766 protein-coding genes, 7 tRNA genes, 1 other RNA gene, 10 pseudogenes and 1 riboswitch (2 of these 785 running past the window's edge) are annotated in these 922,746 nt (G+C 38.1%); of the genes and pseudogenes, 484 read left to right on the forward strand and 300 right to left on the reverse strand.

Going from position 1 to position 922,746, the window contains the following annotated elements; all coding sequences use genetic code 11:
- The 12 genes from LVD15_RS11485 to LVD15_RS11540 all read left to right on the forward strand — a co-directional run.
- Positions 1 to 61 carry the end of an aminopeptidase gene (locus LVD15_RS11485; protein WP_233780470.1) on the forward strand. The gene continues 965 nt to the left of window position 1, outside the view, so only the last 61 of its 1,026 coding nucleotides appear in the window; the start codon falls outside the window, past its left edge; its stop codon occupies positions 59 to 61.
- A gap of 22 nt (positions 62 to 83) precedes the next feature.
- Positions 84 to 881 (forward strand): DUF3108 domain-containing protein, encoded by a 798-nt coding sequence (locus tag LVD15_RS11490; protein ID WP_233780471.1) that lies wholly within the window; start codon positions 84 to 86, stop codon positions 879 to 881.
- Positions 882 to 989: 108 nt separating this feature from the next.
- Entirely contained in the window at positions 990 to 1,679 is a 690-nt protein-coding gene (locus LVD15_RS11495) for a response regulator transcription factor (protein ID WP_233780472.1), read from the forward strand.
- Positions 1,680 to 1,682: 3 nt separating this feature from the next.
- Entirely contained in the window at positions 1,683 to 2,735 is a 1,053-nt protein-coding gene (locus tag LVD15_RS11500; RefSeq protein WP_233780473.1) for a sensor histidine kinase, read from the forward strand.
- 170 nt (positions 2,736 to 2,905) lie between these two features.
- The gene (locus tag LVD15_RS11505; protein ID WP_233780474.1) at positions 2,906 to 6,010 is read left to right on the forward strand and encodes a SusC/RagA family TonB-linked outer membrane protein; all 3,105 of its coding nucleotides are present in this window, start codon (positions 2,906 to 2,908) and stop codon (positions 6,008 to 6,010) included.
- Positions 6,011 to 6,062: 52 nt separating this feature from the next.
- Positions 6,063 to 7,712 (forward strand): SusD/RagB family nutrient-binding outer membrane lipoprotein, encoded by a 1,650-nt coding sequence (locus tag LVD15_RS11510; protein ID WP_233780475.1) that lies wholly within the window; start codon positions 6,063 to 6,065, stop codon positions 7,710 to 7,712.
- Positions 7,713 to 7,910: 198 nt separating this feature from the next.
- Entirely contained in the window at positions 7,911 to 8,627 is a 717-nt protein-coding gene (locus tag LVD15_RS11515) for an RluA family pseudouridine synthase (protein ID WP_233780476.1), read from the forward strand.
- Between the two features lie 119 nt (positions 8,628 to 8,746).
- Complete coding sequence (rplM, locus tag LVD15_RS11520; RefSeq protein WP_233780477.1) at positions 8,747 to 9,190, forward strand: 50S ribosomal protein L13; 444 nt, start codon at positions 8,747 to 8,749, stop codon at positions 9,188 to 9,190.
- A gap of 3 nt (positions 9,191 to 9,193) precedes the next feature.
- On the forward strand, positions 9,194 to 9,580 hold the full coding sequence (gene rpsI / locus LVD15_RS11525) for a 30S ribosomal protein S9 (protein WP_233780478.1): 387 nt from the start codon (positions 9,194 to 9,196) through the stop codon (positions 9,578 to 9,580).
- Between the two features lie 42 nt (positions 9,581 to 9,622).
- Complete coding sequence (gene rpsB, locus LVD15_RS11530) at positions 9,623 to 10,393, forward strand: 30S ribosomal protein S2 (RefSeq protein WP_233780479.1); 771 nt, start codon at positions 9,623 to 9,625, stop codon at positions 10,391 to 10,393.
- 108 nt (positions 10,394 to 10,501) lie between these two features.
- The gene (gene tsf, locus LVD15_RS11535) at positions 10,502 to 11,332 is read left to right on the forward strand and encodes a translation elongation factor Ts (RefSeq protein WP_233780480.1); all 831 of its coding nucleotides are present in this window, start codon (positions 10,502 to 10,504) and stop codon (positions 11,330 to 11,332) included.
- A gap of 147 nt (positions 11,333 to 11,479) precedes the next feature.
- The gene (locus LVD15_RS11540) at positions 11,480 to 12,079 is read left to right on the forward strand and encodes an FMN-dependent NADH-azoreductase (protein ID WP_233780481.1); all 600 of its coding nucleotides are present in this window, start codon (positions 11,480 to 11,482) and stop codon (positions 12,077 to 12,079) included.
- 57 nt (positions 12,080 to 12,136) lie between these two features.
- Here LVD15_RS11540 and LVD15_RS11545 read toward each other — a convergent pair whose 3' ends face one another.
- Positions 12,137 to 13,996: an OmpA family protein gene (locus LVD15_RS11545; RefSeq protein WP_233780482.1), complete on the reverse strand. Its 1,860-nt coding sequence runs from the start codon at positions 13,994 to 13,996 to the stop codon at positions 12,137 to 12,139.
- A gap of 288 nt (positions 13,997 to 14,284) precedes the next feature.
- Here LVD15_RS11545 and lon point away from each other — a divergent pair, with 288 nt between their 5' ends.
- From lon to hslU, 3 genes are read left to right on the forward strand one after another with little or no spacing between them, the layout of a single operon-like run.
- Complete coding sequence (gene lon / locus LVD15_RS11550; RefSeq protein WP_233780483.1) at positions 14,285 to 16,747, forward strand: endopeptidase La; 2,463 nt, start codon at positions 14,285 to 14,287, stop codon at positions 16,745 to 16,747.
- A 23-nt stretch (positions 16,748 to 16,770) separates the two neighbouring features.
- Positions 16,771 to 17,778: a type IX secretion system protein PorQ gene (gene porQ / locus LVD15_RS11555; protein ID WP_233780484.1), complete on the forward strand. Its 1,008-nt coding sequence runs from the start codon at positions 16,771 to 16,773 to the stop codon at positions 17,776 to 17,778.
- 2 nt (positions 17,779 to 17,780) lie between these two features.
- Positions 17,781 to 19,193 (forward strand): ATP-dependent protease ATPase subunit HslU, encoded by a 1,413-nt coding sequence (gene hslU / locus LVD15_RS11560; RefSeq protein ID WP_233780485.1) that lies wholly within the window; start codon positions 17,781 to 17,783, stop codon positions 19,191 to 19,193.
- Positions 19,194 to 19,270: 77 nt separating this feature from the next.
- On the opposite strand, the gene LVD15_RS11565 is transcribed toward hslU, so the two are convergent.
- Positions 19,271 to 20,173: a cation diffusion facilitator family transporter gene (locus tag LVD15_RS11565; RefSeq protein WP_233780486.1), complete on the reverse strand. Its 903-nt coding sequence runs from the start codon at positions 20,171 to 20,173 to the stop codon at positions 19,271 to 19,273.
- A gap of 125 nt (positions 20,174 to 20,298) precedes the next feature.
- On the opposite strand from LVD15_RS11565, the gene LVD15_RS11570 reads away from it, so the two are divergent.
- Positions 20,299 to 21,522, forward strand: a complete 1,224-nt coding sequence (locus LVD15_RS11570) for a WD40/YVTN/BNR-like repeat-containing protein (protein ID WP_233780487.1) — start codon at positions 20,299 to 20,301, stop codon at positions 21,520 to 21,522.
- On the opposite strand, the gene LVD15_RS11575 is transcribed toward LVD15_RS11570, so the two are convergent.
- Together LVD15_RS11575 and aroQ are read right to left on the reverse strand one after the other, a co-directional pair.
- Positions 21,523 to 22,584, reverse strand: a complete 1,062-nt coding sequence (locus tag LVD15_RS11575; RefSeq protein WP_233780488.1) for an aminotransferase class V-fold PLP-dependent enzyme — start codon at positions 22,582 to 22,584, stop codon at positions 21,523 to 21,525.
- The gene (aroQ, locus tag LVD15_RS11580) at positions 22,581 to 23,012 is read right to left on the reverse strand and encodes a type II 3-dehydroquinate dehydratase (protein ID WP_233780489.1); all 432 of its coding nucleotides are present in this window, start codon (positions 23,010 to 23,012) and stop codon (positions 22,581 to 22,583) included. Before aroQ ends, LVD15_RS11575 begins: the two co-directional genes overlap by 4 nt.
- Positions 23,013 to 23,093: 81 nt before the next feature.
- On the opposite strand from aroQ, the gene xerD reads away from it, so the two are divergent.
- From xerD to LVD15_RS11655, 15 genes are all read left to right on the forward strand, one after another.
- Positions 23,094 to 23,993 carry a site-specific tyrosine recombinase XerD gene (gene xerD / locus LVD15_RS11585; RefSeq protein WP_233780490.1) on the forward strand — a complete coding sequence of 300 codons (900 nt, stop codon included), beginning with the start codon at positions 23,094 to 23,096 and terminating at the stop codon, positions 23,991 to 23,993.
- 186 nt (positions 23,994 to 24,179) lie between these two features.
- On the forward strand, positions 24,180 to 25,232 hold the full coding sequence (locus LVD15_RS11590; RefSeq protein ID WP_233780491.1) for a DUF4407 domain-containing protein: 1,053 nt from the start codon (positions 24,180 to 24,182) through the stop codon (positions 25,230 to 25,232).
- 86 nt (positions 25,233 to 25,318) lie between these two features.
- A complete protein-coding gene (locus LVD15_RS11595) occupies positions 25,319 to 26,359 on the forward strand; it encodes a quinone-dependent dihydroorotate dehydrogenase (protein ID WP_233780492.1) in 1,041 nt (346 codons plus the stop codon).
- 162 nt (positions 26,360 to 26,521) lie between these two features.
- Positions 26,522 to 28,999, forward strand: coding sequence for an FtsK/SpoIIIE family DNA translocase (locus tag LVD15_RS11600; RefSeq protein WP_233780493.1), 2,478 nt, complete (start codon positions 26,522 to 26,524; stop codon positions 28,997 to 28,999).
- A 121-nt stretch (positions 29,000 to 29,120) separates the two neighbouring features.
- Positions 29,121 to 29,765, forward strand: coding sequence for an outer membrane lipoprotein periplasmic chaperone LolA1 (lolA1, locus tag LVD15_RS11605; protein ID WP_233780494.1), 645 nt, complete (start codon positions 29,121 to 29,123; stop codon positions 29,763 to 29,765).
- A gap of 62 nt (positions 29,766 to 29,827) precedes the next feature.
- Positions 29,828 to 30,652, forward strand: coding sequence for an orotidine-5'-phosphate decarboxylase (gene pyrF, locus LVD15_RS11610; RefSeq protein ID WP_233780495.1), 825 nt, complete (start codon positions 29,828 to 29,830; stop codon positions 30,650 to 30,652).
- Complete coding sequence (locus LVD15_RS11615) at positions 30,652 to 31,929, forward strand: DUF2851 family protein (RefSeq protein ID WP_233780496.1); 1,278 nt, start codon at positions 30,652 to 30,654, stop codon at positions 31,927 to 31,929. The genes pyrF and LVD15_RS11615 overlap by 1 nt, the downstream gene beginning before the upstream one ends.
- A gap of 125 nt (positions 31,930 to 32,054) precedes the next feature.
- Positions 32,055 to 33,176 carry a hypothetical protein gene (locus tag LVD15_RS11620; protein ID WP_233780497.1) on the forward strand — a complete coding sequence of 374 codons (1,122 nt, stop codon included), beginning with the start codon at positions 32,055 to 32,057 and terminating at the stop codon, positions 33,174 to 33,176.
- A 43-nt stretch (positions 33,177 to 33,219) separates the two neighbouring features.
- Complete coding sequence (locus tag LVD15_RS11625; protein WP_233780498.1) at positions 33,220 to 33,858, forward strand: acetyltransferase; 639 nt, start codon at positions 33,220 to 33,222, stop codon at positions 33,856 to 33,858.
- A gap of 94 nt (positions 33,859 to 33,952) precedes the next feature.
- Positions 33,953 to 34,810: a nucleoside phosphorylase gene (locus tag LVD15_RS11630; RefSeq protein WP_233780499.1), complete on the forward strand. Its 858-nt coding sequence runs from the start codon at positions 33,953 to 33,955 to the stop codon at positions 34,808 to 34,810.
- Positions 34,811 to 34,938: 128 nt separating this feature from the next.
- Complete coding sequence (locus tag LVD15_RS11635) at positions 34,939 to 36,174, forward strand: M16 family metallopeptidase (RefSeq protein WP_233780500.1); 1,236 nt, start codon at positions 34,939 to 34,941, stop codon at positions 36,172 to 36,174.
- Positions 36,175 to 36,227: 53 nt separating this feature from the next.
- Positions 36,228 to 36,863 (forward strand): O-methyltransferase, encoded by a 636-nt coding sequence (locus tag LVD15_RS11640; protein WP_233780501.1) that lies wholly within the window; start codon positions 36,228 to 36,230, stop codon positions 36,861 to 36,863.
- 6 nt (positions 36,864 to 36,869) lie between these two features.
- Positions 36,870 to 38,822: a LysM peptidoglycan-binding domain-containing protein gene (locus LVD15_RS11645; RefSeq protein WP_233780502.1), complete on the forward strand. Its 1,953-nt coding sequence runs from the start codon at positions 36,870 to 36,872 to the stop codon at positions 38,820 to 38,822.
- Between the two features lie 245 nt (positions 38,823 to 39,067).
- Complete coding sequence (locus tag LVD15_RS11650) at positions 39,068 to 39,448, forward strand: response regulator (protein ID WP_233780955.1); 381 nt, start codon at positions 39,068 to 39,070, stop codon at positions 39,446 to 39,448.
- A 45-nt stretch (positions 39,449 to 39,493) separates the two neighbouring features.
- Positions 39,494 to 40,423, forward strand: a complete 930-nt coding sequence (locus LVD15_RS11655; RefSeq protein WP_233780503.1) for a DUF3078 domain-containing protein — start codon at positions 39,494 to 39,496, stop codon at positions 40,421 to 40,423.
- A gap of 34 nt (positions 40,424 to 40,457) precedes the next feature.
- Here LVD15_RS11655 and dnaX read toward each other — a convergent pair whose 3' ends face one another.
- The 3 genes from dnaX to LVD15_RS11670 all read right to left on the reverse strand — a co-directional run bounded on the left by dnaX (position 40,458) and on the right by LVD15_RS11670 (position 43,046).
- Positions 40,458 to 42,170 carry a DNA polymerase III subunit gamma/tau gene (gene dnaX, locus LVD15_RS11660; protein WP_233780504.1) on the reverse strand — a complete coding sequence of 571 codons (1,713 nt, stop codon included), beginning with the start codon at positions 42,168 to 42,170 and terminating at the stop codon, positions 40,458 to 40,460.
- 80 nt (positions 42,171 to 42,250) lie between these two features.
- A complete protein-coding gene (locus LVD15_RS11665; RefSeq protein ID WP_233780505.1) occupies positions 42,251 to 42,592 on the reverse strand; it encodes a hypothetical protein in 342 nt (113 codons plus the stop codon).
- 16 nt (positions 42,593 to 42,608) lie between these two features.
- The gene (locus LVD15_RS11670; protein ID WP_233780506.1) at positions 42,609 to 43,046 is read right to left on the reverse strand and encodes a hypothetical protein; all 438 of its coding nucleotides are present in this window, start codon (positions 43,044 to 43,046) and stop codon (positions 42,609 to 42,611) included.
- Between the two features lie 133 nt (positions 43,047 to 43,179).
- Here LVD15_RS11670 and ssrA point away from each other — a divergent pair.
- The 38 genes and pseudogenes from ssrA to LVD15_RS11860 all read left to right on the forward strand — a co-directional run bounded on the left by ssrA (position 43,180) and on the right by LVD15_RS11860 (position 93,772).
- Positions 43,180 to 43,590: a transfer-messenger RNA gene (ssrA, locus tag LVD15_RS11675) on the forward strand.
- A gap of 286 nt (positions 43,591 to 43,876) precedes the next feature.
- The gene (locus LVD15_RS11680; RefSeq protein WP_370687418.1) at positions 43,877 to 45,064 is read left to right on the forward strand and encodes a site-specific integrase; all 1,188 of its coding nucleotides are present in this window, start codon (positions 43,877 to 43,879) and stop codon (positions 45,062 to 45,064) included.
- Positions 45,065 to 45,210: 146 nt separating this feature from the next.
- Entirely contained in the window at positions 45,211 to 45,768 is a 558-nt protein-coding gene (locus LVD15_RS11685; protein WP_233780508.1) for a recombinase family protein, read from the forward strand.
- 258 nt (positions 45,769 to 46,026) lie between these two features.
- Positions 46,027 to 47,796 carry a DEAD/DEAH box helicase family protein gene (locus tag LVD15_RS11690; protein ID WP_233780509.1) on the forward strand — a complete coding sequence of 590 codons (1,770 nt, stop codon included), beginning with the start codon at positions 46,027 to 46,029 and terminating at the stop codon, positions 47,794 to 47,796.
- A gap of 29 nt (positions 47,797 to 47,825) precedes the next feature.
- A complete protein-coding gene (locus LVD15_RS11695; protein WP_233780510.1) occupies positions 47,826 to 49,892 on the forward strand; it encodes a helicase associated domain-containing protein in 2,067 nt (688 codons plus the stop codon).
- Between the two features lie 1,468 nt (positions 49,893 to 51,360).
- Positions 51,361 to 55,881 carry a T9SS type A sorting domain-containing protein gene (locus tag LVD15_RS11700; protein ID WP_233780511.1) on the forward strand — a complete coding sequence of 1,507 codons (4,521 nt, stop codon included), beginning with the start codon at positions 51,361 to 51,363 and terminating at the stop codon, positions 55,879 to 55,881.
- Complete coding sequence (locus LVD15_RS11705) at positions 55,882 to 58,356, forward strand: FG-GAP-like repeat-containing protein (protein WP_233780512.1); 2,475 nt, start codon at positions 55,882 to 55,884, stop codon at positions 58,354 to 58,356.
- A gap of 3 nt (positions 58,357 to 58,359) precedes the next feature.
- Positions 58,360 to 59,808: a PorP/SprF family type IX secretion system membrane protein gene (locus tag LVD15_RS11710; RefSeq protein WP_233780513.1), complete on the forward strand. Its 1,449-nt coding sequence runs from the start codon at positions 58,360 to 58,362 to the stop codon at positions 59,806 to 59,808.
- Positions 59,801 to 61,489, forward strand: a complete 1,689-nt coding sequence (locus LVD15_RS11715) for a hypothetical protein (protein ID WP_233780514.1) — start codon at positions 59,801 to 59,803, stop codon at positions 61,487 to 61,489. The genes LVD15_RS11710 and LVD15_RS11715 overlap by 8 nt, the downstream gene beginning before the upstream one ends.
- Before the next feature lie 19 nt (positions 61,490 to 61,508).
- On the forward strand, positions 61,509 to 61,949 hold the full coding sequence (locus LVD15_RS11720) for a hypothetical protein (RefSeq protein WP_233780515.1): 441 nt from the start codon (positions 61,509 to 61,511) through the stop codon (positions 61,947 to 61,949).
- Positions 61,950 to 61,974: 25 nt separating this feature from the next.
- Positions 61,975 to 62,472: a hypothetical protein gene (locus tag LVD15_RS11725; RefSeq protein ID WP_233780516.1), complete on the forward strand. Its 498-nt coding sequence runs from the start codon at positions 61,975 to 61,977 to the stop codon at positions 62,470 to 62,472.
- A 13-nt stretch (positions 62,473 to 62,485) separates the two neighbouring features.
- Positions 62,486 to 66,493: a hypothetical protein gene (locus LVD15_RS11730; protein ID WP_233780517.1), complete on the forward strand. Its 4,008-nt coding sequence runs from the start codon at positions 62,486 to 62,488 to the stop codon at positions 66,491 to 66,493.
- A 3-nt stretch (positions 66,494 to 66,496) separates the two neighbouring features.
- Positions 66,497 to 68,596 carry a fibronectin type III domain-containing protein gene (locus tag LVD15_RS11735; RefSeq protein ID WP_233780518.1) on the forward strand — a complete coding sequence of 700 codons (2,100 nt, stop codon included), beginning with the start codon at positions 66,497 to 66,499 and terminating at the stop codon, positions 68,594 to 68,596.
- A 10-nt stretch (positions 68,597 to 68,606) separates the two neighbouring features.
- Positions 68,607 to 73,271 carry a fibronectin type III domain-containing protein gene (locus LVD15_RS11740; RefSeq protein ID WP_233780519.1) on the forward strand — a complete coding sequence of 1,555 codons (4,665 nt, stop codon included), beginning with the start codon at positions 68,607 to 68,609 and terminating at the stop codon, positions 73,269 to 73,271.
- Between the two features lies 1 nt (position 73,272).
- Positions 73,273 to 74,292 (forward strand): hypothetical protein, encoded by a 1,020-nt coding sequence (locus tag LVD15_RS11745; protein ID WP_233780520.1) that lies wholly within the window; start codon positions 73,273 to 73,275, stop codon positions 74,290 to 74,292.
- A gap of 4 nt (positions 74,293 to 74,296) precedes the next feature.
- Positions 74,297 to 75,334 (forward strand): hypothetical protein, encoded by a 1,038-nt coding sequence (locus tag LVD15_RS11750; protein WP_233780521.1) that lies wholly within the window; start codon positions 74,297 to 74,299, stop codon positions 75,332 to 75,334.
- Between the two features lie 93 nt (positions 75,335 to 75,427).
- Complete coding sequence (locus tag LVD15_RS11755; RefSeq protein ID WP_233780522.1) at positions 75,428 to 76,327, forward strand: HEAT repeat domain-containing protein; 900 nt, start codon at positions 75,428 to 75,430, stop codon at positions 76,325 to 76,327.
- A 266-nt stretch (positions 76,328 to 76,593) separates the two neighbouring features.
- Complete coding sequence (locus LVD15_RS11760; RefSeq protein ID WP_233780523.1) at positions 76,594 to 77,031, forward strand: lipocalin family protein; 438 nt, start codon at positions 76,594 to 76,596, stop codon at positions 77,029 to 77,031.
- A gap of 849 nt (positions 77,032 to 77,880) precedes the next feature.
- Positions 77,881 to 78,156, forward strand: a complete 276-nt coding sequence (locus tag LVD15_RS11765) for a helix-turn-helix domain-containing protein (RefSeq protein WP_233780524.1) — start codon at positions 77,881 to 77,883, stop codon at positions 78,154 to 78,156.
- Positions 78,157 to 78,280: 124 nt separating this feature from the next.
- A complete protein-coding gene (locus LVD15_RS11770; protein WP_233780525.1) occupies positions 78,281 to 78,676 on the forward strand; it encodes a plasmid mobilization protein in 396 nt (131 codons plus the stop codon).
- Between the two features lie 89 nt (positions 78,677 to 78,765).
- Positions 78,766 to 79,053: pseudogene (locus LVD15_RS27395) on the forward strand (relaxase/mobilization nuclease domain-containing protein); the annotation flags it as partial.
- 39 nt (positions 79,054 to 79,092) lie between these two features.
- Positions 79,093 to 79,911, forward strand: a complete 819-nt coding sequence (locus LVD15_RS11780) for a hypothetical protein (RefSeq protein WP_233780527.1) — start codon at positions 79,093 to 79,095, stop codon at positions 79,909 to 79,911.
- Positions 79,908 to 80,705 carry a YWFCY domain-containing protein gene (locus tag LVD15_RS11785; protein ID WP_233780528.1) on the forward strand — a complete coding sequence of 266 codons (798 nt, stop codon included), beginning with the start codon at positions 79,908 to 79,910 and terminating at the stop codon, positions 80,703 to 80,705. Before LVD15_RS11780 ends, LVD15_RS11785 begins: the two co-directional genes overlap by 4 nt.
- Before the next feature lie 239 nt (positions 80,706 to 80,944).
- On the forward strand, positions 80,945 to 81,841 hold the full coding sequence (locus tag LVD15_RS11790; RefSeq protein ID WP_233780529.1) for a TraM recognition domain-containing protein: 897 nt from the start codon (positions 80,945 to 80,947) through the stop codon (positions 81,839 to 81,841).
- Between the two features lie 12 nt (positions 81,842 to 81,853).
- Positions 81,854 to 82,663: an RteC domain-containing protein gene (locus LVD15_RS11795; protein ID WP_233780530.1), complete on the forward strand. Its 810-nt coding sequence runs from the start codon at positions 81,854 to 81,856 to the stop codon at positions 82,661 to 82,663.
- Between the two features lie 105 nt (positions 82,664 to 82,768).
- Complete coding sequence (locus LVD15_RS11800; protein WP_233780531.1) at positions 82,769 to 83,260, forward strand: hypothetical protein; 492 nt, start codon at positions 82,769 to 82,771, stop codon at positions 83,258 to 83,260.
- Positions 83,261 to 83,292: 32 nt separating this feature from the next.
- Positions 83,293 to 83,619, forward strand: a complete 327-nt coding sequence (locus LVD15_RS11805) for a DUF4134 domain-containing protein (RefSeq protein WP_233780532.1) — start codon at positions 83,293 to 83,295, stop codon at positions 83,617 to 83,619.
- Positions 83,620 to 83,636: 17 nt separating this feature from the next.
- Entirely contained in the window at positions 83,637 to 83,987 is a 351-nt protein-coding gene (locus LVD15_RS11810) for a DUF4133 domain-containing protein (protein ID WP_233780533.1), read from the forward strand.
- Positions 83,965 to 86,445: a TraG family conjugative transposon ATPase gene (locus LVD15_RS11815; RefSeq protein WP_233780534.1), complete on the forward strand. Its 2,481-nt coding sequence runs from the start codon at positions 83,965 to 83,967 to the stop codon at positions 86,443 to 86,445. Before LVD15_RS11810 ends, LVD15_RS11815 begins: the two co-directional genes overlap by 23 nt.
- 11 nt (positions 86,446 to 86,456) lie before the next feature.
- Complete coding sequence (locus tag LVD15_RS11820; protein WP_233780535.1) at positions 86,457 to 87,146, forward strand: conjugal transfer protein TraI; 690 nt, start codon at positions 86,457 to 86,459, stop codon at positions 87,144 to 87,146.
- Positions 87,143 to 87,820, forward strand: a complete 678-nt coding sequence (locus LVD15_RS11825; protein ID WP_233780536.1) for a hypothetical protein — start codon at positions 87,143 to 87,145, stop codon at positions 87,818 to 87,820. Before LVD15_RS11820 ends, LVD15_RS11825 begins: the two co-directional genes overlap by 4 nt.
- Position 87,821: 1 nt before the next feature.
- Entirely contained in the window at positions 87,822 to 88,457 is a 636-nt protein-coding gene (locus LVD15_RS11830) for a TerB family tellurite resistance protein (RefSeq protein ID WP_233780537.1), read from the forward strand.
- A complete protein-coding gene (gene traJ, locus LVD15_RS11835; protein WP_233780538.1) occupies positions 88,457 to 89,566 on the forward strand; it encodes a conjugative transposon protein TraJ in 1,110 nt (369 codons plus the stop codon). Before LVD15_RS11830 ends, traJ begins: the two co-directional genes overlap by 1 nt.
- A 21-nt stretch (positions 89,567 to 89,587) precedes the next feature.
- On the forward strand, positions 89,588 to 90,205 hold the full coding sequence (gene traK, locus LVD15_RS11840) for a conjugative transposon protein TraK (protein ID WP_233780539.1): 618 nt from the start codon (positions 89,588 to 89,590) through the stop codon (positions 90,203 to 90,205).
- Positions 90,206 to 90,238: 33 nt separating this feature from the next.
- A complete protein-coding gene (gene traM, locus LVD15_RS11845) occupies positions 90,239 to 91,513 on the forward strand; it encodes a conjugative transposon protein TraM (RefSeq protein WP_233780540.1) in 1,275 nt (424 codons plus the stop codon).
- A gap of 12 nt (positions 91,514 to 91,525) precedes the next feature.
- A complete protein-coding gene (locus LVD15_RS11850) occupies positions 91,526 to 92,362 on the forward strand; it encodes a DUF4138 domain-containing protein (protein WP_233780541.1) in 837 nt (278 codons plus the stop codon).
- On the forward strand, positions 92,359 to 93,114 hold the full coding sequence (locus LVD15_RS11855) for a hypothetical protein (RefSeq protein ID WP_233780542.1): 756 nt from the start codon (positions 92,359 to 92,361) through the stop codon (positions 93,112 to 93,114). Before LVD15_RS11850 ends, LVD15_RS11855 begins: the two co-directional genes overlap by 4 nt.
- Positions 93,115 to 93,352: 238 nt before the next feature.
- On the forward strand, positions 93,353 to 93,772 hold the full coding sequence (locus LVD15_RS11860; protein ID WP_233780543.1) for a hypothetical protein: 420 nt from the start codon (positions 93,353 to 93,355) through the stop codon (positions 93,770 to 93,772).
- A gap of 279 nt (positions 93,773 to 94,051) precedes the next feature.
- On the opposite strand, the gene LVD15_RS11865 is transcribed toward LVD15_RS11860, so the two are convergent.
- From LVD15_RS11865 to LVD15_RS11880, 4 genes are all read right to left on the reverse strand, one after another.
- On the reverse strand, positions 94,052 to 94,564 hold the full coding sequence (locus LVD15_RS11865) for a hypothetical protein (RefSeq protein ID WP_233780544.1): 513 nt from the start codon (positions 94,562 to 94,564) through the stop codon (positions 94,052 to 94,054).
- 105 nt (positions 94,565 to 94,669) lie between these two features.
- Entirely contained in the window at positions 94,670 to 94,885 is a 216-nt protein-coding gene (locus LVD15_RS11870) for a hypothetical protein (protein ID WP_233780545.1), read from the reverse strand.
- A gap of 16 nt (positions 94,886 to 94,901) precedes the next feature.
- Positions 94,902 to 95,165 (reverse strand): DUF4880 domain-containing protein, encoded by a 264-nt coding sequence (locus LVD15_RS11875; protein ID WP_233780546.1) that lies wholly within the window; start codon positions 95,163 to 95,165, stop codon positions 94,902 to 94,904.
- Positions 95,166 to 95,177: 12 nt separating this feature from the next.
- On the reverse strand, positions 95,178 to 95,813 hold the full coding sequence (locus LVD15_RS11880) for an RNA polymerase sigma factor (protein ID WP_233780547.1): 636 nt from the start codon (positions 95,811 to 95,813) through the stop codon (positions 95,178 to 95,180).
- A gap of 322 nt (positions 95,814 to 96,135) precedes the next feature.
- On the opposite strand from LVD15_RS11880, the gene LVD15_RS11885 reads away from it, so the two are divergent.
- Positions 96,136 to 96,429 carry a hypothetical protein gene (locus tag LVD15_RS11885; protein WP_233780548.1) on the forward strand — a complete coding sequence of 98 codons (294 nt, stop codon included), beginning with the start codon at positions 96,136 to 96,138 and terminating at the stop codon, positions 96,427 to 96,429.
- Positions 96,430 to 96,467: 38 nt separating this feature from the next.
- On the opposite strand, the gene LVD15_RS11890 is transcribed toward LVD15_RS11885, so the two are convergent.
- From LVD15_RS11890 to LVD15_RS11905, 4 genes are read right to left on the reverse strand one after another with little or no spacing between them, the layout of a single operon-like run.
- Positions 96,468 to 97,745 carry a TlpA family protein disulfide reductase gene (locus LVD15_RS11890; RefSeq protein ID WP_233780549.1) on the reverse strand — a complete coding sequence of 426 codons (1,278 nt, stop codon included), beginning with the start codon at positions 97,743 to 97,745 and terminating at the stop codon, positions 96,468 to 96,470.
- Positions 97,735 to 99,117, reverse strand: coding sequence for a RagB/SusD family nutrient uptake outer membrane protein (locus tag LVD15_RS11895; RefSeq protein WP_233780550.1), 1,383 nt, complete (start codon positions 99,115 to 99,117; stop codon positions 97,735 to 97,737). The genes LVD15_RS11890 and LVD15_RS11895 overlap by 11 nt, the downstream gene beginning before the upstream one ends.
- Before the next feature lie 6 nt (positions 99,118 to 99,123).
- Positions 99,124 to 102,351, reverse strand: a complete 3,228-nt coding sequence (locus LVD15_RS11900) for a SusC/RagA family TonB-linked outer membrane protein (RefSeq protein ID WP_233780551.1) — start codon at positions 102,349 to 102,351, stop codon at positions 99,124 to 99,126.
- 10 nt (positions 102,352 to 102,361) lie between these two features.
- Positions 102,362 to 102,790, reverse strand: coding sequence for a hypothetical protein (locus LVD15_RS11905; protein ID WP_233780552.1), 429 nt, complete (start codon positions 102,788 to 102,790; stop codon positions 102,362 to 102,364).
- 546 nt (positions 102,791 to 103,336) lie between these two features.
- On the opposite strand from LVD15_RS11905, the gene LVD15_RS11910 reads away from it, so the two are divergent.
- Complete coding sequence (locus LVD15_RS11910; protein ID WP_233780553.1) at positions 103,337 to 103,585, forward strand: helix-turn-helix domain-containing protein; 249 nt, start codon at positions 103,337 to 103,339, stop codon at positions 103,583 to 103,585.
- Between the two features lie 442 nt (positions 103,586 to 104,027).
- On the opposite strand, the gene LVD15_RS11915 is transcribed toward LVD15_RS11910, so the two are convergent.
- From LVD15_RS11915 to LVD15_RS11930, 4 genes are read right to left on the reverse strand one after another with little or no spacing between them, the layout of a single operon-like run.
- Positions 104,028 to 105,887, reverse strand: a complete 1,860-nt coding sequence (locus LVD15_RS11915; protein ID WP_233780554.1) for a DUF2075 domain-containing protein — start codon at positions 105,885 to 105,887, stop codon at positions 104,028 to 104,030.
- Between the two features lie 21 nt (positions 105,888 to 105,908).
- Positions 105,909 to 106,250: a nucleotide pyrophosphohydrolase gene (locus LVD15_RS11920; RefSeq protein ID WP_233780555.1), complete on the reverse strand. Its 342-nt coding sequence runs from the start codon at positions 106,248 to 106,250 to the stop codon at positions 105,909 to 105,911.
- A gap of 3 nt (positions 106,251 to 106,253) precedes the next feature.
- Complete coding sequence (locus LVD15_RS11925; RefSeq protein WP_233780556.1) at positions 106,254 to 108,221, reverse strand: tetratricopeptide repeat protein; 1,968 nt, start codon at positions 108,219 to 108,221, stop codon at positions 106,254 to 106,256.
- Positions 108,211 to 108,450 carry a helix-turn-helix transcriptional regulator gene (locus tag LVD15_RS11930; RefSeq protein ID WP_306416932.1) on the reverse strand — a complete coding sequence of 80 codons (240 nt, stop codon included), beginning with the start codon at positions 108,448 to 108,450 and terminating at the stop codon, positions 108,211 to 108,213. The genes LVD15_RS11925 and LVD15_RS11930 overlap by 11 nt, the downstream gene beginning before the upstream one ends.
- 886 nt (positions 108,451 to 109,336) lie before the next feature.
- Here LVD15_RS11930 and dprA point away from each other — a divergent pair.
- Positions 109,337 to 110,242, forward strand: a complete 906-nt coding sequence (gene dprA, locus LVD15_RS11935) for a DNA-processing protein DprA (RefSeq protein WP_233780557.1) — start codon at positions 109,337 to 109,339, stop codon at positions 110,240 to 110,242.
- A 289-nt stretch (positions 110,243 to 110,531) separates the two neighbouring features.
- Here the strand turns inward: dprA and LVD15_RS11940 are convergent, their stop codons facing one another.
- The gene (locus LVD15_RS11940) at positions 110,532 to 110,891 is read right to left on the reverse strand and encodes a winged helix-turn-helix transcriptional regulator (RefSeq protein ID WP_233780558.1); all 360 of its coding nucleotides are present in this window, start codon (positions 110,889 to 110,891) and stop codon (positions 110,532 to 110,534) included.
- Between the two features lie 153 nt (positions 110,892 to 111,044).
- Here LVD15_RS11940 and LVD15_RS11945 point away from each other — a divergent pair.
- The 3 genes and pseudogenes from LVD15_RS11945 to LVD15_RS26845 form a co-directional block, all read left to right on the forward strand.
- A pseudogene (locus LVD15_RS11945) lies at positions 111,045 to 111,812 on the forward strand (SDR family oxidoreductase); the annotation flags it as partial.
- 22 nt (positions 111,813 to 111,834) lie between these two features.
- Positions 111,835 to 112,149, forward strand: coding sequence for a nuclear transport factor 2 family protein (locus LVD15_RS11950; RefSeq protein ID WP_233780560.1), 315 nt, complete (start codon positions 111,835 to 111,837; stop codon positions 112,147 to 112,149).
- Positions 112,150 to 112,260: 111 nt separating this feature from the next.
- The gene (locus LVD15_RS26845) at positions 112,261 to 112,395 is read left to right on the forward strand and encodes a hypothetical protein (protein WP_255763392.1); all 135 of its coding nucleotides are present in this window, start codon (positions 112,261 to 112,263) and stop codon (positions 112,393 to 112,395) included.
- A 165-nt stretch (positions 112,396 to 112,560) separates the two neighbouring features.
- Here the strand turns inward: LVD15_RS26845 and LVD15_RS11955 are convergent, their stop codons facing one another.
- The 5 genes from LVD15_RS11955 to LVD15_RS11975 all read right to left on the reverse strand — a co-directional run bounded on the left by LVD15_RS11955 (position 112,561) and on the right by LVD15_RS11975 (position 116,137).
- Positions 112,561 to 113,190, reverse strand: coding sequence for an SOS response-associated peptidase (locus LVD15_RS11955; RefSeq protein ID WP_233780561.1), 630 nt, complete (start codon positions 113,188 to 113,190; stop codon positions 112,561 to 112,563).
- A gap of 177 nt (positions 113,191 to 113,367) precedes the next feature.
- Positions 113,368 to 113,715, reverse strand: a complete 348-nt coding sequence (locus LVD15_RS11960; protein WP_233780562.1) for a hypothetical protein — start codon at positions 113,713 to 113,715, stop codon at positions 113,368 to 113,370.
- A gap of 152 nt (positions 113,716 to 113,867) precedes the next feature.
- Positions 113,868 to 115,268, reverse strand: coding sequence for a tetratricopeptide repeat protein (locus tag LVD15_RS11965; RefSeq protein ID WP_233780563.1), 1,401 nt, complete (start codon positions 115,266 to 115,268; stop codon positions 113,868 to 113,870).
- 52 nt (positions 115,269 to 115,320) lie between these two features.
- Complete coding sequence (locus LVD15_RS11970) at positions 115,321 to 115,476, reverse strand: hypothetical protein (protein ID WP_233780564.1); 156 nt, start codon at positions 115,474 to 115,476, stop codon at positions 115,321 to 115,323.
- A gap of 163 nt (positions 115,477 to 115,639) precedes the next feature.
- The gene (locus LVD15_RS11975) at positions 115,640 to 116,137 is read right to left on the reverse strand and encodes a helix-turn-helix domain-containing protein (RefSeq protein ID WP_233780565.1); all 498 of its coding nucleotides are present in this window, start codon (positions 116,135 to 116,137) and stop codon (positions 115,640 to 115,642) included.
- Positions 116,138 to 116,312: 175 nt separating this feature from the next.
- Between LVD15_RS11975 and LVD15_RS11980 the strand changes: the two genes are divergently transcribed.
- Together LVD15_RS11980 and LVD15_RS11985 are read left to right on the forward strand one after the other, a co-directional pair.
- Complete coding sequence (locus LVD15_RS11980; RefSeq protein ID WP_233780566.1) at positions 116,313 to 117,482, forward strand: hypothetical protein; 1,170 nt, start codon at positions 116,313 to 116,315, stop codon at positions 117,480 to 117,482.
- Positions 117,483 to 117,511: 29 nt separating this feature from the next.
- Complete coding sequence (locus LVD15_RS11985; RefSeq protein WP_233780567.1) at positions 117,512 to 117,832, forward strand: hypothetical protein; 321 nt, start codon at positions 117,512 to 117,514, stop codon at positions 117,830 to 117,832.
- Positions 117,833 to 117,960: 128 nt separating this feature from the next.
- On the opposite strand, the gene LVD15_RS11990 is transcribed toward LVD15_RS11985, so the two are convergent.
- On the reverse strand, positions 117,961 to 118,326 hold the full coding sequence (locus LVD15_RS11990) for a hypothetical protein (RefSeq protein WP_233780568.1): 366 nt from the start codon (positions 118,324 to 118,326) through the stop codon (positions 117,961 to 117,963).
- 97 nt (positions 118,327 to 118,423) lie between these two features.
- On the opposite strand from LVD15_RS11990, the gene xerA reads away from it, so the two are divergent.
- A complete protein-coding gene (gene xerA / locus LVD15_RS11995) occupies positions 118,424 to 119,563 on the forward strand; it encodes a site-specific tyrosine recombinase/integron integrase (RefSeq protein ID WP_233780569.1) in 1,140 nt (379 codons plus the stop codon).
- A gap of 149 nt (positions 119,564 to 119,712) precedes the next feature.
- Entirely contained in the window at positions 119,713 to 120,339 is a 627-nt protein-coding gene (locus LVD15_RS12000) for a hypothetical protein (RefSeq protein WP_233780570.1), read from the forward strand.
- On the opposite strand, the gene LVD15_RS12005 is transcribed toward LVD15_RS12000, so the two are convergent.
- Positions 120,309 to 120,566 carry a hypothetical protein gene (locus LVD15_RS12005; RefSeq protein ID WP_233780571.1) on the reverse strand — a complete coding sequence of 86 codons (258 nt, stop codon included), beginning with the start codon at positions 120,564 to 120,566 and terminating at the stop codon, positions 120,309 to 120,311. The two genes, LVD15_RS12000 and LVD15_RS12005, sit on opposite strands and share 31 nt — an antisense overlap.
- A 43-nt stretch (positions 120,567 to 120,609) precedes the next feature.
- On the opposite strand from LVD15_RS12005, the gene LVD15_RS12010 reads away from it, so the two are divergent.
- From LVD15_RS12010 to LVD15_RS12020, 3 genes are all read left to right on the forward strand, one after another.
- Positions 120,610 to 122,379 carry an AAA family ATPase gene (locus LVD15_RS12010; RefSeq protein WP_233780572.1) on the forward strand — a complete coding sequence of 590 codons (1,770 nt, stop codon included), beginning with the start codon at positions 120,610 to 120,612 and terminating at the stop codon, positions 122,377 to 122,379.
- A 285-nt stretch (positions 122,380 to 122,664) separates the two neighbouring features.
- Complete coding sequence (locus LVD15_RS12015) at positions 122,665 to 123,798, forward strand: NADH-dependent flavin oxidoreductase (protein ID WP_233780573.1); 1,134 nt, start codon at positions 122,665 to 122,667, stop codon at positions 123,796 to 123,798.
- Positions 123,799 to 123,966: 168 nt separating this feature from the next.
- On the forward strand, positions 123,967 to 124,863 hold the full coding sequence (locus tag LVD15_RS12020) for a helix-turn-helix domain-containing protein (RefSeq protein WP_233780574.1): 897 nt from the start codon (positions 123,967 to 123,969) through the stop codon (positions 124,861 to 124,863).
- Positions 124,864 to 125,431: 568 nt separating this feature from the next.
- Here LVD15_RS12020 and istB read toward each other — a convergent pair.
- From istB to LVD15_RS26850, 3 genes are all read right to left on the reverse strand, one after another.
- Positions 125,432 to 126,166 (reverse strand): IS21-like element helper ATPase IstB, encoded by a 735-nt coding sequence (istB, locus tag LVD15_RS12025; protein ID WP_233780575.1) that lies wholly within the window; start codon positions 126,164 to 126,166, stop codon positions 125,432 to 125,434.
- 11 nt (positions 126,167 to 126,177) lie between these two features.
- Positions 126,178 to 127,701 (reverse strand): IS21 family transposase, encoded by a 1,524-nt coding sequence (istA, locus tag LVD15_RS12030; RefSeq protein WP_233776528.1) that lies wholly within the window; start codon positions 127,699 to 127,701, stop codon positions 126,178 to 126,180.
- An 82-nt stretch (positions 127,702 to 127,783) separates the two neighbouring features.
- On the reverse strand, positions 127,784 to 127,909 hold the full coding sequence (locus tag LVD15_RS26850) for a hypothetical protein (RefSeq protein WP_255763394.1): 126 nt from the start codon (positions 127,907 to 127,909) through the stop codon (positions 127,784 to 127,786).
- Between the two features lie 387 nt (positions 127,910 to 128,296).
- Here LVD15_RS26850 and LVD15_RS12035 point away from each other — a divergent pair, with 387 nt between their 5' ends.
- The 7 genes from LVD15_RS12035 (at position 128,297) to LVD15_RS12070 (ending at position 135,526) form a co-directional block, all read left to right on the forward strand.
- On the forward strand, positions 128,297 to 129,703 hold the full coding sequence (locus tag LVD15_RS12035) for an alpha/beta fold hydrolase (protein WP_233780576.1): 1,407 nt from the start codon (positions 128,297 to 128,299) through the stop codon (positions 129,701 to 129,703).
- Positions 129,704 to 130,682: 979 nt separating this feature from the next.
- On the forward strand, positions 130,683 to 131,135 hold the full coding sequence (locus tag LVD15_RS12040) for a hypothetical protein (protein ID WP_233780577.1): 453 nt from the start codon (positions 130,683 to 130,685) through the stop codon (positions 131,133 to 131,135).
- Positions 131,136 to 131,656: 521 nt separating this feature from the next.
- On the forward strand, positions 131,657 to 132,025 hold the full coding sequence (locus tag LVD15_RS12050; RefSeq protein WP_233780578.1) for a hypothetical protein: 369 nt from the start codon (positions 131,657 to 131,659) through the stop codon (positions 132,023 to 132,025).
- Positions 132,026 to 132,514: 489 nt separating this feature from the next.
- On the forward strand, positions 132,515 to 132,952 hold the full coding sequence (locus LVD15_RS12055; protein WP_233780579.1) for a hypothetical protein: 438 nt from the start codon (positions 132,515 to 132,517) through the stop codon (positions 132,950 to 132,952).
- A gap of 240 nt (positions 132,953 to 133,192) precedes the next feature.
- Positions 133,193 to 133,345: a hypothetical protein gene (locus tag LVD15_RS12060; RefSeq protein ID WP_233780580.1), complete on the forward strand. Its 153-nt coding sequence runs from the start codon at positions 133,193 to 133,195 to the stop codon at positions 133,343 to 133,345.
- Positions 133,346 to 133,424: 79 nt separating this feature from the next.
- Positions 133,425 to 134,714 (forward strand): hypothetical protein, encoded by a 1,290-nt coding sequence (locus LVD15_RS12065; RefSeq protein WP_233780581.1) that lies wholly within the window; start codon positions 133,425 to 133,427, stop codon positions 134,712 to 134,714.
- A 350-nt stretch (positions 134,715 to 135,064) separates the two neighbouring features.
- Entirely contained in the window at positions 135,065 to 135,526 is a 462-nt protein-coding gene (locus LVD15_RS12070) for a hypothetical protein (RefSeq protein ID WP_233780582.1), read from the forward strand.
- A 423-nt stretch (positions 135,527 to 135,949) separates the two neighbouring features.
- Here LVD15_RS12070 and LVD15_RS12075 read toward each other — a convergent pair whose 3' ends face one another.
- On the reverse strand, positions 135,950 to 136,405 hold the full coding sequence (locus LVD15_RS12075) for a hypothetical protein (protein WP_233780583.1): 456 nt from the start codon (positions 136,403 to 136,405) through the stop codon (positions 135,950 to 135,952).
- 483 nt (positions 136,406 to 136,888) lie between these two features.
- Between LVD15_RS12075 and LVD15_RS12080 the strand changes: the two genes are divergently transcribed.
- The 3 genes from LVD15_RS12080 (at position 136,889) to LVD15_RS12090 (ending at position 140,056) form a co-directional block, all read left to right on the forward strand.
- Positions 136,889 to 137,338 carry a hypothetical protein gene (locus LVD15_RS12080; RefSeq protein WP_233780584.1) on the forward strand — a complete coding sequence of 150 codons (450 nt, stop codon included), beginning with the start codon at positions 136,889 to 136,891 and terminating at the stop codon, positions 137,336 to 137,338.
- Between the two features lie 435 nt (positions 137,339 to 137,773).
- Positions 137,774 to 138,307, forward strand: a complete 534-nt coding sequence (locus tag LVD15_RS12085; protein ID WP_233780585.1) for a hypothetical protein — start codon at positions 137,774 to 137,776, stop codon at positions 138,305 to 138,307.
- Positions 138,308 to 139,327: 1,020 nt separating this feature from the next.
- The gene (locus LVD15_RS12090) at positions 139,328 to 140,056 is read left to right on the forward strand and encodes an SDR family NAD(P)-dependent oxidoreductase (protein WP_233780586.1); all 729 of its coding nucleotides are present in this window, start codon (positions 139,328 to 139,330) and stop codon (positions 140,054 to 140,056) included.
- A 142-nt stretch (positions 140,057 to 140,198) separates the two neighbouring features.
- Here LVD15_RS12090 and LVD15_RS12095 read toward each other — a convergent pair whose 3' ends face one another.
- Both LVD15_RS12095 and LVD15_RS12100 read right to left on the reverse strand, forming a co-directional pair.
- Positions 140,199 to 141,125, reverse strand: coding sequence for a sulfotransferase family protein (locus tag LVD15_RS12095; RefSeq protein WP_233780587.1), 927 nt, complete (start codon positions 141,123 to 141,125; stop codon positions 140,199 to 140,201).
- 161 nt (positions 141,126 to 141,286) lie between these two features.
- On the reverse strand, positions 141,287 to 142,222 hold the full coding sequence (locus LVD15_RS12100; protein WP_233780588.1) for an FKBP-type peptidyl-prolyl cis-trans isomerase: 936 nt from the start codon (positions 142,220 to 142,222) through the stop codon (positions 141,287 to 141,289).
- A 231-nt stretch (positions 142,223 to 142,453) separates the two neighbouring features.
- On the opposite strand from LVD15_RS12100, the gene LVD15_RS12105 reads away from it, so the two are divergent.
- On the forward strand, positions 142,454 to 143,305 hold the full coding sequence (locus LVD15_RS12105; RefSeq protein WP_233780589.1) for a TraB/GumN family protein: 852 nt from the start codon (positions 142,454 to 142,456) through the stop codon (positions 143,303 to 143,305).
- Here the strand turns inward: LVD15_RS12105 and LVD15_RS12110 are convergent.
- From LVD15_RS12110 to LVD15_RS12125, 4 genes are all read right to left on the reverse strand, one after another.
- On the reverse strand, positions 143,302 to 143,703 hold the full coding sequence (locus LVD15_RS12110; protein ID WP_233780590.1) for a hypothetical protein: 402 nt from the start codon (positions 143,701 to 143,703) through the stop codon (positions 143,302 to 143,304). The genes LVD15_RS12105 and LVD15_RS12110 overlap by 4 nt on opposite strands.
- Positions 143,700 to 144,239, reverse strand: coding sequence for an O-acetyl-ADP-ribose deacetylase (locus LVD15_RS12115; protein WP_233780591.1), 540 nt, complete (start codon positions 144,237 to 144,239; stop codon positions 143,700 to 143,702). The genes LVD15_RS12110 and LVD15_RS12115 overlap by 4 nt, the downstream gene beginning before the upstream one ends.
- Positions 144,223 to 144,660, reverse strand: a complete 438-nt coding sequence (locus tag LVD15_RS12120; protein WP_233780592.1) for a cytochrome B — start codon at positions 144,658 to 144,660, stop codon at positions 144,223 to 144,225. The genes LVD15_RS12115 and LVD15_RS12120 overlap by 17 nt, the downstream gene beginning before the upstream one ends.
- A gap of 76 nt (positions 144,661 to 144,736) precedes the next feature.
- Positions 144,737 to 146,377 (reverse strand): S8 family peptidase, encoded by a 1,641-nt coding sequence (locus LVD15_RS12125; RefSeq protein ID WP_233780593.1) that lies wholly within the window; start codon positions 146,375 to 146,377, stop codon positions 144,737 to 144,739.
- 319 nt (positions 146,378 to 146,696) lie between these two features.
- Between LVD15_RS12125 and LVD15_RS12130 the strand changes: the two genes are divergently transcribed.
- The 11 genes from LVD15_RS12130 (at position 146,697) to LVD15_RS12180 (ending at position 158,692) form a co-directional block, all read left to right on the forward strand.
- Positions 146,697 to 146,858, forward strand: coding sequence for a DinB family protein (locus LVD15_RS12130; RefSeq protein ID WP_233780594.1), 162 nt, complete (start codon positions 146,697 to 146,699; stop codon positions 146,856 to 146,858).
- A gap of 62 nt (positions 146,859 to 146,920) precedes the next feature.
- On the forward strand, positions 146,921 to 147,958 hold the full coding sequence (egtB, locus tag LVD15_RS12135) for an ergothioneine biosynthesis protein EgtB (protein WP_233780957.1): 1,038 nt from the start codon (positions 146,921 to 146,923) through the stop codon (positions 147,956 to 147,958).
- A gap of 9 nt (positions 147,959 to 147,967) precedes the next feature.
- Positions 147,968 to 148,903: an L-histidine N(alpha)-methyltransferase gene (gene egtD, locus LVD15_RS12140; RefSeq protein ID WP_233780595.1), complete on the forward strand. Its 936-nt coding sequence runs from the start codon at positions 147,968 to 147,970 to the stop codon at positions 148,901 to 148,903.
- Positions 148,904 to 148,979: 76 nt separating this feature from the next.
- Positions 148,980 to 149,064, forward strand: a tRNA-Leu gene (locus LVD15_RS12145).
- A gap of 53 nt (positions 149,065 to 149,117) precedes the next feature.
- Positions 149,118 to 149,200 (forward strand) — tRNA-Leu (locus LVD15_RS12150).
- Between the two features lie 103 nt (positions 149,201 to 149,303).
- Positions 149,304 to 150,314, forward strand: coding sequence for a LacI family DNA-binding transcriptional regulator (locus LVD15_RS12155; RefSeq protein ID WP_233780596.1), 1,011 nt, complete (start codon positions 149,304 to 149,306; stop codon positions 150,312 to 150,314).
- A 412-nt stretch (positions 150,315 to 150,726) separates the two neighbouring features.
- Positions 150,727 to 153,354, forward strand: coding sequence for a T9SS type B sorting domain-containing protein (locus tag LVD15_RS12160; RefSeq protein ID WP_233780597.1), 2,628 nt, complete (start codon positions 150,727 to 150,729; stop codon positions 153,352 to 153,354).
- 5 nt (positions 153,355 to 153,359) lie between these two features.
- A complete protein-coding gene (locus LVD15_RS12165) occupies positions 153,360 to 154,385 on the forward strand; it encodes a PorP/SprF family type IX secretion system membrane protein (RefSeq protein WP_233780598.1) in 1,026 nt (341 codons plus the stop codon).
- The gene (locus tag LVD15_RS12170) at positions 154,385 to 157,252 is read left to right on the forward strand and encodes a hypothetical protein (RefSeq protein WP_233780599.1); all 2,868 of its coding nucleotides are present in this window, start codon (positions 154,385 to 154,387) and stop codon (positions 157,250 to 157,252) included. The genes LVD15_RS12165 and LVD15_RS12170 overlap by 1 nt, the downstream gene beginning before the upstream one ends.
- Positions 157,253 to 157,305: 53 nt before the next feature.
- Positions 157,306 to 157,818: a YfiR family protein gene (locus LVD15_RS12175; RefSeq protein WP_233780600.1), complete on the forward strand. Its 513-nt coding sequence runs from the start codon at positions 157,306 to 157,308 to the stop codon at positions 157,816 to 157,818.
- Position 157,819: 1 nt separating this feature from the next.
- Complete coding sequence (locus LVD15_RS12180) at positions 157,820 to 158,692, forward strand: hypothetical protein (protein WP_233780601.1); 873 nt, start codon at positions 157,820 to 157,822, stop codon at positions 158,690 to 158,692.
- Here the strand turns inward: LVD15_RS12180 and LVD15_RS12185 are convergent, their stop codons facing one another.
- The 18 genes and pseudogenes from LVD15_RS12185 to LVD15_RS12265 all read right to left on the reverse strand — a co-directional run bounded on the left by LVD15_RS12185 (position 158,693) and on the right by LVD15_RS12265 (position 177,904).
- Positions 158,693 to 159,226, reverse strand: coding sequence for a penicillin-binding transpeptidase domain-containing protein (locus LVD15_RS12185; RefSeq protein ID WP_233780602.1), 534 nt, complete (start codon positions 159,224 to 159,226; stop codon positions 158,693 to 158,695).
- Complete coding sequence (locus tag LVD15_RS12190; RefSeq protein WP_233780603.1) at positions 159,171 to 161,066, reverse strand: transglycosylase domain-containing protein; 1,896 nt, start codon at positions 161,064 to 161,066, stop codon at positions 159,171 to 159,173. Before LVD15_RS12190 ends, LVD15_RS12185 begins: the two co-directional genes overlap by 56 nt.
- Positions 161,067 to 161,069: 3 nt before the next feature.
- Entirely contained in the window at positions 161,070 to 163,511 is a 2,442-nt protein-coding gene (locus LVD15_RS12195; RefSeq protein WP_233780604.1) for a leucine-rich repeat domain-containing protein, read from the reverse strand.
- Positions 163,498 to 164,337: a hypothetical protein gene (locus LVD15_RS12200; protein WP_233780605.1), complete on the reverse strand. Its 840-nt coding sequence runs from the start codon at positions 164,335 to 164,337 to the stop codon at positions 163,498 to 163,500. Before LVD15_RS12200 ends, LVD15_RS12195 begins: the two co-directional genes overlap by 14 nt.
- Entirely contained in the window at positions 164,334 to 164,909 is a 576-nt protein-coding gene (locus tag LVD15_RS12205; RefSeq protein ID WP_233780606.1) for a hypothetical protein, read from the reverse strand. Before LVD15_RS12205 ends, LVD15_RS12200 begins: the two co-directional genes overlap by 4 nt.
- A gap of 30 nt (positions 164,910 to 164,939) precedes the next feature.
- On the reverse strand, positions 164,940 to 165,491 hold the full coding sequence (locus LVD15_RS12210; protein ID WP_233780607.1) for a nucleoid-structuring protein H-NS: 552 nt from the start codon (positions 165,489 to 165,491) through the stop codon (positions 164,940 to 164,942).
- A 197-nt stretch (positions 165,492 to 165,688) separates the two neighbouring features.
- Positions 165,689 to 166,591, reverse strand: coding sequence for a Cbp1 family collagen-binding glycoprotein adhesin (locus tag LVD15_RS12215; RefSeq protein WP_233780608.1), 903 nt, complete (start codon positions 166,589 to 166,591; stop codon positions 165,689 to 165,691).
- A 59-nt stretch (positions 166,592 to 166,650) separates the two neighbouring features.
- Complete coding sequence (locus tag LVD15_RS12220; protein WP_233780609.1) at positions 166,651 to 167,091, reverse strand: response regulator; 441 nt, start codon at positions 167,089 to 167,091, stop codon at positions 166,651 to 166,653.
- Between the two features lie 209 nt (positions 167,092 to 167,300).
- Positions 167,301 to 168,659: a sigma-54-dependent transcriptional regulator gene (locus LVD15_RS12225; protein ID WP_233780610.1), complete on the reverse strand. Its 1,359-nt coding sequence runs from the start codon at positions 168,657 to 168,659 to the stop codon at positions 167,301 to 167,303.
- Between the two features lie 55 nt (positions 168,660 to 168,714).
- Complete coding sequence (locus LVD15_RS12230; RefSeq protein ID WP_233780611.1) at positions 168,715 to 169,179, reverse strand: response regulator; 465 nt, start codon at positions 169,177 to 169,179, stop codon at positions 168,715 to 168,717.
- Between the two features lie 5 nt (positions 169,180 to 169,184).
- Complete coding sequence (locus LVD15_RS12235) at positions 169,185 to 171,815, reverse strand: ATP-binding protein (RefSeq protein WP_233780612.1); 2,631 nt, start codon at positions 171,813 to 171,815, stop codon at positions 169,185 to 169,187.
- A gap of 343 nt (positions 171,816 to 172,158) precedes the next feature.
- On the reverse strand, positions 172,159 to 172,854 hold the full coding sequence (locus LVD15_RS12240; protein WP_233780613.1) for a phosphoadenylyl-sulfate reductase: 696 nt from the start codon (positions 172,852 to 172,854) through the stop codon (positions 172,159 to 172,161).
- Positions 172,808 to 173,404, reverse strand: coding sequence for a precorrin-2 dehydrogenase/sirohydrochlorin ferrochelatase family protein (locus LVD15_RS12245; protein WP_233780614.1), 597 nt, complete (start codon positions 173,402 to 173,404; stop codon positions 172,808 to 172,810). The genes LVD15_RS12240 and LVD15_RS12245 overlap by 47 nt, the downstream gene beginning before the upstream one ends.
- A 6-nt stretch (positions 173,405 to 173,410) precedes the next feature.
- Positions 173,411 to 174,166 (reverse strand): uroporphyrinogen-III C-methyltransferase, encoded by a 756-nt coding sequence (cobA, locus tag LVD15_RS12250; RefSeq protein WP_233780615.1) that lies wholly within the window; start codon positions 174,164 to 174,166, stop codon positions 173,411 to 173,413.
- Positions 174,163 to 175,530 carry a ferredoxin-like domain-containing protein gene (locus LVD15_RS27105; RefSeq protein ID WP_306416937.1) on the reverse strand — a complete coding sequence of 456 codons (1,368 nt, stop codon included), beginning with the start codon at positions 175,528 to 175,530 and terminating at the stop codon, positions 174,163 to 174,165. The genes cobA and LVD15_RS27105 overlap by 4 nt, the downstream gene beginning before the upstream one ends.
- Positions 175,457 to 176,299 (reverse strand): nitrite/sulfite reductase, encoded by an 843-nt coding sequence (locus tag LVD15_RS27110; protein ID WP_306416938.1) that lies wholly within the window; start codon positions 176,297 to 176,299, stop codon positions 175,457 to 175,459. Before LVD15_RS27110 ends, LVD15_RS27105 begins: the two co-directional genes overlap by 74 nt.
- 54 nt (positions 176,300 to 176,353) lie before the next feature.
- Positions 176,354 to 177,535 carry a trans-sulfuration enzyme family protein gene (locus LVD15_RS12260; RefSeq protein ID WP_233780616.1) on the reverse strand — a complete coding sequence of 394 codons (1,182 nt, stop codon included), beginning with the start codon at positions 177,533 to 177,535 and terminating at the stop codon, positions 176,354 to 176,356.
- 20 nt (positions 177,536 to 177,555) lie between these two features.
- Positions 177,556 to 177,904: pseudogene (locus LVD15_RS12265) on the reverse strand (4Fe-4S binding protein).
- A 260-nt stretch (positions 177,905 to 178,164) separates the two neighbouring features.
- Positions 178,165 to 178,268: riboswitch (SAM riboswitch) on the reverse strand.
- Positions 178,269 to 178,484: 216 nt separating this feature from the next.
- Here LVD15_RS12265 and LVD15_RS12270 point away from each other — a divergent pair.
- Positions 178,485 to 179,534, forward strand: coding sequence for a M42 family metallopeptidase (locus LVD15_RS12270; protein WP_233780617.1), 1,050 nt, complete (start codon positions 178,485 to 178,487; stop codon positions 179,532 to 179,534).
- A 9-nt stretch (positions 179,535 to 179,543) separates the two neighbouring features.
- The gene (locus tag LVD15_RS12275) at positions 179,544 to 180,176 is read left to right on the forward strand and encodes a carboxypeptidase-like regulatory domain-containing protein (protein WP_233780618.1); all 633 of its coding nucleotides are present in this window, start codon (positions 179,544 to 179,546) and stop codon (positions 180,174 to 180,176) included.
- Positions 180,177 to 180,193: 17 nt separating this feature from the next.
- On the opposite strand, the gene crcB is transcribed toward LVD15_RS12275, so the two are convergent.
- A complete protein-coding gene (gene crcB / locus LVD15_RS12280) occupies positions 180,194 to 180,574 on the reverse strand; it encodes a fluoride efflux transporter CrcB (RefSeq protein ID WP_233780619.1) in 381 nt (126 codons plus the stop codon).
- 1 nt (position 180,575) lies between these two features.
- Positions 180,576 to 181,016 carry a hypothetical protein gene (locus tag LVD15_RS12285; RefSeq protein WP_233780620.1) on the reverse strand — a complete coding sequence of 147 codons (441 nt, stop codon included), beginning with the start codon at positions 181,014 to 181,016 and terminating at the stop codon, positions 180,576 to 180,578.
- A gap of 194 nt (positions 181,017 to 181,210) precedes the next feature.
- On the opposite strand from LVD15_RS12285, the gene LVD15_RS12290 reads away from it, so the two are divergent.
- Positions 181,211 to 181,684, forward strand: a complete 474-nt coding sequence (locus LVD15_RS12290) for a DUF6232 family protein (RefSeq protein WP_233780621.1) — start codon at positions 181,211 to 181,213, stop codon at positions 181,682 to 181,684.
- A gap of 57 nt (positions 181,685 to 181,741) precedes the next feature.
- On the opposite strand, the gene LVD15_RS12295 is transcribed toward LVD15_RS12290, so the two are convergent.
- Complete coding sequence (locus tag LVD15_RS12295) at positions 181,742 to 182,791, reverse strand: hypothetical protein (RefSeq protein ID WP_233780622.1); 1,050 nt, start codon at positions 182,789 to 182,791, stop codon at positions 181,742 to 181,744.
- Between the two features lie 311 nt (positions 182,792 to 183,102).
- Between LVD15_RS12295 and LVD15_RS12300 the strand changes: the two genes are divergently transcribed.
- From LVD15_RS12300 to LVD15_RS12345, 10 genes are all read left to right on the forward strand, one after another.
- On the forward strand, positions 183,103 to 184,245 hold the full coding sequence (locus tag LVD15_RS12300; protein WP_233780623.1) for a T9SS type A sorting domain-containing protein: 1,143 nt from the start codon (positions 183,103 to 183,105) through the stop codon (positions 184,243 to 184,245).
- Between the two features lie 19 nt (positions 184,246 to 184,264).
- Complete coding sequence (locus LVD15_RS12305; protein WP_306416939.1) at positions 184,265 to 184,510, forward strand: putative quorum-sensing-regulated virulence factor; 246 nt, start codon at positions 184,265 to 184,267, stop codon at positions 184,508 to 184,510.
- 116 nt (positions 184,511 to 184,626) lie between these two features.
- A complete protein-coding gene (locus LVD15_RS12310; RefSeq protein ID WP_233780624.1) occupies positions 184,627 to 185,169 on the forward strand; it encodes an RNA polymerase sigma factor in 543 nt (180 codons plus the stop codon).
- Between the two features lies 1 nt (position 185,170).
- Complete coding sequence (locus tag LVD15_RS12315) at positions 185,171 to 185,941, forward strand: HEAT repeat domain-containing protein (RefSeq protein ID WP_233780625.1); 771 nt, start codon at positions 185,171 to 185,173, stop codon at positions 185,939 to 185,941.
- A 40-nt stretch (positions 185,942 to 185,981) separates the two neighbouring features.
- Positions 185,982 to 186,758, forward strand: a complete 777-nt coding sequence (locus LVD15_RS12320) for a DUF4097 family beta strand repeat-containing protein (protein WP_233780626.1) — start codon at positions 185,982 to 185,984, stop codon at positions 186,756 to 186,758.
- A 236-nt stretch (positions 186,759 to 186,994) separates the two neighbouring features.
- Positions 186,995 to 187,972, forward strand: a complete 978-nt coding sequence (locus tag LVD15_RS12325) for a hypothetical protein (protein WP_233780627.1) — start codon at positions 186,995 to 186,997, stop codon at positions 187,970 to 187,972.
- A gap of 12 nt (positions 187,973 to 187,984) precedes the next feature.
- Positions 187,985 to 188,215, forward strand: a complete 231-nt coding sequence (locus tag LVD15_RS12330) for a hypothetical protein (protein ID WP_233780628.1) — start codon at positions 187,985 to 187,987, stop codon at positions 188,213 to 188,215.
- Positions 188,216 to 188,240: 25 nt separating this feature from the next.
- The gene (locus LVD15_RS12335; protein ID WP_233780629.1) at positions 188,241 to 189,014 is read left to right on the forward strand and encodes a S8 family peptidase; all 774 of its coding nucleotides are present in this window, start codon (positions 188,241 to 188,243) and stop codon (positions 189,012 to 189,014) included.
- Complete coding sequence (locus tag LVD15_RS12340) at positions 189,011 to 189,505, forward strand: hypothetical protein (protein ID WP_233780630.1); 495 nt, start codon at positions 189,011 to 189,013, stop codon at positions 189,503 to 189,505. Before LVD15_RS12335 ends, LVD15_RS12340 begins: the two co-directional genes overlap by 4 nt.
- Positions 189,489 to 190,970 carry a hypothetical protein gene (locus LVD15_RS12345; protein WP_233780631.1) on the forward strand — a complete coding sequence of 494 codons (1,482 nt, stop codon included), beginning with the start codon at positions 189,489 to 189,491 and terminating at the stop codon, positions 190,968 to 190,970. The genes LVD15_RS12340 and LVD15_RS12345 overlap by 17 nt, the downstream gene beginning before the upstream one ends.
- A 694-nt stretch (positions 190,971 to 191,664) precedes the next feature.
- Here the strand turns inward: LVD15_RS12345 and LVD15_RS12350 are convergent.
- Positions 191,665 to 192,132, reverse strand: a complete 468-nt coding sequence (locus LVD15_RS12350) for a hypothetical protein (protein WP_233780632.1) — start codon at positions 192,130 to 192,132, stop codon at positions 191,665 to 191,667.
- Between the two features lie 130 nt (positions 192,133 to 192,262).
- Here LVD15_RS12350 and LVD15_RS12355 point away from each other — a divergent pair, with 130 nt between their 5' ends.
- On the forward strand, positions 192,263 to 197,821 hold the full coding sequence (locus LVD15_RS12355; RefSeq protein WP_233780633.1) for an alpha-2-macroglobulin family protein: 5,559 nt from the start codon (positions 192,263 to 192,265) through the stop codon (positions 197,819 to 197,821).
- Positions 197,822 to 197,866: 45 nt separating this feature from the next.
- Here the strand turns inward: LVD15_RS12355 and LVD15_RS12360 are convergent, their stop codons facing one another.
- The gene (locus LVD15_RS12360; protein WP_233780634.1) at positions 197,867 to 199,465 is read right to left on the reverse strand and encodes a hypothetical protein; all 1,599 of its coding nucleotides are present in this window, start codon (positions 199,463 to 199,465) and stop codon (positions 197,867 to 197,869) included.
- A gap of 163 nt (positions 199,466 to 199,628) precedes the next feature.
- Between LVD15_RS12360 and LVD15_RS12365 the strand changes: the two genes are divergently transcribed.
- The 12 genes and pseudogenes from LVD15_RS12365 to LVD15_RS12415 all read left to right on the forward strand — a co-directional run bounded on the left by LVD15_RS12365 (position 199,629) and on the right by LVD15_RS12415 (position 212,437).
- Positions 199,629 to 200,795, forward strand: coding sequence for a 2-isopropylmalate synthase (locus tag LVD15_RS12365; RefSeq protein ID WP_233780635.1), 1,167 nt, complete (start codon positions 199,629 to 199,631; stop codon positions 200,793 to 200,795).
- Between the two features lie 15 nt (positions 200,796 to 200,810).
- A pseudogene (gene leuC, locus LVD15_RS12370) lies at positions 200,811 to 202,206 on the forward strand (3-isopropylmalate dehydratase large subunit).
- Between the two features lie 8 nt (positions 202,207 to 202,214).
- Positions 202,215 to 202,808 (forward strand): 3-isopropylmalate dehydratase small subunit, encoded by a 594-nt coding sequence (leuD, locus tag LVD15_RS12375; RefSeq protein WP_233780636.1) that lies wholly within the window; start codon positions 202,215 to 202,217, stop codon positions 202,806 to 202,808.
- Between the two features lie 84 nt (positions 202,809 to 202,892).
- Positions 202,893 to 203,969: a 3-isopropylmalate dehydrogenase gene (leuB, locus tag LVD15_RS12380; protein ID WP_233780637.1), complete on the forward strand. Its 1,077-nt coding sequence runs from the start codon at positions 202,893 to 202,895 to the stop codon at positions 203,967 to 203,969.
- 228 nt (positions 203,970 to 204,197) lie between these two features.
- A complete protein-coding gene (locus LVD15_RS26855) occupies positions 204,198 to 204,470 on the forward strand; it encodes an aminotransferase class IV (RefSeq protein ID WP_255763395.1) in 273 nt (90 codons plus the stop codon).
- Positions 204,448 to 205,089, forward strand: coding sequence for an aminotransferase class IV (locus tag LVD15_RS12385; protein WP_255763396.1), 642 nt, complete (start codon positions 204,448 to 204,450; stop codon positions 205,087 to 205,089). Before LVD15_RS26855 ends, LVD15_RS12385 begins: the two co-directional genes overlap by 23 nt.
- A 4-nt stretch (positions 205,090 to 205,093) precedes the next feature.
- A pseudogene (ilvD, locus tag LVD15_RS12390) lies at positions 205,094 to 206,773 on the forward strand (dihydroxy-acid dehydratase).
- Between the two features lie 2 nt (positions 206,774 to 206,775).
- Positions 206,776 to 208,507: pseudogene (gene ilvB, locus LVD15_RS12395) on the forward strand (biosynthetic-type acetolactate synthase large subunit).
- 17 nt (positions 208,508 to 208,524) lie between these two features.
- Positions 208,525 to 209,076 (forward strand): acetolactate synthase small subunit, encoded by a 552-nt coding sequence (gene ilvN / locus LVD15_RS12400; RefSeq protein ID WP_233780638.1) that lies wholly within the window; start codon positions 208,525 to 208,527, stop codon positions 209,074 to 209,076.
- A gap of 24 nt (positions 209,077 to 209,100) precedes the next feature.
- Positions 209,101 to 210,147, forward strand: a complete 1,047-nt coding sequence (gene ilvC / locus LVD15_RS12405) for a ketol-acid reductoisomerase (RefSeq protein ID WP_233780639.1) — start codon at positions 209,101 to 209,103, stop codon at positions 210,145 to 210,147.
- A 74-nt stretch (positions 210,148 to 210,221) separates the two neighbouring features.
- Positions 210,222 to 211,487, forward strand: coding sequence for a threonine ammonia-lyase IlvA (ilvA, locus tag LVD15_RS12410; RefSeq protein ID WP_233780640.1), 1,266 nt, complete (start codon positions 210,222 to 210,224; stop codon positions 211,485 to 211,487).
- A gap of 182 nt (positions 211,488 to 211,669) precedes the next feature.
- Positions 211,670 to 212,437, forward strand: a complete 768-nt coding sequence (locus LVD15_RS12415; protein ID WP_233780641.1) for a transporter — start codon at positions 211,670 to 211,672, stop codon at positions 212,435 to 212,437.
- Between the two features lie 145 nt (positions 212,438 to 212,582).
- On the opposite strand, the gene LVD15_RS12420 is transcribed toward LVD15_RS12415, so the two are convergent.
- Positions 212,583 to 214,211, reverse strand: a complete 1,629-nt coding sequence (locus LVD15_RS12420; RefSeq protein WP_233780642.1) for a BCCT family transporter — start codon at positions 214,209 to 214,211, stop codon at positions 212,583 to 212,585.
- Positions 214,212 to 214,535: 324 nt separating this feature from the next.
- On the opposite strand from LVD15_RS12420, the gene LVD15_RS12425 reads away from it, so the two are divergent.
- The 4 genes from LVD15_RS12425 to LVD15_RS12435 all read left to right on the forward strand — a co-directional run bounded on the left by LVD15_RS12425 (position 214,536) and on the right by LVD15_RS12435 (position 218,203).
- Complete coding sequence (locus LVD15_RS12425; RefSeq protein ID WP_233780643.1) at positions 214,536 to 215,339, forward strand: penicillin-binding transpeptidase domain-containing protein; 804 nt, start codon at positions 214,536 to 214,538, stop codon at positions 215,337 to 215,339.
- Between the two features lie 136 nt (positions 215,340 to 215,475).
- Positions 215,476 to 215,715: a hypothetical protein gene (locus tag LVD15_RS27115; RefSeq protein ID WP_306416940.1), complete on the forward strand. Its 240-nt coding sequence runs from the start codon at positions 215,476 to 215,478 to the stop codon at positions 215,713 to 215,715.
- 88 nt (positions 215,716 to 215,803) lie between these two features.
- Positions 215,804 to 216,472 (forward strand): NADP-dependent oxidoreductase, encoded by a 669-nt coding sequence (locus tag LVD15_RS12430; RefSeq protein ID WP_306416941.1) that lies wholly within the window; start codon positions 215,804 to 215,806, stop codon positions 216,470 to 216,472.
- Between the two features lie 195 nt (positions 216,473 to 216,667).
- Positions 216,668 to 218,203, forward strand: a complete 1,536-nt coding sequence (locus LVD15_RS12435) for a response regulator (protein ID WP_233780644.1) — start codon at positions 216,668 to 216,670, stop codon at positions 218,201 to 218,203.
- On the opposite strand, the gene LVD15_RS12440 is transcribed toward LVD15_RS12435, so the two are convergent.
- From LVD15_RS12440 to aspS, 3 genes are all read right to left on the reverse strand, one after another.
- Entirely contained in the window at positions 218,187 to 220,433 is a 2,247-nt protein-coding gene (locus LVD15_RS12440; RefSeq protein ID WP_233780645.1) for a response regulator, read from the reverse strand. The genes LVD15_RS12435 and LVD15_RS12440 overlap by 17 nt on opposite strands.
- Positions 220,405 to 221,223 carry a PAS domain-containing protein gene (locus tag LVD15_RS12445; RefSeq protein ID WP_233780646.1) on the reverse strand — a complete coding sequence of 273 codons (819 nt, stop codon included), beginning with the start codon at positions 221,221 to 221,223 and terminating at the stop codon, positions 220,405 to 220,407. Before LVD15_RS12445 ends, LVD15_RS12440 begins: the two co-directional genes overlap by 29 nt.
- 241 nt (positions 221,224 to 221,464) lie before the next feature.
- Positions 221,465 to 223,213 (reverse strand): aspartate--tRNA ligase, encoded by a 1,749-nt coding sequence (gene aspS, locus LVD15_RS12450; protein ID WP_233780647.1) that lies wholly within the window; start codon positions 223,211 to 223,213, stop codon positions 221,465 to 221,467.
- A gap of 86 nt (positions 223,214 to 223,299) precedes the next feature.
- Here aspS and LVD15_RS12455 point away from each other — a divergent pair, with 86 nt between their 5' ends.
- From LVD15_RS12455 to LVD15_RS12470, 4 genes are all read left to right on the forward strand, one after another.
- Entirely contained in the window at positions 223,300 to 223,857 is a 558-nt protein-coding gene (locus LVD15_RS12455; RefSeq protein WP_233780648.1) for a hypothetical protein, read from the forward strand.
- Positions 223,857 to 224,309 carry a nucleoside deaminase gene (locus LVD15_RS12460; protein ID WP_233780649.1) on the forward strand — a complete coding sequence of 151 codons (453 nt, stop codon included), beginning with the start codon at positions 223,857 to 223,859 and terminating at the stop codon, positions 224,307 to 224,309. Before LVD15_RS12455 ends, LVD15_RS12460 begins: the two co-directional genes overlap by 1 nt.
- A gap of 50 nt (positions 224,310 to 224,359) precedes the next feature.
- The gene (locus LVD15_RS12465; RefSeq protein WP_233780650.1) at positions 224,360 to 224,965 is read left to right on the forward strand and encodes a superoxide dismutase; all 606 of its coding nucleotides are present in this window, start codon (positions 224,360 to 224,362) and stop codon (positions 224,963 to 224,965) included.
- A 202-nt stretch (positions 224,966 to 225,167) separates the two neighbouring features.
- The gene (locus LVD15_RS12470; protein WP_233780651.1) at positions 225,168 to 226,691 is read left to right on the forward strand and encodes an SNIPE associated domain-containing protein; all 1,524 of its coding nucleotides are present in this window, start codon (positions 225,168 to 225,170) and stop codon (positions 226,689 to 226,691) included.
- On the opposite strand, the gene LVD15_RS12475 is transcribed toward LVD15_RS12470, so the two are convergent.
- A complete protein-coding gene (locus LVD15_RS12475) occupies positions 226,636 to 227,874 on the reverse strand; it encodes an IS256 family transposase (RefSeq protein WP_233775818.1) in 1,239 nt (412 codons plus the stop codon). The two genes, LVD15_RS12470 and LVD15_RS12475, sit on opposite strands and share 56 nt — an antisense overlap.
- A 146-nt stretch (positions 227,875 to 228,020) precedes the next feature.
- On the opposite strand from LVD15_RS12475, the gene LVD15_RS12480 reads away from it, so the two are divergent.
- The gene (locus LVD15_RS12480) at positions 228,021 to 228,383 is read left to right on the forward strand and encodes a hypothetical protein (protein ID WP_233780652.1); all 363 of its coding nucleotides are present in this window, start codon (positions 228,021 to 228,023) and stop codon (positions 228,381 to 228,383) included.
- 534 nt (positions 228,384 to 228,917) lie between these two features.
- On the opposite strand, the gene LVD15_RS12485 is transcribed toward LVD15_RS12480, so the two are convergent.
- The 3 genes from LVD15_RS12485 to LVD15_RS12495 form a co-directional block, all read right to left on the reverse strand.
- Positions 228,918 to 229,253 (reverse strand): HEAT repeat domain-containing protein, encoded by a 336-nt coding sequence (locus LVD15_RS12485; RefSeq protein WP_233780653.1) that lies wholly within the window; start codon positions 229,251 to 229,253, stop codon positions 228,918 to 228,920.
- A 301-nt stretch (positions 229,254 to 229,554) separates the two neighbouring features.
- A complete protein-coding gene (locus tag LVD15_RS12490) occupies positions 229,555 to 229,863 on the reverse strand; it encodes a helix-turn-helix domain-containing protein (RefSeq protein WP_233780654.1) in 309 nt (102 codons plus the stop codon).
- Complete coding sequence (locus tag LVD15_RS12495) at positions 229,850 to 230,197, reverse strand: type II toxin-antitoxin system RelE/ParE family toxin (protein WP_233780655.1); 348 nt, start codon at positions 230,195 to 230,197, stop codon at positions 229,850 to 229,852. Before LVD15_RS12495 ends, LVD15_RS12490 begins: the two co-directional genes overlap by 14 nt.
- 140 nt (positions 230,198 to 230,337) lie before the next feature.
- Here LVD15_RS12495 and LVD15_RS12500 point away from each other — a divergent pair, with 140 nt between their 5' ends.
- The gene (locus tag LVD15_RS12500; RefSeq protein WP_233780656.1) at positions 230,338 to 231,288 is read left to right on the forward strand and encodes a putative signal transducing protein; all 951 of its coding nucleotides are present in this window, start codon (positions 230,338 to 230,340) and stop codon (positions 231,286 to 231,288) included.
- 259 nt (positions 231,289 to 231,547) lie between these two features.
- Here the strand turns inward: LVD15_RS12500 and LVD15_RS12505 are convergent, their stop codons facing one another.
- Positions 231,548 to 234,781 (reverse strand): hypothetical protein, encoded by a 3,234-nt coding sequence (locus tag LVD15_RS12505; protein WP_233780657.1) that lies wholly within the window; start codon positions 234,779 to 234,781, stop codon positions 231,548 to 231,550.
- Positions 234,782 to 235,143: 362 nt separating this feature from the next.
- Between LVD15_RS12505 and LVD15_RS12510 the strand changes: the two genes are divergently transcribed.
- From LVD15_RS12510 to LVD15_RS27415, 3 genes are read left to right on the forward strand one after another with little or no spacing between them, the layout of a single operon-like run.
- The gene (locus LVD15_RS12510; RefSeq protein ID WP_233780658.1) at positions 235,144 to 235,569 is read left to right on the forward strand and encodes a hypothetical protein; all 426 of its coding nucleotides are present in this window, start codon (positions 235,144 to 235,146) and stop codon (positions 235,567 to 235,569) included.
- Positions 235,484 to 238,462, forward strand: a complete 2,979-nt coding sequence (locus tag LVD15_RS12515) for a DUF5686 family protein (protein ID WP_502798039.1) — start codon at positions 235,484 to 235,486, stop codon at positions 238,460 to 238,462. Before LVD15_RS12510 ends, LVD15_RS12515 begins: the two co-directional genes overlap by 86 nt.
- On the forward strand, positions 238,459 to 239,685 hold the full coding sequence (locus tag LVD15_RS27415; protein ID WP_502798049.1) for a DUF5686 family C-terminal domain-containing protein: 1,227 nt from the start codon (positions 238,459 to 238,461) through the stop codon (positions 239,683 to 239,685). The genes LVD15_RS12515 and LVD15_RS27415 overlap by 4 nt, the downstream gene beginning before the upstream one ends.
- A 51-nt stretch (positions 239,686 to 239,736) precedes the next feature.
- Here LVD15_RS27415 and LVD15_RS12520 read toward each other — a convergent pair whose 3' ends face one another.
- Complete coding sequence (locus LVD15_RS12520; RefSeq protein ID WP_233780659.1) at positions 239,737 to 241,206, reverse strand: S1C family serine protease; 1,470 nt, start codon at positions 241,204 to 241,206, stop codon at positions 239,737 to 239,739.
- 153 nt (positions 241,207 to 241,359) lie between these two features.
- On the opposite strand from LVD15_RS12520, the gene LVD15_RS12525 reads away from it, so the two are divergent.
- The 8 genes and pseudogenes from LVD15_RS12525 to LVD15_RS12560 all read left to right on the forward strand — a co-directional run bounded on the left by LVD15_RS12525 (position 241,360) and on the right by LVD15_RS12560 (position 250,973).
- The gene (locus tag LVD15_RS12525) at positions 241,360 to 242,856 is read left to right on the forward strand and encodes a GH3 auxin-responsive promoter family protein (RefSeq protein ID WP_233780660.1); all 1,497 of its coding nucleotides are present in this window, start codon (positions 241,360 to 241,362) and stop codon (positions 242,854 to 242,856) included.
- A gap of 7 nt (positions 242,857 to 242,863) precedes the next feature.
- Positions 242,864 to 243,703 (forward strand): hypothetical protein, encoded by an 840-nt coding sequence (locus LVD15_RS12530; protein ID WP_233780661.1) that lies wholly within the window; start codon positions 242,864 to 242,866, stop codon positions 243,701 to 243,703.
- 23 nt (positions 243,704 to 243,726) lie between these two features.
- Positions 243,727 to 244,884, forward strand: a complete 1,158-nt coding sequence (locus LVD15_RS12535) for a 1-deoxy-D-xylulose-5-phosphate reductoisomerase (RefSeq protein WP_233780662.1) — start codon at positions 243,727 to 243,729, stop codon at positions 244,882 to 244,884.
- Entirely contained in the window at positions 244,885 to 246,237 is a 1,353-nt protein-coding gene (gene rseP / locus LVD15_RS12540) for an RIP metalloprotease RseP (RefSeq protein ID WP_233780663.1), read from the forward strand. It begins immediately after the preceding gene.
- Positions 246,238 to 246,909: 672 nt separating this feature from the next.
- Positions 246,910 to 248,227: pseudogene (locus LVD15_RS12545) on the forward strand (ammonium transporter).
- Between the two features lie 120 nt (positions 248,228 to 248,347).
- Entirely contained in the window at positions 248,348 to 249,388 is a 1,041-nt protein-coding gene (locus LVD15_RS12550) for an outer membrane beta-barrel protein (RefSeq protein WP_233780664.1), read from the forward strand.
- A 10-nt stretch (positions 249,389 to 249,398) separates the two neighbouring features.
- On the forward strand, positions 249,399 to 249,926 hold the full coding sequence (locus LVD15_RS12555; protein ID WP_233780665.1) for a hypothetical protein: 528 nt from the start codon (positions 249,399 to 249,401) through the stop codon (positions 249,924 to 249,926).
- Between the two features lie 24 nt (positions 249,927 to 249,950).
- Positions 249,951 to 250,973: a glutamine synthetase beta-grasp domain-containing protein gene (locus LVD15_RS12560; RefSeq protein WP_233780666.1), complete on the forward strand. Its 1,023-nt coding sequence runs from the start codon at positions 249,951 to 249,953 to the stop codon at positions 250,971 to 250,973.
- 40 nt (positions 250,974 to 251,013) lie between these two features.
- Here the strand turns inward: LVD15_RS12560 and LVD15_RS12565 are convergent, their stop codons facing one another.
- Positions 251,014 to 251,301 carry a sll1863 family stress response protein gene (locus LVD15_RS12565; RefSeq protein ID WP_233780667.1) on the reverse strand — a complete coding sequence of 96 codons (288 nt, stop codon included), beginning with the start codon at positions 251,299 to 251,301 and terminating at the stop codon, positions 251,014 to 251,016.
- 310 nt (positions 251,302 to 251,611) lie between these two features.
- Between LVD15_RS12565 and cmk the strand changes: the two genes are divergently transcribed.
- The 8 genes from cmk to LVD15_RS12605 all read left to right on the forward strand — a co-directional run bounded on the left by cmk (position 251,612) and on the right by LVD15_RS12605 (position 259,061).
- Positions 251,612 to 252,313 carry a (d)CMP kinase gene (gene cmk / locus LVD15_RS12570; protein ID WP_233780668.1) on the forward strand — a complete coding sequence of 234 codons (702 nt, stop codon included), beginning with the start codon at positions 251,612 to 251,614 and terminating at the stop codon, positions 252,311 to 252,313.
- Between the two features lie 111 nt (positions 252,314 to 252,424).
- Entirely contained in the window at positions 252,425 to 253,789 is a 1,365-nt protein-coding gene (locus LVD15_RS12575; RefSeq protein WP_233780669.1) for a Na(+)-translocating NADH-quinone reductase subunit A, read from the forward strand.
- Positions 253,790 to 253,808: 19 nt separating this feature from the next.
- Entirely contained in the window at positions 253,809 to 255,014 is a 1,206-nt protein-coding gene (locus LVD15_RS12580) for an NADH:ubiquinone reductase (Na(+)-transporting) subunit B (RefSeq protein WP_233780670.1), read from the forward strand.
- Positions 255,015 to 255,042: 28 nt separating this feature from the next.
- Positions 255,043 to 255,762, forward strand: a complete 720-nt coding sequence (gene nqrC / locus LVD15_RS12585) for an NADH:ubiquinone reductase (Na(+)-transporting) subunit C (RefSeq protein ID WP_233780671.1) — start codon at positions 255,043 to 255,045, stop codon at positions 255,760 to 255,762.
- A 36-nt stretch (positions 255,763 to 255,798) separates the two neighbouring features.
- On the forward strand, positions 255,799 to 256,476 hold the full coding sequence (locus LVD15_RS12590; protein ID WP_233780672.1) for an NADH:ubiquinone reductase (Na(+)-transporting) subunit D: 678 nt from the start codon (positions 255,799 to 255,801) through the stop codon (positions 256,474 to 256,476).
- Between the two features lie 11 nt (positions 256,477 to 256,487).
- Positions 256,488 to 257,099 (forward strand): NADH:ubiquinone reductase (Na(+)-transporting) subunit E, encoded by a 612-nt coding sequence (nqrE, locus tag LVD15_RS12595; RefSeq protein ID WP_233780673.1) that lies wholly within the window; start codon positions 256,488 to 256,490, stop codon positions 257,097 to 257,099.
- Between the two features lie 79 nt (positions 257,100 to 257,178).
- Entirely contained in the window at positions 257,179 to 257,751 is a 573-nt protein-coding gene (locus LVD15_RS12600; RefSeq protein ID WP_233780674.1) for a DUF502 domain-containing protein, read from the forward strand.
- An 8-nt stretch (positions 257,752 to 257,759) separates the two neighbouring features.
- Positions 257,760 to 259,061 carry a pyridoxal phosphate-dependent aminotransferase gene (locus LVD15_RS12605; protein ID WP_233780675.1) on the forward strand — a complete coding sequence of 434 codons (1,302 nt, stop codon included), beginning with the start codon at positions 257,760 to 257,762 and terminating at the stop codon, positions 259,059 to 259,061.
- A gap of 43 nt (positions 259,062 to 259,104) precedes the next feature.
- Here the strand turns inward: LVD15_RS12605 and mnmA are convergent, their stop codons facing one another.
- Positions 259,105 to 260,304: a tRNA 2-thiouridine(34) synthase MnmA gene (gene mnmA / locus LVD15_RS12610; RefSeq protein WP_233780676.1), complete on the reverse strand. Its 1,200-nt coding sequence runs from the start codon at positions 260,302 to 260,304 to the stop codon at positions 259,105 to 259,107.
- 422 nt (positions 260,305 to 260,726) lie between these two features.
- Between mnmA and mraZ the strand changes: the two genes are divergently transcribed.
- The 13 genes from mraZ (at position 260,727) to ftsZ (ending at position 276,232) form a co-directional block, all read left to right on the forward strand.
- Positions 260,727 to 261,170, forward strand: coding sequence for a division/cell wall cluster transcriptional repressor MraZ (gene mraZ, locus LVD15_RS12615; protein ID WP_233780677.1), 444 nt, complete (start codon positions 260,727 to 260,729; stop codon positions 261,168 to 261,170).
- 43 nt (positions 261,171 to 261,213) lie between these two features.
- Positions 261,214 to 262,116 (forward strand): 16S rRNA (cytosine(1402)-N(4))-methyltransferase RsmH, encoded by a 903-nt coding sequence (gene rsmH / locus LVD15_RS12620; RefSeq protein WP_233780678.1) that lies wholly within the window; start codon positions 261,214 to 261,216, stop codon positions 262,114 to 262,116.
- Positions 262,117 to 262,118: 2 nt separating this feature from the next.
- Entirely contained in the window at positions 262,119 to 262,496 is a 378-nt protein-coding gene (locus LVD15_RS12625; RefSeq protein WP_233780679.1) for an FtsL-like putative cell division protein, read from the forward strand.
- The gene (locus tag LVD15_RS12630; protein WP_233780680.1) at positions 262,493 to 264,586 is read left to right on the forward strand and encodes a PASTA domain-containing penicillin-binding protein; all 2,094 of its coding nucleotides are present in this window, start codon (positions 262,493 to 262,495) and stop codon (positions 264,584 to 264,586) included. The genes LVD15_RS12625 and LVD15_RS12630 overlap by 4 nt, the downstream gene beginning before the upstream one ends.
- A complete protein-coding gene (locus tag LVD15_RS12635; protein ID WP_233780681.1) occupies positions 264,586 to 266,049 on the forward strand; it encodes a UDP-N-acetylmuramoyl-L-alanyl-D-glutamate--2,6-diaminopimelate ligase in 1,464 nt (487 codons plus the stop codon). Before LVD15_RS12630 ends, LVD15_RS12635 begins: the two co-directional genes overlap by 1 nt.
- A gap of 5 nt (positions 266,050 to 266,054) precedes the next feature.
- Entirely contained in the window at positions 266,055 to 267,263 is a 1,209-nt protein-coding gene (gene mraY, locus LVD15_RS12640) for a phospho-N-acetylmuramoyl-pentapeptide-transferase (protein WP_233780682.1), read from the forward strand.
- 199 nt (positions 267,264 to 267,462) lie between these two features.
- Positions 267,463 to 268,821 (forward strand): UDP-N-acetylmuramoyl-L-alanine--D-glutamate ligase, encoded by a 1,359-nt coding sequence (gene murD, locus LVD15_RS12645; RefSeq protein WP_233780683.1) that lies wholly within the window; start codon positions 267,463 to 267,465, stop codon positions 268,819 to 268,821.
- Complete coding sequence (locus LVD15_RS12650; RefSeq protein ID WP_233780684.1) at positions 268,818 to 269,978, forward strand: FtsW/RodA/SpoVE family cell cycle protein; 1,161 nt, start codon at positions 268,818 to 268,820, stop codon at positions 269,976 to 269,978. The genes murD and LVD15_RS12650 overlap by 4 nt, the downstream gene beginning before the upstream one ends.
- A 5-nt stretch (positions 269,979 to 269,983) precedes the next feature.
- Positions 269,984 to 271,093, forward strand: coding sequence for an undecaprenyldiphospho-muramoylpentapeptide beta-N-acetylglucosaminyltransferase (murG, locus tag LVD15_RS12655; RefSeq protein WP_233780685.1), 1,110 nt, complete (start codon positions 269,984 to 269,986; stop codon positions 271,091 to 271,093).
- Positions 271,090 to 272,481 (forward strand): UDP-N-acetylmuramate--L-alanine ligase, encoded by a 1,392-nt coding sequence (murC, locus tag LVD15_RS12660; protein ID WP_233780686.1) that lies wholly within the window; start codon positions 271,090 to 271,092, stop codon positions 272,479 to 272,481. Before murG ends, murC begins: the two co-directional genes overlap by 4 nt.
- Complete coding sequence (locus tag LVD15_RS12665; RefSeq protein WP_233780687.1) at positions 272,474 to 273,238, forward strand: cell division protein FtsQ/DivIB; 765 nt, start codon at positions 272,474 to 272,476, stop codon at positions 273,236 to 273,238. Before murC ends, LVD15_RS12665 begins: the two co-directional genes overlap by 8 nt.
- Before the next feature lie 59 nt (positions 273,239 to 273,297).
- Complete coding sequence (gene ftsA / locus LVD15_RS12670) at positions 273,298 to 274,551, forward strand: cell division protein FtsA (RefSeq protein ID WP_233780688.1); 1,254 nt, start codon at positions 273,298 to 273,300, stop codon at positions 274,549 to 274,551.
- Positions 274,552 to 274,642: 91 nt separating this feature from the next.
- A complete protein-coding gene (gene ftsZ, locus LVD15_RS12675) occupies positions 274,643 to 276,232 on the forward strand; it encodes a cell division protein FtsZ (protein ID WP_233780689.1) in 1,590 nt (529 codons plus the stop codon).
- A 213-nt stretch (positions 276,233 to 276,445) separates the two neighbouring features.
- Here ftsZ and LVD15_RS12680 read toward each other — a convergent pair whose 3' ends face one another.
- The 3 genes from LVD15_RS12680 to LVD15_RS12690 form a co-directional block, all read right to left on the reverse strand.
- The gene (locus tag LVD15_RS12680; protein ID WP_233780690.1) at positions 276,446 to 277,765 is read right to left on the reverse strand and encodes an IS1380 family transposase; all 1,320 of its coding nucleotides are present in this window, start codon (positions 277,763 to 277,765) and stop codon (positions 276,446 to 276,448) included.
- Between the two features lie 112 nt (positions 277,766 to 277,877).
- Positions 277,878 to 278,960, reverse strand: coding sequence for an Ldh family oxidoreductase (locus LVD15_RS12685; RefSeq protein ID WP_233780691.1), 1,083 nt, complete (start codon positions 278,958 to 278,960; stop codon positions 277,878 to 277,880).
- A 58-nt stretch (positions 278,961 to 279,018) separates the two neighbouring features.
- The gene (locus tag LVD15_RS12690; protein WP_233780692.1) at positions 279,019 to 279,936 is read right to left on the reverse strand and encodes a Ppx/GppA phosphatase family protein; all 918 of its coding nucleotides are present in this window, start codon (positions 279,934 to 279,936) and stop codon (positions 279,019 to 279,021) included.
- A 130-nt stretch (positions 279,937 to 280,066) separates the two neighbouring features.
- Between LVD15_RS12690 and LVD15_RS12695 the strand changes: the two genes are divergently transcribed.
- From LVD15_RS12695 to LVD15_RS12715, 5 genes are all read left to right on the forward strand, one after another.
- Positions 280,067 to 281,656, forward strand: a complete 1,590-nt coding sequence (locus tag LVD15_RS12695; protein ID WP_233780693.1) for an acyl-CoA carboxylase subunit beta — start codon at positions 280,067 to 280,069, stop codon at positions 281,654 to 281,656.
- Positions 281,657 to 282,355, forward strand: coding sequence for an SDR family oxidoreductase (locus LVD15_RS12700; RefSeq protein ID WP_233780694.1), 699 nt, complete (start codon positions 281,657 to 281,659; stop codon positions 282,353 to 282,355).
- A gap of 12 nt (positions 282,356 to 282,367) precedes the next feature.
- Positions 282,368 to 283,438 carry a M42 family metallopeptidase gene (locus LVD15_RS12705; protein WP_233780695.1) on the forward strand — a complete coding sequence of 357 codons (1,071 nt, stop codon included), beginning with the start codon at positions 282,368 to 282,370 and terminating at the stop codon, positions 283,436 to 283,438.
- A 154-nt stretch (positions 283,439 to 283,592) separates the two neighbouring features.
- Positions 283,593 to 284,117, forward strand: coding sequence for a YfiR family protein (locus LVD15_RS12710; protein WP_233780696.1), 525 nt, complete (start codon positions 283,593 to 283,595; stop codon positions 284,115 to 284,117).
- 286 nt (positions 284,118 to 284,403) lie between these two features.
- Positions 284,404 to 285,189, forward strand: a complete 786-nt coding sequence (locus tag LVD15_RS12715; RefSeq protein ID WP_233780697.1) for a helical backbone metal receptor — start codon at positions 284,404 to 284,406, stop codon at positions 285,187 to 285,189.
- On the opposite strand, the gene LVD15_RS12720 is transcribed toward LVD15_RS12715, so the two are convergent.
- Positions 285,178 to 286,410 carry a 3-phosphoshikimate 1-carboxyvinyltransferase gene (locus LVD15_RS12720; RefSeq protein ID WP_233780698.1) on the reverse strand — a complete coding sequence of 411 codons (1,233 nt, stop codon included), beginning with the start codon at positions 286,408 to 286,410 and terminating at the stop codon, positions 285,178 to 285,180. The two genes, LVD15_RS12715 and LVD15_RS12720, sit on opposite strands and share 12 nt — an antisense overlap.
- Before the next feature lie 95 nt (positions 286,411 to 286,505).
- Between LVD15_RS12720 and LVD15_RS12725 the strand changes: the two genes are divergently transcribed.
- Positions 286,506 to 286,679 (forward strand): hypothetical protein, encoded by a 174-nt coding sequence (locus LVD15_RS12725; RefSeq protein ID WP_233780699.1) that lies wholly within the window; start codon positions 286,506 to 286,508, stop codon positions 286,677 to 286,679.
- Here the strand turns inward: LVD15_RS12725 and aroB are convergent.
- Together aroB and pheA are read right to left on the reverse strand one after the other, a co-directional pair.
- The gene (gene aroB / locus LVD15_RS12730; RefSeq protein WP_233780700.1) at positions 286,676 to 287,716 is read right to left on the reverse strand and encodes a 3-dehydroquinate synthase; all 1,041 of its coding nucleotides are present in this window, start codon (positions 287,714 to 287,716) and stop codon (positions 286,676 to 286,678) included. The two genes, LVD15_RS12725 and aroB, sit on opposite strands and share 4 nt — an antisense overlap.
- Positions 287,717 to 287,750: 34 nt before the next feature.
- Entirely contained in the window at positions 287,751 to 288,833 is a 1,083-nt protein-coding gene (pheA, locus tag LVD15_RS12735) for a chorismate mutase (protein WP_233780701.1), read from the reverse strand.
- 81 nt (positions 288,834 to 288,914) lie between these two features.
- Here pheA and LVD15_RS12740 point away from each other — a divergent pair, with 81 nt between their 5' ends.
- A complete protein-coding gene (locus LVD15_RS12740; RefSeq protein ID WP_233780702.1) occupies positions 288,915 to 290,099 on the forward strand; it encodes a proline dehydrogenase family protein in 1,185 nt (394 codons plus the stop codon).
- A 58-nt stretch (positions 290,100 to 290,157) separates the two neighbouring features.
- On the opposite strand, the gene LVD15_RS12745 is transcribed toward LVD15_RS12740, so the two are convergent.
- The 3 genes from LVD15_RS12745 to LVD15_RS12755 are packed head-to-tail and all read right to left on the reverse strand — an operon-like array spanning position 290,158 to position 295,095.
- A complete protein-coding gene (locus tag LVD15_RS12745) occupies positions 290,158 to 292,191 on the reverse strand; it encodes an OmpA family protein (protein WP_233780703.1) in 2,034 nt (677 codons plus the stop codon).
- A 2-nt stretch (positions 292,192 to 292,193) separates the two neighbouring features.
- Complete coding sequence (locus tag LVD15_RS12750; protein WP_233780704.1) at positions 292,194 to 293,282, reverse strand: PorP/SprF family type IX secretion system membrane protein; 1,089 nt, start codon at positions 293,280 to 293,282, stop codon at positions 292,194 to 292,196.
- On the reverse strand, positions 293,248 to 295,095 hold the full coding sequence (locus LVD15_RS12755; RefSeq protein WP_233780705.1) for an SP85-like N-terminal domain-containing protein: 1,848 nt from the start codon (positions 295,093 to 295,095) through the stop codon (positions 293,248 to 293,250). Before LVD15_RS12755 ends, LVD15_RS12750 begins: the two co-directional genes overlap by 35 nt.
- A 339-nt stretch (positions 295,096 to 295,434) precedes the next feature.
- Here LVD15_RS12755 and lysS point away from each other — a divergent pair, with 339 nt between their 5' ends.
- Positions 295,435 to 297,168 (forward strand): lysine--tRNA ligase, encoded by a 1,734-nt coding sequence (lysS, locus tag LVD15_RS12760; RefSeq protein WP_233780706.1) that lies wholly within the window; start codon positions 295,435 to 295,437, stop codon positions 297,166 to 297,168.
- 84 nt (positions 297,169 to 297,252) lie between these two features.
- On the opposite strand, the gene LVD15_RS12765 is transcribed toward lysS, so the two are convergent.
- Entirely contained in the window at positions 297,253 to 300,012 is a 2,760-nt protein-coding gene (locus LVD15_RS12765; RefSeq protein ID WP_233780707.1) for a putative LPS assembly protein LptD, read from the reverse strand.
- A 34-nt stretch (positions 300,013 to 300,046) separates the two neighbouring features.
- On the opposite strand from LVD15_RS12765, the gene LVD15_RS12770 reads away from it, so the two are divergent.
- The 4 genes from LVD15_RS12770 to LVD15_RS12785 all read left to right on the forward strand — a co-directional run bounded on the left by LVD15_RS12770 (position 300,047) and on the right by LVD15_RS12785 (position 304,463).
- Complete coding sequence (locus LVD15_RS12770; protein WP_233780708.1) at positions 300,047 to 300,850, forward strand: N-acetylmuramoyl-L-alanine amidase family protein; 804 nt, start codon at positions 300,047 to 300,049, stop codon at positions 300,848 to 300,850.
- A 7-nt stretch (positions 300,851 to 300,857) separates the two neighbouring features.
- Positions 300,858 to 301,811 carry an MlaD family protein gene (locus tag LVD15_RS12775; RefSeq protein WP_233780709.1) on the forward strand — a complete coding sequence of 318 codons (954 nt, stop codon included), beginning with the start codon at positions 300,858 to 300,860 and terminating at the stop codon, positions 301,809 to 301,811.
- Positions 301,812 to 301,971: 160 nt separating this feature from the next.
- On the forward strand, positions 301,972 to 303,594 hold the full coding sequence (locus LVD15_RS12780) for an acyl-CoA carboxylase subunit beta (protein WP_233780710.1): 1,623 nt from the start codon (positions 301,972 to 301,974) through the stop codon (positions 303,592 to 303,594).
- 8 nt (positions 303,595 to 303,602) lie between these two features.
- Entirely contained in the window at positions 303,603 to 304,463 is an 861-nt protein-coding gene (locus LVD15_RS12785) for a transglutaminase-like domain-containing protein (RefSeq protein ID WP_233780711.1), read from the forward strand.
- 8 nt (positions 304,464 to 304,471) lie between these two features.
- Here the strand turns inward: LVD15_RS12785 and LVD15_RS12790 are convergent, their stop codons facing one another.
- Both LVD15_RS12790 and LVD15_RS12795 read right to left on the reverse strand, forming a co-directional pair.
- Entirely contained in the window at positions 304,472 to 305,044 is a 573-nt protein-coding gene (locus tag LVD15_RS12790; protein WP_233780712.1) for a redoxin domain-containing protein, read from the reverse strand.
- Between the two features lies 1 nt (position 305,045).
- Positions 305,046 to 305,684, reverse strand: a complete 639-nt coding sequence (locus LVD15_RS12795; protein WP_233780713.1) for a 4'-phosphopantetheinyl transferase superfamily protein — start codon at positions 305,682 to 305,684, stop codon at positions 305,046 to 305,048.
- Between the two features lie 60 nt (positions 305,685 to 305,744).
- Between LVD15_RS12795 and LVD15_RS12800 the strand changes: the two genes are divergently transcribed.
- Genes LVD15_RS12800 through folB form a run of 3 tightly spaced genes read left to right on the forward strand, consistent with a single transcriptional unit; the run spans position 305,745 to position 308,129 of the window.
- Entirely contained in the window at positions 305,745 to 306,662 is a 918-nt protein-coding gene (locus LVD15_RS12800) for a WD40 repeat domain-containing protein (protein WP_233780714.1), read from the forward strand.
- 31 nt (positions 306,663 to 306,693) lie between these two features.
- The gene (locus tag LVD15_RS12805) at positions 306,694 to 307,773 is read left to right on the forward strand and encodes a DivIVA domain-containing protein (RefSeq protein ID WP_233780715.1); all 1,080 of its coding nucleotides are present in this window, start codon (positions 306,694 to 306,696) and stop codon (positions 307,771 to 307,773) included.
- The gene (folB, locus tag LVD15_RS12810; RefSeq protein ID WP_233780716.1) at positions 307,773 to 308,129 is read left to right on the forward strand and encodes a dihydroneopterin aldolase; all 357 of its coding nucleotides are present in this window, start codon (positions 307,773 to 307,775) and stop codon (positions 308,127 to 308,129) included. Before LVD15_RS12805 ends, folB begins: the two co-directional genes overlap by 1 nt.
- 27 nt (positions 308,130 to 308,156) lie before the next feature.
- Here folB and LVD15_RS12815 read toward each other — a convergent pair whose 3' ends face one another.
- Positions 308,157 to 308,474: a HesB/IscA family protein gene (locus LVD15_RS12815; RefSeq protein ID WP_233780717.1), complete on the reverse strand. Its 318-nt coding sequence runs from the start codon at positions 308,472 to 308,474 to the stop codon at positions 308,157 to 308,159.
- Positions 308,475 to 308,637: 163 nt separating this feature from the next.
- Between LVD15_RS12815 and LVD15_RS12820 the strand changes: the two genes are divergently transcribed.
- The 5 genes from LVD15_RS12820 to LVD15_RS12840 are packed head-to-tail and all read left to right on the forward strand — an operon-like array spanning position 308,638 to position 311,037.
- Entirely contained in the window at positions 308,638 to 309,159 is a 522-nt protein-coding gene (locus LVD15_RS12820) for a DUF7935 family protein (RefSeq protein ID WP_233780718.1), read from the forward strand.
- Positions 309,160 to 309,579: a YkvA family protein gene (locus LVD15_RS12825; RefSeq protein ID WP_233780719.1), complete on the forward strand. Its 420-nt coding sequence runs from the start codon at positions 309,160 to 309,162 to the stop codon at positions 309,577 to 309,579. It begins immediately after the preceding gene.
- A gap of 13 nt (positions 309,580 to 309,592) precedes the next feature.
- Positions 309,593 to 310,255 carry an NAD-dependent epimerase/dehydratase family protein gene (locus LVD15_RS12830; protein WP_233780720.1) on the forward strand — a complete coding sequence of 221 codons (663 nt, stop codon included), beginning with the start codon at positions 309,593 to 309,595 and terminating at the stop codon, positions 310,253 to 310,255.
- Positions 310,256 to 310,261: 6 nt separating this feature from the next.
- Positions 310,262 to 310,714 carry a D-aminoacyl-tRNA deacylase gene (gene dtd, locus LVD15_RS12835; protein WP_233780721.1) on the forward strand — a complete coding sequence of 151 codons (453 nt, stop codon included), beginning with the start codon at positions 310,262 to 310,264 and terminating at the stop codon, positions 310,712 to 310,714.
- Positions 310,711 to 311,037 (forward strand): nucleotide pyrophosphohydrolase, encoded by a 327-nt coding sequence (locus tag LVD15_RS12840; protein ID WP_233780722.1) that lies wholly within the window; start codon positions 310,711 to 310,713, stop codon positions 311,035 to 311,037. Before dtd ends, LVD15_RS12840 begins: the two co-directional genes overlap by 4 nt.
- Here LVD15_RS12840 and LVD15_RS12845 read toward each other — a convergent pair whose 3' ends face one another.
- From LVD15_RS12845 to LVD15_RS12880, 8 genes are all read right to left on the reverse strand, one after another.
- Positions 311,038 to 311,745: a 2-phosphosulfolactate phosphatase gene (locus LVD15_RS12845; protein ID WP_233780723.1), complete on the reverse strand. Its 708-nt coding sequence runs from the start codon at positions 311,743 to 311,745 to the stop codon at positions 311,038 to 311,040.
- A 10-nt stretch (positions 311,746 to 311,755) separates the two neighbouring features.
- Complete coding sequence (gene gcvT, locus LVD15_RS12850; RefSeq protein WP_233780724.1) at positions 311,756 to 312,838, reverse strand: glycine cleavage system aminomethyltransferase GcvT; 1,083 nt, start codon at positions 312,836 to 312,838, stop codon at positions 311,756 to 311,758.
- Between the two features lie 30 nt (positions 312,839 to 312,868).
- Positions 312,869 to 315,889 (reverse strand): tetratricopeptide repeat protein, encoded by a 3,021-nt coding sequence (locus tag LVD15_RS12855; RefSeq protein ID WP_233780725.1) that lies wholly within the window; start codon positions 315,887 to 315,889, stop codon positions 312,869 to 312,871.
- 9 nt (positions 315,890 to 315,898) lie between these two features.
- Entirely contained in the window at positions 315,899 to 316,186 is a 288-nt protein-coding gene (gene gatC, locus LVD15_RS12860) for an Asp-tRNA(Asn)/Glu-tRNA(Gln) amidotransferase subunit GatC (RefSeq protein WP_233780726.1), read from the reverse strand.
- Positions 316,183 to 316,908, reverse strand: coding sequence for a lysophospholipid acyltransferase family protein (locus LVD15_RS12865; RefSeq protein WP_233780727.1), 726 nt, complete (start codon positions 316,906 to 316,908; stop codon positions 316,183 to 316,185). Before LVD15_RS12865 ends, gatC begins: the two co-directional genes overlap by 4 nt.
- Before the next feature lie 82 nt (positions 316,909 to 316,990).
- On the reverse strand, positions 316,991 to 317,545 hold the full coding sequence (locus LVD15_RS12870; RefSeq protein WP_233780728.1) for an acyl-CoA thioesterase: 555 nt from the start codon (positions 317,543 to 317,545) through the stop codon (positions 316,991 to 316,993).
- A gap of 51 nt (positions 317,546 to 317,596) precedes the next feature.
- Complete coding sequence (locus LVD15_RS12875; protein ID WP_233780729.1) at positions 317,597 to 318,205, reverse strand: SET domain-containing protein; 609 nt, start codon at positions 318,203 to 318,205, stop codon at positions 317,597 to 317,599.
- Between the two features lie 259 nt (positions 318,206 to 318,464).
- Positions 318,465 to 318,758 carry a hypothetical protein gene (locus tag LVD15_RS12880; RefSeq protein ID WP_233780730.1) on the reverse strand — a complete coding sequence of 98 codons (294 nt, stop codon included), beginning with the start codon at positions 318,756 to 318,758 and terminating at the stop codon, positions 318,465 to 318,467.
- A 182-nt stretch (positions 318,759 to 318,940) separates the two neighbouring features.
- On the opposite strand from LVD15_RS12880, the gene LVD15_RS12885 reads away from it, so the two are divergent.
- A complete protein-coding gene (locus tag LVD15_RS12885) occupies positions 318,941 to 320,116 on the forward strand; it encodes an IS4 family transposase (RefSeq protein WP_233777142.1) in 1,176 nt (391 codons plus the stop codon).
- Positions 320,117 to 320,276: 160 nt separating this feature from the next.
- Here the strand turns inward: LVD15_RS12885 and LVD15_RS12890 are convergent, their stop codons facing one another.
- The 4 genes from LVD15_RS12890 to LVD15_RS12905 form a co-directional block, all read right to left on the reverse strand.
- Entirely contained in the window at positions 320,277 to 321,050 is a 774-nt protein-coding gene (locus LVD15_RS12890) for an acyl-CoA desaturase (protein WP_233780731.1), read from the reverse strand.
- A 97-nt stretch (positions 321,051 to 321,147) separates the two neighbouring features.
- Positions 321,148 to 321,768, reverse strand: a complete 621-nt coding sequence (locus LVD15_RS12895) for a sigma-70 family RNA polymerase sigma factor (RefSeq protein ID WP_233780732.1) — start codon at positions 321,766 to 321,768, stop codon at positions 321,148 to 321,150.
- A gap of 53 nt (positions 321,769 to 321,821) precedes the next feature.
- On the reverse strand, positions 321,822 to 323,210 hold the full coding sequence (locus LVD15_RS12900; protein ID WP_233780733.1) for an MATE family efflux transporter: 1,389 nt from the start codon (positions 323,208 to 323,210) through the stop codon (positions 321,822 to 321,824).
- 34 nt (positions 323,211 to 323,244) lie between these two features.
- Complete coding sequence (locus LVD15_RS12905) at positions 323,245 to 323,799, reverse strand: NUDIX domain-containing protein (RefSeq protein WP_233780734.1); 555 nt, start codon at positions 323,797 to 323,799, stop codon at positions 323,245 to 323,247.
- A gap of 130 nt (positions 323,800 to 323,929) precedes the next feature.
- Here LVD15_RS12905 and rnhB point away from each other — a divergent pair, with 130 nt between their 5' ends.
- Positions 323,930 to 324,526, forward strand: a complete 597-nt coding sequence (gene rnhB, locus LVD15_RS12910; protein WP_233780735.1) for a ribonuclease HII — start codon at positions 323,930 to 323,932, stop codon at positions 324,524 to 324,526.
- 1 nt (position 324,527) lies between these two features.
- Complete coding sequence (locus LVD15_RS12915; protein WP_233780736.1) at positions 324,528 to 325,277, forward strand: NRDE family protein; 750 nt, start codon at positions 324,528 to 324,530, stop codon at positions 325,275 to 325,277.
- A 50-nt stretch (positions 325,278 to 325,327) separates the two neighbouring features.
- Here the strand turns inward: LVD15_RS12915 and LVD15_RS12920 are convergent, their stop codons facing one another.
- Positions 325,328 to 326,338, reverse strand: coding sequence for a glycoside hydrolase family 43 protein (locus LVD15_RS12920; protein WP_233780737.1), 1,011 nt, complete (start codon positions 326,336 to 326,338; stop codon positions 325,328 to 325,330).
- 624 nt (positions 326,339 to 326,962) lie between these two features.
- On the opposite strand from LVD15_RS12920, the gene LVD15_RS26860 reads away from it, so the two are divergent.
- From LVD15_RS26860 to LVD15_RS12965, 10 genes are all read left to right on the forward strand, one after another.
- Complete coding sequence (locus LVD15_RS26860) at positions 326,963 to 327,094, forward strand: hypothetical protein (protein ID WP_255763397.1); 132 nt, start codon at positions 326,963 to 326,965, stop codon at positions 327,092 to 327,094.
- Positions 327,095 to 327,196: 102 nt separating this feature from the next.
- Positions 327,197 to 328,087, forward strand: a complete 891-nt coding sequence (locus tag LVD15_RS12925) for an alpha/beta fold hydrolase (RefSeq protein ID WP_233780738.1) — start codon at positions 327,197 to 327,199, stop codon at positions 328,085 to 328,087.
- 103 nt (positions 328,088 to 328,190) lie between these two features.
- Positions 328,191 to 328,907 carry an ABC transporter ATP-binding protein gene (locus LVD15_RS12930; protein ID WP_305038984.1) on the forward strand — a complete coding sequence of 239 codons (717 nt, stop codon included), beginning with the start codon at positions 328,191 to 328,193 and terminating at the stop codon, positions 328,905 to 328,907.
- A 6-nt stretch (positions 328,908 to 328,913) separates the two neighbouring features.
- On the forward strand, positions 328,914 to 329,462 hold the full coding sequence (locus tag LVD15_RS12935) for a cob(I)yrinic acid a,c-diamide adenosyltransferase (protein WP_233780739.1): 549 nt from the start codon (positions 328,914 to 328,916) through the stop codon (positions 329,460 to 329,462).
- A 71-nt stretch (positions 329,463 to 329,533) separates the two neighbouring features.
- Complete coding sequence (locus LVD15_RS12940) at positions 329,534 to 330,598, forward strand: branched-chain amino acid aminotransferase (RefSeq protein WP_233780740.1); 1,065 nt, start codon at positions 329,534 to 329,536, stop codon at positions 330,596 to 330,598.
- A gap of 87 nt (positions 330,599 to 330,685) precedes the next feature.
- Positions 330,686 to 331,174 (forward strand): hypothetical protein, encoded by a 489-nt coding sequence (locus LVD15_RS12945; protein ID WP_233780741.1) that lies wholly within the window; start codon positions 330,686 to 330,688, stop codon positions 331,172 to 331,174.
- Between the two features lie 70 nt (positions 331,175 to 331,244).
- Positions 331,245 to 332,343 (forward strand): peptide chain release factor 2 gene (prfB, locus tag LVD15_RS12950; protein ID WP_233780742.1). Its coding sequence is split into 2 segments (ribosomal slippage): positions 331,245 to 331,304 and positions 331,306 to 332,343, totalling 1,098 coding nucleotides; the frame shifts between segments, so codons are not numbered across the junction.
- 5 nt (positions 332,344 to 332,348) lie between these two features.
- Positions 332,349 to 333,518 carry an MFS transporter gene (locus LVD15_RS12955; protein ID WP_233780743.1) on the forward strand — a complete coding sequence of 390 codons (1,170 nt, stop codon included), beginning with the start codon at positions 332,349 to 332,351 and terminating at the stop codon, positions 333,516 to 333,518.
- A 99-nt stretch (positions 333,519 to 333,617) separates the two neighbouring features.
- A complete protein-coding gene (locus tag LVD15_RS12960; protein ID WP_233780744.1) occupies positions 333,618 to 336,302 on the forward strand; it encodes a PAS domain-containing protein in 2,685 nt (894 codons plus the stop codon).
- A 25-nt stretch (positions 336,303 to 336,327) separates the two neighbouring features.
- Positions 336,328 to 336,741 carry a response regulator gene (locus tag LVD15_RS12965; RefSeq protein WP_233780745.1) on the forward strand — a complete coding sequence of 138 codons (414 nt, stop codon included), beginning with the start codon at positions 336,328 to 336,330 and terminating at the stop codon, positions 336,739 to 336,741.
- Between the two features lie 49 nt (positions 336,742 to 336,790).
- Here the strand turns inward: LVD15_RS12965 and LVD15_RS12970 are convergent, their stop codons facing one another.
- Positions 336,791 to 337,477: a head GIN domain-containing protein gene (locus tag LVD15_RS12970; RefSeq protein WP_233780746.1), complete on the reverse strand. Its 687-nt coding sequence runs from the start codon at positions 337,475 to 337,477 to the stop codon at positions 336,791 to 336,793.
- A gap of 148 nt (positions 337,478 to 337,625) precedes the next feature.
- Here LVD15_RS12970 and LVD15_RS12975 point away from each other — a divergent pair, with 148 nt between their 5' ends.
- Together LVD15_RS12975 and LVD15_RS12980 are read left to right on the forward strand one after the other, a co-directional pair.
- On the forward strand, positions 337,626 to 338,246 hold the full coding sequence (locus tag LVD15_RS12975) for an IMPACT family protein (protein ID WP_233780747.1): 621 nt from the start codon (positions 337,626 to 337,628) through the stop codon (positions 338,244 to 338,246).
- A gap of 85 nt (positions 338,247 to 338,331) precedes the next feature.
- A complete protein-coding gene (locus tag LVD15_RS12980; RefSeq protein WP_233780748.1) occupies positions 338,332 to 339,495 on the forward strand; it encodes an alpha/beta fold hydrolase in 1,164 nt (387 codons plus the stop codon).
- Positions 339,496 to 339,517: 22 nt separating this feature from the next.
- On the opposite strand, the gene LVD15_RS12985 is transcribed toward LVD15_RS12980, so the two are convergent.
- From LVD15_RS12985 to LVD15_RS12995, 3 genes are read right to left on the reverse strand one after another with little or no spacing between them, the layout of a single operon-like run.
- Positions 339,518 to 340,156 carry a 3'-5' exonuclease gene (locus tag LVD15_RS12985; RefSeq protein WP_233780749.1) on the reverse strand — a complete coding sequence of 213 codons (639 nt, stop codon included), beginning with the start codon at positions 340,154 to 340,156 and terminating at the stop codon, positions 339,518 to 339,520.
- Positions 340,104 to 341,561: a Na+/H+ antiporter NhaC gene (gene nhaC, locus LVD15_RS12990; RefSeq protein ID WP_233780750.1), complete on the reverse strand. Its 1,458-nt coding sequence runs from the start codon at positions 341,559 to 341,561 to the stop codon at positions 340,104 to 340,106. Before nhaC ends, LVD15_RS12985 begins: the two co-directional genes overlap by 53 nt.
- 41 nt (positions 341,562 to 341,602) lie before the next feature.
- Positions 341,603 to 342,730 carry an NAD(P)/FAD-dependent oxidoreductase gene (locus LVD15_RS12995; RefSeq protein WP_233780751.1) on the reverse strand — a complete coding sequence of 376 codons (1,128 nt, stop codon included), beginning with the start codon at positions 342,728 to 342,730 and terminating at the stop codon, positions 341,603 to 341,605.
- A gap of 87 nt (positions 342,731 to 342,817) precedes the next feature.
- On the opposite strand from LVD15_RS12995, the gene LVD15_RS13000 reads away from it, so the two are divergent.
- The 4 genes from LVD15_RS13000 to LVD15_RS13015 are packed head-to-tail and all read left to right on the forward strand — an operon-like array spanning position 342,818 to position 345,170.
- A complete protein-coding gene (locus tag LVD15_RS13000; RefSeq protein WP_233780752.1) occupies positions 342,818 to 343,327 on the forward strand; it encodes a DUF4442 domain-containing protein in 510 nt (169 codons plus the stop codon).
- A gap of 39 nt (positions 343,328 to 343,366) precedes the next feature.
- Entirely contained in the window at positions 343,367 to 343,846 is a 480-nt protein-coding gene (locus LVD15_RS13005; RefSeq protein ID WP_233780753.1) for an Mpo1 family 2-hydroxy fatty acid dioxygenase, read from the forward strand.
- A 29-nt stretch (positions 343,847 to 343,875) separates the two neighbouring features.
- Entirely contained in the window at positions 343,876 to 344,241 is a 366-nt protein-coding gene (locus LVD15_RS13010; RefSeq protein ID WP_233780754.1) for a sugar 3,4-ketoisomerase, read from the forward strand.
- Positions 344,238 to 345,170 carry a GNAT family N-acetyltransferase gene (locus LVD15_RS13015; RefSeq protein ID WP_233780755.1) on the forward strand — a complete coding sequence of 311 codons (933 nt, stop codon included), beginning with the start codon at positions 344,238 to 344,240 and terminating at the stop codon, positions 345,168 to 345,170. Before LVD15_RS13010 ends, LVD15_RS13015 begins: the two co-directional genes overlap by 4 nt.
- Here LVD15_RS13015 and LVD15_RS13020 read toward each other — a convergent pair.
- From LVD15_RS13020 to LVD15_RS13030, 3 genes are all read right to left on the reverse strand, one after another.
- Complete coding sequence (locus tag LVD15_RS13020; protein WP_233780756.1) at positions 345,154 to 346,344, reverse strand: glycosyltransferase; 1,191 nt, start codon at positions 346,342 to 346,344, stop codon at positions 345,154 to 345,156. The genes LVD15_RS13015 and LVD15_RS13020 overlap by 17 nt on opposite strands.
- Positions 346,345 to 346,425: 81 nt before the next feature.
- Positions 346,426 to 347,694, reverse strand: coding sequence for a lipopolysaccharide biosynthesis protein (locus LVD15_RS13025; RefSeq protein ID WP_233780757.1), 1,269 nt, complete (start codon positions 347,692 to 347,694; stop codon positions 346,426 to 346,428).
- A 4-nt stretch (positions 347,695 to 347,698) separates the two neighbouring features.
- Positions 347,699 to 348,622 (reverse strand): hypothetical protein, encoded by a 924-nt coding sequence (locus LVD15_RS13030; RefSeq protein WP_233780758.1) that lies wholly within the window; start codon positions 348,620 to 348,622, stop codon positions 347,699 to 347,701.
- Between the two features lie 13 nt (positions 348,623 to 348,635).
- Between LVD15_RS13030 and LVD15_RS13035 the strand changes: the two genes are divergently transcribed.
- Positions 348,636 to 349,490, forward strand: coding sequence for a glycosyltransferase family 2 protein (locus tag LVD15_RS13035; RefSeq protein ID WP_233780759.1), 855 nt, complete (start codon positions 348,636 to 348,638; stop codon positions 349,488 to 349,490).
- Between the two features lie 4 nt (positions 349,491 to 349,494).
- Here the strand turns inward: LVD15_RS13035 and rsgA are convergent, their stop codons facing one another.
- The 4 genes from rsgA to LVD15_RS13055 all read right to left on the reverse strand — a co-directional run bounded on the left by rsgA (position 349,495) and on the right by LVD15_RS13055 (position 352,822).
- On the reverse strand, positions 349,495 to 350,412 hold the full coding sequence (gene rsgA, locus LVD15_RS13040; RefSeq protein WP_233780760.1) for a ribosome small subunit-dependent GTPase A: 918 nt from the start codon (positions 350,410 to 350,412) through the stop codon (positions 349,495 to 349,497).
- Positions 350,409 to 351,647 carry a 3-deoxy-D-manno-octulosonic acid transferase gene (locus LVD15_RS13045; RefSeq protein WP_233780761.1) on the reverse strand — a complete coding sequence of 413 codons (1,239 nt, stop codon included), beginning with the start codon at positions 351,645 to 351,647 and terminating at the stop codon, positions 350,409 to 350,411. The genes rsgA and LVD15_RS13045 overlap by 4 nt, the downstream gene beginning before the upstream one ends.
- A gap of 67 nt (positions 351,648 to 351,714) precedes the next feature.
- On the reverse strand, positions 351,715 to 352,344 hold the full coding sequence (locus tag LVD15_RS13050; protein WP_233780762.1) for a peroxiredoxin: 630 nt from the start codon (positions 352,342 to 352,344) through the stop codon (positions 351,715 to 351,717).
- Positions 352,345 to 352,378: 34 nt separating this feature from the next.
- Entirely contained in the window at positions 352,379 to 352,822 is a 444-nt protein-coding gene (locus LVD15_RS13055; RefSeq protein ID WP_233780763.1) for a Fur family transcriptional regulator, read from the reverse strand.
- A 192-nt stretch (positions 352,823 to 353,014) separates the two neighbouring features.
- Between LVD15_RS13055 and LVD15_RS27285 the strand changes: the two are divergent.
- Positions 353,015 to 354,049 (forward strand): annotated as a pseudogene (locus LVD15_RS27285) (DUF6588 family protein).
- A 162-nt stretch (positions 354,050 to 354,211) separates the two neighbouring features.
- Here LVD15_RS27285 and LVD15_RS13070 read toward each other — a convergent pair.
- On the reverse strand, positions 354,212 to 354,985 hold the full coding sequence (locus LVD15_RS13070; protein WP_233780766.1) for an enoyl-CoA hydratase-related protein: 774 nt from the start codon (positions 354,983 to 354,985) through the stop codon (positions 354,212 to 354,214).
- Between the two features lie 235 nt (positions 354,986 to 355,220).
- On the opposite strand from LVD15_RS13070, the gene LVD15_RS13075 reads away from it, so the two are divergent.
- Complete coding sequence (locus LVD15_RS13075; protein ID WP_233780767.1) at positions 355,221 to 355,715, forward strand: low molecular weight protein-tyrosine-phosphatase; 495 nt, start codon at positions 355,221 to 355,223, stop codon at positions 355,713 to 355,715.
- On the opposite strand, the gene LVD15_RS13080 is transcribed toward LVD15_RS13075, so the two are convergent.
- Complete coding sequence (locus tag LVD15_RS13080; protein WP_233780768.1) at positions 355,701 to 356,951, reverse strand: aspartate kinase; 1,251 nt, start codon at positions 356,949 to 356,951, stop codon at positions 355,701 to 355,703. The genes LVD15_RS13075 and LVD15_RS13080 overlap by 15 nt on opposite strands.
- A gap of 92 nt (positions 356,952 to 357,043) precedes the next feature.
- Here LVD15_RS13080 and fbp point away from each other — a divergent pair, with 92 nt between their 5' ends.
- Positions 357,044 to 358,033, forward strand: a complete 990-nt coding sequence (gene fbp, locus LVD15_RS13085; RefSeq protein ID WP_233780769.1) for a class 1 fructose-bisphosphatase — start codon at positions 357,044 to 357,046, stop codon at positions 358,031 to 358,033.
- Here fbp and LVD15_RS13090 read toward each other — a convergent pair.
- Genes LVD15_RS13090 through yihA form a run of 3 tightly spaced genes read right to left on the reverse strand, consistent with a single transcriptional unit; the run spans position 358,030 to position 359,439 of the window.
- Complete coding sequence (locus LVD15_RS13090) at positions 358,030 to 358,341, reverse strand: hypothetical protein (RefSeq protein WP_233780770.1); 312 nt, start codon at positions 358,339 to 358,341, stop codon at positions 358,030 to 358,032. The genes fbp and LVD15_RS13090 overlap by 4 nt on opposite strands.
- Positions 358,342 to 358,350: 9 nt before the next feature.
- Positions 358,351 to 358,785 (reverse strand): DUF5606 family protein, encoded by a 435-nt coding sequence (locus LVD15_RS13095; protein WP_233780771.1) that lies wholly within the window; start codon positions 358,783 to 358,785, stop codon positions 358,351 to 358,353.
- A gap of 54 nt (positions 358,786 to 358,839) precedes the next feature.
- Entirely contained in the window at positions 358,840 to 359,439 is a 600-nt protein-coding gene (gene yihA, locus LVD15_RS13100) for a ribosome biogenesis GTP-binding protein YihA/YsxC (protein WP_233780772.1), read from the reverse strand.
- A gap of 189 nt (positions 359,440 to 359,628) precedes the next feature.
- Here yihA and LVD15_RS13105 point away from each other — a divergent pair, with 189 nt between their 5' ends.
- The 4 genes from LVD15_RS13105 (at position 359,629) to LVD15_RS13120 (ending at position 364,102) form a co-directional block, all read left to right on the forward strand.
- Positions 359,629 to 361,809 (forward strand): OmpA family protein, encoded by a 2,181-nt coding sequence (locus LVD15_RS13105; protein ID WP_233780773.1) that lies wholly within the window; start codon positions 359,629 to 359,631, stop codon positions 361,807 to 361,809.
- A gap of 117 nt (positions 361,810 to 361,926) precedes the next feature.
- The gene (ubiE, locus tag LVD15_RS13110) at positions 361,927 to 362,652 is read left to right on the forward strand and encodes a bifunctional demethylmenaquinone methyltransferase/2-methoxy-6-polyprenyl-1,4-benzoquinol methylase UbiE (protein ID WP_233780774.1); all 726 of its coding nucleotides are present in this window, start codon (positions 361,927 to 361,929) and stop codon (positions 362,650 to 362,652) included.
- Positions 362,601 to 363,344: a type IX secretion/gliding motility protein PorT/SprT gene (gene porT, locus LVD15_RS13115; protein WP_233780775.1), complete on the forward strand. Its 744-nt coding sequence runs from the start codon at positions 362,601 to 362,603 to the stop codon at positions 363,342 to 363,344. The genes ubiE and porT overlap by 52 nt, the downstream gene beginning before the upstream one ends.
- Positions 363,344 to 364,102 (forward strand): SDR family NAD(P)-dependent oxidoreductase, encoded by a 759-nt coding sequence (locus LVD15_RS13120; protein WP_233780776.1) that lies wholly within the window; start codon positions 363,344 to 363,346, stop codon positions 364,100 to 364,102. The genes porT and LVD15_RS13120 overlap by 1 nt, the downstream gene beginning before the upstream one ends.
- Here LVD15_RS13120 and LVD15_RS13125 read toward each other — a convergent pair.
- From LVD15_RS13125 to cdd, 13 genes and pseudogenes are all read right to left on the reverse strand, one after another.
- The gene (locus LVD15_RS13125) at positions 364,094 to 364,738 is read right to left on the reverse strand and encodes an alpha/beta hydrolase (RefSeq protein WP_233780777.1); all 645 of its coding nucleotides are present in this window, start codon (positions 364,736 to 364,738) and stop codon (positions 364,094 to 364,096) included. The genes LVD15_RS13120 and LVD15_RS13125 overlap by 9 nt on opposite strands.
- A gap of 64 nt (positions 364,739 to 364,802) precedes the next feature.
- Positions 364,803 to 365,234 carry a hypothetical protein gene (locus LVD15_RS13130; protein ID WP_233780778.1) on the reverse strand — a complete coding sequence of 144 codons (432 nt, stop codon included), beginning with the start codon at positions 365,232 to 365,234 and terminating at the stop codon, positions 364,803 to 364,805.
- A 19-nt stretch (positions 365,235 to 365,253) separates the two neighbouring features.
- Entirely contained in the window at positions 365,254 to 366,153 is a 900-nt protein-coding gene (locus LVD15_RS13135) for a hypothetical protein (protein WP_233780779.1), read from the reverse strand.
- A gap of 75 nt (positions 366,154 to 366,228) precedes the next feature.
- Complete coding sequence (locus LVD15_RS27120; RefSeq protein ID WP_306416952.1) at positions 366,229 to 368,118, reverse strand: ABC transporter permease; 1,890 nt, start codon at positions 368,116 to 368,118, stop codon at positions 366,229 to 366,231.
- Complete coding sequence (locus LVD15_RS27125; protein ID WP_306416953.1) at positions 368,102 to 369,310, reverse strand: ATP-binding cassette domain-containing protein; 1,209 nt, start codon at positions 369,308 to 369,310, stop codon at positions 368,102 to 368,104. Before LVD15_RS27125 ends, LVD15_RS27120 begins: the two co-directional genes overlap by 17 nt.
- A gap of 49 nt (positions 369,311 to 369,359) precedes the next feature.
- Positions 369,360 to 369,722 carry a DUF1987 domain-containing protein gene (locus tag LVD15_RS13145; RefSeq protein WP_202244259.1) on the reverse strand — a complete coding sequence of 121 codons (363 nt, stop codon included), beginning with the start codon at positions 369,720 to 369,722 and terminating at the stop codon, positions 369,360 to 369,362.
- 36 nt (positions 369,723 to 369,758) lie between these two features.
- Positions 369,759 to 370,289 (reverse strand): SiaB family protein kinase, encoded by a 531-nt coding sequence (locus LVD15_RS13150; protein ID WP_233780780.1) that lies wholly within the window; start codon positions 370,287 to 370,289, stop codon positions 369,759 to 369,761.
- A gap of 102 nt (positions 370,290 to 370,391) precedes the next feature.
- Positions 370,392 to 374,036, reverse strand: a complete 3,645-nt coding sequence (locus LVD15_RS13155; RefSeq protein ID WP_233780781.1) for a PAS domain S-box protein — start codon at positions 374,034 to 374,036, stop codon at positions 370,392 to 370,394.
- An 11-nt stretch (positions 374,037 to 374,047) separates the two neighbouring features.
- Positions 374,048 to 374,914: a GAF domain-containing protein gene (locus LVD15_RS13160; RefSeq protein ID WP_233780782.1), complete on the reverse strand. Its 867-nt coding sequence runs from the start codon at positions 374,912 to 374,914 to the stop codon at positions 374,048 to 374,050.
- Positions 374,915 to 375,508: a chemotaxis protein CheB gene (locus LVD15_RS13165; protein ID WP_233780783.1), complete on the reverse strand. Its 594-nt coding sequence runs from the start codon at positions 375,506 to 375,508 to the stop codon at positions 374,915 to 374,917.
- A 17-nt stretch (positions 375,509 to 375,525) separates the two neighbouring features.
- Positions 375,526 to 376,345 (reverse strand): annotated as a pseudogene (locus tag LVD15_RS13170) (CheR family methyltransferase).
- Between the two features lie 85 nt (positions 376,346 to 376,430).
- Positions 376,431 to 378,806: a PAS domain-containing protein gene (locus LVD15_RS13175; protein WP_233780785.1), complete on the reverse strand. Its 2,376-nt coding sequence runs from the start codon at positions 378,804 to 378,806 to the stop codon at positions 376,431 to 376,433.
- 134 nt (positions 378,807 to 378,940) lie between these two features.
- Positions 378,941 to 379,423, reverse strand: coding sequence for a cytidine deaminase (gene cdd, locus LVD15_RS13180; protein WP_233780786.1), 483 nt, complete (start codon positions 379,421 to 379,423; stop codon positions 378,941 to 378,943).
- A gap of 119 nt (positions 379,424 to 379,542) precedes the next feature.
- Between cdd and LVD15_RS13185 the strand changes: the two genes are divergently transcribed.
- Complete coding sequence (locus LVD15_RS13185; protein WP_233780787.1) at positions 379,543 to 380,892, forward strand: saccharopine dehydrogenase family protein; 1,350 nt, start codon at positions 379,543 to 379,545, stop codon at positions 380,890 to 380,892.
- Here the strand turns inward: LVD15_RS13185 and LVD15_RS13190 are convergent.
- Complete coding sequence (locus LVD15_RS13190) at positions 380,870 to 381,385, reverse strand: HEAT-like fold family protein (protein WP_233780788.1); 516 nt, start codon at positions 381,383 to 381,385, stop codon at positions 380,870 to 380,872. The two genes, LVD15_RS13185 and LVD15_RS13190, sit on opposite strands and share 23 nt — an antisense overlap.
- 33 nt (positions 381,386 to 381,418) lie before the next feature.
- Here LVD15_RS13190 and LVD15_RS13195 point away from each other — a divergent pair, with 33 nt between their 5' ends.
- From LVD15_RS13195 to LVD15_RS13215, 6 genes are all read left to right on the forward strand, one after another.
- Positions 381,419 to 381,895, forward strand: a complete 477-nt coding sequence (locus LVD15_RS13195; RefSeq protein ID WP_233780789.1) for a DUF456 domain-containing protein — start codon at positions 381,419 to 381,421, stop codon at positions 381,893 to 381,895.
- 78 nt (positions 381,896 to 381,973) lie between these two features.
- On the forward strand, positions 381,974 to 382,453 hold the full coding sequence (locus tag LVD15_RS13200; protein ID WP_233780790.1) for a Spy/CpxP family protein refolding chaperone: 480 nt from the start codon (positions 381,974 to 381,976) through the stop codon (positions 382,451 to 382,453).
- Positions 382,454 to 382,457: 4 nt separating this feature from the next.
- On the forward strand, positions 382,458 to 382,796 hold the full coding sequence (locus tag LVD15_RS26865) for an RNA polymerase sigma factor (protein WP_255763398.1): 339 nt from the start codon (positions 382,458 to 382,460) through the stop codon (positions 382,794 to 382,796).
- Positions 382,765 to 383,061 (forward strand): RNA polymerase sigma factor, encoded by a 297-nt coding sequence (locus LVD15_RS26870; RefSeq protein ID WP_255763399.1) that lies wholly within the window; start codon positions 382,765 to 382,767, stop codon positions 383,059 to 383,061. Before LVD15_RS26865 ends, LVD15_RS26870 begins: the two co-directional genes overlap by 32 nt.
- 3 nt (positions 383,062 to 383,064) lie before the next feature.
- Positions 383,065 to 383,388 carry a hypothetical protein gene (locus LVD15_RS13210; RefSeq protein ID WP_233780791.1) on the forward strand — a complete coding sequence of 108 codons (324 nt, stop codon included), beginning with the start codon at positions 383,065 to 383,067 and terminating at the stop codon, positions 383,386 to 383,388.
- Positions 383,381 to 383,872, forward strand: coding sequence for a Spy/CpxP family protein refolding chaperone (locus LVD15_RS13215; RefSeq protein WP_233780792.1), 492 nt, complete (start codon positions 383,381 to 383,383; stop codon positions 383,870 to 383,872). Before LVD15_RS13210 ends, LVD15_RS13215 begins: the two co-directional genes overlap by 8 nt.
- On the opposite strand, the gene rnhA is transcribed toward LVD15_RS13215, so the two are convergent.
- The 5 genes from rnhA to LVD15_RS13240 form a co-directional block, all read right to left on the reverse strand.
- A complete protein-coding gene (gene rnhA, locus LVD15_RS13220) occupies positions 383,873 to 384,334 on the reverse strand; it encodes a ribonuclease HI (protein ID WP_233780793.1) in 462 nt (153 codons plus the stop codon). It lies immediately after the preceding gene.
- The gene (locus LVD15_RS13225) at positions 384,334 to 384,897 is read right to left on the reverse strand and encodes a MarC family protein (protein WP_233780794.1); all 564 of its coding nucleotides are present in this window, start codon (positions 384,895 to 384,897) and stop codon (positions 384,334 to 384,336) included. Before LVD15_RS13225 ends, rnhA begins: the two co-directional genes overlap by 1 nt.
- 69 nt (positions 384,898 to 384,966) lie before the next feature.
- Entirely contained in the window at positions 384,967 to 386,628 is a 1,662-nt protein-coding gene (locus LVD15_RS13230; protein WP_233780795.1) for a M1 family metallopeptidase, read from the reverse strand.
- A 159-nt stretch (positions 386,629 to 386,787) separates the two neighbouring features.
- Positions 386,788 to 387,408, reverse strand: a complete 621-nt coding sequence (gene pncA / locus LVD15_RS13235) for a bifunctional nicotinamidase/pyrazinamidase (protein ID WP_233780796.1) — start codon at positions 387,406 to 387,408, stop codon at positions 386,788 to 386,790.
- Positions 387,405 to 388,823: a nicotinate phosphoribosyltransferase gene (locus tag LVD15_RS13240; RefSeq protein ID WP_233780797.1), complete on the reverse strand. Its 1,419-nt coding sequence runs from the start codon at positions 388,821 to 388,823 to the stop codon at positions 387,405 to 387,407. Before LVD15_RS13240 ends, pncA begins: the two co-directional genes overlap by 4 nt.
- A 152-nt stretch (positions 388,824 to 388,975) precedes the next feature.
- Between LVD15_RS13240 and ahcY the strand changes: the two genes are divergently transcribed.
- Complete coding sequence (gene ahcY / locus LVD15_RS13245) at positions 388,976 to 390,277, forward strand: adenosylhomocysteinase (protein ID WP_233780798.1); 1,302 nt, start codon at positions 388,976 to 388,978, stop codon at positions 390,275 to 390,277.
- 174 nt (positions 390,278 to 390,451) lie between these two features.
- Here the strand turns inward: ahcY and LVD15_RS13250 are convergent, their stop codons facing one another.
- The 3 genes from LVD15_RS13250 to LVD15_RS13260 all read right to left on the reverse strand — a co-directional run bounded on the left by LVD15_RS13250 (position 390,452) and on the right by LVD15_RS13260 (position 395,006).
- Positions 390,452 to 392,209 carry a sensor histidine kinase gene (locus LVD15_RS13250; RefSeq protein ID WP_233780799.1) on the reverse strand — a complete coding sequence of 586 codons (1,758 nt, stop codon included), beginning with the start codon at positions 392,207 to 392,209 and terminating at the stop codon, positions 390,452 to 390,454.
- Between the two features lie 107 nt (positions 392,210 to 392,316).
- Positions 392,317 to 393,633, reverse strand: coding sequence for a sensor histidine kinase (locus tag LVD15_RS13255; RefSeq protein WP_233780800.1), 1,317 nt, complete (start codon positions 393,631 to 393,633; stop codon positions 392,317 to 392,319).
- Positions 393,634 to 393,638: 5 nt separating this feature from the next.
- Entirely contained in the window at positions 393,639 to 395,006 is a 1,368-nt protein-coding gene (locus tag LVD15_RS13260; protein WP_233780801.1) for a sigma-54-dependent transcriptional regulator, read from the reverse strand.
- Positions 395,007 to 395,207: 201 nt separating this feature from the next.
- Here LVD15_RS13260 and LVD15_RS13265 point away from each other — a divergent pair, with 201 nt between their 5' ends.
- Both LVD15_RS13265 and LVD15_RS13270 read left to right on the forward strand, forming a co-directional pair.
- On the forward strand, positions 395,208 to 397,610 hold the full coding sequence (locus LVD15_RS13265; protein WP_233780802.1) for an FtsX-like permease family protein: 2,403 nt from the start codon (positions 395,208 to 395,210) through the stop codon (positions 397,608 to 397,610).
- A gap of 23 nt (positions 397,611 to 397,633) precedes the next feature.
- Positions 397,634 to 400,036 (forward strand): ABC transporter permease, encoded by a 2,403-nt coding sequence (locus LVD15_RS13270; RefSeq protein ID WP_233780803.1) that lies wholly within the window; start codon positions 397,634 to 397,636, stop codon positions 400,034 to 400,036.
- 41 nt (positions 400,037 to 400,077) lie between these two features.
- Here LVD15_RS13270 and hpf read toward each other — a convergent pair whose 3' ends face one another.
- Together hpf and LVD15_RS13280 are read right to left on the reverse strand one after the other, a co-directional pair.
- Positions 400,078 to 400,380 carry a ribosome hibernation-promoting factor, HPF/YfiA family gene (gene hpf / locus LVD15_RS13275; protein WP_233780804.1) on the reverse strand — a complete coding sequence of 101 codons (303 nt, stop codon included), beginning with the start codon at positions 400,378 to 400,380 and terminating at the stop codon, positions 400,078 to 400,080.
- Between the two features lie 16 nt (positions 400,381 to 400,396).
- On the reverse strand, positions 400,397 to 400,543 hold the full coding sequence (locus LVD15_RS13280; RefSeq protein ID WP_233780805.1) for a lmo0937 family membrane protein: 147 nt from the start codon (positions 400,541 to 400,543) through the stop codon (positions 400,397 to 400,399).
- A gap of 144 nt (positions 400,544 to 400,687) precedes the next feature.
- Between LVD15_RS13280 and LVD15_RS13285 the strand changes: the two genes are divergently transcribed.
- Both LVD15_RS13285 and LVD15_RS13290 read left to right on the forward strand, forming a co-directional pair.
- Positions 400,688 to 401,530 carry an aminotransferase class IV gene (locus LVD15_RS13285; protein WP_233780806.1) on the forward strand — a complete coding sequence of 281 codons (843 nt, stop codon included), beginning with the start codon at positions 400,688 to 400,690 and terminating at the stop codon, positions 401,528 to 401,530.
- Positions 401,531 to 401,539: 9 nt separating this feature from the next.
- Complete coding sequence (locus LVD15_RS13290; protein ID WP_233780807.1) at positions 401,540 to 402,319, forward strand: exodeoxyribonuclease III; 780 nt, start codon at positions 401,540 to 401,542, stop codon at positions 402,317 to 402,319.
- Between the two features lie 82 nt (positions 402,320 to 402,401).
- On the opposite strand, the gene LVD15_RS13295 is transcribed toward LVD15_RS13290, so the two are convergent.
- Together LVD15_RS13295 and hemA are read right to left on the reverse strand one after the other, a co-directional pair.
- Complete coding sequence (locus LVD15_RS13295; protein ID WP_233780808.1) at positions 402,402 to 403,166, reverse strand: S1/P1 nuclease; 765 nt, start codon at positions 403,164 to 403,166, stop codon at positions 402,402 to 402,404.
- Between the two features lie 67 nt (positions 403,167 to 403,233).
- Positions 403,234 to 404,505 carry a glutamyl-tRNA reductase gene (gene hemA, locus LVD15_RS13300; protein WP_233780959.1) on the reverse strand — a complete coding sequence of 424 codons (1,272 nt, stop codon included), beginning with the start codon at positions 404,503 to 404,505 and terminating at the stop codon, positions 403,234 to 403,236.
- A 209-nt stretch (positions 404,506 to 404,714) separates the two neighbouring features.
- On the opposite strand from hemA, the gene LVD15_RS13305 reads away from it, so the two are divergent.
- Positions 404,715 to 405,647: a ComEA family DNA-binding protein gene (locus tag LVD15_RS13305; protein WP_233780809.1), complete on the forward strand. Its 933-nt coding sequence runs from the start codon at positions 404,715 to 404,717 to the stop codon at positions 405,645 to 405,647.
- Positions 405,648 to 405,760: 113 nt separating this feature from the next.
- Positions 405,761 to 409,795: an AAA domain-containing protein gene (locus tag LVD15_RS13310; RefSeq protein WP_233780810.1), complete on the forward strand. Its 4,035-nt coding sequence runs from the start codon at positions 405,761 to 405,763 to the stop codon at positions 409,793 to 409,795.
- Here the strand turns inward: LVD15_RS13310 and LVD15_RS13315 are convergent.
- From LVD15_RS13315 to LVD15_RS13330, 4 genes are all read right to left on the reverse strand, one after another.
- On the reverse strand, positions 409,790 to 410,614 hold the full coding sequence (locus LVD15_RS13315) for an ion transporter (RefSeq protein WP_233780811.1): 825 nt from the start codon (positions 410,612 to 410,614) through the stop codon (positions 409,790 to 409,792). The two genes, LVD15_RS13310 and LVD15_RS13315, sit on opposite strands and share 6 nt — an antisense overlap.
- 28 nt (positions 410,615 to 410,642) lie before the next feature.
- The gene (locus LVD15_RS13320) at positions 410,643 to 414,887 is read right to left on the reverse strand and encodes a CHAT domain-containing protein (RefSeq protein WP_233780812.1); all 4,245 of its coding nucleotides are present in this window, start codon (positions 414,885 to 414,887) and stop codon (positions 410,643 to 410,645) included.
- Between the two features lie 119 nt (positions 414,888 to 415,006).
- The gene (gene scpA, locus LVD15_RS13325) at positions 415,007 to 417,136 is read right to left on the reverse strand and encodes a methylmalonyl-CoA mutase (RefSeq protein ID WP_233780813.1); all 2,130 of its coding nucleotides are present in this window, start codon (positions 417,134 to 417,136) and stop codon (positions 415,007 to 415,009) included.
- An 11-nt stretch (positions 417,137 to 417,147) separates the two neighbouring features.
- The gene (locus tag LVD15_RS13330; RefSeq protein ID WP_233780814.1) at positions 417,148 to 418,263 is read right to left on the reverse strand and encodes a methylmalonyl-CoA mutase family protein; all 1,116 of its coding nucleotides are present in this window, start codon (positions 418,261 to 418,263) and stop codon (positions 417,148 to 417,150) included.
- Positions 418,264 to 418,532: 269 nt separating this feature from the next.
- Between LVD15_RS13330 and dnaA the strand changes: the two genes are divergently transcribed.
- Positions 418,533 to 419,957 (forward strand): chromosomal replication initiator protein DnaA, encoded by a 1,425-nt coding sequence (dnaA, locus tag LVD15_RS13335; protein WP_233780815.1) that lies wholly within the window; start codon positions 418,533 to 418,535, stop codon positions 419,955 to 419,957.
- On the opposite strand, the gene pdxR is transcribed toward dnaA, so the two are convergent.
- Positions 419,938 to 421,401, reverse strand: coding sequence for a MocR-like pyridoxine biosynthesis transcription factor PdxR (gene pdxR / locus LVD15_RS13340; RefSeq protein WP_233780816.1), 1,464 nt, complete (start codon positions 421,399 to 421,401; stop codon positions 419,938 to 419,940). The genes dnaA and pdxR overlap by 20 nt on opposite strands.
- Positions 421,402 to 421,489: 88 nt before the next feature.
- Here pdxR and LVD15_RS13345 point away from each other — a divergent pair, with 88 nt between their 5' ends.
- Together LVD15_RS13345 and LVD15_RS13350 are read left to right on the forward strand one after the other, a co-directional pair.
- Entirely contained in the window at positions 421,490 to 422,146 is a 657-nt protein-coding gene (locus LVD15_RS13345; protein WP_233780817.1) for a pyridoxamine 5'-phosphate oxidase family protein, read from the forward strand.
- A 236-nt stretch (positions 422,147 to 422,382) separates the two neighbouring features.
- Positions 422,383 to 423,486, forward strand: coding sequence for a fatty acid desaturase family protein (locus LVD15_RS13350; RefSeq protein WP_233780818.1), 1,104 nt, complete (start codon positions 422,383 to 422,385; stop codon positions 423,484 to 423,486).
- Here the strand turns inward: LVD15_RS13350 and LVD15_RS13355 are convergent.
- Positions 423,459 to 423,794, reverse strand: a complete 336-nt coding sequence (locus LVD15_RS13355) for a hypothetical protein (protein ID WP_233780819.1) — start codon at positions 423,792 to 423,794, stop codon at positions 423,459 to 423,461. The two genes, LVD15_RS13350 and LVD15_RS13355, sit on opposite strands and share 28 nt — an antisense overlap.
- Positions 423,795 to 424,162: 368 nt before the next feature.
- On the opposite strand from LVD15_RS13355, the gene LVD15_RS13360 reads away from it, so the two are divergent.
- Positions 424,163 to 424,600 (forward strand): hypothetical protein, encoded by a 438-nt coding sequence (locus LVD15_RS13360; RefSeq protein WP_233780820.1) that lies wholly within the window; start codon positions 424,163 to 424,165, stop codon positions 424,598 to 424,600.
- 42 nt (positions 424,601 to 424,642) lie between these two features.
- Complete coding sequence (locus LVD15_RS13365) at positions 424,643 to 425,554, forward strand: ribose-phosphate diphosphokinase (RefSeq protein ID WP_233780821.1); 912 nt, start codon at positions 424,643 to 424,645, stop codon at positions 425,552 to 425,554.
- A gap of 63 nt (positions 425,555 to 425,617) precedes the next feature.
- Here the strand turns inward: LVD15_RS13365 and LVD15_RS13370 are convergent, their stop codons facing one another.
- The 5 genes from LVD15_RS13370 to LVD15_RS13390 all read right to left on the reverse strand — a co-directional run bounded on the left by LVD15_RS13370 (position 425,618) and on the right by LVD15_RS13390 (position 432,637).
- Positions 425,618 to 427,450 carry a family 43 glycosylhydrolase gene (locus LVD15_RS13370; RefSeq protein ID WP_233780822.1) on the reverse strand — a complete coding sequence of 611 codons (1,833 nt, stop codon included), beginning with the start codon at positions 427,448 to 427,450 and terminating at the stop codon, positions 425,618 to 425,620.
- Positions 427,451 to 427,541: 91 nt separating this feature from the next.
- Positions 427,542 to 428,360, reverse strand: coding sequence for a mechanosensitive ion channel family protein (locus LVD15_RS13375; RefSeq protein ID WP_233780823.1), 819 nt, complete (start codon positions 428,358 to 428,360; stop codon positions 427,542 to 427,544).
- A 39-nt stretch (positions 428,361 to 428,399) separates the two neighbouring features.
- Positions 428,400 to 429,713, reverse strand: a complete 1,314-nt coding sequence (gene murA, locus LVD15_RS13380; protein ID WP_233780824.1) for a UDP-N-acetylglucosamine 1-carboxyvinyltransferase — start codon at positions 429,711 to 429,713, stop codon at positions 428,400 to 428,402.
- Entirely contained in the window at positions 429,713 to 430,351 is a 639-nt protein-coding gene (locus LVD15_RS13385; RefSeq protein ID WP_233780825.1) for a DUF4290 domain-containing protein, read from the reverse strand. Before LVD15_RS13385 ends, murA begins: the two co-directional genes overlap by 1 nt.
- A gap of 21 nt (positions 430,352 to 430,372) precedes the next feature.
- The gene (locus LVD15_RS13390) at positions 430,373 to 432,637 is read right to left on the reverse strand and encodes an ATP-dependent helicase (RefSeq protein ID WP_233780826.1); all 2,265 of its coding nucleotides are present in this window, start codon (positions 432,635 to 432,637) and stop codon (positions 430,373 to 430,375) included.
- Between the two features lie 222 nt (positions 432,638 to 432,859).
- On the opposite strand from LVD15_RS13390, the gene LVD15_RS13395 reads away from it, so the two are divergent.
- Positions 432,860 to 433,426 (forward strand): DUF3109 family protein, encoded by a 567-nt coding sequence (locus LVD15_RS13395; protein WP_233780827.1) that lies wholly within the window; start codon positions 432,860 to 432,862, stop codon positions 433,424 to 433,426.
- 31 nt (positions 433,427 to 433,457) lie between these two features.
- Here LVD15_RS13395 and LVD15_RS13400 read toward each other — a convergent pair whose 3' ends face one another.
- The 10 genes from LVD15_RS13400 to pdxA all read right to left on the reverse strand — a co-directional run bounded on the left by LVD15_RS13400 (position 433,458) and on the right by pdxA (position 441,099).
- Entirely contained in the window at positions 433,458 to 434,012 is a 555-nt protein-coding gene (locus LVD15_RS13400) for a hypothetical protein (protein WP_233780828.1), read from the reverse strand.
- A 198-nt stretch (positions 434,013 to 434,210) separates the two neighbouring features.
- Positions 434,211 to 435,554 (reverse strand): acetyl-CoA carboxylase biotin carboxylase subunit, encoded by a 1,344-nt coding sequence (gene accC, locus LVD15_RS13405; protein ID WP_233780829.1) that lies wholly within the window; start codon positions 435,552 to 435,554, stop codon positions 434,211 to 434,213.
- 68 nt (positions 435,555 to 435,622) lie between these two features.
- Positions 435,623 to 436,105 carry an acetyl-CoA carboxylase biotin carboxyl carrier protein gene (gene accB / locus LVD15_RS13410; protein ID WP_233780830.1) on the reverse strand — a complete coding sequence of 161 codons (483 nt, stop codon included), beginning with the start codon at positions 436,103 to 436,105 and terminating at the stop codon, positions 435,623 to 435,625.
- 26 nt (positions 436,106 to 436,131) lie between these two features.
- Positions 436,132 to 436,698: an elongation factor P gene (gene efp, locus LVD15_RS13415; RefSeq protein WP_233780831.1), complete on the reverse strand. Its 567-nt coding sequence runs from the start codon at positions 436,696 to 436,698 to the stop codon at positions 436,132 to 436,134.
- Between the two features lie 48 nt (positions 436,699 to 436,746).
- The gene (locus LVD15_RS13420; protein WP_233780832.1) at positions 436,747 to 437,745 is read right to left on the reverse strand and encodes a beta-ketoacyl-ACP synthase III; all 999 of its coding nucleotides are present in this window, start codon (positions 437,743 to 437,745) and stop codon (positions 436,747 to 436,749) included.
- A 14-nt stretch (positions 437,746 to 437,759) separates the two neighbouring features.
- Positions 437,760 to 438,701, reverse strand: coding sequence for a phosphate acyltransferase PlsX (plsX, locus tag LVD15_RS13425; RefSeq protein ID WP_233780833.1), 942 nt, complete (start codon positions 438,699 to 438,701; stop codon positions 437,760 to 437,762).
- 11 nt (positions 438,702 to 438,712) lie between these two features.
- On the reverse strand, positions 438,713 to 438,904 hold the full coding sequence (rpmF, locus tag LVD15_RS13430) for a 50S ribosomal protein L32 (protein ID WP_202244210.1): 192 nt from the start codon (positions 438,902 to 438,904) through the stop codon (positions 438,713 to 438,715).
- A gap of 27 nt (positions 438,905 to 438,931) precedes the next feature.
- Complete coding sequence (locus LVD15_RS13435) at positions 438,932 to 439,459, reverse strand: YceD family protein (RefSeq protein WP_233780834.1); 528 nt, start codon at positions 439,457 to 439,459, stop codon at positions 438,932 to 438,934.
- A 99-nt stretch (positions 439,460 to 439,558) separates the two neighbouring features.
- Positions 439,559 to 439,945, reverse strand: a complete 387-nt coding sequence (locus LVD15_RS13440; RefSeq protein WP_233780835.1) for a TerB family tellurite resistance protein — start codon at positions 439,943 to 439,945, stop codon at positions 439,559 to 439,561.
- Between the two features lie 101 nt (positions 439,946 to 440,046).
- Positions 440,047 to 441,099: a 4-hydroxythreonine-4-phosphate dehydrogenase PdxA gene (gene pdxA, locus LVD15_RS13445; protein WP_233780836.1), complete on the reverse strand. Its 1,053-nt coding sequence runs from the start codon at positions 441,097 to 441,099 to the stop codon at positions 440,047 to 440,049.
- A 101-nt stretch (positions 441,100 to 441,200) separates the two neighbouring features.
- On the opposite strand from pdxA, the gene rsmA reads away from it, so the two are divergent.
- The 6 genes from rsmA to LVD15_RS13475 all read left to right on the forward strand — a co-directional run bounded on the left by rsmA (position 441,201) and on the right by LVD15_RS13475 (position 446,230).
- A complete protein-coding gene (rsmA, locus tag LVD15_RS13450; protein WP_233780837.1) occupies positions 441,201 to 441,986 on the forward strand; it encodes a 16S rRNA (adenine(1518)-N(6)/adenine(1519)-N(6))-dimethyltransferase RsmA in 786 nt (261 codons plus the stop codon).
- On the forward strand, positions 441,976 to 443,322 hold the full coding sequence (gene mgtE / locus LVD15_RS13455; RefSeq protein WP_233780838.1) for a magnesium transporter: 1,347 nt from the start codon (positions 441,976 to 441,978) through the stop codon (positions 443,320 to 443,322). The genes rsmA and mgtE overlap by 11 nt, the downstream gene beginning before the upstream one ends.
- On the forward strand, positions 443,319 to 444,257 hold the full coding sequence (locus LVD15_RS13460; RefSeq protein WP_233780839.1) for an NAD(P)-dependent oxidoreductase: 939 nt from the start codon (positions 443,319 to 443,321) through the stop codon (positions 444,255 to 444,257). The genes mgtE and LVD15_RS13460 overlap by 4 nt, the downstream gene beginning before the upstream one ends.
- 245 nt (positions 444,258 to 444,502) lie before the next feature.
- On the forward strand, positions 444,503 to 445,225 hold the full coding sequence (locus LVD15_RS13465; RefSeq protein WP_233780840.1) for a pentapeptide repeat-containing protein: 723 nt from the start codon (positions 444,503 to 444,505) through the stop codon (positions 445,223 to 445,225).
- Positions 445,226 to 445,361: 136 nt separating this feature from the next.
- Complete coding sequence (gene greA, locus LVD15_RS13470) at positions 445,362 to 445,835, forward strand: transcription elongation factor GreA (protein ID WP_233780841.1); 474 nt, start codon at positions 445,362 to 445,364, stop codon at positions 445,833 to 445,835.
- Positions 445,835 to 446,230 carry an HIT family protein gene (locus LVD15_RS13475; protein ID WP_233780842.1) on the forward strand — a complete coding sequence of 132 codons (396 nt, stop codon included), beginning with the start codon at positions 445,835 to 445,837 and terminating at the stop codon, positions 446,228 to 446,230. The genes greA and LVD15_RS13475 overlap by 1 nt, the downstream gene beginning before the upstream one ends.
- Here LVD15_RS13475 and LVD15_RS13480 read toward each other — a convergent pair whose 3' ends face one another.
- From LVD15_RS13480 to LVD15_RS13495, 4 genes are read right to left on the reverse strand one after another with little or no spacing between them, the layout of a single operon-like run.
- A complete protein-coding gene (locus tag LVD15_RS13480) occupies positions 446,231 to 447,286 on the reverse strand; it encodes an NAD(P)H-dependent glycerol-3-phosphate dehydrogenase (RefSeq protein WP_233780843.1) in 1,056 nt (351 codons plus the stop codon).
- Positions 447,264 to 448,949 carry a 1-acyl-sn-glycerol-3-phosphate acyltransferase gene (locus LVD15_RS13485; RefSeq protein WP_233780844.1) on the reverse strand — a complete coding sequence of 562 codons (1,686 nt, stop codon included), beginning with the start codon at positions 448,947 to 448,949 and terminating at the stop codon, positions 447,264 to 447,266. The genes LVD15_RS13480 and LVD15_RS13485 overlap by 23 nt, the downstream gene beginning before the upstream one ends.
- A gap of 49 nt (positions 448,950 to 448,998) precedes the next feature.
- The gene (locus tag LVD15_RS13490) at positions 448,999 to 449,679 is read right to left on the reverse strand and encodes a hypothetical protein (protein ID WP_233780845.1); all 681 of its coding nucleotides are present in this window, start codon (positions 449,677 to 449,679) and stop codon (positions 448,999 to 449,001) included.
- Between the two features lie 3 nt (positions 449,680 to 449,682).
- A complete protein-coding gene (locus LVD15_RS13495; protein WP_233780846.1) occupies positions 449,683 to 449,925 on the reverse strand; it encodes a hypothetical protein in 243 nt (80 codons plus the stop codon).
- A gap of 161 nt (positions 449,926 to 450,086) precedes the next feature.
- On the opposite strand from LVD15_RS13495, the gene LVD15_RS13500 reads away from it, so the two are divergent.
- From LVD15_RS13500 to fabD, 3 genes are all read left to right on the forward strand, one after another.
- Positions 450,087 to 452,945: a T9SS type B sorting domain-containing protein gene (locus LVD15_RS13500; protein WP_233780847.1), complete on the forward strand. Its 2,859-nt coding sequence runs from the start codon at positions 450,087 to 450,089 to the stop codon at positions 452,943 to 452,945.
- A complete protein-coding gene (locus tag LVD15_RS13505) occupies positions 452,924 to 453,361 on the forward strand; it encodes a thiol-disulfide oxidoreductase DCC family protein (protein WP_233780848.1) in 438 nt (145 codons plus the stop codon). The genes LVD15_RS13500 and LVD15_RS13505 overlap by 22 nt, the downstream gene beginning before the upstream one ends.
- A gap of 77 nt (positions 453,362 to 453,438) precedes the next feature.
- A complete protein-coding gene (fabD, locus tag LVD15_RS13510) occupies positions 453,439 to 454,314 on the forward strand; it encodes an ACP S-malonyltransferase (RefSeq protein ID WP_233780849.1) in 876 nt (291 codons plus the stop codon).
- Here fabD and folK read toward each other — a convergent pair.
- Positions 454,311 to 454,796 (reverse strand): 2-amino-4-hydroxy-6-hydroxymethyldihydropteridine diphosphokinase, encoded by a 486-nt coding sequence (gene folK / locus LVD15_RS13515; RefSeq protein ID WP_306416958.1) that lies wholly within the window; start codon positions 454,794 to 454,796, stop codon positions 454,311 to 454,313. The two genes, fabD and folK, sit on opposite strands and share 4 nt — an antisense overlap.
- A gap of 184 nt (positions 454,797 to 454,980) precedes the next feature.
- On the opposite strand from folK, the gene sppA reads away from it, so the two are divergent.
- Together sppA and bioB are read left to right on the forward strand one after the other, a co-directional pair.
- A complete protein-coding gene (gene sppA / locus LVD15_RS13520) occupies positions 454,981 to 456,732 on the forward strand; it encodes a signal peptide peptidase SppA (RefSeq protein ID WP_233780850.1) in 1,752 nt (583 codons plus the stop codon).
- Positions 456,733 to 456,813: 81 nt separating this feature from the next.
- Complete coding sequence (gene bioB, locus LVD15_RS13525; RefSeq protein WP_233780851.1) at positions 456,814 to 457,809, forward strand: biotin synthase BioB; 996 nt, start codon at positions 456,814 to 456,816, stop codon at positions 457,807 to 457,809.
- A gap of 85 nt (positions 457,810 to 457,894) precedes the next feature.
- On the opposite strand, the gene typA is transcribed toward bioB, so the two are convergent.
- The 5 genes from typA to LVD15_RS13550 all read right to left on the reverse strand — a co-directional run bounded on the left by typA (position 457,895) and on the right by LVD15_RS13550 (position 460,850).
- A complete protein-coding gene (gene typA / locus LVD15_RS13530; RefSeq protein WP_233780852.1) occupies positions 457,895 to 459,700 on the reverse strand; it encodes a translational GTPase TypA in 1,806 nt (601 codons plus the stop codon).
- Positions 459,701 to 460,119: 419 nt separating this feature from the next.
- Positions 460,120 to 460,290, reverse strand: a complete 171-nt coding sequence (locus LVD15_RS13535) for a hypothetical protein (protein ID WP_233780853.1) — start codon at positions 460,288 to 460,290, stop codon at positions 460,120 to 460,122.
- 45 nt (positions 460,291 to 460,335) lie between these two features.
- Positions 460,336 to 460,482 (reverse strand): hypothetical protein, encoded by a 147-nt coding sequence (locus tag LVD15_RS13540; RefSeq protein WP_233780854.1) that lies wholly within the window; start codon positions 460,480 to 460,482, stop codon positions 460,336 to 460,338.
- A 37-nt stretch (positions 460,483 to 460,519) separates the two neighbouring features.
- A complete protein-coding gene (locus LVD15_RS13545; RefSeq protein ID WP_233780855.1) occupies positions 460,520 to 460,666 on the reverse strand; it encodes a hypothetical protein in 147 nt (48 codons plus the stop codon).
- Between the two features lie 37 nt (positions 460,667 to 460,703).
- Positions 460,704 to 460,850: a hypothetical protein gene (locus LVD15_RS13550; RefSeq protein ID WP_233780855.1), complete on the reverse strand. Its 147-nt coding sequence runs from the start codon at positions 460,848 to 460,850 to the stop codon at positions 460,704 to 460,706.
- A 389-nt stretch (positions 460,851 to 461,239) separates the two neighbouring features.
- Here LVD15_RS13550 and LVD15_RS13555 point away from each other — a divergent pair, with 389 nt between their 5' ends.
- Together LVD15_RS13555 and metG are read left to right on the forward strand one after the other, a co-directional pair.
- Positions 461,240 to 463,321, forward strand: a complete 2,082-nt coding sequence (locus LVD15_RS13555) for a tetratricopeptide repeat protein (protein ID WP_502798042.1) — start codon at positions 461,240 to 461,242, stop codon at positions 463,319 to 463,321.
- Between the two features lie 111 nt (positions 463,322 to 463,432).
- Complete coding sequence (metG, locus tag LVD15_RS13560; protein ID WP_255763401.1) at positions 463,433 to 465,526, forward strand: methionine--tRNA ligase; 2,094 nt, start codon at positions 463,433 to 463,435, stop codon at positions 465,524 to 465,526.
- Positions 465,527 to 465,584: 58 nt separating this feature from the next.
- On the opposite strand, the gene pth is transcribed toward metG, so the two are convergent.
- The 6 genes from pth to purL all read right to left on the reverse strand — a co-directional run bounded on the left by pth (position 465,585) and on the right by purL (position 472,389).
- Positions 465,585 to 466,145: an aminoacyl-tRNA hydrolase gene (gene pth, locus LVD15_RS13565; RefSeq protein WP_233780857.1), complete on the reverse strand. Its 561-nt coding sequence runs from the start codon at positions 466,143 to 466,145 to the stop codon at positions 465,585 to 465,587.
- 85 nt (positions 466,146 to 466,230) lie between these two features.
- Entirely contained in the window at positions 466,231 to 466,830 is a 600-nt protein-coding gene (locus LVD15_RS13570) for a 50S ribosomal protein L25/general stress protein Ctc (RefSeq protein ID WP_233780858.1), read from the reverse strand.
- A 35-nt stretch (positions 466,831 to 466,865) separates the two neighbouring features.
- A complete protein-coding gene (locus LVD15_RS13575; RefSeq protein WP_233780860.1) occupies positions 466,866 to 467,798 on the reverse strand; it encodes a ribose-phosphate pyrophosphokinase in 933 nt (310 codons plus the stop codon).
- Positions 467,799 to 467,856: 58 nt separating this feature from the next.
- A tRNA-Gln gene (locus LVD15_RS13580) sits at positions 467,857 to 467,929 on the reverse strand.
- Positions 467,930 to 468,015: 86 nt separating this feature from the next.
- Positions 468,016 to 468,597, reverse strand: coding sequence for a DUF4136 domain-containing protein (locus LVD15_RS13585; RefSeq protein WP_233780862.1), 582 nt, complete (start codon positions 468,595 to 468,597; stop codon positions 468,016 to 468,018).
- 105 nt (positions 468,598 to 468,702) lie between these two features.
- A complete protein-coding gene (purL, locus tag LVD15_RS13590; protein WP_233780864.1) occupies positions 468,703 to 472,389 on the reverse strand; it encodes a phosphoribosylformylglycinamidine synthase in 3,687 nt (1,228 codons plus the stop codon).
- A 212-nt stretch (positions 472,390 to 472,601) separates the two neighbouring features.
- Here purL and argB (LVD15_RS13595) point away from each other — a divergent pair, with 212 nt between their 5' ends.
- From argB (LVD15_RS13595) to argJ, 4 genes are read left to right on the forward strand one after another with little or no spacing between them, the layout of a single operon-like run.
- Positions 472,602 to 473,417 (forward strand): acetylglutamate kinase, encoded by an 816-nt coding sequence (gene argB / locus LVD15_RS13595; RefSeq protein ID WP_233780865.1) that lies wholly within the window; start codon positions 472,602 to 472,604, stop codon positions 473,415 to 473,417.
- Positions 473,414 to 474,616 carry an aspartate aminotransferase family protein gene (locus LVD15_RS13600; RefSeq protein ID WP_306416960.1) on the forward strand — a complete coding sequence of 401 codons (1,203 nt, stop codon included), beginning with the start codon at positions 473,414 to 473,416 and terminating at the stop codon, positions 474,614 to 474,616. The genes argB (LVD15_RS13595) and LVD15_RS13600 overlap by 4 nt, the downstream gene beginning before the upstream one ends.
- Positions 474,613 to 475,656, forward strand: a complete 1,044-nt coding sequence (gene argC, locus LVD15_RS13605) for an N-acetyl-gamma-glutamyl-phosphate reductase (RefSeq protein ID WP_233780867.1) — start codon at positions 474,613 to 474,615, stop codon at positions 475,654 to 475,656. Before LVD15_RS13600 ends, argC (LVD15_RS13605) begins: the two co-directional genes overlap by 4 nt.
- Before the next feature lie 24 nt (positions 475,657 to 475,680).
- Complete coding sequence (argJ, locus tag LVD15_RS13610; RefSeq protein ID WP_233780869.1) at positions 475,681 to 476,892, forward strand: bifunctional glutamate N-acetyltransferase/amino-acid acetyltransferase ArgJ; 1,212 nt, start codon at positions 475,681 to 475,683, stop codon at positions 476,890 to 476,892.
- A 53-nt stretch (positions 476,893 to 476,945) separates the two neighbouring features.
- Here the strand turns inward: argJ and LVD15_RS13615 are convergent, their stop codons facing one another.
- Both LVD15_RS13615 and LVD15_RS13620 read right to left on the reverse strand, forming a co-directional pair.
- Positions 476,946 to 477,311: a hypothetical protein gene (locus LVD15_RS13615; RefSeq protein WP_233780870.1), complete on the reverse strand. Its 366-nt coding sequence runs from the start codon at positions 477,309 to 477,311 to the stop codon at positions 476,946 to 476,948.
- 70 nt (positions 477,312 to 477,381) lie between these two features.
- Entirely contained in the window at positions 477,382 to 478,179 is a 798-nt protein-coding gene (locus LVD15_RS13620) for an alpha/beta fold hydrolase (protein WP_233780872.1), read from the reverse strand.
- 66 nt (positions 478,180 to 478,245) lie between these two features.
- Between LVD15_RS13620 and LVD15_RS13625 the strand changes: the two genes are divergently transcribed.
- The 7 genes from LVD15_RS13625 to LVD15_RS13655 all read left to right on the forward strand — a co-directional run bounded on the left by LVD15_RS13625 (position 478,246) and on the right by LVD15_RS13655 (position 487,238).
- Entirely contained in the window at positions 478,246 to 478,827 is a 582-nt protein-coding gene (locus LVD15_RS13625) for an RNA polymerase sigma factor (protein WP_233780874.1), read from the forward strand.
- A 2-nt stretch (positions 478,828 to 478,829) separates the two neighbouring features.
- Entirely contained in the window at positions 478,830 to 479,168 is a 339-nt protein-coding gene (locus LVD15_RS13630; RefSeq protein ID WP_233780876.1) for a hypothetical protein, read from the forward strand.
- A 115-nt stretch (positions 479,169 to 479,283) separates the two neighbouring features.
- Positions 479,284 to 479,913, forward strand: a complete 630-nt coding sequence (locus tag LVD15_RS13635; RefSeq protein ID WP_233780877.1) for a TetR/AcrR family transcriptional regulator — start codon at positions 479,284 to 479,286, stop codon at positions 479,911 to 479,913.
- 2 nt (positions 479,914 to 479,915) lie between these two features.
- Positions 479,916 to 481,265: a TolC family protein gene (locus LVD15_RS13640; RefSeq protein WP_233780879.1), complete on the forward strand. Its 1,350-nt coding sequence runs from the start codon at positions 479,916 to 479,918 to the stop codon at positions 481,263 to 481,265.
- Positions 481,243 to 482,463 (forward strand): efflux RND transporter periplasmic adaptor subunit, encoded by a 1,221-nt coding sequence (locus LVD15_RS13645; protein ID WP_233780881.1) that lies wholly within the window; start codon positions 481,243 to 481,245, stop codon positions 482,461 to 482,463. Before LVD15_RS13640 ends, LVD15_RS13645 begins: the two co-directional genes overlap by 23 nt.
- Before the next feature lie 11 nt (positions 482,464 to 482,474).
- The gene (locus LVD15_RS13650; protein WP_233780883.1) at positions 482,475 to 485,894 is read left to right on the forward strand and encodes an efflux RND transporter permease subunit; all 3,420 of its coding nucleotides are present in this window, start codon (positions 482,475 to 482,477) and stop codon (positions 485,892 to 485,894) included.
- Positions 485,895 to 485,990: 96 nt separating this feature from the next.
- Complete coding sequence (locus LVD15_RS13655) at positions 485,991 to 487,238, forward strand: metallophosphoesterase (RefSeq protein ID WP_233780884.1); 1,248 nt, start codon at positions 485,991 to 485,993, stop codon at positions 487,236 to 487,238.
- 2 nt (positions 487,239 to 487,240) lie between these two features.
- Here LVD15_RS13655 and LVD15_RS13660 read toward each other — a convergent pair whose 3' ends face one another.
- A complete protein-coding gene (locus tag LVD15_RS13660; RefSeq protein WP_233780886.1) occupies positions 487,241 to 487,696 on the reverse strand; it encodes a hypothetical protein in 456 nt (151 codons plus the stop codon).
- Between the two features lie 3 nt (positions 487,697 to 487,699).
- The gene (locus LVD15_RS13665) at positions 487,700 to 488,086 is read right to left on the reverse strand and encodes a DUF3127 domain-containing protein (protein WP_233780888.1); all 387 of its coding nucleotides are present in this window, start codon (positions 488,084 to 488,086) and stop codon (positions 487,700 to 487,702) included.
- A gap of 278 nt (positions 488,087 to 488,364) precedes the next feature.
- Between LVD15_RS13665 and LVD15_RS13670 the strand changes: the two genes are divergently transcribed.
- Entirely contained in the window at positions 488,365 to 489,570 is a 1,206-nt protein-coding gene (locus tag LVD15_RS13670; protein ID WP_233780890.1) for a hypothetical protein, read from the forward strand.
- On the opposite strand, the gene LVD15_RS13675 is transcribed toward LVD15_RS13670, so the two are convergent.
- Positions 489,567 to 491,633 (reverse strand): ComEA family DNA-binding protein, encoded by a 2,067-nt coding sequence (locus tag LVD15_RS13675; protein ID WP_233780892.1) that lies wholly within the window; start codon positions 491,631 to 491,633, stop codon positions 489,567 to 489,569. The two genes, LVD15_RS13670 and LVD15_RS13675, sit on opposite strands and share 4 nt — an antisense overlap.
- Positions 491,630 to 492,448 carry a PorV/PorQ family protein gene (locus LVD15_RS13680; protein ID WP_233780893.1) on the reverse strand — a complete coding sequence of 273 codons (819 nt, stop codon included), beginning with the start codon at positions 492,446 to 492,448 and terminating at the stop codon, positions 491,630 to 491,632. Before LVD15_RS13680 ends, LVD15_RS13675 begins: the two co-directional genes overlap by 4 nt.
- A gap of 65 nt (positions 492,449 to 492,513) precedes the next feature.
- On the opposite strand from LVD15_RS13680, the gene LVD15_RS13685 reads away from it, so the two are divergent.
- On the forward strand, positions 492,514 to 493,125 hold the full coding sequence (locus LVD15_RS13685; protein ID WP_233780895.1) for a toxin-antitoxin system YwqK family antitoxin: 612 nt from the start codon (positions 492,514 to 492,516) through the stop codon (positions 493,123 to 493,125).
- On the opposite strand, the gene LVD15_RS13690 is transcribed toward LVD15_RS13685, so the two are convergent.
- The 6 genes from LVD15_RS13690 to LVD15_RS13715 form a co-directional block, all read right to left on the reverse strand.
- Complete coding sequence (locus LVD15_RS13690) at positions 493,122 to 494,540, reverse strand: POTRA domain-containing protein (RefSeq protein ID WP_233780897.1); 1,419 nt, start codon at positions 494,538 to 494,540, stop codon at positions 493,122 to 493,124. The two genes, LVD15_RS13685 and LVD15_RS13690, sit on opposite strands and share 4 nt — an antisense overlap.
- A 120-nt stretch (positions 494,541 to 494,660) precedes the next feature.
- A complete protein-coding gene (lgt, locus tag LVD15_RS13695; RefSeq protein ID WP_233780899.1) occupies positions 494,661 to 495,830 on the reverse strand; it encodes a prolipoprotein diacylglyceryl transferase in 1,170 nt (389 codons plus the stop codon).
- 14 nt (positions 495,831 to 495,844) lie between these two features.
- The gene (gene nadE, locus LVD15_RS13700) at positions 495,845 to 497,686 is read right to left on the reverse strand and encodes an NAD(+) synthase (RefSeq protein WP_233780901.1); all 1,842 of its coding nucleotides are present in this window, start codon (positions 497,684 to 497,686) and stop codon (positions 495,845 to 495,847) included.
- Positions 497,687 to 497,723: 37 nt separating this feature from the next.
- Entirely contained in the window at positions 497,724 to 498,467 is a 744-nt protein-coding gene (gene rnc, locus LVD15_RS13705) for a ribonuclease III (RefSeq protein ID WP_233780903.1), read from the reverse strand.
- The gene (gene fabF / locus LVD15_RS13710; protein ID WP_233780904.1) at positions 498,467 to 499,720 is read right to left on the reverse strand and encodes a beta-ketoacyl-ACP synthase II; all 1,254 of its coding nucleotides are present in this window, start codon (positions 499,718 to 499,720) and stop codon (positions 498,467 to 498,469) included. The genes rnc and fabF overlap by 1 nt, the downstream gene beginning before the upstream one ends.
- A 37-nt stretch (positions 499,721 to 499,757) precedes the next feature.
- Complete coding sequence (locus LVD15_RS13715; RefSeq protein ID WP_202245760.1) at positions 499,758 to 499,997, reverse strand: acyl carrier protein; 240 nt, start codon at positions 499,995 to 499,997, stop codon at positions 499,758 to 499,760.
- Between the two features lie 271 nt (positions 499,998 to 500,268).
- On the opposite strand from LVD15_RS13715, the gene LVD15_RS13720 reads away from it, so the two are divergent.
- Entirely contained in the window at positions 500,269 to 500,688 is a 420-nt protein-coding gene (locus LVD15_RS13720) for an IPExxxVDY family protein (RefSeq protein ID WP_233780905.1), read from the forward strand.
- Between the two features lies 1 nt (position 500,689).
- A complete protein-coding gene (pyk, locus tag LVD15_RS13725) occupies positions 500,690 to 502,120 on the forward strand; it encodes a pyruvate kinase (protein WP_233780906.1) in 1,431 nt (476 codons plus the stop codon).
- Between the two features lie 131 nt (positions 502,121 to 502,251).
- Here pyk and LVD15_RS13730 read toward each other — a convergent pair whose 3' ends face one another.
- The 5 genes from LVD15_RS13730 to LVD15_RS13750 are packed head-to-tail and all read right to left on the reverse strand — an operon-like array spanning position 502,252 to position 507,576.
- Positions 502,252 to 503,799, reverse strand: coding sequence for an NFACT RNA binding domain-containing protein (locus tag LVD15_RS13730; protein WP_233780907.1), 1,548 nt, complete (start codon positions 503,797 to 503,799; stop codon positions 502,252 to 502,254).
- A 3-nt stretch (positions 503,800 to 503,802) separates the two neighbouring features.
- Complete coding sequence (locus LVD15_RS13735; protein ID WP_233780908.1) at positions 503,803 to 504,564, reverse strand: MBL fold metallo-hydrolase; 762 nt, start codon at positions 504,562 to 504,564, stop codon at positions 503,803 to 503,805.
- Positions 504,561 to 504,836: a hypothetical protein gene (locus LVD15_RS13740; protein ID WP_233780909.1), complete on the reverse strand. Its 276-nt coding sequence runs from the start codon at positions 504,834 to 504,836 to the stop codon at positions 504,561 to 504,563. The genes LVD15_RS13735 and LVD15_RS13740 overlap by 4 nt, the downstream gene beginning before the upstream one ends.
- A gap of 2 nt (positions 504,837 to 504,838) precedes the next feature.
- On the reverse strand, positions 504,839 to 505,207 hold the full coding sequence (locus tag LVD15_RS13745) for a response regulator (protein WP_233780910.1): 369 nt from the start codon (positions 505,205 to 505,207) through the stop codon (positions 504,839 to 504,841).
- A gap of 11 nt (positions 505,208 to 505,218) precedes the next feature.
- Positions 505,219 to 507,576, reverse strand: a complete 2,358-nt coding sequence (locus tag LVD15_RS13750; RefSeq protein WP_233780911.1) for a PAS domain-containing hybrid sensor histidine kinase/response regulator — start codon at positions 507,574 to 507,576, stop codon at positions 505,219 to 505,221.
- Positions 507,577 to 507,673: 97 nt separating this feature from the next.
- Between LVD15_RS13750 and miaA the strand changes: the two genes are divergently transcribed.
- A complete protein-coding gene (miaA, locus tag LVD15_RS13755; RefSeq protein ID WP_233780912.1) occupies positions 507,674 to 508,582 on the forward strand; it encodes a tRNA (adenosine(37)-N6)-dimethylallyltransferase MiaA in 909 nt (302 codons plus the stop codon).
- 44 nt (positions 508,583 to 508,626) lie between these two features.
- On the forward strand, positions 508,627 to 509,199 hold the full coding sequence (locus tag LVD15_RS13760) for a thioredoxin family protein (protein WP_233780913.1): 573 nt from the start codon (positions 508,627 to 508,629) through the stop codon (positions 509,197 to 509,199).
- Here LVD15_RS13760 and LVD15_RS13765 read toward each other — a convergent pair whose 3' ends face one another.
- Positions 509,200 to 509,808 carry a trimeric intracellular cation channel family protein gene (locus tag LVD15_RS13765; protein ID WP_233780914.1) on the reverse strand — a complete coding sequence of 203 codons (609 nt, stop codon included), beginning with the start codon at positions 509,806 to 509,808 and terminating at the stop codon, positions 509,200 to 509,202.
- A gap of 141 nt (positions 509,809 to 509,949) precedes the next feature.
- On the opposite strand from LVD15_RS13765, the gene LVD15_RS13770 reads away from it, so the two are divergent.
- A complete protein-coding gene (locus tag LVD15_RS13770) occupies positions 509,950 to 510,378 on the forward strand; it encodes an FKBP-type peptidyl-prolyl cis-trans isomerase (RefSeq protein WP_233780915.1) in 429 nt (142 codons plus the stop codon).
- A gap of 74 nt (positions 510,379 to 510,452) precedes the next feature.
- Here LVD15_RS13770 and LVD15_RS26875 read toward each other — a convergent pair whose 3' ends face one another.
- The 3 genes from LVD15_RS26875 to LVD15_RS13780 form a co-directional block, all read right to left on the reverse strand.
- On the reverse strand, positions 510,453 to 510,587 hold the full coding sequence (locus tag LVD15_RS26875) for a hypothetical protein (RefSeq protein ID WP_255763402.1): 135 nt from the start codon (positions 510,585 to 510,587) through the stop codon (positions 510,453 to 510,455).
- 105 nt (positions 510,588 to 510,692) lie between these two features.
- A complete protein-coding gene (locus LVD15_RS13775; protein ID WP_233780916.1) occupies positions 510,693 to 512,000 on the reverse strand; it encodes a dihydrolipoamide acetyltransferase family protein in 1,308 nt (435 codons plus the stop codon).
- Positions 512,001 to 512,053: 53 nt separating this feature from the next.
- Positions 512,054 to 513,307 carry a competence/damage-inducible protein A gene (locus LVD15_RS13780; protein ID WP_233780917.1) on the reverse strand — a complete coding sequence of 418 codons (1,254 nt, stop codon included), beginning with the start codon at positions 513,305 to 513,307 and terminating at the stop codon, positions 512,054 to 512,056.
- Positions 513,308 to 513,506: 199 nt separating this feature from the next.
- On the opposite strand from LVD15_RS13780, the gene LVD15_RS13785 reads away from it, so the two are divergent.
- On the forward strand, positions 513,507 to 514,235 hold the full coding sequence (locus LVD15_RS13785; RefSeq protein WP_233775808.1) for a DUF4197 domain-containing protein: 729 nt from the start codon (positions 513,507 to 513,509) through the stop codon (positions 514,233 to 514,235).
- Positions 514,236 to 514,253: 18 nt separating this feature from the next.
- Here the strand turns inward: LVD15_RS13785 and LVD15_RS13790 are convergent, their stop codons facing one another.
- The 3 genes from LVD15_RS13790 to LVD15_RS13800 are packed head-to-tail and all read right to left on the reverse strand — an operon-like array spanning position 514,254 to position 517,823.
- Positions 514,254 to 515,153: an SMP-30/gluconolactonase/LRE family protein gene (locus LVD15_RS13790; RefSeq protein ID WP_233775809.1), complete on the reverse strand. Its 900-nt coding sequence runs from the start codon at positions 515,151 to 515,153 to the stop codon at positions 514,254 to 514,256.
- 22 nt (positions 515,154 to 515,175) lie between these two features.
- Positions 515,176 to 516,072 (reverse strand): diacylglycerol/lipid kinase family protein, encoded by an 897-nt coding sequence (locus tag LVD15_RS13795; RefSeq protein WP_233775810.1) that lies wholly within the window; start codon positions 516,070 to 516,072, stop codon positions 515,176 to 515,178.
- Positions 516,072 to 517,823 carry an LTA synthase family protein gene (locus LVD15_RS13800; RefSeq protein WP_233775811.1) on the reverse strand — a complete coding sequence of 584 codons (1,752 nt, stop codon included), beginning with the start codon at positions 517,821 to 517,823 and terminating at the stop codon, positions 516,072 to 516,074. Before LVD15_RS13800 ends, LVD15_RS13795 begins: the two co-directional genes overlap by 1 nt.
- Positions 517,824 to 518,020: 197 nt before the next feature.
- Between LVD15_RS13800 and LVD15_RS13805 the strand changes: the two genes are divergently transcribed.
- Entirely contained in the window at positions 518,021 to 519,001 is a 981-nt protein-coding gene (locus tag LVD15_RS13805; protein ID WP_233775812.1) for a CDP-alcohol phosphatidyltransferase family protein, read from the forward strand.
- Here LVD15_RS13805 and LVD15_RS13810 read toward each other — a convergent pair.
- Positions 518,991 to 521,801, reverse strand: coding sequence for a S8 family peptidase (locus LVD15_RS13810; RefSeq protein WP_233775813.1), 2,811 nt, complete (start codon positions 521,799 to 521,801; stop codon positions 518,991 to 518,993). The two genes, LVD15_RS13805 and LVD15_RS13810, sit on opposite strands and share 11 nt — an antisense overlap.
- 293 nt (positions 521,802 to 522,094) lie before the next feature.
- Here LVD15_RS13810 and LVD15_RS13815 point away from each other — a divergent pair, with 293 nt between their 5' ends.
- Positions 522,095 to 522,850, forward strand: a complete 756-nt coding sequence (locus LVD15_RS13815) for a M57 family metalloprotease (RefSeq protein WP_305038962.1) — start codon at positions 522,095 to 522,097, stop codon at positions 522,848 to 522,850.
- 291 nt (positions 522,851 to 523,141) lie between these two features.
- On the forward strand, positions 523,142 to 523,666 hold the full coding sequence (locus tag LVD15_RS13820; RefSeq protein ID WP_233775814.1) for a YceI family protein: 525 nt from the start codon (positions 523,142 to 523,144) through the stop codon (positions 523,664 to 523,666).
- Between the two features lie 125 nt (positions 523,667 to 523,791).
- On the opposite strand, the gene LVD15_RS13825 is transcribed toward LVD15_RS13820, so the two are convergent.
- Complete coding sequence (locus tag LVD15_RS13825; protein WP_233775815.1) at positions 523,792 to 524,439, reverse strand: YceI family protein; 648 nt, start codon at positions 524,437 to 524,439, stop codon at positions 523,792 to 523,794.
- 213 nt (positions 524,440 to 524,652) lie between these two features.
- Between LVD15_RS13825 and LVD15_RS13830 the strand changes: the two genes are divergently transcribed.
- The 11 genes from LVD15_RS13830 (at position 524,653) to LVD15_RS13880 (ending at position 535,641) form a co-directional block, all read left to right on the forward strand.
- Positions 524,653 to 525,693: a DHH family phosphoesterase gene (locus tag LVD15_RS13830; RefSeq protein ID WP_233775816.1), complete on the forward strand. Its 1,041-nt coding sequence runs from the start codon at positions 524,653 to 524,655 to the stop codon at positions 525,691 to 525,693.
- A 74-nt stretch (positions 525,694 to 525,767) separates the two neighbouring features.
- Positions 525,768 to 526,343 carry a hypothetical protein gene (locus LVD15_RS13835; protein ID WP_233775817.1) on the forward strand — a complete coding sequence of 192 codons (576 nt, stop codon included), beginning with the start codon at positions 525,768 to 525,770 and terminating at the stop codon, positions 526,341 to 526,343.
- Between the two features lie 156 nt (positions 526,344 to 526,499).
- Positions 526,500 to 527,738 (forward strand): IS256 family transposase, encoded by a 1,239-nt coding sequence (locus LVD15_RS13840; protein WP_233775818.1) that lies wholly within the window; start codon positions 526,500 to 526,502, stop codon positions 527,736 to 527,738.
- Between the two features lie 157 nt (positions 527,739 to 527,895).
- Positions 527,896 to 528,543, forward strand: coding sequence for a TIGR02117 family protein (locus tag LVD15_RS13845; protein ID WP_233775819.1), 648 nt, complete (start codon positions 527,896 to 527,898; stop codon positions 528,541 to 528,543).
- Between the two features lie 352 nt (positions 528,544 to 528,895).
- On the forward strand, positions 528,896 to 530,215 hold the full coding sequence (locus LVD15_RS13850; RefSeq protein WP_233775820.1) for an IS110 family RNA-guided transposase: 1,320 nt from the start codon (positions 528,896 to 528,898) through the stop codon (positions 530,213 to 530,215).
- Positions 530,216 to 530,343: 128 nt separating this feature from the next.
- Positions 530,344 to 530,844, forward strand: a complete 501-nt coding sequence (locus LVD15_RS13855) for a hypothetical protein (RefSeq protein WP_233775821.1) — start codon at positions 530,344 to 530,346, stop codon at positions 530,842 to 530,844.
- A 433-nt stretch (positions 530,845 to 531,277) separates the two neighbouring features.
- Positions 531,278 to 531,475: a hypothetical protein gene (locus LVD15_RS13860; RefSeq protein WP_233775822.1), complete on the forward strand. Its 198-nt coding sequence runs from the start codon at positions 531,278 to 531,280 to the stop codon at positions 531,473 to 531,475.
- Positions 531,466 to 531,756 (forward strand): type II toxin-antitoxin system RelE/ParE family toxin, encoded by a 291-nt coding sequence (locus LVD15_RS13865; protein WP_233775823.1) that lies wholly within the window; start codon positions 531,466 to 531,468, stop codon positions 531,754 to 531,756. Before LVD15_RS13860 ends, LVD15_RS13865 begins: the two co-directional genes overlap by 10 nt.
- 257 nt (positions 531,757 to 532,013) lie before the next feature.
- Positions 532,014 to 532,946, forward strand: coding sequence for a ligase-associated DNA damage response exonuclease (locus LVD15_RS13870; protein WP_306416716.1), 933 nt, complete (start codon positions 532,014 to 532,016; stop codon positions 532,944 to 532,946).
- 93 nt (positions 532,947 to 533,039) lie between these two features.
- Entirely contained in the window at positions 533,040 to 534,629 is a 1,590-nt protein-coding gene (locus LVD15_RS13875; RefSeq protein WP_233775824.1) for an ATP-dependent DNA ligase, read from the forward strand.
- 28 nt (positions 534,630 to 534,657) lie between these two features.
- Entirely contained in the window at positions 534,658 to 535,641 is a 984-nt protein-coding gene (locus LVD15_RS13880) for a potassium channel beta subunit family protein (RefSeq protein ID WP_233775825.1), read from the forward strand.
- A 103-nt stretch (positions 535,642 to 535,744) separates the two neighbouring features.
- Here the strand turns inward: LVD15_RS13880 and LVD15_RS13885 are convergent, their stop codons facing one another.
- Entirely contained in the window at positions 535,745 to 536,545 is an 801-nt protein-coding gene (locus LVD15_RS13885; protein WP_233775826.1) for a hypothetical protein, read from the reverse strand.
- A 308-nt stretch (positions 536,546 to 536,853) separates the two neighbouring features.
- On the opposite strand from LVD15_RS13885, the gene LVD15_RS13890 reads away from it, so the two are divergent.
- Both LVD15_RS13890 and LVD15_RS13895 read left to right on the forward strand, forming a co-directional pair.
- Positions 536,854 to 539,316 carry a ligase-associated DNA damage response DEXH box helicase gene (locus tag LVD15_RS13890; protein ID WP_233775827.1) on the forward strand — a complete coding sequence of 821 codons (2,463 nt, stop codon included), beginning with the start codon at positions 536,854 to 536,856 and terminating at the stop codon, positions 539,314 to 539,316.
- 107 nt (positions 539,317 to 539,423) lie between these two features.
- Entirely contained in the window at positions 539,424 to 539,720 is a 297-nt protein-coding gene (locus LVD15_RS13895; protein WP_233775828.1) for a thioredoxin family protein, read from the forward strand.
- Here LVD15_RS13895 and LVD15_RS13900 read toward each other — a convergent pair.
- Positions 539,704 to 540,711 carry a hypothetical protein gene (locus tag LVD15_RS13900; protein ID WP_233775829.1) on the reverse strand — a complete coding sequence of 336 codons (1,008 nt, stop codon included), beginning with the start codon at positions 540,709 to 540,711 and terminating at the stop codon, positions 539,704 to 539,706. The two genes, LVD15_RS13895 and LVD15_RS13900, sit on opposite strands and share 17 nt — an antisense overlap.
- A gap of 223 nt (positions 540,712 to 540,934) precedes the next feature.
- On the opposite strand from LVD15_RS13900, the gene LVD15_RS13905 reads away from it, so the two are divergent.
- The 5 genes from LVD15_RS13905 to LVD15_RS13925 are packed head-to-tail and all read left to right on the forward strand — an operon-like array spanning position 540,935 to position 548,057.
- On the forward strand, positions 540,935 to 544,015 hold the full coding sequence (locus LVD15_RS13905; protein WP_233775830.1) for a SusC/RagA family TonB-linked outer membrane protein: 3,081 nt from the start codon (positions 540,935 to 540,937) through the stop codon (positions 544,013 to 544,015).
- Between the two features lie 12 nt (positions 544,016 to 544,027).
- Complete coding sequence (locus LVD15_RS13910; RefSeq protein WP_233775831.1) at positions 544,028 to 545,437, forward strand: SusD/RagB family nutrient-binding outer membrane lipoprotein; 1,410 nt, start codon at positions 544,028 to 544,030, stop codon at positions 545,435 to 545,437.
- Positions 545,438 to 545,458: 21 nt separating this feature from the next.
- Positions 545,459 to 545,875 carry a hypothetical protein gene (locus LVD15_RS13915; RefSeq protein ID WP_233775832.1) on the forward strand — a complete coding sequence of 139 codons (417 nt, stop codon included), beginning with the start codon at positions 545,459 to 545,461 and terminating at the stop codon, positions 545,873 to 545,875.
- Complete coding sequence (locus LVD15_RS13920) at positions 545,872 to 546,987, forward strand: DUF1611 domain-containing protein (RefSeq protein ID WP_233775833.1); 1,116 nt, start codon at positions 545,872 to 545,874, stop codon at positions 546,985 to 546,987. The genes LVD15_RS13915 and LVD15_RS13920 overlap by 4 nt, the downstream gene beginning before the upstream one ends.
- A gap of 2 nt (positions 546,988 to 546,989) precedes the next feature.
- Positions 546,990 to 548,057 carry a mandelate racemase/muconate lactonizing enzyme family protein gene (locus tag LVD15_RS13925; protein WP_233775834.1) on the forward strand — a complete coding sequence of 356 codons (1,068 nt, stop codon included), beginning with the start codon at positions 546,990 to 546,992 and terminating at the stop codon, positions 548,055 to 548,057.
- Between the two features lie 55 nt (positions 548,058 to 548,112).
- On the opposite strand, the gene LVD15_RS13930 is transcribed toward LVD15_RS13925, so the two are convergent.
- Positions 548,113 to 549,183, reverse strand: coding sequence for a hypothetical protein (locus LVD15_RS13930; protein WP_233775835.1), 1,071 nt, complete (start codon positions 549,181 to 549,183; stop codon positions 548,113 to 548,115).
- A 95-nt stretch (positions 549,184 to 549,278) separates the two neighbouring features.
- On the opposite strand from LVD15_RS13930, the gene pdeM reads away from it, so the two are divergent.
- The 10 genes from pdeM (at position 549,279) to LVD15_RS13980 (ending at position 556,234) form a co-directional block, all read left to right on the forward strand.
- Positions 549,279 to 549,941 carry a ligase-associated DNA damage response endonuclease PdeM gene (gene pdeM, locus LVD15_RS13935; RefSeq protein ID WP_233775836.1) on the forward strand — a complete coding sequence of 221 codons (663 nt, stop codon included), beginning with the start codon at positions 549,279 to 549,281 and terminating at the stop codon, positions 549,939 to 549,941.
- Between the two features lie 126 nt (positions 549,942 to 550,067).
- The gene (locus LVD15_RS13940; protein ID WP_233775837.1) at positions 550,068 to 550,586 is read left to right on the forward strand and encodes a GFO_1088 family ECF-type sigma factor; all 519 of its coding nucleotides are present in this window, start codon (positions 550,068 to 550,070) and stop codon (positions 550,584 to 550,586) included.
- Complete coding sequence (locus LVD15_RS13945) at positions 550,573 to 551,085, forward strand: PG0215 family putative anti-sigma factor (protein WP_233775838.1); 513 nt, start codon at positions 550,573 to 550,575, stop codon at positions 551,083 to 551,085. Before LVD15_RS13940 ends, LVD15_RS13945 begins: the two co-directional genes overlap by 14 nt.
- A 19-nt stretch (positions 551,086 to 551,104) precedes the next feature.
- Positions 551,105 to 551,629 carry a DUF4252 domain-containing protein gene (locus LVD15_RS13950; protein WP_233775839.1) on the forward strand — a complete coding sequence of 175 codons (525 nt, stop codon included), beginning with the start codon at positions 551,105 to 551,107 and terminating at the stop codon, positions 551,627 to 551,629.
- A gap of 68 nt (positions 551,630 to 551,697) precedes the next feature.
- Positions 551,698 to 552,204: a DUF4252 domain-containing protein gene (locus tag LVD15_RS13955; protein ID WP_233775840.1), complete on the forward strand. Its 507-nt coding sequence runs from the start codon at positions 551,698 to 551,700 to the stop codon at positions 552,202 to 552,204.
- Between the two features lie 67 nt (positions 552,205 to 552,271).
- A complete protein-coding gene (locus tag LVD15_RS13960) occupies positions 552,272 to 552,742 on the forward strand; it encodes a DUF4252 domain-containing protein (RefSeq protein WP_233775841.1) in 471 nt (156 codons plus the stop codon).
- 90 nt (positions 552,743 to 552,832) lie between these two features.
- Positions 552,833 to 553,735 carry an ABC transporter ATP-binding protein gene (locus LVD15_RS13965; RefSeq protein WP_233775842.1) on the forward strand — a complete coding sequence of 301 codons (903 nt, stop codon included), beginning with the start codon at positions 552,833 to 552,835 and terminating at the stop codon, positions 553,733 to 553,735.
- A complete protein-coding gene (locus LVD15_RS13970; RefSeq protein ID WP_233775843.1) occupies positions 553,728 to 554,528 on the forward strand; it encodes a DUF2705 family protein in 801 nt (266 codons plus the stop codon). The genes LVD15_RS13965 and LVD15_RS13970 overlap by 8 nt, the downstream gene beginning before the upstream one ends.
- A 66-nt stretch (positions 554,529 to 554,594) precedes the next feature.
- The gene (locus LVD15_RS13975; protein ID WP_233775844.1) at positions 554,595 to 555,731 is read left to right on the forward strand and encodes a sensor histidine kinase; all 1,137 of its coding nucleotides are present in this window, start codon (positions 554,595 to 554,597) and stop codon (positions 555,729 to 555,731) included.
- 44 nt (positions 555,732 to 555,775) lie between these two features.
- Complete coding sequence (locus LVD15_RS13980; protein ID WP_233775845.1) at positions 555,776 to 556,234, forward strand: DUF4126 family protein; 459 nt, start codon at positions 555,776 to 555,778, stop codon at positions 556,232 to 556,234.
- A 2-nt stretch (positions 556,235 to 556,236) separates the two neighbouring features.
- Here LVD15_RS13980 and LVD15_RS13985 read toward each other — a convergent pair whose 3' ends face one another.
- Positions 556,237 to 556,860, reverse strand: a complete 624-nt coding sequence (locus LVD15_RS13985; protein ID WP_233775846.1) for a DUF1684 domain-containing protein — start codon at positions 556,858 to 556,860, stop codon at positions 556,237 to 556,239.
- 62 nt (positions 556,861 to 556,922) lie between these two features.
- Between LVD15_RS13985 and LVD15_RS13990 the strand changes: the two genes are divergently transcribed.
- Complete coding sequence (locus LVD15_RS13990; protein ID WP_233775847.1) at positions 556,923 to 557,801, forward strand: alpha/beta hydrolase; 879 nt, start codon at positions 556,923 to 556,925, stop codon at positions 557,799 to 557,801.
- A gap of 1 nt (position 557,802) precedes the next feature.
- On the opposite strand, the gene LVD15_RS13995 is transcribed toward LVD15_RS13990, so the two are convergent.
- Entirely contained in the window at positions 557,803 to 558,453 is a 651-nt protein-coding gene (locus tag LVD15_RS13995; protein WP_233775848.1) for a hypothetical protein, read from the reverse strand.
- Positions 558,454 to 558,643: 190 nt separating this feature from the next.
- Between LVD15_RS13995 and LVD15_RS14000 the strand changes: the two genes are divergently transcribed.
- Genes LVD15_RS14000 through LVD15_RS14010 form a run of 3 tightly spaced genes read left to right on the forward strand, consistent with a single transcriptional unit; the run spans position 558,644 to position 562,145 of the window.
- Entirely contained in the window at positions 558,644 to 560,377 is a 1,734-nt protein-coding gene (locus LVD15_RS14000) for an amidohydrolase (protein ID WP_233775849.1), read from the forward strand.
- Positions 560,378 to 560,407: 30 nt separating this feature from the next.
- Positions 560,408 to 561,034: a DUF2911 domain-containing protein gene (locus LVD15_RS14005; protein ID WP_233775850.1), complete on the forward strand. Its 627-nt coding sequence runs from the start codon at positions 560,408 to 560,410 to the stop codon at positions 561,032 to 561,034.
- A 4-nt stretch (positions 561,035 to 561,038) separates the two neighbouring features.
- Complete coding sequence (locus LVD15_RS14010) at positions 561,039 to 562,145, forward strand: alanine racemase (protein ID WP_370687364.1); 1,107 nt, start codon at positions 561,039 to 561,041, stop codon at positions 562,143 to 562,145.
- A 28-nt stretch (positions 562,146 to 562,173) separates the two neighbouring features.
- Here the strand turns inward: LVD15_RS14010 and LVD15_RS14015 are convergent, their stop codons facing one another.
- A complete protein-coding gene (locus tag LVD15_RS14015) occupies positions 562,174 to 562,608 on the reverse strand; it encodes a tellurite resistance TerB family protein (protein ID WP_233775852.1) in 435 nt (144 codons plus the stop codon).
- A gap of 279 nt (positions 562,609 to 562,887) precedes the next feature.
- Between LVD15_RS14015 and LVD15_RS14020 the strand changes: the two genes are divergently transcribed.
- A complete protein-coding gene (locus LVD15_RS14020) occupies positions 562,888 to 563,577 on the forward strand; it encodes a head GIN domain-containing protein (protein WP_233775853.1) in 690 nt (229 codons plus the stop codon).
- 24 nt (positions 563,578 to 563,601) lie between these two features.
- On the opposite strand, the gene LVD15_RS14025 is transcribed toward LVD15_RS14020, so the two are convergent.
- Complete coding sequence (locus LVD15_RS14025) at positions 563,602 to 563,751, reverse strand: hypothetical protein (protein WP_233775854.1); 150 nt, start codon at positions 563,749 to 563,751, stop codon at positions 563,602 to 563,604.
- A gap of 330 nt (positions 563,752 to 564,081) precedes the next feature.
- On the opposite strand from LVD15_RS14025, the gene LVD15_RS14030 reads away from it, so the two are divergent.
- A complete protein-coding gene (locus LVD15_RS14030; protein ID WP_233775855.1) occupies positions 564,082 to 564,558 on the forward strand; it encodes a nucleoside deaminase in 477 nt (158 codons plus the stop codon).
- A gap of 9 nt (positions 564,559 to 564,567) precedes the next feature.
- On the opposite strand, the gene LVD15_RS14035 is transcribed toward LVD15_RS14030, so the two are convergent.
- Positions 564,568 to 568,770: a S8 family serine peptidase gene (locus tag LVD15_RS14035; protein WP_233775856.1), complete on the reverse strand. Its 4,203-nt coding sequence runs from the start codon at positions 568,768 to 568,770 to the stop codon at positions 564,568 to 564,570.
- Positions 568,771 to 568,909: 139 nt separating this feature from the next.
- On the opposite strand from LVD15_RS14035, the gene paaN reads away from it, so the two are divergent.
- From paaN to LVD15_RS14050, 3 genes are all read left to right on the forward strand, one after another.
- Positions 568,910 to 570,574 (forward strand): phenylacetic acid degradation protein PaaN, encoded by a 1,665-nt coding sequence (gene paaN / locus LVD15_RS14040; protein ID WP_233775857.1) that lies wholly within the window; start codon positions 568,910 to 568,912, stop codon positions 570,572 to 570,574.
- A 119-nt stretch (positions 570,575 to 570,693) separates the two neighbouring features.
- Positions 570,694 to 571,158, forward strand: coding sequence for a MaoC family dehydratase (locus tag LVD15_RS14045; RefSeq protein ID WP_233775858.1), 465 nt, complete (start codon positions 570,694 to 570,696; stop codon positions 571,156 to 571,158).
- Positions 571,159 to 571,346: 188 nt separating this feature from the next.
- A complete protein-coding gene (locus LVD15_RS14050) occupies positions 571,347 to 573,023 on the forward strand; it encodes a T9SS type A sorting domain-containing protein (RefSeq protein ID WP_233775859.1) in 1,677 nt (558 codons plus the stop codon).
- Between the two features lie 76 nt (positions 573,024 to 573,099).
- On the opposite strand, the gene LVD15_RS14055 is transcribed toward LVD15_RS14050, so the two are convergent.
- The 4 genes from LVD15_RS14055 to LVD15_RS14070 form a co-directional block, all read right to left on the reverse strand.
- Positions 573,100 to 573,747 (reverse strand): sterol desaturase family protein, encoded by a 648-nt coding sequence (locus LVD15_RS14055; protein WP_233775860.1) that lies wholly within the window; start codon positions 573,745 to 573,747, stop codon positions 573,100 to 573,102.
- Between the two features lie 183 nt (positions 573,748 to 573,930).
- A complete protein-coding gene (locus tag LVD15_RS14060) occupies positions 573,931 to 574,791 on the reverse strand; it encodes an FKBP-type peptidyl-prolyl cis-trans isomerase (RefSeq protein WP_233775861.1) in 861 nt (286 codons plus the stop codon).
- Between the two features lie 108 nt (positions 574,792 to 574,899).
- Complete coding sequence (locus LVD15_RS14065; RefSeq protein WP_233775862.1) at positions 574,900 to 575,463, reverse strand: GNAT family N-acetyltransferase; 564 nt, start codon at positions 575,461 to 575,463, stop codon at positions 574,900 to 574,902.
- Positions 575,464 to 575,503: 40 nt separating this feature from the next.
- The gene (locus LVD15_RS14070) at positions 575,504 to 576,370 is read right to left on the reverse strand and encodes a DUF5694 domain-containing protein (protein WP_233775863.1); all 867 of its coding nucleotides are present in this window, start codon (positions 576,368 to 576,370) and stop codon (positions 575,504 to 575,506) included.
- Positions 576,371 to 576,547: 177 nt separating this feature from the next.
- On the opposite strand from LVD15_RS14070, the gene LVD15_RS14075 reads away from it, so the two are divergent.
- On the forward strand, positions 576,548 to 577,456 hold the full coding sequence (locus LVD15_RS14075) for a hypothetical protein (protein WP_233775864.1): 909 nt from the start codon (positions 576,548 to 576,550) through the stop codon (positions 577,454 to 577,456).
- 315 nt (positions 577,457 to 577,771) lie between these two features.
- Positions 577,772 to 578,251 (forward strand): DinB family protein, encoded by a 480-nt coding sequence (locus tag LVD15_RS14080; protein ID WP_233775865.1) that lies wholly within the window; start codon positions 577,772 to 577,774, stop codon positions 578,249 to 578,251.
- A gap of 61 nt (positions 578,252 to 578,312) precedes the next feature.
- On the opposite strand, the gene LVD15_RS14085 is transcribed toward LVD15_RS14080, so the two are convergent.
- A complete protein-coding gene (locus LVD15_RS14085; RefSeq protein WP_233775866.1) occupies positions 578,313 to 578,813 on the reverse strand; it encodes a dihydrofolate reductase in 501 nt (166 codons plus the stop codon).
- A 90-nt stretch (positions 578,814 to 578,903) separates the two neighbouring features.
- Positions 578,904 to 579,833: a methionyl-tRNA formyltransferase gene (fmt, locus tag LVD15_RS14090; protein ID WP_233775867.1), complete on the reverse strand. Its 930-nt coding sequence runs from the start codon at positions 579,831 to 579,833 to the stop codon at positions 578,904 to 578,906.
- A gap of 270 nt (positions 579,834 to 580,103) precedes the next feature.
- Between fmt and LVD15_RS14095 the strand changes: the two genes are divergently transcribed.
- From LVD15_RS14095 to LVD15_RS14120, 6 genes are all read left to right on the forward strand, one after another.
- Positions 580,104 to 581,720, forward strand: a complete 1,617-nt coding sequence (locus LVD15_RS14095; RefSeq protein WP_233775868.1) for an ABC-F family ATP-binding cassette domain-containing protein — start codon at positions 580,104 to 580,106, stop codon at positions 581,718 to 581,720.
- A gap of 70 nt (positions 581,721 to 581,790) precedes the next feature.
- Positions 581,791 to 582,132 (forward strand): hypothetical protein, encoded by a 342-nt coding sequence (locus tag LVD15_RS14100; RefSeq protein ID WP_233775869.1) that lies wholly within the window; start codon positions 581,791 to 581,793, stop codon positions 582,130 to 582,132.
- Positions 582,133 to 582,223: 91 nt separating this feature from the next.
- Complete coding sequence (locus LVD15_RS14105) at positions 582,224 to 582,940, forward strand: glycoside hydrolase family 25 protein (protein ID WP_233775870.1); 717 nt, start codon at positions 582,224 to 582,226, stop codon at positions 582,938 to 582,940.
- A gap of 285 nt (positions 582,941 to 583,225) precedes the next feature.
- The gene (locus LVD15_RS14110) at positions 583,226 to 584,059 is read left to right on the forward strand and encodes an SMI1/KNR4 family protein (protein ID WP_233775871.1); all 834 of its coding nucleotides are present in this window, start codon (positions 583,226 to 583,228) and stop codon (positions 584,057 to 584,059) included.
- Positions 584,060 to 584,077: 18 nt separating this feature from the next.
- The gene (locus LVD15_RS14115) at positions 584,078 to 584,683 is read left to right on the forward strand and encodes an SMI1/KNR4 family protein (RefSeq protein ID WP_233775872.1); all 606 of its coding nucleotides are present in this window, start codon (positions 584,078 to 584,080) and stop codon (positions 584,681 to 584,683) included.
- 104 nt (positions 584,684 to 584,787) lie between these two features.
- Positions 584,788 to 585,228, forward strand: coding sequence for a hypothetical protein (locus LVD15_RS14120; protein ID WP_233775873.1), 441 nt, complete (start codon positions 584,788 to 584,790; stop codon positions 585,226 to 585,228).
- Between the two features lie 376 nt (positions 585,229 to 585,604).
- Here LVD15_RS14120 and lgt (LVD15_RS14125) read toward each other — a convergent pair whose 3' ends face one another.
- Positions 585,605 to 586,456 (reverse strand): prolipoprotein diacylglyceryl transferase, encoded by an 852-nt coding sequence (lgt, locus tag LVD15_RS14125; protein WP_233775874.1) that lies wholly within the window; start codon positions 586,454 to 586,456, stop codon positions 585,605 to 585,607.
- Entirely contained in the window at positions 586,449 to 587,621 is a 1,173-nt protein-coding gene (locus tag LVD15_RS14130; RefSeq protein WP_233775875.1) for an exo-beta-N-acetylmuramidase NamZ family protein, read from the reverse strand. Before LVD15_RS14130 ends, lgt (LVD15_RS14125) begins: the two co-directional genes overlap by 8 nt.
- A 50-nt stretch (positions 587,622 to 587,671) precedes the next feature.
- Between LVD15_RS14130 and LVD15_RS14135 the strand changes: the two genes are divergently transcribed.
- On the forward strand, positions 587,672 to 588,892 hold the full coding sequence (locus LVD15_RS14135; RefSeq protein ID WP_233775876.1) for an ABC transporter permease: 1,221 nt from the start codon (positions 587,672 to 587,674) through the stop codon (positions 588,890 to 588,892).
- Positions 588,893 to 588,933: 41 nt separating this feature from the next.
- Here LVD15_RS14135 and LVD15_RS14140 read toward each other — a convergent pair whose 3' ends face one another.
- Positions 588,934 to 589,308 (reverse strand): MotA/TolQ/ExbB proton channel family protein, encoded by a 375-nt coding sequence (locus LVD15_RS14140; protein ID WP_233775877.1) that lies wholly within the window; start codon positions 589,306 to 589,308, stop codon positions 588,934 to 588,936.
- Between the two features lie 215 nt (positions 589,309 to 589,523).
- Here LVD15_RS14140 and LVD15_RS14145 point away from each other — a divergent pair, with 215 nt between their 5' ends.
- Positions 589,524 to 590,606 carry a sensor histidine kinase gene (locus tag LVD15_RS14145; protein ID WP_233775878.1) on the forward strand — a complete coding sequence of 361 codons (1,083 nt, stop codon included), beginning with the start codon at positions 589,524 to 589,526 and terminating at the stop codon, positions 590,604 to 590,606.
- Between the two features lie 2 nt (positions 590,607 to 590,608).
- A complete protein-coding gene (locus LVD15_RS14150) occupies positions 590,609 to 591,316 on the forward strand; it encodes a LytR/AlgR family response regulator transcription factor (protein WP_233775879.1) in 708 nt (235 codons plus the stop codon).
- Here LVD15_RS14150 and LVD15_RS14155 read toward each other — a convergent pair.
- Positions 591,301 to 592,044, reverse strand: a complete 744-nt coding sequence (locus LVD15_RS14155) for a polyprenol monophosphomannose synthase (RefSeq protein WP_233775880.1) — start codon at positions 592,042 to 592,044, stop codon at positions 591,301 to 591,303. The genes LVD15_RS14150 and LVD15_RS14155 overlap by 16 nt on opposite strands.
- A gap of 128 nt (positions 592,045 to 592,172) precedes the next feature.
- On the opposite strand from LVD15_RS14155, the gene LVD15_RS14160 reads away from it, so the two are divergent.
- Positions 592,173 to 592,676, forward strand: coding sequence for a D-glycero-alpha-D-manno-heptose-1,7-bisphosphate 7-phosphatase (locus tag LVD15_RS14160; RefSeq protein ID WP_233775881.1), 504 nt, complete (start codon positions 592,173 to 592,175; stop codon positions 592,674 to 592,676).
- Positions 592,677 to 592,718: 42 nt separating this feature from the next.
- Here LVD15_RS14160 and LVD15_RS14165 read toward each other — a convergent pair.
- A pseudogene (locus LVD15_RS14165) lies at positions 592,719 to 594,114 on the reverse strand (type III PLP-dependent enzyme domain-containing protein).
- Between the two features lie 167 nt (positions 594,115 to 594,281).
- Between LVD15_RS14165 and LVD15_RS14170 the strand changes: the two are divergent.
- The 6 genes from LVD15_RS14170 to LVD15_RS14195 all read left to right on the forward strand — a co-directional run bounded on the left by LVD15_RS14170 (position 594,282) and on the right by LVD15_RS14195 (position 601,602).
- Positions 594,282 to 595,202, forward strand: a complete 921-nt coding sequence (locus LVD15_RS14170; RefSeq protein ID WP_233775882.1) for a dimethylarginine dimethylaminohydrolase family protein — start codon at positions 594,282 to 594,284, stop codon at positions 595,200 to 595,202.
- Positions 595,203 to 595,205: 3 nt separating this feature from the next.
- The gene (gene ctlX / locus LVD15_RS14175; protein WP_233775883.1) at positions 595,206 to 596,147 is read left to right on the forward strand and encodes a citrulline utilization hydrolase CtlX; all 942 of its coding nucleotides are present in this window, start codon (positions 595,206 to 595,208) and stop codon (positions 596,145 to 596,147) included.
- A gap of 29 nt (positions 596,148 to 596,176) precedes the next feature.
- Entirely contained in the window at positions 596,177 to 597,151 is a 975-nt protein-coding gene (locus LVD15_RS14180) for a deoxyhypusine synthase family protein (RefSeq protein ID WP_233775884.1), read from the forward strand.
- Between the two features lie 14 nt (positions 597,152 to 597,165).
- Positions 597,166 to 598,707: a bifunctional GNAT family N-acetyltransferase/carbon-nitrogen hydrolase family protein gene (locus LVD15_RS14185; RefSeq protein ID WP_233775885.1), complete on the forward strand. Its 1,542-nt coding sequence runs from the start codon at positions 597,166 to 597,168 to the stop codon at positions 598,705 to 598,707.
- 196 nt (positions 598,708 to 598,903) lie between these two features.
- On the forward strand, positions 598,904 to 600,697 hold the full coding sequence (gene argS / locus LVD15_RS14190) for an arginine--tRNA ligase (RefSeq protein WP_233775886.1): 1,794 nt from the start codon (positions 598,904 to 598,906) through the stop codon (positions 600,695 to 600,697).
- Positions 600,698 to 600,702: 5 nt separating this feature from the next.
- Positions 600,703 to 601,602 (forward strand): 1,4-dihydroxy-2-naphthoate polyprenyltransferase, encoded by a 900-nt coding sequence (locus LVD15_RS14195; protein ID WP_233775887.1) that lies wholly within the window; start codon positions 600,703 to 600,705, stop codon positions 601,600 to 601,602.
- Positions 601,603 to 601,770: 168 nt separating this feature from the next.
- On the opposite strand, the gene LVD15_RS14200 is transcribed toward LVD15_RS14195, so the two are convergent.
- Positions 601,771 to 602,661, reverse strand: a complete 891-nt coding sequence (locus tag LVD15_RS14200) for a DUF6263 family protein (RefSeq protein ID WP_233775888.1) — start codon at positions 602,659 to 602,661, stop codon at positions 601,771 to 601,773.
- Positions 602,662 to 603,029: 368 nt separating this feature from the next.
- Between LVD15_RS14200 and LVD15_RS14205 the strand changes: the two genes are divergently transcribed.
- Complete coding sequence (locus LVD15_RS14205) at positions 603,030 to 603,674, forward strand: hypothetical protein (RefSeq protein ID WP_233775889.1); 645 nt, start codon at positions 603,030 to 603,032, stop codon at positions 603,672 to 603,674.
- 223 nt (positions 603,675 to 603,897) lie between these two features.
- On the opposite strand, the gene LVD15_RS14210 is transcribed toward LVD15_RS14205, so the two are convergent.
- Entirely contained in the window at positions 603,898 to 604,194 is a 297-nt protein-coding gene (locus tag LVD15_RS14210; protein WP_233775890.1) for a GIY-YIG nuclease family protein, read from the reverse strand.
- 649 nt (positions 604,195 to 604,843) lie between these two features.
- On the opposite strand from LVD15_RS14210, the gene LVD15_RS14215 reads away from it, so the two are divergent.
- From LVD15_RS14215 to LVD15_RS14230, 4 genes are all read left to right on the forward strand, one after another.
- Positions 604,844 to 606,163 (forward strand): hypothetical protein, encoded by a 1,320-nt coding sequence (locus LVD15_RS14215; protein WP_233775891.1) that lies wholly within the window; start codon positions 604,844 to 604,846, stop codon positions 606,161 to 606,163.
- A gap of 275 nt (positions 606,164 to 606,438) precedes the next feature.
- A complete protein-coding gene (locus LVD15_RS14220; RefSeq protein ID WP_233775892.1) occupies positions 606,439 to 606,789 on the forward strand; it encodes a nuclear transport factor 2 family protein in 351 nt (116 codons plus the stop codon).
- 369 nt (positions 606,790 to 607,158) lie between these two features.
- Complete coding sequence (locus LVD15_RS14225) at positions 607,159 to 607,668, forward strand: RNA polymerase sigma factor (RefSeq protein ID WP_233775893.1); 510 nt, start codon at positions 607,159 to 607,161, stop codon at positions 607,666 to 607,668.
- Positions 607,669 to 607,670: 2 nt separating this feature from the next.
- On the forward strand, positions 607,671 to 608,333 hold the full coding sequence (locus tag LVD15_RS14230) for a hypothetical protein (RefSeq protein WP_233775894.1): 663 nt from the start codon (positions 607,671 to 607,673) through the stop codon (positions 608,331 to 608,333).
- 59 nt (positions 608,334 to 608,392) lie between these two features.
- Here the strand turns inward: LVD15_RS14230 and LVD15_RS14235 are convergent, their stop codons facing one another.
- The 3 genes from LVD15_RS14235 to LVD15_RS14245 form a co-directional block, all read right to left on the reverse strand.
- On the reverse strand, positions 608,393 to 609,862 hold the full coding sequence (locus tag LVD15_RS14235; RefSeq protein ID WP_233775895.1) for a SusD/RagB family nutrient-binding outer membrane lipoprotein: 1,470 nt from the start codon (positions 609,860 to 609,862) through the stop codon (positions 608,393 to 608,395).
- Positions 609,863 to 609,897: 35 nt separating this feature from the next.
- Positions 609,898 to 613,290 (reverse strand): SusC/RagA family TonB-linked outer membrane protein, encoded by a 3,393-nt coding sequence (locus tag LVD15_RS14240; protein ID WP_233775896.1) that lies wholly within the window; start codon positions 613,288 to 613,290, stop codon positions 609,898 to 609,900.
- Between the two features lie 505 nt (positions 613,291 to 613,795).
- Positions 613,796 to 614,275 carry a MarR family winged helix-turn-helix transcriptional regulator gene (locus LVD15_RS14245; protein ID WP_233775897.1) on the reverse strand — a complete coding sequence of 160 codons (480 nt, stop codon included), beginning with the start codon at positions 614,273 to 614,275 and terminating at the stop codon, positions 613,796 to 613,798.
- 282 nt (positions 614,276 to 614,557) lie between these two features.
- Between LVD15_RS14245 and LVD15_RS14250 the strand changes: the two genes are divergently transcribed.
- Together LVD15_RS14250 and LVD15_RS14255 are read left to right on the forward strand one after the other, a co-directional pair.
- Positions 614,558 to 615,100 carry a hypothetical protein gene (locus tag LVD15_RS14250; RefSeq protein WP_233775898.1) on the forward strand — a complete coding sequence of 181 codons (543 nt, stop codon included), beginning with the start codon at positions 614,558 to 614,560 and terminating at the stop codon, positions 615,098 to 615,100.
- Between the two features lie 123 nt (positions 615,101 to 615,223).
- The gene (locus tag LVD15_RS14255; protein WP_233775899.1) at positions 615,224 to 616,072 is read left to right on the forward strand and encodes a universal stress protein; all 849 of its coding nucleotides are present in this window, start codon (positions 615,224 to 615,226) and stop codon (positions 616,070 to 616,072) included.
- A gap of 1 nt (position 616,073) precedes the next feature.
- Here the strand turns inward: LVD15_RS14255 and LVD15_RS14260 are convergent, their stop codons facing one another.
- Positions 616,074 to 616,577 (reverse strand): hypothetical protein, encoded by a 504-nt coding sequence (locus LVD15_RS14260; RefSeq protein WP_233775900.1) that lies wholly within the window; start codon positions 616,575 to 616,577, stop codon positions 616,074 to 616,076.
- Positions 616,578 to 616,742: 165 nt separating this feature from the next.
- Between LVD15_RS14260 and LVD15_RS14265 the strand changes: the two genes are divergently transcribed.
- The 5 genes from LVD15_RS14265 (at position 616,743) to LVD15_RS14285 (ending at position 626,453) form a co-directional block, all read left to right on the forward strand.
- Positions 616,743 to 619,910, forward strand: a complete 3,168-nt coding sequence (locus LVD15_RS14265; protein ID WP_233775901.1) for a UvrD-helicase domain-containing protein — start codon at positions 616,743 to 616,745, stop codon at positions 619,908 to 619,910.
- 81 nt (positions 619,911 to 619,991) lie between these two features.
- A complete protein-coding gene (locus LVD15_RS14270) occupies positions 619,992 to 620,798 on the forward strand; it encodes a glucose 1-dehydrogenase (RefSeq protein WP_370687365.1) in 807 nt (268 codons plus the stop codon).
- Between the two features lie 7 nt (positions 620,799 to 620,805).
- Positions 620,806 to 622,638, forward strand: coding sequence for a glycoside hydrolase family 15 protein (locus tag LVD15_RS14275; protein WP_233775903.1), 1,833 nt, complete (start codon positions 620,806 to 620,808; stop codon positions 622,636 to 622,638).
- 170 nt (positions 622,639 to 622,808) lie between these two features.
- The gene (locus tag LVD15_RS14280; RefSeq protein ID WP_233775904.1) at positions 622,809 to 625,655 is read left to right on the forward strand and encodes a PD-(D/E)XK nuclease family protein; all 2,847 of its coding nucleotides are present in this window, start codon (positions 622,809 to 622,811) and stop codon (positions 625,653 to 625,655) included.
- A gap of 48 nt (positions 625,656 to 625,703) precedes the next feature.
- Positions 625,704 to 626,453, forward strand: coding sequence for a hypothetical protein (locus LVD15_RS14285; protein WP_233775905.1), 750 nt, complete (start codon positions 625,704 to 625,706; stop codon positions 626,451 to 626,453).
- Here the strand turns inward: LVD15_RS14285 and LVD15_RS14290 are convergent.
- Positions 626,443 to 627,777, reverse strand: coding sequence for a carboxypeptidase-like regulatory domain-containing protein (locus LVD15_RS14290; protein ID WP_233775906.1), 1,335 nt, complete (start codon positions 627,775 to 627,777; stop codon positions 626,443 to 626,445). The two genes, LVD15_RS14285 and LVD15_RS14290, sit on opposite strands and share 11 nt — an antisense overlap.
- Before the next feature lie 127 nt (positions 627,778 to 627,904).
- Between LVD15_RS14290 and LVD15_RS14295 the strand changes: the two genes are divergently transcribed.
- Entirely contained in the window at positions 627,905 to 629,275 is a 1,371-nt protein-coding gene (locus tag LVD15_RS14295; protein WP_233775907.1) for a cystathionine beta-synthase, read from the forward strand.
- 202 nt (positions 629,276 to 629,477) lie between these two features.
- Here the strand turns inward: LVD15_RS14295 and LVD15_RS14300 are convergent, their stop codons facing one another.
- Positions 629,478 to 629,639, reverse strand: coding sequence for a DUF1328 family protein (locus tag LVD15_RS14300; RefSeq protein ID WP_202245868.1), 162 nt, complete (start codon positions 629,637 to 629,639; stop codon positions 629,478 to 629,480).
- A 250-nt stretch (positions 629,640 to 629,889) separates the two neighbouring features.
- On the opposite strand from LVD15_RS14300, the gene LVD15_RS14305 reads away from it, so the two are divergent.
- Complete coding sequence (locus LVD15_RS14305) at positions 629,890 to 631,365, forward strand: tetratricopeptide repeat protein (protein WP_233775908.1); 1,476 nt, start codon at positions 629,890 to 629,892, stop codon at positions 631,363 to 631,365.
- A 5-nt stretch (positions 631,366 to 631,370) separates the two neighbouring features.
- Here LVD15_RS14305 and LVD15_RS14310 read toward each other — a convergent pair whose 3' ends face one another.
- Positions 631,371 to 631,958, reverse strand: a complete 588-nt coding sequence (locus LVD15_RS14310; RefSeq protein WP_233775909.1) for a hypothetical protein — start codon at positions 631,956 to 631,958, stop codon at positions 631,371 to 631,373.
- A gap of 203 nt (positions 631,959 to 632,161) precedes the next feature.
- Between LVD15_RS14310 and LVD15_RS14315 the strand changes: the two genes are divergently transcribed.
- Positions 632,162 to 632,881 (forward strand): pirin family protein, encoded by a 720-nt coding sequence (locus LVD15_RS14315; RefSeq protein ID WP_233775910.1) that lies wholly within the window; start codon positions 632,162 to 632,164, stop codon positions 632,879 to 632,881.
- A 54-nt stretch (positions 632,882 to 632,935) separates the two neighbouring features.
- Here LVD15_RS14315 and LVD15_RS14320 read toward each other — a convergent pair whose 3' ends face one another.
- Together LVD15_RS14320 and LVD15_RS14325 are read right to left on the reverse strand one after the other, a co-directional pair.
- The gene (locus tag LVD15_RS14320) at positions 632,936 to 633,676 is read right to left on the reverse strand and encodes a lysophospholipid acyltransferase family protein (protein ID WP_233775911.1); all 741 of its coding nucleotides are present in this window, start codon (positions 633,674 to 633,676) and stop codon (positions 632,936 to 632,938) included.
- Between the two features lie 298 nt (positions 633,677 to 633,974).
- A complete protein-coding gene (locus tag LVD15_RS14325; protein ID WP_233775912.1) occupies positions 633,975 to 634,760 on the reverse strand; it encodes a carboxypeptidase-like regulatory domain-containing protein in 786 nt (261 codons plus the stop codon).
- A gap of 117 nt (positions 634,761 to 634,877) precedes the next feature.
- On the opposite strand from LVD15_RS14325, the gene LVD15_RS14330 reads away from it, so the two are divergent.
- Complete coding sequence (locus LVD15_RS14330; protein ID WP_233775913.1) at positions 634,878 to 636,650, forward strand: OmpA family protein; 1,773 nt, start codon at positions 634,878 to 634,880, stop codon at positions 636,648 to 636,650.
- A gap of 48 nt (positions 636,651 to 636,698) precedes the next feature.
- Here LVD15_RS14330 and LVD15_RS14335 read toward each other — a convergent pair whose 3' ends face one another.
- Positions 636,699 to 637,055, reverse strand: coding sequence for a hypothetical protein (locus LVD15_RS14335; RefSeq protein WP_233775914.1), 357 nt, complete (start codon positions 637,053 to 637,055; stop codon positions 636,699 to 636,701).
- Positions 637,056 to 637,240: 185 nt separating this feature from the next.
- Here LVD15_RS14335 and LVD15_RS14340 point away from each other — a divergent pair, with 185 nt between their 5' ends.
- The gene (locus tag LVD15_RS14340; RefSeq protein WP_233775915.1) at positions 637,241 to 637,579 is read left to right on the forward strand and encodes a single-stranded DNA-binding protein; all 339 of its coding nucleotides are present in this window, start codon (positions 637,241 to 637,243) and stop codon (positions 637,577 to 637,579) included.
- Between the two features lie 51 nt (positions 637,580 to 637,630).
- Here LVD15_RS14340 and LVD15_RS14345 read toward each other — a convergent pair whose 3' ends face one another.
- Positions 637,631 to 638,173 carry an ExbD/TolR family protein gene (locus tag LVD15_RS14345; RefSeq protein WP_233775916.1) on the reverse strand — a complete coding sequence of 181 codons (543 nt, stop codon included), beginning with the start codon at positions 638,171 to 638,173 and terminating at the stop codon, positions 637,631 to 637,633.
- A gap of 95 nt (positions 638,174 to 638,268) precedes the next feature.
- On the opposite strand from LVD15_RS14345, the gene LVD15_RS14350 reads away from it, so the two are divergent.
- The 6 genes from LVD15_RS14350 to LVD15_RS14375 all read left to right on the forward strand — a co-directional run bounded on the left by LVD15_RS14350 (position 638,269) and on the right by LVD15_RS14375 (position 644,817).
- Complete coding sequence (locus LVD15_RS14350) at positions 638,269 to 640,272, forward strand: BatA domain-containing protein (protein WP_233775917.1); 2,004 nt, start codon at positions 638,269 to 638,271, stop codon at positions 640,270 to 640,272.
- Between the two features lie 24 nt (positions 640,273 to 640,296).
- Positions 640,297 to 641,565 carry a dihydroorotase gene (locus tag LVD15_RS14355; protein WP_233775918.1) on the forward strand — a complete coding sequence of 423 codons (1,269 nt, stop codon included), beginning with the start codon at positions 640,297 to 640,299 and terminating at the stop codon, positions 641,563 to 641,565.
- 48 nt (positions 641,566 to 641,613) lie between these two features.
- The gene (locus LVD15_RS14360) at positions 641,614 to 642,156 is read left to right on the forward strand and encodes a DUF4199 domain-containing protein (protein ID WP_233775919.1); all 543 of its coding nucleotides are present in this window, start codon (positions 641,614 to 641,616) and stop codon (positions 642,154 to 642,156) included.
- A gap of 102 nt (positions 642,157 to 642,258) precedes the next feature.
- Positions 642,259 to 642,816 carry a DUF4199 domain-containing protein gene (locus LVD15_RS14365; protein WP_233775920.1) on the forward strand — a complete coding sequence of 186 codons (558 nt, stop codon included), beginning with the start codon at positions 642,259 to 642,261 and terminating at the stop codon, positions 642,814 to 642,816.
- Between the two features lie 69 nt (positions 642,817 to 642,885).
- Entirely contained in the window at positions 642,886 to 643,854 is a 969-nt protein-coding gene (locus LVD15_RS14370; RefSeq protein ID WP_233775921.1) for a glycosyltransferase family 2 protein, read from the forward strand.
- The gene (locus LVD15_RS14375; RefSeq protein WP_233775922.1) at positions 643,855 to 644,817 is read left to right on the forward strand and encodes a glycosyltransferase family 2 protein; all 963 of its coding nucleotides are present in this window, start codon (positions 643,855 to 643,857) and stop codon (positions 644,815 to 644,817) included.
- 182 nt (positions 644,818 to 644,999) lie between these two features.
- On the opposite strand, the gene LVD15_RS14380 is transcribed toward LVD15_RS14375, so the two are convergent.
- Positions 645,000 to 645,782: a class I SAM-dependent methyltransferase gene (locus LVD15_RS14380; RefSeq protein ID WP_233775923.1), complete on the reverse strand. Its 783-nt coding sequence runs from the start codon at positions 645,780 to 645,782 to the stop codon at positions 645,000 to 645,002.
- A 258-nt stretch (positions 645,783 to 646,040) separates the two neighbouring features.
- Between LVD15_RS14380 and LVD15_RS14385 the strand changes: the two genes are divergently transcribed.
- The 4 genes from LVD15_RS14385 to LVD15_RS14400 are packed head-to-tail and all read left to right on the forward strand — an operon-like array spanning position 646,041 to position 650,636.
- Entirely contained in the window at positions 646,041 to 647,369 is a 1,329-nt protein-coding gene (locus LVD15_RS14385) for an efflux RND transporter periplasmic adaptor subunit (RefSeq protein WP_233775924.1), read from the forward strand.
- A 10-nt stretch (positions 647,370 to 647,379) separates the two neighbouring features.
- Positions 647,380 to 648,738, forward strand: a complete 1,359-nt coding sequence (locus LVD15_RS14390) for an ABC transporter permease (RefSeq protein WP_233775925.1) — start codon at positions 647,380 to 647,382, stop codon at positions 648,736 to 648,738.
- Positions 648,739 to 648,742: 4 nt separating this feature from the next.
- Entirely contained in the window at positions 648,743 to 650,194 is a 1,452-nt protein-coding gene (locus LVD15_RS14395; protein WP_233775926.1) for a TolC family protein, read from the forward strand.
- Between the two features lie 34 nt (positions 650,195 to 650,228).
- Positions 650,229 to 650,636 (forward strand): hypothetical protein, encoded by a 408-nt coding sequence (locus tag LVD15_RS14400; RefSeq protein ID WP_233775927.1) that lies wholly within the window; start codon positions 650,229 to 650,231, stop codon positions 650,634 to 650,636.
- Positions 650,637 to 650,712: 76 nt separating this feature from the next.
- On the opposite strand, the gene purB is transcribed toward LVD15_RS14400, so the two are convergent.
- Positions 650,713 to 652,056, reverse strand: a complete 1,344-nt coding sequence (gene purB, locus LVD15_RS14405) for an adenylosuccinate lyase (protein ID WP_233775928.1) — start codon at positions 652,054 to 652,056, stop codon at positions 650,713 to 650,715.
- Positions 652,057 to 652,245: 189 nt separating this feature from the next.
- Between purB and LVD15_RS14410 the strand changes: the two genes are divergently transcribed.
- From LVD15_RS14410 to LVD15_RS14430, 5 genes are all read left to right on the forward strand, one after another.
- Complete coding sequence (locus LVD15_RS14410) at positions 652,246 to 653,373, forward strand: ferredoxin--NADP reductase (protein WP_233775929.1); 1,128 nt, start codon at positions 652,246 to 652,248, stop codon at positions 653,371 to 653,373.
- Between the two features lie 38 nt (positions 653,374 to 653,411).
- A complete protein-coding gene (locus tag LVD15_RS14415; RefSeq protein ID WP_233775930.1) occupies positions 653,412 to 655,139 on the forward strand; it encodes a M3 family oligoendopeptidase in 1,728 nt (575 codons plus the stop codon).
- Positions 655,140 to 655,284: 145 nt separating this feature from the next.
- Positions 655,285 to 655,722, forward strand: coding sequence for a DUF8788 domain-containing protein (locus LVD15_RS14420; protein ID WP_233775931.1), 438 nt, complete (start codon positions 655,285 to 655,287; stop codon positions 655,720 to 655,722).
- 6 nt (positions 655,723 to 655,728) lie between these two features.
- Positions 655,729 to 657,636, forward strand: a complete 1,908-nt coding sequence (locus tag LVD15_RS14425) for a tetratricopeptide repeat-containing sensor histidine kinase (RefSeq protein WP_233775932.1) — start codon at positions 655,729 to 655,731, stop codon at positions 657,634 to 657,636.
- A 45-nt stretch (positions 657,637 to 657,681) separates the two neighbouring features.
- Entirely contained in the window at positions 657,682 to 659,064 is a 1,383-nt protein-coding gene (locus tag LVD15_RS14430; protein ID WP_233775933.1) for a tetratricopeptide repeat protein, read from the forward strand.
- On the opposite strand, the gene LVD15_RS14435 is transcribed toward LVD15_RS14430, so the two are convergent.
- Positions 659,065 to 659,976, reverse strand: a complete 912-nt coding sequence (locus tag LVD15_RS14435) for an IS1595 family transposase (protein ID WP_233775934.1) — start codon at positions 659,974 to 659,976, stop codon at positions 659,065 to 659,067.
- Between the two features lie 76 nt (positions 659,977 to 660,052).
- Between LVD15_RS14435 and LVD15_RS14440 the strand changes: the two genes are divergently transcribed.
- The 3 genes from LVD15_RS14440 to LVD15_RS14450 all read left to right on the forward strand — a co-directional run bounded on the left by LVD15_RS14440 (position 660,053) and on the right by LVD15_RS14450 (position 664,516).
- Positions 660,053 to 660,550, forward strand: coding sequence for a sensor histidine kinase (locus LVD15_RS14440; protein ID WP_233775935.1), 498 nt, complete (start codon positions 660,053 to 660,055; stop codon positions 660,548 to 660,550).
- 149 nt (positions 660,551 to 660,699) lie between these two features.
- Positions 660,700 to 662,613, forward strand: a complete 1,914-nt coding sequence (locus LVD15_RS14445) for a tetratricopeptide repeat-containing sensor histidine kinase (protein ID WP_233775936.1) — start codon at positions 660,700 to 660,702, stop codon at positions 662,611 to 662,613.
- A gap of 145 nt (positions 662,614 to 662,758) precedes the next feature.
- Positions 662,759 to 664,516: a sensor histidine kinase gene (locus LVD15_RS14450; RefSeq protein ID WP_233775937.1), complete on the forward strand. Its 1,758-nt coding sequence runs from the start codon at positions 662,759 to 662,761 to the stop codon at positions 664,514 to 664,516.
- A 7-nt stretch (positions 664,517 to 664,523) separates the two neighbouring features.
- Here LVD15_RS14450 and LVD15_RS14455 read toward each other — a convergent pair whose 3' ends face one another.
- The 5 genes from LVD15_RS14455 to LVD15_RS14475 all read right to left on the reverse strand — a co-directional run bounded on the left by LVD15_RS14455 (position 664,524) and on the right by LVD15_RS14475 (position 667,588).
- Complete coding sequence (locus LVD15_RS14455) at positions 664,524 to 664,973, reverse strand: MarR family winged helix-turn-helix transcriptional regulator (protein WP_233775938.1); 450 nt, start codon at positions 664,971 to 664,973, stop codon at positions 664,524 to 664,526.
- A gap of 141 nt (positions 664,974 to 665,114) precedes the next feature.
- The gene (locus LVD15_RS14460; RefSeq protein ID WP_233775939.1) at positions 665,115 to 665,696 is read right to left on the reverse strand and encodes a YceI family protein; all 582 of its coding nucleotides are present in this window, start codon (positions 665,694 to 665,696) and stop codon (positions 665,115 to 665,117) included.
- Positions 665,697 to 665,834: 138 nt separating this feature from the next.
- A complete protein-coding gene (gene rbp / locus LVD15_RS14465) occupies positions 665,835 to 666,089 on the reverse strand; it encodes an RNA-binding regulator (protein ID WP_202245897.1) in 255 nt (84 codons plus the stop codon).
- Positions 666,090 to 666,323: 234 nt separating this feature from the next.
- On the reverse strand, positions 666,324 to 666,833 hold the full coding sequence (locus tag LVD15_RS14470; protein WP_233775940.1) for an endonuclease V: 510 nt from the start codon (positions 666,831 to 666,833) through the stop codon (positions 666,324 to 666,326).
- A gap of 32 nt (positions 666,834 to 666,865) precedes the next feature.
- A complete protein-coding gene (locus LVD15_RS14475; protein ID WP_233775941.1) occupies positions 666,866 to 667,588 on the reverse strand; it encodes a tRNA1(Val) (adenine(37)-N6)-methyltransferase in 723 nt (240 codons plus the stop codon).
- 119 nt (positions 667,589 to 667,707) lie between these two features.
- Here LVD15_RS14475 and LVD15_RS14480 point away from each other — a divergent pair, with 119 nt between their 5' ends.
- The 5 genes from LVD15_RS14480 to LVD15_RS27135 all read left to right on the forward strand — a co-directional run bounded on the left by LVD15_RS14480 (position 667,708) and on the right by LVD15_RS27135 (position 673,028).
- Positions 667,708 to 669,396 (forward strand): formate--tetrahydrofolate ligase, encoded by a 1,689-nt coding sequence (locus LVD15_RS14480; RefSeq protein ID WP_233775942.1) that lies wholly within the window; start codon positions 667,708 to 667,710, stop codon positions 669,394 to 669,396.
- A gap of 61 nt (positions 669,397 to 669,457) precedes the next feature.
- Positions 669,458 to 670,339 carry a formate dehydrogenase accessory sulfurtransferase FdhD gene (fdhD, locus tag LVD15_RS14485; RefSeq protein ID WP_233775943.1) on the forward strand — a complete coding sequence of 294 codons (882 nt, stop codon included), beginning with the start codon at positions 669,458 to 669,460 and terminating at the stop codon, positions 670,337 to 670,339.
- A 7-nt stretch (positions 670,340 to 670,346) separates the two neighbouring features.
- Entirely contained in the window at positions 670,347 to 670,712 is a 366-nt protein-coding gene (locus LVD15_RS14490; protein ID WP_233775944.1) for a DUF7009 family protein, read from the forward strand.
- Positions 670,713 to 670,729: 17 nt separating this feature from the next.
- On the forward strand, positions 670,730 to 671,881 hold the full coding sequence (locus tag LVD15_RS27130; protein WP_306416717.1) for a molybdopterin-dependent oxidoreductase: 1,152 nt from the start codon (positions 670,730 to 670,732) through the stop codon (positions 671,879 to 671,881).
- Complete coding sequence (locus LVD15_RS27135) at positions 671,862 to 673,028, forward strand: molybdopterin dinucleotide binding domain-containing protein (RefSeq protein ID WP_306416718.1); 1,167 nt, start codon at positions 671,862 to 671,864, stop codon at positions 673,026 to 673,028. Before LVD15_RS27130 ends, LVD15_RS27135 begins: the two co-directional genes overlap by 20 nt.
- 59 nt (positions 673,029 to 673,087) lie before the next feature.
- Here the strand turns inward: LVD15_RS27135 and LVD15_RS14500 are convergent, their stop codons facing one another.
- Positions 673,088 to 673,876, reverse strand: a complete 789-nt coding sequence (locus LVD15_RS14500; protein ID WP_233775945.1) for a PKD domain-containing protein — start codon at positions 673,874 to 673,876, stop codon at positions 673,088 to 673,090.
- A gap of 256 nt (positions 673,877 to 674,132) precedes the next feature.
- On the opposite strand from LVD15_RS14500, the gene LVD15_RS14505 reads away from it, so the two are divergent.
- A complete protein-coding gene (locus tag LVD15_RS14505) occupies positions 674,133 to 677,123 on the forward strand; it encodes a sensor histidine kinase (RefSeq protein ID WP_233775946.1) in 2,991 nt (996 codons plus the stop codon).
- A gap of 26 nt (positions 677,124 to 677,149) precedes the next feature.
- Here LVD15_RS14505 and LVD15_RS14510 read toward each other — a convergent pair whose 3' ends face one another.
- The 12 genes from LVD15_RS14510 to LVD15_RS14565 form a co-directional block, all read right to left on the reverse strand.
- Complete coding sequence (locus LVD15_RS14510; protein WP_233775947.1) at positions 677,150 to 677,773, reverse strand: hypothetical protein; 624 nt, start codon at positions 677,771 to 677,773, stop codon at positions 677,150 to 677,152.
- A complete protein-coding gene (locus LVD15_RS14515) occupies positions 677,770 to 678,021 on the reverse strand; it encodes a hypothetical protein (protein ID WP_233775948.1) in 252 nt (83 codons plus the stop codon). Before LVD15_RS14515 ends, LVD15_RS14510 begins: the two co-directional genes overlap by 4 nt.
- Before the next feature lie 234 nt (positions 678,022 to 678,255).
- On the reverse strand, positions 678,256 to 678,831 hold the full coding sequence (locus LVD15_RS14520) for a hypothetical protein (RefSeq protein ID WP_233775949.1): 576 nt from the start codon (positions 678,829 to 678,831) through the stop codon (positions 678,256 to 678,258).
- Positions 678,832 to 678,857: 26 nt separating this feature from the next.
- Positions 678,858 to 680,141, reverse strand: coding sequence for an argininosuccinate lyase (gene argH / locus LVD15_RS14525; RefSeq protein WP_233775950.1), 1,284 nt, complete (start codon positions 680,139 to 680,141; stop codon positions 678,858 to 678,860).
- Between the two features lie 105 nt (positions 680,142 to 680,246).
- Positions 680,247 to 681,305 (reverse strand): M20 family metallo-hydrolase, encoded by a 1,059-nt coding sequence (locus LVD15_RS14530; protein WP_233775951.1) that lies wholly within the window; start codon positions 681,303 to 681,305, stop codon positions 680,247 to 680,249.
- Positions 681,302 to 682,075: an acetylglutamate kinase gene (gene argB, locus LVD15_RS14535; RefSeq protein ID WP_233775952.1), complete on the reverse strand. Its 774-nt coding sequence runs from the start codon at positions 682,073 to 682,075 to the stop codon at positions 681,302 to 681,304. The genes LVD15_RS14530 and argB (LVD15_RS14535) overlap by 4 nt, the downstream gene beginning before the upstream one ends.
- The gene (locus LVD15_RS14540; RefSeq protein WP_233775953.1) at positions 682,072 to 683,007 is read right to left on the reverse strand and encodes an N-acetylornithine carbamoyltransferase; all 936 of its coding nucleotides are present in this window, start codon (positions 683,005 to 683,007) and stop codon (positions 682,072 to 682,074) included. The genes argB (LVD15_RS14535) and LVD15_RS14540 overlap by 4 nt, the downstream gene beginning before the upstream one ends.
- Positions 682,985 to 684,145, reverse strand: a complete 1,161-nt coding sequence (locus LVD15_RS14545; protein WP_233775954.1) for an aspartate aminotransferase family protein — start codon at positions 684,143 to 684,145, stop codon at positions 682,985 to 682,987. The genes LVD15_RS14540 and LVD15_RS14545 overlap by 23 nt, the downstream gene beginning before the upstream one ends.
- Positions 684,142 to 684,951 (reverse strand): pyrroline-5-carboxylate reductase, encoded by an 810-nt coding sequence (gene proC / locus LVD15_RS14550; protein WP_233775955.1) that lies wholly within the window; start codon positions 684,949 to 684,951, stop codon positions 684,142 to 684,144. The genes LVD15_RS14545 and proC overlap by 4 nt, the downstream gene beginning before the upstream one ends.
- Before the next feature lie 2 nt (positions 684,952 to 684,953).
- The gene (gene argC, locus LVD15_RS14555) at positions 684,954 to 685,928 is read right to left on the reverse strand and encodes an N-acetyl-gamma-glutamyl-phosphate reductase (RefSeq protein WP_233775956.1); all 975 of its coding nucleotides are present in this window, start codon (positions 685,926 to 685,928) and stop codon (positions 684,954 to 684,956) included.
- A gap of 91 nt (positions 685,929 to 686,019) precedes the next feature.
- Positions 686,020 to 687,213, reverse strand: coding sequence for an argininosuccinate synthase (gene argG, locus LVD15_RS14560; RefSeq protein WP_233775957.1), 1,194 nt, complete (start codon positions 687,211 to 687,213; stop codon positions 686,020 to 686,022).
- Positions 687,186 to 687,890 (reverse strand): GNAT family N-acetyltransferase, encoded by a 705-nt coding sequence (locus tag LVD15_RS14565; RefSeq protein ID WP_233775958.1) that lies wholly within the window; start codon positions 687,888 to 687,890, stop codon positions 687,186 to 687,188. The genes argG and LVD15_RS14565 overlap by 28 nt, the downstream gene beginning before the upstream one ends.
- 921 nt (positions 687,891 to 688,811) lie before the next feature.
- Here LVD15_RS14565 and LVD15_RS14570 point away from each other — a divergent pair.
- From LVD15_RS14570 to LVD15_RS14595, 6 genes are all read left to right on the forward strand, one after another.
- Positions 688,812 to 690,965 carry a T9SS type A sorting domain-containing protein gene (locus LVD15_RS14570; protein WP_233775959.1) on the forward strand — a complete coding sequence of 718 codons (2,154 nt, stop codon included), beginning with the start codon at positions 688,812 to 688,814 and terminating at the stop codon, positions 690,963 to 690,965.
- 120 nt (positions 690,966 to 691,085) lie between these two features.
- The gene (locus LVD15_RS14575) at positions 691,086 to 693,146 is read left to right on the forward strand and encodes a T9SS type A sorting domain-containing protein (protein WP_233775960.1); all 2,061 of its coding nucleotides are present in this window, start codon (positions 691,086 to 691,088) and stop codon (positions 693,144 to 693,146) included.
- A gap of 115 nt (positions 693,147 to 693,261) precedes the next feature.
- Positions 693,262 to 695,301 carry a T9SS type A sorting domain-containing protein gene (locus LVD15_RS14580; protein WP_233775961.1) on the forward strand — a complete coding sequence of 680 codons (2,040 nt, stop codon included), beginning with the start codon at positions 693,262 to 693,264 and terminating at the stop codon, positions 695,299 to 695,301.
- 345 nt (positions 695,302 to 695,646) lie between these two features.
- The gene (locus LVD15_RS14585) at positions 695,647 to 696,963 is read left to right on the forward strand and encodes a hypothetical protein (protein ID WP_233775962.1); all 1,317 of its coding nucleotides are present in this window, start codon (positions 695,647 to 695,649) and stop codon (positions 696,961 to 696,963) included.
- Complete coding sequence (locus tag LVD15_RS14590; RefSeq protein WP_233775963.1) at positions 696,926 to 697,759, forward strand: T9SS type A sorting domain-containing protein; 834 nt, start codon at positions 696,926 to 696,928, stop codon at positions 697,757 to 697,759. The genes LVD15_RS14585 and LVD15_RS14590 overlap by 38 nt, the downstream gene beginning before the upstream one ends.
- Positions 697,760 to 697,813: 54 nt before the next feature.
- The gene (locus LVD15_RS14595; protein WP_233775964.1) at positions 697,814 to 698,302 is read left to right on the forward strand and encodes a tetratricopeptide repeat protein; all 489 of its coding nucleotides are present in this window, start codon (positions 697,814 to 697,816) and stop codon (positions 698,300 to 698,302) included.
- 94 nt (positions 698,303 to 698,396) lie between these two features.
- Here LVD15_RS14595 and LVD15_RS14600 read toward each other — a convergent pair whose 3' ends face one another.
- The 7 genes from LVD15_RS14600 to LVD15_RS14630 form a co-directional block, all read right to left on the reverse strand.
- Complete coding sequence (locus tag LVD15_RS14600) at positions 698,397 to 699,545, reverse strand: hypothetical protein (RefSeq protein WP_233775965.1); 1,149 nt, start codon at positions 699,543 to 699,545, stop codon at positions 698,397 to 698,399.
- Positions 699,546 to 699,722: 177 nt separating this feature from the next.
- A complete protein-coding gene (locus tag LVD15_RS14605) occupies positions 699,723 to 701,405 on the reverse strand; it encodes a glycosyl hydrolase (RefSeq protein WP_233775966.1) in 1,683 nt (560 codons plus the stop codon).
- A 117-nt stretch (positions 701,406 to 701,522) separates the two neighbouring features.
- Positions 701,523 to 701,981, reverse strand: coding sequence for a 1,2-phenylacetyl-CoA epoxidase subunit PaaD (gene paaD / locus LVD15_RS14610; RefSeq protein ID WP_233775967.1), 459 nt, complete (start codon positions 701,979 to 701,981; stop codon positions 701,523 to 701,525).
- Between the two features lie 61 nt (positions 701,982 to 702,042).
- Entirely contained in the window at positions 702,043 to 702,795 is a 753-nt protein-coding gene (paaC, locus tag LVD15_RS14615) for a 1,2-phenylacetyl-CoA epoxidase subunit PaaC (protein WP_233775968.1), read from the reverse strand.
- The gene (locus LVD15_RS14620; protein ID WP_233775969.1) at positions 702,792 to 703,412 is read right to left on the reverse strand and encodes a phenylacetic acid degradation b; all 621 of its coding nucleotides are present in this window, start codon (positions 703,410 to 703,412) and stop codon (positions 702,792 to 702,794) included. Before LVD15_RS14620 ends, paaC begins: the two co-directional genes overlap by 4 nt.
- A gap of 48 nt (positions 703,413 to 703,460) precedes the next feature.
- Complete coding sequence (gene paaA, locus LVD15_RS14625; protein WP_233775970.1) at positions 703,461 to 704,447, reverse strand: 1,2-phenylacetyl-CoA epoxidase subunit PaaA; 987 nt, start codon at positions 704,445 to 704,447, stop codon at positions 703,461 to 703,463.
- Between the two features lie 46 nt (positions 704,448 to 704,493).
- Positions 704,494 to 705,078 carry a TetR/AcrR family transcriptional regulator gene (locus tag LVD15_RS14630; RefSeq protein WP_233775971.1) on the reverse strand — a complete coding sequence of 195 codons (585 nt, stop codon included), beginning with the start codon at positions 705,076 to 705,078 and terminating at the stop codon, positions 704,494 to 704,496.
- 68 nt (positions 705,079 to 705,146) lie between these two features.
- On the opposite strand from LVD15_RS14630, the gene LVD15_RS14635 reads away from it, so the two are divergent.
- The 3 genes from LVD15_RS14635 (at position 705,147) to LVD15_RS14645 (ending at position 708,273) form a co-directional block, all read left to right on the forward strand.
- On the forward strand, positions 705,147 to 705,671 hold the full coding sequence (locus LVD15_RS14635) for a hypothetical protein (protein ID WP_233775972.1): 525 nt from the start codon (positions 705,147 to 705,149) through the stop codon (positions 705,669 to 705,671).
- Positions 705,672 to 705,904: 233 nt separating this feature from the next.
- Positions 705,905 to 707,176 carry a glycosyltransferase family 4 protein gene (locus LVD15_RS14640; RefSeq protein ID WP_233775973.1) on the forward strand — a complete coding sequence of 424 codons (1,272 nt, stop codon included), beginning with the start codon at positions 705,905 to 705,907 and terminating at the stop codon, positions 707,174 to 707,176.
- Positions 707,173 to 708,273 (forward strand): DegT/DnrJ/EryC1/StrS family aminotransferase, encoded by a 1,101-nt coding sequence (locus LVD15_RS14645; RefSeq protein WP_233775974.1) that lies wholly within the window; start codon positions 707,173 to 707,175, stop codon positions 708,271 to 708,273. The genes LVD15_RS14640 and LVD15_RS14645 overlap by 4 nt, the downstream gene beginning before the upstream one ends.
- Here LVD15_RS14645 and LVD15_RS14650 read toward each other — a convergent pair.
- On the reverse strand, positions 708,256 to 709,743 hold the full coding sequence (locus LVD15_RS14650; RefSeq protein ID WP_233775975.1) for a lipopolysaccharide biosynthesis protein: 1,488 nt from the start codon (positions 709,741 to 709,743) through the stop codon (positions 708,256 to 708,258). The genes LVD15_RS14645 and LVD15_RS14650 overlap by 18 nt on opposite strands.
- An 88-nt stretch (positions 709,744 to 709,831) precedes the next feature.
- Here LVD15_RS14650 and LVD15_RS14655 point away from each other — a divergent pair, with 88 nt between their 5' ends.
- Positions 709,832 to 710,755, forward strand: coding sequence for a glycosyltransferase family 2 protein (locus tag LVD15_RS14655; protein ID WP_233775976.1), 924 nt, complete (start codon positions 709,832 to 709,834; stop codon positions 710,753 to 710,755).
- Positions 710,752 to 711,942 carry a glycosyltransferase family 4 protein gene (locus LVD15_RS14660; protein ID WP_233775977.1) on the forward strand — a complete coding sequence of 397 codons (1,191 nt, stop codon included), beginning with the start codon at positions 710,752 to 710,754 and terminating at the stop codon, positions 711,940 to 711,942. Before LVD15_RS14655 ends, LVD15_RS14660 begins: the two co-directional genes overlap by 4 nt.
- A 145-nt stretch (positions 711,943 to 712,087) precedes the next feature.
- Here LVD15_RS14660 and ruvC read toward each other — a convergent pair whose 3' ends face one another.
- Entirely contained in the window at positions 712,088 to 712,645 is a 558-nt protein-coding gene (gene ruvC / locus LVD15_RS14665) for a crossover junction endodeoxyribonuclease RuvC (RefSeq protein WP_255763407.1), read from the reverse strand.
- Between the two features lie 25 nt (positions 712,646 to 712,670).
- Here ruvC and LVD15_RS14670 point away from each other — a divergent pair, with 25 nt between their 5' ends.
- The 13 genes from LVD15_RS14670 to LVD15_RS14730 all read left to right on the forward strand — a co-directional run bounded on the left by LVD15_RS14670 (position 712,671) and on the right by LVD15_RS14730 (position 723,567).
- Positions 712,671 to 713,606, forward strand: a complete 936-nt coding sequence (locus LVD15_RS14670) for a hypothetical protein (RefSeq protein WP_233775979.1) — start codon at positions 712,671 to 712,673, stop codon at positions 713,604 to 713,606.
- Between the two features lies 1 nt (position 713,607).
- Positions 713,608 to 714,717 (forward strand): glycosyltransferase, encoded by a 1,110-nt coding sequence (locus tag LVD15_RS14675; RefSeq protein ID WP_233775980.1) that lies wholly within the window; start codon positions 713,608 to 713,610, stop codon positions 714,715 to 714,717.
- 64 nt (positions 714,718 to 714,781) lie between these two features.
- Complete coding sequence (locus LVD15_RS14680; RefSeq protein ID WP_233775981.1) at positions 714,782 to 716,002, forward strand: PP2C family protein-serine/threonine phosphatase; 1,221 nt, start codon at positions 714,782 to 714,784, stop codon at positions 716,000 to 716,002.
- A gap of 4 nt (positions 716,003 to 716,006) precedes the next feature.
- Positions 716,007 to 716,630 carry a polysaccharide deacetylase family protein gene (locus LVD15_RS14685; RefSeq protein ID WP_233775982.1) on the forward strand — a complete coding sequence of 208 codons (624 nt, stop codon included), beginning with the start codon at positions 716,007 to 716,009 and terminating at the stop codon, positions 716,628 to 716,630.
- Positions 716,627 to 717,721 (forward strand): glycosyltransferase, encoded by a 1,095-nt coding sequence (locus LVD15_RS14690; RefSeq protein WP_233775983.1) that lies wholly within the window; start codon positions 716,627 to 716,629, stop codon positions 717,719 to 717,721. Before LVD15_RS14685 ends, LVD15_RS14690 begins: the two co-directional genes overlap by 4 nt.
- A 49-nt stretch (positions 717,722 to 717,770) precedes the next feature.
- Positions 717,771 to 718,541 carry a TatD family hydrolase gene (locus tag LVD15_RS14695; protein ID WP_233775984.1) on the forward strand — a complete coding sequence of 257 codons (771 nt, stop codon included), beginning with the start codon at positions 717,771 to 717,773 and terminating at the stop codon, positions 718,539 to 718,541.
- Positions 718,538 to 719,608, forward strand: coding sequence for an asparaginase (locus LVD15_RS14700; RefSeq protein WP_233775985.1), 1,071 nt, complete (start codon positions 718,538 to 718,540; stop codon positions 719,606 to 719,608). Before LVD15_RS14695 ends, LVD15_RS14700 begins: the two co-directional genes overlap by 4 nt.
- Before the next feature lie 88 nt (positions 719,609 to 719,696).
- A tRNA-Ser gene (locus tag LVD15_RS14705) sits at positions 719,697 to 719,784 on the forward strand.
- A 92-nt stretch (positions 719,785 to 719,876) separates the two neighbouring features.
- Positions 719,877 to 720,719 (forward strand): MotA/TolQ/ExbB proton channel family protein, encoded by an 843-nt coding sequence (locus LVD15_RS14710; protein ID WP_233775986.1) that lies wholly within the window; start codon positions 719,877 to 719,879, stop codon positions 720,717 to 720,719.
- A gap of 48 nt (positions 720,720 to 720,767) precedes the next feature.
- Complete coding sequence (locus LVD15_RS14715) at positions 720,768 to 721,094, forward strand: hypothetical protein (RefSeq protein WP_233775987.1); 327 nt, start codon at positions 720,768 to 720,770, stop codon at positions 721,092 to 721,094.
- Positions 721,094 to 721,678 (forward strand): ExbD/TolR family protein, encoded by a 585-nt coding sequence (locus tag LVD15_RS14720; protein WP_233775988.1) that lies wholly within the window; start codon positions 721,094 to 721,096, stop codon positions 721,676 to 721,678. Before LVD15_RS14715 ends, LVD15_RS14720 begins: the two co-directional genes overlap by 1 nt.
- Before the next feature lie 11 nt (positions 721,679 to 721,689).
- Positions 721,690 to 722,151 carry an ExbD/TolR family protein gene (locus LVD15_RS14725; RefSeq protein WP_233775989.1) on the forward strand — a complete coding sequence of 154 codons (462 nt, stop codon included), beginning with the start codon at positions 721,690 to 721,692 and terminating at the stop codon, positions 722,149 to 722,151.
- Positions 722,152 to 722,226: 75 nt separating this feature from the next.
- Positions 722,227 to 723,567 (forward strand): MFS transporter, encoded by a 1,341-nt coding sequence (locus tag LVD15_RS14730; protein WP_233775990.1) that lies wholly within the window; start codon positions 722,227 to 722,229, stop codon positions 723,565 to 723,567.
- Here the strand turns inward: LVD15_RS14730 and LVD15_RS14735 are convergent.
- On the reverse strand, positions 723,556 to 725,349 hold the full coding sequence (locus LVD15_RS14735) for an SLC13 family permease (protein ID WP_233775991.1): 1,794 nt from the start codon (positions 725,347 to 725,349) through the stop codon (positions 723,556 to 723,558). The two genes, LVD15_RS14730 and LVD15_RS14735, sit on opposite strands and share 12 nt — an antisense overlap.
- Before the next feature lie 84 nt (positions 725,350 to 725,433).
- On the opposite strand from LVD15_RS14735, the gene LVD15_RS14740 reads away from it, so the two are divergent.
- Together LVD15_RS14740 and LVD15_RS14745 are read left to right on the forward strand one after the other, a co-directional pair.
- Positions 725,434 to 725,598, forward strand: coding sequence for a type I restriction enzyme HsdR N-terminal domain-containing protein (locus LVD15_RS14740; protein WP_233775992.1), 165 nt, complete (start codon positions 725,434 to 725,436; stop codon positions 725,596 to 725,598).
- A gap of 25 nt (positions 725,599 to 725,623) precedes the next feature.
- A complete protein-coding gene (locus LVD15_RS14745; RefSeq protein WP_233775993.1) occupies positions 725,624 to 725,878 on the forward strand; it encodes a type I restriction enzyme HsdR N-terminal domain-containing protein in 255 nt (84 codons plus the stop codon).
- A gap of 72 nt (positions 725,879 to 725,950) precedes the next feature.
- Here LVD15_RS14745 and ald read toward each other — a convergent pair whose 3' ends face one another.
- Positions 725,951 to 727,066 carry an alanine dehydrogenase gene (gene ald, locus LVD15_RS14750; RefSeq protein ID WP_233775994.1) on the reverse strand — a complete coding sequence of 372 codons (1,116 nt, stop codon included), beginning with the start codon at positions 727,064 to 727,066 and terminating at the stop codon, positions 725,951 to 725,953.
- 313 nt (positions 727,067 to 727,379) lie between these two features.
- Here ald and LVD15_RS14755 point away from each other — a divergent pair, with 313 nt between their 5' ends.
- On the forward strand, positions 727,380 to 729,785 hold the full coding sequence (locus tag LVD15_RS14755; protein ID WP_233775995.1) for an alpha-ketoacid dehydrogenase subunit alpha/beta: 2,406 nt from the start codon (positions 727,380 to 727,382) through the stop codon (positions 729,783 to 729,785).
- 63 nt (positions 729,786 to 729,848) lie between these two features.
- On the opposite strand, the gene LVD15_RS14760 is transcribed toward LVD15_RS14755, so the two are convergent.
- Entirely contained in the window at positions 729,849 to 730,589 is a 741-nt protein-coding gene (locus LVD15_RS14760) for a hypothetical protein (protein WP_233775996.1), read from the reverse strand.
- Between the two features lie 42 nt (positions 730,590 to 730,631).
- Here LVD15_RS14760 and LVD15_RS14765 point away from each other — a divergent pair, with 42 nt between their 5' ends.
- The 3 genes from LVD15_RS14765 (at position 730,632) to ade (ending at position 733,621) form a co-directional block, all read left to right on the forward strand.
- Positions 730,632 to 731,618, forward strand: coding sequence for a long-chain-fatty-acid--protein ligase (locus tag LVD15_RS14765; RefSeq protein ID WP_233775997.1), 987 nt, complete (start codon positions 730,632 to 730,634; stop codon positions 731,616 to 731,618).
- A gap of 103 nt (positions 731,619 to 731,721) precedes the next feature.
- Positions 731,722 to 731,856 carry a hypothetical protein gene (locus LVD15_RS26880; RefSeq protein ID WP_255763279.1) on the forward strand — a complete coding sequence of 45 codons (135 nt, stop codon included), beginning with the start codon at positions 731,722 to 731,724 and terminating at the stop codon, positions 731,854 to 731,856.
- A gap of 145 nt (positions 731,857 to 732,001) precedes the next feature.
- Positions 732,002 to 733,621, forward strand: a complete 1,620-nt coding sequence (ade, locus tag LVD15_RS14770; RefSeq protein ID WP_233775998.1) for an adenine deaminase — start codon at positions 732,002 to 732,004, stop codon at positions 733,619 to 733,621.
- Here the strand turns inward: ade and LVD15_RS14775 are convergent, their stop codons facing one another.
- Genes LVD15_RS14775 through LVD15_RS14785 form a run of 3 tightly spaced genes read right to left on the reverse strand, consistent with a single transcriptional unit; the run spans position 733,622 to position 736,560 of the window.
- Positions 733,622 to 734,845 carry a serine hydrolase domain-containing protein gene (locus LVD15_RS14775; protein ID WP_233775999.1) on the reverse strand — a complete coding sequence of 408 codons (1,224 nt, stop codon included), beginning with the start codon at positions 734,843 to 734,845 and terminating at the stop codon, positions 733,622 to 733,624.
- A gap of 12 nt (positions 734,846 to 734,857) precedes the next feature.
- Positions 734,858 to 735,736 carry a cysteine synthase CysM gene (cysM, locus tag LVD15_RS14780; protein WP_233776000.1) on the reverse strand — a complete coding sequence of 293 codons (879 nt, stop codon included), beginning with the start codon at positions 735,734 to 735,736 and terminating at the stop codon, positions 734,858 to 734,860.
- Entirely contained in the window at positions 735,736 to 736,560 is an 825-nt protein-coding gene (locus LVD15_RS14785; RefSeq protein ID WP_233776001.1) for a serine O-acetyltransferase, read from the reverse strand. Before LVD15_RS14785 ends, cysM begins: the two co-directional genes overlap by 1 nt.
- A 229-nt stretch (positions 736,561 to 736,789) precedes the next feature.
- On the opposite strand from LVD15_RS14785, the gene LVD15_RS14790 reads away from it, so the two are divergent.
- The 3 genes from LVD15_RS14790 (at position 736,790) to rpsA (ending at position 740,942) form a co-directional block, all read left to right on the forward strand.
- Positions 736,790 to 737,476: an ABC transporter ATP-binding protein gene (locus tag LVD15_RS14790; RefSeq protein ID WP_233776002.1), complete on the forward strand. Its 687-nt coding sequence runs from the start codon at positions 736,790 to 736,792 to the stop codon at positions 737,474 to 737,476.
- Between the two features lies 1 nt (position 737,477).
- Positions 737,478 to 738,836, forward strand: a complete 1,359-nt coding sequence (locus LVD15_RS14795; RefSeq protein ID WP_233776003.1) for a TolC family protein — start codon at positions 737,478 to 737,480, stop codon at positions 738,834 to 738,836.
- Positions 738,837 to 739,010: 174 nt separating this feature from the next.
- Entirely contained in the window at positions 739,011 to 740,942 is a 1,932-nt protein-coding gene (gene rpsA, locus LVD15_RS14800) for a 30S ribosomal protein S1 (RefSeq protein WP_233776004.1), read from the forward strand.
- A 399-nt stretch (positions 740,943 to 741,341) separates the two neighbouring features.
- On the opposite strand, the gene LVD15_RS14805 is transcribed toward rpsA, so the two are convergent.
- On the reverse strand, positions 741,342 to 743,813 hold the full coding sequence (locus LVD15_RS14805; protein ID WP_233776005.1) for a TonB-dependent receptor: 2,472 nt from the start codon (positions 743,811 to 743,813) through the stop codon (positions 741,342 to 741,344).
- A gap of 156 nt (positions 743,814 to 743,969) precedes the next feature.
- Positions 743,970 to 744,209: a hypothetical protein gene (locus tag LVD15_RS14810; RefSeq protein WP_233776006.1), complete on the reverse strand. Its 240-nt coding sequence runs from the start codon at positions 744,207 to 744,209 to the stop codon at positions 743,970 to 743,972.
- A 477-nt stretch (positions 744,210 to 744,686) separates the two neighbouring features.
- Between LVD15_RS14810 and LVD15_RS14815 the strand changes: the two genes are divergently transcribed.
- The 17 genes from LVD15_RS14815 to LVD15_RS14895 all read left to right on the forward strand — a co-directional run bounded on the left by LVD15_RS14815 (position 744,687) and on the right by LVD15_RS14895 (position 781,299).
- Complete coding sequence (locus LVD15_RS14815) at positions 744,687 to 747,842, forward strand: SusC/RagA family TonB-linked outer membrane protein (RefSeq protein ID WP_233776007.1); 3,156 nt, start codon at positions 744,687 to 744,689, stop codon at positions 747,840 to 747,842.
- 17 nt (positions 747,843 to 747,859) lie between these two features.
- Entirely contained in the window at positions 747,860 to 749,572 is a 1,713-nt protein-coding gene (locus LVD15_RS14820) for a RagB/SusD family nutrient uptake outer membrane protein (protein WP_233776008.1), read from the forward strand.
- 15 nt (positions 749,573 to 749,587) lie between these two features.
- Positions 749,588 to 750,754, forward strand: coding sequence for a glycan-binding surface protein (locus LVD15_RS14825; protein ID WP_233776009.1), 1,167 nt, complete (start codon positions 749,588 to 749,590; stop codon positions 750,752 to 750,754).
- A 22-nt stretch (positions 750,755 to 750,776) separates the two neighbouring features.
- Positions 750,777 to 752,330: an IPT/TIG domain-containing protein gene (locus LVD15_RS14830; RefSeq protein ID WP_233776010.1), complete on the forward strand. Its 1,554-nt coding sequence runs from the start codon at positions 750,777 to 750,779 to the stop codon at positions 752,328 to 752,330.
- Between the two features lie 173 nt (positions 752,331 to 752,503).
- Entirely contained in the window at positions 752,504 to 754,651 is a 2,148-nt protein-coding gene (locus tag LVD15_RS14835; protein ID WP_233776011.1) for a CehA/McbA family metallohydrolase, read from the forward strand.
- A 240-nt stretch (positions 754,652 to 754,891) separates the two neighbouring features.
- Positions 754,892 to 759,013, forward strand: coding sequence for a hybrid sensor histidine kinase/response regulator transcription factor (locus LVD15_RS14840; protein ID WP_233776012.1), 4,122 nt, complete (start codon positions 754,892 to 754,894; stop codon positions 759,011 to 759,013).
- Positions 759,014 to 759,202: 189 nt separating this feature from the next.
- Complete coding sequence (locus tag LVD15_RS14845; RefSeq protein ID WP_233776013.1) at positions 759,203 to 762,043, forward strand: TIM-barrel domain-containing protein; 2,841 nt, start codon at positions 759,203 to 759,205, stop codon at positions 762,041 to 762,043.
- Between the two features lie 201 nt (positions 762,044 to 762,244).
- Positions 762,245 to 765,304, forward strand: a complete 3,060-nt coding sequence (locus LVD15_RS14850) for a SusC/RagA family TonB-linked outer membrane protein (protein WP_233776014.1) — start codon at positions 762,245 to 762,247, stop codon at positions 765,302 to 765,304.
- A gap of 14 nt (positions 765,305 to 765,318) precedes the next feature.
- Positions 765,319 to 766,911, forward strand: a complete 1,593-nt coding sequence (locus LVD15_RS14855; RefSeq protein WP_233776015.1) for a RagB/SusD family nutrient uptake outer membrane protein — start codon at positions 765,319 to 765,321, stop codon at positions 766,909 to 766,911.
- A 15-nt stretch (positions 766,912 to 766,926) separates the two neighbouring features.
- Positions 766,927 to 767,808, forward strand: a complete 882-nt coding sequence (locus tag LVD15_RS14860) for a hypothetical protein (protein WP_233776016.1) — start codon at positions 766,927 to 766,929, stop codon at positions 767,806 to 767,808.
- A gap of 68 nt (positions 767,809 to 767,876) precedes the next feature.
- Positions 767,877 to 769,118, forward strand: a complete 1,242-nt coding sequence (locus LVD15_RS14865) for a glycoside hydrolase family 5 protein (protein WP_233776017.1) — start codon at positions 767,877 to 767,879, stop codon at positions 769,116 to 769,118.
- Positions 769,119 to 769,215: 97 nt separating this feature from the next.
- Complete coding sequence (galB, locus tag LVD15_RS14870; protein WP_233776018.1) at positions 769,216 to 771,636, forward strand: beta-galactosidase GalB; 2,421 nt, start codon at positions 769,216 to 769,218, stop codon at positions 771,634 to 771,636.
- A 208-nt stretch (positions 771,637 to 771,844) separates the two neighbouring features.
- The gene (locus LVD15_RS14875; RefSeq protein WP_233776019.1) at positions 771,845 to 774,244 is read left to right on the forward strand and encodes a glycoside hydrolase family 31 protein; all 2,400 of its coding nucleotides are present in this window, start codon (positions 771,845 to 771,847) and stop codon (positions 774,242 to 774,244) included.
- 4 nt (positions 774,245 to 774,248) lie between these two features.
- Positions 774,249 to 776,420, forward strand: a complete 2,172-nt coding sequence (locus tag LVD15_RS14880) for a glycoside hydrolase family 3 C-terminal domain-containing protein (protein WP_233776020.1) — start codon at positions 774,249 to 774,251, stop codon at positions 776,418 to 776,420.
- A 34-nt stretch (positions 776,421 to 776,454) separates the two neighbouring features.
- Positions 776,455 to 778,869, forward strand: coding sequence for a glycosyl hydrolase family 95 catalytic domain-containing protein (locus LVD15_RS14885; RefSeq protein WP_233776021.1), 2,415 nt, complete (start codon positions 776,455 to 776,457; stop codon positions 778,867 to 778,869).
- Positions 778,870 to 779,044: 175 nt separating this feature from the next.
- Positions 779,045 to 780,259, forward strand: coding sequence for a glycoside hydrolase family 27 protein (locus LVD15_RS14890; protein WP_233776022.1), 1,215 nt, complete (start codon positions 779,045 to 779,047; stop codon positions 780,257 to 780,259).
- Between the two features lie 89 nt (positions 780,260 to 780,348).
- Positions 780,349 to 781,299 (forward strand): M28 family metallopeptidase, encoded by a 951-nt coding sequence (locus tag LVD15_RS14895; protein WP_233776023.1) that lies wholly within the window; start codon positions 780,349 to 780,351, stop codon positions 781,297 to 781,299.
- A 41-nt stretch (positions 781,300 to 781,340) separates the two neighbouring features.
- On the opposite strand, the gene LVD15_RS14900 is transcribed toward LVD15_RS14895, so the two are convergent.
- Positions 781,341 to 781,826 (reverse strand): nucleoside 2-deoxyribosyltransferase, encoded by a 486-nt coding sequence (locus LVD15_RS14900; RefSeq protein WP_233776024.1) that lies wholly within the window; start codon positions 781,824 to 781,826, stop codon positions 781,341 to 781,343.
- Between the two features lie 118 nt (positions 781,827 to 781,944).
- On the opposite strand from LVD15_RS14900, the gene LVD15_RS14905 reads away from it, so the two are divergent.
- The 3 genes from LVD15_RS14905 (at position 781,945) to LVD15_RS14915 (ending at position 785,904) form a co-directional block, all read left to right on the forward strand.
- Positions 781,945 to 782,529 carry a Crp/Fnr family transcriptional regulator gene (locus LVD15_RS14905; protein WP_233776025.1) on the forward strand — a complete coding sequence of 195 codons (585 nt, stop codon included), beginning with the start codon at positions 781,945 to 781,947 and terminating at the stop codon, positions 782,527 to 782,529.
- Between the two features lie 181 nt (positions 782,530 to 782,710).
- On the forward strand, positions 782,711 to 783,541 hold the full coding sequence (gene ygiD, locus LVD15_RS14910; protein WP_233780964.1) for a 4,5-DOPA-extradiol-dioxygenase: 831 nt from the start codon (positions 782,711 to 782,713) through the stop codon (positions 783,539 to 783,541).
- A gap of 173 nt (positions 783,542 to 783,714) precedes the next feature.
- Complete coding sequence (locus tag LVD15_RS14915) at positions 783,715 to 785,904, forward strand: glycoside hydrolase family 3 C-terminal domain-containing protein (RefSeq protein ID WP_233776026.1); 2,190 nt, start codon at positions 783,715 to 783,717, stop codon at positions 785,902 to 785,904.
- Positions 785,905 to 785,985: 81 nt separating this feature from the next.
- On the opposite strand, the gene LVD15_RS14920 is transcribed toward LVD15_RS14915, so the two are convergent.
- From LVD15_RS14920 to LVD15_RS14965, 10 genes are all read right to left on the reverse strand, one after another.
- Positions 785,986 to 786,435: a hypothetical protein gene (locus LVD15_RS14920; protein WP_233776027.1), complete on the reverse strand. Its 450-nt coding sequence runs from the start codon at positions 786,433 to 786,435 to the stop codon at positions 785,986 to 785,988.
- A 59-nt stretch (positions 786,436 to 786,494) separates the two neighbouring features.
- The gene (locus LVD15_RS14925; protein WP_233776028.1) at positions 786,495 to 787,541 is read right to left on the reverse strand and encodes a hypothetical protein; all 1,047 of its coding nucleotides are present in this window, start codon (positions 787,539 to 787,541) and stop codon (positions 786,495 to 786,497) included.
- 462 nt (positions 787,542 to 788,003) lie between these two features.
- Positions 788,004 to 789,341 carry a transposase gene (locus tag LVD15_RS14930; protein WP_233776029.1) on the reverse strand — a complete coding sequence of 446 codons (1,338 nt, stop codon included), beginning with the start codon at positions 789,339 to 789,341 and terminating at the stop codon, positions 788,004 to 788,006.
- A 291-nt stretch (positions 789,342 to 789,632) separates the two neighbouring features.
- A complete protein-coding gene (locus LVD15_RS14935; protein WP_233776030.1) occupies positions 789,633 to 789,935 on the reverse strand; it encodes a rhodanese-like domain-containing protein in 303 nt (100 codons plus the stop codon).
- Positions 789,932 to 791,878, reverse strand: coding sequence for a T9SS type A sorting domain-containing protein (locus LVD15_RS14940; protein WP_233776031.1), 1,947 nt, complete (start codon positions 791,876 to 791,878; stop codon positions 789,932 to 789,934). The genes LVD15_RS14935 and LVD15_RS14940 overlap by 4 nt, the downstream gene beginning before the upstream one ends.
- Positions 791,879 to 791,881: 3 nt before the next feature.
- Positions 791,882 to 792,673: a PASTA domain-containing protein gene (locus LVD15_RS14945; protein WP_233776032.1), complete on the reverse strand. Its 792-nt coding sequence runs from the start codon at positions 792,671 to 792,673 to the stop codon at positions 791,882 to 791,884.
- Positions 792,674 to 792,749: 76 nt separating this feature from the next.
- On the reverse strand, positions 792,750 to 793,823 hold the full coding sequence (locus LVD15_RS14950; RefSeq protein ID WP_233776033.1) for a D-alanine--D-alanine ligase family protein: 1,074 nt from the start codon (positions 793,821 to 793,823) through the stop codon (positions 792,750 to 792,752).
- 54 nt (positions 793,824 to 793,877) lie between these two features.
- Positions 793,878 to 796,853, reverse strand: a complete 2,976-nt coding sequence (locus LVD15_RS14955) for a T9SS-dependent choice-of-anchor J family protein (protein ID WP_233776034.1) — start codon at positions 796,851 to 796,853, stop codon at positions 793,878 to 793,880.
- 42 nt (positions 796,854 to 796,895) lie between these two features.
- Positions 796,896 to 797,201, reverse strand: coding sequence for a NifU family protein (locus tag LVD15_RS14960; RefSeq protein ID WP_233776035.1), 306 nt, complete (start codon positions 797,199 to 797,201; stop codon positions 796,896 to 796,898).
- Between the two features lie 9 nt (positions 797,202 to 797,210).
- Positions 797,211 to 798,305: an Mrp/NBP35 family ATP-binding protein gene (locus LVD15_RS14965; protein WP_233776036.1), complete on the reverse strand. Its 1,095-nt coding sequence runs from the start codon at positions 798,303 to 798,305 to the stop codon at positions 797,211 to 797,213.
- Positions 798,306 to 798,509: 204 nt separating this feature from the next.
- Between LVD15_RS14965 and dnaG the strand changes: the two genes are divergently transcribed.
- The 5 genes from dnaG to surE all read left to right on the forward strand — a co-directional run bounded on the left by dnaG (position 798,510) and on the right by surE (position 803,851).
- Positions 798,510 to 800,426, forward strand: coding sequence for a DNA primase (dnaG, locus tag LVD15_RS14970; RefSeq protein WP_233776037.1), 1,917 nt, complete (start codon positions 798,510 to 798,512; stop codon positions 800,424 to 800,426).
- Between the two features lie 25 nt (positions 800,427 to 800,451).
- Entirely contained in the window at positions 800,452 to 801,033 is a 582-nt protein-coding gene (locus tag LVD15_RS14975; RefSeq protein ID WP_233776038.1) for an LOG family protein, read from the forward strand.
- 173 nt (positions 801,034 to 801,206) lie between these two features.
- Positions 801,207 to 802,439, forward strand: a complete 1,233-nt coding sequence (locus LVD15_RS14980; protein WP_233780965.1) for a bifunctional 3,4-dihydroxy-2-butanone-4-phosphate synthase/GTP cyclohydrolase II — start codon at positions 801,207 to 801,209, stop codon at positions 802,437 to 802,439.
- Positions 802,439 to 803,062 carry a hypothetical protein gene (locus tag LVD15_RS14985; RefSeq protein ID WP_233776039.1) on the forward strand — a complete coding sequence of 208 codons (624 nt, stop codon included), beginning with the start codon at positions 802,439 to 802,441 and terminating at the stop codon, positions 803,060 to 803,062. Before LVD15_RS14980 ends, LVD15_RS14985 begins: the two co-directional genes overlap by 1 nt.
- Positions 803,063 to 803,074: 12 nt before the next feature.
- The gene (gene surE, locus LVD15_RS14990) at positions 803,075 to 803,851 is read left to right on the forward strand and encodes a 5'/3'-nucleotidase SurE (RefSeq protein WP_233776040.1); all 777 of its coding nucleotides are present in this window, start codon (positions 803,075 to 803,077) and stop codon (positions 803,849 to 803,851) included.
- A gap of 415 nt (positions 803,852 to 804,266) precedes the next feature.
- On the opposite strand, the gene LVD15_RS14995 is transcribed toward surE, so the two are convergent.
- The 10 genes from LVD15_RS14995 to LVD15_RS15040 form a co-directional block, all read right to left on the reverse strand.
- A complete protein-coding gene (locus LVD15_RS14995; RefSeq protein ID WP_233776041.1) occupies positions 804,267 to 805,034 on the reverse strand; it encodes a DUF6048 family protein in 768 nt (255 codons plus the stop codon).
- Positions 805,006 to 805,680, reverse strand: a complete 675-nt coding sequence (locus LVD15_RS15000) for a hypothetical protein (protein WP_233776042.1) — start codon at positions 805,678 to 805,680, stop codon at positions 805,006 to 805,008. Before LVD15_RS15000 ends, LVD15_RS14995 begins: the two co-directional genes overlap by 29 nt.
- A 53-nt stretch (positions 805,681 to 805,733) precedes the next feature.
- Entirely contained in the window at positions 805,734 to 808,250 is a 2,517-nt protein-coding gene (gene priA, locus LVD15_RS15005; protein ID WP_233776043.1) for a replication restart helicase PriA, read from the reverse strand.
- Positions 808,251 to 808,291: 41 nt separating this feature from the next.
- Positions 808,292 to 810,328, reverse strand: a complete 2,037-nt coding sequence (locus LVD15_RS15010) for a thioredoxin domain-containing protein (protein WP_233776044.1) — start codon at positions 810,326 to 810,328, stop codon at positions 808,292 to 808,294.
- 67 nt (positions 810,329 to 810,395) lie between these two features.
- Positions 810,396 to 811,379, reverse strand: a complete 984-nt coding sequence (locus tag LVD15_RS15015; protein WP_233776045.1) for a GSCFA domain-containing protein — start codon at positions 811,377 to 811,379, stop codon at positions 810,396 to 810,398.
- A 17-nt stretch (positions 811,380 to 811,396) separates the two neighbouring features.
- Entirely contained in the window at positions 811,397 to 811,888 is a 492-nt protein-coding gene (locus LVD15_RS15020) for a YdeI/OmpD-associated family protein (RefSeq protein ID WP_233776046.1), read from the reverse strand.
- Between the two features lie 39 nt (positions 811,889 to 811,927).
- Complete coding sequence (locus tag LVD15_RS15025) at positions 811,928 to 812,677, reverse strand: OmpA family protein (protein ID WP_233776047.1); 750 nt, start codon at positions 812,675 to 812,677, stop codon at positions 811,928 to 811,930.
- 84 nt (positions 812,678 to 812,761) lie between these two features.
- Positions 812,762 to 813,220: a nuclear transport factor 2 family protein gene (locus LVD15_RS15030; protein WP_233776048.1), complete on the reverse strand. Its 459-nt coding sequence runs from the start codon at positions 813,218 to 813,220 to the stop codon at positions 812,762 to 812,764.
- A gap of 170 nt (positions 813,221 to 813,390) precedes the next feature.
- Positions 813,391 to 813,822 carry a hypothetical protein gene (locus LVD15_RS15035; RefSeq protein ID WP_233776049.1) on the reverse strand — a complete coding sequence of 144 codons (432 nt, stop codon included), beginning with the start codon at positions 813,820 to 813,822 and terminating at the stop codon, positions 813,391 to 813,393.
- 18 nt (positions 813,823 to 813,840) lie between these two features.
- Complete coding sequence (locus tag LVD15_RS15040) at positions 813,841 to 815,079, reverse strand: DnaJ domain-containing protein (RefSeq protein ID WP_233776050.1); 1,239 nt, start codon at positions 815,077 to 815,079, stop codon at positions 813,841 to 813,843.
- A gap of 275 nt (positions 815,080 to 815,354) precedes the next feature.
- Between LVD15_RS15040 and LVD15_RS15045 the strand changes: the two genes are divergently transcribed.
- Complete coding sequence (locus LVD15_RS15045; protein WP_233776051.1) at positions 815,355 to 816,215, forward strand: DMT family transporter; 861 nt, start codon at positions 815,355 to 815,357, stop codon at positions 816,213 to 816,215.
- An 11-nt stretch (positions 816,216 to 816,226) separates the two neighbouring features.
- On the forward strand, positions 816,227 to 816,970 hold the full coding sequence (locus LVD15_RS15050; RefSeq protein WP_233776052.1) for a YebC/PmpR family DNA-binding transcriptional regulator: 744 nt from the start codon (positions 816,227 to 816,229) through the stop codon (positions 816,968 to 816,970).
- Between the two features lie 88 nt (positions 816,971 to 817,058).
- Here LVD15_RS15050 and gap read toward each other — a convergent pair whose 3' ends face one another.
- Positions 817,059 to 818,048, reverse strand: a complete 990-nt coding sequence (gene gap, locus LVD15_RS15055; protein WP_233776053.1) for a type I glyceraldehyde-3-phosphate dehydrogenase — start codon at positions 818,046 to 818,048, stop codon at positions 817,059 to 817,061.
- A 171-nt stretch (positions 818,049 to 818,219) separates the two neighbouring features.
- On the opposite strand from gap, the gene LVD15_RS15060 reads away from it, so the two are divergent.
- From LVD15_RS15060 to greB, 4 genes are all read left to right on the forward strand, one after another.
- Positions 818,220 to 818,291: transfer RNA gene (locus tag LVD15_RS15060), tRNA-Glu, on the forward strand.
- A 72-nt stretch (positions 818,292 to 818,363) separates the two neighbouring features.
- Positions 818,364 to 818,435 (forward strand) — tRNA-Glu (locus tag LVD15_RS15065).
- A 70-nt stretch (positions 818,436 to 818,505) separates the two neighbouring features.
- A tRNA-Glu gene (locus LVD15_RS15070) sits at positions 818,506 to 818,577 on the forward strand.
- 117 nt (positions 818,578 to 818,694) lie between these two features.
- Entirely contained in the window at positions 818,695 to 819,171 is a 477-nt protein-coding gene (gene greB, locus LVD15_RS15075) for a transcription elongation factor GreB (protein ID WP_233776054.1), read from the forward strand.
- Between the two features lie 138 nt (positions 819,172 to 819,309).
- On the opposite strand, the gene LVD15_RS15080 is transcribed toward greB, so the two are convergent.
- Positions 819,310 to 819,762, reverse strand: a complete 453-nt coding sequence (locus tag LVD15_RS15080; protein WP_233776055.1) for a hypothetical protein — start codon at positions 819,760 to 819,762, stop codon at positions 819,310 to 819,312.
- Between the two features lie 186 nt (positions 819,763 to 819,948).
- Between LVD15_RS15080 and LVD15_RS15085 the strand changes: the two genes are divergently transcribed.
- The 25 genes from LVD15_RS15085 (at position 819,949) to LVD15_RS15210 (ending at position 889,473) form a co-directional block, all read left to right on the forward strand.
- Positions 819,949 to 820,827: a ParB N-terminal domain-containing protein gene (locus LVD15_RS15085; protein ID WP_233776056.1), complete on the forward strand. Its 879-nt coding sequence runs from the start codon at positions 819,949 to 819,951 to the stop codon at positions 820,825 to 820,827.
- A 284-nt stretch (positions 820,828 to 821,111) separates the two neighbouring features.
- Positions 821,112 to 827,570 (forward strand): non-ribosomal peptide synthetase, encoded by a 6,459-nt coding sequence (locus tag LVD15_RS15090; protein WP_233776057.1) that lies wholly within the window; start codon positions 821,112 to 821,114, stop codon positions 827,568 to 827,570.
- Between the two features lie 250 nt (positions 827,571 to 827,820).
- A complete protein-coding gene (locus LVD15_RS15095) occupies positions 827,821 to 830,190 on the forward strand; it encodes an ABC transporter permease (protein WP_233776058.1) in 2,370 nt (789 codons plus the stop codon).
- 55 nt (positions 830,191 to 830,245) lie between these two features.
- Complete coding sequence (locus LVD15_RS15100) at positions 830,246 to 843,961, forward strand: non-ribosomal peptide synthetase/type I polyketide synthase (protein ID WP_233776059.1); 13,716 nt, start codon at positions 830,246 to 830,248, stop codon at positions 843,959 to 843,961.
- Positions 843,962 to 843,978: 17 nt separating this feature from the next.
- Complete coding sequence (locus LVD15_RS15105; protein ID WP_233776060.1) at positions 843,979 to 847,335, forward strand: non-ribosomal peptide synthetase; 3,357 nt, start codon at positions 843,979 to 843,981, stop codon at positions 847,333 to 847,335.
- A 38-nt stretch (positions 847,336 to 847,373) separates the two neighbouring features.
- Positions 847,374 to 849,758: a type I polyketide synthase gene (locus LVD15_RS15110; RefSeq protein ID WP_233776061.1), complete on the forward strand. Its 2,385-nt coding sequence runs from the start codon at positions 847,374 to 847,376 to the stop codon at positions 849,756 to 849,758.
- A 70-nt stretch (positions 849,759 to 849,828) separates the two neighbouring features.
- Entirely contained in the window at positions 849,829 to 853,488 is a 3,660-nt protein-coding gene (locus LVD15_RS26995; RefSeq protein ID WP_305038963.1) for a non-ribosomal peptide synthetase, read from the forward strand.
- Between the two features lie 36 nt (positions 853,489 to 853,524).
- Positions 853,525 to 855,393 (forward strand): condensation domain-containing protein, encoded by a 1,869-nt coding sequence (locus tag LVD15_RS15130; RefSeq protein WP_233776062.1) that lies wholly within the window; start codon positions 853,525 to 853,527, stop codon positions 855,391 to 855,393.
- Positions 855,275 to 858,112, forward strand: a complete 2,838-nt coding sequence (locus tag LVD15_RS15135; protein WP_233780967.1) for a non-ribosomal peptide synthetase — start codon at positions 855,275 to 855,277, stop codon at positions 858,110 to 858,112. Before LVD15_RS15130 ends, LVD15_RS15135 begins: the two co-directional genes overlap by 119 nt.
- 30 nt (positions 858,113 to 858,142) lie before the next feature.
- Complete coding sequence (locus tag LVD15_RS15140) at positions 858,143 to 858,979, forward strand: cupin domain-containing protein (RefSeq protein WP_233776063.1); 837 nt, start codon at positions 858,143 to 858,145, stop codon at positions 858,977 to 858,979.
- Positions 858,960 to 859,256, forward strand: a complete 297-nt coding sequence (locus LVD15_RS15145) for a cupin-like domain-containing protein (protein ID WP_233776064.1) — start codon at positions 858,960 to 858,962, stop codon at positions 859,254 to 859,256. The genes LVD15_RS15140 and LVD15_RS15145 overlap by 20 nt, the downstream gene beginning before the upstream one ends.
- 64 nt (positions 859,257 to 859,320) lie before the next feature.
- The gene (gene asnB / locus LVD15_RS15150; RefSeq protein ID WP_255763283.1) at positions 859,321 to 860,559 is read left to right on the forward strand and encodes an asparagine synthase (glutamine-hydrolyzing); all 1,239 of its coding nucleotides are present in this window, start codon (positions 859,321 to 859,323) and stop codon (positions 860,557 to 860,559) included.
- Between the two features lie 67 nt (positions 860,560 to 860,626).
- Positions 860,627 to 861,181, forward strand: coding sequence for an asparagine synthase-related protein (locus LVD15_RS26885; RefSeq protein WP_255763285.1), 555 nt, complete (start codon positions 860,627 to 860,629; stop codon positions 861,179 to 861,181).
- Between the two features lie 72 nt (positions 861,182 to 861,253).
- Positions 861,254 to 861,436, forward strand: a complete 183-nt coding sequence (locus LVD15_RS15155; protein WP_233776065.1) for a hypothetical protein — start codon at positions 861,254 to 861,256, stop codon at positions 861,434 to 861,436.
- Between the two features lie 34 nt (positions 861,437 to 861,470).
- Positions 861,471 to 864,374 carry a condensation domain-containing protein gene (locus tag LVD15_RS15160; RefSeq protein ID WP_233776066.1) on the forward strand — a complete coding sequence of 968 codons (2,904 nt, stop codon included), beginning with the start codon at positions 861,471 to 861,473 and terminating at the stop codon, positions 864,372 to 864,374.
- Positions 864,375 to 864,417: 43 nt separating this feature from the next.
- Entirely contained in the window at positions 864,418 to 865,884 is a 1,467-nt protein-coding gene (locus LVD15_RS15165) for a serine hydrolase domain-containing protein (protein WP_233776067.1), read from the forward strand.
- Positions 865,885 to 865,945: 61 nt separating this feature from the next.
- Positions 865,946 to 867,505: an NAD(P)-binding domain-containing protein gene (locus LVD15_RS15170; RefSeq protein WP_233776068.1), complete on the forward strand. Its 1,560-nt coding sequence runs from the start codon at positions 865,946 to 865,948 to the stop codon at positions 867,503 to 867,505.
- Between the two features lie 46 nt (positions 867,506 to 867,551).
- On the forward strand, positions 867,552 to 870,098 hold the full coding sequence (locus LVD15_RS15175; protein ID WP_233776069.1) for a non-ribosomal peptide synthetase: 2,547 nt from the start codon (positions 867,552 to 867,554) through the stop codon (positions 870,096 to 870,098).
- Between the two features lie 8 nt (positions 870,099 to 870,106).
- Positions 870,107 to 872,398, forward strand: a complete 2,292-nt coding sequence (locus LVD15_RS15180; protein ID WP_255763286.1) for a non-ribosomal peptide synthetase — start codon at positions 870,107 to 870,109, stop codon at positions 872,396 to 872,398.
- Entirely contained in the window at positions 872,385 to 883,460 is an 11,076-nt protein-coding gene (locus tag LVD15_RS15185; RefSeq protein ID WP_255763287.1) for a non-ribosomal peptide synthetase, read from the forward strand. The genes LVD15_RS15180 and LVD15_RS15185 overlap by 14 nt, the downstream gene beginning before the upstream one ends.
- A gap of 74 nt (positions 883,461 to 883,534) precedes the next feature.
- Complete coding sequence (locus tag LVD15_RS15190; protein ID WP_233776070.1) at positions 883,535 to 886,582, forward strand: cyclic peptide export ABC transporter; 3,048 nt, start codon at positions 883,535 to 883,537, stop codon at positions 886,580 to 886,582.
- A gap of 37 nt (positions 886,583 to 886,619) precedes the next feature.
- On the forward strand, positions 886,620 to 887,567 hold the full coding sequence (locus tag LVD15_RS15195; protein ID WP_233776071.1) for a TauD/TfdA family dioxygenase: 948 nt from the start codon (positions 886,620 to 886,622) through the stop codon (positions 887,565 to 887,567).
- Between the two features lies 1 nt (position 887,568).
- The gene (locus tag LVD15_RS15200; RefSeq protein WP_233776072.1) at positions 887,569 to 888,357 is read left to right on the forward strand and encodes an aspartate/glutamate racemase family protein; all 789 of its coding nucleotides are present in this window, start codon (positions 887,569 to 887,571) and stop codon (positions 888,355 to 888,357) included.
- Positions 888,358 to 888,364: 7 nt separating this feature from the next.
- Positions 888,365 to 889,072 (forward strand): thioesterase II family protein, encoded by a 708-nt coding sequence (locus LVD15_RS15205; protein ID WP_233776073.1) that lies wholly within the window; start codon positions 888,365 to 888,367, stop codon positions 889,070 to 889,072.
- An 83-nt stretch (positions 889,073 to 889,155) separates the two neighbouring features.
- Positions 889,156 to 889,473 (forward strand): hypothetical protein, encoded by a 318-nt coding sequence (locus LVD15_RS15210; RefSeq protein WP_233776074.1) that lies wholly within the window; start codon positions 889,156 to 889,158, stop codon positions 889,471 to 889,473.
- Between the two features lie 34 nt (positions 889,474 to 889,507).
- On the opposite strand, the gene LVD15_RS15215 is transcribed toward LVD15_RS15210, so the two are convergent.
- The 3 genes from LVD15_RS15215 to LVD15_RS15225 form a co-directional block, all read right to left on the reverse strand.
- Positions 889,508 to 890,631 (reverse strand): IS3 family transposase gene (locus tag LVD15_RS15215; protein WP_233776075.1). Its coding sequence is split into 2 segments (ribosomal slippage): positions 889,508 to 890,370 and positions 890,370 to 890,631, totalling 1,125 coding nucleotides; the frame shifts between segments, so codons are not numbered across the junction.
- A 36-nt stretch (positions 890,632 to 890,667) separates the two neighbouring features.
- Positions 890,668 to 891,765 (reverse strand): IS4 family transposase, encoded by a 1,098-nt coding sequence (locus LVD15_RS15220; RefSeq protein WP_233776076.1) that lies wholly within the window; start codon positions 891,763 to 891,765, stop codon positions 890,668 to 890,670.
- Between the two features lie 224 nt (positions 891,766 to 891,989).
- Positions 891,990 to 893,309 (reverse strand): IS1380 family transposase, encoded by a 1,320-nt coding sequence (locus LVD15_RS15225; protein WP_233776077.1) that lies wholly within the window; start codon positions 893,307 to 893,309, stop codon positions 891,990 to 891,992.
- Between the two features lie 113 nt (positions 893,310 to 893,422).
- Here LVD15_RS15225 and LVD15_RS15230 point away from each other — a divergent pair, with 113 nt between their 5' ends.
- The 24 genes from LVD15_RS15230 (at position 893,423) to LVD15_RS15345 (ending at position 917,757) form a co-directional block, all read left to right on the forward strand.
- Positions 893,423 to 893,998: a hypothetical protein gene (locus LVD15_RS15230; protein ID WP_233776078.1), complete on the forward strand. Its 576-nt coding sequence runs from the start codon at positions 893,423 to 893,425 to the stop codon at positions 893,996 to 893,998.
- Positions 893,999 to 894,037: 39 nt separating this feature from the next.
- Complete coding sequence (locus LVD15_RS15235) at positions 894,038 to 894,553, forward strand: hypothetical protein (RefSeq protein ID WP_233776079.1); 516 nt, start codon at positions 894,038 to 894,040, stop codon at positions 894,551 to 894,553.
- 348 nt (positions 894,554 to 894,901) lie between these two features.
- Positions 894,902 to 895,471 (forward strand): Pvc16 family protein, encoded by a 570-nt coding sequence (locus tag LVD15_RS15240; RefSeq protein ID WP_233776080.1) that lies wholly within the window; start codon positions 894,902 to 894,904, stop codon positions 895,469 to 895,471.
- A 5-nt stretch (positions 895,472 to 895,476) separates the two neighbouring features.
- Positions 895,477 to 896,253, forward strand: a complete 777-nt coding sequence (locus LVD15_RS15245; RefSeq protein WP_233776081.1) for a hypothetical protein — start codon at positions 895,477 to 895,479, stop codon at positions 896,251 to 896,253.
- A 25-nt stretch (positions 896,254 to 896,278) separates the two neighbouring features.
- The gene (locus tag LVD15_RS15250) at positions 896,279 to 897,922 is read left to right on the forward strand and encodes a phage tail sheath family protein (RefSeq protein ID WP_233776082.1); all 1,644 of its coding nucleotides are present in this window, start codon (positions 896,279 to 896,281) and stop codon (positions 897,920 to 897,922) included.
- 59 nt (positions 897,923 to 897,981) lie between these two features.
- Entirely contained in the window at positions 897,982 to 898,458 is a 477-nt protein-coding gene (locus tag LVD15_RS15255; protein ID WP_233776083.1) for a phage tail protein, read from the forward strand.
- Positions 898,459 to 898,518: 60 nt separating this feature from the next.
- Entirely contained in the window at positions 898,519 to 898,965 is a 447-nt protein-coding gene (locus tag LVD15_RS15260; RefSeq protein ID WP_233776084.1) for a phage tail protein, read from the forward strand.
- A 2-nt stretch (positions 898,966 to 898,967) separates the two neighbouring features.
- On the forward strand, positions 898,968 to 899,438 hold the full coding sequence (locus tag LVD15_RS15265) for a phage tail protein (RefSeq protein ID WP_233776085.1): 471 nt from the start codon (positions 898,968 to 898,970) through the stop codon (positions 899,436 to 899,438).
- Positions 899,439 to 899,612, forward strand: a complete 174-nt coding sequence (locus LVD15_RS15270; RefSeq protein ID WP_233776086.1) for a DUF5908 family protein — start codon at positions 899,439 to 899,441, stop codon at positions 899,610 to 899,612. It abuts the gene before it with no gap.
- Positions 899,613 to 900,308, forward strand: coding sequence for a CIS tube protein (locus LVD15_RS15275; protein ID WP_233776087.1), 696 nt, complete (start codon positions 899,613 to 899,615; stop codon positions 900,306 to 900,308).
- A gap of 3 nt (positions 900,309 to 900,311) precedes the next feature.
- Positions 900,312 to 901,961, forward strand: coding sequence for a type VI secretion system tip protein VgrG (gene vgrG / locus LVD15_RS15280; RefSeq protein ID WP_233776088.1), 1,650 nt, complete (start codon positions 900,312 to 900,314; stop codon positions 901,959 to 901,961).
- A gap of 2 nt (positions 901,962 to 901,963) precedes the next feature.
- A complete protein-coding gene (locus LVD15_RS15285) occupies positions 901,964 to 902,170 on the forward strand; it encodes a hypothetical protein (RefSeq protein ID WP_233776089.1) in 207 nt (68 codons plus the stop codon).
- Positions 902,160 to 902,558, forward strand: coding sequence for a GPW/gp25 family protein (locus tag LVD15_RS15290; RefSeq protein WP_233776090.1), 399 nt, complete (start codon positions 902,160 to 902,162; stop codon positions 902,556 to 902,558). Before LVD15_RS15285 ends, LVD15_RS15290 begins: the two co-directional genes overlap by 11 nt.
- Positions 902,559 to 902,577: 19 nt before the next feature.
- Positions 902,578 to 902,997 (forward strand): contractile injection system spike tip protein, encoded by a 420-nt coding sequence (locus LVD15_RS15295; RefSeq protein WP_233776091.1) that lies wholly within the window; start codon positions 902,578 to 902,580, stop codon positions 902,995 to 902,997.
- A gap of 20 nt (positions 902,998 to 903,017) precedes the next feature.
- The gene (locus LVD15_RS15300; protein ID WP_233776092.1) at positions 903,018 to 904,169 is read left to right on the forward strand and encodes a baseplate J/gp47 family protein; all 1,152 of its coding nucleotides are present in this window, start codon (positions 903,018 to 903,020) and stop codon (positions 904,167 to 904,169) included.
- Positions 904,115 to 907,132, forward strand: coding sequence for a baseplate J/gp47 family protein (locus tag LVD15_RS15305; protein WP_233776093.1), 3,018 nt, complete (start codon positions 904,115 to 904,117; stop codon positions 907,130 to 907,132). Before LVD15_RS15300 ends, LVD15_RS15305 begins: the two co-directional genes overlap by 55 nt.
- A 39-nt stretch (positions 907,133 to 907,171) precedes the next feature.
- On the forward strand, positions 907,172 to 908,278 hold the full coding sequence (locus LVD15_RS15310; RefSeq protein ID WP_233776094.1) for a tail fiber protein: 1,107 nt from the start codon (positions 907,172 to 907,174) through the stop codon (positions 908,276 to 908,278).
- A 15-nt stretch (positions 908,279 to 908,293) separates the two neighbouring features.
- Positions 908,294 to 910,549 carry a baseplate wedge protein gene (locus LVD15_RS15315; RefSeq protein ID WP_233776095.1) on the forward strand — a complete coding sequence of 752 codons (2,256 nt, stop codon included), beginning with the start codon at positions 908,294 to 908,296 and terminating at the stop codon, positions 910,547 to 910,549.
- Between the two features lie 2 nt (positions 910,550 to 910,551).
- Complete coding sequence (locus LVD15_RS15320; protein ID WP_233776096.1) at positions 910,552 to 912,114, forward strand: contractile injection system tape measure protein; 1,563 nt, start codon at positions 910,552 to 910,554, stop codon at positions 912,112 to 912,114.
- On the forward strand, positions 912,105 to 912,569 hold the full coding sequence (locus LVD15_RS15325) for a hypothetical protein (protein WP_233776097.1): 465 nt from the start codon (positions 912,105 to 912,107) through the stop codon (positions 912,567 to 912,569). Before LVD15_RS15320 ends, LVD15_RS15325 begins: the two co-directional genes overlap by 10 nt.
- Complete coding sequence (locus LVD15_RS15330) at positions 912,505 to 913,482, forward strand: ATP-binding protein (protein WP_233776098.1); 978 nt, start codon at positions 912,505 to 912,507, stop codon at positions 913,480 to 913,482. The genes LVD15_RS15325 and LVD15_RS15330 overlap by 65 nt, the downstream gene beginning before the upstream one ends.
- Positions 913,483 to 913,488: 6 nt before the next feature.
- Positions 913,489 to 915,543, forward strand: coding sequence for an eCIS core domain-containing protein (locus tag LVD15_RS15335; protein ID WP_233776099.1), 2,055 nt, complete (start codon positions 913,489 to 913,491; stop codon positions 915,541 to 915,543).
- Positions 915,544 to 915,678: 135 nt separating this feature from the next.
- Positions 915,679 to 917,412: a hypothetical protein gene (locus LVD15_RS15340; RefSeq protein ID WP_233776100.1), complete on the forward strand. Its 1,734-nt coding sequence runs from the start codon at positions 915,679 to 915,681 to the stop codon at positions 917,410 to 917,412.
- 54 nt (positions 917,413 to 917,466) lie between these two features.
- Positions 917,467 to 917,757 carry a helix-hairpin-helix domain-containing protein gene (locus tag LVD15_RS15345; protein WP_233776101.1) on the forward strand — a complete coding sequence of 97 codons (291 nt, stop codon included), beginning with the start codon at positions 917,467 to 917,469 and terminating at the stop codon, positions 917,755 to 917,757.
- A gap of 356 nt (positions 917,758 to 918,113) precedes the next feature.
- On the opposite strand, the gene LVD15_RS15350 is transcribed toward LVD15_RS15345, so the two are convergent.
- Positions 918,114 to 918,710 (reverse strand): CHAP domain-containing protein, encoded by a 597-nt coding sequence (locus LVD15_RS15350; RefSeq protein ID WP_233776102.1) that lies wholly within the window; start codon positions 918,708 to 918,710, stop codon positions 918,114 to 918,116.
- A gap of 309 nt (positions 918,711 to 919,019) precedes the next feature.
- Between LVD15_RS15350 and LVD15_RS15355 the strand changes: the two genes are divergently transcribed.
- On the forward strand, positions 919,020 to 922,746 hold the 5' portion of the coding sequence (locus LVD15_RS15355; protein ID WP_233776103.1) for a T9SS type A sorting domain-containing protein. 1,031 nt of this gene lie beyond the right edge of the window; the window shows 3,727 of its 4,758 coding nt (coding positions 1-3,727); it begins with the start codon at positions 919,020 to 919,022; its stop codon lies beyond the right edge, outside the window.

Genomic DNA, 922,746 nt, shown 5'->3' on the forward strand with positions numbered 1-922,746 from the left:
ATTTAACAAAGATTTAACTGGGTTTATCCTATATTTCAAGGAGAAACATCCTTTTCTTTGATATAACTAAAAAAAACACTGGAATGCTTAAGCTGGTAGGCGCATCTGCTTTAATTATCCTTTCTGGATGGCTTGTTTATAAAGGACAAGCTGATTACCGAACCATTTCTAATGAAAGTTTCAAGCCGGGAGAGGTGATAGAATATACCGCTCACTATGGTTTTGTGCATGCGGCTAAGGGTAAGATGGTAATTAGTGATGAAATTTATTCCATTAATAACAGGCCATGCTATAAAATAGATGTCTATGGGGAATCTATTGGCATGTTTGATATGTTTCTTAGAATTAGAGACAATTGGGGAACATACCTGGATACCAGCTCTATAGTAACGCATAAATTCTATAGAGTAATAGAAGAGGGGAAGTATAGAAAGAATGAAATAGTGGAGTTTGACCACTCCAAAAAGAAGGCGAAAGTAAAGACCTTTGATAATAAGAAACAAAAATGGAGATCGCCCGAATATTATGAAGTGCCAGCTAATATCCAGGATCTGGTAAGTGGCTATTATTATCTCAGAGTGCTAGATTTTGATAAATATAAAAAAGACGATATTATTACTGTTGATGCTTTTTTTGACAAGGAGCTCTATAATTTTAAGGTAAGGTACTTAGGCAAAGAGACTGTAAAGACAAAATTGGGTAAGATAAAATCCATCATGTTATCACCCATTATGCCAGAAAATAGTCTTTTTGATGGTGAGAATTCCATTAAAGTATGGATTTCTGATAATGAGAATAAGGTGCCACTGAAGATAAAAGCAGATATGTTTGTGGGAGCAGTAGAAATAGATATCCTCAGCTATAGCAAAGGAGATAATTAAGGAATTGTTAAGTTATTATTACATGCTTTTTATTGAAGCAATTTCTCTATACTTTTAGCTTTTATTTTGAGTAGACCAAGTTTAATTTCATTAAAACTCTATAAAAATATGGGAAACAAGCAGGAACACAAAGTGCTTGTTGTGGACGATGAAGAGGCAATTTTAGAATTGCTAAAGTACAATCTTGAAAAGCAAGGCTATGAAGTAAAAACAGCCTTAGATGGTATTAAAGGGGTAGAAGTAGCCAAAAAATTTCAGCCAGATTTAATTTTGCTAGACATAATGATGCCTAAGCAAGATGGTGTTGAAACCTGTAGGCAAATGAGAGAGGTGCCTGAATTAGCCAGTTCTTTTATTATTTTCCTTACCGCCCGCTCTGAAGAATATTCCGAAGTAGCTGCATTTGATGTAGGTGCTGATGATTATATTACAAAGCCAATTAAGCCACGCGCTCTGATGAGCAGAATCAGCGCACTGTTTCGTAGAGATTCTAAGAAAAAGTCAGTTACCAACCAGATTACCATTGGTGATTTGGTAATAGACAGAAGCAGTTATACCATACAGCATGGCGGTGGTGAGATTACGCTTCCTAAAAAGGAATTTGAATTACTTTATTTCTTAGCTCAAAACCCTAATAAAGTGTTTGGCAGAGATGAATTACTGCAAAACATTTGGGGCTCAGATGTATATGTACTGGCGCGTACGGTAGATGTACACATAAGAAAGGTAAGAGAAAAAATAGGTGACGAATATATCAAAACAGTAAAAGGCGTAGGTTACAAGTTCAGCCTTAATTAACGCATGGTTTTTAGTTCGCGTGTAATAGCTGTGTTACTGGCTATGTGTATAGCTATTGTAACTACTGCATTTCTTTCGTTATTTAAAGAGGTAACTCAAAATGCGCTTGTAGTTACCTTTCTCATCAGTTTTTCATCATCGTATCTGTTGGGGTTTATCATATTAGAATTTCTCATATTCAGAGAGATCAATAAAATATATGATCTGTTTGATAAACTGCGAAAAAAGGAGCTTTCCAGTATAGAGCAGAACCGTTCTAATGTGCTCAATCCTTTGAAAAAGATTAATGAAGAAATTTTCTCCTACGCTGCGCTCAAGCAAAAGGAAATAGATGAGCTTAAAAAGCTAGAGGCCTTCCGTAAAGAATTTATTGCTGATGTAAGCCATGAGTTGAAGACTCCGATTTTTGCGGCTCAGGGCTTTGTGCATACTTTGCTAGACGGAGCCGTAAAAGATAAAAATGTAAGGACGAAGTTCCTTAAGAAGGCTGCTAAAAGCCTTGATGGCCTAGATATGCTGGTGCAAGACCTGCTCACCCTCTCTCAAATTGAAACCGGAGAGATAAAAATGCATTATGAGACCTTTGATATTAAGCGTTTAATAGAGGAGATTTTTGATCAGTTTGAAAACAAAGCGGATAAAAAGAATATTGAGCTTGACCTGGACACCACCCAGGATGAAGTACTGGTGTATGCTGATTGGCAAAGAATAAATCAGGTACTTACTAACCTGATAAGTAATGCAGTAAAATATTCTAATGATGAAGGCAAGGTAACAGTAAGCTTTCAAACCAATAAAGGGAATGTTACTACCTTTATTAAAGATACGGGAGAGGGCATTCCTACAGAAGATGTACACCGCATTTTTGAGCGTTTTTACAGGGTAGATAAAAGCCGATCAAGAGAAAAGGGAGGTACAGGATTAGGCTTAGCCATAGTAAAGCATATTATGGAAGGGCACCGCTCTAAAGTGGAGGTGAAAAGCACTATTGGCAAAGGCTCTGTTTTTAGTTTTAAGCTTCCCGTAGGGAAAGATGATCCTTTTCTGGAAGATTAATTAATATTTCCTTAATCTTTTCCTAGAGGTGTAAATTCTTGTCATTCAGTTGTTTATATAAATAATTCAAGTTTAAGCTGTTAATTATAATAGTTAATTAGTTGATATTGATTTAATCTATGATTATTATTAAAAAAATCTAAATCAATATAAACCTAAAATTAACTATTATGACTAGAATATCACTGGTGTTAGTGATGGTAGGAGTCTTGTGCATTTTTGATGCCAGGGCTCAAATTGTAATTACGGGGAAGGTCGTTGACAAAGCTGAAAATCAGCCTATTCCCGGAGTAGCCGTACTAGAACAAGGGACCAGCAATGGGACAATTACCGATGCATCTGGCAGCTACAGCTTAAGTGTGGGCGGTAACGCACCTCTTGTCTTTTCTTTTGTGGGGTATGAATCCCAGACTATTTCAATAAATGGAAGAAGTACTATTAATGTAGAATTGTCTTCAGATGTTACCGAACTTAATGAAGTAGTAGTAACTGCTTTAGGGGTGGAAAGGGAGAAAAAAGCCCTGGGATATTCCATAACCGAGGTGAGTGGCGAAGAAGTCTCTACCGTAAAAGAATCTAATGTAATTAACTCTCTGGCTGGTAAAGTGGCAGGTGTGGTAGTATCGCCAAGTACTTTTGGGCCGGGCAGTAGTTCTAGGGTGGTTTTGAGAGGTAATAACTCGCTTACGGGCAGCAACCAACCTTTATATGTTATAGACGGGGTGCCTATGGATAACAGCGGTTTCGGGTCTTCAAACCAAAACATAGCAGATGAATATTCAAGAGCAGACTATGGAAATGGTATTGCCGATATTAACCCCGATGATATAGCCTCTATGTCCGTTCTGAAGGGAGCTAATGCTGCAGCGCTTTATGGTTCCAGAGCCAGTAATGGTGTTATACTCATTACCACTAAAAAAGGTGGAGCCAGAAAAGGTCTTGGCGTAGGTTTTTCATCTAGTGTTATGTTTTCTGATCCTTTAGTGTTGCCAGAATTTCAGAATGAGTACGGACAAGGGTCTCAAGGATCAGTTGATCTTTCTACAAGAAATTCATGGGGTGCAGCTTTAGATGGAAGTCAAAAACCTTACTTTGCTGAAGATTCCAGAGCATACTCTGCTCAACCCGATAATGTTAAGGATTTCTTTAGAACAGGTTCTAATATTATCAATACCCTCACACTTTCAGGAGGAAATGAGAAGGCTAATGTAAGATTCTCTTATACCAATGCGCTGGCTAATTCTATTTTGCCTAACTCGGAAGTGAATAAGCATAATTTTAACATGAGAGCTTATATGGAGCTTACTGACAAGCTTTCTTTTGACGGTAAAGTTACTTATGCTAACATCAAAGGTTCTAATAGGCCTACTTTAGGTACAGAAGGGATTATGTCTGATTTGTACACTATTCCCAGAAATGTAGATATTAATGATTTGAAGGATTACCAGCAAGAGGGAAGTTTTGCTGTGAGATCATATACTATGTTGCCAGACGGAGGGCCTGCAAGTGATACTCCTAATCCATATTGGGTGCTTTATAATGATCGCAATGATGATGTAAGAAACAGAACCTACGGTTATTTTAAGATCAATTACCAGTTTACTGACAACTTTTCTGCATTCGGTAGAATAGGAGGAGATTTTGTGGATCAGAATATTGAAACAGTAAATAGCTATGGCCACTGGTTTTATGGCACTGGCCGATTCAGTTACGGTACCAGCAAGTCGAAAGAAATTAATGCAGATTTCTTACTAAGCTATAATGATAAACTTAGTGATGATTTTTCATTCTCTATGAATGTGGGCGGTAACCATCGCTATGAAGAGGATTTAAACTATAGATTCAATGGTACAGGTTTTAAAATCCCGACCCAGGCTACAGTAGAAAGTGCGATCACATTATTGCCTACTTATTCGTTTCTTAAGCCTAAGAAAGTGAACTCGCTTTATGGATCTGCACAGCTTTCATTTCAAGAAACCATATTTTTAGATATAACTGCCAGAAATGATTGGTCATCATCATTGCCAGCTGATAACATGTCTTATTTTTATCCTTCAGCAAGTTTATCAGTGTTGGTTAATGAGTTTATAGATCCTGATCAGAACTTCCTAAACTTCATGAAAGTGAGAGGTAGTTGGGCACAAGTGGGTAATGATACTGATCCTTATCAGTTAGATAATACCTATAATTTGGATGCCCAGGGATACTTGGGAAGAACAACACTTTCAAGACGAGAAACTTTATATGATACCGAAATAGGACCAGAACAAGTGGTTACTGTAGAAACTGGTTTAGAGTGGAAAATGCTCAATAATCGTATTTATGGGGAGTTCACTTATTATCACATCAAATCAGAAGACTTGATATGGGGTGTAGGCGTTTCGGCAAATTCTGGATATCAGTTTTTCAATACTAATGTGGGTTATATGACTAATCAAGGGGTTGAAATTTTGTTAGGGGGTTCACCTATCCAAACTTCTGATTTCTCTTGGGATGTGTCCGTTAACATGGCGCATAACCGTAATAAGCTAGAAGAATTGATTGATAATGTAGATAATTATGTGTTCAGTAATACTAACGGAGGTACAGTAGTAGTTCAGGCCACTGCAGGCGGAGGTTTTGGAGATATTTATGGTACAGATTACATGAGAGACCCCGAAGGTAATATCATCATAAATGCCGATGGTACACCTAGGGCCTCATCAGAAAGAGTTTATCTGGGAAATTACCAGCCAGACTGGGTAGGTGGATTAATGAATACATTCACTTATAAAGATTTTACTTTAAGACTTTTGATTGATGCCAGAATTGGAGGTGAAGTATATTCTGGAGCTGATGCAGGTTTAGATGCCGCTGGGGTATCAGAAAGAACTTTACAATATAGGCAAGAAGGTGTAGTGCTTGACGGTGTGGTAGAAACTACTCCTCAAGATGCCGGACAAGTAGTTTATGAACGTAATACTACCAATGTTAATGCTCAGCAGTATTATGGAGCACTTAGTGGTATTGCTTCTAATTATGTGTATGATCAGACTAACATTCGTATGAGAGAAGTATCTCTGATGTACCGATTACCACAATCTATAATTGGTGACACATTTATTAAGAGTGCAACAATAGGTCTTATAGGTAGAAACCTTTTCTTCCTCTCTAAGAAGATTGACAACTTCGATCCTGAATCAAGTTACAGCACCACCTCTTTTGGGCAAGGTGTACTGTTTTATAACATGCCTACTACCAGAACTTACGGTTTTAGTGTGTCAGTTAACTTCTAAAAATATTAAAGCAATAGAAATGAAATCTATATATTATATAATATTGGTGTGCATGATTATATCATTTTCATGTACCTCAGATTTTGATGAAATAAATCAGGAACCAGGTGTAGTAAGAACAGAAGAGGCTAGTGGTAGGTATTTCCTTACTAATCCTCAGTTTAAGCTTTTTGCGCCTGATCGTTTTCCATATTGGAGAGGCCCGTTGCTGCATGGGGATAGGTTTGCAGGCCATTTCGCTATTGGCTTTGATGGAGGCTGGTGGTCAGGAGAATTATGTTATGCCTATGATGCTGCCTATACTGATGCTACTTGGGATTGGTTGGCTGGTTATCTGCGTGATATCGATGTATTTCTCGATTTGACCATTCAAGGAGGCGATTTTGAAAATCAGCGAATGTATGCTGTTGGCCTTATTTTAAAAGGATTATATTATCAAAAGTATACAGATATTTTTGGTGAGGTACCTTACTCTGAAGCAGGTGTAGCTGATGTGTTGAGTCCTGGTTTTGATGCTCATAGAGATATTTACGCAGGCGTTATTGAAGAGCTCAATACCGCTATGGAGATGATAGGTGATGCTACTACCACGGGAGAAGCATTGCAGGATCTGGCAGAGAATGACCTTTATTATGGTGGTGATTTACAAAAGTGGAAAAAGCTCGCCAACACGCTTAAGTTAAGAATGGCCTTAAGAGCTCTGGGTGCTGAAGGAGCTGATTTTGCGGAAGCAGCCATTACTGAAGCTATTAATGCCCCTTTAATAGAATTACCAGAAGAAAATGCTTTATTGGAAAAGGATAATGTTATTGATCAGTTTACCAGCTCTGTTTATGGAGATGTTTGGCATAACTTCGGGTTAGGTTCTAATTGGACAGTAAGTAAGTATTTAATAGACTATTTGAGAGATAATAATGACCCGAGACTTGAAAAGTACGCTGCCCCAGCAATTGGAGGTGCTTGTCTAATGCCTCAGCCTTCTTCTGCTGCTGAGGAGAAGATCGTGGACCTTATGCTTAGTAACCTTGATGATGCCGGCGTGGAGTATACCAGAACGGATACTACCGTAGCAGGAGAATCAAGAATTAATATTAGAATGGCACCTAATACATATTATGTGGGGCTACCAGGAAGATTGAACATAACCAGCTTCTATTTTGCTAACTATAATTTCTTCTCTATTCCTGCAGAGCGTATAATTATGCCTAAAAATTCTGGAGATATTTTCCCGGAAATCATTCTTTCGGCAGGAGAAGCTTATTTCCTTAGGGCTGAAGCAGCTGTAAGAGGTTATGGAGGTGACGCTAATGCTCTCTTTCAAGAAGGTATTAGACAAAGTATGTTGCTTTGGGAGGTAGATGAAGCGGCCATTAACGACTTTATTGCCAACTCGCCTATGGCTACACTTACAGGTACAGATGACGAAATGCTGGAGAAAATCAATACACAGCGTTGGGTAGCAGACTATACTGATGGTTTTGAAGCTTGGGCAGTGGTGCGTAAATCAGGGTACCCGGCTAACGTAGCAGCAGGAGTAGATGATCCTGATATTTATGGTTTTGGAGGAGAGCTTAATGGAGCTTACCCTCAGCGTATGAGGTACGGAAGTAATGAAGTAAGTACTAACGGAAATAACTTGCAAGAAGCACTGAGCAGACAAGGTCCAGACTTACAAAGCACCACATTATGGTGGGCTAAATAAAATATATTATCTGGCTATATATAAGTAGTAGCCAGATTCTTGAATGTCACATTGACGTGCTCGAAATGTTTTTCTATTTAAAATGGGAGAATATTTTGAGTGCCTCAATTTGACTTAAAAAATATTTTATAGTTATTATCTCTCAAAAAAAATAATCTTATCGCTTCCTACAGGCTTTCTGTTGGTTAACTTTGCACGATGGCAAAAAAAATTGTGTTTAAAGATCTTATTCTTTGGGAGGATAATGATTATATCGTAATCAACAAACCTCCTTTTATATCTACACTTAGTGATAGAAATGATCATGTAAATATTCTTTCTCTGGCTAAAGGCTATCATGAAGATGCTCAGGTAGGTCATAGGCTAGATAAAGAAACATCTGGGGCATTGGCCATAGCCAAAAATCCTGAAGCCTATCGGGAGCTGTCAATGCAGTTTGAAAACAGAAAAGTAGAAAAGCTGTACCATGCCGTGAGTGATGGTATTCATGATTTTAGCGATCTTTTAATAGACTTACCTATTCAAAAACTCTCCAATGGAACAGTGAGAATAGATAAAAGAGGAGGCAAAGAAGCTCAAACACATTTTCAAACCCTTCAGGCATTTCGCAGTCATACTTTGATCGCTTGTAAGCCTGTAACAGGTAGAATGCACCAGATCAGAATACACTTAGCTAATCAGGGAGCTCCCATTGCCGGAGATAATTATTATGGAGGAGAGTTAATTTATTTGTCTCAATTCAAAAAACATTTTAACTTGAAGAAAGAAAGTGAAGAACAGCCTTTAATTAAAAGATTGGCCCTTCATGCCAGGAGCCTGGAGTTCACTTTAATGAACGGAGATAGGAAAAGTATAGAAGCTCCTTACCCAAAAGACTATCAGGTGCTTCTAAAACAACTCGACAAATATGCATAAAAAGCGGAAGTATGTAAATATTTATGTACTGATGTTGCATATGAAATTTTATACTTCTATCTTTGCGTTCCTTTTTCAAGGAGAAAATATCTATTTCAAAAAAATAAAGCTTTTATAGCGTGGATACTTTAAGTTATAAGACAGTTTCGGCTAACAAGGCAACCGTTAACAAAGAATGGATCATCGTAGATGCTGATTCTAAAGTTCTTGGAAGGTTGGCCAGTGAGGTTGCGAAAGTAATTAGAGGGAAAAACAAGCCTGGATTCACTCCTAATGTAGATTGTGGTGATAACGTAATCGTTATTAACGCAGATAAGATCAGGCTTACCGGTAAAAAATGGACCGACAAGGTTTATGTATCACACACCGGATATCCGGGAGGACAGCGCTCTGCTACTCCTAAGGAATTAATGGCTAAGTCTTCAAGACTATTGGTAGAGAGAGCCGTAAGAGGTATGCTACCAAAAGGAAGACTAGGACGCGCCATATTTAAAAATTTATACGTGTATGAGGGTGCTGAGCATCCGCATGAAGCGCAACAACCAAAAGAAATTAAATTTTAATTGATGGAAGTAATAAGTTCAATAGGAAGAAGAAAAACTTCAGTAGCCAGAATTTATATGACTGCTGGAAATGGTGAGATCACCGTTAACAACAGAACTTTAGAAGATTACTTTCCTTCTGAGATTCTACGAACTATCGTAAGACAGCCTCTTAATATCGTAGAGGTAGACGGATCTTATGATATCAAAGTAAATGTTGATGGAGGTGGTCCTGCAGGACAAGCCGAGGCTATCCGTTTGGCTGTGTCTAGAGGTTTAGTAGATATCGATACTGAATTTAGACCCCCACTTAAAAAAGAAGGTTTCCTTACTAGGGACCCTAGAATGGTGGAAAGAAAGAAATACGGTCGTAGAAAAGCGAGAAGAAGATTCCAGTTCAGTAAGCGTTAATGCTTAAAGGCTGTAATTTTACAACCGAGAAAAAATATTATAATGGCAGATAAATTAGAATATAAAGACTTACTTGATGCTGGTGTTCACTTCGGACACTTAACGAGAAAGTGGGATCCTAGAATGGCTCAGTACATTTTCATGGAAAGGAACGGGATCCACATTATTGATTTAAATAAGACCCTTGAGTGCCTCGACAAAGCATCTTTTGCACTTAAGAACATAGTAAGATCAGGAAGAAAAGTTCTTTTTGTAGCAACTAAAAAACAAGCTCAGGATGTAGTTAATGCTGAAGCTAAAAAGTTAAATATGCCTTTCGTAACTGACAGATGGTTAGGTGGTATGTTAACTAACTTTGCTACTATCAGAAAATCATTGAAGAAAATGTCTTCAATTGATAAAATGATGAAGGACGAAGCTTACCAAAACCTTGCGAAAAGGGAAAGATTAATGGTTTCTAGAGAGAAAGAAAAACTTGAAAGAGTTTTAGGTGGTATCTCTGACCTTAATAGATTACCTGCAGCTTTATTCGTTATCGATGTGAAAAGAGAACACATTGCAGTGAAAGAAGCTCAGAAATTAAATATCCCTGTATTTGCAATGGTGGATACTAACTCTGATCCTACAGGTGTTGACTTCCCTATTCCTGCAAACGACGATGCTTTCAAATCTATCTCTTTAATTACTCAGTACGTGGGTAAGATCGTAGAAGAAGGTCTTATGGAGAGAAAGAAAGATAAAGAAGAAGCTAACTTGAAGAAGGAAGAGGAAGCTAAGAAACAGGTTGACGAAAACGAGACTGCAGAGAAGTAAAAAAAATAGATATATATTGAAAAGGAAAAAGTTGAACATTGGATTTACACTGATGTTCAATTTTTTTATGTACTAAATTAACTTTAAGCATTTATAAATTAGAAAACTATGGCTATTACAGCGAAAGACGTAAATAAGCTAAGGCAAATGACCGGTGCCGGAATGATGGACTGTAAAAAGGCACTAACTGAAGCTGACGGTGATTTTGATCAAGCAATTGACCTTCTAAGAAAAAAAGGCCAAAAAGTGTCTGCTTCTCGAGCTGATAGAGAAGTTACAGAAGGATCTGTCTTCGTTAAAACCAATGCTGAAGGTACTAAAGGTATTCTGATTGCATTAAACTGTGAGACTGACTTCGTAGGTAAAAACGAAGAGTTCTTAAACTTGGGTAACGCTATTCTTGATGTTGCCTTTGATAAAGCGCCTGCTGACATTGAGGCTCTTAAAGCTGAAAAAATTGGTGATGTTACTGTTGAAGAAAAAATTACTGAACTTGTAGGTAAAATCGGTGAAAAAATCGAAATAAGCGAGTACGTAATTGTTGATGGTGAGGCTGTAGTACCATATATCCATGCAGGAAATAAATTAGGTGTTCTTGTTTCTCTTAAAGGAGTGAACGGAGCAGACGTACAGGAAGCAGGTAAAGACGTAGGTATGCAAATAGCTGCTATGAACCCTGTAGCGGTTGATAAAGATGGTGTTGATGCTTCTACTGTAGAGAAAGAATTAGAAATTGGTAAAGAGCAAGCTAGAGCAGAAGGTAAGCCTGACGCAATCATTGAAAAAATTGCTAATGGTAAGCTTGAAAGATTCTACAAAGATAATACTTTGTTAAATCAGCAGTTTGTTAAAGATAGCTCTTTAACTGTAGCTAAATACTTAGATTCTATCAGTAAAGGTTTAACTGTATCTGAATTTAAAAGAGTTTCTATCGGATAAGGTATTATCCTAAGAATATTGAAAGGCCATTCCTAAACAGGAATGGCCTTTTTTTATGCCGTAGAAATAAGCAAGGTCAGAAAGGGCTTAAAAACTTGCGTGTAAGTAGGTAAGTTTATATCTTTGTTTAAACATTGAAATTTAGTTATGAGCAAAGTTTTAAGAATTAAATCTAGTTTCAGGGGAGACGAAGCATTTAGCACCAAGTTAGGAGATACTATTGTTGCTAAGTTAAAAGAACAGGATCCTGAAATTTCGGTTGTAGAGAGAGATATTGCGAAGAAGGATTTTCCTCACATCGATGGAGAAATTGTAGGAGCTATTTTTACTCCTGCCGAGGACAGAACAGAAGAGCAGCAAGAGCATGCTCAGATTTCGGATGAGGCTATTGCAGAGGTTATGGATGCTGATATTATAGTGATAGACGCACCTCTTTATAATTTTGGAGTACCATCTACTCTAAAAGCGTGGATAGATCATATCACTAAAGCTGGCGTAACTTTCCGTTATACTGATGCAGGTCCTGAGGGCTTGGTTAAAGGAAAGAAAGTGTATATCGCTATGGCTTCTGGTGGTGTTTATTCACAAGGAGACATGGTAGCATTTGATTTTGTAGCACCTTATTTGAAAACCATTCTTGCATTTATGGGAATGGATGACGTTACTATTTTCAGAGTTGAAGGTACTGCAGTGCCTGAATTAAAGGAATCAGCTTTAGAAAATGGTATAAACTCAGTAAGCGTATAATTGGGTAAGTTTATATATAGGGATTTGGAAACGGGCTGCTAATTTTAGCAGCCTTTTCTATTGTTCTTCGTTTTCCCTGTAGATCTGAAACTCCACCCTTCTGTTTAGATGTTTGTCCTCCTGGGTTACTTCCTTAACTATTGGTTGTGAACTTCCATAGCCTTTAGCCGAAATCCTAAATTCTTCTACTCCTCCAAAATTTACCAGATACTCTTTTATGATATCAGCTCGGTCTTGTGATAATTTCAGGTTGAAATCTTCCTTGCCATCAGAGTCTGTATGACCGTTTATGCGGAGGTAAAAGTCTGGGTTGTCTAGCATGAAATCAGCAATTTTATCTAAATCTCCATACATAGGAGTAGTTAAGTCTGCCTTGTTTTCTTCAAACTCCATAGATTGAAATTTGATTTTGCTGGATATAGGTCTTGTGGTTCTGTGCAGTTCCATCTCCCCATCTAAATAGAAAATTTCTTCTATTCTGAAGAACTCTTCTCCTTGAATAATAAGCAGGTAGTTATTATTATTGATCAAATTGAACTCGAAGCTCCCATCTGGTCTTAAGAATTTTGGCGCCACCTCTATGCCGTTATCAAGGTCAATAATAGAAACAATTCCTTTGAACGGCTCTCCATTCTCTTCGTTAGTTAAAGAACCGGTTACTCTGGTAGTAGCTCCTGGCTGAGCTTCCATAGGCACCGGAAATGAATATAAGTCGAGGTTCAGCATATTATCCTTTACCGAACGAGCATAGTACAGTTTATCTGATTTTGAGTCTATAGTGAAGTAAAATTCACTGCCCGGCCCGTTAACTAACGGACCAATGTTTTGTGGTTCGGTCCAGTTATCTCCATCATAGTAGGACTTATAGATATCAAATTCTCCGAAATTAAGGTTTTGGCCATTGGAGCTAAAATAGAGAACGTGCTTTTTGAGATGAAAAAACGGACTCACTTCAGAGTTTCTGGTGTTAATGATCGGTCCCATGTTTTTAGCCTTGCCCCATTTACCATTTTCATCTTTAGTGCTATAGTAAATATCAGAAAGACCAAAGCCTCCTATTCTGTCGGAGGCAAAATAGAGTGTATCTTCGTTGTGAGAAAGAGAGGGATGCGAATCCCAGGTAATACTGTTGATGTCGGCTCCCAAGTTGGTAGCTACTCCCCATGTACTATCTTCTTCCAGGTGGCTAACAAAAAGGTCGCAGTCTCCGTAGGAATCCGGAGAATTACATCTGGCGAAAAACATGGTTTTACCATCTTTGCTTAAGGTGGCTGAGCCTTCATTGTATTGGGTGTTTAACTTTTTCAGTTCCGTAGCCTTATTCCATCCGTTGTATTCATAACGGGTCATAAAAAGATCTTCATCATTAACCGGATCTACTCCACGAAAGTGAGAATTTCTTTTAGAAGTGAATATTAATACATCATCATTAGAGCTCAGGGTAGGAGCATAATCTGATAAGTCTGAGTTTACTATGTCTCCCATATTAAGCAGTACGCTTCTAGGAGGAATCAGTGTGTCAACCTCTTTTCTATAGTCAACCAGCTCATAATAATACTTTAAAGGCACATAATAATCTTTCTCATTAGTAGTAAGAGAATCATAATAAGCCTCAATTTCATTAATATCAATATCTTCTCGGTGGTGTTTTAATACCAGCTTATAGAGTAATTGTGCCTCGTGCGTTCTACCTTGTATTTCTGTCAATTTGGCTAGCTGCCAGAGCCAGTAGGTGTCGCGGTAAAAGTTCATTACACCAAAGTTTTTCACATACGCTCTAAGGGCTGGGTATAGCTTTTCCCAATCTTTTTGAGCATGAAGTTTTTTTATGGTTTTTAGCTTGCTTTCATTATAATAATAAGGCACCTTGTTCACATTAGGGAAGTTAAACAGATCAGAGTCGCTAAATCTTGACACTGAGTCGTTAACATTTAATACACCCCCTGATTTATGAACCTGGTTAAATGCAACACTATTAAAGAAGGTAATAATAATTATAATTAAACCTCCTCGATTCATCCACGTCAACCACCTCTTCTTTTTAGTGTTGAACCTAAGTTTGTTATAGGAAAGTAATTTTTTCAAATGAGTTTAAAAAATGTTTTTTGGCATAGCTATTGACCTTTACTTGGTCAATCCGAAATTTAGGAAATTTGTATTAATAATGTGTCATTATGGCATATTAAAGTATTTAAGACAACATATATGTTCAATAAATTGTTTTTTTCAGATCTAGTGCAGGACGACTCAGAAGACTTAATACAACTTATTAATCCAGAGGAAAGTTCAAAAGAGGATCTGGATAACCTACCTGAGGAGGTATCTATACTACCCATAAGGAATACTGTGCTATTTCCCGGAGTAGTAATTCCTATCACCGTAGGAAGGAAAAAATCAATCAAACTGGTAAAGGATGCTTATCAGGGAGATAGGTTTATAGGAGTTGTAGCGCAAAAGAATATAAATACTGAAGATCCTGCCATAGATGATATATATCAGATAGGTACTGTAGCTAAGATTATCAAAATGCTGGTATTGCCTGATGGTAATACTACCATAATTATTCAAGGTAAAAGCAGGTTCTCTATTAAGGAGATAAAGCAGGAAGAGCCTTATATTACTGCAGGGATAGAGCTTTTAACCAGCACTTATCCTAAAGATGATGAGAAAGAGATAAAGGCTATTATTCAATCATTAAAAGATGCTGCTTCAAAAATATTAAAGCTTAATCCTGAGATACCGCAAGAGGCTCAAATGGCCTTAGATAATATTCATGATTTAGGCTTTCTTACGCACTTCCTTTCATCTAACCTTAATGCCGAAGTAGCTGATAAGCAAAAGCTTTTAGAAATTAACGACGGCAGTGAAAGAGCTACTCTACTACTTCAGTATATGCTGAAAGAAATTCAGCTTTTGGAACTGAAATATGATATTCAGAAAAAAGTACATACTGATATAGATCAGCAGCAAAGAGATTATTATCTCAGACAGCAGATCAAGGTGCTTCAAGATGAGCTGGGGCATGATGGACCAGATCAGGAAGTGGAGGCTTTGCGTAAGCGGGGAGAAGAAAAGAACTGGCCTGATGAAGTAGCTACGCATTTCAATAAGGAGCTGGATAAGATCTTAAGAATGAATCCAGCGGCAGCAGAATATCCGGTGGCCATGAATTACGTGGAGCTGATGCTGGACCTGCCTTGGAATGAGTTTACTGAGGATGATTTTGATCTTAAGCGTGCTAAGAAAATTCTGGACAAAGATCACTTTGGAATGGAAAAAGTGAAGGACAGAATTATAGAATACCTGGCAGTGCTTAAGTTAAAGCAAGATATGAAAGGCCCTATTTTATGTCTTTATGGCCCTCCAGGAGTAGGTAAAACCTCTTTAGGTAGATCTATAGCCAAAGCCCTAAAAAGGAAATATGTCAGAATGTCACTTGGTGGTGTGCATGATGAGGCCGAAATAAGAGGTCATAGAAAAACCTATGTAGGAGCGCTTCCAGGTAAGATTATTCAGAATTTAAAAAAGGCCAAATCTTCAAATCCAGTATTTATTTTGGATGAAATAGATAAGGTAAGTTCAGATTTTAGAGGAGACCCTGCCTCTGCTTTGCTAGAGGTGCTTGATCCTGAGCAGAATAGTGAATTTGTAGATAACTACCTGGAACTGGAGTATGACCTCTCTAAAGTATTATTTATAGCTACGGCTAATTCTTTGGAAACTATCCATCCGGCACTTAGAGATAGAATGGAGATCATAGAGATTTCAGGATATACTCAGGAAGAGAAAGTGGAGATAGCTAAAAAGCACCTTATTCCTAAGCAGAAAAAGGAACATGGGTTGAAGTCTAAAGATGCTACCTTCCAGAAAAAGGCTATTGAAAAAGTAATAGAAGGGTATACCAGAGAATCCGGAGTGAGAAGTCTTGAAAGGACATTAGGCTCTGTGGTTAGAAACGTAGCTAAATCAATAGCTATGGATGAGGAGTATAACCAAACTATAACTGCTGAGGAAGTGGTGAAAGTTTTAGGTGGAGAAAGATTTGACAAGGAGCTTTATCAGGGCAATGATATCGCCGGTGTGGTTACAGGTTTAGCCTGGACCCAAGTAGGTGGAGAGATTTTATTTATAGAATCGAGCCTTAGTAAAGGAAAGGGCAAGTTAACCCTCTCAGGACAATTAGGCGATGTAATGAAAGAATCGGCTATGGCCGCTGTTTCATATTTAAGAGCCAATGCTGAGTCCTTGGGGATAGATCATCGTGCTTTTGATCAATATGATCTGCATGTGCACGTGCCCGCCGGAGCAGTGCCTAAAGATGGCCCTTCTGCCGGTATTACTATGCTTACTTCTTTGGCTTCTATTTATACTCAGAGAAAGGTGAAAGATAAGCTGGCTATGACCGGAGAGATCACTTTAAGAGGTAAAGTATTGCCCGTAGGAGGAATTAAAGAAAAAATCCTGGCGGCTAAAAGGGCTGGAATTAAGGAGATAATTCTATCGGAAAGAAATAAACGTGATATTGAGGAGATCGATGACCGATACATTAAAGACCTTAAAATAAATTATGTAAGTAATATTGGCGAGGTGTTAAATATCGCCTTATTGAAAGAGAAGGTGAAGGGCCCGATGAAGTTTAGTTTTGCCGATCCGGCTAATAAGGAATAAGTTTGAGCTTCATTGGAGCATTTATGAACAAAATCATAATCATAGCCGGCCTTCTGTTTACCTGCCTTACTACGTACGGACAGGTGGGAGGCCGGCGTTCTTTTGAGTTTATGAATGTTCCTTCATCAGCCAGAGCAGCGGGACTTGGAGGAGTAAATGTTTCTCTTTATAATGAAGATATTAACCTGCTATATAATAACCCTGCGGCAGTAGGAGACAGCTTGGGTGGGTATGTTTCGTTTAATTATCTCTCTTATTTTGCTGATGTTAATGCCGTTTCCTTCGTTTATAAGCATGATTTTGACAAGTGGGGTAGTTGGTATATAGGAACTCATCATTTAGGATATGGTGACATAGATAGTTATGATGATACTGGTGCCGCTTTAGGAGATTTTAGTGCAGGAGAAACTGTATTTTATATTGGCAAGAGCCATCAGATAGGTAGTTTTACTATGGGAGCCACCTTAAAATACATTAATTCAAGCATAGATGCTTACAGTGCTAATGCGCTGGCTATGGATTTAGGGGGTGTATTTAAACATCCTACATTAAACCTTACAGCTGGTCTGGTGTTTAAAAATATTGGCGTAGTGTTTAGCGACTATACGGAAACCGCAGATAGCAGACTGCCTTTTGATTTGCAGGCTGGTGTGAGTTTTAAGCCGGAGCATATGCCTTTCAGATTTTCTTTTACAGGTTATAACCTGGCCAGAGAAAATGACATTTATTACGGAGGAGCGGATGAAGATGCGCCGGGAACCTTCGATAAAGTTTTTAGACATGTGGTAGTAGGAGCAGAATTACTGATTAGTAAAAACTTGAACTTCAGGTTTGGGTATAACCATTTAATCAGAGAGGAGCTTAAGTTGGAAGACGGAGCGCATGGAGCGGGCTTTTCTTATGGTCTTATGTTTAGAATCAAGGCCTTTGAATTTGCCTATAGCCGGGGAGGCTATCATGCGGCAGGAGCTTCTAATAGTTTTACAATTACTGCCAATACAAATTTATTTTTAAGAAAAGGAAAAATTTAGATATGATAAATCAGGAAACATATTTCACCCCCAGGCAGATAGTGGAAGAGCTTGATAAATACATTATCGGGCAAAAAGATGCCAAAAGAAACGTAGCCATAGCCCTGCGAAACAGATGGAGGCGTATGAACGTGAAGAGTGAAATGCAAGGTGAAATTGTGCCTAATAATATATTAATGATAGGCGCTACAGGAGTGGGTAAAACCGAGATAGCCCGTAGGTTAGCTAAAATTGCCAACGCTCCTTTTACCAAAGTAGAAGCCTCCAAATTTACTGAGGTAGGTTATGTAGGTCGTGACGTGGAGAGCATGGTGAGAGATTTGGTGGAGCAGTCAGTAAACCTTGTAAAAGCAGAGAAGAAGGAAGAGGTAAAGGTAAAAGCTGAGCAAATTGTAGAAGATATTATTCTTGATGCTTTAATTCCTCCTATTAAGGGAGATAATGGAGCGGCTAAAAACCCAGCTTCTACTGAGACTGTAACTGGTGAGCTGCCAGTAACTGATGGTGAGCTTAACGAAAGAACCAGAGAGCGTTTCAGAGAGAAAATCAGAAATGGTGAGTTGGAAGACCGTAAGATTGATATCAACGTGAAGAAACCAGCTAACCCTGGTGTAGGAATGATTGGTGGAGGTATGATGGATGAATCATCTATGATCAATCTGCAGGAGATGATTAGCGGCATGATGCCTAAAAAGAGCAAGAAGCGTAAAGTGACTATCTCTGAGGCCAGAAAGATCCTCGTAGAGGAAGAATCAGCCAAGCTAATAGACATGGATGAGGTAAAAGACCTGGCAATACAGAAGGCTGAAAACACAGGAATCATCTTTGTGGATGAAATTGATAAAATTGCTGCCGGAGGGTCAGGTAAAAAAGGCGGCGGAGGCCCGGATGTAAGTAGAGAAGGTGTGCAGAGAGACCTTTTGCCTATTGTGGAAGGAAGCACCGTAAACACAAAATATGGATTGATAAAAACAGATCATATCCTGTTTATTGCTGCCGGAGCTTTTCATGTGGCTAAGCCTTCAGATCTTATTCCAGAGCTTCAGGGTAGGTTCCCTATCAGAGTGGAGCTGGATAACCTCACTAAAGAAGACTTCTATCATATTTTGAAAGAGCCTAAAAATGCTTTGACAAAACAATATGAAGCATTGCTGGATTCTGAAAACGTAGTGCTTACCTTCCAGGAAGAAGCGTTAGAAGAAATTGCAGAAAAGGCCTTCCAGATTAATGCTGAGGTTGAAAATATAGGAGCAAGAAGATTGCACACTGTAATGAGTCAGCTATTAAATGAGTTTTTATTTGATGTGCCTGATAAAATTGGTCCTAATGCTAATATTGTTATTACCAGAGAAATGGTTCAGGATAAACTAGCCGGACTAATTACTAACAAAGACTTAAGCGAATTTATATTGTAATACGAGTTTGCTAACATTAAAAAAGGCTATTGCAGAGGTTTTGCGATAGCCTTTTTGGTTTTATTGATTGCGGTTGGTTAGCAATGTTCCAATGCACATGGCTCTTGTACAGTTTCAAACTCAAGGGTGGCATGGTTAACGTGCAGCTCATCCAGCAAGCTTCTCACCTTGCTTTTAATATCAGCAAGTTCTTCTATGCTTTTGCTGGAGTTGACTACCAGGTGAGCACTAAAGATATTGTATTCTCCATCTAGCGTCCATAAGTGGCAGTCGTGTACTTCATTAATGTCTGGAAGCTCTTCTATTTTGGCTTTTATTTTGTCGATCTCTAAGTGTCTGGGGGTTCCTTGTAAAATAATGGTGAAGCTTTTCTTTAAGTTTTTAAATACATTGAAAAGTATAAAAGCAGATATACCTAAAGAAAGCAATGGGTCTATTATTGGTGCATCTACAAAATGCATCACTATGGCCCCAATGAGTACCGCTACCCAACCGAGCACATCTTCTAAAAGATGAAGAGAAACTACTTCTTCATTAAGAGAACTTCCTTTTCTAAGTCTGAGTACTGCAGCTCCGTTAATAAGTATTCCTACTACAGCCAGCCCGATCATTCCCTTAGTTTCAGGTTGTTCAGGATTGAAAATACGGGGAATAGCTTCGTATATGATGAATATAGAGCCTGAGAAAAGAATTATTGAGTTGATAATAGCTCCCAGGAGTGAAAATCGCTTATAGCCATAAGAGAATGTTTTATCCCGGCCTTTACCGGAAAGGTTTTGAAAATACCATGAGAGTCCTAAGCTTAGGCTGTCACCCAGATCATGAAGCGCATCAGATAGAATAGCGATGCTGTTAGTGAGGATGCCGCCTACAATTTCAATAATAGTAAAGCCTAGGTTTAGAAAAAAGGCTACTTTAATATTGCCCGAACCATGATGGTGATGGTGCCCGTGATGATGATGTGAGTGATCGTGTGCCATAATTTTACAGCCTTAAAGGTACAAAGCAAATATAAGCTATGCCAGCTGATACCTATTCCATTCTTGTGGTAAGATGCAGTGCTTTTTGTTTATATTTATGCCGCATTAATAACAAACCATGCCCGATGAAATATTTCCTGACTTCATTATTCGCATTTTATATTACTTTTTCAATAGCTCAATATCCAAATGTGGAGCTGCCAGCGCAGAAAAGTCTTACTGAACCTGACGTAGCCATTAGCCTGAAAAGAGAAAACAATATGGTGATATCCTCTTCACAAGGGGAAATGTTTTACTCTAATGATGCTGGTGCTACCTGGAACACGTCTTCTTTGGGTTTAACGGCTGAAGGGGTAACGGTAATTTCTGATAATAAAGGAGTGTTTTATGCTTTTGCCTCTAAAGGAGATGAAATAATAGGATTTAAATCTAAAGATGATGGCGCCACCTGGGAGGAAGAAGGCAGGCAGTCAATTCCTAATTTAGTGAATTATCAGGTAGTTAATAATGTGAATAACGGCAGTTTAGGTTTCACTTACGTGGAAAAATCTGAAAAGGATGGCTGTACTAATACCGTTTATTACTCTGATTTAAATGGAGGTAAAAAATGGGGTAAGCCAGAAAAGGTGACAGAGAGCCCATGTGGTGAGCAGTATATTACGGGTAGTTCTGTAGGTTTTAGTCCAGATGATCGTATGTATGTATCCTGGCTCAATACAGAGTTAGGCATATGGATGGACAGAAGCTATGATAAAGGCAAAACATGGCTGCGAAAAGATATTAAGGTTACTGATTATTTCGCTGGAGATTCATTAGCAGTAGCTGGGCTGCAAAACTACAAAACAGTGCCTCAGCTTATCCTGGATGTTACAGCTACTCAATACCGTGGTGGTTTATATGTCACTTGGAATGATGAGAGACCCACCGCTGGGAACAACGTGTATTTCATTTCATCAAGAAACAATGGAGATTATTGGAATACCATCGGCCAGGTAAATACTGAAGGAGAGGGAGCTCATTTTATGCCTGTTATGGCTCAGGATCATGAGGTAGGCGTGATTTATATTGTGTACTATCAACGGGAGAGTAAAGAGAGTATGGCTACCGATGTGATTATGGCTTATTCTATTGATGGCGGTAGCAGTTTTGTGAATAAAAAGCTTACCAATGAGCCTTTTGAAATGGATCCAAATCTTAGTGCAGGACTTTCACTGAAAGCTCATAACGGAAATATTGTAGCCGCATGGACTCAACATGCTAATGGCCAAGCTACCCTCGTTACTTCTATGGTCACTCAAAAGCAGCTTGTGCCAGAATTGAAAACGCCGCAAGGCAAAAAGAAGAAGTGATTAAAGGTTCTTCTTTAAAAACTTCTTAAGTGTTTTTACCTCGTCTTTTTTAATGGCTGGGAAGTTCGCTATTCTAAAGGAGTCAGCTTTGTTGGCTCCATAACCGTTCCCGAGGATTATACCTTCCTGCGCCGCTTTTTCTTTTAGCTCCTGTACTCTTTCAGGTTCACCTTTTATCACCAGCACGGTAGTAGATCTTACATCTTCATTTTCAATTAGCCATGAATAGTCTTCACTGGCATCATCAATTAATTCGGCGTAAGCTTTAAACCTTTTCTTTAGCTTTTTCTCTACTTTTAAAATCTCCTTTCTGCCTTCCATAACACGCATAAGCAGATATATGCCCATAACGTTTGGCGTGTAAGTGGTTTGATAATCTCTCATTTTATCAACCATAAAAGGTAGACTATTATAGTGATCTACTTTGTTTAGCTCTTTAGCTCTGGCTATGGCATTGGGTGAGCATACCATTACACCTAAGCCAGCGGGCAGGCCAAAGCATTTTTGCACTGAAGCATACCAAATATCGGCATTATTAAAATTTAAGGCAGCGCCAGCCATAGAAGAGGTGGCGTCTACACCTATAAGATGGTTAGGGTATTTCTTTCGTAATTTGGCTATTCTGGCATTAGAAATCTGAGTACCATTAGAAGTTTCATTTTGAGTAATGCAGATTAACCCCGTTTCTGAAGATAAGTCTAGCTCACCGGTTTTCAACTCCTGCTCTTGGTCAAACTGATAGCCAATGGCATAAGGGCTGATTTTTTTCGTATAGTCAAACCATTTTTCGCCAAAAGCACCACTGTAGAAGTGGTAGCTATTAGTGTCTATAACAGACTGAGCTATGATCTCCCAGCATTCAGTAGCTGAGGAGGTGAAGAAGATAGTATAGCTCTCCGGTATGTTTAACCGGTCTTTTAGTAAGCCTACGGTTTTAGCGCACATTTTCATAAAAGCATCGCTTCTATGGTTTATGCTTAGTATCCCTTTGTCATACGCCTCTTGCACATAAGCGGGAATATTTTCGTCTACGCGGGAAGGCCCGGGGTAGAAATTGATCATGAATTTTGCTTTTTATTAAGTAGATAAGTAAGCGCCAGCAGGTAGCCCTCAAGACCCAGCCCTGATATCATACCTATGCATTCTTTGCTAATAATACTTTTATGTCTGAACTCCTCTCGGGCATAAATGTTTGAGATATGCACTTCTATTACCGGAGTGGTAACAGCAGCAATAGCATCAGAAATAGCTACTGAGGTGTGGGTATAGGCGCCTGCATTTAAAATGATACCATCATAAGAAAAGCCTACTTCCTGGATTTTACCTACCAGTTCGCCCTCTATGTTTGATTGGAAGTACTCCAATTCACAATCACTGAAGTTTGATTTTATTTTGTTGAAAAAACTTTCAAAATCCTGATTTCCATATACTTCTGGCTCTCTTTTTCCTAAGAGGTTCAGATTAGGGCCATTAACAATTAATATTTTCATGATATCTTTAAAGTCGCATTCAAAAATACAGTTATTCTCAGGGCACACCTAAACAATTGGTGAACCTTAGAAAAAATAATCATGATTTGGGATACAGCAATACAGCAATTTAAGAACTATATCAGGCTTGAAAGATCACTTTCTGCGAACTCCGTAGAAGCCTATATTCATGATATTGTAAAACTAAAACAGTTTGCCGAGATGTCCAATGGGCAAGTGTTACCATTAGATGTTTCTTCTGCTCACTTACAGGATTTTTTAGAGTATGTCAATGAGCTGGGCATGACTCCTCATTCACAAGCTCGAATATTATCTGGCATTAAGGCATTTTATAAATATTTGATGTATGAAGACCTGATAGATAAAGATCCTACAGCGCTCATAGAAGGTCCTAAGCTGGGCAGAAAGCTGCCAGATACACTTAGCTTTAATGAGATAGAGCAATTGTTTAATGCCATCGATCATTCTACGCCGGAAGGTCAGCGTAACCGTGCTATGTTGGAGGTGCTTTACAGCTCAGGCCTGAGGGTTTCTGAGCTAATAGACCTTCGGCTTACCAATATTTACGAAGACATAGGCTTTCTGAGGATTATTGGTAAAGGCGATAAGGAACGGCTTGTACCTGTAGGTAGAGATGCTCTTAAATACCTCAAAATTTATATTGAAGAAGTGAGAGTCCACCTAAACATAGCCGATGGCCATGAAAACTATGCTTTTTTAAACCGAAGAGGGAAGAAGCTGACGCGGGTGATGATATTTACTATTATCAAAAACCTGGCGAGCAGCATTGGCATGACCAAGAGCATAAGTCCACATACATTCAGACATTCATTTGCCACTCACCTGATAGAAGGTGGAGCAGACCTAAGAGCCGTGCAGGAAATGCTCGGCCATGAATCCATCACCACCACTGAAATATATACCCACCTGGACCGGGATTATTTAAAACAAGTAATTCAGGAGTTTCACCCCAGGAGTTGATAATTCTTGAAGAGAAGAAGGGAGTTGTTTAATAGATTGAGATAATTAGGTGAGGACTCAAACCGTACACCCCACCTGTTCATAATAGAACATCTGAAAATGAGAATATGCCTTCCTACTCCATATAAGTAACTGGCATACTATTGGTTGTTAAAAATATTTCTATCGAAATTTCGTTTGACATCCATGAATAAGCTGAAAATGTTTTTCTGGCATTGCTCAGGGGCTAATATAAAGTTACTGGAAAAGTGCCCAACAGACAGTACTAAATATGTAGGTGTAGGTGCTACTATTTTCTTTACAGGCCTTTTTGCTGCTCTTGCAGGAGGTTATGCCCTTTTTACAATCACAGCTAACCCGTGGTGGTCTGTGGTGTTTGGCCTGGTGTGGGGGTTTATGATTTTTAACCTGGACAGGTATGTGGTTTCCAGCATGCGGAAAAAAGGAAAGCCTTTTAAAGAATTCGCCTTAGCCACTCCCAGAATTATTTTAGCACTGCTTATTTCTTTGGTAATAGCCAAGCCTTTAGAGATGAAGATCTTCGAAAATGAAATTAAGGGAGAGCTTAGTGTTATGGAGCAAGAGCTGTTTGCCCGTCAAGAAGGGCAAGTGGCCTCACGATTTACGTCTCAGCGCCAGCAGCTGGTTTCAGAAATCGATAATCTGAAAGGTGAAATTCTGGCCAAAGAAAATCGTAGGAATGAATTGCGAAAAATAGCACAGCAAGAGGCTGATGGTACTGGTGGTACCGGGAAAAGGAATCCAGGTCCCATTTATCAGATTAAAAAGGCAGATGCTGACCGGGTAGATGCCGAGTTGCAGGAGTTGTCGGCTCAAAATAATGCCTTAATCACTCAGAAATCTAAAGAACTGCGAGAGCTCGACGCGGAGATGAAAGGAGATATGCATGAGCTGGAGCAAAGTAAACTGGATGGACCAGCAGCCAGAATGGAAGCGCTAGACAGACTCACCAGTGAGAGTGAAGCTATTTATATGGCCAATCTTTTTATAATCCTCCTTTTTATAGCCATTGAAACAGCTCCTATTTTTGTAAAGCTGATTTCAGGCAGAGGTCCTTATGATCATTTGTTAAGTATAGAAGAACACAGCTTTTTCCTTCAAAAAACAGAAGTGATGGCCGCTGCTAACTCCAGCGTGAAAGGTCGGTCAGAGAAACTGGCAGACATGGAAAAGGAATTTGTAAAAAAGCAATTAGACGTCAGTTTAGACAATCAATAGAAAAGTAAGGTGCTTTTTATGAATTTAATGGTGAAGGTTTTTCATTATGCTATCTTTGCACCAGCAAAATAATTAACCCTTATCCCGTGTATAAATCTTTAATTAGGCCCTTGCTGTTCAAGGCTGACCCTGAAAAAGTACATCATTTTACTTTTAACCTTTTGAAAGCGCTTAGCCCGCTGCCTGGTATTAAAGGCATGTGGAGGAGTATGTTTTGTTATGAGCATAAAAGCTTAGAGAGAGAACTTTTCGGTATCCGGTTTAAAAATCCGGTAGGGCTGGCTGCAGGTTTTGATAAGGATGCACAGGTAGTAGATGAGTTAGCTTGTCTGGGGTTTGGGCATCTTGAAATAGGCACGGTAACACCAAAAGGGCAGCCAGGAAATGATAAACCTCGTTTATTTCGTTTGCCTGAAGATAAAGCTATTATTAATCGAATGGGCTTTAATAATGACGGGGCAATAGCCGCTGTAGAGCGACTGAAAAAAAGAAAGTCTGATGTGATTATCGGAGGTAATATTGGTAAAAATAAAGTGACTCCTAATGAGCTGGCTTTTGAAGATTACGAATATTGCTTTGAGACTTTATATCCTGTGGTTGATTATTTTGTGCTCAATGTAAGCTCTCCTAATACACCTAATTTGAGGGAGTTGCAAGATAAGGAGCCTCTTACTAAGTTGCTCAAAGCAGTGATCAACCTGAACTTGCAAAAGGAAAAACCCAAGCCTATCCTTTTGAAAATTGCCCCTGATTTAACAGAAGGTCAACTAGATGATATAGTAGAGATAGTAAAAGAGGTGAAGCTCGATGGCTTAATCGCCCATAATACAACTATCTCGAGAGAAGAACTAAAGACCTCGGCTAGCAGAGTGCAAGAGATAGGTGCCGGTGGGCTCAGTGGTAAGCCTCTTACCCAGAGATCAACCGAAATACTGAAATATTTGAGAGGTAAGCTAGGTATGGAGTTTCCTATAATATCAGTAGGTGGTATTATGTCAGCTGAAGATGCACTGGAGAAACTTGAAGCTGGGGCTTCGCTTATTCAGGTATACACAGGATTTATCTATGAAGGCCCCGCTTTGATAAAACAAATCAATAAAGCATTGGTGTCTCTTCTAAAGAGTTGATTTTAAGTATTATATTTTACATTTTGAGATAGAAGATGGATAAGGGTACCTCATTTTAGTGCGGCTCTTTTTGTAATGAGTCGCAAAAAAAATGAACAACCGCCTTACATTTTTTGTCTGGATATGGCGTTAATTTTTTATTAGCTTTGTCTTTTTTATAACATGGCCAAAAACACATATAAATCAAATACATTTAAGCAAACTAAGAAAAAGGAAAAGAGCAGTACTAGCAAAAAGCTGAAGTTTAACTTCAAATTAAGCTTTTTAAAAGACAGGCGTTTTCACCTTACTTTTGGCTTTTTTCTACTTATTAGTTCGCTGTTTTTACTTACGGCTTTTATCTCTTACCTATTTACCGGCAAGGCAGATCAGAGTGTAGTAGAAGCTATTGGGCAAACAGGAATCATTGAGTCTGGTAGAGAAGCTGAAAACTGGTTGGGATCGGCCGGAGCTTACATTTCTCACTATTTTATATTCCGTTGGTTTGGCCTGGCAGCCTTTTTTACACCGCCATTACTGTTTATTATTGGCTATAAAATAGTATTCAGGAAGCAGCTGGTTTCTATTTATTCTATGCTTGTGTTTAGCCTGTTCTTCACTATCTGGCTAAGCATATTATTAGGTTATCTGGTTTTCAGTACCGAAGGCGTTTCAGAATGGGGCTTTTTAAGTGGAGGCATCGGTTATCAATTATCCATAGTACTGGAAGGTCTGATAGGCTGGGGTACTATTCTATTACTTATTTTCTCATTGATAGCTTTCATTATTTATTTCTTTAACGTTACCACTATTCTGGGCTTTAAAGGCAAAATAAAAGATGGTGTAGAGGATATAGAAAAAGGACTAAGTGGCAAAGAAACTGCTGATGATAAAGTGGAGGGCTATGTAGATGAAAAGGATAATTGGCCTGAGAAAAAAGAAGAAATAAAACCTGAGGTGAAAAAACCGCAGGAAGAGCCTCCTAAACAAAATGAGGTGTTATTAGAACAGAAGCCTGTAAATACACCTAAAAAAGAAAGTAGTCCTGGGTTAGAGCTTGATGTTACTATTCCTGAACGTAAAAAAGTAGAGACTGAAGGCCCTGAGTTCTCTGTATATGATGAGGTGAAAAAGGAAAATACCGCCTCAGTGCAAGAAAACTATGACCCTACTTTAGATCTGGGATCTTATAAATACCCTACGCTTCAGTTATTAGATGAATTTGATACCGGAGTTATTCAGGTTACGAAAGAAGAGCTTGAGCAGAATAAAGATAAAATCATTGAGACCTTAGTCAATTTCAAAATTGGTATTTCCAGCATTAAAGCGACTATAGGACCAACTGTAACTTTATATGAAATAGTGCCGGAAGCCGGGGTTAAAATTTCAAAGATTAAAAACCTGGAAGATGATATAGCCCTTTCTCTTGCTGCCTTAGGAATTCGTATTATTGCGCCAATCCCGGGGAAAGGTACCATTGGTATAGAGGTTCCGAATGAAAACAGAGAGATGGTAGGGATCAAATCAGTACTCTCTACTGAGAAGTTCATGAAGAGCGATAAGGAGCTTCCTGTGGCACTGGGTAAAACTATTTCTAACGAGGTGCATGTGATTGACCTGGCAAAAATGCCTCACATTCTTATGGCTGGAGCTACAGGTCAGGGTAAGTCAGTAGGATTGAATGTATTGCTTACTAGCTTACTTTATAAAAAGCACCCTTCACAGCTCAAGTTTGTATTAGTTGACCCTAAAAAGGTGGAGCTTACGCTATTTAATAAAATAGAAAGACACTTTCTGGCTAAGCTGCCAAATAGCGAAGAAGCCATTATTACTGATACGAAGAAGGTGGTTAATACCCTCAATTCCTTGTGTATTGAAATGGATAACCGCTATGACTTGCTTAAAGATGCTGGCTCCAGAAACCTGAAAGAGTATAACGCTAAGTTTGTAAACAGAAGGCTTAACCCTGAAAAGGGGCACCGCTTCTTGCCTTACATAGTGTTGGTGATAGATGAGTTAGCAGATTTAATGATGACCGCAGGTAAAGAGGTAGAGACCCCTATTGCCAGGCTGGCTCAGTTGGCCAGGGCTATTGGTATTCACTTGGTTGTGGCTACGCAAAGACCTTCAGTTAACGTAATTACGGGTATAATTAAGGCTAACTTCCCGGCGCGTTTATCTTTCCGTGTTACCTCTAAAATAGATTCAAGAACTATTCTAGATACTGGCGGGGCTGATCAGCTGATTGGTATGGGAGATATGTTGCTTTCACAAGGATCTGATATGATTCGTCTTCAGTGTGCTTTTGTAGATACACCTGAGGTGGAAAGAATATGTGATTACATTGGCGAGCAAAGAGGATATGAATCGGCCTACATCTTGCCAGAATATTCAGGTGATGATGAAAGCTCAGGTATAGGAGAGGTAGATCTGTCAGACAGAGATGCTCTTTTTGATGATGCAGCCAGATTGATAGTGCTACATCAGCAAGGAAGTACTTCGCTTATACAAAGAAAATTAAAGCTAGGCTATAATCGAGCAGGTAGGCTTATAGATCAATTAGAGGCCGCTGGCATAGTTGGACCTTTCGAAGGAAGTAAGGCTCGTGAAGTTTTAATTCCTGATGAATACAGTTTGGAACAGTTATTGAATGATCTATAACCAGTGCAGGGTTAATTTGTTATAAATAGGGAAATATGGCTTTTTTTGTGCCTCCCTTATATATTTTTTTACCTTTGCACGCTATGTTGAGATTTAAAACTTAAAAAAGAACCATACTGTAATGAAAAAATTTTCTTTCACCCTCATGTTTGTCCTAATCGGAATAATTGCTTTTGCTCAGAAAGATCCTGAAGCGAAGCAAATATTAGATGCAATGAGCACTAAAATGAAGCAGATACCTGCATATAGTGCTGATATTACTTCCGCCATGGTCAATGAGGTAGATAATATTAATGAGGAGTTTGGCGGTAAGATCACCGTAAAAGGTGATATGTATAAGTTGGAAATGGATGATCAGGTAGTCATTAATAATGGCACTACCGTATGGACTTATCTGCCAGACGTGAATGAAGTAAATATTGATAACTACAGCCCTACTGAGGATGAAATTTCTCCTTCAAAAATATATGAGGCATACAAAAGTGGTTATAAATATATGTTGGTAAACCCAGCAGCATCAATGAATGGTGAAACTGTAGCTGAAGTAGATTTAGTGCCTAATGATAAAGATGCTCAGTTTTTTAAGATTAAGCTTTTCATCTCTCAAAAGACTAAAAACCTGAAAGGTTGGACTATGTTTGACAAATCAGGTAATCAGTACGAATACACTATTAAGAATTTCAAGACTAACATTAGTCCTAAAGATTCATTCTTTGCTTTCGATACCGCTAAATATCCTGGTGTAGAGGTAATTGATTTGAGATAGAATAGTAAAAACATATAAGATAAAAAAGGGTGTATTAGCACCCTTTTTTTATTTTTGCTTGTATGAACAAAGCAGAACTGATATCCCAAATACGTCAAAAAAAATCATACTTATGTGTGGGTCTGGATACAGACCTGGAGAAAATTCCTCAATTTCTGCTTGAGTATGAAGACCCTATCTTTGAGTTTAACAAGCGCATCATAGATGCTACTAAAGATTTTGCGGTTGCCTATAAGCCTAATATTGCTTTTTATGAAGCTCTGGGTGCTAAAGGTTGGCAAAGTCTGGAGAAAACAGTTGAGTATATTCCAAAAGAAATTTTCACTATTGCTGATGCTAAGCGAGGAGATATTGGTAATACCTCTAAGCTCTATGCAAAGGCCTTTTTTGAAAATATGGATTTTGACTCAATCACAGTAGCTCCTTACATGGGTGAAGATTCAGTGGCTCCTTTTCTGGACTTTCCAGGAAAATGGGTTATTTTACTTGCTCATACTTCTAACCATGGAAGTAATGACTTTCAGCTGATGACTAACAGAGAGCATGACACGGCTTTTTATGAGGAGGTGATAAGAAAAAGTAGAGAGTGGGCTAATGATGATCAGCTGATGTTTGTGGTAGGCGCTACCCGTGCCGATAAAATAGGGCAGATACGAGAGATCGCTCCTAATAACTTCTTTTTAGTGCCAGGTGTAGGTGCACAAGGAGGTAGTTTAGAAGAGGTTTCTAAGTATGGAATGAACAAAGACTGCGGTTTATTGGTGAATTCTTCAAGAGGAATTATTTATGCCTCTAAAGGTGAGGACTTCGCTGAAGCGGCGGGTAAGGAGGCTCACTCACTCCAACAGCAAATGGAGCAACATCTGGCAGCGTTTAAAACTGTTTAATGCAGGAAGCATTTCTTCATTTTATATGGAAATTTCAATATTTTGATAAAACCGAACTAGCTACCCGGGATCATCAGATGGTGAATGTGCTGTTCCCGGGTACGCATAATACTGACGCTGGCCCAGACTTTAGTGAGGCTAAAATAATAGTGGCAGGCTTGCAGTGGAATGGGCAGGTAGAGCTGCATGTAAAGGCTTCTGAATGGAAGCATCATGGGCATCATACAGATCCTGCTTATGATAACGTGATACTGCACGTGGTTTGGGATAATGATAAGCCCGTTCAAAGAACAGATGGCTCTTTCATACCTACCATCGAACTAAAAAACAGAGTTGACGAAGCATTGATTCTCAACTATAAGCACCTCATCAATAATCCTTTTACCATTCCTTGTCATGAGCAATTACAGCAGGTGTCAGATATTACCTGGGTAACTATGCTGGATAAAACTTTAACTGAAAGATTGCAGCAAAAGGCCGCTCTGGTGATAGAGGTTTTAGAGGCTAATAATAATGATTGGGAAGAGACGGCCTACAGGCTTTTATGCCGGAATATGGGTTTCAAAATAAACTCAGAGGCCTTTTATGAATTGGCTAAATCATTACCTTATAAAATCATAAGAAAGCATGCTGATAGTCCTTTGCAGGTAGAAGCGTTACTCTTTGGGCAAGCTAATCTTTTTGATGATGATCTGGATGAGCCCTATCAAAATGAGCTTAAAAAGGAATATGCCTTTTTGAAAAATAAATATTCGTTAGAGCAAAATCTAACTTCTGCACACTGGAAACTTCTTCGCTTACGGCCGGCCAATTTCCCTACCGTGAGATTGGCGCAGCTGAGCAAAATTTTAATAAATAACCTGCACCTGTTTAATAAATTCCTCACGATTAATGAAGCGGGTAGTGTGGTAGAGATCTTCAAATTTCCTTTGAGCGATTACTGGCAAAAACATTATCAATGGGGAAAGGAGGCTGCTAAAACGGGGCATGAGATAGGGCAGTCTAGCATAGATAATATCCTTATTAATACCGTAGTGCCTTTGATGGTGGCCTATGGCACCTATATGGATAATAATATTTATGTTGATAAAGCAATTGCCCTGCTGGAGAAAATTAAAAGCGAAAAGAATAAAATCGTAGACATCTGGACGAACCTGGAGAGGAAGCCTTTGTCTGCCTATGATAGCCAGGCGGTGATTCAGCTCTTTAATAATTATTGTAAAAGGAGGCGGTGCCTTTCTTGTAGTATAGGTCTTTCATTGGTCAGGAGCAAGTGAGCATATTTATATTAATACTAAACTTCATCTTTATAGGCTTTATTATAAAGAAGTTATACCATCAATATCACTTTTTAGGGAAGCCTGTTTTCTTTTCAGCTATCATTTTTAAATTTAGTGCCACATTGGCTTTAGGCTGGTTGTATCTCTATTATTATAAAGGGGGAGACATTATCAATTACTTTAAGCATGGTAGTGCTTTAACAGACTTGCTACTTGCTGATCCTGCAAAATATCTTGATATTTTATTAAGTCAGATGACATATGATGGCTTTCAAGGGCAACCGGGGATCGTGTTTATGTCTAAATTAGTTAGTGTTGTTAATGCGCTTACGTATAATAACTTTTGGCTGTCCTCACTCTTTCTTTCATTGTTTGCCTTGTCAGGGATGCTTTACTTGGCGAAAGCCGTCATTTATATTTTTCCTGGAAACAGGCTGGCCATCTGCGTATCACTGCTTTTTTGGCCATCTCTCATTTTTTGGAGCTCTGGTTTATTAAAAGAGGTCATTGCTGTTGGTGCAATTGGGTATATTTTGGGTGTTTTCTTAAGGTGGTACTTACAAAATGATAAGCCAAGAGTTATTGCTATTTTCAGAACCGTCTTCATGCTTTGGCTTCTGTGGCAGGTGAAATATTATTACTGTGGCGTGTTATTGCTCATGATGCTAGTAATTGGCGGTACTCATTTGATTAACCATTTTAAAGGAAGTACTTCAACCAGGCAATCTGTCATTATTTTTTCTGTGCTTTTAGTTGTCATTACTTTAGGCGTAACCAGGCTACATCCTAATTTTTACCTGGAGCGGCTGGCGGAGGTTATTGTAGATAACTATTATACTTATCATCAAATTTCAGATCCGGAAGATGTTATTAATTATGGTAATCTTCATCCTGATTTTTTCAGTATTGCCGTTCATACACCGCAGGCTTTGTTTGCAGGTTTTTTTAGGCCAATTATTGGTGAGAGTGCGTATTGGCTTAAGGTTATTTCCGGTCTTGAAAATCTCTTATTGTTTTTTTTATTTATAGCCGCCTTTTTTAAAAAAATCAGAAGGCAACCTAAAATTAATACAATTTTAATGGCTTCTATTTTCTATTGTATTATTTTGGCGGTGTTTTTAGCCCTTTCGGCTCCAAATTTCGGGACTTTGGTGAGATATAAAGTGGGCTTTCTACCAGTATTCTTGCTTTTAGTTTGTATACAAAACCCTTTGATAGAAAAGGTTAATAAATTGATAAAATAGCCACTTAAATGTAGCTTTGTCGTTTCAACAAAATGGAATGAATATGAAGAATCCGGTAATGATATTTGGAGCTAATAATATGGGGCGTGCTGCCAGAGATATATTTGACAGTAATGAGATCATGATATATGGCTTCCTGGACGATGATGCGAAACTTCATGGCACCGAAATGGACGAAATAAGTGTGCTTGGAGCTACTTATGACGACGGGTTTTTAAAATATATAGGAAAAAAATGCGAGGCTTTTGTAGCCATAGATGATAATAAATATCGCAAGAGTATAGTGAAAATGCTCAATGAAAGAAGAAAGGTAATGCCTGTAAATGCTATTCATCAGGCATCAGTTATTGCTAACACCGCTTACATTGGGCACGGAAACTTTATTAATATGGGAGCAAGGGTTGCTGATAATGCAAAAGTGGGCAATCATTGTATTCTAAACACTAACTCAGTAGTAGATTATAGTGCTGAGCTGGGTGATTTCGTTCAGCTGGGTGCCGGGAGCGTAATTAACACCGGAGTGCATGTGGGCAATGAAGTATTCATAGGCTCAGGTGTAACTATAGTGAGTGGGATTAAAATTGGTAAAGGCGCCAGGATAGGAGCAGGATCTGTAGTAATTGCAGATGTAGAAGCAGGTAAAACTGTTTTCGGTAATCCGGCTCAGGTAGTAGAGAGATAGTTGTTCTATTAGTTGGTTGAGGTTATTTAATGCTATTTTTTTTGTTATACCGGTAATTACGTATATTTTCCGGTACCTAAGCCTGAAATAAATTATGGTGAAAATTCCTGAATCAGAACTAATCCTCAATAAGGATAAGAGCATCTATCACTTAAACTTATTGCCTAAGCATATCTCTGATACCATTATTACGGTAGGAGACCCCAGCAGAGTTTTTATGGTGAGTAAATACTTCGATGACGTCGATTTTGAGATGAATCGTAGAGAGTTTATTACTCATGTAGGTACTTATAAAGGCAAGAAGATAACGGTTATCAGTACCGGAATGGGTACTGATAATATCGAAATCTTTTTTACTGAGTTGGACGCTCTCGCTAATATTGATTTTAGAAAGCGAGAGGAAAAGGCTAAGAAGAAGAAACTTAAGATTATAAGAATAGGTACTTCTGGAGCCCTGCAGGATATCCCTTTGGGTTCTCATTTGCTATCAGATTATGCCGTGGGTTTAGATACCCTTATGTGTTTCTACAATCTGCCTCAAGATGATTTGGAAAATGAAATAGGCAAAAAGCTTCAGGAGCAGATTCAGTTGCCTTTTCAGCCCTATGTGGTGCGAGGATCTCAGGAACTAAAAGAGCAGATCCGGGGAGATGATATGCTGATTGGCAATACCGTTACTTGTCCCGGCTTCTACGGCCCACAGGGAAGAAAGATCAGACTTGAGCTCAAGAACCCCAGGCTGATGGAGGCGCTCAATTATTTTCATCATAATGATATGTGGCTCACCAATTTTGAAATGGAAACGGCAGGGTATTACTCTATGGCAAGGTTGCTGGGCCATGAGGTGCTTAGTGCTAATGCCATTATAGCCAACAGAGTGAAGAATGAATTTGCTAAAAACTCCACTGAAATTATTGACTCTCTAATTAAAAAAGTACTAGACAGATTATAATTAAAGGCCTTTGTGTTTAATAGACCTCTATAATGATCATTCTCTTAGAGAAGTAGTATTCCCTGTCTCCGTTCACTCATGGTTAAAGAAAAAATTGACGTAGATTTACGGTTGACAAGAGAAACAGAATGGATGATTACGATATAATTACCCTCGATAACGGTATCAGGGTAATACATAAGCAGGTGTCTAATACTAAAATTGTGCATTGTGGTTTCATGCTGGATATTGGCAGTAGAGATGAAACCTCAGAAAATCAAGGAATAGCACACTTTTGGGAACACATGGCCTTCAAAGGCACACAAAAAAGAAAGGCTTTTCATATTCTTAATAGGATAGATTCTGTAGGAGGTGAGCTTAATGCTTATACAACCAAAGAAAAAATAGCTTTTTATGCCTCTGTGCTGGATAGCTATTTTGAAAAGGCCGTTGAGCTGCTGGCGGACATCACCTTCGATTCCATTTTTCCTGAAAAGCAGATTGAAAAGGAGAGAAATGTAATACTGGAAGAAATGGCCATGTATTATGATAGCCCTGAAGATGCAATTCAAGATGATTTTGATACCCTTGTCTACGGTGATCATCCGCTGGGCATGAATATTTTAGGTACTGCTGAAAGTGTTAAGTCATTTACAAGACAAGATTTCAAGGATTTTTTAGAGGCTAATCTCAATACCGAAAATCTGGTATTTTGCTCTGTAGGAAATATTCCTTTGAAAAAAGTAGAACGCCTGGCCAATAAATACCTAAGTGCCGTGCCTCGCTATTCGGCAGCACGGGTAAGGAAGCCTTTTGTAGATTATAAACCTGCTGAAAAAGTGGTTTATAGAAATCTTACTCAAGCCCAGTGTGCATTGGGGCGACCCGCTTACCCTATTGGTCATGAAAAAAGGTTAGCCTTCTTTATGTTGGTAAATATTCTGGGAGGTCCGGGCATGAACTCACGTCTTAACCTAGCGCTCAGAGAGAAACATGGCTTTGTTTATTCTATTGATGCCGGCTTACAATCATACATTGATACTGGGCTTTTCACCGTTTTCTTTGGTACGGAACCCGGTCAGTTAGAGCGAAGTATTAGGTTGGTGAAGAAAGAGCTAAAGCGGTTTGCAGAGAAGCCGCTGGGAGTAATGCAGCTACACACCGCTAAAGAACAGCTCATGGGACAGCTGGCTATGGCTGAGGAAAATAATACCAGCCTTATGCTGATGATGGCTAAAAGCACGTTAGATAAGAACTATATAGAATCTCTTGAAGATGTGTTTGCCAATATAAGAAATATAACGGCCTCTGACATTCAGGAAATAGCTATAGAAATGTTCGATGAGAGTCTGCTGAGTCAGTTAACCTTTTTGCCGGACAATTAATGTTAAACAATATTTTAATTCATTTCTTTATCTAATAAATTGGGCATAGAAATATGGAGTTTACAGATGTAGAATTACAGCAGTATGTAGAACAACATACTAAGGCTGAATCAGAAGTATTAAAAAAACTAAATAGAGAAACACATGCTAACGTGCTAAGACCTAGAATGCTTTCCGGGCATTTGCAAGGGCGTGTACTTTCTATGCTTAGTCATATGATCAAGCCCAAATGCATTTTGGAAATAGGCACCTATACCGGATATTCAGCTATTTGCCTGTCAGAAGGATTAACGACTGGTGGTAAACTTATTACCATTGATGTGAATGAAGAGTTGGAGGAGATGGTAAGAGGCTATTTTGAAGAGGCAGGGCTAACTTCCTCTATAGAATATATTATAGGTAATGCAGTGGAAGTAGTGCCTACATTGGATATTCAGCCTGATATAGTGTTTATAGATGCCGATAAAGCCAGTTATTCGGCTTATTTCGATATGGTAATTGATAAAATGGCTTCGGGAGGTTTTATTATTGCGGATAATGTGCTGTGGAGCGGTAAAGTGGTTGGTGATAAGATAGATAAGAAAACTCAGGTGATTATGGATTTTAATGAAAAAGTTCATAATGATGAGCGTGTAGAAAACGTTCTGTTTCCTATACGTGATGGTTTAATGGTAATGCGCAAAATTTAATTTCTTATGCCCAAAAGATTATTGTTCCTTCTTTTTTTGCTGCCTTTCTTAGTGCAAGCTCAGGGACCAAGAGTGCCTTCCAGAATGGAGTTTGCAGGAATAAAACTGCGCATTGCAGAAGGAGCACGTAAAGAAATTCAGGATGATGTAGATGCGCTGACCAAAAGCCCAAAGTACTTTAATATTAAGGTAGAGCGAGCGCGTTCTTATTTCCCTATCATAGAAAGGGTTTTTAAGGAAGAAGGCCTGCATGATGATTTTAAATACCTGGTTTTGCAGGAAAGTGCTCTAATACCTGATGCTGTCTCCACCTCAAATGCAGTGGGATTTTGGCAGTTTAAAGATTTTACCGCTCAGGAGGTAGGCATGCGTGTAGATGGCCATATCGATGAAAGGATGAATATTGTGTCATCATCTCGCGGAGCGGCCAAATATATGAAGAAGAACAATCAGTTTTTTGATAACTGGCTACATGCGTTGCAGGCCTATCAGATGGGAGCTGGTGGAGCCATGAGGGTGCTGGGTAAAGGTGATCAGGGTGCTAACTCTATGGTCATTAATAAAAAGACCTACTGGTATGTGAAGAAATATTTGGCGCATAAAATCGCTTTTCAGGATGCTGTGAATGAAGCGGGCTTAGTGCAGTTAAGAGAATATGATAATGGTGCAGGAAAGACTTTAAAAGATGTTTCCAGAGAAACGGGAGTGAGCCTGGCTCAGCTGCAAGACTATAACAAGTGGCTAAAGAAGGGAAAAATACCTGATGACCGTGAGTATACCGTTATAGTGCCAATTACAGAATTGCAAAATGTTAACCTGTCTGCTTTTAAAAATAATGGAAAAAATAATACGCGCCCCGAAGTAAGTAGAACGGTGGAGTATGACTTTGATAACCCTGATAAATATCCTGTTTATGAAGATTATGTTATGGCCTCACGGGGTAGCATTGTAGATATTAATGGTATGCCTGGCACCATTGCGAAGTCAGGAGATAAAATACCTGAACTAGCTGAGAAGGGAGAGCTTGATCTGAAAAAATTCCTGAAGTATAATGATATAGATATCAGTGATGGTCTTGTTGCTGGGCAGGTTTATTATTTTAAGAAAAAGAAAAATAAGGCTAAGACTCATTATTATGTTATTCAACCAGGAGAAAGTCTCTGGTCAGTATCTCAAAAGTTCGGCATTAAGCTGAAAAAGCTTAAGTCTAAGAACCGGATAAGAAAAAATGATGACGAGGTAAAAGCAGGTAGAGTGCTATGGCTTCGATTTATAAGGCCAGCCAGAGTGGAGCCAGAGTATAGAACCGTGAAAGAGCCAAATGAAAAGCCACAGGTGATATCGTCAAAGAGTGTAGTCAAGAAAGAAGAAGAGAAGGCTCCGCAGGAAGAACCAGAAATAGCTATGGAAGAGGTGGCTGTGCCTGTAATTAAAGAGTCAGATGCCTCTGTAGTGAAAAAGGATGAGCCTTCAGTTAATAAGGTGAAACCATCTGCCAGTCAGCAATATGCTGATCCTGTAGAAGAGAAAGTAGAAGAAGAGAATGAGGAAGTCTGGGAGGAGAATGAAGCTGTGGAGGAGGATGAACAACCTTTTGAGGGGAGAAGCCAGGTACATGTGGTGAAGCCAGGAGAAACACTTTATTCGATTTCACGCATGTATAATATAACCATAAAAGATCTGCTGGCGTGGAATGATATGGATATTTCTCAAAAACTGAGTATTGATCAAAAATTAGTTATTTATAATAAGAGTATGATAGTGAAGGAAGAAGCTGCTCCCGTACAGAGAGAGCAGGCGGAGGAGATATATCATACTGTAAAGCAGGGTGATACAATGTATAATATTGCCCGGAAATATGAAGTAACTATAGAAGAAATAATGAAGTGGAATGACAAGACAGACTTTAGCATAGGCCTTGGAGAGAAAATAAAAATCGTAAAAAGGCCAAATAAGTAATTGATATTAAAGTATTATTATTTAATTTATGGTTCGTATTTCAATAGTTACTTTTTGAAATTCTTAGATCTATTTTTAAGATTAAAAAACTTATTTAATTGCTATGTTTGCAAATCAGGAATGGAATAGCCAATTTTTCGGCAAAAGAAAGGGGGCTAATTTCTTTTCTTGTGTAAACTTCAAAAAATTGAATTTTTAACTAAACCAGCAGAAAGTTGACTGACTCTAAGGCGATCGATTTAGTAATGCTTGTGGATGATAATGATACTGATAACTTCATCAGTAAGCGTATAATTGAAATCACCAAGTTTGCTAACAGGGTTGAGGTGAAAAACTCCGGAAAAAGTGCTCTAGACTATTTAAAAGAAAATCAGGATAATATTGATAACCTGCCTAACCTGATATTTCTTGATATAAATATGCCTATTGTAGACGGCTTTGTTTTCTTATATGAATTTGAAAAATTCAGTGATGCAATTAAAGATAAGTGCAAAGTGATTATTCTTTCTAGTTCTGATAATAAAAGAGACATTGATAAGATTGTAAACAATAATCATGTTATAAAATTTATAACCAAGCCTCTTACAGAATCTGCTCTGGAGGAAGTTAAGGTAAACAATCTCTGAGAAGTTCTGTTGTAGCTGTAACTCTTCATAAAACAGACTAATATAATGCGACAAGTAAATGCGTGTAAGGTACTTTTACCTTTAACACTGGCATGCCTATTTGGCTTTTTTACAGCCCATGGGCAACAAAATGACACTATCCCTAAAGACACTACTTATTGGAAAAAAGATTTTAGAGGGGGGCTTAGTTTTAATCAGGCATCCTTTTCTGATAATTGGCAAGGTGGAGGCGTTAACTCCATTGGGCTAAATACCTTTCTTACTTATAAGGCTAACTATAAAAAGGATATCCACTCATGGGATAATACCATTGATCTTGGATATGGTCTTGTAAAGAACGAAGATCAAGGAAGTAGAAAATCGGTAGATCGCCTTTTTTTAGATACTAAATATGGCAGAATATTAAGTGATAAATGGACCTTTTTCACCTCACTAACCTTCCTTTCTCAGTTTGATAGAGGGTATGAATACGAAGTGGAACAGGCAGATGGCACTACGCGTGACAGTCTGATTTCTGAGTTTATGGCTCCTGCTTTTATAACCTCTTCCTGGGGTTTTGAATATCATCCTGTTGATTATTTTAAATTGAGATTAGGACCTTTTTCTCCTAGATTGACCGTGGTTAATAATGATCAATTGTCAGAAGTAGGTGCTTATGGCGTAGATCCCGGAGACAAGACAAGGTTTGAATTTTTGGCTTTCCAGATGGTAGCTGACTTTAATAAGGACATAGCTGAAAACCTGAATTTGAAATGGAAATATATGTTATTCGCTAATTATGAGCAGCTTGAAGTAAAAAAGCTGGATCACCGACTTGATCTGACGCTGGCGGCGAAAGTGAATAAATTCTTAGATGTATCCATAGGAGGTATTTTGCTGTATGACTATGATCAGATAGACGAACTGCAGATAAGCCAGGCGCTAAACCTGGGCGTGGTTTATACCTATAAAAATTATAAAGAGAAGAAGAAATAATTAATAAAGCCTCCCTGATACGGAGGCTTTATTGTTAGAAGTCAGTATCTAAGCCTAATCTGTTTTGTAAATCTCTCAGTATTGGCTTTTTCTCAATAAGGTAGGCGAATTTTTCATGATTAGTGTAAATCATTCTCTGCGCCTGAGCCTCAATTAACTCTGTTTCCAGAGATATCTTTCCATTGTTTAACTTCCTTTTAAGGTGTTTCAGTAGCTCTGGCCTGAATCTATCCAGAATATCAATTTTTACCGGATTAAGAAATTTGATAACGATGGTAGTAGGATCTTTTAGGTAAAACTCCTGCTTCATTACCATGTGCTCAGAGTTTTTACCTTCTGCTTTTCTGCTTTCGGCAAAGTCATTCCATACTTGAATGAGTTGCTCAGGTGTGAAGCTATCCGTTCCAAAGGTTTCTTCTACATGGTGTTTCTCTTCGTTTCCTTTTTCCTCCTCGGTCTTTTTAGCCAGATCATCCAGGTTTTTAGGAATCTTGGCGGTAGTCTTCAGCTTAGACATGCTTAGCCTTTTTGAAGGCTTTAAAGCAGAGGTAGGAGTAGCTCCTGAACCTGTGGTAGCAGCAGGAGCTTCCGTAGATGCTTGAGCGTTTTCGTTAGAATCAGGAGTAGTCTCCTTTTCTTCCGCTTCGTTTAGCTCACTTTTTTTTTTTAGGCCATTTTCAGAAGCAAGACTGATGGCAGAATTAATATGAGCTAACTTCATGAGCATAAGTTCTACACTCAGGCGCTGATTTTTACTTCCTTTATAGTTGATATCGCACTGATTAGAAATGTTGAGTGCTGTAAGTAAAAATGATTTTGAAGCCCTGTTAGCCTGGTCTATATACTTTTCTTTGGTGTTAGCAGGTACCTCCATCAGGTGTACAGTGGCATTGTCTTTAGAAACCATAAGGTTACGTAAGTGCTCACTGAGACCTACTATAAAGTTATGTCCATCAAACCCTTGCTTAAGGATCTCATCAAAAATCAATAAAGACTGTGTTATGTCCTCATTCAGTAAATGATCTACTACTTTGAAATAGTATTCATAATCCAGAATGTGCAAATTATTGATGGTAGACTGGTAAGTAACATTTCTGTCTGCTGAGAAAGTTACTATAAGGTCAAATATAGATAGAGCGTCTCTTAGCGCACCATCAGCTTTTTGGGCTATTAGGTGAAGCGCTTCTTCTTCAGCTTTTATATCTTCTCTATCTGCTATTCCTTTTAGGTGATCAGCAATATCAGATACCTGAATTCTGTTGAAATCAAAAATCTGACATCTGGAAAGGATAGTAGGTATTACTTTATGCTTTTCTGTAGTGGCCAGTATGAATATGGCATATTCTGGTGGCTCCTCCAATGTTTTAAGAAAGGCATTGAAGGCTGCATTAGATAGCATGTGAACCTCATCTATGATATATACTTTGTACTTACCATATTGAGGAGGGTAACGCACCTGGTCAATCAGGTTTCTGATATCATCTACAGAGTTATTAGAGGCTGCATCCAGCTCAAATATATTTAATGAGTTGCCTTCACTTTTCTCATCAAACTGATTGATCATTCTGGCCAAAATACGGGCACACGTAGTCTTACCAACCCCTCTGGGGCCGCAAAACAACAATGCCTGAGCCAGTTTATTGTTGTCTATCGCATTTTTTAAGGTAGTAGTAATATGACTTTGACCCACTACTTCTTCAAAACCTGTAGGTCTGTACTTCCGCGCTGATACAACAAATTTATCCATCGCTCGAAGTTAAGAAGTCCCGCTGAAAGTGAAAAGAAAAAAATAAAAAACAGGTGTAACAGAATGCTTCATTGTCTTCCTTAGAAGGTGAACTTAAATCCATTAGTTAAAGAGTAAACGAAGTTATTGATCGGTATAATGGGCTTGTCTTCATACTGAGCAGTGAAGGTGGTATTAAATGCTAGCTTATCGGTGAGTTTTATATTTAATACTGCATCTCCACTTACTCTATGTCTGAATACTTCAGAATCATAATCATAACCTCCCTGGTAGTAAAGTATGATGTTAAACCCTACATTTTCATTAATAGTAAGTTTTGACGTGATGTAGTTAGAGGTTTTCCAAATGTTTTTGTTAATGATTTCTCCTTTGGTTTCCAGAGAGTTCCAGTTTTCTCTTTCATACATAGCACCTATACCCATGAATATTTTGTTTTTCTCAGACTTTTTTTAATCGTATTTTTATACCTGCTCCCTGTAAAAAACGAAAAGGCATCTGCCTACCATTATCATATTGCACCTGAGTAAAACTCTCATAAGAAAGTTTTCTTTTCCTTAAAAAATTAATGCGGAAATGAGTATACCCCGTACTGATAAGCGGACCTCCGGTAGATTTTATATAACTGACTTCATTAATTAATATGTAGGCGTGTTTCTTACCAACATATACTAGATCAGAAGAGCCTTCAAGACCTGTGTAAGTGATATTTTCTTCTGCCGTGGCACTTTTGTTATTTAGGTCAAACTCTATATTAATGCTTCCCATAAAATAATTAGAAGAGTCAGAATCTATACTACCCTTGTCTACCTTGAGGATCTGAGCTGAGGCTAAATTTGTTATAATAAAAAAGCTTAACGTAAATAAAAATACTTTCATTGAGATGTTGATTAAGAATAAGTTACGAAAGTATCAAACAGATTTCAGGTATGAAATAATATGGGATAATATCCTGAATAGGTTGTTTGCAGAACTTATTTACGCTTATATTTGTAGTTCTCTTTGGCAAACCGGGGCCGACCGGTTTTGACAGGATGTGTGATTACGTGGGTAAGCATGCAGGCTCATGGGATGAGAGCCTTGAAAGATAGTTCCACAACACAATTGGCGAATCTAATTACGCCATGGCTGCCTAATCTTAACAACTAGTTAAGATGACAGGCTTAATCGGTTGAGCTGCCAGACGCAGTTCCCGGGCCACGTTCCACAAAACCTCTGTTCTGCAGGTTTTGAAATTGGGATGTCGAATAAGCAGAACTAGTGCCGGCAGGGTTGTGATGCCAGTGCGAAATTGATCGCAACTAAGGTAATGTTTGGCTGTTGTCGGCCTGGCTTTACCCGACAATCTGATGACAACTAAGCATGTAGAAGACACGATAGTTGCCTTCACTGGACGAGGGTTCGAATCCCTCCGGCTCCACAATTCACAAGTCAAATGACATCAAAAGCCTCTTTAAGCTATTTAAAGAGGCTTTTTTGTTTAATGCTCATGCCATTTTATTCATATAAAACCAATAGCTAGGTGAGTTATTCGGTGAGTAAATTGATAGTTTGTAATAACTCACCAGAGATGGTGTAAGATACTGTAATTCAGATTGATACATTTTATTTTTTAATATTGAGTTAGTTTAGTTTTAAATATTTTTTTATTAAATTATGAGAGTATTTAAATTCTCTAATTATGGATTCTTTCAGTATACTCTTTTTTTCTGCGAAAAACTAGATCAAAAGATAAGGCTACCCCTATTTATGTTAGAATAACTGTCAATGGAGAACGCGCTGAGGTATCGGCTAAAAGATCAATATTGACAGATCGGTGGGATACAAGATTAGGGAGGGTTCGGGGGAACCGAATAGATGCAAGAGAAATAAATTCGCATCTAGATAATATCCAAGTCAAATTGAATCGCATTCATAATAAGTTATTTGATCTGAATCAGAGAATTTCAGCAAGGTTGATTAAAGAAGCCTATTTGGGTGGAGGAAGCAACAAGAAGACATTAATTGAGGCTTTTGATTTTCATAATAAACAGCTGAAGAATCAAATAGGTAAGGGGTATGCTCAAGGAACTTATACGAGATTTGAGACTACAAAAAAGCATTTAATAGACTTTCTAACTAGAGAGTATAGTTGCGAGGATATTGAATTAAGTGATTTAGATTATGGGTTTATAGTTAAGCTTGAGCATTATTTTAAAGTTACAAGAAACTGTAATCATAATACAACTTTAAAATACATTCGGAATATTAGGAAAATTGTTAATACTGCTATTCTCAATGATTGGCTGGCAAAGGACCCTTTTGGTAAGTATAAAGTTAAGTTTAAAGAGGTTAAACGAGACTATTTAACTCAAGATGAATTGACTGCTTTGGAGCAAAAAGATTTTGAAATAGAAAGGTTGGGGCAAGTGAGAGATGTTTTTGTGTTTTGTTGTTATACAGGACTTTCTTATGCAGATGTTAGGAAGCTTACAATTAAAGATATATCAAAGGGATTGGATGGGGATTTGTGGATATTTATTGAAAGAACTAAGACGGGTAATTCATCAAATGTTCCTGTGCTCTCGAAAGCGCTAGAGATTATAAAAAGGTATCAAAATTCTCCTGAACTCCAATATTTGGGGAAATTGTTACCTATATTGTCAAATCAGAAGATGAATGCTTATCTGAAAGAGATTGGATGCATATGCGGATTAAACAAGAATCTTACGTTTCATGTGGCTCGGCATACTTTTGCTACTACAGTGACCTTGTCCAATGGTGTTTCAATAGAGTCTGTAAGTTCTATGCTGGGGCATAAAAATATGAGGACGACTCAGATTTATGCAAAGGTTGTTCAAGGAAAAGTGAGTGCAGATATGAGGAAGTTGAAATCGCTTATGAGTGAAAATGAGTGAAGGGAGTCAGGTTGCGATCGTTTTTTCGAACTTTTGTCTTTACCCACCTATACCCCCTTGTTTTAATAATAATTAGTTCGGTTAAAGCATTTGATTAATCAAAATTTGATTAACTTACCATTATACATTTAACCGAACTTTTGAGAATGAAATTTGGGTTTGCTCGTGTAAGTAAGAATGATCAAAGCCTGGACCGTCAGCTGGATGCTTTGAAAGCTGAAGGTTGTGAGGAAATTGTGGTTGAAAAACTATCTGGAAGAAAGCAGCAAGTGAAGTTGGATCAGCTACTTTCCAAACTTCGCCGGGATGATACTCTCATAGTAAAAAGTATAGACCGCCTTGGCCGAACTTCCAAAGAGCTCATTAATTTGCTTGATACGTTAAAGATTAGAAATATAGATTTCGTTAGCCTGGATGAGCGCATTGATACCAATAGCATCATGGGTGAAGCCTTGTTTAAGATCATCGCCATCCTCAAACAGATGGAATTAGAGATATTAAGAGAGCGAACCAAAGAAGGGCTAAAGGCAGCCAGGGCTAGAGGTAGAACCGGTGGCCGGCCCAAAGGGACATATAACAAAACTAAAGCCAGTGCTGCAGCTCATAGATATCAACAAGGAATACCAGTGGCAGAAATCCTGACAGACTTGAAGATAAGTAGGTCTACTTTGTATGATTATTTGAGAAGGGAAGGGGTTAAGTGAAAAATAGAAAAATGAATAACTACTCTAAAATTGAGCATTTAATAAGATGTATATCTAAATACGCTGCTCTTCATTTTTTACATTAAATTAGTTAGATTGACCAACTAAAAGAAATATGGGAATGTGTTTCCCTTTACGGAGTTTAGGTTTCATGCCGTGACGTAGAAAAGCAAATCGCACATTCAGGCATATTTGGTTTTTCCTTCGCTAGACCCTAAATTAAAAACAAAAAGAGTCGGAATTTCTGCCACCGCACAAATGACTGAATATCAAAAAATACTAAAAGGGATTCTTGAAAACCGGAGAACTTGGGAAGATATAAAATCCGAACTATCCAAGTACAACATTCATAACACTGAAGAAGGAGAGAAGGACACAAGAGCAGGAAAGATTTTTGAAGTATTAACTCAACTCTATTTTCAATACTCCCCGATTGAAAAAGATAATTTCATTAATGTCTGGCTGTTTGAAGAAGTCCCAACTGCAGTCCGAAACAAACTAAATCTCGGCAACCAAGATTATGGTGCCGATTTAATTCTTGAGGATATTGACCGCAAATTTTATGCTGTTCAATGCAAATTCAAAAATAACGAATCCACACGCCTGAACTGGACGTCAGACAAAATTGCTAACCTTTTTGCTTTTTGCCCCAACGCTGATCACTATGTTGTCTTTACAAATGCTGCTGATTTAGATGAAGTTTCCAAAACTAGGTATAAGAATTTCACTCTTTATTCTGTTACTAACCTTCAAGAGATAAAGTCTGATATATTCCATACTTTTTATGAGATTCTGATTGGATTGGCGATTAGTGAAAGAGTTTTCTTTGAGCCCAAACCTCATCAGAAAGAAGCTATCAAAGATTGTATTAATTTTTTCGAAATTGAAGAACGGGGACAGCTCATTCTTCCATGTGGAGCTGGTAAGACATATACAGCTCTTTGGATAAAAGAGGGTCTGGAATCCAAAAATTGTTTAGTCCTTGTCCCATCATTAGCATTGTTACGCCAGATCAAAAACGAATGGGCAAATCAACGAAAATCAAAGTATCAGTACATCTGTGTTTGCTCTGAATCTGACATAGATAAAGATGCAACAGATTCTATTGTGACCCACACTTATGAAATTGATATAAGGGTCACTACTGACCCGATAGAGATTGAAAAGTTCTTAGCCAAAGATTATCCAGAAAAAGTCATTTTCAGTACTTACCATTCTTTACAATCAATTGCGGATGCAATAAAAGGTGTCGATTTTGAATTTGATTTCATATTTTGTGATGAAGCTCACAAGACAGCAGGTGTTGGCATGAACAAATTCAGCCTTGTTCATGATAATCGTAAAATCCCTTCCAAGCGAAGACTTTATGCTACGGCAACTCCTAGAATTGTTAAAGAGTCCCTCAAAAAGAAATTAGGGGATGACTTAAAGTATGCGTACGATATGAATGATCCTGAAACTTTTGGGCATGAATTCTATCGAATGTCTTTTAAAGATGCAATTGAACAAGATATCCTGGTTGATTATAAAATTGTGGCGGTTGGAGTAAATAACGAAGAACTTAAAGAATACATAGAGAGGAGAAGGTTCGTAGATGCCAAGCTATCTATTGATGAAATAGCCAATAATTATGCACTGGATCATATAATGAATAAGTATTCAGTCAATCATAGCCTAACTTTTCATTCAAGGGTTAAACTTGCTTCTGAGTTTGCAAACCGACATTCACTATTATTCCCGGAAACATCCACGTTTTCCGTAAGTGGAGAGCAACCCACAAGTCAGAGAAATATAGTTTTAAATGATTTCAAAAATTCAGACAAAGCCATTGTTTCAAATGCTCGCTGTTTGACTGAAGGAGTTGATGTGCCGACAATTGATCTGGTATATTTCTGTGACCCCAAGAACTCAAAAGTTGATATTGTTCAGGCGGTTGGAAGGGCTTTAAGAAAAAAGAAGGTAAGAAAATCGGTCTTGTGGTCGTGCCAATTTATCATTCGAAACGATCTGAAGTTGAAGATTCCATAAGTTCGGGCTCATTTAAAAACTTATTGCAAGTGACCCGTTCGCTTTGTGATCAAGATGAACGCCTACAGGATGAAATCAATTCTCTAGCTTATGGGAAAGGTAAGAGAAGATCGTCACGAATTGATATTGTCTCAGGGAGTTTTATTGAAGAGCAGGATACGATCCTTTTGGAAGGATTCGAAGAGAAATTAAGAAATTCACTATTTGATCAAATCGTTGATAAAACTTCAAACAACTGGGATTTGTGGTTTTTCAAGCTCAAGGAATTTCTTGAGAGGAACCCAGAATACCCAAGTCAAAAAACTGATCGCGAACTCTACCAATGGGTTGCCCAACAGAGAAATCGAAAGAAAAACGGGAATCTCAAGAATGAAGAAATCAGAAAGCTTAACTCTATAAATTTTGCCTGGAGTATTGTCGAGTGGAAATGGAATAGACAGTTTGAGATATTCGAAGAATACGCAAGGTCAAATGAGTTTCCACCCTGTAAGGGCATAGATGATGATGACTTGGTCAAGTGGTATAAGTATCAGCAAACATGTATTAGATATGGCAAAATCATATCAGATTATCAAAAGAGCAAGTTCCTATCAATAGATAGGACTTTTTCAGGTCCAGCGAGCAGGAAAAAATGGATACCCACTTATAATGCACTTGTCGATTTTCGAAAAGAAAATCCTGATCGGTGGCCTGCCTATGATCGTAAGAATTCTAAATCAGAAGAAAGCCAATTAAGTGTTTTTTGTCAAGAAATTAGAAAGCGATTTAGGGAAAATAGCCTAAGTAACTACTGGTTCGAAAAAATGGCAGAACTAGAATTCAATTTTGAAGGCAAAACTGATAACTGGACAAGTTACTTCAAGGAAGTCAAAGGCCTGATTTCTGACAAAGATTCGATTTCCGCTGACCAAATAGGAAACAATGCTTATTCATGGATTCTGCGTCATAAGAAGAATCTGGATGAAGGACTTCTTTCCGAATATCAAACAAAAAAGATTCAATCTCTTAACCTTGACCGCTTCTTTGAAAATTGGAAAGAAAGATTTGAAAAGGTTAGTAAGTGGGTTCAGGAAACTGGAAAAATACCGACAAAGAATGCTCATAGCGAATTTAATAGTTGGCTTTACTCTCAACGCTCACGGTACAAGAAAGGAACTCTAAATGAAGAACAAATTGGTAAGTTAAAGGAAATAAAATTTGACTTAGAAGGGCTAGGAAAAGAGAAGAACGAACAAAAATGGCTTGATCAATTCCAGTTATACAAAGAATTTCTTAACAAAAATGGAAGGGATCCAGGTTATCGAACTGATAACGAAGAAGAGAAAAGCTTATACGTTTGGGTTATGGCACAACGAGCTGTAATGGCTGGTAGTGCCAAAAACAGGAAGCGCTTATCAAAGAAGCGAATTGATCTTCTACACTCAATCAATTTTAAGTGGGTTGGAGAAGGTCGTGGTGGCGAGGAAGTTTGGGCAGAGAAGTTTGACGAATTTTCAAAACATGTAAACAATGGCATATTGAATCTACCCACTTCAATCAACGGAGAAAGAAACCCACTTTACACGTGGTGGATGAATCAGAAAATTTCCTTCAAGAAAAATTCATTACCGGATGATAAAATCCAATTATTCACACGCTTAGGGTTGAGTTTGGAAATGGATGAAAAACAAGTTGAGCGGTCTTGGGACGAGAACTTTGAAGAACTAAAAAACTATATAGATTCATCTGGTGTTCTGCGTATTCCACATAAAATAGAAGGAACTTTAAACCCAATGTATTCTTGGTTTAGGAACCAAAAAACTGCTTATCGAAAAGGCACTATCCCAGAAGAAAGAATTGAGAAATTTGAATCCATTGGTATTTTATTCGATGACTCAACATCAGAAAGTAGAGGCTTTACCAAATGGTCAAATAAACTTCGAGAGATTGCTCAGTTCATTGAAAATAGTGGTCATTATCCTAAAGCAAGCACTGATAATAAAGATGAAGCCAGATACTACCAATCATTGGCTAGAACAAGAAGAGCTTTAAGAAACAATGAGCTAACAGAAGAACAACTCAACCTTATGAGAGAATTGAACATTGAATTAGAATGATAGCCCAACCCATACACATTGCCAGGTCACACGGGCTAACCCACAAACCAAAGTATGGCCGCTCCCACTACCCTGGACGAACAAACACGAACTCAGAAACTAGACGGAGAAAAACACGAAAATTAACAAATGCTAAGCACCGTTGCCGCCATGCTTGGCATGGTGGTATAATTAGTTCTTAGTTAAGACTAAATGAGTTGTTCCTAGCGTTTTAAAAGTCTCACAAAACGCTGGTTTACCAAGCCAATCAATCCCACCATTCTGATACTGAATAAAACAGGTGAGTAAATATTAATAACCCATATTATTTTCAAAAAGAATTTGGAATGGTATTTAGAACCTAAGCTGTCAGTGTTTATGAAAGTGAGCAATGCCAATTCTTACAGATCATAGATAGATTAAACTTAGGCGTGTTTCATTCACTCTATGCGAGTTGCGAGCATGGCCACTTACCGTTAGGTCAAGATCCAAATGTATACATTTGTACATCTTGCTGTGGCCACCCCAACAGGCCACTCACATAAAAAGGGAGGGTATATCTAAGTCGTATAATCATATCTTTTACCTGCTCCAGAGAATCAGTCATCATTTCTTAAATGCCAGTTCATATTAATGTACAAAGTCTGTCAAGGGCAGTAGGGAAGGGCTGAGTTGGGTACTGTTTATATACCCTTTACAGGCTTTGTATTGTGATATATTTTTGCGGTTAGAAATGTGAGCAGGTTCCGAATTACTGTATAGAAACTGAGCGAGGAAAAAAACAAGGGTATTGACTTACCCAGGGGAGTGGGCAGGTAAGTAAAAAGGCTTGTTGTGCGAGGTTGAATGGGGCGATTGCAGGAACGGAAAGAGCCTTATTCAGCCTGTAGGTTTCAATGAAAAGCGGGGAGGTGGTTGTTAGGTTAAGCCAGTTTGCTATAATATCATATAACCTCAATTGTAGAATTAACCACTTCTTATGCATCTAAGTTTATATGAGGATTTTATAATAGAATAGAAAATTTAGTTAGAGTTTTTTGTCCTATTATCACGACTTTCCTTCAAATTATATTTATTAGCTGAATTTAAGGAAGTTAACTTAATTCTGTGTGAGATTTAGGTTGTTGGTTTTATCTCCGTTTTGAATAATTATAAAATTACTTAATTAAGGAATATATTATTAATCTTTTTTAATCGAGGTTACCTATTTGGCACCTCGCATATTTATATTGAATCTAATATATTATATAAATATAAGAGGCAGTATAATTGTATTATATTTTATTTTAGGCATTGTTTAGTCATGTGGTTGGTGTATTAATATTTAAATGATTCATTGATTACTTCTTTTAGTTATAAATTTGGTTTTGTTGTTTATTTTTTTGCTTTTATGAAAAAACTCTTTCCTAAGGATTGCTCTAAACCTTATATAAATCTAGCTTTCTTAATTTTTTTCCACTTTTTACTGAGTCTATGTGCCTTTACTCAAGTGAGTGCTCAGGAATCTTATGAGGAAGGGCAGTACAGGGTTAAGCTAGAAGTAATAGAAGTTTGTGGTTACGGCGGATCTGATGATGATGGTGAAGAATACAGATGGAGAATATGGAGCAAGTTAACTGAAGAGAATGATGACTATTGGAGAGGAGGAGGAATAATCGGAATGGATAATACTCCTGGCGGTACTTGTATTACCGAGGCTAATAATAACGATGCTGATCGTCTAGGCCCTTCATTACCTTACATTGTATATGATAATGAGTTTACTTATAGACCTGACTGGACAATTGATTTGGATATAAGAGTTGAAGGATATGAAAAGGATTGTTTTGGAGATCCAAATTATGATAATAGGTGTAGTTGTGAGTGGGGAAGCTGCAGTGAGTCAGATGATGATCATCAGAATGAAATTTTTAATGAGGCACTTGCAATTGATGAAAACCTAGGGTCAGGTATAATTGAAATTACAAGGGGTGATTTAGGTGATAAGTATAGTATAAAAATACGCTATACCATCACCCCTCCAGTAATGCATGCTCCTTTATTTGCTTACGAAGGTGACTATAATAAAGATAATCCCAACCCTTCAGGTTCCCGGGTAGTGTGCGGAACTGATAGTGATTATGATTACAATTATTATATTTTTTGGAAGCCTGGAAATTACCCAATAATAGATGATAAAATTGAGAAAATAGAATGGTATGAAAATGTTAAAGGGGATCAGATAGTAATAGGATATGAGGAAAGGATGAATCAACAGTGTTCTGATGAGGTTGATGCTGCTTGTTTACAATGTAATATTGATAGAACCCATGGAGATGTAGATAGTGACTTGGATTGTACAGGAACTTGTAGCAAAGAAGGGTGTAAGTATAATGTGCCCATATATGATTTGAAATGGAATCTAATTGCTACAAGTACTCAGGATTCACCACATGGCCTTTATGCCATTAAAATACCAACCCCTGAAGTAAGTGAAAATGTTACTAAGTATTATTCGGTAAAGATTTTTTATGAAGACAATGTAACTAATCTTGATTACAGCTCTAACAGCTTACCTGTAGATATTTTGCCGCCACCACCTCCAATTATTGGTGTGCCGGAAGAAGTAGATGGTGTACTTAATAAGGACGAAGAGCCATTGTACTCTAATGCGTATTTTGATATCCAACATGTACTTTGTAAAGGAGATAACTCAGGCTACATATCCATTAAAAGAGTTGATGATGATAGGGAATTATATATCACCATGGACAGTGATCGCGGAGGAAATGATGATCCAATAGGGGAGATAAGTGAGAGTAATCCAGTGATATTTTCGAATTTAGTCGCCGGATCATATCCTATTTATATAGAGGTGAAAGATAAAAATAACACTACCCAATGTTACTCAAAAACAGATATAGTGATAAAGCAGCCCTCTTCATTACCTACAGCCACAGCTGAAACCTATAAATATGTCGGAGGGGCAGAAGTTTCTTGTTATGAGTCGGAAGACGGGATCATAACATTATCAGGTGAGGGGGGCACCAGTCCTTACGAATTTCATCTAAGCTCAAACGAAGGATTTTCTGAATATAAGGATGATTCTGTTTATACCTCATTATCTCCCGTAAATGGAAGTGGTGATAATATTGTGTATACTTATGATATTACTGATCGTTATGACTGTGCTTATGAGGGAACAGAAGATATTATTCTTAGTCGCCCCGATTCATTAAAATTTGTACAGGTGGTTCCGGCAAATGAATATCATAATCCCAATGATAATAGTGAGTACTATGATGTAAGTTGTTTTGGAGGTACAGATACCCTTAATTTCACTTTAAGTGGAGGAGCCACACCTTATCAGTTATACATAGGGGTAGACTTGATGGCTAGTACGCAAGGCGTGTCACAAGAAACATTTATAGGCGCTTTAAAAGCAGATACTACCTATCAGGTGTTAATGAGAGACCCGAATGGATGTGAGTTGACCACCACAACCTCTTTAACTCAACCTAATGAAATAATTCTGGATGCTAGAAATATATTGCCTGCCAGCTGTTATGGTAGCGCTACTGCTAGTGTAGGCTTACTGGCTAAGGAAGGATTGCCATATCAAGGACAAAGTTACTATTATACCCTAACACATTTAGATGTCCCTCCAGATCTCGAGTTTCCTTTTGATGAGCAACGAGCAACGGAAAGTCCTGTAGATAGTGCTGTTTTTGAACAATTGATATCGGGATACTATCAAGTGAAGATGGAAGATTATTATGGATGCCAGGGATTCGATACCGTCTTTATGCCACAACCTGACAGGCTAAATACCTTATTGTCATCCACGTCACTTATCTGCAAAGGAGATGAAGATGGTTCAGTAACCGCGACAATTGAGGGAGGTACTGCCCCATACTATTTAACGTGGCAGGATCAATATAAACAAACATTGCGTGAAGATACACTGTCAGTTTCGGCTTCTGCTAATATGCAAAGTCTGAATGCAGGACTTTATTATTTATTAGTAAAAGATGACAATGGATGCTCATATCCTCGTTCGGGTTCTCCCTTTAGTATAGAAGAACCTGCTTTAAATTTTGATTTATCATATAATCAACTGCAGCAAGCCACATGTTTTGGCTCTGCTGACGGATCTATTACGTTACAAGCTTCAGGCGGCTGGAGAAATACGCCATATAAATATGGATTGACTAAGGATGAATTGCAATATGAGAATAGAGTATTCAGTCAATTGGAAGCTGGAGATTATCTGTTTTATGCTGAAGATTCCAGAGGATGTGTAGATAGTTTGAGCATCCAAATAGAAGATCCAGAAGAAATGAGTGTGCGGTTAATATCATTGAATGATGTATTGTGTAGTGGAGCTGCAGAAGGAAGTTTTACATTGGAAGCACAGGGAGGTGTACCTCCATATCAATACTCTATCGATCAGGGGAGTACTTGGGAAGAAGAAGGTGTTTTTACTGATTTGGTAGCAGGTGATTATGAAGTGATTGTATCAGATAGTTATGGAAATTGCCCTCTTACTAAGCAGGTGCATATCTATAGCCCTGCCCCTTTAACCATACTTCCTTCAGAGATAACGTCAACCGAATGTTTGGAAGAAGATGGAACCGTAAGGGTTGATATAAGTGGAGGAGTTGCTCCCTATGTTTATAGTTGGAAGAATGAGGACGGGATAGAAATTAGTAATGATCGTGATTTATTAAATGCAGAAGCAGGTAGATATCAACTCAGTATAACAGATAATAATGGTTGCACTAAGCAAGAATATTTTGGAATAGCCAATACTAATGCTCCAGAGCCTATTGCTGTAAACGTAGATGATGTTTCATGTTACGGTCTTTCTGATGGTGTTATTGACCTTGAATTGCAGCCTGGAGACATGGCTACCTGGCCTGATGGAGCCCAAGGAATTAGAAAGGAGAACTTACCCGAAGGCTTATATCTTATCCAGATAGAAAATACAGAAGGTTGTATCAATTTTATTGAGGTGGTCATTTCAGCACCTATGCCCTTTGAACTTCTGGTCGATAAAAGAGAGCCTGCTTGCTATGATGGTTGTGATGGAAGTTTAGAGGTTTCATTACAAGGAGGTACAGCTCCATATGAATTTACATGGTCAGGAGGAGTTTCTGGCTCAGGTCTTTATAACTTGTGTGCAGGGTCTTATCAATTAGATGTATTGGATGCTAATGGGTGTACCTTTTCTGAAGTGATTGTTCTGGAGCAACCTCTGCCTATTACCCCAGGCCTAGGAGGAGGTAGTACAGTGTGTGAAGGCCAAACAGTGTTCTTAGATGCGGGCTACCCTGGAAGTGATTATAGCTGGGTATTTGAAGGCGAACAAATAGGTACATCACAGACTTTATTGGCAGATATGCCAGGAAGGTATGAAGTAGTAGTTACTGATATGAATGGCTGTACAGGCACTGCTGAATATGAATTGGAAATCAGTAATGAAGTACTATCCGCAGAATACTTAGTCTTAAGTGAGGCTGTAGCTGGAGATACGGTAGTGTTAGTCAATGTTTCTTATCCTGAACCTACCACGTCTGAGTGGCAAATACCAGACGAAGTTATCTCCATGGAGAAATATGGTTATCATCAGCAAGTGATATTTCCTGAGCCGGGTACCTATACCATCACCTTAAATACTCAATTGGGAGGATGTGAAGCATCTATGAGTAAAGAAATTATAGTTACAGGAGCCAGCGGAGAAACATCAAAAGAAGAATTTGGAAAAAATGATGATTCGATTAAGTCTTTTACAGTTTACCCTAATCCAAATAGTGGAAAGTTTACGGCTAACGTGATGCTTACAGAAGTTCAGCCGATTAAACTTCAGTTTTTAAGATTACAAGGTCAAGGTGAAATGGCTATTGAAGAAAGAAAGGGAGCTCAGGAGTATGACGTCTCTTTTGATTTTGATGATCTGGAACCAGGAATATACTTTTTAATACTACAGTCCGAGGACATAACAAAAACCCTTAAAATTATTATAGAATAGATGATTAATGTGTTGCGCTTTTTTGCAGGAATGTTTTTAGTCCTGTTTGCATGTAATGGCTCCTATTCTCAGCAATTTTCCATAGTCAATGATGAACTTCCTGATGTAGGTGATGGAGCATCAGCTTGGGCTGATATTAATGGAGATGGTTGGAGTGATTTGGTTTTGTTTGGAATACAGGCAGATAATACCAAAATAACAGATGTTTTCTTCAATGATACCGATGGAACCTTTTCCTCTATGGGTTCTGGTTTTCCAGGGCTATCCAATGGAGATATCGCTATTGCAGATTTTAATAATGATGGTAAGCCAGACATAGTTATTACTGGAGTAGATGATTCAAATAATCCTTTAAGCCTCATATATTATTATGGGCAGTCTGGTTTTTACCTGTTAAGTCATACTTTGACAGGATTAGGTTTTGGTAATATTCAGGTAATTGACTTCAATAACGATGGATTGAAAGACGTGCTTATTAGCGGAGTAGATGAAGAGGGTGAAAGACATACACTTTTATATCAAAATACGGGAGACAATTTTGAAGAGTCCAATGTCCTTTTTGAAGGGATGAGTCAGGGAGATATAGAGGTTGCTGATTTTAATAAAGATGGATGGGAAGATATTTTAATGAACGGGTTAGATAATAATAATCAACCTCGGTCATATTATTATTTAAATGATGGTAAGGGAGGTTTTACACTCACGTCCACTTCTTTGATTGGCCTAAGCAATGGCAATATTAAAGCCGCAGATATTAATGAAGATGGATTCCCAGACGTCTGGATTAGTGGAACAAGATATGGTAATGATTATACGCAGTTATATATTAATAATGATGGGTCAAACTTCACGTTAGTTCAAAATTTTGATGAAGCTACCTTGAGCAATGCCGCCTTTGGAGACTATAACCAAGATGGACATATTGACTTGTATTATGGAGGGCTTAACGGTCAGGATTTTAATGCCTACTTGCTTAGAAATAATAATGGTCATTTACTAGATACATCCACGCCTTTAGCAGGTATTATATCCGGCGAAGCTAATTGGGTGGATTTTGATAATGATGGCAGGTTAGATCTTTTTGTTACGGGGTATTCTATTAACTCGCCTATAAGTAACGTATATCATAATAATAGTTCAGAGACAAATAGTAATCCAACGGCGCCTTCAGCCCTTCAGGTAGAAGTGGTTGCTGATACTGCTCGTTTTTCATGGACAGCAGGTAGTGATGTGGAGTCAGCTGTAGATGGATTGACTTATAATCTTTACGTAGGAAGTCAACCCGGTATTCAGGATATAAAAAGCCCTTTATCAGATATTTCAACAGGAACTTTACTTTCACCTAACATGGGGGGGATTACAGGGCTTGCTTACGATCTAAATTCACTGGAAGAGGGACTTTATTATTGGGGAGTGCAGACAGTAGATCAAAGTTATAACAGTTCTTCATTTGCTCAGGAACAAAGCTTTTATGTTTGTTATGATATACAAATCACCACCAAAAGAATAGATTGTGGTGAACGTGTAATACTTAGTTATAGTAATAAAAAGGCAGGAGATAGTCCTTCTTGGTTTATGAATGGGTCTTCTCTACCTATTTCTAATGAAGATACACTAACCATAGATGCTGCAAATGCTTCACTGATAAATTTAACAGTAAATAGAGCCTTAGGGTGTATTGTTGAAACTTCAATTGAAGTAGAAGCAAATCCTAAAACAGTAATTAATTCAGGAGGTGATAAGGTGATTTGCCTGGGAGATACTGTTCAGCTGGGGGGGGCTCCTACTGCTTCAGGTGGATTATTGCCATATCATTATGAATGGGAGGGAAGTGATGCTATAAGTGATAAGGAAGCTTCTAACCCTAATGTATGGCCTTCTGTAAATACTACCTATACTTTAAAGACTTACATAGAAGATTGCCTTATTGATAGTACAGGTTTGACAGTAGCAGTAAATCCACTGCCAGAAGTGGAAGCAGGGAATGACATTGCCATTGGTTTAAATGAAGTGGGAATCCTTAATGCCTCAGGGGCGATAGAATACCAATGGAGTCCGGAAGAGGGATTAAACTCGCCATTTGATAATGCCTATGTTGAAGTAAGCCCTCAGATAAGTAGTTATTACTATGTGCGAGGAACAGATAATAATGGCTGCTCATTAACAGACAGTGTGCTGGTAAAGGTGAATGCTGAGATTTTTATTCCTAATTATTTTAGCCCTGATGGAGATGGTAATAATGATGTGTTTAAAATATACGGGACAGGAATTGAAAGTGTAAAGCTGGAAATTTTCAATCTTCAAGGTAAGCTGTTGGCAACAATAAACAGTAAGGAGGATGAGTGGAATGGGATTTACAATGGAGAGAAGCAACCATCAGGTATTTATATGTGGAAAATTCAAGGGCATTACTACGATGGACGTCCTTTGAGTTACCAAAATAAACAACAGGGAACATTCAGATTAGCCAGATAACAGATGAGAGAAATTTACCTGATAGTATTAATTTTATTAGCTTCCATTAAAGTATATAGCCAGGGCTTAATTTTCAGTCAGTATGAGCAATCTGTGCTAGAGACTAATCCGGCAAGAATAGCTTTATACCCTGAGCTAAGGGTCACTGCACAATACAGAGAAACGTCTTTGACTGATGGAGAAAAGGCGAACCAGTCTTTGCTTACAGCCACATATCCCTTGTTTTCATCAGATGATCGATTGCGCAGCGGAATAGGGCTATCAGTAACTCGTCAACAGACGGGGACTGATATGAAATATATTACCAATGCAGTGCAAGGAGGGTATGCCTATAATGTGTATCTAAACAGAAGTTCACTTTTATCTTTTGGTGTTAATTTAGGTTGGTTTCAGCAATACTTTAGTAATGGAACCATCTACACAGGGGCACAATGGGATAGTTTTAACGGTTTTGATTCTTCGTTACCAACGGGAGAGCCGGACTCCTTTGAGAAAAAGAATTTTGTAAATCTAGGAGCAGGTTTAAATTACTATAAGACAGATGACGAAGGGAAAGAGGTTGGATATTTAGGCGTTGCTTCTAATTATCTAAATAGTCCTGATATATCCTGGGGGCAAGAAGCATACAAACGAGAGAGAAGCTATAGTGCGCAAGCCTATTGGAGGCTCTTTAATAATAATGGGATCTCTATTGGTTCTGGAGGCTATTATCTTTTTGATAATCATGTGCATTTCGCTCAAGCACGTATTCAGGTTAAAAAATATTTTGAGAACACTAATCCATTTGATCTTATAAAAAATGGTTACCTGGAATTCTATGGCGGATATAGAGCTCAGGGGCGAATTGGAGGAGGTGTGTTAATCCAGCAGCCCTCCTTTAGGTTAGGTGTGAGTTATGATACCCCTTCTTCAGGTAATGCCTCCCTGGCCGGAAGTGCCTTTGAAGTTAGTTTGGCATTTAGAAATGTCTTCAAAAAGAAATCCAAAGAACAGACTGTCATAACTCCGAGTGAATATCATATCGGAGAGGTGAAGGATATTGAATTTGCTCGTGACAAAAAGACAAATGCCTCCGATAAGGATGCTCAGTTCAGACCTGAAAAGGGAGATTATAATATTGCCTTGAGGCAGGACTTCAAATTTGGTTTCAATGAAAGTAATCTTAATAATGATGCTAAGCAGTATTTAGATGAATTGGTCAGTTTACTAAAGGCTCATCCTAATACATACCTTGAGGTGATAGGGCACACTGATGACATTGGTAGCGAAAGTGCTAATGAAAAGATTGCCTTGCAGAGAGCGTCAGTAGTGATTGATTATCTAATTTCTAAGGGTATTTCACAAGAAAGGTTAAAAGCCACTGGTAAAGGAGACAAAGATCCTCTTGTACCTAATACTTCAGATGAAAATAGAGCTAAAAACCGTAGAGTAGAATTTGTTATTTATGAATAAGAGACTTCTACTTGCTATATTTTTTCTGTTACCGTTATTTTCTGTTCAGGGTCAGGATCTTTCACAAATAAGGCAGGGTAAGGCTCTAAAAGTGAATGGAGGCATAAGTCTGAATCAGATCTTGTATGCCGTTGATGGCATTGAACGAAGAAGGGATCCGTATTCATATTATATGACAGGTCAGTTGGCATTCAGTATTTATGGGTGGAGTATACCTTTCTCTTTTAGTTTGTCTAATCAGAATAGTAGTTTTCAGCAACCATTTAATCAATACGGAATACATCCTAAATATAAATGGGTTACTACCCATTTAGGTTGGAGCAGTATGAATTTTTCACCATATACCTTAAATGGCCATCTTTTTCTGGGCGGAGGAGTAGAGTTGGCACCAGAAGGTAAATGGAGTGTGAAGGCCATGTATGGAAGGCTGGTAAAAGCCGTTGATGCTGATAGCTTGCAAGAGGGGGCATTCAGGAGAATGGGCTATGGTTTACAGGTGAAATACGGAGAAAGTAATGATTATATTTCTGCTACCCTATTTAGAGCAGCTGATGATCCTTCTTCAGTAGATAGTATTTCTAGCGATTTGAAACCTCAGGAGAATCTGGTTTTAAGTGTGGAAGGAAGTAAAAAAATAATTGAAGGGCTTGTCTTCTCTGGAGAATTTGCCTCTAGTGCCCTTTCCAGAGATATTAATACGGAGGAAAGTGATGCGGCAAATAATATTTTTCAACATGTAGGAGCATTGTATACACCCAGATTTTCTTCTAGTTACTATCATGCCTATAAGGGAAGTTTAAGCTATCAATTCTCTGTGTATTCCCTTGGTGTGACATATGAAAGAATAGACCCAGGATATCAAACTCTCGGAGCGTATTATTTTAATAATGACATGGAGAATATTACCGCCCAGCTCAATTGGTCTATGTTGGCAGGTAAGCTGAATGTGGGCGTAAATAGTGGCTTGCAACGAGATAATTTGGATGATAATAAGGTGAGTGCTATGCGAAGATGGCTAGGATCATTAAATGTTACTTATTCACCAATTCAGAAATTGAATATCACTAGTTCATATTCTAATTTTCAAACTTATACCAACGTAAGATCGCAGTTTGAGACTTTAAACCAGCTCACTCCCTATGATAATCTTGATACTTTAGATTTTACGCAAATTTCGCAGAATGCCAGCCTTGCTGTAGTGTATATGATGTCATCAAGTAAAGAAAAGAGAGAAAGTGTTAATGTTAACTTTAATTTTCAAGATGCCAGTGACAAGCAGGGAGGAGTAGAACAAAATAGTGGTACCCGATTTTACAATATGAATTTGGCATATAACATAGGGCTCACTGCTATTAATACGTCTTTTGCTCTTTCAGTTAATGCGTCAAGAAATGAAAGTGAGATAGCGCAAAGTTCAATGATAGGCCCCTCTCTGGCGGTAAATCGAACATTTTTTGACCGTAAGGTAAGGGCAAGTGTCTCAATAGGAGGTGTAAACGCTTATTCTAATTCATCCTTAATTAATACGGTCATAAACTTAAGGGCGAATGGAAGTTACACCTTAAAAAAGAAGCATAACCTCACTCTTAATTTAGTGACGTTAAGGAGAACAGTAAAAGATGAGAGTACCCCTGATTTTACTGAGTTTACAGGAACGCTAGGATATAGTTTTAATTTTTAACTTTTAATAAATAAAACCCATGAATCAATTTTTTAGAATTTCAGCCATAGTAACCGCCTCTTTTTTAGCTTTTACAGCATGTAGTGATGATGACGATGATGATGTTGCTCCAGAAGAGCAGCAGACTCCTTATGAAGAAACACTTGAGTTAGTAACTAACAACTCGAGTAAAGATTGGAGTCAGGTAAAGGTTATTTACACTGGTGAGGATGAAACAGAGGAATGCGGGCTAGATGACATCTATACATTTAATGCAGGTTTAACCTGGAGTCATGATATTAATGAAACAAAATGCTCGGAATTTTCAGAGGATGAAGAGGGATCATTTGGTATATCTGATGATGGACAAGAAATTGTTATTTCAGGGGCAAGATTTGAGTTAAGAAACCTCACTGATACTACAATGGAATTTTATACCGATGCAGATAACATATCTTATTTCGAGGCAATCAATAAATAAAAGCAAATTCACTAATTAATCAAAGATGAAGAAATCTCTGCTCATATTTTTTGTTTTACTAACTACTCATTGCTGGTCAGCACCTGGAGATTCTCTAAGTGTGGCTTCAGAAGATGTTAACCCTCTTAAAAGAGAGGTTTCTTATCATCATAAGATGGTAAGCAAATATAGTAAAGTAATGAGCAGAGATTTAAATCTGCCTTCACTTCCCACCTATCAAGAGGATGTTACCTTTCATGAAATCAGAGTTTTAGGCGATACGCTACAAGGTGAACAACTTGAGGCATTTGAAATGGATGCCTATGTGAAGGAGAATAAGAGGTTTGTAGAAACATTTGATGAAAATGTTATTTTAGATCTGCCTGTCGGCATAAAAAAGACGATAGGAAATCTAACATATACAATAGTGGTGAGTGAGCTGCAAATGAAACCAGAAGGCGCATATCTAAGTGCCTCAATGGTTTTTGAGGTGCCTGATTCAGAAAAAAAAAATAGCCTTTGGAGCACGGAATATTCGTTTTAGTAAGCGAGGGGGCTTGGCAAGTGGAGCACAGTTACGATTATTAGGAAAGCAAGATGTAAAATTAGGACCTAACACAACCCTGAGCTTATTAGCAGAAAAAACGTTCATAGAGTGGGATTGTGATGGCTTTAAGGCAATGGGCATAGATGCCGCAGTGGAATTTAGCAGGGATTTATTCATTCCTGACTCCACATCTAAGACCCCGAGTGATCGTGTAACAGGACGTTTCACTACTGTTATTACTGACTGGAATGACATGATTGCTGAGATTACTATTCCTCCCTTTCAGGTAAAAGGACTGAAGGATTTTGTTTTTACAGTTAAAAAGGCTGTCATAGATAATAGTACCTTGAGAGCTCTTCCAGGCATGAACTATCCTGAGAACTATGAGAGTGCTATGAGTGGGGGGCTGTGGAAAGGAATATCTATTCAAGAACTATCTCTTAAATTACCTTCCGCTTTTAATAAAGGAAATGGTAAAGAGCCCGTTAAAATCTCCTTATATAATACTGTAATAGATAAACAAGGTATTACTACCACAGCTCAGTTTAGTAATTTAATTGGAGATGGAAAAATGGATAAATGGCCGTTTTCTGTCGAGTCATTTAGACTTAGCATTGTATCTAATAAATTAGTAGGTGCAGGTTTTGCAGGTCAGGTAAAGCTACCTGTTCTCAAAGATAAGCCATTGGATTATACTGCAGTTATCGCACAAAATGATCAATATACTTTTTCTATTTCGGCTCCTGAGGAAGGTATAGAATTTGATTTTCTGTCTGCGGCAGAGGTGGAGATTTACTCATCTTCCTATGTAGAAGTACAGTTAAAGGACGGCAAATTTTTACCCAAAGCCAGCTTAAATGGTAAGATGAGTATAGGCGTAGGCAAAGAGCTTAATGTCCCTGACTTGGGTTTTGAGGGACTTAATATTCAAACCGTTGAACCTTACATTTCGATACAAGGCTTCTCGCTTTCAGATATTAAAGGTCCTTCCTTAGGAGCTTTTAGTATGGGCATCTCAGATATAAGTGGAAGTGTTTCTAAAGAGAAGATAAATCTTGCCTTTACTGCTTATGTAAGTATAGTAGGCGATGATGGAGGAAATTTTGGAGGCGAAGCGGGCTTTACAATTTCTAGTAAGTATGATCGTGGAACTGAGGATGAATCAGCCGAAAACTATCAATCACCTAAATGGGTATTTGACGGGGTAAGTATACATAAAATAGGAATTAATATTGACAACGGAGCCTATAGTTTAGCCGGTTCTTTAACCTGGTTTAAAGATGACGATGTTTATGGAAATGGGTTTTATGGCGAAGTACAGATGGGAGTGCTGGAAGGTATGCTCAATGTGCAGGCCGTGGGGCTTTTTGGCTCTGTACATAATTACCGATATTGGTTTGCAGATGCCTTGGCTAATTTGCCTCCCGGAATGGGTATAGGAGTGGTTCAGCTCAACGCCATTGGTGGAGGGGCTTCATATCACCTAAAACCCTCCACAGGTGGTGTTTCCAGGCCTTTTGCCAAAAGTCTTTCCGGCGTGAATTATGTTCCAGACTCTACTGCGGGCATGGCAATAAAAGCTATGGTGACCTTGAGCACACCCGATGGAGGACTTTTTAATGGAGATGCCGCACTGACCCTTGCCTTTAACGAAGGGGGAGGACTCAGAGAAGTGGATTTTAAGGGAAATGCATACTTCTTAACTCCTGTTGTCACTATCAGTATACCGGGCTTATCAGGTATGGTTGATAATATGGTGAATAATGTGGCCAATTCCATGATGCCTAAAGCTGCTATATCTGCTCATATTCACATTAATTACGATGTGGTAAACAAAACACTGCATGGTAATTTTGAAACCTTTATCAATATAGCCTACGGAGTTATAAAAGGAATTGGTCAGGATAATAGAGCCGGATGGGCTGTCTTGCATGTTAGTCCTGATGACTGGTATATCCATGTGGGAAGCCCTACTGATCCTGTCGGCCTGCAGATACTGGGGCTGGTGAAAACAGAAAGCTATTTCATGATGGGGGATTATATACCGGGTAGTCCACCACCACCAAAACTTGTTCAGGAAGTACTCGATTTAGGTGAAGATATGATGACCTACATGGATGATCTGAATGCCGTGGGAGAAGGAAAAGGTATTGCCTTTGGTACTCGCTTTGGAATGGATACAGGAGATCAGAGCTTTTTAATGTTTTACGGTAGATTTGCCGCTACAGCTGGTTTTGATGTAATGCTTAAAGATTATGGAAGCACAACCTGCGTAGGTAGTACAGAGCCCATCGGGATTAATGGTTGGTATGCTAATGGACAGGCTTTTGCTGCTTTTATGGGTAAAATAGGTATAAAAGTGAGGCTCTTCGGCAAAAAGAGAAAGCTTGAGATATTGAAAATAGCTGCTGGTGCCATATTACAGGCTAAATTGCCTAATCCACTCTGGATGAAAGGTGTTGTAGGAGGTGAGTTCAGTGTATTAAATGGATTGGTAAGTGGTCATTGTCGCTTTGAGGTGACTATTGGAGATGATTGTGAACTGCAGACCGGCTCCGTACTAGAAAATCTGAATGTAATTAGTCAGCTTACTCCTGCTGATAATGAAGGAGATGTTAATGTGTTTACTGCCGCTCAGGGTATCTTTGATATGGAAGTGGAAAAGGAATTTCAGATGGTAGATCTAGATGAGAAAAGAAAGGTTTTCAGGATTAAGCTTGATGAAATGAAATTGTACGATGGCACCCAGGAGCTAAGAGGAACTATGACCTGGAATGATTTGCATGATGTGGTTTCTTTAAAGACTACCGAAATATTACCGGGCGAAAAGCAATTGAAATTGGTGGTGCAGGTGAGCTTTGAAGAAAATGTGAATAATACCTGGGTTCCAGTAACGGTTAATGGAGAAAAGGTAATAGAAAGAAAAGAGGCGCAGTTTACCACAGGTGAAGAACCAGATTATTTACCAGAGGAAAATGTTGCTTATAGCTACCCTACTAATAAGCAGCTGCACTTCCACCCCGGAGAGCATGGTAGTGGATATGTTCATCTTATAAGTGGTATGTCTAAACTTTTTGATCCAGGAAAAGAATGGAATCAGATTGGTAGGTTTGTATCTAGTACCGGAGAAGAAGTGGAATTTGATTTTACCTATAGTAATAACGAAATAAGTTTCAATATTCCTGACGAATTAAATACTAATACCATATACAAGTTGGAGATAGTTAATCTACCCTTAAATACGTCAGATGGTATTGATAGTAATGTAGCTCAGGGTAATAAAGCCGTAACCCAAGATATCGGAGAGTCCACTATGGAAGTTAAAACTAAAACAGCTTCAGGTACCATACAGCAATATCAGGAAAAGATAGTGTATAGTGCAGTTTTCCAGACTAGTAATTATAATACTTTTAAGGAGAAGGTAGCGGCACTTAATATTTATAATACCTGGCGTGTTCCTGTAAGACCAACTATTCATCAGCTTAAGGCTGCGGTAGAAGGACAAGAAACTTTTGATACCTATGAGATCAAAGGAGGGAGTGACTATTTGCCGCTGGTGAGCTTTACTGCAGAGTTAAATATTCCATGGTTTAAAAATATGATTGAACCACTGGCATATCCATCACCATTCCCTATAAATGGAATAACTCTTAGTGAAGATCGTATGAGTATGCCTTATGGAGTGCCGCCATACAAAGCACTTTACATAACCCAGCAAGATGAAGATTTGTATTTAGATGCTGACATGGCAGCTTCAGGAACGGTCATTAATACACCAGGAAATAGCACTATTATATATAATCTGCCACTTATTATGTATCAGGATTATAGTCATGTGAGACAGCAGGCCACTCAAAACATTAGTATGGGGCAGGGGAACGACTGGATGGAGCGAGTGATGGAAACACCTTTCCCCGGTATACAGACAGGTACTACTTATAAGGTGAATATAGAATACCGTTTACCGGGAATTAATACGGTCACTTCTTATGAAACCATCTCATTTCAAATTAACTAGCTCATGAATAAGTTAAAAGGAAAATTAAGCTTCATACCTATCGCTTGTCTGGTTTTTATCATGGCCTCTTTATCGGCTTTGGATACTAAAGCTCAGAGTAATGAAGATGATGCCATAAAAGTAATAGCCTTGCCGTATGAAGGACAAATTTTATTGCGTTGGGCGCCCAATTCTCCTGCAGCATGGCAGCTGTTAAACAAATATGGCTATAGATTGGAGCGTGTAACCATGATGAGAAATGGAAAGGCACTTAAACAGCCAGAAACAATGGTTTTATGGGAGACGCCTCATACACCGGCGCCAGTGGCTGAATGGGAGGAGCTAGCCGATAAAGATAATTTTGCAGGTGTGGCGGCGCAGGCCATTTATGGAGAAACCTTTGAATTGTCTGATAATTATAGAAGTGACATGGTCTCTGTAATTAACAAATCCAGAGAGCTCGAACAACGGTTTTCATTTGCTCTTTTTTCTGCTGATATGTCTGTGGAAGCAGCAGAGAAATCGGCACTATATTATAAGGACACCCATGTAAAAGCAGGAGAGAGATATTTATACCGAGTACATAGTGCCGTGCCAGAAGAAAACCTGCCAATAGCTACAGGAATTGTCTACACAGGCTTAGATGAAGAAATTCCTTTACCGACACCGCAAACCCCTACAGCAGAATTTAGTGACTTTATGGTCTCTCTGGAGTGGGATCGGGAGATATATTCTGGTACTTATACTGCCTTTGAAATACAAAGAGCTACAGTGGGAGGAGAGTTTAAGGATATATCTGAAATACCTTTTGTAAGTGCTTCTTCAGATCCTTCTAAGGCGCATTTAATGCATGTTATAGATTCATTGCCGCAAAATAATGTTGAATACCGATATCGAATCAGAGGGGTAACACCTTTTGGACAAAAGGGGCCTTTTTCTGATGAAGTTACAGGAATAGGAAGGGATAAGCTCATAGCCAGACCAGCTATTGTAAGTGGAAATGCACTTAAAGATATGGTAGTACTTAAATGGGAGTTTGATGAAAGATACCTCTATCAGATAGAAAAATTTCAATTACTGAGAGCAGAGAATGATAAAACAGCTTTTACCCTATTGAAAGATAATCTTGATCTGGAGAAGGGTAGTATTATTGATGATCATCCATTGCCAACTAATTATTATCAAATAAAGGCTATTGGTAAATATACTCAGGAGGTATTCTCTATGCCTTATATGGTGCTGCTTATAGATAGCATTCCTCCTTCCATTCCACAAGGTATTACTGGAAAGATGGATACAACCGGCCTGGTAACCTTAAATTGGAAGCCTAATACTGAAAAAGATTTGTATGGTTATCGGGTGTTTAGGAGTAATTTTGAGCAACAAGAGTATGTACAGGTTACTAATGCAGCATTAAAGGATACTGTGTTTTATGATACACTAGCAAGAAATAACCTTACTCCTAAAATCTACTATAAAGTGGTGGCTGTAGATACTCATTATAACCCTTCGGAGTATTCTGAAAGTGCTGCTGTAAAACGTCCTGATTTCACTCCTCCAGTGAGTGCTGTATTAACGGCTATAAGACCCGGAGAAGGAGATATTACGCTTACCTGGGTTCCTGGTAGCTCAGCAGATTCTAAAGATCAGTTGATTTACAGACAGAGCAATACCGAGGCGAGGTGGGCATTGGTACAAGTGCTAACAGCACAGGATACTACCTGGCAAGACTTAGGAGTAGATCAGGAGTTAACCTATCAGTATACCATCATCACTGTAGATGAATCTGGCTTAGAATCGCCTCCGGCACAACCCTTATCAGCCTCACCACTTCCTAGAAAGGTGCAGAGAGGCATAGGTAAGTTGTTTTATACTCAAAAGGAAGAGGAACCATCAATCACACTGGGTTGGGAGTATGATCAACCCGGGGTAGAAAGATTTATTATTTATCGGTCTGTAGGAGAGGCTCCTATAACTCCGTTAGGCTCTATTAATAGTGATCAGCAGAAATATACTGATCAGGAATTGAAGAAGGGAGAAGTGTATCGCTATCAGGTGGGAGCGGTTTTTACTGATGGATCATCCTCAGCACTTAGTGAAGAAGTGGTGCTTAAGGTGAATTAAAATATTGTAGATGAAAAAAAATATATACTTTTTAATTTTTATTGCGGGCTGCTTTTTCTCCCAGCAGGTAAGTGCCCAATCTTATCCTGTTCAGGCTACCTTTCAGCTTACACCGCCTTATTCATTATACCTTTCAGATTATGCCGCAGCTGATAATAACCGGTTTGCCTTAAATGTGCTCTTGCGAGATCTCTCTCGACAAGATTTGCAGGTAAGACTTAGGCTTACCATTGAAGGAACAGGTGTTTCCATAACTACTCGCCCTGACTATAGACCACAGCCGCTGTTTTTACAAGGAGGCATGCCCCTCATGTTAGGGGCAGCAGATTTAGGAGCCTATTTTAACCCGGAGAATCTTATTTTTCAAGGGATAAGTAAAGACCAGGTGGTTAGGGGTAATGCCCTCCCTGAAGGCTTTTATAGAATATGTTTTGAAGTTCTTGAATATAATTTGGGTACAGAAGTCTCTAATATGGCTTGTGGTTCTGCCTGGCTCATGTTAAATGACCCGCCTATTATTAATACCCCTTTTAATGGTGAAAAGGTAAGAGTGCAAGATCCGCAAACCCAACTTTTTCAATGGACCCCAAGGCACACCGGCTCACCTAACTCTGCTTTTTCTACCGCTTATGATTTTGAACTGGTAGAACTTTGGCCAGAAGGAAGAGACCCCAATAATGCTATTCAAAGCACGCCGCCTATTTATGAAACTACCACCTACAGTACCAGCCTGGTTTATGGTATTGCGGAGCCTCCATTAGTGCCTGGCCGGCGTTATGCATTTAGGGTAAGAGCCAGAGCTATTAATGGAATAGAGCCCATGGACCTGTTTAAAAACGATGGGTACAGTGAAGTATATTCATTTATTTATGGAGATGCCTGCTCTCCTCCTGTAGTGGTAGAGGCCAGTACCGTGAGCAGTAGCAGAATAAAAGTGAGCTGGCAGACAGGCCCGGCACAAACCGAGTTTGTGGTCTATTATAGAAAAGAAGGCAGTGACGATGAGTGGCAATCTGAAAAAACTTATTTGGAAGAGTTGACATTAGATGGTCTTCAACCAGAAACCACTTATGAATTTCAAGTGGCGGCTTTGTGTGGCGCTGCTAACGGAGGGAAAAGTGGTGTTGTTACCTCTGCTACTTCTGAAAACCCAGTTACCAACTACACCTGTGGAGCCCAGCCCGGAGATATTGATCTGGAGAATCAGGAGGCTTTGCCTGAGCTTAATCCCGGAGATATTTTTAAAGCAGGAGATGTAGAAGTACGCGTTATTAATGCCTCGGGTAGTAATGGTACTTTTTCAGGAAAAGGTCATGCTGAAATGCCATGGCTAAAGCACGTAAAAGTGAGAGTAGAGTTTGAAGGTATTTTTATCAATACAGACCTGCAAATGATCAACGGAGCTGTAACTACTATTTTTAATGCTGACAGCCCCCTGATGTTTGATCTCGATGCGCTGGGAGGTGATGATGCAGCTGAAGAAGGTGGTGGCGCTGAAGATCAGGCAGCTCCTTTTGACGGCACTACCATTAAAGTAGACGGCACTGTAGCGTCAGTAACGGTAGATGAGAGTGGGCAGATTATAGTAGAAAAAGAAGATGGTACCACTGAAACCTTCACCCAGGAAACAGATCCTGAAACAGGCGAAAGAGTTCCTACTCAAATCACTGATGACGAAGGCAATACTTATACTGTGGATAAGGATGGCAATGTAAGTAAAAGCTCTGCTAGTGGTCCTCCTGCTCTGCAACCAGGAGCTGAGTGGGATTATTTAGTGAAGTTTAATGCTTACGACCGCCAAAATTATGGCTTAGATATTAAAGACCAAAGTGCATTTACTGATTATAACAGAACACTTATAGATAGTGCAGATTATTATGTGCCATGGAAGTCAATGGAAACAGGGCAGATAGACTATGTAAATGCCACCTTGGAAGGAAATGAGTCTTTTCCAGAAGTTATAGCTTTTAAAAGTGCTATTGGAGGAACCTTAGGCACTCAACCTGCAGAGGCAGAAAACCAAAAGCAAGTGATGTTAGTAGGAGGCATGCCCGAATCCACACAGGAGGTATATGCCTACGTAGTGCAGGAAGATGAAGAAGGCAATGAGACCGAATATACCGTAGGGCAGCTTAATATGGTGAGTTATACGAAGGAGCGTAATACCGTGGTATTAGTTCCTGTAAACGGAGCCTCTATCCCTGGCAATATTCAACAAGGTATTAACGATATTTTTAAGCAAGGGGTAGCAGAATGGAATGTACAGATTGCTGACTCATACACGGTAGATAGCGAAACCTTGGCAGACTTAGCAGTACCGGAGAGCAGTGGTGTATTGGCTAGTTTCCCAAGTAAGATGCGTCAGTTTAACAGAAGGTTTAAGAACTCAATAAATTTTGATAATCATGCATACTATCTGTTTGTGATCGATGGGGACGGAGGAGACCGTGACGGGTTTATGCCTTTCAAAAGACAATTTGGTTATATCTGGAGAAAAAATGGAAGTATTGACCTGGCTGCCGTGGTAGCGCATGAACTATCCCACGGAGCCTTCAGACTGCGCCATACCTTCAGCTCAGAGGCTTACGTAACAGGAGAGGGCCAAACCAACGGCAACCTAATGGATTACCCCGCAGGCAAAAGCCTAAGAAAATATCAGTGGGATTACATCCATAACCCCGAAAGTATGATAGGATGGTTTCAGGATGATGAGGAGAGTGAGCTTTCTAGTGACATTGCTGATGTACAGTGGGTTGATCAAGAATGTTCAGGCTGTAGTTTTGTAAGTCCTGCGGGAAAACCATTTAATATCCCGGAAAAAGTGACATCACTTGCCGTGATGAAGCCTGCAGAAGGAGGTGTTGCCACTTCTCAAATTTTGAAGGAAGCTATTTATGGCTTTAAATTTACATCAGGGGAGTCCTATTTTGCAAGGATAGTGGATGGAGATTTCCAAGGATATTATCCTACTTCAGAAGAGATGACGGATGAGCCTAGGAAATTTGCAGGTACTGAAACTGTGTATGGCGAAGGTATGGAGTTAACTTTGTGGGAGTGGGAAACGGACAATCAGAAGTTTGATACTTTTATCGTTAATGATATTTCAGGGTTTTCAGCTCCAGAAGATTGGAGTAATTACATCGCAAATGGTACTGTTGTAAGTAGTATGTGTATGAGTTGTGTTACAAGAGACTTTGTTGTGCATAATCAGGAGACTCTTGACGAATTATTAGAAATGACTGCTGAGGCCAGAGAGGAACAATATGATGATGATATTGTCAGGTTTAGGAATAAAATAAAGGAGCTGGATCAAAGTGGGAGATATTATTATGCTACAGGTAATGCAATTGCAGAATCTGATGAGGTGATAATAAAGGATAAACTTCAATCCTATTATGAAGTAAATCAAAAGTATAATGAAAGTAGTAATAGAAAGATCTTCTTGGTATATGACGAAATTAACTATGCTTTACCAAGTGGAGGAGGAAATGAGTTTGCAGAAGATGTTTTAGAAGGCTTGGGGATATCAGGAGATATAACACTGATGATTATTCCTTATTTGGATCGTGAAAAGGTAGTGATTGAATCTAATGATGCTATGCATCTTGAGAATATTTATTATTCTTTTGGAGGAGTTTCCGGGTATGATGCTCAGAGTATTGATATGGGGTCGAATGATGTCAAGTCATATTTCTTGGATATTTATAGGAATATAAGTAAACCCATAGAAATACATAGCTACCTGTTGGACTTTAAAGGAACTATCCAATATTATTTATCTTCTCATAATAATGTTACAGGTTATGATTACACTGAAGGTTTAAATATATATGCAGACAAAGATATGAGTATAGCTGTTAGTCATGTTAGGTGGCAAAATCAGTCGGCTAGCTATAAAATGAATTCAATACAGCAGCATACACCAATTGCTGAAAAATACTTAGAAATAATAGGTTTAGAAAGGTCAAAATCAGATTATGGAACGGTTGATTTTGATCATAATCTTAAAGAGATAGGTATTATAAGAGCAGAAATAAGAGATATGTTTGTTTCAGATGTATTAGCCCATAAGTATTCTGACTTAAGAAATGGTAGTCAATTAACTACTCATACTATACCAGAACAATATCTTTTTGATACGGGTAATTACTATGAAGTGATAGATTTTTTTGGAACTATAGCTGGTGTTGTTGAGCTTGATTTTGTGTTTGATATTGTAGGGGCAACTTATGCTATTTATAGAGGTGACGAAGTAGAAGCAGCTACGTATGCGAGTAGTGTATTTGTGCCATTTGCTAGTGGGGCTACAGCTAGAAATCTTAAAAACATGGCTGGAAATATAGGACAGTTTCTTTCAATAAAGGCGAGAAAGGATATTCTTTATGATGTGTTTAAAACTCAAGGAGATAATCTTTTACTAAGATATTCTGATGATTTGGTAGAGGCTGGTATATTTGAAAATAAATATCTGCTTACTCAGATAGATTTATTGCCAAAAACTCAATCTAATAAATTATTGAATCACTTCGGAGAGAGTGATGATTTGTTTAAAGTGTTAAATGAAGACCCAGATCTATTGGATATATGGCGTAAATTAGAAGCAAGCGAGGTTGATGAAGCCATCATGAAAAAAGGAAGCCTATTAAAGAAGACCAAAAAGCTTAATTGTAATTAATATGAAAATAAGCAAAATAGTAGTTTTATTACTGCTCTTATTTACTCAACTCACCTACGGCCAGTGTGATCTTGATGATTTCATAGCAGACATTTCAGCCAACACTCCTGAGAGTGTTGCGCTGAAGAACGCTGTTTTGAAGGATGAGGAGTTGGTGGACGCATGGCGAAGAGCTTTTGACATTTTTCCCACGAACAGTAAGTTCATAACAGACATAGCCACTTTAGATAAGATTTCAAAGCTAGCTTCGGAGGGTTCAGCCTTTAGAACCAAGTTAGGGAGTAACTGGTCTGATGCATTGGATGATATTTTAAGAACTGCTAATGACTTGAAATGTAGTAGTTGTGGAAATGCAGGAAGAATTGGTAGGTCTTCAATTGATCAGTTTTTAGATGATGTAGACTATTTTGTTTCGAACTTCAACGTGAGTTCGGGAGGAAAAGGAGAAGTGTTTTACAATTGGATGCGAGGGACTACTAAAAACGGATCAGTTCCAACATCAAATCAATTAGATGAATTACATCAAACTATCCGAGACCTGTCAAATAGAGGTGTGAAAGAAGCTGATGTTAGAGGGTTAGGGGAAGCGTTTGATCTTGGTAAACCAGGGGCTGCCCTTAAGGAATATGACTTGAGATTAGTCAATAATGTTTATACGGAGTATAAAAATGTGAATTATGCTTCTAACGCTCTTGTTAATCAATCACAGACAATTGACCAGTTTATCAATGGTTATCTAAGGAACATTGAGAGCTTTGATAAATTTCAATGGAAAGCGTACTTTGATAAACTTAAAAGTGCTTGGGGGTCTGAAGCTAATGCACTTACCCAAATGAAGAGTCAATGGAAGACTGTATTTGAAAGTAAGTCAGATGATATTTTTGAAGTGATTTGGGGAAATCAAAATTTAAAGAATAGCCTTTTTGATTCTGGTCTAACTAAAGCTGATGCTAAGTTGGATTTTGTAGATATGGTAAGTAGCACAGATGATGCTTTATATAAGTTCATTAAAGTAGAATAGTTTTATGTATGCAATCACTGAAAAATTAAGTGGAGTATCAGGAATAAAGTCATTCAAAGGAGAACTTTATTATACGATTAACGGTGTACTAACAGTCAATGGTGAGTCAATTATTGAAGATGTAGAAGGGTATTCTTTTTGGTTTGTTCATCAAGGGATTTATTTTTTTACAGAAGATGGTGAAAGAAGGTTTAAAAAAGGAGGTGTCAGTCAGTTGATTAATACTCCTTTATTTGTTGGAACGGAATCAGGGGGTAAAATTCTTTGTAAAAGTGGTTTTCGGAGAGAAAACAGAAAATGGAAGTGGCAGCTTGGAGAGTTCGATCTTGAATCTTGTAGCGAAGTAAGAGAACTTCCCTTTGAAAATTATACTGTAGAATTGGTAGTTGCAGGTGGTGGCATTGGATATTTTGATAAGAATAAAATATCTGCTTTGGATATCAAAGAAAGTCAAATTAAGTGGGAGTTAGTACTTGATCAATTTGGAGAAGTTGAACTCCAAAGGATTTTAGGTGTATATCAGGGTCAATTATTAGTAGCTTGTAGTGATCATTTACTATTATCGATTGATGTCAATACAGGAGGAATTATTCATGAGTGGCGTGAGCTAAAAGGTTTTGAGGTTGGTTCATTTTACAAAGACGTACTTCCAGACCCAACGAATTTTGTATTGGATAAAAGTGCTTCTAAGCTGATAGGTGTTTTTGATACCTATTATTTTGAAATTAATCTAGACTCTAAAGAAATCAGCTATCATCAGTTGAAAGATGAGTTGTTCAAGTATGGTGTAAGCGATTTTCGTCCTTTTAATAATAACCCTTTTACATCAGAGCATCTTTTTTTAACTGCACATACTTATTTGGAGGAAGTTCCAAATGTTGATTTAAGCTCGGTTCTTATCTTAAACAGGAATACAAAGAAGGTTGATTGGATTTATACCTTTAAAGAATCAGGCATTGGAACAAATATCCCTCAAATTACAGATACGCACTTGTATATGCTGGATTTAGAAGGTAGGCTTCATATTTTTGAAAAAGAATAATATAGAGGCTCCCGTTGGTCCGCGCCTGTCTCATTATCGAACGTAGAGATAGCAACACTTGAGCTAACTAAATTTATAACCCCTAACCAATAAATGAAAAAGGCATTACTCACCATATTTATAGCCTGTCTCTTTACCTTCACAGTAAGAAGCCAGGACATAGACACTTATTTTCAATCCGTAAGATCTGGTTCTTACCCACAAATACCTTCAGCGTTTTTCTCTGGAGATATGACTTTAATGAATCAGCTTACGCCATATTACAAAGATTCAATAGATGATGTGAGAGGAAAGGCCTATTATATTGCTTATAGATCAGCTACTAATACTGATAATCAACAGATCAAAAAAGCAGCTATAGAAGCACTGATAGAAGGTGTAAAAGATAAGGATTCTGGTCTTTCAGGAGATAATATAGAATTTCTCACTGAGTTTGATAAAGACTTGTTTTCAGCCAAAGATCAGCAAGAGCTTTTGTCAGCCTTGAGTACTATAAAATACCATAAGCCAGAACTTATCAAATTAATCGGCTATGTGAATATTTCGGAAGCAGAGAATACATTGAAAAGCTATGCAGTATCCTCTAATCGCAGGCTACAATGGTCCGCCTTGCTAGCCATATCTCGCATGGGAGATGAGGCTTCAGCTCAAAAAATCATCAGTATCCTAGAAAATCTCCCGGTAAATGATAACCTGGTCTATGAACTAGTGCCAGACTTGGTATACACCCGTAACAAAACGGCCTTTGATTATCTCTTCACCATCATCAACAGCAATGAAAACAACTGCACCTCCGCAGACCCAGATAACGAAGCTGCTATCCTTTGTGGCTACAGAGTAATGGAATACCTTGCCCCACACCTCACCGCCCAGCCCCTCCCCACAGAAGACGGAGAACTGGCAGTAGATAGTTATGAGCAGGCCTTACAAGAGTTAAGAGCTTGGTATGATAATCATCAGTCTGATTATGGTATATTGGAGGAAGGTTATTAGATTGCTTTTGAGATAAGAAGCTAATTTTTGCAGTTAGGTTATCTTGATACTGTAACGAAGGGGTATTCTAACTCATGAGTCATCCTCCTAAATTGGAGTATTTATAATTTATAATTTTTTTGTTGATATTATTTTTATCTATTAGATTGACCAATTATTAGCTGTTGGCATCAATGGATGCTAATCATACAGAGAGCGTGATGAATCTTACCCAAAGCAGTAAGATATTTTCATTTTTAAATTAAGACAAATATAAATAAACAACAATGAATAAATTTTTTAAACTAATATTGGCGACGTGTATAGTATGTTTTGTTTTTGCCTGTGAAGATGATGAAAATGATCCTGTTACAAAAGAACAGTATATTCAGTTTTTGACAAATGGATCTGAAAAGTCGTGGAAAATTGATCGAATAATAGATCCAGATGGAAATAACATTAAAAAGGATTGCCAAGATGATGATGTTCTAGTTTTTAAAAAGGAAAATCAAGAATTTAGTTTCATGTATAATCAAAAGTGTTTTCCAGAATCAACAGACGATTTTGGTACATGGGAAATAAGTGATGACTTAGGGATTTTAACTTTTTATGGGAGTGCAGCTATTTTAACACTTAATCAGGAAGAGTTAATAATTATGTATGGCTCCTATGATAACAGAAAAGTTACAGGAAGAAGTGATTATGTTTTCACTGCTATAGAATAGATGTCTATCTATTATAAAATAACATTAAAGTTCCTGCACTTTATTGTAATACTAATATATAAAGCGTAGCGTAGCAATACGCATGCTAAATCCAGGCCGTTATAATTGTCGGCCTTATTAAAAATATATTAAGATCTATTTACCTTGTTTTTAAGCAGCTCCACTTTTTTCTTAGGCTAGTAGTCTTTCATAATGTGCTGTAGTTTATCTAAGCTATTTAAATGACACTGATATTAAGGCAGGTTCACATATGCAGACATACAATTCAGATGTGCAAACCTTGTAACAAAACTCATAATTAACTAAATTGAAACAAGAACAATGGAGGTCAAAATAAAAGGCTCCAATTCGTGTTCCTTAAAAATTAAAATTCAGTTAAGTAATTGATATTCAATAATTAATAAGGGGTAGTTATAATCCAGTCATGACTATGTGACCATGACCAATCAGTTACAGAACTCTCCAAACGCCCTCAACAATATTTAATCTTTCCCATCTCTCAAATCCCCAACTAGTCCCATGATGCTTTGAAAGCTATCATCAAGCACAATAAAGAACTTCACTTATCACCTAATACAGCGGCTGGTAAAAATAAGGGAAAGACAGCAGGCAGTTCTGCAATAGCAGTAGTGCCTCCTGTCTTTATCTTATGGTAGCGTTTCTGATCAGCTGGAGAGCGCAGCCACTAAGCGATCCTGCTGATCAGAAAACAGAAACTTTTTTCCCTTCATAATCTTGGATTCCTGCTTCTGAGAAGGGGTGGCAAGGGGTGGCAACCACATACTCACCACTGGATTAGGCCAGCATAAACCCGGTACTTGGTATCATGAAACACCAAAAACACGGATTATGGAACTACAAGTGATCACCCATGAGGAGCTTACTTCCTTTAGAGAAGCGCTGCTCCATGATATCAAGCAGCTACTTATAGAACATAAATATCATAAGCCCGCCCGCAAGTGGCTTAAGTCCCATGAAGTACGGCGGTTACTTACCGTTTCTCCCGGCACGCTGCAACACCTGAGAGTCAGCGGTCAGCTACCCTATATCAAAGTAGGCAATATCATTTTCTATGAATACCAAGACATCGAGAAGATGCTTGAAACCAATAAAGTAAGCTATTAAGAAACGACCCGATGGTGCATAAAAGGTAACCTATGACTTAGGTCTTAGCACCGGCTGATGCTGTCTGTCCGCAAGCTGTCTCATGCGGATCAGACACAGGCCTGGGTCGATAACCCACCCCATTATGAGCCCTTCAGAAAAGAAAGCACTTACCAAGACCATCACCTTTCGGCTGACTGCTCCCCATTATGAGCGGCTAAAAGCCCTTCAGCAGCGGAGCAACTGCCAGAGTTTGGGAGAATTGGTGCGTAGTATTGTGCAGCGTGAGCGCATTATCTGCTACTATGAAGATGCCAGTCAGCAGGAGCTGATAGCATCCCTTTCTGGCATCCGCGCGGAGTTAAATGCCATAGGCATCAATGTGAATCAGGTGACCCGCTATTTCCATAGCCAGCCTATGCCTAAAGACAAATTCTATAGCGCCTTAAAACTGCTGGAAGACTACCAGCAGGTCAGGCAGCATACCCAATTAGTATTACAAGTCATGGATCAACTCTCAGCTCAATGGTCGCAAAAATAAAAACCGGAAGACGAATGATAGGCGCATTGAATTACAATGAACATAAGGTAAAAGAAGGAACTGCTGTATGTCTGCTGGCCCAGAATTTTATGCAATCGGCCCATCAACTCACCTTTCAGGGTAAGGTAGATCGCTTTGCTCAGCATACCCAGCGCAACCGCCGGGCTCAGGTCAATACCGTCCATATCTCCCTTAACTTCAGCCCTGACGAAGAGCTTACCCCACAACAGATGCAAGCCATCAGCCTCTCCTATATGACTAAGCTGGGCTTCGGTCAGCAGCCCTATCTGGTCTACCAGCACCTGGATACCGCCCATCCCCATGTTCATATTGTCACCACCAATATACAGTCTGATGGCCGTCGGCTGTCACTGCACAATATAGGTAGAGACAAGTCAGAGCCCGCCCGCAAGGCCGTGGAGCAAGAATTCCAGCTCATCCAAGCTTCGGAACGTCAGCAGCAAGCCCCCAGCTTACAACCGTTGAAAGCAGACACCTATACCCATCGTGGACGAAAAGCCTATATCAATCAGGTGATCGCTACGGTGAACCGACATTATCACTATACCTCGCTTAGTGAGTACAATACCGCCTTAGGCTATTATCAGGTAGCCGCAAGTAGAGGGTCAGAGCGCAGCAGGATGTATAACCACGGAGGCTTACAATACACCCTTTTAGATGGCAACGGACGACAGGTAGGCATTCCTGTTAAAGCCAGTGCACTGCATCAGTTCCCGGGCATGCGCTATCTGCATGCACAATATCAGCTGAACCGGAAGCTGCGCACTCCCAAGCTAACCCAATTAAGCAACATGGTAGACCAAGGATTACGCTCACCAGAAGTGCGTGACCTCAAGGGACTGTCTACTTACTTAGAGGCACATAAAATAGATGTTCATTACCACCAAAGCACTAAAGGTCAGCTATATGGAGTAACCTTCATAGACCACGAGAGAGGGATAGTGGCCAAGGGCAGTGCCTTGGGAAGAAACTATTCAGTAAATGGACTGAGGCGACAATTAGAAGGGGAGAGGCCTTCCTCACAGCAAACTGTAAATAATTCTCCTAAGCCAACACGACCTAAAAGGTACCCGCGTCAACATGCTTTTAGGCCACGCCGAGCCTATGCCGATATTTTCACAGTGTTGAAACACCATCGGGGAGCCTATCAACTACCCGTTGAAAACCAATTAAGTCTTAGAAAGAAGAAAAGAAAAAAACGCAGACGATTATGATGAGCGGAGACCATCAACAAGGCCTAGTCAAGACCATGGAGCTAGCCAGAATAGTGAGCCTAATCCTTTTGCTCATGCACCTATACTATTATCATCAGGAAGTAATGCATTCGTGGGGCTTGACTTCTGACTGGATGAGCCAGTTGATTGCGAGGTTGGAATCAACCGGACTTTTTGAGGCTACCTGGATTTCAAAAGCCCTGTCTTTTATCCTTTTGATTGTCTCTCTGTTGGGTGTGAAAGGGAAAAAGGATATCGACTTCAATCTACCCCTTACCCTAGTCATTTTGACCCTGGGAGGCGTGCTTTACTGGTCCTCAGCCTTATGGTTCCCGATGAACCTCCAAGCAAAGACTCACTTCCTGCTATCAGCAGCGATCCTTTTCACTGGTTACTTATGCCTGTTGGGAGCTGGCAGCCGTCTGAGCCGGTTTATCCGTGTGGAACTACAAAAGGACATCTTCAATGAGATGAACCAGACCTTTCCTCAAGAAGAGCGGTTTATGGCTAATGCTTACTCCTTACATTTCCCTGCCCACTATCACTTCAGGGGAAAGCGACGCCGTAGCTGGATTAATGTGATCAACCCCTTCCGCTCTTTGCTGGTGATAGGCAGTCCGGGAGCAGGCAAGTCCTACTTCATTATCAGACATATTATATCCCAACATATCAAGAAAGGCTTTACCATGTTCATCTATGATTTTAAGTATGATGACCTCAGCCGGTTAGCCTATAACCTGCTGATCAGATACCAAAAAAAAATTCAAGGAGAAGCCCTGCTTTTACCTGATTAGCTTCGATGACCTCAACCGCAGCCACCGCTGCAACCCACTCGATCCAGAGAGTATGGAAGATATTACCGATGCCTCAGAGTCTGCGAGAACCATTATGCTGGGCTTGAACCGGGACTGGATTAAGAAGCAGGGCGATTTCTTTGTAGAGTCCTCAATTAATTTCGTTACTGCCCTTATCTGGTACCTGAAGAAATATGCAGGGGGGGAGGTATTGCACCTTGCCTCATGTTATAGAGCTGTTGCAGCTGGACTATGCTACCCTTTTTCCTTTGCTACGCCGGGAGCCCGAAGTGTCTGCGTTGATTAACCCGTTTGAGTCCGCCTACCGACATGAAGCCTGGGATCAGCTGGAAGGACAGATCGCTTCTGCCAAGATAGGGCTGGCACGCCTGAGCTCTCCGGCCTTGTACTATGTGCTTAGCGGCCATGATTTCACCTTGGATATCAATAATCCAGCCGCTCCCAAGGTAGTTTGCCTGGGCAATAACCCACAGAAGCAACAAGTTTTTGGACCGGTGCTATCCTTATATATCTCCAGAGTGATCAAGCTGGTCAATAAAAAGGGAAAGCAGAAAAGCAGCCTCATCTTCGATGAGTTTCCTACCGTTTACTTCAACCAGATCGACCACCTGATCGCCCAGGCCAGAAGCAATCTGGTCTCCACTACCTTGGCTGTTCAAGACTACTCACAGCTCAAAAAGGACTATGGAAGAGACCAGGCCGAGGTCATATTAAATTTGGCCGGCAATGTTATCAGCGGTCAGGTTTTCGGTGATACCGCTCGCCAACTATCCGAACGCTTTGGCAAAGTAGTACAACAAAGGCAAAGCATCTCGGTAAATCGTACCGACACCTCGGTGAGCCACTCTACCCATCTTGACGCAGGCATTCCGCCATCCACTATTTCTTCCCTGTCTTCGGGGGAGTTCGTCGGGTTGGTGGGAGATACGCCCCATCAGAGGATTCGCTTAAAGATGTTCCATGCGACTATCGACCATGACCACCGCTACCTGAGTATACAAGAAAACCATTTTCAGACGATTCCAGAGATAAGAAAAGTAAGTGAAGAAGAGCTGAGCGCTAACTATGAGCGGATTAGAGCTTCTATCCAGGATATTGTCAGTCAGCATCTATAAACCCTAACGCTTATGCATCTGATTAACCACATACAAACCCTTCAAGAGCAGCTCAAAAGCCAGGTGAGTGACCTTATTGGTGAGCACGGCCTTACCTTGACCAGCCTGCCTATGATCCTGAGTCTATACCGTGCTCCATTGCAGCACCTGCGCACAAAAGTATATACCTATCCCTTCCATCAAAAGGAAGAAGAAATACAGTTTTTCAAAGAAGAAAAACCTACGTTACTGAGCGGTTGGTATTATTATCAGGAGCTGCTCCAACTAACAAGAGCAGCCAGTTACCAGACTACCCCTGATCTTAAGCCATTATATGATCAGAAGCTTATTGGAATGAAGTCTTATGAACAGCGGCATCATACTTTCCTGGCGTACTGCATTCGTGGTGATAACCATTTGGATACCTACTATTTCACCCGGGAATATCATGGAGAAGACTTGATTCTGGATCATCGCTTCACTACCGGCTATGACCTGATCCTGGCCAGATTCCTTGCCCATGAGCTCTTGAAAGAACATATCCAACAAAAGCTGACTTCCAACCGAACCAATAGCGAAGCTCTTATCACCAGCACACTCACCTGGACAGGTAAGAAAACCGACCTGATCGAGCTGCTCTTCGCATTGCAGTGCAGCGGTAGCATCAATGGCGGCCAGGCCACCGTGAAGCAGATCGCCCGACAATTAGAAGCCTTGTTCTCCATTGAGCTGGGTAACTATTATCATATACTTGGAAAAATAAGAGCCAGAAAAAGCCCTGCTATTTTTATTGATGCGCTCAAAACCCATTTGACCGAAAAGCTGGAGACTATGGATCTCTAAGTCATTGAAAAAAAGTTTAAAAAAATCGAGGTATAGTCACCATAGACTATACCAAAAGGCGCCCATCGGCTCATTAACTTCATCTCATCAACAAAACTCAAAGCCATGATCACATCCACCAGCTGGTACCATTTCACCCTCATTGCAATAATACTTTACGGAGGCTATTACCTGTTTCTCATGATAGTCCATCCGCCCTTTAGGCAGAGGCTGCTGAAGCTTTTTCAGCAAAGCTCCTTTTCATCCGCATCAGTGCTAGGCGCTATCGCAGAAGAGGAAACCACCAGAGCTTCAGAAGCAGAAATGATGGTCGCCCCACCAGAAGCAGAAGAGCCTATGGTGAGCTCCGTTGATGCTCCTGCTGCAGGCCTTTTAGGAGCCTTACATGATTTCAGTGGAGAGCTCAGCACCTTGCAAGAGCTTATGCAAGAAACGCGGGGCGATGCTGATCAGTATCAGGAACTTCTGGAAGCCCTGATGCAAAAGCATGCCGCTTTATCATCAAGCCCTTTCAGGCAACCCTTGCTTGTGCTTGTAGAGCGTCTGACCGCCGATTACCCCAACCTGAACACCAGGAAAATTACAGGCTTATGGTAGCCTGATTTAACCACCCATAACCCCAACCGATTATGAAAAAGGAAAACACTATTCTATCGATTTACAAGTCCTTAGGACTGACCCTGACCTTACTGTTACTCACTTTGTACCAAGCCTATGCCCAGGATGGTAATGCCGGCATCAACCAGGCCAACGAGCAGGTGAGGAGTTATTTTGATACCGGAGCTAACCTGATGTACGCCATAGGTGCCGTCGTAGGCCTGATTGGTGCTGTTAAAGTCTTTCAGAAATGGAATAGCGGAGAGCCTGACACCAGCAGAGTAGCTTCCGCCTGGTTTGGCAGTTGCATCTTTCTGGTAGTAGTCGCTACCGTATTGAAATCCTTCTTTGGCGTGTAATCCTAAAATGAAAATTGATGATGACTCCCAGTGTATATAAAATCAATAAAGGCATTAACGCACCCATTGAGTTCAAAGGCCTGAAGTCCCAATACATAGGCTATCTGGCAGGCGGGGGCGTGCTTAGCCTGCTGGTGTTTGCTATCCTGTTTGTGCTGGGCCTGAATATATTCCTTTGCGTCGGGCTGCTAGTGATCCTTTCGGGCAGTGTAATAGGAGGCACCTATTACCTGAGCAATACCTATGGAGAACATGGCCTAACCAAAAAGCTGATGCGCCAGAAACTTCCGACAGGCCTGCGCTTCTCTGGCCGACACCTATTTGTCCAATTAAACCCATCCCAATATGAAAACCATGAAGAACATTGAAGAAGTCTTCCCCATCCATAAAGTCGAAGAAGACTGTCTGATCAATCGCCGGGGCGAGGTAACCGTGGCCTATGCCCTTGAGCTGCCTGAGATCTTCACCCTTTCCAATGAAGAGTACGAATCTTTTCATCATACGTGGATCAAAGCCCTGAAAGCCTTGCCACAGCATAGTATCTTCCATAAGCAAGACTGGTATTTTCAAAAGGGCCATACCGTTGACTATCAGCAGGGAGCGCGCAGCTTCCTTACCCATTCCAGCGATCGCTATTTCCATGAGCGCCCTTTCCTGGACCACCAGTGCTATGTTATGCTGACCCAGCGCACCGCTGGCAGAGCAGGGCGCTCTGTTGCCTCCAGCCTGATAAGTGGCAAGATGATACCCAAAAACCTGATAACAGGAGAGTTGTTGCAAAACTTTCTGGATAGCGCAGGGCAATTTGAGCGTATCCTAAATGATAGTGGCTTAGTTACCGCCCGACGGTTGAGTGCCGATGCCTTGACCGGGACGTCAGAAAGGCCGGGCTTGCTGGAACGTTACTGCTTCCTTTTGCACCCTGAAGAGCGATCAGTTATTAAAGACACTAGCTTTAAAGAAGGTGTAAAGATCGGAGATCAGCGCTTACAACTTTATACCCTGAGCGATGCGGTTAGCCTGCCCGCTTTGTGCGGTTCCAGGATCAATTACGATCCCTACAGTACAGATAAGACCAAGTTCAGTATAGGCTTTGCTTCTCCCTTAGGTCAGTTGTTGTCTTGCAATCATATCTATAACCAATACGTGTTCATAGAAGATGCAGCCCGCACTATTAAGCAGCTGGAGAGCAAGCGCCTGCGCCTGCAATCCTTGTCCGCCTATTCCCGGGAGAATAGCCTGAGCAGCTCAGCCGTTAATGACTTCCTCGATGAAGCCATAGGAGACCAACGGCAACCCGTTCAGGCCCACTATAATTTGATGGCCTGGACTGATAACCCAGAGACCATGAAAGAGCTGCGCACCCAGGTATCTTCTGCCCTGGCGCAGGTAGATGTAACTGCCAAGCTGGAGAGCGATGGAGCCCCCCAGATCTACTGGTCGGGCCTGCCTGGCAATGCCGGAGACCTGCCCGCCTACGAGCGCTTCGATACCTTCATGGAGCAGGCCAGCTGCTTTTTCAATCTTGAGAGCGGCTACCGTTCCTCGATTAGCCCCGTTGGCCTTCGCCTGGGAGACCGCCTGACGGGCAAGCCGGTGCATGTAGATATCAGTGATGAGCCGGTGAAGCAAGGCGTCTGCACCAATCGCAATAAATTTATCCTGGGTCCCTCAGGCAGTGGAAAATCCTTCTTCACTAACCATATGGTGCGGAGCTATTATGAGCAGGGCTCCCATGTCGTGCTGGTAGACGTAGGGCATAGCTATCAGGGATTATGTCAGCTGGTTGGTGGTTATTACTTCACCTATAGCGAAGAGCAACCCTTATGCTTCAACCCCTTTTATTTGAATGCCGGAGAAGTTCTGGATACCGAGAAAAAGGAAAGCATCAAAACCCTGCTGTTAGCTCTATGGAAAAAAGACGATGAAACCTTTAACCGATCAGAATATGTAGCCTTGTCTATCTCCCTGCAGCTCTATTTTCAGTACCTGCAAGAAGATGCAACGGTTTTTCCTTGCTTCAACACCTATTATGAGTTTCTAAAGACCAGGTTTATTGCTATTCTAAAAGCGGATAAAGTCAAAGAGAAAGACTTTGACGTGGAGAACTTCCTTTATGTGCTGCGTCCTTACTACCGGGGAGGGGAGTTTGATTACCTGCTCAATGCAAGTGATCACCTGAACCTGTTAGAGCAACGTTTTATTGTCTTTGAACTGGATAATATTAAAGACCATCCCATCCTTTTCCCTGTGGTGACCATTATTATTATGGAGGTGTTTATCGCTAAGATGCGAAAGTTGAAAGGCATCCGTAAGATGATTTTGATTGAAGAAGCCTGGAAAGCCATCGCTCGAGAAGGCATGGCTGAATACATCAAGTACCTGTTCAAGACCGTGCGTAAGTTCTATGGTGAAGCGGTGGTGGTTACCCAGGAGGTAGAAGATATTATCAGCTCACCTATTGTCAAGCAAGCTATTATAAACAATTCAGACTGCAAGATCCTGCTTGATCAGAGCAAATATCAGAATAAGTTCGATGCTATCCAGGAGCTGTTAGGCCTGAGTGAAAAGGAAAAAGCTTTGGTGCTATCTATCAATCAGTCTAATGACCCCGATAGAAAATACAAAGAAGTATTCATTAGCTTGGGTGGCGTGATCTCTAAGGTCTATGCTACCGAAGTGTCACAGGAAGAATACCTGGCCTACACTACAGAGCAGTCAGAAAAGCTCCAAGTACAGGAATATACCGAAACCTGTGGAGGTGATATGCGTCGCGGTATCGCCCTCATGGCTCAAGAGATGAGAGAAAACCTAAAAACCGCCTAGCTATGATCCGTATGATAAGACTCAAGACCATTATTCTGATGCTGGGCGTTATGAGCCTGGTGTTCGTGCCTGCCAGCAGGAGTGAAGCAGCTATCCCTATTGTGTGGCTGATCAAAGAAGCCGTTAAGAAAGTGGTGAAAGCTTTTGATCTGATGATCCAGCGGCTGCAGAATAAGAGCATAGCCCTGCAGAATATCCAGAAAGAACTGGAAAACCAGCTCTCCAAGCTGAAGCTGGATCAGATCGCCGAATGGACCGAAAAGCACCGGAAGCTCTTCGAAGACTACTATGAAGAGCTGTGGAAGGTCAAGCAGGTGATTGCCACCTTCCAGCAGGTGCAACATATTATCTATACCCAGGAGCAGCTGGTCGATGAATACCAGCGTGCCTGGCAGCTCATAGCAGGCAGTGAATACTTTACCGATGAAGAAGAAGCCTATATGGCCAGTGCCTATGCCCAAATTATCAGTGCCAGCCTGCAGCATGTCGACGAACTGCTGCTGGTGGTACAATCATTTGAATTACAAATGACTGATGGCGAGCGACTAGCAGTGATCAGTCGTTGTGGAGCAGCCCTTGAAGATAACTACCAGGCCTTAAAATCCCTGAATGCCCATGCCTTGCGACTGCGCAGCATACGAAGCCAGGAACATCAGGAAATACGGCAGTTGCGTCGCCTTTATCAGCTCTCATCACCATGAAGAGGATCTGTATCATAAATATAATAAAAAGGAGCCTGACCGTATGGCTGTTGATCATCTTGCTGATTACGCCAGGCTATGCCCAGACCCCTAATGTCAAGGAATTCTTTCAGCAGAAGAAAACCCAAAGGAAGTACCTGCTCAAGCAGATCGCCTTACTGCAGCTATACCTGGGCTTTGTCAAGAAAGGGTACCGCATCGTAGATAAGGGGCTGCATGTGATTGGAGATATAAAAGAGGGCAAGTTCAGCCTTGACAAGGAATATATCCAGTCCCTGAGTAGCGTAAAACTACAGCTTTCGACTAGTCCTCAAGTAGAAACTGTTAGCGAAACCCTGTCCTTGGCTCAAGTACGCATACAGGGTACCACTATGCTGGTTAACGAGACCCAGCTGATCTCTGCCAGTGAGCATGAATATCTAAGCAACATGCTGAAAAGCCAGCAACAGACCCTGATAAACATCGGGGAGGAGCTAGACCTGATATTACAAGACCAGCATACCGAGATGAAAGATGCAGCAAGACTACAGCGATTGGATGTGGTGAGAGAAGCCGCCCAAGGACTTGCCACTATCACCTGGCAGTTTCAGGCCTATGTACGACAGCTGATCCTTTCACGCACAAGAGAGCAGCATGAATTGATGAGCACTAAAAGACTTTTAAAAGACGATTAACATGAAAAAGTATCTATTACTATTACCCTTCCTGCTGCTGACGAGGCTCGGCCCTGTGTATGGACAGGGGCATGAAGTGACCCAGCTGATCTTAAATTATCAAAAACTACGACAGCTGGAAAAGATTCTGGAGAACATGTACGAAGGCTATGAGATCCTGCGCAAGGGCTATAATACTGTCAAAGACATCGCAGAAGGCAATTTCACCTTGCATGACCTATTTCTGGACCGGCTGTATGCGGTGAATCCTGCCATTCGGGATTACTATAAGGTGGCTGCCATTATAGAAAAGCAAAGCCTGCTCCTTAAGCGCTACCAGAAAGCCTATGGCCGTTTCAGTACGACCTCCTTGCTGAGCGAAGAAGAGCGGGGCTATATCTCCAGTGTCTATTCCCAGCTTCATAACGAAAGCATAGAAGACCTGGAAGCCCTGCTGATGGTCGTTACCGCCTCACGCCTGCGGATGAGTGATGCTGAGCGCCTGACTGTCATTGATGAGCTATATGCTACAATGGATGAGAAATTAGCCTTTTTGAAAGCATTTAATGACCAGGCACATATACTGGTCCAGCAAAGAGTCGGTGAGTCATCGGCCATACAGCGTGAGCGACAGTACCATCACAACCTGGGGAACTGATGAAAAAGACTTGCTTATCCCTTCTTGTATTTTCATTGCTCCCAATGAGTGGCTATGCTCAGGGCATGTCAGAAGACATTAAGAGCATGCATGAAATCCTGGAACAGCTGTATACAGAGATGCTGCCCTTGTGTTCATCGCTGATTGGCGTTTCTCAGGGCGTGGCCGCTTTCGCATCCTTATGGTACATAGGCCATCGGGTGTGGAAGCACCTGGCCGAGGCTGAAGCCATAGAAGTATACCCGTTGCTTCGTCCCTTTGCTATTGGTCTGTGCATAGGCTTTTTTCCTTTGCTCATCCAGATGATGAATGGTGTATTACACCCCTTGGTGACCGGCACCTCAGCTATGGTAGAACAATCACAAAGTGCCATAGAAGTGTTGCTCGCTCGTAAGGAGCAAGCTTTGCTACTCACCCCACCGGGCTATGTCTATGGAGGAGGTGGAGACTATGACCGCTGGTACCGTTATACTCATCCTGAAGAAGAGAGTTCCGATGACGAAGGCTTCTTTGCAGGCATCAGCCATAGTGTACGCTTTGCCATGTCCAAGGCCATGTATGATTTCCGTTATGCTATCAAGCAAGCGCTCTCCGAAGTGTTACAGGTCATCTTCGAGGCGGCCTCCTTATGCATCAATACCATCAGAACCTTTTTTCTTTTGGTGCTGGCCATCATTGGACCCTTGGTGTTAGCCCTTTCCGTTTTTGATGGCTTCAGACATTCCCTTACCGTATACCTGGCGCGATATGTCAATATTTACCTGTGGCTTCCCGTGACAAATATTTTCGGAGCCATTATCGCCAAGATCCAGGAGAATATGCTCATGCATGACCTCAGCAATATAGAGGCAGGCGACAATCCGTTGTTCAATGCCACAGATGCAGGCTATTTGATCTTTCTGATCATAGGTATTATAGGTTACCTGACCGTTCCTTCCGTTTCCAACTTCATTATCAATGTGGTAGGCAGCAATGCGATGAACATAAAGACCACCACCGTTTTCCAGGGCGGAGCCCGCTATGTGTATCAAGCCATGCATCAGGTGAAAGAGCGCCTGCTCACTTCAGGGGGATCTACTCACCAGCATGACAAGCTCTCAGGAAAATGACAATCAGGAAAACCAATAATTATGTTCAAGCAACTTAGAAATATCGATACAGCCTTTCAGCACCTGCGGCTGTTCACCATGATAGTAGTGGTGGGTAGCGTAGTGCTGAGTAGCTATAGCCTTTACCTGAGCTATGAGCGGCAAAAGCAGGCCGATGCTCGCATTTATATCCTGACACAGGGCAAGGCGCTGGAAGCATTAGCCTCGCAGCGCGATGCCAACCTGCCCGTAGAGGCCAAAGACCATGTGCGGATGTTCCATCAATACTTTTTCACCTTTGATCCCGACCCGGATATGATCCAGGGGCAGGTAGAAAAAGCCATGTACCTGGCAGACCATTCCGCTAAAGCCCAGCATGACAACCTGAAAGAGAGCAGGTATTACAGCCAGCTGATTAGTGGTAATATCAGTCAGGACATCCAGATGACCGACTTTGAGATCGACACTGATCAGTATCCATACCCTTTTCACTATAAGGGAGAGCAGCGTATTGTACGGCGCACCAGCATTGTCTATCGCAGCATGACCACCCAAGGCTACTTAAGAGAAGTAGCACGCACCGAGCATAACCCCCATGGCTTTTTGATTGAGCAGTGGGAGATCACCGAAAACCAAAATCTACGTACCGAAAGCCGGTAGGCCAAATTAATCCATTATAAAACCCAATAGAACATGAAATCCATAATCAAAAACATATCCAAACACCAGCGCCTGTATGTGGTGCTCCCCTTGATGTTGCTGCCTGTATTTATCTTAGGCTTCTGGATGTTTAACCAGCAAAAGCAACCGCCTCAAAACCCCTATGGAGGCTTCAATATGAGCTTACCCTCTGCTGATTTCAGTGCTGTAGGTGAGATGTGGGATAAGCTGAGCCTTTATGAACAGGCAGATAAAGACTCCATGCTTTTGGAGCGAGCCAGGAAACAAGACCCCTTCTACCAACACGGAGAGCAAGTACTTTTTCCGGTGTCTGAAGAAGATACTATAGGCTTGAAGACCACCTTGCATGGCAGTAGCCACTACCAGGATCCACTTCAAGAGCAAGAGGCCCAGATCACTGAAAGGCTGGATTTGCTTAAGCAGGAACTACAAAAAATGCCAGATTCCAAACCCATATCATCACCACAAAAACCATCTCTGCCTACTATGAAAGATGCTACACCAGAAGATCAGGAGCTGCAGCGATTAGAGAAGATGATGACCCTGCTCACTACCTCTGGTGGTGAGGACGCCGAAATGCAGCAGATAGATCATATGCTGGATAAGATTATAGCCATACAACACCCTGAGCAACTCGCTGAATCTACCCATACCGATAAGCCCGCCTATGTGATGGAGGCTGCCAATAGGAAAGAGGCAAGAGAGCAAAGGATTGAAAACCAAAGCCTTCCGGCTTCGCCAACCCTTCATGAATCTCAGAGTGTAAAAAGTCATAATCGATTCTATGGCTTGCAGGAAGAAGCCATTTCTGAGGGGGCGGCAGGCAACCTCATTGAGGCCGTTATTCATGACCATCAGAAAGTGATGCCAGGCGCACCTGTTAAGCTACGGCTACTCACAGATAGTTATATCCAGGGTAGGCTCATCAAGCGCGGCACCCTGGTCTATGGCGAGAGCCGCATGAGCAATGGTCGTTTAGAAGTAAAAGTGCAAGAAGTAAGAAGAGGAGAAGAGTTACTGCCCGTGGCGTTAAGCGTTCATGATTTAGATGGTCTGGAAGGCATATCTATTCCAGAAGCCCATGTGCAGGAGTCCGTGCAATCTGCTGCGGGGCGATATGCTCAAGGCATGCAATTGCTGTCTATGGATACCTCCCTGGCAGCGCAGGCGGCCCAGTCCGGCGTTGATGCACTCAAAGATGTGGTCAGTAAAAAGACCAGATTAAAAAAAGTATACCTGCCCGATAACTATAAGGTCTACCTCCATAATACCACAATCTCATTATAAAATAAAAACACTATGAAATTCAATGACAAGATCATATCCCTGATATCCTTACAACTGCTGCTTACCACTGCGCTGTTCGCTCAGCAGCAAGATGCCATTCCTGTCGCTTATGACCAGACCTCTACCTTAGTTCTCCAGGAGACCATACAAAGCATCGATGTGGGCAGTCCCGGAGTACTGGTTCAACGGGTGAACGGATTTGATAATATGCTGCGACTAAAAGCCGCTGTTACAGATTTTGACACCACTAACCTAACCATATATGCTATGAGTGGTGCTATCTATCATTTTAACCTCTATTACGCCGCACACCCACAGCGAAAAGTATGGCCTATAGCAGCCGATGATAGCCTGCCGATCGCCCCTTCACAGCTTTCAGGACAGGGCAGTATGCAGTCAAAAGCCCAGTGGGTGCTAAGACAAACTCACCCTACCATTCGCAAGCAGCATCATGGACAACTCACCCTATCGGTTCGCAACCTGTACAGCAGTGGAGGTAAGCTCTTTTTCCATTTACAGATAGAGAACACATCGGCTTTACCCTTTAAAATACATAACATACGCTTTTACACTACCAGCCGCAATGCAGTCAAAAGGTCAGCCCAGCATGAAGAAACCCGATCACCATTATTGTATTATAAGCCAGACGCCCAAAGCCTTGTGACTCAAGGAGGAAAAGCAGACATGGTGATGGTCTACGATCAGTTTTCCCTTCCCCGAGATCAGGAGGGCACCTTTGAAGTACTGGAAACGCAGGGAGGCAGGAGGCTCACCCTCAGTTTAAGGCATAAGCATATGCGAAAGGCACAGACCATTAATAATTATCCATTGAATCCTACCCAGCCATGAACGAGAGAAACTTAGAATACCTGCAAGAGCGATTGTACTTCCATGGATTTGGTAACCAGTTGGAAGAGGCGCTAAAAAAAGGCATGAACAGTCAGAAAGACCACTTTGAGTTAAACTTTAAAGGAAAGTTTGAACGTGATAATAAGAACGACATAGTAGATTATAAGCTTCACTTCAGCAAATCATCTACCACTGACCGATACTTTTGGAATCACTATCAAGCTACTCTTCACCGGCAGGGAGAGCCCGACCGCAGTCAGGAATTTCATATCCAGAAGGGAAATGGTATTTCAGCACGTAAGGCCTATCAGCTACTGAGTGGAAATGCCATCTACCAGCGCTACTTTAAAAGTGGAGCAGGAGAGAAACCGGAAGCTTTTCATAGCTGGGTTACCCTAGATTTAAAGCAAAAGAACCAGTATGGCAACCATCCCTGGAATTACTATAACCAAGCTTATGGCTTTGACCTTGAAAAGGCCTTGAAAAAGCATGCTCTACCAGCCATGCAAAATCAGGAAAGTAGAACTAAGCTCCTGGAGCAGTTACAAAGAGGAGAAACCCCCAAGACGAAGCTCAAACAAGGAAACCAGGAAATCACCATAACACTAAAAGCAGACCCACGCTTTAAGCAAGTAAGGTTAATTGATGAGACAGGCAAAGCGTTGAAAATGGGGCAGTCAGAAAAAAAGAAACAAGCTCAACAAGAAGAAATCCCTAAAAAACGAAGAGGAAGGAAAGCGGGGGTGAGGTAGGAGGTAAAATAGCGACCACCCTATAATGAAAACTATAGGGTGGTCATTATTTTTTTAATGTAGATTTTATGAGAAGATATACAGTTGTGTAATGCCTGTATATCCAGCATTGATGAGAGGGTTGAGTGTAGTATACTATTCTTAAGTTTGGATATTTCAGTTACTTTGTAAACGGCTGGGAGGTGTGACCTTAATTGAGAAGCTACCTTGTCGGGTCAGTTTACAATAGATTAATTAAATGAAAGCAGTATTAAAAACAGCCTGGATCACAGGAATATGTATCTTCATCCTATTTATGCCGATGTCGTACGGAGTAGTAAAGGTCACTCTTAATAACTATGAAAGGAATAAAGGTCATGTGCAATCAGTCGAAAACGTTATGAGCTCGAGCGGGCCAGGCTATAATTTATTGGTAAATATTGAGGGAGAAGATGGGCGAAAATACAGTACTCATTCTTATGATGAAGATAAAAAAGCCATGCCGGGTGATTCAGTTGTTTTCAGAAAACTATATCGTGGAGCGGGTACATCACAAATCTTACAAATAAACGGAGAAGAAGTTTCCAGTTATTTCCATTTCATTGATTTTTTCAGCGTGACCTATCATGCGTTAGCAATTTTATTTCTAATGTATTATAGTGTAAAAAAATTTATATGAATTAATACAAACACTACAGGTTCACATAGAGCCAAAATTGTTATTATGCTATATTTGATATTAAAATAATAATTGTGGAAAATCGAAGATAACTATGAGCAGTGCCTTAAACTTGATCTTGGTATGCCGATCATCCATCAGATTATGTTGATTTGTTAATTTGAAGCTATTACGTCTAATTCAAGACCCTCGTTATTCTTAATAAATTCTTTAGTCAGCACTTAGTCAGACTAAGGATAGCAGAGGCCGCAATTTCCTTGCGACCAAGTTTAAATGGTATTACATCCATAAAATCATTTTGTAATTAAAATCTTTATAGGATTTGATAATTCCTAAAGCCTTATACTGAGGAGCCTTAAAAAGACCGACTAAGACAAATGCCGTACACATGCTGGTGATAGCATAGATGAGGTTATGTGAATTAATCATTTCAAAGTAGTGCATTCCTTCATATCTAGGGGTGAAAACTATCATGATATTTAAAAATGCTAAACAAAACACATGGTAAGTATAGGCCATATTCAGCCAGCGCAGGATCTTCTTGAGGTTGTCAGAAAAAACTATATTATATAGACATTTTTTCCAGTTTAGTTCCCACTGTGTCCAATGATATTGACTACCGTTTTTCAAGAAATAGGTCATAAATACTAAGCTTATAATGTACTTGCATATGCTAGAAAAGGCGATATTAGTGAAATCCATCATATGCCCAATTATAATCAGAATACCAGATTGAAAGCTAATCATCATTGTATCGAAGCTGTTGTTTAATAGAAGTGTTAATAAATTCATTGTAAAATATATTTTGTTAATTAAGGCAGCAATATAATCACTTTATACATGTGAAATGACGGCCGCAGAAAACCTATTATTGAAAAAATACTAACCCATTAAAAACTAAGGTTTTGCTGAAATCACTACAGGAGAGGAGTTGGCAGGGTCATGCTCCAGACTATCAGAATTTTGGGTTGGAGGGTTGATAATAGGCATATTGACATATTGTGCCTTCTCCTGAATGACATCCGAAAATATCCATGCTTTTTGTTTTTGGCTGATAAGCTTCAAGGCCATGGCCACGCACATGGTGAAGAGTAGGGTAGTAACTAACCACATCCATCTGAGCCTGGTTTTAAGGTAACTCCATTTCTTTTTTTTGCCTTTCAGCTTCTTTTCTACGAGCATCAAGGCGCACTTGTTGAAACAAGGGTTGCAAGTTACTATCAGGAATTGGAGGGCTGATTACTGATTCTTCCCAAACGCCCATCAACTCATCATATTCCTTCTGATGGGTAGGGTGAGCCTGACACCATTGCTCTAGCTCATGCTGCTTTTTGGGGCTGATAGTGCCTGCCAGTGCCTGATAGATGAGTTTATAGTAGTAGTCTTGTTTCATGGCAATGTTCATTTAAAAAAACAATTCAAAAAGTCGTGACCCTACCTCAATACCAGTATAATTTAACACATTTTCATACATGATCCATGAGACAGGAATAAATAATTTAAAGTGCTGATGCCACTTTTTTCTAAAGATTTTCAGTGCTTTAGAGATATGCTTTTCTACCCCTTTTTGAGATATCCCCATGTAATCAGCTATTTCTGAGTAAGACATTTTAAAGCTTCTGCTAAGAATAAAGGCCACTCTGGTTCTGGGTGGCAGTTCTGATTTAGCTTTTCTCAGCCAGCTCCTCAAAACGGCATACCGATCACTGGAAGTAGGGCGATCCGCTATCCTTTCTGCATGAGTCGGTTCAATAGAATTGGCCCGAGCCATTTTATCTTTAATATGGTCAATGGAGCGGTTAATCGCCATTTTTATGAGGTACCTGCGTAAAGGAGGGTGTAAGTTCAGTTCATGCCTTTTCTCCCATAAAGTGATATAAGTCTCCTGCATAATGTCTTCAGCATCAGCCACTACCTCTACCAGGTTCATGGTGATCTTAAAAAGCTCATGACCATAGGTATCCTGCAGCACTTCCAGTGCTCTGCCGTCATTCTCTGAGAGCAGCAATAGGATGAGTCGGTCAATAGCTGTACCAGGCATAGGCAAAAAAGAAAAGTACCTTCTCAAGCTAGCAACAGGATATATAATATGTTGGAAAATTTACATCATTAGCTTACACTCATAAGTAAAAAAAATTGGGCGCTTAATGAGAGAATCCAGCGGTTAGTTACGGCTTTAAATGAGAGGAGAACCCAGCACAGGAAAATATATTTATGGATGATGAGTAGGGTAAAGGCCTCAATATCAGTATTGATAAGAGAAAACAAGAAGCGACTATCTCCAGGAGACCGTCGCTTCAGGGGGTGCTGTCTACCGAAGTGACAGCGCAAACAAAATTGGTTTTTATCTTAACATTAAAATTATGAAAAATCTAATTAAAAAACTGTCTGTAGTGGCCTTGTTATTATCTGCTTTGAGTGTATGGGCCTTCAATGGCGAAAAAGCTGAAGCGGAAACCACTTGGTTTGAGCTCGATCAGCAAGGCAATATTATCACCCCGCACTTGCAGGGTAACCCTGGATGCGTATCCGGGGATAAGTATTGTGCTGTGGAATTTGATAATAGTGTGCTGGAGAGCGATGACACACCACCTATTAGCAACATAGAAGAAGCGGGAGCTGCTTCCTTGTATCTTCAGGTGACCATGCGAGACTAGCAGGTACTATAACAGGGGCCAGAAGCCCCTGTTTATTTCTACTGATATTGCTTGTCAGAAATCACCAGCACAGGTAATGCTCTCACCTCCCTGATCAGCCTAAACCCCTGCTGCTTGAGTTGATGCTTTACACTATCCAGATCATTCAGATCTCCCTGAAGCGATATGCTTACCGTAAGTTCCTCCTCCAGATCACTCACCACCCTCCATTGGCTCTGTCTGAGATTACTTTCCAGCATCTGCGTTAATTGAGCTATAGTGATTTCTTTCTGAGAGGAATTATTTTTCCTATCGACTCTCTGCGCGCTCCTATCATCTTCCTGAGATAATACCAGACACGACATGGAGCGTTTTTCGATATGAGCAGTAATACCCAGGTGATGATCAAAAAACAAATTCAGGTCACGCTGCATAATAGCCAGGCGCTCCTTTTCTGAAAGCTTTGCAGGCAGATAGAATGAGTAACAATAGATATTGTCTTGCTGCCACTGATAATAACTGTTAATACTATCTAAAGAGCTACCAGAATGGGGTGCTACTAAACGGGCACGCGTAGAATCAGATACCTCTACAATAATATGATTCTTAGTGTTAAAAGAAGGTATTTCATACGCCTCTTTAAATAAACTTAAAGCCGATAGGTTATGATACAAGCGGTGGCCTCTATAATTAATAATGCTTGAATTATTATCGGGTAAGCGAGGCGTAACAGCGGAATAGAAATAGGGCTTTACAGATCCTTTCCTCAACGATAAAATAGGCTCATACAGCTCTAAGGAGATATCTTGCTTCAAATGCATGGCTGCCGGACCACCAGACAGTATGCCTTCCATCACTTCCGGGGTGGCGTATAATTCCGAGGTAATCGCTTTGATCACCCCTTGAGGATTGACCCATACCTGATGCGGATATCCATTATGCGGGAACCAAGCATCAGCAAGCGGTTGAGTAGTGCTGAGCAGGTTAGCAGGAATTTCCCAGCCTTTATCCTTGAAGTGCGCTTTGACCTCATCAGACTTGTCTCTATTGTTAATGAGTATAACCTGTATGTCCTGATCAAATTCATTTTGCAGCTTCTCTACTCTTTTTAGAGACTTCATGCAAGCCCCACAGTAGGCACTCCAAAAATCCAATATCACCCATTTTCCTTTGTAATCATACAATTCTACCGTGTCCTTTTCCGAGAGATAGGGATACAAAGAGACGTTAGGAATGGCTTCACCCACGGCAAGGGATTGTTGCTGGGCCTGCACTGGCAAGGCGAACATACTGATCAGGTAAACTATATCAATAACCTTCATTGCTCTATCTTTCATTTTGTTCTATTCCTGAAATTGAAACCACATTATAGGGAAGGGGCAGGGCATACCTGGGATCATGAGGAGGCAAGGAATAAGTGCTGTTGCCCAGCTGCCTTTGGAGCGTTATGTCTCGCCCATCATAAGCAATATATCGCTTGATGTCAGGCCATCTGATGCCTCTGAATACCAGCTCTTTGCGTCTCTCCAGTAATATCCGTTCCAATGCCTGTTCAGCATCGCTGATGGCTATTGGTACAAAATGTCCCTGTTCATAACGATGCTGCAGAAGGGTATTCAAATCATGCAGCGCTTCAGTCACTTTTCCGGTACGGGCATAACATTCACTGCGTATCAGGTAGAGTTCGTCTGTAGCTATACCACTGAAATAATACATAGCAAAGAAGTTGCCGTTGTTGTAAGAGCCTCTGAAGAAATGATCACCATCCGCTTCACGATAGAAGAGTGACTTCCTCAGGTCATGCTCAGCATAGCTGTTGTATAGCTCAGGGGCTATCCTCATTCTATCATTGGACAACGGCCCCTCGCTCACATAAAGCATACGGTTATAAAAGACCGTTTCAGGGTTAAGGATCTCAAAGGGATAAGAAGCAGAGGGATCAAGGTCATTATAATCCATCAGCTCATGGTATAGCTGTAAACTTTCATCTGCTGCCAGCAGTGCCTGTGAGTACCTTCCGGTCTGCAAATACACCTTAGCGAGCAAGGCCTGAACCGAAGCCTTTGAAGCGCGTGTAGATTCCTGTGCGATGCCAGGCAGTAGCGGCAATGCTGTTTCCAGATCATCAATAATCTTTTGATAAGTGTCTTCCAAAGAACTGCGCTGATAAGTGACATTGATATCAGGATCAGTGCGCAAGGGTAATCCTAACTGACTGGCTGCAGAAGCAGCCTCATACTGCTGACAAAACACCTGAGCCAATTGAAAGAAACACCAGGAACGATGAAATAAGGCCGTTCCTCTGATGCGGTCGAAATCCGCCTTTTCATCCGGAGCTACCTCTACCTTTTTAATGCCTTCCAAAACGGCATTAGCATAATAAATAGTAGCATAAGGCATATTCCAGCTGGGTACTTGGTCATCATCCTGATAGATATCTTCCTGCCAGAGGTAAGCCTTACGATGAATTAATGAAGCGCCACTGGTCATGGTCTCCCAGTCTTGCTGGGTGATATAATAATCATCAGCACTTACCTCGCCCAGGGAAGGAGTGGCGGTATTCATATCCAGCGCATTATCTAAAATGGCCTGATAGTCCTTTAAACTAGAAGGCACCACCTGTTTTTTGTCGCTACGTATCTCCAGCCATTCCTCCTGATCACAGGCAGAGAGCAGTAGCAGGAGTATAAAAGTATAAATTGATTTCATGATAGATTAAAGTTTAATGTTAGTACCAATAGCATATACAGGACCCGGGAGTAGCTCAGCATAAGGATAATCAGGGTCTAATCCTTTGTCATTGGCTCTCCATAGTATGCCCAGATTATTGAGATAGAGATAACATTCTATGCTTCTGTACCAGGAAGCACGCTGCCCTTGCGGCTGAAAAGTGTATCCCAGCCTGATGTCCTGCAACCGAATATGATCTCCCTTCTCCACTAGTACCTCTGAGAAGTTATAAGCATAATCCCTGAAATTGGAAGCCTCATTCACAGTAGGTATAGAAGGTACTTGGGTGTGTGCTTCATCTCCAGGATTTTGCCAGCGATCCATAAAGTCCTGATGCCCCATTTGCTGACCATCAAATACACTCTGATAACTTATGCTATTACGCCGGAATACATAGTTGAGCTTAAAGGTCAGGTTAGCACTCAGACTTAAATGCTTGTAGGACCAGGTGTTCCTTATTGAGCCAAAATAAGGAGGCACCACCAGACCTACTTCTTTCAGCTCCTCGAAAGTGAGGTTGTTGAAATAGGTTTCATAATCCGAGCTTTCTTGCCCATCTACCATAACCAGAGGGGCTCCGGTGTCAGGATCGAGACCGCTCCAGGGAATAGCATAAAGCGCATCTATCGGTGCCTCCTCCTTTAGCTTCAGCGTGCTGTTTCTAAAGAAAGAATATATCGAACTATTGTTGGCCTCATCATCAAAAGAGGTAAGACGCGTTTTCGCATAGCTGACCAAGAAATCAGTCTGCCATTTGATGGCACCATTGAGGTTAACCGTGTTAAGGGTGAGATCCCAGCCTTTCGTTTTGGTATTAGCATAGTTGGCCATAAAGCCCTCCACTTGTAAGCTGGAAAAGCCAGTGGTAGGATCTAATGACTGCCTGCCCAGCAGGTCTTTCCCTTCCTTTCTGAAGTATTCAAATGAGCCGGATACCCTGTTGTTCAATGCCTTAAAATCAATACCAGCATTCCACACCGCTACCTTCTCCCATCTAAGTTGCGGATTGCCGGGACTCACTATGTCCGCTACCTGAAAGTCAGTCAAATAAGAAGAGAGATAACGCGCCGTCACAAAAGCCGTGGCCTCCCGGTTGATGTTGCCATTATAACCATAAGTAGCCCTCAGCCTGAGGTAAGGCAGCCAGGAGAGGTTCATAAAACTTTCTTTAGATACCGTCCAGGCGGCACCTACTGACCATAAGGGCACCCCTTTTTGATTGGTTTTCACCCCAAACAAGTTAGAAGCATCCCAGCGGGCACTGCCTGAGAGCGTGTATCGCTGCTTAAAAGTGTAAGCCATATTGCCATAGTAAGAAATATAGCGGTTCAGAAGATCAGACAACGAGGTATTAGGAGGCGCTATTCTAGCCCTGCCGTTAGGGCGTGTGTAGTGATAGGTGATATAATCAATCATATCTACGGTGGTGAGCACCTCATCAGCATAGCCAAAATACTCAAAGCCTTGCCCTTGAGTATGCACCTGCCGTACCTCCGCTCCGGCTAAGGCAGAAACCTCATGCTCTTCCCCGAACACCTGATAAGTACTGAGCTGTAACCTTCCCGAATGCGCCTTTTCCTGACGGTGGCCTACCTGCAAAATGTCATTATACGGAAAGAGCTGATCCCCCTCATCATCCGTAAAACGGTTGACCAGGTTACGCACATAATAACTCTCTTTGCTGCGCAGATCGGTGTCCTCACTGCTCTGGTGCTGGTACTGATAAGAAAGCTGTAAGCTGGTGTTAGGCAAAAACTCATATTGCAAGCCTACGTTGATGCGCTGCTGCTGTTGCTTGATGGTGTTATCCATCATGTCACGCTCTTCCAGCGGCAGGTATTGCCAGTTGAGTAGCCCTTCCTCTTCAGCCTGATTGACATAAGGCAGGCGGTAATCGCGCACTACCGGTAGCGCATTACCATTATCATCAATAAGTTGATTATAAGGATAACGGGAGCCATAACCTCCCCAGGCCAGCCCATTGTTCTGGCGCCGCTGACTGCTCAGGAATAAGCCTGTTTGTAACTGTAGCTGCTTGATAGGTTTGAAAGTATTGCGGGCTGTTAGCGTTACCCGTTCACTTTCATTACCGATGACGTTGGCTTGCAAAGCATCATAACCCCCGGAAAAATAATAGCTGCTTTTAGCATTCCCTCCCTGCAAGCTGAGCGCATATTGCTGTGATAGCCCGTTTTGATAAAACAGGTCTTCCACGTCTTTGCGCACGTCGGCAGTTTCTAATGCCTGCCACTGCTGCTGTACTTGCTCTTCAGAGAGTTCACCCTCTCGCTGTGCTGCTAATAGCTCTACAAAAGGAGATAGCGCAGGCATAGACAGACTATTGAGGTCAGTGTCATAAAAGCCCTGATCAAACAAGCTCTTTTCTATCTCCATAAAATACTGAGCAGACAAATAGTTAGGATTGTCATAGAGATCCGGTGCCTGAGTGATGCGGGCATTAGCTACCAGATTGATTTGCAGCGGCTCCTGAAAAGTCCCTTTTTTGGTGCTGATAACAATAACCCCATTGGCTGCTCGCGCTCCCCAGATAGAAGCTGCCGCCGCATCCTTCAGTACCGTGATATTATCAATGTCATTAGGATTAATGCTGTTGATATCTCCTTCATAGGGAAAACCATCCAGCACTATGAGCGGATTAGTTTCACTGTTAATGCTGCTGATGCCCCTGATTCGCAGGTTACGATAATCATCACCATAAGCAGCACCTGAACCTACCAGCCTGCGATCAAACAAGAGGCCGCTGGTGACCCCATCCAGGCGACTGATAATATCAGATCCCACACTTCGGTTGATCAACTGCTCACTGACCTGCTCATAAGACCCTGTGGCCCGCTCTACAGGCACCTCTTCATAACCGGTAGAGTAAATCTCCACCTCACCGAGGGTCATGTAATCCTCAGACAAAGCCACCAACATATTATTACTGCTGACAGCTCTTTCCTGAGACTCATAGCCGATATAAGAAAATACCAACATACTGCCTTCAGGTACTTCCAGCGAAAAGGAACCATCACTATCCGTAATAGTGCCTTTGAGGCTGCTTTTGACAGTGACCGAAGCCCCGGGCAGCGGCAGGCTGTCGGTAGTGGCAATGACCTTGCCGTGAATAGTCATCATCTGCTGACAAAAGCTGAGGGATGCACTCCCCAGATAAAGACCAGCACAAAACAAAATGGATAAAAGTGTTTTCATATGTAAAGGTTTAAGTAAGACATTCATTATGGTGTGAGATGACCTCCTGCTGAAGCGGAATAGCCTCCAGCAGATCCAGGTCATAGATGTGTAGTACCTCCCTTACCCGAGCCAGCCCATCATGGCGGGTGGGGAGAATGATATCAATAGGCTGAGCATAACAGGTAGCATCTTCAATGATGATTCCCTGATCATTATAATACTCATTAAGGTAGCGAATGAGGTCAGTCATGGGGGCATTGCGCAGCACCACGGCATAAGGCCCTAGGGAAGAGTGAGGTCGGCCTCCCAGAGTGCCTATACGGTCAAGCGTGCTGGTTCTTACCAACAGCCACTTACGAAGTAGGATAGGCTTATGAGTCAGAGAGTGATTAAAAGAAAAGAGTCTACTGCACCAAAGGCATAGCTGTGCCAGGCAGCAAGAGTACAATTTTTTCATGCTGTAGGTTTTAGGATAGGAAAAAGGAATAGATGGCAGGAGCAGGAGAGGAGCGGCCAGGTGCGCAGGACCGAAAGGCGTTAAATAAATAACCACCTCCCGGCCTACCTAAACAACTAACGGCGCTCCCACCTCAACTCAGGAAGGAGGGCGATGACGGTGTAGCCAGGTGTAGTAAGACAGAATCATGGGCAAACAGTATTATTTATAAATGACTGTCTCCATAGTAAGCAAGAAGAAAAACCTATAAAAAAAAGAGGCGTGGGACTCACTTACTCTCAGGAGGTACTGGTATACCCGATCACGAATAAGCAAGCACCCACGCCAAAGACGTGAGCACTTTCACTTATGTTCTCGTGATCTTGAAAGTTACCAGTTTTCCTGACGAGACACATTAGTGCGAATGCTTGAAAATATCTTGAAGTATTCGCTAAATTAATATCTTTTGAAGAACCTTGTCCTTCATTATTATCAAAAATAGTAATTATATTTAAATAGGACAAATTAGTCCTAACATTTTTTAAGCTTAAAGGGCAGTTTGGAGGGGTGAAAAGAGGGAAACAATTCAGGGATGATGAATTCATCCAATTATTAGCAGCACGGCTACGCGAACTTTGCGAAGCTAAAGGGATTAAACATGAAAAGTTGGCTGAAAAGGCTGGCTTTGATACTAGGCAAATAGGTAGGATATTGAGAGGAGAGAGCAATACTTCAATAAGTCATTTTGCACAAGTTTGTAGGGCTTTGGAGATGCATCCTTCTGAGGTTTTGGAGGGTGTCAGCTTTAAATTTTAAATAGATTACAAAATTTTTCTTAAGGAGCCTTCATAAAATCAACCTAACAATTATTGTTGCTATAATCAATATTAAGATTGTAAAAGGCCAATAATCTCAGCTACTTAGAATTCTTTTACTTATACATGTTCATTGTTGAAGATCAGGATTAGTAAATCAAATAGAATTTTATTCTTATCATTTAATTCAGTTTAATATCTTTTCGTAGTTCGGAAATAATTCCCGTCTATTGGGAAATAGTAGCTACACAAATTGTATGTTTTCGATAGATTTGGCCTTTTCATTACGTAGTCATAAATGTATGAGTTAAAGGAAACAGTCAATTCAATTTTCATTTAAAAGATTAAAATTCCCTCAGCCAACTTTTTCGAAAAGTTATATATTCGGTTCCAAAGATTGGCAGATACTGGTCTTACTATAATAATATTTTATTCATTTAGGTCTAAGCATCAAGTAGACTACTAAGATGCTCACGAAGTTCTACGTCTTCGACATACACATAGCACCCTTTCATACCTCTAGACATAAGTGTTCTATAAGTGTTTTTGATAATGTCTCGGATTAGATACTTGGCTTCTTCAGGAGATTCTTTGAGCATCTTTTTGTATCCTTTAATCGACTGATCCATTCTAGAGCGTTTGCTAGGATCAACTAAAATTTCCCCATTTCTGTAAATGATGTCTTTGCCGATTATAACTCCAATATAATCGACTTCAAGACCTTGACAAGTGTGAATGCAACCTACTTCGGTAACAGACTCAGGTTTTATTATCCAAAGCATACCGTCACTTCCTAAATTCCATTGCATACCGAAATTGTGTTCAGGAATAACGATGTCCATTGACGAAATATCTTTTTTACTATTCCAATCCCAACAATATCCTGCGACTAGTCTAGCACTGTTGTTAGGTTCGTTTAACCTGTAAATTTCCTCTCTTAGTTGATTCGGATCGTTGAAAATCTTAAAGTCATACTCTTCTTTTTTTAGAGTGATATTTGCGGTGTCCCTAATCTGTAAGGTGTTGTCTAGCCAAGATAAATAACCGTCAGAACCAGAACATCTGAATTGACTTGTAAGCTCAAGGTGTGTTACTGAGGCATCATGAAACTTCGCCCAAGCTTCAATTTCCTCTTTTGTACCAATATCTTTTAGATGGACTTTCTGATTCTCATCAATGAAGAAGATTGAAAACAAAGATGCGTTTATTATTTCCTTGATTTGGTTTTCACCAAGATGGGAGTACAAGCCTGACTTAGCGTTGAGTCGATGTGCTTCATCTACAATCAATGCATCAAATGAGTTTTGTTTGGCAGAATGGAAAGACCCTGAACCAGTAAAGAAATTTGAGAACTGAGTCTTTTTCATTGTTCCTGTCAACTTAGATTCGTATACCTTACGAGGTGCGGAGTTTTTAGTCACATACTGAGCAATAAGTCCCTTTTTTGTAAAGTCAACTAAAAGATTTATTGCAATTACTGATTTTCCAGTACCTGGCCCCCCTTCAACGATAAGTACATGCTTATTGCCGTTTTTAGAAGCTGTTGCTTGCTTTTTTGCTTCTTCATAAACTTCCTTCTGTGTGTCAATTAAGATAAACTCCTTGTTGCCTTTGATCAAGGAAGTCATACTGTCTGCTAGACTCTTTGAAGGACGTAATTCACCGTTTTCAATGGTGAGTATTAAATCTTTTTTGTCTCCATATTTAATAAATTTCTTAATGAATTCACGAAAATCTCTTTTGTCGTTTTTGCAGAAAAGTGGTGCTTTTTTGATGTGGTCTCCATAGAACTCATGAGAAATAATACCGTCATCATTGTAGTTGTGGAGATAAGCACAGGGCTTTAGTGAGATGTCTCCTTCATATACTGCCACATTAAAACCGTGTAGTAGCATTGAGTAAGACCATGCCTGATAACTTGGGTGAACGGTATCTTTTAATCCGTGTGCAAAACGAGTTCGAACCATGGCATCTTTGTCAGTCATTTCAATCTTTGACCACTGCTTCAATTCGATTAGAATGACATTATCATTCCTGTCTTCATCTTGGCCTGAAATAATAAAGTCAACACGGTTTTGAGTTCTCGGGATGGTATATTCGATTGCTACACCAGCATCATCAGGAATATCTTCGTCTCTTAATATCAGCTCTACTTGTGGTAATGAGTTAGACCAAGATTGATATTCACTTTCGCCTACCTTTTTGTGGAGTTTTACTTCAATAGATTTTTGAACGATGTCTTCAATGCATGAGTCATACACATCTGATAAGAACTGCTTTTTTGTGGACTTGTAAACAATCATAAATGTTAAAATATGGGAGCGTTAAAGTTCGTTGTATTTTTTTGCCGTACCCTTAGCTTTTGAAACAGGGTACTTTTCATTATTCTTTTTGATTTTGTTCAAGACTATTTCGGTAACATCAAGTTTATTTTTTTCTACTAATAATAGAGCAAATGATAAAATATCGGCCAGTTCTTCAGCCAATCGTTCTTTGTCGATAGATTCAATCTCTTTGATGTCATTCTTCCACAGGTAAAGTTCATTTAGCTCTGAAGCCTCAATAGAAATAGCACTCGCTAAATTTTTGGAATCATGGAATTGTTGCCAATCTCGAGCGTCTCGAAATTCTATTAGTTTGTCAATTAGATTTTGTATTTCGGACATAGTTTAAATGTTGTGAAATTGTTTTGCCAAATCGTATTCTTTGTCAAATGGCATTTGGAGCTTACTTAGCATCTCTGGAATAGCAATAGCCCAACTCACGTAATAATAAGCCAGTAAATGGTAACCGCTAAACTTTTTGTCAGGAATTAAGGAAACACGATACTCTTTTTTATTGGGATCGATACCTGTCATTCCTATTTGTGCGATCTCCAATGCTATTTCTTTGACGTTGTTTTGAGGCATTGATTCAAAGAATCGAATTGCCTCGACCATATACATTGCAACTGCCATATTGATCTTGTCACCACCATGATAGGTTAAGAATTTTTGCATATCGGTTTCGTCTTCCATATTGGAAGAATTAATGCCAAAAGGGTCTTTTTCAATGTTCGATATAACTTCTTCTGGGTGACTTCCTTTGGTTTGCAGATTTTCATCTTTGAGTGTGAAGTAGTAGTGGATATTTAAATCCTCAGCCCAGTTTTGTACTAATTCATATTCTTCACCAGCTTCTTTATCATCTATGTATTCTTTGAATTCATTGTAGAATTCTTCGGCTTCTCTGATTTGGTTTTTTGATGGTTTGAAGTAATTGATAAGGTCTAGCCCATATAGCTCTCTGAATTGAAATGCATTTACGAGATTGTAAATTTTGCTTGCGTTGATGATTGGCTTGGGAGCCATCTTTAAAATTTGTTTGTTGGTTACTCCTTGTATACCTTCTCCAAGTAATTGATATAAAGAAGCAAATTGGACAGGTCTTAAGGCAGGGTATTCGTTATAAAGTTTAAGTTCAATGAATAAATCGATCGGGGCATTGTAGGCTTGAAGATTCATGCCTTGGAACAATGATTTTAAAAATTGTTTAGCACGACTTGGTTCAATCCCATGTTTTTCAATGGATTTTAATTCTTTACTGAAGTCAGTTAGAAATATGTTTTCTTTTTCAATTGATGAGGTGAACAGTTTATTTGCTTTCTTTTTTCTTGCTTGAATTATGAAATCAAGATGGATTAGCTCGTGCATCACCAAATGTTCATGATTTTTATATGAAGAGTTAACCCTAATGTGATGGTGTTCTTTGTTATGGTATTCAGCAATTTCAATTTTTCCTGCCGTATTGATAGAGCTGTCCTCGCTTCTTACGATTTCTTTTCCTCCTGATAATTCAAGTTTTCTGATTAATCCAGTAATGAGAGACTTAAGTTTATATGATTGGTTGACTTGAGAGGCTATTTCTAAAATAAGTTTAATCGCTCTTTTTTGGAAGTCAGAGTTATTTTTTACAACTGCTAATAATTCCACACATGCATGGAATGATTTATATAATTCTCCTTGATTAAACTTGAAAAGAGCGATTGCATAAATTGTATTGGGGTGCTTTGGATCAAGTTCATAAGCTTGTTCAATAAATTTCATTCCTTGATTATCGTTGTGCTGAAGCAGTACAGCACCAATATTATTCAATGTTAGTACATCATTGAATTCATGTGTTAGGATTTCATTGTAAAATTCTAAAGCTGTTTTGGTGTCATTGAATCCTTTCACATAAAGGTTACCCATCATCAAAAGAGCATTTGTGTTCGCAGGATTCCACCGTAAGGCATCAATCAAGGAATCAAGTGCTTGTTCGTAACGGCTTTCATCATAAGCGATTTGTCCCTTTATTCTATGATATTCGGATATGTGAGGTGCCTCTTGGATTAGCTCGTCAAGAACTGGTTTAGCTTTATCATATTGCCCTTTCTCGCATAAGTCAACCACCTTGTTATATCTTGATTCTTGTTTTGAGATCAAGGCTGAATCGACAGATACTTTTATGTAAGAGGGTGTTACCTCAATATTTGGAGTGAAGGGACCTTCTGAGTAATATTTCGTTAGTTCTTCCTTTATTTGAGAATCACTGGACGACTGATCTAAGGACTTGAAAACGGAAAAGAAAAATTGGTCTCGGTTATATTTAATTGTCATAGTTGTCTTCTATTAGGTCTTTGACAGATACGTTAAGGATTTTGGCAATTTCGTACAGAAGTTCAAGGCTTGGTTGCCTTCTATTTTGAGCATAAGAATTAACCATATTGTAACTTTTGTTTAATTTTTTGGCTAACCAAGTTTGCTTAATACCTTTCTCGTCTAAGATTATTTTAATTCTATTCATTTTAATAATAATAGCTGACGCGAAGATAGAAAAGTATCGCATAATTTGATATATAACATACTAAGTAGTGCGTGTTTTTCAGCTTTTTTTGCGTGGCATTAGTGCGCAAAAAAATGTATTAAAATGCATGGAGAGTTTTCAGGTGCTTCAGGGTATATAACGGTTTGGATTATAGTATGTATTATGCAAGGCATCCACTATCCCTATTGTGCGTGTCTTGCATGGGCATCAGGTATCCAAGATGCCAAAATTATTAGAGAGGGTGAAAGTTCCTTATGCGCGGGAGTCGTGTCCAGAAGGAATAGCAAGGTGGTTTGTCGTGAGGCATGCACTGAAGGAAGCGAGACTGCCAATCCCGGTTCCAGCGAACAGAATCAAGCGAAGCGTATCATGGAAACACCTTTTAAAATAAACTGAATATTGAGGCTGTAGGTTGGATGAGGAAACACATCATACTGAATTCCAAAAGTAGTTTTTCACTCAGTACCTTTGGGGTAGACCCAGCGCCCATTCTGAGAAAAAATATGCACTGTCTACCTCCTTGAGCAAGCTAGCAGTAAGGATAGTACAGAAAACCTCTCCATAGGTGAATTAGGATCTCACTTAGTGTTTTGGAATGAAAGGAACCTACAAGCTTTTAAAAGTAAAGATATGTTTGACTCTGAAGGTTATATTGAAAATACTCTTTATCAATATAAAAATTCATCAGAGATTGTTTTTAGGTCAGAAAGGCTCTAAACAGTATATGAGTTAGAGATGAAGGATCCGAAATAATCAATATATTAGCATGTATAACCAAGCATATCTAAATTCCCATAACTCATCCAAATTGCTTAAATTTTCTAATACATTTACTTTTTATACATGAGTAAATTATTTTATATAAATAAGTAATGCTTCTACAGTGTCTATCACTATCTCAAATAAAATGAACACTAAATACTTACTCACTTTACTTAATGTACCAAGCTTTGGAAGGAAATCAATAAAAACAGTATTTGAGCGGTTTTCTGGAAGCTTGTCTGACCTTGAAGATCTAAATGAGCTTTTAAAAAATGGATCAAAACTAAACACTCAGATTAAAGTGCCAGCAAAAGATGTTCTTCAAAGAGCATATGATACAGCTTTGACAATAATGGATAAATCCGATCAAAATGGTATACAGATAATTTCTTGCTATGATGATCTTTTCCCCAATGAACTACATCAAATTCCAGACAGTCCAATTGTTTTGCATGTAAAAGGGAATTTAAGTGCAATTGAACAAAATGAGCGTGTTGCAATAATCGGCACTAGGGAGCCTACGGAATGGGGAGAAAGAGCAGGTAAACGAATAGCTCAAATTTTTACTGAAAGAGGATATGCTGTAGTAAGTGGGTTAGCTAAAGGGTGTGATACAAGTGCCCATATAGGTTGCTTGGAGAGAAACGGAACCACTGTCGCGGTAATGGCATCAGGTCTAGATCATATTTATCCAAGTGATAATAAAGAACTTGCTTCTAATATCCTTCAAAATAATGGATGCTTAGTGTCGGAATATCAAATAGGCTTAAGGCCACAAAGAAACTATTTTACCGAAAGAGATAGGATACAAAGTGGACTAAGTAAAGGGGTTATTGTGGTTGAAACTGGCTATAAGGGAGGCACCATGCACACGGTAAAGTTTGCAATTGAACAGAGCAAGAGATTAGCATGTATAGTTGGTCATCCAGAAAAATACTCTAAAAGTGATAAGATTAAAGGAGGCTATTCGTTAGTAAATAGACAAGTAGCTTTTGGGATCGGAAACCCAAATGATATTGATTTTTTTATGACATTATTATCTAGTAAATGAAATCCATATCTTGAAATCTGAGTAAAACATTGGGTGATTTGAAAACACTATTCTCATGTGTCAAATGTTTTATTTAATTAACTTTCAATGAGCTAGACTAAATTCTAGGTGAAATAAATTTGGATTAGCCATAGTGTTTTTATATCGTAAAAGCAATTAGCAATATTGGGATTTGATAATGCATACAAAGACACCTATAGCCCGCTATATAGGTCAAATTAGTTCTTGATTTCTTAAATAGGTGTGATAGAATAGGTGAGGAGTGAGGCACGCAGTATGTTTTAAGTCTTCATAATTCAAAACGCTTAAGAATAACAGTCCTCAAGTGCTCTTCATGCTCATCGCCCCAATTACCCAGAGCTGAAATTACAGGTACTAGGGTTAAACCAAATTCAGTTAGGCTATACTCTACTTTTGGAGGTACTACCGGATAGATTTTCTTCTTGATCAACTCATGTTCTTCCAACTCTTTTAATTGAATATTTAATACACGTCTGGAAGCATCAGGAATTTTCCGTTGCAGTTCGCTCGGTCTTTGATAGCCTTCATTGATAAACCACAATAAGCGGATTTTCCACTTACCATATAGCACTTCTCCTATTAAATCCAGGCCGCAATTCAGGTTAGGGATTATTTTTCTTTCATACATATATCAAAAATAGCTTTATACATTAAAATATGCCATAAGGGAATAATTTATCCCTATGTGAATCGTATTTCCGTACTTGCTAAAACTGCACATAAGCCTGAATTTTACTAAAAACATAATCAAAAAATGTAGCAGGATTTAACTTTCAATAATGAATTATCAGGTAAGATCGCCTTGGTTACAGGCGGAACCAAAGGCGCGGGAAAAGCTATTGCCGAGCGTCTCTTAGTGGCAGGCGCAACGGTCATAATTACAGCTCGTAATGAGCCTGAGATTGTAAAGGACAATATACATTTTATTTCTTCAGATATAAGTACTGCATTAGGTTCGGAGACCCTGATAGAAACAGTGCTCGCTAATTATGGCAGATTGGATATCTTAATTAACAATGTAGGAGGTTCTGAGACCAAAAGTGGAGGTTTTTCGGTGCTGACGGATGAGGAATGGGAGCATTCCTTTCAAACCAATTTGCTGGCACCCGTACGATTAGACAGAGGTTTTTTACCCCAAATGATTGAGCGTAGGAGTGGGGTGATTATTCATATGGCATCTATTCAGGGTAAACTACCATTATACGACTCCACTATGGCATATGCAGCCTCCAAGGCGGCCTTGATCAACTATAGTAAGAGCTTGTCTAACGAAGTGGCACCCAAAGGGGTGCGTGTGCTTACTGTTTCACCAGGCTGGATTACGACTACCTCTGCAGAGCGCATGGTAAATAGAATTGCTGAAAGTTCAAATATAACAGAGGGGCAGGCCAGGCAAAGTGTTATGGATGCCTTGGGAGGCATACCCTATGGCAGGCCTGCACAGCCTGAAGAAGTAGCGGAGTTGGTTGGGTTTTTAGTCTCACCACGAGCCGGCTATCTAACAGGTACAGAATATGTAATTGACGGAGGAACTATTCCGACCATTTAATAACCCAATAAATAATACAATTATGAATTTACCACCAGTAGTAACCCATTTAGTGCGCGCGCAAGATAATTTTGATAGCGTAGCTTATTCTAACTGTTTTTCGGCAACAGCAGTCGTTCATGATGAAGGTAAAACCTACCAAGGTAAAGCTGAGATTCAAAACTGGATAGATAAAGCCAATAAAGAATATCAAGTAAGCATGGAGCCTGTAGAGTATGATGAGCGTGATCACATTATGAACGCAAAAATATCTGGAAATTTCCCAGGAAGCCCAGTGGTGCTTTCATACCATTTTGATTTTGAAGGAGATTTGATAAAAAGGTTAAAAATAGTTTGAATCATAAATAATGGCTCATTAGCTACGTTCGTGGGAGTATAAGAATATAATCCCACGATCTGCTTTGATGCTAACGTAAAAGTGGAAAATAATGAATAGCCAGTTATAGATATGGATCATGAGGATTTAGATGACATTCATCAATATGCGGCTTCTTTTAAAGAACTAATGGAGGCTGACGCAGAACGAGGTAAACGTTTCAAAGATTATCTCAATAGCATTACTAGTGATTTGAAGGAGACTTGAAAGGGAAGAAATAACACTTCAAAGATGAGATAAAAGACCTTTAAGAAAGTGTAATATCAAAACACCAACTCCTGATACCTAAACTCATTCCTGGCCTCAGGAATATTTCCAAGCGAGCTCTTTCCTCTTAGCTTTTGTACGGTGTGCCATTGCATTAGGTCCTCATCAAAGGGTTGTATTAGCTCTTCTATTTCCTTTTTTATCAAGCGGATCATTGATCTGTTGTAGCCATACTTTTTCTTGTTCTTTAGGTAAAATGGCGGGCATGCGGTGGTTTTCAGAAGCCTTGGGGTTATTATGAATTTTAGCCATAATAGGGTTGGCGGTGGTAGTAACGATGGAGCAGGTGTATGTGCCTTGCCATTCCTCCCAGAGTCCAGCCAAGGATATGGGCTCCTCATTTTTCATACTTATATAAAAAGGATAAGCTTGCCCATTAAAGTGATGATGTTCATAAAACCCATCTACTACAACAATACACCTTTTGCTTTTAGCAGAACTTCTAAAGCTATTCTTCTCGAAAATGGTTTCTCCTCTGGCGTTAAGCGTATTATTACTCATTTTGGTAGCTGAAGCGGCATCTTTTACCCATTTAGGGATCAAACCCCATTGAAAAAGCTTCATTTCATTTGGGTTATCATCAGTAATTACCGGTATATCAGGGTGAGAAAAACCAGAAGCATGGTATATAGGAGGGCCTTTGCGCATTACTTCGTCTATACTGTCAGTGCCAATGCCGTGATAGGTAGCATATTTTTTAGCTTTAAAAGTAAGTGTACTAATATCGTAACACATAGATATTTATGGTTGGTTTACAACAAGTAAGCTTCAGATGACTGATAAGAACCCATACTCCGATAGAATGTCACATACTGCCAGTCTAAAAGCTACTGTATTTATCAATTGTATTTCAAATTACATAAATGCCAAATTAGGAGCAAGTGAGTGCCCTAATAGATGAGAGGGAAAGTATTACTTCTTCCATTTTCTAATATGGGCTCCAGAAGCCTTGGCCAACTCAGGGAAGTGGTCAAACAAAGTCCTGAACAATTGAATATCTCTGAAAGTGACTTGAAAGTCATCACCATCTACATCAGTCCATTCAAAGGTGATTTTAACTTTGGATATGGTTAAAGGTCGTCTAAGCTTTTTTTCGAACTTAATACCATCAATAGGTATTTTTCCGTCATCACATCTTTGGGGAGGGTAGTGGTTAAGTTGAAAGTATTTTTCCTTCCCCTGATAAAAGACTCTGATATAGTGGCACTTGCCGCAAAACACATCTTCTCTAATCTTATAAAACCCCGCCTCTAATTTCATTCAACAAAATTAGTAAATACTAAAATAATTAGCAATATGAATTTAAGGCAGGTTAAAAATATAAACCAGATTTAGGAGTGAAAGCCTTCAAATCGTAGTGAGGAGAGTACACGGTAAGTTCAGTTAAATCATTAATTAAGATAATCTATCCCTTACTTTTCTGCTCCATCATACTCATTAAACACACTTTTTATTTTTTCAACTATGAAGTGATCTTCCTTATATTTTTTCTTCTTTTTATAGGTCAAAATTAGCAGAAATGAAAAAACAAGCAGAACAGCAGTTACAATAAGGCCTGAGACCTTAAGAAAAATATCATGCTCATTTTTGATCTTAGCTTCTTTAACCTGTAAATAATAATTTTCTATTTCTTTATTAAGCAGAGCTTCAATGGAATTACTGTTTAAATTGCTTTCTAACTGCTCTTTTAGGGTTTGTTGCTGTTTTTGGGCTTTTTGAATGAGTATCAATTGCTCATTAGTGATTCTGCCAGCATTTGCAAGTATAGGAAGTGAATTGGAGGCAAGGTCTAAAGTGGTTGTGAGAGGGGCGTTGACATTATCATTATCAGCATAGTTGATCACGTTGGTAAATAGCTGAAGAGCCTCTTCATGTTGTCCGGTTAATTGCAAAAATTCACCTCTTACATTCATACTTTTTATGTAGGTATCCTCGCTAATTTCAGTATGGTTCTCCAATAGTTTACTTTTTTCGATGTAATCGGCGGCTATATCATAGAATTTAGTTCCCTGATACATATAAGAGTTTGCCAAACCATGATAGACAGCAAATTTCATCTCTTCTGAAATATCTTTAACCGCTAATGCTTGATTGTATGTCTCAATGGCTTTTTTGTAATCTTTGTTAATGTAATAGAGCCTACCTAGTTCATTATATAAGTATCCAATTCTAGCGCTATTATCAGGTTCAACTTTAGATTGTAGCTCTATGGCCTCTTTCATTTGAGAAATTGCCTTAGTATTTTCGTTAAGTTCCGCGTAGCATAAAGCAATGTTTGTGTAAATTCTGGGTAGATGGCGGTTTTTTTCTAAGTCTTGATATATTTGAGAAGCTTTATTAAAGTGCTCTATGGCACTATTGTAACCTTTGACTTGAATGAAAACAACCCCTATATTATTTTCACAGTTAGCAACTCCTATAGGATTTGACATTTCCTCATTAATGTGAGCTGCTTTAATATAAGCATTGATGGCACCGGTGTAATCTCTCTTTTTCTTTTTCATTACACCTAATCCTATTAATGCCTTGGCTTCATAGGTTTTGTTTTCTAATTCTTTACTAAGAGCAAGTTGTTTTTCTAAAACCTGAATGGTCTTGTCAAGATCTTCTTTCTCGTAGATATAAGATAACTTGTCATATGTCATAAGCCGAGTAATATTGGAGCTATTTTCATTGTTGAGAAGAGCTTCCAAGGCCACCTGATCACTAGGTAATTCTTCAGGAGATATGCTCTCATAATTGGAGCAAGAACATAAATTAATCAGTATGAAAAAGCTGAGCAGGTGGAGTTTGTATAGGTTGAGAAAACGCATAATAGGTTAGGTTTTAGGTTATATCTTACATGGTTGCTTTTAGGGGATGATTTTAATCATCATACCCTTCTCTAATGTCTTCACCGTTGCCTCCAGGAGGATCCGTGTTCAATTCTTTTTGAATATCATCATAAGGATCAGAGCAAGAGGTAATCGATAATAGAATCAATGAAGCTACTGCAAACAGAAAAATTCTTAGATATTTCATATATATCGATATTTAGGTGTTGAATTTCAGATAATAATCTGCTAATTAATTTATAATTTAAATAAATAATTAATAAAATTATAATCTATTGTTTTTAGGCAGATACGTTTATGTAAGATTGTGATTGTTATTTGTATTTTATATAGATGTTGTCATATTTAGATTAAACTTTTCCAACCTCACTAATCTTGTGAACATACTTTTCAATCTTTAGAAATAGCGGTTTAATGGTATCTAGCTCTATTTGGTAGCTTTTGGCTTCAGCTTTGTACTTCTCCATTTCTTGTTTCAGTCTGATAATTTCATGACTGGCATCTTTAATGCATTTAATGGCCTTCTGACAAGCCTCATAAGGAGCTGTTTCTGCCCATTTCTTTATCTTTATAATGTCCTTACTCAATGATTCTGTATTGTAATATTGATCTTCCAAATTATGCTCGGTAAAGAATAGTAACTCCATTGGCACCTTAAAAATTGAGGCGAAAACAGGGATCAGCTCAGAAGGAACCTTGCGTTTACCTTTCTCATAGGCCCACACTACATGTCGGTCATATTTTCTACCGGTTATTACTTCCATTTTGCTTCCTAGTTCTTCTAGAGTGAGGCTTTGCTGTTTTCTCAGTGTTAAAATCCTGGCAGCTATTGTTTTATAATTTGTCACAATGTTTTATATTTATCATTTGTTATAAAAATAATAACAATTGTTCGTATAAGATAGAAGATTTTATATGATCTTCATTGTTTATAATGAAGTCTCTGTGTAGTTCAACCAAGATCCTGAGTAGTGGGTATCGTTGTCAATCAATTGGCCATAACCAATAGTTAAAAGGCAAGTTATGAAAAGGAACGAGCACTACCTACATCGGTTAGAAACCATTATCACGAAAGATTTACCTGATGCTTTGAAGCATAATTATCCTATGACAGAGGAGTTGGAGATTATGTTTGAGGAATTTGGTCATAATGAGTTGGAAGGTATCCAGGATCGGCTTATTGTGAATTTGATTTTCCTCAATGAATCCAATAAAAGGAAGCTTATCAGACTACATCAACATGCTTTGTTGCAATTAGAGTCTCGCCTCACCAAGCTTTTAGGAAAAAGGGAGCTGTTAACGCCACAAAATGCTGAGGAAAGAATAGGCTCAACACTGTATCATATCTTAGAATCATTACTTGATTTTATGGATCAATATGCCAAACCGCACTTAGATGCGAAGATGTCTATTCCTAAAACAGTAAGGCAATTGTTGGCCCTGCGTATAGAGCAGGATATGATGAGCTTACTGGGCAAATTAGATAGGGCAGGAGTAGATGCCGATATATTAGAGGTGCTTTCAGAGGTTTTTGTGAGCTTTTCTAATAAAGCCAGAAAGGGGCATTATCTGCGTTATGGGTATTGGCGGTATTTGAGAACATTGATACAACATCTTAACAAGTGTGATACTGAAGAATATACCAGCCAAAGCCTGAGGAAAATTCTTATATTTTATAATTTCAATAACCTGAAATTTCATGAATTGCTTACCTCTGAGATGCGCAGCGCTATGGAGGAAGCTGATTTATATGTAGAGAAAATGAGCCTTTTAACCTACTATAGTAAAGAGCTGGAGCAGCTGCCTAATCAGGATATCTGGCATCTGAACCCCGGACCACTGAAGCTAAAAGATCAATTGATTTTCTGGTTAAAGAAAGAGAAGAAATACCTTAAATATAAACTCAAGCAAGATCAGTTAAAAGAGCAACAGCAGATACCCTATAGACTGAACTTTAACCTCTCTGTGAGTCAGTTAGCACTTTTGTTGCGGGTGTTGATTGAAAAGCAAGTCTTGCAAGCGAAGAGTGTTAACGCTATGGTAAAGTTGTTCTCACGCCTTTGTAGTACTAAAGAAACTGAATCTTTATCCTACCGTAGCTTTTATAATAAATACTATGACAATGAAGAAGGCACCAGGCAGCATTTAAGGCAAGTTTTGCAGAAATTAATCACTCATATTGATGAAGTTTAGTAGGGGACAACACTAGAAAACATATATTAGTGGTTAGATTATATCAACAATTATTATCAATCATGTCCTTAAATCAGGAATCTCAATTATTAGGTGGTGTAACAGTCTTTCAATTTTTAAAGCTCATAATCAGTGCCTCAAAAGACCTTACCGGCTGGTCATATGTTATGGTTACCCGCAGTCTGTTAGCTCAATTGCCCAAAGACACCCGAGAAACTATTGATTACTGTGTGCAGCATGAATTTGTAGAAGTGAAGAAGCTAGGTCAATCCCATGAATACTGGATCACCAGAAAAGGCAGGGAATTTTATGAGATGGAAGCGAAGAAAGATGGGAGGTATAGTGGGTAGACTTTCTAATAGTGGAGTTGAAAAGGAGTTTTTAATCTATTGATTAATTGTAGGTTTTAGGTTACTATGACTTCAATTGAAATAGACTAAAATCTCTATTTATATCATACCCCTTTTTTAATACAGAGCTAGTTCATATAATCTTGCCATTGAACCAGCACATATTTATTTTTGCCGTTCTCTTGGGTTTTCATAAAGCCATATTCATAGCAAAACATATATAAATTTCCATTCTTCGCTCGCCATCCATGGGTGAAATATTTAGGATCGAAACCTTCAGATATCAGATCTTCTTCACGTATGGTGGCTTTACCAGCCTTGTTAAATTTTTTCAGCAGTTTACGATTGGTCTTTAGCTGCTTGTCTACCATGAGGTAAAACTGCTCAGTTTTAAGCCTTTGATCATACTGGGCGGAAGATTTACATTTTAGAGAACAATATATTTTATCCTTTCTTCCTTTAATGCTTGCTCCACAGGTAGGACACTTCTTCATGCTATCTGTCATAAAAAGAATTTTATGCGATTATTATTCGAATAGTATGCGAATAATACTTGATATTATAAAGCTGAATTGCCCTTATTGCTTACTTATGAGCAGATTAACGAAACAAATTGCCTTAAAGCATCTTATGATCAATGGACATAAAATGATTGGATTGAAATTTTACCCTGATAAAGTTATCCAATCATTGATGAAAAGCATACCTGGTATAAAATGGAGTAATCGACTTGCGATGGTCTATTGTCCTAATACTCAGAGTCATCTAAATAAAATATATGCTACTTTTAAAGGAGTAGCCTGGGTAGACGGAAAATATTTCTTTCGAAACCGGCCTATCAAAGACCCGGTGCTGGAATCAAAGCAATTTACTTTAAAGGCCCTCAAAGAGAGGAAACACACAGATGGATATAAGCTTTGCCCTGAAGAATACCTGCAAAAGTTGGAGCTAAAGAAGTATGCGCTCTCTACGGCAAAAACCTATGTAGGCATGTTTGAGGGGTTTATTAATTATTATAAAGATATACCATTGCTTGAGCTGGGAGAAAATGAAATTAGGGGCTACCTCTCTCATCAGGTAGATTTGGGCAGATCTGATTCCATGCTTAACCAAATTATCAATAGCATAAAATTTTATTATGAGATAGTGTTGGATATGCCCAATAGGTACTATGATATAGAAAGGCCCAGGAAAAAAGAAAAGTTGCCAGAAGTATTATCTCAAAATGAAGTAAAACGAATGATAGCAGCAATGAGCAACCTGAAGCACAAGTGCATCATTAGTTTACTTTACTCGGCTGGGCTAAGAAGGAGCGAACTCTTAAACTTAAAAATATCGGATATTGACAGTGAACGGATGCAGATAAGAATAGAAAACGCAAAAGGCGGAAAAGACCGTTATACTCTTCTAGGAAAGAATGTCTTAGAAGATCTAAGACAGTATTATAAGAAATGGAGGCCTCAGCACTATTTAATAGAAGGGCAGAATGGCGGACCATATAGTGGAAAAAGTGTGGTCAATGTGGTGAAAGAGGCGGCTAGGAGAGCGAAAATACAGAAAAATGTAGTTCCTCATATGTTACGGCATAGCTTTGCCACGCATTTATTAGAAGATGGCGTAAACTTAAGGCAAATACAGTTGCTCCTGGGGCATAACTCAACCAAGACCACAGAAGTATACACACATATAGCTAACACCTCTATGAAATTAATCAGAAATCCTTTAGATTGAGCCCATAATAAAAATAAGGGAATGTGTTTCCCTTACACGGATGTTGGCACACATTCGCATTCCATTAAATGAACCGAAATCACCAAGTTAGACTCTGCTCAATTTGCCAGAACCGAAGTTTCGACAAACAGAACGGTGTAATCTGTGGCTTGACGAACGAACTTCCAACCTTTGAACTTCAATGCCAGGACTTCAACAAAGATCAGGAAGAATTTGAACGAATAAGTATCTACAAAACCAAGAAGTACGGACTTGAAATTAACAACAAGGGTTTCTTAAAGGAACTGTTAGAAGATAAGCCAGAAAAAATACGACTTACGAACTTTGTCCCAATTCTTAAACCAAGAAAAGTAAGTGAACTGCCTTCTGTTTTTCATGTAACAAAATCCAAAATGAAATACTTATTGCTCTTGGTAATTCCCATTGTCTTTTTGGGTCTTTCGATTGACGAACTACTTACTTCCGAACCATCGAACTTGATAATTGGCTTTTCTATAATATGGAATGCATATCTCATTTGGATAGTCATTGATTACTTCAGGAATAACAACCAATTTGAGATTAGCGAACACGGTGTTAGAACATCCAAGGAATTGATTCCATGGGAGGTAATCTTCGCAACTGTCATCAAGGAAAGTCAGTATGAAAATCGACTGATCCTAATCCTTCCAACTGGAACGGACATAGATATCAACCTGAACGGTCTAATTGGACCAAAACAACGGATTGAGAACTACATTGAACTCTATCGAAAGAAGCGAATGGAAACAGAATAGACGTGTGCCAACATACGATATGGTCGCATGGCCTTACTTAGCCATCTGCCTAGAGGCTGCTCAACATCCCACTTATCTGCCGCCAGGAATCTGACATGCTTTCTATTTACCTCTGCTCGTGGGAGTTTTTTATCTGGAAAGGCGCAGTGCGCATCTGATACTTTGAATACACCGGCAGATAAGCTACTTTTATCGTTATTAATAAAGCTCGGAGGCCACAGCGCCATATCCGGGCGTTAGCCACAAGCAAAAAAAAGCAGACACGATAAAATGAGAATAGAAACTATAGAAATTAACAACTGGAGGTCTATATGTCATTTAAAAGCAGACTTTAATGACTTTGCTGTTGTTATTGGTCAGAATAATCACGGGAAATCCAATATTATCTCATCCCTTTTGTTCTTTTTCGGAAAAATTAAGCCTGACAAACAAGATTTTTTAAATGCCGATTTACCTGCATACATTGAAATAAAGTTTTCACAGCTTGATGAGAATGACCAAACGACTTTCAGTAAATATTTATCTAATGATAATTCTATTAAAGTTCGCAAAACCTTAAATACAGATTTAAAATTCTCATATAACGGTTATTATGAATTGCCAAATGATGAATGGCTAAATCCTGCTAATTCAGGTAACTATACAAGTCGTGATTCAATATCAGAAATACCGCTAAATGATTTAGTCCCTTCAAGTGGTAGAATTACAAAAGCAATAGTAGAACAGGCACAAACAGAATACATAACCGCAAACTCTGCTGACCTTGAATTTAATTACACACTGGAAGAAGGTAATTTTCTAGGACTCAAGACTGTTGCGCAAGGCATTTTTGGCGACGTTTTCTTCATTCCAGCCGTTAAAAGTGCAAATGAAGAATTGAAACCAAATGGTTCAAGTGTGTTTAGTGATTTGTATGCAAAAGTTTTGAACAAATTAGCAGAATCTAATCAAACATACTTGAATGCAAAACGGCAGGTAAATGAATTGGTTAGTATCCTGAATAAAAAAAATCAAGAAGGGGAAAGTAATGTAAATAGACCTGAAGAACTTAATACTTTTGAACAAAATATAGCAACAGAACTTGGAAACTGGAACACATCAATCGAAGTTGAAGTAACTCCACCTAATATTGATGATATTTTCAAAGTAGGAACTCAAATTTGGATAAATGATGGCGTTAAAACTGACGTAAATAGAAAAGGGAATGGTTTACAAAGAGCTTTAATATTTGCTCTTATTAAGTCATATGCCAATATAATCAGACAAGAGAATAATCAACCGAATGAAGGTGGAGCAAATAGACAAGCTTCGAATTCATCCTACTTTATAATTGAGGAGCCCGAATTATATCTACATCCTCAAGCACAAAGAGATTTATACTCTACACTAAAAACTTTATCTGAAAATAACAATCAAGTTATTGTTACAACTCATTCTAACTCGTTCGTTGATATTACAGAATATAAATCACTAATTATTGCAAAAAAAGAAAGTGTTGCAGAAGGGACAACAGTGAAACAATGTACTTCTGATTTATTTGCGGAAATAGATGAAAGACGAAAGTTAAATCTTATCTATTGGATTAATCCAGAAAGAAGTGAATTGTTTTTTGCGAAAAAAGTAATATTAGTAGAAGGGCAAACAGACAAAACTATTATTCCTTTTTTAGCTAAATCTCTATCAATTTTCAGAAATGATTACACATTAATTGATTGTGGGTCAAAAGACAATATGCCACTATATCTAAAACTTTTAAACGGATTTAAAGTCAATTATATAGTTGTTTATGATAGAGACCATCAAGCTCATAAAAGTGCAGACGCAATTGCAAGTGCAGATACATCATCGGCTAAAATTGAGGAAGTGATTAATTCTGACTATGGGAAAAGTATTGTCTTTGAAAATGATATTGAAGAAGAAATAGGATTGGTTGACCGTTCCGTAAAGAACAAACCATACATCGCTCTAAATACTGTATCAGAAGTTGACTATTCAATGCCTGAATCATTAAGAAATAAAATTGAGCAAATATTTGAATAAAAGCCAGTGGCTAACAACTTATATAAAAAATAGCGGTTTTATCGCTTAAACGGAACAAAAAGAATAAATTAATGGTCTGTTATAATCCGAAAATTTAGTGCCTAAAATCCACTACTTTTCATATACAAACCCGTTAGCGGTAATGCTAAGCCACAGACTCAATTAAACTGTTTCCCAAAACCTCCTTTCCGAAATTTGTATCACATCTTCAGACTTTTGTATAGCTAATAGAACCGTTTAGCGTCTCACCTTTGTATCATCATTTAACAACATAAAATTTAAATAATGAGCGAGACAAGAGACACAAAACAATTATTCCAAACTTTTACATTTAAAAACGGGATCGAAACCAAAAATAGGATTGCAATGGCACCGATGACAACTTGGGCAAGCAATGATGATTATACCGTATCAGATGATGAAATCAAGCATTACAAAGCTCGAAGTGGAAACGTTGGAATGGTAATAACAGGTTGCACCAGAGTAATGGCAAATGGTATAGGCTTTAACAATGAATACGCCTCATATGATGATTCGTTTTTACCGAGTCTTAAGAAACTGGCCATGGCTGCAAAAAAAGGTGGAGCACCTGCAATACTTCAAATTTACCACGCTGGAAATAAAGCAGTTTTAGATCTTATTCCTGATGGTATTCCTGTAAGTGCAAGTCCCATTGCGCTAGCACCTTCCATGTTTTATACAGGAGGGACCGTATCACGTGAACTTACACATGAAGAAATTTTAGAAATGATAAAGGCTTTTGGTCAAACCACACACAGAGCTATACAGGCAGGTTTTGACGGAATAGAATTGCATGGTGCTCACGGATTTTTATTACAAAATTTCTTTTCGCCTTATTACAACCAAAGAACTGACTATTGGGGTGGATCTGCAAAAAAAAGAATGAATTTTGCAGTAGAGGTGATCAAAGAAGTTCATGATGTAATTAAAAAGTATGCGGAAAAACCTTTTATGATAGGTTTTAGAATCTCACCAGAAGAGCCTGAAAGTTATAGAGTGAGAGATACCTTCCCATTGATAGATAAACTAATCGACTCTGGAATTGATTATCTGCACGTTTCTCTTGCTGATCTTCTTTCGCAAAAATCAATAGATGATGAAAATGGAGATATTACTCTTTTAAAATCAATACTTGATCACGTTCAGCATAGAGTTCCTGTGATAGCTGCGGGAGGTGTCAAACAGTTTAATGAAGCGGAAGAAGCACTAAAATTAGGTTTGTCTATGGTTGCAGTTGGACACGGGCTTGTTATCAATCCGAATTGGGTGGAGCTTGCATCCAATGAAGAAAAAGCGGATGAAGTTTTAAGCATGTCTAAAGCTGATGAACTTGCTGTACCAAAAAAACTTCAGGAATTCATAAAGGTAGCAACGGGATTTTTTCAGGTTTCGGACTAGTCTTACTATTTAAAAATCAAAATAAATAATTTTTCAAAACATAGCCTGATTTTGTATTCATTAATCAGTAATTTATTATTGATACATCAGGCTATAATTAAACGAAAATTAATTAACTTTTTGAAGTTTATGTACCTTTAATAATTTAATAAATAAAGAGTTGGAATTATGAATCATTATAAAACGATAAGTGAACTCTGTAAATCAAATGGATTTCCACCGCCAGAAAACCCGCTGCTGGGTATACTAACTTTTGAAGAGTCAGAAAAATGTACTTTTATTGAGCGAGAATTTACGATGGGGTTTTATACCATTGCATTAACAAAATTAAAATCAGGAACATTTCAATATGGTCGAACAAAGTACGACCACGACAATGGCTCTTTGGCATTTCTAAAGCCACATCAGAAAGTATTAATGAATAATGTAGAAACAAGTGAAAAGGGATTTCTACTCTATATACACGAAGATTTTTTAGTGAACCATAGCCTTCATTCAGAAATAAATAAATATGGTTTTTTTGATTATGAAGTGAATGAAGCTTTACATCTGTCACCAAAAGAAGAAGAAATTCTTTGGGATTTATTCAACAAGATACAGGTAGAATATCACAATAATCAAGACGAATACAGTAAAGATATTATCCTAACTCATATAGACTCTTTCTTAAAATATGCCCAGCGATTTTATAAACGACAATTTTTGAACAGGTCTGTTCTATCGGGATCTATAATCACGAAATTTACTGAGATACTAAAGCAGTATTTTGAAAATGGAGGTCTACAAAAAAGCGGATTACCGTCTGTAAAATATATGGCCGAAAAACTGGCATTGTCACCAAAATACCTAAGCGATTTATTAAAGCAAGAAACAGGTAAAACAGCACTGGAACATATTCATATTGCATTGGTTATCGAAGCAAAAAATATTTTGATGGGAACCGACAAAACCGTAGCCGAAACTGCTTATCAATTAGGTTTTGAAAATCCACCTTACTTTTCAAGACTTTTTAAAAAAGAAGTAGGGGTTACACCAACGGAATACAGAGAACAGTTTTTGAATTAGTAATCAATATGCTGAGAAAAAAAACACTACCGCTAATAACTAAGTCTTCGTGTGGCTCATCGAGCCAAGCATGAAGACAGTGTTGAACGAACCGTGGCACAGTCTATGGGGATTAGTCATTATTGAGATAGGATATTGAAGCCCTACTTATTGAGATTAAGGGCTGAGGCTTTGGATCAGAGTCTGGCTTTAAGCATGTAAAGGGTCTTGATAAGTTCCTATGAGTTAAAATTTTGTTTTTTAAAGTCCGTTTTATAGGATTTTAGGCATAGGATTTCCATTGCACCAGATTTGTGCATAAAAAAATCGCTAACTAAATTCAGGTAGGCAGACATTCTTAGGAGGTCCTCTGTTATCAAAGCGCATGATGGTAATGAGTTTACCTTTTCCGCAATGAGGACAAACCCCTTTTTTGATAGGCTCTCTTTTGATGCAAAGTTGGCTCTGGGCTCTTTCGAGATGTTAGACTGGCTATTTCGGTCGGACTATGCCAGTTGTTTCGGTCAAACTATGCCAGTGATTTCGGTGTATCTATGCCACTTTAAGAGTTGTGTAATTTTAGTAAATATTAATGTTTCAACATACCTTTTCTCAAAGATTCTCCTTTGAGATCTATTCTATGAGAAGAGTTAACGAGCCTGTCTAATATGGCATCAGCAATAGTACCTTCACCAATAATATCATACCAGGCTGATACTGGTATTTGAGAGGAGATTATAGTTGAAGTTTTTCCATGACGATCATCGATAATATCCATAAGTACTTCTCTTGCCATATTGTCCATGCTTTGTAAACCAAAATCATCTAGTATTAAGAGTTGGGCAGAGGTAATTCTTTTAAGTTCTTTGATATAGGTGCCATCTACTTTGGCGAGTTTCATTTTGTTGAACAGGCGAGCTGTTACCTGATAGATGGTGCTATAGCCCATCAGACAAGCTTGTCTGCCTATGGCCTGACTCATAAAGCTTTTGCCGACTCCTGAAGCACCTGTAATAATGATGTTTTCACTTTGCTTGATGAACTGTAAGGAGGACAACCTGTTGAACATGTTTTTATCCAGATCCCTATCTTCAGAGAAGATTATTTCATCCATGTCTGCCTGCTGCTTGAAGGTGGCTTTTTTCATCAGCCGTGTAATCTTCTTATTCTGACGGTCATCCCATTCACTTTCAGTGAGTAAGGCCAGGTATTCATCTGGGGTACATTTTTGATAAGCATTGCTACTGAATTGTTGTCTGTGCAGTTCAGCCATCGCAGATAGCCTCATGGATTTTAGTTTTTCTATTGTTTGATTATTGTTCATAAAATTATTGTTTACTGGTAATGGTTAGCCCCTCTGATGTTTTTGTGAGAAGGGATATGTGATTGATGGTTTTCTTGTTCTATTTCATGCTCGTCCATATTATTGCTGAGTATATTTTTGAGCCTTTGATAGCTGTATGTGTCATGATGAACAGCCCTTAGGCAGGCTTTATCTACACGCTCATGGCCATAGTTTTTGGCCAGCATTAAAATACCCATGGCTCTTTTGTAGTTAATCTCAGGATAGTCACCCTGCAGAAATAAACCTGTCATAAACAGCTTTACATTTACACCTATTTTACCTCCCTGATCAGAAAAATACTGGGGACTCCATTGGCTATAAGCACGGTGTGTACTGGAGAGGTGATTCTTATTAGTAATATAAGCTCCCTTACTCATTACTCTATTATGCAGCGCAATGCGTTGGCTTTTGTAGTATACTTCAACATGTTTGGAGGTATACTGTATCTGGGTTTGAGAGCCAATGTAGCGATAGGGAACGCTATAATAAGTCTTGTCAGCCGAGAAGTATACATATCCCATCTTCTGTACCTTGGCTCTGGCGTATTCTTTAACCTGATAAGTACTTTGGGGTAAGCTTTTTAGAAGGGATGATTCTACGGATTGGAACAGCTCTTTTCTGGAAGCTTCTTTTCTTTGAAAAAGTACATTATTATAGCCCTTAAGATGATGCTGAATCTCTTCATTAAGCGCTTCAATAGAGAAGAAAGTCATTTTACGCATAGGGTAATAAATGCGCTGATAGGCCAGCTGAACAGCATTTTCTACCAGTGCTTTATCTTGTGGGGCATAACTACGTGTAGGGTTTATGGCACACCCATAGTGATGAGCGAAGTCTTTGAAAGTTTTATTAATAACCGCCTCATACTTACTGGATCGGGTAACTGCCGATTTAAGGTTGTCTGACACGATGGCTACAGGTACTCCTCCAAAGAAGCGGAGTGCATTATTGAGGCATTGAATAAAGTCCTCCCTTTTTTGACTTTTACATGCTTCCACATAAGTATACTGACTAAAAGGAAGTGTGGCCACAAAAACTTCTACTTGGCTTACTTCTCCTGTAGATGGATCTACTACTTCTAATTTCTTACCTGCAAAATCAACATAAAGCTCTTTTCCTGCCTTGTGCTCTAACTTCATAGAACCTTTGGCCTGTTTGTACTTACGCTGATAATGGGTGGTAAACTGAGTGTAACTATAACTATCCTGAGTTTGCTCAGCATACAACTGGTAGTGGTACTGAAGGGTAAAGCCAGGGTGATGACGCTGTGGGTGCATGGTCTCAAAAAAACGCATTAAAACTGCATAACGATCATTGTTTATGGTTGTCTTAGACGAAAACAGCTCTTCTAAAGCATCAGTATCCAACTGTAGCAATGCTTCCATGGGCTGGTCGCTTGACTGAAGTGATCGCAAATAATGGTTAACAGTGTTTCTATTCACACCCAGGGTCAAAGCAATTTGCCGATTGCTCAGCCCTCTCAAATGAAGATTGATAATTTGTTTTAAGTCCATTATGTCAAGTTTATTCGCCATCCTTTTTTGGGGCGATATTAACAATCAATGAACTCTTAAAGTGGCATAAATCGAACCGTAATCAAGTAGATACACTGGCACGGTTTGAACCGAAATCACTGGCATACACCTTACCGAAATGGGTGGCATAAATCAAACCGTGGTATCCATAGACTTCGGCAGCATGACTTACCTCATCCGGCCTCATAGCCTCTGTATGTGGTTCATGTTCTTCAGTACAGACACCGCAGTCTGGCTTTATTCATACGTGTTTTTTTAAAGGTATTCATGAATGCTTTGCATTTCTTCAGTTCTAACCTCTCGGTTAACAAGCTTGCCACTGGCTTCGCTTCCAGGCACGACCTTAGCGCGTAAAGAACTTTTACTTCTTGGAACACTCGAATTCTTGAGTTATATTCACCATTCACGACACATATGGAGTTTATAAAAAATTGTGGTTTAGGTAGTTAAGCGAAAGATAATTGATAAAAATGGAGATCACTTATAAGCTAAGAGGTAGTGCTCCGAATCAGCTACTTTACATAGACAATACCATTACCCGCAAGCCGAAAAACAAACTAAAATTAAATATCAAATGCCGAAGGATAAGTTTATAATTTTAATATTATTTTTTTTATGTACAATCAGCGTAAAAGCGCAATTTTCAAAATGTACTGATTGCGATGAATTTAAAGAATTTAAATCATCACTTTGTACCATTGAAAAAGTCCCCCTTAATTATTTGTCAAATAACAATGATTCCATTGAGTTATTTGTTAGAAAATTCCCCTCATTAAAGAATAGAAAAGGATCTATTTGGTTAATCGCTGGAGGACCTGGAGAATCAGGAGCGAGCTTATACCCTTTGGTGGAGTTGTTTTCAAAAACATTCCCTCATTTAGACATATTTATTCCAGACCATAGAGGAACGGGACTATCGAGCAAAATATGCCCTAAGGAAGAATCGGTAGATTCTCCAAACGGAATTGCACTTGCAAATGATGAGTGGGGCCCTTGTTTTAACCATATGTATACCAATACCTCTTATGTACAGGCTTTTTCAATCACCAATGCAGCAAGAGACCTTAGTTTACTTATTAATAATTTCAGCGGAACAGGAAAACGCTATGTATATGGAGTTTCGTATGGAACGCAATTAGTGCTGCGTTTACTGCAATTAGAAACTACGGAATTAGATGGCGTCATATTAGATTCACTAGTTCCTTTACAAGATGATGAGGAGAACGATTTAAGTCATCGGTCGTTTATAGTAAATGATATTGGAAATTCAGTATTGACATATTATGATACCATAATAAACGATGATGAAGCTCCTTTAGCCACTAGACTAAAAAGAATTATACAAAAGGCTAAGAACGATGAGGATTTCTCTAAAAGCTTACCTAAACAAGATTTATCTATAATATTAGGTAGGTTGCTGGATGTACCAAAAACAAGACAACAAATTCCTGAAATTATTAAAGGATTAGAGAAGGAAAACTTTGATCCCTTAAATAATGCTATAAAAGAACTTACAGAGTTTTATTCCAATTATGGTAGATATGAGACATCTTCAAATTCAATACCTTTAGTTCAAATAATTTCAGCCTCTGAAAATAATTTAAGACCTCAACTTAAAAAAACTGAAGTAATAGCAGAATCAGAAGCGCTATTATTCTCAAGCCCATTAGCAGGCTTACTAGCTGAAAATTCTATGCCTACCTATCCAAGAGACAATTATTTTACAGGAATTCCTAAACAAATGCCCCCAACATTAATTTTACACGGAACATTAGACCCTAAAACTCATATAACTGGAGCTATTAAACATTATAAGAAATTACCCAAGGAAAATGCTGTGACTTTTTTAAAAATAAAAGACGCTCCTCATTTTATAGCTCTATTTGCACCTGATAGCTTTAAAGCTTTAGCATTTAAATTTATAAATGGAGAAAAAATTGAAAATGATTTGATTAATGATAAAGATACCGAACTAAAATAATCAATTATCCTTTTAAACTACGCCTGCAGGTAATTGTGTAGACGGCCATGAGCTATAAGCTCTTGGCACGCCTCACTAACTATCGTATAAATGGGTCTCGTATACGGTGTTTCATTGAATCTAGGGTTGAAGTTTTGGTAATATTCCAGCATGCTTTTATAACCTTACTTTCTTAGTAGTGATACGGTTATGGTAGTCCTGAGGGTAGGGATTTGAGCCAACGCCTAGCCATCCATTGTATTTACAGGATCATCAGAAAGGGCAGGAAATTCTACTATATGGAAACGAAGAAAGGGGGAGGTATAGGGGGGTAGAATTACATATTCTAAGTGTAAAAAGTCACCTTATTGAGATAGGTGAGTTATTCGGTGAGTGACTTTTTTAAACCTTTAATAATTAACTGTAAATCAGTAATTTGTAATTATGGTTCGAATCCCTCCGGCTCCACAATTCACAAGTCAAATGACATCAAAAGCCTCTTTAAGCTATTTAAAGAGGCTTTTTTGTTTAATGCTCAAGCCATTTTATTCATATAAAACCAATAGCTAGGTGAGTTATTCGGTGAGTAAATTGATAGTTTGTAATAACTCACAACCTGGTCTAAGGTTATGAAGCTCCGGCGCAAGTGTCCACTTGTGCCATTATTGTTATGAAACTCTGGCGCAAGTGTCCACTTGTGTCATTATTGTAGTAGTTTAGCCATTGTTCAGCGTATGTTATTAGGTAGGATGCATATTACCTTGCGTTACAAATGCCTGGAATTATGTAGCCGTAATACAATTGTGACCTAGCAGGTTAGAAAGTATGAGGCATTGCCAGCAGGAGAAAGGTTTGGAGATTTATTCATGGTGTATTATGCCGAGTCACCTTCATTTAATTATAGGATCGAATGCATATTGAATAGGCACAAGCGGACGCTTGCGCCAGTGGGGAGAACTTTAAGTACAAATGAATGGCTAGATTACTTAATATTTAATTCATGCAAAATGATGATACAATGCTTCAAAATCATGAAGATAAATTTTACACATGGATGAAAAAAGCAATTTTAAATGAACCTCATTTAAGCGGGTGTCTCTACTATTATATTGTTGGAATTAATACGCTATTGAGTATAAGGCAAGATAATTTAGATGAAAAAAGTGAAATAGATAAAGTTTTAATACCTTGCCTTGATATTTTTGAGATAAAATCAATAGCAAAAAGATTTGTATATGAAAATTTTAATGATCAAGATAAATTATTGCTTTATGAAAAAATCGATCATATTGAGAATATTCAAGAGATGAATTTGCTAGATAATTTTCAAAATTATTCAAATAAGATAAAATGGAACTGGGATTTATACAAGGGTCATTATATATCGTCAAAAATAAATGAAATAACTAATTCTATTAAAATTTCTAAGAAAAATCTAACTATTCAATTTTAACCATGGCTGGTTCGTGTATATGTTATGGCCCTCGTTCCTCGAATGCTTCCCTTAGTCCTAGGTTAAGCGGAGCGGTCCTGCGACCTGCCCTGTACAAGAGCATATGCTCGGAATAAGATAAACAGATGTCCACAGCAATCCACCCATCGCTCGGCAAAAGTCTTAGCATATTATTTTTTAAGTTTGGATATTAACCTTGCATTACATATGAATGGAAATATGTAGCCGCAATACAATTGTGACCTAGCAGGTTAGAAAGTATGAGGTATTGCCAGCAGGAGAAAGGTTTGGAGATTTATGCATGGTGTATTATGCCGAGTCACCTTCATTTAATTATAGGATCGAATGCATATTGAATAGGCACAAGCTGACGCTTGCGCCAGTGGGGGATATACAGATTGGGAATTTAATGAGATATTAGATAACCCAAAATGCAAGGAAAATACAATCTTCTATAAAAGTGGAGAAAAAGTAAATATTGATATTGATTGAATATGAAATCGTACAATTGTTTTTTTGAATTGAAAAAGAAAATTTTAGGAAAAGGATATTTCGGAGCTGTTTTTTTAGAAGTTAAATTTTGGAATGATACTTTTTCTAACTTGGAAATTAATTTTAGTAATTCTGAGTACAAAGAGTTTGTATCTAGTGGAATAAATTATTTTCATGAGTGTTTAAAACGAAATAATATTAAAGATTCTCTAGTGGTGAATGTTAAAGGAGTAAAATGCATGCCTGTTGACACAACAGGCATTGTAATAATGTTTACAACTATTATGGCTTTGTCAAGTGGTTTAGGAAAGGAAATAGATGGATTAAATTTGAATACTCAGAATGGTCTGTTTGAAATTCCTTCAAACCCTTCGTTATCCTTAGTCTTACCCAGTTAGTCCGCGTATGTCCTTAGCTGTTGGTGCTCCCACTGGTCCTAGGTTAAGCGCAGCGGTCCTGCGACCTGCCCTGTACAAGAGCATATTCTCGGAATAAGATAAACAGATGTCCACAGCAATCCACCCATCGCTCGGCAAAAGTCTTAGCATATTATTTTTTAAGTTTGGATATTAACCTTGCATTACAAATGCCTGGAAAGATGTAGCTGCAATACAATTGTGACCTAGCAGGTTAGAAAGTATGAGGTATTGCCAGCAGGAGAAAGGTTTGGATATTTATGCATGGTGATTATGCCGAGTCACCTTCATTTAATTATAGGATCGAATGCATATTGAATAGGCACAAGCGGACGCTTGCGCCAGTGGGGGACTAGACTGGAGTGATGAGTTAGGAGCTCATATAAATTGGGAAACAGCCACAGAAAAAGGGGCTATACCCATCAAAATGAATAAAGAGGTATACGAAAAAACATTAAAAAATATTTTCTAATGTATATACATCCACATTTAAATAAATTTATAAAAAAAGAATCAATTTTATCTTACAATAATCCTAAGTATGAATACAATATTATTGAAAAATTTGGATTAAGAGAGATAAAGGATTATAAAAACACCCAATATAGAGGTAACATTGATTGGGATTTAATTTCCCCTTCATTTGTTTATTCTTTTTTGAATGATGGTAATGAGCAATTAATATCCATTTTGTCTAAAAGTGAAATGAGTAAAAAAGAGAATATAATAGTTGAGGTGGGGTATGGAGGTATTGTTTTAATTTTAAAGACAAAGGATTTTTTTAAATATTGGGAGGAGATTCTACTAGCCTCTCGGCAAGGCTTTCCGGTAATTTCGGAAGATGGAACACTTATAATGGAGTTTTTAGAAAATGATCAATTAATTTATAGTAATTTTTTAATAGGTTAATTCTCCAACTGGTCGTAGGTTAAGCGGAGCGGTCCTACGACCTACCATGACCAAGAGCATATGCTCGGAATAAGATAAGCAGATGTCTGAGGCTACAATGTGCAGTCAGTATTTCATGAATACAAGTTTGTAAGTAAAGAAAGGAATTTGAGCGGACGCTCAAGCAATATATGGATCTTAGTGGATGCTACGACCAGTTGTGAGTGGATAATTGGAAGTGTATAAAAGAAAGGTACATTTATGAAAACTACCTTTAAGGAAAATGGTGATGTGTTAGGCGAAAAGAAAATTAAGCTTGAAAATGATGCCATTAGCATAAGAGAGGAGGAATGCTCCGGAGGGCTACTCTATTTCAATGGCATCGAATTCATTTGGATTCATCAGGGTGATTAAGCAATAAATGATTCAATTCAATCAGTTAAATGATATTTTTTCGTTAAAATTGGAATTTATCTGTAATCAAAATTTTTAAATGATATATCCCAATACAATCTTAAGGCTATTAATTGTTTGCTTAGCAGCATGTCTGTTATCCTGTGGAGATGATGATCCTGTAATTTCTGATGAACCTCAAATTGAAAATCCCATTGATAGTGTGTTGGTTTCTATAAAGGTTCAAGGTGATAACCTTGCCGAAGGTATACGTGGTTTTGTATTTCTCTCGGATGTAACTGGTAGCCTAATTGCCTCTTCCGAATATTCAAATGGGGATAGTGTAGTTTTGTATTCCTCTCAATTCGAGGGTAGTGAGTTTTACTTATCGCAAGGTTTACTTTACAATAATGGGGAAGAACTGGAAATTATAACTTATGCAAAAGTTAATAAAGGTAGAAAATGGGTTCTATACAAGGTTTATACGAGTGAGGAATCTGAATATCCTTACCGGGCAGACTTGAAATTTCAAAATGCAAAAGAGGGCGCTAGCTATAGAGTAAGTGCTCATGATCAATCTATTTCTTACTTTGGAGTGAATGTGGAAAATGGTTATAATACAGATTTAAAAACAAATCCTTCTGATATTTATATTGTAGAATCTAATGATCAGGATCAATTTGTAAAATACGGTGTTTTTACTGAAATCACAGAGGGCGATAATCTTGTAGATCTTAGATTGGTGAATAATGATATAGTTTCCAAAACACTAGCTATACCGGAGTCTTTAAATGTGGCGACAATTGGAATTAGAGCCTATCCGAATAGCTTTAATTCAGGATTCTATGTTTGCTTTAGAGATCAGTTTACCGAAGAGGGATTTAATATATCCTATCCTAAAGAAGGGTTCTCAGATTACTACACTCAAGTTTATTATGAGAATGATAAATTTGAATATGGGCAAAGAACGTATGGAGAAGATGGTATTTATATTGGCACAATGAATTATGATTACGATCTTATGTATGATGGAGAAGTTATTACATATTCTGTTTCTGGCGATCTGGATTTCATGATTTTTGATATTGAAAAGGAAAATGTTTATCACACTTGGTTGGTGCCATTTGGGGAGGGAAAGGTGGTCTCACTCGAATTGCCGCAGGTGTTGACTAACTTTGATGCCTCACTTAACCAGCCTGGGTATATTAATTTTCGTAATATCCTCGATATTCATACTTATTCAGAGTGGCTTGATTTTATTAGTAAATCCGATAATAACCTTATGGATATTTTTGAATTAGGTTTAGATTTTCAGGAGTTATCTATTAAAGAAGAAAACTCAGGGGGGAAATTAAATAATAGAAGGGGGAAGCTCCCGATAATTCTCTGATTCAATATCAAATCACCTCTTCCAAGCCCCGAAGAGGTGATATAATTTTATCAGTAAGGCCTTATAGATAAACCATCTGGCCGTAGGTTAAACGAAGCGGTCCTACGACCTGACATGTATAAGAGCATTTGCTCGGAATGAGATAATCAGATGTCTGAGGCTACAATGCATAGTCAGTTTTTTATGAATACGATGTTGTGCTTAAAGAAAGGGGTTTGGGCGGACGTTCAAGTAATATATGGATCGTGGCGGACTAGGTTTAGATAGTTCTATTTTTCTATATTTATAAAAAATAGGGCTATCAGGCTCTACTGAGCTACACAAGCTTTATAAATGAAATACACTAAGATATGATGAAAGGATTCACTTTTACTCTAATAGGAATAACACTGTTGTTTTTCTCATGTCAATCAGAGCTGGATAAAAAGGACTTAATAGGAAAATGGAAAGTAACCAATATGAAAGTGGATATACCAAACGTTCCTGCTCAAATAATTGAAAATGCTAAGATTTTATCCCTTTCCACAGTTTATGAGTTTAGTGATGACATGACATTTCGAATGGAAATCGTAAAAAATGAGAGAGAAAATGGCAGAAAGCAAATTGGCAGGATTGAAATCAATGACGCGCTTCTAACTTTAGCAATTGATACAGTTTTCTTGAGAAACAATAATGATGAATGGGTAAATGTTGAAAAAAGAGACTCTGGCTTTTTTGATCCCATTATTATGTCAATTGAAAAAAAAATCGAGAAACCAAATTACGTTCTCAGAAAAGGAAGAAAATGGAAAAATCTATTATACGCTCAATAGGATTGAATAGACGCTCGTCTACAACAAATAAACTCCCATTGGCCGTAGGTTAAGCGCTGAGGTCCTACGACCTGACATGTATAAGAGCATTTGCTCGGAATGAGATAATCAGATGTCTGAGGCTACAATACACAGAGAGTATTTCATGAATACGAGTTCTTAAAGAAAGGAGTTTGAGCGGAACTCAAGTTATGTATGGATCTATGATCAGTTGGAAAAAGCAGGCTTTCACACACGCGAATTAGCAAATAAAAGCCGTCATTCCTGAATCATGGAGCATAGCGCAATGATATCAGGAATCTTACTGTTCGGTTAGTGTTATCTGAACAGCGAGATCCCGGCTCTTCACTTCGTTGCGGCCGGGATGACGGTTTGCCATCAGTCACTCTCTGGCGTAAGTGTCCACTTGTGCTATTATTGCTGTTATCTACTCACTTTCTTTTTTCTCAAAAGTAAGTTCACTCTAAAATTATGTAAGCCACCAAAACGGTCAAGGGTTTCCCATAATTTGGAGGGATCGTTGGGCTTGTACTCAAATCCATTTTTTGTGTTGTAAACGATCTTTGTGAAATGGTGGCCTGAGTGAAGCTTTATTACTACTTCTACTAGTTTGAATCCATCCCAATGTAATGTGGGCGAGCCCAGGTTTAAATGAGGATATACGTTGATTACTTTGATCTCGTTTCCCAGAATAGTAATTATTTCCTCATCTGCTGACAATACGATATTATCATCAGTTATCTTAATTGATCCAATCTGAGGTAGGTTGTAATAGTGCTTGTAGTTATGTAAAATGATTATAGCAATCAGACTGAAATGGAATACTAAACCTAGCCATAAGGGGAGGGCCAGTCGATCCATCACAATGAAACTTCCCATGAAAACAATAGGAAAAAGGACAAGAACCAACCAATTCAGCGTTCTCTTCTTAACTATAGCCTTTGTGATAGTATATTCATTCTCCATTACTGGCCGCAATATAGTATTTATAGATTGCTTGAATAAAGCCCTTTCAATAAAAAAGCCCTTTCGTTATCGCCATGCTGAGCATGGTGGTATGGTTCCCTACTAGGACAAGTAGCGATATCAAGCCTCAACCTAGTCTAAGGTTATGAAACTCTGGCGCAAGTGTCCACTTGTGCCATTATTGTAGTAGTTTAGCCGTTGTTCAGCGTATGTCATTAGGTAGGATGCATATTAACCTTGCATTACAAATTTCTGGGAAGGTGTAGGCATAATACAATTGCGATCTAGCTAGAAAATAAACGGCATGAATGAATATCAATAAGCAAACGAAGCCTTGGATACTAGTTTTGATGTTCAAACTATATACCAATCTGGAAGTGAATTAATAGAAAAGGAATGATAAATAGTAATAAACTGTTGTTTTCAAACCCAGCAAATTATGAGTTTGCATTTCTAGCATCAATAGCTTATGGTTTTTTAATTTTTGTTATTTGTGATTGGCTGTTGCATTTAAACCTTTGGTTAACTATTCTAATTATTGCATCTGTACTTTTTTTATTTATAAGTTTTTCATTGTATGACACTAAAGTGTATAAGGATCAAATTTATCAACAATATAAGTTAGGTGTGTTATTTAAGACTAAACTAATTGATTCAATTGACATTGAGAAAGTTAGTTTTAAAGTGACTGGAGAAGAAACAAATTATTTCCATATTTATTATAGAACAAAAAAAAATTTTATTAAGAAGAAGTCAATACTTGTGCGATCTGGCATACGCAGAGATAAACTTACTCAGATATCTAATCATTTAAAAGATAATAATATTGAGGTAACAGGGTTTTGATTACACATCAACAGTCGCTCGGCTCTACCCTCCTCACTGGTCGTAGGTTAAGCGCAGCGGTCCTACGACCTGCCATGTACAAGAGCATCTGCTCGGAATGAGATGATCAGATGTATACAGCAATCCACCCGTCGCTCGGCAAAAGTCTTAGCATATTGTTTTTTAAGTTTGGATATTAACCTTGTATTACAAATTCCTGGGAAGGTGTAGGCGTAATACAATTGTGACCTAGCAGGTTAGAAAGTGTGAGGTATTGCCAGCAGGAGAAAGGTTTGGAGATTTGTGCATGGTGTATTATGCCGAGTCACCTTCGTTTAATTATAGGATCGAATGCATATTGAATAGGCACAAGCGGACGCTTGCGCCAGTGGGGGTAAGCTCAATTGATTCTAGGCCGGTAAAAAATAAGGAAGATAGTATTAAATATGATATAGAATGAAATTTAAAGGTTTATTGATAGTCTTTTGTTTGCTTTTTATTGGATGTGTTTCCGATAAGGAAAGGCACATATGTATGCAGGAGTCCGTAGTTTTACTATGCCATTCATTACAATCTAAGGTTGATATTATTGATAAAAACATCATGAATGACAATAATAGGCTTCATTATTTATTGGAGGAGATGAAAAATAAAAATTATTATTTTATAGACCAGGCGGGCGGATTCAAACCAGGTACTGGGTTGATTCTAATGGATCCTTGTAGAAGTGGCGAGGTTTTTCAACACATTCTTGCAGAATTTAAGGTTAAGGATTTAATGATAGCATATGTTGACGCTTTAGAAAGTGAAGGGATTGTGAGTTCAGAAAGAAAGTTAGATTTTGTTTATTTAATTGATTCCTTTTGGTGTAATGAAGGTTGTCCCTTTTCGAGAGAAAATTATGAATATCAAAATTATGGTAGTTTGGTGCTACAATTTTACACATTGGAGTTGGCCATTCTGGAAATGACATTAATTGAATTGAATTAGGCTGTTGTCCCTCGTTCACTCGCAGTCGCTCGGCTCTTGCCGTGTGACGACTATTTCTGAGGCCTCTGGCCGGTTAGGTAAAGATGCATTGGGATAAGTATAGTTAGAGTCAGGTTATGTAAGGCCTTTCCCTACCTTTTCGGTATTTAGAATCAGGGCATTTAGTGCAATATCGGCCAGAGGCCTAAAGCATAATAATCACTCGGCAGTAGCCAAGCGATTGTTTTACACCCGCAGTCGCTCGGCTCTTGCCGTGTGACGACTATTACTGAGGCCTCTGGCCGGTTAGGTAAAGATGCATTCGGATAAGTATAGTTAGAATCAGGTTATGTAAGGCCTTTCTCTACCTTTTCGGTATTTAGAATCAGGGCATTTAGTGCAATATCGGCCAGAGGCCTAAAGCATAATAATCACTCGGCTGTAGCCAAGTGATTGTTTACCGTTTACCCGCAGCCCCGCAGTCGCTCGGCTCTTGCCGCGTGACAACTATTTCCGAGGCCTCTGGCCGGTAAGGTAGAGATGCATTCGGATAAGTATAGTTAGAATCAGGTTATGTCAGGCCTTTCTCTACCTTTTCGGTATTTAGAATCATGGCATTTATTGCTATATCGGCCAGAGGCCTAAAGCATAATAATCACTCGGCAGTAGCCAAGCGATTGTTTTACACCCGCAGTCGCTCGGCTCTGCCGCGTGACGACTATTACTGAGGCCTCTGGCCGGTAAGGTAGAGATGCACATGAATAACTATAATTACTTTAAGTCATGTCTTCCACCACAAGCAAAGAACTATATTCTAGCGTTTGGTAATTACCTCGTCCCATCATTTTCAACAGATGAATTAGCTTTTTGCAAGCCCTAAGGAGCTGGTTTTGTCATTGGTGTTTTAGGAAACAATAGCTAGTTAGTACTCGTTTATATAGCATAGTTTTACTCATCTGGAGTGGACTTTTACCTTGTTGCTGATCAATGTGATAAAGGAAAATTTAAATAATTAAAATAAGGAAAGTTTTAGATAACAAAGTGGCCTTAGTAACTGGTGCCGGATCAGGGATTGGAAAGGCCGTAGCCATTCTTTATGCTAAAGAAGGAGCTAAAGTGGTTGTAAATGACATAAGTGAAAAGAATGGTCAATCTGTGGTTGATCTTATAAAGTCAGAAGGAGGAGAAGCCGTTTTTATTGAGGCAGATGCTTCCAAAGAAGAAGAGGTTAAGAAATTAGTGCAAAAGGCAGTAGAGGCTTATGGTAGTTTAGATATTGCTTGTAATAATGCAGGCATAGGAGGGGAGCTAAATCTTACTGCTGATTACGCCGAAGAGAATTGGAAGAAGGTGGTAGATATTAACTTAAACGGAGTCTTCTACGGCTGTAAGTATGAGTTAGAGCAAATGGAGAAAAATGGCGGTGGTGTAATTGTTAATATGGCTTCTGTTCATGGTGCTGTTGCCGCTCCTATGTCAGCAGCTTACACTTCTACTAAACATGCGGTAGTAGGTCTTACCAAAAATATTGGAGCAGAGTATGGCCAGAAAAACATCAGGTGTAATGCGGTGGGGCCTGCTTATGTAAAAACGCCCTTAATAGAAAGTGTTGATGAAGATGGCATTGCTCAACTTATATCAAAACACCCTATGAATAGATTAGGTAAGCCTGAGGAAGTGGCAGAACTAGTGCTTTTCTTGAGTTCGAATAAATCCTCATTTATGACTGGAGGGTATTATCTTGTCGATGGCGGATATTCGGCTGTTTAATAACTAAATTAGTGAATGTCACATTGTGGTACTCGAAATGTCTCCTTATTCATAATGATTAGGGTTTCGAGTGCCTCAATCTGACATAAATTTTATTTTAAGAAGGCCTCTTAATTTTAGCGGCATGGGTTAGTAATATATTCTAACAAACCAGCCAATGATCCAAATCTCTATTGATTAACTTAGAAAGCTGTTGAATATCTTTAGCATAGAATTCAGTTACTTTCTTTTTTAAATCTGGGTGAAGAGGTGGTCTTGATAAGTTTTTATTTTTAATATCAGTGAATTTTTTTCTGATCCATGGTGAGCGTTGTAGTTTAGAATAGGCCTTTGAAGGGATCAGACTTTTTATGCCATTTTTGATAATGCTATTGTGCCCTACCATTCTGTCATAAAACTTATTTTTTATAAATCCAGACCGATTATATTGAACGGAGAAGTCGAACTCAAATGAGCTGTCTGCACCAATATGATCTGTAATGTTCTGCATAACCTCTTGCGGATTATTTTTGAGGTCTTCAAACAGATAAGTTTTTATTTGATCTTTAGGGAAGTAATCAAAAAAGCGAACCAGGTTTTTGTAGTAAAATCCTTCTTTTATCAAGTCATTTCTGGTCCACCAGATACTATTTTTGTCTAGTACGCTTTCAAATTTCTTTGTTGGTAATTCATTTACTCTGGCCAGATGAAGGAATCTTGAATACAGCCTTTCTGCCGGTTGACGAAAAATAGCAGCCATTTTCACGTTCGGAACATAGTGCCTGATCCTTTCTGGTGCCCTATCGTGGTATAGATAGGTGTTGGAGGTTTCCCCTAGTAACTGATCAGGTTGGGCTTCTGAAAAAAGAGCTTGGTAAGACTCCAAATCGGTAACAGAATCATAGTAATGTTTAAGTTTCGATTTGTCTGGGAAGTCTTCGGGCTTTATTAATTCATAGCCAAAGAAGTTGGGCTCTTTTACATTAGTGACATAAATAGATGGATGCTGTTTTAGATAATTATCTACAGAGGTGGTGCCACATTTTCCGGCCCCAATGATCAGAAAATCTGGTAGAAGGTTTGCTCTCATTTTAGTAGGTGTGGTTAGTTGGTTAATGCAAACGTTGAACTGAGTAGTAGCCTATTTTGTTCAATAAAGTACCTAAAATGATCGATAAGTTCTAAATAAAATCGATATAATGTAAAAAACAGAGGTTGAACGCACGTCAACTCACCTTACCTCTAATAATTCTACTTCATATATAAGAGGTGAAAAGGGCGGACACTAGAGAAAATAAGGTTGTCTCTTATCAGATTAGCCCTCAGAGCGGTAGGAAATACCTGAAGGCTTTCATCAAAACCAAGCCTAGATGGCATAATGAGTAATGCCTTGCCTCCTTCTCTCATTTTTAGTATGCCTCTTTCTAATCCTTCTACTGCCTGATTATTATTGAGCTGGAAGGTGATGGGGCTTGAGTTGGTTTGTTCTATAATGGTGCCATCAAGATATTTTCTAACAAAATTAATGGTTACAGTACTGTGTTGAGAAGGGCTTTTGCCATTGCCTCTTTGGGTTTCTTTATAATAAAGATCAGTTTCTATGCTTCCCTCTTCATCTAAATTTTCCTGAGATAAATAAGTTTGTATTTCCTCTGTTTCTTCCAGGTATACTTCTGCTTTGCTCTTAATTTCTACCAGTTCTACATCCATAATAAAGTTGGTAAATGGGCCGAAGAAACTAGTGTTATTGTATTCTTCATAGGCCAGTGTGGAGGGGATGTAGAATCTGAATTTCTCTCCGTTTTTCATTAGCTGAACGCCATAATCAAGCCCTAGCGGAATTACACTTTGGTAGTTATGATAAAAAGGAATGGCTATTGAGTCGGAGCTCTCTTCCACCAGCGTTCCGTCTAATGTCCGCATGCTATAAAGTATGTACAGAACGTCGTTGTTATTTACCGTGGTGCCAGTGCTATTGGTAGTAAGCTCTTCATAATAAATGCCGCTGTTATCTTTTGTGGCATCAATGTTATTGGCTTCTAAATAACCCACAATTTCATCATTATCATTATTGATTTGATCAGCCAGCTCTGAGTCTTCCAAGCTGCAACTAGTGGTTAGTAGGAAGAAAATAATGATTATTCCCACTATCCTTCCCTTGTATTCTTTGTCATTATTTAGAAACATATACCTGCGATTAAGTATTATATAGACACAGAATGCAGTTTTAAGGTTGCAAAGGATGAGGCGAAGACTAAAATATAGACAGGTAGTGCCTCAAAAGACCGGAAGATGCTGAAACTTACCGGTCATTGAGGTCTTTTTTTCATAGAGATAAGTTTCATGGTTATAACTGTATTTGTTTGCAGATTATTATATTTAGCAGAGAGTAATTAAGAATAAAATAAAATATATACAATGAGAAAAGCTTATTTACTGTTCATAATAGCATTGGCGCCTCTATTGGCCAGAGGTCAGGAATCATCATTATTATATAAACTTACCGGACCGGGCCTTGCTGAGCCTTCATATATTTTTGGCACCATCCATATGATGTGTAGCGAAGATTATAGCATGCCTGCTTCAGTAGAAAAGGCAGCGGCCAGTGTAGATAGAACAGTGCTTGAGCTGGATATGGATGACCCTTCTATGATGATGAAAGTACAGCAGCTTTCCATGAATCCTGGATTCGAAAATATTTCAGATAAATTTTCTAAAGCAGAGCTTGATAGCCTCAATGCCTTTTTGAAAAAAGGATATGGTGCTAATATGACTCAGCTAGGCGTGATAAAACCATTTGTGCTTTTGAGTATGCTCCTGCCTAAACTGTTAGACTGCAAGGAGATTATAGCCTTTGAAAATGAATTTGTAAAAATGGCTAAAGCCAATGAAATACCTGTAGAAGGGCTGGAAACGGTAGAGTTTCAGATGAGTATTTTCGATAGCATTCCTGAAGAAGACCAAATAAAAGCGATTAATGAGCTGGTTGCTGATAAAGAAAAGGCTAGAAATGATTTCAATAAATTGTTAAAAGCCTATAAAGAAAAGGACGTGGATAAATTAGCCAAGCTAGTGGCTGATGATCCGCAATATGCTGACTATGCGGATAAACTTTTATATGAAAGGAATAAAAACTGGGTGCCTGATATTGTAGATATGGCTAAAGAAAAACCGAGCTTGTTTGCCGTTGGTTCAGGGCATTTAGGAGGAGATAAGGGCTTGTTACATTTGTTAGAGCAGGAAGGTTATACTCTGGAGCCAGTCTTTTAATCCTCTTCTTCTGGTAGCTTAGCGTATTGTTTTTTTATCTTTTCTGAGTAGAAATAGACAGGGTCTTTAGATTCACTAAATTCCTGCCAAAGTTTATAAGGTACCTGAGGATAAACCTGAAAAACAGAATCTGATTCTTTGGCTACCAGATAACCGGTTTTTCCGTCGCATGAATAGTAGCGAAGGGCTTGTGGTGTGAGGTGTTTGGAAATGGAGAGCGTTTCTTTCAGGCGAAAAGTGGTGGTGCTAAGCGCTTTTATAGCCTCTACGTAGTTAGTGAATTCTGCGGGGAGCTCATGGCAGTTAGTATTTTCAGGGCCTTTTTCAAAATTATGCTGAACCTGTGCGTTACTTAAGGCCGGGCTTAACAAAAGTAGGGCGAAGAGTATCTGTTTCATAGCTTTTGCTTTGCCAGGTGAGTCAAAGTGTTATAATCATCAGTGCTGAAAGTGATGAGTATAATTTTACCGAAAGAAGAATTTTTGGATAAATAAGCCTGGGTGGTTTTTAGGGCTATCTTGGCGGCTCTCTCAAAAGGGAAGCCATAAACGCCAGTGCTAATAGAAGGAAAAGCTATGCTGCTAATATCATTCTCTTTGGCCAGTTTAAGGCTGTTTGAGTAACAGTTGGCCAGTAATTGGTCTTCATTGTTATTGCCACCACGCCAGACTGGCCCAACAGTGGAGATAACATATTTTGCCTTAAGGTTAAAACCGGGGCTTAGCTTGGCTTCTCCGGTTTCACAGCCATGAAGGGTTTTGTTAAATTGAAGTAACTCAGGGCCTGCAGCTCGGTGTATAGCTCCATCTACGCCGCCACCTCCTAATAATGATGAGTTGGCAGCGTTAACAATGGCATCTACCTCCAGTTGAGTAATGTCTCCCTGAGTGATTTCAAGTCTTTTGTCTATATGTGAATTAGAACCAGCTTCCACCTAAATGTCTAAACGGCCAAGGAATAGATATGAGCATAATTAACAGGCCAATGGCATAGAATGTTAATATGGTTTTAAACTTTTTGCCGTCATCAGTAAGTCTTTTTGCTTTACTGTATCCAATAGTGATTAGCGCAATGGCTATGACCATCATTACACTGTGCTCTACTAAGTAAAACCGTAAAGCAGGTTCACCCATAGAAGATCCGGAAAAAATCACTTTAGGGCTGATGAAGTAAAGAATAACACCCACTACCAGTTGTATGTGAGTAAATATAAGGGCAAATAAGGCTGCTTTTTTATCTTTTCCTGTATAAGGAACAGTGCCTTTTGTTTTGCCTATTGAATTAATGATAGCATATAGTATCGATATGAGTACCAGCCATCTAAGTCCTGAGTGTGCGTGTATGAGTATCTGCATTGTATTGTAATAAAATAAAAAACCGGACTAAAGTTAGTCCGGTTTTGTGTCTAAGACAATTATTTTTAAACTTCCTTTATTTTGAGGTCATTGACTCAGCTAATTTCACTGCTTCATAAGCGTTTACCTCGCCACCGTAGATAGACAAGCTTTTGAAGTCTACTAATGATTCATCACCAGGCTTAGTTACTTTTAGTCCATCAAAACGGATCGCTGATTTAGTAAGAATATCTTTTACCTGATCTACCGTTAACTCAGGGTAGTATGACATAAGTAGAGCGGCTACACCTGTAGTAGCTGGTGCTGCCATACTTGTGCCATCAAAAGAGCTATATGTATTATCAGGAGTAGTAGAGTAGATGTCTACTCCAGGAGCAAAAATATCTACTGAGTGCTTACCGTAGTTACTAAATGAGCCTACAAAGTTAGCGTCATCATCCCAGGCAGAAGCTCCTATCTCTAACCAGTTAGTGGCGGTTTCTTTAGAGTCTTTAAATTTTCTGGTAGGGAAGTTATTTGATTTATCAAGATCTTTAGAGCTGTTACCGGCAGCATGTACTAGTAGCACACCCTTACTTTCAGCGTATTTTACAGCCTTATCTACCGCTTCTTTTTGTGGAGAATAAGATTTGCCAAAACTCATGTTAATAATCTGAGCTCCGTTATCTACGGCATATATAATAGCGTTAGCTACGTCCTTATCTCTTTCATCGCCATCAGGCACAGCTCTCACTACCATGATTTTAACATCGTTGGCAATTCCTTTAATACCTAAGTCATTATCTCTGTTGGCAGCTATAATACCAGAAACGTGTGTTCCATGGCTAGGATCATGGCCTTTAACATCACTGTTTCCGTATCCTTTTTCGTAAGGATCACTATAGTCATCACCTACAATAGTTCTAGGGTTAAATTCAGTATTGAAAGCGAAGTTTACCTGATTGCCAAAATGCTCTTCAGCTTCAGCTAATTCTTTGTCTAGTTGCTCAAAGTCTGCTTCATCACCTACATTTTGTAATATAATACCTACCATATTTCTGGCAGCCAGAATGGTAGAGTCATTAGTAGTAAGAGATCTTAGATCTTCCATGCTTACTTTCTCTACATCCAGATATAGCTTAAGTAGAGTGTTGTAGCGCATAAGGTTTTTGTGGAAAGTAGCATAAAACTCATACTGCTGTTCTGCTTTTTCATAATCAGCCTCAAAGTTCTTTTTCACTTTCAGCCAGTACTCGTATTCGTCTTTGTTCTTCTTTTTTACCTTTTTGGCTTCTACATCACCATATTTTGCCTTTAGGTCATTATATATTCTGGTAAGCTCATAGGTATCTTCTTCTACGTTACCATCTTTACCACCTATAAAATTCCAGCCATATCGATCATCTACATAGCCATTTTTATCATCATCAATACCATTTCCGGCAATCTCATCTTCATTGATCCATATTTTACCTTGTAGGTCTTCATGGTCAATATCCACACCTGAGTCTATTACTGCTACCGTTACGGTTTTCGATTTTTTGTTTTTAAGAACGGTATTGTAAGCCTTTTCTGCACTTACACCTTCATAATCATCACTGGAGTGATCAAGCACAAACCAGTTCTTTGGGGGAACCTGACTGCTGTCTTGTACGGCATCCTGAGCGTATACATTTATATTACAAACACTTAATGCGACTGCCAGCCCCGCAAAGATTCTACTTACATTATGTTTCATATACTTGGGATAATTCTAAAAATTATTAAAAAGTCTGCCAATATACGTCAAAAATGACAGACTGTGACGCTTTTTTTAATACTGGTTATAGTAGATTATAATCGGTAATAGCGCCATAAAAATATTCCTCTGATAGCAACCATGATCATAAGCCAGAAGGTTCCCTTAAAACTATAATTACGCGGATCACGTAGGGAATAGACCGTATATGGAGGCCTGTTTTTAATATAACTTTTTGGTGGATAGGCTTGTTGTACTTTACGATACTAAGCAGCCTTAATAAAAAATATTCTTAGAAACCATTAAACTAACCTGACTTATGGTATTGGAAGAAGTACAGCCAAAAGAAAAGTTTTGGCGCGTCCGTCAAACTACAGAGCATATCTGCTCCCCGCTTTCACCTGAAGACTATGTAGTGCAGCCTATTGTAGATGTGAGTCCTCCCAAATGGCACTTGGGGCATACTACCTGGTTTTTTTGAGACTTTTATACTGATTCCTTTTAAAGAAGGATTACCAACCATATGATAAGAATTTTAGCTACATTTTTAATAGTTATTATGAAAGTGTAGGCGAGCGTCTTATAAGAACAGATAGAGGCAACTTAACCAGGCCAGCCTTGAAAGAGGTGATGACCTACAGGCAGTACGTAGATGGGCACATGGATAGCTTGCTGGAAGAAGGAGTGGCAGATGAGGTGCTAACGCTATTAGAGCTTGGCTTGCAGCATGAGCAGCAGCATCAGGAATTGCTTTTTTATGATATTAAATACATCCTGGGGCACAATCCGTTATTCCCAGCTTACCTGAAACAGGAAGATCCGCAAGCTCTGGCGCCTACAGAGGTAATAGAAAGCGACTTTTTAAATGTAGAGGAAGGCATTTATCAGATAGGGCATCATCAGGATGGTTTTTGTTTTGATAATGAAAAAGGCGTGCACCGGGTTTTTCTTCATGATTTTGCCATAATGGACAGGCTGGTGACCAATGGAGAATATTTACAATTTGTAGAAGACGGCGGATATAAAAACTTCAGGTTTTGGCTTTCTGATGGCTGGGATTGGGTAAACCGGGAAAATATTGAGACTCCAGATTATTGGTTTAAGAAAAACGGACAGTGGTACTATTATTCTCTTAAAGGAGGGTTGCAGCCATTAGACCTTGCTGCACCTGTTACTCATATCAGCTACTATGAGGCAGATGCTTATGCCAAATGGAAAGGTATGCGCTTGCCTACAGAGTTTGAGTGGGAAGTGGCTGCCAATATATATGCTCAGGAGCTAACAATGGGTAATTTCATGGAATCTGATCATTGTAATCCTGTGGCTAAGCAAAGCGATAACTACCAGTTTTTAGGAGATGCCTGGGAGTGGACTAGTAGTGCCTATTTACCCTATCCATATTATGAAGCGCCGGAGGGAGCTGTGGGAGAGTATAATGGCAAGTTTATGGTTAACCAAATGGTACTGCGAGGAGGCTCTTGCGCTACACCGGCTAACCATGTGAGGTCTACTTATAGAAACTTCTTTCACCCACACCTTAGATGGATGTTTTCCGGTTTAAGGTTAGCTAAACATATTTAAAATACTCAGATGAATAAACAATTTGCAAAAGACGTGTTGGAAGGATTAAATGCCACCCCTAAAAGGCTTTCTTCTCAATATTTTTATGATGAAAAAGGAGATGCACTTTTTCAGAAAATAATGAATTTGGATGAGTACTACCTTACCAGAAGTGAATTTGAAATAATAGAAAGTAATAAAGAGGGCATGCTTCGAATTTTCAAAGGCGATGATGAAGCCTTTAATCTAATAGAATTTGGAGCGGGAGATGGTTATAAGACCAAGGTGCTGTTGAATAGTTTTTTGCAAGCAGGTGCAGATTTTAGTTATATTCCTATTGATATTTCTGCTAATGTTTTGTCATTGCTATCAGGATCATTAAAAAAGGAGCTTCCGGCTTTAAAGGTTCAGCCTATGGAGGGAGAGTATTTTTCTGTATTGAAAACGCTTAAAAGCACTAAAGCCAAAAATGTAGTGCTATTTCTGGGATCTAATATTGGTAACTTCAGACATGAGCAGGCTATCGAATTCTTACAGGAATTATACGGGTCGTTGAAAAAAGGTGATCTGGTAATGATAGGCTTTGACTTGAAAAAAGATCCGGATGTTATTATTAGTGCATATAATGATAAGGAAGGAACTACAAGAGCATTTAACCTTAATTTATTACATAGAATTAACAACGAGCTAGGTGGTAATTTCGATGTTTCTAAATTTAAACATTGGCCTACTTATGATCCTTATACTGGCACCACCACCAGTTATTTGGTGAGTACACAAAAGCAAAAGGTAGAGATAATGGATCAGGCTATTGAGTTTGATGAATGGGAGTCAGTGCATATGGAAATATCACAGAAGTATAATGTGAAAGATGTAGAAAGCATGGCTTCCCGCGTAGGATTTACTATCCGTAATAATTTCTATGACAGCAATGGTTATTTTTTAAATTCTATTTGGAAAAAATAGTCATGGGTAAGGTATTGCTTATAAAATAAAACTTCTTACTTTTGCTGCCCTTTTGATACTACCTAAATCGTTTTATGCGCACGTGGCGGAATTGGTAGACGCGCCAGGTTGAGGGCCTGGTGGCCATTGCGGCCGTGGAGGTTCGATTCCTCTCGTGCGCACATTTTGATTAGACTACTACTATTGTTATTAATGAAGCGATAACTGTAATGACGCGCACGTGGCGAAATTGGTAGACGCGCTGTCTTCAGGTGGCAGTGCCTTTCAGGCGTGAAGGTTCGACTCCTTTCGTGCGCACTTATAGATAATTTTCGAATTAATAATCAGAATTATAAGAGTTGGTCGTTATATTAACGGTAAATACTTATATCACTGGTTAATTTTTTTAACAATAACTTACATGGGAGTAACATTAAAAGATATAGCCTTCACTCTGGGTTTATCACCTTCAACGGTTTCACGAGCACTAAACGATCACCCTGATATTAATGAGCAGACCCGGAAATCGGTTAAGCAGCTCGCTAAGAAGATGAACTACCAGGTGAACAAAATGGCTAGTGGGCTTCGTACCCGTAAAACTTATGCTATTGGAGTTATTGTCCCGAAAATAGCGAGCCATTTCTTTTCTTCGGTATTAAGTGGTATTCAGAAAGTGGCTGGTAGTAATGACTATCAGGTGTATATCTGTCAGACTAACGAATCTACCAAACAGGAGATAAAATACATTTCGTCTTTGATGGCTGGTAGTGTAGATGGTATTTTGGTGTCATTAGCTAAAGGCAGTAAAAATCTAAAGCATATAAAGCAAATAATTGATGGTGACATGCCATTGGTGCTTTTTGATAGAACCAGTGATCAATTTAAAGTACCTAAAATTGAGGCCGAAGATTTTAAAGGAGCCTATAGAGCGGTTACACACTTAATAGAAATAGGTTGTAAGAAAATTGCTCACCTGGCCGGTCCTGATAACTTGGGAGCAAGCCATAACAGACTTTTAGGTTATAAGCAGGCTTTGATAGATAATAAAATACCTGTAGATGAAAAGCTGATCATTCCGTGTGATTTTGATCCTGAAAAGGGAAGAGAAGCGGTGAGAAGTCTTATTTCAGGCCCTATTGATATTGATGGAATATTTTCTGTTAATGATGAGATTGGGGTAGAAGTAATTCTGGCACTTCAGGCTATGGGCATAAAAGTGCCGGAACAAGTGGCGGTAGTAGGATTTGGTGATTTCCCAATTTGCGAAATTGTAATGCCTCACTTGAGCTCTGTAATGCATAACCCTTATAGAATAGGATATGAGGCTGCAGAATGCCTTTTCGATCAGATCAATTCATCGCAAAAAGGTAAAAACTTCAGACATATTATACCTTCACAACTCGTTATTAGAGATTCATCCAGAAGGTCTTAAAAGAATAAATATACTTCATATTTAATTTTGCTACGCCAGAAGAGTACTATTGATTTTTTCAGTAGTGGTTTTCTGGCTTTTTTGTTTCAGTCAATTCTGGTTCAAAGATAGCATTCAAATCATGCGTCTTTATAATGCTATTCAGGCATGGCTTCATTGTTAATTTTCACAATTAATGATTTATAGGTTTTATGCTTGATTTTATTAATATTTGAATTATTATATTGTAATTTTCAATTATTTATAATTAAATTACATGCATCTGAACCGTGTTTTATGATAATCTGAACCTGAAAGTTGTTTTGTATGCTGTTTTATGAAGAAGAATGGATGGATAGCTATGTGTATCCAGACAACAATACAGGGATAACATGAAGTAATTATTACCATGTAACTAAATCCTTTTGTACAAATGAAATGGTACTGTACCATCACATTTTTATTGTATTGTAATTTGCTAATTACCACCTCATCCGTTGGGAAGAATAAACTTGTCTATGACCTAGCAGGTGCCCTCTTAGTAACTCCAGCAGAAAGCTCTACGCATTATACTTCAAAGCGAATAACCTTACTGGCCGATAGTGCTGGTGGTAATCAAACCCTTTGTGAAGTAGATTATACCTATTTGAATGCATCTTCTGAATCTGAAGGAGTATGGTCTACCAGTAGTTCTGCGAACATTGTTGATCCTAACGATCCTAAGACCCTTGTCACTAATCTTATTCCTGGCAATAACTATACTTTTACCTGGACTGCCGGAGGTATCACAGCAGATATAGAGGTGGAGGTGCGTAAACAGCTGGCCACACCTAGCATTAGTGCAAAGACTAATACTGTAGTCTGTGAAGGTACATCAGTAAGGTTAGAAGCTCAAGGGGCTCCTCCCGGAGGTAGCTATAAGTGGTTTAGAAATGGAAAATTATCTATTTCCAGTGATGATAATTGGATTTACATATCTAGTCCTACAGAGAACGACAAATATGAAGTGGTGGCAATGTATAGAGATAGTGTTTGTGAAAGTGATAGAAGTGATAGCTTGTTTGTTACTATTCATGCTAAACCAGATAAGCCTACAATTGATGCTAGTGACTCTATCGCATGCGAAGATAGTATTATCCAACTTGCTGCTGATTCTCAAAATGAAGATGTTTACCAATGGTCGCGAAATAGTATTATAACTAACCTTCAAGGACCGGTAATTGAAATTGATCAGCCTCATGAAAGTGGAGATTATCAATTGGCTGTAATAAATTCAAATGGCTGTGTTAGTGATAAAAGCAATGTTGAAAGCATTTTAATTCAAAATAAACCATCTCCAGCTCAAGCGGAAGATAGTATATTATTATGTAATCAGACATCGACTTCAGTTACAGCTACAGCTCCTCAATATGGTGAAGGAATATGGTCTGTGGTATCAGGCCCAGCTCAAATTCAACATTCTTCTGATTCAAGTGCTTTTGTTTCAGGCCTTCAGGAAAATGCTCAAGATACCTTATCATGGACCGTAAGCAACGGTGTGTGCCCACATAATGTAGCCAATTTAATAATTACTACCAGAAAGACACCGAATCAGGTGAGTGTAGGTGATAATTTGGAGCTTTGTAATGAAACAGAGGTACAGTTAGAGGCAACTCCTCCAGGTGAAGGACAGCATGGTGGATGGGTGAAATTATCAGGGACAGGTACTTTTAATGATACTACTTTATACAATGCCAGAATTTCGGCACTTATGCCGGGAGATAATGTGGAGTTAGAATGGACTATTTATAATGAATGTGGTAGTAGCAGCGATACGTTGAAGATAATTAATGAAGAGCAACCAGAAGAGGCTGATGCAGGTGATGATATTCAAGTTTGTGAATTAAGTGAGGTGCAATTAAATGCATCGGGTGGAAACGGTAAGTGGTCGGTTAGTAACAATACGGCCGTGCTAGATCAGCCTACTCAGCACATTACCACACTTCATTCTTTGCCATACGAAACCACAATAGCTACCTGGACAGTGGATACTCATATTTGCCCTTCTTCATCTGACTCTGTCAATATTATCCGAGATAGAACCCCTAAGGAATTTAATGCTGGTGCAGATGTGCTTTTCTGTAATGGTGAAACTTCATCGCGTTTAGATGCAGATGAGCCGGATGTTGGAACAGGGCAGTGGACGGTATCATTTGGATCGGGTATTGTTATAGATACAACTTCTCCTACTTCTGAAATTAATAACCTAAGTACAGGAGAAACCATATTAGAATGGTCTGTTAAAAATGGAGTTTGTGTAGAAAAGGATAGTATTAAAATACTGGTTTATCAGTTTCCAGAATTGGCAAGTGATAATTATACCATCTGTGAAGGAGAAACAGCTTCATTAGAGGTGATTGGAGGTGATAATTATGTTTGGTCACCTTCGGAATCATTAAGTGCCTCGGATATTGCTAAGCCGGAAGCTAGCCCAGAGCTAACCACAAATTATCAGGTGGTAGTAGGTAATGGGGAATGCGGTTCAGACACCTTGTTGCTATTGGTAAATGTCAATGATAAACCTGAAATGGAGGTGTCTCCTGATTCTACAATATCATTGGGTATGATCATAGGTTTGAAGGCCTCGGGTGCTGAATTTTATCATTGGCAGCCTGAAGAAGGAATTAGCTTTCCTGATGAAGCTCGTATTGAGGTAAATCCACAAATGAGTACACTTTACACCGTAATCGGTACTAATGAGCTTGGGTGTAGTGCAGAGGCATCAGTAATGATAACCGTAAATGAGCGTCATGAGGTTTTTGTGCCTGATCTGTTTTCGCCTAATGGCGATGACATTAATGATTACCTCAAAGTCAACGCCCTTGGCGTATCAAGCCTGGAATTTAAAGTGTACAACAGGCAGGGAAAAGAGGTGTTTTCTACTAATGACGCAGATCATGGGTGGGATGGCCGCTGGAAAGGAGCAACCCTTATGAGTGATGTCTACTTATATACGGTTAAGGCTACTACGGTAGAGGGGAATACCATCTCTAAAAAGGGAACGGTGAGGTTGGTGAGATGAGGCAGATGATACTTAAATATGGGCTGCTATTCAGCATGATGTTACTCCTGCGAGTTGGCAGTGCCCAAGATCCATTCTTCTCGCAGTTTTATAATGCTCCTTTGGTTTTGAACCCGGCACTTACAGGTATTTCTTTCGGGAAAATAAGGGCTAATATCAATTACAAAAATTATTTGAGTGATTTTGATGAGTTGCGTACCTACAGTTTTTCGGCAGATATGTCATTAATGGAGGCTGATCGAAATCCGGATTTTGCCGGAGTAGGATTGATGGTGCTACAAGATGATGCTGGCGGCTATTTAACCAATACAAAAATGATGTTTTCTTATGCATATCATAATGCTATTGGACGAGAGGCGAGGCATTATATTGCTATGGGATTACAGGTAGGGATAGATAGGTTTAGTATTGATTATAGTGATTTGTCTACTCAGAGTCAGTGGGTGCCTATGCAAGGGTATAATGCTCAGCTGGCCAACGGAGAGAGCTTTGATACTGATGCTTCTACAGCCTTGGATTTTCAGGTGGGAGCGTTATATTATACCTTTTTGCCTAATGATGCAGTGCTTTTTGCAGGTGTGGCTGGTTTCCATCTTTCGGAGCCAGATAGAAGCCTTATGGGGCAGGAAGCGCCCTTGTCCCGTAAATATCTGGTTCATGGTGGAGGTAAATTTCCTGTAAGTAATAAATTAAATGTGGTGCCTACCATGGTATATTTTTATCAGAATAAAATGAGTGTTTTTAACCCTGGTGTTTCTTTAGAATATCAGGTTTTTAAAGCTAATAGATATTCCGGGCAGAAAAGCACAGCCATATCTATGGGCGGCTGGATTAGGAATACTGATGCTTGTATACTAGGTTTAAGCTTGGAATATGGAGAATTTAATGCAGGAATTAGCTATGATCTAATCCTTTCTTCTATGAGTTCCGTATCAAGAGATGGAGGTTTAGAAATAAGCATGTCATATAATTTCAATAAAAAGTTTAAGACGCGTACAAAGTTGATTACCAATCCCAGTCCCAGGTTATAATGGTTAGAATATTATGTGTTCTGTCTATTATGGTTTGTTGTGTTGTTTCTTTTGGTCAAAATATTAAGCCTTTCAGGGAGTTAGATATCCATCCTGATGAGGAAAAATTGCTAATTATATCTGATTACTACCTGGAGCATGGGTATTTTTTTGCGGCTATTAAGCCACTTCAAGAGCTGGTTGAGCTAAGTAATAAAAATGCCTATAAATTAAAACTCGCCGATGCCTATTTTAATCTCCATTGCTACAGCGAGGCCCTGCCTTTTTATGAAAAACTGCTGAGTAGCGAAACGAAAAATGACCTGTTTTCATACCATTTGGGCATTATCTATCAAGGTATGGGGCAGTATGATAAAGCCCTTATATTTTTAAAGGAATTTGTGTCTGATCATAATACTGCATACCCAGAGCAGTTGAAGAAGGCAAATTTAGCTATCAGGCAGTGCTGGAGCATAGCCAATATAAAAGGAAAGACTGATGGTGCAAGGGTAGCTGAAATGAATACACATGGCACAGGCATGCAATCTGTGGTTACTTGCGGTGGTCAGGAGATATTCGCGGCTACCTATACGGTAAAAGGTACCGCCAAACATCATATTACAGATGATATAATTGTAGAGATTGATAGTATTAAAGTAAGTCGGCTTTTTGCTAATGAAAATGGTGAAAGCCATTTGCTAAATATAAAAGTAGGTAGAAATGCTGATGTAGGCAGTCCATTTTTATCGGCGGACTGTGATAGATTGTATTATACCGTGTGTGAAAAAATAGAGGAAGATGATAACTGCAGTATCTATTACAGTAATAAATCGGGCAAGGGCTGGAGTAATCCTATAAAGCTCAATAGCAATGTCAATCAACCGAATAGTTCATCTAAAAATGCCTCTTTAGTGTCTGTTAATGATGGTAGGGAGGTAATGTTCTTTAGCTCTGACAGATCAGGTGGAGAAGGAGGTTATGATTTATGGATGTCAGAAAAGGATCAGCAGGGGAGGTTCTTGCCTGCTAAAAACTTGCAAGGCATCAATACACCTCAAGATGAAATGACTCCATTCTTTGATATTGCTTCTGGCTATCTGTTCTTTAGCAGCTCCGGGCGCATTGGTTTTGGGGGCATGGATGTTTTTATGGTAAAAATAAACTGGCAGCAAGGCATAGGTCATATTTTTAATTTGGGAAAGGGGATTAACTCAGGTTATGATGATTTTCATTTTCTCTTAACCGGAGATACTCGTGGGGTTATTACCTCTAATCGAGGAGGATGTAATGATGAGGTTTACAAAACCCATTTTTCTATTCCTTTTGAATATAGCAGGCTTCCTCTTTTTGTGGCTGAGGTAGATGAGTTTAGGGTAGAAGATACTAATCTGAAAATCATAGATGACTATTTTAAGTACTCAAAACTGGAAATGGCAGGTAATGAAATTACTATGCTATTAGAAAAGGATACTGAAATTTCAGGAGATATCTTGGAAGATCAGGACGATTTAAGTGATCATAGAGTGCTGTTGATAGATGAAAGTGGAGAAGTGGTAGATGTAGCTATAACAGATAAAAATGGTTTTTTTCAATTCAGGAGGTTAAGTGAAAGTGGTAAGTATGCAGTAGTATTTTCAGAAGAAGATGAGGATCTGAATTTAAAGCTTTTAGTAAAGGATCTGAAGGGAGATATTTTAAGGCAATACTCCTCCCTAGATAAAGAGAATGTTTTTAATTATCGCCAATTATCTCAGTATAAAACGGATTTTTTTAGGCTAAATGAAGGAGATGCCTCTCTTTCTGGTACGTTGACTTTAAAAGATGAGCCCGTGCCTGATCATCAGGTGATTTTGCTAAATGAGCAAAATGAAGTGGTAGATGCTGTGCCTACTAATGCAGAAGGACTGTTTAATTTTAGAAGGCTGCCACCGCCAGGTAAGTACACGGTGCTGCTAGATGAAAAGGATAGGAGTATGAATGTAGCTTTGGTGTTTAAAGATGAAAATGGTGTGAAGCTAGATAAAATCAATAGCGATACCGAAGGGGAAGTGATTGACTACAGGCCTCTGGATCTGTATAAGGCTACTACCTTTAGAATTCATGTAGATGATGCCAAAATGAGCAGTCAGTTATTTGAAGATGATGTAAAAAAGAAGGAAGCAGGTCATGAACTACACCTGATAGATCATAACGGCATGATCGTGCGCAGTGCTACGTCTGATGAAGGTGGCGCTGTGGAGATAAACCATCTTGCTAAAGGAGATTATGCCTTTGTAATGGATAGTACTGATGTTGGCCTGCAAGTGGATGTTTCTGTATATGATCATAAGGGAAAATTTCTTAAGCATATATCCAGTGATACTCAACCTGGATTATTTACTTATAAATCACTTCATACTGAGGGGGAAATAATGGTGAAGCAAGCAGATTTGTGTGGAGAGTTTACAGTAAAAGACTCACTTCAGGAGGTTTATAAGGTTATTTTGGTTACAGAGAATGGCAAAGCATTAGATACGACTTTTATTAATAGTAATGGGGAATTTACGTTTAATAATATCAATTTCGATCCTTCACAGTTTTTAGTAATTGATGACTGCATGAGCTTGTATGATCTCAAAGTGGAGGTGGTTAATACAGATCAGGCTACAGTTTATTATACTTCTACAGCGGCAGGAGGCAAGTTTGTTTACAAAGCCTTTGATAATCAGTTGTTAAGCCCTTTTATTCAAGCGGATCAGCCCTTGGTGCTGACTTCAAATGAAGGGCATGAAAAGGTGAAAGTTGGATACTCAGGTGATAATATTGAAAAATGGTGGCTATATTCGTCCATATTTTTATTGTTAGGTGCGGGAGTCACCTATTATTGGCTTAGGAAGAGGAATAGCTAAACAGTCATTTTTTGATATTTTTTCGGAACATATTAAAGATAAAATCATTTTTGATGCAGGTGTGTATTATGCCTGTTATCGTATTTTCTTTTCTGAGTTTTTCATCGGTGCCAGACATTAATGCAAAAGTAAAGGCTATTTTTCTGTATAACTTCTCTAAATATATAGAATGGCCGCCAGAGCAGACTTCAGGAAACTTTAAGATTGTAATATTCGGCTCATACCCTGCTTTAGAAGCTGAGCTACACCAGATGGCAAGGCAAAAAACCAGGGGTGCCCAAAAGTTTGAAATTTCGGTGTATGATGACTTGAAAGAAATATCAGATTGTCATATTTTATATATTGCCGAATCTAAAAACAATGAAATTAGTAAGGTGATAGATCAGTTCAAAGGACGTAGTAACTTGATCGTCACTGATAAAGAAGGTGCTTTGAAAAAAGGAGCAGGCATTAATTTTTATTATGAGCATAATAAGCAAAAATTTGAGCTTAGCACTATTAATTTATCTAAGCATCAGTTAACGCCTAGTGATCAATTAAAACTGCTGGCTAAAGTGGTAGATTAATATGAAATATATTATTCACATATTATTTCTCTTGGTTTCGATTAGCGCTTTTGGGCAGTCGAGTCCTTTGAGTAATGCCCTGAATCTTTACCAGGCAGGTCAGCTTGAAGAGGCTAAGTATGTAATTGACTCTGCGCTGCAACAGGAGGTATATCAACAGCAAGTAGTAGCCTATTATATCAAAGGCTTTATTTATAAGGATATTTATAAAAAGAACCCTGATGAGGCCCATAGTGATGTGCGTGCTCAGGCCATTGATGCCTTTTTTAAGGTCGTGGAAATGGACGAAAGAGGTAAGTATTTAACAGAAACAGAGCAAAATATAAAGTACCTGACTACTACCTATTATAATGATGCTATGGGTATGATTCAAAAACAGAGATTTGATGGTGCCATAGCTAGCTTCTATAAATTTGATAGCCTGGTGGAGGTGCTGCCTGATTCTGTTTTGGTTTTAGGTTCTACAAGAGATCAATTTTATTTGGCGTTAGGCATTGGTTATGCCGGGCAAGAGCTGCAACAGCAAGATAGCGTGTATTTTGATAAAGCGGAAAATGCTTTTAAAATAGTATTGAGCAGCGACTCATTGAATATGGTGGCTAATTATAGTCTGGGAGTCTTGTATTACAACGAGGCGGTAGGAAGAATATTAGAACTCAATTTTGACGAAGAGCTAGATGAATTTGATAAGCTTGAAGATGCTACCATTGAGCTCTTTAAAAAGGCACTTCCTTATATGCAAACGGCTTATATGCAAAATCCTGAAAATGAAAATGTGGTAGAAGGCTTGGCAGGAATATACCATAGCCTTCGTGATTTTGATAAATATGAGCGCTACATGAAAGAACTAAAAGAATTGAGGAATGAAGGATAGTTAATCCTTTTTCTTCTTCTTGAAGATATTGCCTATCTTATCAAAGATATTCTTCTTCTCTTCCTCTTCTTCGTTTTCTTCTCCAAAGGCAGCTGTGTTTTCTTCGTCATCTTTTTTCTTTTTACCGAAGAGCCATTCCATAAACTGCTTATCTTCTTTTTCAGCTTCACAGTCCAGGTACCTGGCAAGTCTGTCTGGCAGCGGACTAAACTTAGCATAGCCCATAGGCCTTAGTTTTTTGTCATCTTGGATTTTATCCAGCAACTTGGCTACTATAGGTAAGGCCATGCTGGCGCCAGAGCCCAGACCAGTACTGTTAAAGTGAATGCCAGGGTTATCTGCTCCCACCCAGGTGCCAATTACTATTTCAGGATTATAGCCTATAAACCAGCCGTCAGCATTAGATTGCGTGGTGCCGGTTTTGCCCGCCAGCTCATTGGTCATTTTATACTTCCATCTATATCTTCCGGCTGTTCCATCATTTACTACAGACTGTAGTAGCGAGTTCATCATCATGGCCGTTTCTTTGGTCATCACTCGCCTTTTGCTTTTTTTCTTCTTTTACCCTTTCTAATACATTGCCACGGCTATCAGTAATGGAAGTGATATATCTTGGCTTTACTGCATGACCTCCGTTAGCAAAGGTGCAGTAGGCACTTACCATCTCCATGAGAGACACATCAGCCGTACCGAGTGCTATGGAAGGCACTTCTGGTAATTCGCTACTTATACCAGCATGGTGGGCTAGCTCTATAGTGTTTTCTATACCTGCTTCTTCTAATACTTTTACACTTACTGTATTTACAGAATGCGCTAAGGCGCCTTTAAAGGTGTATTTCTTATCATATTCATCAGCACTGGCATTACCAGGGGACCAATCAGAAAGGTTGGTGTAAGTGGTCTTTTCGCCAGAAATATAATCACAAGGATCTACACCTGATTCTAGCGCAGCGGCATAGACAAAAGGTTTAAAAGTAGAACCCACTTGTCTTTTGGTATTGATGTTTACATGATCATACTTATAGAATTCATAGTCTATGCCTCCTACCCAGGCGAGTATGTCTCCATTGTCAGGACTCATAGCCATGGTACCACTTTGCAGCATGGTGAGGTTATGTTTTATAGAATCAATAGGTGACATTTTGGTTTCTTTATCCCCACTCCAACTAAAGAGTTTCATTGGGATAGGCTTACTAAGGCTGTCAATAATTTCGTTTTCTTTAAACCCTTTCTTCTTGAGCGCCTTATAACGATTTGAAGCATGAAGAGCTGTCATCAATAATGATTTTTGCTTATTCCATGGGTTGCCAGTGTTCCAATGCTTGTTGAAGATCTGCTGCAGATCTTTCATATGACTAGCAGTAGCCGCTTCTGCGTACTTTTGGATAGAAGAATTGATGGTGGTATAAATCTTCAGTCCATCAGTATATAGATTATAAGGTGTGCCATCGGGCTTGGTGTTTTTCTCACACCACTTTTCTAATTCTTTTCTGAGGTACTCTCTAAAGTAAGTAGCTGTACCGGTGTTATGAGTTATTCTGGTATAGTTAAGTCCTAAGGGTTTTTCTTTTAACAAGTCATATTTCTGCTGATCGAGGTAGTTATACTTAAGCATTTGATGCAGTACCACATTACGCCTTTTGAGCGAGTTTTCCGGGTACAATCTCGGGTTGTAAGTATAATTCGCTTTAAGCATACCTACTAATACCGCAGCTTCCTGTGGCTTTAGATACTTAGCCTTTTTATTAAAAAACCTTTTACTGGCCATCTCTATACCATACACGTTATCGCCAAAAGGCACGGTATTCAGGTACATGGTCAGGATCTGTTTTTTATTGTAGATCTCTTCTAGTCGCCTGGCTGTAATGGCTTCTTTTATTTTACTTACAGGGATACTAAGAAAGCCATGATCTTTCCTGGGAAACAGGTTTTTAGCCAGCTGCTGGGTAATGGTGCTTCCGCCGCCAGAACTACGATCCATCAGAAGCAATGTTTTAAACAGCACCCTTAATAAACTGCGATTGTCTACACCATTATGTTCATAAAAACGGGCATCTTCAGTAGCTACTAAGGCATTAATTACATTAGGCGAAATATCATCAAAGTCGGTTCTGGTACGCTCCTGTAAATAGAAGCGCCCAAGTATGACCGAATCAGCACTGTAGATTTCAGTAGCTACATTGTTCTCAATTTTGCTGAGTATCTGCTTGTTAGGCAGTTCTTCGAACACACCACCTTTTACAGCATAATAAAAAAGAGCCAATAGCGATGCTACGCCTATTAGGCCTATGGCTATTATTTTAAAGAAAAATTTAAAGTTGAGTTTGTTCTGTTTTTTTTTAGTTGACCTTTTCTTTCTTTTTGCCTTCGCCATAGTTTAGTAGTATATCACATTGCATTCAGGATTGCTTTCTTTAAAATCCTCAACGCGTCCGTCTGATGTTCGGGTATTATAACATTTAAGCACTTTCAGGTTCAGATGAGCCACTTCATCCAGCTTTTTGATATTGGTATTAGAGCAGTCTAATACTTTCAAATTTGCCAGGTTATCTAGTTCTCGTAGCCTTTTTATCTGTGTGCCTGCGCAGTTAATTTCTTCCAAGCTGTAAAGGTCGCTTAATGGTTTTAAATCATCAACAGGAGTGTTAGAAATATCAAGATACTTTAAGTTGGAAAGCTCACTCAGCGGTTTTAAATCAGATACAGGGCTTTTGCTGGCTTGCAGTTTTTCTAGTCCTTTAAACTTAGTTAAAGTACTTAGGTCTGATATTCCTGTGCCTGAAAACTTCACTTCTTTTAGTCTTACAAAATTTTCAAGTGGTTGAAGGCTCATTACATTGGCTTCTGAAAAAACAATGCTGGTGAGTTCAATAAGCTTATGCAGCTGATATTTGGTAGGCTCACTGCTCAGCGATGTCTGTATAGAGAAAATGTTTCTCCAGTCAGAAGACAGGTCTCCCCACCAGGCGGTTAAATATTCTGATTTAAAAATGATAAGCGCATCAGGGTGCTGCTTTAAGAAAGTGTCTACGTGCTGCTCTTTAATCATGGTAAAATCAGCTTCTATGAGTCTGAGTCTGTTAAGCTGCATTAGCGTATCTAAAGAAGCTAAGCCTGTTCTGTTAGCTTTTAACACCTCTAATTGCTGAAACTGAGCCAAGGTGCCAAAATCTTCTACTTTAGTATCGCTGATATCTAAGTAGTTAAGATTTCTAAAGCCTGAAATAGGAGATAGATCAGCGATGGCCGTATTAGAAGCAATCAGTTTTTTCAACTTTCTTAGCTTGCTAAGGGGTTCCAGATTTTCTATGTAAAGATTGTTATCAAAATTAATTGAATCAAGTGCTGTGATTTTAGCCAGCTCCTCTTTAGATGGGGTTTTTCCGGCTATGGGCACAAATTTCTTAATAATATCTTGCCAGGCTATACTTAGTTGGCTCCACCAGTTTTTAAGGTCATCAGACTCAAATATTACTAGCATGCCTGTGTTTGAAGTCATAAATTCATTGGCATCATCTTTAGAAATGTTAGTGCTGTCACAGTATACTTTTTCTAAAGTACTGATAGAGCTGAGAGGGCTCAAATCATCAATAGTAGTATAATTGATAGATAATATTTTTAGCTGAGCCATGCTTTTTAATGGCGCTAAAGAATATATAGGAGTACTATCTGCTTTCAATATTTCCAGCTGAGAAAGACTACTGAGCGGCCCTAGGTTATCTATTTGTGTGCCTGTAATATTCAGCTCTTTTAAGGCTGTGATATTGCCAATAGGTATCAGGCTATAAAGATTAGTTTTAGATAAATTCAGCGTATTTAGCTGCTTAGCACCTGAAAGTGCTGTAAAGTCCTGAACCTGAGTGTCGGTTAAGTTTACGGTTTGTAGCTTAGATAAACGAGATAGTACGCTGATATCATTAAGCGGCGTATGCTGTGCCTGTAAATATTTTAATGAACTGGCATATTTAAGCGCTTCTAAGGAGGTTATTTTTGTGTGTGATACATTCAATTCCTCCAGGTTAGTGAGGTTTCTGATGGGTTTAAGATCCTCAATATTGGAGTTAGAGATGTCTAGTATTTTTAAGTTACTAAGCACAGAAAGTGGCTCTATGTTAGTAATATAATTGTTTCCGGAAATGTCTAGTTCGTCTAATTCAGTGATGTGTTTTATGTCACTGTCTGTAGCTGTCTGCGTTACCCCTGCTTTTCTTTTAAAAATGGCTTTCCATTCATAAGATAGGGCATTCCACCATTTGGCTAAGGCTTCTTTTTGGTTGAGAGGATTAGTGTAAAGACTTACTATTTTTAGGTCTTGCGCTTCCTGATCAAGATTTACTTCTATAAAGCGCTTTTTGGTATTGTTTACAGAGTCACCTTCCAGAGATACGCCGCTTAGGTTTCTGGTCATGCTTACTTTAAAGAAAAGCTCTCCATTATCATTTACATAATGGCTGATATCTTCAATATTAAAATCGAATTTCACTTCTTTAAAGAAGAAATCAATGTCTTTTAAATAGGCCTGTACATCTTTATTAGTAATCACGTCTCTGGCTTCATCGAGATCATCTTCTACCTGCACTTCGGCATCTCTGAATATTTTGGTATAACTCTGATTAATAATGACATCCTTATCCCTGGCGGAGGTAGATTTATCGCCCAGAGTATTGAGTACATATTCAAGGAAATTAACTATCTCCTTTACTTTTTCTTCATACTGGTCCATTTGCTCATCTTCAATTTGTTGTTGAGAGAAGCTTACATGGCTAAGTCCTGATAGGAAAAGTATCAGGATAAGGTAGGTCAATTTATTTATTTTCATAATAGATATATTTTTCCAATAGGTCTTTATCCTTATCAGCTACTTTTACCAGGTTAGACATTAGCCAGCCTGTGTTGTAGCCCGGTCTGTTAAACTCAGAGAGCTCAAAGTACCAGCCGCTTAATTGGAAAAAATGAAATTTTACATTTTGAATAGTTTTGAACTTAAGATCACCCTTTTTTATTTCATATAAAAACAAAGTGAGGTAATCAGGCTTATAATCATTAGCCGTAAATTGGCTAACGCTTTGCTGATTTTCATTAAGTGCTTTTCTTAGGTTCATGAAATCTAATTCATGACTTAAAGGATGTAGGAATTTATCATGGTTAGAAGTGTCCTTTTTCAGGTATTCTTTAAACACATCTGAGTACACTCTAAATATTCCCCATTTATATCCTTTATTCTCTCTCTCTAGCTTCATAAAGAGCACAATAGGTATATCCTTGCCTTCGTAGCTGAAGGTGGTATGTACTTCAGAGAACCATTTGTCTCCATGAAAATCCAGTATTTTAGGAGCTTCTTTTGAGGTTACATCTTTTATGAATTCCTCTTTCAGCCCACTTTCTATGCCTCTGTTCTGCGAATCAAAAAGTATACTGATGTATTTCTGACGCAGCTTAGCATCCTGGTATTGACGATCTTTTGGGTAATACCTATCGCCCTTTTCGTCTTCCTCTCCATTAAATCTTCTGAAGAACTGGTTTACCTGCTTGGTTTCAGCGTAGAGTTTACTTTCATCATCCATATCACTCACAATTTGCGCTTGTGAGTGTATGGATGAGAATAATATGATAATATATAATGAACTTCTTAAGAACGACTTCATGCGGTAGTTTCTGTAACTCTGATATCTCCTAACATTACGTCCCAGAATTCAATGGTACGTCCGGAAATTTGAGTTTGCTTTCTTTCTACGTAAATGGTGATGTCCTTTTTAGTGGTGTCTTTGTATTCCATGCCATCGTCAGAAGTACCTTCAAATCTTTGGTATACAGTAACTACACCTACATAACGGCCGTCAGGCTGACGCTCCAGGTCACTAATGTAGTGTATGTCATACCATTTAATTTTTACTCTGTCATAGTTAAGGGCCATAAGTCTTTCAAAGTACTTTCTGATTTTATAATAGTTGATATCATTAGTGCTTAATGATGATACACCTATTTCACTATCTGTAGCAAATAGCTCTTCAGCGCGGTCCATTACACGGTTAGCCTCAGAAAAAGGTGTTTCTTTATTTCCTATTATGCTTATGTATTTACTTAAGTCTCTCACTTTCTCTAATGCCAGCGAGTCTATAGCCTGTTTTCTCTCTGGGCTAATGTCGTCGCTTTGGGCATATACATTGCCAATAGCTAAAAAGAATAGTGAAGCGATTATAATCTTATATTTATTCATAGTGTCTAATTTTAAGCTGTGTATCTTCAATTATTTTGAAAGTTCTACTTCTTTTATTTTTCCGGAAGCGTCAAACTGAAGATCACTAATTCGGTTGACATTCTTTTTCTGATCTTTCAGATAGTTCAGGTATTCTTTAATAGTGGTAGGCCTGTCATAGTCCTTCTGACTGCCAGACTGGCTTATAACGATCAAAACAGGTGCATCAGGAGACGAGAACATGGTTAAGGCCTCATTAATGCTGCTGTTAGCAGATGATGTAGTAGGCGCATTAGCTATTGCCTGAAAATAGTCAGCTAATTTGTTTTCTGGCTTGTTGGCAGCTGCTGCAGCGGCCTCAGCTTCAGCTCTGGCTTTTTCTCTGGCTAATCTTTCTTCTTCTGCTCTTCTTCTTTCTGCTTCCAGCTCTCTTTGTCTGGCTTCCTGTTCCATCTTTGCTTTTTCAGCATCAGCATCAGATATATCCCCGGCTTGTTTTTTACTCTTACACCCTGCACTAAATATTATTAATAAGGCTACCATGGCCATTAATAAATAGTGTGAGAGTGCAGTGGGTTTACTCTGAGATTTTGATTGTATCATAGGTTAATTCTTTAAGATTTTTATGATTTGATTTTTTTAAAGTAAAAAGTGTGCCAGTTTATTGCAAAAGGCTTGGATTGCAAAATTAAGGCATGTTTTGCGTATATAACCCCTTAGTGTAGAAATTATTATACACAATGTAAAACAGAAGGGTTCTGTTGTAGAACCCTTCTGTGAAATGCATTAATGATGTGTTATTAGTTCACTTTCACCACTAGGTATTTAGATGAGTTCCAAAACTTTGAAGGATCAAGAATTACTAATTTTTCTATCTGATCCTGATCATTCCAAGCTAACTCATAAGAGTCTTTAGGGTGACTAGTTACTAACTCAAGCTTTTTAGCAAATACAGGTATACTATTAGTCTTAGATATATCAATTTTACTAAAGGCCTTATTGTTCAAATCTGCTTTAAGTTTTTCTGTGGCGCCTATACCTAATACTCCACCTTCTTTAGTGATTACTTCTTCTTCTTCAAGATCTTTTTTGGTACCTATAGCTACATAAGCAGTGTTTAATGACTCAGTTTGCTCTTCTATAGTTTTAGTTTGGTTAGCTATAAGCTCTACTTTCTGACTGTTAGAGTTAGAAAGTGTATCAACAGTATAAGTTAAGTGCTCTACATTTTCTGCTAACTGCTCTTTTTCTATGTTAAGCTTTTCAAGGTCACCTTTCATAGTGGCTATTTCGTTATCTTTTTGCTTAATTCTATAATTAAGGTTGGCTACCATTTTCTTAAACTCACTGCTGTTAGTGTTAAGTTTAGTTTGTAGTTCATCCATTTTAGCTCTGTTTTCAGCCATCAAAGTGTTGATTGCTTTGATGTCATTTACCACAGCTTGTTTAGCGTTGCCTTCTTTGTATTCTACATTATCAGAAGCGCTTAAATTAATTTTATCCTCTCTTGATTTAATTTCTTTAAGGTTGGCTTCTATTTCGTTGAAGGTTTTCATATAATCTTCAAGCTCTGTGCTCAGCTCTTGCTTGGCTGATGATAACTCCTGATTTTCTGAAGTTAACTGATCTACTTTCTTTTGATTACAAGCTACAAATGCCGGTGCTATTAGTAATACTGCTATATATCTTTTAAGAGTTTTCATATTGGTAAATTGTTGGTTTCTGTTTTATGTGCTTTTCAGGGAGCATCTATACCCTTTTTTTATATGTAATAGTCTAAAATCTTTTCCCTAATGGCTCTTCTTAATGTGGAAGAAAGCCTTGAAAATGTTTGTTCATCTTTCATGATGTACTCATATATTCCATTTTTAAAAAGCTCTATAGTTACTTCCTGGCTGTTTTGTCCAGAAATCACTATCACTTTTGACTTCTTCCAATAGCTATTGATAGCTTTCAAAAGTGGTACGCCCGGAAATGGAATATCACCTGCGTCATCTTCTAAGTAATAGTCGAGTAAGATTATATCTACGTCTGATTCTGTTTCTTCTAAACATTGCTGAGCAGTGCCGTAGTGGTTAACCTTTACATCCAGGCTATTGCCACTTTTGGCGAACTCATTGTCTATATGTTTTTTTATAGCTTCAGCGTAAAATATATCATCTTCAACTATCGCTATTTTGATCTCTTTTTTTACTACATCCATTCATTTTCGTTCAAGCGATTTGTAATATGCCAGATGTAATTCCAATCTCGTTCCAAAATGAAAAATATTTTTAAAACACTGATAATCAATGTTGTATAATTCTTAAGGAAATGAAAATCCTTTTCATTTTGACAAATTTTGTTAAAATGAAAATTTATGAAGAGAAGAATATGTGAGTGAAATGTAGAGGAAGGAGTGGAGATGAGGACTTAATCTTCGTCCTCATCCATGGTTTCGTTTTTCAATACACGGTATATTGTAGAATAGCCGATGTCTAATTCTTTAGCGGCTTCTTTAATATTATCGTTATGTTTTTTCAAATAGAGTTTTATGATCCTGGTAGTATGTTCTTTCAGGGTAAGGCCGTGTGTAGGCGGATCATACAGCTCTTCATTATTGCTGAAGTTGATATCGTCTTCAGATATTTCATCGTTATTAGACATCACCACGGCCAATTCTATTACAGATTTAAGCTCTCGCACATTTCCTGGGTAAGTGTAATTAAGCAGTTTCTTTTGTGCTTTATTACTAAGTACCGGTGGCTCTTTTTTATTTTCTTCACAGAAGCTGTTAATGAAATATTTCGCCAGGGTAATAATGTCTTTATCTCTTTCTCTAAGAGGAGGGATTTCTATGGTGAGCCCGAACAGTCTGAAGTATAAATCTTCACGGAACTTGCCCTTTTTCACTTCTTGCAACAGGTTGCGGTGAGTGGCCACAATTATGCGGCAGTCTATTTTTATGGTTTTATTGCTTCCTATACGCGTTACCTCTTTTTCTTGAAGTACTCTCAGAAGTTTGGCTTGTAGGGTGAGATCCATTTCGCCTATTTCATCAAGAAAAAGAGTGCCTTTGTCAGCTTCTTCAAACTTGCCTATTCTTTGATAATTAGCTCCGGTAAAAGAGCCTTTTTCATGACCGAAAAGCTCACTTTCTATTAACTCTTTAGGAATGGCCGCTACATTTACCGGCACGAAAGGCTGACTTCTACGAGCAGAATTGTAGTGAATAGCTTTGGCTACTAACTCTTTACCGGTTCCGGTTTCGCCAGTAATGGTAACACTGATGTTATTACTAACTGCCTTTTCAATAAGACCAAAAACCTTTTTAATGCTATCGCTATGGCCGATTATGCTGTTTTCAAAGCTGTATTTTTTTTGAACTTCTTCCTGTAAGTTCGCTACTCTGGCCTGGAGCGAAGCCTGCTTTCTAATGTTATTAATGGTATTAAGCAGCTTATCTCTGATGTCTTTAGATTTAACTATGTAGTCATAAGCCCCCAGGTTAAGCAAGTTGACTGCCGTTTCAATTTTTTCCTGTTCAGAAACTATGATTACTTCTATATCAGGATTATAGGCCTTGATTTGCTGCAGCACTTTTTCGCCTTCCATATCAGGTAGGCGATAGTCTAGCGTAATAACGTTAGGATTTTTGTCTAATTCCTGAAGTACAGCTTTAGCACTGTCGAATTTTTTGATTTCAAAATCAGGATTAAGTGCAATATTATGACCGAGCAGCTCTCTATACCACTCATCATCTTCCACTACGAACACTAAAAACTTAGACATCTTTCTTTTATAGCCGGTTTACGGCTCTAAAAATAAGTCTTTTATTTCAGAAAAATTAAGCCGAGGCAATATTATCAGATATGATCATAGATCTGAGGTTGTCATAGAAGAAATCATCTTTTTTAAGGAAGCCTAAAGCGCCAAATTTTTTGAATTCATCTACAAAATTAGCCCATTCATGCTTTTGAGACATGACTATGATATTGATCTTAGGATTGTGCTCTTGTATCTTTTCTAATACATCATAACCGGTAAGGGTAATGTCATTATTAGCATCCAAGTAAAAATCTAAAATGATATAGTCAGGATTTTCATCTATGTGAGCCAGGCAAGAAGCTCCATCAGTATAGCTGTGGGTTTCTGCATGAAAGTCATTTTCTTCACCTATCTTTTTTATATAGCTTTTAACTAGCGTGTTAAAATACTCATCATCATCAACTACAAAAAACTTAAGGATTTTTTGTGTTTCTATGGCTTTTAAAGTCTCTTCTACTGCTTCTTGTTTATTCAAAGTATCCATACCCTTTATGCTATTGGTTCTGATGCTTTTTGTTTCGAAATTTCACTTTCAATCTCAGGAAGAATTATAAGGTATAATTTCTCAACTTCCTGTATTAACTCCTCTACTGCTGTAAAGTTTGACTCATCTTCAGATTTAATTTCAATTTCTTTTAACAAGCTGGCGAGTTCTGAGAAACCCAGGTGTCTGCTAGGAGGAACCATTTTGTGTGCCTTTTTTCCGGCTTTTAGTAACTCCTTGGCTGCTATGGCTTCCTTCATCTCTTCCAGGTCTTTAGAAAAGTTATTGATGTAAATATTAAGCATATTAATCACAAAATTGACATCTCCATTAGCTAACTCATGTAATTCAGATAGATCTAATAGGCCTTTTTTATCATTTTCAGATGCGATTTCGTTTTCACTTTCTGGTGTTGAAGTTTCTTCTCCGAATAGCGTGGTAAGTATGGTTTCGAATAATTCCTTTTGGGTGAAAGGCTTAAGCAGACAGTCATCCATACCGGCTTCCAGGCACTTATCAGATTCTTCTTTAGAAGTAGCTGCGGTAAGGGCTATAATCGGCGTTCTGGTATCACTTTCAAGGGCACGAATAGCCTTGGCGGTTTCTATGCCACTAAGTTCCGGCATGTGCATATCCATGAAAATGAGGTCATATTGGTTTTCTTTAAAATCTTCAATGGCTTCATTTCCTGAGCTGATGAAAGCACCTTTAATCTGCCATTTATCAAAAATAACCTTAATGAGTTCTAGGTTATATTCCTGATCATCTACCACCATTATTTTGCAACCTTTTAGCTTAGTGAAATCCAGACTAGACTTTTTAGATTGACTTAAATCTGCCTCAGAGCCAATGTCATATCTCAGATCCAAAATGAAAGTGGTGCCTTCTCCTTCTTTGCTATTTACAGAAATATTTCCGCCTAGTATGTTTACTATTTTTTTAACGATAGATAAGCCGAGGCCCGTGCCGCCATACTTTCTGGTAACGCTGGAGTCTACCTGAGAAAAATCTTTGAATATGGAGCTGAGCTTTTCTTCTGGTATACCAATACCTGAATCTGACACGCTAAGTTTTACATAACAGTCCATGCCTTCTGCTTTGTGCAGTTTCATGTCTATGTCTATACTGCCCTCATCGGTAAATTTGATGGCATTACTGACCAGGTTAATTAATATTTGCTCGAAGCGAACAGGATCACCTACAAAGACCTGAGGTATATCTGCATCTATATTCAAATTGATAATAAGGCCTTTTTTTTCCAGCTGAGTTTTAAACGAATCAACAATGTTTTTAATGCTTTCTCGTACTTCAAAGCCAATTTTTTCCATTGATAATTTGCCGGATTCTAGCTTTGCGTAATCTAGCACATCATTAATCAGGCGGAGCAAGTGGGCTCCTGAGTGTTTGATGCTTCTCAGGTAATTTTGCTGTTGATTGTCAAGTGGAGTGCCATCTAGCTGCTCAGTAAAACCGATAATGGAGTTAAGAGGCGTACGGATTTCATGACTCATATTAGACAAAAATTCCTCTTTTACTTTAGCTAGTTTTTCAGCTCTCTCCTTGGCTTGTTTTAGTCGGTCTTTGTTTTTTTGGTTTCTTCTGATATCATTAAAAATGATTAGTAAAAGCACAGCAAACATGGCCAGAGTGGCTATCCAGGTGATGTTAATAAACTTCTTGGCTCTGTTAGTGGTGAGCTGAGCATTTTCAGCCCTGTTTTGAGATATTTTCTTTTCTTTATCTTCAAAAAGGTTGGCTAGCTTTAACACCTTCTGCATAATATCTACATCTTGGGTGGTAAGGCGTAGTTCCTGATTTTTTACTGCCTGAAAATTCCTGTTTTCTTCCTTGCCTATTTCACTAATAATGTGGCCTATCTCCGTAGAGCTGATGTCATGACCAGTGTCTGGTATGGTGGTAGAGATGAGCACTTCGGTAGTGTCACTGCTATTTTGAGAATCATTGTTAGAATTAGCGTTACGGGTATCAGTCGCTAAATTTTCTTCTTCAGAGTTATCGCTGTCTTCTTCTTTGGAGTTATTGTCCGAGCTGCTATTGCTTTTTCCGAAAAGCCGCTGAAACCATGATTTCTTTTGCTGTATCTCTCTTTGTTCGGGTACATCTACTTTTTGGATGCGGTCATAGGTAAGCATATTGATGTCAAAACCTTCACTATCAATAAAGTCCGGAATAGAATCCCTTTCCTTTAACCGATTGATATTCTCCAATACTCTTTCCAGTACTTTGTTGGCATCACGGTCTTTTTTTACATCAATCAACTTCTTCATGATCAGATATTTCTGCCCTATTAATGATTCCATAGAATCGGCCAGCCTCATCTGATCTTTGTTTTTGATGTTAGCATATAGCAGCTGCATTTTATTGTCAAAAGTGGTAGCAGCCTGGTAAAAGGGAGTTAGGTTTTCAGGGTTCTGCGTGATGGTATAGGTTCTGACACTATTTTCAGCTTCTCGAAGGTTAGCTATAATTTCTTTTAAATGAGTGAGCTTTGGATTGGGCTCAGACTCTTTTTTTATAGAATTGATAAGCTGTGTAAGCGTGTTTCTACCTACAAAACCAATCATGGTGAGTGCTACCAGAGCTAATAGGAAAGCCAGAATAATCTTACCTTTCATTGAGTTTTTATTTCTTTTGTACAGCCTTTAAATATCATATAAAGGCGATCAAACAGTTTTTTGTTCCTTACAATTCAAGATCCAATCGGGTTTTGTTAATTCTCTATGTAATTAATACTACATGAGAACCCAACGATTTAGAGCCGAATACTATTTATTATGAGAGGGTAGTAATAGCTTGTTAGTAGGCTATAACTCTGAAACTCTCCAATAAGTTAACCTCAAAAATAAAACGAATAACCAGATATCTATTGCTCAAACAGTAAATACCATACGTAAAAACCCGCTAAATAATCTTTAGCGGGTTTTAAATGTATAATTAACCAGATGGAATGCCTTTTAGTTATGCATGCAGGCCACACTCTGTTTTGTTGAGGTTAGCCCAGCGCCCATCGCGGCCTGTGCCTTTTTGAGTACAATGACTACAGCCAATGGAGTCATATCCTTTTTTTACCAAAGGGTGAGAAGGAAGCTCATATATAAGTTTGTACAGTTCTACTTCTTCAGCAGTCATATCCAGAATAGGGTAGAACTTGATGATCTCATTCTTTTGCTCAAAAATGCTTAGGTCTTTACGATTAGCATTTTGGTGAGCCATAAGCCCAGAAACCCAAAATTTATGCTGAGCTTTTATTTCATTGAGGGGTTCTACCTTATTAATGAAACAGCACAAATCCTGATTTTGTAAATAGGTTTTATTTTGATCGGTAAACCTATTTTTATTAGGCTTAGCTTTTACTTCTACGATATTCAAGTTCAGCTGCTCAGCCAGTTGGTCCTTATACTTTACTGTTTCTTCAAAATGATATGAAGTATCTATAAAGTGTATCGGCTGGTCTGGGTTCACCTTGCTGATCATGTGCAGAATTATGGCTGAAGAACTCCCAAACGATGAAGTAATGAGAATGTCTTTAGGATTATGATCATTAAAAAATTTCTCCATACGCTCTAATGGAGAAAGTTTGCTATATGATAAGTCAGAATCAGCCAATTTACTTTTCAGATCCTCTTGAGGATACCAATTCTTTTGTACGTTCATTTAATATCTTTACTTTTTCTGCAAAACCCACATTTAGTTTATTTCTGATCGCATGTAAATTTTGGATCAGATTGTCAGTCTCGTCAGGAAGAATCTCTTCCAGCACTTCTCTGAAGCGTTTAGCAAAAGTTGGTGATTTACCATTAGTAGAAATGCCGATTTTCAGGTCACCTTTTGTAACTGTAGAGCCCAGATAGAAATCACACAAATCGGGAGTATCAGCTACGTTGGTGAGTATACCTTTCGCCTTAGCTAATTGATAAATTTCTTTATTAGTCTCTCTGATGTCTGTAGCGAGAACTAATAATTGTATGTCTCCCTCCAGGTCCTCAGGAATAAAAGGTCTTTCTACTAATTCTATATTCTTTTTGCTTTTTGCTATTTCCTTTATTTCATCACATATATCAGTAGCTACCAGTTTTACCCAGGGCTCAGGGTTGTTTTTTAGCAAAGCGCCTAGCTTTTCTAAGCCTACAGCTCCGCCTCCCACAATCAGGGTTCTGATCTGATTTATTTTAAGAAATATTGGAAATAGTTGGTTTTTGCTCATTGTTATTTATGATCTGGCCTGAACATGTACCGGTACGGGTTGGTGGGTGTTTAAATATTCACCAACTGATTCTCCTATCACTATTAGCGCAGGAGCCGGAATGTCATGACTTTTTTCTACTATAGTTTCAATGGTGCCTTCTACCACACTTCCGGTAGGTAATGATCCTTGAGAGATAATAGCTACTGGCAAGTGCTCCTTGTTAAAAGCACTGTATAGCGCTACTATCTCTTTCAGTTTCTTTAAGCCCATGAAAAACACCACTGTGGCGCTAGACTGTGCCGCCAGGTGAGCATCTTTAGAAAGCTCTCCATTACGAGTGGTGGCAGTAACTACCCAAAAGCTTTCATTTACACCTCTGGTGGTAAGAGGTATGCCATAATAACCGGGCAGGTTAACACTGGAAATACCTATAACCACGTCAGTAGAAATGCCAAAGCTCTCAGCATAATCTAATTCCTCTTTGCCGCGGGCGAAAATGAAAGGATCACCTCCTTTCAGGCGCACCACATGCTTGCCTTGTAAAGCATGCTCTACTATCAGTTGATTGATCTCATCTTGAGTAGAGCTGTGCTTGCCTGAGCGTTTGCCAACGTATATCTTCTTGCTGCTTTTTACAGCATATTTTAATAATTCTTTGTTTACCAGAGCATCATATAAAATCACTTCAGCTGAAGCAATGGCTTTCGCTCCCTTTATGGTGATAAGATCAGGATCTCCCGGACCTGCACCTACTAATGTTAATCTTCCCGAATTGCTCATGCTCTGTAAGGGTTTAGTACTTCTTTATCTAGATTTCCATTTTCTATTTGGCTTTTTCTAATAGCTATTACTATAGAGAAAAACTCATCCGCTTGTTTTAAATAAGATTTAGCAAACGCTTCAGTGGGCTCGTTGTCGTTAATTTTTAATACTTTTTCTTCAAAGTTTTTTCCAAAATCAACTTCTCCGTTTTCGTAGAAATAGGTAGTGAAATCTTTAATAATGCCTATGTGGGTATTACATTTCACATCTTTACTAAGCAGGAGTGCTTTAGCTCCAATTACTTGTGAGCTGTAGCTGTGATAGATAGAATCTGCGAAATAGCCTTGTTTTAAAGCTTCTTTAGCTTTTTCTAATCTTTCGCTGGCATCGTTTATAATGGTGCCAACCATGTCATAAGTAACGCCGGCACATTCTCCTGTACCTATTTCAGGAATAAAGTTGTCTGTTTCGCCCCAGTCTTTGTAGTCATCATCAGTGATGGTTTCCAGGTTAGCGTAAGGCTTAAGCAGATCGTAAAAATATTTTTTTCCTTGTCTTGCATAATAATCGTTGAAGTATTCGGTCTCATTACCATTTTCTTCATAATCATTAAGTAAAGTTCTTACGGTATCTGGTATTCTCTTAGTAGGCAGTTTTATCACTTTGTCAGCTACAAAACCTTTGCCTGTTTCATCTACTCCACCGCCAATTACTACTTGCAGAGCTGGTATTACTAATTTACCATGCTTAATAGAGCTACCATGAAAACCTATGTTGGCGATCATGTGCTGCCCGCATGAATTCATACAGCCGCTTATTTTTATCTTAATTTCAGAGTCTTTCACCAAATGGTTATACTCCTTATATATTAGGTCTTCCAATATCTGGGCTATACTGGTGCTGTCAGTTACTCCCAGGTTACAGGTGTCAGTGCCGGGGCAAGCAGTAATGTCAATGATAGAATCACTGCCTGGGTGAGCCAGGTTAAGAGAAGAAAGTACCTGATAGATATAAGGCAAATATTCTTTTCTGGCAAATTTTAAGATTATACCCTGGCTGATTGAAATTCTAAAATCATCGGCTACGTATCCCTCTAGCTTAGCTACCAGCTGGCGTGCAGTTTCTGCCTGAATGTTACCTAAAGGCAGTTTTATTTTAATGGCATAAAAACCTTTTTGCTTTTGCTCAAACACATTAGTAGCAAGCCATTCATTATAAAGTGCTTCCTCTGGTTGATCAAAATCTGGCAGCGCCTTTTCTTTAGGGATAATGAAACTATCCTCTGGTATCTCTACCGGTACAGAATGGTTAGCCAGTGATTTTTGCACTTCCTGAGTCAGTTCCAGGAATTTCTCTAAGCCGATACCTCTTTTTTTCTTCAATGAGGAATTTCATTCTGGCTTTGAATCTTTTCTCTCTTTCTCCGTATCTGTCAAAAACCCTAAGGCCAGCCTCTACTAATGGAATAACTTTATCTTCAGGTAAAAACTCGTATGCAGTAACGGCAAGGAAAGGCTGAGCTCCCAGACCACCACCTATTACTACTTTAAAACCTCTTTTCCCATCTTTAATTTTGGGGATAAAGCCAAAATCATGAATGTAAGTAAGAGCAGAGTCTTTTTCGCTGGAAGAAAAGGCCATTTTTATTTTTCTTCCCATCTCCTGATTGATAGGGTTTCTTAAGAAATACTGAGTTACAGCATCAGCATAAGGAGATACATCAAACGGTTCGTTAGGGTCTATACCTGCAATGTCTGAGGCCGTTACTGTTCTCACAGTATTACCGCAGGCTTCTTTGGTAGTTACTCCTGTTTCTTCCAGTTTAGCCCACATTTCGGGGGTATCTTCCAGGTGCACATAGTGGAGCTGAATATTTTGACGCGTAGTGGCGTGCAGGTTTCCGTTGGTGTATTCCTCTGAGAGGTCAGCTATTCTTACCAGCTGCTCACCGGTTAGCTTTCCGTAAGGTAATTTGATACGAAACATTTGTACACCCAGCTGCCTTTGTCCATAAACACCCCTGGCTAATCTGAATGCCTTGAATCGCTCCTCATCAATCTTCCCTCCTTTAAAAGCGGAGATTTTATCCTCCAGCTCTTTAATGTCTTTTTGAGCTATTGTAGAAATTTTGTCATTAAATGTTACGCTCATTTTACTTCTTATTAATAGTTTCCGTTTCCGATTAGTAGTTTCTTTTGTGACCTGCTATTTAGCAGACGCCGTTAGGGCGTTTTCTATGTCTTCAATAATATCATTCACGTTTTCCAATCCCGCTGATATCCTGACCAACCCTGGTGTGATGCCCACATTGGCTCTTTCCTCATCTGTAAGTTTAGAGTGAGTAGTAGATGCCGGGTGTGTAGCTATCGTTCTTGAATCTCCCAGGTTGGCAGTGAGAGATAACATTTTAAGGCTGTTTAAGAATTTTCTTCCTCTTTCAATGCCTCCTTTTACTTCAAAAGTGACTAAACCGCCACCTAGTTTCATTTGCTTTTTAGCTAACTCATATTTAGGGTGAGACTTTAAAAATGGATATTTCACCAATTCTAATTCTTTGTGTCCTTCTAAGTATTCAGCTATTTTTAATGCATTCTCACAGTGTCTGTCCATTCTTATGGCTAGAGTCTCTAAGCTTTTAGAAAGGATCCATCCATTAAAAGGAGACATGGCTGGGCCACTATGTCTGGCGAAAAAGCGAATTTCTTTGATCAAGTCTGCATCTCCTACTATAGCACCACCCATAGTTCTGCCCTGGCCATCCATAAACTTGGTGGCGGAGTGGGTAACTAGGTTAGCGCCAAACTTAGCTGGCTGCTGTAAGTAAGGGGTAGCAAAACAGTTATCTATATTTAATATTAGATTATGCTTTTTAGCCAACTTGCCTAGCCATTCCAGATCTATAATATCCAGGGCTGGGTTAGAAGGCGTTTCAGCAAAAATCATTTTAGTATTCTCATTGATTTTAGCTTCCCATTCATCAGGATTATTAATGTCTGCATATGAATGGGTAATGCCCCACTTAGGAAAAATCTGCGTGAAAATCTGGTGTGTAGAACCAAATACTGAGCGTGATGCCAGTACGTGGTCTCCATTTTTTAGCAAAGCAGCCATACTGCAAAACATAGCAGCCATGCCTGATGCCGTAGAGATTCCATCTTCAGTGCCTTCTAATAAGCAGAGCTTACTAATAAACTCATTATTATTAGGGTTTGAAAAGCGGGTGTAAATATTACCTTCCATTTCATCTGCAAAAAGGGCACGTGCCTGTTCTGCATCTTCAAAAGTGAAGCTGGAGGTCATATATATAGGAGTAGAGTGCTCTCTGAAAGGAGATTTTTCGCTCTGACTTCTTATTGCTTGCGTTTCAAAATGTTTGTATTCTGACATATGAGTTTAACAAATAAAAATTATGAGGCGTGCAGCCATTGTTGTTTTTCTTCTAGTTCTTCATTGCTTTCTTCATAGTCAGGATCAGGTACACAGCAGTCTACGGGACATACCGCAGCGCACTGAGGCTCTTCATGAAAACCCACACATTCCGTACATTTTCCTGATACTATATAAAAGAATTCTTCTGAATAAGGTTCCTGCGGCTCATCACCAGGAATTTCAGACCCGTCTTCCAATTCTACTGCTCCAAGCTCGGTGCCGTCACCCCCAGGCCCAGGTAGCTCCACCTTCATAGATGGCTGTGTTGGGGCATTCGGGCTCGCAAGCACCGCAATTAATGCATTCGTCTGTTATATGTATTGCCATTTTTGATTCTGGTTTTATGATTTAAAAAGTGATTGTGAGGTAGCGAAAGGATATGGATAGCCATGCAGGCGTATGATCCTAGGCTAGTGTGCTAAGGGTAATATGGAAATATTAGCTTAGCAACAACAGCAACAACAACAGCACATGTTGATGTTGATATTGAAAAAAGTACAAAGAATTGATGTGAAGCAAGAAAGGAATTGCTTTGTCGTGCTTCGGAATTCTGATTTGATGTTGTTGATAGTGCTCATTGTTCAGTCAATTTATATTCTCCCTTAGGATCAGGATTTGGCACCTATATCATTTTTGATTGATGGTTGCCAGAGGATCTTTGAGCCTGTCTCTCACCTCTTCTTTATAAATCAACTACTTAATTAGAGTAATTGATACCGTAAAGATAAATAGCTTATTTTGACAACTGCAAACTTTTCCAAGGTATTTTTTGGAAATTTAAAAAATACCGCTCTAAAATACTTTGAATAAGCCTTATCATAAATATTGGATTGTTAGTAAACAGAATATATAGGTTATTGGTTAATATTGACCAGGTAATGAATTCACTATTATAAAAAGTAAACAAATGTCAGTAGACGTAGCATTATTAAAAAAGATATGTGAAGCTCCTGGAGCTCCCGGATATGAAAGCAGAGTAAGGAATCTGATAATAGAAGAGGTAACTCCTCTGGTAGATTCTGTAGAGGTAGATAACCTGGGTAATGTGATTGCTTTAAAAAGGGGCGCTTCATCAGAGAAAAAGGCCATGGTAGCCGCTCATATGGATGAAATAGGCTTTATAGTAACTCATATAGATGATAAAGGCTTTGTCCGTTTTACTACCCTGGGAGGTTTCGATCCTAAAACACTTACCGCTCAGAGGGTAATTATCCATGGTAGGGAAGATGTAATAGGTGTTATGGGTACTAAGCCTGTGCATGTAATGGAGCCTGAAGAGAGAACAAAAATGCCAAAGATTAAAGATTTTTATATTGATCTTGGTATGAGTAAAGAGGAAGTTGAAAAAGTAGTTTCTGTAGGTGACCCTATAACCAGAGAGCGAGAGCTGATAGAGATGGGTAGCTGTGTAAACTGTAAATCATTAGATAACAGGGTTTCTGTTTATATCCTTATAGAGACTTTGAGGAATTTAAAAGATTGCCCTTATGATGTTTACGGGGTCTTTACTGTGCAGGAAGAAGTGGGGATTAGAGGGGCTAATGTAGCGGCTCACACCATCGATCCTGACTTCGGATTTGGTTTGGACACTACAGTAGCTTATGACCTGCCGGGCGCAGCATCTCATGAGAAAATCACTTCTTTAGGAGAAGGAACGGCTATCAAAATATTAGATGCGATGACTATATGTGATTATCGTATGGTGGATTATATGAAGAAAACGGCCACTGATAATGCTATAAAATGGCAGACAGAAGTACTTACCGCTGGTGGTACGGATACAGCCGGATTACAAAGAATGGGTAAGAAAGGGGCGATATCCGGTGCGGTGTCAGTGCCTACCCGCCATTTACATCAGGTAATAGAAATGACTCATAAAGAGGATATTGAGGCTAGTGTTGCTTTATTGAAAGCTTGCTTAGAGTCTCTGGATAAATATGATTGGACACATAAATAAACATAAAATATGAAACGTAAGGCAGGATTAATATTAGGTATACTCTTAATGTCATGTGTGGCAATGGCTCAGAAAACGGCTCATTCGGTACGTGTAGTGGGTATGGTGTTAGATGCAGATAATAGAGAATCTCTGCCTTACGTTAATGTACAAATCAAAGGGACTATGTACGGTACTTCCACAGATAATAGTGGCTATTTTACCGTGTTTTTAAATCCTGGAGATACTCTTAAATTTTCTTCTATAGGTTATAACGAAGGTGTTTTTATTATGCCTTTTGAGTTAACTTCTGACCATTATTCATTAGTACAGTTGATGAGAAAGGAAACCGTACTGCTTAATGAGGTGGTGGTCTTCCCCTGGCCGTCGGTAGATAGTTTTGAAGAGGCCTTTTTAGATACTAAGCCTAAAAAAGGGATGGCAGATCTGGTGCATGAGGTGAGAAGAGATATGCACGAGACGTTAAAAGAAAACCAAAAATCAGATTATTATTATGATCAGATGCGGTATAATCGATTGTATGAGCTTACTGGTCAAATGCCGCCTAATAACTTTCTAAACCCTGTGCGATGGTCTAACTTTTTCAGGGATTTAAAAGAAGGCGAAATCAGCAACAAAAGGAGTGATGAGGATAATGAATAAAAAGCTTTGCTAAAGGCTTAAATCATTGATCTGCCCAGCGCCTGACCTGCAAATACAGCAATAAAGCCTAACACAATACTGCCTATTAAATAGAGCATGGAAGTGGAGTAGGCCTTTTGTTGGAATAGATAGAGATTTTCGTACATAAATGAAGAGAAGGTAGTGAAGCTGCCGCAAAATCCTACTGCAAATACAAGTCTTAGGTGGTCATTAGCTAGGTGGGCTTTGGCTATAAAGCCGAGTAATATTCCTAAGATTAAACTGCCTACTATATTTACTGTAAATGTGCTCCAAGGGTATAAAGATTCAACTTTTCTATCAATAAGGTAGTAGGTGAGGTATCTGCTGGTGCTGCCTAAAAAACCTCCCAGGCCAACTAATAATACATTTTTTAACATCTTACTTTATAGCTTTTCGTGCGCATTTTTTCTTTAGGTACTGTATCACCTGGGGGTAGTCAGTGTGTTCCTGATAGGAGAGGTTGAGGATTTTTCCATTTACAAATTTAATGGCCACTTCTTTAAAGGTGCCTGTAGCAGTTTTTACCACAGATTCTTTCCAAGAGGCTAATTCCTTTAGGGTGTAGTTAACCGTTTGAAAGCGGATAGGGTACTTGATGCTAATTCTGTTTTTACCTACAGTTACCACTTTGTATCCCCATACTACTTTTATTGCCAGGCCTATGCCTATAGGGTATAGCAAGGCTACTAAAGCATATTGATACCACACTGGCCTGCCCTGAAGCATAGTTAGGGTGATGTATGTGGCCAGACCTACAGCTAAAACTATAAATAGGCCTAGTGAAAATAGGGTTCCTTTTTTTGGTTTTGCTACTATCAAGGTGATTTTGTTTAGGTACAAAGAAACAAAAAGGAGAAAAAATCACACCTTAATGTGGAATAAATTACTCGCGCAAAGCATTTAAAAGGCGGTTTTTTCTGTAAAATGATAGAATATGGCACCCGGCACCCAATTTGTTTTCAAATCAGTGGTAACATCTAAACCAAAACCAATTCAACTAAAATTTGAAAGAAATGAAAAACGAAGAAATAATATATACCGATGGTCATGGTGTGAAAATTACCAGAGAGAAGTTTTACACTGAAAAACAAGCGTATAATCTTGATGGGATTACTAATGTAAACTTGCAAAGAATCCCTGCTAGTAAAGTGCCTGGAGTTGTACTTTTTTTACTGGGTTTTCTAGGAATACTTTTGGGATCTATGGAGATGTTTGCTGATGTAAGCTATACTACTGAGGAGGCTATTTACCTTATAGATTCTAATATGCTTTCTATAGGAGTGGGAGTGGTACTTATTTTTGGTGGTATACTGTGGATGATTGTAGCTAAAGATAAATATGCTGTAGAGATAAGAACTGCCGAAGGAGAGAAAAGACCAATAGTAAGTAAAAGTAGAGAATATGTAGCGCACATAGCTGGTTCATTGAAAAAGGCTTATTACAGGTATGTAAAAAAGGAAAAAGTAGAAACAGTAATTGTCAGCTAATAAAATGAATTGTATTAATGCTTAAGCAGGTCTGGTAATATATCAGGCCTGTTTTTTTTATTCTATAGGAAATTGATAAGGTGGGTTTTGTTGCAGTACAGTATCTAGACTTACCTTTAGAATATCTCCCATAGAACTGCATTTTAGGAAATCTTTATTTTTGTAATGGTTGAATAAGTCGGTTTTTAAGGTGTTAATGTTTTCAGGAGTAGAAATAGTGTCTTGTCCCATCACACTTAAAAGGTGTTTTATTTTTACTTTACTGGCTTTATATCGGGTGCCTATGAGAAAACGCTCTTCTTTTTGATATTGCTTTACCGTTTCAGGGGTCATGCAGTTAATGCCCATTTGTATGAGCGGGTTATTTTGCTTGAAGTATTGAGGTAGGTAAATGGACTTTCTGCCTTCGTATGATTGCTGATCAAAATCAATCGCTCTTATTCTATAATCCACATCTTCAAAATCAGGGGTAATGTCTATTACAAAATTGCTGGAATGCATATCACCTAAAAGTCTTACAAAGCACCTCTCATTAAATTTTACAAATTCCTTTGATAGCCTGATCTTATTTACGTTGTCACTATTAATGTGGTGCTTCATAAACTGATCGCCAGGAATCCCCACTATATGTTCTTCTATAAGCGTTTCTCTGTCTACCACATAGCTAATGCGGTTAGGAGATAAAAGGTGCTCTAGCTCTAGCCCATAAATTCTGGAGGCATCAGCATTTTTGATGTAAAAGTAATCAAAGTTATCATTGATCTGATTAACAATTCTGGCCCTAAAAGGCTGCGTGTTTCCATATACACAGAGGTCTATTCTATCTACGAATAAGTGTTGCATTACAGAAAGATCACCATCAGCCTTTATGATGGCATAAATCTTCTTCAGGCTATCATGAATGTGAACCATATCGGCCTGCGGGTAAAATACTGTTTCCCACAAGGTGTCCTTATCATTTTTATCTAATAGAGAGATTGAGTTATTGTATCGCTGTAGATCTGCATAAGAAATAGGCAGATCAATCTCCCTGTCATTCTCTTTAAGGTATTCGTGCAGTTGAGGTGATACAGTATAGGTCTTCTTTTTCTTGCTGATTAGTGCCATTTGCTGTCAGTTTACCTTATCAAATTTAAATATTCTTTTCACTTATGCCTATTTCTATTACAGGTGTAAAGTCTTATTAGGTATATGTGACTTAAGTGTATAAATGTTCATTTAGTTGTGTTTATATTATTTAATTACCTCATATCATTATTTCCGAAAAACGGAACTGAGTTTTATAATGGGATATATTTTATTTGGCATAAGCTTTTGTGATTTCATTAAATATATGATAATCAGTAATTAAAAGTTTTTTATTGAACTTGGTTTGGCTTTTGTAAAACCAAATATTAACAAATAAAAAACTGCAAAAAATGAAAAAATATTACACAACTTTGATAATTGCCATAATAGGATTTTCAGTACAGGCTCAACAAAGATATACGTCAAATAACAACTACACGGGTGCTTGGGAAAACGATGCAACCTGGACTAAAAGTCAAAGCTGGATGGCTAATAACCCAGGAGTGAATGCAGGATCATCCTACATCATTGATATTTTCGGAATCATAACAAGATCAGGCAACCTTACTTTTTCTGGTAGCGCTGCAGTAACACTTACTGATACGCTTTGGGTAGAAGGTGATCTTACAGTTACAGGTGGAGCTACTCTTACTATAGAAGATACTGGCCTTTTAATAGTAGAAGGAAATCTTGATACAGAAGGAGGTACACTTACTGTTAACTATGGTAGAGTAATAGTAAAATCAGATCTTGCTTCTTCTGGTGGATCAGGTATAGAAAACTCTGAGACAGGAGATAATGCTTTCTACGTATTCGGTAGTACATCAAGAAACGGTGGAGCGGAATTTAATGGTAGCAGAGACCCTGAAAATGGTTATTTTTTAACTGAGCAAGATTTATATAATGATGATCCTGCGCTTTATAACTACGTTACTACCGGAACATTACCTGTAGAGTTCTTATATGTAAATGCTGTTTCTGAAAATAACAGTGTGAAAATTGAGTGGGCTACAGGTTCAGAATTAAACAACGACTTTTTTACTATAGAAAGATCAGTAGATGGTCTTACTTTTCAAGAAATAGGCACTGTAAATGGAGCAGGTAACAGCACAGAAACTATAGAGTATCTTTTCGAAGATTTTTCTCCTAACAGTGGAGCAAATTATTACAGAGTAAAACAAACAGATTTTGATGGTCAATATGACTACTCAGAGTTAGTGCACATTTTCAATGAGCAAGTGAGAAGTTTAGAAGTGAGTGCTTATCCTAACCCGGTTACAGATCAGTTGAATGTAAGAGTAGATGGTTTTGGATCAGATGAGGTGAGGGTTCAGCTGACTGACAGCCGTGGTATGAATGTTTTCTCTAAGGCTTATGACTCTAACTTTGACAACGTGGCTCAGATCAACGTATCAGGACTTACTAAAGGAATTTACATAGTGACTTTAAAATCAACACTATACACTTTAACTAAGAGTGTGGTAGTGAGATAAAATATAAAAGAAGCAGTTTTTGTTCAATGGCCTGACTGGTTTACCAGCAGGCCTTTTTATATTTGTACGCATGGATGGGATAGACATGAATAAGGCCAGGCAAGAAATGGCCGAACTTTTAGAATATAGAATGCCTTTTGGTAAATATAAAGGCACTAAATTAATGAAGCTACCTGTAGATTATCTCGTTTGGTTCAAGCAAAATGGCTTCCCCGCCGGTAAGCTCGGACGCTACCTGCAGATAGTGCTGGAGTTTAAAGGTTAACCCTTCCTTCAATTTTCTTTTCCCTCTCATAATATTTTTTGATATTTCCTGTAACCATTCTTGGGAAGTGAGGTATCCAACCCTGAAAATATTAATTAGAAAATCAGAGAGACAATTTGATAACGGATGAAATGCTGATGTCTGCTGTGAAGAATGGAGACCTAAAACAGGCATCCTTTCTTTTTGATAGATACAGTAAGCAGCTATATAACTTCTTTGTGAAGATCACTTTAGATAGAGACCTGGGTAATGATCTTACTCAAAATGTATTCTTGCGAATGCTGAAATACAGGAGTTCTTATAGGGAAGATAAAAGCTTCAAAAGTTGGATCTACCAAATGGCTCGTAATGTATATGCTGATCACTACCGGAAAAACAAGATGCTTTTTTCTGATTTCTCAGAAGCTGAGAATCTTATGGGAACTATGGCGGCAGCTGATGAAAATATTGAGGCTGGCGAACAGGAAAAGCTTTTATATGCCTCTCTATTTAAGCTTAAACCAGAACAGCGCGAAATTATTATTCTCACCAAATTTCAAGGTTTAAAGTATGAGGAAGTAGGGAACATCCTTGATTGTACTGTGGCTAATGTAAAAGTGAGAGTCTATAGAGCTATGAAAGATTTAAAGGAAAAATTCATGCAATTAGAAGGTAGGTAAAATGGAAGAGAAGTATAAAGAACTTATTATTAGATATATAGAGGGAGATCTTGATGCTGCTGAGCAAGAGGAAGTCGCACTGCGCGTTAATCAGGATGGGGAGTGGAAGATCTATTATGAAGAGATGAATAGTGTCTATTCGCTTTTGCAGGCTGATCGTGAATTTGAGCCAGATACTTCACTAAAGGGGCTTTTTGAAAAGGCTATAGCAGAAGAAGAGGGAAATGAGAGGCAGTCAGAACCTATAAGGCAAGTTTATTTTCCTTTATGGAAGGTGGCTGCTGCTGTGGCTTTAGTTATATCTGGTGTTTTTATAGGTGCCTGGTGGATGAAAAATAAGGGTGACGAGCAAATGATGGCTTTGGAAAATGAAATACGGGCTACTCGGCAGCTGGTGTTGCAGTCACTGAACAATCAGAACTCGTCTAGTATGAGGTTGCAGGGTATTAATGTGGCTTATAAAATAGAAAAAACAGATGATGTGATCATTGATGCATTGATACGCACCCTTAATAATGATGATAATTCTAATGTAAGAATAGCTGCTATGGCTGCGTTGGCCAGGTTTAGTGAGCAACCGAAGGTTATGCAGGCGTTATTGGCTTCTATGGAAACACAAACGGACCCGGTAGTGCAGATCAACCTGATTAATCTTATGGTTACTTTGAAGCAGAAGAAGGCTGTTGATAAGTTTCAGGAAATCATTAAAAGCGACAGTACGCAACAAGCCGTAAAAGATGAAGCTTATATGGCTTTGTTTAAAATGATCTAAAAATCAACTCAAATAAATAACAACAGAAAAATCAGTAATAATGAAAAAGAGAAGCATACAGTTCACCGGCTTAGTAGTAATGCTGCTAGCCGTAGTCCCGGCACTCGGGCAGAGTTTTAAAATGCCAATGACTTCAGGTATCTTGTATTTTAATGAGGTTAATGATGTTCAAGTGCAGAGTTATTCTGGTAAAGAGGTGATTATTGAAACCAATCAGGAGTATGAAATCCCTGAAAAGGCAAAGGGGCTTAAGCCTTTAAATGGGCTGGGACTCACTGATAATACAGGTATAGGCCTCGCTGTAAAAGATGATGAGCAAGGGCAGAAAGTAGTGTATCAAATATTGAAGAACTCTAATGTGGGGTATAAAGTGAAAGTCCCAAACGGTGTTAATGTTAAGTTTTCTAATTCATCCATGTTTGGTAAGGATTTTATAGCTACAGATTTTACGGGAGAGTTAGAAGTGAAGTCTTCAGGAGGAAAAGTGGCATTGAATAATGTTTCAGGGCCTATCATTATAAGCACCGTTCATGGAGATGTGGAAGTAGTTTTTGCTGATGATATGAATAAGGAATTGCCAAGTTCTATAAATTCTGCACATGGAGATGTGGATGTTTCATTTTCTAAAAGTGCTAATGTAGATCTGCAAGTAGTAGTGAACTGGGGAGAGGTGTATAGTGGGGTAGATGTTAAGGTGGATGATCTTGGTAAATTGAATACCGCAGGAGAAAAAAAGATAATTGGTAAATTAGGAAACGGAGGAGTGGCGCTATCATTATCCTCAGTGCATGGTAATGTGTATTTACGTGAGAAGTAATCTGATTGTGAGGTAAAATATTAACAGTTAATATCTTATTGAAGGCTGTCAGTCAGGATGAGTATCCTGATATGACAGCCTTTTTTATTTTATTAATCATATGATGGAGCGTAATAGATGTGCTGAAATTATTTTCTGTAATGGAATATTGAATAATTTAAACCAGTATAGTTGATTGATTGGATAACTTTAATTTACTTTCCTGCTAAAATCTAAATTGAATTTCTAAACGTACTATGCTAGGTTCTCCCATTTTAGAAGTGGTAATAGGGATAGTTTTTATCTATCTTTTATTTAGCCTGCTTTCTACTATTGCTAATGAATTAATAGCTTCTATATTCAGGCTAAGGGCTAAAAATCTGCAGTCGGCCATACGTAGAATGCTTGATGATGATAGGAATAAGCAGCAGCTTTCAGAGGATTTTTATAATCATCCGCTTATTAAATACTTAAGCAGAACTGATAAAAGCTTGCCTTCATACATAGAGCCAAAGGCCTTTTCTAAAACATTAATAGAGATAATTCTTACAAGCAGAAAAGTAGCTAAGGTAGGAGATGTTGCTAAAGGAACATCTGATGATATTCTCTATAAAATAGAGCAGCTGGAAATGGAAGGCGATACTATTGAGCTTCTAAAAACCTTTGCTCGTGAAGCAGGTAATGATTGGGATGCTTTTTCTGATAAACTTGAAAATTGGTTTGATCAAACCATGGATAGGGCCAAGGGCTGGTATAACCGCAAGCTCAAGAAAATTACCTTTGGTGTAGGACTGGTTATAGCGATTGCTTTCAATATAGATACTATTCAAGTATATCAGATTCTAAATAGAAATGCAGAGGTGCGAAAGGCAGTATTGGAGTCTGCAGCTAATTATATTGCTTATGCGAAATCAGATTCTACCTATACCGTTGGCGGTGAAATGGATACTACCACTACGGTAGGGCAGGTAAGTAATAAGTTGGGTAAATTTTTAAATGAGCAAATTCAGCCCAATACCAATATGTTAGGTCTCGGCTGGAATGATGAAAGCCTGCGCGGCTGTGGTGCATCCATGTCTGGCATAGCCTGTATTATTATGAAGCTGGGAGGTTGGTTCATTACTGCGCTGGCCATTTCATTAGGCTCTCCTTTTTGGTTTGACCTATTGAACAGGCTGATTAGTCTGCGTGGAGCGGGCAGTAATCCTGAGAAAGAAGGAAGGAAAGAAAACTGAACCGGTAGGCTGATGATGAAGGTGCGTTCCGTCAGAGAAGTCTTTATCAGGGCAAAAGAGCCTTTTGTTCATGAATGGAACAAGAAAGGAATTCTATATGCCAAGCAAGAGCTTCAGGTAGTTAAGGAAGTGAAAGGCGGAGCTATACAAGGCAATAATACCTGGTATGAAGATAAGAATGGTGATTACTATTGGAGTGGAGGCTTCCAAAAAATGAGAAGAACCAGAGCTGATATCCTTTAAGCAGCTGATCGATTACTCACTTTTGGTGAAAATTAATGGTCAGTTGCCAGTATTGAGTTCCAGAAAAACAATAGTGGCCATTTTGGATACGGGCATTCAAACGCACCCTGATCTTGAAAAAGCTGTGATAGAGCAAAAGAATTTTGTGTCAGCTAATGATGGCGTTAATTCACCGTGGCACGGCACTTTTATGGCTGGGATAATAGGGGGGAGAACTGCCCTTACGCGAGGGGTAAAAGGCCTGGCTTCTAACTGTGAGATCCTCGATTATAAAGTGCTCAAAGATACCGGTAGTACTGATATGGATGCCGTGAAAAAGGCACTCGAATACATTTTGCATGGAGGTGGACCGCAGCCAGATATTATCAATATGAGTTTTTCTGTAAGGCCTGGGGTAATAGATTCGCTGATAGCGGAAATAACTGCAAAAGGTATATTAGTAGTAGGTGCCGGTGGTAGAGATAATCTGTTTAAAGATAATAACTGCTCGTTTTTAGCTAAAATACCGGGTGTGATTTCAGTTGGAGCTGCTGAGTCTGTGTATCTAAGTAATAGGCAGAGTAAATACCCTGAGCAGATAGATTTTGTATATCATAACATGAAGCAATGGTCTACTTATACCAGTCCGTCTTTCTATTATCAGGATCAGGGAGATAGCATATATACGGCTATTACCAGTGGCTTGCTGGCCCGAGAAATCTCTTTTGATGACCAGGCTGATGCGCTTTCCCTATTAAAACAAAAGGCCTTTAATATTTCTGAATTCAACCCGGAAACCCTTAAAATATATAAGTTATGAAGCATGTACTGCTTGCTGTGATTATGTGTCTGTCTATTTCAGTGTTGCAGGCTCAAAACCCATATTATGATGCTCTTTTTTTGAAACAATATGGAAGGTTAGAAGATGGAAAAGTGAGCATCGATATTAACGGCATCAGCAGCGCTGATACTTTAATGGTTAATAATGTTTTTGCCAGATATGTGGAAGAAGGTAATACCATTGAGGATATGTTTAACGCTACCAGTGCTAATCCTTTTATCTGGATTGTGCCGGGGCAAAAGTCTCAGGCTTCGTCATCATCCTCTTTTCTTTCTGGGGCGCTCAGCGCTGCCGGAGCGGTAGATGTGACTACTATGGTAGATGGTCTGGCTAAGTTTCTGGTAGAGCGTACTAAACAGGAGTTATCAATCGCTTTTTTTGATAATTTTAAAGATAAGCTGGAAAAAGAAAAGCAACTGAGGTTATTATTTCCAGCTACTCAGTCAGAACCTAATGGTAATAGGAGATGAGATTTATATGTTCTCTGGTTATATAGAAATGTTGCGCGAAGGGTTTAAGAAAGATATTGTCGGCATACTTATCAATATGCGCAAGCTGGTTAATGATGAGTCTATGAAGGCTGCTTTCCAGGCTTACCCACCTTTAAAAACTATACTTTCCGGTGGCTTATACTTGGCAGATCAGATGAAGGATGGTAGTCATATTGGTGATGCGATGCACAGCTATGTTATAGATGATGAAATTCTTGCAGATAGCCTTAATGTAATTCAACCCGATGTTTTTGGAGCTTTAGTCGTGCTTGATTTTGTTTCACAATCATTAAGGTATAATAATCCTGAAAAGAGGTATTGGATCTCTTTTGATGATATGAAAGCGCTAAATGATGAAGTTACTTTTAGAATTTATTTGGGTTTGCTTTATCAGCAATTGCACCTATATGAAAGGGACCGAGATCTTGAGCTTACTTTGGCAGGAAAAGGCGTGCGTGAGCTTTTGGAAGATGGGGCATCAGGACTGGAGAAATTGTATAAATTCAGAGATAAGGTGATCGTCCCGTTGGTGAGTCAAGGGGCTTTGGTAGATAAGAGTTTTAATCAGATAAAAGCATTGAACAATGATTCGGAAAAGGAGGCCGACTATCAGGATTATCATCAGCTGTTTGATGCTTCTTTGAATTTAGTGGAGACCTCACAGGGAGTGTATCAAAGCCTTGCAGATAAAGATGAGCTGGAGCAATTGAGTGTATATACTACTTCGCTACGCTATTTGAGTGATATGCACTTAGATGTAAATGAGCAGCAATATGTTTCCGCTATTTCTGATTTTGCAAGCTGGTATAAGGAGTTCGTAATCGATAAGATTAAAGATGAGCAGCTGAAAGAGAAGCATGAGGCGTTTTTAAAGTCTTTTATTAAGTATGGTAATTTTGCTGCTATAGTAGCTAAAGCGGAAACCAGTGAGGAGGTGCAGCAGGCGATTGAGGCGGTAGCTTTGCCGGCCGGTAGTTCCAGAATAAAAAGGTATACTTCGTTTAATGTGGCGCTAAATGCTTATGTGGGACTTTATGCTGGCTATGAAAATATTGAAGTTAATGATAATGATAACTATCAATTCGCAACTGGTCTGTCGGCTCCGGTTGGAGTAGCTATGAGCTGGGGAGGAAAGGGGGCTTCTTTTTCTGTTTGCTTATCATTAATAGATATAGGCAGTGTGGCATCCTTTAGGTTTAATGATGATGCTACTGAAAGTGTGCCGGAGATACAGCTGAAAGATATTATTTCGCCAGGAATTTTTGGAGTGTACGGCTTCAAAGACGTGCCTCTGTCAGGGGGAGCTGGTTATCAGATTGGCCCCAGGTTACATGAAGTAACAGCTGATAATGCCGATTTGGTTAGTGAAACTTATGGCCGCTTTTCAGTCTTTCTGGCTGTTGATATTCCTATTATTAATTTTCATTCGAAAGCTAAAAAGTAGTTTAAAAAGCATCTAAAGCTTAATGGAAATTCGATTAACCGAAGCAAAGTCATTCTGAGACCTAACATTTATTTTAACCGCACCAAGAAGAATGACCTATCATTAGTTCGAAAGGATAAATTAATCTATTCTTTTAAGTTAGGCTTTTCAAAAAGCAGTCAATTTGGATTATCTGGTTTTTGTTTTCCATAGCTGAGGTTCCTTACTTTTTTGCAGTCGATCAAAAAAGTAACAAAAAAACTCTTTCTTGCTGTGAGGTCTTCCGCTCACTGAAGCGTTTCATATAAATGAATTACCACTAAGGACTAGAGAAAAGCATGCTTTTCAATCCTATTTCACCTCACGACGGTACAGCAAGATGGAACCACAGCCGAGTCACACTGAGCCGTGTCGAAGTGTAGACGATCGGTACTGATTCATGATTTGCTACTGTTTTGTCCTTTTTATATTACGTTCTATTTGCCTATGTTTTTATTTTATTGTGATTGTTGATCGTCGAAGAACAGACTTTCTGCGGCAAGAGGTTGAAGGATTCGTGTGGCACATTAAATAAGCAAGCTTTGTTTTCGTGAGGCTGATCTGATTGGAGTTTAATTAACCGAAGCAAAGTCATGCAGAGGTTCTTAAAAGAATATTCATTCTACTAACAAATGGTAGAATGAATATTAATGTCTGCTTTGTTAGCCTCTCTACGCTATTGGTTTAAAGTAGCCTGAGCATTTTTCATGGCCTCTTCCATTTGCTCATTTACTTTAGTAATGCTTTCCTTTTGCTGCTGGTAGTACTTCATCACTTCGTCATGATTGGTGTTGCCTTCTTGTGGTTCAAATTTATGCATCCAGTCCATCATGGCATCATCAGCAGCTTCTAGTTTTTGAATGGCCTCCTGGTATTTCTCCAGATCACTCTCAGGGGTGGTTTGCTGGTCTTTACCAATGTCATATTTCTCCTGAAGCTTGCCCTTCAGTTTCATTAGGTTGTCCATTTTAGGCATAGCCTCATCATGTACATCCATCACTTCATCATACAAATCTTTTTCCGCTCTTTTTTCCGGCGGAACTTCCTTATTTTCAATTTCTACATCCCTGTTTTCAGTGATTTTGCCCTTTTTACATGCAATTACGGATAGCATTATGAAGATAATAATCTGAATTTTTTTCACTTTTGAGTATATTTAATTCGAGACAAAGGTATCTATAACACCGCTTGCATACAAGAGGTGGTAATAGGCATGCCGCTTATCATATTCATCCCTTTGAACCGATCTTCATTTTTTAATAACTCTATTTAATATGCTTAAAAGTATAACCGGAAAAATTGTTTTATTCAGCGGATTGCTGGTAGTGCTGGCGGTGGCAGGTATCGCCTATCTAAACCAGGATAGTAAAGCTGAAACTGTGGAAAGTGCCACTGTAAACCCTGCCTTTAGTGCCTATATAACTTCATACACGGCAGGTGTAGTGCCTTCCGGTTCAAGCATTCGAATCAGACTAGCTAAAGATGTGGCTGATTCTACTGAGTATGGTAAAGAAATAAAAGAAAAACTGTTTGACTTTTCTCCTTCAATTAAGGGGAAGGCCATCTGGGTAGATTCTCAGACAGCAGAATTTCAGCCTTCAGAAAGGTTAAAGTCCGGAGAGACATATTCGGTAAACTTTCATTTGTCAGAGTTATTAGAGGTGGCTGATGAGCTGGCTACTTTTTCTTATCAATTTCAGATCATAACGCAAAACTATGATGTGAGTGTTGAAAATATTGAAACAGAGGAAGACACAGAGCTTAAAAAGCAAAATATAATAGGGGTGGTGTACACTGCTGATTTTGCAGCTCCTGAAGATGTGGAGAAACTTTTGGAAGCTTCTCAGAAAGGAAGTGCCTTGCCTGTAGTATGGCAACATGCTGAAAATGAGCATCACTTTGTAATCTCTGAAGTAAAACGCTCAGATGAAGAAAGTAAAGTAATACTTAATATGCATGGCGAAGCGATAGGAGTAGATAGAGATGATGAAAAAGAAATTGTAATTCCTGCATTAGGTGATTTTAAAGTCGTAGACGTGCGCGTGGTGCAGAGCCCGAGTCAGTATCTTGTAGTTCAGTTTTCTGATCCTCTTAAGCCTAAGCAAAATCTGGATGGACTTATCACTATAGAAGGTTTAAGCTCTTTAGATTATGATATTAAAGACAATCAAGTATATGTATACCCACCTGTAAGGCAGGCCGGAGATAAGAAAGTGACTATTTCATCGGGCATAAGAAACGTCCTAGATTATAGAATGAAAACCAGTGAAAATCACACTGTTACTTTTGCTCAGGTAAGCCCAGATGTTCGCACAGTGGGTAAAGGCAATATTCTTCCTAGCTCAGATGGGTTAATTCTACCTTTTGAAGCTGTAAGCCTAAAGGCGGTAGATGTGGAAATTATTAAGATTTATGAAAATAACATTATCCAATTTCTGCAAAGCAATGACTTAGGAGGTAATAGATATTTGAGAAGTGTAGGTAGGCCTGTGCTTAGAAAAACAGTACCCTTAAATACTTCAGGTATAGTTGATTTAGGTAAATGGAACCGTTTCACACTTGATCTTGCTGAGTTGATCAGCACGGAGCCTGGAGCCATTTATCAGGTGAGATTGAGCTTTAGAAAATATCAGTCTGTATATTACTGTGGAGAGTCAGAGGCAGAAGAGGATATGCAGCCTTTGGAAGAAATGAATTGGGAGGAAGATGAGCGATTTAATGCTTATGATTCTTATAGATCTTATAATTATAACCCTGATTATAGGTGGAGAGAAAGAGATAATCCTTGCCATGTTTCTTATTATATAGATCATGATCCGGTAATTAAAAATGTATTGGCTTCTGATCTTGGCGTAATTGCTAAGCGAGGCAACAGTGGGGAGCTTAATGTCTGGGTAACTGACCTAAAAACTACTGAACCTAAGGGAGGCGTGAGAGTTGATGTTTACAATTTTCAGCAGCAAGTAATAGGTTCAGCCATAACTGACGCAGATGGTATGATCATCATGGATGTAAAAGAGCGTCCATTTGTAGTGGTAGCTACTGATAAGCAGCAAAAAGGATATCTGAAATTAGATGATGGTTCATCTCTTTCTTTAAGTAATTTCAATGTAAGTGGATCTACCGTACAGGAAGGACTGAAAGGATATATTTATGGAGAAAGAGGCGTGTGGAGACCTGGTGATACCCTGCACCTTACTTTTGTGTTAGAAGATAAGCTTAAGAAAATTCCAGAAACTCACCCTGTGATAATGGAATTGTACAACCCTTCATGGCAATTGGCTCAAAAAACAATTAGAGCCGAAGGTGAAAACGGATTTTATAAGTTCGAGATGGTCACCAGCCCTGATGCTCCTACTGGTAACTGGACTGCTTCAGTAAAAGTGGGCGGTGTAGAGTTTTCTAAAACCCTTAAAATAGAGACAGTAAAACCTAACAGGCTGAAGATAAAGCTTGATTTTGGTAAAGATAAAATTACAAGTAATAATAATCAGGTTAATGGAGATCTTACGGTAAGCTGGCTGCATGGTGCTCCTGCCAGGAACCTTAAAGCGGAATTTGAGATGCTTTTGGCGCCAGCTAAAACATCATTTGAAAAATATCCTGCTTATAATTTTGATGACCCTGCCCGTCACTTTAGCAGTGAGAGTAAAAAAATATTTGAAGGGTACGTTAATGAAGAAGGTAAGGCTACAGTAAATGCCAGTCTGGCTACTCATAATGAAGCCCCTGGTATGCTTAAGGCGTATTTTACAGGTAAGGTATTTGAAGAAGGAGGTAATTTCAGTATTGATAATTTCTCACTGCCTTACTATCCTTACGAAGCATTTGTAGGTATGAAGCTCCCTGAAACGAAAAACTGGAGCAGATTATACTACAATAAAACTAATCAGGTAGATATAGCCACTGTAGATGCAGAAGGAAATCCTGTTTCCAGAAAAAATGTAGAGATAGAAGTTTACCGCTTAGACTGGAGATGGTGGTGGAATCAGGATGGTGAAAACATTGCCAATTATATAAGTAGATCGAGTCTCACTCCTGTAGTAAAAGGAACAGCCAATACTACTAATGGTAAAGGAGTCTTTAATTTTGATCTTGATGACTGGGGTAGATATTACATCCGGGTGTGTGATCCTGTAAGTGGACACTGTACTGGTGAAGTGCATTATACTTCATGGGGAGGTAGTAGAGATGAAATGCCGGGTGGAGCTACTATGCTTACTTTTTCAGCTGATAAAGAGAAGTATCAGGTAGGAGAGGAAGTGTCCCTAAAAATACCAAGCAGTAATAAAGGTAGAGCTTTAGTAAGTATTGAAAATGGAAGCCAGGTATTAGAATCTCACTGGGTAAATACTCAGCAAGGAGAAACCAACTTTGTCTTTGAGGTAACTGAAGAAATGGCGCCTAATATATATGTGTTTGTTACTTTAATTCAAGAGCACAAACAAACTGTTAATGATCTTCCTATCAGGCTTTATGGCGTTATTTCTCTGGGTGTTGAAAATCCTAAAACTATTCTTCAGCCACAAATAGCCATGCCAGATGTGTTGGAGCCAGGTCAGGAAGTGTCCATTACGGTTTCAGAAAAAGACAAGAAGAAAATGACTTTCACCGTAGCGGTGGTAGATGAAGGTCTGTTAGACCTTACTCACTTCCCTACGCCTAATCCATGGGGTTCTTTCTATGCCAGAGAGGCTTTAGGGGTAAAAACCTGGGATCTTTTTGATTATGTAATGGGATCTTTTGGTGGAAAAGTGGAGCGCCTGCTAGCCATAGGTGGTGATGAAGAAGGAACCAAAAATGCTACAGCTAAAGCCAATAGGTTTAAGCCAGTAGTGAAATATATGGGGCCTTTCACTATAGAGCCAGGAGAATCTAAAACGCATAAGTTTACTATGCCTCAGTATGTGGGCTCTGTAAGAACTATGGTGGTAGCGGGTAATCAAGGAGCTTATGGTAATGCGGAAAAAGCTACGCCGGTAAGACAAGCGCTGATGGTGCTGGGTACGCTGCCAAGGGTATTAGGGCCTGATGAGGTGGTTAAACTGCCTGTTACGGTTTTTGCTGCCGAGAAAAAAGTGAAAAACGTAAAAGTGCAGATCGAAGCAAATGAATTGTTTGAGATAGTGGGTGGTGCTTCTAAAAATATCACTTTTAATGAAGTAGGCGAGCAAGTAGTGTACTTTGATTTGAAGGTGAAATCTAAACTAGGCATCGGGAAGGTTAAAATTAATGCCAGTGGAGCCGGAGAGAGATCACATGCTGATATTGAGCTGGATGTTAGAAATCCTAACCCTCCTATGACTAAAGTAATAGACGTTTTACTTCAGCAAGGCGAAGATTGGAATACCAATTTTGAAGCAATAGGTATGGCAGGAACTAACCTGGCTACTTTAGAGGTATCTAACATACCACCTATTAACCTTCAAAAGAGGTTGAAATATCTTATTCAATATCCTCATGGTTGTATTGAGCAGACTACCTCATCAGTATTTCCTCAGTTGTATCTGTCATCTATGATGAAGCTGGATGAGAAAGAAAAACAAAAGATAGAAAGAAATATAAATGCAGGCATAAGTCGCTTAAGATCATTCCAAAAGAGTGATGGCGGTTTCTCCTACTGGCCAGGAGGTGAAGACTCTAATAGCTGGGGTTCATCTTATGCTGGTCATTTCTTAATAGAGGCTGAGAAGAGAGGTTATAGTGTGCCCACTGATATTATCCGTAAATGGAAAAGATATCAGAGAAGAAAGGCTGCTGAGTGGAGAAATAATAATGGATATTACTCTAGTGACCTGATGCAAGCCTACAGGCTTTATACACTGGCACTGGCTGGTGCACCGGAAACAGGAGCAATGAACAGGTTGAGAGAAGAAGGCAACCTTAGTGTAAGTGCCGCCTGGAGGTTAGCAGCTGCATATGCAAAAGCAGGGCAGAAAGAGGCAGCTCAAAAGCTGGTTAGTAATCTTTCTACTACAGTGAAAGATTACCGCGAGTTGGGTTACTCTTATGGATCTTCCTTGAGAGATGAGGCCATGATATTAGAAACTTTAAGCTTGTTGGGTAATCAGAAGCAAGCCTTTAGTTTATTGAAAAGAGTTTCAGAAAGAATGGCATCAGATCAATGGATGAGTACTCAAACTACGGCATACTGTCTTATATCAATAGGACACTTTACAGGTAATGAAAAAGGAACCAAAGCCATAAAATACACTTATACTGTTAATTCTGGTAAAGCCGTGACTGCAAGTACGGAGTTGCCATTGGCACAGTCAGAATTAGATATGAAGGAAACAAGTACTAATTCGCTCAAGGTTCAAAATGATTCTGAAGGAATTCTGTATGCACGTATAATACTAGAGGGTACTCCGGTGAGGGGAAAAGAAGAGGCATCTTCTAATAACCTAAAGATGAGAGTAGAGTATATGACCACTAATGGAGATCCTATTGATCCTTCTCATCTGCAGCAAGGTACAGACTTTGTCGCAGAGGTTACAGTAGTTAACCCTGGTCTAAGGGGGAGGTATGAAAATCTTGCTTTATCTCAAATATTCCCTTCCGGATGGGAAATTCATAATGCCAGGTTAAATGATATGGATCAGTTCACAGCTGGAGATGTTCCCGATTATCAGGATATTCGTGATGATAGAGTGTATACCTATTTTGCTTTGAAACGTAATCAAAGCAAGACTTTCCGTATTCTATTAAATGCCAGCTATCAAGGTACTTATTATATGCCAGCCATTCAATGTGAGGCCATGTATGATAACAGCATTAGCGCCACACTAAAAGGTAAAGAGGTGGAAGTGGTGAAAGCAGGAGGTATTCAATGATGAGATAATAAGTTGAAATTATAGACATGCAAAAGCCTTGATCAGTTAATACTGATCAAGGCTTTTTTTTTCTTCAGTAGAGGTAGTGTTTTGCTCTTTTAAAATGGCTTTGGCCTTTTCCTTAATAATATCAGCTACTGGTTTTTGCTGTATTTTACTTTCCAGCCATTCTATTATATCAAAATACACAAAGGCCCTTTTTTCATAAGGGTTGTTTTTTAATGACAGCAATTGGCTTCTTAGCTTTATGAATTCAGGTATCAGCTGACTTTCCTTAAATTGATAACTCAGTTTTTTAAGGAAATTGAGAATGTATTTCTGAAAGTTATGTAAGTCATCCTTCTTCAATAAAAAGCGATAAGTAGAGCGGATGTAGTAGTCAATTACATCAACATTGCCCAGCTCATAGTGGCTGATCAGGTTCAGTATCCGGGCAAAGGAGTGAACATCTTCTCTGATATCTACATTTTCAGAATTTATTATGCGGTTAAGATAAAATATGGCTTCATTATAATCTCCATTGCCAAAATACAAGCAGCTGGTTTTGTAATACATGATCAGCTTAGAGTGGCTGTCTAACAGTGAAGTGAAATGTTCCAGGCCGGTTTTAATTTTTTTCATAAGTGCCACACCAATATCAAAATCACCCAGCATAAAAAAGCGATTGAACTCATGCACATAAGTGTATTTAATGAGTCTCAGCCTGATGTTTTCGTTCATTACGTTTTTAGGAAACTGCCTTATTTCTCTCAGCTGCCGGGTGGTTTGTACAAACTCATAATACCTGAACTGCTTATATTGAGCAATCAATAAATTGTTGAGCGCTCTTATGTAGGCTTCCACTTTAGAAGTACGGATTTGCTTATGCTCATCAAAAAGGTCAACACACTTTTTTGCATATAAATATCCGTTTTCAGTATCCTGAATAAAGAAGTAATAACCCACGTACAGGTTGTATAAGTTAAGCTTTTCGTCTAAAGAGAGCTTTTTCTCATCATAAGCAGGCATGCTGGTGTTAAACATGCGTCTTAATTGGTCGAAATCACTTTCGTTTCTAATAAAGCCTATTTTTAGGTAGAGCGCGTTGAGCTTAGCTGCCAGATTGGTGAAAATATTGATGTTGTTAATGCGGTTATTAGTATCCTGCACTTCTTCGATAATCCGGTTAACCCGCACCTGATTACCTGGCCCTACGGTTTGGTTAATTACGTTTTTCTCCCATTTCAGTATCTCTAGCTGCAGTTCTAAATTACCGGTTTTTAAAGCTTGTTTTTTGGCCTTTTTTAAAATGGAAGCACACTGATCATACAGACTTCTGTTAAAGAGAATCTGGGCATAATCTATCATCTCTCGTATCTGAATGTCTATTACAGAGCTTTGGTTGTACTGTCTTATGCTTTGTAATATTTTTTTATATAAGTGAGATTTCAGATTAGAGAGCTGTGCCGGGTTAAGGTCGGGCGCTTTTTTCAGTAACTCATTGTCATCGAAGGATTTCTGATTGTCAATAAGGTCAAATAATCGAACGTATTTCTTGCTTGAGCTGTCATTTTCTGAGCTTACAGATACCTTGAAATATCGCTTTTCACTTTTCTTAAGCGATTTTATAAGTAAAAATAAAACATCTGATTTCTCTTTAGACATCGTAAATATATTGAATTAAAAAAACGCTTATATGGCAATTATAAGCAATTTATAAGGAAAATAGTAAGGTTTAGAAATTGTATTTACTGCTTAATTAGGTAAGGCCAAAGCATACATACTCCTTACATTTGATGTCAATAAATTGTAACGGAACCATTTTAATATGAACAACAGAATCCAAATTTTTGATACTACTTTAAGAGATGGCGAGCAAGTGCCAGGCTGTGGCTTGTCTAAAAATGAAAAGATAACAATAGCAAAAGCACTTGAAGAGCTGGGAGTGGACGTGATAGAGGCTGGTTTCCCTATATCTAGTCCGGGAGACTTTAAGTCTGTGGAAGCTGTTTCTAAAGAAGTAAAAGATGTTACGGTTTGTGCTCTTTCCAGAGCGGTAGAAAAAGATATTGAAGTAGCAGCTGAAGCTGTGAAGTATGCCAAGAGGCCAAGAATACATACAGGTATTGGTACTTCTGATCAGCATGTGTTTACTAAAATCAAAACTACCAGAGAAGATATTTTGGTAAGAGCAGAAGGATGTGTGAAGTATGCAAAGAAATTTGTTGAAGATGTAGAATTCTACGCAGAAGATGCGGGCCGTACTGATAATGAATTCCTTGCTAAAGTGATTCAGGTAGCCGTAAATGCAGGTGCTACTGTGGTTAATATTCCTGATACTACAGGGTATTGTTTGCCTGAAGAATATGGTAAGAAAATAAAATTCCTTTGTGATAATGTAATAGGTATAGAAAATGTAGCTATTTCTACGCACTGTCATAATGATTTAGGTTTGGCCACTGCTAATAGTGTTGAAGCCATTAAAAACGGTGCTCGCCAGGTAGAGTGTACCATTAACGGTATTGGAGAAAGAGCAGGAAACACTTCATTAGAAGAAGTGGTAATGATCTTGAAAAAACATAACTGGTTAAACTACCAAACAGGTATAGATAGCACTAAAATCTATCCTATCAGTCAGCTGGTTTCTTCTACTATGAATATGCCTGTGCAGCCTAACAAGGCTATTGTGGGTAGCAATGCTTTTGCTCACTCATCAGGTATTCACCAGGATGGTGTAATCAAAAACAGAGATAACTATGAGATCATTGCTCCTGAAGAAGTAGGTGTAAATGAGTCTTCTATCATTCTTACTGCTCGTAGCGGTAGAGCTGCTTTGAACTTCAGAATGGGTAAAATTGGCGTTCAGCTTAGCAAAGACGAGTTGGAAAGCGTTTATGAAAAATTCCTTGAAGTAGCTGACAGAGTAAGCGTAGTGAATGATGCTGAGCTTAAGAACTTGGTGAGTCAATACTTAATCACCAATACAAACTTTTAATTTTTTAATATTTCGATGGCAAAAACACTATTCGATAAGATTTGGGACAAGCATGTGGTTCAGGAGATTGAAAACGGACCGCAGGTTGTATATATAGACCGTCATTTTATACATGAGGTTACCAGCCCACAGGCATTTGCAGGGCTAAAAAGAAGAGGTATTGGCGTATTCCGTCCTGAGCAGACGGTAGCCACAGCTGATCATAACGTTCCTACTATGAATCAGCATTTACCTATTAAAGACCAGCTCTCACGTCACCAGGTAGAGACTTTGGTGAAAAACTGTGATGAGTTTGGCGTAGAGCTTTATGGCTTAGGGCACCCTTTTCAGGGGAATCGTTCACGTAATAGGGCCAGAGTTGGGAATCACTCAGCCTGGAATGACTATTGTTTGTGGAGATAGCCACACTTCTACTCACGGAGCTTTTGGAAACATCGCTTTCGGTATAGGTACTAGTGAAGTAGAGCAGGTTTTTGCTACTCAGTGTATCCTTCAGAAGAAGCCTAAAACCATGAAAATTCAGGTGGATGGCAAGCTTAAAAATGGAGTGCTTTCTAAAGATATTGTTTTATACATTATCTCTCAGATCACTACTGGTGGAGGTACCGGATATTTCATAGAGTTCTGTGGTTCGGCCATAGAGTCACTATCTATGGAAGCGCGTATGACTATCTGTAACATGAGTATAGAGATGGGAGCCAGAGGCGGAATGATCGCTCCTGATGAGATCACCTTCTCTTATTTAAAAGGTAAAAAATTCGCTCCTCAGGGAGAAGAGTGGGAAGAAAAACTCGCTTACTGGAAAACATTAAAAACAGACCCTGAAGCTAAGTTTGATAAAGAATATCATTTCAAAGCAGAAGATATAGAACCTATGATCACCTACGGTACTAACCCTGGAATGGGTATTGGTATCACGCAGAGCATCCCTGGTGGTAACGGTCAGGCCAGCGCCGGACTTAAAAAATCACTGGAGTACATGGATCTGCAAGGTGGAACTCAACTGTTGGGTAAAAAAATTGACTATGTATTTATAGGTAGCTGTACTAATTCTCGCATTGAAGACCTAAGACTGGTAGCTAACCTGGTTAAAGGCAGGAAAAAAGCAGAGCATGTAAATGCTATGATTATCCCTGGTTCCAGACAAGTAGAAGATCAGGCTAAAGCCGAAGGTATCGATAAAATATTGGCTGAAGCTGGTTTTGAGCTTCGCCAGCCAGGTTGTTCTGCCTGTTTAGGTATGAATGAAGACAAGGTGCCAAGAGGAAAATATTGTGTTTCTACCTCTAACAGAAACTTTGAAGGCCGTCAAGGTCCTGGAGCCAGAACTATGCTGGCCAGCCCGCTTACAGCAGCTGCGGCAGCCCTTAATGGCTATATAACTGATGTTAGAGAAATGATAGAAGACTAAAATTAGAAATGGATAAATTCGATACATTAATATCAACTTGTGTTCCTATTCCTTTTCAGGATATAGATACTGACCAGATCATACCGGCAAGGTTTCTTAAGGCTACTACCAGAGAGGGCTTTGGCGATAATCTATTTTGTGACTGGCGCTATGATGATAAGGGAAATCCTAATGAAGACTTTGTTTTGAATAAAGATACTTATTCAGGAAAAGTGCTGGTAGCGGGAAAGAATTTTGGTTGTGGTTCTAGTAGAGAGCACGCTGCCTGGGCTATTTATGACTACGGTTTCAAAGTAGTGGTAAGCAGCTTTTTTGCAGATATTTTTAAGAATAATGCCCTGAATAACGGCTTGCTGCCTGTTCAGGTAACTGATGAATTTTTAGAAAAGATTTTTGAAGCTATAGAGGCTGATCCTAATACGGAAGTGAAAGTAGATCTTGATACGCAAACCGTAACATTAGTAGGTTCAGATATAAGTGAGGAGTTTGAAATTAACCCTTACAAAAAGCACTGCCTTAAAAATGGTTTTGATGATATAGATTTTCTGCTGAGTAACCTGGATAAGGTGAAGGCTTACGAATCTGATAGTATAATGAAATAATGATGGGTGAAACAAGCCTCCCGTAGGATTATTGGGTTTAGGTTGACCTACTTACGGGGGCTGTTTCTTTTAGCAAATATAAGAATGAAGAAAAAAATAGCAATATTGCCTGGTGATGGCATAGGGCCTGAAGTTACAAAGCAGGCGTTAAAGTCACTTAAATCTATAGAGGAGGCCTTTGGCCATGAGTTTACTTATACAGAGGCTCATGTGGGTGCTGCTGCTATAGATGCTACAGGCGATCCTTTTCCTCAACAGACTGAAGATGTTTGCCGTGATGCAGACGCCATATTGTTTGGTGCTATCGGTGATCCTAAATATGATAATGATCCTAAAGCTAAAGTAAGACCTGAGCAAGGATTATTGGCTATGCGTAAAAAGCTTAACCTTTTTGCTAACGTAAGGCCAGTGAAAAGTTATGATGCACTGCTTTCTAAGTCACCGTTAAAAGAGAGTATTATTAAAGGTACTGATTTTGTGGTATTCAGAGAGCTAACAGGTGGTATCTACTTCGGTCAGCCAAGAGGAAGATCAGAAGACGGTAACCAGGCATTTGATACTTGTAATTATAGCAAAGAAGAAATTACCAGGATAGCTAAGCTGGCTTTTGAGGCAGCTGGTAACAGAGGTAAAAAAGTAACGCTGGTAGATAAAGCTAACGTTTTGGCTACCTCAAGACTTTGGAGAGAAACCGTTCAAGAAATGGCTTCTGATTATCCTGATATACAGTTAGACTTCATGTTTGTAGATAATGCAGCCATGAAAATCATCCAAAATCCTAAAGATTTTGATGTAGTGCTTACTGAAAATATGTTTGGAGATATCATTACTGATGAGGCTTCTGTAATTGCAGGCTCCTTAGGTATGTTACCTTCAGCGTCTATTGGTACTGCACAAAGCCTTTTTGAGCCTATTCATGGTTCATATCCTCAGGCAGCAGGTAAAGACATAGCTAATCCTTTTGGAGCTATTCTTTCGGCAGCCATGCTTTTAGAATATTCTTTTGGTTTGGTAGAGGAGAGTAAAGCTATTCAAGATGCCGTACTTAAAGCGGTAGACGATGGTTTTGTTACTGAAGATATAGATAGAGAGAACCCGGTAGGAACGGAAGAGGTAGGAGACAAGGTGGCTGCTTATATCAAGGAAATGTTAGCAGTGTAAAAGTGGCCATGAAAAAAAACATACCACAGCGTTGTTATTTAAAAAACTATTTGGTTAGCTTTAAATCAAAGAGCGAAAATGAAAAGCATAAACATCAATATTTCCCTGATTATTATTAGCGTCGTGGTGAGAACCATGCGGGATTGGTGATGCTATGCCTATAAAATTATATAGAGCGCCAATCCTATCAAGGGTTGGCGCTTTTTTTATGATTAAAATTTAAAAGCCATGTATTACAACAACGACACTATCGTCTTCCAAAATGGCCAATGGCTAAAGGCTAAAGATGCCACAGCCACCATGTATAACCAAACACTACACTACGGTATAGGGGTGTTTGAGGGTATAAGATCATACAAAAATGTAAATGGCTGCAATATATTCAGAGCTAAAGAGCATTATGATCGTCTGCTGTATTCTGCATCTAAAATGCATATAGAGCTGCCCTATTCGATAGAGGAACTGGTGAGTATCACCTATGAGTTGTTGGATAAAAATTAACCTTACTGATGCTTACATCAGGCCATTGGTTTATCAGGGTATGAATATGGCGCTTACGCCAGCTGCTGAAACCAATGTCTTTATAGGAGCATGGGAGTGGGCCAAATATCTTGGCAACGGACCATTAAACGTAATGATCTCTTCTTACCAAAGGCCTAACCCTAAATCTTGTGTAATGGAAGCCAAAGTGGTAGGGCATTATACTAACTCTGTTTTGGCTACCACAGAAGCTAAAAAGCTGGGTTATGATGAGGCTTTATTATTAGACATACATGGTAATGTGGCTCAGGGGCCGGGAGCGAATTTCTTTTTTGAAAAAGATGGTGTGTTGTACACTCCTCCTGCTGGTAACATTTTACCAGGCATAACCAGAGCTACTATTATGGAATTAGCCAAAGAGCTGGAAATAAGAGTAATAGAAAAGCATTTTACAGTAGATGAAGTGTATGGTGCTGATAATGCATTTTTTGCAGGTACAGCGGTGGAAATAACACCTATAGGAGCTATTAACGGAGATAAATTTAAAGGTAACTGGGATGAATCTGCCGGTAACAGCTTGTATATGATGTATCGTACCAAAGTGCAGCATAATGAATATCAAGGACTTACAATAGTATAGATAAATGTCAGAAAATCTCAATAAATACAGTAAAGCAGTAACGCAAGACCCTACGCAGCCCGCCGCTCAGGCTATGCTGCATGCCATAGGGTTAACAGATGAAGACTTAAAAAAGCCTCAAATAGGGGTGGTGAGCACAGGGTATGAAGGAAACCCCTGTAACATGCACCTGAATGACCTGGCTAAGGTGGCTAAAGAAAGTATCAATAAAGAAGAACTGATAGGCCTTATCTTTAATACTATCGGTGTAAGTGATGGTATTTCTATGGGTACACCGGGTATGAGGTACAGCTTGCCATCAAGAGATATTATAGCAGATTCTATTGAGGTGGTGGTGAACGCACAGTCTTATGATGGTGTAGTAACCGTAGTAGGGTGTGATAAAAATATGCCTGGAGCTATGATAGCTATGGGCCGATTAAACAGGCCGGGAATATTGATATATGGCGGAACCATAGCTCCCGGATGTTATAAAGATAAGAAACTGGACGTGGTAAGTGCTTTTGAGGCACTTGGTCAAAAAATAGCAGGCTCTATCTCTGAAGAAGATTTCAGCGGAGTGGTACATAACGCATGCCCGGGAGCAGGAGCTTGTGGAGGTATGTATACTGCTAATACTATTGCTTCGGCCATAGAAATGCTGGGTATGAGTTTGCCTTATGGCTCTTCTAATCCTGCCACTAGTGGTGAGAAAGATGATGAATGCTCTCGAATAGGAGCAGCCATGAAAAGACTGATAGAGCTGGATCTGAAACCTAGAGACATAGTTACTCGCAAGTCTTTTGAAAACGCAGTAAAGCTGGTTACAGTGCTCGGAGGATCTACTAATGCTGTATTGCACCTGTTGGCAATAGCAAAGGCCTTTGAAATTGATTTTGATATTAATGATTTTCAGAAAATAGGTAATAGCACCCCATTCCTGGCAGATCTTAAACCAAGTGGTAAGTACCTGATGGAAGATTTGCATAAGCACGGTGGTGTACCAGCGGTAATGAAACTGATGCTTAAAGAGGGCATTATAGATGGTAGCTGCATGACAGTAACAGGTAAAACTTTAGCAGAAAATTTAGAAGAGCTACCTGAGTTGCCTGCAGAGCAGGATATCATTCGCCCTTTCTCTGATCCTATTAAAAAGACAGGACATATCAGGATTTTGCGCGGTAATCTGGCTCCTGATGGAGGTGTGGCCAAAATCACTGGTAAAGAGAGGAGAAGTATTTGAAGGTCCGGCTCACATTTTTGATAGTGAGTATGATGCTAATGATGGTATCAGAAACGGAGAAGTAAAAGCTGGAGAAGTGGTGGTTATCCGCTATGAAGGGCCTAAAGGAGGGCCAGGCATGCCGGAAATGCTTAAGCCTACTGCAGCTATAATGGGTGCCGGCTTAGGTAAATCAGTGGCACTGATAACTGATGGAAGATTTTCAGGAGGTACGCATGGTTTCGTGGTAGGCCATATCACTCCTGAGGCGCAAGATGGGGACCCATCGCTTTGGTGGAGAATGGAGACATGATCCGCATAGACGCTACCAATGACACCATAGAGGTGCTGGTAGATGAAGAAACAATGAAAACAAGAAAGCAAAAATGGATAGCTCCACCGTTAAAAAAGACAAGTGGAGTATTATATAAATATTCAAAAAGTGTTTCATCTGCATCTTTAGGGTGCATAACTGATCTTTAATTATGGATACATTAACCAAAACAGTTGGTGAGAAAGAAGAAAGTACCAAGATGAATATAAGTGGGTCTGAAGCAATAATCAGATCGCTCTTAGCAGAAGGGGGTCGGTACTGTGTTTGGTTATCCTGGAGGTGCCATAATGCCAACATACGACGCTCTTTATAATTTTCAAAAGGAGCTCAAACATGTACTGACCCGTCATGAACAGGGAGCAATACATGCAGCGCAAGGTATGGCCAGGGTAAGCGGTAAGCCGGGAGTAGTGTTTGCTACTTCAGGGCCGGGAGCAACTAACCTAATAACCGGTTTGGCAGATGCCAAAATAGATAGCACTCCTTTAGTGTGCATCACCGGCCAGGTAGCGTCTCCTTTGTTAGGTACAGATGCTTTTCAGGAAACTGATATTGTAAGCATTTCTATGCCTGTAACTAAATGGAATACTCAGGTCACAAGACCAGAAGATATACCTAGTGCTATAGCTAAAGCATTTTACATAGCTACCTCGGGCAGACGGGGCCAGTACTCATAGATATTATAAAGATGCTCAGATCGCATCATTAGATTTTCAATATAAGCAATGCACTGGTTTTAGGAGTTATGTGCCTAACCCGGCTATAGATCTAGATGAAATAGAAAAGGCCGCAGCATTGATCAATCAGGCTAAAAAGCCATATGTTTTGTTTGGTCAGGGTGTGATTTTGGCTAATGCCGAAGAGGAGTTCAAAGAATTTATTGAGAAAACAGGAATACCAGCTGCCTGGACTGTACTTGGGCTTTCGGCCTTGCCTACAGATCATCCTTTAAATGTAGGAATGCTAGGTATGCACGGTAATTATGGACCTAACGTACTCACTAATGAATGTGATGTGCTGATAGCCATAGGCATGCGTTTCGATGACAGGGTTACTGGTGACTTAATCGTTATGCCAAGCAGGCTAAGGTGATTCACCTGGAGATAGATCCTGCCGAAATAGATAAGAACGTAAAAACAGATATCGCTTTACTGGGTGATGCTAAGCAGCTTTTGCAAGCGCTAAACACTTTGTGCAAGGAAAATAAGCACGAAGCATGGCGACAAAAGTTTGATGAATACAAGGCGATTGAGTTTGAAAAAGTTATAGAGAAAGAACTTAATCCTACCAAGCCTGGACTTACCATGGGTGAAGTAGTGAGAAGAATAAATGAACTTACTGATAGCGAAGCGGTAATAGTTACAGACGTAGGTCAGCACCAGATGGTGGCTTGCAGATATGCTACCTTCAAAAAATCTAAGAGTAATGTTACTTCTGGTGGTTTAGGTACTATGGGCTTCTGCTTACCAGCAGCCTTAGGTGCTAAGCTTGGCGCACCTGAAAGAGAAGTAGTAGCTATCATTGGTGACGGTGGTTTCCAGATGACTATTCAGGAGCTGGGTACTATTTGTCAGACAGAGGCCGCAGTAAAGATCATTATCCTTAATAATCAGTTTTTAGGAATGGTTCGCCAGTGGCAGCAGTTGTTCTTTGATAAGAGGTACTCATCCACAGAGCTTATTAACCCAGATTTTGTGGCCATAAGTAAAGGCTTCGGTATAGAAGCAAGCAAAGTCAGTGAGAGAGACAGCCTGGATGAAGCCCTTAAAACCATGATGGATTATGATGGCTCATACTTGCTGGAAGTGATGGTAGAAAAAGAAGACAACGTGTTCCCTATGGTACCTACCGGTGCTTGTGTTACAGATGTTAGATTAGGGTAACCAAAACCAATAATAACGTGAAACAATCATACACTATAGTAGTATTTACAGAGAATAAAATAGGGTTACTGAATCGTATTTCTGCTCAGTTTACCCAAAGGCACATCAATATTGAGAGCCTTACTACTTCAGAGTCAGAATATCCTGGTATTCACCGCTTCACCATAGTGATAGAGGATACAGAAGAAAAAACCAGGAAGGTAGTGAAGCAAATAGAAAAGCAGGTAGAAGTGCTAAAAGCCTACTGCTTTACTGATGCTGAGACTATACATAGCGAAATTGCTTTGTATAAAATCAAAAGAGAAGATAGCCTTGATTTAGAAAAACTTCACAAGCTGGTTAAAGATAATAATGCCTCAGTGAAGGAAATGGTTAACGGCTTTGTGATCATAGAAAAAACCGGAACTAAAGAGGAAACTCATAAGCTGTTTGAAGAGCTATATCCTTTTGGCTTACATGGATTTGTAAGATCAGGAAGGGTATCATTATCTAACAGGATGAGTACTTTCAAAAGCTATCTTCAGGCATTGGAGATACATTCAAAAGAAATAATAACAGACAATTTTTAATACAAATAACTAATTAATTAGAACATGGCAAAAATTAATTTTGGCGGAGTAACAGAAGAGGTGGTAACTCGTGAGGAATTCCCACTAGCAAAAGCTCAAGATACATTAAAAGAAGAGACTATAGCAATTATCGGATATGGAGTACAAGGTCCTGGTCAGGCACTTAACCTTAGAGATAATGGTTTTAATGTAATTGTAGGCCAGAGGAAGGAATCTAAAACATGGGACAAGGCAGTATCTGATGGATGGGTGCCTGGTGAAACTCTTTTTGAAATAGAAGAGGCCTGTGAAAAAGGTACTATTATTCAATATCTGTTATCTGATGCCGGCCAGATTAGTTTGTGGCCTACAGTGAAAAAGCATCTTACTGCTGGTAAAGCGCTTTATTTCTCTCATGGCTTTGGTATTACTTATAAAGAAAGAACAGGCATTGTTCCTCCTGAAGATGTAGATGTTATTTTAGTAGCTCCTAAAGGGTCAGGTACTTCTTTAAGAAGAATGTTCCTAGAGGGAAGAGGATTAAACTCTAGCTATGCTATCTTCCAGGATGCTACTGGTAAAGCTAAAGACAGAGTAGTGTCTTTAGGTATCGGAGTGGGTTCAGGATATCTGTTCCAAACTGATTTCAAAAAAGAAGTATACTCTGACCTTACTGGTGAGCGTGGTTCGCTTATGGGAGCTATCCAGGGGATATTTGCAGCTCAGTATGAAGTACTAAGAGCTAATGGTCACTCTCCTTCTGAAGCTTTTAATGAAACAGTAGAAGAGCTTACTCAGTCTCTTATGCCTTTAGTAGCTGAAAATGGAATGGACTGGATGTACGCCAACTGTTCTACTACAGCCCAAAGAGGAGCTTTAGACTGGTGGAAGAAATTCCGTGATGCGTCTAAGCCTGTATTTGAAGAGCTATACAAAGAAGTAGCAGCAGGTAACGAAGCTCAGAGATCTATAGATAGCAACAGTAAGTCTGACTATAGAGAAAAATTAGAAGTAGAGCTTAAGGAACTTAGAGATTCTGAAATGTGGCAAGCAGGTTCAGAAGTGAGAAAACTAAGACCTGAAAATAACTAATAAAACAACTTTAGATAACGGGCAGTCATATTATGACTGCCTGTTATTTTATACCAATTTTTTTTAATAAGATCATGAAGCCGGAAGTGAACAAAGCGAGAATATCAATAGATAATATATTAGCAGCAGCAGAAAATTTAAAAGGTGTGGCCATTCGTACTCCTCTAATGCCAAATCCCACTCTTTCTGATAGGTTTCAAGCTAATATTTTGCTTAAAAGAGAAGATCTTCAGATGGTGCGGTCTTATAAGATAAGAGGAGCCTATAATAAAATAGAAAGCCTTTCTCCTGAATTATTAGCTAATGGTGTGGCCTGCGCCAGTGCTGGTAATCATGCTCAGGGTGTTGCTTTCGCTTGTGCTAAAAAACAAATTCAAGGTACTATTTTTATGCCTACCCCTACACCTAGCCAAAAGGTGCATCAGGTGAAGATGTTTGGGAAAGAATTTGTTAAAGTGGTGCTTACCGGAGATACTTTTGATGACGCCTTTGAAGAAGCATCTAAATTCTGTGAAGAAAATCAGGTCATGTTTATCCCTCCTTTTGATGATGAGAAGATAATAGAAGGACAAGCTACCGTGGGTAAGGAAATACTGGAAGATAGCACGGAGCCTATAGATTACCTGATACTGCCCATAGGCGGTGGAGGCTTAGCCTCTGGTATGAGTAGCTATTTCAAAACCCTTTCTCCTTCTACCACCATAATAGGCGTAGAGCCAGCAGGAGCTCCCTCCATGCGAGCCTCTCTGGATGAAGGTAAAGTAGTGGTGCTTGATAAAATAGATAAGTTTGTAGATGGTGCCGCAGTAAAAAAAGTAGGAGATCTTACTTTTGAAATATGTAAAGAGCTCTTAGATGATGTAATCACTGTGCCAGAAGGGCTGGTTTGTGGTGAAATACTAAGGCTTTATAATGAGCAAGCCATAGTAGTAGAGCCAGCAGGAGCATTGGCAATTACGGCGCTGGAAACCTTGAAAGATAAAATCAAAGGTAAAAATGTGGTTTGCGTAGTGAGTGGTAGTAATAACGATATTACCAGAACTATGGAGATAAAAGAAAGGTCTATGCTGTTTGAAGGCCTGAAACATTATTTCATAGTCAACTTCCCTCAAAGAGCCGGAGCATTAAGAGAGTTTCTTATCGATGTGCTAGGGCCTGATGATGACATATCACATTTCGAATATTCCAAAAAGAATGCCCGTGACAGAGGCCCTGCTCTTATAGGTATTGAGCTTAAGAGAAAAGAAGACCTGCAGCCACTAATGGATCGTATGCAGCGTAAGAATATTACGTTTGAATATGTTAATGATCAACCTCAGTTTTTTCATTATTTGCTTTAGATAAGCATTCTGAGATCTGAAAGATAAACACTTACACGTTTGTGAAATCACAGACGTGTTTTTTGTTTTATAAGGTATCTGCTTTTCTCGCGTCTAAGGGTTCGATATGGGCTAAAATTAGATTTTATTAAACTTTCTCATTATAATATGCTTATAATAGCAAATAACTAAAAGCATCACTTATGTTTAAACTTTTACGAACGCTATTTTTTTTATTGCTGATTGCACAAACCTCCCTGGCTCAAGAGGCCATTTTTACTGATCGTCCTAATACTACTGATGCTATTCAGCTGCTAGCTCCCGGTACCTTGCAGACCGAATTTGGCTATTCTAGAACTAAAGATGGAGACTTCACTTCTAGTGATATTCCTAATATTAATTTGAAATACGGTATTACTAATTGGTTAGAAATGAGATTGCAGACCTCTTATAGCAGAGATAAAATGGATATTGAAGGAATAGATACACTGTCAAATGAGGTAGACGGCCTTACACCCATAACTATAGCTCCTAAAATTAAAGTAGTGGAGCAAAACTTCTTACGACCTGCCATTACTTTTGCTCCCACTTTTACTCCTGGTAGTATTGGAGCAGAAGGTTTTCAATATGATCATTTTAACTATGGCTTCAGACTATTATTGGAGCACGTTTTTAATGATAAGTTTTCCTGGTCTCATGGTTTTGGAGCTGATTGGGATGACTCCCGAGAGACTACCTGGGCCTATTCATCTGCCTTTTCTGCTTCACTAACAGGTAATCTGGGAGCTTTCGCAGAAATATATGGCTATTTTGCTGCTGACTTCCCTTCTTATCATGTTTTTGATGCTGGCCTTACTTATGTAGTTACTCCTGACTTACAGTTAGATTTAGCTGGAGGCCTGCCTTTGAGTGATTATGCTCCGGATTATACCCTTACAGTAGGGCTGAGCTGGAGAACCAGCTTTAAGTAATAGACACTGCAAGAAAGGGTTTTTGTTGCTTTTTTGATCGATTGCAGAGGTAAGGAACCTTTGAGAAATCTTTTCAACATGGAAAATGTGCCCTTAAATAATCAGTAGGTTGTGTTTCTACTGACTATATTAAGGGCCTTAATGATTATAATTCTTCCTCTTCCTCCTCTTCTTCTTCATCGGCTTCGTAGTCTTCCATCCAGCGATCCATTTGAGTGTTTTGCACTCTAATATTCCTGGCTACTCTATGACGCAGGTATTTAACCCTTTCTCGCCGTAAGCCTACATACAGTGAGTAGGTCATGGTAAGTAAGATGATGGCAAATGGTAAGGCAGCTATCATTACTGCTGTTTGTAAAGTGCCCAGTCCACCACCTACTAGGAGTGATATGGCTAATAACCCTTCTATCAGCGCCCAGAATATTCTTGTGCCTACAGGAGCATCTAGTTTACCGCCGGTAGTTATAAAGTCTACTACTAATGATCCACTATCACTGGAAGTGACAAAGAAACTGATTACCAGTAGTATACCAATGCAGCTCATTACAGTAGTAAGAGGGTAGTGCTTCAGCATTTCGAATAAAGCGGTGGAAATGTCATTGCTCACTGCTTGTGAAATATCTGCCAGGTGATTTAGCTCCAGGTAAATGGCTGATGAACCAAAAATGGTGAACCACACAAATGAGAATAGCGTAGGCAGTATAACTACTCCTGTTAAAAATTCGCGTATAGTTCTTCCTTTAGATACACGAGCAATGAAAATACCTACAAAAGGACTCCAGGCTATCCACCAGGCCCAGTAGAATATAGTCCAGTTGTTTTGCCATTTAGTATCTGAATACACCTCGGTATATGAACCCAGAGATAAAAGATTTTGAAGATACAGGCCTATGTTTTCAATAATAGAATCGAAAAGGAAAACCGTAGGGCCTATTATTAGCATAAGCAGCATAAATATTACCGCTATTCTTATGTTGAGAATACTCAGTATTTTCACCCCTTTATCTAGGCCGGAAACAATGGAAGCTGTTGCTAGGCCGGTGGTAATAGAGATGAAGATAATCTGTGTTTTTATATCATTAGGTATCCCGAATAGGAAGTTCAGACCGGAGCCTACCTGCTGAGCACCAAAACCCAGGGTGGTGGCCAAGCCAAATAAACAGGCTATTACCGCCAGCGTATCTACCATATGGCCTATTATACCGTGAATTTTTCTTCCTAATAAAGGAGCAAATAATGATCTTACTGTTAAAGGCAGCTTTCTGTTGAATGTAAAAAAGGCAAATGCCAAAGCGATCATGCCATATACTGCCCAGGGGTGAAAACCGTAATGTAAGAAGGTGAATTTGAAAGCCTGTTCTGCTGCTGATACTTCGCCTTTTACAGGAATAGGAGGAGTAGCAAAGTGCTGAATAGGCTCGGCAACACCGTAAAAGATAAGGCCAATACCCATACCAGCAGAAAATAGCATGGAGTACCAGGCAAAGTTGCTGAAATCAGGAGTGGCATTACGCCCGCCGAGCTTTATCTTACCAAATTTACTGAAGGACAGCCATATGGCGGCTATCAATAATACGTTTACAGTTAGGATAAAAAGCCAACCAATTTTGTCGTATAGTAAATTTCTGAAGTCCAGAAAAAAATCGTTTAGCGGTTGCCCGTAAACAATGGCTATAACAACAAAAAATATGATTACAATAGCGGATGGAATAAATACTGGGTAATGAAAATCAAAAACCTTATTGGAGCTCTTCTTCATCTTTTGTTTATTCATGAATTAAAAAATATTCGCCCTAATGGTTTGTCGCTCAGAAAGATTACGACAATATCAGAAAAGTGCAAAGTTAAGTAAACATTGTTTGGTAAACCATAATTTTATTTGAAACAGATGGCCACATTACCCTGAAGGGCTTTACTTTTATTACCAGTATTGGGTGCAAACCTTCTTTTGGAAGGATTATGATCAGAATTTGGATAGTTCTGCTCATGAAAATTAATTTTCCTCGAAAGAGTTAATATTATGTTTTCTATTCAATTTTGGAGGTTCATTGTACTGTTAAAATTGTTATAATTTTAGTTTTGTTATAAAATCATTTCCATGCGAATAATTATTTCTACTCACCTTCTGCTTCTGGCTTTTTTGCCCTTATGTGCGCAGAACCGTTATCAGGCTTTTTTAGATGAATGTAAAGTGCAGGGCAGTATCACTGTTTATAATTATCAGACCGGGCAATGGATTACTAATGATATAGATGATAGTAACAAACCTTCTGTTCCTGCCTCTACCTTTAAAATTATGAATTCATTGATTTTGCTGGAACAAGGTGTGATTAAAGACGAAAAGCAATTAGTGCCGTGGATAGGGAAGGAAAATTATGATATGTCAAAATACGGAAAGCGACCGGATACTTATCATGATATGTCGTTAACTGAAGCATATAAATTTTCTGTTCCATGGGTTTATGTGGAGCTGGGTAAAAAGATGAGCAAAAAACAATACAAGGAAATACTAAACAACTCGGCTTATGGAAATAATGACTTGTCAGTAGAAGGTTTAGACTTCTGGAATTTTGGAGATTTTGCGGTGTCACCGGCAGATCAGGTAAAGATGCTGATTGGTGTTTATGAAGAAACGCTGCCTTTCTCTCAAAGGTCTTTTCAGATTGTTAAAAACATGATGCTTGAAGAAGAAACAGAAAGTTACTCCATAAGAGCTAAAACCGGGTGGACTAATAAAGATGGTCGAGATATTGGCTGGTGGATTGGGTATGTGGAAAAAGGAGAAGAGGTATATTTTTTCGCTACCAGAATTACTAAAAATCGAAGTGAGAAAAATGATCAGTTTATTAACTGTAGAAAGGGTATAACAAGAAAAGTGCTGAAAGACTTAGGTATTCTTTGATGCTTGTTTTCGACGAATAATCATGGGTAATAGAAGTAGATTTAAAGGAACATTATGAAGGAGGGACGGTTATATTATTAACCATAAGAAGAAAGAAATTCGAGAAATAAAAGTGTTATAAAAATTAGATATTGATATGGTAAAGCAGATAATATTAGCCGAGAGGCCAAAGGGAGAACCGAGCAAAGAGTCATTTAAAATGGAAGAGCGCGAGCTCCCTGAGTTAAAGGATGGCGAAGTGCTACTTACAGGTAAATTTTATTCGGTAGATCCTTATATGAGAGGCCGAATGAATGATGCCAAGTCCTATGTGCCTCCTTTTGAAGTGGGTAAGCCGATAAGTGGCGGAGTAGTAGCGCAGGTAGAGGAGAAGTAAAAGCAGTGACTTTTCTAAAGGAGATTATGTTATTGGTAATTTACCGTGGTCTACTCAAATAGTAGCTGAAGCTAAATCATTAAGAAAAGTGGGCGAAGAAGGTGTGCCTCTTCATTATTACCTGGGAGTGCTGGGTATGCCCGGACTTACGGCTTATTTTGGGTTAATGGATATCGGTCAGCCAAAAGAAGGGGAGACTGTAGTGGTTTCCGGAGCAGCAGGTGCTGTAGGGCTGGTAGTAGGACAGATAGCTAAAATTCATGGCTGTAAAGTAGTAGGTATTGCAGGCTCTGATGAAAAAATAGAGATGCTGAAGAGCGAGTTTGGCTATGATGAGGGTATCAATTATAAAACTGCAGGAAACATGCAGGAGGCCGTTAAAAAAGCTTGTCCTGATGGGGTAGATATTTATTATGATAATGTAGGAGGTGAAGTTTCTGACGGCGTTATTATGAATCTGAATTTTCACGCACGAATTCCTCTGTGTGGTCAAATAGCCTTATATAATAGCAAAGAAACCCCCACAGGGCCAAGAATACAGCCTATGCTATTGACAAGAAGTGTACTTATGAAAGGATTCATCGTAGGTAACTACCAAGATAAATTCCCTGAAGGCATGAGAAAGCTGGGGCAATGGGTGCGAGAAGGTCAAGTGAAGTTTACTGAAACCATAATAGAAGGATTTGATCAGTTGCCAGAGGCATTTCTGGGATTGTTTACTGGTAAAAATCAAGGAAAAATGATAGTACAGGCTTAGAAGCCATTTTGTTATAGAGTAAGGCTATTTTAAAGTGAAAGGCTTTAGAATAGCCTTTTTTTATTGTTTTTTGTATCTATTCTCCTTGAAATGGTTATATTAAACAGTAGTTAAAGGTAATTATTACTTTCTTTTTATCAGATCGATATCTTATCTTTAATGAATTTTAAAGTTTTGATTCGGTAATTTTAACTAGTGGACAAGGAAGAAAAAGAACGCCTGAAAGTGCTGCATTCGTATCAGATTATGGATACTGATGTGGATGTTATTCTTGATAATATTACGGCACTGGCAGCTAATATTTGTCAGGTACCCATAACCCTAATTTCTTTATTGGATGATAAGCGGCAGTGGTTTAAGTCTAAAGTTGGTCTTGAAGCCTCTGAAACGCCTATAGAACAGGCTTTTTGCTGGTATCCGGTAAGAGATAAAAAGTTTATGCAGGTAACTGATGCTACGGCAGATGATCGCTTTGTGGATAATCCGCTGGTTACTGGTGATCCTAATATCAGATTTTATGCCGGCTGTCCGCTGCTGAGCCCTACAGGTCATGCTTTAGGTACTTTATGCGTAATTGATGATAAGCCTAAAGAACTTACTGAAGATCAAAAGGATTCTTTAAAGATGCTGGCCAAGTTGGTAATGGCTTATCTGGAAAAGAATAAAGAGCAGCAAGTGCTTATGGATGTCATAAATACTAAAAATGACCTTTTCCACCTGATGAGCCATGAAATAAAAGCTCCGCTTAATGAAATAATGGGCGTTTATTACTTGCTTGATGACCCTAAACTCGGTTATGAAATTGAGAAAAAGGACGTTCAGCTATTAAAAAACTCCACCGAAAATCTATTTAACGTAGTTAATGAGCTGCTGGATAATGATCAGATGTATGGTGGTGGGCTTAAGGATAAACAAATAGTTTTTAACCTGAAGTCATTACTGGGCGAGCTGATTACCGAGTTTAAAAATGACAAGGATAATCTGAAGATCAACTATGATCTTGCTATTCCTGATTTTCTGGTGGGCGAGCCGCTTAGATTAAAACAGCTGCTTAGATTGTGCTTGCGCAGGTTTGCTAAAAAATCCCCCAACCTATTGGTGCTTTTCATAGAGCTTTTGGAAGAAGGGGAGGAGGATTTAAAGGTGTCCTTTGCGGTTTCCAGAACCGATGGCATTGGGCATTTTACTGATGATACAGATAATTTTCCTATCACTTTTACAGAGCAACTGGTGAAGATGCTCGGCGCCGAGTTCGAAGAGAAAGAAGACGTCATTAACTTTAGCCTTTATCTTAGAAAGATGGATTATTCTTCAGGCATGGCTAAGATGAATAAGGATGAAGATGTGCTGGATGGGTTAAAAGTGCTTTTAGTTGAAGACATGGAGACCAACCGCTATATCGCTGGCCGTTTTCTTGATTCCTGGGGAATAAAATATGATGTAGCTCATGATGGTTTTGAAGCTTTGAAAATGGTCAGCCATCATCATTATGATCTTATTCTTATGGACTTGCAGATGCCGGGAATGGATGGCTATGAGGCTACAGACAAGATCAAAAGTATAGAAGAGGGCAAATATAGTTCTATCCCTATTATAGCGCTTACGGCCTCCGTAACGTTAATGGGGAAAGGCCGATTTACTGATACCGGACTCGAAGGTTTTATTTCAAAGCCATTTAATCCACAAGAATTGAAGTCATCAATTTTGCGAGTGGTTAAACGGAGTGTTTAAGCTCTTTGATTTTACGCTCTAATGTGGCTAAAGTAGCTTTGGTTGATTCTTCAATGCCTTGTATTTCATCGTTAAGCTGATCTGTTTCTTTCGCTTCTACCTTTTTAGTAGTTTCTCTTAATTTGTTTAAGAGGTTATCAAGACCAAACAGCTCAAAGGAAGGCTTTAATTTATGTATAAGGCCTCGCATTTCACTTGTGTTGGCTTCGTTAGCGGCATTACGGAAGTCATCATAAAACATTTTCAGCTCTTTGTTAAATGATTCTATTAATGTAATTACAAATCCTGTATCATTTTGAGCCATCTGATAGATCAGCGTAAAGTCAATGGTTTCTTCTGTAATCTCAGATTTTGCTTCTTCTTTTTTAGGAGCAGGAGACGACTCTATTTTTTCTACGGCATGTAGCATTATTTTGGTTCTGAGCTCTTCCGGGTTTATGGGTTTGGTAAGAAAATCATTCATACCTACTTTCATTACCTTTTCTTTGATATTAGTGGTAGCATCAGCGGTTAGTGCTATTATAGGAAGGTGGTCATAAGCAGCATCTTTCCTGATTGCCGTAGTGGCTTCGTAGCCATCTAGCACAGGCATTTGTAGATCCATCAGCACCAGATTGTAAGTGTTGTTTTTTAGCTTTTCTATGGCCTGCTGTCCATCATCAGCTACTTCCACATTGATCTCCCAGTTTTCGAGAAACTTAGTGGCTATTAGCTGGTTCACTACATTATCTTCTACTAATAGTATTTTTAGGTTAGCTAGCTCTTTCACGTTTTCGGTTTTAGGACTATCGGTAATAGGGTCTTTCTGTGCTTTAGGGAAGGTGATGTTAAATCTGAATTCAGAACCTTCGTTTGCTTTGCTTATCAGCTCTATATCAGAATTGTGTAACTCCAGTAGCTTTTTGGTAATGGCCAGGCCCAGACCGGTGCCGCCAAATTTTCTGGTAGTTTCTTTTTCTGCCTGAGTAAATCTTTCAAAAATATTAGCCTGGTACTCTTCTGGTATTCCAATGCCTGTGTCTTTAACCGAGAAGCTGATGGAAGCCTCATGCTGAGAGTCTTTTAGTAGCTGAATAGTTATTCTTACACTGCCTTCGGAAGTAAATTTTACCGCATTACCTACCAGATTAACCAGTATTTGATTAATACGGGTGGTGTCTCCAATGAGCCTTTCTGGTATATCATTATCATAAATAAATGCCAGCCGTATTTGCTTTTCCTGAGCCTTAAACTGAAATGATTTCCTGATATTATTAGCCAGTTCTTTCAGGTTAAAAGGAACCGTTTCAAGGGTTATTTTTCCAGCTGTTATTTTATTGAAGTCGAGGATGTCATTGATGAGAACCAGCAAATTTTCAGCAGAAAACTGAAGTGTTTTCAGATTCTCCTCCTGGTGAGGAAGCTTTTCTTCCTGCAGTAAAAGGTGGGTCATGCCAATTACAGCATTCATAGGCGTACGAATTTCATGACTCATGGTAGAGAGAAACTCTTCCTTGGCTTCTGCTGCCAGTTCTGCCGCTTCTTTGGCTTTTCTTAACTCTTCTTTAGCCTGCTTTTCAAGTGTAATATCTTCAGTAAGCATAATGATGCCACCAATTTTGCCAGAAAGATCATACCAAGGTCTTACCTCCCATTTCAGCCATTGTATGCTGCCATCATAGCGCTCAAAACGGTCTTCTTCAGCCTTACATATTTCCCCGGAAAGGGCCTGTTGATGGGTTGCTTTCCATTCTGCTCCTATTTCAGGGAAGATCTCATAATGAGAAAGCCCAATAATTTTTCTATCGGTTAGTTTATAGTTTTTGTACCATTTATCGCTGGCAGCTATGTATTTCATTTCAGTGTCAAACATAGCTATGGCAGCAGGAGCGGCGTCTACGAAAGCTATGAGCTGCTCCTCACGTTTACGATCATGGCTAATATCCTGAAAAACACCATATAGCTTGGTAGCGGTATTGTTTTGGGTTTCAGTTTGCCCGATTGTACGGATATATTTGTAATTACCTTTGGCAGAGATAATGCCCAGTTTCAGATCCCAGCTATTCCCCGTTTTAATACATTCTTCAATGGTTTTGGATATTACAGGAAGAGATTCGGAATCATAAAAATGAACGGCCTCTTCAAAAGTGGGAATGTAGTCTTCCTCTACCTCATGAATCTTTTTAGTTTGAGCAGACCAGAATATTTTTTTGGTTTGTAAGTCAACTTCCCAATGGCCTATTTGTGCCATTTTTTTGTGCCTGATCTAGCAGATCGGATTGTTTGCGAGATTCGAATTCGGAGTATTTTCTTTGTGTAATGTTGCTGCCTACTATTATGGCTCCTACAATAGCGCCATTAGTATCTGTAATAGGTCTGCCATTAATGCTTATAAAAATGCCTTTATTGGTAATGTTATTAACTACATAGAGCTCATAGTTATCAATATATTCTCCATTTAAAACTCTGAATTTGGGGTGCTCCTCTAAGGATAGCGGAGTTTCTTTATCTGGATGAAAAATGTTGATAGTTCCCTGAGCTATTTCCTTAATGGGAGTTTCCAACTCAAAACCAAACATTTTCTTGCCTGCAGAATTTACCTTGATCAATTGACCATCTGTGTTATAAACGGCCACCGACTCAGACATAGAGTTTAAAATGGAGTTAGTAAGATCAAAGGGTTGGTCATTACTGTCTAATGGGCTAGCAGTAATGGGAGTGGCTACTACTGATCCCTGGCTAATGGTTTCTTTAAAGGAAAAAGTAATGGTTTGCTTTAAAGAAGCTTTTTCTTTGAATTTAAGCCAATAACTAGCTTTTTCCTTCTTTTTTGATATTTGTAATTCAAATGCTTTTTCTAATTCATCGGCATTTTCTGCCAATTCCCAGAAAGGATGACCTATCAGTTGGTCTTCTGCAAGCCCTATAAAGGTTAAAAATGATTTATTGGCATAGGTGATATGACCTTCAGTGTTCACACCATATACCAACGTCTCCAGGGCATCAAGAAGGTTTTTATAATCTGCCGCACTTTGTAACATAATACAATAATATTAAATACTTGCAGAAGTATTGGCCGAAGTAATAAAATCGGTCTTTTGGTAAAAAAATAATATTATGTCAAGTTAACAAATAATAGGGAAAAGCCTCTTTTTTATAGTGTAGATGTAGGAGGGTAAGCATAAAAAAAGCCGGCTCAAAAGTGATTACTTGCTTAGTCAATCTGACTTTACAGTTACTTTTGAGCCGGCCTCTAATTATTAATAGGTATTGCTATAAAGCTTATTGCTTTAATTTTATTCCTAATTCATTTAACTGATCTAGGTGAATAGCGCTAGGAGAATCAATCATAACATCACGACCTGCATTGTTTTTAGGGAATGCAATAAAGTCTCTGATACTGTCTGATCCGCCAAATAAAGAGCATAGTCTGTCGAAACCAAATGCGATACCACCGTGAGGAGGAGCGCCATATTCAAAGGCATCCATTAAGAAACCAAACTGCGCTTTAGCCTCTTCATCAGAGAAGCCTAATTGCTTAAACATACGCTGTTGTATTTCTCTATCATGGATTCTTATAGATCCACCACCTACTTCTACACCATTGATCACCATATCATAAGCATTTGCTTTTACTTCACCAGGATCTGATTCCAGTTTATCAAGATCAGCCGGAGTAGGAGAGGTGAAAGGGTGGTGCATTGCATGGAAACGAGACGTTTCTTCATCCCACTCTAAAAGAGGGAAGTCTAATACCCATAGTATTTTATATGTATTTTTGTCTCTCAAGCCCAGCTCGCTACCCATGTGTAGCCTTAGCTCGTTAAGGGCTTTACGGGTATGATCAGTTTCTCCACTCAATACCAGCATAAGGTCGCTTGGCTTGGCTCCCATAGCATCAGCCCACTGCTGTAAGTCTTCCTGACTGTAGAATTTATCTACTGAAGATTTAAATGAACCATCAGCGTTATATTTTACATAAACCAGGCCTTTGGCTCCCACTTGAGGTCTTTTTACAAAATCAGTAAGTGCATCTAACTGCTTTCTGGTATATTCTGCACAACCTTCTACACAAATACCTACTACCAGCTCGGCACTGTCAAATACATTAAATCCTTTGTTTTGAGCTACTTCATTGAGCTCTGTAAATTTCATATCAAAACGAGTGTCAGGCTTATCAGATCCATAGAATTTCATGGCGTCGTCATAGCTCATGCGGTCTATCTCTGTAATATCTATGCCTTTTACTGTTTTGAAGAGGTGCTTTATCATGCCTTCGAACGTGCTGATAATGTCTTCTCTCTCTACAAATGACATTTCACAGTCTATCTGCGTAAACTCTGGCTGACGGTCAGCTCTTAAGTCTTCATCTCTGAAGCATTTTACTATTTGAAAATACCTGTCGAACCCAGATACCATTAATAGCTGCTTGAAAGTTTGTGGTGATTGAGGAAGGGCATAAAACTCACCAGGATTCATTCTTGATGGTACCACAAAGTCACGAGCACCCTCTGGTGTAGACTTAATTAATACCGGAGTTTCTACCTCAGTAAAGCTCTGAGCATCTAAGTAAGCCCTGGCTTCCTGCATAATGCGGTGCCTTAGTAAGAGGTTTTCTCTTACATTATTCCTTCTAAGATCCAGATAGCGATATTTCATACGAAGATCATCACCACCATCAGTATCATTTTCTATGGTAAAAGGAGGAGTCTTTGATTTATTAAGGACTTCAAGGTCAGTAACCTTTACTTCAATTTCTCCCGTAGGTATTTTATCATTTTTAGAAAGGCGTTCTATAACTTTTCCTGAAGCTTTGATGACAAACTCTCTGCCTAGTTTATTGGCGGTATCCAATATAGCAGCTTCTGTATGTCCTTCTTCAAAAATAAGCTGAGTAATGCCATACCGGTCGCGAAGATCAACCCATATAACACTTCCTTTATTTCTTATGCGCTGTACCCAGCCGCATAATACTACATCTGAATTTACATCGTTAATTCTTAATTCACCACAAGTATGTGTTCGAAGCATGCTAAAATATTTTAATTTTGGAGGCGCAAAGTTAAATGTATTTCATTCTGAGTAAAAACGATACAGTATAAATTTCGCTTATATCTATGTTAAAGCTTTCTATTTTATTAATAATGTTCCCTTTGCTGCTATCAGCACAGGAGAAAATGGTAAAAACCAAGGTGAATGATAATATCACCGCCAAGTTACCAGAAAATTTCTACCCTATGTCTGCTGATGATATTGCGCAGCGCTACCCTTCGGTGCGTAAACCGCTGGCAGCATATACTGATGATAGTCGCTATGTGGGGTTTAGTATCAATATTTCGGCTACCCAATGGATGCCTACTGATGCCGCTATAGCTAAAGATTTTTTTAAAGCCAGCCTTTTTAATTTGTATGACAAAGTAGAGGTCATTAGTGAAGGCATAAAAGAAATCAATGGCCGTGAGTTTATCTATTTTGAGTTCGATTCGCAGGTTAACGGTGAGCAGCACAGTTTTACTAATGAAGGGCCGATGCGTAAATATGCTTATGTTCAATATCTGATAGTGAGAGGTAAGACTATTGTTTTCAGTTTTAACTGCCCGCTACAGCTCAAAGCTAAATGGCAGCAGGCAGCAGGAGAAATAATGAATAGCTTAAAAGTAAAAGGTAGTTTATAATGGGGTTATCAATACATAGTGATGAACATTATATGCGAGAAGCCTTAAAGCAGGCAACCATAGCCTCAGAGCAGGGGGAGATACCTGTGGGGGCCGTGGTAGTGGCTAATAATACCATTATAGCTCGTGCTTATAACCAGACCGAAGCTTTAGGAGACCCTACCGCTCATGCAGAAATGCTGGCCTTAACATCTGCTACAAATTTTTTAGGAACAAAATACCTTTCTGACTGTTCATTATATGTAACATTAGAACCCTGCGGAATGTGCGCAGGAGCCTTGTACTGGAGCCAGCTGGGGAAGCTGGTATATGCTGCGGCAGATGATAAAAGAGGGTTTATGACTATTAACCCCGCTATGCTGCACCCTAAGACTAAAATAGTACGAGGGCCTTTTGCCGAAGAGGCAGGGCAGATGGTTACAACGTTTTTTAAAGGGCTGAGAGGTAAATAATTGGCCTTTTTCAGAATTGAAAGAATGTTTAACTAAAAACTAATAAAATTATGGCTTTCGAATTACCCGATTTACCGTATGCTCATGATGCGCTTGAGCCGCACATAGATGCAAGAACAATGGAAATTCACCACGGTAAACACCATGCCGGATATACTACTAAATTAAATGGCGCTATTGAAGGTACTGATTTGGCTAGCAAGTCTATTGAAAGCTTACTAGCCGAAGATATAGATAATAAAGCAATACGAAATAACGGTGGTGGATTTTACAACCACAGCTTATTTTGGAAAGTGATGTCTCCCAATGGCGGAGGAGAGCCCACAGGAGCATTAGCAGAAGCTATTAATGCTGCTTATGGTTCTTTTGAGAAATTTAAAGAAGAGTTTTCTAATGCCGCTGCTACACAGTTTGGCTCTGGCTGGGCTTGGCTATGCGTGCATAAAGGAGGAAAAGTAGAAGTTTGCTCTACTGCTAATCAGGATAACCCACTTATGCCAGGTATTGGCTGTGGAGGTACTCCTATTTTAGGGTTAGACGTATGGGAACATGCTTACTACCTTAACTACCAAAACAAAAGACCAGACTACATTTCTGCTTTCTGGAATGTAGTGAACTGGGATCAGGTAGCTAAAAATTATGAAGAGAATAAGTAAATAAGACCTATTTACTAGTTGCGACTGAAAGGTGCCCATTGTGGCACCTTTTTTTGTTATGGTTATTTTCTAAATACTTGGAAGGTTGTTGTACTCATTCGGAAAGTAGTTTGGCGCATTGGGAAGGTAACACACTATTTAATTTCAATAATTCAGGTGATTATTATAATTTTATTATAGTAAATGGTAAAATTATCAGTCTATGCAGGAAATTAATACGCTTAAAATTATGGGGATTTTTGTGGTGACTATTCTGGTGAGCTTAATTGTGATTAGTCTTTTGGTATATTTTTTAATTAAAATTAATCGAAAAAGGAAAGAGTTAAATGATGTTATTTTAAACTATGAAAAAAAATATGGACGGATAATTAATATAGATAAAGCAATAGAAAAACGAAGAGTAGAATTTACAAAAGAAAGAGACGACACGTTATCGGAAATTAAGTCTGTAAAGGAAGGGTTGGGCGCTTTGAAATTGAAATATCAAAAGGCAAAAGAAGTGTTTGATGATTTGTCCTTACAAAATAATTTACTCAATGAGTCTTTGGAGATTTCTGAATATGGCGTTTATAAGCCTTTTTTTGACTTTGAGACCTCAGAAAAATTCAAAGAAGAGATAAACAGAAATAAGGAGAAGCAGAAAGAATGCATATTAAAAGGAATGGCAGCGGTTAGTGGTACTCCATGGTCTGTGGATGGAAGCCGTAAAAAAGGAGAGATCCTAGAGAGAAAGGCCATTAAGTTAACCTTGAGAGCATTTAATGGAGAATGTGATTCATTAATTTCAAGGGTTAGGTGGAATAATATAGAGAGGTATGAACAGCGGTTGGAAAAAAATTATGATGCTATAAATAAACTCAATTCATCTCAAAAAATAACAATTGAAAGGGCTTATTTGGATTTGAAAATGGAAGAATTGAGATTGAACTATGAGTTCCAACTTAAGAAGTATGACGAGAAGGAGGAACAGAGACGTATACGAGAGCAAATGCGTGAAGAAGAGAAGGCTAAGCGTGATTTTGAGAGGGCACAAAAGGAAGCGAAAATTGAAGAAAAAAGATTGCAGCTAGCCATGAGAAAGGTGAGAGAGGAGATGCTTAAATCATCAGAAGAAGAGCGCGAAAAATATGAGTTAGAAATAATTGATTTACAAAATAAGCTTCAAGAAGCAGAAGAAAAGAATCAAAGAGCAATTTCAATGGCTCAGCAGACTCGAGCAGGTCATGTATACATAATTTCGAATATAGGTTCTTTTGGTGAGGATGTATTTAAAATTGGTATGACCAGGCGGCTAGAACCTTTGGATAGGGTTAATGAGTTAGGTGGAGCTTCGGTTCCCTTTAGGTTTGATGTACATGCTATGATTTATTCTGAGGATGCGCCAGAGTTAGAAAGTGAATTACATAGAGCGTTTAATAATAATAGAGTTAATCATATCAATTTAAGGAGAGAATACTTTAAAATCTCTTTAGATGAAATAGAAAGGGTTGTAAAAGCTAACCATGCGGAAATAGAATTTATCAAAGATGCTGAAGCAAAGGAATATAGAGAAAGTCTGATTTTGAGAAATAGGTATTTGGAGAAGGATGACGGTGAGGACGTTATGTTGGGAGTGTTAGCTCATCTCTGTCTGCTTCCCTCCCAGGGGCTAGCCCCTGGGAGGGAATTTTTTATTTTTTGGTTTGACTGGTTTTTAGTTCCAGTTCCAATCTTCCCTCAAATCTAATGGCTAATTGCTGCACCGTCAAACCCCAATTCCGCAAAGGTGAAGTCCATTTTTTCTCAATACGTCTGCAAACTAAGTAAACTAATTTCATCAAGGCCATATCACTGGTAAATGCTCCCTTACTCTTGGTAACTTTTCTTACTTGTCTATGAAAGCCCTCCACTGGATTTGTAGTGTATATTAACTTTCTTATGGGTTTACTGTAATCGAAATAAGTGCTAAGTAGTTCCCAGTTATCATTCCAAGATCGTATCACCACAGGATATTTCTTTCCCCATTTTTCTTCCAGTTCTAATAAAGCAGTCTCTGCCTGATCTTTTGTGTCTGCTTGATAAACTAATTTAAGATCTTGTATAAACACTTTCTGTTCTTTACTGGCTACATATTTCAAGCTATTTCGAATCTGATGAACTACACAAAGTTGAACATCTGTTTGTGGGTAGATGGAGTGTATCGCTTCACTAAAACCTTTCAAGTTATCAGTGCAGGCTATCAAAATATCTTTCAAGCCTCTATTTTGTAGCTCAGTAAGTATCTGAAGCCAAAAATTAGCTCCTTCGCTTTCTGATAGGTACATGCCCAATATCTCCTTGTTGCCCTGCTTATTGATCCCTAAGATATTATAAAGGGCTTTATGCTTCACCTTACCTTCATCTCGCACCTTGAAATGCATGGCATCTAGCCAAACAATACAATAGACCGATTCTAATGGCCTATTTTGCCACTCCTTTACTTTAGGGATCACTCGGTCTGTGATATCACTTAACACCTCTGTTGATATATTTGTGTCATACATCTCCTTGATGTGCTCTTGAATATCTCTCAAACTATTACCTAGCCCATACATGGCTATTATTTGCTTCTCAAGATTGTCTGCCAGTATACGCTGGCGTTTCTCTACTATTCTTGGCTCAAAGCTGCTATGACGATCTTGAGGAGTATTTATCTCAACGTCTCCTAAACTACTCTTAACTGTTTTCTGGCCTTTGCCATTGCGCTTATTGCCATGAGAGCGTCCTTTTTCTTCACTGGATAGGTGATCCTCCATTTCTGCTTCCAGAGCTTCTTCTAAGAACTCCTTCAACATGGGGCTGAAAGCCCCATCCTTACCAAATAGAGATTCTCCTTTTAAAAATTGTTTAAGTGCTTTTTCCTTTAATTCTTCTTTCTCTTGTTTGTTCATTGCTCTTTAGTCTAAACATTATTTCTTTATATCCAAAGTTTAGACAGAGATGAATTGACAGTCTCGTTATGTTAGATTCTATATATCCTAGTGTTAGTAGCCTTTTTGATGATGATGATTCATATTAATAACATAATGCCAAGGTAATGATGAAAAAGGACTATTTTGATGTATTTGTAGAAGCAATTATAGCTTATCGTAATGGCTATAAAGGGAAAGGAATTCGGATTGATGCTATTAAGCCTGAAAAGATGGAGTTATTCAGAGATTCATTCAATAAAGCTATTGAGAAACATAACTATGTAAAAGCTGAAGATTGGCTTTATGTAGCGCGTAATATTTTTCGGAGTGAAATGTTTAGATGTGTAAAACCTCCAGATAATAATGGATTTACAAATGAAGCAATGAGTGTTTCAAAAGAAGAAATTGACATGATGAATGAAAATAATGAATCACTAAAAGAAATTAGTGAATTAATAAATAAGGCCAAGGAAAACCAGAATTTATAGAGGTCATCAGGTGCTAATTTATTTTAGTATAATACTTATTGCTGAAATGTGCCCTTTGTGGTACCTCTTTTTTGGTATTTCAAAAAAATTGTATCCTAACAAAACTGACTTCATCCCGGCCGTAACGAAATGAAGAGTCGGGGTCTCGCTGTTCTGAACTGCTCGCTTGATTAGTGAGATTCCTAATATCATTCCGCTATGGCTCCATGATTCAGGAATGACGACTTTATTATTCCTTTAAACTTAATAGAATCCTTTTGTAGCAAGCAGGATATCTTACAAGTTGAATCGTGAGGCTTCATAAATCGGTATTTTACTCTAAAATCAGCTCTTTGTTTTAACCTGATTTCATAAGGTTCATGCATTATTTTATTTGTTGTAATTGCTGATTTTAACGCTTTAGGAAGCAAGTTCAATAGCAGAGTAAGTATTAAAAGTGATAATCACCTCATCCTTTTTTTTAATTGTTGTTTTACAATCGCCAGCCAATCGGTCTTTTCCCAGTTAGCTATAAAAACATCTTTATGTCCTTTACTATTCTCTTCCCAAATGGCTTCTCTCTTTCCACCTTGCTTCCATTTCTTCAATTTCTCGCTCTACCTCACTAGAAGCGCCTAGCTTTCGTAAAGAATTGGCACATTCTTGTGCAACCGGTTTTACTTTGTCTGATAATTGATTCCTCAACCTTTCTATCGAACTCTTGGCATCTAAAACAACCAAAGCCTTAGCGCAGGCTATTCGAACTTTATAATCGCCATTTTCTAGAAAATACTCGATATCTTCTAGTCGTCGTGCTTTAGTCCATTGGTCTACCTGTTTGGTGGAAGGCTGAATATTAAATAGCTGATCTAGTAGAATATAATAAGTCATTATTTAAAATCGAATATTTACTGGATTAAAACATGCTCAGGACAAACTTCAGAATAGTTATTGGGCGTCTAGACAATACTAAGAACCACATTTTGTTATCCTTAATTATGATTACAAATGTGATTTCGGTTGTTAATTTAATAAATATTTCTTTGAAAAATATTAAATGGAGTAAGCTGATTAAGTAAACTTATTCTTATATAAAATAGGTAAATGATATTCCTGCCGCTTTATAATAGGGAACAGGCAAGGAACTGTAGATGAATACAAAGATAGGATCGAAGTATTAGTCACTACTCTTTTATGGAGTTAAGATTGTAATTAATAGTTTTAACTGTCCTCCGAGGCCGTCTCTTATGATTCTCATTAGGGTTGACAGGCGAATATCACTAGCGTTATTTTCAATTCTTGAAATATATGTTTTGGTGGTACCACACTTTTGAGCTAATTGCTCTTGGGTCAATCCTTGGTTTTTGCGCAGTTCTTGGATCATGATTCCTAACCTGAAGGCCTCAAAACCCTCTTCAAATGCTTCTCTCGAGTCAGTTCCTCGTTCGCCATATTCGGAATTAAGGTGTTCATCAAAACTTACAATTTTAGTTTTGCTCATCGTAATATTGTTTTTGTAGCTTTTCTGCCAATTTAATTTCGTTCTTCGGTGTTTTCTGGGTCTTTTTTTGAAATCCATTCAGTACCACTACTAATTTTCCTTTATCAAAGAAACAGAATATTCTATATATGTTTGTCCCCGATATTAGCCGTATTTCATATAAGGAAGTTCCTGTGATGTTTTTTAGATATTTCTTAGGCACTCGTTCAAGACTTTGAATTAATTTTAGGGTCCAGTTTATACGATCCTTTATTTTGGGAGGCTGCACATGGTAGAACTTCCAAAAATATTCACCAAAGAAAATTACTTTTCTGACATCACCATGGGTGTCCATATTATCAGAGTTATCTAATTAGGTAACTTCTTGCAAGTGGTTTAAGTTCAATGTATTTTTTAAATAGTTGCCTATTATGTGGCTTTCTTAAATATTATAGTACAGTATTTACCTTTTGCTTTACAATAAAATGTTCATATTTGATCAATTTTTATTATATGGATGATTTTGTAACTATAGCGGTCTTTCAATATCCGCATGAAGCTCATGTATGGAAATCTAAGTTAGAGTCACTAGAAATTGAGGCCTTTCTAAAGGACGAGATGACTGTGCAGGTGTACAATTTTTACTCGAATGCTATAGGTGGAGTGAAACTTCAGGTTAGAGAAAGGGATGTGGAGGTGGCTCAGTCGATATTGCAGCAGGGTGGAGTAGTGCAAGCTAGTAAAGAGCAGTATTCTGGATATTTTAACTGGATAAATGAACGGACTAAGACCTGGCCATTAGTAGGGAAATGGCCGGTAGAAATACGAACAGTTTTTATAATTGCGTCAGCTATATTACTTCTGATCATGTTCATTTTCAGTGCTGAAATCATGGAATTCATAGAAACTTCTCAAAAGGATAGGGAAATTAAAGAGCTAGAAGCTGAAAGTAGAGGTGCAGAAACGCAGCTTTTTCAAGAACTGGATAGTATCATGACTATAAATCCGGAGCAGGCTATTCTATTAGCTAAGTCTTATTTAGATACCACTTACTTTAATGAATCCGCTTTGTGCTGGCGTTTGGGGTATGGATATTATCAATTAGATTCTTTTAAAGTCGCCAGTGAGTATTTTGAAGCTTTTTTGAGTTTAAGTGATTATAGAGCTGAAGGCCTGGCAGCAGTAGCCAAATGCCAGCTGAAACTTAAAGATTATGATGAGGCAATCCGGAATTATAAATATGCCTCTAACAAAAATAAAGTACACTTACAGGACTTGGCATATGTTTATGAAATAACGGGAGATTTAGAAAATGCTGATGAATATTACACTCAATATATTCAAAACAGAGAATTGAAAGATAAGTCAGCCGTGTTTAACCCGTCTTTTATAAAATTAAAAGAGAAAAGAGATAGTATTCATTTAATAGTAATTTCTAATAGGTAAATGGCTGAAAAGTGTCCTTTCTGTAATTCTGATAATGTTGGAGAAAGTAAAAAGCCAGCGGGTGTAGTGGGCTTATTGTTATTATTGATTGGGGTGCCCTTGCCATTGTATAAAAGGGAGTTTCATTGTTTTGACTGTTATAAGGATTTTAAAGTTGAAAACCAGGCAGATGGAGTTGAAGTACGTGAATAATGCTTTTATACAAAGAACCCCACAAACTTAAAAATAGCTTGCAGGGTTCGGTTTTCAGAGGAAGGTCTTATTTGCTTTTTTCTTCTTCTATAAATTCCAAAGCGGATTCGAAACAGCTTTCTAATTCTTCATCTAAAGGATCATATGCTGTTTGAATAGAGGCGAATTGCTTCATCCAGGTTTTGTCATTCATTCGGGCACGTATCCATTCTTCTGCTTCAGGGTTTTGACAATAAAATATCACTCTTTCTGCATCAGAATTGCCTCCATCTCTTAAGAAGAGCTTTATCATGGCTTCTAATACACCTTCTATTTGTTCTTTAGAGAAATTTAAAGAAGGATTAATCTTAGTGTCATATTGTGTAGTATAGATGCTGGAGAAAATCACCTGTTTTTTCTTGTAACCTGCTGGAGTAAGTGGAGCCATCACCTTTTCCATAAAATAATCATAAACTGAAGGTAGGTGTGCTGAGGTTAAGAAAAATACAGCGGCACTTTTTATAGAATTTTCCCAAGGGTAGTCACTATCAAATAAATTAGGTGCCACTTCAAAAAGGGCTTTGGCCATTTCTAGATTAGGATCATCCTCACCTTTTATGAAGTTAGGGAAGTCTTCTCCAAAGAGCTTTTCATTGATATCATGAGCGCTAAAATCTGAGTTTACAAATAAATGTAATAATGCCTCTTTTTTATTCTCAATATCTGCCCTCCATAGGTATACAAAGCACATGCGTTGTAGATCTCTGCCTTTAAGGTTCATTAATGTTTCAAGGCGTATTTCTGGAGTTAGTCCATCGAGGTAATTGAATATGTTTTTCTGAATTTTAGCTTTTTCTTCCGCTGGGGTTTTGAACCTATCATAGCCTTCTATGAATTGGTCAATAGCAGCTATATGCTCTCTTAATGCAGCTACATTTTCATTTTGCTCACCCAGTACGGCCAATATATCCTGGTATTCTTTAGATACTTCATTGCCATTAAAATAAAAAGCCGCTGTAGTTTTTAGCGCCTCTTTGTCTGATACAAAATCACGCACATCCCATAGCATAATTTCTGCAAACTTTCTCTTATGCTCATCTTTCCACACATTTTTATAGGTGAAGAGCTCATTGACTAGTTTATCAGCATAGCTGGCTTTATCTTCAGTGTTCGGATTACAGGCGTATACATAAGAGAGCAGGCAAATGTCTTTCTGATCATCTTTCACTAGAGCCTCAAATTCATTCCATTGGTTGTACTTCTTGAGGTTGTTTTTCAGCCAGCGCATTCTTGTAATCAGGTTATCCTCTACTTTAGGATACATGATTATTGAATTCCACCAGTTCTGAAGATTATCACTACCGCCTCTGTAGCTTTGAGATTGGGTAAAGAACACTAAAAAGGCCCTTCTTCTTAAAAAGATCTCTTTGGCTTCTTCACTTTTCTTTATTTCGATGTCATAAAAAGCATCTGTGTTCTCGAAGAATATTAAGGTATCGTAGATATGGTACATTTCGTCGTCTAGCTGATGCTCTTTTACTATGGCAGCTACTTCATCATATCTTTTATCTAAGCTGAAGCCAAAATGCAATAACCAGTATAAGGCAAGATGCGGATCTGTAGGAAACTCACTTTTTTCTTCCTCATAGCTTTTGTTGATGTCATCGGCATCTTCAAAATGACCAAATGGAGATGGGGTAGTTCTGTGGAGCCAGTCGATAAATAAATCAGAAATCCACTGATACCTTTCTAGTAAAGTAATGGGAGCTACTTTTCCTTCAATAGGCTCTTCTTTATAGTTAACGCCGTGTTTTTTAGGGCTTTTGATGATTACGGAAGATATGCCGCCACCATCATGACTATAGCCGTAAGTACCTGTGTTGCTCCTGCGGTCTACTACTACCCAGTCGCCAGCGCCAGGATATATATCGCCTTCTTTTATCTGGTGGTCTTCATATATTCCGTCGAGCTTCTCAAAGCCAGCCAGGCTACCGTAGTAACCTTCCCAGTAAGTCATCATGTCAATAAATGCATTGATTTTTAACGGGGTGAGGTCTATTTCAACCTGCTGATCGAAATCCAGAAACTGCTCTCCTTTTTTGATCTTATCTAAGATTAAATCAGGCTTGTATTCATAAGAGGAGCCGTATTTTGCTTCCTGATAAATGCTTTCATCAAAGATATAACCATTGTAAGGGGTCGCTTCTTTATCGTAAGTATATCGCTTATTTTTGTTGTTTGGCTTGTGCTGATGTAGCAGAATGTGAGCATGTGGAGGGACGGCCGCATGTATATGGTGGCTATCAATCAGTATATTTGTTACAGTAGTCTTTCCTGCTATAAATAATGGAGTGAGTATAGCAGAGATGATCAGATTCTCTGCAGTAACGTTACCTGTTACTATGACCTGTCCATCATTAAATATAAGCCCTGTTTTAGGCCCTTCTTTCATTAATAGAGAGCCCTTTACGTTAAGGTTTCCATTTATGATCAGGCACTGACTATTGAGGAGGGTGAAATCACCTTCTTCATTTACATCATTATCTATAATCTCAAATTTGCCTGCTCTGAAATTGTCAAAATGACTTGAAAAGTCACCATTCAATAGCAGTTGGCTTAATTCAGGGTGATTTATCAAAAGATCTCTTTTGCGATTATATTCCTGCTGGCTGTTATCTAACTTTGCAAGGGCATTTTTAACTTCCTCTTTTTGTCTGTCAGATGCGGTATCGTGCGGTGATAATTCAAATTTCTTTAATTGCTTGTCGGCTAACTTAAGCCAGGCCTCCTGGTCATCATAGAAATTGAAAATCAATGAGTCATTAAACCAGATAGTGGCATAGTTGGCATGAATATGTAAATTGGCTTCAAAGTCAAATTCATCTGACCGGTAAGCTAACATGCGCTCTTCTTCTTGATTCTGAAGTTCTTCGAAGTCTTTCCCGCTTAGAATCTTGGCAATTTCTGAAACATGAACAGGTTCAAAAGTATTTTTCTTTTTCGATATCTTCTTTAGCCCACTGCTAACTTCAGACATAAACATTTGCTCGCCTTCAAAATCCTTTATGAGATACTTATTTAGTTTTTTCAGCGCTACAGGCTTAGATACAAAGTAATACCTGTTTTTAATATCTGTGCAATGTACAAAATAGCACTTCTTTTCTAATGGGTCTTGATCTCCCTTTTCTAACCAAAAATATAGTTGCTGTTCTTCTAATAAAAAGTTGGTGTTTTCGAGTCCTTCCATAGGAAGTAATTCGATAGAATTTTTCAGTAGTGTTTGGCGGCTATTCTGTGATGCTTTCCCGTCTTGTTCCGTCATTATGAGTGAATTTGTTGTTGTGTTAGTTTATGTAAAACTATATGATTTATAAGGGCTTATGAATTTTTGTGATGGCAAATTTTCATAAGGATTGAATTTTCACGGAATTCAGGTAGGGGTGATTACGGAATACGACTAAGGTAAAATACTGCTGGTTGAGGTGGCTATAATTAGGCCTCGAAACTTAAGGCTAATGTTGGCTTAAAATAATGGTAGACAGATGATATAATGAGTGAAATGAAATGAGAATTAAGAAGTTGGCTACATTTTTTAATTGATGAAATTATTTATAATATTGAAAATACAATATTTATAAGCTTTTGTCATTAATAAAAGTAAATTAATCAACTTACTTACCTTTTATGTCTATACACTTTAAAAAGGGAGGGATAACCACCCTTCTGCTGCTTTTTGTGGCTTCTAAATCATGGGCTCAAAGCATAGAGCCGCCAGTGGCCAAAAAAGAAGAACACCTGACTATAATTCATGGAGACACTCTAAGAGATAATTACTACTGGTTACGCAAAAAGAACGATTATGAGGTGATTAACTACCTTTCTGCAGAGAATGGCTATGTGCAGAGAATGACCAAAAGTGGAGAGTGGATAAGAGAAAAACTCTTTGAGGAAATGAAGGATCGTATGCAAGAGGATGATCTGTCGCCCCCAACTAAGAAGGATGATTACTTCTATTACTACAGGTATGAAAAAGGGGGAGGATTATGGTATTTACTGCAGGAAGAAGGGAAGCATGGAGGCGGAAGAGGAGGTGCTGCTGGATGTCAATAAACTGGCCGAAGGAATGGGATATATAGGAGTAAGCCCTTCTATAAGTCCTGATCATCAGTGGTTAGCTTATCAGGTAGATTATACAGGAGGTGCTAAGACCAGTGTTTATTTTAAAGACCTTAATACCGGAGAAGTGATTAATGATGAGCTCCACCGGGTAGGAAGCATAGAGTGGTTTAATGATAGTAAAACCATTGCCTATACTAAAAAAGATACTACTAATAGGGATTACATTGTACTTACTCATAAACGTGGAGATGATGTGAAAAACGATAAAGTGCTTTTGGAAGAAAAGGATAAGACATTTATGCTTAGTCTAGGTAAAACTACCTCCAAAAAGTACATACTTATCAATTCTTCTGTTACACTTAGTACAGAAATTCGCTATATGTTGGCAGATAATCCTAATTCAAAACTAAAGCTCTTCAAGAAAAGAGAGCAGGATAAAAAGTATTGGATTAATCATCATGAAGGGGAAGATTACTTTTATGTGGTTAAAAACTTCCCGAGTAAAAGTCGTGATATTGTAAGGACTCCTGTAGATAAAACAGGAGAGCAGTATTGGGAAATTTTTGTACCTGCAAATGATAGTATTCCGCTGTCATCTTATTCGCTTTCTTCTGACTTTTTGGTTTTAAATCAGTTAGTAGATGGTCTTCCTTCTTTTTTAGTGAAAAACAGAAAAACCGGGGAGTCTTATAGAATGGAATTTCCTGATCCATCATATTCTGCCAGTGGAGCTATTGCCCTTGATTATGGCACTGATACATTGTTATACAACTATAGTTCGCAGAAGCATCCGGAAGGTTACTATAAATATAGTTTAAGAACCAGAGAGAAAGTAGTGATAAAAGAAAATAAAGTGGCAGGTTATAATCCTGACGAATACATCACAAAAAGGTTATTTGCTACTGCCTCAGATGGTACTAAAATTCCCATCTCGATTATTTATAAAAAGGGTATAGAGCTAAATGGAGACAACCCGCTTTTGCTAGGGGGGTACGGATCTTACGGCAGTTCCAATTTCCCTGCCTTCAGCATAGCAGACTTGAGTCTGCTGGACAGAGGTTTCATTAAGGCTACGGCTCACATTCGTGGAGGTGGTGAATATGGTAATAAGTGGTATGAGGCAGGTAAATTATTCAATAAGAAAAATACATTCACTGATTTTATTGCATGCTCTGAGTTTCTGATTAATGAGGGGTATACTGATAGTAGCAAGCTGGTTATTTCAGGCGCTAGTGCCGGTGGTTTGCTTATGGGCGCGGTACTAAACATGCGTCCTGATTTATTTAAAGCGGCCATAGTTAGTGTGCCCTTTGTAGATGTAATCAATACCATGCTTGATGAAACCATTCCCCTGACAACCTTTGAGTATGACGAGTGGGGCAACCCAAATCAGAAGGACTATTTTGATTATATGCTCTCTTATTCTCCTTATGATAATATTAAAGCTCAAGACTACCCCATTATGCTGGTTCAGGGCGGGTATAATGACCTAAATGTGGCTTATTGGGAGCCTGCCAAATATGTGGCCAAGCTACGAGCTATGAAAACAGATGAGAATAGGCTTTACCTTAAAACCTCTATGAATGCGGGTCATGGGCTAACTTCAGGCAGGTATAATTGGCTAAAGCAGCGAGCTTTTGAGCAGTCTTTTATGCTTAATGCGGTAGGGGTAGATGCTGGCTATGGCACCATAAGAGGTGTGGTTACAGATCCTAATGGTGAGCCCATGCCTTTTGTAAATGTATTTATTCAAGGGTCTACCACAGGTACTACTACTAATACTAATGGTGAGTATGCGCTAGATTTAAGGAGTGGTAACTATCAGTTGGTTTTTAGTCATGTGGCTTACACCAATACCATTAAAGATGTCACATTAAATGGTGATTTAGATCTGAATATAGAGCTTACCTCTGATGCTATTATGCTTAATGATATTGTGGTGAGTGACAGCTATTCTGATGCTGGGTTAGAAATAATTAAAAAGGCCATTGATAAACGAAAGGACTATCTGAAAGCGGTAGAAGGCTACTCGGCTGATGTATATATGAAATCATTCGATCGGCTGGATGAGATACCCGAAAAATTGCCTGCCTTTCTGCCTAAAGAAGATCTGCCCGATAGTACGGATCTTGGCCTTATTTATCTCAGTGAGTCCATTTCAGAACTGTATAAAAAACAACCAGATGAAGTGAAAGAAGTAATGGTTTCCTCTAAAGTAGGCGGATGGAGCCAGGGCTACAGCTGGAACCAGGCAGGGCAAATTGATTTTAACTTCTATCAGAATCTGGTGGAAATTGGCGATTTAGCAGCCAGAGGTATAGTGAGTCCTATCGCCGCTAATGCGCCTATGTTTTATCGTTATAAATACCTGGGTGAAGTGGAGAAGCAAGGCAGCCAGGTAAATAAAATAGAGGTGATTCCGCGTAGAAAAAATGATCCTGTTTTTGCAGGTAATATCTATATAGCTGAAGACACGTGGAATGTGGTGGGTATAGATATGATTCTTACTAATCGCCAGGTAGAGTTCTATGATACGCTGAACGTAGAGCAGGATTATGTTAAAATAAAGGAGGACTTATGGATGCCGCTTTTGCTAAAGACATATTCCAAAATAAAAATATTTGGGTTTGCGGGTTCTACCAATAATATTATCAGCTACAAAAATTATGAGGTTAACCCAGACTTCCCTAAAAATCTCTTTAATAACGAAATTTTTAAAATAGAAAAGGAGGCCAATAAAAAGGATTCTGCTTATTGGCAAGAGCACAGGCCGGTGGTGCTTACTGATGAAGAGGTTAGGTATTACTATAAACGAGACAGTACGGAGAAGCTGCACCAGTCAAAGGAATATCTGGATTCATTAGATAGAGAGAGAACAAGATAAAATGGAATAAATTTTTAACAGGTATACAAATCCGAAAAAGATCTAAGAAGCTGTTTTATAATTTTTCGGGTCTGCTGGATATGGTGCAGTTCAATACCGTAGAAGGACTTGTGGCTAATTTTAAGTGGAGCAGATATAAAGGAGATTGGTGGACTTATGATGGGAAGAGCTATTTGTTAAGAGGTAACATTAGGTATGGCTTTGCATCAGAACAGTTAAATGTTTCAGCGGCTTTTGCTAAAACTTTAGATGCCATGCATTTTAAACGCTTTTCTATGTCGGCAGGTCAGCAGATGGCTCAGATTAATAATTTAGAACCTATCAACCCTGTTGTTAATGCTGCTTATTCGTTACTCAGGCGCGAGAACTTCATGAAATTGTATCGGAAATCATTTTTTGATATCGGTTATCAACAAGAAGTGACCAATGGAGTTATGCTTACCGGTCAGCTCTCGTACCAGAATAGAGAGCCGATGGTGAATAACAGTAACTATGCTTTTGTCTCTGAAAAAGAGGATCGCAGGTATACTTCTAATAATCCTTTGTCACCAGAATCTGATGTGCCCTTGTTTAACGAACATCAGGCATTGATATTTCAGATGACCGCCCGGCTAAGAATAAAGCAGAAATATGCAACCCGACCAGATAGAAAAGTGATTTATGGATCTAAGTACCCAACCGTAACCCTCGGATATAAAAAGGGCATATCAGGGCTTGGAAGTGATGTGGATTTTGATTTTGCTAATATTAATATAGGTGATGATATTGATATGGGGCTTTTTGGTATTTCTTCGTTTGATGTGGCTTTTGGAGGCTTTTTTAATAAATCTTCAGTGCCTTTTGTCGATTATAAACACTTTAGAGGCAATGAAACCATATTTCTGAACAAGCAGGAACATTATGGGCGTGAACATGCTCCGCTCAATGCCTATCATATTTTAGATTATTATAGCAGAAGTACTACCAGCACTTACTGGGAAGGACATTATGAGCACCATTTCAATGGATTTTTAATGAATAAGTTTCCGCTGATCAGAAGGTTTAAATTTCAGATGTTGGGAGGGGCTAACTTCCTGAAATCTGGTGATAGAGAGTATACTGAGCTTTATTTTGGAGTGGAAAACATTTTAAAAGTAATGCGAGTAGACTTTGTGGCTGGCTATGATGATGTAGATAACGTGCAAACCGGCGTGCGGATATGGTTTGGAATTTCTAACCTTTAAAAAAATAAAGGCTGCTTCGCTATTAATCAATAGGAAGCAGCCTTCTCTTATTTATCTTAAGTAGAAAGAATAATAACCTTCTCTACCTTTACTGTTTACACCTTCTATAATTACCCTGCCTCTTATTTTTTCCAATATATCCACTAATTTTTCTGGGTCATCTATGGCCACTCGGTTAATATCAGTAATAACAAAATCTTCTGATACGCCCACTCTTCTTAAAAGGCCATTTTGAATATTGAACACTTTCACACCATATTCAATTCCTAATAAATCTCTTTCTACTTTAGGTACAGATTCAAATTGAGCACCCAGAGACTCAGAGGTGTATATCTCTCTTTTAAGTATACTGGTGGTGCCTTCTCTATTGGTAAGTGATAGATTTGCGCTTTTCACTTTACCATCTCTTTTGTACGTAATGGATATTTTATCTCCAGGAGAGTGATAGCTGAGTTCCTCTTCAAATTCACTTCTGCTATTTACTGAGATGTTGTTTACTGAAAGAATGACGTCATTTTCTTCTAGTCCTGCTTTAGCGGCAGCACCGTCTTCTTGCACGTGGCTAAGTAGTACCCCTTCATAAGCGGCATTATCTTTAATATTGATGTCCATTCGCTTAGCGATAGCAGCATCAAAGTCAGATACTTCTCCACCAAAGAAAGCCTTCTGCACTTCTCCATATTCTATGAGGTCACCCACTATTTTCTTTACTATATCAATAGGTACAGCAAAACCATAACCAGCATAAGAGCCTGTCATAGATAAAATGGCCGTGTTTATACCTACTAACTCTCCACTTTTATTCACCAGTGCCCCACCACTATTACCAGGGTTAATGGCAGCATCTGTTTGTATAAATGATTCGATAGGGAATTTTCCTTGCAAAATGTTAATTTCTCGGCCTTTAGCACTCACTATACCAGCTGTTACGGTTGATGTAAGGTTAAAAGGGTTTCCTACTGCTATTACCCACTCACCAACATTGAGCTGCTTAGAGCTGCCAAGCGGAATGGCTGGCAGGGAGGCTCCGTCTACCTTAAGTACAGCCAGGTCAGTAGAAGGGTCAGTGCCTATTAGCTCAGCATCAAAGATTTTTTTGTTATACACTACTTCCAGTCTGTCAGCTCCCTGTACTACGTGGTTATTAGTTACAATATATCCGTCTTCAGAAAAAATCACCCCTGAACCGCTGCTGATCTGAGTCTGCTTGCCTGGGCTGCGGTCAAAGAACCAATCCAGGTAGCTGGTTCTGTAAGCAGTTTCTGAAATATTTTTAATGTATACCACGCTTTTGGTGCTGGTTTCAGAAGCTAAAACAAAGTCTGTGTCAGTAGCGGGTAAGCTAGAACGGTTGTTTTGCATCCGCTCACCATCATTGAACCTATTATTTACCAGTTGAAATTGGCTGCTGTCTGCGGCGGAAGAAGGGGCTATTTGATTGGTTTTATAAAGGTCAAAGACGTAAGCTCCTCCCAAACCGGCAGTAAAACTTAGTAGTATGATCTGAAGTGTTTTTCGCATATTTCTAATTTTTGCTGTTTAGTTATCAAAAATTGTGCAGTTATAAAGAACGTGACATTTTTGCGCAAGTTTTATATTATTCAGTTAATATTTGTTAAACACCTTTTGCTTTTTAGCACCTGCTATGAGCAAGAGTTATTTATCTTTGTGCCCATGGGAATACGATCAACTTTAAGCAAGCCGTTGGCTTCTTATGTGGTAAGGCAACAGAAGAAGTGGTCTGCCAGGCCGGGAGAGTATCAGAAAAAGGTTTTTGATGAACTTATCAGAAAGGCAGCTGCCACTAAATTTGGTAAGGATCATGGCTTTGCCGATATAAAAAATTTCAAGGACTTTCAGGAGAATGTGCCTATCAGAGATTATGAACAACTATCTCCTTACGTAAAGCAGGTGGTAGAAGGTAATAGTGATATCTTATGGCCAGGTAAACCTGAATATTTTGCTAAGACATCGGGCACTACTTCTGGCACTAAATATATTCCCATCACTAAAGATTCTATTCCTAATCATATTAATAGTGCTAAAAATGCCTTGCTGAGCTATGTGCATGAAACAGGGAAATCACAGTTTTTAGATGGCAAGCTGATTTTCCTTTCAGGGAGTCCTATTTTAACCCAGAAAGCAGGTATTAACACCGGTCGTTTGTCTGGTATTGTAAATCACCATGTGCCCGGCTACTTAAGAACTAACCAGATGCCGAGCTACGAAACCAATTGCATAGAAGACTGGGAAGAGAAGCTGGAGAAGATCATAGATGAGACTATAGATAAAGATATGAGCCTGATCTCGGGTATTCCTCCTTGGGTGCAAATGTATTTTGATAGAATACAGGCCAGAACGGGCAAGAAGATTAAAGATGTATTTCCAAACTTTGAGCTGTTTGTATACGGAGGGGTGAATTTTGAGCCTTATAAGGCCAAATTATATGAAAGTATTGGCAAACGCGTAGATTCTGTAGAGACTTACCCGGCATCAGAAGGCTTTATAGCCTATCAGGATAGCCAGACGGAAGAAGGGTTATTGCTGTTGGCTAATTCAGGAATATTCTTCGAGTTTGTTCCTGCAGATGAGTATTTTAATGAAAAACCTACCAGGCTTACTATAGATGAGGTGGAGGTAGGCGTAAATTATGCCGTGGTGCTTAGTAATAATGCAGGGCTGTGGGGCTATTCCATTGGTGATACAGTGAAGTTTGTTTCTAAATATCCGCACAGGCTATTAGTTACAGGGAGGATAAAGCATTTTATTTCCGCTTTTGGAGAGCATGTGATTGGAGAGGAAGTGGAAAAGGCAATGAAATTTACGCTTGAGAAGTTTACTGAAGCTGAGATTGTAGAGTTTACAGTAGCGCCACAAGTAACGCCGACTGAGGGACTGCCTTTGCATGAATGGTATATTGAGTTTTCAAACGCTCCATCAGATTTGAAAGCCTTTGAAAAAGAACTAAATTCGCAGCTTCAAAAATTAAACACTTACTATGATGATCTGCTTTCAGGTAATATTCTGAGAAACCTGGAAGTGATAGAGCTTAAGAGAGATTCCTTTATTAATTATATGAAATCACAGGGTAAGCTGGGGGGGCAGAATAAAGTGCCTCGTTTATCTAATGATAGGAAGATCGCTGATGCTTTGATTAATTATAGAGTATAACCTTGCAATGAGACTTCTTTTATCAGTATTGTTATTTTTAATGTGCAGCATCGCTGTGCTGGCACAGCCGGGAGCCATTGGAGATAGTGATGGTATAAAGGGCATTCACTATTCTAAAGAACAAGATCAATGGTTTGACGGTAGCGTGCAGTTAGACAACGGAAAAGTAGTAAAAGGAAAGCTCAACTATAACTACGTTACTGATGTAGTTACCTTAGAGAAAGGAGATGAACTCTACACTTTTACTTCTGAAAAAGTTGTTGAATTTCACTATTATAAAGGAAATGAGAAATGGGAATTCTATTCATTACCTTTAGTGGTAGGTCAAGAGCTTACCAGTAGAGCTAGATTTGGGTTTTACCATGTATTGGAGCAAGATAATAGTCGTGCCCTTTTGTCTAAATATGAGTTTTATTATGATGATAAAACTTACCCTAATGTGAAGAATATCATTAATATAAATACTCAAAACATGCTTTATCAAAGTCTGGTGGATCCTTTTTCTCAAGAAAGTGAGGGATCAATTATTAATGATAGTAATTGGAAGATTAAGAAATACATATATTTAATTAGTGAAGGCTCTGAGCCTTTGACTATTCTAGAGTCAACAAAGCCGGATAAATTAAAGGAATACTCAGGAATAATAGAATTTAATAGGAAGAGTCATAAGGATGCCGTTACAGGAAAAAGAGACTTTAAATTTAAATCCTTATATAAAGGAAAGCCTTACGATTTGTTCCCTGGATATGAAGAGCAAATCAAAGAATATATAAACGAACACCATCCTGATTTGAAAAGAGAACATGGCTGGGTGGAGCTGTTTCAGGTTAGAAGTGGTTTGGAATAAGATGTTTTAGTAAAATAAAAGTTTTGTCAGATAAAAGAAAAATAGCCATTCTGGGCTCTACAGGTTCAATCGGAACTCAGGCACTGGAAGTGATAGAGGCTAACCCCGATAAATTTGAGGTAGAAGTACTTACCGCTCAAAATAATTTTGAACTGCTAATACAGCAAGCCAAAAAATTTAAACCTAATGCTGTGGTAATAGCAAATGATGCTCATTATAAGACAGTATTTGAGGTTTTAGACCCTGAAGATATCAAAGTGTATGCAGGGGAAAATGCGCTGGCCGCTGTTGTAGATATGGACTCCATAGATTTGGTGCTCACCGCTTTGGTGGGTTACAGTGGAGTGAAGCCTACTATCAGAGCCATTGAAGCAGGTAAAAGTATAGCCTTAGCCAATAAAGAAACATTAGTGGTGGCGGGTGAGCTGATCACCAGAATGGCTCAGGAGAAGGGTATTAACATTTATCCTGTTGATTCTGAGCATTCCGCTATTTTTCAGTGCCTGGTAGGAGATTTTCATAATTCCATTGAAAAACTGATTCTCACGGCTTCCGGCGGGCCTTTCAGAGGCAAAACCAGAGAGGAATTGCTTCATGTTACTAAAAAGCAGGCTTTAAAACATCCTAATTGGGATATGGGCGCCAAAGTAACTATAGATTCTGCTTCTTTAATGAACAAAGGCCTCGAAGTGATTGAAGCTAAATGGCTTTTCGGAGTAAGTATTGATCAGATAGAGGTAGTGGTACATCCGCAGTCTATTGTACACTCTTTGGTGCAGTTTCAAGATGGTTCTATTAAAGCGCAGATGGGCCTTCCTGATATGAAATTGCCTATTCAATATGCGCTGGCTTACCCAGAGCGCCTTAAGTCAGATTTCCCCCGGTTTGATTTTATGCAGTACCCTCAACTGACTTTTGAGCAACCCGACACCGATACTTTCCGTAATTTAGCTTTAGCATTTGAAGCGATTAATAAAGGCGGTAATTTGCCTTGTATACTGAATGCTGCAAATGAAATAGCGGTAGAGGAATTTTTAAAAGATAATATTGGTTTTCTACAAATGTCAGACATTGTGGAGAAATGTATGGAGAAAATTTCGTTTATTAGTAGTCCTTCTTTTGAGGATTATGTAAATACGGATCAAGAGACAAGAATAAAAGCACTAGAATTAATAAAGTAAATGGAAGGATTAATTATGGCAGCTCAGATTATTCTGAGCTTATCAATTTTGGTTGGGCTGCACGAAATGGGCCACCTTTTAGCAGCGAAAGCCTTTGGGATGCGCGTTGAGCAATTTTCAATTGGGTTTCCTCCAAGAATATTCAGCTTTAAATATGGAGAGACAGAGTATGCCTTAAGTGCTATTCCTTTAGGCGGATTTGTGAAAATATCAGGGATGATAGACGAATCCATGGATAAAGAAGCGATGAAATTGCCTCCCAAACCTTATGAATTTAGATCTAAGCCAGCTTGGCAGAGACTGATTGTGATGCTAGGTGGTATTTTTGTAAACGTAGTTACTGGTGTTGTCATTTTCATTTTCCTCACCTTTATATATGGCGAAATGTTTATCTCTAATGATGCTATCAATGAAAATGGTGGTATCGTGGCTTTAGACCTGGGGCAGGAGCTTGGTTTAAAAACAGGTGATCAAGTCATTAAAATAAACGGCCAAAAAGTAGAAGACTTTTCTGAGATTCTTAATCCTAACACCTTTATGGGTACAGGCTCTTATTATACGGTGATCAGAGATGGAGAAAAAGTGAACGTGCCAATTCCTGGTAATTTCATTGATAAAATGAATAGTAAAGAGGCCCAAAGCAACTTTGTGTCTTTTAACTTACCTACTATAATTGAGCAAATTCAAGAGGGTTCCATTGCTGATAAAGTAGGAGTAGAAGAAGGAGACAGGATAGTAGAAATAAACGGGAAGCCATTTGAAGATCAAAAGGCTTTAGTGGAGTATGTGAAGAGCTACGAAGGAGATTCTGTTGACTTTAAAGTGAAGAGAGGAGAAGACGTGCTTAGCTTTACGCATGACTTTAAAAACGATACTATTCTTGGTGTAGGCTTCATTAATCCTGCAGATCTTTATACTGATCAGATAGAATATGGTTTTGGAGAATCTATTTCTAAAGGAACTAAGAAGGCTTTTGGTATAGTGTTTTTACAAATTAAAGCCTTTGGCAAAATGTTTAGTGGAGACCTTTCTGTTACTAAATCACTTTCCGGACCTATTGGAATAGCTAAAGCATATGGTGGAGAATGGATCTGGGAGCGTTTTTGGAGCATGACAGGCTTACTATCAATGGTCCTTGCCTTTATGAACCTGTTGCCGATACCAGCGCTAGATGGTGGGCACGTAATGTTCCTTACCTATGAGATGATTTCAGGGCGCAAGCCTTCAGATAAATTCCTGGAAAATGCACAGAAAATAGGTATGGCAGTGTTATTATTACTCATGGTCTTCGTTATTTTCAATGATATATTCAAGATAGAGTTTATACAAAACTTATTTGGAGGAGGAAGCTGATAAAAACCTTCATAGAACTTATTAGAGAGCCATCATTCCCATGATGGCTTTTTTTATGACTAATCTAAGTTGTGCTCCATTTATTATTCATATTACTACTTATCCTGCAATCGTATGATTTTTGGATTATTCGATTTAAAAAATTCAATTGATCTGTTTTGTTGATATTTCAAACGGATGCAGTAATTCACTTTCGAAATTTCGCTTGTTGATTTTTTGATTTAACCTCATTGTAATACTGCCTGTATAAACTTCTGTTAATTGCATTTATTAAATAAATAATATTCAGCATGTAGTATTATTTATTTGGAATGAAAAATTTTCACTTTTTCAAAATTGCAACGATTGCAATTTTAATATTTACAATGAGAGGTGATATTAACCCCTTAACTCTTTATTTTTTGCTAAAAAATATGCTCTTATAGGTGTAATATTTACCTAATCTTTGCTTGATTTGAGTATTGTTAGTGGAATGTTGGTTAAAATTTATACCTGATTATTTCCGAAATTACAAGAATTAGCTTTTCTTCGATATTTAATTGGCTAGAAACATATATCAAAATATAATTAACAAATCAATCTTAAATTAACTCCTTTATTATGCGTTTTATGATTTATACAGAATTATCTTCTTTTGTTCATATGGGCGGAAGTTTGGTTCTGGATGAGGCTATGGCTATCCAGCAGGAGGCTATTGATGTCGGGCTGTTTACGGCCAACAATGTCTGGATGATGGTCTCTACGGCATTGGTTTTTATTATGCACTTAGGGTTTGCTACGGTAGAAGCTGGCTTCGGACAGGCTAAAAACACAGTAAATATTCTGTTTAAAAATACATTAACACCAATCATCGGTTTGGTAACGTTTTATTTGATAGGTTTTAGTTTAATGTATCCTAGAACTGCAGAGCCTGGTTTTTTCATTGGGTTTGATGGTTTCTTCCCTCAAATGGGAGACGGAGATCAAACTTTTGCCTATACCAGCGGTGCTTATACCCGATGGACTGACTTTCTTTTTCAGGCCATGTTTGCCGCTACTGCTGCTACTATTGTATCAGGAGCCGTGGCGGAAAGAATCAAATTATCAGCTTACCTCATATTCACTCTTATTTTCGTAGGTCTGGTTTACCCGATAGTAGGTAGCTGGAAGTGGGGAACAGGATGGTTAGATGCATTAGGGTTTTATGATTTCGCTGGTTCTACTTTAGTACACTCTGTTGGTGGCTGGGGGGGCTTTAGCCGGAATTATAGTTCTTGGGCCTAGAATAGGTAAATATGTAGATGGTAAAGTGGTTGATAAGCCAGGTTCTAGTGTGCCGTTGGCTGTAATAGGAGTCTTTTTATTATGGTTAGGATGGTTCGGCTTTAACGGAGGATCTGTTCTTTCGGGAGATCCTGAGGCAGTGTCTTTAGTATTAGTAACCACTTCTTTGGCTGCTTGTACTGGTGGCTTGGGAGCTATGTTTACAGCGCTTTTCATGTTTAAAAGATTAGATCTGGGTATGGTGCTTAATGGTATTCTTGCCGGTTTGGTAGGTATTACTGCAGGAGCTGATGTTATTGCTCCTAACTATGCCTTACTAGTAGGTTTTATTGCCGGTATCCTAGTAGTGCTATCAGCAGTAACACTTGATAAATTACATTTAGATGACGTGGTAGGAGCGGTATCAGTACACCTTACATGTGGTGTTTGGGCTACTCTTGCTGTAGGAATTTTCGGATTTAAAGCCATGACTAATGATGATGGCGAGTTTATAAATGCAGCTGGTAATGTGGTAAGCAGCGCTGCAGAAGCAGCTAATGCATTAAGTTTTTCTTCTCAGCTAATAGGCGTAGCAGCATGTGGAGCTACGGCTTTTATTAGTGCTTTTGCTATATTCTTTATTTTGAAGAAAACAGTAGGAATTAGAGTTTCAGCAGAGCATGAGAGACAAGGGATGGATAGTCATGAGCATGGAATCAGAGGCTATACTATCATATATGATGAATAAGAAATATTAACACTTAACAATTAATATTTAACTGAAGTCACCCTGGAAGTGCTCTCACCCATCTTCCAGGGATTCATGACTTCGCAGCTAACATAACTATTAACCTTAACACAAAGTAAAATGAAAAAGTATTATTTATTACTATTAATGGCTACTTTTTTGATTTGTACAACACTTAAAGCACAGGATGATGAGATAGAGGAAAGTACCCCTTTATCCATATCAGGATCGGTCGATACTTACTATAAGTATGACTTTTCCGGCAACCCAAACATACCTACAAGTTTTGCCTCTGATCAGAATTCGTTTTCTATCGGTATGGTAAATCTTATTGCTTCGCAGCAAGTAGGTAAGGCCTCCTTTGTAGGAGATATTTCATTCGGCCCGAGAGGACAAGGACAGTCTATCCTCAATTCTGGAGCGGATGATAACTCCTTTCATATTCAGAATCTATATGTTGCCTATCAACTCAGTGATTTGGTAACAGTTTCTGCTGGGTATATGGGTACATTTGTAGGGTATGAAGTGATATCTCCTACGGGTAACTTCAATTACTCTACTTCTTACCTTTTTACTAGTGGACCATTTCAAAATGCAGGTTTAAAATTTGATTTTGCATTATCAGAGAAATTCGGTCTTATGGTAGGGGTATTTAATGACTGGAATGAATATACTGATATGACTTCCAGTAAAGATATTGGTCTGCAGCTGTCATATAGCCCAGCCGAAGGATATGACTTGTATTTTAACTTAATTACAGGGGAACAAAGCGGAACTGAGTTTGATATTACGGCCGGCCTTCAATTTACAGAATATTTTTATCTGGGCGTAAACGCAGCTACTTATGGCGCTAACGAGGAGCCTAAGCTTTTAAATACCGCAGAAGATACCGGGTTTTATGGCCTGGCAGTTTATCCTCAGGTGAAAATAACTGATGTTACCTCTTTAGGGTTCAGGTTTGAACATTTCGTGCAGAGAGATGCTATAGATGATATATCGGTTGATGCATTTACCTTTTCGGCTAATATAGGCTCTGGCAATCTTAAGTTTATTCCTGAGTTGAGGTATGATACTGCTTCTGAAGATGTATTTGCAGATTCAGATAATGAACCTACAGGAGGAGCATTTCAATTGGTAGCAGCGGCTGTTTATTCGTTTTAAATAAAATTATATGACATTTACTTCGGTAATATTGCTCACTTTTCTAACACTTTTGCCTGCTGATGGTAGTACTACTGATACTATTACCTATCAGAAGGTGGTGACCTGCACAGGGGTTGAGAAGCAGGTGCTGGAGAGCAGTCTCAAGGAGGCGGTTTATAATTTATATGACAGCAACGCGTTAAAAATAGTAAGTGATAAAATACAGATAAGCGTAGATATTAAGATTATCAATAGCTTAGTAGGCAAAGTGGGCAGCCCTGCCGGAGTACTTGATTTTACCATTGATATAGAGGTGAAGGATGAAAAATTCAGGTACACAGCATATGATTTTTATTTTACCCCAATGACTAGGAATAGATATGCCAAATTTGAGCTTGAAAAGGAAAAAACGGAACCCGTAATAGAGGAGAAGTTTAAGGGAAGAAAGACCTTGCTAAAGAAAATAACAAGACAAAGTGAGGAGTACCTTGATAGATTGAATAGTGAGCTCAGAGCTGAGGTAGTAAAAGAAAAAGATAAGAAAATCGAATGGTAACAAATATTAAATAATTCAAAAACTATGGGAAAGACAAAACTTGAATACGTTTGGCTTGACGGTTACAAGCCAACACAAACACTAAGAAGTAAAACTAAAATTGTTTCTGATTTTGATGGAAAGCTATCAAGCTGCCCTATGTGGTCTTTTGACGGTAGCTCTACTCAACAGGCAGAAGGTAATTCATCTGACTGTTTATTGAAACCTGTAGCTGTTTTCCCAGATCCTGATAGAAAAAATGGCTATTTGGTAATGACAGAAGTGCTTAACCCTGATGGAACTCCTCACGTGAGTAACGGTAGAGCGCTTATAGATGATGATGACAATGATTTCTGGTTTGGGTTTGAGCAAGAGTACTTCTTGTGGGATCCTTCTACTAACCTGCCATTAGGTTTCCCTACAGGTGGTTATCCTCGTCCGCAAGGACCTTACTACTGCTCTGTAGGTGCTAATAATGCCTATGGAAGAGAGATCGTGGAAGAGCATTTAGATCTTTGCTTAGAAGCAGGTATCAACGTAGAAGGTATCAATGCTGAGGTAGCTACTGGTCAGTGGGAGTTCCAAATTTTCGCTAAAGGAGCAGAGCAAGCAGGAGATCAGGTTTGGATTGCAAGATATCTTCTTGAAAGAACTGCTGAGAAATATGGTTTGGCTATCAACTGGCATCCAAAACCATTAAAAGGAGATTGGAATGGATCAGGTATGCATGCTAACTTCTCTAACAGCGTATTAAGAACTGCTGGAGCTAAAGATGCTTATGATACTATCTGCGAAGCATTCGGTCCGTTAGTGAAAGAGCATATCGAAGTATATGGAGCTGATAATGATCAGAGACTTACTGGTGCTCACGAAACCCAATCAATAGACAAATTTAGCTACGGAGTATCTGATAGAGGTGCTTCTATAAGAATTCCTATCGCTACAGTAGAAAATGGGTGGAAAGGATGGTTAGAAGACAGAAGACCTGCTTCTAATGGTGATCCTTATAAAATTGCAGCTCGTATTGTGAAGACGGTAAAAAAAGCGTCTGAAGTAGTTTCTGCTTAAGTAACTATTCTGAACCTAACAACATAAAAAAGAAGGAGACTTAGTGCTCCTTCTTTTTTTTGAATAAAGCTTCTAAGGCATTTTGAACTTCTTTAGCGGCATTATGCAGACTTTTTTCTACTTCATCCCACTTGTCTTTGTTGTTTTCTTTAAAATCATTGAACTCCGATTTTAGGGTCTCTTTATTTCGTTTGAGTTCATTGATCTCATCTTCATACTCCACTTCTGCTTTCTCTTTGGCTCTATGAAGATCCTTAATGAGTTCATCTATGCCTTTTCCTATGTCCTGAAAAACTTTTTCAGCCTTACCTTGAGTTTTTGATTCCATAATATAAGTTGTTTTTGACCTATATTTACTAACGAAAATCAGCTTTTCAAGGTTGTATAAGTGGTTGGATTCTTCCGTAAAAGGTTAAATGCAAAATTGTCTCAAAATGTTAATGAGAATAAGCGGCCTACAGATTATTTAACTAATCTTTTATGTTTTATATTTGTATCTCAGATGGTAAAGACGTTTTCAAAATATTTTTTAATGATAGGGCTTATGGCCTTTTTGATTACCGGATGTGCTACAAGCAAGCGCAATGGTAAATTGAAGAGAGGTAAGCCTATTCCATGCCCAATGAAAGATTGCTAATATGAAGAAAATAATACTGGCTATTGATGGATATTCAGCATGCGGCAAAAGCAGCACAGCTAAAGCAGTGGCAGCAGAGCTAGGATATACTTATATTGATTCAGGAGCCATGTATAGAGCTGTTACATTATATTTTCAGCAGCATCATATTAGTCTTACCAATGAAAAAGAGGTAGAAAACGCCCTTCAAAAAATCGATATCACTTTTCAAAATAATAAGGATAAAGTAACAGATACTTTTCTTAATGGTCTCAATGTAGAAGGCGAGATCCGTAAGATGTATATCTCAGAAAATGTGAGCCAAGTAAGTGCTTTAGAGTCCGTGAGGGAGGCTATGGTGGCTCAGCAAAGGAAGCTCGGTAAAAAGAGCGGAGTAGTGATGGATGGACGAGATATAGGTACTGTGGTATTTCCTGATGCCGAGCTAAAAATCTTCATGGAGGCGGATGTGTACGTGAGGGCAGGTAGAAGACAAAAGGAATTAATGGAAAAAGGGCAGCTGGTAGATCTTGCTGAGATTATCAGTAACCTGGAAAAAAGAGATAAAATAGATAGCAGTCGTGAGGTGAGTCCTTTAAGGAAAGCCGACGATGCTGTGGAAGTAGATAGTTCATTCCTTACTTTAGAAGAACAGGTAGACCACATTGTGAGACTGGCTCTGGGTAAGATATTGGAAGAGAAAAAAGAAACAATTAGCGCCTAAAAAGGGGCTAATTTTTATTTGTTTTAAATTAATACATTAATTTTTATTGTAGGAAAAATTGTTAATTTTGCCTCGATTTTAAAAGATAAGATTTGAATCTTAAAGTATAGCATGTCTAAATTCATCAAGCTAAAAAAGGGGTTTGATATCAACCTGGCGGGCAAAGCTGAAAAGAAGATCGCGGAAGTAGCACAACCGGAGACTTTTGCGTATAAGCCCACGAGTTTTCAAGGTATTTTAAGGCCAAAATTAAAGGTTAATGAGGGTGATGTTGTAAAAGCAGGTACTCCCATTCTCTTTGATAAGAAAAATGACAAGGTTCTTCACGTAGCTCCTGTAAGTGGCGAAGTGGTAGAGGTTAGAAGAGGAGCGAAGAGAAAGATCCTCGAGATTGTTATTTTGGCTGATAAAGAAATCCAATACGAAAGCTTTAAAAAGTATTCTGCATCAGAGCTAAGCTCTATTTCTAAGGAAGATGCAGTAGAACAGCTTCTAACAGGTGGTGTTTGGCCCAATATCATTCAGCGTCCATATGGAATAATAGCTGACCCTGAAGAGACGCCTAAGGCGATTTTTATCTCTGCATTTGATTCTCACCCTCTAGCTCCTGACTTTGATGTCTTGTTCAAAGGTCAGGAAACGTATTTTCAGGCGGGTGTAGATGTGTTGAAAAAGCTGACCACCGGGCAGGTTCACGTTAACGTGAATGCTGATGCCGAAGTGTCTCCTGTTTTCTCACAGGTAAAAAATGCTGAAATCAATAAGTTTTCTGGTCCTCACCCTGCAGGTAACGTTGGGGTGCAGATTCATCATTTAGATCCTATTAGTAAAGGTGATATAGCCTGGACGGTTACTCCTTATGGCGTAATCCAGATAGGTAAACTTTTCCTTGAAGGTAAACATGATGCTTCTCGTTTAGTAGCCGTGGCTGGTTCTGAAGTAGCCAAACCACAATACTACAAAACGTATACAGGAGCAAATATTAAGAAGTTTGTTGAAGGCAACCTTAAAAATGATCACGTAAGATACGTTTCTGGTAATGCTCTTACCGGAACTAGAATTGAGCTTGATGGTCACTTAGGTTTCTTTGATAACCTGCTTACCGTGTTGCCAGAAGGAGATCAATATGAAATGTTGGGATGGATACTTCCTACCACAAAGAAATTGAGTTTCCATAGAGCCTTCGGTCTGTTATCATTCCTTAATCCTAAAAAGGAATATGTATTAGATACCAATACCAAAGGTGAGCCTAGAGCTTTTGTTCAAACAGGAGTGTTTGAAAAGGTATTACCAATGGATATTCTTCCTACCTATTTACTGAAAGCTATCTTGGCAGAAGATTTTGACGAGATGGAAGCTCTTGGTATTTATGAAGTAATCGAAGAAGATTTAGCTCTTTGTGAGTTTGTGGATGTGTCTAAGCATGATGTCCAGGAAATCATAAGAGAAGGAATTAATTTGATGCAATATAGTTAACAGAATATAGATTCATAGGATGAAATTTTTAAGAGATGCACTAGATAAAGTAAAGCCCCACTTCGAGAAGGGAGGAAAATGGGAGAAGTTTTACTATTTATATGAAGCGCATGAAACCTTCTTTTTCGCTCCTGATCATACCACTAGGTCTACAGGTGCGCAAATAAAAGATGCGATAGACATGAAGCGTTTGATGATGACTGTTATCATCGCATTGATTCCATGTCTGTTATTCGGTATCTATAACGTGGGTTATCAGCACTTTATTGCTTTAGGTCAGCCAGATGCTTCATTAGGAGACATGGTTATGATAGGAGCAATACAAGTATTACCTGTCGTTGTGGTTTCATATGCAGTAGGTTTGGGAGTAGAGTTCGTTTTTTCTGTAATAAGGCAACACCCTGTAAACGAAGGGTTCCTTGTTACTGGTATGCTTATTCCTTTGGTATTGCCACCAGATATTCCTTTATGGCAAGTGGCATTAGCAACTGTATTCGCTGTTATTATAGCTAAAGAAGCTTTTGGAGGTACAGGTATGAACGTGTTAAACGTAGCCTTAACAGCCAGAGCATTTTTATATTTCGCTTACCCTAGCCAGATTTCTGGTGATGTATGGACTTACATTGGAGAAAATAGCCAGGCGGTAGACGGATTCACGGGAGCTACTCCTTTAGCCATTGGAGCTCAGGTAGTAGAAAACGGAGAAGGTTTTGTTCAAACATTAAATCAATACGGACAAGGTTGGGCTGACGGTATATTCAGCTTCTCTAATATGTTCTTCGGCTTCATGCCAGGTTGTATTGGTGAAACCTCAACTTTAATGTGTTTAATAGGAGCTGTTATATTAGCAATAACCGGAGTAGGAAGCTGGAAAGTAATGGTAAGTGTATTTGGCGGTGCTTATGCTATGGGATGGTTATTAAACCTATTAGCAGTAAACGAATATATGGCTATGCCTCCTCACTATCACTTAGTAATAGGTGGTCTTGCTTTTGGAGCTGTTTATATGGCTACAGACCCTGTTACTGCAGCACATACAGAAACTGGTAAATGGATATACGGATTATTAATAGGTATGCTTACCGTAGTAATTCGAGTATTTAACCCAGCTTATCCGGAGGGAATTATGCTAGCCATTCTGTTAATGAATGTATTCGCTCCTCTAATTGATCACTATGTAGTAATTGCTAATAAAAAAAGGAGGTTACAACGTGCGACAGTCTAACGCTTATATAATAATATTCACAGCAGTAATGACCGTAATTGTAGGTGGTCTGCTGTCACTTGCTTCTCAAGGGCTGGCTCCAGCTCAGAAGAAGTCTATAGAACTGGATACCAAAACTCAAATTTTGTCTTCTGTTATGGACAGAGAAAAATTAAGTGCTATGAAGCCTAATGAGATTTTGGAAATGTATGATGAGCACATCAAATCTACAGTAGTAGATTATAGTGGTAACGAAGTTACTAAAGATGAAAAAGGTGCTGATATCCAGGCAGAGAATGTTGATGTTCTTAAAAATTACAAAAAGAAGCCTGAAGATAGATTATATCCTGTGTTTAAATACAGAAAGGATCCTGCAAGTAAAGAGGTTTATGCCTATATTTTACCTATCTATGGAGCAGGATTATGGGATAAAATCTGGGGATTTGCAGCTATAGAGAATGATTTGAACACAATTGCGGGTGTATCTTTTGATCACAAAGGAGAAACCCCCGGACTTGGAGCGAGAATAGCTACTCCTCAAATTCAACAAAGATACGTAGGTAAGAAGATTTTTAACGAGCAAGGGAACTTGGTTTCTGTTAGTATGTTAAAAGGTGAAGGACACACTAATATTTCAGATCATGAAGTAGATGGAATGTCTGGAGCTACATTAACAGGAAAAGGAGTTAACGCTATGCTTAAGAATTATCTTTCTTGTTATAAGGCCTATTTTGAAAAACTTAATTCAGGTGAAATGGCTACTCTTTAATGAGAGCCATATTTTTGATACGAAGAGTTTAATATTATGAGTACTGAAACTTTAGAACAAAAAAAGGAAGCGGTAGTAAAGCAGCCTGCTGAAGCTCTTTTTTCGAAAAGGAGAAAAAGACTGGTTTCCGATCCTTTAAGTGAAGATAACCCAATTACAGTACAGGTTCTTGGAATATGTTCGGCATTAGCGGTAACAGTGAAAATACAGCCAACCCTTATTATGGCCATAGCTGTAACTTTCGTAATTGCAGCTTCTAACCTTATTATTTCATTAATAAGAAACCTTGTACCTAACAGGATAAGAATTATAGTACAACTAGCAGTAATTGCTACTCTGGTAACCTTGGTAAGTGAAGTGCTTAAGGCTTATAGCTATGATATGTATAAAGTATTAGGAGCTTTCGTAGGTCTTATCATTACCAACTGTATCGTAATGGGTCGCCTTGAAGCATTTGCGATGGCTAATAAACCTTATGACTCTGTATTAGACGGACTCGGTAGCGGATTTGGTTATGCTTGGGTAATTTTGGCGGTGGCTTTCTTTAGAGAGTTATTTGGCTCAGGATCTATCCTTGATTTCAAAATCTTCGAAGCTATCGGTTGGGATAACTTCCCTACTAATGGTCTTATGGTAGATTCTATTGGTGCATTTATGGTGCTGGGAATCCTCATATGGGTACAGAGGTCCAAAACAGGTTACGTAGAACATTAAAAACATTAACAATGGAATTAGTTAGTTTAGGAATAAAATCCATATTCATTGATAACATGATCTTCGCATACTTCTTAGGTATGTGTTCATTTCTTGCTGTATCAAAGAAGGTATCTACGGCTATTGGTCTTGGAGCTGCTGTAGTTTTCGTACTTACTATTACAGTACCTGTAAACTGGTTGTTACAGGAATATATACTAAAAGAAGGGGCTCTTTCATGGTTAGGCGCTGGCTTTTCTGATGTAAGCCTTGAGTTTTTACAATTCATTATGTTCATCGCTATTATTGCTGGTATTGTACAGTTAGTAGAGATGATCATTGAGAAATTCTCTCCTTCTTTATATGGTTCTTTAGGTATTTTCTTACCACTTATCGCGGTAAACTGTGCCATTTTAGGATCATCACTATTTATGGTTCAAAGAGATTACACTATTTCTGAAGCTGCCGTTTACGGATTTGGATCAGGAATTGGTTGGATGCTTGCTATCGTGGCCTTAGCGGCTATTAGAGAGAAATTAAAATATTCAAATGTACCTGATGGATTAAAAGGTTTAGGGATTACTATGTTAATCACTGGCTTAATGGGTATAGCCTTTAAATCATTCATTGGTATTGCTCTATAGATAGAAACAAAATTTTAATAACTTTAAGGGGTTTCTGTTTACAGAAGCCCCTTTTTTTATGTTATAAGAGTAAAAAAATATGAGTAAATTCACCTTCAACAGGTTCTTGTCTTATTTCTTCAGAGGCTTAGTGTTTGTAGTGCCTTTAGCCCTGACTATATATATCATCTATGAAATATTAGATTGGCTGGATAGCCTCATACCTGTGAATATACCAGGGTTGGGCTTGGTCATAATTATAGTTAATATAACCTTTTTAGGTTATTTGGCTTCTTTCTTTATAACAAGGCCATTCTTTGATCAGCTAGAAAAGTATTTAGTCAAAATACCTTTGGTTAACATTATTTATACTTCAATTAAAGACTTAATAGGAGCTTTTGTAGGTGATCAGAAGAAGTTTAATGTGCCGGTTACGGTAGCATTAACTGAAGGGGGTGCTATTCTGAAAATAGGATTTATCACCCAAACTGATCTTGAGATGCTCGACCTGCCAGGCTATGTTTCTGTGTATTTACCTCACTCTTATAACTTTTCCGGAAATCATTTTCTTGTAGATAAAATGCATGTTAAGCCCTTGAATATGAACGGTGCCGATGCTATGAAATTCGTAGTTTCCGGTGGTGTTTCTGGCTTAGATGAAAAGGTAGATTAGATTATATTATGCGTAGAAAACTTCTTTCAGATGGAGCTAATAAGCTCGAATATGAAATACGTCAAATTGTACAAAAAGCTGAGCAGGTAGCTGCCTGTGGAGTACCTATAACTTGGGAAAATATCGGGGACCCGATTCAGAAAAACGCAAAAATACCTGATTGGATCAAAGAGGTGGTGTCTGATCTGGTAACTATCGATAAAAGCTATGGCTATTGCCATTCTAAAGGTGTCTTGGAGACACGCGAATTTTTAGCAGACAGAACCAATAAACTTGGTGGTGTTCAAATTACCGCGAATGATGTGCTGTTCTTTAATGGTTTGGGAGATGCTATCTCTAAGCTGTATCAATATTTACCTCCAACCTCTAGAATAATAGGGCCGTCGCCGGCTTATTCTACCCATTCAAGTGCAGAAGCGGCTCATGCTAGTAGTAATGCCCTTACTTATAAGCTGGATCATGAAAATTCTTGGTACCCAGATTTAGAAGAGTTATACAATAAGGTAAAATATAATCCTAACATAGTAGGTATACTGATTATTAATCCTGATAATCCTACCGGTATGATTTACCCTGTAGAGTATCTGGAGAAAATAGTTAAAATAGCTGAAGAATTTGATCTGCTTCTCATTAGTGATGAGATTTATATGGCTATTACACAGCCAAATATGCATACCTTACCTTTAGCGAAAATGCTTGGAGATAGACCAGGAATATCTCTAAAGGGTATATCTAAGGAGTTGCCTTGGCCTGGCTCACGCTGTGGATGGATGGAATTCTATAATAGAGATAAGGATAGCCAGTTTAACAGTTTCTGTAAGTCATTAGAAGATGCAAAAACTCTTGAAGTGTGCTCTACCACTTTACCTCAAATGGCCATTCCAAGGGTGTTTTCACATCCTAAATATCAGGAATATATAATTGATCGGAATCAGCAGATATATAGAAGAAATAAGTTGATCACTGAGATATTGAAAGATGTAAAAGGGATCAAATATATAGAGACAAAAGGCGCTTTTTATAACACTATATTATTTGAAGATGATGTGCTGAATGATAAGCAAGAGCTTCAAACTGATAATGAAGGGATAAAAAAACTTCTTCAAGAGTGGATTACTCCAGGAATGGATTATGATAAAAGGTTTACATATTACCTATTAGCCACTAAAGGTATTTGTATAGTTCCGATATCTTCATTTCAATCTGATTTACTTGGGTTTAGAGTCACCCTATTGGAAGAGAATGAGGAAATGTTGGTGAATACCTTCGAAACGCTGAGAGATGCTATTAATGAATATTTGAATTCATAAAAATGGAAAAGGGAGGTTGATAAGTTTCAGCCTCCCTTTTTCATTATCCTATTACACCGGATCCTATTAGTTCTTCATCTTCATACCAGACTACAAACTGCCCTGGAGCAATGGCTTTCTGAGGGGTGTCAAAGATGACATATAGCCCATCTTCACGCATATATAAAGTGCCTTTTTCTAAGTTCTGACGATACCTTATTCTGACGTCAAAATCTTTGCTTTCTCCAACTGCTAACTGAAGGTCTGGTCTCACCCAGTGTACATCTTCAGTGGCTACTTTTAGTCCTTTTCTGTAGAGCCCCGGATGGTCTTCACCTTGTCCGGTATAAATCACGTTCTCTTCAGTATCTGTTTCTATAATGAACAAAGGTTTAGGCGTACCTCCAATGTTCAATCCCTTTCTTTGGCCAATAGTGTAGTAATGCGCTCCATTATGTTCTCCCACTACTTTCCCGTCATCTTTATTGTAAGTGAAGCTTGTAGATAGCTTAGTAAGCGTATCTGTTTCAGCTCCATTTAGTGGTATGTTTACCGGGTTGGAGGCATAATTATTAGCTTCAGCATCTATTTCAACTACTACGCCTTTTTTAGGCTCCAGTTTCTGTTGTAAAAACTCAGGTAGCCTTACCTTACCTATAAAGCAAAGTCCTTGACTATCTTTCTTATCAGCAGTAACCAAATCCTGTTCTTTAGCGATCCTTCTTACTTCTGGCTTTTCTAGTTCCCCTATTGGGAATAAAGATTGAGCCAGTTGCTCCTGCGTTAGTTGGCACAAGAAATAACTTTGGTCTTTATTTTTATCCTTTCCTGCCAGAAGTTGGTAGCTGGTATTGCCATTAGCATCAGTTACTTCACCTTTTCTGCAATAGTGCCCTGTGGCTATAAAATCAGCCTTCAAACGCTTAGCAGCCTTAAGAAAAATATCGAATTTTATTTCACGATTACATAACACATCAGGGTTAGGCGTTCTGCCTTTCTGATATTCATCAAACATATAATCAACTATACGCTCTTTATATTCCTTACTCAAGTCGATAGCCTGAAAGGGGATACCTAGCTTTTGAGCTACAATCATAGCATCATTACTGTCTTCTAACCATGGGCATTCATTGCTAATGGTTACAGTGTCATCATGCCAGTTTTTCATGAACATCCCGATCACTTCATAGCCTTGCTCTTTTAACAGATATGCGGCTACGCTACTATCTACACCACCGGACATTCCTACTACTACTCTTTTCATAATACAAAATTAGGAGATTTTTAACTAGTATGTTTACTAACGGGATATGTTTGATTGGGATTAGCATTTTGATGAAATCTTTAAAGAAAGTTTAATGAAGAAATGGGGTCTTGGTTTTGGATATATTCTCCCCACTTCCTTCCACTATCTCGAAAAATGGATTTTTTCTCCCACTTTCTCCCACGGTTTATTTTTCCTATCAAAATGCCCTTAAATGCATTTTTTGTTATTTTATCAACTTATTTAGCTGATTAAGGCTGCTTTTAAATAACCAGTAATAACACTCATATTACCCCTTTGTTACTTCATTGTAACTTCGATGTAAGAAAATGTAAAAATGTGGTGGAAAGTGGAGAAATGTGGTGGAATATGTCAAATATTTTTTTATGTTTGTTTATTAGAATTCAAGCATACCGTCCACAATGGCATTTTTCACTAGTGAATATGAGTGCAAGATCGATGCTAAGGGTAGACTGGTTTTACCAGCAAAGATCAAAGCTAACTTACCAGAAACTTCTGGTAATGAGTTAGTTGTGCGTCGTGGATTTGAGCCTTGCTTGATTCTTTACCCCATGGTAGAGTTTAAAAAAATCTACTCAAAAATCGCTGGGTTGAATGAGTTTAATGAGGAGTATAGAAAGCTACAGCGAAACTTCTTCAGGGGTAGTTCTGTAGTTGAGCTTGATAATACTGGGAGGTTTCTCATACCTAAGTTGATGCTGAGTTATGCAGGGTTGAAAAAGGATGCTGTGGTGGTAGGTATGGGTAATAAAGTGGAGATATGGGATCCTGAGAGGTATGAAGAGCACCTGATAAGTGATCCTGCTGAGTTCTCGAAACTAGCCCAAAAATATTTGGATGATTAAATAACGAAAGGCAATTGTGCTTTTGGTTACAATTTGTGAATAAATGAGCTATCATGATCCGGTAATGTTGGCGGAGTGTATAGATGCACTCAATATTAAGCCCAACGGGGTTTATGTGGATTTGACCTTTGGTGGTGGTGGACATACCAAGGCTATACTGGCCAAGCTAGATGGAGGACGTCTGTTTAGTTTTGATCAGGATCAGGATGCTAAGGCTAATGCTGATGCTATCAGTAATGAGTCTTTCACCTTTATAGAAGGAAACTTCAGGCATTTGAGAAGGTATTTGAAAATGCATGGAGTGAAATCTGTAGATGGTATTTTGGCTGATTTAGGTATCTCTTCTCATCAGATAGATGCTGCGGAAAGAGGGTTTTCTACTCGCTTTGATGCGGAGCTGGATATGAGAATGGATCAGTCGGCTAGTAAGAGTGCCAGAGATGTGCTGAATACTTATAGCCAGGATGAACTGCATAAGATATTTGGTATGTACGGCGAAGTAAAGAATGCTAAAACACTGGCTGCGGCTATAGTGGCCAGACGTACTAATACTGAAATTACTACAGTAAATGAGCTGAAGGAGATTTTAAGTAAGTATACCAAGCGTGGCAAGGAAAATAGGTATTATGCCCAGGTTTTTCAGGCTATACGCATTGAGGTGAATGAGGAGCTCAAGGCGCTGGAAGAAGCTCTTGAGCAAAGTGCGGAAATGCTTTCGGAAGATGGTAGGCTCGTAGTGATGTCATATCATTCGCTGGAAGACAGGTTGGTAAAAAACTTTATCGCTAAGGGCAAAATGTCTGGTGAGGTAGAGAAGGATTTTTATGGGAACGTACTCAGGCCATTGGAGCCTGTAAACAGAAAGCCTATTGTGGCTGATGATAGTGAGATAGAAAGAAATAATAGAGCGCGTAGTGCGAAATTGAGAATAGGAAGGAAAATATAGTTATGGCAACGAATACCTATAGAATAAAGAACGGAGACAGTAGTGATACTGGCAGGGGAAGTATTTTCGCCAGACTGGAGAAATGGGTACGTATAGATACGGCTTTTGAGCATGGCTTACCGGTAAAGTATTTACCACATGTGCTGTTTGTAACGGCCATTGGTATATTCTACATCGGCAACAGCCACTATGCGGAAAAGAATGTTAGAAAAATAGATAGATTAAAAACAGAGGTAGAGGATTTAAGAGCGGATTATACCACGCTCAAAGCAGATTATATGTTTGCGAGTAAACAGTCTGAAGTAGCTAAAAATGTAAAAAAGCTAGGATTGAAAGAGAGTTTGCAACCACCTGAAAAAATAGTGATCGAGGATAAGTGAATATAAAGAAATCCATATTATTAAGAGTTAGGGTGGCGTTCCTTTTGGTAACGCTTTTTGCTATTGCGATAGTAGTGAAAACTGGTGTAATTCAGTTTGCGCAAGGTGAGAAGTGGAAGGAAATGGCTGAGCAGATTAATGTGAAGTATAAGAAGGTAAAGGCTACTCGAGGTAATATTTACTCTGATAATGGTAGCTTACTTGCTACTTCATTGCCTTTTTATAAGCTTGCTTTTGATGCTACCATTGCTTCTGATGATGTTTTTAACCAGGGAGTAGATTCTCTGGCTTTAATGCTTTCTAAATTTTTCAAAGATGAATCTAAACAGACCTATAAGCGTAGGCTGAAAAATGCCAGATCTAACGGTCGACAGTACCTGAGGCTTAACCGTAAAATGGTTGGTTATCAGGATAAAAAGAAGATGTCTGAGTGGCCCATTTTTAGAGAAGGACAATTGAGAGGTGGGGTGATCTTTGAAAAAGTGGATAAGAGATTTCATCCATTTGCTAACCTCAGCAAAAGGACTATTGGTTTTGTGAATGAAAACAAGAGAGGAGCGGGTTTAGAGTATAGTTTTAATGAGCAGCTGGCTGGTAAAGATGGTGAAGCTTTATATCAAAAGCTTGCAGGAGGTGGTGAAAAACCACTTTTTGATAGTAATGATATAAAAACAGAAAACGGATATGATATAGAAACTACTTTAGATATTAATCTTCAGGATGTTACTGAAACGGCTTTGCTGAAGGCACTTGAACATCATGAAGCTGACTATGGAGTGGTAGTGGTCATGGAGGTGAAAACCGGTGAAATAAAAGCCATATCTAACTTAAGCAGAAGTAGTAAAGGGTATTATTATGAAAGATATAATTACGCAGTAGGTGGCCTAAGAGAGCCTGGCTCAACTTTTAAACTGGCTACTATGATAGCCCTGCTGGAGGACACTAATATCAGTTTAAACGACAGTGTAAATACTGGTGATGGAATACTGAAGTTTTATGATAATACCGTGCGAGATCATGAGCATGGTGGTTATGGAACTATTACCGTGCAGCAAGCTTTTGAAAAGTCTTCTAACGTGGCTATGGCTAAGTTGGTAGATAAATATTTCGGGCTTAACCCAGAAAGGTATTTGCAGTATATCGATAACCTGGGCTTATCTCAACCATTGGGTTTACAGATAAAAGGAGAAGGTATACCTAAAATAAAAAGGCCAACAGATAAAGGATGGAGTGGTATCACTCTCCCTTGGATGGCGTATGGATATGGTTTGGAGCTTACACCTATTCAATCATTGGCTGTGTATAATGCTGTGGCTAATGATGGTAAGTTAATCAAGCCAATTATGGTGAAAAGTATTAGAAGAGCTGATAAGGTTTTAGAAGAATATAATACGGTAGTGCTTAATAATGAGATCTGCTCAAAAGAGACTTTGAGTAAGCTTAAAATTATGCTTGAAGGTGTGGTGGAAAGAGGTACAGCTCAAAATATTAGGAATAGCTATTATAAAATAGCAGGCAAAACAGGTACTGCTCAGATCTTAGAAAACGGAAGATATACCAGGAAGTACATCACTTCCTTTGCTGGTTACTTCCCTGCAGATGATCCTAAGTACAGTGCCATAGTGGTGATTAAAAACCCTAAAGGCTGGAAGCAGTACGGAAGTAGTGTGGCTGCTCCGGTATTTAAAGAAATAGCTGATAATATCTATTCCAGAGATATAGATATGCACAAGGCTATGCCGAAAGAGTTTATTGCAGAGAAAGATGTCTTTCCTGTGATAAAATCAGGAAACTATGAGGAGTTAAGTCTGATCTGTAATCAGTTAGGAATTTCTAACCATAGAGGTAGCAGTCAGGAAGATTGGGTAACTACAGCGTTGAAGGGAAATTCAATCTCATGGAAGGATAATCAGGTGAGCTCTAAGTTTGTGCCTGACGTAAAAGGAATGACTTTGAGAGATGCCATTTACTTACTAGAAAGTTGTGGCCTCAGAGTAAATATAAAAGGTAAAGGTAGAGTGGTGAAACAATCACAATACCCGGGAAGCAAAGCATTGAAAGGAAGTACAGTAACTATTGAATTGAGTTAATGCCCATATTAAAAGACATATTATATAAAGTATCCTTAGCATCTACCTCCGGTGACATGAGCCGTGAAGTAAATGATATTGCTTTTGATTCCAGAAAAGTGAAGGAAGGTACTTTGTTCGTGGCAGTGAGAGGAACGCAGTCTGATGGGCATGATTACATAGGATCTTCAATAGCTAAAGGAGCTAAAGTAATTGTTTGTGAAACCATGCCGGAGGCTATTGGCAGTGACGTTACTTATGTGGCGGTGAAAGACAGTGGCCGGGCCTTGGGTTTAATGGCTTCTAACTTTTATGGAGAGCCTTCCACTAAGCTAAAGCTGGTAGGAGTAACAGGTACAAATGGGAAAACCACAGTGGCTACATTACTTTTTAACCTGTTTAGCAAAATGGGTTATCATGTAGGGTTGCTCTCTACAGTAAATAATAGAATAGGAGAAGAGGTGATCCCGGCTTCTCATACTACGCCAGATCCTTTGAGCCTTAATGAGCTCTTAGCTAAAATGGTGGATGAAGGATGCGAATACGCTTTCATGGAAGTGAGTTCACATGCTATACATCAGGAGCGTATTGCCGGGCAGCTGTTTGCGGGTGCTATTTTTACTAATATCACTCATGATCATCTGGATTATCATAAAACCTTTAATGCTTATATAGCTGCCAAGAAAAAGTTGTTTGATGATTTACCTGCTTCGGCTTTTGCTTTGGTAAATGTAGATGATAAACGAGGCCGAATAATGTTGCAAAACACAAAGGCATCTAAAAATACATTTGCGCTTAAAAGTGTAGCTGAGTTTAAAGGAAAGATTATAGCTAACACTATTCAGGGCTTGGAAATGGACATTAATAATAAGAGTGTTTGGTTCAGGCTCATAGGAGATTTTAATGCTTATAATCTATTGGCAGTATATGCTACTTCTATTCTTTTAGAGCAGGATGCTGATGATGTGCTTACTCAGCTGTCATTATTAGAAGGAGCGCCAGGAAGGTTCGAGCAGGTGATATCTGCGGCTAAAATTACCGCTATAGTAGATTATGCGCATACGCCTGATGCACTGCAGAATGTGCTGGAAACTATCAGTAATTTCCGCACGGGTAATGAGCAGGTAATAACCGTGGTAGGCTGTGGTGGAAACAGAGATAAAACAAAAAGGCCTTTAATGGCATCCATCGCTTGTAAATGGAGTGATAAGGTGATCCTTACCTCTGATAATCCCAGAGACGAAGATCCATTAGAGATCATAAAAGAGATGCAGGAAGGAGTAAGTCCTGTAGACTATAAAAAGACAATAGTGATGACCGATAGAGAAGAGGCAATTAAAACCTCTTGTATGATGGCCGGAGAGAATGATATAATACTTGTGGCTGGTAAAGGGCATGAGACTTATCAGGAAATAAAGGGCGTAAAACATCCTTTTGATGATAAGGAAGTATTGGGTAGAATGTTAAACTTATTTGCGAACTGAGATAGATGCTATACTATATTTTTGACTATCTGGAGAAACATTTTGATTTGATTGGAGCGAGTGTATTTCAATACATATCGTTTCGAGCAGGTATGGCTGCGCTTATCTCTTTGTTAATAACCATTACGTTCGGGAAACAGCTTATCAACTACCTGAGAAGAAAGCAGGTGGGTGAAACCGTAAGAGACCTTGGTCTTGAAGGGCAGATGGAAAAGAAGGGGACGCCAACTATGGGCGGAATTATCATTTTAAGTGGTATTCTGGTACCGGTGCTTCTTTTTGCCAAGCTAGATAATGTGTATGTAATCTTATTAATTGTAACTACTATCTGGTTAGGGGTTATTGGTTTTCTTGATGATTATATCAAAGTATTCAGAAAGAATAAGGATGGTCTTGCTGGTAAGTTTAAAATAGTAGGGCAGATAGGTATAGGCCTTATTGTAGGCGTTACTCTTTATTTTAATGATGATGTGGTAATTAGAGAATACTCTGATACTCGTGTAGTGGAGAATAATGAAATAGTGAGAGAGTATGAAGATGTAAAGTCTACCAAAACCACCGTACCATTTTTTAAGAATAATGAGCTTGATTACGATAATGTATTCTCGTTTTTAGGCCATGATTATACTTGGTTGATTTATGTACTGATAGTGATTTTTATAATTACTGCGGTATCTAATGGGGCCAATATTACTGATGGAATTGATGGGCTCGCGGCGGGGACATCCGCCATTATTGGGCTCACACTGGCCATCTTTGCCTATTTATCGGGCAGGGTGGATTTTAGTGATTATCTCAATATCCTGCATATTCCTAACCTGGGAGAAGTGGTGATTTTTTGTACTGCTTTTGTAGGAGCCTGTTTGGGCTTTTTGTGGTATAATTCATACCCGGCTCAGGTGTTTATGGGCGACACAGGTAGTCTTTCATTAGGAGGAATCATTGCAGTAATAGCATTGGTAGTAAGAAAGGAATTGATGATTCCTTTGTTATGCGGCGTATTTCTGATAGAGAATCTGTCAGTGATACTACAGGTGTCTTATTTTAAGTACACCAGAAAGAAATATGGAGAAGGTAGAAGGATATTTTTAATGTCACCACTACATCACCATTACCAAAAGAAAAATTTACATGAAGCGAAAATAGTTACTCGTTTTTGGATAGTAGGAATACTATTGGCCATTATAAGCTTGGCCACCCTTAAGCTGAGATAGCGTTTTCGTAAAGGCTAGTGATGTTGGAATTATAAGAATGTGCAAAATTTAAATTCTTGATAATGATAACAGTAGCGGACATTTATTTAAAGATATTTTCATTGATGATGGAAATGATGAAAAAAGTCACAAAACCTGTAAGGAAGCGCTTTTTCATGGTTTTTACATCAATAAGAGAGATGGAACAGTTACAAATTGAATGGTAAAAAGTAAGGTAACCATATTAGGAGCGGGAGAGAGCGGTACAGGCGCAGCGCTTTTGGCTAAAGCCAAAGGCTATGATGTGTTTGTATCTGATGCCGGCACTATCAAAGACAGCTATAAAGCAGAGCTGGTAGCCGCAGCTATTGTCTTTGAAGAAGGTACGCATACTCAGGAAGAAATTCTGAGCTCTTCTCTTATTATTAAAAGCCCCGGTATACCTGAAAAAGCAGAAATCATTCAAAAGAGTAAAGAGAAGCAAATAGACATTATTGATGAAATAGAGTTTGCTTCTAGTTTTACTCAAGCGGCCATTATTGCTATTACGGGCACTAATGGTAAGACTACAACTACTTTGCTTACCTACCACTTGCTCAAAGAAGCAGGGCTTAGCGTAGGCTTGGCAGGTAACGTAGGGCACAGCCTGGCCAAACAGGTAATAGAAGATAAGTTCGATTACTATGTAGTTGAAATGAGCAGCTTTCAGCTAGATGGAACGAAAGCTTTTAAGCCATTTATTGGAGTGCTTTTAAATATCACTCCTGATCATTTGGATAGATATAATTACCAGTTATCTAATTATGTCGAGTCTAAGTTCGGCTTAATTAAGAATATGGATAAGGCTGATCACTTCATCTATTATAAGGATGATGAATTGGTGACTGCTGGTCTTGCAGAGAGAGGTTTTAGCGGAATTAAGCATGAAGTGTCTCTAAGTAGCAAGGCTGAAAATTATTTGTCAGGATCAGAAATGAATTTTGATAATGACATAGTTATTAGTCAGGATGAGACTGCTTTAAGAGGGCCTCATAACGCTATCAATATGATGTCAGCCATTCGGGCGGCTATGATAGTGGGTGTTGGAGAACAAGTCATTCGAGAAGGATTAAAAAGCTTTAAGAATGCGCCTCACAGGCTGGAATATGTAACCACTATCAATGAAGTGGATTTCATAAATGATTCTAAGGCTACCAATGTTGATTCTGTGAAATATGCTTTAGATAGCTTTAGTGAGCAGTTGATATGGATAGCCGGTGGAATAGACAAAGGAAATGATTATGACCTGATCATGGAGCGGGTAAATGCTAAAGTGAAAGCTTTGATATGCCTGGGTAAAGACAATGCTAAGCTTAGAAGTACTTTTCATGATCAGATAATAGATCTACTGGAAACAGATAATATAAAAGATGCAGTTCGTTCTGCATTGCAGTATGCGAAGGCGCATGATGTGGTATTACTTTCACCTGCATGTGCCAGTTTCGACCTTTTTAATAGTTATATAGATCGTGGAGATCAGTTTAAAAAGGCTGTATTAGAATTGAAAGAAGAATTTGAAAGTAAGAAAATTGAGCAATGACTAAGATCAAGGCATGGGTAGATGAGCATTTGAAGGGAGATCCTGTGATCTGGGCTGTGGTGTTTGCACTATCGCTGATCAGTATTCTGGTAGTGTATAGTGCTACGGGTACACTGGCTTTTAAGCACATGAAAAACCCTGAAAGCTATTTGCTGAAGCATACTGTCCTGATTGGGGTGGGGCTTTTTGCTATGTGGCTGGCTCATAGAGTAGATTATAGATATTATTCCAGAATATCACGCCTGGCGCTATGGGTGAGTGTACCGCTATTGTTATATACATTCACTAATGGAGTAAGCCTTAATGATGCATCTCGTTGGATTAGTGTGCCTATTATTCATGCTACTTTTCAGCCGTCTGATTTAGCCAGTTTGGCGTTAATAACCAGTTTGGCCAGCATGCTTTCTAAAAGACAGCAGAATATAGCCGATTTTAAAGAGTCATTAATTCCAATACTGATATGGTGTGGTGTTATCTGTGGTTTAATAGCATTGACCAACCTGTCATCAGCTATTTTATTATTCCTAACCTGTATGCTTATCATGTTTATAGGTAGGGTGCCAGTAAAGTATTTGGCTATGTTGGTTTTTGTGGGAGCACTTGCAGGGGTAGTTGCTTTGAAGTTTGGGGTGAGAGGAGAAACTGCAAAAAGCCGTATAGAGAGTTTTTTAAATGAAGATAAACTGCCTTTTCAGGCTATGCAGGCTCGTCTGGCAGTGGCTACTGGCGGTGTGGCGGGCAAAGGTCCTGGTCAAAGTCAGCAAAGAAATATATTGCCTCACCCATATTCAGATTTTGTTTATGCAATAATCATAGAAGAGTATGGTATGATAGGAGGTGTAGTAGTATTGGTGCTTTATCTGGTGCTACTCTCCAGGGGGATGAAGGCCGTGGTAAATAGTGAGCGTGCTTACGGAGGGCTGTTGTCAGCCGGGCTTAGCTTCTCACTGGTATTACAGGCGCTGGTGAATATGGGAGTAGTAGTAGGCTTGGGGCCTGTTACAGGTTTGCCATTGCCCATGGTAAGTATGGGAGGAACATCTCTATTATTTACAGGTTTATCACTAGGTATAATATTGAGTGTAAGCCGAGGAGAGACTGATACCAGCTGGAAAGAAAGTTCAGGAATAATGAAAAATGTAGCGAGAGCAGCATAAATAGATTGAGTAATAACAAAACATATCGATTCATTATAAGTGGTGGTGGCACCGGAGGTCATATTTATCCTGCTATTGCGGTAGCTAATGAAATAAAGCATCGTTATGCTGATGCTGAAATTTTGTTTGTAGGTGCTGAGGGTAAAATGGAAATGACTAAAGTGCCAGAGGCTGGCTATGAAATAAAAGGCCTGTGGATAAGCGGACTTCAAAGAAGGTTAACTGTAGATAATCTGCTTTTTCCTGTTAAGCTGATCTCAAGCTACATGAAGGCGAAGAAGCTGGTGAAACAGTTTAAGCCTGATGCCGTGATTGGTTTTGGTGGCTATGCTAGTGGACCCACTATGTTAGCGGCTACAGCTAAGGGAATACCTGCTATGGTGCAGGAGCAGAATTCACATGCGGGCATCACTAATAAAAGGCTGGGAAATAAGGCAAAAAAAGTATGTGTGGCATATGATAATATGGATAAATATTTCCCGAAAGGAAAGATAGTTTTTACTGGGAATCCTGTAAGAGGAGATATTTTAAAGGTAAATGAGAGAAGAGATGCCGCATTAAAGCATTTCAATTTTTCATCAACTAAAAAAACTATTCTGGTTCTTGGTGGAAGCCTGGGAGCCCGAACAATAAATAATAGCATTATAGATCAGTTGCAAAAGGTAGTGGATGCTGATGTGCAGCTGATTTGGCAAACAGGTAAGTTCTATTATACCGAAATGAAAGCAAAGGCAGAAGGCTTTGATCTCAGTAATATCAGGGTAATGGAGTTTATAAAAGAAATGGATTTGGCGTATGCCGCAGCAAATTTAATTCTGTCCAGAGCAGGAGCATTGTCTATTTCTGAGTTATGCCTGGTAGGTAAGCCTGTGGTTTTGATTCCTTCTCCTAACGTAGCAGAAGATCATCAAACAAAAAATGCTATGGCTTTAGTGCAAAAAGAAGCGGCTATTATGATTAAAGATAGCGAGGCTAAGGAGAATTTGATTCCGGAAGCGCTGAAGCTTTTAAATGATAATGAAAGACAGATAGCATTAGGAGCTAACATTAAGAAAATGGGAAGGCCTAATGCAGCAAATGATATAGTAAACGAACTAATAAGTATTCTGAATTGAAGTTGGATAGCTACCATAGTGTATATTTTATAGGAGTAGGAGGCATAGGTATGAGTGCTTTGGCCAGATGGTTCGCCCATAATGGTTACAAAGTGAGCGGCTATGATCGTACACCTACAGCCCTTACCCAAAAGCTGGAAGAAGAGGGAGTGGCTATTCACTATGAAGATAAGGTAGAGAATATTCCTGCTGAGATTATAGAGAATAAGGAAAAGAGCCTGGTGATTTACACTCCGGCTATTCCTGCTTCGCATAAGGAGTATAACCATCTGAAAGATCATGGTTATGAGATTAAGAAGAGATCGGCAGTGCTGGGACTTATTAGTGAGCAGTTTTTTACAGTGGCAGTAGCAGGTACGCATGGTAAAACTACCACGTCTTCTATGGTGTCACATATTTTGAAATCGGCAGGGAAGGATATTACAGTGTTTTTAGGAGGAATAGCTACTAACTATAATTCTAACTTCATTGCTAATAATACTGATAAAGCCGTGGCAGTGGTAGAGGCAGATGAGTTTGACAGGTCATTTTTGACTTTGTCTCCTGATTTGGCGGTGGTAACATCGGCAGACGCTGATCACCTGGATATTTATGGCGATAAGGACAAGCTGCAAAATTCATTTAAAGACTTTATACATAAGTTAAGACATAATGGTAAGCTCTATATCAATGATAAAATTGCTAAGGAGCTTGTAGATGACTCTTTCGAAGGAATAGTCAATACCTATGGAATGAACCGGGGCCAGTTTTTCGCTAGTAATGTTACCATGAATAATGGCTTTTTTCAATTTGATTATCAGGATGCGCAGAGTAAGATAGAACGATTAATGCTAGGCGTCCCCGGTTTTCATAATGTGGAGAATGTAACTGCTGCTATAGCTATTGGGCTAGAGCTGGGCTTAAGTGAAGAGGATATTCGCAAAGGGGTGGAGTCTTACCGAGGTGTGAAAAGAAGGTTTGAATACGTGCTTAGGTCAGAGCAAATTGTTTTTGTAGATGATTACGCACATCATCCTGTAGAGATTACGGCCTTTTTAAGTTCATTAAAAGCGTTGTATCCTGATCGTAAGGTAACGGCTATTTTTCAGCCACATTTGTTTACCAGAACCAGGGACTTTGCTGTTGAATTTTCAGAAAGTCTGAGCTTGGCAGATGAGGTGATCTTATTAGATATTTATCCGGCCAGAGAAGAGCCTATCGAAGGGGTTTCTTCAGAGCTTTTGTTAGAGAATATTACTATTGATAAAAAAGAGTTGTGTACTAAAGAGCAGCTCATAAATAATTTAGAAGAAAAGGAATTAGAAGTAGTGGCTACCATCGGAGCAGGAGATATAGATAAGCTAGTGGAGCCGATTAAAGAGATGTTAAAAGGCAGGTATCATGTTTAGAAAGTACAAGATGAAAATCGGGGCTAAGTTGCTGATAGCAGGTGTAGTGCTGATATCTGTTATTGGCTTTACTGATAGCCGGCAAAGCGGAGAAGTGTGTAAAGATGTAGTGATTAGAATTTCTAATCAGCATGAAAACTATTATGTAGATGAGTCCGATGTACTGGCACTTATGACAGATAATGGTAATCAGGCAGTGAAGGGAACCAGCTTTAAGGAGCTAAATCTGAAAGATATAGAGCAGAAGGTGGAGATGGACAAGTTCATTAAAGAGGCAGAGATTTATAAAGACCTGAAAGGTAATCTTTTGGTTAAGGTAGAGTTGCGTCGGCCATTGGCTCGTGTTATTCAGACTCAGGGCCCTGATGCTTATATAGCTGAAGATGGAGCGGTATTGCCAGTCTCTACCAAGTATACTTCAAGAGTTACGCTTATTAGCGGTAGTTACAGTCAGGAGCTGGTAAAGCAAGACCTTACCACTACTGAAGAAGGCAAGAAGATTTATGATTTAATAAAGTATATCAATAAAGACAAGTTCTGGAAGGCACAAGTAGCTCAGATTGATATAGATGAAAATTTAAATGTGCTTTTATATCCTCAGGTTACAAAGCAGTATGTAGAGTTTGGTAAGCCTGAAGATTTGGAAAGAAAGTTTAAAAAGTTAAAAATATTCTATGATCGTATTTTACCTCAAAAAGGGTGGAATACTTATTCTAGGGTAAACCTGGAGTATGAAGGGCAGATAATAGCGGAATAGAGATCATAAGAGATTAAAAAATATAAAGAAAACAACCACTTAAAAATAAATTTACAACCATGGAAAATGATAAAATCGTAGTAGGGCTCGATATCGGCACCACCAAGATTTGCGCCATAGTAGGAAGGAAGAATGAGTACGGCAAACTGGAAGTTCTTGGTATGGGTAAGGCCGAGTCAGATGGAGTGATCAGAGGCATAGTTACTAACATTGACAAAACGGTAAACGCTATAGAAAAGGCCGTTCGTGAAGCAGAAGATCAATCAGGTATTGATATTAGAGTAGTAAATGTAGGTATCGCTGGTCAGCATATAAGGAGCTCTATACATCATGGAAGTATCACCCGTAATACCAAAGATGATGAGATTACCATTGAGGATATCAATCGCCTCAATAATGATATGTATAGGATAGTAATTCCTCCTGGCAGTGAAATTATACATGTTATGCCACAGGATTATACTGTAGACTATGAAGATGGTATAAAAGATCCTGTAGGTATGTCTGGAGTGAAGCTGGAAGCTGATTTCCATATTATTACTGCTCAGACTAATGCTATCAACAATATTAATAAATGTGTAAAAAGAGCAGGCCTTGAGATCGAGCATCTGATTTTAGAACCATTAGCATCTAGTATGGCTGTGCTAAGTGACGAAGAAAAAGAAGCAGGTATTTGCCTTATTGATATAGGTGGTGGTACTACCGATATCGCTATTTTCCATGATAATATTATTCGTCATACAGCAGTGATACCGTTTGGAGGTAACATTATTACTTCAGATATCAAACAGGGCTGTATGGTTATGCAGCACCAGGCTGAGATATTGAAGACCAAGTTTGGTAAAGCTATTGCTGAAGAGGCGAGTCCTAATGAAATTGTTTCTATTCCTGGTATCAGAAATCGTGCGCCTAAGGAAATCTCCGTGAAGAACCTGGCACACATTATTGAAGCAAGAATGGAAGAGATTGTAGAGCTGGCTCATACCGAGATTATTACTTCTGGGTTTGAGAACAGATTAGCCGGTGGCATTGTGATCACTGGTGGTGGTGGGCAGCTCAGCTGTCTCAAGCAACTGGTAGAGTATATGACTGGCATGGATGCCCGTATAGGTTATCCTAACGAACATCTTGGCAGAAGCAAGGTGGACATAGTGAAGAGTCCTATGTATGCTACTTCTGTTGGGTTGGTGCTGTCTGGTTTTAGAGCGCTTGATGAGCGAGAAAACAGATACAACGAGGTGAAGGTATCCGGACGCCCGGAGTACAACAGAAGAAAAAAGCTGGAAGCGGAGACTTCTTCAGCAAAATTTTAAATAAAACTAAAGGCCTTTTGATCGACGATTTGGATAATAAAAATGATTATTAAGAAGGTCAAAAATTTGCAACCACTAAACAAAAAATACTATGTCTGAAAACGCATATAAATTTGATATACCCAAACATCACAAGTCCATCATAAAGGTGATTGGAGTTGGTGGCGGAGGTAGTAACGCTGTTAACCACATGTTTAGTCAGGGCATTAAAGATGTTGAATTTGTAGTGTGTAACACAGATTCTCAAGCTCTGAAAACCAGCTCTGTTCCTGGTAAAATACAGATAGGGGTAAATCTTACTGAAGGATTAGGTGCCGGAGCCAACCCTGAAGTAGGTAAAAATGCCGCTCTTGAGAGTAAAGAAGATATTAGAGACCTGTTAGGTAATGATACCAAAATGGTATTTATCACTGCAGGTATGGGAGGAGGAACCGGTACTGGAGCTGCTCCTGTAATAGCTAAAATTGCTAAAGAAATGGATATCCTTACTGTGGGTATCGTTACGGCACCATTTGGCTTTGAAGGAAAGAAAAAAGCTAACCAGGCTGAAGCAGGGATCAACTCTTTGAAAGAGAGCTGTGATACTGTGCTGGTTATTCTTAATGATAAATTGAGAGAAATTTATGGAAATCTCTCTATCGGTAGTGCTTTTGCACAAGCTGATAATGTGTTAACCACCGCTGCTAAGGGTATTGCAGAAATCATTACTGTAGCAGGATATGTTAACGTTGACTTTCAAGATGTGCGCACTGTAATGCATAATGCAGGTGCTGCCGTAATGGGATCAGCAGAAACTAAAGGTGAAAACAGAGCTAAAAAAGCAGCCGAAGAGGCATTAGCTTCACCATTATTGGATAATAAAGATATTCTGGGAGCGCAGAAAATATTGCTTTCTATTATTTCTGGTGAGCAGGCTGAGCTTCAAATGGATGAGCTTACTGAAATTACAGAGTACATCCAGGAGCAAGCTGGTGACGATGCTGAGGTGATATTCGGTCATGGTGTTGATCCTGATTTAGGTGATAGCATCAGAGTGACTGTAATTGCAACGGGGTTCGACCATGATCAGGCTTACTTGCCGCAGAACAGAGAAAGAAAGCAGCAGGAAGACGTGCAGACTCGTAAAGTGTATGATTTAGATGCTAATAAGCAAATCAACATGTTCGAGAATGATAACTCTGTGAATCATAACTCTGGAGAGATTACTAAGCGTAATGTAAATAAAGGGAATGATGCTTCTTCATCATCTTCTCACGATAATCAATTTTCAGAGCCTAACAGAAGCTACTCTTTTACCAGCCCTGTAAACTCTGACTTTAATGATGATGATGGAGACGATGGCTTGTTTTCTGATTTAGAAGATGAGTTTGAGTTTATGCAGGAAGGCGATGGTACTGATCAGCTTATCAATGATGATGGCATGATGGATATCAATAAGAGTACTAAAGAGGTAATGCGTAAAAAAGCTCAGGAAAGAGTAGACCGACTTAAAGGGCTTAATAGAAATGAGATGAATGCTGATGAATTCAAAGAAAAGCTTGATGTGCCGGCTTATCTGAGAAAAGACATCAGACTGCAAAATGTGCCTCATTCATCTGAGCCGCATGTGTCTAAATATAACCTGAATGACGACAATCAGATTTTAGGTAATAACAGATTTTTACATGACAATGTAGATTAAAAAAACTGATTGACATATACAGCAAGCCGGCTTGCTTCCAATTTTGTAGTGGTTGTTGGTTGTAAATTTTTAGGTCGGCGCTGTAGTGTCAACTTTTTAAGCTAAATCTTCCGGGTGAGCCCGGGAGATTTCTTATCCTAATGAACAGTAGGGTAAGCATTGGCAAAAAAATAAGGCCGTTTCTAATTAGAAACGGCCTTATTTTATCCCGGATTATTCATTAGAATAATCAAAAGGAGGACTAGTAGACGATATGTTCAAGAATATTCCCTCCATCCAGGGTCTTCTTTTGGAGGGTAATGAGATTTTTAAAACCTTTTTATTAGCATGGTTTGCTGTCCAGGCTCCTAATGCAAAGCAATAGGATCTGAGGGTTGACAGGGTTGCTTTTCGATGATGGTTCAACGCAAAATGCCTGAATAAACTCATCAAATTGTAAGCCACCATGATAAAGCGGAAAGAGGCTTCTGTTGCCCAAAAATCTTGTAAACAAAAATTTTCAAGCCCAAAATCTTGTTTCAATTCCTTAATTCTGTTCTCACAATCAGCGCGGGTGTTGTACATGTTCCAAATCTGATCCAGAGGTAAATCCATATTGGTCACATAGCAACTATACCGATAGCCAGGCTCATCTTCAAAAAGCTCCTTGCCTCCTGCATTTGGCCTGATGTCAACTTGCTTTTTTACAATAATATATCGTCTTGGCTTACCGTTTTTATGACTGAAAACCATCTCGTTCAGCTCTATTCCCTTTGCCAGTCTGACCCAATCTTTAAGTCCCCAAACTTCGCTTTTTACATTGGGGTACATGCGTACAGCCATAATGTAATTGATGAGTTCTTCATCTAGATATGACATGATTTCTTCGTTGTAAAAACCACTATCGGCCCTTACCAGACCTACTTTTTGTCCTGCCAAGGCGTGCTTAAAGGTTTCTTCCATGAACTCCCTGCAACTACTACTGGCCGCTGTGTTGCCTGGCCTGAGCCATGCATTGGCCACCATTCTGGTTTGACTCACAAAGGCCATCAAAGGATGATGTGAATTTCTCCCTCTTTTGTTGGGGTTATAACCTTTACTACTCCCTTGTTGATCTCCATATCGAGTGATCACAGTACTATCAAAATCAATGGTGAGTGCTCCTAAATGGAGCTGGTCAAAGAACCATTGTTGAAGCTCTGGAAATACTTCGTTGTTTAGGGATTGAGAGAATTTTCCAAAAAAACGACTGTAGGTACTTTGGCTAGGCATACCATCCCATCCAAAAATTGACTGTAAAACAGTATCATATCTCAACCAGTCACAATGGATGTATCTACTAGCCCCTGTCCAGATACTCAGCCAAAAACTCTCTACGATTTGCTTGGGGTCATATCCTCGGTTAGAACCAGGAGATGGAAGTGCCAGTTCGGCTAATTTTTCTCGTATCCCTACCTGATCGATAAATCGTTTCATTAAACTCATCCCTCCAAAGGGTGTCACTGGCTTGGAGGAATATTCAATGGGTAAAGACCCTATATTTTGAGTAACCATTCTGGTGATTTTTATACCTCATCAAAATCGATCTTTTTACACAATTATCGAAGGATTTTCTAAACTTTTAGTTTTCTAATGCATAATCAGGGTTTATATAATCTATTCTGTTTTAAGAAAGTAAATCGAGTCCCATTTTTTCAGCCACCTCATTAAGATCAGCCACCACTTTTGGGTTGAGAGGAATGCCATCAGTTTTTCTTATGGCTTCAGCTTCTCGCTCAGGATCACCGGGGATAAGTACTTTTTTACCCTCTACAGGTTTAGTTTCTCTGAATCTTCCTATCCAGTTATCCATGTGGTGTTTAAATTCTTCAGCAGGTCTGAATGCATCTATACGCATGGCTCCCAGAAAATGCCCCAGCCCTTCTCCTACAGGGTCTTTGGCTAAAGGTAAAAAGCTTACGAAGGGAGGGGCCCATGGTCCATAATTCGCTCCGGAAAATACTGCGGAGAAAATATCTACAATAGAACCCAGCGCATAACCTTTGTGGCTGCCATGCTCTCTGTCACTACCCAGAGGTAGTAATGCTCCATCATCTTTAAGTCCAAATGCGTTAGTAGAGTCATTGCCATCTTTATCTTGTATCCAGCCTACAGGAGCATCTTTTTCCTGCCTTTGTAAAATCTCCAGTTTACCATTAGCAGCTGTAGTGGTAGCCATATCAGCTACAAACATAGGTTGCTTGTCCGTTGGTATGGCTACGGCTATAGGGTTGGTTCCCAGCATGCGCTCGGTAGCAAAAGTAGGAGCTACTAACGGGCTGGCATTGGTCATGGCCATGCCTACCATATCTTTCTCTGCAGCTAACATGGCGTGGTAGCCAGCTATGCCAAAGTGATTGGAATTTTTTACACTTACCCAGCCTGTGCCTACCTGCTCAGCCTTTTGCATGGCTATTTCCATGGCTTTGATGGCTACTATAAGGCCCAAGCCTTTGTCTCCGTCTATTACCGCGGTGCTTGGTGTTTCATGAACTATCGTTACCTCTGGCGTGGGGTTAATTCTTCCCGCTTCCCAAAGCCTCACATAACCCGTTAAGCGGGCTACTCCATGTGAATCTATACCGCGTAGGTCGGCTTTAAGTAATACGTCTGTGGCTTTTTCTGCATCTTCAGGGCTGCATCCCATTTTCAGAAATACAGCCTGTGTGAATTCTCTTAATTTGCTCTCAGAATATATGTTATCCTCCATAGTCAGCAAATTTAAGGGATATAATCAAAGTATTGAGTGAACAGCAGGTTAAAAAAGCTTAAGATAACTCATGAAGTGCGCCCTCCTTAAGTGAGTAAGTAGAAACTTTCAGTTTGGTGAAATGGCTCTTTTTTAATAACCAATTAATGGCGCAAGAAGCTACCACTATCATATCTACGCGCATTTCTATCATGCCTGGTATTTCCATGCGTTCATCACGGTTTTTAAAGAGCAATTCTTCGTGAATGTTATAGTAGGCCTGTAAAGTCAAAGGAAGCTCACTGGAGCTTTCAGAAAAGGCAATGTTTTTACTTCGGCAATAGATCTCGCTAAGTGTGTCAAAAGTGCCTGATGAACCTACTAAAATACTTGGCTTGTGAGTGTTAATCGCTTCCAGCAATGGAGCAAGTTGCTCATCAAGATAAGCTTCCATGCCACTAATTTCTTCTTCAGTGATCGGGTCGTTTTTATGAAATTGATCTAAAAGCCTTTGAGCTCCTACTTCAAAGCTTCTCTTCCAAAGTATCTCTTTTTCGGTACCAATGATAAATTCAATGCTGCCACCTCCAATATCCATGATCAGGCAAGGATCGCTACCGAGTTTTACAGCTGCTTTAACACCAGAAAATATAAGTGAAGCCTCTTCATCTCCTAAAATAATTTTTATGTCAATGCCTGTTACTTCTTTGATTTGCTGTTTTACATCTTCACCATTCTTAGCATTTCTAAATGCACTGGTGGCAAAAGCATGCACATCAGTTACCTCATGTTTTTCAATGGTTTCAGCAAAGCTCTTAAGTACTTTAGTGGCGCGCAGCACGGCATCTTCCAGAATCATACCATTGCTAATCCCTCCTTTGCCTATTCTTACCGGAGTCTTTATGGAATATAAAATATTAAAAGATCCGTTATTTATCTCCGCTATAAGAAGGTGAAAAGTGTTAGTTCCGCAATCAATGATGGCTACTTTGTTCATATATCATAAAAATTTGCTCGAAGTTAAGTAAACTCTTTTGGCTGTAGCCCTTTTAGCATGGGAAAATGTATTCTAAGCAAGTTTATCCATCTCAATTTCTTTATATTTGATATAGACTAACTCATGAAAAATGGACGATAACAAATCAAAAAAGCCTGTTTACACGCTGCCAACCAATAAGGAAAAATATGCCTTGCTTAAGGAGAAGGAAAAGGAATCTCTCTTAGGTGGAGGCGAAGAAAGAATTCAGACTCAGCATGATAAAGGAAAGCTCACAGCCAGGGAAAGGGTTCACCTGCTGTTAGATGAAGGCTCTTTTGAAGAGATTGGCCAGTTTGTGATGCATCGCTGTAAAGACTTTGGTTTGGATAAACAGTACTACCCTGGTGATGGTGTTATTACCGGCTATGGTACGGTCAATGACCGATTAGTATATGTGTTTTCTCAGGATTTTACCGTCTTTGGTGGCTCCCTTTCAGAAACTCATGCCGAAAAGATTGTGAAAATTATGGATCTGGCTATGCAGAATGGCGCGCCTTTAATAGGTTTAAATGATTCAGGTGGAGCCAGAATTCAGGAAGGAGTAGTCTCACTAGGAGGTTATGCTGATATTTTTTATAGAAATACGCTGGCCTCAGGGGTTATACCTCAGATTTCAGCTATTATGGGGCCATGCGCAGGTGGTGCAGTATATTCACCAGCCATAACTGATTTCATTTTTATGGTAGAAAATACTTCCTACATGTTTGTTACCGGGCCTAATGTGGTAAAGACAGTTACGCAAGAGAATGTTACTGCTGAGGAGCTGGGAGGCGCCAGTGCTCATAGTACAAAAAGTGGTGTAACCCATTTTTCCTGTGCTAATGAAGCGGTTTGCATTAATGATATAAAGAAGTTGTTATCATACGTGCCTCAAAACTGTGAGGAAGATGCGCCTATTTATCCTTATGAAGTGAAGGAAGACGAAACAGTGGCTAAGCTTAATGATATCATCCCTGATAATCCTAATCAGCCTTATGATATGAAGGAAGTGATTAATAGCATAGTGGATCCTGATAGCTTTTTGGAGGTGCATAAGAATTTCGCAGAAAATATAGTGGTAGGCATGGCCTTAATAGGCGGGAGAAGTGTCGGAGTTATAGGTAATCAGCCGGCGTCATTAGCTGGCGTGTTGGATATAGATGCCAGTACTAAGGGAGCTCGTTTTGTGAGATTCTGCGATTGTTTCAATATACCCTTGTTGGTGCTGGAAGATGTTCCTGGTTTTTTGCCTGGCACAGATCAGGAGTGGAATGGCATTATTACTAATGGAGCCAAGCTTTTATTCGCTTTTAGCGAAGCCACTGTACCTAGAATCACCGTTATCACCAGAAAGGCCTATGGTGGTGCATATGATGTAATGAACTCTAAACATATTGGAGCTGATATGAACTATGCCTGGCCAATGGCAGAAATTGCGGTTATGGGAGCTAAAGGTGCCGCCGAGATTATATTTAGAAGAGAAATAGCTACAGCGGAAGATCCGGAAGCCAAGCTGCAGGAAAAGATAGATGAATATACTGGTAAGTTTGCTAATCCTTATCGTGCGGCTCACCGCGGATATATTGATGAGGTGATCTTGCCCGCTGATACCAGATCTAAACTCATTAAAGCCTTTAAAATGTTAGAAAATAAAGTGGCTACGTTACCCAGGAAAAAACACGGTAATATACCTTTGTAAATGAAGAAAGTAGCTATAATTACCGGAGCTAGTGAAGGAATAGGACGTGCCTGTGCCTTGGCATTACACCCTGAATATGAGCTAGCACTTATGGCCAGGTCTGAAAAAGTAATGGTTCTGGCAGAAGAGCTGGGAGCATTAGGAGTACAGGGATCAGTGACTGAAAAAAATGATATCAAAAAACTGGTTAACCTTACCATGGGCAAATTTGGGAGAATTGATGCGGTGGTAAATAATACCGGACATCCCGCCAGCGGCCCATTGCTGGAAATATCAGAAGAAGAGTGGCATCATGGACTAAATCTGGTTTTGTTAAATGTCGCAAAAATAGCAGCTTTGGTTACGCCCATCATGAAGAGGCAGGGATCAGGAGCTTTTGTGAATATATCAACATTTGCTGCCACTGAGCCATCAGCAGAATTTCCAGTTTCTTCAGTTTTAAGGGCAGGATTAGCTAATTATGCTAAACTTTATGCTGATGAATTTGCTGTTAATAATATAAGAATGAATAACGTATTGCCTGGTTATATTAACAGCTTTAAAGCTGCCGATGAAATAGTAAATAAAATACCATTAAAACGGCAAGGGCAGATAGAAGAAGTTGCTCAAACAGTAAAGTTTTTACTTTCAGACGCTGCTGCTTATATCACCGGGCAAAATATAAAAGTAGATGGAGGCCTTACAAGGTCTGTTATATAAATAAAACAAAGAATGGATAAGAAGAGTAAATCATTTTTAGAGAAGTATTTAAATAATGCTTCACCTACTGGTTTTGAATCATCAGGTCAGGAATTATGGTTAGAATACATTAAACCTTATATCGATGAGTACTTTACAGATACTTATGGTTCTGTAGTGGGGGTAATTAATCCCTCAGCTAAATATAAGGTAGTGATAGAAGCGCATGCAGACGAAATTTCATGGTTTGTTAATTATATTAATGAAGAAGGATATATCTATGTGCAGAGAAATGGAGGTTCAGATCATCAGATTGCACCTTCCAAAAGGGTAAATATCCACACTGATAATGGCATAGTAAAAGGTATTTTTGGTTGGCCTGCCATACATGTTAGAAATAGAGAAAACGAGGAAAAACCTACTTTGAAAAATATTATAGTTGATATTGGCTGTAATAGTAAAGAAGAGGTAGAAAAGCTCGGAGTTCATGTAGGTAGCGTTATGACTTTTGATGATGAACTGATGGAGCTGGGTAATGACTTTTTGGTGGGCAGAGCGCTAGATAACCGCATGGGTGGTTACATGATAGCTGAAGTGGCCAGAAGGCTTAAAGAAGATGGAAAAGAGCTTCCTTTTGGTTTGTACATTGTTAACGCGGTGCAAGAAGAGGTAGGCTTACGAGGTGCACAAATGATAGCTGAAAGAATAAAACCTAACTTAGCTATTGTTACGGATGTTTGTCATGAAACTACATCTCCACTATATGATCGTATAAAAAGTGGTTTACAAAAGGCTGGAGAAGGTCCGGTGTTAACTTATGGGCCAGCTGTGCATAATAATGTGTTAAAGTTAATTATTGATACAGCGGAGAAAAATGAGATTCCTTTCCAAAGGGCAGCTGCATCTCGAGCTACTGGTACAGATACGGATGCTTTCGCTTATTCTAACGAAGGAGTAGCCTCTGCATTAATATCACTGCCGTTAAAATATATGCACACTACAGTGGAAACAGTTCATAAAAATGATGTAGAAAATGTAATCCAACTCATATACCAATTTCTATTAAATATTGAAGATGGTCATGATTTTAGATACATAAAATAAAAAATATTACGTCCCAATTAGAGAAGAAAAATCTCTAATTGGGATTATTTCAAAATTCCCCTCCTATAAAAAGTCCGTTTATTAGTAGTTAGAAGCGTTTTCATGATTGGCATTGGCTTTGGTTACTTGGTTAGAGTCCAACTAGTAAAGAATTATGAAAGTATTGAAATCTACAACTTTGTTGACAGCATTTATGCTGGTAGCGTTCTTCGGAACAACTCGTGCACAAGGACGGCCAATTCATGAGATCCACTCGATGATGATCTATAACTTCATCAAGTACATCCAATGGCCAAGTTCAGATCAGTCTCAAAATTTTGTTATTGCTGTAATTGGTGATGATGAGGTGTACAACACGTTGAATACGTGGTATGGTGGTAAATTACGTGGAAACAAGAAATTCGTCGTAAAGAAATTTAATAGCCCTTCAGAAATATCATCTTGTCATATCTTATATGTTGCAAAAGGAAGCAGCAAAGACTTTGACGAAATTAAAGGGAAATTGGCAAATAGCTCTACTCTTATCATCACAGATAAGCCAGGCTTAGGTCAAAAAGGTAGCGGAATTAACTTTAGAACTGTAAATAACAAATTGGCTTTCGAATTGAACCAAAAAGTTATGGAGCAGTCTCAACTAAAAGTGTCAGGTCAGTTGTCAAGCATGGCAATCCTGATATAGCAAATCAAGAATAATCATTTTTTAAACTTACGGTATCAGTAGCCTTATGCTCAATATATCATTGTATTAGTGCTATGTAACATTGCAAAAGGAACTTTGCAGGTGTAAAAAAAATGCGATTGATATAACTAGGTGGACTAATTGAGCTTATTAAAGCTAAAGGTGGTAAAGGTTGAAAAGCTTTTACCACCGTGATACCACATTTTTTTAACGAGTCCACCAGAGTCTGATTGAAGCTTGTCAGACTTATTTTTTGAAGTAACTAACGATGTCCTAACTTTGGAATATGCAAGGTTACGGAATTAAAGAGCTTAATGATCATAAGGGTGATGAGGGGAAGAGGCCTCGTTGCCCGAAGATCATATCCCTGGTGCCCTCCATTACAGAACTTCTCTATCATCTTGATATTCAAAATCAGATAGTTGGTGTAACCAAATTTTGTATACATCCAAAAAGTTTTACTAAGTCTATTCCCAAAATAGGAGGCACAAAAAACTTTAAGTTTGACGTCATTGACAAGCTCAAGCCCGACTTGATCATTGGCAATAAAGAAGAAAACTATAAAGAAGGGATAGAACATCTTCAGAATAAATATTCCGTTTTACTAACTGATATCAAAACCATTCCTGAGGCAATTCAAATGATCAGTGATATTGGGGCTATTACCAATAGAAATGATCAGGCTGAAAATATTATTGATCAGATTAACCAAGGTCTGTTAAACCTTCAAAAAAAGGAGGCGAAAAAGGTGCTCTATCTCATTTGGAATAATCCATACATGGCAGCCGGAGGTGATACCTATATTAGTCATGTTATGGAAACATTAGGATGGGAAAACGCACTTAAGAATGTGCCCAGGTATCCGACCTTGACCCCAAAGAAAATAGCAGCTCTTAAACCAGATTTGATTTTGCTGTCTTCAGAGCCATTTCCCTTTAAAGAAAAGCATAAGAAAGAGCTTGAAGCAGTGATTCCTACATCTAAAATTCATTTGGTAGATGGAGAAATGTTTTCCTGGTATGGGTCCAGGATCATTCAAGCTCTCTCTTATTTCAATAAATTACAATTCTGATATTTCGAAGCCGGCCTTTTTCACATCTTCCCAGTAGCTGGGGTATGATTTATTGACTACAGAAGGATCATTAATAACTATATCGAACTGAGTGCTTAAGGGAGCAAAAGCCATGGCCATTCTATGATCATGATAAGTATCAAACTCAGGTTGGTTGACCTCAGGAAGTTCAGAAGCCGGAATTAAAGTCCATTTGCTGGAAGTTTCAATGAGTTGGCCGCCGAATTTTGCCAGTTCATTTTGCAAAGCACTAATTCTATCGGTCTCTTTTATTCTTAGGCTTTCAAGGCCAGTCATATGGCACTCTATACCTTTTATAGCGCAGATTACAGCCACGGTCTGAGCGAGGTCAGGACAATGGGTGAAATCGATGCTGGCTTCCTTTTTATGTGCGCATTTAGAAAGGATGGCGCCATCTTTAGTGAAGGTTGTAGATACACCTAAATCAGCCATAAAATCAGCCATTTTTCGGTCTCCTTGTATAGAGTCGTCTTTAAGGTCAGTAAGCATGACCTCCGCCTCATCGGATAAAGCTACAAAGCTATACCAGTAGCTAGCAGCGGACCAGTCTGGCTCTACAGTATATTCAGTAGGCTGGTATTTTTGCGGTGCTATAATAAGGCTATTACCATTCCAGCTGGCAGATACTCCAAATGATTTCATTACCGCTAAGGTCATGTCAATATAGGGCTTGCTGCCTATTTCACCTATAAGGTTTACTTTAAGTCCTTTAGGCAAGGTGGGTGCTATCATTAATAGCGCTGATATGTACTGGCTGCTAATGTTTCCAGGCACTTCAAGCTCATCAGTAATCTGATCTTTTATTTTATTTACCTTAATGGGAGGGTAGCCGTCGTTGTTTAAATAAGTAATACTAGCTCCTAATTTAGTGAGGGCTTCTACTAATACTTTTATAGGCCTTTCCTGCATTCTGGCCGTTCCTGTTAATATTTTTTCGTCTTTTGTGGCAGCAGCAAAAGCGGTTAAAAAGCGCATAGTGGTGCCAGCGTCTAACACATCCCAGGTATCATCTTCAGAGGCTAGCAAGCGAAGCATGGTCTGAGTATCTCTGGCTTCCGAAATATTTTGTATGTCAGACTGTGTTTCGCAAAGTGCGTCTATAATCAAAGCACGGTTAGCTATACTTTTAGAAGCAGGCAGAGATATAGTAGTGGGTTGTAGTTTATTGTGCTTTTTTATTAAGAGTTTTTTTGTTTCCACGATTCGCAATATTAATGTAACAAATGGCTTAAGTCAGCGTTTTGAAAATGGCATTATTTATGATAATACACTAAAAAAATAACTGTTTTAAGAAAATGAAAAATAGAAGAAAGTTGGCTTTAGCTTTAAGTTTATCCGTAGGAGCGCTTTTAGCTGTAGCTTCTGCCGGGAGAGGAAGAAGTACTGCACCCACCAGATCATCTGATTTAAAATCTTCACAAAGAAAAGTTTCCGATATAAATGATGAGATAGAAGCATATTATATTTAAAGGTTATTATAGTAAATAATAGCCTCAGTAGCTTCTGTGTTTGATATACTGATGTCCCAATTAGCTTCTCCCACTTTTTGTAGTAGAGAGGCCAGGACTTTATTTTCCCTATTTTTCTTATCCTGAATAAGGTATTGATTTATTCCTTCTAAGTCAGTCTCTAAAATATTCAGTTTATCAAAAATATTTAGGACATACTTTTCTATTTGCTTGAGTTCTTCTTCGTTGATATATCCACGTTTTAGGCTTATAAAGCTTTCGCAGATCATGCCTGCAGCTATTGCTTCTCCATGCAAAATGGCTCTATTGTTATTGAGTAAATAGCTTTCTATAGCATGCCCGATGGTATGGCCAAAATTCAGAATTTTTCTCATCCCAGATTCCAACGGATCATTTTCTACTACATCTGATTTTATTTTTACAGAGTGTTTAACACATTCATTCCAAGCAATATCCGGAAAACGAAGTGTTTGTAGCTTATCCCATCCGCTTTTATCAGCAATAAGGTGGTGTTTGATCACTTCAGCAAAGCCAGAACGCAGTTCATTAGCGGGAAGCGTTTTTAAGAAGGTTTGATCTATAATAACAGCAATCGGCTCTTTGAATAGACCGATGTGATTTTTATAACCATTGAAGTCAATGCCCAACTTGCCACCTACACTGGCGTCTACTTGTGAGAGTAGCGTGGTAGGGATATTAATGAAATCTATACCTCTTTTGTAGGTGCTGGCACAAAACCCTCCCATATCTCCGATGACCCCGCCACCGAGATTAATAAATAATGATTTGCGATCAAAGGCCGCAGAGGTAAGCTCTTGCCATATATAAGTGCATGTTTCAAGCGTTTTATGGCTTTCTCCACTATTGATTTCAACCAGAGTATGCTGCGGAAGGTATCTCTCCAGCAGTGGGTAGCAATGTGCTTTGGTATTTTCATCTACAAGCACGGCTATTTTATTGTAACTGCTGGTGTTTAGAAGGTTTATTAATTCTTCCGCCGCTTTTTCTGTGAATTTTATACTTTCACTTATTTCCACGAATAAACTTTTTGATTTTTTTAAATAGAAATGATTAACAGAATTTAGGGTAGCTGCCTAGCCATTTTACTGTAATGAGGGGATCTTCCATAATCACCTTCACCTTTTCATCATCTTTATGACCTTCAAACTCTACCAAAAACCAATATTTGAAATCTTTACCTTCTTTTGCCGGGTAGCTTTCTATTTTAGTAAGGTTAATGCCATTTTCATGGAATCCTTGTAGAAAAGAGGCAAGGCTCCCCGGTTCATTGTCATTAGACAGCTTCACCAGAATAGTGGTTTTGTCATTTCCACTAGACACATTATTGAAGTTTTTACTAATGATCAAAAAGCGAGTGTAGTTATCAGGACTGTCTTCTATATTATGAAATAGAATAGGCAAATGATACATTTTAGCCGCAATATGGGAGCAGATCGCAGCCGAATTTTCTTCCAAGGAAGCCAGCTTAGAGGCTTTAGAGGTAGAATCTACCGGTATGAGCTCTACACTTTTGTCAAAGTATTCATCTACAAACTTTCCACATTGCTTAAAGGCAATATCTTTAGAGTAAACTTTTTTAATGGTTTTTATATTTTCATTTTTTGAAGCAAATGAAAACTGAATAGGCATAGGTACTTCTGCTACTATGTTAATGTCATAATCGCATAGCACATTAATGGTGTCACTCACCATACCTTGTTGATTGTTCTCAATAGGGATTATTCCAAATCGTACCCTTTCGGTGTTTACCGCCTCAAATACTGATTGAATGGTTTTAAGGCTAATATATTCACCCATAGCACCAAATCTGGCTTCGGCTGCCTGATGGGTAAAACTGCCTTCAGGACCCAAATAGGCGACTTTTTCGGGAAGCTCAATATTTCTACTAACAGCAAAAATTTCAAGAAATATGGCTTCAATCGCACCTTTATCTAACATTCCCTTGCTGTCAGAGGTTAGTCTGTCTATGATAGCTTTTTCTCTTTCAGGACGGTAAATACTCGCGTTGGTAGTTTTTTTAATATTACCAATGGTTTTTACGAGTTCCATTCGTTCATTGAGTAGCTTTAAAAGCTGATGATCTATGGAGTCTATTTTACCTCTGAGGTCGTCTATGTTTACAACTTCTTTCATCACGGAATAAAGATATTTAAAAATTGAAAGAAGAAAGAGCTAAATGATTAATATTATATATTCGCACAATTATTCATTACTATGCAATTAAAATCTAACATATCTTTTAACGATACATCAGTAGCGTTTCAGGCTAAATCTGATGAGGCTTTGCGTAAAGCCAATTTTGTATTTTCAGTCGTTAACAACCCTTATATATCTAAGATGTCTATGGTGGCCGTAAAGGCAGCACTTGCGATTCGATTACCCATTAAATGGATTATTAAGAAAACGGTTTTTGAACATTTTTGCGGTGGCGAGACCATTCAGGATAGTTTACAATCTATTAAAGACTTAAATGCATATAATGTTGGTGCTATTCTTGATTATTCTGTGGAGGGTGTGGATACCACTAGTAATTATGAGAAGGTAAAAAAGCAGATTATAGATACTATCGTTACAGCTTCTAAAACTGAAGGTATTCCTTTTAGTGTGTTCAAAGTTACTGGTATTGGTTCTACCTCATCGCTAAGAAAAAGGCAGTCTAAAGAAAAGTTTACTAAGAAAGATCATAGTAATTATGAAAAGCTGAAAGGCAGGGTGGAAGATATTTGTGAAGCAGCTTATCAAAATAACGTTCCTATTTTGATTGACGCTGAAGAGTCCTGGATACAAGATTCTATTGATGAGATTGTGTATGAGATGATGGCTAAGTATAATAAGGAAAAAGCAGTTGTGTTTAATACTTATCAGATGTACAGGTCTGACATGCTTGGCAATTTAAAAAATGCATTTCACTATGCTGCTATGGGTAATTACTACCTGGGAGCTAAGCTGGTGCGTGGTGCTTATATGGAGAAAGAGAGAGATAGAGCTGAAGATAAAGGATATGAAAGTCCTATCCATCCTAATAAAGATGCGGTAGACAATGATTTTAATAAGGCGCTTTCTTTTTGCATGGATAACAAGCAGCGGATAAGCTTCATGTGTGGTTCTCATAATGAGTACAGCAATCTTTATCTTACTTTGTTAATGGAAAAGCATGGGATGAAAAATGATGATCCCAGGGTTTTCTTTGCTCAGCTATATGGAATGAGTGATAATATTTCGTTTAACCTGGCAGAGGCTGGTTATAATGTAGTGAAATATTTACCTTATGGACCAGTAAAAGCTGTAATGCCTTATTTATTTAGAAGGGCTACTGAAAATACCTCTGTAGCAGGTCAAAGTAGTAGAGAGCTCACTTTGATTAGAGCTGAATTGAAGAGAAGAAAAGAAGCGAAATAATAGTTGAAGGAGACGCTTCATACATCATGTTAACATGTATGAAGCGTCTGAGTATTTTTTATTTATCTGTGATTACAAACTCAACCCGTCTGTTTTTCACCCTACCACTTTCAGTTTCATTAGAAGCAATAGGCTGAGCCTCTCCAAAACCTAAAGAAGAAACTCTTTTCTTCTTAATCCCTTCTTTCAAAAGGTAATCCATTACAGATCTGGCTCGGTCTTCAGATAGTCTTTTGTTATAACTTTCAGAACCTAAGGAGCAGGTGTGTCCATCGAGTTGAATAGTTACTTTAGGGTTATCTTCCATAAACCTAACTACTTTGTTTAGTTGTGGTATAGATTCATCTCTTAAAGTGGCCTTATCAAAATCAAAATAGATATTATCCAGCGGAATTCGTTCACCCACTTCAATTGGAGTCATGTGTAATACATATTCCATGGTCTCACTTTCATAAACTCTGGTCAGGTCTATTTGATGAGTGTCTATAGATAAAAACTTATCCGCTTTAGCAGATATTTCATAGACATATCCTTTAGGGATTATAAAGTCAAATTTGCCTGTATTGTCAGTGGAAGGGTGCCATTCCGCTATATCCATAGTTTTATTATGAACCACCAATTTAGCTTCAGGTATCAACTCCTTAGTATTCTTGTTAATTACTTTTACATTTAGCTCTACCGTAGGGTCAGGAAGTTCATATGCAGGTAGCTCTAGTCTATAAATATCGGCATCTTGTCCATCTCCTCTGGTGTAATATGCATACTTACTGTCATATGCCAGATGAAAGAAAATCTCATCATCAGCTGAGTTAATGTACGGTCCCAGGTTTTCTGGTGTACTCCAGTTAGTCCAGGTGTCATCAAGTCGTCTGGAGATGTATACATCGCTGCCGCCAAAGCCCAAATGACCTTTTGATGAGAAATAAAGCGTTTTGCCATCTGCTGCAAGAAAAGGAGAGGATTCCTCATCAGGTGTATTGATAGTGCTTCCCAGATTTTTAGGGGTAGACCAGCGGCCATTTTCTTGTTTAAAGCTAACGTATAGATCGCGCCCTCCTTCACCATTTCTTCTATGAACAGACATAATAATAATCTGCTGATTGATACCCAGGTAGTAATTGGCAAATGGAGAGAAGTTTTCTTCATTTTCTATTATTACTGGCTCTACATCAGAAAGGCCATCTTCTGTCTGGGTAGCTATAGATAGGCCTTCGGTCATTTTATTTTTCAAGTATCTGTTCCCTAATAAAAGTACGTAACCATCTCCTTTAGGAGTAACACTACAAATAAAGTTAGGTCCTTTGTTGTTAAGGCTTGTTCCTATATTTTGAGCTTTCTTCCATTCTCCATCACTGTTTTTTTCTGAGAACCAAATGTCTTCCAGATCATCAGTGCCACCAACATTTTGAGGATCACCAACGCGGCTAAAAAACATAGTTTTACCATCAGGAGTAAGAAGAGGTTTCAGGTCTTTATAAGGGCTGTTAATACTATCGCTTAACTTTTCTGCCTGAACAGACTCATAAATACCAGCGGCAATTTTCATGTCTATCCTTATCGGCGTCTTAGAATCTGATATAGCAATAGCATCAATGCCGTTATACCCGGGTACTTCTTTACCATTGATCTCCACTTTTACGGCTGTTACCTTGTAAGGTGTGAGGTCTGTAAAAATGTTAAGAATCCTCCCTTTTAACGGGATGCTCCTTGGGGTGAACTCATTAATAAAATGCTCATTCCCTCTTTCATCATAGGCATAGACCTTCCATATGGCTGTAGGGTTGATAGACTCAGCTATAGCAATTTGTTGTATTTGGATAGCCTCACTAAAACCTACTTTGATATAATCAACCTGATCGGTCTTTTTTGGAGTCCAGGCCCTGCTAGATCCTTCACTGCCAGGGTAAATATCAGGCTCACCTAAAATTTGACTGGCTTTATAAGATTCTCCCGCCAGTTGAGCCAAGTGAATAGGAGTCTTCCTTTCAGAAGAAAACTCAATTACCTTAGAGGCCCAAAGTGTTTTTTGGGCAATAGCCGGGCTGGTAAAAGAGAAGCATATAATTATTAAATATATAAAGTGTTTTATCATTATTAATATCTTGATTTGGCTGGAGCTAGGTCTGCGAAATGCATGGATAAATGGACTTCGTATGTGCCTATACCTCTATCATTATATCTCAAGGATGAGGTGTTAAAGTCATAACTGAAGGCTACTTTGAATAAGGAAGTCTCAAATTCTGTAAGAAAGATAAATGAATCATCTATTCTATACCATCCACCTAGCCTGGCTATCACGTATTTTATTTGCCCACCAGATTCTGAACCTAATTTGTAGCTTAAGTAAGAGCCCAAATTATGTTGCCATTCCTTGTCTTGTTGAGAACTGAATATATTAGCAGATATTGTTGCCTTTTGCGATAGGTTAAAGACAATACCACCATGATACTTATAAAGTAATGGCAATCTGTTATTCTCATTCTCATACAAAGACTCATTTGGGTGATTCATATGAGCAACAGAGAATCCTGAATTTATACTACGGATTATCTTTCCTCCATCCTGAATGGGGTTATGAAACCAGAATATTCCTGAATTGATATCCAAGAAAGTTCTAGGATCAAAAGTGTCACCATCAGATGGAGTTGTAGAAGGGTCAAATCCAAGGAAAGGGGTGTACTGCTCGCCCCATTGTAATCCATCGGAGTCAATCCTTTTATTAATGATGCCTGCCTGTAAGCCAAATGAAATCTGATTTACATACTGCTTATCTAGCGGGAGATTATAAGCGAAACTGGCATTGGCACCAGTAGTTTTAAAATTTTTGTCTTCTCCTGCTACATCATTATATACTGAAACTCCCACCCCACCTATGTGACCAAAAGGTTTAGTGTGCTTTGATTCGTAATAAGGTACAATCAAAGAAACCTGACTAGTGGTATAGGGGAAGTTTAAACTTCTCCACTGTGACCTATGTGATACTCCAACTGTAATGTTTTCTTCAAAACCAGCTAATGCCGGATTAAGATATAGTGAAGTATTATAAAACTGAGAGAATACGGCGTCTTGAGCCTGAAGGTTGTAATTAAAGCCGACAAAGCAAACAACTATTAAACAACAAACTCTTATTCTTTCGCGAAACTCTTGGTTACTTGGCCAGTGTAATCGTACCTGTTTTTTCAAAAGATTCTCCATTTTCAAATTGTCCGCGAACTATATACGTAAATACATTATTTTCTTTTGCTTCTCCCTCAGAGCTACCTGTCCATCCTCTTCCTTGAGCTTCAGTAAGATTATTTGTTTTATAAACTACTGATCCCCAGCGGTTATAAATTTGAAAGGTGAAATTGTTGGCTAAAATATTTTCTCCATAGACCTTAACTACACTGTTTTCAGGGTTTGAAGATCGTGGGCTAAATACATTTGGAATATAAAGAACATTACCAGATCTAACAGTTAGTAATATGCTTTCTGTAGCACTACATATTGCGGAGTTAACATCAAGTACTACATTGTACTCTCCTTTTTCAGAATAAGTGTGTTTAGCTTCTACTTTATCACTGGTATTTGAGTCTCCAAAGCTCCAAGTGTAGCTTGTTTGCTCTTCATCAATAGGCGTAAAAGTATATTCAACACCTGGTACATAAAGCCCATCTACAGGTTCAGGAGAAATATTAAACGTAGCTACAGGATTATAGAATTTAACAGTTTTTGAAGCCGTTGCCGTTCCTGCACAATCAGTGTCAACTTCTACGCTAAAAGTGACTTCATCATCTTCTGCCGCAGGAGTATAAGTGGCAGATGTTTCATTAGCTTCAAATAAACCTTTGTTGCCAGATACTGACCAAGTAATTGTTTGGGTACTTCCGGTTCCCGTTAGGTCTAAAGTAAGTACTCCACCACTATAGCAATAATCATCAGGTGAATTGATAGCTATTTTTGAAGGATCATTTATTTCTACAGAATAATCGATTGTTTTAGAGCAATTATTATCACTTACTGATGTAAACTCATATGTTCCTGCAGGGAGTGTTAAATCTGCCTGAGCAGTGTTAGAAGTAAATGTTTGAGTTGTGCTTCCGTCATTATAGGTTAAGCTATAGGGAGCTGCACCCGTAAATGTAACACTAATGGTGGCTTCGCTTCCAGAACACACAGTTTGAGTGGCAGGTAATGCAGAAACACCTGGAAGGGCATAATTACTAACGGTAGCCGAGCCTGAAAGACTGGAGTAAAAACCATCATCATCTAACACAGAAACCAATGTGTATTTTCCTGTTTCAGAAACACTAAAAGTGTATGGAGAACTAGTTACAGTTGATGTATGAGTTACGCTATTGATCTCATAAGTAACTTCCCATGGAGCCTGACCTTCCAGGTCTATTGAAATAGTAGTAGACTCTCCAGAGCATACTGAAGCTGTTCCAGCTATAGATGCGTCTAGTTCTGGGCATATGCTATTAGCAGTTATGGCTAATGAGCCACTTCCTGTGGAGCTGCCAAAGTCCCATTGAAAATCAGATGATGCACCAAATACATTGACATTTTGGTTATTAGCGCCTTTTCCTAATTGTACTATATAATCGGAGGCCAAATCTCTGAATGTAATTGGCTCAAATGGGCGGTTCTTATTATAGATCTCAGATTGAGCTGTATTGATAACAAAGTATTGCCAGGCATCAGTTACCGATGTAGGTTGCCCTAGTAATGCGTTAGGAGTGTTGTGTGTGGTAGCATCTAATTGTAATACCATATGCCACTCTGTACCTACAGCGTTTACATCGTATCCATTTTCAGTAAGTTCTAATCGACCATATAAATAGCCATGATCACCATCTATAAGGAGTTGTCCTTCTATAAAACTGAAGGTTGTAATGGTTCCTGCTGGTAGCTGATAAAACAGGTCTGAAAATGCCAAAGTGTGGTTGTCATTTCCTTCAAAGGAATATGCTGCGTAAAGATCCTCTCCCGGATCTAATTCGCTACATCCTAACATATTTGTTGGATCTTGTGCTTTTAGCAGAAAAGTTGAACTGAAAAAAAAAGCAAAAGGCGAAGATTCTTAAAAGCCGTAGTTGTTTCTTCATATTTTAATGGTTTTACTGGTTAGTAATCACATAGTTAACGAAATAACACTTCACTATAGACAAAAGTTGACGCTATTTCAATACCTAAACCGGTTTATTGACATATTATAGAAATATGTAATTCAAATATACGAATTATTCTATAAAATCATTCTATTTCTATTAGTCTAGAAAAATTATAAGTTACTTTTGGTAGTTTAATCTATCTTTGCAGTTTCAGTATTTGAAAATCCGAATTATTAAAAATTATGCAGTTAAGCGAACAAGAGCTCGTTAGGAGAGAAGCAAAGGCCGAATTAGAAAAATTAGGCATCAATCCTTATCCCTCAGAATTATTTGAGGTGAATGTTTCAACCCAGGAAATAAAGGAAAACTACGAGAAGCAGAAGATTGACTATAAGAATATTTCGCTGGCAGGACGACTAATGAGTAAAAGGGTTATGGGGTCAGCCTCTTTTGCTGAATTGCAAGATTCTAAAGGTAAGATTCAGATCTATGTTCGTAGAGATGATATTTGTCCTGATGAGGATAAAACACTTTATAATACTGTATTTAAAAAACTTCTAGACAGAGGTGATTTTATTGGAGTAAAAGGATATGTGTTTACTACCCAAACAGGAGAATTATCTGTTCATGTAACCTCTCTTGTGGTTTTATCAAAATCATTAAAACCATTACCGGTAGTAAAGGAAACTAAAGATGAAGAAGGTAATGTGGTGAAGCATGATGCGTTCTCATCACCTGAATTAAGATATAGAAGACGTTATGTTGACTTGGTGGTTAACTCTGATGTTAAAGATACTTTCATAAAAAGAACTCAGCTGGTAAATTCAATGAGAAATTACCTGAATGACAGAGGTTATTTAGAGGTAGAGACTCCTATTTTACAGCCTCTTTATGGAGGTGCTGCTGCCAGACCATTTAAAACACATCATAATACTTTAGATATGACCCTTTATTTGCGAATAGCAAATGAGTTATACCTAAAAAGATTGATCGTTGGAGGATTTGATGGTGTATATGAGTTTTCTAAAGATTTTAGAAATGAAGGTATGTCGCGTTTTCATAACCCTGAGTTTACCCAGGTAGAGCTGTATGTTGCCTATAAAGACTACTACTGGATGATGGATCTGGTAGAGGAAATGATAGAAAAAGTAGCATTGGATCTTCATGGAACTACCAAAGTACAGGTAGGTGAGAATGTTATAGACTTTAAGAGACCTTGGAAAAGGTTTACCATGTTCGAGGCTATTGAGCATTTTACGGGAATTGATATTTCTGAAATGGATGAGGCTGAACTTAGAAAAACAGCTAAAGAGCTTAATGTACCTATTGATGAAACTATGGGTAAAGGAAAGCTTATCGATGAAATTTTCGGAGAGAAATGTGAAGGCTTGCTTATCCAACCGACTTTTATTACTGATTATCCGGTAGAGATGTCTCCGTTAGCTAAAAAGCATAGAGATAAAGAAGGATTGGTAGAGAGATTTGAGGCTATCGCTAACGGTAAAGAGATATGTAATGCTTTCTCTGAGCTGAATGATGCCATAGATCAAAGACAGAGATTTGAAGAGCAGCTTGAATTAGGCAAGAGAGGTGATGAAGAAGCCATGACTCTTGATGAAGACTTTTTGAGAGCTTTAGAGTACGGAATGCCTCCTACAGCAGGTTTAGGTGTTGGTATTGATAGGTTAACTATGATTATGACTAATTCTAACTCTATTCAAGATGTGCTTTTCTTCCCTCAGATGAAACCAGAGAAGAAAGTGGGGTATGCTACAGCCGCAGATTTTGCAGAAGAGGGAGTAAGAGAAGAGTTAGTTCCAATACTTCAAAAACTGGGAATACTTACTATTAAACAATTGAAAGAAGCTACACCTAGTAAATTGTTTAATGATGTATGTGGCACTAGAAAGAAACTGAAAATGAAGGATGTTAAAAATCCTACTTTGGAAGAAGTAACTGGCTGGATAGAAGGTTAAGCCAAGAGATATAAAACCATAAAAAAAGGGAGTCATTAAAAATGACTCCTTTTTTTATGTCTTCTGTGCTAGCTGAGCAACATCTTAATTATCGTAGAAGCTTCGTGTTCTGTTGAGTTTAAGGTCTTGCAGTAATGATGATTTTACTCTTATGGTGAAGTTGTAACTAGTGTAAACACCAAACGGAGTCCAGTTCATATTGATCTCCCAGCAATGTAGGTCTCTAGAAATACCAAAATTGGTAAGTGAAATGGCCTTTTCCTCAAAATCATAACCAGTGTTGTATGTGATTTTCCATTTGTCTGATAGGGAGAAGTCTCCAGATAATCTCACTGTTTGAGTGATATTAGCATCATTAAAACCTCTTTTAGCATAGTTAAAACTGTAATTAATCCTCACACTCCAAGGTATGGTGAAGTCTACGTATGAATTAGGATTATTAAGTAAATAGTCTTTGTCTGATTGATTTAAATCGGAGTTATTAATCCGCTCCCGGGTCTTTTCATCGCTTTTTTGCCCACTTGGGTTAAGGTTAGTGGTTATACCTATGTTGGCGTTTGAAAGTTGCCCTATTCCTTGTCCGTTATTCCATGTGTATTGATCTATTCTATCCTGATCATAAACATTATCTCCTTGTGAATTAACAGTGACATCATTTAGCACATATACATATGGGTCTACCGTACCGGATAAGTTAATATTCACTTTCTTTTTAAATACAGAGGTATTGGCTCTGAAGGTAATGTTAGAAAGCTTAAATGAGTCTGCTACGAAGTTATAAGAGGCATTAAAACCGAAGTTGTTAAGAATAGGAACTTTAGTTGCTTTGTTAGTAGAATCCGTTTTTGCCTCATTTTTCATTTCTAAACTATTGTTTAGTGAGAAGCTAATGGATCCACTTTCTCCGTGCGAGGGTGCTCCATAAGCATATCCTTGATATCTGGACTGTAAAAGGGTTTCTCCTTCTTCCGTTTCTAATTGTTGGTAATAGCCATATTTTTCTGCCCCAAAATCCGGACGGTATGATAATGAAATATTAGGGTTCATTACGTGCCTTATTTTTACCTTACCTTTTTTTAGATTGAAAAACCCATATAACCTAGTGCTAAAACTAGTGCTGAAGTTATATTCATATACTCTGTTAAATCCATTAATAGTATCTGCTATCACAGCTCTATCAGGATTATCTTCGTCAATTTCCCACTCAAGTTTATCAAAATACCAGTTTTCAGTATAGTTGATTGAAGGAGAGGCAGTGAAGTGTTTAAGAACTTTAAATGAAGTGCTTAAAGGTATTCTATGTTGTAGCCCTTTGTTTGAGTTTTCTAAAAAGGTGCCAAAGTTTTCGAAATCAAATGGAGCAATACTGTCTAAAGAAGGGTCTGAGCCAATTCTTCCTAAATTATTGGTTAGTGTATTAGTTCCTGTTAATGAATATCTCACGTTGATTTTTTCTACCCAGCTGTTAGATGCTCCGTTTTTATTCTTAAAAGGGTAAACGTTAGCCATGTTGAAGGTAAGAGATGGTAGCAAAAGGTCAACCTCTCTGGTTCTAACGTCTTGGTTATGTCTCATGCTTAAGCCTAAAGAAAAAGGCGTTCCCTGGAAGGTCTTAGAGTAAGAGATGTTAGAACTTAACTTACGGGTAAAGTTGTTAATACTGTTTTGAGCTTCAGCAGTATTTACCCCCAAATAATTATTGGTGTTGTAGCTGGAGGTCGCGGCGTTAACTGATGCTGAAAATCTGCTATTACCTTTAGATTGAGGTGAGTGACTCCATGAGAGACGATAATCATTTCTGGTATCTTCTTCTTCTATGTTGGTAGACAGCCTGAGTTTGGTGTAGTCAAAGTTCACATTACCATTGTAAGCATATCGTTTTTTGTACACACTGTTTACATGCACTCCATGGCCACCTTTAGAATATACATCTCCACGTACAGCTACTTTCACATATTCACTAATGTCAAAGAAATAACCACCACCTCTTAAATAGAAACCTCTTCTACGCTCTTCACCATAAGAAGGAATAATAATTCCTGAAGAAGCCTCATTTTTAGCGGGGAACATCCCGAAAATAAATCCTAAAGGTGTAGGCACATCATTAATTTCCAGGTTAAAGGGGCCAGAAACAATTTTGTCGTTAGGTATAGCTTTAGTTTTTCTTGCTCTTATGCGATAATGCGGGTGAGCGAGATCACAGGTGGTGTAAGTGTTATTAATACTAAAAAGTTCGTCTTTTGAGTTTTTATAAACAGTTTCTCCGTGCAGATAACCTTCTCCTTGCTGTGTTACTACTTCAGATATTCTTGCCTGCCCTGTTTTGAAATTATAACTTATGTCTTTGGTTTCATAGGTCTCAGCTCCGTTTTTAAAGATCGGGTAACCTACCTTTCTGCCAAGGGAGTCTTCTTTACCATGAGCAGTAAGCGTATGGTTGTTATAATCTATTTCTATGTGATCAGCTTCGAGTTTTATGGCACCATAATCAATTTTAGCATCTCCATAAAGTTTCACAATCTTAGAGTCTACAGAGAAGTTAATAGAGTCTCTGGCAGAGTAATTGATTGTTGTCTCAATATCACTCTTAGGGGTTTCATTTTTAGTGGAGTCTGCAACCAATGCGGTACTATCGCTGTTATTAATGGTAGTGTCAGCTTCCATATTTTCATTACCTAGAACTTCCTGAGGTGTACTTAAATTTTTTTCAGGAGTTTGTGCATGACCTAAAGCAATGAAGAAACCAAAAAAAACTAAAAGTAAACCGTGTTTGGCTAAAGACCAGAATTTCAATTTGCGTAGCGGATTTTTCGGTTTTAGAGAAAAAATTACAATTTTGTGCAAAGTTATTGGAATAACTTTTAAGAAGCGAAAGATTGTGAAGAATATTACCATAGTTTTTCTTCTCCTAGCAATAACCTTGCTAAGTTCATCTTCTCAGATAAAAAAAACTGATTTTAAAGTAAAAACAGTTGTAATAGATGCTGGGCATGGTGGCCACGACCCTGGTACTCACGGTAGTACCACTAAGGAGAAGGACCTTGTATTAAAAGTAGCGCTTAAATTAGGCAGCTACATAGAAGAGTATTTACCTGATGTAAAAGTCATTTACACCAGAGATGATGATACTTTTGTGACCCTCAGAGGCAGGGCTGAGATAGCTAATAAAAATAAAGCTGATGTTTTTATTTCTATTCATGCTAACTCCTTGCCTGAAAATGTAAGTACCACCAGGAAGAACCAAATTAGGGGTACAGAAACTTATGTGATGGGGGCGCAGAACACAGGTAGAAATTTAGAAGTAGCCAAAAGGGAAAACTCAGTGATCCTGTTAGAGGAAGACTATGAGAAAACTTATGACTTCGATCCTAATTCTCCTGAATCCTATATTCTTTTTTCATTAACTCAGTCTGCTTTTCAAGAAAAAAGTATTTACTTGGCAACGCAGATAGAGAATCAATTTAAAAGCAGAGCAGGCAGACATAGCTTAGGTGTAAAGCAATCTAGCTTGTATGTATTATGGAGTACGGCTATGCCTAGTGTTCTGGTAGAAATTGGCTATCTTTCCAACAGTACGGAGGAAAAACAACTTAACGATTCGTCTGTTCAAGGTAACATAGCTTCTGGAATCTTTAGAGCTTTCCGAGACTATAAAAATGAAATAGAGTCTTTAAATAAATAATGATTAAGTGAAGGTGTCAAAAGAATTAAAAGTAGGCGTATTTATGGTATTCTCAATCGCCATACTTTATTTAGGCTTTAACTATTTGAAAGGAAAAGACTTTTTCTCTTCTAATAATAAATTCTATGCTATCTATGAAAATGTAGATGGATTAAGTGTGTCTAACCCTGTGCTGGTAAATGGTTTTGCTGTGGGTAGAGTGAGTCGAATTAACTTACTTCAAAATCACGATGACCAAATATTGGTAGAAATGGATATTAGCGGAGATATCCTTTTAGGAGACTCAGCTACGGCAAAGCTAAATAGTGATTTTCTTGGTAATAAGTCCATTCTTCTGAGTACAGGAAATCCCCAGAAATTACTGCAGCCAGGAGACACCCTTATAGCTGTGTTGGATAAAGGTATTGCTGATATTTTGGCTGAGAGCGCTCAGCCAGTAGCCAACAACCTGGAAGCTACTATTAAGAAAATAAATGCCATTTTAGATAACCTTAATGGTAATAGCGAGAAGATTAACAGGATGATGGATAGCTTTGAAAAGACTCCTGTTATTTTAAATGCTACCATTGTAGATGTAAAGCAAAATTTAGCATCTATTAATAGCACTTTTGATGAGGTAGGAGGTGAGCTTAATACCACTTTAAGGCAAACCCGTCCTTTGTTAAGTAACCTCACTGAGTTTAGTGATTCTTTAAAAAGAATGGAGCTTAACCAAACAGTGGATAAGGCCAACGAAGCGCTTACTAACTTAAATGAAGCTATTGAACACTTTTCTAAAAATGAAGGCACACTGGGTAAGCTTATCAATGAAGATTCGCTTTATAACAACCTCAACAATACGGTTGAGACCCTTGATCAGTTGCTCATCCACCTTGATACTCAGCCCAAAGATTTCTTCTCACCTTTTGGTAGAAAAAAATCTAAGATAGAAAGAAACCGCAAAGAGGAAGCAGAAGATTAACAGCTGCTTCTGATCTTCTCCTTCAATATATAGCCACTGGTTTTTTGCCTGTTTTGTGTTAAATTTATAAGAGACGAAATCTCTTTTTACACAAAATAAAAGCAGAAGCTGATTGCTCAGCGTTGTAACTCTGAGCTTTTGGTACTGTGCGCTACCCCTTATGAATATTGAGTTTAATAAAAATGAAGACCACCTCAAGCAGTTAATCTATCAGCTTAAAAAAAGGAGCGATCAGACCAAGCTTGGGGGTGGAGAGAAGAAAATTGAAAAGCAACATGGTAAAGGTAAGCTAACCGCTCGTGAGAGAATAGCCTACCTTGTAGATGATGACAGTGACCTGCTGGAAGTGGGGCTGCTTGCCGGTGAGGACATGTATGCCGATGTAGGAGGCTGCCCGTCAGGAGGTGTGGTAACTGTTATGGCTAAGGTGCAGGGGCGTATGTGCGTTATAGTGGCCAATGATGCTACTGTGAAGGCCGGAGCCTGGTTTCCTATCACTGCCAAAAAGAATTTGAGAGCCCAGGAAATAGCTATGGAGAACCACTTGCCTATCATTTATTTAGTGGATAGTGCTGGTGTATTCCTGCCGATGCAAGATGAAATTTTTCCTGATAAAGAACATTTTGGACGGCAGTTTAGGAATAATGCTAAAATGTCGGCAATGGGAATAGTGCAGATAGCGGCTATAATGGGTAGCTGTGTTGCTGGAGGGGCTTATCTGCCTATTATGTCAGACGAGGCTATGATAGTAGATAAAACAGGATCTATTTTTCTAGCGGGCTCTTATTTAGTGAAGGCCGCTATTGGAGAAAATATAGATAACGAAACCCTTGGTGGAGCCACCACTCATTGTGAAATTTCTGGTGTTACTGATAATAAGTTTGATAATGATGAGGCTTGCCTCGATTATATAAAATCACTTTTCGATAAACTGGGGGATACCACTAAGGCCGGATTTAACCGAGAAGAGGTGGTGAAGCCTGAAGCTATGGATGATTTGCTGGGTACCTTCCCCAAAGATAGAGCAGCGCCTTATGATGTAAAGGATGTCATTAAAAAGCTGGTTGATGGTGGTGAGTTTGATGAGTATAAAGAGCTTTACGGAAAAACCATAGTTTGTGGCTATGCACGTATTGATGGCTGGGCTGTGGGTATAGTGGCTAATCAACGGAAAGTAGTAAAGAGCAAGCAAGGAGAAATGCAGATGGGAGGCGTCATTTATTCTGATTCTGCTGATAAAGCTGCTCGTTTTATTATGAACTGTAATCAGCGTAAGATACCTTTGGTGTTTTTACAAGATGTGAGCGGCTTTATGGTGGGAAGTAAAGCTGAGCATGGCGGCATAATTAAAGATGGAGCTAAAATGGTGAATGCTATGGCTAACTCTACTGTACCTAAGTTTACCATTATTATGGGAAATTCATATGGGGCAGGTAATTATGCTATGTGTGGCAAGGCCTATGATCCCAGGCTGATTTATGCCTGGCCTTCGGCTCAAATGGCAGTAATGAGTGGTGCCTCTGCGGCAAAAACACTGCTGCAAATAAAAGTAGCTACGCTGAAAGCTCAGGGTAAAGAAATATCTAAAGAGGAAGAAGAAACTCTTTTAAAAGAAATTACGGATAAATATAATGAAGAATTAAGCCCATATTATGCAGCTGCAAGAATGTGGGTAGACGGCATTATTGACCCCAGAGATACTCGAAAAGTAATAACTATGGGCATAGAGGCGGCCAATCATGCGCCTGTGGAGAAATTTAATGTTGGCGTTATACAAACTTAAATTATTGAATGAAACAAGAAGAACTGAAGGCTTTAGTATCGTTATTGGATGATGAAGATGCGGAAATCATTTCGCATGTAGAAAAGAAAATCATATCATTAGGAGGAAGCATGATCCCCATCTTAGAAACAGAGTGGGAGAGTAATTTAAATCCTTTGGTTCAGGAGAGAATTGAAGAGCTGATCCATGTTTTGCAGTTTGATCTGATACAGGAACGCTTAATTAATTGGTTTTCAGAAGAGGAGCCTGATTTGCTGGAAGGGATGTGGATAGTGGCCACTTATCAATATCCTGATCTGGAATTCACTAAGCTCAAACAGGATCTGGAACAAATATATTATGATGCCTGGTTAGAGTTTAAGCCGGATATTCATCCTTATGATCAGGTGAAGCTTTTGAATAGTGTTATTTTTAGTAAGCTGAAATTTGGAGCTAACACCAAGAATTTTCACTCTCCTAGTAACTCCATGATAAATATTGTGTTGGAGTCAAGAAAAGGAAATCCTATTTCTCTTTGTGTGCTGTATATGCTAGTAGCAAGAAAGCTCAAAATGCCTGTATATGGCGTTAATTTACCCAACCTGTTTATCCTTACCTATAAGAGTGAAAATGAAAACTACTCTCAGTTTTACATTAATGCTTTTAATAGAGGCCTTATTTTCTCTAAGGATGATATAGATAATTATATCCATGAGCTGAGAATAAATCCTGAAGAGACTTTCTATCAGCCATGCGATAACAGAGATATTGTGCTGAGAGCGTTGAGAAATTTAGTGGTTTCTTTTGATAAAATAGGTGATCATGCTAAATCAGAAGAAATAAAAACTTTGCTTGAAAGCGTAGGAGATCACGGCCATTTAGGAATTTAAAAGGGGAGTTATCCCCTTTTCACCATACAGCCAATAGGCCTAACATTACTTGTTGCAGATTTGCCGGAAAGCAGGTTGTCAAGGTTATTTTTCAAATATTGCTCTTTTACATCTGAGGCTACCTGAGGGTTGTTATCTATGGCTCCTTGATAGAAAATAGAAAAACTGCCTCCATTATTTTTAAGTATAAAAGCATGTGGACTCTTACTTGCATGTAAAGCATTCATTACTTTTTGGTCTTTGTCAGATAGGTAAGGAACTGAAATGCCCCAGGTATTGATTTTATTCTCCATATCGCTGTCAGACTCTTTGTCTTCATTGTGAGAGTTAATCAAAAGAAAGCTGATTCCTTTTTGGCTATATTCAGATATAATCTGAGTGATCCTGCCTTCATAGTAAACAGAGTAAGGGCACACATTACTAGTGAAAATAATAACCACTCCTTTGCTGTCTTTATAATCAGAGAGTGATACTTTTTTATTGTTGGCTACATCTGTTAAAGTAAAGTCATCTACCTTCTGGCCAAAAGCCAATGGCAGCTGTACTATACTTAATAATGCTATGATCAATATCTTATTCATTTTAATCAATGTTAAAAGCTAAAATATAGTTTTCTTCTACTCTATATTCTAATTGGTAGCTTTTGGTAATACCATTGACAATTATTTTGCCAAACAATTTGCCTTGAGTGTCTAAATCAAAGGGAGCTATTCTGATATTATCTTTAAAAGAAAGTTTTTCAGAGCTACAAATCTTATATAAAGCCTCTTTAGCACACCAGTACACTCCTAGCTTTTCTATTGCATTATTGGCGTTTTCAGCTTCTTCTTCAGTGAGAAATTTGTGCTGAACTTTAATCAATTTAGCCTTTTTTTGTTCCAAATCTATGCCTACATCAGTTTTTAGGTCCAGCAATATAGAGACATAGGGGTATGAATGAGAGAGTGAAATCTCGGCATCGCAGTTCTTAAGATAAGGTTTGCCATGCTCATCTTTTATAACACCATGGTAAGTTAAGTTGAGCTTTTGGCATAAAGCCATAATAGTGAGCCTGCCGGCAAGCCACTCTTTCTTTTTATCTTCATGCCTGAAGGTACTGAGCATAGTGTATTCATCAGTTTCTTTTTTTACAGCTTCAAACAAATCTTGGTAAGATTCATCTATGTGCCATAATGCTAGAAATCTGGTGCTATTTATTTTTTCGATTTTATGAAGTGGCATTTGATTACTGAATGGAAACTTGCTTCTTTGCTTTAAAATTTTGTAAAATAATCATTATTCATGGGCAAAGTTAACGTTTCCAAACTCAAAACCTTTACCGGACATAATGATTGTGTGTATACGCTGGAAAGAACGCAGTATGATCATATTTTCTTTTCAGGTGCTGGTGATGGCATGGTGGTGTACTGGAACCTGGAGGCTTCTGAAAACGGACAACTGGTAGCTAAATTACCTAATTCTATTTATGCCTTGCATTACATGCAATCTAAAAACCTGCTGGCTGTAGGGCATAACTATGACGGTGTTCATATCATAGATTGGGAAAATAGAAAAGAAGTAGGTTCTCTTAAGCTTACTGATGAAGCCATATTCGATATACAGTCTTACCGTGATTTTCTAATTATAGGAGATAAAAACGGAACGGTGACCATAGTAAATGTGGATGATCTGAAGGTAGTATACAAAATACCTGCTACTGAATATAGTGCCAGAACTATTGCTGTTAATGAAACCTTAGAGGAGATGGCAGTAGGGTATAGTGATAACAAAATTAGGATCTTTTCCTTGGTGGATTTTGAGCTGAAGTATGAGTTAGATGCTCATGAGAACTCAGTGTTTACTCTGAAGTACTCGCCTCATAATCAGTTTTTAATGAGCGCAGGAAGAGACGCATACCTGAAAATATGGGATAGTAAAGCAGGATATTTGCTCTTAGAAGATATTGTGGCGCATATGTTTGCCATTAATCATTTGGATTTTAGTCCTGATGGTAAACATTTTGTAACTTGTAGCATGGATAAATCCATAAAAGTTTGGGATAATAATAGCTTTCGTTTGTTGAAGGTTATAGATAAGGCCCGACATGCAGGACATGGAACTTCTGTAAACAAATTATTGTGGTCTAAGTATGATAACCTTTTGATTAGTGCCGGAGACGATAGGGCAATATCAGTATGGGATATCCAGTTTAATAATTAATAGTTGGTTTAACTACACTCAAAATTATGCTATGAAAATTACGCCTTTAGAAATACGACAAAAAACATTTGAGAAAGCATTTCGAGGTTTAGATAAAGACGAGGTTACTGCTTTTTTGGTGACTATGTCACAAGAATGGGAGAAGCTCGTTGATGAAAATAAAGAACTGAAAATAAAATTAGAGGCTTCTGAAAAGGAGGTGGAAAAACTTCGGGAAGTGGAGAACTCATTGTTCAAAACCCTGAAGACTGCTGAAGATACAGGAGCTAATATGATAGATCAGGCTACCAAAACGGCCGAGCTGCACCTGAGAGAAACCCAGATGAAGGCAGAAGCATTACTAAATGATGCTAAAAATAAGGCCAAAGACATCATGGAAGAGGCTGAGATTAAATCCAGAACTACCATTGAAGATATGGAAGCCGAGGTGAAAACCATCGCCCAGATGTATCGAACTCTTGATAATGCTAAAGAAGATCTACTGTCTGATATTAAAACTTTTGCCACTGAAGCTTTAGACAAAGTGGAGCGAGTGAAGGCTCATAAAAAGAAGTTTAATATAGAAGAAGAAATGCTACGTATTAAGCGTGAATCCATTGATAAGGCCGCTAAAAGTGCCCTTAAATTCGAAAAGGAAACGCTTAATGAAATAAAATTTGAAGTAGTAGGGAATATTCCTTCCGAATCTGAGGAGTCTAAAGAAGAACCTAAAAAAGAGCCTGAGCTTGATAGAGAAGAGCTGCTAAGGATGGAAGAGGATTATAGGCGCAGGTATATGCAAGAGCAAGAACAAGAGCCGCAAGAGGAGGAATATCAGGAAGAAGAACCTGAAGAAGAGGAGCTGCCTGTAGCAGAAGCATCCCCTGAGCCAGAATATGAAAACGACTCTGAAGAAGAGGAGGAAGATCATTTCGAGGCAGAAGAGGAGTTGGAACCTGAACCAGAGGAGGAGCCTGAAGAAGAGATAGTGGAGGAGAAACCTGAGCCCAAGCCTGAACCAGTAGCTGAGTCAGCTCCAGCGAGACCTAAAGAGGTGAAAAAGAATACAGTTAAGAAAAATACAGTTAAAAAGAATAATAAGAGCACATCATTTTTTGATGATATAGAGTAATGGGTAAAGTAGCTTTGAAAGGCCTGAAGTTTAAGGCATACCACGGTTATTATGACGAGGAACGACAAAAAGGAAATCAGTTTGAAGTAAACATATCGGTAAAGACCGTTTTTATAAAAGCAGCCGAAAATGATGATCTTGAGAATACGGTAGACTATGAGCAGCTCTACAAGATAGTGAAGGAAGAAATGGGAATATCTTCCAAACTGCTAGAACATGTAGTGAAAAGAATAACTGATCGTGTGCTCAGCGAAATAAAGGCGGTAGATAAGGTGAAAGTATCATTATCTAAATTTAACCCGCCTATCGGTGGAGAATGTAGAGAGTCTAAAGTAACACTTAAGGCTAAGCGATAAGCATTAAGAGGGGAGAAGCATCTAAAATTATTGAGATACCTTCTCTCCTGTTTTTACGAATGTAAATCCACGAGCATCAGCTCCTTCATAAAAATCTACTTCCAATCCCAGTAAATACATGGTTTCTCTTTTCTGAACCAATACAGGTATTCCGTCTTGCTCGTATTCTAAGTCTGCATCCTTTTTTTGGTCAAAGCCCAGCATATAAGTAAAACCGGCACATCCTCCTGATCCTTTTATGCCTATTCTCAGAGAATAGCCTTCAGGGATGTTCTTGTTTGTCATAATATTTTTTACTTCCTCTACTGCTTTTGGGGTAAGCGTTACCGGCACTAATCCATCCATGCGTATCTCGTTTATGTTTCTATTTGTAAACTTAGAAAAGAAAAAATTAATTTCGGAATTCACACTTTTTAAATCATGCACAAGCATGATATCTTCGTAGTAGAAATATTATGATGGTAAACTCATCGAATTCATTAATTTAGAGACAGAACAATTAAAACATATGGAATTAGTTATTGAATTTGCTAAGCTATTAATACCGGCGGCAATAGTATTATATGCTATGTATTTGGTGGTGAAATCTTTTTTGGATAAAGAACTGACCAAGCAAAGTATGGAAATAAGAGGCAAAAGTATAGAAACAGTATTGCCTAACCGATTACATGCTTACGAAAGAGTGTGCTTGTTTTTAGAGCGAATTACACTCAATAGTCTCATTTTACGTTTAAATAATGGTAAATACACTGCCAGAGAATTTCAGCAGATTATGATTAATGAAATACGAGAGGAGTATAATCATAACGTTTCTCAGCAGCTCTATATGAGTGATGAAGTGTGGGAAATGGTGAAGAATGCTAAAGAAGGGCTCATTACCATGATTAATGAGGCTATGAGTGAGTTAAAGCCAGAAGCCAATAATCTGGATCTTGCTAAGCAGCTTTTTGAGAAGTCGGTGAGTCAGAATGATGATAAAATACAAGCAGCGCTTTTGGCCTTAAAAAATGAAATAAGACAAGTATTTTAAATGAGTAGCCCAGGTCAGGATAATAAATTTTTTCGAAAGGCACAGCAGATGGCTTCTGATATGTATCAGAACAGAGGTAAGCTCAATGACCTTTTGAAGAGAGCTATGGAGAAAATTCAGCAGTTTCTGGATAAGAACAAAAACAACAGGCCACTTCAGAACGCACTTACTCTGGTGCGTATGGTGAGGGCCTATATCAATGGTGAGTATAGAGATGTCCAAACCAGTAGTATTTTGCTGGCTATAGCTGCACTCATCTATTTTGTAATGCCCATAGATCTTATTCCTGATTTTATTCCTGTAACTGGTATGGTAGATGACTTTGGAGTTATGCTCTGGGTGTATAAAAAGATTCAGGTGGAAATAGACCGCTTTCTCGATTGGGAAGAGCTTCAGAAAAATAACATTGGCGGAAGTTAGAGGTTAACTAGAAATGGACAATACTTCAAAGTCAGCCTTAGTGTTAGGCAGTACCGGACTTATCGGCAATCAACTCCTTCAGGTGTTATTAAGTGATGCATATTATGATAAGGTATATGCCGTTAGTCGCCATGAGTTGGAGATTAGTAATGATAAGCTTATAACTATCATTGCTGATTATGATAATGTTGGTGAACGATTGGCTGATCTTACTTTTGATGATATTTATTGCTGCTTGGGTACTACTATTAAGAAGGCCGGAAATAAAGAGGCTTTCAAACAAATTGACCTTGATTATCCCTTAAAAGTAGCTGAGCAAGCACTCCGGCAAGGAGCTAAGCAGTATTTGCTAATATCAGCAATGGGAGCTGATAAGAAATCTACTTTTTTCTATAATAGGGTAAAGGGAGAGGTAGAAGAAGCTTTGGCTAATATGAAATACAACTCAATTCATATATTCAGACCTTCTTTACTTTTGGGAGATAGAGAAGAAAAGAGGCCCGGAGAAGCTGCGGCTACTGTTATGTCTAAGTTGTTTTCTTTTGCTTTTGTAGGGCCATTGATGAAGTATAAACCTATAGAATCAGTGAAGGTGGCACGCGCCATGTTGGCTTCAGCAAAAGAGAAAACACACGGAGTTCACATTCATGAATCAGAAGATTTACAAAAATATTAGTTTTAGATGATTGCAGTTGTTCAAAGAGTTTCAGAATCTTCAGTAAAAATAGAAGGCGAGGTTAAAGGAGAGATTGGTGCAGGACTTATGGTGTTGGTAGGTATAGAAGATGCTGATGATAATGAAGATATTCAGTGGCTTTCTAAGAAAATTACTAACATGCGCATTTTTAATGATGAAGATGACGTAATGAATAAAAGTGTACAAGATGTAAATGGTGATATCCTGCTGATCAGTCAGTTTACGTTACACGCTAGTACTAAAAAAGGTAACAGGCCTTCTTATATAAAAGCCGCCAAACCAGATGTGGCTATTCCTTTATATGAAAAGTTTATAGCTCAGGTAGAAACAGATATGGGCAAGAAAATTCAAACCGGTGAATTTGGTGCTGATATGAAGGTGAGCCTGGTAAATGATGGCCCTGTAACCATAATTATTGATTCCAAAGACAAAAAATGACGATAGAAGAAGCCCAGAAAATAGTAGATGAGTGGATTAACACCACTGGAGTGAGGTATTTTAACGAGCTTACTAATATGACTATCCTTACGGAAGAAGTAGGGGAAGTGGCTAGAATAATGGCCAGAAGATACGGAGAGCAGTCTGAAAAGGAATCAGATAAGAATAAAGATCTGGGAGATGAAATGGCTGACGTATTATGGGTGTTGATATGCCTGGCCAATCAAACCGGAATAGATTTAACAGAGGCCTTTAAAAAGAACCTGGAGAAGAAATCTATCCGGGATAAGGACAGGCATAAAAACAATGAGAAGCTAAAGTAATTAGTTGCTTAGCGTAATTTCTCCATCTCTAATTACGGGCACTACCTCATATTCATCTAGCTTCATGCAGAATTCAATATCTTCATGAATGTTCATGCCATTTAACCTCTTGGCATGAGATGAGTTTTTCACCGCTTCTAGCAATTTGTCTTCAGTGTATTCAAAAGCCGCTTGAGCAAACAGCGGGGCATCACAAGCAGATTCGAAATCATCTTTTAATTTAGCTACCAAAGCCCCGGCGAAGAGTGAGTCTTCTAGGTTTACCTTGCCCTTCCAGCCAGCACAGAATACAATTACATCTTTGTCCTGATTTTTAAGGTATTCAGCTATAGCTGTAATGTTTAAGAATGATCCTATTACTATTTCATCAGCATCAGCCGATTTTTCAATGGCTACTGTGCCGTTAGTAGTGGTTACTGCTACTTTATGGCCTTTCACTTTTTCTTGCATATAGTCAAAAGGAGAGTTGCCCAAGTCAAAGTCCTCCACTTTGATACCGTTTCTTTCTCCAGCCAAAAAGTAATTTTGCTTTTTCATTTCGCGGCAAGCATCCTGATCAGCAAAAGGACGAATACCCTTTACTCCATGAGCCATACCAGTAGTCATACATGAGGTGGCGCGCAGAATATCTACGATCACCACCAGCTTACCCTTCAAATCAAATAGATGAATGAGCTCAGGGCTCAAACATACATCAATAGTCTTCATTAACAGCGTTTTAGATTAAAGGCAATTTTTTAACCAGAGCTTTTAAAGGCTTGTTTCTTACTGAAATGAAAATCTCAGTTTCTGGTGAAGCAAACTCTTTTTTAACATAGCCTAGTCCTATGCCTTGACCCAGCGTAGGAGACATAGTGCCTGAAGTAACACGGCCTATTACATTGCCATCAGCATCATGAATTTCATAGTCTTTTCTAGGAATACCTTTGTCTTCCATTTTAAAGCCTACCAGTTTTTTAGTAATGCCTTCTTCTTTTTGTTGTTTAAGCGCTGCTGAGTTAGTGAACTCTTTAGTGAATTTGGTGATCCATCCTAAACCGGCTTCCAGAGGAGAAGTGGTGTCATCTATGTCATTTCCATAAAGGCAAAAACCCATTTCCATACGGAGGGTGTCTCTGGCGCCTAATCCGATAGGTTGAATACCTTCTGGCTCCCCGGCTTTTAGTATTTCATTCCATATTTTTTCGGCATCAGAATTTTTTACATAGATCTCAAAACCACCAGCTCCGGTGTAGCCTGTAGCTGACATGATAACATCTTGTACACCACCAAAAGTGCCTACGGTGAAGTGGTAGAATTTGATAGCAGAAAGATCTATTGTAGTTAGTTTTTGTAAAACCTGTGTGGCTTTAGGGCCTTGTACAGCAAATAATGACATGTCATCAGAAATGTTGGTCATTTCCACGTCATCTGTATTGTATTTAGAAATCCAGTTCCAGTCTTTTTCTATGTTAGAAGCATTTACTACCAGCATGTATTCTTCTTCGGCCATTTTATAAACCAAGAGATCATCTACAATGCCGCCATCTTCATTGGGTAGGCAAGAGTATTGGGCCTGACCGATAACAATTTTAGAAGCATCATTACTGGTTACTCTCTGGATTAAATCCAAAGCCTTTGGGCCTTTGAGCATAAATTCACCCATGTGAGATACATCGAAAATACCCACACTATTTCTCACCTTATTGTGCTCTTCAATGTCTTTGGTATATCTTACCGGCATGTTGTATCCGGCAAATGGTACCATCTTAGCGCCTAGTTTTTCGTGTATGTCGTTTAGCTGTACTTTTTTTAAATCCATGGGTTATTGTGTTAAGGCCAAAGGCCAGTTTTAAAAATTAGCGTCCTCTTCTTCCACCTGTTTTACCAGCTGGTTATATTTATTTACAAAGCTATTATAAGCATTTGCCGATATCAAAGCTCTTAGATCCTGAAGGCTCAGCTCTGCATAGTTGGATAGTTTTACGCGGGCACATTGTAAAATATAAGCCTTCAATAGCCTCACCGAGTTAGGGTTAATTTCTATAGCATTCAGGAGAATGTTGTAGGCTTCAAACTTATCTTGCATGCCTATAAAATTAGCGGCAGCTATAGTAGCTTCCTCTTTGAAAGGATTCATATATGCGATAGCCTCGTAGTTTTTACGTGCCTGCAAAGTGTCTCCACTGGCTTCATTGATGAGCCCTGTGTAATAATGCCTTTCTATATTATGAGCCTTATCAAAGGTAATTCCCTGATTAATCTTAGTGCCGAGTCCCCTGACGTTACCTTGTGCCGCCAGCATTTTCAGCTCATACCATTGTATGCTTTCAAAAAGCGACTTGTCTGTTATTTGCAGGCCAGAGAGCATGGTGTAATATGCCACAGCGGCCTCTTCTAGGTCTTTTTTCCATAGCTTCTTAGACATATCTAAAATGGCCTGGCCTTTATAATTACTGTCTGTAAGCCCGTTTACCAGTTGATTGAAAAGCGTAGTGTCTCTGTAGTTGAGTTGATACCTTAAGAATAGATACTTTTGGTTTTCAGGCAGTAGATTGAAGTCTGGTTGTTTGGGATTTAAAATAGTAAGCATGGTAGCAGCTATTTCTTTGGTCTTTTGGTCGCCAGACTCAGCCAGGCTTTGCCAGGTTTCTATAGCCAAAGGTATCTGAGAAGCTTCCGTTAAAGCAATGGCTTTGTTATAAGTAGCTTCTTTGGAATATTGTTCTTCAGCCCATTTAAAATGCTTGGCGGCTATCTCGGGCGCATTTTGCTCCAATGCCCATAGTCCCAGCGTATTAAAATACTTGCCTTCGCTATACGGGCTGTTGTTAGCCAGCCAGTTCAGTTTTCTAAAGGCATCGTTAATATTATTTTGCTTGTACCAATTGATGCTCAGCGCAAAAGATAACATTTCATAGGTGGAAGCATTTGCATCGTTATCAGTAAGTGCTAAAATGGAGGCACTGTTGAGTGAATCTTCAGCAAAGAGGTGATTGAAACTCTGATTATATAATACAGAAGCTTCTAAAAATGATAGCACTGAATCAGAAGGAGAGAAGTGAGATGAGGCAGGTTCTCTGAGTTGATTTTTGAGTGCTAGCTTATTATTTATTGAAATAAGATCATTGGCAATATTTAACTCTTCGAAAAGAGAATCAGCATTTACTGGAATTTGATTCTTTACTAAAAGAGCTAACAGATTGCTTTGAGCTGCCTTTTTGGCTTCAGGCTCATTGATGGCTTTATCCAAATAAAATAGTGCGGTGTCAGTAATATTGGTTTTAGAGTACACTATGCCCAGGTTGTTTTCCAGTAAAGGATGCTTAGGGAATTTGTCCAAACCTTCATTCAGGTTAAAGAGTGCCTCAAAAAACCTATCCTGATCATTGTAAATGCTGCTTAGGTTAGCATAGGCTTGTGGTGTCGGGTTTTTAGCTATAGCTTGTTTGTAATTAACCACTGCCTGTATGTCGTCCTGTTTCTTTTCTGAAATGGAAGCGAGCATGAAGTGTGATTTGTGGTTATTATAGCCAAAGAGTGCACCTTGTTTATAGTAAGCTTCGGCCAATGTAAGCTCACCATTAAGATAGTGCATGTCTGCAATACCGTTATAATAGGTGGCATAGCCTTGGTTTACAGTGATTTTCCATCCTGCAGAGAAAAGGAAAGCTGATGAGGCTATAAGGCCAGCAAAGCAAAAAGTGAAATAAGGCATTTGGGTAGGCGCATACAGCACTTTATATACTTGCATGTTATTGCCTAATGGCCCTATAAAATTACTGGTTATGTATATTAGAAATATAATGCCAAAGCCAAGATGCGAATACACAATAATGTCTCTGAAAATCTCAATGGCAGGATCATTAAAGGTGGCTGCAAAGTGAGCGATAGTGCAAAAGCAGCAGATAAACATGATGATAAAGAGCAGTGCTCCATTAAACTCGGAGTTCAATATGTTTTTAAACTGAACTGTTCTTTGCTGAAATCCCCAAATGCCCAAAATAGCAGAAATAGTGAGTAGCAGGAATAGGTTCAGATATATGATGTCCCATTCCACTATATGTCTTTCACGTAAGTAAAGTAGTACAACGTTTACAATATAAATGGCGGATATCACATAGAAATGTGTGATAGTGTTTTTAGAGGAGGCGCTATTTGATTTTGTTAATATGTACACAAAACCAGCAATGATCTCATGAGCCACTACTATTATGAAGAGTAGAGATACTAGTAATGGGTTGATAACTCCATAAGTAGCCATGTATAGGAATGGCTTGTCGACCTCAGCCGTAAAATAAATGCCTATTCCTAATGCCAGAGTGATGACTGTATAAATAGTCAACCTGGTGGTGAAGGAAATAGTATTGTTGATTCTGTTAAAGTAATAACTAATTGGGAGGTAGCAGATAATGGCTATGATCAGTCCCCATTTATCAGAACTGCCCATAAGTAGCAGAATTTCAAATTTAAAATTCACCAGTATGCCCAGAAATATAGTGAGGCCTACAAAGAACCAGAAATTGCTGAGGTCAGATACGATGGTGATAAAAACCACCATGCCTAATACGGTAATACCTAAAAGCCAGTAATAGGAGAAGGCATTAACGTGTACTTCAGGACTGGTGAAGGTTTGCAGAAATAAAATATTGTCATCTGCCGTGCTGAGTGTAAATGGCCCTAGTTTAAAGGAATCTATGAGTACTTTTACTCTTTCCGTTTTGGCCAGGGTCTCCCAGCCGATAGCGCCTTCAGCACCTATGATGTAATTAAAAGCAAACCACAATATGGAGGCTAAAGCCAGGGTTAAGAGAATATAATATATGGTCTTAAGAGGCTTAGGCCAATCCTTCCAAAATAACCTGGATTGCATAGTTATAATTTACTCTAGTACTTTAGGAACTCTGAAATAGTCGGAGTCTTTTTTAGGGGCATTTTTTAGGGCGCGTTCGTGGCTCAGGTGCGGTTTCACCTCATCTTCACGCAATACATTTACCTCATGAGACATAGTGGTAAGTGGCTCTATGTCATCAGTATCGAGTTCATTTAGCTTTTCTACCCAGGTAAGGATCTTCGTCATGTCTGCCATCATTTCTTCAGCAGTGCTCTCATCAAATTCAAGCCTGGCCAGATGGGCGATTTTATTCAGAAGGTCTTTGTCTATGTTCATGCAACAGTTTTATTTAATTCCGCACTTATGACATCATAAGTTTTTTGCTTGATCATGTCAACGTCTTCGAGCGTTAAGCCCTTAGTGCTGATGGCTTCGTGGTATATGATCTTCATTTTACGTCGCCGTGGCAGCACAGTTTGCTCTGGCAAAATTATCCAATTAAAGGGAATAGTTACAGGAATAATGTCAATTTGTTTCTCTATAGCTATTCTAAAGGCACCATCTTTAAAACGAGTCATATTTGGAGGCTCTTTGGTAAGTATGCCTCCCTCCGGAAAGATAGTAAGGCTTTTTCCTGCTTCTATAGCTTGACCGCTCTTTACTATGGTGGAATAACGGCTTTTAAGGCTATTTCTATCTACTGTAATATGTAGTTTTTTGTACATAAAGCCGAAAAAGGGTATTTTCTCCATGTCATTCTTACCTACAAAGATGCTGTTTTCAGGGTTGAGCCCCATAGACGGAATGTCTAGGTAAGAGAAATGGTTAGGGCAGAAAATGTAATTCTTATTCTTTTCTCTTTTATACCTGATGTCATTTTCAAAAGGAATAAAAATGAGGGAAAGAAAAACAATAGCCCACCAGCGGTTAAAGACTCCAACCAGGTGATGGTGTTTTGGAAAGATAATCGGGATCATCAGTAAAGGGAAAAACACCAAAAAAGACAAACCAAAAATGAGCATTGCATAGGCAGCATGAATACCGCGTATGAATTTCATGGGCAAATAACTGTTAAAAATGAATGATTATGATGGCGAATATAAATGTTATAATTTAATTACGGCTGCTACTGACCTAATTTTATCGAGGTAGCCGTATATCACATTTTTGATCGCTCAGCAGCTCTATGGCTTCTTTTAGGTTCATGGCTTCTTTGGTTTCATCCATTTTTTTATTGAATGAAAACTTGAGTTCTTTCCTTTTCATGGCTTCGAAAAAACGTCTCACTTCTTCGCTTTCTTCCAAAATAAGTGGCGGCACTTGCGTAGGTTTATCGTCTTCATCTTTAGCCACCATGGTTACATAGGAGGTGTTAGTGTGCTTTACACTGCCTTGTTTTACATTTTCAGCTATTACCTTAATGCCTACTATCAGAGAGGTTTTTCCTACATAGTTAACAGAAGCGTGTAACGATACCAGGTCACCCACTTCTACTGGTTGTAGAAACTCAACATTATCTACAGATACGGTTACGCAATAATTTCCGGCATGTTTTGAAGCACATGCATAAGCTACCTTATCTATGAGCGAAAGGAGAATGCCTCCATGAATTTTACCTCCGAAATTAGCATAGGAGGGAATCATTAATTCGGTAATAGTGGTTTTTGAAAAACTAACTCTTTTTCCTGCTTGCATAGCATGAAGATAGCATTAATTTTAAAAAACCACTAAAACCATAGGCATGTCTTATGCCTCCGCTTCCTGATAATAGCAGGTAAGCAGTGAGTCTAAAGCTTGCTCTCCAGCCATAATTGATTCTATTTTACCCCACTTTTCTTCAGTAAAAAGTCTTTTTAGAGGTTGCTCATGAGATAAAATTTTCATGAAAGCAGGCGCCAGCTTTTTATCCCAAACCTTGGCGTATTTCACTAAGTCATCAGGGTAAACCACTTTTCTTTTGGTACCTTCTGGTATGCCTCTGAAAGGTGAACTAACGTTGAGGTAGCCATAGTCATCGGTCAGTTGTTCTCCTGGTTGAATGTCTCTTACCGCTATTTCAAATTCATAAGGTGTGGTGAAACAATTGGAATTGAAACTGTGGTTGACAAAACGTCCATTGTCCCAGCAGAGAACATAATTTCCTTTGTTGTTACGATATGAATATACATCTAAAATGTTTTTGTATATATCATCCATCTCATCTACCTGCATAGGGGTAAACTCCTGATCCAGTTGGTCTAAAACCCAAGTAATAGTGCCTGCCGGAATAAATTTAGTGGCGACTACTCCATACCCCAGAGCCTTGCTGATGTATTGGAGTTTCGTGTTAGGGTGAATCATTAGATCGATTATCATATTAGTAGATAAAAGATAATGATTTAAATATTATATTGTTATTTAAGACGCCTGGTTTTAAATATTTTTTCTTTCAGCTGAGAAAATTTACAGCTCAAGCAAGGGTTTCTTCCGTTTAAAAGGGTATGAGAAATAATGAGGTATGGCGAATGAAGAAGCTGTTTTGGGAAAATAAAAGGCTGGATCAAAAGTATAGGTCTTTCAACATAAATTGAATTAACTTTTGCGCCAGCCTCACTTGTTTAAAGTGTATAATAACCTATCTCAGACCGGAGTCTAAAACATTGTCTATTTCTTGCGTATTATCTGCAGGAGCAGCATTCTTAGCTATTTGATAGGCGATGAAGCCGCCCAGAGCAGCACCTAATAAAGCAAATATGTAGCCTGCAGCCGAATTTTGTACTACAATCATCCCGAGAAACATACCTAAGACCTCAAAAAGAATCCATAGAACAACGGTGAAAATGATGTATTTAGTAGGTTTAAGGCCTTTGTTTTTAACAATCTCCGAATTCTTTCGGCAGATAAAGATGATAGCAAAAATTTCTAACATAATATATAAGTAAGTATAAAAAATAAGAGCCTGTCTTAAAAGCAACTTTTAAGTCAGATTGATGCTCGAAATATACATTAATTTTTATGAAATGACAATAGCGTCCTAAATAATAAATGAGAGGCCGTGAATTTAGCCTAAAAAGATTATTTTAGGTTTGACTCCAAAAACACACGCCTCTCATGAGTAATATTACACTCTTTTCTCAGATTATTAAAAAGATTGATCGGTCTATTTTCAATAAATTGGTACGGGAAAAACAAGCCGACAAAGGATGTAAGGGTTTTAATAGCTGGACTCATTTGGTATCCATGCTATTTTGCCATTTTGCCAAGAGCACATCGGTCAGAGACATCTCCAATGGGCTTCGTTCTGCAACAGGAAACCTCAACCATTTGGGTGTTAGGAAAGCTCCGTCCAAGTCAAGTGTAAGCTACCAAAACAAGCGTAGAGATGCGGATTTATTCAAAGATCTGTACTATTCACTGCTGAAAAGTTTAGGACAGCAGGCAGCTCTGAGACGGGTAAAACTGAAGGTCAAGGTTCCGGTATACCTGCTGGATGCCACCGTTATCAGCCTGTGCCTTTCGGTGTTTGACTGGGCTACCTTTCGGACAAAAAAAGGAGCTGTAAAAATGCATACTTTATTGGACTATGATGGAAAGCTCCCTGTTTTTGTGAACATTACCGAAGGCAGTGTGGCCGACAACAAAGGGGCTTATGGTATCCCATTGGAGAAAGGGGCAGTGATCGTGGCCGACCGCTATTACAATGATTTTCCGATGATCAACGTCTGGGACAGCAGCGGGGTGTATTTTGTCATCAGGCATAAAAAGAACTTATCTTATACCTCTATCAAAGAACGGGACCTGCCAGAGCACACTGCACAGCATGTGCTCAAAGATGAGGAGATAGAACTGTCCAACGCCCAGTCCAAGGCTAAATATCCAAAAACGCTAAGACGAGTGGTGGTTTGGGATGAGAGAAACGGGCAAACCATTGAAGTCATCACTAACAACTTCAAGTGGGCAGCACAGACCATCGGAGAACTATACAAGGCCAGGTGGGAGATAGAGGTGTTTTTCAGAGATATCAAGCAATTACTGCATATAAAAACTTTTGTGGGCACTTCCAAAAATGCAGTGATGATACAAATATGGACTGCATTGATTACAATACTGCTACTAAAAGTAATGAAAGCAACGGCAAAATATGGCTGGCACTTATCAAACCTAGTGGCCTTTATACGGCTCAATATTTTTGTTAAAATTGAGCTTCAAAAGTGGCTCGACAAACCCTTTGAAGTACATAAAGAACCACTCCTAGATGTGATACAGGGGGATCTATTTTCAAATTAAGTTCAAATTGCAAAGGAAAGATATCTCAACAAAGAAAATTTCAACAAACCAATTTATTTAGGACAGCATTGATGAAATGATATTTCGAGTATCAATGTGATGTTGACTGATCAAGTAACTGCTTTAGAGACAGGCTCTTAAAATAGAAGTTTAAATACTTTTAGGCTGCAGCCTTTTTTACTTCTGTTAGCTCTACTTCTTTATATTTTTGAATTTTGATGATTTTCACTGCGTCTAGCACTTTAATCACTAAATAAGTAGGATCTATTTCATGCCATCTGATACCGCCAAAGTTAGGTCTGTTACCATGTTTGTGGTGATTATTATGATAGCTCTCACCCATCATTAAGAAATCTAATGGTAGGAAGTTCTTAGAAGTATCTCCCACTTTGAAGTTAGTGTATCCATATTTGTGAGCAAACCAGTTAATGATAGCACCGTGAATAGGAGATAATAAAAATTGAACAGGTAGCAATAACCATAACCACCATACGGTAGCAAATTGCCAATATATAGCTACATAAATAGCGGCCCATATCAGTCTTGAAACCCATGAGCGAGCAAATTTATCGAATGCTTCCCATTCAGGAACGTCCTGAGTGAAGCGGGCATCTACAGTCATTTTTTTACTGGTGATGTCGGAATAAATAGTTTTGGTTTTCCACATCATTTTCCAGATAGTCTCATCATATTTTGGTGAGTGAGGGTCATTTGGTGTGTCAGCATAAGCATGGTGCATGCGGTGCATTATTCCATAGCCGTAGGGGCTGAGGTAGTTTGATCCCTGGAAGAACCAAGTGAGAATAAAGAAAACCTTTTCCCAACCTTTGCTCATAGTAAAGGCTTTGTGGGAAGCGTACCGGTGCAGGAAAAATGTCTGGAAAAACAAAGACAAGTACCAATGCGCTACAAAAAATATTAATATCACTTCCATCAATTAGTTGTTTAATGTGGTTATTGTGGGCTGTAACTCCCCGTTTTATATAAAGACAGGCGGTTTTTAAGTTTGTGACAAAAAGGTGAGAATTTTTTTAAAAAGATTTTCCTTCCAGCTTTTCAAGGATCTCTTGCTTTACTCCTTTTATGAAATCAGCAGGGGAGCCTATGTGGCAGGCCTTTTTGAAATTTTCTATAAAGTGGGTTTGAGGTAGATCTAATTTAATCTTACCAGTTTCTTGTGTCAGTTTATCTTTGGCTCTGCTAAATAGCTGTCTGCAGTTATCTTTTTTCTTGTCGAAAATATGCTGCAACTCTTCATACTCGAAGTTAAAAAACTCTCTCAGTACGTAAATGCCTTTCTCTACAGGTTCTAGTTTTTTATGAATAATATCTAAGGCGGCAGATACTTCATTCTCCATGTCAAAATGGAATAAATCCTTTTCCTTGTACCAATCTATCAGCTCTGCAGGTTTAATATTTTGCAGGCATTCATTCTTTTTTCTCTTAAGAGCGTCCAAATGATTGAGGCTGTTGTTAGTTACCGCCCTGATAAGATAGGCCTTAGTATTTTCTATTTTTTCATGATTCACAGTAAGCCACTTCAGGAAGGTGTCCTGAACTATATCTTCAGCGTCAGCAATAGATCCTACCATTTTTAAGGCGATCTGCTGCAATACTGGCTGGTATAGCGCTATCGTCTGATTTGTATTCATGAATAACAAAGATAAGCCGAATTACGTGAAAAGTGAATTATAAAACGGTCAATCTATAAATTTCGATTAGCAGTAGGGTATTTTGGGGTAGACCATTTTATGCCCAGTTTGCCTACCAAAAAGTAGAATCGGGTGATCATAATTATAGCTACTAAGGAGAGACCTATTAATAATCCGTACCAAACTCCTCTTGGCCCCATATTAAGCTCAAATGCAAGGTAATAGCCTGAAGGTAATGCCAGTGCCCAATAGGCTATAAAGGTGAGTGCGGTGGGTACTTTTACATCTGCCAAGCCGCGCAAAGCACCAAGGCTAACTACTTGTATGCCATCAGAAAGTTGGAAAAAACCAGCAATAATGAGTAAAGTAGAGGCCATCTCTATTACTTCAGGATCATTGATGTATAGAGAAGGAAGCCAATGTCTACCAACAATAAAAACAATGGCGGTGAAACTCATGAAAATGAGTGACATGATGAAAAGGGTCGAAGCGGCCATTTTCAATGAATGAATATTCTTTTTGCCTAGTTGATTTCCTACTCGTATTGTTGCTGCCGCCGAAAGACCTGAAACCATCATGTAACTAATAGCAGCCAGATTAATGGCTATTTGATGGGCGGCTAAAGGTTTAGTTCCCAGCCAGCCGATCATAATTACCGCAAACCCGAATGCGCCCACTTCAAATACAAACTGAAAGCCTGCAGGGAGTCCTAGTGATAAGAGCCTTCTAATGATTTTTGCTTTATAATTTTTGAAACTAAACCCAGCTCTGAATTCTTGAAATGGTTTTCCTTTATAAATATAATATGCCATCCATAAAGCCAGAATAATCCTTGAAATTAAAGAAGACCAGCCGGCGCCGTTAAGCCCCATCATGGGTATGTTTAGGGGCTCATATCCATAAATAAACAGGTAGTTAAGGCCTACATTGATAAGGTTAGAGCCTATAACTATCACCATGGCCTGAGTAGTATGTGATAGTCCTTCTGCGAATTGTCTGAAAGTCTGGAATATCATGAGAGGCACCATAGAAAGTGTAATGATATTAAGGTATGGTAGTGATATATTTACCACATCTTCAGGCTGGTTAAAATGGTACAGAGCATTGCCGCCTACTTTCACCAGAGAAAATAGGAGGAAGCCGGTAATCAGGTTAATAAGAAAGGCATGTTTCAAATATTCACTTGATTTTGAAGTATTTTTCTCACCATCAGCCGCTGCCACAAGTGGAGTTATGGCATAAGAAACCCCTATTCCAAACATAAGAATAAGGTTAAAAATAACATTGGCCAGAGAGGCTCCTGCCAATGGTAAAGCTCCTAGTTGCCCTACCATCATGCTATCAGCCACGTTAACCATCATGTGCCCCAACTGACTTATCATTACCGGCAGGGCCAGTACTAAGTTTTTTTTGAGGTGGCCAATAAATAATTTCTTCTTCATGCTCTCCAGGCGCTCTGCCTACTCCTTATTTCTATTATAATCCTAATATGCGAGCCGTTTTTAAAATGCCGGCTACACTCATACTATCTGTTATTTCCTGGTTCATTACCATTTTCAGTGCTTCTGTAAAAGGTAGTTTTTTAACTATTAAGTCAGACTCAGACTCTTCCAGGTTTTGTTCACCCTGAGTTAATTCTCTTGCCAGATAAATGTAACCCACCTCATCAGTAACAGAGTTAGAGGTGTGAAAACGCATAATCATTTCCCATTGGTTGGCCATAAGCCCTGTTTCTTCTTTCAGTTCTCTTTGGGCTGCTGTTAGCGGTTCTTCATGCATAGGGCCGCCACCTTCAGGTATTTCCCAAGAGTATTCATCAATAGTATATCTGTATTGACCTACCAGCCAGGTATTACCTTCTTCATCGATAGGGATAATGCCAATAGCTCTGTTTTTGAAAAATACTTTGCCATAAACTCCTTCACCGCCCCCTGGGTTAATGATGTCGTGCTCTTCCAGCTTTATCCATGGGTTTTCATAAATTTGCTTTCGGTCAAGCGTGGTCCAGGGGTTATTTTCTTGTTTTTTCATATCTATAAGTTGGTTGGCAAATAGTGTTGCAAAGCTATTAAAATAGTGAGAGAAAAAGGTTTTGATAAAACCAGGTTAAAAGCAGTTGATAATTTTTGGATGTAACGTAGGTAAATTATTTTTGTTAGATATGTTGTTATCCTTTTTCAGTGAAGATAAAATAGAGGCAGGTTGTGATGAGGCAGGCAGAGGCTGTCTGGCTGGGCCTGTAGTAGCCGCCGCAGTGGTGCTACCAGATGATTATAAACATAAAGTGCTTAATGATAGTAAGCAGCTGAGCCGTAAGCAAAGAGAGGCTATCAGGCTGGATGTGGAAAAAGAGGCCATTGCCTGGGCCGTTTCATTTGTAGATAATAATGAAATAGATGAGGTAAATATTCTGAATGCTTCCTTTTTGGCCATGAATAGAGCGGTAGATCAACTTGAGACACAGCCTGAGCTGCTGCTGATAGATGGAAACAGGTATAAACCTCATAATGAAATACCATTTGAATGTATTATAAAAGGTGATGGCAAGTACTTATCAATTGCTGCGGCTTCTATTTTAGCCAAAACCTACCGAGATGAGTATATGTATAAATTGGCCAAGGAATTTCCTGCTTATCAGTGGGAGAGCAATGTGGGCTACCCAACTAAAAATCATAGAGAGGCCATCAGAAGTCATGGGGTCACTGATTATCATAGAAAATCATTTCGCTTACTGCCAGAGCAATTAGAGCTTTTTTAATATGTGCCTTATTCTTTTAGCTTATAAGAAGCATGAAAAATATCCTTTAATAGTAGCTGCTAACCGTGATGAGTTCTATGCCAGGAAGACAGAGTCAGCGCATTTTTGGAGTGATAACCCTCAAGTATTAGCAGGGCGGGATTTGGAAGCGGGCGGTACCTGGATGGGAGTAAATAAAAATGGCCGGCTGGCTATGATTACTAATTATCGTGACTTGCGAAACATCAAAGATAATGCACCCTCCAGAGGACATTTGGTGTCAGATTTCCTTTCGGGAAATGAAGACGCAAAGGGCTACTTAGAAAAGGTGGAAGCTAAAGGTCAGCAGTACAATGGATTTAATCTTATATGTGGAGATGTAAACGGCCTTTATTATTATGGAAATTACCAGCAAGGCGTTCATAAGATTGATGCTGGTATTCACGGTCTAAGTAATGCTTTGCTGAATACTCCGTGGCCAAAAGTGGAGCGAGGCAAGCAAAAGCTAGCCGATCAAATTAAAAAGGGCAATCTACTACCTCATGAATTGATAGAAACGCTTCACGATGATGTGAAACCGCCAGATACAAGTTTGCCCGATACAGGTGTAGGCGTGGAAATGGAACGGATGCTCTCCCCTATGTTTATAAAAAGCCCTGACTATGGCTCCAGGTGCTCTACCGTAATTATGGTTGAAGATAACGGAGTAATTAACTTTTTTGAGAGAAGTTATTTAGCGGAAGGAAAGAGTGATGTTGAAGTGAAGGTTTGAAACCCATTCCCACCCACATTTTTCAGTGAGTAAGAATGAGTATAATATCTTTAATAAGTAGGCCAGCCGTTTACGAAATACAGATCGCTGATAAGCATTTTAGGGGCACCATTGTCATTAGCATCATAGGCATGTCTTATCATTAGATAATTTCCATTATGCTTATAAATATCGGGTGCACCAGGTCCTATCCAAACTGAGTTGCCTGAATCAAGAATAGTAGCACCTCCGTTCATCATATTAACCCCGTTTTTATCATAATATGGGCCTGTAATACTGGTGGAGCGACCATATGCAATACGATAGGTGCTATTTACTCCTTGACAGCAAACACCTAAAGATACAAATAAGTAGTAATAGCCATTGTTGTACACTATATCGGTATTTTCTATGCCACCGCCTCTTCTAGCTATAGAGTAATGAGTGCCTGTGGGTTTCATAGTAGAGCTGTTGAGTCTTACCACTTTTATGCCATCAAACCAAGAGCCATACACCATCCATAAGTTACCATTAGCATCTTTCATTATGTTAGGATCAATAGCATTTACACTGGAGCGATTAGAGGTGCTCAATACTACCCCTTCATCACGCCAGTCCCCAGTTAAAATGCTTGAGCAAGAAGCAAGACCTATGGCGGAGTTTCTATTGCCAAACTCAGAGACGGAATAGTATAACCAATAACGACCATTATTGTAAAAACAGTCAGGCGCCCATACATCGTTACGTCCCATTTCACGGGCATAATTTCTCCACCAAGGAAGTTCATTAGGGAAGACTTGAGCGCCTTGAGTCCAATTGACACCATCAGTAGAATATTTTACACCTACTCCCGGGCCTGTCATGAAAGCCCACCATAAACCGTTAGGTTCTTTTATTAGACAAGGATCATGAGAATAAGTATTGCCGGTAAGCTCAATAAAAGCAGAGGCTCCTATATCATTGCTTTTTTCATTAGAGAGTGTTAAATCCGTCTTATTTGGAGCGGATACGTCATTATCTGAACAGGAAAAACAGATAATACATGCTAGAAATGTGAGTAAAAAATTTCCTAGAATTTTCATTTTAATTGGATTTTAGGTTGTAATATATAAACTAGGCCTCTAAATTTATTAGTTGCAATGCAAGTGATTTTTCACAACTCAAAAATTAGCTCCATAGTTATTTTGTTATGTCCAAGTTAGATTTATTTTAAAAGAAATTAGAATAAATAGTTTTCTAGAAATGTAAGATTGGTTGCTTTAATAAGTCATAATAATGGCTTAAGTGTTTTATCAAAAAAAAGTGAACATGAAACGAATAGAAACTAAAGATTAAATAATTAGATATTCAGATGAGTTGTTTAATCTTTATGGGTACCATGGTTCTGTTTATCAACTGATATTATGGATGCTACCAACCTTAAGAAGCATTCATCTTCATTTTATAAATAAAAATAAAAAAGCGTCGGAGGCTTTCTGATATAAGTGCAATATTATATTATAAAAGTTTATTTATTAATCAACTTCTGATAGCAAATTTGTGTAGAAACTGAATTCCATTAAAGAAGTACTTGAATGTGAGGTAATCCTTTAATGGAGGGTGGAGATGTTCTATTTTTAATACAGCTATGGGGTATGCCAATACCCCATCCGTAATTAAAAGAGAAAGGCCAAGAAAGCTTTAATGGCTTACAAAATTACATAGGGGTGGAACTGGAAGAAGGGATAGAAGCAGGGAAGTTTGTAGATGATATTATTATTATTTCTAAAATACGAATCCTGCTTATTGCTAAACTGGAAGGGCCACTGTTGATTTCCAGAGTTAAGTATAGTAGGTAAAGCAGAGATATAGTTGTTGATTATTTGAAGAATTACATTATCAAATAACTGGAGAGAAGGTAGAAAATTTTAATTTTGGAAATACTGGTCGGTCTGTGTTTTATGAAGAAGAAAAAGAAAATTAAAACGCCCTTACCCATTAGGGCTGTAGGGTGGTTGTTTCCAAAGGTAGAGAAAATAGCTCCAATTTTGGCTAAGAGGTGGTTCGCTCATGTTTTTTTTACTCCGGTACGTTATAAGGTTCCTTATGGTGAGCAAGATGCTCGTGCAGAAGCTAAAAAAGGAAGTCTTCAATATAATGGCTCTACGATACAATATTATACGTGGGGCGAAGGGAAGCCAGTGTTGTTTTGTCATGGCTGGATGGGAAGAGGCACTCAGTTCAGAAAGTTTATTCCTGTATTTAATATGGAAGGCTATCAGGTAATATCATTTGATGCTACAGGCCATGGGCTATCTGAGGGCAAAAGGTCTCACCTCATGGAGTTTGCTGATATAATTACTTTAATGAATAGTGAATTTGGGCCATTTGAAATGGTAGTAGGCCATTCATTGGGCGGAGTATCTGCCTTGCATGCTATACATTCAGGGGTGGATACACAGAAATTAGTGATGATCAGCAGTCCTACTTTGGGAGATAAAATCATAGAGGCTTTTCTTAAAAAACTCAAGGCCTCTGAGGCCTGTAAGGTCTATTTAGAAACGTTTGTGCAAAAGAAATTTGGTCAACCCTTTGAAGTATATGAGGCGGTATATGTAGCTAAAAAATTACGACCAATTGATGTGCTGCTCATTTATGATAAAGATGATGATGAGGTAGACATGGATAATCCTAAGGCTTTTATGGATGTTTATCCCTCCGCCAGGCTGGTTACTACTCAGGAGTTGGGGCATACGCGTATTCTTAAAGATGATAAGGTTATAGAAGCTACTCTGGAACATTTGCAAGGAGAAGTGATGCTCAGGACGCATAAGGAACATTCAGTAGAATAATTTGCCGTTTAAGTAATAATTATACATTATACTTTCTCGCTTTACGTTATTAGTGGATAACAGCAATATTTATTATTTTTGAATAGATAAGCCTATCTCCTTTATGACAAAAATTATTGAAACACACGATATTTCTAAGGTGTATAAAATGGGAAGCCAAACGGTAGAAGCTCTTAAAACTATTTCTATTAGTATAGATAGGGGTGAGTATGTGGCTTTTATGGGGCCTTCTGGTTCTGGTAAATCAACCTTAATGAATATTATAGGTTGCCTTGATACCCCTACTAACGGTGATTACATTCTTAATAATCAGAATGTGAGTGATCTTACCGAAAATGAACTCGCTGAGATTAGAAATAAGGAAATAGGCTTCGTATTCCAGACTTTTAACCTGTTGCCAAGAGCTTCTTCTTTAGAAAATGTGGCTTTACCTCTTATTTATGCAGGCTATAAAAAAGCTGAGCGAGAAGAGATAGCCATGGAAGCTTTGAATAATGTAGGCTTGGGCTCACGTTTTGATCATAAGCCTAATGAGCTATCTGGTGGTCAAAGGCAGAGGGTAGCAATAGCCAGAGCTTTGGTTAATAACCCAAGTATTATTTTGGCCGATGAGCCTACCGGTAACTTAGATACAAAAACTTCTTATGACATTATGGAGCTTTTTCAGCAGCTGCATGATAAAGGTAACTCTATCATTATGGTTACTCACGAAGATGATATTGCTCACTATGCACACAGAATTATCAGGTTAAGAGATGGAGTAGTGGAAACGGATGTGATAAATGAGAATGTGACTCGCCCTGAACGGCAGTCAGTATAGTGTTACATGAAGATATATACAAAAACAGGAGATAAAGGCCAAACAGCACTGTTTGGAGGGAAGAGGGTTTCAAAGGCAAATTTAAGAATAGACAGCTATGGCACTGTAGATGAGCTTAACTCATACATAGGCCTGGTGCGAGATCAAAAAGTAAACGAGTTAAGAAAAGCGTTTCTTATTGAAATTCAAGATCGATTGTTTACTGTAGGCTCTATTTTGGCTACTGAACCTGGTAATACCAAAGTGAAAGTACCTCAACTTTCAGGAGAAGACATATCATCTTTGGAAAAGGAAATAGATGTGATGGATACAACTTTGCCTCCCATGCGCAGTTTTGTGCTGCCGGGCGGTGATCAGGCCGTTTCATTTTGCCATGTGGCGCGTTGTGTTTGCCGCAGAGCAGAACGCTTGGTGGTAGCGCTCAACGAGGTGGAACCCGTAGATGAGCTCGTAATTCAATACCTCAATCGTCTCTCAGATTATTTATTTATGCTAGCCCGCAAAATGTCAGATGACCTTCATGCTGAGGAGGTTGCATGGAAACCAAAAATGTAAACAATTTCGTCTCAGGTACTGATTTTTTTTGATAATTTTGTTCACTCTCCGAATGAATTAATTTTTATGTTATGATAGATACTCAAAATATACCTGTTCAGAAAATAGAGAACAGTAGAATAGGTCAGGTAGACTTTAATAATATCCCTTTCGGGAAAGTTTACTCAGACCACATGTTTGTGGCAGACTATGCTGATAATGTTTGGAAAAACCTGAACATCAAACCTTATGCGCCGATTGAGATGAGTCCTGCAAACCCGTCTTTACACTATGGTGTATCTATTTTTGAAGGCTTAAAAGCTTATAAACATGAAAATGGTGATGTAGCAGTTTTCAGACCAGATAAAAACCTGGAAAGAATGAACTTCTCAGCCAGAAGAATGTGCATGCCTGAGCTTGATGAATCAGTATATTATAATGGTTTAGATACGCTTTTATCCTTAGATAAGGATTGGGTGCCTGCAGCTCCCGGTACAGCGCTTTACTTAAGACCATTTGTTATCTCTGATGATAACTACATAGGTGTAACGCCTTCTGTGAACTTCAAATTTATGATCATTACTTGCCCTGTAGGCGCATATTATGCTAAGCCGGTAAGAGTGAAAATAGAAACTGAATACGTAAGAGCCGTAAAAGGTGGTAGTGGAGCTTGTAAAACGGGTTGTAATTACGGACCTACTTTATATCCAGCTCAGTTAGCTAAAGCTCAAGGCTATGATCAATTGATCTGGACAGATGGTAGAGAGCATAAGTACGTGGAAGAGTCTGGTACTATGAATCTTATGTTCGTAATTAACGGCAAGCTGGTAACTCCTGAAACAGGAGATAGCATTTTGAATGGTATTACCAGAAGAAGTGTGATAGAAGTAGCTAAATCTTGGGGTATGGAAGTAGAAGAGAGAAAAGTAGAGGTGGCAGAAGTTGTTGCTGCTATTAAAGACGGATCTCTTCAGGAAGCTTTCGGTGCAGGTACAGCGGCTACTATTGCTCACATAGAGGTAATAGCTCACGAAGGAACAGATTATACTTTGCCTGATATTGCTAAGAGAGAATTCTCTAATAAAGTGCTTAAAGAGCTTGATGATATCAAATATGGCAGACAAGAAGATAAATTCGGTTGGTTGAGAAAGATATAATCAACTTATACCAAAATGAAAAGAGGTTGCTTTTAGTAACCTCTTTTTTATATCCTAATGGTCAATATGAAAAATCTCTTATTAAATATGAACTGGAAAAATGTGTTACTCACAGGCATTATTTTAATTCTTTCTTTTCCGGCTATATCTCAAAACAGACTGATTATTGCTAAAAAAGGAATGCCTCCTAAATATTCCTTTTGGCCTGGAGATGAAATAAGGCTAAAGCTTATTGGAGACAGCTATTGGAGTACGGGAACTATTGAAGCTTTAGGAGATGGTTATGTTAAGCTGCATGACACCAAAATAGCTCTTGCCGAAATAGAGAAAATAGACATTAGAAGTAAACGTAAAAGCACTCTTGTTTCTACAGTTACAGCCATTGTGGCTATAGGAGCGGTTGGCTTCCCTGCTGTAGATACTCTAAATGGTGTAATAGTTAATGGGGAGAGTGTAGATACAAAATCACTAAAAATTGGAGCTTACCTGGCCGCAGGTGCACTTACGCTCTATTTCCTGCAAAGAAAGAATGTTAAAATAGGTAAGAAGTTTAAGCTTCGGGTCGGAGAAATTTAAACTCCTTCATTTCTTCTTCATAATTCTCTTTTAAGTTATACATTTGCATTTTTTAAATAAAACATAAACTATGACTACAGACGAGTTGAAAGACTTGAAGGCGCGTGTAGAGGCCTTGAGGAGGTACCTTTGACTACGATAAAAAGTTAGCCGAGGTACAGGAAGAAGAGCTGGTTACCGCCCAGCCCGGTTTTTGGGATAATCCCGCAGAAGCTGAAAAGGTAATGAAAGGCATAAGAGCCAAAAAAACATGGACTGATAGCTTTGCTAAAGTAAATCAGCTTATGGAAGATCTGGAAACGCTCAATGAATTCTATCAGGAAGATGAAGTGAGCGAAGCCGATATGAATAAGGAGTTCGCTCAGGCAGAAAAAGCAGTAGAAGATCTTGAATTTAAGAAGATGCTTAGCAGCGAAGAAGATCAGCTGGGAGCTATTCTTGAAATCAACCCCGGAGCAGGAGGTACAGAAAGTCAGGATTGGTCAGATATTCTGAATAGAATGTACATCATGTGGGGAGAGTCACATGGTTATAATGTGAAGCAGGTAAACTACCAACCAGGTGATGTGGCAGGAATCAAATCTGCTACTTTAGAAATAGAAGGCGACTTTGCTTATGGTAACCTCAAGTCAGAGATAGGAGTACACCGATTGGTACGTATTTCTCCTTTTGATTCAGGGGGTAGAAGGCATACTTCATTTGCTTCGGTATATGTATCTCCTATAGTGGATGATGATATCGAAATAGAAATCAATCCTGCCGATATTGAGTTTCACACCTCTCGTTCAGGGGGTGCTGGTGGCCAGAACGTGAACAAAGTAGAGACTAAAGTGCAGATTACTCACAAGCCTACGGGTATAGTGGTGGTTTGTCAGGTAGAAAGGTCGCAGCTGGCTAACAGGGAGCGAGCTATGAAAATGCTTAAGTCTCGTTTATACCAGATGGAACTTGAAAAACGTAATGCTCAAAGAGATCAAATTGAGAATTCTAAAATGAAAATTGATTTCGGATCTCAGATTAGAAATTACGTATTACACCCTTATAAGCTTATAAAAGATGCACGTACCGGTGTGGAAAGAACGGACGTTCAAAACGTACTGGATGGTGATCTTGATGATTATATAAAGGCCTTTTTGCTAGGTTATCAGGAGCAAAAGGGAAATAATTAATATTAATGGAGAGACAAGAGGCAAAGCAACCTAAAGCTTATACCCTACAGTTTTGGCTGCTTTGCTCCAGCTCTTTTCTCTTTTTTGCCAGCTTTAATATGATTATTCCGGAGCTGCCGGATTATCTTACTTCTCTCGGAGGTGAAGATTATAAAGGGTATATTATTGCTGTTTTTACACTTACGGCTATGATTAGCCGACCCTTTAGTGGTAAGCTGGCTGATACTGTGGGTAGAGTGCCGGTAATGGTGGTAGGAGCGCTGGTTTGTTGTATTATGGGCTTGGTGTATCCGTTAGTAACTACTGTTGTTGGTTTTTTCATACTCCGCTTTTTTCATGGCTTTTCTACCGGTTTTAAGCCTACGGGTACTGTAGCCTATGTGGCAGATATTGTACCTGATAACAGAAGAGGTGAGGCTCTGGGCCTTTCTAGTTTGTTCGGAACATTGGGCATGTCTGCTGGTCCAGCTTTGGGAAGTCAGCTTAAAATTTGGTTTTCCCTTGATGCCATGTTCTATACATCATCAGCCTTGGCCATACTTTCTATTCTTATTTTGGCTGGTATGAAGGAGACTTTGCAGCACCGGGAGAAGTTCAAAATATCTCATCTTGCTATTCGGTCTGATGAAATATACCACCCCAGAGCTATTGCACCTGCTTTAGTACTTGGACTCACCGTTTTTTCTTTTGGCGTAGTGCTTACTATAGTGCCTGATTTTACAAGTTATTTAGGTATTGAAAACAAAGGAGTATATTTTACTGTTTTTACATTATCTTCATTATTAATTAGAATATTCGCAGGAAAGGCTTCTGATAAATATGGAAGAGTAGTAGTGTTGAAAGTAGCCTGTATTCTCTATGCTTTGAGCATGGTAGTAACTGGTTTCGCAACAGATATATGGAGCTTATTGGTGGGGGCTGCTATATTTGGTTTAGGAACAGGAATGAATTCTCCTACAGTATATGCTTGGGTGGCAGATCGTTGTGATTTTAAGACCAGAGGTAGGGGAATGGCTACGGCTTTCATAGCGTTGGAGTTGGGGATAATGCAGGGTTCAATAATATCAGGAGGGTTGTATGATAATAATCCTGATAATTTTAAAATGGTCTTTTTGTGTGCGGCTTTACTTTCTTCAGCCGGATTTTTTTATCTACAGTTTTATAAAAGGAAATAAATAGCCTTTTGCATAGTTTATTATTTAAACAGCAGGCTTTGTACTTGTTAATTTCGAATTGATAAAGTAATTTATTAATTATTTAATATTTAATATCAAATGATAGACTCGTTCTTGGATAATAAAAAGCTCATTAAGCAGGTAATTGATAGTATTAGTGTAGGTGTAGAGTATTTATCTGCTGTAAGAGATCAGAACGGAAAGGTCATAGATTTTAGATTTGAATTTATAAATGAAATAGCCTTAAACTTGGTACCCATAAAGAAAAGATTAGGCAATGACCTAATTGGTAAAGGCCTTTTAGAGATTGTACCCAAGATTAAAGATACATATTTCCCCAAGTATGTAGAGGTGTTTGAAACCGGCCGTAAGTTTGAAGTGATAAACCTTTTTCCTGAAGTGAGTCCTGACACCTGGTTTCAGGTGGAGTGTAGAAAGTTGGATGATGGTATTGTCTTCAGTTTTTCAGATGTGAGTGAGCGCAAAGAGATGGAGATACAAATGCAGTCATCTCATGCGGAGCTAAAGGCCTTATTAGATCATAACCCAGCCTTTATATTTAGGCTGGATACTGAACTCAAATATATGTACCTAAACAGAGCGCTACTCATGCGTATAGGCCACTCTCTGGAAGATATGCTTGGTGAGAATATAAAGGATTTTTATGAATCTAGCCATGATGTTACTGCTTTTGTAGCTGGGGTTAATTCTGTTATTTCTAATAAGAAGGAGCATGTGGAATTTACTTCGGTAGAAAGAGATGGTAAGCTCATCTATTATCAAACGTTGATGCTCCCAGAGCTGGATAGAGATGGAGAAGTGCGCTCAGTTCTGAATATCTCCAGAGACATAACTGAATTGAAAGAGGTGGAAATTAATCTCAAAAATACTAAAGAGAAATTTGAGGCGATATTTAACCATACCTTTCATTTTATAGCAGTTTTGGATCCTAAAGGTAAGATCAGAGAAATCAATCAGAGTTCATTAGATGCAACAGGCATTAAGTTAGATGATGTACTGGGAGAATATTTCTGGGATGCCCCCTGGTGGATAACCAGGGAGGATAGGCGTGTGGTGAAAACGGAAGTAAAACATGCATGCAATGGAGCGTTCTATAGGAGTAAAGTAGATATTAACTCCGTTAATGGTAGGATAACGGCTGATTTCTCATTGAAACCCGTCTTGGATACTAATGGTAAAGTGAGTACAGTACTCGCCGAAGGGAGTGACATCACAGAATTGTTAAAGACCAGAAAGAAGTTAAAAGCTACTGATAACTTCCTGCGAACATTACTTGAGCATATTCCAGATGGTATCGCTCGTATAAATGAGGAGGATAGAATAATCTATGTTAATAGGCTTACTGCAGAAAGGTGGCACCTGGATTATGAAGATTATCATGGCACCTATTTTAATATACTCGATATTCCATTAGAGAAGAAGCGGCTTTATTCTGAGCACTTAAATAAGGTACGCGCTACTAAACAAGCATTAAGCTTTATTACTACAATAGATGGTCTTTATACCTATGTAGTACTCACCCCTGAGTTAGATGAAAACGGTAATATAGAATCAGTATTAGCGGTAAGCAGAGATATTACAGAACTGAGAAAACATCAGAATGCGCTGGTAGAAATCAATGATAAATTGACTGCCGTTAATGATAAGCTTTTAGAGTCTCAGCAAGAGCAGCAAATGCTCTTAGATAAGCTCCGGCGGTCAGAAGTAGAGGTTCGTACCTTGGTAGAGCATTCTCCTAATGTTATACTCAGGCTTACGCCAAGGCTTAAAGTGGAGTTTATAAATAAGGCCATCGCGTCATTTGCAGGAAAAGAGGTGGATGAGTTTATTGGTAGAAATATTGAAAAGGTAGGTTGGCCAGAAAAGGGCTTAGAGCAGTTTCTGGAATTATTAATAAATAGCAGGGATAACAAAGAATTAGTAAGGCAGAGTATAGAGTTGGAGTCTGGTGCCAAGGTGAAGTATGGAATGTTTACCGTGGTGCCTGAAATGGATGACGCTGGAGAAGTAATGAGTTTAATGGTGATTATTTCTGACCTTACAGAGCAAATAAAGAGCGAGCAGCAGCTGCGCTTACAAAAGGAAAGATTGCAAGAGGTAAATGATGACCTGGAGGCTTTTACCTATACGGTATCTCATGATTTACGCTCACCGCTACGTGCTATAATTGGTTTTAGTGAAAAACTAAGAGCTCATACAGAAATAGACGAGGAGAGAACGCGCTTTTTGGATGTAATAAAGTACAATGCCAAGCGCATGGGTACTTTAATAGATGAGTTATTGGCCTTTTCTAGAATAGGCAGGTCAGAGATACACAAAACCAAGACTTGTTTAAAAGAGCTCTTTCAAGATGCTTTAGCTGAGCAGGAACAGCTGGAGAACCATAGATTTACCTACACCATCGCTGATTTGCCCGAAGTGCTAGTGGATAAGCTTATGATAAAGCAAGTAGTAACTAACTTGTGTAGTAATGCTGTAAAGTATAGTTTAGAGGTGGGTAAACCAACTATTTTGGTTGATAGTTTTGATGATGAAAAGGGCGAAAGAGTTTATTTTATTAAGGATAACGGCATAGGCTTTGAGCAGAAGTATAGCGAAAAAATCTTCGAAGTTTTTCATAGACTTCATCAAGATGATAAATACTCTGGAGTGGGCGTAGGGTTGGCCATAGCCAAGCAAATAGTACTTAAACATAATGGCCAGATCTGGGCTGAATCAGAGCCAGGAAAAGGCACATCTATATTCTTTAAACTACCGTCTTAAAAATAATTAATTTCTAATGAGTGTGATGAATAAGCTGAACTATGTAATCGTAGAGGACAATAGAGATGACCTCGAACTGATTCTTGACGGCATAAAAAAAGTAGATACTAGCTATGAGGTGACCATATTACGAGATGGAAGAGAGGCAGAGCATTTTGTGGATGACGTAATGGAAGGCAAACAGGAGGTTCCTAAAATGATGCTTCTGGATCTTAAACTTCCTATGCTTTCAGGGTTGGAGATTCTAGAGAAAGTGAAATCCAGTGAGGTTACTAAAAGCATACCAGTGGTAATTTTTACTTCATCTCAAGCTCAGTCAGATATAACCAAGGCCTATGAACTGGGCGCTAATGCCTTTATAGTAAAACCCATTGACTATAATGATTTTATAAAGGTTATTCAAAATATTGGCACCTTCTGGTTGCAGTATAATGAATAAAACCAGACAGTGAAAACCGCCTGGCTGATAAGTTCTTAAAACAGAAAGATTAAATTTTTCTCACGTGACCGCTGCCTGAAGTATCAGTTTTGAGTTTATCAGGATTGCCTTTGTATTTTATAGAGCCACTGCCGCTGATAGAGGCGTCTAATGATTCTGTAACATTCACCTCACAACCTCCTGAGCCAGAAATGTCTACTCTGCATTCTTTGGCCTCTAAATCAATAGATGCAATATGGCCAGACCCGCTCACCTCAGCAGTTACTTTATTGGCATTGCCTGACATGGTAATTCTACCTGAGCCTGATATGGAAAGATCAAGGTCTTTAGAGTCGGCTTCTAATTCTACTTTTCCTGATCCGCTTATTTCAACTATCAAATTATCAGTAGTGAATTTGTTTTGTCCATATACTTTTCCTGAGCTGGAAACATCCAGAGCCTCTAGCTTAGGTAAGGTCACATTGATGGTTGGCTTACTGTTGAAATTGTTAAATGAAAAGGACTTTTTTCGTTTTATAATCAGCCTGTTTCCTTTTACTTCCGTAACGAGGTCATCAAGCTCATCTTCATCACCTTCTACAGTAACCTTAAAAGAGTTGCCTTGAGTGATATATATGTTGCCAGAGGTGTTGACAACTATTTCAGAAAAATCTGAAACGGGCCGATTTTCAGTCTTTTGCCCAAAAGTAAATGGGGCAATTACGAATAGCAGAAGTATGATGTAGATAGTTTTCATTAGTTTGAGTTTTTCTTTCAAAGACTAACCAGGTTTGAAAAGGTTGCTTCAAGAATGAAAAAACTTCTATTGATCTCTAAGCAATTACCTCTGAAAATTCATTTCTTTGTGAGCTGAGGTGTGAAATCCTGAAAGAAAAAAAGCTTTTATGGCAGAACAGGTAGAATATTTTTTTACAATAGAAGGTCCGGCAGAAGGATTGTATAAAGAGAAAGGAAGTAAGTTTCTGGCGTATGCCTATCCTGTGAAAAACGAGGAAGATATTAAGGAGTGTTTAGCTCAGCTAAAAAAACAATATCATGATGCCAGACATCATTGTTACGCCTATATGTTGGGGGCTGAAAGGAAGGATTTTAGGGCTAATGATGACGGTGAACCGAATCATTCTGCGGGAGATCCTATTCTTGGGCAGATCAACTCCAAAAACCTGACTAATGTACTGGTGGTAGTGGTTCGTTATTTTGGAGGGACAAAATTGGGTGTCAGTGGATTGATTAATGCCTATAAAGTATCATCCGAAGAAGTACTGGCTAATGCTACTACAGTGAAGGTGGAGGTGACCAGAGCAGTTCAGATTACCTATAGCTATGAAGAAACTAATGAGGTCATGAAATTAGTAGCTGATTTTTCATTAGATATAGTAAATCAGGAATTTACCATGGATTGTACGATGGATGCCGAAGTGAAAATCAACTTTATGGAAGCATTGAAGGAAAAAATAAAGTTATTGAATGATATTGGTAATAATATTCAATTAAAACTTCTTTAAACAAAGCGATAAATATGTGGTTATAGAAAAGGAGTTTAAACTCTGATTGATCGCTACGCTATTTCCTATAGCTTATAACCACAAAATGAAAAACACCTTTACCGCCTTAGTATTAATGCTACTGATCAGAGTAGCATATTCACAAGCCCCTACATTTTCTGATGTAGCCTATGTTAATGATGATCAAGAAGCTCATCTATTAGATATTTACGTGCCAGATGGCTTAGAAGTACCTAATCGTGCAGTACTTTTTATTCATGGTGGAGGCTGGAGTTCAGGTTCTAAAGAGCTAACTATGGGGTACTGCCAGGAGTTGCTTGAAGCGGGAATCACTGTAGTAGGGGTAAATTACAGGCATAGTCAAGATACGCTTTTTCCGGCACAGTTACATGATGTAAAAACAGCAGTTAGATTTTTAAAAACTCATGCAGATGACTATAAAATCGATACTTGTAATATTGGCGTGATGGGTGTTTCTGCAGGAGGACACCTAGCGGCTTTACTAGGTACTTCGCTTGAGGTTAATGAGTTGGAAGGAGCGCATTTGGGTAGCACTGAAGCCAGTAGTGAAGTGCAGGCAGTAGTTGATTTTTTTGGTCCTACTTATTTTCTGGAGATGGATCAATATTACCCTGGTAGTTGTAACGATCCTTTGATACATGATAGGAATAATTCTTCAGAGTCTCATTTGTTAGGGTGCAGAATTAGTGAGTGTACTGACTTAGTGGATTTTGCCAATCCACTGGCATATATTGATGGGAATGAGCCACCGTTTGCTATTTATCATGGAGATGCTGACTGTGCCGTACCTATGCATCAGAGCCAGATTTTACGAGATAAGCTAATTGAATTTGGAATAGAAACGGAATATACAGAAGAGCCGGGGGGAGGGCATGATGATTTTTTAGATACAGAATTAATGCAGGAAGTGGCTGCTTATTTTATTAAGGTACTCAATAATGATTGTACTGATTATGAAAGGCCTGCAACTCCTCCTGTTACAGGGGTGGGAAATGATGCTTCAAAGCATTATAATATATTTCCGAATCCTTCAAGAGAGTACGTAAACCTACAAGGAGACTTTATGGATGAGATAGAGGTGCATGATATGAAGGGGAAAGTAATATTAAGGCAGTCAGTAAAAGCGGGAGATCAAATCAATACAGCTGGCTGGAGAGATGGTTTATATATGATATCTATTTACTATAAAAATGAAAAGCGCTATTCTTCTCGGTTAATGAAAGAATAGCGCTTTTTATTTTAGAAAGCTTCTATAAATATCCCTTTTTGATCAATTCGTTATACATTTCTATACAAACCCAGGCATCAGTAGCAGCATAGTAAACTTGCTTTTCTGTTAAAGTATCACTTTCCCAGTTAGATATCTGAGCGCTTTTAGAAACTCTGAAACCAAGGATAATGGCTACTAGTTTGCGTAAGCCATTACTTTCTATGCCTATGTGTTTCACTATCTTATTGAGCTCTACAAAACCTCCTGGCGTAAAATCCTTGAGCTTTTGCATATCTTTAATGTCATCTCTGAGGGCTATGCCTATCTTTTTTATATTTTCATTTTCAAGGAAATGAATAAGCTCAGGAGTAAAACCAGTAATATTTACCCTAATAAGAAATACTTCCTTATCAGTTGCAATTTGTATAAGCGAGACATCATTAAACTCCCCTTTTTTAAAAGCGGGCTTAGTTTCAGTGTCAAAGCCAACGGCCTTAGTTTTGTTTATTTTGTTAAAAGCTTTGTTTATACCTTCCGCAGTGGTAATAATGTGCACTTTCCCCTCATAACGCTGTAAGTCGAGCTTGTTAATCTCCTCGGCACTGATAGTCTCAGCGTAAGTAGACTTAATTTTCTTCTTTCTCTGACTTGTCGATCCTTCTGATTTTGATATTGGCATAAGCAAACAATATTGTCATAAATGGGCTTAAAAGATTAAAAAAACAATATGGTAAGTAGCTAACTGTAGCTACCCCAAGTGTGGTGGACTGGTAAGCCCCGCAAGTGTTCCAGGGAACGAGTACTGATGTGACCGTTCCTGAGTCTTCCAGTGTACGGCTTAGGTTTTCAGGAGCGAGACCTCTTTCCTTAAATTCGCTGGAAAACATTCTTCCAGGAACTACTATGGCTATGTATTGGTCTGAAGCAGTTAGATTAAACGTTATACAAGTACCCGCTGTAGAGGCTACTAACGAGCCAGTAGAGTGAGCTAGCTTTATAATGGAAGCCGCTATTACCTTGAGCATATTATTGCCTTCCATTACCCCACCAAAGATCATAGCACAGATGATGAGCCATACTGTAGGTAATATACCTTGCATGCCGCTGGAGCTGAGTAGAGAGTCTACCATTTCATTGCCAGTGGTGAGTTGTATCTCTGTAAACATAGCCTTCATGAGTGCTTTGTAGCCTGATTCAACATTGTAAACATCTACTTCCGCTACGGCCTGTATAGCTTGTGGCTGAAAAATTAATGCAAAAACACAGGCTAACAGAGTACCGATTAATAACGCAGGTAACGCAGGTACTTTTTTCACTATTAATAAGATAACAGTGGCCGGAACAATAAACAATAAAAGGTTAATATTAAATTCTGAAGCAATAGCAGTCTGTACTTCACCTACTGAGTTAATGGCGGTGTCGCTATCTATGGTAAATCCCCAGATTAGAAATATAGTCAGGGTAATGATCATGGTAGGCCCTGTGGTGAAGAGCATGTACTTGATGTGGGTGAATAAATCCGTTCCTGCCATAGCCGGAGCTAAGTTGGTGGTGTCTGATAAAGGAGACATTTTATCACCGAAGTAAGCACCTGATATTACTGCGCCGGCAATAATCCCCGGGCTTAATCCTAATGCCTGTCCTATTCCCATTAAAGCAATACCTATGGTAGCGGTGGTAGACCATGAGCTACCAGTGGCTATTGATACCACAGCACTAACTATACAAGCCGCAAATAAGAATATGGTAGGGTTAAGAATGTCTAAACCGTAATAGATCATAGCTGGCACTACTCCGCTGATAAGCCAGCTACCTGCTAGTGCCCCTATCATTAACAGAATAAGAATGGCACTCATGGCAGAGCTTATACTTTTTACTATCCCATCCAGTACTTCATCCCAACTATAATTGAGTGTTATGGATAAAATTCCTCCTAGTGCGGCAGCAAATATTAGTGCCATCTGGTTAGGGCCGTATGAGGCGTCTTCTCCAAAAATGGCTACGTTAGCAGCTAGTAATAAGATCAGAAAAACTATGGGTACAAAAGAAAGTAAAAGTGAGGGCTCCTTGTGCTCTTTGTTCATGTGTTAGGGGTTAGAAATATCGAATATATAAAAAGATTTTGTTAAACCATCATATTAGCCAGTTTCTCGCCTAATTGAGTACCTATGGCTACACCCATTCCTCCCAGCCGGAAGCCCGCAAACACTCTGTCAGAGACTTGGGTAAGTAGCGGCTCTTTATGTTCTCCGAAAGCCATAATGCCTGACCAGAAGTAGTCTATTTCATATTGATAGTCAGGAAGAATGGTTTCTTTAAGGGTATGGGTTAGGTTCTCGGTTATTTTGTTGTTAATTCCCTGGTCGGTAGTTGTCTCAGTTTCAATATCCAGGTTTCTTGCACCACCTAGAATAATTCGGTCTTCAAAGTTTCTGAAATAATAAAATCCCTGATCCATATGAAAAACACCCTGAATGGTAAGGTTGCTGATCGGCTTGGTTATCAATACTATTCCTCTGCCAGGTGCTATTTCGGCCTCAGGCATTAATTGTTTTGTAAAGGCGTTGGTGCAAATGGCCACCTTATCGGCTTTGAAGTTAATTTCTTTGTAAAGCTTATCTTTTACCGTTACCTCTACTCCGGTTTCAGTTTCATTATAAGCCTCTACTTCTGCTCCAGTATGGATAATAATGCCTAATTGTTCGGCTTTGCCTATTAAGGCTTTCATCATTTTGCCGGTATCTATCTGCCCTTCAAAAGGGGAGTAGATAATGGATTTTACTACCGAAGTATTAAACCCAAACTGACCTATTAACTTATTGTCGATGAGGAAGGGCTGGCTGGAGAAAATCGGCTCAAGCAGGCTGTTAACTTCATCAATTTCTTTTAGAAAGGGCAATTCCTCTTCTCGAATAAGCTCATAGCCGCCATAGTTTTGGTAGTCAATAGGCTCATCTCCAAGCCGGGCTCTTAGTTTAAGAAGGCCTTTGTATCTTTCCTGAGCCAGGTTGTAAGTCCTTTCCTTACCCAAGGTCTTGATGTCCTGTAAAAGCTCTGTAAGGCTTCCAAAACAGGCGAAACCAGCATTTTTGGTGCTAGCTCCTGAAGGGAGTAAGCCTCTTTCTAAGATGGCGATGTTAGCGTTGGGTTCCTTTTCCTTCATTGAAATGGCGGTGGATAAACCCACGATTCCACTTCCGATGATAATATAGTCATAGTTAATAAAGGATTGTCTTTCCCAGACACTAAACATAACAGGTTCTCTTTTAAGTCCTTCCAAATATATGGAGATGAAATTTATATTAATTATATTTTCTATTTAAATCCTAAAAATGACGCTATGAATATTAAGAACATTGTCCAAAAAGCAGGTAATTCTGCATTTTACCTATGGCTTTTGAACCAGGGGCTGAGCAGAATGATACCTTTTAATAAACCACATGGGTTTAAAGTGGTGCATATTGATGAAAAAAGTATAAAAACAGAACTGCCATTTAAGAAGCGAAATTTTAACCATATAAAAGGAATCCATGCTTGTGCGTTGGCAACATTGTCTGAGTTTACTACTGGCTTTCTTATGGTTTCCCGGTTAGACCCTAAGAAATATAGAATTATATTGAAAACCTTGGAAATGGATTATCACTATCAGGGTAAGATGAAGGTGCAGGCTGCTTTTGAAATAGGAGATAAGTGGCTTCAGGAAAATATTTATGGTCCGCTACAGTCATCAGAATCTACAGTAGTGGTGTGTGTGGTGAAGGTTTTTGATGTAGAAGGGAATCATATTTCTACGGGTAAAGTGCATTGGCAGGTGAAATCATGGGATAAGGTAAAGACTAAAATCAATTAAAGAAGTGCCTTTTATTTCGTAAATTATTAAGAAAACCTCATGAGAAAAATACAACAACTACTGCGAGAATATGGCGAGAGACATCAGAACCCTACTAATAAACGAGTGCACTGGATTTGCGTACCTTTAATTTTTTTTAGTATAGTAGCCATGGTGTGGTCTATACCTGCGGTATCCTTGCAAAATCTGGTCAATAGTCAAAGCCCTTTTGTGAATTGGGCAACGCTTATTCTGTTTTTGGTTTTTATATATTACGTAACCCTTTCAGTGCCATTGGCTTTCGGTATGCTGGCATTTTCTGCGCTGTGCCTGGTGGCATCTTTTGGTTTATCACAATTAAACTTTTTGCCAGTATGGGGCTTGGCGTTAATTATATTTATCATTGCATGGATAGGCCAGTTTTATGGTCATAAAATGGAGGGTAAGAAACCGTCATTTTTTAAAGATGTTCAGTTTCTTATGATTGGGCCAGCCTGGCTCATGCACTTTATTTTTAAGCGTTTGGGAATAGATTATTAAATAGTTTTTTGGAGCCACATATTATTCATTTGAAAACATCTGCCGGAAAAGGAGGTGAATTATCGGTGATTGATGAAGATCAATTGCCTTTTCAGGTTAAAAGATCTTACTGGATTTATAACCTGAAAGAAGATGCTAAGCGTGGAGGGCATGTTCACCTTAATTCTGACAGGGTACTAGTTTGCTTACAAGGAGAGGCAGAAGTGAAATTGAGAAACAAAAAAGGTGAAGAGTGGGATTTTGTACTCAATAACCCGGGGAGTGCACTTTACTTTCCCAGACAGTATTGGATAGACATGTCTTGTAAGCAAGGCAGCATTTTGATGGCGCTCACCTCTTGTGGTTATGCAGAAGATGAGTTGGAAACCAATTGGGATAACTTTATTATTTCATGAAGTCTGGTGCAAGCCACCGATTGAAGGTAGAGCAGTATCCTTTTTCAAATGCAACAGCGGCTTCTTTGATCTATAATTCAGAAGCTTATCTTTCCAGTTATCCTACCGGTAATCTGTACAGGTTTTCATTGCTGAAAAAGGGAGAGGAGGTGACTTTTATCCACTTTTATATTGAAGGAAGTGAAGCTGAAAACGCGCTGTATTCAGGAATTGCCTCCTTTGATGGTAAGCAAGTGAACTCTGAAAATATAACTCTATTAATGACTAGCTTAAAAGAGTGGGGTTTAGAGCATGGTATAAAGTATTTTGTGATTAAGTGTGCGCCTTGTTTTTATTATAATGATGGGATGATTCTTAATGATGCAATGCTATTTTCAGGAGCCGAGATGTCAGTATCAGAGCTTAACCAGCATATAGCGGTGACTAACTCTGATTATATGTCATTGCTAAAAAAGAATGAGAAAAAGCGACTGAGGAAATGTCATAAAAATGGATTTACCTTTCGTAAACTAGATGTTACTTTTTTGCCAGAAGCATATAAAATCATAAAGGATAACAGAGATTTAAAGGGCTTTCCTATGACTATGAGTTATCAGGGCTTGCTGAAAATGTTCAAGGCTTTTCCTGACCGCTATCTTTTATTCGGAGTTTTTGATGATGATAAATTAATTGCGGTAGCCGTGAGCATTCTTGTGAGTGATCAGGTGCTTTATAATTTTTACCATGGTGATGATTTTAATTACCGTACTCATAGCCCTATAGTCATGATTCTGGAAGGGGTGTATTCCTTTTGCCAAACAGAAAATATTCAGTTTCTGGATCTAGGGATTTCTTCAGTAACTGGAAAAGTAAATGAAGGTCTTTATGCGTTTAAGCAAAATTGCGGAGCAATAGAAACGAAGCGTAATCTGATCACTTTGAATGTATAGCTTCCTCATATAGTTTTAATATAGCAGGAGCTACCGCATCTACAGAATAATTTTCGTGAAAAACATTCCTTATAGTTTCAGTATCAAAGGTTTTTTTATGCTCAATAAACCATTTGATTTTATCTGCAATGTCTGTAGCCGTAATTTTCTCTATAAATATGCCTGTTTGATCAGTAATGATGTCTTTTGGCCCACCAATAGGTGCTGCTATACTAGGTATGCCCGCGGCCATGGCTTCAATATAAGATACCCCGAAAGATTCGGAATAACTTGTAAGTATATGACCATGTGATTTTTGCATGAGCACCATAACCTTTGGTTTTGAAAGCTCCCCCAACCATTCAATTGAATTTTTAAATTTTAAGGAGGAGGCAAACTGTTGCATATCTTCTAAGTCAGGGCCAGCTCCAGCTATTTTTAGGGTGCAGTTATGGTCATCTAATAGGCTCCAGGCTTCTATCAATTCTTTAATGCCTTTGCTCCTTGATATAGAGTTAGCATAGCAAAAGGTGAGTTTTTCTTCTTTTGCATCATAGAAAGTTTTAGGAGCGCTAATGAAATTCGGAATGATTACCGGATCGCAGTCAGGTAAAATATTTCTTATGCTCTCTTTTAAAAAGGAGCTTACCGCTACCATTTTTGATGCATTTTGCATGGCAGTCGCTATTTCTTCTCTTAGTTGTCCGCTCTTGTTGAGATGGTATTTTTGAGGAAAAGGCGACATATGTTCTGTAATCAGATAAGGAATGCCTAATTGCTTAGACAGTTCGTGCGCTATATATCCTGCCGGGTAATTAACATGAGCATGAAGCAGATCTACTTTACCATAAGTAGCTTCAAATTCCTTTAAATTTTCAATACTGGCTGTGATTTTCGCTTTTATATTGCCTTTTTTTATTCGATAATGAAAGGAGTAAACAGGATGAAAATATTCACAAACATTGCCTCTCAGTGGTTTTGCGAATGACTTGTTTCTGGAAGTCAGCTTTTTTATTGAGTTGAATGGCCTTTTTGAATGTAATAGCAGCTTTTCATCATTTTGGCCCCACAAGCTTATACCGAAATTAATATTCGGGTAGTATTCAGCTAACCATAGGGTCTGCTCTCGGATAAAAATGCCATTGAGCCAATTGCTGTCAGAAGGATACCATGATGGAATCACAAATACATTCATAAAGGTAAAAATATGGAGTCTTAGCCTGAAAATGTAAGCATTAGGTAAAAGGATGTTTAAATGGGCCTTTAATTTCTGTATTTAAGGATTTGTAGTGTCGAGATCCCGTTTTCTCACTTCCTTTAAAAGGAAAATGTTATAAAGCATAATGCTGATGATCTCAGCGCACACTAGCGCGATAAGCCCATAGTATAATCCACCATATTTAATGCCTAGATATAATGACAAGAATCTGGCGGAAAGGGAAACGAAGGAAAAGATAAGGCCATAATATTGCTTATTCATAGCAGCAAAAGTGCTGCTGGTGGGCGTGCTTATAAACATACATAAAAGCATCATGCTGAGTATTTGAACCATTTCGCCAGATTGCTCCCAACTGGCACCAAATACAAAAATAAAGACATCATCTCCGATAAGTAGTAGGGCAATGAACACAGGAGCTCCAATTGTTAATAATAACTTCCAGCAGCGTAGTAGTTCTGGCTTTATGGATCGGTTTTCCTGAATTAATAGACCGATTTTTTTATAAAATATCTGACCTATGCCTGCTCCAATTATTGCTTCCGGCAAGCTAAGCATGCGGTAAGCTAATGAAAATTGGCCAGTTATTGCTTCAGAGGTTAAAACAGGTAAAAGTAATATCGGGATTTGACTTGAAACGCGCTCAACTAATCCGCTAGGGAATGAATAGTAGGGGAAGAACTTATGTTTTTTTAATAAAATGGCCGCTTTACTAATATTCAATTTGGAGAAAATGAACCGTAGATTGCTGAGCGCAATAAGGAAAAGAGTGGCTTGTCCGGCAATTGCAGCCAATACCAAATGGTTATATCCCCACTGGAATGAAGCGTATAAAATGGCCGCCCCTTGAAAAAATAATCGATCTATAACTTTTACTGTGGAAAGGAGTTTAAGCTGGTTGGTTCTTAAATAGTACCATTGCCCAATTTGATTAGCAGCTCCAAAAAGTACTGCTAAAATGAGTAGCCAGTACAAGTTGTTGCTGAGCGGAACATGTAGTAATTCCGGAATCCTTACTAAAGCAACCATGCTTAATATGGCCACAAAAACCAAAAGAATAATAAAAAGCGTTTGTATGAAAATAGATAAGTCCTTATTCTTTTTTATCAGCACTATGGCTTTGTCATATTGTAAAGTGGCTACAGAGATGAGTATGATCAAGCAGCTTTGAAATACAGCAAATTCTCCAAATAGAGTGTCAGTGTAAAGCCTGGTTATGATGGGATAGCCTACCAGCGTAATCAGTAAAGAGATGATATTGCCGAAGGTGAGAATGCTCACTTCTTTAAAGTATCCTTGAAATATCGATATGAGGTTTGATTTTTTCAAGGCGTTATTTCTTAGTGATAGATTTTAGTTTTTTGAGGGTTTTCAATACAGTAGACTCATATTTAATAAGAAAGTATTTTTCCTCAATAGCTCCAAAACTCTTAAAAAAATAGGCTATTCCAGGTATGTGTGAGCCCTCAAAGTCTAAAGTGCAGTTGCTATCAGATTGTTTTTTTATGACCTCATCCAAAATTAAGGAGTTAGCATTTAATGAGCGTCCGAGGTCAGTGTTGGCGCTAAATAAGTAGGTGATTCGGCTTTTGTATTTTATAAAAAAGGCAATTGAAATCAGTTGCTTGTCTTTAATGGCTTTTATTAACAAGCCTGTGTCATTTTTCAGGCTTTCTGAAATTAGCTCATGTATTTTTAAATATGCTGTATCTGATACTCCATCTGTAATCTTTGGAGAAACTTCTTTTTTAAATAAATTGATCAAATCATCCGCTTCAGAACCATTAATTATCTCAATATCGGTTTTTCGGGCTTGTTTTAATCTGCTTTTTCTATCTCTCCTATATTTGGCTGCTAATTCTTCATATTTTTCACTGAGCGGAAGTATATGGTTGGTTTGAGTTTCTCCGGTGAAGGTTTCTGCATAATTGTAGTTTAGAGGGTAAATGAAAGAAGAAAATTTTTTAATAATTTCACTCTTTACCTCTTTTATAATTTCGTCACTTATAAAACCAAACATACCTAAACGCTGAGCTAAAACTGGCTTTGGGTGAAGCGAAAAGCCATAGTTTTTATGGCTAAGTAGCGGCATTATAAAAGAATAAGCATCATTTTTTTCTATTACCCATGCCTCCCAGTCAGGGTGTATTATGCTTAAGAACCAGTATTGGCAATACACCATTCCATCAGGAGATTGCATGAGGCATTCATCCCATTTTTTTTGATCTATTTGTGTATGTTTAAGGTGTTTTAGCAATTGATTTTTTAATATGTCAGATCAGCCCCTGGTATCTATTATTTGTCTGAGTTACAATCATGAACGCTTTGTGAAAGAAGCCCTGATGTCTGTTTTTCAGCAAACATATAAAAATATAGAAATTATTGTAGTGGATGATGCCAGTACTGATAATAGTAAGGAGGTAATTACTGATTTGTTGAAGCACCATCCAGAAGTGAAATTCATGGCTCTGGAGAAAAATATTGGAAACTGTAAGGCTTTTAATCAAGCGTATGCAGTTAGCTCAGGTGAGTTTATTATTGACTTGGCGGCTGATGATGTTCTTCTTCCTCAAAGGGTGGCGCAAGGTGTAAAAGCGCTGTTAAATAGCGGAGAGGACTATGGGGTTAATTTTACTAATGCCGAGGTAATAGATGAGCAGGGGGATTTTATGAAACATCATTACCCAATTAATCAAGAGAGAAAATCTACTGTATTTGTGCCCTCCGGCGATGTGTTTAAAGACTTAGTGGCTCGCTATTTCATCTGTCCGCCTACTATGATGTATACCCGGGCTCTTGTTGAATATTTGGGTGGCTATGATGAAAACCTCACTTATGAAGATTTTGATTTATGGATCAGGTCATCAAGAGTTTTTAAATATGCTTTTACTGATGAAATTTTAGTGAAAAGAAGAATGGTGCAAGGTTCAAAACGAAGTATGCAGTTTAAGATTAGAAGCCCTCATTTAAGAACAACCTACACGGTAATGCAAAAGGCGAAGGCGTTAATTAGCAACGAAGCTGAAGCAAAAGCCTTTAAAAGCCGGGTGTATTATGAAGTGAAGGTAGCTCTGCGATATTTAGACTTTCCTTTGGCTTATAATTACCTTAGGCTGTTGCAATAATTACTTATCGTCTGTTGTCATCTCCTTCAATGATACTCACATAGCTGATATAGCGGCTTTCTGAAATTTCACCATTATCTACAGCATCTTTAACTGCGCATTTTGGTTCATGCAGGTGGGTGCAATTGTGAAACTTACACTCTGATTGCAATGCCCTCATTTCAGGAAAATAATCTGAAAGTTCTTCAGTTTCTATATCTATTATGCCTAATTCCTTAATTCCAGGTGTGTCAATGACAAAAGTAGAAGGCGAAACTTCAAACATCTCAGCAAAGGTAGTGGTATGAACCCCTTTTTGAGCGAAGTCTGATATGGCTCCTGTTTTTTGCTCTATTTCCGGGGCTATTTTGTTTAGTAAAGTGGACTTGCCTACGCCACTATGACCAGAAAACAGGCTCTTCTTTCCATTTAAGATTTCAGATACTGAGTTAATGCCTTCATCTTTTAAGGCTGAAACTTTCAGGCAAGTGACACCTATTTTGTCATAAATTTCTATGATTTCATCAATCATAGCTATGCCTTTTTCATGGAGAAGGTCAATTTTATTAAATATGATTACTTGAGGAATTCTAAACGATTCGGCAGTAATTAAAAAACGATCTATAAAGCCAAGTGAAGTCCTCGGGTAAGTGAGTGTAACAATAAGAACGGCCTGATCCAGGTTAGCGGCTAGTATATGTCCCTGGCTTTTTAGCTTTACTGATTTTCTTATGATATAGTTTTCTCTCGGTAATATCTCTGTAATTACAGCTTCAGTGTCATTTTCAAGGCTTATAGTCACCTTATCGCCTACAGCTATGGGGTTTGTAGTTTTAAACCCTTTAAGCCTGAGCTTGCCTCTGGTACGGGCTTGATAAATTTTATGGTCTTCAGCCAGTACATCATACCATGAGCCGGTAGATTTTAGAACTTCTCCTGTCATGATAATATTTCTTTGCAGTGATTAATTATTTTGTCTGTTGCTCCCGTGTGGTCAAGCACATAATCTCTGTTGACCTGGCTGCCTATGTTGTAGGTTTTTTCTTCCATAAACTGATGAAACTGGAATCTTAGCTGGTTATTATCCCCTATGGCTACCGCGCCTCCGAGGTTAACCAGATCCACTGCTTCTCTGAATTTAGTGTAATTTTTATTGCCAAAGAAAATAGGTAATCCAAAAGTAGCCGCTTCTAATATGTTATGTAGGCCTGCGCCAAAAGCACCACCAACATAAGCATAATCTGCATAGCCATATAAGCTGGAAAGCATGCCTACATTATCTATTATTAATATGTCGTTTTCCTGGGTATTTGAGCTGGTAAGCTGAGAAAATCGAATAGTCTTTTTAATGGCTTCTTTTTCTATTCTCTGCATAAATCTTTCCTCGATTTCATGCGGAGCAATGATGAATTTTAAAGGAAATTCGTTGATGAATGATAGCAGTACATCAAAATCTTCTGGCCAGCAGCTGCCTACTACCATAAGTTTATCATTACCCTTAAACTGTTTAACCAGAGGGATATCTTTTTTATTATTCACAATACTGACCACCCTATCGAAACGAGTGTCCCCAGAAATAGAAACATTATTAAATGAAAGGTTATTTAGCAGCTCTTTAGACTTATGGTCTTGCACAAAGAAATGTGATACTTGTTTAAGTATATGACGGTAAAACCCTCCGTATTTTTTGAAATATACCTGGTCGTTTCTGAAAATAGATGATACCGATAAAATAGGGATGTTATTTTTTCTAAGAGCTCTTAGGTGGAAGTACCAGTATTCATATTTTACGAAGATAGCCAGGTTGGGCTTGGTTATGTTTATAAACTGCTTGGCGTTGCCAGGAGTGTCCAGGGGGAGGTAATATACAAAATCTGCTAGTGGGTAATCTTTTCTCACTACATAACCAGAAGGGGAAAAGAAGGTGAGTAAGATTTTGAAGTGGGGAAAATCCTTTTTAAATGCTTCTATAACAGGCCTTCCTTGCTCAAATTCTCCTAAGGAAGCACAGTGGAACCACGCAAGATCTCCAGAGTGCGATTTAAAGTCATTAGATAATTCTTGAAACAGGTTTTTTCTACCTTGGGAGAATTGCTTGGCTTTTTTGTTGAAAAGTGCTGCAAAAGAGATAAATACTCTGTAAAAAAATATGAATAATCTATAGCTTAATTTGCCCATTGCGCAAAATTAAAAAAGCCCACCGCAATGCAGTGAGCTTTTTGTGTTTTTATTGAGAAACAACCAATTAGTTAGCAGAAAGGTATTTAGATACACCGTCTCTGGTAGCTTGCATTGCTTCTTTTCCTTCTTCCCAGTTAGCAGGGCATACTTCACCATGCTCTTGTACGTGGTGCCATGCGTCTACTACTCTTATCATCTCATCAATGTTTCTTCCTAAAGGCAGGTCATTGATAGTTTCATGTCTTACTACACCTTCTTTGTCAATGAAGAAAGTACCTCTGAATGCTACAGGAGCACCATCAAATACTAAATCACCTTCTTCAGTATAGCTCCAGTCTCCAGCTAATACGCCGAAGTTGTTAGCTACAGTTTTAGAAGAATCTGCTACTAGAGGGTAAGTTACACCTTCTATACCGCCATTGTTTTTAGGAGTAAGTAACCACGCAAGGTGAGTTTCTTCAGTATCGCAAGAACATCCTACTACCTGAACGCCTCTTTTTTCGAACTCTTCTAATTTGCTTTGGAAAGCAAGAATTTCAGTAGGGCATACGAATGTAAAATCTTTTGGGTAGAAGAAGAACATTACTTCTTTTTTACCAATGTAATCAGCTAGAGAGAATGATTCTACAATCTCTTCACCATTAATAACTGCCGGAGCATCAAATACAGGAGCTTTTTTTCCTACTAATGACATAATGTTGATGTTTAATTTTATGTTGTTCAAAAATTTATTTAATACTTATTTCCTTTTCAGGATCTATCTTATCTCCATTAATCTGGAGGGTGATATTCTTAATTTTAAGATTGCTGACTTTTTTCTTTTTAAAGAAGTTGATGATTACTTCATTGAGTTCGTCATCATAATAATCAACAATTTCAGCCGTATTGGTACAATAAATATGGCCGTGGCTATCTAGTTTTGGATCATACCTCATATGTCCCTCATGGGTAGATACCTTGGCTATCAGACCTTTTTCCACAAAAGTTTCAGCAGTTTTATATACTGTGCCCAAAGATATGCTTGGGCATGACTCTTTTACATAATCATAAATTTGCTCCACGCTGGGGTGGCAATTCATATTATGTACAGCCTCAAGTATCACCGTTCTCTGATGGGTTACTTTTAGCCCTGATTCACTGATTTTTGCTTGTATGTCTGCGTATCTATTCAAAATAACTATTCTTAAATAAGAATTATTCCTATTTAGGAAATTATGTTACAAAGCTAGGCAAAAGCATTTCAAATAGCAAAACAGAGGGTATTATTTTTGGTTACCATAAGTCTGCTTTTAATATCAAGACTTACAGTGTTTTAACTGCTGATTTTGGGATTTTTTAAACTAAATAAATAGTATTCTGATACAATGAAAAAAGTTTACCTTATAGTGATTTTGAGTGCTTTCATGTCTTCTTTGGCGTCAGCACAAGATGATTTAAGTAATTTAATACAAGCCGGAACGGAAAATGCCAATGCCATGGCTGAAGGATATGTGCAGCCATTTATGAAAGGTTTTGGTACAGGCTTGGGTAGCGGATGGTTAAATACAGCTAAAGCTCATAAAACATAGGGCTTCGACCTTACCGTAACTGTAAACGGGGCTTTTGTTCCTAGTAAAGATTTAAGTTATGATCCTTCAAGAGTAGGTCAAAACTCATCGCTTACATTATTATCCCCTGATGAGGCTCCTACAATTTTTGGTAGAGAGGATGAGCCAAGATATGCATATAGCTATACGCAAGATGGAAGAACATTTTCAGGTGAATTTAACGGCCCTGCTAGTGTTATAGATATTAAAGAAGATATGCCTATGCAGGTAGTGCCAGTGCCTATGGCTCAACTGGGAATTGGTATTATTAAAAATACAGATATTAAAATTAGATGGACTCCGGAAATAGATGTGGAGGATGGCAGTTTTAAGCTGATTGGTTTTGGTGTAATGCATGATATTAAACAACATATACCGGGCATTAAGCATTTACCTTTTGATCTTTCTGCTTTTGTTGGCTACACCAGTGTAAGCTTTGATTTTCCTTTTGATGAAGAACTTAGTACTACCGGAGGTGGAGTTTATACCACTAATGGTTTAGGTCAGTTAGATGTTAATACTTTGACAGGTCAGGCTATTATTTCTAAAAAAATATCTGTACTTACTGTTTATGGTGGAGTTGGGTTCAATAGAGTAAGATCTGAAATTAAACTGAAAGGTGATTACGTAGTGAGAGATGATTTCGGAAACTCTGAATCTGTGAGTGATCCTGTTGATTTGTCATTCAAAGAAGGTGGTGTTAAACTTAATGCAGGTTTTAGACTTAAGTTAGCTATAGTAACGCTTCATGCAGATTATACTGTGCAAGAATATGATGTACTTAGCGTAGGCTTTGGTTTTGCAGTGAGATAATTCTCTTGCTTCTAAGTAATAATATATAAAAGCTTCCTCAAAAGTAGTAACTAGTTTAGTGGATGTCACATTGAGGCCTCTTAAAATGTACACTTCTTCAATCTGAAGAATGTTTCGAGGGGCCTCAATCTGACCTGACAGTTACTTTTGAGGAAGCCTTTTTTATTTGCCTTGATATTCAGGATTTCTTTTTTCTATGAAAGCTTTCATCCCCTCTTTTTGATCTTCAGAGGAAAAGGTTAAGTAAAAATTCTTTCTTTCAAAGTGTAAGCCTTCATCTAAGTGAGTTTCAAAAGCTCTATTTACGGCTTCTTTGGCTAACTGTGCGGCTACAGGAGACATGGCGGCAATGGTTTCTGCCAGCTTGGCTGTTTCTTCTAAATACAGTTCTACAGGCACTATTTTATTGATCAGTCCATAATTTAAAGCTTCTTCCGCTGAGATAAAGCTGCCGGTAAGTACCATTTCCATTGCTTTAGCTTTCCCAATGGCCTTGGTAAGGCGCTGAGTGCCACCCGCCCCGGGCATAATACCTATTTTAATTTCTGGTTGTCCAAATTTCGCCGTTTCAGAAGCCACAATCATATCACAGGTCATGGCTAGCTCACATCCGCCGCCCAGAGCAAAACCTGATACTGCCGCAATCAGAGGCTTTTTAGTTTTTTTGATCAGGTCCCAGGTTTTAAACTGATCTATGGCTACCATATCGATAGTCTTTTTATCCGCCATTTGTTTGATGTCTGCACCGGCGGCAAAAGCTTTTTCATTGCCTGTTATAATAATAACCCTTACATTGGTGTCAGCATCAAGGGTAGTGAGCGTTTGCTGCAGCTCTTGCATTAGCTCCATGTTTAAGGCATTTAGTTCTTTGGGCCGATTGAGTTGTATGAGTGATACATAGGGCCGGTACTGTTCAGTGAGTTGTATATATTTCATAGCATGAGGATTTCATGCTCAATAAAATGAAAAGCCGCCTTTTTTCAAAGGCGGCTTCAACTAACCATACTAAACAGGTGAGTAAAAAAAGTGCTATGTACCGATTAATATTACAAGGTGGAGATAAGTAACCGTTTGCTTAATCTTTTGTTGATTAATAATCATTAACGTGGCAAAATGGCTATTATGACCTTTATTTGCACTCATTAATGCTCACATAATAATCTGATATAAAATGATAAATGTATTATTTGTATGCCTGGGAAATATTTGTAGGTCACCGCTGGCCGAAGGCATATTTTCTCATAAAATAAAAGAAAGAGGAATTGAGAATCTCTTTAATGTAGACTCATGTGGTACAAGTCAATATCATATTGGAGAGCAGCCCGACCCCCGTACAGTGGCTAATGCTAAAGAGAACGGGATTATCCTTGATCATGAAGCCAGACAGTTTTCTAAAGTAGATTTTAAGGCCTTTGATTATATTCTTGCCATGGATAAGGCAAATTATGATGTAATAGAAAGGCATGATCAAAATCAGCATTATACTGATAAATTTTACCTCATGCGCGATTTTGATCCTGACTTTAAAGGTGAAGATGTACCTGATCCTTATTTTGGTGGAGAGGCCGGGTTTCAACATGTTTTTGAAATAGTAGACCGCTCAGTAGATAGCTTCCTTGAATTTCTAATTAAGGAGCATGACATTAAAGAATCAGGGGCTAATTAGAGCCCTGTAGTTCTTTCTTGATATTTGTTCTAAGAGAATTTTTTTATCAGTTCTGTATGAATTAAGGGTTTCCTGTTGGTAATTTTTTAAAGTGATCAGCTGTAAACCGTTGTTATATCTAATATCAAAATGATCCTTTAATGAAAGGACTAGTTTTTGAATTTTGCTGATGTCATTATCAATAACTATTGAAAATGAAATAGCAGAATTCTGCATGATGTTGATTTTGATATTGTTTTCTGATAGCTTTTTAAAAATTAGACTGAGGTTGTCTTCGTTTACAAAGGTGAAATCTATCACTTTAAAAGAAATAAGGCACTGATCATTTTTAATGATAATAGTAGGAGGAAGGCTCTCTTTTAAAGTGCATTCATGAATTATGGTGCCGGGTTCATTGGGGTGATCAAAACTTTTTACATGTAACGGAATGCCTTTGTTAGCCAAAGGTTTAATGGTCTTTGGGTGAATTACATTGGCTCCGTAATAGGTCATTTCAGCCGCTTCCTGATAAGGTAGTTCATCAAAAAGGACGGCATCTTTTACTAATTTAGGGTCTGCATTGAGAATGCCTGGCACATCTTTCCATACTGTTACAGAGTCAGCAGAAAGACATGATGCAAAAATAGCTGCTGAGAAGTCTGACCCTTCTCTTCCTAAAGTGGTTGTAAGTCCATTTTCCGCCTTGCCAATAAAGCCTTGGGTTACTAATACGTTGTTTTGAGCCAGGCTATGGATGTCATGTCTTATTAGCTCTTCCGTAAGTTTCCAGTCTACATGGCCTTCTCTGAAATTATTGTCAGTTCTAACATATTCTCTGGCGTCAATCCATTGTGATGGGGTGCCGCAATGATCAAGATAAGCGGCTATAATATTTGAAGATATTAACTCTCCTTTAGAGACCACCTGATCATATAATTCATTATAATCAGCTGATGATTGAAGTGATGCTCTTAAGTCAGAAATATGATCTATCAGACTATTGAAAATGTCATGATTAGCAGGAAAGAGCTCACTGCTTATGTTCATATGAAAATCAAGAAGTGCCTTTAAATTCTTATCAGTAGCAGCTTCATCAGTTCTTTCTTTGAGGAGTAGCTCTAAATTATTGGTGGTTTTGCCCATAGCGGACACCACTACTAATAGGTCAGAGTCTTTATGGTCTGAAACAATCTGGCACATATTTTTTATTGCCAGAGCATTTTTTATGGAGGCACCACCAAACTTAAATACTTTCATAAGGTCTAAAAATTGGACGGTAATTTTTAAGTGTTTATTTTAAGGTACCAAGTTGCACCTAATATTTTAAAAACTAAAGACTTTGCTCATTTATGGAAGACTCTAGGATTGCCCTGCCCATCGGTACTACCCTGGATAGATTTATCAAAAAAAAACAGGATGAGTTTCAATATGCCACCGGAGAACTGTCACAGTTGCTGCGGGATATTGCACTAGCCGGGAAAGTGGTAAATAGGGAAATTAATAAAGCCGGACTCATTAATATTATAGGTCCTATTGGCTCTCAAAATGTTCAAGGAGAAGATCAGCAAAAGCTAGATGTACTGGCCAATATCAGGTTTATTAGAGCGCTCACCAAGGGGGGCGAGGCCTGTGCCATTGTGTCTGAAGAAGACGAGGAAATCACTGATTTGGAGAATGAAGGAAAGTACGTCATTGCTATTGATCCATTAGATGGCTCTTCTAATATTGATGTAAACGTTTCTGTGGGTACTATTTTCTCTATTTATAGGCGCTTTACTCCGGTAGGTACACCTGTAACTAAGGAAGATGTGTTACAGAAAGGCCAAGAGCAAGTGGCTGCTGGCTATCTGCTATACGGTTCTTCTACTATGTTAGTATACACTACAGGCCATGGTGTAAATGGATTTACTTATGAACCTTCATTGGGAGAGTATTTCCTGTCTCATCCTGACATGACAATTCCTGAAGATGGTAAGGTATATTCTATTAATGAAGGTAGCTATAATAGTTTTGAAGAGCCGGTGAAAGAATATGTAGAATATTGCAAAAGTAATTCTATATCAGCTCGTTATATAGGATCTTTGGTGGCTGATTTTCATCGGAATTTATTAAAAGGAGGCATATATATTTATCCTTCTACGGAAGCTTCTCCTGCAGGAAAATTAAGGTTGTTATATGAGTGTAATGCCTTGGCTTTTATAGTGGAGCAGGCAGGTGGAGATGCCTCTGATGGGGGAAGGCGTATTTTGGAAATACAACCTGAAGAGTTTCACCAAAGAGTGCCATTGTTTATTGGAAGCAAGAAAATGGTAGAAAAGGCTATTTCTTATTATGATTAACTTTGATATTTAATTCGAGTTTCGGCCTTTTGTAATTCTCTTTGTAAAATAAGATCTGTAAGAGAGGCTGCCAGTTGATCTGGAGTTTCTAAGGATATAACTTCTTTTACTTTTTGTTCATCTACATCTATTCTGTAGAGAGAAGTGAGTAATCTGTTAAAATCCTTATTGAGTAAATATTTAATTACCGGAATCAGTTTTTCTCTGATTTCATCAAAGTCATTAACAGATTCCGGTAATGTATTTTCTTCTAAAGAGAGATCTTTATTTACCAGTTGTAACGTATAGTCTAGCTCTTTATCAGTCATTCAACTGTATTAGTCTTTTTTAGTGTCTTCTTTTTCTTCTTGGTCCTCAGCGCTAAGAATTTCAGGAGCGTTTTCTCTAAGGGCACCGTACCAGTTAACCACTTTTTTTATGTCAGACACATATACTCTTTGAGGGTCGTACTCTGGTATAACATGCTTTATGAAAGCTTTAAGCTCGTCAGGTTCAGAGGTGCTGGTTACTCCCAGGTCGTTATCAAATTCTTGGTATATTTTTTTGAACACTTCAGCCAAAGGAGTAGAACCTTCCTGGTCAGTAGTGTAAATAGATATGTCACTGAGTACAGAAATTCTTTGAGTAGCACTGGCTACTAATTTTTGTTTTTTGTCGTCCAGAGACTCTAAAATAACTCCTGAACGAGTAGGTTTTACAATTTTAAAAAGTCCTCCTTTTCCAGAAACTGATGCGATATCACTATAGTCCATATACTTCTTAAGGTTGTGTTTTTATTTGGAGTGCAAAATTAATCAATATTTTTTCTATTTAACAGTAGAAATCAATTGTTGTAAATACAATAATAATTCTTCTTTACCTTCTCCCTTCATAGAAGATGTGATAAAGGTCGGGGGCAATTCTTCCCAGAACTGGCGCAAGTGCCGCTTATACTTAGCTATGGCTGATTGAGTTTTGTTTTTAGATTGCTTGTCAGCCTTCGTGAAGATTAAAGCAAAAGGAATTTGTTGTTCTCCTAACCAATTAATGAATTCAACATCGATAGGCTGAGGAGCTAACCGGGAATCAATTAAAACGAAAATGCAACCTAAATTTTCTCTTAATTTTAGGTAATCATGTATCATGGCTCCCCATTTTTCTTTTTCAGTCTTAGCTACTTTAGCCCATCCATAGCCAGGTAAGTCTACCAGATACCATTCATCGTTAATAAGAAAATGGTTGATCAACTGTGTTTTTCCTGGTTTTCCTGAGACCTTAGCTAACTTACCATGATTAGTAAGCATGTTAATGAGCGAAGACTTGCCTACATTTGACCTGCCTATAAATGCGAATTCCGGTAACCCTGCAGGAGGGCACTGCGTGTAATCGCTGCTACTGGTTATAAAACTCGCTTTTTTGATTTTCATTTTATGAGAACAATTATTTATATTAGGTTTTTTTTAAGCTTACTTAGATTTTTTAACTTAAAGTAATACTTTAATGACAATTATGGTTTATTTTTATCCGCTAATTGAGTTGATGTTACTTCCAAGTGGCTTAGGCTGATTTTTTTTAAACTAATTTTTTTTAAATTGGGTAGCAAATATCATTACAAAATGTATAAAGGGCTTAAATTTTTATTTTTTTCTATACTTCTTTTAAGTTTAACCCGTGTTGGATTCGCGCAGGACGTTGACCCTGAGAACAAGAAGCTTGCTGAAGAGTATGTGATGACTGCAGAGGAGATTATGGCTGCAACCCAGGCTTTGGATCAGGCAAAAGATATGTATGTTTTAGCTGCAGAGGTTGATCCTACCAACATTAAAGCAAACTATATGGCCGGTGATGCCTTTCTGAGAACAGTGGGTAAAGAAAAGGCCGTTCCTTATTTATTGCAGGTTCTGAAATTAGATGCTGAATATAAATTCGATATCATGTATCATATTGGTAGAAGTTATCAATATGGAATGGAGTTTGAAAAGGCTCTTGAGTTTTATGGAAGATATCGAAATAAGCTCATATCAAGAGATGGATACCGAGGAAGGGATAAAACAGCTCTTTCTGAGGTAGAGAGAAGAATTTATGAATGTGAAAACGCTATTGAATTTGTAGCGAACCCTTCACATTTTTCTATTGTAAATGTAGGGAATACTATTAACTCAGAATTTGAGGATTACGCCCCTGTGTTAAACGAAGACGAGACCACAATGGTATTTACCTCAAGGAGAAGAGATGGTAACTTAAACCCTAACGTGGCACCTGATAACAAACCTTATGAAGATATTTTTATTTCACATAAGGAAAATGGTCAATGGCAGTACGCAAAAAACATTGGAGAGGTAATTAACACTGAGTATCATGGTTCTAACCTGGCTCTTTCTGCTGATGGTAATCAGCTTTTTATCTATAAAGATGATAATAATGGAGATATCTATATCTCTGAAAGAAATGAAGATGATACCTGGAGCACACCAGAGCCTTTGAGTGAGAGTATTAACTCAGAAGGTTTTAAAGAAAACGCTGTTTCAATTTCACCTGATGGTCAAACACTTTTCTTTGCAAGTGACAGGCCTGGTGGTTATGGGGGTATTGATATTTATTACAGTACTAAAAATAAAGTAGGAGAGTGGACTCGTTCTAAGAACTTGGGTGAGATGATTAACACCGCCTATGATGATGATGGTCCATTTATAGATTACGACGGTAAGACACTTTATTTTAGTAGCCAAGGAAGAAAAGGTATGGGTGGATATGACATTTTCCGCTCTGTATATGATAGTGCCTCTGGTAAGTGGAGTGAGCCGGAAAACTTAGGCTTCCCTATTAACACTCCTGATGATGATATTTACTTTGTAAGTACAAAAGATGGTATGAGAGGGTATTATGCCTCAGTTCGTGAAGATGGTCAGGGATATACAGATATCTATATGGTTACCGTGCCTCCAGGAAATGAAAATTTAAGGAATTTAACTACTAAAAGAGATTTAGCTCAAGAGGAGAAGCCAAAGGAAACAAAAGAACCTGAAGCCATTGCTCAAGTAGAAGAAACGGAACCTCAGACCAATAATGTGGTGGCCCAGGAAGATCCTGAACCGGAACCAGAACCCGAAACTGATCCAGAACCTGAACCTGAACCACAGCCTGTAGTTCAGAGGAAACCAGATTTACAGCCTGTAACTATTACCATAACTGTGGTAGATGAAGACAATAATCCATTGGATGCTAAAGTATCTATGAACAGCGTTGAAGATAATCAGGTAGCGGGAAGAACAAGGGTAAGTGCTGGTGTATTTGAGTTTAAAGTAACTAATGCTACGCCCGTAGCCTACAGTTTGTCTGTGGAAGATGAAGGCTATGTATTCCAAACCTTGAGAGTAGGGGTGAAAGCGGCTACTGAAGAGCCTCAATCAATGAGTAGAAAAGTAGTTATGCGTAAATTAAGAATAGGCACAAGATCTGTTTTAAGAAATATTTACTTCAATTTTGATCAGGCTACTTTCAAACAAGAGTCGTATAATGAGTTGAATAAGTTAGCCAGCATGATGTCTCAAAATCCTGGAATGCACATAGAGATTTCAGGACATACTGATAACATTGGATCAAAGGATTATAATAAATACCTTTCTCAAAAAAGAGCTAATGCAGTGAAGGATTTCTTAGTGAAGAAAGGAATAGATTCCAGAAGAATTTCTTCTGTTGGTTATGGAGAGGAAAGACCTTTAGCTAGTAATGATGATGAAAAGGAAGGTAGAGAATTAAATCGAAGAGTGGAATTCAGTGTTACTGGAGGGAAATAATTAAAAAAAAATTACAATGAGAAGGGAGCTATGTTGGCTCCCTTTTTTATTATACGGTATTTAGTAGGATATTTGCACATCGATTAAATACAGAGGTTAAACTTTAATATTAATTTAATGTCATCAGTACTTCCTTATAAGGAGCAATCAAGTGGTAAGAAGGAGCAGGTTGCGGATATGTTCAATAACATAAGTAAGAAATATGATTTCTTAAATCATTTTCTAAGCTTGGGTATTGATATTCTATGGAGAAAGAAAGCCATAAAAATGTTAAAGCCATATCAGCCCAAGGTAATTCTTGATATTGCTACGGGAACTGCTGATTTTGCAATAGAATCTCTAAAGCTTAATCCAGATCAAGTCATAGGGGTGGATATCTCTGAAGGCATGTTGGCTGTAGGTAGAGAAAAACTCAAAGAACGCAAGCTAGATGATAAAATAGAATTGCGATTGGGAGATTCTGAAAAGCTTCTGTTTGATGACAATAAGTTTGATGCAGTGATCGTTTCTTTTGGTGTAAGAAACTTTGAAAACCTGGAGAAAGGATTGAGTGATATGTATAGGGTTTTAAAGCCCGGTGGTAGAGCGGTGATACTCGAGTTTTCCAGACCTTCAAGATTTCCATTTAGAAATATTTATAATTTTTATTTTAAGGCTATTTTGCCTAAAATCGGGAGAATGGTCTCTAAGGATGGCTCAGCGTATACTTATTTACCTGAATCAGTACAAGCTTTTCCTGACGGAGACAATTTTCTTAAAATTTTCAATAAAGTCGGGTTTAAAAATACTAAATGCAAGCCTTTAACTCTTGGCGTAAGCTCAATATACATCGGGGAAAAATAACCTTTCTGGTATTATTTTTTGTAATAGTTGCAGGTGCCAATGTCGCTCATGCTCAAAGACAAGTAGGAATCAATAATCCTAATTATGATGACAAGTTTTTGAGCTATGGCTTTTTAATAGGTATACATACTTCTGCGTATCAAATAAAACATTCTGATCTATTTGTAGATAGATCGATGGACTCATTATACTCAATAAGTCCAAAGTGGTCTGCAGGTTTTGCGTTGGGTTTTATTGTTAATATGCATTTAACTGATTTCTTAGATGTAAGAGTATTGCCTACAGTGGCCTTTTATGAGCACTCCATTGATTATCAACGGCTCGATGATCCTCCTATTTTGGAGACCGTAGAGACTACCGTAGTAGAGATGCCTGTGCTACTTAAATATAAATCAGAGAGAAGGGGGAATACCCGAATGTATCTTGTTGGTGGATTAAAGCCTGGTTACGAAGCCGCCGGTAAAAATGACGTGGAATTTGTGGGCGATGATAACCTAAGTATTAAAGAGTTTAATCTTTCTTTGGATGTAGGTTTCGGTTTAGATATTTATTATCCACTTTTCAAATTCTCTCCAGAGATTCGTTTCTCTCGAGGAATTACCAATATTTTAGGTTCTGCCGAGAATCAATTTAGCGCTGGAATCGACAGGATCAATACCAATACCATTACTTTATATTTACTATTTCAATAATGTCTAATAAGAAAGCACTTGTTACAGGGGCTACTTCCGGAATCGGGCTGGCTACCGCTAAAATTTTAGCTGATAATAACTATGATGTAATTATTTGTGGTAGGCGAAAAGATCGCTTAGATACACTAGCTGCTGAGCTATCAGCAAAGGTGGAGGTGAAGATATTGGCTTTTGATGTTAGTAAGAAGGACGAAGTAAAGACGGCCTTTGATTCACTCTCAGGTGATTGGAGAGCAATTGACGTGCTTATTAATAATGCAGGCAATGCCCACGGCTTATCCCCCTTAAATGAGGGAGATTTGGATGACTGGGATGCTATGATGGATATTAATGTAAAAGGCCTACTTTATGTCTCTAATGAAGTGATTCCTGAGATGGTGAATAGAAAGAAGGGGCACATAGTAAATATAGGCTCTATAGCGGGCAAAGAGGTTTACCCTAATGGTAATGTATACTGCGCTTCTAAACATGCCGTAGATGCTATTAATAAGGGAATGCTCATAGATCTAAACCAATATAACATAAAAGTGACAGCCATCAATCCTGGTTTGGTAGAAACAGAGTTTTCACAAGTTAGATTTAAAGGAGATACTGAAAGAGCTGACAAGGTTTATCAGGGCTTTGATCCGTTAGTAGCTCAAGATATAGCAGAGACCATACTCTTTGTGGTGAGCAGACCTGCACATGTTAAAATTTGTGATTTAACAATATTTCCTACAGCACAGGCCAGCGCTACTATTCTTCATAAATCAGAATAGATCTTTTAATGTAGCAGGGTCAATATCATGAACCCCTGTAAAAGTGGTAACTTTAGGAGAGACTTCTAGTCTGGAAGATAGAGTTTGCATTTCAGTAAGTCTCTCTTCTGTTATGAAAGGGTCTTCAGTGCCATATACGTAGTGGATCTCTTTATTTTGAATGATCATAGAAGCCTTTTCAAAGTCCATGTCAGGAGGGAAAATGCCTGCCCATAGAATCAGTCTGTCGAATGAAACTAATCCATTAACAGCCCATCTGCTCGCTGTAGCGGCTCCTTGTGAAAACCCTAGCAAAGTGATATTAGGTAAGTTTGAAGGTGGAAAAATACTAAGTACATTACTATATATCTGATTTAGGTAGCTGATGTAATTAGCAATGTCCGTTAACCTTTCTTCCTTTGTCATCCAAGTGGCGCCCACTCTACCAGAAAAGCCCTTTAAATAGAATCGAGACAGCCCTTCTGGAGCAATTATACAGGTATCCTCATTTTCGATGCCTTGGAACTTACGAATGAAATATTTGGCCTGCTGACCATAGCCATGTAAAACAAAAACAATCTTTTTTGTATGCTCGTTTAGTTCACCGAGTTGAAAATAGCGGGCCTCGAATCCGAATTTGACACTGTGTTGTCTCATTATGGGAATAAAAAAACAGGTCACTTGTTGAAAGTGACCTGTGATTTATCTGCTTAATTCTTTATTATCGTTTGAAGCCTAAAGCACTTCCTCCACAGAATTCCGTACTGTTATCAAACGTGTACTGAATATAATATATACCTGTTGTATTGCAAGGATATGCGATAGCTGAAATGTATTGCCCGTTGATTTTACTGGTTGCTACCTGATTTCTATTACTATCAAATAAAGAAACCACGATACCGTCAGTGCCAGAACCTGTAGCGCAAACATTAATCATATATTGAGTGCCTTTTGTAAATACATAAGAGTATTCCACTTTGGTTTTAGCCCCACCTTGACCATCAATTTTATAACTCTTTAAAAAGTTAAAGCCTGAGGCTAATTTTGGTATACAGGCATCAGTATATTGCTCTGGGTTGCATTGTCCATTTACTTTCCCTGAAAATAGAAAGAACAAACCCACAACAAAAGTTGAATAAATAGCCTTTTTCATATTTTAAAATGTTTTCCTCTTAACTGATTATATTTTTTCTAATTGATGAAACAAGATTGCTAATGGTCTCTACATTCTCATTAGTAATTTTGATTTCACTGGTGCTGTTATCTTTAATAACCATTACACCATCTACAATCTCGAAAGTTGATTCTTTATAAGTTTTTACTATCTCTACAGATTCATAAACTTTTTGCAACTCTCTCATCTCTCCCAAAAGTGATGCCATATTTGGATCTTTTTGCTCATAAAATGATAAAAGTTGAACAACGTTGTCTAAAATGATCTTTTGTTCACCGATAGTTTCTCTAAGATCTTTATTGTCGGGGTTTTTTGCATATACCTGACAAGTGATATGCATAGCCTCCAACCAGCCTCCTGTAAGTGATAACACACTTAGGTTAGCTCTGTTTTGATCCTGAAGGTATTTATTGATGCTATTGAAGTTTTGAGTAGTAATAAGTAGCAAAGAATCCAGGTTCTTACTGTTAGTTGCTAGTCTACCAATAGTCTCAATATCAAAAAACTGACCAATGCTTAAGCTTTCAGCAAGTTCTTTAATAGATGACATGTATTCAATCCCATCTTGGTTCTGCTCATAAATGTTAGTATAACCTAAGTCAGTACCATATATTCCTAAGTTTAGAGATTTCTGATAGTTGCTGTTGTATTTTGAAATATTATCCGGTGAATTTAAAATAGAACGGTCATATTTAGTGCCGGATTCTTTTAATAATACCGAAATTTCAAGAGGCGAAGGTATTTGCTGAATAATGCTACTAATAACTTCTTCAGATATTGCTGGTCCCTCTACCTCTGCGGAATCAAGCCCTTCTAAAAAAGCTGCTTCATCAGGCTTCTTGCTTGAATTACAAGCAACAATAAAAATCAGAATAAGCCCTAGTGGTAATATCCTCATAGATAAAAAATTAAGTGATAACAAAATTAAAAATTCATATTTCTATTACAAATAAATATTTGGTTTAAGCTAAATTCAGTCTTTCTTTTTAAAAGAAAAGTCGATTTTACCAAACGCCTCAAGACCTTTGCGTAACACTTCAAAATAAAGCATAATATAAAGAATTAAGGTCATTAACCAAATCACTAAAATATTAAAGTAGAACGTATCTATCTCTAAACCGAAAATATTTTTGGTAGGAGCAAAGAAGTGAGTTCTGTAGTTAAGTGGATTTGTAGGAATGTCTGGCTCGTTATATACAGGGTTAATTCGTTGTAATAACTTGCCTTCATGCTCCATAATCCTTTCTTTAACATTAATATTAGTAACTAAGTCTGCTAAACTTTCATTAAAGTATTTGTCTTTATATTCGTTTAGGTCATAGTCTTCCTGCTGTTCTAGAGAAAACATTAATTTTTCTCTTTGAGCAACTATTCTGTTAAAAATGTCTTGATAGTAAGTTTTGTAATTGGCCAGGTAAGCCTGAAGGGCAGTGTTTACCTGATCATTATAACCATCTATGGAAAGATCTTTTTCTACGTTTATGTTTTTAAGCCCATCTTTATAAGGATCTCCATTTATCTCTTCTCTTAAGATATGGAAATCTTTTTTTACAATATTGATGATAGAGTCATTGTCAGAAGTATAATTGTCATGAACAAATGACTGATATTCCTTTAGTTTCTCTACTAAATAGGCTGCTTTAAAGTCTGCTTGAGATTCGAATTTTTCGAATTCATAATATGGTGCCTCATACGGGTTATTCTTAAACTGATAGACCGCCATGGCTTCATATGCCCAACGAGAGGCCATAAGGTCTGCTACTACAGGTACCTTTCCTTTAGTACTAATAAGGTTATTTAGTTTATCGAAGTTGAATAACAGGCCACTTAGAATCATTTGAGGTATAAGCAGTAATGGGATCATTACATATACCGTAACAGCAGAATTAAAGGCGCTGGAGATGTTAAGACCTATTACGTTAGCCATGCATGAGCATGTAAACAGTACAAACCAAAATGGTATGGTCATGGCCTTAATCTCTAGTATTAAATGACCTACAATAACGTAGGAGAGGGTCTGTAGTGCTGAAAACGCAAATAGAATAGTTAATTTTGATACTAAATAACTATTCCAACTCAAGTTTAAGAAAGACTCTCTTTTGAGTATTTTCCTGTCTCTTATAATTTCTTCAGCACTTACGGTGAGCCCCATAAACAGGGCTACTACTATACTCATAAGCATAAATGCAGGTATATTTTCATTAAACCTGAAGATATACTCATCCCCTCTTGGGGAACTCTTATATCTAATAATAAAGGCGAGTATTATAGCCAATAAGGGAGCTTCTAATAAGTTAATAAGCAAGTATTGCTTATTGCTTAATTTGCTAAGCAAGTCTCTCTTGGTGAAGATAAATGCCTGCTTAAGCTTATTAGGGATATCTAAAGAGTGAGGTGGTTCTTCTTTGACTTCCTCTACTTTTTGGATATTAAAGTTTTCTTTGAAGCTATCGTTCCATTGCTTAGGGTTCACCTTACGCTTATTCGTAAGTTGCCCATATTCATCTACTACTTTAGCTTCAATTATGTTAAATATTTGCTCAGGGTTTACGTTACCGCAGACTTCACATTGACCTCTTTGGCTATCAACCTGGTTGGTGGCTTTTTTAAAGTAGCTCACAGCTTCTACAGGGTTGCCATAGAATACAGGATAGCCGCCAGTATCCATAATGTACATCTTATCAAACATTTTATAGATGTCTGATGATGGCTGGTGTATTACTACAAATATCAACTTGCCTTTTAAAGAGAGTTCTTTTAAAAGGTCAATTACATTTTCTGAATCTCTTGAAGAAAGTCCTGATGTGGGTTCATCTACAAAAAGAATACCCGGCTCTCTAATTAGTTCAAGAGCTATGTTCAATCTCTTTCTTTGCCCCCCCACTAATGGTTTTATCTAGAACACTACCAACTTTTAGATCCTTTCTTTGATCTAGCCCCAGGCTTTCTAATACATCCATTACTCTTTTTTGCAGCTGCTCTTCAGTGAAGTTGGCAAAGCAGAGTTTGGCATTATAATAAAGGTTCTGATAAACGGTGAGTTCTTCAATAAGGAGGTCATCCTGAGAGACATAACCAATTACTCCATGAATTTCATCTTTGTTCTCAAAAATGTCATAGCCATTGATCTCGATACTACCTACTGTCGGCTTTTCGATTCCAGCTAATACATTGAGTAAAGTGGTTTTTCCCGCTCCACTGGCACCCATTATACCTATTAATTTTCCAGGACCTTCAGCTATCTGAACATCTCTTAGGCCTAAACCGCCATTAGGAAACCTAAACTCTTTAATCTGAGCATTAAAGGAAAGTTTAGTAGTGTTAGACTCTTCATTAAATAGAGCGATTAAATCACTATAGTATAACGCGGCACCTTGCGGGGTTTTTATGGTACTTCCGTGAGAATAAAGGTAGACCCTGTTACGCTGCATGGTAAAACCATTCAATACCAGGTCATCTTTACCTATGTATTTGGTGAAATACATGTCAACACTCTTCACTTTCAGGAAGATAAGGTTTCCATGTATCTCTGTTTTTATATGCTTATAATCTTTTTCAGGGTCGTCCTCGTCCTTATTAGCAATAAGAATATCACTAAAATTGATACTCTCAATATCTTCTTGAAGTACAAAGGCTTCTATGTACTTATACTCATCTTTAACTATGTTAAAGACATTACTGATAGTATCAATAATCTCCATTCGTTGGGGAGTAAAGTTTTTATCAGCCCCAACGAGTTCAAGGATTTTAATAAGTACAACAACCTTTTGTTTTTGAGTAAGGGTTTTATTTATTTTTTTACATAGACCCAGCGTTTTTACTGAATCCCTTACAGAAGTTAGTTTCTTCTTTTTTACAGGTTCATCTTCTTCAGGATTTTCTGAGTACCCTGAATATTTATCGTACAATTCTAAGTACTCTTTTACAGAATCCTGATCTAGTTCCTGCTTAAAAAAACTGATAACAAAAAGCCTTTCCTTTTCGGTTACACCTCCATCTTGTTTAGTGATAATAGCGAATAGTTGGGTAAGAGCTTTAAGTATTTCCTCACTCATATATTGGTCCTCCTATGGGAGAATTTGAAAAAGTTTAAAAAATAAAATATTAATAAGTTTTGAATTCGAAAGGAATCTCAACTAGTTCAGAGAATTCTTCACCAGCTTCTTCCATATCTTCATCATCTTCATGAAAATACCAAATAATAGTAACACCGTCAATATCTTCAAGAGCAGACAGTACGTCTAATATAAGCTTTGAAGAAGCGGTATTGAAATATTCAAGTTTAAACATGAATTCTGTTGATGGATTAGGAGATCCAGAATATTCGCTGATCCAATCCAAAACAGGTTGATAAAATTCGGCTGAATCTTCAGGAAGAGAACGTCCTGAAATTTCGTAAATGCCATTTCCTTTATCCAATATTATTTTAGGGGTATCTTCTGTGCCTTCTAAATTAAGTATATCCATTGTTTATATTTTTTAAAAAATAGTAGTTGTCAATTATTAAGATCTTGCTATGCACGATTTTAAACAGAAGAATGAATTTCCATCTTCCATTTCTAGAAAATCAAAATCCAGCTTTTGACCTGACTTACGAGCCATGTCTACGAATCCTAATCCAGCTCCACCTTTGTCAGATATCTCTGTACTTTTTATAATGTCTTTGTATAATCCTTTTAGGCCATCTTTATCAAGACTGTTGATGTGCTCCAGCTTTTCTTTAAGTGAAGCTACGTTTTCACGCCTAATAGGGTTGCCAGAAATTATGATGTATTCGTTTTCGTGCTTTCCAATCATGAAAACAGCCGCATGATTATGGTCTACTTCGTCAGCGTGCTTCACAATATTTTGTAGGCACTCAACCATAACATTAAATACTTTTCTTTTGGTACTAGACTCTTCCCCAGATGAATCCATGTTTCTCTCCGCCATCGCTAGCACAGATTTGGTTATTTCCTGAGTGAATTCACCTTCATAAACCAAAATTAGATGGTGGTCTAGCATGGTTTGGTGTAAATCGAAAATATACTTCATAAGTTGTTTTGTGTTTAAATCTTATTGCCGATTATTTTTCTTTTATTTCATCACTAGCGGAGGTAATTTGGCCTCCAAAATACTACAATTAATCCTTATTCTCTAGAATTTTATGCCTATTAATAGAACATCATCGGTTTGCTTTTCTTCGCTTTTCCAATCTTCCCATTCTTTATCAATAATTTTATAGGCTTCTTGCATAGGTTTATCGTGTATCTCAGTAATAATTTCCCTTGTTCGTTTAGGACCGAATTTACGATTATTAGGTCCTCCAAACTGATCAGGGAAACCGTCAGAACAGAAGAAGAAGGAATCTCCTTTTGAAAGACTTATCTTGTGATTAGTGAAGTTTGTTTGGTTCTTATAGATACCGCCACCAATCGCAAATTTATTTCCTTTTATCTCCTGCATTTCTCCATCCTTCATTACATATAAAGGTCTGTGAGCTCCTGCGTATTCTACTGTCTGTTTTTTAACATTTATCTTACAAAGAGCGATGTCCATACCATCTTTGGTTTTAGAATCGTCCTGATCTTGTCTTAACGTGGTAGTTACACCATCATCTAACTGATCCAATATTATTCCTGGATCTGATATTTTTCTACTTCTTACGATATCATTAAGCAAGAAGTAACCAATTAATGATAGCAACGCTCCTGGTACTCCATGACCGGTACAGTCTACCGCTGCCATATAAATATCATCACCTACCTGTACGTACCATGGGAAGTCACCACTAACTACATCTTTTGGTTTATACAAAATAAAGGAGTCAGGTAATACCTTGTTGATTACAGAGTTGTTAGGAAGGATAGCATTTTGAATACGTTTGGCGTAATTAATACTATCTGCAATCTTCTTGTTTTTATTCTGTATCTCAAGTTCTATGATTTTTCTATCGGTGATATCATGAGATACTACAAGAACAGATTCTAGTACTTCTGATTCATCATATTCAGGGATAGCATTTACCTGCATTACTCGGTCTCCCATCTCTGAAGGGAAGTCCATTTCGGTGGTAATCGATGAATTAGAAGCATTAACCTCTTCAACTATTTTAAGCCAGCTTTCTAAAACTTGCTGATGCAGATCAGTCTCATTTACCTTATGGTTAAGGTAGTCAACCGGCTTCTTACCAGTATAGTCTTCAATTACCGGGTTAATGTAAGATATGCTGTCAGACTCTAACCTTGCAATAAGGTCTACTGAGTTTTCAGAAAGAGCCTGCATTTTACTTCTCATTCTTTGCTCTTGCTCAGCTCTTCTTCTTTCCGTAATATCAGTTGAGTTAACAATTAAACCATGGATGGCTGGGTTAGACATGAAGTTAGTACCTGTAGATTCTAACCAAATGTAATTGCCTTCTTTTGTTTTGTACTCGTACTGGATAGTTACTTGTTCTTCAGGGTTTTCTTTCAACTCCTTGAACATGTTTTTAAAGGCTTCTACTCCTTCAGGGTGTACCTTGTTGATGTCAGATATACCCATCATCTCTTTTTGAGAGAATCCTAGAATAGGTTCTACGGAAGGACTTATATATCTGATAGTTTCATCTTCTTCGTAGATGGTAATCACCTCAGAGGCATTTTCAAGTAGTAACTGCATCCTTTTCTGAGTGCGGTTTACTTCTTCTATTTGCTCTTCTAGTTTGTTGTTAGAGTTTTGAAGCTCTTCTTGAGTCGCTTGCATCTCTTCAGCATTTTGCCTTAAGATTTCTTGCTTCTCTTGGAGTTCAGCACTCATGGTTTGAGACTCTTGCAACAGTTTTCTTGTTCTTTCATTTACTTTAATGTTGAACACTGTTCTCGCAAGAATCAAACTTAACTCTTCAACGAACCTTACTTTACCCTGATCGAACTTGCCAAAACCAGCAAATTCTAGCACTCCATATACCTTTTCATCTGTAATTAAAGGAACGATGAGTATGCAAGTAGGTCTTTTATCTCCTAAGATACCTGATGTAACGGTTACATAATCAGCAGGTATCTCAGTTCTTAAAATAGTGTCTTTTTCAGCAGCGGCTTGTCCTATAAGGCCTTCAGCAAACCTGAAGGTTCCCTTAAGGTGCTTTTTCCTGTTATAGGCATAGCTTGATGTCATTTCAAGTGCGGGAGAATCTTCATCATCGTTAATGACATAGAATGCTCCTTGTACAGCACTTATCTTGTTAATGATGTATTTGATGGTTTCATCACCAAGGGTTTCTAAATTGTCATGAGCTCTTAAGATCTCGCCAATTTCAGCTACACCAGTTACAATCCAGTTACGTTGCTTGTCTCGCTTTTCTGCTTCGATTAGGTTATCTCTCATGTTTACCAGAGATATACCAAGATCATCTTCCTCGCTTATAGGCTTAAAATTAGCGTCAAAATTTCCTTCTCCAATCTGTTGAGCAAAATGAGCTGTTCTTTTTAAGGTTTGAACCAAATAATTAAGACTTAAGGCCATTGTGCCCAATTCATCATTAGATTTTTTCTCAACTTTTTCAGGAAGGATACCATTACCTACCAGCTCTAATGTTTTCTTTAATGCATCTAGAGGGCGAGTTAAGAAATTAGAGAACAATAGTGATATGAGGGTGGCTATAACAACTATAACTAAGCCTGAGCCTAGTAGTGTATATAAGAATGAATCTATTTCACCGAAAATTTCTTCATTGTCAATTTTAGCAACAAGACCCCATTTTACATTTGGAATAAATCTCCATGCTGCTACTGTTTCTTTACCGCGGTAATCCAGACTATATCCAGCTCCGTTTTGCCCTCGAACAGCATTTTTTAAGGCTGCCGATTTTACTTCACCTTCTTTGTCAGTTCTAAATGAGCTGTCGCTTACATTTCTGGGGTGGTTAAGGAAATTTATAATTTTAGAGACGGTGTCTATTCGAGCAAGTATTACCTCTCCTGTTTTTCCTAAGCCAGTAGAGTCATTAATTTCTGTGTAAGCAGAGGCCATATTTATTTTTAAGAATAAAAGAGCTCTGTTGCCAGATGATAACGTTACTGGAGCACTAGCATATACATAGTCAATTCCTGAATCGTCATCTTTGTGAATATTGCTGAAATTCAGTCCGTTAAGTGTTTCACTTAGCAAACTTGGATCTGAAATATTAGTTTTACTAAGATCGGTAGAGTATAAAACTTTTCCACTGGAATTAGCAATGTAAATGTCTTCGTAATTATTGATGCTTTTTACACTTCCAATAAGAGAGTTGATGTCTTCATCGGAAATAGTAGATACAGGGGGCATTTCTACTCCCATTCCCATGTCGTCTGCTGGTGCCTCTGACGGTGCGCTTTCAAGGTCGTCAAAACCACCTGTCATAGGCATGCTTACAAAATCATCATTAGCCGATTCTTCTGAAAGATCACCTTCGTCTTCAGAAGGGAATTCACTCTCTTCAGCAAAATCACTTACCTCATCAGAAGCTGGAGGGGTAGGAGTGGTGTCAAATCCACCGCTCATATCCATATCCATTCCCATGGATGGTACTTGAGCCACCTTTACTCCTTCTTTCAGTGTTTTGGAGTCCTGGAGGAGTTTTAAGTTAGCAATATGATGATTAAAATAAGTCTCTAATTTGTCTGATTTACTATCTGCGATAACAGTTAAGTTTTCTATATAACCATTGCGGATAGTATCTTTTGCCAGCTTATACGAGAGCAAGCTTATAGCTAACACAGTGAAGATTACCACTGTGGTTACAAGGGCTGTTATTTTTTTACTTATGGTTAATCTATTAAGCATAGATATATATTTTATTCCTGAGTATTTCCTTTACTTGAATCTGATTTTGAACCTGAGGTTTTTAGTTGGTATGTTTTCTTAGATTCACTTTCCAGTACATCTAATGCCTGAGTGAACTGCCTAAAAGTTTCATTAACCATTCTTTCCTCTGTTTTGCCCAAGCTTGTAAAGGAAGCTATTTCGGCAACACCGTATAATTTATCTTTATGTATGATAGGAGTTATCAGTAAGTGAGTAGGAGATGCTGATCCTAACCCAGACATAATTTTGATATATCCTTCAGGGATGTCATCTATCAAAATGGTTTTCTGCTCGGTGGCTACTTGCCCGATGAGTCCTTCTCCAAATTCAAAGTCTAAAGATTTTGATTCAGCCATAGGTAAGGCATATGAAGCTTTTAATGATAGTTTTCGGCTTCCATCGATCTCTGTAGCTTTATAAACAGCACCCAAACCGGCATCCATTTGTTTACATACTTCTACAAGAAGTTCTTTAGCTAATCTGCCTTCATCAGTTTCTTGTGCAAGTATGGTTTTTATTGTGTTTAGATCCAGTGAATGACTGTCATCATCACTGTAATCGTTATTATCGCTATTGTTGTCTGATTTACTGTCTTTCTTTCTATCTACGTAAATCACCTCTTGATTAGAACTTGAAAGGGCCAAGACTAAACTTCCTAAGCCAACGAGCAGTGTTATTCCTGCCACTGCATATAATTTTAAAAAAATAGGTTGGGACGTTGATAGTTTTGATAGGTCAAGGGCTCCATCAGTGATGAGGTCATCTTGTAAATGAAAAAGAACATATGTGGTAAGTATAATACCAGCTACATATAAAGCAATCAGAGCAATGTTCAATTTCCTGAATTTTACCTTCATTTATTTGTATTGTTTATTTAACTCTGAAAAAAAATTTACTATATCATCAGTTTTTAATATATGGTCTATAGGGGTGATGTTCAGGGCCGCTGTTGGCATGGTATCTATCATGCACTCAGATGGCTCTTGTACTATAGTGAGTCCCCCCCTGTTTTTAATATATTTCATCCCAACTGCTCCATCTCTATTAGCTCCGGATAGTAGAATGCCTATGAGTTTGTCTCTATAAACATAGGCAGCTGTACCAAGAGTAATATCTATGGCAGGTCTGGAATTATTAATCATTTCCTCTGTAGAAAGACTAAAATAGTTACCGAGCTCTACTGATAAATGATAATTAGCCGGAGCAAGATATACCTTGCCTCGCTTAATATTTTCTTTATCAAAAGGTTCTGTAACTTCCATTATACTTTTAATGGACAGTGCTTCAACAAAGCCATTTCTGACATGTTTAAGCCTGTGTAAGCACATAATAATGGGTAAGGGGAAGTCTTCAGGTAAGTGAGATAGTATTTTTACTATACCCTGAAAGCTACCTGCTGATCCACCAATTACTACGGCTTTATATTTATTATTTAAATCAAAGCGACTCATCCTAAGATCAAATACCTTTAATCTTTAATTTTCTTATATATCTTCTCTTCATTGTTTACTACAATGAATTTATTGGCTATATCACACCAAATGAGAGATTCCTTAGAGCCAATGGCCAGATATCCATACTTGAACAGACTTTCATGGAATTTTCTAAGCACATCGTTCTGTAAGGTCTGATTGAAATATATCATTACATTCCTGCACAGGATGAGATCAAACTTATTGAAGACTTCGCCGTTTACAAGGTCATGCTTGCGGAAAGATACATTTTCTACTAAGCTCTTATCCATAATAGCTTTTCCACCCACTTCACTATAGTAGTCTCTTAGAGAGCTATTACCCTGATATCTTATGTAGTTCTTTTCATTGAGCTCCATATTTTTCAAGTTATACTCTCCTGATTTAGCTCTTTCTAAAATGGTAGTGTCAAGATCGGTAGCTATGATAGATACTTTATCCAGAATGCCCATTTCTCTTAGCATAATAGTCATGGAGAATACCTCTTCACCAGATGAACAGCCTGCATGCCATATTCTGATTTTTTGATGGTTCAACATAATAGCGGGTAAAATGTCATCGCGGAGCACTCTCCAGAAAGGAGGATCCCTGAACATTTCCGTTACGTTGACGGTAATCTCATTAAGAAAGTCATCTAAGAACTCAGACTCATTTAGCTTCTTTATCAGCATATCTACCGTGGTATTCTGAAGCTCCAGGATTCTCAAGATTCTTCTTTTGAACGAGGACATAGCGTAGTTAGTGAAATCATAATTGTACTTAGTTTTCACTAACTCCGTAATCTTCTTTTAAATCTGCAATATCAATTTCCTTCATTATCTGTTTTGCCAACTATTCTTTTTACAGAAAGAATATACCAAAAAATAAAATACGGCCCTATAAATTAATGATTTAGAACCTGTTAAATCCAAATGAGGTGAATATAATTTTTGCTAATATCAGCATATATATTCACAAGTTTAGTTGTATGGTTGGGCTTAAAAGTTAAGCTTTTCGTTAGGATCTGATCCCTTTCTATGTTGGTTAATACACTTTGGTCTACTAAGGTATCTATTCCTTTGTCAATTAATTCGAATTTTTTTAAATCCAAACTTTTTAGCGCATTTTCGTTTACATACGATATTTTTTCTTCACTATTTATAATTATAATGCTTGAGATAGCATCAAAGGCTTTTAAAGACGTTTCAGACAGGTTGAGCTTTGAGTCTAGCTGCTCCTGAGTGATTTTTAATTCTTCAATATGCAGGTTGAGAGCTTCTTCTATACCTGTAGTGTCCGGAGCTTTTTGTGAGGCTGAAGTTTCTATCTCATCTCTAACTTGAGTAATGTCTTTTGACGTACCAAATGTACCCATGCAATTACCTTCTTTATCATAGAACGGTAGCTTGGTGGTAAGTACCCATTGGTCTGTACCATTGGTCATTACTTCATGAATCATTTCGTTAGTATAACCCGTGCCTTTATTCATGATGTCCTGCTCTTCATCATAGAATTTTTGAGCGGCTTCTCTTTGCTGGAAGTCAAAGTCAGATTTACCTATCATCTCATCAAGTGGATAAGGGAATAGTTTTTCCATAGACTTACTGATTCTGATAAATCTACTTTCAGTGTCTTTAAAGTAAATGTAATCAGGCAAGTTGTTAAGGAGAGCATCCAGCAAGGCTTTTTCTTTAAGAAGATCGTCCTGCATTTGATTATTCTCATTCATTTGTCTGGTGAGCTGCTCTTGGGTAGCTTGTAGCTCTTCCATATTTTGCCTCATCTCTTCCTCTTGAGATCTCATTTGCTCAGTAAGTGCCTGAGATTCTTCTAGCAGGGTTTTAGTGTGCTGATTGTTTTTGACCGTTGATATAGTTGATGCAATACTTTCTCCTAATTTTTCGACAAAATCAATTTCATATTGTTCGAATTCCTGGAATGAAGCCAGTTCAATTACACCATATATCTCCTCATTAATCTTTAACGGAACCAGTAAGATAGCTCTAGGGTTAGCGCCTCCTAAACCTGATGTTATATTAATATAATCATGAGGAATTTCTATTAAATAAATGGTTTCTCTTTCCTGATAGGTTTGGCCTACAAGCCCTTCACCGATGCGGTAAGATTTAGTGTCATATTTCTTAGTGTCGAAGGCAAACAGTGAAACCAGTTCTAATATTACATTAGAGGGGTTGTCATCGTTAATAATATAAAGACCTCCTTGGTTTGAATTAGTATACTTAACCAAGTTAGAAATGATGATGTCACCTAATTTAGATACACTGTCATCAGTTGTTCTTAGTATGTCTACAAATTTGGCTAATCCTTCTGAAGTCCATTTTCTTTCTTTATCGGCTACCTCTACCTTTTTCATTTGCTCACGCATGGTTAGAAGTGCTTTTTCAAGACTTTCTTCGTTTAGCTGGGCTTGATCAATGTCCTCAAATTCACTGTCTAGTTTACCTTCTTCTATGTTTTTAACAAAGCTGGTAGCAGTCTTGAGATTGCTCGTAATTTTGTTAATGTCAGAGGCTATTAGACCCACTTCAGTTTTGCTGGCGGCCAGCTCGGTTTTAATCAGTTCTCCTGAGCTAACTTTTTCAGTAGCCTGACGGAGTTTATTAAGCGGTTCTAATACTTGTTTACGCACATATAAGTATATGAAAATAATAGCAGCGGTGAAGAGTAAAAGGAATACAAATAGTACAAATGTCAGGTCTGAATGATCTTCCTTTTTTGCTTCATTTTCTTTGTAAATAATAGTATCTGCAAGGCTAATAATCTTATTGCTGGCTTTTTGAATGTAATTATTAGATTTTAGCAATTGAGGGTTAGAGATACTTAATATTTTCTTTGAAGTTTCTGTAGTATAGGTGTTTAAAGAGTCGTTTAACGGAATTTGCTTAATCTCTTCTACTACTGTATCTCTTGAAAGAGGTTCAAATAAAAGGTTTTCTATATGAGGTTGAATAAAAGACCACTTTTTATGTAGCTCATGGTTTAACAGTGTTAATCCCATAAGATCATAATCTAGTGAGTCATTCACAAATACGTCCTCAGTTAATATTGCCTCATCTTCTTCAGGAGTTTTATCTAATTCAGAGATGATGTTTTTGATACCGTTATAGGTTGATTCAATTTTTGGTTTTACCAAAAGATCCCCATTTACGTAGGTCTTACTCTCACGTTTAAGCTGAGTAGTCAAGGTCTGTAGCTTTCTTAATGAGTTGATATGATCAGTATCTTCTAAAAGATTTTTTTGATAATGATCAACTAAAAAGAAATTTATGACTGCCAATAAAAAAAATGCACTGCAGAGAATAATTATCTGCTTGCTTATTGATAGATTTTTAAAGTCAAAATTCATGTAAAAAAATACTTAAGTAGTCTTCTAATATACTATTCCGTTTAATTAAAGGAAATAAAAAACTTTTACAATGAATGTTTGTTAAAGCAAAAAGGTAAAAGCACTTCTGAGGAATTTGTTACAACCCATTGGTTTTCAGATGATTGTAGTATGACTTTTATTGGAGATTCTTGCTTCACTTCAGTTTCTAATAATACTTGTCTACACCCACCACAGGGAGTGATAGGAAGAAATTGATCCTCATCCCATCTTTTGGCGGTAACTGCTATCTGTTTAATAGTGCGATTGGAATAATTTGCGCTAGCGTAGAAAAGTACTACTCTTTCTGCGCAAAGTCCGGCCGGAAAGCAGGAGTTTTCTTGGTTAGATCCGGTAAGAATTTCTCCATTATCAAGTAAAATGGCAGCCCCTACTTTGAATTTAGAGTAAGGTGAATATGATGTGTCACAGGCTTCTTGTGCACTTTTTATTAAGTTTTTATACTGGTCGTCCAGGTCAACATAACTGTATGCGGAATAACCTTTGTTTTCAATAATTTCTTCTTCCATATTTCCGATAGTTAAATTGCAATATACTATGTCATTCGAACTAGAAAAATTTAATAGTAAGAATTCTTATAGCATATATAAAAGTCTTATTTTGGTATACCTCTAAAATAAAGCTATTTATGAATATAATTTTGGTATTAGGAGCGGGAAGGTCATCATCTTCTCTAATTAATTATCTTTTAGAAAATTCTAAAAATGAGCAATGGCAAGTGCGCGTAGGAGATTATGCGCTAGAATTAGCTCAAGAAAAATGTAAAAATTCAGAAAATGCGTTTCCATTTTCTTTTGATATAGGTAATGAAGAAGAGTTAGATAAGGAAGTGAAGAAGGCAGGTATAGTAGTGTCTATGCTTCCGGCTAAATACCATACTGTGGTGGCAAAAAGTTGTTTGAGGTGGAGAAAAAATATGGTTACTGCTTCTTATGTTTCAAAGGAAATGAAGGCACTTGACGCAGAAGCTAAAGAAAAGGGGATTATCATTTTAAATGAGTGTGGTTTGGATCCGGGCATTGATCATATGTCTGCTATGAAGGTGATAGATGAGATCAGAGATAATGGTGGAGAGCTAATAGGCTTTGAATCGTTTACAGGAGGGCTGCTGGCGCCAGGAACTGATGAGAAAAACCCCTGGGAATATAAGTTTACCTGGAATCCGAGGAATGTGATTTTAGCAGGGCAAGGAGTGGTGAAGTTTATTCAGGAAGGTACTTATAAGTATATTCCCTATCAGAAGGTTTTTAGAAGAACAGAGCAGGTGCATATTCCGGGCTATGGTTATTTTGAGGGCTATGCTAACAGAGACTCTCTAAATTATTTGGATGTGTATGGTTTGCAAGGGATTAAAACCATTTACAGAGGCACTTTTCGGAGACCAGGATTTTGCAGAACCTGGAATGTATTTGTACAACTAGGTGCCACAGATGATAGCTATGAGATGGAAGGAGTTGGAGAAATGACTCACCGATCGTTTATTAACTCATTTTTGTCTTATAATCCTCATGATTCGGTAGAGCTAAAATTGGCTTATTACTTAAATCTGGACATTGATGGTCCTGAAATGCATCGCTTACGTTGGGCTGGTATTTTTGATCACACTCCCGTGGGGCTGGCGCAAGGTACTCCTGCTCAGATTTTGGAGCATATTCTTAAAAAGAAATGGACTTTAAAAAAGGATGATAAGGATATGATAGTGATGTGGCATAAGTTTCAGTACTTATTAAGTGGTGAAGAAAAAGAGATTCATAGTACTTTAATAGCCATAGGAGATGATGATGTGCAAACGGCAATGGCCAAAACGGTAGGCTTGCCATTGGCTATAGCTACTAAACTAATCTTGCAAGGGAAGGTAAAGGCTACCGGTGTGCATATTCCTATTAAGAAGGAAATTTATGATCCTATTCTAAAGGAGCTAGCCACTTTCGGTTTTGAAATGTCAGAGAAGGAGGTTAGTAATTCTCAATCTGTTTGAGCACTTTGTTGCCTCGGTTTTTAAAGCCAGCTGAGCCTGTAGGTAGTTGATCTTCAATTAGTATTTGAAGTTCTCTTTTAAGGTCAGGCTCCTTTTTGCAAATATTGGCTAATACGGTCATAGAAAAAGCTTTTACAGCAATGGGTTCTTGTTTTGACTCGAGAAATTTAAAGCAAATATCAGCAGCTTCTCCTAGTAGCTTGTTCGGGATGTCAATGTCTTGTAATAGTCTGACAGTATTTCGTTTAACGGCTGTATTAACGTCTTTTTTTAAATTCAAAATCACTTTTTTTAAGTGTGGTGTGATTAGCTGTGGGTGGTTAGAAGTACAAAGACTTACTACAGCAGATGCTCTTTGAGTTACTCTATAGTCATTACCTAAAAATAAGGAAATGAGTTCTTCGAATTTATCGGGATCATCGGCAATGTAATCAGCGATTTTGACAGTGTTACTTTTTGAGTTTTCTTTTAGTATTTGCTGTTTTAGTATCATCTTTAGGAGGCTATAAACAATTAATTAAAGTTAATGGATTTATTAATACTAATAATAGCAGCAGTCTTATTATTGGCAGGAGTAGTAGGCTCATTTTTGCCTGTTCTGCCCGGGCCACCACTAGCATTTATAGGTCTTTTAATCATGCAGCTGACAGAGAAATATAGCTTCTCTTCTCAGTTTATATGGGTTTGGCTTTTAATAACGGTAGTAATTACAGTGCTAGATTATTTGATTCCTATATATGGCACTAAAAAGTTTGGCGGCACCAAATACGGATCCTGGGGTTCTGTGGTGGGCTTAATAGCAGGTATTTTCCTACTGCCGGTAATTGGTGTAATTATAGGGCCTATGCTTGGGGCTTTTATTGGAGAATTAATAGCAGGACAAACTTCTAAAGCTTCTATGAGAGCAGCTTGGGGATCTTTTTTGGGATTTTTGGCGGGTACTTTTATGAAGGTAATTATCTGTTTAGTAATGATTTACGCGTACATTGATAAAATTATTTAATTTTTTTTCGATGTAAGGCGCAAGTTTTTCTGAGTGATGTCATCTAAAGAGTAAATGTTAAACTTAAATCTTACGAAGATGAAAAACTCAAAATTTAAAATCGCGATAGTAGCTTTCTTAATTCTAGGTAGCAGTGTACTGGTTTCAGCTCAGCAAGGCCCAGGCCGCGGAGATGGTTTCAATAAAGGTAAAAAGGAATGGTCTCATAAACGTGGTTTTAGAGGTCATGGGCCTGGAGACATGATCCCTAATCTTACTGATGAGCAAAAAGATAAGATGAAAGAAATGAGGCTTTCATTTTATAAAGAAACATTACCTTTAAAAAATGAGCTCAATGAGAAGAAAGCGCAGTTAAGAACATTAACTACTGTAGAGAGCCCTGATATGAAAAAAGTGAATAAGCTTATAGAGAATATGGGGGACATAGAAGTAGAACTTAAGAAAGCTCGTGTAGCTCACCACCAGGAAGTCAGAAGTCAGTTAACAGAAGAGCAAAGAATATTCTTTGACAGCCGGCCTATGGGGGTGGGTTTTAAAGGACATAGAGGTAGAAGATAAGCTATTGAATACTATCCAAAGATATGAACATACTGATGATAAGGAGGCGAACCTGGTTAGCCTCCTTAAATCTCATGATGAGGCTGCTTTTAAAGAGGTAGTAGAAACTTATCAAAATAAGGTTTATAATCTTTGTTTAGGTTTTTTAAAGAATGAGGGTGATGCAGAAGATATTGCTCAAGAGGTATTTATTGAAGTTTATAATTCGATAGCCTCTTTTCAGGAAGGATCAACCCTAAGTACCTGGATTTATAGGATAGCGGTCAATAAATCTCTGGAGGTACTTAGAAAAAATAAGCGAAAAAAAACACATGGGTTGGTTAACCTCTATTTTTGGCAATGAGGAGCAGATAGGCAGTAAACATGCCGATTTTGTGCATCCTGGTGTGGCTTTAGAAAATAAAGAGAGGTCTCAGATATTAATGGCTCATATTGATAATCTGTCTGAGAATCAGAAGGTAGCTTTTAATTTGCATAAGTTGGAAGGCTTGAGTTATCAGGAGATAAGTCAGGTAATGCAGCTCAGTGTGTCTTCTGTAGAATCATTACTTTTTAGAGCAAAAAAGAATCTTCAGAAATCTTTAGGAAATTATTACAAAAACATCTGACCAATGAAAAAGGAAGATATTAATAATGAAGTAGAAAAAACACTTCATAGTCTGGATGGAATAAAAAAGGCTGAGCTTTCTCCCTTCTTTTATACCAGAGTAAAAGCCCGTTTGCAGAATAGGACTGAAAAAGTAAGTACAATGCAATGGACGTGGGCTTTAACGGCAGTGGTAATCTTGTTGGTTTTGAATGTATTCGTATTAATTAAAGGAGAAGTGCTGAGTGATGATGATTATAGTAATGATGACATAGAATTTCTTACGCAGGAGTATAGTGTAAATACTTTTGATATTTATGAAGAAGAACAATTAGAAGAAGATGAATAAAAATAGATTATTAACCGTATTAGTAATTGTGCTAGCTGTAATGAATTTGGCGCTCATATCATTTTGGTGGTATAGTAAGCCAGAGCAAAAGCAGAATAAAAAGTGGCCAAATAGAGGGAAAAGGGTGGAGAGCTTTTTTAGCAGACAGCTGGGCTTAACGGAAGATCAAGCTCAGGCTTTTGAAACGGAGCGTAAAGAGCATTTTAAGGCTACTATGCCTATAGTTAAAGAAGTACAATCAGAGAAGAAAAAAATTGTATCTATGCTGGGGCAGGGGGCTGATTCCTTACAGATTGAAGCTGTACTTCAGTCTATTAATGATAAGAATAATGATTTGGAAAGATTAAACTTCTGGCACATCAGAAATCTGAGAGAAATATGTACTGATGAGCAGAAGCCTAAGTTTGATAAAATTATAAAGCGTATGGGCAATCATAGGCCAGGAAGAAATGCTAAAGGCAAGTCAAGGCCCGGCTCTAATTAACTATTGGTTTTCGTAACCATAGTCTATTTTAAGGTTAGGGCTTTCTGCTGCCTCTACAGCAAGCTGATCGCAACGCTCGTTTTCAGGGATGCCCGCATGACCTTTTACCCACTTAAAAGTAACTTTGAATTTTTTATATAGTGGTATAAACTGTTGCCATAAATCAGGGTTGGCCTTATTTTTAAACCCTTTCTTTTGCCAACCCCATATCCAGCCTTTTTCCACGGCATCTACCACGTATTTAGAGTCTGAGTAGATGGTTACCGGTGCTCCATCTTTTCTTATAGCCTCCAGTCCTTTGATTACAGCCAAAAGCTCCATTCTATTATTAGTGGTTTTTCTAAAGCCTTCAGAGAGCTCTTTTCGATAGTTTTCGCCATTTACTTTTGCCATCAGCACGGTACCGTAACCGCCTGGGCCCGGGTTACCACGAGAAGAGCCATCTGTGTAGATTGTAATCATTAAATAAGGATATGTTCTTTGAAAATTTTAACTGCTATGGCTAATAAAATAATGCCAAACACGCGGCGTAGGATATTAAAACCAGATTGACCTAATTTCTTTTCTAGCCAGGAGGTTGATCGTAAAACAATATAAACAAATGTTAGGTTTATCACTATTCCTATTAAAAGGTTGGGAGTTTGGTATACTGCCCTCAATGAAAGTATAGTGGTTAGTGTTCCGGCTCCCGCAATAAGGGGAAATGCTAAAGGTACTATTGATCCACTACCTCCACCATCTTCTTTAAATAATGTTATCCCTAAGATCATTTCCATGGCAATTATACTCATAACGATAGCCCCTGCTACGGCAAATGAACCAACATCTAGTCCGAACAATTGAAGTATGGACTGTCCCAGAAACAAAAAAGCAATCATTAATACGCCTGAAATAATAGTGGCTCTACCTGAATGAATAGCGCCTTCTTTCTTTCTCAGGTTGATTACGATGGGAATTGAACCTAAAATATCTATTACTGAAAATAGAATTAGTGTTACCGAAAAAATGTCTTTGAAATTAAACATGGTGCAAAATTATAAGAATAAATTCCGCACCATAATCTTCAAATATTTATTTTTTTGAAGATGTATAATCTACCGTCCCATGATGTTTAGCGTAGCTATATAGAAATTCTTATCTATTTTTATTTTAGCGTCTTCAGGAAGATCTTCAAGAGCATTCCAGCTGGTGATAGGCTCAATCCATTTAGGCCTATCATTAACATAGATTTTTACGGGCATATCAAAGTCCGGAACGGTATTGCTCCACCTGTACATAAGCTTAGAGCCGATGAGTCGGTATTCTAAAATAGGAATCTCTACCGTACGTAAATATTGATCAAAGAATGGCTGTAAGTCGCGGCCTACTTTTTTGCTTAAGAAGTCTTCTATCTGTTTCGTGGTAACGGTCTGATGATAAAAGGTTTCATTCATGCCACGGAGCGTGTTTCTCCATTTTACATCATCATTTACAATTTGCCTCAAGGTGTGTAGCATATTAGCTCCTTTGTAATACATGTCTCCTGAGCCGCTATAGTTTACATCATAGTATCCGATCATAGGCCTGTCATTCAAAATAGAAGAACGTGTGCCCAATACATAGTCGGTAGAGGCTTCTTCTCCATAAAAATAATTAAGGAAAAGGTTCTCAGAATATGCCGTAAATGATTCGTGAATCCACATATCAGCGATGTCTTTATAGGTGATGTTATTAGCAAACCACTCATGACCTGATTCATGGATGATGATGAAATCAAATTTCATTCCCCAGCCGCTTAAGCTTAAGTCTCTACCTCGGTAGCCATTATGAAAACCATTTCCATAGGTTACAGAACTTTGGTGCTCCATGCCCAGATAGGGTACTTCTACTAATTTATAACTGTCTTCATAAAAAGGGTAGGGGCCAAACCAATATTCAAAGGCTTCCAGCATTCGGGTAGCATCTTTAAATTGCTCTTTAGCTTCATCCAGGTGTTGCTCTAATACATAATAATCACAGTCTAGCTTACCTTTTTCTCCATTGAAAACTTCGCCAAAATGAACGTAGTTTCCTATGTTAACATTTACACCATAATTGTTAATAGGATTTTTGACCTGCCAATGATATGATTTGGTTTTATCCGCTTTGTTTTCATCTATTTTAATGAGTCTGCCATTAGATACTTCAAACAGATTTTCAGGAACAGTTACAATGATGTCCATGCCATTATCAGGTTCATCATACATATGATCTTTACAAGGCCACCACATGCTAGCACCTTCTCCCTGACAGGAAGTAGCAATAAATGGCACACCATTTTCATCTTGTGACCAAGTAAGGCCTCCGTCCCAAGGTGGGTTCTGGGCTACTCTTGGCTGACCTCCATAGGTGATAACAATTTCTTCGGTTTTTCCTTTTTTCTGGTTTTTATCTAGCGTAATGAAATAAGCATTTCCATCTCTTTTAAAGTTCAGCTCTTTCCCTTTTTGAGTGGCTTTGGTAATACTCATGGGTGGTTGCAGGTCTATTTGCATTACCTCTGCAGGTTCTATCACTTCATAAGTAATGGTATTGGTACCTCTTATGGAGCTGTCATTAGGAGTTACGGTAATGTCTAGTTTGTAATGTAGAAGATCCCACCAGGCACGTTCCGGAGTTACAGAACCTCTAAGTGAGTCCTGATGATTGAAACCCGGCGTTTCACCATGCTTGATTACCTGGGCTTTAGCTATAGATAAGCTCAAGGCTATGGGGATAATGTATAGTAGGTATTTCATATTGATAGTATTCATTAAAACACGAATATAGAAAAGTTTCAGGTTAGAGAAGTCCTGTTTTATTTGTTGGGTATTACCATTCTATAAACGGGAAGACAGGAAGGTTGTTAAAAGGACAAAAAAAAGAGGTTCAACTGATGAACCTCTTTGATATTTTAATTAACCAAACTCTGGTATAAGCTGGCTGCTGTTAATAACAATTCCTTTTCTTTTTTCGAACTCTTCAAGCGCATCAGAATAGTCTCCATGATTTAGAGGCTGACAAGCATCCTGTATAAGGAAGCTTCTGAAACCTTCTTCTATTGCATCTTTAGCGGTATAGAAAACACAAATATCACCAGCTAGGCCGCAGAAATAGGTTTCTGTAACCTCACGCTCTTGCAGATAACCGGTAAGACCAGTGCTTTTTCTCCTTCCATTATCAAAAAAGCCGCTGTAGCTGTCTATTTCAGGATCCATCCCTTTTCGAAAAATAGCTTCTATTTTATCCGTATTTAGCTCAGGATGAAATTCCGCTCCTTTAGAGCCTTGAACACAATGATCCGGCCATAACGTCTGATCCAGTTTGTTAAGTTTAATTTTATCAAACGGTTGGGCATCTTCATGATTAGAGGCAAAGCTTTTGTGCGATGCCGGGTGCCAATCCTGAGTAGCTATTACCAGGTCAAACTGTTTTTGTAACTTATTTATTGTTGGTATAATTTTATCTCCAGACTGTACTTCTAAAGCTCCTCCGGGTGTAAAATCATTCTGTACGTCTACTATAATTAATGCTTTCATCCTTTTTTAACTTTGTATTTCTCACGTAAATCGTTCCTCAATGCTCTTAGCTTACTGCTAATTCCTATTTTATAGTTATGTGGATATTCAAATCTCTTATACTCATCTGGGAGTAGGCTCAGCTGCTCCTGAGAATATTTGCTGATATCACTTAATGATGGAGAGCCAGTTAATATTTCTCCGTTATCAAATACCTTTTTTAATAGAGGTTTTTTAGTGATATTTCTAATGTCTAATTGCTTATGAGGTTCATACGCATGGTGCATAACGTCAATATCTGTCTCATCGTATAAACTTATAGCATCAGCTCCAAACAAGAAACCATCCTGATCATAAAGTCTCCATACTTGCTTTCTGTCAGGTAATGTAGTCTTAGATAAATTCTCTGATAGTTTTATCCTTGGCTGATCATTGCTGAGGCACAGTTTGTAGACTCCATCAAAGGCAGCGTCGGGCTGGCCTGTTACCAGGTTAGTGCCTACACCATATATGTCTATAGGAGCTTGTTGGTCCATCAAACTTTTGATTACATACTCATCTAGCTGGTTAGACGCGGCTATTTTTACATAAGGTAAGCCTGCATCATCAAGCATTTTACGAGCTTTTTTAGCCAGGTAAGCCAAGTCACCACTGTCTAAACGAATGGCTACTAGCTTTTTGCCTTTCGCTTCCATTTCTTTTCCTACCGTTATGGCATTAGGTACCCCACTTTTTAAAGTGTCATACGTGTCTACCAATAATATACAATCGTCCGGTCTGCCTTCAGCAAAATCTCTAAAAGCAGCTAGTTCATCATCATAGCTCTGAATAAATGAATGAGCCATGGTGCCCGCAATAGGAATATCGTAATCTTTGCCTGCTAATACATTACTGGTAGAGTTAAAACCTCCAATAATGGTAGCTCGGGAAGCTGAAAGGCCACCCAAAGCATGAGATCTTCTAAGCCCGAAATCACTTAAGATTTTGTCTTTAGCCACTTGCTTTACTCTGGCCGCCTTTGTAGCTATTAATGATTGGAAGTTGATAATGTTTAAAAGAACAGTTTCTATCAGCTGAGCTTCCAGCATAGTAGCCTCTACCCTTAAAATAGGTCGGGTAGGGAAAATGAGGTCTCCCTCCGGAGCACTATAAATACAGCCTCTGAATTTAAAATCCTTTAAAGAGTCTACATAGTCTTTATTAAAGCCCTGGCTTTTTAAATACTCAAGGTCATCAGCAGAAAAGCTCAAATTCTGTAATATCTCCAGTACATCCTGAAGGCCGGCATATATGGCATATCCTCCTTTAAATGGTATTTTTCTGAAGAAATAGTCGAATACAACTCTATCGTTTGCTGCACCTTTTAAAAAGTAGACTTGCCCCATAGTGATTTGATATAAATCAGTGTAGGTGGCCGTTAGGTTGGTTAGTATCATAACACTGCGAATATAGTAAATGACCTACTAATAGGTCGGTTAATATTACAATATTAGGAAATACCGTGGTAGGATGTGGCATTGCCCTTATTAAACCTTTATTGTATATTTGTATATACTAAAATGTAAAAAATATTAATAATCCAAATAGCATGATTGAGGAAAAATTAAAGTATAAGGTAAAAGATATTTCCCTAGCAGCATGGGGAAGAAAAGAAATAGAACTTGCCGAAGCTGAAATGCCTGGTTTAATGGCGTTAAGAGAAGAATATGGTAAAGAAAAGCCTTTGAAAGGTGCTCGTATCGCCGGTTGTTTACACATGACTATTCAGACTGCTGTTTTGATAGAAACATTAGTAGAATTAGGAGCTGAAGTGACTTGGTCTTCTTGTAATATATTCTCTACTCAAGATCATGCTGCTGCTGCTATAGCTGCTGCCGGTATTCCGGTGTATGCCTGGAAGGGAATGAATGAAGAGGAGTTTGATTGGTGTATAGAGCAAACTTTAGTTTTCCCTGATGGACAGCCACTTAATATGATCCTTGATGATGGTGGTGATCTTACCAATATGGTATTTGACAGATACCCTCAATATGTAGATGGAATAAAAGGACTTTCTGAAGAAACCACTACAGGAGTTCATAGATTAATAGAAAGAGAAAGAAAAGGAACCTTGGTGCTTCCTGCTATTAACGTAAATGACTCAGTAACTAAGTCAAAATTCGATAATAAGTACGGATGTAAGGAATCCTTAGTAGATGCTATAAGAAGAGCTACTGACGTGATGATGGCTGGTAAAGTAGCCGTAGTTGGTGGTTATGGAGATGTTGGTAAAGGGTCTGCTGCTTCGCTTAGAGGTGCTGGTGCCAGAGTGATTGTTACCGAGATAGATCCTATCTGTGCGCTGCAAGCTGCTATGGATGGTTTCGAGGTGAAGAAAATGGATGATGCCGTGAAAGAAGCTGATATTGTAGTAACAGCTACTGGCAACAAAGACATAGTGAAAGGTCGTCATTTCGAATTAATGAAAGATAAAACTATCGTTTGTAACATAGGCCACTTTGATAATGAGATTGATGTAGCATGGTTACAAAAAAATGCTGAAAAAGACGAGATCAAGCCTCAGGTTGATAAATATAAATTAGCTAGTGGAAATGATATCATATTATTGGCAGAAGGTAGACTTGTAAACCTTGGATGTGCTACTGGTCACCCTTCATTCGTAATGTCTAACTCATTTACTAACCAAACTCTTGCTCAGATAGAGCTTTGGACTAACACAGATAACTATGAGAACAAGGTATATACCTTGCCTAAACATCTGGATGAAAAAGTAGCTAGACTTCACTTATTGAAAATTGGAGTGGAATTAGATACACTTTCTGAAGATCAGGCTGAGTACATAGGAGTTACCGTAGAGGGGCCTTATAAGTCTGATGCATATAGATATTAATATCCTTAATTGATATAAAAAACAAAGCCTCTTAGAGTGATCTGAGAGGCTTTTTCTTTTAAATTACATTTAACTTTTCTGATGATAAAAAGTGTTTTGGTTCAGAAATTAAGTTAGAACGTCTGTGACTACTTTTATCTGAAGCAGCGAGACTTATTGCTATTATTTAGAATCTTAGTGAGATAATTCCGTTAAATTAGGAATCTCCAGATTTACTGTGGTGCCTTCATTTTCAGTAGATGAGATATTGATGTTGCCTCTCAGCTTTTCAATTGTTTCCCTTACAATATATAGCCCCAGACCAGATCCGGCATGTTCGTCTGTAGCTCTGTAAAACATATCAAATATCTTTTTCATATGCTTTTTGGCTATACCTTTACCATTATCATTAACGCTGATTTTAGCGGTAGCATCATCAATTAAGATTTCTATTTTTATGATGGGGTCTATGCTTCTACAGTACCGTATTGAGTTAGAAATCAGATTATTGAAAATGACTTTTAATCTTTTTTTGTCTGAAATGAAACTGTCTTTCTGAGATATGTTTATCTCTTTTACAATGCTTTTATCAATAGCACTATATTTAAGCTGATCAAAAATTTCTGTAATAAGTGTATCAAAATTAATTTCATCACGTCCTACATCGAGCCTGGAGTTTCTGGAGAGATCAAGAATTTCCTGAATGAAAAGATCCTGTCTTTGGGCGCTGTCAGCAATCATTTCCAGGTATTTTTTCATCATGGCGGCATCGTCATCTTTTTGAGCAAGATTTACTATTCCTAGTACAGAGGCAATAGGAGCACGCAGGTCATGAGACACACTGTAAACGAAATTGTCTAATTCTATATTAGCTTTGCGAAGTTTGCTGTTAGAAATTTTAATTTTCTCTTCGCTCTTTTTTCTCATCCTTATTTCTTCATGTAGCTCCTCAGTTCTTTCTTGCACTTTATGTTCAAGCCTTTCGTTAAAAGCTTTTATCTCTTCCTGTGCATGAGCTCTTTCTCGCACGGTGGCGTATAATATAAGTGTAGAGATGCTCACTACACCTGTAAATATTTGCAGCATACTTCTGGAGTTATTTTCAGTGTCTAGAGAAAATGGGCCCATGTTGTTAATAGTATAAAATATGGCAATGAAAGAAACTATGAGTATGCCGCTCATGGTGGTTTGTAAGTTAAACCGGAAAGCCAGCCATAATAGAAAGGGCATAATAAGAAACGGAAGAGATTGCTCTATGGTGTCAGAGAAGTTACTATACTTTAGCGTGAGTACTATGGCACCCAAGGTGCCAAGGAAAATTAAAAACTCAATGGCTCTGGCCCAGGCGATCTGAAGTTTAAATTTACCTGTCCAGCTGATGATGAAGGGGGTGATAATGAGCACGCTGATTACATTGCTAAGCCAGCCACTGGAAAAGTGGGTAATGAGCTGGTTTACCTCTAATAGCTGGTTGGCCCACATGCCTAATGTGCCTATACCTGAGCCAATGATACACATAACCATAGCTACAAACAGGAAAATGAATACGTGAGCCGTCTTGAAAAAGGGATTTCTTTCTTTTATAACCTTGCTTATCAGGTAGTAGCCAAACAAAGCCTCGCAAGTATTACCTATAGAAATAAGCACGAGAGACATTACTACTGATAATGAAAATGGAGTGCCTTGAAATAAGAAAACCATGGCTTGAGCTATTAGAGAGCCAATGGTAATAGCAGGCCAGGTTTTATGTTTGAAGATTATTAATAAGGCTAAAGCCAAGCCGGCGGGCGGCCACAAGGCTATGATCTTACTTTCTGTGAAAGATAATAGTAGGCCTAGCTGGGCGGAAAGAAAGTAAAGAACTGAAACAGCCACAATTTTTACGTCATCGCTGTTCTTAATTCGGACTAATAGTTTTAGTGCTGTAGAGTTCATGTCAGTTACTTTTGCCAACCAGACACATTTTAGATCCTTAATATAATTATTTTATTTATATAAACAATTCAAAGTTGGAACAAAGTACTTTTTAAAACTATATAAGTTAATGCTGTAGGATTTATTCAAAACTCTAGCTTGAATGTGGTGCCAGCTTGGCTGCTACTTACAGTGATTTGGCCATTATGCAGGCGCATAATTTGTTGAGATAAGGCCAGGCCTATTCCTGATCCGTTAGGCTTGGTAGTGAAAAAGGGAATGAAAATCTGATCTATTTTATCATCAGCTATACCACTACCATTATCCTGAATTTCTATGCTTACTCTTGGGGTTTGATTTACTTTAATACATAGCCTGGGCTCTGGCGATTTTTCAGTAGCTTCAAGCCCATTTTTTAAGAGGTTGATAAGAACCTGAGCCAGTAATTTAGGATCTCCCAGTATTTGAATGTTTTCGGCTTCATAAATCACTTTTAGGTCTACGTTTTTTAGGAGAGGGGAGAGTAAGTGAATTACATTATCAATAAGTAATTCTGTTTTGAAAAGCTCATACTTTGGGCTGGGTAATTGCGTGAGGCTTCGGTAGGCTTGAGTGAATGATTGTAAGCCCATGCTCCTGTTTCTGATAGCATCTAAACCTTGTAGTACTTTTTCTACCGTAGTTTCATTGAAATTTTCTTCTCTTTGAACTATCTGGTGCAGAGTGTCTGATAATGAGCTTATAGGCGTTACAGAGTTCATAATTTCATGAGTGAGCACTCTGATCAGCTTTTGCCAGGCATCCATCTCATTAGCATCTAGTTCGTTTTTAATGTTTTGGAATGAAATGAGCTTATGATAATGGTCTTTTAACTTAAACTCAGCGGCATAAATATTTAAATGCAGCAGGGAGCCATCTATTGTTAATTTTATCAGTTTGTTTTCTCCTGGTTTTAGAGATTGAACTACTTGTAAAAGCTCTGGGCTAACAGATTTTAATCCGCTGAGGTAGAGGAGTTGAGGTTTTTGAAGTAACTCTTTTAAAGCATTATTAATAAGGTGAATTTTCTCATTTTCATCATAGCTCAAAATGCCTACTTTGACGTGCTCAACCAATGCTTCCAGATATAAATGGTGCATTTCCTTTTCAGAATTGAGGTCATGAAACTTACGGGTTATTTTATTGTAAGTAGAATGAAGATCGTTTAATGATCTAGTGTTTCCCGTTTCTGCAAAAGAAGTAGTAAAATCGTTTTGTAAGAGGGCGGTAAGGAATGTGGTGAAGTTTCTATTGGTCTTATCTATGAAATAAATAAATTCAAGAATGGAGATTGTAGCAAATACGCCTAAATACACACTCCTCAAATACTTTTCTGCTACCAACAAACAGTAGATGAGTAAGCAGAGTATGCAGGTGAGAATAAGGATTCTTAAAATGACTTTAAGCCTGAAGTTTTTAGACATGCCTTTTACTTTATATTGTATTTATCCATTCGTCGGTACATGGCTCCGCGAGAAAGACCTAGCTCTTTAGCGGCATGACTAATGTTGCCCTGGTGCTTTTTAATGGCATTATGAATAGCCCAGGCTTCCAGATTTTCAAGGTTATAATCATCAAAGACCTGATTTACATCTCGCTGACTAAGGAATGAAAAGTCAGAAGTAGTAAGTTCATGGCCTTCGCATAATATTACAGCCCTTTCTATAGCATGCTGTAGTTCACGAATGTTGCCTGGCCAATTGTGCTTTTGCAGTTTTTTGATTACCTCCTCTGATATGATTAGGTCTTTTTTGTGATATTTATTTCCATAAAGTGTTAAAAAATACTGGATCAAAAGAGGCATGTCGGCTAACCTTTCGGTCAGTGGTGGTATGGTTATTTCAACTGTATTAATTCTATATAATAAGTCTTCTCTAAACTCTCCTTGTTTCACCATTTCTTTTAGGTTACTGTTAGTAGCGCAGATGATTCTTACATCAATATCTACAGCGTGGTTTGTACCTAGTTTGGTTACTTTTCTGCTTTGCAGCACGGTTAAAAGCTTAGCTTGTAGAGCAGGAGTGAGGTTGCCAATCTCATCCAGGAAGATAGTGCCTCCAGAAGCTGCTTCAAACCTACCAATGCGATCTTCTTTAGCATCAGTAAAGGCCCCTTTTTTATGGCCGAACAATTCACTTTCAAAGAGGCTTTCAGAAATGGAGCCTAGATCTACACTTATAAAAGCCTGGTGAGCTCGATTAGAAGCCCGATGGATGGCCCTGGCAGCTACTTCCTTTCCAGTACCGTTTTCACCAAGAATAAGCACATCAGCATCAGTGTGTGCTACTTTGCTGATGATGTAAATCACGCTTTTCATAGCTCGTGATTTGCCTATCATATTAGAAAACGCTGAATCTGCTGTGGAGGAAAGTATCTTGTTTCTTGATTCTAACTTTTCTATTTCTCGCTGCTGTTGGGCTAACGCCATAGCCGTTTGTACAGTGGCTAGCAGTTTTTCGTTTTGCCAGGGTTTCACTATAAAATCTGTAGCTCCTTCTTTCATGGCTTCCACCGCAAGGTTTACTTCTCCATAGGCTGTCATGAGTAATACCTGAGTGGCGGGTGATAGTTCCTTTATTTTCCTAAGCCACTTTAAGCCTTCTTTTCCTGAGGTTTCACCTTGCTGAAAATTCATATCAAGAAGTGCCAGATCATAATCCTTATCTGTAAGTTCATCTTCTATATGTAAGGGAGAATTGATAGTTTTGATTTCGCTATAGTACTGCTCTAAAAACATTTTTACCGTGAGCAGTATGAAATCATCATCATCAATGACCAATATTTTTCCAGATAGCATAGGTGTATTTATTTTCGTAAATGTATTTAATTGAAATCAAACGGCCATAAGTACTGCCCACTGATGGACACTTTTGTGTTCTATGGATGAACATTATTAAAATTGTAGCTGATGTTGTTTGTTATTAAGTTATTGAATTTCAGTAATTTAAAGTAATGGCATTGTATTGGTAAAGGGCGAGTAGGAATAATTGGACAACTTATGCTTAGCAACTATATAAAAATTGCATTTAGAAATTTATTACGTTTTAAAGGGTATACCCTTATCAATTTTATAGGCCTTTCTATAGGCCTTACAGTAGGCATACTCATTATGCTTTTTGCTATTAATGAAACCTCTTTTGATCAGATGCATAGCAAGGCTGATCGGATTTACAGAACAGTAACACTTACTGATGATTCCAGCGCAGAAGATGGTTATGCTGGTATGGGCTGGGGAGTAGGTCATGAACTCAGAACTAAATACCCGGAAGTAGAAAGTGTAGTTTACTTTAAGAGTGCCTTTTCATTAAATGTATTTGATCAGGGTAAGCAATATGAGCATAAGCTATATTTCGCCAGTAATGATTTTTTTAATGTGTTTTCTTTTGATGTGCTAGAAGGTGATGCTGGTAAAGCTTTGGCTAAGCCAAATTCTGTAGTGATCACCAAAGAAATGAAAGAGAGGTATTTCGGTAAAGCAGAAGCCTTGGGAAAACTAGTTGCTTTAAGTGACTCCTCTGAGTATGAGGTAACTGCCGTGCTGGATGATCTTCCAGCTAATTCTCACCTTCAGTTTGATATGCTGCTATCTTTTACTACATACGAGCAGATGAATCCTTATTTCACTTACAGTGGAGGCTGGGGAAATTTAAATGTGTTTAATTATGTGCTGCTGAAGCCTGATGTTGATGTACAGAAATTTAAGGCTAAAGTGAGGAATATTTATCTTGATAATGCAGGTGAAATGCTTCAGTCTTTTGGTGCTTCATGGTATGTGGGTGTGGAGCCATTGAATGATATTTACCTAAGGTCAAATATATCTAATCCTTTCGGGCCAAATGGCTCATGGAGTCAGGTGGTTTTGGTTATTTCTATAGCTGTATTTATCATCATTCTGGCGTGTATCAATTTTATAAATCTTACTACCGCGCGTTCTGTATACAGAGCTAAAGAAGTGGGGCTGCGTAAGGTGGTGGGCTCCTCCAGAACTTCATTATTCTGGCAATTTTTGAGCGAATCATTCTTCCTTACATTACTGTCTTTCATAGTGGTGGTGATAATATTAGATATTGTATTGCCTTATTTTAATCAACTTATGGGTAGGTCTTATAGCTTCAGTCAGCTATTTTCTATTCAAGTGATTGCCGCTGCTCTTATATTGGTAATAGTAGTATCCTTTTTAGCAGGGTTTTATCCGGCTATTGTGTTATCTGGTTATAAGCCTATTTCTATTTTAAGCGGGAAAATGCAGACTTCTAAGAGAGGAGTTGGGCTTAGAAAGGTATTGGTGGTGTGTCAGTTTGTGATCTCTTCAGGCTTAGTGCTTGCCACTCTAATTGTTATTGATCAGTTACAGTTTATGAAAAATCAGGACTTGGGCTTTTCTAAAGATCAGGTGCTGGTGTTAGATTTAAAAAGGTTAGATAATGCTAAGAGCTTACAAGTTTTAAAAAATCAGTTGACAGGATATACTGGTGTGCAGTCCCTGGCTTATACTAATGCCTTACCAGGTAGGCCGGGTTGGCAAGGTCAAGTGGCCATTCCTGAAGGGTTTCCTGATGATAAAAGTGTTACTACCGAATATATGGCGGTCGATGAAGATTATATCAACACGCTTGAGCTCAATTTATTAGCAGGAAGAAATTTTGATTTGAGCCGGGTGTCAGATCTTGATGATGGTCTTATCATCAATGAAGTTTCAATGAAGGAGATGGGCTGGGTAGAGCCGGAGCAAGCCATAGGTAAAAAAATCACCTCTCCTTCAGGTTATCCGAAAGGAACAATAATAGCCGTAGTTAAAGATTATCATGGAGTAGGGCTGCAGGAGAAAATTTGGCCTAAAGTAATGGATTATAATCCGCAGGCATTTTCTTACCTGGCTATTAGGTTATCAACCGGAAATACAGGAGAAACTATTAGCAATATAGGGAATTTGTGGGGAGACTTATTCCCTGATTATACATTTGATTATTATTTCCTTGATCAGGATTTTGATCGTCAATACGCGCATGAAGAGCGACTCATAAGTGTGCTTACCCTCTTTACCATACTTACTGTGGTAGTGGCTGCCATTGGTTTGTTAGGATTAATATCTTTTATGATTCTCTCTAAATCTAAAGAGATAGGCGTAAGAAAGGTGTTGGGAGCCAGCAGTTGGAGTATTTCCAAATTACTATCTAAAGAGTTTATGATACTCATTATTATAGCCAATATATTGGTGATACCTTTTGTGTGGTATTTTGGAACGCAGTGGTTGGAGCAGTATGCTTATCATATAGAATTGAACTTGTTTATTTTCCCTATAACTATACTTGTTACTGTGTGTATAGCTTTTTTGGTGGTTGGGGTCAAAACCATCAGAGCTTCTCTTTCTAACCCGGTAGAAACTCTACGGGCCGATTAATCAATAACTCAAACTACAACATCATGCTCAAGAATTATCTGAAAATTGCCATAAGGAATTTACGGCGTCACGTTTCGTATTCCATTATTAACATCATTGGATTAACCGTAGGTTTAACGGCGGCCTGTTTTCTCTTTCTTTATGTTTCAGATGAACTGAAGTATGATCAGGGCTATGCTAAATCTGACAGGATAGCTCGTGTGGTGGAGGTAGAAATAGGTGTAGAAGGAGAGGAGCAATGGGCATTTACTTCAGGGCAGATGGGGCCTGCACTGGTGGAGGCATTCCCTAACGTGGTGAACCAAGTGAGGTTGATACAGCCTTTTGGTCATATAAATCTTGAGTGGAAGGGGGAGAGGACTGAGGAGCGCAATTGGGTAATGGCAGACAGTACCTATTTTCAAATATTTGATTTTGAATTTATTGAAGGAGATCCTGAAACAGCTTTAGATCAACCTAATTCTGTGGTAATAAGAGATGTAATTGCTGAAAAGTATTTTGGTGACGAACCTGCCTTGGGTAAAGTACTGCCGTTTATCCAGATGGAGCCGGTTAAGATCACCGGTGTGATTAAAACTAAAAAGAATATTACTTATAGACATGATGTAATCCTTTCCAGAAATGATGCTATTGTGGGAATGGATCGTGTTAAAAAGGGTCTCGAAGCTTGGGATAGGTTATTCTCCACCACATTTGTAGAATTGGCCTCTCCTGATGATTTAACTGAGATCAATAAGCAATTGCCAGAATTTGTGTCTCGTTTTCGTAATAATGTGGCTGATTTGGGTGATCCTTACTTACAGGCTAATGAAGACATATACTTGAATTCCACAGATATAGAGTCTCATGCTGATGTAAAGGGGAGTTGGTTTTATGTTTATTTGTTCATAGCAATTGGTTTATTCATACTAAGTATTGCTTGTATTAATTATGTGAATTTGGCTACAGCCAGGTCCACGGAAAGGGCAAGAGAAATAGGTATAAGAAAGGTGTCCGGAGCTTACAAGAAGCAATTGATATTTCAGTTTCTCAGTGAGTCGGTATTGATTTCGGGCATTGCCTTTTTTCTTTCTGTAGGATTGGTTGATGTACTTCTTCCATTTTTTTCATCTATTGCCGGCAAAGAGCTGGTGATGGATGTCGCTACTTTTTTTAAGGTACTGCAAGTGCTATTTGCCATGTCTTTATTTACAGGGCTAGTGGCAGGCCTATACCCGGCGTTTTATTTAGCGAGTCTAAAGCCTTCTCAAACGCTAAAAGGAGAGATTTCAGCCTCCAAATCAGGACTTATACTTAGAAAGTCTTTGGTGATATTTCAGTTTACCTTGTCAATTATCATGATCATAGCTACCATAGTGATGTATCAGCAGATGGAATTTGTTAATAATAAATCACTAGGATTCGATAAAGAGCATATCCTCAATATAGATATCAATGCTGGTAATGTGAGAAGAAACTTTAGTGCTATGAAAGATGAGTTTTCTAAAATCTCTCAAGTGACCAGTGTGGCTACCTCATCTCGTTTACCTGGCGATTGGAAGTATATAAATCAGGTTACAGCCAAAACTTATGGTGATAAAAAGGATTCTCTGGAAAGTTATTTTATGGCCTTTGATGAAGATATGCTTTCTACTTATGATCTGAAGCTGATGCAAGGCGAGAATTTTAGAGGATCATTAGGAATAGATTCTAGCTCACTCATGATTAATGAAACGGCTGCTCGTCAGATTTTTGGTGAGGCTAATCCTGTTGGAGAAAAAATGGCCATTGGTAACGTGGCATACCCTTTTACGGTAGTTGGTGTCATCAAGGATTTCAACTTCCAATCACTTCACCAGCCAGTGCGCCCTTTATTAATTGGTTACTATCATAATCCTGTTACGGCTATTGATTATTTCTCTCTCAAGATTGCTCCTCATGCTGATTATGCCGCTGTGGTGGAGGCTGCAAAAGGGGTGCACCTTAAGTTTGATGATTACACGGCTATGGAATACCACTTTCTAGACTCTCAGTTAGATCTTTTTTATAGAGCAGAAATCAAGGCTCAGCGCATTTTTGAAGTGGGAGCTTTCATTGCCATATTGATCGCCTGTATGGGTTTATTTGGGTTGTCATCCTTCTTGTTAAGGAAAAGAGTAAAAGAGGTAAGTATAAGGAAAGTGTTGGGCGCCAGTACCTATCAGCTCTTTTTGCAGCTCTCTAAAACCTTTGTTTTTCAAGTGCTCACCGCTACTGTAATAGCCGTACCCTTAGCTTGGTGGCTCATGGATAGTTGGCTAAACTATTTCACTTATCATGTGGAAATCGGTGTAGTGGTATTTGTGGTCGCCGGCTTTTTTGGGGTGTTGATAACAGTGCTCACCACCGGCTATCAAACCATAAAAACTACCCGGGCCAATCCTGCTACCACCTTAAAGTCAGAATGAAATTAAAGAAAAAGGCCGCAATTCAGCGGCCTTTTTAATATCTATCTCTTCTCTTGTTGAATGTCTTTTCGCTTTTTAATCTGCCTTTTTAGCTTGTCTACCACTTCCATTACAGATTCTCTAAAACTTTCTGACTGGTACTCGGCAAAAAGCGTTGGCCCAGGTAAAAAGACTTTAATTTCGCAGACTTTGGTTTCATCATGATCGTTGAATACGGTTTTTAAGTAAACATCTACTCCGGTAATCTGATCATCAAGTTTGGTGAGATGTTTTAATCTTTCATCCACAAAGTCAAGCAACTCCTGATTGGCATTAAAGCCTACAGTTTGTATGTCGGTTTTCATATATTTGGTTTATTTATTAGCGTCCTCCTATTAATCTTAATAGTAAAATAATAACAGCTGCGATGAGTAGCACATGAATGAACCACCCCAGGTCAAAATAAAAGAACCCGAACAGCCAACCCAATATTAGCACGATTAAGACAATTAGAAAACAACCTTTCATTTTAATTCAATTTTTTTCTGGTAACGGTCGCTATATTCATGCCATGTGGTAAGCGAGTAATTATTAATGAATTACGAGTAATTAGCTGTGGAATAATATAAACGTTAACCCTTTTTTTCTACAATTTCTATTACTTTTATCCTCATGTATTGTGCAGTAAATCATAATGTGATACCCGTAGAAGAAGCGGCTATCAGTATTCGTGATCTCAGTGTTTTGAGAGGTTATGGTATATTCGATTTTTTTAGAACAGATTATGGAATTCCGTTATTTATAGATGATCATCTGGCTCGGCTGGAGTATTCTTCAAAGAAAATTTTTCCTAAGGCTCAATTGGATATTGAAGCGGTTAGGGCTACTATTTCGAGCTTGATGAACCGTAACAATAAGCCACTTTCCGGTATTAGAATAGTGAGGACAGGAGGGGTAACGCCTAATGGTTATGAGCCAGGAACTCCTAATCTTATCATCACTCAGGAAGATATATCTTTCCCTTCTGCTGAAAAATATAATAATGGCGTAAAGCTGATCTCTTATGAATTTCAAAGAGAGTTGGTGGATGTGAAGACTATTAGCTATATGACTGGAATATGGTTGCAAGAAAAAGTACATGCAGCCGGTGCTTATGACATTTTGTATCATCAAGCACAAAAGGTGAGTGAGCTTACCAGAAGTAATTTTTTTATTATTGATGAGAATGATACTTTAATTACGCCTCCTGATAATATTCTAAAAGGAGTTACAAGAAAAAAGGTTTTGGAGCTGGCAGGGCAATTTATGAAGGTAGAGGAAAGAGGAATTAGGTTGGATGATGTGTTCAAAGCTAAGGAAGCCTTTCTTACCGGTACCACTAAAAGAGTGCTGCCCGTAACTCAGGTAGATGATAATATGATAGGAAGTGGAAAGCCTGGCTCTAAAACTAAAGCCATAATGGAGGCTTTTAAGAAACTAGAAAACGAATACTTTGATAATTATAGAAAGAATTAAAATATAGAAATGAGCAAAATAAGCATCGTATCCTGGAATGTAAACGGAATAAGAGCAATAGTAAAGAAGGAGTTTGTAGAAAACGTAAAAAAAATGGATCCTGATATTTTATGCCTTCAGGAGACAAAAGGGTCAGTTGAAGATGTGAAGACGGCTTTAGAACTGTTGCCTGAGTATAAGCATTTTGCGAATGCCTCAAAGGCAAGAAAGGGCTATTCTGGTACGGCTATATTAACAAAAGAGGAGCCTATCTCCGTTACTTACGATCTTGATTATGAAGAGCATGACCAGGAAGGTAGAGTGATAACTGCAGAATTTGAGTCTTTCTATTTAATTAATGTGTATACTCCGAATTCCGGACAAGGATTAAAAAGGCTTGATTATAGACAAACCTGGGATGAATATTTCTTGGGCTATATGAAAAAGTTAGAAGAGAAGAAGCCAGTGATATTATGTGGTGATTTGAATGTGGCTCATGAAGAGATTGACATTGCCCGACCTAAGCAAAACTATAATAAATCGGCGGGCTTTACCCAGCAAGAAATTGATGGCTTTGATAAATATTTAGCTGAAGGATATGTAGATGCATTCAGACATTTTTACCCTGAAGAAGTAAAATACAGCTATTGGAATTATATGTTCAATGCCAGAGCTAATAATGTGGGCTGGAGAATAGATTACTTTTTGGTAAGCCAAGCCTTAATGCCAAAAGTAGAAGACTCTCAGATTCACAATGAATACATGGGCTCAGATCATTGCCCTGTGGAGTTGGTGATGAAGATGGGGTAAGTATATAAGCTTTCTGTAAAACAAAAAAAGCCATCTGTGATAATGAATCATAGATGGCTTTTATAATGATTTTGATTTTTGTTTATCCGTAAATATCGTTAAGCACTCCAGCTAATCTTATTCCAGCAAGTTTTAGTCTTTCTTTTACTGTATGCCAGTTTTTGTAGCGATATTCATAGTTGATCTCCTTTTTCTCCGGGAGGTTATATACTTGTTCTCTGAGTGACATAGACTCATAAGCCCAATCTCTCACGGAGCTACTTTGCCATTCTTTAATTTGATCTTTGGTCGCGTGGTTTACTACATCACCAAGTTCTGTATAGCTGTAGTTTTCCGAATCTATCATGCCGCTGTCCCATACAGAGTGCAGGTTTGACGGATTCCAGAACCACTTTACTTTCACCTGGTTGCCGCCCATATCTTCACCAGTACCTACATGTAAAGGCTGGTGGATATCTCCGATTAGATGAGTAAGGATTTTAATGCCTTCCGCTTCTTTTTCTTTACTAAGACCGCCTTTTTTAAGGTCTGCTATTACCCTTTCTATAGTTTCAATAGCATCACCGTCAGGGTTCTTCTCAGTTTCTTCATAGGTTTTACCATCAGGTATAGTTACCCAGTGCCAGTCATGAGTATGATCATAAGCATGGTCAGATTTTATGTTATCCATCCAGTTACTTACCGTGGCTAATGATTCTCCATTAAGTATTTCTGTGATGTGTTTTTTAGCTTTTTTAGATAGGTGTTGTTCGGCTACATATCCAACTACACGGTGTCCGGTCATACCCCATCCAAATACCTGCATAGAAGCAAACAGGCATAGAATAAATGTTACTTTCTTTAGCATACTATAAGGTTTTTCTACATTATCTTCAAATGTAGGTAAGGTAGCCTAAAGAACGGTAAATAAGATGTTATTTTTTGATCTCTGATGATTGCTTTTCCAGATCGAAAAGGTCATTTAGAACATCAATCAAAGTTTCGGCTTCCCCACGCTGACAAGCAGCTTTCAGCTGTAGTACAGGGAGCTTCATTATCTTTTGCATCATGCTCTTGGTTACCTTGTCTATCACTTTTGCCTCTTTAGAATCAGCATTTTTAAGGTATCTGGCCATCTCTTCCTTACGAATGTCTTCTAAAGCATTTTTCAGCTTTTTGATAGTAGGAGAGACCATCATTTCTTTAGACCAGTTGTTAAAATCAACTATGGCTTCTGAGATGATGTTTTCAACTTCAGGTATGGCATCAATTCTCTTTTGGAGAGCTTCTGAAGTTTTGCTTTGAATGTTGTCGATATTATAAACCAGAGCTCCTGGAGTATCCTCTATTTCCATTTCTACACTTCTAGGTACAGAAAGGTCAATAAAGAATTTAAAGGAAAGTATTTCTAGTTTACTAACTAATGCTTTGGTTATGAAAGGCTCATTAGCAGCTACTGATGAAATAATTACATCAGCATTTTGAATAGCTTGAAATACCTGGTTAAAAGGAATTACGTTAAAGTTGCACTCTTGCGCCAGTTCTATGGCTTTAGCTTCTGTGCGGTTAATGATATTTACTTCTGCAAACTTAGAGTCAACAAGGTTACGACAAACATCTTTTCCTATTTCTCCTAATCCAAGAATTAAGATTTTAGGATCTTTAATGTCTTTAGTAATATCCTCTGCTAGCTCTTTAGCTGCATAAGAAACAGAAGCAGCTCCATCTCTGAATGCTGTTTCTTGTACCACTCTTTTATTAGTGAAAAAGATCGTGTGCATTAGCCTGTGTAAAAACGGGCCTGCGGTATCTTCATCGGCACTCCACTGGTAAGCTCTTTTTACCTGATTAGAGATTTGTAAATCACCTACTACCTGAGCATCTAGTCCCATGGCTACTCTGAAAAGGTGTTTGACTGCCTCGTGATGATTATTTTCTGATTTGAAATAACCTTGTATGGTTGTCAGGTCTAATCCTTTAATAAGGGCAATACCTTGCAGTATTACTAAGGCCTGATTAGAATTACACGCATAGTATATCTCTGTACGGTTGCAAGTTGATAAAATCAACACATCCGAAGCAGTAGAATACTCGCTGATATACTTCAATAATTGCTTAACGTGCGCCTCATCCAAGGCCAGACGTTCTCTGATGTTAATAGGAGTGTCCTTGAATGATAAGCCAAGTACTTTAAAACTTTCCTGCATCTCTATCTTATTCGTGAGCAAATTTAAGTAGTATAACCATACTTTGAAAACATCATGACTATTTAGAAATTTTTTAAATAAGTCAAGCTACAAATTTAACTAATTCTTACTTTACGAATGAATGACATATGTCAGCTATCCAACAAAAATAGATCAATTATGGTTGCTTTTATTGTTCCGAATAAGCACAAATATGCTTAAATTCTTCGATGAAGCTCTCAAAAGTGATTCGCTGGGTAAAACAAACATGGTCACTCTCTCGTGGTGAGGCCAGAGGACTGGTCATTTTTCTGCCTTTAATACTTTTGATTTTATTCGCATCCACCATATATAAAAGCTGGCTGACCTTTCAGGGAGCCGACTTGCCAGATACTCAGCGTTTAGATGAAGTGATGGGCTTAATGTATTTGGATTCTGCTGCTGAGCAAGAACCTGAAGTTAAGGTTATTTTAAAACCATTTGATCCTAATAGTATTTCTGAAGCTCAGCTGCTGGATATGGGCGTTAAGGGCTATCTGGCTAAAAACTGGGTGAAATATACATCTAAAGGAGGCTATTTTAATGATAAGGAAGATTTGAAACGCTTATATGGTATGAGTGATACTGAGTATGAACGATTAGCTCCTTTTGTTAATATAACTTCAAAAAAGAAGGAAAAGCAATCTTTTTCAATGTCTAAAGAGTCTTTTGCTGAAGATGAAGTGCTTAATGATCAAAAGTTTTTTAAGAAGAAATATGAGTTTAGAGCCTTCGATATTAATGCTGCTGATACCACGGAGCTCAAATCTTTAAAAGGAATTGGCTCTGCTTATGCAAACAGAATAGTAAAGTACAGAAATGCGCTCGGTGGTTATGTTCACAAAGATCAGCTTAAAGAAGTTTATGGGTTGAACGCAGACCTTATAAAGGGATTAGATACAGCTTGTTACATTAATGAGCATTATGATCCTGACAAATTAAATATTAATAAAGCGTTTGAAACGGAGCTTTCACGTCACCCTTATATTAATAGAAAACAGGCAAAGGCCATTGTTAATTATCGCTATCAGCATGGTGATTTTTCTCAGGCAGATGATTTATTGAAGATAAAACTATTAGACTCTGCGCAGGTTTATAGGTTAAAACCATATATCACCTTTTAGGTCATAAATAGAGCCTTCATAACTAAATGATGGTACTTGGCCGAGGGAGATGCCTTAATTTTGTTCCTTCTTATATATATTTATCTTTATTATTTGCTTCCTTAGTAACTAATATGCACGATCTGCTTAAATCATATCTGAATCGGCTTACTAACCTTACGGCCAATAACCGATCATTATTATTACTTCGCTTGCCTGTAGAGCAGTTTTTAGATCTCTACGATTTTAATTTCATAACCAAAGGTGGTTCCTGGCAAATTATAGAATCTCTTATTGCAGGAAAATCTATATCTCTATGTGCAGAAATGGATAGTAGAGATGAAGAGGTGAATCTTGCTAGCCGCAGGCTTAAAAAAATCAATAGAGCGGATAAGTTTATCTATGAAGAACGCGGATCGAGAGATTTGTACGTAGGCTGGCCTTTTGTGAGAGGTAAGTTTGCTGATGGTACTAATGTCCGCTGTCCGCTACTTTTCTTTCCTGTAGAGCTGCAGCTTATTAATAATAATTGGAGGCTGCAACCCAGAAATGATGCCGGTGTTACGCTTAATAAATCATTTTTATTGGCGTATGCTTATTATAATAAAATAAAAATTCCTGATGAACTGATAGAACGCAATCTGGAAGATTTTGATACTGATAGTACCGTTTTCAGAACTTCATTATATCAACTCTTTAAAGAAAGTATAGTAGAGCTTAACTTCAATCAGGAAAATTTTCAGGATAGTCTTCAGAAATTTTCAGAGTTTAAAAAGGCTGATTTTGATGATGAAGAAAAGCCAGGAGAGCTGAAGCTTTATCCTGAGGCCGTGGTGGGTATATTTCCGCAGGCGGGTTCTTACCTGGTGCCAGATTACATGCACTTGATTGGTAATAACCATGTGAAAGATATTGAAGAGTTCTTTGAGATGAGGACTCCATTTGAGAAAACGGAGAAGAAAGGACCTGATTATTATTTTCTGAATAGCGTGGAGGAGGAGAAGACTTTCACTCCCTTTAAAATGGATGCCTATCAGGAAAATGCTCTTAAGGCCATAAAGAAAGGCAACTCTATTGTGGTGCAAGGCCCTCCGGGAACAGGTAAATCACAGTTGATCTGTAACCTTATTGCTGATCATATTGCCATAGGTAAAAAAGTGCTGGTGGTGAGCCAGAAAAGAGCAGCGCTTGATGTGGTGTATAATAGAATGGAAGAAAAGGAGATGGTAGATTTCCTTGGATTGGTGCATGATTTTAGAAATGATAGGAGAGAAGTCTACCATAAAATAGCGAAGCAGGTAGAAAGAATAGAAGACTATAAAATCAGAAATAATGGTTTAGATGCTATTCAGCTGGAGCGTAAGTTTTTGCAAGAAAGCCGAAGAATAGATCAGATCATTGAGGAGATGGAAGAGTTTAAATACGCTCTTTTTGATGAAAGTGAATGTGGGGTGTCAGTAAAGGAATTATATCTTACTTCAGATATAGAGCAGCCTTCTATTAGTCTTAAACAAGAATATACTCATTTTAAGTTTGATGAGATTCCGGCCTTTATAAACAAACTGCATTATTATGCTCAGTATGCCGAGCGTTTTAATAAAACAGAATATGCCTGGAGAGAAAGAAATTCCTTTGAGCACTATACTATATCAGATGAACAGAAGCTATTAGCTATAATAGAAGAAGTGCCTGCCTATCAGGAGAGTATTGCTGATCAGCTAGAAGAGGTAATCGGAGCCCGCTGGACACTTGAAGATGCTGAAGCGGTTTTACAAAAGAAACAGCTGATAGTGGAAATGCTGGAGATATTAAAAAGCCCTAAAGCATATTTATACTTCCAGCATATGATGGCCTACCCTGATGATGAAACCAGTAATCTGTGGCTATCAAATACTGAACGTGTGCTGGTGGAGTGCTATAAAGGTGCGGGACCCGAAACCTCACTTTCGGCAGATAGTCTGGGTAAGTTTCAAGAGGCTTTGCAGAGAAATCTGGATGCCAGAAGAAGCGTTTTCAGACTTTTACAATGGAGACTTTTTTCTAAAGACAAGGCTTTCATGAAGAAGGTGCTGGTGGCTAACTCTTTAAAAGGCAATAAGGAAGGTTTCAATATTATGGTGGAGAAGATTGATAACCGCCTCAACCTGGAACATAATTTCACTAAGCTAAAACAAAGAGCCTGGATTACTGATGTGCCTAAAACTTATGATAAGGGGTACATCCAAAATTGGTTTCATTTACAGAAGCTTTCAGTAAAGGCTAAGCTCATATTTAATTCACTGCGTAATTTCAGAGATTATTTTAATGTTCAAAAGCTTTCTTATGAGGAGTTGAAGGAGAAAATAGAGGCTATTTTTAAAATCACAGAGCACTTACTTGAAAAGCGGGCTAGTTGGGAGGTTTACCTCACACCAAAACAAGTAAGCAATCTGCTGAACTTTCCAGAGAAGAAGAATGAGATGGTAGGTGTATTGAAAAGGGACTTCGATGCGCTTTGTGAGTATGATAAGCTGCGTAGTGATATGACCGTGCAAGAAATGCAGGTGATAGATAAAGTGGTAGATTCTATAGAAGAGGAACCTACTATTGAGAAGGTGGAGCAGCTCTTTCAAAATAGCTTAAGAATAGCCTGGATTGAGCATATAGAAACAAAATATCCTATTCTCAGGTCAGTTTCTTCTTTAAAGTTTCAGAAGCTGGAAGCGGAATTGCAAAATTGTGTGAGAGAGAAGCTCAACGTAAGTAATGACATGCTGCTGCTGCGTGCCAGAGAAAGAACGTATGAAAATGTAGAATATAACCGGTTAAATAATCGGGTCACTTATAGAGATCTGTACCATCAGGTAACTAAAAAGAGGCGAATATGGCCGCTTCGTAAGTTAATAGCTGAGCATTATGAAGAGCTTTTTAATTTAATTCCTTGCTGGATGGCTTCTCCTGAATCTGTGTCAGCTATGTTTCCTATGCGTGAAATGTTTGACCTGGTGATTTTTGATGAGGCATCGCAGTGTTTTGTAGAGCGAGGCTTGCCAGCCATGTATCGTGGTCGACAAGTGGTGATAGCTGGAGATGATAAGCAGCTTAAACCTAATGATCTATATCATGTGAGGTATGAGGAAGAAGATGATGACCTTGATCCCGCACTGGAAATAGATTCTTTGCTTGAATTGGGTAGCCAGTACTTAATGGGTATTCAGCTGCAAGGGCATTATAGAAGTAAATCACTTGATCTGATAGATTTTTCTAATCGCCATTTTTATGATGGGAACCTTCGTCTGTTGCCAGATTTTGAGGTGATTAACAATGCTGAGCCTGCCATTAAGTACATTAAACTGGATGGTGTTTGGGAGAATAATATGAACCTGGCCGAGGCGGATAAGGTAGTAGATATTTTACTGGAAATTCTGCAAGAGCAGCCTTTTAAAGATGTGGGAGTAGTAACTTTTAATGCTAAGCAGCAGCAATGCATTATGGATGTGCTTGACCAGAGATTTGAGGCTGAAGGTAGAGTAATGCCGGCTAACTGGTTCGTTAAAAATATTGAAAACGTACAGGGAGATGAGAAGGATTTCATCATCTTTTCTACTGGCTATGCCCCAGATGCAGAAGGCCGATTAATGATGCAGTTTGGTAGTTTAAATGCCATGCATGGAGAGAATAGGCTTAATGTAGCAGTAACCAGAGCCAGAGAAAAAGTGATAGTGGTAAGCAGTATTATGCCTCAGCAACTGAAAGTAGAGAATACTAAAAACGAAGGGCCTAAATTATTAAAAGCTTACCTTGAGTATGCATGGAAAGTGTCACAGGGAGAGTTTAAGCCATCACCTTTCAATGAGAAAAAGCATCATGCTGATTGGTATCTGAAAAAGAAATTGCAAGCCTGGAATGTGGTTCGGGGAGATGCATTTACACTGGAAGAAGAGCTTCCTTTTGCTGACCTTACCGTGAAAATGGAGGATGATCATTTAGGGTTGATTATCACTGATGATGATTTGTATTACCAGAGTATTTCAGTGAAAGACCTGCATGTGTATACGCCTTTTGTGCTCAGTAAAAAGAACTGGCATTTTAAAGGAATTTACAGCCGTGAGTATTGGAGTAACCGAGATCAGGTGCATGAAATGATTTATAGGTTTGTAAACCAAAGCCTGCAAGAAAAGGATTCATAAGCGGCCGCCGCATTTTTTGCAATAGGAGGCATCTGAGTCATGACCTTCGGCACCGCAGTGAGGGCAGGCCTGTGTAGTTACAGGTCTAACGCTTTTTTGCTGGTTCATCTCCGCTGATACTATGCCGGTAGGCACCGCTATAATACCATAACCTAAGATCATAATGAGAGTGGCAAGGGTTTGACCTAGCGTGGTTTGGGGAGCTATGTCTCCATAACCAACAGTGGTGAGCGTAACCACAGCCCAGTAAATACTCTTAGGTATGCTGGTGAAGCCATTTTTGCCTCCTTCTACCAAATACATCATGGTGCCCAGTACTACTACCAAAATGAACACACCGCCTATGAAAACAATAATCTTCGCTCTGCTGGCTCTAAGCGCACTGGTCAGTTGAGAGGCTTCTCCTATAAATCGACCTAATTTGAAAATCCTGAAAACCCTTAATAACCGAATACTTCGGATCACTAATAGGCTGTGAGCTCCTGCAAAGAACAGGCTTAAAAAAGTAGGGAATATTGATAGCAAGTCAATTATTCCAAAGAAGCTAAAGGCATATTTCCACGGCTTTGTTACCACCGTTAGGCGTGCTATATATTCAAGGGTAAATAAAATAGTGAAGAACCACTCTGTTATGTATAAGGCATTTCCATATTCTGCCTTTATTTCAGAAACACTTTCTAACATTACCGCCAATACGCTTAGTATGATGGCTATAAGTAATACCACATCAAAAGCTTTACCCCAGAAGGTGTCCGCCTCAAAAATGATTTCGTGTAATTTCTCCTTCCAGCTCGCCTTTGCAGTAGTGGTTTTATTCATAGAAAGCTAAAGTATTCAACCATAAGGGTTAATCCAAGCCAATCATAATAAATGCACCCCAATAAATAGGATCCGGGTATTGAGTTCTTAGTTCTTTTTTGGCATCTACGAAGGCCTGTCTTTTACTGCTTCCATTTTCCAGCCAGTTCTTGTAAAAGCTAGACATGAGAGCCTGAGTGGCGGCATCATCCACTTTAAACATGCTCATAATGAGTGATTTTGCGCCTGCTGCCAGAAAAGCCCGTTGCAATCCGAATACACCTTCGCCTACTTCCAGTTCGCCTAAGCCAGTTTCGCAAGCACTTAAAACTACTAATTCCGTCTGATCAAAATTAAGGCTCATGGCTTCATACGCGGTCAGAATGCCGTTTTCCAGATTGTAATTAAAAGAGGTTTTGTTAAGAAGGTCGCCAGCACCAGTAAGTAGTAAGCCTGTACGCATTAACGGATTTTGATTGGCTTGCATTTCAGCTCGGGTAATCTGATCTGTACCTTCTAACTGCTCCACTGGTTTAAAAAAACCATGGGTGGCTATGTGGAATATTTTTGGGTTGTCAAGTCTTTTAATCTGTTCTTCTTTGGCCTCCATTTCTGTATAGGAATTGGTAGTCCACCCTTCATTTTTTAGTAGAGATTTCAAAGAGTTCACTTCTTGCGCAGTGCCAGGCAGAGGGCTGATGGCTCCTGCCGCAGAAGCAGTGTAAAACTCAGGGTTGCCAAACATAGTAGCACTTTTTTCCTTTTGTACTACCTGCGTGGTGACCTGTCTCAAGTAAATATCTTTGGTGTTGCTCACCAGAATGATATTGGAATTGTCTATTACGTATTTGTTATCTGGAGTGGGTATGGCTTCTAGGTTTATCTGATTGTAGACGCCGTCAGCAGAAAGATAAATGGTAGGATAAGCCCCTGCTACTTCTTTAATGGGCTTCCAATAGATGTCATATGAGTGCGGGTCTCTTATTTGGTAGATAATGCTGTTACGATAAAATTTAAAGTATTTGCCTTCTAATTCATGTCCGTTGCTAATTAATACTACAGCAGGCTCTTTTTGTTCATCTTTATGCTTAATGTACATGGCTGCATAAATCACAGAGTCAGAAAAGAATTGATCAAAATGACGGTATCTGAGCATTTCTATGGCGATCTCATTAGGCTTGAGTGCTTGCTGAACATGATGCCATTCTATGGTTTTTTCTTCTATATTGGAACTGAAGAGCTCTGATTTCTGACTTAATTCTTTTTCTAGTTGATCTACTTCGCGTGATAAGATGATGGGATCTATTTCATTTTCCATCAGTTGTTCCGTACTCATGGAAAGGGCATCAGTAAGAAGTTCTTTCTTAGAAAGCCATGAATGATAAGCAGCTTTCAGTTCAGTGTCTGTGCTGTTCATAATGCGCTCACGAATTTTTAAAGAAGAGTTGAGTAGAATGGCTTTGGTGAGTAGCGCATTGTTATAAACTTCTCCTATTATTTCAGGACTTTGATCTTTTAAATTAAAAGCTAGCGTGTTATAAAATTCAAAATCAGGCCTAATGGTATTCCAGTATTTGGCTTTCTCTCTTTCGCTCAATGCAGGGAAATAGGTTTTGATGAATTTTCTGTAATTAGCTAACGCTTCTTCTATGTATTTACGGCTGGCTTTAGTGTCGCCCTCCATAAAATATACTTTGCTGAGCTTAGAGAGTACTTTTACATACTCAGGATGGCTGTTATTGAAGAATTTCTCATAGAGCTTTTTTGACTTGTTATAATTTTCCTCTGCCAAATTGTACTTACCCTGATAATAATAAACATCTCCTGTGAGGGTATAAATGCTGGCTGCATTAATATTATTCCTTCTTCCTACTTTACTCTCCCAGATGTTTTGAGCAATAGCTAAGGCCTGGAAAGCTTCATTATATTTTTTCTGAGCAATATTTACTTTGGCTTGCTCTGTAATGATTTTGGCATATTGAGGATTTTGATTGCCCAGTTTGGCTTCAATAATGTGCTTACTTTCTTCAATTAAGTCAGCCACTTCGCTAAGCTGGTCTCCGTCATAAAATTTGATAATAGCCAGTTGAGCCTGTAATTGCCCCACTTTTATATGCTTGTCTCCAAATTGAGTTTTTTCAATATCTATGGCCTCTTGTATTATCTCTTCGGCTTTTTCATAATCACCTATGCTGGTGTGCACTTCCGACAGAAGCATTAATGGAGCTGTGGTTTTCGATGACTTTGCTCCAAAAATTTTAACAGCTATGTCATAAGCTTTTTTAGCGGTAGTTTCTGCTTCCGGGTATTGTCCATTGATCAGTTCTAGCTGCCCTCGACTTACCAGGGGACCAATCAGTTTTCTGGATTGAGGGCCAAATCGGCTCTCGTATTTTGAAATAAGGCCAGTGAGCATATCTTCACTTTCAGAGTATTTGCCCAGCGTAATGTACAGATCTACCATTTTTTCGGTAGCGCGGAGGTCGTTGTAATTAGCTAATGCATCAACTTTCTTTTGCCATTTTTTAGATTCAGCAAGGATGCTTTCCGTTTCATCGAACAAACCAAAAATAGCTTGTAGCTCCGCTTGCGTTTCTAGCGCGCTGACATAACTTAGTGCATGTCTTTCGTCTTTTCGGTATTCTTCTAAAATGCTTAATGCCTTATTGATATTTGTTCCTGCCTCTTCATATTCGCCGATTTCAATATTAAGCATGGCTATTTTATTTAGCTCTTCTCCATAGGCAGGGTCATTATCCTGATATTTGCTTCTGGCTGCATCTTTAGCGGTTTCTAATGTTGCTTTAGCTTTTTGATACTGATCGGTGTCTTTATAAAGCAGCGCAATATGATTGAGTATGTTTATATAATCTTTATGCCAAGGGTTGATCTGTGGTTTTACAATCGAAAAAAAGCTTTCATTATATATGGCCTCAGCTTCTTTAATTTTACTGGTGTAATCCAGATAATAGTGGGCAAGCTCTAGTTTAGCTAAGTGATATTCAGGAGATTCTTTACCATAAAGCTCTTCTTTAATGTTAAGGATGTCTCTTAAGTTAGTTTCTGCGGCAGATAAATTTTCTTCTTGCAAGGCTAGCCGATATAGGAAATCCAGAATTTCGATGGTTTTCTGGTGGGTTTTAGGCAGACTCTTGGTGTTATTGATAATAGAGGCAGCTTTAATGGCCAGATTTTGGGTTCTGTCTTTAGCTAATTTTGCATCGAACTCTATGGCCTCCAGGTTGATGTAGTGGAGGCTTTTCTTTTTGAAATTCTTCTTAATGGCTTTTTCATACTCTTTTTTCACACTTCTGTATTTGCCTCTGTCTCCACTAATTTGATATTGTTTCAATAAAGCCTGATAAAGGTCAAAGGCCAGGAAATGAGAGGCTTCATGTTGCTTTTTAAGGTTGTTCAAGGTTTTGTCGAAGCGCGTTTCTTTGGGCATTTTAGCTTCAAGGCCATTTTCTATTAAAAAAACACCTAACAAATACTGGTTATATACATAATGAATGTCTGCCTTTCCTAGCTCAGAGCTTATCCATGATTCTGCTTTGAGAAAGGCGCTGTCTGCACTCAGGTAATTACCTTTTTTTCTGAAAGTATTTGCTTTTAGGGTGAGTAAAGAGGCGTAATGATGTAGCCTGTGCTGAACTTCTTCATCAGATAAACGACGGGTTTTTATTTTGCCATCTTCTACAAAGGTTTCTTTATTGATATTTGAACCATCAAAACCATTAATCATGGTGTTAAGTAACTCTAGCGATTCTTCGTAATACCCCTGACCTGTAAGTGTTTTGGCTTTGGTGAGATATATATTGTCTTTTAAATAGTCATTTTCTTGTTGCGCAAGTATTGCTTCAGCGGCTTGTATGTATTGCATGGACATAACATAATGACCGTATTGAACATAAATTTTGGCTATTTCTGTCAGGTTAGCAGCATGCTGTATACTTGATTTTTCATTCACCTCTTCACTCAATGCAATGGCTTTATTTAAGCTTTCCTCAAAGTCTGTAAGTACGCCCTGTGTGAGGTGATAGCGAGCTTCTCTAATGTGATATTGAACGATGTAGTCGTTTTGCTGTCCTAGCTTTTTAGAGACCTTCTTCTTGAATTTTGTTAAATGTTTTACTGCTTTAGAGTAATCTCCCTTATCATAAGCGTCGTCTGCCTTGCTCAGCGCACGGTCCCATTTTTGAGCGAAAGAATGAAGCGAGAGGCAAAAAAATGATAAAAGTAAAATGACTTTTATGGTGCCGGCAAACTTAGTATGTGAGTTTTTTAATACCATTTGTCTAGCATTTGATTCAAGTTTCTGAAGTAAAGCCTATTCCTTTTTTAGGTCTTCAGTAAATAAATACTAGTTAATAAAAATTTAGATATTATTCTAACATTTTGTGTGTTAGCACTTTATTCCTCTAAAAGCTGGGTCAGTATATCTTTAGCTGCGACTGCTATTATGGTTCCCGGGCCAAAAATGCCTGATACACCGGCCTGGTAAAGAAAATCATAATCCTTAGGAGGGATTACTCCACCGGCTATTACCATAATATCATCTCTTCCTAATGCTTTCAGTGAATCAATAAGCTGAGGGATGAGTGTTTTATGGCTTGCTGCCAGACTGGAAGCACCTATTACATGCACATCATTTTCAGCTGCCTGACGGGCTACTTCTTCAGGTGTTTGAAATAATGGGCCAATATCAACATCAAAACCCAGGTCAGCAAAGCTGGTAGCTATGACTTTGGCTCCTCGGTCATGCCCATCTTGTCCCATTTTGGCGACCATAATACGAGGTCTGCGGCCTTCGAGCTCAGCAAACTGGTCTGAAAGGGCTTTGGCTTCTTTGAAGTTTTTATCCATATGGGCTTCTTCTGAGTATACGCCTGAAATTGATTTGATGGTGGCTTTGTGTCTTCCAAAAACCTTTTCCATGGCCTCTGAAATTTCTCCTAATGACGCTCGTTCTCGGGCAGCTACTATGGCCGCCTCTAAAAGATTGCCACTGGTTTCTTTTGCAGCTATTTTAGTAAGTAGATCAAGGGCGTGGTTTACCTTATCAGTATCTCTATTTTTCTTTAGCTCCTCTAATCGTCTGAGCTGTTGTTCTCTTACCCGGGTATTATCTACTTCTAAAATATCAAAATCGGGTTGTTCGTCAGTTCGGTATTTGTTTACACCTACTATAATGTCTTTGTTAGAGTCAATTCTTGCTTGTTTTCTAGCCGCAGCTTCCTCTATTCGCATTTTGGGCAAGCCGCTTTCTATAGCTTTAGCCATGCCACCCAGCTCTTCTACTTCCTCTATCAGCTCCCAGGCTTTAGCGGCCAGGTCAGTGGTAAGACTTTCTACATAATAAGAGCCACCCCAGGGGTCTACTACTTTAGTAATATTGGTCTCTTTCTGTAAATAAATCTGAGTATTTCTAGCTATTTGAGCAGAAAAATCAGTGGGTAGGGCAATAGCTTCGTCCAGAGCGTTAGTATGTAAAGATTGCGTGTGTCCGAGGGCCGCGGCCATGGCTTCGGTGCAGGTACGAACCACATTATTATAAGGATCTTGCTCTGTCAGACTCCAGCCAGAGGTTTGGCAATGTGTTCTCAGTGCTAATGATTTCGGGTTTTTAGGGTTAAACTGCTTTACTAGTTTGGCCCAGAGCATTCTTCCGGCTCTCATTTTGGCTATTTCCATAAAATGATTCATGCCTATGGCCCAGAAGAAGGATAGGCGAGGTGCGAAATCATCTATGTCCATGCCAGCTTTTATACCTGTTCTAATATACTCCAATCCATCGGCCAGGGTGTAGGCCAGCTCCAGGTCAGCAGTGGCTCCCGCCTCTTGCATATGATAGCCACTGATGCTGATAGAATTAAAGCGAGGCATATTTTTGGAAGTGTATTCAAAGATATCAGCAATGATTTTCATGGAAGGAGCCGGTGGGTATATATAGGTGTTCCTTACCATAAATTCTTTTAAAATGTCGTTTTGAATGGTGCCACTGAGTTGTTCAGGCTTCACTCCCTGCTCTTCTGCTGCAGCTATATAAAATGCCATGATGGGTATTACTGCGCCGTTCATGGTCATGGAAACGGACATTTTATCTAATGGAATCTCATCGAAGAGCACTTTCATGTCAAGGATGGAGTCAATAGCAACTCCAGCTTTGCCTACATCACCAGCCACTCGCGGGTGGTCAGAATCATAGCCTCGATGTGTAGCCAGGTCAAAGGCCACTGAAAGGCCTTTTTGTCCGGCAGCCAGGTTTCTTTTATAAAAGGCGTTTGATTCCTCCGCGGTAGAGAACCCAGCATACTGACGAATGGTCCACGGCCTGCCAGCATACATGGTGCTGTAGGGGCCTCTCAGGTAGGGCGGTAATCCTGCTGAGAAACTGGTGTGGTTCAGTTTCTTAAAATCCTTTTCAGTATAAGCAGGGTGTATATTGATTTTTTCAGCTGAGAGCCAAGGTTTCGCTGTGTCTGTTGGCTTAGGATCAGGCTGAAATTGATTGTAGTTTATCTTGCTGAAGTCTGGTTTCATGAGGTAGTAGTTTAGATGACGTTCTGAAATTTTTTCCAGGCAACCTGGCTCATCTGGTCTATCATGTTTTCAAGGTAATAGGTGCCGGCCACAGGATCATTAGTAGTGTTTAAGTAGGCTTCTTCCTGTAAAATGGTGGAGGTATTTAGGGCTATTCTTTTTAATAGAGCGCTTTCAGGATCTGAAGGGGATAAAAGTAAGCCGTTGCATCCTCCAATAATAGCAGCCATAGCGGAGGTAGTAGTCTTTAACAGATTGCTTTGAGGTTCGTAGTTTTTCGTAATCCAGGGAGGAGAGGAGCCTAGCAAGTATAAGTCTTCCGGTAAAAAATGCTTGCATCCATAGGCCGAAGCTATTTGGTAGGTCAGCCTCCGTATGGTTTGAACTCTAGCTATTTCTTCAAAATATTTTGTCCCAAGCGGTATATTGAAAAACAGTTTTATGAAGACATTTTCAATGCTATCATATTTAATATTTTCAATAATCTCTATAAGTTGAAGTAAGGCCTGTGCTATGGAGTCAGTATAAGTAAGCTGTGCATCAACTTTTATTTCTAAGGTATGCAGATTATTTAATGGATAGTCAGCTAGTTTATCAGCCTGTAGTCTTTTATTGTTATTAAGAATTATTCCTCTGATTTCCGAAGGATTGTATTTGTTTTTGTCTATAAATCTTACATAGTTATCCAGGTGCTTTTCAGCGTGTTCAGTAATGCTGAAGGATATGCTATATTTAGTAGCGTTTATACCTTCAAGTAGACACTCAAAGTCAACATCCTCAATGTTTTGAAGGTTAAATATTAGTCCCGTAGCTCCCTGATTAATAGCTTCTATGCCTTGCTTATTAGCCGCCTGGGTAGTACTGCTGTTTATGAGTTGGAAGTTGTCCCATTTTCGGGCCGGAGCCTCGAGTTGGTTTGTCTTAAAAAGGCGATTGTCAAAATTGTTTTTTTTGAAGCTGATATCAGAAGAATCGTAGTAGGGAAGCATAGTAAGGTCAGGTTCCGGATGCCAGGAGAATTTTGAGAAAACATCTTCACCTTTTAGCTGTTCCTTGGTTATATTAATCCATTCAACTTTAGAATGGGGTTCAAAATCTTTAAATAGCTCCTTATGTCGATTACTCATAATTTGGTATGTAAGGTTCCTTAGTAAAGTTAGCTGTTTTTAATTAACTTAACTCAGTATGTAGGTTAACATACCAAATTGTAAAAAAATGTGTTATAATATATATAATATAATATACGGCTTTCGTAAGGAGATAAAATGAGAAGTGAAAATTCTTTCCAAATAGACTGCAAGGTCTCTTTTAAGTTCGTGATTTTTTTCTCAATTTTGTTACCCTTTTCTCCAGCAGGAGAAATTTTGAACCATTCTACTTATTAGATAAATAATACATGCACACAGATTGTGAAACAGTATGGGAAGATTGCCTGCGGGTGATCAAAGATAATGTGGCGGAGCAGAGTTTTAACACTTGGTTCAAGCCTATATCTCCATTGAAGTGTTCCGATGATGTGCTTACAATACAGGTGCCTAGTCAGTTTTTTTATGAGTGGCTGGAAGAGCACTATGTGCATGTGTTAAAGAAGGCTATTACCTCAGTAATGGGGCCTAACGCCAGGCTGGAATATTCTGTGATAGTGGATAGGGGAAATAGCAAAAGCTCTCCTCTTTCAGTAAATCTGCCTAATAGGAATACTTCTAAAAACACTAACTTCAATGGCCATTCGCCAAAGGAAGATTATGTATCGCCTTTTCAACTAAAATCGGTAGATTCTCTATACCAGCAATCGCAATTAAATCCGAATAATACCTTTGATTCTTACATAGAAGGAGACTGCAACCGCCTGGCTCGATCAGCTGGGTTTGCGGTAGCTCAAAAGCCAGGGGTAACATCTTTTAACCCTTTAATGCTCTATGGTGGAGTAGGACTAGGGAAGACTCATTTGGTGCAAGCCATAGGTAATGAGATAAAGAATAACAGGATGAATAGCTTTGTGCTGTATGTCTCATCTGAAAAATTCACCAATCAGTTTATAGATGCTCTTAAGAATAATAAAATTCAGGAGTTTCAGAACTACTATATGCAGGTGGATATTTTGATAATAGATGATGTTCAGTTCTTAGCTGGTAAGGAAAGAACACAAGAGATATTCTTCCATATTTTCAATCATTTGCACCAGGCGGGTAAGCAAATAGTTATGACTAGTGATTGCCCTCCGAGAGACCTTAAAGGGCTTCAGGAAAGACTTCTTAGTAGGTTTAAGTGGGGCTTAACTGCTGATTTACAGCAACCTGATTATGAAACCAGGGTGGCTATCATACAGCGTAAAATGCAGTCTGATGGTATTTACATTCCTGATAATGTGGTGGAATACCTGGCTTATAGCGTAGATACTAATATTCGTGAGCTGGAAGGGGTGCTTATTTCATTAATAGCGCATGCCTCTTTAAATAGAGTGGATATTGACCTTGAGCTTGCCAAGCAAACCCTTAAGAATATCGTTCATGATATTGAAACTGAAGTAGGCATAGACTACATTCAGAAAACGGTGAGTGAGTACTTTAAGGTAGATGTAGATTCCTTAAAAGATAAAATCAGGAAAAAGGAAATAGTTATTGCCAGACAGGTAGCTATGTATTTTTCTAAAGAATACACTAATCATTCGCTGAAATCAATTGGGTATCATTTTGGAGGTCGTGACCATAGTACGGTGATTCACGCAGTACAGTCGGTTAATGATATGATGGATACCAATGCTACTTTCAAATCTCAGGTAGAAGAGCTTCGTAAAAAGCTCAAGATGCGCTCTGTTTAATTATTTCGGATAACTTCGTTATGGCTGTTTCGGCTTCGTTATAGTTTAGAGAAGCAAAACCCAATCTCATTGCATTGTATTTTATAATATGCTGCTTGTCTACATTTACAGATAGGCCATGATTATGAGCGCTGTTTAATGCTTGCTTCAGAGGAATTTCTTTGTTAAAAGTGGTCCAAATGGCCATGCCTCCTTCAGGAGTAGTGAAGTGAGTGTAATCACCTAAATGCAGCTTTAGTAGTTTACAGAAATGATCTCTCCGTCCTTTGTACTCTTTTACGGTCTTTTTTAAATGCCTGTTCAATTCACCAGAAATAATGCTTTCTGCTATTACTCTTTCTATTACCGGATCACCCTGACGGTCCACTATTCTTCTTATTTTAGAAAGCTCATCAATAAATTCAGGGTGCGCAGTAATGTACCCGACCCTGATAGATGGAGCAAATATTTTGCTAAATGACCCAATGTACGCCACATGAGCCTTATGGTTTAAGCTGGCTAGTGGTAATAAAGGACTGCTGCTGTAATGGAAATCATAATCGTAGTCATCTTCTATAACTGTGAAATTGTATTTTAAAGATAGTTCAAGGAGTTTGATTCTGCGGTGGTTAGAGAGCGTGACGGTAGTAGGGAAATGATGATGAGGAGTAATGTATACCAGTTTTACCTGATTCTTTTTGCAAAATGCTTCTAGTTCATCGGTATTAAGGCCTTCTTTATCTACTGTTATCCTGTGAATTTTAGCTCCGGTGTATTGAATGGTCCAGTCTGCAGCATCATAACTGGAGTCTCCTACTATCGCATAGTCCGAAGGCTTTAGGGTGGCGGAAGCTATGAGAAAGATTCCCATTTGGCTGCCCCGTGTGATTAAAATATGGTCTGGGGTAATATTCATTCCTCGGGTCTCAGCCAGGTAGCGGGCAAGCTCTTTCCTTAAGGTTTCATCACCTTTAACGTCATTATATTTCAATAATAGCTTCCCGTATTTTGATTTACTAAAAGACTTACACTCTTTATATATCCAGTCGATCGGTGCTAATCTATGGTCTGGTGAGCCATCATTAATCTCAAGCGTATTTATTGCTTGTGGGGAATATGGTGGTATGAAATTGAAGTTATTATAAACAGGATTGCCGCTGGTGTCTTCAGTTGTATTTGTCTCCTGTAATGGTTTTGGACTAATAATAGGTAAATTCTCACTTACAAAAGTGCCTTTAGATGGCATGCTATACAGCCAGCCTTGCGCGGTAAGTTCATCATAAGCCTGTATAACCGTTTTTCTGTTGATTTCTAAAAGATCGGACATTCCTCGGCTGCCGGGTATTTTATGTCCTTTGGCTAGTTTCCCAGAAGAAATAAGCCTTATGATATTATTGGCTATTTGCAAATAAATAGGAGAGCTGCTCGTTTCACTAATTGCTAATGTTGATTTCCACGGGAACATACCGGACCATCTGTTAATTTGTAATTGGCTCCTTAAGGTAGTCCACTTTTTGGTTTATTTTGACAAATAATCCAAAAATTAATGAAACATGGAACAGTATAACATTACCAATCGAAACAAAGTAAAACGTGTGGCTAAAAGAGCTTCATATGATAAGGAGGCTGTTTATAAAGTGTTAGATGACAGTTTTTTATGTCATATTAGTTTTGTGGTGGCTGATCAGCCTTTTATTATTCCTACAATTTATGGCAGAAAAAGGAATACGCTATTTATTCATGGGGCTACTACCAGTAGAATGATAAAGACATTGCATGAAGGGGTAGAAATGAGTTTGGCAGTAACTCATTTAGATGGTATTGTTTTGGCGAGATCTGCTTTTCATCATTCCGCTAATTACCGTTCTGTCGTGGTGTTTGGAAGAGCGGTGCCTGTAGCTGATGAGGATAAGGAAGAAGCCTTATTTATAATTTCAGAACAGGTGATGCCTGGCAGATGGGAAGAAGTGAGAAAGCCGAATGCTAAGGAGTTAAAAGCTACTTCTGTTCTCGCTGTAGATATAGAGCAGGCATCAGTAAAGATAAGGCAAGGAGGTCCTGTTGATGATAAGGAAGATTATGAGTTAGACGTATGGGCCGGATTGGTGCCTTTAACCTTAAAAAAATCAGAGCCTATAGGAGATGATTTTAGTCATAATATGAAAGTTTCTGGCTCCATAAGGAATTATTTACAGAATGGTTTTGTATAATGGGGCGTGCCGGTAAAATGAATACAGCGCTTAACATGAAAATCGAAAAAAAGTTTATGTAATAAGGTAAATTAATTATAATTTTAAGTGATATGACTTGGAAGAGGCTAAACTTTATTTATTTGGATTTTTAAAAAATTAATGCGCAATAACCTGGCGAAAATCTAAAGAGTCCAATTACCCATCTTATAATTCTCGTGTTGGGAGAGCCAACAAAATTTTTTAAATACACAAGAATGAAAATTAAATTCAATGGCAGGAAGAGCCCTGCTTTTTATGCAGAAGTAAGAAAGGAAGTAGATGCTTATTTTAAAGACAATAATATAGGCAAACATGCTAACGGAGAAATGATAATGAAATCCGTGTTTTTTCTGGGCTCCCTGGTTTTAGTATATTTTATGATATTATTCGGAGGGTTTAATATGTGGGTAAATTTATTACTCGCAATTCTCATAGGTATGATCCAGGCTTTCATTGGTTTTAATGTAAGTCATGATGCTATTCATGGGGCATATTCTTCTAAAAGGAGTGTTAATCAGGTTTTGAGTATGAGTTTTAACCTAATAGGGGCAAACGCCTATGTTTGGAAAATAACTCATAATCAGGTGCATCATACCTATACTAATATACCTGGGCATGATGAGGATTTGGATGTAGCTCCTGGTTTGGTGAGGCTTTCTCCTATGGAAAAAATGAAGCCAATGATGAGATATCAGCATTTATATGCTTTCTTTTTATATGGATTGGCTTCTCTGTCTTGGGTGTTTCGTAAGGATTATATGAAATTCTTTAAAAAGGAAATAGGTTGTACGGATAATACCAATCATCCACGTAAAGAGTATTTTAACTTATTCTTTTACAAAATTCTCTATTATACTCTTTTTATAGTAGTGCCTTTATTAGTTATGGATATTACGTGGTGGCAGTTTATCATAGGCTTTTTTATGATGCACTGGGCCGAAGGTCTTGTTTTAGGATTGGTCTTTCAGCTGGCGCACGTGGTAGAAGGTACTGACTTTCCTGAACCTGGAGAAGAAGGTCAGGTAGATGAGAGCTGGGCTATCCATCAAATGATGACAACAGCAGACTTTTCAAGAGATAGCTGGACAGCCAAATTCTTTTGTGGAGGTTTGAATTTTCAGGTAGAACATCATTTGTTTCCTAATATTTGTCATGTACACTATCCTGAAATTTCTAAGATAGTGGAGCGAGTAGCTAAGAAACATAATGTTCCTTTTCATGAAAATAAAACCTTTAAAGGAGCATTAAACTCACACTATAAAATGCTTAAGAAATTTGGTAGAGAAGAGTTTCACGCCCCTGTACCAGCAGCAGTATAAGTATAGTCTGACAATAATTCCTGGGTGATGTCTGTTCCTCCTTTCAAATTAATATATAATGATTTGATGGTGTAAAGAGGCCCCCAGGGTAATCCCCACCAGCCAAGAAGCACAGATAGGCAAATAAAGCTGATGCTGTGCTTGGTTGTTGATTCTCCTGCTTTTATAAAATAAATGTCACTATTGTTCTTGAAGGTGAGTATTATTATGGAGATGCAATATTGAAATTTCACAAACTTGGCTCCATTCTGAAGTTCATGATGAATTTCGTCGGCAGTAAGGCTGTCAATATTTTTTATTATAGGCATTAGGTGATTGTTTAGGTATTCCTACTCTTATGGCTTTTCGGTACGCCCCGTTTTTCTGGTTACTGGTCTCCGTAGTTTAATAATGCTAATTTACTAAGGAGTCACCTGCATTAATGATAGTCTCAATTAAGGAGATGTAACTTTTACCAGGTCTTTACTGCATTTTCAATATGTCAGCGAGTATATTTATGCTGAGTAGTACCTGTATACTCACCTGTCAATATTGGTCAATAAAATTGAAAAAGGTAATTTTGCGAATACTGATTTGATGATTTTATCTGTTTATGAACCATTTGGCGGCTTTTAAGATAAAATCGATATTACAAAGGAGTAGTATAGAAGACGAGGTTGATTAAAAGATAATAACAATGATTACCAAAGCAATAAAAAAGGCATTTGTGCATGCAGAGAGAAAAGGATGGGATAGAACATACTGGGCCTTTGACATTCATGATACCATCATTAAACCTAACTGGTCAACCAAAGAGATTCCAACTGAATTTTATCCTCTGGCTAAAGAAACATTACAAATTATTACCAAAAGGAAGGATGTAGTAAGTATCCTATATACCTGTTCACATCCGCATGAGTTAAAAAATTACCTCCGTTTCTTTGAGGAGAATAATATTTTTTTTGATTATGTAAATGAAAACCCTGAAGTGAGGAGTGAGAACTATGGCTATTATGAAAATAAGCCGTATTTCAATGTTTTATTTGAAGATAAGGCAGGTTTTGATCCGCTTGAAGATTGGGAAGAAGTGATGGCTTTAATGACATCTGATAGCTTAAATACTAGTAGTAACTAAATATATAATGAAGCCTCATTTTGGGCTTACAATACCATTTACATGAAAAAAATATTATTCCACACTACTGACTATGACTATTTAGCTCAGCAGGTTCTATTATCTAATAAGCTTGAAGCAGGAGAGGTGGAGGTGAGAAAGTTTTCTGACGGCGAGCGCTATCAGAGGATTCTCACAGAAGTGGAAGATAGGAATATCATACTATTAGGAGGTACTATTAATGATGAAGCCACCCTGGAGATTTATGATCTGGCTTCTACCATCGTGAGTTTAGGAGCGAATTCATTACGTTTGGTGGTTCCATATTTTGGTTACTCTACCATGGAGAGAAGGGTGAGAGAGGGAGAAGTAGTAGCCGCTAAAACCAGAGCCAAACTGTTAAGTAACATTCCTAACAGCTATAAGGGAAACCGTATATTTCTGTTTGATTTACATACAGAAGGAATACCACACTATTTTGAAAGTAACATCAGGGCAGTACATATTTATTGCAAATCTATTGTGCATGATGCAGCCAGGGAATACGGAGGAGATAACTTTGTTATGGCTAGTACTGATGCCGGTAGGGCAAAATGGGTGGAGTCTTTAGCCAATGATCTGGGCGTAAATGCAGCTTTTGTTTTGAAAAGAAGATTGGAGGGAGATCAGACAGAGATTAGTGCTGTTAATGCAGATGTTCATGGTAAAACGGTAATTATCTATGATGATATGATCCGATCAGGAGGTAGCATTGTCAATGCTGCGAAGGTATACCATGAGGCTGGTGCTGAAAAAATTTATGTGATAACCACTCACGGTTTGTTTATTAAGAATGGTTTTGAGAGGTTGAAAAACTGTGGGCTTATAGAAAAAGTGATCACGTGTGATACTCACCCTAATGTAATGAAAATAGAAGATGATTTTCTGGAAGTGAGGAGCGTATCTGATTTAGTAAATGAGATAGCGATGCACTAACCAAGACTTTAAAAGTGAAAAAGGCCTTTAAGAATAGTTTCTTAAAGGCCTTTTTTATGCTTGTTATTCAGTTTCTAAAATTGGGCTTTTCTCAGATACGCCGTTTTCACTAAAGGCTTCTACCTGATAATAATATTTTTGATCTATGTTTAACGCTCTTAGTTCATAGGCATTTTTTTCATAAATCATTACAGAGTTATTTAATCTGTCTTTGCTTATTCCCCAGTACACCACATAGCCTATGGCTGAGTCAGAAGGCTCCCAGGTTAAATCGGTATTTCTTCTATCTTCCTGTCTGTTAGCTTTGAAATTTGCGGGAGTAACAGGTACAGCCTCATGGCCCTTTCCAAACACTCTGAAGTCTGATATGGCTAGGTACTGATGAGGAATATGTATATTGTTATAACGAACATAACGAGCTTCTACGGGCTCTTCTAGCTCTATATAAGCATGGGGCTGATCTCTTTCATTTTTGCTATAGTCAATCATGGTACTCCAGTTTTTGCCATCAGTAGAGTAGTCAATGGTAAATTGATATTTCAAAGTATCAGGCCTTCCGAAAATGTTAGAGTTGAAATCCTGAAAGTTCAGCTGTACAGCGTTGACCGTCATCTCTTTTTCTAAATCTACCTGAAGGTAGAGCGAGTCACTGCTATTGGCGGCTACCCAGTAAGTACGTATGTTTTCATCTGTAACCATAGCAGCAGAGTAATCAGGCTCTTCTTGCTCAAGCATAAAGCCGGTGTCACTCTCATCTACCACTTTGCGTTCTACTCCGCTTATGGTAGAGTTGCTAGTGGCAGGCTTTTTATAAGTCAATAACATCCAGCCTGTAAAACGATTTTTGTTGTCCTCTAACTCTACATGGGGTAGGTAATGAGGGTAATCTCCATAGGCAGTGTTTACATACATTTGTTCGCCTTCAAAACCTGCTGGGAACATACCTATTCTTCTTTCAAACTTATAGTTTACAGAAATGGGCATGCTGGCGAAGTGCCAGTAATGACCTTGATTATCTTTAACGGTGCTACCATGACCAGCGCCGGTAAGGAAGCCTCCTGGTTTGTATGAAATAGGGTTATATGGAGCATATTCAAATGGTCCTAGCGGATTATCACTAGTATAAACACCATCAGCGTAAACGTTCCACTGGGTGCCAGGGGCACTGTATTCCAGATAATATTTTCCGTTGTGCTTGCTCATCCACGGGCCTTCAAGATAAGGATCTATGTCTGATTTATGATCCTGTCCAAAGCGCTCCCAGCCGTGCTCATCAGGGTGAAGTTTAAAAAGATCTTGTTGCTCTCCTTTAGGTACAAAATGGTTATTTGGATCTAACTCTACCACTCTTAAAGGATAAAGGTTAGATGATTCTTCGTATAAATACACTTTGCCATCATCATCTACAAACAAGTCAGGATCTTGAATTGAAATAGGAATTACACTGTATGTAGTTTGCCAGTTGCCTAATTCAGGGTTGTTGGTTTTAATAACGGCTCCATGGCCTGAAGGGTCTCCCAATACAATAATTTCATCATTAAGAACGGCAGCGGCCGGAGCGTTGCTACCATTAAAATACCAGCTTTGTGGTTTTATAAACTTCCAATTGCTCATGTCATCAGATACCCAATAACCATGAGAACGGGTCACAAACATATAATACTTTCCTTTGTAATTAATCACCGCCGGGTCAGCTCCTGATCGGTAAGAAACGCCTCTATATGCATAGTGAGACATGTAGCTGTAATCTATGTCTACAGGATTACAATACGTGTCAAACTCAGTAGTTTTGGTTTGTTTTTCGGGTACAGATGACTCCTTTTCTTTAGATGTGCAGCTGGCCATTATTATGAATAAAATGAACAGCATGCCCATATTGCTACGCCTTATTTTCATTGCTCATCTACGTTTTTAGTTATGCCTGCAAATAAAGGACAAAAAAAAGCCATCTGGTTAAGATGGCTGATTTTTAATCGTATGATGTATGTCACTTTTCGTTGTAGATGTGAACATCGCGCTGAGGGAATGGAATAGAGATTCCGTTTTTGTCAAATTCTAACTTTACATTTTCCTGAAAGTCCCAGTAGACATCCCAATAATCGGCACGGTTTACCCAGGGTCTCACATTGAAGTTTACAGAGCTATCTCCCAGGCTGGCTACTGTTACAGAAGGAGCAGGATCTTCCAATACTCGCTCATCTGACTTTACCATGTTTTGAAGTATCTCTTTGGCCTTTTTAATATCGTCATCATAGCCTATACCGAAAACCAAATCCACTCTTCGGGTATCATTGGCTGAGTAATTTTTGATAGAATTGTTAGATAATTGCCCGTTAGGAACGGTGATTCTTACGTTATCAGGGGTAGCGAGTATGGTATGGAAAATCTGAATTTCTTTCACCGTACCGGCTACACTTCCTCCATCAATATAATCACCTACTCTAAAAGGTTTTAGGGTAAGAATGATAACACCGCCAGCAAAATTTTGTAGAGTGCCTTGCAACGCTAAGCCTACAGCCAAACCTGCAGCACCAATAATTGCTACAAATGAGGTCATCTCTATACCTAAAGTGGCCAATACGCTTAATATCAATAATATTAAGAGTATGTTATGAAAAAGACTTTTGAGAAAAGGCTTCAGAGATGCGTCAAAATTTCGGCTGTCCATAAACTTGTAAAAAGTTCTGGATAAGAATTTTACTACCTGCAATCCTATTATGAGGATTACAGCAGCTTTGATAATCATTAGGCCTAGCTCTACCCCTCTAGTAGCGAGAAAGGTTTTGGCCTGCTCTAGGTATTCCATTTTATTGAGGTTTATTTATTTTATTGAAACGTCTTCTCATCAGAGTTGTTCAATCCTTTGAATATCAGCCCCTAATAAATTTAATCTCTCATCTATATTTTGATATCCTCTATCTATCTGCTCTACATTTGATATTACACTTTCACCTTCAGCTGATAAAGCGGCAATAAGTAATGATACTCCGGCTCTTATATCAGGTGATGACATTTTAATGCCACGTAAAGGCTGTTTTCTGTCCAAGCCTATAACAGTAGCTCTGTGAGGATCACACAAAATAATCTGTGCTCCCATGTCTATTAGCTTATCTACAAAGAATAAACGACTTTCAAACATCTTTTGATGTACCAGCACGGTGCCTTTTGCCTGTATGGCTGTTACTAACACAATGCTGAGTAGGTCAGGAGTAAAGCCTGGCCATGGTGCATCAGCTACAGTCATGATAGAACCATCAATAAAAGTATCTATCTCGTAGCGCTTTTGTTCCGGAATTATAATGTCATCATCTTTAATGATCATATTAACTCCCAACCTTTTAAACACATCAGGTATAAGTCCTAAGTGCTCTACGCCGGCATTTTTAATGGTAATTTCTGATTGTGTCATAGCAGCCAGGCCAATAAAACTGCCTATTTCAATCATATCAGGAAGTAAGGTATGCTCAGTACCACCTAGTTGATCCACCCCCTCAATGGTCAGTAGGTTTGAGCCTATTCCCTGAATTTTAGCTCCCATACGATTGAGCATTTTACATAGCTGTTGTATGTAAGGCTCGCAGGCAGCATTATAAATAGTAGTTTTGCCTTTAGCCAGTACAGCTGCCATAAGTACGTTAGCTGTTCCGGTTACTGAGGCCTCATCTAAGAGCATGTAAGCTCCATGCAGGTTAGAAGCATCGATAGTATAAAAACTGTCTTTAGAAGAGTAGTTAAACTTAGCTCCCAGCTTTATAAAGCCTAGAAAGTGAGTATCTAATCTTCTTCTGCCTATTTTATCACCTCCGGGCTTAGGTATTTTGGCTTTGCCATAGCGAGCCAAAAGAGGTCCCAGGATCATGATAGATCCTCTTAAAGAAGCGGCTTTGTTTTTATATTGATCTGACTCTAGAAAATCTACATTTAAATTTTTAGCTGTAATTCGGTATGATTCGGAATCCAGCTTTTCTACGCTGGCACCTAAATCGCCTACCAGCTCTATAAGTTTGTTTACATCCCTGATGTTAGGGATCTTGTGTAAAGTAACGGGTTCCTCTGTAAGTAGAGTGGCCGCTATAATTTGGAGAGCTTCGTTTTTGGCTCCCTGTGGTATTATTTCTCCTTTGAGGGTGTTGCCTCCCTGAATCTTGAAAGAACTCATTAATTTTTTCTTCTCCTTCTGTTGTTTGATTTGCGGTTATCATTTTTTGAAGACCTTTGGTTGTTGGTCTTGCGCTTGTTTTTATAAAGCCTTTCAAACAGATTGTCTTCCTTTACTTTCTCTAAGTCGATGTCTAGCTTACCCTTAGAAATGCTCTTCATATTCTCAAGAATAATAGCATCATCGATTACCTCATTGTTCCAGCTGCTGTAGAAGCTCTTCATCAGTTTGCCTATATAAATGATAGCCTCTTCTTTTTCCTGAGGGTCCTCTTTATCAATCGCCTGGTTAATTAAAAGCTCTATGTTTCTACCATAGTGTTTATATTTAACATTATAGTAAACATAGTCCAGTCTCTTGGGCTTTTTATTGATTACTGATTGCTCAGGAGGAGGGAAAGGTCCGTCTATCTCCAAATCAAAATCAGCCATGATGTAAAGGTCATCCCAAAGCTTCTGGTTGGTTTCAATAGTTTCTTTAACAGAAGGAGTCACTTGTCTCATCAGCTCTATTAGTGTAGCTGCCTTTTGAGAGCGCTCTTCTTTGTCTTCTATTGTTTTAATATACTTTACCAGCTTTTGTACATTCCTGCCGTATTCTCTAAGTATCAAAGCAGGTTGGCTTGTGTTATATTCCATTAATTATAAGGGGATTAATCTCTAATTTGAGTGTATTCTTAATTTAGCAAAACTAAGTAATAAAGTTTTTTCTCCAAAGTCGTCAAAATGCACCTTGGCTTTGCGATTAGCGCCACTTTCGTCCATTTCCATCACTTTACCGTAGCCAAATTTAGGATGTTCTACCTTCATGCCTGCTTTTAGGGTGGAGGTATCACTTGGTTTAAAGTCCATCGGTGCTTTATAGTTAGACTTTCTGGTTACGGGCTGTGAAGATGTGGTTCTTTTTATACCGCTAACAAAGCTTTTGGCAAAATCTCCATTACCTTCAGAAGAAGGTCTTGATTCTACCTTAGTATGCCGTTTGCTTACTTTTATAAACGAAGGATCTATTTCATCAATAAATCGGCTAGGTTCACAGTTTTTTAATCTACCGAAACGATAGCGTGACAGAGCATATGACAAGTAGAGTTTGTGCTCAGCTCTTGTAATTGCCACATAGAAAAGACGTCTTTCTTCTTCCAGATCTGCTCTACTACTCAGCATCATTTGCGACGGGAAAAGATCCTCTTCCATACCTACAATATACACATTTTTAAACTCAAGTCCTTTGGCCATGTGTATAGTCATCATGGTGACTTTGTCATCGTCATCATCCTTGTCATTATCCACTCCGGTGATTAGCGCTATTTCTTGTAAGAAAGAGCCTAGTGATTTGTCTTCCTTTTCAGGATCATCAACAAATTCCTTTACCGCGTTGAGAAGTTCTTGAACGTTTTCATACCGGCTAAGTCCTTCTACCGTTTTATCTTCATAAAGTGCTTTAAGTATGCCAGATCCTTTGGCTATAAGATTGGCCGCTTCAAACGCATCTTTGTTTTCAATATCTATTTTGAAACGCTTAATTAAGCTAACAAAATCAATTACGGCATTAGCAACTCTGCCCGGAATGTATGAACTAATGTTAGTGAGAACATCCCAAAGACCAATGTTGTTTTCATTGGCCGCTACAATTATTTTGTCAAGGCTGGAATCACCAATACCACGCTTAGGGTAATTGATTATCCGTCTTAAAGACTGTTCGTCATTATGGTTAATAGAATACCTCAGATAAGCCATTAAGTCTTTGATCTCCTTTCTCTGGTAGAAAGAAAGACCACCCACTATTTTGTACTTAATGTTCATCCTTCTTAGGGCTTCTTCCATAGCACGTGACTGACTATTGGTTCTATAAAGGATAGCAAAATCACTATTTTTAAGATGATTTTGCATTTTCTCTTCGAAAATAGATGAGGCTACCAGCTTTCCTTCTTCGTTATCTGAAGTGGCTCGTAGTAGTTCTATTAGAGTACCTAAATCATTATCAGTCCAGACATTTTTCTTGAGCTGAGCGCGGTTTTTACTAATAATAGAGTTGGCCGCGTTTACTATGTTTTTAGTAGAACGATAGTTTTGTTCCAGCTTTATAACCCTTAAGTCAGGGTAATCTTTTTCAAAATTGAGTATGTTTTGAATATCAGCACCACGGAAGGCGTAGATACTTTGTGCATCATCACCCACCACACAAATGTTTTGACGTACGGCAGAGAGCTTTTTGGTAATGAGATACTGAGATATGTTAGTATCCTGAAACTCATCGACCATAACATAATGAAAGCGTTGCTGATATTTATTAAGCACATCCAGATGCTCTTTAAAAAGCACGTTGGTGTTAAACAGCAGGTCATCAAAGTCCATGGCTCCAGCTTTAAAGCAGCGCTCAGAGTAGGTTTTATATATTCTACCCAGCTCAGGCTTCATATTGCTTTCGTCGTCAGCTCGGTAAATTGGGTTTTTGATGTATTCTCTCCATGATATAAGGCGGTTTTTAGCTCCAGAAATACGGTTAAGTACCACATTAGGCTTATATACCTTATCATCAAGGTTCATTTCTTTTACTATTGATTTGATGAGCTGTTTGGCATCATCAGCATCATAGATAGTGAAGTTGCTAGGGTAGCCAAGCTTATCGGCCTCAGACCTGAGTATACGCGCAAATACAGAGTGGAAAGTACCCATCCATAGGTTACGGGCATCAGTGCCTACTACCTTCTCTATACGGTCGCGCATTTCTTTGGCGGCCTTGTTTGTAAATGTAAGTGATAATATATTAAAAGGATCAACTCCTTTTTTTTCCATCAGGTAAGCAATACGGTAAGTTAGTACTCTTGTTTTTCCCGAACCCGCACCCGCGATAATCATGGTAGGACCTTCTGTGTTTACCACGCCTTCATATTGAGGCTCGTTGAGGCTTTTTAAATAATCCATTCTCGAACTTTAATCCTTCCTGTTTAGATTTCCAACATCCAAAATTAATTGAATATAATGAGAATTTTAGAAGGAACAGCGATTAATGAGAAATTAATGTCAGAAGCAAGGGAGATCAAAGGAATATTAATATTTAAAGTGAAATATGTAATTAAATTATCTGAAATGATCTTTTTGTCTTTAATCCCTGTTTAGCAATTTTGATCAGTATAAATTTGTGATATGATAGAGCTGGATAATGTCATTTTATCAGATGACGTAAAGGAAAAATTCTTTGTTTGTAATATAGACAAGTGTAAAGGAGCTTGCTGCGTGGAGGGAGACCTGGGTGCTCCGCTAGAAGAAAGTGAACTTCAGATTTTGGATGATATCTATGAAGAGGTGAAGCCTTATCTTTCTGAGGAAGGTAAAAAGGCCATATCGGAACAAGGGAGATATATTTTAGACGATGATGATGATTTTTCTACACCTACCATAGATGGTAAAGAGTGTGCTTATGCTGTGTATGATGAAAAAGGAATTTTGAAATGCGGTATAGAGCAAGCTCAGCTAGAAGGAAAGATATCCTATAAAAAGCCGATAAGCTGCCATTTATACCCGGTTAGAATAACTAAATATGATGAGTTTGACGCACTGAATTATGATAGGTGGGATATTTGTGATGATGCCTGCACATTAGGATCTGAGTTACAGGTGCCCATTTATAAATTTGTGAAGGATGCACTCATCAGGAAGTATGGCGAAGTATGGTATGATAAGCTTGTGAAAACCATAGAGGAGGAGGGGTAATTATAATTGCCCTTTGGGAGGTTCTGGCTTTTTATGGCATATTAAAGGGCACGTAAAAGGCCAGACGAAACTCCAATATGTTATCATTGCCACCATCACCTAATTCAGAAATGTTATCTATGTAATTGGTCATGGTATTTAATAGGCCTGCCTGAAAACCCACCCCCCATTCGTTAGGAAGGAAATAGATAGCCCCAACCGATGTAGGAAGCATCAAAGTTAAATTGCTATAGGTCTCGTCACTATTTCGGGTATTGCTTTGATCTGAAAGGTTATTACCATCTTCATCTTTAGGGTTAAACCGAAATAACCCGATACCCTGGCTTATATAAACGATTACTTGCTCTTTTTTGATGATGTTATAATGAAGGTCATAGTTAATAAAGAGGTAGCTAGTTTTGAAGTATCTGTTCGGAGTGGCTTCCAGATTGTCATTGAGTCTAAACTGACTGTTTTCTCCTCTTACACTGCCTATTCCTAAGTTAAAATTACCATTGAACTTCCTGTTTTTATTAAGCTGCAAGCCTATGTGAAAGAGCGCTCCATACTGATCATACTGGCTTAGGTCTCCATTATAAGCACTCATAGAAAGACCGGCATGTAACCAAGGCGTTTTTAGCTCTTGAGCCCATACTGTGTGAATGGTTAAAACGGAAAAAAAGAAGTATTATAGTAAAACGCATATCTTTCTAGTCTAAGTTAAAGGTATTGCGAAAATTCAGCTAAAAAAATAAAAGCCCTGACAATTACTTACCAGGGCTTTAGAATATAGTAAAATAAACTTTTATATATCAGAGAAATCGAATGTTTCCAAGAATTTAGTAGTGAATTTACCACTTTGGAAACCTTCATCATCCATTAATTTCAGATGGAAAGGAATGGTAGTTTTAATACCTTCAATTACAAATTCGCTCAATGCTCTCTTCATTCTGGTCATCACTTCTTCTCTTGATTGGCCACTTACAATAAGCTTAGCTATCATAGAGTCATAGTTAGGAGGGATGGTATAGCCTGCATACACATGACTATCTACTCTCACACCATGACCACCAGGCATATGTAGGTTAGTGATTTTTCCAGGAGAAGGTCTGAAACCGTTTCTAGGGTCTTCAGCATTAATCCTACACTCCATAGAGTAAAGATTAGGGAAGTAGTTTTTACCTGAAATTTCCACTCCGGCAGCTACTTTTATTTGTTCTTTAATAAGATCAAAGTCAGTAACCTCTTCCGTAATAGGGTGTTCTACCTGAATACGAGTGTTCATTTCCATGAAATAAAAATCTCCATTCTTATCTACCAGGAATTCTACTGTACCGGCACCTTCATATTTAATGGCCTCAGCTCCTTTAATGGCAGCCTTACCCATTTTCTCTCTAAGCTTTTGACTTACTACAGGAGAAGGTGTTTCTTCTACTAGTTTCTGGTGTCTTCTTTGTATAGAGCAATCTCTTTCTGATAAGTGACATACTCTTCCGTTTTTATCACCAACCACTTGTATTTCTATATGGCGCGGCTCTTCCACAAATTTTTCCAGATACAAACCATCGTTACCAAAGGCAGCTCCGGCTTCTTGTCTGGCATCATCCCAGGCTTTTTTAAATTCACTTGGGTTGTTTACTATACGCATACCTCTACCACCACCACCGGCAGTAGCTTTTAGTATTACGGGATACTTTATTTTTTCAGCTATCTTGAGCCCTTCCTCCATATTCTTAAGGAGGCCGTCAGATCCAGGGATGGTAGGTACTCCGGCTTTTTTCATAGTATCTTTAGCCGTAGCTTTATCTCCCATCTGGTTGATCATTTCGGGGGAAGCTCCAATAAACTTAATATTATATTCCCTGCATACAGCGCTAAATTCTGCATTCTCAGAAAGAAATCCGTAACCAGGGTGTATGGCATCGGCATTAGTAATTTCTGCCGCTGCTATGAGGTTGGGTATATTCAGGTATGATTCACTGCTGGGAGCTTTTCCTATGCAGACTGCCTCATCAGCAAACCTAACATGAAGACTATCCTTATCAGCTAAGGAATAAACAGCCACGGTTTTGATATTCATTTCGCGGCAGGTTCTGATAATCCTTAGTGCTATTTCTCCTCTATTAGCAATTAATATTTTTTTAAACACGTTCGTTGATTTTAGTGCTAAATATCTTATTAAAACGAATCCCGAAATAATTCGGGATTAAATTCTATTTAAGAAGGATCTACCAGGAACAAGACCTGATCAAATTCTACAGGTGAAGCATTTTCTACCATTACTTTTACAATAGTACCTGATACTTCAGATTCTATTTCGTTGAAAAGCTTCATGGCTTCTATAATACATACCGGCTGTCCTTGTTCAATCTTGTCGCCAACAGCTACAAATGGAGGAGAATCAGGGTTAGCTGATCTGTAGAAAGTACCTATCATTGGTGACTTCACTTCTACGTAGTTATTTGAAGGTTCCTGGGGCTTAGGTGATTCAGAAGCTTCAGTAGTAGGAGCAGTAGGAGCCTGAGTAGGTACAGAAACAGCTGGAGTCTGGCTTACCACTGGTGCACTTTCTACAAACTTAGTTTGTACTTCGGCATCGCGTTTTACAGAAAGCTTCAGCTCTTCCGTTTCAATGTTTACTTCATTGAGTCCTGATTTCGAGATGAAATCTATTAGGTCTCTTATCTCTTTAGTTTTCATTTAAGAAACAATTTTAATTTAAAACCTTATTCTTTTACTCGCTCAGAGTACGAATTAGTACGAGTATCAATTTTTATTTTGTCACCTTCATTTATAAACAAAGGAACCTGAATCTCAGCGCCTGTTTCCAGGGTGGCTGGTTTGGAAGCATTAGTTGCTGTATCTCCTTTGATGCCAGGCTCAGTGTAAGTGATGGTTAACTCTACAAAAGCGGGTAACTCTGACCCAATTATTTTCTCTTCTTCAGCGTGAAACAGCACATCTATTTCCTGGCCATCTTTTAATAAACCAGGGTTCTCCATCAAATGTTCTTCAACCACTACCTGCTCAAAGGTGGTGCTATCCATAAAATGATAGCCTAAATCATCTTTGTATATAAACTGGTGAGGTCTTCTTTCTATCCTCGCTGTAGTAATTTTATGACCTGCTGAAAAGGTGTTTTCTACCACTTTTCCGGTGGTAAGACTCTTTAATTTGGTTCTTACAAAAGCAGGACCTTTACCTGGTTTTACGTGTTGAAATTCAACGATGGTATAAAGGTCGTTGTTATACTCTAAGCATAAACCATTTTTAAAGTCGGCCGTTGTTGCCATAAATTAAATATTTTAAGTCAAATTAATGAATAAAAATTAATATCTAAACTATTTTGGATCGTAAGCCCACTTTAAATAGATAGAACCCCAGGTAAATCCACCACCAAAAGCGGCTAAAACCAGGTTATCACCTTTTTTAAGTTGAGACTCATAATCCCATAATAATAATGGAATAGTACCACCTGTAGTATTACCATATTTTTGGATGTTCATCATCACTTTGTCTTCGGTAATACCCATACGGTTGGCCGTAGCATCTATAATACGCTTGTTAGCTTGGTGAGCTACCAGCCAGTCTACCTCTTCAGATGTGAGGTTATTTCTTTCCATTATTTTGGCAGCATAGTCAGCCATGTTGGTTACTGCAAATTTAAATACAGTAGCACCATCCTGCCTTACATAGTGTTCTTCAGCATTTACTGTATCTACAGTAGTAGGGTAGCGGCTTCCGCCAGCTTTCATATTAAGAAATTCTACTCCCGCTCCATCAGTTTTATGGATTGCATCTATAACACCATTGCCTTCTTCATTAGGCTCAAGCATAACAGCACCAGCACCATCACCAAAGATGATACAAGTAGTACGGTCTTTATAATCTATGATAGAAGACATTTTGTCTCCACCTACTACAATTACTTTTTTGTAATGCCCGCTTTCTATAAACTGAGCCGCAGTAGTAAGGGCATAAATAAAGCCCGAACAAGCCGCACCAATGTCATAACTAAATGCATTGACAGCGCCTACTTCTGCAGAAATAATGTTAGCAGTGGCAGGGAACACCATGTCAGGTGTTACAGTAGCACAGATAAGAAGCTCTACGTCTTCTGGGTTTGTGCCTGTTTTTTCAAGAAGTCCTTTTACGGCAGCGGCTCCCATTACTGAGGTACCTTTACCTTCACCTTTAAGGATTCTTCTTTCTTTTATACCAGTACGGGTGGTAATCCATTCATCACTAGTATCAACCATTGTTTCAAGCTCCTGGTTCGTGAGAATGTAATCGGGTACGTAACCATGAACTCCCGTAATAGCGGCTTTAATGTTAGCCATAATTTCAAATATATTTAATCTCCTAAGTGGTCCTTAATTTTCAAATGAATGTTGGTCTCCGCCATTTTTATAGCGAGAAGGGTCATGTTTTTTATCGCTTCAGCGCTGGATACTCCATGTCCTATCACTACGTTGCCGTTAATACCTAAGATAGGGCTACCGCCTATGGCTTCATAGTTGAACCTGTCAAAATACTCATCAGTGATATCTCGTTTATGAAGCAGGTCAAAGAAAGTTTCAGCCATTTTCAAAATAACATTACCGGTAAAGCCATCACAGACTATTACATCGGCCTTGTCATTGAAAAGGTCTCGACCTTCAATATTGCCAATAAAATTAAATCTTTTGCTGAGTTTAAACAGTTGGTATGCTGCCTGGGTAAGGAGGGTTCCTTTTTGCTCTTCTTCTCCTAAGTTCATAAGACCAACTTTAGGATCATCGATTTCCAGTACATGCTTGGCGTATAGAGAACCTATTTCACCAAATTGATATAAAACATCAGGCTTGCAATCGGCATTGGCACCAACATCCATGATTACGCCAAAACCACCTGATTCTTTTGGTACAAATCCGGCTATTCCGGGTCTAATAATCCCTTCAATAGCTTTTATTGTAAACATAGCACCTACGTGCATGGCACCGGTGTTACCTGCACTACAAAAGGCATTTACTGCGCCTGATTTGAGCAATCCGTAACCGACAGGAATGCTGGCAGTAGGTTTTTGAGAGAGTGCCTTGGTAGGGTGCTCACCCATTTCTATCACCTCATCAGCATGAAAAACTTCTATGCTGGGGCTAGTAACATCGTATTCTTTCAGCTTAGCTTTTAGTAAGTCTTCTTGGCCTACTAATACGATCTTAATATCGTCCGAAATCTCTTGTGAGGCTAACTTTGCTCCTAATACAGTACAGTCAGGAGCAAAGTCGCCACCCATTGCATCTAATGCAATCTTCACAAGCAATGCGATTAAGCCAGAACTTCTTTCTCCATTACCACTTTACCTTTGTAGTAAAGTTTTCCTTCGTGCCAAAAAGCACGGTGAGGCAAATGGAATTCACCCGTAGTAGGGCATACTGCCAGGTGCTTAGCTTCGGCTTTATAATGAGTCCTTCTCTTGTCTCTTCTCGTTTTTGACGTCTTTCTTTTAGGATGAGCCATTTCTAAATTTATTTAATTACTATATTCTTATTTCAATTTTTTTAATTTCTGCCATCTAGGATCAATCTCTTCGTTTTGATCGTCGTCAGCATCAGGCAAAGTTTCTGATGTATATATTATGTCATCAGACTCTTCTTCTTCATTATACCTGGGGTGCAGCTTTTTCATAGGTACTGAGATCATAATGAACTCATATATGAACTGCGCCAGGTTTACCCGCTGTCTGTCTCTGGGGATGATCATGATTTCTTCACTGATCTCTTCTTCCTCATCGCCAAACTTTAATATTATCTCATTATCTGTATTGATGGGGTAATCAAATAAGTCAAGACTTCGATCACATTCCAACTCTACAGTTACTTCAATATGGGTATTCAGTTTAATGAAAGTCTCTGTTTTTTCCATCAGAACTTTCACCTCGCCGTTTCCTTTTTCTATTAAGCTTTCAGGAAAAGCGTCGAAGAACTTGTTACCAATTTGAAACTGGTAATTATGATCGCCACTTTTAAGCTTAAAAACATCTATATTGAAATTATCTAGCTCGCTTCTAGCCATTCTCACCAATTTAAGGATGCAAATGTAGAAGATATTTCTGATTAGAAAAAGAACTAAAAAGTTTTTCTAACGGAGAGTGAGGGTTAAGGTTGCAATTGGTTAGGTAAATCGTTCAAAAATAATAGGTCTTATTTCTTCTTTTGAATAATTATTAATCTCATCTTTTAAAAATTGAACGACATCTTTTTTAAAGTCTAATTTAATGGCTATGTCTATGCAGAAGATGATTTCGCTGTCAAATATCTTCTCATCTATAACCATAAGCTCTATACAGCTATAGAGATATTCAAATCTTTGATTAGCAGAAAGGGCTCCAAAGGTGCCTATGGGCTCTGGGTTGAGTATGAGTTCTTCCACACTTTCTTCAGGAAAATTTTTAAGCTTGGCTATTTTATATATTAATTCTCTTTCTTCAGAATCGAAGTTTCTGTCAGCCTCTGCCAGTTGTATTAATATATTTAGTTGTTTCCTGGTTACTATGTCCATTCTGTAATAGGGATGTGAATAATTTAGGTTGGGTTTAAAATTAATCTTTTTATATGAATTAACATAAGTCGTTCATGAATAGTTATAAACATGCTAATACTTCAATTATTGGCTGAGCCGGTTTCGGAGTATTCTTTATCTTTATTATGGTTAACATAAATATCTTTAGCCATATAGATGGCTTGTAGCATAGAAGACTCGCTGGCGGTGTTTTTTCCGGCTATGTCATAGGCAGTGCCATGATCTGGAGAGGTTCTGATAATAGGTAAACCAGCAGTGAAATTAACGCCATTTTCAAAAGCTAATGTTTTGAAAGGAATTAATCCCTGATCATGATACATGGCTAATACCGCATCGAACTTGGTATAATCATTTTTACCAAAAAAGCCATCAGCCGGGTAGGGGCCAAATACTAACTTGCCTTCATTTTTAAACTGGTTGATTACTGGCTTAATCACCTCATCATCTTCTTTACCTAAAAGGCCATTTTCACCAGCATGAGGGTTAAGACCCAGAAGCGCTATTTTTGGTTTTTGAATACCAAAATCATTTCTAAGAGAAGCTTCCATTATGCTGAGCTTCTCGGTGATAAGTTCTTTTGTAAGTTTTTTACTTACCTCTTTTATTGGTAAGTGGCCGGTAACAACTCCTACTTTAAGGTTATCAGTAGCCATAAACATAAGACTTTCCTTAGCTCCGAATTTTTCAGTAAGGTATTCTGTGTGGCCGGCAAACTTAAATTTATCGTTCTGTATGTTGTTTTTATTTATCGGAGCAGTAACTATGGCGTCTATAAAACCTTGTTTTAAATGTTGGGTAGCCTTCTCTAAAGCCAGAAAAGAGGATTTGCCTCCACCTTCGGTCACTTCACCAGTGTTGATTTCAATCATTTCATTCCAACAGTTGACTACATTAACCTTGCGGTTTTGAAATTTGCCATCATCTTTTACCTGGGTGAAGTTGAAATCTTCATACTTTAAAGTTTTTCTATAATATGAAAGCACTTTAGATGATCCGTAAATAACCGGGGTCAGATAATTGAGTAAGCGGTTATCTCTGAGGGATTTAATGATTACTTCCGGGCCTATGCCATTGATGTCACCTATGGTAATTCCTATTCTTGGTTTATCCTGATGTTTTGAATGATTGCTCATTATTTTTTATATATCTTTAGCCGCCACCTGGGTACAGAAGGCAGAATTCTGTTTATTAAAGGTGTACGCAATTTAAATTTTTTTCTTTTCATTGAAAAAACATGGTTAAACCTAAAAAACATCTTGGTCAGCATTTTCTTAAGGATACGGACATTGCGCATGATATAGTGAAGGCTGTAAAGAAGCAGCAAAAAGGAATGAAAATATTAGAAATTGGGCCAGGAACAGGTGTTTTGACTCAGTTTTTAGTTAAAGAATACCCAGATGACTTAGTGCTTATAGATCTGGATAAGGAGTCTATTAATTATTTGGAAAAGCATTATAGCGAGATCAAAGAAAATATCATCTATGGTGATTTTCTTAGGCTTGATCTTAGTGAACGACTGGGAGAAAAGTATGTTATAATAGGAAACTTTCCTTATAACATTTCTTCGCAAATATTCTTTAAGGTATTAGAAGACAAAGAAAAAGTGGTAGAAGTAGTGGGTATGCTGCAAAAGGAAGTAGCTGAGCGATTGGCTTCACCTCCGGGAAATAAAAATTACGGTATACTGAGTGTATTGCTTCAGGCTTTTTATGATATAGAATATTTATTTACAGTGGGTAGAGAGGTTTTTGATCCGCCTCCAAAAGTGCAGTCTGGTGTAATAAGGCTGGTCAGAAATGAGCGACAAACACTGGATTGTGATGAGGATCTTTTTAAAAGAGTAGTAAAACAAGGCTTTCAAAACCGCAGGAAAACCTTGCGGAACGCCTTAAAACCTCTAAATTTGACCGATGAAGTAAAGCAGCTTCCTGTACTGAATAAACGCGCTGAAGAACTTTCTGTTAAAGAGTTTGAGGAATTGACTAATACCGTGGCTAGTGGAAGAATTAATGAAGTTTGAGTTAACTAATGAGTTTCGAGAGCGCTTTGCACAGGCTGTGGAAGAGCGTGATGAGGCTTTTATAATTGCTTCTTTAGAAGGGGAGATGCCTGCTGACATCTCCACTCTGTTACATGAGTTTGAAACAGAAGATTCTAAATATGTTATTGACTTACTCCCTTCTGAGGTAAGAGCAGATATTATCAATGATCTTGATGAAGATATCAGGAGCCGCTTTCTTAAGGCTTTTGAACCCACAGAAATTACCGAAATAGTTAATCACCTTGACTCTGATGATGCAGTTGATATTTTAAATGAGCTGCCCATTAAAGAGCGTGAAGAGGTAATTGCCTTTATAGATAATCAGGAGAAAGAAGCTAATATTCTTGATCTGCTTAGGTATGATGAGGATGTGGCCGGTGGGCTAATGGCTAAAGAGCTTATTAAGGCTAATGTAAACTGGAGCGTGGTGCAATGTATTGAAGAAATTCGTCGCCAGGCTGAAAATGTGCAAAAGCTCTATTCAGTATACGTAGTAGATGATAATGATAAGTTATTAGGTCGGGTTTCTCTAAAGAAAATTATTCTGGCAGAGGATAATATGCATATCGCGGATATTTATGATCCTGGTGTTACTTCTGTAGAAACTTATATGTCAGAAGAAGAGGTGGCTCAAGTGATGCGGAAGTATGATTTAGATGCCGTGCCAGTAGTAAATATGCAAGGCAAGTTGTTAGGTAGAATCACCATAGATGATGTGGTGGATGTAATTACCGAGCTGGCAGATGAAGAAAGGCAGATGATGTCTGGTATTTCTGAAGACGTAGAAGAGGCTGATAGCATCTGGATGCTGACCCGAGCACGTTTACCATGGCTTATAGTAGGGGTTATGGGAGGTTTCATTAGTGCTCGCCTTATAGGTGTGTTTGAAGAGGAGCTGACCCGGATTACGGCCATTGCTTTTTTTATACCACTAATTCAGGCTACTGGAGGTAATGTGGGTATTCAGTCATCATCCATAGTGCTTCAAAGTTTGGCTAACCCCTCAGCATTCAATGACAGTATGCAAAAGAGGCTTTTTAAAGTGTTTATAATTGCCGCTTTAAACGGAGCCGTGCTTTCTACATTAGTATATGGAGGTAATCTTCTTACCGGCGGAGCAGTTAGCCTGGCTCTGGTAGTATCTATCGCTTTATTTTGTGTGGTGCTTATAGCTTCATTAATAGGAACTATTACACCACTTATTTTACACAAATTTGGCTTTAATCCCGCACTGGCATCAGGTCCATTTATTACTACGACCAATGACCTCATGGGGCTAGCCATTTATTTTTATACTGTACATCTTTTATTATGAATTGTCTAATTGTAGATTATATGCATGATAGTCTTCAGCAGTCATTGCTGGATATTGGCGTGCAACCAGATTATCAGCCCACCATCAAGAGAGAGAGGATTTTAGAAATCATTTCTGAATATGAAGGCCTTATTATAAGGAGCAAAACCCGAGTAGATGAGGAGATTGTAAGCAAAGCTTCTAAGCTAGTGTTTATTGGTAGAGCGGGTGCAGGTATTGATAACCTGGATGAGGAGGCGATAGAAAAACGAAATATTACAATATTTAATGCACCAGAAGGTAATAGAAATGCGCTGGGCGAGCATACGCTTGGTTTATTGCTTTCTGTAATGAATAATATAGCCCGATCAGATAAAGAAGTGAGAGATCACATCTGGGATAGAGAGGGAAATCGTGGTTATGAGATTGAAGGTAAAACGGTAGCCCTGCTTGGTTATGGTCATATGGGAGGTTCATTTGCGAAAAAAGTGAAAGGAATGGATACCCGGGTAATTGCTTATGACAAGTATAAGGAAGGTTACTCTGATGGAATAGTGGAAGAGGTGTCTATGGAAGAGGTGTATAATGAAGCCGATGTATTTAGTATACATGTGCCTTTAACTGCCGAAACTAAAGCATTGGTAGATTATGATTACTTAAGTAAGTTTAAGAAACAAATATACTTATTGAATACCTCGAGGGGAGAGGTGGTGCCTTTGGATGGTGTGTGTAAACACCTTGAAGAGGGAAAAATTATAGGAGCTGGGTTAGATGTGCTTGAGAATGAAAAACTTAAAACTCTAAACGAAAAGCAGAAGAAATCATTTGAATATTTAACTAATTCGAATAAAACAGTACTTACTCCTCATATTGCAGGTTGGTCATTTGAGTCATATGAGAGGATTAATGAAGTATTAGTTGATAAAATAAATGGCTTTTTAAGTGAAAGAAAATAAGAGATATTACATGTTGTAATTCAAATTATTATTGAATATCATTTATTTTTTGCTCGCTTTTTTGCTAATATAGTCTTGTTCGCATAGTTGATAGTTAGTTTTAATTTTTTGGTATAAAGCGCCCGATGTTGCTTAAAAATCGTAATAAAAAGTTTATAGAATATGTAAATTCAATTGTTGAGAAACCACTTCTCACCTCAGCACTGGTGTTAGTGGTTTTGACAATAATTGTCTTAGGGTTGAGTATGTCGTACTATTTGTCTGAGTTTCATGACTTTTTCGGACAGGTACTGGCGGAAGCACACGGCATGCTCTTCGATATTGCAGTCATAGGTATGCTTATTTTCTGGCTTAATAAAAATGGAGAGATCCGTCAGCGAATAAGGACTTATAGAGATGAGATAGATGACTTCCGTTTATGGGAATCGGAAGAGGCTGCTTTTAGAACTGTGGGTAACATAAAAAGGCTTAATAGACATAATATACACGAAATTAACCTAGTTAACTGCCATTTGGCTCGCACTAACCTTAACTATGTAAACCTCTCAGGATCTAACCTTAACTCAGCTGATATTTCAAATGCATTCTTAATAGAGACTAACTTGGAAAACACCAGGCTGAACCAAACTAACCTGGAGAATTCGAACCTTAATCAGGCCTCTTTAAAGGGAGCATATGCCAGTGGTGCTAATTTTAAGGATGCTTATTTAATAAAAGCTCAACTGGAAAATGCCTTCCTTATAAAAACTAATTTTAAAAATGCGTTTTTGATGGAAGCTAATCTAAGAAATTGCTATCTTACAGGGGCTAATTTCGAAAATGCGAGTCTTTATAAGGCTGATCTAAGAGGCGCCAAAGGGCTTACCATAGAGCAGCTCACTCAGGCCAAAACGTTGTACCTCGCACAGTTTGATGATGAAATTTTGAGTCAAATAAGAACGAATATGCCAGAATTGGTAGGCAAGTAGTTTTATACTCATATTTTGAACATCAACAAGGAAATACTAACTTTGTAGTACAAACAATACGACAATAATTAAATCAAACGGTTTCACACCAGAGGCCGTTATTTGTTTTTTATAGAGATTATAAAATTGAAAAAATATGGGACAGGTTGCATACTATACTAAAGAAGGTTTAGATAAGTTAAAAACCGAACTTAATGACCTAAAGACAAAAGGTAGGTCTGATATAGCCAAACAAATTGCTGAAGCAAGAGATAAAGGAGACTTAAGTGAGAATGCGGAATATGATGCAGCTAAGGATGCTCAAGGGCACTTAGAGGCTAAAATAGCTCAGTTAGAAGAGGTGGTTGGAAATGCCAGAGTAATTGATGAAAGTAGTATTGATACTTCTAAAGTTTCTATTCTTTCGAAAGTGAAAATAAAGAATAAGAAAAACGGAGCTGTATTTACTTATTCATTGGTTTCTGAAGAGGAAGCAGATCTAAAAGCTAGTAAAATATCTGTGCAATCTCCCATAGGAAAAGGTTTGCTGGGTAAGAAAGAGGGTGATACCGCTCAGATACAAACTCCTGGCGGTGAAATCGAATTTGAAATCGTAGAAATCGGAATCTAATGGCTTCTATATTCACTAAAATAATAAATAGAGAGATCCCTGGTCATATTGTGGCTGAGGATGATAACTTCATTTCTTTTTTAGATATCAGTCCCTTAGTGCAGGGACACTGTCTGGTAGTGCCTAAGAAGGAAGTAGATTACATCTTTGATCTTGATGACGAAACACTCTCTGGCCTTAATATCTTTGCTAAAAGAGTGGCTAAGGCGGTAGAAAAGGTGGTTCCTTGCTTAAGAATAGGAGTAGCAGTTATAGGAGTAGAAGTGCCTCACACGCATATTCACCTGGTGCCGTTAAATGCAGTAGGCGATATTAATTTTGCTAAACCAAAGCTGAGCCCTTCACAAGAGGAATTGACTCAGATGGCTGAAAAAATTAAAGCGGCTTTCGAATAATTAGATAAAATCAATATCTACGTTATATGGATATCTCATAAGCATTTGAAGTGCTTTATCTACAGTGAGATCTCCAAAAAGAACATCATACAGAGCCTCCGTAATGGGGGCTCTTTTGTTTGCAGATTCTACCATTTTTTTAGCTATTCTAACGGTATTTACCCCTTCTGCTACCTCTTCCATAGTAGCTATGATTTGATCCAGAGATTCTCCTTGTGCAAGTCGGTAGCCCACAGTGTAGTTTCTACTTAAAGTACTATTGCAGGTCGCTACCAAATCACCAATTCCGGCTACGCCAAGAAAAGCATGTACATCACCTCCCATTATTTTGCCTAAATGGATCATTTCTACCATTCCCCGGCTAATAAGCAGACCCTTGGCATTTTCGCCTAGTCCCAAGCCACTAAGAGCACCAGAAGCAATGGCTATTATGTTTTTAAGAACACCAGCCAGTTCTATGCCTATCAAGTCATTGTTTCCATAAACTTGAAAGCGGTCATTTCTCAGTAATCTCTCACCTTCTTTTATCACCTCTCCATAATGGCTCGCTACCACTGTGGCCGCCGGCTGTGCTTTGGCCATTTCTTTAGCCAGGTTGGGGCCTGCAAGACAACCCACCCTAATCACCACGCTTTCGTCCATGATTACTTCGCTCATGGTTTTTATATTTTCTCTGTTAAGTTCTTTTACAGAGTCTATGGTTTCTCCTTTAGGCAGGGAAATATCAAGGCCTTTGGTACCATGAATAAGAATGTGGTACGGATGCAAGTAGGGTGAGAGCTGCTGCATCATAGTACGAAAAGCCGAAGATGGAACAATAGGGAAGATAACATCACAAACACTGGCCAGGTAGCTTAGATCTCCTGTAGCAGTAATGTTAGTGTGAAGCTTTTGCCCTCGGTTCTCCTTTTGTTCGGCAATTTTTTTAATGGTCTCACTGTCTCTGGCGTATAAAAGTACTTCGCTTTTTTCTGCAAGAATGTTAGCTATGGCAGAACCAAAGCTGCCAGCTCCAATTACACCTACAGGTTTTTTAGATATATTCTTCGAGGCCATAGCCATCAGTTCGGTTGTGATAATAATATAAAGTTGCCATATCCTGAGTGATAATATCGCCTTTTTTGTTAAACATAAGAGGCCTTTTGGTATGATACATACCCACATTGCTGATGCCTAACTTTATAACTTCATCTATGTCATTTTTTAAATGGGGAGCAATATTAACCATTTTCTTTTTCTTGAGCTTATAGACTTCATCTCTTAATCGCCCAAAACACTCCTTAAACTCATTATAATCTATGATAAGATCCTCTTCAGGTAAGCGGAGCACATCATAGAGGTCCAGCTTTTTGTATTTCTTTTTCCACATCTCAAATGCAACGAAGGCTACCAAATGACTGGCAAATACCCTGTTGTTACGGTGGAATTCCTGAACAATGATTTTGCTTAAACGACGTGTGTATTCATCTTCACGCTGCTTGTCAATATTCACCTCTCCTTGGTATGTGAAATAATCGCGAGTGTCAATAAATCGGCCATGCTGATCTATACTTCTGCCTTGGTTATCTACATAATTTCCTAAAAGATCCATGCCTTTTCCGATGGACACAGAGATGTCTGACCCTTTGGTAAAGAACTTAAGCATAAACTTAAGCATCTTGTAAGAAGTGGAATATTCATCGTTTTCTACGTAATATTTCTCGCCACCGAGTCGCTTTAAGTGCTCATGAATAAGGGCTGGAGCCTCAAGTACGAAGTTATAATTGATAGTAACCGGCACTATAAATATCTTTCTGCCGCTATTATCAGGGTGTTTCATGAAAGAATTCCGTTGAGCCTCCATGGCTGTGCTCAGTAGCCCCAGCTTGAGGTGGTTCTCTATCTGTCCTGATCTGGAGCGCGTGCCTCCTGGGAAGAAAAGGCTATGTGCCCCTTCTTGTAAAGCCAGGTTAGAATACATCTTCAATGTTTCCAGATAGATAAAATTCTTCTTTCTTCTATCTACTTTATAAGCGCCAAGGCTATTCATAAAGTATGCAAATATTTTTATGTTGAAGAGGTTTAATCCAGCTCCATAAATGAATGCAGGTAAACCAAGTACATGAATAACCCAACCTATCAGTACAGAGTCAAGATTACTGAAGTGAGTGGGAACCATAACCACTGTGCCTATTTTGGCTAGCTTCCTTAATTGCTTGGCTTTGCCAGTGATCTGTATTTTATCCCTAAGCGTATATTGATTTCTAAAAAAAGCACCGAACCTTTTAACACGAGTAGCATTAAGCAAGCGAGCGAAACCGAATTTTATGATCTCACGAGCTAGTTTATATCTGCTTTTTTTGAAGTTTCCGGCTATTTCTTGAGCATATCGCCTAATGATTCTTCTTAAAATTTCCTCTTCCTCTGCTCTGGATTCTGACTTACCAGCCAGATCTAGTAGGTCGTTTTTTACTTTTTCCCAAAATTTATATTCATCAGGAGGATCTACTCTCCATGGGTTTTGCTTTATTCTAAGTTTTTCGCGGTGAAGGGTTGTCTCTAGTTCTTCACGCAGTTCTTGCGTGCCAGGGTTTTCTTCCGTAACTCTTTTTAGAGTTTCTTCTACCGTACGCTCTATAAACTCTTTTCTTCTTTTATTTAATTGAACTACAGGCCAGTGCTTTGTGCCTGGAAGAATGGGTTTGTAGGATTTATTTTTAGACTTGCCTTTAGGCTTCATTAGAAAGATTTTGTGAACCTCAAATATACAGGAAACTACAAAATAGAGGCTATACCTCTTTTATATATTCCAAAGGAATCTTGTGATGAATAACAGGTATGAGCTCTTCATTGTTAGCTGCATTGCGAAATGATACCTGAGCCCTGCCACTAGGAAAGGAAAGTACTACTTCATCATGCCTCATGTTTACTTGTTTCATTTGATAGTTAAAATACAACCTTATTGGTTTATCTGGTATAAATTCCCCGATTTTTTGTGCTTGTTGCCATAGCTGTTTTGGATATATAAAATAGTAGAAATCAAGCGCTTCTTTATTTCTTTGATATACTCTCACGTAAGAAGAGAAGCTTTTCAGGTGTACTGTAGACGAGGGGATAAAGAAGTCATAGTTTTTTATGGCAGTATGTACCGTAAATACATTGGTTCCCTGTATTCCATAATAAATAAGAATAACGCCAATAAAAGCTAATGAAAACAATAACCAGATATTGAAATAATGATGAAAAAGAGCATGTAGGCTTAAGGGAGTTAAAATGCCCCCAATCACCAGAGGTAATAATATTAATCGGTGCCCAAAAGAGGTGTCCTGCACGCTTTCTAGAGGGAACGGACTTAATATGCCTTTTTCTTTAACAAAGAGGTGTTTTTTTGAGAGGAAGCAAGCATTTTTGAGATCATTTGTCTTTCGTAGATAACAAAAAGCAATTACAGGCTCATCACCAATGTGCATAATTTACAGTACTTTGCTGATAGCTTTAGAAAAGACCTGAAACATATTTCTGAAGTTTTTTAATACGTCTTGTACAAACTCTTCACTTACTATTTCCTTAAGATCATCTTCTCCTGTAATGTCAAGTTCATTGATCTTAAAAGACTGTTCCATACTGCCTTGCTCTATTTTTATGATGTACTTTCCATTCCAATGAAATAAAGTAATCTTACAATCTTTATGGGGAATTTCTCCTACTACTCTCATCTGTTTCTTCTTTTTCTTACTACAAGTATAGTTAATAATGGCTTATTAGACCGATACGATTTATTTTTAAAATAAGCTATACCCAAATTAAATTCTAAAATTTCTGTAACTTATTCCTTAAATTTAATGTTCAATATAACCAGAATCATTTCATTGTTTTTGTGAGTAGCTACATTAAGAATATAATAAGATTTACGGCTTTTTCATTCCTGTCATTATTTGTGGCATTTGCTAACGAAGTGCAGGCTACCCACCTGAGGGCCGGAGAAATAATTGTTAGAAGAATTTCCTGTGATGCTAATAGATACGAGATCACTATAATAGTGTATACTGATACCGGCTCAGATGTTAGATTTGGAGAAGGATTATTGGACTTTGGTGATGGTAGCGATCCTATTCAGCTTCCGCAAATAGATAATACTTCAAGGGGTGATTTAGGGCAAGAGGTAGGAACTGCCAGCTTTACCACGGTTCACTCATATTCTTCAGCAGGAAGATATAAAATAGGTTACGTTGAGGCAAATAGAAATGAAGGGGTACTTAATATTAACAACTCTGTTAATACCACCTTTTATGTAGAGACAGAGATTTTTATTGATCCTTTTGTGGGATGTAATAATTCTCCGGTCTTACTTATCCCACCAATTGATAGGGCTTGTCCTGGTGTTGCATTTTACCATAACCCTGGTGCTTATGATCCTGATGGTGATAGCCTTTCTTATGAATTAGTTACCCCTAAAATGAATTTAGGTACTGATGTTAATGGTTATGAGCATCCAAATGATCAGCAGTTTTATAATAGTTATGCTGATGCTAACGAAAATATGGATGGACCACCGGATTTCGAAATAGATCCGATAACTGGTGATTTAACCTGGGATTCTCCTGGAGCCATTGGGGAATATAATATTGCCTTTGTGGTCAGAGAATGGAGATTTCTAGCCGGCGAGTGGGTGCCTATGGGCTTTGTAACCCGAGATATGCAAATTATAGTAGAAGATTGTGAGAATGAAAGACCGGAGCTTATCATTCCAGAAGATATATGTGTGGAAGCTGGTGAGTCAGTAGAAGAGGCTATAATTGGCACTGATCCTGATGGTGATCAGGTAAAAATAGAGGCAGCTTCTGTTGTTTTTGACAGAGGAGCTACTTTAGAGCCAGATTCCGTTTTTAGAAATTCTCCCCTAACTGCGGATTTTACATGGCAAACCTCTTGTGAAGATATCAATCTTAATCCTTATCAAGTAACTTTTAAAGTATCAGATAATCCTCCTGAAGGCCCTTCATTGGTGAGTTTTGCTACTTGGAATATTACGGTGGTCGGTCCAGCACCTGAACTGGTCGCCGCTAATCAGGAGAACCAAAGTATAGTTTTAGATTGGGATGAATACACCTGTCAGAATGCTGATCAGATACAGATTTGGCGAAGGGTAGATAGTAATCCATACGAACCGGATGACTGTGAAACAGGTATAAGAGAAGAGGCAGGGTATCAGCTGTTAACAGAGGTTGATCCTATGTCAGTTACATACAGAGATAATGATCTTTCTCCAGGAGCTAAGTATTGTTATAGATTAGTGGCTACTTTCCCAAGTCCTTATGGGGGGGAGAGTATTGTTTCCAATGAAATTTGCTCAGAACCTACGTTAGCCACCGAGCCAGTTATTACCAGAGTAAGTGTAGACGTAACTGACGAAGTAGCAGGTGAAATTACAGTTGAATGGAGAGAGCCATTTGATTTAGGATCCCTGACTGCGCCTCTTAATTATAGAATATATAGGTCTGAAGGTCAAACAGGTAGTGCCAATCGAATAATGGTAGAAGATAATATAGTGGTGACTAGTACAGATCCTGTGTTAACAACCTACGTAGATACTGGTCTTAATACCACAGATCTTTCTTATAATTATGAAGTAGTACTCATGGATGGGGCGGATGAGATCCCCTCAGAAGGTACAGCTACTAAGGCTTCAAGTGTAAGGCTTACACCCGTACCTGAGCTAAAAAGGATAAGGCTGGAATGGGAAGCTGTGGTACCATGGTCTAATACCATTGTGGATCCACCGGAAGATAGTAGGCACCTAATTTTTAGAGGAGAAGAAGGAGCTACCGAAGATGAGTTAGTGCTGATTGATGAAGTAGATGTGACTCAGTATGGATACGTGTATGTTGATTCTGGCCAATTTGATAATACGGAGCTTAGAGATGATATAATGTACTGCTATCGTATTATGACAAAAGGTACTTATGGTAATCCTGATATTTATTCACCTTTGTTAAATTACTCGCAGATTGTATGTGCACAGCCAAGTGATACAGTACCTCCTTGCCAGCCCGTAGTTACTATTTCACAACCTGATTGTGAAAGTAATTCTTGTGGTTTTACTGAATTTGAGAATGAATTATCTTGGGAAGTTGGCTTTGAAGGAGAGTGTGAAAGTAATGATGTGTCTTACTATGAAGTGTATTATGCAGAGAGCACTGAATCCGAATTTGAATTATTAACAACTGTAGAAACTACCTCTTTTACTCATAGAAATCTTGATTCTTATAAAGGTTGTTATAGGGTTAGGGCAGTAGATCGATCTGGTAATATCAGTGAATTTAGTGAGTCATTTTGTATTGATAACTGTCCTCATTATGAGTTACCTAATTTACTTACCCCAAATAATGATAACTGTAATGATGTGTTTAGTGCTTACGGGCAAGAAGGTAGCATGCAAGATGAAAATGGCAATGTGATATCACAATGTGGTGAAGTATTGGATCCTACTAAATGCGCCAGATTCGTTAAGTCAGTAGATTTTACTGTATTTAACAGATGGGGTAAAGAAGTATATCGCTATGAAGGAAATGCTGGCTCTGAAAATGGTATTTATATCAACTGGGATGGTAGAGATGAGTCTGGAGCAAACTTATCTTCAGGAGTATATTATTACCTGGCTGATGTGACTTTTGATGTAGTAGACCCATCTAATGCTAAACAACAGATGAAAGGATGGATACACATAATGAGATAATAGAGCCAAATAAGGAGGATATAGTATTCTTTGACGGAGTATGCAATCTGTGCAACGGTTTTGTTAACTACATTATAGATAGAGATACAGAAAAGCAGTATGTATTCGCCTCTTTACAATCTGATCAGTCTCAAAAATTACTTAAAAACTATGATTTCGATCCATCAAGGTTGAGTTCTGTGGCTTTATTAAAAAGTGATGGAGAATTATTAGTGAAGAGTGATGCAGCTCTGAAAATACTTACCAGCTTGGGAGGTAAGCTAAAGCTGTTGTCTGTTTTTTATGTCTTCCCTTCTTTTTTGAGAGACTTTTTTTATGACATTATAGCCCGCTATCGCTATAAATGGTTTGGCAGAAAAGACCAGTGTAGAATACCTACTCCAGAGTTAAAGCAACGTTTTTTAGATGCTTATTAAAAATCTTCTATTTTTGCCTTCTAATTATTGACTTGTAAGGTCGAAAATCTATTTTAAACACAACCATTAATTATAATATGAAGGCATTTGTATTCCCAGGACAGGGAGCTCAGTTTACAGGAATGGGTAAAGAGTTGTATGAAAACAATGAGCAGGCCAAAGGCATGTTTGAAACTGCTAATGATATTCTTGGGTTTAAAATCACTGATATAATGTTTGAAGGATCAGCAGATGATTTGAAGCAAACCAATGTGACACAACCTGCTGTTTTTATTCATTCTGTAGTATTAGCTTCTCAGGCAGAAAATTTCTCTCCTGATATGGTGGCTGGTCACTCGCTGGGAGAATTCTCTGCGTTGGTAGCCAATAAAACACTTACTTTCGAAGATGGACTCAAGCTGGTTTCTCAGCGTGCTCAGGCTATGCAAAAAGCATGTAAGAAAAACCCTTCTACTATGGCCGCTGTGCTTGGCTTAGAAGATGCGGCTGTAGAAGAAGTATGTGCTGCTATAGACGGTGTAGTAGTAGCAGCTAATTATAACTGCCCAGGTCAGCTTGTAATTTCTGGTTCTAACGAGGCAGTAGCAGAGGCTTGTGTTAAGCTTAAAGAGGCTGGCGCAAAAAGAGCATTGCCTTTAGCTGTAGGAGGTGCTTTCCACTCACCATTGATGGAGTCTGCGCAAGTGGAGCTGGAGGCTGCTATAAAAGAGACTACCTTCTCAACTCCTATTTGTCCTGTATATCAGAACGTGAATGCTCAGCCAGCATCTGATATTGAAGTGATAAAAACAAATTTAATAGCACAGCTTACGGCTCCTGTAAAATGGACTCAGTCTGTACAGCAAATGGTAACTGATGGGGCTACGGAATTCGTAGAATGCGGTCCTGGAAAAGTATTACAAGGGCTAGTGAAAAAAATAGCTTCTGGTGTAGAGGTTAGCGGTGTTAGCTAATCAATTCTTTTTACATCTAAAGAATCACTACATTTAATAAGTAGCTCCTGATTACTGACCTTTAAAACAGGGTGAATGTAGTTGGGAGCTATTTCTACTAAAGGCTCTAGAGTAAATTTGCGGTCTGGTATTCCCGGATGAGGAACGCTTAAGTTTTCATCATTAATTACCGCGTCATGATAATAAAGAATATCAATATCAATGACTCTGCTGCCCCATTTCTCCAATCGTACTCTACCAAGATCAGTTTCTATTTTCTGAATCTGGCTCAAAATATCAGCCGCAGATAGTGTAGATTTAACCTCTACTACCTGATTGTAAAATGAAGGTTGATCTTCCTTGCCCCACGCGGCAGTTTCGTATAGCGCAGACGCTTTGATAATGGTGCCTATTTCATGTGATATCAGCTTTCTAGCCTGCTCTAACATGTTTTTCTTATCACCTAAATTTGAACCTAAGAGTAAATATATTCCTTCCATCATAAATCTGCTCAAAAATAGAAATCTGCCACTATTTATGTATTGTTTAGTTCCTATTTTTGTTAGATTATAAGGTAGAATGACCGTTCCTCTAAGGATGGAGTGGCTCCTCTAACGAATAGTTTATATTTGATATTGAGCCAGTGGCGGGAGCTGCTACTACTAAACTTTTAAATAATAGATATTAATGAAATTCTTAAGAAACTTTCTAGCCTCATTTTTAGCGCTGGTGATCTTCAGTGTACTGGGTACATTGGTTTTTGTAGGCGTTATTTCGGTTATGTCAGCAGAAGAGACGGTTAAGGTCTCATCAAAAAGTATTCTACATCTTAAGTTGAATAAGCCTATTTCAGAGGTGGAGTTTGAAAACCCTTTTGGGGAAGTGGGATTTGTGGCCAGTTCGGCTAGCTCAATGGGGCTGGTACAGCTGAAAGAGGTAATAGCTGATGCTAAAACCAATGAGAATATAGAAGGTATATTTTTAGAAACGCCCATGTTAAATGCGGGTACTGCCACTATAGAAGAAATTAGGTTAGCTCTGGAAGACTTCAAAACTTCAGGCAAATTTGTGGTGGCATATAACGAATACTATACAGAAGGTGCTTATTACCTTTCTTCAGTGGCTGATAAAATATATATGCACCCTGAGGGAGATTTAGAATTTAATGGGTTATCTGCCAATGTTACTTTCTTGAAGGGCTTATTTGATAAGTTGAAAGTGGAACCTCAAATTTTTAGAGTAGGGCAATTTAAAAGTGCTGTTGAACCTCTCATGCGAACTGATATGAGTGAGGAGAACAGGCTTCAGCTTACTTCTATGTTAAATAGTGTAAACAATCATTTAATAGCTAATGTAGCAAATAGCAGAGGCTTGTCAGAAGCTGATGTAAAACAGATGTCAGATGAAATGCTCGCCAGGCAACCTGAAGATGCCGTGAAATATGGGCTTTTGGATAGCCTCACTTATTATGATGGGGTAATTTCCTTTTTGAAGAAAAAAATAGGCATTGATGCTGATAAGGACCTTTCGCTAGTGAAATATGAGAAGTATAAAAAGAGTTTTAGTAATTATAAAAGCTCTGATAATGAAGTGGCAGTAATCGTTGCTTCTGGTGAAATTGTGTCAGGAGAAGGAGATATCAATAATATTGGCTCAAACGCATTTGTTAAAGAAATAAGAAAGGCTCGCGAGGATGATGAGATAAAAGCGGTGGTGCTAAGAATAAATTCTCCGGGAGGTAGCTTCGTTGCTTCTGATATCATGTGGAGAGAGATTAAATTGACCAGTGAGATGAAGCCTGTTATTGCTTCTATGTCTGATGTAGCGGCTTCAGGAGGTTATTATATGAGTATGGCTTGCGATACTATTGTAGCTCAGCCTAACACCATAACTGGTTCCATCGGTATTTTTGGAGTGATCTTTAATTTTAAGGATTTTCTAAATGAAAAATTAGGAATTACTAATGAAGAGGTTAACACCGGAAAATATTCTGGAATGATGACTGTAACCAGACCATTAACCGAAGAGGAAAGTTCGATAGTACAAGAAGATATCAATAAGGGATATGAAACTTTTGTCACCAAGGCTGCTCAAGGAAGAGGTATGAGTGTTGAGGCTATTAAAGCGGTGGCCTCCGGCCGTGTGTGGACTGGAGAGCAAGCGAAAACCAATGGCTTGGTCGATGTTCTAGGTGATTTTGATGATGCCATAGAAATAGCGGCTAATGCTGCAGGGGTTCAGGATGATTACAAAATTAGATATTACCCTAAACAAAGATCTATTTTTGAGGAGTTCTTTAAGGAGCTTGAAGGAGATACTAAATCGGAGGCTATAAAGGCTGAACTGGGAGAGTTATATCCTTATTTTGAAATGCTCAAAAAAACTGAGAACTTGAAAGGGGTTCAGGCCAGATTACCATATGAATTGAATCTAAATTAGTATTCTGATCAAAATTATTAGATAAAGCTAAAGGCCTTTTAATTCTTATGTGCTTACTTTGAGTCTTTAAACTACTACCAAATGACTGAAATACGTAACGATTGGACTAGAGAAGAAATTAGTGAAATATATCATTCACCACTGTTAGACTTGATTTATCGTGGAGCTACGGTTCATAGAGAGTATCATGATACGGGTGAAGTTCAGGTGTGTACATTGCTTTCTGTGAAGACAGGGGGCTGTCCTGAAGATTGTGCCTATTGTCCTCAGGCTGCGCGTTATCAAACTGATGTGAAAGTGCATAAGTTGTTGCCTACAGAAGAGGTGTTGCAGAAGGCAAAAGAGGCTAAGGATGCTGGTAGTACCAGATTTTGTATGGGTGCTGCCTGGAGAGAGGTGAGAGATAATAAAGACTTCGACCGCGTACTTGATATGGTGAAAGGGGTTAATGCTATGGATATGGAGGTTTGCTGTACTTTGGGTATGCTTACTGAAGATCAGGCTATGAAGCTTAAAGATGCAGGTCTTTATGCCTATAACCATAACCTGGATACTAGTGAAGAGCATTATGAAGAAATAATCTCAACTCGTAGTTATGATGAGAGATTAGAAACCATAGATAACGTTAGAAAAGCCAAAATATCAGTTTGCTCTGGCGGAATTATAGGAATGGGAGAGGGAGATAAAGATAGAATAGGTATGTTACTTACCTTGGCTACTCTGGAGGAACACCCTGAATCTGTTCCTGTAAATGCTTTGGTGCCTGTTGAAGGTACACCTTTGGCTGAGCAAGCTAGAGTATCTGTTTGGGAGATGATCAGAATGATAGCAACTGCCAGGATTATTATGCCTAAGGCTATGGTGAGATTATCTGCAGGTAGAGTGAAGATGAATATGGAAGAGCAGGCTTTATGCTTTATGGCAGGAGCTAACTCTATCTTCGCAGGAGATAAATTATTAACTACACCTAATAATGATGTAGTAGTGGACGAAGAGATGTTTCAGGTTTTAAACTTAAAGCCTAGAAAAGCCCATAAAGGCGAAGCTACCGTGAAGTTTGAGAAAATACCAGGTTAAGTTTATTGACCACCAAAATATTAAACATTAAAAAAGCCCGCAATTCGGGCTTTTTTAATGTTTATATCGAAAGATAAAGAAAGGATTAATTTTCTTTATTACTCATTTTCTTTCTATCACTCTCGTTAAGATAAATCTTTCTCATTCTCATTGATTTAGGAGTAACTTCAAGATATTCATCTTTTTGAATGTATTCTAAAGCTTCTTCTAAAGAGAATTTTTTAGCGGGAGCAATTTTTGCGTTGCTGTCAGATCCTGAAGCTCTCATGTTAGTAAGCTTTTTACCTTTCTGTATGTTTACAACAAGGTCATTGTCTCTTGAGTGCTCACCAATTACTTGGCCCATGTATAGATCTTCACCCGGATCTACGAAGAAAATACCTCTGTCCTGAAGCTTATCAATTGAGTAAGCAGTAGAAGGACCTGATTCCATAGAAATTAAAGATCCATTGATTCTACCAGGGATCTCACCTTTATAAGGAGCATATTCTTTGAACCTGTGAGTCATGATAGCTTCTCCAGCAGTAGCTGTTAAGATGTTATTTCTTAAGCCTATGATTCCTCTTGCAGGGATGTCAAACTCAAGGTGTTGTAAGTCACCCTTAGGTTCCATGATCTTCATTTCACCTTTTTTAGCGCTAACTAGCTCTATCACTTTTCCAGATGTTTCTTGAGGTACATCTACTACTAAGTGCTCTATAGGTTCATGTTTTACGCCATCTATTTCTTTAATTAAAACCTGAGGCTGACCTACTTGTAATTCGTAGCCTTCTCTTCTCATTGTTTCAATTAATACAGATAAGTGAAGAATACCTCTTCCAAATACATTAAATCTGTCTTCTGAAGTAGTGTCTTCTATTCTTAAAGCTAAGTTCTTCTCAGTTTCTTTGTATAAACGATCGCGAAGGTGTCTTGAAGTCACAAACTTACCTTCTTTACCGAAGAATGGAGAGTTGTTAATAGTAAATAACATACTCATGGTAGGCTCGTCAATAGCAATACGAGGAAGAGGTTGAGGATTTTCCAGGCTGGTTACTGTATCTCCTAATTCAAAATCTTCAATACCTACTAAAGCACATATTTCACCTGAAGAGGCCTCTGGCACACGCTTTTTGCCTAATCCTTCAAAAATATGAACCTCTCTAACTTTTTGTCTTTTTACACTACCATCGGCTTTAGTTAAACCTACTGTGTCACCTTCTTTTACAATACCTTGGTTAATACGACCAATGGCTATTCTTCCTACATAAGATGAGAAGTCAAGTGAAGTAACCTGCATTTGTAGTACACCTTCGTTTTGCGGTGCTGGTGGTATAAATTCCACTATAGCATCTAAAAGAGGTATAATGTTGTCAGTAGGCTGATTCCAGTCTGTGTTCATCCATCCTTGTTTAGATGAACCATACAAAGTAGGGAAATCTAGCTGCTCTTCTGTAGCGTCCAGGTTAAACATCAGGTCAAAAACCTGCTCATGAACCTCGTCAGGACGACAGTTTTCTTTATCCACCTTATTTACAACCACTATTGGTTTAAGACCTAATGAAAGGGCTTTACCTAGTACGAAGCGTGTTTGTGGCATAGGGCCTTCAAATGCATCAACCAATAGTATTACACCATCGGCCATTTTTAAAACCCTTTCTACTTCTCCTCCAAAATCGGCGTGACCAGGAGTGTCTATGATGTTAATCTTTACATCATTGTATCGAACGGAAACGTTCTTAGACACGATAGTAATGCCTCTTTCTTTTTCTAAGTCCTCGTTATCAAGAATAAGGTCGTCTGACTCTTCATTTTCTCTTAATATTTTTGAGGCATGGATAATTTTGTCAACCAAGGTAGTTTTACCGTGGTCAACGTGAGCTATAATAGCTACATTTCTAATATTTTGCATAGACTGAAATTGAGCTGCAAAGCTAATAATTTAAAAGCAAACAAATGTTATCGAAATTCAATTTTACAAGCCATACATTTATTTGTGTAAATAAGTTTCATGTTTTTGAAGCAAAAGACTATTTACGAGGTGTGACAAGAAAATCAAAGATTTGTTTAATTGATTATAAGAAAACTTACTATTGTTACAAAGTGGGTGTGTACTATAAATAACTAAGAGTATATAATTAAGTATATACTCGTAGCTTTTACAAGGTAACCTTATGTCGTGGAGAAAATTTTACTTCCCTCGATCTGATCTTTTTTATGATTGTGTTTTCATAACCAGTTGTTATTCAGTTTTTTTCAAGAATAAGTCTTTTGTTGAAATGATGAACAATAAGCCTTGTGCGCGCTATTCAGGCTTATGTTAGGTTTTTGTTAAAATTGCCCCTGATCTTCCATGGTAAACCCACTCATGGGCTTGGCTAAGGTGTGTTTCTGGCTCTTCTGTTTCGTGTTTTTAGATATATTTTCCCTTTTTACCGTGATGAAAGAGAAGCTGGCTATGATTGCTAGTGCGAGGGTCGTTATTATAAGTTTAGTTTTCATGTTCGAGTTCAGTTTATAAGGTTGTGAGTAAGTTGAGTTCAGTAATCAAAATCCACCAGTTTCGGAGATAGCAGATCCGTCTCCGGATACGTGTCTGGCTTCAGTTTGAGGAGTCACTTCTTCTTCATTGCAAGAAGAGAATATTGAAGCTACAGGAATGGCTAATAGAGTGATTAAGATTAATTTTTTCATGTTCGAGTTCAGTTTATAAGTAAGTTGAGTTTAGTAATTAAAATCCACCAGTTTCGGAGATGGCAGATCCGTCTCCGGATACGTGTCTTGCTTCAGTTTGAGGAGTCACTTCTTCTTCATTGCAAGAAGAGAACATTGAAGCTACAGGAATGGCTAATAGAGTGATTAAGATTAATTTTTTCATGTTCGAGTTCAGTTTATAAGTAAGTTGAGTTTAGTAATTAAAATCCACCAGTTTCGGAGATGGCAGATCCGTCTCCGGATACGTGTCTTGCTTCAGTTTGAGGAGTCACTTCTTCTTCGTTGCAAGAAGAGAACATTGAAGCTACAGGAATGGCTAATAGAGTGATTAAGATTAATTTTTTCATGTTCGAGTTCAGTTTATAAGTAAGTTGAGTTCAGTAATTAAAATCCACCAGTTTCGGAGATAGCAGATCCGTCTCCGGATTCGTGTCTGGACAGGCTTGTTGGTTTTACCTCCTCTTCGGAGCAGGCATAAGTGATAATTGATAATAAAATCAGTGTTAAAATTGTAAATAGTTTGCTTTTCATATTATAATTGATTTTAGATTTAGACTTCTTTTGATTTTTGTTTTAATTTATTGCTGTCACTATTTAAAAGCCTTATTTATGGGTAAAATATTACATGTATAATTACTTATCCTTACTTGGTTGATGTTTGTTTTAGTGTGAAGGAGAGACAAAAATGATAGAATGAATTGCTAAAAAATAATCAACTGTTAACTAAAACTTACTTGTGTGTTTCTTGAATAAGTTATTTATAAAAACCCTTGTCTTAATTTTTGCTTTTTTCTGCAGTTCAGTAGTTTATGGGGAGAGTGATGTTGATTCTTTGAAGACGCAATTGAAAAAAGTCAATTATAAGAGTAAAGCAGAAGTTGCTAGGCAACTTTTTGTAGCCTATAGAAATATAGATCTTGATTCTGCTTTGATTTATGCTCGGGTGTCGAGTGAATATGCATCATATGTAGGCGATAGTTTGACAATTTCTCGAGCGGAATTTTGTATTGGGTGGGTTTATGAGCGTAAAGGATATTATCAGGATGCTGTTCAGCACTATCATAAGTCTTTGCAAATAGCTAATGAAAATGGCTTTGATGATCGCAAAAAGTACATTTTAAACAATCTCGGTAATGCTAATTACTTCTTTGGTAACTATGATGATGCTCTTAGGTATCATTTAGAATCACTTAAGCTTAGAGAACGTGAAGGGAATTTGGTAGAAGTGGCTATTTCTTGTAATAACATCGGTCTGGTTTATTATAAGATTAGAGATTTTGATAAGGCGATTAATTTTTTTGATCGTGCTTTGAAGATAAAGAAGGAGATAGGTGATGATACAGATTTGGAAAGTATCCTTATCAATTTAGGTTTATGTTATTCTGAGTTAAATAGATATAAAGAGGCCTTAGAGTTTTTTGATAGGATTTTGGCTCTTTGTGAGGTAGGTTGTGAAGATCGGATGAAAATAGAAGCCTACAATGGAGCAGGAATAGCGTATTATTCGTTAGGAGAGATTAAGAAGGCTAAGATGTATTTTGAGGCTTCAAATAAATTGGCTATTGATGATGATTTTCAAATGTATCATGTCATTAATGATCACTTCTTAGCTAAAGTTCTTTTAGCGGAGCAAAATACTGAAGGGGCTATATCTTACTTGATGAAAAGTTTAAGAGGGGCAGAGAATTTAAGATATAGGACATGGATAAGAGATAATTATCAATTGTTAGCAGAAATAAATGCTTTGCGTAAAAAGTATGAAGAAGCCTACTATTATCAAAGGAGATATGATTCATTAAATAGTCAGGTGTTAAATGAAGAAGTAATCCAAAATCTGGCTAAGATTCAGATTGAATATCAGGAGCGTGAGAATATGGAGACTATTAGTATGCAGCAGTCTCAAATATCACGAAGAACTACCTTGCTACTGCTTTCGGGCATTATTATTTTTCTGGCGTTGGTTATCCTGGTTATTCTGTATAGAAATAATTTCCATAGGCGTAAGGTGAATGAAAAATTGTCTGAGGCTAATGAAACTATTGAAAGGCAAAATCATGAGCTGACAGATATAAATGTGAAGCTGGAAGAAAAGGTGCGAGACAGAACTAAAGAGTTAAAAGATTCTAATGCGGCACTTTTAAAGTCTAACCATGAGCTGGATAATTTTATCTATAAAACTTCTCATGATATAAGGGGGCCGCTGGCAACTTTACAAGGTATTTGTAATGTGGCTTTAATTGATATAAAAGATGCAAAGGCGGTTGATTATTTTAAGAAGCTCGGTAGTACAGCTAAAAAACTCAATGAGATTCTTTCCAAACTGTTGATTATAAATCAGATCAACAATTCATTAATTACAGAAGAAAGGGTTGATTTTAATGACCTGATCGAAAATGTAATAGTTAAACAGAAGAAGAATCAATCGGGCAAGAAGGTTAAAATAAGCAAAGAGATAGATGATCATCTTTACTTTAAAAGTGATGTAGAATTGCTTAAGATAATTTTAAATAACCTCATAGGTAATGCCTTTAAGTTCTATAATACCTCCAGTCGGGTAGATTCATTTGTACATATTACTGTGAAGAAGTTAAAGGCCGACGATGTAGAAATACGAGTGATTGATAATGGAATAGGTATTGAGGATAAGGCTTCTATTAAAATTTTTGAGATTTTCTCTAAAGCTTCAGAAATGGGAGATTCAGCGGGCTTAGGGCTCTATCTGGTAAAATTGGCTGTAGAAAAATTAGAAGGTGATATTTCTTTAAAAAGAACAGAAGAAGGATTTACTTGCTTTACCGTCAGATTTTCGAATTCTTAAGATTTTGATTTTCCATATATCAAAATAGAATGCGGATGTTTCCGCCTCTTTCCTGCTTGTTAGTTAATAAACAGCTAAGAAATTTTATCTTTGCAGCATTAATTCTGATAAATGATGCAAGATACTGATACGAACTTTAAAAGACATACTATTACCGCCGCATTACCTTATGCTAATGGCCCTGTACATATTGGGCATTTGGCAGGGGTGTACGTACCGGCTGATATTTATGTAAGATACCTGAAAAGTAAAAAGGAAGATGTAGTTTTTGTCTGCGGATCTGATGAGCATGGTGTTGCTATTACTTTAAGAGCAAAAAAAGAAGGAGTAACGCCAAAAGAGGTTGTAGATAAATACCATACCCTGATTAAAGATTCCTTTGAGCAATTTGGGATCGACTTTGATATTTACTCCAGAACATCATCCGAAGTGCATAAGCAGACTTCAATGGATATGTTTAAAAAGCTCTATGACATGGGAGTGTTTGAGGAGCAAACTTCTAAGCAATACTATGATGAAAAGAGTAAGCTGTTTTTGGCTGATCGATATATCATAGGTACTTGCCCTAAATGTGGATACGATCAGGCCTATGGAGATCAGTGCGAAAAGTGTGGATCATCTCTAAGTCCTGCAGAATTAATTAATCCTAAGTCAGCTTTAAGTGGAGATGAACCTGTGCTTAAAGAAACCAAGCACTGGTATTTTCCTATGGATAAGTACGAGCCTTGGTTGAAGGAGTGGATACTGGAAGATCATAAAGAGTGGAAGACTAATGTGTATGGCCAGTGTAAGTCATGGTTAGATGGTGGTTTAGCGCCCAGGGCGATGACCAGAGATCTGGACTGGGGAGTGCCTGTGCCTGTAGAAGGAGCTGAAGGCAAGGTGCTATACGTTTGGTTTGATGCACCTATCGGCTATATTTCTGCTACTAAAGAGTGGGCTGAGCAAAATGGTAAAAACTGGGAGCCATATTGGAAGGATAAAGACTCAAGATTACTTCACTTTATTGGTAAGGATAATATTGTGTTTCACTGTATCATCTTCCCAAGCATATTGCATGTAGATGGTGATTATATATTGCCAGATAATGTTCCTGCTAATGAGTTCTTAAATCTTGAAGGAAATAAAATTAGTACATCTAAAAACTGGGCGGTTTGGCTGCATGAGTTTTTAGAAGATTTGCCTGGTAAAGAAGATGTACTTAGGTATGTGTTATGTGCTAATGCTCCTGAAACAAAGGATAATGACTTTACCTGGAAAGACTTCCAGACTCGTAATAACAGTGAGCTGGTAGCTATATTCGGCAATTTTATTAATAGAGCAGTAGTGCTTACTAATAAGTATTATGAAGGCGAAATTCCTGAAAAAGGAGAGTTGTTTGATATAGACAAGGAAACCATTGAGAAGGTAAAGGCTGCTCCTCAGAAAATAGCTAATGCGCTAGATGCATTTAAATTTAGAGAAGCAATGTCTGAGTTTATAGATTTAGCCAGAACAGGAAATAAATACCTGGCTGATACTGAACCTTGGAAGTTGATAAAGACCAACCCTAACAGAGTGAAGACCATTATGAATATAGGTCTTCAGATCGCCGCTAATCTGGCGATTGTAGGGGAGCCGTTCTTACCTAAAACTATCAATAAATTAAATGGCATTTTAAACTTTTCAGGAAAGCTGTGGGCCGATGCCGGATCTGTTGATTTGCTGCCTGATGGTCATAAAATAGGAGAGGCTGAATTATTGTTTGAGAAAATTGAAGATGACGTAGTGCAAAAGCAGATGGATAAACTAGAGGCAACTAAAAAAACTAATGAGCAGGAAGTAAAAGCTGCTGTAGCTAAAGAACAAGAGGCTGCTCCGGCAGAATCTAATGTAAAGGCTGAGATCAATTTTGATGACTTTATGAAAATTGATATCAGAGTAGGGACTATTCTTGAAGCTGAAAAAATGCCAAAATCTAAAAAGCTATTGAAGATGTTGGTAGATACAGGGATTGACAAGAGGACCATTTTAAGTGGTATTGCTGAGCATTATTCACCCGAAGAGGTGATAGGTCAGCAGGTGTCTGTTTTAGTGAATTTGGCCCCTAGAAAAATGATGGGAGTAGAATCTCAGGGAATGATATTGATGGCTGAAGATACTGATGGTACATTAAGATTTGTGCAGCCTTCAGAAAAGGTGAATCCTGGATCAGGAATAAGTTAATAATTATAAGCTGAAAATATAATAGAGGGTGTTTGGTATTACTAAACACCCTTTTTTATTAATCATTAAATTCATTCATGGTTCTTGTTGCTCCAATGGTGCAAAAGGAGAGGGTCATATCAATAGCTTTATCCATAATAAAAGGCAGCTCTTCAAATTCCTTTTTTGTGAATGGACTTAGTACATAATCTATTTGCTGACCTTTAGCATAGTTATCACCAATTCCCATCTTTAGACGAGAGTAGTTGTTGCCTCCGGTAAGCTGTTCAATATTTTTAAGCCCATTATGTCCTGCTGCTGATCCCTTCATGCGCAGACGCAGGTTGCCAAAAGGAATAGCAATATCATCTACTAATACTAATAGGTTCTCTTTGGGTATTTTAAGCTCTTTAAGCCAATAGTTAACAGCTTTACCACTCAGGTTCATATAGGTGGTAGGCTTTATTAGGTGTATCTGCCTCGACTTATACTTAAATTCTGCTTTCTCAGCCAGACGCTCATTGTTAAATTTAAAGCCATGCACGTCAGCCATTCTGTCTAGTGTAAGAAAACCGATGTTATGTCTGGTTAGCTCATACTCTGCGCCAATGTTTCCTAAACCTGCTATTAAGTACTTCATGCTTTTTTAAAATAATAAGGAGGGGGTTAAACTAAAAAATCCTGCCCATAGAGAGCAGGATTTTCTTAAATGAATTTTGTTAGACTTATTCAGTCTCTTCTGCTTCAGTTTCTTCTGCTTCAGCAGTTTGCTTACCTCTAAGTGCTCTTGGTATTTCTACTACAGCTACAGAAGCGATTTTAGTATCAAGGATTTCGAAGTTATCTTCTGCGATCTCTTGTACTTTTATAGCTTTTCCGAAGTCTAAGCCGCTAAGATCTACAGTGATATGCTCAGGCATATGCTTAGGAAGCGACTGAATTCTTAAGTGTCTTCTTTTCTTAATAAGAGTACCCCCTTTGGCTACACCTGGAGATTCTCCTTCGAAATGAACAGGAATATCCATTTTAATGGTTTTTCCTTCGAAGATTTGCAAGAAGTCAACATGAAGAATTACTTCACTTACTGGGTGAAACTGGATATCTTGTAAGATAGCCTGATACTCATCTCCCTCAATGTTCAAATGCACAAAGTGTGCTTCATCTGTGTACACTAATTCTCTGAAAAGAATCATTGGTGCATAAAAGTGTATCTGCTCATCACCACCATAAATTACGCAAGGAACATTTCCTTCTGCGCGCAACTTCTTGGAATCTGATTTGCCGAGATTTGCTCTTTTATACCCTATAACCTCAACTGTTTTCATTGTAATTATAATTTATATGTGAGTAAATAAAATTCTTAAGAACGGATGAATAATGAGCTGATAGACTCATGATCATGTATTTTTCTGATTGCTTTAGCAAAAAGGTCAGATACACTGAGTACTTTTATTTTAGAGCAATCTTGTTTCAGAGGCAGGGTGTCTGTAGTTACCAGCTCTTCCAGCTCTGAGTTTTCTATGTTTTCGTAGGCTTTGCCAGATAGTATCGGGTGAGTGGCTACTGCTCTTACAGATTTAGCTCCTTTGTCTTTTAAAAGAGCGGCTGCTTTGCATATAGTGCCTCCGGTATCTATTAGGTCATCTATCATTACTACGTCTTTGCCTTCTACGTCTCCAATAAGTCTCATAGATGCTACTTCGTTGGCTTTTTCACGGTACTTATCACAAACTACCATTTCAGCTCTAAAGAACTTAGCGAAGCTTCTGGTTCTTTTTACACCACCTACATCAGGAGAAGCAAAAATGATATCTTCCAATTTCAGAGATCTGATGTAAGGAATAAATATTGAAGTACCATCTAAGTGATCTAAAGGAATATCAAAAAATCCCTGGATCTGATCAGCATGAAGGTCACAAGTCATAATTCTGTCTGCGCCTGCGGCTGATAATAAGTTAGCCATGAGCTTGGCTGCTATAGCTACTCTTGGTTTATCTTTTCTGTCCTGACGTGCATAACCGAAATAAGGAACCACTACAGTTACATACTTAGCGCTAGCTCTTTTAGCAGCATCGATAAGTAAAAGTAATTCCAAAAAGTTATCAGCAGGGGGAAAAGTTGATTGTATCAAAAAGACATCACTTCCTCTTACAGATTCAGTAAAGAAAGGAGACATTTCACCGTCACTAAATTTCTGAAGCGTGACTTCTCCTAAAGGCTTACCGTATGACTGAGCAATTTTTTCAGCCAAGTATTGAGTTGATTTTCCGGAGAAGATCTTTACTGATGACATCTTTTTAAGTTTGGCATTTTTAAAACAAAAAAGGCGGACTATATAATGTCCGCCTGAGTTGCCCGACTAGGGCTCGAACCTAGACTCTTCTGAACCAAAATCAGACGTGTTGCCAGTTACACCATCGGGCAATCTTGTTTCCCTCATTTTTGGGATGGCAAAAGTAGTATTAATTTTTAAAAATGAAAACTTCCGGGTAGAAATTTTTAAAAATATTTTACGGAGTCTGAGAAAGTATCTTTTTCTGCTCTTCCATGAAGCCGTCTGCGAAGAACTGATACTTGTTTAGAATGGATTTTACGGCGTTATTGACGTCTCTAATGTCAGAAAAGTTTACACGGCCATAGTAGTCTGTAGCATAGCCTTGCCAGATAGAAGCTTTTTGTTTTCTGTCAAAAATCTGAATAAGCAGGGTGCCTTCTTTCATACCAATCTTTAATCGGTTGTATTCAAGGTCACGATTTTGCTTGGTCATCCAGTCTTCTATTTTAGGTTGGTTGTAACCTCTGAAGTTCAGGCTGTCTACAAACACCCTGAAAGATAGTAGTAAATCGGGCTTGTTGTCCTTTCTTTTATAGCCAAGAAATTTCATGTGAGATTCTATCGCCCTCTTGATTACCTCGCCGTTAGAGGCTAGTTCCTGGTTCTCTGCCTGCAGCAAGAAGTCATAACTACTGTATTTGTCAAAACGACCTTTGTAGCTGTAGTCATATTCTACAGGTAGTTCACGATAAGAGAAGCACGATACTAATATTAGAGATAGTATTCCGATGGATAGGAAGTGAGAGCGTGATTTCATACTTAATGAGGTTTAAAACAGAGCCTATATAAATATAATATAATAGGCCCTGTTTTAATAACATTTAATCTGAAATGTTTAATGAAATCCGCTATTTGCGAGTAGTTACTTATGTGTTTCTAACCATGCCTTAGCGTTCGTAAATGCCTCTATCCATGGTGATACTTCATCTTGTCTGCCTTCAGGGTAATATGCCCAGTTGTGAGGGTATATAGAACGCTCCAAATGAGGCATTATAGCGAGGTGTCTGCCATCTTTAGAGCAAACAGCAGCTGTACTATGATCTGAGTCGTTAGGGTTGCCAGGATACGCCTTATAAGCGTATTTAGCTACTATGTTATAAGCGGACTCAGCCTCTGGTAATACAAACTTACCTTCACCATGTGCTACCCATACGCCCAGCTTGCTGCCGCCCAGGGAGCTAAACATTACACTTTCGTTTTCTGGTATATCAACAGATATAAAGCTCGATTCAAACTTCTCTGAACTGTTATGATGCATGGTAGGGTGATTCTTAATCTCAGGGAATAAGAGGCCTAATTCCATCATTAACTGACAACCGTTACATACGCCTAAGCTGAGTGTATCTTTTCTGCTATAGAAATTATCAAGGGCTTGTTTCGCCTTTTCGTTATAAAGGAATGCTCCAGCCCACCCTTTGGCTGATCCTAGTACATCAGAGTTAGAGAAGCCACCTACAAATACTATGAGATTTACATCAGAAAGATCATCTCTACCACTGATCAGGTCAGTCATGTGAACATCTTTCACATCAAAGCCTGCCATGTGCATCATCCAAGCCATTTCACGGTCACCATTCACTCCTTTTTCTCTAATGATAGCCGCTTTATAGCCTGTCTCTTCTTTTCTATTTAAATCAATGCCATATTGATCTAGCTTGCCAGTGAAATGTGCCGGAAACTGATAAGAAAGAGGTTGCTTTTTGTAGTTTTCAAAACGAGCCTGAGCTAAGTCAGCACCTGATTGCTTTTTATCTAACAGATAAGAGGTTTTAAACCATACGTCTCTTAGTTCTTTTACATCAAGATCTAAAGCTGTATCGTTATGGTTGATGGTAACACGCCCGCTGTTATTAGTTGTACCTATAACATAAGCGTTGATGTCTACCTTTTTGAAATCATTAACAATGCTATCATCAGCTACCTGAATAAGTACTCCTGGTTGTTCACTAAAAAGTACTTTTAAAGTATCCGCTTCAGGAATATCGTTTAGAGATATTTCAAGGCCTGAATTTTCTGTAGGGAAGCACATTTCAAGCAGCGCTGTGATCATACCTCCGGCAGAAATATCATGACCTGCCAATATTTTATTTTCCAGCACCAATAGCTGAATTTCAGCAAAGGCCTTTTTGAAATAAAAAGCATCTTTTATAGTAGGAGCAGTGCTGCCTAGCTTGTTAAGTACCTGAGCAAAGCTACTGCCACCCAGCTTGTAATCATCATCAGAAAAATCTATGTATATGATGTGAGAGTTAGCTTCTGGCTTAAGGTTAGGAGATACTACCTGATTGATGTTGCTTACTTCGCCTACGGAGCTGATTATAACCGTTCCTGGAGAATAAACTACATCGCCATCAGGGTATTTTTGGGTCATAGAAAGTGAATCTTTACCCGTAGGGATGTTGATGTCCAATTCCTGAGCAAATTCACTTACAGCTTTCACGGCATTGTATAATCTGCTGTTTTCGCCTTCTACTTTGGCTGGCCACATCCAGTTGGCACTTAAAGAAACTCCTTTAAGTCCATGAGTAAGTGGAGCCCAAACTAAGTTAGTGAGTGCTTCAGCTATTGAAAGCTTGGAGCCTGCATCAGGATCTATAAGAGCGGAAACAGGAGCATGGCCAATAGAAGTGGCTATTCCTTTAGTCCCTTTATAGTCTAGTGCCATTACGCCCAGGTTGTTAAGAGGAAGCTGTACAGGCCCACAAGTCTGTTGTTTCGCTACCTTTCCTGAAACACATCGGTCCACTTTGTTAGTTAACCAGTCTTTACAAGCTACACCTTCCAGTTGTAATACTGATTCTAAATATTCTTTGATTTGCTCTGAGCTATAAGTTAACTCAGCATAGTTGCTGGCTTTATCTTCATCTTCCAATATAGTTTTTGGAGATGAGCCGAACATATGAGACAGATCCCAATCTATAGGATTCTTGCCTGTCTTTTTATTTTCAAACTTAAAATGATCATCACCGGTAGCGTGGCCTACAGCATACATAGGAGAGCGCTCTCTGTCGGCTACTTTTTTAAGGTAATCAAGGTCTTTACTTTTCATTACCAAGCCCATTCTTTCCTGAGATTCGTTACCTACTATCTCTTTATCAGAAAGTGTAGGATCACCCACAGGCAGCTTGTTTACATCTATGGTTCCACCGGTTTCTTCTACCAGCTCAGAGAGGCAGTTTAGGTGGCCACCAGCACCATGATCATGAATAGAGATGATAGGGTTCTCATCGCTTTCTACCATAGCTCTGATAGTATTCATCACCCTTTTTTGCATTTCAGGGTTAGAGCGCTGTATGGCATTAAGCTCTATAGAGTTGCCAAATTCTCCGGTAGCTACTGAAGAAACGGCTCCACCACCCATACCAATACGGTAGTTGTCCCCTCCAAGTATTACTATTTCGTCTCCTTTTTCTGGGGATGCTTTTAAGCTGTCATGCTTCTTGCCAAACCCAATTCCACCGGCCAGCATGATCACTTTATCAAATCCGAATTTTTTGTCGTTCTCTTCGTGCTCAAAAGTGAGTAAGCTTCCGCAAATAAGAGGTTGACCAAACTTATTACCAAAATCACTGGCACCATCAGACGCTTTAATAAGGATGTCCATAGGCGTTTGGTACAACCATTTTCTAGGTTGTATGTTCTCTTCCCACTTTCTTCCTTCCTCTAGTCGGGAGTATGAAGTCATATATACAGCAGTTCCTGCTAATGGCAAGCTGCCTTTTCCTCCTGCTAGTCTATCTCTAATCTCTCCTCCAGATCCTGTGGCAGCACCGTTAAATGGTTCTACTGTGGTAGGGAAGTTATGGGTTTCCGCTTTTAAGCTGATAACCGTATCTATTTCTTTAGTAGTGAAATAATCAGGCTTATCAGGTGTTTTGGGTGAAAATTGTTCCGCTTTAGGGCCTTGAATAAAGGCTACATTATCCTTATAAGCAGAAACTATGTAATTCGGGTTTTTAGTAGATGTTTCTTTTATCATCTGGAAAAGGGATTTATCCATTTCTTTTCCGTTAATAATGAAAACACCATTAAATATTTTATGCCTGCAGTGCTCTGAGTTTACCTGAGAGAAGCCAAAAACTTCACTATCGGTGAGCTTTCTGTCTAATTTTTTACTTACTCCTTCCAGATATTCTACTTCTTCTTCGCTAAGGGCCAGGCCTTCTTTTTTATTGAAAGTAGAGATATCATCAATCTCTATTACCGGATCAGGACTTTTAGCAATAGTGAAAAGTTGCTGATCAAGGTTATGATAGAGAACTTCCAGCATAGGATCATATTCAGCTGATCGCTCTTCTACCTGAGTAAATTGCTCGATCCTTTTAATTCCTTCTATGCCCATATTCTGGGTGATCTCCACGGCATTCGTGCTCCATGGGGTAATCATTTCTTTGCGAGGTCCTACAAAATAACCCTCTAACTGAGGTGCTTCTATAGTTTCTGCTTGCCCAAAAAGCCACTTTAGCTTGTTAATGTCTGCTTCCTGGAGCTGCTGTGAAAGGTCTACTGCGTAATACTGTTGACCTTGTGATCGGAAAAACTGGATCATTAAAATTGAGGATTTGAATAGTTAATGTTTTTCACCGCAAAAGTAGAAAAAAGAATTATATTATGCCTTAAGAATCAGGGCGTACCTGATGATGGGTCAAAATGCTCGCTAGCTTTAAAAATGGGATAAAACCATTTTACGATTGTTTTTTTGAAGAAAAATTAAACATTAAGGTGGCTATTATCCTTAAATAATAAAGCATAAATTATTTTATGAGCAAAAATAAGGTTCTTATAAAGTATGGAGGCAACGCCATGCAAAGTGAAGACTTGAAGAATCAAATCGCCCAAAAAATCAAAATTTTACATGAATCTGGATTTGAGGTGCTTTTGATGCATGGAGGAGGCCCGTTTATTAACAAAGCACTGGAGCTAGCCGGTATTGAGTCTGAGTTTTTTGATGGACAAAGGCATACTAGCGCCGAAGCATTGGTGCATATTGAAAGAGCACTAAAAGGTGAAGTGAATAGCTCTCTGGTAGGTTTGCTTAACAAAACCGGACTGAAAGCTGTAGGTCTGAGCGGAAAAGACGGTATGCTGGCTATAGCTGAAAAAAGATGGCACGTGCCTTTATCGGGAGGTGAGAAGATAGACCTGGGGCAGGTAGGGGACGTAAAGAGCATGAATACTGATTTGCCACAGCGATTGCTCACTGCAGGTTATATTCCGGTAGTTACCTGTATCGCTTCTGATGATGAGGGGAATGACTATAATATTAATGCGGATATGTTTGCCGGCCATTTGGCTGCAGCCTTAGAGGTAGATGAATATGTGCTGCTTACTGATGTAGACGGCCTTTTTGAAAATTATCCTGACCCTGACTCCATTTTACATAGTGTAAAGCTTAGCGATATTGAAGCGATGTATGGAGATATTATTACCGGAGGTATGATCCCCAAGCTGGAGTCTTGCGAGATAGCCATGAAAAATGGTGCAGCCAGGGCTACCATCCTGAATGGTACTAAGCCAGAGCAGATCACAGATTATTTATTGCATAGAAAATCAATAGGTACAACAATACAGAAATGATGAGTTATACTAATGAAGAATTATATCAGCAGGATAAAAATAATTATCTGCCTACATTCAAACGATTTCCCTTGGCCTTTGCAAAAGGTAAGGGGAGCAGACTGTGGGATGTAGAAGGAAAAGAATATATTGATATGCTGGCGGGCATAGCAGTTTGTAATGTAGGGCATAGCCACCCTAAAGTGGTGGAGGCTGTGCAGAAACAAGCGGCAGAGCTTATGCATATTTCTAATTTCTTTGTGACCTTGCCACAGGTAGAGCTGAGCAAAAAGCTCAAAGAAATTAGTGGTCTTGATCATGTTTTCATAACCAATAGTGGCGCTGAATCTGTAGAAGGTGCTATAAAAGTGGCTCGTAAATACGCACATAAGCATGGTCGGGGAGGAGAGGTGATTTCTATGACCAAATCTTTTCACGGTCGTACGCTGGGTACTATCGCCACTGGCCAGGCTAAATATCAGCAAGGTTTTGAACCTATTCCCACAGGTTTTAAGCAAGTAGAATTTAATAACCTTGAAGCTCTTAAGTCAACTATTAGCCAGGAAACGGCGGCTATTATTTTAGAGCCTGTGCAAGGTGAAGGAGGTATTAACCCTGTGGATAAGGACTATTTGCAAGCGATAAGAGAAATCTGTACAGAAGAAAAAATTGCTTTGATTTTTGACGAAGTGCAATGTGGAATCGGTCGTACAGGGAAGTGGTTTGCGAAGGATCATTATGGAGTGCAGCCCGATGTTATGACACTGGCCAAAGGGCTTGGTGGAGGTTTCCCGATAGGAGCTTTTGTATGTGATTCAAAAATTAGTGATGCTATTAATTATGGAGATCACGGTACCACTTTTGGAGGTAATCCATTAGCCTGTTCTTCAGCTTTAGCTACGTTATCAGTTATAGAAGAAGAGAATTTGTTAGATGCAGCCACTGAGAAGGGAGCATGGGTGAAAGCTGAATTTGAAAAAATGAAAGCTGAGCATGGTGAGATAAAATACATTCGTGGACTTGGACTTATGATAGGTATTGAGTTATCTCAGCCAGCGGCTCCGGTGGTGAAACTGCTTTTAGAAAAAGGTATTATAGCTAATGCTACCGCTGATACGGTGCTAAGACTAGTGCCTTCTTTAAATATACCTGAAGAAGATTTGAAGCAAGTGGTGGAAGAAATAGAAAAGTGTTTAGCAGAAACCATGATAGAACAATGAGTAATACGCGAAAAAAAGTAGCAATTGTAGGAGCTTCTGGTTATACAGGTTCCGAACTCGCTCGTTTTTTACTGCATCACCCAGAGGTAGAAATTGCCATGATCACCTCTGAAACGCACGAAGGAAAGCCATTTTCTACTTTACATCCTCAGTTTACCGGGCAGCTTGATATGCCTTTGGTATCCGCACAAAGAGTAACTGATGAGCCTTTGGATGTTGTTTTTCTGGCATTGCCACACGGTGTTTCTATGAATTTTGTGATGCAATGGGCAGATAAATCATTTAAAATTATTGATCTCAGTGGAGACTTCAGGTTAAAAAACTCTGAAGTGTATGAGCACTGGTATAAGAAAGATCATAATTATGAAAAAGGATTTGATCATGCTGTATATGGATTGCCAGAGCTACATAAAGATGATATAGTACAATCAGATTTGGTGGCTAATCCAGGCTGTTATCCTACTACTTCTACGCTAGGAGTAGCTCCATTGGTAGCCGAAAAACTGATAGATATAGAAGGCATTATAATAGATGCTAAATCAGGAATTACTGGAGCAGGTATAAAGCCTAGCCTTACCACCCACTTTTCTAATGTTAATGATAATTTCAAGGCCTATGGAGTAAAAAGTCATCGGCATACTATTGAAATAGAAGAGCAGCTAGGATTTCTTAATGAAGGAGAAGTGAAGGTTCAATTTACACCTCACCTGCTACCGCTAGATAGAGGAATACTGGCTACCAGCTATTCTACTCCACTAAACGACATGACCCAGGAAAAGCTGGACGATTTATACCAATCTTTTTATGAAGAAAAGCCATTTGTAAGGGTGAGAGAATCTTTACCTACTTTGAAAGACGTGAGAGGTAGTAATTACTGTGATGTGCACCCTGTGTGGGATGAACGTACTAACAGAATAATGGTTTTTTCGGCCATTGATAATCTTGTAAAAGGAGCCGCAGGGCAGGCTATTCAGAATATGAACCTGATGCTTGGCTTTGAAGAAACCTCAGGCCTATTACTTAATCCATTGAAACCATAAACCAACAATACTATCGAAGATCAAATGATTCAAAATATTACAAATGTAAAAGGTATCAAATGCTGGGGAGCACACACCGGAATCAAGTCTATGAGACGTGATCTGGCTATAATCTACTCAGAGGTGCCTTGTGCCGCAGCAGCTTGTTTTACCCAAAATAAAGTGCAGGCAGAGCCGGTGAAATTGAGTATTAAACACATGAAAGATAACCGGGCTCAGGTAATAGTATGTAATGCTGGTAATGCTAATGCATGTACCGGAGAGCAAGGCCGAATTGGAGCAGAAGCTATGGCTAATACTGTAGCTGAAGAACTAAAAATACCGGTAGAAGATGTGATAGTAGCCTCAACAGGGCTCATAGGAGAGCCTTTTCCTACTGATGATATTGTGAAGGGAATAAAAGAAAATATTCCTAAATTATCTAATACGGCCAAGGCAGGATCTTTTACTGCTAATGCTATTCTTACTACAGATACTTTCCCTAAAGAAGGCTTTCTTGAATTTGACTGTGATGGCACTAAAGTAGCGCTGGGCGGCATGGCTAAAGGATCAGGTATGATTCATCCAAACATGGCTACTATGCTGTCTTTTGTGGTTACGGATATTAATATAGATGAGAAATTACTGGATGAAGCGGTAAAGTACTGTGTAGAGAGAACTTTTAATATGATTACTGTAGATGGTGATACTTCTACTAATGATATGGTGGCAGTATTGGCAAACGGTCTGGCTGGTAATAAGAAGATTAAAACCAAAAGCGATCCTAACTATCAGCTGTTTAGAGAAAAGCTTATGCAGCTGCTTACACACCTGGCCAAATTAATTATCTCTGATGGCGAAGGTGCCTCTAAGTTTATAGAGTATAAAGTTACTAAGGCCAGAACTGAGAATAATGCCAGAACTTTAGTGAAAGCGATCTCTGATTCTACACTAGTTAAAACGGCTATGTTTGGCCGTGATCCTAACTGGGGGAGAATAATAGCTGCCTGCGGTAATGCTGGCGTTCCTTTTGATTATACCAAGGCCGATTTATACATTGGAGATAATAGTAACCTGGTGCAGGTGCTTAAGAAAGGATCTCCTGCAGATTATGATAAGGCATATATAAAGAAACTGCTGAGAGAATCTCACATCCGTATAGTCCTGGAGCTACATAAGGGTAGTGAAGAGAGCACAGGTTGGGGCTCAGACCTTACTACAGATTATGTGATGTTTAATTCAGTATATACTACCTAAATAAAAGCAAAACAGCCACTGGTACTAATCTTCCCAGTGGCTGTTATTCTAAATCAGAAATACTTTTTGTAATTATCTTCATCTTGCCAAAATTCACGACACTTTTGTATCTGTTCTTCTTTAAAGTGTTCGTCATTTTTCAATTCTTTCCATTCTCCATAACCCAGCTGCTCGGCTAGTTTATAGAAACGGTCTCCTTGTCCATTCTTTTTATCCTGAACCATTACACTGATGAGCGGGCGATCTTCCTCATGCTCTTCTTCTGAAATCTCATCCAGAATAGTTCCTAAAAGTTGTTTCTCATGTTTAATGTCAAGGTTAAGGCCTAGCTCAGTAGTGTTGATCAATCTCCTGTAGGAAATAGGAGCACTATCTGTTCGGGCCAATTGGATTAGCTTATTTCTTACTCTCGAATTCAAACTTTTTTAGATCTTGTTAAACAAAAAATAATAGCCAATTTTAAGAAAAATTAAAATTTTTAGCCACTTACTAGCTACTAATGTGCTCAGAAACTTTGTGAATCAGATGGTTATGAGCAGATTTTATTAAAACTATTTTATAATCGGTGATTTTTTTAATAAGCGGCTGCATATGTTGGGGTGTAATTACCTTATCTAAAGTGCCCAGATAAAAAGTCACTGGGATGTGGTTTTTAGTTAACAAATGGCTGATTTTCTTCATCTTAAATTTTAGGTGAGAAAATACTATCCATGAATAATATACCCTTTTTCTTTTCTCTAAGCTGTCCATTTGGCTGGCAGCGAATTTTGATAAGCTGCGATCAATAAATTTTAATTTTTCTGCCGTTCTAAGAATGCTAAAAAAAAGTTGAGGCTTCTGTATCATACTTTTAAAAACCTTCTTTAAACCTATAGGAGATGTGGCTAACTGATACCAAATATTAGGTTTAATGCCATCAGGAGCAATAAATATCAGTTCTATAATTCTTTCTGGAATGGCCTCTAGTGTGGCAAGTACAAATTTAGCTCCTATGCTAAAGCCCATCAGAGCTACTTCTTTAATTTTAAGGCTAGCGAGGAAAGCAGTTATTATTTCTGCCCATATAGCTTTGCTAAGCGGAGTATCTTCATGAGACCAATAACTATTGCCATGAAAAAATAAATCAAAGCTATAAATGGTAAATTCTTTGCCTATAATATTAGCCATTGGTCCGAATGCACGACCGTTCTGACCAAAACCATGAAAAGCCAGCATCACTTTTTCGCCACTGCCGTAAGTGTAATAGTTAATTTGATGCTCCTTAAAATGGAAATTGTTCTCAGTCATAAGGCAAATCAAAAAAAAAGTAGGCACTTATAAAATATTTTATAAAATCATACGACTACAGTAGGGATGTCAGTTGATGATTCAATATCGATAAATATTCATATGGTGCAAAGTCAGCAAGAGACCATAGAAAAAGAGAGAGGAAGGCTTCTCAGTTTTATTCGTGCCCGTGTGAATAATGTGGAAGATGCTGAAGATATATTGCAAGATGTACTATACCAGTTTGTAGATGGGTATGGCACCATTCGCTCTATAGAAAAGGCTACATCTTGGCTGTTTCGGGTGGCCAGAAATAAAATCATAGATTCTTATCGTAAGCGCAGTGTCCGGTCTGATAACGTGAAACTGGATCAGGTAGGTTATGATAATGAAGATGGTAGTTTAATGTTAAAAGATATTCTGCCAGATATAGAAGACACTCCGGAGGAGATACATTTTAGAGAAGTAATTTGGGAAGCTATTAATGTCGCTCTCAATGAGCTTCCTGCTGAGCAAAGAGAGGTTTTTGTACTTCATGAATTTGAAGATCAGAGCTTTAAAGAAATATCAGCCAAATTGGATACACCTGTGAATACCCTCATTTCGAGGAAAAGGTATGCCATTTTAGCACTGAGAAAGAAATTAGAAAATTTATATAAGGAGTTATAATTATGAGACCAGGAAAGGGAAAGAAAATAGCCTTGGTAATATTAGCGGTGCTAGCTTTTATAGCACTGTTTGGTTACATTGTAATGACTTTGTGGAACTGGCTTGTGCCTGATTTATTCAACGGCCCCACAGTTACCTATGTACAGGCTATAGGATTGCTCGTATTATGTAAATTACTTTTTGGAGGCTTTCATGGCAAAGGCGGACCTAAAGATAGGTGGAAAGAAAAATGGAGGAGCATGAGCCCCGAGCAGCGAGAAGGATTAAAGCGGAAATTTGCTGCTAAATGGAAATGCGATTCTCACCAAAAAGAACCCACAGATTCAGCGGAGAAGTGTTAATTATTGGGTGATGTTAATGTTTTGTTATTAAACCAGAATTTTCTTCATCCTGAACCCTGGAAACTATTTAAATATTAAAAGTTTCTTTAGTTTCGCGATAAAATATAGATGACCTGTGGATACTAGAGAACGGATATTAAGAGAAGGAACTACATTATTTAAAAAGTATGGGGTGAGGAGTGTTACCATGGATGATATAGCTAAGGAGTTATCTATTTCTAAAAAGACTATTTATCAATTTTTTAAGGATAAAGATGAAATAGTAACCATAGCCATGCAGGATTTTGTGGAGCAGGAAAAGGCAGAGTACATCGCGGTGGTGGATGAGGTGAAAAACGCGGTGGAGGAGCTAGCCATGATAACTAAGTGTATAAGGGAAGACTTTGATGATATAAACCCTTCTTTGATTTTTGATTTACAGAAATATCACCCTAAAGCGTGGGACATTATAAAGGAGTTTAAAAACAATTTTTTAAGAAAGGCTCTGGTAAGAAGTATTGAAAATGGAATAGAAGAAGGGGTTTTTAGAGATAATCTGGATCCTGAAGTGATGGCCGTGCTGAGGGTAGAACAGATCAATATGGCTTGCGATCATCAGCTATTTCCATTGGATAAGTTTAGCATTTACGAAACACATATGAAGTTACTAGATCATTATATAAGCGGTATAGTAACAGATAAAGGCAAAGAATACTATAATAATTTTTTACAACAAATAGATATACCAACCACAAACCACCATTGATAATGAGATTTAAATTAAGTTTTGTTCTTGGACTTATGCTTTTAACAGGGCTGGCCAGGGCTCAGGAAGATACCCGGGTGGCTTTTTCGTTAGAGGAATGTATTGACTATGCTATGCTGCATAATCAGAATATTCTTAATAGCGCTATAGACAAGGAAATAGCTGATACCCAGGTAGGTGAGACCTTAAGTGAAGGACTGCCACAGGTAAATATTAATGCCGGTGCTAATTATAATTTCGAACCACAAAAATCTTTGCTTGATGTGAGCACTTTTGATCCGAGCATACCTCAAGGAAATGAGGAGCCAATATCATTCCAGCAGAAGTATGATGGAAATGTGGCTGTAAGTGTAAGGCAACTCATTTTTGATGGTTCCTTTTTTGTAGGCTTACAAGCTTCTAAAACCTATAAGGAACTCTCTACTAAAGAGTACATTAAAACAGAAATAGATGTAGTGGAAGCTATATCTAAGGCTTATTATAATGTGCTGGTTAGCGAAGAAAGGCTGGCACTCATTAAAACCAACTATAGCAGAGTAGATACCATGCTGTATGAAACCAGCGTGATGTTAGAAAATGGTTTTGCCGAAAGAATAGACGTAAGCAGGCTAAAGGTGCAGCATAATAATTTAAAAGTGGAGTTGGAAAACACAGAGAAGCTTTTGGATCTTAGCCGTGATATGTTGAAATTTCAAATGGGTATGTCTTTGGCTCAGCCCATAGAGCTTACTGATAAGCTTGAGGAGGTGGTATTTGAAGATCCTTCTACAGAGGGTGATTTTAATTATGCCAATAGAATAGAATATTCACAGTTACAGACCAATGTAGCATTAGCACATTTAGACTTAAAAAATAATAAGATTCAATATGTGCCTACTTTGTATGCTAACTTTAACTATGGTTACAATACTCAAACCAGTGATTTTGATTTATTATTCAAAAGTGAGCGATGGTTAAATTATGGTCTGTTGGGGCTGTCATTAAACATCCCTGTGTTTGACGGATTCCTGAAGAGTAACAAAATTCAAAGAAATAAGCTGGAGATTAAACAGCTCAATAATTCATTCGAACAACTAGAAAATTCCATAGATCTGGAGATAAAAGAAGCCAGCATAAATATGGAAACGTCTCTAAAGCAGATGCAGGCTCAGAAAGAGAACATGGAGCTGGCTGAGGAGATTTATGATGTAACAAGCATAAAATTTAAAGAGGGAGTAGGATCTAATCTGGAGGTAGTGGAAGCCGAAGCAGATTATAAAGAGGCCCAAACCAATTATTACAATGCATTATATGATGCTTTGGTAGCCAAAGTAGAGCTAGAAAAAGCTTATGGCCAACTACACAAGAACTAAAAACCAACCCATTTTTGAAAACAAACCAGACATGAGAAATACAGCATTTTATTACTTAGCCATCATTACATTGCTTTTTGCAGCCTGTAGTAAAGAAGGGCTGGAGGCAAAGAAGGAGCAGCTTCAGTCTTATAAAGATGAGGTGCGTGAGCTTAATACTAAGATCAAAGAACTGGAGACCGAGATAGCCGCGCTAGATTCAACTTATGGTGTTGAAGAAGGAAAAGCCATTTTAGTAAATACCAAGGTGGTGAAAGCTACTGACTTTAAGCATAAAATAGAGGTAAGAGGTTCTGTTGAGTCTCGCAGAAATGTAATGCTTACCTCAGAAACAGCCGGAACCATAGAAAGTGTGAAGGTGAGAGAAGGCCAAAAAGTGAGTGCCGGTCAAACGCTGATAGTGCTAGATGCAGATATTTTAAGAAATAACATAGCTGAGCTTAAAACTTCACTTGAGCTGGCCAAAGTGGTTTATGAAAGACAAGCCAATCTTTGGGAAAAGAAGATAGGTACTGAAATTCAGTATTTGGAGGCTAAAAATAATAAAGAAGCAATTGAGAGAAGGTTAGCTACCGCACATTCTCAATTAGACCAGGCAGTGGTTAAGGCTCCGTTTGCCGGTGTAATAGATGAGTTGCCTGCCAGAGAAGGAGAAATGGCTCAGCCAGGAGTGGATTTAGTTAGGGTAGTAAGCCCTGAAATGATGTACATCGATGCTGACGTTTCAGAAAGATATATCTCAGACTTTAAGGTGGGTGATGAAGTAGATCTTTACTTCCCGGTTCAGGATAAGCATATCACCTCCAAAATATCAGCAGTAAGTGAGGTGATTAAAAGTGATAACAGAACATTTTCTATTGAAGTAAAACTACCTAAGCTGGATTTCCCGGTAAAGCCTAATCAGGTGGTGGTTCTGGAGTTAACTGACTATGAAGCAGAGTCTGCTTTAGTGGTGCCTACAGAAATTATCCTTTCTGATGGTGATGATAACTTCTTGTATACTGCTGAAGATGAAAATAATAAAACGGTGGCCAAAAAGACTAAAGTGAAAGTGGGTGAAAGCTATGATGGTGTTACCGAAGTGAAAGAAGGTCTAAAGCAAAATGATATTGTAGTAATAGAAGGTTACCGAAGCTTAAGTGATGGCGTAGCCGTAAAAGCAGCCGATAAATCAACTAAAACAGCTCAATTAAAATAAAGCTTGCTGGTATGTCAGACATCAACACTAACAAAAATAACCAACCAATAAACGGAGATACGAACTCTGAAAAGGAGTTTGGGCTTACCAAGCTATCCCTCAATAACAGGAATACGGTTTTCTTCCTCCTGTTTTTGGTAGTGATTATGGGTATTTCTGCCTATATCAACTTGCCAAAAGATAGCTATCCGGAAGTGGAGCAGCCGATGGTTTATGTAGGTACTACTTACCTGGGTAACTCACCGGTAGATATAGAAAACCTTATTACCAGACCGCTGGAAAAGGAGATTAATGATATTTCTGAAATAGACAATATTAAGTCTACCTCTGTGCAGGATTATTCTACCATTATAGTAGAGTTTGAACCTGATATGGATATAGATGATGCGCTTCAGAAGGTAAAAGATGCCGTAGATAAGGCCAAGCAAGAGCTTCCTAATGATTTAGACACAGATCCGAATGTGTTTGAAATGGACTTTTCTGAAATGCCTATCATGAATATTAACCTCTCAGGAAACTTCCGGGTAGAGAAATTAGAAGATGTGGCAGAAGACCTGGAAGATGAGCTTGAAAAAATTAGCGAAGTATCTTCTGTAGAAATAAGAGGGGTAGATGATAAGGAAGTGAAAATAATGGCTAATCCATACCTGATGGATGCTCGCCAGGTAAGTTTCTCAGACATTACTCAAGCCGTGCAGGCAGAGAATGTTACTTTTTCTGCTGGTAATATTAAAGAAGGAGATGTAAGAAGAACCATTAGGGTAGTGGGAGAATACGAAGATCCTAAAGACATGCTGGATATTGTAGTAAAGCATGAAAATGGTAATATCGTATACTTAGGAGATGTAGCTAAGATAGAATTTGATTATGTGGATCCTGAGAGTTATGCCAGGCTTGCCCTTAAGCCTGTTGTTTCAGTAGATGTGATCAAAGGAAGTGGAGAAAACCTGCTTATTGCTACTGATAAGATTAATGAGGTGTTAGAAGAAATGAGACCTCAGTTTCCTGAAGGTTTAGAAATAACTATTACCAATGATCAGAGTCAGATGACCAGAGATCTGGTAAATAGCCTTGAAAACAATATCATTTCTGGGGTTATCCTGGTAGTGTTGGTATTGTTATTCTTCTTAGGTACCAGAAATGCCCTGTTCGTAGGGGTCGCCATTCCGGTGTCTATGTTTATTACCTTCCTAATTATGAGTGCTTTAGGTATTACCATTAATATGATGGTGCTTTTCTCACTCATCCTGGCGCTGGGTATGTTAGTAGATAACGGTATAGTTATCGTAGAAAACGTATATAGGCTTATGGAAGAAGGGCTTTCTCCCTGGGAAGCTACTAAGCTCGGTGTTAGTGAGGTAGCCTGGCCTATCATTACTTCTACGGCTACTACATTAGCGGCCTTTTTACCATTGGCTATGTGGCCGGGGCTTATGGGGCAGTTTATGAGGTACCTTCCTATTGGGGTTATGATCACACTTTCCTCATCACTTTTTGTGGCATTGGTTATTAATCCTGTATTAATATCAGTGTTTATGAAAATAGAAGATGGTAAAAAGCAGGATCATACCAAAGTGCTTAGAAATACAGGAATCTTCGTGCTCCTTGGGACCATATTTTTAGTGCTTGGAGCTACCTGGTTAGGTAATTTGCTGGTATTCATAGGCTTGCTTATTCTATTGAATGTATATGTACTGATGCCTGCCAGTCGTAAATTCCAGTCAGGATTCTTACCTTGGTTAGAAAATATTTATTCAAACACGTTGGCCTTTGCACTTAAAGGTTATAGGCCTTGGTTGTTCTTCTGGGGAACGATATTCTTATTGATTTTATCAGTAGTACTTAATATGGTGAGCCCTCCTAAGGTGTTATTCTTCCCTGAAAATTTACCTAAATATGTAAATGTATTCATTGAATTCCCGATAGGAACCGATATAGAAAAAACGAACAGCTTCTCTAAGCAGATAGAAGAGAAAGTGCTGAAAGTGGTAAATCCTTATGGTGATGTGGTAGAATCAGTAATTGCTAAAGTGGGGCAAGATACAGGCGATCCTAATGATCCTTCCTCATTCGGTTCTACAGATACACCTAACAAATCTCGTATCACGGTGAACTTTGTGGAGTTTAAAGACAGACATGGAGTGGATACCAGAGAGATTATGGATAGTATAAGGCATGCAGTAGATGGGTATCCGGGTGTATCTATTTCAGTAGATAAAGATGCCGCCGGTCCTCCGGTAGGTAAGCCTATCAATATTGAAGTGTCAGGAGATGATATTGCTACCTTGATAGCTATTACTGATAGAATGAAAAACTTCATTAATGAATCAGGAATTAAAGGAATTGAAAACCTACAGACTGATTTAGAAACAGGTAAGCCTGAACTTTTGGTGAATATTGATAGAGATAATGCTCGCCGTTTCGGTTTATCAACCAGAACCATTGCGAATGAAATAAGAACCGCGCTTTTTGGTATGGAAATCAGTAAGTTTAAGCAAGGTGAAGATGATTATGAAATACAGCTAAGGTTACAAGATGAATACCGATATGATCTGGAAGCTCTGAAAAACAGAGAAGTAACTTTTAGAGATCAGAAGGGGCAATTAGTACAGATTCCTATTAGCTCAGTGGCAGAAATGAAGTTGAGTACTACTTATGGTTCTGTAAAAAGAAAGGATTTAGAAAGAGTAGTAACGCTCTATTCTAATGTGCTGCAAGGCTACAATGCAACTGCTATTAATGCCGAAATACAGGAGTTATTGCAGGATTTTGAAATGCCCGCAGGTTATGACTTCAAATTTGGTGGTGAACAGGAGAAGCAGGCTGAAGAAATGGCCTTCTTAACACAAGCATTATGGCTGGCAGTATTTATTATATTCCTGATAATAGTGGCGCAGTTTAATAAGATCACTACTCCGGTTATCATCATGTCTTCTGTGGTGCTGAGTACGGTAGGGGTGTTCCTTGGTTTGTTTGTTTTCAGAATGGACTTTGTGGTAATTATGACTATGATCGGTATCATATCATTGGCCGGTGTGGTAGTAAATAATGCCATTGTATTGATAGACTTTATAGAGCTAATCAGAGCTAGGAAACAGGCCGCATTAGGGGTAGATAAATTAGATTTTGAAGATATTAATGCCGCTATAGCAGAAGCAGGTAGAACAAGGCTTAGACCAGTACTGTTAACAGCTATTACTACTATTCTGGGGCTTATACCGCTGGCCTTGGGTATTAATTTTGACTTTGTAAGATTCTTTAATGATTACAACCCTGATTTCTACATGGGGGGTGATAATGTGATCTTCTGGGGACCTATGTCATGGACTATTATCTTCGGACTCACCTTTGCCACCTTCCTCACCTTGGTAATAGTACCGATCATGTATCAGTTCTTTGCTAAGATCAATAGGAAATTCGGGGTGAATTAAAACCTCAATAAAGGCCGCTAATGATCATTTCATTAGCGGCCTTTTCTTTTACAGCAGGGGAAGGCCTAACTTTAAAGCCATATTTTAAAATTAAGAATGCATAAGCTAATGGTTATAGCGATGGTGATGGCAGTGTTACTGCTAATGGATTATTATGTCTATCAGGGCATTTTATTTGTAATGCAAAATAGCTCTGATCTGGCAAAGAAGATCGTAAAGTACTTATATTGGGGGCTTACCGTAGTTTCCTTTTTGGTGATATTAATCTATAACCTTGGAGATCCGGAGTGGTTTAAAGGAGCTTCTAGGAGCTTGATATTCACAGGGCTTTTCATTAACTATTTCTCTAAGTTTTTCGCCATACTCTTCTTGTTTACTGATGATATTATCAGAGGCGTGAAATGGCTAATTACTTATTTTAAATCGCCTGAGCCTTCAGGAAAAGGTGAGCCTATTACCAGAACGGAGTTTTTAACTAAAACAGCCTTATTGGCGGGTACAGTGCCTTTGGTGGCTATGAGCTATGGTATAATCTCAGGAGCACATGATTATCGGTTTAGAAGAAAAACTATTTATCTGCCCAATTTACCAAAAGCCTTTGATGGCGTCACTATTGGTCAGGTATCAGATATTCATTCAGGTAGTTTTTTCAATAAAACGGCAGTGAAGGGTGGCGTAGAAATGTTACTCAGAGAAAAGCCTGACATCATATTTTTTACCGGTGATTTAGTAAATAATGAGACCAAAGAAGTTAGAGATTACATCAATATATTTGATAAGCTACATGCTCCTTTAGGCGTTTATTCTACTACAGGTAATCATGATTATGGAGACTATGCCTCCTGGTCTTCGGCGGAAGCCAAGAAAAAGAATTTTCAAGACCTGATAGCGGCGCATAAGCAAATGGGCTATGACTTGCTCATGAATGAGAACCGTTTTATAAAAGTCGATAATGAGCAAATAGCCATATTAGGAAATGAAAACTGGGGAGCTGGTCGTTTTTCTAAGTATGGAGACCTGGACAAGGCCTATGCAGGCAGTGAGGAGGCGCCGGTAAAATTACTCTTATCTCATGACCCAAGTCACTGGGATGCTCAGGTGAGACCACAGCACTCTGATATTGATCTTATGTTTGCAGGGCATACCCATGGTTTTCAGTTTGGGGTAGAGCTGGGAGATTTTCAGTGGAGCCCGGCACAATATGCCTATAAGCAGTGGGCAGGATTATATCAGGAAGGAGATCAGTATTTATATGTTAACCGAGGCTTTGGCTATATTGGCTATCCCGGGAGGGTTGGTATGCCTCCCGAGTTAACCATTATTACTTTAAAGAGAAAGGCGTAGAATTATTCAGTTACTTTTTCCCAATCGTCAGAAGAGGAAACTGTAATAGAACCGTTCTTTCTTACTAAAATAAAATCAAGCATTACAGGAGTTCTGCATCCTTGAAATTGGGTGGCTCCTGTGCTTTTCATTAATACAGGGTAAGAAAGACCATATTCCCTTTCAAACTTTACTATTTCGTTGTTTTCATTGAGTAAAAAACCCCATTCCATATCAATAGCCCCTTTTTCACAAGATGAAGGAGCAAAGCCGAAAATATCATAGTTATACACTCCGCTGCCATCTTCATTAATCTGTAAATAGCCGCTTTTTCTTCCGGCATACTTACCATAAAATTCTACAGGCACATTAAATGTGGTTTTTACTGCGGTGCCATTGTACTCTATCTCTCTGATTTTTTCATTAGAGTTAGAGAATATAGCGGTAAGGCTGATAAATAGAAATATAAGTGCTTTCATGCTTTAAAAAGGCAAGTCATCTTCATCTCCGTTAGTAACCCATCCTGGCTCTTCCATGTGTCCCGGGTCTTGCTGTGGTGGTGGAGGCATGTCACCTGCAGGTGCATTGTTACTTACTCCTTCCAGCTTCCAGGCTTGTAATGAGTTGAAATATTTTACTTCACCTTTTGGGTCAGTCCATTTTCTGCCTTTTAAGTTAAAATAAACATCAATGTCATCACCTACTTTATAGCTATCCAGCAGATTACATTTGTCCTGGATCATTTCAAACTTCAAAAACTCTGGATATTGAGGGTTTTCAGCATACTCAAGCACAAACTCTCTTTTTTGAAATGAACTTGTAACTTGTTGAGTACTTGAAATCTCAAGAATTTTTCCCTTAACATTCATGAAAAACTAATTTTATTTTTTAAAACTTTTGTTCTTGCAAAGGTAATATAATAATGACCCGATGTTATCTTTTTTTCCTGAATATAGCCCAGAAAATTACCACAAACAATATGCATCCAATAACCATGGTTAATAGCATGGATGAGTCCACTAATTCTACTCCGTTCATAATTTTATTGCTTTTTGTAAAGATAAGGGATGCAGTTCATTCATAATTATATTTTTATATTTTGCTGGTTTTGGTAAACTTGTGAGCTTTCTATTTTGAATAATTCAGTGTGAAAATAAGTCATAAAAATCATCTTTTCGGTGCAGTACTTTTTGTGCTTATAGCTTTGGTATTATGGCTGCGGATCACCGTGGAAGCTACGCATTATATTTCACCAGATTCAGAATTTTATCTTAGAGTAGCCGAAAATATTTTAGCAGGTAAGGGGTTGGTGGCTCCTTATACTTATCCTTTTGATGATACTACCAGAGAAATTTATTTTGCTGCCTGGGCTCCTGGGTATCCTGTGCTTATTGCTTTTTTGTGTTGGTTGAGTGGAGGTTTTATTTCAGTAATAGTAGCATCTAAACTCATCAATGTGCTGGCAATGGCCTGTATATATTGGTTGTTGCGTAAGTGGGTGGGCAGTAGAGCTTGGTTTCCCTTTTTATATTTCTGCTCTTTCGGGATGCTAGAAGTGTTTTCCTATTCCTGGTCCGAGCCTATATTCTTGTTTTTTGTGGTTTTATTGGCTTTTCTAGTCAAGGAAAGTTGGTATAAACAGGATAAATGGCTTTTGCTGAAGGCCACAGGTATACTCATTATGCTTTTTATGATCAGGTATGCCGGGCTGGTTTATTATGTTGGCCTGAGCTTATTTATGATTGTATTGTATTTGAAAAACAGGAGAAATCAGGCTTTTCATTATTTTGGAGCATTATTCATTAGCAGTGCGGTGGCACTCGGCTATTTTTATAATAACTATCTGCAAATGGGGGCTTATACCGGTGGAGATAGGGTGTTTCCTGAGCAGGTAAGTGATTTGGGCTTTATGGGGGATTTATCATATGGCCTATTCAATGCTTTCTCCCTTGCTCGTAATTTTTACTTTGAATTTGAAATACTGTACTTTTTACTACTGGCATTGCAAATAGCTTTAGTGATATTTCTGGTTAAGCAAAGCAGGTTGATAAAACGGCCTTTTATTAAAAATAATAATGATGTCTATGTGTTATGGGGAAGTGCTACTTTCTACTTGGTACTTATTATTATTTTGAGAAGATTATCCCCATTTGATCCTTTTGACTACAGAATTCTAAGTCCATTTATGCTTACTTTCTTTTTAGGGTGGTTTATGGCAGTTCTTCGACATGAAGAATTTTTCCAGAAAACTTATAAATGGATAACGGCTTTTATGCTGCTTTCTTTGTTGATCAACCTACCTAAGGTGTTTTTGTATGAGGAGCTGAAGCAGCTAATCTCTTATTTAGGCTAAAAGCGCAGCCTCATCTGTATTTTTAGGTCGGTCTTAGTGTTTCCTGCTATTTCTTCTAAACCGGAGCTTATGCTTTCCTGGTTTCGATAAAGGGTTTGAGCATATTTTAGCCATAAATCTAAATGACGACTTATTTTATATCGAATTACTACATATTGTCTTGTGCCCTGACCATAGTAAGCCGGAATCGAAAAGGAGTAAAGTACATCTCTTTCATAGGCATACTGTCTGTTTTGATAATCGTCAGTTTCAAACAGAGCTAATCGTGTGCTTATACGGACTTTTTTAAGATTGATGTTAAGATCCTGAATAAGAGCCATACCTTGGGTTCTTTGCCCTGAAAAGTTATAGTGACTCAGTTGTAGTCGCGTTTTCAGAGAGATAATGTCATTGGCCTCTATGTCTATATTGAAAGTGTAATTGTCCTTAATACCATTACTGGTGATAACCATAGGCTGTTCTGGCAGGGAATTATCATTGGCTTTAGATTCTCTTCTATACTGAAAATAGAGAATGGATTTTCTATTAGGTTTATAATTAGCCCTTACAAGGTATTCATAGCCAGTGGAGGGGCTGCTGATGCCAAACTTAAGCCATGGAAAAGTGAACTTGTCGAAATACGCTGATAATTGAAGTTTCCGTATGGGTGAATATTTTAATCCCCAATACCAGCCTTTTTCATTGATGTTTTTGCCGGCTGCTTCAGCAAAGGCACTGCCATAGAAGCTGTGAAAGTTTCGCTGGTAATTTCTAAGCACTATAGCGCATTCCAGTGTACGGCTTAGGTTGAGAATCATGCCGCCGATCGCAGCCAGTCCACCACTTTTAGAACGGGCCGCCTCACTGAAAAAGGCCATGTTATGCCAGTTGTATTGTAAGGATAGTCCCAGGTTATGGTTTTGGGTGCCTGTAAATTCAAACTGGTTATACAAGTAAGGCGATTTTATAATTGGAGTACTGTAATTATTGTTTAAGTAAGTAACTCCAACTTGCAGGTTGTTATCATGATCTTTATATAGCAGATGCGCGCCAATAGTCTGCTCTGTAATTTGATCTTTTGCAGCTATTTCTGATTCAGTTCTATGGAAACCACTACTCTGAACGGAAGAAATGAACTCATAATAACTGCTGCTGGAGTCTGACCTGATTACCGCGTCTTGTTGCAACCGGGAGTAGAAGGTGGTGAGTTGTAACTGTGGTGAGAAAGAATAAGTGGCAGAAGCTCCTCTGAAGAACCCGGTTTCTACCACTGAAGTATATGGCCGAGCTCCCAAATTGCTTCGACGTACCGTGGTAATGGTTTCAGCTCCTTTGCCAATATTGAATCCGGCAGAAAGTAATAACCCTTGTCCGAATTGTAATTGATAATCTCCAATGATCAAGTTGCTAAGTTTGCCCTGGTTCTGAAGTTGAAAGTGGAAACTATAAAAATCAAAGCCATTGGTTTGTCTATTAAAAGCAAGAGGCTCTCCGGCATCTTTTTCTACTGTATAGCCCAGGCTGAAGTCTTTTGTATGACTCACTCTAAATCGATTATATAATTTATAAGGAGCTCCGGAATATCTGCTAGTGCTGGTTTCGGTAGGTGGAGTATAGCCCTTCTTGGTTTCTATAGTTCGTTCATAGCGCAGTAGAAAATAGTTATTAGGTTCATTTAAAATGCGCTTAATCAACGGATTTTGATCTTTATTAAGGCCATAATCATTTACTGTTATAAAAGGGACTAGTTTACGGATGTCTGCCAAAGTTAATTCTGGGATGGCCTGTAGTTCATAAATGGAAAGCAGGTTGCCATACTTTAGTCGGTAGTTAATGATGTTATCTATCTGCTGATCACTCAATATGTATAATGCCCTTAAATCATCTTTATCTGCTTTATTTATATTAAGCGGATGCGTGTAATAAAGCAATAATGATTCATAGAGTTCTTCATAACTCAGGTCGCTGTCCTGCACCGAGAAAAGATTTTCAATGAATAGCTGTAGGTCAAAGTTTTCCTGCCTCTTTTGAGCACATGCAAAGCAGGTAATTAAAATGCCTATGAAACACAGTAGCCATTTCATTGAGTCATTTTTATAATATGAGAAATACCTACCTGATGAGTAAGGCCTAGCTGGCTATCATTGCTTAAGGCATAATCGACTTTTAATCGGCTAGTGAAGAAACCCAGGCCGGCATAATGAATAAAAGGAGAAGTTTGTGCTCCTGCCCTTACAGCTATGTATTTCAGAAATACATATTCGAGTCCTAACTTCATGTTCAGGTCATAATCTATGTCTTTTTCTGCTTCTATGTTAATGATTACCGATGAAGTAGGCCGGTAAGATAGCCCTGCTTGCAGGGTGATAGGGACACGCTCATCTTCAAACTCTGAAAGTTGCGGTTGGTTGATATTAGTGATGTATGCCCCAACTAATAACTGCTCAGAAAGACTGGCAATTCCTCCAAAATCGATGGTGATAAAGCTTTTGTTGCCATAGCCTTCTAAATGATATTGGCTGTAGTTTAACCGGACCCCTAAACCTGCTATACCAAAATGGTTAGCATAGCTCAGCGAGAGCTCCTGTTCATGGTATAGGTCATCACCAAACTTGAGGAAGGATATGCCTGCTACACCTGTTGGAACCGGGGAATAAACGCCTGCGGCTATAGTGTTTAATCCGGCTATTCCATATTTGTTTTCAAACCCACCAAGTACGGCTACATCGGTTAATTTGCTGAGCCCTGCCGGATTGTTGAGTAGTGACCAGCCATCCTGCAAGGTGGCTGTAGTGTAGCCCATTGCCTTAGCTCTGGCACTAAACTGATGCGTGTTTTGAGCACTTGCTAAGGGTATTGACAGCAGGATAAAGAGTAATATGAAGACAAGCTTTCCCAAATTATTTAACTTAGAGATACTTATTATAAATTAATAAAAATCACTTTTTAAGTGAAATAGATGTAATGAAGGTGCTGAAAATCATGGTTTTACTGCTTTTGCCTCTTAGTCTGGCTGCGCAGGATACATTGAGGTATAATGATGGAAAGTTGAAAGGAATAGGAACCTTAAGAGAGGGAGTGAAACAGGGGAAATGGATTCTATATTATCCTAATGGAGAGAAAAATGCAGTTGAAAACTATAATAACAAAGGTCAGTTAGATGGAGATGTAACCTACTATAATTTGGAGGGCAATAAAATTGGGGAGGAACATTGGAAATCTGATGTGTTGATAGATTCGGCGATCTACTATCATAATAATGGAAATGTAGAGAAGAAAGGGAAATATGACGAAGGGAAGTATGCGGGTACCTGGAAGTTTTATTACTCTAATGGACAGTTAAAGCGAGAAGTTCGGTATGTAAATGGCTGGCCTGAGGGAAGCTGGAAGGTTTATAATGAAGCAGGTGTTCTGATTCAAGAAGGCGCTTATAAGCAAGGTAAGGAAACAGGTGAATGGAAGTTTTATGATGATAAAGGAAGGTTAGAGTTTATAGGGAGTTATGAAAATGGAGAAAGAGTGGGGAAGTGGTATGAAGTTTCTCCAAAAGGAAAGCGGAAAGAAGTGAAATATTAGAACTCTTTTCTAAAATGGACAAATAATCCGTGTTCCATTTCCCGGTTCATGGAGTATTCCAGCCTAATCACAGTATCATAGTAGGAAACAATGTCAAAGCCTGCACCACAGCCAAATAGATAACGATCGGTTAGCATAGTGTTCTGGTCATAGTTTGTCAGATTTTCAGAATAGCCCATATCAAAATAGAGCTTAAAATATATATCAATAGGCACTGTTTTAAACTGATCTATAGGAATGAAGTTAAGGTCAGTGCTAAAGCTCCACAGCCTCTTTTTTAGCGTAGACCGGTTAAGTAAAAAGGATTTTGATTCTACTACATAAAGCTCATAGCCTCTGATAAAGTCATAAGAATACCCCAGCCCTCTTAAATTAGAATAGGGTTGGTTCTCTGGAAAACTAACGTATACCGAGCTGTAGTTAGAGAAATAGTAATCTTTGCCTAAGTCAATAAATTTTGAGTATTGCCCCCCAAGGTCGAGTTGATTAAGGTCATCAAAAATGCCCAAGCCATATTTTCTGGCAAAAATATTAACTTCGGATCCTTTTAATGGGTAGGTGACATTATTCCGTTTATCGTGCACAAAGTTATAAGCGATGCTAAAGTATTTCTGCTCCCTCTCATTATCTAAATAGTAGTTTGAGTTTTCGAAGGTTACGGTATCATTTACCCAGTTGTCATTAAAATATAAGTTTAAACGATGGGTAGAATAAAAGGAGTTTCTAAACTGATAGCCTAACCCGTAGCGCTTCTGTACCCGCAGTACATCTTCAGAATCAAGAAATTCTCTTTTATGGTCTACGGTTCTGTAAGCAATGTTTTTATTGTCAGCATAAGAATATAAAAAGGAGATTCCGTGGCGCTGAGATTTATCAAGGTATGGCACAAAGTAAGCTACTTCAAATTGTTTGGTATATCCAAACTGCGCTACCAGTTTAAGTCGCTCGTTTCTGCCTCTTACATTATTTTGAAACAGCTTTAATCCATAATTTACGCGGCTAAGGTCATGGTTCTGGTTTTGCCACCAGTCATTAAAATTACGATCTACCAGATCAAAAATAGGTACGGGAAAAGTGTACCATCTTTCACTGACTTTAACCACTACATCTACCTTGTCATTTTGTAATTCAAGAAGCGAAACTTCAACAGTATTAAAGAGTCGTGTATTAAATATTTTATTTCGGTCTTGTCGAATGATGTCTTCTAAATCTGGCTCATAGAAATATTCTCCGGCATTTATGCTCATCTCTCTGAGTATGATGGCTTTCTTTGTTCTTTTATTACCAATTACAAAAATGTTATCTATATAAACATATTTGCTTTTGACGGAATCTTCATGAACCTGCTGAGAAGGTATGCTATCGTAGGTGGAAAAAGCTTCGGCTTCTACTACCTGCGAGGGAGAATAAGACATAAAAAGAGACAGTAGAAATACAAGCATTTCCGTTACCAGGCCAGGTCAAAATATTTAGTAAAGTATTAAAAATATGAAATAGTATTGTATAAACTAAACGTTTATGGCTCTCTATTTATATTAATTCTTCTGCTTATCCTTCCTTAGTGCATAAATTAGGATAATTACTCCGCTTATAATCAAGGGTATACTTAATGTCTGCCCCATGTTTAGCATAAGCTTGTTCTCAAAAGAAAGTTGATTTTCTTTAATAAACTCATAGAGAAAGCGCAGGCTAAAAACAACCATCAGCAATATTCCGAATAGTAGCCCAGGAGGCGTATTGAGCCTTTTTTTGTTCCATATTCCGAAAAGAATGAAGAATAAAACAAGGCAGCTAAATGCTTCATAGAGTTGAGCCGGGTGCCGCACTATTCCATATACTATTATGGTTGCCTCATATTCTCCTGTGCTGGTTTTGCTAATTAGCGGTGAAAGCTCAGTAGATGGAGGATAGTAAAAGTGCTCATTAAGAAAGCTCCTGCTTTTTAGTTGTGTTAAAAAATAGCCATTTAAAAAACTTTCAATACCTTCTTCTGTCTGCACATCTGGGTGAGCTTTGAAATTCAGTGTAAGGTCTATTGGCATGTAGCCAGGCTCAATAGGTGGTGCCAGGTGATTTTGTACATAAGAGATGCTTTCTATGGGACTGCTATCATCCTGAGTGAATAGATTTAGATTGTTCACGAACACTACGCCGAAGTCAGAGTGAGTGGGCGTGCCTATAATTTCTGAATTAATAAAATTACCTACTCTTATGAAACAGCCACACAGCGCTACTACTATGGCTATTCTGTCTACTATCTGTAAAAAGGACTGATTGGGCCTTTTTTGCTTCTTGAAGACCAGCTTTTTGGCTTTGAAAGGGCTTATTCTAAATTGAAAACGACTATAAAACCATAAGGCTAATAATATCCCAATTGCTGCTCCATGGCTCGCGAGTCCACCTTCCCATACTCTGAAAACATACAGTGGATCTTGCCAAATTTTCTCTGGATTGTTAAGGAAATCATAAAAAATGACATGACCCAGACGAGCTCCTACCACTGTGGCTATGAGCAGGTAGATGGTTAAAGACTCTACATCTCTTTCTGGTTTGCCTTCTTTTTTGAATACATAAAATAGTATCTGCTGGCTTATAATTAGCCCCAGAGTGAAAAGAATGCCATAATACCTTACAGGGTATTCGCTTATGGGCAAATGAAAAAATATAGGATTTGGCTCCCAAATAATGTAGCTCAAATTAAACATATAAGCTTTGGCTATTAATAGTTGTTGAGCGCTTCTAGTTCTTCTTTAAAGCTGCCTGATAATATTGGGAATCGGCACCAGGTGCGAGGATCCACGTTAAAATCATCCACATGAAAAGAAGGGGCTATACGCTCTCTTTTCCATTGATTTCTAGACCATAAAGTATAGAATCTGGTGATGTGTTGCTTCAGCAGTTCATCGGCCTCCAGGTTTTTAGGAGATAATGCTTTAAATACTTCCAGTGGCGACTGATGTTCTTTAATAGCCAGTTTTTCAATTTCTACTATGATATGATAAGGCATCAAATCAGTTTCATCAGTCTGCTTATTTTCTAGTGGTCTCAGCTCCGCACTTGGCTGCAGTGAGTTTACATGCGATAATGCAGAATAGCCTAACTCTTGCTCAGCCCAGTTAAGCCAGCCGATAATGAAATGCTTGTCTACAGCAGCAATAGGAGAGATACTGCCGCTGGTATCTCCGTCCATGGTGGCATAGCCTACATCTCCTTCACTACGGTTAGAGGTGGTAAGGAGTAAGGCATTGTTAATGTTGGCTAACATCCAGATGATAGGAGAGCGAGCTCTTGCCTGAATGTTTTGAAGCGTGATATCATCCTGCTCCCAGGTAAGTGGCCTGTCAATGGCCTTTTCTATTTTTTTGGTATATGATGCTACTTCCTCATCAATAAGCCAGTGATAAAAAGTAGCGCCAAGCTGAGATGCAAGCTCTTTAGCAGAGTTAAAAGTGTCTTCTGAGCTGTTTACAGTACCCTGGTATGCGCAAGTGAATATGGCAGAAACAATTCCCCTGACGTCTCGTGCTTCTATGGAGCTAAGACCAGCTTTTGAGAGGAATTTATCTACTCCTAACTCTGCTATTCCCCTTCTTACCATTTCGGCCACTAATACCGCAATAGAAGACGAGTCAGCCCCTCCGCTTAAGGAAAGGATAAAACCTTTGCTTCTACTTTTTCTCAGGTAGTCATAAAGCGCTAAGGTCTCTGCTTTTAAAAATTCAGTGTTTTTATCTCTGGCATATTTCTTAGGGGCGGAGTAGGTTTCATTTTCATTAGAAAAATCTACGTTAGCATAGATCAGTTGCACATCCTGAAAGGAGAGCCATTCATTTCTTTGAATGAGGGTTCCGTGCCTGGCTATGAGCATTTCTCCGTCATATATCATTCTGCCCGCTTCGTTACCAAGCAGGTTAGCATATAAGTAGGTACAGTGAAAATTTTTGGAGCTGGATACTACTAACTCTTCGCGAGCCAGTGTTTTATCAAAAGCGAAATGGCTGGCACTAGGGTTGAGAATAAGGTTTACTCCCTTTTCATAAAGCCTACAAGCAGGTCGTACTTCTCTCCAGGCATCTTCACATATTTCAAAGCCCATTTTAATATCACCAAACTCTAGAACTATATCTCCAAAGTCATAGGTTTTATTGTTAATGGTAATGGTATCTACTTTTTCTGAAGTTCCTGGAGTAAACCAGCGTGGTTCATAGTGTACACCATCATTGGCCAGGTTTTGTTTTACATAAAAGCCAAGAATCTCAGTATCTTTTACAATACAAGTGGTGTTGTAATTCTTGCCTTCAAACTTCACAGGTAGACCTACCGCCACTAAAATGTTAGTACACAGAGGCCTCACTTTTTCTAACTCTTGCAGTGCCCGATCGTAAATCCAGTTGCCTAAAAATAGATCTTCGCAGCCATAACCAGTAATACATAGCTCTGGCAGGCAAAGTATGTCTACCTGATTTTCCTGAGCTGTTTTTATGGCTTCAGCTATATGTTTATAATTGCTTTCCCAGTTGAGGGCGGTTTGGTTAAGTGTTGCTCCTGCTAATTTTGTCATGCAAAGAATGATTTTATAGGAGCGAAGATCGGAATCTTTATTCCAACTTCAATATTTCACAGGTTTTTTGAGCCGCATTTTGTTCTGCTTTTTTCTTGCTGGCTCCTACGCCGGTGGCCATGGGCTCATCATCTATGTATACTTGCGCGGTAAATTCACGGTGCTGTTTTTCCGCTTTTACCCCTATAATCTCAAATTTAAGCTCTTTGTTTTCCTTTTGAGACCACTCTATGATTTTACTCTTCCAGTTAGGGTTAGACCTGATTATCTCGTTGATATCAAAATAAGGGATGATGAGTTTTTCCAGTACAAATTTAGAGCAGAAACGATAGCCTTTATCCAGATATACAGCTCCCACCAGCGCCTCTAAAGTGTCTCCGTAAAGAGATTTATGCGAGAGCGCATTCTTTTTGTTCTGGTCATATTCTACCAGCTGGTTAAGACCAATTTTTTTACCTAAAGTATTGAGAGATTCTCTGTTAACGATACGAGAACGTATTTCTGTGAGGAATCCTTCATCTTTAAAAGGGAAGGTTTTGAAAAGATAATCTGCTACTATGGCGCCCAGCACAGCATCACCGAGGTATTCTAGTCTTTCGTTAGATTCTTTTAAACCACGGCTATTTACCCTGGCCATAGAACTATGTTTTATGGCCAGCTGGTAAAGTTTTAAATTAAAAGGCTTACTACCCACAATTGTTTTAATTGCGGTAATAAGCCTTTTGTCTTTTTTAGTTCTTTTTCGAAAAATGTTTACAAGGCGAGATACACCACGATGCACTATTCTTGGATTTTTCTAAAAATAATAGAGGTATTGTGACCTCCAAAACCAAAAGTGTTACTCAAAGCAACATTAACGTCTCTTTCCTGAGCCTTATTAAAGGTAAAATTCAGGTTGTTATCCAAGCTATCATCATCAGTAAAATGATTGATGGTAGGAGGGATAATACCATTCTTTATGGCAAGGATACTAGCTACTGCTTCAATAGCACCGGCAGCACCTAAAAGGTGACCAGTCATTGATTTAGTAGAACTTATGTTTAAGTTATAAGCATGCTCACCAAATACCTTTTTAATGGCCAATGTTTCACTAATATCGCCTAGCGGAGTAGATGTACCATGCACATTGATATAGTCAACATCTTCGGGTGAGATTTTGGCATCGGCCAAAGCATTGATCATAACATTAGTAGCTCCTAGTCCTTCAGGATGTGGAGCAGTAATGTGATGAGCATCAGCAGACATACCGCCACCAATTATCTCAGCGTATATTTTTGCACCTCTTGCTTTTGCATGTTCATATTCTTCAAGAATGAGCGCTCCTGCACCTTCTCCTAATACAAAGCCTTCACGATCTTTATCAAAAGGTCTGGAAGCTGTTTCAGGAGAATCATTTCTTTCAGAAAGGGCTTTCATAGCATTAAATCCACCAATTCCGGCTTCTGTTACTGCCGCTTCACTACCACCAGAAATAGCCACATCCATATGTCCTAAACGGATGTAGTTTAATGCATCTATAAGTGCATTAGTGGCTGAAGCACAGGCAGAAACGGTAACAAAATTAGGGCCGTGAAACCCGTATTTTATTGAAATGTAGCCAGCACTGATGTCAGCAATCATTTTAGGAATGAAGAATGGGTTAAAACGCGGTGTGTTATCATTGTTCGCGTAACTTTTAACTTCTTCCTGAAAAGTCATGAGTCCTCCAATACCAGAGCCCCAAATTACCCCTGCTCTATTCAAGTCGATAGAATCCAGATCTAACTGAGAATCTTTGATGGCCTCATCTGCCACAACCATGGCATACTGAGTGAAAGGATCCATTTTACGGGCTTCCTTTCTGTCAAAATAAGCTTCAGGATTATAGTCTTTTATTTCGCAAGCGAATTGTGTGCGAAATTTTTCAGGATCAAATCTCGTAATACGGGCTGCGCCACTTACACCTTTTGTTAAACCAGCCCAAAAATCCTGGGCCGTGTTTCCTACAGGCGTGAGGGCACCTAAACCTGTAACTACTACTCTTCTCAACGTCATAAAGGAGGGTTAGAATTATATAAAAGGGTGTTTTAAATTAGCTTTTAACGTTTTCTTCTAAATAAGAAATTGCTTGGCCAACAGTAGAGATGTTTTCTGCCTGATCATCAGGGATTGAAATGTTGAACTCTTTCTCAAATTCCATAATTAATTCAACTGTATCTAATGAGTCGGCTCCTAAATCATTTGTGAAGCTAGCTTCAGGAGTAACCTCTGATTCTTCAACTCCCAACTTATCAATAATTATTGATTTAACTTTTTGTGCTATTTCAGACATGTTTTTAATGTTTTAATAGTTAAAATATCTGCAAAGAAATGCATTAAATATAATAATGTCAAACAATTTATTTAAAGTTATTATTGATGTAAAAATGCCGAATATTCACTCAAAAACTTATAATATTTGCAAATTTTAGAGAACTTTGCGGCGTGATTAACAATTCTTTATTCGGGGTTGTAATAGGGCTAAACAAATCAGGAATGTACTTTTTTCATGATTTTGTCTGCTAAAGCAAATTGATTGCACACATTATATTATAATATACTGAGTGAAAAAGACAAAGCTATTTATAGAACATGTGTATGATTTTGACCTTTTAGGGGTTATTTCTTCTACCAGATTTTATAAAATGGCGTGGTGCATTAATAAAAGCTTGTCTATACGATTAAAGAAAGAGGAGGATATCTCCCTTGAAATAAAGAATGGAAGAACATCATTATTTGGAAATTATATATTCGAAAACGAGAGTTGTTATTTACAGTTATATAAAAATAAATCTTTAGATGGTGAAAATGCCTATCTTATTCCAGAAATGCCACATTATGATTATCTTATAAAAACGTCTCTGGAATATCAATCGTTTGTGACAGAAGAAATAATAAAAGCATTAAAAGAAGTCACATGGATTGAATATATTGCCGCTATCGAAGTAAATAATTTAAAGTCAAAAGACAACTTTTTAACTTAATATGGATCAGGAAATACACTTTAACAAAACGAAAATTGTGGCTACAGTGGGCCCAGCCTCTAATGAGAAAGATATGCTTCGAAAGCTTATGCAAGAGGGGGTGGATATTTTTAGGTTGAACTTTTCTCATGGTACACATGATGATCACTCTAAAGTGATTCAATATGTTCGTGAGTTAAATGATGAGCTAGGAACCCATGTTTGTTTACTTCAAGATTTGCAAGGCCCTAAAATCAGATTGGGAGAAGTAGAAAAGGGGGCAGAAATCACTACTGGACAAAAATTTATTATTACTACCGAAGAAATGGTAGGTACTAGTGAAAAAGCCAGTACTGTTTATCAAGGTCTGCCAGATGATGTAGAGGCAGGAGATATGATCCTTATCGATGATGGTAAGATCGAACTTAAAGTGACTGGTAAAAATGGAAGAGAAGTTGAAACTGAAGTAGTATTCGGTGGTAAACTGAAATCTAGAAAAGGTATTAACATGCCTTATACTAAGGTGTCTGCTCCTTCATTAACCGAAAAAGATGTTGCTGACTTAGAATTTGGCTTACCTCATGATATTGAATGGGTAGCGCTTTCTTTCGTTAGATCAGCTGAAGATATTCGTGACCTGAGAAGAAGAATAGAAGCAGCCGGAAAAACAAGCCGTATTATAGCTAAGGTAGAAAAGCCAGAGGCTATTAAAAATATAGATGAGATCATAGAAGAGACTGACGCTGTAATGGTAGCCAGAGGTGACCTGGGTGTGGAGATCTTCATGGAAGAAGTGCCTATGGCGCAGAAAATGATCGTAGAAAAATGTAATAAACTGGCTAAGCCTGTAATCATAGCTACTCAAATGATGGAGAGTATGATTGAAAACCCCAGGCCTACCAGAGCGGAAACTAATGACGTGGCTAACGCTGTAATGGATGGTGCTGATGCATTAATGCTTTCTGCTGAAACAGCTGCCGGTCTTTTCCCTGTAGAGGTAATACGTAGTATGGTGAAAACTATTACTAGTGTAGAAAGACAGGCTGATGTATACTTTAAGCATGAAGTGCCTGATAAAGAAGATCCTTTATTCCATAACAATGCGTTAATTCTTAATGCTTGTAGATTAGCACAAACTACTAAAGCTAGTGCTATTGTGGGTATGACAGCTTCAGGTTATACTGCTTTTAAATTAGCAGCGCACAGACCTAAAGGTAATATCTTCATCTTCACTCATAACAGACCTTTGCTTAACACTATGAACCTTATCTGGGGTGTAAGAGGTTTCTATTATGATAAAGCAGAGTCTACTGACCATACTTTTGCTGATATTGAAGAGATCTTGAAAAGCAATGGATATATCCATCAAGGAGATGTGTTTATAACTACAGCTAGTATGCCTCTTAAAGAGAGAGGAAGAACAAATACTATAAAGCTTAATATAGTAGAGTAAGAAGAAGACTTCTTAATAATATAAAAGAGGTTGTATCAATAATAGTTACTTCTCATTAGAGAGTGTCAGCATGACTTAAAAGTAACTTTTGATGCAACCTCTTTCTTTATATATAAGGTTATCTTTTTTGATTACAGTTCATTGCTAGGAGGCACGAGTATTACGCTTTCTTCTTTATCTACAGCCACCATACCAGCAGGATCACCTTTCCTCTTTCTTACAAATTTTCTGGGAGTAACTATTACAGGACATAGCGTATCGTTTTTCCTTTTTGAATAGTATGCGGCTAGCTGTGCGGCCTTTTCTATGACATGCTGAGGGAAGCTTTTTCCTGCCTGATGTTTAATAAGTACATGTGAGCCACTTACATCTTTGGCATGTAGCCATAAATCATCTTTATAGGCATATTGCTGCAGCAACAGATCATTATTTCGTGCGTTTTTACCCACCCATAAGTGCCAATTATTATACACAAAACTCATAAACGGCTTCGGCTGCTGCTCATTTTTTTCAGAGTTATTTTGCTTTGTAAGGCCTTTTAAGGTTTTAAGGTCCTCTGTGCTCTCAATGTTTTCTTTTTTCAGCATTAACTCCAGCAGAAGGTCTTCTTTCTGAGCAAGATTTTTCTTTAGAGCTTTTACCTCCAGCGCCTGGTTTTTGGCTTTACGATAATAGTTCTCAGCATTTTTTTGAGGCGAAAGGTCTCGTTTTAGTTTAATGCTGATAGGGCTATTATTGTCATAAAAATTATCAAGAGTGGCTTCTGTAGATCTTGGAGAGATATTATGCAGATTAGCCATAATAATATCTGCCAGCTGACTGTAGTTTTGGTTTTGCTCTATTCCTTTGAGCTTATCTCCTGTTTTTTTGATATAGCCTTCACTCTTCCTTATGTTTTTTTCAATATCAGAAAGCAGTTGTTTTTTGAGCTGACGGATGCTTTCATCAGAAATATATTTTATAAAAAAGTGATTTAAGGCCTCAACGGGATCGTTGAATTCTTCTATTACATTGCCAGTGTAAATGAGGCTAAGCGTAAGCTTTTCATTGATTTCGGTAATATGAAAATCAGGAGATTCCAGCTGTTTTAGTACTGTTTGTATAGCTTCCCATTTCTGCTCCGTAGTTAGGGAGTCATAGTTAATACTTTTGAAATAGTCTTTTATGACCGGACCAAAAGTGGGGAAGAGCTTTTTAAAATTGCCTTCTTCTTTTATGAAGTGATCATAACTTTGGCCAATAGATCTATCGAGCTCATTAATGTTTATATCGAAATCATTTTTAAGGCCTTTTTTAAAGATTTCTATGATAGTCTCTTCTTTGAAAAGAATAATGTTAGAGCGGTTGCCGTGCATTTTAAAGAGCAGCTGATAGCCCTCTGTGAATTGCAGGGCAAAACAGCGTTCGTTAAGAAACATGCGTATCCCCGTCACTTTTTTGCTGATAATATCCTCGAAAAGATCTACGCTGTTTTTTCTGGCTCTGCTAAAATTGTTGGGCAGAGACAGGCAGCAAAAAGCAGGAGAAAGATGAGCTTTTATATAGATATCATCTTTGCCGGCAAAAGCGAATATGAGTTCGTTTTTGTTTTGAGTAAAGCATTCTACCAGTTCTGCATTATTAAGTTGAGGAGTAAGTGAATTGGTAAGATGCTTTAAAAAGTAGTAGTTATTATGCATCAATTAAATCTCTATTGTTAATCCATCGTAAGCAAGATGAACGTTTTCAGGGAGAGTTGGTTCTATTTCTTTATGTAGCCCCATTTTGTGGCTAATGTGCGTAAGATAGGTTTTTTCTGCGTTTATTTCTTTGGCCAGAGCAAGTGCTTCTTCCAGATTGAAATGCGAAATATGATGTTCTTTTTGCAGTGCATTTAGCAGTAGCACCTTGGAGCCTTTTATCTTTTCTTTTTGCTCCTCGCTTATATAGTTAGCGTCTGTTATATAGGTGAAATCTTTTATTCTAAACCCAAAAACAGGAAGCTTGAGGTGCATTACTTCTATAGGCGTAAATTCAACTCCTTCTACCTCAAAAGGCTGTCCGGTAATTTCGTTTACACGGATTTGAGGGACGCCCGGATATTTTTTTTCAGCAAAAGCATAGCTAAACTCTTGCTTTAGCTGATCTATTACCCTGCTGCGAGCATAAATGGGCATGTCCTTTTGCTGTTTAAAGTTAAAGGCGCGCACATCATCCAGGCCAGCGGTATGGTCTTTATGCTCATGGGTGAAGATAATAGCATCGAGCTGGGTGATTCTTTCTCTTAAAACCTGATTTCTGAAATCAGGCCCGGTATCAATGATGAAGCTTTTGCCTTCTATTTCTATATGTATAGAGGTACGCGTTCTTTTATCATGATAATCCAGAGATTTGCACACTTCGCAGTCACATGCAATAACTGGTACCCCTTGAGATGTGCCGGTGCCTAGTGTGGTTACCTTCACAACTCAAGAGACGTTTGTGCCAGTTCATGATATAGCTTTTGGTTTTTCTCACTCAGCTGGTCCTTATTTATAGATACGGTCTTTATAATGTCTAACAGGCAATTGATTTTACCATCAAGGGCAAAATACTTGTTCACAACTATTACTCTGTTATCATTAAGTACGCACCAGCCAGATTTGAAATTGCCTTTTTCATATCTTAATATATACTCTGTCTCAGCAAGCAGATCTTCTAGCTTATTTAAAAAGTGATGAGAGTATTTGATAGTCATTATCAGCTATGTTTTTTCACCGCATTTACTAACGCGTCATAATCTAAAGGTTTAATAAGGTATTCATTAATGCCTACCTCATCAAAATCAGTTTTTGAATAGTTTTTGTAATTTCCAGAAATAGCTATGATAGGAATATTTGCCTTTTTACTGTCACTAAGACCGCGTATTTTTTTGGCTAATTCCATACCGTTAGCACCCGGTAAAATGATGTCCAGAATTAAAACATCATAGTCACCACCTTCTATTTCACTTAAAACTTTAGTGCCTGATTTTATGCCTTTAAAGTCATATCCCTGTCCTTGAAAAATTTTCTTTGATAGGGTTTGGATTACTGGACTGTCATCCGCAAGTAAGATTTTCTTTGCCATCTATTATCAATTTAAGTAACTAAATTCCCAACTACGTTTAAAAACGAATTGTACAATACTTTTAAGGTGGACAGGTCAGCTTCAAAATTATGATAATTTTTTGTTTTTATCTTGTCTTCCATTAATTCTGCCTGATATGCTATTTTTTCTACCCCTAGGGTAGAAGCATTACCTTTTAATGTATGTAACAGTACTAATGTTTCTTCAAACTGCTTTTCCTTGAAAGTTGTACGTATATCTTCCAGTTGTTGTTTGCACTCCTTATCAAATTCTAACAATGTTTCGTTTAAAACCTCTGTTCCTGCATATTTACGCAAAGTTTCTAAGGTAGCCATGTCAATATCTGATAAAAGCGCATTATCGGACTTTTGAATATTGATTTCTTCGGTAGAATCATCACTAGTCCATGCTTCTACTTTTTGTATAAGCATAGCCGGCTTTATGGGCTTGGCCACAACGTCATTCATGCCCGCTGCTATGAATTTTTCTTTATCGCTATCTATAGAGTAGGCAGTCATGGCTATGATAGGAGGAGTATAAGCACATTCCTGTTTAATCTTAGTAGTAGTTTGGTAGCCATCCATGTCTGGCATTTGGATGTCCATGAGTATGATGTCGAACACATCATTTTTGCAATATTTTAAAGCTTTAGCCCCACTATTAGCTGTAGTTACTTTACAACCTGCATTTTTGAGTATCTCTAATGCCAGGTCAAGGTTTACTTTATTATCATCTACCAGTAGCACTTTGGGTTGATGCTGTAGTAATTTAGGCGGCGTTTGGTTGTTTTCCATGTTAGGCACAAAATCAGTTACCCGATTAGCCTGGAAGGTGAAGTAAAAAGTACTTCCTTTTCCAGGTTCTGATTTTAGCTGTAAATCTCCGTTTAAGAGTTTTATAATCTTTTTGGAAATGTGTAAGCCCAGGCCGGTGCCTTTATAAGATTTACTGCTAGAGCTATCCAGCTGAGTGAAGCTGGAGAATATTTTTTCCTGATCGTCAGCGTCTATTCCTATGCCGGAGTCTGTAACACTACCGCTTAAGATAATGGTGTTTTCTGTCTCTTGCTTTTTAAAATTAAGCTCTACATGTACAGTGCCATGTTCTGGTGTGAATTTTATAGCGTTAGACACCAGGTTGGAGTAAATCTGAATGAGTTTGGTTTCATCAGATGAAATGAGCTTAGGCACGCTGGAGTCTATCCGGTGAGTAAGCGTTACTTGCTTTTGTTCTGCCTGCTGGTTGTATAGGAGCTGAATTTTATTGAGTAGCTCTTTACTATCTACCACGGAGTGGTTAATAGTCATTTTTCCTGCTTCTATTTTAGATAGGTCCAGCAGGTCATTCAATATGTTTAGTAGTACTTCTGAAGAGCTTTTAAGAGCTTTAAGATGGTCTTTTTGTTTTCCGGAAAGATTAGATTCATCTAATAGATGCAGCATTCCCATTATTCCGTTCAGAGGAGTGCGTATTTCATGGCTCATATTGGCCAGAAAGCGTTCTTTTACTTTTAGAGATTTCTCTACTATCTCTTTAGAGCGTTGTAATTCGTTGTGAGTTTTTGTGAGCTCAGATATGTCTCTGGCTACCCCTTCTACATAAAGCGGAATATCTTCTTCATCACTAATAATTCTGATATTACAGATACAGTGAATTAAGGTGCCATCTTTATGAAGCAGATCCGCTTCAAAGTTTCTTACGCTTTTTGATTCAGTAAGCTTACGAATGAGAAATGCTGTTTTTCTGCTGCTGCTGTAGTAATCGATAATGTCTTTGCCCAGAATTTCTTCTTCTTCATATCCTATGATATCAGTAACAGAAGGGCTGAGCATAATCACTTTGCCATCGAAGTCGAACCTGAAATATAAATCCTGAAAAGATTCGAAGATGTTTCTGAATTTCTCCTCACTAACTATGAGGTTTATTTTCGATTGCATCTTCTCAGTAATGTCATGAGCAAGGCCTGATATGCCTATAATCTCACCCATAGAATCATAAATAGGAGTGAGGAACACTTCTTTCCATGAGTGCCATCCTCCTGCTTCTATTCTTATTTCGAAGTCTATAGACTTACCTTTGCGGGCTTCGTCATACTTTCTTTTCCAGAAGGTCTCCGCTTCTTCGGTTTTAACCTTGCCGCGGCTTTCATAACCAATAAGGCTATCAGTGTCTTTTTGCAGAAAGTGCCTGAAGTAATTCTGATTAAAAGAAATGAGCTCCAGTTCTGTGTTTACAGCCCATATAATGAGTGATCCGCCTTCTAAAATAGCGTTAGTAAAAGCTATTTTGTTTTGCTCATCATATAAGCGCTGTTTTAGCTCATCTACTTTATGTTCCAGCTTCTCCGTTTTTTTGGCATTACTCTTCACGCTGTGAATATACTTAATTATAACTTAATGTATTATTGACACAATAGTCTTTTGGTATAGTAAAGTTAATAACAGTATTTTTGTTATAAAACGGAGCGTGAAATTCTTAATAGTAATAGTAGGACCCACAGCAGTAGGTAAAACGAGTTTTAGCATAGAGATGGCCCAATTTTTTGGTACTGAGGTGGTTTCAGTAGATTCACGACAGGTGTTTAAAGAATTGGAGATAGGCACTGCCAAGCCTACGCAGGAGGAACAGGCTCAGGCAATACATCATTTTGTAGATTCTCATTCTATTCATGAAGATTTTAATGCGGGTGATTTTGAGCGAGAAGCTCTGCTACTGCTGGAAGAACTATATAAAAAACATGATGTGGTTGTGCTTACCGGCGGCTCCGGTTTATATGTGAAGGCTCTTACCGATGGAATGGCTGAGATGCCTCAAGTACCTGCAGAGGTGAGAGATGAGCTTAAAAAAGAGGCTGCAGAAAATGGACTTGAAAAACTATTAAATGAGCTTAACGACAAAGATCCGGAGTACTTTGCTGAAGTAGATGTAAATAATCCGCAGCGTGTGATTAGAGCTTTAGAGGTTATACGCGGTACAGGTCAGAAATACTCAGAACTACGAAAGGATAGTAAAAAAGAAAGGCCTTTTAATACTATAAAAATAGGGCTGGAGCGCCCTAGAGAGGAGTTATATGCGCGTATAGACTTAAGAATGGATCAGATGATAGAAGAGGGGTTGTTTGATGAAGCTGAATCATTTCATAAATTTAAGCATATTAATGCGCTGCAAACGGTAGGTTACAAGGAGATCTTTGACTATTTGGATGGTGAATATGATTATGAAGAAGCAGTAAGGCTATTAAAAAGAAACTCCAGAAGATATGCCAAAAGGCAGATGACCTGGTTTAGGAAAGATGATGAAACAGTTTGGTTTCATCCTAAAGATAAAGAGGAGGCGCTGAGTTATATAAAGCAGCGTATGGAAAAAGGAAGATGAAATTTTTTTAAATACAATCACGTTTACAGATAAAACCTGAAGAAATGAAGAAAGCTTTTTTAAGTATTTATGCCCCGTTGTTACTCATAGTTTTTATAGGAAGCTCTGCTTTTCTTATGCAAGAAAAAGACAGCCAACCTGAAATTAAAGCTGAAGAAGGAGCGGTAAAATGGTATAGCTTTGAAGAGGCGGTAGCCAAATCAAAAGAAGAGAAGAAAAAGGTTTTTGTGGATGTATATACTGACTGGTGTGGATGGTGTAAAGTGATGGATAAAAACACTTTCAATCAGCCTGACATAGCTAAGTATTTAAACGAAAATTTTTATCCTGTAAAGCTTAATGCTGAGCAAAGAGACTCAATAGTTTTTAAAGGCACTGTTTTTAAATTTGTGCCTTCTGGCAGAAAGGGATATCATGAGTTAGCGGCGGCATTACTTCAAAATAAACTTAGCTACCCCACAGTAGTATTTTTAGATGAAGATTTCAATATGATTCAACCCGTTCCGGGGTATCAAAAGCCAGAAATGTTTGATCAGATTATTAAGTTTATTGGTGGAGATCATTATAAAGACACCAAATGGACTGAATGGCAAAAGGAATATCAGGCGGCTAACTAGTTAAGCTCTCATTTTAGGAAGAGACAGATTGTATTTAATAGCTACTATCCTTATTACTATAATGGTGAGTACGGTAGCTATATAATTGATGTTCGGAGAGAAAATTTGATATTTATCTAGCAAGAAGAAAACTAAAGCCCCTGAAAGACAGGCGGTAGCATAGATCTCTTTTCTGAAAATAAGCGGAATTTCATTACAGAGCATATCTCTAATCACACCGCCCACTACGGCTGATACCATTCCCATAGTAATGGCTAGTCCTTCATTGATGCCTAAGTTCAGTGTTTTTTGCATGCCACTGATGGTGAAAAGCGCAATTCCTACTGTATCAAACACGAAGAAGGTTCTGTGCATGCTCACAATGTATTTCCTAAATATGAAGGTGAAAGGTAAGGCCAAAAGTATAACTATAGCATAATTAAGGTCATGCACCCAGGTGACAGGGTAGCTGCCCAGCAGTACATCGCGCGTGGTGCCACCGCCTACAGCTGTGACAAAGCCTATTACTGTGGCTCCGAAAATGTCCATATCCTTTTTTGCCGCCAGGCGAATGCCGCTTATGGCAAACACAAAAGTACCGATGATGTCTAGTGCGTAGAGTAAATTCATAAGTGTAAATGTTCAATGCTAAATAAAATATTTCATAGATATGCTAGACTACTATTTGTATTTTTTATTGGAGGTGCAATTACTTAACTTTGTGCTTCCTTGAAAATCAAGGATTAAATCAGAAAAATAAAATTACAAATCATGTCTGAAGCAAAAAAAGGCGACAGAGTAAAAGTACATTATACTGGGAAACTAAAAGACGGGTCTGTATTCGATTCTTCTAAAGATAGAGAACCTCTTGAGTTTGAGTTAGGTTCGGGAATGATGATTGCCGGTTTTGATAAGGCGGTTACAGGAATGAAAATTGGCGATAGTAAAACGGCTGATATACCTGCAGACGAAGGTTACGGACAGAAAAATGCAGAGATGGTTGTAGAGGTGCCTAAAGCTCAGCTTCCTGCTGATCTTAAACCAGAAGTAGGACAGCAACTGGCTATGCAACAGCCTAACGGTCAGTCTATTCCTGTATTAGTAACAAAAGTTGAAGCAGAAACAATAGAAATAGATGCTAATCACCCATTAGCTGGAAAAGATCTTGTATTTGATATAGAACTTGTTTCTATTAACTAATAGTTTTAAAGAAACGAGCATAAAAAAAGGCATAGATTATAATCTATGCCTTTTTTGTGTTTTAAACTTCTGAATTAAGCTTCTTCAGAGTTGTTCTTTTTCTTGCTTTTAAGAGAATCTAACAAGCCTAATGCTGCTCCAAAACCAGCCAGACACGCCACTATCGTGATAAATAAATCAGCTCCGTCTCCTATATATTTTATATCCATTGTTCTAAAATTTTCGGGGTTTCTTCAAATAACGAGATCAAATTTAAATTATAATCCCGGTATATTAAAGTATTGTTTATTGTTTTTTGATTGAGGCATGAATTATCATGAAGTCATGCCTCTGTTTAAATCAAATTTTTCAAGGTAATCAGCTACTCTTCTTACTACCATGCCGCCCAGAGAGCCATCTACTACTCGGTGGTCATAGCTGTGAGAAAGGAACATTTTATGTCTAATAGCTATAGCATCTCCATTAGGTGTTTCTACTACCGCTGGCTTTTTCACTATTGCGCCTAGAGCCATGATGCCTACCTGAGGTTGTACTATAATAGGAGTGCCCATTACATTACCAAAAGAGCCTACGTTGGAAATAGTAAAAGTACCGCCAGAAAGCTCATCAGCAGAAAGCTTATTAGCTCGGGCTCTTCTGGCCAGGTCGTTTACCTTTTTAGCTAAGCCGGTAATATTAAGCTGGTCAGCATTTTTGATTACAGGCACAATCAGGTTGCCAGAAGGCAATGCCACAGCCATACCTATGTTGATGTCCTTTTTCTTGATTATTCTATCTCCGTCTACCTGTATGTTTATCATAGGGTAGTCTTTAATAGCTTTTACTACTGCTTCTATAAATAGAGGGGTAAAGGTCAAAGTATCGCCTTCTACCTCTTTAAATTCTTTTTTGTATTTATTTCTCCATGCTACTACATTGCTCACATCAGCCTCAACAAATGAGGTAACATGGGGTGAAATGCGCTTAGAGTCTAGCATGCGTTCTGCTATCATTTTACGCATACGATCCATTTCTATAATCTCATCATTAGCACTGATAGATACAGAAACTCGTTTTGGTTCTGAAGTAGCCGCAGAAACATGTGATCCATTGGTAGCTGGAGAAGTAGGTTGGGTACTTCTGTTTTTCACATAGTCCAGCATGTCTTTTTTTGTCACTCGGCCTTCTTTGCCAGAGCCTGAAATGGTTTCTAGTTCAGTCATGGCTATGCCTTCTTCTTTAGCTATATTTTTAACTAAAGGAGAATAGAAACGGCCATTTTTGTCTTTGGAAGTAATTCCATTACTTGCCTCTGCAGTTACAGGCTCAGCAGCTACCTCTTTTTCAGTAGTTGTAGTAACAGGCTCAAGGTCTTCGTCAGGTTCAGAAGCATTATCTTCACCGTCTGTAGTGATAATAGCGATGGCCTTACCTACTTCTACTACATCTCCTTCTTTGGCAAGTATTTCCTTTATTACACCAGCGTGAGTAGAAGGTACTTCTGTATCTACTTTATCGGTAGCTACTTCCAGTACTGATTCATCTTGTTCAATAGTATCACCTTCTTTTTTAAGCCATGAGAGCACAGTGGCTTCCATTATACTTTCACCCATTTTGGGCATGATTAATTCTACTAGTGCCATCTATTAATATTTAAATGATTCGTTATAATGTGCTATTGTTATGTTTTGCCTTGTCATTTACTTTCTAAAAGGCTAATTCTTATGAGATTCAATACTGCTATTGCTGTAGCTTTAATATTAATCTCCCTGTCTTTCCATAACTGCAATTTCTTTGTTATTGTTTGTTCGCCATCAGCGAAAGCTATCCATACGGTGCCTACCGGTTTCTCTTCGGTGCCGCCGCTAGGTCCTGCTACTCCGCTGGAGGCCACTCCAATATCAGCTCCTAATTGACGCCTTACGTTGTTAGCCATTTCAGTTACAGTGGCTTCGCTTACAGCGCCGTCAGTGTCCAGCGTTTCTTTTTTCACCTCTAAAATACCAATTTTTAAATCATTATGGTAAGGAATTAGTGATCCTCTAAAATATGAAGAGCTGCCAGGTACCCTGGTTACAAGGTGAGAAATATATCCTCCCGTACAGCTTTCGGCTATTGCTAGGGTCTTGTTTTGGCTTTTTAGCAACTGGCCTATTACTGTTTCTATGGTGTCATCATCATAGCCATATATATATTTACTGGCATAAGTGTGTAGCGACTTTACCTGGTCATTCACTTCGCTTTCAAGCAGGCTACGATCATTACCTACAGCGGTAAGTCTAAGCCTTACCTGGCCCATGCTTGGCAGGTAGGCCAGCTTAATATGTTCAGGAAGGTTATCTTCCCAGTCTTTAATCATATCGGCTAACCATGATTCTCCTATGCCAATGGTTTTTATTATTTTATGATAAATGATGTCTGTATTAAATACCTGTTGTAGTTTAGGTATGATGGTGTCAGTCATCATGCGTTTCATTTCATGGGGTACGCCAGGCATAGAGACAAACACTTTGCCGTTTCTTTCGAACCACATACCGGCAGCGGTGCCCAGAACATTACTCACCATTTCACAGCAGGTAGGCAAAGCAGCCTGTTGGCGGTTGATCTCAGTAAGCTCACGACCTTTATCATGAAAGAAAGCGGTAAGTTCTTGCAAGGCTTTTTCATTCATTTCAATATCGCAACCGAAATATTCTGCCAGGCAAGGCTTGGTGAGGTCATCATTAGTAGGCCCAAGTCCACCAGTGATTAAAACAATGTTGGCTCTGGCTTCTGCTTCTTCAAAACTTTTAAGAATGTCTTCTCTGGAATCGCTAACAGTGGTTTTTCTTACTGTTTTTATGCCCACCTTGTCTAGTTCGGCGCTCATCCATTGTGAATTAGTATCTGTGATTTGGCCATAGAGAATTTCATCACCTATGGTTAGTATTTCAGCTTTGGTTTTATGCATCTGATATTTTACTAGCTTTTGAGTTAACCTCGTAGGTTTTTAATTCTGCAAAGCTAACTATTATAGATTATAATAGGAGATAATCAAACCAGAGATACCAAAAGTTTATGGCAGGTATAATGGGCGAGACCAAAAAATGAAGTGTAGAGTATTCAATAATGCTCGTTTTGTGTAAATTGTGATTTTAACAATAATTACAATGAAGAAAATTTACTTTTTGATGAGTTTGTTTGCGCTGGCTATTGTTGCAGCCTGCACTACGGCGCAGATTAACAAAACTATAGGTGGAATTAATGATGCAATGGGTAATGGTGGCGGGCTAACCACCGACCAGGTGGTAGCCGGACTGAAAGAGGCTTTGATTAAAGGAATTAGTAATGGTTCTGCAGATGCTTCTAAGATAGATGGCTATTTTAAAAACCCTGAGATAAAAATTCCTTTTCCTCCTGATGTGCAAAAAGTGGAGACTAAGCTTAGACAAATAGGACTGGGAGATGAAGTAGATAAGTTTGTGAAGCAACTTAACCGTGGCGCTGAAGATGCGGCTAAAGAGGCTAAGCCAATCTTTGTGACGGCAATAAAATCTATGACTATTCAAGATGCCTGGAATATTCTAAAAGGAGATGACGATGCAGCTACTCAATATCTGAAAAGGGTAACATCAAGTCAGCTGAAGGAGAAGTTTAAGCCTGTAATTAAAAATTCTTTGGATAAAGTAAATGCTACTAAATATTACAGCAGCATAATTACTACTTATAATAAAATTCCTTTGGTAGATGATGTGAATCCTGATTTGGATGACTATGCTACTGATAAAGCCATTGAAGGTCTATTTACATTGGTGGCCGATGAAGAGAAAAAAATACGGGAAGATCCGGTAGCGCGTACCAGCGAAATTCTTAAAAAGGTTTTTGCTGCTCAGGATTAAGAAATATAGAGGAGTGCATTATTGCGCTCCTTTTACATTCATCTTTAATGTATAAACACTTTCACTGGCCGCAATGAAAAGAGTGTTGTTATTTGTTCCTCCAAAGCAGATGTTCGCAGTCCATTTTTCAGGGACAGGAATGTAGGCTATTTTCTTTCCCTTTTTGTTGAATACAGTAACGCCTTTTCCCGTAATGTACAAGTTTCCTTGATTATCTAGCGTCATACCATCAGAGCCCATGCTAGTGAATAACTTTTTCTTAGTAAGCTCACCTGTTTTACTTATTTTATAATTGAAGATTTTTCCGGCTCCTATATCAGCTACATAGAGTTTTTTGCCGTTAGGCGTGCCCACTATACCATTAGGCTGTTCATAGGCAGAGGTTACTCTGCTAAGAGCTCCTTGTTTAGTAAGCAAGTAAACATATTTTCCGTCCTGCTGCATTTCTGGGTTACGAGTCCAGTAGTCTCTTTTGTACAGTGGATCAGTGAAGTATATATTGCCATTTGGCGCTATCCAAAGGTCATTGGGGCCATTTAATAATTCATCTCCATAGTTATCAATGATCATCGTATGGTCTCCTTCCTGATCTATAGCCCAAAGTTCATTATCCATGTCTGCACAGGCAATGAGCTGGCCCTCAGCATTGAAGTACATGCCATTAGAACGACCTGAAGAAGAAAGGAAAGTGGAAAGTTTATTGGTCTTGGCATCCCACTTAATAATTTGATTGTTAGGCTGATCTGTAAAGTAAACATTACCATCTTTATCTGCCGCAGGACCTTCAGTGAATGAATAGTCGCTGCTTAATAAAGTAAGTTCAGCACCCAGAGCAATAATATGATTGTCATCAATTAATTGTGCTGAAGCAAAGCCAGGGATAGCACAAACGAAAAGGAGAGCTAATATTTTATTCATTTAATAAAGATAATAAGGAGTGTTATATATTACAGGCTACCTTTAATGATAATGGGTTGACTGATAGTAAAATATCTTCTTTCAATTGATAAGGATCACCATCCAGGTGTATGCTTTTGTGTTCTACATCTTCTAATAAGCGAATGTGCGCCTCTTTGCCCTGCCAGGTTTGGTAATATCTGGAGCGGGTAAGGGTTCCATTAAACAGGTGGAATATAAGGGCTGGGTAATACCAAAAAGGGATCTTTTGCATGATGCATATATCCATTAGCCCATCAGAAATTTCAGCTCCGGGAGCTATGTGCGCATTGTTGCCATATTGTGATGAGTTAGCAATAGAGATGAGGAAAGGAGCTTTTTCTATTTTTTCCTGGCCGTCTATTACTAGTCTGTAGCCTGTAGATTTAAATTTTATGATTTCTTGCAGTGCCAGCAGTCCATAAGAAAGAAAGCCTCTTTTTTTGCTCTCAGCGAAGAGGCTGGCAATATGAGCATCAAAGCCAACACCAGCTACATTCACAAAAATGTCATTATTAAGTGTGATGGTGTCTATTTTTTTTGAGTGCTGGCTATTTAACAGGCTGATCGCTTTTTTGGCATTCAGAGGGATTTTTAAATGCCTTGCCAAACCATTGCCAGAGCCCATAGGTATAATGCCTAAAGTAGTATCAGTGTTAATTAGAGGACCAGCAATTTCATTTATGGTGCCATCACCACCAACGGCTACTATCAGGTCATAATTGTTTTTTTCTCGCTCAGCTATTTCTCTTCCTTCACCAGCATACTGAGTGTAAATTATTTCATGAGAGATTTTGGAGCTGTCAAGACAATAATCTAATAGAGCAGTCACTCCCTTTTTTTTGGTAGTACCAGATTTTGGGTTGATTATAAAAAGGGCCGTTTGAGTTTTAGATTCCATTAGCGCTTATTATAATCACTATATAAATGCTGCATAAAGGCCATGCTGGGCCACAACTGTTCTTCTGTGTCAGCGCCTTCTTTTGTTAAATACCTTTTGCCGGTGTTGTCATAAATAAGCTCTTGGTTTTCATCTACATAACCATAACCATTGTTAAACACAAAAACCGCAAAGTCATGATGGTCTTTATCCAGAATATTCTGACTGAAAGTAAACTCAGGATCTGGCTTGTCAACCTGAGCTAGTATGGTGTTAGCAATATCGGTTTGACTACCAATTTCACTGATTACGGTGTCTTGCACGCTAAGCGCACCGCCCAGCCATAGCATAGGTATTTTGAATCGGCGCGGGTTAGCCAGTCCCTGATTGTCAGGCATAGGGTGACCATGATCTGCAGTGAAAACAATGAGCGTATTATCCCACCAATCGGTTTTTTTTGCTTCTGCAATGAATTTACCAATACACTGATCAGTATAATGAGCGGAGTTAAGAAACTTAGAAATATCATCATCTCCTTTAATGGCCGTTTCCATAGGTACATCAAAAGGCTCATGACTGCTAAGGGTAAGCATTACTTTGAAGAAAGGCTTTTGAGAAGCATTACTTTCTTGTAGAAATTCATCAAAAACATAACCATCATGCACTCCCCATTTACTGTTATTTAAAGAATCAGGGAAGCTGCCGCTGTGCGTGATTTTCTCAAAACCAGCATTACTAAGGTAAGATCTGAAATTGGCAAAGTCGATATTACCTCCATAAGTAAAACTGCTGGAGTAGCCCATTTTGTTAAACTTTTTGCTTAGGTAGGGCAGGCCTTGTGTCTTTTTAGGGTATTTAATGATTGATCCTTTGGGCTGAGCGGGGTATCCACTAAGCACAGAAACTATTCCTTTATCAGTACGATCACCAGAGGCATACATATGATCAAATAAAACCCCTTCTTTACTGAGAGCGCTGAGTTCAGGAGCCACGCCGGGTACACCTCCTAAAGGCTCAATTAACCTGTAGGTGAAGCTTTCTAAAACTATAATGATGATATTGGGCTGAGAAGTATTTAATAGCTTGGTTGTTTCTCCTGATGCGGCATATAAGTCCTTGAAATATTTATCAGTGGTTTCTTTATCAAGATAATTTTCCGGGTAGTGAAGTCTGTTAAATTTGCTTACGGCATAGCCAGTGTTCCACACTACATTGATGGCCGCATGATTGGCGAAAATATGTTCGTTATCAAAATAAACCGTTCCTACGTTAATAGGAGCCACGCCTAAAGAACCTCTAATCGGCAATATTAAAAAAGCAGTCAGAAAAAGTTGAACAACTGCCGTTTTCCAGTTGCTGGGCTTTAGCTCTAAGAGTTTAGGGTAAATCATTTTGGTGTATAGATATATAAATGCACCAAAAATCAATAGCCATATCAAAATCAATACTGTAACCGTAAGGCCATCAACAGCTATGGTGGTATCCTGACCAACGTAAAGAAGCGGGGTGGCATCGAGTCTGAAACCCCAGTGCTTGTACATTTCCAGATCCAGCGTGAGTATGAAGCTACATAACAGTAGTAATATGGAGGTGTAGACATGAAAGGCGACTCTTATTACCTTGTTTTGTATAAAAGGAGAAGCTGTAAGTAAAAGACCAGGTATGAGTAAGAAATAGCCGGTGGCTGATAGGTCGAGTCTTAGGCCATTCAGTATTGCCAGAACTATTTCAGGTATTCCTAAAGTACTAGTCTGTTCAAAGTAGTAAATCATGAATATGATTCTTGCTGAAATGAAAAATAACAACCAGAATATACTATATCTTAAAAAAAGTAAAGCCCTTGCTTTCATCGTTAATATCCTCTTCTTGTTAAGCGCATGCAAAGATAATATTAATTTAATACTTAGCGGCTAAGTATTGAGATGGTAGTTTTGGCTAATGTTGATAGGTTTTTACTTTATTTGTAGCTATGAACGTGTACGAATATAGAACCATAGGAAACTCCTTTTTGACTCCTGCTATAGAAAAGATTATGGCTAGGCCAATAGCCAAACTAGTTGGGGCAAAGATTAACCCCAATATTATTTCCGGAGTAGGACATTTGGCGGTTTATGTGGCACTCTGGCTTTCATTCTTTAAAGTATTAGACACTCCATATACCTTGATAGTCATTGCTGTGCTCATCGCTTTTCAGACTTTGGGTGATAAGGTAGATGGCGCAGTAGCTCGTCATTTCGATAAATCATCTCCTTTGGGTGAGTTTATGGATCACTTCTTTGAATTGTTCAATCAAGGAGCACTGCTTATGATCTTTTATAACTTGTTTACCATACAGCAGCCTTTGATTTTCATAATATTAATGGTGGCGCTTTGTATTAGAAATATGGTGAAATATTATGAACAGTATAAAACCAATATGTTAGTGTATAGCAAAGTGGGTTTTATGGAAATCAAGGTTTTAGCGGTATTCATTCTTTTATTATCTACAGTGCCTTCTGTTCATCAATTTATTAATTCACCTGGTTTTTCTGTATCACTTATAGAAGTGCTTAGCATTATGCTTATCATTGGTAATGTGATGGGAACGGTAGTAAATATTGGCCGCATACCTCAGATTACTTATGGCATGTGGCTGTTTGTAGGCTTATTTGTAATAGTGGCCGTGATCAATGTTTTGTTAAATAATGATATAGCTGCTTTATTCGTCATATTAACCTATGGTGTGCTTTACGTAGGCAGGTTGCTTTCTACTCAGCTGGTAGATGGTATAGAGAGAAGCCCTGATTTCTTTCTGCCTTTGTTTCTCATTATTCAATATTTTCTTCGTTTTATTGATAATACCAATGCCTTACATTTAATGGCCATTTATTTATGTGTAAACATAATTTTATTGACCACAAAAACCTTTGGAGCTTTAGGTAAGCCCAAGGAGGAACAGGCTAGTAAATAACCAGCCTGGCTCTGTAATGCATGTTACTGCCACTTACAGTGTATATGTATATTCCTTGTTGAAGCCCCTCCAGGGTGATCACATTCCTTTCTGAAAGTAATGATTTGCTTAATATATGCTGCCCTTGGGTGGTAAATAAGTCAAAGGTCACATTGTCTTCTGGGAAGTTCTTAGTGAATACACTTATGTTAGTGTTGTTTTTAGCTGGATTAGGAAATAGGAGCACCTCTCTTTCTGTAAGAAAATGAACCTGAACTATTTCGCTCATAATCTCATGTCCTGAATTTAAGATGACCTTGGCCTGATAATGATTGAGCCCTTGCTGGGGATTAACATCCATGTAGGGAATATTAGTGGAGATGGGAACAATCTCAGCAATATCTACGAAATGATCCTGTTCCTGTCTTTGGAAAATCACTTTATCTACCTGATAAGTAGTGCCGAGGTTTAAATTCAGATATACATTTTCAGCATCCTGATCTTCATAGGCAAGAAAATTGGCAATGTAGCAGTCTACTCCCTGTATACGGTAATCAAATGTAGTGCGTCTAACGCCAGTGAGTGTGTCATTCAGCATAGGAGCCACGCTGAGTTGATAGTCTGTAATCTGGTTTTGATTAAGAATTATAGAGGAATCACTGGTGTAAGTGATAGGAGACATGTAATTGCCTTCAGGAGAATAAATAGCATATCTCTTGGCTTCTGGCAAACTTTCCCATACTATCATCACTGAGTCAGCGCAGTTAAAGCCAATATTGGAGGTTAGTGGCCGTGAAATAGTAAAATAGTCAGAATAATAATGGCTGCCATTTATAGTCATTCGTGCTTGGGCCATAGTAAATGTCTGGGGCGGTTGCCAGGTGAAGAGGCCGGTGTTCAGGTCTACTTCATTACTTATTACCTGCCAGCTGTTGCCGTTGTCTAGAGTTATTTCCAGTGTAGCATTTTCATTCTCAAAAGTGGTTTCCCATCTGAAATAATTATTGGGAGCATTTTGCATCGGCATGTTATCACTTCCTGTAGGGGCTGTCCAGGTGAATTGATCTTCTTCATCCCACTGATAAATGATGTAAAAATCCTGATTGCCGGAAAAAGCATTGCTATTTATCTGTATATCATAGTTGCCCGTAGAAGGGTTGGATATGGTAATTTGTTCTATATTATTAAGATGGTCTGCTTTTCTTTGAGGTAGTTGAGCTAATGAGTCGTTGTGAGGGTAGCTGTTAAGAACCCATGGTAGCCAGCTGCTACCATCATGGCGAAGTGAAAGGTCCAGATCATTAACCAGGGCAGTGTTAGCATTCACAGTAGCTGGTGGATCATTCCAGATTAGCATAATTTTTAAGTTTTTTACGTTCTCCGGTATTTCCAGACTATAAACTTGTTCTGCTGATGAAGAAATGGAACCTGTAATAAATTGTTGATTTTGCAGTGCTTCAATAGCACGTTTTGCATTCGCGCTGCCATAACCAGTGAGAAAGTCTATGCCTTTTGGTCCGGCATCATCAGCGCTGTTAAGCAGAATGCCTTTTAAAAGCGTGGCCGGCGGCTGGGTTTGATGCATTTCTTTGTAATACTGTTGCATGGTGGCAAGTATGCCAGAAACCAGAGCAGCGCTAGAGGATGAACCACTGGTGCTGTAGGCAGCTATTTCAGGTTTGATGCGTCCATCATAAGCTGGCCCTTTAGATACGTATGGATCATGATGTAGAAGGGTGTCAATAGAGCCTACAGTAATTGTATTTTTGGCCATTTTAAAATTACCAGTAAGATTCGCATATCCTGAAGTGCCCCGGTAGGTATAAATAGTATCATTAACGGTGCCGTTATTACCAGCTGAAAATACATGCAGTATATTAGGGTGGTCTTGGCTAAACTGATCATAGGCTTCTGCATGCGAGCCGTAGAAATTTTCTGTTGAGGTACCGTATGAATGGTTTTGCAGGTAAATATCATTATTGGCGAAAAAGGAGGTCTCATCAGGGAAAACATTAAGGTAGCTTGAAGAGTAGATAAGACTACCCCAGGCTACCCCTTTGTTATTAGGGGCTGTGTTGCCGGCGCCTGCAGCTATAGTGGCCATTTCATTAGCGTGCGTACTGCTAGAGGCATCAATGGAGTTCATTAATCGACCTTTTATATCAAGATCATTATCATCTATGGCCTGTTCTTTAATGGAAATATTAATATTATCTCCGTTTATTGACGGGTAATTATGATGGAGATAGTTGATTTTATTTACGCTGAGATTAAGATCAAACACAGAAGTTTCTTCTGTAGGATATGGTTTTGTTGGTGATATGAAAGTTATTTGATCGTTATCCAAGAAATATTCTTTGGCTATTGAAAGGTTGAATGATAGGATGAAGGTATTAGTTTGCTTATATGTTGTTATTATTTCAATATTTTTATCATTACTCCATATTTTCTTACATAGTTCAAAATCTCTAACCTTTACTGAAAAATATTTAGGAAGTGCTCCCGTAGGTTGGGTGAAATCATATGGATATTTCCATTTATTGTTGGCAGGTACACATAATGGCAGATTACTGTTCATTTTAATATTATCAGAATAGAATATAGCTGTGCTATTATCTAACTGCCTGATTAATTGAGTACGGTTATTTTTTAATAACTCATCTTTTTGTGTCTCTTTATAATGTATAAGGAAATAGCCTTTAGTGGATGAATTTTCGGCCTTTTTATTGAGTGAGGATGTTTTTTTGGATGCGTATTTATTCACATACATTTCCCATTTTCCAGAGTCAGGTTGCTGACAAAAAGCGGTAATGGGTAGCATGATATAAAGGTAAAAGCATAGCAAATTTTTGTATACAATTGGTGGCATACTGAATAAGATATTTAGGGTTTAGGTGTAGGCATAATATTAGGAAATAAAACGGCTTCAAAATTTTAATAAATGTCAATATAGTACATGAATGATGTTTTTATGATACAGTAATTTTTTTTGAAGATAATCTGTGCCTACCTTGCGGCTGCAGCGATGCTGCGATTCAACCTAAACCCAAATTTTATGAGATTTAACAGTCTAAAAACTGGATATTATCGGTATGTCTTTTAAGTAGTGCTTTTATGTTTACTTCTTGCGAGGAAGAGCCCACAGAAGCCAATCCCCAACTAGATGGCAGTGAAGAAATTTCTGCTGCAGTTATTCAAAGATTTAAGGATTTACATTTCAATACTGATGGTATTGAATTAGTTGATGGTAATTACCTGGTAGAAGGTGATATGATCATCACTCCTGAAGCTTTGGAAGAAATGTCTGATCCTATAATAGTAGAAGGACCAAAAGGCGAGCAGTATAGAACTTACAATCTGGTATCTACTCCTCGTACTATCAGAGTATTAGGTTATCAACTAAATAGTACAATGAGCCAAGGGCTTGACAGAGCAATTGCTAACTATAATGCCCTGAACTTAGGATTTACTATGCAAAGAACAAATAGTACTTCTAGCTGGGACATAGCTGTTCAAAGTTACGGTAGTGGAGCCGGTGGTGTTGCTGGTTTCCCTTCAGGTGGAGATCCTTACCAGTATGTGAATGTTTACCCAGGAACAGCTAGTTATGGTGTGAGTGTTGTTGAGCACGTTATGACTCATGAATTAGGTCATTGCGTAGGTTTACGTCACACAGACTGGTTTAACAGGTCTATCAGCTGTGGATCAGGTGGTAATGAAGGTGGTTCTTCTTACGGAGCTGTTCATATCCCAGGAACACCTTCTCAGCCTAACGTAGATTACAACTCTATTATGCTTTCATGTTTCAGTGCTAATGAAAGCGGAAACTTTTCTAACTATGATAGAATAGCGTTAGAATATCTTTATTAATCGATTAATACCCATTATTATTAAATAAAAACCGTTGAATGGCATCATTGTAAAGCCGGGCTAACCTCCCGGCTTTTTTCTTTTTAAAACTAGGTGGAATATATTTTCAAGGAATCAATAAAAATAAACCATTTGATTTTCCACCTGTTTCTACTTTAAATAGCGATTTTGAGACAAATAAAAAAATTTATCAAAAATAATGTTTAAACATTGAAACTCTTTAGAGGGGCTGTCGTTAGTTATTAATGTTCAAACAATGAAATTAAAAACAATTATAAAACACCTGTAAAAATGGAAGCTCAAGTAAAAACAAAATGGGTATTAGACCCTACTCACTCAGAAGTTAGTTTTAAAGTAAAACACATGATGATTTCTACCGTAACTGGTTATTTCGAGAAATTTGAAGGAGCAGTAGAGGCAGAAGATGATCAGTTCACTAATGCTGATGTTGAGTTTGCTATAGATGTAGATTCAATCAATACTAATAACCAAGATAGAGATGGGCACTTAAAATCAGATGACTTTTTCAATGCATCTGAATTCCCTAAAATTACTTTCAAATCAAAATCTTTTGATGGATCTAAACTAGTAGGAGACCTTACTATTAGAGACGTAACTAAAGAGATAGTGTTAGATGTAGATTTTAATGGTGTAGCAGTAGACCCTTACGGACAAACTAAAGCGGGTTTTGAAGTAACAGGAGCTATTAATAGAAAAGACTATAAATTATCATGGAGCGCGGTTACAGAAGCGGGTAATGTGGTAGTTTCTGATAATGTGAAGCTTGTAATGAGCGCTCAGTTTATCAAACAATAAACTTCATATGTTGGATGGTTGCCATGGCAGTGTGGTTGTTTTGTGAAGTTGATCTGCTATGGTGCTAAATAAAGAAAGCCCGGGATTCGACCTCCGGGCTTTTCTATTTTATATATGATTGTTTCTTAATTCTTTTTGAAAGAAACTTCAGCTTCTAAGCCTACTTCACTCCAGGTTTTGCTTACTCCGTCAGGTCCAGTGTGTAGTGCTTCACATGCTTTGTTGATAGAAGCTACAGCGTCAAGAGCATCCCAATCTTCCAGATTCATAACCCCTTTGAAAGTATAGTAAGTTTCTGAAGTTACTTCATAAGTTAAAGGAATGTTAGCTGTTTGGCCATTTAAAGTAATGTCTACAGAAGCACTTTCTTTATCTTCTCCTAATTTAAAAGTACCGGTGATGTTTTCTGTGTCAGTCATTACTCCAAAAAAGAAAGATACTATTTTAGGATCTCTGGTGCCGGTAGCATCATTAGTATTAAGACTTTTTACAGGTATACTAAACTCTGTGCCATCAAGCGCTTCTAAAGGAGTAGCTCCGCTATTGGTTTTAGTGAAGTTTATGGTTTTGAATGTTCCTCCTACAGGTACTTTGTCTGTAGTTTTGTATGCTGTAAATTTCACTTCGGCAGATGTTTCTACTATTGAGAATCCGCCCTCAGCACTGGTAGCTTCTGTTTCTTCAGAAGCGCTGCTTTCTTCTCCCTTTTTGGGTTGATTACAACTAGTAGCTATTAAAAATATGCCCATGCATATTATTGCTAATTTTTTCATAGTCAATAATTTTTGGTTTTGTTTTATGATGTTGATTTTGAATTGATATCAATCCTTTATAAAAAGGATACGTCTTATGATTTCAATAAGATACAAAACTATTTGTTTACTGTGAACATGCTCTATGTTTTAACATAATTTAATAGTGTCTTTTATGTTAAAAGCATTATAAATTGATGAGAGGGTTTTTTCATTCGTATTTTCCATTTAAAAATGGGTAACTTCGATGCCTTAAAAGAAAGCATAGCATATCTAATGAGTATATATAAAGAGATTGAAGAAAAAATAAAGTCGGCTTCTAATATTGTAATCACTGCACATAAGTCACCAGATGGAGATTCTATTGGCGCATCATTAGGCCTACTTAATTTTATTGAGAAGCTGGGGAAAAATGCCACGGTATGTCACCCTGATCCTGCTCCTGAGTTTTTATATTGGCTGGATACTTCTGCCATACTTTTTATGACAGATGCGCCTGAAAAAATAACTGATCTATTTAAAAAGGCCGATTTAATCTTTAGCCTTGATTATAATGCTACAGACCGGGTGGGCGAGGAGATGCAAGTTTTGCTGGAGCAGTCTGAAGCAGAGAAGATTATGATAGATCATCACCTTGATCCCGATAACTTTGCAGATATAATGGTGTCTGAAACTAAGGCATCTTCCACTGCTGAGTTGATAGCTGAACTTATTCTGCAATCAGGCCATGAATTGCTGTTAGATGAGCAGATAGGCATCCCTCTTTATTTAGGTATTATGACCGATACCGGAGGTTTCAGGTTTTCTTCCGTTACGCCGCGGACCCATGAGATTTTGGCCAAATTATTAAATGCTGGTGTAAAACATAATCTTATTCATGAGCTGCTTAATGATAATAACACCCTGAGCCGTATGCGACTGCAAGGCTATGCTATGAGCGAAAAGCTTTTGATTATGGATGATTTCAAAGTGGGAATAATCGGGTTAGCGAAAGAAGAGTTAAATAGGTTCGGCTATCAAAAAGGAGATACAGATGGCTTGGCCAATCAGGTACTTTCTATAAGAGGTATGAGAGTGGCTATAGTTTTTACCGAACGTGATGGTATGATGAAAATTTCATTTAGGTCAAAAGGCGAAGATCATGTAAATGTACTGGCAGCGGAGCATTTTGATGGTGGAGGACATGCCAATGCGGCTGGCGGCAGAAGTGACTTGCCTGTGGAGGACACGATACAGAAATTAATGAAGCTGGTGCCTCAATATTTTGCTCAATAAGATAGCTCTGCTTTAGGTAAAGCACGTTAATTTGCCATCCCATATATCAATATATAAGTCTGTAGTTTTTAATTATGAAATCAATTTTAACATTAATTTTTTTATTCACCTTAATTAATGTAGGATACACCCAGCAGGAGTCTGAAGAGTATTTAAATTTAAAAAACAAGTATTATTACAGAGAAGGGTATATTGTTGACAATGATTCAGTAAAGATTAAAGGGTTGATAAAGATAAAACACGAATATAAATTATCTGAGATTGTTCTTTTTGTTTCATTAGATGGAGAGGTGATAAAATATCGACCAGATGATATTAAGGGATTCTCCTACTCTATATATAAGTTTTTTTCTGATGGCACTAATTTTTATCATTGTCAATATACGGGCAGGAAGATGAGTCTGTATTCTTTGACAAAGCGTGAGTATTCACAGGTAGGCAACACGGGGATGTATGCTAGTTCAATAGAAAGTTTTTACGTAAAAAGGTCAGGGGACAGTGAATATACATTAGTGAAGAAAGGTCGTTTTAAGCGAGATTTTTCAGCTTATCTTTCAGATTGTGATAAGGTGGCTCAAAAGATCCTGAACAAGGAGTATAAATATAAAGACATCAAGAGAATAGTGAGAGAATACAATTTTTGTGAATAATAGTAAACCTTATTTTGAAGTAGTTCTTCAACCCCTTAATAATGAGCAGATTTGTAAAAATACTAATTTTACTTTTATGGTTAGGCTTTGCGAGACTGTCAATTCATCTCTGTCTAAACTTTGGATATAAAGAAATAATGTTTAGACTAAAGAGCAATGAACAAACAAGAGAAAGAAGAATTAAAGGAAAAAGCACTTAAACAATTTTTAAAAGGAGAATCTCTATTTGGTAAGGATGGGGCTTTCAGCCCCATGTTGAAGGAGTTCTTAGAAGAAGCTCTGGAAGCAGAAATGGAGGATCACCTATCCAGTGAAGAAAAAGGACGCTCTCATGGCAATAAGCGCAATGGCAAAGGCCAGAAAACAGTTAAGAGTAGTTTAGGAGACGTTGAGATAAATACTCCTCAAGATCGTCATAGCAGCTTTGAGCCAAGAATAGTAGAGAAACGCCAGCGTATACTGGCAGACAATCTTGAGAAGCAAATAATAGCCATGTATGGGCTAGGTAATAGTTTGAGAGATATTCAAGAGCACATCAAGGAGATGTATGACACAAATATATCAACAGAGGTGTTAAGTGATATCACAGACCGAGTGATCCCTAAAGTAAAGGAGTGGCAAAATAGGCCATTAGAATCGGTCTATTGTATTGTTTGGCTAGATGCCATGCATTTCAAGGTGCGAGATGAAGGTAAGGTGAAGCATAAAGCCCTTTATAATATTTTAGGGATCAATAAGCAGGGCAACAAGGAGATATTGGGCATGTACCTATCAGAAAGCGAAGGAGCTAATTTTTGGCTTCAGATACTTACTGAGCTACAAAATAGAGGCTTGAAAGATATTTTGATAGCCTGCACTGATAACTTGAAAGGTTTTAGTGAAGCGATACACTCCATCTACCCACAAACAGATGTTCAACTTTGTGTAGTTCATCAGATTCGAAATAGCTTGAAATATGTAGCCAGTAAAGAACAGAAAGTGTTTATACAAGATCTTAAATTAGTTTATCAAGCAGACACAAAAGATCAGGCAGAGACTGCTTTATTAGAACTGGAAGAAAAATGGGGAAAGAAATATCCTGTGGTGATACGATCTTGGAATGATAACTGGGAACTACTTAGCACTTATTTCGATTACAGTAAACCCATAAGAAAGTTAATATACACTACAAATCCAGTGGAGGGCTTTCATAGACAAGTAAGAAAAGTTACCAAGAGTAAGGGAGCATTTACCAGTGATATGGCCTTGATGAAATTAGTTTACTTAGTTTGCAGACGTATTGAGAAAAAATGGACTTCACCTTTGCGGAATTGGGGTTTGACGGTGCAGCAATTAGCCATTAGATTTGAGGGAAGATTGGAACTGGAACTAAAAACCAGTCAAACCAAAAAATAAAAAATTCCCTCCCAGGGGCTAGCCCCTGGGAGGGAAGCAGACAGAGATGAGCTAACACTCCCGGCTTTGCTCTTCTGGGCTTTTATATTGGCTTTAATTACGTTATCCAGCTTCAATCTGTGAATTGATTTTCACTCCAAAATTAAAATCCAATAAGATGAAGTTATTAAGGAGAGCTTTCAAAGGTTTTTTGTGCTTGCTTTTAATTCCTGTAGCTTACCTTATAATTGCTTTGGTCCTTACTTTAACAACTGTTAATAGTGGTGGTCAATCGGAAAACACGAAGCGTACTATTTACCTAAGTACTAATGGAGTGCATTTAGATGTTATTTTGTCTAAAGAGGATGTAAATGCCATGGTGTTGAAAGACCTCAGGTATTATAAAAAAGAAAACTACCTGTCGTTTGGTTGGGGTGATGAAAATTTTTATATCAACACGCCAACCTGGGGAGATTTAACCTTTAGCAATGCCTTTAAAGCTATGTTTTTGAAAAGTAGCACCCTGCTACATGTTACTCGTTATAAACAAAAGCAGTCAGATTGGGTAGAGATAAAAGTAACTGATAGCGAATTACAAAAACTGAATACCTATTTGCTGGCAGCATTCAAGAGAGATAAAGCAGGAAATAAGCAAATATTACCCAATAAGGGATACACCCCGATTGATGATTTTTATAAGGCAGAAGGAAGTTATACCTGCTTTAATACATGCAATAGTTGGGTAAATACTGCCTTTAAAAATAGCGGCCTCAAAGCCTGTCTATGGACTCCCTTTGACTTTGGTTTGATGGGGAAGTATGATTGATAGAATTTAATATAGTTCGAGTGTAATTCTATAGACGTTCTGATACCAAAGATTCCAATCCATTACAAATATTTACCAAGAGACTTGACTAATAGAGTACACCCCTCAAAGTCATCCTGAGACCTAACATTTGTTTCAACCGCACAAAAAGAAATGACGTTAAGAATAGAAGTGGCCTGTACAATATAGCCGAACCTGGCATAGTGCAATTTGCCTGTCCCTGAGCATGGTTGGATAGAAAGGAGTCACAAAGTATGGTACTTCCTTGTTTTTATAGGAATGTCCGATTGGTAGTCTGTCGTGTACAATATTTCATCCTACAGGTCTTTGTTTAACTTTTAGAATATTAGTCATGAAAAAGATGAGAGCAAATGCTGCAGGCATAGATATAGGAGCCAAGCACATTTTCGTATCCGTGGAAAACAAGGATGTTCGTGTTTTTGAGACTTTCACTGAAAGTTTTAAAGAGGCATCGTGTTATTTATTATCAGAGGGGATCGAGACAGTGGCCATGGAAGCCACCGGCGTTTACTGGATCATCCTTTATGAGATCCTAGAATCAGCAGGTTTAGATGTCTGGTTAGTAGATGGGCGCCAGACAAGACAAGTACCAGGTCGAAAGACTGATGTAAAGGACTGTCAATGGATTCAGCAACTTCATAGTCATGGCTTATTGAATCGCTGTTTTGTTCCCGATGCTCAAGTGAAGGAAGTTCGTGCTTACCAGCGGTTGCGAGAAGATCATCTCAGAACAGCCTCTATGCATGTAAACCACATGCAAAAGGCGCTAATAGAGATGAACATCCGGCTCAAAGAAGTGCTCAGTCAGATATATGGCGCCAGTGGTCTGGCGATCATAGAAGCCATCCTGGCAGGGGAACGTGATGCCCAAAAGCTCTTATCCCTGTGCCATAGCAGTATTAGAGAAAAGAAAGCCTCTCAAGTCATCAAGGCACTTTCAGGCTATTATACCGAGTCAGGGTTATTTGCTTTGGGACAGGCATACGGTGGTTACAAATTTTATAAACAACAAATACTGGCATGTGACCAAAAACTGGAAGAAGTCATGAAGCGGTTCAATAACTACGATTCAGATATGGAAAGCAAAAATGAAATAGATTCTGTCAAAGATCGAAAACCTGTTAGACATAATAAACCTGATATAGACCACTTAGGAGGACACCTGCTCAAAATCTTTTCAGGCAAAGATGCTACGTGTTTACCGGGTATTACCGATTATACCTGGCTACAATTGTATTCTGAAATAGGCATGGAACTTTGTAAGTGGCCCAGCGAGAAACACTTCACTTCATGGCTAGGATTATCTCCAGGTCAACACCAGTCTGGCAAGAAAAATAAAACCAGAAACAGAAAGTACAGGCCAAAGGCAGGACAAATATTCAGACAAATAGCCCAAAGTTTAATAGAAAGCAAAAAGATAGCACTGGGAGCTTTTGGGCGTAGATTGAAAAGCAAAAGAGGTCCAGGCATAGCCACTAAAGCTACCGCCCGAAAACTGGCCGTACTCTACTGGCGGCTTATGGTAAAAGGGCTTGATTACACAGAACGGGGCATCAAAGCATATGAAGAAAAAATGCAGCTCCATAGGGAAAGATGGCTAGTAAAAACAGCTAAAGAATTAGGTTATGAGCTTGAACAAATACCTATTTAGTGTATTACGTCATTGGTAGTGTATTACGTCATTGGTAGGCACTCGAAGGATGGACTTTCTGCAGGCTGAGAGTGCATACTCAATGAATAGATCACTATTAGCTCTATAAAATTACTATCTTCACCCACATGCACAATACAGCAAAGCAGCTCAATTTTTTTGATAAGCATAAAGGAACCAAAGTTGGACTGATCTTTACTGTAGGAAGTTTACTACTGACGTTAACATATGTTATTCCAATTATTTCTGTATTACCAAGAATTCTGGCTGAAAAGTTAGTGGCTATGTTCGTGGATCCTGATCCATATAGTAATGTTAGCAAAGGAGTAATTATTATTCTATCAGTTGGACTAGCTCTGGTAATAACCGGCTTTTTGATTATAGAGAGGTATGAGTTGAAAAGAGGAAAAGCCGTGCATAAGAGATTGATTTATTTGTTAATGACTATTATCTATTTCATTCTACATCCTTTAGGTTTTTATATTTACTGGGCCTTGGTATTGGATTATCGGAATGATGGACAGCTGATTTTCGGTGCAATAAATAGCTTTCCAGTTAGTAGTATCGGCTTTGTTATTATTGGATATTTAATAGATCGAATAAAGAGAATAATAATAAATAGTTTGTAGTCACAAAACTCTTTAATAACCCTTCAACTCAATTAGATTGAGTCTATACCTGAGCCTAATCCAATCCATTACAAATATTTACAAATAGACTTGTCTAGTACGGTACACCCCACAAAATCATCCTGAGGCACTCGAAGGATAGACTTTCTGCAGGCTGAGAGTGACTCTGATTGTAGTTTTGGTTTGTTGGATTGGAGTTACAAGCTATTGATGATTGGAAGGTGGAGTATGTTCGAGTCGATCATTTATGATTACATAAAAGGCAGAGTTAAATAAAATAAATACCATTACTAGCCAGAAATGGTGTTTGTAAAATAGCCAAGTAGATGCTCCATATGAGTGAGCAATTAGAACGAATATTTTAGATAGTTATGTGTATACCAATCATTTAAATTGGCAGGGAAAAATGATAAATAATCGTTATTTTGCAGTTATGAATATAGAAGCTAGAAAATATCATTTGATAGAGAGGTTGATGAAGTGTGATGAAAATGAGTTGAGAAAGATTGAGATTTTTCTAGAGCAGGAATCCGCTCTGTCGGCATCGTTGGATAGGTCTTTAAATCAAGTTCAGGAAGGTAAGGTTATTTCGCATGATCAGGTAAGGAAGAAATATGAGAAATGGCTTTAGAAATTGTTTGGACTGAAGAAGCCAGTGAAGGACTCGATGAAATCATTAATTATTTAGAAAGGAAATGGACTCAAAGGGAGATCAAAAGATTCTTTGTCAGGCTTGAAGACTGTTTGGAGAAAATATGTAGAGCACCGCATCAGCAGAAGGATTCCTTAAGAAAGCCAGGAACAAAGGAATACCAGCATTCACCTCACACAACCATATTTTATACTTACGATGATAGAGTGGTAAATATTTTAAGAATATGGACCAATATGAAGAATCCCAGTAGTATGTAATCAATTTTAATTATTTCTCTTTATTATTTAGTGTTGATCTCAATTAGATTGAGTCTAGACCTGAGCCTAATCTAATCAATTACACATTGACTTGTCTAGTACGGTACACCCCACAAAGTTATCCTGAGGCACTCGCAGGATAGACTTTCTGCAGGCTGAGAGTGACTCTGATTGTAGTTTTAAATCATTGACGACTCCATAGCAACCACTAACACCTAATTCCCCAACATTCATCCATCTCACCTGTTCTATTGGTAATGTTACTACAATTCACTGAAAGAGGGATTTACTGTCCGCAGGCAGATATTTACATAGATCCGTGGAGGCCTGTTGATAGGGCACTAATTACGCATGGGCATGCAGATCATAGCCGCCGGGGACATAAGTATTACCTCTGTACAGAAGCAGCTATTCCGGTAATCAAATACCGCTTAGGGCAGGATATTAATGTGGAAACTGTAAAGTTTGGTGAGGTGAAAATCATCAATGGAGTGAAGTTTTCTTTCCACCCTGCCGGGCATATTATAGGATCTGCTCAAATCAGGGTGGAGTATAAGGGAGAAGTATGGGTAGCATCTGGTGATTATAAAGTGGCTGCTGATGGGCTCACGGAGACTTTTGAACCAGTAAAATGTCACACCTTTATTACAGAATCTACTTTTGGCTTACCTATCTACAAGTGGAAATCTCAAAAAGATGAATTTGAAGAAATTAATAGCTGGTGGCGAACAAATCAGGAAAACGGGAAGGTAACTGTGCTCACAGGTTATGCCCTGGGTAAAGCTCAGCGAATTATTCAAAATCTGGATCATAGTATAGGCACTGTGTATACCCATGGAGCGGTAGAAAATGTTAATGAAGTCATTCGTAATCAGGGAGTAGATTTGAAGTCTACAGTAAGGGTAACCCAAGATATTCCAAAAGAAAATTTCAAAGGCAATATAGTGGTGGCCACTCCTTCGGCTATAGGTTCTCCCTGGATGAAAAAGTTTATGCCTTACAGTGTAGGAGTAGCCTCTGGCTGGATGAGCCTGCGCGGTGCCCGAAGAAGAAGAGCGGTAGACCGTGGCTTTGTGCTCTCAGATCATGCTGATTGGGATGAGCTTAATACTGCTGTAAAAGCTACAGAGGCGGAAAAGGGTATTTGTTACCCATGGCTATACCAATATCTTCAGCCAATGGCTCAATGAGCAAGGCATAGAATCGGCGACAGTAGAAACGCAATATGAAGGAGAACTCACCGAGATAGGTGAATCCACAGTAAAAGAAGAGGAGGAGAGCTGATGAAATATTTTACTGAATTATTTACCCGGCTGGACCAAACTACCAAAACGTTGGTAAAGGTAGATGCCCTAAAGGAATATTTTCAAAAGGCCACTGATAAAGATAAACTATGGACTATAGCCTTGCTTTCTCATCGCAGGCCCAAACGAACGGTCAATAGAAACTATATAAAACAATGGGCCGCTGAGTTTAGCGGATTGCCCTATTGGTTGTTTGAAGAGAGTTACCATGTAGCTGGAGATCTTGCAGAAACCATCGCTTTGATATTGCCCAGCCCAGAGAGTCGTACGGATTATTCACTTACTTATTGGATTGAATACATACAGGCATTAGGAGGCTTGGAAGAAGATGAGAAGAAGGCTCAGCTCAAAAGCGCCTTGCTGTCATTAGATACTACCGAGCGCTTTGTGTTTAATAAATTGATCACGGGCGGCTTCAGAATGGGTGTTTCTCAGAAGCTGATGGTTCGTGCTTTGGCGAAATATACGGGTATTGATGAGAGCAGCTTGGCACATAGGCTTATGGGTAATTGGACACCAGAGACCACCACTTTTCAGGATTTAATACTTTCTGAAGATGCTAATGAAGATAATTCAAGGCCTTATCCTTTTTATTTGGCTTATGCCTTAGAAGATGAAACGGAGTCTCTGGGAGATACAAGTCTATGGTTCGCAGAGAGGAAGTGGGATGGCATTCGTGGACAAATTATAGTGAGGGAAGGAGAACTGTACGTATGGTCCAGAGGAGAGGAACTGGTTACAGATAAGTATCCTGAATACGAAGCTTTAAAAGAAAAGCTGCTGGATGGTACCGTTTTAGATGGTGAAATTCTACCTTATAAAAACGGACAACCTTTACCTTTTAATCTGCTGCAAACCCGCATTGGACGTAAAAATTTGACTAAAGGCGTATTACAAAAATCACCTGTGATATTTAAAGCATACGATGTATTGGAGTGGCAAGGCGAAGATATTAGACAGTGGCCTTTGGAAAAACGACGTGCGCAGCTGGAGTCATTAGTTAGTGCAGTGAATGATCCGGTGTTACACCTTTCTGATCTTGTGACTTTTAATGAATGGCCGCAGCTGGCTGCTGAGCGAGATAGAAGTCGTGAGTTTTTTAGTGAGGGAATTATGCTAAAACGCAAAGATTCCACCTATAAAGATGGCAGAAAAAAGGGCGATTGGTGGAAGTGGAAAGTTGATCCTTTAACTATAGATGCGGTGATGATCTACGCTATGCGGGGCAGTGGAAGAAGGGCCAATTTGTATACTGACTATACCTTCGCCGTTTGGGATGGTGAGCAGCTGGTGCCCTTCACTAAAGCCTATTCTGGCCTTACTGATAAGGAAATAGGCCAAGTAGACCGTTTTGTGAAGAAAAATACCATTGATAGATTTGGGCCTGTGCGTAGTGTAACGCCTGAGCTGGTGTTTGAAATAGCCTTTGAGGGAATTAATAAATCTAGCCGTCATAAATCTGGGGTGGCTCTGAGATTTCCACGTATAAAAAGGTGGAGGCATGATAAACCTAAAGAGGAGGCCAATACCTTAGAAGAATTACACCAGTTGCTGGAAGTATATGGATGAAAATAAAAGAGATTAATCAATTTAAAATATGGAATATAAGAGATTAGGAAAATCAGGATTGCAGGTAAGTCGCCTTTCGTTAGGCTCATGGCTTACTTTTGGAAAACAGATCGGTGATAATACCGCCGAAGATCTTATGAAAATAGCTTATGATGCAGGAGTTAATTTCTTTGATAATGCCGAAGCATATGCGGGCGGTAAATCAGAGGAAGTAATGGGAGACATCCTTAAAAAGATGGGATGGAGAAGAGATAGCTACTCAGTTTCCAGTAAAGTGTTTTTTGGTGCAGATGAAGGTAAAGGCAATCTTAAGCCTACGCAGAAAGGTCTTAACAGAAAGCATGTTACGGAGGCATGTCATCAAGCACTTAAAAGACTGAAGGTAGATTATCTTGACTTATACTTTTGTCACCGACCCGATAAAGATACGCCCATTGAAGAAACCGTTTGGGCTATGCATAACCTTATCCAACAAGGTAAAGTGCTTTATTGGGGAACTTCAGAGTGGAGTGCGCAGGAAATAATGGAAGCACATATGGTGGCCAGACAATATAACCTTATTGGCCCTACTATGGAGCAGCCTCAGTATAATATGATGGTGCGAGATAAGGTGGAAAGTGAATTTTCCGGAATTTATGACACCGTAGGTTTAGGCACCACAGTTTGGTCTCCTTTAGCCTCAGGATTGCTTACAGGTAAATACAATAATGATTCTCCTGAAGATACCCGCTTTAAATTCGAAAGTTTGGGTTGGTTAAAAGACAGTACTTTAGTAGAAGAAAAGCTGGAAAAAGTGCGTAAACTCACTGCTCTAGCTCAAGAGCTTGACTTAAGCATGCCTCTACTGGCATTAGCCTGGTGCATGAAAAATGATAACGTGAGCACAGTAATACTAGGAGCTTCTAAAACCAGCCAGCTAGAAGAAAATCTGAAAGCAGTTGATGCTACCAGTAAACTGACCACTGAAGTAATGGATAAAATCGAAACTATTTTAGATAATAAGCCGGAATGAGGCAGCTAAATTAATTATGATTTGGTCGCAATTACATTGCGATCGAGCTAAAACAAAGAAGGGAACCCTATCTATTAGAGTTTCCTTTTCTCTTATTAAAAGATCAATTATAAATCCTCTTTATACTTTCGTATGATTTTAGCATCTTTTTTTGAGCTTCTTCAAGGTTAGAGGCTTTTAATCTCTTTTTACCCATAAATACGAATAGTACAACATCTGAATCTGTACTGATAATCATATTAACATTGTAGACTATCGGCGTACCCGTGTAATAAGGAATATTTTTCCAATAAATATAATCAGTAGAATTTTCTCTTCGCTTCTCATTAATCTCAGCTTCGCTTACCATTTTTATATCGCATAAAGACCAGCCTTGTATGGCTTCTTTCAACTCTGCATTTCTTTTGTCGGCCTTTTTCTCATCTTTATACTCTGGTACCAGAAAAGTTTTCTCAGACAGGGTTTCATACACTTTTACATAGTTCGATTTATACTTGCTTTTCATCGCTTTGAAAGACTTGTCACCAGACTGCTCCATCTCTAGGGCACCTTCCAGAGAGTTGTTAAGCATGTTGATGATTAAGATCAGATCATTTTCATCTGTTATATCTAAGTCGTTAATAACTGTGCTTGCTATGGGGCGCTTTTTAGGGTATGCAGACCAGATTTGAGCGGATATATTAATAACCCTGCCGTCTTTTCTCTCTTCAATAAATATGAGAGCCAGGGCATCTTTACGCTTTTCTTTTAGGAATTCTCTTGGCTTAAACTTTTTGATCTCATAGTCAGTGGCATCGTATGAAGAATGCTTCATGGCATTACTCCATAGATTGGTTAATTCGGTGGCAGAGCGACTGAGTCTCTCGTATTCTTTAAGTTTATCTTTCTTAATGAGCCTTTTCATGGCTTTGTCACTAAGGTCAAACTTAGGCACTCATAAGGTACGGCCTTCCAGTAAGGTGTAATCGAACCTTTTTATGGGATTAAGCTGCGCAAAAGATGTGTTAAGGCTGCTTGCGCAAATAATAATAAATAGTACTAAGTGTTTCATTTATAGGTGGGTTGATTTTTAATTAAAGCTCTTAATGATAATCAGTGTTTAGCAAGAAAAGTAACCCAGAAATATGCTTTAAATTTGAGTAAATATAACTTCAATTATAAGGTGGTGTTAATCGAAGTATCTAAACGCTGATTCGTTTGTTATAGAACATAATGGCAGGAGAAAAAACATTAATTTCAATAGGAGAAAAATGGTTTCAAGACCAGGGGTGGAAGCCTTTTCAATTTCAATTAGAAAGCTGGCAAGCATATTTGGAGGGCTTTAACGGACTGGTAAATGCACCTACCGGTAGTGGTAAAACCTATTCTTTGGTTATGCCCATTTTGTTAGAATACATTCGTGAAAATGAAGGCGCTACCAGCTCTGTCGGTAAAAATGGACTACGCGCCATCTGGATTACCCCTATCAAAGCACTGGCTAAAGAAATCAGCAATTCTGCTCAGCGAGCAGTTACAGGCCTGGGGGTAGACTGGCAGGTAGCGTTGCGTACGGGAGATACTTCACCCGCTGACCGGCAAAAGATGAAGAAAAATCCACCAGAGTTTCTTATTACCACACCGGAAAGCCTGCAACTGATGCTCGCTCAGAAGGGTTATGCTAAGTTTTTCAAAAACCTGAGAACGGTAGTTTGTGATGAGTGGCATGAACTGATGGGCTCTAAAAGAGGAGTACAGATGGAGTTGGGCTTGTCCAGGCTTAAGAGTATTTGTCCTAAGCTAAAAATATGGGGCATTTCAGCTACCATAGGTAATATGGATGAAGCCGTGCAGACTTTATTGGGAACCTCGCTTGAAAAAGGTAAAAGCAAAATTATAAGGTCAGATATTAAAAAGGCCATTGAAGTAGAATCGGTATTGCCAGATACATTGGAAAAGCTACCTTGGGCCGGGCATCTGGGTGTAAACTTAATAGATAAGGTAATTCCAATTATAAAAAACAGCAATAGCACTCTTATTTTCACTAATACCCGTTCTTTTGCCGAAATATGGTATCAAAAGCTGCTAGATAGAGCTCCTGAGCTGGCAGGCATTATGGCGATGCATCATGGCTCTATAAGTAGGGAACTGCGAGATTGGGTCGAAGATGCCTTGCATAAAGAACAGCTTAAGGCTGTAGTTTGTACCTCCAGTTTGGATTTAGGGGTTGACTTTCGCCCGGTAGAAACTATTATCCAGATCGGCAGCCCGAAAGGCGTTGCACGTTTTATGCAGCGGGCTGGTAGAAGTGGCCACCAACCTGGGGCGCTGAGTAAGATATACTTCGTGCCTACTCATTCTTTAGAGTTGGTGGAGGCCGCAGCGCTGAGAAAAGCTATTCAAGTAGGTCTGGTGGAAGACCGCATTCCCTTTATTCGCTCATTTGATGTGCTTATTCAATATTTGGTGACCTTGGCCGTATCAGATGGTTTTGATGAAAGAGAAATCTTTGAAGAAGTAAAAGGAACCTTCTGTTATAATAGTATTGATAGAGATGAGTGGCTTTGGCTGCTCAGTTTCATTACCACAGGCGGCAGCTCCCTTACCGCTTATGATGAATATCGGAAAGTGGAAATTGAAGATGGACTTTATAAAGTAACTAACCGAAGAATAGCCATGAGGCATCGGCTTTCTATAGGTACTATTGTGAGCGATTCTTCGCTGAAAGTGAAGTACATAACAGGTAAGTATATTGGCACTATTGAGGAGTGGTTTATAGCGAGGCTCTCGCCGGGAGATGTATTTTGGTTTGCTGGCCGAAACTTGGAATTTGTGCGCATTAAGGAAATGGTAGTGCAGGTTCGAAACACTAAGAAAAAAGCTAAAGCGGTACCTTCTTGGATGGGCGGGCGAATGCCACTGTCTAGCCAAATGTCAGTCATGCTGAGAAAAAAGCTGCATGAGGTAACGCTGCCTGGTAAAAAAGCAGACCCTGAGCTTAGCTTTTTAATGCCTTTGATGGATTTGCAGCGTAAAAGATCGTACCTGCCTGATAAAGATGAGTTTTTGATAGAATATTTTAAAACCAAAGAGGGCTATCATGTGCTCATGTATCCTTTTGAAGGGCGATTTGTACATGAAGGCATGGGCGCATTATTAGCCAAGCGTATTTCTGAAATCACCCCCATTACTTTGAGTATTGCCATGAATGATTACGGTTTTGAGTTGCTTTCTGATAAAGAAATACCGATTTACGAAGCCTTGGAAACAGATGTGCTTACCTCTGATAACTTATATCAGGATATTCAGGGTAGTATGAATAGTGTGGAAATGGCCCGGAGGAGATTCAGAGATATTGCTTCTATATCAGGGCTGGTGTTTAAAGGGTATCCTGGTCAACAGATAAAAGATCGTCACCTTCAATCTTCATCACAATTATTCTTTGATGTCTTTCATGATTATGAAGCAGATAATTTGCTGCTTTTACAAGCCTATGAAGAAGTAATGGATTTTCAGTTAGAAGAAGCCAGAATGCGGAAGGCGTTAGATAGGATTCATCAGCAAAAACTTATAGTTACAGAGCTAAGTAAGCCCACTCCATTTGCTTTTCCTATTATGGTAGATAGAATGAGGGAGAAATTATCATCAGAGAAGTTAGAAGATAGGATCAAACGGATGACCCTTGATTTTGATGACTAATGCAGATTTTTGGGTTAAGTAGTTCTATTTATCGATAAGCAGTGTAGCTTTTTTTCCTTTTGAAACGTTTAATGTGAATAGAACGTGATCAATTAATAGGTTTTTTTATGTCGAAATTTCAAGAACTAATCAATGGCAATAAGCCAGTGCTGGTCGACTTTTTTTCCAGCTTGTACGGTTCCAGTAGAACCATGGACCCCGTACTCAATGAGCTTAAGACCGAAATGGGGGAGAAAGCTCGTATAATAAGAGTGAACGTAGATAATAATAAGCATGCGGCTTTTACCTATGGTATCAGTGGCGTACCTACATTCATATTGTTTAAAAGTGGACAGATTCAATGGAAGCATGCCGGGTTAACGGCTAAGCATGAGTTGAGTGCCATTCTTAAACAATTTGTTTGAGCATAGTATCTGCTCTTAACTCTTCTAGTGAGTGTATATAACTGGTAGTGATAATATTATTACCACGGTTTTTTATGAAATTTAGAACAAGTGCATCTTCCTCTGATAAGTTCATGGGGTGATCAAAAGGTATTTCCATACCTTCGCACTTGTTGTAATCATAAGGAGTTTCCTGCTTAACCAGTAAATTTTTAATGGCTATGGCATGTCCTTTTCTGTCTAAGGTATTAGAAACTCCACTGATAATTTTGGGGTTAGTTTCAAATCCGATATTGAAAATATAGTTTTCCTTCTCGTTCCAGTCCAGGTTTTCACATTCCACATATAACGCGCCATCTCTTATAACCATGTTGGAGCTTTCATACTGATGTCCAATGGTTTTAGTTGCTATGGTTACAATATGTTTAGCGTCTTCTTTTATTACAAAAGGAGTTTTTATCAGCACACGGCTCTGGTCAGACTTTTGATAATACCTGAAATAATGACCTACAAAGTGCTTTCGCAATAAAAACCGGGTTCCATTATTGTTCTTGTCATGATATTCCTGCGTCGCTTCGCTGTTGTTTTCTTGTGGGCTTTTCCAGTAATCCCAATCATTTATGCCAATATTTAAAAAGCTTAGCAGCACATTTAACTTTCTCTCTTTAGCATTACTGTTATTCCAATAGCCTTGTAATGTTTTCCCACTAATCCAGACATAAGGCTTTTGCTGGTTCATCATCTTCAGCAAGTGGATAAACTCGTCCATAGTCTTTATGCTATACTTGAATTTGATGCTTTCAAACTCATTTTCTCCAAACAATAAGTAGTCTTTAATCAGGTGAGGTGATCCGATTACATTTTTAGTGACTTCCTGATTGATTTTTCTCGCTATTCTTTCAAATATGGTGCGAGTTAGTTTTTCCCAATCCTCAGTTTTGGCGGGCACTCCGGGGAGTTCATTGATTAAAGCCGATTTTTCAATTTTGGATTTGATTCTATTTGGGATCATTATTAGCAAAACATAAAGTAAATGTTAAGAATAATAGTGCTAAATGATGGTATTTCAAAATATAGTCACTAGATGTTTAAATCTACTGACTAAGATTTGACTTAATTGATAATTTTAATCCGCTGATTATTAGGTATTTACTTAAAATTAGAAAAATAATTTGACTATTTTTATTTTTTCTATGACTTCTATAAATAGGAGGTAACTAACTAATAATCAGCCTATGAAGAAGTATTTTACTCAATTATTACTCATGCTAGTCATGTTATTTGGTTGCTGTGTTTATGGCATGGGCCAAACCATTACTGGCAAAGTGTCTACGGAGGAGGGAGAAGTGCTGCCGGGCGTGTCTGTTTTAATAAAGGGCAGCTCTGTAGGTACGGTAACTGATATTGATGGTTCCTATGCATTAGAGGTAGGTAGCGAAGCATCAGTTTTAATTTTTTCCTTTATAGGATACAAAACCCAAGAGGTGCCTATACAAGGAAGAAGTGTGATTAACTACATCATGAAAGCCGATGTTACCGAGCTTGATGAGGTAGTGGTTACGGCACTAAACATATCCAGAGAAAAGAGGGCTTTAGGGTATGCTGTGGAGCAGGTAGATGAATCTACCATAGAAAAAAGTGGTCAGACCAATATTGTTAATGCCCTCCAGGGGCGAGTGGCTGGGGTTACTATCAGAAACGCTAGTGGTGCGCCGGGTTCAGGTGCTGATATTATTATCAGAGGTATGACTTCGCTAGATCCTAATAGGAGTAACAGGCCACTTTATGTAATTGATGGAGTGGAAATCAGTGATGATGTAGATGCTACTTCTATCCTGCCAAGCTCGGGCTCTAACGCCACTAATTCAGCATCTCAAGCCAGTGTGGCTAACAGGGCTGTAGATATTAACCCTAGTGATATAGCTTCTCTTACTATATTAAAAGGAGCGCAGGCAACGGCGCTTTATGGTATAAGAGCTGCTAATGGAGCTATAATCATCACCACTAAAAAAGGGAAGAAGGGAGCGCCACAAATAGATCTTCACTTCGGGAGTGGCTGGTCTACCGTAAATAAGACGCCCACAGTACAACAAAGTTTTATTGACGGATCTTACGCCTCTACAAATAAGAGAGATGGATATTTATGGGATAGCTGGGGAGCACCAGTAGACCCTGCAAATAATAATACCCATGATATTTATGATGATTTTTTTAAAACAGGAGCCGAAACTAATTATGGAGGTAGCATAGCGGGAGCTTCTGATAATTTCAACTATCGCTTTTCATTTGATAGGCTAAATCAAGAAGGAGTGATACCTAAGACGGATTTTGAGAAAACTAACTTTAACCTGACTACCAAAATTAATATTGCTCCTAAGCTGGAGGCTACAGCTAACCTCATGTATGCAAATACCGGAGGTCATAAGCCGCATGTAGGAGATAAGTCTATTCTTAGTAACCTATCATACGTAACGCCTATGGCAGATATCAATCATTATGATGAGCCGTATTCATTTGCCAATAATATTTTTGGAGGAATCATAGATCATCCGCTTTATCTGGTAAATACTAATGAATATACTGATGATGTTAACAGGTATATCGTGGGGCTGGGCTTAAAATATGAGTTAAACGAACACATCTCCTTTAATTATAAGGTAGGTACTGATATTTATAGTGATGAACGTACCAGAATAGTAAGTAATGAAACCGATGAAGGTTCTCAGGTAGATGGTTTTGTGGTGGAGCAGCGTAATAATAGCTATGCCATGACTTCCAATGTTTTTGCTCAGCTGAAATATGATTTCGGAGAGAAGTTTAGCTTTTCTAGTGTAGTAGGTCAGTATACTTATATAAGAGAGAAGGATTACCTTACTACCAGAGGAGAGGGGCTGGCGTTAGAAGGTTTTTATAATTTGGATAATGCGATAAACCTTTATCAAGGAAACGATAATACTAAATATAGAAATGCAGCAGTTTATGGAGAAGTTACTTTAGGTTATCAAAATTATCTTTTCCTTTCGGTTACAGGTAGAAATGACTGGTCATCTACACTGCCCAAAGATAATAATTCATACTTCTTTCCATCGGCCAGTTTAAGCTGGGTAGTATCTGATATGATAATGATGCCATCCAATATTTCATACCTTAAATTAAGAGGTTCTTATGCAGTGGTAGGAAAAGATGCCTCACCCTACCAAACCGGTATTTATTTTGAGAAAGCAGCTAATTTTCCTTTCGGAGATGCTCTTGGTTTTAGACAATCTACCTTAATAGGAGATGAATCTCTTAAGCCTGAATTTACCAATACTTTAGAGTTAGGAACAGATCTTCGCTTACTTAAAAACCGACTAGGTCTTAATTTCACTTATTACAAAAGTGATCTTACAGATATGATTCTTTCGGTGCCCATTAGTAATGCTAGTGGAGCTTCTCGTTATGTTACTAATGCAGGCTCTATGACTAATGAGGGTATTGAACTTAACTTATCAGCTACGCCGGTAACTAGTGGAGACTTTGCCTGGGATGTAAACTTAAACTTTACCAAACAAAGAGGCCGGGTAGAAGAAATAGACGAAGGGATAGAAGAGATTGAGCTATATTCCTCTTTTGGTATTACCAATAAATATGTGCGAGGGGGCAAGGTAGGAGATTTATATGGCTATGTATATAGAAGATCACCCAACGGCCAGCTGATAGTAAATGGAGAAACAGGATATCCTGAAGTTGACTGGGATACCCTGAGACTGGCAGGTAATGCCATGCCTGATTGGTCAGCAGGTATGACCAATTCATTTAAATACAAAGGCTTTGAGCTTTCTGTTTTATTAGAATGGAAACATGGTGGTGATGTTCTTGATATGGGTAGAAGGAATAGCCTGAGAAATGGACAGCTTAAAGAGACCGAAAGACGCTTTGAACAAGTGGTTTTTAATGGAGTAAATGAGGTGACCAATGAAGATGGAGAGGTGATTGGTTATGAAACTAACACTACTCCTACAGAGATTAATCCGGCCTTTTACAGATCTACTACTAACTATAATTATGCCGCAGAAGTGCTGCTCGAAGATGCCTCGTGGTTTAGAATAAGGAATATTAGCCTTTCTTATAATTTCCCTAAAACCTGGCTTCAGAATATACACCTTACTTCTGTCAGGCTTTCTTTCATAGCCTATAATGTCTTTCTCAGTACGCCGGTTAAGGGTTATGATCCGGAGACTAATTATTTCGGAAGTGGCAGTAACATATATGGTTACACAGGACTTAAGACACCTGCCACTCGCAGTTATTCGGTAAGGTTAAATATTGGATTATAAAATATGCACATCATGAAGAATTTCTATATAAAAACAATGATGCTTTTCGTGCTGGTACAGCTGCTGGCGTCTTCTTGCGATGATTTTTTAGATGTAAATGAAGATCCTACTAAAGTGAAAGGCGAGGAAGTAAACCTGAAGTCGTTACTGCCTACTGTACTTGAGGCTACATCTGAGAGTCATTATTCTGCTATTAATGCGGCATCATGCGCTACCCATCAGATAGATCAATACTTTGGGTATTATACTGAGTTTACTATGACTTCTAACTGGTCACGGGCTTATTTGGAATGTCTAAATACGCTGAGTGTTATGGAGGAAAAGGCCATTGAAGAGGAATCTCCGCATTACTTCGGGATTGTTCGGGTTTTGCAGGCCCTTAATTTAGGTCTGGTAACTGATACCTGGGAAGATGCACCTTTGTCTGAGGCTTTGGTGGGGTCTAGTAATATCACGCCAGAGTATGATACACAGCAACAGATTTATCAAACCATATTTGATTATTTAGATGAAGCGGTGGAGTATCTTTTGGCTGAAGAATCATTCCACTCTCCGGCTGATGATGACATGGTGTATGGCGGCGATCTCGAAAAATGGAGTAAGCTACTTCACTCGCTTAAAGCAAGGTATATGCTTCATCTTTACCATAAAGGGCAATTTACTGCGGCCGAAATACTTGCTGAAGTGGAGCAAGGGTTCACTACTAATGAAGACAATTTTCAATTGGTATATAATGAGGTAAACCTTAATCCGCTACATAGTGATGTGGCGCTGGCCAATGAAACAGGCAATTTCACTATTACGCATGGTAAATATTTTATTGATCTCTTAAAGGGAGCCATTTATCCTGTGGTAGATCCAAGATTGCCAATAATTGCAGATAAGGGGGAGGCAGCTGAGTATCATGGCTTGGCTTCATATGATCCTACTACTCCGGGTAATACCACAGATCTTACCAGAGACACGTGGTATGCTATGGAAGATTCTCCCATTATAATGATGAGTTATGCTGAGCTTAAATTTATTGAAGCAGAAATAGCACTTCAAACTGATTTGGGAAGGGCTAATAATGCCTATTTGGAAGGAATTGCAGCACATATGACTATGCTGGAAGTAGAAGAAAGTGAAATGCAAGACTATCTGGACGATCCTTCTGTAAACGTGGTAGTAAGCCTGGATCTGGAACATGTCATGAAGGAAAAATATATCGCCTTATTTCTAAATTTTGAAGCCTGGAATGATATGCGCCGATTAAATTATGATCCTGATATTTTCAGGGGTTTTGAAGAGCCAGATTATGGCGGACGCTCAGAGCCTGCAGAAAGGGCACTTTATCCTACTTCGGAGCAAAACCGAAATGCTTCAAGCCTTTCTCCTCACATCAGAGAGTTTACTGAGTCGATGTGGAAAGACCAAGATTAATTCATTCCTAAAGAAATCAATATGAAAAAGATATTATATATTTTCCTTGTACTCACTATAATGACTTCATGCTATGATGAGGAATACTTTATAGATGATAATACTACCACCAACGGAGATCACTACCCGGTTATTCAATCATTAGTGGTGGAGGGCGAAATGGTCTCTGGCAATTCATTAAACCTGATTATGCATTATTGGTCGCTAGATGCTATTGATCATTTTGAGTTGTATAGCACAGAACCGGAGCAAGATGAGGCCTTGGTGGCTTCTATTCCATACCAATATTCTTATGATGAGGAAACAGAGAGTGAGGTCATCACTATTTCATACGAAATACCTACTGTTAGCTCAGGAGCTGAGATAGACTTGCGGGTTTTGGTGATTAATGAAAATGGCCTTGAAAGGGAAACTACCACCTCAATTACAATAGAATGAGTATGCAGGATTATTTAAAAGGAGAGGCCTGTATTCTTACTGGTGGTTTACTGGATACTATCCACGCAAAAACTACTCATGGCTTGCTCAGGCAATCAGATCGTTTTCAAATCAAGGCAGTGATAGACCATAAGTTTGCGGGCCAAAATGTGCAGGATGTACTCAGTAATATTCATGCTGATGTTCCTATTTATGAGTCAATAGAAAAAATGCTTGAAGCTGGCGTGGTGCCTACTTTCGCTATAATAGGCATGGCCACTAAGGGAGGTGTTTTGCCTCCCAGCCTTTACCCGGAAATAAAGGATAGCTTGCAGAGCAGTATTCATGTAATCAATGGTTTGCATCAGCCTATCTCTGAGATTGATGAGTTTAAAGAGATAATGGCTGAGAATAAAGTGCAGATTCATGATATAAGAAAACCTAAGCCTTTCGAGCAATTACATTTTTGGAATGGCAAAATTAGAGAGGTTGAGGCTTTAAAATTAGGTATCTTAGGTACAGATTGCTCTATAGGTAAGCGGACTACAGCCAAGTTATTAGTAAAAGCTTTGAACCAGTCAGGCATAAAAGCTGAAATGATTTATACGGGACAAACGGGCTGGTTACAGGGTACTAAATATGGTTTTATTTTCGATGCCACTCCTAATGATTTTATTCCAGGAGAAATAGAGCACGCTATCCATGAATGCTGGCTTCACGAACGGCCGGAAGTCATAATAGTGGAGGGACAGGCTTCTCTTTTAAATCCTGGCGGACCATGCGGCTCTGAGTTTGTCATCTCAGGTAAATTAGATGGCGTCTTTTTACAACATCACCCTATAAGAGAAAAGTATAATAACCTGGAAAAGCTTCCTGATACTATAGCTGATCCTATGATTGATGTAGGCATGATTAATATGATGGGCAGTGATGTGTGGGCTTTTACCCTAAATACAGCCGGAATGAATGAGGCGTTGATAGCTCATCATACAGAGCTGCTGGAAGGTAAAACAGGATTGCCAATAGTTGCTCCTTTAGAGCATGGGGTAGGAGTGCTAGTAAAAATGATAAAACAAAAATTGGAAGCTGCTGATCATTCAATGAGTAAAGCGGCAGAAGTGAAAAATGTTTGAGAATGAAGGTGAAGAATATTGAGGTATGGCGAATGAACCTGGGAAATACCAGGCCTTATACTATTGCTTTTAAAACAGTAGATGATGTTGATAGTGTGTTTGTGAAAATAACATTAGAGAATGGAGTTTATGGTTTAGGAGCGGGGAATCCTAGTAAACAAGTGGTGAATGAGTCTTTAGAAGATACTCAGGCCACTCTGAGTGAAGAAAATTTGGAGTTTTTGATAGGTAGAGATATTCGGGAGATACATGGCATTTTGCATGAAGTGATGATTCGTTTTCCTGAGTTTCCTGCTGCCAGAGCAGCTTTAGATATAGCATTGCACGATGTTTTTACTAAATATTTAGGCGTGCCGCTGGCTCAGTTTCTGGGCAGAAAATTCAGAACGTTAGAAACTTCAGTAACCATAGGCATTAAAGATGTAAAAGCAACCTTAGAGGAAGCCCAGGAATATTTTGATATGGGCTTCAGGTGTTTAAAAGTGAAAACAGGTAGAGCTGTAGATGAAGATATTGAGCGGATAGCTAAGTTAAAGGAAGTCTTTGCTAATAAGGTGAAAATCCGATTAGATGCAAATCAAGGGTATGATCAGGCTGCACTTCTTAAATTTTATGAAAGTAGCAAGGAATGGGGCATTGAACTTATAGAACAACCTATAAAGGCTGATCAGGTAGATGTTTTAAAGCAATTGCCACATGAAATCAGGGAAATGATAGCCTTAGATGAAAGCTTAAAATCTCCAGTAGATGCTTTTAAATTGGCATCGGAGCCTATTGCTGGCAGGATATTTAATATAAAACTGATGAAATCAGGCGGGATTTTTCCTGCTATTCAAATAGCTAACATTGCCCGTGTAGCGCATATCGATTTAATGTGGGGCTGTAATGATGAAAGTGCTGTGAGCATTACGGCGGCTTTGCATGCGGCCTTATCCTTTTCTAATACCAGATATATTGATTTGGACGGAAGTTTAGATTTGGTACAAGATGCCGTAGAAGGAGGCTTTAGAATAGATGATGGCTGGATGAGTACTACAGAGAAACCAGGACTGGGAGTAGAACTGATCTAGATAAATAAAAAAGAAGGCAGTTTAATAATGTTTTAAACTGCCTTCTTTTATTATATTAAGCTAAGTTTTTTTTCTTGGTTACATCCCAAATTAAATTCACATTTTTAATAAGCGTTTTAAGCTCATCTGGTTTTAATGATTGCTTAGGATCATCTCCAATGCCAAATTTAGGATCAACATGTGTTTCTATAATCAGGCCGTCAGCACCATAAGCCATAGCTGCCATTGAAGCGGCCGACACATATTTGGCTCGTCCCACTGAGTGAGATGGATCTACTATTACAGGAGCCCATGTTTTTTCTTTCACTAGCGGAGTGATGCTTTCATCAGGATTGTTTCTATAGCCATCTACTTGAGGAATAGTACCTCTTGGGCAAAGCATTACGTTAGGGTTACCTCCTGCAGCTATATACTCAGCAGCAGCAATGAGTTCATTAATAGGCCCCATAGCTCTTGATCTTTTTAACAGTACTGCTGTTTGGGTTCCAGCTGTTTTTTCTCCTATTTTTTTAAGTAAGGAGTAGTTAAGAGCATTTCTAGTTCCTATTTGTAGTATGTCCACTTTAGCATCCATAGCTACTTCCAGCTGATGCTCATCCATTACCTCAGTATCTATAGGTAAACCAGTTTGTTCTCTGGCTTCTACTAATATTTTAATGGCGCTATCATCTCCCTGATAAGAATAAGGCATGGTACGGGGTTTCCATACACCGCCTCTTATGGCTTTGGCACCAGCTTCTTTTACAGCATGTGCTGTTTCAAGGAAATAGTTAGGGTTGTTAGGATCTATGGTGCACTGCCCGGCAATAATAAAAGGCTCTGCACCTACTATTGAGCTTCCTATTCTTATCTGATGGTGGGTTAATTCAGAGTGAATATCCATCAATTTGTAAGGCGAATCAATAGCATCAAATCTGTCAATATAATCTAACCCAAGTATACGGTTTATCATTACTTGTTCTCTCTCTTCCCCTAATAAGGCATAAATAGTTCTATGTCTGCCTTCTATAGGTTGGACGTTGCAATTGTATTCATTTACAATGTCCTTGATTTCCTTCAGTTGTTCTGGTGTTAATTTGGGTTCCTTAGGTATAATCATATTGCCTTCTTTTCTATTCAAATCCAAAAGTAGTGCTATTTACATAAATTCAAATACAAATATCTTAGTTTCGTTATTTTAAGGTTTAATTTTGTGTTTTTAGCAAAAAAAGGGTTTGAAAATTGAAATACTCAAAAGCATTTGATGGAATTAATAGTATTGATTTAAAAGGAGAAAGATTACAGCTCCTCCCTGAGAAGGCTTTGTTTTGGGAGAAGAAGCGTATTCTATTACTGGCTGATATGCATCTGGGTAAAGCCAATCATTTTAGAAGATCAGGCATAGCAGTGTCATCAGAGCTCAATAATCAGAATGTAGAGCGCTTTATTAATGTGCTTCATAAATGGCAACCAGAGAGAGTTCTTTTTATGGGAGACCTTTTCCATAGCCATTATAATGAAGAGTGGGAAGTGCTAGGACAAGTGCTGAAATACTTTCCTGCAATGTCTTTCGAACTCATAATTGGTAATCATGATATTATGAGTGAGTATCAATATTTAAAACATCAGTTGCTACTTCATGAAGAGCCTTTATTAATAGAGCCATTTTCCCTTTCTCATGAAACTATAGAAAATGACACCTTTTATAATATAGCAGGGCATCTGCATCCGGGAGTAAGGCTTAAGGGACTGGGGAGACAATCTTTAAAGTTGCCCTGTTTTTATTTTGGGGCTAAGTATGGCTTACTGCCTGCCTTTGGTGAGTTTACCGGCTTAGCATTAATAAAGCCGAAAAAGGATGATCAAATATTTGTGATCAGCAATCAGGAAGTGCTAAAAGTGTAGATTAAATAATAATTCCTATAAAAAGAAAAAGGCTGCCAAAAATGGCAGCCCTTTTTATATCTAGTAGATTATATTTTTTTCATTGACTTGTAACAAAGTTAAAATTGAGTCGTCTTGCTGGTGAATATGAGTTTGGAAATTTTCAAAAATAAAGTTCTACCTGTTAAAAATAAGCTTTATCGCTTTGCTTTAGGCTTCATAAAAAATGAGGACGAGGCGAAAGATGTAGTGCAGGAAGTTTTTATTAAAATTTGGGATAAAAAGGAGGATCTTGAGGTAATAGAAAATATAGAAGCCTGGTGTATGAGGGTGACTAGAAACCTGGCTCTGGATAAGCTCAAATCCAAACATAAAAAATATACAGATCCGTTAAATGACGGGTTTGAAAAATCTGATGATAATAATCAGACCCCTTACAGGACAACTGAAATTAGTGACACCATGAGCAGAGTCAATCTTTTTATAGAATCATTGCCCGATAAACAAAGGCAGATTATTAAGCTTCGAGATATAGAAGGATATAGCTATAAAGAGATAAGTGAAATGGTTGGGGTGGATATGAATCAGGTAAAAGTAAATTTATTTAGATCCAGAAAGGCAATTAAAGAGAATCTATTAAATATCAATGCATATGGACTTAGATAGAATAGAACATCTGTTGGCTAAATATTGGGAATGTGAAACCTCTCTTGAGGAGGAAGACGAACTGAAGGAGTTTTTTACTCATCAGCCGGTTCCTGAACACTTAAAGTCAGTAGCTTCTCTATTTCAATATTATGAGGCTGAGGGGGAGAAAGATGAATTGGGAGCTGAGTTTGATGAGCTCATATTGGCCGAATTAGAAAATAAAAAGTCTGGAAAAGGTAAAGTTATAAAGTGGGTGAATGATGCCCTTAAAGTAGCGGCAGTCTTAGTGATATTGGCCACCGCAGGTTACTTTATGCAAAAGGAATATCAAGATAAAAAGGAGAATTTGGAACCTTATGTTACCGGCACCTTTGAAGACCCTGAGAAAGCATTTGAAGAGACAAAAAAGGCTTTAATGCTTATTTCTAAAAACATGAATGTAGGCAAGAAGCAAGTGGAGAAAGTAGGCGTTTTACATGAAGCGCAAAAGAAAGTAAAAGAAACAGAGACATTATAAATATTAAAACGGAGAAGAAATGAAACGATCAATTTTAGTGCTGGCTATAGGTGTGCTGCTCTCATTCAGCGCGCAAGGTCAAGATGCCATAAGTAAATTTTTCAGTAAGTATGAAAATGATGAGGAGTTTACCCAGGTATCAGTAAACAGCAGAATGTTTGAGCTATTTACCAATCTTGAAATGGAGACGAAGGAGGACCAGGAAATAATGGATGCTATAACTAAACTTAAAGGCATCAGAATATTAGCTAAAGAAGATACTAAAGATGGTAAAAAGCTGTATAAAGAGGCATTTCAATTACTGCCAAAAAATGAATATGGAGAACTTATGTCAGTAAGAGATGGCACTACTGATCTGAAGTTTTTAATAAAAGAAAGTGGCGGTAAAATCAGTGAATTACTGATGATAAGTGGAGGAGAAAACGGCTTTTTCATTCTAAGTCTTTTCGGAGATATAGATTTGAAACAAATAGCGAAAATATCTAAATCTATGGACATACAAGGGTTGGAAGGTTTGGAAAAGCTAGACAATAAGAAAGAATAACCACTTTCAGGGTCAATTAAAAATAAACAACAACAAGCAACACATTAACAACTCAAAATAAATAGATTATGAAACGTTTAATTATCTCAGCATTAGCTGTAATACTAACAGCAGGTTTTTCATTTGGGCAAAGTAAAACCATTCAAAAATTTCACGAAAAGTACAAAGATGATCGTGATGCTACGGTAGTAACCTTTACAGGTGGACTGTTTAAATTACTCGCTACTGTTGCTTCTTTGGATGAGGAGGATGAAGATTTGCAGGTTATTTCTCGCATAGCAGATAATATCTCTTCTCTGGAGCTGCTTTCTATTCCTATGTATAAGTCAGGGTTTAAGAGTGAAGATATAGCCAAAATGAGATCTGAGCTCAAAAAAGAGAAATATGAAGAAATGATGACTTTAAGAGATGGTTCGGATCATATTTACTTCATGACTCAGGGAAGTAATAATGAGATCAAAAATATGCTCATATTAATAAGTGAGGAATCTGACTTTATGGTAATGAACGTTAATGGGGAGCTCGACCTCAAAGACTTGACCTACCTGGCTAAGAAAAGGAATAACTTAAATTGAGCAAGAAATCATTTAAATCATAGTTGCCTGGTGTGTTTCATGCCAGGCAATATTATATTACAGCCATATGAGAACACTACTCTTGATATTAGCAGCTTTCACGCCATTGTTTTTATCAGCGCAAAGCAAAACCACCCAAGCATTTGCAGAAGATCATGAAGAAGGAACTTCGTTTTTTTTCTATAAAAATACCTTAAGAATGCTCAATCAGACTGATAGTGAGGAATTTGATGAGCTGATTAAGGATATTGATAAAATGAAATATTTTGTCGTAGAAAAGAAGGGCAATAATATTGATAAAGACACTTATTCCAACCTGGTAAAGGGCTATAAGTCTGAGGATTTCGAAGATCTTATGAATATGAGGCATGAAGGAATGAGAGTGAATGTTTATATCCAGGAAGATGATGGCGTAACTACCGGACTCGTGTTTCTAATGAATGATGAAAGCAGCTTATCTATTCTTGATATAAAAGGATCAGTCCCGCTTAATAAGCTGGCAAGCATAATTACAAAAGTGAGGGAGTTTAAACCTTAATCTATTATTTGGCCTGTAATTCAACATTTTATGTCTTTTGTTTTAAAAATACTATCTTAACCACTTTCAAACTATAAAATCTAATCACCTTTGGATACAGTACTTCAAATTAATAATCTTACTAAAAACTATGGTCGGATTACTGCTGTAAACAACCTATCGCTTACCATAGAGCGAGGCAGTGTTTTCGGTATTCTGGGCCCTAATGGTAGTGGAAAAACCACAACTCTGGGAATTTTGCTAGATGTAATCAATAAGACCAGTGGTGATTTTAGCTGGTTTGGTCAGCCACCTTCTAAAGAAGTAAGAAAAAGAATAGGAGCTATTTTAGAAACGCCAATTTTCTATCCTTACCTCAATGCGGTAAAGAATTTGGAGATTGTGGCTGAGATAAAAGATGCTCCCAAAGCCAATATTGATATTGTATTGCAGAAGGTAGATCTGTATGAAAGAAGGTATGATAATTTCAAAACCTACTCTTTGGGTATGAGGCAGCGGTTGTCTATTGCTTCAGCGCTGCTTTGTGATCCTGAGGTGATGATATTGGATGAGCCTACTAATGGCCTTGATCCTCAAGGGATTGCTGAGATAAGAGAACTGATCAAGCAAATAGCTAAAGAGGGGAAAACCATTATTTTGGCCAGTCATTTATTGGATGAAGTTCAAAAAGTATGTTCACATTTTTGTGTGCTAAAAAAAGGACAACTCTTGCATGTGGGTAGTGTAGCCGAGGTAACTCAAGGTGCTGAGTTGGTAGAGGTGAAAGCGGATAATACCGCTCTGCTTCAGCAATCATTACAGCAGTTTGAAGGAGTGAAAAATGTAACTCAAGAAGAAGATAAATTTATTGTAACCCTATCTGAAGGGCAGACTGCATCTGATCTTAATCAGTTTTTGTTTAGCCAAAATCTGGTGGCCAGCCATCTACTCACACAAAGAAAAAGCCTCGAAAAACAATTTTTGGAAGTATTAGCCCAATCTGACCATGCTTAAATTATTAAAGATAGATTTAAAGAAATTAGCTAATTATAGAGCCTTCTGGGTTCTAAACATCATGTATGGGGTGTTAATAATAAGTATACCCGTAGTAGTGCTGGAGTTTTTGAAATGGCTCAAAGAAAAAGGAGCTGAGTTTGATAATTTCGACCCAATGAAAATACCAGTGCTGTACTTTCCTGATATCTGGCAAAACATAACTTTTGTATATACCTTTCTTAAGATTTTTCTGGCTATAGTAGTGGTCATTTCCATCTCAAATGAGTTTAGCTATAAAACTATAAGACAAAATATTATAGATGGATTTAGTAGAATGGATTTCATTAAATCTAAAATGGGAACTATTTTACTCTTGAGTGTGGGCTCTGCCTTATTAGTTTTTATAACAGGACTTTTAACCGGTTTGCTATATACTCCTGATCTTGAAGCTGGAGATGTTTTTAATGGTAGTGAGTTTATCTTAGCCTATTTTCTGGATCTGTTTTGTTATTTAACCTTGGCATTTTTGCTAACCGTTTTATTTAAGCGATCTGCCCTTACGGTTTTTATGTTGCTATTAATTAGTCCTATTGAAAGTACGATAGCAGCTTTTTTCCCTGATAACCTAAAGTTTATTACTGAGTATTTCCCTATTCATGCCATTAATAATTTAATAGCATTTCCCTTTTCAAGATACTGGTTCCAGGAAATTCAGGATTATGTAAGTATCCCAGCAGTAGGGGTGGTAGTGATTTATATTGCTGCTTTTGTTTATGCCATTTATTATAAACTCAAATCTTCTGATTTATAACTTCACTGGTTTTTCTTTGCACTCTTATTAACTCACTTATGTAATAATTTATATATTAGTGATTTAATGACAGTATCAAGAATGGAAGCCTATAAAGTTATTAAACAATATAAGGAAACAATCATCGAGACCTGGATGAATGAAGTTAGGGAAGAATTGCCAGAAGCTAAGAAGCATGATAGAGTCGCTTTGGCCAATGATATCCCTTTTTTCTTAGATGATCTGGCTCTAGTGTTAGAGGGGAAGGAAACAAACATCTCACATGAAAGCCTGGAACATGGTAAGCTCAGGGCTTTGTTCGATAATTATTCTTTATTACATGTTTTAAGAGAATATAGGATCTTAAAGAATCGAATCTTTAGTCTGCTAGATCAGGAAGGCGCTCTGCAAGTACATGAGCAGTTAATTGTAATGGATGCTTTTGATGTAGCTGTAGAGCAGGCTGGAGAAATGTTCTTTCAGATGAGGAATAAAATAGAGTCCGATGCAAGGGAGCAGGTAGAGCATGATATTAGCAAGCTGCAAGATAAAGATGTACTTAAATTAGAGTTTATAGAAGGGCTTTCTCATGATATGAAGAACCCTATCACTAATATAAAGCTGGCGATAGATTTACTCAGAGATAAAGAATTATCAGAAGAAACGGAATCTATTTTGAATTTGCTTATTAAAAATGCAGATAAAACAGAGGTGCTAATCAATAGCCTGAAGAATATTAGTTTTATTAATAATGAAGAAGGCTTCCCTGTTAACCTCGGTCATGTAGATCTGACTAATCGACTAGAGTCATTTGTAAAAAACAATAGAGTAAGAGCAGATCATAAGATAGATATCCAAGTTGAAGAAGATATAGCCGGATATTGGGATATAGAAGCAATATTAAGAGCTTTAGACAATTTATTGGAAAATGCTGTGAGATATGGAGATGTATCCAGGCCCATCACTGTAGGAGCTCATAGTTATCAAGGAGAACAGGTTATTATATTTGTTCATAATTATGGTAAAGCCATTCCTTTTGAAGAACAGGCTAAAATATTTTCTCGCCTTTACCAGGTAAATAATTCTACAGGTGTAGGGCAAGGGTTAGGCTTAGCTACTGTGAAAGAAATAGCCGAAGCACATCATGGAAAAGTGGAAATATCTTCTTTAGAGCAAGAAGGGACTACTTTTAAGCTGGTATTGCCAGTAGATTCTCGCAGTTAAATAAAGCTCTTCCATCACTGCATCATATTTGTATTGGTGTTTATATGACATCACTATTAACCAAAACCATAGGGCTGGGAGCTATAACCGGATTACGGTCTATGCTAGGCCCTGCATTACTCTGCTTTTATTTAAATAAACAGCCACAATCATTTAAAAGAAAAGCGCTGAAATTATCATCACTCCAGACGGTTACTACTGTAATGGCTGTAGGAGAATTAGTAGGCGACAAGCTTCCTTTCGCTCCAGATAGGATAAGCCCTACAGCTTTGGCTGGCAGAGCACTTATGGGAGCCTTGGTAGGAGCTGTTTTATTCAAAGAAGGAGGTCAATCTGCCTATCGTGGAGGAATAATAGGTGGAGTCGCTGCTGTATTGGCAGCTGGAGCTGGCTATTATTTGAGGAAAAAGATAGGTCAGTCCACTGAAGTAAATGACCCATATCTGGGAGCAGCCGAAGATATGGTGGCAATAGGCTCTGGTGTAGCCATGATTACCTACTAAAGTTAATGGCCATTTTCAAAAGCTTTTACTCCTGCTGTCACTTTGGTGCTCACTCTGTTTACGCGTGGTACCAAAGGACATGAGTATCGGCTGCTATAAGCACAATAAGGATTATATGCTTTGTTGAAATCAATAATAATGGTGTCTCCTTCGGGAATTTTAAGGCTTATATACCTTCCGCCTCCGTAGGTTTCTTCGCCATTAGTTTTGTCAGTGAAAGGCAGGAAAAGATGATCCTTATATTCTTTAGTTTTTCTTAAATCATGACTTTGATAGATTTCAAGTACCACATTTAAGGTGTCTATCATAAAATGTGCTTCTCCGTATTTTTCATAAATAGGAGACCGATCAGTGGAAGTAGCCATTTTAAATGGTTTCTGATTGGGAGTTCTTATAAACTGTGCCTTGATATAGAAAGAAGTGTCAATGTCGAAAAATTCTAATCCTTCAAAATGGCGTCTGTCTTTCTTTTCTAGCGGAGAGCTATCCTTATTGGCATATTCTTCATTAAGCTCCTCTTGGAATTTGTGAATTCCTGCAATAATGTCTTCCGGCTTATTTTCTTGGGCAAAAAGATTGAAATGACTTATTAGTGAAAGAAAAATAAGGATTTTTAATCTGAACATAGTGAAAGATAAGATCTTTTAATAAATGAGTACTAAATTAAAGGCTTATAGATCATAAACCTATGAAAAAAGTTCACATATTATTTTTACTATTATTAGCGATGAATAGTTACGCTCAGGAGCAAAAACCTGTGGAGATGCCTTTGTATCCGGAAGGTACTCCTAATGCATTAGGGGAAAAAGACAAGGATACCCCTATGTTATATTACTATCCGGCTGCCTATGAAGGAGAGCTTAAAAGTGCTGTGGTAATCTGCCCTGGAGGAGGATATACACATTTGGCTATGGAAAAGGAAGGCTTTAAAATGGCGCAGTGGTTTAATAGTTTTGGAGTATCAGCTATAGTGTTGAGATACAGGCTCGGCGGAGATGGTTATAAGAATCCGGTGCCTTTACAAGATGCTCAGCAAGCCTTACGTGTAGTGCGGTCTAAGGCCAAAGAATGGAATATAGCTAGTGAAAAAGTCGGCATTATGGGCTTTTCAGCAGGAGGGCATCTGGCTTCTACTGTGGCTACTCACTGGGATCTGGGAGACCCTGTGGCAAAAGATGCCTTGCAACGGATTAGCTGTAGGCCTGATTTTGTGATTCTTGGCTACCCTGTAGTTACTATGGAAGATGACTTCACGCATCAAGGCTCTAAAAAGGCGCTACTGGGAGCTCAGCCGGAGGATAAATTGGTGGAGGACATGTCTAATGAAAAGCAGGTAAATGAAAAAACACCCCCGACTTTTATTTTCCATACTTATGAAGATGGTGCTGTGCCAGTTCAGAATAGCTTACAGTTTTATGAAGCTATGGTGGCAGCAGGTGTGCCGGGCGAGCTGCACGTTTATCAAAAAGGTGGACATGGGCTCGGTTTCGGGCCAGAATCATCGTCTTATTTTACCTGGCGCGAAACCTGTAGCCGATGGCTGAAAAGTATAAATATGGCAGATTGAACTATTGAGTAATTATTATTCCGATAGAAATTTCTAACCCGGTAAAATCAACTTTGGAATCGGCCCAGTCAACCTCTCTGGTGGTTAAAGGGCCGGTCATATTTCCACCGGTATAACTGCCATTTAGTCCCAGGTCTGCATCTCCTATAAAATAATTGGCCTCTAATGATAGTCCCCATCGGCGGGTGACGTATACCACATACTCAGCTCCGAAATAGTACCCTAAACCTAAGCCATGCTGATAGTCAAAAGTGGAGTTGGCTACATCCCAGCCTTCAAAGTTGCGAATAGCTCGATCCATATTTCCATAGTTAAGCTTGTTGTCAAAGCCGTAAAAGGCAAAACCACCCCCTTTCACTCTGAATTCTTGCTGTTTACCTACAAACTGAAGCGCCAGCTCTAAAGGGACCATAATGGTGAAGTTGGGGCCTAATAGAGCATCCTTGCTTTCAAAATCATCTATATCTTTTACATTCATTCCACTCATTCTGTAAAGAGAAAATCCTGTTTGTATGGCGAAATAGTCATTGAGATCTACGCCTAAACCTCTTATAGAAAAAGGACTGATAGGAGTGGATAAATAACCGTTTTTTGGTAAGAAATATGAAAATGAAAGGCCTACTTCCTGAGCTTTTGACGGAGTGATGATCAAAATAAAAAAAATACTTAGAATAAAAATACTCCTTTTAAACGTTTTCAGAGTCATTACTATAATTGAATTTGTTAAATTAAAATATCCGTGAATATTTTGCAGATATAGTATACAAAAGAAGTGAAAACACTCCTTACATCCGAGTGATTGACCTCAATTGTATTGATAACATGTAAGTTTACTTTAGATTATGTTTTTAAAACCAGTATATACACTCATAATAGCAGTTTTTTGTCTTTCGATATGGAGCTGCTCTATTCAAGAAAATTCTCAAACAGCGGATCTGATCATTCAGGGAGGTACCATTTACACTATGAATGAAGATCAACCGCAGGCCGAGGCCATTGCCGTAAAGGCAGGCAAAATAATAGCGGTAGGTAATGGCGCCGATGTGGAAGCCTTAAAAGGTGATAGCACAAAGGTGATAGACTTAAAAGGAAAGACACTTACGCCTGGTTTTATAGAAGGACACGGACATTTTATGGGATTGGGCTATAGCGAGCTTAACCTTAACCTGATGGATGTTACCAGTTATGATGAATTGGTGCAGCGCGTAAAAGAGGCGGCAGATAAGGCTAAACCCGGGCAATGGATCATTGGTAGAGGCTGGCACCAGAGCAAATGGACTCCGCAGCCTGATCCTATGATTAAAGGTTTTCAAACCCATGATAAGTTAAGTGCTGTATCTCCTGATAATCCTGTTTATCTTTCTCACGCTAGTGGTCATGCTGGTTTTGCTAATGCTAAGGCCATGCAATTAGCAGGAGTAATGCCTTTGGCTAAGGAGAGCCTGGCGGAACAGCAGGTTGTAGGCGGTGAAATAATCAGAGATGAGATGGGGAATCCTACCGGAATTTTTAATGAAAGGGCTATGGAGGTAATAACCAGGCATATTCCGGAAAATTCTCTGGAAAGAGATATGGAAGCTTTGAAATTAGCAATTGAAGCTTGTCATAAGAATGGGATCACTAGTTTTCATGATGCGGGCATCGATGGTAAAACCATTGATCTTTATAGAATAGCCAAATCAGAAGGCATTTTAGATCTGCGCATGTATGCTATGGTTACAGGAGAAGACACTACTTTGGTAGAGCAGTGGTTTAAGCATGGCCCTGAGATTGATTCTGTTGATAATCTGTTAACTATCAGGTCAGTGAAACTTCATTGTGATGGTGCGCTGGGTTCAAGAGGAGCGTGGTTGCTAGATGAGTATGAAGACAGACCAGGGCATTATGGTATGGCTACAGTTCCTATGGAATATGTGAGTTATATATCAGAGAAGGCATTGAAAAATGGTTTTCAGGTTTGCTCGCATGCAATAGGCGATAGAACTAATCATGAAATTCTCAATATTTATGAAAACGCTTTTCAGCAAAATTCGCAAGAAGCAAAAGATAGCAGGTTTAGAATAGAGCATGCTCAGCATTTGGCTCCTAAAGATATTCCTCGTTTCGGTAGGTTGGGAGTTATTCCTGCTATGCAAGCCATTCACATGTCATCAGATAGGCCTTGGGCTATTAATAGGCTGGGTGAAAAGCGCATCAAGGAAGGTGCTTATATGTGGCATGACTTGCTTGAAACCGGAGCTCGATTAATGAATGGTACTGATGTGCCAGTGGAACCTATTAATCCTATTGCTTCTTTTTATGCCAGTGTAAGCAGAAAGACGCTGCAAGGAGAACCTGAGGGAGGCTATGAGCCAGAGCAGAAAATGACCAGAGAGCAGGCTTTGAAAACCTATACGCTTAATGCCGCTTATGGAGCCTTTGAAGAAGATATTAAAGGTTCAATTGAAGTAGGTAAACTGGCCGATTTTACTGTCTTTTCAAAGGATATTATGACCGTTCCGGAAAAAGATATTTTGTCTGTTCAGGTTATGATGACCATATTTGGAGGTCAGTTAGTATACTCTGCTGAAGACTAAAATAATATTCAATAATTAAACATGCTTAATATGACAAATTTTAAAAACTACTATTTCCTGTTGCTAATGGCTATTGCTACGGGCTTCCTGTTTTCCTGTGGAGGAGCAAAAGAATCAGGGGAAGAAAATGCTGAGGCTGAGGTAGCAGTTGATTCTGTAGCTGAAGAGGCTGTTGAAGAAACAGAAAAGCCTATAGAAAGTCCCAGAAAACAAGCTGAAGGAGAAATTGGTGGAGTGAAAGTAGTAGTTGATTATGGTTCGCCAGCAGTGAAAAACAGAGAAATTTGGGGTGGATTAGAGAAGTTTGGTGCTGTGTGGAGAGCTGGAGCTAATGAAACTACCTCTTTTGAGTTTAGTGAAAACGTGAAAGTAGGAGATAATGAAATGCCTGCCGGTAAATATGGTTTTTACCTAATTCCTAATGAAGATGCTGAATGGATAGCTATTGTAAACACTGATTGGAATAAAGAAAAACATGGTGCCTGGGGTGCTTATAATTATAACGAAAAGCATGATGTGGCAAGAGTGAGCATAGCTCCTGAGTGGAAAGATGAAGTAACAGAAAGGTTAACTTATACTGTAGTAGACGGAGGTATTGTGTTAGAATGGGAGAAAATGAAGCTTACTATTCCGGTAGAGGCTGCACCAAAAAACTAATCTATTGATATCTATTACTAAGCCTACACTTATTCTTGATGAGGATAAGTGTAGGTATAATATTAAACGGATGAAAGAGAAGGCTGATGCTCATCAGCAAGACTTTCGTCCTCATTTCAAAACCCATCAGTCTAATGCCATAGGAGAATGGGTAAGGGAGGCAGGTGTTGAGGCTATAACAGTGTCTTCTTTAGGTATGGCTTATTACTTTGCTCAGGCAGGTTGGGAAGACATTACCGTAGCTTTTCCTTTTAATATTCTTGAAACAGAAGATCTTAAAAAATTTCCTGCTCATTGCAGACTTACTTTATTGGTAGATAATGAGCAGACAATAAGCTATTTATCAACCTCAGGCTTGTCCTTATCTATTTTTATTGAAATAGATAGTGGAGCTCACAGAACCGGTCTCTCATCATCCGATTATGAAGGAGTTTTAGAACTTATCAGGTTAGTAAAGTCTTTTGATAACCTTACTTTGAGAGGTTTATATTCTCATGCAGGTCATTCATATCAGTGTAGGGGAGAGGCAGAGGTAAAAGCCGTACATCATCAGTTGCATAATGATCTTAAGGGGTTGAAAGCTGCTCTGAAGGGGGAAGAAGATATATACATTTGTACAGGAGATACGCCTACCTGTAGTGTAGGGGGCCATTTTGAAGGAAGCAATTCCTTAAGCCCGGGTAATTTTGTGTTTTATGATGTAATGCAGGCCGAAATAGGTGCTTGTTCTTATCATGATATTGCTGTGGCAGTGGCTTGTCCGGTAGTTTCAAAAAATGCAGACCGAAAGGAGATTTGCATCTATGGAGGAGCCATACATTTCAGTAAAGACAGTATTGAAGTAAATGGCAATAAGTCATTTGGGCAATTGGTGGAAAGCCAAGGAAATTTGGAGTGGGGAACTGTAGTGCCTGATTGTTACTTAAAGAGTCTTTCGCAAGAGCACGGGCTGTTAAAAGTAACTTTGGCTGTCTTTGATCAAATTCAAGTAGGAGATGTATTGATGATTTTACCAATACACAGTTGTCTGGCAGCTGAGAGCCTAGGGTGTTATATTACTACTAATGGAACTGAATTAGAACACTTTTCAAGAGTAAAATCTCAAAGGTGAGTGGTTTCACCTTTGAGATTTGAATGTTTTATTTCAAGTATTTTTGCGCTTTGTTCTTTAGCATTTCTCTGTCAGCTGTGATTGAAGGATCACTGAATATTTTAGATGACAGCTCTGCGATAACCTTTTTCTTGTATCCAAGTCTTTCTGCGATATCCTGGCAAAATACGATTTCACTTTTGAATACTTGTCCGTCTACTTTCATCAATTGAACTACATGATATAAGTGTTCAAATTTTTGATCAGGAGTTAACATACTTAAGTCACCTATTGGTCTTTCAGGATTTTTAAGCATCTCATCTATTTCTTCTTTGGTAACTCCGTTAGACTGGCCAATGATCTGAATAAGCTTCGCTTCTTTTTCTGCAACCTCATTGTCACTAGCTGCTAATTGTATAAGCACGTTTAGTTGTTCCTTAACCATGTTAGTAAAGTTATTTGGGTTGTATTCTGTTGTTTCCATTAAAGTTATTAAATAAAGTAGTTACAAGATAATTAAACTTCAGATTATTATGCAGTTAATAGCACTCTTGATTTAAGAGTTTAATCAAGTGCCTAAAACCGTTGAGATTATAATATATATCTTAATTTATATGATAAGGTAAGCGCTATTTTTTTTGAATTAACGGTTTAGCGTATATTAGAGAGTAGAACCTATGATGATGTAGGAGGCTATATTTGTTTACATGCAACCTTGAGTGAAGGAGGTTGTCTTTGAAATAAATATAAAATACGCTTAACAATGAATAGAATTAAAATGATAGTGCCTGTATTAATATCATTTATGATGGTATTGTCGGCTCAGGGGCAAGATGTAGAGGAGAGAGAGTTGGGAAGTTTTCATGAGATTCGAACCGGCCAGGCTATAGATGTTTATCTGCAAAAAGGAAACAAGGAAAGTGTGAAAATAGAAGCCAGAGGGATAGATTTGGATGATGTGGTGACCAATATTTCTGGAGGAAGATTGAAAATTGAATTGGAGGATGGCCATTTCCGTAATCATTCAGTGAAGGTGTATGTCACTTATGTAAACCTAGATGGTATTTCGGCTAGTTCAGCCTCTAGTGTATATGGCAAAGATCAAATAGAAGGAGAAAGCATGGATATCAGAGTATCAAGTGCGGCTGATGTCTCAGTCTCTGTGGCGGTAAACAGTTTAGAGGTGTCGGTTTCCAGTTCTGGAGATCTTGATTTGAAAGGCACTGCCAACGAAGTAGAAATTACAGCCAGCAGTGCGGGAGGTATAGATGCCTATGACCTAAAAGGTAAACGTGTGCAGGCCAGGGTCAGTAGTGCTGGTAGTGCTAAGGTGTATGCTGTAGAAGAAATTGATGCCCATGCATCTAGCGCAGGTAGTATTCGGTATAGAGGAAATCCTCAAAAATCTCAGACTAACACCAGTAGTGGAGGGTCCGTGAGAAAGTCAGACTAAACACAGACCTCCCATATATGCTCTTCAGAAAACCGTTTTAATACGCTCCTCCTGAAGGTTAAGCTCTAAGTTAGTAACAGCATCATCAAAATGCTTCATATAAGAACTATCCACAGTTTTACTCATGGACTTTCTAATGCTCCAACTGGTTTTTTTTAGTGAAAAGTTAATCATAACAGAAAATGTTTTATTCCTAAGGTGAAAAAATGATATATTTTTCTCTTTGCCTTCAAAGACAACAAAACGACCACTAGGTTTCCGTACAAACGCAAAAAATATAATGTTTGGTATTAGTTATACGATTACCGGAAGTATATGCAGTTAATTAGTAACATTTCCATACAAATGGTAGTAGTAAAAAAAGCGCATCAGGATTGAGATCCTGAAATATTATCCCGTCAGCCAGTGCTGTTTTGTAAATTTCTGCAAAAGTAATACGTTATATGGATCTATGGTAGTTTGTGCCTTTCTTTTATATTTTTGTGGGATATTAATATTGGAAATATGACAGAGAGAGATCTTGAGTTTATGTCTCGAGCTATTGCATTAGCAGAAGAGGGGATGACAAAAGGAGCGGGTGGCCCTTTTGGTGCAGTAGTAGTGAAAGATGGCGAAATAGTAGCTGAAGGGTATAATATGGTTACGTCTACTAACGACCCTACTGCCCATGCAGAAGTGACAGCCATAAGAGAGGCCTGCAAGAAATTAGGCACTTTTCAATTAACAGATTGTGTTATTTATACTTCCTGTGAGCCATGCCCTATGTGCCTTGGTGCTATATATTGGGCTCGTCCTAAAAAGGTTTATTATGGTTGTACAAGAGAAGATGCAGCGGCCATTGAATTCGATGATCAATTTGTGTATGAAGAGATAGCCAAGCCCATGGAGAGCCGAGGGATAGACTTTATTAATGTGGAAAGAAGTGCTGCCCAGCAAGTGTTTAAAAAGTGGAAAGAAAAGGACGACAAAATCAGTTATTAAAAAGAGTCGTTACTCTTTGATTAATTTCTGAGTTGCTGTGTGATCTTTATATTTCAACTTAACTACATACAACCCTTTTTGAAGGTGAGATATGTTCATTTCAGACTCACCTTTCATTTTTGTTTGCACAAGCTGCCCGCCAGTTGTATAAATAGTAGCTTCACTTTCTGCTTGTGAAAACCTTAAAATATCGCTAGCAGGATTAGGATGAAAAGTTATTTCATTAGCCAATTGAGGATCAATACTACTTACCAGCGTAGCAAGATGAATTATGGTGCTAAATTCATCATAACAACCTAAGTCATTGCTAACTATTAGGTTCAATTCATGATCTATATTGGGTGCTAATATAAATTCAGGGTCAGACTCAAGGCTTACCGTGTCTCCATTTAGCTGCCAGGTAAAGGAGTCAGCATTGATACTCATATTATTAATTCCAATGCCCTCATCAGTATAAAAGGTGTCGTAGAAAGCTTTGGGTTGAAGAAATTTTATTTCTATCTGACTAGCTTGGCTTTCTAGTAAACCATCTACCCCTGTAACATATAAAACAGTGTCTTTATTGATATTCTGAAAAGAGAATTGATTGCCTTTATGGATAAGCTGAGACTGTGCGGCATCATTATAAAAGTAGAAAAGCTCTCCGTTACTAGGAGAAATGGTAATAGAACTTTCATTACATAAGCTGATGTCTTCTAAAGCAGGTCTGGCTGAAGCTGTAGGCGTTATAAAGGCTTCGCTTCTTTCATAACAACCTAATTCATCTTCTGCCAATAAGGTTACTGCCAGTGTGCTGGGTGACAAGCTGTAGTCTAGTGATAGGTCTGTATTGGCTCCTTCTTCTATTCCATTAATAAACCAGCTATATGAAGTTTCATTACTACAGTCGCTTTTGAAGTTTAAAAGCTTTTTCTTTTCCAGATTTAATGTGTCTAGTGAGTAATTAAAGGCAGCTTCTAACTTACTAATGTTAATGCGAACCGCTTTGGCATTACTTTCATAGGTAGAATCAATGCTGGTTACATAAATAATAGTGTCATTCGGCAGATTATTTAAGTATAAGTTATTACCTGTGTAGAATTTATTAGTGAGTTGAGCATCGCTATAAAAATTTAATAGAGAGGCATTGGTAGCGGTAAGCGTTGTTTCTTCATTCCTACATAAGTTTTTGTCTTCTATATTAGGCGTGTTACTTCTATAACTTACTTCCAGCGATTTAGTAGTGCTTTCTATACAACCCAGGTCGTTAGTAGCCGTCAAAGAGATGGAGTAGCTTCCGGTTTCATGATAGTTCATAATTGGGTTTTGGCTGTTAGAAGTATAGCCATTGCCAAAGTTCCATTTCCAGCTTACAGCATCTATACTTAAGTCAGTGAAAGTAGCCTTAGTGTTCTCTGTTTCGTCTAAAAGAAGTGGATCAGGATTAATAGAAAAATCAGTTTTCACCAGTTTTGGTGCTGCTTGAACTGTGAAAATATCAGATTCTAATTCAGAATCTTCATTACGAACATAATACTTCTGAGGTGCATTCAGTACGCCTGAGCTAATAGATTCTCCTATATAAACCAGATTTTGTAATTCAGGATCTGAGTAAAAGGAATAGATCTCCCCAGTGGGTGGATTTATTATAGTGCTTTCGCCCAGACAAGCATAAGCAGTGTAGAGCACCGGCGGGTTTGATAAATAAGAGTTGTATTTAACTTTTGCATCCTGAATATTGGTTATCAGATCACTTAGTGTATTGGCAGCTGAAATGACCAAAGTTACTTTTTGAGATTTTTTTGCTGCTATAGATATGGTTGCCCCGTTTATTTGTGACACATCATTACCTGTGTTAGCTGTGCCTGCTTCAGTGATGCTAATTCCCTGAGATAAAAAATCGTATAAAGTCGCTTCTTCTATTAATGGGCGTAGGTCACTGCTGTTACCATTGAAATTTTTATTGTCTAGGGCTGTAAAAATAGGTTGATCTCCCTTTAGTAAAGCTACTCCAGCATACAGGTTATGGTTTACATTATCTTGAGCATACCCTAATAGATTCTCCTGATCCCAATGAATGGAATTGTAGTTTTTATTACCCAAAACCCAATCAGTGAATAGCCCTACATGAACGTTGTTAATATCTTGTGAGCTGGTATTAGTGATTCTGTATTGCAAAATAAAATAATCTTGGTCTGCGTATGCCAGCGTTTTTTGTTCAATATTAAAAGGGCTTGTAGGGTCACTATAAGCGTTTCTGATATCAACATCGGCCTCAGAATTTTTGTATAGCTTTATGTTAGTATCAGTAATGAAGTCATGATTTCTCTGGTAAGTAAAAAGGTTGGTGGGCATGTTATCAGACAAGCTGCTGCCATCATAAGCCAGGCCAATTCCAATGTTATCAAGTATGCGTTGATTTTGATAAGTGAGACCTACACCTTCTGCCTGACCGTCATATTTGTAACCAAGATTCCCATTACTCACTAAAGTGAAAGACATCTGATTATTGGTTACAGTGAGGTAATCCGGTGAACTGGTGATAGTTATATTTTGAAAGTCTGAATAAGCACCTCCCGAAAAGTCAATACGAAATGAAAGGGTAGTGTTAGGGGGTAAATCATCATTGAGAATTACTTGAAAAGGAGATGATGTGTTGGAGGTTTTACTTAAAGTGCCTAAAGAACCTATTTTAAAAGAGTTTTTAATAATGGTTATATAAGGAGAATTAGATGATAATGTGGCAGTAGTGGCTGCATCAGAGGTAGCCAAGTAATTAATAAAATCAAGGCTCATGCTTACAGTATCTCCATGAAACATATAGTTTCCGAATCCATTATTGTAACTAAAGTCTGTAACACGTATGGATGGACATGTATTATCTGTTAAAGCCCTTAACATGTTTAAACGGCCTTTCCCTAATTGCCCTTTGAAAGAGGCATTTTTAGCATAAATGTCATCAGCTGTTACCCTCACTTTTTCCATAGCCTGAATAGCATTGAATTGAGGAAAACGGCTTCTTACCAAGGCTACAGCGGCTGCCACTATTGGAGATGATAATGAGGTTCCATTGATATGTTGGTAATCATCATTCATGCTGGTGGTGTAAATGGCTTGTCCTGGAGCCACTATGTCTACATAATTACTAAAGGTAGCGAAGGTGGCTTTTTGATCATTGTTATTTGTTGAGCTGACGGATAGGACATTATCAAAAGAGGCAGGGTAGAAGTCCAGTTCTGCAGGGGTATTGCCTGCTGCGGCTATTACAGCGGCATCTTTTTCTAAAACGGCATAGTTTATAATATCTTGTCCGTATTTACTATAAGTACCAGGATCTCCCCAGGACAAATTGATCACCTTGCAACCTAAATCAGCCGCAAGGGCTATAGCTTCATAACCTTGGTAAAAGGAGCCTGAGCCACTTCTATATATTTTAATAGGCAAAAACTTAGTGTTGAATCCTACGCCAGCTATTCCTATACCATTGTTTGCACTGGCAGATGCTGCACCAGCTACACGAGTGCCATGATCCTGTGTGTCAGCTTGTGGCAGATTGTCATTATTAGCAATATCCCAGCCTGCATAATTATCTATAAGACCATCGTTATCATCATCAATCCCATTGATAGGGTCATTGTAATTGTATTTAATATTATCCACCAGGTCTTCATGATCCATATCCACACCTGTGTCTAATATGCCTATTACCATAGAGGTATCTCCTCTCTCCAAATTCCAGGCATCATAAGCTTTTATAATATCCAGATAGGTTTGTTTGCCGGTAGGTGTAGCTGCTTCAGGATCATTAGGAACGTATAGTGGACGAGGAGTGAAATAGGGCTCCGCATACTCCACTTCATCCGATTCAAGAAGCTTGTTAATGGCTTGTATCAGATTGGTTTTTTTTGTGATATTAACCTTGTAGATGTTATCAAGAGTACTTTTGGAGGAAGCGCTTCTGGCTGTAGCCGATGATGTGCTTTTTTTAGGAAAGGCAAGCGCTTTTGTTTCAATGTCTTTTCCCAGGATGCGATCAATTATTTCTGGCGAGGCTACTGTGCTTCCAGTAGAAGTTCTGCCAGATGAATTGCTATTCACTCTAAGCTTCACCACTATTACTGAAGGCTCATAGTCTTCAGTTTTTATTGTTTCCGGTAATTTATATGTTCTTTGCTGACCAAAGCCCATATAGGAAACAAATATCCATCCCAGTAAAATAATCAATCTTCTCACCACATCACTTTTTTCATTTATTTATATCATTTTTCTTACATAGGTAAACCATCTGTGAGAAAAAATATTTCCATCTAAAACGATTGCAGTAAATGCCTTTAAAACCTTAACTTAGATAAGGGACTAACAAAAAATAGGTATGGAATTATTTAATAAGTATAAAAATCTCTTAGAAACAGCTATTAAGGCTGTTCATGAAAGGACTTTTTTTGCCGCATTTCCTGAGCATCCGTCACCTAAAATATACGGAGAAACAGCAGATGAAGAAGGCCTCCAAAATTATGAATCACACTTAGGGAAACAGTTCGATGAACTATTACAGGAGGGAGCAACAAGCTGGAGTGGATCGGAGGAATCACCATACCTTAAGGAGTCTTTAAATATTACTTATCCGGTTACGCCTGTAGAGGTTTTAATTGATAATTCAGAAAAGGCTTTTGAACAGTGGAGAAAAGTTACGTTAGAGCGACGAGCAGGTATATTGCTAGAATCTTTAGAGCAAATTAAAAAACGTTTTTTCGAAATAGCCTATGCTACCATGCATACTACAGGTCAAGGGTATATGATGGCTTTTCAGGCATCTGGTCCTCATGCAGCAGATAGAGCTCTGGAGGCTGTGGCGGCTGGTTATGAGGAGCTGAAGCGCTTTCCGCGTTCTGCCTTTTGGGTTAAGCCAATGGGGAAGTTTAATATCCAGTTAGAAAAGGAATGGAGAGCTGTGTCAAAAGGAATTGGAGTGGTGATAGGCTGCTCTACCTTCCCCACCTGGAATTCAGTGCCTGGGCTTTTTGCTGATCTAATAACAGGAAATACTGCCATAGCTAAGCCACACCCTGGGGCGGTATTGCCCATGGCTATAGTGGTGGCAGAAATTCAAAAAACATTAAATAATAATGGTTTTGACCCTCATGTATGTCAATTGGCGATAGATAATGAAACCGCACTTATTAGTAAAGACTTGGCCGAAAATGATAAGGTGAAAGTGATAGATTTTACTGGTAATTCGGAGTTTGGTGCTTATCTGGAAAATTTAAAAGGGAAACAGGTGTTTACCGAAAAAACAGGGGTTAACTCTGTGATTTTAGATTCTGTGGATGATATAGATAAAGTGGCTGCTAACTTGAGTTTTGCCCTTTGTTTATACTCAGGGCAGATGTGTACCGCTCCACAAAATTTTTATGTGCCTGAAAATGGCATTAGTACCCCAGAGGGTAAAGTTACTTTTGATGAATTTGCTGAGAAAATGAAAGAGCATATTCAGCTGCTTACAGGTAATTCAAAAGCAGCGCCATTTGTGCTGGGAGCTATTCAAAATGAAAAGACCTATAAGCGCTTGGCAGAGGTAGAGCAGAGTGGGAAATTATTGTTGAAATCGACCGTATTGGATAATCCAATGTTTAAGAATGCTCGAACGGCTACTCCTGTTGTATTAGAAGTGAAGGCAGAAGATAAAGACTTATATGGTCAGGAATTGTTTGGACCAATAGCCTTAATTATAAAAACTAAAAACACGGATCATTCTATTGAGCTAGCTAAGGAACTGGCTATGACTCAGGGGGCGATCTCTTGTGGCGCATATACCACTGATCCTGATGTGAAGGAAAAAATAGCAGATCAGATGGCTTTGGCGGCTACGCCGGTGTCTTTTAATTTAACAGGAGCTATTTATATGAATCAAAATGCGGGATTTAGTGATTTTCATGTTACGGGGGGTAATCCTGCAGGTAATGCTTCTTTTACTAATCCTGAGTATATCATAAAACGCTTTACCTGGGTAGGACACCGCGAACCGGCTCAGATTTAGAGGTGAAAGTGGCTCTTATGTGCCTTTTTGAGTGTTGCAATAGGTATAGTTTTGAAGATTTTTAAAAGTTTTACGTAATATTGACCATTCAAAATTTTAAAACTTACTAGTACAACATTATGGAAAAAGTAATCATAAACAATCACGCAGAATTTGAAGAATTTATCGGAAAAGAAATAGGTGTTTCTGATTACTTAAAAATTAACCAGGAGCAGATCAATCAGTTTGCTGAAGCCACTCTTGATCCTCAGTGGATTCATATTGACCCTAAAAGAGCAGCAACTGAGAGTCCTTTTAAGTCTACAATAGCGCATGGATACCTTACTGTAGCAGTTGCTCCTTACTTGTGGAAGCAAATTGCTGAATTCAGAAATGTAAAGATGATGATCAATTATGGTATTGAAAAGTTAAGATTCAATCAGCCAGTATTGGTAGATAGTGAGGTGCGTCTGGTAGCTAAGTTGGAGTCTTTGGCCAATCTAAGAGGTGTAAGTAAGGCTCAATTACATGTAACTTTAGAAATTAAAGGAAATCCGAAGCCTGCATTCACCGGTCTATTGGTATTTCTTTACCACTTTGAGTAGTAAGAGGTTAGCGCTCATTTTTTTGTTTTTATAAGGTAATTGTTCTTCAGAATGAGAATCTGGTAAATAATAAAATCTAAGGGTTTTATTTATTTCTGGATCATGTACTTTTTGGATTTATTTTATATTACTGAATATTTAAAAAATTATATAAATTCAGTTATTAAATAATTTAAATCCTAAACCTCATGAAGAATATTATTACCGTATTACTGTGTTTTTTAATTTATGATGGTGCCTTTGCGCAATTTCAGCGCTCCTTCGGCACCTCTAAATTAGACGAGGGGTTATCACTTGCTCCTTTAAATGAAAGTGATTCCAAATACTTATTTGCAGGCTACTCTAATGGTTTATTGTTTGGAGGGTATGATGCTTATATTACTAAAACCACTCCCACAGGTTCTCAGATGTGGACTACTGTATATGGAGGTGACCTTTCAGATTATTTCACTTCAGTCCGCACCACTTCATTTTTACAGGAAGAATTAACTTATGTAGCAGCTGGCCAAACGAATAGCTTTGGCGCTCAAGGAGGTGATGCCTGGATTGTAGGCACACGTAGAGAGGGGCAACCTGTATTTTCTGTACTATATGGTAAAGAAGGCGAAGATATTTTCTATGATATAAAGAATAGCTTTAGAAGAGAGCTTGATGAAAATGGGTACATCGCTGTAGGTAGCACTAACAGCTATCGCGATTTTTTTCCGGGAGATAATTTATATGTAGTGAAAACCGATGTTTTCGGAAATCTCCAAAGGGCTGTTGTAATAGGAGCCAGAGGCAACCAGGTAGGTTCATGGATAGAGCAAACCAGAGATGGTGGCTATATAATTACAGGCTACACTACTAATTATGAGTGTACTTCCAGCTCGTTGTTTAAAGGCTCGCAGGATATTTATGTGGTAAAACTACGCGAAGACCTTACCGTTCAATGGACCCAGGCATTTGGCTTTTCCGGTGGCAAAAGCCCTGTTAGAGGGATAAATGCAGGCACGTGTGTTAAGGAAACGAAAGAAGGCGGTTTTGTAGTTACTGGGTTTACTAATTCTTTCGGCCTTGATAATACATATGATGCCTTTTTAATGCTCTTAGGACCAAGAGGAAGTTTCCAATTAATGAAAACATATGGTACTGAATGTGAAAATGAATTGGCCTATTCATTAGAAGTCGGACCAAATGAAGAGGGTAAGGAATCCATAACGGTAGTAGGAACTAACTATTCAGTGACCTCGCCCACTTATGATGCTATGATGTTTCAAACGGATCCAGCTCTTAATCTGCTATGGGCGCAGGAGTACGGAGAAGAGGGCAACGATCTGGGCTATGAGCTTACTAAGTATAATGAGAAATGGTTTGCCTTTGTAGGCTATACATATTCCTATGGTGTAGGAGGTAGTGATGCTTATTTGGTAGAAACCAGCTTGTCGGGTAAAACAGAAACTAGCTGTGAAAGAGAAATTGAGTTGATAGAGGTATATCATCAGCCTTGTAATGTGCGTATTGGAAGTGCTGTATTTGTAGATGAGTTTAAGCAATCTGACTTGACTTATGAAAAATATCAGTTTGAAGAAGAGGGATGTGATCTGAAAAGTGGAGCAGCTATAATTGAGGATGGAGTAGGATCATCAAAAGTATATCCAAATCCTTCAGAGAATTATTTGATGCTGGAAATACCAGAGGGTTTTAATAGCTCTCAAATTAAAGTTACTAAAATGAAAAACGGAGAAGAGGTAATGGTTGATTACGAATCTGCTGATCCGAAACACCTAAAGTTAGAAACGATAGGTTTAGAAAAAGGAATTTACATTCTGGAGATAACTACAGAAGAAGGTGAGGTAGTGAAGGCCAAGTTTGTTAAAGAGTAGGGTTAATTAGTTTTATACGTTGTTAGAAAAGGAAAAGCCACCCCTCGGGGTGGCTTTTCTGCGTTTATTCAGTCTATTATTTTTGTTTTTCTTTAGGAAGCGTGCCAAATACAACGTCCCAAAGCAAGGTAGAAACACCAAATGCTTTATCTTCCGGATGTTTGTAATGGTGAAGTAAATGATACTTCCATAATCTTTTTAACGGCCCATAATTAGGTGCCTTATATCTGTGTTGTGCATAGTGAAGAGAAATGTAAAGTAGGTATCCTAGTAAAAAGCCGGGGAAGAAAGCCACTGCATTCTCTCTCAAAATCAGCCAGAAGATGCTGTAAAAACCTGTTAATAGAATTAGAGCAGGTAATGGAGGCATAGCCAGTCTGGTAGGGTCTTTTGGGTATTGATGATGTATGCCATGTCCCATGTGCTGGATTCTTCTTAGTACTTTGTTTTCAGTTTTTACATGATAAACATATCTATGTATCCAGTATTCTAAGAAGGTCCAGATTAACCATCCTGAAAAGAAAATACCTAAAAATTTTAAGACAGGCATTTGAGACAGTCCTAACCAGCAAAATACTAAAATAATAATAGTGTGCATGGTGATAGGTACGGCTACATGGGTTCTAGTGAACTTTTCAAGTATACCGCTCTTGAAAAGTTGATCAGTCCCCTCATTTTTCGGTCTTAGGTGCTCAGGTATCTTGTTAAAGCTGTTCTCTATCATAGTGTAAAGAAACGCCTGCAAAATATATGAGGGAATGACAAAAGTCAGTTTTTAAGTGGATGTTTGTCAGCCTATAAAAGTTTGTATTATTCTTGGTAAGAGCTGCTGTGGGGAGAAGATAGTAGTGATGAGTATTCACCATCCAAGTTATAAAAAATGACCTTGGATGGTGAAAAAATATTATTAGTTAATGCTTTCCAGGTCTATTGTGAAAATAAGAGTAGAGTATGGGGCTATGGTACCAGCTCCACTACGACCATAAGCATATTCTGAAGGTAAAAACATAGTGATGGTACCGCCTTCACTAACGTAAGGCATAAGCACTTGCCAACCTTCGATAAGGTTGCTCAAAGAAAAGGTGGTACTAGAGCCGCTATCAAAGGTTTCTCCACTAAGGAAAGTGCCTTCATAATTTACCGTTACATTGCTTGATGATGTGGGGAAGTCTCCATTACCTTCTTCTTCAATGATATATCTTAACCCGGTTTCTTCATCTACTTCAGCAGTTAGATTATTATCTTCTAAATACTGGCTTATTACCATTTGTTCGTAATCAAAAGAAGATTGGGTTCCTCTGATGTTAACGTCTAACCTCATAGGAGTATTGGCAGGTAAATCGCCATCAAAAGCTACGTTAGATCCGTATCCATAGTATGAGGGAATGAACATAGTAACATCGCTACCTACAGAGAAATAAGGAGCTAAGATGTAATAACCTGCTATCCAGGTGTTCACTCTTATATAAATGCTATCTTCTTCGTAAAAGGTGTTTCCATTTAATAATGTGCCAGTAATGTCTACCAAGGTAACATCATCACCAGCTACTCGCTCTCCGTTTCCGGTTTGGTTAACAATATATTTCAACCTGGCATCAGTGGTATCGGTCTGTGCGTTTAAGCCATTTTCTTGAAGATAGGCCTCTATTTCTTCTTGTTCCTGATTGTATTGATCAGCGGCATTGAAAGACTCATCATCGTCATTACAGCCTGCCAGAAAAAGACTGGAGATGAGAGCAGTGGATAATAGTATGGATTTAAGTTTCATATGTATTTAAGAAATGATTGTATTTGCTTGAAGATAAAAAACGATCTAATATGCAATTTTGCACAAATTAACGGAATAAATAGCCTTAGAGTTTACACTTTAAGTGTTTTAATGGTTCCAATCCCAACCAATGATGTGCCATTCATCAGTTACATCTTTAAAGGTATGTATGGTTTTGAACCCTACTTTTTCATGTGCCCTGATGGACCTGGGATTGCTGGAAGAAACCTCCGTTAGGCAAATGTCATATTTATGCGAGTAGCTTTCTTTTTGCTTACTATAAAGGCTCTGAAATACTCCCATACCTCTATGAGTTTTGGCTACACAGACCTGTCCCATCACATAATAATTACTTTCACTAAGCTTTTTATTCTTGTAAGTGATGTCTTCAAAAGCTTCAAACATGGGCGTGAGTACTGGTAGCAGGTATTTAAAATCTTTAACCATTACCAGAGCATACCCTACCACTTTGCCAGAATCATCTAACGCTATTACCTGTGGGGCTTTTTCGTTCATTTGCCTCAGGATGGGGAGGGTGTGCTTCACAGTGACGAAACCTTCAGTGTTCTTTATTTCTGAACTAATATTTGCCAGATGATTTTCTCTTTGAAGTTCAAGAATGCCTAGCAAGTCCTCATCACTGTTGGCCAGTTTTGTAGTTATTGGTGTCAATCATTTATGGGTTGGTTTAATCTAATTTAAATCAATATGACTATTTAAGGTAATTAAGAGGAGAAATTATTTCATAATTAGGATTGTCTTCAAACAAATCTATTAAGGCACCCACATGAGCCTGACCGATTACAATAAGAATTTTCTCTTTGTTATTATTGAGCTGAGCATTGAGGATGTTAGAATAAATTTTCAGGTTTCTATTGTAAAATAACGTAATGTATTCGGCTCCTATATACTTATTGTCAACCTTCCCAAGGTCTACAGTATTTACCATTCCTTCCGCAAAAGATCCATTGACCACATAAGCAGGTATATTGAATATCAGATGATGAGTGAGGTCAATAAATTGGGGTTGGTTCATGGTTTTTATATAGTCATATAAAGACATATCGCCAGCTAACATTCCTTGTCGCATAGGGCGGGCAGTTTGTTGTAATTCCTTGAGCTGGTTTTTGAAGATTTCAATATTGTCCCCGTTTTGTAGCAGCCCTTGCGAAGTGGAGTTGTCATTGTCTATGGCATAAATTCTATCATGGTTAAGCCATTTTCCTAGCCGATATCCTATTTGAAAAGCTTCGCCTCGTCCATATTCAAAGTCTTTTAATTGGCTTTTACCAGAAAGGTAGGTCTGATAAAGGCTGTCTTCATGGGCTTGTTTTTTAGGATCAACTTCTATTCCTATCATATCAGGAGCGTATGATTTTAATGCTTCAGCTAATCGTATTATTTCTTTCTGATTTTTATCGCTTAGCACGTCGGAGGCTTCAGTACCATTATATATTTGATTGAGATGATCAAAGCCAATAAACATGATTTGTGTTTTTGTTGATGATTGACCGTGGCTGTTTGAAATGGTTAAGAGGGAGGCGGCTACATAAAGAAATACAAGTACAAATATTTTCATAATTAGATTTTTGAGTAATCCATTAAAATAGGTAATAATTATCTTTTTATAATAAAAAATATTGAATAATATGAGGTGTGGGATGTATTTAATATTCGATTTATTTTTTATATGATAAAGTTGGTTACTTGAAAATGCTGCTACTTATAAACTCTGTAAATACTAAACAATGTTAATATGAAGACAAGATTACTAATATGTGGGTTATTGTTTATTACTGGTATAAGCCTCGCGCAAAAGTATAAGGTGAAGAAAGATGTTCTTTACAAAGACAAAGTAGTGATGGGAAAAGTGACTGGTAAAGTAAAAGAGTTTACGGTTTTTGATAATAATGATGCGCCTATATTGCGTGCTAATCAGGGCTATTTTAAGGGCAGGATTCCGGGTCAAAAAGATATTTTATGGATGGATCTTGAATTTCCCGCTTTAGACAAGAAGGTAAGGATCAATAGTATGACGTATTGGAGTGTGAAGCATTTCTTAAATGTAGAATTGTTTGGCAAGGGAGTACACCTGTATGATGATGGTTTTAATACGAACGACATTGACACTTTTGTAGATGTAGCTGAAACAGTGCGAAAAGATACCATGGAGGTGGTTGAAGTGCTTAATTATTACAATGTAGCGTTGTCTAAATTAGGAATACCTAAAAAGCCAGACGCCTCTTTGTATTTTGAGAAAATCTATAATTCCAGGAACTATTGGATTTATCAAATCTATAGGAATGAAGATGATGAGGAAGATGAGAAGAGATCCATCAAGATAGGTAAAATGGAGTTCTCAGGAGTAGAAGATCGTTCTATTGGCAGTTCCACAGGAAGAGGTAAAAAAGTAAATGAAATGAAAATTTACCGAAAATTAATAGCTGAAGTAACAGGACCAGATTCTAAGTATTTAGAGTATACCGATGGAAATTTTTTGTTGGCAGCCACTATTGATTTAAATGATGCATTAGGTGAGCTTTATTTGTATCAAAATGGGGAATATATGTCGAGAATGAAATATGAGGTAGAAACGCGTGATAAATCTGAAGGAACTATAGGTAAATCAGTAGCTAATTGGATGTTTAGCCATGGTTATTTGTAATACGGAGTATAATTATAAAAGAATAATAGTCATCTGTTTTTTAGTAAACTCACAACCAAGATTACAATAATGAGTGGAATAAATATCAGAGCTATTAGTCCTGTGATCCAGTTATCAGTTTTATGATCGTCGCTTATATAATGCGATGGAGATCTAAAAGCAGGATCAATAAGGCTGTTAATAATTGCTCCTAATGAAAGTATCATTCGGTTTATTCTGGACATGTAGCTATTTTTTAACTGTACGATGCTGAGGTTGTTTAGTGTATGAACCCTTCCTAAGATAATTAAGAAGGCAATTTAAAAATATACTACAATGAATAACCAAATTGAATCATTAATAGAGCAGGTTTCTTCTCTTTTAAAAGGAGGAAACGCCCATGTTACCTTAGAACGGGCAGTGGCTGATTTGCCTGCAGATTATCGGGGTAAAAGACCAGACGGACTGCCATATAGTGTGTGGGAGCTGGTGGAGCATATGCGATTAGCACAGGCAGATATTCTTGATTTTTCAACAAATGCCAATTATGAAACCTGGAATTGGCCAGATGATTACTGGCCTGCTGATGAGGCACCGGCCAGTGAAGAAGAGTGGCAAAATTCTCTAACTCAGATCAAAGAGGACAGAGATAAATATATAGCCCTTATTTCAGATCCTAAAGCTGATTTATATGCCCCGTTTGAACATGGAGATGGACAAAATCTTCTCAGAGAAGCATTACTGATAGCTGATCATAATAGCTATCATGTAGGCCAAATTATAGTGGTTAGAAGGCTGCTGGGGCAGTGGAATTAGCAGGAAAGAGTTTTATAGTATTGAGATTTTGCGGAATGTGAAATCTCAATACTTACTCAATTTATTCTTTTACATAGGTCACAAAGTCAAAGCTATATTCGTGCTTCTCATCCTTTTCATGAGGAATTCTTTCTTTTTCTTTCCATTCCAGCTTGTTGAACGTCGGGAAAAAGGCATCTCCGTCAAACGAAGCATGAATTTCGGTGAGGTACATCACATCAGCGTGTTCAAGGCCTAGCTCATATATTTGTCCACCTCCTATAATAAATACCTCTGGCTCGTTATTTTTTCGGGCTATGGCCAGAGCGTCTTCCAGTGAATGAACTATTTCGACTCCTTCAGCTGTCCATTCGTTATTTTTAGTCATAACAATATTGGTGCGCTTAGGCAAAGGTCGATATTTTTCAGGGATAGACTCAAAATTTTTCCTTCCCATAATAACATGGTGTCCAGACGTCTTTTCCATGAAAAAACGCATATCATCGGGTAAATCCCAAACCATGTCATTGTCTTTTCCTATCACAAAATTTTCGGCTATAGCCGCTATCATAGATATTTTCATTCGCTTATTTAATTCTTAAAAAGTATTAAAAAATATGTTGTGCGTGGCACAAGTGCCTAATGAGAAACTCATTTTTCCAGCTCAGGGTTATTAATTTACCTGATTTCCTCTTAAAAAATCTTCAATGTTCATTCTTCTTTTACCTTGTATCTGAAGCTCTTTTACATTGATGGCGCCATCTTCAGTTCTAAAACGAAGATACGTTTTATTATCACTATCATAGTCTCCTGGCGCTAAGGATTTCAGTTTCTCGTCTAGAGGAGCCTTTTCTACAATAAAAACTTTCAGGTTTTTGCCTAAGATTTCTGTCCAGGCAGCAGGGTAAGGAGAGAGGCCGCGGATAAAGTCATACACCATGTCTGTTGGCTGATTCCATTTTATCTCGCAGGTTTCTCTAAATATTTTTGGGGCTGATTTTAATTCCTGGCTTTCATCCTGATCTATTTGAGGGTAGCTTTCACTTTGAATAGCTTCTACGGTTTTTAGCACTAATTTAGAGCCCAGCTGCATTAAGCGTTCATACAGGTCTCCTACGGTGTCAGACTCATGAATAGGTTCTTTTTCCTGAAAAATGATTTTACCGGTATCAATTTCATGCTGAAGAAAGAAGGTGCTCACTCCGGTTTCTTTTTCACCATTTATAATAGCCCAGTTGATAGGAGCTGCTCCTCTATACTGTGGTAGTAATGAGGCGTGCAGATTAAAAGTGCCTATTTCAGGCATATTCCATACTATTTCTGGCAGCATACGGAAGGCTACTACTATTTGTAGGTTAGCATTGTAACTTTTTAGCTCTTCTATAAACTCAGGAGCTTTAAGGTTGGTAGGCTGTAGTACGGGTATATTATGTTTTACCGCACAGTCTTTAACAGGGGAGGTAGTCATTTTTTGACCTCTGCCTTTTGGCTTGTCTGGGGCAGTAATAACAGCTACCACGTTAAACTGATGCTCTACTAAAATTTCAAGTGAAGGCACGGCAAATTCGGGCGTACCCATATATATTATTCTAAGGTCTTTCATGTGCTGTATTATTTATGAAGAGCAAGTGTATACCGACTTTCCTGCTCTGAATAAAGGCTTTTGATTAAATGGTTGTTTTTTGCAAAGCAATGGCTAATGTCTTTTAGTCAAGGTTTAAGCCAAAATATCTGCAAAGATTTGCTCTTCAGGTGGTCTTTCCAAGGAGCTATACATAAATTTCCTTGTAATCCTTTGGTATTAGTAGTACATGCTAATGATTTAATTACTTTCTTTGCAGTTTGTTTTAGGCCATAAATAAACTATTAAAGTATGCTTTCAGTACAGAACATATCCTTACAGTTTGGTAAACGCGTATTATTCGATGAGGTGAACATGAAGTTTACCGAAGGGAATTGCTACGGAGTAATTGGAGCCAACGGTGCGGGTAAGTCTACCTTTTTAAAAATATTAGCGGGTGATGTAGATCCCAACTCAGGTACGGTGAGTTTAGAGCCGGGCAAGAGAATGGCCGTGTTAAAGCAGAATCACTTTGAATTTGATGAGTTTACGGTGTTAAATACCGTGCTTATGGGGCATAGCAAGCTGTGGAAGATTATAGAGGAGAAAGATGCTATTTATGCTAAGCCTGATTTTAATGAGGAAGATGGTATTAGAGCCTCTGAGTTGGAAGCAGAATTTGCAGAGATGGATGGCTGGAATGCCGAATCTGATGCTGCTGCTCTTTTAAGTGGACTTGGTATTACAGAAGATTTGCATTATCAAAAAATGGAAGATCTGAGCGGTATGCAAAAAGTACGTGTGCTCTTAGCTCAGGCATTATTTGGTAACCCTGATGTACTTATTCTGGATGAGCCTACTAACGACCTAGATATTCATACTATTTCATGGTTAGAAGATTTCCTTTTAGATTTTAAAAACACAGTGATTGTGGTTTCTCACGACCGTCACTTTTTAGATACAGTTTGTACGCATATAGTAGATATTGACTATAGTAAGATTAATACCTTTACAGGTAACTACTCTTTCTGGTATCAGTCTAGCCAGTTAGCACTTAGTCAGAGATCAGCAGCAAACAAAAAGGCAGAAGAGAAGAAGAAGGAATTACAAGAATTTATTGCCAGGTTTAGTGCTAATGCCTCTAAATCTAAGCAGGCTACCAGTAGAAGAAAACTATTGGATAAAATTAATGTGGAAGATATTAAACCTTCTTCAAGAAGATATCCGGCTATTATATTCACGCAAAATCGTGAGGCGGGAGATCAGATATTGCAGGTAGAAGGGCTGAGCAAATCTGTAGAAGGAAGAACTCTGTTCAAAGATCTTGACTTCTTCGTAAATAAAGGAGATAAGATTGCAGTAATCAGTAAAGATAGCATGGCTACTACGGCCTTGTTTAAAATATTGGCAGGCGAGAGTCAGCCTGATTCCGGAGAGTTTAAATTCGGTCAGACTATTACTACAGCCTATATGCCTAATGAAAATGAAGAATACTTTGATAATGATCTTAATCTGGTAGACTGGCTGAGACAATACTCAGAAGGTGAAAAAGATGAGGTGTACATCAGAGGATTTTTAGGTAAGATGTTGTTCTCAGGTCAGGAAGTACTGAAAAAGAGCAATGTGCTTTCAGGAGGTGAAAAAGTGAGATGTATGCTTTCTAAAGCTATGCTTTCTGGAGCTAATCTCTTAATAATGGATGAACCTACCAACCACCTGGATCTGGAATCTATTCAGGCGCTAAACAACGGTTTGGCAGAATTTCCAGGTACTGTTTTATTTACATCTCATGACCATGAGTTTACCCAAACCATTGCTAATAGAGTGATTGAAATTACTCCAAACGGCTTCTTAGATAAATTGATGACTTTCGATGATTACATTGGTGATGACTATATCACAGAGCAACGAGACTCTATGTACTCATAATAAAAATTTAAAATAATAAATAAAAAGGCCTCGGAAGAGGCCTTTTTTGTTTTACATTATAATCAAAATTATGATTGACCTTGCAGGATTAGAAACTATAGAATTTCACGATGCACCGGTAGGAAGGATTGACTACAATGAAGAGCCTCTTGGAAATATTGAGATTGAAATTTTTCAATGGAATGAGGAGGTTAATGATTATATCATTATTCTTTTGGTTTTTGGGGAGCTTAGTAGGGTAATGCCTCAATCCATTTCATGCAAGGAGAACGATGAGTTAGAAGTCTATTCGTTTGATTATTATGTGGAAGATGAGCTTTTTTATGGGGAATTCACCTTTCTTCATGGTATAGGAGAACATAGCAGTACCTTGGAATTGGTTTGTAAGTCTGTGGTCATAGAATTCAAATAATTGAATTTGATTATGTAATAAAAAATCAGGGAGGAAGTTTAAATAATTGATATTAAAGAATACCATTCTCCTTAAAACCACGAACTCAAAATTGAACAAAAAACACGTTGTAATAATATTGGTGATTGTAGCAGGTATAGCTGCGATATTGTTTTATACCGGTTATCTAAGGTTTAGCTACCCATCTTTAGAAGAATATCCTATACAAGGGATCGATATTTCTCACCATCAAGGTAATATTGATTGGGAGAAGTTGGCTCAGGAAAATATGGCATTTGTATTCATAAAGGCAACAGAAGGAGGGGATTACACTGATCCTAAATTTGTTGGAAATTGGGAAAATGCTCATCAACAGGATATTGAGGTGGGAGCCTATCATTTTTATCGATTATGTAAGTCGGGAGCAGAGCAGGCGAGCCATTTTATAGCTACAGTTCCTTATAATTCTAATAATTTGCCGCCGGTGGTAGATTTAGAATTCGGGGGTAACTGTGAGACAGATCAGTCACCAGAACAACTCATTAGGGAGATTGATATGTTCTTGACCTCAGTAGAAGATCATTATCATAAAAAGCCAATAATATACGCGACCCAGGAATTCTATGATGAATATCTGCAAGATCAATTTTCTGAAAATCCTATCTGGATTCGGGGAATTTTCGGAAAACCATCTCTAATAGACAGAAGGCCTTGGACCTTTTGGCAGTTTGCTAACAGAGGTCATTTATCAGGGGTAGATACCTATGTAGATATTAATGTATTTAATGGCTCGGAAAATGACTTTAATAAATTGGTGAAGGAGAATTGATATTTACCTATAATGATAAGTGTTGAGCGAATTTATTTAATTCACTTACTTTTTGTTTCTGTATTCTAACACGTATTTCATGGTCTGATTGATAATTAAAACTAGGTATATTACCTATTTAGTTTTCCTCTCTGCTTGTCATTAAATCCTTTCCTGTAGATTTCAGTAAAATATAATTGGCTTTGTACCTGTTAGTTGTGGTTGATAAGGTAGGTTTTCATTTCTTCGGCAAGTATTTTTGAGTCGTTAAGCTTGAATAAAATGCTATTTTAAAAATTCTGAATAATGAAATTACCCCAAAATATCGATAAAATTTCTCTGTTTCCAGCCAATGAAATGGGACCATATCCTCCTAATGGGTTTTTACCTTTTCATGAAGCTGAAATGGGTAACGGAGATTATTATGGGCTTTATTGGGAGTTTGGTAAGGAGAATGATGAACCAGTTATCTGTGAGATGATTCATGATGAAGGCAGTATTAGGCCTGTCTTTTCTTCTTTAGATAAATTCCTGGAGTGGTATAGCTTATACGAAGAAAATGATTTTGAGTACCCTGATGAAGAAGTTGAAGATGATAACTTTCTGTTCGCTCACCTGAATAAGGGAAATGAGTGTCTCAGGCAAAACAATATAGAAGAGGCCATACATCACTATCAACTTAGTACTAAAAGTTTCGGAGAGGTGAGTGAAAATTGGTTTAAGCTAGCTTCTCAGCAGAAGAGATTAGGAGATGAACTGGCATTTCAAAAAAGCCTCATTCATGCTGTATGCTCTAACTGGGCCATTGAGGTTCCTTCTCAAAATGCTTTGAGGATGCTTAATAGCCTAAAGCCTGTCGAAGAATTAAAGAATCATCCGCTAATTAAAAACAGACAGTACCTATCGTTCAGTTTTGGAGGTCAGAAGGTAAACGACGAGTATGTTGTTTTGAGTGAAATGATAGAAGAACTGTATCAAATAGGGGAAGATAATGCTGGTTTTCTGATGGAGCAAAACTATGCACTTATGATGTACTGGGAAACTACTTCATTTCAGGAGAGGTATAATTTCGATCTAAATGACTGGAAGAAACAGTTTGCTTTAAAAACTAAGAATAGGTTAATAAAAGAGCTATCATAGTCTCTAGTTAAAAATTTCATGAATACTATAGCCAAAAAATATATTGAAGGTCTTAAGAAGGCATATTTAGAAAATAATGGCGGAGAACAGTGGGAGTACTTTGAGAATGCTATCCATGGAGCTGACCCTGCAGCCATTGATCAGTTGAAGCAAATTTATCCTGATGTTCCTGAGGCATTAGTTGACCTTTTGAAATATGTGGATGGTACCTATTGGAGAAAATATGGAGATGTAGAGATAACGTTTTTCTTTTTGGGTTCTGACCTTTACGAGTATCCTTACTACTTACTATCGGCACAGCAAATGATAGAAAATAAGCATATGGCTGCTGAAAATTATTCTGATTATATCGCAAGAGAATATGAGGAGGTGGAGATTGATGATAAGATAACAAATAACACAAAAGACATTAAGTGGCTTCATTTTTCTGACTGCATGAATAATGGAGGAACCTCTCAGTTGTTTATCGATTTTAGCCCTTCTGGAACTGGAGAAAAAGGCCAGGTAGTCAGGTTTTTGCATGATCCTGATGAATTTAAAGTCATAGCCTCAAGTTTTGATGAGTACTTGCAAAAAGTAATCGACCATGGATATAATTTTATTAATGAGGATTTGATGGAGTGATAGTGGATGGAAAACGGCAATTAGATATAGGCTTATCAATTTTGGTTTAATGATAAATAGGTTAATCTGAAAAGTGATTTTATTTTATTACTCTTACTAATCTAATGAAGAAAATCTTATTAATTGCTTTCACTTTTATTCATGCTTTCAATGGGTTTTCTCAAAGACCTTGTGAATGGTTTGTCGATCTTCAAGATAGTTTAATTGAAATTCAGAAGGAGGCAGTGGCAAACACACTAAGCCTGGATTCCAGTTATAAAATATGGCAAAATATTATGCTTCAGAATAATTATAGTTATAGCTATGTTGTTAGAGGAGCTGATCTGCTTGATAGTAATTCAGAAAGCTACACTTTTATTAAAGTCATTGATAATGTCATAGTTGAAAGAAAGCACTATAGCTATAGTATGTATGGTGTCGGGTATGACATAAAATGTTTCCCTTCAAAAGAGAACTGTGATTATTTAAAGGGTATAGAGAAATTAAGAAAATCGGATAGGGCAAAAGCTAAGAAACTTTTAAAGAATCATTTAGAAGAACATTAAACTCCAATTTATGAAAGAAATTTTTATAACTGTTGGGAAGAGTATAAGGGGTTTGTAGGAAGTCATATATACTTTGCTCCAGCTCCTAAAACCATTAATGAGTTATATAATGATTGCAAGGCTTATCAAGCTGAAAGTAAAACTAATACGGATTATACCTTTGAGTATAGAGTGAGTGAGGATGGTATTCTTTGTGAGTGCTATCTCAAAAATGAGTTGTTAATGGACTCACAGGTTCTCAAGGGAGTAAATATTTTAAGTGTAGATTTTTAGTCAAAGTATTTTGATGAGCTATTTGAAGCTCAAATCTCAACAATGTCAATATTTATCTATCATAGAAAACAAAAAGCTCCTGAAAATCAGGAGCTTTTTGTCATTATTTAGTTTCTAGTTTCGCTGCATTTTCATCTGGGTTTCTAGCGTCTTTTTTCAAGTACATCATTACTAGTCCGAATATGATGAACGGGATGCTGAGCAGCTGCCCCATGTTAAACATCATGCCGGCTTCAAAGGCTGACTGATCTGCTTTTACAAATTCTATCAAGAAGCGTGCTATGAAAAGTAGTGTAAAGAAAAGGCCAAATATAAAGCCGTTATGTCTATTTGATTTTTTAAGTACAATGCTCAGTATAACAAAAATGCTAAAATAGGCTAGTGCTTCATAGAGCTGTCCGGGGTGGCGAGGCACGTTATCCACTTGCTCAAATATAAATGCCCAGGCCACGTCAGTAGGTTTACCAATTATTTCTGAGTTCATAAGATTACCCATTCTTATGCAGCAGCCGGCCAAAGCGCCTACCACACTAAGTCTGTCTAGTAACCAGAGAGGTTTCACTTTATACTTGCGACAAAATAGAACGGTAGCTATAAATACACCAAGAATACCTCCGTGACTCGCTAACCCCTGAAAACCAACAAAGCGGAAAGGATCAAACTTCACAGGAAGGAAAATTTCCGCGATATGCTGAGAGTAATAATCAAAGTCATAGAATATACAGTGAGCCAGCCGAGCACCTATAACCGTGGCTAGCACCAGGTACATGGTGAGCTTTTCTAAATAAGTTTCATCTAGGCCTGCGGTTTTAAACTGCTTTTTGAGTAGGTAAAAGCTAAGTACAAAGCCTAGTGCAAAGCATAGCGAGTACCAGCGCAAAGCATAAAAACCGAGGTCAATTATTTCTTTACTAGGGTTCCAATGTATGTAAGCCATGGAGAAAATATTATTCATTATCTGGGTATAGTAAGTATTTAGTTCTGATTTTTTTATAATTCTTGAGCTCTTCCTCCCAAGTTTGCTTTATCTCTTTTTCAGAAAGCCCTTGTTTAATCTGAGCCTGTAGCTGATCTGTGCCCGCCAAGGTGTTAAAATAGGGCTTAAAAAAGTCTTTGTGGTTATATTTATTATAAAAATTGATTAAATAGTTTAAGTGGAGGCCTCCCTCTATGTCCTTCTTATTGGTAAAATTAATGCCATAACAGGTTGCTCCTTCGTGTGGAGGTTCGTTAGACATGCCCTTGATGCTTTTAGGTGTAAATTGATCAGGCATATCTTTAAACTCCGGGTGGCCTATTTGTAAAAAAGGCTCATAAGTACCGCGGCCAACACTCACTACGGTGCCTTCAAAAAAGCAAAGTGAAGGATAGAGCTCTATTGCTAAATCATTAGGTAAGTTGGGGGACGGTTTCACAGGCAAAGAATTGTTATCAGCATGCGTATAATTTTTTACAGGAATCACCCGTAAGTTGCATTTCATTCCGCTTTCCAGCCACTGCTCACCATTGATCATCATAGCCAGTTCGCCTACAGTAAGGCCGTGTAAAACAGGAATTGGATCCATGGCTATAAATGATTTGAACTTTTCTGTCCGTACAGGGCCATCAATGTACATGCCATTGGGGTTGGGGCGGTCCAGCACCATAAAGTCTACCTGATTAGCGGCACAAGCATCCATAACATAGTGCATAGTGCTTATGTAGGTGTAAAAGCGAGTGCCTACATCCTGAATGTCAAAAATAATGATATCAAGGCCTTTTAAGTCCTCATTAGTGGGCTTGCGATGGCTTCCATAAAGAGATGTGATAGGCGTATTGGTTTTGGTATCCATGCCATCTTTTACTAATTCACCATCTGCAGCCTGCCCCCTGAAGCCGTGCTCAGGAGCAAATACTTTTTTCACATCTATGCCCAGGCTTAGAAGCGTATCTACTAAGTGAGTGCCTCCTATTTCTGAGGTTTGATTAACTACCAATGCTACTTTTTTCCCTTTTAAAAGTGGGAGGTAGGCCGGTAGGTTGTAAGCACCAGGCGTAATTGGCTGAGTACTTTGGGGCTGTGAAAAGCCACAAGAGCACAAAACCATAAAAAATGATAGCAATAAAATGAGCCTGTTCATTAGTTATTCTTTAATTTGCGGTAAACTGCGGGTTAAAATTAATCATATTCTTGAACCTCTCTTATTTTATATCTAAAAGAATCGCCGCCAGTGGCAAGGATAGTTTTTCTTCCACTATTCACAAAATTGCAGTCGGCAGCATCGGCGTAGGGCTGGCGGTAATGATTATCTCTTTCCTTATCTTGAAAGGCTTTCAGGATACGGTAACGGATAAGATATATAGCTTTAGCTCTCATTTTCTGGTTACTAAATACACATTGGGTAATTCTTATGAAGAATCGCCTATTTCTATAAATAATGACTTGTATAACAACTACAAGCAGTATGATTTTATAGATCATGTGCAGGAGTATAGTCACAAGGCTGGCCTTATTAAAACTAACGATGAAGTGCTCGGTATTATTTTTAAAGGGGTCGGTACCAGTTTTGACCAGCAACGTTTTAAGCCTAATCTGGTAGAAGGCAGGTTTGTAGAGTTTGATTCTTCTGGATACTCTAAAGAGGTGCTCATTAGCCGAATTATTTCTAATAAGCTTAAATTAAAGGTGGGTGATGATGTTGTAATCCATTTCTTCCAAAATCCACCACGGGTACGAAAGCTTAAAATTGTCGGTATTTATGAGACTAACCTTTCGGAATACTTCGATGATAAATTTGTAATAGGAGATATAAGCCTGATCCAAAAACTCAATAACTGGGCTGATAGCGTGGCCGGAGGTATGGAAGTCTTTGTGAAAAATGAAAGCAAGATAGATGAAAATGAGGCTAAGCTGGAAGATATAGTTGACTATGACCTGTTTGTAGAAAAAGTGAGCGACAAATACCTCCAAGTGTTTGATTGGCTACATTTGATCAGTAGGCAGGTAAATATATTTTTAGCTATTATTTTGTTTGTGGTGTGTGTAAATATGATTTCTATTATACTCATACTCATCATGGAGCGGACTCAAATGATTGGTCTTTTAAAGGCTTTTGGGGCTAATAATGGTCTTATTCGTCAGGTCTTTTCATTTAACGGTATGCAGCTCATTATGAAAGGCCTGTTGCTGGGTAATTTATTAGGTATCGGCCTGGGCGCCATTCAGTACTACTTCCAACTGATCCCTCTTAATCCGCATGACTATTACATGAGTTATGTGCCTATTGGCTGGAGCTGGGAAGTAATCATTTCGCTTAACCTATTAACTTTCGTGGTGGTGAGTTTAATAATTATCATTCCTACAACGGTAATCGCCAGAATTAACCCTATCAAGAGTATTAAGTACGATTAATGAAGTATAAGCGGAAGCTCAGACCTCCGCTTATAAATTGATTATTTCTTTTTATTGAGGAGCGTTAATGCGAGTAAAGCCAATCTACCAATCACGAATATTGCAACACCATATAGCGTGCAAATCAGGGATACTTTTAATCCTCCGGCCAGCACTGCACTAGATACATTTTCCATTTTTGAAATAGCATCGAAGGCTTGAAAAAGTCCTGTGAGTTGACCTAAAATGCCCCAGACCAAAGAGAGAGTGGCTAGTTGCTTAACTATTTCATTGTTTTTAGTGATGGAAGGCAGCTCTGAATCATTCATTAGTAGCATTACTCCTCTAATTATGAAAGCTGCCATAGCTAAGCCCATTAGGGTTAGTGGAATGGTAAAGTTGACTCCTCCTTCAATTATAAAGTTTGCAAGTATCATGTTAAAGATTATTTAGTGAAACATGATTCAATTATAATATTATTCATGGCTTGAAAATTTCTATTACGATGGATCACTGCTTTATCAATGGAAATGACAGTTTTCTGAGCTTAAAAGTGAAACAGATGTCATAATTAGAAGAAACGATAGTTAAATTGGTAATTCATCGATGAATTTTTAAAAATAGCTTTATTTAGAGCAACTTGCTTGCTATTATGTCCACTATAAGTATAAAAAAGACAATACTAACCATCATAATCCACTGTATATTCTGGGCATTGGTCTTTCTTTTCTATGTGTATTATTTCGGTTACAACTCATCTGACCTGTATTATGTGCTGGGTTTTGTTAGTTTTTTGATGCCGGTCACCATTTTATCAGCCTATTACATTAATTATCATCTTATACCTCGTTTTTTGCTGGCGGGGAGGTATTTAAAATTTACCCTTTACGCAGTATATACTTTTATTATCACTACTTATTTGGTGATGGTTTCTATATTTCTGGCGTTTATTTTTTTGGCAGATTATTATTATGATAATATGTCTCCTCTGAGCCGTAACTACCTGTTTATTTTTGTGGGAGTATTTATTGTCCTCTTCCTGGCTACGGCGCTACGTCAGTTGCATCATGCTTATCAGGTACAGGGCCGTAATGGCGAACTACAAAAGCTCATGCTGGAGGCTGATTTAAAGCTAAAAACACAAGAACTGCAGTATTTGAAGAGTCAGGTGCATCCTCACTTTCTGTTTAATATGCTCAATACATTATATGGAATGGCCTTGAGGAAGGATGACCAGTCTCCTGATACTATACTTAGGCTCTCAAATCTGCTAGATTATATACTGTACAGAGTGAATCAACCACATGTGACACTGGGCAAAGAATTGGAGCATCTGATAGATTATGTGGAGCTGGAAAGGCTGCGTACGGGTGATGGAATAAAGGTAGAAATAAAAGCTGAGGCTGCTGATCATTCATTTGTAATGGCACCTTTGCTATTGATTCCTTTTGTGGAAAACAGCTTTAAGCATGGTAGTCACCTGGAAGGAAAGCTAGAGATCAATATTGAAATAGAAACTAATGAAGAGGGCCTTCTTTTTAATATTAAAAATAGTAGTAAAACCAGAACTCAAAATCATAAAGGAGGCATTGGTATCATGAATATCAAACGGAGGCTGGAATTAATTTACCCTCAAAACCATGACCTCAAGATTGTTCAATCTATGAATAGGTTTGAAGTAAATTTGGCCATTGGTAAATTAGATGTTAATAGACCTGTAGCAAAATTATCGTAGAAATGAATTGTTTAATAGTAGATGACGAACCTATAGCCAGGGAGATTATGCGCACGCATTTACAGAAGCTGAGCAATGTGAAAATAGTGGCTGAGTGTTCTTCTGCTATGGAAGCTTTTGAGCAGTTACACCAAACGCATATTGATCTTATTTTTCTTGATATTAATATGCCTGACATCACGGGGCTGTCATTCATGAAGTCTCTGAGTAAGGAGGTGAAGGTTATTTTTACTACTGCCTATCGTGAATATGCTGTGGATGGATTTGATCTGGAGGCGGTGGATTATTTACTTAAGCCCATTTCTTTTGAGCGATTGCTACAAGCGGTGTCCCGCTATTATAAGGTGGAGACTAAAAATGATGAGCGTGTTTCTGCTATAAAGGAAGAAGAGAGGGATCATTTCTTTGTTCGTGCTGATCGTAAAATGGTGCGTATAAATTATGCTGACATCCTTTTTATAGAAAGCTATAGCGATTATGTGAAGATTCAGACCGTGGCAGAAACCGTAGTGAGTAGAGAAAATATTAGTGCTATGGAAAATATTTTACCTGCGGGAGATTTTATTAGAATTCACCGTTCTTTTATAGTGGCTAAAAATAAAATAGAGGCCTATACTCATGAGATTATAGAGGTGAAAGGCCGAGAGTTACCCATTAGCCGTAGCTATAAAGAAGAAGTGTTATTGCGGTTAAATCAGGCTGGTGGTTGATATTTCTTAAACCAACTGTTGATCTTGAGTTGTATTACTCCAAAAAAAGCCTCTTTAAAGATAGAACCAGACATTTTTGATTTTCCTCTGGTGCGGTCGGTAAATATTATTGGTACCTCATCTATTTTAAAGCCATACTTCATGGCAGTAAATTTCATTTCTATCTGGAAGGCATAACCTATAAATTTGATTTTATCAAGCTCTATAGTTTCAAGCACCTTTCTTCTAAAACAAACAAAACCTGCGGTGGTATCATTAATAGGCATGCCAGTAATGAAGCGTACATACATGCTGGCAAAGTAACTCATCATAACTCTGCCCATAGGCCAGTTTACCACATTTACACCTGTAATGTATCGCGAACCAATGGCCATGTCATAATTTCCAACCGAACAAGCTTCATGTAAATTAAGCAGGTCTTTAGGGTTGTGAGAAAAGTCAGCATCCATTTCAAAAATGAAATCATATTTTTTCTCTATCGCGAATTTAAAGCCTGTGATATAAGCGGTGCCAAGCCCCAATTTGCCTTCTCTTTCTATGAGATGCAGCGTACGACCATTATGATCTTGCTTTTGCAATTCTTTTACTATGGCTCCGGTGCCGTCAGGAGATCCGTCATCCACTATGAGTACATCAAAAGGGTGACTCAACTTAAAGACAGCATCGATAATCAGTTCGATGTTCTCTTTTTCATTGTAAGTAGGTATAATTACTAAGCTGTCAGTCACTGCACAATTTGTTCGGGGTCCATAAAAGACGCTAAAAATAGCAAAGTTCGTCGAAACCAAATCAATACAATTTGATTTTCTTCATTTATATCAGACTTTTGCAATCCATTAACTAAAAAAACAAGGTTTTGAATAAGTGTGTCTTTTTGGATCGTGACGGAGTGATTAACAAAGATTATGTTGATTATGTATATACTCCTGAAAAGTTTGAAGTATTACCAGGGGTGAAAGATGCTTTGGTATCATTAAAGAAGGCTGGTTATCTGTTGGTTATTATAACCAATCAGTCTGGTATAGCCAAAGGTATTTATACCCGTGAGCAGATGCATGAGTGCCATCAGCTCATGCAGCAGGAGTTTGATTTTATGATTGATCATATATATTATGCACCCTGGCACCCCACAGTAACAGAGAGTCTTACCCGCAAGCCGGGCACGCTCATGTTTGAGAAAGCAATTGCTAAGTTTAATATAGATACTAATCACTCCTGGATGGTAGGAGATAAGGAGAGGGATCTGGTGCCGGCCAAAAAGCTGGGCATTAAAACTATTCAGGTAGATAATGATGATAGCCGTATGGCTGACTTCAAAGCCCTGAATCTGGCAGATGCTTTAGAAATAATATTTGGATAAAATAAAAGCCGGTAATTTATTTATTACCGGCTTTTCTGTTTCTTAGTATCCTAATATTTTAAGCATAGCATCGCTTTCTTGCTCTTCATTGAAGAGTCGCGTTTCTATTTCGCCTTTTTTATTCTTATCTACCAATACGTGCTTAGGTGCAGGTATCAGGCAGTGCTGTATACCTCCATATCCGCCTAAAGACTCCTGATAAGCTCCGGTATGGAAAAATCCGATATAGAGTTTTTCACTGCTTTTAGGATCAGACATAGGCATAAACACATCTCCAGAATGAGCTTCTGAGTTGTAATAGTCCATACTATCACAAGTAAGGCCACCTAAGTTTACCTTATGGTGTGGCTCATCCCATTTATTGATCGGTAGTAATATGTACTTCTGGTTCAGTCCCCATGCATCAGGCAGATGAGTGATGAAAGATCCATCAATCATGTACCATAGCTCCTTGTCGTTTTGTAGCTTCTGATCCATGATAGAGTAAAGTACCGCTCCGCTTTCGCCTACAGTAAAACTGCCAAACTCAGTGAAGATGTTAGGTACCGGCACATTGTTTTTACCACAAATCCATTTAATATTTTCAATGATTTGCTCTACAATATACTTATAATCGTACTCAAAATGAAGAGAGGTTTTAATAGGGAAACCACCACCAATATCTATGGTGTCCAGCTCAGGGCATTCTTTTTTTAAGCTCGCAGTATTTAAAGATAAAGCGGCTAAGTTCACTCCAGTAGTATGCCGTATCTTTTATGCCTGTGTTTATGAAGAAATGCAAAAGCTTAAGTTTAGCCTTTTTGCTGGGCTTTATCTGATCACGGTAAAGCGTATTAATATCTCCGTATCTGATTCCTAAACGAGAAGTATAGAACTCAAACTTAGGCTCCTCGTCTGCCGCTATGCGTATTCCTACATTATAGCTGCCTTCCACATTTTCTTCGTAGTGCTGTAGCTCATTGAGGTTGTCAAGCACAGGTATGCAGTTTTCAAAGCCATCATTTAACAGCTCACTGATATACTGTTTGTAAAGAGGCCTTTTAAAACCATTACACACAATATTCGTGCTCTTCTTAATCTTTCCTTTTTCATACAGCTTTCTCACTATAGGAATGTCAAAAGAAGAAGACGTTTCTATATGAATATCATTTTTTAATGCCTCTTCAAGTATAAAGTTGAAATGCGATGATTTCGTACAATAACAATACGTATAGTCTGCCTCGTAATTATACTTTTTAATAGCGTTATTAAATATCTGTTTAGCATATTTAATATTTTCACTAATCTTAGGCAGATAAGTAAGTTTTAAAGGTGTACCGTATTTTTCAATAATGTCCATCAGGGGTACACCATTAAAAAATAGTTTGTTGTTTTCAACTTTGAATTCCTCCTGCGGGAATTCGAACGTTTGCTCTATTAGATCGATATACTTTTTCACACTGTTACATTAATGCATTCAAGGGTTATAATGTTGCAAATTTTGGTAAGATTCTTTGATAATACCAAGTATATGGGCTACCAATTTTTTAAGAGAATTAAAATTATGCAATCACAAGCCATATAATTAAATTTGAGGCTTTAAAAAATACATGATGACGATACTATATGATAGATATTTATGTTAATGATGAGACTTCTGAGCTAAAGGCAGTTATACTGGGAACGGCTCAGCAGTTAGGGGGGGAGCCTACGGTGGAAGAGGCGTATGATCCAAAATCTATAGAGCATATCAAAAATGGTACTTATCCTACTGAGGAGGTGGTACATAAAGAGATAGAAGCTTTTGCTGCAGTATTGAAAAAGCATAATGTGGAGGTGTACAGACCCGAAGTGCTGGAAGACTGTAATCAGATTTTTTCAAGAGATATTGGCTTTGTTATAGAAGATAAATTTGTGCGGCCGCGTATCTTAAAAGATCGTAAAGATGAAATTATAGGAATTCAATATATACTTGATCAAATTCCGGAAGCAAACAAGCTGGAAGTGCCAGAAGGAGGTCGAGTAGAAGGGGGAGATGTTATGCCTTGGCATGATCATATTTTTGTAGGATACTCTAAAGAGGAGGATTTTAAGAAATATGTGGTATCCAGAACTAATGAAGAAGGCGTGGAATTTCTTAAATCCAGCTTTCCTAATAAAAAAGTAATGGCTTTTGAGTTAAAAAAGTCAGATATAGATCCTAAAGAAAACGCACTACACCTAGACTGCTGTTTTCAGCCCATAGGTACTGATAAGGCCATTGTTTATAAAGGAGGCTTTAAAAATGTGGAGGATTATGAGTTTTTGGTTAATTTCTTCGGTAAAGAAAATATATTCGAGATTACTAAAGATGAAATGTATCATATGAACTCAAATGTGTTTTCTATCAGTGAGAAGGTAATAGTTTCAGAGCAGAACTTCACCAGACTTAACACCTGGCTGGAAGAGCAGGGCTTTACCGTAGAGAGAATACCATATTCAGAAACAGCCAAAATGGAAGGGCTTTTACGCTGCTCCACATTACCAATCAAGAGAGTTAAAAAATAAAAAATGTCTAGGCAAACAACGCATACTATTATGATGATAAGGCCCGTGAAGTTCAGGTATAATGAACAAACGGCCGTAAATAACTACTATCAGAAAGTGCTGGATAAAATTGCTCCTGAAGAGGTGCAAGAGCAGGCGCTGTCTGAGTTTGATACTTTTGTGAGTAAACTGAGGGAAAAAGGAGTAAACGTTATAGTTATAAACGATACTCTGGATCCTGATACCCCAGATTCTATTTTCCCTAATAACTGGATCTCTTTTCATGACGATGGCAGGGTAGCGCTATACCCCATGTTTGCCCCTAACAGAAGGCAGGAGAGAAGAGATGATATTTTGGCTATTCTGGATAACGAATATCAGCTGAGTATTTCTGAAATAGAGGATTTCTCTTTCCATGAAAAAGAAGAGAAATACCTGGAAGGAACAGGCAGTATGATTCTCGATAGACCTAATAAAATAGTATATGCGGCTATTTCTGAGCGTACTAATGAAGAAATACTAGGAGAGTTTTGCCGAAAATTCGGCTTTAAGCCAGTAAAATTCACGGCTTTTCAAACAGTAGAAGGAAAAAGGTTGCCCATCTACCATACTAATGTGATGATGTGCATAGCCGAGACCTTCGCAGTAATCTGTCTGGATACTATTGATGATGCTACACAACGCCAGGAGGTAGAAGAAGCTCTCAATAAAACCGGCAAAGAAATAATAGAAATAAGCGAAGATCAGGAGCACCATTTTGCAGGTAATATGCTGCAGGTAAGCTCGGCTACCGGAGATAAATACCTGGTGATGTCAGCCGCCGCTTATCAATCATTAGAAGCATCACAAATTGATGCTATAGAAAAACATTGTCCTATCATACATAGTTCTTTAGATACTATAGAGGCACTCGGAGGAGGCAGTGCCAGGTGTATGATGGCTGAAGTATTTTTACCTTCTCATTAATAATTTAATTATAAAAAAGAATAACTAAGATGGCCCAGAAACCCATTACCGAATTTATTGAAAAACACTATTTACATTTCAATGCTGCCGCTTTGGTAGATGCAGCTAAAGGATATAAAAAGCATTTAGAAGAAGATAAAAAGATGCTGGTATCATTAGCTGGGGCTATGAGTACAGGTGAGCTTGGCAAGTCATTGGCTGAGATGATTCGTCAGGATAAACTGCACATTATTTCTTGCACAGGAGCTAACCTGGAGGAGGATGTGATGAATTTGGTAGCTCATTCTCATTATGAAAGAGTGCCTCACTACAGAGACCTTACTCCTAAAGAAGAGTGGGATCTTCTCGAAAAAGGACTTAATAGAGTTACTGACACTTGTATTCCTGAAGAGGAAGCTTTCAGAAGAATTCAAAAGCATATTTTCGAAATCTGGAAAGATGCTGAGGAGAAGGGAGAAAGATATTTTCCGCATGAGTTTTTATTCAAACTAATTAACTCTGGGGTATTGGAGCAATATTATGAAATTGATCCAAAAAATAGCTGGATGATAGAAGCAGCCAAGAAAAACCTACCTATGGTGGTGCCTGGTTGGGAAGATTCTACCCTGGGTAATATATTCGCCTCTTATTGCCTTAAAGGCGAGTTGAAACCCTCTACTATGAAGTCAGGTATTGAATATATGGTTTGGTTAGCAGACTGGTATACGCAGCAAGCTGAAGATAAAGGCATCGGTTTCTTCCAGATAGGTGGAGGTATAGCAGGTGATTTCCCTATTTGTGTAGTGCCTATGTTATATCAGGATATGGAAAGAACAGACACTCCTTTCTGGAGTTACTTCTGCCAGATTTCTGATTCTACTACCAGTTATGGATCATATAGTGGTGCTGTGCCTAATGAAAAAATAACCTGGGGTAAACTGGATATCGATACTCCTAAATTTATTGTGGAGTCTGATGCTACTATTGTAGCTCCGTTGATATTTGGCTACGTGCTGGGTTGGTAAAACATAATAATCAAATGACAGAGAAGCAGGAAGAAAATTCACCCCATTTATTAGTCACCCGTACCCTTGTGCTGGATGACTATGATCGTATTGTGGCGATAATGCAGAAGTGCTATCCCATGATGAAGGGAGATGTTTGGTTGAAATCACAGATCAAAAAGCTGATCAGGATTTTTCCGGAAGGGCAGTTGTGTGTAGAAGATCGGGGCGAGGTAGTAGCTTTTGCGCTCTCTATCATAGTGGATTATAAGAAATATGGTGATAGCCATAGTTATGAACAGATTATTGATGATTCTAACTTTGGTACTCACACCGCTGATGGAGATGTGCTCTATGGTATAGATGTGTGTGTAGACCCTGATTATAGAGGGATGAGGCTGGGGCGTAGGCTTTATGATATGCGTAAAGAACTGTGCGAAAGTCTTAATCTTAGATCTATTGTGGCGGGTGGTCGCATACCTAATTACCATAAGTACAAAGATCAGTATACCCCAAAAGAATACATTCAGAAAGTAAGGCATAAGGAGATTTATGACCCTGTGCTTTACTTTCAAATGAGTAATGAGTTTCACGTAAGGAAGATTCTTAAGAACTATATACCTTATGATAAGGCCTCAGGATCTTATGCGGTGCTGATTGAGTGGAACAACATTTACTATAATGAAGACGAGACCGTTTTTGGTAATCAAAAGAACTTTGCTCGCATTGGCGTGGTGCAGTGGCAACTAAGAGCCGCCCGCTCTATTGATTCATTTTTTGAAAATGTGGAGTTCTTTGTAGATGCAGTGAGTGGCTATCAGGCGGATTTTCTGGTTTTTCCAGAGCTATTTAATGCTCCGTTAATGGCTGAGTTTAATGAAGATAATGCCGCCAAAGCCATTCGTAAGCTGGCTCAGTACTCTAATGAGATAAGAGACAAAATGGTAGAATATGCCGTTTCTTATAATATTAACATCATAGCGGGTAGTATGCCGGTATATGAAGATGAGAAACTGTATAATGTAGCTTATCTCTGTCGCAGAGATGGTAGTTATGAGGCACAGTACAAAATCCATGTTACGCCTGCTGAGCGTAATGACTGGGGAATGATCGGCGGAGATAAAGTGCAGGTGTTTGAAACCGATACGGCCAAAATAGGCATTTTAATATGTTATGACTCTGAATTTCCGGAGCTAGGCAGGATATTGGCTGATCAGGGAATGGAAATCCTGTTCGTGCCTTTTGCTACTGACATGCATAATGGTTATAACAGAGTACGCGTATGTTCTATGGCCAGAGCTATAGAAAATGAGTGCTATGTGGTGATCTCCGGTAGTGTGGGTAACCTGCCTAAGGTGGTGAATATGGATATTCAATATGGTCAATCAGCGGTATTTTCTCCTTCTGACTTTGCTTTTCCGCATAATGCTATTGTTTCAGAAGGTACACCTAACACAGAAAATACCATTATAGCCGATGTGGATCTTAATGACCTTAAGCATCTTCATATGCATGGTAGTGTGCGTAATCTGTTAGATCGAAGAGAAGATCTGTATAAAGTGAAGTTTAAAAAATAGAACAGAGGATAATTTCTATTTTAATATAGCCAAAAAGTACGTTTTAGATGAGCGTAGCTTACCTTTGTGTTTACAGAGGCACGATTTTCTGAAATATTAATAGTGAAGGCCCGTGTAGGGCCTGTCATTTTTCAATGATGATCGTATCTTTGAGCAATATCCCATACAAGTAATAAAGCATAATTTACAATACTCAATGAGTCTGGATTTACAATTAAAGCAAGAAATTTCTAAGGCCTTCAGCAGCCTTTTTGATGCTGAATTAAAAGTAGAAGACATTAGTTTGCAGCCTACCAGGAAGGAATTTGAAGGTTCACATACTTTCGTGTGTTTTCCTTATGCCAGGTTGTCTAAAGCTAAACCTGAAGAAACAGCCAGACTCATAGGCGAATACCTGAAAGAACATGTGGAGGCTGTGGCCGATTTTAATGTGGTCAAAGGCTTTTTAAATATTGTGCTTTCTGATGCTACGTGGGTACAGGTGTTCACTGACATTTGGGAGGATGAAAACTTTGGTCAGTACCCTGCTAATGGTAAAGAAGTGATGGTAGAGTATTCATCACCTAATACCAATAAGCCGCTTCACCTGGGCCATTTGAGAAATAATTTCCTTGGCTGGTCTGTAGCTGAAATTTTCAAGGCCAATGGTTATAATGTGCATAAAGTGCAGATCATTAATGACCGTGGTATCCATATCTGTAAATCTATGGTGGCTTGGTCTAAATTCGGCAATGGAGAAACTCCTGAGTCTACCGGAAAGAAGGGAGATAAGCTGGTAGGAGATTACTATGTGAAATTTGATCAGGAATATAAAAAAGAGATTGCTGAGCTGGTAGCAGGTGGAATGGATAAGGAAGCCGCTGAAAAAGAGGCTCCTATTTTTAAAGAAGCTCAGGCTTTATTGAAAAAGTGGGAAGCTAAAGATCCTGAAACCTATGAGCTGTGGGAAACTATGAACAGCTGGGTGTACGCTGGCTTTGATGTGACCTACAATACCATGGGCGTTGATTTTGATAAGCTTTATTATGAATCTAACACCTTCCTTTTAGGTAAAGATGAGGTGATGAAAGGCTTGGAAAAAGGCATTTTCTTTAAAAAGGAAGATGGCTCTGTATGGGTAGATTTAACTGATGAAGGTCTTGATCAGAAGCTTTTACTAAGAGCTGATGGCACTTCAGTATATATGACGCAGGATATTGGTACTGCTATTTTACGTTTTAGAGATTTCCCTAACATAAGTCAGCAAATATATACCGTGGGTAATGAGCAGGAATACCATTTTAAGGTGCTGTTTATTATTCTTGATAAATTAGGTTATGAGTGGGCTAAAGAATGCTACCACCTGTCTTATGGTATGGTAGACCTGCCTTCTGGTAAAATGAAGTCTCGTGAAGGTACTGTAGTAGATGCTGATGACCTGATGCAGGAAATGACAGACACGGCTCGTCAGCATACAGAAGAGCTGGGTAAAATAGAAGGCTTTAGTGAGGAGCAGGCCAAAGAGCTTTATAATACTCTGGGTATTGGGGCATTAAAATACTTCCTTTTAAAGGTTGATCCTACCAAGAGAATGCTATTTGATCCTAATGAATCTATTCAGTTTCAGGGTAATACAGGTCCTTTTATTCAATATACACATGCTCGTATTTCTGCTATTTTAAGAAAGGCGGAGCAAATAGGAGTGGAGCCTACACCTGAAGATTTAAAAAACCTTTCAGAACTGCAGGCTAGTGAGAAGAATGTAATATTCCTTTTAAATGATTATATGAAAAAACTGGCTGAAGCAGCGGAGAATTATTCGCCGGATGCTATCGCTCAGTTTGCTTACGACCTGGCTAAGGAGTATAACCGTTTCTACCAGGAAGTATCTATTTTTAATGAAGAGGATCAGGTGGCGCTTAAATTTAGAATCGCTTTCTCTTCAGTAGTAGCTAAGACTATTGCCCAGGCTATGGGGTTATTAGGCATACAGGTGCCTGAAAGAATGTAAGTGATATGGAAATAAAAGCATGGATAGTAGCCTTTAGGCTTAGAACACTTCCTTTGGCATTAGCCAGTATATGTATGGGGAGTTTTTTGGCTGCGGCTAATGGTTTTTTTAATGGTTGGGTATGTGCCTTTTGTATCCTCACTACTATTTTATTACAGGTACTTTCTAACCTGGCTAATGATTATGGTGATACCGTAAATGGTGCAGACAGCGCACATAGAGAAGGACCACAGCGCATGGTGCAATCAGGTAAAATAACCTTATCTGATATGCGCAAAGCCATAGCGCTGTTTATAGCCATGACTCTTGCCAGTGGTATTTACTTGCTTTATTTATCCTTTGGCTTCGATTTACAAGCCTTTATTTTCTTTTTTGTACTGGGGGTAATGTCTATCCTTGCTGCACTGGCTTATACCGCTGGCAGAAAACCCTATGGTTATATAGGCTTAGGAGATTTATCTGTTATGCTCTTTTTTGGGCTAACCGGAGTGCTGGGGTCTTATTACCTTTTTGCTCAGCAGATAGATTGGCTGCTGATATTACCCGCTATTAGCTGTGGGTTATTTTCTGTAGCTGTACTTAATGTAAATAATATACGAGACATAGAGTCTGATAAAAAAGCAGGTAAGTATTCCATTCCTGTGCGGATTGGCAGGAAAAAAGCAGTGATCTATCATTGGACATTGCTGTCCCTTGGTCTATTATCTGCATTAGCTTTTACTTTTCTAAGCTTCAACTCCTGGACACAACTGCTTTTTATAGTTACCATTCCTCTGTTTGTGAAGAATGCTCTGGCGGTAAAAAATAAGACAAAACCCGCTGATTTAGATCCTTACCTCAAGCATATGGCGCTTAGCACGTTAATGTTTGTGCTGTTGTTCGGACTAGGTTACATGTTGGCCTAAGTGCTTCTATTTCAGAGGAATAAAATCAATGAGTTTTGATGAAATAATGAACTATTCGGCTTTGTTGAGAGCCTCAGAATATAATAAAAAGGGCTATCTCGAAAGGATTTACTTGGCTTGCAAGTTGCTTTTGAGATAGCCCTTTTTTGTAATCAGAAAATATATTCCTTAGTCTGTAATTTTAATAGTGCTTTTTGTGTTCATTGGTATTTCCATACCTCCGGCACTAGCTGTTCCGCTAAGCTCTTGAGTAAGATTAGCCTCAGAGATCCATCCGCTTTTCTTGTTTACTTTTATGTCAGAAAGCATAGTGCCGCTCATGTTATAAGTCATTTGCATACCATTTACATCAGTAGGCTCATCACCAGATTGAATTTTAGTATTACCCGAGATAACATAATCCTCAGCAGTGGCTTCTTCATATTTATAAGTTCCTTCCATGTTGAGGTCCATAGTGGTTTTAATCTCGTTAGAAATATCCCACGTATCACCAGGAGCTACTTTTTTGTTAGGGAAAATGGCAAATAGAGATTCCATACTGCTGGTAAATGATTCTTTACCAAAGCTTTTCTTTAACTGGTCTTTGATCTGACCTTTCTGACCTGCAGGTATTTGATCGAAATCATCAATAGCAGAAAAAACATTGTCTATGTTGCTTATTTCCTTAATATGACCAGTTTTGTCCATTTTAATGTTGAAAGTTTTTCCTTTCATGCTAGCCAAAATCTGAGACATAATATCAGCTTCTTCACCGGCTTCAGAACTATAGCTCATATTCATCTGGGGCATGGTCATTTCCATAATCATGCTCTCATATTTCACATCCATAGTAAATAAGTCTCCTTTAACATCAGTCACTAAAAAGGACATATTGTTATTCAGATTAATGTCCATATTTACTTGCTGGCCACCCATGTTTTGGTCTATTTTCATGGCATAAGCACTGTGTTGTTTGTATTCTGTGCCTTTCTTTAGATTCAGTTCTATGCTTGCCTTTTGCGCAAAAGAGGAAATGCTTATCAGGCAAAGGCACAGTAATAAAATTCGATTGATTTTCATATAGTGTTATTTTATAAAATAGCTCATAGGGTACCTTCCCTATAAGTTGACTTAATATTATAATCCGTAACTAGCTTTTTTGTTAGGATTTTCTGCAAATAAGAACTTTTCATTTTGAAAAAGCCTTCTCCGAACTCCTAAAATCCATAGATGGTCATTCTGCAGGTTGAAAGACATCAGGTAGACCAATAGTGCTGTGTTTGAATGAGTTGGCTTATCGGATTTATGCAGACAGGCTCAAAGCTGATTTAAAATCAACTTTAAATAATATTTATAAATATGAAATTATTGATAAAATATGTATGTTGGCGAATATTTTTTAGATAATGAGATACCTTCTATTTTTTATATTATTAATGTCCTTCACTGTGAAAGGGCAGAACCAGGGTGAGTACAATAAATACGAATTCTTAAGAACAGATTATCTGGCCTTTGAGCTGCTAAGTCCTATACATTTTCAGACACCTCGGTTTAAGTTGGAGTATAATAGGAGTCTGGCCCGCCGTTGGGATGCTTCTCTTACCTTGGGGTATGGTAATGCTCATCTGGCGCCTAGTTATGTTAAAGATGAAGACAACTATAGACTTTTTGAGATACGGCATGCCTGGAAGTTTCAACTAATAAGGAAAGGGTCATTTCGCTATTTTCTTTCTTTAGAAGGTTTTTACATTCTGCATAAAGACACCTACCATGATTCCTATATATATTTTAATGATGAAATTGGGGATTTGTTTTTTAAACAGGCCGATTTTCAAAGAGAAAAGCTGGGTGTGCTAGCTAAAAGTTCGTTTCACTTCATGTTAGGCAATCGATTAGGCTTAATTCTGTATGGTGGATTAGGAGTGCGAGTGAGAAATAACAAGTTTTCAAACGTAGTACCCTTAAGTTTATCCATGGAGGAATTTGAAGATGAGTTTGGTTTTAATGTAAAGTATAACCAAGAGGAAGGTAAACAATTCAGTGGAGACTTTACCGCAGGAGTTAGAGTAAGTTATGTGCTGAAGTTTAGGTGAGAACGTACTATTTGATTATACTTTCACACAATTGTCATTTCGACGAAAGGAGAAATCTATTCCCCTGGAAGAGAAGACTGATGAGGTACTCATGCTTAAACTATTGAGGTTTTCCGTTAAGTATGTCAGCTTGTAGTAGTCAGTTATTATATCGATTTACTTTAGGTAGTAGCCCTTAAATACAAAGATTCTCTCCTGGCGTGGAGATGCCTTGACTTTTTTATTAAGAGATCACTTCACGGTTTAGAAAGGTCCAATGTGGATTGAATGATGCAATAAGATTAGCCTTTTTTGCTCTACTCCATTTTTTAATTTCTTTTTCCCTTTCTATAGCTGTCTGAATCGTCGTGTGTCTCTCATAATAGATCAATTTGTAGCAATAATACCTGCCAGCAAAAGTTTTAGGTTGCCCTCTGTTCTCAAAGTGCTGGAGTAATCTGGTGTGAAGGTCATTTGTAACTCCAATATATATTGTTGTTTTCTTTGGGTTAGTGGTGATGTAAACAAAATAATTGCCCATTTATTAATGTAATCATTTCTTAAAGAATATTCACGTTCTACCACCGTAGTCATTTCGACGAAAGGAGAAATCTATTCCCCTCGAAGAGGAGACTGCTTAAGTGTTCATTCTTAACCTATTGAGGTTTTCCGTTAAGTATGTCAGCTTGTAGAAGTCAGTTATTATATCGAACTACATTAGGTGGCAGTGCTTAAATACATAGATCTCTCCTTACGTCGAGAAGACTAAGGTCGGTGGTACACAGTCATTTCGACGAAAGGAGAAATCTATTCCCCTCGAAGAGGAGACTGATGAGGTATTCATTCTTAAACTATTGAGGTTATCCGTTAAGTATGTCAGCTTGTAGCAGTCAGTTATTATATCGAATTACATGAGGTGGCAGTGCTTAAATACATAGATCTCTCCTTACGTCGAGAAGACCAAGGTCGGAGGTACACAGTCATTTTACATCAAAGTGAAAACTGTTGAGGTATTCATTTTGATAGTTGGTAAGCAGTAATTCTTCTTGGATTATTCGATCGAGTGATTGTATTAATTTTACGTTAATTGCCTATTAAAATTGTAAATAATAATTTATTTATATAAAAATTAGTAGATAAAATTTTAAAGATGTTAAGTTTGGGGAAGTTTTTACACGATTATCAACCCAATGAATGCAACAGAAAAATTAAAAAAAGGAGGTCTTGGTGTACGCCTATTTGTAGCTTTAATGCTAGTTTCCGCTTTAGGAGTCTTATTCAAATATCCAGTTCTTCTTGTGCTGGAAATCTTTTTTGGCCGTGCTGCGGAGTATACCAGTACACATTATTCCTATAAACCGGGGCAGTCTGGTAATTCGATAGAATTTTTCGTTTTGAATGACGATGGATTATATGTGACTATCAATACCATCGCTTCAATTCTAATATCATTTTTATTTTATGTGGGTTTCTTCTCAGCATTTGCTACTATAATTAATCTACGATCACGTAATTCAAAAGCAGCAAGAAGGGACTTTATTATTACTACGGTAATCTTTGGCCTGTTTATGTTGCCTCGATTAACGAGCTCTATAGATTCCGTTTTTGCGCTGAATAGGCAGACTCCTTATGTAGTTAAAGATCGTATTTATGATTCTCAAAATAATACTTGGGAGTTAGGGATGCAGCGATTTATCGGTCATAAAATTACTGACCATGTTGCAAAGGGGGCTGATAGCAGTTTGTTGCTAATAACTAAAATCACGGATAATGATAAGGAGCTGATTTTGAGGGATAAGGTGGCTTCAAATGTATTTGGTGGCGAGTATAGATTATTTGGAGATACACTTTGGGTGTTTGATGAAAATTATAACTATGCAAAAGTTTTTAATACCACTACTAATGAAATACTGGTAAATCATCCTAATGAGTTGCTGTCTTTTGTTTCTTACCCAGGAAATTCCGAAGTGAATTCGCTAAGAACCTCTAGTTGCTGTGGTAGAGAAAACTGTTTGTACCTCACTATGAAGGATGGAAGAGAGCTATATTTAATGATGACTGAAGGTGCCATCCTTGATAAAGAACCTTATATCCGTGAGGATCGAAAATATTACCTGAAAAACCTGAATTCAAATCAGTTACAGTTTGCCTCTTATGATAGAGATGAGCTAACAGCAGCATGGGGTAAAAGGGTATTTTTAGATGCTGAAATTTTATTGTACAATGATGATCTAGTTATTATCCGTCATAAACCTGATATGAATGAAGATTCACAATACTTGGTGGGAGCATATAGCATTGATAATGCTCAAGAGCTTTGGTTAATCAATGAGGCAGAAATTGACTTTCTAGGTAAAATTTATGGAAGTTTGACTGTAGAGGCCTATTTTGTTGGAGATGAAGTGAAGGTTAACTATAAAGATGCATTTAGTTTTAGAGGTACTATAAACATAGATGCACAGGGAAAAGCAAGTACTAATGATGAGAATTATGATTTTATGCGATTGTAATTTCAGTTATCTGTAAGCTATCACTGTTTTCTTTTTTTAAAGAAATAAAAGGGGTATTAGGTTCTAATGCCCCTTTTATTGTATTCGGCTGGCTAGGTCGTTTTAAAATATACATTTTCAGAGAGTGCTTTTAAGTATCAGCTGACTGGCTGGGTTATCCTGCACAATAGCATTAAGGTTTTATGTGGTATAAGATTCTACCGTAACATTAGCTCTGCTATTCTTGTAGTCTAAGTAGTTCTTGTTTTGAATTACATTATAAACTAAAGAATCTTATGACTGAGAATAATAAGGAAGTTTTAAAGAAGGCCAATGACCTTATCATGCAGGGGGATAATGACGGTTTTCTCGATTTCTGTACTGATGATACCAAATGGATATTTGTAGGAGATCAGGTGCTTGAAGGTAAAGAAGTGGTGCGTAAATGGATGGCTACGGAATATAAAATACCTCCTGAATTTGATGTGAAACACTTAATTGCTGAAGGGGATTTTGTAACCGCTGTAGGAAATATTACCCTTACTGATCAAGAAGGAAAAAGTACTCTTTACGCTTATTGTGATGTTTGGCGTTTTGAAAATGGTAAAATGGCTGAGCTCAATGCTTTTGTGGTAGAGCCTAACTAAATACTATTAGATAGGTTCTATCTCGTTTTAAGGAAGGCTTATTAAGCGGCTTTGATCGACTTTCTTATAGACCTTCCTTATATTTTCTACGTATCATCTCTTTCTTAAAACTCACCTATAGCGCCTCTGATATACACCATATATCTTGAGCTGGTAACTTCAACGCCTTTCCCTCTCTATGCCTTGACTCTTTAAGGTTTATCCTCCTTATCAAGTAATTGCTTATATTCTCTTTTGAGACATTATTTATTATTTTTTCATAAAACACTTTGCTAAGTGTGATTATTCAGGTCACGCTGCGAATAATAGATTAAACAATTAAACTCTTGCGCTATAAATTGAGCGAATAGTAGCGTGATCTGAAAGGGAATGGAAAAGTCACAAAAGGATGTATTCATAACAACATTAGATAAGCATAAGAGGATTATCTATAAAATAGTGAACTCTTATTGTAAGAATCCTGAAGATAGAAAGGACCTTGAGCAGGAGATAATTATTCAACTATGGAATTCATTTCATAAGTATAATTCTGATTTTCAGTTTTCTACCTGGATGTATCGCATTGCTCTTAATGTGGCTATTTCATTTTACAGAAGGGAGCGCAAGCGGGCAACGGTTAATGATGATTACGGGCAGGCTATTATACATAATATAGCTGATGAAAGCGATTACAACGAAGAGCAGGATCAAAATGTAAAATTACTGCAACGGTTTATAAGTGAACTAAATGAGCTGAACAAGGCGCTAATGCTTTTGTATCTGGATGGTAAAGCTTACGAAGAAATAGCTGATATACTGGGGATCACCAAAACCAATGTAGCTACTAAAATCAGTAGACTAAAAGTTAAATTAAAAGAGGAATTTCAAAAACATCTATAATAATGGAAACAGCTGAGCTAATAAAAATGATGGAAGCTTATGATAGTAAGTTAGACAAAGCGTTAAAAATGGATTCATTGTACGTGGAAAGGCTGACGTTAAAGCGGCCTGCCAATAGAGCTAATAGATTACTGTTTTACAGGATGTCTGAGGTATTAGTGTTTAGTGTAGCAGTTTTGTTTTTCGGTTGGTTTGTAGCTAAACACTGGGGTAATACTCCTTTAGTGATTAGTGGAATTGTGGTTCACTTATTCGCTATTATAGCTTTGGTAGGGAGTATTGGTCAGGTGGCGCTGCTCCAGCAGGTAGATTTTGCCAAGCCGATAGTGGAGATAAAAAAGAAAATAGAGAGAGTAAATGCTCATCAATTGTTATTTGTAAAACTGTTACTGCTTTCTGTTCCTGTTTGGTGGGCGTATGCGTTGGTGGCTTTAAAGCTTTTAATAGGTGTAGACCTTTATACGCATTTAGAATATGATTTTGTGATTCGCTACCTGATATTGAATTTTCTTTTAATAGTGCCTGTGCTTTGGTTTTTGAATAAGTTAAGCCACCAAAACATGCATATTAACTGGGTGCGTAAAACTATCGCTTTTTTAGTGGGTAGAAAGACAAATGAGGCGCTCTTGGAATTGAAGGAATTGGAGAGATTTGAAAGAAATTAAACCTAAAAAAAAGGAGCTTCTAAAATGAAGCTCCTTTTTTGGGTTAAGATATCGTTAATCTATTGCACTAGCCAGATAGGGGCGTTAATACTATTGCCGCCATCCATTCTTTCTATTGCCTCTTGATAGTTTAGTTGATTTAAACTTTGCTCTTCACCAGGGTATAAGAACCTCGTAGGTAGAAGGTTATTGTTTAAGTTGTTACAGGCAGGGTCCATAAAAGGAATGCCGTCGAAGCTCATGCCGCTTTCGAAATACCATCTGCGTACTTCAAAGTAAGGCTCTAATCCGTTGAAGAATAAAGCCAACCATTTTTGTTCCCAAATGTCAGTGGCTTCATTGTAAGCTACGCCTGAGTTAGCATAATAATCGGCAAAATCAGTATATCCGAAGGGAGCGTAGTCTACCTGGTAATATTCCATAGAAGCTTCAATTCCGGCTTCATAGTGAGGCTCTACCGCATCAGCAATCCAACCTTTGGCCGCAGCTTCAGCTAATAAAAACTCTACTTCTGAGTATGTCATTACTAAACCTTCAGGAATATTTAGTCCCAGCTCATCAGCAGTTACATCACCTTCTACATTGAAGTAGGGTGCTCCTAAAGCTGATCCTCCTTTAGAGCAGCTACCAGCACCATTAGTAGCTCCACTGAAAGTAGGGTTATTGTAATCGTTGTTATCTGGTCTTGCGTACCTTGCCAGGCGTGGATCATTATATGCTGACATCACATTTAGTGAGGTCTGACTCAAGGCTACAGCATCAAAATCACCTTTTTTCAAAGGAATAGTTGGGAACTGATTTGGGAAGCTGTTTAAAAATGGCATGGCCACAGTTTCTTCATTTGAAGATAAAATGAGTCCGCTTTCTACTATATTAGCAAATCTGCTTTCAGCATCATCGATCTGATTGTGAGCATACATTAGGAGTCTCAAACGTAGTGAGTTGCCAAACTTTCTCCATAAAGTAGGATCATTATTTAGCATAATGTCGCCAGAAATAGACCCTGAACCAGTGAGTAGGCCGTCAGCACGCTCTAGTTCATCTAATATATCAGCGTAAATAGCTGACTGATCATCGTACGCAGGTGTGTAATCTCCTTCGCTACCATCAATAGCTTCAGTGTAAGGCACATTTCCGTAAGTGTTAGTAAGAGTAGACATGATCCATGACCTTAAAATTACCGCTACACCTTCTAGTGCTTCGTTCTCTTCTTCCAGAGCTATCTCTTCAAGCGTTCTTACATCAGTAAGGCTCTCATAAAGGCCTTGCCATACTGAAGGGAACGCATTCCAGTTATAAGAATCTATTTCCGTACGCAGCGTTTTAGCAGTAAGCTGAGCGGCATTGTTACCTAAAAGAAATGACTCTGTAGTTAAGGTGGTTACGCTTTGCCTTATGGCTGAAGGTAATACCGTGCTGGCATCCACATCTGTGGGTTCGTTAGGGTTTTCATTCATATCCTCAAACTCGTCGCATGAGAAGGATACCCCTATGATTAATAATAATGTAATTATATATCTTAATTTCATATGTATTCCTTTTTGAATTAACTGACTCATTTAGCTTAGAATCCCAGGTTTATGCTGAAACCATAACTTCTGGTAGAAGGGAATTGAGTACTTTCATATCCGTTCACGAAAATTCCATTTCTGATAGAATAGGTTTCAGGATCAATAGTAGGCACGTCAGTGAAAAGTAATAAGTTCTTTCCTATGAAGGCGATGCTTGCTTTTTGCATTCCTATTTTCTCTGCAAGAGAGTGAGGTAAATCAAATTTGATACTTAGCTCTCTCAGTTTGAAATAGGTAGCATCATAGGTGGCTGCTTCAATATTATCACGGTTAAAGCCGTTTCCATAATAGTTATAGAAGTACCCTGTGTAACCGGCTCCTCCTGGCTGTACTACTACGTCATTTTCAGAAAGTTCTTCTGTTTGGAATGATCCATCTTCATTTCTAAATACGCCATCACCATTGGCATCTGTCCAGTTCCATCCTGGCCCTACTACTCCGCCTTCTTGCTCAAGAGTGTAAACAGGAAGCCCGTCTGCGTTATAATCTACAGAATATACTCTTCTGCCTTCAGTGGTAGATAGGTCTAAATGAGGATCATCATCATTAGTGATAGCACCACCTGTAGCATAAAGTGCGTGTGATCTTGAATAAACTTTTCCGCCTATTTGACCATCGAATAAAATACCTACCGTAATGTTTTTGTATTTGAATGAGTTGTTTAAACCTATTCTCCAGTCAGGTTGATAAGAGCCTGCAGATACTTTTTCATCGGTTAATACCGGTAATCCATCTTGGTGAATAACTCTTCCGTCAGGTCCTCTTTCAAAGCCAAGTCCGTAAAGCTGACCAAGAAGTTCGCCTTCTTCTGCCACATATTCCAGGTCGGCACTAGATCCATCTCCGGGGAACATGTCAGCTACTATTGAATATCTTCCGCTTTCTATTACGTCTGGCAAGCTCTCTACTACCGCTCTGTTACGCCCAGCATTAAAAGTGATATCCCAGCTGAAGTTTTCTGTTTCTACGGCTCTACCACCAAGCATTAGCTCTATACCTCTGTTTCTTATTTCACCTCCATTAGTAAGTGCATAATCATAACCACTGGTAGTAGCTACCGGTAGGTTGATAACCTGATCATAACTTAACATATCATAGTAAGTGAAATCAAGTCTTATTCTTCCTTCAAAGAGTCTCACATCTAAGCCAGTTTCATAAGCCTTGGTTCTTTCGTTAGTAAGGTCTTCGTCAGCAATAGTTCTGTTAGTGCTAAAGATAGCTTGTGATCCGTAAGCAGCCTGAGGCGTAAAAGTATTGCCAAAGGCATAAGCCGGAGCTCCGTTACCTACTTCAGCATAAGATCCTTTTACTTTTAAGAAACTGAAGGCTGAAGGTAGCTGTACCAAATCAGAAATTACACCACTTACTGCTACTGAAGGGTAGCCAAAGCTATATGATGAGTTGTCTCGCCCTATGTATGGGTTAACCAACGTACTGTTCCAGTCATTTCTATATGAAGCATCAATGAAAATACTGTTTAGCATAGAAAAAGTGGCAGTAGCAAATAAGCTATTAATACCCATTTGAGTTTTTTGAGACTCTACCAACACTCCTGAGCGGGCATTAGTAAGGGTGTAAATGCTGGGATCTGTACCAAAGTTTTCTAGCTCAGGGTTATTCGCTATCAGGTAATTAGCATCCTGACGCATAATGTTACCACCTACTTTTACGTCTAAGTCAAAGAAAGACATGTCATCCATATCTGTATGGTAGCCTACCAATAATTCAGCATTGGTTTCTGAGAAACTGATTTCATCTTCTCTGTAGCTACCTCTTAGTACACCTTTAGTGGAAGGAGCTCTTCTGTATTGTCTGCCTTCGTTAAGTACATCAGCTCCAAAGCGGAATCTGGCTGTGAAGTTTTTAGCAAAGTCATAATTCACTTTGAAGTTACCAATGAATCTCTTGCTCTGGAATGAGTTGGTATTTTCTTTGGCAATTAACCAAGGGTTGTTCACCCATGAGTCTTCTACATATCGCTGCTGTTCTCCTGGTACTTCCCAGTAATCTTTTAGGTCGTTAATGTTTACCTGTCTGGGGTACCAAAGCCAGCCATACATTACTGATGAGGATTCATCATATCCGGCATTTGGCACGTTATCAGAGGCAGAAGCTACATACATGATGTTAGCTCTTGTTCTTAGCTTATCATCATCGAAAAAGCGCTTGCCGAAGCTGGCTTGCACAGTATTTCTTTTTAGGTTAGTGTTAGGTACTATACCTCTGTTAGCCAGGTTAGTGTAAGAAAGACGATAATCGCCATCTTCGTTACTAGAGTTAATAGATATGTTGTTAATGCTGGTAACGCCGGTTCTGAAGAAGTTCCTTACGTTATCTTCCGCAGGGGTGAAAGGCACAGCCTCACCGTTAGAGTTAGACTGTTTGATTAACTGACCGTTCATACGAGGGCCCCAGTTTTCACCATAAGCCTCATAAAAGAGCTCGCCGCCACCAGGTTCTAAGGTGCCGTTACCGTTGAAATCTACACCGTCAAATACAGTTCCATCATAATAGCTGTACATACCGTTACCCCCAAAACCATACTCGTTTTGGTAATCCGGCAGTTTCAAAATGCTTTCAAACATGGTGCTCGAGTTAATCTCTACACCAATTCCCTGGGCGTTTTCACCTGTTTTTGTTTCAATAAGGATTACACCATCAGCCGCTCTGGATCCGTATAGTGCAGATGCTGCTGGCCCTTTTAATATGTTGATAGACTGGATGTCATCAGGGTTAACTATTTGTGATGCATTACCAAAGTCAATAGTGGTTGAGCCATTGAGTCCGTCATCAAGGCTGTAAAGGTCGTTAGTTATAGGCATACCATTGACCACAAACAGAGGTTGGTTGTTGCCTAATAATGAAGCGGCACCTCTAATATTGATATTGGCTGATGCTGTAGGTCCGTTAGAACTTCCTGTAATGTAAACTCCGGAAACTTTACCAGCCAGGGAGTTAATAGGGTTGGTAGATTTTACCGTGGCTATTTCATCAGCTCCTATGCTTTGAACGGAATAGCCAATGGCTTTTTCTTCACGCTCTACGCCCAGGGCGGTAACTACTACTTCGCTAAGTTTTTCTACATCTTCACTGAGCGTTACATTCAGAATATTACGTCCGTTTAAAGGTATTCTTTGCTTTTTATAACCGATGTAGCTGAATACTAACGTGGCGTTAGGGTCCTTTACTGAAATTTCGTATTCCCCATCCAGCGTAGTGGTGGTGCCTCGGGTGGTCCCTTTTACTTGAATCATTACACTGGGAAGACTTGCTCCTGTCTCATCTATTATTTTACCTGTAACATTATGTTGCGAAGAAGCAAATATTGGTATGGTTAAAAGAAGTGCTACCCAGGTAGCTTTAATTATCCTGTAGTTTTCTCTCATACTTTGTTTTTATGGTTTCAAATAATTAATAAATGGAATGTGAATTTTTGAACATGACTATGTTCAATGGAATGCGAAATTAAAAAAATTAATGAAAGGTTCTGTGCGAACTATTTAAAGATGTGAATATAATTGTACTTTACCTTTATTTAAAGGTGAAGTAGGTGTTAAAATTCTGGCTATATTTTAGTCTTTAGACCTACAATAATTGTCGGATGGAAATGATAGATAGCACTATTAAGAAAAGCTCAAATGCGGTTAACATTTATTTAGATTATGGATCGGTGCCGATCGTTTGCCTAGCCCGGTAATTAGGATTAGGGCTTGATGAATGAATCTTAAAATATGGAAAGCCGAAGCCAGTTCGTGATATTTACATTACACTAATTTTCGGCCGGGATCTCATTGCTCAGGCACAACTTAAGTGAACAGTAAGATTCCTGATCCCATCACGCCATGCGCAAGAATCATGAAATGACGACTTTCAATGGCAAGTTCAGGCCAATTAAAGCTCAGGATGATCTTCTTCAGAAATGAAAGGGTGTATGTTTTCCATCTCTTTTATCTGCATGGCATTAGTAATGATTTCCAATGATTTGTTCACCATCTCTATTTCTTCAGTTGAGAGGGTTTCTAGCTTTTTAGAAAGCTTGTCATGCAATACGTTAGGGGCGTTTTCCAGTAGTTTTATGCCCAGGGCTGTCAAGGTAATATGAGTGATACGCTTATCGCCAGACTTAGGCATACGAGCTACATAACCCCGCTTTTCTAATCGATTAATAATGCCGGTTACGGTGCTGGAGTTGAGGTTTAGCTGTTCTTTAAGTTCTTTTTGAGATCGGTGATACCCCGGACTTTTTTCCAAATAGCTTAAGCACAAAAATTGAGGAATACTTAGGCCGTATTCTTTCTCCATAATCTTAGACTCAATACTCAGAGCCCTTACGATTTTTCTAATGTTTATTAAAATCTCTAACGAATCCATAACAGCAGGTTTACATCAATTTTACGCAATAAAATTGCTTGAGGATACAGCTAGTTGAAAAAATTAGCAATCAATTTTATCAATATTAACTAATCTGATATCGAAACAGTTATGCGTATTTTTACTGATGTTAGAGTGTATTTTTAATTTAATAATGTTTTAAAATAATTTAAAAGAGATTAGGCTTAAGCTATAGAAAAATACTTTTATTTGATCATTTGTTTTGGCCGCTAATCTATACTTTTTTATTAAAAAATAAACACATAATTTTTTTCAACTCCCGTGAAATTAGAATGGAATGAAGAAACGAAAAAGATCATTGAGCTTGCCGTAATTATTTATTTGGCCTGTGGTATAATGCTCTATTATTATAAAAGGCCTGAATATGTTTCTGCTGATATGCTGGAAGAAGTAGAGGGTATACTACTGAATGCTCCCAAACTACATGATGATGATAATAGATTGACATTTAAGTTAATTGGCGACACCAGGCGTTTTTCTATCGCTTTTTGTAATTCAGAATCATTAGATCTTAATGTTTTAAAGGCTTTGAAAGCACGAGATTTTGTGAGGTTCAAGGTGCTGTCATCAGAGCATAGGAGTGTCATGAGTTTTTGGTTGGAAAAATACCGAGCCTTTAGTTTAAAAAATCAGGAGGGGCAAGAATTGATGACATTAGATGCGTATAACTCATGCAAAAAGAATGATTGGAAAAGAATAGCCTTTGTAGTAGTGCTTTTAATGGTGATTCTGCTATATCAAGTTTTCGATTATAAGTTTAGTAAGCCAATAGTTGATAGAAATAAAGGAGATGAATCCTCTTAAGTTCTTGCTGTAGTGTAATATAAAAACCTGACAAAATACAGTTTATTTTGTGTAGATATACTGTTCGTGCTCTCATTATTGTATGGTAACTTTAAAGCAGAAAACCTGAAATATTAAATAATTATGAAACGAATATTAGTTCCTACAGATTTTTCAGATCAGGCAAAATATGCCCTTGATGCTGCACATAAGATAGCCTTAAAAACAGGAGCCGCTCTTGTTTTAATACATGTTATTGAAGATGCTAATGTTACTTCTGTTCATTATACCGGAGAGGTGGAGCTGCCAGAAATGACAGACCGACTGTTTATGATGCGTATGATTGAAAAGGGTAAGAAGAACCTTGAAAAATTGGCTACTAGTGAGGCTTTTGCTGACATAGTGGTGGAGCAAGAATTACGTATTGGTAGTCCTTATCATAATATCAGAGATATTGTAAGTGAGCAGGAGGTAGATTTAGTAGTAATGGGTACCAAAGGAAGCTCTGGTGTAGAAGAATTTTTAATTGGCTCTAATGCCGAGAAAGTAGTTAGACATGCTAAATGCCCTGTTTTAACCATTCATGAAAAGCTACAAAGTGACTCTTTAGATACTATAGTGTATGCCACCGCTTTAGATGAAGATGAAATTGCTTCTTTTGAAGTAGTAAAAGCATTCCAGGCTATGTATGGAGCTAAAATTAATATCGTAAGAATTAATACACCTAATAACTTCCAGCCTGATAGAGTGGCGCTAAAAGAGTTAGAAGAATTTGCCGAAAAGCTAGGGGTAGATAATTATGAAGTGAGAATTTTTAACGATAACTCTGAAGAGGAGGGTATCATCTACTTTGCGGAGCAAGTAAAAGCAGAGCTGATAGCCATGGCCACTCATGGTAGAACAGGGCTATCACACCTGCTGGGAGGAAGTATAGCCGAAGATGTGGTGAACCACACCAGAAGGCCAGTACTTACCTACTCTTTGAAAAAATAAGTTATTCGGCCGTGCCGCTAAGTCTTAAGAAGAGTTCAAAATCTGAAGGCGCCGCGTCTACCGAGCCGGAAACTACTATTTGAACTTCATTGTCATCAGCCAATGCCTGGTTGATGACATTGAAGAAAGTATTGTCCTGAAATCTGATGTTCTGACCTGACGGATCATTGTTAATAGTACTAATCTCCACCGGAGAAAGTGTTACCGAAGCACTAGTCTGCACTATGCTTAGTGTAATGGTAATCGTTTCCGCTTCTCCAGAGAAATTATTCACTCCGAAAAACATTTGAGTAATAGCGTAATCAGGATCAGACATGCCATTAACATCATTGCTAAAGTCAAAAGAAAATGTAGGAGCAAATGCCGTTGAATTGGTTAGCGGTAAAGTTATACTTTGCCTTTGGTCTAGTTCTGCGCGGGCCGGAGCTTCATCGCCATCATCATCACTACAAGCTATCAATAATAAGCCTACTATTAGAGCTGCAAAAAATTGGGTTAGTTTCATACTAAAAGTTGGTTTTATGAAAAACAGTAAATTATCAGCTTTTTCATGAATATAAAAGATATTTAAAACATTATAAGAAGGTATGTAGGTTTTGAATAGAAAGTTAGCGTAATACTCAGGTCAAAAGTTTATTCAGCGCTTTCGTTTTTATAATTTTACATTCACATGTCTGCAGAAAGTTTCATAATTTATAGATCCTCAGCGGGTTCTGGTAAAACCTACACGCTTACTAAGGAGTACCTTAAGCTCGCATTAAAGAGTACACGTTACTACAAATACATCCTGGCCGTGACCTTTACCAATAAGGCCATGCAGGAGATGAAAAACAGGATTATACAGAAACTACATGAGTTTTCTGAAGGTAAAATGGATGGCATGGCTGAGGAGCTAATGGCTCATGCTAACTTAGATGAGACTACTTTTCAGCTCAAATGCAGGCAAATACTCACGGAAATACTACATGGTTATTCTCACTTTTCTATTAGCACAATAGATGCCTTTTTTCAAAAGGTAATCAGAAGTTTTGCTAAGGAATTAGGCCTCGCCGGTAGTTATAGGCTGGAAATGGATATTGATCTTATTCTTATTCAGATTGTTGATGACCTGCTTTTTGAGGTAACAGACAATAAGGACATTAGAGAGTGGATCATTCGCTTTGCGCGAGAAAACCTGCAGGAAGGTAATAATTGGGATGTAAGAAGGAATATCAAAGACCTGGCGCGTGAGCTTTTTAATGAGAGCTTCAAAAATATTGAAGATGAAATAGCGGGGCATGATCACACGCTGGTAAAGAAGTTAAAAGCTGCTGTAGATGAAATAATAGCTGTTTTTGAGAATAAAATGCATTCGTTGGGAACTGAAGGATTAAGCCAGCTCAAAGCCAATGGTTTAGAAATAGCCGATTTTTCATATGGCCGAAGTGGTGCTATGGGCCATCTCTATAAAATCTGTAAAGACAATAAATCTTACGAGCCGGGCAAACGCTTACTCTCCGCTATGGAAGGAGGCAGCTGGTATAAGAAAACCTCAAAAAAGGCCGATGTTATAGATATGGCTTTGGCCTCTGGTCTGGAAGATATATTGCGGCAATCAATAGATTATTATGAGCAGCAGTTTGAGGTGTATAGCACGGCACTTCAAATCAAAAAATTTTTGTATGGTTATGGTCTGCTGGCTGATCTGGCACGCAAGCTACAGGAATATAAAAAGGAAAATGATGTCATGCTTATTTCTGATGCTACTCGCTTTTTGAAAGAGCTGGTGCAAGATGCAGACACCCCTTTTGTATATGAAAAAGTGGGTTCTTTTTACAGGCATTACCTTATTGATGAGTTTCAGGATACCTCCGGCTTTCAGTGGGACAGTTTTAGGCCGTTAATAGATGATAGCTTGGCGCAAGGTTATAAAAACCTGGTGGTAGGAGACATTAAACAGTCCATTTATAGGTGGCGAGGAGGCGACTGGGAACTGCTTTTAAATAAAATAGAAAACGATATTGGGTCAAACCGTACCTCCAACAAGGTACTGGATACCAACTTTAGAAGTGAGGCTAATATCATTCAGTTTAATAATAGCATTTTTAAACTTCTGCCTCATGTGCTAATGAATGCGGGTGGCAGTGATCAGGATCCTGAATGGCAGGTGCTGGATCAGGTGTATGAAGATACTTACCAGAAAATACCACCTCATAAACTTGAAAACCCTCAAGGCTATGTCAATATCACTTTTCATAAAGATGAAGAGGAAGATAAGTGGAAAGATAAAGTAAGTAGACAGCTGCCACTGGTGGTAGAGGAGCTGCAAGAGAAAGGCGTTCCTTTGAAGGAAGTCGCCATTTTGGTGAGGACAAACAGGGAAGGTAAAAGCATAGCAGATTATCTTTCTGACTACGAACAATCCGGACAAGCTAAAGAGGGCTACAGATATGATGTAGTGTCTAATGAATCCTTGTTTTTGGCAGCCTCACCGGCCGTACGAGTGGTGGTGTCAGCACTACGTTATCTGGGAGATGCAAAAGATAAGGTGGTACAGGCTCAGCTGGTATATGATTATCAAAAAGCCATTAAAAAGTCAGATGAATCAGTAAGCAAGCTCATGCAGTCTATCAGCCAAGGGAGGTTTGAAGAATGGCTGCCAGCAGAATTTTTTGCAAGAAAAGCCTATTTACTCCATTTGCCTTTTTATGAATTGGCGGAAGACTTGATCAATATTTTTCAGGTAAACCAGCTACATGGGCAGTTTGCATACCTACAAACCTTCCAGGATCTGATATTGAAGTTCACTCAAAATGAAAAGGGTGATGTGTTCTCGTTTTTAGAATGGTGGGATGAGAAAGGTTCCAAAGCCAGTATTAAGGTGGCTGATGACCTTGATGCTATTAGAATAATGACTATCCATAAGTCAAAAGGCTTAGAATATACTTCTGTTATCGTTCCTTTTTGTGATTGGGAAATAGACCATCAGCGTTCTCCTATTATCTGGACGGCCTCTGATCAGCCGCCTTTTAACATAGGGCACTTGCCGTTGAAATATAAAAAGGATCTGGCTGCCACCGTTTATAAGAAGGACTATGAAGAGGAGAAGATCAAGGCGCATTTAGATAATCTCAATGTGCTCTATGTGGCCTTTACCCGGGCAGCGCATAACTTATGGGTAATGGCTCCTGATAAGAATAGACAGATATCTAAAGTAATAAGAGATACTCTTGAAAATAGTAATTTCGAGTTGCACGAAGCTTGGGATGCGGAAAAAAGTGTGTTTGAGTATGGAAATAGAGATTATAAGTTTGAAATAGAAGAGGAGCCAGCCAAACCCGCACTCACTTTAAAGAGCTATCAGCATTTTGATTGGCGACAGAAAATAGCTGTAAAAAATGCAAGTAAGGATTTTACCGAAGAAGATAATCGTCGGGTGAAGATCAATTACGGAATCCTGATTCATAAAATGCTGGCCAGTGTGCAGGTTCTGGCTGATCAGAAGCAGGCTTTAGAGGGCTTGCGCTATGATGAAGGACTTAATAAAGATCAGATTAAAGAAATATCGGCCCTTTTAAAAGATCTTTTGGCTAATCCTTCAGCTAAAGGATGGTTCACGTCAGACTGGAAGGTGTATAATGAAATGCCCATAATAGTGCCCGGTGCAGAGTACCGATTAGACAGGGTGATGATAAAACAAAATAAGGCCATTATTATTGATTATAAAACGGGTATTCCTAAAAGAGCAGATCAAAAACAGATGGCCAATTACAAATCATTACTCGCTGACATGGGCTATAATGAAGTGCAAGGCTACCTCTGGTATCTTGGCGAAAACCGAGTAGAAGAAGTGCTTTAGAAAGGTATTATTCCTTAAAAGATGCCTTTTAGGCTAACAATTTTTCATGGTAGGCATTATTATAATGTTGTTTTTAATTAATTGACCATGAAAAAACTAGCTAATCAAACCGCCATAATTACAGGATCAAGTTCAGGAATAGGACAGGCCATAGCCATAGCCATGGCTAATGCAGGAGCCAAAATATGTATAAACTACCATAGTAGTGAAGAAGGTGCGGAAGAGACTCAGGAAGAAATAGAGAAAGCCGGAGCCAAATCTATCATAGTTCAGGCTGACACCAGCAAGCCGGAAGATGTCAAAAAAATGTTTGACAAAACCATTGAGGCTTTTGGTACGGTAGATATTGTGGTAAGCAATGCCGGCGTACAAAAAGATGCTCCTTTTCTGGAAATGGAATATGAAGACTGGAAAAAGCTGATAGATATCAACTTAAACGGTCAGTTTCTCTGCGCAAAAGAGGCCGCCAAAGAATTTATTAAAAGAGGAATAGTCAAAGACAGATCTGCCGCTGCTGGTAAGATTATCTGCATGAGTTCTGTGCATGATGTTATTCCCTGGGGTGGGCATATTAACTATGCTACCGCTAAAGCAGGCATACTTATGTTCGTGAAAACGCTCGCTCAGGAGCTTGGGCCACACAAGATTAGAGTGAATGCCTTAAGCCCGGGAGCTATTAAAACGGATATAAATAAAGATGTATGGTCTGATGAGGAGGCTAATAAAAAGCTTAAAGAGTTAATTCCTTATGGCAGAATAGGAGAGCCTGAAGATATAGGAAAAGCTGCAGTGTGGCTCGCTTCTGATGATTCTGATTATATGCATGGCCAAACACTTTATATAGATGGAGGGATGACCCTATACCCGGGTTTTAGTGATAACGGATAAGAGATTTATGAATAAAGAAGAAAGTAACTATAACCCCATAGCCAACTATGGGGTTATTGGTAATCAAAATACTATTGCCCTGGTAGGAATGGATGGAGCCATTGATTTTATGTGCTTCCCCAGGTTTGACTCACCATCCATTTTTGCTTCTATTTTGGATAAACAAAAAGGAGGCAGTTTTCAGATTATTCCTGATCTGAAAGACGTTGACTATAAGCAGCAATATTTGCCAGAGACTAATGTTTTGGTCACTCGCTTTTTGGCTTATGAAGGCATGGTAGAGATTACTGATTTTATGCCAGTAAAACCGTTAGAAGGTAGCTGTGAGCTGATTAGAAAAGTGACTGTAATCCGGGGAAAAGTGGCCTTTAAAATGAAATGTGAGCCCCGCTTTGAATATGCTCGCGAAAAAGGTAAAGCTATAGCTAAAGATTCAGGACAGGTGTTTTTTGAAGATGGTGAACAGGCAGAGTTTATTCGCCTGGTTTCAGATGTTCAACTTACTGCCGGTGAGCATGATGCCACGGCTGAGTTTGAGCTGGAAGAAAAGGAATCGGCTTGTTTTGTGCTGGAAGCGGTTAATTCAGAAGATGAAACTGATGAATTCGGAACAGACTTAAACGGAAAAGTACACCAGCTTTTTACAGAAACTGTAAACTACTGGAAAAGTTGGGTAGGTAAATCAAAATATAAAGGCAAGTGGCTGGATATGGTGCATAGATCTGCGCTTACTTTAAAGTTGCTTACTTCTCATAAATATGGAGCTCCCGTAGCAGCAGCTACTTTTGGTTTGCCAGAGCACATAGGTGGCACCCGTAACTGGGATTACCGGTTTACCTGGATCAGAGACGCTGCCTTTACCATGTATGCTTTTATTCGCCTCGGTTATACTGCAGAGGCCGGTCATTTTATGGATTGGATTCGCCACCAGTTTGATGAAAATATGCAGGATGGTAGTGAGCTACAGCTTATGTACGGTGTAGATGGCCGTGCTGAACTCAAGGAAATAGAGCTCGATCACTTGGAAGGATATATGCATTCCACTCCGGTAAGAATAGGAAATGAAGCCTATGATCAGCTGCAGATGGATATCTATGGAGAGCTGATGGATAGCATTTACCTGTATGATAAATATGGAGAACCTGTCACCTATAATTTCTGGGAATCATTAAAAAGGCATATTGAATATGTGTGTGATAACTGGCGAGCAAAAGATCATGGCATTTGGGAGATTAGGTCGGAGAAAAGGGAGTTTCTGTACTCACGTGTTATGTGCTGGGTGGCAGTAGATAGAGCCATTAGACTGGCTGAGAAGCGGTCTTTCCCATATCCTTTTGAGCGATGGAGAAATGTGCGTGATGAGATTTATAAAAATGTGTATGAAGACTTTTGGAATGATGATTTAAAGGCCTTTGTGCAATATAAAGGGGCTGATGTGCTGGATGCCTCCGCACTGCTAATGCCGCTGGTACGTTTTATCAGTCCTTATGATCCGCGCTGGCAAACCACTATGGAAGCTATAGAAGAAAAGCTGGCTACAGATTCATTGGTTTACCGATATAATACAGAGCATGATATAGATGGACTGAGCTCGGAGGAGGGTACTTTTTCAGTATGTTCATTCTGGTATGTGGAGTGCTTGTGCCGTGGAGGTCAGTTAGAAAAGGCCAGACTGTTTTTTGAGAAAATGCTTTCTTATGGAAATCACTTAGGTCTTTTTGCGGAGCAAATAGGGTTGCGTGGGGAACAGTTAGGTAATTTTCCACAGGCTTTCACTCACTTGGGGCTAATAAGTGCCGCTTATGCTATAAATAGAGCCATTGATGTGGATGAAAGTTGAGTGCGCACTCTAGAATAAAAAGATCTAGGGATTAAGCCAATACTCTGGTAATATCAGCAGGCTCAGGGAGATAGCTCTATAAAATTTATTAGCTTCGCTCTTACTTTTAATGGTAAAAGAAAAATACTCCTTTTCTCTCGCTAAAAGAGAGGCTCAGAGTAAGACTATCTATGAAAAGATTCATCCAGGAAATAGCTGAAGATATTTTACAAAAGCATGGTGAGCATTTGGCAGATGTAACCGTCATTTTTCCTAACAGAAGAGCGGGTCTTTTTTTAAGAGAAAGTCTGCGAGATCTGGTTAACAAGCCTACCTGGTCTCCTAATATTCTCTCTTTTCAGGATTTTATAGCTCAGCAAGTGCCTACTCAAGTAGCTGATAAGCTGTTTTTAACACATCAGCTATTTGATGTTTACAATAAAATAATGAAAGCTAAAGAAGGTTTTGATCGCTTTTATTATTGGGGACAAATGCTGCTAAAAGATTTTGATGATGTAGATAAATATCTGGTCAATACAGAAAATTTATACACTAACCTAAGCAGGCAGAAGCAGTTGGATCTCACTTTTGATTTTCTTATGCCTGAACAGAAGGAAATTATTCAGCGCTTTTGGCAAGGCTTTGATCAAACTAAATCAGAGCAGAAAGAACGGTTTGAGTTTGTTTGGGATCGGCTTTTTAAGGTTTACACAGAATTTCAGAGATTACTCAAGAGCCAAAACCTGGCCTATGAAGGCATGCAGTACCGCTATGTAGCGGAAAATCTGGATAGGTTGACCTTTAAAAAAAGTAGCGGCCCGGTTATTTTTGCTGGGTTTAATGCATTGAATCTGGCAGAAGAGAAGATAATAAGCTTCTTTTTAGAAAAGAAAAATGCCGAAATGATCTGGGATCTGGATGGTTATTATCTGGAAGATAAAAATCAGGAGGCAGGCGTTTTTCTTCGTGAGTATAGAAATAAAAACATTTTTGCTCCTACTTTCCCACAAGATGTACCTCATTTCTTAAAGAATACCCCTAAGCGGATTGAAGTGGCCGGCGTGCCTCAGTATGTGGGACAAGCTAAGATTGTTGGGCAGCGGCTGGGAGAGTTGCTGGCTGAGAATCCTGATTTAGACCTACGCAAAGTAGCAGTAGTGCTGGCAGATGAGGCTTTGCTTTTTCCGCTACTCCATTCTTTGCCGGAAGGCATAGAAGCTATAAATGTGACAATGGGTTTTCCGCTGGCCTATGCGCCTATAAACAGCCTTATAGAGCATATTCTGGATTTACAGCGCACCATTCGTCATGATCCTGATGGAAATGTCATGTATAGCTTTAAGCCAACACTGGCTATATTGAGGCACCCACTAGTGCTACCTTTTGATACCGAGGCGATAGAAAAACTAGCTGAAACCATAGAGGCGGATAATAAGGTCTTTTTGATTCAAAGTGACCTGATAGAGCATCCTTTGATTTCTGCGATATTTCAGGAAGCCAGAGATAAATTGGTTACTTACCTGTCTCACATTTTGCTGGTGCTACATGGTGGAAAGGAGAATGCAGAGATAGAGGTGGAATACATCCATCATTTTTATCAGATACTTAACCGATATGAGGAGCTGCTGTCTGATGTAGATAAAAAAACTGATCTGGCATCTTTCAGCAGATTGTTTAAACAGCTGATAAGCACCGAAAGGCTACCTTTTTCTGGTGAGCCGCTTAACGGTTTACAAATCATGGGTGTGCTGGAAACTCGTAACCTGGATTTCGAACAGGTATTTGTACTTTCTATGAATGAAGACCTTTTTCCATCACAAGGAGGGAAGCATTCATTCATTCCTTATAATCTTAGAAAAGCCTACGGACTACCTAATTTTGATCAGCAAGATGCTATCTATGCGTACCTTTTCTACAGACTTTTGCAGAGGGCTTCTTCCGTAGAATTTTATTATAATACTGAAGGTAACGATATGGGCGGTGAGGAGATGAGCCGCTTTTTGCAGCAGCTTATCCATGAGTCTGGCTTTGACATAGAGCAGCGCGTTTTGGCTAATTACGCTGAACTGGAAGAGCGCCGGGAAATAGTGATAGCAAAAGATGAGGAGGTGCTAGCTCGCTTAAGGCGCTATTTGTTAAATAATGGCCGCGCATACCGCAGGCTGTCTCCTTCAGCACTTAGCACTTATCTGGATTGTCGTTTGCGCTTTTACTATCGCTACGTAGCTGATTTATATGAAAAAGATGGCATTGATGAAGATGTAGATGCCCGTTCATTGGGTAATGTGCTACACTATGCTATGGAGGTGCTTTATGATGATTATATTAAAGAGAGAAACAGCGGCATTGCCATAAGAAAAAGTGATTTCAAAAGCTTAAGACTTAGGTTAGAAAGGGCTGCTGTGCGGGCATTCAGGGAGCAATTCTCTGTAAGTGAAGATAGGGTGTTCTATTTTGAAGGGAAGAATATCATCGCCAAAGAAATCATTAAAGACTTTATGAGTAGCATCCTCAGTTTGGATGAAAAATATGCTCCTTTTGATTTGATAGGAGTAGAAAAGAAATACGAGCTAGACCTGCCAGTACAACTCAATAATCAAGAGACAGTTGTGGGGTTACGTGGTACTATTGACAGGTTGGATAAAAAAGATAATCATGTCCGCTTGATTGATTATAAAACCGGGCAAGACAAGCATAATTTTGATGAAATAGCACTACTTTTTGATAGAAAGAAAAAGAATAAGGTGGCCTTTCAGACCATGTATTATGCTTTGCTTTACCAAAAGGAAAAAGCTCCTGAAGAGGTAATGGTGCCAGCTGTTTTTAATAAAGATGCACTATTTCTTGGAGAGGATGTATTGCTGGCTCATAAGAAGTTTGGAGAGGTAAATAATGCTGAGCTTTTTCTTGCCGAATATACCGAGCATCTCAAGGAGCTGCTGGCAGAGCTTTTCGATCCTGAAGTGCCTTTTGATCAGACTGATGACGAACAGAAATGTAAGTTCTGTGCTTATAGTAATATTTGTGCCCGAGGATGATGTGCCTGAACTAATTTAACTCAATTTTTCACTTAAACCTTTGTTGAAATGAGATCTCTACTGCTATTAACTTTTGTGTTATTCAATACCTGGGTAAATGCTACGCCTACTAAATTGGTGGTAAGAGCTAAGGCTAAAGATGCGAAGTTCATAGGATCCTCTATTGGAGGCGCGTTAGTAGTAGTTCGTAAAAGTGCTACGGGCGAGCTGTTAGCGGAGGGCATGACCGAAGGGAGCACGGGCAATACCTCTCTGATCATGAAGGACCCACAGGAAAGGTATAAATCCATAGTGGACGATAATACCGCTAAATTTGAAGTGGTATTGGATATTACAGAGCCGGTGTTTGTAAATATTGAAGTCACCGCTCCTTTTAATCAGCCACAATCCTCTATTGTGGCCTCTACTCAGCTATGGCTTATTCCGGGTAAAGATATAGATGGAGAAGGCGTAGTGCTGGAAATTCCTGGTTTTATAGTGAACGTGCTTACCCCACAGACGCATGAATCTCTTTCAGGCAAAAAGACTACAATTTCTGCTAATATAGTGATGATGTGCGGCTGCCCGCTAACTAACGGTGGCCTGTGGGATGCTGAGAAAATAGAAGTCAGAGCAATGATTAAAGAGGAAGGAAAAGTATTAACAGAATTGCCTCTCCATGTTAAAGAAAAGGCCAATACTTTTGAAGAAGAATTCTCCTTTTCTGATTCTGGAAATTATGAAATTGTGATCTACGCTTATGATCAAAGAACAGGGAATACCGGCGTAGGTAAAGTGAATTTCAAGGTTAATAATTAGCGTTTAAAAACATTTGAAAGATATTGTCTTCCTTGTGCATCTCTTCATAAGATGTGTAATCATCAGGAAGTGGAATTACGCGGCGGCCATTGTTAAACATAAATTGCTTTTTTAGAGGATTATCCTCTTCACTCAGGTCTTCTTCCACTTTTTCAGTGATAGGGCGCTGCTGCTCTTGCCAGAAGGTGGGCTCATAGCTTATCAGCGGATTAATCATTTCATTATACAGTATCTCTCGCTGATCATAATTTAAATCATTGGCCTTATTATCTCTAAATTCTCCACCTTGTAGTTGTATAGATTCTTTTAAAGTATCCGTATTTACATAGTAGGACGTGTTTAAATCGGCTTGCTTTAGATAATATTTATCATCTATTTTTATGAAATCAAGGCTGAAATTGGCCATTACTCTCGGTATTTTACAAGATTCATATAAAATATCAGAAGCATCTTTATCTTCAATTTCTATTCTTAGCAGAGCAAAATCATCCGCTTTGATATAGGCTTGGCCACTGTAAGTATGTTTCTGAGAAGATAATGAGCTAAAGCCAATGACTAACACTTCGGAGTCATCATATACCGTGAGGCTGTCAATAGTATAGCGAAATTTGCTCTTGTTTTTTTTATTGAGTGGGCCATCATATAAATACTCACTTTTAGCTCTTGAAAGCTTGTCTATTTCTAATGTTCTCTGTCTTTGAGAGTTGCATTCTGAAGGTAAGCTGTATTGTGATCTGCGCATGTTTTTCCATTGTGCTATGTCGTAAGAAAATAAGCTGTTTTTTCGGTTGTATGACGGGTTATAACCAGATATGTAAAATACTCCGTAAGCTTCAGTATACCCTTCATAATCACCATTAACCTGAATGGCTTCTTTATAAAAACCGTAGAGGTAATAAGAGTCTTTTCTTAAAAAATCATCAAGACCTTTTTCTACATTTTTTACTATGTCTTTAGGATCTTCCTTTTCGGCCAAAACCACAATCTCACTAAGCATAGTAGTTTTTGGTGATAAGAAAATGGTGTCTATTTTCTGCTTAATGATATTCTCTACCTTGTCTTCAAAGCTTTCAAAACCAATATTAGAGACAGAAAGTGTTTGGTGCAGATAGGAGGTTTCTTGCGGTAATAAAAACTGGCCGTTGCCATTGGTGCTAAAGCCGTATTGCATTTTAGGAAAAGCTACCGTAGCAAAAGGTATGGGTTCATGGTTTTCTTCATTAGCTACCGTTATTTTTATTTGCTCCTGAGCCAACAACATTTGAAATGATGACGTTATAAGGAAGAACAGGAAGATGATAATATGATAACTATAATGTTTCATGAACCAGATATTTCTCTTCAAATTTAACGGTAATGCTGCTAACTTGTTTTGGATAGGGGAAATAAGAAAGTCTTTCTTATAAATTGATTACAGATCTTCCTAATTTTGATGAAAATTTAAAAAGAATATGTATTATAATTCTATTATTGAAGCCATAGGTGATACGCCTTTGGTAAAACTAAATAGCGTTAGTAAAGGTATTAAAGGAACTATACTGGCCAAGGTAGAGTACTTCAATCCGGGCAATTCTATGAAGGATAGAATGGCTCTTAAAATGATTGAAGATGCAGAGAAAAATGGTAGTCTGAAACCAGGAGGTACTATTATAGAAGGAACCTCTGGTAATACCGGAATGGGACTGGCTTTAGTGGCTATAGCAAAGGGTTATAAATGTATTTTTACGCTTTCAGATAAGCAATCACAAGAAAAAATAGATATACTTAGGGCCATGGGGGCTGAGGTAATAGTATGCCCTACTAACGTGGAGCCTGAAGATCCGCGTTCTTACTACTCAGTAGCTAAGAAGCTACATAAAGATATCCCTAACTCCATTTACCCTAACCAGTACGATAACCTTTCTAATACCGCTGCGCATTATGAAACTACTGGTCCGGAGATCTGGCAACAGACTGAGGGGAAAATAACACACTATGCCGCAGGCGTTGGTACTGGTGGCTCTATGTGTGGAACTTCTAAATATTTGAAAGAGCAAAACCCTGATGTGATCTCAGTAGGTATTGATAGCTACGGTTCCGTATTTAAGAAATATAAAGAAACAGGCATCTTCGATAAAAATGAAATCTATCCTTATATGACAGAGGGGATTGGTGAGGACATTTTACCCAAAAATGTGGATTTTAGTCTCATTGATCACTTTGTTAAGGTAACTGATAAGGACGCAGCCATTATGACCAGAAGATTAGCCAGAGAAGAAGGTCTTTTCGTGGGGTGGTCTTGTGGATCTGCTGTATATGGCGCTTTAGAATATGCTAAAGAAAACCTGCAAGAAGGTGATACTATGGTGATTATCCTTCCTGATCACGGAACTAGGTACTTGGCTAAGGTCTATAATGATAGCTGGATGAAGAACCACGGTTTTGATGAAACCAGAGAATACGCTACGGCTAAGGATATTATTACCAAAAAAAATGGGGCGGCTCAACTTTACTCTGTAGAGAAAGGAATGAAAGTAGGTGAGGTAATGAGAGTGCTTAATCAAGAAGGTATTGATCAGGTTCCGGTTGTAGAAAATAATGAATTTGTAGGTAGCGTTTCCACTACTAAATTGCTCGAAAAGCTCATTGAAGACCCTAATTTGAGGGATAAGCCGGTATCAGAGATAATGGATGACCCTATGCCTTTCGTGGCAATGGACAATACGCTTGACGTATTATCTTCTATGATTAACAAAAATAACAAGGCAGTTTTAGTGCGTGATGTTACCGATCAGGTACATATTATAACACAGCATGATTTATTAGCAGCTATCAGTAATTAAGTTTTGGCATAGTACTTGTAATACTTTGTGCAAGGTTGATAACATGTTAATGTAAGTAAGTTTTGGGAAAGGGCCTCACTTTAAAGAAAGTGAGGCCTTTCTTATTTTATAGACTTTTGTATAAACAATGAGGCAATAAAAAAAGCTCTGACTTTACATCAGAGCTTTCAGGTATAATACGAGTTATATAGTCGGTTTATCTTCAGCGCCTTACTGCACCAGAGATCAATGAGATTACAAATAATACTAAGAATACAAAGAATAAGATCTTAGCAATTCCTGCTGCACCGGCAGCTATTCCTCCAAATCCGAATAGGGCTGCTACTAATGCTACTATCAAAAATATTACTGTCCATTTAAGCATAATTGAAAATTTTGTTGGTTTCTGATTACCTATAATGAAATTATTTGGCCAAAATCTACTAATTTTATAATTAGTTGATAATCAGATAATTGTGAAATAATTAAAATTTTTAATTTTCTATTAATTGTAGAATTTTTGATAAATTGAGTAATATTTTACTCAAATAAGCGAAGTGCCTGAACCGAAAGAAATAACCATACAGACTTGTGCTATGTGGAAAAGTCTCTTATATATTCTCTTAATCATATCAATGCCAGGAAGTCTCCTTGCCCAGGGGAGTTATCTTGACAGCCTTTCTAGTGCGTTTAAGAAGTCTGATTCAAAACAGGAGCGGATAGACCTGCTCAATGAAATGGCTTATGAATATACCTATAGTAGCCTAATAGCTGCCAGAGATGATGTGGAGATTAGCTACGAAGCGGCTAAGGAAACCGAATATAAATTTGGGCAGGCTAAAGCATTAAATGTAAAAGGAGTTATAGAATGGAATCAGAGTAATTATGGTGATGCCCTCAAATATTATCTTGAGGCACTTGATCTATTTAAGGCTGTTGGTGATAACCTGGGGGCACTGATTTGCTATAATAATATTGCTGAGAGTTATAAAAAAATCGGAGAAATGAGAAAGGGACTTAGCTACCTGTTTAAAGCTCAGGCTCTTCAGCAAAAGGCATACGGTATTAAGCAACCGCTTATTTCTGTAAATATAGGGGAGGTGTATGTACATGAAAAGGACTATGATTCGGCTACTTTCTATTTTATGGAAGCATTACATAATGATGATATCTATGACCGAGCCAAATCCTATGCTTACAACGGCCTGGCTGATGTGGCTCGTGAAACCCGAGATTATGATGCAGCCACTTATTTTAATAAGCGAGCTTTAGATATTAGAAAGGCTATTAAAGAGCAGCGCGCGGTGAGTATATCATTTACCAAGCTGGCCGAGGTAGCCGGTTTGCAACAAAATTATGCTTTAGCCTTATTGTATTTTGATAGTGCTTTGGTGGAAGCGCATAATGCCGAATCAATGGATCTGAGAATGGATGTGTATGAAAGAAAAGCGCAAATGTTTAAAATGAGTGGCAGGTACGAGCGAGCACTTAAAAATTATATGTTATACTCTCAGTTGAAGGATAGTATTTTTAATGAGCAAAAGGCTAATCAAATAGCGCTATTACAAACTAAACATCAGACGGAGCTATTAAAGCAGGAAAACCAAACCACCAAGATGGAGGTAAAGCATAGAAATGAGATCATATTTATAATAGTGATACTGTTGCTGGCTACACTGGCCATAAGCTATCTACTCTATAAGCAGCGTAAGGTACAGAAATTTGTTATTCAAGAATTGGCAGAGAAGAACAGCCATATCCAATTGCAAACCGAAGAGTTACAGGCACAGTCAGAGAAAATGAGGTTGCTCAATTATAATCTTGAAAACCTAAACGGAACCCTGGAAGATAGAATAAAGGAGCGTACACGAATTTTAAAAGAGCAAAATAAGGTATTGGCTGAATATGCTTACATCAATGCGCATGAACTCAGAGCCCCGGTAGCCACAGTAATGGGGCTGGTTAATTTATTAATGCACTCTAAAACCGAAGGAGAAGAACGAGAAATCATAGAATATCTCCATAAGGCCTCTTCGCAACTGGACTCAGTAATCAGAAATTTAAAATATAGACTGGAAACTCATGATATCCATCTCATAGAAGATGAATAGCTGTTCTAAACAAGAACCAATCTTCGCTTTGAAGGTAGCAATTCCTTGAGTTCTGGTGGAGGTCCAAAATGATTTTTCAAAAAGTTATCTAGCTCATCAAGTGTTTGCTCTGATAATAACTCGGCTATTTCATCTAGAGCAGCCCCGCAAATCATATAAGGCATATGAGCTAGTTCCATGTGATTGCCTTTGCAGTGGGCATAAATCTGATATTCTTCAGAGTCCTTTTGAGATTCGCCTTTAAGCATGCATTTTTCCATCCATGCCTCAGGATTACCAGGGTTGTTTTGCATCACTTGCATTCTGGCAGGTAGATCCATGTTATCGGCAAAGTAATTTTCAATGCTCTGCATAGACTCCTTAGAAATTTGCTTTCTTAACTTTTCTGCGCAGTCCAGGCATATGGCATATTCAAAAATAACATCCTGAGCCTTGAAGCCTTGGTAATTTTTAATGGCCTTCTCGATAAAATACTCACTGTCATCTCCTAATAAATACTTGTCACATTCAATACAGTGATCAAAGGGCATTTCTGAACTAAATGAATGAAACACTTTAGGGATTTCTACCAGATTTGTATTATTATCTTCCATGGTATAAATCTAAGAGATATTATCTGAGTTGTAAAATCAGGCTTATAATTTAACTGATGTTATGACTTCTATTCTTCATTATGAGCCTAATAGACAGTGTGTTAACTCATTAAAATCTGATGATTGAATTTTTTCTGTACTATTTTGTAACAAAAAATGTCAAATCACTGTATTAATGTTTAAACATTGATTAAATTTGAGTCATGAAAAAGATTATTCACAGAGCTAATACCAGAGGCCATGCTAATCATGGTTGGTTAGATACCCATCATACCTTCAGTTTTGCCGGATACTATGATCCTTCTCGAATGAATTTCGGGATGCTTCGTGTCTTGAATGATGATGTAGTGGCTGGTGGAGCAGGTTTTGGCAAACACCCACATGATAATATGGAGATAGTTTCTATTCCTCTTACAGGCAGCCTAAAGCATGAAGACAGCATGGGTAACTCAGGAGTAATTAAAACTAATGAGGTACAGATCATGTCTGCCGGAACCGGAATTTTACATTCTGAGTTTAACCCTAATGAAAATGAGCAGGTGAACTTTCTGCAGATCTGGGTTTTCCCTAAGCAGCATAACATTGAGCCCAGATATGACCAGAAGGCCTTTAAACCAGAAGACAGGTTGAATAAAATTCAAACAGTGGTGAGCCCTGAAAAAGAAGGAGAGGCCCTTTGGATAAATCAGGATGCTTATTTTTCATTAGCGAATATGGAAGAAGGCTTAGAGCTTACTTACGATTTAAAATCACCTCAACATGGGGTGTATATATTTAATCTCTCAGGCGAAGTAGCGGTAGCAGATGAGGTGTTGGCCAAGAGAGACGGAATGGGCATATATGAAGTGGATAAACTCACGCTTCAGGCAAAAGAAAAGTCAGATGTCCTTCTGATGGAAGTACCTATGACGAGTAGAGGATAGAGGCGAAAGAGGTACTACTTATTTAAGTTTGAATGAGGTCTTTGAAAGAAGGCCTCATTTTTTTTCTTCATGCTTTTCTATAATGGCCATCATGGCATTAAAAACTCTTTCTTTTAAAAAGGGTAATTCTTTCAGCTCATATTCGGAGGCATCAATCTCATCTCCAAAAATTACTTTTACACGGCCGGGTTTTAAGTTAAGGGAGCTTGGCGGCATTAATTTGCCTGCATTTAAGATCACGGTAGGCATTATACAAGCTCCTGTTTCAATAGCTATTCTAAAAGCTCCATCATAAAAAGGCTGAAGTGGTAGCGTGGTTCTGTTTTGGGTTCCCTCAGGGAAAATAAGGATAGAGATACCGTCTTTAAGCGTCTGTTTAAGTTCCATGATACTGGCCTTGCGGCTTTCTACGCTAGATCGGTCTACTATTACGGTAACCAGCTTTACTATTATACCAAAAATAGGAATCTTAAGAAGTTCCTTTTTAGCCAATGGTCTAAACTGTCTGGTAATACCCTGCACCAAACCTGGTAAATCAAGAAATGAGGTATGATTACAAGTGTAGATATATGATTTTTTCTTATTGATCTTATGCTTATCAATAATGGAGTATCTGATGAATGTGAAAAAACTAAAGATTAAAGACCATAAGCGGAGGCCAAAAAAAGTAGCGTTTCCATATTTTGCTCCCAGCATGATAGGGAATATGATCAGTGGTAACAGTATTATCATGAATACGGTGAAGATAAGTAGCACCCATATTCTGAAGAGGAATAGAAATATTGTCTTAGCCATTTTCATAAAAGCCGTGAAAATACGAAAAGCAATTTTATTATAGGTCTAATTAATGGCTTTTCATCCTAAAATGTATATTTAGCTCATCACGGCGGTTTTATTATAGGAAAGGAGTTAACTTTTTATGATGAAAATAGTGTCTCAGAAATGTGCATTTTTATAAAAAACAACCTATCTTTAAACTGTAACTAAAAAAATGTTTAACCTCTTTGCTTGCAAAAACAGCTATCACCCGATAGCTGTTTTTTCATTTTATAGCTTATTATTTTAATTCAGAGGGTAGTAGCGGGAGGAGTGATTAGTCTTCTTTAGGAAGCTCTTTTTTCTCCAGTTCCACAAATTTGGTGAGGCATTGGTTTACAGCTACTGCTATTTCGTATTCACTGGAGTTAACAATGAAGTTTTCTTTGAGCTCGCAGTATACCATAAAATCTTCCACTTTATCTTCAGGTAGGCCGGTAAGCTCTATTACCACTCTTTTATTATATTTTTCTTTAGCTAAAAGCTGATTGTCATATGCTTTTTGGTATTGCTGTAGTTTTTTCTTTTCCTTGGCTTCTCTACTCACCTTATTATAAATGGCTGAAATAGGTCCGCCTAATGAAATACCGCCGTCAGGTTTAGTCCATTTAGGTCTGGTAGTAGTATTTAGCATTACTGAAGTTTCATTATCTTTCGCAATAGGCGTTTGCATATTTAAAATAGCTTGTTTCAGCGCCTTTTCATCTCTATAGGCAAATACTTTTACAGGCTGTAGTTCCATGGTAGAAGTGTTCAGCTCTATAGTAAGCTCTATTTTATTGGTCTGTATATTTTCTCTGAGCGCATATGCGTAAGGCTCAAATCCTATGGATGAAAATACTAATGTGTCAGTCTTATCCATGGTAATCCAGAAGCGGCCTTCTGTATTACTGATCACACCCTTATTCGAAGCTTTGTTTACCACATGCACATAAGGCACAGCGTCATGCGACTCCGCTTCAATGATCTTTCCTGTAATTTCTATATTATTGTCCTGACTATATGCGAAAAGACCAGTAGTCAATAATATTATTATCAATAAAAGGTGTTTGAGCATTTTCATATAACGTGAAGATAAAGAAAAATCATCATTTTTTATTACATTATGTCTGTTCGGAGTATACATGTTCTTAACGAACAGCTTTTATTTTTTATATATTTATCAAAAAAGACTTTTTTAATGAAGAACATCTGCGCATTAACCTTATTTTTCGTCTATAGCTTAGTTGGTTTTGCACAAGAATATAATGAGAGGTATGAATTAAAAAACCTGGGCAGAAAAGTAAATACAGCCTATCATGAAGGTGCACCGGTAATCTCCCTTGATGGTAAAACGCTTTACTTTTTCGTTCATAACTCCCCCGATAATACCTACGGAAAAGATGGCAGTCAGGATATCTGGTATACCGAGCTAGATGCCAATGGTGAGTGGGGTGAAGCCAAACATATGGAAAAGCCTCTCAATCAGCACCACTCTAATCAGGTGTTTACCGTATTGCCAGATGGAACGCTTTTTATAAGAGGAGGTAATTCTAAAAATTCAAAAGGCTTTTCTTTTACCCGGAAAGAGGGTAGCGAATGGTCTAAGCCTGATGAAATAGATGTAGATGATTTCAAAAACATGAATCAGGGCAAATTCTACGGTGCTACCATGTCTTCCGATGCTAATTTTATGATTCTTTACTTTAGTGAAAAGTCTAACAGCACTTTTAGTGATTTGTATTTGAGCAGGAAGGTAGAAGAGGGTAAGTGGTCAAGACCGGTGAAGTTGGCTAAGAACTTAAATACAGAAAGAGATGAGTTTGCTCCCTACCTGGCTCCTGATAATAAGACATTATACTACTCTAGTAATAGAAAGGATATGGGTATTGGTAGCGCTGATATTTACAAAACTGTACGCCTGGATGATAGCTGGACTAAATGGTCTAACCCTGTAAATGTAGGCAGGCCTTTAAATACCAGTGCTTTTGATTCTTATATGTCTATTGATGCTTCAGGCCATGTTTTTACAGCACAGTCAGGAAGAACAATAGATGGAGGAAACCTGGATATTTTTCAGCTGATAGAAAAGGATATCAATATTTCTTTGAGAGGAATGGCTTTAGATGCTAAAACACAATCGCCAATTATAGCTCAGCTCATTATAGATCATGATGGAGAGATCGATAGTCTGGAAATTGATAACCTCAATGGATATAAAGTGAAACTCAAAGGAGAAGGGCAAATCAAATTTTCAGTATCAGCAGAAGGATATCACCCTTTAAAGGCTGATTTACTGGTGAAGGATGTAATGCGTGATACCACCATTATTAAAGATTTTGCCCTTAAGGCACAAAAGCAAAACCCTATGCTTACGGTAAATGTATATAATGCAAAAACCAAGGAGCCGCTTAAATCTGAACTCAACATAAAATTCAAGAAAAATAATAAGGATTTTGTAAACGAGGAGCTACCTAATGGCTACTTCGAAAAGGAGCTGACAGAAAAAGGCTGGTACATGCTTACGGCTTCAGCCGAAGGGTTCTTAAATGCCAGCGATAGTATTCAAAATCTGGATAAGTCTGGTAGCTTGCTTACTAAAGATTTATACCTTCTGCCAATAGAAGTAGGTGCTACTGTGAGGTTGAAGAATATTTTCTTTGATTTTGACAAGACTACTTTGAAGCCGGCCTCATACGTGGAACTTAATAAAGTGGTAGAGTTTTTAAAGGATAATCCATCTGTAGAAATAGAGATAGCAGGTCATACAGATAGCAAAGGATCAGATGATTATAACCTTAACCTGTCTCAAGGTAGAGCCGAGGCAGTGGTGAGCTACCTTACAGAACAAGGAATAGATGACTTCAGGTTGGTAGCCAAAGGTTATGGAGAAACCGTACCGCTGGAAACTAATGACACAGAGGAAGGTAGAGCTGTAAATAGAAGGGTAGAGTTTACCGTACTGAAGAAGTAAAGAGAAATAAATTTCATAAAAAGCCACTTCGAAAACCGGAGTGGCTTTTTAGTTAGTATCTCTTTTTACTAAAGCAAAGAAGTTGTTATCAAGAGGTAGGTAGCCATATTCATAGCAGAAGTAATACACGGCACCAGCCTTAGTGGTATAGGTGTTAGTATAAAAATTAAAATCAAATCCTTTTTCAACTAGTCGGTCACGGTGGGTTTTTGCTTTTCCATCTGGGGTGAGCCCCATGAGAATCCTCCGATTTTTCCTCAGTGTAGTATTTACGGTTCTGATGTAGTTATTACTATCACTATTGAGCTTGTTGTTGTATGCATTTCTGCATAAATCTGAACAGAACTTCTTATCCGCTCTTCCGAAAATCGTAGCTCCACATTCTAAACACACTTTTTCTTCCATCGCATAAGTGGTTGATGATTAGAATTATATCCGTTTGTAAGCGTTTACAAACGTTTATAAGTGTAATTTAAATGAATGCAAACATTTATCATACGATTAATGCAATTATCTCCTGTTTACTTTGCTCTCATCATCGGCTACTTAAGTCGGCTTTTTTAAAAATCATTACTTATAAAATTAGTATTATGAAAAATTTAAGAAACAGCGTTCAGTTAATTGGTAGGTTAGGAAAAGATCCTGAAGTGAAAAGTTTAACCAGCGGTTCTACATTAGCCACTTTTACATTGGCTACTACAGAAAGTTATAAAAATACTGCTGGTGAAAAGGTAGAGGAGACCCAGTGGCACAATCTGGTAGCTTGGGGTAAAACAGCTGACATTGCTTCTCAATACCTAAAGAAGGGACAGGAGATTGCTGTAGAAGGAAAGCTCATACACAGGTCTTATGAAAATGCGAAAGGAGATAAAAGGTATGTTACTGAAATCAATGTAAATGAAATTTTAATGTTGAATAAAAAGCGATGAATATAATGAAGGCTGTCCTAAAGTAAATATTGCTTTTAGGACAGCTATTTATTAATCCGGTTCAGCTATGGAAATATTCATTGGTATGCCGTCAGCAGCTTTTCGCATCACCATCATTTCTTCATTAGTATTGCTGAGTTTACGATATTCCTCTGCAGTAATACCGGCACGCTGTGCATAAATCTCATAATAGGCCGCTTTTGCAGCATCCAGTATGGTTATAAACATTTGCTGAGAGGTGGCGCGGTTGGTTTTAATAGAAACCACTGCAGCCTTCGGATTATCACTCAAATCCTTATGTTGACCATTATTCATTATAAACTCTTTAAGCTCTTCTTTCAATCCTGTTGCATCATTTCTTCTTTCCCCTTCTATCATCAACTGGTCTTGTGAGTTAATAAGGATTTTGAAAATGTTTCTTTCATGCATTTTTTGCACTGGCTGATCATCAATATCAGGAGGCAATTGTATAGTGAGGCCCTTGTCACTAGCTATAGTAGTGGTGATCATAAAAAAGATTAAGAGCAAAAAGGCAATGTCGGCCATAGAGCCAGCGTTAGCCTGAGTAGGTGTTTTTTCAATAATAGATTTCATTTTTTATCACTTTTTATTGATATAATCGTGATAAGATTGAAAGTCACACCCTCAAAAGCTCTGATCATTCCGTATTTTTTCTACTTTTGCAACTGATGAATTTTATATACCCACAATTCCTCTACGGTCTTTTTGCGCTAGCTATACCTGTAATAATTCATTTATTCAATTTTAGAAAGACTAAAAGGGTATATTTCTCTAATACCAGATTTTTAAAGAAGGTAAAGGATGCTAGCAGTGCCAAGCGAAAGCTTAAACATTACCTGATATTGCTCAGCAGATTGGCTTTTATCTTCTTTTTGGTAATCGCTTTTGCTCAGCCGTTTATCCCTTCAGAAGAAGATACTGATGCTTCTACCCAAACTCTGATTTATTTAGATAACTCTTTGAGTATGAGTAATGAAGTGGCTGAAAGCATTTCGGCTTTTGATGAAGCGGTAAGCTATGTGAATACGCTGGCTGATATATACCCGGCATCACATGAATATAAGATTCTAACTAATGATTTTAATAGTTACTCTAACAGCTTTAAGAGTAAAGGAGACATCAATGATCTCACTACCGAGATTAGACTCAATGGTATAACCCGAAACTGGGAAGAAGTAAAAGACCGGCTTTTGCTGGATTTGGATGAAGATCAATCTTATGAAATATTCTGGATCTCTGATTTTCAAAATTCTACCTCCGGCAAACCTGAGACAATGGCTTATGACAGTAACTTTCATGTCAACCTCATTCCTTTAAATTTCACATCTCATAATAATGTCTATGTAGACTCTGTATATCTTGACAATCCTTTTTTAATAGGTGATGAGAAACTGAAGCTTAATGTGGTGCTGAGAAATATAGGCACTGAAGAAGTGAGCGATCTGATAGTAAAAGTATATGTAGATGAGGTGCAATCGGCTACTTCGAGTGTAGACCTTTCGCCAAACGGTAAAAGCACTACTACTTTTGACCTGGCCATAGACCTGGAAGGTGATAACAAATGCCGAATAAGCTTTGAAGATTTTCCTGTTACTTTTGATAACGACTTCTACTTCACCATAAATGGTAGCCAGAAGGTAGATGTGTTGGAGATCAAAAACGATCAGGCGGTCTCTAATATAGAAAATGTGTATGGTAATGAGCAGCTCTTTAATTTTAAAAGCTTTAGCTACTCTAACCTGGACTACAACCTTATTCCTGAAGCGGATTTGGTGGTAGTAAATGAAATAGATCAGCTAGACCCTTCACTGGTCGGGGCTCTGAATCAATATATCAGCAATTATGGTCATGTAGTTTTTATTCCTTCTTCTACCCCTGATATTAACAGCTATCACCAGCTGCAACAGTTGGGCAGGGTAAGCAAAGCAGACTCAATCAGCAAAATGGCTATGGCCTCACCTGATTTTGAAGATCCCTTCTATGAAAATGTTTTTGAAGAGGAAAATGCTAATCTAGTAATGCCAGAGGCTTCTCCTATTATTCAATGGGGTAATGATCGTACTGCACTTATGCGCTTTAGAAGTGGGACGCCGTTTTTATCCAGACTGGGAACCAGAGGAGGCGTGTACATTTTCGCTTCTCCTTTTACTGAGGAATACACTAATTTTCAAACACATGCCCTTTTTGTGCCAGTAATGTACCGAGCCGCCGTGGAGAGTGCTTCTACAGAAAACAGGTTATATAATTTCATTGATAATCCAGTACTTACTTTCAAAACAGATACTTTGAGTAGCACTGATGATGTTTTTAAACTGGTTCGCGACGGTGAAGAAATGATTCCTATCCAGCGTATCAGTGGTAATGTAGCGTATCTGGAAGCTCCTAAGTTCTCTTTATCATCAGGGTTTTATGATCTTACCTTTCAAGGAAGAAAAATCACTTCATTAGCATTTAATAATTCTCCGGCTGAGTCTGATTTAAGGCAAATGGAACAGGATGAATTACAAAAAGTGTTTGATGGCGATGTTTCTATGCTCAGCGTAGATAATAACGACCAGTTTAGAGGAGAATTAGAAAAAAAATATATAGGCCAGTCTTTATGGAAATATGCCGTAATATTGGCCCTGCTGTGCCTCTTAGTGGAGGTTTTATTAATTAGATTTCTACCATAAAAATTTCATTTTTAATAAAAAAGAATGAAGAGTATACTTATTAAATCTGCCCGAATAGTAAATAACGAATCATCTCATCATGGCAAAGAGGTGAACGTACAAGTAATTGATGGGAAGATAGCGTATATAGGTGATGATACACCTAACTCTGACGAGACAATAGAAGCCCAGGGAATGATCTTGAGTGCTGGTTGGTTTGATCTCCAGGCGGTATTTGCTGATCCTGGACATGAGCATAAAGAAGACTTGCTTTCCGGTGCAGCTACTGCAGCAGCCGGCGGTTTTACCGGGGTGGCTTTGTTGCCTAACAACAAGCCGGTAACTCAGGGGAAAAACGATGTTAAATACCTGAAGTCTAACAATCAGGAGACACTCACTCAGCTATACCCGATAGCTGCGGTAACGCTAGATTGTAAAGGTGAGGAGCTTACGGAGATGATAGACCTGCAGGCTGCCGGAGCCATCGCTTTTTCTGATGGTCTGCGCCCTATATGGCATACTGATATTTTGCTGAAATCATTACAGTATTTGCAGAAGTTTGACGGAGTGCTCATCAATAGACCTGAAGATGTTCATTTGAATATGTTTGGGGTGATGAATGAAGGGGTAAGCAGTACCCAGTTAGGTATGAAAGGCATGCCTACCTTGTCAGAAGAGTTGATTGTACAGCGTGATTTGGAGCTGCTGGCATATGCGGGTGGTAAGTTACACTTCTCTAATATTTCTTCAGCCAAATCTGTAAGCCTGATCAAAGAGGCTAAGAAAAAGGGCTTACAGGTAACTTGTGATATGTCAGCCTACCAGCTTGATTTTGATGATGAAGATTTAATGGCCTTTGATACTAACCTTAAGGTAAACCCTCCTTTCAGAACAGCAAAGGAAAATAAGGCCTTATTAAAGGCACTTAAAGAAGGTGTAATTGATGTCATAGTTTCTGCTCACAACCCACAAGATGAAGACAGTAAAAAACTGGAATTCGATCTGTCTGATTTCGGTATTAACAGTTTGCAAACGGTCGCGCATAACATAGCTACTTTAGCTAAAGATGTGGAAATAGAAGCCTTAATAGAAAAAGTCACTGCCGCTCCCAGAAGAATTTTAGGGCTTGAAAATCCTGTAATTGAAGAAGGTAAAGCAGCTAACCTAACCTTGTTTTCTCCTGATTATGAATGGAAACTAGAGTATAAGTCTAACTTTTCTAAGTCTGAAAACTCACCTTATTGGAATAAAACCATAAAAGGGAAGGCTATGGCTACTTTTAATAATGGGAAGAGCCATATCCATAAGCAGTAATCTCGAGATCAAGTAATTAATAAGAAGATAGTAATCGTAATTTAAGGAATGAAACCTATAGTTAAAGTGCCATTGAAGTTTGGCCTGTTTGGAGCATTGTTGGGAATGGTAGTTATTTTGGTGCTTTATTTTATTAATCGCCATCCCTTATTAATTCCGCCACATCTGGATTTTAGGATATTGCTTTTTGCGGTATTCATATTCTTTGCCTTAAAGGAGTTTAAAGACTATTATAATAACCAGATGCTCAACTTTTGGCAGGGCATGATAATAGGTTTTATTGTATACCTGGTCATCGGCTTACTGGTGGGGTTAGGGTTAGTTATACTTTGCCAGGTTGTGCCTCATTTTCTCACTACATATATTGAGGGAACCATTAATGGCATGATGCTTAATAAGGAGCAACTTATTCATGGTGAGGAAATTACCATCACAGAAGCACAGTTTAATGAGCAGATAGAAGAAATGCGTAATGCCACTTCTGCTGTGGTATTTTTTGATTACCTGGGGAAAAGTCTTTTCATAGGCTTTCCTATAACTATCATTATTTCCATCATTATGCGTAGAACGGAAAATAGGTTTTCTAAGTAGCCTAAAATACCATTTACCATTAATTAGTGCCTTGCAGTTTAATATGTTTTGAATTTAGCCGTATCCGTTATATTTTGGTTAAAATAATCAAAGCTAATTTATATGGAATTACAAGAACAAAAGGTAGAATCACCTGTTTCTGCAGGGCTTAAATCCGGGGTTGTTTTAGGTGCAATCAATATTGTTGCAATTGTGCTTATATATCTAGTGGACTCTGCCTTTTTGGCCAATATTTGGTTGAGTTTAGGTATAATGGTAGTCAACTTGATATTAGTTGTTATCATAGGTATAAGGTATCGCAAGTCTGTGGGGGGCTTTTTAAGTTTTAAGGCTGCTTATGTTAATACCCTTATAATGATGCTAGTGTCAGCATTCATGGGGACGATATTTAATGTTTTACTTTACTTTGTTATTGATCCTGATTTGAAAGAGGTTGTTATTGATGCTTCTGTAAAGATGAGTGCAGAATATATGGAGAAATTTGGAGCATCAAGTGAACAGATTGATAAAACTATAGATGAAACTAGAACTAATATGGAAGGCCAGTTTACTTTATTTGGCTTTGTGAAACAATTTGGGATGTCTTCTATTTTTTCGGTAATTTTTGCCTTACTTACGGGCTTAATAGTAAAGAAGAACGAGCCGATTGAAGATATTTAAGTAATACGTCTTATCTTTGGTCATTAGTGCTATTACTAAGAAGAATAATCCAGAGCTTGAGGTATAATTATGCCATATGATTTGAATATTTCAGTAGTGGTCCCCCTTTATAATGAAGAAGAATCACTGCCCGAATTATGTAATTGGATAAGCCGTGTAATGCAAACGCACGGCTTTACTTATGAAATTATTTTAGTGGATGACGGAAGTTCTGACACTTCCTGGGAGGTACTCAGTGAGCTATCTCAAAACAACCCGAATATAAAGGGTATCCGTTTTAATCGTAATTTTGGTAAATCAGCGGCCCTGAATACAGGCTTTAAAAAGGCCAAAGGTGAAGTGGTGATTTCCATGGACGCAGACCTGCAAGATAGCCCTGATGAAATTCCTGCCTTATATGAGATGATTACAGCAGAGAAATACCATATGGTGTCTGGCTGGAAGAAAAAGCGTCATGATCCGCTAGGTAAAACTATTCCTTCAAAATTTTTCAATAGAATAACCCGGATAATCTCGGGTATTAAGCTCCATGATTTTAACTGTGGACTAAAAGCTTACCATAACAGGGTAGTAAAAAATATTCAGATTTATGGTGAAATGCACCGCTACATTCCAGTAATAGCCAAGTGGAATGGATTTTATAAAATAGGAGAAAAGGTAGTAGAGCACAGAGCCAGAAAGTATGGTTATACCAAATTTGGATTTACCCGTATGGTAGGACTGTTAGATTTATTATCGATTACTTTTGTCTCTAAATTTAAGCGCAAGCCTATGCACTTTTTCGGGACCTTGGGCACGCTTTCTTTTTTCGCAGGGCTTATCATTACCATGTTCATTATTGGTGATAAACTGTATCGCCTGCATTATCATTTGCCTGTAAGAGATGTAACTGCCCAGCCACTTTTCTTTTTAGCATTAGTGGCACTGGTTATAGGTGTTCAGCTGTTTTTGACCGGCTTCCTGGCTGAGATGATGGCTATGAAATCACAGTCATCTAATGAGTATCTGGTAGTAGAGGAGATAGGAATCGATAAATAGATGTTTTTTTCTGTAATAATCCCCGTTTATAACCGTCCGGATGAAGTAGATGAACTGTTAGAGAGCCTAACCAGACAGACCTACAGCCATTTTGAAGTGTTGATCATAGAAGATGGCTCCACTAATAATTGTGAAGCTGAAGTATGTAAATATGCTTCAGAATTAGACATCACTTATTTATCTAAGCCAAATTCAGGCCAGGGATTCAGTAGAAATTATGGCTTTGAACGGGCTAAAGGCGAGTATTTCGTGGTTTTTGATTCGGACTGTATTATTCCTGATCATTACTTTGAAACCGTTAATAATTACTTGCAAGAGCATAAGTTAGACGCCTACGGAGGGCCTGATCGTGCACTTAAGAGCTTTACGGCTACCCAAAGGGCAATCAGTTACTCTATGACGTCCATCTTTACTACTGGGGGAATAAGAGGTGGTAAAAAGCGAATGGGGGCTTTTCATCCCAGAAGTTTTAATATGGGTATTTCTAAAGAAGTATTCGAAAAAACCAATGGTTATATCATCACCCGAATGGGAGAAGATATTGAATTTAGCATTCGTATTATTGATAATGGTTTTAAAACCGGCCTGATTGAAGAGGCTTATGTCTATCATAAACGCAGAACCAGCCTAAAGCAATTCTATAAACAGCTTCACTTTTTTGGTAGAGCGCGAGTAAACATCAGTAGGTTTTATCCTGGAGAGATCAAAGTTGTACACCTGTTCCCGGTTTTGTTTACTTTGGGATTTATGTTATTGTGGTTGACTCCAATAATAAGTACTCACTTGTTTCTGTTGGGCGTATTCTTAGTTACTTTTTATTTTGGACTCATCTTTTTAGATAGCCTTTTTAAAGAGAAGAATTTAAGCGTCGCTGTTCTTAGTGTAGGAGCGGCTTTTACGCAATTGTTTGCCTACGGTATTGGCTTTTTGCAGGAAGGATGGCGCAAATTAAGTCAAAAATAGAGGCCAGCCTCAATAGGAGTAGTTAGACTTTTCAAATACCAGCCAACTTGGATTATCTAGTTTGTATGTTCCATAGCTGAGTTTCCTTACTTATGCTTTCATACAACTGTCATTGAGGCGCCCAAAATACCGCCCAATCCAAAACAATAAAGATTTCGAGAGACCTCAATTTGACTTAAAAGTTACTTATTAAGCAATGGCTTCTTGCAGAAATATATGATTTCATTTGCGGGTAAAGCGTATCTTTTTACTTGCTCGGCAGGTAATTCATAAACAAATTTGTTTTCATCTACCTCAAAGCCTGCTTTTCTCAGTCTGTCAGCATAGTCTTTGCCATAAAGCCTTACATGGTCATCTTGCCCATACGCTTTTTCACGATCCCTGGGATTAGTAATTGATTTATCTTCAAAAGTTTCATCGGGTACTGGTGAGAAAAAAGGCACTTGTAAAATGGCCCATCCACCTGGTTTTAGGACTCGGCATATTTCGCTCATCGATTGAATATCATCTTCTACATGCTCCATTACGTGGTTGCACATGGCGGCATCAAAGGTGTTATCATCAAAAGGAATATTATGAACATCCATTTTTACTTTGGCTAATGGCGAGACTAAGTCCGCTGTAATGTATTGCTCACCGTGTTGTGCTTCAAAGGGTTTTAGAAAGCACTGCTCAGGGGCAATGTGTAAGAAATGGATTTTCTTATTAAAAAAGTCTGTTTTCTCTTTAAGAAAAAGCCAAATAAGGCGGTGTCTTTCTAATGATAAGGAATCAGGACACAAGGCATTAGGCCTCGGCTTTATGCGGCCGTAGGGTAAAAACTTCTTGTAGCTTTTATTGACAATGGGGCATGTTACATTATTACCACGAAGGAAAAGTCCAACTATTTTTAGGCCGGGTACACTAACTCTCTGTAACACGGTGCGAGGCACAAAACGGATGATGAAACTGATAAGTTTTTTCATAATGGCTGGCAAATATAACTAAAACAGCAGCTTTTTTAATTCTAATGAGGCCATCAATGTAGTATAATTTTTTTATGTAAGGTAACTACACTACATTGCCGGATTATAATGCTTGGAGTTATATTATATATTTGTTACGCAATAATATTGAACGGATACGTTTGACTAAGTGATAATTTATGTCTACTGATTTTAAAGTAATATAACTATCCTTTTATGTTAATCTAAATTAATTTAATACCTATACCATTCTTTCATATGAAAAAGATCTTAATCATTGGAGGTGCCATCGTGGCACTTTTAATTGTTTATTTTTTAGTGTTTGGAGAGGGAAGCGCTACAGATTCACAGCTTATGGCTACTGTAGAAAGAGGAGATTTTGAAGTTAAAATTATTACTACTGGCGAGTTAGAGGCCAAAAATTCGGTTGAGATTCTAGGGCCATCTGGTTTACGGAATTTCGGCATTTTTCAGGTAAATATTCAAAGTATAGCGGAGGAAGGCACAGAGGTGAAAAAAGGAGCCTGGATTGCTACTTTGGACCCTTCTGAGCTTAGAGGTAGAATTACCGATGTACAGGCTGACCTGGATACCCGGGAGTCTGAATACACGCAGATGAAGTTAGATACGACCCTGGAGATGAGGCAAGCCAGAGATGAGCTAATTAACCTTAAATACGATGTAGAGGAGAAAAAAATAGTGTTGGAACAATCTCAGTACGAGCCACCAGCCACCATAAAACAGGCGCAAATTTCCGTTGATAAATCAAAAAGAGCTTATGATCAGGCTAAAGAGAACTATAAAATTAAGCTGAAGCAGAATGCCACTAAAATGAGGATATCTGCTGGTAAACTTAATAAGGCCAAGCGAGAGCTAGATGATCTTTTAGAGCTAAGCAATGCTTTTCAAATTAAAGCTCCAGAAGATGGTATGCTGATCTATCGGAAAGGGTGGGATGGTAAGCCTATTAAAGAAGGTTCTCAGATTAGTGCCTGGGATCCTGTGGTGGCCACATTGCCAGATTTATCAGTGATGCTATCAAAAACCTATGTGAATGAGGTAGATGTACGAAAGGTGAAAGTAGGTCAGAAGGTGCAGATTGGTTTAGATGCTTTTCCTGAAAAGGAATTAACTGGTAAGGTGATAAGCATTGCAAATGTGGGCGAGCAAAAGCCTAATTCTGATGCAAAAGTATTTCAGGTTAATGTAGAGATTGATGGTTATGATCCGTTGCTGTTGCCATCTATGACTACCAGCAATACCATCATTACTAAACATGTGCCAGAGGTGCTTCATTTTCCTCTCGAGAGTCTGCATAATCAGGATGACTCCATCACTTACGTTTATAAAAAAGAAGGCCTCAATATAGTAAAGCAAGAGGTGCAAGTGGGTGAGACTAATACTACAGATGCTATGATTTTGGCAGGCTTGGAAGAGGGCGATCGCATATACATTTCTGTGCCTGGTAGCGAAGAAGGTGAAGTACAGCTACTGCCTGAGTTGAATGGCAAAAGAAATAAACCTGAAGCAGAAGATATTACGGAGGGAAAAGCTCAGCACAACGGAAGTAACCCCAGAGGTAAATAGCTAAAGGTTTATGAATATAGATAAACGAATTTTAGCCAATTTCCATATTGCGCTTGAGGCGGTAATTGCTAATAAGGTGCGCTCAATACTAACGGCTCTGGGGATAATTTTTGGTGTAGCAGCCGTAATTGCTATGCTGGCTATAGGTAATGGCGCACAGGAAGAAATTCTGGAACAGATTAAGCTGGTAGGGGTGAATAATATTGTAATCTCACCAGTGGTGAAGCAGAAGGAGGAGAAACTTAGCGAAGGGGAAGGTGACGGACAAAAATCTAAATTCTCCCCAGGACTAACCATGAGAGATGTGGCCGCCATAAAGGAAGCTATTCCTTCGGTGCAGACAATTAGTCCTGAGATTATTTTGGAGACTTATATCATAAAAAATGGAATCAGAAGGTCTACCAAGCTTGTAGGAGTAGAGCCAAGTTATTTTAAAATCACCAATTTCGAGTTACAGGCAGGGAAAATGTTCAATGAAGATCATTTGCTGCGGGGTGCTCCGGTTTGTGTGATAGGTAAATCTATTAAGTCCAGGTTTTTTCCTACTCAGGATCCTATCGGTAAAACCATTAAATGTGGTAATAACTGGCTTACTATCATAGGGGTGCTTAAGGAAAGGATCATCAGCGAACATAGTATGAGCAATCTGGGCATTAGAGATTATAATATGGATGTGTATACTCCTTTGCAGACAGTGCTTATCCGCTACAGAAATCGTGATCTGATCACTCAGTCTATGATTCAGCAGGCTAATCAGTCAAGTTTTGGTATTGGAAATAGTGAGAGCGAAGAGGGAACATCATCTGAAACGGTTAATTATCATCAGCTAGATAGGCTTACTGTGCAGGTAGATGAAACCGAGCTTTTAAATGCAACTGCAGATGTGCTTTCCCGGATGCTGCAACGTAGGCATTTTGATGTGGTGGATTTTGAAGTAGAGATTCCTGAACTGCTACTAAAGCAGCAGCAGCGGACTAATGATATTTTTAATTATGTGCTAGGTGCTATTGCAGGTATTTCACTTTTAGTGGGAGGCATAGGTATTATGAATATTATGCTGGCCTCTGTCTTAGAAAGAATCAAAGAGATAGGCTTAAGGCTGGCACTGGGAGCCAAAAAAACTGATATCGTTAATCAGTTTTTATTTGAATCAATCATGATTAGTATTTCAGGTGGCATCATAGGGGTGATCTTAGGGGTAAGTCTGGCTTATACTGTTTCTCAAGTGGCTGAGATTCCTACTATTGTTTCTTTTGCCTCTATTATTTTATCCTTTGGCGTAGCAGCAACCGTAGGACTAATATTCGGAATAGCCCCGGCCCGCAGAGCTGCCAAACAAGATCCTATTTCATCATTAAGATATGAGTAATTTCATGAGATATATTTTAATTATTGTTTTTTTAGTAGTGTTGCAGCCTTTACACGCTCAGGTAGAGACTTTCACTCTTGAAGAAATTATAGCACGAGCCAAGTCTCAATCACCTGCTTCTAAACAAGCAGAAACACGTAAGGAAAATAGATATTGGCAGTATAGGTATTATCGATCTAACTATAACCCTCAACTAAGGTTAAGCGGTTCAGCACCTGATTATAATCTGGATTATTTTAGTAACCGGCAAGATGATGGTACTATTGTTTTTCAGAGTAGAGAGCAGATTAATTCCTATGTAAATCTGGGTATAGAACAACCCATAAGCCTTACTGGTGGTACGGTTTCGGTAAACTCTAACCTCAATCATTTTAGAGATTATAACCAGGATCTAACTCAGTATAATTCCACATTATTTAATGTAATGCTGGAGCAGCCTCTATTTGGGTTCAATCAGTTGAAATGGGATAAAAAAACAGAGCCGTTAAGGTTTGAAGAGTCTAAGCGAGAATATGTAGAGGAGATGGAGTCTATTTCTTCTGATGCCGTAGATTATTTCTTTGCTTTTCTTAGTGCTCAGATTAACCTGCAAATAGCCCAATTTAATCAGGCTAATAATGATACTATTTATAAAATAGAGCAAGGCAGGTATAACATTGGCACCACTTCAAAAGATAAGTTGTTGCAGGTGGAGCTACAGCTTCTTCGATCAAAGCAGGATGTAGCACAAGCTAGGCTGGACATGGAAACTTCCAGATTGCAACTTCGCGCTTTTATTGGTTTGCAGGGCGGAGAGAATTTTTCCTTACTCTTGCCGGAAACTGTACCTGCCTTTGAAATCAGCTACGGAGAGGCGCTGGATTACGCCCGACAAAACAGGGCGGATTTCGTAGCTTTTGAAAGACGAAAAATGGAGGCGCAAAGAGATGTTGCTCAGGCAAGATCAGAGCGTTTTCAGACTGACCTTACAGCTTCTTATGGTACTAATAATGCTAGTCCTTATGTAGATCAGTTGTATACTGATCCTAATAATCAGGTACGTGCTAATATTAGTTTTAACATCCCGCTGATAGATTGGGGCAGAAATAAAGCGCGGATGCAAACAGCTTTAGCTAACCAAAGGCTGGTAGATTATACTATAGTGCAAGATGAACAAAATTTTGAGCAAGAGATATTAACACAGGTAAGGCAGTTTGAAGTGCTGCGAACCCAACTGGAAATTACTAAAAAATCTGATGAAGTGGCTCAGGAGCGTTATGTGGTCGCTCAAAACCGATATCTTATTGGTAAAATCGATATAACTAACCTCAATATAGCACTTACAGAAAAGGATGATGCCAAAAGAGCATATATCGGCGCGCTCAGATCTTTCTGGTCTGCCTATTATAATCTAAGAAGATTAACCCTTTATGATTTCCAAAACAGCCAACTGCTGTATGTTCCTGAAAATGAATAATGATATGAGAGATTAATTCGGTTATATTTGTGGCATGAAAAAGTATCTGCTTTTCATTTGTGTTATGCTATGGTTGGTAGGTGGCAGGGGTCATGCCCAGGAAAAATTGAATTTTGGAGATACAGGCACTACTAATACTGATCCTACTTATAGCCCAAGAGATAAAGATTATAAGAAGAAAAGGTTGGTAAGTATAGTAAAGACTGATACTAAAGGTCTGCTGCTAGGCAATAAATGTATGAAAGATGTTACTACGGCTATGGGGTTTGAGTATATAGCGCAGCCCAAAGGTCAGCCGGGGCATTTGAATGAGTTCGCTCGTTTTTGGCATAACTTCGGAGCTAAAATCACTATTTTTTTTAAAAATGGACCATTATGGAAGTTTAAGCTCAAGAAAAAGCGCAAAGAATGCAGGCAACAAACCGGTGATTTTACAGGTTGATAAGCTTAAAACTGCATTAAAATAACAAAAGCCACAGCAGGTAATGCTGTGGCTTTTGTTTACTGTTAGTTAGAATTTACATTCCTGTATAGTTGTAAGGAGTAATTACTCTTAATTCAGCTTTTACTTCATCACTTACATTGAGGGTTTCTATAAAGTCTTTAATAGATTTTTCTGTAATGGCCTCATTGGTTCTGGTGAGGTCTTTTAAGGCTTCATAGGGCTTAGGATAGCCTTCTCTTCTCAAAATAGTTTGAATAGCCTCTGCTACCACAGCCCAGTTGTCGTTAAGATCCGCTTTAAGCGCAGCTTCGTTTAATTCTAGCTTACCAATGCCTTTTTCTAATGATTTTAAAGCAATAAGCGTATGTGCTAAAGGCACACTGATGTTTCTTAGTACGGTAGAGTCAGTAAGATCTCTTTGTAATCTGGAGATAGGCAGTTTTGCTGATAAGTGCTCAAAAACAGCATTAGCAATACCAAGGTTGCCTTCAGCGTTTTCAAAATCAATAGGGTTTACCTTGTGTGGCATAGCAGAAGATCCTACCTCTCCGGCTTTAATCTTTTGTTTGAAATAGTTAGAAGAAACATATTGCCAAATGTCTCTGCTGAAATCAATGAGAATAGTATTGATTCTTTTCAGGTTATCAAACAACGCAGCCAGATGATCATAATGCTCTATTTGCGTAGTTGGGTGACTGCGCTCTAAGCCTAAATGTTCTTTTACAAAATGATTTCCAAAACTGATCCAGTCATTTTCAGGATAAGCTACATGGTGAGCATTGAAATTACCTGTAGCCCCTCCAAATTTAGCAGCAGAAGGAATAGTTTTTAATAAGTCTAGTTGCTTACCAATACGCTCAGAAAAAACCCTGAATTCTTTGCCCAGTCTGGTAGGAGATGCCGGCTGTCCATGGGTTTTTGCAAGCATAGGAATGTCCTTCCACTGATCAGCACAGCTACTTATTTTGTCATGTATAGAAGATATTAACGGAAGTACCACTGCTTCTAAAGAATGCTTCAAAGACATAGGTATTGCCGTATTATTAATGTCTTGAGAAGTAAGGCCAAAGTGAATAAACTCTTTGTAAGCGCTGATATTCAGGCTGTCAAATTTTTCTTTGATAAAATATTCTACAGCTTTCACATCATGGTTAGTGATTTTTTCAGTTTCCTTGATGGTCAGTGCATCCTCTTCAGAAAAGCGTTTGTAAATATTTCTCAGATCACTGTAAAGAGACTGATCAAAATCTTTTAATTGAGGTAATCCTGCATTGCACAAGGCGATAAAATACTCAATTTCTACCCATACCCTATATTTGATAAGGCCATACTCAGATAAGTAAGGCGATAAGGTTGAAGTATGTCTTCTGTATCTTCCATCAACAGGCGAAAGAGCTGTAAGTGTATTTAATTCCATGGCTGGTATTTTGTTAAAGAAGGCGCAAAATTAACAAAATACCCTTTAGTAGATGGTAAGAAATGAAGATTTAATCATCTTGCTTTTTTGCAATTTGTGTAGCTTTGCTAAGACTATTCAAAAACATAACAGTCTGCTGCTCTGTGGGTGAAATAGAGCATTCTTAATATTTGATTTAAAATTGTTACAATGGCATTTAGTTTTTTTAAAAGAAACAAAAAAAAGGATAAATCATCAGGTAAGCCTGCAACTAGCAGTAGTAGATATTTAGATCTTACCGTAAATAATATTATTCAGGAAACTAAGGATGCAATAACTATTGTTTTCGATGCTCCTGAAGGGAATTTTAATTATAAATCAGGCCAGTTTTTAACACTGATTTTACCTATTGATGGTAAAGAAGTACGAAGATCATATTCTTTGTGCTCATCACCTTTTGTAGATGATAAACCGGCAGTTACCGTAAAAAGGGTAGACAATGGCTTGGTGTCTAACTGGCTTCCTGATAACCTGAAAGCAGGAGATACGATCAAAATCATGGAGCCTATGGGTACCTTCACCACCGAGTATGTGTCTACCAACAAGAGACATGTGGTCATGTTTGCCGGTGGGAGTGGCATTACACCTATCATTTCTATCGCCAAATCATTGCTTAATCAGGAGCCTGATAGCATTATTTCTTTGATCTATTGCAATCGTAACTTGGATAGCGTGATTTTTAAAGAAACGCTGGAACAGATGGAGGCTGAGCATGAAGGACGTTTAAACGTGATTCATGTGTTAGATGATGCTCCTATGAACTGGCAAGGCCACTCAGGACTATTAACTCACGATATGCTTTTGAAAATATTCGAAAGAATACCTCAGTGGGGTGAAGAAAAGACCACTTACCTCATGTGTGGTCCTGAAGGTATGATGCAGAATGTGCTTGATATTCTGGCTGAACAGAAAATAGATAAATCGAAAATATTTAAAGAAAGCTTTGTTTCCGGTACTTTGGATAAAGCAGAAAAATCTACTGAAACGGCTAATGGTGAGATTGTAACCAGAGAAGTGACAGTAATGTACTCAGGAGAGGAGCATAAGTTTGAAGTGGAACCGACCACAACTATTTTGGAGAAGGCACTTGATTTGGGAATAGACCTTCCGTTTAGCTGCCAAAGTGGACTTTGTACGGCCTGTAGGTGTAAATGCCTGTCAGGAAAAATTAAAATGGATGAAGAGGAGGGACTTTCTGAAGCTGAGGTAGAAGAAGGTTATGTGCTGATCTGTGTGGGCCATCCGCTTACTGATGATGTAGTGATTGAAGTAGGATAATCACTGCTTAAATAATTTTAATTGATAAAGGAAAAGTAATGAGTAGAGATATAATTATACCAGAAAGAAAACCAAGAACTTTTTTGCCTGAAGACTTTAAAGTAGAAAATTGGGAAGGTTTAGAGCCTTATTTTAAAGATCTGCTGGAAAGAGATCTCAATAGTAAGGAAGATTTGAAAAACTGGTTTAAAGATAGAAGCGAATTAGAAGCTATCATTTCTGAAGACATGGCCTGGAGATATATTAATATGACCAGGTATACTGATAATGACGATTATACTCAGGCTTTTCATCATTTTGTACAGCAGATAGAGCCTAAAATAGCTCCTGTCTCTGATAAATTAAACCAGAAAGCAGTAAACAGCCCGTTCCTTAAAGAGCTGGAAACAGAAGAAGGTTATGATATTATGATCCGCAGTCTGCGTAAAGATATTGAGATATTCAGAGAAGAGAATATCGAAGTATTTACTCAGATACAGACTGAAACCCAGAAGTTTGGACAGATCAATGGGGCTATGACTGTGGAAGTAGAGGGTAACGAGCTTACTTTGCAGCAAGCCGGTGTTATTCTCCAATCTCCTGACAGAGCCAAACGCGAGGAGGTTTATCATAAAATTGCCGAAAGAAGACTGCAGGATAAGGAAAAACTCAATGATTTATTTACCACTTTAATACAGCTTAGAGATAAAGTGGCTCATAATGCAGGCTTTTCTAACTTCAGAGATTATATGTTTAAGGCTATGGGGCGCTTCGACTATACGCCACAAGATTGCTTCGATTTTCATAGCTCAGTGAAAGCCGAAGTGGTGCCTTTGCTTAATGACTTGGCAGAAGAAAGAAAACAGCAGTTAGGAGTAGATCAGCTTCGTCCTTGGGATAAAGCCGTTGATCCTCAAAATAAAGAGGCCTTAAAGCCTTTTGAGGGAAGTAAAGACCTCACCAATAAAACTATTGAATGCTTCAAAAGATTGGATCCTTATTTGGGAGAATGCCTTGAGATAATGGACGAAATGGGGCATTTAGACCTTGAAAGCAGAAAAGGAAAATCTCCTGGAGGTTATAATTACCCTCTATCAGAAATAGGCGTTCCTTTTATATTTATGAATGCCACCTCTACGCTTAGAGACATGGTTACTATATTGCATGAAGGTGGACATGCCGTGCATTCATTCCTTACCAGAGATCTGGAATTGGCAGATTTTAAACATGCCCCAAGTGAAGTAGCGGAATTAGCTTCTATGAGTATGGAACTCATTTCTATGGATCATTGGGATTTGTTTTTTAATAATGAAGAAGATCTAAAACGAGCTAAAAAGGAACATCTGGAGCAAATAATAGAGACCTTACCCTGGGTAGCTACTATAGATAAGTTCCAACATTGGATCTATGAAAACCCAACTCACACCGAGGAGCAAAGAACCACTGCCTGGAATGAAATATTTGCAGACTTCTCTGATAGCATTACCGATTGGGAAGGACTTGAGGGAAATAGAAATTTCTTATGGCAGAAGCAATTACACCTATATGAGGTTCCTTTTTACTATATTGAATACGGAATGGCTCAATTAGGAGCTATAGCCGTATGGAAAAATTTCAAAGAAGATAACCAAAAAGGGCTTGAAGGATATATAAATGCCTTAAAATTAGGCTATACCAGATCAATACCAGAAGTATATGAAGCTGCTAATATTAAATTTGATTTTAGTAAATCTTATATTAAAGAATTGATATCTTTTGTAAAAGATGAAATCGCTTTAATTGGATGATATTGAAGAAATATACGCTTATACGTATATAATGGTTAAATAATAAAGATCTATGTTTTTTTATAAGCATTATAATTTGAAGTGTGGGGCTTTTTGCTTAAAATTAACCCTAGAAACTTAATTTTTAACCTTAACTGTTTATAGCATGGCTAATACGGATGCGGATGTACACATTCTAGTTATAGTAGATACAGCAGCTACTATACAAAATTACGAATCAGGGAATTTTGAACCTGTTATTTATATGGTAGATGATGACCCCACACCTGATAGTAATCAGGGTACAGTGAACCTGATTACTAATGTTGCACCAGAGGGCTTAGTTACCTGGAAGCCATCATCAATTAATAATGATGATGAAGTGGAGCTCGCAAGTTTTGATGATAGTAAAGGCTGTCAGGATTTCTTTAAAGATTTACCAACTCAAGATAGAGGAAGTAAATCTTGGACTGGTGAAGTGGCTGAATTAGATGCTGGTACTTCTGCTAGTTATGGCTTCTATTTTAAAATTAATGGTAACTCTAAGTGTAATGGGGAAAAATTTTATTTTGATCCAGAGTTAAGAATGAGACTTCCTGATTAAATATGTATGTGTAAACTGAAGATTATATTGGCCTATTTATTTATAGGCCTTTTTTTTAATGGAATTGTAAATGCTCAGAACTTAACTGTAGCAGATAGTCTTATATCCTTATATAGGCAGCAGATATTTGAGGAGAATGATTCTATACAGTTCAAAATATTAAAAGGAATTTTCACTCAGAGTCCAAATCCAGATGTTCAATTGGAGTATGCTATACTTGCTCTGGATTTGGCGGAGAAGAACAACCAGTATAAATGGTTTTATACAACCTACATATCTATGGGGTATTCTTATAAATTGAAGGGGGATCTTAATGAAGCGTTGCGAGTTTTACTCCTTGCATTAGAGTATTCAGATAAAATAGAGGGCGGTGAACGTAAAGCATTTGTTTTAGATGCTATAGCAGCTGTATATAGGATGCAGAATAATTACCCGATTGCTATTAAATATTATAAAGCGTCTACTAATATCTTAAGAGAAGGTGGGGATAGTGTGAACTTGGCTACTACGTTGTTAAATACTGGTGAACTATACCGTTTAAATAATATGCCTGATTCTGCTCTTATTTATTTAAATGAATCGAAGATTATTTTTAGTGAAATGCAATATCAAATAGGTATTGCTTATAATATGGGGAATATCGGATTGGTTTATGCTCAACAAGAAAAATATGATTCAGCTGAATTATATCTACAAGACGCCATAACTACTTTAAATCAGCTGGGAGACAAATACCCAGTAGCAGTCTATAACATCTCCATGGCAGATATCTACAAAGATCGAGGAGAGTACAAAAAAGCCTTAGAATACGCTCAAAGTAGTTTTGATGTAGCTATACAAGAAGGCTTTAAGGAGCAAGTGAGGGATGCTAGTCAAAAACTATCTGAAATTTATGCTGAATTAGGAGATTACCAGCGAGCGTTTGATTACCAAGGTAAATATTTTGCTTACAAGGATAGTGTGGTAGATCAGGAAACTATCCGTAAAATGGCGGATATGCGGACGGAGTATGAAGTGAATCAGAAGCAGGCAGAAGTAGATCTGTTGGAGTCCGAGAAAAGAAGGCAAAGTATAGTGGCGGTGGCACTTGGCGTAGTGGCGGCTTTGGTAGGCATTGTGGCCTTTCTTTTATACAAAAACAACAAACATAGAAGACAAGCCAATAACTTACTTAAAGAACAAAAAGAAGAAATTGAAACACAGCGCGATCAGCTGGATGAATTAAATAGAACCAAAGACCGGTTCTTTTCCATTATTTCCCATGACCTCAGAGGACCCGTACATGCTTTTAAGGGCATGAGTCGCCTTATAAAAATACTGGTTGAAGAGGAAAATATTGATGATTTAAAAGAGCTGAATACTCATTTTGATAATTCCGTAAATCAACTTTCTAGCTTACTGGATGACTTGCTAGACTGGGCTGTAGCTCAGCAGGGCAACATACCTGTAAAACCAGAAAAGGTTGAGCTTCATAAATTAACAGACGATTTATTTAAACTATTTCATAACATGGCTCGCGCTAAAGAAATAGAATTAACCGCTGACTTCCATGAAGATTTGGCGCTGAATGTAGATATGAATTGCCTGAACACTATACTGAGAAATATCCTTAATAACGCACTTAAATTCACTCCGGATGGAGGTAAGATTAAGCTTACCGCAGAGCGAACTAATGGAATGGTAGCTATATCTGTGGAAGATACTGGAATAGGTATTTCAAAAGATAAGCTAGATAAACTTTTTAAACTTGATGGCAATAAACGCTCTTGGGGAACACAAGGAGAGAAAGGGTTAGGTCTTGGTTTACAATTAGTTTATCAATTTACAGAACTTAATGGAGGGAAAGTTACTGTAAAAAGTGAAGAGCATAAAGGAAGTATTTTTACTGTCTATCTACCCGCCTATAACAATTAACCCGCCTATTCAATATTGAATTAGATCCTTAAATGAATACATACCATGATTAAAGTAATAGCCCGGGCCATATTTATTTGTGGTCTTTTTTTTTATAATTATGGCTATAGCCAAGATCTCGCTAAAGCAGATAGTGCTATACAAATATTAAATACCCATCAAGGTTTATCAGAGAATACCAAATTAAAGTTGTTTAGGTGTATTTATGCTAATCACCCTACCGCTGATGAGACTATTAAGTATGCATTGATGTCTATTGATTTGGTGTCAGAATCGACACCTTCTAGGGATTACTGGCTTCATAATGCATATTTACATTTAGGGTACGCTTACAAATTAAAAGGAAATTTAAATGAAGCATTAGAGGTACTTTTAAAAAGTCTTGATTATGCTCATAAATTAGGGAAGTCGTCTTATGTAGCTGTATCATCTAATGCCATAGCTATGGTATACCGGGTTCAGGGTGATTACCCAAGAGCTATTGAATATTACAATAAATCAATGCGACTAATAGAGGATGAAGAGGAAGTAGATCAGATTAAGCTTGCCGCTGTCATGTTAAATATTGGGGAGTGTTATAGAATCAATAACCAATTGGATTCTGCATTGTCCTATTTTAATCAGTCTTCAAGGATCTCTAAGGCTCAAACATATCAATTAGGAATAGCATACAATATGGGGAATATAGGTCTTATATATGAGCAACAAGGTGAGGATAACCTTGCTAAAACGTATTTGGAGGATGCTATTAATTTGCTGGAAGCATTTGGTGATAATTATCCTATAGCGGTATATGATATAGCCTTGGCTAATATATATGAAAAAGGAAGTAATTATGATAAGGCATTAGAGTACGCGAAGCATAGTTATACTATTGCTAAGGAAGAAGGGCTTAGAGAGCAGAGAAGAGATGCCAGTCGAAAATTGGCTGAATTATATTCCAATTTACAAGATCATAAAAAGGCCTATGCTTATCAGCAAGAGTATTATGCATTGAAAGATACTTTGGTAAATGAAACCGTAATTAACGCTATGGCTGATCTTCTCACTGAGTATGAGGTAGATCAAAAGGAAAATGAAGTAGAGTTATTGAGATCTGAGGGAAAAAGTAACACTCTTTTATTGTCTGTTTTGAGTTTGGTGATAGTTGGTAGTGTAGGGGGTGCTTTTATGTTATACCGAAAAAATCGAAGAGCTAGGACTATTCAAAATGTACTTGCAAAAGAAAAAGAGGATATAACTGTTGAGAGAGATCAGTTAGATGCACTTAATGAAACAAAAGATCAGTTTTTTGCTATTGTTTCTAATGAGTTAAAAGAACCTGTACAATCTTTCAGAGAAATCGAAACTACTATAAGAAGTAAAAGAATTCATTTTGGAGAAGAAATAAATAAGGAATTAGATAATTCTATTTATGATTATCCGTAATTAGTCATATGCTGTAATGTTAGCTATAACGAGCCTATCAAAGAGCTTATCACCAAAGTATCGTCTATTGAGTTTGTAAACAAACTCATCGAGATACAATTGAAGGTACTTTCCTTTAATCTTATGGTAGTTCCCTAGAAATGTTCTTTTGGCATTGCTAATGGTGATATGCACCCATTTAAGTGTCTCGTTAGTGGTTTGCTTATTAGATTTCTCAGTAATGTGAAGCTCTATATAATCAGCAATGTTAACATAGGAAGTGCTTTGGTCTGAAAAAACAATACTTTGTTCATCAATGGATGATTGTAATACATGATCTACTTCCTGTGAACTGTGGCCTTTAAGTACTTTAGCTTTGAAATAACGACATTGGCGTTCTTTTTTTCCTGTTTCCAAGTCTTCTAAAGGAGTAGATTCAGCCATTACTGCTACATTTTGTTTTCCTGCCGCTCCTCTACCTCTTTTCCCTTTATTCTTCTCGATCTCAGTTGATTCCACTGTAAAATAGCCCTCATCCATCTCAATCATTCCCTCTAAAGTGTATCTGGAATCTCGATTTCCCATGGCTTTTCTCAGTTTATGAACCATTGCCCATACGGGCTCATATCGTTTCAATCCCAATTGCTTCTGAATCTCCTTGCTGGAAAAACCTTTTTTGGTAACACTCATTAAAAACATTGTTTTGTACCAAACCAGAAAAGAAAGGTTAGAGTCTTGCATGATCGTGCCGCTACGTAAAGAAGTTCTACTTCGGCAAGCTTTACACTCATAGCTCCATCGGCTTTTTATCCAATAATGCTGATCATGACCGCAACGGTGACATATAACTCCTAACTTGTCTCGTTCTCCTTTAAAATGCTCTCTGCATGATTGTTCATCACTGAAGTGGGTAGTGAAACTGAATATATCCATACACTAATTTAATACTTTTTTTACATTATGGGTAATTACGGATAATCATAATTCTATTAATCGCTTATCTATATTGATGGAGAATCTGAGTAAGTGGCCACTAACTAAAAAAGGAAAAGCAATAATGACTCCTGAGCAAGTTGAATTGAGAGCATTGATAGATGAGCTGTTTGTTGAGTTCGGGGAAGTGGCAAAAAAAAGAGGTATAGTTCTCAAGGCTAATTTAAAAACCAAAATAGTGTTGCATGTGGATAGGGTTTATTTATATGCTATCATGAAAAACATTTTGAGTAATGCCATTCAGTTTACTCCAAGGGGAGGCAAGGTTACACTCTATGTACATAAGAAGAGTGAGGTTGTTGCCCTTTCTGTTGCTAATACTTCAGAGCAACTTATATCCGAAGAGCAGGACCAGGATGCCTATATGGATAATGATGAAATCTATGGTAAGGGATCTCAACTAATTTATCAATTTACAGAACTTAGTGGTGGAGAAGTAGTAGTTAGACATGAAGAACAAGGAGGTAGTATTTTTACCATTTACTTACCCGCCTATAGAGGAACACTTGCTTGATTCATTGTGTTATTCTCATAATATATATCGTTTATTAGTAATAAAATCCAAAATCCATCTAATTTCTTAGCTAGGAATTGAGAAAGTTTTAACAAATTACTGATTCCATTGGTGGGAATCGTGTTAATGTTAATATTGAGAGAGTAGATATGATTAAATGGATTATTGGGCTAACATTCCTTTTGGGAGTCTCTTTTCAGGGTGAGTTGTGCAGTCAGGATATTGCAAAAGCTGATAGCGCTCTTAACGTGTTAAATAATGAAAAGAATCTTTCCTTTTTAGATTCATTGAAGTTATTAAGAAAGATATATTATCATCATGCTAATTCAGATTCAGTAATTAAGTATAGTGAGTTGTCAATGGGGTTACTACGGGGTAATGAAGAGGAATATTTATTTTGGATGCATAATGCATATTTAAATAAAGGATATGCTTTAAAGTTAAAGGGAAATGTAGAAGAGGCGCTTGAAGCTCATATAAAGTCCTTAGAATATGCAAATAAATTAAAGATTTCTAGATATTTAGGGGCAGCATATAATGCAATAGCAGCTGATTATCGTGTACAGGGTAACTATGCAAGCTCTGTTAAGTATTATTATGATGGCTTAAGAGCCTTCCAGGAAGATGAGAACAGTAGCCTTGTTCAGATGGCAAGTATGTATGTTAATATAGGCGAATGTTACCGTCTAAGCAATCACCTTGACTCAGCTCTGATTCTCTTTAATAAATCAAAAGTATTTTTCGATAGTACTAATTACGAACTCGGCATAGCCTACAGTGAAGGTAATATTGGTCTGGTTTACGAAGAGCAAGGCAAGTATGAAGTGGCAGAGGAATATTTAAAAAGTGCTAACCGTACCTTGGAGAAGCTTGGCGATATTTATCCAGTGGCTGTTTATACTGTTTCCTTGGGTAAAATCTATAAAGCTCGGGGCGATACAGACAAAGCTTTAGAGTACATGCTTGATAGTTATAACATGTCTATGCATGAAGGATTGAAAGAGCAGGTGCGAGATGCAAGCCAACACATTTATAAATTATACGCCGAGCTTGGAGATTACCAAAAAGCCTTTGACTATCAAACGAAATATTATGCCTATAAAGATAGTGTGGTAGATCAGGAGACGATCCGCAAGATGGCGGACATGCGTACCGAGTATGAGGTAAATCAAAAGCAGAGTGAGGTAGATCTTTTGGTGTCAGAAAAGACCAGGCAAACCGTAGTGGCAGTTTCCTTAGGCGTAGTTACTGTTTTGGTAATGATTGTGGCTTTCTTGCTTTACAGAAACAATCAACAGCGAAAGCAAGCCAATGAGCTGCTGGAAGAGCAGAAGGAAGAAATTGAAACGCAGCGAGATCAGTTGGATGAATTAAACAGAACTAAAGACCGTTTCTTTTCCATTATATCGCATGACTTGCGAGGTCCTGTTCAGGCCTTCAAAGGGATGGGACGTTTAATCAAGGTTTTAGTAGAAGAAGAAAATATAGCCGAACTCAAAGAGCTCAATGTAGATTTTGATAATTCCGTGAGCCAACTCTCACGCGTTCTGGATGATCTTCTGGACTGGGCAATGGCTCAGCAGGGGAGTATTCCATTTCACCCCGAGAAAGTGGAACTGCCATCAGTGGTTAATAATCTAAAGGATCTTTTTCATAATATGGCTAGAGCGAAAAATATCAGCCTAGCCACTGATGTAGAATCGGATCTAGCTGTGTATGCCGATATGAACAGTCTGAATACTATTTTGAGAAATCTACTTAATAATGCGCTGAAATTCACACCAGAAGGAGGGCATATCCAGCTTTCAGCAATACGAAAAAAAGGAATGGTCGCTATATCAGTAAAAGATACAGGCATTGGCATAGAAAAAGATAAGTTAGATTCACTCTTTAAGTTGGGGGGCTCCAAACGTTCCTGGGGTACTCAGGGAGAGAAAGGTCTAGGTCTGGGCTTACAGTTGGTATATCAATTTACCGCGCTTAATGGCGGAGAGGTTACAGTAGAAAGTGAAGAAAATGAAGGCAGTGTTTTTACCGTTTATTTACCGGATAATGAGGTGTAGTGTGTACAAGGGTTTTTATTGGTTTTTGATCTTATTCAATTTATTCGTTCTAGTCCAAGTGCATGCTCAAAACAAAAGTTATGCAGATAGTTTAATTCTTCTCTTACAGGAAGAAAAATACTCGCATGCTGATACTGCGCGATTGATGATCCTAAAACAAGTTTATGAAAATCTTCCTAATCCAGATTCATCTTTGGCATATGCAAAAAAAGCATTGGCAATAGCAGAAGAGTTGGGGCATGATGGCTGGATGTCAAGGTGCTTGATGGGGGTTGGTTATGCTTATAAGATGAAAGGAGATACAGATAAATCTTTAAAGTATTTACTGTTAGGAGCTGAATATTCAGCGGCGGAGGGAGATGATGTTAATTTGGCCATCATTAATTCCGCGATTGGTGACGTTTATACAGTAGCAACCAATTATACATTGGCTAAAGAATATTATAAAAAGGTACTGCCAGTTTTTATAGCTAACTCAGACAGCGTTAGGTGGGGAACTTTACTGTTAAATTTAGGGGAGGTTTTTAGATTAGAACATTCGCTAGATTCATCGCTGGTATATTTTTATAGATCAAGAGATATTTTTGATAAGTTACAGTTAGAGATAGGTATAGGATATTCCCTTGGGAATATAGGTTTGGCTTATGCAGAACAAGATCAATATATAAAGGCAAAAAATAATATAACTAGAGCTACAAAATTACTAAAGAAGCTAGGGGATTATTATCCTATCACTGTTTATGATATTTCATTAGCTGACATTTATCAAGATAGAAAGGAATATGAAAAAGCATTAATTCATGCCAGAAATGCCTTAGATATTGCAAATCAACAAGGGTTTAAAGAACAAATTAGGGATGCTTGTAAAAAGTTATCTGAAATATACTTAGCAATTGGAAACCATCAAAAAGCCTTTGACTACCAAACAAAATATTATGCCTATAAAGATAGTGTGGTAGATCAGGAGACTATCCGCAAGATGGCGGACATGCGCACCGAGTATGAGGTAAATCAAAAGCAGAGTGAGGTAGATCTTTTGGTGTCAGAAAAGACCAGGCAAACCGTGGTGGCAGTTTCCTTAGGCGTAGTCACTGTTTTGGTTATGATTGTGGCTTTTCTTCTTTATAGGAATAATCAACAGCGAAAGCAAGCCAATGAGCTGCTGGAAGAGCAGAAGGAAGAAATTGAAACGCAGCGAGATCAGCTGGATGAATTAAACAGAACTAAAGACCGTTTCTTTTCCATTATATCGCATGACTTGCGAGGCCCTGTTCAGGCCTTCAAAGGGATGGGACGTTTAATCAAGGTTTTAGTAGAAGAAGAAAATATAGCCGAACTCAAAGAGCTCAATGTAGATTTTGATAATTCCGTGAGCCAACTCTCACGCGTTCTGGATGATCTTCTGGACTGGGCAATGGCTCAGCAGGGGAGTATTCCATTTCACCCCGAGAAAGTGGAACTGCCATCAGTAGTTAATAATCTAAAGGATCTTTTTCATAATATGGCTAGAGCAAAAAATATCAGCCTAGCCACTGATGTTGAGTCAGATCTAGCTGTTTTTGCCGATATGAACAGTCTGAATACTATTTTAAGAAATCTACTTAATAATGCGTTGAAATTCACATCAGAAGGTGGGCATATCCAGCTTTCAGCAATACGAAAAAAGGGAATGGTCGCTATATCAGTAAGAGATACAGGTATTGGCATATCAAAAGATAAGTTAGATTCACTCTTTAAGTTGGGAGGCTCCAAACGTTCCTGGGGTACTCAGGGAGAGAAAGGTCTAGGTCTGGGCTTACAGTTGGTATATCAATTTACCGCGCTTAATGGCGGAGAGGTTACAGTAGAAAGTGAAGAAAATGAAGGCAGTGTTTTTACCGTTTACCTGCCTGCACATCAGTAATAGAGGGTTAGCCTCTTACTTTATCCAATAATTCACTTAGCTGCTTGGCTTCCTCTTCAGTAAGAGAGCCTAAATGCTCATTTAGCTTTTTTACTTCTGTGTCCATGCTCTCAAGAAGTTGAAGGCCTTCATTGGTGATCACTACATCTACTAACCTTCTATCATCGGGGCATACTGTTTTTTGAACCCAGCCTTTCAAGGTCAACCTGTCTACTATACGCGAAACATCTGAGTTCTTGTCTAGCATTCTGTCTTTTATGCCAGAAGTTGATATAGATTTAGGGTGTTGTCCTCGCAAAATTCTAAGGACGTTATATTGTTGGTTAGTAATATTATATGGTTTGAAGAAGTCCTTCTGCATGTTGTTAACAAAACCTGAGGTAAAAATCAGGTTAAGCGTGGCCTTCTGACATTCGCTGGTAAATTTAGATTGCTTTATTTCTTCTTCAAATTTCATATTTATTTTTTAGGGGATTTCAAAAATAGAGGTTTTCCACTTTTAAAGTCAAGCGAGGCTATCGAATTATTAACAAACTTATTGTGAAATAATTCGATAACCTCCTATCAACTTGTCTAATATACAGTTTTTTAAGACATTTTAAGCCTTTTTCTGCAACTCTACGTTACTAGTGATTTCTACTTCTTCACCTACAAGTAAACCACCTGCATCAAGTGTAGCGTTCCATTTCATTCCATATTCTGTTCTGTCAATAGTTCCAGTAATTTGGAAACCAGCTTTTGTATTTCCGTAAGGATCTACTACAGTACCATTATATTTTACATCAAAAGTTACTGTTTTAGTAACGCCTAATAAGGTGAAATCACCTGTTAGTTTATATTTTTTACCGCTTTTTTTAAGCTTTCCTTTAAAAGTAAGCTCAGGGTATTTAGCTACGTTAAAAAAGTCTTCTGATTTTAAGTGCTCATTTCTTTGTTCTACGTCAGTATCAATAGAAGCTGTTTTAGCAGTGAATGTGATCTCAGCGCCATCAAAATCGTCAGATGAAGAAGTTACTCCACCATCAAATTCTTGGAATGAACCTTCTACTTCACTTATGGTCATGTGAGATACGCTAAAGCCTATTTTTGTGTGTGCTTTATCAAGATCCCATTTAGTTTGTGCAGAAACTGCTGTTGCAGCAATTACTAATGCAAATAGACTGAATAATACTTTTTTCATCTCTGTGTAATGTTTTAAAATTTATGTCTGCAAATATATACGATGTTTTAACATTAATGTTCAAACAATGAAATATTTTTTAAAAAAACGGCCTCAAAAAATGAGGTCGTTTTCAAATACCGATAAATTTATTAATGATTAATAACTTTCAGTCTTAGGTCTTGCTTCTTTAACAACTATGGTTCTGCCGTCAAATTCTGATTCATTAAGTGTGCTTATGGCTTCTTTAGCCGCTGCATCATCAGGCATTTCTACGAATCCAAAACCTTTAGATCGTTGTGTTTCTCTGTCAAAGATTACTTTAGCTGAGGTCACTTCACCAAAAGCTTCAAATTGTCTTTGTAGGGCTTCGCTAGTTGTTCGGTAGTTTAACTTTGCTACAAAAATGTTCATTGTAAAATAAATTAAATAAATTAAAACTGCTTGAGAAATAGAGTGTAGCAAAGGTCATTTTGTTGTAGAGCCAACGCTAGTACTGTATAAATGCACAAACATTAATATAAAGATAAGAAAGAGTTTGATTAAAACTAATTATAATAGCACAAGATTATTAACATATTTGATAATAATTATATCTATTCCGTTAAATAATTAGTTTTTTACATGAATTCAGGTGTGTTTAATTAATTATTCAGGAAGAGCTTCTCTTGTTTTTTTGTCAAGTAATTTCAATAATGTTGGCATTCTGAAAGGCCCATCCATTTTTTTTATGTGATTATAGGCTTCATCTGCACCCATTCCTGCCGCTGTAATGTAGAGTGGATTTTTGCTTTCTCCTCTGTACAACTCTCTTACTAATTTGCTGTTATCATGGAAGCCAGACTTAGCCACCCCTATAATGGGAATTTTAGAAGCTAAGGCTTGGTGCAGGTGAGCACCTAACCCCGGCTTACCAGTATCTGTCAGGGTAACATATCCATCAATTATTATTGCATGTATTTCAAATTCCACTTTATTTAACAGACTTAAGATGCAAGGAAGCTCTCTTTTATAGAACTCACCTGGTTGATAGTCAGCTACACCTTCGGTTATTTCTGATAGTATGCTATGTGGAGTAGCATCTTCCCAGTTTTCAAAAAGAAGACATACTGTTTTTGCTTTGTTATTAAAGTAATAGGAATCAAATGCTAATATCATTTTGCGTTATTTGTGAAATGGAGAGATCGGTTTTATAGTTTTAAGTAGAAGTCTTTAGTGAGTTCTTTATAAGCATCGCTCCATTCATTATTCATATTATAGTGTATGAGTTGATTTTCAGTAGGTTGTTTTTCTATTCTGGAAAATTCTAAGAGCCACCTTTCTTGAGGTTTACTTTCTTTACTGAAAAAGGCTGTTTTTCTATTAATAAATAATTCATAGGCCTTTGATTTTTTCATCAATGATAGACCTTCATTATAGGGTAGAATGAGGCTAAATCTGCCACCCTTTGAAAGTAGTTGATTTACCGAACTCAGCAGTTCATTCTGACTTAAGGAGTGATTGTGCCGTGCTTGATGTCGTTCATCTGTCTGCGCCTTAGTACCTCCTTGCTCAAAATATGGTGGATTTGTAATGATCAAATCAAAGGAATGTGGTGTTTTGCTATTGGCCAATTCCTGCAATGATATCCTGTGCGCAGTGAGTCTGTCGTGCCAGAGAGAAGCTTTGAAATTATAGATTGCTTCTGTTGTGGCGGCTTCACTTACATCAATAGCTTCTATATTACAGTGTTCACATCTTTGTGCTATCATTAGCGCAATAAGACCAGTGCCTGTACCTATATCAAGTGCTTTTCTGGTACCATCTACCGAGGCCCACGCACCAATGAGAACACCATCAGTACCTACTTTCATGGCTGTGTTTTCCTGTTTTACAGAAAATTGTTTGAAGTCGAATTGGTGTTTTCTGCGCATGTGTTATTTAAAAGCTCAAAATTAGCCAGAATCTATAAAGGACCGACAATGCAGCCTAAAACCTTTCATTTTAGAATGGGAATTATATCTTTGTTAGCCGCTAAAAACCGTGAAACCACATGTCAACAAAACAAACCTATAAATCAGACTTAGAAATAGCGCAATCCACTGATCTAAAGCATATTAAGGAAATAGCGCAGTCAGTAGGAATAAGCGAAGATGAGCTTGAAATGTATGGAAAGTACAAAGCCAAGCTTCCTCTGAATCTGGTTAATGAAGAAAAAATTGCGCAAAGCACCCTCATTTTAGTTACGGCTATGACGCCCACACCAGCAGGAGAGGGTAAAACCACCACTTCAATTGGTCTGGCAGAAGGACTTAATAAATTGGGTAAGCAAGCTACAGTGGTGCTTAGAGAGCCATCTTTAGGGCCTGTATTTGGAATGAAAGGAGGTGCAGCCGGTGGAGGTTACAGTCAGGTGGTGCCTATGGAAGATATTAACTTACATTTTACCGGAGATTTTGCGGCTATTGAAAAGGCTAATAATCTCCTGGCTGCTTTGATTGATAATAACATTCAAACGAAGACTAATAACCTGGGTATTGATCCGCGTACTGTAGAGTGGAAGCGAGTGATGGATATGAATGATCGCGGCCTTAGAAATATAGTGACCGGAATGGGTGGTAAATCTGGTGGGATGATGCGGGAGACCGGTTTTAATATTACAGCGGCTTCTGAGATTATGGCTATTTTATGTCTGGCTAAAGATATTGAGGATCTTAAACAAAAGATCGGTAATATCTACATAGGAGATACTTATGATGGCAAGGCTGTTTTTGTGAAAGACCTTGGAGCGCAGGGAGCCATGACAGCTTTGTTAAAAGAGGCTATTAAACCCAATTTGGTGCAGACACTGGAGGGGAACCCTGCTATCATACATGGTGGGCCGTTTGCTAACATTGCTCAAGGAACTAACTCTATCATAGCTACTAAAATGGGTATGTCACTCACTCCTTACGTGGTTACAGAGGCTGGTTTTGGAGCCGACCTGGGAGCTGAGAAGTTTTTAAATATTAAATGTGGTTATGCTGGCTTTTCGCCAAAAGCGATTGTGGTGGTAGCTACGGTAAGAGCACTCAAATATCATGGAGGGCAAAAGCTGGAGAATCTTAAAGAGAAAAATACCATGCATTTGGTGAAGGGCTTGGCTAACCTGGAAAAGCATCTTGAGAATGTTAAATTATATGGTGTTCAGCCTGTAGTGTCTGTCAATCGATTCTCTTCTGACTCTGATGAGGAGGTGGAAATAGTAAAAGAAAGATGTACGGAGTTAGGTATTAAAGTGGCAGTCTCTGAAGGTTGGGAGCATGGAGGTGAAGGTACTACTCAGCTGGCTTCAGAAGTGCTAAAGGCAGTAGAAGAATGTACGCAACCTTATAAGCCTGTATATGAGTGGAGCTGGTCTATAGAAGATAAAATAGAAGCAGTAGCCCGTAAAGTATATGGAGCCAGGGAAGTAGAGTTTTTGCCTAAAGCCAAACAAAATTTAAAGAAAATCGCTCGGATAGGGCTTAATGACAAGCCAATTTGCATCGCTAAAACGCAGAGCTCATTGAGCGATGATCCGAATGAGCTAGGCAGACCTCAAAACTTTACACTTACCGTGCGCGAGATAGAAATTGCTACCGGAGCAGGTTTCTGTATTCCTATAACCGGCAATATGCTGAGGATGCCCGGCCTGCCAGCGGTACCCGCTGCTGTTCAGATGGATATAGATAATGATGGTAAAATATCTGGTTTGAGCTAAGCGAAGATAAATCCTGACCGCTTTACTTGTAATCTGAAATAGTGATTTTTAGATTAACAACATGTATATTTATAGAATGAGTAGTATGCGTGTTGAAGCTACATCTATAAAAAAATATTCTGATCAGCAATACCAATCTAAGCCAGACCTACTGGCAGTAGAAGAGCCCCTGGAGCTTAGATTAGGCTATGGCGAGGAGTATAACCGCAAGGAGCAAAAGCTTATGGTAACCATGCGCACGCCCGGAAATGATGAGGAGTTGGTAGCTGGTTTTTTGTATACTGAAGGAATAATAAGTGTTGCCGCAGATATTCTTTCAATAAAGCCTTGTAGCCGTGTAGAAAGTGAAGAGGAGCGTGGTAACGTAATTAGAGTTGAATTACACCCTGGTGTGAAATTCGACTCCGCTTCAGTTCAGAGAAATTTTTATATGACTTCTAGTTGTGGGGTGTGTGGCAAAAGCTCTATAGCATCAGTACAGCAGTCATGCGAGGTGATTAGCAATGTTCTTAAGGTGTCAGAAATGTCTATTATGGATGCGCCACGACAATTAAGAGCAGAGCAGAATGTTTTTGAACACACAGGAGGGTTACATGCAGCAGGCTTGTTTTCTGAGTCTGGCAAATTAATTAGGCTGAGAGAAGATGTTGGTAGGCACAATGCACTTGATAAACTTATTGGTAGTAGCCTTTTAGAACCGGCATCTGTAGCACTGGAAAATGCCTTTATTTTAGTAAGCGGACGAGCCAGTTTTGAACTGGTGCAAAAGGCTGCTGTAGCTCATGTACCTATACTGTTGGCTGTTGGGGCGCCTTCCAGCTTGGCAGTAAACCTGGCTAAACAAATTAATATGACACTCGTGGGCTTTATCAAGTCCGGAGGTTTTAATATTTATCATGGGGAGAAAAGAGTAGGGGAGAAACTCGAACATTTTAAACATTAAATTGACCATGAAAATTAGAATTAAAGGAAACTCTTTGAGATTTAGGCTTTCGCAAAGTGAAGTAGGTATTATGCAAAAGGAGCGGATGGTGAGTGATAGCATTGACTTTGGTGATAGGAAGTTGATTTACGGGATGGAGGTGACGGATAATGATGACATATCTGTAGATTTTAATGGCTCTTTTATCACTGTAAAGGTGCCTGAAAAAACGTTAAGCGACTGGGTGAATACGGAAGAGGTGGGTTTTACTACTCAAATACCTTTGCCTCAGGGAGATACGCTTAAGGTGTTAGTAGAGAAGGATTTTCAGTGCCTAAAAGCCAGGGAAGGAGAAAATGAAGAAGATCTTTATAAAAATCCTATGGCAAAATAACCATGAATTAAACGGCTATGGATAAGAAAAGAGTAAAAGCACAGCCGCCAGAAGACCATGATAATAAATTGTCATATGGTCGTCCGCCTGAGGTAGCTGCAGGTATTGCAGCTATCAAGTCATCTTTAAAACATGTGTTTGGAGAGGTGGGCATAGTAGGAGGAACCAAAGCCTTGCTTAAGCTCAATCAGTTCGACGGTTTTGACTGTCCGGGCTGTGCCTGGCCTGATCCTGATAAGCACCGATCTATAGCCGAATTTTGTGAAAATGGAGCAAAAGCTGTCGCAGAGGAGGCTACTAAAGCCAGAGTAGATGCTGAATTCTTTGCTAGCTATTCTGTGCAGGAGCTTTCAGAATGGTCTGATTATGAAATCGGCAAGAGCGGCAGAATTACTGATCCCATGATTTTAAAGCCGGGCAGTAGTCACTACGAGCCTATAGCCTGGAATGATGCCTTTCAAATTATAGCTAAACATTTGAAAACTTTACCATCTCCTGATGAGGCTATATTTTACACTTCTGGCCGCACTAGTAATGAAGCGGCCTTTCTTTATCAATTATTTGTAAGGCAGTATGGTACTAATAATTTGCCTGACTGCTCTAATATGTGTCATGAATCCAGTGGTGCTGGCCTTTCAGAAACCGTAGGTATAGGTAAAGGCTCGGTGAAGTTGGAAGATTTTAATCTGGCTGAAGTGATTATGATTATGGGGCAAAACCCAGGAACGAATCACCCGAGAATGCTCACAGCGCTTGAAAAGGCAAAGCAACAAGGGGCTAAGATCGTTACTATAAATCCACTGCCTGAAGTAGGTCTTATGAAGTTCAAGCATCCTCAAAATGTAAATGATATGCTTGGTGGTGGCTCTAAGATCACTGATTACTTTTTGCAAGTAAGAATTAATGCTGATGTAGCCCTGTTAAAGGCATTGATGATTATGCTGTATCAAATGGAAGAAGAGAACCCCGGTACAGTACTCGATCATCAATTTATAGCTAATAAAACTGCTGGTTATGAAGAGTTTAAGGTTGACCTTCTGAGTCATAATTTAAATGAACTTATTAATCAGACTGGAGTAAGTGAGCAATCCATACGAGAAGTAGCTGAATTATTAGCTGCCAAAAAAGAAGATTATCATTTGTTGGGCCATGGGCCTTACTCAGCATAAAAATGCAGTGGATAACATACGTGAGGTGGTTAATTTACTTTTGCTTAAAGGTAGCATAGGTAAACCAGGTGCCGGAACTTGCCCGGTAAGAGGCCATAGTAATGTGCAGGGAGATAGAACAGTAGGCATTTGGGAAAAACTGAAGCCTTCATTTGCTCAAAAACTGAAAGGTTCTTTTCATTTTACTCCTCCGGAAAAAGATGGATATGATGTGGTCAATGCACTGAAGGCTATGCATGAAGGTAAAGCGAAGGTGTTTTTTGCTATGGGGGGGAACTTCCTTTCAGCTACACCTGATACGGAGTATACGGCTACGGCATTAATGAATTGTGATTTAACGGTGCAAGTATCTACTAAGCTGAATAGAAGTCATTTAGTGCATGGTAAAACAGCGGTTATATTGCCATGCTTGGGAAGAACCGAGCGTGATATACAGCAATCCGGTCAGCAGTTTGTTTCTGTAGAGAACTCTACAGGGGTGGTTCATAGCTCCAGGGGCAATAAAAAGCCTGCATCAGATAATTTACTCAGTGAGCCTATGATCGTGGCTGAGTTGGCTAAGCATACATTAGGAGAGAAAAGTACCGTAGATTGGTCTGAAATGGTTTCAAACTATGATTATATAAGAGATGCCATTGAAATGACCTGCCCGGGTTTTGAAGATTATAATGAAAGGGTGCGTGAGCCAGGTGGTTTTTATCTGCCAAATGGAGCAAGAGAAGCCGAATTTCATACCAATACTAAAAAGGCCAATTTTACTATTAATGAGTTAGCTGATCATCAATTGAGAGAAGATCAATATTTGATGATGACTATCAGGAGCCATGATCAGTATAATACTACTATTTACGGCCTGCATGACAGGTACAGAGGCATTCATTATGATAGGAGAGTGGTGCTGATGAATGAAAGCGATATGCTAAAGGCAGGCATAAAACCAGAGCAAAAAGTGGATCTGATCAGTAAGTATGATGGTGTTGAACGATTGGCCAGTAGTTTTTTAGTTATTCCCTATGATATACCTACTAAATGTGTGGCTACTTATTTTCCTGAAGCTAACGTGCTAGTGCCTTATAATCAATATGCTAAGAAAAGCAATACCCCTATATCTAAGTCTGTGGTGATAGAAATAAGGCGTAAAATTTAATAGTAAAACCCCTTTGGAATTTGAGGGGCTTTACTATTTTAATTATTGTAATCTGAATATTAGTACTTCTGTACTTTAATATCTACTAAAAGTCGCTCGCTATCACGGTTCTTGGTTTTTATTGCACCTTTTCTTCCTGCTTCAGTTTGGAATAAAATGACATTGGGTATAGAGTTGCTGCTGAAGCCTTCTCCATCATCTTGAGTAACTGTAAATTCAGATAACTCTTCATCATCATCCATTGCATCAAAATCATCCGCAGTCATAATAACTTCAGATTGATAATTTATGAAATAGGTTTCTGTGGCATTAGGAATATAGAAATTTGAGGAAGCAGGACTTTCAAAAAAGTTTACAGAAGAACCGAAACTACCAAAAGTAATGTTTACAGAAGCTCCGTTTTCTTCCGAAATTTGACTGTCAGTATAAACTACCCCGTCTTCAATAGAAAAGAACCTTCCGTAAGTTGCATCTCCTTCTTCTATACCAAATTCAACGTCACTAAACTCTAATATGGCACTGTTGCCATTAATAGATAGAGTAGTTGTAGATTGGTCTTCATTACTCCCACTTATCGCAGTCAGAGTGATTTCAAAATTTCCTGCTTTGTCAATTGTTATTTCGGAAGGGGTCTGGTCTGTAGAAGTTGCAACAGATGCTCCCTCAGAAAACTCCCAGCTATAAGAAGAGGCCCCTGTAGAATTGTTGATGATAACCAGTTCTGCGTTAGGAGATTCTCCGACTATGGAGGCTGAGAAATCGGCGACAAGTGGAGTTTCGTCATCATCATCTGAACATGATAGCATTAGCGTACTTGCTGCAATGATTATCGCTAGTAATTTTTTCATAAAAAAAATGGTTATTGTTCTAGTTTAAAAAGTTTGAGCTAAACTAAATTAAAATATTTAGAAATGATAGGTTTTGTATAATTGTTAGTCTAATTTCTCGGAATTAAACGCTAGCAATTGATAATTTTAAAACACTGAAGTTGATGTTAGTGGATTATTTTTAGTGAAATCATGGTTACAATTAACCTTTTTATTTTATTAATATATCTTAGAAGCATTGTATATTGTGAGTAGTCTATTCTATTTTATGTAATTTATGAGGGCACTTTTTATTCTTTTTATAAGTGCATTAGTTACTCATACATCACATTCTCAAAATTTTCAGAAGACAGTATATGGAGTAGAGGAGGGAGTAGTAACTCACTTAATCAAAGCAGTAGAGTTTGATTCCCTCGGGTTTTTATGGATAGGAACAGATGAAGGCCTAGTACGGTACGATGGCCGGGAATTTCAAAGCTACGCACAAGCCACACCAAGCAGGTACCTTAAAGATATAGTAAATACCGGCGGTCAGTTATTGGCCGTTTCAGATCTTGGAATTACTGAAATTATTCCTGGTATTAATGATGTAAGTTTTAAGTCATATATTAAGGGTGGCCTGTATATGACTGATTCCACCTTATGGTACCCCAAAAAGATCTTTATTGATAGTAAGTCAAATCAATGGGTGTCCGAGCCCGGTAGTATCGTAAAACTTCACGGAAATCAATTTAAAAGATACACTTTTGGTGTCCGCGATTTTTCCCACAGTTTTCTTGGCTCTTTTTCCTTTTTTGAAATAGGAGATCAGCTTTATATTCTTACTTATAGAGGCCATGTGTTTCATTATGATGAAACAGCCGATGAGTTTAAAGAACTATCTCTTCAATCAGATATTCCCTTGGTGAATGTTAATATCTGCTTTAATTTGAATGATACTATTTTAGTAGGAGACCTTAACGGAGTGCATAAGTTATGGCAATCAGAGGACGGTTTTCATGCTAACGTATTGAATAGCTTGCCTGTAAAGGAGGTGTCTAATATAGTGAGGTATGACAGTACTCAGTTGCTGATTGGTACTTTCAGAAATGAGTTGATGGTAGTTAAGGAGCGTGACTTGTCAGTTCAAACGAGGTTCAATATTTTAAGGTCTAACGATATATTGGTTAATCAGGATGGTAATTTTTGGGTAGGCTCTGATGAAGGATTGGTGATGCTTAAGAAGAATTACTTTAAGGAAGTTAACGATGATAACTATTATGTGGAGGCGATAATGCCTTTAGGAAATAAAATATATTACTCCTATAAAGACGCCCTGATTAAATTAGAAAGAGATGATGGTGGGTATAAAAAGTCCACTATAGTAAGAGGTAATAATGAATTTTTTATAGCCATTGCAGCAAAAGGCTCTGATGTCTGGTTAAGCAATAAGTTTAATGTATTGCATTTGAAAAATGATGTCATTACAGATACCATTAAGTTATCTAATGAAATGAGTTTTATATCATTTCTGTACGCTGACAGTAAAGATAATTTATGGATACATCAACAAAACGTAGATGGTGTTTTTCGATTAGACTCAAAGGGCAATTTGAAACATTACGGAGAAAAGGAAGGAATACACGGAATGCTAGTGTCTGGAAATGAGGTGAATGGGACTATGTATTTTGGGAGTATTGGCACTGACTCTTACTTGTATAAGTATGATGTTGACATAGATAGATTTGTTAATGTCAGTGTGCCTATAAGATTCCAGGTAAATTCAAATTTTGAGATTAATGACATTGTAGAAAAGAATGATACTATCTGGCTAGCTACCTCAGATGGCCTTATTCACTATACTAATGATAATGTAAATCGCTTAAATCTAGGTAGTATGACTAAGGTGCCTGTGAAAGCTGTTGCAGTAGAGAATGATATTTTATGGCTGGCTAATACATTGGGAGTAATTAGAGTAGATTTAGCTAAAAAGCAAAGCTATATCACTTTTGGTAAGGATTCAGGCCTGCCATCCAGCTCTGGCAACACCCGGGACTTGCGGGTCGATAGTAATGGTACCAAGTGGGTAGGAACGGCACGTGGTCTATCCGCTTCAGTGCATGGTAATCAGAAGTTTAATATTACCCAAAAGCCATTTTTGACTGCTGTGGTAATAAACGGCAGAGAGTGGAGCTTAAATGATATTGGTGATAAGTCTATACCCAATCACTCTATAGCAGAGTTGCATTTTCTTTCATTGACATTTCCCGGGTCATTACTTACCTATCAATATAAAATGGCTGATAGCAGTGCGTGGATTGACTTGGATTTAAATAATATAGTTAAGCTCAACGAGCTTGATGCAGGGGCTTATAAACTGCAGGTGAGAGCTCGCCAAAGTGGTAATTATCTATGGAGTGAGCCAGAAGAGATCAGTTTTATTGTAGCTGAGCCTTTTTATTCCAGATGGTGGTTTGTGGCCATTTGTCTGGTAGGCACTTTTATTATCATCTATCTTTTATCTGCATTCTATTCTTATAGACTGAGAAAGGCACAAGACAGGTTAAATGCGGTAGTAGAAGACCGGACGGCTCAGCTTAAATTGTCTAATCAGCAACTTCGTCAGACTAATAAGGAGTTAGATATGTTTGTTTATTCCGCCTCTCATGATTTAAAAGCACCTCTTTCTTCAATGATAGGGCTACTTAACTTATATAACCTTGAAGATACCCAGAAGGCTAAAGATGAACTTATAGAAAGGATGAGGGAGAGCATTATTAAGCTAGATTCTTTTATAAAGGATGTGATTGCTTACTCTAAAAACTCACGCCTTGATGTGATCAAAGAAGAGGTTAACTTTCACGAAATAATTAGTGAGGTGTTTGGCATCTACAAATACCTAAACCACTTCAATAAAATTAAAAGAATAGTGAAGGTGGAGCAAGGAGTTTACTTCTCTGATAAAAACCGCCTTCGCATCATATTCAATAATCTTATTTCTAACAGTATCAGGTACTGTGATGTAAATAAGGAACACTCGCTGGTTGAAATATCGGTATATAAGAGCAATGGATTCATACACATTTCGGTTTGTGATAACGGTATTGGTATTCCTGAGCAGTATCAGAAAAATATATTTGAAATGTTTTACCGTGCAGATGAATCCCGATCAGGGTCTGGGCTGGGGCTGTATATCGTGAAAGAAGCCGTAACCTTGCTTAACGGTGAAATAGAAGTAGAGTCTACCCCAGGAGAAGGAACTTCTTTTAGGGTGAAGATACCTTCATAGGAAATGATTTTGTTGAAAAGGGCTTTTTATCTTGCCCTAATTTTTGCTTTCACTACCCGTGGTGATTGCTCGGCAAGTACATAGGCCAGGTACTCTTCGTGATTGATCTTGTCGTTACCTTTTATGGAGTCTATAATCTTTTCATATTGGTCAAAGCCGAGCTGCATAGAGGCAAAAGTGTGGATAGATTCCTGATCCAATTGGTCTTTAAGCTTACTGGCCAGTGATTGAGAATCTTGGAAATTGAGCATTACTATTTTCTCTAAAGAAGCCGCTGTAGCTGATTTTTTAGCTTTTGTAAGCCAGTCATGTATGGTGAGTACGCCCTGATCAAAAAAAGTGACGTTTACTTTTTGAATTATGGCTTCAAAGCCGAATACTCCAAATATCGAATACCAGATCCATCTCGGACCTATCAGTAAAAATGAAGTTTGGCTGCTGCCTGGTGCAGGCAGGTTGTTGTCTATAAGGTTGGCGGATAGTAAAGTAGTGATAATGTTGCCTATCACCATTATAAGGATGTAAAATATGAATGAAGAAGTGATAATACTTCTCAGATCATTAGTTTTTGCATCTATTGATATTTGTATGGTTGCTAGTAAAACTGATAATAAAGAACTTACAACGAGAGCGCAGGCTACGTCATTCATCTAACCATTTTTTCGATTTCTAATCCTTCTCTGGTAGGATAGAATTTATCAAAATCATGAAAGGCTGAAGGTTGTCGGTTAATAAGGCCAAGCATCTCAAGTTCATTCAAACTAGCTTCAATAGAGGCAGGATTACTCTGCCTCTCCAGTTCAGATCTGGATAATATCCTTGACTTCAGAATTCGTTTAAACAAATTCAACATATCTGGTTTTGCCAGTAAACTAATCAATTCATTATCTCTACCCATGACGCTAAATATATCGCTTTTCTATAATATAATCTATGATCTTAACGATTTATTGATGATTATGGTTCTGTTTCAACCTATATCTTTAAGTGAAAAATAGTGTAATATGAAGATATACAGATGCTTATATTCTCTAAGTTTCAAAACCCTTTCTAACTCTTAATAATAATATTATCTGGTTGAAAATTACACCTGTTTTTGCACGTGACTATTTCATATATTGCTTTTATAGGTTTAACGTAAGCATTGAGTTAATTCTTCCCAGTCATAGCTATCATTTAGGTCCGGACAGTATCCAATATTTCCGTATCCTTTAACAAAATTGAGTGTATTTTCATTGGAAAGGCTATAAATCATTTTAAACTTATCTCCTGAACTAAAATCTCTAAAATCTAAATTTAAAGTGGTGTCAGATTTGAGTATTAAGCTAGACTGATGGGTGATATGTCGATTTTGATCTAAGACGATCATATCAAAATACGTTTCGGACTCAGGCGAAAGGTGTAAACTTAAGTGACTAACTACCGGATTAGGGTAAGCCGTAATTCTTAAATTAGATTCTTTAGAGATTCCTGAGTTGGTTATTTCAGTCTCATTTTGCTGCTCGTCTAAAATTCCAAAACCTTCTATGTTCTCGTTATCTGTAGAAAGCCATTGGTCTGAAGCGTCAAAGCCGAATTCCCCATTATCTTGTCCATGCTCAGTAGTCAATACAAAAGAATTAATCTTGAGTACTGACTCATCATCTTTGCTGCAGGATGCTGCGAATATGGATGAAATTGCCAATATATAAATGAGTGTTTTAATCATTAATTTTTAGTGTTTATTAATAAAATTCAATTGAATGCTTTCTCCATTTTCTCAATAATTTTATCATTACACAGGTTGCCTATGCTGCCTTCATGGGTATGATGTACTTCTTTGCTGGGAGAATAGTTACCTTCTTCTATCTCTTTTCCTACTTTTTGATAAGCTTCTCTAAATGACAGGCCATTCTGTACTTCTTTATTTACCACTTCTACGCTATACAGATAATCATACTTAGGATCATTAATGGCTTCTTTATTGATGATAATATGCTGAAGCATGAATTCACAAATCTGAAGGCATGATTTTAACTCGAAAAGGCCTGCAAAAAGGCTTTCTTTTAAGAGTTGGAAATCTCTGTGGTAGCCGCTAGGCAAGTTATTAGTGATCAGAGTGAGTTCAGTAGGCAGGGCCTGGATTTTATTGCATTTTCCTCTGATTAGCTCAAACACGTCAGGATTCTTTTTGTGCGGCATAATGCTAGAACCTGTGGTGAGGTGAGCAGGGAAAGTGAGGAATCCGAAATTTTGACTCATATACAAGCATACATCCATAGCAAATTTAGCTAAGGTGCCGGCTGTACTGGCTAGGGCGAAGCTTACCGATTTTTCCAGTTTACCACGACTCATTTGGGCAGCTACGGAGTTATATTTTAAGGTAGCAAATTCAAGCTTATGTGTAGTAGATGTTCTGTTAATAGGAAATGAGCTGCCGTAACCTGCTGCTGATCCCAAAGGATTTTGATCAGATATTTTAAAAGCGGCATTTAGAAAATGAATGTCGTCAATTAAAGCTTCTGCGTAAGCACCAAACCACATGCCAAATGAAGAAGGCATGGCGATTTGCAGGTGGGTATAGCCAGGGATAAGCACGTCCTTATGCTCATTGCTGAGTGAAATTAAACGATCAAATAGCTCTTTTACCAGGCTTTTGATAGTGAATAATTCTTCTTTGCAGAATAGGTGCATGTCTACCAAAACCTGGTCATTACGAGAACGGGCGGTATGTATCTTTTTACCTGCTTCTCCTAACTTCTCGGTAAGTTGATGTTCTATTTTAGAGTGTACATCTTCAAAACTTTCTTCTATAGTAAAGCCACCTGATTCAATATTGGCAAGGATGGCTCTGATTTCTTTATCGATGTCTTTGATGTCCTCATCAGTGAGTATGCCCACTTCATGTAGCATTTGTGCATGAGCTAGTGAGCCTAGCGCATCATATTTTGCCAGGTGCAGGTCTAGCTGTCTATCATTACCTACTGTAAATTCCTCTACTGCACTTTCTATTTTATATCCTTTGTCCCAAAGTTTCATATCTATATTGTTTGTGTATTAATCACGATATTAGATTTTCTTTTAACCTTATTTATCCTCATGATTATGATAAGGATGCCTAAAGCCTTTCTTGTATATCGAGAATTAATCTTTTAAAAATCTTTCTAGTAAATCAATGTAAGTATCTATGCCTTCTTCTATCTGATGAACATAAATAAACTCATCAGCCGAATGTGAACGCTTAGAGTCTCCCGGGCCAAGTTTTATGCTTGGAGCATTGATCAAAGCCTGGTCTGACATGGTAGGTGATCCATAGGTTTTAATGCCTTTTTCAATCGCTTTTTTTACCAATGGATGAGCCATGCTAATACCTGATGGTTTTAATCGGGTGCTTCTCGGAGTCACCTCACTTAGCGTGTTTTGCTTTATGATCTCTAATAGTTCTTCATGTGTATAAGTATCTGTAAGGCGAATGTCTACTACAAAGTGACATTCATCTGGTACCACATTGTGCTGTGTGCCAGCGTTTACCTGGGTTACGTTCATATGAACAGGGCCCAAGGTAGGCGATGCTTTTTCAAACTCATATTGGCGAAACCATTCGATATCTGTTACTGCTTTATAAATGGCATTTTCCCCTTCATTTCTGGCGGCATGACCCGCTTTTCCTTTGGCTATACAGTCTAACACCATCAAGCCTTTTTCTGATACGGCCAGATCCATACTGGTGGGTTCACCTACTATGGCTAAATCAATAGTTCCTAAATGAGGGAGTATGCTTTCAATGCCATCTTTACCTGATACCTCTTCTTCGGCAGTAGCAGCATAAATAAGGTTATGCGTAAGGTTTTCCTGTTCATAAAAATGAAGGAAGGTAGCTAGTAATGACACTAAAGGGCCGCCAGCATCATTACTGCCTAAGCCATAAAGCTTACCATCTATTATTTCGGCCAGATGAGGATCTCTTGTGTATCCTGAGTTAGGCTTTACAGTATCATGATGAGAGTTGAGCAAAAGAGTAGGCTTTTCTGTAGAGAAATGCCTGTTCTTAGTCCAAATATTATTTTTACTACGTTGATATGCTATTCCTTTTTGTTTGAAAAACTGCTCAATTAAGTCTCCTGTTTTATCCTCTTCTCTTGAAAAAGAAGGTATGGAAATGAGCGATTTTAAAAGGGAAATGGCTTCTTCTTTTAATGTCATAATAAGCTTGTGCCGATGGGAGAAGTTAAGTTTAACGCATGTTTTACAGTAACATTCACATTATGTCTTTTAGCTAAAAAGGCATTGTCCAGTTTAGGAATCATGCCTTGGTGGATTACGCCATCATCTTTTAGTTGCTGAAAGTGCAAATAGGTGAGCTCTCTTATTAAGCTGTTATCATCTTCCACGTCTAGCAAGACGCCATTTTTTTCAAAGCAATAGATGAGTTCGGTATCATAATTTTTTGAAAGCGCTATGGCTAACGAAGAGGCCATGGTGTCCGCATTGGTGTTAAGCAAATGTCCTTTATTATCATGGGTGAGGGCGCAGAACACGGGCACTAGTCCTCCATTAATTAAAAAGGTGAGCTTGTCGGTATTAATATCAGAAGTGTCAATATCGCCTACAAAGCCATAGTCTACATCTTTTACCTCTCTTTTATGTGCGGGAATGGTGTTGCCATCCGCGCCCGTTAAGCCTATAGCATCTGTGCCAAAACTTTGGAGGAGGGCGATAACATTTTTGTTTACCAGCCCTCCATATACCATAGTTACTACTTCCAGGGTGGCGGCATCAGTTACTCTTCTGCCATCTACCATCTGGGTAGGTATTTTAAGCCTTTTGGATATGTCTGATGCTATTTTACCTCCACCGTGAACCAGTAATTTAGCGCCATCAAGCTGGCCAAATTCTTTGAGCACAGTTTGTAGAATTTCTGGGTCATCAATTACATTTCCTCCTATTTTTACTATGGTTAGCTTCGGTTTCATAAGTTCTCTAAAATTTCCTGTAACACCGCTTGGGCTGCATATTCTCTATTTTTCGCTTCTTTATAAACCATGGAGTTATCAATAACTTCATCAGTGGCAATTACATTTCTTCTGATGGGCAGGCAATGCATAAACTTACCATTGTTGGTTAGGTTCATTTTTTCTGACGTTACTTTCCAGTCTTCCTTTACCTCTGGCTTTTGACCATAATGCGTATAGCTGCTCCAGTTTTTCGCGTAAATAATGTCAGCGTCTTTAAAAGCTTCTTCCTGATTGTGAGATACTTTGGCTCCAGTCATAAACTCGTCGGCCAGCTCATATCCTTCCGGACAAGCAATGGTAAGATCTGCATCAGTTACTTTTACCCATTCCGCAAAAGAGTTGGGTACTGCCTGAGGTAATACTCTGGGGTGTGGGGCCCAGCTTAGTACTACTTTGGGTTTTTTAATGCCTATTTCTTCAATAGTTACCAAATCAGCTAGCGATTGAAGTGGATGGCGGGTGGCAGACTCTAAACTCACCACAGGTACATCACTATATTTTATGAAATTAGAAATTACTTCTTCGTTATAATCGGCATTTCTATCTTTAAGCCCAGGGAAAGTTCTTACGCCAAGTATATCTACATATTGGCTCATCACTTTTACCGCATCTTTAATATGCTCCTGACTATCACCATCCATCACGGCTCCATCATTAAATTCTATTTTCCATCCGTCTTTATCAATGTTCATGTTAATGACGTTCATACCCAGGTTCATGGCCGCCTTATGGGTACTCATCCTGGTCCTTAAACTAGGATTGAAGAATATGAGTCCCATAGTTTTGTTTTTGCCTATGGGATTAGAAAATGGATCCTTTTTTATTTCAATTGCCTTTTTTACAAGCCCTTTCGGGTCTTCTGTGTCCTTAACGGAGATGAATTTCTTCATTAGCCTTTAATTTTCCTATTGCAGTATTTAATTTCTGTATAAACAAATTAGCATCATTTTCACTTAGACTCAAAGGAGGTAAGAGCCTTAGTACGTTGGGGTGAGATGCTACTCCCGTAAAAACATGTTCTTCCTGAAGAAGAATCTGTCTTAACTTTTTAATAGGGAAGTCAAACTCTAGTGCTATCATGAGTCCTCTTCCTCTGATTTCTTTTATTTCAGGTATTTCTAAGAATTTACTCAAGAAATAATTGCCCAGCTTTGCCGCATTTGAGATCAGTTTTTCATCATCTAAAACATCCAAAACAGCAATGACTGCGGCACATGCCAAATGATTGCCTCCGAAAGTAGTGCCTAGTTGACCATGCTTTGCTTCAAATGCAGGGCTAACCAATACTCCGCCAATAGGGAAGCCATTTCCCATTCCTTTTGCAGTAGTAATCAGGTCCGGTTTTATTTGAGCATATTGATGGGCAAAGAATTTACCCGTGCGGCCATAGCCTGACTGTACTTCGTCTAGTATTAAAATGGCATTATATTCTTTACAAAGTTGGCTTAAGCCCCTTAAAAACGGATCTTCAGGAATGTGGATTCCGCCAACACCTTGTATGCCTTCAATAATAACAGCGCACACATTCCCTTTGCTCAATTCATCTTCTACAGCATCTAAGTCATTGAGCTCCAAAAATACAGTGTTCTCATTTTTATTGATGGGAGCGGAGTAATTCGGGTTATCAGTAACTCCCACCGCAGCAGAAGTACGGCCATGAAAAGCTTTTTTGAAGGCCACTACTTTACTTTTATTAGTATGGAATGAGGCCAGCTTTAATGCGTTTTCATTGGCTTCAGCACCTGAATTACATAAGAACAAATCATAGTCTTCGTAATCAGAAAGTTGCCCAAGCTTTTCTGCTAACTCTTTTTGCAGTGGTATTTGCACGGAGTTAGAGTAAAACCCTAATTGCTGTAGTTGTTCAGTGATTTTTTTTACATAAACGGGGTGAGAGTGACCAATTGATATTACGGCATGACCTCCGTAAAAATCTAGATATTCCACGCCATTTTTATCTATTATTTTGCAGCCCTCGGCTTTCACCGGTTCTATATCTAAGAGAGGATATACGTCAAATGGCTTCATGATTTTTTCATTTTGTTAATTCTGTCATAAGAGGTTACGAGGCCTTTTATCAAGGCGGAGCTGAGCCCGTGGTGTTCCATTTCATTAAGGCCAGCTATGGTGCAGCCTTGTGGTGTGGTAACCTTGTCAATTTCTTGTTCCGGGTGGCTTTCGCTGCTGTTAAGCAAGCTAGCTGCTCCCTGGCAAGCCTGTACTGCTATTTTTTGTGCATCTTCGGCATCAAAGCCTAATTGAACGCCCCCTTGGGTGGTAGCCCTGATAAATCGCATCCAAAAAGCGATACCACTGGCACAAACCACAGTGGCGGCCTGCATCAGGTTTTCTTCAATAACCATAGTTTTACCTACACAATTAAATATAGTTTGAACAGCATCGAGCTTAGTTTTGCCTGACTTGTTGCAGGCTATGCAAGTCATAGATTGCCCCACAGCTATGGCTGTATTAGGCATAGCTCTGATGATAGGCAGCTCAAAGCCAATCATCTCCTCAATTTCTTCGGTAGACACAGCAGTAATCACAGATATTAATGTGTGTTTATCCTGATTGATGGCTGGTTTTACCTCATTAATTACTTCTTTTAATTGCTTAGGTTGTACGGCAAATATGATAATATCAGCATCTTCTACAGCCTTTCTGTTGTCTGAGGTGATAGTGGTAGCTGGGTGGCTAACGTTCTTAATGGCACTGGTATCTCTTCTGGTGAGAATGGCCTGGTTGTTTTCTAACAGTCCGCCTGTTTCCAAGCCTTTGTATATGGCTAATCCTAAATTGCCTGCCCCAAGAATGGCTATAGATTGCTTTTGCATGGTTAAAATAAGTTAGCTTTGAGTTTAAGTCCTGTGCTCTGGTCTAGCCCAAACATGAGATTCATGTTCTCTACCGCCTGCCCTGAGGCACCTTTGAGTAAGTTATCAATAATACTGGTGACAAGTATTTTATTCTTATGCTTTTCTACACTTACAATGGCGTTATTGGTATTCACTACCTGCTTTAGGTGGATGCTGCTGTCAGTCACCGTGGTGAATTCAGCATCAGCGTAAAATTCTTTATACAGTTTTAAAGCTTCTTCGGCAGAACCCTCAAACTGAGTGTAGGCTGATGCCAGAATTCCTCTGCTGAAGTTACCTCTAACGGGTATGAAATTAATATCTTGATCAAAACCGGCCTGTAGACTGGTGATACTTTCTGTTATTTCTATTAGGTGCTGATGCTCAAAGGCTTTGTAAATAGAAATGTTATTGTTTCTCCAGCTAAAATGTGTGGTAGCGCCGGGGGCTTGTCCTGCTCCGGTAGAGCCGGTGATGGCATTTACATGTACCTCTTGCTGGAGCAGGCCTGCTTGTGCTAATGGGAGTAAGGCTAACTGAATGGCGGTGGCAAAACAGCCTGGGTTAGCGATATTTTGAGCTTCAATAATTTTTGAACGGTTGAGCTCTGGTAAACCGTAAATAAACTTTCTGCTCCCCAATTGTGATTTGGCCTGGTGTCTGAAATCCTGACTCAGATCTATGATTTTTGTAGTATCGCTGAAAGTATGGGTGTCTAAAAATTCCTTAGATTTACCATGGCCCTGACATAGAAATACTACATCGGCCTCTGTTATTTTATCAGTAAACTTAAGGTCAGTAAGCCCTAGTAAGTCATCATGAACCGTGGCGATGTCTTTTCCTGATTGGCTATTGCTATATAGGTATGTTATTTCAGTATCAGGGTGGTTGATGAGAATTCTAATGAGCTCACCTGCGGTATAACCAGCTGCCCCAATTATTCCTGCTTTGATCATTATTTATATATTTAGTTATTGCCGGCTTATGGACAAGGCCAGCATAAGAAAGCCAATGTTGTGATTATTTAAACATTGGCTTTCTTGAGTTTTATAATTCGTTTACAGCGTAGAAAATTTTGGTCTGGTTTGCCAAAATTTTAGTGAAGCCTTTTACATCTTCACCACTCCAGCCTTTGTTCATTTCTCCGTAGTTACCAAACTTAGAAGTCATAAGATCGTGCTCAGATTCAATGCCTTGTAAGGTAAACTGATAAGGGCTCAGCTTAAGATGCACTTTGCCAGTAACAAACTGCTGGGTATCATCCATAAATTTTTCAATATTGCGCATGATAGGATCCAGGTACTGGCCTTCATGCATCATCATTCCGTACCAGCTGGCCAGGTGTTCTTTCCAGTGCTGTTGCCATTTAGTAAGCGTGTGCTTCTCTAGTAAATGATGTGCTTTAATAAGCAAGATTGGTGCAGCCGCTTCAAAGCCTACTCTTCCTTTTATACCAATAATGGTATCTCCCACATGTATATCTCTGCCTATGGCGTATTCGCTACCTATTTTGTTTAATAGCTGTATAGCCTTAGGTGCACTCATGGTTTCTCCATCAATAGCCGTTATTTCGCCTTCTTTAAATTCTAAAGTAATGCTTTTAGGCTCTTTATTGGTCAGCTGGCTGGGGTAAGCTTCTTCCGGGAGCGCTTCTTTGGAAGTAAGCGTTTCTGCACCGCCGACACTGGTGCCCCATAATCCTTTGTTGATAGAGTATTTGGCTTTCTCCCAGTTCATATTCACCCCATGAGATTTTAAGTAATCAATCTCAGCCTGGCGAGATAGCTGTAAGTCACGGATAGGGGTGATGATCTTAGCCTCGGGAGCCATAATGTTAAATACAAGATCAAAACGAACTTGATCATTTCCAGCTCCTGTGCTACCGTGCGCTATATATTCGGCATTATTTTCTTTGGCATACCTGGCTATGGCCATAGCCTGAAACACCCTCTCTGCACTTACTGAAAGCGGATAGGTGTTGTTTTTAAGGATATTGCCAAAAATCAGGTATTTGATAGCTTTTTGATAGAACTCATCTACCACATCAATGCTTTCATGATGCGCTACTCCAAGTTCCAAAGCGTGTTTTTCGATTGCTTTAAGCTCCTCCTGATCGAAGCCACCAGTGTTAACCAGTACTGAGTGAACTTCCATATTCAGGTCGTGTTTTAAGTATTTTACACAGTAGGAGGTATCTAGTCCTCCACTAAAAGCTAAAACAACTTTACTTTGGTCAGCCATGATAATTTTTTAGAGTTTTTAGGGTCTTGATTATTTAATTTCAGTTTGATTTTTCCTTTCAGGCGGTCGGCACCATCTTTCAAAAAGCCTTTGAAGCGCTTCCACCTTTCTTCTTTAGTTAGTTTAGCAGAAGTAGACTTGGTTTGCCTTTCAGGATCATAAAGCATGCCTGTACATAGGCAGTGCGCTCTGTTAGTCCGGGTAAGGATGTCATAGTTTTTACAGCTCTGACAGCCCTTCCAAAAATCTTCATCAGTAGTAAGTTCAGAGAATGTAGTAGGTCTGTAGCCCAGATCAGAGTTTATTTTCATTACTGCCAGACTGGTGGTAATGCCAAAAATCTTTGACTCAGGGTATTTTTTTCTGGAGAGTTGAAATATTTCATCTTTAATACGCTTGGCCAAGCCTGTATTTCTAAAGTCTTGATGCACTATGAGGCCGGAGTTAGCCACATATTTGCCGTGCCCCCAGGTTTCGATATAGCAAAACCCTACCGGCTGATTGTTAGAAATAGCGATTACCGCTTTTCCTTCCATCATTTTGGCACTAACGTAAAGAGGTGAACGCTTGGCAATACCTGTGCCTCGCTGAGCAGCGGCGCGTTCCATCATGTTACAAATTTCTTCCGCAAACTCAAGGTGATCCTCGTTCGCGATAGTGAGTTTTATTTCCGACATTATTGAAAATCGAAATTATTAAAGTGAATGCCTGGCGGCAAAAATTTAAAATATACAGAAAAGGTGTGTGATTGCAGAGGGACGTACCCTCGCATAGATTATATTACCCCAAAAGGGGCCTAAATGTCCTTATCCTAAACTCAGGAGCATACACAACCACAGCCGGAGAAGCTGGGTAATTTTTTGGTGTATACGAGTTAGTATTGGTCATTTGTATTCAAAGGTTAAAAACTTATTTGGAATAACCAAATAAATAATCTTCTAATTTAAGTATAACCTTAAGACTGGTTAATTCTGAAAAGTCACAGCTAGGTGAGAAAAGTTTATATTTAAATAATATTATATATTTTAATTAACGTGTAAAATATATAACTTTATAATGTAATAGGTGTTTAAATTAAATATATGACATATTAAATAAGTGAAATAAAAATTAGTTGGCTATGAAAAATAATTACCTAACCTACTTTCTAAGTGCATTTTTGGCTTTAGTTTATCTTTTTTCCAAGAAAGCCATTTAATAGCGACCTTACTTCAAATTAAAATTGAACGGATTCTTCTACCGTTTAGAATAGCTCCTATCTGACAGGTTGCTTGGGGTTGCGCGCACATGTAAATCTACATCAGATTATTTTGCAAACTGTCAGTAAGCATTATGGTATAGCTATACCCGCTCTCTAGTTTGAGATCGGAAGGCCTATGTCTAATCTGCTTTTCTTTGCTCATTGGTTAATCATTATAACCTGTATTGATTACCAGAGTAATACCTATTCCCTTTATTGGGCTTCTATTTATTTACCACAAGTTTTATGATTGAGACAAAGGAGGTATTAGTATGCCGTCTTTATACGTGCCTGCCTGAAAACCAAAATCTATGATTGATCTATAAATTATTCTTAAACCTTTAAAAATTAGTTGGCAATGAAAAATTTAATTACAAAAACCATTTTACAGATGCTTTTTACACTGATCTGTACCCTGTCTTATGGGCAAATATCTTTAGTTAAAGACCAGTTTCCTGGGGGTTTTTATCCAGGTATATATGAGGAGGATTATAAGTTTGCGAAGACAGATGAAGCTGTTTTTATAAGTGGAGGAAGTTACATTCTTAGAACTGATGGAACAGAATCAGGAACTGATATTATGGAGAACACCTCTACATATGAGTTTTTTAGCTTAGGAGATTATCTCTATTATAGAGATGATATTGATTCATATGATGTCTACAGGAGTGATGGTAGTCCGTATTCATCTTCTATATTTCATTCATATGATTCAGACAGCGTTTTTACTATGTGGGGTTTAGCGGCGTCAGAAGATATAGCTGTTGCAGGTATTATTGATGATGGGGAAAATTATGTAAGTGTTATCTATCCTGACGGGCACGTTAAGGATTTTGATAATTTCATGTATCTAAGCATACCTTATGTGATTGGAGATGAAGTTTATTATAAAGGCTATACAGATTCAACTTTGTATGGCATATACAGGGTTAAAGATGAAGAATTAAAGCTTCTTGGTTATACTCCTGAAAAACTCAGTTTTTATGAACCCTTTGTAGTGGCTGAAATTGGCGATGAAACTTATAGTTTAATAGTAAGTGATAAAGGGTTTTACTACTCAGAAGGGCAATATACAGAGCTATGGAAGATGAACGAAGATGATATTGAGCTGGTTTTTACCTTTCCTGATAACTTGATAATAGGTGATTATGTAAGCGTAGGAGATTTTACCTTTTTCACTTTCTACGATAGATCTGATTATTATGGTCCTATTTTATCTGAAGTGTGGATTTCTGACGGTACGGCTGAAGGAACTAAAAAATTCATGGATGGGCTCCCTGATTTAATAGGAGGAGAAAATAAGCTCTTTGGAAGTGATGATGATGGCTTTTGGAGTTATGATGTACTTACAAAAGAATGGGATTATTTTGATCCTGTAGGGCTGGCGCAATTTGATTTGAATCATCAGTATGGAGATCAGATTTATTATTGGAAAGATAATGGTCAAAAGGTTGAACTATGGACTACTGATGGTACTACAGAGGGTACCAAAATGATTTTTAAAAATAATTCAAATCTTCTAGTTTATGGACCATCAGAAGTTCATGATGGGATGGTGCTTTTTGTGGCAGAACATTATCCCTATGCGCCTGATGAATATGATCCTGATTTGGATTATGGTGCTGAAATATACAGGTACCTCATGGGAGTTAGCCGAGTAATGTCTTTTGCTCAGGGAACAAAAAATAATGGAGGCAAGGTGCCAGCAGAGCGTAGTGATGCTAATAATGTGCTGGCTAATCCTCAGGAGAATAATGAATATAACTTTGTGGCTCTGGGGTTTGGAGGAAGCATTACCTTGGAGCTGGCCAGCAAAGTGTGGGATGACGGTTCGGCAAATGCTGATATGATTTTGGTAGAAACCAGTTATGGTAGAGCAGATCAGTATTGTTACTCTGATGGCGGAAGTAATTACCCTGAGCAGGCTTTTGTAGAGGTTTCAGAAGATGGAATTAGCTGGTATAGTTTACCTAATCTTTATTGCCGAACATCATTTATAGATATCAAACCTGCGGTAGATCAGGGTATGGAATATGCCCAATACATTAGAATTACTGATGCTTCTAATAGCTCACTATTTCCTCCTTCAGCTGATGGTTATGATGTTGATGGCATTATTATTAACAGAGAAGTAGTGAATATAGCTACTCAGGAATTTACAAATTCCAGGTTGGCTGGTAATCCAATGGCCGCAGGCTTTAATCCTGATTTTTTCAATACCATTCCTAATGAAGAATTTGGGCCTAAAAGCATAGGTAATGGAGAGTTGTCAGTTTATCCTAATCCTTCGCCAGGAGGCTTGCTAAGTCTTAACATGCAATTTGATGAGGCCTATAAAGGCACTATTCGAGTAATGGATATTACAGGCAAAGAGAAATACCGGAGAATTGCGTCCTTTCAAGAGGGAGCAAATCAATTAGAATTAGATATGAGTGACCTGCCTAAAGGTACCTACATACTAGAGTTAGAAGCTGGGAGCAAGCATCAAACCAGCAAAATTATCATTCAATAGATAAGTCATAATGCTTTTAATAAACAGGAGGCTGCCTTAACACGGTGGCCTTCCTACCTGCCTGAAAACGTATTTCTATAACAGTCTTCTAACTAACTATAACCATTAAATTTTATTACAATGAAAACTAATGTCTGGTATTATGCCGTGAGTGTTTTGCTCACGTGTGTTTTCGGAGGCCCTCCTTTATATGGGCAAAGCTTTGAAATGCTTTCTAATCAGTCTTTCAATAGTATTATAGAAGTAACTAAGTCAGGGGATAAAATTGTAGTGATGGCAGATCAGCCTGAAAGTGCAGATTGGAAATTTATAGTTACTGATGGTACAGTGTCGGGAACAAGTCAATTGGCCACTTTTCCTAAAGATGATAGGCTAACCGAGAAGGATATTACACTGGTGGCTGATGAGCAATATATTTACTTTCAGAAAATATTTTATGATGATGTGTATTACATTCATCTGCAAAGTCCTGCCCCATTTCAGAGGGTACAGGTAGATGGAGATAGAGAAGGTGTTCATTACTTAAGAAAAGCTGATGAGGAAGTTTTTGGTATAAGTGAGTATGGTTATTTTAATATTAATGAAACTATTGCTACATATCAATTTATGCCAAGCTTTAAGTTTGGTTTTTCACGACCTTTTGCTCATAAATCAGGAGTTTATGTTTTTTGGGATAATTACGAAGAGTTTTATGGAACCAGCATTGTACGTATTACAAGTGAAGGGAGTGAAATTTTATCATATTTAGGCAGACTTCAATATGTGTATGATATTTCTGAATCATTTGGATCCATTGGAGAGAAGATTTATCCATTTGTAAATCAGGAAGATAGTGTGGGGTTTCACACTGAATTATTTGTTATTAATGATACAAGTGTAGATAGTTTGTATGCTTTCCCATCCCAATTGATAATTCAAGATGTTATATACTCTGATAAATACATGTATTTATTGCTCGCAGAGCAGTTTTATGATTGTGATTTAAACTGTTCTCATTATGATCTATGGAGAACTGATGGCACTACGGCTGGCACTGAGTATCTGGAAGATCTTGGTGTATCCAATAATTACTCTTATTCCTTAATAGAAGATATTATATGTGATTATGAATCAGATTACCTTGGTTGTCAGTCTAACCTAAAGTCCAATATTTTTGACAATGAAGATGGGAGATATTATTTCCTTGAGGAAGATGGAGTCTTAAATCTGTATTCTCCACAAGGCTTATATAGTTCATATTTAAATCCTTCATTAGGCCATTTAACAATATTAGAAGTGTTGGGAGATGATTTGATAGTTTATGGAGGAAATAAGCTCTATAAATACAATATGAAACCCAACTGTGGAGCGGTGGCGGTAGTTTCATTTACTCAGGGCCAAAGAAATAATAATTCTAAAGTAGTAGCAGAAAGAAGTAATCCTGAGTATGCGTTGGCCAACCCACAGGAAAATGATGAAATCAACTTTGTGGCATTAGGTTTTGGAGGAAGTATAACCCTGGACCTAGGAAGTGCTGTGTACGATGAGGGTACGGCAGAGCCAGATCTGATTTTATTAGAAACCAGCTTCGGCAGAGCCGATCAGTTTTGTTATTCAGAAGGTGAAAGTAATAATCCCGAGCAAGCATTTGTAGAGCTTTCAGAAGATGGAGTCAGTTGGTATAGTTTGCCTAATGTATACTGCAGAACCTCCTTTATAGACATTAAACCGGCAGTAGACCAGGGAATGGCTTATGCCAGCTTTATCCGTATAACCGATGCGTCTAATCCTTCTGCGTTTCCAAAAGGAGCCGATGGCTTTGATGTAGATGGCGTAATTACTTGTAGGGAAGAGGTAGAAGCTGCAAAAGGAGTGTTAACCAATGCTCGAACAATTACCTCGTCATTATTTAATTCTCAGTTTATAAACAAAGCTCCTGATGAAGTGGAAGAAGGTTTCACTTTGTACCCTAACCCTGTAACTAATGGAGAGCTCACCCTACAATTTAAAGTAAGTCAGACACAAGAGGCTCATATAAGAGTGATTGATATTACAGGTAAAGAAAAGCTTAAAAAAACGGTTTCATTATCCGCCGGTGCTAATGCAGTAAAGCTAGAAGTGAGTACGCTGTCTAAAGGCACTTATATAGTAGAATTATCTGCAGGAGATCGTGTGGAGAATACGAAGATTATTATTCAGTAAAAGATTGAAAGCTGGTATTTCAAAATTGAAGATTGTCCTATTGCTGAAGTGCCTCTTTTCAAATCATTAATCTTATATCACTAAAATATGTAATACTTCTCTTAAAAAACTAACTATGAAAAATATTAATCTTACTTATGTTTTAGGCTGTTTATTGGCTTTAACACAAATTTCTTATGCTTCTAAAGCACAGGTTATAGACGAAAAGCATACTACCTCTTCTTCTCGTTTTACAGAATCTTCTAATCTGCCTAATGAGTACTTGTCTTTTAGAATGGGGGGCGACCTGTATATTACTGATGGAACAAAATCAGGTACTGTTGAAATATATGTTACAGAAGAGCATGAAAGCCCACACACTTTTCTGGCCAATAATGGCAAAGATGTTTATTTCCGCAGAGATCATGAATTAGACTTATACTATGTAACTGAAGGAGCCGCTCCTCAAAAGATGCAGGATAGTAGTGATGAAGGGTGGATTTATTTCTACTACACGTACAAGGGCATGCCTATCGGTATAGCGGATTATGGTTATTATACATTCGATAAAATGGATCTTGAATTTGTTCCTTTTGCAGCAGGTGGGTGGAGAGATGGAATTACTCGTGGTTTTGAACACCCTACCGGGGTATATATTTATGGTGAAGCTTTTGGTGAAAATCACTCTGGAGGTGACCTGATTTATAGAATTACAGACTCGGGCAATGAGATTGTCAATTACCTTGAGAGATCCAAATTCTTTTATAACAACCATGCGGAGTTTGTGGACTTCAAAGGTAATGTGATCGCTTTTACACCAATAGATGAAGGTGAGCCCAACTTTCACACTGATTTGTATCGTATTAACCGTGATAATAGTTTAGACATGCTGGTATCTCTACCTCAAAATGGTATGGTTACTAGTGCCATAAGTAGTGATAATTTTATTTATCTGTCTTTAGAAATAGTAGATGAAAATGCCGATGTTCTTGAAAATTCATTATGGAGAACTGATGGAACTGCGGCTGGCACACAATACCTGGAAGATCTGGGAGGCAGAGTAGATTTTTATAGAGGGGTAGGAATGTCAGAGATTTGTCGTTACGAGCCTGATTATTTTGCCTGTAGCCCATTGTTAAGTTCCAATATCTTTGAAAGTGAAGACGGGAAGTACTATTTCTGGGCTGAAAATGGAGGCTTAAGTCTATATACCCCGCAAGGCTTTTACGCTAATTTTACTACTACATACGATTATATCCGGATATTAGGAATGTTGGGTGATGATCTCGTTGTACTCAAGGATGGTGAAGTGCATAAATACGATATGGGTACTAACTGTGGAGCCAGAGCGGTAATAGCTTTTAACCAAGGCAAAAAGAAGAGTGGGGCGCCTGTACCTTCAGGTAGAAGTAACCCTCAAATGAGTTTGGGAGACCCACAGGAAAATGATGAAATCAATTTTGTAGCACTGGGTTTTGGAGGGAGCATAACCCTGGCACTAGGTACTACCGTGTATGATGAAGGCACAGCGGAGCCAGACCTGATTTTAGTAGAAACCAGCTTCGGCAGAGCCGATCAGTTTTGCTATTCCGAAGGAGTAAGCAACTACCCTGAGCAGGCCTTTGTGGAGGTTTCAGAAGATGGAGTCAATTGGTATAGTTTGCCTAATGTATACTGCAGAACCTCCTTTATAGACATTAAACCAGCAGTAGAACAGGGAATGGCCTATGCTAGTTTTATCCGAATAACCGATGTGTCTAATCCTTTGGTGTTTCAAAATTCTGCGGATGGCTTTGATCTAGATGGCGTAATTACTTGTAGGGAAGAGGTAGAAGCTGCAAAAGGATTGCTTACCAACTCTCGAATTGCTACCTCGTCATTATTTAATTCTCAGTTTATAAACAAAGCTCCTGATGAAGTGGAAGAAGGTTTCACTTTGTACCCTAACCCTGTAACTAATGGAGAGCTCACCTTGCAATTCAAAGTAAGTCAGGCACAAGTGGCTCATATAAGAGTGATTGATATTACAGGTAAAGAAAAGCTTCAAAAAACGGTTTCATTATCCGCAGGTACTAATGCAGTAAAGCTAGAAGTAAGTACGCTGTCTAAAGGTACTTATATAGTAGAATTATCTGCAGGGGATCGTGTAGAGAATACGAAGATTATTATTCAGTAAAAAAGCAATTGATAAATAAAATTAAGAGTGGTGGGGCTTAGTTCCATCACTTCTTTTTTTGTTATAAAAAGAGGAGGGATTTCCATTTTCTTCTTTTCAAAAAAATAATTATTCTGTCAGATGTACCATGCTTCTGTTTTATGGAGTTAAGTGGCTGTTAATTAAATGTTTACATCTATTTTTTGAAGTATCATAATTGCTGAGAATTATGAGGTTATTCTTCGAAAAGAATGTTAAAATTGTTAAATTAAAAACTGAAATCAATCAAGAACCTGGTGATGATTTTTGTGTTTTACTAAAACAGCTGTTGTATGTAATATTTTTAAAATCAAACTAAAGTTGGCTATGGGAAAGATAAGTTTACCCCTACTGTTTTGTCAGTTATTTCTGGCGTTCGTTACTTCTGTGTCTGAGGCACAAATTACCTTAGTAAAAGACCTTTATCCTGATGGGAGCCTCTCCCAAATAGGAAATGTGACTATTATAGATGAAGCCCTGTATTTTAATACAGCAGGTTATGGACTTAATAGTAATAATGCCCTCATTCGTACTGATGGCTCTACCAGTGGCACTCAAATTTTGGAAAATTACCATATCACCAGCATGGCTCAATTTGCCGATGCTTTATATTATGATGATTATTCTGTTAAGCTATTAAATTCTAGTGGAACCCCTTTTAATTCTAATCTTACCGTTTCATTTGATAGTGTGTACATTACAAGTGATCTGTTAGTGGCTGGTGATAAACTCTATTTTAGTTTACATGACGGCATGAATAGCTTTATTATTTCTTATGATGAATCAGAAACTGTAGAGACTTATGATGTAAGCAATTATTACAGTCATCTTTATGCAGCAGGAGATGCTATATATTTCCGGGCCGAAAAAGACCTTGAATATTATGCTTGTAAGATAGAAAATGGCAGCATAGATATGATATCAAAAATTGAGGATTATGAATTTATCTATGAATTTGACTTTTACGGCAAAATAGGTTCTCAAGTCTATTTTTTTCCTAGCATAAGTAATAATACTTCTAATTATGATTTCCATACGGAAATATGGCAGCTGGGTAGTGGCGGACCTACTACTATAGCATCACTTCCTGATAATTTGGCAGCAACAGGTTTTACTAATGTAGGTACTCAATTATATTTTATAGCCTATGATTATAATGATTACGAAGCGGAACCTAAACTATGGAAAACTGATGGTACTGCAGCTGGTACACAGGAGGTTGATTCAGGAGTAGAAACTTTTGAAAGCTTATTCGCAGGCAGTACTCATCTCTATTACAAAAAGACTAATGGAGAATTATGGTCTGTGAATTCTGGTACGAATAACAAGAGCTTAGTGGCTTCTGATATTATAGAAGGAGACTTAGTAGTTCAAAATGATGAAGTATACTTTTTTAAAAATGGCTCATCAGGCCCTGAACTGTGGAAGAGTGATGGTTCGGCCTCAGGCACATGGCTTCTGGCTGAAGGTGATATACTGTCCACCGATCCTGATGAAATTACTTTGATGGGCTTTATTAAAGATAGACTGATATTTAGAGCACATTCTGATGAATATGGATATGAACTGTTTAAATACGAACTAAATTACCAATGTGGAGCAGAGCATGTGGTTGCTTTTACTCCGGGGGAAAAAACAAAATAACACCCCTGTAAATAGTACTCGTAGAGACCCGAATAAAGCACTTAATGCTCCACAGGAAAATCACAGTGAGAATTTTGTGTCTCTGGGGTTTGGCGGAAGCATTACTTTGGAGCTGGGCAACCGAGTGTATGATGATGGTAGCGCGGAGCCTGAAATAATTGTGGTAGAAACTAGTTATGGGCGTGCTGATGAAATGTGTTATAGTGCTACAGGCAATTCATATCCTGAGCAGGCGCATGTAGAGCTTTCAGCAGATGGTATTCAATGGTATAGTTTGCCTAATGTTTATTGCAGAACTTCCTTTTTAGATATAAAGCCGGCAGTAGATCAAGGCATGGCTTATGCCAAATTCATAAAAATTACAGATGCATCAGATCCTAACTTGTTCCCAGGAAGTGCCGATGGCTATGATTTGGATGGACTGATCACTTGTCGTGAAGATGTGGCCTTAGCTAAAACAGATATAACTAATGCCAGACCTGACAATAGTGAGGAGACTTTTGATCCTGACTTTGTTAATGAGGCACCAGATGAGCTCAAGACTAAAGGCTTAACTGTATATCCCAATCCATTAAAGGGGGAGATGATTAGTGTAGAGGTTAATGGAATAGCTCCTGGTAATATGCAGATAGAGGTTATAGATATGCTGGGTAAATTGAAAATGGTTAATACCCAACAAGCTACAGATGAAAATCAACTGATTCAATTAAATTTACGTAATTTCGAAAGCGGAACTTATCTGATAAGAGTTACAACGGCTGACAATATCAGTACCCAAAAATTGATAATACAATAAATGGCCTGAGTTCTGCATTCTATAATTAGAAATGTAGATTAAAAGAATTGAATTATGAAGATGCTATTAGTGGCTGCTAGCCTGCTCATTTCATTGGTTTCTTTCGGACAGAGTGCAGAGGAACTATTGGATGCAGGCTATGAGCAATATACAGAAGGAAATTATGAAAAGGCAGTAGAGCTGTTTGAAAAGGCTGTAAAAGTAGATGATCAAAACGCTGAGGGATATTATTTATTAGGCGTTTGTCAGTCACAGTTAGGTGAAAATAAAGAAGCTATTACTAACTATGATAAGGCCATAACGCTCTCTCCTCAATATGCCGAAGCTTATTATGAAAAAGGCTATTCTTACTTTACTATGAAACAGTATGAAAAGGCCATTGAATTTTTCAGTAAGGCTATTCAGTATAAATTGGACTACGTAGAAGCTTATGTAAATAGGGGGAGTGTATACTGCCTTACTGGCCAGGGAGGTAAAGCAAAACAAGACTGGACTACCGCTCGTGGTTATGGTGCCGAATTTCCGGAATTAGACTGTGAATAAAATACAAAGGCTGTTTCAAAAGCAGTTACCGAATTGGTAAGATCTTACTTTTGAAACAGCCTTTATTTTGCGGTCATTTATAATTTAGAATCGATTATATTTCATCTTGGTGTACTCCAGAGAACTTGATATTATCAAAATACAATATGTCAAATCTGGTGTCTACGTCAAATTCTACATAGAGTGTCAGAGATTCTGCCTCTCTTGGAACTGAAGCTTTTAAAGTAGTCCACTTGTCAAAGTTTCCTGCAAAAAGGTCATTTAAGTTGCTGCCTTTAGAGTTGATTATGTCTATTTCTTCTCCGTCATCCAGTTTCACAAAAATGCGAAGTATATCTTCATCATCGTATTGCAGTCCTGTTCCATTTTCATCATGTAAATAAACGTCTATAGAGATGTTAGTACTGAGGTAGCCTTCAATATCAAGCTCATCAAAAGTTAATCTCATTTTACCATCAGTGTCGCTCATTTCATATCCTTGTGAGCCATCAGGATAACCTCCATTTACTACAGTGGCTTTTACTATTCCTACATAGTCTCCATCAGTAAGGCCTTCCATGTCTCTGGTATTGAAGTAAGATGCATGATACCCGAGCTCATTAAGCCCTTCTGAGTTTACTGGTGGTTGGTTAGCATTGTTCATCAATGGGTGGTCAACAGTTGCCAATCCTGAGTCATAGTAAAGAACAGAAATCGTAGTTTCAATATCTTCAAAGCTCACTTTACTAAATTGAGTGGCTTCATCGTCATTTTCTACAGTCAATGTAAATTCTGAAGCTGTACCAATACTTAAACCTCCTGTAGCAGAATGTATAAAAAACGTAATAGTACGGTCTCCTTCGTCTACATAATTATCAGTAGGTATTATTTGAATAGAAGCTTCTTCTTGCTCTGATTCCACATCTACATTAATCACACCGTCATTTGCTTCAGGCATAGTGGTGAAATCTTTTCCATATTCCATTCCTTCAGAACTTTCCCAGGTGATTTGATAACTGCCCGGTCTGGTGGTAGCATCCGTGAAGATCAATGGAATGCTTACTCCTTCTGCATCTGCTTCACTAATAGTAGAAGATTCGCCATAAAAGTCCACCTGCACCGTATTAGAGTTAGTATCGTCGTCATCATCATCGTCAGAGTCAGAGCAAGACATCATTGAAGTAGTAAATAAGCCAATAGATATCCACATAAATAGCCTGTAAGGAGCCATTTTTTGGTTAAAAAAAGTAAAATTATTTTTCATGTTCAGATTATTAGGTTTCTACTGAACATTTACAATTCACTTACCTCATTTTTAAAAAGACTCCTTTTTTATATAAATCACTGATAATCAGGTTAAATTTTTTTGTGCCAAATTTTATCAAACTGTAGTGCTGTGGAATAATGTAATGATGTTGTGGTTATTTTTGCTCAACACTTTTTACTTTTTGAGTAATTTTTCAGAATAGCTGCTTTCATTTTGGATCACTTTAAGCACATACATGCCTGATGGAAGTGAGCTCAGGTCTAATTGAAACAGAGCACCATTTGTATAAGTGTTATAAATTACTTCTCCCTTCATACTGATTAATTGAATAAGGCCTTTTTCATCATTATCTATTTCTACTTTCACATAACTTGTGGCTGGGTTGGGGTAAATGCTGAAGCCCGTAGTATGTTTAAGGTTGATTGCTGTAATTGACTCATCAGTGAGGCCTTCATAAGTGCTTATATTAGGCAGTTCATCCAGAGTGATCACATAATCATGGTTATATACCTCTACAAGATGCGCAGAGGAATTATAGATGCCATTTTTAATGAAATCTCCTTCCCAGGTACAGAACCAGCTCCATCTGGCTGCTTGGCTTTCCAGGTCATCAGGCTCAGGAATGGTTCCTGTTTCAGATAAAGTTATTATTTTTTCTCCTTCATATTGGCTCACCAGATTATCGAACATACTAAAGTTAGTGCTGTAGTCTCCTGCTTCCAGATAAATATCAGCACCTATAATGTCTACATAATCATCTCCGGGGTACCAATCCAAAGCATCAGGTGCGTCTGTACTAGTCCATATCCAAATAAGATTATTGATATTATGATGGTTAACTACCCTGTCAAACAGCAGATGCCATAGCCATTTGCACGGCTCTGGCCCTTTAGCTCCCCACCAAAACCAGCCTCCCTCAGCTTCATGCAACGGGCGAAATAGTATAGGTATATTTTGTGCTTGTAGTACTTTCAGCTGTTCTGCTATTACATCAATATCTCTAATAATCAATTCATATTCTTCAGAATTGGGGTTATTCATAGCAATAGACACATCAAAAGTGGTGGCCTCGGTATAAAATCCTCTCCACCATTCCAGACCGGGTTCATCTATAAGGTCTTTGGGAGCATTCCAGTGCCAGGATACGGTAGATAGCCCTCCCATATTGTTCCAAGCTATAATCTCTTCTGTTTCATTAGATGTGAGGCCATGCTCTACTCGTGAGGGTGAATAATCAATAAAATCGAAACCTCTCAAAGCGGGTAGCTTGCCTGTCTGATCCTGAACGTATTGTAAGTTGGACCAATCACTGCCTTGCTGACCAGAAATGATCTTTTCTCCATACATATCACTCAGGTATTTATAAAGCCTTTTGGTGATATCGGTAGCATTTTCGGTCACTAGTTCATTCGTGAAATTTGAATAATCAGCAGGTGTGGCTTCTGTTATGGTAATATAATCGATGTCTGTCCAGCCCCAGAAATGTCTGATCGTAATGGTGTTGTCACCTTCTTCAAGGAAGATTTTGCCAAAAAATTGAGAAAGAAAGGTTGGGGAAGCTTCAAATTTCATGCTGCCCATATTTTCATTGTTCACCAGAATGTAGTTTTCTTTATAATCATCAGTGGCATAACCGATGGAGAGTTCATACAAGCCGGCGGCAGATGTGCTTACTTCTATGGCTACCTGGTCCCCTTCCTGATCGAAGCCGGTAACATAGCCGCTGCCAGAGTAGCCAGACCGGGAAGAAGCTACGGAGGTGCCTGTAAGTGTTCCATTTTCCGCTTCATATTTTTGAGCATTCAGTTCAGAAAATAGAGCTGTGATAATGAGTAATGAGAGTAGTAGTGTTTTCATAGCATAATGAGTATTACCTAATTATACTATTTTGAGATCAGGATTATGAATTACGAAAGCTTTAAAATAACCAGGAAGCTGTTACCCATTGCAAAAAGTTATATTTCCCCTAGTATCTCAAAGTGGTTTAAACTGCTCGAAGGTTTCTTTGCAATCATTACAATGGTGAATAGAACGGCAGGCCGTGGGGCCAAAAGGGGTTTTTAGATCTGTATTTTTACTGCCACAGTTAGGGCATTCTATATGAGATAATATGTCAATATCAAAAATAAGGTTGTGAGGAGGAGGGGGAGCCAGCCCAAAATCTTTTAGGGCTTTTTTGCCTTTTTCGGAGATCATGTTAGTATTCCAGTTATTTTCAAATGAAACATTTACATCTACATAATCTATTCCATAGCTGTTGAGCACCTCTATAATGTCTTGCTTCATATATTCAATAGCGGGGCATCCGGTGAAAGTAGGAGTGATAGTGATCTCAACCCGGTAGCCATTCACCTCTACCTTGGTAATTACACCCAGGTCTACCAGAGATAATACAGGTATTTCAGGGTCTTTTACCTGCTCCAGCCATTCCATTATATTTTCTTCAGTAGGTATCATAAAAAAAGCAAACGATACAAAGATAAAGGAAGTTCAGTTACCATTCTGCAGCCGGATCAATTCTAAATACTTCTGACATTTCTTCCAACAGCTGATTAAGGTGCTCAGTATGGTGGCCGAACCGTCCTCCATATATAGCGGGGGCCGAAAACGATGAAATGACCAAGTCCGTTTCATTGATTATTTTCATTATCTGCTCCTGCCATTTTTCCATTATTACTTTTTCACCAACAAAAATTTGCTCTTCTATAAGTATATTTTCAAAAGGTGAAGGCTCAAATATGCCCAGGGCAAAGGGGAGGAGCTGATCTAGAGAATATTGAAGTCGTAAAATACTTTCTTCATTGGCAGTTCCCAGTTGTTTTATCCAGGTATTAGCATGCATGGTATGGTAGCGCAGTTCACCCTGAATTTTTTTGGCTAATTGTGCCAAAGGGGTGTATGATGATTGCGCCAGATATCCGAATCTTATAATTTCAGCAGTGTCAAAAAGAAAGTGGCGGATAAGGCTGTGATCATATTCTCCATTAGGCAGCTCGGTAAGTTGGCAGTTTTTAAATAGATCGGCTTTTCTCATAAAAGCTATTTGATCTGGCTCTTCTTCACCTAATTCATGGAGCAGCTGATATAAAGCATAGCTTTGGCCAATCTTATCTTGGGCCATAGATGAAAAAGCAATGTCTTCTTCCAAAATAGGCCCCATGCCTGTCCATTCGCTATTTCTATGACCAATTATGAGTTGATCATCCGCAATTTTAAAGAGTAATTCTTTTACAGCATCAGTATTCATAAAACGGATTTTTGAGATTCTTTGAATGCCTTTATTTTATCAGAAGCTTTATAGGCAGAAGCACTTCTAAATTTTTTGTCAGGCAGGGTGTTCCAAATAATAGCGTCTTCTTCTGAAGTAAAGAGTATGTCTTGAGTTTTGATTACCCACACGTTAAGAACGGGGTCTTCTTCAGCGAATGCTGGTTTGGCCAGCGCTAAAGCTTCCTGGGCATTTCTTGCCTCTATGGAACCGACATGCTGGTGCTGCTTGCCTCTTTTCATAAGGTGGAAAAACTCATATTGCTCAGGCTCACCTGACGCTGGAGAATGATCAGAAACCTGATGGTATATGTTTATATTATTCTCAGTAGTGGCAGTTACAAATATGTTTTTGGTCTCCACCACAAAAAGGCCAGAACAAGTCATACGCCGGCTAAATTGTTCTTTAGCGAAGATAAAAGCCATTTCCGCATTAGGAGCATGCACTATTCCTTCATGTTGGTATGGCTGCTCAGCTTTACTTTGAGTGAATACCTCATATGTCCCGAATTGATCTAACGGTACTTTACGAGTGAGATCAGCGGGATATTCATCTATGTTCAATCTGTTTATTCTCGGATCTAGTGAATTATTCATAGGATTAGATTCAGAAATCGTTTGCAGGTTTAAATCAAAAAAAGATTATTAAGCCAGAGGAGTAACATATTCCGTCTTTGGCTTTAACAAAGCCTGACGTACCCATTTGCCTCTGGCTTCAGCCACTCGCCTTACCGCTAGCCTTTCTTCATTACAAGGGCCATCACCGTTAATTACTTTTTTGAAAACTTCCCAATCAGGTTCTGTGTATTCCCATTTTTTTGTTTCAGGATCTTTCCTCAGCACTGGATCAGGTATAGTTAAGCCCAGTTCTAAAATTTTAGGCACATACATATCAAGAAACTGGTTACGGCATTCGTCATTAGATGACATCTTTACTTTCCATTTCATAAGTACTTCGGTGTGAACAGATATCTTATCTGGCGGACCGAAAAAGTGCATCATAGGCTCCCACCATCGGTTCAGCGCTTCTTGCATCATTTTTTTTTGAATATCGGTGCCTGTAGCCAAGTGGATAACACAATGATGGCCATATTTAAGATGGAAAGATTCTTCAACACAAATCCTTTCTAATGCCCTGCAGTAGGGGCCATAACTGCCTTTGGAGTTAGCGAGCTGGTTTACAATAGCGCCTGCATCTACCAGCCAGGAAATGAAACAAGCATCGGCCCAGGTAAAAGCAGGATAGTTAAATATGTTAGAATATTTAGATTTACCTTCCAGCAGGTCATCGATCATCTGCTCCCTAGATTTTCCTAAGGTTTCCGCAGCAGCATAAAGAAGCTGAGCATGACCTACTTCATCTTGCACTTTGGCCATCAGCGCTAGTTTTCTTTTGAAACCAGGAGCTCGGGTTATCCAGGTGCCTTCTGGTAGTGCGCCTATAATTTCACTGTGAGCATGCTGCTCTATCATCCTAATCAGCTGCTTGCGGTATAAGGCAGGCATCCAGTCAGAAGGCTCTATCTTTTCCCCTCTTTCTATCCTGGCCTCAAATTCTTGTAGCTTTTTAGGATCTTCGTTTTCTGGTGTGTGATCTGTTATTTGATCAAAAGTATTCCCTCCGCCATACATAAATCTGATTATTTGGTTGTCTATTAAGTTACAACAAAATAATCATTTATTTCGTTTGGAGGCCATCTATTAGCATGTCAGCTAGCTGGTGACCGAGCTCTATGGGTTCTATTATGCCGCTGGGGTCATACCAGTGAGGCATCCAGTTGAGAGATGAGAAGAGAGTCATTACAGCAAGTTTGGTATCTACCTTTTTAAACTCACCTGACTTAATGCCTCCTTCTATGATTTTTTTAAATCTGTTAATATAATTGATCCTAAGCAGAAGAAAAGTCCTTAAATGTGGCTCGCTCAAATGTCGGTGTTCATTCATAAAAACAGCAGAAGCGGTGAGCTCTCTTGCCATTACCTGAATGTGCCCAAGAATGCCTAATCGAAGTTTTTTGGTGTAAGAAAAGTCTGTGTTTTCAACCTCTTCTAATGATTCTCTAAACTTATCAGCCATTTCAAAGCACAGGCTTTGAAGTATTTCTTCTTTAGATTTTATGTGAGAATATAGGCTGGCAGCTTCTATTCCTAATGTATTAGCCAAATCTCTCATAGAAGTGGCCGCATAGCCTTTTTCTTTGAAGAGCTGGGCTGCAGTTTTAATCACTTGCTCTTTTCTACTGAGATTTTCTAGTCCAATCATGTCACAAAAATAACGATTATTGCTTTCGATGGAAGTAATTTGCTAGTTTTAGGGCAAAATTTTGATGTATGACCTTTAAGAGCCCAGAGCATTTTCATAATAAAACCGGTTTTATTTTTCATGTAGTGTTAGCACTGCCTCTTACCGCTTTTGCTTTTCTTTTTCTTGAAATAAAGAATAATGGCAGAACAGCGGTGCTACAAAGCGAATCGGTAAATAATGCCATCCAGATTATTTTTCCGGTGGTAACGGCCTTGATATTTATTTATGGATATAGAAAGTTTAAAAAATCATCTAGAGATATAAAGGCTAATACACTGCCAGACAAGCTTTCTTTCTATTTTGATGTGACCATGAAGTTCTACATCATTTTAGGTATTACTTCGGTTATATTGGTGTTAGGGCTTTACCTTACAGCACTGCCGGTATTTATTTTAAGTTATGTGTTTCTGTTGTTTTTTATGTCTTTACAAAGGCCCACACCTCAGAAATATGCTAAAGACTTACCTTTAAAAAAGGCTGAACGAGACGTGATTTTGAATAAAGGAAGTTTCGCAGAATTAGAAAATTTAGATCAGCAGTCAGCCGATTAAATACCCAGCAGAGGCACCGTAGATTATAATAAAAACTACTATCAGGCCGATGATAACAGTGATGACTCTCTTTTTCATAGGGATGGTGGTTAGCGGTTATACTTTTAAGACAATCAAATCTTTTCAAAGGTTGCTTTGGTAGAAAGAAAAAATGCTTTCTTAATGAATGCTTCAACCCTATTTAATAATGATAATGTACTAATAGTGTGTAGCTACAATACTATATTTGCCGCATGTCTAAAGTATTAATTATTACATACTACTGGCCACCCAGTGGAGGAGGAGGAGTACAAAGATGGTTGAAGTTTACCAAATACCTGCCTGAGTTTGGTTGGGAACCATTTGTGTATACCCCGGAGAATCCCCACTTTGAGGTGAAAGACACCAGCCTGGAAAAAGATGTTTCTAATCATGTAGAGGTAATCAAATTTCCCATCTGGGAGCCTTACTATCTGATAGATAAGTTCAAGAAAAAGGGCCATAATCAGCAGAGTGATGTGGTGAAGAAAAGTAATACAGGCCTTTTTACAAAATTAATGCTTTGGGTACGCGGTAATTTCTTTATTCCTGACCCCAGGAAGTTCTGGTTGAAACCTTCGGTAAAGGTTATTGCTGAGATATTACAATCGAACGGGATAGATAAGGTCATCACTACAGGGCCGCCACATAGTATGCACTTAATTGGTCTAAAACTAAAGCAGAAATATAACATCCAATGGATAGCTGACTTTCGTGATCCTTGGTCTAAATGGGAGCTGTTAGATACGTTTCATCTTTCATGGTGGGCCAGAAGGAGGCATGAGAAACTGGAAAGGAAAGTGTTAGATAACGCAGATAGAGTAATGTCTGTGAGTAAGAATTTTGCCGGAGAGCTGGCGGAGATAGCTGGTAGAAAAGTAGAAGTAATTACCAATGGCTTTGATCATGATGAGTTTGATCAGCATGCTCATTTGGAGCCAGATGAATTCATTATTCGCCATGTGGGAGTAGTAGATGAATTGCGTGATCCTCGACCTGTGTTGAAGGCTATTAAGGAATTACACAATGAAGGCAAGTCTTTTAAGCTGGAGTTTATAGGTAATGTTAATAAAACACTGCAGCTAGAGATAGAAAATGATGAAGCATTGAGTCAGTTAGTTACGGTGAAACCATACATGCCTCATGCTGAAGTATTAAAGATGTACAGACGCTCAGCGGTGCTATTGCTGCTATCTTCTTACAGTAAAAATGCGCCAGGCCATATACCAGGTAAGTTGTTTGAATACCTGGCTTCGGAGAGACCTATATTAGCATTAGGCTCTACAGAAGGTGACTCGGCAGAAATTATTAAAGAAACCGGTGTAGGAGTAGTCTGCGGTCCTGATGAGGTGCAGAAATTAAAAGATGCCTTGGTACAGATGCATGAAGACTATGCCAGTACCACTAGCAAGCCTACCCCTGATGTTTCACGCTTTTCGCGAAGAAATCTCACCAAAAAATTAGCTGATTTGCTTAATGAGTTATGAGTGTACCTTTCATAGACCTACAGCGACAATACCTGAGAGTGCAGGCGGAGGTAGATAATGCTATAAAAGAAGTTTTAGCTGGCGGGTGGTATATTGGAGGAGCCGTGGTTACTGAATTCGAACAGAAGTTTGCCGAATATATTGGAGTAGATCAGTGTGTTTCCTGCGGTAATTGTACTGATGGTTTAGAACTGCTGCTTCGTGCTTATGATATCGGCCCTGGTGATGAAGTGATAGTGCCAGCCTTTACCTGGATTACAGATGCAGAAGTAGTCTCTTTAGTAGGAGCTAAAGTCGTTTTTGCGGATATTCTTCCAGACGAATTCACTATTGATCAGGATAGTTTAGAGAGTAAAATTACCGGAAATACTAAGGCAATAATTGCCGTTCATCTATATGGCAATCCATGCAGAATGGAGGCTATTATGAGTGTAGCCAAGAAATATGATCTTAAAGTAATAGAGGACTGTGCCCAGTCTGCAGGAGGCACGTATAAAGGGAAAAGATTAGGAGCTTTAGGTCATGCTGCTGCTTTTAGTTTTTATCCTACCAAAAACTTAGGAGCTTATGGAGACGGAGGTGCTATCACCACTAATGATGAATCATTGGCAGAAAAGTTAAGGCTAATGTCTAACCATGGACAGCAAGAAAGAGACAACCATATAATAGAAGGAAAAAATAGCCGACTTGATCCGATACAGGCCGCTGCCCTTTTGATTAAATTAAAATATCTTGATCAGTGGAATGATAGGAGAAGAGCCATAGCAGCTCAATACACCTCCCAATTGTCAGAAATGGACGGCATCATATGTCCACAGCCATCAGCTGATCACATATATCATATTTATGGCATAAGAGTAGAAAATAGAGAGGCCCTGAAAACTCACTTAAGCCATTATAAAATTCAAACGGCAATACATTACCCCAAAGCCTTACCAGAACTAGCTGCGTACTCCCATTTAAAATTGTCTATGCACCAATATCCGGTATCTGGTAATCTAGCCACACAAGAACTCAGCCTGCCTGTATTTCCAGAATTAACCGATGATGAAGTAGCCGAGGTAATTAGAGGGGTGGGGTTATTTTTTGAAAAGTAAGGCCCTGAATTGATTTAATAAGGCTACAAGTGTTTGATTAAAAGAAGGTGATAATTTTAACCACCAAATAAGGGGAATGCAGATAATAGAAAAACTTCCTGATTTTATAATAACATCTACCCAAAATAAAGAGGCATTGGGTATTTGTAAGGTAATGAAGGTAGATAGCGAAACCAGTAGCAAAATACCGAAGTAGTTTCTGCTAAATGGTTGCATTTTGAATTTAACTAATATGAAGAAATACCTTAAAAGGTGAAAAATAACTATTGAGGTCATGGTAGCAAACGCTGCACCTTCTATACCATACTTTGGAATAAAGTACATGTTGGAAATGAACGTTACAATTAGCAGGATAATAGAAAGTAAGGTGTCGATTTTATAATATTTACTATTCAATATTATGGCTCCATTTATACCGAAGCTTACTTCAACCATTTTGGAAGTTCCTAAAAGAGCAAATACCATAAAACTATCATGATATACCTCTGGAAGGAATATAATTATGCTGTCATAATTTACTATTATCAAACAGAATATTAATGAGCAGAGTAGTAATTGATAGAGTGCAGTTTTTTTGTATAATTCACTCAGAGTTTTGAAGTCATCATTTTTTGCGGCTTGAGCAGCTAATACATTAGATGTTCTTGAAATAGATTGGGCAGGAACTGTAATTACGGTACTTATGTAAAACGCAATAGAGTAGATAGCTACTTGATCAAGACCAATATATTTACCAACCATAAGTATGTCAATTCTATTAATGAGGTATACTGATAGCCCACTAATTATAGTGAAGGCTCCGAATCCATACATTTTTTTCAGCATTTCTATATTAGAGCTTCCAAAGCGAAATGATATTTTGAGCTCTTTTAAATAAATAATATATGCTAAAGCCAGTATTGACATTAGAGTTTGTCCCCCTACATATAAATAAAGAAAGGTGGTAAGACCAAAAAAATCTAAATAATAGAGCAATACTAGAATTAACCATACTATTCTCAATAAGATGAAGTTTAGAAAAGCAGGCACTTCATTTTTGAAAATTACTCTTAAGTAAGCATCAAAAAGATTGAAAAAGATTAATGAAGAGAAGAATGGTATCACCAAATAAAAGTATTTGGTAAAGAGCTTTGATTTTTCTGAGTATGTAGCAATAAAATAGTCTTTAAAAAGAAAAAGTGAGGCTGTAGCTAGAATTAGCCCAAAAACACTAATCAACAAACCGATTGATAAGCTAATATTTTTCTTTTCGTTTTTAATATGAGGATGAAAGCGCACCAAAATATTACCTGTTCCTAGCTGGGCGAATTGTGCTACAACAGATGATGCCGACATTAGAATTCGGGTAAGTCCTAATTCTTCTTCTGTTAAAATATTAGGAAATATTAGGATGGTGTTAACGTAACCTAATCCAATACCTATAAATAAAATGATCGAAAAATTAAGACTACTTTTACTAACTATGCCCAAGGGAGAGTGAATTCTTTAAAATGCAAAATTATGATAAGTTTGTAGTATACAAGTATTCTCAGGTTAAATTTATCTTTACTCTAATAAAATGAATGTTTTTTTGTCTGTGTATGCCATTGTAGTGAGTTATAATGGAAAGCAATGGCTGGAAAAGTGCTTATCTAGCTTGCAAGGCAGTGAGTACCCGGTATCCATTATCGTGGTGGATAATGGATCTACTGATGGAAGCGTTGAATTAATAAAAAGGAAATTTTCAAATGTTAAACTTATTGTTAGTAAGGATAATCTGGGATTTGGAAAAGCCAATAATCTAGGCATAAAACATGCCTTGTTAAATAATGCAGACTTTGTTTTCTTACTAAATCAGGATGCATGGGTAAAAAAAGATTGTATAGGTAAGTTGGTGGATTGTTCTCTTAGAAATGGGGATGCCGGTATAGTGAGTCCTGTGCAAATGGATGGGTCTGGGATGAGAATGGATAATAAATTCAAGCAACATGTTGAGAAATATTTGATTGAAGGTGATATTTCTGAGCTTGACCAGGAGTTTATTAATACTACTGCTAAAGTAGAATTTGTAAACGCTGCAGCTTGGTTAATTAAAGTTGACTGTATTCTGCAGGTTGGGGGCTTTAACCCGTTATTCCCACATTATGGAGAGGATAATGAATATACAGGCAGAATTCATTATCATGGTTATAAATTATACGTACAAGCAGGAGCCTTGATTAATCATGATAGAGATCAAAAGGAGGACGATTTTGGTTATATAGGGTGGAAGAACAGGGAGTATGTATCCTTTATGAAACACCTTTTAAATATTAATAAATCTTATACATCATGTGTGTGGGTGTGTATTGATAAATTTGCCAGAGAGGTGATTTACTTTACCATAAAAGGTAAATTAGCCCATGTATTTGGAGAAATAGCTGCTTCTCTTAAAATATTGGTTCGTTTAAATGCTTTAAAAAGGAATAGAGAAGAGGCTAAAAAAACAGGAGTATTTTTATGAGGATAGGAATGTTTTTAGATACCAACTTCCCCCCAGATTCAAGGGTGGAAAATGAAGCAGTAAGTTTAATAGAGGCAGGTCATGATGTCTATTTGTTTTCACTCAATTATGATAAAAGAAAAAACGAGGAGATAATAAGAGGAATAAAAGTTAGAAGATATGATGTTGGCAAGCTTGTTTATAAGCTATCAGCTTTAGCTTATACTTTTCCTTTTTTTCACTGGCTAATACAAAATAAGCTTTCACAATTCATTGATACTGTACAACCAGAGGTGTTGCACATTCATGATATGGTGTTGGCGGAAGCTATTTTTAAAGTGAATGAAAAATTCAATTTACCAGTAGTACTTGATCTTCATGAAAATAGACCTGTAATAATGCAAGAATATTCTCACCTAAAGACCTTTCCTGGTAAATATCTAATTGATGCCAGTAAATGGCAGCATAAACAGGAAGAGTTCATAGAGAGAGCTGATAAGGTAGTCTTAGTAACCAAAGAAGCAAAGGAAGAAGCGCTAACCTATAAGGTTAGTGCTGAAGACAAGTTTGTAGTATTACCTAATACCATTCATCTAAATATTTTTAAGAAATACCCACTTAATCCAACTATTGCACAAAGGTTTGATGGCCGTTTTAATATTGTCTATACAGGAGATACTGGTTTAAGAAGAGGAACTGATACCGCCATAGAGGCAATTAATATTTTGAAGGAGGATATACCTGAAATTCATCTGATATTGGTCGGGAGAAATACTGAAGATGAAGTATTGAAAGAAATGGTTAGAAGTATGTCTTTGCAAGATTATGTGAGTTTTGAAGGTTGGCAAGATGTATCACTTTTTCCTTCTTATATAGATGCAGGAGATGTTTGCATTTCTCCTTTAAAAAGAAACCTTCATCATGATACTACTTTTGCCAATAAAATATTTCAGTATATGGCTATGGAAAAAGCATTATTAGTATCAGATTGTCCTGCACAAGAGAATGTGATAAAATCAGAAGAGTGTGGATTAGTACATGAAGCCAATAATGCCAATGATATGGCAGATAAGATTAGAAGGCTATATAATAATCCTAAATTAAGAGTTGCTTTAGGCAAGAATGCATTAGAAGCTGTTTTTGCTAGGTGGAATTGGGATGTTACCAAGCAGGAACTTATATCTATGTACGATAATTTTGAAGCATGAATAAAAGCCTTAACTGACCAGTATTTGTTATCTGAGAACTGAAATATTACCATTAAGATTTTTGTCTAAACAAGGGCTTTTCAGGGTGTAAAATATACCCCATTGCTTAGGTTAGTGGCATTCCAGGTGTTTTGTTGATAGAAAATTACTTCACTCTACCCGGGTTGTCATTAATGAAGGCTTTCCAGCTTTTAGCTTTCTGGGTTTGGTTGCCATTTTGGAAGTGATGGCAAACTGCTACGGCTAGTGCATCGGTAGCATCTAGTAGCTTGGGCATTTCTTTGAAATTAAGTAATGTCATAAGCATATGAGCCACTTGTTCTTTTGAGGCATTTCCATTACTGGTTACAGATTGCTTTACTTTTTTAGGGGCGTATTCTGTAATGGGAATTTCTCTCGCCAGGGCAGCAGCCATAGCCACACCTTGGGCTCGCCCCAGTTTGAGCATAGATTGTACGTTTTTACCATAAAAAGGAGCTTCCAGTGCTACTTCATCAGGAGTGTAGTCTTCTATTAAACTACTTACTCTTTCAAATATTTTCTTCAACTTAAGTTCGTGGCCAGAATATTTACCCAGATGTATCACTCCGAATTGTAATAGCTCTATGGCTTGGCCTTTTACGGTGATTAATCCATAACCCATTACATTAGTACCAGGATCTAGTCCTAAAATTATTCTTTCGCTTTCTTTTTTTTCTCTAATTTGCTCACTGGTGCAATTTAGGTATATGGCGTGGGTTAAAAAAGCTTCGGCTAAGGATATAGCTTGGGTTGGAGCTAAGCTAGTAGTAATAATAGGTATAGTTACATTTATTTTTTTTAAGCTAAAGGATAATCAACTTGAGTTGAAACAAGCATTGAATTATTTGGCTTTGAGTTTTAAGAATGCTCCTTTTACCATGATATTACTCATATTGCTAATGCCACTAAACTGGGCGTTAGAAGCTGTAAAGTGGAAGTTGCTGGTAGGAGCGCATCAAAATGTAAAATTTGTAAATGCCTTTAAAGGTGTGCTACTGGGGCTCAGTTTAAGTTTTATAACACCTCATGGTATTGGAGATTATTTTGGAAGAATACTTACTCTCAATACTAAAAATCGGATGCAGTATGTAGGAAGTATTCTCATTGGCAGGGTTTGCCAAATGGTGCCTACTTTACTTTTCGGCATTATAGGTATACATTATGTTTGGTTTGAAGGTCAGTTTTTTCTGATCATTTTTCTGACTTTAATAATAGGTTTTGTGCTGCTTTTTAGATCGCATGTATTTAAATATGCCACTAGGTACAGTGTGTTTAATCAGTTTTTTGTCGCGATTAAGTATTATTCAAAAAGGCTTTTGTTATTGGTGATGGGGGTTTCAATATTGAGATATATTGTGTTTTGTTCTCAGTTTTTGATTTTGCTAAACTTATTTTTACCGCAGCTGAGCACTAAAATTCAGTTTGCCGGTGTCACCTGGATATTCCTGGCCAAATCGGTAATACCTACATTTAATTTCCTTAGTGATTTGGGAGTACGTGAATTTTCAGCTATGTATTTTTTTGAGAAATATCAGGTAGATCTGTCTATGGTGTTTAGCGCCAGCATGGGTATATGGTTGTTAAATATTTTACTACCAACATTACTGGCCGCTCCATTAGTTTTTAAAGCCAAGCGTCAATAACATGTTAGTAATAGGAGGTATAATTATTTTTTATAGTTTGTTATTGCTAATCCTTCTGGTGGCTTGGAATAGCATAAAAATAAATCATCAGAATGTAGACCAGCCATTAATTGGTTTTAGTGTTATTGTACCATTTAGAAATGAAGAAAATCGACTAGAAGGTCTTCTGAATTCTATTAAAAACCTTAACTATGACAATGATAGTTATGAAATTATTTTTATCAACGATCATTCTACAGATAGTTCGGTATCTATAATTGAGAATTTTGCCAAAAGCCATTCTAAGAAGATCAATATCTATCATTTAGATGCTGATCGAGGTAAAAAGGCCGCTATAAAGCTAGGGATCAGTCAATCTTCCTTTGATCATATAATTACTACCGATGCTGATTGTAGCTTCTCAGCAGGATGGCTACAGAGTTATTCTAATCAATATGCAGGCACTGCCAATGTTCTAGTATTCGGGCCTGTTACATTTTATAATGAAAGCACCCTTTTTGAAAAACTTCAGACAATAGAATTTGCTAGCCTTATAGGTACAGGAGCAGCCAGCTTACAGCTGAAAAAACCTAACATGTGTAATGGAGCCAATTTTAGTTTTAAAAAGGAAGCCTTTTATCAGGTAGGAGGGTATGAGGGAAATGAGGAGCTGGCCAGTGGAGATGATGAATTTTTAATGCATAAAATCTATGGCTTTTATAAAGGAAAAGTTTCTTTTAACAAAGACAATGATGCCATAGTAAAAACGTTACCATTACGGAGTTGGAGGGCGTTTTATTATCAAAGGAAAAGGTGGGCGAGCAAGTGGAAGAAATATACCCGTTTTTCTACCATAGTTACTGCACTTTTTGTAGCCTTAGCTAATCTTGCAGTAGTGATGGCGGCAGTATTGGTGATGATAAATTTTAGTGTTTATAGTTGGTTAGTAGTTCCTTTATTTTTAAAGGTTTTCATAGAAGCATTATTCATAGGTAGGGTAATGCGTTTTTTGAAAAAGCCTTTCAATTTGTTCCATTTCATGGTTTTGGAATTATCTTATCCTGTCTATGCACTATTTTTCGGAATAGCTGCTAACTTTGGCACTTATATCTGGAAGGATAGAAGGCACTGACCTCAATTCTCTTTTATTCCCGAATTTACTATCTTGTGAACGGAGGGCGAAGGCAGATAACTATATGGAGACACTATCTTTACAAAATAAATATAATCTAAAGGAGCTGGAGCTTAATGCTCTGTTGGAAATCACCCAGGCAATTAATAATAACCTTCCAGAGAGGTCATTATATAAAATCTATGACTTTACTTTAAGAGCCAATCTCAACATAAGAAGGTTAGCACTTTATGTTCTGGATGAGGAATGGGGCTGCAAGGTAAGCTACGGCACCTCTGAAGAATGTTTTGACACCCCGCTGCCAGAAGAGTTTTTGGAGTTAAACGCGGTAAGTGCCATTGTAAGAGGTAGAGATGATATATTTAGCGAGTTTGAATATATAGTGCCTGTATCTCACAAATCAGCTGTTTTGGCTTTGGTTTTTGTAGGAGATATAGAGGAAGATGATGAAGAAATGAATAAAAGCAGCATGCGTTTTATTCAGGCTTTAAGTAACATCATTATAGTGGCTATTGAAAATAAGAAGCTGGCTCGCCATCAATTAGAGCAAGAGGCTTTAAGAAAGGAGCTCGAAATTGCCAGTGATGTGCAGCAATTCCTTTTTCCTGAAAAGTTACCGTATGGCATCAGGCTTAAGGTAGAAGCTAGCTATTTACCTCATGATAGGGTAGGCGGAGATTACTACGATTATATTCCTATTAACAAGAATCAATTTCTTATTTGTATTGCTGATGTTTCTGGCAAAGGAATTCCTGCTGCCTTGATGATGTCTAATTTCCAGGCTTCTTTACATACCTTAATTCGGCAAACGGGAAATTTACGAGAGATTGTAAATGAACTGAACTATCATGTATTAGAAAATGCCAAAGGAGAGAAATTTATCACCTTTTTTGCGGCCATTTATGATCATACTTTAAAGACACTGATTTATGTTAATTCAGGTCATAACCCGCCGCTTCTGGTAGATAAAAAGGGGAATATTCAGCTGCTGGAAGATGGATCTACCGTGCTGGGAGCCATGCATCCTTTACCTTTTCTTAATGAAGGTTTTATTACTGATTTGGATCAGTTTCTGCTATTTTGCTATACTGATGGAGTAACAGAGACCGAGAGTGAAGCAGGAGAGGAGTTTGGCGTGGAGCGGTTGATGGATTATTTTAAACAACATGGTAACAGAGATTTAAAGCGAATTCATCAGGATATTATTATTGACCTGGATAACTTTAAAGGCAGGAACGGATATAGAGATGATATCACTATGCTGTCTTGTCGAATAGAACCTTGAACATATGTTTTTGCATAAAACACCTTTGGCGCTTAAGTGGATATATCCACAACTAACCTGGTCTATCCCGTCAAAAGAAAAGGTACTTTATCTAACTTTTGATGATGGCCCCATCCCACACTTAACAGAGTTTATCATCAATACCTTGGCCGAGTTTAATGCTAAAGCCACTTTCTTTTGTGTAGGAGATAATATCAGAAAACATCCTGAAATAGCTCAGCAGTCAATCGAAGCAGGTCATACCCTGGGAAATCATACTTTTAACCACCTCAATGGCTGGAAAAATGATTCTAACATCTACATTCAAAATGTAGAAAAGTGTCAGGAGCAGCTAAAAAGTATGAAGGTCACTTCTCATTTTTTAAGGCCGCCGTATGGAAGAATCGCTAGAAATCAGATTGCTAAGCTAAAGAATCAATATAAAATCATCATGTGGGATGTGCTTAGTGGTGATTTTAGCCATAAAATATCTCCCGAAGATTGTCTCAAAAAAAGTGTACAGTCCACAAGAAAGGGCTCAATAGTGCTTTTTCATGATAATGTTAAGGCTGAAAGAAATATGAAATATACACTACCGAGGTACTTAGAGCACTTTTCAAAAGAAGGATACGTGTTTAAAGGTTTATGACGCTGGTTATTATCGCTCTATTTGTAATTATTGGAGCCGTCTTATGTATTGATTTTCTGCTGATTGTTTTATGGAAATCCGAAAGGCACCTGATTAAAACATCGGTAGCCGAAAACAAACCCAAAGTATCAATACTGGTAGCAGCTAGAAATGAACAGGCTACTATAGAAAGGTGTATCCATGCCTTATTAAAGTTAAATTATCCGGTTACACATCTTGAAATATTAGTTGGTAACGATCATTCTACAGATCAAACGTTGCAACTCGCTCAGGCTTTTGCTGATCAATATAATCACATTTCAGTAGTTGATATTCAAGAAAACATGGGGCAAGCCAGAGGTAAATCTAATGTGTTAGCGCATTTGTCTAGGCGAGCTACAGGAGATTATCTTTTCATAACCGATGCCGATGTTGCTGTGCCTCCTGCATGGATAGAAGGCATGCTTCAAGGGTTTTTAAATAACAATGTTGCCATAGTCACCGGTGTTACTGGTATTCAAAACTCTTTTTATCAGGATACTGACTGGGTGTTTGCACTGGGTATGGTAAAAGTCATTACGGACTTAGGGCACCCTGTCACGTGTATGGGTAATAACATGGCTATTTCCAGAGATGCATACCACGCAGTAGGAGGTTATGAAAATATACCTTTTAGTATTACCGAAGATTTTGAATTATTTAAGCAAGTAAGAAAGCTTAAATATAATGTAGTACAGCTTTATCAGCCAGAAGTGTTGGCCTTATCATTACCGGCAGCAGATGTTAATCAGATTTTAAATCAGCGGAAGCGATGGATGAAAGGAGCAGTACAGCTGCCATTGCCTATTGTAAGTCTATTGGCATTTCAGGCTATTTATTATCCGGCTATTGTATTAATGCTGTTGCTGATGCCGCTGTATGGAATATTTTTGGTTTTGGTTAAAATATTTCTTCAGTCTTATTTTATCAGGAAAGCACAAATTAGTCTTGATAGAAAACCTCTTAATTTAAAATTTATAAAATATGAAGCCTATTCTTTTTTGCTTTCCATGGCTTCATCAATTTTCTATTTGTTGCCCATAAAGACAGTTTGGAAAGGACGGAAATATTAACTTTGAAAACTGTGACTTTTTAAAACCTTATAAATTATAGAAATAGAATATGTCTGAATTTGTTGACAGTCATGCACATATATACTCAGATAAGTTTAAAAAGGACTTAACTGATGTAATGGAGAGAGCCTTTGAAGGGAACGTAACTAAAATGTACATGCCTAATATAGACCATGCTTCTATAGATGCTATGTTGGAGATGGAGAATAAGTACCCTGATAATTGCTTTGCTATGATGGGACTTCATCCTTGTTCGGTAGATCATAAATTTGAAAAGGAGCTTTATATTGTAGAAGAGTGGCTGGCAAAGAGAAAATTTTGTGCTATAGGAGAGATAGGTACAGACCTTTATTGGGATAAAGCGTATTGGGAACAGCAGAAAGAGGCCTTTAAAATACAGGTGGAATGGGCCAAAAAATATGAAACGCCTATAGTTATTCATTGTAGAGAATCAATTGATGAAACTATAGAATTAGTGAAAGAGCTGAAAGATGAAAGGTTGACAGGAGTTTTTCATTGCTTTGCAGGTTCTCTAGAGCAAGCTAAGCGTATTACTGATTTAGGCTTTTATATGGGCATAGGTGGAGTTTCTACCTTTAAAAATGGAGGAATGGATAAAACGCTTCCTGATATGAAATTAGATAATTTGCTTTTGGAAACGGACTGCCCTTACCTGGCACCGGTGCCGCACAGAGGAAAAAGGAATGAGCCTTCTTTTGTGCCATTAATAGCAGAAAGAGTGGCAGAGCTTATGGTGTGTGATGTAGAGCAAGTAGGAGAAGTAACTACAGCAAATGCCCTTAAATTATTTGGCGTATGAAAGAATACTCAAAAGTACATATTATCACTTCGGTAGTGAAGGAGCCGGAGTCTACTATATTAATAATATATACTGGAGGTACATTAGGCATGGTTCATGATAAAAATGGAGCCTTAGTGCCGTTTGACTTTAGTTCTATACTGGACCATGTGCCGTCATTAAGACATTTGGAGCTGAATTTAACAGTTATATCATTCGAAAACCCGATAGATTCATCAAATATAAACCCTGCTGACTGGCAGCTTATAGGTCAGATAATACATGATCATTATAATGAGTTTGATGGTTTTGTGGTACTTCATGGTACTGATACTATGTCCTTTACGGCATCTGCCTTGAGCTTTATGTTAGAGAACCTGAATAAACCGGTTGTATTTACGGGTGCTCAGCTTCCTATTTCATCCCTGAGATCAGATGCGCGTGAAAATTTAATTACCGCATTAGAAATAGCCTCTTCTAAAAAGGATGGAAAGCCGATAATATCAGAAGTTTGTATTTATTTTGACTATGTACTTTTACGCGCAAATAGGTCAAAAAAGGTTGAAAGTCTGCATTTTGATGCGTTTGAATCGGAAAATTACCCATTGCTTGCAGAGGCAGGCGTAGAAATTAACTATAATGAAGCGGTAATTATGCCTTTTCGTGGAGAAAAAGAAGTAATATTACACAATAAGTTTGATCCGCGGGTAGTTATACTAAAGTTATACCCGGGTATAAATTCAGATGTAGTAAAGGCGATAACCGGTATACCAGGATTGAGAGGAGTGGTAATGGAAACGTTTGGATCTGGTAATGCCCCTACATCAAGTTGGTTTATTGAATTATTGGAGGAAGCTATTAGCAGGGATATAGTCATTTTGAATGTATCTCAATGCCCGGGAGGGCGAGTAGTGCAAGGCAGATATGATACCAGCCAACAATTAGAGAGGATTGGTGTTATAGAAGGAGCTGATTTAACAGTGGAGGCCGCCATTACTAAGCTAATGTTAATATTGGGAGAGGAGCAGGATAAAGCGAATATCCGAAAAAGATTAATGGACCCAATAAGTGGGGAATTAACCCAATAGCAAAGATTATTAAATTTATTTTATGCTTGCATAAAGTGTTTTTTATTGATTTATTTGTGCTTCTGTGGAGCAAAAGGCTGTGCAAATTAGAGAGGTGACCGAGTGGTTGAAGGTGCTCGCCTGGAAAGTGAGTGTGCCCCAAAAGGGTACCGGGGGTTCGAATCCCTTCCTCTCTGCTATATTCTTTGAAACTTTTATCTAACTTTAAACTATAAATTGTAATCGTTAAACAATCTCTGCAAACTGAGAAATATTTAAAACTTGAATTATGAAAAAACTATTTACATTACTGGCGCTAGTGGGGGTTCTTACCCTTGGTTATCATGCTAAGGCTCAAGAAGAGTCTACTGACATGGATACATCGTCTACTACAGTTGACTCTGCTGCTGCTGAAGAACCTGCAGTTGAAGAAGAACCTGTAGAGGAAATAGAGCCTGTAGCAGAAGAAGTAGAGGAAGCTGCTGAAGACCAGTCTTTCCACCAAGTAATAAAAGATCAATTTATTCAAGGTGGTGTTGAGTGGATGACGCCAGTATTAATTTGTTTGATTTTAGGTTTAGCAATCGCTATCGAGCGAATCATTACGCTAAACATGGCTACTACTAATACTGATAAGCTTTTAGCTAACGTAGAAGATGCTTTAGCTTCTGGTGGTGTTGAAGCTGCTAAAGAAGTAACCAGAAATACAAGAGGCCCTGTGGCATCTATCTTTACTCAAGGATTAATGAGAATGTCAGAAGGTATCGAAATGGTTGAAAAATCAATTATCGCTTACGGTTCTGTAGAAATGGGACGATTAGAAAAAGGTCTAGTTTGGATCTCTCTTTTCATCGCTTTGGCTCCAATGCTTGGTTTCACAGGTACAGTAATTGGTATGATTGGTGCATTCGACTCTATCCAGGCTGCTGGTGATATCTCTCCTCAAATTGTTGCTCAAGGTATTAAAGTAGCGTTATTAACAACGGTTGCTGGTCTATTTGTTGGTATCATCCTGCAAGTATTCTATAACTACCTAGTTTCTAAAATTGATTCTTTGGTAAACCAAATGGAAGATGCTTCTATCACTTTGGTTGACTTACTAGTAAAGCATAAGCTTACTGGAAGAGCTTAATAGCTTAATTAGAGAATTAATTTTTAGGTACTTAACTAAAGAAATTTTATGGAAACTTTTGTAGATATTGCGCTTTGGGTGGCAATGGCAATGGTTGCAATAGCAGGAATAGCTGCTATAGTACTGCCTTTGATCAACTCATTCAGCAATCCTAAATCACTATTAAAAAGTGCGATAGGCGTAGTGGGAATAGCTGTGTTATTCCTTATTACTTGGTCTGTTGCTGGTAACGAGGTAACTAACCGCTATATAGAATTTGGCGTGAACGAATCAAGTTCTAAATTGGTTGGAGGAGTATTGCTACTCATGTACGTGTTATTTGGTATCGCGTGTGTAGGTATTGTTATTACAGAAATAAATAAAGCGCTTAAGTAATGGCTAAAAGACAAAGAGATGAGCCGCAAATCAATTCCAGTTCGATGGCAGACATTGCCTTCTTGCTGCTGATCTTCTTCTTGGTCACCACTACTATAGCCAATGACAGAGGACTTAGTCTTCAGCTTCCACCAAATCCTGATGATATTGTGGATGTTGATATTAAGATTCCGGAAAGAAATCTTTTTAAGATTTTGGTGAACTCCTCTGATAAATTATTGGTGGAAGGTGAGCCTTTAGAAGATGTGACTAAAATCAGAGAAATGATTAAGGAATTTGTTCTGAATAACGGACGAGATCCTAAAAGCTCTGATAGTCCTAAAGATGCAATTGTATCCTTCAAAACAGATAGAGGTACTAGCCAGGATATGTTCATTAGCGTGTTAGACCAGGTTCAGGCAGCATATTATGATATGTATGCTGAAAGAATTGGGGTAACCAATGAGCAGTGGAGAGAGATTGCAAATGATCTTTCTGATCCTGAAAATAAGAGATTATATGATAAAGGTAGAGGTTTGAAAAATGGTCAGTTGGAATTCCCAATGAACATTTCTATTGCTGAGCCTTCAAAAACATCAAACTAAGGAGGTAATTAATGTCAAAATTTAAGAAAAAAGCGAATACCAAACAGGAAATCCCTACTTCTGCTTTGCCTGATATTATCTTCATGCTCTTATTTTTCTTTATGGTTACAACCGTAATGAGAGAGGTTACAGTAAATGTAAAACAAAGAATACCTGAAGCTACTCAGTTGAGAAAACTTCAAAGGAAATCTTTAGTAAGCTACATTTACATTGGAGAGCCGAAAAAAGCTGGCGAATTTGGTACTGAACCAAAAATTCAAATCAACGATGCTTTTGCTGATCCTAAGGATATCATCCAGTGGGTAAATGAGCAAAAAGATGAGTTAGATGAGAACGAAAGAGATCAGTTAACCATCGCTATGAAGGTAGATGAAGAAGCTAAGAGAGGTTTGGTTTCGGATGTAGAGCTAGAATTACGTAGAGCTAACGCACGTAAGTTACTTTACACTACCATTCAGAGAACAGAAGATTAGATAAATAATCTATATAATATTAAAAGGGCTAATTGCTATATGCAGCTAGCCCTTTTTTAATTAATCAACCTAAATATGCAATTCAACAATCGTAAGATTATTAACGGTTGGTGTATGTATGACTGGGCCAATTCAGTCTATTCTTTAGTGATTACATCAGCTGTTTTTCCTATCTATTATAATTCAGTTACCAGTTCAGAAACAACAGGGGATATAGTTAATTTTCTAGGTTTCGATGTAGTTAACACTGTTCTTTATGCTTACTCTCTGTCATTTTCGTTTCTTTTTGTAGCGCTTATTTTACCCTTATTGTCCGGGATAGCTGATTATAGCGGCCAGAAGAAGCTCTTTATGAAAATATTCATGTATTGTGGGGCTACAGCCTGCTTAGGCCTATTCTTTTTTACAGGTAAAATGAATGTAGAGGTGGCTATATTTTGTTCGATGTTGGCAAGTATAGGGTATTCAGGGAGTTTAGTTTTTTATGACGCCTTTTTACCTGAAATAGCTTCTGAAGATCGTTTTGATAAGGTAAGTGCCAAAGGTTTTGCGCTTGGCTATATTGGTAGTGTCATCTTGCTGATTGTGAATTTAGTAATGATCCAATTTTATGACTCGTTTGGTTTTACTGACCAAGCCATGGCTACTAGAATAAGTTTTCTTACAGTGGGTGTGTGGTGGATTTTATTCTCTCAAATCACTTTTAAAAGATTGCCTGATAATGTCTATAGAAGAGAAGCTAAAGGAAATATTCTTACCGAAGGATATAAAGAACTTAGAACAGTATGGAGAAGTTTAGGAGGGCAGTATTCATTGAAGCGCTTTTTGTGGGCTTTTTTGTTTTATAACATGGGTGTGCAAACAGTAATGTACTTAGCGGCTACTTTTGGCTCTAAAGAATTACAGTTACCATCAGATCAGTTAATAATTACTGTACTGATCATTCAATTAGTAGCTATTGGTGGAGCATATTTATTTGCCCACATAAGTAAAATAAAAGGAAATCGATTTTCATTGCTTGTTATGGTGGCTATATGGGTGCTGATATGCGTAGGAGCATATTTTGTTTATACTGCCACACAATTCTTTATTCTTGCCTTTGTAGTGGGATTAGTGATGGGGGGCATTCAGTCCTTATCTAGGTCTACCTACGCTAAGCTCATTCCTACTAATAGCATAGATCATGCTTCTTATTTTAGTTTTTATGACGTTACATTTAACATTTCCATAGTAATAGGTACCATGGCTTATGGCTTAATAGAACAGCTAACAGGAAGTATGCGTAATAGCACATTAGCCTTGATGATATTCTTTTTAGTAGGTATAGTATTGCTTGCTATGGTAAAAATACCAACTAAGAAGTCTAATATTAAAAAAGCAGAGAGTGTTTTGGATGAACCTGAACTATCCAATTAATATGTCTTTATAAAGTAGTATTATTATTGATAATGCTATTCCTAAATAAAGTACAGTAGTAGGCAAGCCAATTTTCAAGAAATCCTTGAAATTATAACCTCCGGGGCCGTAAATGATGAGGTTGGTTTGGTAGCCAACAGGGGTTAGAAATGCTGCAGAGGCGGCAAAAGCCAAGGCCAGATAGAAAGGCTCTCCACTTATACCAAGATCTGCGCTTATAGCCAGAGTCAGCGGGAATGCAATAGATACCGCACCAACGTTGGTAATGAAGGAGGTGAGTAATGTGGTGATGAGCATAATGCCAACCATCAAGGCAATGGGACCATAGGGTTCGAGTAGAGTGATTACGTATTTGGCAACAAATTGCCCCGTACCAGTATTAATGATAGCCTCTCCTAATGCCAGTGATAGTACTAATATAGAGACCAGGTTAACATCTAGGTCACGTTTAATATTTTTCATTGAAATAAGACCCATACCAATCATTACTGTGAAGATAATCAGTAGTGACACAAACAAGGAGAAGGCTCTGCTTATAGCAAGGCCGGCCACCAGGGTGAGTAGTATGATGATCTTGTAGTTTTGCTTTTGATCGGTGCCAATTTCCTTGTTCTCGCCGGTAATTACATAGAGGTCTTTGTATAAATCAACTCTGTCATTAAACTCAGATCCTACGTACATGAGTAGTACATCACCAGCTTTAATAGACATACGGCCTATTTTTCCGCTTAGTTTTTCACCATTTCTGTGCACAGCTATTACGGCTGCATCATATCGTTCTCTAAAATTAGATGATTTTATAGTTTTCCCTATCAGGCTGCTATTAGCACTTACAACTCCTTCTACCACCCTCACTTTACCATTGCTTTGAGGAGAAAGCTTTTCAGGGAGGTGAACGCCAATGTCTGTGAGTGTTAGGTCTACTATGTTATCTGTATTACCTGCAAATATTAAAACATCATTAGATTGTATGACCTCTTTTGGACTTACAGGCGAAATGAGCTTTTCTCCACGGACTATTTCCACCAAATAAACACCATTAAGGTTTCTGAGCCCTCCTTCTGAGATACTCTTTCCAATTAAAGGACTGTTTTCTGATAGCCGCTTTTCTATTAAATATTGCCTTTTATTAGATTCGAATTTCTCAATAAAGTCTTTATGGTTAGGGAGTAGCTTCTTGCTAAATAGTGCCAAAAAAGCAATGCAGCATACGGCTACAATGGAACCGATAATAAATAATGAATTGGTGTTTAAACCTTCTACCCCGTGCTCTACTAAGAAACCATTTAGTACTAAAGTAGTGGATGTGCCTATTACGGTGATCATACCACCAATTATGGTAGAGTATGATAGTGGAATCAAAAGCTTTGAGGGAGATATGCCTCGTTGTTTACCCCAGTTAAAAACATAAGGCGTAAGTAAAACTACTACAGGTGTATTATTTACGAATGAAGAAAGTACAGCAACTTTACTCATCATAGAGAAAAGAAAGCCTCTGTAGGTCTTTGCTCGTCCAAAAACCTTGTTTAAAAATATTTCGACATTAAAATTACTCCGAACGCCAGCGGTGATAAGTATGAGGAGCACTACACTTGCTATGGATTGGTTAGAGAAACCATCTAGAACCTGTGAAGGGGTGATAATGCCAAATATGATGAAAATGATAATGGCAAATAGAAAACTAACCGAAGGCTTTACCAATTCCAGGTAAATGCTTATGAAAAGTAATAATATTACGGCTATTACAAAATAGGGTTGGAAGGCTTCGGGAATAAGGTTCATAGTTCTCTCTAAGTTAAATCAGATTTTTCACTCTATTCATGCTTTTTCATTCAATGTAAAAATTGATTTAACTAATTTTGACCGATGGTTGATTTAAATCTCCCCAAAATTGATTTTAATATCAGAAAAAACGAGGGGAAAGTTGAAATTTTTGATATCGTAAGGAAAAAATATGTCGCTTTAACTCCTGAAGAATGGGTGCGCCAACATTTTGTTCATTTTTTAGTGAACGAAAAGGGGGTATTCTAAGGCGTTAATTAGAGTAGAGTCTGGATTGAAATATAATCAAAGACAGAAGCGCTCAGATATTCTGGTTCATGACAACAATGCTAAACCCTATTTGATAGTAGAGTGTAAGTCATTTGATGTTAAAATCACTCAGGCCGGCTTTGATCAGGTGGCGGTTTATAGTAAAAAATTAGATGTAGAGTATCTGGTAGTAACTAATGGAATTAATCACTTTTGCTGCAAGCTAAATCCTGAAACTAATAAAATGGAATTTGTTGATGATGTGCCTTATTGCAGTTAACCAGTAAATCTATTAAAATAAAACAGGCTGCCTCAATTAAGAAACAGCCTGTTTTGGAAAGGGTATTGTTGTTTAGTTAAGGAAGTTTTCTACGCTTGTATATTCAAGATTAAAAGCTTCTCCTACCGCTTTGTACACGATTTCTCCATTGATAATGTTCAATCCTAACTTAAGCTCTTCATTCTCTTTGCAAGCTTTTTGCCATCCTTTATTGGCTAGCTGAAGTGCATAAGGTAAAGTGGCGTTAGTTAGTGCCAAGGTAGAAGTATAAGGTACAGCTCCAGGCATATTGGCTACACAGTAATGTAGTACATCATCTATCACATAAGTAGGATCTTGGTGAGTAGTAGGTTTACAAGTTTCTATACATCCACCTTGGTCCACAGCTACGTCTACCAATACCGTACCTGGTCTCATGTCTTTAAGCATGTCTTTAGTGATCAGGTGAGGAGCTTTGGCTCCTGGTATAAGTACTGCGCCTACTATTAAGTCATGTGTGCCAATTAATTCTCTGATGTTATACTCATTAGACATGAATGTATTCACATTAGCCGGCATCACATCATCCAGGTATCTTAATCTTGGTAAGTTGATGTCCATAATGGTAACATCGGCACCCATACCAGCAGCTATTTTAGCAGCATTAGTTCCTACTACACCGCCACCAAGTACTAATACTTTGGCAGGTCTTACTCCAGGTACGCCGCCTAAAAGAATTCCACGTCCTTTAAGTGGTTTTTCCAGGTATTTAGCACCTTCTTGGATAGCCATTCTACCCGCAACTTCAGACATAGGTACCAATAAAGGTAAACTTCTGTCTGGTTTTTCTACTGTTTCATAAGCCAGACAAATGGCCTTGCTTTCAATCATAGCCTTGGTTAAAGGCTCATATGATGCAAAATGGAAATAGGTGAAAACCAATTGATTCTCTTTAATCAATTTATATTCAGGCTCAATAGGCTCTTTTACCTTCATGATCATCTCTGCGATCTCATACACCTCTTCAATAGTAGGTAAAATTGAAGCACCAGCTGTTTCGTATTCAGCATCTTCAAAACCACTACCTAAACCAGCAGTAGACTGTACATATACAGTGTGCCCTGCTTTTAATAATTCTTGGGCGCCAGCCGGCGTAAGCGCTACGCGGTTTTCGTTGTTTTTAATCTCTTTTGGAACACCTATTATCATTTCAATAAACAGTTTAATAAGGGGTACAAATATATTAATTAAGCTTACATAATTGGGCTCTTTAATTATTATTTATGCACCAATTATATGATAAAAATCAACACTAAAATAATATTTCATTTAAATCACATCTTTCAAAATAATATTTCATAAAAATGATTTATTCTTAATTAATTACTGTTTTATTAAAGGATGTTAACTGTTTAAGGAATTTCGTTTCGAAATTGCTAATTTGAAAGCTTCTGTTTTTTCGTTATTTTTGTTATCCTCTCGAATAAATGTGTAGATACGCAAAACCTTAAAATTAAGTGATTTGAGCACAACTAATATCATAAAAGAAAGTACTAAAGAGAAAACTGAGATTCTTTCAGATTATCGTTTGGCCTGCGAGAGCAGAGAAGCCAGCTTACTGGGAAGAAAAGAGGTTTTTATGGGGAAAGCTAAGTTTGGTATTTTTGGTGATGGGAAAGAAATCGCTCAGATAGCCATGGCAAAGGCTTTCGAAAAAGGTGACTTTCGTTCCGGATATTACCGTGACCAGACTTTTATGTTGGCTATAGGTGAGCTTACTCTAGAACAATATTTTGCTCAACTATATGCACATACTGATGTTGAGGCTGATCCAGCCTCGGCAGGGAGACTTATGAACGGGCATTTTGCCACCCGCATGTTAGATGACAATGGCGAACTGAAGGCACTAAGTAAGCTGAAGAATAGTAGTGCGGATATTTCACCCACGGCAGCACAAATGCCCAGGTTGGTCGGCCTAGCTTATGCGTCTAAACTGTTTAGGGAAAATAATCAACTCCATCAGTTTAAGGATTTATCAGTAAGTGGGAATGAGGTGGCCTTTGGTACAATAGGTAATGCTTCTACTTCTGAAGGTATATTTTATGAATCGATAAATGCCGCTGGAGTTTTACAAATTCCTATGCTGGTAGCAGTTTGGGATGATGAATACGGTATCTCCGTGCCGCAAGAATATCATACTACTAAAAGTAGTATCTCGGAGGCTCTTAAAGGTTTCCAAAGAGAAGAGGGGACCAATGGATATGAAATATTCATTACTAAAGGCTGGGACTACGAAGATTTAATAGACACTTTTAAAAAAGCAGCTAAACTATCCAGAGAAGAACATGTGCCCACACTAGTACATGTGAAGGAAGTAACTCAACCTCAGGGACACTCCACATCTGGTTCTCACGAAAGGTATAAGTCTAAAGAAAGACTGGAGTGGGAACGTGAGCATGACTGTATAGTTAAGATGCGTGAGTGGATGATTACTACAGATCTGGCTACGGCAGAAGAGTTAGATGAAATAGAGAAGGAGGCCAAGCAGTTTGCTAAAAATGCCAAGAATGCGGCATGGAAGGCGTTTAACGCATCCATCAAGCAAGATGAAAAAGAAGCATTAGAGCTCCTGTCTCAGGCAGTGCATGAAAGTGCTTATAAAGATGTGCTACAAGGTCTTAGGAATAATCTGAAGAATGCTCTAAATCCTATCAGGTTAGATAGTGTCAAGGCTGTAAAAAAAGCGCTTCGTGTAATTAGGAAGGAAAATATTCCTGCAAGGAAAAAGCTTCAGGAGTGGGTGAAAAGAGTGGCTAAAGATAATTTTGATAATTATAGCTCTCATTTGCATAGTCAGTCAGCACTGGCAGCCTTAAATGTAAAGGAAATAAAGCCAGAATATACTGATGATAGCGCATTAGTAGATGGGAGAGAGGTACTTCAGTCATGCTTTGATCATGCTTTAGCAAGAGATCCTAAGGTGCTTGCTTTCGGTGAAGATGTAGGTAAGATAGGAGATGTGAACCAGGCTTTTGCTGGTTTGCAGGAAAAGTATGGAGAGCTGAGAGTAGGAGATACTGGTATTAGAGAGACTACAATAATAGGTCAGGGTATTGGTGCTGCTCTTAGAGGTTTGAGACCAATAGCTGAAATACAGTACTTGGATTATCTTCTATATGCGATTCAAACGCTTTCTGATGATTTAGCTACTTTGCAATATAGAACCAGGGGTGGTCAAAAAGCTCCTTTGATTGTTCGTACCAGAGGACACAGGCTGGAAGGCGTATGGCATGCAGGTTCACCTATGGGTATGATCTTGCATAGCTTAAGAGGTATGTATGTTTTGGTTCCTAGAAACATGACTCAGGCAGCTGGCTTCTATAATACGTTATTACAGTCAGATGATACTGCCATTATTATTGAATGCCTCAACGGGTATCGATTAAAGGAAAGAATTCCTGAAAATATTGGTGAGTTTACGGTGCCTCTTGGTCAACCGGAAACTATTAGAGAAGGTGAAGATATTACCATAGTTACTTATGGCTCTATGTGCAGAATAGTGATGGAAGCCGCAGAGCAATTAAAAGAATATGATATATCTTGTGAGGTGATAGATGTGCAGACACTCTTGCCTTTTGATGTTAATCACACTATAGTAGAATCTTTGAGGAAGACTAATAGGGTAATATTTGCAGATGAAGATGTACCAGGTGGAGCCAGCGCATTTATGATGCAAAAGGTTTTGGAAGAGCAAAATGGATATGCTTATCTTGATTCGAAGCCAGTAACTATTACCTCTAAAGAGCATAGACCGGCTTATGCTTCTGATGGAGATTATTTTTCTAAGCCAAATACAGAAGATATTTTTGATAGAGCCTATGAGATAATGGCCGAGGTAAACCCTCAGAAATATCCAGATCTGTACTAAGACAGATTTACAAGATTAATAAATATAGAGAAGGCACTTCGATAATTGGAGTGCCTTTTTTAATTAATTAAGGATAGATTGTAATGTGAATTCAGGAGTTTCAATCGTGTTACTTTGATTTCCTGCTCTATCAAGAATGTAAACTCTTAGTTTAAGAGGGTAGTCTTCAAATGTTTGCTCAAAACCAATTGAGGTCATGCTATATCTGATTGATCCTTCTAAAGCACTTTCACTATTAATATCATCAGTCAAAATGGGAAATCGGCCATCAAAAGTAGAGCTGCAGTCAACTTCTCGTTGCCAATCAAAAACTCTAAACTCTCCGGTGTCATTTACCATAAATTCTATAAAAATATTATAGTACCTTCTGTTGAATTGAAAATATACGGTGTCTTCTAACTGTGTTCCATCGTTGTAATAGATTTCAGGGTTTGTGTCCCAATGAAAACAAATGTCTTCACCGGAATATGGAGGAAGACTATCAATGCTCGCTCTGTCTGCGTAGGTGAGTAAGTCTTCTGCACCCTCTCGGTCGAAATCAAAAAACTGTCCTGTTTTATTGCTGAAATAATTTTTGTTGTTAAATGGAGTAGAAGATTCATCACCGTCTAGCCCCATATCTCCATTACCATCTTCAAAACTTATAGTTATGGCTAATGTATCAGGGTCAGTAAATCCTCCTATTCTTTTAAATTCAACATCCTGAAATTCAATACTGGGAGTATCTGGATAGTTAGGCGAGTTGAAACAACTGATGCTAATAGCGCCAATAAAAAGAAAAAGAAGTAAAGTGTTTATCCTCATGTTGTAGCTTTGTAACACAATGGTACTAAAAATAACTAACGATTGAATCCATTTAAAAGTTTTTCAGAGGAAATATTTAATGTGACGGAAGAAAATTTTGAAGCTCTGGCGCTCAAAGTTTTTCGTTACCAGGCAGAACATAATGAGGTATATAGAAATTATGTGCAAACTTTAGGAGTACGTGCGGATGAAGTTTCTTCTTTAGAAAAGGTGCCTTTTTTGCCTATCTCTATGTTTAAAACGCAAAAGGTGGTAACGGGAGCCTGGAAAGAAAATGTTGTTTTCCAAAGTAGTGGCACCACGGGTCAGATAAATAGTAAGCACTATGTCTATGACGTAGATTTGTATTTACGAAATACAGAAAAAATATTTGAATGGTTTTATGGGCCACTTTCTGATTTTCATTTTTTAGCTTTGCTGCCTTCATATTTGGAGAGAGAAGGATCTTCTTTAGTGCTTATGGCTGAGTATTTTATAAAAGAGTCCGGATCTGATAAAAGTGGATTTTTTCTCAATGACTTTGAAGCATTGCTTTTACAGTTGAAAAACATCCAGGATGGGAGGAAAATAGTGTTATTGGGAGTTTCCTTTGCTTTGCTTGACCTTGCCGAACAGGTAAATCCTGACTTATCAGGGGTTACTGTTATGGAGACTGGCGGGATGAAAGGTAGAAAGAAGGAAATGGTGCGGGAAGAGTTGCATTCTATATATAAGCAAAAATTCAATATCAGTAAAATTCATTCCGAATATGGTATGACTGAGCTGATGTCGCAAGCTTATTCTAAAGGAGATGGAATGTTTAACACACCACCTTGGATGAAGGTTATGCTTAGGGATTTTAATGATCCTTTTGATTATAATACTGTTAAAAATACAGGCGGCATTAATATTGTTGACATGGCTAATATTTATAGTTGTGCTTTTATTGAGACTCAAGACATTGGAAGGAGAGTAGAAGGAGAAGGGTTTGAAGTGATTGGCCGATTTGATAATTCTGACATTCGAGGTTGTAACCTAATGGTGTTATGACTAATGTTTTAATTTTTCTAGGTTAATTCGTCAATATTTTGAATATTACATTTTAGTTTAATACTTTTGATTCGTGTAGTGCGTTCATTAAATGAAGTTTATTATGAAATTTAGATTGGTTTTATTCCTGTTGGTAGTGTTTGGATTGTCATCTTGTAGTCAATACACTTGCCCTACCTATTCAAAAAAGGATGTAGAAAAGAAAGAAGTAAATTCTATTCAGGAAGAAAGAATTTAAGGCTTGCTGCCTTTTTTTTGAGAGGTATAGAGCTTGATTGAAGTAAAAAATCCAAATCACACTATTTAGGTGTGATTTTTATTTTATTCCCTTGGTAACTTAGCCATTAGGTCTATATTTTAGTGGAAACTAAAATAGAGTAAGTATGAGCAATATCGAGGGAAAGATAGTTGATGTGGTCAATAGAAGAATTTTTGACGGCATTATTACTATAGAAGATGGTATAATCACAAAGATTAAGGAAGAAGCGGTGTCTTCTTCTCAATATATCCTTCCCGGCATGGTAGATGCTCATATCCACATAGAGAGCTCCATGCTAGTTCCTTCCGAGTTTGCTAAACTGGCAACAGTACATGGTACTATTTCTACCGTATCAGATCCTCATGAGATAGCCAATGTTTTGGGTGTTGATGGCGTGGAGTTTATGATTGAAAATGGTAAGAAAGTGCCTTTGAAGTTTAATTTTGGTGCCCCCTCTTGTGTACCTGCCACTCCATTTGAGACCGCAGGCGCTGAAATAGATGCCGCTGGTATTGAGTATCTATTAAAAAAAGATGAGGTGAAATACTTGGCTGAAATGATGAATTGGCCAGGAGTTTTACATCATGATCCATTAGTGATGGATAAAATAGCGATTGCCAAAAAACTAGGAAAGCCTGTGGATGGACATGCACCCGGGCTTAAAGGTGAGCTAGCTGAAAAATATATAAGCGCGGGTATCTCTACAGATCATGAATGTTTTACCATGGAAGAAGCTTTGGATAAACTAAAGCATGGTATGAAAATTTTGATCAGAGAAGGTAGTGCTGCCAAGAACTTTGAGGCGTTAATTCCTTTAATGAAAGATTATCATGCAGAGTTGATGTTCTGTTCTGATGACAAACACCCTGATAATTTAATCCAAGGCCATATAAATCAGCTGGTGAACCGAGCCTTAGCTTACGGTTATGATTTATTGGATGTACTTACCGTAGCCTCAGTTAATCCTGTGAAGCATTATGACTTGGATATGGGGCTGCTGCAGGTAGGAGATAAGGCTGACTTTTTAATTGCGGATAGTGTAGAGCCTTTATTGATAAAAGAAACCTGGATAGATGGCGTGAAAGTGGCTGAGGCAGGTAAGGCGCTTTTTGATTCGGAAAAAGCGGATACGCCTAATTTCTTTAACCTGAAAGAAAAGAAAGCGGCTGATTTTCAGGTAGACATGAAAGGTGCTGAAGTCAGGGTTATTGAGGCGCTTGATGGTCAACTGGTGACAACTGAAAAATGGATGGATGTGAGCATCCTTAATGATAAGCAGACAAGCATAGAGGAAGATGTGCTTAAATTTGCCGTAGTTAATAGATATGCTGATTCTCATCCTTCAATAGCATATATTTCTAATTTTGGTTTAAAGGAGGGAGCTATTGCATCTTCAGTGGGGCATGATAGTCATAATGTATTGGCTGTGGGTGTTGATGATGAGAGCATAGCTCAGGCTGTAAATTTATTGGTGAAAAATAATGGCGGTGTGGCGGCTGTAGGCAAGGGAGAGCAGAAAGTGTTGCCACTTCCTGTAGCAGGCCTTATGTCTATAGACGATGGTTATACGGTCGGCAAAAAGTATGAAGAGATAGATGCCTTTGCTAAAGTATTAGGGTCTCCTTTGAAGTCACCATTCATGACATTATCTTTTATGGCCTTATTGGTAATACCAGCTTTAAAGCTTAGTGATAAAGGCCTTTTTGATGGCGAAGGCTTTCAGTTTGTCTCATTATTCAGGTAATCAGATATTAGGAACTTCTTGGTGATTAAACTGCTCGTAATATCTGCTGAAAAATTCACTTAATACCAGGTTTGAGAATTTAGTAGGCGCATTAGTCAATACACAAATGCCTATGTTTTTGTCTCTGTCAAAGGCAATGCCGCTTTTGAATCCATTAGCATATCCATTGTGGTAGATAAGTGTGTCTTTGGGGTATTCCATAATTCTCCAACCCATGCCATAGTAACCTTCTCGTGGAGTGTATAATTGGCTGAAATAGGGGTTTTTTACTCTGATCTGAATCACGGGCTCAAACACGGCATTCAAAACTTCATGAGGAATAACTTCTTCTCTATTGCCTGTTACGGCTGCGAGCCACTGAGTCATGTCATTAATACTGGCATTGATGCCTCCTGCTGCTGCAGTATTGTAATAGCTTTTGTGTAATGAAGTGGGTACGTAGCTTTTATTTCTATAACCATGAGGCTCTGCTCTATCGGCATAATTAATCATTGAATCATAACTAATACTTGCTGTATTCATGTGTAGGGGAAGGAAGATTCGCTTGTAGATTAAGTCATGAAAGGAATCTCCTGTTACTTTTTCCAGAATAGGCTCTATTATAGAATAGGCAATATTCTGATAGCTATGAATGGCACCAGGCTTTCTGCTCAGCTGTAAGGTAAGCAGTTTTTTAATTAGAGTATCTCTAGGTAGTTCTTCTTCTATTAGCGTAGAAAATGCCTGATACTGAAACCCAGAAGTATGCGAAAGTAAATTCTTTATAGTGATGCTGTCGCAGTAAGCAGGTAAAGTGCCTGATAAATACTTAGAGATGTGATCGCTCCAATGAATAAGACTATCTTTTGCTTCAAGGCCTGCCAAAATAGAACTGAAACCTTTAGATACAGATGCTAACCTGAAAAGCGTGTTTTCTCCTATGGAATCAGTGTTGTTGGTAGATTTAAATCCAAATGAAGACTTGTAGACCGGAAAGCCATCTTTAACAATAACTACGGCAGCTCCAGGAGTGTTAGTGCTGGCAAATTTTTCTTCAACGTATTTAGCAAATTCGTCATAGAAATCTTGTTCGTAAGCGGTTAGTTCTGGAGGGGATTCTTTCACCTTTTTGGGTTCTCCCATAGGTTTAGGCGAAAGATCCCTGCGGTTCATGCCTATAAATGTTAATGACAGAGCAATGATCGTAATCATTACTAAGAGGTATACAGGTTTACGTTTCTTCAAATTAATGTTTTTTTAGTCAAATAGATCAGAGCTGAGGTATCTGTCTCCTCTATCACAAACGATAAAAACAATTACTCCTTCTTTTATTTCTTCGGCGAGTTGTATTGCAGCAGATAAGGCTCCGCCAGAACTCATTCCAGACAGTATCCCTTCTTCTTTTGCTAATCTCTTCGCCATGTCGCGAGCATTTGCTTCACTAACATCTATTGTTCTGTCCACACGTGAAGAGTCAAATATTTTTGGTAAAAACTCAGGAGACCATCTTCTAATCCCCGGTATGCTAGACCCTTCAGTGGGCTGAGTGCCTACTATTTGAATATTGTTATCTTGTTCCTTTAAATACTTGGAAACACCCATAATGGTTCCGGTAGTTCCCATAGCAGAAACGAAATGTGTCACCTTTTTATTGGTTGCATTCCAAATTTCTGGTCCAGTGGTTTGATAATGCATGCCATAGTTATCAGGGTTAGCAAACTGATTGAGCATATAATAACCGTCTTCATTGGCCATTTTTTCTGCTAACTCTCTTGAGTATTCAATGGTTTTATCAGCCGGAGTAAGTATTACTTCTGCACCATAAGCTTTCATAGCTAGTACTCTTTCTCTGGTAGAGTTTTCGGGCATAATTAAGGTCATCTGTAAACCAAAAGTCTGAGCAATCATAGCAAGTGCAATTCCTGTATTGCCGCTGGTAGCTTCTACAAGCTTATCTCCTTTTTTAATATCACCTCTATCTAAAGCGCCTTTTATCATGCCATAGGCAGCTCTGTCTTTTACACTTCCTCCAGGATTGTTGCCTTCTAACTTTCCTAGTATGGTTACACCTTCTTTTTTGTATATATTTTGAATTTCAATAAGCGGTGTGTTACCGATAAGATCGAATAAATTCATTATGGTTTGTATATTATCGTGTCTGTTGTTTTGTCTAGTTCGTTATGCATGTGCGCCTTGTAATATATTTTGCTGTTAGGTGCTACGCTACTGGTGAGCCACACATTGCCACCTATTACAGAATGATGGCCTACCACGGTGTTGCCTCCTAAAATAGTAGCTCCGGCATATATTATTACATGATCTTCAATAGTGGGGTGGCGCTGTATTAAAGCATCCTCTTTTCTTACGCTTAATGCTCCAAGGGTTACTCCTTGGTAAAGTTTTACGTTTTCTCCTATCACAGCTGTTTCTCCTATCACTATGCCGGTGCCGTGGTCTATGCAGAAATACTGCCCTATTTTAGCGCCTGGGTGTATGTCTATGCCTGTTTTGCTGTGGGCGTATTCTGTGATTAGTCTTGGTATGTTCTCTATGTTCTGTTTGTAAAGCTGATGTGCAATACGATAGGCTGCTATGGCGTAAAATCCTGGATAGGCCCTTACAATTTCATCTTTGCTTTTGGCTGCGGGGTCTCCCAAATAAGTGGCTTCAATATCGGTTTGAAGCTCATTGAATATAATTTCTACTGAATCGAAAAAGTCAGCAATAATCTGTTCATTTTTTTGACCATTTTGGTTTTTAACCAAAATCCTGTTTAATAATGTCTTGACTTCTTCTATTCTATTGTTTAACTCATCTTCAGAACGAACCGGCTCATTGGCAAAGTTAGGAAAGAGTAGGCCTAGTAAGTGCTCGAAAAATGAATGTATTAACGAACCAGGAGGGCACTCTTTACAATGCGTATGACTTTGATATAATTTATTAATGAAGTTTTTATCCATGAGTTAACGCAAGATTAACACTTTAATTTCAATATGAACGGAGTAGAAAGTTGAATGTTTCAATTTGCAGAACAGATGTTCGATATCAGACACTTTGTTTCATTAGCGGACGAGGCTGATGAGTCATTATCTTGAATAAAGCCTGTTTTTCTGCTCTTGAAGGTCATTATGACTATTGGCATATTTATTGGCAAAAGGAAATTAAATTATTTAATCAGACTAAACTGGTATGATAAAACTGAAAGATATTGATAAGTACGTAGACTCCCGGTTTCAACGAACCTTCATTTTAAAAGGCATAGATCTGGAAGTTGAACAAGGTGAGTTTCTAACCATTATGGGGCCTAGTGGTGCCGGTAAGTCCAGCCTAATGAATATTATAGGTATGCTGGATGAGCCATCTCAAGGAGAGTATTACTTTTTTGATGAACCTGTGCATAAAATGAAAGAACGTAAGAAGTCTGAAATGCACAAGCACTACATCGGGTTTATTTTTCAGGCTTATCATTTAATAGATGAACTTACAGTTTATGAAAACATTGAGACGCCTCTATTATATAAAGGGGTTAAAAGTGCACAGAGAAAAAGCATGGTAGCCGAAATGCTAGATAGATTTCAAATGGTAGCTAAAAAAGATCTTTTCCCTGAACAGCTTTCTGGTGGTCAGCAGCAATTGGTAGGCGTGGCAAGGGCCATCATAGGGCAACCCAAACTGTTACTGGCTGATGAACCTACCGGAAACCTTCATAGTGAACAAGGAGATGATATTATGAGCATTTTTCAAAAGCTCAATGAAGAAGGTATGACCATTATACAGGTGACTCACTCAGAAAGAGCGGCTTCTTATGGAAAAAGAGTGGTAAGGTTGGTAGATGGAGCTGTGGTTTCTGATACTAAAGAAAAAATACATCCTTGATATGAGAATATATTTAATCGTAATTATTTCGGCCATTAGTCTAGCGCCTGTTTTTGGGCAGCAGGCCGATACTACTACGCTCTCCTTTAAAGAGGCGGTAAATGTGGCTATCAAGAATAACAATACCCTGGCAAAGGAGAATAATGAAATGATTTTCAATCAGGTGCAGAAAGCCTCCAGTATTGCCTCTTTAGCTCCAAGTGTAGAAGGGAATGCTTCAGTAAGAAGAACAGACGGTAACTCTTTTAACCAGCAGGAAGGTAGAGTGATAAATGGTAAAGTAGACTATGTTTATGGCTCTATTGATGCTGAAATAACGGTTTTCAATGGGTTTAATAAGATAAATTCAATGAGACAGGCTAATAAGCTGGTAGATTTTCAGGCGTATAGAGTAAAAAGAACCAGAGAAGATGTAATACAGCAAGTGGCTTCTCAATACCTTCAATGTTTACTGGATAGAGAACTGAGAGACATTGATAAGGCTAATTTAAAAACCCAACAGGAAAAGCTACATCAGATTGAAGAACAAGTGAAAGCTGGTAGCGTAGCTGAAGTAGATCAGTATAACCAGGCTTATCAGGTGAAGAGTGCAGAGCTGGCAGTGTTAAGGTCTACCAATACGCTTAATAATGATAAAGTTCAGCTTGCATTACTTTTGCAAAGAGCACCAGAATTACCATTTGTATTACAAGAGCCAGATTGGAAGCTTAATGAGGACAGTAACCTTAATATAGATGAATTGTACCAGGTCGCTCTAGATAATAGAGCTGATTTAAGAAGCGCAGAATCAATGGAAAGAGCCTCTTACTTAGGCTATAAAGCTAGTCAAGGTAATTATTACCCATCTATTGCAGCCTTCTATTCTTATGGATCTGCCTATAACTACGTTTATCCTTCAGAAGCTATTCCTGACCCAGCAAATAGAACGTTTGAACAGCAGTTTACACAAGATAATACGCAGTCAGTTTATGGTTTCAGTATGAACATTCCAATTTTCAGAGGTCTACAAACCCGTAGTAATGTGGTTAGGTCAAAGATAGATTATGAAAATGCCGAATTGGATGCTAAAAACACTCAATTGCAAGTGAAGTCAGATGTTCTGCTGGCTTATCAAAACCTTAATGATGCTCTTAATGCCTATTTGGTTTCACAATCACAACTAGAAGCTGCAGAGGTTTCTTTTGAGCTGGAAAGTGAACGTAATAGATTGGGAATATCTGATTTGGTACAATACACTCAGGCTAATCAAGATTATAATAAAGCGCAAAATGATGCTGCCCAGGCCCGATATACCCTAATGTTCCAAAATTTACTCTTAGACTATGCTTTAGGCACTCTAACATTTGAAAGCATTCCTTAATTTGCCGTCTTTAAATATTCGTATACTATCATATTTAAAAATAATTATTTAACTTTGCGCTCCGTTCGTGTGAACACCCTCTTTTGAGCAAAAGCCCAAAGAGGAAATGTATAATTAAATTTGCTGCCTGATTGCTCTGGGGCAGCATGTAATTAAAGAGCAACTTTATTTAATATGGCAAACGAAGAAAAAAACACTGCAGCTGAGGAAAACGCGCAAGCGGCTAACACTGAAGCTAAAGCAGAACAGCCCAAAAAAACAGCTCCTAAGCAAGAGCAAACTTCTCCTGAAGATTTTGATTGGGAAGCTTTCGAAACCAAAGGATTTGGCGAAGGTTACTCTAAGAAGAAAAAAGAGGAGATGGCAGCTATGTATGAAGATACATTAACTACCATCGAGGAGAAAGAACTTGTAGAAGGAACTGTAGTAGGAGTGAACGACCGTGATGTTATCCTTAACATCGGATTTAAATCAGATGGTTTAGTATCTGCTGCTGAATTTAGAGACATTCCTGATCTTAAAGTAGGTGACAAAGTAGAAGTGTTCATCGAAGAGCAGGAAAATGCAAACGGTCAGTTAGTACTTTCTAGAAGAAAAGCTAAGATCGTTCAGGCATGGGATCATATTACAAAAGCATATGAAAATGATCTAGTTATCGAAGGTTTTGTGAAACGCAGAACTAAAGGTGGTTTGATCGTTGATATATATGGAGTAGAAGCTTTCTTGCCAGGTTCTCAAATTGATGTGAAGCCTATTAGAGATTTCGATGTATTTGTAGATAAAGCTATGGAAGTGAAAGTTGTGAAAATCAACTACACTAACGATAACGTAGTAGTATCTCACAAAGTACTTATCGAGAAAGATCTTGAAGAGCAAAAAGCTGAAATTCTTAACAACCTTGAGAAAGGACAAGTACTTGAAGGTACTATCAAAAACATGACTAACTTCGGTGTATTCATCGACCTTGGTGGTGTTGATGGTCTACTTCACATTACTGATATCTCTTGGGGTAGAATTAATCACCCTGAAGAAGTACTTAACCTTGATGAAACAGTTAAGGTAGTAGTTCTTGACTTTGACGAAGATAAGAAGAGAATTTCTCTTGGTATGAAGCAACTTACTGCTCATCCTTGGGATTCACTTCCTGAAACTCTTGATGTAGGTTCTAAAGTAACTGGTAAGATTGTAAACGTGGCTGATTATGGTGCATTCCTAGAAATCCAGCCTGGTGTTGAAGGTCTTATTCACGTTTCTGAGATGTCTTGGTCTCAGCACTTGAGAAACCCTCAAGACTTCATTAACATCGGAGATGAACTAGAAGCTGTAGTTCTTACGCTAGATAGAGAAGACAGAAAAATGTCTCTTGGTATCAAGCAATTAACTGAAGATCCTTGGACTAAGCAAGATGTATTGACTAAATACGCTGTAGGTACTAAGCACAAAGGTGTGGTTAGAAACCTTACAAACTTCGGTCTGTTCATCGAGCTTGAAGAAGGTATCGACGGCCTTGTTCACGTATCTGACTTATCATGGACTAAGAAAATCAAGCACCCTTCTGAATTCGTAAAAGTAGGAGAAGAGCTTGAGGTAATGGTTCTTGAATTAGATGTAGATAACAGAAGATTAGCACTTAGCCACAAACACCTAGAAGAAAATCCTTGGGATACTTTCGAAACAGTATTTACGCCAGGATCTATTCACAAGTGTACTGTACTAGGTCAAAATGAAAAAGGTGCTACTTTAGAGCTTCCTTACGGAATTGAAGGATTCTGCGCTAGCAAAAACCTTCAAAAAGAAGATGGTTCTAAAGCTGAAAACGGCGAAACTTTAGACTTCAGAGTATTAGAATTCTCTAAAGATGATAAGAGAATTGTTTTATCTCACAGAGCTGTTTATTCTCAAACAGAAGAGAAGCCTAAACCAACTACAGCCGCTCCTAAGAAGAAAGCTAAAGGTAGTGGAGTATCTAAAGTAAATAGTGATACTGAAAAATCTACTTTAGGTGACTTAGAAGCTCTTAGTGCTTTGAAAGATAAAATGGAAGGAAAAACTACAGACGAAGAAGCTCCATCTGATGATGCCGAAGGCACTGAAGAAAAGAACTAATTAATAAGTAGTTTATCTTATAAAATATAGCCCCTGAGGAGAATCTCCTCAGGGGCTTTTTTATGCCTATATTTTAAAGGAAGAAGTTTGTTGGATATAAGTAATGGACTTTCGTTAATTGTCGACTTATAAGGCCTTGCTTTGTGATATAGTGAAGAAGGATAAACTTTTGGTGGTAGAGAATAAAGGTGTGCTACGTTTAAAGGTCTTAATATATTCGATGTATATTCAACAGTACCTGGGTCGCTGATGGAGATGTGAGTTAGCCCTTAAGTAGAAGTAAGGAAGAGGATGTAATGAGCTTGAAATCTAATTGAATATGAAGAGATGCTAGGCAAATAAAAAGGCCGTCTTAAAATGCTTAAGACGGCCTTTTTAATAAACTTTTATGTCTAACCTTTAGAATTGAGACTGCTGAGCATCTCCTCCTTGTTTTTGGTCATTATTTTGGATTTTGCTTCTTCGTTGTCTTTGTTTGAAGTCTAGTTTACCAAATTTATAACTGAAATTAATTCCGAATGATCTGAATGGAGTCTGATTTTCACTGGTCTGATAGTATGTGTCTCCTTCCAGTTCAGTACCAAATGTTTGGTATTTATTAAATGGCTGCGTTACGTTAACACCGATACTACCACGGTCTCCCCAGATTTTCTTTTTAATACCCATGCTGAAAATAGAGAAGGAAGGCATATATCCTTGTAGCGTCTGTCTACGAGGTCTATAGAAACCAAACATATCAATGATCCAGTCATCACCTAAAGCAATGTTAGAGTTAAGGTTTCCATCCCATAATACGGCATCATTACTAACGGTTTCTCCATCTATCACACCTTCTGCATCATAAGTGTATAAGTTAAATCCACCTCTTACTGTCCAGATATCAAAGAATTTCACAGAGGTAAATAAGTTGATACCATAAGATTGATTCTCACCAATGTTCAGGTAGGTAGTTTCATATATATTATCTTCATTTACTGTAAGGTAGCTTTCTATAACATCAGTTGTTCTTTTATAGAATACGCTGGCATTTAATGAGGCTCCTTTTATAAATGCGCTATAACCAATTTCATATTGATCAGTAAGCTCTGGGTTTAGTTCAGGATTACCGTAGCTAACATTATTATTGTTAGAGATCTGTTCGTATGGGTTAATATATCTCAGACTTGGTCTTTGTATCCTTCTGCTAAAGCTTGCTTTCAAGCTATTCATCTTACCTATTTTTCGGCTTACTGTAATGCTGGGAAGGAAGTTGTCATAATCATTACCGAAATTGTCATCATCAGCATCTCTAAACTCACCTTGAATGTCTGTGTATTCATATCTAACGCCTGCTAATACACCATACTTACTTCCTATTTTAATGTTACCAGAAAGATAACCAGCATACACATCCTGAGTATAATCTAAATAATCGCTTCGGTTATCCTGAATAACAAACTGCTGTGATTCATTATTATAAATTTGATAGTTGTAATCACTAGTCACATTTCTTAATATACCTTTGGCTCCGGCCTCAAGGGTGAATTTCTTACTTATAGGGTTAGTATAGTCCAGTTGGAAGGCATGTTCATTATTATCTCCATCATTAATGTTCTTTTCATTAGTGTCATAGGTTTCTGTGGCAGCTAATAAATCCATTTGAGTGATTCTATAATCCTGATCTTGAGTGTTATTATCTAGCTTATAAGAAGCCGCAAGCTCATGACCTTCTTTGCCAGGAAACCTGAAAAGGTAATCAAGAGACCATTCAAAACCGCCGAATGAGTTTTCGCTATCCGTGGTTCTTAAGTATTCATCATTTAGATTGGGAGCAGTAATTTGTCCTAACACATCATTATCTGAGTCGAAGGCAAATTTTCTTACTCTGAATGAAGTAGAAAGACTGTGAAAAGAATTGAAATCATAAAAAGCGCCTATGTTTCCAAAATATCCACCTCTGTTAGATTCATTAGTTCCATCTTCTTCCTGTATTCTTTGGGAGGTATAGTCTTCAGAATAATAATAGGAGTTACCTTCCTGAGGCCATTGTTTAAAACCACTAACATTAGCGTTGAAGCCAAAACGTCCTTTACCAGCTGTAATACTGCCTGATCCTCTATTGAATCGGGAGCCTACGGTAAGGTCTACATTGCCTGTGAAACCTTCTGCTTCTCCTTTTTTAGTAATAATATTAATAATACCGGCAGTACCTTCTCCTTCGTATTTAGCAGAAGGAGTAGTTATTACTTCTACACTTTTAATGTTGTCAGAAGGTATAGCTTTGAGAGCTTCGCCCGGATTACTGGCAAACATGCTGGAAGGCTTACCATTAATAAGGATTTTAACATTTTGATTTCCCCTCATGGATACATTCCCTTCCAAGTCTACATTAAGTAAAGGGGCTCTTCGTAGCACCTGAGAGGCATCTCCTCCTGCATTGGCCACATCTTGATCTGCATTATAAACAATTTTGTCTATTTTGTTCTCTACCAGATCTTTCTGCCCTTTTACCACTACTTCTTCCAGTTCTGTAGAAGAGCCCGTGAGTTTTACAGTGCCGAGATTGGCATCAGGGTTTTTAGGAGTGAGGCTTACATTTCTGGTAATGGTTTCATACCCCACAAAGGAAATCAATAGCTTATAGTCTCCTAAGGGAATATTACTCATTTTGAAGCTTCCGTCTTCTTCAGAGATGGTTCCGTTGATATCTTTATTGGTTTCAGGGTTCCTTAATACTACGGAGGCAAAAGATAAGGGGACTCCTGTGGTAGCGTCTAATAACGTACCCGTTACTTTACCTTTTATTTGCTGGCCACCAGACGATGGAGGTGCTGGTTGAGCAAAAGCAGTAAGGCAAAAAAATACTGCAATACACGTAATTATAGTTCTCATAAAATTAATAGGTTCTACTTGTAAAACTGCACGGCAGATAATTGGTTGGCTAAAAATGACAAATGGTCAGATAAGACTTAATCTGGGAATTGTAGCAGGGCAAGTGGCAAAGAGAAAAGAGAAAGTGAAAAGGGTATAAAGTAAAAGTGGGATTCTTTAAGAATCCCACTTTTTGATGATGTCATCAATGGTAGATAATAAATCGTCTCGGCTTTCTTCAGAAAGCAAATATTTTCGTTCCAATAAACGTACGGCCATTTCGTTCATGATAAAATGGTTTCTTAAGAAATCCAGTCTCTCATTAATAGTGTCAAGGCCTTTGTATTTATTTCTTTCGGTAGGAGATTCCATAATTAATTCCACCTTGTTCATAAATACATCAGAATCATGAAGCATAACTATAGCAACTTTTGTTTTTAACGCAATAAATCAATTTTTCGATTTTGGTCATTCAAATGTGCATTTAAATTTCAGAAATTAATAGTTGTATTTGTAGAATTTTTTATTACTGTTAAGGTTAAATAGTTAAAAATAATCAACGTAAAGTTATATTAAGTTTTTAAGAATTAAGGTCCCTTTCTGTCATCTTCAATGGTAAAATTACCATGGTATATTTTGCATAAATCCATTCAAATTCAGCTAATTGCGCGATTTTACAGCATGACTGAGGTGGATGTCACATAATACAAGGGCATTTATTTCAACGTATGGTAATGTTTATTTATATATTCTAAATTGGGTACATGAAAATCGCAAAACATTCGCATTACTTTAATACTCTATGCAATCGTTTGGATTTATTTTCAAATAGATTTCAAACGATTGTAATAGGCATTGGTTGCGGATTTATATTTAATGTAAACCTACCTTAATATGAAAAAACTCTTACTACTACTACTATGCTTTAGTGTCATAGGAGTATCCTGGGCGCAGGAGAAAACTATCACAGGTAAAGTTACTTCCCAGTCAGACGGAGAGTCTTTACCCGGTGTTAATGTAATCATTAGAGGAACTACAAAAGGAACTACTACTGACTTTCAAGGAGATTACAGCTTGGAAGTACCCGAAAATGCTGTTTTGGTCTTTTCTTTTATTGGATACGCTACCACTGAAGTTCCTGTAGGCAACCGTTCTGTGGTTAATGTAACCCTTTCAGACGATATTACTGAGCTGGAAGAGGTGGTGATCACGGGTTATGGATCCATTAGAAAAAAGGATCTTACCAGTGCTCACACTACTGTAGGTGCAGAGCAAATTCAAAAAACGGTAAACACTACCATAGAGCAGGCCATACAAGGACGTGCGGCTGGTGTTTATGTAACTCAAAACTCTGGACAGCCAGGTGGTGGTATGTCTATTAATATTAGAGGTGTTAGCTCTATTAATGGAAACACTCAACCTTTATATGTAATAGATGGAGTGCAGATAGAAGCTGAGCAGGCATCAGGCCCGCAAAGTTCTTCTAACCCACTATCAGGTTTAAACCCTGCAGATATTGCTTCAATGGAAATCCTTCAGGGACCATCAGCTACTGCTCTTTATGGTTCCAGAGCTACCAATGGTGTGGTGGTAATTACTACTAAAAGAGGTAAAGCCGGAGATATTCGCATTACTTATGGGTACCAATTTAGTTTACAGACAGAGCCTCAAAATTTAGATGTGATGAATCTGAGGCAATATGCTCAAATGGTAAACGAATATCATGAAATAGAAGGGGGCAACATTCCGGTAGAATACTTAGATCCTTCTATTTTAGGAGAAGGTACTGACTGGCAAGGCGCTTTATTTGATAAGGCAGCTATGAATAAGCATCAGATCAGCCTTAGTGGAGGTAGTGATAAAACTAAGTATTACTTCTCTGGTGAATATATGAATCAGGAAGGTATCGCTATAGGATCAGGTTTTGAAAGATATTCTTCTCGATTAAACCTGGATAACGAAGCGAATGATTGGCTTTCTATTGGTGTTAACCTGAGTTATAACCAAACCGATGAAAAGCTTACTACTAGTCAGGAAAATGTAATTTCTACAGCCTTACAACTATCTCCTAATATACCTGTAAAGAACTTTGATGGTAGCTACGGTGGTGGTAATATAGATAATAACCCTGCAGAGCAGTTTGTGCCACCAAACCCTATTGGTCTGGCCAATATTACTACCAATGATAAGCTTAAAAGGCAGCTCCTAGGAGGTATTAATATAACCTTTACTTTAATGGAAGGCCTTACTTTAAAAAGTAGTCTCAATAGTAATTGGGAGTCTGGAGAAGCTACTTATTTCCAACCCTCTTATACATTTGGTAGACAAAGAAGAGATTATGCTACTTTGAGTGAGTTCTCTAGCAACAGTACTTATTGGAACTGGAATCAGATGTTACAATATGTTAAAACTATTGGCAAGCATAATATTAATGTGATGGCCAGCCATGAAGCTCAAAAATCAAATTGGAAAAACCTAACTGGTGGTAAGTCAGACTTTATTGTAGAGAATATAATAGACCTTAACCTTGGTAATGATGCTACAGCATCTAATAGTGGAGGTAAAGGGAACTGGGCTATGGAGTCTTATCTGGCTAGAGCCAATTATAACTATGATGATAGATACTTATTAATGGCAGCCTTCAGAGCTGATGGTTCTTCTAACTTCGGAGAGGACAATAAATGGGGTTACTTCCCTTCATTCTCTGTGGCCTGGAGAGTTTCTGAAGAGGACTTTTTTCAGGTGCCAGTGATCAATGACTTGAGAGTAAGGTTTGAAAATGGTCTTACTGGTAATCAAGGAGGCGGAGGTTACATCTATGGTACTTTAAATACGGTTAATACACCTTGGGGTACAGGCTTTGCGTTAGGACGATACCCTAATTCTGACCTGCATTGGGAGGAAACCAGAACTAATAACTTTGGTTTAGATGTGTCTTTCTTTGAAAACAGGTTACAAGTAGAGTTTGATTATTACATTAAGAAAACAGATAACCTACTTACACCTGCAGCCAATCCTTCATATTTAGGAGTAAATGGAACCGGTAGTATTGCTAACCCATATGTGAACCTTGGTTCGTTGGAAAACAAAGGATGGACTATCGCCTTGAATACAGTAAACATTGACAACAATGGATTTACCTGGCAAACTAATCTGAACGTATCTAAAGTGAATACAGAGATTACTTCTTTAAGCACGCCAACTGGTTTTTATTCCAGAACCTCATGGTGGATGGATGAGTGGACTCAACGAGCTGCAGTAGGAGAAACGCCATGGTTATTTTACGGATATGTAGTAGATGGTGTATTTCAGTCTGTAGAGGAAATAGAAGCGAGTGCCATTCCTGTAGATAATGATGGAAACAATTATGCAATAGACCCTTCAGGAATATGGGTTGGAGATTATAAGTATAGAGACATAAGTGGACCAGATGGAACGCCAGATGGTATAATTGATACTTATGACCAAACGTATATTGGTAATCCTTGGCCTAAATTCTTTGCTGGTATGACAAACACCTTCTCATATAAAGGTTTTGACCTAAGTATTATGGTAACGGGTGTTCAAGGTAATGATATTTATAACTATGTAAATAGAACTAACACTAATCCTAATAACATCAACCTTAGCAGAAACTTACTGGTAGACGCTATGGATTATGCTAAGATTGGTACTGATGCAGATGGTAATCCTGTATTAGAAAATGTAGGAACTGATATTGCCAGAATTAATCCTAATGGAGTTAATAATAACTTTACCAGACATACATCTCGCAATGTGGAAGATGGCTCTTATATAAGAATTAAAAATATAAGTCTAAGCTATAATGTGCCTCATTCTATAATAGGTAAGCAAAAGGTAGTACGTGGAGCAAGAGTGACTTTAAGTGCTCAAAATGTGGCCACATTTACTAATTACTCAGGCTATGACCCTGAGGTAGGTTCTTATGTAGGTGCAAATGTAGATCCAAGTAATCAGGCCATAGGTCTGGATAATGGTCGCTACCCACTTACGCCTATCTATTCGCTCAGTGTAGGTATTGATTTTTAATTGTAAAAGATCAAAAAATGAAAACTAAGAAAACCATATATATTCTTTGGGCAGCAATACTATCTTTTGGTATTATGAGCTGTTCTGATGACTTCCTGGAATTGCCCCCAGAATCATCAGTGGTAGATGAAAATTTTTATCAGAATGATAATCAGCTTCTGGCTGCAACGGCTCCTTTATACAACTTAGGTTGGTTCGATTATAATGACAAAGCATCTTATAATTTAGGAGATTTTAGAGGCGGTTCGGCCTATAGTGCCTATAATGATAGGGAGAATGTGGAGTTTAATACCACTGCTAATACTGCTGATAATGTGGCAGCCTGGAGGGCTTTTTATAATGTAGTGGCTCAAGCTAACGTCACTATTTATAATATCAATCAATTTGCTTCTGAGGATGTGTCCGAAGAAATGAAAGCACATTGTATAGCAGAAGCTCGTTTTATGAGGGCTTTGGCCTACAGATACCTGGTAATGAACTGGGAAGCTGTTCCTATAATTGTTGATAATATTGAGATTCTTGATAATCCTTATAATGTAAGGCGCAATACTGTAAGTAGCGTTTGGAGATTCATAACACATGAGTTTAGAGCGGCTGCTAAAGATTTGCCTGAAACTCCAAGATTAGAAGGTAGAGTTACCAAATGGGCAGCAGAAGGTATGCTGGCCAGAACGTACCTGACCCGTGCTGGAGTTCCTGAAAACTACGGCTTACAAGATGAAAGAACCGTGACCCGTGATCAGGTATTTCTTGATAGTGCTAAGTATTTTGCAGAAAGAGTTATCAATATGAGTGGTGCCAGTCTTTTAACAGATTATGCTGATTTGTTCCGTACACCTTATGATAATAACCCTGAATCTTTATTCTCTTTGCAATGGGTTTTTGTAGATGTTAATTCTTGGGGAACTCAAAATAGTACTCCTGCTTATTTGACACCTACCGCAGAGTTAGGTAACGGAGACGGTTGGGGTGGAGATAAAGGAGCCACTTACTGGATGCTTAGCCTTTATGACGGATTCAACCCTATTGACGGCGGTGAGGCATTGAAAGGACATACAGAAGATGTACGACTAAAAGCAACATTTATGCTTCCGGGAATGACCTATGATGAATTGGCTTATCAGGATGGAGAAGAGGTAGCTCAAGGATATCAGGTTCCGTTTAGTGGTGGAGATGGTGCAGACGCTGTTAATTATGCATCTGTAAAAAAATACGTAGTAGGTCGCTTAGATCCAGAAGATGGAGCTTCACAATACTATGGTCATGATACTTATATGTTGCGTTTGGCCGAGATCTATTTAATCTATGCTGAGGCAGTATTAGGTAATAATGAATCTACTTCAGATGCTACTGCTCTACAATACTTCAATACAATTCATGAACGTGCCACCAGAGAAGTGGTTACTTCAATTACATATGAGGACATTTTCGAAGAAAGAGTGAAGGAATTTGCTATGGAGGGAGTCACTTGGTATGACTTGGTGAGGCTACATTATTATAATCCTGCTGCTGCGTATGACATCATTAATTCGCAAGATAGAGGCCTATACTTTGTGGAGCCTAATGAGGTTGATAACCCTACCGAATGGACTATCTATAAGACCTCATGGAGTACGGAAAGGACTTTTAATGCTACATCAGGGAACTTCAGAATTCCACTGCCTGCAGCAGAAATCAGCATAGCTCCTAACTTGTTGCAAGATCCTGTACCTTATGATTTTAATGAATAATATTAGATAAAGATTATGAAAACTATATATATCAAGGCGCTCTACATCTTTATGGCTCTCTGTATTTCTACTTTATACATAGGCTGTTCTGATGATGATGAAGGACCTAATGGTGGCCAGCCAAGAATAAGGTACGTTCGTATGACGGATCCTGCTTCTTCAGACTCACTTTTGGTGGCGAGTTACCAAAGCAATATGGTAGCTATTATGGGTGAAAATCTTGGAGCAACGGTAGAGGTTTGGTTCAATGATAAAAAAGCAGGATTGCTGCCAACATTAGTTACTAATACCTCTATACTTACTACTATCCCTTCAGAGTTACCTGAAGTAATTAATGATCAGCTAAAGCTGGTATTTGATAACGGAGATTCCTTAATGTATGACTTCACTGTTGAAATAAGTGAGCCTTTCTTAAGAAATATGATGAGTGAATATGTAAGTGCAGGGGATACAGCAAGAATAAGAGGCCAATATTTTTATGGACCTCTTGAAGTTACTTTCTCTGGAGGAGTAACTGCTGAAGTGATTAATATTAATGAAGAAAACACTATTATAGATGTGATAGTGCCTGAAGGTGCCGAAAAAGGGCCTGTTACCATAGAGTCTAATTTTGGTGTAGGAGAGTCAGGTTTTTGGTTTAGAGATGATAGAAATATTATCATGGGCTCTGAAGAAACAGATTTTAGTGGTTGGTGGGGTACACAAGGTTGGATTGCCGAGCAAGATACAGTAATTGAGAATATTAACGGAAATTTTGTTCGGTTAGATGAGTCAATTGGTGCTTGGGGCTGGATAGAGCTATACACTGGAGATGGAGGAACTATCAAGGAAGCCACTTCTAATATACCTAGAGATGCCTTTAATTCTCCTGACAGCTATAGTGTTAAATTTGAAGTATATCCTGTTTCTGATATGGCTGGTGCTCAGTTAAGAATGTTTTTAGGTAATGCTGATGATTTTAACACAGCCAGACAGAATAACTTTTACACATGGGCTCCTAATTTTAATGTGACAGGAAAGTGGCAAACCATTAGTATACCCTTCAATGAGTTTTTGGCTAATAACAGTTTTCTTACTTATAATGAAGCGGGATACCAAGCTGCATTTTATTTCACAGGTCCAGTACCTTCTTACCTGAATTTTGCTTTGGATAATGTAAGGGTTGTGCCTAATGAAGAGTAATAAATCATTAATACAAATGGACATGAAAAAAGTATTTAATATAAAAATAGGTCTCATATTATCATGTTTGCTATTGGTGGTGCTATTACCGTCATGTGACGATGATGATGATAATGTTGACAATGGCATAGAGCTACTCAGCTTTGGGCCATCAGGAGTGCAACACGGAGAGCAGATTCAGTTTATAGGTAATCACCTGGATAGAGTAGATACTGTAGAACTTGCTGATGATATACTGATCCCTAAAGCTGATTTTGTAAGCCAATCTAATGAAATTATAGAATTGGTTATACCTGAAGAAACCGTGGAAGGGTATGTGGTGCTTCATACTTCTGAAGGGCTGATCACTACTAAAACTATGCTTAGTTTTAATGTACCAGTAGAAGTGACTTCCTTTTCTCCGTCTGTTATAAAACCAGGCTCAAACATTACATTCAGAGGTAATTATATGAATTGGGTAGAAACCGTAGTTTTTGCCAGTAATGTAAGTGTTTCTGATTTTGAAAGCCAGAGTATGATGGAGCTTGTAGTTAAAGTTCCTGCAGAGGCGCAGACGGGGCTTATCACTCTTTATTCTGGTGGTACAGAGCCTATGGCCGTAGAAATGGAAGAAGAATTGGAGGTGGTATTACCTACCATTAGTGCGCTTTCCCCTCTTTCTATTAAGCATGCAGAGCAGCTTACTATTACTGGTACTGATCTGGATTTGGTTAGTGCTATTCGTTTTCCTAATGATTCTGTGGTGAGTGACTTCATTAGCCAATCTGAAACTTCACTAGCAGTAGAGGTGCCTGTAACTTCTACCAGTGGCGCCATAGTGTTGATAATGCCTTCTACGGTAGAGGTGAAAAGTACGGATGAAATAAGCATTATATTACCAATAACTACCAGTATAGCTCCTGAATTAGCTGAGTTGGGAGACGATGTAACCATAACAGGTACAGATCTGGATCTCATAAAAAGCATCACGTTCAAAGCTTCAGCGGTAACTATCACAGAGTTTGTAAGTCAATCGCCTACTCAAATAGTAGTTACGGTGCCAGAAGATGCTAAGAATGGCCCACTTACCTATCAGACTATCTATGATTTTGAAGTTATATCTGAGGTTAGTGCTTCATTGAATGTTTCTGAGGTATACTTCATTTTTGACGAAGCACTTAATGCTAACTGGCAACTTTTGGGTGGTTGGGGTACCGAATTGCAAGATGCAGCTAATACAGAACAGCCGAAAACAGGTAATATAGCTTATAAAGTTATATACAATAATGCCTACGGAGCTATACAATTACAACCTAACGCTAGTGATGCAGGTGTCTTCAATAATTTCAATACAATAGAATTATCAGTATATGGTATGCCTGGAACTGATGGAAATACCATGTCCCTTCAGCTGGTAGATGCTGGTGGAGCTGATAGTGAATCAACCTTTACTATACATGAAGGAGAATATAAGGTAATAGAAATTCCAATAAGTAACTATACAGGTGTAGATCTTACTAATATAAATCAGGTTTATATTAAGAATTTTGGAGTAACTAATAACGCAGTCTATGTAGATGACTTCCAATTGAAATAATTTTTTTCATTCATATTAAGTTGTTTAAGGGCGTCTCATTAGTTTGAGGCGCCTTTACTTTTATTAGTAAGTTAATATTGCGAGCAGTATATTAATTCATAGTTTATTTGCCTCTAAAGTTCAGGTAATAGTAGGAATGTATTTTCGGGTAATCAATCTAAAACCAATTACCAATGAGAAATTTTACATTTTTACTCACTTTTTCTTTCACTCTTTTTACCATCTCTATTTCACTTGCTCAGTCTGTAGGAGGGTATAATGTCTACTATGGTCATTTACATAATCATACCAGCTACTCTGATGGTACTGGCACTCCGGCTGATGCTTATACTCATGGCAGGGATGTGGCAGGCCTGGATTTCATGGGGCTTTCAGAACATGGCATCCAGTTATCGAACTCAGAATGGAACCGACTTAAAAACACGGCAGATGATTATACTGAAACAGGTCGTTTTGTAGCCTTCTGGGGTTTTGAATGGTCCAGTAGTGTACTGTATGGGCATGTAAGCGTTTTTAACACTAGTAACTATGCAAATGTGCTCAATACCTTCTCCTTTTCAGATCTGAAAAATTGGCTCGATGGAGAAGACGGAGTAGCTTTTTTTAACCATCCCGGCCGAGAAGATAACGGAGTAGAGTTCGAACATTTTGATACTACACCTCATGAAAAATTTGTAGGTATGGAACTCTGGAATAAGGGCACAGGCTTTGAAGAATATTACTATAATAACGGTTATGAGTTTGATGATGAAGGACTAAGCTATTTTGACGAAGCACTTACTCGTAACTGGAAAATTGGAGCTTCTGGCTCGCATGATCATCATGGCACATCATGGGGAGAAACCGATATGGCCATGGCAATATTGGCACCGGAGCTCAGTAGAGACGCATTGTATAGTGCACTTCAGGCAAGAAGGTTTTATTCTACAGAAGACAGATCCCTGGTACTTTCTTTTCAATTAGCTGGAGCAGAAATGGGAAGTACGTTGGTAGCCGATGCTCATCAACAACTAAGAATACAATCTTTTGATGAGGAAAATGAAAAAATCAGCACCGTGCAGTTGTATAGAAACGGCCAGCTCATGTATGAATGGAATAATAATGCTTTTACAGTAGATTTAGCAAAGGATATTACTACTTCTGAAAATGAATATTATTATGTTAAAATTACGCAGGAGGACGGTGATGAGGCAATTTCTTCACCAATCTTCATTGACGGAAATGGCGGTAATACTCCACCTCAGGTGGCTTTGGTTACGCCAGATAAAGGAGGTGTGTATAGTAAAAATGCATCAATACACCTAATAGCTGAAGCGAATGATGCTGATGGTTCAATAGCTAAAGTAGAGTTTTATGACGGAGAGCATAAATTAGGAGAAGATACCAGCAGGCCGTATGAATGGGAGTGGACAGGAGTGGCTACCGGAACTCATTTTGTTACAGCTAAAGCTATAGATAATAATGGTGTGTCAAAGGCCTCTTTATTGTCAAAAATAATAGTTACGAATCAAGAGCAAATCCAATTGACCTCTCAAATATCATCAGGATCTGATGATGCTGAAGAAGGCTGGAGTACTGTGGTCTATAATAATAGCAGTGATCTGGAGCTTGTTTATGATGACTGGTTAACCGGCAATCAGACCATTGGCCTGCGCTTTAATAATATAAGCATACCTAAAGGGTCGGAGATACTTAACGCCTATGTACAGTTTACTACTGATGAGACCTCTTCTGAATCCACTCAGGTAACTATTAAAGGAGAGAGAGGTGTAACTCCAAAGACTTTTGAAGGTGATAATCGCATATCCACTCGTGCGGTTACTTCAGCTCAGGTTTCCTGGGCAATACCTGCCTGGAATATAGTAGGAGAAGCCGGGAATAAGCAAAGAACGCCAGATTTGTCAACTGTTATTACCGAGGTAGTGGCATTAGATGGCTGGAGGGTTAATAATTCACTGGCCTTAATGATTACCGGAAAGGGAAAACGAATTGCGGAATCTTATGAAGGAGATGCTTCTGCCGCTGCTAAATTATTTATTACTTATACAAATACTCCCGCGCAGAGCTTTGTGCAGGCAGAGTTAGAGTCATCTCATATAGAGCTATATCCTAATCCTGTTATAAATAGTTTAACCATAAAATCGGCTTCACCACAGGTAGAGATTTCTATTTTTGATTATACTCAGCATCAAGTAGATTTTGAATATGAAAAAATAGAATCAGAATATTTAATTGACGCAGCTAAGTGGGAAAAAGGAATTTATATTGTTAGAGTACAAGGTGAAATGGGTATGTCAATTTTTAGGGTGGTGAAAAAATGAAATTAGTAACTTTTTGATTATCAAAGTATAAAAGGCAGGCTGTAGGTGTAATAGTCTGCCTTTTCATTTTAATAAAGGACTTAATAATTTATATTTACCATTCTAAAAGTATAATGCTAATAATATTTTTGTCTTACTAGTTGAATGCAAAGATGAAAAGAGCTTCTTCAATTCTTTTATTATTCAATTTTAGTATGAACTATTTTTGATAATTTGGCATATCATTTTTTGAGGTGGTGAATGAAAAGTATATCAACTTTATTAATATATAATGTATTACTTCTAGTCACGGCACTCAATGTTCAGGCTCAGGCTCCGCTGCCCTATCAGTTTGAATCATTAAATGCGAATGACGGTCTTACCCATGGTGAAGTCAATTGTGTCTTTAAAGACAGGAATGGCTTTATTTGGATTGGTACAGGTAATGGTCTTAATCTATATAATGGTTATTCTGTAAAAGTATTTCGAAATAACCCCAGAGATACTACCTCTCTAAGAGGAAATGACATAGAAGCTATTTTTGAAGATCCTGATGGTAAAATCTGGATAAGAACAGGGGCCGGTATTAGTATCTATGATCCGGAAATTGAAAAGTTTCATAACCTGGCTCAGGCAGACATTAATAAATATCACCTGCCTAATTCTGAAGTATTGGATATCTCTACTTTTGATAATAAGGCTTACTGGTTTGTAAATAGGAAAGGTGGCATTACCGCTTATAATACTTCAGATCAGCAAACTACTCAATTGACCTCTCCTAAAATAGCTACAAATGATGTGGCTTGTCTACGCTATTCAGCGCACGGAGATCCATGGATAATGCATACCAACGGAGTACTGCAAAAGTTAGATCATAGCAGCCATGAGATTGTTCAAACCAATAAAAACCTCTTTGCACAGTATGCTAATATGGATATCAACTATGAGTTCATAGTAGATAGCATGGGTGACTTGTGGATTTATCTATTAGGTTATGGTAAGGGCATTTATCAGTATAGCCCAACTACTGAAGACTTGGTGGCCTATAACAGAGCTTCTGAGCGTATGAAGTTAAACAATGATTTTGTAATTGACGTAGTGGAAGAATCGCCCGGAGTGATCTGGGTAGGCACTGACCATGGTGGTATTAATATTATAGACAAAAAGAATAAGGAAATCACCTATATGGAGCACCATCCGGAGGTGAATAATAGCCTGGCACATAACAGTATATACTGCTTGTACAAAGATCGTGATGGCATAATCTGGGTAGGGACTTATAAAAACGGAGTTAATTTTTATCATAAAGACATCAAACGATTCCGACATTATCAAAACCTCATTTCAGAGCCTGGGAGCTTACCTTTTGATGATGTTAACAGGTTCGTAGAAGATGAAAAAGGCAATATCTGGATCGGAACCAATGGAGGAGGCTTACTTTATTTTGACAGACATAATAATACATTTAAGCAATACAAAGCAGACCCAAACGACCCTGAAAGCATTAGTAGTAATGTAATTGTGAGTATGCTATTGGATAAGCGTAACACCTTATGGGTAGGCACTTATTTTGGTGGGCTTAATACCTATAACGGAGATAATTTTGAACGCTTCAGACATGATTCTGATAACAGTACCAGCATTTCAGATGATAATATCTGGGAGCTTATGGAAGATTCAAAAGGGAATATTTGGGTAGGCACCCTGTCTCATGGTTTAGATAGATATAATCCTGATGATAAGACTTTTGAGCATTTTGAAGTAGACACTATTAATAACCCTAATTCATTACATAGCAACTATATCTTAGCTCTAGAGGAGGATGATCAAGGGAATATTTGGATAGGAGGAGGAAATGGCATTGATATATTTAGCCCTGTAAGTAAAGATGTAAAGCATATAAAAAGTGAGCCTGAAGATTCTGTAGGCTTAGCCAGTAATACCATTTATTGTTTTCATAAAGATCAAAAAGGACATATGTGGGTGGGTACCCAAGAGGGGCTTCATGTTTATGATGAAAAACATGGCTTGTATCAACTGTTTACTACCGCAGATGGTTTACCGCATAATACAATCTTCACCATCCTGGAAGATGATGAGCAGAACCTATGGGTAAGTACACCCAATGGACTTTCGCATATTATTATAGATGAAAACGAAGTAGGCCTTAAAACACCTAAGTTTATTAACTATGATGAAAGCGATGGTTTGCAGAGTAAAGTGTTTAATGAGAATGCTGCTCTGAAAACACACGATGGAATGTTACTTTTTGGCGGCCCCAATGGTTTTAATATTTTTAATCCTGCTGACATTGATGTTAATACCGAGATTCCTGAAGTGGTTTTTACAGGTTTTCACCTTTTTAATAATAAGCTGGAGGTAGGGCAGAAGAAGAATGGTCGAGTATTGCTAAATAAAGCGCTTCCTTTTACTGATGAAATAACTCTGAAGCATTATGAAAACGTATTTTCTATAGAGTTTGCGGCATTGAGCTTTTTGCATCCGGGTAAAAATAAATACCGCTATAAATTAGAAGGGTTCGATCAACAGTGGCGAGTAACTTCATCACACCGTGTTACTTATACTAACCTGGATCCTGGTAATTATACCTTTAGAGTGCTTGCTTCTAATAATGACGGTGTTTGGAATGAAAAAGGGGCTAGCTTACACATTAAAGTGCGACCACCCTTCTGGAAAACACCTTGGGCTTATGCCGCTTATGCTATTTTAGTGTTGGCCGCTTTATATATAGGTAGAAAAATCATGCTGCAGAGAGAGCGGATTAAATTCCAGATAGAGCAGGAGCGGCGAGAAGCACGACAAATGCATGAACTTGACCTTTTAAAAATTCGCTTTTTTACTAATGTAAGTCATGAGTTTAGAACACCGCTTTCACTCATATTGGCGCCACTGGAGAAACTATTGAGTAACGGTAAGGATGATATGCAAAGTCGTCAGCTACAGATGATTCATAGAAATGCCAAAAGATTGCTTAATCTGGTGAATCAGTTGCTGGATTTCAGGAAGCTGGAGGTGGACACCATAGACTTACATCCTTCTGAGGGTAACATCATTAGGTTTATCGAAGAATCAGTCAATTCCTTCTCTGATCTCTCTGAAAATAAGAATGTAGAACTCACATTTGACAGTACTACCAGTGATTTCTTTGCCTCGTTTGATATGGACAAGCTGGAGAAAGTGTTGTTTAACCTACTTTCTAATGCATTTAAGTTTACACCAGAAAAAGGTAAGGTGCATGTGGAGGTAAGTTCATTTGATAGTGACGGAGGCATGGAAGAGCTTAAAGTCTTACAAATCCGCGTTACAGATACCGGTATTGGTATAAGTAAGGAGCAGCAAAATAAAATTTTTACTCGTTTTTTCAGAAGCGATACACCTGGCAGTGTACTTAATCAGGGTAGCGGCATAGGTTTGGCCATTACTAAGGAATTTGTGAAGATACATGGGGGCACCATTAATGTGGAAAGTGAACTTGGCAAAGGCACTGTATTTACCGTGCGTATACCTGTAAAAGTGGTGAAACCAACAGAGCAAGTAGAAAAGCAGGTAGAAAAGGCCAATATTAGTGATGTGATTCACGGTAAGGCATCACACAATCAGGATACCCCTCTAGTGTTATTGGTAGAAGATAATGAAGATTTCCGTTTTTATTTGAAAGATAACCTGGGCGTTCACTTTAAAATAATAGAAGCTCAGAATGGGAAAGAAGGCTGGCAGCGTGCCTTGTCTGCCTTGCCAGATTTAATAGTGAGCGATCTCTCTATGCCTGAAATGAATGGCATGGAATTATGTGAAAAAGTGAAGGCTGATACCAGAACCTCACATATACCTTTTGTATTGCTTACGGCACATAGTAATAATGATAAAAAGCTAAAAGGACTTAATGTAGGTGCGGATGATTATATTACTAAGCCATTTAACTTTGAAATTTTACTTTCAAGAATAAAAAATCTGATACAGCAGCGCCAGGCTATGCAGGAAGCTTACACTAAAAAAATAAGTGTAGAGACCAGCGAGATTGATATTGTTTCTTTAGATGATAAACTTATACAGGAAGCCATAAAAGTAGTAGAAGAAAACATATCTAACCCTGATCTCTCTGTAGAGATGCTAAGTCGTGAGCTGGGTATGAGTCGTACGCACCTGTATAAGAAGATGGTGTCTCTCACCGGCAAAACTCCTGTAGAATTCATAAGAAAAATAAGACTGCAGCGTGCTGCTCAGTTCTTAAGAAAGAGCCAGCTTACCGTGGCAGAAGTTGCTTATCAGGTAGGCTTTAATAACAGAAAGTATTTCACCAAATACTTTAAAATGGAATACGACGTATTGCCATCCACTTATGCAGAGCAGCATAACAAATAACATGGGTAGGTATTTCTCACAAGGAGGGTAAAACACACATTATACCCCTTTAAAAGCTCTGTTAACGATTTAAACCTACATTTGAAACATTTGATACCCCCTTTAATACACTATTCTTTCTACATTGGCTACTGCAATCGATTGATGATTGCAGGTAATAGCGATACCCAAATTATGAATAAACGATCAATGAAATTAGTAAAGTCTAGCGTATTAGCCTTTCTGTTATGCTTCCACTTGGTGTCTTGCACCTCAGTGGATTCTGAAGAAAAGAATTACGAAAAACTATCGGATGGCATTGTGTTAAAACTTTCTCCTGCTAAAGAAGGAGATACCCAATGTCTTAAAGTAAAAGTGATATCTGATGAAATAATTCAGGTAGCCTCTACTCCTGAAAAGGAAATGCCCGAAGAGAAGAGTCTTATTATAGTAAATAAAGAGACCTCTAAAGACTGGGAGCTGGTAGAAGAAGGTGATAATTTAACCATCACTACTAGTAAGCTCAAAGTAAAAATAGCTACACAAACTGGTGAAGTTGCTTTCTTTGATAAAGACGGTAATGAAATTGTAAGTGAAGTAAGCGGTGTAAACTCTGAAGAAGGAGATTATAAATTTGTTAAATACTTCACTACTGATGACAGCGAAGCATTATATGGCTTAGGTCAACATCAGGAGGGAGTTATGAATTATAAAGGATATCAGGTAGATCTTACGCAGTACAACTCTACAGCAGTGGTACCTTTTGTGGTTTCTAGTAAAGAGTACGGTGTACTTTGGGATAACTACTCTATCACTAAGTTTGGAGATGTAAGGCCTTATAAAGAAATATCAGATTTAACCTTATACAATAAAGATGGAGAAAAGGGCAACCTTACTGCCACTTATGGCTTTCTTGATGACAGTAAAGAACCTGCTGTAGTTAGAAACGAAAACAAGATAGCTTACGAATTTCTTGAAAGCATGGAGCCGCTTCCTGACAACTACGATATGTCAACTGCTAAAATCGTTTGGGAAGGAGCTATCGAAAGTGATAAAACTGGTAAGCATACATTTTTAATGCCTGGAGCAGGATATATTAAAGTATGGATTAACGGAGAGTTATTATTAGATAAATGGCGCGAAGCCTGGAATCCTGGTCCTGCTTTATTCACTTATTCATTACAAGCAGGTCAGAAACAATCTGTAAAAATAGAGTGGATTCCTGATGGCGGCGTGTCATACTTAGCGTTAAAATATATGCCTCCAATTGAAGAGCAAATGAAAGATAAATTTGCCTTTGCATCTGAAGGAGGTGACATAGCCAGCTATTATTTCGTTCATGGAGATAATCTGGATGATGTAATAAGCGGTTACAGAAAATTAACAGGTTCTGCTCAGGTAATGCCTAAATGGGCGCTTGGATTCTGGCAAAGTAGAGAACGCTACAAAACACAAGAAGAAGTGTTAAATGCCGTGAAAGAATTCAGAAAAAGAAATATTCCTCTTGATAACATTGTGCTAGACTGGTCATACTGGGAAGAAGATCAGTGGGGAAGTCAGCAGTTCGATGCTACGCGTTTCCCTGATCCTGATGGAATGATCAAAGAAATCCATGATAAGTATAATGCTCACTTCATGATCTCTGTGTGGCCTAAATTTTATGAAGGTATTGATAACTACAAGTTTTTAGATGAAAAAGGCCTTTTATATAAAAAGAGTATTGATGACAGTGTGAAAGATTGGATTGGTCAGGGCTACGTATCTACTTTCTATGATGCCTATAACCCAGAAGGAAGAAAAGCATTTTGGGAGCTCCTAAGCAAAAACCTTTTCTCTAAAGGAGTAGATGCCTGGTGGCTTGATGCTACCGAGCCAGATATTCTTTCTAACGCTACTATTGAGTACAGAAAAGAATTAATGAATCCTACTCACCTGGGATCTGCCACAGATTACTTCAATGCTTATTCATTAATGAATGCCAAAGGTATTTATGAAGGGCAAAGAGAAGAAGCTCCTAATCAAAGAGTATTTATATTAACACGTTCTGCTTTTGCTGGTCTTCAGCATTATGGAGCAGCTACCTGGAGTGGCGATATAGCTTCTACTTTCGGAGAAATGGAAAGACAAATACCTGGAGGATTAAACTTCGGCCTTTCTGGCTTACCTTATTGGACTACTGACATTGGAGGTTTCTTTGTAGAAAACAAATATGACAGACCTGCTCCTCAAGGTGAAGCACTTAATGAGTGGAGAGAGCTTAATGCCAGATGGTATCAGTTCGGCACATTTACTCCGCTGTATAGAGCTCATGGTCAGTTTCCTTACAGAGAGGTATATAACATAGCACCAGAAAGTCATCCTGCATATAAATCTATTGTTTATTACAATAAGCTGAGATACAGACTTATGCCTTACATCTACTCATTAGCCGGTAAAGTTCACTTTGATGACTACACCATTATGAGAGCTTTAGTAATGGACTTTAATGATGATAAAGAAGTATATGACATCGCTAACCAGTTTATGTTTGGGCCAAGCTTGCTAATCAACCCTGTAACAGAATACAAGGCTACTTCCAGAGAGTTATACCTACCTAAGTCAAACGGATGGTATGACCTGTACAGTGGTAAATTCTATGAAGGAGGACAGACTATGGAAGCTGATGCTCCTTATGAGAGAATGCCGATTTTCGTAAAAGCAGGAGCCATTCTTCCTTTCGGACCAGAGATAGAATATACTACCGAAAAACCTGCAGACCCTATTACACTTTATGTGTACAAAGGCGCTAATGGCAGCTTTGAGCTTTATGAAGACGAAAATATTAACTATAACTACGAACAAGGGAAATTTAGTAAAATACCATTTACCTATGATGACGCTACTAATACCCTTACAATAGGCGCGCGCAACGGATCATTTGACGGAATGCTGCAAGAGAGAACATTCCAAATCATCGCTATTGATAAGTCAAATGCTCAAGAACTCAATTTTGATCAAGAACCTCAGCAAACTATCAAATATACAGGTGCAGAGGTGAAGGTCGAACTTTGATTAAACACAAATTGAATACACCTAAAAAGGTGAGTTTTAAATTAAAAAACCCTAAAAATTAAACTAACGATTTGTAAAACGAAAAATGCCCGGATGAATACAAGCATCCGGGTCTTTCAAGAACCTTTTTTTAAGCTAACAGCTGCAAACGTTTGTGAATCAAAAATGTTTAAGGCATCTAACAACTTAACTTAAAACACAATGAAAAAAATACTACTTATGTTATTGTCATTTTGCTTTTATGAAATGGCATACGCCCAGCACCCAGTGCAGGGAACAGTTACAGCGGGAGGCGAAAGTGTACCTGGTGTAAGTGTTATGGTGGAGGGTACTACCTCAGGTACCACCACTGATATCGAAGGTAATTATTCACTTGATGTAGCTACAGGAAATGAAACACTTGTGTTTTCATTTATTGGTTATGCTACTCAGGTAGTCCCTCTTAATGGAAGAACCAAGTTAGACATCAATTTAGAAGAAGACGTAACTGAGCTTCAAGAAGTGGTGGTTATTGGTTATGGTACTCAGAAAAAAAATCTTGTTACAGGAGCTACTGTAAAAGTTTCAGGAGATGACCTTGAAAAATTAAGTAATACTAATGCCTTACAATCTATGCAAGGTCAAAGTCCCGGTATAAGCATTACCTCTCAGTCTGGTCAGCCAGGATCTGATTTTAATGTAAATATTCGTGGTGTAGGTACTACTGGTGATGCTAGCCCGCTTTATATTGTTGATGGCATGCCGGTAGATAATATTAACTACTTAAATAATGCTGACATTGCTTCAATAGATGTGCTAAAAGATGCCGCTTCTGCCGCTATTTACGGTTCCAGGGCTGCTAATGGGGTAGTGCAGATTACTACTAAACAAGGTAAAGCAGGTGGTGCTAAACTAAGCTTTGATGCTTACTACGGTGTACAATCTATAGGTCACAAACTAGAGCTTTTAGATGCACGTGAATATGCCACTATGATGAATGAGCAAGCCATTAATTCAGGCAATTCACCATATTTTACCAATCAGGAAATAGCCCAATTAGGAGAAGGTACTGATTGGTTAGATCAGGTTATAGTAGATAATGCTAAAATGCAAAATTATAACTTAGGATTAACTGGCGGAAATGAAAATTCTGTTTACTCCTCATCACTATCTTATACCCAGCAAGAGGGGGTTTTAGGAGGAAAGGATCTTTCTAACTATGAGAGGTACGTTTTTAGAATGAATTCAGAACACCATCTGTATGATGACATCATTACATTAGGTGAAAATATCACCTATTCTTATGTAAATCAAAATGGTATTCAGGATGATGGTTTGTATAATAACAGTTTTAGATCTGCCTTTAATACTCACCCATTAATGCCAGTATTCAATCCTGATGGAACACTATATAGCAATGCTCAAGGAGAGTTTATAGATGCCGGTGGCTTATCAAACCCTTACGCTGAAATGATATATTTCAATCAGAATGAAAGCAACAATCAAAGAATGGTTGGAAACATCTATTTAGAAGCTGAGCCTATTGAAGGTTTAACCTTTAAAACCAGGTTAGGAGTAACTAATTATACCTCAGCTTATCATAGTTATACACCAGCTTATGAGTTGTCAATAAGTACAAGACAAGACACTAGTAGTGTGTCTCAAAGCTCAGATAGACAGCTTAGCTGGAACTGGGAAAACACTTTGAAGTATCACTTCATGGCCGGGCTTAATGATTTTGAAGTATTATTAGGAACTACATGGCAGAAATGGGATTACTCATCAGTAAGAGCGGTAAATGCTAATTCAGTATTTGACGATTTGGAACATGCTTATATAAATAATACTACTTACACTAATGGAATAAGAATGCAAGTGGGAGGTGAAGCCTGGGAGGAAACACTTCAATCCTTCTTTGGTCGTGTTTTATATAATTATGACGAAAAGTACTTATTAAATGCCACTTTTAGGTATGATGGAAGTTCAAAATTTGCTGATGGAAATAGGTGGGGATTCTTCCCTTCTTTTTCAGCTGGATGGGTAGCTTCATATGAGGATTTTTTCAAAAACCTAAACCTGCCTGTTAATTTCTTGAAATTACGAGCAAGTTGGGGGCAGAATGGAAATAACAGGTTGCAAAGGTTTGCTTTTGCTTCTCCAATAAAAATTGCATATTATTCATTAGGAACATCGGAGCCGGGATTAGTTACAGGAGCCATTCCTTATAGGTTGGCTAATCCAGATTTGATTTGGGAAACATCAGAACAGATTGATATAGGTCTAGATGCAGAGTTTTTAGATAGAAGATTATCTGCTTCGGTAGATTGGTACAGGAAGAGCACCAAGGATTGGTTAGTAAAACCGAATATAGTGGCTACTGCAGGATCAGAAGAAGAACCATTTATTAATGGGGGGCTAGTAGTCAACAAGGGATTGGAGTTAGCTTTATCGTGGTCAGATCAGAAAGGGGATTTTAATTACACGATCAGTGCAAATGGAGCATATAATCAAAACGAGGTGAAGGAGATTCCAAGAGCTGATGGTTTTATTGATGGTGGTGAAAATGAATTATGGAATAACGCACCTAGATTCTATAGGGCCCAAGAGGGTTTTCCTATAGGTTATTTTTGGGGGTATGAAACCAATGGTGTGTTTCAAAATGAAGAACAAATTCAAAACTATAGAAACAGTGAAGGTCAGCTAATTCAACCAGATGCTGAGCCTGGAGATTTAATATATAAAGATCGTACTGGTGACGGAAGAATTACGAGTGATGATAAAACAGAAATAGGAAATCCTAACCCTGATTTAGTATATGGTTTTAACATAACATTAGGATATAAGGGGTTTGATTTTTCTATCAATGCTAATGGTGTGGCAGGAAATCAATTAGTGCAATCATACAGAAACTCTACCGGACAGTACTCTAATTATTCTAAAGAAATACTAGACAGATGGCATGGTGAAGGTACTTCTAATGAATTACCTCGTATTACTGAAAATGGTAAGAACTACACTCAATTTTCTGATATATATATTAAGGATGGAGATTTCTTAAGGATAAATAATATCACATTAGGATATGACTTTTCTAATATAATTAAACTACAAGCCATTAGTCAGTTAAGGTTTTATCTGACAGCTCAGAACCTATTCACATTCACCAAATATTCAGGTATGGACCCTGAAGTGGGATATGGCTCTGAGTTTACAAGCGGTGTGGATATTGGTTATTACCCAAGACCAAGAGTACTTATGGCTGGTGTAAATGTTAAATTTTAAGATTAGACATTATTATGAAATCATATATTAAAATCATATTAATTACAGCGGTGCTTGGTACCTTATCCGCTTGTAATGACTTTTTGGAGACAGAACCCTTGGATGAAAGGATAGAAAAAAACTTTTATCAAAACACTGATGATGCTTATGAAGCTATGATTGGATGTTATGACGGACTTCAGAAAGTATGGGCTACTTTTCCAGGTTTTCCATTAGCAACTTCTATTCTTTCAGATAACTGCTATGGAGGTACAGGTAATGCTGATGGATTTGCGTATCAAATGTTAGATGAGTTTGATCCAAATGTAGCACCTTCTGAAGGGAATTTCTTTCAACCTAACTGGAAAGCTTATTATAGTGCAATATATTACTGTAATAAGTTTTTAACTAAAATGGATGATATTGATTGGGGAACTGATGAAGAATTAAGAAACCAATATGAATCAGAGGCCAGATTCATTAGAGCCTTTTGTTATTTTGATTTAGTCAGACTTTTTGGGCATATTCCATTATTAGAAGTTCCTACAGCAGAGATTGTTCCAATGGCTGATCCTGAGGATGTTTATGCACTTATTGGCTCGGATTTAGAGTTTGCGGCTAATAATTTGCCAGCTGATGCCTGGGATCCTACAGAGGATGGTAGAGTTACTAAATGGGCTGCGGAGTCTTTGATGGGCAGAGTATTCCTTTATTACACAGGGTATTATAATCAAAGTGCTTTACCTACCCAGGAAGGTAGCATTTCTCAATCTGATGCATTGGCCTATCTTGAAGATGTAATAAACAACAGTGGACACGGACTTCTTGAAGATTACAGTACATTATGGCCTGCTGCTTCAGAAGAAGATTACGCAGGGGAAGGGAATAAAGAAACCGTTTTTGCTATTAAATATACTTATACTAGTAGTTATACACCCTCTAATACAGATGGTAATCACTGGTTAGTAATGTATGGTATGAGATCTTTTGATCATCATCCTTACGGACAAGGTTGGGGTGGAGCCACAGTAACTCCAGATCTGTATAATGCTTTTCCTGATGGCGATTCAAGAAGGTTTGCTTCAATAACCTCAGTGGCCGGTGAAAACTTACCATATGATTTTTCTGGTCAAAGAGAGTATACAGGCTATTTTGTGAAAAAATATACACCAATGACTAATGAAGATAATGTTAGTACAGCGGAAGCTTTAGGAGGTGTTAATTTCCAAATAGGCCAATACCAGGACTTTGTTTCTATAAGATTTGCCGATGTTTTACTAATGGCGGCAGAACTAGGAAGCGGTAATGCTCAGGAGTACTTCAACATGGTGAGAGAAAGAGCATTAGGAGATGAGTATACGGAAATACCTCTTAATCATGAAAACCTGATGGAAGAAAGAAGGTTGGAGTTAGCTTTTGAAGGAATAAGATACTGGGATCTGCTAAGACAAGGAATGGATGTAGCAGCAGCAGCACTTAACACTAATAATGCGCCAGTTTTAAATGGAGGAGCTGAAGCTACTAAGAATATTACATTCAACGAAGCATCCAGAGGATTACAGCAAATTCCTATAAATGAGATTTTGATCTCAAATGGACTATTACAGCAAAATACAGGTTGGGAATAATTAAAAATGAAGACAATGAAAAATTTAAAGATATTACTTCTGTGCCTGGTTATTTTACCAGCATTGTTGAGTGCTTGTCGTGATGATATGCCGGAATTAGGTAGTCCAATAGATAAAAGTTCTTTAAGCTATTCTATTGAGCCAAACCCTAATGAACCTAATATGATTATTTTAGAGAGTTTAACTCCTAATGTAATCCCTTATTGGTATACCCCAGATGGACTTTCTACTAGAGTTAAGGATACTGTAAGAATTCCGTTTCCTGGAAATTATAAGTTTTTGTATGCAACTCAAGGGGAAGGTGGTTTTGTGGCTGATGACAGTTTAACTCTTAATATTACAACTACTAACCTGAGTTATTTGAGTGATCCTCTATGGACTTACTTGTCAGGAGGAGTAGGTGAAGAAAAATCATGGGTGTTAGATACTGATGGCGTTTATTTTGATGGTCCAATTACTTTTTTCGGATCTGAAAATGGATGGCTTGAAGGAGGAGAAGACGGTTGTTATGGTGATGACTGTTGGTCATGGCCTCCTAGCGCAGAACAAGCTGTAAATGATGACATTGTTGCGGCAGGTGACCATGGGGTAATGACTTTTTCCTTAAAAAATAATAGTGCAACTTTTACGGCTACTAAACCACAGGAAGGAGATATTACTGAAACTTCTAGTTTTAGAATAAATGTGAATGCAAAAACATTAAGTATTCCTAGTGCTTCTATATTAAGAAGTTATAAACCTTCTAAAGATGGCATTAGAGGAGTTAGTAACTGGAATAATTATGCAATATTTTCACTTACTCCTGATGAATTAAGGTTAGGAGTTCTTAGAGATCAGGATGTTGATGGTGAAGGTATAGCTTATCTGGTTTACAACTTTATCCCTAAAGAAGATTAAAAAAGATATCCTGTACATCTGTCAATTTGGTGGGTGTACAGGATTGATTTTCAAAATCCGTTTTCCTTATGAACATAAAAACTACTACTACTTTATTTCTATTGCTTTGCTCTTTATCATTCGTTTGCTGTTCTAGTGATGATGATGCGGAGGAAGAGCAAAATACCCCTGACATTGTTGAAGATACCACTTCTACCTCATACAGCATTCCTCCTGATAACACAGGTATGCGTAACCTCACATCAGTAGAGTTTACTGATCTTATGGGTATCGGATGGAACGTGGGCAACTCCTTAGAAGCTATTTATTTAAACGGAGATCAGCTCAGCGGAAATGAAACTTCCTGGGGAAATCCTGTTATCAACAGGCAGCTGATAGATTCAGTGAAAGCTGCTGGTTTTACTACGGTAAGAATACCTGTGTCATGGTCACATATGTTGGCCGATGAAAATACTTTTGAAATTAAAGAATCCTGGTTACAAAGGGTTGAAGAGGTGGCGCAATATGTATTGGATAATGATATGTATGCCATTATAAATGTACACTGGGATGGAGGCTGGATGAATAAGCCTTTCAATGAAAATAAAGAAGAAATTAATGATAAACTAGCTGTGTTTTGGGAGCAAATAGCGGTTTATTTCAGAGACTATGATGATCATCTGCTCTTTGCTGGTACTAATGAAGTGCACATTCAGGATAATTATGACCCACCAACAGCTGAAAATGCTGAAGTGCAGAATTCATTTAATCAGACTTTCGTGACCACGGTTCGTGCTACTGGAGGCCGAAACGTTTATCGCCAGCTGATAGTGCAGTCTTATAACACTAACATAAATCACGCAGCGGATCATATGACCCTCCCAGAAGATGAAACAGCTGACCGACTGATGGTAGAAGTGCATTTTTATGATCCCTATGAATTTGCCCTTGAAGAAAATGGAAGCACAACCTTATGGGGATCAAGCCATAATGGTGAAGCAGGTCATGCAGACTGGGGAGATGAAGCTTGGGTTGATCAGCAATTTGAGAAAATGAAAACCAATTTCGTAGACAAAGGCTACGGAGTCATTTTAGGAGAATTTGGTTCTCTTCTTAAAACCGAGCCTGTGAACAGTACTTATGCTGAGCATGTGGCTTCAAGAAATTACTATTTAAATTACGTAACCAGCACTGCGCTGGAAAATGATATGGTGCCTGTTTATTGGGATAACGGGCACACAGGAAATTTAGGTTTTGGACTTTTTGATAGGTCCAACGGACATCAGGAACATGCTGAGGCTATAGAAGCCATCATTTCAGCAGGAAACTGATTAAAGATTATAGTTTAATCATATAAGGGTTGAATGTCCGGGTTAATGCTATCCGGGCATTCATATTTTTTTAATCTGATAACTAAATATTAATAAATTGGCTCATTCGTTCCACAAACTCCTTTTTTTATGCTTACTTCTGCTAAGCTTTAGTTGTAAGCAAGAAAGAACTTCTAATCGATCAGTAATAGACTTTGATCAGAACTGGCGATTTTCATTGGCTGACAGTACATTAGATGCCAGCAAACCAAACTTCACAGATTCTACCTGGCGCCAGTTAGACCTTCCTCATGATTGGAGTATTGAAGGCAAATTTGATAAGGAAAATCCTGCCGGAGTCGGCGGAGGAGCCCTTCCCGGAGGCATCGGCTGGTATAGAAAGACTTTTCAGTTAGATAAAGCGGATTCTGCTAAGCTAGTGTTTATTGATTTCGATGGAATATACTCTAATGGAGAAGTATGGATCAATGGTGAATATTTAGGAAAAAGGCCGAATGGCTATATCTCATACAGGTATGAACTTACTCCTCACCTGCATTATGGAGACCAGGAAAACGTAATTGCTGTAAAGGTAAATAATGATCAGCAACCTAATTCGAGATGGTACTCCGGCTCTGGTATTTATAGAAATGTATGGTTGGTAAAAACTAACAAAACTTTCGTAGAGCAGTATGGTACTCAGGTAATTACTCCTCAGGTATCATCAGACTCAGCATTGGTAGCTCTCAATATCAGTATAGAAAACAGGTCTTCCGCTCAGAAAGTAAATATCATCAATAATATAGTTTCCGAAGATGGGCAAACCGTAGCTTCAGGAACTTTAGAAAAGGACTTAAAGGCTGGTGATAATCAGCTGAGTACTGAAATTTCAGTAAAACAACCTCATTTATGGTCTGTAGATGATCCATTTATGTATAAAGTAGTCACTACTATAGAGCATGAAGGTAAAATCATAGACGAATATTCAACTCCGCTAGGTATCAGATATTTTAATTTTTATGCGAAAAAAGGATTTACGCTCAATGGTCAGCCTCTAAAAATAAGAGGAGTTTGTAACCATCATGACTTGGGCGCTCTCGGAGCCGCTGTAAATGTAAGGGCGATGGAGAGACAGCTGGAAATCATGAAGGGAATGGGAGTTAATGGAATTCGTACTGCGCATAACCCGCCAGCTCCAGAATTACTTCAGCTATGTGATAGCATGGGCTTTATAGTAATGGATGAAGCCTTTGATATGTGGGCTAAGAAAAAATCAGAATATGACTATGCTTCTGTTTGGGATGAGTGGCACAAGCAAGACCTTGAAGATTTAATAAAAAGAGATAGAAACCACCCCAGTATATTTATTTGGAGCATTGGTAATGAAATATTAGAACAGTTTGACAGCACAGGTACAACCATAGCCAAAGAGCTGGCCGATATAGTTAAATCTTTAGACGAAACGCGCCCTATTACCTCAGCGCTTAATGATCCGCAGCCTAAAAATAATATCTACCTTTCAGGAGCATTAGATCTTGTAGGCTTCAATTATCATCATCAGGATTACGAGCCTTTCCCAGAGAACTTCCCGGGAGAGAAGTTTATAGCTACAGAAACTACTTCAGCTTTAGCTACCAGAGGTCATTATGATATGCCTTCAGATAGTATTAGAAGATGGCCCATTCGTTGGGATTTGGAGTTTACCGAAGGTAATGCTGATAATACTGTTTCGGCTTATGATAATGTAAGCGCACCTTGGGGGTCTACTCATGAAGAAACACTAAAAATCATTGAAAAGCATGATTATCTGTCCGGTATGTATATCTGGACGGGCTTTGATTACATAGGAGAGCCAACTCCATATACCTGGCCATCACGCAGCTCATACTTTGGCGTGGTAGATCTGGCCGGTTTCCCTAAAGACACATATTATCTGTACAAAAGTGAATGGACTGAAGATTCTGTTTTGCATGTATTCCCTCACTGGAATTGGGAAGAAGGTAAAACTGTAGATGTTTGGGCCTATTATAATCATGCTGATGAAGCAGAGCTATTCTTAAATGGAGAGAGTAAAGGAATAAAGAGAAAAGAAGGAGATGGTATGCATGTGATGTGGAGGCTGAGCTATGAACCAGGAGTGGTTAAAGTAGTTACCAGAAAAGATAATGAAGTGGTAATGACCAAAGAAGTACACACCGCAGGTAAGGCAGCAAAGATAAAGTTAGAAGTAGATAGAGCAGATATTAATGCTGATGGTAAAGACCTGGCTTTTGTAACCGTAACTATATTAGATAAAGACGGAAATGTAGTGCCAGATGCTGATAATCAGGTGAATTTTTCATTGGAAGGAAAGGGTAAGATAGTAGGGGTTGATAATGGAGATCCTACCAGCATGGAGTCATTTAAAGCAGAGCAAAGAAAGGCTTTTCATGGATTGGCCCTGGCAATAATACAATCTAGCTCGGAGTCTGGGAGTATTAAGCTCACTGCTTCAGCTGATGGCTTAGAAGGCAGCAGCCTTAACATAACTACTAAATAGATTAAGGAGGTTGTATTAAATGTTGCTTTTTTTCAGATGAAAATTGAGAAAACCTCCTTTTATAAGTAAAGGAGTATCTGGTAAACATTTTCTTGAGACATTCGCTATCGAAATTGGCGCTTGTTAATACAACCTCTCATTTTTAATATAACAGGCTTCATTGGGTTTGTTAAATACTTTTGAAGCCAACCCTAAAATCAACCTGGTCATGAAAAGTTATTTATTAACCGGCCTGGCGGTACTCATGCTAAGCATATGTGTGCCGAGAGCCAATGCACAAATACAAGAGTTCGATTTACTCAATGCGCCTTTAGATGTTAGCCCAGCTTTCAGGAGCTTTGAAAATACTTATTACCTGGCAGATAGCCTGGCTGAATTTAACGAGAAAACAGGTGAAGGAAGCATTAAATATTCAAGGTATGAGTATGTAACCCGACAAGCCTTTAATAATATGCTCGGAGTTATTCGTCCGGTTAAGGCAAATGAATTTCCTACTACAGAATATGAAGAAGCCCCTAAAAGAAGCTTTAAAGTAGAGCTGATTACTGATAAAACCATCAGAATAAAAGCCATATCAGGTCCACAACTCAATCAAAATGAAGCTTCACTATTGCTGGTAAACGGAAAGGCAGAACAACATAGAAATGCCTGGAAGTATAAAAAGGTTGAGGGTGGACATCAATATTATAACGAAAACGGGTCGGTAACCATCTATCAATATCCTTGGCGAATAGAATTTAAAGATGCTCAAGGTAGACTGCTGACTAAGTCGGTTCATAATGCCGATTTTACAGATTCTACCTATACTCCGGTTATGCCATTTTCATATGTGCGTAGGGCTAGTGATTATTCAAGAAGTTATTCAGCGGCCTTTTCTTTACAACCAGGAGAGAAAATGTTTGGTTTTGGCGAATCATTTACTCAGCTCAATAAAAGAGGGCAGCGCGTGGTTTTGTGGACTGATGATGCCAATGGTACTCAAAATGAAACCATGTATAAGCCAATTCCTTTTTTCATGAGTAACCGAGGCTATGGCATGTTTATTCATACGTCTTCGCCAATTACTTGTGACGTAGGTAAGTATTTTAACGCAGTCAACTCACTTATGATTGGTGACGATGAACTGGATGTTTTTGTGTTTTTAGGCGAACCCAAAGATATTCTTGATGAGTACACCGAACTGACTGGAAAGCCCTCCATGCCTCCTTTGTGGTCTTTCGGTCTTTGGATGAGCCGCATTACTTATTTCTCAGAGGCCGATGGAAGAAAAGTGGCTTCTGACCTAAGAAAAAATAAAGTGCCAGCAGATGTTATTCACTTTGATACCGGCTGGTTCGGAGTAGATTGGCGAAATGATTACCAATTTGCCTCTGATAGGTTTGATAATCCTTCTAAAATGATTTCAGATCTTAAAAAGGATGGGTTTCATATCTCGTTATGGCAATTGCCTTATTTTACCCCTAAAAATACTTTGTATCCGGAGCTGGTCGATAAAGGCCTGGTAGTAAAAGACTTTAAAGGCAACTTACCTTATGAAGATGCCGTGCTCGATTTCTCTAATCCTGAAACCGTAGATTGGTATCAATCTAAAATTGGTAACCTTATCAAAATGGGAGTTGGAGCTATAAAAGTGGATTTTGGAGAAGCAGCGCCGGTAAATGGTATTTATCACTCTGGCAGAACTGGTTTTTATGAGCATAACTTATACCCGTTAAGATATAACAAAGCGGTGGCTGATGTAACTAAAGACGTTAGCGGAGAAAATATCATTTGGGCACGTAGCGCCTGGGCAGGCAGTCAACGCTATCCTTTACACTGGGGCGGAGATGCTGCCAACAGTAATACGGCTATGGCAGCCAGCTTGCGTGCAGGCTTGTCTTTTGGCTTATCAGGATTCTCTTTTTGGAGTAATGATATAGGTGGTTTTGTAATGAAAACACCTGAGAGCCTGTACCGAAGATGGACTCCATTTGGTTTACTTACTTCTCATTCCAGAACGCATGGAGCTCCTCCTAAAGAACCCTGGGAGTATAGTAAAGACTTCCTTAAGGAGTTTCGTCTGGCAGATAACATGAGGTATCAACTGATGCCTTATATCTATGCTCAGGCTAAGCAATGTACTGAAAAAGGACTGCCTATGGTAAGGGCGCTATTTGTGGAGTATCCTAATGATCCTGGAGCATGGTTGGTAGATGATCAATACCTTTTTGGTTCAGATATTTTAGTAGCTCCTTTGTTTGAAGAAGTGAACGAAAGAGCCGTTTATTTGCCCGCTGGTGAATGGATCGATTATCAGACTGGTAAATCATATCAAGGCGGATGGCATAATATAACAGCAGGGGAGATTCCTATTATTATGCTGGTGAAAAGCGGTAGTGTAATTCCTCATATTAAGTTGGCACAATCAACTATGGAAATGGATTGGTCACAGTTAGAGCTAAAAGTGTATGCTAATAATCAAAAACAGGCAAATGGTGTTGTTTACCTGCCAGGAAAGAGTGATTTAGCAGAGCTTACCCTGAATAGTAATAATGGCAAATATGAACTAGTAACTGATCCATATAAAGGAGAGGTGAAATGGAAGGTGTCTACTTATAACGACAAATAGAGTTATGGCAGAAAGATACCATAAGGTAGGTGTTTTGCTATGGCTAATGATGTGCGTGATAGCACATGCCGGGCAAGGGCAATATAAATATCCATTTCAAAATCCTGACTTGTCAGCAGAAGAGAGGATAGATAATGCGCTTTCTCTAATGACTTTAGAGGAAAAGGCAGCTTGCCTGGGAACAGATCCTACGGTAGAAAGACTCGGAATACGCGGAACCAGTCATATGGAAGGCTTGCACGGACTGGCTGTAGGTGGACCTGGTAAGTGGGGAAGAGACCATCCGGTTACTACTACTACTTTTCCACAGGCATATGGTTTGGCAGAATCCTGGGATCCTGGCCTGATTAAAACAGTAGCAGAAATAGAAAGCGAAGAGGCGCGGTTTATCTTTCAAAACAAGAATTATGAAAGAGGAGGATTGGTCATAAGAGCTCCAAATGCTGATTTGGGACGTGATCCTCGCTGGGGAAGAACGGAAGAGTGCTATGGTGAAGATGCCTGGTTTAATGCAAAAATGACTGTGGCTTTTGCCAAAGGTTTACAAGGAGACCATCCTAAATATTGGAAAACAGCCTCTCTCATGAAGCATTTCATGGCTAATAGTAATGAAGATGGTAGAGATAGCTCTTCATCTGACTTCGGAGAGCGATTATTTAGAGAATATTACTCTTATCCTTTTTATAAAGGCATTAAAGAAGGCGGTTCTCGTGCTTTTATGGCTGCCTATAATGCTTATTATGGCATCCCTATGGCCGTACATCCTATGCTAAAAGCAATAGCGATACAAGAGTGGGGGCAAGATGGAATCATCTGTACAGATGGCGGAGCCTTTCAAATGCTGGAGAACAGTCATCATTATTATCCTGATTTAGAAAATGCAGCAGCAGGAACGCTCAAAGCAGGAATTAATCAGTACCTCGATGACTACCAAAAAGGAGTAGAAGGAGCTTTGCAAAAAGGATATATCAAAGAAGCAGACATCGATGAGGCTCTACGTGGAGTTTTTAGAGTAATGATAAAGCTGGGCATGTGGGATCCTCAGGAAATGGTGCCTTATGCACAAATCGGAGCGAAACAAAATGAAGAGCCCTGGCTTAAAGAAGATCATAAAAAGGCGGTACGTACTGTTACCGAACGGACTATAGTTTTGCTCAAAAACGAGGAGAATACTCTCCCTTTAAAGAAGGAAGAATTAAAATCAATTGCAGTACTGGGATCAGTAGGACAGGATGTTTTTTTGGATTGGTATAGTGGTACGCCTCCTTATACCATCTCTGCTTTTGATGGGATAAAAAACTATTTGAAGGATAATGTGAATGTGTTAAAAGCAGACAGTAATGATATCGCTTCTCAAGTAGAGTTAGCTCAAAAGTCTGATTTAGCGCTATTAGTGGTAGGTAATCATCCGTATTGCAATGACCCTTCATGGAAAGTGTGTGATACCCCGAGCTTCGGTAGAGAGGCGGTAGATAGAAGGTCTCTCTCCTTGGAAGAAGAGGAACTGATAAAAAAGGTTTATGAGGTGAACCCTAATACTGTGGTGGTTCTGGTGAGTAGCTTTCCATATGCTATCAACTGGACTCAGGAAAATATACCTGCCATTATTCATATGACTCATAATAGTCAGGAAATGGGTAATGCTTTAGCTAATGTGCTTTTCGGAGAAGTAAATCCAGCAGGCAGATTGGTGCAGACCTGGCCAAAATCATTAGATCAATTGCCTCCTATGATGGACTATGATATTACCAATGGCCGCACTTATATGTATTCAAAAAAAGAGCCGTTATATCCATTTGGCTATGGCCTGAGTTACTCTTCATTTTCATATCATAACCTCGCGGTCGATCAGAAAAGTATACCTGTAGAAGGAGAGTTATCGATAGAGCTTGATGTCACTAACACAGGAAGTATTGATGGCGATGAAGTAGTTCAGCTTTATGTAAAACATATTAATTCTTCAGTAGAGAGGCCTATTAAAGAATTAAAAGGATTTGGCAGGGTGTATATTCCGGCAGGTGAAACCCGAAAGGTGGTAATTCCTTTGAAAGCACAAGATTTAGCGTATTGGGATGAGCAGAAAAAGGATTTTGTAGTAGAAAAGGATAAAATCAAGGTGATGATAGGTAGTTCGTCACAGGATATAAGGTTAGAAAAAGAAATAAGAGTACGATGATAATTTCCCAAAGGGAGATTCAAGGTAATATAAAATGAGAAGAATAGTATTAGGTATTGTAATAGTTATTAGTCTGGGAATTATTTCAGCAGCCAAGGCACAAAACGATCTTTTTCATGCTGCTGAACGGGGTTTTACCAGTTGGCTTCCAGCTCCTAATTGGGAGCATGGCTTGCTTACGGGAAATGGTACCATGGGAGCATTAGTGTTTGGAAATCCTCATGAAGAAACCATTATTTTAAGTCATGGGCAGCTTTTTTTGCCAAGAGAAAGGTCTGAACAGCTTTTTGATCAATCTTCCCGGATGGAAGAAATAAAGCAGCTGATCAAAGCAGGCAAATATGAAGAAGCGGCCAAAATCCCTGTTGATATCAGGAAAGCTGAAGGGTATGCAGATGAAAGAGATCCCTTTATTCCTGCTTTTGATCTTAAAATAACTCAAGAAGCGGCTAATATTAGTAAGTATCAGAGATCTACTGATTTTGTGACAGGTGAGGCTAAAACCACTTGGGTTGATGATTTAGGTACATTTGACCGCAGAGTTTTTGTGTCCAGAGCGGATAGTGTCATCGTACTTTCCATTACTTCTGATCATCCGATAAACTGTACTATAGGCTTTAAAAACAGGCCAGTAAATTGGGATCAATGGGCCTTTGTTGGGGGACATATTGAAGGCATGACCGCAGGTGCTAGCGAAAAATGGCTTACTTATAAGAGTAATTTTAAAAAGGAATATGAAGGCAGTATTAAGTCATATGAAGGGGTCGGTAAGCTTATATTGAAAGGAGGGGCGAGCGAAGTGCGTGGTAATGAGTTAGTAATAAAAGAGGCAGAAAAAGTGCTTTTACTTATAAAAATTGACCTTAATTATAGTAAACAACAAGACATTACAGCAGCGCTAAAAAATGCCATCAATAACTTAAAACCAGAATATCAATATTTGCTGGATAGGCATACCTCTATCCAGGGAAATATATTTTCCAGAACGAAACTAGATCTACACAGCAGTAAAGATACCAAAAGCCTGCACACAGAGGAGTTGCTTTTAAATGCAGCACAAAATGGAGTTTCGAAGGCCTTGATAGAAAAGGTTTTTGATGCGGGAAGATATAATATCATCAGTAGTACGGGAGCTAACCCTCCTAATCTTCAAGGCCTATGGTCTGGCACCTGGACGGCGCCTTGGGCTGCAGACTATACTCATGATGGCAACTTACCATCTGCTATGGCCTCTTTGATGTCCGGAAATATGCCTGAGCTTATGTCTACCTATGTTAATTATATGGAAAGATATACGCCAGAATTTGAGCACAATGCCGAGAGACTTTTTGATGCCAGGGGAGTTGTGCTTCCTGCTCATACCTCTACTTCAGGGTGGCCTACAGACTTTAGCGAAACCTGGTGCCTCACCCTTTGGACAGGTGGTGCTGGCTGGGCTGCTGATATAATGTATAATTATTATTTATACACAGGAGATAAGACCTATTTAAAGGAACACTCTTACCCATGGATGAAGAAAGTGGCTTGGTTTTATGAAGATTTTTTAACTGAGAAGAAGGATGGAAAGTATTTGTTTAACCCATCATATTCACCCGAAAATAATCCTGCAAACAATAGTTCGCAAGCAGCCATTAATGCCACCATGGATGTGATGATTGCAAAGCAACTATTGAGAAATGCAATAACAGCAGGGCGAGTATTAGGAGAGGATAAAAAGCAGCTTAAAAAGTGGGAAACTATGCTAAAAAGTATGCCTGAATACACAGTCAATGAAGAAGGCGTACTTTCAGAGTGGCTATCACCTGAACTAGAAGATAACTACAGACACAGGCATGTTTCTCAGCTCTATTCTTTGTATAACTATATGGATCCGGATATTTTGAATAAACCTATTCTAAAAGAAGGAGCAGAGAAATTAATAGAGAAGAAATTGGAGTTTAGAGAAGATGAAGGCGGCGGGGAAATGGCTTTCGGATTGGTGCAGCTAGGCCTTAGTGCAGCTCACTTAAAAGATGCAGAAAAGGCCTATGATGCTGTAAAATGGCTTTCTTCTAAATATTGGTCATCAGGAATGGGCTCTTTCCATAATGTAGGCAACCTCTTAAATACAGATATAAGTGGAGGCTTGCCAGCCGTGATTATCGAAATGCTCGTGTATGCTGAGCAAGGAAAAATTTCCCTACTTCCTGCTTTGCCAGAAGAGTGGCCAGAGGGTGAACTGTCAGGAGTTCTGTTAAGAGGGCAGGTTGAGTTGAAAAAAATGAGCTGGAATTCAAAAATGCTGGAGGTTGAGCTTTTTTCTTCTGTAGGCCAAGAGGTGATAATAGAATTACCTGAAGAAATAACTAATATACAAGCTGATGGAGTAAAAGTGAATAAGATTGGAGTAGGGAAGGTGCGATTCTTTATGCCTGCAAAGAAAGGTATCAAACTGAAATTTACGTTTTAATTTTCCATGTTTTAACTTTAAGGAGGCCGTATCACAGAAAATGATCGGCCTCTTTTTTTATACTGTTTACCTCACCGAAACAAATGGCTGCCTCGTTTGTGCATTTTCCCTCGCTTTCATCACCAGCCTAAAGCATAATTTAGTGATCGAAACTAATTATTAAACCCTGACGAAAATGAATAAAATACTTCTTATAACTACTATTGTCTTTTTTACGGCCCTGTCCTTCACTCAGGCTCAGAAGTTTGAAGGCTTGGCAGAAACCCCTCCAATGGGTTGGAACAGCTGGAATAAATTTGCCTGCGATGTAAATGAGGACTTAATAAAAGAAACAGCTGATGCCATGGTAGCGAGTGGAATGAAAGATGCTGGCTACACCTATATCGTTATTGATGACTGCTGGCATGGTGAGCGAGATAGCCTTGGTTTCATACACCCTAACAAAGAGCATTTTCCTTCTGGTATGAAAGCCCTGGTAGATTATGTCCATTCTAAAGGCTTAAAATTTGGTATTTATTCTGATGCCGGATGGCAAACCTGTGGAGGTAAACCAGGTAGCAGAGGACGAGAATATCAGGATGCCCAGACTTATGCTAGCTGGGGAGTAGATTACCTTAAATATGACTGGTGTAATACGGAAGGCCTTGCAGCTAAAGGCGCTTATTTAACCATGAGAGATGCCTTATATGAAGCCGGCAGACCTATTGTTTTTAGTATGTGCGAATGGGGTACTTATGATCCATGGGAGTGGGGAGAAGATATAGCTCATTTATGGAGAACTACAGGTGATATTTATAATTGCTTTGATTGTGAATATAATCATGGCGACTGGTCTTCATTTGGAGTATTACAAATATTGGATATGCAGGAAGGTTTAAGAAAATATGCTGGCCCTGGCCATTGGAATGATCCTGATATGATGGAAGTAGGAAATGGTATGTCTGTAAATGAAGATGAAGCACATTTCTCTTTGTGGGCTATGCTGGCATCTCCGCTAATAGCTGGGAATGATTTAAGAAATATGAGTGAGGAAACTAAAAGGATTCTTACCAATAAAGAGGTTATTGCCGTAAATCAGGATCCATTAGGTATTCAAGGCTTTAAATATCAGATGGAAGACAGTGTTTCCGTTTGGTTCAAGCCACTGCAGAATAATCAATGGGCAGTATGTTTTTTAAACAGAACTAAAGAAGAAAAAGAGATAGAATTTGACTGGAAAAATGAAATGGTGAAAGATGAAATTAATGATTTATCTCCTGATTTTTCCAGTAACGAATATAACCTGATTAACCTTTGGGATAAAAAGGATAAAAGTTCAACCAAAAAGAAGTTGAAAGCTAACCTAAAGGGACATAGTGTATTAATGTACAGATTGGAAAAGAAGAAGTAAACTCACCAAGGTGATTTTTCCGTTCAAAAGAATTTCATTTTGATAAATAACTTCATGATTATTATCTTGACTGATTATTTAAAATTCAAATGGACGGAAAATCATTATTTACACTCGTTTTTTTAATTCTTGGATGTAATCCGGCAGCTAAACTTAGCGTAGAGAATTTAAAAGAAAATCAACCTTTAGCAGAAACAGAGGGCATAATAAAAGAGTTGGCTTCTGATAAATTTAATGGTAGGAAATCAGGTCATGCTGATTTTGAATTAGCGCTGAGTTACACTGAGGGCTATTTGGAGAAGGAGGGAATTAGGCCCTATTTTGAAGAAGGCTATAGAGATGTTTTTCAAGTGAAAGGTAAGTCTACTGCCAATATCGTAGCTTTTATTGGAGATAAAGCAAAAAACAAGAAATATGTTCTCATTGGAGCGCATTTGGATCATTTGGGGCCATCACCTAGTCGTACCGATACTGTTTTTAATGGAGCTAATGATAATGCCAGTGGAGTAACTACAGTGCTGCAAATGTCTAAAGAACTAAGCAAATTGAAATTCGATTATAATGTCATTATTGCTCTCTTTGGGGCTGAGGAGGCAGGTTTGGTAGGTTCTAAACATATGGCCAAAAGGCTGAAGGAAGAAGGTATAGACTTAGCCTATATGCTCAATTTCGAAATGCTAGGTAAAACCTTAAGCACGGGAGAAAATGAGGTGTATATGACCGGGTTTAATAAATCAGATTGTGCAGCTAAAATGAATGAAATTGCAGGGAAGGAGTTTGTGAAATTTTTGCCAGTAGCTTCTACCTATGGTTTATTTCAAAGGTCTGATAATTATGCCTTTTTCAATGAGTTTAATATTCCTAGTCACACATTTTCAACCTTTGACTTCGAAAATTACAAGTATTATCATGATGAAGCAGACGAGGTGAGTGAGCTGGATTTAGAAAATATGAATACAATCATTAATAGCGCCACTTACGTGGTTGCCAAAATGCTTCAGAATAAGGTTGAACCTATTTTGGTGACGTCAGAGAAGTAAAGAATATATAAGCCCAGGCAAATCAATGGCCTGGGTTCTTTTTACATGAAGATTTCTTTCAAAAGAGGCTTTAAATCCGCCAATTGAGTAATTACCTTTCCGCCATGAGACTCGATAAAGTACTGTACTTGTAGGTTCACAGTAGAGCCTTCATTATCTGCAGATAATCTAAAATCACCTCTATAGCCAATAATGGGTTTTTCTAATGCTGTAGCGAAACCAATTTCCGCAGCTGTACCACTGTCTACATCCACACCATCAAGTATAGCCACAACACCACTGCACTCACGTATAGCCTGAGCGTTATTTGCTCCTATTACTTTATTTAACTCTGACCATTTTTGCTTTTTCTCAGGGCCATATGGCATATCCATTACAGGTTGCATGAGCTCGCGAGAAGTGAGTTTCCAGGGATCTAGGATCTCATATCCCTGTTCTTCTATTATTGGAATAATGTTTCCATACATAAAAGCTCTTCCTGCTTCAGAAAAGCCCAGCGGGGAGGCTACATATATTTTTTTTGACATAGTTAATCTTGTCTCAACGGGTTTTAAATTGAAGATATAAATATATACAAATTCGAAGATACCACTTATTCTTTAAAAATTGTTTAATTGCAAGCTGCAAAGCAGAGATCGCAAATTCATGTTTAAAGCATATTTTGAAAGTTTTAGGAGTAAAGTGCCTCTTAGTATTGAAGAAGAGGAAGTAATAGCCGGTTATCTTTCTACCCGCACAGTAAGTAAGAAGGAGTTGATATTAAATGCAGGCGAGGTATGTAATGCAGCCTTTTTTGTTTCTATCGGGTTATTGCGAGCCTTTACCATAGATGAAAATGAAAGTCAGCATACTGTTCAGTTTGCTCCGGAAGGGTGGCTCATTTCTGATCTATATAGTTTTATCACAGGAGAAAAAGGCACTTTTAATATAGAAGCCATTGAAAATTCTGAGTTGGTGGTGATTACCAGTGAGGCTCATGAGGAAATGCTGGAGGTATGCCCTAAGTATGAAAAGCTCACCCGTATCCAAATGACTAATGCTTATGTGGCATTACAGAAACGTATTAATTCCAGTGTTACAGCGGGAGTAGAGGAGCGTTACCTCAGCTTTGTGAATAGTCATTGTGATCTGGCTCAGCGTGTGCCTCAAAAAATTATAGCGTCTTATTTAGGTTTAACCCCAGAAACCTTGAGTAGGATAAAGCGCCGTTTAGCGGAAAAGGGAGAGTAATGCTCCAATTATCGCTCTACCCTTATTTCTTGATTTGAATCAAGGGCTTATGCTGCTAACTAGGGTTATCTTTGTATACAAGTTTGGCGCTTATAGTGCTCGTAGTCATAAAAGTGCCCTAAAATAGCATTCAATGCATAGAAAGGAATTTTTAAGAAATATATTAACAGGAGTAGCAGGGATGACAACTTTATCAGCTTTCAATAAATTTACTTCAGGCTTAGCAGAACAAGACTATCTAATGCCTGTATTGTTCATAGGTCATGGTTCGCCTATGAATGGAATAGAAGACAATGAGTTTTCAAGAAGGTGGGCCTCTATGGCTCAGGAAATACACAAGCCTAAAGCCGTCTTGGTAGTATCGGCTCATTGGTATACTCGCGGAACCAAAATTACAGCTATGGACTTCCCTCAAACCATACATGATTTTGGAGGATTCCCTCAAGAGCTTTTTCAAGTGCAGTATCCTGCTCCGGGTGATCCTGAGTTGGCCAAAGAAACAGTTAGTTTGTTAAAATCAACTCATGTAGAGTTAGATCATGACTGGGGCTTAGATCATGGAACCTGGACAGTAGTAAGACACATGTATCCAGATGCCAAAATACCAGTACTACAGCTCAGTATTGACTACAGTAAAGGAGCTCAGTATCATTATGAATTGGCAAAGGAACTTTATGAGTTAAGAAAAAAAGGAGTGCTTATTATCGGTAGTGGTAATATGGTTCACAACCTGAGAATGGTAGCTTGGGATAAAATTAATGATACTTATGGATATGATTGGGCGCTGGAGTTAAATGACACCTTTAAATCGCTCATTACTTCAGGAGATCATAAGCCTTTGATCAAGTATGAATCTTTGGGTAGAGCTGCTAGCCTGGCTATCCCTACTCCTGATCATTACTTCCCACTGATGTATACTTTAGGTCTAAAAACAGATAAGGATAAAGTATCGTTTTTTAATGACAGAGCGGTGGCTGGCTCCCTCACTATGACTTCAGTAAAGATCGGTTAATTGAGATGTAATGTAACAGTAGGGGTGATTTATAGGTAATAATTATTACACAAAAATACATCAAAGGGAGGATTTAACATATGACCTCCCTTTTTGCAACAAATAAACACCTTTCACTAGATAGATTTTCTGCATTTTTGAGAACTATTTAACTGTTAACAAATTTACAACTCATGAATATTTTTATACGATTTTCAAGGGCGGCTTTGCTATTGTGCATGGTGGCCTGTACTACTGTAGAAACTACGGAGGTATCAGAAAAGGAAGAGCCTAAAAATCCTTTGATGCTTCATGAAAAGGAGATTGATGATCTCATAAGCAAAATGACATTGGAAGAAAAAGTGGGAATGATCCACGCTAGCTCTTCTTTTACTTCTGGTGGAGTAGAGCGGTTAGGTATCCCTGAACTTACCATGTCAGATGGTCCTCACGGAGTAAGACCTGAGCATGGCCGTGACTGGGCATTAGATAATGAAGGAACTGACTCTGCCAGCTATCTTCCAGCAAGCATCACTTTGGCTTCTACCTGGAATCCTGAACTAGGTTACGCCTATGGAGAGGTATTAGGTAGTGAGGCCAATAAGAGAGGCAAAGATGTGATTCTTGGTCCTGGTATTAATATTATGAGAACGCCGCTTAACGGACGTAACTTCGAATACCAAGGTGAAGACCCTTATCTGGTTTCTAAAATGGCTGTGGGATATATCCGCGGAGTGCAAGATCAAGGTGTTGCAGCATCTTTAAAACATTATCTTGCTAATAATCAGGAAATAAAAAGATCTTCAATTAATGTGGAGATGAGCGAAAGAGCCCTTAGAGAAATCTATCTGCCTGGATTTGAAGCAGCAGTAAAAGAAGGTAATGTTTATACTGTTATGGGTTCATATAATCAGTTTAGAGGTCAATTTGCAACTCATAATGAATACCTAATTAATGATGTGTTGAAAGATGAGTGGGGTTTCAAAGGTCTTGTAATGAGTGACTGGGGAGCTGTTCATGATACTAAACAGGCATTGGAATATGGTACTGATATAGAAATGGGAACTGATCTTAATCAAATGCCTAATATTGATTACTCTAAATTTTTCATGGGAGATACTGTACTCACTTTAGTAGAAAATGGAACTATAGATGAAGCTCTTATTGATGATAAAGTTCGTCGTATCCTTAGAGTAATGTATGCTACTCATATGTTTGACGAAAGACCAGGTGGTAGCATCAATACACCTGCCCATCAGAAAACTGCTGAAAAAGTAGCTGAAGAAGGAATTGTATTATTAAAAAATGATGGATTCTTGCCGCTAAGCAAAGAGGTGAAGAAGATAGCCGTTATTGGTGCTAATGCAGATTACAGCATGTCAATGGGCGGAGGCAGTAGCCAGGTAAGAGCGATACATGAAATTACACCATTAAAAGGAATCAAAGCCGTGGTAGGAGATAAAGTAGAGATTACTTATGCCCCAGGTTTTGAAATATCTAAAGAAGAAGCTGTAAATGAAACTTTAGTGGCAGAAGCTGTTAAAGCAGCTGCGGAAGCTGATTATGTAGTATATGTTGGAGGCTGGAATCACGGTTTTGGAACAGACTGGAATGCTGGACGCTATGACATGGAAGGCGTAGATAAACCCAGCTTAAAAATGCCTGTTCAGCAAGATGAATTGATCAAAAAAGTAATTGCTGCTAACCCTAAAACAGCAGTAGTGCTAATGGGAGGTGGAGCTATGGATGTGAGCCAGTGGTTGGCTGATGTTCCTGCTATTTTGTTTGCCGGATACCCTGGGATGGAAGGAGGAACAGCATTGGCTAAAATCCTCTTCGGAGATGCTAACCCTTCAGGTAAACTTACTTTCACATTCCCTAAGTCATTAGAAGATTCTCCAGCTCATGCTATGGGTGAGTATCCTGGTGACGCTGACACTTTAAATGTTCATTATAATGAAGGTGTGTTTGTAGGTTACAGATATAATGATACTTATAATGTGGAACCTCAATTTGCGTTTGGTCACGGATTGTCTTATACTACTTTTGAATTGAAGGATCTTAAAATATCTAAAACAGGAAATACTTTAGTTGGTAATGTAACCGTAAGCAATACTGGTGATAAAGAAGGCGCAGAAGTAGTGCAGATTTATGTTCATGATGTAGAATCATCAGTAAAAAGACCGGTGAAAGAATTAAAGGCCTTCGAAAAAGTATCATTAAAACCTGGAGAGAGTAAAAACATCACTTTCCAACTAAATGAAGATGCTTTCAAGTATTACGATGAAGCTAAACACGGCTGGATTTTAGAAGCAGGAGATTTTGAAATTTGGGTTGGAAGTGCTTCTGATGATATTCAATTGAAGGAAACCGTTACTATGTAACAGGATATATTTATAAATAATTGAAAAATAGAAAAGAGGTCATAACTCGCGAGAGTATGACCTCTTTTTTATATCTAAAGATTATAGATTTGTAATTGTGTATCTATTTCCATCTTTTACTACTCTTAAGTAATCTACTACCGCACCTTTATCACTGGATAAAAAGTAGCTCTCATATAGCATATTTTCGTTAGCATCTATTCCATTTAAGTAAAGAGAGTAATCCACTCGGTCTTTGGAATTATAAAGTTCTACTTTAATTGTATAAGCACCATCGCCATAGTAGCTTAAAATGGAAACATCTTCAAAGCCATACCCTGCTGAACTAGCGATTTCCTCAGTACCTTTATAGAGATATAATTCTAGATCAGCGTCTTCAAGAGACTGGGCTGATGATCCTCCTGTAGACCATTCAAGATCGATAATAATGCCTTCAGAATTTTCAATTACATTATCCGGTAATTTATCTTCTGATTCACCACATGAAATCAGGATTAAAAAAGAAAGTGTTAGTAAAGAAAAATACTTCATAGTTTATGATTGTTATTAATGAAAAAATGTGGTTTAGGTGACGTTAACTTTAGATTATACTAGATAGAGTCGGGGATTCTACCTTCGTTAGCTGAAAATCTTTTCTTTCTTCCGATTAAAAAGTTTTCGTTATAGTTATCAATGGCTCTTTTGTTAATTCTTTCCTCAGCTATTTGTTTAACCTCTTCAGCCTTTTCAAAGTTAGACATCATAGTGTATGCGAGAAATATGTTATTATAAATAGCTTCAGTAACCTTTTTATTAATCCTTGTTTTCTTGTCTTCTAAATCACTTTCATTAAGTGCATTTTGCCAAATTGCAATTGCTTCCAGCATTGATTGATTAAAATCGGTACTAAATACAATGTCATTTTCTGATATTTTATCTAAAGCAATTTTGGCTTTAGCCCAAGCTTCATCTAAATCATTGTATTCAAATTTTTTGAATTTTTTAACAGTTAGAAATTCACTGTATAAATTATTCTTTCGGTATGAAAATTTCTCAGCTAATGTAGCTTTCATATCGTCCACATTTTGTTGAAAAAGTGAAGAACGAAGTTTTGCTTGTACTGATTTGTAATTGTCACTCCACCAACCACGTAAAGCAGATGAGCTTCTGTATTCACTACTTCTATAGGAGCTCATACCATCAGAACCTTTAGCGAATTTGGAGTAAAAAGGCTCCATTTCACCAGGTAATTTCACTTCAAAATAAAGAGGGTATTTATATCCGAATGTTAGATAGTGATAGGTCACAGAAATTTCTTTATCGTCTCTTTTTTCTGTTTTTGTGATAGTTTCAAACTTCACTTCGCTTTTATAATATGGCTCAAGGCGAACTAGTAATTCAAGACCCTCATCATTTGTTTTTTCTAAATGATCAATTTTGGCAGAATTTTGAATAGAATTCATAGTGTGAGTTTTACTGTCTCCACTATATAAATATGCAATATCTGTATTTACCCAATATTTAGTAATACCTTCAGGAAGTGGCTTAAGAGGAAGTTGGGTATAGACCACTTTTGTCTTTTGCTTATCGAGGTTCTGCGCTATCGAAAAGCTTGCGGTAAGGCAAATCGCTAAAATAGTATTAATTAAAGATCTCATGTTAAAAAAAGTATTGGTTTGTCTATAAAGTAAAAAGTATATGTTTGAAAATATTCTCGGTTTAATATTTTATTAATCGAGATTTTATCCTGTATACTCAATAGAAAGTAACCCCTAGGCAAAGTATGTTATAAAAACAAATCGGTAGTAAATGTGAAAAAGGGACTACTAAAGCTTAAGAAAGGTGCCAAAAACTGATTGTTTTTGTATATAATAGGGTTGTAATTTGTATTATAATCAGTTGAAATATAATTAGGCCTCCCTTGATAATTGCATAAATCAAAACAAGATATAAAAGCTGGACTGATTAAGTCCAGCTTTTTTTGTTATAAATCTGAACACCTTCCGCTTTAGCGTCTTCGAAAAGTGCAAAATCGTGAGTGGTTTTATTAATAAATCTGAAGGAATATCGATTTAGAATAGTATAGACACACCGATCCCTAAGGCTTTTCTGATTTAGGTTTAGGCGGCCTGAAGTAGTGGTATGTTTTCTGATTTCTTTTTGCTCATCTTAACAGCATTGGCCATCATAACGGCAAAGAATACATGTATCATTTCTCGTTTTTCTCCCTTAACCTTGATTTTATTCAGGCCGTAAGCCGTTTTATGGGTACCAAAACTTCCCTCCATCACGGTTGCTCTCTGGTTAGAGATGAGGCTTCTGAGTTTGCTTTCCTCAGGTTTGTTTATCTTGGGGCCTTTCTTTGGAAAGCAAGTGAACACTTTCCTTACTGTTAAATACTTTCTGTTGGCATTAGTGGCATAAATGCGATCTGCCCCCAGCTGATGAAGGGAGCCAAATATCGATCTATGTTTTAAACTACTTATTTTTAGTCTGGTACTTTCATTGAATGCCCTGAACTCCATGGCATCAATAAAGCAGATGCCGTCAACCTGAAGCATGTGGGTTTTCATTCCAAACTCAACCCTTTTAGTTTCTTTGCCTCGTACGATAGGCCTGACATAAGGTCTGGGAAGCGATACTATCCTGTTTTTCAATTCTTTAGCTGGATGATGCTGCAAGAATTGCTGTTGCCCAAGTACCTTCTGTATTGTTTTTAGGTATGCTCGCTCTTGAAAGTGAAGCTGTATTTGTGGGTTTTCATTGAGTAAGTACTGCAGCTGTCCAAGCCCTTTGGACAGTAGATATATCAATGCCTTTTTACGCTTGCGTCCAGCTTTGTATGTCTTTTTTCGACTACGATCGTAAGACATCTGCTTGCGTTTTTGATCTATATATTTGGAGCGAGGCCGTTTTACACCTAATATTTTACTCCATCTGTAAAGCTGTTTTTCAAACACCCATTGACAGCTTTCCCAAAGTAGTTTTACATCGGTAGGAAAACGAATATAACTTTCATAGCAAGTGGCATCCATTAAGAGAACATGCGTATTATTCATATCTCTTTTCCAATGATGAATGAGTACTTCCTGAAGTTGTTGCCAATCAGTATTATCAGCCATATACGTCCTGATTCTACTTAAAATGGCCTTATCCTTAATTCTTTGGTTATCATCCAACAATTTATTGCAAAAAAGCTGAAGGCTCCAGTCCGTATTAAATCGTTCTATTAACTTCTCGTCACTCAGGTTTAAATAAGATTTTAGAAACATTAGACCAAACATGCCTTGGGCCGAAAACCAGCGGGGTGCGCCTGGGCCTCTATTTTCCTTTGGCAAACATTCTGAAAGTTGACTCCAAGGAATAGTATTATAAACTTTCCCCAAGGTGCTATTCTTGAATAAGTACCATTTTGGAGTTAAGTAATCTTGCGGTTGGAAAAGCTCTTGATCTCTCATATATTACAGTGTTAATTGTGATTAGGCACTACAATTTAACAAATCAAAAACCCCGAAAAAAGCTTTATATAGCTAATTTCGGGGTTTTATTTTATGCTTTAATACTGATAAGAAACTGTATTTCAGTGTTTTTTATTTAAAAGGGAGGCCCTAATTAATTATAATATTTCTTATAGGTGTGATTTTTTCAATTTTTTTTAAAATTTCAAGACTTAAAACAGGTGGTGTATGGTTAAATATAACCGCTATTAAGCTTCTTCGTTCATATTAATCAATAGGTTATAGTTGACCTTATAATTGATTTAGTAAAATGGCCTTTAGCCCGCCTTTAATGCTGCTTACGCGAGTGTAACCTTGTTGGGTAAGGTATTTGGCTGCTTGCCTGCTTCGGCGCCCAGATTCGCAGTGTACGAATATTTCATGATTTTTGTTGCTGGGCAGTTTGTTTAAGTATTGTGGAAGCTCACCTAATGGATAATTAGCTACTCCGATATTATTTTCATCATATTCCCAGCATTCTCTTACGTCAATTATCAGAATGCTGCTGTCATTTTTCACTCTTTCCCTATATTCCGTTACCTCTATTTCTCTCATTGAGCTTGTTTAAAAATTTTGATGGATTGCGTCTTGTTTTGTGAATGGAGTTGTAAGATATAAATGCCAGTTGGCAAGTGTTTAATATTTAAAATATGGCGTTCATTTGAAATTTCTTGTAACTCATATTGCTGACTAACCCCTCTTAGATCTGTTAAGTGGATCTCTTGATAGCTTCCTTCTAGAATATATTCACCATTAGATGGGTTGGGGTAAACTTTAAGATTTTGAATATTTGGGTTTTCTACACCTACTGTAGTGCCCTCAAATTCACCGAAAACTGGCCTAATCATTAAGCTGCCAGAGACCAAGCTATTTTGCTGCCAGGTACCATCCAGATTATAAAATATTTTGTCACCAGTATCTGTGTTTCTATCTAAGCCTACTCCTAATTGTCCGTTAGAGTTTTGTAAGTAGCCAACATAAAAAGTGCCTGATACATCTACTTCAGTCCCTAAACTATATCTGATAAATTGATTTCTTCCTGTATTACTAATAGACTGAGATGTGCGAGCTCTCAGGGTGCCAGGCTGTCCGTTATTGTCATCCCAAACGCATAGGAAGATGCTTCTACCTGTAGGAGATGTTCCTAGGTAGGGGAAGTATATGTCTATGGCTGTAATATTATCACTTAATGATTCAGGCATGGTAAACTGATAAGCCAGAAAGTCACCAGAAAAGTTGAGTCCAGCTCCAGCTTCAGCTTGTCCATCATCATATGCATAGTAATCTTTTAATGCCAGTCTAACCTGAGTGGTATCGTTGTTTCTAAAATCAATAGGAGCAAAAACTTCTGGCACATAATCTCCCACTACATCCTGGCCGGAGGTCAGGTTATCTGAAGCATTGATTACCAGCTTTAGGTCAAGAAAAACTGAATCCATTGAAGTATCAATATCTCCATCGTTTAATTGAAGTTCGCTAACGGGTGCTGTAATAGATACTGTTTCTTGTGGATATAAAATACTGTTGGTGATATCGCTGCTGTTGTCAAACTGGGTAGTGGTGCTGGCCGAGTCTGTATAACTGACTACATCCAGGTATAGCTCATATATATAAGGCTGTCTTCTCGGCAGGTTGTCTACATCTATATCTTCTGGATTATCTAAATTGTAAAGAGAAAAATTTATATCTGAGAAGTAATCATAGGAAAAATGATCAATGGGCACAGCCTGATAATCTCCCATGAGCGAATAGGGCTGCATACTTATAGAGCGATCAGGGTAGCTGGTATCTTCAGCATTGAGACTACGCCCTTCATTCATGTATACATAGTCAATATTCCAGATATCAAATATTCCAGATTGGCGTCCATAAGCGGCAAATTGAAATTGAAATTGATCATGAAAATATTCTTCTAGGTCAACTTGTAAAACCACTTGATGAAATGATAAGCTATCTCTGGTTAACTCTTCACCCAGAGGCCATACTGTATTCCATATACCATCTGCATCTTTGAAGGCTAAACTTAGCCCATCATTTTCTTCTGGAGCCTCACCATATCCTGCATATTGATAGTAGAAGCTGAGATAGACATTGTCAGCGACGGTAAGCTCACTTAGTTCTATAGGTTTACTTGTCAGCGAATCAGTAATGCCTGTGCTAGTTGGGCTATTGACATACGGTGCTCCTGAGCTGTTTAATCCATCAAAGGTGGCTACGCCAATGCTTGGAGGATTTACGCCCATACCGTTATTAATAAACACACCATTAGTAGACCATAAGCTGTCTGACGGTGAATTGTCAGAAAAGGAGAAGTCATCCCAAAAAGGCAGGCTCAGCGGGGTTTCATCCTGTTGCCGAGCTGTAGAATTAGTTTTTTTACCTACGCTAGTATTTTGGGAATCAGGTATAGGGAAATATGATATTTGTGCACGCACTGTTTGGTAACATGCAGTTACTAAAAATAATAGACATATCACCTTACCTGAAATCTTAAACATACTTTATGGGTTAGTTTCAGTCATTTCTTCTTCAATCGTTTTTTCTGCAGGAGATATCCAGATATCTATCTCGTCACCTACATTTACTTGAGTACCTTCTAATGGCTCTTGTTTAGTTACTATGGCTTTCATACCAGTTGTATCTCCTTCTAGTGCTACCAAACCTATTTTTAGGTTAGATCCTAGTATTACGAATCTTGCATCTTCCAGTTCGCTGCCTACTATGTTAGGTGCTTTAAACATAGACGTACCAGAACCGTTACCTACAATAAGATCTATTACTGATCCTTTCGGTATTCTGTCTTCTTTTTCAACCTTCTTGCCTTTCATTTGCATATCCAGGACCAGGTTGTGAAATTGACTCGGTTGGTATATTATTTCGCCTCTTTTTAGCTCATTACTTTTAAGTACTGCTTCTGCATTGAGTAACGATCTGTCTACCAAATCAGGAACAGGCACAGTAGGAGGGCTTACTCTGTTTATAGAGATAAATATTTTTCTGTTTTCTTTTACCTTGCTGCCCGGCTTAGGGTATTGCTTTACAATGGCGAGAGGAGGGTAATCTTCTGAAAAGGTGGAGTCATTTACCTCGTACCTTAAGTTTCTTTTTGTTAAAAAATCATCTATTTCATCCATATTTATACCGTCCAGGTTAGGCACGGTGATAGATTCGCCATGATTAGTGTAACTAGGCAGGTACACATAAAAGAAAACCAGAGCGCTACCCAAAAGCAGGATAGCTACAATTACAAGATGAATTAAAAAATCCTTTAATGATTTTTGTTGTACTTTCATTCTAGACTTATGAGTATACTAAACGTTCAAACTTAATCAATTCTTATAAAGAGATAAAATTAAATTTTATCGATAGTTATGGATTAAAATTATTACTTAGTCTTTGAGATGCTTCATGTTTCGCTAATGCCAGCTCAATAAGCTTAGTAAGAAGTGGGGTAAACTCCAGTCCGCGTTCTTTCCACATCATAGGAAACATGCTTGAATTAGTAAAACCAGGAATGGTATTGATCTCATTGATAATTATGTCTCCATTTTCCTTAAGGAAAAGATCCACTCTAGCGAAGTCCTCACAAGCGAGTGCTTTATAACTTTGAACGGATAGCTTCTGAATTTTTTTAGCAATTTCTTCACTTACTTCCGCAGGTATCTGCAGTTTTGCGGCTTCTGGGTCAAGGTATTTAGCATCGTAAGTATAGAATTCATAATCACTGCTTACCACTATTTCTCCCGGAAAAGTAGCTTGAGGATCATCATTACCCATTACAGCGCACTCTAACTCTCGGCCCTCTACAAACTCTTCAAAAATCACCGTTTTGTCAAACTTAAATATATCTTCCAGGGCTTGCTTAAATTTTTCTTCACTACTCACTTTATGCACACCTACAGAAGAGCCTAAGTTAGCGGCCTTAGCCATAAAAGGTAATTGAAGCAGATCTGTTATTTCCCGGTAAGATATGAGGTGCTCTTCGTTATAGTTATAGGAGATGTATTTGCTTACAGGAATATTGGCGGCATCTAAAAGTCTTTTTGAATACAGCTTGTTCATAGATACTGATGACCCTAACACTCCTGTGCCTACGAAAGGTAAGTTTACAGCCTCTAGCATGCCTTGAATACTACCATCTTCTCCGTCAGTTCCATGAAGCACTGGAAATACAATGTCTGGTAATATGCTCTTACCATCTTTTATATGAAAGAAACCTTTGCGTGAAGGGTCAAGAATAAGCAGTAGCTCATCAGATTCATCAAATTCTCCATTTACCTGATGGGTTAAATACCACTTACCTTCTGTAGAGATATAAATGAAGATGGTTTCAAAAGCAGATTTATCAAGAAATTCGGCTACATTTTTAGCTGAGTTGATAGATATTTTATGTTCGACAGACTTGCCTCCAAATATGACGGCAACAGACTTTTTAGTATTCATAAATTTAGAATTGGCATCAGTGGTCAAAGATAAAGATATCTGAGAGATAGTTGATTATCGCTGAATCATAATTCTGTTTATATCGGTAAATGATTCACTTTTTACTTTAATCAGATAAATTCCGCTGGAGAATGTAGATAGGTCAATAGTGTATGTCTGATTAAGCGTATTCTCAAAACTCTTTTCAGCCATTATTTTACCATTGGTATTGTAGATGATAATTTCCGCTGTTTGCTTGTAATCAAGATTGAAAGGCTGGTAGAATATACCATTTGAAGGGTTAGGATAGGGCTTTTCGGCTCCTTGTTCATATTGATTGGTTACAAAAATGTTGATATCATCTAGATAAACATCACTGCCTTGTACGCTTGTGCTTACAAATGCAATTCTTACCCCGCTCTGGTCTAAGTAACTATCGAGGTTGACATCGAAAGTACTCCAGCTATCAGTGCCCGGAGTTCCGGTGAAGCCTCCATTGGTAAGTTGATCATAAGTTATGGATAGCAATATTTCATCATAGGTGTTGCCACAATCTGAGCTTCCTAGCACGGTAATTAAATTACCATTGTTTTCACTGAAAGAAGCAGCAAGATCAAATGAAAGGTTGGCGGTATTGAAGCCTTCAAAAATGAGAGCCGGACTTATAAACCAATCTTCAGAGTCGGCTGACTCATTATTAGCAGCATTTAAATATAGCACCGTGTTATTTTCGATTTTTACAGAATCCCATGTGCTAGTGTTTTTATCAGAATTACTGATTAGCCATAAGCTTTCTGCATAGTTTTCAAAGTCCTCTTTAATGGGAATGTAGTCAAAGCTTCCATCAATATAAAAATGAAGCGTTTGAGTGTTATTAAGTGGGTTATTGTCTAATTCTCCATTAGGATTACTAACCGTGATTTCCAGATAATGCTCCCCTTCAGACAAACCCGTTAAGTTGTCAGAAAGTGGTAATATAGCATTAGGTTGCAAGGTGTCCTTTTTAGACATAACCCAGTTTAAGTTTACAGGACTGCCGCCATCCAGAACATACACTGCATCAAAGGACATGATAGGCATGGTGCCTTTATTTTTTACAATAAATTCAAGGTCAGAGGTACTACAAGCTACTGGAGCCGGGCTTACAATATCTTCAAGAGCAATATCTGTTTTTTCAGAGTCATCAAATTCAATGTCATCAAGGTATAGGCTGGAGCCATTGCCGTTAATAGCAATGAAGGAGATACTTATTTTTTGTCCTCTGTAGGCTTCTAGGTCTACAGCTTCATAGAACCAGTCTGAAGCACTGGTGGGAGAGAAACCATCATGAGTGGCTAAATCTTCTCCTACCTTATAATAGACGGTGTCAGCGTTGTTTAAAGCATCGCCACAGTAAGGATTTACGGTAACTAAAAGGCCTTCTTTCTGTGACAAAGAGCTAAAAGAGTAAGCTACAGCAAATTTTAATACCGCTACAGGTGATTCTGTAATATCTATTGCTGGAGACTTTAATATGTCAACAGCTCCGTTTTCATAATTGTTGAAGTTAATGCCTAATGCGCTGTTAGAAGATGTTTCTTTAGTAGCATTTACAATATTCCAGGTAATAAATTCATCAGGGTTTTCTATGGTCCAGTTTTCAGGGAAGGCGTCGAAATCAATTGTAAAGGGAAGCTCTGTTTCTTTTGGTTTCGTTACAGATATTTCCGCCAGATTATTAGTGTTGTCACCGTCTGTGGAGCCGTTTACTTGCGTGATTTGGAACTCAAATTGATAAGCACCAGGAAGTCCATAGGTGTATGGGCTGAAACTGACATTAGTAATAGCTAAAGGAGCTAGGTTGAAATTGAAATTTTTGGTTTCAACAAGGTTGCCATTTACGGTTAGAGATATTCTGGCAGAGGTAATGTTGTTATCACCGTAGTTTCTGACTTCCACAGTGGGAACCGAAAAGTCCGCGCAATCAGAGGTTTCTGGTGTAATAATATTTCTAATGCCCAGATTATTACTCACGGTAACTGGGGCAAGCAGTGCGGGTGATTCTTTTAAGCTGGCACGTCTGGGACTATTTTCTAATACTATTCTTATACGTTCTTTTTGCCCTTCTGTAAATAGATTCATGCAGGCATCATTAGTGTAGTCCATGAAATTTTCATACATGTCTCTGGAGCCACATGATTCTAATATGCCACTAGGGCAAGAGTTTGTGGAGTTTTGCTGAGAAGGGGTGTCATCAACATAGTCAGTTCCAGAACAGGTGGTATTATCACCCCAAATATGCCTTAAGCCTAAATAATGGCCTATCTCATGTGTTGTAGTTCTGCCCAAGTCATAATTACTAGCCAGGTCGCCTCCGTGAAATTTATCAGCAGAACCAAAGGCTACATAATCAATTACAACACCGTCGGTAGCTCTGTCTATACTTTCGTTTGATATGCCACTAAGTCCCGAATCAGGAAACTGTGCATAGCCCAAATAATTTTGATAAATATCTGTAACCCAAATGTTTAAGTAATCTTCTGCCGGCCAGTAGCTAAGTCTTTTGAGAGCTACGTTTTCCCCTGTCAGCCATTCTGGCTGATGGCCGTTTACCCTTACGATACCATTAGTAGGTAAGCCTTCAGGATCTCTTTTTGCAAGTTCAAATTGAATTTCAATATCAGCGGCTACTGATTGGAATATTGTGGGAGTATTTGCTGCGTCAGCATTTAGCCTTCTGTAATCTTCGTTAAGAACATCTATCTGAGAAAGAATTTGTTCATCAGTAATATTACGGTCTTCACCCAGCGTCTCCCCATTATGAATGACATGCACTACTACAGGTATAGTAATGATTTCAGCCATTTGTCTGCCTTGAGATGATTTTTTAGCTTGCCTAAAAGAAACAACCTGCTTATTCATCCATTTTTCAAATTCGGCCTTTTCCTTAGTAGGGTTGGGGCTGATCATTTTCTCATATGCCGGAGTAGCACATCGCTGTGCTATGGCATGAGTTTGAATAAGAAAAAAAATGAATAACAGGCTTAGTAAACGAGTGCAAGCACAGGACAATATTAGGTTTAGGTTTTTCAGTTGTATGTCCGTTTAGTGAAACTATGCTAGGTTATCGGGCAATTTGGCGTTAGGATCGTCCGGGTGAGTAATATTTACAGCTTCCACTGCTTTCACCTGTGGCACTACCTTACGTATAGCTTCTTCTACTCCGGCTTTTAATGTCATAGTAGACATAGGGCATGATCCGCATGCACCGAGCAGCTCCAGCTTTACTACCAAATCATCACTAACATCAAGCAACTTCACATTACCTCCATCGGTTTTTAAGTAGGGCCTAATATTATCAAGAGCAGTATCTATCTGCTCTTTTATCTCATCCATTGTAAGTGAATTAGCGGTTTCCATTGAGGGTTATTATACTTTAAATTCTACCGTTTTTGTTTCTTCTACTGTTGCATTTCTTATAGCTACCTGTCTGGCTACAGACTCAGCAAGCTCAGTAAATGCTTCTTTTGTTTTACCTTCTTTAAGCACAGCAGGATATCCATTATCACCGCTTTCTCTTATGCTTTGTACAATAGGTATCTGACCGATCAAAGGAACATCAAACTTGTCTGATAAGTTCTGTCCTCCGCCTTCTCCAAATATGTAATACTTATTGTCAGGGAGCTCTTCAGGTGTAAAATAGGCCATATTTTCAACTATACCTAATATAGGTACGTTAATTTGTGGCTGCTTAAACATAGTAAGACCTTTCCTAGCATCTGCTAAGGCTACCTTTTGCGGGGTAGTAACTATCACAGCTCCTGTTACCGGCACAGTTTGTACCAGAGTAAGGTGTATATCACTGGTTCCTGGAGGTAAGTCTATCAGTAAGTAGTCTAACTCACCCCAATCAGTATCTCCTATAAACTGCTTCAGCGCAGAGCTGGCCATAGGGCCTCTCCATACTACAGCATTATCGGCAGGAGCCAAAAAGCCAATAGAAATAAGCTTTACTCCGTATTGCTCTAAAGGAACAATAATGTTTTTACCATTTACCTGCTTTACTGATGGTTGTTCATGCTCACAGTTAAACATGGTAGGTACAGACGGTCCGTAAATGTCTGCGTCTATAATTCCTACTTTTGCTCCTTCCTGTGCCAAAGCTACGGCCAGGTTAGATGCTACTGTTGATTTTCCAACTCCTCCTTTACCTGAAGCTACCGCTATAATGTTTTTAACATTGGGTAGCAATGGCGCACTATTACGTGTAGTAGTTACATTAGATGACATCTGAATGTCTACCTTAATATCAGGATTTACCAGCTTATGAATTGCATCTACACAGTTTTTCTTGATTAATTCCTTGAGCGGACATGCAGGTGTGGTAAGTACTACTGTGAATTTTACAGCATCACTAAACACTTCAAGATCCTGTATCATGTTTAAGGAAACGAGATCCTTTTTAATATCAGGATCATCTACCGTAGAAAGTGCTTTGATTATATCTGATTTATCAAATTTCATGTGTTTCCGTCCCTTCTGAAAATCAATGTTTAATTTTAGTTTGCAATTTAGGCCATATCTTTTGCTTTTTTTAGTTTTTACACTAACAATTTGTGACTTCAATCTATTGAAAAAAACTATTGAAATAAAATGAAGTATAACCTGCTGTCAGATTGCGGACTCTCTTCACAAAAAATTATCTTTGCAAAAAAAAAGTAAGAGCCATTGATTTCAGAAGCTACCATACAAGCAGTAAAAGATAGAGTAGAGATAGAGGATGTTATTTCGGATTATGTGTCGCTTAAGCGTAAGGGGCAGAATCTCTGGGCGTGCTGTCCTTTTCACGGAGAAAAAACGCCTTCTTTTACCGTTTCTCCATCAAAAGGTATTTATAAATGTTTTGGCTGCGGTAAGGCCGGAGATGCTATTTCATTCGTAGAAGAGCACGATGGACTAAATTATCTGGAGGTAATCAGATATCTGGCCAATAAATACGGCATAGAAGTAGTAGAAGAAGCGCAGACCGATGCCCAAATACAGTCTCAAAATGAACGAGACAGCCTTTTTATTGTACTCAATTATGCCAAGGATTTTTACCAGAATACGCTAAAGAAAACAGACGAAGGCCAATCTATTGGTTTAAGCTATTTTAAGGAAAGAGGGTTTAATGAGAAAACCATAGAGAAGTTTGAGCTTGGATATAGTCTTGATAAATGGGATGCCTTTAGCAAAGCGGCCGTATCTAAAGCTTATAGTGAAGATATATTAGAAAAGGCCGGACTCCTTATTAGAAAGGAAGATAAGAAGTATGACCGTTTCAGAGGTCGCGTTATTTTTCCTATCCATAGTATTTCTGGTAAGGTAATAGCTTTTGGAGCCCGAACACTCAAAAAGGACGCAAAACCTAAGTATCTTAATTCACCAGAGACGGAGGTTTATCATAAGAGTGAGATTTTATATGGTATCCATCAGGCTAAGCAGAGCATCAAGCAATTAGATAATTGCTATTTGGTGGAAGGCTATACCGATGTAATCTCTTTACATCAGTCTGACATTTCTAATGTAGTGGCTTCATCAGGAACATCACTCACAGATGATCAGATAAAGCTTGTACATCGATTTACCAAAAATATTACCGTTCTGTTTGATGGTGACCCTGCCGGACTAAAGGCTTCACTGCGTGGTATTGATATGATTTTGCAAGCCGGCATGAATGTGCGGGTGGTGGTGTTCCCGGAGGGAGAAGATCCGGATAGTTACTCTCGTAAGCTGGGCACCTCTGAGTTTAAGAAGTTTCTTGAAGATAACACTAAAGATGTTATATCCTTTAAGGCGGCGCTTTTAGCTAAAGAAGCAGCCAGAGATCCTTTAAAAAAGGCGGAGTCAATAAAGGAAATAGTAGGCAGTATCGCTAAAATGCCTGATCCTATTGTAAGATCTGTTTATGTGAAGGAAACCTCAAACAAAATGGGTATTGAGGAATCTATTCTGTTTTCTGAGCTTAATAAAATATTAATTGGAGATAGGCGTAAACAGGATAAAAAGGATTTCAAAAAAGGAGATCAGCATGACGTACTCCATACTGTAATAGAAGAGAAAACGCCTACTGGAGTAGACGCGAAAGAAAGCCTTGCCGTGCAGGAGAGGGAAAGTATTCGGATATTACTTAATTATGGTTTTAATGAAATAGAGGAAGAATATCACTTATATAACTATTTATTAGAGCAACTTGAAGAGGTGGAGTTTATCACTCCTATTTATAAAGAGATTTTAGAAGAATTTAAGAAGGAGTTGGCTAATGGAAAAGTGGTAGATGGTCAGTACTTTATTCAAAATGGATCTCCGGAAGTGAAGAAGTTAGTAGTAGACCTGATTAGCGAAAGGCACGATATAAGTAACAACTGGAATGATAAGTATGAGATTTTTGTACCTCGGGAGAATGATATCTTAGAGAATGTGGTGTTTACTAATGTGTTGAGGTTGAAGTTTAGAGTTATTCAGCAGCTTGTTTTGGATAATCTGGCAAAAATGAAGGAAGCTAAAGATGAGGAAAGCGAAGAGTATCACTTTAAGATTCATGCTGAACTGAAAAAATCAGAAATGGAGATAGCCAAGTCTCTGGGTATAGTGGTTACAAGATAGATTATCAATTATAAAAAGTATTCATATGAAGAGCGTTGCAGTATTTTGTGCTTCCAGCTTAGGAAAAAATAAAATTTATGAAGAGACAGCTATTGCCCTGGGAAATAAAATAGCATCAAAAGGCATGAGGGTAGTTTACGGTGGGGCCAAAGTAGGACTTATGGGAGCCGTGGCTAATGGAGCCTTACAAAGTGGGGGTGAAGTGGTAGGTGTAATTCCTGGCTTTTTGAGGACTAAAGAAGTAGCTCATGAGGAGCTTACAGAGCTGATCCTGACAGAGAGCATGCATGAGCGAAAAACCAAAATGCATGAACTAAGTGATTCTGTTATTACCCTGCCCGGTGGTTTTGGCACTATGGAAGAGATGTTTGAAATCCTTACCTGGGGACAGTTAGGTATGCATAAAAAGCCAATAGGCTTACTAAATATTGATGGTTATTATAATTCACTAGTTACTTTGCTGAACGATATGGTTACCAAAGGATTACTTAAAGAAGTGAATAGGGAAATGCTTTTAGTAAGTGAAGATATTGATGATTTATTAGAACAGATGGAAGCGTATAAAGCTCCTGAAGTGCCAAAATGGATCAGTAAAGATAAGACCTGATATAAAATCACCTAAGCGCAAATTCACTTTAGCCGCTTATGATCATTTAAAGCCATTCACATTCCTAATATTAAGTTAACTGCGAACGTCATTAAATTTAATTTTGTTGATGTGTTGATAACTTTTTTAACAGGGTGAAAAAACCTACTTTTGCCTTGAAATATAGCAGTAGGATGAGTCAAGATAGTATTAAGCTTAATAGCATAGAAGAGGCCATTGAAGATGTTAAGAATGGCAAAGTAATCATCGTAGTAGATGATGAAGATCGAGAAAATGAAGGAGACTTTGTATGTGCTGCCGAGTGCATTACTCCTGAGATCGTTAATTTCATGGCTACACATGGCAGAGGTTTAATCTGCGTGCCGCTAGATGAGGACAGGTGTAAGCGTCTGGATTTAGAGTTAATGGTAGGTAAGAATACCGCTACTTTTGAAACTCCCTTTACTGTTTCTGTAGATTTGATCGGTCATGGCTGTACCACTGGTATATCTGCTCATGACAGGTTTAAAACCATAAAAGCATTAATAGATCCGGAAACTGATCCTGAAGAGCTGGGTAAGCCAGGTCATATATTCCCATTAATGGCTAAGCAAGGTGGTGTGCTCAGAAGAGCAGGACATACCGAAGCAGCTATAGACTTTGCTCGTCTGGCAGGTTTTAGACCAGGTGGCGTTTTAGTAGAAATTATGAATGAAGATGGCTCTATGGCCAGACTCCCGGATCTTGTGAAGGTAGCCGAGAGGTTCGATCTTAAGTTAGTTTCTATAAAAGATCTTATCGAATATCGCGTTAAAAAGGAAAGCCTGATAAAAAAGGAAGTTGATAATGTAAATATGCCCACAGATTATGGTGATTTTAAGATGGTGGCATATCAACAAACCAATACAGGAGATAATCACCTGGCGCTGATAAAAGGCAGCTGGGAACCTGATGAGCCTGTTTTAGTAAGAGTACATTCTTCTTGCGTTACCGGAGATATATTTGGCTCTTGCCGATGTGATTGTGGAGGGCAGCTGCATGCTGCTATGCAGTTAGTAGAGAAAGAAGGCAAAGGGGTAGTGCTTTATATGAACCAGGAAGGTCGTGGAATAGGCTTGGTAAATAAACTGAAAGCCTATAAATTACAAGAAGAAGGACTTGATACGGTAGAAGCTAACCTCAAGCTGGGTTTTGAAATGGATCAGAGAGATTACGGTGTAGGAGCCCAAATATTGAGAGACTTAAATATTCAGAAAATTCGTTTGATATCAAATAACCCTAAAAAGAGAGTTGGGCTGATTGGTTACGGTTTAGAGATCTTAGAAAACGTAGCAATAGAAATACCACCTAACATTCATAATCAGGTTTATTTACAAACGAAAAGAGATAAAATGGGACACCAAATTTTAAAGAATACTAATAAATAGTGAAAACAGCGAGATCATTTCTCATCATATGTTTTTTAAGTAGCTTTTTTGCACTTCAAGCTCAAGATTTCCCCTCAGAAATTTGGCATGAAGGCAAAATAGTGCTTCTCGAAGGAGATACTTTGAGAGGGTTGGTAAAATATAATCTTGAGAGTGATCTTATTCAATACAGTGGCAATAAAAAGACTATAAAAGCCTACACTGGGCGCAAATTATTATTCTTTGAAATTTACGATGAAACGGTAGAGAGATATCGACAGTTTTTCTCTATTCCTTATAGTTTGAATGGAGACTATAAAGTGCCCATCATGTTTGAGGTACTGGTGCGAGGAGATGAACTTTCTCTGCTCTGCCGAGAGGCCATAGAATATCAGGTGCGATCTTATCCTTATTCAATGGGTGGAACCTATTCTTCTTACGTGCTGGTGTATACCTACTACTTTATGAGCCCTGACGGTACCATAGCCAAGTTTAGCGGCAAAAAGAAAGACCTACTCTATATTATGAAAGAGAAGCATTCTGAAATGAAGAAATACATCAAAGAAAACAAAATTGATGTAGACAAACGTTCAGACTTAGCTAAAGCATTAATTTATTACAATTCACTTTTCGATAAAACCTAAAAGGCTGTTTTAATGAACAAACCACTTATTCTGGTGTCTAATGACGATGGCATCACCTCCAAGGGAATACGCACCCTAGTAGAAGTCATGAAAGAATTAGGAGAAGTAATAGTAGTAGCACCAGACGGCCCACAATCAGGAATGGGGCATGCTATAACTATAGGCAATACACTGCGCCTGGAAGAAAATAATATTTTTGATGATGTGGTGGCATATCAGTGCTCCGGTACTCCTGCTGATTGCGTAAAGCTCGCAAAACATTTCGTGTTAAAAGACAGAAAGCCTGACTTGGTAGTGAGTGGAATTAATCATGGTAGCAATACCTCAATAAGTGTTTTATATAGTGGTACCATGTCAGCAGCCATAGAGGCCGCCATAGAAGGCATGCCTTCCATAGGTTTCTCACTATGTGATTTTTCTGCTGATGCAGATTTTAGCCACGTAAAGCAATATGTGAAAAACATAGCTAAAAATGTGCTTGAAAAAGGAGTATCTAAAGGGGTAGCGTTAAATGTTAACTTCCCTCCCAAGCAAAATGAAAATATCAAAGGGGTAAAAATATGCAGACAAGCAAGAGCTAAGTGGCAGGAGCAATTTGATCAAAGGTATGACCCAAATGGAAGAAGGTATTTCTGGATGGCTGGTAACTTTGTTAATCATGATAAAGGAGAAGATAATGACGAATGGGCCATTGCCAATAACTATGTTTCTATAGTGCCTTGCTTGTTTGATCTTACCGCTCACCACGCCATAAGCACTCTAAGTGATGATTGGGATCTTAATATTTAAGGTGAAGAATCACTTTAAGTAGGGGAGGTAACTAGCTAGTAATAAAAAAAATATATTTTTTTTGATTACCAGGTTACCTATTAAGGGCTGGTGATATATAGCTATACAAGAGATTAATTTATTAGGGGGTCTCAACAGCTATTTTTTAAGCTTACTTTTATTTTTTAAACGATATCTTTTAGATATGCCCCAGCTGTTGAGATCCCCAATTTTTTTATCGTAGCATATCGAAATAATAGCTCTTGTTATCTTGTTTTTTTATTGAATCAAGTTCGATGTGAATTTAACGCGGTTATAAGGATTATGTTTAACCTTTAGATCAGCGTTAATAAAATAAATTCAAGTTTTAGAAAAGAAAAGGCTGTTCATTTACTTGAACAGCCTTTCTTGTTTTCACGTAAGTCGGGTGAATCTTTTATAAACTTAATTTTAAATATAGGTTTACAGCAGGTACTGAGCTGTCAAAACCTCTGCCATAACCCGGTATAGAATAAGTATCTACAGGTTCAAATGTTTCTTTTTCTATCATGAACCGCATGGCAAAAGTAGCTCCTACTATAACATAGTCTGTAAGCTTTCTTTCAGTACCTACCAGTACTTCTCCCCAAGTGGCTGATAAATCTTGACGATCAAAAGATTCTGTGATATTAGGCCATAAGGTGCTACTTACTTCGTAGCTGCCGCTTTCATCATAAGTGGCCATACCATAGCGTCCACCAACATAGAAATAGTTGAAATTATCAAGAGGAAGTAAATAATTAATACCTGCTTTAAAGAATTGACCCTTTGCGGTATAATCCCCATTTTTAATGGCATTAGCGGGATTCAATTCAGCTTGTCCTATATGGCCTATAAGCACAAATTTATTCTTCATTTGAAAGGCAATGCCTCCTTCATACTTGGTTTCATAATCAGTAGCCAAAGTGATTATTTTTCCATAATCGATGAATATTTGAAAGGCAGTTTTGACCTTCACTTTTACTTTGGCGGTAGAGGCATCAGTCTTTTGCTGAGTAGTGTCCGTTATAATGGGCATACTAGCCGTGCTATCAGTCCTGATAGTATCAACCTCCGTAATTACGGTGTCTGGTTGAGTAGTAACCTGTAAGCTGTCAGTCTGTGCGGAAGCTGTAAGGGCGAATAAAATGCTAATGCTAGAAATTAATAATAGCCGTATAATCATTGCTGGCGAAATTTGTAGAGTCTTCTTGTTCTTGCGATAAGCTATCGTAGGAGTCATCCTTTCTTATTACTTGAAAATTATAAGCTAATACCTTTACTTTTCTTTCTTCTATTTTTCTTTCACGGGTGTAACTGGTGAATATATTGAATGTAATATCACCTCCGCTATCGTCATTACGAGTCAGAGTCACTCTAAACATACTGGTATCAGCATTCGGGTTTAAGGGTAGGCGGTAGTTAGTAGTTGAGTCAGTGAAAAATAAGGGCTGTGAAGTAGTGCCTACACCTACTATTTGTGAGACTTGAACCTCCCCTGAAGCTAGTATCGATCTTATGGAGTTATAGTGACTGATGTTGTCATTAACACTGTCACGTTTATCATTTAGCTTCCGTTTCGCCTCGCTATAGTCCGTAGTGTCTCCTGCTTCTATTAGAGAATCTAAGGATCGGATTGAATCTGAAATGTTAGTGACTGAATCACTTAAAAAGGCTATGCTATCTCCCAATATAGTATCTCTGGAGGCGTGCATAAACTGTAAATTGAAATAAGGGGAGGTGTTTTTCAGGTCTATTTCCTCTTCTTCACAACTAAGAAGACCCAGGAGAGCAATAACACCAATGACAAAAATGCGGTCTAAATTTTTCATAAATCAAGGCAAAAATAGGAAATTCAGAGTTTATAATGCTGTAAAATTCTTTCTTAGTAAGGGTCTACATCAAAAATGATGCGCGAAGTTTTAAGGGCTTTTTCTTGTTGTACTTCTAGTGCCATTTCCTGAATGATACTTTTCACCTTAGTAAGGTTAATTTTTGATCTTTCTAGTTTAATAACCAATTCCATAAGGTACTCATTTCTTATTCTTGAAATAAGAGGTTCTTCCGGGCCTAGCACTCTTTTGGTGCCAAGTTGCTCTTTGAGTAAGTTACCTAGTTTAATAGCTGCTGTTTTAGCCAGCTGAGCATCTTTATTTTTAATGATTACATTTATCAAACGCGTAAACGGAGGGTAGCCGTGCAGAGACCTTTCAGCTAACTCATTTTTATAAAAAGCAGGGTAATTATGTGTGGTAATCTGAGTTAAAATGGGCTGCTCAGTATCCCTTGATTGAATGATTACCTTTCCTTTCTTCTCTCTTCTGCCTGCTCTGCCACTTACCTGAGTGGAGAGCTGAAAAGTTCTTTCATAAGATCTGAAATCAGGAAAATGTAACATTCGATCTATGTCAAAAATGCCCACCAGGTTTACATTGTCGAAATCCAGCCCTTTACTGACCATTTGTGTGCCTACCAATATATCAATATCGCCATTTTCAAAATCTCTAATAATGGTGTCATAGCTGTTCTTGCGGCGAGTAGTGTCCAAGTCCATCCGTTGTACCTTGGCATCAGGGAAGAGTAGCGAAAGCTCTTCTTCCAGTTTTTCTGTACCAAAACCAATAGTCTTCATATTGGTAGAGCCGCAAGCTTCGCAGGCACTGGGCACCTGCTCTTTATAACCACAGTAATGGCATCGCATCTCTGCTTTATACTGATGATAGGTGAGGCTTACTGCACAATTTTCGCACTTTGGCACCCAGCCGCACTCCTGGCAAATCAGGTAAGGGGAGTAGCCTCTGCGGTTTTGAAAAACTATAACTTGCTCTTTTAATGATAAGGCTTGTGTTATTGCCTCTATAAGCTCAGTAGAAAACTCACCCTTTAGTAATTTTTTATTCTTTTGCCTGACCATGTCAGCCACTCTAAACTCTGGAAGCTCACCACTGCCGTACCTTTTGTTGAGCTGAATTAGACCATATTTACCATTCTGAGCATGGTATTGAGTTTCTATGGATGGAGTAGCAGAGCCCAGCAATACCTTAGCATGGTGTTCTCTTGCTATTACAAAAGAAACATCACGAGCATTATATCTGGGGGCAGGATCATATTGTTTGTATGAAGACTCATGTTCTTCATCTACTATGATAAGGCCTAAATTATCAAATGGTAGAAACACTGCTGAGCGCACCCCTATTACAAATTGATATTTGCCGGAGAGAACGCCTTTCCATACTTCAACTCTTTCATTATCAGAGAATTTAGAGTGGTATACACCCATTTTGTCTCCGAAAATCTTTCTTAATCGGGAAACAATCTGAGTGGTAAGTGCAATTTCAGGAAGCAGGTATAACACCTGACTTTCTCCCTCCAGGGCATCTTGAATAAGGCTAATATATATTTCGGTTTTCCCACTTCCGGTGATTCCGTGCAATAGAGAGATGTCCTTTTCATTAAAGGACGCCATAATCTCATCCTTAGCTTGTTGTTGTATATCGGTTAATGTTACTTCTTTCAGAGTAGCATCATAATTGTCAAACCGGGATATGATCACCTGAAATTCTTCTAGAACTCCATTTTTTATTAGTGTTCTTAATGAAGACGCAGACAGGTCAGCTTGAGTAAAGGAGTTCTTTTCTACTCCTTCTTTGTTTTTCTCTGGGTGATTGAAAACCGGCACCTCTTGTAAATAATGCAGCAAAATGGCTTCTTGCTTAGGCTTTTTTTCTATTGATTCAAACAGAGATTCCAACTCTTTTTTGTCGTTTGCCAATGCTTGTGCAAGCCTTATTCGGTTTTCTTTTTTAGGCTTGTATTTTTCTTTTACTTCTTCAAATAGTAAAACCGCTCCTTTATATACCAAAGACTTAATCAGGCTGTAGATGGTTTTTTGATTTACCAATCGGCTGATGTCTCCGTAAGAGAGTGTTTCATCATTGAGCAATGCTTCTATAATGGTTGTCTCTTTTTCATTGAACTCAATTTCAGATTCATAATAATCGAAATGAGAATGAAGCTGTACCTTAGATTCGCTACTAAGCTTGAGCCCGGAGGGTAGCGCCATGTTGAGTACTTCTCCCAGGGTGCACATGTAATAATCAGCGATCCATTGTAACAGATTGATTTGAAGAGGCTGTATTACAGGCTCCTCGTCAAGCAACTCCAACAGGTATTTGGCGTCATACTTTGCCGGAGGCGTTTCATGAAGTCGGCCTATTACTCCGGTCAAAATCTTACGATGCCCAAACAGCACTATGACTCTGGCTCCAATGCACACGCTGTCATTGAACTCCATGGGTACACGGTAGGTAAACATTTTAGGGATGGGCACAGGTAAGATTACATCCGCAAACCATGTTTTACGCTCTGTAGAAGTATTGTTTTGAAATTCCAGCTGACTCATCAATAGTCAATGTTAACAACTAATTGAGAACCATACAACAGTTAGTGATTTTGTAGCTGTTCAAAGGCTTTGTTTACTTCTTGAACCGGTAGTTTGCAGGTTTTATTATAACATACATAAATAGTGGTTTTACCTGACGGAGTAGTTTTACCTTCCATAAGCGGTAACTGGCTTGATGTGGTAGTTCCCATCATGACCTTATTAGGTACATATTTTTGCGTGAACTCATTGCGTTTAGTCATGGCATTATCTCCAACTATAGCTATTTCAGCTGTAGGCGTAGCCATATAAGTGTATAAGTTGCCCCAGTTAGAGAGATAGCCTATTTCTGTAGAGAGTAATGATTTTACTTTTGAAAGCATTGCCATGCTGGTGCCTTTATAGTCATTATCATCATATAAAACCCCCAGCATATACAGGTTAATAGCCATTTGTGAATTGGATGATGGAATTACATTATCAAAGATTTCTTTTTTGCGAGCGATGAGCTTTTGAGAGCTATTATCGGTATAGAAAAAGAGATTTTCTTCTTTGTCAAAAAAGTGTTCCAAGGTGTAATCGGTGAGCTCCTTGGCTTTTTTTAACCAGCTTTCATCAAAAGTGGCTTGATATAGAGCCATGAAAGCGTCTATAACAAAAGCATAATCTTCCAGATATCCATCTATAGAAGCCTTGCCATTTTTGTAGTTGCGGTAGAGCTTGTTGCCATCCATCATTTTGTTAGTCAGGAAATTAGCATTCTTGATGGCTAAATCTAAAAAATGCTTTTCGCCAAAGGTGTTATAGGCATCAATTAGGCCTTTAGTGGTAATGGCATTCCAACCCGAAAGGATTTTATCATCAAGGCCAGGGCGCTCACGGTTTTCACGTTCCTTTAGTAGTAATTCATTGGCTTCACTAACTATATTTTGAAGTTCCTCTACCGTAATTTCATGGTTTTGGGCAAAGGTGCTGTCGTTTAGTTTTTTGTGCAAGATATTTTTACCTTCTTCCCAGTTTCCTTTTTCAGTGGCATTATAATAGGATTTAATTAATGAAGCCTTGCCATTAAAAAGCTTTTCCAATTCATCGTCTTGCCATACATAGAACTTGCCTTCTTCGCCTTCGCTGTCAGCATCCAGAGCTGAATAGAAGCCGCCTGCTTCATGCATCATTTCTCTTTCTAACCATTTGATGGTTTGGTAAACCACATTTTTATAAAGCGGTTTTTGGGTTATGCTATAAGCTTCTGAGTACAAGCTGAGTAGCTGTCCGTTATCATAAAGCATTTTTTCAAAATGAGGTACAAGCCAGTTCACATCTACTGAGTAGCGAGAGAAACCGCCACCAACCTGATCATAGATTCCTCCTTTGGCTATCTCATCGAGGGTGAGTTCTACTTGAGCCAGTGCAAACCGATCGTTGGTAAGGTGGTAATAGCGCAAGAGAAAGAGCCAGTTAGAGGGCATCGGGAATTTGGGAGGTTGATTAAATCCTCCTTTTTCTCTATCAAAGCGAGAAGCCAGCTTTCTAAACATAGAATCTAATGACTCTACAGTGATGTCAGAGTTATCGGGCTTTAATTGGTATTTGATGGTTTCGCTGGTAGCAATGGCTTCGGTAAGTTCATCGGCAGAAGCTTCTACTTCATTTCTTTTGGTCTCATATACCTTTGCTATTTGGGTAAGTGCCTGAGCCCACCCTTGCGGCGGGAAATAAGTGCCGCCATAGAAGGGTTTTTGATCAGCCGTGAGAAAAACATTTAACGGCCAGCCTCCATTTTGCCCCATGGCCTGGAGGGCATCCATATAAATCTGGTCAATGTCTGGGCGTTCTTCTCGGTCTACCTTAATGCACACAAAGTGCTTGTTCATGAGGTCTGCAATGCTATCATTTTCAAAGGACTCCTTTTCCATAACATGGCACCAGTGACAAGCCGAATAGCCAATACTCACTAATATGGGTTTATCTTCTTTTTTTGCCTTTTCCAGTGCTTCTTCGCCCCAAGGGTACCATTCTACGGGGTTGTAGGCGTGTTGTAGTAAATAAGGACTGGTTGAATGTATAAGGTGGTTTGCTCCTGCGGGCATTACTTTCATTTCTTGTTTTTTTGAATTAGAACTACAGGCGATAAACAGGCTGCTTATTAACAATATCTTAAAGTATTTAACCATAATGTTTCACAATCTGTTTTTTTAATATTTCTATTTCATCAGTTACATTGATTTGGGGGCTTAACTGATTTAACTTATTTATGGTTTCATGAATGAATTTTTGATGATCTTCTGATTCAGGATTGAAAGGCCTGTGATGTACTGCTCGCTGAAGTTTAGACCATTGTTTTAAAAATTGCTGAGTATCTGTATTAAAGTAGGCATTAGAAAATTTGTCCCAGATATAATCTTCAGCTACTTCGCTGGGGTGAATCATATCGGCCTTGTAAAAGCGGTAATCTCTAAGGTCATCCATCATAATCTCATAACTAGGAAAATAATGAACGGATTGGTGTTTAGTTGATAGCTCGTGGCATACCATTCTTAGTATTGATTTGCTCACACTGTTTTGTTCTAAGGTATCTTTTATATGTCGGACCGGAGAAACTGTAAGAATGATTTTCAGATCAGGGTTCTTTTTCTGAAGCTCATTAAACAAAATAGTAAATTCTTCGGTAATATCAGTGGGAGAGAGGAGCTCTTTAGAAAAATATTTTGAAGGCACTTTATGACAATTGGCTACAATCTCCTGGTTATCTATTCTTCTATAAATAAATGCGGTGCCAAAGGTGATGATTAACCATCCGCTTTTCAGGAGGTGATCGTGAGTTTGTAGGATGCTGTTTTTTACAGCATCTCTAATTTTTTCTTTTTCAGTAGATGAAAAAGAAGAATGAAAATCATAGTTAGCATGCAGGTGGCCGGCCTCTACGTATGTATCTTCAGAAGGATTTTCTTTATTTATGCTATAAGTAAGTAGTTTGAATATGGAGATAGGGTTATAAACAGTGCCGAATGGATTGGCCAGGGCCTCAAATTTATTTTCATTAAATCTGTTGCCCATGCAGTCAGAAAAGCAAGATCCGATGGAGAGAATGGGAGTGGAGTGACTAATTTTTTCTGAAGAGGATTGAATGTTTACTTCTGTTCTGAACATGGCGTAAAGGTATATAATTAATCTTTGCCCAATATTCGGCGAAACTCTTCATTTCCTTCTGGCAGTTGCTTCAGGTTTTCAATCAGCATAATGGATCTGTCTATTCTTGTCTGGCTTCTTTTTGCTTGAGCCACGTGATAGATGATGTATCTTTGCTTGCTTATAGGCAGTAGATCAAACCTTCTTTTTCCTTCGTCATCTTGCTTAAGCAGCTCTTCGAGTTCTTCAGGGAAGGGCATTCCATATTTACTGGTGTCCGGCTTTAGTGTTACGTGAACGGTGCTGCCTACATCAGCTTTAATTTTTTTTAACCTTTCATTATTGATGGTGATGTAGGCTTTTCCTTCTCCCAGTGCCATAAAGCCGCTTTGGTATGAAATGACGTCATTAACCTTTACCACTACGCGTTGCTTAAGGCCGCCCATTTCATCTACTATCTTTTTGGGGATTTCCAGGTATTTGAGCTTAAGCTGATCCAGCTTTCCGATGGTAGATTTAAATGAGGGCATGTTGGCTAATGTTTATAACATAGCGAAAATACCCTTTTTCTAAAAGACTTTAAAATCCACTCTTCGGTCTTTTTGTCTGCTGTCATCAGAAAGGTCTTCGTGAGCTTGTTCCTCGCCGTAGCCTACTACAGAAATACGATCATCAGGCACGCCCATATCTAACATAAGTTGTCTGATACGTTCTACGCGCTGTATGGAAAGCTGCACATTGTAATCATCTTGTCCTTTTCTATCGGTATGACCTTCAATAAGTACTATTCTTCCTTGTAAGGCGTATTCTACGGCCACAAGGAAAGGCTCCATGTCCACTACAGAAAACTCAGATTCATCAAAAGTAAAGTACAGTGGATCCAACTCTATAGGGTAAATATCATCTTCATGTCCCTCTAAATCTTTCATTACCCGCTCTCTTATTTCTTGATGCTTAGGACTCTTAGTAGGAGGCAACTTCGGAGTTTCAGGTTCTTTTTTTGGCTCTTCTTTAGGTGTTTCCTTTTTTACCACAGGCGTTTCTTCCTTCTTAGGAGGAGGCGGTGGAGGTGTATCATTAGGATCATACTCAGCTCTTGGTTCGGGAGTAGAATTAGAACCAAAAAGGCGCCATTTTTTTCTGGGTCTTCTTGATCTTTTCTTGTTTAGCCTATGACATTGTTTGCCAGGGCTGAGCTTCTTGTTATAATGATTTTTATGGTAGTTTTTAGTATGGCGGGTTCGAGATTGCCCCGTTGCTACCAGAGCAAACAACCATAAGATGCAGATTACAAAATATATAAAGCCACTTTTTCTCATAAACTCCCATAAAAAAACAGAGCGAACTCTGTTTTTCTTACATCATATAGCTATATAAACTATTTAGGAGGAAAAAGTAACCTTTTACTTTTTGTCTATAAGTTTAAGAAAACTATCAATTAATTCGTTGGGTAAAGTGACGGAGAGATGGTATTGTTCTATTTTCCATTCTCCTTTTTTGTTTTTAGACAGTACACCAGATCCTCTGCAGGGGCCCATCCAGGTGTCTAAAAGTTCAGAAAACCAAATTATATTACCTTCGCTATTGAAGTGAATATCGCGATCATAGGGTTTGAAATCCCAAGCTTCTCCTTTATCAAAGTACGGTTTAGAAAAGCCATAAAACTCTTCTTTATTCCACCTTTCAGAGGCATCGGTGCCAATGTAGATGGCTTGATCTGATAAACTGGCAAAATATGAATCTAAATCAGCATCAGCTGCAGCTTGATGCCATTGATCTAAAAACTGGTTGATGTCTTCGGTATTTTGAGCAAAAGAAGAAAAGCCGCTGAACAATAGCACGGCTAGGATTAGTTTTTTCATATTTTAATTTGATTTTGAATTACAGCAATTGATTAAAACTATCAATAAAAGCTTTAATAATCTGCTTTATTAATCAAAATGATGAATAACGAATATGATAAACGCTGTATAAGTGCTTATTGTCAGCTTGCTGTAGCTCGTACTAATTAAAACCAGCAGACAAATATTTTTTACATATTGTTCAATTCCAGAAACTCCTTTATCTCGCTGTGCACTTCAGTAGTGTTTTTACCGTCGTACGGAGCAGTAGCTATGGCTTTAAATAGCTCGCCAACTACGGAGGCATTAAAGCCTAGTTTTACAGCATATATAGTGGCTACTTCCAGCTCTATATCTTCTACCACATTGTCCAAATATATCATGTGCACCAGGTGGTAAATGGAGTCTATTTTATCTAGTCTGCTTTTGGGTTCTTTGTATTCCAGGTGATCGAAGTTATTTTCGATATACAGCAAGTCTTCATCAGACAGGTTGAGCTGAGCACTCCATTTTAATAGGCAAGCCACAAATTTCCTGTCTATTTTCTCGTTTTGCATGAAAAGAGCCAATATGTTTAAAAAGCTCTTCTTTACAGATTTTAATTCTTCCTTTTCGAGTTTCATAAAGCGTTTGTTCAAGAGTTATAATTTACAATACTTGCTTAATGCCGAAGGGTCAACTTCGTAACCTAATTGCAGAGCTTTTTTCCAGTCTCTGCATACCTTGTTCTTCAGGTTGGCTTTATCTTCAGCCACACCTCTATAATAATAGCCATCAGCTCTTTGAGGTCTTAAGTAAGTAGCCCAGTTAAAATCAGTGATGGCTTCTTTATAATTCTGGGTTTTAATATTTGTAAGTCCTCTTTTTATAAATAACTCATAATAGACCTCAGGAGTTTTGTCTACAGGCAATACAAATTCAAAAGCATCTCCATACACAGCGCTATAGGTGTCTTTAAACACTTTTTTCGCTTGAGTGTACGCTACTTGTGCTTTATGAGGGTTGTTAAGGTTTTCATTATAAATGTCACCTATTCTTATGGGTAAGTTAACATTCGCCTTGTCATGATCAAAGGCATAGGTGAAGGCATGAATGGCTGCCCGGTAATTTTGAGTTTGAAAATAGCATTCGCCAATCATTTTCCAGGTGCTGAGCTTCATGGGGTGCTCGTAGTCACGTAGTACCTCCAGCGATTTTATAGCTTTCGTATATTGATGTTCACTAAAAAAGCCTGCTGCCTGATGGTTTAAGGTGCTTAGCATTTTATCTTTCTCTTGAGAATATTCTGGTTCTATTGGGTAAGCATTTATAAGCTCTGTGAGCAATATTATCGCCTCTTTATAATCGCCTTCATTAAACTTAAGAGTAGCTTCATCGATTACTTTCTGATTAGCAATTCTAATTTTCTCTTGCTCCCGGGCTTTCAGGTAGTTGTTGATAGAAAGTCCGCCCATAATTATAGTGCTAATAACCAGCACCGCAAGCAAGGTGTATAGCTGATTTTTAAAATATTCTTTATCTACCTTGTAAATCGGGGCATTTTTGTACTTAGGGGCTTTACGCCAGTCATATTTTCCATATCTATTATATACACATCTTTCTGTGTGCTTGGTAGGGCGTGCCGTGGTGGTATAGCCCGTCTGGGTAGTGTTTTTCGGTCTGTCATAGATAGCACTCAGAAAGCGGTCATGCTGAGCTTTTTTTAGTGGATCTGTGAGGATTTGATGGGCTTCGTTTATTAGTTTGAAGTATTCTTCGGCCGCTTTATTATTTGGATTCTTATCAGGGTGGTACTTTATAGCCAATTTTTTATAGGCAGATCTTATAGTATTAAGGTCCGAACCTCGACTTATATCTAATACCTGATAATAATTGTACATATACTAAATTTAAGTATAAAAGCTATTTTTTGTAAACGAAGATTATCCTTTTTATCAAATTTCTAAAAGCTAAAAATATAATAAGTTTTTTAATTGAACGAAAGAGGTTGATAATGAGCGGGATAATGTAATGATAGTTTAAACTCTTTTTTCTAGAATTTAGAGCTTGGAAGGACTGTTTTGTAGAGAGTTAATCATTTTATAAGAGTTTGGAAAGCCAGTGAGTATAACTGATATTGCTTTCCTTTTTAAACCTTTTCATACTTCTTTGCAACATGTTATCAAAAGGAGTTATATACATGTTAATTGCAGGGTTCTTCTTTGCTGCAATGAATGTTTTTGTGAAGTTGGTACCCGATATACCGGCGGTAGAGGTGGTGCTTTTTAGGTCTTTAGTGTCCTTTATCTTAAGCTTTGTAATTCTAAAATCGGCAGGCGTAAACCTATGGGGTAAGAATAAGCCTATTTTGCTGGCTAGGGGAGCTGCAGGAGCCGTGGCTTTAGTACTTTATTTTGCGGTGATCCAGGCTATTCCTTTGGCTACAGCCGTTACTATTCAGTTTTTGTCTCCCATTTTCACTTCTATATTAGGCATATTTATAGTAAAGGAAAAAGTGAAGCCTTTGCAATGGCTTTTCTTCTTAATTGCTTTTTTGGGAATAGTAATGATAGAAGGATTTGATGACAGATTCACTCCTTGGTATTTATTCCTTGGCCTGGTGGCAGCCTTTTTTGCGGGCTTAGCTTATAATTTTATAAGGAAGTTAAACACTTCTGAGCACCCTCTGGTTATTGTGTTTTATTTCCCGCTAGTAACTATGCCTGTAACCGGAGCTTATTCTGCGTTTGAATGGGTGCAGCCTCAAGGTTGGGAGTGGGGAATTTTGATCACTATAGGTGTGCTTACTCAGGTAGCTCAGTATTTCATGACTAAGTCATATCAGCTAGAGGAATTATCTAAGGTATCAAGCTTACAATACCTTAATGTTATATATGCAGTGGCTTTTGGCTGGTTTATTTTCCATGAAACTTTTAATTTTATGACCTATTTAGGTATGGCTGTAGTGATTGCTGGTGTAGTGCTCAATGTTTGGTATAAACATCATACTACAGTAAAAAAAGAATTAAGTAATTAAAAAAATTCTATATGTCAGGACATAGTAAGTGGTCGACCATAAAAAGGAAAAAAGGAGCGCTGGACGCTAAGCGAGGGAAGATATTTACAAAACTGCTAAAAGAGATTTCTGTGGCGGTGAAGGAGGGAGGAAGTGAGCCTGAAGGTAATCCCAGACTTCGGTTGGCTATTCAGAATGCTAAAGGGCAGAATGTGCCTAAAGATAATATTGAGAGAGCCATAAGCAAAGGTGCCGGCACTGATGCTGCTGAGTATACAGAGCTTACTTATGAAGGATATGCGCCTCACGGAGTAGCAGTGTTTGTGGAGTGTACTACAGATAACCTTAACCGTACCGTGGCCAGTGTAAGGTCCATTTTTTCTAAATATGGAGGTAGCTTAGGTGTAAATGGGTCTGTTGATTATATGTTTGACCGAAAAGGTGTTTTTGATGTTAAAAGAACAGAGTCTATGGATCAGGATGAACTCACGTTGGAGCTGATTGATGGAGGAGCTGAAGAAGCGGAGTTTGGAGATGACTATATACATATAACTACTGCCATGGAAGATTTTGGCAACATGCAAACTAAGTTAGATGCACTGGGTTTGGAAGCTGAATCTGCCGAGTTACAAAGAATACCTACTACCACAGTGGATCTTGATGATGAACAATTTGCTTCTGTAATGAAGTTAATAGATGCTCTGGAAGACGATGATGATGTGCAAAAGGTCTACCATAACCTGGAGGCCACTGAAGAGCAGATGGCGTCATTATAAATTATTAGTAGATAGCTTAGAGTAATTAAATAGAAAGTAACAAAAAAAGAGGCCTTTAAGGCCTCTTTTTTGTTGGTTGTATATAAAATTATTTAGACAACTTTTCGATAAGGTCAGCTACACGGTTAGAGTAACCAGCTTCGTTATCATACCAAGAAACAACTTTTACTAAGTTGCCATTAACAGATGTCATTTGAGAATCAAAGATAGAAGAATGAGGGTTTCCGATGATATCAGAAGAAACGATAGGATCTTCAGTGTATTCAAGGATACCTTTCATTGGACCTTCAGCAGCTTCTTTCATGGCTGCATTGATTTCCTCTTTAGTAACTTCTTTGCTTACTACACAAACAAGGTCAGTTAATGAACCAGTAGGAGTTGGTACTCTTACTGCGTTACCATCTAATTTACCTTTTAAGTCAGGAAGTACTAAACCTACAGCTTTAGCAGCACCAGTAGTAGTAGGTACTATGTTTAAAGCAGCAGCTCTTGCTCTTCTTAAATCTTTGTGTGGTCCATCCTGTAGATTTTGGTCTGCAGTGTATGCGTGGATTGTAGTGATAAATCCTTTTTCTAAACCAAATTTATCATTAATTACTTTAGCTACAGGAGCCAAGCAGTTAGTAGTACAAGAAGCGTTAGAAAGAACTTCTTCGTTTCCAGTGATGATTTCATCATTAACACCTAATACTACTGTAGGTATGTTTCCTTTAGCAGGAGCAGAGATAACTACTTTTTTAGCGCCAGCTTGGATGTGCTTTTTAGAACCTTCTTCGTCTACAAATCTACCAGTAGATTCAAGAACGATGTCAACACCTAGGTCTCCCCAAGGTAATTGAGCAGGATCTCTTTCAGCTAAAACCTTAATAGGTTTTCCATCTATTACAAAGCCTTCACTATTAGTTTCAACTGTTCCGTTAAACCTGCCATGAATTGAATCGTATTTCAATAAGTGTGCAAGTGTAGCGACGTCAGTAAGATCATTAATGGCTACAACTTCTATGTTGTCTTTTTGGAGTAATGTTTTAAATGCCAATCGGCCTATTCTACCAAATCCGTTGATTGCTACTTTAGTCATTATTTCGGGATTAAATTTTTTGTTAATTTATGTGAGCAAAAATACACCACAGTGCAGCTAAAATCAACTAATCGAATGGTTAAAAAAAAATGAAAAAGAAGTGAAAAAAAATATCGCAATGTTTTGCTTTTATGAAAGTAAGTTATAGATTTGCGCTCTCATTTATAAAATGGTCCGTTCGTCTAGGGGTTAGGACGCCAGGTTTTCATCCTGGTAACAGGGGTTCGATTCCCCTACGGACTACTAAGATTTTGTGATGATCCGTAGCACAAAGTTGAATAGATGAAAGTTAATTTTGAAATAATACGGGTAAATGGTCCGTTCGTCTAGGGGTTAGGACGCCAGGTTTTCATCCTGGTAACAGGGGTTCGATTCCCCTACGGACTACTAAGCTTTGTAATTATCCGTAGTGCAAAGCTTAAAGATGAAAGTTAATTTTGAAATATTACGGATACATGGTCCGTTCGTCTAGGGGTTAGGACGCCAGGTTTTCATCCTGGTAACAGGGGTTCGATTCCCCTACGGACTACTAAAAAGGAGTTAGCATTTGTTGGCTCCTTTTTTTGTTTCGCCCTGGCAAGGTTTCATCTACTAATAGTGGAGTGAAACTATTTCTCTGATATCGCAAGTGAAAGCTTAATGAACCATGAAGAGATCACAGCTAATTACCCCGGAAGGATTAGAAAAATTAAAGGCCGAATTAGACCACTTATGGCGTGTAGAGCGCCCCGAAACCACTAAGAAGGTATCATGGGCAGCCAGCCTGGGAGATCGTTCTGAAAACGCCGATTACCACTATAATAAAAAGCGCCTGCGAGAGATAGATCGTCGTGTGCTGTACCTCCGTAAATGCATCGATGATTTTAAAGTGATCCACTATGACCCGCATCAGGAAGGTAAAGTGATGTTTGGTGCCTGGGTAGAAATTGAAAATGATAAAGGCCTCAAAAAACGGCTGCGCATAGTGGGGTACGAAGAGCTCATAGGCGCTAAAGATTACATCTCAATGGACTCACCAATGGCACAAGCCCTGCTCAATAAAGAAGTAGGCGATGATGTAACCGTAAAAACTGCTGCCGCCCAGTTTGTATGGCGAATTAATAAGATTGAATATCAGAAGTAGGTATATGACTGATAAATATTTTATTTGAATATTTTTTTTAAAATAGGAGCTTTAAGATTTAATATATTAAATGGATCTAATAACAGAGTATCTAACCTTTAGACAAGCGGTTCTCTTCTAAAATTAAATTGATGGTATTTAACTGTTGTATGTGGTAAGTACGTACCCTTTAGAGGTGTTTTGCTCATTATTGTATGGATTTAAAGGAAATGGTAATTTATGTGAGGTAATTCTATTATGCTGTACTGAAGGTTGGTCACAGAGGAAATAAATGCCATGACTAAGACTTTTTTGTTGGCTTTTCTCAACTAATAGCCAATCTAGTTCAAGTGTATTTTTACTTATTTCTTTATTTAAAGTAAGTTTTCCGAGGAATGTGGTGAAAAATGGTACATGAGCATGATGCCATTCGATGGTAAATGTGAAATTGTAAACATTTTGGTCAAATTTAAAAACAAGAGCTTTGAAGTGATATATAGGTTCGCTTTTAACTGCTTGTACAATAAATGAACCTGTTAATGAATGCTGAGATAGAGTGTTAATTCTGAGTGAAAAATGATTATTTTGGTTAAAAGATAGAGGAAATAGCATAAATAGGGTATATTAGGTTGTTAGAGGTTTTTGTAATTGGTTAATCCTTAAATTACAATCAAACCTTACTTATAGGATTAAATATAAATATATTATTATTTTTTCATAATGAATATGGTAAATTAAGAAGAATCTTACATGGGTTTGATTTATTGTATAAATTTTATGGTTAATTGCGTGTAAAATATGAAGGTGTTGAACGTCGAGGATATTATTATAAAGAAAGAGTTTAAAAATTTTATTATACCTTTAAATAGTGATGAGTATTCTCAGTTGGAATTTAATATTCTAGAAGAAGGATGTAGAGATCCTTTGATATGTTGGCAAACGTCTGAAGGGGCGGTTCTTATAGATGGACATAATAGGTTTAGGATCTGTAAAGATCATAATTTAGAGTTCAAAACGAAAATTCTCTCGTTCAAGGATGAGGAAGAGGTGAAATTGTGGATGTTAAATAATCAGCTTGGCAGAAGAAATTTGACTTCCGATCAACTTAGTTATTATCGAGGATTAAAGTATAATTCTTTAAAGCGTCATAGAGGGGGATATGAAAATGTACAGTCTAAGGGTCAAAAAGAACTTTCGACTTCAGTGAGATTGGCGGATGATTTTAAGGTGAGTGAAAGTACAATAAAAAGAGATGCTAAATTTACTAGTGGACTTGATATCATTGGTAAATCAAACCCTAAATTGAAACTTAAAATTTTAAAGGGGGAAGTTAAAGTTAGTAAGGCTGATATTCGCTTGTTAGCCGATGGAGATGAAGAATTATTGCTAGAGATCAAAAATGAAGCTGATCTTTTTAATAAGGCTAAGATAATTAAGGACGACCTTTTGAATGAGGTGGAAAGTACATTAAGTGAAATAAATGAAAAGCAGGTAGGTAAGGCTAGGGAATACTTCTCTTCAAAGGAGCCTATTTTTCAAGATAAAGACGATCAAATTAATAGAATTAAGGGTAGAGTGATTTCTGCGATCAATAAAGCGATTAACAAGAGAGATGTTGAGGCTATTGATGAACTTAGAAAGCTGATTGAGAAGCTAGAAAATTTACTTTTCACCTAGGTAACACGTTTAATGATACATATGGCTTGCTTTATAAAAAACGAGTAAGCCATGTTTATCTACATTTATTTCTTTTGAAATGTATTTTGTAATTTGATTGATCTGTTCTAACTTATGGTAGTAAGTGAACTACAAGTTTAACTATTTGATCTTGCCTTGTCTTTGGTTTTATAATGACAATTTGGAGTTTGCTAAACGGCTGATTTCTTAATAGTAAATAATCATAAGTTGATCCAATTTATCTAAAGTGATCATTATGAAGGAATGTAATTAATTATTTATTCATGAAAAATAACACCTTAATTCAGGTTCTTAAAAAGCGCCGGAAGCAAGAGTGTATTGGTATACACTTTATAGAAAGTAGTACAGATGAAAGTTTCTTATCATACGCAGAGTTGTATCAAAAAGCAATGTTGGCCTTAGGTTTTATTCAAAGGTTAGGCGTGCATCGTGGAGATGAATTAGTTTTTAATGTAGATGACAATAGAACCTTTATTACAGCTTTTTGGGCTTGTTTGTTTGGAGGGATAATACCTGTTCCAATAACATTAGGACAGAATGATGATCATAAGAAGAAGTTGTTTAATATATGGGGGAAACTCAATAACCCTTATGTTTTAGTCTCGACACCTACTTTAAATCGATTAGAAAAATACGCAATACAAAGCGGTTTGCAAGCTGTTTTTGAAGAAATGAGTCTGAAACAGGTGAATGCCGAGTATGTTGTTCAGAGTAATGAAATGGGAAAGGTATATGAGTCAAGCGAAGATGATATTGCTTTTATACAATTTTCATCAGGTTCAACAGGAGATCCCAAAGGCGTGGTTTTGACTCATAAAAACTTAATTACCAATGTAGCGGCTATTAGCCAAGCAGCAGGGTATTCTAATGATGACTCTATGATAAGTTGGATGCCTTTAACTCATGATATGGGGTTGATTGGCTTTCATATAAATCCTTTGTTTTCAGGGATGAATCAATATCTTATGCCTACAAATTTGTTTGTCAGAAGGCCTTCATTGTGGTTTGATAAGGTTTCTTTGCATAAAATAACGGTGTTGTGTTCACCTAATTTTGGGTACCGCTATCTTTTAAAGCATTATAGTTTTGAGCAGGCCAAAGATTGGGAGCTATCAAGTGTAAGGCTGATCTATAATGGGGCTGAGCCTATTTCTGTATACTTATGTTATGAATTCATAGAAGAAATGTCGAATTATGGGCTTGACAGGAGGGCATTATGTCCGGTTTATGGATTGGCGGAAGCGAGTTTGGCTGTTTCTATCTCAGATCTTAATGATTTTGTAAAATGCTATAATATTGATAGAGAAAGTTTGAAATTTGGAGATGAAGTCAGGCCTGTGGCAGATGACGAAGAGGGAATCTCATTAGTGAATGTTGGTAGGTCAATAAATGATTGTGATTTAAGAATTACTGATGATAATAGTACGGCGGTTTCGGATGGGGTTATAGGACATGTTCAAATTAAGGGAGATAATGTTACCTTGGGGTACTATAATGATTATAAGGCTACCGTTAGGGCGAAAGTTGAAGGTGGGTGGTTGAAAACTGGAGATTTAGGCTTTATAAAAGATGGTTGCCTTTATATCACAGGTAGAAGTAAGGATATAATTTTTGTAAACGGACAAAATTTTTATCCTCATGATATTGAGCGATTTGCTGAACAGGTTGAAGGAGTAGAGTTGAATAAAATTGTAGTTTCAGGTTTTTTTAATTCACAAACTCAAAAGGAGGAAGTGGTCACTTTCGTTTTCCATAGAGGATCTTTGGATAAATTTGTGCCTGTACTCACTGAACTAAAATCACATATTTATAATGCAATCGGATTTGATTTGGGTTTAATAATCCCTGTAAAGGATATACCGAGGACCACTAGTGGTAAGTTACAGAGGTATAAGCTTGTGATGCAATATATAAGGGGTGATTTTTCGGAAATCATAAATCAGTTAAATGAATTGCTTGTATCGTGCGAGGTGGAGAAATCGAATTCTGCTTACACAGAATTCGAAAAAAAATTGATAGATATTTGTAAGGAAGTATTATCCGTGGACAGTATTGATGGAAATAAAAGTTTTATTGAACTAGGGGGCAATTCATTAAAAGCAGCAGAGTTTGGAATGATTCTTAATCAAGAATTTAATATAGATCTGCCAATCAATACCTTGTACGATTATCCAAGCATTGATGCATTAGTTAAATCTAATTTTAATTTTAGCAAGAAAGAATTTTTGCCAATTCCCCAATTTCCGTCGCAAAGCGTATATAAGTTGTCAAGTGCTCAAGAAAGGTTGTTTTACGCCTGGCATTTTGACAAGCATTCAGTTGCTTATAATGTGCCGATAGCATTTAATATCAAGGGGAAGTTTGATGAAATTAAATTAAGAAATTGCTTCCAGAAAATTATTAATTCTAATGATGCTTTAAGAATGACCTTTAGCTTATTAGATAATAATCCGATATTTCATATAAGCAAGAACATGTATCTGGACATAAAGGAGCATACATGTGAGGTAAATGAAGTGTCGAAAAAATTGAAGGAACTGGTAGTGCCTTTCGATTTAGAAACAGGGCCGCTTTTTAGGGTTTCAATATTATATGTTACTCAGCATGAGCCAGTATTGTTGTTAGATTTTCATCATATTATTGCGGATGGCATATCAATATATAAATTCATTGAAGAGTTGGTGCTGATTTATGAGGAAAAATCCCTCAATGAAAGTAAGATTGGTTATAAAGATTATGTTCTATGGGAATCTCAATATTTGTCTTCTGAGGAAATGGAACTAGATAGAGCCTACTGGCTAGATGAATATTTGGATGATATTCCTATTCTCGATTTGCCTACTGATCGAGGTCGCCCAAAAATATTCAGTAATATAGGAGCCAAGCTTGAGTATGAGCTTACTCCAGATGTCAGTTCCCGGTTGAGGTACCTGGCTAGGCAGAGTAATTGTACACTTCATGTATTTCTATATACACTTTATACTTTAATTCTCTCAAAATATTCTGGACAAAATGAGCTTGTTGTTGGTGTGCCAGTGGCTGGAAGAAATCACCCTGATTTAAAGAATTTGCAAGGTATGTTTGTTAATAATCTTGCGATTCGAACGCAAATACCCACTCATTGTTCATTTAAGGATTTTTTAAAAAAGCAAAAGGAGAATCTTTCCATGGGTGTGGATCATAAAAATTATCCTTTTACATACCTTGTGAATGATTTGGCTATCAGTAGGGATTCAAGCAGAAATCCATTGTTTGATACCATGTTTGTCTTTCAGAATATGGGTTTTCCAAATGCTGAAACTAGTGATTTTACGCTGACTAGGCATCCGTTTGATCCTGGTTTTTCGAAATTTGATATTTCAATGGAGGTGTTTGATTATGAGCAGTCTATCAAATACTCAATTGAATACGCAAAATCAATCTTTGACAAAGAGACTATTTTGAGATTCAAAAACCATTTTGAAATTATTTTAAATAGGGTCTTAGATAATATTGAGATAGATATTTCGGAAATTTCAATGCTGTCCAAACCTGAGCATAATTGGTCGGTTTCAGTTTTTAACAGAACCGAGTCTGATTATCCTGAAGGTAAATTAATTCATGAATTATTTGAAGATCAGGTAAAGCTAAATCCTGATAATGTTGCGTTAGAGTGCGATGACTTGCTTGTTTCATATGCAGAATTGAATGAACGTGCTGATAGCTTGTCTCTTTCTTTAAGGAAGAATGGAGTTGAAGGAAATGAGGTTGTTGCAGTTTTATTGCCTCGTTCAATTGAGTTTGTTGTAGCTATTCTCGGGGTATTAAAAGCAGGTTGTTGCTATATACCATTAGATGATGAGATGCCAGAAGAGCGAATAAATTACATTTTAGGACATAGTAAGTGCAGATTTGTAGTTACCTCGAAGATGCTCGAGTCCAAGTTGGTAAAATGGCAATTAGAGCAAACCGCTTCTAAACCATGTGTTATTGATATACGCCGAGAGATAACAAGTGAGAATATTCAAGTTAGGGTTCCATCACTAAGTTCTAATTACTTAGCATATGTTATTTACACATCAGGAACCACCGGAGTGCCAAAGGGAGTGTCTATTGAGCATAAATCCCTGGTTAATTACATACATTGGGCCTCTAAAAGTTATCTTTCAGGCAAAGAATCATCTTTCGCCCTTTTTACGCCAATGTCATTTGATCTTACAGTTACTTCAATCTTTACCCCATTAATAACAGGTAATAAAATCGTAATTTATGGTGAGGACAATCATTCTGTATTGGTCGATAGTGTTTTGCGAGACAATAAATCACAAGCAGTAAAGCTTACTCCCTCACATCTCCGGCTTTTATTAGAGAGTGATGTTACTGTCTTGGGTAATAGTGTCATAGAGCGATTAATAGTAGGAGGAGAAGCGTTAGAATATGATCTTGCAAAGAAAATTTTCATAAAGTTTGGAGAAAAAGTAAGCATCTTTAATGAATACGGTCCCACTGAAGCTACGGTGGGTTGCATGATACATCTATTTGATTTGTCAGATGAGGAAATCAAAACAGTGCCAATTGGAGTACCAGCAGATAATATGCAGATTTACCTGTTAGATCAATTTAAGCAGCCAGTGCCAGTGGGGGTGAAAGGTGAAATATACATTGGAGGATTAGGCCTGGCACGTAATTATATGTTTAACGATCAGCTAACGAAGAATAAGTTTATCGCTAATCCTTTTGTGGATGGTGCCAAAATGTTCAAAACCGGAGATATAGCAAGGCGATTGAAAAATGGGACAATTGAATACATAGGTAGGCAAGACCATCAAGTAAAAATTAATGGTTATCGTATCGAATTACTAGAAATTGAGAATTGCTTGTCCAGTTTCCCAGGAGTAAATAAAGCAGTGGTACTTGTGAGGGCCAATGATAAACATAAAAAAATTATATACGCATATTTTACTGGCGATGAATCAGTAGACAATGTTTCTTTAAAAGCTTATGTAGTCAAGATATTACCTTATTATATGATTCCATCATACTATTTAAAAGTAGATAAAATTCCACTGACTAAGAATGGGAAAATTGATTATGAATCTTTACCTATTCCTTCTAAAAAGGTTAATGTTGATACTATCGAGGCTCCAAGAAATTATACTGAGACAATATTTCTTAAGGTATGGATGGAGGTATTTTCTAGTGACAGTATCTCTATAACTGACAATTTCTTTGAACTTGGAGGGGATTCAATTAAAGCGGTACAGATCTCTGCCAAATTGAGTACTGAAGGTGTTTTTGTAAGTGTTAGAGATATTCTTACTTATCATACCATAGAAGAGACTAGTTTACATGCTAAGTTCTCTAATGATAAAACCTATAATCAGGCACTTATTACTGGTGAAAAAAATCTTACACCTATTGAATCGTGGTTCTTCTCTAAAGAGTTTGCAATTCCTAATTATTACAATCAATCAGTAGTCTTGAAATTTCGAGATAAAATAAATAGAGATGTATTAAAAAAGGCATTCAAAGAAGTTATTGCTCACCATGACGGTATGAGGTTGAATCTTTCTCATGATGAAAGAAAAATGGAATTTGATAATTTGAGTTTTACTGATTGCTTTGATGTTTTAGATATTACAGTTGCATCCTTCGAGGAACAACAAATTAAGATTGAAGAGCTTAAGAGCCGATTTAACTTATTTGAAGGGCTGTTGGTGAGTGCTGCTATCTTTAGGAATAGTAATGATTTAGATACTTTATTTATTACTTGCCATCATCTGGTTATGGACGGGGTTTCATGGAGGATTTTTCTTGCAGATTTACATTCTTGCTATCAAAGTATCAATAACTCTAAAAGCCATAAATTACCAGAAAAAACAGCTTCCTTAAAAGATTGGTATGAAGCTCTGAATTTATTTGCGAATTCAGATCAAATGAAAAAGTCAGAAGAATATTGGAGAGATTTGGGTTCTATAGATTTTTCAATACCACTCGATAATGACATAGATGATTGGCGCTGTTTAAATTTAGCCAAGCATACTACTGTGCTTTCAGAAGATGATACCTCATTTTTATTAAAGGATGCTCATCATGCATATAATACTGATGTTTCAATTCTTTTGAACGTTGCCTTGTTATTAAGTCTTAAGGAATGGACTAAATATGAATCGTTTATTATTGAACATGAGAATCATGGCCGTCATCTTGAAGGTATAGATGTATCTCGCACAGTTGGTTGGTTTACATCAATGTATCCTGTTAAATTTTCTATGAAAGACATGGAAATATCTCAGCAAATTCTATCAGTAAAAGATCAAATGAAGATAGTGCCTGATTATGGCATTGGTTATGGAATAATGAAGTATATGCAGGGAGGTAATTGTGAAGAGGCAATGTCTCATGTTAGGTTCAATTATCTAGGTCAATTTGACGGGGAGATGAATAATGAATTATTTTTTTACAGTCATGAACATCATGGTGCAGAGTCCGCTTTAGAAAATGCTATGACAGCCAAATTGGAGATGAATTTAATGATATACGGAGGTGAATTAATAGTTGATTTTCATTATAATCGTCTGGCTCATGAATCATCCACCATAATTTGGTTTGGGGAAATATATATGCAAAATCTACGAAAAATTATTGAGCATATTAAGATACAAACGGACGTTCATTTTTCGCCATCTGATTTTGAGAATGCTAAATTAACCGTGTCAGATATTGATGCTCTATTTGAATGATGCATATGTAGTCACCATTCTGTTATTATTATTAATTCTTTTTGTGGTCCTACTTGTACTTGTTCAATATTCCACCTATCTTAAGGGAGTAAGTTATTATAAGCCAGTATTTAGTGGAAAAAAATCAAAAGTTCAATTTGAACTTTTGATAAAAAGTCATCAGTATTCTTTCTGATGCATTCATGTGTTTGGAATAATCTGTGTTGCATTGGCTATTTTATTCTAATGATCAAAATAAACCTAACCTAATATGTTAAAACATAATCTTCGTCTCATTCTTAGAAGCTTTATGCGTTTTAAGACGACTTTCTTAATTAACCTTATCGGGTTATCAGCTGGTCTTAGCAGTGTATTTTTTATTTATATGTGGGTAAGTGATGAAATGTCTTTTGATAAATTTCATAAAGACAGCAGAAATCTTTATCAAATAATGGAAAATCAGGAGAATTCTGATTTAATAAAGACAGTGGATAATACTCCTGACCCATTAGCACAGGCTTTGAAGGACGAAATGCCTGAAGTAGAATATTCTACGTTATCAACTCCTTTATCTTGGTTTCAAGACTTTACTATTTCTTCAAATGATGAGAATGGTGTAAAGGCCACTGGACAATTTGTAGGAAAAGATTATTTTAAAGTCTTTTCATATGAGCTTATTTCTGGTAGTAGCGATAAGGTTTTGGCTGATCAAAATTCAATTATTATATCAAGATCCTTAGCTGAAAGTCTTTTTAATACTACAGAAGGTCTTATAGGTAAAAGAATTGATTGGCAGCTATTACAATTTAAGAAGGATGCTATTATTTCAGGTGTTTTTGAAGATGTACCAGAGCATTCATCGGAACAATTCGATTTTGTTCTATCGTTCGAATTATTTGCGAATATGTTTCATAGAGAGCCTAATTGGGGGAATAATGGACCAAACACTTTCGTGAGGGTTAAGGAGAATACTGATATTAAAGAATTTAATGCAAAGATTGATGACTTCATCAAGGGTAAGTATGAGGAGTCAAACGTAACTCTATTCGCAAGATTATATAAGGACAGATATTTGTATGGTAAATATGAAAACGGGGCTCAAAGTGGAGGGAGAATTGAGTATGTGAAAATATTTTCTATCATAGCAATTTTTATTTTGTTTATAGCCTGTATTAACTTTATGAATTTATCCACAGCAAAAGCTTCTAGGCGAATTAAGGAGGTGGGTGTGAAAAAGGCAATAGGTGTTAGTAGAGGTTCATTAGTGGTGCAATATTTAGCAGAATCAGTATTAATGGCATTTATCTCTTTGGCTTTATCTCTTATTGTTATAGCGCTTTTTATGCCGAAATTCAATGAGATTACTGGTAAAGACTTATCTATGCACCTAGATAGCTCACTGATTTTATCTATGGTGGCAATTACATTATTTACAGGATTAATAGCTGGTAGCTATCCTGCTCTGTACTTGTCAGGTTTTAAGCCTGCTATAATTTTGAAAGGAAAATTCAAGAGCTCTATTAGTGAGCTTTGGGCCAGAAAGGGTTTAGTAGTTTTTCAATTTGCGCTTTCTGTGATTTTTATAGTTTCCGTAGTGGTTATTTATAACCAAATGAAGTTTATACAATCAAAAAATATAGGCTATCAAAAGGATAATGTTATATTTTTTGAGAAAGAGGGAAAGGTTGCAGAAAGTCTTGAGAGCTTTCTAACCGAGGTGAAAAATATTCCTGGAGTGGTTAATGCATCTAGTAGAATGGGGAGTACTATGGGAAGTTTTATGACCACAGGTAGTGTGGAATGGCCTGGTAAAGATACTGAAAGTGAAATCTCATTTGAAAATGTTGGTGTCAACTATGATTTTCTTGAGACGCTCGGGATAGAGCTTAAGGATGGAAGAGGTTTTTCCAAAGATCACGGTTCTGATGTAGAAGCAATTGTATTTAACGAAGCGGCTATCAAAGTGATGGGAATTGAAAATCCTATTGGTCAAAAAATTAATTTGTGGGGGGATCAGAGAGAAATTATCGGCGTAGTCAAGGATTTTCACTTTGAGTCCTTACATGAACAGGTTAAACCATTATTTTTCATTTTAGCTCCACAAAAAACTAGTGTTGTTCTAGTAAAACTGGATGGAAGTCATACGTCAGAAACTATTGAGGATATCAAGAATTTTTATTTGGAATTTGCAGGAACTCCAATAGATTTTCAGTTTCTAAATGTAGCATATGAAGCGCAATATGTTTCTGAACAAAGAGTGTCTTCATTATCTAGATATTTTGCTGCTTTGGCTATAATTATTTCTTGTTTAGGATTATTTGGTCTTGCAACTTTTACGGCTGAAAGAAGATTAAAAGAGATTGGCATAAGAAAAGCTCTCGGGGCTAATAATTTCACAATCATATATCTTTTGTCATTAGATTTTACAAAAATGGTGCTGGCATCTATAGTTCTTGCTATACCAATCAGTTACTTTATTTCTCAGCAATGGCTTGATAACTTTGCTTTTAGTGTAAAACTTGAGGTATGGTATTTTGTGGGAGCGGGGGTTCTGACACTATTAATAGCATGGCTTACTGTAAGTTTACAAACTATAAAAGCGGCTATGATTAGCCCTGTTAAATGTTTGAGAACAGAATAATTTCTGTCTTTTTATTTCGCGATTAAATATCAGTTTTTAATAGAAAAGTGTAGCAGTGAAAGACAAACTAGATAAGTCTAACGTATCACAAATATTGGAGTTGACCACGGTACAACGGGGTATGTTATTTCATTTTTTAAATGAAGCTGACAGTAATGTTTATAATGTTCAGATTTCGATTGATATAGATGGAAATTTGGATGTTAATCTTCTTAAAGAAGCATTTATACTAGTTCAAAAACAGAATGACGCGTTGAGGTCTGTTTTTAGATGGGAAAAACTGAGTAAACCTGTTCAAATAATTCTTAAGGATGTCTTAATTGATTTTACCTTTAAGGATATTTCTCAGGAAAATACTGAACTGGAAAGAGAGAAACTAGTTCAAGAAGTAATAAATGATGATCTGGGAATTAGATTTTCGTTAAAATCAACACCTTTTCGAATCCAGGTAATAAAGTTATCTGAACGAAAACATGTAATGGTAATTACCCACCATCATATTTTGTATGATGGTTGGAGTACCGGTATTTTGTTTGATGAATTGTTTTCATTTTACCGAAGTTTATCCGGAGGTCATCAAAAGTTAAGCGCAAAGGTTAGTTATTCTGATGTCGCTAATCAATTAAAGTCGGAACTATCTGATAAAGCTAGACAATTTTGGAGTCAATATCTTGAAGGTTATAAGGTTACATCATTATTTTCTGCAGCAACTAATAATGAAAAGAGTTGTGAAATAGAAAAAGTTGCGATCACTATTCCTAACGAACCTTTAAGTCATTATTCTTCAACTCATAGGGTTACTAAAGCCTCGGTAATTTATGCTGCGTATGCAATATTTTTGCAAAAGTATCATGATGTTAATGATGTCACCTTCGGTACTACAGTTTCTAATAGAGATAATGAAATTAATGGTCATGATCAGATAATCGGAAATTTCATTAATACTTTACCAATAAGAATTAAGAATGCGGAAGAGAAAAGGTTGAATGAGCTAGTTAAGGATGTGAGTAAGCAGCTTATAGACAGGGCCCAATACAATAACACATCTTATTTTGATATTAAAAAAATTCATAATGTAAAGCCTGATAGAGATCTGTTTGATTCGGTACTAATAATAGAAAATTACCCGCTGAATACAGATCAGATACATGGTAACCATGATTTAACATTGGGAATTCGATCTGTGTATGAGAACACAGGAATCCCCTTAGTGATTACAGTCTTCTTCAATGATTCTGTAGATATTGAATTGTCTTATCAAACATCTCAATTTACAAGAGACGAGGTTAATTTTATCTCCACAAAACTAGCTATGTTTATAGAGGCTATTATTGTGGGAGGTAACAGAGGGCTGAAGGAGTTAAGTTTGCTGTCAGAAAATGAAAAGAATGAGCTCTTAATCCACTTTAACGACACGCAGCTTATTTATAATAAACAAAGTACAATTGTTGAACTTTTTGAAGAACAGGTTAAGGCTACACCTGATCAAATAGCTCTTGTTTTTGGAGAACAAAAACTCAGTTATAATGAACTTAATGGCTTGGCTAATGGCTTAGCCTTGGATTTGCGAAACAAAGGAGTGAATCCAAATGATGTGGTAGCTCTATACACTAGTAGGTCTTTGGAACTATTTATAGCGCAAATTGCTGTGCTTAAATCCGGTGGCAGTTATTTGCCTTTAGACCCTGAATTTCCCCAAGAACGCTTAGAGTTTATGATAGCTGATGCTGGAGTATCTACCATTATATGTACACCGGATTTAGAAACTACAAGATTTAAAAATAATACAGAGATAGATCTAATTGTGGTTGACTCTGAAGAGATCTCTAGCATTGGTGAAAATTTAGACCTGGTTAATGTCAATGATGATTTGGCTTATGTTATTTACACTTCTGGATCTACAGGAAAGCCTAAAGGTGTAATGATCACGCACAAATCAGTGCACAACTATATTGAGTCTTTATCAGCATGTGTGCCGTTCAATTTAGATACATGCATTATTTCTGTCACGACGTTTTCGTTCGACATTTTTGTCACAGAGTCACTAGTGCCATTAGCAAAAGGATCTACCATAGTAATCGCTGATAGTGATGCTCAGAAAGATCCACATATGCTCTCCAAATTGATTACGCTAAATGATGTTAACTTGATGCAGACAACACCATCTAGGTATAGGATGTTGGCAAATGATGAAGCAATTTTTAAAACAATAGGAAATCAGCTGCAAAATATATTGGTGGGCGGAGAGGCCTTCCCTCAAGATCTTTTGAAATTTTTACAAAATCATACTCAGTCTCAAATATTTAATGTATATGGCCCTACCGAAACTACTGTATGGTCATCACTTATAAACCTAACAAAATCCGATGCTATTACCATAGGAAGGCCTATTGGAAATACCCAATTTTATGTTTTGAACAAAGATTTACAACTACAGCCGAAAGGAGTGGTGGGTGAGCTTTATATTGGTGGTGATGGCTTAGCAAAAGGTTATTATAATAATGAAGAACTAACCCAAAAGACCTTTATAGACAATCCTTTTAAACAAAACGAAAAACTTTACAAAACAGGGGATATGGTGAGGTGGTGTCCTGATGGCTTATTAGAATATGTGGGACGTAAAGATTTTCAGGTTAAAATAAGAGGTTATAGAATTGAATTAGGTGAGATTGAAGGGTGTTTATTAAACTATAGTAAAATAAAGCAGTGTGCTGTAGTAGTAAACGAAACCGATAATAGGAAGCAGATAGTTGCATATTATGTAGGGGATGAAATGGAGAATTTAGATGAACTTAGAGCTTATCTGATAAAATCCCTTCCCTCATATATGGTCCCTGCATATTTTATCTCGCTTGACTCCTTACCAATGACACCTAATGGTAAATTAGACAAGGCTAGATTGCCATTGCCTGAAATTCAGCTGAGGGAGAGTCATAAAGTTGCTTCAAATTGGGTCGAAAAAGAGCTCTTAAAAATCTGGAAACAGTTATTGGGGCATAATGAAATTAGTGTAGACCAGAACTTTTTTGATGTTGGAGGAGATTCCCTTCATCTTATTACAATGAGTTCAAGGATTAAGTCCATATTTGATGCAGATATTTCCGTAACAGATCTTTTTAAATTCACCACCATTAGCCAATTGGGTAAGGTCATTAATAAGGGTAAAGAGCCCATTGATCAAGATAAGTTGCAAGAGGTGTCTTCAACTTCAGATGCTTTATCAAAGTCTTGCGATATAGCCATTATAGGTATGGCCGGCAGGTTTCCTGAAGCTCAGGATATATATCAGTTTTGGGAAAACCTAAGAGCGGGTAAAGAGTCTATAACTAAGAAAAATAAAAAGGAGGGTGATTCAAAAATTGATGCCAAGGGCCATTTGATTGACTATGACTTATTTGATGCATCGTTTTTTGACTACTTACCATCTGAGGCCTCAAAGATGGACCCTCAGATACGTATTTTTCATGAGTGTGCATGGGAGGCGTTAGAGCATGCCGGATATAATCCATTTAAATATAAAGGCAAGATAGGTCTTTATGGAGGTGCATCAATTAACCCTTATTTTAACCTTAATCTGGCAGGTTCGGATTCCGATGACTGGGTGGAAAAATGGGAGACAATGACCTATGCGGATAAAGACTTTCTGTGTCCCAGGGTTTCCTATAAGCTAAATTTAAAAGGCCCTAGTGTAAGTGTGAATACTGCATGTTCTACTTCATTGGTAGCTGTAGATACTGCTTGTCAGGAATTGATTTCAAGTAAATGTAGTATGGCTTTAGCCGGGGGTGTTTCTATATCTTTACATGATAATGATGGTTACACTCATCAGCCAGGTATGATCCTTTCAAATGATGGTAGCTGTAGAGCTTTTGATGAAAACTCTTCAGGTACTGTAGGTGGAAATGGTGTGGGTATTGTGGTTTTAAAAAGACTGGAAGATGCTCTGAAGGATGGTGATTCGATATATGCAGTTATTAAAGGCAGTGCTACCAATAACGATGGAAATGAAAAGATAGGTTTTACGGCTCCTAGTGTTGAAGGGCAGAGTTCCGCTATAAAGCAAGCAATTAGAAAATCTAATATTTCATCAGAGAGTATTTCATATGTGGAGGCTCATGGTACAGGTACAGTATTGGGAGATCCGATAGAAATTGCTGGATTGACTAAGGCTTTTAATACTAGCAAAAGGCAATATTGCGCAGTAGGGTCGGTAAAAACTAATATTGGACATTTAGATGCAGCTGCGGGTATAGCTGGTTTAATAAAGGCGACCATGTCCTTATACTATAAAGAGCTAGTGCCTAGTCTTCATTATAATAATCCTAATCCAAATATAGATTTTGCACATAGCCCATTCTATGTAAGTTCAGATCTCAAACAATGGGAGAAAAGTGAGTTTCCAAGACGTGCAGGCGTTAGTTCCTTTGGTATAGGAGGCACTAATGCTCATGTGATTTTGGAAGAACCACCTGAAGTTGAAGAATCTTCAACTTCTCGCGAATTTCATTTATTAAGCTTTTCAGCAAAAAGTGAAGAGTCTCTTAAAAATAATATATTTAAACTTTCAGATTACTTAAAGAGGAATCAGAATATATCACTTGCGGATGTAGCTTATACTCTTAACAAAGGCAGAGCTCATTTTCCTTTAAGAGTAAGTATTAGTGCGGAAGAAACATCTCAAATTTCAGAAATCCTTCGAGAGTTATCTTCAGATGTCTCAATGTTATTGAGTAGTAATAGGAAGGATGAGATAGTTTTCATGTTTTCAGGTCAAGGCTCTCAGTACCTTGGCATGTGTTCTGATTTATACACTAAGGAAGAGTATTTCAAAACTACTGTTGATTTGTGCCTGAATATTGCCCATGAACTGTGTAGTAAAGATTTTGGCAAGGTACTATTTAATAAAGACACTGAAGAAGGAAATGCTTTAGTTAATCAGACGGAATTTGCTCAGCCAGTGTTATTCATTATTGAGTATGCTTTAGCCAAGTTACTTATAAGGTGGGGTATTGTTCCATCTTCAATGATAGGGCATAGTATTGGCGAAATTACGGCGGCTTGTGTCTCAGGAGTTTTTACCTTAAGAGATGCTTTGAAGTTAGTAATAAAAAGAGGGGAAATTATGCAAGCTGCAGACCCTGGTGATATGTTGAGTATTTCTATAGGTCAAGAAGAGTTGATGCCACTAGTAGGTAATGCTGAAATTTCCATTGCTGCAATAAATAGTCCTTCTCACTGTGTAGTCTCAGGAACATCAGAAGCCATTGAGAATTTTAAGGACCTAATTGAGCAGAAAGAATACAGTTGTAGAATAATACCTACCTCTCATGCATTCCATTCGTATATGATGGATGATATTCTAGAAAGTTTTAAAGCATCTTTGAAAGATATCAAGTTTCATCAACCACAAATTCCAGTGATTTCAAATTTAACTGGGGATATAGCAGATGAGGTACTACTCACTAATCCGGATTATTGGGTAAGACATATTAGGGAGACGGTGCACTTTTCTTCAGGTGTAATGAAGCTGATGGAGTCTGGTAAGAAGTTATTTGTAGAAGTGGGGCCAGGGAATGTGTTGAGCACCTTTACCCGCTCACATAATGACAGCGAAGGAAATCATACAGTAATTAATCTGGTGAAACATCCAAGGAAAGTGGGGGATGATCAGCAATATCTGCTTGCTAAAGTAGGTAAGATTTGGGAGAATGGGTTTGATATAAATTGGGGCGCATTCTATGGAACAGAAAAAAGAAGAAGAATATCACTTCCTGCATATTCTTTTGATAGGTCAAAATTCCCTGATCGGTTAAATCAGATTCCTCAAGAAAATGTTAGACCCGTACGCAGTAAGAATCTTAATGATTGGTTCTATATTCCTGGATGGAAAAGTACATATTTTAGATCCGAAGAGAAAAAACAAGCAGGTGTTAATATAATCTATGGAGATTATAACCATGTATACTCATCCATAGAAACCAGGTTGAAGTTGGAGTCAATTCCATTTGTGTCAGTAATAAAGGGAGAAGGGTATGCTAAGATTTCTGACCATCAATATATGGTTAACCCTGATCATAAGGATGATTTTTTGAAGCTGTTTAAGGATTTGAACGCCTTAAATTTCAAGTTTAACCAAATCCTTTATAATGGCACTTTAGATGATCCCGATCTTAATAATGAATACAATAATCATCATTATCTATTCTACAGCTTACTTCATTTTGTGAAAGTGGCTAAGAAAGGCGGAATTTTAAATAATATTAGGTTAGTACTTATTACAAATGATGTTTATAATGTTCTAGGTAATGAGACTGTAAATATTGCATCATCCGCTATCTCAGCTTTAGCAAATGTATGTGCTCAGGAATATGGTTTAACGAAGTGTCATATTGACCTTTCGATGAAAAGTCTTGATGAGAACTATGATCAATTAGTAAACTTAATTACCAGTAACTGTATCTCTCCAACATTGGCCGTGAGAAATGGGCTGATATGGGAAAGAGATTTTCAACAGATAGATGTCAAATTAGATGCCTCACAGTTTAAACCCAATGGCATTTACCTTATTACAGGAGGAATGGGTAAATTGGGGTATATTCTGTCTGAATATTTAATAAAAAAATATGATGCCTCAGTAGTGCTGATAGGCCGAACTGCAAAACAGGAGGTAGCCGATAAGATAGCGCGATTAAATTCTGGGGCTAAAAAGGTCATTTACTGTCAGGCGGATGTTACTAACGTAAAGGATCTTGAAAACGTGGTGTGTGAGACGAGTAACATATTTGGTGAAATCACTGGGGTGATTCATGCAGCTGGAACATTAAATGGTAGTAGTATCGATATAATAGATAATTTATCTGATCAGGCATACATGCAGCAATTTCAAACTAAGCAAGGAGGATTGCATTCGATCCATCAGGTGTTTGGTGCAAGGAATTTAGACTTTTGCCTGGCTATATCATCTATTTCTGCAATATTAGGAGGAGTTCGTTTGGGAGCTTATGCATCAGCTAATATGGCAATGGATCAATATCTACTATCTCTAAAAAAGAGAGATTGGCAATCCTTGAATCTTGATGGATTATCATTTGATGATGCATCTGGTGAAGGGTTAAACACTGAAGAGTTAATAGATGTAATAGAAGCGGTACTGACTCTTAAAAATGTACCTCAATTGACAGTTTCAGTTGGTGACTTGGATAAAAGGATCTCTGAGTGGCTAGTTAAAGACCTTATAACATTAGAAAATAATGATGGAACTGATTCATCATTTGGCTATAATATTGAAGATGAACTTAGAAAATTATGGAAAGAGTATTTTGGAGTTGAGGAGATAACAAGCCATGATGATTTTTTTGAATTAGGTGGGGATTCACTTAAAGTGATAACCATGATAGGTAGAATACACAAGAAATTTAAGGTGCAATTATCAATTGGAGAGTTTTTTCAAAATTCGGCGCTCAAGGATTTAAGCGATCTGATAGTTACATATTCTTCAAATAATAGCACCATTGACAACATAATTTCAATTGCTCCGGCTAAGCATAGTTATCAACTAAGCTCAGTGCAAAAGCGTTTATATTTCCTCCAAGATTTTGCCCCTAATTCGACTGCATACAATATGCCTCTTGCTTTAAGGTTGAAAGGTGAAATCGATAGAGAAAAATTAAAGATAGCATTCATACAATTAATAGAGCGCCATGAGCCATTGAGGACCAGCTTTGAAATTTTAGATGATCAGCCTAGTCAGATTATCATGATGGATTTCGATTTTGATATTGAGTGTTTTGATACTTCTGATAAAGATGTAGAAACAATAATTTCTCGATTTATTAGACCATTTACATTAAAAGAAGCTCCTCAAATTCGAGTTGGTTTAATAGAAAAATCTAAATATGACCATATCATGGTTGTAGATATGCCTCATATAATTACAGATGGAATTTCTAAAAGTGTTTTAATTCAGGATTTTATGTCTCTTTATAACAAGGAGCCACTCGAGGAATTAAGGATACACTATAAGGACTATGCAGAGTGGCAGCAAGACAGTAGTTATAAGGACGAGCTAATAGGTCAAGGTGATTTTTGGAGGCTTGAATTTGATGATGAGCTGGAGCCTTTGAATATACCTACCGATTTTGAAAGACCACCTATTAAGAATTTTGAAGGAGCCATCAAAAAATTTGAATTGGATGAGACCACTACACTTGATTTGAAAGCCCTTGCTGAAGATAATGACTCCACTTTATTCATAATATTATTATCATGTTATTACATCTTTCTTGGTAAGCTGAGTGGTGAAAATGATTTGGTAATAGGTACACCTGTATCAGGAAGGACAAGTTCAGAGTTGGAAAGAATGGTTGGAATGTTTATAAATACTCTTCCTTTAAGAAATACGATCCTAAGCACAGAAAAATTTAGTGATTTTTTAGCAAGAGTTAAAAATAGAACTATCGAATGCTTTGATAACCAGATATATCCCTTTGAGAATTTATTGGAGGACTTGGATTTAGATAGGGATTTGAGTAGAAACCCATTATTTGATGTGTTTTTCTCCTATGAAAATTTTGAGCGCTCAAAGCTAAAAATCCCAGGCTTAGAAATTACACCATTCGATGATAATCATATAGTGTCCAAGTTTGATTTAACACTAACAGCTTTTGAGGAAAATCAGACATTATCACTTCATTTTGAATACTCGACTAAATTGTTCAACTCAACCACAATTGAAAAATTTGTTGATTATTATAAGTCAATTATCAAGGTGGTGCTTGGTGATAATAACATCAGGATATCTGACATTAGCTTGATTACTGATAGTGAAAAGGAAACAATATTAAATGCATTTAATAATACAGCGGGAGTAATTGATGAAACTCTTACCATTTCAAATGCTTTTGAAGAAACCGTGGCCAATAATGGTGATGATGTAGCCTTGACATATAAAGGCAGAAATTTCACATTCAATGATTTTAATAGTAGAAGTAATCAGATTGCTCATGCTATTTTAGAATATCAACTGCCTTACGGATCTAGGATTGGAATTCTACTTCCTCGGACCGAAAACCTGTTGATTAGCATAATGGGAGTTTTAAAGGCAGGCTGTGCATATGTTCCTATTGATCCTGATTTTCCTGAAGAGAGAGTGGATTACATAATTAAAGATAGTGATGTTTCTTTAATGCTGGTGGATAATAACGAGCAATTGATAATTGATAAAAAGAGTATAGAATGTTTAAATGTTGCTTCAGAACATATTAAACTGCAGAAGATTCATAATCTTGGTATCCAGATCTCTTCATCAGAATTGGCATATATGATCTATACTTCTGGGTCTACAGGTAGGCCTAAAGGGGTGATGATTGAGCATTTAAATGTTCTCAATTTCATAGAGGGCATCACATCTATTATAGACTTTTCTGCACGATCAAGATTTTTGTGTTTAACTACAGTGTCGTTTGATATTTTTGTTTTGGAGAGTATCTTACCACTAATTAAGGGGTATCAGGTGATTTTGGCTAGTAAGGATGATCAAAAAGATCCAGATTCATTATGTAGAATTATAAAATCTACAGAACTCAATGTAATGCAGATTACCCCATCTCATTTAAAAATGCTGCTTTCATCAGCAGAAGTGGGAGAAGCGTTAAACTCTTTGGAAATAATCATGGTTGGGGGTGAAAGCTTTCCAGTATCTCTATTAAAGGTATTGCAATCGTATAAAAAGCTTAAAATATACAACATGTATGGGCCTACTGAAACAACCGTATGGTCCTCCGTCCAAGAACTAACGAAGGCCGCTAGCATAGATATTGGATTCCCGATTTTGAATACCTCAATGATAGTTATCGGTGATGATGGTCAACTACAGCCAATAGGTGTTCCAGGAGAACTTTACATAGGAGGACTAGGTGTGGGTAGGGGGTATTGGGGAAGAGAAGACCTTACCAGTGAAAAATATGTAATTAACCCCGCAGGAATTAAGGGAAGATTTTATAAAACGGGTGATCTCGTTAAGTGGCTTCCAAATGGAGCAATACAATATTTAGGTCGTATTGATAATCAGGTTAAAATTAGAGGCTATCGAATAGAGTTAGGTGAAATTGAACGAAATTTGTTGACATACGAAGAAATTTCAGAAGTGGTTGTATTCGCTCATGGACCTAAAGAAGATAAACTCTTGGTGGCATATTATGTTTCTCCATATTTATTGGAGGCAAAAATTCTTAAAGACCATTTATCTGTGCAATTGCCTAACTATATGATTCCTTCATATTTTATGCATCTAACGGATCTACCCCTTACGCCCAATGGCAAAATAGATAGAAAAGCCCTGCCTAAACCGGAGCTTACAAGTATAAGTGAATATATGGCTCCAACTTCTGAAATGGAACAGGTTGTAATAAGCTTATGGGCAGATGTTTTGAATATTAATATTGATTCAATTGGAATAACTGATAGCTTTTTTGATTTGGGTGGACACTCTTTGCTAGCAAGTATATTGTCAAATAAAATAAGTAAAGAACTTAGCCTTACTTTGCCCTTAAGGGAAGTTTTTAAGTTGCAGGATGTACGTAGCCAAGCTGATTACCTTAGTCTTCGAGAAAAGAAAAAATTTACCTCTATTAATAAATCTGTAGAAAAAGCATACTATCCTGTATCTTCATCTCAAAAAAGATTATTCATTCTTAATCAATTAGATAAGCAGTCGGTAGCTTATAATATGCCTTATACGGTAAGGTTAAAGGGTAGATTAGAAAGGGATAAATTTGATCAAGCATTCTCCAAACTTGTGAAGCGACATGAAAGTTTGAGAACTACTTTTCATTTGAAAGATGATGAAGCTGTACAAAAAGTAGAGGATGATCATATATTTAAAGTTGCCTATTACGAATGCGAAGAACGTGATGTTAACCAAAAAATAGAAAAGCTTATTGCACCTTTTGACTTGGGAGTTTGGCCTTTATTGAGAGCCGTTGTGTACACCTTCAGACCAGATAGTCATATTTTAGTGGTGGATATGCATCATATTATAACTGATGGTTTATCACAACAAATTTTGCTGAAGGACTTTATTAAGATATATAATCAAGAAAGCCTTCCACCTCTGCAATTAGATTACAAAGATTATTCGGAGTGGCAGCAGAGTTCTACTCAGAAAGATAAATTATTAATTCATCAAGATTACTGGAAAGCAGAGTTTGAAGGAGAAATACTGTCGTTAGAACTACCATATGACTTTGCTCGTCCCGTAGCGAGGAGTAGTAATGGAGGGAGGTTAGATGCCGTTCTGGATAAAACATTAACATGTGAATTGAATAATCTGAGCAAGCGTGAAGGGGTATCTAAATTTATTTTACTGTTATGTATCTATTATGTGATGCTAAGTAAATTGAGTTCTCAGGAAGATATAGTTATTGGTACACCTGTATCTGGAAGGGAGCATGCAGATTTAGATGCAGTAATAGGCCTTTTTGTTAATACCTTGCCACTCCGAAATTTCGTAAATGGTAATAAATCATTTAAGGATTTTGTGCTTGAAGTAAAAGAGAGATTCCTTTTAAGTCATGAACATCAAAGTTATCCTTATGAGTATTTAATAGATGATTTAAAAGCTGATAGAGTAGGAAATAGAAATCCTCTTTTTGATGTGATGTTTGTTTTTCAGCAAGATAATGATCCGGATGTTGAACTTTCTGGTATTCAGATGACACCCTATAAGTGTGATTTCAAGGTTGCTAAATTTGACCTAACATTAATAGCTCAGGAAACCTCTGAAGGAGTTCAAATAAGTATTGAATATTCACGTGATCTTTTCCTACCTGAAACTATTCAAAGATTTATCAATTATTATCATAGAATAGCAGCAACGGTGGTGGCAGATGTGCAGCAAACTCTTTCGGATATTCAAATTATATCCGATAATGAAAGACGTGAGCTCATTAATGAATTCAATAATACCGAAGTACCTTATCCAAAGGGAGAAACTATTATAAGCCTATTTCAGAAACAAGTTGTAGACTATCCTAACCAAGAAGCTATAGTTTATGAAAATCAAAGAGTGACATTTAAGGAATTAGATGCCATGGTTGATTTAATTGCCGGATTATGCGCCACACAAGTTGATGGTCGAAATAAAAAGATTGCCTTGTTATTTAATCCGTCAATAGAAATGATAGCGAGCATGCTAGGCGTAATGAAAGCAGGGCATGCCTACGTACCGTTGTCTCCGGATGCTCCTGTGGATAGAAATGAGTTTATTCTTTCTGATTCTGAGGCACAGATGTTACTTACACATGAGGCAGTAGGTATTTCAGAAATCGGTTATCCTAGCGATCAAATTGTCATGGTGGATCAAATTGAAAAATACCCTTATGACTCGGAAATATTTCAATCTGTTAGTCCGGCTGATTTAATGTATGTGATATATACATCTGGTACTACAGGTTATCCTAAAGGTGTGGAGGTTGAGCATGGGGGAATGGTTAATTACATACATTGGCGTATTGCTAATTTTGGTTTTACTCTGGATGATGTCACTATGCAGGTGGTTTCATACCATTTTGATGGGTATGGAAGTAATTTATATTCCCTTTTACTGGCAGGAGGAAAAACAGTATTATTAAGTAATGAGAATCGATTGAACTCTAAAATGTTGATAAAGACTATAGAGGATGAAAATGTTTCATATATAGGAATGACTCCAGCTATCTTTGATGTATTACTTTCAGAGTTAAGTGTTCAGCGAGCACCTAGTCTGAGATTGGTAGTATTGGCAGGAGAAAGGGCTAGTCCAGAGTTAATCCAAAGAAGTAAAAGAGTACTTCCTAAAACACAAATCAGCAATGAATACGGACCAACTGAAACTTCCGTTGGTGCGACCTGCAATAATCATCTAGATGAAAACAATACCTCAATCATAGGAAGACCTATGGATAATACATCTATATATATATTAGATAATCATGGAGAATTGCTTCCGATAGGGGTGTATGGAGAATTATGTATTTCTGGGGTAGGTGTGGCCAGGGGCTACTTAAATAATAAGCAGCTAACAAAGGAGAAATTTGTCAATGATCCTTTTAAAAATGGCCAAAAAATGTATAAAACTGGTGACTTAGCTCGTTGGAAACATACTGGTGAGGTCGAATTTTTGGGTAGAGTGGACAACCAGGTGAAAATTCGAGGTTTTAGAATAGAGCCTGAAGAAATTGAGACGCAGTTAAATCAATACGATGCAATAACTGATTCAGTAGTATTGGCCAAAGAAATATCGGGAGATAAATATCTGGTTGCATATTATGTTGCCGAAGAGGAAATTGATTCCTCAAGGCTTAGGTCTTTCTTATCGGATGAATTACCAGAATATATGATCCCCTCTTACTACGTACATATTTTGAAAATGCCAATAAGTATTAATGGGAAAACAGATAGAAACGGATTGCCTTCTCCGGACCTTACGCCAAGAGAATACAAAGCACCCAGTACACAAGTAGAAATAAAATTAGTAGAAATATGGGCAAATGTACTGAGGAGAAGTGAGGATGAGATAAGTGTAGATACTAGTTTCTTCGAACTTGGGGGACATTCGCTCAAAGCCACTGTGCTCGCTAATAGAGTTTTTAGAGATTTAGATGTTGAAATTCCACTTCAGGAGATATTTGTTTCTAATACTATTGAGATAATGGCAGAGTACATAGAAAATGAAAAATGGGCCAAAAGTCAGCCCTCTGATGAAATTATGAATGATGAGATCATTCTAGACTAAGATTAAACATTGTTATAATGAGTATAATCACCCAGCTAAGGAAGCTTAAGGTTAATATTTCTCTTATTGATGGTAAGTTGAAAGTTAATGCTCCACAAGGAGTGCTAACTAAACGGCTATTGCAAGAAATAAAGGAGAATAAATCACAGCTGATAAACTATTTGGAAGAAGTGGCTGGTAAAAGAAGCTTTGTGAACATTGAAAGAGCTGCAGATAAAAAATACTATCAATTATCATCAGCCCAACGGAGACTTTATTTTCTTTATGAACTTGATCGTCTGTCTACAGTATACAATCTTCCACAGACAATTAAATTAAATGGCTTTTTAGATAGGGATAAACTTCAAAATACGTTTGAGATACTTATTGATAGACACGAAAGTTTGAGGACCTCTTTTGTATTAATAGAAAATGAACCACTACAAAAAATTAATGATCATACAGATTTTAAAATAGAATATCTACAATGTACTGATGATCAAGCTAGATCCATGATGCACAATGTGATCAGGCCTTTTGAGTTAGATAAGGCTCCATTGTTCAGAGCAGCTATTATAAGTACTTCATTAGAGGAACACTGGCTTATAGTGGATATGCATCATATTATTACAGATGGAGTTTCTCAAGCCGTGTTAATTGAAGACTTCATGAAGATATACACTGGTGCTAGCTTGTCTGCTCTCAATTTGACATATAAAGATTATGCTGAATGGCAAAATGGTTCTGGAAATCATGAGGAAATTATTAAACAGAAATCATTTTGGAAAGAACAATTTTCTAGTCTTCCGGCAGTCTTAAATCTGCCATGCGATCATAAACGGCCTGTAACTAGAAACTTTGAAGGAGCAACTATAAATTTTGACTTAAGTGCTGCCGAAGTCATTTTATTGAAAAAGCTTGCAGATGAAGAAGGAGCTACACTGTTCATGGTAGTGCTATCAATATTCAATGTATTTTTAAGTAAATTATGCAGTCAGAACGATATTGTGGTGGGAACTACTGCCTCAGGTAGAGTGCATGCTGATTTGGAGCCGTTGATAGGAATGTTTGTTAATACGCTGGCCTTAAGAAATTATACTGATCCATCTAAGACATTTAAGGATTTTCTTCGTTCTGTAAAAGAGACAGCGCAACATTGCTTCACCAATCAATCTTACCAATTTGAGGAATTGATAGATGATTTAAAGGTATCCAGAGATACAAGTAGAAATCCTCTATTCGATGTAGTTTTAGTATACCAAAATTTTAATCAATCTACCTTAGAAATACCTAATTTATCACTCTCTCCACAAGGTGTGGAAAGTGATACAGCAAAATTTGATCTAACACTGTCGGTTACTGAGTCTAAGGAAGATCTCTTTTTCAGCTTTGAATATTCTACATACCTATTCGAAACGAAAACCATTGAGAGGTTTATTTCATATTTTAAGAGGGTAGTATCTGTAATTTCTGAAAATGTAGATAGTATTCTTGGAAAGATTGAGATTTTAGATGAGAATGAAAAACATCGCCTCCTTGAAGAGTTTAATCATGCAGAGCTCACTTATGATAAGAGAGAAAGTGTTATATCCATGTTTGAAAAACAGGTTAGGAATAGTCCTGATAGTATAGCGGTTCAGTATGGAGAACAAAGTATTTCCTACAAGGAACTAAATAATAAAGCTAATGTTATAGTCCATCATTTATCAAATATTTGCAGGCGCGATGGTGAAAAACGTATAGCACTTCTGTTTCGGCCCACCATTGATTTAATTGCCTCTATGCTGGCTATAGTTAAAGTGGGATGTGCATATATAAACTTGTCGCCCGAGGAGTCAGTTGAAAGAAATAAGTTGAAATTCTTTGACAGTAAGGCTCAAGTTCTTTTATATCAGCAAGATTTGAGTTCAGAACATGAAACATTTTTGGCATCAATTCCTGCTGAGAGAAGTTTCTCTATTGATAAAGATAATGAGGAGAATCCTCCTGAGTTTAAAGGAGAAGCGAAGCCTGATGATCCAATTTATATCATTTATACGTCAGGAACTACTGGTAGGCCTAAAGGAGTGGAGGTTTTGAATAAAGGAATTTTGAACATGGTTCACAACTTTCATAAGCAATTTGGCGTTTACCCCGGAACTGTTCTTAGTCAGGTGGCGAATCTTCTATTTGATGCTTCCGCCTTTGAAATCTGGCCGGCGTTAGCCTTGGGAGGAACATTGAAGATAGCTCCTGCAGAAGTTCGGCTGGACCCCTCTTTAATGAAGCACTGGTTAGTGAATAATAAAGTGGAAATCACTTATCAGCCAACAGCTATTGCTGAATACCTACTAAGGGATGAGTGGACAGCTGTGCAAAATTTACGTGTTCTAAATATTGCAGGAGATAGACTTAAATACAAAGAAGACAAAAATCTCCCTTTTGAAGTATTCAATCTATATGGGCCTACAGAAGACTCTATATGGACAACTTTATGTAAGTGGCCATATAAGAGTGAGAACTATAGTATAGGTAAGCCTATTGCAAATAAAAAAATCAGAATTTTAGGCTCTAATGATGAATTGCTTCCTATTGGTGTTTCAGGTGAGATTTGTGTGTCTGGTATTGGCGTGGCTAAAGGATATTTAAATAGCGTAGAATTAAACGATAGAAAATTTGTTCCTGACCCATTTGATGACCAATTGAGGATGTATAGAACAGGAGATTTAGGGAAATGGTTAAATGATGGACATTTAGAGTTTTTAGGAAGAATTGATAGGCAGGTGAAAATTAGAGGTTATAGAATAGAGCTTGATGAGATAGAGAAACAATTGTCTCAATATGATGGGATAAAAGAATGCGCAGTCATAGATGCAGACAGGGCAGATCAAAAATATATATTGGCTTATTATGTAGCTGAAGGTGATATAGTATCAAAAATGCTTAGAGATTATTTAGCTCAGTTACTTCCTGAATACATGATTCCTGCATATTTCATTCATATGGATAAGTTGCCAATAACATCTAACGGCAAATTGGATAGGAATATCCTACCAGAGCCTGGTATTACTGATTCTGAGGCTTATATGGCAGCTTCTAACGATGTAGAAGTCAAGTTGGTCGAAATATGGGCGGAAATTCTGGATCTTAATACTGAAAAGGTCAGTGTTAATACAAATTTCTTTGAATTAGGAGGTAACTCAATTAAAATCATTGAGCTCAAGAATAAAGTGAATGAATATTTCAACTGTGACTTTTCTATAGCATCTCTCTTTAGATTAACTACGGTGGCTAAGATGGCAGACGATATCCTGAATGGCGATGTTGGGATGAATGAGCTGGCCAAAAACATTGAAGATGAACTTTCTGAAGCCGAAAGTAACATTGATTTATTTAATGAGATAGAAGGTTTTTAATAGGACTTGAACATTCTTTTAGATTAGACTTAGTATTTATGGCGCAATACACGGGATTAGAGATAGCAGTAATAGGAATGTCCGGGAGATTTCCTGGGGCAGAAAACATTAATGATTTTTGGTTCAACTTAAAAAATGGAGTTGAGTCAGTTTCCTTTTTTACAGATGAGGAACTGAGAGAAGCTGGAGAAGATAATGCTGACATTAATGACCCCTCTTATGTGAAAGCTAATGCCTACGTTGAAAACAAGGAGTTTTTCGATGCACAATTTTTTAACTATCGACCTGATGAGGCCAGAATTATGGATCCGCAGACTCGACTGTTTCATCAATGTGTCTGGGAGGCCTTGGAAGATGCTGGTTGCAACCCCGAAAATGAGAAACATAAAATAGCCCTTTTTGCAGGATCTTCTGCAAATATTAATTGGCAGGTGTATTCTCAGCTGATCAATCAAAAGGGACTAGTAGATAGTTTTACAGCGTCTCAGATTAGTAATCCTCGTTTTATGTCCTCAAGGATTTCTTATTGCCTCAACCTGAGAGGTCCCGCAGTTTATTTAGATACAGCTTGCTCCACATCCTTAGTGGCTGTGCATGAAGCATGTAAAAGCTTGTTGACGATGGATTGTAATGTGGCAGTTGCGGGTGGTGTTACACTTACAAATAAATTTAAAAAAGGATATAAGTATCAGCCCGGAATGATATATTCCAAAGATGGGCACTGCCGTGCTTTTGATGCTGATGCTTCAGGTACGATAGGTGGCGAAGGGGCTGCGGTAGTAGTGCTTAAAACATTAAAAAAGGCAATTGCGGATGGAGACCATATATATGCGGTAATTAAAGGAAGTGGGGTAAATAATGATGGTAAGCAAAAAGTAGGTTATACGGCTCCTTCCGTAGATGGGCAAACAGAAGCAATTCTTAGGGCACAGAGATGGTCAAAGGTTGAGCCGGCAAGTATTGGCATGATTGAAGCCCATGGAACGGCAACTGAATTAGGCGATCCTATAGAAATTGAAGCATTAAATCGAACATTTGGGAAAAGTGAAAAAAAGTATTGTGCTATAGGTTCTGTAAAATCTAACTTCGGCCATTTGGATGCAGCGGCCGGTGCTGCAGGCCTGATAAAAGCAGTTTTAGCACTTAAGAATAGACAAATTCCTCCATCCTTGAACTATCAGTCGCCAAATTCTAAAATTGATTTTGACGATAGTCCGTTTTATGTGAATACTAGTTTGAAGGACTGGGCTAATGAAACGTATCCATTAAGAGCTGGCGTTAGTTCATTTGGAATAGGAGGAACAAATGCCCATGTCGTATTGGAGGAGCCACCTCTTCGACAGGAATCTTCAGAAAGTAGGAATTTTCAGTTACTGCTCGTTTCTGGTAAGACAGAAAACGCACTTAAGCGTAATATTGAAAATTTATCGCTATTTATTCAAAATGAAAGTAGTGTTAAGCTAGCTGATGTTGCTTATACGTTACAAAATTCCAGGTCTCATTTCGAAATTAGAAAAGCTTTTGTATGTAATAATAATGAATATGAGGGGCTAAATTATCTTAATGATTCTTCTGACGAAACGAAGAGCATTACTCCTGAAAAAATAGTATTTATGTTTTCAGGTCAAGGTTCTCAATATGTGGGAATGTGTAAAGAGTTATATGATAATGAAAACTGTTTTAAAGAAACTGTAGATTATTGTCTGAACTTTATAAAACAGAAGTTTAGTAAAGATTTAAAACCTATACTTTTTTGTGTTGAAAACAATGACATAAATAATACTGAGTATGCTCAACCTACACTGTTTATAATAGAATATGCATTATCTAAATTATTGATCAAATGGGGTATAGTGCCACATATTCTAATCGGACACAGCTTAGGAGAATACGTGGCTGCATGCATCAGTGGTGTTTTTACCATAAATGATGCCCTAACTTTGGTAGTTAAGCGTGGAGAATTGATGCAACAAATGTCTCCAGGTACCATGCTAAGTATATCAATAAATGAGGAGAATCTTTTACCATTGGTTGGGCAGTATAAAGATGTTTCGTTAGCAGCCGTTAATAGCTCTGAATTATGCGTGGCGTCAGGTACTGATGAGGCTATTAATAATTTTTCAACCAAACTTAATGAGTTAGAAATTCAAAATAGAATTTTACATACTTCGCATGCCTTTCATTCATTCATGATGGAGCCAATGCTGGAGGCATATCAATCAGAATTGGAGAAGATAAAAATTAATAAACCTCAAATACCTTTTATTTCTAATGTGACAGGAAAAGAGGCTTCTTACGAAGAAATTAGATTGACTAGCTATTGGAAAAATCAGCTCCGTCATAGTGTTAATTTCTCTAGGGGGAGTCGAAGCGCTGCTTTCAGTGAAAACCATATGTTTTTTAGAGGTGGGGCCGGGCAATAGTCTCTCCACTTTTGTGAGATCAAATAGAAGCAGATTGAAATGTCATAAGGTTATTAATCTCATTAGGAGTGTGAAAGACAACTTCAATGATCTGTCTTTTCTGTTGTCTGGCTTGGGAAAGCTTTGGGAGAATGGTGTGGAAATAGATTGGGATGCATTTTATGATAATGAGCAGAGAAATATTGTTTCCATTCCTACCTATTCATTTGAAAGGGTAAAATATCCTGTAAATGTTGATGCCTATAAAATCATATCAGATAGAATTGATGGTAAGGAATTTAAGATCAATTTTTCAGATGAACTTGATACCATTGAATTGGCAGATGAACAACATCCCAAGAGTAGTGAAGAACAAAAACTACTTCAATTATGGATAAGGTTTTTCGGACAAGGATCTATAGGTGTTGATGATGATTTCTTTGAAATTGGGGGTGATTCACTTAAGGTGCTAACCATGATTGGTCGTATACATCAAGAGATGGGTGTAGAATTAAGTTTAAATGAATTTTTTGAAAATCCCACAGTCTCAAAATTAGTAAAGCGGTTAGAAGAAAAGAAAAATGAGTCTATTACTAGTGGATATCATGACATTCCAACAGCGCCCAAAAAGGATAGCTATGTTCTTTCATCTGCCCAAAAGCGTTTATATTTCTTGTACAAGTTTGATGAGACCTCACTTGCTTATAACCTACCACAAGCATTTGATATTGTTGGTGAGGTTTGCTATGATAAGTTAGAAAGGGTAGTAAATCAATTAGTAGAAAGGCATGAAAATTTGCGTACTTACTTTGCTTTAGATAATGGAAAGCCTGTACAGAAGATAATTGAAAAGCTGAATGTAAATGTTGAGAAATACAACGGAGACATTGAAGATGTTACTCGGATAATGCAGGATTTTGTTAGACCTTTTGATCTTAATAATGCCCCTTTATTTAGAGTTGCTATCATTAAAACCAATGCTAACAAATCCATTTTACTTATGGATTTTCATCACATAATTTCAGATGGAACCTCATTCGGTATTCTGATGCAAGAATTTATAAGTCTCTATATGAATAGAGAGCTTTCAGAAGCAAAGTTGCAATATAAGGATTATTCAGAGTGGCAGCAGAGTCCTGTTTATCAGAAACGGCTATTGACTCATCGGGAATTTTGGATAAATCAATTTCAAGTACCAGTGCATCCTATCAATTTACCAACAGATTTTAAACGACCAGTTATAAAAGGGTATGAAGGAGATGTGGTGGCTTTTGAATTAAATGAAGACATAAGGAGAGCATTAAATGTGGTTGCTGTTCAATCAGGGGCTACTATGTACATGGTTATACTCGCCATATACAATGTATTTCTAGCAAAATTAAGTTCTCAAGACGATGTGGTAATAGGTACACCTACGTCCGGTAGGTATCATAATGATACTGAAAAGATAATGGGAATGTTTGTTAATACAATTCCATTAAGAAATACCTTTTCCAAAGGTATGAGCTTCATGGACTTCTTAAATAAAGTAAAAACAAATACCCTGGAAGCTTTCGAAAATCAGTCTTATCCGTATGAAGAATTGATTGATCAGTTAAATGTGGATAGGGACACAAGCCATAATCCCCTGTTCGATGTAATGTTTTCTTATCAGCGATCAGAGCCTAATGAGGAGCCTATTTCTGATTTAATTATTACTCCTCATACTACTGATAGTGTACTGTCACAATTTGATTTAACACTTTTTGCATTAGACAAATTGAATTCAATCCAGTTAAGATTTGAGTTCTCATCTCTTCTATTTAAAAAGAAAACGATAGAGAGTTTTGTTGGTTATTTTAACAAAATAATAGATGCTGTACTCTCGAAACCAGAGGTCATGCTGTCGAATATTGAAATCATTTCGGACAGACAGAAAAATATCATCTTACAGGATTTTAATAGTAACGATGTAGATTTTGGTGAAAATCAAAATATAGTTAATGCCTTTCAATCTACAGTGATCACAAATGAAGATAAAGTTGCTTTAAGGTATAACGAAAAGGTATTTACTTATAAAGTTTTAAACAGCAGAGCTAATCAATTGGCTCATAAAATAAAGAAAAAAAATATTGGTAATTCAGGTTTAGTTGGAATTATGATGCCCCGAACTGAGTTATTGTTCATCAGTATTTTGGGTGTGTTAAAGGCAGGTTATGCTTATGTACCTATTGATCCCACATATCCAACGGAGCGAATAAATCACATTATTAAGGATAGTGGCTTAGAATTGATTTTAACAGATGCAGCGCTTCAAGGAGATATTCAGGCAAAGCTGAAGCAAGTCCAGATACTAAATGTAGAAACTGAGCCTCAAATGGAATTAAATATTAATTTGGATTTGAAAATTAGTTCTACCCATCTGGCATATATGATTTATACTTCAGGCTCTACGGGTAAGCCTAAAGGTGTAATGATAGAACATGGTAACGTAATTAATTTTATTGAAGGTATTACCAAACGGATACCTCTTGTTAACAGTTGTTTCTTATGCCTTACTACCGTCTCATTCGATATTTTTGTGTTAGAAAGTCTGTTACCGCTTATTAAAGGGCATGAAGTTGTACTGGCTGATGAGAGTTTGCAGAAAGATCCCGAATTATTATCCGAATTGATAATTGAAAAATCTGTAAATACAATTCAGATAACACCATCACATTTAAAAATGCTTATGTCTTCTAAGTATTCGGAGAGAATGCTGGAAATAATTACAACCTTGATGGTTGGTGGCGAAGCTTTTCCTAAGGATTTATTACAAACGCTGCAGTCGACATTTAAGGGTGAAATTTTTAATATGTACGGACCTACTGAAACTACAGTTTGGTCTTCTGTTCAAGAATTAACAAATAAAAATACTATTGATATAGGCAAGCCAATAGCTAATACAAAGATGCTAGTATTGGATAGTGACGGTAATATTCAGCCTATAGGGATAGCAGGTGAGTTATATATTGGAGGTAAAGGAGTAGGTCGTGGATATTGGGGCAATACTACCCTAACAAGCGAAAAATTCGTGTCAGACATAGGTGGTATGGATGGGAAATTTTACCGTACCGGAGACAGCGTAAAATGGCTTAATAACGGGGCTTTAGAGTATTTAGGGCGTTTGGATAATCAAGTAAAAATTAGAGGATATAGAATAGAGATGGGAGAAATTGAGTCGGTCATTCTATCCAATGAGGAGGTGCAGAAAGTGGTGGTCCACGATTGTGTTATTAATCAAGACAAAGTTTTAGTCGCCTATTATGTTGCTCCTACCAATCTTGATGTAACAATGTTCAGGGCTTATTTAAGTCAATATTTACCTGATTATATGATACCTTCTTATTTTATTTTAATAAATGAAATACCACTTACACCCAATGGTAAGGTAGACAGAAGGTCATTACCACAACCTGAATTCAAAAAGGATATGAAGTATGTGGGCCCCAATAATTATATAGAGAAACAAATGGTTAGAATATGGGCTCAAGTACTAAAACTAAATGATGATTTAATAAGCGTAGATAGAAGCTTTTTTGAATTAGGGGGAAACTCCTTAAAGGCGACAGAATTAGTTTCGGAAATTCAAAAAGAGTTTGATTTTGAATTGCCACTAAGAGACCTCTTTACCAAGCAGGACATTCAATCTATATCTGACTATATCATTACGGCTAAGCAAATCGATATAGATTCAGATAGTTCCGAAGAAATTATGGAACTGTCTATTTAACTAATATTAATTTATTGATACTCAAACTGATTTAAAATGAAAATTGACGAATACATAACTGGTCTGAGAAGAAATCATAAGATTAGTCTTACAGTAGAAGGAGAGGAATTGAAGATTCAAGGACAGAAAAAGAACCTTACTCCTGAAATTATATCAGACTTAAAGAAGCATAAGGCAGATATACTTGCATTTTTTAAAAATGTGGATCAAAAAAGGGCTTTCAGCAGTATCGATAGAAGTATGGACAAGGAATTTTATCAGCTATCTCCAGCCCAGAGAAGACTATATTTCCTATATGAATTGAATAATCAATCTACGGCCTATAACATGCCTCAGGTAGTGAAGCTAAAAGGAGTGTTAGATAGGCAGCGCCTAGAAAATGCCTTTCAACAGCTAATTATTCGTCATGAAGTTTTAAGAACGATATTCCAGGTTATTGATAAACAGCCTTTTCAAAAAATAAAAGATAATATTAATCTGGGGATGGATTATTATGAATCTACTGAGAAGAAAGCCAAGAGTGTAATATCGAATTTTATAAAACCTTTTGATTTACATAACGGGCCGCTAATCAGAACGGGCTTAATTGCGATATCTCCAGAGGAGCATATTTTAATGGTGGATATTCATCACATCATTACAGACGGTGTATCTCAAGAGATCTTACTTAGTGATTTCATGAATATCTATAATGGAAATGCAATTCAGGAATTAGATATACAGTATAAAGATTATTCAGAATGGCTACTGGCAGATAGCCAGAAAATGGACCTGGCGAATCAAAAGGAATTTTGGATTAATGAATTTGCAGAAGAACCATCTTCACTGGAGTTGCCCTATGACTTCAAGCGGCCTGCTTCGAAAAGTTATAAAGGCAGTACAATAGAATTTGAGCTTACCAAAAATGAGACTACCAAATTAAAGAGCTTGGGAGAAAAAGAAGGTGCAACCATGTTCATGGTGGTTTTATCATTGTTTAATGTGTTTTTAAGTAAAGTAAGTAATCAGCATGATATAGTTGTAGGAACACCTAGCTCAGGCAGGAATCATGCTGACCTTAAGCACATGATTGGAATTTTTCTCAATACTTTAACCTTGAGACTCAATCCTAAAGGAACTTATACTTTCTTAGAGTTCTTAAAACAAACTAAAGAAAAAACTATTGAGTGTTTTGATAATCAAGACTATCAGTATGATGAGTTAGTTGACGCCCTAAAGGTAAAAAGAGAAACGTCACATAACCCTTTATATGATGTTAGGTTTGTTTTTCAGAACTATGATAAAAATGAATTCAAGATACCAGGTCTTACGCTTGAACCATTTGAATTGACACGTGAAGTATCACAATTTGATCTAACACTGTATGTAGATGCAGGGGAGCAAATAAGGATGAGCTTTAATTATGCCACGGATCTATTTAAGGAGGAAACTATTCTTAGATTCACTAACTACTTTAGGAAAGTAGTTTCTGAGATACTTGCAAATGAGAATATCCAACTCAAAGACATTAATGTGCTTTCTCTCTCTGAGCAAGATAAGATTTTAAATGATTTTAATAATACCTCTGTTACTCAAGAGAATTATGGATCGGTTGTTGAAATGTTTGAAAAGCAGGTGTCGTTAACGCCTGATCACATAGCCGTGTCCTTTAAGGGTGAACAACTTACATACCAGGAATTACACTATATCAGTAATAATATTGCGGCGTCAATAGGTGCAGATGAAGATTTAGTAGCCTTGTACGCTGATGTTTCCCTGAGACATGATTGCGGGTATCTTGGGAATACTGAAAGCAGGTTCAGCCTTTTTACCACTAGATTCCAATCAGAATCTAAACAGACAGAAAGTGATATTGCGAGAGAGTGGGTGCAATGTGCTGTTAACAAAGCCAGAACTACAGAGTGACCTTCAATTTAATGGGGAAAAGCTTTACCTCAGCCGTGAAAAGAACTCAGAATTTGCAGCTAATAGAGTAGGGGGAACAGTTTATGTAATTTATACTTCTGGTAGCACGGGTAAGCCAAAAGGTGTTAAAATAAATGATAAAAATCTTTTGAATTATGTTCATTGGGCTAAGAGATTTCTAGAACTAAATACTGAGGATAAGAGCATATTAACATCTTCTTATGCATTTGATTTAGGTTATACATCAATTTTCCCAATATTACTTAGTGGTGGAGAGCTTCACCTGGTGGATAAGGAGACTTATCAATCACCTGAAAAACTTCTTGAGTATATAGAAATTAATAAGATTTCTTATTTGAAGATGACACCTTCTTTGTTTTCTACCCTTATTTCACCACTTCATAATTTTTCAAATGCATTAACAAGTGTTAAACATGTTTTATTAGGAGGTGAGCCTATTCGTATAGATGATGTGCTTAAGGTAAAAGATAAGTTTGATCATATTCACTTTGTTAACCACTATGGGCCAACCGAAACAACAATAGGAGTCATAGCTGAGCGTATTGATGATTTTGAAAGATTTGCTCAGAATCCAGTAATAGGTAGGCCTATTGATAATATACAAATATATATTGTGGGTGAAAATCATGAGTTACTTCCGGTAGGAGTAACAGGTGAAATTTGTATAGCTGGTAGTGGTGTTGGTGAGGGGTACTTAAATTCCCCTCATTTAACCTTTGAAAGGTTTATAAATAGTTCTTTATCGGATGGTAATGTGTATCGTACGGGTGATAAGGCTAGGTGGTTGCCGGATGGTAAAATTCAATTTTTAGGCAGGGTGGATGATCAGGTGAAAATAAGAGGATATAGGGTGGAATTAGGAGAGGTGAAAAAACACTTATTGTTAAATCCAGATGTTCTTGATGCCGCTGTAGTTGTAAAAGGCGATGATAGCCAAAAGATGATAGTGGCTTATTACGTATCACATAGCGAAATTGAATCCGATCAATTAAAGAATTACATGTCAGCATCATTGCCCGATTACATGGTGCCTGGCTATTATATCGAATTACAGGTATTGCCTTTAACAGGTAATGGTAAACTAGATAAAAGGCAGCTTCCAGATCCGAATGAAGATAAAGCTGATTTAGTAGGAACCAAAAATGAAAGACAAGAATTACTACTGGCGCTCTGGAGCGAAATATTAGGAAAGAGTGTAAATCAAATCGGCATTCATAGCGATTTTTTTGATTTGGGAGGTAACTCAATAAATGCTATCAAACTGAATTATATGATAAAGCAGCAGTTTGAAGTGGAGCTAAATATGAGGCAAATATTTGATTTCCCTACTATTAGTCAACTTTCGGAGTTAATAGATAAAGCAAAAAAGAGCAAATCAGAGGACATTGGTCTTATCGGTCAAAAAGAGCATTATACTGCATCTTCAGCGCAAGAAAGACTTTACCTGGAGCATTTTAGAGATGTGAATGATTTGACATATAATATTGCTACAGCTTATAAAGTAGTAGGGGAGATTGATGTAGATAAGTTTAGCAATGTTTTTCAAAAACTGGTGGATAGGCATGAAAATTTGAGAACCAGTTTTAGCCAGACGGATGATGGAGATATTGTTCAAAAAATCCATGAAGGGGTGGTATTCGAATTACAAATAATCGATGGGACAGTTGCAGATAGCATTGAAGAAGCAATGGAGGCCTTTGTGAGGCCATTTGATCTTGGAGATAAATCGCTCATGAGGGTTGCTCTTTTTAAGCATTCGGATTTAGGAAATTATTTGCTTCTAGATATTCATCACATTATCTGTGATGGTATTTCCAAAAATATCCTTATGAGTGATTTTAAGAGGTTTTATAAGGGTGAGACCTTACCTTCAATACCCATCAGGTATGTAGATTATGCTCATTGGCAGAAAATCCAAAATAGCCTGTTAGATAAACAAAAGAAGTTTTGGATAGATAAACTTGAGGATCTACCAGCTCACCTTGATATGCCCAGGTTAAAAGAGCTTGACCCTCATGTGAATAAAACCTCGTCATTTGAAGCTAGTTCTTTATCTGGAGAGCTCTATTCCAAGATCAAAAGACTTTCAGCCTCCGAAAATACATCGGACTTCATGTTCTTACTAGCAGCCTTTTACATCATGTTATCAAAAATAACGGGTCAGAAGGACTTAGTTATAGGTACTGATGTCGCCGGGCGTACACATTCAAGTTTAAAGAATGTAGTAGGAACATTCGTTAATCTCCTACCCTTAAGAATGATGGTAGAAGATGAAATGAAGATTGTTGATTTTATGCAGAAAGTGAAAGAGTGTGTGTTAGAGGCATATGATAATCAGGATTTTCAGTATGATCAAATGATTTCATTTTTAAATGAAAATAGTAGTATGCTTAGTCAATTGTTTCATGTACACTTTGCTCTAGTGAACTATCATGACGAAAGTGTGAAGTTTGATGTGCTGAAATTTGAACCTATTGATGTAAAATGGGCAGAAAGCTCTCCATTTGAATTTAAAATCCACGTAATAGATGAAAAAGATAGGTTTTTAGTGCACTTCATCTACAATACTGAATATTACGATAAGGATACTATTCAGCTACTAATAAGGTACTACAATCATATTATAACCACAGTTATTGATGATAGCAATATTACTATTGGAGGTCTGGAAATGCAGAATGCACTCAACTATGCCTGATTAAATATTATAAATTCCTAAACCATTATTATGCAAAATCTTACCAAACAATTATTTGATCTTATGTCAGATGGAATCTGTCCATCAAAATTTAGTGGAATCTGTGAGGTTGCCTTATATGATAATGAGCAAAATCATAGGGCGTTTATAGAATTAAAGAATGATACCTTAACCTATAACTCAGAAATCACCACAACACCTGATGTGGTAGTACAGATGCATGTACAAACACTTGGAGGAGTGCTGGCCCGTTTAGATAAATTTGATTTGCGTGATCCTGGTTTTTTAATGCAGGTTAATGTTCAGGGAGATACAGAATTAGCAGGCTATTTGTTTAATTTAATAAAGAGGCCATCTAAGGAAGTAGCTCAGCTCATAAAGGAAACGGAAGACAAATGTGAGGATTATAAGCAGGAGATAAATACTATTGAAAAATTCCACAAGCCTACAAAAGATCAGGTTTTGCAATTAATTGATGATTCAATACCGTTTGTAATGACCGGTGTGCTGGACGATTGGGAATTTTTAACCGCCAGTATGGAGGAAATAAAGAGTAAATATGGTAACACCCGGTTGCGTCCTGTGGTAGAAAATGGGAAGGAGGGTTTTGAGACCATGGGTGATTTTATTTCAAAAGTAGAAAGTACTGATGGCAACATGGTATATACAGGTGGCTGTGATCTTCCGCCAGCTATGTGGTCTAAATTCAGAATGCCTTTTTTCGCTCCAGAAACATTTACCACCCCTCAAATATGGATGGGATCTAAATCAGGAGATAGTCCATGTACCGCCTTACATCGAGATTGTTGCAATGGCATGTTAGCCAATATTCAAGGGAGAAAAAAAAATGATCCTGTTCTCACCTGAGCAAACGGAATACCTGTACGCACTAAAAGCATTCAATTCCTTTCAAACGTGTGAAATTAAAAATGTAATTGATGTTGATAAAGATCAGTTTCCACTCTTCTCACACACTCGTACCTTAGAAATAGTAGTAGGACCAGGTGAGCTTTTAGTAATACCTGCCTTCTGGTGGCACTGTGTTTATGCTGTAGATAATGTTTTCTCTGTAAGTGCAGGTATGCAATGGGATGCCTGGGAAGAGCTAAAGCCGGGTAATGAAACAATGAGTCTTACCATATAGTAACCAGAAGAGCTTATTGGCTATTGGTCATACTTTATAAAAAAAATAACACCCTTATAAAATTATGTGCGGTATTTGTGGATTTGTAAAATTTGATAAAAAAGCTTCATACGAAGATAAAATGGTGGTAAATAAAATGAACGCCAAGCTTTATCATCGGGGTCCTGATGCCCAAGCCTCGGCCATCTTTGATAATGTAGCTTTCGGGTTCAGCAGGCTTAGCATCATAGGGCTTGAAAATGGCATGCAGCCATTGTACAATGAGGATGATACCCTAGTTCTTATCTGCAATGGAGAAATTTTCAACTACATAGAACTAAGACAACAGTTGAAGGCAAGAGGCCATTCATTTAAAACTAGTTCTGATGTGGAGGTAATACTCCATTTATATGAAGAGCAAGGCATGGAGTTTTTGAATGAGATTAATGGTCAGTTTGCTTTTGCATTATATGATAAGCGAAGAAAAAAGTTAATATGTGCAAGAGATCAGATGGGCATAGCACCATTATTTTACACCAAAATCGAGAACACATTCATATTTGGATCAGAAATCAAATCACTTCTTGAACACCCGCTTGTAAAAACTGAAATTGATCCTGTTGGTCTAGATCAGGTTATGACATTTGCTGGTCTTATAAGCCCAAGGACAATGTTTAAAGGTATCAATAGCTTGGAAAACGGACATTATTTGGAGGTAGATGATAACGGGGGTATTCTCAACATAGAATATTGGGATCTGATATACCCAGAAGGCGAAGTGAGAATGAATGGAAAGCCAGAATCTTATTACGTGGATAAGCTTGAAGATTTATTCGAAAAATCTATCAATTTGAGGTTAAGAGCAGATGTTCCTTCTGGCTTTTACCTTAGCGGAGGCCTGGATTCCTCAATGATTGCAATGAAGGTAAATAAGCTCATACCTGACATTGAGAAGGAAGCTTTCTCTATTGACTTTATAGATTCTCAACATTCAGAGTCGATTTACCAAAAATTGATTGCTAAAGAAAGCAATAGCAAACTAAATCAAAGAACCTTTTTTTATGAGGATATAAGTAAAAGACTTCAGTTATCAGTATATCATAGCGAGTGTCCTATAAAGGAAACCTATAACACAGCCTCTTTAGCTCTTTCAGAGAAAGTGAGATCCAATGGAATAAAAGTCATTCAATCTGGAGAAGGAGCTGATGAATTCTTTGCCGGTTATGTAGGGTATAGATTTGATAAGATGAGGCAGATGGGTTATGTGAAAAATGATGCAAGTGATGAAGAGAAAAAATTAAGAAAAAAACTTTGGGGGAGATGAAAGCTTTTTCTATGAAAGAAATTTTTTAGAGTATTATCAGGTCAAACAGAATTTATATTCTACAAGGATGAACAATGCCTACAGCGAGATTAACTGTCTTAATCACTATGTCATTGATAATGCAAAAGTTAATAACAGAGATGTATTAAATAAGAGAGCCTACATAGATTATAAAATCAGATTGGTAGATCATTTGGTTTCAGATCATGGAGATAGAATGGCATTAGCTAATTCAGTAGAGGCACGCTACCCATTTCTGGATAAGGATTTAATTGATTTTTCTACCACTTTACCTTCAGAACTGAAGTTAAATGATTTTACTGAGAAATATATTCTAAAAACTATGGCTAAAAGATTTATGCCGAAGCAAGTTTTTGAAAGAGAGAAGTTTCACTTTATTGCTCCAGGTAGTCCATATCTTATTCAAAAGAATATTGAATATGTAAATGATCTTTTATCATATGATACGATAAAGCGCCAAGGCTTTTTCAATCCAGAAGAGATAGACAAACTAAAAAACACCTACAAACAAGAAGGTTTTACCATCAATGCACCGTATGAAACAGACTTATTGATTACAGTAATAACATTTGGGATTTTACTAGAGCAATTTGTGGAATGACGCCAAACAGTCATTCATACCCATGAGGTAGCTTAAAGGAATTTAAAATATATCTAATAAAGAATGAGAAATATGACTTTTCAAAACGAGTTAATCAAACAGCTTAAATCTGGTGCTGATAGAGGACTTCAGGCTATCCAATCGGCAAGCAAAAACTTGTCTTATTCAGAGTTATTAGTTGAAGCCAATAAGGTTACTACTTTTCTATTAAATAGAGGTATGGAGAATCAAAGTAATAGGAGTAAACCTTCATGATGTCAGCGATATGATCTGCGCTGCCATTGGTATAATGAATGCTAGGTGCGTTTTTGTTCCGATAGACGATAAAATGCCTAGAGCACGACTGGATAAAATGGTTGAGAGCTTAAAGTTAGATCACATTATTACTTTCAGGCAATCCTGTTTTAAAGATTATAATAATGTTTATTGTTACGAGTATGATGATATTTTGCAGCTAAGATCAGAACAACCTGTCAAATACCCTACATATAAAGAAGATGATGATTTATATATTTATTTTACCTCAGGGTCTACCGGTGTTCCAAAGGGTGTAGTGGGACGAAATGAAAGTTTATTACAATTTCTAAAATGGGAAATCTCTGAATTTCAGATAGATAAACCATATAAATTTAGCCAATTTATAAGCCCTTATTTTGACGCATTTTTGAGAGACATATTTATCCCTTTGTTAACAGGAGGGGTTATTTGCATTCCGCCAAAAAATGCATCTTTTTTTAGCCCGGAAGAGATGGTTCCTTGGATAGATAAGACTGAAATTAATTATATTCACTGTGTTCCTAGTGTATTTAGGGTTTTTAATAAATCGGATTTAAACTCAATAAACTATAAGGAACTCAAGTGTGTATTGCTTTCTGGAGAGAAAATAAACCCATCAGAGCTAATAAAATGGTATGAGATATTTGGCTCTCGCATCCAGCTGGTAAACTTATATGGTGCTACAGAAACTACTATGATTCGTTCTTTCTATAGGATAAACCCAGAAGATGCCAAAAAACAGAAGATACCTATAGGCAAGCCAATTGCGGATACTGAGTTGCTCGTAGCTAATAATAACCTCGAAAAATGTCAGCCATTAGTTCCAGGTGATTTATATATAGTTACTCAATATACCTCTAATGGTTATTTAAATAATCAAGAATTAACCAGTACAAAATTTCTTAGATGGAATACAGGTACTCCTAATGAAACAACCGCTTATAAAACGGGTGATAGGGCCAGGCTAATGCCTGATGGGAGCATTGATTTAATGGGTAGGGAAGACAAACAGGTGAAAATCAATGGTATAAGGGTAGAGCTCGAAGAAATAGAAAATGTTATTTCAAAATTGGATGGAGTGACTAGTGCAGTAGTTTTAAAGGTGGTTGATGAGAGCTTGAGTGAGCAGCTGGTTGCATTTTTACTGATTTCGGATGGTGATGAGGATGATAATGAAATTAAAAAAAAGGTGCTAGATAGTGTGCACAAACATCTTCCTAAATACATGTTGCCATCTCAGTTAATCTGCTTGAAGGAATTCCCATTACTTAGTAATGGCAAAGTTAACACTAAGCAACTGGAAGAATTAATTAATACAATTCAGTCTCCAATAATTAATCCTACAAATGAAATTGAAGAAGTTATATTAGGTATTTGGCAGGAGATTTTAGGTAGTAAACCAATATCAATAACTGACAGCTTCCATAGCATAGGAGGTAATTCTCTAAGTATAATGAGGTTAATAGGACGATTATATAAGGAGTTTGGAGTGAGAGTAGGTTTAAATGAATTGTTTAACAATCTGACTATTGAAAAACAGGCTAAATTAATTCAAAAGTCAACAAAGGATAACTTATATGTAATTAATAAGGCTGAGATTAAGGAGTATTATAATACCTCATCTGCTCAGGAAAATATGTATTATAATTACCAACTGGATACTTCATCTTCAGCGTTGAATCTGCCTTTAGCATGGAAGATTGGCAAAGATGTTGATCTGACTAAAATAGAGGATGCCCTAAATAAAATAATAGATCGACATGAAGCTTTTCGAACTTCGTTTAAGCTTGAAAACGATAAGTTAGTACAGAAAATAGAGGCTCAGATAAGGTTTGAAATAGAAGAAATCGATGCTACATCCATATCCGCCAAAGAGGCTTTATCCAGTTTTATCCGACCTTTTGATTTAAGTGTTGCTCCTCTCTTAAGATGTGCAGTAATATGGTTGAATAAAGATTCACGACTGTTAGTAATGGATACTCATCATATTATATGTGACGGTATGTCTCAAGTAATACTTTTTTCGGAATTTCTCCAGATTTTAAATGGTCAGTCTTTACCTCCTTTAAGTCTTCAGTATAAGGACTTTGCAGAGTGGGAATATAATTTTAGGATCAGTCAAGCTTATATAGCGAGTAGGGAGTTTTGGCTAACTCAGTTTGAAGGGGAAATACCAAGGTTATCACTACCAGTGGTACAAAAGGAAAACAGTAGTGAAGTAGGGCGAAAGGAAATTTTCGAACTAGAAAAGGACAGGCTCATTCCAGTGTTAGAAATGCTGAAAGATGAAGGTGTAACGCCATATTCGGTTTTATTCTCCATGTTTTTTATGTATATAAGCCAACTGACGGGGCAAGACGATATCATAATAGGTAGCCCAAGTTCAGGAAGAACGCAGCATGAAATAGAAGGGGTCTTGGGTATGTTCGTTAAAACTCTGCCGATCCGTCGCCAAATAGAATTAGATCTAACATTTAAAGAATTTGTTCTTGCATCTCATAAACTTTTGGTCAAAGCTAATAGCCACCAAGTATATGATTTATCTGATATTGTAAGAGATGTAAATGACGCACGAGCATTGATTTCACGTGATTTGTTTGAAGTATTATTTATCTTTCAAAATTTCCAGAAATCACCTATTAGTGCCTCTAATGAGGATTTTAAAAGGTATGAGTTAGATGAGGGCAATGTAAAGCACCCTCTTACACTTTTTGCTAATGAAGGAGGGGATGTATATCATTTTCGATTTGAATATTCCACAGCCTTTTTTACTCAGGCTGACATTCAAACAATTATCAATCAATTCAAACAATTAGTGTTCAAAATTGCGGATGATCCAGAAAAGAAGATTTTAGAATACTTAACAGAAGAAGCCCCGTCTTCTCATATAGAGGAGGAAATATCTTTTAACCTTTAAAGAGGTCTTACTAATCATTTTATTAAAAATAGAAACTAAACCTATGTTAAAAATTAGAAACCTATTATTGGTGGCTATGCTTTCCAATATGTACTTTGTGGTGTTAGCTCAAGATCAGAAGCAGTTTACTGCAAATGGCAAGGAGGTAATAATAGCAGATTTTAATCAGCAGATCCATCATATGATGGATGAGGTAGGTGTGCCCGGTGCCTCAGTAGCAATAATTAATGAAAACGAGGTCGTATTTGCTCATAATTACGGATTTAAAAACTTAAAGGAACAGAGTCAGGTTGATCGAAATACTCTTTTTGAGGCAGCTTCTTTATCTAAAAGTTTTCTGGTTTATGCAGCGTTCAAAATGGTGAAAGAAAGACAGTTAAATTTGGATAAACCCATGTATGAATATATGCCGCATGAACAACTAGCATACGATGAGCGCTACAAATTAATAACTCCCCGTATGATTTTAAGTCACTCCTCAGGTATAGAAAACTGGAAGTCTAATAATAATTCAGACTCCTTGGAAATATTAGCCGAACCGGGAACTGAATATATTTATTCAGGGGAAGGTTATAATTACTTGGCAAAAGTAATGGCGAATATTAGAAATCAGACTGTAGAAGAGCTTTTTAAAGAGACTGTTTATCAACCATTAGGTCTAAAGAATACTTATTCATTTTTCATGAGCGGAAAAGACAGTGTTAGTAACTACGCTATAGGCCATGATTCATTCAAAAAAGCGATAGATAAATGGAAAAGTAAAAAGTTTTTGCCTTCTACAACTATTCACACTACTGCTGCAGATTATGCAAAGTTAATAGTATCAATTTTTGATGGGCATAATTTAAGCACGAATAGTATGGGGGATATGTTGGAGCCTATAATTCCAATTGGGAAAGATTATCCCGGGTTATACTATGGTGCAGGTTTTGAAGTTTCATATTCAAGTGGAGATACTGTGGTTTTTCAGGCAGGAAGTAATGATGGATTTAAAGCACAATTATGCTATTCGATAACCAAGAAGAGAGGTGTAGTACTGCTCACAAATAGTGATAGAGGTACTCTTATGACTTCTAAAATTAATGAAATGACTTCACAGCTTAATCTAGAGCCATATTTTGGACCAGATCCTTTTGTTCAATACCCAAGCAACGCAATTGAGCTCTTAAAGGCTTATAACAACCACGATTCTGATAAAATGTTCACACGTTTAGAAGAGATGAAGGTGGAAAGCAAAGGAGATATTGGAATGAATACTCTCAACGAATTAGCTTGGGTTTTCATGCCAGAAGATATTCATATATCAAAAAAGATGGTTGAAGAAAATATTAAGCTCTATCCAGAATCATCAGTTTCCTATTATGTCTTGGGTAAAATTAATATGGCTCAAAAAGAATTTGGACTTGCTTATAAAAACTTAAAAAAGGCAGAAGAATTAGAGTTCGATATGGCGCCTTTGGAGTATGATATAAATTATTGCGCTAAGAAGATTGGAGAAACTAATCCCTAGCTACAAAAACGGCATCCTATATTTATTTCAAAATAAGATCAAAAAATAAACCCCAACAGTCATGAAAAAGCATTATGATTATATTATTCTAGGAGCAGGACCCGCCGGCTTGCAACTAGGGTATTTTATGGAGCATAGCAGCGCAGATTATCTCATATTAGAGCGAGGTGAGGCTCCTGGTACTGCATTTAAAAAATTTCCACGACATGGTACTCTTATATCCATCAATAAGGTACATACAGGATATGATAATCATGAAATTAAACTCAGATGGGATTGGAATTCTTTATTAAGTAAAAATGAAGATTTAACCTTTAGAAGATACTCCAAAGAATATTTCCCAAAAGCTAAAGATTTGGTTGAGTACCTTAAAGACTATGCTAAGGATGCCAATTTGAATGTGGCATATAATAAAATGATCGCCAAAATATCAAAAGCATTAGAAAGCTCGGAAGGAAATTTTGAGTTAAAAACAACTGATGGAGATTCATTTTATTGTAATAAAATAATCATTGCAACTGGCTTTTCTCAACCCTACCTTCCAAGCATTCCTGGAATAGAGCATACGGATAATTATATAGATGTAACTTTAGATAAGAAGGAATTCGAAAATAAAAAAGTATTGGTTTTAGGGAAAGGAAACTCAGGATTTGAAACAGCTGATTATTTAATAGATACAGCATCTCTCATTCATATTTCAAGCCCTAATTCGGTGAAGTTTGCCTGGCAAACCCATTATGTAGGTAATTTAAGAGCTATTAATAACAATTTTCTGGATACCTACCAATTAAAATCACAAAATGCATTGCTCGATGCAGACATTCAGGCAATTGTAATGAAGGATGGAAAATATAATGTTCATTTAGTTTATGCTCATGCGAATGGAGAAGAAGAGGTACTCGAGTATGACAAAGTAATCGTTTGTACAGGTTTTAAATTGGATAAATCCATTTTTGCTCCGAACTGCATGCCTGCTACTGTAATAAATGATAAGTTACCTGCATTGAATTTAGATTGGGAGTCTCAAAATATACCTCATATGTATTTTGCTGGGACTTTAATGCAATCTAATGCATACAAAAAAAACACTTCTGGTTTTATCCATGGGTTTAGGTATAATGTAAGGACTTTATTCCATATTCTTCAGTATAAGTATAACCATATGCCAATGCCTTCAAAGAATCTGGAGTGTAATTATCAGTCTGTGGCAGAAGAAATATTAAATAGAATAAATAGTTCATCGGCACTTTGGCAGCAATTCGGGTATCTGTTTGATCTTGTTAGCATAGGTGATGAAGATGCCACTTACTTTTATGAATTACCTAAAGGGTATAAACCAGTGGAAAATCCAAACCATTACTTTACTATATCCTTAGAATTTGGGTCCAGCCAGGAAAATGTTTTTATGGTTAATAGAAATCCTACAGCTGATAAAGCAGATGAATCCTTCTTTCTGCATCCCGTGATAAGGCATTATTGTGGTGATGAAATGATTTCATGTCTGCATTTGGTAGAAGACTTATTAGGGGAGTGGAAGCATGAAGATAAACATGTCATGGTGTTGAAAAAATACGTGGAAGCAGCCATGGAGAAGGTAAATGCTGATGCAATAATGAATTAAAGAAGCAACATAACTAAACTCACTTAAACTTTAAAATAGAGATTACATGCCGAGAGAATCAATGTTAAATAAGAAACAGTTAGAAGCTAATAAGAACCTTATTGCTAAAAGTTACTGGAAAAGGCGATTTGAGGAATTTCAAAGTAATACCTATTTTGAAGGATATCGTTCTCAATTTCAGGACAGTGAAGAAAATGAGGTGAGTTTAGTTATTGAAAAATCTTTCAGTAATATACTGGATCAGGTGGTGGGCTCACCAAAAGGAAAACATTTACTTCTTCTAGCGGCTTTTGGTGTATTTGTTCAAAAATGTACATCTCTGAGTGATGTGTGTATACTTACACCAGTTTACCAAGAATATAAAGAGAGTTACGACATAAATCATGTTATTCCTGTAAGAATAAATAAAGGTGGCGAGTTTAGCTTCTCTGAATTTCTTGGCTATGTAAAGCGTACTTTTCTGGAGGATTTAAAATTTGGGAATTACCCGCTTGAAAGAATTCTGGGACTGTCTTTACGAGATTTAGGTTTATTATCTAGCGTAGGTATTTTAGTTGATAATGTTCAAGATGAAAAGCCATTAGATGTAATATCAACTGATCTAAAATTTATTTTCAATAGTGATATACACTTGAAATTAAATGTTAAGTACAATAATAAGAAGTTCGATGAAAGTTATGTAAAGGTAATAGCAGAGCTTTTCTTAAACTTTGTAACCAAATTACTCTCAAATAGTAATATTCCACTTGCCGGATTAGAACTTATCTCCGAGCAGGAGAAAGAAATGGTTCTGAGAGATTTTAATAATACCAAAGAGGAATATCCTAAAGATGTAACATTAGATTATTTATTTGAAAAACAAGTAGCAGACACTCCTGATAATATTGCACTTATATTTAAAGATCAACAACTTACATATTTGGAGTTAAACCAAAGGGCCAATCAATTAGCTAGGAAGTTGAAGACACTGGGAGCTAAAAAGGGGGAGGTGATCGGCATTGTGCTTGATCGTTCTATGGAATCTATCATTAGTATTTTAGCCGTGCTGAAAATGGGAGGTGTCTATTTACCAATTGATATAGAGCAGCCGGAAAACAGGTTAAGAGAAATTTTGTCTTCAAGTGGCATTAAATTTCTGGTGGCTGACAATGATCTAAATTCAAGGTTTCTAGATAATATTTTATTTGTAGACTCGAAGGAAATCATAAGCAATGATAAAAGTAATTTAAATGGGGGGCATAGCTCTCTAGACCTTGCTTACATTATCTCTACTTCTGGAACAACAGGAACACCAAAGGGTGTAATGGTTACTCATAAAAATGTAATTAATCTGATTTATCATAGAAAGAGAGTATTCAATATTTGTGAAAAAGATAGGGTCTTACAGTTTTCAAACCTTAGTTTTGATGCTTCTGTGGAGCAAATATGGCTATCATTCTTATCTGGAGCAGGCTTAGTTCTAATTTCTTCGGAAACAATTATTGATAATGAATTATTTAATAAATATATAAAAGCACACCATGTAACTCACCTTGATACTACGCCTTCTTTCCTAAATAGTATTGAGTTGGACCCAAACAATAATTTAAAAAGGATAATTATTGGAGGCGAGGAGTGTAATTTGAAACTAGCTCGAGAACTCTCCAATCAATATGATTTATATAATGAATATGGAACTACTGAAACCACGGTAACTTCAGTCGCCGTAAGGGTCACTTGCCCAGATTTGGATACACTAAGAGTGCCAATTGGTAAGCCTATTGGCAATACTCAAGTTTATATTCTTAATGAGCAGATGTGCCCACTTCCCGTAGGAATTAAGGGCGAAATGTATATTGCTGGAGATGGTGTTGCATTAGGGTATATGAATAACTCAATCCTGACTAGTCAAAGGTTTTTAAAGAATCCATTTTCTAATAATGGGAAATTATATAAAACAGGAGATGTTGCAAGGTGGATGCCAGATGGTAATATTGAATATTTTGGTAGAATAGATAAACAAGTTAAGATAAGAGGATTCAGAGTAGAATTGAAAGATATTGAAGACCAATTACTTAATCATCCCAACATTAAATCTGCGGTGGTATGTCTTTATGGAGAAGAGTTATCGAAGTATTTAGCTGCTTATTATGTATCAGATAGTGATTTAGATGAAGCTCAGTTAAAGGAATTTTTAACCAAAAGAATTCCAGGCTATATGGTTCCTTCTCATATCGTTCAATTATTCAAGATGCCATTAACTATTAGTGGAAAAGTCGATGACAGAAATCTTCCGGAGCCTAAGTTGGCCGAATTAAAGTTTGAGCCACCGGAGAATGAAATAGAGAAATCTTTGACTCAAATATGGGCTGGAATATTAAAAATTGAGAAGAATCATATCTCTGCCACACATAACTTTTTTGATATTGGAGGCCATTCATTAAGGGCGACTATGTTGGTAAATCAAATCAATAAGCACTTTAGCACAGCCATTTCATTGAAAGAGGTTTTTGAAAAAACAACCATAAGACAACAAGCTGATCTTGTTAAAATCAACAGTTGGCTTAATGATAGCAATCAGGAGAATGATGAGAAACATGAAATTACAATATAAATAGGCATATGGATCAACTGCTTTTAAAGCTTAATGCACTTGGTATTGATATTAGAGTAGATAAAGGTCAGCTTAGGTTAAATGTGCCAAAAGACTTTACAGATACTAATATTTTGGAGGAAGTACGGGCTTACAAACAGGATTTGATAGCTTTTATTTCAGAACGTACTAATATTAATGCTATCAAAAATATTCCTAAAGCAAGTAATAAAGAATTTCATCAACTCTCACCGGCTCAAAGACGTATATTCATATTGCATGAGATCGATAAAAAATCTCTTGCCTACAATATGCCGCACATATTGAAGATTCATGGAAAGGTTAATGTACAGGTTTTAAATTCGATATTCAAACAACTTATAGAACGACATGAAAGTTTAAGAACGTCATTTAAAGTGCTTAATGATGAACCTGTACAAAAAATTGAGAACAGTTTTGAATTTCAGATAGAAGAGTTTGAAAATGAAAGCGAATCGGTTGTAATCAATAGATTTATCAGGCCATTTAATTTGTCAAAAGCGCCTTTATTTAGGGTAGGCCTGTTAAGCCTGAGGGGGGATGAATACTTATTGCTAATAGATATACACCATCTAATTTTTGACGGTGTGTCATTTAGTATTCTAATTAATGATTTCGTTGCTCTATATACTGAGGTTAGTTTACAACCAGTGAACTTGCAATATAGAGACTATTCTGAATGGCTTCAACATGACAATTTTAAGTTAGAACTTTTAAGGCAAAAAGAATTTTGGCATTCGATTTATAAAGAAGAAGTAAGCACACTGGATTTGCCAAATGATTACTCAAGGCCATTAAATAAGTCCTTTAATGGTTCCTCCCTTTCTTTCGAGCTTGATAAGGAAAGTACTGAAAACTTAAGCCTTATAGCTGATATGCAGAATAGTACTCTCTTTGTGATAATGCTTTCTGTTTTTAAGGTACTATTGAGTAAGTTAAGTAACCAGGAAGACATTATTATAGGTACGCCCACAGCAGGGCGTATTCATGCCGATTTAGAAAGTACTATAGGTATGTTTGTTAATACTTTGCCTTTGCGGACTAATGTGGCAGGCCATTTATCTTTTTTAGATCTGGTCTCTGAATTAAAGAGACATACATTGGCAAGTTTTGACAATCAAAGTTATCCATATGAAGAGCTTGTAGACGAGCTGAATATACCTAGAAATTCAAGCCGTAATCCATTATTTGATGTTATGTTTGTCTATCAGAATTTGGAAAATTCTTTGATAGAGCTTCCTGATTTAGAACTTTCTGCATACCATAACAACCTAAATTTCTCCAAGTTTGATTTAACTCTGTCATTGGGTGAAAATGATGGCAAGCTTTCTTTAAACTTTACTTATTCCACAGATTTATTTAAGTGTGAGACCATTGAGAGATTCATTCTGTATTTAAAAAATATTGTAAAATCAGTTATTTTAAATCCTCAGATTTCTATTTCAGAGATTGATATCCTTCCTCCTAAAGAAAAGGATAGACTTCTGAATGTTTTCAATGACAATGCATTGGCTTATTCAAAGGACTCTTTAATACATGAAATTTTCCAAGAAGAATCATTCAATAGTCCCGAAAAGGTAGCCGTCATTTGTAATGGACAAAGCATCTCCTACAAAGAATTAAACGAGAGGTCTAATCAACTGGCTAATTATCTTTCAAAGAAGGGTATTGGCGAAGGTGAGATCATAGGTCTTCTAATGATTAAATCAATTGATTTGGTTGTGAGTATATTAGGCGTCTTAAAAACTGGAGCTGCCTATTTACCAATGGATATTCACCATCCTGCAAATCGTAACAGGTATGTTGTAGAGTCCAGTGGGATCAAGAGTTTGATTGTAACTAAGACTACTGATGAGGTAAATGATCTTGGGGTCAACATTATAAGCGTTGAAAATGAAGAAATCACTAATGAGAGTATAGATTATACTGCCCCATCCTTAAATGGAGATAATATGGCTTATATCCTGTATACATCAGGTTCTACTGGTATTCCAAAGGGAGTTATGATCAAGCATAGTGCTGTTCTTAATTTAATTGCTTCTCAAACAAAAGAATTTGCAATAACTAAGGAAGATAATATTTTACAGTTTTCAACGGTTATTTTCGATGCATCTGTTGAACAAACATGGTTAGCTCTTTTAAATGGAGCTACTCTAGTGCTTTTGGATAATAGAACGATTACTGATAATAAGAGCTTTAATGAGTTTTTGAAAGAGCATTCAATTACACACCTACACGCCACTCCTTCTTTTTTTAGAAACAGTAGATTTGTTAAATGGTAATAAAATAAAAAGAGTAGTTGCTGGTGGAGAGGAATGTAAAAAGTCTTTGGCTAATAAGTTTTGTGAGGAATATGATTTTTATAATAAATATGGCCCTACAGAAACTACTGTTACCGCCACCATTAAACATGTAAAGAGAAGGGTAGAAGCGAAGGTTCCTATAGGTAAGCCAATAGGTAATATAGATGTATACATTTTAGATAAAAACAAATTGTTGCTCCCTGAAGGGGCAATAGGAGAGCTTTATATTGGTGGAGATGGAATGGCTCTGGGGTATTTAAACAATGAAAAATTAACGGAAGATACGTTTATCTCTAACCCATATAGAATAGGTTCGAAGATTTATAAAACAGGCGACCTTTGTCGATGGAATTCTGATGGAGAATTAGAGTATTTTGGTCGGATAGATCACCAGGTAAAGGTTAGAGGATATCGTATTGAGTTAGGTGAAATAGAACATCATCTAGCAGGTTATAAAGACGTAGAAGAGGTTGCCGTAGTAGCCAATGAAAGGGCTGGAGATAAGGAACTTGTGGCTTATTATGTGTCTAAAAATGAGTTGGGTAGTGCTTTAATAAAGAAGTATTTAATGAAAAGCCTTCCTGAATATATGGTGCCAACCACATATATTCATTTATCACAAATGCCATTTACCTCTAGTGGTAAAATTGATAGGAAATCGCTGCCTAAGCCTATTCTTGAAGTGAGTGGTGTTAATTTGCCAGAGACCCATCTAGAGGAGGTGCTATTAGATATTTGGGGCCAGATACTTAAATTAGACAAACAGTTTATTGATATAGACAGGAGCTTTTTTGATTTAGGAGGACATTCACTTCGAGCAGTACTTTTAATTAACAGAATTCATAAAGATCTATCAGTAGACCTACCACTGCGAGTTATCTTTCAGCATCAGGATATTCGTAGCCTTGCTGGTTATATAGAGGGTCAGGATCAGGTGGCGTATCTATCTATTCCGAAGGCACGAGTTCAGGATTATTATCCTTTGAGTTCTGCTCAGCGCAGGTTATACTTTTTATATGAGTATGATAAGGCATCTGTATCCTATAATATGCCTCAGTTTGTACGCCTGCGTGGCCCCTTAGATATAGCAAGGTTGGAGGCCTCTTTTGTTAATTTGGTATCCCGTCATTCTATACTACGCACAAGCTTTCATATGAAAGGAGAGGAAGCGTTGCAGCAAGTTCACCCAGAGGTAGATTTTAAAGTATCCTATGAAGAGGTGGAAGAGTCAGAGGTTTCATCTATTATCCAATCATTTATACGCCCATTTGATCTAAGTAGTGGCTGCTTACTTCGGGTGAAGTTACTGATTATAGATGCTATGAATCATTTGCTACTGGTAGACATGCATCATATAGTAAGTGATGGAGTATCCAGTGGTATTTTAGTTCGGGATTTGATGACTTATTATGAAGGTTCCTCCTTACCCCCCTTGTCATTAGATTATAAAGATTACTCTGTTTGGCAGCAGAGTTCTTCACAGTCAGCATTGAAAGATGCACACCGATCTTATTGGCATAGTGTATATAGCGAAGAGCCATTAGTGTTAGATCTTCCCTATGACTATGCACGTCCGTCACATGCGGTTCAGGAAGGTGCAGTTTACCGATTTAAAATAGATAAGTCTTTAACAGATAGCATATCAAGTATAGCCGCAGGTTCTAACACTACAATGTTTACAGTTTTGTTGAGCGCTTATGGCATCTTGCTGGGTCGTTTAACCAATGAGGAAGACATCATCATAGGCACACCAGTTGCAGGTCGAGAGCATTCTGATCTAGAGGGGATGATAGGGATGTTTGTGAACACCTTAGCCTTGCGTCTTTTCCCACAGGGTATAGAAGATTTTACGAGTTACTTACATGGAGTAAGAGATCATGTTTTGTCCAGCTTTGAGCATCAGAGCTACCCCTATGAAGAGCTGGTAGATGATCTACACCTTAGTCGCAATACGAATCGTAATCCGTTGTTTGATGTGATGTTCTCCTATGGGAATTTTGAGTCTGAGTCACTGACCATGGAAGGTATAGATTTAGAGAGTTACCCTACAGGTAATACCACTACTAAGTTTGATTTGTCCTTATCATGTTCAGAAGTAGAAGGCGAACTTTGGTTAACTTTTGAGTATTCTACAGAACTATTTAAATCGGAGACCATTGAGAGGTTCAGTAATTATTTTGAATCTATTTTAAGAGTCATTACTGCTGAGGCTAATATATCTCTTTCTGCAATAGATATTCTTTCAGACAGAGAGCGTTCGACATTATTAAGTTCTTTTAATGATACATGGAAAGTTTATGAACCCGGAACGATAATAGATTACTTCGAACGTAGTGCTTTAAGTTCAGGCTCGGCAGTAGCCGTTTATTGTGAAGGATCATGTATGAGCTATGATGAGCTTAATACTTCGGCGAACAGATTATGTTACTATTTAACAGAGCACTGTCAGGTAGGGTCTGGAGATGTAGTGGGTCTTTACTTCGAGCGGTCAGCCTCATTGATAGTATCCTTATTAGGGGTGTTAAAATCTGGAGCAGCTTTTACAGCTCTCTCACCGGATTATCCAAAAGAGAGGGTAAATCAGATTATAAAAGGAGCTGATATTAAGGTGGTTATTAATAATACCGGAGAAAGCTTTGTGTATGGTAAACCAGAGTTGATGGTTGTAAATCCCTTATCATCTCTAATACAAGATGTTTCTCTTTCAGATAATCCATCCGTTACCCTTTCCGGATCAGATGCTGCTTATGTTATTTATACTTCAGGAAGCACAGGAGAGCCTAAAGGGATTATTATTAGCCACTCTAATATGGTGGACTATGTGTTGACCTTTTGCTCTTATTTTGGTCTTACAAAAGAGGATAAAGTAGTTCATCAATCTTCATTATCATTTGATACATCCATAGAAGAGATTTTCCCGGCCTTAATCTCAGGTTCTTCTATCGTTATATCTCCTGTTGGAGGTAAAGATATTATATCCTTAGCCTCCCTGATAGAGTCCCGTGAAGCGACTTTGCTAAGTGCTACTCCTTTGGTGCTTGGAGAGTTGAACAACTTTAGAGAACAGCTACATACGTTAAGAACGATAATAAGTGGTGGAGAGCTGTTATTGCCTTCGCATATTGATAAGCTTATAAGGCAGCAAGAAATCTATAATACTTATGGGCCTTCAGAATCTACTGTTTGCATCACCTATAATAAAGTTGTAGATCTTTCAGATGCATCTTTAATAGGTAGTCCTATAGCTAACCGTCAGGTTTATATATTAGATAAGTACCAGCAGTTATGTCCTTTAGGGGTAGCAGGAGAGCTATGTGTTTCAGGGAAAGGATTAGCCTCGGGCTATCTGAATAATGAATCCTTAACTGATGCTAAGTTTATAGCTAACCCATTTTTAGCAGGGGAGAGGATGTACAGAACGGGAGATTTGGCTCGTTGGAATTCGGAAGGCAAGCTTGAATTTATAGGGCGAATAGATAATCAGGTTAAGATAAGTGGTTTCCGCATAGAGTTAGGAGAGATAGAGCATTGTATAGATAATCTTTCAGAAGTTCGAGATGTATCTGTTATAGCATATGGTAAGGAAAATGCACGTAAGCTGGTGGTGTTTTATGTTAGTGATGAAGAGATCGCCGCTGAAATATTTAGGGATCACCTATCCTCTAAGTTACCGGTTTACATGGTTCCCCACCACTACATTCACCTGGATCATATGCCTTTAACTGTTAATGGCAAGTTAGATAAACGCTCTTTACCAGCGCCAGAACTTACCAGCGGAGCTTACACTGCCCCTGTCAGTTCTATGGAGCATGACCTTGTTCAGATATGGTCAGAGGTGTTAAAGCAGCCATCAGAGTCAATAAGCGTTACCCGCAGCTTTTTTGAGTTGGGAGGCCACTCATTAAAGGCAGCATTTTTGGTGAACAGGATTCATAAAGATCTATCAGTAGACCTACCACTGCGAGTTATCTTTCAGCATCAGGATATTCGTAGCCTTGCTGGTTATATAGAGCGTCAGGATCAGGTGAGGTATCTATCTATTCCGAAGGCACCAGTTCAGGATTATTATCCTTTGAGTTCTGCTCAGCGCAGGTTATACTTTTTATATGAGTATGATAAGACATCTGTATCCTATAATATGCCTCAGGTTGTACGCCTGCGTGGCCCCTTAGATATAGCAAGGTTGGAGGCCTCTTTTGTTAATTTGGTATCCCGTCATTCTATACTACGCACAAGCTTTCATATGAAAGGAGAGGAAGCGTTGCAGCAAGTTCACCCAGAGGTAGGTTTTAAAGTATCTTATGGAGAGGTGGAAGAGTCAGAGGTTTCATCTATTATCCAATCATTTATACGTCCATTTGATCTAAGTAGTGGCTGCTTACTTCGGGTGAAGTTACTGATTATAGATGCTATGAATCATTTGCTACTGGTAGACATGCATCATATAGTAAGTGATGGAGTATCCAGTGGTATTTTAGTTCGGGATTTGATGACTTATTATGAAGGTTCCTCCTTACCCCCCTTGTCATTAGATTATAAAGATTACTCTGTTTGGCAGCAGAGTTCTTCACAGTCAGCATTGAAAGATGCACACCGATCTTATTGGCATAGTGTATATAGCGAAGAGCCATTAGTGTTAGATCTTCCCTATGACTATGCACGTCCGTCACATGCGGTTCAGGAAGGTGCAGTTTACCACTTTAAAATAGATAAGTCTTTAACAGATAGCATATCAAGTATAGCCGCAGGTTCTAACACTACAATGTTTACAGTTTTGTTGAGCGCTTATGGCATATTGCTGGGTCGTTTAACCAATGAGGAAGACATCATCATAGGCACACCAGTTGCAGGTCGAGAGCATTCTGATCTAGAGGGGATGATAGGGATGTTTGTGAACACCTTAGCCTTGCGTCTTTTCCCACAGGGTATAGAAGATTTTACGAGTTACTTACATGGAGTAAGAGATCATGTTTTGTCCAGCTTTGAGCATCAGAGCTACCCCTATGAAGAGCTGGTAGATGATCTACACCTTAGTCGCAATACGAATCGTAATCCGTTGTTTGATGTGATGTTCTCCTATGGGAATTTTGAGTCTGAGTCACTGACCATGGAAGGTATAGATTTAGAGAGTTACCCTACAGGTAATACCACTACTAAGTTTGATTTGTCCTTATCATGTTCAGAAGTAGAAGGCGAACTTTGGTTATCGTTTAGTTATTCCTCAGAGCTGTTCAAAGAAGAGAGTATCAAGCGTTTTGCAGACTATTACTGTTCTATCTTGGAACAGATAGGACGAGATTCATCAATATCTGTTGGAGCTATAGACATATTATCAGATCAGGAGAAGCAAGAGCTTTTGGTGGATTTTAATGATACCGCTCATGACTACCCATTAGAAAAAACTATTATTCAAGTTTTTAACGAGAAGGTAGAGGAATTTTCAGATCATGTGGCATTGGTATTTGAAGGAAAAAAGATGACTTATGCCTTACTTAAGCAAAAGGTAGATAGTGTAGCATCATATATATCGAAAGTAGGTATAGGTAAGAATGAGCTTGTGGGGGTATTAATGGATAAGTCATTTGATATGATAGTGGCAGTAATGGGAGTGCTTGAATCAGGGGCAGCTTTTCTCCCCATTGATCCAGGAAATCCTAGTGATCGTATTGATTATATGTTACGTGACAGTGGTTGTAGATTGTTGATTGTTCAAAGTCATTTGCAAGATAGGTTTAGTGTAGATTTAGAGGTTTTGAAAATATCAGAAATAGATTCTAACTCTACCTGCTTTAAAAATCATAGCTCTCCAGAAGATTTAGCTTATCTGATTTATACATCAGGTACATCAGGAAAACCTAAAGGAGTGGCAGTAAAACATAAATCTTTAACAAATTTATGCTTTTGGCATAATGAAACATTTAACATCTCAGAGCTAGACAGGGCAACCAAATATGCGAGCTTTAGTTTTGATGCTTCTGTTTGGGAAATATTCCCTTATTTAATTAAAGGTGCTTCAATACATATTATAAATAATTCATTAAAATTAGATGTTAAGAAGCTAAATGAGTATTATAATCGTAATGGAATTAGTATAAGCTTTTTGCCTACTCAGGTTTGTGAGGAATTTATGAAGGAAGATAATTCTTCCCTTCGAATATTATTAACAGGTGGGGATAATCTTCGAAAAATGGCTAATAACCGCTATCAGATCTTTAATAATTATGGTCCTACTGAAAATACAGTTGTCAGTACAAGTGGGCAGTTAGAGTATGGTGGACATATTTCAATAGGCAGGCCAATTGCTAATAGTCAAGTATATATTATAGATAGAAACGGTAATCTGGTACCTAAAGGAGTTAAAGGTGAGTTGTATGTTGGGGGAGCTAATCTTTCAGAAGGTTATTGGAATAAACTTGAGCTTACTAAATCAAAATTTATAAAAATAGAATGGTGTGAAAATGGCAAAGTTTATAAAACTGGAGATTTAGCGAGATGGTTGCCAGATGGACTATTAGAGTTTAAAGGAAGAGTCGATCATCAGGTTAAGATCAGAGGTTTCAGAATTGAATTGAGTGAAATTGAGAGTGTTTGTTTGGAGTATGATGAGGTTCGGGAGGTTGTAGTTGTAGTATACGAACAAGGAGGAGATAAACATCTTATACTATACTATACAGGGTTTCAGGATGTTGGTGATAATATCAAAAATTACCTATCCTCTAAATTACCGGTTTACATGGTTCCCCACCACTACATTCACCTGGATCATATGCCTTTAACTGTTAATGGCAAGTTAGATAAACGCTCTTTACCAGCGCCAGAACTTACCAGCGGAGCTTACACTGCCCCTGTCAGTTCTATGGAGCATGACCTTGTTCAGATATGGTCAGAGGTGTTAAAGCAGCCATCAGAGTCAATAAGCGTTACCCGCAGCTTTTTTGAGTTGGGAGGCCACTCATTAAAGGCAGCATTTTTGGTGAACAGGATTCATAAAGATCTATCAGTAGACCTACCACTGCGAGTTATCTTTCAGCATCAGGATATTCGTAGCCTTGCTGGTTATATAGAGCGTCAGGATCAGGTGAGGTATCTATCTATTCCGAAGGCACCAGTTCAGGATTATTATCCTTTGAGTTCTGCTCAGCGCAGGTTATACTTTTTATATGAGTATGATAAGACATCTGTATCCTATAATATGCCTCAGGTTGTACGCCTGCGTGGCCCCTTAGATATAGCAAGGTTGGAGGCCTCTTTTGTTAATTTGGTATCCCGTCATTCTATACTACGCACAAGCTTTCATATGAAAGGAGAGGAAGCGTTGCAGCAAGTTCACCCAGAGGTAGGTTTTAAAGTATCTTATGGAGAGGTGGAAGAGTCAGAGGTTTCATCTATTATCCAATCATTTATACGTCCATTTGATCTAAGTAGTGGCTGCTTACTTCGGGTGAAGTTACTGATTATAGATGCTATGAATCATTTGCTACTGGTAGACATGCATCATATAGTAAGTGATGGAGTATCCAGTGGTATTTTAGTTCGGGATTTGATGACTTATTATGAAGGTTCCTCCTTACCCCCCTTGTCATTAGATTATAAAGATTACTCTGTTTGGCAGCAGAGTTCTTCACAGTCAGCATTGAAAGATGCACACCGATCTTATTGGCATAGTGTATATAGCGAAGAGCCATTAGTGTTAGATCTTCCCTATGACTATGCACGTCCGTCACATGCGGTTCAGGAAGGTGCAGTTTACCACTTTAAAATAGATAAGTCTTTAACAGATAGCATATCAAGTATAGCCGCAGGTTCTAACACTACAATGTTTACAGTTTTGTTGAGCGCTTATGGCATATTGCTGGGTCGTTTAACCAATGAGGAAGACATCATCATAGGCACACCAGTTGCAGGTCGAGAGCATTCTGATCTAGAGGGGATGATAGGGATGTTTGTGAACACCTTAGCCTTGCGTCTTTTCCCACAGGGTATAGAAGATTTTACGAGTTACTTACATGGAGTAAGAGATCATGTTTTGTCCAGCTTTGAGCATCAGAGCTACCCCTATGAAGAGCTGGTAGATGATCTACACCTTAGTCGCAATACGAATCGTAATCCGTTGTTTGATGTGATGTTCTCCTATGGGAATTTTGAGTCTGAGTCACTGACCATGGAAGGTATAGATTTAGAGAGTTACCCTACAGGTAATACCACTACTAAGTTTGATTTGTCCTTATCATGTTCAGAAGTAGAAGGCGAACTTTGGTTATCGTTTAGTTATTCCTCAGAGCTGTTCAAAGAAGAGAGTATCAAGCGTTTTGCAGACTATTACTGTTCTATCTTGGAACAGATAGGACGAGATTCATCAATATCTGTTGGAGCTATAGACATATTATCAGATCAGGAGAAGCAAGAGCTTTTGGTGGATTTTAATGATACCGCTCATGCTTATGATCAGGAAGTCACGTTAATTGATCAATTTAGAAAACAGGTATCTAAGACTCCTCATGCAGTAGCTATGATCTACCATGATGATGAAATGGATTATCTCACCTTAGATGTGTATTCAGATCGATTGGCGTCTTTTCTTCAAAGTATTGGAGTTTCTCAAGGCGATAAAGTAGGTCTGATGTTATCACGATCTTTCCAGATGATTATAGGTTTACTTGGGATCATGAAAGCTGGAGCAGCTTACGTGCCTATGGATATTGAACAGCCCACAAGTCGTAAGTTACATATTATAAAAGAATGTGATATTGAAGTTTTAATAACGGATGCAGGTGATGAAGTGAGCCTGCCGAATGTTAAATTAGTAAGGGTTAGTGATGGGCTAAATGTATCGGTGGGTACAAAGCGAGAGCTAAGAGGAGATCATACCGCTTATGTTATTTACACGTCAGGGTCAACAGGTCATCCAAAAGGAGTAATGATTACTCATAGAAGTGTTATTAATTATATAAGCTGTCAGCAAGAAAACTATCATCTCACAGCCGGAGAGCGAATACTTCAGTTCTCTTCAATAATATTTGATGCTTCGGTGGAGCAAATTTGGTTGTCATTACTCTCAGGTTCATCTCTGGTTTTACTGGATAAAGATCTGTTGCTTGACAGAGATTCATTATGGAGCTATGTTAAAGCAAAAAGTGTTACTCATTTTCATTCTACACCTATTTTTCTTGAGGGGATACCTGTAGATGGGTGTAGCAGTCTTAAACGCGTAGTGTCAGGAGGTGAAGAGTGTAAGCCAAGTTTAGTGAATAAGTTTATACCGTATTGTGATTTTTACAATAAATATGGTCCTACGGAAACTACTATAAGCTCATTATTGCATTATATTGGTAAGGATACTCCTCAAAAAGGATCCATACCAATAGGTTCTCCTGTGTGGAATACCCAACTCTATGTATTGGGTAAACATGGAGGCTTGCAGCCTAAAGGAAGTACCGGTGAGTTATATATAGGTGGTGCAGGTTTGTCTGGAGGGTATTTGAATAAATCATCTCTAACATCAGAGAAGTTTGTACAAAATCCTTATGAGTCAGGAGATATAATATATAAGACAGGAGATTTGGTACGCTGGCTTCCCGGTGGGCAGATGGAATTTAAGGGACGTAGTGATGATCAGATAAAGATTAGAGGTTTCCGTGTGGAGCCCGGAGAGATAGAAAATCATCTAAGGATCTATGCAGATATTACTCAGGTAGTGGTATTAGCTCTAGGTGATGGATCTGATCGTCATTTGGTTGCTTACTATGTTAGTAAGACTGAGCATTCATCAGATGATCTTCGCCAATATTTATCAGAGTATTTTCCAGAGTATATGGTTCCGTTATATTATGTATATCTGGAACATATGCCTCTAACGATTAATGGCAAGTTAGATAAACGCTCTTTACCATCGCCAGAACTTACCAGCGGAGCTTACACTGCCCCTGCCAGTTCTATGGAGCATGACCTTGTTCAGATATGGTCAGAGGTATTAAAACAGCCATCAGAGTCAATAAGCGTAACGCGCAGCTTTTTTGAGTTGGGAGGCCACTCATTGAAGGCAGCATTTTTGGTGAACAGGATCCATGATCAGCTAAATGTAGAAGTATCGCTTTATGATGTGTTTGATAAGCCCACTATACGTGGATTGAGTAAAAGACTTGAGCAAATTAGTAAACCATCCTCTGCTTTTGATAATTCCGTTATTTCGCTAAAAACTAATGATCAATCTGATTTGAATTTATTTTTCATTCATGATGGTGGTGGAGATGTGAGCGGCTATCTGAAATTGACGGAGCAAATAAGTGGTTGCAATTGCTGGGGCTTAAAAAGTGACACACTTAATAGCATAGGCCCTTCAGATACATGTATAGAAGAAATTGCAGATCGTTTTATGGAGAAAATTCTTATGATCCAAGACAAAGGTCCTTACTATCTGCTGGGATGGAGTTTTGGCGGCACATTGGCAGTAGAGATAGCCAGAAGAATAGAGCAGAAAGGCCTGGAAGTGGCTTTAGTTACAATTATTGATAGTTATTTGCCTGTGACTAATGATGGCACGTATGTGAAGTTTGATTTAAATGAGGAGATTAAGTTTTTAAAGGAATTTGTTGACGTCAAATTATCGAATAAGAAAGAAACTTCCTTGGAGGATTTATGGGTAAATGCTTTAATGACAATAGAGAATAGATCGGAATACCTATTAAAAGTCAAAAATCAATTGGATAATGGTCTTAAAAATTTAATGCCACATTGGGAAGAGTCTAATTTAGAGGAGTTAGTTAGAGGAATAAATACCATCAGAACCTTAAGAGAGATAAAAATTAAATATTTGCCAGACTATAGAATTAAGGCTCAATGTGTTTATATTAAGGCTAATAAGTCTGAAGCCAACATTGATAATGTACAGGCATTCTTCAATAAGAATTTATTAGTTCATGAGATTGAAGGTGACCATTTTAATATAATGAGGAAACCAAAAGTTTCTATGGTTTATGAGATTATAGAAAATCATTTAAAATCTCTTAGAGACATCTTTATTGATGAACTAATCTCTGAATGATTTACTTCGAAGGTTCTTAATGGACCTTTGATAAGGAAGTTTAGATGCGAATTTTAATTTTAAATTATTGTCAAATGGGATGGAGGAAGTTCTATTGCCTATTAATTATTTACTTATTAGCTACGTCTGAGAGTTCATTTTCTCAAAATAAGAAGGAAGTGGATTCAGCGGTGATGGACAGGAAGGTTGTAGATTTAATGGATAAAGGGGGCATACCAGGGCTTAGCATTGTACTCGTTAACGGTGATGAGACTCTGGTTAAAGCTTATGGGTATTCAAATCTAAAAGAGATGGATACTGTGAATACTAGTACATTATTTCAATTAGCCTCATGTAGTAAAGCATTTACTGCGGTAGCAATAGCTAAACTTATATCAGAGAACCAAATTGAGTTAAGTGACAAGGTGTCAAAATATTTACCTTGGTTTAAAGTTGAATATAAAAATAAGGCTCAGAATATAGAGATTAAACATTTATTACACCATACAAGTGGAATACCCTGGAATACAATTTCAGATATACCTACAGCTAATGATAAGTTTGCCTTAGAGAAAACAATAAGAAAGTTAATAGGTGAAAAGTTGAACTCAGAACCAGGTACTAAGTATGAATATGCAACTATTAATTATGACGTATTGGCATTAATTATTGAGAAAGTCACTGAAATTCCATTTGAAACTTATTTGCAAACCAATATCATTAATCCTATAGGCATGTGTAGTACATCAGTGGGGGAGGCATCTCAAAAAAGGATGATGGCAAGTGGGTACAAAATAGGCTTTTTTAGTCCTCGTGAATTTAAGGCGCCAATTTATAAGGGCAATAATGCTGCAGGGTATGTGATTTCCAATGCTGATGATATGTTGAAATGGGTAGAAGTACAGCTAGGTAGAGGCGATTCTGCCATAGTTCAACTAGTAAAACAAACTCATGCAAGGGATAGAACAGTACCCTTGCATGGAATGTCTGCCTATGCCATGGGCTGGCATGTTAGGCTAAATGGTAGCGGTGAGATTTATCATGAAGGTCTAAACCCTAATTTTACATCTTACATAGTGATCAATCCAGATTTAGGGGGTGGGGTAGCAGTGATGGCAAATTCTAACAGTTCGTATACCGCTGTAATTGGTGAATATCTGATGAGTGCAATTACTGGTAAAGAGTTTATAGAGGATTCAGATCTCGGAGACGGTAATGATAAGGTATATTCTTATATCACGATGGCCCTTGTCTTATATACTTTAATTGTAATTAGTTTTCTGTTGTTTACCGCTTGGGCCATCGCAAAGAAATTCAGAAAATATAAGGAGTTAAATAGGAAACGAATTGGCTCTATGATGTTTTCAGTCTTATTGATTACACCATTTGTGTATGCTATCTACCTATTTCCTGAAGCATTAGCTCAGTTTTCTTGGGAAGCAATACTTGTGTGGTCACCTGTGAGTCTAGAGGTGCTAATTATAGCTTTGAGTATTTCCGTTACGTTGAGTTATTTCTCCTATTTTGTAACATCCATCTTTCCTAGTGAAAATGAGTTTTTGGGTAAAGCACCGATGATCATACTTTTTAGTGTTCTTTCTGGCTTATCAAATGTTTTACTCATTATAATGATCACTTCAGCCATAGGCAGTGATATTGAACTAAAATATCTTATAGCTTACTATATACTCATATTGAGTGTATATCTTTTAGGACGAAGATTTGTCCAAACTAACTTAATAAGATTTGCACGTGGCTTGGTTTATGATTTAAGAATCGAGCTAATTGATAAAATATTTTCTACCTCATATGAGAAGTTCGAATATCTTGATCGTGGAAGAGTATATACTGCATTAAATGATGATGTAAATAATATTGGTGGTTCCACTAACATGTTTGCCTCACTGATTACTAATACAATTACGGCTTTAGGTGCATTTGTGTATCTGGCCTCTATAGCATTCTGGGCTACCATACTAACCTTATTCTTAATAGTAACACTCACAGTCATTTATTTCTTAGTGGGTAGAAGTACTAATGTCTATTATGAAAATGCCCGTGATGAGCGTAACGTTTTTATGCGTTTGGTTAATGGGATGATTGACGGGTTTAAGGAAATAAGTTTGCATCAGTTTAAAAAACTGTCTTATAAAGATGATGTAGCTCAAAGTGCTAAATTCTATAAAGAAAAAATATCTACAGCTGACATAAGGTTTGTTAATGCATTCTTGGTTGGGGAATCTTTATTGGTGGTTTTATTAGGGATAGTTGCCTTTGGGATGCCCAAATTATTTACAAACATTGAGCTTCATGTGCTTATGAGTTTTGTGGTTATATTATTGTATTTAATAGGTCCAATTAATACAATATTGGGAGCTATACCTACAATGATGCAGTTAAAAGTTGCATGGAATAGACTCAAACAATTCAAAAAAGATATTCCGGCTAATCTTAAATTAGAAATTATGCCAATCTCTTTTCCTAAGACCGATTCTTTTGAGGTTAGAGGAGTTAGTTATAGTTATAAAAATCAGAATGGAGATAATAGTTTTGAGGTGGGACCTATAAATCTAAGGGCAGAGGCCGGAGAGATAATTTTTGTAATAGGAGGTAATGGCAGTGGTAAAACAACATTTGCTAAATTGATTACAGGATTATATACACCTGATAAAGGTAATATCTTGATTAATGGACATAATATTGATATAGCATGTGCAGGTGAGTTCTTTTCGACCATATTTAGTCCTGCTCATTTGTTCAAAAAAATCTACAGTAAAAAGCAATTCCAACAAGATGATCATAATCATTTATTGGAATTACTTCAACTCGCTCATAAAGTCCAGATTGATAATAATTCTTATAGTACCATTAAATTATCTGCAGGGCAACTAAAAAGACTAGCTATGTTTCAATGCTATTTGGAGGATTCGCCTATCTACCTTTTTGATGAGTGGGCGGCAGACCAGGATCCAGAGTTTAGACAATTCTACTATAGAGCATTATTGCCAGAGATGAAAAAAATGGGGAAAATCGTCATTGCCATTACTCACGATGATAATTATTTTGACGTAGCTGATCGTCTTTATAAAATGGATCAGGGTAAGCTTAAATTATATCATAAAGAAGATACTATGGTCTTCTGAGGCTCAGTTAAATTAGACTACACTTAAACCTAATAAAATGAAAGAAACCACCTCCAAAATCGGACTACCTAAATCTTTTCAATTGCACGATTTGAAACCAGATGAGTTTATAACTTATTATTTCGAAAAAGAAAAGGAAATAGAGGATGAACTGCTTTTATCTGGTGCCGTGAAATTTCATGGTGTGCAAATTGAGTCTATTGATGTGTTTCAAAATATTGTTAACTCTATAGCAACCAAATTTTTGTCATATATTGATGGTAACTCCCCCAGAACCAAACTTACTGGTAATGTTTACACCTCAACAGAATACGATAAAACACAGAGAATCACCATGCATAATGAGCTGTCTTATTCTGCTAAATGGCCAGGTAAGTTATTTTTCAGTTGCATTCAGCCAGCAGAATCAGGCGGAGAAACATTACTCGCAGATAGCCGTGAAATTTTATCCTTGATGGATAATGATCTGGTTAAGGAAGTTGAGAGTAAGGGAGTAATGTATATTAGAAATTTACATGGAGGCAAAGGTATGGGGCCTTCTTGGCAAGATACTTTTGAGACAGAGAGTAAAGATCAATTAGAGGAATACTGTAAACAGTATAACATAGAATATGAATGGAAAGAAGATAATGGCTTGAGGTTAAGGCAGAAAAGTAAAGGCATTGTAGGACACAGAACCAGTGGCGAGAAAGTGTGGTTTAACCAGATAGATCAATTTCATCCATATCAGCTTGGAGAAGATCTTTATGAGGCTATGAAAGCGATATTTCCAACTCCTGAAGATTTCCCATCTTATGTAACCTTTGGGAATGGAGATGTCATTTCCGAAGAATTAGTGTCCGAAATTTTAAGAGTGACGCAGAAAGCAACCATAGCACCCGCTTGGAATAAGAATGAATTGCTTATTGTGGATAACGAACTGGCAAGTCATGGGCGAAACTCATATACAGGCAATCGAACGGTTTTAGTTTCAATGTGTGAGTAATATGATAAAAAAAACTATTGGAGTAGTAGGAGGTATGGGGCCTATGGCCGGGGTTGCATTGGTAGAAAAGATTACACGTAACACCCCTGCACACAAAGATCAAGAACATTTTTCTGTAATTTTAGTTTCTAACCCAATGATAATTGACAGAACTCAATTTCTAGAAGGGGAAGTCGATGAAAATCCTGCATATCAGATTTCGGAATCCATTGCGCAGTTGGCAAAGTGCGGGGCAGATGTAGTAGGTATAGCTTGCAACACTTCTTATTCTTCGGCTATATATGATGTTTTATGTGAAGAATTAAAACGAAGAGATATTAAAGTTAATGTTTTGGATCTTCCTGGCGAAACATATGAAGAGCTTAGAAAGCATGGTGAAAATGTTAGGAAGGTTGGTATAATGGCCACAAATGGCACATATAAGTCCAGGGTTTATGAATCCATACTTACTTCTAATGGTTATGAAGTTGTCTTGCCAGATGTTAACTTTCAAGAAACTATTATACATCAGATCATTTATAATAGCGATTACGGCATTAAATCTCATCCCGAATGGGTTTCCGATGAAGCTAGAAAGAAATTTATTCAAGCATTAAACTTTTTTAAAATTAAAGGAGCTGATGCAATTATTTTGGCTTGTTCAGAACTTTCATTTCCTTTTAAAGAAATTTATCCAACAGATTTACTAATAATTGATCCAATGGAATGTATGGCTCGGGCTTTAATTAGAGAAGCTTCAGGAAAAAATGCTGAAAAGGAATCGCTAGAGCCGTCAATGGAAACAACTTAAATCATAAATGGATAAAATTAAATTGTTCTGTTTTCCTTATGCTGGAGGCTCTGCATCCATATTTTATGAATGGAAAAGTTACTTATCTCCTCATATAGAAATTATTGCCATAGAGCTAAAAGGTAGGGGAAGACGTATAAAAGAAGACCTGTATGATAATGTAGATGAGTTGATTGATGACATTTTTTCTATCATTAAAAAGCATCTTCATAATTGTAACTACGCCTTTTTTGGGCATAGCATGGGAGCCATGATAGCCTATGAGCTCACTTTAAGAATAAAAAGAGAAAAGTTGCATCTTCCTGTTCATTTATTTGTTTCAGGTAGAGGAGCACCTCATATTTATAAACCCAAAAACTATCATTTATTAGATGATAAAAATTTTGAGAAGGAAATCCTCAAGCTTGGGGGTACTCCGCCGGAGTTTTTTGATTATCCTGAGCTTTTAGAGATATTTTTACCTCTACTTAAAAATGATTTTAAACTTTCTGACACCAAAAATCGGGATGATATTATTCCAATTGAAACAGGTCTTACAGCTTTTTTTGGTAATGATGAGGATTTGACTTTAGAGCAAATAGAGGAGTGGCGAAATTATACAAGTAGGATTTATGAAAAAAACATTTATCCTGGAGGACATTTTTTTATTAAGAAATACTATAAAAAAGTCATTAAAGTTATTAATAGTCGCCTTTCTGAAACTCTTTATAAATAATTCAATATATTGAATTTAATTAAGGTGTGTAAATAAACACGTTTAGGGTATAATATTCTCTTGGCTGGTTATTGCTGGTTGCTATGAAGAAACTCAATGTCTACATACTAGCGCTGATTTTTTTATTGGGCTATTCTGTTTATGGTCAAAATCAGGAATCAAAAATTCAGAAATTAGTGGACTTAAAGCTGATAGACTCTGGTCAGGCACAAGTAATGAGTGAAATGTTGTCATATGAAGAACGAAATTCAAATGCGCAGCTCATTTATGCTTTATTTCAAGTTGTATATCAGAGGGCCACAGGTGATCTATATTCAACGGAATTACTAATGAATTTTGATTTCAGAGAACCTAACGACAAAAAGCAACAATGTAAGCACCCCCAAATTAGGACTGTTTAAATGTATAGATTTCTAACAATTATTATTATTGAAATCAGGTGTTAATTGTGGGTAACTCGATAGAGTTATCCACTGTTAACGCCCTCTGTGCATACAGCACCGGACTCAAGTCATTCAGACTTTCATGAGGCCTGAAAAAGTTATAGTCATTCATCCACTTTTCAGTAGCTTCACGCACTTCATTTATATCATCAAAAATATACACATCCAATACATTTCTTCTGAAGGTGCCATTCAGCCTTTCTATGTAGGCATTTTGAGTGGGCTTACCTGGTTGTATATAAATGAAGTCGATTTCGTGCATTTGGCTCCATTCCTTAGTTAATGTTGCAATAAATTCAGGGCCATTATCCATCCTGATCCGCTCAGGTTTGCCTCGACGTTTAATTAAATGGTTTAAAACCCATACTATTTTATTGCTCTTAAGAGAATAGTCAATCTCTATATGTAGCGCTTCCCTGTTAAAATCATCCATTACATTGAAAGATCGAAACTTTCTGCCGTTCAATAGAGCATCACTCATAAAGTCAATAGACCAGGTATGATTGATTACAGGCGGTATCTCCAAAGGCTCTTTCACTCTTGCGGGCAGTCTTTTTTTTGTCTTTCTACGCATACTTAATCCCATGGATTTATAGACTCTATGTACTTTCTTATGATTCCATTGATGACCCTCATTGCGAAGTCGCCTGAAAGCTTTCCAAAAACCTTCTCTGGGAAACTGCTCTGCTTTTTCTTTTAAAGCAGCCATAATAGGCTCATCATTTTTAATAGATGAATAATAATAGACGGATTTGGCAAGATTTAAAACCCGGCACGCCCTGCTGATGCTGATCGCGTAATTAAATTCCCTTTTTATTTCCGTAACTAGCTGCTTTTTCTGGCAGGGCTTTAAAGCTTTTTTTCGATAATCTCTTTAGCAAGCTTAAGATCAAGGGCTAATTCCGCATGCATGTGTTTGAGCCTGCGATTTTCCTCTTCAAGTTCTTTTAGCTTCCGTAACTCTGAAGCATCCATGCCTCCAAATCGCTGGCGCCACTTGTAGAAGGCTGCCTGACTAACACCATGCTCACGGCTGATCTCAGCCGCGGTCTTACCTGCATCAAATTCCTTCAAGATGCTGGCAATCTGTTGGGGTGAAAATTTCTTTCGTTTCATAGTGAACAGTTTAAATTTAATTAAATTTTTCTACTTTTAAACTGTCCTATTTTTAGGGGGCCTTACACATCTTTTTTTGATCTGTTTTCGGACTACTTCCATCAATAATAGACAGATCAGGGCACTCCAAATTTGGATCTCAATAGCATTTTGGTTGTCCCCCAGAAAATATTTGAGAGGAAAGTTCTGCTTCAGCTTTTTAAATAAAAGCTCTATCTGCCATCGGTATTTATAAATGGCCGCTATTGTGGCTGCTTCCAACTCCATATTATTGGTCATAAACACTAATAATTTATTATTGAGGTCATCATAATAGGCTATTCTTCTATTTTGAAGCTCTTGCACTTGTCCATCAGTCTTGAAACTGATAACAACTTTTTCATCCTTAAGTACACAAAAGTCTTTATCTTCAGGCAGTTCTAGCTCATCTATTGATTGATATCTGGCATTTTCCTTCATTCTAGTAATGTAAAATATCCCTTGATGACTCCATTGTGCGTATTGTCTATAATCGATATACCCTTTATCCATCACCACATAGGATCCTTCTGGGAGTTGTAATTGCTTTAAAAATGTATGATCATGCTGACTTCCCTTGGTCAACCGTACTAAACATGGCATTAATTCTGCCGCATGAATCATTACATGAGCTTTAATGCCTCCCTTGCTTTTGCCATCTTTTCTAGGGCGTCCTGCTACCTTGAGAATATCTTTAAACAGACTAATAATCGTTGAATCAACAATATAAAGTTTATTGAGAACTTCCATTCTCAAGCGGCTGTCCGGCAAAAGGTGCCGATACTTTTTAAACAATTTCATGTAAATGTCTGCAAAGACTATACTACTGCGTTTTTTGTTGCTATCTGATAAAGTGGAACGTCTGGGTATAAATTGAATACCTAAATGGATCAGCTTGTTTTGGCAGGCCAAAAGCCCCGTAGTAAGCTCTCTGAGAGCACTTGCCCCACTGAAACAGCAGTATAACATGCTTACTAGGTGATGCCAAGTATTCAATTTCTTGTAATATCTGTCAGATTGGTATTTTGATATTATTTGATTTAACACCGATTTATCTATCAGCGATAATAGTTGAGAAAAGATTGGCTGTCCGTAGAAATATGTATTTTTACTCATGTGTGATTTTTTGTTGTGGTAAACCGAAAATACACATTATGGGGCACTCTTGAAATTATTCAGAGGCCCCTATCTTTTTTCTCGGACACTAGTGATTATAAAGTATTTAATAAAATTTTAAGAGATTTAAAATCTCCTTACCGATTACACCTGATTAAATTTAATTATAATCCTGAATCAGTTAGAGAACTTCAGTATTTTGGAATTATAGCGTTAAACCCGGATTATTCATTAGAATAATCAAAAGGAGGACTAGTAGACGATATGTTCAAGAATATTCCCTCCATCCAGGGTCTTCTTTTGGAGGGTAATGAGATTTTTAAAACCTTTTTATTAGCATGGTTTGCTGTCCAGGCTCCTAATGCAAAGCAATAGGATCTGAGGGTTGATAGGGTTGCTTTTCGATGATGGTTCAACGCAAAATGCCTGAATAAACTCATCAAATTGTAAGCCACCATGATAAAGCGAAAGGAGGCTTCTGTTGCCCAAAAATCTTGTAAACAAAAATTTTCAAGCCCAAAATCTTGTTTCAATTCCTTAATTCTGTTCTCACAATCGGCGCGGGTGTTGTACATGTTCCAAATCTGATCCAGAGGTAAATCCATATTGGTCACATAGCAACTATATCGATAGCCAGGCTGATCTTCAAAAAGTTCCTTGCCTCCTGCATGTGGCCTGATGTCAACTTGCTTTTTTACAATAATGTATCGTCTTGGCTTACCGTTTTCATGACTGAAAACCATCTCGTTCAGCTCTATTCCCTTTGCCAGTTTGACCCAATCTTTAAGCCCCCAAACTTCGCTTTTTACATTGGGGTACATGCGTACAGCCATAATGTAATTGAGGAGTTCTTCATCTAGATATGACATGATTTCTTCGTTGTAAAAACCACTATCGGCCCTTACCAGACCTACTTTTTGTCCTGCCAAGGCGTGCTTAAAGGTTTCTTCCATGAACTCCCTGCAACTACTACTGGCCGCTGTGTTGCCTGGCCTGAGCCATGCATTGGCCACCATTCTGGTTTGACTCACAAAGGCCATCAAGGGGTGATGTGAATTTCTCCCTCTTTTGTTGGGGTTATAACCTTTACTACTCCCTTGTTGATCTCCATATCGAGTGATCACAGTACTATCAAAATCAATGGTGAGTGCTCCTAAACGGAGCTGGTCAAAGAACCATTGTTGAAGCTCTGGAAATACTTCGTTGTTTAGGGATTGAGAGAATTTTCCAAAAAAACGACTGTAGGTACTTTGGCTAGGCATACCATCCCATCCAAAAATTGACTGTAAAACAGTATCATATCTCAACCAGTCACAATGGATGTATCTACTAGCCCCTGTCCAGATACTCAGCCAAAAACTCTCTACGATTTGCTTGGGGTCATACCCTCGGTTAGAACCAGGAGATGGAAGTGCCAGTTCGGCTAATTTTTCTCGTATCCCTACCTGATCGATAAATCGTTTCATTAAACTCATCCCTCCAAAGGGTGTCACTGGCTTGGAGGAATATTCAATGGGTAAAGACCCTATATTTTGAGTAACCATTCTGGTGATTTTTATACCTCATCAAAATCGATCTTTTTACACAATTATCGAAGGATTTTCTAAACTTTTAGTTTTCTAATGCATAATCAGGGTTAAAAGCAAATCAAGAAACCATGTTTAGGCAAGATGATAGTTATTGGGACTTGAGTTACGAGAGTTATGATCGTCAGCTTACATCAACGAAAATAGCTAAAGCAATTGATGAGTATAAAAAGATAGGAGCGCTTGGTCATTTAGAAAAAGAGGAAATAACCAAAAGTATTGAGCTAATAAAAGAAAAAGAAATAATGAATCTTAATGATGTCATTAGCACTTTTTCAGATGTGGTTTTATCAGCTGATGTGGAATTGGGTAATTTACAAAATCCTTATGCAGAGCTAGTCTCTGGATATTCAGAAATCTCTCACGGCGAGTTTAGTCCCTCCCATGTTTATGATGACTTTGATTTGAAAAAAGAAGAGATTACTCTTTCTTTTGATCTTAATGGTGAAACTTATCAAACAAAATTTAAAGCTAATGGAGATTGGATTGATCCGGCATTTTTTTCGTATCTAAACAAGGTAATAGCCGACAATAAATTGAGTGGTAAATTTTACCATATTTATGAGGACGGGATGGGAATAATTTATTTAACATTAAGCCAATTTAAATATTTAAGTAATAATGAGCTTTTAGTTTTTACGGATTAATTGCTATTATGAACCCCCTTCAAAGACGATCAATAAAATATGAATACTAAAAAATATTTCTGCTGTGATTGTTGTGATGAATGGTCTTGGAAGTATTTGCTAAGGGATGTAATTCCAAATGCTCAGTTTGTTGAGTTTAATCAGCCGAATATGAAGCAGCTATTTCCTCAGGAATTGGCCTGGCTCAGTGAATTTCGGATTAATTCCGTAGCTGATCATAAGATTTACCATTCAGGACAGTCACATAGGTTTGAGTTAAAGCAACCGGTAGAAGACTGGGTACTTAGCAAAGGTTTAAAATACTGGCCGAAAGCATTCTTGCAAGATGTCTCATTTTTTGACGCCGAAGGGACTGAGTTGATGGCTACCATTTCACATAAGCGCTATATCATTAAGCTGTTATCTGAAGATGAAAGGTTACAGCTGAAAGATAAAGGGATTGATTTCTGGTGCAGCTGGAGGTCTTTAGAGGAGGTAGAGTCAACTGTTAAGTCACGTGATCGTAAGTCAATATTTAAGAGCCTGATAGAAATTATTGAAGCCTTTATTAATTAAATACCTTTCCTCACCTCAAAATTACCCCAGTAAATCTATTTAGGACTCTATTGTAGGAATATAGTCATCCGAAGATATAATTTCATTATGTTTTTTTAACCTCAATTGCCTGCTCAATTCGGTCGGGAATTTGATAGTTTTTGTCGTTTTTGTTATAGTCATCGAGCGGCCCTCGTACCTACCTTTGTTGTGTTAATTTTTATCAACCTAAACGCCTTTTTTCTCACGTTTTCAGTGAGTAGTGTCCGCAAGTTATCTGCTAGATAGGTTTATGTCATTATTCATTTAATGGTGTTATGTACGGTTTAAAAGTGATGTTTATACTTTTTTGACTTTAATAATTGCTCTATGATACAGACCGTTTTGGAGGTGTTGAAAACCAGACTTAATGAGTTTTTTAGAATCAAAACAGGAGAAGAAGCTGATTTGGTAAAGTTCATTGATAGTGGTCATTCAGATCCTATTTCTTTCACTAATAATGCAGTTACTCCTTTCCTTATCAATGTGTCAGAAGATCGTGTTTTTAGAAATGCTGATCAATACACTGGTGTGGTTCAAAATGGAGTGAGAACACAGTTTAACCCGGAAATAAGAATTGAATTGCTGGTTTTATTTGTATCTAAGTTTAGTGACTATAAGCAGGCTCTTACTTTCTTGTCTTATATCATTAAATGCTTTCAGGCTAACCGCATTTACACACAAAAGAACTGCCCTGAGCTGGCAGGTGAAAATATAGAAAAACTGATTATGGAGTTGGTGTCTTTACCACTGCAGGAGCAAAATCAGGTTTGGCATTCTTTAAATACCTCTTATCTGCCTTCGGTTTTGTACAGGATAAGGCTTTTACATTTTGTAGACGAAGAGGGAGTGGCCTACGCTGGAGAAGGTATATCTCATGTTGGAATTGAAATTAACTGAAAAAGATGTACAAAGTGTTATTTGAACTAGCCATTGATCATCAATATTTTTCTGCAGGCAGAGCTGATATTGCCATTGTGCCAGATGAAAAAACCGATCGGATGATGCGAGGACAGCATTTTTTGATGAAAAATACATTTAATGGAATAAGAGTGCTTACGCCTGTTTATGATAATGGGGATATGAAGCCCATACTAACCAAACAGGATCATTTCGCCTTCAACTTATACCCCACATCATCAATATTTAGTCAGGTTACAGAGCTGCCCAAAGCGGAGCCAGATAAAGTGATTTTGTATAATAATTCACGAATAGAAGATGAGGCTCTGTTTCTTACAACTACTGATCATAGCGCCAGTACTTTTAATGGTTACCCATTGGTGGCAAGAGTAGAAATTGGGGTGACAGACCAGTTGCTGGCTGGTGTGGAAGAGGTGCATAAAGTGGTTTTCAATGCCCCGGCTATCAAATGGAAATATTACTTTATTTCAGAAGACTCAGCTCAGGACCTTTCCATTGAAGACGGCAGTAATATGTTAGTCTTTAATCAGGTGGATATTACTGAACAGGCTGATGATCCTTTGTTAATGTCCCTTAAAAAGACCTTTCCTGATCTATCCTTATCCCTTTTTGAGTCTGATTCTCCCGTAGTAGCTAGCAATTATGCAGTGAAAAAATTAGGTCTTTTGAGAGGGGGCGAGGTCATTATTAAGCACCTGCCTAACCCTGGTGTAGATGATGGGGGAGTAAAGATTATAAAAACGATTCAAGTAAATAAATAAAAGTTTAAACGTAAACATATTTCATATGCCCAGTTATCAAACACCAGGTGTGTATACCGAAGAGGTGCCTACGCTACCACCATCCGTAGCCGAGGTGTCTACCGCCATTCCGGCATTTATAGGCTTTACCGAACGCGCCTCTAAGGCAGGTAAAGATGTATTTAATACAGCAGTGAGGATCTCTACTATGCTGGAGTATAAAGAGATATTTGGCGGGGCTGATCCTACCATATTTACCGTAGACCTTAATGCAGATGAGTCTATTAAGGAAATTGCGCCTCAGGTACCAGTCAATACCCTTTACTATGCGTTAGATCTTTATTTTAAAAATGGAGGAGGGGCTTGTTATGTTATCTCTACAGGTAATTATGAAGCTACATTTGAGAAAAGTGTGTTTATAGATGCGCTTACTACCTTGAGTAAAGAAGATGAGCCTACTTTAATAATGTTAGGTGAAGCTACTAAGCTAGAGCAAGTAGATTACTATGAAGTATGCAGGCAAGCGCTGGCTCAGTGTGCTAACCTGAAAGATCGCTTTTGTATATTTGATGTGTTATCCATAGATGTAGATGCTCAGAGTTTTCGTGATAATATTGGCATCAATAACCTGAAATATGGAGCTGCTTATACCCCTTATCTACATACTTCGCTCAGTTATATGTATAAGGAAGAAGCGGTGTCAATTAATGGTTTGTCAGGCATAGAAAAGCCCGGATATAAGATCAATGGAATCAATATTATGTATTCCGGAGATATATCAGACCAGCCTAAGTTTAGAATTAATCAGAGTCAGGGGGCAGGAAATTCTTCTAACGATGTCACCTTTGATGTATCAGATAGCCAATTGACTATTCGTAATGTGGGCGATGGAGTGCCTGCACAGGAGTTGGTGAATTCTTGGCTAAATCATAATGAAAAAGGCCTTTTTGAAATAGTTGATATAAGTAATGGTACTGAAAAAGTAGAATCTACAGGAGAGTTAGTGTTTTTGGAAGCATCAGAGCCTAATTCTATTACGCTGGCAGATATTAAAAGCACTAAATCAGCTCTATATAATAAACTGGTAAGTGAGCTTTCTAAATGGCGTGTGGTGTTGCCTCCTAGCCCTGCAGTGGCAGGCGTATATGCTGTTACTGACAGAACACGAGGCGTGTGGAAAGCACCTGCTAACATAAGCCTTAATGCTGTAATTGGTCCGGTAGAAAAAATCACTACAGCAGACCAGGAGAAGCTCAATATTGATAGTGAAGCGGGCAAATCTATTAATGCTATCAGAAGTTTTTCAGGTAAAGGAACACTGATTTGGGGAGCCAGAACGCTGGCAGGAAATGATAATGAGTGGCGCTATGTACCTGTGCGCAGGTTATTTAATATGATAGAAGAATCTACTCAAAAGGCATCTCACTTTGCTGTATTCGAGCCTAATGATGCAGCTACCTGGTTAAAGGTAAAGGCTATGATAGACAGTTATCTTTATGGTATTTGGCAGCAAGGAGCACTGGCTGGTTCTACCCCGGAGCAGGCTTATTATGTAAATATAGGCTTAGGCAAAACCATGACGCAGCAAGATATTTTAGAAGGTCGTATGATCGTGGAGATAGGCGTGGCAGCGGTAAGACCAGTAGAGTTCATTGTGTTGAGGTTTTCTCATAAACTTCAGGAGTCTTGATAATCCATCAGAGATAGAATAGAACAAATACCAATTATTTATTCCTAAAAACAAAAGAAATGGCTCTAACAAAAGACCAAATCAAAACCAACTATCCACTGCCGGTGTACAATTATCGGGTGGATATAGATAATACATCCATTAGTTTTTCTGAGGTATCTGGCCTGGAGCTTAGCTTTAGTCAAATTACCTATAAAGAGAGCTATGCTACCAGTGGTAAAAGTGGTCCTAATGTAATGATCATGCCCGGCCAAAAGCAGCCCACTACCATATCATTGAAAAAAGGCTTTGTAAAAGGCGTGAGCATTAAAGCACTCTATGACTGGATTAACGGTATAGAACTTAACAGGGTAGATAAAAAAGATATAACAGTACACCTGCTGGATGAGACCGGTTCAACCGTAGTAAGCTGGAAGTGTATCGATGCTTTCCCTACTAAGCTTACCGCTCCCACTTTTGATGCTAAGTCTGACGAAGTGGCTGTAGAGTCTATGGAGCTGGTAGCCGGAAGAGTAACTATGGAGGAAGCATCATAATCATTCTGCGTTCAGGCCCTCTTTTTTGTACTCAGATTTGCTCATCAAAATTATATAGAAATGGCAGTAAATAAGGCATCTATAACAGATGAATACCCTATTCCGGCATATAATTATCAGGTTTCTATAGCCGGAGAAAATACTATGGCCTTTTCTGAAATATCAGGCCTGGAGATACAGCACGAGCATGTGCTGTATCGGCATGGCTTCAGCTGGGTAATTGGAGACAACCTGATCCGCGGGCAGAGAAAGCCGATTAATATCACTATGAAAAGAGGGGTAGTGAAAAACAGAAGCTATTTATATGATTGGATGCAAAAAGCCGATAAAAGAGATGTGAAAATCGACTTGTGTGATGAAAAAGGGGAGCCATTGGTCAGCTGGGAAGTATCTCGGGCATTACCTTATCAGCTAGATGCCCCCACCTTTAGTGCTAGCGCTAATGAAGTGGCAGTTGAAAAGGTGAATTTGATCGCTCATGACTTAAAAATGAATTACCATCAGTAATTATGGAAGCTATTGATATATTAAATCCAAACCCTCCTTTGTCTCACAGGTTTGGCGTGTTTTATTTTCCCGTTGGAGGTTTTATTCCTAGTCCTTTTGATTTTAGATTTCAAAAGGTGTCAGGAATAAGTACAGAGGTAAGCATGCATTCGGTAAGAGAAGGAGGTCAGAATTTATATAATCACCGCTTGCCTAACCAGGTAAGCTATAATAATCTGGTGCTGGAACGTGGTTACGCTATTGGTTCTTTAATGGTGCAGGACTTCAATTATACCTTTTCTCAATTCAAATTTTATCCCTCTAAAGTCTTAGTCACCTTGTTTCATGAAACAGGCGCTCCCCTGGGAGCATGGCTCTATTTAGATGCTTACCCGGTAAAGTGGAGCATTTCCAGTCTGGATGCTCAGGCCAACTCAGTAGTAATAGAAAATATGGAATTAGCTTATAGCAGGTTTCAAACCATAAGAATTTAAATGGCGGTAGAAATTAAAGAAATAGTGGTGAGAGCAGTGCTTACTGATGGAGGAAAAGGTCAGACAAGCACTGATAATGACGGTTGTGATGAGCAAGCTGTAGATAAAAAAATGATCATACAGGAATGTGTAGATCAAGTGCTGAAAGTGTTGAAAAAGAAAAGTTTAAGGTAGATGAATCCTCTCAATTTATTTAAGCTGGAAAAGCTAAAAATCAAATCCTACTCTACAGCCGAAAGGAATGATAAGCCCAAAATATTTGAGGCGATGTTTAATCCTGAGAGTTATTCTCTTCATTATGAGAATAAATTCAATAAATGCCAAGGGGTAAACACTACAGGAGGTACTACCAATTATTCATTTAGCAGGCCGGAAAAGCTTAGTTTAAAGCTCATTTTAGATGGTACAGGAGCTAGTGTTACAGGCTACAATGTATTGCTGGGAAAAACCAGAGATGTCTATAATCAGGTTCAGGAGTTTTTGAGGCTCACCACTTTTATGGATGGTGATATTCATGAGCCGCCGTATCTTTTAATCATCTGGGGAGACCTGAATTTTAAGTGTCGCCTTACTTCGCTTGATATTAAATACACTTTGTTTGATAGAAGCGGAGTGCCTTTGCGAGCCGAGCTGGATACATCATTTTTCGGTCAGCTGGAAGAAACAGAACGATTAAAGAACGAGAATAAGAACTCTCCCGATTTAACGCATATCAGAGTGGTGAAGGCAGAGGATCAGTTGCCACTTATGTGTGAGCAAATTTATGGATCGCCTCATTATTACATTTCCGTAGCCAAAGCCAATGGCATTACAGATTTCAGAAACTTAAAACCAGGGCAAGAGATCTTTTTCCCACCTATTGAGAAGTAAGGCATGGCAGTAACCACAATAACGATTAAAAGCGATGGCAAGGTAGTAGATCAAGGTCTGGAGATTCTTTCTATTGAGGTCAATAAGGAGTTGAATAAAATTCCTTTAGCTGAACTCAGGCTTATCGATGGAAATGTTGCCAAAAAGGAGTTCAAAGTTCTGGATAGTGGTGTTTTTGATATCGGTAAAAGTATAGAAATATTACTGAGACATGAGGGAAATCCGGGAGAAGAAGCGGCCGTTTTTAAAGGCATAGTGGTAAATATAGAATTAGCCATGACTAGCGGAAGAACCGCACTTACTGTGGAGATGAGTGATGAAGCCATTCGTATGACCAATGGACGGCATAATGCTATTTATCATAAGAGTGATGCCGAAATTATTAAAGACTTGGCTTTACGAAATAAATTAAAGGCCGATAGAATAGCTAAAACTACAGTGAAGCATAAAGAAATGGTTCAGTTTTATGCTTCTGATTGGGATTTTGCCTTGTCAAGGGCAGAGGCCAATGGCCACATGCTTATTGCTGATGACGGAGTTATATCTACGTTAAAGCCAGAAGTGAATACACCAGCTTTATCATTAGAACTGGGGCAGGATACCATTTATGATTTTGACCTTCAGGTGAATGGTCGCCAGCAATGCTTTCAGGTAGACTCCATAGGTTGGGATATAGCAAAACAATCGCTTTCAAAACCAGCTTCAGGGAGCGTGTATCAGTTTGCTCAGGGTAATCAAGATCTGGCTAAGTTTACTGATGTGGTAGGGGGTAAGTCTGTTACTCTCATGCACCCTGTGCCGCTGCCACCTCAGGAGCTCAGAACCTGGGCCGATGCACAAGTAATCAAGTCCAGGTTAGCATTAATCCGTGGCTGGGTTTGCATAACAGGCACTAATAAGGTGAAGCCAGGGCAAACACTAGAAATAAAAGGAATGAGCAAAAGCTTTACCGGAAGCAATATTGTTTCTGGGGTAAGGCAAGAAGTGAACCATGGTAGCTGGAATACTTATGTTCAAATAGGAATGGACATAGACTGGTTTGCCACTAAAGCTAACATAATGGATACGCCCGCAGCAGGATTACTGCCCGGTGTTAATGGACTGCAAATTGGCCAGGTAACGGCTTATGAGAAAGATCCAGAGAATCATTCGAGAGTGAAGGTGCACATACCTGCTTTCAATAAGGAAAAAGAAACGGTTTGGGCGCGCTTAACCTCACTGTATGCAGGTGCTGAGAGAGGTATGTTCTTCAGGCCTGAAATAGGCGATGAGGTAATAGTAGGCTTTCTAAATGATGATCCCAGACAGGCTATTATTCTGGGTGCGGTGCACAGTTCGGCCAAAAAAACGCCGCTGGATGTGACAAGTGAAAATGCACAAAAAGGCATTATCACCAAACAAAAATATCAGCTCCTATTTGATGAAGAAAAGGAAACCATTACGCTTTCTACTTCCCCGGCAAACAGTATTTGCATAGATGAAAAAAACAAGCTGATAAACATTAAAGACATTAATGGCAATCAGGTAGAGCTAAGTAGCAATGGTGTAAAAATAGATAGCGCTAAGAATTTTAAAATTACCGCTAAGAAAAATATCGAAATGGAAGCCAAGGGCAATGTTTCAATAAAGGGTGCTAAAATAGATTTAATTTAAAAATGATGGAAAAGCTAAACCTGGAAGTAACACTGGAAGAGGCCAATGTAATACTGGCCGCATTAGGTCAGCAACCTTATTTAAAGGTGGTAGATCTGATTCGTAAAATACAAGGTCAAGGTGCCGCACAGCTTAGATCAGATGCGGCGGAGAAAGAGGCAGGTCCTGATTTAGTAACTACAGAAATGCTTTATAAGAATGGAAAATAACTTTTTAGGTAAAGGCTGGTCATTCCCTCCTCAGTTTTATGCTGATGGAGCAGAAGTAGAGCTTGTAAGCGGAGAAGAAGATATAAAGCAAAGTTTGGAAATAATACTATCCACTTCTCTTAAGGAGCGTGTAATGATGTCTGATTTTGGCTGTGATCTGTCCCAATTTCTATTTGAAGAGGTAGATCAGAGCCTGATTAACGAAATGCGTGGGGTGGTGTCTGATGCCATACTCAAGTATGAACCTCGTGTTAAGGCAGAGCAGGTAGCTATTAATAATTCAGCTGAAGAAGGCATGTTGGCCATCAGCATTGATTATGTAGTGCGCACTACAAATAATCGCTATAATCTGGTTTATCCTTTTTACCTGAAAGAGGCTTCGGTTTAACCCTTAAAAGTATAAGCGTATGGCATTAGATAACATCATTTTAGAAGGAGACTTTGTGGTTTTCTCACCTGTTTTTCAAAATGCGGTAGTGGCAGTAAAACCAGGCAGGTTTACTACTTCAGGAAAAACCACAGTAAGAGGTAAGAAAGTGGGGCTCAAAGGAGATGAGAAAAAGCTGCAAGTGCCTAACTGTATCTATTCTGCTGGCGCTTTTGTGAATGGACAGGGTACGCTTACCATTAAAAAGTTGGCTTCTAATCAGCTGACTAATTCAACCAAAAGTGGGCAAAAGCCAATGATTTTACAAGGAGGCCTGTTTGAGGCTGAGTTTAAAGTAGATGTAAAAGCGGTAGATGTGAATATGGTGCAAGACCCCAGCGCTAGCTATGCCGGTTTTGGGAAGTTTATACCTGCCAATACTAAAGTCAAGGCTTCTTAGATAATTGATTAAAAAAAGGAATGAGTAATAATACAAAATTAAATCCACTACTTTTTCGAGACGGTACCAGCCAGAGTGATAGGCATTCCGAGCAACTGAAACCTGAATATGTAGAAGTAGAAGATCGGAACCTTGAAGACTATATTTTGGAAGCTCAGCGGCTAGCTAAAGAGCTTTCCTTTTTTAATGATCAGAATCAACCGGTTAATAACTGGGAGGCTTTGCTTGTAGGTGATGCTGCAGCCTATCATAATGAAACTGAAACCATGCAGCAGCTGATGCGCAACCAGTGGGCTGCCAAGTTAGCCGCTTATGTGGAAGATCCTGCCAGCTTTAGTGCGGAAGCAGAAGAATATGCTCGGCTGTCACGACCTCATGTAGTACTTTTCCTTACTTTTCTTAAGCTGTTAAATCATATAAAAAGTCAGATAAACGGGCTTACCCAGAAGCATCTGGACTTTTATTTTCAGGAAAGGCTGAGGCTTACCCCAAAACAGGCTGTGCCAGATGTAGTGAATGTGCTGCTAGAACTGGCAGATGACGTAGGCCAGTTTGAAGTGAAAGCAGGTACCATTTTGCAGGCCGGTACTGATGATGAAGGCAATGAACTGTATTATAAAACTGATCGTGATACTGTTATTACCGAAGCAAAAATAGAACAGATTAAAACTGTTTTTGTAGAGAATGAAATCATCACGATTGCTGATGCTCATCAAAAAAATCTTGATAATCCTGACGGAGGGTTGCTTAAAATGATGCAGCTGGCACTGGGTTCACCTAAGCCTGGTGATGCGTTACCGCCTTTCCCTGATGGCGTAGCGGACTTGATGGGTTTATATACAGGACTGAAAGATAATGCTGAAAAGCAGGCTTATGTTAATCGTGAGTTACATCTTACTGTAGAGGAGTTTGATAGAATAATTAGCACTTATTTAGAAGATAAAGAAGGTGAAACTGAGCAATGGCAAGCTGTATATAATATTTTAGATAATGCCTTTAAAAATAAGGTTAAATTACAAAGGCAAAAGTCGTTACAGGCAGTACACGAGAATAGTAGTGATCAAGGTGTCACAGCTTTACTTAAGCATGTCTATGGTACTCCTAATCCGGTGATAGATTGCCATTATACCTCGGTGCAGAGCCGTCTCTCTCTCAGCTTTATGCTGACTTAACGGCATCACCCTCTGAGTTTTCAGATGCAGCTGAAGAGGTGAAACAAGTGGAGGCTTCTCATTATGTGGTGAACGAACTGCTGCTTACAGAGAAGGATTTTGTGCGATTATATCAGGTGAGTAATAGCCCTGAAGCCTCTGCGGAAGAGTGGACTGAAGTATATGTGATGTTAGAGCTCGCCCAAAGAAAAGTGAGGAGTATTCAGCTACCCTCTCCTTATGTAGAGGAGCTACAAAATGTATATGCCGAAGCAGATGTAGCGGACTCCGTTTTTAGTTTGTCTGGTGAGGAGGAAGAAAGCTTGCGCTTTGAGACTTTTGGAGGCCGGCAGAAAGGAATGCCTTTCACTTCTGAGCCAGCCAGGCTCGGTCTTGGCATCAGCTCCCCTTTATTATTGCTGAATGAAGGGAGAAGACATATTGAAATAGCCATAGCATTAGAAGACCTCAGTATAAAAGAGGTAGATCTGGAATATTTATTAGAATCTGATTCAGTCGCATTTCCGCCTTTTCTGGTGCAGCTTACCACTATCAAAGGTTGGATTGAGCCAGAAAACACTAAATTCTTTTTTGGAGATTTTACTGTTAATAATGCTGAAACTGCCTTTGAAGGAACTATGGATGAAAACATAGTGAAAATGAGTAAGGGCAATGCTTTAGTACCAGATGATATTGGGAAATACCTGGTGTGGACTGATGGTAGTATTAACAAGATAATAAAAGTGCTGGCTGATGATACAGCTGAAGTATTACCGGTTGGAAGCACAGATCAACCATCTCAGATTCTGAAATATCATTCTTCAGATGTTTATTTAAAAGCGCTGAAAATAGAGGTTGACCTGGACGAAAATGATGCTGCCATTGAGCCATTAGCAGCTGAAAATGAAGAAAAAGTAATAGATCAGCAGTATCCGGCTTTCATGCTAATGCTAAATCATGAGAAAAAGGATTTTGGTTATGTAAGCCATTATCAGGAACTGAAGGATCTGAAAATGAAAAAAGTGCATTTACAGGTAGAGGTAGATGGACTACGTCAGCTTTATCTGCAAAATGATCAATCTCAGTTAGACTCTAAAAAGCCGTTTGAGCCTTTTGGCTTTGAGCCAGAAGCCGGTGGTCGTTTCTATATCTCGCACGAGGAGCTCTCCTTGAAACGTTTGACAGACATTAAATTCGATTTCCAATGGATGAAGGTGCCGGAAAACTTAGCCGCATATTATGATAGCTACAGTAAGATAGAAGGTCAGGAGAAGCCAAGCATAAATAGTAATAGTGATTTTAAAGCGCAGCTCTTTTTATGCCAAAGTAATACGGAAATGGATCTTTCGGCTGTTGAACTTTTTACGAATAACGGACACGCAGAAGTCAGTAATATTCCTGCTCATCTACAGCAAGAATATAAGGCTTTCCAATATTTAACTTTTAGCAGTATTGATAAAGAAGATGAAGTAATAGACTGGGGTCGTTATTTTAGGTTGGAGTTGAATGATCCTGATTTTCAACATGATATATATGCTAATCTCTTTGTGAAACAGTCACAATTATCAGATGAAGCAATAAGAAATCTCATCATAAATCCACCATATACACCTAAGCTGAAAAGTCTGAAAATAGGATATTCTGCATCTTCAGCTATTTCACCGGATGCTTCCGGAGAGTTAGGTCAGTTGTATCATGTTCATCCTTTTGGCTATTCTGAGGTTAATCCTGGTGAGCATATATTACCGCAGTATAATCAGGAGGGCGCGCTTTATCTTGGTGTTAGTAAGCTGATAGCTCCTCAAACTTTGTCTCTTTTATTTCAGATGGCAGAAGGAAGTGCTAACCCTGAAGTAGAGAAGCCAGTATTGAGCTGGAGCTACCTTCATAATAATGAATGGTTGCCTATTGCAGCTTCTGAAATACCGTTAGATACTACTAATAACTTACTCAATACCGGCATTATTCAGCTTAATGTTCCCGAAGGAGCTACCAATACAGATACGCTCATTCCCGGGCAGCTACATTGGCTAAGGGTATTGTGTAATGGTGATACCACAGGCATATCAGATACTATAAGTATTAGAGCGCAGGCCATAAGCGCTACTTTTTCCAGTGAAAAGGTGGCTGTCAGCCATTTTAAAAATCCGCTTCTTTCAGGGGCGATATCAGAGCCATTAGTGCCTACACCGGAGATTAACACCATTGCTCAGCCCTACACTTCAGACCGCGGAAAGCCAGCAGAGGAAAGTACAATTTTTTATAACCGAATAAGTGAACGGCTAAGGCATAAAAACCGGGCGGTGAATATGTGGGATTATGAACGTCTGGTGTTAGAGGAGTTTCCTGAAGTGTATAAAGTAAAATGTTTACCCATGCATGCGGAGGCAGAAGGAGCGGTAAGTGTGATGGTAATTCCTGATATAAAAGGAAAATTACCTTTTAACCCTTTTCAACCCAAAGTGCCGGCAGATACTCTAGAGAAGATTCGATTGTTTCTTGATACCTGCTCGCCTGCTTATGCTACAGTTTTGGTTAAAAATCCTACTTATCTGCAAATAAAGACCAGGTGCTTAGTCAAGTTTAAAGAGGGGTATAATGAAGGCTTTTATAAAGAAAAACTCATTGGTGAGTTGAAGAAGTTTTTAGCTCCCTGGGCTTATGATGAAGGCAGTGATATCACTATAGGAGGTACAGTGTATGCCAGCGTGCTGATCAACTTTATAGCAGAAAGGCCTTACATAGAATATGTGGCCAATATGAAACTCTTTCAAAGTGAAGATGGAAAGCAGTTTGTAGATGTGCGCACCCTGCATGGTGGTCAGAACAAAGTGGTGGCTCACAAGCCTGATATGATTCTCGTCTCTGCCACTAATCATGAAATAGATGTGGTAGATGAAAGTGGGTATGATGACGAAAAATTTGAAGGAATTAACTACTGGAAAGTGGAATTAGATTTTATAGTAGGAGAAGATCTGGCATAAGTAATAATAGATCAAGGCAAGCAAAAAGGATATATAATTATGGAAATCAATAAGAAAAACAGGACAGAATTAAAAAATTACTTCCTGGCATATAAAATTCCTACGGAGCAGCATTTTAAGGAATTAATAGACGCTTCTTTTAATCAGATGGAAGATGGGATAGCTAAGGTTCCCGGAAGCCCTATAGCTCTGGAAGCAGAGGGAGATGCCGCTGGCCTACAGGAAGTACTGAATTTGTTTAACAATTTTGAAGACAATAACCCTAGCTGGGGCATTAACTTAAACCCCCGTGTAGATCAAGATGAGCCCTCTAGCAATAAACCAGGTTTAAATTTTAGTGATGCCAGCGGCCAAAGTAAACTTTTTCTCAGGTCTGGAGATGGTAACATCGGCATTGGCACTATAGAACCAGCTGCCAGGCTGACTATTAAAGGAAAGAGTAGTGGTCCTTTTATTGCTGCTTTTCCTGAAGATTCTGGTAAAAGTGTTTTTGTTGTTGCTCATGAAGGAGGAGGTGGAGTGCTTACACTAAAAAAGGATGATGGCACTGCTTTCTTTTCGGTGAAAAGTGATAAGGTACAAGTGAAAACGGCGTTAGAGGCCGCTAATTTTTCTCCTAAAGTAGATTTAGATGCTGATAAGGCTTCAGATCAAAGAATTTCCACTCAAAAGGCTGTAAAAACTTATGTTGATAACCGACTCCCTAAAGGGGTTATTTGCATGTGGTCTGGCCAGCAGGCACCTGCTGGCTGGGCGCTGTGCGACGGGCAGAATGGAACGCCTAACCTTACAGGCAAGTTTGTGGTAGGCTTTGGTGGCTCTGGAGACTATAAGGCTATAGGAAATAAAGGAGGTGCTGAGCATGTGACGCTTTCAGAAGCTCAGATGCCTAAACATGATCATTCAGGAACTACAGGTGCTGCGGGTAAACATACACACCGTATATCTCATAAAGCCTCTAAAAACACTACTGGAGATTCCTTAAATACTTATGCTATGGATGGTGAAAATCATGGTACCAGACACTTAAATACGGATGAAGCAAGTAATCATACGCACTCATTCACCACACAAAAAGCAGGCGATAATCAGCCGCATGAAAACAGGCCTCCATATTATGTGCTAGCCTATATAATCAAATTATAATAAGGAAACATTACGATGAATTCAGAGCCTATAACTACTATTCCTAAAGAACTGCCTCAAGACTCAGCACTGAGCTATAATTTCTTGAGGTCAGAAGGCATTAAGCATATACAGCGGCTTGCGGGCCACATCTGGACTGACCATAATGCGCATGATCCGGGCATAACTATTTTAGAACAGCTTTGCTATGCCATTACAGATCTCAGCTATAGGATAGATCATGATATTAAAGACTTATTAGGCACAAATGAGCAAAGTACTTATAAAGATCTGTATAGCCCGGCGACCATCCTTACTACTAAACCAGTAACTATTTTGGATATAAGAAAGGTAGTTATTGATGTGTCGGGGGTAAAAAATGCCTGGGTGGAAAAGGTGTCTCCTAAAATTGCTATTCCTGATTTTAATGAAATCACGGAGACAGCAGAAGGTGAGCAATCTGAAAGTGAAGTCGTTCTAAAAGGTTTATATCGTATTGTTTTTGAGAAAGAAGAATCTGCCGCTTCCTCCACTGTGCTAAATGATGTGAAGACGAGGTTACAGGCTTGCCGTGGTGCGTGCGAAGATTATCATGAGATCAGCTTGTTAAACACTCAATTTATTCAGCTTCATGGTACTATAGAAGTGGGACAGGTAGATGATATCAATGAGTTTGCTGCCAATGTGCTACTTAGGGTGGCGCAATATATTTCACCAAAAATCACTTTTTATACACTTCAAGAGCTCTTGGCAGAAGGGAAGAGAATAGATCAGATCTTTGATGGACCTTCATTAAAACATGGCTTTATTAAAGATGAAGACCTATTAAATAGTAGCCGTAAGCAAGAATTACATACCTCAGCAGTTATTAGAGAAATTATGGATGAAGCCCAGGTACAGGCAGTAAGTGTCATGTCTGTATCTACAGGCTCCGGTACGCCTGAAGAGTGGGTTTTACCGTTGGATCTGTCTAAAACCCCTAAGCTACAGGTAAAAAAGACGCTGGAGACGCTACAGTTTGTAAAACAAGGTTTACCTACTAATATAGATGCTGACCTTGTAGAAAAACTTTATATAGCCAAGAGAGATGCAGAGCAAAACCAGAAATTACCAATCCATGCCCGAGATATAGTGCTTGCTGAGACTAAAGACCTTGAACTGGGCAACTATTATCCTGTTCAAAATCAGTTTCCCGCCAATTATGGAGTAGGTAAATCTCCACTCCCTGAAGGATCAACTGAAAAGCGAAAGGCTCAGGCCAGTCAACTAAAAGGATATTTAACTTTTTTTGAGCAGGTACTCTCTAATTATTTTGCTCAGGTAGCACACTTTAAAGACTTGATGAGTTTTAGTAGTCAGGAAGGCAGAACGTATTTCAGTCAATCGTTATTAGGCTCAATACCAGAGTTTGAAGAGGTGCTCATGAGTAAGGCAGACTATGTAAATTACCTTGATGAACAGTCTGGAACCACTACCGAGAGCCTGGCCAGAAAAAATAAGTTTTTGAATCATCTGCTAGCCAGGTTTAGTGAAACGTTTACTGATTACGCCATGCTTTTGCATGATACTTCCTCATCAGCTGATACTCCTTCTGACCAAAAACTGATTACTGATAAGTGTAATTTCTTGCAAGATTATCCGCAATTAAGTGCAGGTAGAGGAAATGGTTTTAACTATTCTGAGGCTAATGATATTGCTGGTTTAGAGATGCGCATAGCCAGAAAACTGGGAGTAGAAGATTATAGCCGCCGTAAGCTGGGAGAAGCTGATAGTGAAGGCTTTTACATGGTAGAACATATTTTGCTCAGGCATTTGCCTGCCATTGCAGAACATTGGGACTCAGACTTACGGTATTTAATATTTACCCATGTCATCAACGCTTTTTCTGAGGGGGTTGCTGAAGGTTTCACCCGCTGCCAGGTAAATAATCATGGACTGGAACCTGGTGATCAGGTGGAAATAATGGGTACGCAGCATTACAATGGAATATATACTGTTGCTAATCTTACAGAAGATGCTTTTGAAATAGAAGCTGAGTTTATTGAAGCTGAGGAAGGAGGCCGATGGCGTTCTGCGGAACCAAATGATCCTTTCTCATTACAACTGACCTACTTGCTGCCTGCTTGGGTAGAAAGGTATAAGAGTGCAAATTTTAAAAAATTTGCAGAAGGAACCATCAGAGAAGAGACTCCGGCCCATTTGAAGTGTCATATTAAATGGCTCAGCCAGGAAGAAATGATAGCTGTAGAGGCCGCTTATTTTGAGTTTTTAGCTATGCTCAACAGTAAGTAAATATGAGTGGAGGCAGACATATCATCAATAAGCAAATTATAGAAATACATGTTTCTGAAAAGGCTGATGTTCAGCAGCTGCAAGAGCAGGTATGTGATTTGTTTTATTATAAATTGCTGCCAATTATTGAGAAGCAATGCGATGAGTTAAGTACTCAATATGGTGATTGTCGTATCGATCAGCTCAATATTGATTTAGGGGAAGTCTCCATAGAGGAATTGGAAGAGGTGTTTGCTCAAAAGTTGCATGAAGAGGTTGGTATTCAGGAGTTTAATTTTGAGGATCAGCGTGGTGAGCAACCGGCTGCTGGCAGGCCAATAGAAGCTATTGCTTATTTTATTGAAACCGGTATTTTACCCTGGTGGGTAGAGGAGAATGCCAAAAAACACCTTCATGATCTGTTTGATCAATTGCTGTCGGTATCAGATCCTCAATTAGTTGAGCTTGTAAAATTGGTTGGGCGAAATTCTGATTTAACAAAGCGTTTTATCAATGCCTTTTCGGAAGGTCAAGTGCAGCAGGCTATTCAATCGGTAGGTTCCATATCTATAATAGAAATTGCGGAAGCCAGAAATCAGGTAATATCTAAAACTAGTAAGGGAGAGGCCGAAGTGATGCCTGTTTTTTGGTCTGAGGTCTTGCAAGAGATCGCTCTGAATACTGATTTGAGGACAGAAGATATTGTGCGTCGGGTAATGCAGGCTTTAGGTGAGGGAGATGACGTGTCAGCCGATTTAGGAGAAGAGAATACTTTAAATAGAAAGCAATTGGTCGATCTAATAAATAATGTATTAGATCAACTCAAAAACAGGGCGAGTGGAAAGGGTTATAATCAGGTCATTATTGAAAAAATAAGGCAGTTAACGTCGATTCATTCTCATATTGAGCAGTGGCCCAAAAGGCAGTTGATAGTGTTAAAGAGCCAATTGAAAGCTTTAGAAAGTGATGTTGAACAAGGGAAAGTCAGCGTAATAACTGATGGCTTGCAGCAGCTGGAACATTTGTTAAACATCGGACAAAATGAGTCTCCAGTCCTTAAAAAATTTCATACAAGTTTCAACGAAACAGATGCTATTCCCATTACCAATAGTGGTTTGGTTATTCTTTGGCCATTTATAGTTCGCTTTTTTGAAAATCTGGAATATGTTGTAAATAAAGAGTTTTTAACGGAGGAGGCGCAGCATAAAGCTGCCCTCGTTTTACAATATTTGGTCAATTCTGAGGCTACTTTTTTTGAAGGAGTACTTCCTCTCAATAAGATATTGTGTGGTATCACCTTGTCTTCCGTAATCTCTCCTGAACCACTCACTGAAGAAGAAAAGGAAATGGGAGAAGGTTTGTTAAAGGCAGTGATTTCTAATAATAATCATTGGAAAAACCTCACGATAGATGGGCTTAGGCGCTCGTACTTACAGCGCGAAGGGCTCTTGCGCACGCGAGACGGCCATTGGCTTTTGCAAGTAAAAAGGGAGACTTATGATATCACTTTAGATAAAATCCCCTGGAGCTTTAACACTATTAAATTACCATGGATGAACGAAATACTTGTAGTAGAATGGAACTGACACTTCAAAATAGTATCAATATTATCTTGCAGCAAAATGCACAGATTCTTAATCAGGAGCTGGAATGGCTAAGAGAAGTGATCCATGTACGACTGGCCTTGCATTTTGAGCAGGAAACATCGTATCAGTCCATTGATCAACTGCCGGTGCCTTATGTGTTAGATGCGGAGGGAAGTTATGCTGATTTTGTGAGAGAGCACAGATTAAGTGTGGAAGAGCGATTGGTTTTGATATTAGCCCTCATACCACACCTGAAGCCAGGTTTATTAGATGTTATGCTAACCAAAAATCATGATTACGATCGTAGATATAGTGAGTTTGGAGGAGTATTGCTCGATGGCCATTTGGGCTTGGTGCCTACGGCTGAAACAGCCATGTTTATACTGGCAGGTGAGGATCTGGAAAAGAGATTGTACTATCAGCATATTTTTAATTCTCAGCATCCTTTTTTCTAAAAGCCAGGTTATAACAGGCGGTGTACCCAAGCGAGGTTATCCGCGGTTAAGCGGTACCTGGCTGGTGGCTGATGAGTATGTAGATTATTTAATATGTGGTCAAGAATATCATCCGGTTTACAGTGTAGATTTTCCGGCTCAGCATATTACTACACAAATGCTTTGGGAAGATATTGTGCTCAGTAAAAAGACTAGTGATAGCCTTCAGGAAATATTGGAGTGGACCAATTATGGACATGCTATTATGAGCGACCTGGGGTTAAGTCGCAGACTGAAGCCGGGTTACAAAAGCCTTTTTTACGGTCCTCCAGGTACCGGAAAAACCATGACAGCGGCCCTTCTTGGAAAAACAACAGGTAAACCGGTCTATAAAATAGATTTGAGCATGACTGTCTCCAAATACATTGGCGAAACAGAAAAAAACCTGGCCAAAGTATTTGATCAGGCAGAAAAGCATGATTGGATTCTCTTTTTTGATGAGGCCGATTCTCTTTTTGGTAAACGTACTCAGGTAAATAGTGCTAATGACAGATATGGTAATCAGGAGATAGGCTACCTTTTGCAGCGGATAGAAGATTTTTCTGGGGTGGTAATTCTTGCTACTAACCTTAAAGAAAATATAGATGAAGCCTTTACCCGTCGTTTTCAGTCTATGATAGAGTTTAGAATGCCTGGAGTTGCTGAGCGGCATCAGCTGTGGAAGCAGTCCTTTTCAGAAAAACTTCCTCTGGACCCAGACACTGATTTATTAGCTGTGGCTGAAAAGTATGAGCTTTCAGGAGGTGTAATTATGAATGTAGTGCGAAAAGCCACCCTGCTGGCTGTGGCAGCACAGCAGCAGTCTATTACACAAAGAACTTTGGAAGCTATAATTAGAAAGGAGCTGCATAAAGAAGGTATTATTTTAAATTGATTTAGAATGATGAAATCACAGGAAAATCAGGTAAAAGAAAGCCAGCCGGTTCAGCGTGTACAGGAGGAAGCATCTCATGGAGGAGTTGCTACTATGGAGGATAATCGCGAAAGTACAGTTTTTCAAAGAAAGACACAGGCGGTGATGCGGTCGGCATCGTCAAAGGCTGATAATCCTATTCAGCGGAAAGCCAATAAAACCGGTCTGCCAGATAACCTGAAATCGGGAATAGAAAACCTCTCTGGCTATAGCATGGATGACGTAAAAGTACATTTTAACTCCAGCAAGCCAGCTCAATTACAAGCCCATGCCTATGCGCAAGGCACAGATATTCACTTGGCACCGGGGCAGGAAAAACACTTGCCACACGAAGCCTGGCACGTAGTGCAGCAGAAGCAAGGCCGTGTTCAACCTACAAGACAGCTAAAAAGCAAAGTAGCTATTAATGATGATGCCGGGCTGGAAAAAGAGGCAGATGTGATGGGGGAGAGGGCACAGCTAAGTCAAACTTTCAGTAGCGCTACTCTTCATGATAATAAGCAAACAGTAGCTAACCATACTCTTTTTAGTAATAATGTACATCAATTAAAAGTGAAGCAAGCCTCTGGTGATACGGTTAATAGTTTGACTGAACTAAGGAAGTTATTAAATAAGGAGGGAATTGATTTTAAAGAGTGGTGGCAGTCTGATTTGGTTGCTAAGATATGGGCAGCGTATGGTGTCAGGGATGCAAAGAAAGACATTACTGTTAATGAAATTACGAAAAGAATTAAATTAAAAAAAGATAGGGCCACATTGGCATTTAATCATTTTAAACAGGGGACATATTTGAATAATGAATTAAAGCGGAATCAAAGGGTGCAAAATGAACTAAAGTATAACGAAGAGCACAAAGCGAATGACATGAAGTGGTTAGAGCAGATAATGACTGAAATGTCAACAAGGTTGTTGGGAATGTTAGATCAATTAATTGTCAGTTTTTATTTTAATCGTAAGCACGAAAATATAATTACCAAGGTAGGGGAGTTGAAGAGTTTAAAGATGAGAGAAGAAGAGGCGAAGATTGCGGGTAAGGACATCGATAGGAAAACCACTCCAAATGACATAGCTTTAAAGAACGAAGACTATGTATTTGGCTTTATTGAACATAAAGACTTGATGCCTAATCTGAAGACCCGTTTTGCATCGCCTGCAACAAAAAATGGATTTGTTACAATTAGAGACAATAAAGAAGGTGCACGTATTAGTCGTCCATTACGATGGTACTTAAACCAGCCAGGAGTTTTAATTCAAGCGGGAGATCTGTTGCAACAGCCCAGTCGGGAAGAGAAAAGGAAAATTCCTAAAAATACTTATCCTGGAAAGATTATAGGTGTTAATGAAACCTCAGAAAGTGTGAATTTAAAAAGTTATACTCCCAAGTATAAACAGGATAAAGCTGAAATGATGATCATTGATCTTCTGGAACATATAAAAATGAAGCTCTGGTTACAGGTTCATGCTGATGGGGATAATACAAAGAGAGATGAGAGGATAGCTATTATAGAAAAAGATCATACTAATATTTCAAGCATTAAAGAGGATGCTACTTACTTAAATGCATTATTGAGAAAATACTCACCCGCGCAGGTACTATTTCCTCGTGCGGTGAAGCATGTAGAAGGGCCATCCAAGAAAGATCGATTTTCTGATATTTATGATTACGATAAAGGGACACTCCGAAAAGACGCTAAAAAGCTTTATAACAGAAGGCTTAGTAATATATCTACAGCTACAGTAAAAGACTGGCCAGTAGGAGAAGCAGGTACATATGCAGCTCCCATAACAGAGGGAGTTGAGGATGGCGGAATGTTTATGCCTCCAGAAATACCAGTCTCGTTGCCTATATTTCATGATGATGATGATTCGTTGGTGCCTCTAGAAATGCCAGCTTCGATGCCTTTATTTGATGATGATGATGATATAATGATGCCTCCAGGAGCGCTTCCAACTCCGATGACTTTAGATGATATTGATGATGATTCTGATTTTGTGGCTCCAGACTGGTTAAAGGATCTTTGAAGATACCATGGATTATAGTTTTCTCCACTTCTCTCATCTACTGTATTAGACTAACATACCTTACCCTGTTGCATAAATCAACTTGTACCACATAAGAACTAATTCTCTTTTCAAAACACTAACCACTAATTCACTATGCCTAAAGCCGATAAAGAAAAAAGGGAAGAAATAGGAGGTAGGGAAAACGAAGGGCAAGGCAATGGAGGTAATGCGGCCTTTGAGGATAATAGATCTAAAAATCAGCTGGCCGTGACTGATCCTGATAAATATGTTTACAAACATGCTGAAAACAACTGGTTTGTAGTGCTTAGGCAGTTCAAAAATGGAGAGCTTCATCACCCTGAAGGGCCTACTCAGGCCGCCAAAGAAGGTCCCCATGGTATGCAGAAGTTGCTGGATTATCGAGCTAAGATAACAGAGAAATTATTAAATGAGGTTAAAACAGTTGCTCGTGAAGATGAAGTAAAGAAGAGGGAGGAATATTTCAGTCATCAAAAAAAAGAGAAGAATGTCATAGAGCAAGACGAAGTCGAAAAAATGGATGTTAAATTGAGGGCCTTAGAACTTGATATTAAATACGATATTAAGGAGGTAAAAGGCAATGTGCCTGGCAGTACTAATCCTACTTCAGATATAGATGTAAATTTGAGTGGAGACGGTACCGAATTCGCAGTGAAGTGGCTAAATGAAACCTTTAAAAAAAGGTATGGGCATGGTAGGGAATCCGGTGTGGTATATGATGTTAATTTTTATGCACAGGATTTTGTGCCTAAAAAGGTTTTTGACCTAAAGAAAAAGGGGAAGCTAAAACCTGATCCAAATAGCAAATATTTCAATAACGACTCCGCATGGAGAACGCATGTACTCACGGATGAAAAAGCCATAGAAAGAGATATTAGAGAGCAACAGGAAATGGCTATGTTAATGATGCGTGTAAATATGGCCGATGATGATTGGAAAGCGTATAAAGAAGCTTCAAAATACAAAGCATCAGATGAATTTAAGCAAGATATAGCAGAGCAGATAAGTAAAGCGGAAGTTAATTTTTCAGAACGAGAGTGGATGGTCAATGAGGCGAAGAAAGGGAATTCGTCAGAAGCGAATGCGGGGCTTACCGAAGAATCTTTATCTAAAATAGCACCAGAGAATAGAGAATACGAACGGCAGCTGGAAGCGAATGTATTGGCAGCCAGACATAAATTTCAGTTTTGGAAGTATAAGCTCAGAAATGCACCTCGAGATAAGGAGGTTAAAAAGAAGGCCGATGACGCCTATGTAGAATTAAAAACTTCAAAATCAATTGCTCTGGCATATGCTAATGAAGCCTATTACACCCAGGGGTCTGTGATAGGAGTGGTGGTAAATAAGCAAATGCTGGACTTGATGTATAAAAGAAATGAAGGGGCCAATTTTAAGAAATTACAATTATCTCCTGCAGAATATTATCATGGTTTTATAGAGCAGATTGGTTTTGCTATGCACAGCTTACATAACACGAAAAGTGTTCCAGATCTGATTAAGGCAGGAAAATATGTGCACAGAGCCTATAATATGTTTAAGCATTTTTGTGATGTCACCCAGTATCTTGAGTATAAGATATTTTTCTCTGAAAAAGAAAGTAAAGCAGCTAGTCAGTGGGAAGGGGTCAAGCAAGGGAAAAAGTATGTTGATAAACGAGGTTTTGTGGCCCCTTTGTCACAAGAGGTTAATGTAACTTTAACCTCTTTATTAGAAGATCTATTAGGAAAGAAAGATATACAATTAAATGATTTAAATCAGCTAATTCCCCAGATAAAGGAAAAACTGATTTTCCTTAAAGTGAAATTTGATCATGCATGGTTTGGGTATCGTAATAAAAAGAAAGGTTGATGCTGTAGTATCCTGACCTATTTTAGTTAGCTTGTAAGCGTAAACATAATAATTGTGACTTCATTTTCTGAATCTAAAGAGCAAGCTATAAAGGAGTTAAGAATTATTCCGGGTGTAGGCAAGTCTTTGGCTACTGACTTATGGAATATTGGTATCACTTCTATTGGCGACCTAAAAGGGCAAAATCCGGATAAGCTTTATGATCTTTCTAACTCATACGCAGGAGCAGTGCAGGACAGATGTGTTTTATATGTGTTTAGATGTGCTGTTTATTTTGCTAACACACCTGTAGAAAACCATGAAGCTGAGAAATTGAAATGGTGGTATTGGAAACATGGAGATTAATATTACCTGAGATGAAAGCATTCGGTTGTTAAAAAATAACCCACAATACATCCCTACATCACCCAACAAGCAGCACAAAAAAAGCCACAAGCTCTAATGCTTGTGGCTGGGTTTAAAATATTCTATCATTGGTGATTTACACCGCTAACATCGCTCCTATACCAAGAGACAGTAGTGATACTACTACCAGTAGTTGTAAAGTCTTGGTCTTTCCTTTTTTGATAGCCAAATTCCTAACATAATACAATTATTTAAGTTAAACTTGGTTGGTATTAATGATGGGTTGCTAATTGTTTATTCTGGAATTAATGTAAATTAAAAAATTAAATTCCGCAAATACTTTTTCCCTTTTTCTCCTATTCTGTTTTTCGTAACCAGCCTAACACCTTGTTATTCTGCACTTTCCAGTTTTTGTTATTTTTCTCTTTTAGCTCTATTATTTCTCTTGAGCTCTCAAAAGGACCGGGGTTTTGTTGTATGATTTCTATGTGATTTTCAGTGACTTCACTAATAATGGCCACATGCCCATACCTATTAAGCCAGTGGCCTCTAAAAATGATCAGGTCATTTACCTGTGGAGAGGTAGATGAAGGGTTAGTGAACTGAATTAAATTTCGTGCAGCATTAAGTTCACCATCTTTTATTTCGGCATTAAAAAAATCTTTTGCATGGCCATAGCTGTCAGGCATTTTATGATTCAGGTGCTGATAATAATATCGTTTTACAAACTCTACGCACTGATATTTCAAGCCTAAATTATAACCATCAGCCGTGAGGTTTCTTTCAAGTACATGATTAACGCCGCCGTTATAATATACTACCACCTGGTTAAGGCTGTCTATTGGTTCGCCTACTTCATGGTTGGGGTTGATGTTAAGGTTTTTTACAATCCAAAGACATGCGAAGACAATTATACATACACTAATAAGTACGATGGCGATTTTAATTTTCATAAGGGTTTTCAATAGGAAGTAAAAGTATAATAATAATAGGACATGACCCACGTATAAAAAATCAATTTTCTTGCTTAGATGGTGTTTTGTTACATAATGGATTGAAGTTATTCAATAGAATACATACTTAGGTGATTTTGTGTATCAATGATGTGATATTATTGTCTTATATAAAGATTATTTCCGCCTGTAGGAAAATTTCATGCAGCTTAATTTAATTAAATAACTGAAAATCAAGTGATTAATATTTAGGTTTGATATTGGCATCCTCTTTTTCTGAATGTATGAAATTATTAAAAATATTAAGAAATGAGGGGTGCTATATTTGCAGGGTTAGTTTTCTTTCTTTTTCTGGGCCAATCTTATGGTCAAAACTGTGCTTCACCTTACGTGGTGGATTGGGATGATTATCCCTTAGGTACAGATCCCAGAAATCAGACGTATTCGGTGAGTGATGTGGAATTTAGTATTAGTTCCATAGATATTTATGGCCATGTAAGCGGTTTTGAGGTTTCTAACTCGCTACAAGGGATAAGAAGTATTGTGTGGGAGCAAACTATTGATAATAGAAACGAGTATGCTATTGCCACATTTAAGTTTAGTAAGCCTACCTATTCGTTTAATTTTACCATTTTTGATGTTGACCAGGGCGTTTTTCAGGATTCTTTAACTATTAATGGTTATTCTGATGGCAAACTGGTTACTCTGGTTGGGGCAGACGTTACCACCTCTGCAGCCAATACTTTTATTGGTAATAACACCGTTTTAGGAACTGGTTTTGCAGATAATAATTCAGCTGATGGTAACGTGACCATTACCGTACCTGAAACGATCGATTCATTAGTCTTTTTATACAATAACTATACGCCAGCTACTTTCCAGACTATAGGTATTCATGATTTTTACTGGTGTGGTGCAGATAATGATTACGATCATGTGCTCAATGTAGATGATGCTGATGATGATAATGACGGTATCCCAGATATTACAGAAGCAGGTGGTGTAGACCCGGGAGCTGATGAAGATGGTGATGATATTCCTGATTATATGGATAGTGATTTTTCCGCTTTTGTTGATGTTAATGCAGATGGTATTCATGATGGCTATGATGCTGATTTAGACGGAATTCCTAATCATCTGGACAGAGATTCTGATAATGATGGAATACCAGATGCTGTGGAGGCCAATGGTGGCGTATTGCCCGATAATATGTCTGATGACGGCCGTTATGAGGTGACTTATGCTATGGCTAATGACACTGATGCTGACGGAATAGTAAATGATCTGGATACTGATAATGGAGGTGCTCCATTAGCCAATAATGATACCGATGGAGACGGCATTCCCGATATGCTGGATGCGGATAGCGATGGCGATGGTATACCTGATAGCATTGAGGCCGGAGCAGTAGATGCTGATGGAGATGGACGTGCAGATGACTTTTTTGATGCAGATAATGATGGTATTAATGATAATTATGACCTTACAAATAATGGTGATGTACTGCTTATAGCAGATACCGATGCCGATGGTTTGCCAGATTATCGAGACATAGATTCAGATAGAGATGGTATTCCTGATAATGTGGAAGCACAGAGCTCATTGGGGTACAGGGCTGAGTCAGGATTGGATAGTGATGGAGATGGTATTGATGATGCCTATGATGTAGATGGAAGCGGCGCCATAGTATTGCAGGATACTGATGGTGATGGAAAATATGACTTTATAGATGGTGATTCTGATGGAGATGGATTGAGAGATATTTTCGAAGCTAATGACGCTAATAGCGATGGTCAGTTTAACCTGTTCAATCATAATACTGACACCGATGGTGATGGCTTGGCTAATATGTTTGATGCTGACAATGGTGGCAGCCCTGCGCCATTGCAAAATACAGATGGTGATGCTTTGCCCGATTGGCGTGATAATGACGACGATAATGATGGTATTTTAACAGCCAACGAAGATTTTAACCTTGACTTCAACTATGCAAATGACTTTACGCAAGGGGGCAACCCTACACCAGATTATCTTTTTTATACTGATGATATGGATGGTGATGGCGTTAGTGCTGATGCCGATATTGATGATAACAATGATGGAATAGCAGATGTAGATCAGGGGTATGGAGTAGATCCTGGTGCGGATGCAGATGGTGACGGCACTCCAAATTATCTGGACAGTGACTTTGTACACCCAACCAAAGGCGCTTTTGTAGATGCTAATGCTGATGGAATAAACGATATTTTCGATATAGATCAGGATGGTATTCCTAATCACCTGGATTTAGATGCTGATAATGATGGCATACCAAATGCAGTGGAAGCTAACAGCGGCGTGCTACCTGCTAACATGACAGAAGACGGGCAATTTACATCTTCCTATGCCAGTGCTAATGATAGTGATGCAGATGGTTTGGTTGATGATGTAGACCCTTCTACCGGCGGCACAGCCTTAACTACAGATACTGATGGTGATGGAGTAGAAGATTACCTGGATGCAGATTCTGATGGAGATGGAATTTTAGATAGCGATGAGGCTGGTGCCTATGATAGCAATAACAATGGTATTAATGATAGCTACAGCAATATTGATGGTGATGCTTTACCCGATTACCTGGATGCTGATTCTGACGGAGATGGAATAACTGATAATGTAGAAGGCCAGGCAACAGTAAGTTATTCGGCGCCTACCGGCATTGATACTGACGGTGATGGGCTTGACAACGCTTATGATACGGATAATGGAGGTGTAGCCTTCTCTCCCTATGATGCCGATGCTGATGGCACTGCCGACTTCAGAGATACAGATAGTGATAATGATGGTGTAGCGGATAGCATAGAAGGTCATGATGCCAATTCTAATGGTACTGCAGATAGAACTGCTAGCGGAACTGATACTGATGGGGATGGCTTGGATAATGCTTTTGATCCGGATAACGGTGGCGTGGCAGCTTCAGTACAAAATACCGATGGCAGTGGTGAGCCTGACTTTAGAGATAATGATGATGATGATGACAATATCCTTACAGAAAATGAAGCGGTAGATAACGATCCTGCTAATGGTATAGCTGATTATTTGGAAGCCACTACTAATCCTTGTGGAGGAGGCTATGTGCAAAGAAATATTACTGGTAATGCTTCTTCAGTGGTGTTTAATAATGGTGTAACCAGTGCTAATAACTCATTGGGAGCGGCTAATTTTGATGGAACTACCGGTACAGTAAGCACCTTTCAGAATGGAGACTACATGTACCTTGACCTTCAGGAATATGTGCCTGCGGGTGAAACTATTGAAATCTATATGGTTACCAGCAGTGGAGATGGCATGTTAGTGGCCACCAGTAATGAGATTAATAATGGCTACATTAACCTTTCTGGTAATACTACATTTACTGATAATGCAGGAGGCAATCAATGGACTATTTATTACTACACTGTCCCTGCTGAAGGAGCCAGATATATGTTATTCCAAAGAACAGCCGGAACAGTCTACTTAGATGCAGTGGGCTATAATTTCAATAAATGTATAGATGATAAAGATGCCGATGGCGTGGCCGATGATATTGATAATGATGATGATAACGACGGTATAGCCGATGCCGATGAATTGCCAGCCACCTATGGTTCTGACCCTGACGCTGATGATGACTATGACGGTATTCCTAACTTTAGAGATTCAGATTTTGCCGGATTTACTGATAGCAATTATGATGGTGTAGATGATCAGACTGATTATGATCAGGATGGTGTGCCTAATCACTTAGACCTGGATAGTGATAATGATGGACTGGTAGATGCTCTTGAAGCCAATGGTGGCACCTTGCCCGCTAACATGACGGGCCAGGGAAATTATACAGCCACTTATGTGAAAAATAATGATTCTGATAATGATGGCTTTGCTAATGCAGTAGATAATACTCCTCTGCCTAACCCCGACAGTGATTCTGATGGTCTGAGAGACATTTATGATAGAGACTCAGATAATGATGGTATCACTGACCTGGTAGAAGCTGGAGGAACTGATGTAGATGGCA

This window comes from Fulvivirga maritima (assembly GCF_021389955.1).
GTDB lineage: Bacteria > Bacteroidota > Bacteroidia > Cytophagales > Cyclobacteriaceae > Fulvivirga > Fulvivirga maritima.

Excerpts from the sequence above, each read along its gene's own strand:
- LVD15_RS11490 (WP_233780471.1), top strand. The coding sequence starts at position 84 with ATGCTTAAGCTGGTAGGCGCATCTGCTTTAATTATCCTTTCTGGATGG.
- LVD15_RS11495 (WP_233780472.1), top strand. The coding sequence starts at position 990 with ATGGGAAACAAGCAGGAACACAAAGTGCTTGTTGTGGACGATGAAGAG.
- LVD15_RS11500 (WP_233780473.1), top strand. The coding sequence starts at position 1,683 with ATGGTTTTTAGTTCGCGTGTAATAGCTGTGTTACTGGCTATGTGTATA.
- LVD15_RS11505 (WP_233780474.1), top strand. The coding sequence starts at position 2,906 with ATGACTAGAATATCACTGGTGTTAGTGATGGTAGGAGTCTTGTGCATT.
- LVD15_RS11510 (WP_233780475.1), top strand. The coding sequence starts at position 6,063 with ATGATTATATCATTTTCATGTACCTCAGATTTTGATGAAATAAATCAG.
- LVD15_RS11515 (WP_233780476.1), top strand. The coding sequence starts at position 7,911 with ATGGCAAAAAAAATTGTGTTTAAAGATCTTATTCTTTGGGAGGATAAT.
- rpsI (WP_233780478.1), top strand. The coding sequence starts at position 9,194 with ATGGAAGTAATAAGTTCAATAGGAAGAAGAAAAACTTCAGTAGCCAGA.
- rpsB (WP_233780479.1), top strand. The coding sequence starts at position 9,623 with ATGGCAGATAAATTAGAATATAAAGACTTACTTGATGCTGGTGTTCAC.
- tsf (WP_233780480.1), top strand. The coding sequence starts at position 10,502 with ATGGCTATTACAGCGAAAGACGTAAATAAGCTAAGGCAAATGACCGGT.
- LVD15_RS11540 (WP_233780481.1), top strand. The coding sequence starts at position 11,480 with ATGAGCAAAGTTTTAAGAATTAAATCTAGTTTCAGGGGAGACGAAGCA.
- lon (WP_233780483.1), top strand. The coding sequence starts at position 14,285 with ATGTTCAATAAATTGTTTTTTTCAGATCTAGTGCAGGACGACTCAGAA.
- porQ (WP_233780484.1), top strand. The coding sequence starts at position 16,771 with ATGAACAAAATCATAATCATAGCCGGCCTTCTGTTTACCTGCCTTACT.
- hslU (WP_233780485.1), top strand. The coding sequence starts at position 17,781 with ATGATAAATCAGGAAACATATTTCACCCCCAGGCAGATAGTGGAAGAG.
- LVD15_RS11565 (WP_233780486.1), bottom strand. The coding sequence starts at position 20,173 with ATGGCACACGATCACTCACATCATCATCACGGGCACCATCACCATCAT.
- LVD15_RS11570 (WP_233780487.1), top strand. The coding sequence starts at position 20,299 with ATGAAATATTTCCTGACTTCATTATTCGCATTTTATATTACTTTTTCA.
- LVD15_RS11575 (WP_233780488.1), bottom strand. The coding sequence starts at position 22,584 with ATGATCAATTTCTACCCCGGGCCTTCCCGCGTAGACGAAAATATTCCC.
- aroQ (WP_233780489.1), bottom strand. The coding sequence starts at position 23,012 with ATGAAAATATTAATTGTTAATGGCCCTAATCTGAACCTCTTAGGAAAA.
- xerD (WP_233780490.1), top strand. The coding sequence starts at position 23,094 with ATGATTTGGGATACAGCAATACAGCAATTTAAGAACTATATCAGGCTT.
- LVD15_RS11590 (WP_233780491.1), top strand. The coding sequence starts at position 24,180 with ATGAATAAGCTGAAAATGTTTTTCTGGCATTGCTCAGGGGCTAATATA.
- LVD15_RS11600 (WP_233780493.1), top strand. The coding sequence starts at position 26,522 with ATGGCCAAAAACACATATAAATCAAATACATTTAAGCAAACTAAGAAA.
- lolA1 (WP_233780494.1), top strand. The coding sequence starts at position 29,121 with ATGAAAAAATTTTCTTTCACCCTCATGTTTGTCCTAATCGGAATAATT.
- pyrF (WP_233780495.1), top strand. The coding sequence starts at position 29,828 with ATGAACAAAGCAGAACTGATATCCCAAATACGTCAAAAAAAATCATAC.
- LVD15_RS11615 (WP_233780496.1), top strand. The coding sequence starts at position 30,652 with ATGCAGGAAGCATTTCTTCATTTTATATGGAAATTTCAATATTTTGAT.
- LVD15_RS11625 (WP_233780498.1), top strand. The coding sequence starts at position 33,220 with ATGAAGAATCCGGTAATGATATTTGGAGCTAATAATATGGGGCGTGCT.
- LVD15_RS11630 (WP_233780499.1), top strand. The coding sequence starts at position 33,953 with ATGGTGAAAATTCCTGAATCAGAACTAATCCTCAATAAGGATAAGAGC.
- LVD15_RS11635 (WP_233780500.1), top strand. The coding sequence starts at position 34,939 with ATGGATGATTACGATATAATTACCCTCGATAACGGTATCAGGGTAATA.
- LVD15_RS11640 (WP_233780501.1), top strand. The coding sequence starts at position 36,228 with ATGGAGTTTACAGATGTAGAATTACAGCAGTATGTAGAACAACATACT.
- LVD15_RS11645 (WP_233780502.1), top strand. The coding sequence starts at position 36,870 with ATGCCCAAAAGATTATTGTTCCTTCTTTTTTTGCTGCCTTTCTTAGTG.
- LVD15_RS11650 (WP_233780955.1), top strand. The coding sequence starts at position 39,068 with ATGCTTGTGGATGATAATGATACTGATAACTTCATCAGTAAGCGTATA.
- LVD15_RS11655 (WP_233780503.1), top strand. The coding sequence starts at position 39,494 with ATGCGACAAGTAAATGCGTGTAAGGTACTTTTACCTTTAACACTGGCA.
- dnaX (WP_233780504.1), bottom strand. The coding sequence starts at position 42,170 with ATGGATAAATTTGTTGTATCAGCGCGGAAGTACAGACCTACAGGTTTT.
- LVD15_RS11665 (WP_233780505.1), bottom strand. The coding sequence starts at position 42,592 with ATGGGTATAGGTGCTATGTATGAAAGAGAAAACTGGAACTCTCTGGAA.
- LVD15_RS11670 (WP_233780506.1), bottom strand. The coding sequence starts at position 43,046 with ATGAAAGTATTTTTATTTACGTTAAGCTTTTTTATTATAACAAATTTA.
- LVD15_RS11685 (WP_233780508.1), top strand. The coding sequence starts at position 45,211 with ATGAAATTTGGGTTTGCTCGTGTAAGTAAGAATGATCAAAGCCTGGAC.
- LVD15_RS11690 (WP_233780509.1), top strand. The coding sequence starts at position 46,027 with ATGACTGAATATCAAAAAATACTAAAAGGGATTCTTGAAAACCGGAGA.
- LVD15_RS11705 (WP_233780512.1), top strand. The coding sequence starts at position 55,882 with ATGATTAATGTGTTGCGCTTTTTTGCAGGAATGTTTTTAGTCCTGTTT.
- LVD15_RS11710 (WP_233780513.1), top strand. The coding sequence starts at position 58,360 with ATGAGAGAAATTTACCTGATAGTATTAATTTTATTAGCTTCCATTAAA.
- LVD15_RS11715 (WP_233780514.1), top strand. The coding sequence starts at position 59,801 with ATGAATAAGAGACTTCTACTTGCTATATTTTTTCTGTTACCGTTATTT.
- LVD15_RS11720 (WP_233780515.1), top strand. The coding sequence starts at position 61,509 with ATGAATCAATTTTTTAGAATTTCAGCCATAGTAACCGCCTCTTTTTTA.
- LVD15_RS11725 (WP_233780516.1), top strand. The coding sequence starts at position 61,975 with ATGAAGAAATCTCTGCTCATATTTTTTGTTTTACTAACTACTCATTGC.
- LVD15_RS11735 (WP_233780518.1), top strand. The coding sequence starts at position 66,497 with ATGAATAAGTTAAAAGGAAAATTAAGCTTCATACCTATCGCTTGTCTG.
- LVD15_RS11740 (WP_233780519.1), top strand. The coding sequence starts at position 68,607 with ATGAAAAAAAATATATACTTTTTAATTTTTATTGCGGGCTGCTTTTTC.
- LVD15_RS11745 (WP_233780520.1), top strand. The coding sequence starts at position 73,273 with ATGAAAATAAGCAAAATAGTAGTTTTATTACTGCTCTTATTTACTCAA.
- LVD15_RS11750 (WP_233780521.1), top strand. The coding sequence starts at position 74,297 with ATGTATGCAATCACTGAAAAATTAAGTGGAGTATCAGGAATAAAGTCA.
- LVD15_RS11755 (WP_233780522.1), top strand. The coding sequence starts at position 75,428 with ATGAAAAAGGCATTACTCACCATATTTATAGCCTGTCTCTTTACCTTC.
- LVD15_RS11760 (WP_233780523.1), top strand. The coding sequence starts at position 76,594 with ATGAATAAATTTTTTAAACTAATATTGGCGACGTGTATAGTATGTTTT.
- LVD15_RS11765 (WP_233780524.1), top strand. The coding sequence starts at position 77,881 with ATGGAACTACAAGTGATCACCCATGAGGAGCTTACTTCCTTTAGAGAA.
- LVD15_RS11770 (WP_233780525.1), top strand. The coding sequence starts at position 78,281 with ATGAGCCCTTCAGAAAAGAAAGCACTTACCAAGACCATCACCTTTCGG.
- LVD15_RS11785 (WP_233780528.1), top strand. The coding sequence starts at position 79,908 with ATGATGAGCGGAGACCATCAACAAGGCCTAGTCAAGACCATGGAGCTA.
- LVD15_RS11795 (WP_233780530.1), top strand. The coding sequence starts at position 81,854 with ATGCATCTGATTAACCACATACAAACCCTTCAAGAGCAGCTCAAAAGC.
- LVD15_RS11800 (WP_233780531.1), top strand. The coding sequence starts at position 82,769 with ATGATCACATCCACCAGCTGGTACCATTTCACCCTCATTGCAATAATA.
- LVD15_RS11805 (WP_233780532.1), top strand. The coding sequence starts at position 83,293 with ATGAAAAAGGAAAACACTATTCTATCGATTTACAAGTCCTTAGGACTG.
- LVD15_RS11810 (WP_233780533.1), top strand. The coding sequence starts at position 83,637 with ATGATGACTCCCAGTGTATATAAAATCAATAAAGGCATTAACGCACCC.
- LVD15_RS11815 (WP_233780534.1), top strand. The coding sequence starts at position 83,965 with ATGAAAACCATGAAGAACATTGAAGAAGTCTTCCCCATCCATAAAGTC.
- LVD15_RS11820 (WP_233780535.1), top strand. The coding sequence starts at position 86,457 with ATGATAAGACTCAAGACCATTATTCTGATGCTGGGCGTTATGAGCCTG.
- LVD15_RS11825 (WP_233780536.1), top strand. The coding sequence starts at position 87,143 with ATGAAGAGGATCTGTATCATAAATATAATAAAAAGGAGCCTGACCGTA.
- LVD15_RS11830 (WP_233780537.1), top strand. The coding sequence starts at position 87,822 with ATGAAAAAGTATCTATTACTATTACCCTTCCTGCTGCTGACGAGGCTC.
- traJ (WP_233780538.1), top strand. The coding sequence starts at position 88,457 with ATGAAAAAGACTTGCTTATCCCTTCTTGTATTTTCATTGCTCCCAATG.
- traK (WP_233780539.1), top strand. The coding sequence starts at position 89,588 with ATGTTCAAGCAACTTAGAAATATCGATACAGCCTTTCAGCACCTGCGG.
- traM (WP_233780540.1), top strand. The coding sequence starts at position 90,239 with ATGAAATCCATAATCAAAAACATATCCAAACACCAGCGCCTGTATGTG.
- LVD15_RS11850 (WP_233780541.1), top strand. The coding sequence starts at position 91,526 with ATGAAATTCAATGACAAGATCATATCCCTGATATCCTTACAACTGCTG.
- LVD15_RS11855 (WP_233780542.1), top strand. The coding sequence starts at position 92,359 with ATGAACGAGAGAAACTTAGAATACCTGCAAGAGCGATTGTACTTCCAT.
- LVD15_RS11860 (WP_233780543.1), top strand. The coding sequence starts at position 93,353 with ATGAAAGCAGTATTAAAAACAGCCTGGATCACAGGAATATGTATCTTC.
- LVD15_RS11865 (WP_233780544.1), bottom strand. The coding sequence starts at position 94,564 with ATGAATTTATTAACACTTCTATTAAACAACAGCTTCGATACAATGATG.
- LVD15_RS11870 (WP_233780545.1), bottom strand. The coding sequence starts at position 94,885 with ATGTGGTTAGTTACTACCCTACTCTTCACCATGTGCGTGGCCATGGCC.
- LVD15_RS11875 (WP_233780546.1), bottom strand. The coding sequence starts at position 95,165 with ATGAAACAAGACTACTACTATAAACTCATCTATCAGGCACTGGCAGGC.
- LVD15_RS11880 (WP_233780547.1), bottom strand. The coding sequence starts at position 95,813 with ATGCCTGGTACAGCTATTGACCGACTCATCCTATTGCTGCTCTCAGAG.
- LVD15_RS11885 (WP_233780548.1), top strand. The coding sequence starts at position 96,136 with ATGAAAAATCTAATTAAAAAACTGTCTGTAGTGGCCTTGTTATTATCT.
- LVD15_RS11890 (WP_233780549.1), bottom strand. The coding sequence starts at position 97,745 with ATGAAAGATAGAGCAATGAAGGTTATTGATATAGTTTACCTGATCAGT.
- LVD15_RS11895 (WP_233780550.1), bottom strand. The coding sequence starts at position 99,117 with ATGAAATCAATTTATACTTTTATACTCCTGCTACTGCTCTCTGCCTGT.
- LVD15_RS11900 (WP_233780551.1), bottom strand. The coding sequence starts at position 102,351 with ATGAAAACACTTTTATCCATTTTGTTTTGTGCTGGTCTTTATCTGGGG.
- LVD15_RS11905 (WP_233780552.1), bottom strand. The coding sequence starts at position 102,790 with ATGAAAAAATTGTACTCTTGCTGCCTGGCACAGCTATGCCTTTGGTGC.
- LVD15_RS11915 (WP_233780554.1), bottom strand. The coding sequence starts at position 105,887 with ATGATTGTTTACAAGTCCACAAAAAAGCAGTTCTTATCAGATGTGTAT.
- LVD15_RS11920 (WP_233780555.1), bottom strand. The coding sequence starts at position 106,250 with ATGTCCGAAATACAAAATCTAATTGACAAACTAATAGAATTTCGAGAC.
- LVD15_RS11925 (WP_233780556.1), bottom strand. The coding sequence starts at position 108,221 with ATGACAATTAAATATAACCGAGACCAATTTTTCTTTTCCGTTTTCAAG.
- LVD15_RS11930 (WP_306416932.1), bottom strand. The coding sequence starts at position 108,450 with ATGCGATACTTTTCTATCTTCGCGTCAGCTATTATTATTAAAATGAAT.
- dprA (WP_233780557.1), top strand. The coding sequence starts at position 109,337 with ATGAACACTAAATACTTACTCACTTTACTTAATGTACCAAGCTTTGGA.
- LVD15_RS11940 (WP_233780558.1), bottom strand. The coding sequence starts at position 110,891 with ATGTATGAAAGAAAAATAATCCCTAACCTGAATTGCGGCCTGGATTTA.
- LVD15_RS11950 (WP_233780560.1), top strand. The coding sequence starts at position 111,835 with ATGAATTTACCACCAGTAGTAACCCATTTAGTGCGCGCGCAAGATAAT.
- LVD15_RS26845 (WP_255763392.1), top strand. The coding sequence starts at position 112,261 with ATGGATCATGAGGATTTAGATGACATTCATCAATATGCGGCTTCTTTT.
- LVD15_RS11955 (WP_233780561.1), bottom strand. The coding sequence starts at position 113,190 with ATGTGTTACGATATTAGTACACTTACTTTTAAAGCTAAAAAATATGCT.
- LVD15_RS11960 (WP_233780562.1), bottom strand. The coding sequence starts at position 113,715 with ATGAAATTAGAGGCGGGGTTTTATAAGATTAGAGAAGATGTGTTTTGC.
- LVD15_RS11965 (WP_233780563.1), bottom strand. The coding sequence starts at position 115,268 with ATGCGTTTTCTCAACCTATACAAACTCCACCTGCTCAGCTTTTTCATA.
- LVD15_RS11970 (WP_233780564.1), bottom strand. The coding sequence starts at position 115,476 with ATGAAATATCTAAGAATTTTTCTGTTTGCAGTAGCTTCATTGATTCTA.
- LVD15_RS11980 (WP_233780566.1), top strand. The coding sequence starts at position 116,313 with ATGAAAAGGAACGAGCACTACCTACATCGGTTAGAAACCATTATCACG.
- LVD15_RS11990 (WP_233780568.1), bottom strand. The coding sequence starts at position 118,326 with ATGAAGAAGTGTCCTACCTGTGGAGCAAGCATTAAAGGAAGAAAGGAT.
- xerA (WP_233780569.1), top strand. The coding sequence starts at position 118,424 with ATGAGCAGATTAACGAAACAAATTGCCTTAAAGCATCTTATGATCAAT.
- LVD15_RS12005 (WP_233780571.1), bottom strand. The coding sequence starts at position 120,566 with ATGGCGCTGTGGCCTCCGAGCTTTATTAATAACGATAAAAGTAGCTTA.
- LVD15_RS12010 (WP_233780572.1), top strand. The coding sequence starts at position 120,610 with ATGAGAATAGAAACTATAGAAATTAACAACTGGAGGTCTATATGTCAT.
- LVD15_RS12015 (WP_233780573.1), top strand. The coding sequence starts at position 122,665 with ATGAGCGAGACAAGAGACACAAAACAATTATTCCAAACTTTTACATTT.
- LVD15_RS12020 (WP_233780574.1), top strand. The coding sequence starts at position 123,967 with ATGAATCATTATAAAACGATAAGTGAACTCTGTAAATCAAATGGATTT.
- istB (WP_233780575.1), bottom strand. The coding sequence starts at position 126,166 with ATGAACAATAATCAAACAATAGAAAAACTAAAATCCATGAGGCTATCT.
- istA (WP_233776528.1), bottom strand. The coding sequence starts at position 127,701 with ATGGACTTAAAACAAATTATCAATCTTCATTTGAGAGGGCTGAGCAAT.
- LVD15_RS26850 (WP_255763394.1), bottom strand. The coding sequence starts at position 127,909 with ATGAGGCCGGATGAGGTAAGTCATGCTGCCGAAGTCTATGGATACCAC.
- LVD15_RS12035 (WP_233780576.1), top strand. The coding sequence starts at position 128,297 with ATGCCGAAGGATAAGTTTATAATTTTAATATTATTTTTTTTATGTACA.
- LVD15_RS12040 (WP_233780577.1), top strand. The coding sequence starts at position 130,683 with ATGCAAAATGATGATACAATGCTTCAAAATCATGAAGATAAATTTTAC.
- LVD15_RS12055 (WP_233780579.1), top strand. The coding sequence starts at position 132,515 with ATGTATATACATCCACATTTAAATAAATTTATAAAAAAAGAATCAATT.
- LVD15_RS12060 (WP_233780580.1), top strand. The coding sequence starts at position 133,193 with ATGAAAACTACCTTTAAGGAAAATGGTGATGTGTTAGGCGAAAAGAAA.
- LVD15_RS12065 (WP_233780581.1), top strand. The coding sequence starts at position 133,425 with ATGATATATCCCAATACAATCTTAAGGCTATTAATTGTTTGCTTAGCA.
- LVD15_RS12070 (WP_233780582.1), top strand. The coding sequence starts at position 135,065 with ATGATGAAAGGATTCACTTTTACTCTAATAGGAATAACACTGTTGTTT.
- LVD15_RS12075 (WP_233780583.1), bottom strand. The coding sequence starts at position 136,405 with ATGGGAAGTTTCATTGTGATGGATCGACTGGCCCTCCCCTTATGGCTA.
- LVD15_RS12080 (WP_233780584.1), top strand. The coding sequence starts at position 136,889 with ATGATAAATAGTAATAAACTGTTGTTTTCAAACCCAGCAAATTATGAG.
- LVD15_RS12085 (WP_233780585.1), top strand. The coding sequence starts at position 137,774 with ATGAAATTTAAAGGTTTATTGATAGTCTTTTGTTTGCTTTTTATTGGA.
- LVD15_RS12095 (WP_233780587.1), bottom strand. The coding sequence starts at position 141,125 with ATGAGAGCAAACCTTCTACCAGATTTTCTGATCATTGGGGCCGGAAAA.
- LVD15_RS12100 (WP_233780588.1), bottom strand. The coding sequence starts at position 142,222 with ATGTTTCTAAATAATGACAAAGAATACAAGGGAAGGATAGTGGGAATA.
- LVD15_RS12105 (WP_233780589.1), top strand. The coding sequence starts at position 142,454 with ATGAGAAAAGCTTATTTACTGTTCATAATAGCATTGGCGCCTCTATTG.
- LVD15_RS12110 (WP_233780590.1), bottom strand. The coding sequence starts at position 143,703 with ATGAAACAGATACTCTTCGCCCTACTTTTGTTAAGCCCGGCCTTAAGT.
- LVD15_RS12120 (WP_233780592.1), bottom strand. The coding sequence starts at position 144,660 with ATGCAGATACTCATACACGCACACTCAGGACTTAGATGGCTGGTACTC.
- LVD15_RS12125 (WP_233780593.1), bottom strand. The coding sequence starts at position 146,377 with ATGAAACATAATGTAAGTAGAATCTTTGCGGGGCTGGCAGTCGCATTA.
- LVD15_RS12130 (WP_233780594.1), top strand. The coding sequence starts at position 146,697 with ATGGTATTGGAAGAAGTACAGCCAAAAGAAAAGTTTTGGCGCGTCCGT.
- egtD (WP_233780595.1), top strand. The coding sequence starts at position 147,968 with ATGAATAAACAATTTGCAAAAGACGTGTTGGAAGGATTAAATGCCACC.
- LVD15_RS12155 (WP_233780596.1), top strand. The coding sequence starts at position 149,304 with ATGGGAGTAACATTAAAAGATATAGCCTTCACTCTGGGTTTATCACCT.
- LVD15_RS12160 (WP_233780597.1), top strand. The coding sequence starts at position 150,727 with ATGAAATGGTACTGTACCATCACATTTTTATTGTATTGTAATTTGCTA.
- LVD15_RS12165 (WP_233780598.1), top strand. The coding sequence starts at position 153,360 with ATGATACTTAAATATGGGCTGCTATTCAGCATGATGTTACTCCTGCGA.
- LVD15_RS12170 (WP_233780599.1), top strand. The coding sequence starts at position 154,385 with ATGGTTAGAATATTATGTGTTCTGTCTATTATGGTTTGTTGTGTTGTT.
- LVD15_RS12175 (WP_233780600.1), top strand. The coding sequence starts at position 157,306 with ATGCAGGTGTGTATTATGCCTGTTATCGTATTTTCTTTTCTGAGTTTT.
- LVD15_RS12180 (WP_233780601.1), top strand. The coding sequence starts at position 157,820 with ATGAAATATATTATTCACATATTATTTCTCTTGGTTTCGATTAGCGCT.
- LVD15_RS12185 (WP_233780602.1), bottom strand. The coding sequence starts at position 159,226 with ATGACCAAAGAAACGGCCATGATGATGAACTCGCTACTACAGTCTGTA.
- LVD15_RS12190 (WP_233780603.1), bottom strand. The coding sequence starts at position 161,066 with ATGGCGAAGGCAAAAAGAAAGAAAAGGTCAACTAAAAAAAAACAGAAC.
- LVD15_RS12195 (WP_233780604.1), bottom strand. The coding sequence starts at position 163,511 with ATGAAAATAAATAAATTGACCTACCTTATCCTGATACTTTTCCTATCA.
- LVD15_RS12200 (WP_233780605.1), bottom strand. The coding sequence starts at position 164,337 with ATGAAGTCGTTCTTAAGAAGTTCATTATATATTATCATATTATTCTCA.
- LVD15_RS12205 (WP_233780606.1), bottom strand. The coding sequence starts at position 164,909 with ATGAATAAATATAAGATTATAATCGCTTCACTATTCTTTTTAGCTATT.
- LVD15_RS12210 (WP_233780607.1), bottom strand. The coding sequence starts at position 165,491 with ATGATACAATCAAAATCTCAGAGTAAACCCACTGCACTCTCACACTAT.
- LVD15_RS12215 (WP_233780608.1), bottom strand. The coding sequence starts at position 166,591 with ATGAAAACTCTTAAAAGATATATAGCAGTATTACTAATAGCACCGGCA.
- LVD15_RS12220 (WP_233780609.1), bottom strand. The coding sequence starts at position 167,091 with ATGGATGTAGTAAAAAAAGAGATCAAAATAGCGATAGTTGAAGATGAT.
- LVD15_RS12225 (WP_233780610.1), bottom strand. The coding sequence starts at position 168,659 with ATGTCTAAGTTTTTAGTGTTCGTAGTGGAAGATGATGAGTGGTATAGA.
- LVD15_RS12230 (WP_233780611.1), bottom strand. The coding sequence starts at position 169,179 with ATGGATACTTTGAATAAACAAGAAGCAGTAGAAGAGACTTTAAAAGCC.
- LVD15_RS12235 (WP_233780612.1), bottom strand. The coding sequence starts at position 171,815 with ATGAAAGGTAAGATTATTCTGGCTTTCCTATTAGCTCTGGTAGCACTC.
- LVD15_RS12240 (WP_233780613.1), bottom strand. The coding sequence starts at position 172,854 with ATGAACGTACAAAAGAATTGGTATCCTCAAGAGGATCTGAAAAGTAAA.
- LVD15_RS12245 (WP_233780614.1), bottom strand. The coding sequence starts at position 173,404 with ATGAGCAAAAACCAACTATTTCCAATATTTCTTAAAATAAATCAGATC.
- cobA (WP_233780615.1), bottom strand. The coding sequence starts at position 174,166 with ATGAGCAATTCGGGAAGATTAACATTAGTAGGTGCAGGTCCGGGAGAT.
- LVD15_RS27110 (WP_306416938.1), bottom strand. The coding sequence starts at position 176,299 with ATGAGCGTAACATTTAATGACAAAATTTCTACAATAGCTCAAAAAGAC.
- LVD15_RS12260 (WP_233780616.1), bottom strand. The coding sequence starts at position 177,535 with ATGTCAGAATACAAACATTTTGAAACGCAAGCAATAAGAAGTCAGAGC.
- LVD15_RS12270 (WP_233780617.1), top strand. The coding sequence starts at position 178,485 with ATGTCAGTAGACGTAGCATTATTAAAAAAGATATGTGAAGCTCCTGGA.
- LVD15_RS12275 (WP_233780618.1), top strand. The coding sequence starts at position 179,544 with ATGAAACGTAAGGCAGGATTAATATTAGGTATACTCTTAATGTCATGT.
- crcB (WP_233780619.1), bottom strand. The coding sequence starts at position 180,574 with ATGTTAAAAAATGTATTATTAGTTGGCCTGGGAGGTTTTTTAGGCAGC.
- LVD15_RS12290 (WP_233780621.1), top strand. The coding sequence starts at position 181,211 with ATGAAAAACGAAGAAATAATATATACCGATGGTCATGGTGTGAAAATT.
- LVD15_RS12295 (WP_233780622.1), bottom strand. The coding sequence starts at position 182,791 with ATGGCACTAATCAGCAAGAAAAAGAAGACCTATACTGTATCACCTCAA.
- LVD15_RS12300 (WP_233780623.1), top strand. The coding sequence starts at position 183,103 with ATGAAAAAATATTACACAACTTTGATAATTGCCATAATAGGATTTTCA.
- LVD15_RS12315 (WP_233780625.1), top strand. The coding sequence starts at position 185,171 with ATGGAAGAGAAGTATAAAGAACTTATTATTAGATATATAGAGGGAGAT.
- LVD15_RS12320 (WP_233780626.1), top strand. The coding sequence starts at position 185,982 with ATGAAAAAGAGAAGCATACAGTTCACCGGCTTAGTAGTAATGCTGCTA.
- LVD15_RS12325 (WP_233780627.1), top strand. The coding sequence starts at position 186,995 with ATGCTAGGTTCTCCCATTTTAGAAGTGGTAATAGGGATAGTTTTTATC.
- LVD15_RS12330 (WP_233780628.1), top strand. The coding sequence starts at position 187,985 with ATGATGAAGGTGCGTTCCGTCAGAGAAGTCTTTATCAGGGCAAAAGAG.
- LVD15_RS12340 (WP_233780630.1), top strand. The coding sequence starts at position 189,011 with ATGAAGCATGTACTGCTTGCTGTGATTATGTGTCTGTCTATTTCAGTG.
- LVD15_RS12345 (WP_233780631.1), top strand. The coding sequence starts at position 189,489 with ATGGTAATAGGAGATGAGATTTATATGTTCTCTGGTTATATAGAAATG.
- LVD15_RS12355 (WP_233780633.1), top strand. The coding sequence starts at position 192,263 with ATGCTTAAAAGTATAACCGGAAAAATTGTTTTATTCAGCGGATTGCTG.
- LVD15_RS12360 (WP_233780634.1), bottom strand. The coding sequence starts at position 199,465 with ATGTCTAAAGAGAAATCAGATGTTTTATTTTTACTTATAAAATCGCTT.
- LVD15_RS12365 (WP_233780635.1), top strand. The coding sequence starts at position 199,629 with ATGAACAACAGAATCCAAATTTTTGATACTACTTTAAGAGATGGCGAG.
- leuD (WP_233780636.1), top strand. The coding sequence starts at position 202,215 with ATGGATAAATTCGATACATTAATATCAACTTGTGTTCCTATTCCTTTT.
- leuB (WP_233780637.1), top strand. The coding sequence starts at position 202,893 with ATGAAGAAAAAAATAGCAATATTGCCTGGTGATGGCATAGGGCCTGAA.
- LVD15_RS26855 (WP_255763395.1), top strand. The coding sequence starts at position 204,198 with ATGTATTACAACAACGACACTATCGTCTTCCAAAATGGCCAATGGCTA.
- LVD15_RS12385 (WP_255763396.1), top strand. The coding sequence starts at position 204,448 with ATGAGTTGTTGGATAAAAATTAACCTTACTGATGCTTACATCAGGCCA.
- ilvC (WP_233780639.1), top strand. The coding sequence starts at position 209,101 with ATGGCAAAAATTAATTTTGGCGGAGTAACAGAAGAGGTGGTAACTCGT.
- ilvA (WP_233780640.1), top strand. The coding sequence starts at position 210,222 with ATGAAGCCGGAAGTGAACAAAGCGAGAATATCAATAGATAATATATTA.
- LVD15_RS12415 (WP_233780641.1), top strand. The coding sequence starts at position 211,670 with ATGTTTAAACTTTTACGAACGCTATTTTTTTTATTGCTGATTGCACAA.
- LVD15_RS12420 (WP_233780642.1), bottom strand. The coding sequence starts at position 214,211 with ATGAATAAACAAAAGATGAAGAAGAGCTCCAATAAGGTTTTTGATTTT.
- LVD15_RS12425 (WP_233780643.1), top strand. The coding sequence starts at position 214,536 with ATGCGAATAATTATTTCTACTCACCTTCTGCTTCTGGCTTTTTTGCCC.
- LVD15_RS27115 (WP_306416940.1), top strand. The coding sequence starts at position 215,476 with ATGGTAAAGCAGATAATATTAGCCGAGAGGCCAAAGGGAGAACCGAGC.
- LVD15_RS12440 (WP_233780645.1), bottom strand. The coding sequence starts at position 220,433 with ATGGCACAAATAGGCCATTGGGAAGTTGACTTACAAACCAAAAAAATA.
- LVD15_RS12445 (WP_233780646.1), bottom strand. The coding sequence starts at position 221,223 with ATGTTACAAAGTGCGGCAGATTATAAAAACCTTCTTGATGCCCTGGAG.
- aspS (WP_233780647.1), bottom strand. The coding sequence starts at position 223,213 with ATGCTTCGAACACATACTTGTGGTGAATTAAGAATTAACGATGTAAAT.
- LVD15_RS12455 (WP_233780648.1), top strand. The coding sequence starts at position 223,300 with ATGTTAAAGCTTTCTATTTTATTAATAATGTTCCCTTTGCTGCTATCA.
- LVD15_RS12460 (WP_233780649.1), top strand. The coding sequence starts at position 223,857 with ATGGGGTTATCAATACATAGTGATGAACATTATATGCGAGAAGCCTTA.
- LVD15_RS12465 (WP_233780650.1), top strand. The coding sequence starts at position 224,360 with ATGGCTTTCGAATTACCCGATTTACCGTATGCTCATGATGCGCTTGAG.
- LVD15_RS12470 (WP_233780651.1), top strand. The coding sequence starts at position 225,168 with ATGCAGGAAATTAATACGCTTAAAATTATGGGGATTTTTGTGGTGACT.
- LVD15_RS12475 (WP_233775818.1), bottom strand. The coding sequence starts at position 227,874 with ATGAACAAACAAGAGAAAGAAGAATTAAAGGAAAAAGCACTTAAACAA.
- LVD15_RS12480 (WP_233780652.1), top strand. The coding sequence starts at position 228,021 with ATGATGAAAAAGGACTATTTTGATGTATTTGTAGAAGCAATTATAGCT.
- LVD15_RS12485 (WP_233780653.1), bottom strand. The coding sequence starts at position 229,253 with ATGACTTATTATATTCTACTAGATCAGCTATTTAATATTCAGCCTTCC.
- LVD15_RS12490 (WP_233780654.1), bottom strand. The coding sequence starts at position 229,863 with ATGAGCAAAACTAAAATTGTAAGTTTTGATGAACACCTTAATTCCGAA.
- LVD15_RS12495 (WP_233780655.1), bottom strand. The coding sequence starts at position 230,197 with ATGGACACCCATGGTGATGTCAGAAAAGTAATTTTCTTTGGTGAATAT.
- LVD15_RS12505 (WP_233780657.1), bottom strand. The coding sequence starts at position 234,781 with ATGACGGAACAAGACGGGAAAGCATCACAGAATAGCCGCCAAACACTA.
- LVD15_RS12510 (WP_233780658.1), top strand. The coding sequence starts at position 235,144 with ATGTCTATACACTTTAAAAAGGGAGGGATAACCACCCTTCTGCTGCTT.
- LVD15_RS12515 (WP_502798039.1), top strand. The coding sequence starts at position 235,484 with ATGAAAAAGGGGGAGGATTATGGTATTTACTGCAGGAAGAAGGGAAGC.
- LVD15_RS12520 (WP_233780659.1), bottom strand. The coding sequence starts at position 241,206 with ATGCGAAAAACACTTCAGATCATACTACTAAGTTTTACTGCCGGTTTG.
- LVD15_RS12525 (WP_233780660.1), top strand. The coding sequence starts at position 241,360 with ATGGGAATACGATCAACTTTAAGCAAGCCGTTGGCTTCTTATGTGGTA.
- LVD15_RS12530 (WP_233780661.1), top strand. The coding sequence starts at position 242,864 with ATGAGACTTCTTTTATCAGTATTGTTATTTTTAATGTGCAGCATCGCT.
- rseP (WP_233780663.1), top strand. The coding sequence starts at position 244,885 with ATGGAAGGATTAATTATGGCAGCTCAGATTATTCTGAGCTTATCAATT.
- LVD15_RS12550 (WP_233780664.1), top strand. The coding sequence starts at position 248,348 with ATGAAAAAGTATTATTTATTACTATTAATGGCTACTTTTTTGATTTGT.
- LVD15_RS12555 (WP_233780665.1), top strand. The coding sequence starts at position 249,399 with ATGACATTTACTTCGGTAATATTGCTCACTTTTCTAACACTTTTGCCT.
- LVD15_RS12560 (WP_233780666.1), top strand. The coding sequence starts at position 249,951 with ATGGGAAAGACAAAACTTGAATACGTTTGGCTTGACGGTTACAAGCCA.
- LVD15_RS12565 (WP_233780667.1), bottom strand. The coding sequence starts at position 251,301 with ATGGAATCAAAAACTCAAGGTAAGGCTGAAAAAGTTTTTCAGGACATA.
- cmk (WP_233780668.1), top strand. The coding sequence starts at position 251,612 with ATGAAGAAAATAATACTGGCTATTGATGGATATTCAGCATGCGGCAAA.
- LVD15_RS12575 (WP_233780669.1), top strand. The coding sequence starts at position 252,425 with ATGTCTAAATTCATCAAGCTAAAAAAGGGGTTTGATATCAACCTGGCG.
- LVD15_RS12580 (WP_233780670.1), top strand. The coding sequence starts at position 253,809 with ATGAAATTTTTAAGAGATGCACTAGATAAAGTAAAGCCCCACTTCGAG.
- nqrC (WP_233780671.1), top strand. The coding sequence starts at position 255,043 with ATGACCGTAATTGTAGGTGGTCTGCTGTCACTTGCTTCTCAAGGGCTG.
- LVD15_RS12590 (WP_233780672.1), top strand. The coding sequence starts at position 255,799 with ATGAGTACTGAAACTTTAGAACAAAAAAAGGAAGCGGTAGTAAAGCAG.
- nqrE (WP_233780673.1), top strand. The coding sequence starts at position 256,488 with ATGGAATTAGTTAGTTTAGGAATAAAATCCATATTCATTGATAACATG.
- LVD15_RS12600 (WP_233780674.1), top strand. The coding sequence starts at position 257,179 with ATGAGTAAATTCACCTTCAACAGGTTCTTGTCTTATTTCTTCAGAGGC.
- LVD15_RS12605 (WP_233780675.1), top strand. The coding sequence starts at position 257,760 with ATGCGTAGAAAACTTCTTTCAGATGGAGCTAATAAGCTCGAATATGAA.
- mnmA (WP_233780676.1), bottom strand. The coding sequence starts at position 260,304 with ATGAAAAGAGTAGTAGTAGGAATGTCCGGTGGTGTAGATAGTAGCGTA.
- mraZ (WP_233780677.1), top strand. The coding sequence starts at position 260,727 with ATGGCATTTTTCACTAGTGAATATGAGTGCAAGATCGATGCTAAGGGT.
- rsmH (WP_233780678.1), top strand. The coding sequence starts at position 261,214 with ATGAGCTATCATGATCCGGTAATGTTGGCGGAGTGTATAGATGCACTC.
- LVD15_RS12625 (WP_233780679.1), top strand. The coding sequence starts at position 262,119 with ATGGCAACGAATACCTATAGAATAAAGAACGGAGACAGTAGTGATACT.
- LVD15_RS12635 (WP_233780681.1), top strand. The coding sequence starts at position 264,586 with ATGCCCATATTAAAAGACATATTATATAAAGTATCCTTAGCATCTACC.
- mraY (WP_233780682.1), top strand. The coding sequence starts at position 266,055 with ATGCTATACTATATTTTTGACTATCTGGAGAAACATTTTGATTTGATT.
- murD (WP_233780683.1), top strand. The coding sequence starts at position 267,463 with ATGGTAAAAAGTAAGGTAACCATATTAGGAGCGGGAGAGAGCGGTACA.
- LVD15_RS12650 (WP_233780684.1), top strand. The coding sequence starts at position 268,818 with ATGACTAAGATCAAGGCATGGGTAGATGAGCATTTGAAGGGAGATCCT.
- LVD15_RS12665 (WP_233780687.1), top strand. The coding sequence starts at position 272,474 with ATGTTTAGAAAGTACAAGATGAAAATCGGGGCTAAGTTGCTGATAGCA.
- ftsA (WP_233780688.1), top strand. The coding sequence starts at position 273,298 with ATGGAAAATGATAAAATCGTAGTAGGGCTCGATATCGGCACCACCAAG.
- ftsZ (WP_233780689.1), top strand. The coding sequence starts at position 274,643 with ATGTCTGAAAACGCATATAAATTTGATATACCCAAACATCACAAGTCC.
- LVD15_RS12680 (WP_233780690.1), bottom strand. The coding sequence starts at position 277,765 with ATGGTTACTCAAAATATAGGGTCTTTACCCATTGAATATTCCTCCAAG.
- LVD15_RS12685 (WP_233780691.1), bottom strand. The coding sequence starts at position 278,960 with ATGGAGGATAACATATATTCTGAGAGCAAATTAAGAGAATTCACACAG.
- LVD15_RS12690 (WP_233780692.1), bottom strand. The coding sequence starts at position 279,936 with ATGAACAAAGTAGCCATCATTGATTGCGGAACTAACACTTTTCACCTT.
- LVD15_RS12695 (WP_233780693.1), top strand. The coding sequence starts at position 280,067 with ATGGACGATAACAAATCAAAAAAGCCTGTTTACACGCTGCCAACCAAT.
- LVD15_RS12700 (WP_233780694.1), top strand. The coding sequence starts at position 281,657 with ATGAAGAAAGTAGCTATAATTACCGGAGCTAGTGAAGGAATAGGACGT.
- LVD15_RS12705 (WP_233780695.1), top strand. The coding sequence starts at position 282,368 with ATGGATAAGAAGAGTAAATCATTTTTAGAGAAGTATTTAAATAATGCT.
- LVD15_RS12710 (WP_233780696.1), top strand. The coding sequence starts at position 283,593 with ATGAAAGTATTGAAATCTACAACTTTGTTGACAGCATTTATGCTGGTA.
- LVD15_RS12715 (WP_233780697.1), top strand. The coding sequence starts at position 284,404 with ATGCAAGGTTACGGAATTAAAGAGCTTAATGATCATAAGGGTGATGAG.
- LVD15_RS12725 (WP_233780699.1), top strand. The coding sequence starts at position 286,506 with ATGAAAAATAGAAGAAAGTTGGCTTTAGCTTTAAGTTTATCCGTAGGA.
- pheA (WP_233780701.1), bottom strand. The coding sequence starts at position 288,833 with ATGAAAGAAGTTGTAAACATAGACGACCTCAGAGGTAAAATAGACTCC.
- LVD15_RS12740 (WP_233780702.1), top strand. The coding sequence starts at position 288,915 with ATGCAATTAAAATCTAACATATCTTTTAACGATACATCAGTAGCGTTT.
- LVD15_RS12745 (WP_233780703.1), bottom strand. The coding sequence starts at position 292,191 with ATGATAAAACACTTTATATATTTAATAATTATATGCTTCTCTTTTACC.
- LVD15_RS12755 (WP_233780705.1), bottom strand. The coding sequence starts at position 295,095 with ATGTTAGGATGTAGCGAATTAGATCCGGGAGAGGATCTTTACGCAGCA.
- lysS (WP_233780706.1), top strand. The coding sequence starts at position 295,435 with ATGCAGTTAAGCGAACAAGAGCTCGTTAGGAGAGAAGCAAAGGCCGAA.
- LVD15_RS12780 (WP_233780710.1), top strand. The coding sequence starts at position 301,972 with ATGAATATTGAGTTTAATAAAAATGAAGACCACCTCAAGCAGTTAATC.
- LVD15_RS12785 (WP_233780711.1), top strand. The coding sequence starts at position 303,603 with ATGAAACAAGAAGAACTGAAGGCTTTAGTATCGTTATTGGATGATGAA.
- LVD15_RS12790 (WP_233780712.1), bottom strand. The coding sequence starts at position 305,044 with ATGAATAAGATATTGATCATAGCATTATTAAGTATAGTACAGCTGCCA.
- LVD15_RS12795 (WP_233780713.1), bottom strand. The coding sequence starts at position 305,684 with ATGCCACTTCATAAAATCGAAAAAATAAATAGCACCAGATTTCTAGCA.
- LVD15_RS12800 (WP_233780714.1), top strand. The coding sequence starts at position 305,745 with ATGGGCAAAGTTAACGTTTCCAAACTCAAAACCTTTACCGGACATAAT.
- LVD15_RS12805 (WP_233780715.1), top strand. The coding sequence starts at position 306,694 with ATGAAAATTACGCCTTTAGAAATACGACAAAAAACATTTGAGAAAGCA.
- folB (WP_233780716.1), top strand. The coding sequence starts at position 307,773 with ATGGGTAAAGTAGCTTTGAAAGGCCTGAAGTTTAAGGCATACCACGGT.
- LVD15_RS12815 (WP_233780717.1), bottom strand. The coding sequence starts at position 308,474 with ATGGATGGATTAGTGCCGGTAACGCTTACCCCAAAAGCAGTAGAGGAA.
- LVD15_RS12820 (WP_233780718.1), top strand. The coding sequence starts at position 308,638 with ATGGAATTAGTTATTGAATTTGCTAAGCTATTAATACCGGCGGCAATA.
- LVD15_RS12825 (WP_233780719.1), top strand. The coding sequence starts at position 309,160 with ATGAGTAGCCCAGGTCAGGATAATAAATTTTTTCGAAAGGCACAGCAG.
- LVD15_RS12830 (WP_233780720.1), top strand. The coding sequence starts at position 309,593 with ATGGACAATACTTCAAAGTCAGCCTTAGTGTTAGGCAGTACCGGACTT.
- dtd (WP_233780721.1), top strand. The coding sequence starts at position 310,262 with ATGATTGCAGTTGTTCAAAGAGTTTCAGAATCTTCAGTAAAAATAGAA.
- LVD15_RS12840 (WP_233780722.1), top strand. The coding sequence starts at position 310,711 with ATGACGATAGAAGAAGCCCAGAAAATAGTAGATGAGTGGATTAACACC.
- LVD15_RS12845 (WP_233780723.1), bottom strand. The coding sequence starts at position 311,745 with ATGAAGACTATTGATGTATGTTTGAGCCCTGAGCTCATTCATCTATTT.
- gcvT (WP_233780724.1), bottom strand. The coding sequence starts at position 312,838 with ATGGATTTAAAAAAAGTACAGCTAAACGACATACACGAAAAACTAGGC.
- LVD15_RS12855 (WP_233780725.1), bottom strand. The coding sequence starts at position 315,889 with ATGCAATCCAGGTTATTTTGGAAGGATTGGCCTAAGCCTCTTAAGACC.
- gatC (WP_233780726.1), bottom strand. The coding sequence starts at position 316,186 with ATGAACATAGACAAAGACCTTCTGAATAAAATCGCCCATCTGGCCAGG.
- LVD15_RS12865 (WP_233780727.1), bottom strand. The coding sequence starts at position 316,908 with ATGAAATTCATACGCGGTATTCATGCTGCCTATGCAATGCTCATTTTT.
- LVD15_RS12870 (WP_233780728.1), bottom strand. The coding sequence starts at position 317,545 with ATGCAAGCAGGAAAAAGAGTTAGTTTTTCAAAAACCACTATTACCGAA.
- LVD15_RS12875 (WP_233780729.1), bottom strand. The coding sequence starts at position 318,205 with ATGATAATCGATCTAATGATTCACCCTAACACGAAACTCCAATACATC.
- LVD15_RS12880 (WP_233780730.1), bottom strand. The coding sequence starts at position 318,758 with ATGTTAGAAATTTTTGCTATCATCTTTATCTGCCGAAAGAATTCGGAG.
- LVD15_RS12885 (WP_233777142.1), top strand. The coding sequence starts at position 318,941 with ATGAGTAATATTACACTCTTTTCTCAGATTATTAAAAAGATTGATCGG.
- LVD15_RS12890 (WP_233780731.1), bottom strand. The coding sequence starts at position 321,050 with ATGGAAGTGATATTAATATTTTTTGTAGCGCATTGGTACTTGTCTTTG.
- LVD15_RS12895 (WP_233780732.1), bottom strand. The coding sequence starts at position 321,768 with ATGAATACAAATCAGACGATAGCGCTATACCAGCCAGTATTGCAGCAG.
- LVD15_RS12900 (WP_233780733.1), bottom strand. The coding sequence starts at position 323,210 with ATGAAGAAGAAATTATTTATTGGCCACCTCAAAAAAAACTTAGTACTG.
- LVD15_RS12905 (WP_233780734.1), bottom strand. The coding sequence starts at position 323,799 with ATGAAAAAACAAGAAAATAACCCCTGGACCACGCTTGACCGAAAGCAA.
- rnhB (WP_233780735.1), top strand. The coding sequence starts at position 323,930 with ATGTTGTTATCCTTTTTCAGTGAAGATAAAATAGAGGCAGGTTGTGAT.
- LVD15_RS12915 (WP_233780736.1), top strand. The coding sequence starts at position 324,528 with ATGTGCCTTATTCTTTTAGCTTATAAGAAGCATGAAAAATATCCTTTA.
- LVD15_RS12920 (WP_233780737.1), bottom strand. The coding sequence starts at position 326,338 with ATGAAAATTCTAGGAAATTTTTTACTCACATTTCTAGCATGTATTATC.
- LVD15_RS12925 (WP_233780738.1), top strand. The coding sequence starts at position 327,197 with ATGAAGAAGAAAAAGAAAATTAAAACGCCCTTACCCATTAGGGCTGTA.
- LVD15_RS12930 (WP_305038984.1), top strand. The coding sequence starts at position 328,191 with ATGACAAAAATTATTGAAACACACGATATTTCTAAGGTGTATAAAATG.
- LVD15_RS12935 (WP_233780739.1), top strand. The coding sequence starts at position 328,914 with ATGAAGATATATACAAAAACAGGAGATAAAGGCCAAACAGCACTGTTT.
- LVD15_RS12940 (WP_233780740.1), top strand. The coding sequence starts at position 329,534 with ATGATAGATACTCAAAATATACCTGTTCAGAAAATAGAGAACAGTAGA.
- LVD15_RS12945 (WP_233780741.1), top strand. The coding sequence starts at position 330,686 with ATGAACTGGAAAAATGTGTTACTCACAGGCATTATTTTAATTCTTTCT.
- LVD15_RS12955 (WP_233780743.1), top strand. The coding sequence starts at position 332,349 with ATGGAGAGACAAGAGGCAAAGCAACCTAAAGCTTATACCCTACAGTTT.
- LVD15_RS12960 (WP_233780744.1), top strand. The coding sequence starts at position 333,618 with ATGATAGACTCGTTCTTGGATAATAAAAAGCTCATTAAGCAGGTAATT.
- LVD15_RS12965 (WP_233780745.1), top strand. The coding sequence starts at position 336,328 with ATGAATAAGCTGAACTATGTAATCGTAGAGGACAATAGAGATGACCTC.
- LVD15_RS12970 (WP_233780746.1), bottom strand. The coding sequence starts at position 337,477 with ATGAAAACTATCTACATCATACTTCTGCTATTCGTAATTGCCCCATTT.
- LVD15_RS12975 (WP_233780747.1), top strand. The coding sequence starts at position 337,626 with ATGGCAGAACAGGTAGAATATTTTTTTACAATAGAAGGTCCGGCAGAA.
- LVD15_RS12980 (WP_233780748.1), top strand. The coding sequence starts at position 338,332 with ATGAAAAACACCTTTACCGCCTTAGTATTAATGCTACTGATCAGAGTA.
- LVD15_RS12985 (WP_233780749.1), bottom strand. The coding sequence starts at position 340,156 with ATGCCAATATCAAAATCAGAAGGATCGACAAGTCAGAGAAAGAAGAAA.
- nhaC (WP_233780750.1), bottom strand. The coding sequence starts at position 341,561 with ATGAACAAAGAGCACAAGGAGCCCTCACTTTTACTTTCTTTTGTACCC.
- LVD15_RS12995 (WP_233780751.1), bottom strand. The coding sequence starts at position 342,730 with ATGTTTAGTGTCTGGGAAAGACAATCCTTTATTAACTATGACTATATT.
- LVD15_RS13000 (WP_233780752.1), top strand. The coding sequence starts at position 342,818 with ATGAATATTAAGAACATTGTCCAAAAAGCAGGTAATTCTGCATTTTAC.
- LVD15_RS13005 (WP_233780753.1), top strand. The coding sequence starts at position 343,367 with ATGAGAAAAATACAACAACTACTGCGAGAATATGGCGAGAGACATCAG.
- LVD15_RS13015 (WP_233780755.1), top strand. The coding sequence starts at position 344,238 with ATGAAGTCTGGTGCAAGCCACCGATTGAAGGTAGAGCAGTATCCTTTT.
- LVD15_RS13020 (WP_233780756.1), bottom strand. The coding sequence starts at position 346,344 with ATGAATGTATTTGTGATTCCATCATGGTATCCTTCTGACAGCAATTGG.
- LVD15_RS13035 (WP_233780759.1), top strand. The coding sequence starts at position 348,636 with ATGTCAGATCAGCCCCTGGTATCTATTATTTGTCTGAGTTACAATCAT.
- rsgA (WP_233780760.1), bottom strand. The coding sequence starts at position 350,412 with ATGACAGGAGAAGTTCTAAAATCTACCGGCTCATGGTATGATGTACTG.
- LVD15_RS13045 (WP_233780761.1), bottom strand. The coding sequence starts at position 351,647 with ATGGGCAAATTAAGCTATAGATTATTCATATTTTTTTACAGAGTATTT.
- LVD15_RS13050 (WP_233780762.1), bottom strand. The coding sequence starts at position 352,344 with ATGTCATTAGTAGGAAAAAAAGCTCCTGTATTTGATGCTCCGGCAGTT.
- LVD15_RS13070 (WP_233780766.1), bottom strand. The coding sequence starts at position 354,985 with ATGAAATATATACAACTCACTGAACAGTACCGGCCCTATGTATCACTC.
- LVD15_RS13075 (WP_233780767.1), top strand. The coding sequence starts at position 355,221 with ATGATAAATGTATTATTTGTATGCCTGGGAAATATTTGTAGGTCACCG.
- LVD15_RS13080 (WP_233780768.1), bottom strand. The coding sequence starts at position 356,951 with ATGAAAGTATTTAAGTTTGGTGGTGCCTCCATAAAAAATGCTCTGGCA.
- fbp (WP_233780769.1), top strand. The coding sequence starts at position 357,044 with ATGGAAGACTCTAGGATTGCCCTGCCCATCGGTACTACCCTGGATAGA.
- LVD15_RS13090 (WP_233780770.1), bottom strand. The coding sequence starts at position 358,341 with ATGACTGATAAAGAGCTAGACTATACGTTACAACTGGTAAATAAAGAT.
- LVD15_RS13095 (WP_233780771.1), bottom strand. The coding sequence starts at position 358,785 with ATGGACTATAGTGATATCGCATCAGTTTCTGGAAAAGGAGGACTTTTT.
- yihA (WP_233780772.1), bottom strand. The coding sequence starts at position 359,439 with ATGAAAATCAAAAAAGCGAGTTTTATAACCAGTAGCAGCGATTACACG.
- LVD15_RS13105 (WP_233780773.1), top strand. The coding sequence starts at position 359,629 with ATGTATAAAGGGCTTAAATTTTTATTTTTTTCTATACTTCTTTTAAGT.
- ubiE (WP_233780774.1), top strand. The coding sequence starts at position 361,927 with ATGTCATCAGTACTTCCTTATAAGGAGCAATCAAGTGGTAAGAAGGAG.
- porT (WP_233780775.1), top strand. The coding sequence starts at position 362,601 with ATGCAAGCCTTTAACTCTTGGCGTAAGCTCAATATACATCGGGGAAAA.
- LVD15_RS13120 (WP_233780776.1), top strand. The coding sequence starts at position 363,344 with ATGTCTAATAAGAAAGCACTTGTTACAGGGGCTACTTCCGGAATCGGG.
- LVD15_RS13125 (WP_233780777.1), bottom strand. The coding sequence starts at position 364,738 with ATGAGACAACACAGTGTCAAATTCGGATTCGAGGCCCGCTATTTTCAA.
- LVD15_RS13130 (WP_233780778.1), bottom strand. The coding sequence starts at position 365,234 with ATGAAAAAGGCTATTTATTCAACTTTTGTTGTGGGTTTGTTCTTTCTA.
- LVD15_RS13135 (WP_233780779.1), bottom strand. The coding sequence starts at position 366,153 with ATGAGGATATTACCACTAGGGCTTATTCTGATTTTTATTGTTGCTTGT.
- LVD15_RS27125 (WP_306416953.1), bottom strand. The coding sequence starts at position 369,310 with ATGAGTGAGGAAATACTTAAAGCTCTTACCCAACTATTCGCTATTATC.
- LVD15_RS13145 (WP_202244259.1), bottom strand. The coding sequence starts at position 369,722 with ATGGATATACTTAATTTAGAAGGCACAGAAGATACCCCTAAAATAATA.
- LVD15_RS13150 (WP_233780780.1), bottom strand. The coding sequence starts at position 370,289 with ATGAAGTATATTTTCGATTTACACCAAACCATGCTAGACCACCATCTA.
- LVD15_RS13155 (WP_233780781.1), bottom strand. The coding sequence starts at position 374,036 with ATGCTTAATAGATTAACCATAAGTAAAAAAATAACAGCCCTTGTAACC.
- LVD15_RS13160 (WP_233780782.1), bottom strand. The coding sequence starts at position 374,914 with ATGAAGGTAAAATTCAGGAAATTGAACATTGCTCTGATTGCTTTATAT.
- LVD15_RS13165 (WP_233780783.1), bottom strand. The coding sequence starts at position 375,508 with ATGAGTCGCTTTGATTTAAATAATAAATATAAAGCCGTAGTAATTGGT.
- cdd (WP_233780786.1), bottom strand. The coding sequence starts at position 379,423 with ATGGAAGAAGAAATTATTGAAAACAAAGGTTATTCCGCATACAGTTAT.
- LVD15_RS13185 (WP_233780787.1), top strand. The coding sequence starts at position 379,543 with ATGAATATAATTTTGGTATTAGGAGCGGGAAGGTCATCATCTTCTCTA.
- LVD15_RS13190 (WP_233780788.1), bottom strand. The coding sequence starts at position 381,385 with ATGATACTAAAACAGCAAATACTAAAAGAAAACTCAAAAAGTAACACT.
- LVD15_RS13195 (WP_233780789.1), top strand. The coding sequence starts at position 381,419 with ATGGATTTATTAATACTAATAATAGCAGCAGTCTTATTATTGGCAGGA.
- LVD15_RS13200 (WP_233780790.1), top strand. The coding sequence starts at position 381,974 with ATGAAAAACTCAAAATTTAAAATCGCGATAGTAGCTTTCTTAATTCTA.
- LVD15_RS26870 (WP_255763399.1), top strand. The coding sequence starts at position 382,765 with ATGGGTTGGTTAACCTCTATTTTTGGCAATGAGGAGCAGATAGGCAGT.
- LVD15_RS13210 (WP_233780791.1), top strand. The coding sequence starts at position 383,065 with ATGAAAAAGGAAGATATTAATAATGAAGTAGAAAAAACACTTCATAGT.
- LVD15_RS13215 (WP_233780792.1), top strand. The coding sequence starts at position 383,381 with ATGAATAAAAATAGATTATTAACCGTATTAGTAATTGTGCTAGCTGTA.
- rnhA (WP_233780793.1), bottom strand. The coding sequence starts at position 384,334 with ATGATTACAATCTACACAGATGGCTCTTCTCGTGGTAACCCGGGCCCA.
- LVD15_RS13225 (WP_233780794.1), bottom strand. The coding sequence starts at position 384,897 with ATGTTTAATTTCAAAGACATTTTTTCGGTAACACTAATTCTATTTTCA.
- LVD15_RS13230 (WP_233780795.1), bottom strand. The coding sequence starts at position 386,628 with ATGAAATACCTACTATACATTATCCCCATAGCCTTGAGCTTATCTATA.
- pncA (WP_233780796.1), bottom strand. The coding sequence starts at position 387,408 with ATGAAAGCATTAATTATAGTAGACGTACAGAATGATTTTACACCCGGA.
- LVD15_RS13240 (WP_233780797.1), bottom strand. The coding sequence starts at position 388,823 with ATGATACTAACCAACCTAACGGCCACCTACACTGATTTATATCAAATC.
- ahcY (WP_233780798.1), top strand. The coding sequence starts at position 388,976 with ATGATTGAGGAAAAATTAAAGTATAAGGTAAAAGATATTTCCCTAGCA.
- LVD15_RS13255 (WP_233780800.1), bottom strand. The coding sequence starts at position 393,633 with ATGTCTAAAAACTTCAGGCTTAAAGTCATTTTAAGAATCCTTATTCTC.
- LVD15_RS13260 (WP_233780801.1), bottom strand. The coding sequence starts at position 395,006 with ATGCTATCTGGAAAAATATTGGTCATTGATGATGATGATTTCATACTG.
- LVD15_RS13265 (WP_233780802.1), top strand. The coding sequence starts at position 395,208 with ATGCTTAGCAACTATATAAAAATTGCATTTAGAAATTTATTACGTTTT.
- LVD15_RS13270 (WP_233780803.1), top strand. The coding sequence starts at position 397,634 with ATGCTCAAGAATTATCTGAAAATTGCCATAAGGAATTTACGGCGTCAC.
- hpf (WP_233780804.1), bottom strand. The coding sequence starts at position 400,380 with ATGAAAACCGACATACAAACTGTAGGCTTTAATGCCAATCAGGAGTTG.
- LVD15_RS13280 (WP_233780805.1), bottom strand. The coding sequence starts at position 400,543 with ATGAAAGGTTGTTTTCTAATTGTCTTAATCGTGCTAATATTGGGTTGG.
- LVD15_RS13285 (WP_233780806.1), top strand. The coding sequence starts at position 400,688 with ATGTATTGTGCAGTAAATCATAATGTGATACCCGTAGAAGAAGCGGCT.
- LVD15_RS13290 (WP_233780807.1), top strand. The coding sequence starts at position 401,540 with ATGAGCAAAATAAGCATCGTATCCTGGAATGTAAACGGAATAAGAGCA.
- LVD15_RS13295 (WP_233780808.1), bottom strand. The coding sequence starts at position 403,166 with ATGCTAAAGAAAGTAACATTTATTCTATGCCTGTTTGCTTCTATGCAG.
- hemA (WP_233780959.1), bottom strand. The coding sequence starts at position 404,505 with ATGCAGGAAAGTTTTAAAGTACTTGGCTTATCATTCAAGGACACTCCT.
- LVD15_RS13305 (WP_233780809.1), top strand. The coding sequence starts at position 404,715 with ATGAAGCTCTCAAAAGTGATTCGCTGGGTAAAACAAACATGGTCACTC.
- LVD15_RS13310 (WP_233780810.1), top strand. The coding sequence starts at position 405,761 with ATGCACGATCTGCTTAAATCATATCTGAATCGGCTTACTAACCTTACG.
- LVD15_RS13315 (WP_233780811.1), bottom strand. The coding sequence starts at position 410,614 with ATGAATAAAACCACTACTGCAAAGGCGAGCTGGAAGGAGAAATTACAC.
- LVD15_RS13320 (WP_233780812.1), bottom strand. The coding sequence starts at position 414,887 with ATGGTATTAAAAAACTCACATACTAAGTTTGCCGGCACCATAAAAGTC.
- scpA (WP_233780813.1), bottom strand. The coding sequence starts at position 417,136 with ATGAAACCAGACTTCAGCAAGATAAACTACAATCAATTTCAGCCTGAT.
- LVD15_RS13330 (WP_233780814.1), bottom strand. The coding sequence starts at position 418,263 with ATGAGTAATCGACATAAGGAGCTATTTAAAGATTTTGAACCCCATTCT.
- dnaA (WP_233780815.1), top strand. The coding sequence starts at position 418,533 with ATGCACACAGATTGTGAAACAGTATGGGAAGATTGCCTGCGGGTGATC.
- pdxR (WP_233780816.1), bottom strand. The coding sequence starts at position 421,401 with ATGTTCCCGTGGAAATCAACATTAGCAATTAGTGAAACGAGCAGCTCT.
- LVD15_RS13345 (WP_233780817.1), top strand. The coding sequence starts at position 421,490 with ATGGAACAGTATAACATTACCAATCGAAACAAAGTAAAACGTGTGGCT.
- LVD15_RS13350 (WP_233780818.1), top strand. The coding sequence starts at position 422,383 with ATGAAAATTAAATTCAATGGCAGGAAGAGCCCTGCTTTTTATGCAGAA.
- LVD15_RS13355 (WP_233780819.1), bottom strand. The coding sequence starts at position 423,794 with ATGCCTATAATAAAAAATATTGACAGCCTTACTGCCGACGAAATTCAT.
- LVD15_RS13360 (WP_233780820.1), top strand. The coding sequence starts at position 424,163 with ATGATTACCAAAGCAATAAAAAAGGCATTTGTGCATGCAGAGAGAAAA.
- LVD15_RS13365 (WP_233780821.1), top strand. The coding sequence starts at position 424,643 with ATGAAAAAAATATTATTCCACACTACTGACTATGACTATTTAGCTCAG.
- LVD15_RS13370 (WP_233780822.1), bottom strand. The coding sequence starts at position 427,450 with ATGAAAATAAGGCGTAGCAATATGGGCATGCTGTTCATTTTATTCATA.
- LVD15_RS13375 (WP_233780823.1), bottom strand. The coding sequence starts at position 428,360 with ATGGAATACCTAGAGCAGGCCAAAACCTTTCTCGCTACTAGAGGGGTA.
- murA (WP_233780824.1), bottom strand. The coding sequence starts at position 429,713 with ATGAGTTCTTTCAAGATTCAGGGAGGCAACACCCTCAAAGGAGAAATA.
- LVD15_RS13385 (WP_233780825.1), bottom strand. The coding sequence starts at position 430,351 with ATGGAATATAACACAAGCCAACCTGCTTTGATACTTAGAGAATACGGC.
- LVD15_RS13390 (WP_233780826.1), bottom strand. The coding sequence starts at position 432,637 with ATGGATTATTTAAAAAGCCTCAACGAGCCTCAATATGAAGGCGTGGTA.
- LVD15_RS13395 (WP_233780827.1), top strand. The coding sequence starts at position 432,860 with ATGATAGAGCTGGATAATGTCATTTTATCAGATGACGTAAAGGAAAAA.
- LVD15_RS13400 (WP_233780828.1), bottom strand. The coding sequence starts at position 434,012 with ATGAGTGCTTATAATGGAGACCTAAGCCAGTATGATCAGTATGGAGCG.
- accB (WP_233780830.1), bottom strand. The coding sequence starts at position 436,105 with ATGAAAACTAAAGAGATAAGAGACCTAATAGATTTCATCTCGAAATCA.
- efp (WP_233780831.1), bottom strand. The coding sequence starts at position 436,698 with ATGGCAACAACGGCCGACTTTAAAAATGGTTTATGCTTAGAGTATAAC.
- LVD15_RS13420 (WP_233780832.1), bottom strand. The coding sequence starts at position 437,745 with ATGGCTAACATTAAAGCCGCTATTACGGGAGTTCATGGTTACGTACCC.
- rpmF (WP_202244210.1), bottom strand. The coding sequence starts at position 438,904 with ATGGCTCATCCTAAAAGAAAGACGTCAAAAACGAGAAGAGACAAGAGA.
- LVD15_RS13435 (WP_233780834.1), bottom strand. The coding sequence starts at position 439,459 with ATGGCTAGAAGCGAGCTAGATAATTTCAATATAGATGTTTTTAAGCTT.
- LVD15_RS13440 (WP_233780835.1), bottom strand. The coding sequence starts at position 439,945 with ATGGACATAGTAACCAGGAAACAACTAAATATATTAATACAACTGGCA.
- pdxA (WP_233780836.1), bottom strand. The coding sequence starts at position 441,099 with ATGAGCAATCATTCAAAACATCAGGATAAACCAAGAATAGGAATTACC.
- rsmA (WP_233780837.1), top strand. The coding sequence starts at position 441,201 with ATGGTTAAACCTAAAAAACATCTTGGTCAGCATTTTCTTAAGGATACG.
- mgtE (WP_233780838.1), top strand. The coding sequence starts at position 441,976 with ATGAAGTTTGAGTTAACTAATGAGTTTCGAGAGCGCTTTGCACAGGCT.
- LVD15_RS13460 (WP_233780839.1), top strand. The coding sequence starts at position 443,319 with ATGAATTGTCTAATTGTAGATTATATGCATGATAGTCTTCAGCAGTCA.
- LVD15_RS13465 (WP_233780840.1), top strand. The coding sequence starts at position 444,503 with ATGTCGTACTATTTGTCTGAGTTTCATGACTTTTTCGGACAGGTACTG.
- greA (WP_233780841.1), top strand. The coding sequence starts at position 445,362 with ATGGGACAGGTTGCATACTATACTAAAGAAGGTTTAGATAAGTTAAAA.
- LVD15_RS13475 (WP_233780842.1), top strand. The coding sequence starts at position 445,835 with ATGGCTTCTATATTCACTAAAATAATAAATAGAGAGATCCCTGGTCAT.
- LVD15_RS13480 (WP_233780843.1), bottom strand. The coding sequence starts at position 447,286 with ATGGCCTCGAAGAATATATCTAAAAAACCTGTAGGTGTAATTGGAGCT.
- LVD15_RS13485 (WP_233780844.1), bottom strand. The coding sequence starts at position 448,949 with ATGAAGCCTAAAGGCAAGTCTAAAAATAAATCCTACAAACCCATTCTT.
- LVD15_RS13490 (WP_233780845.1), bottom strand. The coding sequence starts at position 449,679 with ATGCACATTGGTGATGAGCCTGTAATTGCTTTTTGTTATCTACGAAAG.
- LVD15_RS13495 (WP_233780846.1), bottom strand. The coding sequence starts at position 449,925 with ATGAGAGTAGTAGGAGAAATTCCCCATAAAGATTGTAAGATTACTTTA.
- LVD15_RS13505 (WP_233780848.1), top strand. The coding sequence starts at position 452,924 with ATGGATACACATAATGAGATAATAGAGCCAAATAAGGAGGATATAGTA.
- fabD (WP_233780849.1), top strand. The coding sequence starts at position 453,439 with ATGAAGGCATTTGTATTCCCAGGACAGGGAGCTCAGTTTACAGGAATG.
- folK (WP_306416958.1), bottom strand. The coding sequence starts at position 454,796 with ATGATGGAAGGAATATATTTACTCTTAGGTTCAAATTTAGGTGATAAG.
- sppA (WP_233780850.1), top strand. The coding sequence starts at position 454,981 with ATGAAATTCTTAAGAAACTTTCTAGCCTCATTTTTAGCGCTGGTGATC.
- bioB (WP_233780851.1), top strand. The coding sequence starts at position 456,814 with ATGACTGAAATACGTAACGATTGGACTAGAGAAGAAATTAGTGAAATA.
- typA (WP_233780852.1), bottom strand. The coding sequence starts at position 459,700 with ATGCAAAATATTAGAAATGTAGCTATTATAGCTCACGTTGACCACGGT.
- LVD15_RS13535 (WP_233780853.1), bottom strand. The coding sequence starts at position 460,290 with ATGAAAACTAAACTTATAATAACGACCCTCGCACTAGCAATCATAGCC.
- LVD15_RS13540 (WP_233780854.1), bottom strand. The coding sequence starts at position 460,482 with ATGAAAAAATTAATCTTAATCACTCTATTAGCCATTCCTGTAGCTTCA.
- LVD15_RS13545 (WP_233780855.1), bottom strand. The coding sequence starts at position 460,666 with ATGAAAAAATTAATCTTAATCACTCTATTAGCCATTCCTGTAGCTTCA.
- LVD15_RS13550 (WP_233780855.1), bottom strand. The coding sequence starts at position 460,850 with ATGAAAAAATTAATCTTAATCACTCTATTAGCCATTCCTGTAGCTTCA.
- metG (WP_255763401.1), top strand. The coding sequence starts at position 463,433 with ATGATGCAAGATACTGATACGAACTTTAAAAGACATACTATTACCGCC.
- pth (WP_233780857.1), bottom strand. The coding sequence starts at position 466,145 with ATGAAGTACTTAATAGCAGGTTTAGGAAACATTGGCGCAGAGTATGAG.
- LVD15_RS13570 (WP_233780858.1), bottom strand. The coding sequence starts at position 466,830 with ATGAAAACAGTTGAGGTTATAGGGTATAAAAGAGCAAATCTCGGCAAA.
- LVD15_RS13575 (WP_233780860.1), bottom strand. The coding sequence starts at position 467,798 with ATGTCATCAGTAAAGATCTTCTCCGGAAAATCAACTCAATACTTGGCT.
- LVD15_RS13585 (WP_233780862.1), bottom strand. The coding sequence starts at position 468,597 with ATGAAATCACGCTCTCACTTCCTATCCATCGGAATACTATCTCTAATA.
- purL (WP_233780864.1), bottom strand. The coding sequence starts at position 472,389 with ATGATCCAGTTTTTCCGATCACAAGGTCAACAGTATTACGCAGTAGAC.
- argB (WP_233780865.1), top strand. The coding sequence starts at position 472,602 with ATGAGCAAAAATAAGGTTCTTATAAAGTATGGAGGCAACGCCATGCAA.
- LVD15_RS13600 (WP_306416960.1), top strand. The coding sequence starts at position 473,414 with ATGATGAGTTATACTAATGAAGAATTATATCAGCAGGATAAAAATAAT.
- argC (WP_233780867.1), top strand. The coding sequence starts at position 474,613 with ATGAGTAATACGCGAAAAAAAGTAGCAATTGTAGGAGCTTCTGGTTAT.
- argJ (WP_233780869.1), top strand. The coding sequence starts at position 475,681 with ATGATTCAAAATATTACAAATGTAAAAGGTATCAAATGCTGGGGAGCA.
- LVD15_RS13620 (WP_233780872.1), bottom strand. The coding sequence starts at position 478,179 with ATGACTGAGAACAATTTCCATTTTAAGGAGCATCAAATTAACTATTAC.
- LVD15_RS13625 (WP_233780874.1), top strand. The coding sequence starts at position 478,246 with ATGTCAGTTGATGATTCAATATCGATAAATATTCATATGGTGCAAAGT.
- LVD15_RS13630 (WP_233780876.1), top strand. The coding sequence starts at position 478,830 with ATGAGACCAGGAAAGGGAAAGAAAATAGCCTTGGTAATATTAGCGGTG.
- LVD15_RS13640 (WP_233780879.1), top strand. The coding sequence starts at position 479,916 with ATGAGATTTAAATTAAGTTTTGTTCTTGGACTTATGCTTTTAACAGGG.
- LVD15_RS13645 (WP_233780881.1), top strand. The coding sequence starts at position 481,243 with ATGGCCAACTACACAAGAACTAAAAACCAACCCATTTTTGAAAACAAA.
- LVD15_RS13650 (WP_233780883.1), top strand. The coding sequence starts at position 482,475 with ATGTCAGACATCAACACTAACAAAAATAACCAACCAATAAACGGAGAT.
- LVD15_RS13655 (WP_233780884.1), top strand. The coding sequence starts at position 485,991 with ATGCATAAGCTAATGGTTATAGCGATGGTGATGGCAGTGTTACTGCTA.
- LVD15_RS13660 (WP_233780886.1), bottom strand. The coding sequence starts at position 487,696 with ATGAAAGCACTTATATTTCTATTTATCAGCCTTACCGCTATATTCTCT.
- LVD15_RS13665 (WP_233780888.1), bottom strand. The coding sequence starts at position 488,086 with ATGAATGTTAAGGGAAAAATTCTTGAGATTTCAAGTACTCAACAAGTT.
- LVD15_RS13675 (WP_233780892.1), bottom strand. The coding sequence starts at position 491,633 with ATGAAATGGCTACTGTGTTTCATAGGCATTTTAATTACCTGCTTTGCA.
- LVD15_RS13685 (WP_233780895.1), top strand. The coding sequence starts at position 492,514 with ATGAAGGTGCTGAAAATCATGGTTTTACTGCTTTTGCCTCTTAGTCTG.
- LVD15_RS13690 (WP_233780897.1), bottom strand. The coding sequence starts at position 494,540 with ATGTCTTATTCTCCCTCGCAGGTAGTAGAAGCCGAAGCTTTTTCCACC.
- lgt (WP_233780899.1), bottom strand. The coding sequence starts at position 495,830 with ATGTTTAATTTGAGCTACATTATTTGGGAGCCAAATCCTATATTTTTT.
- nadE (WP_233780901.1), bottom strand. The coding sequence starts at position 497,686 with ATGACAAAATTAGCAGGAGCAACACTTAACCAAACCGCCCTCAACTGG.
- fabF (WP_233780904.1), bottom strand. The coding sequence starts at position 499,720 with ATGACGTTGAGAAGAGTAGTAGTTACAGGTTTAGGTGCCCTCACGCCT.
- LVD15_RS13715 (WP_202245760.1), bottom strand. The coding sequence starts at position 499,997 with ATGTCTGAAATAGCACAAAAAGTTAAATCAATAATTATTGATAAGTTG.
- pyk (WP_233780906.1), top strand. The coding sequence starts at position 500,690 with ATGGATCAGGAAATACACTTTAACAAAACGAAAATTGTGGCTACAGTG.
- LVD15_RS13730 (WP_233780907.1), bottom strand. The coding sequence starts at position 503,799 with ATGCATAATAACTACTACTTTTTAAAGCATCTTACCAATTCACTTACT.
- LVD15_RS13740 (WP_233780909.1), bottom strand. The coding sequence starts at position 504,836 with ATGACTATCAAATACTCTCATCACTTTTTAAATAAGCTAGAAGATCTG.
- LVD15_RS13745 (WP_233780910.1), bottom strand. The coding sequence starts at position 505,207 with ATGGCAAAGAAAATCTTACTTGCGGATGACAGTCCAGTAATCCAAACC.
- LVD15_RS13760 (WP_233780913.1), top strand. The coding sequence starts at position 508,627 with ATGAAGAAAGCTTTTTTAAGTATTTATGCCCCGTTGTTACTCATAGTT.
- LVD15_RS13765 (WP_233780914.1), bottom strand. The coding sequence starts at position 509,808 with ATGAATTTACTCTACGCACTAGACATCATCGGTACTTTTGTGTTTGCC.
- LVD15_RS13770 (WP_233780915.1), top strand. The coding sequence starts at position 509,950 with ATGTCTGAAGCAAAAAAAGGCGACAGAGTAAAAGTACATTATACTGGG.
- LVD15_RS26875 (WP_255763402.1), bottom strand. The coding sequence starts at position 510,587 with ATGGATATAAAATATATAGGAGACGGAGCTGATTTATTTATCACGATA.
- LVD15_RS13775 (WP_233780916.1), bottom strand. The coding sequence starts at position 512,000 with ATGGCACTAGTAGAATTAATCATGCCCAAAATGGGTGAAAGTATAATG.
- LVD15_RS13780 (WP_233780917.1), bottom strand. The coding sequence starts at position 513,307 with ATGCATAAAACCAAAGCTGAAATACTAACCATAGGTGATGAAATTCTC.
- LVD15_RS13785 (WP_233775808.1), top strand. The coding sequence starts at position 513,507 with ATGAAGAAAATTTACTTTTTGATGAGTTTGTTTGCGCTGGCTATTGTT.
- LVD15_RS13790 (WP_233775809.1), bottom strand. The coding sequence starts at position 515,153 with ATGAATAAAATATTAGCTCTCCTTTTCGTTTGTGCTATCCCTGGCTTT.
- LVD15_RS13795 (WP_233775810.1), bottom strand. The coding sequence starts at position 516,072 with ATGGAATCTAAAACTCAAACGGCCCTTTTTATAATCAACCCAAAATCT.
- LVD15_RS13800 (WP_233775811.1), bottom strand. The coding sequence starts at position 517,823 with ATGATTTACTACTTTGAACAGACTAGTACTTTAGGAATACCTGAAATA.
- LVD15_RS13805 (WP_233775812.1), top strand. The coding sequence starts at position 518,021 with ATGAACGTGTACGAATATAGAACCATAGGAAACTCCTTTTTGACTCCT.
- LVD15_RS13810 (WP_233775813.1), bottom strand. The coding sequence starts at position 521,801 with ATGCTACCCATTACCGCTTTTTGTCAGCAACCTGACTCTGGAAAATGG.
- LVD15_RS13815 (WP_305038962.1), top strand. The coding sequence starts at position 522,095 with ATGTTTACTTCTTGCGAGGAAGAGCCCACAGAAGCCAATCCCCAACTA.
- LVD15_RS13820 (WP_233775814.1), top strand. The coding sequence starts at position 523,142 with ATGGAAGCTCAAGTAAAAACAAAATGGGTATTAGACCCTACTCACTCA.
- LVD15_RS13825 (WP_233775815.1), bottom strand. The coding sequence starts at position 524,439 with ATGAAAAAATTAGCAATAATATGCATGGGCATATTTTTAATAGCTACT.
- LVD15_RS13830 (WP_233775816.1), top strand. The coding sequence starts at position 524,653 with ATGGGTAACTTCGATGCCTTAAAAGAAAGCATAGCATATCTAATGAGT.
- LVD15_RS13835 (WP_233775817.1), top strand. The coding sequence starts at position 525,768 with ATGAAATCAATTTTAACATTAATTTTTTTATTCACCTTAATTAATGTA.
- LVD15_RS13840 (WP_233775818.1), top strand. The coding sequence starts at position 526,500 with ATGAACAAACAAGAGAAAGAAGAATTAAAGGAAAAAGCACTTAAACAA.
- LVD15_RS13845 (WP_233775819.1), top strand. The coding sequence starts at position 527,896 with ATGAAGTTATTAAGGAGAGCTTTCAAAGGTTTTTTGTGCTTGCTTTTA.
- LVD15_RS13850 (WP_233775820.1), top strand. The coding sequence starts at position 528,896 with ATGAAAAAGATGAGAGCAAATGCTGCAGGCATAGATATAGGAGCCAAG.
- LVD15_RS13855 (WP_233775821.1), top strand. The coding sequence starts at position 530,344 with ATGCACAATACAGCAAAGCAGCTCAATTTTTTTGATAAGCATAAAGGA.
- LVD15_RS13860 (WP_233775822.1), top strand. The coding sequence starts at position 531,278 with ATGAATATAGAAGCTAGAAAATATCATTTGATAGAGAGGTTGATGAAG.
- LVD15_RS13865 (WP_233775823.1), top strand. The coding sequence starts at position 531,466 with ATGGCTTTAGAAATTGTTTGGACTGAAGAAGCCAGTGAAGGACTCGAT.
- LVD15_RS13870 (WP_306416716.1), top strand. The coding sequence starts at position 532,014 with ATGTTACTACAATTCACTGAAAGAGGGATTTACTGTCCGCAGGCAGAT.
- LVD15_RS13875 (WP_233775824.1), top strand. The coding sequence starts at position 533,040 with ATGAAATATTTTACTGAATTATTTACCCGGCTGGACCAAACTACCAAA.
- LVD15_RS13880 (WP_233775825.1), top strand. The coding sequence starts at position 534,658 with ATGGAATATAAGAGATTAGGAAAATCAGGATTGCAGGTAAGTCGCCTT.
- LVD15_RS13885 (WP_233775826.1), bottom strand. The coding sequence starts at position 536,545 with ATGAAAAGGCTCATTAAGAAAGATAAACTTAAAGAATACGAGAGACTC.
- LVD15_RS13890 (WP_233775827.1), top strand. The coding sequence starts at position 536,854 with ATGGCAGGAGAAAAAACATTAATTTCAATAGGAGAAAAATGGTTTCAA.
- LVD15_RS13895 (WP_233775828.1), top strand. The coding sequence starts at position 539,424 with ATGTCGAAATTTCAAGAACTAATCAATGGCAATAAGCCAGTGCTGGTC.
- LVD15_RS13900 (WP_233775829.1), bottom strand. The coding sequence starts at position 540,711 with ATGATCCCAAATAGAATCAAATCCAAAATTGAAAAATCGGCTTTAATC.
- LVD15_RS13905 (WP_233775830.1), top strand. The coding sequence starts at position 540,935 with ATGAAGAAGTATTTTACTCAATTATTACTCATGCTAGTCATGTTATTT.
- LVD15_RS13910 (WP_233775831.1), top strand. The coding sequence starts at position 544,028 with ATGAAGAATTTCTATATAAAAACAATGATGCTTTTCGTGCTGGTACAG.
- LVD15_RS13915 (WP_233775832.1), top strand. The coding sequence starts at position 545,459 with ATGAAAAAGATATTATATATTTTCCTTGTACTCACTATAATGACTTCA.
- LVD15_RS13920 (WP_233775833.1), top strand. The coding sequence starts at position 545,872 with ATGAGTATGCAGGATTATTTAAAAGGAGAGGCCTGTATTCTTACTGGT.
- LVD15_RS13925 (WP_233775834.1), top strand. The coding sequence starts at position 546,990 with ATGAAGGTGAAGAATATTGAGGTATGGCGAATGAACCTGGGAAATACC.
- LVD15_RS13940 (WP_233775837.1), top strand. The coding sequence starts at position 550,068 with ATGAGTTTGGAAATTTTCAAAAATAAAGTTCTACCTGTTAAAAATAAG.
- LVD15_RS13945 (WP_233775838.1), top strand. The coding sequence starts at position 550,573 with ATGGACTTAGATAGAATAGAACATCTGTTGGCTAAATATTGGGAATGT.
- LVD15_RS13950 (WP_233775839.1), top strand. The coding sequence starts at position 551,105 with ATGAAACGATCAATTTTAGTGCTGGCTATAGGTGTGCTGCTCTCATTC.
- LVD15_RS13955 (WP_233775840.1), top strand. The coding sequence starts at position 551,698 with ATGAAACGTTTAATTATCTCAGCATTAGCTGTAATACTAACAGCAGGT.
- LVD15_RS13960 (WP_233775841.1), top strand. The coding sequence starts at position 552,272 with ATGAGAACACTACTCTTGATATTAGCAGCTTTCACGCCATTGTTTTTA.
- LVD15_RS13970 (WP_233775843.1), top strand. The coding sequence starts at position 553,728 with ATGCTTAAATTATTAAAGATAGATTTAAAGAAATTAGCTAATTATAGA.
- LVD15_RS13975 (WP_233775844.1), top strand. The coding sequence starts at position 554,595 with ATGACAGTATCAAGAATGGAAGCCTATAAAGTTATTAAACAATATAAG.
- LVD15_RS13980 (WP_233775845.1), top strand. The coding sequence starts at position 555,776 with ATGACATCACTATTAACCAAAACCATAGGGCTGGGAGCTATAACCGGA.
- LVD15_RS13985 (WP_233775846.1), bottom strand. The coding sequence starts at position 556,860 with ATGTTCAGATTAAAAATCCTTATTTTTCTTTCACTAATAAGTCATTTC.
- LVD15_RS13990 (WP_233775847.1), top strand. The coding sequence starts at position 556,923 with ATGAAAAAAGTTCACATATTATTTTTACTATTATTAGCGATGAATAGT.
- LVD15_RS14000 (WP_233775849.1), top strand. The coding sequence starts at position 558,644 with ATGTTTTTAAAACCAGTATATACACTCATAATAGCAGTTTTTTGTCTT.
- LVD15_RS14005 (WP_233775850.1), top strand. The coding sequence starts at position 560,408 with ATGACAAATTTTAAAAACTACTATTTCCTGTTGCTAATGGCTATTGCT.
- LVD15_RS14015 (WP_233775852.1), bottom strand. The coding sequence starts at position 562,608 with ATGGAAACAACAGAATACAACCCAAATAACTTTACTAACATGGTTAAG.
- LVD15_RS14020 (WP_233775853.1), top strand. The coding sequence starts at position 562,888 with ATGAATAGAATTAAAATGATAGTGCCTGTATTAATATCATTTATGATG.
- LVD15_RS14025 (WP_233775854.1), bottom strand. The coding sequence starts at position 563,751 with ATGATTAACTTTTCACTAAAAAAAACCAGTTGGAGCATTAGAAAGTCC.
- LVD15_RS14030 (WP_233775855.1), top strand. The coding sequence starts at position 564,082 with ATGACAGAGAGAGATCTTGAGTTTATGTCTCGAGCTATTGCATTAGCA.
- paaN (WP_233775857.1), top strand. The coding sequence starts at position 568,910 with ATGGAATTATTTAATAAGTATAAAAATCTCTTAGAAACAGCTATTAAG.
- LVD15_RS14045 (WP_233775858.1), top strand. The coding sequence starts at position 570,694 with ATGGAAAAAGTAATCATAAACAATCACGCAGAATTTGAAGAATTTATC.
- LVD15_RS14050 (WP_233775859.1), top strand. The coding sequence starts at position 571,347 with ATGAAGAATATTATTACCGTATTACTGTGTTTTTTAATTTATGATGGT.
- LVD15_RS14055 (WP_233775860.1), bottom strand. The coding sequence starts at position 573,747 with ATGATAGAGAACAGCTTTAACAAGATACCTGAGCACCTAAGACCGAAA.
- LVD15_RS14060 (WP_233775861.1), bottom strand. The coding sequence starts at position 574,791 with ATGAAACTTAAATCCATACTATTATCCACTGCTCTCATCTCCAGTCTT.
- LVD15_RS14070 (WP_233775863.1), bottom strand. The coding sequence starts at position 576,370 with ATGAAAATATTTGTACTTGTATTTCTTTATGTAGCCGCCTCCCTCTTA.
- LVD15_RS14075 (WP_233775864.1), top strand. The coding sequence starts at position 576,548 with ATGAAGACAAGATTACTAATATGTGGGTTATTGTTTATTACTGGTATA.
- LVD15_RS14080 (WP_233775865.1), top strand. The coding sequence starts at position 577,772 with ATGAATAACCAAATTGAATCATTAATAGAGCAGGTTTCTTCTCTTTTA.
- LVD15_RS14085 (WP_233775866.1), bottom strand. The coding sequence starts at position 578,813 with ATGAAAATATCTATGATAGCGGCTATAGCCGAAAATTTTGTGATAGGA.
- fmt (WP_233775867.1), bottom strand. The coding sequence starts at position 579,833 with ATGAAAGACCTTAGAATAATATATATGGGTACGCCCGAATTTGCCGTG.
- LVD15_RS14095 (WP_233775868.1), top strand. The coding sequence starts at position 580,104 with ATGCTTTCAGTACAGAACATATCCTTACAGTTTGGTAAACGCGTATTA.
- LVD15_RS14100 (WP_233775869.1), top strand. The coding sequence starts at position 581,791 with ATGATTGACCTTGCAGGATTAGAAACTATAGAATTTCACGATGCACCG.
- LVD15_RS14110 (WP_233775871.1), top strand. The coding sequence starts at position 583,226 with ATGAAATTACCCCAAAATATCGATAAAATTTCTCTGTTTCCAGCCAAT.
- LVD15_RS14115 (WP_233775872.1), top strand. The coding sequence starts at position 584,078 with ATGAATACTATAGCCAAAAAATATATTGAAGGTCTTAAGAAGGCATAT.
- LVD15_RS14120 (WP_233775873.1), top strand. The coding sequence starts at position 584,788 with ATGAAGAAAATCTTATTAATTGCTTTCACTTTTATTCATGCTTTCAAT.
- lgt (WP_233775874.1), bottom strand. The coding sequence starts at position 586,456 with ATGAATAATATTTTCTCCATGGCTTACATACATTGGAACCCTAGTAAA.
- LVD15_RS14130 (WP_233775875.1), bottom strand. The coding sequence starts at position 587,621 with ATGAACAGGCTCATTTTATTGCTATCATTTTTTATGGTTTTGTGCTCT.
- LVD15_RS14140 (WP_233775877.1), bottom strand. The coding sequence starts at position 589,308 with ATGATACTTGCAAACTTTATAATTGAAGGAGGAGTCAACTTTACCATT.
- LVD15_RS14145 (WP_233775878.1), top strand. The coding sequence starts at position 589,524 with ATGTCCACTATAAGTATAAAAAAGACAATACTAACCATCATAATCCAC.
- LVD15_RS14150 (WP_233775879.1), top strand. The coding sequence starts at position 590,609 with ATGAATTGTTTAATAGTAGATGACGAACCTATAGCCAGGGAGATTATG.
- LVD15_RS14170 (WP_233775882.1), top strand. The coding sequence starts at position 594,282 with ATGATAGATATTTATGTTAATGATGAGACTTCTGAGCTAAAGGCAGTT.
- ctlX (WP_233775883.1), top strand. The coding sequence starts at position 595,206 with ATGTCTAGGCAAACAACGCATACTATTATGATGATAAGGCCCGTGAAG.
- LVD15_RS14180 (WP_233775884.1), top strand. The coding sequence starts at position 596,177 with ATGGCCCAGAAACCCATTACCGAATTTATTGAAAAACACTATTTACAT.
- LVD15_RS14185 (WP_233775885.1), top strand. The coding sequence starts at position 597,166 with ATGACAGAGAAGCAGGAAGAAAATTCACCCCATTTATTAGTCACCCGT.
- argS (WP_233775886.1), top strand. The coding sequence starts at position 598,904 with ATGAGTCTGGATTTACAATTAAAGCAAGAAATTTCTAAGGCCTTCAGC.
- LVD15_RS14195 (WP_233775887.1), top strand. The coding sequence starts at position 600,703 with ATGGAAATAAAAGCATGGATAGTAGCCTTTAGGCTTAGAACACTTCCT.
- LVD15_RS14200 (WP_233775888.1), bottom strand. The coding sequence starts at position 602,661 with ATGAAAATCAATCGAATTTTATTACTGTGCCTTTGCCTGATAAGCATT.
- LVD15_RS14210 (WP_233775890.1), bottom strand. The coding sequence starts at position 604,194 with ATGGGCAATTATTTTGTTTACATCACCACTAACCCAAAGAAAACAACA.
- LVD15_RS14215 (WP_233775891.1), top strand. The coding sequence starts at position 604,844 with ATGAATGCAACAGAAAAATTAAAAAAAGGAGGTCTTGGTGTACGCCTA.
- LVD15_RS14220 (WP_233775892.1), top strand. The coding sequence starts at position 606,439 with ATGACTGAGAATAATAAGGAAGTTTTAAAGAAGGCCAATGACCTTATC.
- LVD15_RS14225 (WP_233775893.1), top strand. The coding sequence starts at position 607,159 with ATGGAAAAGTCACAAAAGGATGTATTCATAACAACATTAGATAAGCAT.
- LVD15_RS14230 (WP_233775894.1), top strand. The coding sequence starts at position 607,671 with ATGGAAACAGCTGAGCTAATAAAAATGATGGAAGCTTATGATAGTAAG.
- LVD15_RS14235 (WP_233775895.1), bottom strand. The coding sequence starts at position 609,862 with ATGAAATTAAGATATATAATTACATTATTATTAATCATAGGGGTATCC.
- LVD15_RS14240 (WP_233775896.1), bottom strand. The coding sequence starts at position 613,290 with ATGAGAGAAAACTACAGGATAATTAAAGCTACCTGGGTAGCACTTCTT.
- LVD15_RS14245 (WP_233775897.1), bottom strand. The coding sequence starts at position 614,275 with ATGGATTCGTTAGAGATTTTAATAAACATTAGAAAAATCGTAAGGGCT.
- LVD15_RS14255 (WP_233775899.1), top strand. The coding sequence starts at position 615,224 with ATGAAACGAATATTAGTTCCTACAGATTTTTCAGATCAGGCAAAATAT.
- LVD15_RS14260 (WP_233775900.1), bottom strand. The coding sequence starts at position 616,577 with ATGAAACTAACCCAATTTTTTGCAGCTCTAATAGTAGGCTTATTATTG.
- LVD15_RS14265 (WP_233775901.1), top strand. The coding sequence starts at position 616,743 with ATGTCTGCAGAAAGTTTCATAATTTATAGATCCTCAGCGGGTTCTGGT.
- LVD15_RS14275 (WP_233775903.1), top strand. The coding sequence starts at position 620,806 with ATGAATAAAGAAGAAAGTAACTATAACCCCATAGCCAACTATGGGGTT.
- LVD15_RS14280 (WP_233775904.1), top strand. The coding sequence starts at position 622,809 with ATGAAAAGATTCATCCAGGAAATAGCTGAAGATATTTTACAAAAGCAT.
- LVD15_RS14285 (WP_233775905.1), top strand. The coding sequence starts at position 625,704 with ATGAGATCTCTACTGCTATTAACTTTTGTGTTATTCAATACCTGGGTA.
- LVD15_RS14290 (WP_233775906.1), bottom strand. The coding sequence starts at position 627,777 with ATGAAACATTATAGTTATCATATTATCATCTTCCTGTTCTTCCTTATA.
- LVD15_RS14295 (WP_233775907.1), top strand. The coding sequence starts at position 627,905 with ATGTATTATAATTCTATTATTGAAGCCATAGGTGATACGCCTTTGGTA.
- LVD15_RS14300 (WP_202245868.1), bottom strand. The coding sequence starts at position 629,639 with ATGCTTAAATGGACAGTAATATTTTTGATAGTAGCATTAGTAGCAGCC.
- LVD15_RS14305 (WP_233775908.1), top strand. The coding sequence starts at position 629,890 with ATGCCAGGAAGTCTCCTTGCCCAGGGGAGTTATCTTGACAGCCTTTCT.
- LVD15_RS14310 (WP_233775909.1), bottom strand. The coding sequence starts at position 631,958 with ATGGAAGATAATAATACAAATCTGGTAGAAATCCCTAAAGTGTTTCAT.
- LVD15_RS14315 (WP_233775910.1), top strand. The coding sequence starts at position 632,162 with ATGAAAAAGATTATTCACAGAGCTAATACCAGAGGCCATGCTAATCAT.
- LVD15_RS14320 (WP_233775911.1), bottom strand. The coding sequence starts at position 633,676 with ATGGCTAAGACAATATTTCTATTCCTCTTCAGAATATGGGTGCTACTT.
- LVD15_RS14325 (WP_233775912.1), bottom strand. The coding sequence starts at position 634,760 with ATGAAAATGCTCAAACACCTTTTATTGATAATAATATTATTGACTACT.
- LVD15_RS14330 (WP_233775913.1), top strand. The coding sequence starts at position 634,878 with ATGAAGAACATCTGCGCATTAACCTTATTTTTCGTCTATAGCTTAGTT.
- LVD15_RS14335 (WP_233775914.1), bottom strand. The coding sequence starts at position 637,055 with ATGGAAGAAAAAGTGTGTTTAGAATGTGGAGCTACGATTTTCGGAAGA.
- LVD15_RS14340 (WP_233775915.1), top strand. The coding sequence starts at position 637,241 with ATGAAAAATTTAAGAAACAGCGTTCAGTTAATTGGTAGGTTAGGAAAA.
- LVD15_RS14345 (WP_233775916.1), bottom strand. The coding sequence starts at position 638,173 with ATGAAATCTATTATTGAAAAAACACCTACTCAGGCTAACGCTGGCTCT.
- LVD15_RS14350 (WP_233775917.1), top strand. The coding sequence starts at position 638,269 with ATGAATTTTATATACCCACAATTCCTCTACGGTCTTTTTGCGCTAGCT.
- LVD15_RS14355 (WP_233775918.1), top strand. The coding sequence starts at position 640,297 with ATGAAGAGTATACTTATTAAATCTGCCCGAATAGTAAATAACGAATCA.
- LVD15_RS14360 (WP_233775919.1), top strand. The coding sequence starts at position 641,614 with ATGAAACCTATAGTTAAAGTGCCATTGAAGTTTGGCCTGTTTGGAGCA.
- LVD15_RS14365 (WP_233775920.1), top strand. The coding sequence starts at position 642,259 with ATGGAATTACAAGAACAAAAGGTAGAATCACCTGTTTCTGCAGGGCTT.
- LVD15_RS14370 (WP_233775921.1), top strand. The coding sequence starts at position 642,886 with ATGCCATATGATTTGAATATTTCAGTAGTGGTCCCCCTTTATAATGAA.
- LVD15_RS14375 (WP_233775922.1), top strand. The coding sequence starts at position 643,855 with ATGTTTTTTTCTGTAATAATCCCCGTTTATAACCGTCCGGATGAAGTA.
- LVD15_RS14380 (WP_233775923.1), bottom strand. The coding sequence starts at position 645,782 with ATGAAAAAACTTATCAGTTTCATCATCCGTTTTGTGCCTCGCACCGTG.
- LVD15_RS14385 (WP_233775924.1), top strand. The coding sequence starts at position 646,041 with ATGAAAAAGATCTTAATCATTGGAGGTGCCATCGTGGCACTTTTAATT.
- LVD15_RS14390 (WP_233775925.1), top strand. The coding sequence starts at position 647,380 with ATGAATATAGATAAACGAATTTTAGCCAATTTCCATATTGCGCTTGAG.
- LVD15_RS14395 (WP_233775926.1), top strand. The coding sequence starts at position 648,743 with ATGAGATATATTTTAATTATTGTTTTTTTAGTAGTGTTGCAGCCTTTA.
- LVD15_RS14400 (WP_233775927.1), top strand. The coding sequence starts at position 650,229 with ATGAAAAAGTATCTGCTTTTCATTTGTGTTATGCTATGGTTGGTAGGT.
- purB (WP_233775928.1), bottom strand. The coding sequence starts at position 652,056 with ATGGAATTAAATACACTTACAGCTCTTTCGCCTGTTGATGGAAGATAC.
- LVD15_RS14410 (WP_233775929.1), top strand. The coding sequence starts at position 652,246 with ATGGCATTTAGTTTTTTTAAAAGAAACAAAAAAAAGGATAAATCATCA.
- LVD15_RS14415 (WP_233775930.1), top strand. The coding sequence starts at position 653,412 with ATGAGTAGAGATATAATTATACCAGAAAGAAAACCAAGAACTTTTTTG.
- LVD15_RS14420 (WP_233775931.1), top strand. The coding sequence starts at position 655,285 with ATGGCTAATACGGATGCGGATGTACACATTCTAGTTATAGTAGATACA.
- LVD15_RS14425 (WP_233775932.1), top strand. The coding sequence starts at position 655,729 with ATGTGTAAACTGAAGATTATATTGGCCTATTTATTTATAGGCCTTTTT.
- LVD15_RS14430 (WP_233775933.1), top strand. The coding sequence starts at position 657,682 with ATGATTAAAGTAATAGCCCGGGCCATATTTATTTGTGGTCTTTTTTTT.
- LVD15_RS14435 (WP_233775934.1), bottom strand. The coding sequence starts at position 659,976 with ATGGATATATTCAGTTTCACTACCCACTTCAGTGATGAACAATCATGC.
- LVD15_RS14440 (WP_233775935.1), top strand. The coding sequence starts at position 660,053 with ATGGAGAATCTGAGTAAGTGGCCACTAACTAAAAAAGGAAAAGCAATA.
- LVD15_RS14445 (WP_233775936.1), top strand. The coding sequence starts at position 660,700 with ATGATTAAATGGATTATTGGGCTAACATTCCTTTTGGGAGTCTCTTTT.
- LVD15_RS14450 (WP_233775937.1), top strand. The coding sequence starts at position 662,759 with ATGATCCTAAAACAAGTTTATGAAAATCTTCCTAATCCAGATTCATCT.
- LVD15_RS14455 (WP_233775938.1), bottom strand. The coding sequence starts at position 664,973 with ATGAAATTTGAAGAAGAAATAAAGCAATCTAAATTTACCAGCGAATGT.
- LVD15_RS14460 (WP_233775939.1), bottom strand. The coding sequence starts at position 665,696 with ATGAAAAAAGTATTATTCAGTCTATTTGCATTAGTAATTGCTGCAACA.
- rbp (WP_202245897.1), bottom strand. The coding sequence starts at position 666,089 with ATGAACATTTTTGTAGCAAAGTTAAACTACCGAACAACTAGCGAAGCC.
- LVD15_RS14470 (WP_233775940.1), bottom strand. The coding sequence starts at position 666,833 with ATGATATTAGCATTTGATTCCTATTACTTTAATAACAAAGCAAAAACA.
- LVD15_RS14475 (WP_233775941.1), bottom strand. The coding sequence starts at position 667,588 with ATGCGCAGAAAACACCAATTCGACTTCAAACAATTTTCTGTAAAACAG.
- LVD15_RS14480 (WP_233775942.1), top strand. The coding sequence starts at position 667,708 with ATGTCAACAAAACAAACCTATAAATCAGACTTAGAAATAGCGCAATCC.
- fdhD (WP_233775943.1), top strand. The coding sequence starts at position 669,458 with ATGTATATTTATAGAATGAGTAGTATGCGTGTTGAAGCTACATCTATA.
- LVD15_RS14490 (WP_233775944.1), top strand. The coding sequence starts at position 670,347 with ATGAAAATTAGAATTAAAGGAAACTCTTTGAGATTTAGGCTTTCGCAA.
- LVD15_RS27130 (WP_306416717.1), top strand. The coding sequence starts at position 670,730 with ATGGATAAGAAAAGAGTAAAAGCACAGCCGCCAGAAGACCATGATAAT.
- LVD15_RS27135 (WP_306416718.1), top strand. The coding sequence starts at position 671,862 with ATGGGCCTTACTCAGCATAAAAATGCAGTGGATAACATACGTGAGGTG.
- LVD15_RS14500 (WP_233775945.1), bottom strand. The coding sequence starts at position 673,876 with ATGAAAAAATTACTAGCGATAATCATTGCAGCAAGTACGCTAATGCTA.
- LVD15_RS14505 (WP_233775946.1), top strand. The coding sequence starts at position 674,133 with ATGAGGGCACTTTTTATTCTTTTTATAAGTGCATTAGTTACTCATACA.
- LVD15_RS14510 (WP_233775947.1), bottom strand. The coding sequence starts at position 677,773 with ATGAATGACGTAGCCTGCGCTCTCGTTGTAAGTTCTTTATTATCAGTT.
- LVD15_RS14515 (WP_233775948.1), bottom strand. The coding sequence starts at position 678,021 with ATGGGTAGAGATAATGAATTGATTAGTTTACTGGCAAAACCAGATATG.
- LVD15_RS14520 (WP_233775949.1), bottom strand. The coding sequence starts at position 678,831 with ATGATTAAAACACTCATTTATATATTGGCAATTTCATCCATATTCGCA.
- argH (WP_233775950.1), bottom strand. The coding sequence starts at position 680,141 with ATGAAACTTTGGGACAAAGGATATAAAATAGAAAGTGCAGTAGAGGAA.
- LVD15_RS14530 (WP_233775951.1), bottom strand. The coding sequence starts at position 681,305 with ATGACATTAAAAGAAGAAGCCATTTCCCTTTTAAAATCGCTCATTTCC.
- argB (WP_233775952.1), bottom strand. The coding sequence starts at position 682,075 with ATGAAACCGAAGCTAACCATAGTAAAAATAGGAGGAAATGTAATTGAT.
- LVD15_RS14540 (WP_233775953.1), bottom strand. The coding sequence starts at position 683,007 with ATGAAGAAATTCATCTCCGTTAAGGACACAGAAGACCCGAAAGGGCTT.
- LVD15_RS14545 (WP_233775954.1), bottom strand. The coding sequence starts at position 684,145 with ATGAAGCCATTTGACGTATATCCTCTCTTAGATATAGAACCGGTGAAA.
- proC (WP_233775955.1), bottom strand. The coding sequence starts at position 684,951 with ATGCAAAAGCAATCTATAGCCATTCTTGGGGCAGGCAATTTAGGATTA.
- argC (WP_233775956.1), bottom strand. The coding sequence starts at position 685,928 with ATGATCAAAGCAGGAATAATTGGGGCAGCTGGTTATACCGCAGGTGAG.
- argG (WP_233775957.1), bottom strand. The coding sequence starts at position 687,213 with ATGGCTGACCAAAGTAAAGTTGTTTTAGCTTTTAGTGGAGGACTAGAT.
- LVD15_RS14565 (WP_233775958.1), bottom strand. The coding sequence starts at position 687,890 with ATGTCGGAAATAAAACTCACTATCGCGAACGAGGATCACCTTGAGTTT.
- LVD15_RS14570 (WP_233775959.1), top strand. The coding sequence starts at position 688,812 with ATGAAAAATTTAATTACAAAAACCATTTTACAGATGCTTTTTACACTG.
- LVD15_RS14575 (WP_233775960.1), top strand. The coding sequence starts at position 691,086 with ATGAAAACTAATGTCTGGTATTATGCCGTGAGTGTTTTGCTCACGTGT.
- LVD15_RS14580 (WP_233775961.1), top strand. The coding sequence starts at position 693,262 with ATGAAAAATATTAATCTTACTTATGTTTTAGGCTGTTTATTGGCTTTA.
- LVD15_RS14585 (WP_233775962.1), top strand. The coding sequence starts at position 695,647 with ATGGGAAAGATAAGTTTACCCCTACTGTTTTGTCAGTTATTTCTGGCG.
- LVD15_RS14590 (WP_233775963.1), top strand. The coding sequence starts at position 696,926 with ATGTGGTTGCTTTTACTCCGGGGGAAAAAACAAAATAACACCCCTGTA.
- LVD15_RS14595 (WP_233775964.1), top strand. The coding sequence starts at position 697,814 with ATGAAGATGCTATTAGTGGCTGCTAGCCTGCTCATTTCATTGGTTTCT.
- LVD15_RS14600 (WP_233775965.1), bottom strand. The coding sequence starts at position 699,545 with ATGAAAAATAATTTTACTTTTTTTAACCAAAAAATGGCTCCTTACAGG.
- LVD15_RS14605 (WP_233775966.1), bottom strand. The coding sequence starts at position 701,405 with ATGAAAACACTACTACTCTCATTACTCATTATCACAGCTCTATTTTCT.
- paaD (WP_233775967.1), bottom strand. The coding sequence starts at position 701,981 with ATGGAATGGCTGGAGCAGGTAAAAGACCCTGAAATACCTGTATTATCT.
- paaC (WP_233775968.1), bottom strand. The coding sequence starts at position 702,795 with ATGAATACTGATGCTGTAAAAGAATTACTCTTTAAAATTGCGGATGAT.
- LVD15_RS14620 (WP_233775969.1), bottom strand. The coding sequence starts at position 703,412 with ATGAATAATTCACTAGATCCGAGAATAAACAGATTGAACATAGATGAA.
- paaA (WP_233775970.1), bottom strand. The coding sequence starts at position 704,447 with ATGTATGGCGGAGGGAATACTTTTGATCAAATAACAGATCACACACCA.
- LVD15_RS14630 (WP_233775971.1), bottom strand. The coding sequence starts at position 705,078 with ATGATTGGACTAGAAAATCTCAGTAGAAAAGAGCAAGTGATTAAAACT.
- LVD15_RS14635 (WP_233775972.1), top strand. The coding sequence starts at position 705,147 with ATGACCTTTAAGAGCCCAGAGCATTTTCATAATAAAACCGGTTTTATT.
- LVD15_RS14640 (WP_233775973.1), top strand. The coding sequence starts at position 705,905 with ATGTCTAAAGTATTAATTATTACATACTACTGGCCACCCAGTGGAGGA.
- LVD15_RS14645 (WP_233775974.1), top strand. The coding sequence starts at position 707,173 with ATGAGTGTACCTTTCATAGACCTACAGCGACAATACCTGAGAGTGCAG.
- LVD15_RS14655 (WP_233775976.1), top strand. The coding sequence starts at position 709,832 with ATGAATGTTTTTTTGTCTGTGTATGCCATTGTAGTGAGTTATAATGGA.
- LVD15_RS14660 (WP_233775977.1), top strand. The coding sequence starts at position 710,752 with ATGAGGATAGGAATGTTTTTAGATACCAACTTCCCCCCAGATTCAAGG.
- LVD15_RS14670 (WP_233775979.1), top strand. The coding sequence starts at position 712,671 with ATGGCGTGGGTTAAAAAAGCTTCGGCTAAGGATATAGCTTGGGTTGGA.
- LVD15_RS14675 (WP_233775980.1), top strand. The coding sequence starts at position 713,608 with ATGTTAGTAATAGGAGGTATAATTATTTTTTATAGTTTGTTATTGCTA.
- LVD15_RS14680 (WP_233775981.1), top strand. The coding sequence starts at position 714,782 with ATGGAGACACTATCTTTACAAAATAAATATAATCTAAAGGAGCTGGAG.
- LVD15_RS14685 (WP_233775982.1), top strand. The coding sequence starts at position 716,007 with ATGTTTTTGCATAAAACACCTTTGGCGCTTAAGTGGATATATCCACAA.
- LVD15_RS14690 (WP_233775983.1), top strand. The coding sequence starts at position 716,627 with ATGACGCTGGTTATTATCGCTCTATTTGTAATTATTGGAGCCGTCTTA.
- LVD15_RS14695 (WP_233775984.1), top strand. The coding sequence starts at position 717,771 with ATGTCTGAATTTGTTGACAGTCATGCACATATATACTCAGATAAGTTT.
- LVD15_RS14700 (WP_233775985.1), top strand. The coding sequence starts at position 718,538 with ATGAAAGAATACTCAAAAGTACATATTATCACTTCGGTAGTGAAGGAG.
- LVD15_RS14710 (WP_233775986.1), top strand. The coding sequence starts at position 719,877 with ATGAAAAAACTATTTACATTACTGGCGCTAGTGGGGGTTCTTACCCTT.
- LVD15_RS14715 (WP_233775987.1), top strand. The coding sequence starts at position 720,768 with ATGGAAACTTTTGTAGATATTGCGCTTTGGGTGGCAATGGCAATGGTT.
- LVD15_RS14720 (WP_233775988.1), top strand. The coding sequence starts at position 721,094 with ATGGCTAAAAGACAAAGAGATGAGCCGCAAATCAATTCCAGTTCGATG.
- LVD15_RS14725 (WP_233775989.1), top strand. The coding sequence starts at position 721,690 with ATGTCAAAATTTAAGAAAAAAGCGAATACCAAACAGGAAATCCCTACT.
- LVD15_RS14730 (WP_233775990.1), top strand. The coding sequence starts at position 722,227 with ATGCAATTCAACAATCGTAAGATTATTAACGGTTGGTGTATGTATGAC.
- LVD15_RS14735 (WP_233775991.1), bottom strand. The coding sequence starts at position 725,349 with ATGAACCTTATTCCCGAAGCCTTCCAACCCTATTTTGTAATAGCCGTA.
- LVD15_RS14740 (WP_233775992.1), top strand. The coding sequence starts at position 725,434 with ATGGTTGATTTAAATCTCCCCAAAATTGATTTTAATATCAGAAAAAAC.
- ald (WP_233775994.1), bottom strand. The coding sequence starts at position 727,066 with ATGATAATAGGTGTTCCAAAAGAGATTAAAAACAACGAAAACCGCGTA.
- LVD15_RS14760 (WP_233775996.1), bottom strand. The coding sequence starts at position 730,589 with ATGAGGATAAACACTTTACTTCTTTTTCTTTTTATTGGCGCTATTAGC.
- LVD15_RS26880 (WP_255763279.1), top strand. The coding sequence starts at position 731,722 with ATGAAATTTAGATTGGTTTTATTCCTGTTGGTAGTGTTTGGATTGTCA.
- ade (WP_233775998.1), top strand. The coding sequence starts at position 732,002 with ATGAGCAATATCGAGGGAAAGATAGTTGATGTGGTCAATAGAAGAATT.
- cysM (WP_233776000.1), bottom strand. The coding sequence starts at position 735,736 with ATGAATTTATTCGATCTTATCGGTAACACACCGCTTATTGAAATTCAA.
- LVD15_RS14785 (WP_233776001.1), bottom strand. The coding sequence starts at position 736,560 with ATGGATAAAAACTTCATTAATAAATTATATCAAAGTCATACGCATTGT.
- LVD15_RS14790 (WP_233776002.1), top strand. The coding sequence starts at position 736,790 with ATGATAAAACTGAAAGATATTGATAAGTACGTAGACTCCCGGTTTCAA.
- LVD15_RS14795 (WP_233776003.1), top strand. The coding sequence starts at position 737,478 with ATGAGAATATATTTAATCGTAATTATTTCGGCCATTAGTCTAGCGCCT.
- rpsA (WP_233776004.1), top strand. The coding sequence starts at position 739,011 with ATGGCAAACGAAGAAAAAAACACTGCAGCTGAGGAAAACGCGCAAGCG.
- LVD15_RS14805 (WP_233776005.1), bottom strand. The coding sequence starts at position 743,813 with ATGAGAACTATAATTACGTGTATTGCAGTATTTTTTTGCCTTACTGCT.
- LVD15_RS14810 (WP_233776006.1), bottom strand. The coding sequence starts at position 744,209 with ATGCTTCATGATTCTGATGTATTTATGAACAAGGTGGAATTAATTATG.
- LVD15_RS14815 (WP_233776007.1), top strand. The coding sequence starts at position 744,687 with ATGAAAAAACTCTTACTACTACTACTATGCTTTAGTGTCATAGGAGTA.
- LVD15_RS14820 (WP_233776008.1), top strand. The coding sequence starts at position 747,860 with ATGAAAACTAAGAAAACCATATATATTCTTTGGGCAGCAATACTATCT.
- LVD15_RS14825 (WP_233776009.1), top strand. The coding sequence starts at position 749,588 with ATGAAAACTATATATATCAAGGCGCTCTACATCTTTATGGCTCTCTGT.
- LVD15_RS14830 (WP_233776010.1), top strand. The coding sequence starts at position 750,777 with ATGAAAAAAGTATTTAATATAAAAATAGGTCTCATATTATCATGTTTG.
- LVD15_RS14835 (WP_233776011.1), top strand. The coding sequence starts at position 752,504 with ATGAGAAATTTTACATTTTTACTCACTTTTTCTTTCACTCTTTTTACC.
- LVD15_RS14840 (WP_233776012.1), top strand. The coding sequence starts at position 754,892 with ATGAAAAGTATATCAACTTTATTAATATATAATGTATTACTTCTAGTC.
- LVD15_RS14845 (WP_233776013.1), top strand. The coding sequence starts at position 759,203 with ATGAAATTAGTAAAGTCTAGCGTATTAGCCTTTCTGTTATGCTTCCAC.
- LVD15_RS14850 (WP_233776014.1), top strand. The coding sequence starts at position 762,245 with ATGAAAAAAATACTACTTATGTTATTGTCATTTTGCTTTTATGAAATG.
- LVD15_RS14855 (WP_233776015.1), top strand. The coding sequence starts at position 765,319 with ATGAAATCATATATTAAAATCATATTAATTACAGCGGTGCTTGGTACC.
- LVD15_RS14860 (WP_233776016.1), top strand. The coding sequence starts at position 766,927 with ATGAAAAATTTAAAGATATTACTTCTGTGCCTGGTTATTTTACCAGCA.
- LVD15_RS14865 (WP_233776017.1), top strand. The coding sequence starts at position 767,877 with ATGAACATAAAAACTACTACTACTTTATTTCTATTGCTTTGCTCTTTA.
- LVD15_RS14875 (WP_233776019.1), top strand. The coding sequence starts at position 771,845 with ATGAAAAGTTATTTATTAACCGGCCTGGCGGTACTCATGCTAAGCATA.
- LVD15_RS14880 (WP_233776020.1), top strand. The coding sequence starts at position 774,249 with ATGGCAGAAAGATACCATAAGGTAGGTGTTTTGCTATGGCTAATGATG.
- LVD15_RS14885 (WP_233776021.1), top strand. The coding sequence starts at position 776,455 with ATGAGAAGAATAGTATTAGGTATTGTAATAGTTATTAGTCTGGGAATT.
- LVD15_RS14890 (WP_233776022.1), top strand. The coding sequence starts at position 779,045 with ATGAATAAAATACTTCTTATAACTACTATTGTCTTTTTTACGGCCCTG.
- LVD15_RS14895 (WP_233776023.1), top strand. The coding sequence starts at position 780,349 with ATGGACGGAAAATCATTATTTACACTCGTTTTTTTAATTCTTGGATGT.
- LVD15_RS14900 (WP_233776024.1), bottom strand. The coding sequence starts at position 781,826 with ATGTCAAAAAAAATATATGTAGCCTCCCCGCTGGGCTTTTCTGAAGCA.
- LVD15_RS14905 (WP_233776025.1), top strand. The coding sequence starts at position 781,945 with ATGTTTAAAGCATATTTTGAAAGTTTTAGGAGTAAAGTGCCTCTTAGT.
- ygiD (WP_233780964.1), top strand. The coding sequence starts at position 782,711 with ATGACAACTTTATCAGCTTTCAATAAATTTACTTCAGGCTTAGCAGAA.
- LVD15_RS14915 (WP_233776026.1), top strand. The coding sequence starts at position 783,715 with ATGAATATTTTTATACGATTTTCAAGGGCGGCTTTGCTATTGTGCATG.
- LVD15_RS14920 (WP_233776027.1), bottom strand. The coding sequence starts at position 786,435 with ATGAAGTATTTTTCTTTACTAACACTTTCTTTTTTAATCCTGATTTCA.
- LVD15_RS14925 (WP_233776028.1), bottom strand. The coding sequence starts at position 787,541 with ATGAGATCTTTAATTAATACTATTTTAGCGATTTGCCTTACCGCAAGC.
- LVD15_RS14930 (WP_233776029.1), bottom strand. The coding sequence starts at position 789,341 with ATGAGAGATCAAGAGCTTTTCCAACCGCAAGATTACTTAACTCCAAAA.
- LVD15_RS14935 (WP_233776030.1), bottom strand. The coding sequence starts at position 789,935 with ATGAGAGAAATAGAGGTAACGGAATATAGGGAAAGAGTGAAAAATGAC.
- LVD15_RS14940 (WP_233776031.1), bottom strand. The coding sequence starts at position 791,878 with ATGTTTAAGATTTCAGGTAAGGTGATATGTCTATTATTTTTAGTAACT.
- LVD15_RS14945 (WP_233776032.1), bottom strand. The coding sequence starts at position 792,673 with ATGAAAGTACAACAAAAATCATTAAAGGATTTTTTAATTCATCTTGTA.
- LVD15_RS14950 (WP_233776033.1), bottom strand. The coding sequence starts at position 793,823 with ATGAATACTAAAAAGTCTGTTGCCGTCATATTTGGAGGCAAGTCTGTC.
- LVD15_RS14960 (WP_233776035.1), bottom strand. The coding sequence starts at position 797,201 with ATGGAAACCGCTAATTCACTTACAATGGATGAGATAAAAGAGCAGATA.
- LVD15_RS14965 (WP_233776036.1), bottom strand. The coding sequence starts at position 798,305 with ATGAAATTTGATAAATCAGATATAATCAAAGCACTTTCTACGGTAGAT.
- LVD15_RS14975 (WP_233776038.1), top strand. The coding sequence starts at position 800,452 with ATGAAGAGCGTTGCAGTATTTTGTGCTTCCAGCTTAGGAAAAAATAAA.
- LVD15_RS14980 (WP_233780965.1), top strand. The coding sequence starts at position 801,207 with ATGAGTCAAGATAGTATTAAGCTTAATAGCATAGAAGAGGCCATTGAA.
- surE (WP_233776040.1), top strand. The coding sequence starts at position 803,075 with ATGAACAAACCACTTATTCTGGTGTCTAATGACGATGGCATCACCTCC.
- LVD15_RS14995 (WP_233776041.1), bottom strand. The coding sequence starts at position 805,034 with ATGATTATACGGCTATTATTAATTTCTAGCATTAGCATTTTATTCGCC.
- LVD15_RS15000 (WP_233776042.1), bottom strand. The coding sequence starts at position 805,680 with ATGAAAAATTTAGACCGCATTTTTGTCATTGGTGTTATTGCTCTCCTG.
- priA (WP_233776043.1), bottom strand. The coding sequence starts at position 808,250 with ATGAGTCAGCTGGAATTTCAAAACAATACTTCTACAGAGCGTAAAACA.
- LVD15_RS15010 (WP_233776044.1), bottom strand. The coding sequence starts at position 810,328 with ATGAAAGTAATGCCCGCAGGAGCAAACCACCTTATACATTCAACCAGT.
- LVD15_RS15015 (WP_233776045.1), bottom strand. The coding sequence starts at position 811,379 with ATGTTCAGAACAGAAGTAAACATTCAATCCTCTTCAGAAAAAATTAGT.
- LVD15_RS15020 (WP_233776046.1), bottom strand. The coding sequence starts at position 811,888 with ATGCCCTCATTTAAATCTACCATCGGAAAGCTGGATCAGCTTAAGCTC.
- LVD15_RS15025 (WP_233776047.1), bottom strand. The coding sequence starts at position 812,677 with ATGAGAAAAAGTGGCTTTATATATTTTGTAATCTGCATCTTATGGTTG.
- LVD15_RS15030 (WP_233776048.1), bottom strand. The coding sequence starts at position 813,220 with ATGAAAAAACTAATCCTAGCCGTGCTATTGTTCAGCGGCTTTTCTTCT.
- LVD15_RS15035 (WP_233776049.1), bottom strand. The coding sequence starts at position 813,822 with ATGAAACTCGAAAAGGAAGAATTAAAATCTGTAAAGAAGAGCTTTTTA.
- LVD15_RS15040 (WP_233776050.1), bottom strand. The coding sequence starts at position 815,079 with ATGTACAATTATTATCAGGTATTAGATATAAGTCGAGGTTCGGACCTT.
- LVD15_RS15045 (WP_233776051.1), top strand. The coding sequence starts at position 815,355 with ATGTTATCAAAAGGAGTTATATACATGTTAATTGCAGGGTTCTTCTTT.
- LVD15_RS15050 (WP_233776052.1), top strand. The coding sequence starts at position 816,227 with ATGTCAGGACATAGTAAGTGGTCGACCATAAAAAGGAAAAAAGGAGCG.
- gap (WP_233776053.1), bottom strand. The coding sequence starts at position 818,048 with ATGACTAAAGTAGCAATCAACGGATTTGGTAGAATAGGCCGATTGGCA.
- greB (WP_233776054.1), top strand. The coding sequence starts at position 818,695 with ATGAAGAGATCACAGCTAATTACCCCGGAAGGATTAGAAAAATTAAAG.
- LVD15_RS15080 (WP_233776055.1), bottom strand. The coding sequence starts at position 819,762 with ATGCTATTTCCTCTATCTTTTAACCAAAATAATCATTTTTCACTCAGA.
- LVD15_RS15085 (WP_233776056.1), top strand. The coding sequence starts at position 819,949 with ATGAAGGTGTTGAACGTCGAGGATATTATTATAAAGAAAGAGTTTAAA.
- LVD15_RS15090 (WP_233776057.1), top strand. The coding sequence starts at position 821,112 with ATGAAAAATAACACCTTAATTCAGGTTCTTAAAAAGCGCCGGAAGCAA.
- LVD15_RS15095 (WP_233776058.1), top strand. The coding sequence starts at position 827,821 with ATGTTAAAACATAATCTTCGTCTCATTCTTAGAAGCTTTATGCGTTTT.
- LVD15_RS15105 (WP_233776060.1), top strand. The coding sequence starts at position 843,979 with ATGAGTATAATCACCCAGCTAAGGAAGCTTAAGGTTAATATTTCTCTT.
- LVD15_RS15110 (WP_233776061.1), top strand. The coding sequence starts at position 847,374 with ATGGCGCAATACACGGGATTAGAGATAGCAGTAATAGGAATGTCCGGG.
- LVD15_RS15130 (WP_233776062.1), top strand. The coding sequence starts at position 853,525 with ATGAAAATTGACGAATACATAACTGGTCTGAGAAGAAATCATAAGATT.
- LVD15_RS15140 (WP_233776063.1), top strand. The coding sequence starts at position 858,143 with ATGCAAAATCTTACCAAACAATTATTTGATCTTATGTCAGATGGAATC.
- LVD15_RS15145 (WP_233776064.1), top strand. The coding sequence starts at position 858,960 with ATGATCCTGTTCTCACCTGAGCAAACGGAATACCTGTACGCACTAAAA.
- asnB (WP_255763283.1), top strand. The coding sequence starts at position 859,321 with ATGTGCGGTATTTGTGGATTTGTAAAATTTGATAAAAAAGCTTCATAC.
- LVD15_RS26885 (WP_255763285.1), top strand. The coding sequence starts at position 860,627 with ATGAACAATGCCTACAGCGAGATTAACTGTCTTAATCACTATGTCATT.
- LVD15_RS15155 (WP_233776065.1), top strand. The coding sequence starts at position 861,254 with ATGACTTTTCAAAACGAGTTAATCAAACAGCTTAAATCTGGTGCTGAT.
- LVD15_RS15160 (WP_233776066.1), top strand. The coding sequence starts at position 861,471 with ATGAATGCTAGGTGCGTTTTTGTTCCGATAGACGATAAAATGCCTAGA.
- LVD15_RS15165 (WP_233776067.1), top strand. The coding sequence starts at position 864,418 with ATGTTAAAAATTAGAAACCTATTATTGGTGGCTATGCTTTCCAATATG.
- LVD15_RS15170 (WP_233776068.1), top strand. The coding sequence starts at position 865,946 with ATGAAAAAGCATTATGATTATATTATTCTAGGAGCAGGACCCGCCGGC.
- LVD15_RS15175 (WP_233776069.1), top strand. The coding sequence starts at position 867,552 with ATGCCGAGAGAATCAATGTTAAATAAGAAACAGTTAGAAGCTAATAAG.
- LVD15_RS15180 (WP_255763286.1), top strand. The coding sequence starts at position 870,107 with ATGGATCAACTGCTTTTAAAGCTTAATGCACTTGGTATTGATATTAGA.
- LVD15_RS15190 (WP_233776070.1), top strand. The coding sequence starts at position 883,535 with ATGGGATGGAGGAAGTTCTATTGCCTATTAATTATTTACTTATTAGCT.
- LVD15_RS15195 (WP_233776071.1), top strand. The coding sequence starts at position 886,620 with ATGAAAGAAACCACCTCCAAAATCGGACTACCTAAATCTTTTCAATTG.
- LVD15_RS15200 (WP_233776072.1), top strand. The coding sequence starts at position 887,569 with ATGATAAAAAAAACTATTGGAGTAGTAGGAGGTATGGGGCCTATGGCC.
- LVD15_RS15205 (WP_233776073.1), top strand. The coding sequence starts at position 888,365 with ATGGATAAAATTAAATTGTTCTGTTTTCCTTATGCTGGAGGCTCTGCA.
- LVD15_RS15210 (WP_233776074.1), top strand. The coding sequence starts at position 889,156 with ATGAAGAAACTCAATGTCTACATACTAGCGCTGATTTTTTTATTGGGC.
- LVD15_RS15220 (WP_233776076.1), bottom strand. The coding sequence starts at position 891,765 with ATGAGTAAAAATACATATTTCTACGGACAGCCAATCTTTTCTCAACTA.
- LVD15_RS15225 (WP_233776077.1), bottom strand. The coding sequence starts at position 893,309 with ATGGTTACTCAAAATATAGGGTCTTTACCCATTGAATATTCCTCCAAG.
- LVD15_RS15230 (WP_233776078.1), top strand. The coding sequence starts at position 893,423 with ATGTTTAGGCAAGATGATAGTTATTGGGACTTGAGTTACGAGAGTTAT.
- LVD15_RS15235 (WP_233776079.1), top strand. The coding sequence starts at position 894,038 with ATGAATACTAAAAAATATTTCTGCTGTGATTGTTGTGATGAATGGTCT.
- LVD15_RS15240 (WP_233776080.1), top strand. The coding sequence starts at position 894,902 with ATGATACAGACCGTTTTGGAGGTGTTGAAAACCAGACTTAATGAGTTT.
- LVD15_RS15245 (WP_233776081.1), top strand. The coding sequence starts at position 895,477 with ATGTACAAAGTGTTATTTGAACTAGCCATTGATCATCAATATTTTTCT.
- LVD15_RS15250 (WP_233776082.1), top strand. The coding sequence starts at position 896,279 with ATGCCCAGTTATCAAACACCAGGTGTGTATACCGAAGAGGTGCCTACG.
- LVD15_RS15255 (WP_233776083.1), top strand. The coding sequence starts at position 897,982 with ATGGCTCTAACAAAAGACCAAATCAAAACCAACTATCCACTGCCGGTG.
- LVD15_RS15260 (WP_233776084.1), top strand. The coding sequence starts at position 898,519 with ATGGCAGTAAATAAGGCATCTATAACAGATGAATACCCTATTCCGGCA.
- LVD15_RS15265 (WP_233776085.1), top strand. The coding sequence starts at position 898,968 with ATGGAAGCTATTGATATATTAAATCCAAACCCTCCTTTGTCTCACAGG.
- LVD15_RS15270 (WP_233776086.1), top strand. The coding sequence starts at position 899,439 with ATGGCGGTAGAAATTAAAGAAATAGTGGTGAGAGCAGTGCTTACTGAT.
- LVD15_RS15275 (WP_233776087.1), top strand. The coding sequence starts at position 899,613 with ATGAATCCTCTCAATTTATTTAAGCTGGAAAAGCTAAAAATCAAATCC.
- vgrG (WP_233776088.1), top strand. The coding sequence starts at position 900,312 with ATGGCAGTAACCACAATAACGATTAAAAGCGATGGCAAGGTAGTAGAT.
- LVD15_RS15285 (WP_233776089.1), top strand. The coding sequence starts at position 901,964 with ATGATGGAAAAGCTAAACCTGGAAGTAACACTGGAAGAGGCCAATGTA.
- LVD15_RS15290 (WP_233776090.1), top strand. The coding sequence starts at position 902,160 with ATGGAAAATAACTTTTTAGGTAAAGGCTGGTCATTCCCTCCTCAGTTT.
- LVD15_RS15295 (WP_233776091.1), top strand. The coding sequence starts at position 902,578 with ATGGCATTAGATAACATCATTTTAGAAGGAGACTTTGTGGTTTTCTCA.
- LVD15_RS15300 (WP_233776092.1), top strand. The coding sequence starts at position 903,018 with ATGAGTAATAATACAAAATTAAATCCACTACTTTTTCGAGACGGTACC.
- LVD15_RS15310 (WP_233776094.1), top strand. The coding sequence starts at position 907,172 with ATGGAAATCAATAAGAAAAACAGGACAGAATTAAAAAATTACTTCCTG.
- LVD15_RS15315 (WP_233776095.1), top strand. The coding sequence starts at position 908,294 with ATGAATTCAGAGCCTATAACTACTATTCCTAAAGAACTGCCTCAAGAC.
- LVD15_RS15320 (WP_233776096.1), top strand. The coding sequence starts at position 910,552 with ATGAGTGGAGGCAGACATATCATCAATAAGCAAATTATAGAAATACAT.
- LVD15_RS15325 (WP_233776097.1), top strand. The coding sequence starts at position 912,105 with ATGGAACTGACACTTCAAAATAGTATCAATATTATCTTGCAGCAAAAT.
- LVD15_RS15335 (WP_233776099.1), top strand. The coding sequence starts at position 913,489 with ATGATGAAATCACAGGAAAATCAGGTAAAAGAAAGCCAGCCGGTTCAG.
- LVD15_RS15340 (WP_233776100.1), top strand. The coding sequence starts at position 915,679 with ATGCCTAAAGCCGATAAAGAAAAAAGGGAAGAAATAGGAGGTAGGGAA.
- LVD15_RS15350 (WP_233776102.1), bottom strand. The coding sequence starts at position 918,710 with ATGAAAATTAAAATCGCCATCGTACTTATTAGTGTATGTATAATTGTC.